The sequence below is a fragment of the Weissella paramesenteroides genome, assembly GCF_051903945.1.
GTDB lineage: Bacteria > Bacillota > Bacilli > Lactobacillales > Lactobacillaceae > Weissella > Weissella paramesenteroides_A.
Map to the genome: position 1 here is coordinate 1,381,542 of NZ_CP192268.1, position 681,293 is coordinate 2,062,834.

A 681,293-nucleotide genomic window follows, 5' to 3' on the forward strand; every position below is an offset into this window, starting at 1 on the left:
CGTAATTGGTTCTGATTTAACAAGTGCATCAACGTCTCTTAACTTCTGTAATGACAATTCGTTTGCATCTTCATAGAAAACACCATCAAAATCTTCACCAGCTTCAGCAGTTAAATACCCGCGATCATCAACGTTCATAATCGGTGTGATACCATAACGCTTACCCGTCATAAAGTCGTCTTCACCAAAACCAGGTGCTGTGTGAACAAGACCAGTTCCAGTATCATCAGTCACATAGTCTGCCAAAACAACTAAAATGTCACGATCCATATATGGATGTTCTGTCACCATATATTCAAGATCTTTACCTTCAAAAGTTGCCAAGATGGTTGGCTCTTCCCAACCAAATTTTTCTGACAAAGATGATAGTAATGATTCAGCAACTAGATACTTTTTAGTTGTGTTTTGAGGTTGAACTTGCACATATTTAAAATCAGGGTGAACTGCTAATGCTTGTGAAGCAGGTACAGTCCATGGTGTGGTCGTCCAAGCAACTAAATAAGTGTCTTGATCTAATACCCCTTTACCATCTTTGACTTTTTCAGAGATAAATGCTGACTCCGAAGTCACATCATGGTATTCAATTTCAGCCATTGCTAAAGCAGATTCTGACGACCATGACCAGAAGACTGGCTTCTTACCACGGAAAATCAAATCGCGCTTTGCCATACTACCAAAGACCCGAAGCTGTGCCGCCTCAAATGATGGTTGTAGGGTTAAGTATGGATGATCCCAGTCAGCTGAAACTCCCAAACGCTTAAAATCAGCCATCTGCTTTTTAACTTGCTTATGCGCAAATTCATCAGCCATCTTACGCCAAATAACCGGTCCAACCTTTTTACGATCTTTACCAGCTTTTGTTAACTGTTGTTCAATTGGTAGTCCATGCGTATCCCATCCTGGTACGTATGGTGCATAATAACCATTCATAGACTTGTAACGAACAATAATATCCTTTGAAATTTTATTCATTGCGTGGCCAATATGAATATTACCATTTGCATATGGAGGTCCATCATGTAGCATAAATGATGGTTTACCAGCATTTAATTTTTGACGTTGTTCGTAGACTTTATTTTCAAACCAAATATTTTCGCGTTGTAACTCTGTTTGTGGTAAGTTACCACGCATTGGAAACTTGGTTTTACCAAGATTTAATGTTTGCTTGATTTTCATAAGCACTTCCTTTCCTCAACCCTTGCTGATTACCAACAATGAGTTGGTAACAAAAAACCCGCATCAGTCATTTCTGACTAACGCGGGACGTTTTAACCGTGGTACCACCCGAATTCACAATTTACACTTATAAATTGCCTCTTCAACATGTATGTGTACTGATTCTCTGCTGATAGATATAATTCGTTACTATCTTAGGCTTACACCATTTCCTAAGTCGCTGGTTAGAATAAATTATATTTTTTGGTCAGAAACTTTACGATATCTATAATAACTAATTACTTATCCTTATTCAAGAAATTTTCTGAATCTTCACTTGATTCCGGGAAAATAACAACTGTTTCAGCACTATCCTCTGAAACAGCTGCTTCTGAGGCCGATGCAGAACCAGCTGTTGCTGATGGCTCTTGATATGCAGCTGGTTGTTGGAAAGCTGCCCACTCATCAGTTTGGATCATATCCAACTGAGAACGAAGCAATCCCTCAATTTTTGATTTGAAGGCACCCATCTCTTTATCCAAACCTTCTTTTTCGGCTACAAGTGCTTCATTTTTAGTTTGTGAATCAGTTAATAGTGCATTTGCTTTTGCATTTGCTTCCATTACAATTTTTTGAGCTTCTGTTTGCGCTTGTTGCAAAGTTGCTTCCGCCTCGGCTTCCGTCTGCTTCTTCAAGCGGTCTGCGGCCTCTTGTGCAATTAGAATAGATGAATTTACAGATTGTTTCATCTCTTCAACTTGCTTAGCATTTGCATCAGCTTCTGCTAATTGTGTCTTCAATGTTTGATTTTCTTGCATCAAAGCATCATAGTCAGTCACGATTTGATCCAAAAAGTCAGAAACTTCCGACTTATCATACCATTTGCTGCGACTTGTTGTGAATTCCTTTGCATGAATTTCTTGTGGGGTCAATGCCATGAGATTTCTCCAATCTATTTTTTAATGACTGCCATTGTTATTCGCCATTTATCTTTTTTAGTTAAGCCATTAAGCTCGTTAATTTTTAGACGACCATACTTTCGTACAGAGACTAAATCATTAATTGCTAGAACATAATCGGGCTTATTAATATCAGTCCAATTAACACGTACTAAGTCATGCTCAATCATCTGCTTCGCATGGTTCCTAGAAATATTATACCCATTTGCGACGATACTATCTAGTCGTAAAGAACTAACAGTCGTATTAATAATTGTCCATTCATCATCAACGACAGCAATCTCATTCGCCATCACTTCTTCAAAACGAACTTTTGCTTTACCAATATGATCTAGATGCCTTAAAATAAATGTCCCTATCGCCTTGGTAGCGACAAAATACCACGTTTCAGCCTCACCCTTAATAATATCACCAATACTTTGCCGTGCAATACCATTGTGCATGAAAGTACCCAAAATTGTACTATGATGTAACGTCGCAAATTTTTCGGGATACTTAATTTGAATAACCATTAAATCAAAATCATCTCGTATTGGCTCATAATAATTTGGCGCAATCAATAATCTTTGATTTTCCGCATTTTGGTAACCACCATATTGAAATACTTTTAAATCATCTTGCTGATTAACCAAAGTTTTTAGAATATAAATCTCTCTTGGGTTTAAAAAATTCGTCAAGACTGGACGATATTCATCCAATACCTGACGAACCAAGCCTTCCGCTAAATTAAGAAACGTGGCTTCATTAGGGCGGAAATGTTGTGCTACATTATCAACCATAATCTTCTCTATATCATTGTTCGAGCAATTGCTTGCAATCCCATTTCAGCTGCTTGCAATAGAATCAATCCAACCAATGGTGTTAAATCAATTATGCCAATAGCTGGTATAAATCGTCGTAGTGGATTCAAAATTAGCCCTGATATTCGACCTAATAATTGACCCAATGATGATTGTTGTGCCCCAGGTAACCAGGACATCAAAACCCAAATAACGATTATAAATTCTAGTGCTCGAAGTAGCAAATTTAATAATCCAAGGATTGTTAACATATTACCACCTATTAATTAAATTGTTGTCCGAGATTTTGAGAAATTGTTCCCGAAATCTCGAAGTTATGCGGGGTCGCCAAAAAAATTCTTTCACCAACTCGCTCAATTGTACCATCGACTGCAAATGCTGTACCACCCAGGTAATCTAAGATACGCTTACCTGTATTTTCATCGATTGATCCCAAGTTGACAATAACGGCTTCACCACCAAGTAATTGCGTCGCAATTGTCTGGGCATCTGCATATGTACGTGGTTCATACAAGGCGATTTTAGCTGGGTCATCTCTTGAACCATCCATTTTAATAACATTTGCACGTCGTTCATTGGTTGGTCGAGTCGCATTATTATTTGACTCCGCAAAATTAGCCGCCTTTTGGTCTTCTTGACTACTTTCGGAATCTTCATCTTCATAATAATAATTATCATCGACACCAAAAATATAATCTTTAAACTTAAATGCCATGACCAGTCTCCTTACTTGTCACCACGCTTCATCCAATTGAAGTAAGCTGGGCGCTCAATTTCTTCATCAGATGAGCTTGGTTGTGACGGTGCTGATTGTTGAGCTGGTGCAGCTGACTGTACAGGTGCACTTTGTTGTTGTGGTGCTTGAGACTGTTCAGAAGGTGTTCCCCAATCAGCAAACGGATCATTGTTAACCACGGGCTGTTGTGCTTGTTGCATTGGTTGTTCTGAAACAGCTTGGAATGGGCTAGCTTGTTGATTAGATCCTAAGTTTATTTCTGGTCGCGGTGTTTGTGGACGATCAATGCCCGTCGCGATAACTGTAACAACCAAATCACCTTCCATTTCCATATCAATGGTTGTACCAAAAATAATATCAACGTCTGTTCCTGATGCTTGTGCAATCGTCTCTGAAGCTTCCTGTGCTTCAAACAATGACATATCAGCACCACCCTTAACAGAAAGCAACACATTCGTTGCCCCTTCAATTTTCGCTTCTAGCAAAGGTGAAGCAATTGCTTTACGAGTTGCTTCGGCAGCACGATTTTCTCCTGATGCAGAACCAATTCCCATCAAGGCAGTACCCTGACCGGCCATTGCAGTCTTAACATCAGCAAAATCAAGATTAATAATACCAGGCTTTGTAATCAAATCTGAAATTCCTGACACACCCTGTAGTAGGACATCATCAACCATCTTGAAAGCTTCCATGATAGGTGCTTTTTTATCAACGATTTGTAATAAATTATTATTGGCAATAACAATCAACGTATCGACGTTATCTTTTAGTTTAGCTAATCCCTCAGCTGCAGACTTTCCACGTCTTGGTCCTTCAAAAGAGAATGGACGTGTCACAACACCAATCGTTAGTGCACCAGAATCTTTGGCAATCTTGGCAATAACAGGAGCAGCACCAGTTCCGGTACCACCACCCATTCCAGCGGTAACAAAGACCATGTCAGCACCTTGTAGCGCTTCAGTTAATTCTTGTTCGCTTTCTTTAGCTGCTGCTTCACCAACTTCAGGTCGTGCACCCGCACCTAATCCACGAGTTGCTTTTGATCCAATTTGGATCTTATTTTCTGCTGAAGAACGATCAAGAGCTTGTGCGTCAGTATTAGCAACAATAAATTCCACACCTTCTACACCATCAGTTACCATTTGGTTTACGGCATTTCCACCACCACCACCAACTCCGATGACCTTAATCGTTGCACCGTATTCTTGGTTCATGTCCATTTGCAAATCCATATTGAGCTCCTTTTTAGTTAATTTATGAATTAGTCAAAGAACTCCGCAAAGAAATTCTTAATCTTATTTTTCTTCTTAGGTTGTTCTTCATCAGTTACTTCAGTCGACTCGGCCTTTTCAGGTTCATTTTGAGGGGCACGTTGTTGTTCGACCTTTTGCTTTTTCTTTTCACTGCGTCTATCACGAGGCAACTGTGCTCCCATATTAGGCTGTCCGAGAACAACAAGTGGTAGCCCATATAAAGCTTGTTTTACAATTAATTGAATTGGTGTTTGCTGTGCAGCATAGTGTACTAATGCCCATGCGCCAGCATAACCAGGATGACGTAGTCCAATATCATCAGGTGTGAATAATTTTGTCTGAACGTTATAAGTTTCGTGAATGGCTTGTGTCATGCCACGTAGGGCAGCACCACCACCCGTTACGATAACACCACCTGGCATTTGAAATGCACCAACCAAGTCTAGCTTTTCACCAAGCTTTCCAAGGATTTGCATAACTCTTGCTTCAATAATTTGTGCCAATAACGTTTCTGAAATTTGTTCTGGCTCTTCAGCACTGACCTTCTTGATAACTAACTGATTTTTCTCTTGCGCCAATTTTGATAAAGCAAACCCCGAGTCTAGCTTTAACATATCTGCATCATGTAGTCCTAGTTCAAGGACTGCACTAATATCTCGAGAAATATTGTCGCTTCCTGCAGGGAATGATGACAAAAACTTTAATTGATGCTCATGAACAACAGTCGCTGAAGTTTGTCCAGCACCCATATCTAATAGAATTGTGCCAAATTCTTGTTGTCCATCATCCAGCAATGTCTTACTATATGCCAATGGTGCCAAAACAAAATCACGAAGTTGTAGTCCAGATTTATTGATGGCAAGACGCAAGTTTCCCATGACATTTCTTGGCGCCGTGTAGGCAATACCATGCATTGCTAAACGCATGCCCACCATATCATTTGGATCTTGAATGCCATCAAAATCATCGACTACAAACTCAGTCGGAATTAACTCAACTACTTCACGGTCTGAAGGCAATTGTATCTTGATTGCTTCCTGTACAGTATTAGCAACATCTTCATACGAAATATGTTGGCTATCTTTTACTGTAACAGTTCCTTTCACGTGTTGAATTTGAATGTTGCTTGCAGGTAAACTCGCAACAACTTCTGTTATCGGTTGCTCAGTCTGCTCGTTTATTTGTGCTACTGCTTGACGAATATCGGTCGCTGTTGCGTCAATATCAACAACAACGCCCTTCTTTACACCGTGTGCAACAGATCGACCAACCGCTACAATATTAGCCTGTTGATCTCTAACATCTGCTGCTAGCACTTTAATGGTGTTAGTCCCAACATCAAGACCAACAATTAATCCATGGTTGGCCATCTTAATTCCTCCTTTGACTACCATACAAAATGTTTAAATAAATAAACAATTCTTTAAGAATAATACCATACTTTGGGTGCATTCTTCCAGACCTGCACCCAGTTTTATTAATCATATGGTTTAAAATATGCACCAACTTGTAAATCTGCTACCCCGGTTTGTTTTAATTGCGCCACCATACCTGGATAGTACTTCATCTTCTTTGATAATTCATCTGCGCTAATTAGCACCTCATTACCATCATTCATATATATCAATAAACGTTGATTATTTTGACTATTTGGTGACCAAACTATTTCCGAAACTGCATGTCTTAATGGATCGGAAAGCTTACCAAATTCCGCTAATGTTTTACGTAATTGCTTATCAGAGGTGAAACCATCATATAATGGTAACCCACCGACTTGTTGATTAGTTAGTCCCTGATTCAACATACTGCCATTCTCTAATATCGGATAATATTTATTACCGGCCTTAACATAACCGACTTTTACAATTTCATCGACCTTGACCTGCAAAGTATTATCTGATTTCATTGATAATTTCAGATTATTGATTTGTGGATTTTTACGTTTAGCTTCTCGACTAAAATAACCACTTTGATTTAATGTTGTTAGCAATGATTGACCTGTCCGCAGCCCTGCTGCATCCAATACCGTTTTATCAGAAAGTTCATGGGTACCAACAACTTCATACCGTTTGACTTGTCCATTTGGTGAAATAAGGTAGATCAAACCTGCGGCCATAATCACTAAGATAACAATTGTTTTAATCGCTGCCCATTCATGAGCAAATAACAATGGTGTTTTTTTCTGGTGCGGACGCTTTACCGATTTAACCTTTTCTTCATCAATTGTTGTGATAGCAGTTGATTTGGCTTGTTTTTCTTCAGATACCTTAACATTGTTTACTTGCGTTGGTTCGGATTGCGCGTGTTTTTCATCTGTTTTTTTTGACCGCTTTGGCTTTGATGACTCACCCTTCCCTGATAATAAAGCATCTAAATGTGCCTGAATATCAGAGGAATTCGCATTGTCGCTGTCGTTATGCGGATTTTCTTTTTTATCAGTCATCGTAACCTCCTACAATCTCCTCACAGAAATACTTTATTTTACTTAATAACGCTCTTAATTAGTGCGATAAATTGATCTGCCGCATCAGGAACACCCATTTTCATAGCCGCCTCTGCCATTAATTGCCGCTGTTTTTCATCTGTCATCAGTTGATCAATTGTTCCAAACAATGTTGTACCAGACAACGATTCTTCTGTAATCATTTCTGCTGCACCAGCATTTGCCAAACTACGCGCATTTTTTGTTTGGTGATCATTTGTTACATATGGACTAGGAATAAGAATCATTGGCTTTCCTAAAGCCGTTTGTTCAGCCAAGCTTGTCGCACCTGCTCTTCCAACCACTAGCGAAACTCTTGGCATTAATTGCGGCATATTACTAATGTATGGTACCACTGCCACGTTATCCGATGGAACAATGTTTTTAGTCTGCATTGCTTGCTGCACATCATCAAATCTTTTAGATCCAGTTACAAAAATAACTTGATATGTTTTGTCAGCAAAGTTCGGCAATGCTTCAACCATTGAAGCATTAATTTTAATCGCTCCCTGTGAGCCACCAAAAACAAGTACTGATGGCTTATCAGGTACCAGCCCTAACTTTTCCCAATCAAAGCTCCCTTGACCATCAACAACCTCTTGGGCTCTTGGATTACCTACAATTGTTGCTAAATTGGCTTTGAAAGCTGGTAAAGCTGCGGGAAAGGCAACGCCAACTTTCGTAACCTTTCGTGCCAAAAACTTATTTGTTACGCCAACCACAGAGTTTTGTTCGTGAATAACAGTAGGAATACCCATTTGTTGAGCAGCGTATAATACCGGACCTGAAACATAACCACCTGTACCAACAACGACGTCTGGTTTAAAAGCAACTAAGTATTTTTTTGCTTCACGTGTTGCCTTTAAAAACAGATAAATCGTTTTAAAATTATCGAGCGAGAGTGATCGATGGAAACCTTGAACTTTCAATGATTTAAACTTGAAACCTGCTTTGGGTACAATACTACCTTCTAACCCACGTTCGCTACCAATGTACAAAACCTCAGTATCAGGCTCTAATGCTTTTAAGCGCTGAACAGTGGCTAATGCTGGATAAATGTGACCGCCTGTGCCACCACCAGATACAATAATACGCATTGCTAATCCTCCCTAATTCTTATGTTTAAAACTTAAACTTCTTCACAGCGTCGACAAACAAATTTCCTCTGGTTTCAAAATTAGGAAATTGATCCCATGATGCAGCAGCAGGAGACAATAGAATAATTTCACCAGCTTTACTTAACTCAAAGGCTGGTTTCACAGCACTAGGAGCATCTTTAGCATTAAGCACCGGAATACCTATTTTTTTACCAACCGCTGCCAACTTCTCAGCTGTTTCACCAAAAACAATCAGCCCCTTAACATGTTGTTTCATTGCCGGTAACAATCTCATTTGATCATCCCCGCGATCTAAACCACCAGCCAATAATATTACTGGTACATTAAATCCAGATAAAGCCATTTCTGTCGCTTCAATATCAGTTGCTTTTGAATCATTATACACTTGCCGATCGTAGAAATTACCGATAAATTGTAGTCGATGTTCAACACCAGAAAAGCTTCTTAACGCACCAGCAATATCAGCAGTCTCAACACCCATTAATTTACCAACCGCAATTGCAGCAAGTGCGTTTTCAATATTATGTGAACCAGGAACGCCTAATTCATTAGCATCAATGATAAATTCCTCTTTATAGTACAAACTCCCTGTTTTCAAATAAGCGCCAGCTTCACTAACTCCTTTTCTTGAAAAAGGAACAACCGTTGCGTTTGTCTGTTCAGCTAAATGACGCCATTCTTCATTATCAAAGTTAACAACAAAAAAATCAGCTGCCGTTTGGTGTTTTGTAATATTCATTTTAGCAGCAACATAATTTTCCCGGGTCCCATGAAAATTTAAATGTGAAGCAAAAATATTTGTCAATACAGCGATATGTGGTTTTGGTGCTGGCATACCTGTTAATTGGAAAGAAGATAGCTCCGTCACTAATACGTCATCCTTCAGCATTTTAGGAGCTACTTCACTAACTGGAGTACCAATATTCCCGGCAACCAGTACATGTCCCTCCCCTGATTGCTTTCTGAGAACCGAAGCAATCATTTCCGTTGTTGTTGTCTTACCATTAGAACCAGTTATTGCAATCCAATTTTTTTGAATATACTTTTGAGCAAGGGCTACTTCAACCACAATTGGAATATGTCGTTCTTCCGCGGCAGTTAGTATAGGAATTGTGTATGGAATTCCCGGATTTTTTACAATTAAATCTATATCATGAAGCAATGACACTGATTGATCAGTCGTAAATTGCACGCCCTTTGCCTTTAATGTCACTACTTTTTTATCTGTGATATCTAACTTAGGATCCGAGACAATCACTTGAGCGCCTTCATTTTGTAATAGATTGGCTGCGGCTGCACCAGAACGAGCAAATCCAATTATTAATACATGTTTATCCATTATTAAGAGCCCCTTTTTCTTGAGATATGTATATGGGGAATCACACCCCATTATTTTTATAAGAACCAGATAAGCAGATAAATAACTGCCATAATTAGACCAGTTCCCCAAAAGAAGAAATTAACCTGCCATTCATTCCATGGCTTCTCTGTGTTACCCGTTAAACCACCTTTTTCAAAACTATGATGAATAGGTGTCATCAAAAAAATCCGTTTCTTAAAGAAATGAAAACTTGTTACTTGAATAATGACACTTAAGGTCTCAATCATAAATACGAACCCAATGATTAATATCGACCATTCGTGGTGTAACACCAATGAGTTCATTGCTAAACCAGCTCCTAATGCCAGTGATCCAGTATCACCCATAAAAATTGTTGCTGGATAATGGTTGAAGAACATAAAACCAAGCAAAGCACCAATCATCAATCCGTCCAATAAGACCATTGTCATATCGCCTTGCACGATAGCAATCACTAAATAGGCAACATAGGCAATAATCGCTGTTCCTGATGCTAATCCATCTAATCCGTCTGTTAAATTAGTTGCATTAGACCAACCGACTAGCCAGAAAATGGTAAATAATGTATAAACAATCACACTATGCCATTCTCCTAAACCAAATGGTAGGCTAAGGAAAAAATCAAATTTACCTAAGGCCAGCACAACAACACCTAGAATTGCTGCAGCAATCTCCGCAAAAAGCTTAGGTAAAAAGCGTAGCCCTTCATCACGATGATTGAAAACCTTGATGCTATCATCAAAAGCACCCACAATTGCAAAGACTATAATCGCAATCAACGTTGCCCAGCCTGTTGAAGAAGTATTTTTAGTGATTAACGCTAAAATAATAAAACCAATCACAACAACTGGAATGAAACCCGCACCACCCATTGTTGGTGTTCCAGCCTTCGCAGCATGATCAGGTTCATGTTCACCAGTACGCATAACCATCTGGGCTACTTTAATTTTTTTAAACCAATCTCGTAGACGAGGTACCACAAGTACCGTAACAATTAGACTAAATAAAAGTCCTACTAAAAAAGTCGACATTCGACTACTCCTCTCACTCACCTATATGCTTAATTTGATGTTTTAGGCTCTTTAAATTCTACCGTAATTTCATGATAACCATCAGACAATTTTGAATTTGCCTTCACCGATTGTGTCGAAACAAAACCATTGCCATTAATGTTTACCTTGATTTTTGCTAGTTCTGCCCATGCTAACACATCGCTTTTTGCCCAACCACGCATGTCAGGGACAGCAATATTTTTACCTGTATTCAAAAAAATTCGTTGACCAACAACCGACTTTTTACCACCGGTTATTGATTGACCTTTGATGGTCTGACCATCGCCCATCACAATTGGTGTTAAACGATTAGACTTTATCTCTTTAGTAGATTCTTTTGTTGAGCCACCAACAACCGTTGGCACACTAACCTCTTGATTTGCACTAACGACAACCTTATTATCGCTTTCGGACATATCCAAAGCTTGCGTCATCACCGTCTTGAAAACATTTGCCATATCAGTAGAAATATTATCCGTGTTTTGTTGTGGTTGTTTTGTCACAATATACATCATATAACGTGGATTATTTGAAGGTGCCATCCCCATCCATGAATGAATTTCATTCGTATTGTCACCAGGTGTAGAGTAACCAGTTGAAGTGGCAATTTGAGCGGTTCCGGACTTTCCGGTTGTGCGAACATTCGGAATGGCATACATCTTTCCCAATCCATATTGTGAGTAGATAACATCTTCCAACTGTTTACGAGTAGCTTTTGCGCTCGCCTTGCTAATTGGCTTTGCTACGACTTTTATTTTAGGCTGCGAAACCACTCTATTGGTATTTGGGTCAACAATTTTTTCAATAATTTGTGGTTGTAATTCTTTACCATTATTTGCAATTGCTGAGTAAGCTTGCATCATCTGTAATGGTGTTACAGAAATTGCCTGACCAAACGCCGTATTTGCTTGTTCAATAGGGTATTGGAATTGCATACTACCTCGTGCTTCATCACTAAATCCTGTATTCGTTGGTTTTAAAAACTTGAATCGATTCAAATACTTACGCCAAGTTTGCGCACCCATTTTCTGCTCTGTTAATGCCATTGCCACATTAGATGACTCAGCAATTCCTCGTCCATATGTAATGCGTCCCCAGCCTTCCCCATTGTTCCAATCAGTAACCTTCTTGTCACCAATCTTTAAAGTACCTGATTCATAGGTGTCATTTTCATTCCAATTGCCAGAATCAATTGCCGAAGCTAGCGTTATTCCCTTCAAAACAGATCCTGGTTCAAAAGCAGTACCATACAATTGATTTGTCCAAAGATCTCCAATGCCTTCACCTGTTGTCGCATTATATGATGGTCGTTGTGTTGTTGCCACAATCTTACCGGTTTTTGTATCCATAACTATAGCAACCGCAGCCTTTGGTTTCATATCATCTGCAAGAGTTTGCATACTTTTTTCTAAAGTTGATTGCAATTTCGTATTAATTGTTGTGTAAACGTCATAACCATTCTTCACAGCAAGATTTTTCTTTGAAACTGATCGATCAGTCGTATCAGACGAAGTTGTTTTTACACCATTATGACCCGTTAACTGTTTATTCCAAGACTGTTCGATACCAGTTATTCCTGAAATTACTTTACCATCACTATTGTTTTCATTTTTCGTTAAACCAATTAAATCTGATGCGAATGTACCATTTGGATAAAAACGTGATTCACTAGAAACAAAAGATAATCCCGGAATATTAAGAGCTTTTAGCTGTTTATATTTTTTAACATTTAAATTTGAACCTAATTGTCCAAATTGTACTTGTTGTAATTTGTCTTTACGACCACTCTTAATTGATTGCGCATAAGCTTGTGCTTTACCACCAAGCACGCTAGCAATTTTCTCGCTTACGACTTTATCCTGACCTTTCTTCACATACATTGGCTTACCTTTTGCTGATTTTTGACTTTTGTCTAATACAGCAACTAACGTATAAGTCGTCGAAGATTCGGCCAGTGGATTCCCAACTGCATCAAATATTTCACCACGTTTAGCCGGAATTTCGTTTTGGCTACGATAAATTAGCTGGGCGGCCTTGTCTAACCTATGCCCTCTCACATCCTTTGTGATGGCGACATAAGAAAAACGGACCCCCAACACAACCAGCACCAACATCATTAATATGAGCAAAATTCTCCCCGTATTACGACTGTTTTTATCCGATTGGTCACGTTTTGGCATCCGTTGTTTTTTTACCATGCTACTTTACGTTCCTTATATTTTGATTATTGAGTTTCAATCCATTCTTTTCAGCAATTTTATTCAAGCGATCTGGACTAGATAAATCACTGACTTCCTGCTTTAAATCATTATTCTTATCGCGCACTGTCTCTAACTGTGCTGATGTTGTTGACAACTGTGTGTTGGCTGTTGCACTTTTATTTGCCATAAAAATGACCAAAAAAGCCATTACGATAACTGTTAAGGCTGCCGCTCCAACCATCATGAAATCCACTGTATCCCACTTAGGTTTTACCATTTTCACATTTTTAACTGTCTTGTGTTTAATCTTTGTCTCTGGGCGACTAATTTGTTTGGTTACAACATTGCTATTGTTGTACTTTGGTAATCCATCCATAGTGGGGCTTCCTCCATCATTTTACTTAATACGCTCTATAATTCGTAACTTGGCAGAATGTGCGCGTCGATTCGTTGCTAACTCTTCATCTGATGGCAAAATAGGCTTTCGGACGACTAATTTAAAATCTGGCTGCATTTCTTCTGGAATAATTGGTAAACCAGCTGGTAAATCTGGAATTGATACTTTTTCTTTAAACATTGTTTTGACTAAACGATCTTCCAATGAGTGGAAAGTAATGACGGCAATTCGACCATGAACATTTAACATATCTAATGCTTGTGCTAAAGATTCTTCAACCGCTCCCAATTCATCATTTACCGCAATTCTAATTGCTTGAAAAGTACGCTTGGCCGGATGACCGCCCTTTCTTCTCGCCGCCGCTGGAATAGCATCCTTAATAATATTAACTAATTCAAATGTTGTCTCAATTGGTTTTATTTCTCGTGTATGCTCAATTTTTCTCGCAATCTGCTTTGCAAATTTTTCTTCACCATAACGCGAAAAAATTCGCAATAATTCATGAAATGACCATTCATTAACAATTGTTCTTGCTGTTAGTGATTGAGACTGGTCCATTCGCATATCTAACGGTGCATCATAATTGTATGAAAAACCCCGTTGTCCATCATCAAATTGTGGTGATGATACTCCTAGGTCATAAACAATGCCATCGATTGTTGAAACATCTTTTGCCATTAATGCATCATGCAAATGTCGAAAATTATCTTGGATAAATGCGACCTTACCAGCAGCTAATTCATCGGCTAAGTGTTCTTGATTATATCTAATTGCCGTTTCATCTTGATCGAATGACCATAATTTACCGGTAGATAAATGACTTGCTAGCAGTTTAGAATGACCACCACCACCTAAGGTTGCATCAACATACACACCATCAGGTTGGACGTTTAGCCCATCAATCGCCTCTCGCAATAATACTGTTACATGTTTAAATTCTGTCATCGGTCTTTCAGTTCCTTTCAATCTAATACGTAGCTATTAAAACCCTAGCTCTTCTAAACCATCTGCAATGTCATCGAAGTTTTCTGCAGTTTCATCTTCATAAGCTTGCCACTTCTCAGTGCTCCATAGTTCGAAGGTTGTATCTCCAAGACCGAAAACCGTTACATTTTTCTCGATTTTTGCATAATCACGTAGCGTCTGCGAGAGATTAACACGTCCTTGTTTATCAAATTCGACCTCAAGGGCACCACCGAATACAAATCGCTTAAACTGACGTGCCTTTGAATTAGTTTCTGGTAACGCATTAATTTTTTTTGAAAAGTCCTGCCATCCTTCAAGGGTATAAGCCCTTAACGAATGATCCATCCATCTAGTGATCACAAAAGACTCACCTAATTGGTTTCGAAATTTAGCAGGAATGATTAGCCGATTTTTTGTATCTAATGAGTGTTGATAGGTTCCCATAAACATCAGCTAATTCCTCCTTTCTAAACTTCGACATGTAAAAAATACAATTCACCAATCTATTCGACAATTCAATACATTTAATTTACCACAATATCCCACTTTCAACCACCTTTCCCCACCACTTCCCACATTGTTTTTTCAAACATTTATTGCTAAAAAGACTGACACAACGGCATATAGTGACTTTTTTAACATAAAGTTTACAATTATGCGTAATTTTAACAACAATCATGAACACTAAAACATCTGACTTTTCAATTAAATAATGTGTGGGAGAGAGTGGGGAGAAGAGCGCGACAAAATGAATTATTTTAATTAAAAATGACAACAACGACAATAAAAAAAGACTAAAACAGCATAATCTGTTTTAGTCTATAAACATTTGCACATATTTATCAAAACACGTTGCGTTATTAAATTTCACCAAATCCACCATCAATTGGAATTTGCTTATCGATATCAAGTTCTTCTTCTTGACCACTAGTAAATGCAAAAATTTCTAAAATCAAATATAACAAGGCCAGGTAATAGCCATAAAATGCAGAATTAATTTGTAGCCAGATCGAAATCAAAAATACAATTGGCCAAACAAGTAATAGCACCCAAAAAGCACCTGTATGACGCAAGAATCTGCCAGCTACAATGCTAAACACCATATTAACAATAAAAAGTGATACGATAATTTTGAAATTAGCGGTTAATTTCGTCAAATTAATGATATATGGGAAAAGTATGCCTAAAATCGGCATAAAAATCCAGAAACGCCAATCAAAAGTTTTATTGAACCTTTTCATAAAAAACTCCTATTTACTACTATATATTTAATTCTAAAACATAACTTAAAACGCTTAAGGTATATAGAGGCGCTGTTTCTGCCCTCAAAATACGTGGCCCTAATCCAGCCGGTACAAAACCTTGTCCTATCAAGATATCAATTTCTTGAGGCGATAGACCACCTTCTGGTCCAAATAAAAAACATACAGAATCATTTGGTTGTAATCGGTTTAATTGGCGCACCAGTTCACTTGTTTCACCTTGCTTTGCACTTTCTTCCCAAGCAACCAATTTCAATGTAGCATCAATCGTTAATCCATCTAATGATGATTGATAAGTAACATCAGGTATCTGCAGACGGTGCGCTTGTTCAGCAGCTGCTGCTGCTATTTTATTCAAGCGTACTAATTTTTTGGCTGCTTTTTGTCCCCAGTGAACAACAGACCAAGCTGTTTCAACCACAACAATATGATGAGCACCAAGTTCTGTCGCTTTTTGCACCACCATTTCAGGTTTATCACCTTTAGATAAGCCAATAATAATAGTTGTATCAACTGGTAATTCAACATTCGTTTCTTGTCGTGAAATAACTGTCATAACTGCTTGTTCTGCTTCAAACCTAACTATCTTAGCAACAATCACTTCATGTTGATTTGGTAATACAAATTCTGCTTCCGCACCTTCACGACTTCGCAAAACTGTTATGAAATGATGAGACACCTCTTCTGGTAATTGAAATTCATTACCTGTTGGCATCTCATTCAAAAAATATCTTTGCATTAATTTTCCTCATCCGCAAGCTTTGCAATGATACCATACCAATCACCTAACTTTGTTGACTGTTCAACAACTAAGCCTTGCTCTGTTAACGCATCAATTATCTTATCACGTTTATCATAATAAATACCAGATAATAATAAATAACCATTTGGTTGCAAAATATCATTAACATTAGGGATCAACATATCTAGGACTTCAGCTAACATGTTGGCAATTACGATATCATATTTCTTTTCAGGAACATCTTTCAACAAGTCACTAACCATTAACTGCATGTCAGCAGCTTTTGGATTTAAATCAACATTTCCTTGTGCTGACTTAACCGCTACCTCATCAATATCCGTTCCTAATATTTCACCAGCACCTAATAAACGAGCTGCAATTCCCAGGACACCTGAACCAGTTCCAAGATCAATCACGGATTCACCACCACGCACGATAACTTCTAATGCTTGAATCATTAACTTTGTCGTAGGATGCGTTCCCGTACCAAATGCCATTCCTGGGTCTAATACAATAACTTGTTCATCAGCTTGAAGCGGTTGGTAATCTTCCCACTTAGGTACAATTGTTACATGACGAGTAACTCGAACAGGATGGTAGTATTTTTGCCACTCAGTTGCCCAATCTGCGTCTGCTACCGACTGTACAGTAACTGTCCCTGGATGAGCATCTAATCCGAAATCAGATAATTGGTTAACTTCGATTTGAATTGACTCGGTCAACGACTGTAAATTAATGCCATTGGCAAAGTAGCCAATCACTGCTGCGCCATTCAAACGATGAATAATATCTTCTTTTTTCACCATTACTGTTGCATCAGACGGCTGATAATATTCTAATTCCGCAGAATCATCAATTTCTACACCCTCTGCACCATGTGTCATTAATATATTACTGATTGCTTCAATTGACTCTGTCTGTGTCTCTACAACAATTTTTTGCCAACTCATGATTTTTCCTCGTTTACTATGTTCTTACTAGGTTAAGAATACCATAAATTAACTCAGACGCCCATTATGTGCAAGCAAACAAAAAACATACCTAGTAACCAATTAAGTTGCTCACTAGGTATGTTAATTTTTATTTTGATTATTAGTCGATTGTGACAATAGTCATCAAGTTAGTTGTTCCTGAAGTCGTTACAGGAATACCTGCAGTAACGATAATCGTATCACCCTTACTTGCAAGGCCAGCCTTAACAGCTTCTTTCTTTGCCAAATCAATCATTGCATCAGTATTCTCAACTGGTTCTGCAATCGTTGGTTGCACACCCCAGTAGATATTCAACATACGTTGGACATTTTCAGTGAAAGTCAATGCCAAAATATCTGCATTTGGACGATACTTTGAAATCATTTTTGCAGTATAACCTGAGTTTGTTGCTGCAACAATAGCCTTGATATTCAAATTACCAGCAGCATTTGCAACTGCTGAAGCAACTGATTCGGTAACATCTGTTGGATCAAAATGATCATCATCATGACGACCATTCATTGCCAATGATGTCTCAGCTTTTTCATCAATGCGTGCCATCGTTGAAACAGCTTCAACTGGGTAAGCACCATTTGCAGATTCACCTGACAACATCGTTGCATCAGTACCGTCAAACACAGCGTTAGCAACGTCTGATGCTTCCGCACGTGTTGGACGAGGGTTCTCTTGCATTGAATCAAGCATATCTGTTGCCGTAATGACTGGCTTTCCAGCAGCATTCAAGCGACGAATCAAGTTCTTTTGTACCAAAGGAACATTTTCAGCTGGAATCTCAACACCCATGTCACCACGAGCAATCATTAATCCATCAGAAACTTCCAAAATTTCATCAAAGTTATCAATTCCTTCTTGTGATTCAATCTTTGGGAAAATCATAACTTCTTCATGGTGTGATTCAGTAAGCAACTCACGAATTTCAAGTACATCGGCTGCCTTACGAACAAATGAGGCTGCGATATATTGAATACCATTCTTCAAACCGAAACGAATGTCATCCGCATCTTTTTCAGTAATACCAGGCAAGTTAATTGAAACACCAGGTGCGTTAACACCCTTACGTGAACCCAAAATACCATGATTTTGTACTTCAGTTACTAATTCCTTGTTTGCATCATCTTTTTCAGTGATAACCATGTCAAGTTTTCCATCATCAAACAAGACATGACCACCAACATGCACATCATCAAACAATCCTGGGTATGTTACAGCAATTTTCTCCTTCGTACCTTCAATAGAAGCATCCATTGAAATACGAACAACATCACCAATATTAAATTCAATCTTACCAGGCTCTTGTACAGTGGTACGAATTTCTGCACCCTTTGTATCCAACAAGAAACCAACCTTCTTGCCAGCTGCTTTTTCAGCCTCACGAACAGCATTCATTCGTCCTAAATGTTCCTCATGATCACCATGTGAAAAATTAAAACGGACAACATTTGCGCCAGATTCGATTATTTTTGTAATCGTCTCTACATCAGAGCTGGCTGGTCCAAGCGTTGAAACAATCTTGGTCTTCTTCATGATTAAAAACTTCTCCTTAGTAAAAGATATTGCTATTTCTATCTATCTGCAATCATTGTACTATTTATCACTTTCTTTGTATACAAATTCAACTTGCCATTTGTTTCATCAGTAGAACACTTTTCATCCCTTATAAATAGGAACCTTTTCATATTAACTAATAAAGCGCTAACATGAATTTGAATATATTTTGTGATTTTTTTATATAAAAAAAGATTAGAACAATTTGTTCTAATCTCCGTGAAATATTCATCTAATCTAATGGTCGTGCATGTGTTTCTAAATCAACTTCTGTTAACTTACGTAACTTCGTATGGTGCTTTATTTTATAACCAAAATACAAAATAAAGAACAATGGTAATGCTAAGTAAGTTGTAATAATTCCTGGCCAGTTCCAATCAACGATCGCTCCCTTAAACGATGCTGTATCTTGCCCAAGAACAACAACAATTGATAATATCAACGCAACAATTGGTCCAAATGGGAACCATTTTGCTTTATAACGTAATTTATCAACATCTTTCCCTTGTGCAACAAAAGCACGACGGAAACGGAAGTGAGAGATAGCAACCCCAATCCAAGCAATGAATCCAGTTAATCCAGATGCAGCCACTAAGTAATAATATAGGTCCTGACCAAAAATCGATGTCACATACGTAAACAAGCCAACAACTACCGTTGCCAGTACTGCAGGTACAGGAATTCCTGTACGAACATTCACGCGCTTAAAAATTTTGGGCGCCATACCATCAATAGCCATTGAATAAAGCATACGAGTAGATGCATATAGACCTGAATTAGCTGATGATACCACTGCTGTTAGAATAACTGCATTCATAATTGATGCTGCCGCTGCCAATCCTGCAGATTTAAATACCAACGTAAATGGTGAGACAGCAATGTTTGATTCACTTGAATGCAATAAATTTGGATCTTTGTAATAAATAACTGCACCAATAACAAAGATAGCCAAAATATAAAATAGTAAAATTCGCCAAAAAATTTGCTTTACAGCAGCTGGTACTGACTTTTCAGGTGTTTCGGATTCACCAGCTGTAATACCAACCATCTCAGTTCCTTGGAATGAGAATCCAGCAACCATAAATACTGACAAAATACCGCCAAAACCGCCAATAAATCCGTGATGTCCGCCAGCAGAAAGATTCCGTGCAACATCTGGCTGCTTAAACATAATACCTAAGATAGTTAATAATCCAACAATCAAAAATGCCACAACGGCGATGATTTTGACCATTGCCATCCAAAATTCTGTCTCAGCATATGCTTTAGCAGACAATAAATTAATCATTGTAATCAAAACCAAGACAATTGTTGACCAAATCCAACTTGGCACATCTGGCAACCAAAATCCCATAACAACCCCCACAGTAGCAGCTTCTACAGCTACTGTGATGGCCCAATTAAACCAGTAATTCCAACCCATCGCAAAACCAAATGCTGGATCAACAAAGCGATCTGCATAAACTGAAAATGAACCTGAAACTGGCATATAAGTTGCCATTTCTCCTAGACTGGTCATTAGGAAATAAACCATTATACCAATTACGGCATAAGCTGTTAATGCTCCAAACGGTCCAGCCTGAGAAACTGTTGCTCCTGATGCAACAAACAACCCTGTTCCAATCGTCCCTCCTAATGCAATCATTGAAAGATGACGAGTTTTCATCGTTCTTTTCAAATGACCCGTATGTTGTTGATTATCTGCCATAATTCCTCCTAAACAAAGGCCTAACGCATTTAAAAACAAAAAAAATCCTAGTTTACACATCTATCGTATAAACTAGGAACTCATTAGTTTTTAGTATTGTCGATAGCTCTCCGCAGCCGACTATTTTGCCGCGACAGTCTGCACACTATTAATGTACACACCAACAATGAATATTACCACACTCATCATTTCGGCAACCGCCCCTTTCGTCCAAAATCCTAACCTGTCAGCTCCCTTAGACTAATTTTGTTGGTTGCAACCTCTATATCCTATTTAATTTGTACCATAAATATACCTGAATTCATTTTACTTTGTCAAGTTATATTTTAGGTAAAGTAAAAGAGTCATTAAGCATTGCCTGTATCCATGGGTTATTTATTACAAACATGATAAAATTACCATAGTTAAACATCTAAAATTTTTAGATGGACAAAGGAGTACGGGCTTATGATTATAGCTAAATCACGCACACGTTTTCTGATGCTAATGCTTAGTTTGATATTATTTATCATAATTTCAATACTGACTTATAGACATCAGGGATTTTTGCACACACTCTCACAAATTGATCATTCAATTGCAAGAGCTGTGGTGCCTACTTGGTTAGAAAACATCATGAAACCAGCCTATATTTTTAGTCATGGGTTACTTGCTGGTTTACTTATATTTGTCATCGCATTCTTTTTATGGGGATTTAAATTTAAAATACCCGCAACTTGGATTTTATTGACCAGTTTAAGTGGTTGGCTATTGATTAACGTTCTTTCATTATTCTTCAATTTAGAAGTTAATGGTACAAAAATAGTTTACCCTGCTCATACAACATTTTTTATGACCTTGTTAATTTCTTATGTCCTATTAATCATCATCCCAGAAGTTCAACATAACTTTTTACAGTTTGTTTGTCAAACTTTGCTACTACTTTGTTGGATAGGCACGTTTATGATGACCCTATTAGCACCCAACTCTAATGTTGCATCTGCAATTGCCGGTTGGTTCTTAGCTATTGCTTGGCTACAATTTTCGGAAAATGTTTACCGTATATATGCTGCAGACTTATATCGTCGAAAAGGGTTTAGTAATTCGTGGTACTAATCTTTATTTCGACGGACTGAAATAGCTGTATTTTATATATTGAAAGGGGACATTGAACTACCACTTTATAAAAGTTGGTAGACCAATGTCCCCTTAACTGTGTGCCAAAATAATAATTAGGATTTAAATCATCTTTGTATCACTCAGCTACTTTTTGTTCTTTATTTAGTTTAATCCCGTTATTTGACCATCACTAGCAATATCTATATCAAGTGCTGCTGGATGTTTAGGCAGTCCTGGCATAGTCAATATTGAACCAGTTAATGCAACTAAGAAACCTGCGCCTAACTTAGGTATAAATTCACGAATATGGATATCAAAGTTTTTGGGTGCCCCGATTCGTTTTGATTCATCAGTCAATGAATTTTGAGTCTTTGCCATAATAATTGGCAACTTATCCCAACCATATTTTTTGAATGTTGCCAATTGTTTTTCAGCTTTACTAGATAAAACAGCTTTATCACCACCATATATTTCCTGCACAATATGATTAATTTTTACAATTGCATCATCCTCTGGTTGATAAAGTGGTTGAAAATCTTGACTTTTCGCCTGTTCAGTTGCTTGCACAACCCCAGTAGCTAGGTCTTGTGCACCTAACCCACCTTGTCCCCACACATCAGCAACATAGGCCTCGACACCCAGACTTTTCGCATAATCATTCACTAATGTAAGTTCTTCCTTCGTATCATGCGTAAATTGATTTATCGCAACAACTACCGGTATGCCATATCGCTTCATGCTTTTTATATGTTGACCCAAATTGACAAGTCCTAGCTTCAAGGCAGATAGATTAGGTGTTTTTAAATTCTGCTTGTCCTCACCTCCATGCATCTTTAATGCACGAACAGTGGCAACAATGACAATCGTATCTGGTACTTTTCCTAGTAATGGTGTCTTAAAATCAAGGAACTTTTCGCCTCCTAAATCAGCACCAAAGCCGGCTTCTGTCACCACATAATCTGATAATTGTAAGGCCGTTTTGGTTGCTAAGATCGAATTCGTTCCTTGTGCAATGTTAGCAAAAGGGCCACCATGAATAAGTGCCGGTGTATGTGCCAAAGTTTGGACTAAATTAGGTTTGATTGCGTCTTTTAACAGGGTTGTGATAGCACCTGCAACGCCTAAATCAGCTACTGTCACAGGAACTTTATCATAAGTATATCCAATCACAATTTTTGAGATTCGCTGTTTCATATCAGTTAAGTCATGCGACAACGTTAAGATAGCCATTAACTCAGAGGCAACTGTAATATCAAAACCATCTTCACGTGGCACACCTGATGTCGGACCACCTAGACCAATCGTCACATGACGTAATGCCCGATCATTCACATCAAGTGCTCGTTTCCACAAAATACGTCGTGGATCAAGATTTAATGGATTACCCTGATACAAGCTATTATCAATTAGGGCAGCCAATGTATTATGTGCACTGGTTAATGCATGAAAATCACCAGTAAAATGCATATTAATATCTGCCATCGGAACCACCTGTGAATAACCGCCACCAGTGGCACCACCCTTTAGTCCCATAACTGGTCCCAAAGATGGTTCACGCAATGCAACCATTGTTTTATGTTTTTGATGCATCAACGCATCGGCCAAACCTACTGTAACAGTAGACTTACCTTCACCAGCAGGTGTGGGATTAATGGACGTTACTAAAATCAGTTTACCTAGTTTATTCTGTTGTGATTGCTCACTAAGTTGCACCTTCGCCTTGTCACGACCATAGGGTTCCCATTCCTCCGGCTTCAAGCCAACATGTGAAGCAATTTTTTCAATTGGCCAAACATCAGCGGATTGTGCAATTTCAATATCTGTTTTCATCCCAACTATTACCCCTTTATTACTTACTATGACACATCTCTAATTTATACCATTTAGTCTACTTGCTCTTTCATATAATCTCAATATCTTTTTTTAAATAATTAAAAATAACTGCATCATAAATAACTTTTGTACGCAAAAAACCACCAATCTATCCATAATTTGGCAGATTAATGGTTTTAAATGTGTGCAACAAGATTACCATCATCCTTCGCACACCCATTTAATTTATTTATTATCGGTTCCAAAATATCTTTGTGATATTTTGTCAATCGTTCCATCCTTCTTGACCTGCGCAAGTGCCTCGTTAACTTTATTACGCAAGGTAACATCCCCTTTACGCATACCAACGCCGTATGAATCCGTACCAAAATTCGTTTGAATTATTTTGAAAGACTCAGGATCTTTCTCATGCGCAATATAATAACCTGCATAATCAGCATCAATTAATACAGCATTTAATCGACCAACTTGTAAATCATTCAGTGCTTTATCAAAGGTATCATACTGTTGTGCATCAGACCCAACAGTTTTCCGCAAGCTATTCCCTTTTTCAGTATAAGTTAATAATCCTGATGAACCTGTTTGTGCACCTAACCGCTTACCCTTTAAATCAGACAACTTATTAATTTGTTGATTTTTCATAGTAACAATAACTTGGCGATCATGATGATACGGATTTGAAAATGCGACTTTTTTCTTTCGGTCGTTATTAATCGTATAACCATTCCAAATCATATCAATATGACCTGTCTTCAATTCCGTCTCTTTCATCGACCAATCAATGGGCTGAAATTTTGCTTTTAGTCCAATTTTTTTCAAACTAGCCCGAGCCAAATCGACATCATACCCAATTAATTTACCACTTTTATCGCGGAAACCCATGGGAACAAAAGTATCATCAACCCCGATAACGACTGTTTTATCAGCTGTTACTTGACGCCAAGTATCTTGACTATGAACTGATCGATACCAAAAGAAACCACCAATTAAAGCTAAGACAATAATAACAAGACCATTACCAATAATTTGTCGTCGCCAATTAATTTTAGACTTAATCATAGGCTTCCTCCTCTTGAGACATCCGTACCAAAATCAAAAGTTTTATCAGCAACCGCCTGTGCAAACGGTAAATCGTGAGTAACAATTAGTTGCGTAACACCCTGTTCTTTCAATTGTTTAATGACCTTAATCACACGATCTGTCGAGCCCGCATCTAGCCCTGATGTTGGTTCATCATAAGCCAAAATTCCTGGTTTCATTGCAAGCGCCCGGGCAATTGCGACACGTTGCTTCTGACCACCAGATAATTGAAATGGATACTGATTAATTTGTTCTTCTAACCCTAAATTAGTTAATAATTCGTCTGCGATGTTATTCGCTTCTTTTTTTGACAATTTTTTAACAAGTTGTGGGGCTAGTGTCACATTTTCCTTGACTGTATATTGTGGAAATAGGTTAAAGTCTTGAAAAATGACACCCACTTGTGCGCCTTGACGATCACCCGCAATATTTAATGATTCATTATTTAATATCAACTCCCCACGATCTGCTGGCAATAGGCCGGCTAAAATACGCAAAAATGTTGTCTTACCAATACCTGAAGGACCCACGATACTTAATACTTCACCATCATTTATCGTTAAATCCATTCCTTTAAAAATTACACGATCGCCAAAAACTTTTGCTAAATTTTTAATTTCTAACATAATGCTTACCCCTTAACGATAATAGTTCAATTTACTTTCCATACGACGTTGAATAATCGTTGCCAAAGCAATCAGTACCAAATACACTAACCCGACCAACAAATATGGAACTAATGTCACATCCCGAGAAGCTGCAATATTTCCGGCACGCATCAAATCACCTAATCCAATGACATAAACCAATGAAGAATCCTTAACTAGGTTGACCACTTCATTCCCCATCGATGGCATCACAATTTTGAATACTTGTGGCAAAACAATTTTACGCATTGTTTGAAATTTACTGAATCCTAGCACTTTTGCACCATCATATTGACCATCCGGGATACTTTGAATACCACCACGGAATATTTCGGCAAAATAAGCTGCATAATTTAAAATAAAGGTCACTACTGCTGCTTCAAATCGTGGCAAAGTCATAATATTCGCTAAACTTAATCCATAATACACAAACACGATTTGTAGTAACAAAGGTGTCCCACGCATTATCCATACATACGCATTCATAACCCACTTCAACAAGTAAATATCTGATCGCAAAGCTAGCGATACTAGAATTCCCAATGGCACTGACCCAATCAATGTTAATACAAACACACCAATTGTCATTTTCAAGCCACTTAGAATGCTTGGTAAAATCTGTATAATATAGTCCATCTGCAATAATCTCCTTAATAAATAAAAAAGCCCTCAAGCAATCACACAGATTGCTTGAGGACGATTACTCGTGGTTCCACCTCAGTTTAATTAACCATTACTAGCTAATACTCTAGTACCATTGATATCAAATGGCACTCATGGATAACATCATGACACGGGAACGATTAGGCTCCGATAATCTTGGGTGTGGTTCATCTAGTACCTTGGTTACTTTTCAGCTTCAGCGTAACTCTCTTTAACAAGATAACAAGACTACTCTTCCAATCAAATCTTTTTTATAAATAACTGTTTACAACAATATAAATTAAAACAAATCATAAGTCAATCTTATTTTGAAATATTTCTCTGAGAACGTGATTTCAAAGCTAAGCGACTATTCAAATCACGAAGTGTGACATCATAAGATGAAATATCTGGTTTTTTAGTTGCATTATACAAATACGTAATAAAATCATATACAACAATGAATAGAATTAAATTAACAATAATTGTTGGAAATAAATGGAACATAATAAAATTCGGTACATTCAAATTTACCAAACTAATAATACCAAACGCCGCATAATCATATACCATGTATGCTGTCAATGTGACGAACCAAACAGCCAATGACGATGAGAAACTATAAGACAAATATCCTTGAATGAATTCTGCTAAACGAAGAATTAGCAAAAAACCGATTATTGCCGGACCGATAATGCCAGTATAAAAAATGTCAACCAGCATACCTGCAAACAGTGCAATAAGATACAACCACTTACGCTTAATTTGTTGTGCGTATCCCGTCATAACAGGCATCATCACAACTGTTAGTGAGAGCATTGGGCTTGCCGACATCGGTTGTTTAAATAGTAATGGTGCCAAATATAATGATATCCCGCCATCAAGCATAATGGCAATGATAACTAAAATAAAATGAATCCATGTGGTACTTATATATTTCAGCATAATTATTCTCCATAGTCGTTACAAAATTGGTAACTACATTATAGTAGCCTGATTTTAACTACCCCGTCAACTAATTTACAATAAAAAATTCCTGTAATAAAACATATTAGACTGCTACACTTAAGAGAGTATGGTTTATAAGGAGAAATAACATGGAAAAATTAGATTACGCAGCACAAGATAAATGGCCACGTGTTTCTGGCAACATGCAATCGCCCATTGCATTATCTGATGATCTTGTCATTAAAAATGATTTTCAAACAGCACTATCCTTCAATTACAATCACACTGCAAATTATGTACGAGATACAGGTGCGGGTATTGAGGTTGGTTTAAAAGGGCAGGCCCAATTAGGAAATCGTCCCTTTTCACTTAAACAATTTCATATTCACACACCTAGCGAACACACAATTAATCAGCAATCATATGATGCTGAAATTCATTTCGTACACGAAGCAATTGACGGTCGCCTAGCAGTTGTTGCAGTGGTTGTTAAGGCCGGCAATGCATCGGCAACCTATGATGCTGTTCTGCAACACATGAATGAAACGACTAACTTTGAAATACCAGTCAATGACATTATCCCTGAAGATAAGGAATATTATCACTATATTGGTTCATTAACCACACCACCTTTAACTGAAAATGTCGAATGGTATGTACTAAAAACACCAGTTACACTCTCACAGGAGCAAATCACTAATTTGATGACATTTTACAGTCACAACAACCGTGATCTACAGTCATTAAACGATCGTAAAATTGTTTCTTCAAACTAAAAGTAAATTGTTTAATATATAAAAAGAGATCAAATTAAAATTTGATCTCTTTTTATATTATCTAAGGAATGGCAACACTCACAACCGGAATGTTATTAAAATCAGTTGCTGGTTTGATATAAATTTTCTTTGACAACCCATAGTTATCACTTCCAACCTTCTCAACCTTACCAACATACAATCCAGATGGTGTTACACCACCAAGTCCACTAGTTGTAACTAAATCACCTTTTTTAACTGACACACTTGATGTAATTTGACCCATCACAATCAGATTTTTAGATTGATTAAAACTAGTTATAATCCCGTCGACTGTTTCTCCCGCACTGTTTTGTACACGAATAGCAAATCGATCTGAAACTTGGCTATTATCTGATAGAAGTTCAACCTTGGCATTGGTTGTATTTACCTGAGTAATACGTCCAATAAGACCACCTGAACCCATCACAGATAATCCCTTCTTCAAACCTGCATTGGTACCTTTATCAATAATCAATTGCGTCTGCCAATTACTTGGAGACCGTGAAGTAACAACCGCATTAACAACCTTGTAATCTGTCAATGTGTCACTTATTTTAAGTTGATCTTTCAATGCACGATTTTCTTGTTGCAAGACCTGCAACTGAACTTTTGTTTGTGCTAAATCATCAACCTTTTTAGTTAAACGATCATTTTCTTGGTAGGTATTCATCAACTCATCAATTGAATCAAAGCCACCTTTAATTGCTCTTATTGGGGCATTCACAATATTAGAAGTCCAACCTGATACGTCCGAAATAACCCGGACTGGCAAAGAAGGTTCTTTTTCTGAATTGTGGGCACGTGCACCTAAAGTGATAGCACCAATCGCAACAATGACAATAATGACACCAATCACTAGCCGACGTGATGTAAAGATATTCTTCATCTTAAACATGCCTTTCGTTTATCTTGTTTTATCATACTGCATGAGCTTTTACCTATCAATTCTAGCACGTATGAATAAACTACCCTGAAAATAACGGCGGGTAGTCACTACTTTACAAGTTTCGGCTTAATTATTTTTTAAAACATCAATTGACTTTAAAGCTTCACCTGTACCAATAACAACCGCATCTAATGGTTCTGGTGCGACAAAAACAGGCACCTTGGTTGCCTCTGCAATCACTTCATCTAAATGAGCTAATTGCGCACCACCACCAGTCAAGACAATACCACGGTCAATAACATCAGCAGCAATTTCAGGAGATGTTTCTTCCAAAGTTTCTTTAATAGCAACAATCACTTCAGCAATAACATCTTTAATAGCATCAGCAACATCACTCGCCTTAATTTCAATCGTCTTTGGCAAGCCAGTTACCAAATCCCTTCCGCGTGCAGTGGTACCTTCCATATCTTCAGATGCCTCAACATCTGCCGACCCAATCGCCATTTTTAGCCGTTCTGCCGTTTGCTCTCCAATTAAGACTGAGTACTTTTGACGTACATAAGTCATAATTGCTTCATCAATTTTGTCACCAGCCATTCTAATCGAGCGTGATGAAACAATACCACCAAGTGAGATGGTTGCAACATCCGTCGTACCACCACCTAAATCAACAACCATTGATCCAGTTGGCTCCATTACTGGCAAGCCAGCACCAACAGCTGCTGCAAAGGGTTCTTCGATAACATAAGCATCACGAGCACCAGCCACACGAGCAGCATCAATGACAGCACGCCTCTCAACAGCTGTTACCCCTGAAGGCACACCAATCGTAACATATGGTTTTGCACCACGAGTACCTAATGCCTTACCCAAATAGTACTTCAGCATTGCAACTGTCGTTTCGTAATCAGCAATGACCCCGTCACGCATTGGCCGAATAGCCGTGATTGAACCAGGTGTCCGTCCAAGCATCTCTTTAGCAGCAGTACCAACGGCAACAACTTCATTAGTTTTTGTATTCCGTGCAACAACAGAAGGCTCACGAAGAACGATTCCTTTACCTTCAATGTATACTAACGTGTTAGCTGTTCCTAAGTCTATTCCAACATTTCGAGTTCCAAATGAAAACACAGCACTTTCCCTTTTCTTTTTTTATTTTTGATAATTCTAACCATGTACTTTAAAAAGTACCATGCAATTTCTTACTAAGTTTATCACATGTTGTCGACCTTAGTCCATAAATCGATTAGTGTTTCTAGCTCAACTTTGGGTAATAAATGTTCTGTCCGATAGCTTCGATATCCTTTTGTCGAAATGATCATAAAATCCAGAAAATGAACCTGCATAATCTGGCTGCACATGGCCATTTGAGACATTGCTGATTTGTCCGCAGATGATGCATTCAAATTGCCACTAGGATGATTGTGGCACAAAATAAAACCATAAGCATTAGTTGCTACTAAATGTCGAAAAACATCACGTGGATGAATACTCACACTATCTACAGTACCCAATGCAACTTGATAGATTTCAATAATTGTCATTTGTGTTGTTACAGCAACTACCCAACAACCTTCCTGTGGTGAATGGGCATAACGCTGCATTAATAAATCACCTAGTTGCCTCACTGATATAATTTTAATTGTCATAAATTGACCTCCTAAAACAAAGACGTTTGCTAAATGACTTTTGTCGTCATTGTTTTAATTCTAGGCGTATAATAAATAGTTGATAAATTAAAAATATTGAGGTGTAACAAATGCGAGTTAGAAAATTCAGCCCTTTACAAATTCCAGCAAAAAATGTACCAAATACGGTACGATTTTATCGTGAGGTATTTGATTTACCAACTGAATTTGGTATAAACGAATCAAGACATTTATACTTTGACCAACATGCTATTGTGTTTACAGAAGATCCAGCTGCTGAGCCAATTACTGTTCAGGTCATTGTACGTGACCATCGTGAATCAGTAGAAAATCATTTTATTAATTACGAAGTCAAAGAATCAAAACCTGCAACAGAAAGTGCTGATGGTCGACACATAATTTTTTATCTTGACGACATTGACGGCAATCATATCGAAGTAATTGCTAATAAGTAATTCTGTCAATTCACCACAAATACAGCAGTACTATACTAAAAATTCGGAAAAATAAAAAGAAACTACCATAATATGTAAAGGGTCAGCAATTTACCACTTCATCGAAGTTAGTAAATTGCTGACCCTTTAAACGTGTTCCAATTAGTTTATTGACTATTTATCATAAACTGTAGAAACATAATTTTGCCAAGCGCGTAATAAATCTTGTCCATTGTCAAACATGTCATGCATTTTCAATTGCTCAACTACCTGTATGTCTGCCTCAGCCTTTTCCCATCGATGTTTCGCCAAATGATCTACCAAATTAGACCACCAAGCAAAACTCATCGCATCACGTGGCTGTTCTACCATCCATGAGGCAACTTCATTGAAAATTTCTCGGTGAAGCTGCTCTTCTCCTAACAACATGACTAAAAATTTAGCGGTCATTGTGTTAAGCATTTCCATTGTATGATGTGACCAATGTTTAGACCAAATAATTGTTAAATAATCAGCAACTCTTTCCACTGGAATATCTGTAATTATTGGTGCTAGCAACGCAACATCCATTTCTCGCCAAATTGTGACTGCTTCAAAAGAATCAATTAGAATTTTTTTGGCAATTTGCGCATGTTCATCAGGAACAATCTGTGCATGCAGAACATCTGCAAGACTGGCCACGCGTAAATAACCACGAGCCATCGTATTACGAAACAAATGATAACCGCGACGACTAATATCTTTTATATCATCAACCGCATGTTTTTGATTTGCCTCTTGCAAAGCAATGATTAATCCTTCAACAGTATCAAATCCATTGACTAGTTCTGTATTTACTTCTGTTCCCGTTAATAATAAATGACTCATCAGTGAAATAAATCCTTCAGCTGGTAAGTCATTTTCATTATTCAAATACCGATAATAGCGATTACGGCTAATGCCAATATTTGCTAATTCACGAACAGGAATATCATTAGCTTGACGAATAGCATTAATTCGATCGCGATTAATTAAACTCATGTGGCTATCCCCTATTTTGCTATCTCTCATATCTCATACTATTGAGTGTACCACCTGTGAAACAACCATTCAACAAAGATTAACCCATCAAGCAAATTATTCTTATTTTTTACATATATCTGTACACTTAAAGCAAATTTTGACCAATTTGCATGCCAAGCCAAAAAATAATCAAGCCCCCAATAAATGTCATAATTGTTTTAAAAACTAGCATTTTATGTGGACCATGCGGTTTTTGAATAGCATCTGCAATGTCAACAATTGGTGCTGAAAACGTTGACAAACCACCTAAAATACCTGGTGCTAAAATTGTATGAAGCCAATCCGGCAAAATTAATACCACAACAATCCCCATACCCAATGCTGCTAATAGATTAATGCAGACAACCATTAATTCTGCTAATTTTCCAAACCACCGAGGAGCCACTGTTAATAATCCAAAACGAATTAGAGAGCCACACATTGCCCCTAACCCAGTTAACATTATTTCTGCCATGACATCACCATTTTACGACCAATTACACGACTTATCAGCACAACTGCCACACCACCGCCGATGCTTATTAATAAATACAACAAAGCCGCAAAAAAAGATAATCGACTAATATCAGCCAGTGCTGTTGAGTAAGTCGTATATGCACCTAATATGCCCACCATAATAAAGTTTGCCGTCACTTGACTAAGTTTAGTCAACCTACCAAGCAATATGACTAACAGGGCGGACATAAAAGTACCCGTTAGGTTCACAATAATTGTTGCCCATGGAAACTGATTATTGTGAAAAATACTCAGCATGATTGCTCGTAATACACCACCGATAAATCCTCCACCTGCAACTGCCAAACTATTAGCTAATATGTTTTTTTTCATCACACTATTGTTATTAGTAACGATTAAAGTAATTCAATAAATCAGTTACTGTTAATTTCTCCTTTTCTTCACCACTAACATCCAATGAAATTTTCCCTTCTGACATAATGATTAAACGATTACCATAATCTAACGCATCTTCTAAATGATGGGTAATCATTAATGCTGTTAATTTTTCTTCATGGATTCGTTCGTTTGTCACTCGCATTAATTGTGCACTTGTCTTAGGATCTAATGCTGCTGTATGTTCATCTAACAATAGCACCTCTGGTCTGAGTTGGGTAGCCATTAAGAATGACAAGGCTTGTCGCTGACCACCTGATAAATCACCTGCATCCATATCTAATCTATCCGACAAACCATTCCCCATGGTTTTAGTAACTGCCACGAAGGATGCCTTTTTTTCATCAGTCAATCCACGATTTTTTAGGCGTCTTCTTAAGCCTCTTCTTTCGGCCAACAATAAATTTTCTGCTACTGTCATTCGTGGTGCAGTACCCAGTTTGGGATCTTGAAAGACTCGCGCCAAAAAATGTGTCCGTTGTGCTTCATCTAACTTAGTAACATCACGATCGCCCAGGAAAATATGTCCACTAGTTAGCGCCAAAGAACCAGCAATAACATTAAACAGTGTTGACTTACCAGCACCGTTAGATCCTAAAACGGTCACAAAATCACCATCTCGCAGGATTAACGATACATCATCTAATATTGTTTTTTCATTCGATTGACCCTGATTGACAACAACCGTTGCATGATCTAATCGTAATTTTTCTTTTAAAGCCATAGTTAGTTATCCTCGTTTTAAAAATGCATTTAAACGCAACTTTGAGCGTATTCCTGGTAACATCAATGCCAGTCCAAGTATAATGGCACTTACTAATTTCAAATCATCTGCATTAAAGCCGATATATAAGACAATAACTAGAACAAATCGATAGAAAATTGATCCAATAACAATTGTAATTAAACGTTCAGTCAAAGTCAGTGTATCAGTAAATACAACTTCACCAATAATAATTGAGGCGAGTGCAACCACAATTGTACCAACACCCATGTTCACATCGGCGAAGCCATTATTCTGTGAAACTAATGCCCCCCCGAGGCCAATTAACCCGTTAGCAATCATTAATCCTAAAATTGTCATATTGTCTGTGTTGATACCTAAAGAACGAGCCATTTTAGGATTATCACCAGTCACGATAAAAGATTGACCTAATTCTGTTTTCAAAAATAATGCCAAACAAATTGTCAATAATACAATCATAATCAATCCAATAACAATGACTGGAAAATTAGGGGGTAAAATTTTTAAAAAGTGAGACGAAAATAAGCTGTTTTTTCCTAGCAATGATCGATTGGCTTGACCCATAATTCTTAAATTAACCGAATAGGCCGCTGTCATTGTTAAAATTCCTGCAAGCAAAATAGGAATCTTACCCTTTGTATATAGTAGACCAGTAACTAATCCTGCTAAACTTCCCACTAATGCTGCACAGATTGTCGCAATAATTGGAGAGATTCCATTTGATATTAAAGTAACTGCAGTTGCCGCACCTAAGGGGAAAGTTCCCTCCACTGTCATATCGGGAAAGTCTAAAATACGGAAAGTTAGGAATAATCCAAATCCTAAGGTTGCCCAAATCAATCCTTGTCCAATAGCTGAAATTAAAATATTCATAATTGCCTCACTTTACGAATTTTGCTTGTTGATTATATTTATTTGGCAATTTAATGCCTAATTTATCTAACTGTGCGCGATTAATGACTAAATCACCCTTTTTAATAAAACCAACTGGCATATCTTTGGGCTTTTTGCCCTTTAATATTTGGGCAACTTGCTTTCCTGTCTTGATTCCTAATTTTTCTTGATTAATTGATTCTGCTGCAAGACCACCATCTTTAACCATGGTATCTACCGTTGGAAATACCGGAACATTCGCTGCATTTGTACTATCAATCAGCGTTGGCATTGCCCCTGCAATCGTATTGTCAGTTGGCACGAATACTGCATCAACCTGGTGATTAGCAACCATTTGCTTAGAAGTTTGATTTAAATCATTTGATGATGAGATTGTATATGGTTTTACCCGAATACCTGCTTTTTTGGCTAATGCCATCATCTGTTTGGCTTGAATCGATGCTGAATCGTCAGAAGAAGTATAGATAACACCCAGATTTTTTAGATGCGGCAAAAAAGTTTGCATCATTTTTAATTGTGATTTCAAAGGTGCTTGATCTGACACACCTGTCACATTACCGCCTGGGTGCTGATAACTTTTCACAAGTTTTGATTGTATTGGTGTTGTTGATGCAGCAAACACAACTGGTCTATCGGTAATTGTGTTTGCTAAAGATACTGCTGCTGGGGTTGCAATTCCTACCGATACATCGGCCTGAGCATTATCAAATTTTGATGCCATTGTTTTTAAATTTGATTGGTCCCCCTGAGCATTTTCAAAAAGTATTTTGATATTTTTTCCTTTATGAAATCCTTCACTTGCTAATCCCTCATAAATACCTTTATTAATTGCATCTAGGGCCGGATGCTTCATAAATTGTAAAACTGCTACTGTTGGTATGGCTTTTTTTTGCTGCTTATCAACCGTCTCATATACACCAGCAAAAAGTGTAAATAACGCTAATACGCCGATTGTACCCAATATTTTTTTATTCATTTGCTCACTCACTTCCACTATTATCTTTTTGACAAAATAAAAAACACGAGCAGATACTATAGTACCCTCTCGTGTTTAACATGAAAAGGACCATACACAAAGTCGTGTAACCCTTTCCAATAATTTTTGGAAAATTAGTCAGCACAGACTCAATACATCTGCTCCAAAAGGAACCACGTACCAAGTCTATGCAATCATAGCTCGTACGCGTTATCTGCGCCACCAACCATTTAATTGGAAATTAACTTTAACCATAACTAATTTTCTCCTCGTTTATTAATGTCATAATAATATCACGTCTTTTTTACTTACGCAATACTATTCAATATAATAATCATCATCTTCCATAGCTTCAACTTGACCAAGGCGATAACCATTACCGACTTGTGAGAAGAAATCATGATTTGAGGTTGTTGTCGAAATACCATTCATAACGATTGGATTAACGTCTTCAGCCCCGTCTGGGAATAATGGATCCTGACCTAAATTCATCAATGCTTTATTCGCATTATAGCGAAGAAATGTTAGCACAGACTCAGTCCATCCAATTTCATCATATAATAATTTAGTGTATTTTTCTTCGTTTCCATATAAATCTAGCAATAAATCGTATAACCAGGTCTTCAATTCATTTTGTTCATCTGTACTAAGCTCATTGAACCCTAATTGGAATTTATAGCCAATGTACGTACCATGAACTGACTCATCACGCAAAATTAACTTAATAATTTCGGCAACATTATTTAATTTATTGTGTCCTAAATACCAAAGCGGTGTATAGAATCCTGAATAAAACAAAAATGTCTCTAAAAATACTGAGGCAACTTTACGTTGTAATTGGCTACCATTTTGATAAACCTGATTAATTCGATTAGCTTTATATTGCAAAAATTCATTGCTATTTGTCCAATCAAATATCTCATCGATTTCAGCCGGCGTGTGTAATGTTTCGAAAATTGACGAATATGATTTGGCATGGACAGATTCCATAAACTCAATATTATTTAGAACTGCTAGTTCATGTTGTGTCCTAGTTGCTTGCTTCAAAGACGCCATACCGTCTTGAGACTGCAATGTATCTAGTAATGTTAGCCCACCAAAAACGTGACCAACCAAATAGTGCTCTTGTTCGGTCATTTTACGCCAATCATCCAAATCATTTGACAGAGGAATTCTTGTATCAAGCCAAAATTGCTCTGTCAATTTTTCCCAAGTGGCTTTATCAACCTTGTCTTCAATTGCATTCCAGTTGATTGCTTCATATCCTGCTGTCATCTGTTCACCTTATTCCTTATCTATACCGCAGTCTAAATTGAACAACTTTCACATTCATTAACACCAAACTCCTCCATATCATCCGTATAAGTACGAATATAGTAGATTGATTTGATTCCCTTTTGATAAGCATACAATCTTAGAATGTTTAAGTCACGTGTGGTCATCTTTTCAGTATGACCATCCTTCCAGTCGTATAGTCCCGCAGGTATTGTGGAACGCATAAACAATGTCAATGCCATTCCTTGATCAATGTGCTGTTGTGCTGCTGCATAAACATCAATAACACGACGCATATCCATATTATACGCAGACTCATAGTAGGGTAACGTATCTGTTCCTAAATAAGGTGCTGGATAATAAATTTTTCCAATCTTCTTTTCCTGTCGCTCTTCAACACGATTAATGATAGGATGCAATGAAGCAGTTGCGTCATTCACATATGAAATTGACCCAGTTGGCGCGATAGCCATGCGATATGCATTGTATAACCCATATTGCTTAACTGACTCCGCTAATGCAATCCAGTCCGCCTTTGTTGGGAAATGATGTACAGAAAAGATTTCTTTCACCTTATCTGTTTTTGGTGACCAATCTTCATTAATATATTTATCAAAATAAGCCCCACTAGCGTAAGTTGACTTCTCAAACTCATAAAAACTAGATTGGCGTTCTTTCGCAATATTGTTTGAAGCAACCAAACTATAATAATTTAGCATTAAGAAGTAGGCATTAGTAAAGTCCAACGCCTCTTCATCACCATAATACATATGATTTTTAGCAAAAAAAGCGTGTAATCCCATAGCACCAAGGCCAATTGCATGTGTCTGACGATTACCTAACCTTACAGATGGCACAATATCGAGATCTGTTTGGTCCGATACAAATGTTAATGCACGAACCATTGCATCGACCGACTTACCAAAGTTCTTTGTTGCCATCATATTAACAATGTTAGTTGAACCAAGATTACATGAAACATCTGTTCCCATTTCATCATAAGTTTGCTCATTATTAATTTGTGATGCTCGTTGAACTTGTAATATTTCTGAACATAAGTTAGATGAAATAATTTTTCCAGCAATTGGGTTAGCAGCATTAACCGTGTCTATATTGATAATATAAGGGTAACCAGATTCTTGCTGTAACTTTGAAATTTCAGTCTCTAGTTCACGAGCACGAATTTTCTTTTTGCGAATTTGCTTATTAGCCACCATGGCATCATATTCTGCCGTGATGTCTACATAATTAAATGGCTTGCCATATACTCGCTCGACGTCATATGGTGAGAATAGAAACATATCTGAATTATTTTTAATTAGTTCATAGAATTTATCAGGAACAGTTAGTCCAAGTGACAATGTTTTGACACGAATCTTTTCATCAGCATTTTCCTTTTTAGTTGCCAAAAAATTCATAATGTCTGGATGAAATACTGATAAGTAAACTACTCCCGCACCATTACGTTGACCCATTTGGTTTGAGTATGAAAATGAGTCCTCCAATAGTTTCATAACAGGAACGACCCCAGACGCAGCATTAGTAATGCCTTTGATTGGGGCACCAGCTTCTCTCAAATTCGACAAAACAATACCTACACCACCACCAATTTTAGATAATTGAAGTGCTGAATTAATCACACGTCCAATGGCATTCATATCATCAGTTGCCTGTAAAATAAAACATGAAACCAACTCTCCTCGACGTGACCGCCCAGCATTTAGAAAAGAAGGTGTCGCCGGCTGATAACGTTGATGAATCATTTCATCAGCTAAATTCATGGCCAGCTCTTCATCCCCATTAGCATAAAATAGAACATTCATCACAATTCGATCATTGTAATTTTCAATGTAATAATCACCATCATTTGTTTTTAAAGCATATTGTGCATAAAACTTGTATGCAGCCATAAAAGACTTAAATTGAAAATTCTGTGATTCCAAATATGCATATAGCTTTTCGATGAAAGTCATCGTGTACTTGTTGACCATTTTTTGATCCACATAATCGTTTGCAATCAAATAATCAAAACGATCCTGTACTGAGTTAAATTGCTTCGTATTTGGCTTAACGTTTTCTTGAATAAAAGCCTGTAGCGCTTCAGTATCTTTCTGTAACTGAATACTATTATTTTTTGGAATATTTAATTGGTTATTCAGATCAAAATAAGTTACCTTATCTAAATCCAGCGTTGCTAATGACATATAATTCCCCCGCGTACCTAGTGTAAAGCGGAATCCCATTGATTGCACCGACACATAAGTATCTTAATTAATTATTTTGATTGAATTAGATTGCTTTACTTAACTTTGCAAGCAAATCTGGTCGGAACCCTCTAACGGGCTCCATATCTTCTGAAAAGACAACTGGTACTGATTGATAACCTTTGTCTTTTAAGAAGGCAAGTGCTTCAGCATCATTTTCAACATTCTTTTCTGAATAGCTAATACCATATTGCGTTAATGTCTTCTTAGTCATGAGACATTGTATGCAGTTATTTTTTGTATATACAGTCACGTTTTGCATATTTTCACCTAAACTTTCTTCTTCTATAAAACCTAACGCTTTGTTAATATGACATTGAGTATAAACCACTCAACTAACTGTTTGCAAGCTATTAATTTGCTTAAAAAAAGGCTTGACATAGGCTTTATAGCACCACATAAGCCTTTTGAGTGATTATTACAAAAAGATTAAATAATAACTTTCCGTTACATATTTAATTGCCAATTATCATAATATTTTTTAGACTTAGTGTTAGTAGAAAATTTTGGAGGATAAAAATGCCTATTCATCTGTTATATACTTCAATCTCTGGCAATACCCACTCATTTATTGAAAAACTAACAGCGTATGCTGAAACGCAAGGACGGATCTCTTTTACCCCAATTGAAGTTTCAGATGCAACCCCTGACATAATTGAAGATGCACCTTTTTTTGTCTTTGTACCGACCTATCTAGATGGTGGCAACGGTATCGATAATGGTGTATTTGAGATATTGACGGATTGCCTACGTGAACAATTAGAGATACCCGCAAACCAACAACATTTACTAGGAATTATTGGATCAGGAAATAAAAATTTTAACGCCCAATACATCCTAACAGCTCGTCGTTATGCGCTGCAGTTTAATGTACCGTTAATTGCTAATTATGAATTGCGTGGTACTCCAACTGATGTCGAACGTATTTATAAAGCAATCCAACAACGTTTAGAAGAAGTAAAATAATTAAAGAGTCGAAGTTTAAAATCATGCCAGTCACTAAACCAAAAACTAAAAAGGTCTCACTCACAAAACAACGACGTGCAGAAACGTGGCACCAATTAACTAGTGAGCAGCAAGCTGTTATACAAAAGCATATCCGTTATCAACAAACATCACTATTTATGAATCATGAATTAGTCGGTCATGGGCGACATTGGTCCTTAATTGCTTATCATGAAAATTTTAATTATGAAGCCCCTCATAAACCCCAGTTATATTGTGACTGTGGTCGTCGCGTAAAATATCAATATGTTCTAACAAATGATTTTGGTGAAGAAATAAAACTAGGTATTACTCATTTTGCTGATCACATCGGCATTCCTGAGCCAGTCGCTCGACAGCTGCAAACTGAAATTCATCAATTAAATTTTGGGCTCGATGAACTGTTGCAACGTATCCGTCGACATGCTGGCTTGAACCAAGAAATGCGCCATTGGTTCATTGATCATCAAACGTCATTTAAAAATTTGCCACCGCAAACGGTTGAATTTATTGTCCAAAACTTACCCCCAGAAAGAGGAGTTCAAGCTGACATTGTCCGTGCATTTAAAAAAGCTAATTATGTGAAAAAGACTCGTATACACCGTAAGAAATCAAAGCTTAATAAAAGCGCTTGGCAGGAGCTCTTCCGAGACATTTGAAAAAAGGAGTTATGATGATTAAAATTTATCTTGCACCAGCTGTAAAGCCAAGATTTGCCCTACTAGTTGATGAGAGTCGTGAACTAGTTTCTCAAGTTTATCCTATTCAAGTTCACACTTTTCCATCAGAGTTAAGGCAAATAAAATTTTCTGATATGATGGCGCTCCATACCAAACAAACACAGCTACTGGCAAATAACAATTATTGGTTATGGCCCATTGACGAAAGTACCAATCACTTTCCATTAAACACGCAGCAACATATAAAAAATTAATCCAAAAATAAAAAGGTTACATCTAAGCTGGAATTATTCCCAGTTTAAGATGTAACCTTTTAAATTTCATGAGTTAGTTGTTTAAACCCACTCGGTTTACCACCAACCGTTAGCTGCACGGAATGCAATGGCATTTTCAACTGAACCGTAACGTGAAGTTGCATAGTTCAACATACCTTGTGTTTGTGATGCAACAGAACCGTAGCCCCATGATTGATTAGTTTGACCTAATCCATGATATTGACCATTTGATGCATTAACATTTCCACCTGATTCAGGCATTACAACTGAAGTCCACAATGCTGAAGTTCCACCAGCAGCAATAAATTGATCATATGTTGATCCTGAAGTTGCACTTGTTGAAGTTTGTGTCGTTGTTGCTGCACTAGATGATGTAGTAGCTTGAGAAGTTGCTTGACTTGCAGCTGGAGCGACTGAAGCGACTGAAGTTGCTGCTGACTGTTGTGTAGCAACCGCACTAGATGCTGGTGTTACAGATTGTGTTGAAGCAGCAGCTTGATCATCCAATTCAAATTGCTCACCAACAAAAATCATGTTAGCGTCTGCAATTTTGTTAACATTTAGAATACGGTCAACTGTGGTGTTATGGTTTGCGGCGATTGATGATAGAGTGTCTCCTGACTTAACAGTATATGTATCAGCTGATACATCAGTGGCCATTGCAGCAGTTGCAATACCAGCGACAGTTAATGCAGTAAGTACTTTCTTATTCATGGTAAATAATTCTCCTTGATGTTTGCCAATAATAGCATTTAATCTATCCAGTCCTCTGCAACACAGGAATTATCACTGCATTGGGAACTGAACTCTTAACGACAAGTAATAGTTTACCAAGCTCAGACTGTTATTCGTTACAATGCTGCGACATTGCGTTACACATGTATCACAAACAAACTTTTTGTTAGAAATTAAATTGTAACATCATACCTTATAACTCTCTAAATGACCGTCATAATAGCTTTCTTAAAATAATGATTAACCGGTTAAATAAGAACATTAATTTTATCAAAATCACTAAATTCTTTTTAACACTTTATATTTTTAGGAATAAAGCTTTATTGATTACGACAATGTAACAGTATTAAAGTTAATTTATATATCTTTTTTTTACTTATGGATTTATAAAAAGCAGTTTGACGTCCATTCGCCAAACTGCTCTTAAAATACCTTATACTTTTTTTATGATTTCCCGCGTAACTAACTCGTCCAAATAAAACCGATACAATGACACTAAATCATCATGATACTCGTGCTTAAAAATATTTATTGTCGCATTACCACTGGGATTAACCGTTTTTATTTTAATACCCGTCAGTTGTTTGTTCACAACGACTTTTAACTTAATCGCATTATCTAACCCTTTTTCTGGTTCTAATGAACGATTCATCACATATGAACCTGCATTATTCTTTACAAAACCAGTATCGCCTAATGCATATTGTTTTAATTGTGGATTAAATTGGTAGACAACATCATCTCCAGCAACTTTAACAGTTGTTTCAAAGGCCATTTTGATATCCCCCTCTACTATGATTAAGCTTGTGCCTCAAAAAAATTAATGAGAACTTGTGCCGATTGTTGACCTGCCTCAACAATAAAGTCGTCAAAGGTCATCCCTGCATCACCATTAGCATTATCTGAAATGGCACGCACAACTGCAAACGGCACATCAAAGTAATTGGCCACCTGAGCAATTGAAGCACCTTCCATTTCTGCTGATTGTGCTTCAGGAAAGTGTGTTAAAATCGTTTGCTTTTGCTCATTGCTTGCAATAAATGAATCACTCGTCACGACTAATCCGCGCACCAAACGAGCATCAGTTACCTTTCCGTATGACTCTGATAAATCATTTGATAAATCAGCATCCGCCTTAAAACGAGCAGGCTGTTGTGGTACTTGCCCATATGCATATCCAAAAGCGCGTGCATCTGCATCCGCATACGCAAGATAATCAGCAATAACAATATCTCCAATTCTTAAATCAGTGCCCAAAGCACCTGCAGATCCTGAATTTATTACGGCATCAACGCCAAAATTAGTGATTAATAACGTCGTGGTCAAAGCAGAAGCAACCTTTCCAATACCGGATTCTACAACGACAACATCCACATGACCAATTTTCCCGTGATGAAATAGTTTTCCCGCAATGGTTGTCTTTTTTTCATCAACCATTGCATCAACCAATGCTGCCTTTTCCTCTGCCATTGCATTTATTACACCATATCGCATTAAAAAAACTCTCCTTTATTTTAATCATCTATTACAAAAAGAATAGTACTAGGTAAGTCATAATAATTAACACTATTAAAACAATAATTGTTACATTTAAACGATGTTTCAATCTTGATGTTTTACCATTCTTTGTCAGCTTACGTGTTTGTGAATCCAATTCATAACGACCATGTCTGGTAATCCGATGTTCTTCACGCGTTAATAATTCGGGCGAGACAGAACTAGTCTCGTGATTACCGTCCTCTACCACCGACTTGGAATCATCAACAACTTTCGAACGTTGCTGCCGAGTTGTTACTTGTGACTTTTTTTTAAATAACATTATATTCACCTATTATTGTAAAGTACGCCAATAAAGATATGCCATATTAGTTTTAGCATCCTCTAATTGCCCATTCTCAAATAATACAGTGGCTTCTTCATAACTAACATAAATTAAGTCGATCTTTTCATCATCATCTTGCGGTAATTCATGTGTCACAGACGATAAATCAGTTGCTAGATATAGCGTCATGTACTCATCTGAAAAACCAATTGAAGTATAAAATCCCGTTATTTTTTCCACATGATGAGCTTGTAATCTTGTTTCTTCATTTAATTCCCGATTTACTGCATCAAGTGGTTTTTGGTCTCGCGTATCAATTTTACCAGCAGGCACTTCCAAAGTTAATTTTTGTACTGGAGCACGCCATTGTTTTTCTAGAATCATTTTATTATCTGCTGTCAGTGCTAGAATCGCAATTGCATCGGCATGATAGACAATATCACGTTTTGTGTGGCGACCATCAGGTAATGCAACTGTCTGTTCTGTTGCCCGAATGATATGGCCTTTATACTTTTCTTCCTCATTTAAGACCGTTTCCTTAAATTTATTCATATCTGCTGATAAATCTATCATGTCATCGATCTCCAATCAATTATTAATTCAAAACTTCAACTGCTGCTGCCTGAGGACCGCGAATTCCTTGAACAACAACTAATTTAACTTCTTGACCAACCGTCAAATCACGGACTCTTGGCGTTTGAATTGCAGAAAAATGTACAAAGACATCATCTTCACCCTTTAACTCAATAAAGCCAAATCCTTTGTCTGATTGCCATGTTTTTACATATCCACTAATTTTTTCCATGTATTTACTCCTTATTTTTATGTACGTGTTATAAAGTAGGCAAAGGCTGAAATACCAATTAAAACAACATAACTGCCAAGTGTACTGATTCGCCACCAAATAAGCCAAAATCGTCTTGTTTCAAAATTTTCACGGATAAATCCTTGATATAAAGCCAACGCAATACCCCAAACAACAAACATTAACAGCATAGGCGCAAGCATTATGATATGCCAAACCTCAAACGTCGTCACAGCAATGCTCCACCACGCAAAAAAAACAGCAATATCTGTAACTTTTATATTCTTTGGCCAATTATTTTGAAAAAACACTTGTTTGATAATCCAAAGTACAATTAGCAAAATTATAGCAATGAAAACTGTAACTGGCCAATTAAATAATGTCAGCATCCTTGCCTCCTTAAATTCATTAATCTATTTATTATACCTTTATTTATTCGCTCTGTGGTACGTTATACCATTTTTTTGATACAATGGACTAAATGAAAAGTTAGAGGTACCATAATGCAAAAAAATACGAAAAAGAAAAAATCAACAATGCAAAAGGTGATTCAAGGATTTGTCATCTTCATGCTTATTCTATCATTTGCCAGTGTATTTATTACATTGTTGCAAATTTCTTTCTAACAAAAACACAAAGGGCTGGAACGTCAAAACGTTCCAGCCCTTTAACGTTGTTCCAAAAGACTGAAGCCTTGCGAAAACAAGTGTTTTTCTTTAATTAATCATTAAATTGCCAAACTCCAGCAACATGTAACTGATTTAATAATTGTTCAGAACTTGGTCCCGCAGCTAATACATGACCAATTTGTGGTAACAAAGTTGGCAAGTGGTAAATTGAAACTTGCCAGTGTGGCTGAATTTGCCAATGTCTATATAGCTTAGCCTCTTCTTTATCACCAATTGGCATATAGATAGCAGCCGCTTCAAAAATAACTTCTGATAGCCGCTGACCAGTCACTGCTCTTAAGTGTTGCATTGTCACACCAATATTAACAGAAACATCATACAGGACAGTTGTCTTAGATAACCCAGGAATCGTATTACGTAAATAAAGCGTACCATTCTCCGAAACTAAAAATGTGACATCATAAGCGCCAATATAATTAAGGGCTTGGCCTAATTTTTCAGTTACCTTTTTAATTTCTGTAACAATTTCATCCGACACATCCCCAACTGTCCATGCTCTTGTTAGACCTGGTTCAGGAGTTTCTACCTGTCGCAATGGATACAATGTTGTCTCATCATGTGAACCTCGAACGGCAGTCATAACAAATGATTGGGTATTTTCAAGCCACGGTTCTACCAACAATGTACCACCATCAATTAGTGGTGCTACCAATCCAAGATCCCAATCCCCACGCAAAATTACTTGATCATCAATATGCTTGTGTTTAAACACAGGCTTTACAATAATTGGGTAACCTAACTTGGCACCTGCTTGCGCAATTTCATCTAATGAACTACCTGTTTCGTACGGCAATATATTTAATGATTCACTTTCATAAAAAGCTTTGGCTAATGCATGATCATCGGTAATATCTAATATTGTTGTTCCTTGTGGCACAACTTGATTAGCCAACTGATTCGTAATTTGTGTTGGCAACCACGCTGAAGTATAGGTTATCATGTCAGATAATGCGACAAAACTTTCAATTTCATCATCATTATCTTTCTCCCCTAAGAAACGGTAATCTGCATCTTTAAACACTACTGATTCAGCAGTACTACTATATGCCGCAACTTGGTACCCCATATTATGAGCAGCTTGTGCCAAGTAACGGCTAGTAATGCCTTCACCAATTATACCAATTGTTGCACCTGGTAAAATTTCATAACTCATGTTCTCACCCTTTTCATCCATTTCTATTTATCATCATACTTATTTAAGTGATAAGTTTCAATCATATGAATTATTTTATCAGCATATGTCGGATCTGTTGCATATCCCCCAGCCACTAATCCATTCGCTGCTGTTTTATAATCAGTTGCTCTAATAACTGTTGCATACCGTTGTGGGTTATCTGACGTGCCACTAACTAGTAATTTCGCGTGACTTGCCATCGACTCTTGCCAACTATTATAAACTCGAAAGGAGTCATTTATCGTGACCCACTGATTATTTTCGAATTCTTTTGTTGCAAGTGTCACACTTGGTTGCCCAGCTGAGGCTTTCACACCAAAAAAATTATTGTACTTAGCTGACAGTTCAGATTGACCCCAATTTGACTCTAAAGCAGCTTGCGCAATACTAATAGATGCTAACACACCGTATTGTTTCTCAAGTTTCTGGGCCTCAGGGGCAATTTTTTTTATGAATGCTTCTCGAGAAACTGGCACTTTAGACACCTCTTCTGTTGTTTTTTCTTTATTCGCTTGTTGTATACGTATATCTGTTTGCCAAAACCCAATACTTAGTAAAATAACCACACATAAAAATACGCGACCTTTATGTAATTGGCCTTTCTCAACAAAGAAAGTTTGTATGAAATTTTTCTTTTTTTTCGTATGCCTTTTCTTTGCCTTAACCAGAAAATCACCCTCTTATATATCAATTAAATTGCCATGATCCATTTGTAGTAATCTTTTAAATCTTGGTTCTGTTGTCATCAATTGTTCAGGTGTACCTTGCATTGATATCTTTTTGTCTTCAATAAAAATCACATTATCAACAAACTCAATACCAGTTAAATGGTGAGTCACCCAAATAATCGTTCGATCAGACAGTGTCTCAAAAATGGTCTTTAGTACCGTCAATTCTGTAATTGGGTCTAACGCAACTGTTGGCTCATCAAGGACGACAATTGGTGTGTCTTGTAATAAAACACGTGCTAAAGCAAATCGTTGTTGTTCACCACCCGAGAAACGACTCCCCATCTCTGTCATTGGTGTATCCAATCCTTCTGGTAAACTACGAACTAAATCTGTCAAAGATACTTGTTTTAAAACAGCCCATAGTTCTTCATTAGTAGCTTTTAAATTACCTAATCGTAGATTATTAGCTACTGAACTAGCAAATATATGTGGTTGTTGATCCAATACTGAAATAATATCTGAGCGCTGCTGTTGCAATGAACTAATATTATGGTTATTAATTGTAATTGCACCACTATCAGGTTGTTCATCACCTAATAATAACTTTAACAATGTTGTTTTCCCAGCACCAGACTGTCCCAAAATAGCTAGCTTTTGACCATTTTTGATGGTTAGATTTAAGTTTTCCAAAACTAACCTACTGCCATTATAACCAAAATTAACTTGATTAAACTTAATTTCTGGTTCAGTTATCAAACCCGTTGATTGTTCATTACTTTTTTGCCACTCTTGTTTTGACTGAGCATCCATCTGATTTAATCTTTGAATCGAATCTTGATAACGTGGCCATTCTCCAATACCTGTACTAATGGTTGTTAAAGCATCTTCAGCTGGAAAAATTGCCAACACAAAAGCTGCAATCCAATTAACACCAAAGCTATCATTACCAAACTGACGTGTGGCAAAAATCATCAAAATAACTGCAGTCGCCCCAATAACCAATGCACCAAACATATCTCGCCACCAATTAAAATGTGACTGCTTTGATTTAATTTTATTTATTGCATCAAAATCACTTTGTTGACGATCAAATAATTCCTGTGTCCGGCCAGCCAAAATCCAATCTTGTAAGCCCATCACAGAATCAGTTAAGTCAGTATACAACTGTCCCTCCAGCTGTTGCTGTTTAAAGTCTCGTGCACCATTAACCGCTAAGGTGACCATCGGTGCAACAATGACCGTCATTCCCAATATCAATAATATGGCAAGTGCAAATCCCCAATTAAAGATACCCACACCAATAGCAATTAATACATAAATTACCAGGCCAATTACCGTTGGAAATAATGTTCGCAAATAAAAATTTTCAATCTTAAATAAATCATTATCAAGAACATTTAAGACCTCTCCAGTTTGTGACTTCGCATAAACAGACTTTGTACCAACTTCAACAAGTTCATATAAACGTCGACGAAACACTGAAACTATCTTTAATACCCAATTATGTGAAACTAGTCGTTCAGCATACCGAAAAGTTGGTCGGCCAATTCCAAACGCACGCGTTAGCACAATAGGCACATAAACCATCAAAATATTTTCAGGAATTTGTGCTGATCTAGAAATCAAGAATCCAGATGTAAACATTAAGGCTGCTCCAGAAAAGGTCGTCATAAAGCCCAAAAAAATAATTAAAACTAGTAACTTTTTATACGACTTTAGATAAGGAAATACCCATGTATCTTTTTTAATTAACTCTAACATTTTATGCATTTTTGCCACCTCGCATTGCTGATTGCAAACTTACAAAGTAACCGTCATTGGCCTTTAAATCAGTTAAGGTTCCTTGCTCAACAATTTCACCGTCACGCATGACAATGATCCAGTCCATCTCGGTCAACCAGTGTAAACGGTGTGTGGCAAAAATCACTAGTCTTTGCTCAAATAATGGCACCATTGTTTCTTTCAAGTGAACCTCTGTTTCGATATCTAAGTGCGCCGTTGGTTCATCTAACAACAACACTCGTCTATTCTGATCCAATAAAATTCTGGCCAAACCAATTCGTTGTGCTTGTCCGCCTGACGTTTTCATTGCACCTTCGCCGATCAACGTGTCTAATCCTTGCTCTAATCCGTCATACCATTCACCCAGCCCGACAGTATGCAATGCTTTGATTAGCTCAGCATCTGTTTTTTCAGGAGAATAAAAAGATAGATTACCACGTAACGTATCGTGAAAAATATACGGTCTTTGTGGTAGAACTTGCAATTGATTTTGCCAATCTTTTTGTTGAAGATGTGGCATCTTTTGCTTGTTCAATTGCACCTCGCCGTCTCCAATTAAAAAACCACCTAATAAATTCAAAAGTGTTGATTTACCTGATCCTGAAGTTCCAACGATAGCAACTCTCTGATGGCCTTTAAACGAAAGATTAATATCTTTTAATGCTGGTTCTGTGGCACCAGGGTATTCGTAATTAACTCCTTGTAGTTGCAATGTATCATCATTTTGCCATTGTTGCTGTTTACTATGGTAAATATTTTTGTCATCAGCAAGCTTTTTGTCGAGCAAGTCCATAATATCAGCAAATGCATTTTTCCCATTGAGAGTTGCATGATAATCATTAGCAAAGTTTCGAATTGGCAAAAAATACTCAGGTGCCAAAACTAATATCGTCAAGGCCGGTAACAATGGCATTGTCCCATTCATTAACCCTAGCCCCAAAAACAAAGCGACGATAGCGATTGATAATGTTGTAAAAAAATCCAAAGCAAACGTCGACAATATTGCAATTTTCAACGTACTCATTGTCGCCTTACGATGTTCTTCAGAAACATCATAAATATTGTTAGCATACTGTTTTGCTAGACCAAGTTGCTTCAAAGTAGTCAAACCACGTAGCGAATCCACGAAATGATTTGATAATCTATTAAACGTATCATATTCCCGATCTGCTTTTGCTTGAGCTGCATAGCCTAAGATAATCATGAATAAGACAATCACTGGATAAATCATAAATAGAAAAATAGCTTGTTTCCAGTTAATAGTAAAAATATATGCCAAAATAACCCATGGAATAATCATCATATCAAAAAGTTTAACCAAAACTAGTGTAAAGTAATCATGCACTTGATCAATTCCTTCAACTGCTAAAGTTACTGATTTTCCAGTTCCTAAACTAGTAATTGCTCTTGGTCCTAATTTAGCATATTGTTGCGTTAATTTACTTTGCAACATGCCAGTTGTTTTATCAGCGAATGGTGCCAAAACATATTCCTTAAAGACTCCCATTAGTTGACGTAAAACATACGCACCAATAAATATTAAAACAATCCAAAAAACTGACTTTAATGGATGATGTTGCCACAATTTAGTTAATGCGATACTAATCGCCCGCCCTTGGCCAACAATGGCAAGAGATTGAATAAATGTCAGGAGACAAAGAAGTCCTAGCGCCTTCTTTGCACCAGCAAAGCTAAATAAACGTTTATCTAACATAAAATAATTCCTTTCATTTCTAGAATAAATCAGATATGTATAAAAAGGTTGGGACAAATATTGTCCCAACCTTTTTGGACCTGTTAATCACTCAAGACAACAAATAATTAATACGAAATCTTCTCAACTCGGATACGATCACGGAAAACGTAAAAGCTCCAGATTTGATATGCCAACACGATTGGCAAAGCAGTCAGTGAAATTATCGTCATCCATTTTAGCGTATATGGTGTCGAAGTTGCATTCTTTAATAGAATTGACATGCTTGACTCATTACCAACAATGACACGTGGGAATAACCCTGTAAATAACAGAGCAACAACTAGGATAATAACTAATCCCAATGCAATAAATGCCCATGTATTTTGTCGTTTTAGTGTCACAGTCCACGCAATTAATGTTAAGACAACAATAGCTGCTAACATGATAATTGTCACTACTGGTTTTTTAGTGAAGAAATCAGTGAAGACAAATAAAGTAATTGCAAAAGCAACCTCACCAATCAAAAGGATAGGATATAATACCTTTAATTGTTTTTGAATACGATCGTGTAGTGAACCATTCGTAATTTTTAATCGTGCATAATTTAGACCATGGACGTATGAAAGCAACCCCATAGCAACACCACCAACAATTGAGAAAATGTTGAAGTAATCCCAGAAATTAGCTGACATATCACCATTAGCATTCAAAGGCATCCCCTGAACAACGTCAGTAAATAAGACACCAAACAAGAAAGGCACTAACATCGAAGTGATTGATGAAATCGTCGTCCACAAATTCCGGAATTTAGCAGTCCGCATTTGTTCGCGGAATTCAAATGACACACCACGATAGATCAACCCAATCAATATTGCGAATAAAATAAGGTAAAAACCAGAGAATAGTGACGCATACCAGAATGGCATGGCGGCAAACATTGCCCCACCAGCGGTTATTAGCCATACCTCATTACCATCCCAATGAGGACCAATTGAACGAATCAATGCATCTTCTTCTTCTTCATTTTGGGCCAATGTCTTTAATGACATACCGATTCCAAAATCAAATCCTTCAAGGAAAAAGAAACCTGCAAATAGTACTGCAATCAAAACAAACCATAAAATTTGATATCCTGTCATCACCTAGGCCTCCTTTCCTGCTTCAAAGGCACTTGGTGAAAATGGATCCACATTTTCTTCAGTTGCTTGTTCATCAACTGATTCTGGACCAGCAATCATCACACGACGTGACAGCATAATCATAATCAAACCTAACACAGCGAAAGTTGCAAAATATAAAATATTTGATGTTAGTAATGATGCAGCAGATACGTTTGGCGATACTGCATCAGCCATTGTTAGCACACCGTAAACAACCCATGGTGCACGACCTAACTCAGTAATCAACCAACCTGAAGTAATGGCAAGAAATGGTAGATAGGTCGCCAATCCAAATATCCAAAGTGCCCACTTGTACTTTGAAATATCAACCTTAGACTTCTTACGAGTGAACCATAGAGCCACAACTGCTAATAAACCAAATGCACCAGCTGAAACAGCCATGATTCGGAAACTGTAGTAAATCGTATTGTTTGGTAGGTAATAATTCATGTCATGTCCAAACTTTACATCATACTTCTCATGAAGCTCTTTGTTAAGTTCATGCCATCCTTGACTACCACCAGTTAATGAATGGTGTGCAAGAATTGAAAGCATATAAGGAATATCTAATGACCACTTCACATCATGCGTCTTTGGATCAGTATAAGAAATAACAGACCATGGTGCTTGTTCATGGGTACCACCAACATTCTTATCAATACCTTCTGTCGCAGCAAACTTCATTGGTTGATCTTCTTGTAGATACAATGAGTGACGATCACCTGTATATGCTAGCCCTGCGACACCAATTAGTGCCACTACTGCTGCCACTTGAACTGATTTCTTAAAGAAGTTCACTTCATGATGTGGTTTACGCAATAGCGACCATGCAGAAACTCCCATTACCACAAATGATCCTGCCATAAATGTGGCAAAAATTACGTGTGGGAATTCCAACCATAGTTGATGATTCTGTAGCAATGCCGGAAAATCTACCAAAACAGCTCGATTAAATTTGTGATCTACTTGGAAACCAACCGGATTTTGCATAAATGAATTTGCAGCTAAAATCCAAAGAGCTGAAAATGCAGAACCCAACGTTGTTAACCAAATAAACAATAGGTGTAACTTTTTATTAAAACGATCCCATCCAAATGACCATAGCCCTAGGAAAGTCGATTCTAAAAAGAAAGCTACAAGGGCTTCAACAGCCAATGCTGGGCCAAAAATATCACCCACATAACGAGAATATCTAGACCAATTCATACCAAATTGGAATTCTTGAATAATTCCAGTAACAACACCAACAGCAAAACTGAGCATAAAAATCTTACCCCAGAATTTTGTCATTCGTTTATACTGGTCATCCTTTTTTATAACGTACAAAGTTTCCATAACCGCTACAATAATACCAAGCCCGATTGACAACGGTACAAAGAAAAAATGAAAAATTGTTGTCATTGCGAACTGGAATCTTGCAAGGTTCAAAATGGAAAGACCTGCTACCAAGTTCATACAACTAACCTCCTACTCAACAGATATGTTTTAAGCGCAATAAGTGCTCATATACAATTTATTGTACAGAGTTTATGACCCTTTTACCACTTTATTAAGCAATTTTTTGTATAATTTTTTATCAAAATATTATTTATTTGTGAATATTTTCATTATTATTTCAATTGATACACATTTTTAATGTTTTCCCATTTTGGCGCTATTTATTAAATGGACGTTTTCCGATATTTCGCTTAAAATGAAATAAAATAGCCTATTTGGAGGAATTTAATATGACGACGAAATTATTGGCACTTTCACCGCTGACTGATGAAAATATAACTACTTTGGAAAAATATCATGTCACTGTTGTCACACCGGAAAATATTACGCCTGATGATTACAGTGATATTGTTATCAGTTATGGTTGGCGTTCTAAAATCATTAACAAAATTTTAGAAACACCTAACCATCAGTTAAAATGGATTCAATCTTTTTCAGCTGGTGTGGATTTTATGCCCCTTAATGATTTAAAGAAGCATCAAATTATATTAACAAACACTAGCGGTCAAAAAGCGGTACCAATCGCCCAAAGTGTTATAAGCTATATTTTCCATTTTGCTCGTGGTCTTCATGTTTATCAAACCCAAAATCATTGGCATCCATTTGAACAACAGTTTACCCTACAGGAGTTGCCGGTTGTCATCTTCGGAACTGGACGTATTGGTCAACAAATTGCTGCATATCTACATACTTTTGGTACTACTGTCTATGGTGTAAATACGACCGGTCATCCCGTTGGCAGTTTTGAAAATGTTTTTGCAATTGATAATCTACAAGAAATTCCTAAAAATATTGCTATTGTAATTAATGCTTTACCCGGTACAACTGATACCGAAAACTTTTTTAACAAAGAACATCTAGATTTGTTTAAAAATCTATTTCTATTTGTAAATATTGGTCGCGGTTCTACTGTTAATGAACAAGATCTATTAAATAAGCTTAATGAAGGCAGTATTCAACATGCTGCGCTAGACGTAACTAAACAAGAACCTATTCCTAAAGATTCAGAATTATGGCACCAAGATAACCTAATATTAACCCAGCATTCTACCTGGGCTGGTGAATCAGAATCTCTGTTTCATGTATTCATGAAAAACCTACCAGATTTTCTGACAGATAAACCATTGACATATAATGTGGTCGATTATGAACGAGGCTACTAACATAAAACACCTATCAAGATAGCTAACGCATCAAATGTGCAAACTATTCTGATAGGTGTTTTATTAATTTGTTTCTAACTCTTCTAAATACTTTTTTACATCATCTTGTAAGTTAATATCTTTAGAAAATTCTGCGGCTGCATAAATAAGCATCTTTGCCTCAGCTTTTTCTTTTAACAATGATAACTGTTCACAACATTTCACGCGTAGCTTTTGTAACTTAACAATTTGATGAAAGTGCTCATTTGTTGGTAAAACTGCCAATGCTTTTGTAATTCGATCTCTTGCTTTTTCTGGATCATTGATTGTTAAATATAATTCACTTTGATGATAGTATGTGTGCGCAATGACCTTTCCTAACTCAGATCGCATTGTCGGTCGATAACCTTTAATGAGTCCGCAAGCACGTTCGAAATATTCTGACGCATAGACATACTCACCTTGCTTTGCCCATGTTGCCCCCATTTCCGTATATATTTCAATCATTAATTCCATTTGATGCTTTTCCGCATCACCTAACGCAATTTGCAACAGTTGCATTGCAACCGTGGTTTGATTTTGAGACAGCGCAATTCTGGCTCGCAATAGGTTGTATTCTGGTAACGCAAAGACTGGTAATCGACGTAGTAATGTTGAACTTTCTAATCGATTTGCAGCCTGCTCAAATTGGCCAATATCAATAAAGTAACGGATTACCGTTAACGGTGTGACAGTTAATTCGTTAATTTTAGCAACATTGGAAACGCGTAATTGTAAGCGTGCACAGAGTTGCTGTAAGACAGTGATATTTGAAATTTCATCAGTACGTTCTATTCGAGACAGTAAAGACTGGTGACAAATACCCTCTGCAACATCAGCTTGTGAAATTCCTAATTGTTCGCGACGACGTTTTAAACTACCTTTTAATAATTTCATGTCTTTGATCTCCGAATCAAAAATATAATATTAGCATAAATGTTAATTCAATAATAAACAAGTCTTTTTATATTATTTTTTAGAGTTAATGATAGTTTAAATACATATTTTATGATATTTTTCATAACTATAATCACTCTAGATCACTCATTTATTACGTTTTTGTTTTCATGAAATTATCGTAACTTCATAAAATAATTAATTTCCACATTTTTTCATATGCTAATTTGCAAAATATAATTTTTTCGAATATCTTTTGATTTCAGGCATCAAATTTTATTTAAAGTTTTAAAGCGCTTTTTAAAACAAACTGTCATAGTATACCAATACTTATTTTATCCACTTATTTTTCTTACTTTTATCAATAAAAAAGTTACTTAATTCATAAAATACCTATATTTCTGAATAGATAAAAAAGATGACCATTGTTAGCCCTTACATGGATCAAAAATTATAATCATCTATTTATAATGAATTATTCAAAAATAAGTGCTGTTCTTTAATTTGAGCAGAATACAAATAATATAGTGTTAACAGCTAACACATACAGCCCTTACCAAAAAATCATCAGGTAACTATTTAGTTTCTAACAATCACAAACTATTAATGTCCTAAATGACTATACTAATAGTCCTTAATTTTGTTTCAGTAAATGAAAGGCTACTCTTCTCTAGGAGTCCTTGGTTATCTCTAAAAACAAAAAAGTTGTTCCCCTAAAGGGAACAACCTTAATTATCAAATCTATTATTATGTAATTTACGGAGACAGAGGGATTCGAACCCTCGCGCCGGTTTCCCGACCTACACCCTTAGCAGGGGCGCCTCTTCAGCCTCTTGAGTATGTCCCCATGTCAAAAGCAAACTTTCAACAAAATGGGACTGAGAGGACTCGAACCTCCGACCTCACCCTTATCAGGGGTGCGCTCTAACCAGCTGAGCTACAGTCCCATACTACAAAAGCGGACGACGGGAATCGAACCCGCATTCCCAGCTTGGAAGGCTGGAGCACTAGCCATTGTACTACATCCGCATAACATTATTATAATGTTATGGCGCGGGGCGGAATCGAACCGTCGACACTACGAGCTTCAATCGTATGCTCTACCAACTGAGCTACCGCGCCAATATAAAACGGTCACAACGGGATTCGAACCCGTGATCTTTCGCGTGACAGGCGAACGTCATAACCAACTAGACCATGCGACCAACAGATAAATATAATCTGAATTAATTGCGGGTGTAGGATTTGAACCTACGACCTTCGGGTTATGGGCCCGACGAGCTACCAGACTGCTCCAACCCGCGATAATAAATAATAGTCATCAACTGATGACAAAGGAGAATGTGGGATTCGAACCCACGCGCCGGTTTCCCGACCTGACGGTTTTCAAGACCGTTCCCTTCAGCCAGACTTGGGTAATTCTCCATAAATACCTAAGGCCTAAATGGACCTTGTTGGACTCGAACCAACGACCGGACGGTTATGAGCCGTCTGCTCTAACCAACTGAGCTAAAGGTCCAATTTATTTGAGCCAATCGCGGCGGGGGGAATCGAACCCTCGACCTCCCGGGTATGAACCGGACGCTCTAGCCAGCTGAGCTACACCGCGAATCATAACACTTAGTGCTATAATCGGGACGACAGGATTCGAACCTGCGACCCCCTGGTCCCAAACCAGGTGCTCTACCAAACTGAGCTACGTCCCGAACATGCTAACTAGCAATAATAAAACAAACTAACGTTTGTAATGCACCTAGAAGGATTCGAACCTTCAACCTTCTGATTCGTAGTCAGACACTCTATCCAGTTGCGCTATAGGTGCAAATAATATGCCGGCTACCGGGATCGAACCGGTACGATGTCTCCATCGCAGGATTTTAAGTCCTGTGCGTCTGCCTATTCCGCCAAGCCGGCAAAGCGAACAACGGGATTCGAACCCGCGACCTCTACCATGGCAAGGTAGCGTTCTACCAGCTGAACTATATTCGCATGATGCCGACTAAAGGGTTCGAACCTTCGACCTCCGCTTTACAAGAGCGATGCTCTACCAACTGAGCTAAGTCGGCAACAAATACATAGTTACCAGTTTGACGAAATAGATACATATTATTAAAGTGGGTCGTCTGGGGCTCGAACCCAGGACCCATGGATTAAAAGTCCACTGCTCTGCCAACTGAGCTAACGACCCAATGGACGTTACAGGGATCGAACCTGTGACCCCCTGCTTGTAAGGCAGGTGCTCTCCCAGCTGAGCTAAACGTCCATTGATGCATCGCGATGTCCTATCCTCGCAGGAGGCGATCCTCCAACTACTTTTGGCGCTACTGAGCTTAACTACTGTGTTCGGTATGGGAACAGGTGTGACCTCAGTGCCATCATCACGACACGATTGTTACTAAAAGCAACCACGAGATTAATTATCTCAAAACTGAATCATAATGTCAAGTCTTTTTTTCATTTGCCTTACACCACTTGCTACTTGGTTAAGTCCTCGAACCATTAGTACTAGTCCGCTCCATGCGTCACCGCACGTCCACTTCTAGCCTATCTACCTCATCATCTCTGAGGGGTCTTACTTCATTTCTGAATGGGAAATCTCATCTCGAGGCGAGTTTCACACTTAGATGCTTTCAGCGTTTATCTCATCCGTACATAGCTACTCAGCGATGCTCCTGGCGGAACAACTGATACACCAGTGGTACGTCCACCCCGGTCCTCTCGTACTAAGGGCAGCTCCTCTCAAATTTCCTACGCCCGCGACGGATAGGGACCGAACTGTCTCACGACGTTCTGAACCCAGCTCGCGTACCGCTTTAATGGGCGAACAGCCCAACCCTTGGGACCGACTACAGCCCCAGGATGCGATGAGCCGACATCGAGGTGCCAAACCTCCCCGTCGATGTGGACTCTTGGGGGAGATAAGCCTGTTATCCCCAGGGTAGCTTTTGTCCGTTGAGCGATGGCCCTTCCATGCGGAACCACCGGATCACTAAGCCCTACTTTCGTACCTGCTCGACTGGTAAGTCTCACAGTCAAGCTCCCTTGTGCCTTTACACTCTGCGAATGATTTCCAACCATTCTGAGGGAACCTTTGGGCGCCTCCGTTACCTTTTAGGAGGCGACCGCCCCAGTCAAACTGCCTGCCAGACACTGTCTTCCACCACGCTTAGTGGTGTGAGTTAGAGTGTTCATACAACGAGGGTAGTATCCCACGTTTGCCTCCATCGAAACTAGCGTCCCGATTTCTACGGCTCCTACCTATGCTGTACAAGCTGCACAAACACTCAATATCAAGCTACAGTAAAGCTCCATGGGGTCTTTCCGTCCTGTCGCGGGTAACCCGCATCTTCACGGGTCTTTAAATTTCACCGAGTCTCTCGTTGAGACAGCGCCCAGATCGTTACGCCTTTCGTGCGGGTCGGAACTTACCCGACAAGGAATTTCGCTACCTTAGGACCGTTATAGTTACGGCCGCCGTTTACTGGGGCTTCAATTCGTACCTTCGCCGAAGCTAAGCACTCCTTTTAACCTTCCAGCACCGGGCAGGCGTCAGCCCCTATACGTCATCTTACGATTTTGCAGAAACCTGTGTTTTTGATAAACAGTCGCCTGGGCCTATTCACTGCGGCTCAGCTTGCGCTGAGCACCCCTTCTCCCGAAGTTACGGGGTCATTTTGCCGAGTTCCTTAACGAGAGTTCACTCGCTCACCTTAGGATGCTCTCCTCGACTACCTGTGTCGGTTTGCGGTACGGGCAGGTAAACACTAACTAGAAGCTTTTCTCGGCAGCGTGACATCACAGACTTCCCTACTTTATTTCGGTCCCCATCACAACTTGTCCGTATAAGTGCAAGCATTTGACTCACACTAAGACTTGTTGCTTGGCCCAGCATTTCCAGCCGCTGGGTTCTGTTAGCCTTCTGCGTCCCTCCATCGTTCAAACATGTTCACCTGGTACAGGAATCTCAACCTGTTAGCCATCGACTACGCCTTTCGGCCTCGCCTTAGGTCCCGACTAACCCTGGGAGGACGAGCCTTCCCCAGGAAACCTTAGTCATACGGTGGACAGGATTCTCACCTGTCTTTCGCTACTCATACCGGCATTCTCACTTCTAAGCGCTCCACCAGTCCTCACGGTCTGACTTCATTGCCCTTAGAACGCTCTCCTATCGCGCCACTAATGTGGCACCCGTAGTTTCGGTGGTGTGTTTAGCCCCGGTACATTTTCGGCGCAGAATCACTCGACTAGTGAGCTATTACGCACTCTTTAAATGGTGGCTGCTTCTGAGCCAACATCCTAGTTGTCTATGCAACTTCACATCCTTTTCCACTTAACACACACTTAGGGACCTTAACTGACGATCTGGGCTGTTCCCCTTTCGACAATGGATCTTATCACTCACTGTCTGACTCCCGGACATACGTGATTGGCATTCGGAGTTTATCTTAATTTAGTAACCCGAGATGGGCCCCGCACCAAAACAGTGCTCTACCTCCAACACGCTATCTTCCGAGGCTAGCCCTAAAGCTATTTCGGAGAGAACCAGCTATCTCCAAGTTCGATTGGAATTTCACCGCTACCCACACCTCATCCCAACATTTTTCAACATGTACGGGTTCGGGCCTCCAGTGCGTTTTACCGCACCTTCACCCTGGACATGGGTAGGTCACCTGGTTTCGGGTCTACAACAACATACTAAAACGCCCATTTCAGACTCGCTTTCGCTACGGCTCCGGTCTTTCCACCTTAACCTTGCATGGTATCGTAACTCGCCGGTTCATTCTACAAAAGGCACGCTATCACCCATTAACGGGCTCTAACTTGTTGTAGGCACATGGTTTCAGGAACTTTTTCACTCCCCTTCCGGGGTGCTTTTCACCTTTCCCTCACGGTACTGGTTCACTATCGGTCACTAGGGAGTATTTAGCCTTACGAGATGGTCCTCGCAGTTTCCGACCGGATTTCACGTGTCCGGCCGTACTCAGGATCCTACACGGGAGTTTGCTTACTTTCGCATACGGGGCTATCACCCTGTTTCGCTCAGCTTCCCAGCTGATTCTGCTAATAAACAAATTTGTAACTCCACAACGGTAGTCCTACAACCCCAGAGTGCAAGCACTCTGGTTTGGGCTCCTCCGTGTTCGCTCGCCGCTACTGACGGAATCGATTTTTCTTTCTTCTCCTGTTGCTAATGAGATGTTTCAGTTCACAACGTCTACCTTCGTCTAACTATGTATTCATTAAACGATAACTTGCATCACAAGTTGGGTTCCCCCATTCGGAAATCCCCGGATCACAGCTTACTTACAGCTCCCCGAGGCATATCGGTGTTAGTCCCGTCCTTCATCGGCTCCTAGTGCCAAGGCATTCACCATGCGCCCTTAATAACTTAACCGATCAACTTTCGTTGATGATTTCGTTTGAGTATTGTGACTCAATGGTCACAAGCGATTTTAAACTTATTTAAAAAACTCAAAAAATTACGCGGTGTATTTTTTCGGCTCAATTTAATTGATTTGATCAATTATAATGAATTTAAAAATTTACAATTATGATTCAGTTTTCAAAGAACTAATCTGAGAGATAAAACTCTCAAAACTAAATATCGTTTCGTTGACTGTGTAGGCTTCCGATTTTCCTTAGAAAGGAGGTGATCCAGCCGCAGGTTCTCCTACGGCTACCTTGTTACGACTTCACCCTAATCATCTGTCCCACCTTAGACGGCTGGCTCCTAAAAGGTTACCCCACCGGCTTTGGGTGTTACAAACTCTCATGGTGTGACGGGCGGTGTGTACAAGACCCGGGAACGTATTCACCGCGGCGTGCTGATCCGCGATTACTAGCGATTCCGACTTCATGTAGGCGAGTTGCAGCCTACAATCCGAACTGAGACATACTTTAAGAGATTAGCGCACCCTCGCGGGTTGGCGACTCGTTGTATATGCCATTGTAGCACGTGTGTAGCCCAGGTCATAAGGGGCATGATGATTTGACGTCATCCCCACCTTCCTCCGGTTTGTCACCGGCAGTCTCACTAGAGTGCCCAACTGAATGCTGGCAACTAATAATAAGGGTTGCGCTCGTTGCGGGACTTAACCCAACATCTCACGACACGAGCTGACGACAACCATGCACCACCTGTCACCTTGTCCCCGAAGGGAACGTCCTATTTCTAGGATTGGCAAGGGATGTCAAGACCTGGTAAGGTTCTTCGCGTTGCTTCGAATTAAACCACATGCTCCACCGCTTGTGCGGGTCCCCGTCAATTCCTTTGAGTTTCAACCTTGCGGTCGTACTCCCCAGGCGGAGTGCTTAATGCGTTAGCTGCGACACTCAAGGGCGGAAACCCTCGAACATCTAGCACTCATCGTTTACGGTGTGGACTACCAGGGTATCTAATCCTGTTTGCTACCCACACTTTCGAGCCTCAACGTCAGTTACAGTCCAGAAAGCCGCCTTCGCCACTGGTGTTCTTCCATATATCTACGCATTTCACCGCTACACATGGAGTTCCACTTTCCTCTACTGCACTCAAGTCATCCAGTTTCCAAAGCCATTCCTCAGTTGAGCTGAGGGCTTTCACTTCAGACTTAAATAACCGTCTGTGCTCGCTTTACGCCCAATAAATCCGGATAACGCTTGGAACATACGTATTACCGCGGCTGCTGGCACGTATTTAGCCATTCCTTTCTGGTAAGATACCGTCACACACTGAACAGTTACTCTCAGTGCCGTTCTTCTCTTATAACAGTGTTTTACGAGCCGAAACCCTTCATCACACACGCGGCGTTGCTCCATCAGGCTTGCGCCCATTGTGGAAGATTCCCTACTGCTGCCTCCCGTAGGAGTATGGGCCGTGTCTCAGTCCCATTGTGGCCGATCAGTCTCTCAACTCGGCTATGCATCATTGCCTTGGTAAGCCGTTACCTTACCAACTAGCTAATGCACCGCGGGTCCATCTCTTAGTGATAGCAGAACCATCTTTCAACCAACAACCATGCGGTTGTTGGTATTATACGGTATTAGCACTTGTTTCCAAATGTTATCCCCTGCTAAGAGGTAGGTTACCCACGTGTTACTCACCCGTTCGCCACTCTTTGTCAGATAAAATCAAATCAGAGCAAGCTCGTCAGATCAATTAAAGACAAAGCGTTCGACTTGCATGTATTAGGCACGCCGCCAGCGTTCATCCTGAGCCAGGATCAAACTCTCATTTTAAAAGTTTGAGTATAACTCAATTGTTGTTATTTGTTTAACAGAAGTTAAACGAATTTATTAGCGAATTGACTTCGCAAATGTTTTTGTATCAAGTAAATTACTTGATGACCCTACACATTTGTTTCATCGAAACGATATTCAGTTTTCAAAGACCTATCTCTTTTAGAAAGCGTTTACTTAACGCCAGCTATATTAGAATAGCAATTTCATTCAACATTGTCAAGAACTTTTATGAATTAACAACATTTGTTTGATGCTTGCTGTTCCAACACAACTTAATAATCATATCTCATCAAATGATGATTGTCAACATTTGATTTCAATTGATTATTATTGAATTTAAATTAGGAATGTAATCTTTCCTCAAAACTCAACTTTTTAATAATACCGAATTTACAAAGTAATTGCAAGTGTTTTTTTAAAGAAAATCAATCTAATTGCATAACACCCGTCATATCAACATTTTTCAAAAAATCAACAACATCTTTTGCATTAACGAATTGTAATCCTAACAAACCTAATCGATCCAAATTCAATGCTTCTGAATCAATAGGTTCAAAAGTATAAAGAGAAATTAAATCTTCAGTTGTTTCTAGTCCTTGCGTATGCCACGCTGCTAATTCTCCAAAACGTAAGTTATCCATATTAATGCCCAATTCATCCTGCATACCATTAACGATTGAGCCCAGAGCTGTATCACCATCATGCTTGTGCATTTTAACTGTATAAAACTTTGGCTCTGGTACTTCGTCCGTCACTAAAAAATAAGACTGTTCGTCTCGAGTGAATATTATTGTACCTGCGATGAGTGACATATCTGTCTCCTTATATTCTATTTTATCTATTGATGCAATCGTTCAAGAGCTTCGTTGATCATTGATTGTCCAGATTTAGAAATAGTATCAAATCCAATATCTATGTGTTGGTTAGTCCAATAATGATGTTGTGTATACTTATGTTCTTGATTTATTTTTTCAGTATGGATCATTTTTTTATCATAGCCGTCAAGAACAGTACGCCTTGAAAGAGATATCTTATGACTATATAAGTCGATATCTAAAATCATAACACGAACTGGCTGTCCAACTTTTATTTCATCCTCAATCTCATGAATAAAAGCTGATCGACATTCAGATATATGGATTAACCCTTGATGCTTTTCATCAAGTTGTACAAAAGCTCCATACGGCTGTATGCCCGTAACAACTCCCTCCAAGACCTGGCCAACATGAAATATCATCGTTATACCTCCTATTAAATATTACTAAACTATATGTATCCGAGAACTTCTCTCGGTCTGACAATTAATCTGTCACAGTGGCTTTCAAAATTTGGATAGCCGTTTTTGGCTTATCAGCAAAATCAACTTTTTGAGTTGCCATGTTATCAATCACATCCATACCTTCGATAACCTGACCAAATACAGTATGATGATTATCTAGCCAAGGTGTACCACCATTATCACTATATGCTTTTACAATTTCATCAGGCACAGCTCCTGAAAGTGATTGCAACATACGTTCTGGTACCTTGTGAGCTTGGACAATGAAAAACTGTGAGCCATTTGTATTAGGACCAGCATTGGCCATTGATAGAGCACCACGTAAATTAAAGATTTCATCAGAGAATTCATCCGCAAATGATTTCCCCCAAATAGATTCACCACCCATACCAGTACCAGTTGGATCACCACCTTGAATCATAAATTCATTAATTACACGGTGAAAAATGATGCCATCATAATACCCTTTTTTAATCAAACCAACAAAGTTTTCAACTGTCTTTGGGGCTTGCTCAGGGAATAGTTGTACTTTAATATCACCTAACGTTGTTGATAAAGTTGCAATTGGTCCTGAAACTTCACTCATATTTAATTGTGGAAAGGCCATTATATTTCTCCTCTTAAGTTATGTTAAATACACTGGGAATATTATAACATATAACTTACAGGGGCTTAAAAAAGTGCTAAACTAGTAGCTAAGTAATTTTTAGTCAATTGACAAAATATAGGAGTTTAAACACAAAATGGTTCAAATCATCGACATCTTCCTCCATCTTGATGTTCATTTAAATAATTTAGTAAATATGTGGGGTGGTTGGTCTTATGCCGCGTTATTTGCTGTAATTTTTATCGAAACAGGCGCTGTTGTTTTACCGTTTTTACCAGGTGATTCACTATTATTTGCGGCTGGATCAATTGCTGCGTTATCAGGTAACTCACTTAACCACTGGGTTTTAATGTTATTATTTTGGATTGCTGCAACCTCTGGTGATTCACTGAATTTCTGGTTAGGTCGGACCGTTGGTCTAAAATTAGTCCATCACCCAATTTTAGGACGCTTTATCAAAGAAAAACATTTACAAGAGGCTAATGAATTCTTTATAAAGCACGGAAAAATGGCCATTATTCTAGGTCGTTTCCTGCCAATCATACGAACTTTAGTTCCTTTTACAGCTGCCGTATCCGGTTTTCGTTACCGTAGCTTTATCGGATTAGAAATGATTGCTGTTACCTTATGGGTGGTCATTGCTGTCGAAGCTGGTTACTACTTTGGTGGCAATCAGTTTGTGAGTGAACATTTTTCATTAGTACTAATTGGTATTCTGCTTGTTTCAGCTTTACCTGCAATTATCAGTGCTGCCCGACAAATGATCGTATCTAAAAAACAAAAACAAATTAATAAGTAAATATTGTATACAAAAAGAGGAGGACCAGTTAGGTTCTCCTCTTTTTATGTATTACTTTAAATTATTTAGCTGTATCATCGATAACAACATTACCAGCTTCAATTTCTTCAAAAGCTTGTCCAATTGGTTTAACTGAATCAAACTTTGACAAAGTAGGTAATTCACCTTGTTCTAGCTCATGAGCCCGCTTTGCGCCCAGAGCGATCAGTTTATAACGAGAATCAACTTTCTCTAACAATTTATCAACAGATGGGTATAAAATCATGCTTCTAACTCCTCAATCATTTTAATATACTCTGGCAATACACGATTAACGCGTAATCGCTCAACCTTAATAATATCCTTGATACGATCAACAGCCAATGAAACTTCATCATTAACAACTGCATAATCATAGTTTGCCATCATACGAATTTCTGCAGTTGCTGCTGATACACGGCGATCGATAACATCCATCGCTTCAGTGCCACGACCAATTAATCGTTCTTTCAGTGCAGCTAAATCAGGCGGTGTTAAGAAAATATATGCTCCTTCTGGCATCTTTTCTTTCACTTGTAGTGCACCTTGTACATCTATTTCCAATAGAACATCTCGTCCTGCCGCTAATGTTTGGTCAATAAACTTCTTAGGCGTACCATAATAATTTCCTACATATTCAGCATATTCCAACATATCGCCATTTGCAATTTCTGTTTCAAATTCATCGCGGGTTACAAAAAAATAATCTTCACCGTTTACTTCACCATTTCTAGGCTGTCTAGTAGTCATTGAAATAGAATATTGAAAATCAATATCTGGTTCCTCAAATAAGGCCTTCCGTACGGTACCCTTACCGACGCCAGACGGTCCAGATAGTACGATTAATACGCCACGTTTCATGGTACACTTACTCCTAACTTTTTATTTAGCTATTTAAGTAGTCATTTTACTCGTTTTTTCTTATAGAGACAACTTTATTCCTTCGAATTTTTATTGTCATGAGCTCTTTTTAGCAGGTCACGTGCATTTTCCTTCGCAGCAGATGTCAATTCATTTCCTGATAGCATGCGTGCTAATTCATCAATCCTTTGATTCTCTGGCAATTGTCGAACTGTTGTTTCTGTACGTTCCCCAACGACCTGTTTCTCAATAAAAAAGTGATGATCAGCAATGGCCGCTACCTGCGGCAAATGCGTAATGGTAAGAACTTGGGAATAACGACCAATAACTGCAATTTTTTCAGCAATGGCTTGGGCAACTCTTCCAGACACACCCGTATCAACTTCATCAAAAATGATTGATGTCACCCCTTGCTCACGGGAAAAAATTGTTTTCATGGCTAACATCATACGGGAAAGTTCACCGCCGGATGCAATTTTAGCTAACGGCTTAGCACCTTCACCTAAGTTTGTTTGAATATAAAACTCAACATTATCGAATCCAGTTGCGCTCAAGCGTTGTTGCGCAAATTTTACCGAAAAAATCGCCTTTTCCATATACAAATCCTTTAACTGTTCATGGATTTGCTTTGCTAATGATGTTGCAGCGTGACTACGGATATCATGTAGTTGGCTAGCAAGTTGACTGGCTTCTTTTTTGGCAAGTTGTACCTCTTCTGCTAAAGCAGCCGCGCTTTGCTCACTACCACCCATCTGTGCTAATTCCATATCCACATTTTTCTGATGTTCTAGTACATCTTCAACTGTTGCGCCATACTTTTTTTCTAATGATCGAATTAAATTTAAACGATCATCGACGAATCGCAAACGTTCTTCATCAAATTCCAGTCCATCACGTACTGTCAGAATTTCAGAACTTGCCTCTTGTAGTTCATAATATGCACCCCGCACAGATTCGGTCAATTTTGCATACCTGGGAGATAGTTCTTCAATATCTTCTAATTCACCCATGGCAGTTGCAACCGTTTCTAAGCCATTATGTTCCCACTCACCATTCAATGCTTCATAAGCTGTTGACAAAGCTGTTAAAACATCTTGGAAATTTGAAAGCTCTTGATACTCTGTTTCAAGACGTTCTTCCTCACCAGCTTCTAGACCTGCCTCATTAAGCTCATTACTTTGAAAACTTAGCATGTCTAGACGCTGTGCCCAAGCTTGTTCATCTGCTTGTCGTTGATGGTACGCATCTTCCAATTGTCGATACTTAGTATACGCCTGACTGTATGCAGTCATAACTAGTTGTATCTTATTCTTTGCAAACTCATCTAACAAACTTAAGTGCTGTTCAGGTTGCATTAATGCCTGATGCTCATTTTGACCATGAATATCAACCAAGTGACTACCCAATAATTTTAATGCTGTGGCATTGACTAATGTATTATTAACGCGAATAACATTTCGTCCATTTCGATGTAACTCTCGATGAATAAGTAATTGATTATCTTCTAACTTAATTCCTAAATCATCAAGAATTGCTGATAGTGCTGTATTTGGTTCAACATCGATCAATCCTTGTAAAATAGCAGTATCAGTTCCTTCCCGGATATAATCTTGTGATCCTCGCCCACCTGTTAACAAACCAACCGCATCAATAATAATAGACTTTCCAGCACCAGTTTCACCCGTTAAAACCGTCATGCCTGGTTCAAAACTAATATTTAATTTTGGAATAATCGCAAAATTTTGAATCGATAGTTCTTGTAACATGCGTCCTCCTCAATTTTATACGAATATCATTGTAACTGTTGCATAACAAATTCAGTTGCTTGTAAATTTTTCTTTAAGATAATTAAAACATCTGAATCATCCCCCAGCATGCCAAACAACTCATCAAAATCAGCTTCTTCTAACGCCAATTTCAACGCTGGACCTGTACCTGGTAACACTGTGATCATTACAAAATTATCTTGTGTACGAATCGTCGTAGTTGGTTCTTGAATGATTTTTTTAATACGTACTAAGGCATCAGTTTGTGCGACTACAGCATATGCAAAGCCACCTGTTTCAAGAGGAACTTTGACTAACTGCATTTCAGTAATGTCCCGTGAAATTGTTGCCTGTGTCACTTCCCATCCAATACGATTTAATTCAGTAACCAGGTCTTCTTGTCGTTGAATATTTTTTTGAGTAATCAACTCACGGATTGCTAATTGTCTTTCTTTTTTAGTTTTTCTCATCTACTTTACCCTCACGATGAGCATTTAATTGGGAGTGAGCGGATTGAACAACGGTTTCTCGTTCGGCCATAGTCATTGTACTTTCCCCACCATCTAATACCAGATGTGCTAGGAATTCAATGTTCCCTGAACCTCCCTTAATTGGTGAATAGTCTAGCCCAATCATGCTAAATCCGGCTTGTTTCGCATAATCAGCCACTTTATCAATGACTTGACTGTGTGTCGTCGCATCCTTCACAATACCATGCTTGCCAACCGCTTCACGACCAGCCTCAAATTGTGGTTTAATCAATGTTGCTACTGATCCGCCAGCCACTAAAATTTTAGATAATGGTGGCAAAATAAGATTTAGTGAAATAAAAGAAACATCTATAGTTGCTACTTCTGGTTGTCCGTCTTGGAAGTCTGCTAATTGTGAATAGCGAAAATTTGTATTCTCCATAACTACAACCCGTTCATCAGAACGTAAAGACCACACCAGTTGATTAGTACCAACATCCAATGCGTAGACCAATTTGGCGCCATTTTGCAATGATACGTCAGTAAATCCTCCAGTTGACGAGCCGATATCTAAGATTATTTTATCTGACACGTCAATATTAAATACACGTAACGCCTTTTCGAGTTTGAAACCACCTCGTGAAACATATGGCATGGGTGCGCCTTTCAAGTGAAGTTCTGTCGTTACTGGTATTTTTTCACCTGCTTTATCCATCCGCTGTTCATTCGCACCCAAAATTTCACCAGCCATAATCGCCCGTTTGGCTTGTTCACGTGAAGTAAATAATCCCTGTTGCACCGCTAAAACGTCAACACGCTCTTTTTCTATTCCCATGTTTGCTCCAATGTTTCTGTAAAATAATCCAAAAATGATGCTAATAATGTCTTATCCAACCCTGTGATCTCTTCAAACTTTAAAAGCAGATTTTGAGCAAGATCAACTTGCTCTTGTAATGCTACCACTGTTTCTGATAACCCAAGGATTGTTGGATAAGCTTGTGATTCAATCTTGCCAGCCTGATAGTCATCAATATCGTCTTTTATTTGAAAAGCCAATCCATAGGCCATGCCAAAGTCATGCAATATATTTTGAATATCCTCATTTGCATCAGCCATAATGGCACCAGCTTGTAGTGCATACGCAATTAATGCACCTGTTTTGTGATAATGAATAGCCTGTGTTTCAGTTAGTGTCACTGAGGACGTTTTCATCGCCTCAATATCTAATACCTGTCCAGCAACCATACCAGCTTCACCAGCTGCTTTTGCCATTGCGACAACTAGCTGTACTCGTTGCGCATCATTCAAAGGTTGATCTAAATCCGTTAACCATTCGAAGGCCAATGGCTGCAAGGCATCCCCAGCTAAAATAGCAATATCTTCACCAAATGCCCGATGCGTTGTCGGCTTGCCACGTCTTAGTTCATCATCATCCATCGCTGGTAAATCGTCATGAATCAAACTATAGGTGTGAATAAGTTCTATTGCACTGGCTACTTTAAGATATTCATTAACTGGTAACCCGTAAGTTTGAATAACAGCCAATGACAGCATTGGACGAAGCCGTTTACCACCAGCCATTACCGCATAGCGCATAGCTTCTTGTAATTCTGCTACCGAGGCACTCTCACTCTTAGTAAGCTCATTTTCTAAAGTATGTTCAATTTGAGGTACAATAATTGTCGAGAATTCTTTAAACTGCATGGCTTATTCTCCGTTACCAAAGTTACTGATGCTACCATCCTCATTGACAATTTTTGCGAGATTTGTCTCAGCATTTTGTAACGTTTTTTGTAAATCTTGGCTAATTTTAATGCCAATTTCGAATTGCTTTAACGCCTCCTCTAGAGGTACATCACCTTTTTCTAACTCACTAACAATTTTCTCTAAGGTTGCTAGGTTTTCTTCAAATGTTTTCTCTGCCATTTTACTTCTCTTTCTTTCCCGTAACCCGTGCAAGAATTTCGCCGTCTGATACTTGAATTGCAATATTATCATCCAACGTAACTTGGTTTAATTGCCGCACTACTTCTGATTCCTTTTTTGTCACACTATAACCACGAGCTAAAATAGCCAATGGACTTACCAGCTGTAAACCAGCTGCAGCTTGTTCAAAGCGTTGCTGCGCCTGCTTCATTTCATGATCCATGCTCATTTTTAATCGGGGTTCCAGTGTGGCTACCTGTTGTTTTTGCTGATTGATTTGTAACGATACCGTCCGAATTAATTTATCTTGCGCAATGTCCAGACGTTGTAGATATCCTTCATATAGTCGTTCAGGGTTGGTTAACACGTAACTTTGTTGTAACCGTGACAGATAATCTTTCCGTTGCGCAATTTCGCGTTGCAGGATCATCACTAATTTTTGTTGGTCTTGTTGGATAGCTAACCATAAATCTGCTAATGGCATCGGTGTTGCTAATTCGGCAGCAGCAGTTGGCGTAGCTGCTCGTTTATCAGCGATAAAATCAGCGATGGTCGTATCAGTTTCATGACCGACAGAGCTAATTACCGGAATTTTTACCGTCAGTAATTGCCGCGCAAGTTTTTCATCATTAAACGCCCACAAATCCTCAATTGATCCCCCACCACGTCCAATAATCAGGACGTCATAATCACTAGATTGATTAACCGCATCAATTTGCTGACATAGTGATGGCACTGCACCATCTCCTTGGACAACCGCTGGATATAGCACAATTTCAGCAATTGGATAGCGTCTTTGTACTGTGGTCATAATATCACGAATAACCGCCCCACTTGGGGATGTAATTACCGCAATTTTTCGTGGAAATAACGGTATCTTAGCTTGTCTTGCTTGAAATAAACCTTCTTTTTCTAATTTCTCTTTTAATTGCTCATATGCTTGATATAATGCCCCAACGCCATCTGGTTCAATTGTTTCAATGATCAAACTATAGGAACCATTGGGTGCGTAAAGATCCATATGTCCAGTAACATTAACTTTCATCCCTGGTTCAAGTTGAAACTTCAAACGATTAAAAGCCGACTTAAACATTGTTGCTGAAACAACGGCTTGATCATCCTTAATTTTAAAATATTGATGACCAGGTCGTTGGCGATAATTTGATATTTCTCCAGTCACATAGACTTTCTTTAAATATGGATCAGCTGTAAACTTACGCTTTAAATAGGCTGTTAATGCTGAGACTGTTAAATATTCTGCCATCCTTGCTCCAATTCTATTTGGTGATGCTCAGCTGCAAGTTCGACGGTTGTTTGCAATAATGTAGCAATAGTCATCGGACCAACGCCACCAGGAACAGGTGTAATTGCACCTGCCACCTTCTCAGCAGTACCAAAATTCACATCTCCAACTAATTTATTATTTGGTAACCGGTTAATCCCCACATCAATAACCACGGCTCCTGGTTTCAAATCAGCTCCCATTACCAAATCTGGGACACCAGTTGCGACCACAACAACATCTGCTGTAGCTAATAATTCACGACGTAATGCGGCTGGTGTGTACCGATGAAGTAACGTGACACTTGCATCTGCCGCTTGTAATAAGGCAAACATTGGTCGACCGACTAAAATTGATCGACCAATAACTACTGCATGTTTATTTAGCAGATCAATTTTTTCATGCTTTAACATTGTCATAATGCCCCGCGGTGTATTAGCAATGGGATAATATCCTGCTTGATTAGCATATAAACGACCCACATTTTCAGGATGGAAGCCATCAACATCTTTACTTGGAATGATTGCTTCTTGAACTTTTTGTTCATTGATTTGTGATGGTACAGGACTTTGTACTAAAATCGCATCGATTGTATCATCCGCATTCAATTCAGCTACCTTATCCAAAATTTCTTTTTCTGTAGCTGTGCTTGGATATTTAAAAGTTACAGCATGAACGCCAACTTTATTAGCCGCACGTTCTTTGTTTCGTACATAAATTTCACTAGCCGGATCATCACCTACCAAAATCACCGCCAAGCCAGGAATAACTGATTGTTCTTTTAAAATAGCAGTTTGTTCTGAAACTGCAGACCGTAACTGCTTAGCAATTGCTTTACCATCAATAATCTTTGCCATATCATCCTCGCTTTTATTCATTCTTGTGCATAAATTTTATCACACAATTACTTTTTTCACCATGTACAATTAAAGACAAAAAGCGAATGAATCGCCTATTCTTAACGGTTCATTCGCTTTTTATCTTTATTATATAACGTGGATTTAACTAATTGATGATGTGCATAAATATCAAGACTAATCAACAGCATAATGCTGGTAAATTTTAAACAAGATAGTGCCAACAATTGCAATCGCTAAGAAATTCACAACAACAATTAATCCACCTTCTTTCATTGATTCAATCAATGAAAGGTTATAAACCCAATGATCTCCTAAAGGTGCAATAATCAGCCAGGCAACTACATTGGCAACTAATTGCCAAACATTAAATAACACTAACTTTCGTGTTGTTAATTTTCCAATAAAAATCGCTAATCGACGGGTAATCAGTCCTATGAATAATCCAAATAAACTATCTGCAATCGTCCAAGTCCACCACACGGTCGACGTTGCACTATTAGTCAGCACATCACTAGTTGCATGTCCGATAAAAGCGGTCACTGCGCCTGATACGGGACCAAATATCGCAGTTACTAACGATAACCATGCTGGTGCCAAAGTCGCATTGTCTTTGGTATCACCAATTTGTACTGCTAAGTATTTAAACAGAATTATGAAAACAATAATACTAATGATCGTACCAATCACTTTATGTGATGCAATAACATTATGTTTCATCATTTAATTCCTCCAATGTGACAAAAGGGAACAACATAATATGCCCCACAAACTCAAAAATTTATCTCACCCTTTTATGACCAAACTAATAATCACATCCGTCAGTTTGATTCGTCATGATCTGCTTGGTCGACTGAATTTTTCTCAGCGTCTGCTGCTGTTTTATTTTGATTAATAATTTCGATTTGTTCATTGAAAAATGATGCTATTTTTTCTTCAACAGAAGCCGCATCGTCTAAAAATGATTGTACCGAAGCTGCTTTTTTAATAATTAAATGCGACTTAGTAACTAGTGGATGTTCCACAATCATATACAATGACACTTCCGTTTCTGGATCATTGATGACAATTTTACGAATTGCATTCGTATAACGAATTGGCAAATTAATTAGACTTGTTTCCAAACGTAAACTAATTGGTTCTTCTTCATTGATTAATACTTCTGCGCTAAATAATTGATTTTCAGCTGTTGCCTTTTCGACAAAAGCAAATAAATCATCCAGGGCAATCGTTGCTTGGTCTGCAGCTTCAAACGTCTTTTTTGTATATGTTTCTTCAGTTAAGACCTCAATGAAATCATTTCCTGTCATTTCCATGGGTTAACCCCTCTTCTCTAACTTTATATACAAGTTTAGCACATGGACCATGTTTTACACTAGCCACCATCTATACGGGCAAGCGAATAATGATCTTTTAAATTCAGACATCAGTAGTTAATATTTTGAAAGCATACAGACATCAGTATAGAAATAAGAAACAATTATATAAGTAGAGCCGTTGATCCAGTAAACAAAAAGTTCTGAAAAGAATTTGTTTCAAATTCTTTCCAGAACTAATCTTAGATTGTTTTTGCTAAAAACGTCTTAATTATAGTCATAAAAGTTTTATGAATTATAAGCCTATAATTTTTACAGTACCGCGATATTTTCACGATTCTTAATTTTTGAAGCAGCTGCGTGATCAACAATTACGGTCACATCCGCATGCGTTTGTAAAGCACTTGCTGGCATATCTTCCGTCACTGGACCTTCAATCATAGCTGCAATAGCATCGGCTTTATTTTCTCCGTAAGCAACTAGTAGAATTTTCTTAGACTTTAAAATACTACCAATTCCCATTGAAATTGCACGACGAGGCACTTCATTTTCATTCGCAAAGAAACGTGCATTAGCCGCAATGGTTGATGGTGTTAAATCAACTGCATGTGTTTGACTATCAAATGGTGTTCCAGGTTCATTAAATCCAATATGACCATTTTGACCTAGACCCAATAATTGTAAGTCGATTGGGTGATTAGCAATAATATTATCATAACGCACTGTCTCTTCAGCAATGTTTTCAGCCAAGCCATTAGGTACATAGCTTTCTTTAAATGGTTTTGCATTGAATAAATTTTGGTTCATAAAATAACGGTAACTTTGATCATGAGTACCCGCTAAACCTTGATATTCATCTAAATTAATTGAAATTTTATCTGAAAAATCAACATCACTAGCAACCAATTCTTGATAAATTGAAATTGGTGTTGAACCTGTTGCTAATCCAAACACTTGCGCATTATCTGCCAATGCTTCTTTAAAGATATTAAATCCAGCCTTTCCACCTGCTTGTTGGTCTTTTACTTCAATAATTTTCATGATTACACTCCATTTATAACGTTTTGGTATAGACCAATAATATACCAATCCCGTTAAAATTGCAATCAAAATACTTAGAAAAAATTAAAAGAGCTTGGAACGAAAAAATGTTCCAAACTCTTCTTACTAAAATTGTATGAATTATAAATCTGTAATTTTATAGCATAAACGCGTTCAAAAAGTCTGAAGCCTCAATGCAACGCAATTATTCGCCTTTAACTGCTTTTTCAAGTGTGTCTAGTGCACGTGAATGATTAGCAATATCAGCAAGCAAGTCTGTCTCAAATTGATCAACCGACTTAACACTAGTATCACGTGAACCGAAACGACGAACCGTCACTGTATCATTTGATACTTCTTCATCCCCAATAACAAGGGTGTATGGAATCTTTAATGATTGTGCGTTACGAATTAAGTAGCCTAATTTTTCATTACGACCATCATAATCAGCACGAATACCTTGCTTAACCAAACGATCCGTCAACGTTTGTGCAAACTCACCGTGTGCTTCACGGTTAACTGGGATAATACGTACTTGATGAGGTGCTAACCATGTTGGGAATGCCCCCTTGTACATTTCAGTTAGGTATGCGGTAAAGCGCTCCATCGTTGAAATAATACCACGGTGAATCATCACTGGACGGTGCAATTCACCATCTGATCCAACATATGTGACATCAAAACGTTCTGGTAATAGGAAATCAAGTTGAATCGTTGATAACGTTTCTTCACCACCTAGGGCTGTCTTGATTTGGACGTCTAACTTTGGACCGTAAAAGGCTGCTTCACCTTCAGCTTCAAAGTATTCTAAGCCCATATCATCCATAGCACCTTTCAACATATGTTGTGCTTTTTCCCACATTTCGTCATCATCGAAATACTTTTCCGTATTTTTAGGATCACGATATGATAGACGGAAACGATAATCAGTAATGTCAAAGTCTTTATAAACATCAACCATTAACTGCAAAATTTTCTTAAACTCATCCTCAATTTGATCAAGCATCACAAAAGTGTGACCATCATTTAGCGTCATTTCACGAACTCGTGATAATCCAGTCAAGGCACCTGACTTTTCGTAACGGTGCATCATACCAAGCTCTGCCACACGGAATGGTAAGTCACGATATGAACGTTGATGGTGCTTGTACACCATGATATGTGATGGGCAATTCATTGGACGCAATTCTAAGAATTCCCCGTCTCCCATATCCATTGGTGGGAACATATCATCACGATAGTGGTCCCAATGACCAGATTGTTTGTATAGATTTAGATTTGACAAAACTGGCGTATAAACATGTTGATAACCGTCTTGAACTTCACGGTCGACAATGTAACGTTCTAATGTGCGACGAATTGCTGCCCCATTAGGCATCCATACTGCTAGTCCTGAACCAACCTCTTGTGATGTAAAGAATAGATCCTGATCAGCACCAATCTTACGGTGATCACGCTCTTTAGCTTCCGCACGACGCTTCATTTCAGCATCTAAGTCATCAGCATTCCAAAATGCGGTTCCATAAATACGTTGTAGCATCGGATTAGATGACTTCCCACGCCAATAGGCACCAGCAACAGATGTCAACTTAAAGTGCTTGATCCAGCCAGTTGATGGCACTAAACCACCACGGTCTAATTCAACATGTTCTCCTTGAACTGCAATTGAAATATGTTCATCAGCTGGCAAGTCATTAATTAATTCAATCTTGTATGGATCATTTTTAAACATCTCTAAAGCTTCATCGCGACTAATCTCACGAGAAACAATTGGCAAATTTTCTTTGACAATACGCTTCATCATTTTTTCAATTTCTGGGAATTGATCAACTGATATTTGATTACCTTCAACCTTGTCCGTATCATAGTAGAAACCGTTCGCGATAAATGGTCCAACACCATAATGAATTTGGTCTGGGTACAGACGATTCAAGGCCTGCGCCAACAAGTGTGAAACAGAATGACGAAGTAGTTGTAATCCTTCTTCATCATCTTTAGTAATTAATTCAAAATTACCACCTGTTGTCATTGCATCATTCATACCTACATATTGGCCATTAAGTTTTCCAGAAACTGCTTTCTTAGCCAATGATGAGGAAATGCTTTTTGCAATTTCCAATGGTGTGACATTTACTGGAAATGACTTTTCCGCACCATCTGGAAATGTAATTTGTACATCTGCCATAATTATTTCTCCCTTAATATCTGTTGTCGATTCAATCACATCATTCATAAACAAAAAGCGCCCCGTCATCAGAACTTTTCTGATAACGGGGCGCTTGTACGCGGTACCACCCGAATTCATAACAGCATAACTGCTACACTCATAGCCCTTAACGCGGGAAACGTTGCCATTTATATCACAGCACACTCGGAAATAGTACCGCCTAACTTATGTTGCCAACTTACACCAACATTGGCTCTCTTTTAACATAACTTGTCAAGCGACATGTTTTCTTCAACGTTTTTATATTCGACTATTATTATACCCGAAAAGTTTAAAAATAAAAGGATTTTATTTTTCTTGTTGTTTTGCGGTCACAATAAGTTGCTTTGTGAAGGTCTGCAATGCTTCGGTGGCAGCTGCATCTGGGCTCAAATTGACTTTCACTCCCTTGGCCCCCTTGGTTGCACCAGTTTTCTCAAATTGTTGTTCAAATTTATCGATGGCGACAGCAAAATCATCCCCATAAAAATCATCACCTGACCCGGAAACACCATAAACAATGCCACTTAAATCTGTATCAACTAAGTCCTCATAGAAGTCAAGTGCTTCATCAGGTAGTGAACCTTTATCAAACGTGTATGGCACCACAACAACAATATCCGTATCTGTGCTTGAAATATCCTGTGGATCAATCAATTGAATATCTTCCTTAGTTACTGCAACAGATTCATTTTTAAATGTATCCACAATAACATCTGCAACATCTTCATTATTACCAGTAATCGTTGCAAAAAAAACTCTGGCTCGCATATACTTTTCCTCTTACTTATCTATTAAATTAAAATGGGTGATTATCATATTCAACCCATGATTCATGAGAATCCTGAATTCGCTTAAACATTTTTTCCATATCTGTATTTGTGAATGAAACTAATACTGGGCGTCCATGTGGACAATTATATGGATTTTGAGCTTGTGCCAATTGCTTTAATAAACCACGCGCTTCATAGTCGTTTAAAGCCCAATTTGCTTTGATTGACCGTTTGCACGACATCATGATTGCTGTTTTTTCACGAAAATCCTTTGTTGTGATATTACCATCACGTAATAACCAGTCAACCATCTCACGAATCGTCGCTTCCTCTTGCCCCTTTTCGATCCAGGCAGGATGTTCACGCACAATTACTGCATCATCCCCAAATGATTCTAGATTTAAACCCACTTGTTCAAGCTGACTAGCATGTGCCTGTATTTTTAAAATGTCTATTTTCGGATATGTCAGTACAATCGGTACCAATAATTTTTGACTTTCTAAACCGACCTTACCGATTTCTTCACGATAATATTCATATTTAATTCGTTCTTGAGCTGCATGCTGATCAACAATATAAAAGCCTTCTGGCGATTGTGCAAATAAAAATGTACCATGCATCTGACCAATATATTGCAAATCAGGGAATGGTTTGTCGTGCCGACTATCATCGACTAAATCAGTATTTGTGAATGATAAACTAACCTCTTCTGCAGCCACAGGATCTGCCGCTTCAGTAAATGGCAGACTAGGTGTTTCAGCTGTATACTTTGCAACAAAATTTTGGACTGATTTTTCGGCTAAATCTTGAGATTTGGTAATCACAATTGGTACAACCTCATCATTTTGTATTTGAGATGTACTTAAATCAGGGTCATTAGTTATCGGTATTTCTGGTATCTCAATCTCATCACTACTTATATTTTGCAGACTATGACCTGTTTCCTGATGAAAAGTGACAGAAGCTTCTTGTAACTGGGTCATAAATCGGTCATTATCATGCTCTGGTACGACATAACTATCGTGGTTTCCTTGCATATAATTTTCATAAGCATTAGGAATGAGATTTTCGTTAACAAATCGCTGAACAACCATTTCTTCTATCAAAGACATCAATTGGGTTTCTTTAGATAAACGAACTTCATGTTTTTGTGGATGGACATTGACATCAACTAATAATGGATCCATTTTAATTTGTAAAATTGCGATTGGAAATCGTCCCACCATTAACTTTGATCCATAGCCTTTAACAATGGCTTTGCTTAAATTATAATTTTTAACAAATCGCCCATTGATTAAGATAGAAATATATGATCGGTTAGCCCGAGTTAACTCTGGTAAAGAAATAAATCCATTTATTTCAAAATCATTGTCATGGGCAGCAACTGATAACATTTTACGTGCTTGTTGCACGCCATATACACTAGCGATGACTTGCTGTAAATTGTCGTTGCCTGCTGTCTGTAATAACTCTTTACCATTATGAACCAAATGAAAGGCAACATTCGGATAACTCATTGCTAAACGATTGATGACATCGACAATCTGGGATAACTCTGTTGCCTGTGACTTTAAATACTTTAACCGCGCTGGGGTATTAAAAAACAAATCCGACACAGTGATATCTGTTCCTTGTCGTGCATTCATGCCGGTTTCCTCAATTATTTTACCACCATGATAATGAATCTTAGCTCCTTGTTCAGCATCGGCCGTTGCTGTTTGTAGAACAACATCTGCAACTGACGCAATGGAAGGTAATGCCTCACCTCGAAATCCCAGTGACTGCACACGGAACAAATCTTGTCTTGAGTTGATTTTTGATGTAGCGTGTCTTAAAAAAGCACGTGCAACTTGATTGCCAGGAATACCATCCCCATTGTCAATTACACGAATTGATTTAACACCAGCCTCTTCAACTAACACGTCAATTTGTGTTGCATGAGCATCCAAGGCATTTTCGACTAATTCTTTAACAACAGATCCCGGCCGTTCAATGACTTCACCAGCAGCAATTTGATTTGCAAGGATTTCCGATAATTCATGAATTTCAGCCATACGTCTTTCTCCCATTTATTGTACTGTTTGCTGCCACTCATTTAATTTCATCAACGCCTCTAATGGCGTCATGGTTGCAACGTTAATGTTTTTCAACTCATCAACAACTTGTTTCGTTTCAAGGTCAATTGGATCAGGCAAATCAAACAAAGCTAGTTGTGCATTATCCGTTGATTTTTTCTCATGTGGTGTTTTTTCAGCATCTGTTACCATCGCTGTGGTGGTATCAGCTAATTGTGTTACCGGCATAGGTGCAGTTCTTAACGACACGTCCTGCGATTCTAAATTGGCTAAAATTTTAGCAGCACGCTTAATCAATGTTTCTGGTAATCCAGCTAACTTTGCGACGTTGATACCATAACTTTGATCAGCCGGTCCGGGCAATACCTTATGTGAAAAGATTAATTCACCATGCTCCTCGGTTGCACCAACATGTACATTACGTAACGCGGTCAATTCATCAGCCAGTGCTGTCAATTCATGATAATGGGTTGAGAATAGGGTCTTTGCTTGAGTATGTTGATGAACATACTCAATAATAGCTTGCGCTAGAGCCATGCCGTCATAGGTTGCAGTTCCTCTTCCTAATTCATCAAATAATATTAAAGAGTGTTTTGTGGCGTTCTGTAAAGCTGTATTTGCCTCAGCCATTTCAACCATAAACGTAGAATTTCCTGAGATCAAATCATCTGCAGCACCAATACGCGTAAAGATTTGATCAAAAATTGGTAACGTTGCTTCACTAGCTGGCACAAATGAACCGATTTGAGCCATCACAACAATTAGCGCTAATTGACGCATATATGTTGACTTTCCAGACATATTTGGACCAGTAATCAATAAAATTGTATCATCGGGTTGCATATCCACATCATTAGCAACATAAGATTGATGACCTAACACCTTTTCAACCACTGGGTGTCGACCATCTTTAATGGCAATGGTTTGTTCATCAGTCAAAGTTGGTCGAACAAAATGATATTTTTCAGCAACTGTTGCTAAAGACTGGATCACATCCAATTGTGCTAAATTGGCTGCTAGTGTTTGAATCCGTTGAATATTGTCTTTAATAATTTGGCGTACCTTTGTAAATAACTGATATTCCAATTCACTTGATTTTGATTCCGCTTCCAGAATCATTTGTTCACGTTCTTTTAATTCTGGCGTAATAAATCGTTCAGCATTAACCAAGGTTTGCTTGCGTGTATATCGCTCTGGATCCAACTTTGAAATATTAGCCTTTGTTACTTCAATATAATAACCAAAAACCTTATTAAAGCCAATTTTTAGTGAATTTATGCCTGTCTCTTCACGTTCATGTGCTTCTAACTCCGCTAGCCAACTCTTACCATTCGTCATGATATCACGATAACTATCTAGTTGTTCGTCATATCCCGCACGAATAACGCCACCATCAGTTACTGAAATTGGTGGTTCATCTGTAATTGATTCACTAATTAACATTTCAATGTCTGCTACCGGATCAATTTGTGAATGAAGTTCACCAAAAATTGCTGGATCAAGATCCGCTAAAATAGCTAAGATATCCGGAACTTGACGCAATGAGTTACGTAATTGTAATAAATCACGACCATTCGCTGTGCCATAAGCAACGCGACCGGCTAATCGCTCTAAATCATATACTGATTGTAAAGCTTCTTGTAATGCTGAACGTCCAAAGAAATCTTCAATTAACTCTCCAATTTTGTCGTAACGCTGCGTTAAGTTGTCAGCATCCAGCAATGGTTGCTCCAACCATTGTTTAAGTGCCCGTCCCCCCATTGCGGTTTTGGTTTCATCTAATAGCCACAACAAGGTCCCCGAACGTTGTTGTGTTCGCAAATTAACAGTTAACTCTAAATTTGCACGTGAATGTCGGTTCATTTTTAAATATTGCGCCACTTCATATGCGGTAGCTTGCTGCAAATGATCTAATGATCGTTTTTGTGTATCAAACAAATATTGCAACAAGGTTTCAGCTGCTGTTTTTTGTGCTGTCTTTGTCAAATGCTGTGTTAAAAAAGCAATCTCCGCATGTTCACTAGCTTGTTGATCAATTTTCGACACCAAAATTCCCAAGTTAGTTAAACTAGCTTGTAAATCACTCGGTAACTCATTGGCTGTCACAACTTCTTTAGTTTCTAAGCGACTAATTTCATTTAAAATGCCATTAACACTTTGTAAATCTGTTGCCTTAATTTCACCAGTTGATAAATCAGTATAAGCTAGCCCATAATCATCCGGTTTCGTTGTTGCTAACCCAACTAAATAATTATTTTCCTTTGCCGCATCAGCTGTGGTCTTCATTCGCGTTCCTGGCGTAACTAATTGCACAACTTCACGCTTAACCATTCCTTCTGCGTCTGCTGGATTCTCCATCTGCTCAACCACAGCAACTTTATATCCCTTATCAACTAAAATATCAATATAGTTTTGGGCAGCATGATGTGGCACACCTGCCATTGGGATCGGTTGTGCAGAATTTTTATTGCGTTGTGTTAATGTTAATTCGAGAATTTGTGATCCAACAATTGCATCCTCATTAAACAACTCATAAAAATCTCCCAGACGATAAAATAAGAAGGCATCCGGGTACTGTGCTTTTATCTCGTTGTATTGTGCCATCATCGGAGTCGTTTTTGATTTAGCCATTCTAAAGCAATCCTTTCTCTAACAAACAAGACCAGAACACGATTTGCTCTGGTCTTGTCCCTATTATATGTTTATCAACAAACAATTACCAAGATTTATTTTTCATCATCTTTAAATAGATCAGCTAAACCTGACAAAGGTGTATTTTGTTGTTTGGTTTCTTGTTTTTGGTTTTCATACGTTTCTTCTGAAATGACTGACCAATCTTTACCAGCAGGCATTGTATTATTTCTTGCCTCTTCATCAGTCAAAACTTGTAGTGGAATTGATAGGACAATATATTCAAGAATAGCTTCATCAAAATTAATTTTACCATCATCAACTAAAATCACTGATTCTTCATCACCGTAGCGATCTTCATGCTGCTTATCTTGAATATAAATCTCATCAATATCCAAATCAATTGGCAATGTAACTGGCTGCAATGATCTTGTTGAAGGTGTTACCAGCTCTCCTGTTACATGCGCATGAATAAAGACGTCATCATCTTCGGATTGTGCAAAACCAGATACAGTTACTGGCGTTATATCCTTGATCACATCACCAAATTTACTTAACAAGTCTTCCTTAAGCGTCACGGTTTCATTAAATGGTAATGGTTCATCTTTATAAGTTTGTAATTCTGAAAATTGCCACTTCATATACTTGTTTCCTTTCTTATTCACTAAATAGCGGAATACGACCTGTATCCATCGCTTGTCGTACAGGCTGTTTTGCCATTAATTCATACAGCTTTCCGGCACGATAATCCAATGTCAGAATGCCCGTCGTGTCCTCACTAGTTACTCGATTAATAACTGGCAAGGATACGTTCCTTCGATGCTGTTTAATAAACAGTCGACCTGCTTTACTAGCACCTAATAAGCGCAAGTAAGGCTGTGATAAAGCAGTTTGCATCTCCTGCTGCTGAACATTCAATAACGTATATAATAACGTTCGCTGCAATCTTGACCAGGTATATCGTTTACTCTTAAAGGTTGTCATAAAAGTTTCATAGCTACTATCTGTTTGACGAGTTATTTGCTCTTTCAAGCGATAGGCTAACCCATCATTCAGCTGATAAATTTGTTCTAATTCTTCGACTGGTGAAGTTAATACCTTGTATTGCAACAACGAATACCAAGCAGTCGACCAATCTTTTGTTTGCTGACCTTGGCTAAGCAAATTTGCCGCCTTTTTAGAAACAAATGCCTCATACTCCCTTATAGAAGCTTGTTGTTGCATGAGACTTCGCAAAGCGGTCGCACTGGCAATTTGACTGTCAGTTATTTTAGTTTGATGATATGATGCCCCAATTCGTTGGATTGGTAATAATTGGATTTTATCTGCTAAATCAAGTTCTAAAACAGCTGTTGCATAAGCAAAACCAAGCAAGTCATTGGGTTCAGAAATACGTGCACCCGTTGCTTGTGCTAACACATCATTGAATACTGTTGCATAGGTTTGTGTATAGTCCGATTGAAAAGCCGCATTATTCATTAATAAAGTGTGTGCTTGCTTCGCCAAGAAAAGAAAATCTAATTGTGCATGTTCTGCACCAAAAACAATTGTATCAACTCCAGCATCGGCTAGTAGTTGGATTGCACCACGCGCAAATAAATGCGCGGGTTGTACGGCAAAGGCAAATGGCAATTCGTAAACAACATCAGCACCGCCCTCAAGCGCAAGTGCTGCGCGCTGCCACTTATCAAAAATGGCTGGCATCCCACGCTGCACAAAATTCCCCGACATAACGACAACAGCAGTCTTTGCACCAGTTAACAATTTTGCTTGCGTCAAATGGTACGCATGCCCGTTGTGAAACGGATTATATTCTGCAATAATACCAACTGCTGTCATCACACATCTTCCTAACTTAAGCTTTTATTGCACTGAAAAACCAGCGATCTGACTCTGGTGTTACTGCGCTTCTACCAAAATCAGCTGAAATTTGGATATCTTTAAATCCTGCCTTTTTCAGTAATCGTTGATACGTTTCAATATCATATGTTCGTTCAGTATGAATTTCTTGAATTTGTTGATAACCATCAATATCTTCATTATAAACAAAGAAAGTCAACTCATGCTCAACTGTATGTTGACTTTCTTCAACACCATATGATGACCACATAAATGCGGTCTCTTCATCGTGCCAATTATACATGTAACCTGGATAATATACATCCGTCTGCCATGGCGAAATAACATCAAAAAGAAATTGACCATTAGGTTCAAGGTGACTAGCAACTTGCTTAAACGTTGCTAACACTTCTTGCGTGTTCGCTAAATAATTCAAAGAATCTGCAAATGAAGTAATTGTTGCATACTTTTGTTTTAAATCTGACCATTCACGCATATCACCTTGAATTAAAGGTAAATCAATTTGAGCCGCTTCAGCATGTTCAGCAGCCAATGTCAGCATTTCAGGAGATAAATCAAATACGGATACATCCTTAAAACCATTTTGCTTTAACAAAATGGCCAAGCGACCTGCACCACCCGCTAATTCAAGTACCTTGCCGTCTTTTGATTGAATATGTGTTTGTGCATACGATTGCCAATCCGCATATGCTTCTTCATCAAATAAATCATCATATAATTTAGCGAATGTTTGGTAATTCATTAGAACTCTTCCTTAATAATCCATTGATCAATTGCAACTTCTGGAGCAGCTTGCCAATTTTTTTCGAGACGATAAAACTCACGGGTTTCCGTCTTGAACACGTGGACAATTAAATCACCAAAATCTAGTAGCACCCATTGCCCTTCACTACGTCCTTCTTGACGTACTAGGTCAAAACCTGTTTCTGCCATCTTGTCGATTATTTCATCAGCAATAGCGATAACCTGTCGCTCAGTTGGGGCACTCAAAATTAAATAATCATCAGTAATGATGCTCATTTCATGAATATCTAATGCCACTAAATCTTCTGCACGTTTGCTATCAGCTGCTTTTACTGCTACTGCCAACATGTCATTAACATTACTTGTCATTTTTTATTTAACACTCCATGTATTATACGTTAGTAAGGTGCCAGGATAGATTCTTACTTGCTTACCCACAAGATAAGCCAGCGTATGTGCTGTTTGCCAGCCAACACTAGCACCCAAATCCTTAAATGCCAGTGCACGTACCTCAGTGACACCTGGGAAATTACGAGCCTCTTCGATATAATCAGCCATGTACAAAATTTGACTTAATTTAGTCATTGCCGATCCACCAGTGGTATGTTGACGAATTGCATTTAAAATATCTTCATGGTAAATGCCTAATTCATCTTTCACCATTTCAGCGCCGACCACACCATGCCAAACATTATTGCCCCAATTATTCAAATCAGAATCCAACTTTTTCTCACTAATTTTGGCCAAAAAATCAGCATCTGAACGCTCTTTTGCATAATCATGCGTCAGCGCTGCAATTGAAGCCAACTCCTCGTCAACTTGCCAACGATCAGCTAACTCTATTGCCATTTTTTCAACACGTAAAACATGTTGAAAACGTTTCGCTGATAAAGCTGCTTTTACTTCGTTTATCAATTTTTCTCGTGAACCACTATAAATATTTTTTGTATAAACTAATTTATCTGTCATTTAAATACAACCCATTTTCTACAATATACGCAGCAACCAAATCAGGCACCAAGTAGCGAACACTTTTATGATTTGTAATTCGTTGCCGAATATCAGTGGAACTTATTGCTAAATTAGGCACATCTACCCACAGAACGGGATAAGCTGACTCCCGTGATTGACCAGGTCGATTGACACCCACAAACTTTACTAAATGCAATAAATCATCAATCCGATACCACGTATTCAGATACGCTACCTCATCCCCACCAATTATAAAATAATAATCATAGTTAGGATGTTCTATCGTTAATTGTAACATTGTATTATACGTATAACTTTTTCCACCACGCTGCACTTCTAATAACTCAATATCAAAATGACTGTTACCCGCAATAGCTGCTTGTACCATGCGCGCACGATCGATCGGATCAATGGCCTCTTTCGTGTCAATGTGGGGTGGCTTCGCATTTGGCATAAAATATACCTTATCCAAGCCAAGCTTATCTGCAACTTGCTCAGCAATGATGAGATGACCAACGTGGGGCGGGTTGAAAGTACCACCGATAATCCCTATTTTTTTCTTTTTATCAGCGGATTCGGGTTCTACCTGAACCTGCGTAACAAATTCTTTCAATGTGGTTACCATACGCCATCTCCCATTGATTATTTCTTAAATTTTTTGAACAGTCACTGAATAGTGACGGTTCTCCTTTTCTTGAGACTCACCAAACAACACCAATGTATGTCCAATTGTTTGTACAACTTGGATATTTGAATTACTTTCAATAAAGTCTTTCAATTCCGTTGTATCAACATCAGAATTCGCTAGAATATTGACCTTAAAAAGTTCGCGCTTATTAATCGCATCTTCTAATTGATTTAGCCAATTTTCAGTTAAACCTTGCTTACCCACACTAAATAGTGGTCGCATATCATGTGCTGCTGCTCGTAAATATCGTTTTTGTTTTCCGCGTAGTGATATCATTTTAAATCATTGCCCTTCGTGTTAATACTGAAACACCCTTTGGTGCCCAACCTGCGACTACGGTATTTGCTGGTACTGTTAACCAACCTAAACCATCAATCACAATATCTGTCTTTTCTGTTGTTTTAAATTCATGCCGTTGTAATGGTGGCAATTTATCTAAGTTTTCTGTTGTTGGTGGTGCTAATAATTCACCCGCATGCTTGTTATAGAAAGCATCCGCATTAGCCAACTTCGTTCGGTGAATCAACAAGTTATTCTCAAAATAAGCAGTAATACCTGTGCGATCACCTTGAATATAATCAAAACGTGCAAGAGCTCCCATAAACAATGTCTGCTCGGCATTTAATTGGAATGTCTTTGGTTTAATTTCTTTTTGTGGTGACACGTATTTCAGGTCCTTAACACCGAGATAATGTGCCATCTGATCTTGGTGAATAATTCCTGGTGTATCGATAATGTTACTATCGTCATCCAATGGAATCTCAATCCGATCAAGTGTCGTACCAGGGAATCGTGATGTGGTGATGACATCTGTACGATCACCAGTCACTTCTTTGATAATTTGATTAATCAAGGTTGATTTACCAACATTTGTCACACCAACTACATAGACCGAACGACCTTTACGATACTTGGCAATTAAATCAAGTAGGTTCGCGATGGCATCCCCATTCTTACCCGAAGTCAACGCAATATCAATCGGACGTAGACCAGCAATATTAGCCTGCTGTCTCATCCAATCTTTAATTTTCGTTCGTTTCAAAGAGCGTGGCAAAACATCCACCTTATTACCAACGAGCAAAACGTCATTATTACCAACAAAACGATGTAATCCTGGAATAAGTGAGCCAGAAAAATCAAAAACATCCATCACATACACAACGAGCGAATCAGTATCTGCAATTTGCTCCAGCAAACGGCGGAAATCATCATCTGTCAAATTAACTGGTTGAATTTCGTTATAGTGCCGTAAGCGGAAGCATCGTTGACAAAACACCTCGTCATTTTCAAAGCTCTTTAAAAGCGCTGACATTGGGGTGTAGCCAATCTCATCTTTATTATCTGTTTGAATCAGAGCACCACAGCCAATGCACCGTAATCCTTCATCAATATACTGACGTACAGTCTCTTCACTAATCAAGCTCTTTCCTCCATTGCAATTGTGGGTTATTCTTCAACATATTGCGCTTCACGCCTTTCTCAAAAAAGCGATTAATTTTTGTATTCCATTGATCAGTTTCAATCAAAGGCTTTACTAAAATGCTTCGTATCCCCGCATTATGGGCAGACCAGACATCCGTCAATAACTGATCTCCTACCATAACTACTTCACTGGGTTGTAATTGTAAAATCGTAGTTGCTTCTTTTAAACCACGTGTCATTGGTTTTAGGGCTCGAGAAACAAAGTTTAACTTTAATGGATCAGCAACTCGAGCGATACGACTTGCTGAATTATTTGAAACAATCATCACTGGTATCTCTGCTTGTTGCATTTTCAATAGCCAATCATGAAGTTCTTGTGTGCCATCTGGATTATTCCAAGCCACTAATGTATTATCTAAATCTGTTAAAACAGCTTTAATATTGTGCTGACGTAATTGTTCTGGCGTGACACAATAAATTGCATCAATCATCCATGTTGGGGTAAATGAATTCGTCATTTTTTGTCCTTTTCCACTATTAATCTTATTATAAAGTATACGCTAAATGAACGATTTTATAAAGAACCCAGCTACTGGAATCCCTTGATAACTTCTGATGCCAACTGTCGTTTCAACAAAAAGTAATCCCTTAATTTTTTACAGTTTGCAATCGTGTTTAAAATAAATAAACCACACCTCAATAGAGATGTGGTTTATTTATTTTCTTATTTAGCTACTTCAGCATTATATTTCTTTTCACCCATTTGTTCTTCGCCAAGAGAAACAAAGTCGTATGACAACTTGTTCTGACGGTCAAACTCAGCGATACCGTATGCAATTAGTTCATCAATCAGATGTGTATAACTAATGCCAGAAACTTCCCACATTTGTGGATACAATGAAATATTAGTGAATCCAGGCAATGTGTTAGGCTCGCCAAGATATGGCACCCCATTCTTATCAATCATGAAGTCCATACGTGTCAAGCCAACTAATCCAAGAGCCTTGTATGCATTCAAGGCCATATCGGTAATTTCATCAGTTAGCGCTTGGTCTAATTCAACAGGTAACTCAAATACCATACCTGAAGCGTCAACAAACTTATTGTTGTAATCATACCAGACATCTTCCTCTGGCAATACAATACCACCTAAACGTGAAGCACGTGGATTCTCGTTACCTAAGATTGAAATAAATACCTCACGAGGCTTATCAAGGGCACCTTCAACTAAGATTTTATAATCATATTGGAACGAATCCTTCAAGGCTGTCTGGTACTCATCTTCATTGGTTACACGAGACACACCAACAGATGAACCTTGACTAGCTGCCTTAACAAACAAAACTTCTGAATCCAGTTCCTTAACTAGCTCGTCGTATGTGTAATCTTGATAATTTTGATCAGTCAATAGTACGTAGTTTGTATTACGCACACCAGCTTGGTTCAAAATTCGTTTCGTCAAGTCTTTATCAAATGACATGGCAGAAGCTGCAATACCAGGTCCTAAGTAAGGCTTTTTCAATAAGCGGAATAGTGCTTGTAGTGTCCCATCTTCACCCAAGTTTCCATGGACAACTGGATAGAAGAAATCAATATTGGCCATTTCCCCCAAAACAGCAATTGGTGCAAGCGGATTAGATAGATCCATCTTCTCCTTAGCTGCCGCTACGATTTTATCCTCATCTTCGCCTTCGAAAACACGCCATGAGTCTTCAGCATTAATCATAATACCGTCTTTTGAAATCAAAAAGACTGTGACATTGTATTTCTCCTTGTCCATAGCATCATAAATATTATGAGCTGAACGCTTTGAAACATCGTGCTCTGATGAGTTACCACCAAACAACATTGCAATATTTAATTTTTCTGACATAATGGTTGATCTCCCTTGTCTGTCAAACTGATTTGTCTAGAAACCTAAGTATAACATAGAATTCCTGTTTTTGGGAACACTATGCCAAAAAATTCCGAGATTCATTTAAATAATTCAAAATTTCTTGTGGTAGATTCTCTCGCATGAGTAGTCCTTGTAGAAAACGTTGCTGATTATACAAACGGTGCCAATCACTTTCAGAGTCTGGTTGCATTTGACGAGTCATCTCTTGTCGCCATTGCTTTAGTTGTTTCAAAAAGTATTGTGAATATAAATCATTCGTATTTACTAATTCAGTGATAAAGCCAATCAAACGACGATTCTCCCCCATAATCAAAGGCGTATCTAGACGCTTTAATTTCTCAACCAAAATGGTTAACAAAAGTATTTTATCAGCGCGTGGTAACTTATCATCATGCGCTAGTTCGTCCAATAGATTACCGATATGCATAAAGGCATGCGCCCATCCCTTATCACCAACAAACCCTCTTGTATCATGTTCCAATGCAATATAAGTTGCAAAATTTAACAAAAGCGTCTCTTCGACCTCTTCGCTGATAAAACGAACGCTGCCCTTACGATTTGCATAATGCAACATTGATAAAATAAAGATACTGAATGATCGAAAAAAGACACCGTCATTTTCCATCTCAGTGATGTGATTAAACAGCACGTTATCTTGTAATAAATAGCGAACCATTAACAATAATTGATTTGGTTTAAATACATTATTTTGTAAGCCATCGCTAATAAAGAAAAAAGCTCCTTTATCGCGTATGGCGGGGTCAGTTTGACGTAAACTATTCATTAGGTCCAAGACGTCCTGATTACTAATAGCAACTGGTTGTCCTGCATAAAGTATTTGCTGCCAATCTAAGACCCGTTGCTTAATTTCTGTCGCTTCTTTAGTTGATAATTGTGCAACATCAGTTGGCGCATCGTAATCGAATTGGTCTAGTAACCGACCAACTTCACTTCCTAACGAATCAAACAATGTTCCTGCATGTACACGTGATCGAATCATTTTTAATTCCTCACGAACATCATCAATCGTATATTCCATGTTTTGATCCTTTCTCTTATTATTTTAGTCTAATTTAGATTAACACAACCATATAAAATAAAAAACATACTAGTTCTTTCACCCAAAGATTTACGGGCTAAAAACTAACATGTTTCATTACTTATATTTTATTACTCTTTCAAATGGAAATAATAAGTTGACACGGTAATATCACGAGACGCTAATGCTGTCCGTAATTTTAAACTATTTTGATTATGCAACGCATTTTGCCAACTATGGTGTGGCACAAATTGTGGAATCAAAATTGTTAAGGAGTGATTTCGCTCCTTTGATCCCTTAGCAATTTCATCAACAAAGCGCATGGCAGGTTTAGTAATTGAACGATAAGAAGAATGAATATCAACATACCGCACCTCAGGAAATTCGCGCTTAAATTCAATACCTAAACGATGTTCCTTTTGTGGGTTTGAATCAAACGACACATGCATCGCCAATACTTTGTCACCAATCGATTTCGCATAATCAACTGCATCAGCTGTTGCTCGTGTCAAATTAGATACCAATACAATAACAGTCGCCCCATCATAATGATTCCGCTTAATTGGTTCTTGTGACAAAACACGTAATTGCTTAGCCACCAACTTATAATGACGATTAATGACCCAAAACATGCGCAATAGAATTGGCATAATAATCAAGTATGGCCAAACTGAATTAAAGTGCAAGGCAAATAATGTAACGACCAACACTGCTGATATTAAGGCACCAACAAAATTGATCAATGATTTCATTAACCAATGTCCATCACGCTCGCGCCACCAGTGAATAATCATCCCCGATTGCGACAATGTAAACGGTACGAATACACCCACAGCATATAATGGAATTAATGCCCCGGTCGATCCATTAAAAATAACTAATAGCACGATTGCGCCTAGAGCTAACGACACGATACCATTTGAATATCCAAGACGATCTCCTTTGTCCATGTAGCTATGTGGCATAAATTTATCTCGTGCCAGATTGTAGGCTAACTGTGGAAAGGCCGAAAATCCTGTATTGGCTGCAACAGCTAAAATTAATGCCGTAGCAATTTGTAATACATAAAAGAGAACACCATGACCAAATACTTGTTGACCAATTTGTGCCAATACGGTCACATGCGCATCGGGCTTAATACCATAAGTAAATGATAAAAATGTAACTCCGACCAAGAAGAATGCCAAAATGATTGCCATAATGACCAATGTGATTGATGCATTTCTAGGCTTTGGCTCCTTAAAATTCGGCACAGCATTCGAAATTGCTTCAACTCCGGTCAAAGACGATGACCCGCTCGAAAATGCCTTTAAGAACAATAAAATTGAAGCACTACCTGTTGCAACATGCCCAGTAATGGTTGGATGATAGTTAACATGTCCAGTCAAAATATTAAATAATCCCCAAACAATCATAACTACCATCACAACAATGAAGAGATAAACCGGTACCATCAAGGCCCCTGCAGATTCGCGTAAACCACGTAGGTTAATCCCAGTTAAGGCAAGAATGATAATAACACCAATCGCGACATTATATGGATGCAATGCTGGAATAGCAGATATGATCGCCTCAGTTCCAGATGCAACCGAGACAGCGACGGTCAACATATAATCAACTAACAAAGACCCACCAGCTACTAGACCTGCATTACGTCCCCAATTTTTAGAGGTAACTAAATAAGCACCTCCTCCAGTTGGATATGCATGGATAATTTGGCGATATGACAATGTAATTGCCCCTAAAAGGACTAACACTAATGCCACAACTGGCACTTGTAACCATAGTGTTGCAACACCACCAACAGCTACGAGTACCGTAATAATTTGTTCCGTTCCATATGCAACAGATGACAAAGCATCTGACGATAACAGAGCCAACGCTTTTGTTCGACTAAGATGACGAGCACCTTCGTCTAAAGTTTTTAACGGTTTACCAATTAAAAACCTTTTAAATAGTGGCCACATGTTTCTGCTCCTCAATAAATGAATTTTTTCAGTAGAATTTAAGAATAATCTTAATCATAATGGTCTATTTCTACAAGGGTCTATTTTAGTTCTCTACCAATCGATTGTCTATCTTTTTATATCCTTTTTATTTTACTTTTTTATGACATAAAAAAATGAGGTTGAAACAAAATAAAATGTTCCAACCTCCCCTTGTTAAATTGTATGATTTATAAGCCTGTAATTTTTATAGCATAAACGCGTTCCAAAAGTCTGAAACCCCAATGTAACGCAATTTACACCAAACTGTGTGTAGCCTTCTTAGTCCTAGACCAGGTTACATCATTCCTGGCATACCACCTTGAGCTGGCATTTGCGCATCTGAATCACTCTTTGGTTGCTCAGCAATAACTGCTTCAGTTGTTAACAATAATGCAGATACAGAGGCAGCATTTTGCAAAGCAGAACGTGTCACCTTAGTTGGATCAACAATACCAGCTTTGATCATGTCAGCCCATTCACCAGTTGCCGCATTGTATCCAATGCCAACCTTTTCGTTCTTCAATTGGTTAACAATTACTGAACCTTCAACACCAGCATTTTCTGCAATTTGACGAACTGGCTCTTCTAAGGCACGTTTAACAATATTAATACCTGTTTGTACGTCACCATCTTCTGAAAGTGCAGCAACAGCAGGGATAGCATTAACCAAGGCAGTTCCACCACCTGAAACGAATCCTTCTTCAACCGCAGCACGAGTTGCATTCAATGCATCCTCAATACGGTACTTCCGCTCTTTAAGCTCAGTTTCTGTTGCAGCACCAACATTAACAACAGCAACACCACCAGCTAACTTAGCAAGACGTTCTTGCAACTTTTCACGATCGAAATCAGAGGTTGTCTCAGCAATTTGACCCTTAATGGTTTCAACACGTTCGCTAATCGTTGCAGAGTTACCATTACCTTCAACAATTGTTGTATTATCTTTTGTCACGGTAACTTTTGCTGCTTGTCCCAATTGGTCAACAGTTGTATCTTTCAAACTCAATCCCAAGTCATCAGTAATTACTGTTCCGCCTGTTAGAATGGCGATGTCTTCAAGTTGTGCCTTACGACGATCACCAAAGCCAGGTGCCTTAACAGCAACAACATTAAATGTACCACGCATCTTGTTCAAAACAAGTGTTGGCAAAGCTTCGCCAGTGATGTCATCAGCAATGATCAACAAAGCACGACCTTGCTCAACAACACTTTGTAGCAATGGTAAGATTTCTTGGATATTACCAATCTTCTTATCTGTAATCAAAATATATGGATTATCCAATGATGCTTCCATCTTATCATTGTCAGTTACCATATATTGTGACATATAACCACGATCAAATTGCATTCCTTCAACAACATCTAGCGTTGTTTCAATACCCTTTGATTCTTCAATCGTGATAACACCGTCATTGCCAACCTTTTCCATTGCTTCAGCAATTAACTTACCAACTTCTGGATTAGCAGCAGAGATAGATGCAATTTGCGTAATCTCTTCCTTCGTTGAAACAGTCTTTGACATCTCATGCAATGACTTGACAGCTGCTTCAGTTGCTAATTCAATACCACGACGAACGCCAACTGGATTAGCTCCTGCAGTAACGTTCTTCATACCTTCATTAATAATGGCCTGTGCCAAAACCGTAGCTGTCGTTGTACCATCACCAGCAATATCGTTTGTCTTTGAAGCAACTTCAGCAACTAACTTAGCTCCCATGTCTTCAAAGTGATCTTCTAATTCAACAGCCTTGGCGATTGTCACACCATCATTCGTAATTGTGGGCGCACCATAGCTTTGCTCGATAACGACATTGCGTCCCTTAGGACCAATTGTTGTTTTTACTGTATCGGCAAGCTTGTCAACACCTGCTTGCATTTTTGCACGTGCATCTTCTGAAAATTCAATATCTTTTGCCATATTTACTACCCTCTATTTATTAATTATTTAAATTACAACACTGCCACGATATCTTTTTCGTGAACAACCAAATAATCAACCCCGTCAACACTAATTTCGGTACCAGCAAACTTATCAAAAATAACAGTATCGCCTTCTTTTACAGCGGCTGGTGCTGTTAAGTCGCCAACTGTTTGCGTAGAAACAGCGACTACTTTTCCTGTAACTGACTTTTCTTGTGCATTAGAAGCTAACAAAATTCCCCCAACCGATTGCTCAGGTGCTTCTGATACTTGCAATACAACACGATCTCCTAATGGTTTCAACATGTTATCTGACCTCCACAGGTTATTTTTTCTTTTATTAGCACTCTGTAAGTTAAAGTGCTAATCAACACTATTAATAATAACACATTACTTATTATTTGCAAACATTTGTTAAAATTGGCTTGAATCTCAGTAAACTGAGTTAAAAGACGCATAAAGACCCAAAATCTTCCAAAATTGAGAAAGATTTTGAGCCTTTAACGTTCAAGATTTATTTTTCTGCTATAAATGTTTCCAAAGCAATGCTTGCTTCAGTCCATTGATCCTCAATTTCTGTTAATTGGGCATCGAGGTCCGCTATTCTCTCTGAGAGTTCAGTTAATTTCGCTAAATCAGCCCCATTTTCAGGATCATTCAAGGCAACATTTAACGTATCACGCTCATCAGTAATAGCTGCCATTTTATCTTCTAATGCTGTGACAGCTCGTTCTAAACGACGCTGCTCTCGTTGCTGATTTTTTAAAGCTGCCCTTGATAGCGTTTTTTGTTGCCCATCTGCTGATTCATCAATTGTTGTTTGCTGTGTGGTATCCACTTTAATTTCATGCTCGCCAGCAGTTTTTTCAAGATAGTAATCATAATCACCATCAAAAAAACGTGTCCCTGATGGTGACAATTCAATAATTTCAGTGGCAACTTCATTAATGAAATATCGATCATGAGACACAAAGAAAATAGTCCCATTATACTCATTCAGGGCTGTTTCTAATACTTCTCGTGAATCTATATCCAAATGATTAGTCGGCTCATCAAGAATCAAAAAGTTAGCATGCTCTAATGCCAGTTTAGTCAGCAAAAGGCGTGCTCGTTCACCACCAGATAGTGCGGCGACTAACTTTTCTACAGCTTCACCAGAAAACATAAACGATCCCAAGATTGATCGTACATCTTTCTCAGCCATTTTGGGGTGTTCATCCCAAATCGTGTCGATAACTGATTTTTTACTATCAAGCGTCTGTTGCTCTTGGTCATAATAACCAACTGTAACATTTGCTCCTAGTTTTATTTGCCCCGCTAATAATGGTAATTTTCCTAAAATAGTCTTGATAAAGGTTGATTTACCAACACCATTTGGTCCAACCAAAGCAACCGCATGTTGTTTATCAACGGCAACGTTCACGTTTTCGGCCAAAACATGTGTCATGTCATAACCTAATTTCACATCATTAACTCTTAATACTTCATTACCAGAATCTTCATCAGCCATAAATTGAATATGTGCAACGCCTGATTCATTTTTAGGCGCTTCGATGCGGTTCATCCGTGCCAACTGCTTGCGTCGTGACTGTGCCCGTTTCGTGGTTGAAGCGCGCACAATATTACGTTTCACAAAATCCTCTAGTTTAGCGATCTCAGCTTGTTGCTTATCATAAGCTTTCTGTTCTTGCAGTACCTTAGCGGCCTTCTGCGCCATAAACTCACTATAATTGCCCTTATAATGATCTAATTGGCCAGAATGCATATCGTAAATCTCAGTTACCACACGATCTAAGAAATAGCGATCGTGGGATACAATCAACAATGCACCTTGATAGTTTTTTAGATATTGCTCGAGCCACGCCAAAGTTTGCATATCTAAATGATTCGTTGGTTCATCTAAAATCAATAAATCAGGTGTTTCCAACAATTGTTTTGCAATAGCCAAGCGTGTCCGTTGCCCACCTGATAAGGCAGCAATTTTTTGATCATAGAATGTTTCATCAAAACCAAAGCCATGTAGCACTGATCGAATAGTCGCATCATAACCATAACCATTCTTTTCATTAAAATCATGTTGTGCTTGATCATAGGCCGCCAACAATTCTTTGTATGCATCACTTGCATAATCTGTTAATGTGGCCATTTGCGTTTCCATTTGTCGCATCCGTTCTTCCAATGCAATAACATCAGCAAATGCCGTTAACATTTCATTGTAAACTGACAGATCAGAATCCAATCCAGAATTTTGTGCTAGATAAGCCAGCCGAATGCCTTTTTTCATTGACACTTCACCTTCATCGGGTGTTGTTTCACCAATCAGCATCTTTAATAAAGTTGATTTTCCAGCCCCATTACGTCCAACCAAACCAACCCGTGCCTTATTTTGAACTTGCATCGAAATATTATCAAAAAATGTGACGCCGTTAAAACGACGTGCAACATTACTTGCTTGCAAAATAATCATATTTATCACTCCATTTTAGGCATAAATCTTCCATTCCTGCCTCATCTCATTTCTCAGTCTACTGTACCAAAACAATCAGTAAGGTGCCAGTTTTCAAAAAAATTTCAGTCTAATATTGAAAATGCTTGTCGTACCTCAGAGACAAAATACAAAGATCCTGTGAACAAAATCAAATCGTCTGTATGCATCTGTGATGCCACAGCTTCAAAACCTGTTTGCCAGTTTTTATGCAAAGTGATATCATTCATTATCTTATCTTTCGCTAGGTTCGTGGGGTCTATCGGTTCACGATTATTTGGTCCTTGAAATCCGACAATATGTAAATCAACATTGGGCAACTCATTCAATAGTTGTAACATTTTGGGATAATTTTTATCAGACAATGCACCAAACAAAACATGGATCGTTCGCGTGCTAAAACGTGTCCGAAGTGTCTCTACTAATGCTTTGACTCCCGGTTCATTATGTGCCCCATCCAAAATAATTTCTGGATCATTTGCAATTTTTTCAAAACGAACTGGCCAAGTGACCGTTTTCAGCGCCGATATAATGGTTGTTTCTGTTAATAAGCGATCAAAGTGCTCACAAACAATCTGGGCCGTCTGAATGGCGACTGCTGCATTGTCAATTTGATAGCGCCCGATTAAATCAACAAACAAGTTTTGATAGTTGATTGTGCCAGTTATCTGAAATCTTTCTCCCCACTCACCACTATTGGGTAATGTTGTCACATCAAATTGTTCTCCGAGCCGGTATATTGGTGCCCCCATAGCTGTGGCAACAGTATCAAGCACTTGGTCTGCTTCATCAGGTAAACGACCGATGACCACCGGACGTTGTCTTTGAATAATACCTGCCTTTTGCGTAGCAATTTGTGCAAGGGTATTCCCCAAAACGTGCATATGATCTAAGCCAACCGTTGTAATGACCGCAGCGATTTTATCTGGAATAACCGTCGTTGAATCCCATGTACCCCCAACACCAACCTCTAAAACCACCACATCCACGGGATGTTCTGAAAAATACATAAACATTAACACTGTTAATGTTTCAAACTCAGTGAGACCAGTAGTGAGTTGTTTATCAAATTCGTCGATAATAGGCGCTAATTTTTGTACTAAGTGCAGCAAATCATCGTCATCTATATTACCTTGATCATCTTGAATTCGCTCATTAAATTTTAAAATATAAGGTGAAGTAAATAAGCCCACTTTTAATCCACTCGCCCGCAAGAGCTGCGCAATCATTTTACTTGTTGATCCCTTACCATTTGTACCTGTTACATGAACATACTGCAATCGTTTTTCAGGATGTCCTAAATAGGTAAGAATGCTATTTAAACGTTCAAACGTTGGTGTTTTGGACCATTTATGCCGACCATGGATATAGTTAATTGCATCCTTAACCGTTTCAATTTTTACCATTATGAGCCCCATTTATTCAAAGATAAACAAAAACGCCGTCTACATGGTAGATGGCGCTTCCGTTTGTGTAATTTACTGCATTGTAACGACGAACCGCTTAAATTCGTTATTCACAATATGTTAAATTATACACTTAAATAATTTTAATCGCAAGTACCTATTAACTATGCTTTTGCATCTTGTAATTGTACTAAACGATCCTGTGTTGCTTGTAGCTTGTTCTCCCAATCCGCTAACTTTTCACGTTCTGCAGCGACAACCTGTTCAGGCGCATTGTTAACAAATTTTTCATTGCTTAGTTTACCAGTAGCACGCTTTACCTCACCTTGGAACTTCTTTACCTCATCTTGCAAACGGGCAATTTCTTCATCCAAATCAATCAGCTCAGCTAACGGTACATAAATTTCAGCGCCAGAAATAATTTGTGTCATCGCTAGATCGGGTGCAATAATATCAGCTGAAATTTGCAAATCCTTTGGCTTTACAAAGCGATTAATATAGTCTTCATTTTCCTTGAAGATACGCTGTAAATTCTCATCAGCTGTTTTAATCAAGACATCAATGGTTGTGGACATTGGTGCGTTTGCTTCTGTACGAATTGTACGAACTGCTTTGATTAAGTCAATCAAACTATTAAAATCTGTTTCAGCTTGTTGGTTTGCTAAGGTTTCATCAACTGTTGGGTATGTCGCCGTCACAATCGTCTCACCTTCATGTGGCATTTCTTGCCAAATTGCTTCAGTTACGAAAGGCATGATTGGGTGTAGCAAACGTAACGTATTATCTAGTACATAAGCAAGAATAGATTGTACAGTTGTTTGTGCATCAGCATCATCCCCGTTTAACGTCTCCTTAGTCATTTCGATATACCAATCAGCAAAATCATTCCAGATAAAGTTGTATAGTGCACGACCTGCTTCACCAAATTCAAACTTATCAAAATTCTTCGTTACAGTAGCAATCGTTGCATTCAAACGTGACAGGATCCATTGATCAGCCAATGATAACTTCGTCCGGTCAGCTGGTAATTCTGCCTTTGTATCATCTGATAAATTCATTAGCACATAACGAGAGGCATTCCATATCTTATTAATGAAATTCCAGGCTGAATCCATCTTTGTATATGAAAAACGCACATCCTGTCCAGGAGTTGAACCAGTTGCTAAGAACCAGCGTAAGGCATCTGCACCATACTTTTCAATCACATCCATTGGGTCAATACCATTTCCCAATGACTTTGACATCTTACGACCTTGCTCATCTCGAATCAACCCGTGAATCAAAACGTTCTTAAATGGCCGACGACCAGTAAATTCCTTTGATTGGAACATCATACGTGCAACCCAGAAGAAAATAATGTCATAGCCAGTCACAAGTGTATCCGTTGGGAAATAACGTTTAAAGTCCTCTGCATCTGTATCTGGCCAACCCATCGTTGAAAACGGCCAAAGAGCTGATGAGAACCATGTATCAAGAACATCCGAGTCTTGTTCCCAATTTTCAGCATCCGCTGGTGCTTCCATACCAACATACATTTCACCAGTTTCTTTATGATACCAAGCTGGAATTTGATGTCCCCACCAAAGTTGACGTGAAATAACCCAATCATGAATATCATCCATCCAACGTGTGAAGGTCCCTTCAAAACGTGGTGGATAAAAATCAACGCGATCATCCGACTTTTGCATAGCCAAAGCTTGTTCAGCCAGTGGCTTCATTTTAACAAACCATTGTGTTGATAAACGTGATTCAACCTGGACACCAGTACGTTCAGAATGACCAACCGCATGCATGATTGGTTCAACTGACAGCATCCAACCGCCAGCTTCTAAATCGGCAACCATTGCCTTGCGTGCTTCAAAGCGATCCATACCAACATACTTACCCGCACGGTCGTTCATTGTTGCATCTTCATTCATCGTGTTGATACGTTCCAAATTATGACGATTACCAACGCCAAAATCATTTGGATCATGTGCAGGTGTAATTTTAACCATTCCTGAACCAAATTCGGGATCAACATACTCATCAGCGACAATAGGCACTTCCCGATTAACCAATGGTACAAGTACTTTTTTACCAACTAATGCTTTATATCGCTCATCTGATGGATGTACAGCAACAGCCACATCCCCAAACATGGTCTCTGGACGTGTTGTTGCGATTTCAATGTAGTGCTTGCCTTGATAAGTTGTCTCTTTATCCACAAATGGATATTGCACATGATAAAAAGCACCTTCATCGTCTTGGTGAATAACTTCGATATCTGACAAGGCTGTCCGTGCCTTTGGATCCCAGTTAATGATGTATTCACCACGGTAAATCAAACCTTTTTCATAAAGTGTCACAAACACTTTTCGGACTGCTTCTGACAATCCTTCATCCAAAGTAAATCGCTCACGGTCATAGTCTAGTGACAAGCCCAATTTGCCCCACTGTGACTTAATCGTAGATGCATACTCGTTTTTCCAGTCCCAAACTTGATCAACAAATTTTTCACGACCTAGATCATAACGTGAAATGTTATCTTCTGCTAAACGTTGTTCAACCTTCGCTTGCGTTGCAATCCCAGCATGATCCATACCAGGTAACCACAATGTATCAAATCCTTGCATACGCTTTTGGCGAATAATCATATCCTGTAACGTGGTATCCCAAGCGTGACCAAGGTGCAATTTACCAGTTACATTTGGTGGTGGGATGACGATTGAATAAGGACGTGCTTTCTTATTTCCTGATGGTTTAAATCGTTTCTCTTGTACCCACTTATCATAACGGCCAGCCTCAACAGCTGTTGGATTATACTTTCCAGGCATATCAATTTCTCGCATAACCTTCACTCCTTATTTTTAATCACTCTTTTTCATTGTTATCCATTAAAAAAGCCCCGAACACACATTACTGTATGTTCAGGGCGAAATTATCGCGGTACCACCTGAATTAGAGTTCATTCTCTATCTCATTATGACTTAACGCGTCCTCACGTTACCGACTACTACAATGTTCACCGATAAAGCCCACTAGTTACTTTCTAAGTTGAAGTCCTCAAAATCTCACACCAAATGATTTTGTCGCTGTTTAGATACTTTACTTATACTCTCTAGTGCATTGCTATAAAAGCAATTTTACAATGATAAATTGACAAAATCAACCCTGGGCATTGTCATAAGACTAATTCTGTTTAGGCAAAGCCGTTTTATTTAGAAAATGTCCAATAATGCTTCAACTAATAGGTAAGCACCATAAATCAAAACAATTAATCCAGATACAATATTTACCCAAACCAGCACTTTTTTAGGTAAACGTTCTTTTAATAAATTCATGAGGATCGTAATCGTATTAAACCAAATAAAAGTCGCTATAATCACACCAATAATAAATGGCCAGACAGCATCTTTTGCCAAGGTACCTCGTAACGCACCAAGTAGCAAGCTACCATCAATTAAGGCCTGTGGGTTAGCCCACGACACAATAAAAGCTGTCACAAAAGCTTGTTTTACTGGTAATTTATTTTGATGTGCATTCAACTGGACCCCGTCAGCACTGCGCAGAATCCCCCAGCCGATCCAAATAACTAGCAAACCACCCACTAGCATAACCAATAATCTCAGCCATGTCACTGAGCTAATGATGGCCCCCATACCGAAAAACGCTGCTAACGAAAATAATGAATCCGCAATCCATACAAAAAGAACATAAACTAATGAGCGTCGAAAGGAATTAGTCAACGCATTGTTAAACACGTACAAATTTTGCATCCCAATTGGTGCCACAAAAGCAAACCCAATCATCATACCCTTTATTATCGTCATCAACATCTCTATAAACCTCACATATTCCTTATAACCATTTTATTTAGTTTACAAAACTAGATGTAACGGTTATGATAATCATAACAATTAATTTAATTTAATCGGTAATGTCCTTATCAGATAAAGGAGAACCCCTATGCCTACTTTAACAAAAGAAAATCGTCGCTACCTCATTACCTACGAAACTTTAAATGCCGTTACCCACGGGATTGGTGTTATCGCCGCAATTATTGGTGCAACCTTATTAATCATCAACAGTGTACAACACCATTTTTCAGCCTTTACAATTGTTGCGTTAACCATTTATGCAATATCGATCATTAGTTTTCTGCTTGCTTCGACTTTGTTTCACGCACTCATTTTTACAAAGGCCGGTAAAATTTTCCAATTTTTGGATCATTCTGGTATCTACCTCGTCATTCTAGGTAGTTATACCCCTTATACTTGGCTATTTTTAGACACTAAAATAGGCTGGCCAATTTGGCTAACCATTCTATTATGCACTATTTTAGGCTTTATTTACGATCTATTTTTTGTTGGTCGTTGGCCCTGGGTATCAGTTATTATCTATGTCATCATGGGTTGGCTGATTATACTGGCCTTCCCTGCCCTTCATGCAGCGTTAACACCCTTCGCATTTTACTTATTACTAGCAGGTGGCATTACCTATACGCTGGGTGCCCTATTATATCTCATGCCAAAGCTACCGCTAGGTCACGTTTACTGGCATTTATTCGTATTATTAGGTGCGACGCTTATGTACATTTCAATTTACTCAATGTTATTCAGCTAGTTGTCAATGCATAACTTTAACCGCAAAGGGCCGAAGTCTTCCATACCTGGAATTGACCTCGACCCTTTATTATTTAAAAAATGCTACATGAAACATAATAATCTTTAAATTACTTGTTTTTCTCAATACCAGCCTGGACCCACTTGTTAAAGTCATCATCTGTCGCTGTAATCTGGCCACCTTGCTGATGATTCTGGTAGTCATTCTTTTGTTGTTGTGAGAATGCATCCCAGACTGAACCGCCAATTGAATAATGGCTGGCACTTAATAATACATCTTTAATGCCTGGTTCAGCGGTTAGCTTATTAACTGTTGCTAATTGATCCTTTTGCCATTTTCCTGCCACAGCATATTCTAGACCGTCTTCTAGCTTAACTTGACGAGCAACCATCACTGAGCTAATTTTTGATTGTTGGCTAGCTGCCTTTAAAACTAAGCTTGTTGCCTTAGCATATGCCTTCATAAAATCATCAAGTGATTGCGTCCCATCATCGGCAAAAATGACCGTTAACTCACCATTATTCTGATTGACTGAAACAATGGCAGGAACATTATTTTGCCCTTTTAGTAGGTTTTTAACATTTAAATTCTTTTCTGTGCCAGTAGAGCTTGACGACTTGTCAACAGTTTTAGAAACTTTTGAAACTGCTTTGCCCTGACTGTTTGACTGTTGCTTCTTGTTAACGGCCTTAGAACTTTGTGACGAAGTTGCTGCAGTTGCCGATTCTTCATGTGGTGTACTATTAAATACAATCGCAAAAATAGCAATCATTGCTGCCACTGCCATAATTCCAATAATCATCGTGATTTGTCGTTTATGCATTATGATTTACCTTTCTTTTTCTCAAACCATAATATTTTATCATAGATAATTTTACATTTTTAATGACTATGTCACAGTTCCATTAACAAATGCTAACTTTTTATTAAATGAATGTCTTACTTTGTCATACAATTAACCTTTTCGACCAAAAAGGCGAGCAAAGAATCCTCTAATACCGCCATGTTTACGTCTTTCAACACGTGATTCTGTTGCTAAGCTATCATTGTTTTCAGAATCCTTAGCCATAGGATCAGCCGATGTCTCAGATAAGTTACCTGTTTCTTCTACGACATTGGCAACATTTCTGTCTATCTCACTCACTGATGGCGTTGAAATTTCCTTAGGTGTTGCGACATTTTTGCTAGTTTCAGCCTCTGACTGATGTTTAATTTCTTCATTATGAACGTATTCTGCAATCATTTCGTCTGTCAAAGCAGGCATGGCAACTGTCTTTGATGTCACTCCAAGGCCCACAATGGTTCGACCAGTCTTGCCAGTTTTTTGATTCGTTGCATGTACTTCTATCTGACTTGGCAAAATATCGTCTGGTAAGACTAATTCAAACTCCAACCCATTATCAATAGGTAATGAAATAACATGTTCATCCCCAATGAAATGTACAGAAATCGAAACATCTCGTTGGTTGACACGACCTTCAAGCAATCGTTGTCCATTTTGAGTAGAAATCACTGCCGTCACAACTGGAGCCGGTTGATCAATGACCAATGACACGACCTCTTTAGCTGATTGGTCAGGTAACATTGCTGTTAACGTTACTTCATTATCTGTAATTTTTGTTGGTACTTTAACAACAAAGCTACCCTTTTCATCCGAAGTAGTTGTATCAACTTCATTATTTGCATACTTTACAGTGATCACAACATTCTCTGCCGCCACGTGACCAATAATTGTTGTCCCCAAACTATTTGTCAATGTTGATGCTACCAAATTTAGTTTTGACTCACTCATATTGCGATCTCCATCCCTTATAAACTGTCAATAATATATTTATTGTACCAGATATTTAAACTAACAAGAAATAATAGCCCCAACAACATAAATTGGTCATAATACAAATACTACATATACTCACAAAAAAAGCTGAGACAGAACTTCTATCTCAGCTTTTACTATAAATTAATCTTAAAACACTACTCATCATCCTTTGTCCGACGAACAATTAACGTATCAACTGTTGCGACACGTGTTACGAACTCAGTAACAGAACCAATCAACAAACGCTCAATGGCATTTAAACCAGTAGCACCAATCATAATCAAATCAACGGCATACTTTGCTGGTGCCTGTGTTGCAATGACGTCCTTAGGCGAACCATATTCAATTGAATAGTCAACGTTCTCAACACCTTCATCCTTAGCCTTCTGCAAGTACGCATCTAACGTCTTCTTAGCAGTACCTGCAACTTGCTCGACCATTGTTGTTCTAAAGTCAGTAACATTTTGGAATGAGCGGGTATCAATAACATGCAAAATGTGTAATTTCGTATCTGATCCATTCTGCTTAGCGACTTTAATAGCACGATCTAATGCAGCCTCAGCCTCCTTAGATCCATCAACTGGTACCAATATATTCTTGTAGTTTACTTTTACATCAGCCATAACAGTTCCCCCTGTCCGATTGACCATATGCGACTTTTTCTACACTTTTATTATAACGCATCTGTCACATTTTTTCACATAAATAATGTTTATTTTTACCATTTGAGATATATATAAATTATTTAAATAAAAGACGAACAACCACAATTGCCAATACAGTTGTTAACAAAGTAGCTACGATGACAAAGAGTCCGCCTGGTAATGCAGCCCCTTTTGTTAAAAAAGTACTTATTAGTAATGAAATAGCATCAATCGTAAATAACCAGCCAAACCACAGTGCAGGTTGTTTCGCATGTTGCGCTGAGATACCTAAAAAACCGTGTTGATGCGTCAACAAATAAATGCCAAGTATTCCAACCACCACTGCAAACAAAACATAAAGTCCAATAATCATATTTATATTCCTTTTCTTTACTGATAAAAAAGCCGCCCACCTTCGATGCATATCGAAAATGGCCGACTATCGTCCTCAAAAACTTAAAGCTTTGAGAAACCATGAACACTTGATTGGTGCCGTTAGTAAATTCGACTGAGTTGGCTCCAGTTAAAGGAAAGTGGGTGAATAAGTCCGCGTTTACAACTACTGAGTGAAACAGCATGTTGTAGCGGCATCCCGACATCCCCGAGCAAAAAGGTTGTAAAGCAACTACAGATGGTAGAATTACGCGTACACCCAAGGAATTCATTTATATTTCTTATTATACTAATAATTATACAAAATAAAAGCCTTGACAGATGATTAAGCCCTCTAATATTCATTAGCGTCTAGTTACTTTTTAACCCATCCCGCTGCGCTTTTTTTAGTTTGTCATATTGTTCTTTATAAGCACGTTCAACTTTAGAATTCCCCGCTGGCTTAAAGTAACTAGCATCCATCAGTTTGTCAGGCAAATATTGCTGTGGTACCCAGTCACCTGGATAACCATGCGGATAAACATAATCTACACCATGACCTAATTTTTTTGCACCAGAATAATGCGCATCCTTTAAATGGTCAGGCACATCACCTGTAGCCCCTTTTTTGACATCACTAATTGCGGCATCAACTGCCGTAATTGCGGCATTCGATTTTGGAGATAGCGCTAATTCAATGACTGCATTTGCCAACGGAATACGTGCTTCCGGGAAACCAAGCTGCAAAGCCGCTTGAATGGCTGTCACAGTTCGTGCCGCAACGGCGGGATTAGCCATGCCAACATCCTCATATGCAATTACTTGTAAGCGTCTTGCAATGATTGGTAAATCGCCCGCCTCAATCAACCGTGATAAATAATGTAGTGCCGCATCAACATCACTACCTCGAATGGACTTTTGTAACGCAGAAATAACATTATAATGACCATCCCCATCTTTATCAGCCGTGATTGCTTTACGCTGCACAGTCTCTTCGATAATCGGCAGGGTAATATGAATCTGCCCATCTTCACTTGGATTAGTAGATCTAACCGCTAATTCAAGACCATTCAATGCTGAACGCAAATCGCCATTAGTTGCATAAATTAATTGTTGCCGTGCTTCTTGGTCCAAATCAACATCAAAGTCGCCCAAGCCGCGCTCTTTATCTGCTAAAGCACGAGCGATTGCCATTTGCATGTCAGCTTCAGATAATGGCTTCACCTCAAATATTTGTGTTCTAGAACGAATTGCTGGCAAAATTGTCAAATAAGGATTTTCTGTCGTTGCACCAATTAAAACAATACGTCCACTTTCCAAATGAGGTAACAAAAAATCCTGCTTGGTTTTATCCAATCGATGTATTTCATCTAGTAATAAAACGACTGTTCCAGACATTTTGGCCTCTTCAGCCACAATCTGTAAATCTTTTTTGGTATCCGTCGCTGCATTTAAAATTCGAAAGGCATATTTTGTCGACCCAGCAATGGCACTAGCAATACTTGTTTTCCCGGTTCCAGGAGGCCCATATAAAATCATCGATGACAACATTTTAGCTGTCACCATCCGATTAATAATTTTCCCTTCACCTACCAGATGTTGTTGACCAACAACTTCACTGATATTTCGTGGGCGCATGCGGTAAGCCAATGGCTGTTGCATCAAAATTACCTCCTTTAACCGTTCCATTTAATTAACTGAATAGTCTTTTATACCACGGTTTTTTCTCATCTTTTTGATCGCTACTAGGCTCACTATTATTAACTGTATCTTCAATAGAAACAGGTTCTTGATGAACCGCTGAATGTGCTGCAAGAACTGCTACAACATCAGACTGATCATAAATCGCATCACTTTTAAGTGTAAATTTTGCCCGTTGTTTCGCAGCTAACTCAATATACTGATCTAACACGTTTTTATTTAAATGGCCATTTAAAGAAAGCACTGCATCAGGGTGGGCATGCAATTGTTGCTCCCATGCTTTCATATAGCGATTATCGCCAGCAGTTTCACGCGTCTGTAGTACATAGATGCGTTCACGGAAATTACCTAAGTAATGGTGTTGTTCATCTGGATTAAGTTCAGGTGTTCCATATAGTCCTGTTTTGACATGTGGATCCATTTCTTGTTTGTCCATGAATGTCTCTCCTTTTAATTATTAGGTTTATTTTAACATAATCAACTCACAGCGACAATTTCACTAAGTATGTCAACGTGTAACTGCTAAAATGAATCATTAAAAAGGATAATGCAATCATCAGTTAAGTCTTCGGAAACAATTTAAGGGCTCCCCTCCACCAACAAGCTGGTAGATTGATAACCCTGTTAAAATGCGCTATTCACTTATACTTAAATCACCATTGGCTGTCAAAAAAAACTGACTAATCCGCACTATTTTCTGGCACCTGGTGATATTTTCTCATCATCTCTGCCATGTGTACTTCATGAACAACAAATTCGTGTGTTCGACAAACATAATCGTGTTCACGACCTATTTTTGCAATATAGCCATTAATGTAGTCAACCTCAGTTGGTCGTCCCTTTGAAAAATCTTGATACATCGATGGATAATGGTATTTATATTCTTGACTGACCGTGATAACTGAATCAACTTGCTCCTGACGTGTAGCAATCAGATATATGCCGGCTCGTTCACAGGCATCATACGCTTCATCAAAGAGTTGCTGGGCCATTTCTCGGACACCCGCATACTTGATAAACTGCCCCATCTGCATTTCAAACATTGTACACAATGTATTTGTCACCGCATTAAAAACAACCTTTGACATACACATTCCCAACCAATCATCAGTAACGACCGGATTTAACTTGGCTCGTTTAAAATCCGCTACAATTGCTTGAAATGTTGAATCTACTGAATTGTTATCATACTTAGCTAGATGCATGACTTCCGTCCCTTCAGCACCCATAAAATCCACATTAGCAGGACCATCCAAGCGAGTTGCAATCATTGCTGTACCACAAATAATATGATCTTCAGCAAAGTAATTTACAATTTTTTCAAAGTGTCCCATACCATTCATTGCAGAAAATACATATTGATCCTCATGAAAAATACCTGCTGCTTCATCACGTTTTAATTCTTCGGCTAATTGCATCTGCTTTTTAAAAATAATCCATACATCAGGGTGGCCATGATATTCTTCTGGATAGAAAATATTAATAGGTTCAATATGCCGATTCTCATGATCACGAGCAACAGAAACGCCACCTTGTTCACGAACAGCTTCAACATTGCGCTCCCAAGTGTCAATGAAGTCCACGTCAACATTAGCATTCTTTTGTAACATTACCCCAAACCTATATCCCATTGCGCCTGCTCCAATAATGCCATACTTCATATTGACCACCTCTTTTTTATTATTTTTAAATCAAACAACATCAATCATGAACTCTAAAAATGCTTTTTAATTTAAATATTTAGTGTAGTCTTTTATGGCAGGTAACGTCAATGATATATTATAAAAAACATTTATTTTTTAATTTAGTAATGAAATAATTTCATTATTTTTTAATATAAAAGTAAAAACACTTGTGATGAACAACGATGCCATTGGCTTTTGTTATTCATCACAAGTGTTTTAATTTTTAGCTAACTAGTAACGTTACCATCCCAGCAACAATTACATATATTAAATATGCCCCAAACAACCAATGTAATGCATTGAATAATTTTGGAAACCGTTTTAATGCCGAATGACCAGCAAAATACACTGCTGTTGGCATTAATAATACCACGGAAAATACCAATGCTCCCATTAGCCAATTAGTTGGCATAACAGGTAACATTAACGTCATAATTTTGCCTCCAACTTAACATCTGGATACTTATTTGAAAACCAACGCTCAGCAAATTGATTTTCAAATAGGAATACTGGCTTTTCATGTCGGTCACGAACAAGTAAGTTTCGTGAGGAAGCCATTCTTGGATCCAACTGATCTGGATCTATCCAGCGAGCAATTTTAGAACCCATAGTTTCTAATGAGACTTCGGTATTATATTCATTCTCCATTCGGAATTGGAACACTTCAAATTGCAATGCACCAACTGCACCGATAATATAGTCCCCTGAATCCCAAGCCGTATACATTTGAATTGTTCCTTCTTGAACCAGTTGCGTAACCCCTTTATGGAATGACTTCTGCTTCAAAACATTTTTTGCATGTACGCGCATGAATAACTCAGGTGTAAACGTTGGCAATTCCTCAAAAGTCACTTCATGTTTACCAGCGTATATCGTATCGCCGATTTGGAAATTCCCAGTATCATAAATACCAATAATATCACCTGGATAGGCTGTTTCAACATTTTCACGAGTATCAGCCATAAACTGAGTCACATTTGCTAATCTAATTTTCTTTTGTGTACGCTGTAAGGTCACATCCATACCACGTTCAAACTGACCAGATACAATACGTAGAAAAGCAATGCGATCACGATGATTTGGATTCATATTTGCTTGAATTTTAAAGACGAAACCAGTAAATTGCTCGTTATCCGGTGCAATTGCTTCACCATTCACTGTATGCTTCGGTGCAGGGGCTGGTGCAAATTGCATATACGTTTGCAAGAAGGTTTCAATCCCAAATCCCTGTAACGCTGAACCAAAGAATACTGGTGTCAATTTTCCACTCATAACAGCTGATTCATCAAATTGATTACCCGCATCTTGGAGCATCTCAATTTCGTCACGAGTCTCGTCCCAAAGTGAGTTATTCTGAATAGCATTTGGTGTTGCTAAATCAACACCTTCATCATTAAGTGGCAAAAAGCGCTCTGTCTCACTAGTTGGTCGGTAAACCTCCACATTATTATGGTAACGGTCAAATAACCCGGCTAAGATCTGTCCAGACCCAATTGGCCAATTCATCGGATAAGCATTTATGCCCAAGGTTGACTCTAATTCGTCTACCAAGTCCAGTGGTTCACGACCATCACGATCCAACTTATTAAAGAAAGTGAAAATAGGAATATGCCGTTCACTAACAATCTCAAACAATTTTTTAGTTTGTGGCTCAATTCCCTTTGCTGAATCAACCACCATAATAACTGAATCAACTGCCATGAGTGTTCGGTAAGTATCTTCAGAAAAATCCTCGTGTCCTGGTGTGTCCAGAATATTGATGCGTTTACCATCAAAGTCAAATTGTAAAACTGATGATGTCACAGAAATACCACGTTTTTGTTCAATTTCCATCCAGTCAGATTTGGCAAAGTTTCCTTTACGTCCCTTAACCGTACCAGCCTCACGGACAACTCCTCCAAGCTTTAATAACTGCTCTGTAATTGTCGTTTTACCGGCATCCGGATGAGAAATAATAGCAAATGTACGCCGCGTTTGCGTTGCTTCTTGTAATGATGCCATAATTAATCGCCTTTTTATTTTTTTATATTATTTTTAAAAAACTTAACAATTTAGTATAACTAATATTATCATTTGTTTCAATAGGTCCGATTGCGGGGCAATGCATGGATACAGCCTGTTAGTGGTTCTTCCGATCATTCTGCCACAAAAAAAGACTGCCTTTAATTGGTAGTCTTAATTAGTTATATTATGACAACTATTGTTGACTATTCCGACGTTTAATTTCTAAATAACGTCGATACCACAAGTCAATATAGGCATCGGAAAATGGCCCTTGCTGATTATTGATCCAATCGACTAAGATTTTGACATGCTCACGCACAATATAATCAATATCTGCTGGATAATGCCAACGTGCTTTATGTAATTCATATTCGTCTGTATCTAACAAACGCTTCTCACCATTTGGAAAGACTTTCACATCCAAATCATAATCGACATACTTCAACGCTTCTTTATCCAACACAAATGGGGATGCAAGGTTGCAATAATACGACACGCCATTCTCACGTATCATCGCAACGATGTTGAACCAATATTTACGATGAAAATAAACAATCGCTGGCTCTCTTGTCACCCATCGGCGACCATCATCTTCGGTCACTAATGTATGATCATTTAAGCCAATAATTGCATTTTCACTGGTTTTCAACACCATCGTGTCACGCCAAGTCCGATGTAAACTCCCGTCATGCTTGTAGCTCTTAATAGTTACGAAGTCGCCTTCACGTGGTAATCGACTATCTTTCATTATTTTGAGCTTTCTGTGAATTTCACCAAATTTTTTTCTATTTCATTGTATCACGCGAGCCATTAAAAAACACTGGCAACTTAGTCTCTTTGCTTTAACCACTGATCAACTAAATTTAAATCATAGCCTTTTCGATACATTGCCGCTTTTAATTTGTTTTTAAATTCCCACCCTTCAAATGAAGCATAACGATTCGCTGCTATCGTCGCATCTCGATCTAAATTTTCCCATTCTTGATCAGCATCAGGTGCTTCAATTGCCCGATATTCACTGATTGCTTGTTGTATAAGGTGCTGGTCAAACCCCTGTTGTAGCAATTTTTGCTGCGTTTTTTGTTCTGCCAAAAATGTTGAATGACGTGCATTTTTTTCTAGTAAATGACCAACCCGTTCTGTCAACGCATCAATTTGATCTGTAATCGTATATGCTGCTAATGCATCCTCAATCACAAACTGGTCAATACCTACTTGTTGTAATTTAAATTTCACACCCCGGGGACCTAACTTGCCTGCTGATTTTGCTTGATCAACGTAAGTTTCAGCATATGTGACATCATCAAGAACATGATCATCCTTTAAACGACTGATCACATTCTTAATAATTTGCTGGTCATATCCTTGTTCTTTCAGTTTAAGATAAACTTGCTGATTGGTACGCATTTGACCAGTTGCATAAGTTAATGCTTTTGTATAAGCTTTCTGGCCAAATTCTGCTGACTTTATTTGTTCAATAGCAGCATCATCTAAAGACGCTCCCTTAAACAAGTTATATGTAATTAATATTTTCTCATCAACTGCAAAGGCATACTCATCATCTAAATAGATATTGTAACGTCCCATACGTCGCTGACGAGTCACTTTTGTCACTGTTTGCATCATGTCCTCCATTCGTTCACATTCATTTTAACTTAAATAGCAAAAAACAGCGAACCAAGATTTAAGCTCACTGTTTTAATATTAAATAGGATCAGATAAATGAAGACGTTCCAGGATTTAACTCGACAATCTTTCCTGTTCGCTTATAAATAATCCATTCAGCAATATCAGTCACATAGTCAGACGTTCGCTTCAAATAGCCAGCAACCACTAAATAGTCAGTCGCCGCCGTTACCTGTTCAGGATCAGCTTTGCTGGCGTCAATCGATAGCTCACGAATATGTCTCGTCGCATCCGAAACACCTGAAGCGACTTCTGATATTCCCTCAGCTGCTACAGCATCATCATTAACATAATAATCTAATACTTGCGAAACCATTTTGGCAACGACTGAACCAGTACTACCAATCGTCTCTTCAATTTCAGCGACCCGCTTATTACCTTTAACGTGAATGGTTGACATGGCAATGTTTCGTGCGTTATCCCCAATACGTTCCAAAACAGACACTGCTTTTAAAACCGTCATGATTTCACGCAAATCAGTTGTCACCGGTTGATACAAGGCAATCATTTCAAAACTTTTCTTTTCAATTGCTATTTCGCGCTGGTTGATGGCTTTATCACGTTCAATAATGTCTTGTGCGACAACGCGATCATGATCTAAAAACGCCTGCACAGCTTCATCTAAAGTTTCAGAAACAAGTAACCCCATTTCTTTAAAGGATGTATCTAAGTCTGCTAATTCATCATCAAAATACTGTCGCATACCAATATTTCCTTTCTACTGTTTCTCTTATCATACCCTAAGAAGCAACTTATCCAAAGCGTCCTGATATATAATCTTGTGTTTCTTGTTTATCAGGATCTAAGAAAATCTTCTTTGTATGATTGAATTCAACTAACTCGCCATCCATAAAGAAGGCAGTCTTATCAGATATACGCGATGCCTGCGCCATTGAATGGGTCACAATAATCATTGTTAATTGATCGCGTAATTGCATCATTGTATTTTCAACTTTACTAGCTGACCCTGGATCCAAGGCAGCAGTTGGTTCATCAAGTAGTAAGATCTCTGGATTAGTTGCCAATGCACGTGCAATCGACACACGTTGTTGTTGACCACCTGATATTGATAGTGCAGATTTGTGCAGATTATCTTTAACTTCATCCCAAATAGCGGCTTGCTTCAAAGATTTTTCAACAATTTCGTCTAATTCAGCTTTGCTTTTTTTCCCAGCCGTTCGAACACCAAAAGCAACATTATCATAAATTGAAAATGGAAAGGGGTTAGGTTGTTGAAAGACCATACCAATTTTTTGTCGCAGAGCAACCGTATCTGTATTCGGTGCATAAATGTCATTGCCATTAAACATGAAAGTACCATTGACAGTCACATAATCTGTTAAATCATGCATACGATTTAACGCACGTAAATAAGTTGATTTTCCTGAACCAGATGGACCAATCAAAGCTGTTATGTCATTTTTATTAAAGTCAAGGTTGATACCGTGTAAGGCTTCTTTTTTCCCATAATAAAGATGAACATTCTCAGTTGTTAAAATTTTCTGTGTCATCTTCTAGCTCCCTTTTTAACCAAAGTTACCATTTACATAATCAATGGTCATTTGTACCTTAGGACGTGTAAATATCTTTCTCGTCAAATCATATTCAAGAACTTTACCAGTATGAAAGAATGCTGTGTAATCCGAAATACGACTAGCTTGTTGCATATTATGTGTCACAATAATAATCGTATACTGTTTCTTTAATTCCATCAATGTATCTTCAATCTTAGCACTTGAAATTGGATCCAATGCTGAAGCAGGCTCATCCAATAATAAAATATCTGGCTTCATTGCAATCGCTCGAGCAATAACTAATCTTTGCTGTTGACCACCTGATAATGATAAGGCTGAATTTTTCAAATCATCCTTCACTTCATCCCACAAAGCAGCTTGTTTTAAAGATGTTTCAACAATTTCTGCTAATTTTTCTTTATCACGCATACCATGTTGCTTTAGAGCAAATGTAATATTATCAGTAATTGACTTTGCAAATGGATTTGGCCGTTGAAAGACCATGCCAATATGTTTCCGCATTTCATACACATCAATATCTTGCGAGTTAATATCTAAACCACGGTACATAATATTTCCCTTTACCGTAGCAACGTCATCATTCATTCGATTTAATGAACGCAAAAAAGTTGATTTTCCTGAACCGGATGCCCCAATCAATGATGTAATCTTAAATCTTTCAAATGATAAATCGGCATCTTGTAATGCTAAATGATCACCATAATAAACTTGTAAATCTTTTGTAGACAGAGCAATTTCATGCTCATTTTCGTTCATATGATAAATATGACGATCCGGCTGTTCACCCGTTAAGTTTAATCCTGCTGCCATAAATACCAATCCTCTTTTCTATCTTGTCGCAGTTAAGCGTTTGTACAAAACGCTACTTAAGAACCGTGCTAAAAAGTTAAATAGCAACACAGCAATAATTAAAACGGCAGAAGCTCCAGCTGAAACTGCTGTTGCATCAGGCATAATTCCTTCTGAATTAACTTTCCAAATATGCACGGCTAAAGTTTCAGCTGGTCGCATGATATTTAGTGGACTAGCCGTATTAAATGGATTCCAGTTGCCAAAGTCCAAAGCTGGTGCTGATTGTCCAGCAGTATATATCAAAGCAGCGGCTTCTCCAAACACGCGTCCCGCCGAAAGAACAACCCCTGTAACAATAGAAGGCACTGCAGCCGGTAAAATAATGTGACCAACTGTTTCCCAACGTGATAATCCTAACGCAGAACCAGCCTCTCTTTGTAAATCAGGAATACTACGCAAAGATTCTTCTACGGAACGCGTTAATAGCGGTAAGTTAAAGAAAGTTAGTGCAATGGCCCCCGATAAAATCGAGAATCCCAGCTTAAACTGAACAACAAATAGCAAGAAACCAAACAACCCAACTACTACAGAAGGTAGTGAAGAAAGAATCTCAATTGCCGTTCTAATTAGCTGAATCAATCGACTCTTTTGGTTTGCATATTCATGTAGGTAAATGCCAGCTCCCAAAGCAATTGGAAAAGAAATAATCATTGTAATGAGCAGCAAATAAAACGAATTAAACAATTGCACACCGATACCACCACCAGCTGTAAATGATGATGATGGTGCCGTTAAAAAGTGCCATGACAAGTGTGGTACACCTTGTACAAGAATATACCCCACTAATGCTGCCAATATCAATATGACTAATCCAGCAATTGCGTACAAGATGGCACTTGCTAATTTATCATTTTGTTTTGGGTTTAACATCTTATATCGCTCCCTTCTTGGCAATTGCTCTAATAATGATATTAAAGATCAACGACATCAATAGTAAAATAAGCGCCAAACTCCACAATGCATTATTTTCTAATGATCCCATCACTGTATTTCCAATACCCTGCGTCAATATTGAAGTCAAGGTTGATGAAGGTGATGTTAATCCTTTGGGCATCAAAGGTGCGTTTCCGATAACCATTTGTACAGCCAATGCTTCACCAAATGCACGCGCCATTCCAAAAACAACAGCCGTTAAAATTCCTGGTGTTGCTGAACGCAAAATAACCTTATAAATCATTTGCCATCTGGTTGCTCCCAATGCCAATGCCGATTCACGATAATGACGGGGCACGGATTTTAGTGTGTCTACAGTCATTGATGTTACTGTAGGTAAAATCATAACAAATAACACCATGGCACCAGCTAAAATACCAAAACCAGAGCCACCAAAAATATGACGCATAACGGGTACAATGACTGATAAACCAATAAATCCATAAACAACTGAAGGAATACCAACTAACAATTCAGTAACGGGACCTAAAATTCTAGCACCACGTTTAGGTGATATTTCTGTCATAAAGACAGCTGTTCCAATTGCAAATGGTGTTGCGACCAGCGCTGAAATTAGGGTTACCAAAAATGATCCAGTAATCATTGGTAAAGCACCTGTTAAAGGTTGTCCTTGAGCATTTTTTTGCCCTGGGGCCCATTTTGTACCAGTCAAGAAATCCCAAAGATTAACTTTATTAGTAAAAAATGTTGCCAAACCTTTTGAGGCGACAAACCAAAAAATAGAAACAACAACAACTACAATCAACAACAATGCTGAAAAAGTAATTACTCGACCGAATTGATCTTTCTTAGTAGCCTTTGACTTCTTTAATAATGATTCACGGATTAAATCCATGGCCTAAACTCCTTAATCTACTTTATTTAACTTACCATTTTCATCACGAGAAACTTTCATATCATGAATTGATATATATCCTAACTTTGGAACAAGTGTTTTTTGAATATGTTCTGAATCAATATAAGCAAGGAATTTCTTGACTTCTCCGGTTGGTTGACCTTTCGTGTAGATATGCTCATAGGACCAAATTGGCCACTTTCCTGAGATAACATTCTCATTTGTAGCGGCAACGCCATCAATTTTTGGTGAAATAACTGACTTATTTAAGTACCCAAATGAGACATACGAGATGGCTCCTGGCGTTGAGCTAACCATTGATTGCACGGTTCCTGAAGAATCTTGTTCTTGAGAATCCGCTGATTTAGCACCATCAAGGCCCCACTTTTCAAAAGTAGCTCGTGTACCAGAACCTGTCACACGATTAATCAGTATGATTGGCAAGTCAGCACCACCAACCTGGCGCCAATTTGTCACTTTTTTTGTAAAAATTGCAATTAATTGTTTTTTAGTTAAATGATCAACGTGTGCTTCTTTGTTAATCATCGGTGATATACCTACGACGCTGACCTTATGATCAACTAGCTTTTTCGGATTGATACCATCCTTTTCACCAGCAAACATATCTGAGTTTCCCAGATCAACTGCACCGGATTGAATTTGTGCTAATCCGGTACCCGTACCACCACCTTGTACATTGATATAGACACCAAGATTTTTGCCAGCAAAATCTTCTCCTGCTGCCTCTACTAGTGGCTGTAATGCTGTCGATCCAACTGCAGTAATATTCACACCACTATTTTTTTGTCGCGTTGCGTAACCAAATGTTAATAGGCAGCCAGCAACAACCACGATTGCAGCACTTATCAACCAATTGCGTTTCATTCGTGAACGCCTCCTAAATTTATTTTGCTATGACCATATATTTATTATCTCTAATCTTTGTAAATGTGATACCTATTTTTTGTAAATTTTTCCTTTACATTTAATAATTTTCCCAAATAATCGTCCAACATTGTCGTGAACATTGTATTTTTCGATGCTGACTTATCACAGTTAATGGTTTGCTTGGCTGCACGACCATCTGCTGGTTTGTTTGCCTAATTTTTATTTTTTGTCCATCACGGTCAAACAATAATTCACGCCTGCCTATCAGAGGTAATCGTGGCCAATGTTCAATAACTAATTGCTCACCAACAAAGCAACCACCAATTAGTTGATGCCAAAAACCAGTAAGAATTGGTAACCAATCACATTGCCAAGTCAAACAGTTGAAATCTCCGGTAACATCTAACGGAGGTGCCCACAATAATCGTTGAATTTCTTCAATTGATTTTACGAGATGTAATTCATACATTAAACGACGATATAATTTTGACCAACAATAGTCTTTTTCCCATACAATATCAAATAATTGCCAGTAATTTCCCCATAATTGACGTTGATGACCAAATGTTTTTTTAAATAACTGCGTTTCTAGTACTAGTTTATCATGTGCCCTATAAAAAACATGTTTTCCAATTTTCCGTAATGGACTATTACTTACCCACTCATCTTTAGTTGATAAGCCAATTGATATAAACACTGGTTTACAAGATGTCACCACCATCCGTTGTCCCACCCATTGATTAGTTTCAACTGATCGAATTTTCAAGATAGTTAGTTGACAATACTGGCTCAACATATAGGTTATGACTTGACAGCCGTATAAATACTCTTCACTCACTGTCCAAATTGTCTCGTTATCAATCGATAGGCATTTTTGATTTAAATAAATTGCCCGCAAATATGTTGGTTGTAATGCGAACGATTGCTCTGTGATACCATAACACTTGCGTTCACACCAAGTTGCACTGTCATTCAATTCAAGCCATCGATCAGACTGGTGTACTGCTATATGACATAAATCCGCCCAAGCGTATGCCCAAACCTGTGTTAAAATTGTCCACTTCATTGGATTATTCTTTGCAAATCCGTCATCAAAAATTTGCATGTGCCCATTTGGGCTAAGTGACTCACACATACCACGAAATTTTTGGTACATCGACTGATTAGTTGCATCAGTCCACTTACCTAAATAGGTTGTCTGCTCATAAACACCCATTGTCGTTAAACGAAAGATAATTTTTTTCATCAAGGTATCCCCGACATGTTTTAACATGAGGCTAGGACAAAAGACAATACGCAATCTCTTTAGCTAAAAATATATAATATTATAAGCCTGTCAGTTTGATAGCATAAATGCGTTCCAAAAAGCTGAAGTCTCAACGTAACGCAATTTACGACTTTTGTCTCGCTCTCACAACAGCACAAAATAAAACGCCAGCACTAGCTATTTTTTTACTAACCAGACTGACGAGTCATCAATGTTATTTTTCAATGGTCCAATCATCTAATGAATTAACCCAATGTGTTGGTTGTTTGGCTTGTTTTAATACATCCGATTTTTTCGAAACACCCGAATAAACTAATAATGTATCAATATCCGCACTCAACCCCGCCTTAATATCTGTATTATAGTTATCACCAACCATAATTGCTTCATGACGTTTAATTTGTAATTTATCTAGCGCACCATCCATAATAATATGTTCTGGCTTACCAATAACAGTTGGTGCGGGTCTAACTGCCGTTGCCAAAAAGGCAACCACTGAACCAGCACCAGGCACCATCCCCCGTTCAGTTGGCAAATTGGTGTCTGGATTAGTGGCAACAAACATGGCTCCTTGTTGAATGGCTAATGTACCTTGCAGAATTTTTTCGTAAGTAACCGCTCGATCTAAACCAATTGCAACTGCATCAGCGGGTGCTTCAGTTACTAGTTCAAAGCCCTTAGCCAATAAGGCTTGCTCTAATCCTTCTTCTCCAATCATCAATACACGATGAATTTGATCAAACTTTTCTAAGTAATCAGCCAAGGCCATGGCAGATGTGTAAACCTGTTCTGGCGTCGTTGGAATTTGGTGATTATTGGTTAAATTTTCAGCGACTGCCTCAGGTGTTTTCGTTGAATTATTGGTCACAAACAAATATTTTGTCTGACTAGCCGCTAAACGATTAATGAAACGACGACCACTAGGAAATTGTTTTGTTCCTTGATAGATCGTACCATCCAGATCAATTAAATATCCATCGTAGTGTAATGCCATATTATGCCTTATCCTTTGTTTTATTTTTTGAACGTTCCCTTACTTGAAAATGGCGCCGTTTTTTTGAACCAGAAGTAGCAACAGAATTTGAACGTTTAGCGACATGCTTTTCAGGATTGTTTCCAGAATTGACCCGTTCTTTTGTCACCGGTGTACTTTTATGTTTTTTATTTTCACGATGCGTACCACCATGACTCTGCTGCTTATTCGTATGTTTTTTATTTGCCGCGCCATTACTACTATGCCGATGTTGGCGACGGCGTCTCTTAGACTTAGTGCCTTCTTTTTCTTCAACGTCAGCAACTTCATGTGGTGCCAAATTCTCTAAAACAAAAAAGGGTGCCCCAAAATTAGCTTCTTCATACAAAAAGTCTTGCAAAGCTGATATTTGTTGACTACGTGCGATGCCTTTTGTACCATCCTTGTAGAACCCCTGTAGCCGTAATTGATCTGCCGCAATATCTCCCACAATAAAATCATATTTTTCCAGGAAGTCACTAAAACGTGCTGCCATTTTTTGTTGATCATAGGCTTCCCGATAATTTTTTACTAATCGATATGGGCGTTCATTAATAAAAATATCCTCTGGTGTATCACCCGTAGTGATTGCTGTGCTAGCTTGACGCTCAATAAACTGTGCATCAGCTAATTCTTTCATGCGTTCTCGATTCATAGTTTTTCTTTCTATAATTATGGTGCAAATTCTTTATGTAAATAATTTGCAAAGTCTTCTCTTAATACAGTATCGTATGATAATGTATTTTGGCCCATAATTTCCAAAGTTGGGAAATATGGAATGAACAAATAGTGATCTAACCCACCAATCGTATAGTACGCTGTCATTTCAATTGGTTGATCATGAATAAAGACATCACCATTTTCGTCAATCGTTAACCCTGACCAAACGACTTGGCCCCACAGGTTACCGCGGAAACCCATCCCCTTTAAACGATGATTTTCCAAAAAACGATTATTTTTCATTATTTCATGAACTAATCGCCATAACTCACGTCCCTGTAAAATTGTTCGCATCGGATGAACAGCATGTGGTAATAGGGCATGCAAATCATTTGCTGTAACCACACCAGCTGGTAAATCATTTAAAAACATACCTGTTGATAACATGGCAATATCGGTTTTAGTGCGTGCCATCAATGCTGCTAAGCCCAAATCAATCAAACGATGATCGAAATCTAATTCCATATGGTAATCTTCTGGTAATATTGCGACCACTTGTTTCGTTAGTTGCTCCTCGCCACTAGCTTGATAACCATTAATTTCAATGTCATCACCGTAAACAGCTGGCAAATCATCAGTTACAATCGTGCGTGCTTGCATACTAACTAATTTACCATCTTCAATCTCAATATCAATTCTTCCAATATGATCGCCATAACGACCAGCAGCAGCTAATAATGAATTAGCATGCTTTTCACCATGTTCGAGTAAATGGTGAGTATGAGCACCAATAATTACTTGAATCTCGCTATATCGCTCGGCAATATAGCGATCCATAGGCAATCCAAGGTGAGAAAGTAATATATTAAAGTCAGTTTTACCCGCTAATTCAGGCAATATCTTTGCTAAGGCAACATCAATACGCTCAGGCGTCCAACCTAGCAGTGGATAGGTCAGCTCAAATGGTGCAGTGAATCCTAAAATGCCAATACGGGTACCTTTACTGGTGGTAATAATACGATATGGCATTGCCCAAGTAGGTAATTTATTGGACTGACGATCACGTAGATTTCCCAAAATAACCGGAAAATTCGCATCATCGTATAAATGATTAAGTTGATCATGGTTTAAGCCAAGTCCTTCATTGTTACCGATGGTTACACCATCATAGCCAATTTCGTTCATTAAACTGATGTTCGCTTGACCAAACGTTGCCTCTGTCAACGGATGCTGACGATCCATAAAATCACCAATATCAAAAGTTAAGACACTATATCCATCGCGCACTAATTGACGTTTACGAGTTAATAAATGACGGCGAATTTTTGGCCAGCGTTCCAAATGAGAATGCAGGTCATTCGTATGCAAAATTGATATTTGATCCGACATTCTTTCACCTCCGTTTTGCGAAATCGTCATGTTTACGTTGCATAATCACTTCAACTTCTTCTAGAGATAGCGGGCTTCCCCAAACTGGTTTTTTATCAGCTGGCAGATAATCCAAATCAGCACTATCAACACCAACATTAATATTCTCGGGTATCGCAACCATCGTATGATGAATATGACCATGCAAGTTAATACTATTTTGCGTTTGTCCAAGAATTAATGGGTAATGCGTTAAGAAAAATTGATGATGATTGGCTTTGACAATACGTCCCACATCTTCAAAATCAAATTTTGGATTGCCATCAACCAAAACCGGGTTGTGTGCTGTCAGATACTTAAATAGGGATCGTGAGTCATGATTTCCCTTAATAAAAACAATATGCCCTTGTAGCTGATTCAAAATATCTGCCACAAGTTCATGTGCATGTTTCTCGGGACGAACGTGATTCATCATCGCAATATCACCAAGATGATAGACCGTATCCTGTTCATCAACACGTTGATTCCAAGCATCAATCAAACCAGCATGTTCATCTGGTAAATTATCATATGGGCGTGGTGAAAAATGTTCACTTAATAATAATTTTTCGTGATAAAAATGTGTATCTGCAATAAAAAAATCCATCGTCAGCCCCTTTTCTTAACGCAATTTACCACCCGCATAACTATTTAGCCACTGTACAAATTGCGAGAAATTTTCTGGATAATCATTATAACCAATGATTTGGTACGGTTTTTCTTCATTATCCCGTTTTACTGTCAATCCCCATTCTTTTACAGGACCAGGGGATTGTTGCTGATATTCTGACTGCCAATCTGCGGTTATTAATTCTAGCTGGCGTTCAATATTCGGCCATTGAAAAGTAATATTTTGCCAAACCGATGAGAATTGTCGTAAATCTTTATCGGTCAAAATATTGCGTTGATTTTCTTGTGAAAAATCGAAACTTTCTGCTGTAATATCCATAATTGCTGCATCAAGGCTGGCCGGTGCATTAATATAAAATGCATGATTTTCAACCTTCTTTGCATAAATATAATCAAAACCAGTTGCTAAATTACCTTGATAAAAAGTTAAATATTCTAATGCCATATTTTATCTATCAATCACAATCAAATCTGTTGTGATGCCCTCAGTTAAGTTTTCAAAGCCATCCGGCGTTACAATAACATCATCTTCAATTCTAACGCCACCTTTATTAGTCACATAAATTCCTGGTTCAATTGTTAGAATCATACCCGCCTTAATCTGCTCTTCTGCTGGTACATGTCCTGAAAGAATTGGTCCTTCGTGAATATCCAGACCAACACCATGTCCTGTTGAATGAGTATATTGCTCACCATAACCAGCATCAGTAATTATCTGACGAGCCACATCATCTAAATGACTGACCGAAACGCCATCTTTAATAGCCGCAATTGTTGCTTTTTGTGCGCGTAGTACGACATCGTAAATTTTTTGCGATTCGATATCTAGTTCACCAAAAGCAATTGTACGCGTAATATCAGAGGTGTAGCCATCAACATAATAACCAAAATCAATTGTTACTAGTTCACCTTGAGTAATTGGTTTATCTGAATAAGTACCATGTGGCAGTGCTCCACGATATCCCGAAGCAACGATTGTATCGAATGAGGGCTTGTCGGCACCATGTTGTTTCATTTTATAATCTAATAGATTAGCTACTTCACGTTCAGTCATCCCAACATGTAATTCTGACAACAAATCATTAAAGCCGGCAACAGCAACATCCGCAGCATGACGTAACTTGTTCAACTCATCAGTATCTTTGATTTCTCGTAATGCTTCTACTAAATCAGGAACTGGTGCAATGTCAGTGCCAACAAAATTTTCATCGATATAATCAAAGTCACGAAAGGCTAGTGTATCTTCAAATCCCAACTTTTCAATCTTAAAACGGCGTGCTGCAGCCATTGCCACGCCCCAATAATTACGGGTAACTAATAATTCAACACCTGCTGGTAATTGATTACGGTATGCGTCCTCATATCGTGAATCCGTGATTAATGCAGCCTTATCCTTACCAATTAAAACGAGTCCATCCCCAGTACCACCAGTAAATCCTGTTAAATACTGCATATTAGTCCCATTAGCAACTAGTAACCCATCAATCTTTAAGGGTGTAAATACTTGCCGTACATTTTCAATTCTCGTAGTCATATTAGCCCTCATTTCTATATTACTTTCATTATATCAAATTGTAACACTAGCTTATTGGTAAACGATGGGTTCATGTATTAAATACTCCGCTACAGTCTGCCAATCAATTGCCACACCAATTCCATCATGCTCAGGTAGTGGTAAATATCCTTGATGTACGTCAGGTAAATCATGGCCAATATCGGCTTCAAAATAATGATCAAATTGTGCACTATCCGCAGGCACGTGGTTTGCTCCTGGCAGACTGGCCAATGCCAAATCCACCGCACGACCCAACCCACTACCTAGCATGCCACCAATCCATGGATTTAATTTGGCTTTCGTTGCTAAATTAATTGCTTGGTGAGCCTGCTCGATGCCACCTAGTTTGCCTTGTTTAATGGTCAATGCACGCGTGGTTCGTTCAGTAATGGCTCGCCTAACATCTGCTAATCCATTTAACGATTCATCCAAACTCAATTGTAAATGACTAAGCTGCTGTTGGACGCTTTTATGTTCAAACCATGCACTAGCCGGAAAGGGTTGCTCAACCAATGCTAACCCGGCACGATCCAATGTTTTTAAACGTGCAATGTCGTCTATTGACCATGAAGCGTTCGCATCCAATGAAAACATTTGTTCTGGAAATTGTGCGAGTAATTTTTTTATACTCGTGATATCCGTCTGTCGGTCAATTTTAATTTTAATCCGCCGGTAACCCTGCCCAATCAAATTATTCGCAACGGCTTGCGTTTGCTGCCAATTATCCTGTATGCCAATTACCGAGCTGACAGCAATTTGTTTTTCTTGACCACCAATCATTGACCATAATGGCTGTTTGATTTGTTTACCATAGGCATCCCAAAAAGCCATTTCAACGGCTGACTTCGCAAATGATAAATGACTGATATTAGTTAACCATTCAGAAACTGTCTGTGGTGTGTCAAAATCAAGCGAAATTAACTGCCTAGCCATGCGCTGGACCATTTCCAGAGACTGCATATGTATTTCAGGTACATATTGATCATCTGTAAAGGACTGTATCTCACCATACCCTGTAATACCATTAGTTAATGTTACAGCTACCAATGTAATGGGCCGCTGTAAGGTTGTCCCATGAGCAGTTTTAAATGGTGACTTCAAGGTCAAGGATAGCGGATAAATTTTTATTTGTTGCACCTGCAAAACGAATACCTCCCAACTATTCTACTAGTGATTAATTGTATTCAAAATATCAATCACTTGATTAGGTCGTTCGAAATGAACATTATGCCCGGCTTGTGGTACTTGACACCATTGTACGTTTGGCAGTTGTTGCTGCATTTTTTGATTGATCTTAGTAAATTTATGATCATTCATACCAGTGATTAGAGTCACTGGTATATTCATATACGCTAATTCTGACCATAAGTTTGACATTGCCCCGGTTCCAAAAAAGCGCAATGAATTAGCAACGTTTTGTGCATTTTGGTTTAACCGTTGTTCATGCATAAATAATTGTTGTGCAGTCGACATACTTTTTTGACTTTTAAATAGGGGGAGTTGCTCCCATTCATGGATAAACGTTGACATCCCAACTTGCTCAACACGATCTGCTTTTTGAATATCCGCAATAATTCGTTGCTGCCGCAAATTCTGGGTCACTAAGCCAGCCGTACCACTTTCTAAAACTAAGTGGTTGATGCGCTTGGGTACGGTGCTACCAAAAACAAGTGCTAATCTGGCTCCCATTGAATAGCCAACTAAGTTTACTTTATTAATTGATAGTTTATCTAATAGTCGACAAATATCCATCACTTGTTGCCGTCCCATAAAACGTTGTGGCTGCTGGACTGTTTTAAACTTAGAACCAAATCCTAATAAATTCATATAAATACGAGTACCGGTAGGTGTAATGCCTTGATAATCCGCTAAACTACCCATAAATCCATGGAAAAAAAGCCAGGTTGGTTTTCCCGTACCCTGAATTTCCAACTCATATTCATAGCCATTTATGCTAACCTGTTTTCTCATGACAGCGCCTCATTGATTGCACTTGTTAAATCATGATGTGCTGTAACGTTCTTTTGACGATTACTTTGTATTTCAATTATTCGTAATCGTGTGGCTGGTTTGCGAATTAATTCCGATAACGTTTCGAGTTTATCAACCAATTTATACTCCGCATCATATAAATGCGCAATCCGTTCAATCACAATAGGCAATGGTGTGCCAAACATTGGTTCAAAGTAAGCAGCCGCCTCCGCTTGTGGTAAAAATGAAAAAATACCACCACCTTGATTATTGATGACAACAATTGTCATTGGTACATGCGCCTGATGACTTAACATTAACCCATTCATATCATGGAATAACGTCAAATCACCCGTTAATAATGTGGTTGGTTTACCAGACATAGCCATGCCAAATGCCGATGAAACTGTTCCATCAATACCATTTGCACCTCGATTAGCGGCAATTTGAACTTGTTGCTCTGGCACAAAAAAATTATCCATATCTCTAATTGGCATTGAATTAGCGATAAATAGTTTTGCATTTTCAGGCAAAGTTGCCAAAGCCGCGGGTACTTGATACTCTAATGAATCCGTCTGTTCTGCTGCGACGACTGCCATGAGTTTACGTGTTAATTTTTGCCACTGAGTTAAGAAAGTCGCATTCTTAACTCCGGGTTCAGCTAATAAATCTGAAACAACTGCATCAGGATCTGCAATAACGGTCGTATGTGTATGCCGACCATGGTCGTGTCCCGCATGTTCTTGACCAATTTGAATAACTGGAATTTCTTTATCGCGTAACCATGCAACCACTTTTGCTGAGACTGGTGTCCCACCGAAACGTAGAACAATATCTGGTATCAAAGAGTCATCAATGACATCAGCGGCTAATAAACTATCAATGCCGTTAACTGCATATTCACTTGGTCGGAAATTGCTCAAAACATCAGCTAAAACAGGTAACTGATAATGCGCAGCTAACTGTTCTAACTTTTCAATATCCCATCCAATTTCATCGGGTCCCAATAACATCATTGCCTTAGGCTTACGTAACAATGCTGCAATTGCTTGGGTATTCTGCCAACCAGCTTGTCGTTGACCAACTAAGATTCGTTGTGGCGTCACGGTTGGCCATGCTTCAGCCAAATTTGGCATTAGTGGTTTACGCAGTGGTAGATTCACTTGTATTGGTCCCATTGGATGAGTTAGTGCCATCCCCACTAACTCCTGAACATGATAATCAATATACGCCGTTACATCCTCATGATCGTCTTGCATTTCAATGGCTGCATAGGCTTTCGTATGGCGCCCATACAAATTTTCTTGTTGGACAGTTTGTGGCGCCCCAACTTGTTGTAATTCAGTTGGTCGATCAGTTGTTAGTGCAATTAAAGGCACATGTGAGATACTGGCCTCCATAAAAGCAGGTAAATAGTTACCAGTAGCCGTCCCTGACGTTGCTAATAAAACAACTGGCTGATGACTAGTTTTTGCAATACCTAATGCGAAAAATGCTGCTGAACGTTCGTCGACATCGACCGTTACTCGAACATCATCACGAAGCTGTCGCATCTCGGCTAACAATAAAGCAATGGGCGTTGTCCTTGATCCTGGTGAGACAACAAAATCATGAACTCCCTGTAAAACAAGTGATGTTAGTAAGTGCTTAATATTGCGTGTTAAACTGTCAATCATTATTTACCTGCTCCTTCAATAAATTCATCATGGGTAGTAATTTTAATCCCGTTTCTTGGTACTCCATCTGTGCATCAGACGCTGCTAAAATACCTGCTCCAGCAAATAAAGTTGCTAAATTTTTACGGTACCACATCGATCTAATACCAACAATAAACTCACCATCACCATCCATAGTCATCATACCAATGGGTCCACTAAATAAACCTCGGGGCACTTTTTCTATCTGGGCTATTTCCGAAAGTGCCCAATCACGTGGCTTTCCTCCCAATGCAGGTGTCGGATGCAACTCAGCCGTAATTTGTAGCAAATTTGAATCTGATGCTAACTGCCCAGTAATCGGCGTATATAGGTGTTGTACTTGTGGGGTTTTTAAAATTTGTGGTTCAGCTGGTACCTGTAATGATTTTACATTGGCTGCTTGCAATCGTTCCTTAATTTCGGCAACGACTGTTTCATGCTCCACACGATTTTTTGAATCATGCCACAATTCATCAGCCAGGGCTTGATCACTAACCGAATCAACACCTCGTTTAATTGTGCCAGCCACAGCCGCCGTTGATAATTGGCCCCCAGTAACCTTAACTAGCCGCTCTGGTGTTGCAGATACAAACAACTCGCCACAATGCTTTAAAACAAAGTGATAGCTCGTTGGTTGTGAATGTTGTAACTTTGAAAGTAATTGTTGTTCATCTAATGGATCTGACAAAGTAATTTGACGTTGTCGTCCCAACACAACTTTTTCATGTTGTTTATTCTGTTTCATGTCATCAATCGCTGTTTGAATTCGTGATGGCCAATCCGTTTCATCAGTTATCTGCACAATGCTTGTATCAAAAGTTGTTGTCTGGCGAACTAAATCAATTGGTTGGCCCAACATTTCATGGTTGATCACGTCATAAACAACTGCTGGTTGAATAAAATAGCCATTCATCAATTCCGAATCAGCAATTTGCTGTTCATCAAAGGCAAACCCACCGAAGACCGGTTTGTTTTCATCGTTTTTAAGCGTTGCAAGCCAAGTTTTTACCTGAGTAAAAGAAGCCCCAATTAATTCAGCCTGCTTGCCAAATCCATAATACTTCGTCTGACCATCAGATGTTGCAAAATATACTGCATCATTGGCTAACGCAAAAGTCTTTTGTAGCTCTTCTTCTGTCAAAAATTTCACCATGATACCTCACTTATTTTTAATAATTGTTCCACTATTGCAACGTTTTTTCCAACGTAATTTTCTAATTTGTTACCTTTTGAGCAAAGTTTAGCGTATACTAAATTCATACAGGATAACGGTAGCGTAATACCCCTAACTGTTTTCCTGTGTCCAAAGCATGGAGATTAAGAACTAATTATTCTTAGTCTCTTTTTTGTGCTTCATTCACAGTTGCCCGAGACGATTTCTTAATTTATCATCCGCTGCTGTTAAATATAAACCTCTTGTGCCACGGGTTAATAGTATGTTTAATACATGAAACATCACTGATTGCTTCATTTCTTCCATTGCTTTTTCATCAGTAATATGGGGCGTTTTCTTATATATTTCACGATGAGTCACTTTATCCGTATCAATAAATATCCGGTCGTTTTCCTCATCATACATAAATGGTGGCCCTAAAATGACGCCCGCGTAGTTTAAATCAAATCCTTGAATCGTATATATTGATCCCACTTCATTGATGGATGCAGGCCGTTCTGCCCACGGTGTCGTTTGAACATCATATTCATCCCAAGGCAAGTTAAAATCATCAAGATAGACATTGTGTTCAGTTGCTGAACGTTTTACAAAACCAGTCGTCGCCAACATTCGAGATAAACCGACTGCTTCATTACGCTGTTTAATTGTTGCATACATATCGGCAGCTCGTTCAAAAATTCTTAAATCATAATGACCCACATCTTTTGGTAAAGATAATATTTTTCCTGTGGCCAAGGCTGATATCCATGTTTGGACACTGGCTGGTGCTTGCATTCGATATTGCATAGTCAGTTCAAAAGTTTGATGTGGGTAGGGTGCCAGACATTTTTCTAGTAATGTGCGATTCCAAAACATTTTTGACTGCATTACCTGGTTAAAATCAAACACAACGATCACAACCCGTGCCAGTTTAATTAACTCACTTAGCTGATTATCCTGTTTAAAACGAATATAAGGTTCTGGTTTAGATAATAATAAATGCCCTTCATCAACAACAATCACGTCATAACGTTGCTTATTTTTATGTGCCTGATTAATTAGCGACGTTGGTCGCATATAATCGCTTTTTTTTAAACTAGTAACCGTCTCAGATAATTCCCGATAAACTTTCAATAATTCTGGATGATTCACAGTAAACTTATTCTTCAATCCATAGTAAGCACTATCAGATTCTTTGGTGCCCTGCTGCAATTTTTCAAATAATTTTGTTAAAATAACACTTTTTCCAGTACCAGCAGCACCTTCAATAACAACAACGCTGTTAGTAGCTTGTTGCAATTGTTTTTGAATATAATTTTCTATTTTTGTTAATTGTTCCACTTGATTTTCCGTCAAGGTGGTGACATTAAATTTTTCTAGTGCAGAATTTGTCATAATTCTAGTATACAATATGCACACCAAGTTTCACGGACCATTTCACTTTTTTTAAGATCACAGAATTCTAGTAAACAAAAATCCGGCAAAAATTTGAAACAAATTCTTGCCGGAATAAATGATATTTAATTCAAGATAAATCTTTAAAACGGGAAGCCACTTGCTAAATACATACCAAATAATCCCAGTAACAAAATTAACACAATCACGATAATCGCAAAATTTTTGTTTAATTGCTGTCGTTTTTTCTTTGCAAAACTCATTTCGACAATTCCAATCAACAAAATCGCCAAAATAACCTTCACAATTGTTAATATAGGATTCGACTGATAAGCATAATGAAATAATCCAATACCTGTTGCAATCGCAACAACATAATCCAGACGTGCAATCATCATACTAACGACACTCACCTTCTGATTCGAGGTAAAAACTGCTAGTGATGCAACGATAATAAGTACTAACCACGTCATGAGATGCACCCACAAATTGATCATATCCTACCCTCCTGTAGAAAGATTACCTCTATCGTACACCATAACATTGATAAACACCTAATTACCCTTTAACTGTAAATTGGCGGTCCTTTAATTCAATTTGAATATCAGCTTCCTCCGCGATATCACGATCATGAGTAATTAATATAACGGTCTTACTGTATTCATGGGCTAATTCTTTAAACAAATCAACAATCAACTCTGAATTTTCATGATCTAAATTTCCGGTCGCTTCATCAGCAGCGACAATTGGGGCATCAACAAGTAATGCACGAACAATTGCAACACGTTGCTGTTCACCACCAGAAAGCTTCTGAACATTTTTAAATGCTTTTTCTTTATCAATACCAACTCGGGCTAATTGGTCGACAATATACTGGCGATCACCTTTATGTGAAGAATCAGTCACCGCTAGCGCCGTTTCAATATTTTGATAAGCAGTCATCGATGTCAGTAAATTATAAGACTGAAAAATTGTGGCAACATAATGCTGCCGATATTTGGTTAATCCAATTTCATTAATTGGTTGGCCATCAATAGCGATTTCACCCTCACGTGGTGCATCTAAACCAGCCAGAAAAGATAAAATCGTTGTTTTCCCTGAGCCCGACTCGCCAACAATCGCATAAAACTTACTTGGTTCGAATTCAAGGTTAACATCGCTATACAATTTATTCGATTCATCTGTGTACCAATGCGTTAATTTTTTTATGGTTAATGTCATGTTATTTCCTCACTCTCAGACTAATCAGCCTGCAAAATTTTCTTTGGTTTCATACGTAGAATCGTAATACCGGCACCACTAACAGATAACAGAGCGATTAATATTGCCATCCCACCTAACTCAGCAATTGCTCCTGGCGTCAGAACTGTATTTATATTCGTCATTTTGTTAGCTGTTCTACCCGTTCTCATGCCACCACCATTCATTGGTGCACGATTGCCTTGTCCTTGACCACCTGATTTATTCATTCCACCACCAGGTGCGCCTTGACTCATGGCAGATTGTTGTGAACTTTGTTGTTGTTGCACAAGACTATTGGAAATTGGACCTGAAACAGCAGTTCCTGCAGCAGTTGCAATACCTAATGCAACTGCTAAGACAATTAATAGTTCAGTAAATAATTGTGCAACAACTTTAATCTTAGTTTCACCCAGTGAAACTAAGATACCAATTTCACGGCGACGTTCACGTGTTATTAAGAGAATAATCAAGCCAAGAATCAAAACACCGGCAATTGCAACAACCCAAACAATCTTTGATGCAAAGCTAGCAACGCCTTTCATTTGCTTGGCAGCCGCCTTATAAGCTGCAGCATCACTCGTCAATGTCATATTTGAATCGTTCAAAACCTTCTTCGCTGCTTTTGTAAAGGCCTGTGTCTTTGATGGATCTGACATAGTATAGGTAACATTTGAAACCTTTCCCTCAGTACCCGCTAATTTATTTGATAATGTATATGATGCATAGATTGTATTTGAAGGATCTTGACTTGAGAAACCATTGGTTGTTGTCTTAGCTTTATAGATACCAACAATCTTAACTGACGTTTTCTTCGATGAATCTGAAGAATCAGCAACTTTGATAGTATCGCCAACTTTTAAGTTATTAGCCGTGGCTAATTCAGATTCGATTACGACATTATTCTTATTCTCATCACTTGTCTTGATTCCACGACCACTGACAATTTTCGCTGTGTTATCCGAAAAGCTTGATGAACCAGCAGTTGTGCTAACACCATTAATTTGAATGTTTCCAGAACTTGAAGAGTTACCAAAAATTTGCCCACCCATACCATTTTGGTTTGATGAAGATGTTGTTGAAACGGCATTAAAGCCACTCGCATTAACGGAAGTACTCGTCGATATATTGTATGATGCAACATTTGATAATGCCGCAATCTTTTTTACCTTTGTAACGGTTGTCGTTGCCTGAGTAAACGTTGGTTTTTGATTACTTGATGAAGTATCTGATGACATTTGCTTTTGCATCTTCTGCATCATTTTTTCTCGATTTTGTGACAAGGTAACTGTTGACCCAACAGAATTGGTTGCTGTTTTAGCCGACGTTAATGCAGCATTTTGAATAATCAAACCTGCCATTACAAACATTAAAATAACGCTGGCAGTAATCATTAACAAAATCGTACGACCTTTACGGGCCCACAGAGTAATCCCTGCTCGTTTTATAAAATTCATCTTTGTTTCTCCCATTCCGAATAATTTCTGTAATTTCAATATCATTATTCTATGTGCCCGAACTTTCATAAATATTAAACCAGGCTCAATTGAAACTTAAGTTATACAAATTAGTCGGTGAAAAAACAATAAAAAAGAACTCTACTAACCAAAATTAGTAGAGTTCTTTTATGATTGCTAATTACTTAGCGATGATTTCTTTGTATTCTTCGCGAGATACAACTGATACTTGGCGCTTGTCACGGCCCAAACGACCGAACTTTACAACACCATCAGTCAATGCAAACAATGTATCATCGTTACCACGACCAACGTTAACACCTGGGTAGATGTGAGTACCACGTTGGCGGTAAATGATTGATCCAGCTTTGATGTCTTGACCGTCAGCACGCTTTGTACCTAGACGACGACCAGCTGAGTCACGACCGTTGGCTGATGAACCACCACCTTTGTGGTGAGCAAGCATCGTCAAGTTATTCAAATTTAATTGCATGATTTAAATCCTCCTATCCGATGGCTTAGGCAATTGAGTCAATGACAACCTTAGTATAAGGTTGGCGGTGACCTTGCTTAGCATGTGAGTGCTTCTTTGGCTTGTACTTGAAAGTAACAACTTTCTTTTCCTTACCTTGCTTCTCAACAGTTCCTGATACAGTAACACCTTCAACGTAAGGTGCACCTACTTTGCCATCAGCGAAGACAACTTTGTCAAAGACAACCTTGTCACCTTCTGCGGCATCCAACTTCTCGACGTAAATAACGTCGCCGGCAGAAACTTTGTATTGCTTTCCACCGTTCTCAATGATTGCATATGCTGCCATGAGTCTGTAGACCTCCATAAAAATTTTTGTAAAAACTTAGACTCACCAATGCCCGCGAATTCAAAGAATTGCTTAATACAGGCCATGAGTGGTTGCAGTTTGTGAGATTCCACAAACACAACGTATACTATTATAACCTAGTCAATGATCAAATTCAATAATAACAAGTTGATTGCCTAAAATAAGTGCCATAAATTTACTACAAAATAAAAAACAAGTCTTAGAAATGCTATTGTATCAACATTTCTAAGACTATATCGATGCAACTGGTGGGACTAGCGAGTGTTATTATATCAATGTTTTTACCCCTAATGCAGTAAACGAGCAGTAACTTTCTTACTATGTAAATACAAAAAATCCCCACTAGATAGAGTGACAGCTCTACCCAGTGGGGCTTTTTTACATGCTTTATCCTAGTTTTAACAAACTAATAAGATGAGATAAAACAAAATGAAAATTGTAGACCTGAAAGCCAACAAACCTAGTATTAGTACTACAATAAAAACAATTAAATTTATTGATGAGTAGAGTGATTGTTAATCATGGCGCTTCGATATATAATGATTAAACATATTAATTCATACTAAATGATGACATTAAAAAAATGATATATTTGGAATTATTAAGATATGAAAAGCTATGTTTTAAATTAAAAGAACAAGTTAAATGCGAATTTTAAAGTCACATTTAATATCTACACACGAATAATAATAGAGGGGTAAATATTTTGTCTAGTATAAAAAAATTATTAATGCAACATTCTAACTTGCGAACCAAACGTTTGATTTTACGTCCTGTGCTGTTAGAAGATTTTAATAGTATGTATAGTTATAGTAGTGATCCAGACAATACGAGGTATTTAGATACATTTTCGTCAGAAGAAGTATTTTTAGAAGTCATGGCGAATTTTTGGATTGGAGACCCTATAGGAAAATATGCCATTGTTCTGAATGACAATAAGGCTATGATTGGTACCATTGAAGTACATTTGAATGAAAAAAATAAATCAGCTGAGATTGGGTATATAATAGATAAACATTATTGGGGAAATGGGTACCTTCCCGAGGCCTATTTAGAAATAATGGCCGTAGCCTTTGAAAAATTAAATTTAGTTCGTATCTATTCCATGACAGATAGTTTGAATGTGAACTCTAGAAGAGTATTAGATAAGTTAGGATTAAAATTAGAGGGGGTTTTACAAGGAGACAGGTATGTTGACGGTAAGTACTATGGCGATACTGCGATTTATGGTATGACCAAACAATTATACAATAAAAATGATGTATTGAAGAATAATGGCTGGTGACCAAATAGTGACCACATAACATATAGTAGAAAACACAACAAAAAAGCCACTAGTCTCAATGACCAGTGGCCCTTTAATAAATGTTCTATCCTAGTTACAAAGAACTAATAAGATGAGATAAAACACAACGAAAATTGTAGTAAGTAAACAAAATCTAGAAGAATCTAATCAAGACAATTAGATAGATGGTTAAATATACCAAATATCTATACAGATATTTTAACACAATCTTTTATAGAACCCGTAAAAAAACCACCAGTCGCATAATCTGGTGGTTTAAACCATGACCAAGAGCAAATACAAAATGGTAAGATATCACGGTTTTAATAGTTATGTGACTCACATTAACACATAACTATTCGTAGAGTGTCTAGAGAATAACTATGATAGATGTCAAACTCTACACTACAATTATAACACATAGAAAAAAGCCCACCAGTCGCAATGACCAGTGGGCTAAACCATGACAAAGGACAAATACAAAATGGTAAGTTGATCATGGTTTTTATAGTCATGTGACTCGATCAACACATAACTAATGTAGAGCAGCTGGAGAATAGCTTCGATAGATATCATATCTCTACACAGAAATTATAGCACATAACAAAAAGCCCACCAAGCTATTCAATCGAATAACCTAGTGGGCTTTGATTTAGATATTCTCTGCAAGTCTAGACATATCAGTCACCACGATGTTAGTATTCGTGGATGTGCTCATGCTTGATAATAATCTATTCAATTCGTTATATTCCCGAGTATGCTCATCACTTAATACGGTTACCACTACTACCTTTTTAAAATTATATTTTTGAATTGAAGTTTGGATGTCAAACATTACAGATTTCAAAACATTTCGTAAAGCAGTTTGCTTTGTATAGTCAAAAGTAATAACTTTTATAGGTGTTCCATTTGCCTTTAAATCAAACACAACATCATCAAAAGCTCCTACTTCATTTGAAGATGTCTTTTTCATACCTGCAGCCTTGACACTTCTTTTTAGCAACGTTGTAGCCTTTTGCTTAGTTATTCTTTCATTCTTTGGTTGATCATAATACAAAAAAGTCTTATAAATATCTTCTTTTATCTCTTCAATATCTTCACCTTCTGCATAAGATAATGAATTAACTCTGTCAAAAACAAACTCATTTGAATAAGAAGATGTTTTTATTTTTAAGAAATCTTCTCTATCAATAATTTCAGAAAGCTGATCGTTTTCCTCATCATTAGGTCCAAAAATGCCATCTATATTAGTCATGCCATATGAAAATTCATATGTTAACGATTCCATTACTATTTTCAAATATTTAGAATCATATTCATCATCAAATGATCTTAATCGTACAATGTTTTTTAAACCAAAAAAGTGAGAATATTTTTCGTTTGGTATATGGATAACCAGACCCACAATCATATTTTCATTACGAATTAGATCGGGAATGTATCTAAGAACACTATAAAATATTTTATTCATAATACACCTCACTTTCCGTTCCATATTAAATGTGTGTTTAATAATCCTTCTATATCAGTAGCGTGTTCAACTTGAAAATGCAGAAAACTTGCTATTGCTTCCACATCTTCATTTGAAATATTCCATTCTGTTGGAATGTCTCCGAGCATAGTTGCAATATTATCATCAGTCATTCTGGACCATTTCCTTGTTATTCCGTAGAATGGAGTTTTCCCATTTATCTGATTAAGAAGGGTCCTATAAAGGGACTCTGAAAAATTTTCAAGAATTTTTAAAGGCAGCTCTTGATCTTGTAGTAAAGAAATTTTATCCCATAGTTGACCAACTCTAAACACGTGTGTATGGTCGAAAATCATCAAACGTTTTGTAGCCTTGTCGAAAAACCAATTTCCTTCATTCTGACCTCTATCTATATTATTTAATAATTGATCAAAAAAAATAATACCACCACAATCGTCAATATTTGTGGCAGATTTCAATATCTTGGGATTTTGTAATGTAATACCCTTTCGATATTGGGATAAAAAAACAGCACCACTTTTAGCGTTGAGTGCCATTAGCCCGTCATTTTCTGAAATTATATCCTTTGGTAAAATTCCTATCTCAAACTTAGGAATAGGGAGCTCTAGAAACTGGGCGATTCTTGCCGAAACAAGTTCGTTAAACAAAAATTTTCCATCCCAATCATTATGAATGTATTTCATAACAAATTTATCATGATTACTATCCTCAATTAGCATAGGAGATGTTGTTCCAGCATTCATTTGTTTAATAACTCTTTCGACAACAACCATTTGTACACCACCTATATATTAACTTAGGATATACTACCACTTTTTTACTACAACGTAAATAAATCAATACGTTTTTAACTTACTAAAATTTTCTTTATTACTAATTTTATTTAGCTAACAATGAATTGGCATTGTACCAAATGTTTCCATAAACACCTTCAACAATACCAGCACCATTTGAGTTGTTATCGTATTGGTCAATCGTACCGTAATTGTAACCAGTCTTGAACTTAACCTGATCACCTACGCGAGTTGCTGCATAGTTACCACGAGTCACATTATCCAACATAGCAAGCGGAATACCATTAGCCGTCCAGCTAGCGTCTTTACCTCCTGCCATATCATAGTTGATAGCCTGCCACATACCATTTACATAAGCAATCTTGTCAACACGGAAGCTCTTATAAGCCGTGAACTTGTTACCAGCATTCTTAAATTGTTGAATTGCTGACGTATCTGGCTTGTTTACTACCTTATCATTTGGTGTCACATTAGGCACAACTGCATCTTTATCAGTACCAGCTGTAAAGAAGTTGTCGTACAAAATTGAGGCGTCAAAACGACCTAGTGAACTTGCAAATCTTTGGTTTGACGTCCATTGCCAAGCATGTTCGGTATTATAAAGCTTCATAGCCAATGTGGGTACGTATGGATATTGTGCTAACCATGCTTTCTCACCAGCAGGACTGACACTTGATGAGTAACCACCAGTGTAAGTGGTTGAGCGGTAACCATATGCCCGCACACGGTTCTCAAAAGCTGTCGCAACTGGTTGCATACGTGAACCCATTGACAATTGATATGAGTTCTCAATATCAACTGCCAAGACAGCACCAACAGGTAAGCCATCGGCCTTTGCCATATGAGCAGCATAATCAGCTTCAGCAATTGCTCCTGATACGGTTGTTGATGACAGGAAATGATACCCGTTGATGTAAACACCAGCAGCCTTAGCCGCCGCAATGTTACCCGGTGCTGTATAATCATGAAAGCTTGTCCCTTCTGAAATTTTCGTTGTGACAGCTTTCATACCATAGGTATTTCGCATATACACGAACTCTGGCGCTGTCATTTGCCTGTTGTGATTAGATACGTCCACCATGTCGACACGTGGTGTATCAGCATGGACAGTATCAGATGATACATAGCCAACACCTGCGAATGCTAAAAAAGTACCTGTCACAACAAGTGCTTGCTTTAATTTATTCATAACATCTCCCTTATTTTAATTGTTCAGTCGTATCAGGTACTTGAGTGACCTTAGCTGGTGATTCTGTTTGCGATTTAGTAGGTGTCTCAACAACACCACCGCCTGATACAACACCAAGAATACCTAGAATGGTCAGCACCGTATTAACAACAGCAACAATGGCGTTCCAGTCACCCGTAAATTTAATCCCAAAAGCCGCAAATAATTGCTGAATTAGGACAATCAATAAAGAAAGCAGACCAGCAATTACTTTTCCTGAGTAACTACCGTCTGCATTCTTAAGTGCATTATTTATTTTTTGTAACATGTGTCATCCTTTCTTATTAATCACCAAACTTGTTATGTTTCCATACTTCAAGTTTAAGTAAACGTTCACCATGGTCTTGAGCAACTTTATTTGCAGCCTTCAATTGCTCTTTAATTTCACGCAAATCTTCACGCAAATTATTAATTGATGTCACAATTGTGTTCTTTAACACCCACCAAAGCCCGCCCAACAGTGTCGCTCCCGCTCCAATTACTCCGAATGATATTTCCAGTACTTTAAAAATGTCCATTAAAGCACCTCGTTAATTTGCAGGTGCTGCTTCTGTAGTAGATGTTGTCTCTGATTCTAATTCAGCTGATTTTTTGTCTGCTGCATCAAACACAGTATTTTGGAAAGTCGTTAGACTATCACGGAATAACTTGGTGTTAGCACGATAAACGTCTTGATTAGAAATATAGTAATTCACGCTAGGTACTGCGCTCTCATCAACGGAACCGTTAAAATTTACGAACGGTGTATTGTCAGTTGCTTGTAGTTGTGCTGAAAATGAAATTGATTGTTTAATATCCATGATTAATTCTCCTGTTCTGTTTCTAGGGCATCAAAAAAAGCATCGAAAGCTTCTGCATATTGTGGATCAATATCTTCATTCCACTCTGCAAAATATTCTTTCAACGCTTTCATAAGTGTTGGCTGATTTAATTCAATCGTTACTTCTTCTTCTAATAGCACTGCATGTTCGGTATGATACTCGACTGGTGCAACGCCATCTGACCAATTAATTTGTCCCTGCTCATTAACCTCACCGTTAAAATCAGCTACCAGTTGCTTTTCTGACTCGGCTAAATTTTGTAACTCAGCGTTTAAACTAGCAACTAACTTTGTTCTTGCTCGACTAACCTGTGCTGGCAAGGTTAATGATTGTAGGAAATTTCCTACTGGTACGAGTGCTTTGTTTTGTAAGTTCATTTTATTTTTCTCCTAAAATTGATGTAGTTCAGTGTTGACAAGAATACTTGATAACTGGTATGCCGTTCCTTGGAATAAGAAATACAGATCTGTACTACCCCAGAAAATTGCGGGGCCATCTGTTTTCTTTTGATTCCCCATGATTGCTGGATAAATAGTGTTTTTATAAGTCACTGTACCGAAATACAAGCCTTGATAGGCATTACCTGGAAACATCATGACATCACTATGAAACTCTGTGTGATCCCAAAAATGCCATCCTGGTAAACGACTATTACCACTAGCCAATAATTCGTTTTCCCAAGTCAACAATGGCATTCCTGTCTCTAGTTGTGTCTACCCGTCGCTAACGGAGAACATGAAACCATCTCCACCATGTGCGGTAGCATCATCACCATGACCACCTTGTGTTCGCCAACCGTCAAGATACATGATTAAATAGTCCTGATTTTGTGTTCCTGGTTTAACTCCATGTTTCAATCCACCAATATGTTCTGAAGTTTTGGTGTAATCGTTATACACTGTCATGTCAATCTTTCCTTCAGATATGGTTGTATTACTTCTATACAAATTTGTATAAAAGGTAATTCTATCGCTTTGAATAGAAACTTCTTCACCGTATGCCCCATCCCAATATGACTTCACGAAATTCGTAATGTTACCACTTAGGCTGCTGACATCTAGATTAATAACGTTAATCTTTTCTGCATTGATTGTTCCAGTAGTGATATTTGAGGCATTCAAATTTTTGAAATTACCACCTTTAGCATAGAAATCTTCCGTGACTGTTGTAGTACCTTGTAACGTTATGTTGTTACTAATCAAATTCATACTGGTGTTATCACCGATAATTCCACTAACCATTTCAAATGTGTTATCTTGAATTCCAATTGCCCAGTGGTCTTTGAACAGTTGCAAAATGGTATCAGTAGCCATATAAGAACCTGGCATGTACGGTTGTGCTTTTGGAGTAAATGTCAACATTGGACGTTTCAGATAAGCGTTAGTTCCTTCTCTACACTGGAATGAAACTCTGATATATTTGGCATTCGTTGGAACAGCAATGTTTTCAGCTGTCTTTGTGTACCATTTTCCATCTGCATTGCCACTCCAATATTTAAGAACATTTAAACTATTATCAATGTTCTTACCATTAGCATCCTTGAAAATAAACCACAGTGAATTGTAGTTGACATTAGTAATAGTTCTAACGTCCCATGTTAATGAAATCACTGTATTACCATTGTTTCCTGGAACAGCAACATCTTGTTCAAAATATGAATACCATTTTGTCGTATCATTTCCTGCGTCTGCTGGTACATTGACACCTACAGTTGTTTCTCCATCAACGATATAGCTACGATAGAAGTTATAATTCTTACCGTTTGCTCCGTTATTAGCAACGTTCCACCCTTGCAAATCTGGTGTAAATTGTGTGTTAAATAAGCGATTTACTTGCGATACACTGGCCATAATACCCTCGGCTGATTGTTCAATAGCTGATTGATAACCAGTCGTTGCCGATTGAATTTGGCTGATAGTGTAATCCTTAGATTGCTGTAAAGTGTTTTTATCACCTGTTGTACGATCCTGAATTTCATCAGTAATTTGACCGGCTAGTTGCGTATGAATTGATTCAACGGTTGCATTGTTATTGTAGTTACTTGGCGTATAAGTACCAATTGTTTTTTCGAATGCCAGCATCGGTTTAGCTAAATAAGCTGTAACTTTTTCTGACGCATAAAACATTACCTGCAACGTTCTGGCACCATCTGGTATCGCCAACCCTTCTATTTTGTGAACTGGCCACTTACCACTTGTGTCTGACCAATCAGCTTGCTTTGCTGTGCCAATAATTTTATTTGATGAATCATAAAATCCCAACGAAACCGTTTGTTTACCAGTCGTGTTTGGATTGGTATATGCTTGCCAACTTAATGAGACGTATCCTCTAGCTCCTGGGGTTGAAGCCAATGTAACGGTCTGTGCAAGCATTGCCATCGCAATATCATCATTCATTGTATTGAAGCCAACCGTAACTTTATTGACGGTTTGGTCAAAATAGGAACGGTAAGGTGCTTTACCAACACTGCTTGTATCCCAACCTTCTAAGTCTGGATCGAATTCCGAGTTATTAAGATGGTTGACCTGACCCATGCTCTCCACAGTAGTTTGTACGCCCTTAGCTGTTTGGATAGCTGTTGTAGCATCAGATTGTGCTTTTGTAGCAACAGATAGTCCATTTGCTGCAAGCGTCGCTGTAGCAGATAGACCATTCTTTGGATCCATTACTAATCCGGTAATGCCAGTTAAACCAACTTCTAATTCAGCAACGCGGGCATTGTTGTTGTAGTTACCTGAGACGTAGTCACCGATGGTATTAGTAAAGCTTACCATTGGCTGGAAGATATAAGCGTTAGTTCCTTCTCTTGTTTCAAAACGAATATCAACTTGTTTGGCATCAATTGGTATTGAAATGTTTTCCCATTTTAAAACGTTGTACTTGTTCAAAGTGCTGTCGTTCCAATTACCCATTGTATTTTTACCAAGAGACACACCGTTTACATCTTGCCACACTAACCAAATATGACAATAATTATCCATTCTTCGAGTGTTGACACGCCATGTTAAAGACATAACATCTGTACTAAGACGTATGCTTGGCAATAAAATGGTTTGTGATAACCTAGCAAATGTACTAGCATCTGCGTTTACAGTGTTAAATCCAATACCTCGTGAACCATAACTAGCAAACGATGCATACGGAGCATTACTTCCTTTGTCGGCATATAAAGTCCACCCTTGCAAATCAGGAGTGAATTCCGTATTCATCAACTGATTAACTTGCCCTTGCGCATTTGCTTTCGCTTGTAACTCGGTAACAGTCTGCGATATACCATTAATCGTTTGTTGCTGTACAGAATATTTGCCGCTTAAATCACCAGTCGTTTTATCGAAGTCAGTCTGACTAACCTTAGAAGTAATCTGATTGTTCAGAACGTTGATACTTGCGGTATTCGCAGAAACTTTCTTATCATTTGCTGTTTCATACTTAGTAACTTCGGCAGTCACAGCATCAGCCGTTGTTTTAACCTGACCATACTTTGTTGTCAAGTCCCCTATTTTTGTGTCAAAGTCAGCTTGTGAGACTTTGCCAGATAATTCTTTATTAGTAGCAACAATATCAGATTGTGCTTTAGATACTTCTGAACCCAACTCTTGTTTTGCCGTTGTCAACGCATCATTTGCACTGCTTAATGCATTAGCGGCTTGTGCTTTACCATACGCAGCAGCACTGTTAGCTAGAAGGCTTGCACGACTTGCCGCACTATTTGTCATCGACGTTGCATTGCTAGAAAAAGCGGCTCGTTCAGCAGCTCCGCTACTTAATGCTGCGTTAGCTTCTGCTTGGAAAACAGCTGCTTCACTGGCACGCACTTCGTCCATAGCAGCTGCTTGTGACTTAGCTTGCTTAATAGCATCATCAACACCCGCAGCGATTTTTGCTTGTGTATCAGAATCTACTGAATCTACCCATTCACCGTCAACAAAAACCTTTGTCCCTGATTTATCCCCATCTATCCAAAACCAAATGTCTCCCTCTTGTGGGTGCGATGGCTCGACACTTCCATAATAGTTTCTACTCTTACCGTTTGCGCTGATCACCGCTGCGTCCGCTTGATTTTGAACAGAAATAATCTTGTCTTGTAAGTCAGACAATTGTGTCCGAGAACTATCAGCAAATGATTGTTTAGCTGTGCCAACCGTCAGTTTAGTAACTCTATCTAAAATGGGATCGTAATGTAGTTCATTGACAACAGCCATGACATTTACCCCATATTCTGGAACGTACACCGTTACGGTATCACTCAATGATACACTCTCTAAGTTCTTGAACTTATCCTGATAGTCTGCGCTATCCTGCAGACTCAAAACATCAATATCAATCGTAACTGTCGGCTTATCTCTACCAGTGTTGGCACTTTGAGTAAACCATCCCCTTGCCGCTGCATTCAAATCAGCTACTGTCTTGATGGTGTCATCAGTAAACTCAAGCGGAAGTGTGTAAATTTGTTCATAATTGTTAATGTATCGCGAATCAACCGGTGTGCCTTCTAATGTCGTAGTTGTTTGGTTATCATTTTGAACTGACTTGGTCGGAACAATACGTGTTACCAGCGAACTGATATCAACGCTATACTTCAAACCCGCTATATTCTTTCCTAACCTAAACGTTGCGACATTATCTCGACCACGTCTGTTAAACATAGCTACTCGTCTGTTTTCACGTTTTAACTCACCACCCCATATCTGTAAAAATGAACCAGTTGAACCCATGATAGCTTCCATAGGATTAACATAATTTAGTGATGTCGTTGACGCAGTCGAAATATCAGAATAGAACTCAAATATTGACGGATTAACAATCACCCTTTTGAGTGCAGACATAAATTCTTGCCCATTTCCAGACACATTTAGATGTTTAACCACATTGTGCGTTAAATCATACGTAATTGAGTCCGCTTCAATGTTTACCGCGTAACCACTAATATCAAGCTCTGTGCTAACTATTCTGAAAGCATGAACATCATCTCGTTGATTAGGCTTAGCTAAAATAATACGTCCAACCGATATATCTGCATATCTCACACCAGAAACGGGATAACTTGCTGTCAGTTGTAACAACCCATTACGTTGCTCTTCCACATCTACGTCATAAATTTCAACTAGCGAACCAAGTCCTTGTGAGGTGAAATCAATCTCATCTTTTTCATATAAAATTGGTGTCATAGTGTCCTCCATCTTGGTTCTACTTCAACAGTCCCACTGTCCACCGATACGGTGTTTTTTCCTGGCTTTAGTAACGGAAAATTACCAATAGCCATTTTTGCGTTTTCATTAACTACTGTCACACCGTCCATTCGCCAAACTGTCTGCAATGCTGAATCAAGTTCAATACTGGTTGTGACATTGGTTAATTTAGTAACAACACCGTTGACTGTGAGATTGATCGTCCCTGTGCCTTTGATAACGAAATGTGGTTTAGCATAATAGGCTTCTGGGTTGGTCAAAGTGAGTGACGTACCAGAAACATTAGCTACATCTAACAAATACTTATATGGCGCCGCACTTACCTTAACTTTGTATATTCTCATCGAAGAAAATATAAGCGGTCTAGTAATGTCAATAACATCTGTTCTAACGATTTGATACTGATACTGGTCATCAAAATAAAATATAGCAGGTACGTATCTACCAGTATCTAAAGCAACCATGAAAGCTGTATATCGTGACTTCCGTTGCGCTTCTGTATCGGCTTGAATTGAAAACTCAAACTCAAATTCTCGATTAGCATAATTTCCATCGTCAAACAAAATAGCACGGTCTAAACCAACTGCACTATCGTTTAACGTTATTTTTCTTTCTGGTATGCCTGTATCAAACCAATTTGTAATCACAGCTCCGTTGGCTGAACCAACAAAACCATTGATATTAAAATCTCCTCGTTTCACTGATTAACCTCCTATCGCTCTAGCTTTAGAATTTTGAGCACGTGTAATGCCATCTGTCACAGCGTCTGTTAGCTTCTTTATCGTTTGCGCTGATGTATCAGCCAACACTTGGACTGTCACGTTGATGGTGTCACCACCTAATCCGCCTGTCGCTTCGGCAATACCCTTACCAATACCACCTAACGTTTTAGCGTTAAGTGGTAATGCTGCTTCGGAACCTGCTTCACCGATACCATTAAACCCACCGTTATTTGCAAATAAAGTAGGTTTAGTAAACACACCACCTTTTGCGTACCAATTAACTCCGACATGTGGAATTTTACCCTTTAACGGGTTGAATGAGCCCGACAAATTAAAGTGTGGTAATGGAATATGCGGAATGTCAATTGATGGAAATTTCAACCTGAAATTAAACAGTCGCTTAATTGAGTCCACAATGCCAGAAACGACGCCTTTAGCTGCTTGAATTGGTCCCGTGATAGCAGACTTGATACCATTCCATACACTCGTTGTCACAGACCTAATACCATTCCAGACGTTGCTTACTGTACTCCTTATACCGTTTACAACAGATGAAATTACTGACTTTATACCATTCCAAACAGAACTAGCAGTTGACTTTACTGCGTTAAACACTGATGATGTGACAGATTTAATGCCATTCCAAGCATTTGATACAAATGATTTTATTGAATTAACCACGCTGTTCACAACAGACTTAATGGCATTCCAGACACTGGTTATAAATGATCTAACTGCATTAAACACACTGCGCGTGATATTACTAATACTGTTCCAAGTTGCTGAAATAATTGGCTTAATAACATTTAGGACAGATGTAATGACAGCTTTAATACCATTCCAGACAGATGAAATAATACCTTTAATCACGTTCATGACAATGGTAATAATATTCTTCCAACCATTTATTTCGCTTGTAATAAACGCACTAATAAATCCAATCACCACCGTGAACATCGCCTTAATACCATTCCAAACGGTCGTTAAGAAATCCTTTATCGCATTAAAAACAGTGGTGAAAATTTGTTGTATTTTTTGTATGATTGGCGTCAAAAAAGCCACGATTGCTTGCATGACAACCGTAATAACCGCCTTAATAATTTCAAAAGCGAGTCTAACGGGCACTGTCAAAATATTAAACGCCGAAATGAATAGCGCTTGTAAAACAGCAAAAGTAACCGTGAAAAACATTTTGATACCATTCCAAATAGTTTCGATAACAGATTTTATGCCAGCCAAAACGGTTGATACGACAGTTTTAATCACATTCCAAACAGTCGTTATAACCGTCTTAATCACATTCATAACGGTTGTTATGATAATAGTCCAGCCTTGAATTTCCATCTGAATAAAACTGCCAATAGCCGTTAGTACCGTTGTGAAAACCTGTTTAATGCCATTCCATAAACCGCTGAAGAATGTGGTTATACCAGACCACACACCCTGCAGCCATTTTACAATTGAACCCCAATTTTTTATTGCTACTACTATACCAGTAATAACTGCTATAACTGCTGTTATAATACCTATAATTGGAAGTAATGCTCCCACACCGAACGCACCAATAACACCAACTATCATAGTTATGATTGGCGCTAATGCAGCTATTGCTACCGAAATAGCACCAAAAACACCAATGACAGTCTTGATCGTTGGATTTAGATTATTAAACCACTTTATCAAATCACTCAATTTATTCATTAATGGTGTCATCTGAATAACAACATCTGAAAAAGCTGTTTTTAACGTATTAAGTGCACTCTGCCATTTTTCGCCTGGCGTTTGTTCATTCATTTTTTTTGTAGCACCGGTTGCGTCTTCAGTCTTTTTTGTTGCTTCTAACAAAGATGATGACGCCTTTTGCCCTAAGTCTTCAAACTGGGTTCCAAGACCCTGTACAGCTTGCTTAGCTTTATCTGCAGGCATTTTAGACAAGTCTTTACCAACTGATGCCATGACGTCTGCACTGGTTGCCTTACCAGCTTTGAATTGTGCAAATGCATCTTGAGTTGATTGACTAAATTGTTTCATCGGTTCATCTAGTTGTCCTGAGGTTAACCGTAATTGAAATTCTTTGACAGCGTCAGCAACTTTATCGGTATTAAAGGCTCCATCTTGCATACCTGCGTTCAAAACTGACAGCATGCCATCTGCGCTTATACCTGCGTCTTTAAATGTGGGCGCGTATTCATTAACCGTATCAAGAAAATCATCATTCTTATTGAGGCCATCTTGAAGACCTTTTGCAATTAAGTCGGTTGCTTGTCTACCAGTCAACCCCATTGACTTCATCGCTTGACTCGAAGCATTAGCAGCATCTTTTATATCAACACCACCGTGCCTAGCAATTCCAGTCAGATCAGTTGAAAGTTTTTGAAGTTCGCCTCCGTTTGCTAGATCACCAAAACTGTTAATAATTGTTTGAACAGATTCATTCGCCTCATCAACACTATCAACAACGCCGGAATTGAATACATTTTTAACGACATCAGTAGCGTTTTTAGCTTGTGACGCTGTCAACCCCATTGTGTTTTGCATTGATGATTGTGCATTTCCAAACTGCATGGCAGTGTCAATTACAGCCCCGCCTGCTTCAGACGCCGCATCAGCAACTTGCGACAAACCTTCAGCCATAGCTGCGCCCTTGAACACCTCCATTTTTCCAGATGCTTGATTTGTCTTGTTACCCAAGTCTGAAATTGCTTTCGATGCGTTAGTGACATTAGTATCATCTACTTTATCAAGTGTCTGTGTCAGCTTTGACATGTCAGAACTTGCAATACCGCTCTCTTTAGCAATCATCTGTAAGGCTCGATCAAGCGATTCAGAACTAGCTGTACCGCTCTTAATTGCATTAACTAACCGTGTACCAAGCACACTTTTAAAATCATCAACAGATGTACTCGTGGCTTTAAAATAATTTTGCAATCTTTGCGTTGATTGACTTAATTCTTGCTGACTATTTTCAGCTGTTGAAAGTTGAGACTTATAGCCCTTTAACGTCGCTTCGGTTGAAGCTATTTCGCGTTGAAATGCACGATATTGTTCTTCACCGATATCACCTTTAGCAAATTGTGCATCAACTTGTGCCTGTGCATCTTTCAACGTCTTTAATTTATCGCCGGTTTGGGTAATTGCTTGTGCTAACAGTTTCTGCTTTTGTGCAATTAATTCTGTATTCCCGGGATCTAATTTCAACAACTTGTTAACATCACGTAACTCACTTTGCGTCTTATTAGCGTTAGAGTTGACACTGGCCAGTGCTTTATCCAAGCCTTTTGTATCCCCGTTTATTTCAATCGTGATACCTTTTATTCTTGAACCTGCCATAGTCACCTCCTAGTTTTGTATAAAAAAAGCGCTGCTAAGCGCTAAATTTTTAAAATGAATCAAACATTGCCTGATCAGCTTTAATTTTCTTATCTGAATTACTATCAGGTGTTTCAGAATTGACATACTCCGTGATATAGTCCATCACTTGTCCTATATCCATCATTTGCATTTCTTCAAAAGACAGACCAGCTTTTTTAGCAACGTACAGATAACTTTCATCATCAAATGTCTCGCCGCTTTCTTGGCTGGTCTTTAAGCTTTTTTCGTTGTCACTAAACGCATAACTAATTCCATGACATCACCAAGAAAATCAAACATTGGGAACTCAGCGAAACCAGCAAGCCATTCATCTAATGGCTTCAAACCCATATCTGCATTCTTGGCATACACCCAAACAAAGTTATACATAATTGCAATGTCACCATTTTCAAATAACGGCAATAATGCATCCATTTCCTGACCTTTTTTAGATTTATTAGCAGTTTCTGCAATCTTCAAAAACCGTCCTAAGTCTGCAAAAAAATCTCGGCTAAAAGCATTTTTATAAATAATTGGTGTTGCGCCACTTGAAATTAACTTCACATCTCTACCATCAATAGTAATTGTCTTTTCCATCGTTTAACCTCTTTCTTTTTTATATGTACGTGGGATAACCCACTTTTTTATTCACCACCAGCTGGCACCGTTGTGCCTGTGAACACTTTGTCATACCATGCGTTATAGACTTCTTCAGGTGTTGCTGAATTAGTCTTAGTTTTAACATCGCCAGAATATGGATCAGGTGCAGCCGTAAATTCAAGTTCTTGCGTATTAACATCGACCTTGTCTTCCTTAGACTTCGAACCGTCACCCGGACGAGACAATGATACGTTGAATAATAAATGACGAGTCGCTTTTTGGTCGCCATCAAACTCAAACATCAATGCAATACGCTTAATCTTTGAATTAGCATTTTCTGTTGACACACCTTTGCTGTCATCAAGACCAAGCACATCTTTTTCAAATGCTTCGGTTAACTTGGAAATAGTTAGCTTACCTGTATAACCTTGGTTGTTGTCAGCACTGAAATACTTTGTGTCATCAGCGTAAAATTCAATACCATCACCATTTGCGTCAAGCGTTAATTCTGTTGCACCAGGTAAAGCAGCTGGTGTCCCATAAGAAATTTTTGTACCATCATCTGTAATGATGGCGTAGTGCGTATTTTTCAAACCATAGGTGACTTTGTTTTCACTTGTAGCCATATTATTTCTCCATTTCTAAATCAAATTCATAAATTACTTCGTACATCTTCTCATCGTCAATGTATTGCTCACTGATATTAGGAACGATACCCAAACCGTTCAAAAATGTTTCAACACGCGCTTCCAAGTCTTCATCTTTGGAATCTGTGTACAGCTCAATATTCATTGAACGCACTTTGAAGTAGCTTTGGTCATCGGCTATCATGTCATCACGTTCAACAACGTAATACACGGTATAAGGCAAGGCAGGTGCCTTACCAACCGTCCAATGATGATACGCAGACGGTAGACCGGTAGTATTTTTTAGTTGCTGATAAAAATCACTTAATTTCATGACAACTCCTTTCTGACGACTGCTTCAAATTCATTGATAACCATTTGTTCAACTGGCTTAATGTGAGTGAACCCTTTAGAACGTCCACCGTTCCGCAAAGCATGTCCAAACTCCAATAAATGTGTCAGTTGGTAATCTGTAGAATTCCAAATTACATAGTTATTTCCAACTTTCTTTAAAGCCCACCCTTTGCGATAACGCCCGGTCCGGTCATTAAAATTACCTGCATTTCGTAACTGTTTAACGGCTTTTTGCCCAACTTCTTTTTTTGCGGCTTGCAAATTGCGTTCAACATCTGAACTATATTGCTTCAAATGTCGCGCTATCTCTTGTGCGAGGTTAATTTCCACCATTAGCCACCCTCCTCATGAGATAAAGCGTTGTTTTATCACCACTTGTTTGCGTCCGGTACACGTCAAACTCATTGTCAAGATATGCGACCTTTTCTTCACCCGCGTAATCAATCGTGTTAATTTGAAATGAGCACTCTGGTTTTAAACCTTTTTGAGCAGCAGCTGAATATTCAGCACGCCCAACTGTAAACGGGTTAGCGTACACTTTGCGTCTAGTCTTAATCGGCTGATAGTTACCAATGTCGTCCTGACCATCAATTTCTGTGATTAAATAAAGGACTGCGTCATACTTCATAATCAGCACCTTGCAAGTATTGTGTTGAGACACTTAACTTGTCCTTTAACTGTTGATACAACGCTCCAAAACGTTCAGCGTCTGGATTGTCATACCCCCAATTAGCTTTCACGTAAAGAAGTATAGCTTGCGTAATCAAAGCATTGTCGTTTGAATTAGCTTTATCAACTAATCCAAATATTTTCAGGTCTGCACGAGCTGCTAAAATCAAATCATTCAATTCTGTATCAAGTTCATCATCAACAACAGTAGAACGAACAGCTACCTTTGCCTTATCAAACAGTGAGTCTTTTTCTTCTGCCATAAAGACCTCCTTAATGGGCTTCACACCCCGTTCGACAGATTTAAGCGTCTGTGTCGTTGACCAATGCTAATAAATCAGCTTTTACAGCGTTAGATGGATAAGACACACTATGTGCATCTAACCACGCCTTAATTTCAGCTACTGTATTAGCGTCGGTTGGTTTAGCTGGCGTTTCATCAGCAGAGTTATTCGCCTGAACTGGGTGTATCAGTGATTGTGACAAACACACCAGCATCTGAATCAGCAGCGGAAACACCGAAGCGCAATACACCTTGCAAAAGTTGACCATAAACATCGTTGTCAACCCAGCGAACTGCCGCATCAGCACGATTTGCATACAATGATGCACGTTTCAAATCACCAATAAACAGTTGCTTAGCACCATCAACTCCACCGAACGCAGTATCTTCAACAACTGTCAATGGCTTACCAAACAAAGTCGTACCAGTAGCATTACCGATTTCTTCCTGCAACAATGGACGACCTGTTGTGTCTTTCAACAAGTCAAGTACATTATATGCAGAAGCTGTCACAACCCATGATAAGTTATAAGCTGGATCAAATGCGGTATTTTTAATGGTCTTCAAATCATCAATCAAAGTAGCTGATGTTGCTGACTTAGGTGTGAATTTTGAAAGCACAGCGGCAATCTTTTCATTTGAAGTATTAACCTTAACTTGGTTAACCCAATTTGATACCAATGCAACCAAGTCAACTTGTGCATCAGCGATAGATTCTTGTGATACGGGAATATAACCACGATAAGTATCAACAGCCCATTCTACGTCAGTAAATTCAGGCTTGCCCAAATCTGGGTTCTTAGCTAATTCAGCAACCGTTGGTAATTTTGTTGAAGCACGTTTCAAAATTGGATAAGTTCCCTTTGCAGTCTTAACCGACGTCTTAGTAACCAAAGTAGACAAATCAGTCACTGTATCAATCGCAGCTTCTGGATTGTAGATGATTTCTTCTGGAATAACGGCACCAACGTCAGTTGATGTGATACCATCACGTTTTTCACCTTTTGAATGTAAGAACTCATTAAGCGAATCACGGTATTCTTTCTTGTGTGTTTTTCCTACTGGTTGTGGCACGTCTCGCACCTCCTTTTTCTTTTCATGTGATCGTTGTTGGTCGTCTACAGGGTCAGCTGGTGGTGTTGGTTGACTGTCATCAGTCTTACCATCTTGCTTGTCTTTATCTTCCTCATCAAGAGTATCAGGCAGAGCATCAACCAATTCCTTCAACTTTTTGATGTCTGATTCATAATCACGGACTTCTGTCATCAATGTGTCTGCATTATCAGCCTTATCAGCAACCGCTTTACGTGCCTCTGTAATTTTTGCTCGCAACTCTGTTTGTTTTTGAGTCAATTCTTCTTGAATCGTCATATTAAATTCTCCTATAATTCACGCTCAATAGCGCTTAGTTCAATAAGTTCCAGTTCTGATGAATGATGTACCTTATCACGTTGTGCAATGGCAACCTTCGTATCTTGATAAGCAGGAATAGGTGTGAGTGTAATCTCAAACAATTCATCAATTTTTAGAATCGTACGAATATCTGCTTCATCTCCCGTTTTCCAAGTTTCGTCAGCAACCGTGAATCCAAACGACATACCTTGAATGTTGCCAACCCGTATATTCTCCAACACGTCATTAGCGAGCGTTGTATTTGGTAATGTTGCATTAAAAAAGACGCCAGTTTGATCAACATTAGTTGTTAACGTTCCTGCGTCTACACGAGCCAACACATTATTAAATTCATGACCATAGAGTAAATACACGTTATCAAAAGAAACGTCCTGAAATGCATTCTTATCAATGTATTCAATAAATCCCCCTAGGTTTTGTGACGGCTTATCAAATACCACTGGATAACCTGTGATAGTTCTGCCATCGGTGCCATCTCGTATCTCAATGTTAGAGATACTATACGTTCTGGTTTCCCGCATCTGTTGTCTCCTTTCCTGCTGCATTTTCTTGACCAACCACGTTAATCAAATCGGGTGTAACTAAGTCACTATGACTGTCTTTAAGGATTTCAAGACCCAAAGCCGAACTAATTGCACCGCCTTTAATCAAATTAGTTGTCCGCTGTTCAAGCATGGCCCCATCTAAGTCAGTAGCTTCACGGATATCTGCAATAATATGCTCGCCATACTTCATAGATAATTCTTCCAACACCGGTGAAAGATAACGCCCGATCGTATTGTTATATGTCGCTCGTATCTGATCAGCATTGGAATGTTCCGATTCGCTTCCTAACATATCTGATGGCAACATAAATGCCTTAGCAATCTGAGCACGAGTCCAATCAGTAGCGGTCAATAATTTTGCAACATCACTTTTGACTTCTAATTGTGAGTAGTCAAACGTACCGTCCATAACCATTACTCGACCAGCATTTGCACCTGTATTAGCATCTTCAAATGCTGTACGAACAGCTTCACGACCTTCCTTGTTCAACCTCTGTCCAGTGGTTAATTTCAACATGGCGCTTGGATTAGCAGACTTATTAAAAACTGAATTAGCCAGCTTATTATTACCTTCTTGTAATGTCAATTCAGCAGCTAAGGCAGTTAACGGACTTTTACCGGTTAAACCACCATCAGTTGAAAGCAATCGCAAATGAATCACGTCATCTGCTGGCACATTCTTCAAATCATCTTCTTGCGTACCATTAAATGTAATGTCGTAAGTAGTTATTTGACCATCATCCGTTAAATACTGTTGAATATGAGATGGCGAGACAAATTCAAGGTATTCGCCAGAGCTATCAGCCCGTCTCACAGCGTAGGCATTACCCGTCAACAACATTTGCGCAACCATTGACTGGAAAAAGTTAAATCGGTTAGTAACACGACTTGGTTTGCCCAATAACTTATCAATTTTTTGTTTATCAGGCGAATGAAATTTAACACGGGCAATATCAGAACTAATGATATTAACGGCAGTCCATACGTCACTGTTTTTTAAAGCTCTATCAGCGCTTATATAGCCACCATCTAAAACCGTTTGATTGCTAGATAACGTACGTGAATTTCCTGAACCTCTAATGGGTTGGTTCCTTTTTTCAAAAAACATCATTCGCCTCCTTTATTGGCACGCGTAAAGTAACTAATTAGCAGTAAAAATGCTCCCAATACCGTAAAACCAATAATTAAGTGCAATAAAAAAGCAGCATACGTAATTGCAGCTGCTCCCAAAAGTGAAGTGATGTCTGATATGTTTTTAAACAGCCAGTTGACTGTATTTTTAATCATTTTCAAAAGCCAAAACCTCCACTTGTAAAATATTCGTTAATCTGGTCATCATTCATTCTGGCAAATTCGCTCTGTTCTGTTGCAGCGAAGTCTTCAAAATGATAAATACCTTGTTTCAAGGCGTCAACTAAGGCATCGACCAAGTCAATTTTTAACGTGGCCTTATTTTTATCAATTTTGATACCGTTATTGTCACTTGTGACAACTGCGTTCATCAATGACTTCTCCATCATTGGATCATCTAGCCTTGTGACACGTCCCTCAATAAAACTATCTTGTAGCCACTTTGTTGGTTCGTTTAAACTTAGTGAACCTTGCCTGACTGGCAACATCGTCCAAGTTGTCGCTTCCTCAATTGTTTGAATAAAGGCATAAGCATGTGCCGCATCATAAGCGAACACTAAGACTTCCAGTTCATACTCTTCCACAAAATCCATTAACCACTGATAGACAAAACCATTATCAATTAAGCCATGTCTGTGCTGTGTAATATCAGCGAATCCCTTAGCTTCCATATCACGGTAGTTAATACCGTCCTGTTTTTCCTTAGCTTCAATGTTGCCAGCTTTATGCCAAGGTATAAACGAATGTTGATACAAATGGAAGCGTTGTTCACCGGTTTTATCAAGATATGGGAATACAAATGCTAGTGCTGCATCATCACTCGTCATAGAATTATCGAAACCAATGTAAACTTGACGATTGTGCATGTCAAAATCAGGAATAACAGCATTTTGCACGTCTTCCAGTGAAAAAGCAGCATTTTCTTCTGCATTTAGCCAAATATTCATGTTTTTTACAAGAAAATCGTTGATTTTTCCCTGTGACATGAGTGTATTTCGCTCTGAAACCAAACCATTTAACAGTTTCATATGCTGACTTTCGAGACCTAATAATGGGTTTGACTTCTCCCAAGTTTCTGGTTTAAACACTTCATCAGGACTATCTTGTGACCAAATCGCCAAAAAGAAGTCGTCTAACTCATGAGCGCCACTTTTAATGTCATTGGCAACGTTTCTAATATCCTCACGCAATGGTGCGTTAGGGTTTTGGTACGCTGTACTAATCATCAAGAATAACGCTTCTTCAATCTTGACCTGACCTGATGTGATTTTCCCAAATGCCTCTCGACTTTTTTGGTCACCAGCCTCATCAAATATGGCAGTTGTCGCGTGATAACTATCAAACTTACCACCATCGGCTGATAATCTAACGATCACGTTGTTTTTTGACTTCATTGTGATTGTTTCGTATGTATCAGCGATATCTTTATCACGCTTTTTGAAAATACCCTGACGCATTTTGTTGATTGTACCGCGGATATATCCATATAGCTTTTTAGATTGTGCAACCGTATTGGAAGCTACAATGATATCTTGATTATTCTTCTTATAAGACTGTACAAAAAAGTCATAAGTTGCTAAAACACTAGCTAAATAAGTCTTACCTTGACCACGTGCGATACTAGCAATAGCTTTTCGATATCGCTTACCACCCGTTTTTTTATTTCGCCAACCGACTAATGACCCTAAAATAAATACCTCCCAATCCATCAGTGGCATTGGAACCCCTGTATCTGGATCAGGTACGTATTTGGCAAACAATAAAAGACCTTCAACGTATTTAGAATCAAACTCATAATCCCAATCTTTACGTTTCAAGTCTTCAAGATGCCGTTTAGCACTCAATATTAATAGCTCACCAGCTACTCTTTTCCCACTCACAACATCGTGAGCATATTGTGTCACTTTGTCCATTAATAACCTCCCATTTTAGCGACAATATCATCCGTTTCATCGTTATCATTTTCAGAAGTAATATCAGCCAAAATAGAACTACGACTAATTGGGTCTAATCCCAGTGACGAGCCTAACGATTTGATATTTTTAACGGCGTTGTTCAAAACATCAACCGCTGGATTCTTTTTCATTTTGCCATCTTCAAAAATAACCACACCATGTTTGTTAATGATTTCTCTAGCTTGACGACTCACGGATACTTGCACAACAAATTCTTCAAGAATAGAACTATCAAGGTCTTTCAAAATACCTTTACTGTTAAATTCTTGAACAATGTGCTTATATAATGTCTTTTCTTCCGAGGTTAAACGAGCCGGTGGTGATTTAATAGCTTGAAAGTCACTATTATTTTCGATAGCTCGCTTTGCACGTTCAGCACGATCTTTATTTTTTGCATTGACATTATTTAATTTTGGTTTTCGTCCTTGACCTGGTGCATTAGCCACTAAATCACCTCCTTTTCAAATAATTAATTTTGGGAATGGTACAGAAAACAAGAGCTATACTACGTTTTCCTTTTACCAAACCCCATAGCCCCCTATCAGACGCTCACAGAAATATTTTAAACCTATTTGAGTATATCAACTTAACACAATTAAACGTCCTAAATCGTCTTTAATTCATTGAATTTAATTGGAATATATTTTATCTCTTTAACAGGCACAGCATGCTTATTGATAGTGTTCTTATTGCCTGTGCCATAATAGGTTTGTTCCCACTCTGTCTTGGCTTTATGCGAAGCCATAGATGTTAGCACAAGGTTGTTGATATCATCTTTCAACTCTGGTGCAAATTCTATTGGAACAATGTGGTCAACTAACTTGCCAGGTACCACCAAGCCATCACGCAAAGCATACTGATCTAACCCATTATCACGTTCAATAACTTGTTTGCGTAACTGTTTCCATTGCCTAGTCTGGTAGAATGCAATACGCTCTTTAGTCTCGGCATCACGTTGCCTCCTAGTATTGTATGCCTTATCAAATCGCTTTGTATCTCGGGGATGCAGCATGATATGTCGCGCACAATACCTATCATCAAACGGTATCAGCTTATGGCAACCTTGATGTGCGCATGTGTGTACCTTACTTCCCATTGACTATCACCCACCTCGCTTTTTTTTTATTGAATTACTAAATTTTTATATTTGATTGCTAGAAATATTTACACCATTCAAATTCAAATTCGGCAGATCATTTAAAACAATCTTTTGTGAGACTAAACTTATACTATCTGGTGTTACTCTACTTGAGTTTTAACACTTCCATTTTCATCTCTGAAAGTCATACGATAGTAGTTTTCGTGTGCAACAATTTCTGGAGTATTGTCTACATTTTTTGGACGCTTGTCCGCTTTCAACGCAGTTAGTTCAGAATGTAATACATCATTAGCTACTCGTAGCTCGGCAATTCTACTATCAATTTCGTTAGTCAATTCGCGTTTTAATTCATTAAACTCTTTGTGTACCCTGGCATTATGTTCATCAAGTGCTGCTGATTTTTCCAGTGATAATTGCATTAATTCTCGTTTTGTTGCTTTACGTTCAAACATTTCGATTCACCCTTTCGTTCCTTGCGTTTCTTCTTATCAATCGTGCCAATGATCTGATTTTCCAATCTGCGATACCATTCTCTACTCATCTACGTACCTTACCCCTTTTTATAATTTATTTATGCTATACTTTTGATAATTAATTCGGAGGCACGCTATGTTTGAAATTATTATTGATGTATTAGAATTTATTGTGTTCATTTCTGCTATTGGTACTTTTATTGTTTTAAAGCCGTTATTCAAAACATTTACAAGATCCCAAAAAATATGGACAATTATTTTCGTTATATCAACGGTTATCCTATTCTTAATAACGAATATTCCTGATTTTATTAAAGGTTTTACAGAGGGTATTAACGATAAATAATTGGTAACTTACACTTACACCATCATTAAAGATGGTGTTTTTATATTTTCATCTCAATACCCCTTTTCAGTGCAAAATAAAAAGGCAACAATCTTTTGATTGCTACCTTAATTTAGGAATTACTTTTTAAATTTTTTCTTGATATCTTCGGCTACATCTTCTACTGATTCCTTAGCATCCGAAAGTTTGTCCTTCGCCTTACCTAAAATTCCTTGGGCTTTTCCCTCAGCTTCGCGCGATTCATCTCCGGTAACTTTACCTTCAACCTCTTTAGCTTTACCAGCAACTTTGTCCTTGGTACTATCAAACTTATCTTCTAAAGCCATACATGTTCCTCCTCATGAAATCTTACTAGTGTCAAATTGTCATTACATGTATATTTTATATACTAATTTTCTAATAATCAAACAAAAAAGGCTACCCGATTGGATAACCTTTAACAATTAATGTATCTGATGAGTATCGAACTCATTTCTTACTAAATCAGAATCTTTCACCTCACAGAATGGAGATAAATAATTTATTGCATTACCTAATATGCTACAAATACACGCCTATTCATTCAATCTAATTAATATATGGATGAACCAACTTATAATGATTGAACATCATTAACGGTCTCTCTAAATGAATAAGTTCAATAGAATTAACTATACCATTATTATCTCCATTATTCAAAGCATTTCTTTCATTTAATTATCTAGCCACGAGTTACCGTGGACTTTCAAGAGACATCTTCATTCTCTCTATGCAAGTGGTTAGGATTTGCACCTAACAATCTGATATTTTTCAGAGTTTCTAATCGAGTATTATTAGTAACACTCGAGCTTTACCTATTCCGCCACACTTGCTATGAATATTAATCGTCAAATAGTAGCAGCAGACAAAATGTTTAGTACTACGGACGTTAATATGTATGTGGAACAGGAATGAGCAATCACAAAATTAAGAAATAAGATGAATTCATACAACTATTTTTAATCTGTTCCACCATACATATTATGCCCCATATATCAGTCTAAAACGGCTCTAAGCTGGAATTAATGTGGAGCGAAAGTGGGTGGTGGTTAAGCTCTCTCCTAACCAAATACCAACGACTTCTTTGAAATCATCTCGCCATGCCCTAACTGTGCGCTCGTCTACATGTTCATTAAGCGCAATCTTTGCCCACGTTTCATTGTGCCCATACTTGGCAACCAACACACGCTTACGACAATCAACAGTCGTACTTAACATCATCTCAATCATATCTTTTTGATACTGCAAATCTTTTAAATACCTGTCGTTTTGTTCACGTATCATAGACGCTTCAACCGCATTTTTGTAATCGTTCTGCTTACGTCCACCGCCGATATTTTCGTCTGGCGTGCGATCAAAATTATATTTTAGTTCCAGCTTGCGCATTTTCATATTCATTTCTAAGCGCCCTGTAAAATAATCACTCAATAACTTATCTAACCTATCCGCCATTGGCACACCTCCCAAGCATTTTACTATTCCATTATTATATCATGTAACTAACACATTCTTAAATGGAATACAAAGAGAAGTTATCTACCAAATACTTCGTGTAATAGCTGGGAAATCACAATGATAAGAATTATTCCAAGTATTTTAAAATACCAGACATCGCTTCCATAGATGAGCCACAAAACAATGATTAATATTTCCAATAAAAAGATTATATATTTCATACGAAAGTTTCTCCTTATTTAAAGCCAACGCTTCATCAATTATTATGTATCTTAACAAACACATTCTTAAATGTAATTAAAAAACCGTTACACATCAGCATGTAACGGCGTTTTATACACAAAAAAGCCGCCACATACACAATGTGACGACTAACAACTTTAATGTTTACTTTGAAACTAATGGTATCAAAATGGAATTGTTAGACATGTTCTGATAATACTACAGCTAATTCTTCAACTTCTTCTTGTTCAATACTGCTAAAACGATCTAATGACGGTGAATCAATATCAATAACACCGTAAATTTTGTCATTTTTAAAAAGGGGAACTACTAACTCTGACTTGCTATTTGCATCACACGCAATATGACCAGCGAACTCATGAACATCCGGAACAATGATACTTGTTTTTTTCTCAAAAGCTGTTCCTACTACTCCTGATCCTGGTTTAATATGTATGCATGCAACATTACCTTGAAATGGTCATAAATCTAACTCGTTAGTTTCAGAATTATAGATATAAAATCCTGCCCAATTAACATTTTCATAACTCTGAAAAATCAAGGCAGATGCATTGGCAAGGTTGGTAACGACATTCTTTTCTTCTTCTAGAAGTGACTCTAGTTGCTTGGCTACTAAACTTTTAACATTAATCATAAAAATCCTCTTTCTCATTTATACGAAAGTTCTAACATACATTGATAATTTGCATATCAACTATTCATCGCTTATTACCTCGCCAAATACTCCAAAAGCGTCCGTATACGGCAGTTGCTAGGTAGAAACTCATAGTTAGTAACATAGGTAAAGAACTTGCTGAATAGCCTGCAAATAATGCTGACACCCATAAGGCAATATTGACAAAGTCAGACAACAACCAAAGCGTGTAACTATCCCCGTATCCTTTGAAAACATACAAACTAGCAGTTGCTCCAATAATCAACACAATACTGTCCCATAGTGGATTGCTGTCTCCTAGCGCTGTATAAGCCATCATCATTGGATACCAAGCGATTAAGATAAAACCTAATGTCAATATCCAACCTGTCTTGCTTAAGAACTTCACACCGTTCTCAATCTTATGTCCCCATGTTTTCCAAGTGAATATAAGTGGCAAATCAATTAATGCAATAAATACCAACTGATCTAACACACTAGCATAATGTCCTGCCGTCCAATTGATATAGATGAATCCAATTGCACTGATTAGTCCTAGCAGTCCATTAATTGGCTTACCAATCATCATGTAAACTGTACATGCTGAACCTACCAGTGTTGCGACCAGTGTAATTGTTGATAGTCCTGTAATAGGTGCTGATAAATAGAACGCCAACTGTACTCCAATAATGAATGCCAGCATGATTCCACCAGCTGTATTAATACTTCTTAACTCTTTCCCTAACCACCTTAAATAACTCATTGATCTATCCTCTTTTTCAATTAATTTAACTATAACTAATTTTTAAACCGCAACTACCACAATACCTTAATTGTTACTAATTTTTCAAGAAATATTTTTAAGAGTTACTATGCTTTATCCACCATTAGCCTTCCTCCTGACCGTTTTCAGCTAAATCAAACGCTACTGGTAGAAATCCGTAATTATCGCCATAAATTATCGTACGTTTGTCTAACAAATCTGTTGCTTCTTCAGCTGTCATGTGTACATCTTGATGAATTGAATGTAACTGACCATGTTCCACGAAAGCTGCACTATAAAATCTAATCATTAGTCCACCTCTACTTGAACCACTTCCTGATGAGCATTAGCCCAACTCTCAGCTTCTTCACGGGTATCAAAATAGGTAGCCCAATCATAGTCAAATTCTACAGTTGCATTAGTTAATTCAGATGAACTGATAACCAATCGAACATAGGAATGCCTATTATTGTCGCCCACCTTTTTACTCCTCACAATCCATTTCTTTTGTTTCTCGACTTCAAACACATCTTCGCCATTCACCCAACGAATGATTGCGATGAGGCGATTATTGCTTCCAGGAGTCCCATTACACGAATTATTCCACCACTCTTTAACTACTAGTGGCAAATCATGAATATCAAATGAACTGATAAAACTACGAACTAGCCCGTTACTAGATTTCCACTCTACCAACGCATCATATGCTTCCTTGCTAATCTTCATTTTGTTTTCCATCACCACATACCTCCCGATTTGCTAATCATTAATACTAGAATTATGCCTAGCACCATGCACAAAATTATTAATAACCCAATTACAGTTGTCGTCATAACCCCACCCGATTAATTACAAATATCAGGAAGATAGCTGTTATGAGTAGCAACACAGCTACAATGCATAGCCCAACCATCGTGAACGTCAAATCTTCACTAATACGGTCCAAATCTTTATCGTGTTTCGTCTTGATATTCATAATTGCTTGACGAACTAGAGCATCTAGCTCATGTTCACCACGAATGGTACTTTTATCTTTTTGAATTACTGTTTCATCAGTATCTACTTTGTTCTGCTTCATTAGCCCACCACCTCAATTATGGTTTCGCAAATTATCCCAACAATTGTTAACAAAGCTATGAGGAGCATTGCTAATTTACCTGGTGCAATATTTTTCATTTCTATACGGACTTGCAGTCTTTTCACCCTTGGCTGTTGCTTTATTTACCATTAACCACTCTTCTGAGTTCAATCATTTGTGGATCATAATCTGGCACATGGGCATCATCAAAATGAATTTTGTAGCCATTCTCCCAGCTATCAATGTTGTACCGTGATTCGAGTATGTGAATTAACTCAAACATTTTCTTAGTATCAATTTTGAATTCATCCTTTGGCCTCGACTGCGCTATGTCGTGTTCTTTACGATAGCGGACCCGATAATCACCACTTTTTAACCGTTCTTGGCTCTTCCCCTTATGCTTGGCGATTTTTTCAATCGACCAGCCTTGCGTGTAATAATCAGCAAACTTTGCGTATTGTCTTTCGTATTTTTCACCCATTTTCGCTGTTCCAATCTATTTCAACTCTTGGGTCGTCCTTATCAACCCCCATAAAATCGTCATACGTGGCCACCACGAAGTTTAAATTGTCATTTGGCATAAATACCTGACCTCGGATTGAACTGGCCTGAAAGGCGTCAAAAATGAATTTGTGCGTAAAGGTCCAGTTGTCTAAGTCCGTTCGTCTGTCAGGGAAGTACCACTCAAAATGAAATTTCGTGTACTTGCCAATTGGGTCAAGTCCGTCAACAATTCTCTGGTCAACCAGTGGTATGATTTTTGCTTGAATCTGATGTTTGCGTTTATTAGCAATTATTCTACCTGCTTTCATACCATGAATCATGATCCAATTGTTCAATGTCATTTTTACTAACCGCATTTTGCCCTGCTTTTTCATTGGCAAAATAAATGCACTCAATGGAATTACTATCTTTGCCATTAAAACCTCTTTAATACTCGGTTACCGTTGGCCGTTAATCCAGTTTTGGGTTTATTTGCCAATCGCTCTGCACGAGTTTTTCTTAAATTTATAAATATGTCATGGGTGCCTTTTGCCATTGCCTTAACATTTTCATAGCCAAGCTCTTTGGCCCAACGTTCATTTTGTTGTGTAATCTCATCACTTGTTGGTGCTAGAACTTTACTTTCCTGTTTAATTGGCTGACCAAAACGTCCTTTTTGTCTCCTTCGTTGTAAATCATCTTCATATTTTCCTACTGCCTCTGCATTAGTAGCTCCAGCATTTAACCATCTACTAACATTGTTTTGGACGGATAAACCAGTACTTGCTCCGTTCATGGCAGCTTTACGAATTGCGAGAATAAACATCTTATTGGCTTCTAATTCATTATCAGCATTACTAGATAAGTCACTATAAATGCCTGAAACATCTCCATAGGTCTTATCGTTAATTGGTAATTCTGCTTTCTCCCACTCGATCATGATTCTTTTTTGATTAATCATTTTATTTATCCTTTTTGTTAGTGAGTGAACGTATAAAATTCCCTATTGAGATGAGACTCACTCTAGCTAACACCACCTTAGTATTATTAATAATTAGTATTGTTAAATAATTAGTATTGTTAGGGTGTCCTTTTACTACATGTAGCAAATGCGACACCTGGGTAATGCCTGTACATCAATGTTTACCAGGTGTCTCTTTTGCGACAGGTGGTAAATCATAAATTACTCGTTCCCATTCAGTAATTTGACCACGGTCATTTCTGATAGGTGTTCGTTTAACATAGCCTGCTTTTTCAAGTTCAGCCAAGTTATTCATTACCCATCGTTCGTTATGACCTAAATCTTTGGCAATTTTGCTATTTCGAAATATCCAACCATCCGCCATCGAAAGCATATACATCAGTAATCTATAAGCACTGTTTGTTAAATTCTTATCCTGAAGGGTTTCATTTGGAATTTGAGCAAAATTACCTTTGCGATTAGCTCTCTTAATTGGCATGATATTTCTCCAATTCTGAGTTATTGCTGATCTTCCTTGATAAACTCACTAAGTGGTATCAGCATCTTAATCACATCATTACCGTCATAAAGTGCTTCACGGTCAATTCCTGACACAATGTCACGAATCACATCCTTTAAATGCTTATCTTTTCGCTGATCACTTGCTTCAGCTGCAGCTTGCTTGCGTTGCTCAAATTCACGAATACGAACATCATCAACAATTTTCTTTTCTAGCTTTTTAGCTGGGTTATTTGTTTGGGTCCAATATTCTTCGTTGGCATATTCTGCAGGAGCAGTATAAGATTCCAAATGGTAGTTACCTGATATTTCATCTATCATTGGTTGGATACGTTCTAATCGTTGCCCTTTAATTGATGCTACATAGGGTTTAATCTCGTCATCAAAATCTGCTAACAGGTCATTGGTTAATTCCTCAATAAGTGCAAATTCAGGGTTATGCTCTCTAAATTCGGCCTCTTTTTCTTCCTGATATTGCTTATGCAATTTCTTAATAAATGGTTTAACCTTTGCTACAACTGCACGTTGTTTTTTAGCTTGCGCTAACTCTGTATTGGTCGACACATCAAATGCCTGAATGCCTTGTAATTGTTCCAAAAATTCTTTGGCACCAAATAATTGATCACCTTTAATTTCAACTAAATCAGTATCAACAGTTTTCATGTTTTTATCCCCCCTAAATATCTAAACCTTTAAGAAAATCGTCAGCAGCATTATCATCAAATCCTTTAGCCGGTGTATCAGCTGTTGTTGAGTTTGCTTGTTGTGAAGTTTCTTTTACTGGTTCATCATCTTGAGGCGTTTCAACAGTTTCTTCAGGAACATTAATCACTGGTGTATCCTCAACCGTTGGTTGTTCTACTGGCGTTACATCACGTCTGTCCGAACGATCATCATTAGAAATGGCTTCAGATGCCTGTTGTGATTTAGGCGCATACTTTAGTAAGTCTTTAATAACCGTCTTAATTGCCATCGCATCAAAGTTTGTTCCCCAAGCACTTTTAGGACGAATTTGTTTATTATAGGTGTCCCAAGATTGTGAAAACTTTTCGACATGCTTCAATACTTTTGCCTTGCTCCAATAGTTTTCAATTCGTTTATCGTCTAGATAGTAATAGGCTAAATATCCAACAACATCACTAGGTTCATCAATATCTGGATCATATTCAGAATTACCAATGGTCAGTTCACCATAGATACGGTTATATTTAGGCTTGTTGGCTTCATAAATTTCAATACCAGCCACTTTACCGACACGACCAGTATTTTGAACGAGCTTGATTAAGCCACGATAGCCAAGTTGTAAATTGACATCAACATCTACCGTTTCCCACTTGCCACCGACCTTACGTTTTTTCTCATAAGGAATGACATAAGCTTCCCCTAGGTCTGGTAGTAAACTCAAATCCAATGCTGCTGCTTTTAAGGCAGCCGTGACAATCTTATTTGTTCCCGCTTTAGCCAACAATTCATTGTTGTTAAGCAATGTTGATAACCCCGCTACAAATGATGGTCCTTGTTTATCTAAAATTTGATTGAATTTTTCCTGTACTTTTGGATTATTTAATTGCTTTTGTACTGCTTGTACTTCATTCATGATTTGATTCCTCCACTAATTGTTGAAACTTGATATACGTTGTATTTGGTGCTTTACACCAATCGTCATGATATGAGTTTTCAAAATAATGAACCTCCTTGCCTGTATCTAGTACAGCCCACGTTTCATATTTTTTGTCATATATCGTTCTCCGTGTTATTCTTAGAGGGTAATTTTGTCTCCAAAGCCTAAATTACCCAACGTCTGATCACTCCAAATGATTAGGCGTTTTTTTGTTCACTCTGCCAACGACCTTCATATAACTTAGAACGCAACGTATTGGGCGTTACTTTTAACTCTTTGGCAATCACAGCAAGAAAGCGACTGCGGTTACTATTTTTGATGTTTGGCCATTTATTGCGTATCTTAGCAAACCTCTGATAACGCTCTTCATATTCATCAGTTAAATTTTGATGTTTATTCGCCATTGTTATTCCTTTCTGGTTGACCGCCCACACCGGCTAAGATGCGTATATGGACCCGTGTAAAATCTTTATTTCACATCTCAACCTGTGTCGACGGTCAACCGTTTGTTTAATTAGTTAGTTTGTTCGTTGCGGTGTCGCCACGTCTTTGTCGTGTGCTTAGCCGCCTCTGGTTCGTTGAACATCATCATCACGAACCACTTAACGAAGCGCCCAATGTAGCGAACAATTGCCCCACCGTAGTTGCGAATAACCAAAGCAATCGTCATGATTACCGTTGTCAATGCAATTGCTGGTGGCAATGCTTCTATTACCAACTTCCAAAAGAATGCTGCTTCTGCCATGTCTTATTCCTTTCTAATTCCAACCATTTAGTTTCATATACCGTTCCATGTCTGATTTCTTGTATTTGTATATACGAGAATTAGGCATTTTATTTGGCACATTGCGTTCAAACAGTGGCGTGTGTTGGATAGTTTTTTTGAACGTATTCACACACATACCCAACATTTCACTAGCTTGTTTTTGATTAATCATTTCGCTCATAGACTACACATCCAATTCTGTTTGTTCAGCCTGCATTACCGTTGCAGTTGTTGGTTGCCAACGCTCTATGAAGTCCATAACCATGCCATAATCTTTTGATTTAATTCGTGAACGATTTCTTGCACCGGTAATTTTCTTAATCTGACCGTTTAAATCTTCAAACAATAGATGTCTGTTCTCTTTTGGAATATGGTGTAACTGCACATAGCCATTTACTCTACGGTTCACTTCAACTCCGATAGTTCCGTAATCGGTAGGGTTAATTACCACGTTTTCCTCTAACTTTGTCACTCGATCATCAAGCTCCACACTTGCTTCTAAAGCAAGTCTTGCTTGTTGAGTCGCTGATACTGGTTTTGATTGATAACTTCCAGTCTTGCGAATGCTAGGCAACACCTCATGATTTACCCAGCGCATGAATTTCTTAGCTTCTTTCTTACGGCTTGATCCGATAAAGCTATATAAACCAGCTTCACTAATGATATTTACCTCACCCTGACGCCCTAAGTTAAACTTAGACCGTTCATCATCATCTAATCTATTAAGCGCCATTGTTGTATTGCTTAGGTTTAATGTATTTGCCACATCAGTAGCTACAAACCAAACTTCATCTTCAATTTCAATAGTGCGGATATTTGATTGTTTAAAATCAAATACTTTTACATTATTTGTCATGCTATTTCCTGCTTTCTTTATTGATATAATTGTTTTACTGGCTCATTTGCTTAGTCCTAATGAAAGGAGAAAGTAAAATGTCTGAGGATATAATGTCAAAGGAAGAAACTTTGATTAGATATGCTGCCTTGACAACGTGTTTATCTTTTTTGAAGGATCATCAATTAACTGAAAGTTCTAAAACCGGTCAACTGCTGACTGGTTTAACTGAAGAAATCGTTGATAGTGTTCTTGAAAAATTAAACATCTAGTTTTTTGATTGCTTCAACTCTCGAATTAAATGAAAGAGTTTTATCTCTTGCTATTCGCATAAGTTCTTTTTGTTCCTTCGAAGGTTCATCTAGAAAATTATTTCGACTCGTATTGTCGTTAACCAATACCGTATAAAGTGCTTTATCCACAAAATGAAGTACTTTACTTTTTTGTTTATAAGAGAAGTTTTTCTCTCTCAAAATTTTGGCAATTTCTCTTCCTGCTAATCGCTCGTCAATCGAGAAGCCACTTTCATATGCTGCCAAATCATCTAAATCTTGATTTTCTTGTTCCATGATTTCCTCCTATCTATGGTCAATCCACATTAATTGGATAACGTGAATGATGTTCACTATCAAAATTAGAATTAATATATTGTCATATTTTTCGTATTTTCATTATTTTGTTATACTTAATATCGAGGACCGTAATGTCTCGTCACTTTGAAAGGAGCTACTACCATGGCAATTACACCCAAAAAAGAATTAGAACTTCATGATCTTCGGCACCAACTAGATACTTCACTACGCAATACTGTTAAACATGTAAATGGTCAGGCAAGCATTCGCCTAGCTGACTATCCATCTTTAACTGCCGGCGAAATAGTTTCTGAAGTTAAAGATAGTGGCCATATTGTTCAAAATATTGACAATACTTATTTGACTTTTAATTAGTCATCTACTGAAAAAGTAACTTCCAGTGAATTGATTTTATTAATAGTCTCACTAACCTGTTCGCACTGTTTTGTCGGTGTTTCGGACAGGTTTTTTAGTTCATCTAGTCCGTATACCGTTACGTGTTTAATAATTTTGATTTCATCTTGTTCCATGCTTTCTCCTTATAGTTCCAACCAATTTTCGCCGTCATAGTTTGTATAAGTGAATAACTTGTTTACATATACATATGCTTGGCGGTTATTGGCTTGTCCACCCAACAATTGATAAACATACGATTGTGTCTTACCGATGTAAGTGGCTAATTCATCAACACTAATTTGTTTGTACTCGATATAGTCTTTAAAGGCTTTTCGTGCATCAAACAAAGTTTTGTTTGCTTCCTTAATGCTCATTAGTCTAACCTCCTGTTTAATTTTCAAGTAATTTTACTTGACTAAAATACAACTAAAGTTTAAAATTTAGGCATAGTTAAAAACCGCAATAAATAACTACATTTATCATGTTTACCTCGCCAAAAGTACGTTTGATAATTGCTTGTTTTTTGTTGCTTATTACTTGAATAACTAAATTCTATAACAATAGTTTAAACATGTCAACTTTTTTAAACTATTGTTGTTGTATTTTGTTGTTCATATAGGAGAAATGCTACATGACAACGTTTGAACGAATTAAAATTACCGCTAAGCAACGTGGTTTATCACTCAATCAACTAAATGACAAAGCGAACTTAAAGCAAAATATCATTTATTCTTGGAAAAAGAAAACCCCTTCTGCTGACAGTCTTTCAAAAGTGGCTAACGTATTAGGCGTTTCAGTTGATTACCTTTTAGGCAACACTGAAAATGTAAGTAAAAATTCAGATAATGTTATTGACTTGGATAAGGCATTATCAGATAAAGGAGTTGTTATGAAATTTCAGGGACGTGAATTATCTGATAAAGCAAAGCGTGGTCTTTTGGATATTTTAAATTTAATTGATGGCGATAAGGAATAATATATGTACGAAATCGAAAAGCAAATTGATAAACTCATCTACTCATCTGGTATTTTATTGGAGTATGCTAATTTCAATGAAGATGATCCTGATGTAGTAGTCATTAGAGATAAGAAACCACCGGTTATTGTCATAAACACAAACTTTAAAACGCCTTACCCTATTGTAGCTAGAAAAGCTCACGAACTTTCTCACGTAATTTATGGTAGTGATGAACCAATGCTTTACCATTTTTCAATGGGGTTTAAAAATGAAGCCGAAATCATAGCTAATAAAGGCATGATAACCTTACTAGCTAAGTTAATGTACAACGAAACGCCACTGGAGTATCGCAATTACGCCTACTTTATGGAATGCTTTAAATTGCCGTCATGGTTTGAGTCTGTTGTTAAAGATATAATTAAAGAAATATAAAATACGTGCAATAATGATCCACGTTAAAAACTTTTGGGGTTAAGGTTATGAACAAATTATTTAAAATGGGCGCAGTAACGTTAGTTGCAGTTACTTTGGGAAGCGGCTCGTTGGGAACAATTGCTGCTGTATCTAACAATAATGTTGTTTCTGCAGCAAAAAAACATAAAAAAGCTAAGAAACTAACTGATGGTAGAACCGTTAAGTTGCGTGACATTGACATTAAAATTACTAGTTGGAAAGTTATTCCAGTCGGGCAAAAAGGTAATGAATACGGCAAAAAGCCAGTAATTGCTTTCTGGTATGACACCACCAATAAAACAAATAAAGAGATTGATCCAATTAGCGCTTGGTTAGCCGTGTTCAGTGTTTATCAAGATACTAGTAAGTCACAAGTAAATGAACTTGAGGTTGGTAGTTTACCTGATGAACAATTCTTAGATACACAAACTGAAACTATCAAGAAAAATGGTACGGCATCAAATGCCATTGCCTATGAACTTGATAGTGAGACTGTAAAGGTTAATTTGAAGGCTCACAAAGGTGATGGTGGTAAGTTAATTGCTAAACAAAAAATTGCTATTGAGCAAGCAATGAAAGATGCCAAAGCACAACCAGCACAAAGTACATCATCTGATGATGGCGTTCAATAACAAATAAAAAACACGCACACCCCTATCGCCAAACAAGTGTGTACGTGCATTCCCATATTAACAAAGCGAAGATTTCTGCGCTTTTATTTAACGTATCTATTATAACAGACCTAGGTACGTCTTTAAACTATCTATATTTTTTCAAGAGAGGTTAGGTTTAAATTAATATGGCGAGTATATATAGGCGTAACAAAGGTTGGGCTGCCAGTATATCTGTAAAAACCGATACAGGGTTCAAGACGAAAACCAAATCGGGTTTTAAGACGAAATCAAACGCCAAAGCGTGGGCAACCAAAATGGAAGCTGAAAAGCAAACTCATGGCGTTAGCATGGCAAAAGACCAGCCGTTAGCTGATTATTTTCATAGTTGGTACACGGTATATAAGAAAGATAAAGCCCCCGCTACCTACAAATGGTATGCACATATTGAGACGTATTTACGTCAATATCTGCCAGCAGTCACATTGCAAGGTCTCACACGCCCTATTGCACAAAAGTTTCTTAACACATTAGGCGAAAAGTATGCCACGGCTACTGTCAGAAAAACACGCTCACTACTCCATGAAGCAATTAAATCGGCTATCTATGATGAGTTGATTTTTAAAGACCCCATGAATGGACTAAATGCAATTGGAAAAGACGATAAATCAGCAGAATTGAAATATCTAGAAGAGCCACAAATGAAAGCGTTGGTTAATTATATTCAAGAAATACCCTTGCCTGAACGTGTTGACTCTGATGAAATGATTTTACTAGCGTTGAACACTGGTGCACGCTATGAAGAGTTAGCAGGGCTTACTTGGTCTGATATTAAAACTGGTGCAATCGACATTAACAAAGCATGGGATCAGTTTGAAAGAAATATCAAAGAGCCTAAGACCAGAGCTTCACGGCGCACCGTGAGCGTACCACAGAATGTACTAAACGATTTATTCAGTTGGAAACCGTCTCATAGCTCCGCTGACTTTGTTTTTGGCGACAAACGACCAATTACAAGCGCCAGTGCAAACAAACGTTTAAAACGACTGTTAGAACTTACCCACTCGCCTAAAATAATTTCATTTCATGGTTTACGACATACACACGCTAGTTGGTTATTATCTCACGGAGTTGACATTCAATACGTTTCTGCTCGTCTAGGACATCAATCTGTTTCAATGACGCTAAAAGTTTACACACACATGCTTGATAGAACACGCTCAATCGAGGATGAACACTCGGTTTCTCTGCTAGAAAACTTGCAGTAAATCGGCAGTAAATTTCGTGATTTTCGTTGATATTTGATGATATTTGATGACACTTAAAATACTGTTTAAAACTAAAGAAAACCCTTGATGTATCAACATTTAAGCCGGTATATCAAGGGTTCTCAATAATTTATTAAAATGTATCAAAATGCAACTGGTGGGACTCGAACCCACAACCGCTCGGGTAGAAACCGAGTGCACTATCCAGTTGTGCTACAGTTGCATATCAAATAGATGGAGCAAATATGCATCCGCCTCATCTATTGTACGTTTATTTGCATAATGAATCAAGCATAGTTGTCATTAAAATTTTCCTGAACTGCGAGATGGAGATCATGTTGCGAAATTTTCAACTCCACTAATCCCAATTTCAAAAAGGAACGCCAAGCATGCGAAAAATCTGATTGTCGCTTTTGATGATAGCTATTTAGCAACATCGTCTTAATGCCCATAAATTGATGTGCCAAATGCCTTTGTGGAAAACGTTCAAATTGTGCAATGTCTTCATCAGTCATGACCATTAAATGCGTCCACTGTTGTTTCAAACTGATTGTTAAAAACTGTACAAAAGCCTGACTATATAAAGCTAAGATTTCTTGTTCATTACATAAAGGCTGTTGCCCAGGTACATTTATTAGCACTGACTGCGTTTTGATTGCTAGTTCACTTAAACTAACATCTAAATTCAAATAGTCATTCAGCAAAACTTGTTTCGGACCAATTGGTGTTTCCCATTGTACACTGACATCGTGCATCATGACTCTAGTTTGTCGCAAATACTTCGCAATATCTAACTCCGTCATATGACTACGACTCCTCTGATGTAGTGAGCGGTTGCGGAGACAATACTTCTGGTTGCACTGTGTCCTTTTGGGTCACTGCTTCTTCGTGTGCGGCTACTTCTTTTAAGTCCTGATCAAATACAAGCGGTGCACTTTCAATCTCAATATACCGTCTTTCAACCAAGTACCAAGCGCCAATAAAGTCATAATCCAATAGGACATCCAACCATGACACACTATCCTTGCCGTCGATAACTTGGAAATGCCACCTTTGTGCATCAGTTGCTGTGGCATCGTTAACATAAAAGACACGAACTTCAACATTATTTTCCAAAACTAATCCTGCACCATTTGGAATTGCTTGTAAGAAATAATCTGAATCGGCCGATAATACAAATAGCCGGTCTAAGATTCCTGCAGGCATTTCTTTTTGGCGTAATGGATATAAGAAATCATCTGTTGTTTCCAAAATATTGTAATCCACTTGATAACCAAATGTTGTTGCCATATACCGACCGAAATCAGTTAATAGCGTGACAAGTGGCCGAATACGAGTAACCGTTGTTTTTTTACGGAAATTTTCCACCAACAAATCCGTAATGGCTTCTGCGTTAAAGAAAATTTGTTTCCGAGTTAATGACCAATAGAATAAACGCTTGTCAGTTCCTAACTCTTTAAAATAAGCGCCCCCATTTTGGTCTTGATTAACTTCAAATTGGAAAGTTGCTGGTACATCCAGTTCTGGAAATACAAGCGTTAATTCTTCACGATCTGCCGGTGTTAAAACATCGTACCCTGAGACTTTTGCAAAACTAAGCAGACGATCAAGTGCTAACATATACCAATCTGCTTGCGAGTATTGACGTGGTACAACGACCCATTCAGTATCAAGCGTTGCTGTTGTTAGCTGTTGTGCCAGCAAATGTACTTTCTTAGGATCATTTGCATTGGCTAATTCATTAACTTGCGCCAACAATTGCTGAATTCGACCAATATCATCGGCCAGAATATTAACATATGAATCAACTCGTTTTTGTAGGTGTTCAGTCATTTTAAACACCTCCTTGCTCAGAAGCAATAGCTAAGCTACCAACATATTCTTCATACAAATTACCAACTGCTTGTTGAAACGCCTCAAACGTACCAAAAGTATCCGTAATTGCTCGTTGCTCATAAATTAAAATCGTATCTTCTTTTGAATAGTTCAAGATTTGGGTATTATTTTCAGCAATCAGCGCTGGTACCGTTTGCGCTTTAGCATCTGCTGAATCCAAATGCTTTAAACGTTCTTTCAAGACTTCACGTTGTTCTGATTGACCACGGTTACCAAATAAGCCCCCACGCTCCTCAGATGCTGATAATTGTGCTAACAGTTGCGTACGTTCTGCATCACGTTGATTTTGTTCATCAACGATTTTTTGCAATGTTTCATTTGCTCGCGTAGTATCCTCAATAACTTGTGCGTTATATCGTTGTCCACGTGCTGATAATTCTACTGCCTTGACAAGCTTTTCATATTCATCATCATTAAAAATAAACTTAACAGATAATGGATCTAGGATACCAAAGTGGCGCCGATCCCACCAGTTCCCAAAGTACAACTGAAAAACACCTAACTGTGTTTCTTCATAGTAAAAGAAAGGGAATTTTTCAGATAAATAATTAATTAACTTTTGTCCCAAATGATGACTCAGTTCATCTTTCATATCATCAACTAAAATTGATAATGGTCGATTAGTCTCTGCTTCAGACTTTTGACGTACTTTTAGATCGTATTTTTGACTATCTAATAGTTCATATACCTGTCGGTCGTCCCCCGCAACAACCGCCGATTGAATACTAGTCAAGTAGTCTAGTTTCATCTGCAATTTTTGTTGTAATACGGATTGATTTGACGGTAAATCTGTCTGAATGTATGGCGTACTTTCCATCTCAACCCCTCCTATTTTTATAATCATTAATAAATTGATTAGATTTGGCGATTAAAATAATGCCTATTACTATCATACAACCTAAACTTAAAAAACAGCGCGACTTGAGGACAAGTTAGCGCTGTTTTTTATAAGTTTTTAACAAATTTTAGTATTGTTCTAGGTATGTGTCAATTTCCCACTGTGAAACTTCACGACGATAAGCTTGATACTCAAGACGCTTAGCATCAACGAACGTCCGACCCATGTGTTCACCAATTGCTGCCATAACGACATCATCACTATCCAAGAAGTTAATTGCTTCGAATAATGTGTCTGGTAAATCAGTAATACCTGCACGACGACGCTCAGCATCATCCATTAAGTAGATATTACGATCAACCGCATGATTTGGTTCCAATTTATTCTCAATACCATCTAATCCAGCAGCCAAAATCGCTGCGAAAGCTAAGTATGGATTAGCAGTAGGATCCACAGAACGTAATTCAAGTCGGGTTGAATTACCACGTGATGCTGGAACACGCACCATTGGTGAACGATTTGATCCTGACCATGCAACATACACTGGTGCTTCATAACCAGGTGTTAAACGCTTATATGAGTTAACAGTTGGGTTTGTAATTGCCGTAAAGTTAGCCGCGTGCTCTAATACCCCACCTAAGAAATGGTAAGCTGTTTCTGATAACTGCAATTCACCATCTTCATCGTAGAAAGCATTGCCTTCATCAGTAAACAATGACATGTTCGTATGCATCCCATTACCATTGATACCAGAAATTGGCTTTGGCAAGAAGGTTGCGTATAGACCATGCTTACGAGCGATAGTTTTAACAATCAACTTGAAGGTTTGAATATTGTCTGCTGCATCTAAGGCATCAGCATACTTGAAATCCACCTCATGTTGTCCTGGGGCAACCTCATGATGGGCCGCTTCAACTTCAAATCCCATTTTTTCCATTTCAAGTACGATTTCGCGACGAGTATTTTCACCCATATCCAAAGGTGCTAAATCAAAATAACCACCTTTATCATTCAAATTCATTGTTGGCTTACCATTCTCGTCCATCTTTAGCAAGAAGAATTCAGGCTCAGTACCAATATTGAATTTCGTAAACCCATCCGCAGTCATTTGCTGTAAGACACGCTTTAAATTATTTCGTGGATCACCAGCAAATGGCTCACGATCAGATGTATAGATATCCGCAATAAGGCGTGCCACTTTTCCACCATGTTCATCAGTTGCCCATGGGAAAATCATAAATGTTGATAAGTCAGGATAAAGATACATGTCTGATTCTTCAATACGCACAAAACCTTCAATAGATGACCCATCAAACATTAAATTATTAGCTAAAACTTTCTCTAATTGAGAAACCGGCACCTCAACATTTTTAATGTTGCCAAAAACGTCTGAAAATTGCAGACGTAAAAATTCAACATTTTCATCAACAATTTTCTGTCGAATATCATCTTTTGTGTATGCTCTACGTACCATTAGTTCAATTCTCCTTTATCCTATATAACAACATCTTAAAATCTTTGTTGACCGTTAAATCGACCAATATTTAATAACTCGTCAGCTAATATATGACGTAAACTTTCCTCGGAAGGATCTGTATTCTTTTGTTTACGCTGTTGTTTTTGATCAACTTCATGAATTTCAGCAACAGTATAACCCGCATCCAAATACTCAGCAATCTGTAGCAGACGATCAACATCTTCCAATGAGAAACGACGTTGTTTACCCGCACCTCTGTGTGGTTCAATTAACCCCTGCTGGTCATAATAACGTACTTGACGATCTGTTAAACCCGTCAATTCTCGCACAACGCTCATTGGTAAGACAGCTAAATCACGTCGTAATTCTCGTCCACTCATATCACTGACCTCCCTATGACTAGCATATTACCACTCTCGTGCACGTTGTTGGTCATTAATGTTAGCTATTCTAACATGAAATTGTCTAATTGGTCCATAATTTGGTCTAGTTCTTCAGGTCGTTGTACTAAGTCAAACCAGTGAATATCCTGAAACTGGTTATTAAACCACGTCATTTGACGTTTCGCATAACGACGTGATGCCTGCTTTAACCTCATCACTGCATCTGTATAAGACTCATCGCCTGTCAGATAACCGAATAACTCTTTGTAGCCAATTGCTCGTTTAGCCGTACTTTCAGCTGGTAAATGATAAACTAATTCCGCCTCTGCTAGAACTCCTGACATCATCATGTCATCAACTCGTTGATTGATACGTTCATATAATAACGGTCGCTCGGTTGTCAGACCAATAATGAACGCATCATATTGGCGTTTGGGTTCTGGCTGTAATGATGAAAATGGCTGCCCAGTCTGAGTACTAACCAATAGTGCACGGACCAATCGACGAATTTGTCCTGGTAAAATTCGCTCTTCACTGACAGCATCAACTTCTTTTAAAGCATCTCTGACAACCTGCTCACCATCCCTGTGTGCAATTTCTGTCCAATGTTGTATGAATTCTGGATCATCAATATCAGGTGTTTTGGCTAATGGCCGATCACCTAATAACGCCTGTACATAAAATCCTGTGCCACCAACTAATATCGGTAATTTTCCCCGTTTGCTAATATCAGCGATTGCCTTTTGTGCAGCAGTCACAAATTTTGCTGCAGAATAATTTTCATCAGGATCTGCAATATTAATTAAGTGATGGGGAACTTCTAATTGTTCAGCAACCGTTGCCTTTGCTGTGCCAATATCTAAGGTACGATAAATTTGCATGGAATCTCCTGATACAATTTCACCGTTAAACTTTTTGGCTAATTTAATTGATAATGCTGTTTTACCAACTGCAGTCGGACCGACAATGACAACAATTTTTTTCATAATTAATTTTTATTTCCTTCTTCGATATTTCAGTGCTTGGTTAATATCATCAGTGATAATTGCCGAAACTGCGATATGCATCAACAGCCAAGTCACACTTGGTCGATTAATTGTCCACCAATAGGTTGGTAACCGCCAAGGTGAAAATATACGCAGTGGTGCATAACGATAATCTAGGTTAACTTGCTGAATAATTTTATCTCTTGCCAATTGCCAACTTAGTCGATTTGGATAATGTCGTAAATAACCAATTGGAATTTCTTTATCTAATGCACGCCATTCACGTAATGGTCGCTCCCAAAATGATTGCAACATCAGCTTATTGTCCAGCGCAGCCTCCTTTAATTGCTGATAAAGTTCTTTCGCCCCTTCACTCCCTTTTAATTCGATTAACAAAAAGCCACGATACTTTGATGCTTTTATTAATTTTAAAAAATCCTGAAAGGTCGCTAAATCCGCAGTTTCTTCTTCATTTATATCGTGCTTTAATACTAATCGATGATTTGCTAATTGAACATCAAGTTCTAATCCTTCTGCATCCATGTCAATTGCGCGCTGGAAGGCAGCTAATGAATTTTCTGATGTTCCATGATCATGCACACCACGATGGGCAATGATTGTTTGTTTTGATAAATGCATTTTAACACCTCTATTTATTAAATGCTGTTAAATATGTTAGAATAATCTTAATAAAAATTTGGAGGATCATCGTATGAAAAAATTTGGGGTTGGCGTTCTTACCGGAGTAGCAAGTACAATCGCGGCTGCAGCAACTGCTGCTGTGACTTTCCATAAGATTGCAGTAAAACCAATTGCCGATGAAGAGGCAAAGTTTGAAGATACCGAGCGTAAGGCTGCTCGTAAAGCCGCTCAATCACACGGTAACCGTTTCTAATAATTACATGATAACAAAAAACCAGCCAGATGGCGTATTAACCTTTTTCATAAAGTTAATACAATATCTAGCTGGTTTTACTTTTACTGATTGGTCTTTACTTTACCTTTGTAGTCAACAAATCCATTTTTTAAAACATACAACTGGTTGTAGCCTTCTTTTTTTAATACATTTGCTAACCGAGCAGCAGTTTGCATATTCTCATCATACAAGAATACTGGTCTGTCCTTACGCAATGCAGCATGATTTTCCTTCAACATCACGTACTGAATATTACGGGCGCCAAAGACATGCTTTGACTTAAACTTGGCAGGTTCACGTATATCAACAATATCGTGTCCATGACTCTGTGATTCGAAGTCCTCGGATGAAAGAACTGTCGCAGATTTTTTCAACAAGTTGTTTGTCCACAACTTGTTACCAACGTACCACAAAAACCAAAGTAAAATAATCGTAAATAGCGTTATCCACATGCTATAATTCCTCATTTCTTAACTCATACTTATAATATCATATCAAAAATTTGAACAGAAATCTTTTAAAAATTCTAGAATACTTTAAAAAAAGATCGCGACAAAAATAGTTTTGAAGCCGTTGTGTCATGTGATTTTCGCTATTTTTGACCGTAATGAAGCGAAGGACACCCATGGTGTAAATTGCGTTACATTAAGGTTTCAGACTTTTGGAACGCGTCTATGCTATCAGAATTACAGGCTTTTAACTTATTCATTTTAGTAAAAAAGAGATTGGAACAATTTTTTGGTCCAATCTCTTTTGAATATCATTTATTATTTAAGGGTAATAATTAATGGATGAATGTCAAACCTGAGGCAGAAATTGTACGTGTATGGTAAGCCATACCAGCGTAGTTACCTTCAGAAATTGTAATTGAGTTGCCGTTAACTGAATCAACAACAGCAACGTGTCCCAAAGCACCTGCACCTTGAACGCCTGCACCAAATACAACTACTGAGCCTACTGATGGTTGACCATTAACAACACGACCTGCTGCGGCGGCAGAAGCACCCCAGCTAGAAGCATTTCCCCAGTTGTTACCAACCCATGATAATGCGTTCTTCACAAACCATGTGCATTGTCCAGCTGGATATGAGTTACCTGCTGTACTGTAAGTTGGTGCAGCTGGTGTTGCTACTTCAGTAGTTGTAGCTTGTGCTGTCGTAGTCGTTGCAGTTTTTTCTACATCTTGAGTTTGTGAGTTTGTATTGTTAGTTGCTGCCTTATCGTTAGTTGTAGTTGCTGAAGCATCCAACTTCAAAACTTCGCCAACGTGGATTGTATTTACGTCTGACACACCATTTGCTGATGCAATTTCATCAACTGATAAATCAGTCGCAGCGGCAATTGTTGAAAGTGTGTCACCTGACTGAACAGTGTATTCCTTACCAGCCGTTAGTAAGACAGATTTAACATCTTCAACAGTTTTTGCACGCCATGAAGCATGTGAGTCATTGCTATCCTTTGTTTCATCAGCAGATGCAGTTGTTGTTTGTGTCATTGGTAAAATTGCGGCGGCAGCAGCAGTTGCAGCGGCAAGTAGCCAACCCTTATTTGAACGTTGTACGTTTGAAGTCATGTGTTTATTCCCCTTGATTTGTGATTGCTCTCTCAGCGATGTTTTTATGATAGCAAGTTGATTTGACATCCGAGTTACATTGATATAACAGTATTTTAATAAAAATTTAGGGTTTACTTGCTACTGGAAAATCAGGTTATGCTACAAAATGTTGTTATATCAACGTTTATCAGGACTTTTAAAGACTTTGTTAAGAAAATATGCAATCTTTACAAAAAAATAATTTGTAACATTTTGTTACAAATTATTCAAAGGAGTATTTATTTTTAAGCTTGGGCTTGTAAGGCCAAAGAAGCTGCACCATAAGCACCCGCATCATTACCTAATTCAGCTAATTTCACTTCTGTCACATCACGTGTCATCTTAAAGGCAAAATCATTGAAGTTTTTTTGTACTCGAGTAAGTAAGAATTCACCTGCTGCTGAAACACCACCACCGATAACAATTGCTGATGGATTCAACATATTCGCAATGTTTGCTGTTGCTAGACCAAGGTAAAAGGCAACCTTATCAACAACCTCATTAGCTAGGTAATCGCCTTCCTTGGCTAAATCAAACACGATCTTTGAGGTAATTTCATCACCATTTGAGACCATTGCTTTCAATTTTGAGTCACCAGCATAAGCATCTGCATAATCATGTGCTAGGTGCACAATTCCTGTTGCTGAAGTGTATTGTTCTAGACAGCCATAGTTACCACAAGTACATAGATAACCACCAGGCTCGACAATCATGTGCCCAATTTCACCTGCTGATCCTTTAACGCCATGAATTAATTTACCTTCATTAACTAACCCACCACCGACACCTGTTCCAAGTGTCACAAAGACCACTTCTGGTTGATTATTTCCAGCGCCACGCCATTGTTCGCCCAGTGCTGCCGCATTTGCATCATTATCAATTGCAACAGGGAAACCTAAGCCAGCTTCCAAATCTGCTTTTACATTTTGTGGTTCTTTCCAATTTAGATTGAATGCGCCCTGTACCGTACCACTCTTTTCATCAACAGTACCTGGTGTTCCCATACCAACACCAATGATACGATCTTTATCTAATTGATATAAGTCAAGATGATAGTTAATTGACTCAATAATGTCAGGAACGATATGGCTCCCTTCGTCAAGAATATTGGTTTGAATAGACCACTTTTGTTGTATTTCACCAGTTGCCGTCATAATTGCAAATTTAATTGTGGTACCACCCAAATCAATACCAATTAATTTATCTTTTGCCATGATTTAAAACCTCTTTTTCAAAAAAATATTATAAAATCTCCAACACTTTCTGTACCATTATAACGGTATCTAAACGATTACACAATAGATTTGTGAAAACGTTTACAAATCATTCTTGCGCTGTTTTCGCTTGACGACGCTCTTCCATCTCGTGTTCATGAGTTAATACTAATTTAATTTGTGCATATTTCTTATTTTCTAATAATCCTGCTTTGTATAAGTTATCAATTTCAATTGCTGCTAATTCAATATCCCACAAGCGATTACCTAGATGAATATAAATATCATATTTTTTCAGTAGCTGTAAAACATCTAAAAAAGTTCTCATTATCTTTACTCCTCAATTTAACGGTAATCAAAACTGACCGTTAATAATACGCCGATATAAAGGATCAATCCAATCATGGCAACAATCTTTTGTTTACTTGTGGCTTGCCCCTTTCGCAACAGAAGCGGTGCAATCAAAAAGCCACTAGCCAAGCCACCAATATGCGCACTTATTGCGATATTTGTACCCCCAAATATTGGTATTAAGGACAATATAACAAATATGCCTAACGTCTTTGCTTGTGTTAACCAAAATCCTTGTTTATCCAGTAATCCTAAAAGAAAAATCATGCCAAACAAACCAAAAATTCCACCTGAGGCACCGGCTGAAATCGCATTTATCGACCCGAAGGCTAATGAATTCAAACTACCAATCATAACAGCAGTCATATATCCAATAAAATATCTCAAACTTCCGAGGTACTGTTCCAATAATCGTCCCACATAATACAGCGTTATCATATTGAGAATCAAATGCATGAATGTGACATGTAAAAATCCTGCCGTAATCAATCGCCACCATTGTTGCATAATTACAACTGCTGGTGTATACATCGCTCCTAAATGATAGAGTGTCGGCGTTGAAACGCCCATTTGTCCACTCACCACGACTTCACCAATAAAAACGACAACCATGAATCCAATTAATGAAATAGTTACTGGCGCTTGTTGCCATATTATTTTAAAGTTTCTCATCATGATTCTCTATCCAATACGATTACCTGATCAACCACCTGATCGGTTTCTTCAATTGACCAGATTGGTTGTTCATACAAATTTTTTGTCACTGTCGTAGCCACTTTGATAGCTTTTACTTTCGGCAGCCAACGATCATAATAGCCACCGCCAAAACCAATCCGGTCACCATTACGTGTAAATGCCAAACCAGGTACTAGAACAAAATCAATTTCACTTGGCGAAACGATCCGGCCGCCAACTGGCTCTAACATACCAAATTTATGTCTAGCATACACAGTTTCACGATTTATCGTTGTAAATTCCATCTGTCGCTTGGGTAGAACACGAGGTAAAACAACAATTTTATTTTGTAATAGTGCAATTTGAATTAATAATTCAGTAGATAGTTCTTCATCTTGCGACATTGTTAATGCAACCGTCTTTGCTTGTTGCCAGGCTGGTAAGGCCGTCACCTTTTTGACCATATTCTGCATTAGGTAAGTTTTCATCATATCAGACATTCCTGATAAGTTAGCTGAAGCTTGTTCTCGAATTGCCAATTTTGTTGTCATATTTCCTCCATATAGTAAAAGCACCGAATGTTGTCCCTTTCTTGATGATTGGTACTCACTCAGTGCTTTCATTATATACTATTTTGTTGCTGAACCTGAATCTTGTACATCTTTCCAATAGGCAGCATAAATAGCTTTTGCAATTTTTTGGTTAACATTTTCATTGGCCTGATTAACACCAGGTACAACAATTGCCATAGCAACATCGGAATTAGGAACAAATGAAATTAATGAACTAGTCAACGTTGAATGTCCATCAGTAAACGTCTCAGCCGTTCCAGTCTTTGCAGAAACTGCTGGTTTAATATTCTTTAGTCCAGTTCCAGTTGCATAGCTCGAACTACTGTGAACAACTTCATTCATACCATCCCAGATCATCTGACGCTGTGCCGCTGTCCAATTCACCGTTCCCATAACTTCTGTCGGTATGGTCGTTGTAATTTTATTGTTATTTCGATCACGTGTCGTAATTGCTTGTACGATATGTGGACGAATACGATAACCACCATTTGCAATAGTTGCCGCATATTGGGCAAGTTGCATTGTTGTATAGGTATCATACTGACCGAACGATTCATCCAACGCTTTACCAATATCTGAGCGCGATGTTGATCCACGAATACCCGTAATTTCACCAGGCAAATCAATACCTGTCTTAACCCCTAGGCCAAAACGAGAGAAGCCATCACGCATCGTTTGGAACACACTAGTTGGTAATGATGCCAATGACATCCCTTCATAGTAGTTCAAACCACCAAGTTTCAGCATAACTTGCATAACATACGTATTAGATGACATCATCAACGCCTTGTCCGCAGTTAGTGCCATGTTACCACTACCATTTTGATTCCACCAAGATGTTTTAGCAGCAGTTCCGGCAACCTTAATTGGTTGGTCGGTCAATGTACTATTTTGTGGTGTAATCACATTGTTCATAAATCCAGTTGTAATAGTTGCTGGCTTAACAACAGAACCAACAACATTAGCCTGATTAACGGTTGATAAAGCGTCTGATGTTAAGGAACCTGTTGACGAATCACGATTAATTCCTGAAGATGCGTAAACACCACCAGTCTTAGGATTTAGTACAACCGCATATGCACCTGTTGTATACCCGCTAGGAATATTATCCTTTAATATTTGTTCCACATCGTTTTGAAATTTATTGTTAATTGTCAAATTTAGATTACCACCGGCTTGACCAGAATAGAGTGTTTCTTCTGTGGTCTTATCATCCTTACCAGTGGTGACCTTAACCCGACCCTTAGAACCTTTTAATGTATCTTCATACTGTTTTTCTAAATATGATGTACCAACAATATCATCACGTGAATAACCTTTGGTCAATAATTCATTAACTGAATCTGATGGTAATCCACTTTTAGAAGTTGATGTTGCCCCAATCAATGACTTGATATCATTACCACCAGGATAATCACGTGTGTAGTAAATACCAACACGCACACCTGGCATCTTAGATTGTCGTTCACCAATGTTAGCAATTTCTGATTGCTTGACATCACTTTCCTTAAGATAAACCGTCGATAGTGAATAAGCATTGGCCATCTTTTGGAAAATTAGTGCCCTATTTAACTGGGCATCAGTCAACGTGAATTGATCTTGATGTTTTTCAACATATTTTGTCAATGCATTAACATAGGCATCAGTACCAGGCGCAGCTGCTGTACCAGAAGCTTTTGCAACTTTTTGAGCACGTTTTGTTGATTGGATATAATACATGGCAAAATTAGCACCAGACAACTGCTCCGAACTGGTATCAATCGTGACATATTTACCAACCTGATTAGCAACTTTATACATTTGCTTATTTGTAATCGTCCGTGGCTTTGTGTAAGTAATGGCCTGTGAACCTTTATTCGTAACCAATACTTTACCAGTACTATCGTAGATTAATCCACGTTGCACGTTGGTTTTCTCAATGCTGGATTCAGCGCTAGTTACCTCTGTTTTATATTTGGCACTATTCGTGATTTGCAAATTAACCAATCGCCATCCTAATGCTACTAACATTAAAATCACAATACCCATTAAAACATTTAGCCGAACTGGTATCCGTGACATTGAACCCTTTTTGGTTTTACGACGGCTACCATGGCGTTTAGGAGATCGCATAATCTAAACCCTTTCCTTCATTCTCTAGTCTACTCATTGTAGCATAAATCAGGACGACCAAGCCTTAATCGAGCAACTGGATTTTCAAAACTCTCTAACAACTGATTATAAATCATAGTCGAGTGCCTGTCATTTTTATGTTTTAATAGTATTAACTGAAATTAACTTGGAGAACTATTTTATGTTTACAAATATTAATCCTCTCAAATGGCGAACATCGACCAAGGCACTTTGGATTAGTTTCCTATTACCGATAGTGATTATGCTTACCTATTTTGCTAGTCGTCATATGGCACCATTTGGGTCAAGTTCCATATTAACCGTCGATCTTGGTCAGCAATACATCGACTTTTATGCGGGCTTCCGTCAGACGATTTTACATGATCCTTTGCGAATCTTCTATGATTTTTCTAAGGGATTGGGTGGTGAGACTTACGGTGATTGGGCCTACTATTTACTAAGTCCAACAAACTTTTTATTACTTCCTTTCTCAAATGTACATTTACCAGCTGCTATCCTCCTGCTAACTGTTTTAAAATACGGATTAGCTGGTTGGAGTTTCGCTTTCGCATTACGCAAAATGCATTGGCAAATTGGCTGGCGCTTACCACTATTTGCCATTTCCTATGCTTTCATGGGTTGGTTTGTTGCAAATGATTTAAACTTATTGTGGTTAGATGCTGCCATTCTTCTGCCATTAATTGTCACTGGCTTGGAATACTATCTCACTCATGAAAAAGGCTGGCCATTCGTGCTGGCACTGACAGCCGTTATTATCATCAACTACTATATGGCATACATGATTGGTATCTTCTTGATCCTGTATTTTATCTGGCGTCTAACTTGGCAACCTTATCGCTTAAAAGAACGTTTGATAATGTTACATCGTTTCATTCTAGGTGGTGTCATTAGCATTGGATTAGCGACATTCGTCTGGTTGCCAACAGCCTATACACTGATGAACAGTAAAGGTCAGCATATGTTGGCTAACTTAAGTTGGAAGTTTGACTATCAGCCAGCAGATATTATAGGAAAACTTTTTCTAGGCACATTCAACTTTGAACAAATGCCTACCGGTTTACCTAATATTTTCATTGGTAGTCTTCCCATTATCATTCTATGGTTTTTCTTCACCTTAAAAAATATTCGCTGGCAAACGCGACTAACCGCACTTATTATTACCGCTATTCTAGTTATCTCAATGATGTATGCACCATTAAATCTTCTTTGGCACGGATTCCAATTTCCCGTTTGGTATCCCTATCGCTTTTCATATTTGTTTAGTTTTTGGATTTTATGGTTGGTTGCATCTGTCTGGTCACCGTATTTACGATTATCTTGGTTCCAGTTTTTAACATTATTGATCCTTACTAGCGGTGGTTTCATTTACTTATTCTCACGAATGTCGAGTCTCAATTTCTTGACAACTGCTCAGCTATATATTGGCGGTGGTTTCTTTATTGTTCTACTACTACTACACGTGATGCCTGCAAAAATTAAATTCTGGTTACCAATCGTTACCTTATTAGTAATCGGCGAAATGACAACCAGCACTGTTTGGACCTTAAATAATTTTAGTTACCTTACCAATACCGAATATCAAACATATATTCGTAGCCTTAATGCTATAACAAAGAATTTACCAAAAAGTCAAACTGACTTTTACCGGGTCGCACAATCTTTCCAACGAACAAAGGGTGATCCACTCCAAGGTAATTTTAATGGTGCATCAACTTTCAGTTCGGCATTAGAACACCAGCAAAGCGATATTATGGCTGCACTGGGACAACCTGAAGGTGATAACTATATCGCCTACTCAAGCGGTACATTACTGACCGATTCCCTATTAGGTATGCGTTATCTACTACAACCCACTGGTAGTCAACCAGCTGTTAACGGCACACCAACAAATATGCAAACATACTCACGATCAGACACGAATGGCACGTATCGTTTAGTTAAGCAAACCAAACAGGCCATTCTGTCCCAGAACCCGAATGCATTACCATTGGGATTTGCCGCAAGTGATAATGTTCGAAACGTCAAATTTAAGGATAATGATCCTTTGCGTAACCAAAACATTTTGTGGGAAAGTTTAAATGGATACAATCAACAACCCATTTTTACGAGTGCTAATTTTTCGAAATCAAGCGCAAGTAACTTGAATGCACCATCAACTATTACCGGTGCCTATTTAACAAAGACAAATGCTGGTGAAGGTGCCTCATTAACATTAACCTATGTACCAACATCAGATAATCCGTACTATCTGACACTAGGTAATGCTGTGACGAATGATAATTTGGAAATTCAATTAAATGGGCAAACCTTGCCTGCTATTCCAAGTCATCGCCATACGATTATTGTGCCACTGCCTGCTGATACAAAAGGACAATCTCAGGAAATTACACTTTCACTGAAAAAGAAAGATATTTGGTTACAAAACGTTTCATTGTACCAAGGTAATAAAGCACAATTAAATCGACAATCAAAATCATTGCAACAGCATCCTTACAAAATTAAGCATCAATCACCGATTAAAATTAGTGGTGATATTACGATTCCTAAAAATGATAGTATGATGATGACAACTATTCCTAAGGCAGCCGGTTGGCAAGTTTATGTTGATGGCAAAGCAACGGACACCGTTACTGTTGGTAAATTCTTTATCGGCGTACCACTTGAGCCTGGTCATCATCAGGTAACCTTCAAATTTAAAACACCTTTGTTTAAACTCGGCACGATTATAACATTAGGTTTTCTCCTGATTATCATGGGCTTCAAATGGTCTGAAAGTAAGAAAAGGCAACACACATTGTTTTAAAACGCTGAAAACCTCTTTACACACGCATGTCTGCGTGGTAATGTAAACCTTGAAACTTTGGGGATACCATTAGTCTAAATAAATTTTTAATGCACAGGAGAACTTAGTCATGGCTGAAGAAAAAACATTTCCAATGACTCTCGAGGGAAAAGCCAAAATCGAAGAGGAATTAAACACACTAATCACAGAAACACGTTCTGAAATTACTGGACGTATTCAACTAGCACGTAGTTTTGGTGACTTATCAGAAAATTCTGAATATGCATCAGCTAAGGATGAACAAGCCTTCGTTGAAGGTCGTATCAAGACCTTACAAAACATGCTTGATAATGCTGAAATTATTGATTCTTCAGAAATTGCTGACGATGAAGTCGCAGTAGGTAAGAAAGTCACTTTTAAAGAATTACCAGATGAAGAGCCAGAATCATATAGCATTGTCGGGGCTGTTGAAGCTAATCCATCAGAAGGTAAAATTTCAAATGAGTCACCAATTGCGGCTGCCATAATTGGCCACAAAGTTGGAGATACTGTTTCCGTAACGTTACCTAATGGTTTTGATATGGAAATTGAAATTCTTTCTGTTGAAATTGCTTAATTCTAAAAATAAAAGACGTACACAAATTTTAAAAGAAATTTGTGTACGTCTTTTTTATTATTAAATCATATTTTTTTAACTGGCCTGTTTGCTATTTTTTACAAAACTACCGGTTTCATCTTCAATAAGAAATAAAGGACGCTGTTTCACTTCATTGAATATTTTACCAATATAAACACCAACAATTGAAATGGCAATTAAGTTAATACCACCAAGTAACCAAATCGAAATCATTAATGAAGACCAGCCAGCCTCAGTATTACCAAAAGCTTTAGCAAACAAAGTATAAATTATCTCTAACCCAGCCACACTAAGAATCAATGTGCCAATGCTAAATAATAATCGAATGGGTTGCACACTGAAACTAGTAATGCCATCAATTGCAAAACTTAACATTTTTTTCAATGGATATTTTGACTGTCCTGCCTGCCGCTCTTGACGTTCATAGAATACTTGTGTTGATTGATAGCCTACCAATGGTACCATCGCTCTTAAAAACACATTTCTTTCTGGCATTTTTAACAACTCTTGCACAGCTACCCAACTCATTAATCGAAAATCAGCATGATTTGGTATCAATTTTACACCCAATAAAGATGCTATTTTATAAAAACTCAAAGCAGAATTTCGTTTAAACCACGTATCTTCCTTGCGGCTAGATCTGACACCATATACGATTTCATTACCCTCATTATATTTCAAAATCATGTTCTGAATAACTTCAGGACTATCTTGTAAATCTGCATCCAATGTAATGAGAATATCTGCCAGTTTAGCACCTTCTGTCATCCCTGCTAATAAAGCTGACTGATGTCCAAAATTACGTGACAATTTAACACCAATCAAATCAGCATGTGTTAATTCCTTCTGTTGAATAATTTGCCAAGTTTCATCGGATGAGCCATCATCAACTACCAAAATGAAACTATTCATACTAATCAAATTATTTTTTATCAAATCCAATTTGATATCATGTAACCTTGTTAAGGTTGTTGGTAATATCTCTTGTTCATTATATGCAGGTAAAATTAGCCCTAATCGTGGTTTTTCTTTTCTTGATGGCATATAATGTCACTCCTTTCTTTAACCATATATCGTTGATAGATCATAAAGTGTCGCATTTTGTGATTGCATCCCCATGCCTTGCATTGGGCTTTGCTTTGTCTTTGAAGTTGTAGTAGTTGATGAGTATTTTACAGTTGTCCCATTCTTTTTAACCCAAGACAAAATCTTTCCAATTTGTCCACTAGTTGCTTTGCTACTATTTCCCATCACAAAATACTTTAGTTGTCCCGACTTAACAAGTTGCTTAAACTCTGACAATGTCATTGTTGGGTCTGTACCATTGTAACCACCAATAGCCATAACAGATTTACCAGTCTTGATGATATAGCCAGAAGCTGAATTGGAATCTGTAGTTGCAAATAAGTACTTCGCACTACCTTGATGTTTTTCAGTATAGTGCATAAGACGCGTATTCACTTCACTACCCATCCCCATTGCAGTACCACTTGTCTGTCCCAATAGAGTTGGACTGGCTGCAGGAATTGCATCTGAACTATGTGACAGGGTTGGAGTTAATGACCACCACCCCGCCATAGTAATAATGCTAATTAATGATACAAAAATTTTAATCTTATGGTTTGCTTGCTTTGGTAACAACCACCAAATTGCCAATAATACTGCGACAATAACCAAGATAATACTAATAATTTGATAATATGACCAAACATAATAAGCTTGTAACAATAGGGTTGAGACAATTCCCAAACTAATGAAAATCCGAGCAATCAATGGTCGATGTCCATCTTCCTTGGCTAGTTTAGCAACTGCGGCAACACCGATAGCAGTTAGGGCAGCAATTGCTGGTGCTAACATAATGGTATAGTATGGATGGAAAAAACTTGCAACCGAGAAGAAACCATAAACTGGTACAAACCAACCAGCCCACAACACAACCTCCTTTTGTTCATCCGAAATTTGATACCATTTGTCTCCTCGACGTTTAAATCCAAACAAACCTGCTAGCAATCCTAGTATCGCTAATGGTAGATACCACCCAATCTGTGAACCTAGGTCTGATTGAAGTAATCTAAACGGTCCAGCTGTTCCAATTGCAAAGGCATTATTGCCGCCACCTTGGGCCATCTTTCCCATTTTGCCAGTCCTTGCCTTGCTATTTGGCATCTTTACTTTGCCATTAGCCGATTGCCTTCCTGGCTTTTGTCCGGTCATTCCCTTCCCGGTGTTTCCACCCGGCTGTTGACCATTCATAGGGTTACCATTAGTTGCCCCAGGCTGTTGACCTGCGGTTGGCTTACCACTTGGTTTATGACCTTTACCGATTTTGCCACTTGGCTTTGTAACTGTTATTCCTTTACCGTTAGCTTTTTTTGTACTACCCATTCCTGGAAAAGCACCACCAGTACCTGTAGATTGACCTAACAATCTTTCTGTACCGTTATAACCAAATGCAAGTTCTAGCAAAGAATTCTTTTGTGAACTACCAATATATGGACGACTTGATTTATTAGCTGAATCTACTGCAACCGGATATGCTAGCGTAAAAATTGCTAAAGAAGCTATCGCAGCAAATAACCAAGCAACTTTTTTCTTCCACGGAACCTTGATCGCAATCCAGTAATAAACCAACATAGCTGGTAAAATCATAAATGCTTGTAGCATTTTAATATTAAAACTAATGCCAACTAACCCAAAACTTAGAATCACTAACCAAATATTTTTCTTACTAACTGCCTTTTGTAGAGTAAATATTGCTAACAATAAAAAGAATACTAAAATAGCATCCATATTATTAGTACGACTATTCGCCACCACTGTTGGCGTTAACGTCATAACTAGCGCCGCAATTCTACCTGGCCAAACACCAAACTTCGATGCAATCAGCTTATACATAAAATAAACAGAACCAATTCCGGCTAAAACACTGGGTAATACAACTGACCAACCATGTATGCCAAAGATTTTAGCTGATATAGCCATGAACCATAGTGCCACTGGCGGTTTATCAACAGTTATAAATCCAGCAGGATCAAATGCACCATACCAGAAATTTGACCAACTTTTAGTCATTGATGTAATAGCAGCAGTGTAATAACTATTAGCACTACCAGCATCCCAGATACCCCAACCATATAGAAAAGCACTTAGTACTAAAATAGCAATTAAATACCAATCAAATTTTGGATTTATTTTTCCTTTCAAAAGGGTCACCTCTTTCTTACGATGTATGAATTAAATATAATGACTTAAGAATAACTTAACAATCATTTATAAAAGAATGTTTAATCAACATAAACATTTTTGAGATAAACCATTCACCTCCTCATTTGATTAGCACTATTCTAGAAAATAATCTATAGAATAATGTTAAATAAAAGTTAATGCAACATTAAAAAGCATGGTTGATTGTTAGATAATAAAAGCCAGGACAATGCTTCTCGTCCTGGCGTATCTAATGTTTATTAGTTTGTTATCTGAGCAATTACTTGTAGAACATCTCGCCCATATTTATCTGCTTTTGCTTGACCAATACCTGAAATATTAAGTAACTCAGATAGTGTCTTTGGCTGCTGGCGTGCTAATTCAACTAATGTCCGATCATTAAAAATGATAAACGACGGTATCGCTGTTTTCTTTGATAATTCTAAGCGCCACTTTCGTAGTTCAGTAAATACAGCTCGTTCAGCTTCATTTAAATCATCTTGCGTCAACGGCGATCCTGTTGTAACCCGTTCATCAACCGTTTGTTTTGACTGTCGTCGCATAACCTGATGTTCTCCACGCAAAACCTGTAAACCAGTTTTTGAGACCATTAAACCACTATATTCGCCAGTTACTTGTAAATAACCCGATGCCAACAAAAAATCAATTAATGATGTAATCCTAACTCGCGGTATTCCATGCATTAGACCAAATGTTGGTAATTGATCAAAATGAGCCCATTTAAATTTTTCCGGTACATGCCCCCGTAAGGTATCGGCTGTCACCGTCTTACCAAAGGCATCTTTATTTTGATGAGCTTTTCGCATCCGGACAACATGACTTAACACCTTTTGTGCAGCAGTTGTCACATCAACTGCCTGTCGTGTATCCAAACAATTGGTACAATGTCCACATGGTAAAGTTTCTTCACCAAAGTAGCGTGTAATATACTGTTGCAAACAAATTGCTGTTGCGCCATAATTCGCCATTTCTTGCAATTTATTTTTTTGCAAACGCTGGTATTCTGGCGTTTGATTATCACTATTTTCAATAAAAAAGCGTTGTGTTTGCAAATCGGCTGCGGCATAAAGTAAAATTGCTTCTGCTGGTAAATGATCCCGACCGGCACGCCCAATTTCTTGATAATAGGCCTCAACCGATCCGGGCATACTGTAATGTATTACAAAACGTACATTGGATTTGTTGATTCCCATCCCAAAAGCATTGGTAGCAACAACCACATTTGCTCGATCAAACAAGAAATCGTCTTGTGCTTGATTACGTTCTTTATCTGTCATACCCGCATGATATCCCACAACTGATAAATGCTGACTAGCCAAAAATGTTGTTAAACTAGTCACCAACTTTCGCGTTGGCACATAAATAATGCCAGCGTCGTCAGCATGCTTTTGCAAATAACGTTTCACATAATCATCTTTGTCCTTCTTTTTTAACCCAGTTTCAATTCGAATCGTTAGATTATCACGGACCACACTTGTACGAACAGTATGGTCTATGGCCAAACGTTCTTCCAAATCACCTTGGACACGCTTCGTTGCCGTAGCGGTTAGTGCCATAATTCGTGGTGCCGAGTTAAGATTGTTGATTAAATGAACAGCTTCTAAATAACTTGGTCGAAAATCATGCCCCCATTGTGACAACACATGAACTTCATCAATAACCACTAATGAAATTTGCAACCGATTTAATAAAGCATAGGTGCCTTCACTTTTTAACCGTTCGGGCGCTAAATAAAGCAACTTTGCTTGCCCGTTTAATAGATGATTCATGGCATGATGATAAGCCTCTTCATCTTGTGTCGAATTCAGAGTAACCGCATCAATACCATTGGCAATTAACTCATCAACTTGGTTTTTCATTAATGAAATCAATGGCGAGATAACGACAGTAATACCTGGTAGCATCAATGCAGGTACTTGGTAGGTAATTGATTTACCACCACCCGTTGGCATGATGCCTAGCGTGCGTTCACCAGCCAGAACTGCATCAATAATTTCAGCCTGTCCTTCACGAAAATCATCATAACCAAATGATTGTTGTAATATCTCTAGTGCTGACTGCATGTCCTCGCTCCTTTGTTGATTAATTAAATGACAAATAGAAAAGCCACATGTTAAAGTTTAACGACATAACATGTGACTTTATCCGTGTTCCGAAACGACTATTATCTCGCTCTTGTCGTCCTTCGTTTTTTAGTTATCTGCACTATTTCCCACGGCAGTATTACCAGCTTCTAGGTCGCTAGATTTACCTAAGTGTTCGTCATAAGTTGCAGAGTAATAAACTTTACCAGTCTTCAAATTAGCAACAAAGTATAGATAATTCTTATCCCGGTCCTTTGGATTCAACACCGCTTCGATAGATTCGGCTGATGGATTATTAAAGGGTCCTGGGCCATAACCAGAATACTTATAAAGATTATATGGATTTGTACTTTGTACATCTTTATTAGACAAATTAGTCTTATTCGTCTTAAGTGCATATTTTGTTGCAATATCCGACTGAAGTGGCATATTTTTGTCAATTCGGTTCAAGAATACACCTGCAATAGTGCGTCGACTATCTTGATCAATTCCTTCACGTTCGACCAGCGAAGCAAGCGTCAATGTTTCATGTACGGTCAAGCCAGCATTCTTGATTGTTTCAAATTTACCTTTTAATTGTGTGTATGATTGGGCAACCATTTGATTGACTAATTCACGAGCATTATTAGAATCTTTCCAATTATAAGTTGCTGGATATAAGTATCCTTCTAATCGATAGCGAATATCCTTTACTTGTTTACTAGATGCCTCAGAATCAAGCAATCCTGGGTATGCAGCCTTCAAACGATTAAAGAACGCTTTATCGTTAACTGCCTTTAAAAACTCCGCCTTAGTAAACTTTGTCTTTTCGCCTACCTCAGTTGCAATATCATCAATTGTTTCACCCTCGCGAACCGTAACCGTATCCTGATTATTTAATGGTGCAGAGGCACCACCTTGACGCAAAGTTTTAACAATAGCACTAACTGAATCTGAAGGTGCAAATAAATAATAACCTGACTTCAAATTAGAAATATTATGTGATGAGAGATAGTGCATAAATGCCTTTTTTGAACGGATCAAACCAGCTTTGTCCAACTTATTAGCAATCTCTTCTGAGTTTTCCCCATCTTTAATTTTGACCTGCTTATTTTTCTTATCTTGGCTATTTAAAGCTGAATAATCACGCTTATCTTGATAACTCATTACGAAGCTAACACCACCAGCAATAAGGGCTATCAATATCAGGAAAAGAATGACTAACCGTCCTTTTCCTTTCCGACTACGCCGCTTTTTATTGCGCGTACGTTTACCGTTGTTCATAATTGTTCTCCTAAAATCATCTTTAGTCCATAACGAAAACAGTCGCTATTACCCAAGTATATCAGTAATAGCGGCTATTTATATTTTTTTTAATTAATCTTTAACGAATTTCAGCACCAAATTGTTCAGCTAAAGCACCAGCAATGTGATCAACTGTTTGATTTGTTTCATCATCAAGCATCGTTTGTTCTGCATTAATGAAGGTTAGGCCAAAGGCAATTGATTTCATATCACTTGGGACGTTTTCACCAGTATAAACATCAAAAGTAACGATATCGTGCAAATGCTTACCACCAGCTTGCTGGATAGCCTCTTCAATGCGTGATGCAGGTACATCACGATTGACCAATATCGCTAAATCACGTGACACAGCTGGATAACGTGAAATGACTTCATAGCGTCCTTGATTCTTTGGCAAGGCAATAACAGCATCCAAGTCTAATTCAAAAGCAAATGTTTCGTTGATACGGTATACCTTCGCCGTTGTTGGGTGAATTTGGCCAACAAAGCCGATCAAAGTATTGCCAATATAGATATCGGCCGTACGACCTGGGTGCATATCTTCACGCACAGTATTTGCCACAAAGTGAATAGGCTCAACAAAATCATAGTTCTTCAGTAATCGTTCAACAATTCCCTTAAGCATATAAAAATCAGCAGCTTGAGCTTTTTGTGCCCAGGTACGCTCAGTAACATTACCAGAAAGAACACCAGCAATATGCTCAATTTCGGCTGGTTGCTTTGTCAAATCACCATCAGAAACAAAGACACGTCCTTGTTCATATAAAGCAACATCCGTTTGCTTACGAGCCACATTATAGGCAACATCATCTAAAAGACCTGTTAGTAAGCTACTTCGAGTTTGTTGACGGTCCTGTGACATTGGGTAATCCAACTGAATTGGTTCACCATCATGTAACTTAAAGCGGTTGGCCTTTTCTGGCGTTGTCAAAACATAAGAGATTGCTTGATTTAAGCCCAATCCTTCTAGTGCATGACGGCTAGCACGAATTAATTGTTGTTTTGGTGTCAACTTACCCGGTGTTGTTTCACCAGTAGGCAAAGTTGCTGGCAAATTATCAAAACCATACAAGCGAGCAATTTCTTCAATCAAATCTGCTTCAATGGAAATATCCCATCGACGAGCTGGAATTGTAACTGAAAAGACACCATTATTTTCTTCATAATCAAAGAATAGACGATCAAAAATAGCAGCAATTTCAGCAGTCGTAATGTTCGTGCCAAGCACATGGTTCACACGATCAACACTCACATCAACAACTGGTGCTTCATAGGCGTAATCTTGTGCGACCACACGGCCGGCAGTGACTTGTCCACCAGCCAATTCAGCAACCAAGGCTGCGGCATGATCTAATGCTGTAAAGGTATCTTCAACATTGACACCACGTTCAAAACGCATTGAAGCCTCTGAATGTAGGTTTTGATCACGCGCAGTATGACGAATTGATTTTGGCTCAAAAATAGCCCCTTCAAGGACAATATCTGTTGTTTCATGGGTTACTTCTGTTGTTTCACCACCCATGACACCAGCAAACATCAAGGCTTCATCACCCGAGGCAATCACAATGTCTTCAGCAGATGCTTCACGGGTTACGCCATCTAATGTCTTAATCGTTTCCTTATCATGTGCCCGACGAACATGGACTTCTGGTTCAGGTAAGGTATTCAAGTCAAAGGCATGCATTGGTTGACCGTACATTAATAACATATAGTTGGTGATATCAACAATATTTGAAATTGGTCGAATGCCCATTGTCCACAAACGGCGTTGTAACCATAGTGGTGAATCCTTAACAGTGACATTCTTAACCACACGAACAGCATACTTAGTTGCCAATTCAGCAGGTGCCGTTGCCGAAATTAAATTACTTGCTTGCTCGGTTGTCTCAGTTAATTCAAAATTAGGTAAAGTTGGTTCTTCTGAAAGGATTGCAGCAACTTCCCATGCTGTACCATTCATTGAAAATAAGTCTGCTCGATTAGGCGTGATACCTGTCTCAAGGACATCATCATCTAATCCAAGCACAGTCAAAGCATCTTCACCTGGTTTCAAATCAGCAGCATCAACATCATTGAATACCCAAATACCCTCTTCAAAATCTTTTGGTGAAACTTTATCTTCAAAGCCAAGCTCCTGTAATGCAGCTAACATACCATTTGATACTTCACCACGTAGTTTACCTTTACGAATTTTTTTATTATCGCCAATAACTGATCCATGCTTGGCCAAGATAACAGTTTGGCCCTCAGCAACATTTGGTGCACCAGTGACAACTTGAATTGGTTCATCTTCACCAGCATCTAATTGTGTAATTACCATATGATCTGAATCTGGGTGTGGAACAACTGATAAGACCTTAGCAATAACAACTTTTTTCATATTTCCCTTAGGTTGATACTGTCCCTCGATTTCAACCGCTGTACGAGAAATTTTTTCTGCTAATTGTGATGCAGGTAATGCAATTGGTAAATAATCACGTAACCAATTTACTGAAACTTTCATTTTGTCTTATCCTTTCTGATCAAATTGCGTTAAGAAACGCACATCATTCAAGTAGAAGTTACGAATATCTTCTACCCCATACTTAAGCATTGCGAAACGATCAGGGCCAAGACCAAAGGCAAAACCGCCATAAACGTCTGGATCAATACCAGATTTACGCAAAACATTTGGGTGCACCATTCCTGCACCAAGTACTTCGATCCACTCAATATCCTCTGGATTCATATCTGGTGTTACTGCATGCCATGAAATATCAACCTCAACGGATGGTTCAGTGAATGGAAAGTATGATGGACGCAAACGAATATCATGGGCTTCACCAAATAAATTATGGGCAACTGCTAATAATGTGCCCTTTAAATCGCCCATGGTAATATGCTTGTCAATCACAAGACCTTCCATTTGATGGAACTGATGTGAATGTGTTGCATCATCAGTATCACGGCGGTACACACGACCAGGAGAGACCATTTTCAAAGGTCCTTTGCTGAAGTCATGTGCTTCCATCGTACGTGCTTGAACTGGAGAAGTTTGCGTGCGCATTAAAATTTCAGGTGTGATGTAGAACGTATCTTGCATATCCCGGGCAGGGTGATCTTTAGGTAAATTCATACGTTCAAAGTTATATTGATCTTCTTCAACCTCTGGTCCTTCAATTACTTGATAACCCATGCCGATAAATTGATCTTCCAGATTTTCAATAATTTGTTGTAACACATGTGGTTGACCTTGTTGGACAGTACGTCCTGGTAAGGTTACGTCAATTGCTTCAGCTGCTAACTGCGCATCCAAAGCAATTGCTTCTAAGCGCGTTTGCCGCTCAGCAATCGCCGCAGTTAATGTATCACGTACCTCATTTGCCAGTGCACCAACTACTGGACGTTCCTCCGGTGTCAAATTTTTCATACCGCGTAGCACTTCAGTTAACGGTCCTTTTTTCCCTAACCAATGTACTCGTACTTGATTCAATGCTTTAACATCGGCTGCATCATTAATTTGTGTTAATGCTTCATCGCGCAATGTCGTGAGCTCATCTTGTAAACTCATTTCTGTTCTCCCTTAATCTTCATAGAATTTTGCAAATAAAAATCCCTTCGATAAATAACTATCGAAGGGACGCTAATTAACGTGGTACCACCCAAAAAATTCAGTAATCTTGCAAAGATTACCCTCAGGTATCTGTTAACGGTGATAGACCGCATCAACTTTTCACTGATGAACTCCTGACTGAAATTCAATGCTTTCAAAGACAGGCTCTCACCACTTCCTGCTCGCTAATCTTTCAAAAGACACCTACTAGGTCATTCATTGTTTCTTGCTCTATTGTACAAATTTTATTTTAACTTTTCAAGTTTCTATTTTGCAGGACACTGCCACTTATCTGACCACTCATGAATTGCCGTCATCATATCACGCATTGATTCGCCACGTGCTGTTAACGCATATTCAATCAAAGCTGAGTCATCATAAGTACGTCTCTCAACAATATCTGCAGCTTCTAACTCCTTCAAACGTTCAACCAACACACGGTCTGAACATTTTGATACTGATTGTGCCAAGTCTTTAAAACGGCGTGGACCATTGACTAGCAATGTCTCAATAATCATGCCATTCCATTTGCGACCAAGAATCTCAAAGGTTGCGACAAATTTATCACATAATTTATTTTCACATAATTCTGCAGCATCGGTCGCCTTATCGGTTACAACTACCATATTTTTTCTCCTTAACTAGCTAAATTTCTCTTCTCGTATATTCATTCTATGCTTTACTTACAAAAAATGCACGGAATAACTTCTAATTCCCACATGACTCATTATATCGTCATTTGTTTCGCACGAAAAGAGGCGATTTGACAGAAGGTGTATAATTATTTAGGAAATTTTTTTGAAAGATAGGTACAGTATTACGTCAAATAGCGACTCCTCTAGCATTTTTAATGCAACTTTTATTCAATTGTTTATTATTCAAATTCTTAGTATGATGACTTTCTACAGTCTGTTTGTTATCATTGGTCCATATTCGGTTCATACCTACCATGTTAGTACGACCGTTGCTGGTTTAATAACTGGTATGACCATTATTGGTACAATGGTGGCCCGCTTTAGTGCCGGTATCATGACTGCAAAATTTAGTGCTAAAAAATTAACGATTCTAAGCATGATTATTCTCGTACCAATCCTACTTGCTTATCAATACGAAGGCGGGATCATCTACTTGTTGATCATTCGCTTTATTCAAGGATTAGCAGTAGGCTTAACTGGTACAGTTACTAACACAGCAGTCATTAATGTGATTCCTCTCGCACGACGAGCCGAAGGCATTGCGTACTTCTCATTAGCCACTATCCTAGGAACAGCATTTGGTCCTTTCTTAGCACTATTGATTGAACAACATTATTCATACACCATCTTATTTTGGTTAGAATTTATTACAGGTGTTGTTGCTTTGATTGCTTCATTTCTAATTGACGCAAAAAAAGTTACTATCAAGGCCACGTCAACGAATAAAAAATTTAATTTAAGAACATTAATCGAGCCAAAAGTTCTTGGTATCTCTTTGACCCTTGGCTTTGTTACATTTGGTTATGCTGCTCTACAATCCGAACTAGATTTTTATGCCAGTGATTTAAACTTAGTAACTTTTGCATCTTATTTCTTCTTGGTATATGCCCTGGCCATTCTAGTTTCTCGGCCACTAGTTGGTCGATTAATGGATAATAAAAATGAAAATTATGTTGTTTACCCAGCATTAATTATTTTGGCGATTGGTTTGTTTATTCTCGGTAAAATGTCAAACGGCTGGATGATGTTACTTGCTGCTATTTTGATTGGTTTTGGGTTTGGTAATTTTCAATCTGCCGTACAATCAACAACGACACAGATGGTACCTGCTGATCGTTTAACACAGACAACTGCCACTTATTTTATTTGTTATGAATTTTCATTGGGTTTTGGTCCTTCTATCATTGGTTTTATCCAGCCAATGCTTGGTTATCAAAACTTATTTATCGTGATGGCAGTAATTGCACTAATTGGTATTATCCTTTACTACTTTATCCACGGTCGTAAAGTCAGCGCTCACTAATTAAAAGAATAAAAAATTAAAAGGCTAGCCTTATTCTGATGATAATTACATCAAAATGAGGCTAGCCTTTTCTATTGTCTGTCTCTTTTATCGTTAATTCGTATGGAATAAACGCTTCATACGAGCTGATGCTGGTGAAAAAAATTCAGCAACTGCCAAATAATCATCGACCAAATCAACTAATAAACTCTCACGATAATGCGGTAATTCACTCGTGGCACCCCACATATGTTTCAAAATAATATCTTTTTCCATTGGAGAAAGATTAGTTATTTTTTCAGCATTACGCAAAGCAACTCGCGGATGGATAAAGGCATGTGAGCCAAGTTCAAACTTTGTTTCACGCCAATCGTAGAAAAACAAATCGTGTAACACGCCTGCACGTGCGACTGCTGTAGCGTTTAAACCAAAGCGTAAAGCTAAGCGATAACTAACGTAAGAGACTGTAATACAGTGTGTTAATCGATCAGAATGATGATGTTGTGTATAATTAGCCATTTCCTGTACTTGTGGATGTGACAACAAATCTTTCACAATATCACTATATACTTTATCTTTTTGCCAATCTAGCATTGCTCTTCCCCCTCGCACAAACCTAGATTACTTTACAAATCTTTAACGAGCCTTTAATGCAAACATTGCGATACCTGCTGCAACTGCAACATTCAATGACTCAGCTTGACCAGAAATTGGAATATATAGATTCTTAGTTGTCATCTTTGCCAATTCTGATTGCATACCTTGCCCTTCATTCCCCATAATTAAAGCAAATTGTGTTTGTGCTGGCACAGTAAAGACATCTGCAGCTTCTGGATCTAATTGCGTGCCATAGACATTCATACCATTCTGTGTAAATGAAGCTGTCCAGTCTGCTAAATTACCAGTTGTCGTTGTTAGATGGAATTGTGAACCTTGCATTGCACGTAATGCTTTTGGCGAATATGGATCAACCGATCCATGCCCAAATACAACGCCCGTAAATCCAGCAGCATCTGCCGTCCTTACCATCGTACCAACATTACCTGGATCTTGAATCGCATCCAAAAACAACCAAGCACCATCGTGAATAAATTGTGGTTCACGTGTAGCACTAGGTAGTGACACTTCTGCAAAAATGCCTTGTGGTGTCACCAAATCCGATAACTTTTTCGCAATGTCATCTGTAATTTCAAAAACGGGTACGCCTAGCGGTAATTCCTCCTGGTGTTCTGCTAATTGTTCTGCCGTTCCCATCACTGCGTGTAATTTACCATCATGTTGAATAGCTTCTTGCACTAAATGCCAACCATCAAGTAGATAAGTTTCACTGGCTTGACGGCCTTTTTTAGTCTGTAATTTTTGCCATGCTTTGACACGGCTATTTTTTGCTGATTTAATAGTTTCCATAAAGTTCATTATACGCTAAAAACAATTTTATTGCCTATGTTATAATTCATAAGGAGATCTAAATTAGCCATATGCTAAAGAAAGAAGGATAACATGCCAGTTTTAGATTTAAGTGACACGGCAGCTGTCAAAAAATATGAAGAATTTGTGCAACACTCACCTTATGGCCAAGTCGGACAAGATCTAGGTTGGGCAAAAATTAAAAATAATTGGGAGCCACGTTATGCTTACGTCACTGACGAAGCCGGTAATATCATTGCTGCGATTTCAATGCTATTGACCCAAACAAAATTAGGTAAAAAATTTGCCTATGCTTCAAAAGGTCCAGTCATGGATATTACTAACCTTGATTTATTAGAACAATTAATGACCGAAGCAAAAAAAGCACTAGCTGATGATGATGCCTATGTCATCCGCATGGATCCAGAAGTTCTTTATTCTGATGAATTGAATACACAACTTCAAGAACATGGTTTCGAAACACGCAACCGTAATGTTGCAGATGAGGGGATGCATGCAACGATTCAACCTCGTCTAAACATGGTGCTGGATCTAAAAGCAAAACCAGATGCAAAAGAGACCTTTGATTTATACCCATCAAAAACAAAGTCAAAATTAAAGCGACCAATGCGTGATGGCGTGACTGTCCGTTACGGTAGCGATACTGCCGCAATGGATGCCTTTTATGAAACATATGTCAATATGGCTAATCGTCATGGTATCACTTATCGTCCAAAGGATTACTTCGAACGTATGCGTGATGCTTTTGGCGACAATGGTATCATGCGTGTTTACATAGCAGAACGTGAGGGCGAGTTACTCTCAACTGGTATCGGCTTTAAATATGGTCGTAAGATTTGGTACATGTATGCAGGTTCAAATGATGGTCCTACTTACTATGCACCATATGCCGTTCAAACTGCAATGATTCAATGGGCTCTCGATGAAGGTGTCGACCTGTATGATATGGGTGGGATTGAATCACAATCAACTGACGATGGACTCTATGTCTTTAAGCACACTTTTATTAAGGCTGATCCGCTAGAATACATCGGTGAAATTGATTTAGTATTAGACGATGCTGCCTATACTGAATTAGTGCGTAATTAGTGCGTAAATAGATGCTAAAAAGAATGCAACAAAAAACTGAATCCAACAACCTACCAAATCAATATGGTTAGGTTGTTGGATTCAGTTTTTTTTAATAACTTTCGGCTCACTTTTTATTCAGGGTTTTGTTCTGATAAACGCCAACGTAGATATGCATTAATGAACGGATCCAAATCACCATCCATCACTGCTTGCGGATTTCCTGATTCAAATCCATCACGATGGTCTTTTACCATACGATAAGGCTGGAAAACATAAGACCTAATCTGCGATCCCCACCCATTTTCTAAATGGTCACCAGCAATCGCTGCACGTTCCTTTTCTTTTTTATCCATCTCCAACTGGTACAGTTTTGCACGTAACATAGCATAGGCTGTATCTTTATTTTGAAATTGTGATCGTTGTTGCTGTGAAGCAACCACAATGCCAGTTGGTATATGCGTTAAGCGAACAGCAGACGATGTTTTATTGATATGCTGACCACCTGCTCCTGACGCACGATAAACATCCATTTTAACGTCAGCTGGATTAATGTCTACCTCTACTGAATCATCTAGTTCAGGCATCACATCGATTGACACAAACGATGTATGCCGACGACCAGCAGAATCAAATGGCGAAATACGTACAAAACGATGTACGCCACGTTCCGAGCGTAGATATCCATAAGCATTATGTCCAGTAATCATTAGTGTCACTGAATCAACACCGGCAACATCTCCTGGATGATAATCCATAATATCTACTTTAAACCCATGTTGTTCTGCCCAACGTGTGTACATACGCTGCAGGTTAGCACCCCAGTCAGCAGATTCAGTCCCACCTGAACCAGGATGAATCTCTAAAATAGCATTATTTTTATCATATGGCTCATTTAATAATTGCGCTAAGCGATAAGCAGATAAATCTTCACTTAGTTTATCCAAATCATCAGCCATCTCGGTTGCCATATCTTCATCATAAAGTTCACTTAACAAATCGATGGCTGCCTCTACATTTTCAACGCCGTTTGCCAACTTTAAATAGTCATCACGGCGCCCCTTTAAGACATTATTTTCGTCAATAATTTTTTGTGCCGCAACATTATCTTGCCAAAAATCAGGTTCAACCATTTTTGCTTCATTTGCTGCGATTTCATCATTCAATGCGTCTAAATCCAACGAATCACCGAATTTTTCGATTTCTGCGGACATGTCAGCCAATTTGCGACGTGCTTCAGATATTTCCATTATTTCCTCCCTGTAAGAATTACAAATAAACAACAGGCAAATGATGTATCTAACAAAAGTTCTCTTTTGTGACACATAAAAGCCCGCAATCTAACAATGACTACCGCCAGATTCCGGGCTTACCCGACTAAGAAATTATTCATTATTCTTAATCGCATCACTTTGTTTCAATAGATGTTTATTTACCGAACATTTTGACGGATTTCTGACTTCATAAATAGTCGCGTGACATCATATTCAACACCCGCAATCATTTCATCAAACATACGGAAACCTTCATTCTGATACTCAATTAATGGATTCAATTGACCATAACCACGTAGTTGAATCGCATCACGAAGTTGGTTCATCGCTTCCATATGGTCAGTCCATTGGGCATCGACCACACGTAGAATAACCACTCGAGTAAATTGTAAGAGACGTTCTTCATCATCACCAAGCGCATGGCGCTTTTCATCATACATGTCCTTAGCGCGACGATAAATTTCATCCTCAATTTCTTGGGCTGACTTACCTTGTAAATCTGCAACCTTAATTGAATTAACTGGCACGATTGTTGCCTGCGCAAATTCAACAATTGCATCAAGATGCCATTCTTTTGGTTTACCAATTGTTTGATTCTTGACCACTCGATGTATCGTACGTTCAACCATTGGTAGCAATACGTCTCTTAAAGACTTTTCCTCATCAATGACTTGATTTCGATTTGCATAAAAGGCGTTACGCTGTTGTGACATGACGTCGTCGTACTGCAACACATGCTTACGAGAATCATAATTATTTCCCTCAACACGCTTTTGAGCAGACTCAACTGAACGCGTAATTAAACCATTACGGATAACAGCATCTTCATCGCCCATATTCATACTTTCCATCAAATTCTTAATACGTTCACCACCGAAGCGAATCATCAAATCATCTTCTAGTGACAAGAAGAACTGTGAGTATCCTTTATCTCCCTGACGTCCAGAACGACCACGTAGTTGGTTATCAATTCGACGAGATTCATGTCGCTCAGTACCAATAACAGCTAAACCACCCATCTCAGCCACACCAGGACCTAATTTAATATCAGTCCCACGACCAGCCATGTTGGTAGCAATCGTAACCGCACCACGTTGACCAGCATTTGCAATGATTTCAGCTTCACGGGCGTGGTTCTTCGCATTCAATACGTTGTGTGAAATACCCGCTTGATCCAATAATTGTGAGAGCAACTCTGAAGTTTCCACGGCAACTGTACCAATAAGAATTGGCTGTCCTTTTTCATGCAAGTCAATAACAAGTTGTAATACTGCATTAAACTTTGACTTTAAATTAGGATACAACAAATCAGGTTCATCCACTCGTTGAATTGGCTTATTCGTTGGAATCGTCGTAATTTCCATATTATAAATTTCACGGAATTCATCCGCTTCAGTCTTAGCCGTACCAGTCATACCTGATAATTTGTTGTATTGACGGAACAAATTCTGATAGGTAATTGACGCCATGGCACGATTATCTTCTTGAATTTGGACTTGCTCCTTTGCTTCCAAAGCTTGATGTAAGCCATCAGAGAAGCGTCGACCTTCTTGAATACGACCTGAAAAGGCATCAACTAATACAACTTCACCATCACGAACAACGTAATCTTTGTTATTAAACATGGTGTAATTTGCACGCAATGCTTGGTCAATGTGGTGAGTCAATGCGACATTTCCGGTACCATAAAGGTTTTCTAGATTAAAGTATTTCTCACCCTTGGCAATTCCCTCATCATTCAACAAAACTGATTTTGATTCATGATCAACCTTGAAATCCTCATCTTCAGTTAATGACTTTGCAAAACGATCAGCACGAATATATAGCTGCGTACTTGTTTGTGCTGGTGCACCAGAAATAATCAAAGGTGTACGAGCCTCATCAATCAAAATAGAATCAGTTTCATCAACTAGCGCAAAATTTAAGCCACGTTGAACACGATCTTCCTTACGTGCGACCATGTTATCACGTAGATAATCGAACCCAATTTCTGAATTTGTTGTATAAGTAATATCGCAAAGATATGCTGCCCGTTTTTCATCTGGTGATAACTCAGTCAAGTTAATGCCAACAGTTAGTCCTAACCACTTGTAAAGTTGACCCATTTCTTCACCATCTCGTTGAGTCAAGTATTCATTAACTGTGACAACATGGACACCTTTTTGAGGTAAGGCATTCAAATAAACCGCCATGGTTGCAGTAAGTGTCTTTCCTTCACCAGTCTTCATTTCAGCAATATTACCACCATGCAAAACTGCTGATCCCATGATTTGTACTCGGAATGGATACAATCCTAACACACGTTTTGCACCTTCACGAACAACCGCAAAGGCTTCTGGTAAAATATCGTCTAACGTTTGACCATTTTTCAATAGGTCTCGAAAATATGGTGTTTTTGCTTGTAGTTCTTCATCAGATAAGGCTGCCATTTCGTCGGCATGGGCTTCCACTTTATCAGCCAAGTGACCCAAGCGGCGTAATTTTCCTTTATCACTTTCAATAATTGTACGTAATGGATTAGCCATCTTTATCTTCCCTCTCATCGGTCATTATTAGCTATTTTCCGCTAATTATACTAAATAACATTCTAACATACTGATGACCATAGTGACATGACTTTTAGTATAAAAGTGCCTGAAACATTATTAGCCATATATAAACTGAAAAAGACCATCAATCTACCGCGCTAAATGTGGTAGACTGATGATCTTAAACAAGGCTTTATGCCATTCTCATCTAAATAAAAAAATTTATAAGAACTCGCGAATATTTGCTAAGGTCTGCTCACGGCCTAGTAGTTCAAGCAACTCTCCTAAGTTAGGACCTTGCTCCTCACGAGTTGTTGCAATACGTAATGGGTTCCAAAGTGCGCGACCCTTAACATCCATCTCATTTTGAATTTCACGAATTGCATGTAATACCGCAGTCGCAGTAAAGATCGGCATTTTTTCAATCTTATCGATGAATAGTGTCAACATATCTTTAACATTATCCCCATTCATCCACTCTTTAGCAGAATCAGAAATATCAGCAGCTGCTGGCATTTCAAAGAATACTGGCTTGATTAGCGGTACAATTTGCGCAGTGTATGAAACACCATCCATATAGACATTCATCACTGAACGCAACCATTGCATCTTTTCAGCCGTTAATTCTGCAGGATCAACAACCTTTGAATAAACCAATTGTTCAATTAATTTATCAAAAACCATATTTTGGTCAGCAGTCTTAATCCATTGGTTATTAACCCATTCCAGTTTCTTATTATCAAATTTCGCAGGTGACTTTGATAAACGATTTTCATCAAAAATCTTAACCAATTGCTTTTTGTTGAAGATTTCCTTTTCACCAACTGGTGACCATCCAAGCAATACAATGAAGTTCAACAATGCCTCAGGTAGGTAGCCCAAAGAACGGTATTGCTCAATGAATTGCAAAACTGTTTCATCACGCTTTGACAACTTTTTACCAGTATCACCATTAATGATCAACGTCATATGACCAAAAATTGGTGCTTCCCAACCAAAAGCTTCATATATCATTAATTGCTTAGGCGTATTCGATACATGATCATCCCCACGCAATACGTGAGAAATCTCCATCATGTGGTCATCAACAACAACCGCAAAATTGTACGTTGGCATACCATCAGCTTTTTGAATAACCCAATCACCACCTACTGTTGATGAATTAATTGAAATTTGTCCCTTAACAATATCATCCCAAGCGTAGTCTTTATCCTCAGGCACACGGAAGCGAACAACATATGGCAAGCCTTTTTCTTCAGCTTCAGCCTGGAATGCAGCTATTTCTTCATCAGACATATCTGCATATTCATAAACATAGTGCGGTGCTTCCTTCGCAGCAACTTGGGCCTCACGTTCAGCAGCTAATTCTTCTGAGGTTTTAAATGAACGATATGCTAGCCCACGATCCAATAAATCTTGAATAAGCGGCTTGTAAATTGACAAACGTTCAGATTGACGATAAGGACCATACTTTCCTGGATTAGCTGGAGATTCATCCCAGTCTAATCCAAGCCAAGCTAAATTATCTAACTGTGACTTTTCACCGTCAGCAATATTACGTGTCTGGTCAGTATCCTCAATACGGATAATAAATTCACCCTTATGGTGACGGGCAAACAACCAGTTAAATAATGCAGTACGGGCATTTCCAATATGTAAATGTCCAGTTGGTGATGGTGCGTAACGCACTCGAATTTTCTTCTCGGTAGTCTCAGCCATGCTAATCGACACTCCTCTTTATCTTATATTTCTAAATATATACCGACTACTAATATACCGCGCTTTCTCGCACGATTCAATGTGTTCTACTGATTAAATGTTTAATTTTTACAAATCGTCACTATTTTTCAATAACCGTACCAAAAATCATACGACCTGCATCTGTTTGCAAAGCGGAAGTCACTTCAACTGTTACCGTTTTTTGAAGATACTTACGTCCTTCTTCAGCAACAACCATTGTCCCATCATCAAGATATCCAACCGCTTGCTGGCGTTCGGTTCCATTTTTTACCAACAAAACGGATAAATGATCACCAACTGCCACCCGTGGACGTAGTGCACCAGCCAATTCATTAATATTCAAAACTTGCACATTTTGAAACTTAGTAACCTTGTTCAAATTATAATCGTTAGTAACTAAAACACCGTTGACATCTTCTGCTAGACGAATTAATTTTTCGTCAACTTCAGAAATGTCTTCATAGTCGCCTTCCCACATTTCAAGTGGCACATTATTGTTCTCACGTAACTCATTTAAAACGTCAAGTCCTCTACGACCACGCACACGCTTTAATGATTCACCTGCATCAGCAATATACTGTAGCTCATAAAGCACAAAGTTTGGTACTAATAGCGTTCCCTCAATAAAGCCACTTTTAACAAGATCAAGAATGCGACCATCTATCAAAATATTGGTATCCAAAATTTTGTAGTGATGATAATTTGTCTCAACCTCCGTCAAAACATCGCCGCGACTGATTTCATCTTGTGGACGCACCTTTTTTGTCCGTCCCGTTAGTGTTGGCAGCAATTTACGCCATTCATCAATTCTTGTCGTACCCAATCGGAACCCTAAATATCCTAGTAATGCCATAACGATAACTGGTACCACACCACTTAAGAAAAAGTTATTCATATGTTGTAAAGGTACGGTGATCACAACCGCAATAACCAATCCAATTAAAGTTGTTAATGAGCCAATTAGTAATAATAGTGGTGATTGCTTATTCAAATAATTTTCAATGCGATGAATCATCTGATCAACGGGTCGCCATAGTGGCAAACTTAATAAATAAAAAATAATAGCACCTAGAATAAAATTAACAATAACGTTATTAATCCATACATGTCCCGCTAAATTAAAAATGCGCCATATTACTGGAAGTAAGGTGATAGCAATTGCCCCACCAGCAAGTAAAAAAATTCCCTGGATAATTCGTTTCCGTAACATATCATTCTCCTTTCTGCATTATCCTAATGCGTTTTGTAATGCCTCTGACAAAGTCTTAGTCGGCACAATTTGAATACCATCGATTCCTGCTAATTGTTCTAACACATGTTGCGGAACAAATACTCGTTTAAATCCAAGTTTTTTGGCCTCATTAACGCGTTCAACAACATTAGGTACGCGCCTAACTTCACCAGTTAACCCAATCTCTCCGATAAAAGCATCCGTTGATCGTGTCTCAACGTCATTGTAACTTGAAGCAATGGCAATTGCGACTGCTAAGTCGATTGCTGGTTCATCAAGTTTAACACCACCAGCAGCTCGTACATAGGCATCTTGATTCTGTAGTAACAAATTCGATCTCTTTTCTAAGACCGCCATTAACAATGATACACGATTTCGATCAATTCCTGAAGCTGTCCGTTGTGCATTACCAAACACAGTTGGGGTCACTAATGCTTGTACCTCAACTAAAATTGGACGCGTTCCTTCCATGGCCACAACTACTGCTGAACCACTTGCGTCTGCCAGACGTTCTTCTAAAAACAGATCAGATGGATTAGAAACTTCTACCAAGCCACCATGCTGCATATCAAAAACGCCTAACTCATTGGTTGATCCAAATCGATTCTTTACGGCACGCAATAATCTAAAACTGCGCTGATTATCACCCTCAAAATATAGAACGGTATCAACCATATGCTCTAAAATTTTTGGTCCAGCAATCGCACCTTCTTTGGTAACATGACCAACTATAAAAATTGTAATATTATTGGTCTTTGCAATTTGCAATAACTCTGCAGTTGTCTCACGGATTTGGGCAACTGAGCCAACTGATGAACTGATATCTGGCTCTTGCATTGTTTGTATCGAATCAATGACAACAAATTCTGGCTTGGCTTCGTCAATTGCCTGTCTGATTTGCTTCATGTCTGTCTCTGGGAACAGTAAAAAGTCTGAATCGCCACGAACACCTAATCGTTCTGCACGTAATTTAATTTGTGACGCACTTTCTTCACCTGCAATATATAGGACTTTATTTCCCATATTAGCTAACTGACCAGAAATCTGTAGCAACAACGTTGATTTTCCAATTCCAGGATCACCACCAATCAATACCATGGAACCGGGGACAATACCACCACCAAGTACTCGGTTAAATTCCTCATTATCCGTTTTAATACGTGGTGTTTCTTCGATATTGATTTCATTTAGGCGTTCAACCTTGGCTACTTGACCAGCTAAATTGATTCGCGACTTACGATCTACCTTTTCTGGCTGCATAACCTCTTCGACGAATGTTCCCCATGCACCACAATTAGCACACCGTCCCATGTATCGTTGCGAGACAAAACCACAATTTGAACAAACGAATTGGGTTTTTGTTTTTGCCATAATTCCCCCCTTATTTAATACCAGAGCTACCAAAACCACCTTGGCGTGTTTTTTTAATTTGTTTCTGGTCATCGTCTGTAACTAGAAAAGGCATAAAAATACCCTGGCCAATCCGTTCACCCTTTTTAATCGTTACATCATGAAGTCCAAAATTAATCATCTGGATAAAAATTTCGCCTTCATTTTTGGGATTATCAACATAATCAGCATCAATGATTCCCACTCCATTTGGTAAAATTAGCCCTCGCTTCAACGGGTTTGATGAACGATTAGCAATCATCAAATACTCATCATCACACATATAGGCTTTAATACCAGTTGGTACTAATAATGGTTTAATAATTTTTGATGCTTGTTCGTCATTTTCAGACGTGATGACATCATTATGTCTTATTTGCCATAAAACTTTCAAAAATGGCATCCGCCAAATAGATGGCAATATAAAGTCTTCTGCTGCTTGGAAATCATATCCTGCAGCATGTTCTGTACTTCGACTTGGCAAACTTAAATTAGCGTTTGCATACTTATTAACGACAGCAAATCCTCGTTTCATCACAATCCCTCTCAAATAAATTCTTAAGACTAAGTATAACTTAATTTCAAGAAAATTAAAAAGCACCCGTTGAAATAACGCGTGCTTTCAAAACAAACTTAATCTTTATAAGCTATTTTTTGATATTCTGGGTTTCTAAAAAAGGCTTGTCGCGCATAGGTACATACTGGCTTTAATTGTACATTAGCCTTTGTCGCACGATCAACGACCTCTGCCAACATTCGACCTGCAATACCCTGTCCCCGAAGTTCTGGATCAACATACGTATGATCAATTGACCAAACCGCACCACCTAAAATCGCGGGGAACAATATTTCGGCATCAACAATACCATCAGTTTCATGAAATAGGCGACCAGGTTCATAAGTAAATTCCATATTGAAACCTCCTACCCCTATTATAACTGAAAAATGACTGCATTACTGTTTTAACTACCTTATCGCACCAACAAAATCCGGTAACCATTTTCGTGAAATAGATTTCATTGTTACCTTCTCCGTAAATACGTCCACTGTCACATACTTACCACCGCCAATATAAATACCAGCCGTTGTGGGCAACAGCGCACTCCCCCAGACTAATAAATCACCTGGTAAGGCCTCAGAAATCTGAAATTGTGTAACGGATTTCATTTGTTCACTTACTTCATGTGGAAAACCTACACCAGCAACTTTGTTAAACATGTACTGAATTAAACCACCCGTATCAAATCCTTTATCGATACTTTGCCCGTCCTTTAAATATGGCACATCAAGTACTTCTTCTAAAACAACTGTCAAACGTTCACAAATACTTTCCATAATCATCTGGAGCATTGTTCTTTGAATCCGAGCTCCCGTTGTTTTACGAGCAAAATTAGAAGCAGTAATTTGTACTGGTTTATCTGCGATTGGTGGCTCAAATAAAATTTCTGCATCAGCTTGATCAAAATCATTAAAATGAACAACCCGTCCAGGTTCAATCTTAAATGGCATCTGTCTTTCACTCCTTTAATTATATAAAAAAAGACCCGCTAACGAGTCTCCTTAAATAATGGCTTTTATTGGTGAATGAATCCTGAAACTGATGAAGTAGAAATTGTACGTGAATTGTACAACTTACCTGCATAGTTTGCTTCTGAGATAGTAATTGTACCATCTGAATTTACAGAATCAACAACAGCAACGTGACCGTAAGCGCTAGCGCCACCAACACCAGGTGCAAAATATGCTACAGCTCCAACTGACGCTGTACTATTTACAGTATGACCAGCTGCAGTTGCTGATGATGGCCATGCTGAAGCATTACCCCAGTGATTACCGACCCAGCTTAAATCACCCTTAACGTACCACGTGCATTGTCCGTATGGATAAGTGTTACCAGTTGTGTCTGCTGAAACAACATTGTTATTTGCTGTTGACGTTGCAACCTTTTGTGGTTGAGCTGCGGCTGAGCTTGCTGCGGCCAATGATGCATTTGCTGCTGATGTTGCAGCTGATTGTGCAGCAGCTGAACTTGCTGCGGCCAACGATGCGTTTGCTGTTGACGTTGCAGCTGATTGTGCAGCAGCTGAGTTAGCTGCGGCCAATGATGCGTTTGCTGCTGATGTTGCAGCTGATTGTGCGGCTGTTGAGCTTGCAGCAGCTAATGATGCATTTGCTGTTGACGTTGCAGCTGATTGTGCGGCTGCTGAGCTTGCTGCAGCTAACGATGCGTTTGCTGTTGACGTTGCAGCTGACTGTGCAGCAGCTGAGTTAGCTGCGGCCAATGATGCGTTTGCTGTTGATGTTGCAGCTGATTGTGCGGCTGCTGAACTTGCTGCGGCCAATGATGCATTCGCTGTTGACGTTGCAGCTGATTGTGCAGCAGCTGAGTTAGCTGCGGCCAATGATGCGTTTGCTGCTGATGTTGCAGCTGCTGAGCTTGCTGCAGCTAATGATGCGTTTGCTGTTGACGTTGCAGCTGCTGAACTTGCTACTGGGGCACTACTTGCCTGAGTTGCTGAAGCTGTAAGGTTAATTGAATCACCAACATAGATAATTGATGAAGCTTGCAAACCTTGGTTAGCTGACAACAATTCTGACAAAGTCAAACCATTAGCATTAGCAATTGCCCACAAAGTGTCACCAGACTTTACAGTGTATGATGTTCCCTTTGCAGCTGGCTTTGTTGCAGCTGAAGATGCTGTTGATTGAGCTGACGTTGCTGATGAACCTGGTAATTCAATCTTTTGACCAGTAAGGATTAGATTTGCATTAGCAATCTTGTTTGCTGAAACTAATTCATCAACAGTCACGTGATGTGCGGCTGCTAAAGCATATAGCGTATCTCCAGATTTAACAGTAATAGAGTCAGCTGAAGCAACAACTGAACTTCCAGCCAATGCAGCTGCAGCTCCGGCGGTTGCTAATAGCGTATTTTTTACAGATGCGTGCATATTAAGTACCCCTTCAAACTAATTATTTGTTGTCTATATATTAAATAAAAATTGCCCACGAGAACATTTCTTAAGATTTTCTTTATTTTTACTACAAGCACTATTGTACGTTAGAGACTTTTCAAAAAGTTGCATTTAATGTTTCATTTATGTTACACAGCACAAAAAACTTAATTTCTGCTTTACTTTATGCACTTTACCCACTTAAAAAATTTCAACGACTTTGTCATTGTACAAAAAAAGACAGCGTTTGTAGTCGCTGTCTATATGATATTTATCTTTTTTTAAACATATTATGAATTTTGTACAGTACTTTTTGCGCCATCTTCAATCTGGATATTGTCATCCACTAGCTTAGTGGTTAATTGTTTAATATCTGGATTATCGAGATAAAAGTCTGCAATTTGATCTTCTAGTTGTTCTTGAATAACACGACGTAGTGGTCTTGCTCCCATTTCTGGGTTATATCCCAAATCAACGATCTTTTGCTTAACATCACTAGTAACATCAATATGCAGTCCTTTTTCTGCAATTGCCGCATTCATATCAGTGATCATTAAATCAACAATCTTCAACAGGTTTTCTTTTGATAACGCATTGAATTCAATAATACCATCAAAACGGTTCAAGAACTCAGGATTAAAGTATGGTGCTAAACGTTCTAATAGTTGTGATGAACCATGCTTATTTTCTGGATCAAAGCCAACCTTAGTATCCTTAACCCCTGTACCTGCATTCGATGTCATAATAATAATTGTATCTTTGAATGAAACAATATGACCTTGCGCGTCTGTTAGACGACCATCGTCAAGAATTTGTAGGAACATATTCATAACATCTGGATGTGCTTTTTCAACCTCATCTAACAAAATCAATGAGTATGGACGACGGCGAACTGCTTCTGTCAATTGACCAGCCTCTTCGTAACCAACGTACCCTGCCGGAGCACCAATCAACTTTGAGACAGAATGCTTCTCCATATACTCTGACATATCGAAACGAATCATACTATCAGTTGTGCCAAATAATTCTTTTGCCAATTGCTTTGCTGTTTCAGTTTTTCCAACACCTGTTGGACCAACAAACAAGAAACTACCAATTGGACGTCCAGTTTTATTAAAACCAACACGATTACGACGAATAGCACGTGCAATCTTTTCTGTTGCCTCATCTTGACCAATCACATGCTCTGCCAAATTATCACCTAAATGACGCAACTGTGTTTGCTCTGACTCAGCCAGTTCACCAACCGGAATACCTGTTTTTTCTTCAACGATTTTTTGAATATCACCCACAGTTACCGTTTGAGCTGCTTCATTTTGTGGTGCTTGTTGCTTAACAGCTTGTAGCTGTAGCTCCAAATTGTTTACCTGATCACGTAATTGACTTGCTTTTTCATAATCTTCACGCTCGATTGCAGATTGCTTTTGCGCTTCTGTTGAGTGAATTTTATTTTCCAACTCCTTCGGATCTGCAATCTTTACGGACAAATTCTTTTTTGAACCTGCCTCATCAATCAAATCAATCGCCTTATCAGGCAAGAAACGATCTGAAATGTATCGATTCGAAAGATTCACAGCGGCTTCCAACGTTTCATCCGCATACTTAACCTTGTGATAATCTTCGTATCGTGAACGAATGCCCTTCAAAATTTGCAGTGCTTCGTCTGTTGAAGGTTCATCAACTTGAACCGTTTGGAATCGACGAGCAATCGCTGCATCCTTCTCAATCTTCCGGTATTCATTTAATGTAGTTGCTCCAATTAATTGGAACTCACCACGAGCTAATGCTGGCTTTAAGATGTTACCTGCATCCATTGAACCTTCACCAGCAGTTCCCGCACCCATAATTTCATGAATTTCATCAATAAAGAGGATAACATCTTCACGCTTCGAAACTTCGTCCATCAATTGTTGCATACGCTCTTCGAATTGCCCACGCACACCTGTGCCTTGAACAAGTGATACCACATCCAATCGAATAACTTCCTTACCTTGTAACTTACCTGGTACTTTGGCATTGACGATTGCCTGTGCTAAGCCTTCAACAACCGCCGTCTTTCCAACACCAGCTTCTCCAATCAAAACTGGATTATTCTTAGTACGACGATTCAATACTTCAATAACACGTGCAATTTCATCATCTCGACCAATCACCGGATCAAACTTGCCCTTGCGTGCCATCTCCGTTAGGTTAATACCATATTGGTCAAGTAAACCATTGCCTTGTCCGCTATCGTTGCCACCGTTCCCACGTCCCATCTGTGTACGTGGTCCTTGCTGTGAACGCTGTGCTTGTTGTGTCCTTGCTGCTTCATTGTTCATCATACGAAAAATATCATCAAAACTTGAAAAACCAAATGGATCTTGTGCCATAATTACGGCCTCCTTACAATCTTTTTTATATTCATTACTCCCAGTAGGTCAACATTGACTCTCTTTTGACCTTTATTGACCTTACTTACACTATCTATATTAGCACTCTAATACCGAGAGTGCAAATTCTTTTTATTCTTTTTTAGACAAAAAAAGAATGAATTTTAACTTACATTAAAACCCATTCTCTATCATTATTTTGTTCATTGATTAATATTTAATAACTAATTTACCCAGCATATTACCAGCAGAAACTTTTTGTTGCGCATCCTCTATGGTGGCAACTGATAACCCATCAAGTGTTTGTGAAATGGTTGATTTAACAACTCCTGACGTGACTAGATTTGACAATAATGCCAGAGCATCCCCTTGACTGGCAATATCTTGTTGGGCATTCGTTTTTGCAAACATAAATTCCCAATCTAACGATGCTGCCTTGTTTTTAATTAGGCCTACTGGCAAAGGTTGCGTCGATTGTACAATGGCACCAATATGACCATAAGTACCAACCAACTCTGCTGATGCCTCAAAATGGTGATCAAGCGAATGCAGCACAGCAATATAGGGCACTTCATCGAATCCTAAGTGTTTCACTTCAGCCACATAATCTTTACGATGATTAACGACAAAATCAGCGCCCAATCGTTGCACCCATTCAGTCGTTTCATCACGTGAAGCACTAGCAATCACAGTCATTCCTAGCCACTTGGCTAATTGAATCATAATTGAACCTACACCACCAGCACCATTAATAATAAGCAGTGTCTTGCCTGCCGCAGACCCAGCTGTCATCTTAATGCCAAATTTGTCAGCAAGCATTTCATATGCCGTTAAAAAAGTTAAAGGTAATGCGGCCGCCTCAACATCTGATAAATTATCTGGCGCTTTAGCAATTAAGTTCTCATTAACTGCTTCATACTCAGCATTAGCCCCTGTGCGACCTAATTCACCTGCAAAAAAGACCCTGTCACCAACTTTGTATTTTTTTACCTCACTACCAATTGAAACCACTGCGCCTACAGCATCAAAGCCAAGAACACATTCTTCTTTTGCTGCCATAGCTAGCTCAAGCTGTTTAACATCAACTGGATTAACACTAGCAGCAGCCACCTTCACAAGCACATCATTGCTGCCAACACTAGGTAACGGTATATTTTTTCCCGACAATGGCTGATTTTTATTAATTGTTGTAACGACTGCCTTCATTAATTCTGTCATATTCAAACTCCCTCAATGATAGATATTGAAATTTCTTTACGTACATCATACTATGGTCACAAAAAAATAGCGAGAATGAGGCAAAAGGCGGTTTGTAACGCGTTTATGATATCAAATTGACAAACTTATAAATAATATGCTTTTAACACAAAAAAGTTGGGGCGAAAGAAACGCTCCAACTTTTTTGCTAAAATTATATTAATCTTGTGATCCCTCTGCTGCGGCAACCCCTTCTTTTAGGCCAGCCATGTCAACATGGTGTTCACGGAATTCTTTATTATCAATTGGTAGATGCAATTCATAATTATCAAAGATCGTTAAATCTCCCGCAAGGTTATCAGCATCAAAACCAAGAACGTGACCACCAAAGGTACGATCATCACTTAAGAAATGCACATGCCATCCAGCTGCAACAGTTCCTTGGTATAGTTCTGGAGAATAATAACCAATCAACGTACCACTAACATTAGTTTCTTCAAATTCACGTTGGGTCTTCGTGATTTCAGATAATGACGGATATGGGCGTTCAGATTTTGGCGCAGAACGAACCTTCATATAAGCAAAGTTACCTTGCAAAATAACCCCAGAGAATGTATTTTCCAGTTCACGATCATCAATCAATGAGACCATTTCTTTCATATTACCAGCACTAAACTTCACTTTTTCCGAAGAATCACTAGCATGGTGTACTGTTGCAAATGGTACAGTTTTTTCCATATCGGTCACATGATGAATAGTTCCTTCACCATCCATATAATAAACCTCACCATTGGCCATAATCATTTCACCATCAAGGCCATCAAACGTACCAATTCCTGTATCCCCATGTTCTTTTAGCTCAGCCAAGGTTGCTGAACCTCCAAGAACCTTGCCCATTAAAGCTGCTAATGTACTATGTTGATATACCGTCGACATTTCTTTGCTTCCTTTCCTTCTCTCAAGAAAAAACGTCCAGAAATCTGGACGCTTTTATTTTTTATTCTGCGTCATCAATTAATTGTGACATCAATTCATAATTATGTGAGTAATCTACTGGAATCTCAACAACAACTGGTCCTTCAGTTGCAAATGCTTCATCCAACACGGCATCCAATTGATCAGGTGTATCCACACGTAATCCCTTAGCCCCAGCTGATTCAGCAAATTTAACAATATCGATATCAGAGAACTTAACACCAGCTGATTCACCACCGTATTTCACTTCTTCTTGGAATTTAACCATATCGTAGTGATAATTATCTTGCCAAACGATATGAACTGTATTCAACTTCAATTGAACAGCTGTGGCCAATTCCATTCCTGAGAAGAAGAAACCACCATCACCAGATACAGAAACTGACTTAGCATTTGGACGAACCATTGCAGCAGCCATAGCCCATGGTAATCCAACACCTAACGTTTGCATACCATTTGAAATCAAGAAATGACGAGGAACGTATGACTTAAAGTGACGTCCTAACCACAAATAGTGTGAACCAATATCTGATGATAAGGTCATTTCATCTGTCATGTGTGCTTGCAATGACTTGATAATACTCAATGGGTGATTCAAATCTGGTTGAGCAGGTGTATAAGTTGGTTCTGCTGCTGCACGTAAATCATCCTTAAATGCTGCCAACGTCTCTTGAGACTTTGCAGGCAATTCATAACCCTTAATTTGCTCTTTCAAAGCACTTAACGTATCTGCCAATGTACCAACCAATTGACGTTCAGGCGTAAAGTGATTATCAATTTGAACCGCCTGTGTGTCAATCGCCGCAATCCGTAGATTAGCATTCTTGTTCCAGTTACGTGGCTCATATTCAATGGCATCATATCCAACTGTAATAACCAAATCAGATTGTGCCAATAAACGGTCACCAACCTGATTGCGGAAGAACCCAATACGACCAAAGAATGTCTGCTCTTCTAATTCACGAGAGATGACACCAGCACCTTGGTATGTTTCCACAACTGGCAAAGTTGTTTGTTCCAGCAATGCATGCAATGCATGAGTTGTTGCATCATCTGATCCACGAGCACCAACTAACAAAACTGGTAACTCAGCAGCCTTAACTTGTTCAGCTAACCAAGCAATGTCATCAGTAGCTGCCGCACCAAATGTCGCTGGCTTAACGGCTGGCAATGCATCAATAGTAACTTCAGCTTCATCAACATCTTGTGGTAATGAAACGAAAGCTGCTCCTGGCTTAGGACCATTTGCAGCAGCAAAGGCATTAGAAATAATTTCTGAAATATTATTTGGATCTTGAATTTCAACTGAGTAATTTGTAATTGGCGCAAATAAAGTTGCTGAAGGCGTACTTTGATGCGTTAATCGATACAAATCCTTACGCTGGACCTGACCACCAATCGCCAATACGGGATCATTTTCAGCAGTTGCTGTCATCAATCCAGAAGCCAAGTTACCCACACCTGGACCTGAAGTAACAGCAACGACACCAGTCTTACCAGTGATACGTGAAAATGCTTGCGCCATGAACACAGCATTTTGCTCATGACGAGTAACAATCAACTTAGGTGCTTTGCTCCCTTCAGCTGGATGATCAAGTTTTTCAAACAAACGATCAATCTTAGCCCCAGGAATTCCAAACACCAAGTCAACGCCATGGTTGTTTAAACTGTCGACAACTAAATCGGCACCGGTTTTCTTCTCTTCAGACATGTACTCTACCTCTTTAAATATATTGCAATAAGCATCAATGCTTACATTGTAGCGCGTTCTTAACGTATTTAGTAGTAAAAAACCAGCACTAATTCAACAGAAATACTAGTTCATGTTTTCACAATCCTTACAGTATACGACAATATAACGCTTACACGTTTAACAATATTTTATTTAAATTTTTTCAACATGCAAAAAAGCGTTAGTCTTTTTTTCAAAAAACTAACGCTTTCCGCATCTGTAAACTGGGCATACTGGATTCGAACCAGTGCATGATGGCACCAGAAACCATTGCCTTACCGCTTGGCTAATGCCCAAAAACAACTATTCCATCATACAACATGCCCTAAACAAATACAAGCCCAATAATATAAAAAAGTATTTTTTAAAAAATACGGTCAATAATGCTGAATGACATTTTTCGTCAGTGTTTTCTCGTCAAATTTGATCATATATTTGAGAATTTCTGTCGCCCGCTCTTCACCTAGTGAAATTAACCAGCTATCAAAACGACATTCAATACGGTCTGTTAGTTCCCGCTCCACTTTCTGACCACGTTTTGTTAAATGTAATAACATTCGTCGACGGTCAGTCACATCCGCTTCCTGCCAAATATATTGTTTTCGCAACAACATTCTAATTTGTCGCGACACTGCTGCCCGTGTAACTTGACGTTTTGCCACAATATCTGTCAACGTTAATCCATCATGCTGTGCAATACCTTGCATAATTAAATATTGCTCAAATGACAAATCGTATTGTGCAGCCGGCACTGCTACCATTTCATTTAAGTACTTTATTGTTGATAAATAAGCGTTAATATATTTTGCTACTAAAGGCATTTTTCTTCTCCAAAAGAGTATTTTTGTACTATAAGTTATATTTTATAAAATAAGCAAGACTCTTTCAGACTAATTTTTTAAAAAAAAGAGATTAGCACGCTAATTGCTAACCTCTAATAAATTCATTTTATTATTAACGAACAATCATAACCGTCACTGGTGCATTATTTGCAACATAACTTGATTGCGAACCAAAGTACTTTTCAGTACCTTGCTGTGAATGAGATCCAATCACAACCATATCTGGTTTAACCGCTGGAATGACATCCTTTACGATGACTTCGCCTGGCTTACCTTCGGCAATACGCGTGTCCACATCGGTCACACCATTTTCAAGTGCCATTTCACGATAACGTTTTAAAGCACGCTGTACATCATCTTCAGCCGCCGTTGTACTCTCTTTTGAGAAAAAGTCAAAAACATTTAACTGACCTTTTTCAAAAATAGAAATAATCGTTAACTTTGCATTATCCTCTCTTGCTTGATGAATACCATTAACTAATGCCATTTGGCCAAGATTTGAATCATCAACAGCCACAAGAATATGTTTGAATTGTTTTCCTAATGCCATCTATACACTCCTATTCATATATGATCGTCAAAACAATCAAGCATATTGACTGTTTTGACGTTTACCGATAAATTCCCCGATCATCAGCCTGTTTAATCCACCCAAATTCTTAGCTAGTAAAACCGCCAAACTTGGACCATCACTCTGCTGTAACGGATCCTCTACTGAAAACAACACCATCAGTAAATATGCCTCCTTGTTTTTTGGTACACCTAATTATCTATCTAGTCTCATAAAAAGTAAAGTTATTATCAGGCTTTTATTTCATAGATAATCCTTACGCAAAAAGGGTATGGCTTGACAAATAGCTAAAAATAATGTAATTTAGAACAGTTGAAAAAATTAGATTATTACACACTGCCTTCTTTCTAACACGGCGGTGTAAGGGAGGATATAACTATGGCAGTTCCTGCACGTAAAGTTTCAAAGCACGCAAAGCGCACTCGTCGCGGCGGTCAAGGCGGATTGAAGACGCCAGCTATTCACATGAACGAAAATGGTGTTTACGTACGTAACCACCACGTTGCTGCTGATGGCACTTACAATGGTAAGCAAGTTGTTTCACCTAAGTAAGCTCATTTATTAATCTATTTTAATATAGATAAAAATAAACGATTATTAAGACAGAGAATGGTTCTAACCATTCTCTGTTTTTTTATTTTACCCACTCTTAAGGCGTTTACTCGACTTACTGTAAATAATACCACCGTCCTCAAATTAACGCTTAGATCGTGCCTTTAACGTCTTTCATTGGGTTTTATATTCACAACTATAAGACCGCTAGTGTTTCTGTTATATAAAAAACACACGCTAATAATTATTAGCATGTGTTTATCTGTTTATCATATTAAATTTCTTGCTTAAAGTCTTCTGGCTTGTATAACTTAAATACCTTAGTGAATAACAAGTCAACGACAATTCCAGCGATGATTGGTACGATTGCCCAAACTAAGATAGCTGGGATAACACCAATTGTATTCGTTTGGAACGCCTTATCGGCAACATCACGGACAACTGACTGAATTGGTGAAACAAATCCAATCCAACCAAATCCGGCTGAAGTTGGTGTTCCTTGAACATTCAAGAAACTGATTGGCAATGCTGAAATTGCAGCAGCCACCATAAATGAGAATAGCATAACCGGCTTCTTAAATACTGAAGGCATCATACCCTTCATGGCACCTAAGAAGATGGCAACGGTTGTTCCAACTTTGTTAACGCGAATTGAGTTAACTAATAGCACAACAGTCGTTGCAACAATACCAACACCAGCGGCAGCAGAACCTAATCCTGACAATGTAATTGCTAAAGCAATACCAACCGTTGAAACAGGTGTGACAATAATAACCGCAAAAGCCATCGCAATAATGATTGTCATTGGTAATGGTTGCAAATCAGTTGCTAATTGCACCATCTTACCAATCCAAGTGGTTACCTCACCAACATAAGGTGCGATTTCCTTACCAATTAAACCAACACCACCACCGACAATAATGGGGCTTAAGATAATAGCTAATGAACCAAATCCTCCTAGATATTTAGCAATTAGCCAAATAACAAGAACCCCGATTGCCGCAACAATCATGGCATTGATAACATCCCCAGCTCCAGCTGCCATATATACTGTACTAGGAGACGTAGTAGTTACACCAGTCACCGGATTTTTAAATCCTGCTGGCACTGAAGCCCACTTAATCGATCCACAGGCAACACCAACAGCGATTGCCATAACACCAACGTCTAGTGACTTCATGTTAAATTGCATGGCAATTGCCAAACCAATCAACATTGGAATAAGTGATGAGAATAGCGTCAAAATCGCACTCAGGTCAACTGCCCAACCCATTCCACTTTGTACAAACGGACGAATAACATACTTCAAAACAGCTGATGGCAAAACACCAATCAAAATACCTTGAGCAGAACCAGACAACACCTTAAAGAAAAAATCTTTAAACTTTAGTTCGTACGAACCGTCAAAAACTGCACTAGCCATAATATTCAATTACCTTTCTAATGTGACTATGTCACATACCCACTCACAGTAACGAAATCCCACAATCATTACTGCAAAATTAATGATTAATACTTAACTTGGTTTGGTGTCTCTTCACCCTTAATAAAGGCAAGTGAGGCATCCATTGATTGTGTAACCATCTCATAGACAGCCTTAGTTGTGTAGAAGGCCGTGTGAGGTGTTACCAAAACATTTTCGCGAGCAATTAAATCAGCAATCTTAGCATCTGGGAATTCCTTACCTGACCAGTCACTGTTAAACAAGCCAACTTCGTTCTCATAAACATCCATTGCAAGACCAAAAATCTTACCTGAGTTCAAACCATCAATAACAGCATCAATATCCATCAAATCACCACGAGAAACATTGATCAATACAACATCGTCCTTCATCTTTGCAATTGATTCTGCATTAATCATGTGGTAGTTTTCTGGCAAACTTGGTACGTGAAGTGAAATCGCATCAGCTTGTGCATACAATTCATCTAACGTATCAACATAGATACCTTCTGCTTCAAGCTCAGGGTTACGATATACATCATAAGCAACGATTTTAGCACCGAAGCCCTTCAAAATATCGATCAACACACGTCCAATGTGTCCAGTACCAATAATTCCGAATGTTTGCATGCGAACTTCACGACCAATTGTTGGTGCCCAACGCAAGTCATGGTTAGCAATCTTGTTATCTAATGCTTTTGTTTGACGTAGCACGCGTGCCCCTTGAATAGCTGCGTGTTCAGCAATCGCATTAGGTGAATAAACAGCAACGTTTGAGATTGAGAAGTCGAAACGACGAGCAGTCTCAAAATCAATGTTATCTGTACCTACGTTACGTAGTGACATTTTATTAATGCCCAATTCATGCAAAGCGGTCAACGTTTCAGGTGTATATGATAGTTGTTGGTATACATCAACTGCATCTGCGCCTTCAGCTAACTTAGCAGTCTTTGGATCCAATAACTTATCAGTAAAGTCTACTTCTACTTCTGGGTGGTTTGACATCCACTCACGTAGTGCGGCTTGCTCATCTTCTCGAATACCATATGCAAAAATTTTCATTGTTCTTTTCCTCCAAAGCATGTCTTAACACTCTTAATTATAAATACATTTGTGAAATATTCAACATAATAAACACAAAATCTTCAAATTTAACGTTTCAATATGGGACAAATCACTTTATTTATGGTTAAACCACAATACATATTTTTAATTTAAAGCGCTTACACAATGTGCATAGGTTCACAATAAGGAAGTATTAACTTTTGATATCAAAGCACTTCCTAAATACAATGATACGTTGCAAATACCTACACTGTCAACAAAGAAAGCGCTTACTTAAACTTTGTGAAAAAAGAGGACTTAACCTCGTAAAAAAACAAGGTAAAAGTCCTCTTTGTCAACATTAAATTTTAAACTAAGAGCAAAATTTTCTATGCTTTATCCTTAGCGCTAGTCATAATTTTATCAATCAAGCCATATTCAAGTGACTCTTCAGCATCCAACCAGTGATCACGTTCAGTATCTTTTTCAACTTCTTCAAATGGCTTACCAGTATTATCTGCCAAAATTTGGTTCAACTTCTTACGAGTCTTCAAAATTTCTTCAGCAGCAATCGCAATCTCGGTTTGTTGACCTTGTGCACCACCCGATGGTTGGTGAATCATAAATTGTGAGTTAGGCAAGATAAAGCGCTTGCCTTTAGCCCCTGATGAAGCCAATACAGAAGCCATTGATGCTGCTAATCCAATCGTAATTGTTTGCACATCGGCACTAATGAAATTCATTGTATCGTAAATTGCCATACCGGCATTAACTTCCCCACCTGGAGAGTTAATATACATATAAATGTCCTTATCTGGATCTTGGGCATCTAAGAATAACAACTGGGCAATAATTGCAGTTGCCATTTGTGATTCAATTTCACCATTAACCATGATAATACGGTCAATTAACAAACGTGAAAAAATATCATAAGAACGCTCACCATGTGATGATTGCTCAATAACATATGGAATTGGTGTCATTTTTTATTTCCTCCTAGTGTTCAAACTCAAGAACATAATATCATTTTATCATTTCGTCAAGAATGGTCAAACTTTATTTAACTAATTACACTATCCTCTTTGAATCTCTTTCGGAATTTGTCCAGTATCCCTAATTTCATCAGCCATTTTTGTTAACTTTCGCAAGCGATGATTAACACCTGATTTTGAAATCTCGCCGGAAGGCACATATTGTCCGAGTGCAGACAATGGTTCTTCACGATGAGCCAAACGGACTTCAGCAATTTCGCGTAACTTTTCAGGAAGGCGTCCAAGACCAATTTCTTCATCCAAAAATAAAATGTCATCAATTTGTTTTTGACTTGCATTGACTGTCTTATCCAAATTTGCATTTTCAGCATTGACTAATCGATTAACGGAATTGCGCATATCACGAATGATCCGCACATCTTCCATACGGAACATCGCATTCGTAGCACCAATCACTTTCATCATATCGCCAATTTTTTCTGCTTCTTTTAAATACACGATAAACCCTGAACGACGTTCGACCACCTTTGCATTCAAATCAAAACGATTCATCAAATTTGCTAATTGTGTCGCTTGTTCTTCATATAAAGAGTATATTTCCAGATGATAGCGACTAGTTTCCGGATTATTAACAGATCCCGCTGCCAAAAAGGCTCCTCGTAAATAGGAACGGGCTTTACCTTCTGGCTCTAACCATTCATCAGGTACAGTTGGCAATAGTTCAAAATCTTCGAAGATGTGTAAGTCATCAAGTAATTCACTAACACCTTGCGTAATACGGACAACATACAAGTTGTTTTTCTTTAATTTCATTTGACGACGTACAGATATTTCTGATGGTAAACGATAGAACTGCTGCAATAATCCTAATATTCGTCGCGCAGTTGCCGCATTTTCAGTTTGCACATTGAGCGTAAAATGTTGATTTGTTAGTCCCAGCGAACCATTCATACGCAATAAAGCCGACAACTCAGCTTTAGCATTATCTGGATTGCTAATTTCTAAGGTGGTTAATTCTTTTTTAACGTCACTTGCAAATGACATTATCGCCACCTCCTCATTCGTTTTTCTATTGTTTTTTCACTAATTGCATAATTAATTGTGCGACCGCATCCCCATCATGGAATGCACCATCATCACGCAAAGCTAGTAAATCACCCAAAACTGGCTCAGCACCTAGTGCTTGAACAGCTTCTGGATCTGAATGCACCTGGTATGAAATCTCATTCCAACGTTGCCAATCAATATAATCCTCAGGCACTTTACCAGTGTTCATAATCACTGCATCAACAATGCGTTCCCCAACATGCTTATTAATTGCCTCAACATGATCCGCATCTGTAAAATTATCTGTCTCACCTTTTTGAGTCATGATATTCGCAATGTACACAACCTTAGCGCGCGTTGCTCGTAAAGCTTCAGCAACATTCGGTACCATTAAATTAGGCAGCACACTGGTAAACAAACTACCTGGTCCAAGTACCACAATATCAGCCTCTAAAATAGCATTAACAACTTGGCTGGGTGATTGTACAGTATGTGTAGCAGCTGTCTCTTGAGACGTAACCCAGATATGATCAATTGCCTTATGTGCCGCTGTTATCTCAGCCTCACCTGCTAGTTTGGTACCATCTGAAAAAGCTGCATGTAATACTAATGGTTCATTAGCAACTGGATATACATGACCTTGAACTTGCATAATTTTTGTTAGTAACTGTATCCCATCAAAAATATCATGTTCTTTTTCAGCCATCGCCGCAATAATCAAATTTCCTAAGGAGTGATGTGCCAACATATCATCTTCTGGCTTAAAGCGATATTGAAAGATATCAATTAAACTTGCTGGTAGATTTGATAATGTGGCAATCACATTTCTAATATCTCCAGGCGGCACCATTTTTAAATAATCGCGTAAGGTCCCAGACGAACCGCCATCATCAGCAACTGTGATAATTGCCGTTAAATCACTATCATATTTTTTTAAACCATTTAAAACAACTGGCTGACCGGACCCACCACCAATCACAACGACTTTAGGGACACGTTTAACTGTATATTTTTCTGTCATGATCGGTTACTACTCTCCTTTCGGCGTTCGATATCACGGTGTCGCTCATTGACAACCCAATTCTTCGCTAGGTCTTCATGCAAACGATGTGCAAAAGCAACCGAGCGATGTTGGCCCCCTGTACAACCAAATGCTACGGTCAGTGTACTCTTTCCTTCAGCTTTATATTTTGGTAATAGCCACTTGATTTGTTCACTAACGCGTTCATAAAATTCGTTTGCATCATCTGTGCGCCAAACATAGTCAGCCACCGCTCTATCTAAACCTGTTAGTTGACGTAAATCTTCTTGATAATAAGGATTAGGCAAGAATCTTACATCAAAAACTAAGTCAGCATCAACCGCAATACCATATTTAAAGCCAAAGCTCATGACCTGAATTGAAAATGTTCCCGCTTGGTCAGTTTCTGAACCAAAGTGCGCTTGAATATAATTCCGTAATTGTCGTGGTGCGTAATCATCAGTATGAATGATTTCACTTGCTAAGTCACGAATTTTCGCCAGTTTCTCTCGCTCTATTTGGATACCATATAAGGTTCCACCTTCACCAGATAAGGGATGCGAGCGTCGTGTTTCTTTATAACGGGCAACTAGTTCGCCATCAGAAGCATCGATATAAACAATTTTCATATCATACTTGTCATAACTATTTTTTCTTAATTTCCGGACTTCGTGATCTAAATCAGCAAAAAAGCTCTGTGATCGTAAATCAATCATAACTGCTGCTCGTTGAATATTTTCTTCATCTGAAATCATTTGCCAAAATTTTGGTAACATTGCAGGTGGTAAATTCTGAACTGTAAAATAACCAAGATCTTCAAATGCCTGAATGGCAACCGTTTTGCCAGCTCCACTCATACCAGTGACAATAACTAATTCTTTTTTGTCCATCTGGTTATCCTCCTCTTAATTTATCTTGTCTATTGTATCATTTTTGAGATACACCCGGGTATTCTCATTAATGAAAAGACTGGTTCCCAAATTTTGAGAACCAGTCAAATACTGCTACTTTTTAGTTGTTTGTCGACTTGCTTCGTGCAATGCTTTCAATGCACGCTTACGAGTTTTGATATTAGGACTCTTCATTTTACGTCTAGCTGACGCAACATCTAACTTCTCTGCCATGATTGTTACCTCTCAATACATTGAATTTAACTTACAAAATATAAGTATAATACTTCACTATAAAATTGCAAGTCAGACCTAATTTATTTTTTTGCTCGTTGCCGATCTCGAACCATGATTGGCCCTAAATATTGTCCAGTGTACGAAGTGGTTGTTGCAGCAATTTTTTCTGGCGTTCCTGTTACCAAGACATTACCACCACCTTCACCACCTTCGGGTCCCATATCAATCAACCAATCAGCTGTTTTGATGACATCTAAATTATGCTCAATAATCAAGACTGAATTACCACCATCAACAAGTCGCTGTAGAACCTCTAACAATCTAGAAATATCAGCCACGTGCAACCCAGTTGTTGGTTCATCTAGTATATAGAATGTTTTTCCAGTTGAGCGACGTTGCAATTCAGATGCTAACTTCATTCGTTGTGCTTCACCACCTGACAAGGTCGTTGCGGATTGACCTAACTTCACATATCCTAGTCCTACATCAACCATTGTTTGCAACTTACGGTGAATCTTCGGAATAGCAGCGAAAAAATCGACTGCTTGCTCGGCAGTTAAATTCAATACATCCGCAATTGTTAGGCCACGATAAATCACTTCAAGGGTTTCAGAATTATAGCGGGTACCACCACAAACTTCACAAGTTACGTATACATCTGGCAAAAAGTTCATTTCAATTTTAATAACGCCATCGCCTTTACATGCTTCACACCGGCCACCCTTCGTGTTAAATGAAAAGCGCCCTTTTTTGTAGCCACGCATTTTGGCTTCATTAGTCTGAGCGAATAATTCTCGAATGTCGTCAAAGACCCCTGTATATGTCGCTGGATTTGATCGCGGTGTACGACCAATTGGACTCTGGTCAATATCAACAATTTTATCAATATTTTCGTAACCCGTTATTTTACGATACTTACCAGGTTTCTCGGAATTATGATTAAGTTCCATTTTCAACGCCCGTTTAAGGATTGTATTAACTAAGGTTGACTTACCTGATCCTGATACACCAGTCACTACTGTAAACTTACCTAATGGGAAATCAACTTTAATGTTTTTTAGATTGTTTTCGGCAGCTCCTGAAATCGTAATTTTCTGTCCATTACCCTGGCGCCGTGTCTCTGGAACAGGAATAAATTTTTTACCAGCAAGATACTGTCCCGTTAACGATTTTGGATTTGCTTCAATTTCAGTCGGCGTACCAGTAGCCATAATTTCACCACCATGTTCACCAGCACCTGGTCCCACGTCAATAATGTAATCAGCTGCACGCATGGTATCTTCATCATGTTCAACCACAATCAATGTGTTGCCTAAGTCACGCATTTGGTGCAACGAATGAATCAGGCGATCATTATCGCGCTGATGTAATCCAATTGATGGTTCATCAAGAACATACATAACACCAGACAAATTTGATCCGATTTGGGTTGCTAAACGAATGCGTTGTGCTTCACCACCAGACAAAGTTCGAGCTGAACGTGACAATGTCAAATATTCTAGCCCAACGTTTTTCAAGAAACGTAACCGATCTTTAATCTCCTTAACAATTGGTGCTGCAACCTCTTGATCCTGTTGACCAAATGATAACTGTTCAAAAAATGATAGCTCATGGTCTACTGATTGTTCAGAAATCTGACCAATATTTTGTCCACCAACTTTCACAGACAATGCACCTTTATTTAAACGATAACCATGACATGCTTGACATGATAATTCATCCATATAGCTACGCATTTGCTCGCGTGTAAAATCAGAATTTGATTCGCGATAGCGCCGGTTAATGTTATTCATTACACCTTCAAAGACAACGTCAACATCACGAACACCACCAAAATCATTTTCATAATGGAAATGGAATGTTTTTTCCCCCGATCCATATAAAATAAGTTCACGCTGTTCATCAGTTAACTCTTCAAAAGGTACATCCATTGGAATGTTCCTTGAATCGGCAAATTGACGAAGCATTTCAGGATAATATGATGAAGAAATCGGATTCCAAGCATCAATTGCCCCTTCAGCTAAAGTTTTGCTCTGATCTGGCACAACACGATCAATATCAACTTCCAATGTGATACCTAAACCACCACATACTGGACAAGCACCCAAAGGCGCATTGAAAGAAAATAGCTGTGGTTCAAGTTTACCGACCGCAAAGTTTTTTAAAGGTCCAGTGTAGTGGTCTGAATAAGTCAACCGTTGTTCTTCTCCTCTAACAACATCTACTGTTACCAAACCTTCTGCTAGCCGCATTGCAGATTCAAAGGATTCGAAAAGTCGTGCCCGCGAACTCTCGCGTAGGATAATTCGATCAACGACAATCGCAATATCATGATACTTATTCTTATTTAAATCAATATCATCAGTCACTTCATGCATTTCACCGTCCACAATGAAACGAACAAACCCCTCCTTTTGAATTCTTTCAAAAGCAGTGGCATGTGAACCTCGTTTATGGCGAATAATCGGTGCCAATATTTGCAATCGACTTCCTTCAGGCAGCCGTTCTGAAAGATCATTTAACATCTGATCGATCGATTTTTTTACAATCGTGCCGTCTGCTGCAGGATCTGGTTTACCAACACGTGCAAATAATAAACGATAGTAATCATTGATTTCCGTAACGGTTCCTACCGTTGATCGCGGATTTTTTGATGTGGTTTTTTGATCAATTGATATAGCTGGACTCAACCCATCAATTGCATCAACATCTGGTTTGTCCATTTGTCCCAAAAATTGACGTGCATACGCTGACAAACTTTCAACGTATCGTCTTTGTCCTTCGGCATACAACGTATCAAATGCTAACGAACTTTTCCCAGAACCTGATAATCCTGTCATGACAACAAACTTATCTCTTGGGATATCCACGTCTACGTTTTTTAAATTATGAGCGCGTGCGCCATGAATTTTAATCCAATCATTGACCATAAAACGTCTCCTTTAATCTCAATTATGCTAATTGTATTATACCCCTTTTGACAACTATATTGTTAATTAAAACTTAATAATATATCAATCGATTAATTTTAACAAAATTTTGTTTTATAATTTATGATATTTTCCACGTTTTTTGGCCACCGACCTTAATTTCACGTATAATGGAGCTTAGTATTAACTATTGGAGGTTGTCAACTCATGAATCACAAGACTGCCAAAGCATGGTCTTTGCGCTGGATTGCACAGCATTTTGCATCATTTATATTATTGATTGGTGCTGTACTTGCTGCTGCAGCTGCACTAACAGTGCTAGTTATTGCGGTTGAAGAGGTTATCGCACTTGTCTTTGCACAACGTTTAATTAACACTTACACCAATGTGTATGGCAATGCCTGGACAACCATCGCCTGGCATTTTGTTATCGTATTTTCGCTAGTCACTTTCTGGTCAGCAGTCGATACATTCATTCCAGAACCAACAGAAGAATAGCATCAACAACTCAAAAACACGTGATTACCTAGAAATCTAAGTAATCACGTGTTTTTCATTTACATATCAAATTGTATCGGCAACTTGTTTGATATCATTTGGCGTAGTACGGCAGCATCCACCAATAATGCGTGCACCAGCTTCTAGCCACTTTGGTGCTAATTCGGCAAAGGTCTGGGCATGTGGATTGGTAACCCATGTCTTTGTTTCTGGATTATAGGTGTCACCATTATTAGGATAAATGATAATTGGCTTTGTGGTATTTAATGAAATTACCTCTAATGTGTCCAAGACAATATCCATTGATGCACAATTAATACCAATTGCACTTATTTGAGGCTCATTTTCAAAATATGAAACAGCCTGTGCTAAAGATGTACCGTCACATAAGTGTTCAGGATCTTTAATACTAAACGTTATCCAAGCAGAATACTCAGGAAACTCAGTCTTTAATAAATCAACAAGTGCTTTGGTTTCTTCAAAATTTGGCTGTGTTTCAAATGCAAATAAATCAACGCCTGCCTTAGCCATTAATGTCATTCTTTGTTGATGAAACTTTTTGTATTCATCATGCTTTAACTCATAATCTCCAGTATACTCACTGCCATCAGCTAGATAAGCCCCATACGGTCCAACACTACCCGCAACAAGTGGATGTTGAGCTCGTTGATCACGTTCGGGTTGAGTGAGCTTACCGTAAAAATCATTTTTTGCCTCCACTGCTAATTTCACTGCTAATATAATTAATTCTTCGCTTTCAGCTATACTAAGACCCAATTCCTGAAATTTTTCCACATTTGCTTGATAGGTATTTGTAATTGCAACATCCGCTCCAGCTTGAAAATAACTTTGATGAACTTTCTTTACAGCGTCTGGGTTATTCATTAAAGCCGTTGCAGACCATAAATTACTACTTGTATCAACACCATATTTTTCTAATTCTGTTGCCATAGCTCCATCTAGTACTAGGCTTGTTTTCTTCTTCAAATTTTCATTAATAAGATTCATTATTTTCCTCCTATGAAATTTAGGTTGAATTTTTTTATCAATAAGTGCATCCTTTTAGTTGTTGAATTCTCATAATTTTATCTCATTATGAGAAAATTGCAATTTTTCGGAGGTGGTATTTTAATGGAAAAACCACATAAAGAACTAGAACGTCGAATGGAATCCCGACACCTTCTCATGATTTCGTTGGGCGGTGTCATTGGAACAGGTCTCTTTCTTAGTTCAGGATACACAATCCACCAAGCAGGACCAATCGGCACAATTCTTGCCTATGTATTAGGTGCAATTATTGTTTACCTTGTTATGTTATGTCTTGGCGAATTATCTGTCGCAATGCCACAGACAGGCTCCTTTCATGTCTATGCAGACAAATATATTGGGCCAGGAACTGGATTTACTGTTGCCATTTTGTACTGGTTAACTTGGACAGTCGCTCTTGGCTCAGAATTTACAGCTGCTGGTTTAATAATGAAAACTTGGTTTCCAGGTGTACCAACCTGGATTTGGAGTCTTCTGTTTATGATTATTATTTTCACATCAAATGCCCTATCCGTAAAAATCTTTGGCGAAACTGAATTTTGGTTTTCAAGTATTAAAGTTATTGCCATCATCTTATTTATTATTCTAGGCGGGCTTGCCATCTTTGGTATTTTACCAATTAAAGGATACTCACATGCACCACTATTCCATAACTTGATAAAAGATGGCGCCTTTCCAACCGGTTTCCAAAGTGTTTTCACAACTATGTTGACGGTTAATTTTGCTTTTTCAGGAACCGAATTAATTGGAGTTACTGCTGGTGAAACAAAGGATCCCGAAAAAAATATTCCAAAGGCCATTCATACAACCCTCTTACGCTTAGCAATATTTTTCATTGGTAGTATCGTTGTCATGGCTTCACTTATTCCCTGGCAAAAAGCTGGTGTTGATCAAAGCCCATTTGTCCTTGTGTTTAAAAGTATTGGCTTACCTTTTGCTGGTGATTTAATGAATTTTGTTGTCTTAACAGCAATATTATCTGCTGCAAATTCTGGACTTTATGCTTCGACTAGGATGCTTTGGTCACTAGCAAACGAAGGAATGATTCCCCAAAAATATGCCAAAACAAATTCACATGGTGTGCCAATGATTGCCTTAGTTCTCAGTATGTTAGGAGGTGTCTTAGCATTGCTATCAAGTGTCATCGCTGCATCAACGGTTTATCTAGTGTTAGTTTCAATTTCTGGATTAGCAGTTGTTATTGTATGGATGGCAATTGCCTACTCACAAATTAATTTCAGAAAACAATGGTTAAAAGATGGACATTCAACGTCTGAACTTAAATTCAAAACACCTTGGTATCCTTTTTTACCTTGGGCGGCGTTCATTCTTAGTTTTCTGTCTTGTGTATTGATTATCTTTGACCCAACACAACGCATGGCATTATTTTATATGTTGCCATTTTTAATCATCTGTTATGTGATTTATTATGGAAAGAAAAAAATTCATCATATCAAGTCTACCGATCAATAAACTATTTGTAATTACAATCAGTTTTAATCCTTTGAGTTATGTTTAAAGCCATCAAACTACTAATTTGACATTAGTAATTTGATGGCTTTTTTCTACAATAACTGCTTTAACTAATTTTTTTAATATTAGAAAAATTGTGGTGTTGTTGTATGATGATTCATTTCTGAAATAAATAAAATATCCAGTTCTTTTGGTGGCACAAAATTATTTCCTGCCAATAGTGCCTGCCCCACATTCTGATGGGCTATTTGTTGGTTATAACTTTGTAATGCAGGTAATTGTTCTAATTCACGATTTGTATTTAATTGATGAACCAAGTAATGGCCAAACTGACCTAATAATTCAACAGGTAAATCAAGTGGACTTTGCGTGGTCAACATTAAGAACAAACCCACTTTACGTCCTTCTCGAGCAATTCGAAAAATACCATTTGTTGCCAAGTGTTCCGTCATTAAGTAACGGTGGGCCTCATCAATTAATAAGGTAACTGGCACACTTTGCCGCAATTGTTGCTTTTCACGTAATAATGCCGTCGTTAACAGTGACACAATCACCTTCCCAATTTCTAAGTCATCAGCAAATGAAGAACAGTCAATGACTAAAATTTTGTGGTCACTACGATGACTAGCAAACAATCGTAATAAATACATCACATCTGTCTGCATATGCGATGGTTCAACCTCATCTTCTAGTAAAGGCATATGAAAGAGCTGTCGGAAACGCTTTTGACTGGTTAACCGTTTAATACGCCGAACTAATGGTAAACATTTTGCAAAACCTGTCTCATCAATTTTTTGACCAATTAAATCAAAATTATCCACTGGCATGGCATATTCTTGTCTTAGTTGCTCAGGAAGCGTTTCTAATTCAACTGGCTGTGGATAGTGATAAAGGCTACGCATGTCCTTCTCAAAAGTGTTCCAAGGACGGTCTAACTTTTTGTATATCCCCTTTGCATGTACAATATTTTTTTGTATTTTCAAGCTGTCCAATGCATCGGCTAATTTTTCTTGTATATCATGGTCTGTTACACCAAATAATAAACTCAAATCCTGGCCGGTTAATTTTTCGTAATCAATATATGCATTATATCCCAATTTAGCCACAACAGCATTCGGAAGGTGCGTATACTCTCCAGTTGGATCAATAATCATGGCGGTTTGATTTTGATCCATGAGACCATGCAAAATCGTCATGGCACTTGTTGATTTACCACTGCCAGTTGCCCCTACGATCAATAGATGTTGTTGTAATAGTTTATCTGCTGATACTGTTAGTTCTGCTGATAATGGTATTGATATCATATTTTCACCCTTCTTTGTCATATTAAATCAAACGAATTAAATCCCAAATAACGTTTATCAACCAGATAGCCGCTGTCGCGAAATATAGCCATTTTTCTTTTGTGCGGACACTAAAGCCAATAATGCCAAACAAAACAACGACTACCAAGTGGTACCAAATAACTTGATCTGTAAACACATCAAATAATGAATAAATCCCCAAAAATATCATCATCAACGCAAATATGACCAGTACCCACTTACCAAAGTTAAATCCTTTTTTCACGCTTTACATTCCTCCAATAAAATCACTATCCTTATGTTACCGTTAGTTACACAATAATGCGATAGCAACTACTTGCAAATTACTATTTTAAATGCGAAAGTAGGTTTAGATTACTAAGGAGGTTTTTTATGTCGATTCCAAATATTACATTAAATGATGGTCACCAGTTACCTAACTTAGGACTTGGAACTTATCAACTAAAAGGAGGCGCAGGATTCCAACAAATTCTGGCAGCAATTAAAAGCGGTTATCGTCTAATTGACTCAGCTACTAACTATGATAATGAAGGAATTGTTGGTAAAGCAATTCGTCATTCTGGCGTACCCCGTTCAGAATTTTTCATTACATCAAAGCTACCTGGTAAATACCATGACTATGAAAGTGCACGAAATGCTATTCAAGAATCACTAGCCCGCATGGGTATTGATTATTTCGATCTGTTTATCATTCACTGGCCATTGCCAAAACGTGGTTTATATGTTGAAGCTTGGCAAGCTCTGGTCGATGCACAAAAGCAAGGTCTCATTCGTTCAATCGGTGTATCGAATTTTGAACCTGAACATCTAGATCGAATTATTGAAGAAACTGGCGTTAAACCCGCAGTCAACCAAATTGAAATCCATCCTTATTGGGTACAAGAGGACAATGTCTTAGAAAATCTACGCCGTGGCATTAAAGTTGAGGCTTGGAGCCCACTTGGCCGTGGTAGCGCGGCTTTGAAAGAGCCAGTTATCCAAGAAATTGCTGAAAAGTACGATAAATCAACAAGTCAAATCATTACTCGTTGGCATATTGACCGTGGTATTATCCCGGTTTTGCGTTCATCTAACCCTGCCCACCAACGTGAGGATCTTGATGTCTTTGATTTTGAACTAGAAAATAATGAAATCGCTGCTATCAACGACCTAAATCGCGAAGACGGTCGAATCGATGGTCAAGACCCAAATGAGTACGAAGAGTTTGAGTAATAAAAAGAGCTGATATGCTACCGTTTTGGAGTCCAATAACTTTTCATTGAAGCTAATAAAGAGACTGAGACGTAACTAGCTATCATAGACTAAGAGGGGCAGAAATCTACCTATTTGAATTTGGTAGATTTCTGCCCCTTTAAACGTGTTCCAAAAGACTGACGCCTTGCTGTAACAACAATTAGGCGATTTTGGCTCTTCGCTTTGCTACGAACCAAAATCACCTAATTACCGTCACAATCGGCTTCAAAGCGTCTTTTATCACACTCACTTTTATTTTTCATTCATCAACTCACGTACTCGAGCTTGTAGTCTTGGTACAATTGCAGCTTCAAACCAAGGATTTTTGCGTAACCATATATTATTTCTTGGTGATGGATGAACGATTGGCATAAATTTAGGTTCAAATTCTTGTGAGCGTTTAATAACAGCTGTTATAGTTTCAGATTTTTTAATTGGTAAGTAGAAACGTTGTGCATAAGCACCAACCAAAATAATCAATGAAACTTTTGGCATATCCGCTAGCATTTTAGGATGCCATTTCTCTGCAAATCCCTTACGTGGTGGCAAATCACCGCTTTTACCTTTACCAGGAAAATAGAAATCCAGTGGTAAATTACCAACTTTACCACTATTGTAAAATTCATCTGAGGTAATACCCATCCATTCCCGTAACCGATCACCACTTTGATCATTGAATGGAATACCCGTTTGTTCCACTTTTGCACCAGGTGCCTGACCAATAATCAATATGCGAACTTCAGATCCCACTTGATAAACTGGTTTAATGCCTCGCTCAGTGTATGCCTGATTTTGTTCATCAGCCATAATGGCTTGTTTGATATCCGAAAAATCACTCATTCATCTAATCCTCTTCTGGCGTATCTTTCAAAACAACTGCACTATATGGACTCATTCTAACACGTTGATCATTGCAATGCACTTTACCTACAAGTTATAAAAATTGTCCGTTTACCTCATGTCAAATTATCCTTAGTTAGCATCCAGTTTAACCAAATCAGATTTGCTATAATAGGAAACAAAATAACGAAAATAGGAGTAACCTATTATGACTGAATCTATGAATTATTGGATTAAAAATCTCCATCTTGAACCGCATCCGGAGGGTGGCTATTTTGTTGAAACTACCCGCAGTAATGAATCTATCGACATGACCCAAGGAAATCGCGCACTATTTACCTCAATTATTTTCTTATTGACCGCTGATAACCCCTCACACTTTCATCGTTTATCATCAGATGAAACTTGGTTTTACCATGCTGGCTCACCACTAACGGTACACTGCATTTTTCCAGATGGTCATTACGAAGCAATTAAGATTGGACCAAAGCTTACAAACGGTGAACGTCTTTCATATACCGTACCCAAAGAGACAATCTTTGGTTCAAGTGTTAGCGACGGTTTCAGTGTTGTCAGCTGTGTAGTAACCCCTGGATTTGATTACAACGATTTTGAACTTTTTACCCAGTCATCACTAATTAATAAATATCCAGAACATACGTCAATTATTAAACAATTAGCGTATGAAGAGATTCCAAAACAATAAAAAAACAATCAGTGGTTTCTTATTACCACTGATTGTTTTTTGTTAAAACCTAGCTGACTTCAAAATGTCTTCCGTCTCACTAGCTTATAGTTTGGCTTCAATTTCATCGAATACTTTTTGCGTACCAACACCAGTAAGTAAAGCAACGCCATTGATAACTTTATCTTTAATTGCGCTTGGCACCATCGTTGTTGAAACCACAATATCATAATCATCATTTTCGATAGCACTAACTTCGTCAGCAATTTTTGACTGCAAGAATTTCACCTGACCAGTCTTGCCGACTGAATCAAGATAATCCTTAATTTTACCTGTTGCAACTGTTGAAGTTGCGATACCTGTTCCACAAACGACCATTAATGATTTTGCCATAATTTTATCTCCTTATTTATGAGTAACTTTTTATTGTTCTACTTTTTCAGTTTTCTTGAACTTGTTTAGCCAAATCATCAAGCCAAGAACAATGATAAAGACGATAGCCATACCGCTCCAAGACATTAGTTTTCCTAATCCAACAATTAGCAATGTCGTCCAGGCACCACCATCTGACAAAACTGAAATTGATGATGCGCCGTTCATTGCAAAATGCGCTGATTTTGCTGCAGTCGTTAGTAATGGGGCAATCCAAGATGCAATATACAATGATACGGCAATGTCGATAATTCCACCGACAACAATTCGGAACACATTACCACCGAACACAGCAGCCATTACGGCTAACATAAATGGAATCGTTGCTAAATCTCCGAATGGTAAGACACGATTTCCTGGTAAGATAACTGCAATTAGCAATGAAACGGGTACTAAAATCAATGAAGCTGACAACACGGCTTCCTGACCAACAGCCAAGGCTGAATCCATTCCAATATACAAATTACGTCCTGGGAAGTGCTTTTGTACCATTGTGTTCGCCGCTTCTGATATTGGTGACAAACCTTCCATCAAGATAGCTACCATACGTGGCATCAAAATCAAAACCGCAGATGTTGTAATTCCTAAGTTTAATATCTTAGTTAAATCATATTGTGCCAAAGCACCAATAACAATTCCAATAATCAGTCCCATGACAGCTGAATCACCAAAGACACCAAGTTTCTTTTGAATCGTTTCTGGCGTCCAATGAATATTCTTTACACCAGGAATACGATCTAGGACCCAGTTAATTGGCAGAGCCAATACGAATCCTGGGGCAGATGCTCCTTGTGGAAATGAAATGCCCTCTAATCCATAATGTTTCTGAATTGTTGGTGCGGCCAAATCTGCTAAGAAGTAAATCCACATAGCGTGCACAATCATCGTGAATAGACCCAAACCAAAATTATTTGTTGCTGCATAGACCAATGATCCTGAAAATGCAATGTGCCAATAATTCCACAAATCGACGTCCAATGTTTTAGTCAAACCAATCACTAACAAGACAACATTCAAGGCGACACCAATTGGGATAGCTAAACTTCCTAATGTTGTCCCATACGAAATAGCTGAAGCTGCTGGCCAACCAACGTCGATCGAATTTAATGACAAACCAAAGTTTTTAACCATCGCTTGGGCTGCTGGACCTAAGTTATCAGTCAATAATCCAATAATTAAGTTCAACCCAGTAAACCCAATACCGACCATCAAAGCAGATTTAAAAGCCTTGCCGGGTTTAATACGTAATGCTAGTCCAAAAATAAATAGTAATAGTGGTAAGAATACTGTTGGACCAGCATCTAATAACCATTTAATCACTCCCATAATTTTCCCTCTCTACTTGATTCCTGCGCTCTTTAATGTTTCAATAATTTCTTCTGCATTTTTTGCTAATAACAATTGCTGTATTTTTGTTTCATTTTGAATCAAAGCAACTAGGGTTTGTAGCATACCTAGTTGTGCATGTGCTTCCTTTAGCGCTAGCATAAACACAAATTTAACTGGAATTTCTTCACCGTCCCCCATTTGTAAAAATGTAACTGGGTCTCGTAATCGTAAAACACCAATCTGGTCATAATTAACATGCTCTGCATCTGTATGAGGTATTGCGATACCAATTTTATCTGTTGCCAAACCAGTCGGAAAGTCAACCTCTCGTTGCAAAATGGCTGGCTTGTAAGAGGGTTTAACCGCCCCACTTTCAATTAATCGATCCGCTAATTTTGCGAGTGCTTCTTGATCGTTCGAAGCACTTTCATCAAGTAAAACGACTTTATCTGATAACATTCAAATTCACCTCCTTAATAAATTTTTCCAATGCTTGTTGCGATGTAATTTGTTTTAATTTGATTAGCATTTGTGACTGCAAAAGCTCACCCAATATACCAATCAATTGATTATCAGGGTTTTGACTATCAATAATTAAAATTAATGCATATTTTGATTGGGCATTAATAAATGCTAATCCTTGAACATCAAGATTTGGTAGTTCAACATGTGGCATAATCATATCTTCTGCAATAGCTGTACTACCTAATGCTTCACGTGCCTGCATCGCAGCTAACACATCTTTATTATTTAGATTGAATTGGTCTGCAATAATTTCTGCCATTGCAGATATCGTTGGTAATGTCGGCATTGATAAAAATTTAATTTTAACCATATAACATCTCCTCAACTTTGCGACGATCGCTCTCGTTAAATAACGCACTGACCTGAATAACTGGCGATGCTGGTTGAAAATGAATGGCAACAGTTGAAATAACTAAATCAATCTGCTCAAATTTTTTGAGATTTAACTCATAATCTCGAGCTGAAATTGTACCAACAATATCAAAATCAGGGAATGCTCGTCGCACCTTGGTCTGCAATAACTGTGCAGTGCCAATTCCTGTGGAACACATCAATAACACCCGTTTTTTCACACTCGCTTCTTCTAATGCTCTCACAACATATAGGGTTAAAAATCCAATTTCATCCTTCGAAACATCATACTGTGTCTGTTGCAAAACCTGTTGAACCTGAGCAAATGTTTCTTCATAACTAAAACGAATATCATTCAAAATTGGATTAACAATAAGCATATCTTCCTTCATACGATGAATCATCGGTCGAACATGTCCAATCAAAGCATTGCGTAAGTTTTCGATATTAACGTGGGCAGGTAAAGGTAATCCATGAATCAAATAATCCACTAACTGACGAGCCTCATCTTCTTGGCTGCTATCCAATGTGCGATCATATCGTAATCCGACTAGATATAGCATCAGGTTCTCAATTTCCTGACTGTTAATTTCAACATGAGCATATTCACTGATGTTATTAATAACCTGTCGAGCAACCCGTAATAGTAGCTCATCATAATGATGATTCATCTCAGTTGGTGTCGCCAATTCAACATTATGCGACCTAACTCTATCTAATAAAATGTAGAGATGTGAAAAAATATTAACCGTATATGGATCCAAAATCTCAACATCAAGCTCTTTTTCAATCAATGTCATTTGCGAACTAATAAACGTTTGATCAGTTTTTGAAATATCTGGAAAAATGCCAGCCAACCCTTCAACAACTTGTTGCGTAACGGTATTCTCTAACAAAAAATAATTTAACGCTTTGCGAACTTGTACCTCAGTCCCCACAACTTTTGCTTCACCAGCAGATCGATCAATACTAATGTGAAACGAATGCAACATTTCATTTAAAATGCTTAAATCACGTTGCAATGTTGATTCTGAAATATACATTTTTTCTAACAAATGCCATCGATTTAACCCGTGCGGAAACGAATGCAACAAATTAATTGCTAAATCAAATTGCCGTTGTTCATCTTGCTCGGTTGTCGGCGTTGAAGGGCGATTCTCTCGTAAACGGTATCCACGCCCACGTTGTGATTCAACCACTGCCTCTTCTTGATTTAACTTGTTAATCATGCGATATACGGTCTTTTTTGACACATCAAAAGTCTGTGAAATCGTTTGGGCATCAACAAAATCCGTTTGTTGACCCAAAAACATCAATATTTTACTTTCTAAATTATTGGTGCTCATTTTTTCACTTCCCTTCTACAATTTATATTCTATCGTGTATCTGAAAGCGTTTTCTTAATTAAATGGCCATTGCAATGGCCATTTAGTATTGGCTACATTTTAACAAGAATTTGAGCAAAAAAAATAGCATGACATTTAATCTGCCATGCTATACGTTTTACTTTCTTCTTAAAGCTAACAAATCATGTGACAACTTAGCTGTTCGTCCATATATCTGCTTGTATAATTCATAATATTCATGATACTTTGCAACGTTTTCTGGGATTGGTTCATAAGTTTGGCCAAAACTCGTAAATGTATTGGCAGCCTCTTGCACGCTATCAAACCAGCCAAGACCAACAGCTGCTAATATAGCTGCTCCCATACCAGGGCCTTGCTCATTCTGGAGCGCCACAACTTTCGTATCAAAAATATCTGCCTGTATTTGTAACCAAAGTGGCGATTTTGCACCACCACCAATGGCGACAACTTTATCAAAATTAGCCCCGGCCGCTTCATAAATTTCAAACAAATCTTTGAATGAGTAGATAATTCCTTCCAGCACTGAACGCACAAAATCCGCCCGATTCTGTGTACCATCAACGCCAATAAAGGCACCACGAATATCTCCGTCACCACGTTCACCAACAATATATGGTGTAAACAATAAGCCATTAGCCCCAATCGTTGATGACTGTGCTGAATCAACCATTTCATTAAATGTTATTTCACTCGCAAAATTTTTCTTAAACCAAGATAGTGAATAACCTGCTGCTAAAGTCACACCCATTGAATAGAATTGATTTGGAATTGCATGATTAAAGAAAGTTACCTTACCGTGATAGTTAACATCCGCAGTATCTTCATACTTTAAAACCACGCCTGATGTACCGATTGATGACATCACCATATTGGGCCTTAAAATGGCAGCTCCAATGGCACCTGCTGCATTATCAGCGGCACCGCCAACTACCTGTGTATCAGTTGATAAACCAGAAAATTCTGCATAAGCTGCTGAAATTGCGCCAACGTTATCTATTGATTGAATAATTTCTGGGAACATTGTTGCCGGCAAATCAAACACTTCTTGAACTCGCTTTGACCAAGTTCCTGCAGCTACATCTAATGCAACTGTTCCCGCAGCATCAGATATCTCCATTTGTAATTTACCAGTCATACGATAACGTAAATAATCTTTTGGCGTCACGATTTTATCAATTTGCGCAAATGACTCTGGTTCATTCTCTTTCAACCACAAAATAGCGGGGAGCGTAAATCCTTCTTGCGCACGATTACGGGTAATATTAATAAATTCATCACCTATTTTTTCATTGATCTCACGTGTTTGTTTAGATGATCGCGTATCATTCCACAGAATTGCTGGTCGAATAATTTTCCCGGATTTATCCAATGTCACTAATCCGTGCATTTGCCCAGAAAATGAAATACCTTTAATTTGATCAGGTCTTAAATGGTCATTTAGTATCAAGCGGACAATAGCGACCGTTGTACCACTCACCCATTCTTCTGGATTTTGCTCACTATATCCTGGCGCAGGTTGTGATAATGGATAATCATATGCCTCTTGTGCAATGATTGTTCCTTGGCGGTCAACAGCGGATACCTTAACTGCCGATGTTCCTAAATCGACACCTAATACAACTTCTTTTGTCATAATTTTTTCCTATCTTTTTTATATAAATAAAACGCTCCAATCAATAATTAGATTGAGGCGTTTTGTCCTGATATTCTGCTCAAATTACTTAAAAGTTGAACCCAAAACAGAATAAATATAGTTATTTAACGTTGCCTTAATTGCCTCAAGGTGTTGTGATTCAACTTTATCAAAGATTTCATCATTCGTCTTATTCAAAATGTAATCTTCAAATGTCTTCAAAGAACCTTTACCATTTTCAAAGTCGGCAAAAATGCCCTCATCGAATGAGGCATAGCGATCACGCTTGATGTTCTCTAGGAATCCATCTTCATACATTTTCATGGCAACACGGAATCCTGCTGCATATGTGTCCATTCCTGCCATATGTGCATAGAATAAATCTTCAGGCTTAAATGATGCACGACGTACCTTTGCATCAAAGTTCAAACCACCCTTTGGTAGACCACCATTCAAAATAAATTCATACATAACCAAAGTTGATTCATAGATATCATTAGGAAATTCATCAATATCCCAACCAGTTTGCTTATCACCCATGTTAGCATCAAGTGAACCTAACAGTCCTGCTTCACGAGCAAAGCGTGCTTCGTGCTCATACTTATGACCGGCCAAGTAAGCATGATTACCTTCAATGTTTAACTTGAAATCTTTTTCTAAACCATATGTTTGTAGGAATGAAATGGTTGTTTGCACATCAGTATCATATTGGTGATCAGTTGGTTCCTTTGGCTTTGGTTCCAACAACAATTGTCCGGTATAACCGATTTCCTTAGCATAATCACGAGCCATCTTAAAGAATGCAGCGATATGATCTAGCTCACGCTTCGTGTCAGTATTTAGTAGTGATTCGTAACCTTCACGACCACCCCAGAAGACATATGATTGTGATCCCAAACGCTTAGCAATTTCTAGTGAGTGCTTGATTTGCGCTGCTGAGTAAGCAAAGACATCCGCAAATGGTGTCGTTGCACCACCAGCTAAGAAACGCTTATCTGTAAACAATGATGAGGTATTCCAAAGCAACTTCTTACCAGTTTCCTTCATCTTTTGCTCAATCTTATCAACCACTTTATCCAAGTTAGCATTTGTTTCAGCTAATGTATTTCCTTGTGGTGCCAAATCACGATCATGAAATGCAAAATATTCTAATCCCAACTTGTCCATAAATTCAAACAAGTAATCAACCTTTGCTAAAGCGTGATCCATGTCTTCCATGTCATCAACACCATCAACATCCCATGGACGAACTGCAGTTCCTTCACCGAATGGATCAACTAAGCGCTGATCCATTGTGTGCCAATAAGCAACTGAGAACTTCAACCAGTCCTTCATTGGCTTTGTTTCACCGTTAATTGTAAATTCTTCATCTGGATTGTAAAAGTTATAGCCCTTTGTTGATAAGAAATCCAATCCCTTGTTTCCCCCAACGTAATTTACTTTTGGAAAATCAAATAATTCAGTCATTTTTTCACCCCTGTAATGAATATCTAACTCTTTTTGAGTTAGTCTGTTTTTTGTACCAACCAACTTACAAAGACTATTTTAAACGCGAAGTTATATTTTGGCAACTATTTTCTATAAAAAATAATCAACTTGTTTCTATAAATAAAAAAGCTAACAATTGCATCTCGTTCTACGAGGTTCTAGCAATCGTTAGTTTGTTTATTTATTATCATGACCTGAAAATACTAAATTATAGTCATCCAACCCCAATACATGATGGGTAATCATTGAACATGCACCAAGCAAAGTTGCATAATTTGAATGTTTTGTCAGATACAATTCTGGTACCATATCCAAGCTCTTTGTCGTTGTTTGAATTGCTGTAAAAATCTCAGGAATATCTTCCATTAACCTTGAATTAATAAATATTTTCTCAGGTGAAAATGACACTGAAGCATTATAAATTACACGTGAAATAGCAGCAATAAACAAATCAATCACCCGCTGTGCATCCTTATCACCATCACGAAGTAATTTTTCGAGACCATCACGATCCAGTCCAGTAATGTTTTTTTGACGCTGAATATTTTCAATAATGGCATCTTCAGAACAATAATTTTCAACTTTATCAAAATTATATTGATTTTGCTCATCAATATCCGTAAACATTAATGAACTACCAATTTCTCCAGCTGCTCCTTTAAATCCATGATATAAATGACGATTCAAAATGATTCCCGCTCCAATACCTTTATGGATACTAACACTTAGGATATTATTTTCGTTTTGAGCAGCATTAAAATCGCGTTCATATACCGCAGATAAATTCGCCTCATTTTCAAGAATAACTGGCACATGATATTTATCTTCAAATATTTGTTTCAAATCAACATCTTTGACATCCCAGAATGGTGACTTGCTAATTTGATTCTCGTAAACTACCCCATGGATGGAAAATGCAATACCTAATAAGCCATTTTCAGTATCCATGTCAGCATTAATTGTTTGAATTTGTTTATTGATAATATCGACGATATCCAGAATATCACGACTGTTAATTTCAATCCGTTCATACCCTATACTCTCACCATTCAACAAGTTGGACATAATATGTAAATGACGATAGCCTAAATCAACGCTGACTGTATAACCATACTTATCATTGATAGTTACTAGTGTCGGCTTACGTCCGCCCATTTTTGATGCTTCACCACTACCAATTTCTTTTAAATAACCCATCTCATCAACTTCATTATATAAAGTTGTAATAGAAGATTTGTTCATCCCCAAATTTCTAGCAATTTCAATTCTAGAAATTGGCGCATTATTAATAACCTGTTGGAGCACTAACCTTAAATTACCTTGATGAAATGATTCTTTTTTTGTACCTTCATTCATTTTATTTTCTCGTTTCTAACTATTCTAATTCGCCTCATTATATAACTTTATCATACTTCCTAAAAAGAAAATGTATTAAAAAAGCCAGAATAAACTGGCTTCAAATTTTTTAAATTTGTGATTGATGTTCCTTTGATATACCAACGACATCGGCACGCTCACGCATTGATTCCTCAATCTCTTCTAGACTACGATTTCGTGTTTCAAAGACATATCTTTGCACAAACCAAATAGCTATGAAGCAAAGAGCACCATAAATTAAGAATAGACTTCCTGTACCAAAGAAATCTAGTAGCGCTGGGAAAGTTAATGAAACCAACGTATTAGCCGACCAGTTAATAACACTGGCAAATGAATTTCCTAATCCACGAATATTCAACGGAAATACTTCACCAATCATAACCCACATAACAGGTCCCCAAGTACCCGAGAAGAACGCAATATAAATTGTTAGTGCAATAACGCAGATGACTGCCGCAGTCTGTGAACCACCCGAGAATTTCATTGCAATACTCATGACAACCAAAGAAATTCCCATTCCTATTGAACCAATATTCAACATCTTCTTACGATCAATTTTGTCCATAATTGCAACCGCAACTGCTGTTACAATCACATTAAAAATTCCAATACCAATGTGAGCGATTAGGGCAGCAGATACGCCAAATCCAACATCAGTAAAAATGGTTGGTGCATAATACAATACTGTATTACATCCCATAACTTGTTGGAAAATAGCTAATCCAATTCCAATAACTAAAGCTGGTCTGGTCATCTTACCAAATAGCTCTGACCATCCACCACTTTTAATATTTGCTGCTTCATGAATGTTTACCAGTTCTTTATCAACAGCTTGTTGATTCCCCTTATTCATATTCAACAAGACTTCTTCAGCCTTGTCAGCTTGATTTATCTTTACTAAGAAGCGAGGACTTTCAGGTAGTAATAACCCACCAAGGAAAAGAATCACAGCTGGAAGGGCTGCGAATCCTAACATCCAACGCCAACCTGTATCCAAACCTGAGAAACCATAATTCGTTACGTATGCCACAAAAATACCAGTCATAACCATTAACTGGAACAGACTTGAAACTGTACCACGCTTTTCAGCAGGTGAAAGTTCTGCAAGATATGTTGGAATTAGTGCTGATGCAGCACCAACAGCCATCCCTAGAATAATTCTAGAAATAACTAACGTCCAAAATTCTGGTGAAAATGCCGAACCTAGTGCACCGATAAAGAAAATAATCGATGATAGAATCAACAACTTTTTTCGACCAAACTTATCTGAAGATGGCCCAATGATTGCGGCACCAAGAATAGCTCCAATTAATACAGCACTAACAACCCACCCCTGTTGCCAGGAGTTCAATGCCATCTGCTTTTGAATAAATAAAATAGCTCCAGAAATAACACCAGTGTCATATCCAAACAATAGGCCACCTAAGGCACCAAAGAAATAGATAAACCCTGTAGAAATACGTCTCATATTTCCATCCCTCTCTTTTTTCGATAGCTAGTAATTTTTAATTTAAGTAAGTTGGTTTTGTACACCAACTATTATAACAGTGTAATTAACGATTGCAAGAATAATAATGTAATCGCTTCCAAATACTCAAAAGATTTACTCTTATTTTTTATCAAAACAAAGTAGTGTAGAATAGGTCTAACAACATTGATTAGAATTTACTGAAAGGTGTGATATCCATCATGGGAAAACTAAAAGTCATTGGTCGATTAGCACGCGTTGCGGCAGCTGCGCTTACTCCTGTCGCCCTAGATGAAGCTACCAAAATTATTAATCGCCATCTCGATAAAAGAAAAGATTATGTCAAAATACCAGATGTGAAATCATTATCTTTAGACGAAGCAGCAAAAGTACTTGAACAGTATGAATTCAATTATGCAGCGGTTAAAGTAAAGGCTGACGTGAAATATGCCTACAATGATAGTGATACTGTGCTACGTATCCTGCCCAAGGGTGGTGCAAGCGTTGATCCAACAACCTTTGTTAAACTTTACTATGCAGATGAAGAAACAATCAAACAAAGTAACGTTCTATTTAAAGATATGATGGATCAAAAAGTTGATAAGCAGGAAAAACGTCAACAAGCCGTTCGTGACTTAACTGATAAAACAAAACAAGTTGCAACAGATGTTAGTGGTAAATTAGGGCTAACAAAAAAAGACAAGAATAGTGATATTTAAATTTACAAAAAAGAAAACTGACAGTTAAGAATTTTAAATTTTACAGTATTTGGTACTGATGGCTAGCTAATCTTACAGGTTAGTCGTCGGTACCTTTTTCTTCGTTGTTATATATAATTTATGGCCAAAAAAAGCAACCAAATTCATAAAAAATTTAGTTGCTTAATGTTTAAGCTATTCATTTAAATAGATCTAATATCAATACAAGCAGTCAAGTTATTGTATTTATCTAAAAAATCGTACGTGATAACACTATATTTTTAAATTGAAAATGCTAAATCGCCATCATAGGCAGCCTGGAATATGTTAACAATATCTTCTTTCGTACCAACACGTGGATTTGAAGCAGCATTCCCATCTTTCAAGGCATTTTCTGCCATTAATTCAAAGTCCTTTGGATCGGCACCGATTTCCTTAATGGTTTGTGGAATACCAACATCATCTGAAAGCTGCTTCATAGCTTTAATAGCAAGCCCTGCTGCATCACGTGTTGACAATCCCTCTGTATTTTCACCCATAAACTCAGCTAACTCTGCAAATCGCTGCGGATCAGCGATGAGATTATACTTCTCAACATAAGGTAACAATAGCGCACAGCAAACACCATGAGGTGCATCATATTGACCACCTAATTGATGCGCCATGGCATGAACGTATCCTAAGTTTGCATTATTAAAGGCCATTCCAGCTAACATCTCTGCTTCAACCATCTTGTTCCTAGCCTCTAAATTATGGCCATTCGCAACTGCTTCCCGTAATGATGATTCAACAAGTTTAATTGCCTCAATACATTGAGAATCAGTAATTGGATTATGATCGACTGACACATATGGTTCAATTGCCTGGACAAATGCATCCATTCCTGTTGCTGCCGTAAGCCCCTTAGGAACATCTAACATCAATGTTGGATCATTAAACGAAACAAGTGGAATGTTACGCCATGAAACAACCACAAACTTCAAATGTGTTTCTTCGTTTGTAATAACCGCATGACGCGTTAATTCAGATCCGGTTCCTGCAGTCGTATTAACTGCAATTAATGGTGGCAATGCATTATCAAGTGTTTCTATACCAGCTAACTTAGTAATGTCGGACCCATTAGTTAAAATGATTCCTGCTCCTTTACCAGTGTCATGAGCAGAACCACCACCAATCGTAATAATTGAATCAGCCTGTTCCTTTTGATACAAATCTTTTACAGCTTTAATGTTACGAATTTTTGGATTGGGTTCAACTTCATTATAAATAACATAGTCCACACCAGCAGCTTTCAGTGATGCAATTGTTTGTTGCACTGCACCACCTTCTAATCCTTCCAAAAATTTATCTGTGACCAATACTGGCTTTTTCATCCCCAACATCTTGGCACGTTCCCCAATTTTTCCAATCACGTTGGGTCCAAAAAAATTAACACTTGGCATTAAAAAATCATAACTGCGCTCAGTCATTATAAAAATCCCCCTTATAATTTTATGAGACTTAAAGAAGTTAATTTAACTAACCGTGAAAATATGGCTAATAATTAAAAAGTAACCGCCAACTAAAAGTGATTACTTTCACAATATCAATTGTATCACGTATATATATTCAATGCCATTTTGCTAAATCCTAAATAACCTATTAATCCCTAACTACATTTATTATCATTTAACGAAAGTGATTATCACGCGTTACGACAATGCTTTTACTTTCTTATCACTAGATAAGTACTATCAAAATTATTAATTACCAATTTGATAAAAAATGACAGCTAAGAATTCCATCTTAACTGTCAGTCTCTTTCACTTATCCAATTTTACGATTAAATTTCTTGAATTCAAATAACTCATCTATTTGCTTCAAGTATTCCGTTGGTATTGTCACATTTAAAGCCTTTAAATTATTCTGCAATTGTTCTGGCTTGCTTGCACCAGTAATAACACTGGTAATACGTTGATCACGTAAGTCCCATGCCAACGCGAGGCTGGCTAAATCGATTCCTAATTCATCAGCGATGTTGATTAATTTTTCAACCTTTTCTAGATTCTGTGTTGTCAGCAAGGCTTGAATTTGATTCTGATAAGTTGCACGTGATCCAGCCGGAACCTCTTGATGCAATCGATACTTTCCAGTCAACAGTCCTTGCGATAATGGTGAAAATGGCACAATACCCAAACCTAGTTTTTCACAAACATCCATCAATTCGTGTTCAATATAACGATCAAACATATTATATTGTGGTTGAACAACTGACATTGGATGTAAACCATGTGCTTGAATCACTAACTGTGCTTCTAAAATTTGTACTGGTGTCCACTCGCTGACACCGTAATATAAAATTTTCCCTTGGTCTACTAAATCACTCAATGCCTGGAGTGTTTCTTTCAAAGGTGTTTCAGGATCAAAACGATGACAGAAATATAGATCTAAGTAATCAGTTTGTAGATTCTTTAGTGATTCATCAACTGATTCAAAAATATGTTTTCTTGATAAGCCACGATCATTAACACCGTATCCAGTTGGAAAATAAACCTTACTTGAAATAATCAATTCTTTTCTAGGCAAAGGTTTTAAAGTATTTCCCAAGAATCTTTCCGCCGCACCACCACTATAAGCATCCGCACAATCAAAAAAATTTACACCATTTTCATACGCTAATTGAATACTTTCAGCAGCTAGTTGCTGATGATTTTCATCACTGACATCTGTCATCCAACTACCTAGAGCAATTTCGCTAACTTTCAAACCACTGCTACCTAGATTCCGATATTTCATGTTTATTTTCTCCCCCAAAAGACTTAACTACTTTTATCGTTCACGTTTGTACAAGCATAGTCTTATATAAACAGTTCTACAAGAATATTCTATTATCACCTGATGGCATAATTTCACAACTTTATGATTAAACTTCTCACATAAATTTATAAAACTATGATCCATAGCCCTCTTACAGCTACCATGCAACAAGAGGGTTATTATATTATAATAGTCTCTACATACATAAATTTAATTTCGATAAAAAACAAATGCCACTCAAAACTATTTCGAGGCTAACTATGACACAAACACAAGCAAAATATCGTAATATCGCAAACAAAATTCTTACTAGCATTCAAGATGGTACCTATCCTTTGAATAGTTTCATCCCCAAAGAGATGGACTTAGTCGAGCAATTTCAAGTGAGCAGGTCAACCATTCGCCAAGCTATCCAAGTACTAGTGAATGAAGGCTATCTAGCACGGCGAAAAAAATTAGGCACTTGGGTCAAAGCAACTAAAATTGAACAAGGTTTCACGCATGTCATTAAAAGTTATTCTGATGAAATGGGTGAAAAGGGCGTTATTCCAAAAACCAAGGTCATTAGCTTAACCAAAATGCCAGTCACACCAGAAATTCAATCCGAGTTACAGCTAGCCGATAAAGATACTGTTTTTGCGCTAACCCGTTTGCGCTATGCAGATGACAAACCAATTTTGTTGACAACTTCATATATTCCAACAAAATATATTCCTGATTTTGATCAACACGATTTTGAAAAAGAGTCCGTGCTACATACGTTTGAAAATCATAATCTTTATATGACCCATGCTTCACGAGAATTGGAGCTACTTCGTGCCGATGAAACAACCGCTGCACTATTAGAAATTCCATTAGATGATCCGCTGTTCTACTTCCATACAATTACTTATACAAATCAAGATATTCCTGTAGAATATGCCCTTTCAAAATATCGTGGTGATATTAGTTCTTTTAAGATTGAAATTAATCAATAAAAAAATCCATTCAGCGAAAAATCACTGAATGGATTTTCTTTATTTAAGCCTTAAAAGCTTCATCAATAGCCTTATATTCATCTTCTGTCAGATGAACATCAATTGACTTTGCTAAATCGGTTGCTTGCTCAGCATTACGGGCACCAGGAATAACTAAACCAATATTTGGATTTGTCATATACCATGCCAAAACGACATGTGTTAGTGTCGCATCATGTGCCTCAGCAACTTGCTTTAGAACATCAAGACCTTTAATCATTTGATCAAACTTTGCATCATCTAAGCGATCAAACTTATCACGATCTGCTGCACCGTAACGTCCTGTCAACAATCCTGACTCTAGTGGGAAGTAAGGCACGAAACCGATACCATTCTCACGAAGATATTCAAAGCGCTCTTGTTCCTCATCACGATGTGCCAAGCTGTAGTAGTCCTCATCAAAGTCAACTTTACCAGTAGCATTTGCTTCCTTTAGTTGATCAAAACTAAAGTTTGAAACACCAATAGCACGAATCTTGCCCGCTTGCTTCAACTTATCAAGTGCTTCTACTGCCGCCAACTTATCAGATGTTTCATCTGGGAAGTGAATATAGAAGATATCAATATAGTCAGTCTTCAAACGCTTCAAAGATTCCTCAACTGTTTTAACTAAGAACGCAGGACTATTATCTGGCTTATAGTCATTATCTGGGTTTTGAGCCCCCTTCGTTGCAATAATAATCTTGCTTCGATCATAATCTTGGATAACATCCCCAATAATTTCCTCAGAACGTCCTAAACCATAGACAAAAGCCGTATCCAGTACATTAATCCCTGCATCCAATGCTGCACGAACTAAATCATAACCATCTTGTTCATCTAGATTTTTAAATAGATTGTGTCCACCAACCTTATTAGTCCCCAAACCTAACTTATGTGCAAATTCTAATGTCATATTTGTACTCCCTCTATTCTTATGATTGTGTCATGAAACAAGTGCTTCATTTCACTTACATGTTAACATACTTTTCTTAAGTTAGTAAAAAGAGAGCTGATAAGCTACCGTTCTGGAGTCCAAAATAAGCAATCAATTTGGCACACTGCCGGAGTGTCAGCGTAGGCGTGTGACATATTGATTGCTTATTTTTGACGGACTGGTAGCTTATCGCGTTTATAGGAGAGCGTGACAACAAGCGCCTACCAGTCCGTCCCTACTCTTGAAAGTCTGCCTCTTCCAAAGTTAATAAAGCTTTTTTTCGCGCCAATCCTCCGGCATAACCAGTGAGTGACCCGTCACTGCCTACCACACGATGACAAGGAATAAAAATCATAAATGGATTGGCACCAATTGCATGACCGACTGCCCGTGATAAATTTTTTGCTCGTTGTTTATCATCCGTTATCAGATGACAAATCTGTTGGTAGGTTACTGTTTGACCATAAGGTAATTGCTGTAACGCTTGTAACACCTGTTGCTGAAATGGTGTCACTTTAAGCTTAATTGGCAGTGTCGCAATATCTGGTTCCTTACCTGCAAAATAATCCGTTAACCACTTTTTGGCTTTTTGTAGCACCACAGTATCTGATTCCTCCGCCTTGGTTAGATCATACTTACCACCAAAGTGCTTTTGGTTTTCAAACCAGCAGCCTAAAAAAGATTGACTATAACTTAATAATGTCATCTTTCCCAAAGGCGTTTGCATGACTTGGAAATATTCCATCACCGATTACCTCACTATCTTTTATTGTTTCTCTTCAATTCGCTTTATTAAGTACGCAATGACCTTTCTCACCATTTTTTTGGTTCCCGCATCCAATGAATGCATTAATAGGTTTTCTAGTTTAAGAATAACCCACCAATTAATCAAACGCACGTGATCAACATGTTGACTGACTTGTTTTGGCCAGTTAATAAATGGTAATAGCATTTTATCAAACCGATCACCGTGTCCAAAAGTATATTGTGTCATCCACAAACTGACAATCTTGGTTGCTACCAACTGTTTAATAAATTTATCTTTATGCTTTGTAATTTGCACCACTGTCCCGTCACGAAGCACGACACATGTTCGCATACCCCGTGTTTGGACATTAACAATTTGGTGAGCATTGATCCATGTCGTTGGACCACTTTTATAACTTGTAACCGGTACAAATGCATGATTCTGCATTACCCAGCTACGCATCTGACCACGTAATTCTGGAGGCAATAAACAATAATAAGCTTCCACCTGATCATGTCGCTTATAGCCTGTTGTTTTTTCCAATTGATCCATTAATCGATTAGTAGAGACTAATGTGTCAACAATCATACCATCTGCATAATAGATTCGTGAAACTGAGCGTTGATAGCGATCACGGGCTGCAACAATTAACATTGTCTCATGTGGACAAATATCACTCGTTTCTGAAAGCTGTAACAAAACGTCCTGAGAGTAACCTTTTTCTGAAATTATGATTGAATTCGGCATAATTATATGTTCCTTTATTGAAAATATATGCAATATGATTTATCGATCATTTGCCGTAATAATTTTAAGTGTCGATAATATGTCATACGATGAATTTCCAGGCGAATACACCGTTTTGTAACTAAATCATCTGGATATTTCATAAAATCTAACAATAATTGTTTAATTTTTTGATGACATGCTGATTGATCCAATATTTTTTCAATAGTTACCTTTAATTCAGTTTTTTCAAATGCTTGTTCAATTTGTACAACTTCAGGTGGTAGAATTATAAAATCGTGACGTTCTGCATACTTTTGATTACTTCGTTGTATATCCCTTAGTCGCCACAATAACCAGCGAAATAAATTTGAATTATTAGTTGGTGCTAATTGATCCCCTGCTAATAAACGCTGTAAAATCAATAATCGCAATTCTTGCCGATAATCATCAAAATTTATATTTCGCCAATCAATGTGCCCCGTTTTTAAAACACCACCAATGATAGGTTCATATTGTTCCCATCGATTAATAACTTCTGTCGTCATTTGAAACTCCCTTGGTTATATTTTTTGATACCATACCACCCAAGTTGTTCGCCTATCACCAGAGAAAATCCTTAAATGACCATAGTGCTTAATCAATTGCTTATAATGACAACGTTTAGCAATCTCTAATCACCAGACTTTTAGTCCCTTTTTCTAGTAAAAAGGGGTAGACAAATAAAAAACGACCTCATTTCGTAAAAAATATGACGGATACACATGAAAGTCTATCCGTCATATCATTTTTTATTATGAGTTAATCTAAATCTAAAACTGCTTCTAAACTGTAATTATCGTTACCACGAAGTAATTGTGATACACAGCAACGATTTTCAACTTCTGACACTAATGCCCTTGTTTGTGATAATGTCTGCCCTGGAACGGCAACCTGTGCATGCACTAAGAATTCATTATGCCCCTTTCCTCTAACATATGAAATCTTTGCATGTGCTCTTGGTTGCACATCAATTTTATGTTCTTTCAGAATAACTTCCATCGTTCCTACTAAACAAGTACACAATGACATCCCCAATAATTGTTCTGGATTTGTCCCCGGATTATCATTTAATGGGCTACTAGTCTGCACCTCAATGCCATCTTTAGCATAAGCATGGCCATCTAAACCTTCTATATTGTACGTATCTGTCGTATATAATGCCTTATCCCAACGCACATCATTTTTCATCTGACTTCTCCCCTTTTGTAAAGCATATTACCATTGTAAGCGTTTTCGAAAGATAAAACACCTATCAATTAACCAAAATGAAAAAGGTGCAACCCTCACCGGAGTTGCACCTCATTAAATACGTTTTATTGTCTACTTCTTTGTGACATCTCCATTGGCATTCTTAGTAACCTTCATCTCGTTTACTGGAATGTATCCCAACTTCTTTACTGTACTCTTCATTGAATTAGACTTAACAAACTTGATAAACTTTGTTGTATTCTTGTCAGGTTTCTTGGTCGTATACATATGCTCATATGCCCAGATCGACCACTTATTATCCTTAACATTCTTCACAGTTGGCTTAACTTTATCAATGGCAAGAGGCTTCAAATTTTTAGCTTGATCACCAGTTGTATATGAAAAGGCTAAGTATGAAATAGCACCTGGTGTCTTAGAAACAATCTTTTGCACCGCACCATTATCATCCTGTTCCTGTGAAGTTTTTGTTACTTGACCGTCCATCACTTCTTTTTCAAAAGTGAAGCGGGTTCCAGAACCTTGGGCACGGTTTACCAGTGAGATGTCTTGATCTTGACCACCAACATCTTTCCAGTTAGTAATTTTACCAGTAAAGATATCACGTAGTTGTGACATCGTTAATGATGACACTTTCACATCAGCATTAACCACTGGTGCAATACCAACAACCGCAACCTTATTATCCTTTAATTTATTTGCCTTGATACCATCTTTTTGTTCAGCAAAAATATCTGAATCACCGATAGTCACATTTCCTTTACCAACCTGGCTAAGGCCGGCACCAGAACCACCACCCTGCACATTCACTGTCACACCTGGGTTTTTATTCCCAAATTCATCAGCTGCCTGTGCTGCTAAAGGTTGTAACGCAGTTGAACCAACAGCAGTTACCTGCTTTGATGAGTCAGCATACACGTTACCGCCCAATAATCCTCCAGCAAAAACAAGTCCCGCTGTACTCATCAAAAATAATCCTTTTTTCATCACAAACTCCTTCTATTGTGGTTTATGTTTATAGTAGTCGCAAAGAGTAGGGTTCACTCACAATTGGCTTTTGGTCATAGCATCGGCGTGTTACTCCTTACGACACTTATTATTTTATAAAAAGAATGTATCGATTTTGCTTGGACTTCATGTGCCTTTCATGTGTATTACGTAAATAATAACGTTACAAACATTTTTTTATGTAAATATGGGCAGATTAAAAATCTCTAAATTTAATTTTTCACCCCCCCATTTCAAGTAATCACATGGCATAATAGAATAGTTAATAAATAAATTTTTGGGAGTATAGATATGTTAAGTATGGACGAATTGATTCAACAATTAGAAGACATCCGTGATGCCGCTTCAGATGTCAAGAAAGTACCTGGTGCACGGACCATCTATTTGGGTGCTGGTTGGTTTTCCGATCGCCAAATTGAAACTTTGTTAGCATCTTACAAAGCTTTGAACAATAATCCAACGATCAGTTATGTTCATGTACCTTTATTGAACCAATTTGGTGGTCAAGCATTTGACGAAAATGGTGATTTTAACCCTGATTTTACGTGGGCAGTGGCAACTTATAATGCTGATATTACTGCTATTCAAAATACAGATGTCACTTTAGGGGTCATTACCGCTGGTAACGAAGATAGTGGTACTGCATTTGAATTGGGCTATGCTGCTGCTTTGGGTCGTCCATCAGTTGCATTCTTTGATGGTGATTGGGAAGCCAAGCCAATCAATTTGATGCCTGCTATTGGTCCATCTTCATACGTTCGTTCAACTGATGAATTGGCAACCTTTAACTTTATGAGCATTGCGACTCGTGTTTACGAAGGTAAAATTATTTAATTAGCTATATCCATTTAAAAACATCCCCACGTTGGTAAAAGACGTGGGGATGTTTTTTGGAGAGTATGTTTTATGTCTGTTTTACACTGATATGCTATCAATCACCTACCTAATGTTTATCAGTTTTATTACCATTGATAATTTGTTTGATCTTGACGACCCTTACCAGTTGCTTTATCTAATAGCACACGTTGTTCAAAGTGAGCGACATTATGCTTCGTCGTCTTAACCATGTCAGGGTTAACGGATACATAATCAATACCTTGTTGAATTAGGAATTCCGTAAACTCTGGGTATTGTGAAGGTGCTTGACCACAAATTGAAACCGTCTTGCCATCCTTATGGGCGGCTGTAATCAAGTGGGCAATTGCACGTTTAACTGTCAAATTACGTTCATCAAATAATGATGCGACAGTATCGTTGTTACGATCTAACCCAAGTAATAGCATAGTTAAATCATTTGAACCAATTGAGTACCCATCAATAAATTGATTAAACTGATCAGCTAAAATAATGTTAGCTGGAATTTCAGCCATCATATAAACTTTAAAGTCAGCTGAACGTACTAGACCGGCGGCGGCCATAATGTCCGTCACCTTTTGGGCTTCAGAAACCGTTCGTACAAATGGTAACATGACATTCAAGTTGGTTAGACCAAATTCTTCACGTACCTTTTTCACAGCAGCTAGTTCAAGCTTGAAAGCTTCGATAAAGTTAGGGTCGTAGTAACGTGATGCACCACGCCAACCTAATAGATCGGCTGGTTCATGTGGTTCGAACTCTTCACCACCCTTTAGATTACGATATTCACTAGACTTGAAATCTGATAAACGTAACACAACTGGCCGTGGGTTCATGGCACGTGCCACTTTACTGATACCTTCAGCTAACATATCAACAACTTGTTCAGACTTGCCTTGCTTGATCAAATATAGTGGATGCTCGTGAATGTAGCTTGTCCAAATAAACTCTTCACGCATCAAGCCAACCCCATCAGCAGGTAAGTCAGCATATTTTTCTGCTAAGTCAGGGTCACCCAAGTTCATCATGACTTGAGTTGCCGTTGGGGCAAAGTATTCAGCAGGTGCTGCGCCTTCGCTAGCAACAGCAGTTTGTTGAGCTGGTGCCAAAATTGATTGCACTTCACCTTCATAAACAATTCCGTTCTTAGCATCGACCGTAATAACATCACCAGTCTTTAATACGTCCATTGCCGCAACACCACGACTGGTGGTACCAACAAGACAAGGAATTTGCATTTCGCGTGAAACAATGGCTGCATGACAAGTCCGACCACCATTATTTGTAATAATCGCTTTGGCTTTCTTCATTACAGGAACCCAATCAGGTGACGTCATCGCTGTTACCAAAATTTCACCAGGTTGGAATTGATCAATATCTTCTGGATTTTCGATCACGTGGACTTTACCAGTTGCTACACCTGGACTAGCTGGTAGCCCTTTAACAAGCACTGTTTGATTTTCATTGGCAGCCATATGTTGTTCCTCTTTCTCTATTGATTGGTTTTTGTTTTTCTGTGACCATACCGTCTCTGGACGTGCTTGTACTAGCCACAATTTATTTGTTTTTTCATCTAACGCAAACTCCATATCCATGTAACAACCATAATGCTTTTCAATGGCTTTCGCATAACCCGCCAACTCCACCACTTGTTCATCGGTTAGTGACGGTTGGTTAGCTTGTTCTGTCGGAATTGTTTGCTCTGCAACACCACCATCAGGCAATCGTTTTAAAGCAATATTTTTCGTTGTCACATCTTTAGAAACAATCTTCAACGTTTCCTTATCAACAATGAAATCATCCGGCGTTACTGTTCCTTGAACAAGATATTCACCTAATCCCCAAACACTGTCGACAATAATTTTAGTATCATCCCCAGTACCAACATTAACTGAGAACATAACGCCCGATGCTTTAGAAAATACCATCATTTGAATCGTTGCAGATAAAGCAACTTGGTCATGTGGAAAATTCTGCTTATGACGATAGTACGTTGCACGTTCTGTATATAGTGAGGCAAAACACTCTTTAATTTTTTGTACAACATCATCTGCACCCTGAATGTTTAGGTATGACTCTTGTTGACCAGCAAAGGATGCATCCGGTAGATCTTCAGCAGTTGCACTTGAACGAATAGCAACGAACGGTTGTGCCTCACCGACTTTTTCTGCTAGTTCAGCGTAAGCTTGTTGAATTTCATCAATCAAGTCTGACGGCATGTCGCTATCAATAATGATTTGGCGAATCTTGGCACAGACCTCGTGTAATTCTTTAGAATTTTCATAATCATGAATACTGTCTAGGAGTGCTTTAATCTTATCAGTTGCCCCTGTTCGATTCATGAAGTCACGATACACATGAGTGGTTGTTGCAAAACCATAAGGTACCGGCACATCTGTCGCAGAAGTCAGTTCACCTAAAGAAGAAGACTTTCCGCCAACTAAATCTACATCAGTACGATGTAATTGATCAAACCATAAAATATTAGCAGTTTCTCTATTTTCCATGAAAATATCTCCTTAATAGCCAAATATGCAACCGCTTACTTAGCAATTTAAATTAAAAGGTCGTTTTAACGACCTACTTCGTACTTGATGAAGTTTATTACTTTTAACATTGTATCTATTCATTTGAGCTAATCACTTATGAATCCGCTTACCACTCATGAACAAATTTATTGTAACGAAGGTTTGAACAAATGTAAACACTTTATTTGAACTTTTGTTCAAGCAATTAAGAAAATGCCCGAAATTGTGATATAATTTACATAAATCCAACGGGGAGCATCGAATCAATATGGCCAATACAGCAACTACCAATAAAACACAAACGGCATTAGAAATTTGCCATTTATACTATGAAGATGGCCTAAGTCAAAATGAAATTGCTAAAAAATTAAAAATTTCTCGGCCAACGATTTCTCGGTTTTTAACTTATGCCAAGGAAAATGGACTGGTCCAAATAAAAATTATGGATCCCAAACAAGATTTAAGTTTGTTACAAATGCAACTTAAGAAAAAATATCAGTTAAAAGACGTCTTGGTCGCCGAAAATTTCATTGACGATACCCAAATTATCAACGAAAAACTCGGGAAACTAACTGCTGAATATCTTAATCATATCGTTCAGGACAATGATATTATCGGAATCAGTTGGGGGCATACTTTAAATGCAGTGGCCGCTAATCTCATTCCAAATGAACACCATAATGTAAAAGTCGTGCAGCTTAAAGGTGGTATGTCAGAATCAGATCTTAGTGATTATGCTAATGAAATTAATCGTAAATTCGCTCAGGCATTTCATACAAACACGATTAATTTGCCCCTACCAACATTTCTCGACAATGCAATCACCAAGGATATTGTCATTAAAGATAAATTTATTCATCAAATTTATGAAACGGGGATGCAAAGCAATATTGCTATTTATACGACTGGGACCGTTCAAGATCACGAAGAATTATTTGGCCTCGGCTATCTAAATCATCCTGAAATTGATTCACTACATCAACGGGCAGTTGGTGATATCGTATCGCGTTTTATTGATGAAGAAGGACACATTGTTAATCCTGAGTTAGATGATCGGACAGTTGGCATTGACTTAGAAAACTTGCGTCAAAAAGATTATTCAATTTTAGTTGCTGGTGCTAAAAAGAAATTGATTTCTATTCATGGTGCCTTAACTGGTCGCTATGCCAACGTCCTCATTACAGATAAACAAACAGCTGTCGACTTATTAGATAAATATTGACCATATAAAAACAGCGTTGCCACAAAAAGCAACGCTGTTTTCTATTTCAATTTTTATTTTAATAACGTAGTCATATAGTTCATAAAACGTTCTAAGTAGAAAGGTACATCAACGTCAATTGCTGCATAGTTGTTAATATGCTCATCCTTCAACTTATCTAGGTCACCAATTGTGCGACCATCGTCAGGGGTCACTGTCATATTAAGTGGTAACAAAGTGACAAATTTTGGATCAACCGCAACACCGACTGCTAACGGATCGTGTAAGGCAGCCCCATTTTTATTGATATCAAGGTCGTAATAGGCATCAATATAATAATCAAAAATGTCAGCTAAGATGTGCCCCTTTTCCGTTCCCAAATCACGCCACTGCTGTGTTTCTTTTTTAGTCAATAGCGTTCTCAGTGTAACGTCTAATCCTACCATCACAAGGTGCTTTGCATGTTTGAATACATAATCTGCGGCTGCCACATCTTGATTAATATTCGCCTCAGTGTATGGTGTCACATTACCAGGGACAGTTAGTGCACCACCCATTAATGTGATATTACCAATCAATTTTTCAATTTCTGGGTCTTTTTTAAAAGCAGCAGCAAGATTGGTTAGCGGACCAGTCGGTACCATGACTAAATCATCTTGATACTGATGAGCAGCTTCAATAATGAAATCTACGGCATGTTGCTTTTCAACGGAACGAGATGCTTTTGGCACATCAACATTACCAACACCATTTTCACCATGGATAGCTTTTGAAATTGCCATTGTTTCAAAAGAATCCGTAGTTGATGAATGTGCTTCACCCAAGAAAACTGGTACTTCTGGTGCATCTAATAAGGTTAGCAGATTCAAACTATTTTGTGCTGCATTTTCAACTAATGTATTACCATATGAAGAAACAATACCGATCAAATCAGCATCTGGTGTTGCCAACGCATAAGCAATTGCTAATGCGTCATCAACGCCAGTATCCAAATCTAGGATCATCTTTTTCTTTGCCATGTTTTTCCCCTTTACTTTGGCATTCTTGCAACTTGCTTAATAAACCACTCATTAAACATCTTTGCATCGATATCAACACCCACATTTGCATTGTGGGTACCCGGCTCATGCCATCTGTTTTGAATATCAGCAACTGTGGCGCCAATAGCTGGTCCGTCGGTTGCCACTTCAATATTCATTGGTTCTGTCGTGATTAATTCTGGATCAAGCGCATAAAGTATTGTGTTCACATCATGCATCGGCTTACCACCTTCATGCACATCCCCATAAGCAGAAATAATCTTGTAAAGCATGTCACCCGACTTACCCATATTCTTGATTTTTCCTACTGTTTCAGCAGTAATTAATGCTTTTAAAGTCACATCCAGACCAATCATCGTTTTTTCAATTGGTGCTGCAAAAACAATTTTAGCGGCATCCGGATCAGTGAACACATTAAATTCAGCGACCGAACTACAATTTCCACCTGAAATACTACCACCCATCAAAATCAAATGTTCAATTTTATCTAAATCATTGGGATATTTTTGAATAAACTGAGCAATATTTGTATACGATCCGGTGGCAATCAAGGTTATTTTTTCAGCTGACTGATTAATCGTTTGATGAATCGCTTCAACAGCCGATAAATCAATTGGCGCCATTTGTGGTTCTGGAAAATCATAACCAGGCATTCCTGAACTACCATGGATTGCTGATGCATCAGCAAATGCTTTTTTTAATGGCGCTTTTGCACCCATGGCAACCGGAATATTCTTATTGAAAAAGGTCAATAATTTCAGTGTGTTGTTCGTTGTCTTATCTACTGAGACATTACCAGCAACCGTTGTGATCAATTTAACATCTAAATTTGGATGATTAATGGCAACTGCAATCGCTGCTGCATCATCAATTCCTGGATCCATATCTAATATGACAGATAGCATGACAAGTTTCCCCCTTGAATAATTTATTATACTAACTGATGATTACCAAACAAACATACCAGCTGTAGCAGCTGAAAGTAATGAAACTAGCACACCAGACAAAAGCATGTATCCAACACGTGAGCTGATGTATTCGTTCTTTTCTTTGTTGACCAATCCCTTAAAGGCACCAAGAATCATACCGATTGTACCGAAGTTAGCAAAACTCGTTAAGAACACTGTCATAACAATTCTTGCGTGTTCGCTAGAGAACAATCCTTTGTTGGCCATAATTGACTTTGAAATCTCACCCATAACAACGAATTCGTTAGTAACCAACTTAGTTCCCATAAATTGTGCGATGTGGAATGCATCTTGAACATTGAAGCCCAACAACCAAGCAAATGGGAACATGATAACGCCAAAAATATTCTCAAGTGTCAACCAGTGGAATCCAGTTAGACTGAATAGTTGGTCAATCAATGCAGCAAGGGCAACGAAAGCAATAACTGTTGCAGTAATGATCAAGATCAACTTACCAGCACCAAGAATTGAATCACCTAAGAATGAGAAAAATGGCTCTTTCTTACCATTTTCTGAATCGACCTTAACAATGACATCATCTTCAGGTGCAACTTTTGTTGGATTTAAAATAGCTGAAATAACAATTGCACCTAAAATATTAAGCGGAACAGCTGTCAAAACATATTGACCTGGCACCATTTGTGTATATGAACCAATAATGGCAGACGTCACACAGCTCATTGACATCATCGCTAACGTAAAATTACGACGTGCTGACATGCTCTCTAACTGATTCTTAGAAACGGCCAATACCTCTGTATTACCAAGAAACATCATTTCAATTGAGAAGAATGCCTCGAACTTTGGTTGACCAGTAATAAAGGTCAAAGCCTTTCCAATCCACTTAATGATCCAAGGTAGAATACCAAAATAAGTTAAAATATCAAACAATGGCACAACTAACAAAATAGGTAGCAATGCCGATGTCACGAAATTAGGGCCACCATTATTTGCGGTTAGCCAGTCTGGCAAAGCAAAGGCAATCCCCTTTGAAGCAACAGAAACTAACCAATTAAACCCATCGGCTGCTCCTTGGACGGCAATTTGTCCTGCTTTGAATTGGGTAAAGAACCAGGCTAAAAATACCTCTAGTACAAGAACAATACTAACGGACTTCCATTGAATGTTCTTTTTATCATTAGAAAATAGATAGGCAACCCCGACAAAAACAAGGATACCTAACACGTTAATAGCAATTAACATTTTGTTTACCTCACAAAATTAATTTTTCTTTATTAAAACATTTAACTATGATAATATGATACCTGCGAATGAGTAAAACGTTTTACCAAGTATTAGTATAACAGCGTCTCACTATTTTTGAAAGCGCTTTCTATCGTTATTTGTTTTTGGGTGGTCAATCATACTACCCAAAAATACTTTCAAAATATACGTAAACGCAAGCTATTCAACAATACTTGGGTTTTGATACCATAATTGCCCAACTATTTTTTAGTAAAAGATAATTTTTAAATTCTTTAAATATAGAGGGATAGAAAAATGCAAAATGTTGTTATTATTGGCAGTTTAAACATTGACGTATTACAAAAACTAGATCGCTTACCCACTGTTGGTGAGACAATCAGCATCAACAGTAAATCAACTAACTTTGGTGGCAAGGGAGCTAATCAGGCAGTTGCTGCCGCTCGCCAGGGTGCAACCGTGTCCTTCATTGGTGGCGTTGGTGAGGACCCAGAAGGTCGCTCATATATTGATTTACTCAATGAAGAAGGTATTCATACCGATGCAATTTATACAAAATCAGTACCCACTGGTACCGCTTATATCATGCTCGAAAAAAATGGTCATAATACGATTTTAGTCTACGGTGGCGCAAACATGGCACTATCCCTGACAGATATTGATCAGGCACAAGATTTAATTAAACGTGCTGATGTCGTGGTCGCACAATTAGAAGTTCCACAAGACGCTATCAAAAGGGGGTTTGAATTAGCGCATCAATATGGAGCCAAAACAATCCTAAATCCTGCACCTGTCACAGATTATGTTGATCCTGACATTTTAAAAAATACTGATTTATTGGTGCCCAACGAGACTGAAGCGGCTGCTCTACTTGGGTTAGAGCCGACGACAGACTATGAAGAGCTAGTTGCCCGGACATCACTATTCAAAGATAAATTGGCAATAGAAAATGTCATTATTACCCTTGGCGAACACGGTGCCTTCTATGCAATCCATGGTAAGCCGGGGCTAATCAAAAGTTTTAAAGCTGATGCAATTGATACGACAGCCGCTGGAGACACTTTCATTGGTACAATTGCTGCAACACTAGCTGCTGACCTATCTAATAATATCGAGGAGACTTTAACAAAAGCTAGTATTGCCAGTAGCATTGTCGTTTCACGACCTGGTGCCATTCCTGCCATTCCTTATCAAGATGAAATTGTTACGAAATTATCATCAAATAACTAAGGAAGTATATCAACATGAATATTAATTTACAGAAAAAGAGCGCTGCACAAGCAGCTGTCGACTATATTGACGATGGCATGATCGTTGGACTAGGTACGGGAAGCACGGCAAACTACTTTATTGAAGCTTTAAGTAAAAAAATAAAAGTCGCCAACTGGCACTTAACTTGTGTGACAACTTCTACAAAGTCACAACAACTTGCTGAATCCTTGGGCATACACGTTGTTAGTATTGATGATATTGATCACATTGATGTAACCGTCGATGGTGTTGATGAATTTGATCCACAATTAAATGGCATCAAAGGCGGCGGTGCAGCACTTTTATTTGAAAAAATTGTTGCATTAAACTCTAAAAAGAACATCTGGATAGTTGATACCTCCAAAAAAAGTGATAAATTAGGTAGCTTTTTACTTCCTATAGAAATTATACCATTTGGTTCTGTGCAACTGTTTACAAAGCTAGGTCAAATGAACTTGCAACCACAATTCAGAATGGATGATCAAAATCAGAAAGTGTTAACTGATTCCAAAAATTATATTATCGATGTCGACATCAGTCATGTCACCGATATTCACAAATTGGCTGATACTCTCAAGTCATTGACAGGTATCGTAGAACACGGCCTATTCCTTAATCTTTGTCATACAGTGATTATTGGCGGCGAGCATATTGAGAAGATTGACAGGTAAATTATGCTGTATATTTTAAGTCTGTTTGCTGGACTTGTTTTAGCTGTCCAGAATCCTTATAACGTCAATCTTGGTAAACAATTAAGCTCCCCTATTCTAGCGGGATTCATGACATACATCATTGGTAACATTGAATTTCTTATTGCCCTGTTTGTACTAAGAATTAATGTTATCTCCGTTTTGTCAGAAACTTTTCAGAAGGGATTTCCATGGTTTATTGGTGGTGTCCTAGGGGCAATTTATATTACAAGTATCATTATCCTTTTCCCAAAATTAGGGCCAATTAAAGCAGTGATTTATCCAACCCTTGGTCAAGTCACTTCTGGTATTTTAATTGATGCGATGGGTTGGTTTAATGTCCAACAAAGCCCACTAAATATGATTAAAATCATTGGTCTTGTGCTACTCATTATTGGTGTGATTTTGAGTGCCTATACGCCAAAGGTAAATAAGTTAAAAAATGTTACTTCTAACGATTGGTTACTCTGCATTTGGGGCTTCGTTGCTGGTATCCTATCGACAATTCAAGGAATATTTAACGGTAATCTGGGGACGCTACTGCATGAAACATCTGAATTCCAAAATACAGCTGAATTAACTGCCTCGATTGCATCATCGTTTATCGCATTTTTACTTGGTACATTATTACTCTTAATCGTTGTTAGCTTAAATCGAGAACTCACACCTGGTAAATTTGTATCCGGGATTGGGTCTGGTACAGCATGGGCCGCATCTTCAATGGGCGCATTTTTTGTCCTATGCATGACCATTTTAAATCCAACAATTGGACCCGGTTTAACAGTCAGTTTGAGTATTATTGGACTAATGATTGGTTCAATCATCATTGAACATAACGGTTTGTTCCAAGTTTCCAAAAATAAAACAACCCGACTGAAAATAATCAGTGTCGCAGTCTTCACTATCGGTATCATCATCATTAAAGTTGTTGGTTGATGGTTATTTAAAATGCTCCATAATTGTTAGACAAAAAAGCCAAACAATTATAGAGCATTTTTTTATTTCTCTAAATGTGAATGTTTTGAAGTTTCGAGCATGCGAATGTAAACCAATAAACTGACTAAAATTGCGAAGGAAACATAGAAAAAGAAAATATTTTCGTGACCGATACTCTTCGTCCATAACGCAACATACTCAACAGTTCCTCCAAAGATGGCAACAGTCAAACCATAAGGTAAGCCAACACCTAACGCTCGAATTTCAGTTGGAAACATCTCTGCCTTTACTATGGCATTGATCGATGTATAACCACTAACAATCAATAATCCACCCAACATCAATAGAAACGCCATCACCGGACTTGAAAAATATTTCAAACCAATAAAGATTGGTACTGTAAGTAAGGTTCCCAAAATACCAAACCAATATAACAACGGCTTACGGCCGATTTTATCCGAAATAGCGCCAAACAATGGTTGGATTGCCATAAAGATTAGCAAGGCCAAAAAATTGATTGCTGTCACTGTTCGATTTGGTAACCCAAGGGTATTAATCATGTACTTTTGCATATAGGTAGTGTACGTATAAAAGGCAATCGTACCACCAAAGGTCAGGCCAACAACCGTTAACACTTGCCTTGGATATTGCATGAGTATTCGTAATGAACCACGTGATGCCTTATCCTTTTGCTTCGCCGTATTTTTAAATTGTTGCGTTTCATCCATTGATAAACGAAGATAAAGCACTAAGATTGCTCCCAAGGCCCCAATCACAAACGGAATTCGCCAGCCCCAAGCTTGTAGTGCTGATTCATTCAAGAAAAATTGCAAAATGCCCTGAATCGCAAGTGCCGCAAGTTGGCCACTAATTAATGTGACATATTGGAAAGATGCGTAATAACCGCGCCGATTAGACGAGGCCATTTCTGATAGATAGGTTGCTGAAATGCCATACTCACCACCTAGTGAAAGGCCTTGAACCATACGTACCAAAATCAAAATTGCGGGCGCAAAAATACCAATCGTTTTATAACTAGGAATCAGTGCAATAACCATGGAACATGTTGCCATAATTGTTACTGACAACGTTAGCGCTGCACGTCGACCACGAACATCAGCATACTTTCCCATGAACAGACTTCCTAATGGACGCATTAAGAAACCAACGGCAAAGACACCTGCCGCACTCAATAGTTCCGCGGTCTGATTAGTACTTGGAAAAAAAGATGGCGCGAAATAAACTGTAAATGATGCGTAAATGTACCAATCGAACCATTCAATCATATTACCTAAGGAACCTTTGATGATATTAGCAGTGATTTGCCGTTGGCTAAAGTTTTGCATGTCTGGCCTCCCTCTTTCTCATATAATTAATTTGCTTCTAATAATAGTCACATATAAACGTGGTGTCAACTAAGTTATAAAACTTATTAATATCATATTTCATTAATAATAAATTCAAAAAACCACCGTATAATCATGAGCACTTTTGCGCTATTGGTTATATGGTGGTTTAAATTATGATTGACAATCAATTTCTACTGCAAAAATTCACGGGCAATTTTTTGATAAATTTCAATCAACGCTAAGTAACTACTAATGGTCGTGTATTCATTGAGTTGATGTGAAGACTTGTCCCCATCAGCACCCAAAATTACCGTGGGCAGACTTGGATTATTCTTTACAAAGACACTGGCATCTGTTGCACCATTCATCGTCAATAAATCAACTTGACGATCTGTAAACGTTTCTTGTGCCGCTTGTTTAACGATTTGAATAAAATCATTATCACTTGCTGTTTCGACTGGCTCAAAATTATGAATAATTTCCAAAGATAGTTGGGCATCATATTGCTGATTTAGTTCTTCCACAGCTGCTTCAATTCGCGCAATCACCTGTTGATTATCAAACGCTTGGGTGGGACGAATATTACCTAATAATTCAGCAGTAGCTGGGATAGTGTTAACCTGCTCACCACCGTGGATGACCGTAATACTGTGCTGTACCCGTCCCAAGTAAGGATCTTCTGGAGTATCTGCAAAAAGGTCTTTTTCTAAATTAATATAATTGACCAAACCTTGAATGGCATTAATCCCCTGAGCTGGTCGTGAGCTATGCGCCGCTTGACCACGACTTGTAATGCGGTAATTAAAACTTCCTGAATGAGCAAAAATAATTTGACCATCTGTAGGTTCACCAATCACAAGTGCATCAGCATCATCGATGGCATGTTGCTCATTTAAGCGATATGCACCAGGCGTACCAAATTCTTCGCCTGCCGTCGCAATAAAACGCAGTGTTCCATTTAATGTGACCTCAGGATTTTCAGCTAATTCAATTAAGGCGATCACTTCGGCAGCTAAGCCACTCTTCATATCCGCTGCCCCACGTCCATAAAGTTTATCACCAATTATCTGTGCACCAAATGGTGGTTGTTCCCAGGCTGATTCATCATCAATTGACACCGTGTCTTGGTGACCCGAAAATACTAGAATCTTCTGATCAGCGTTTTTATTGCCAATTTCAGCTTGTAGATTGGCTCGTTTATCACCAAATTCATCAATTGTTGCCTTAATTCCATGTTCAGCAAATACCTGTTGTAGATATGTCGCAACTGCTAACTCATTACCATTGACGGTATTGATATTAACCAAATCCTGTAAGATCTTAATTTTATCTGCTTGTTCCATAATGACATCCCCCACTAATTACATCTGTTTCTATTACTAGATATTCTCCAAACAAAAAAGCTTTCCCCCTTGTTCAAGGACGAAAGCTTCGCGTTACCACCTTAATTTGTACTCTTCTTACAAACAGTACCTCAATCACTTACTCAGTTAGCAAGTGAGACTATAACGAATCTACCCGTAGCCATTGCTTGCACAATGATTAATGCTCAGAGCTCATCTTCGTTTCTTTTCATTTGCGGTCTTCTCAGCTAACGACCTTCTCTGGACAAATTACTTGGAAAGTACTCTTCTCTTCATCGCAATTTTCTAATAATTATCTAATAAAGAAGTTACTCGCTTTAGCGGTTGTTTGCAAGTGGTTTTTATAATTAATTTGTTGTCATAAAAACAATTGATTGATAAGGTTGCAATGTTAATTGTCTATTAAAATCAATTTCAGATGCTGATGAATCTAACAGTACTTGCCATTGCTGATTTCCAACAAGTTTCTCTGGTACTGAATAAGTGAGCACGCTTTCAGAGAAAGATGCAATAATCAATAACATAGTTCCATCATTGGCAGTCCTGGTAAAAGTAAAAATATCTTCATTATCAGCATCATACAGAGTATACTTTCCCTCAACAATCACAGGCAATTTATGTCTTAATGCAATCAATTTTTGATAGTGATAGAATACTGAAGTTTCACTTTTTAGCGCATCTGCAACATTAATCGCTGGATAATTTGGATTCATTTTAATCCATGGTCGAACATCACTAAAACCTGCATATGGTGATTCACTAGACCAAGGCATTGGTGTACGAGCATTATCACGTGATCTTAGATAGGCTACCTCTTTAATATAATCTTCTGGCAAACCTTCCTGCTGATATAAATCAATAATATTTTTCGTTTCAATATCCTGATAGTCAGCTAATGAATCAAATTTTGCATCAGTCATGCCTAACTCTTCACCTTGAAAAATGTACGGCGTTCCTTTAAGCATATGCAAAACAGTTCCCAGAGTTTTAGCACTTTCAATCCGATATTTTTCAGAACCAAATCTCGTAACGGCTCGGGGTTGATCATGATTTGACCAATATAATGAATTCCATCCTCGATCACTTAATTTATCCTGCCACTCCATAAAGACACGTTTTAAGTCTACCAAGTTAAATCGCTTATTATCAAATTTGCCACGTTTGCCATAATCAATATGCATATGATCAAAGTTAAATACCATATTTAACTCATGTCGATCAACATCCGTGTATAAAATAGCCTGGTCAGAGTCTGTATTTGGCGTTTCACCAACAGTCAGCGTATCAAAATTACGCAATACCTCACGATTCATTTCCTGTAAAAATTCATGTACTCGTGGACCATTTGAAGCACCAGCATAATAACGTTTACTGTAGGCATAGCTGTCATCGGCATTTGGAAAGTTCTGACGTTTAGAAATTAATGAAATCACGTCCATTCTAAATCCATCAACACCAAATTCTAACCAATAACGCATCATCTTATAAATAGCCGCCCGTAACTTGGGTTCTTCCCAATTTAATTCAGGTTGTTCTGGTGCAAAAGAATGTAGGTAATACTGCTTTCTTTCTGGTACATAAGTCCACGCTGGACCCCCAAATGTTGCTCCCCAGTTATTTGGTAGCTCACCGTTTTCTCCTGGATCTCTCCAAATATAGTAGTTCGAAAATTCGTTATCACGACTTTTTTTAGATTGTTTAAACCAATCATGTTGATCACTTGTATGGTTAACGACAAGATCTAAAATAATTTTCATATCATTATGGTGTGCTTCATCCAGTAAATGTTTAAAGTCATCCAAAGTACCGTAATCTGAATTTAACTCATAATAATTGGAAATGTCATAACCATTGTCAACCTGTGGACTTTTATAAATTGGATTAAGCCACAATACATCAACTCCCAATTTTTTTAAGTAGGGTAATTTATTGATAATTCCATTTAAATCACCAATTCCGTCATGATTACTATCTTGAAAGCTCTGTGGATAAACTTGATAAACGACAGCCTGCTGCCACCATTTACTACTATCCTCATTCGTCGTCATCATCATCCTCCAAGTTTGCTAATTCTGCATTCATGAAAACAACTTCCTGTTTAGCCTCATCAATGTAATGTTGCATCTGTTCTTCTTCTAGATATCCATCTGATGGCGCCAACAACACTGATAGAATAATTGGCAAATTCATACCCGTAACTAATAGAACATGGGGTAACGCAAGATATTTAATAAATGCTTGATTGACACTTCCTGCCTTCAAGTCAGTAAAAATAATGTATTCATCATCACTGCTCTTATCAACAAATATCTCTTTTAATGTATCATCCAGCGGTTCATTATCTAGATAAGCATCGATTGCTAGAACCGAAGTTTGTTCTCCTGCAATAAACTCAAGCGTATCTTTTAACCCAGAAGCCATTTTGTGATGTGAAGCAATGATAATTTTTCTCATGATTTTTAATACCTCTTAATGTAGTGATTATGGTTGTAAAATTCCAAAGTATGATAGTACGAGCGCAAATGCAATCACTATCCAAATGATTTTTGAAATTGATAATTTATTGCTTCTAACAATTCGATAAACAATATATGTTAGGATTGCTGGCAATAGTGATGGCATAATGGCATCTAAAATGTCTTTTTGTACAGACATTGTTACTTTTCCAGTAACGAATTTTGTTGCCAAGTTCATCTTAATAACGCTTGGAATCAGTGCGCCAATCACAGTTAGCCCCATGATAGATGCTGCTTCAGTAAATGCATTCAGCTTGCTTCCCAAATCAGTTACTAATCTTGTACCAGTAGCATAACCCCATTCGAAAATCTTGATTCGTAACATGAATACCAAGATATTTACGATTAGCCAAATAATGGCACCAGTTGGATTTCCTTGCAGTCCCATATATGCAGCAATCGAACCAAGAACTGTTGGTAATAGCACCCAGAAAATTGTATCTCCAACACCAGCAAGTGGGCCCATCAAACCAGTTTTCAAACTTTGAACAGCTGGTTGAGACTTCTTTCCTTCACGATCTTCCATGGCCAATGTTGCTCCTAGAATCAATGAAGCAGCTGGACCAGTTGTATTAAAGAATTTGAAGTGGTTTTCTAGTGATGACTTGTAGCCCTCTTCATCATCCTTATATATTTTGCGTAGTGCCTTACTTAGGGCAAAAACAACTCCACCAGCTTGTTGTGATTCATAGTTATATGCATTCGAAGTCATGAATTGCCAGCGTAATGCTGTTCGACGAATGTCTTTTTTTGTTAAATGCTTATCTTGTAATTGATCACTCATCGAAATCACCGTCCTCAATATTTCCTTCACTTGCGCCTGCACTTGCTACTGCGCTGTTATTTTCAGATGTTGCATGAATAAAGAAGTTATATGCTGCTGCTGCTCCAACCAATGCGATTCCCATCATAGGCATACTTAGATATGCTGCTGCGACGAACCCAATAATCAAATACATAAAATGTTTCTTTACTGGCATCATTGAAATCAGAATACCAATACCTACTACCGGTAGGATACCTCCAGCGATTGAAAGTCCATTTGTAAACCATTGTGGTAGACTCTTTAGAATAAAACTAACAACTGGCTTACCAAAAATGACAAACAAAGCCGTTGGCAATGCGGTTGTTAAACCAAAAACAACTGGTGCAAACATAATCGTGCGATTCATCTTCTTGTATTGTCCTTCACGGGCATACGTTTGTGCCTTATGTACCAATGGGTTAGTTAAAATCTTTCCCAATACATCTAGTTGAATTCCCAGCATACCGACGGGAACACCAACTGCCATCGCAGCTGCTTTTGCATCAACAATATTTCCTGTTGTTCGAATTGCAACGTAAACACCGACCAATGCTGCTAATCCATAATTTGGTACAGATGAACCACCAATGTTAGCAACACCTAAGGCCATCAATTGGAAAGTACCTCCGATAACCATCGCAGTTTGAATATCACCTAAAATAAAGCCGGCGATCATCGCAACGATAACTGGAAACCAAGTTGTAATAACTGGACCTTGCTGGTCAATAACCATCCAAAAGGCCAGTGCAATAATTAAAATATCTTGAATAATTGCCATATCTATCTCCTACAAATCAACATTCTTTTCGTCCTCATTAGGAACGTAATGGAATGTTACGGGAACTCCTAATGATTGAATTTTTTTAACATCTGCCTTTTCTTGTTCATCCATTGCAACCATTTTTGTAAATTGTTGCTTACCACTTTGGTTAAAAATAATTCCCAAATTAACCTTAGGAATTTGTACACCACCTTCAATCAACTTAACTAACGTAGCTGGTTCCTTAACTAAAATAAATACTGAATGACTGTCATATTTACCATTCTTAAAATTCTGGATAGCTGTATCAGTACTGATAATTGACATGCTTGTGCCGGCTGGCTTGCTTAACTTCATACCCGCCTTCATCGTTTCGTCTTGGCTTACTTCATCATCAACAACCATCAAGCGCTTAGCCTTTGTGTAAGCTGCCCATTGCGTCACGACAATTCCATGGATTAAGCGTTGATCTACTCGTGCTAAAACTACTGACTTATTCTTTACCTCTTTATTTTTTATTACTTCATCATTCTATGACAGTAACGTAAGCGCTTACAAGTAAATGACGACATTCTGTTACAATGTACAAAAAGAGAACCAATTTACGCAAAATGTAAATTGGTTCTCTTTTGTTATTAATATAAATAGCTAATAAACAGGAATTCTATTAACCACATGTCTGCAAATGATCTAATCATATTGGGCACATTTGGAAAAAATATCGCTCCAGATACATTAAATCCTTCAATGGCAATTTCTTTTTCTGAAAAAACAAACGCATCATTGTTTTTATTACTGATATGGCTCAATGTCTGAATAAGTTGCTCTTCATACTGTCTATTTTTAATTAAAAAGATAAATAATGTATCTTCATAACTATCAACATAATCTGCACTTGAACCACCATTTATTTTGCGCATTAATTTATTCGTATGAAAGAAGGTTCTAATTAACTCATCAGCTAAAATTTCTGTATATTTATCTTGATAGACTAAGCATATTTTATCGTGCTTAAATATCAAAGAGTGGATCAGCGTAAAGTCAGTACTCATAATATCATTAACTGTTTTATTAAAATATTTTAGTAAGACTAAATAATTATCATACTGACTGTTTTGTGGCTTAAAATCAGACATCGCTAATCTAATAGATGCCCGAAATTCCTTGAATCCATTGAAGCCCATTGACTGCGCTAGCCTAAATAAACTTGTTGTTGAAATATTTAATTGTTCGCTAATTTCAGAAATACTCTTAAATAGTAACTCAGGTTTTTGCATTAAATTTGTCATCAATTCACGATTACTTGCTGTTAATGATGCATTATTTTTCGCAATGATATCCCCTAAAATATTACGAATCAATTGTTGCTGATCTTTAAGTGGCTTAACTGGATCATCTAAGTTTAAGTAAAAGTCAATTAAACCAAAAATCACATAAAACATGGCATTTAATTCATAAATATTACCATCAATCTTTTGTGTGTTCACAAAAATCATCAAGTTTGACCAACTACTTAGTGGATTTGAACGCATACTAGTAATTGTGACGATATCGGCTGCGGTTTGATTGAGTGATCTGACTGCATTGAGTAGATCATGTGATGTTCCTGTTCTTGTCAGAATTACAAACATATCCGTGTCACGAACATTAGCCTTAATTTCTTCGATTTCAAAAAAGTCATAAATATGGATGACAAAGTAACCTTGCTTTGCAAGAATAGCTGCTAAAACTTCACCTTGGTTATCTTGGGCTTTCCCTGTAGACAAAATGAATATCCGTTGACTCTTGTTAATGTGTTGAATAAACTTTTTAATCTGTGTTTGATCCAGATGATTAATAATTTGATGAATATTTTTATTGAGTAGTGTTGGGGATGCTTTAGCTGTATCTTCAATATTCTCAAAAACAGTTTGTTGATTTAATGCCAATAAAAATTCACTAGAGTCTTTATAGTCTAATTTTTTAGCTACTCGTAAAAATGACTGACGAGAAATATGCAGGAAATCCACGACTTGACCTAATGTCTTATCCTGTACACTCGACAAATTTTGCCATATTTGCTGAAATATACTTAATTCTTGATTAGACAGCAATTCTTTATTTTGTTCAAAACGGTTCAGTATACTCATTAGTCCATGTTCCTGCTTTTTATTTGTTTGTATATTTATTTTCTACAATATCCAAATTAATATTTTCATCCCTTGGTTAGTGGTAAAATCATTGATTCAATATGCATCTTCATTAACTTTTTCGCTTCTTCAGCACTATGAGTAGCAATGGCTGCCGCAATTAATTGATGATATAAAGCAGCTTTTGTTCGCATTAATGGAAGGGTGTTTGTCATTCTACGAGCTGATATTTGATATTCTTCTAACGAATTCGTCATAATCTTTAAGGAAGGTTCCTTTGCCCCAGCAGCAATCAATTGATGAAATTTTAAATCGGTTTTTAAAAAATCATCACTAACATGCATTTCTTGATCCAAACGGTCAGCAACAACTTGTAACTCTTGACAGAGTATTGAATCTGCATTTTGTGCACAATAATAGGCTTGGTCTGGTTCTATCAGTAACCTAGCTTTTAATATTGACAGTAGAGGTATATTTTGATCAACATTCACTGTTTTACTTGTAACTGAATTAGGATCATTACGTAGATATATTCCCCTGCCATGCTCGATACTTACTATATTCTTGTTTTCCAATGTGTGTAGGACTTCTCTAATAGTTGTAACGCTAACACCAAAATCCATTGCCAGTTGCTTCATTGAAGGTAACCTTTTACCTGGTTCCCAAACTTCACCTATTATTTTTTCATTCAATTTTTGTAACGTTTTTTCGTAAACTGTTAATTTGTTAGTTTCCATTAAAGTAAAAGCTCCTGTAATAAGGTTAACTTAATATTACTTTATTTAGACATCAAAAACCACTAACTGAAATTTGTTCCAGTTAGTGGTTTGTTGATCTAAATAAACAATGACAATGTCATGACTGCTCCTAAACCAACTACTCCAATAACACAAGTAAGTGGTGACCAAGCTGTCAAAGTTTCCTTTAATGAAAGATTAAAGTATTCCTTAACCATCCAGAAGCCGGCATCATTAACGTGTCCCCCAAAGACACTACCCGCACCGACTGCTAGTACCATTAATGCTGGGTTGACACCTGCTGAAGCCATCAATGGTGCAACTAGTCCAGCACCAGTTAAAGCAGCAACTGTTGATGATCCTAAACTAACTCGAAGTAGAGCTGTAATTAACCAAGCTGCTAGCAATGGTGACATATTCAAATCAGAGAACATCTGTGAAATATAGTCTGAGATTCCACCGGAAACTAAAACTTGTTTAAAAGCCCCACCACCACCGATAATGAATAGCATACCGGCAATTTGAATAATAGCATTTTCTAACGTGCTACCAATTTTTTTCATTGGAATTCGTTGCTTAACACCCATCGTATAAATGGCGAAAACTAATGAAACCATCATAGCAAAATCAGGATTTCCAATTATTGAGAAAATATCATGAATCAAGCTATGCTTTGGTAGACCAAATTCTAATAGTGTTGAAACACCAATCAAAATAACTGGCATCATAGCCGTCAAAACACTAATACCAAACTTTGGTGTCTTATCTAAATCAAATTCTTCAATTTTACCCAATCTTGGATTTTCGGTTTGAATCTTATAAACTCGAGGATATAATTTATGCAAGAAATGATTATAAACAGGTCCTGAAATAATAACTGTTGGAATAGCAACAATAATTCCAAGTAGTATAACTTGTCCGACATTAGCACCGAAAACGGCTGAAATGGCTGTTGGTGCTGGATGTGGCGGAATGAATCCGTGCATAACATTCAATGTTGCTGCCATTGGAATGGCCAATGACATTAGTGGCATTTCAAGCTCACGAGCAATTATAAAAATAATTGGTAGCAAAACAACTAAACCAACTTCAAAGAACAATGCCAATCCAATAATAAATGATGCAAGGATAACCGCAATTTGAATTCGCTTACGTCCAAATTTATTTATTAGTGTATGAGCTATTCGATGCCCACCACCGGCGTCTGAAACCAATTTCCCAATCATTGATCCCATTCCAAAGACAATAGCCAAGCTACCTAGTTGATTTCCTAATCCATCAGTTATTGTTGTTGGAATTTTTGTTAAAGGTATTCCTAATGCAAAGGCCACAATAAATGATGTAATAATTAACGAAACAAATGTGTTCAACTTCAGTTTTGTAATTAAAAAGATTAATAGCAAAACCCCTAATACTACTATTAGTAATGGCATGATTTCCCTCTCTTCATGTTGCAATAAAGTCTGATTTTAAATTTACATATTAATTTCTGCTAAAAAATTTTGAATTGATTCATTTAAAGAGTCTTCGTCTAAATTCTTCAAATCTTGCTTGTTAAAGAAGCTAGATCCGATTCCTAAGTAACCCGCACCGGCTGTCATAAATTCTTTCGCATTATCAAGATTTACACCACCTACAGCCATCAACCGAAGTCCAGCCATTGGTCCGGCCAATTGTTTAAAGAACGTTGATCCTACTGTAATCGCTGGGAATACCTTAACAATATCTGCACCTTTACTAAATTCATATTGAATTTCAGTAGGAGTCATTGCTCCTGGAACAGTAACCACACCTGTTTGTTGTGCTAAGTCATAGATATCCTGTGTAAAAGATTGTGGTCCAAGCATAAATTTTGCCCCTGCATTTATCGCATCTTGAGCTTGTTCTTTAGTCTGAACGGTTCCAACCCCAATATATACTTGCTCTCCATATTGGTCATTTCCATCCTTAATTATCTTCAGATAATCTGGATTATTAGTTGTAACTTCCACACCAACCTTCTTATCATAGTTACTAAGTAATTTAATAATCAACATGGCTTGTTCATAGCTATAACCACGCATAATAACTGTTAATTTTGGATAGTTTTCAATTTCCATTTGTTATCCCCTCGTCTTAGATAATGCCTCGTAATTTAGCAATTTCCATAATTCCAACACTTGCTAATTCAGGAACATCAATTGTTTTAATTTCACCATTAAAGTAATCGTTATTTTCAAGTAAGACTTTCAATGAATCACGCAATGCTGGCTTACCAATAACAACAAACGTATCGTTTTTATTTACTTCAAAAGCATGCGTACTCTTAATTGCCTGAATATCATTCTGCAAAACAACTCCCAAAAGATAATTTGCTAGTTGATTTCGTGTATATTCCGTATATAAGTCAAGCAATCGAACAGCAAATGCTGCGCGTCCTAGTCCATTAAACTCACACAATTTTGCACCCAAAATCAAAGCGTCTTCATCTAGATCATCAGAAAATTCACTATTTAACGAATCAGATAAAATCGAATCCTTAGTTAATAGCGAAATTAATTCTCCAGCCATAGACGTAATTGATCCTGCTATACGACCAGATTCATCAATTTTAATGAACTTAGTATGTGATCCTGGGAGGACTAAAACGATAGAACGGTTTGTATCTAAATGACTCAGTGCCCCAATCGCTTCAACCTCTTCACCACGCATTACATCCATATTGGTTATATTTTGAACCAGAATTTCGGATAGCTTATTTTTAATACCTGGGACAAACCAAATTGGTTGTTCACAAACTTCCGGAACTACCACACTTTGCATATTGTCTGACAAGTCTGCCATACTAACAGGTGCTTCTTGATGTGGAATTTCTACTAATCCTAAATTTGAAGTAATCATACCTGATGCAATAAACTTTACCGCTGAATAATCATCAATGTTTTCATTTGATAATAATTCATCAATAGCTGACTTAATTGCCTGTTGCAGCTTCTCTTTACTACCCGTAATAGAGGTGATTTTGACCCCTACAGGCCGTGAAACTTTGGCAATTTTTTCTCCATCTCTCCAGAGCACTACCCTTGTATTAGTAGTTCCAGTATCAATAGTTACTAGGTTCCCCATGCCTATATTCCTCTCTTATTACCATTCAGCAATTGTTCCATCTTCATGACGCCAAACAGGATTGTGCCAGTTAGTATTTTCCTTTGCTTTCTCACGAACTAGTTCTTCATTAACTTCTACACCTAATCCAGGTAAGCTTGGAATGCTAACCATACCATCCTTGTACTCAAATATTTCTGGATTTTTAATGTAGTCTAACAAATCATTTGTTGCATTATAGTGAATACCTAAGCTTTGTTCTTGAATAAATGCATTGTATACCGTTGCATCTACTTGAAGACATGCTGCCAATGCGATAGGACCTAGTGGACAATGAAATGCCACGGCAACATCATAAGCTTCAGCCATTGATGCAATCTTCTTGCATTCAGTGATTCCACCAGCATGTGACAAATCTGGTTGAATAACATCTGCATTACCTGCCTCAAATAACTTTTTAAAGTCCCATCTTGTAAACATTCTTTCACCTGTTGCGATTGGAGTTTGCGTTAAGTGAGTAATATCACTTAATGCTTCATTATTTTCTGGCAAAACCGGTTCTTCAATAAACATTAAGTTATATGGCTCAAGTGCTTTTGCTAACACTTTGGCCATTGGCTTGTGAACTCGTCCATGGAAATCTACGGCGATACCAAAGTTTGGTCCACACGCATCACGAATTGCCTTCACACGATCCACGACTTCTTGAACTTTTTCGTAACTATCAATCATCTGTAATTCTTCAGTTGCATTCATTTTGATAGCTGTAAACCCAATCTTCTTTCGTTCTAGCGCAGCGGCACCAACGTTACTTGGTCGATCACCACCTACCCAAGAATAAACTTTAATAGCATCACGTACGGCTCCACCCATTAACTCATAAACAGGTTGACCAAGTGCTTTACCTTTGATGTCCCAAAGTGCTTGATCAATACCTGCAATGGCACTCATTAAGATTGGACCACCACGGTAAAATCCGCTACGGTACATCTTCTCCCAAGCATCCTCAATTCTAAAAGGATCAAATCCAATCAATGAATCCATCAATTCATGTACAGCAGCTTCTACAGTTGCTGAACGTCCCTCAATAACTGGTTCTCCCCAACCGCTAACACCTTCATCAGTTTCTACTTTCAAAAACAGCCAACGTGGTGGTACTGAAAAAGTTTCATAACTTGTAATTTTCATTTCATAACTCCCGTAAGTTTGAATTTTTTAAATAGATACTCTCTTTTATAAATAGATAGTATCTTTATCAACAACTACATTGTAATCGCTTTCATATTTTACTGTCAAGCATTAAGGCGATATTTTTTTATGAATGATTGGGAGACAATACAGAAAGATAATATCTTTTTATGTTTTTTTAAATACAAAAAAAGTGATGAAGACTTCATCTTCACCACTTTTATAAATAGATTAAATTAAGTAACCGTAAAAATTGTCTTAAACCAATAGAAAAATAAGCACTTATCGATACGCATTCAGTAGATTCTGCAATTCTGCCTGTGCAACTTGATCTTCTGACACTTTAAAAGTGTACGATGGCCCATACGGATTTTTTTGTCCTTCATCGGTATATTCAGCAAAGCCAGCTGATAAACTTGCATCACCCTCAGCCAATTTTAGTTCATATACCTTGCCATTATCACCAAGCATATACTTCGTAATCGGCTTACTCATTTCAGCTTTATCACCATAACCACCAGCAATCGATACTACGGCATCATCTTGCCGACCAGTAGATCCATCTTTCATTGTTAAGAAAACACAACCACCGATTGCGTGGATTGGAAAGGCTGACGGACCTGGATTATTTTGGTCTTGTACTTGAATCTCACCATCCGTTGTATTAGCGTACCAATCTCCGGTTCCGGCTGCACCATGATCAAAATACCAATCGGTCACTGCCATATTACCAACCTTTGCACGTCCAGCTGCCCAATTCAAAAAGGCCGCATTAACAGCCTGCTTCTGTGCTGTCGTTAATTGAACCGGTTCACTAGTCGTTGGTTCTTCAGAACTGGAAGAGGTCGAAGAAGTTGATGATGATTCACTCACACTTGACGATGTCTGGTGTGAACTAGACTTTTTTTCACTAGTCGCTTTCTTTTTATCCGCACTATCCATTTTTTTAGATAGTGAACTGTTTTTAGCTCGTTCTTCCTTTAGGTCTCTATCCTGTGACTGTTGGTTAACGTACAACATGCCACTTGCCCCGAGACCAATAGCTATTATGACAATAATTGTTCCTATCCAAGCGCCCTTACTCATTTGAACCCCCTTTTGATTACAATGATATATGAAAATTATAGCATTATATATATGGTTCTTTTGTTTAGACGAACTAATGCTTGTTTAATACTTCAATTAATCAGCACTATCTTTTTCTTTATTTAAAAGCTTTGCCAAAAAATGCCTGGAAGTTAAACTAAGAATTTAACTTTCAGGAAGCACATCAATTTCTCACCCTATATATTTAACTGTAAATTCTTCTTTAAAATTCACAAGAATAATAATGACTCATTAGAGCATTTGTATTTGGATAGTTCTTCAGTTCACTTGGTAGTCTTAATTTAATGCCGTTATACTTTTTGTAAACAGTGTTAACTAATTGTGGAGAAATCTCAACAATATACTCCTGATTAATTCTAATTAATTTTTTATCAAATAATAAATGCAAATCACTCCTTAATAAAATACCATTATTTATAGTATTAGTATCTTTCCCTTTGTATGGGAATATGTGAGCAGCCTCTAATACTTCTTCAACATTATTTTCACTAATAGCACATTTATGATTATACGCATCTAACACTTTTTTCCTAAAATCAGTTTGACCCTGGCGTATTATTATTGCACGTTCCTGTTTCTTTCTAGCATCAATCACATTATAAACATCAAATTTTTGATCATCACTATTGTCTGTACTAACTTTTTCAAATGATTTTTCTAATTCTTCCAAAGATTTTGTTATATTAACTAATCCTTCTTTGTTTGCTATTTGAATTAAAAAAAATCCTGCTTCCCAACCTAATACCATACCTATATAAAATTTATAAGTCTTTCGATTCTTATACTTTTCTTTTTGTTCAATAATAACTCCAATTGGAATTTTTAATTGAAAATTAGTTGTTAGAGCAATATTGTTTGCCAGATTATTTTTATCTAAAATGATATTACCAGTTTTAGAATCTTGTTGATGATAAAGAAGTAACTGAGTTCCATTTCCGTCTAAATCCATAACAGGTTTCGAATCTTGATATGGCCCCTTTATTGTTTGCTTAATTGAAGTAGCAAATTCTATATTTTTTGACTTCCAGATTCCCATAGCTGGACTAACCAAAAAATTGCCTCTATCTGTTTTCATATCTTTTGGCAACATATCCACAGTATAGGACTTATCATAAAACCAATCTAATACGTCTTTTTGATCGTCATCCAATTCTTTGTAGTATTCACGTATGGATATCATGTTATTGGTTTTCCTTACAACGTGATAGTTACCATCACTTGAAAATACTATTTCTCCATCATCACGCAATTTCTGTAAAATTTGCCGAATTTTGTCCTTTATATGTTTATTTTCCGGGTAAGCTTCTGATAAATCCTGAGTAAAAAAATAAATATCTTGCAATGAAAAAAATTCTGGCATATTATTCACAATCAGCTGTATTGTTTCAAGCCAGCTATGTGTATAATTGTGAAAGTAAATACCTAGTATAGAAACCTCATCCTTTTTTATTTTTATATTCAGTCTATCCATTTCAGCATATATTTTAAATGCACTACCTATACTAAAATTAATATCCCTAATAAACTGATTAATATCAGACTGTCTAATATTACTATGCATTGAAAAACTTTGTTCTAATTTTTTTAGAACTAAACCAACCTTGTCATATTCCATATGATACCTTCTTAAAACACGTAAAGTTCACGATTACATTTTCCAATAGTTTTGTTTTAATTATTACTATAAATATATTATATCACTTATAAAATATTTAATTATTATTTCACTCTGCCTTACTCTGATCATAAAAATTAATTTATCTGGCTAATAGATTGAGCCTATTCCTCAATCTATCATCTACCGCATAGACATACAGTCCATGTACACCGCGTGTCAGCAAAACATTCACAACGTTCTTCAAATATTTTTTATTTTCTTCATTATCATAACTACCATTAATTTTTCGGATTTTTTGATGATCACATGATTTGTCAGCATCAATGTCTAGTGAATTAGTTTCTTCATTCCATATTATTGACGGACCTAAAATAACACCAACATAGTTCAGGTCAATGCCTTGTACAGTAAAGTCACTACCAATTTCACCAATGCTCATATCAATTTCCTGCCAAGGTATTTGTTTATCCTGTGCTACTTGTACTTCTGGAAGTTCTAAGTTCCATGGTAAAGTTTCATTACCAAATTCAACATACCAGTATTTATCATTATTTTTGGGTCTTGAACCTTGTGAATACTGCCAATCATAAGTTGCCACTAACCGACTTAATCCAAACTGGTCATTTTTCGATTCAATCTCATGTCTAAAATCACTAGCATTTTCAAAAAAACGAATATCATATGCGTTGTCTTTCGGTGGTGTGACCATTGAATTTTCACTGAAATGTGCAAAATTCTCAATCCATTTTAAAGTAGCTGGATTGGCTTCAATTCGCCATTGTTCATTCAAGTTTACTGTAAGTGTATTTTTACCATTCACAATTGCAAGTAATTCTGGATTATCATCAATTTTTGCACGTGCTGAAACCAGTTGATTTGGATCATAAATTAAAACTAAGGTGTTCGCTAATTTATGCAATGCCATTAAATCTGGTTCCCACTTAGCTTTATTGATACGGCCATAGTTTCCACTCCACAGTAAGTGTGCCTCGTCTACTAATACTACATCCGTTTTTATTCTCTTTGTAATGAATGTCGATACATCCATTACTGCATTTTTGCCCATGTTTAATTTCTTTGCAATTTGTTCATATGTACGACGTTGTTGTTCATGTCTCACCAACAAAACTACTGATGACCGATGGGTGGTGTTTCCATCTGCTTCCAAAACTTCATATGGATCTTTCCATATATCATAAAATAGTTGCGACATTAATACTGTTTTACCTGATCCTGCTAACCCTTGAATTTTAATAACTTCATGTTGATTATCTTCCGATAATGTCTGCGCAATTTTATCTGAAATTATATTCTTCGCCTCTTGTTGTTTCGTACTCAACGTCTTAAAAGGGCTATTAGCGAACAATGCCGAGTTACGAACTTCCTCTAAACTAGATACAACATCTTTCTTCTCTAGTTGATTCCAAATTTCGGGAAAAATCCCTTCCCTATAGGCATTACGCTCATAGAAATCTATGGATAAACCATTATTTCGACCATTATAAATTTTTATAAATTTCTTATCACCCAATAATGAATCCATAAACATTTGTTCCAATTCCAGAGTGGCAGATTTATTAAACTTTGGATGACCGATAATATATAATTCTTCTTCTTTATCATCAGCATCATTCTTAATTGCGTTCAATTTGTCATTTTTAGCATTCAAGTGTTCATTGGTTCTTCTAATAATTGAGCTAGCTTCACCAACATATGCCAGTTGGTTGACTCTACTAGTGTATTTGTCTTGCTTTTTTCCCACACCTAAATAAAGTGTTGGAAATTTTGTCAATACTGTTTCCCCTTCAGTATATTTAAACTCATCTATTCCTTTCTTAGAATAATCAATTGACTCTATTCTTAAATTATTGTTATCCAAAAAACCAAACACTGTTAAAATTTCTTTTGCATCAAATTTCAATAGTTTAAAATATTGTGTTAATAAACTATTTGGAATACTTCTTTTGTTATTTTCCCAATTCTGCACAGCTTGTCGTGTAACATTTAATCTATGTGCAACATCTTCTTGTGTAAGACCGGTTTTTTCTCTTTTTTCTTTTATTAATTTATGTAGTTCCATAACTTAATTATCCCAAAACAAAAAAATATACAAAGCAACAAATTGTTGCTTTATATATTCACTTGATTGCAAAAAACTCCCAAGTCGGCAAAACCAACTTGGGAGTCATTTTTGTATTCGGATCTTTGACAATCCAACAAAGTGTAATAGTAAATATTAACGCTTTGAGAATTGTGAAGCCTTACGAGCTTTCTTAAGACCTGGCTTCTTACGTTCCTTCTTACGAGGGTCACGAGTAAGTAGACCAGCCTTCTTCAATGAAGCGCGGAAGTCAGGATCAACAGTCAATAGGGCACGGGCGATACCGTGACGGATTGCACCAGCTTGACCTGAGAAACCACCACCATCAACGTTAACCAAAACATCGTAGTTTCCTAGAGTTTCAGTAACGTTAAATGGTTGCACCATAACCTCACGCAAGTTAGCGAAAGGAATGTATTGTTCTGCTGAACGACCATTGATCGTGATAGCACCGTTACCAGGTACCAAACGTACACGGGCAACAGAGTTCTTACGACGGCCAGTTCCAGAGTATTGTACTTGAGCCATGATTAAACTATTCTCCTTTCGTTAATTAAATAAGGTTGGTGATATCCAACACTTCAGGGTTTTGAGCTGCGTGTGTGTGCTCTGAACCAGCAAACACGTGTAGCTTCAAAGCTTGTTGGTGACCAAGAGTACCCTTTGGCAACATACCTTGAACTGAAAGTTCGATCAAACGTTGTGGGTTCTTCTCGCGCAAGTCACCTGCTTGACGCATCTTCAAACCACCTGGGTGATTTGAGTGGTGGTAATAGATCTTGTCAGTGGCCTTCTTACCAGTCAAAGCAACCTTACCAGCGTTGATAACGATAACGTTATCACCAGTGTCGATGTTTGGTGTGTAAGTTGGCTTGTTCTTACCACGTAAGATTGATGCTACGACAGTTGACAAACGTCCCAATGCAATATCAGTTGCATCAACGACGTACCACTTGCGATCGATCTCACCTGGCTTTGCCATATAAGTTGTACGCATGGAAAATTTCCTCCAGTTTTCTGTTTGTTTACTTTACCAATAATTAAAAAGTCGTACCAGGACATTCCCATTTGTGGTTGGTAAACAATACCGAGTTCTATCTTATCCTGTTTTACAGGAATAGTCAATGAAATGTCCTTGACAACTTGATGTTTTTTTAATATTTAACATCCATCAAATATAATCCTTGGGCTGGGGCCGTAAATTGCGCTTGTTGCCGGTCTTTTACTTCGAATAAACGCTTGATATCATCTACCGGACGCACCCCATTGCCAATCTCTAATAAGACGCCGACCATGATACGAATTTGGTTATATAAAAAGCCATTTCCTGAGAATTCAAACCAAATTTCTTCTTCCTCAGGTTTAACCCACATTTTTGCAGAATAAACCGTGCGCACCGTTGTTTTTTGTTGATAACCAGAAGCCACAAAGCTTAACCAATCATGTTCACCAACATAATCACCGATGGCTTGCTGCATCAGTTCCGGATTTAAACGGCGATGCCAATGACCCGTATAATTACGCTTAAATGGATCAATATACTCACTCGTTGAAAAGCGATAAAAATAGGTTTTATCATGAGCATTAAACTGGGCATGGAAGTCATCACTGACCTTCTCAACTTTTTTAATACCAATATCGTAAGGCAGCATTGTTGATAGCCCCTTTCGAACGGCGTCAGCTGGAATATCAAATGGCAAATCAAAATGTGCCACCTGTCCCTTGGCGTGTACGCGAGCATCTGTCCGACCAGAACCTTGCACGCGAATATGCTCGGCTGGATTCTTAGCCATTTTATTGACCACTAACTCCATCTCTGCCTGCACAGTCCGCTTATTAGGTTGTACTTGCCAACCAAAAAAATCAGTCCCATCATAAGCAATGGTTGCTTTATAACGTGGCATGTTTTAAATCCTTTCTACATCATCCAACGCGTTGCAATCAATGCAATCGTGAAGATAACAAATCCAATCATGGCAACAGTATCTTGGGTATGCCAAGTTAAGACACGATACTTTGTTCGATGGTCACCACCACGATAACCACGTGCTTCCATCGCATCCCCCAACTCAATAGCACGCTTAATGGCGTTCACAAATAATGGAATCAACAAGGGCACGAATGATTTGATACGTGCCATAAGACTTCCCTCATTAAATCGCACACCACGTGCCCGTTGTGCATTCATAATACTCTGAGCCTCATCCATTAACGTTGGAACGAAACGTAGCGCAATCGATAGCATCAAAGCTAATTCAGAAACTGGTAAGCCCAATTTCTTAAACGGCTTCAATAAACTCTCCATTCCGTCAGCAACGGCTAATGGCTGGGTCGTTAATGTCAAAATCGTTGAAAACATGATAATCAACATGAAACGCACAAACACGACAATACTATTGATCACACCATCAGTTGTGATGGTGATAAATGCCCAGTGCACCAAGACATCCCCAGTCTGAACAAAGAACAGTTGGAGTAATGTCGTAATGAACATCAATAAGACAAGTGGGCGCAAACCACGTAAGAAGACACCGATACCTAATCCCGTCATCATAATTGCTAGCAAGGTAAAGGCTGCTGCTAATGCATAACCGATGACATTGTTCGCAAAGAAAACAACAAAGATGAACGCAATACTTAGTACCAACTTAGTACGAGCATCTAGCCGATGGATCCATGAGTTACCTGGCATATAGCGACCAATAATCATATTACTAAACATGATCCACCTCCCCATTTAATCGGGCAGCTAATTGATCAGCCAATTGATTGATGTCTAACACATCATGTAATTGAACACCTTTTTCTGCCAAGGCATCCGCAAACTGTTTAGCTGCGGGTACATCCAATTGCTTTTCATGTAACCAATTTTCATCCGCAAAAATAGTAGCAGGTGATCCTGATTTAACAACCGTCCCATGTTCAAAGACCACCACATGATCAGCATACTGCGCAACATATTCCATTTGATGCGTAATCAGCACCACCGTAATTTGTCGTTCTTTTTGTAAATCAGTAAACAAAGTCATTAATTCACGTTGTCCTTGTGGATCCAGTCCTGCCGTTGGTTCATCTAAAATCAATAAATCTGGCTCCATGGCAATAACACCCGCAATTGCCACGCGACGCATCTGACCACCTGATAATTCAAATGGTGAACGTTCATACAAATCGGCTGAAATACCGACTTTTTTTAAAGCAACTTCGGCAGCTGCCTGGGCCACTTTATCTGATGCACCAAAATTTTTAGGTCCAAACATCACGTCTTTAATAACTGTTTGTTCAAACAATTGTGCTTCTGGAAACTGAAAGACTAAACCAATATGTGCACGCAATTCATTGAGTTCTTTTAATTTTGTCTCAGCGGTCACAACTTGATTACCCATCGTGACTTTACCAGTTGTTGGCAAAACCAGTCCATCAAGGTGTTGCACCATCGTTGATTTACCAGAACCCGTGTGACCAATCACAGCTGTAAATTTACCATCTGGAATTTCAAATGAAACATCATGCAGACCTGGTGTCGCGAACGGTGTATTCGGTTGGTAGGTAAAACCTACTTGGTCGAAATTGATTGCCATAACCACGTTACCAGCCCTTCCGTTGTCAAATATTCATTAGGGACGCTAATTCCCCGTACCCGTAATTGTTCCTTTAACTGCTCAGCGAATGGTACTGCCAGTCCAAAACGCCGTAATTGATCCGCATTCGCAAAGATTTCTTCTGGTACACCTGTTTCCATAAGTTCACCATCATTGATAACCATGACACGGTCAGCACTTGCTGCTTCATCAATATCATGGGTAATTGAAATAACCGTTAGGTTATCCCCCATACGTGCTTTCAATTCATGAACTAGCGCAATCATCTCACGACGCCCTGTTGGATCTAACATAGCCGTTGCTTCGTCTAAAATTAAAATTTTAGGTTGTAAGGCCAACACTGATGCAATCGCTACGCGTTGCTTTTGCCCACCTGACAAGCGAGCTGGCTCACGATCGGCAAATGGTGCCATCTGCACTTCGGCTAAGGCGGCATCCACCCGTTTAATCATTTCATCACGTGGCACACCACGATTTTCCATACCGAATGCGACATCATCCGCTACCGTAGCGCCCACAAACTGATTATCAGGATTTTGAAAAACCATCCCAACCATGTCACGAATCGTCCACATATTTTCTTCAGTGGCAACAACATCGTTCACTTTAATTTCACCTTCAGTCGGTGCTAGTAAGTAATTTAATAATTTTGCAAAAGTTGATTTACCGGATCCATTATGGCCGATAATCGCAACCCACTCACCTTTATCGATTGTTAATGATAAATCACGTAAGGCAGGTACGTCACTATTTGGATATGCGTAAGTCACATGCGACAACGATATAATTGGCGTCATGTCCGCGCCTCCTTTTTATTTTCTCATACCTCTAATCATAACAAATTACTAGTCAATATGCTTTGAAATGTTCAATTTCATCTTATTTTATCAGCCATAACAAAGTTTGACACGTTGCACACCCCCCGATAGAATTAAATTATTCATTCTGGTCTATTGGCTAGTTAATAAGGAGCAACTATGTCAGATATTGATTTAACACATTCAGCTGATTATCGTAACGTGACTGATTTTTATAAAGGCAAAACTGATGATGAGATTCGAGCATCATTAGATATGAATCGTGGAGAGATGGTTTCCATTATGCAAAATCTTAGCCATGATTTTAACAAGGCATCTGCCGTTCGTAACAGCAATGCCTTTGGTATGCGGAAGTTAATTTTTTTGAATCCCGAAAACCCAGCAATTCCTGAGGCAACTGAAGGTATCAAAAAATGGGATCGACGTGGCTCATTAGGCACTCAAAACTATGAACATATTGAACATCACCGCATCATTGATTATCCAACCATTTTTGAGCAACTTCACCAAGAAGGTTACACAATATATGCCGTGGATAATACCCCTGGTTATGACCCACAGTCATTGTATGATATGCACTTCCCAGCTAAATCAGCCTTTTTATTTGGTGAAGAAAAGCTTGGTTTGGCTGACGATCTGATCAATGCAGCTGATGCAATGGTGTATATTCCACAATATGGCAGCGTGCGCTCGATCAATGTCGGCGTCGCTCATGGTGTTATTGCTGCATTCTATGCATCACAACACCAACCAAAATTATCATAAACAAAAAAATTGAGAGCGAGACAAAAGTCGTTTTGAAGCCTCAATGTAACCCGTTTATGCTATCAAATTTGTAGGTTGATAACTAATACATTTTTAACACAAAAAGGTTGGAACAATTTCTTTTGTTCCAACCTTATTTTTTTGCTTTTTTAGATATTACTTGTGCATGTCGTTATAGTGTGACTTTGCTTTACCATACCATGATGCACCTAGTGAACGCTCTAGGAGTGGTGTTACCCAGTAATCCAATCCGATTGTACGTCCAGCACCGTTCATCAAAGCAAGTGAGGCAAATGGAATCAACAAGGCAGCCACAGTCACACCGGTACCAGCAAAGACCATTACCAAACCAAAGATAAAGCCAACGAATGCGGCGATTGATGTTAGGAAACCAAAGACAAGCAACCAACCAACGATCGTTGCAATCATACCAGCACCACCACCAAGGGTCGCACCTAATGAGATCCAAGTAATTCCCATGACAATACGCAAAGGCACTGACCACAAAACGTTGCCGACACGTGACGTCCAACCGAAGAATGGGTTACGTCCATTTGGTGTACGGAAGAATTCATCCAATGTGTATTGGAACATGTGGTAACCACTTGAGATTTGCATGAAGAAGTAGAAGTTGATAATGTGCTTGAACATGTTAGCGATAAAGCCAGTTACTGACCAACCATCCTTACCAATCTTCATATTACCAATTTGTTGTACAACACCAACCGTGTAATGTGAACCGATTGAAACGGCATATCCTTGGTAGTGACCCTTAAATTCATGACGCGCACCAGTTTGACCAGTTACATCGTAAACAACGTTTGGTACAACAGTGTTAGCGGCTGATTCACCACCTTCAACGGTTTGTGGTGTCCAACCAGCACGTGGATTATTAGGATCTGCAAGTGCAGGCTCTTGATAAGCTGCCACGTCACCCGCAACATAGATGTCTTCCTCGCCCAAAGCACGTGAGTACTCGTCGGCTAGGAAACGACCACCAGGGCCTTGTTGCAAGCCCCACTTAGCACCTTGTGGCTTAGCCTTAACACCGGCTGTCCAAACCAAAGTCTCAGTTGGTACCTCTGTACCATCCTTTAATAGTGCGGCGTGCTCCTTAACCTCAACAACACCAGCTGACTTACGCAACTTGATGCCGTGGTTGATCATGTATTGCTCACCCTTGTCGGCTAGCTTACGATCTGACAACATATTCAAAATTGTTGGCACAGCTTCGATAACTTCCAACTTGATTTCTGATTCATCCAAGTTGTTTGCACGAGCTAATTCACGACGTTGTTCAATCAGTTCACCAGCTAATTCAACACCAGTAAATCCTGATCCGACAACAGCAATCGTCAACTTTGCCTCACGTAATGCTGGATCGGTTTCCATCGCTCCTTCACGGATAACTTCTTCGATGTGTGCACGTAATTTAACAGCTTCTTCGAATGACCAAAGCGTGTAACCATACTCTTCAACACCAGGCGTACCAAATGTGTTTGTCGTACCACCAGTTGCGATAACCAATTTCTCATAAGTGAATTCACCTTCTGATGTCTTGATTACCTTTGCTGACTTGTCGATGTTCTCAACATTAGCCGTCACGATTTTTACATTTGATTGGTGCTTAAATAATGTTCCCAAATCAAATTGCACGTGTTTTGGCTCGACACGCTTCGTTGCAACTTCATGTAACTCTGTCATGTAAGTCATAAATGAGTGACGATCAATCAATACGATTTGATAGTCGGTGTTCTTTAGTCTTTTAGCCAATTTACGTGCAGTGAATACACCGGAAAAGCCGGCCCCTACTACAACGATGTTTTTGCTAGCCATATTAAATCTCCTCAATAAAAATTCCTACAAAACCAATAAATTAATAAGTCCAATGATACATTGTATCGTTGAATACTCGCTTTGTAAACCTAGTTACCCAGAATGTTAACCGAATAGCTAATTTTCTCACAATTCCATTATAACAATTTTTCTGGAAAAGAATCACAAATATGTCACAAATATCGTACAGTTATTCAAGTAAACAAAAAACACATTAACTAGTTCAAAAGCCTAATTAATGCGTCTATTACTTATTAATTTATTTTGCTAACATACCGTCATGGATTTTGTCGATATTCCACTTAACCATATCGTAGTACGTGTCACCTTGCGTACCCTTCTTTGCCAATGAATCCGTATAAATTTTTGAATAAATTGGCAACTTTGTTTCCTTTGATACTTGCTTCATCGACTTAGGTGAAACTGAACTTTCAACAAACAATGACTTAACGTCTGACCGATCAATCTTAGCTAGTACTTGTTTCATCTGTTCAGGTGTACCTTGTGCTTCAGTGTTGATTTCCCAAATAAATGCTGGTGTAATCCCATATGCTTTTGAGAAGTATTTAAAGGCACCTTCTGATGTCACTAATAAGCGTTGTTTTTCTGGGATATCTGCAAACTTACTTTGTGCTTCTTTATGCAATTTTGCTAACTTTTCAACATATACATCTGTCCGCTTTTGATATGCTTTTGCGTGCTTTGGATCCTTATCTTGTAGCACACCGCTAATCATATTGACATATTTTATTCCATTGTTAAGATCTAACCAGGCATGCGGATCAGTTTCATTTTCTTTACCAGATTCAGTCAAATACATTGGTTTCACATGCTTTGAAGCGGCAAATACTTCTTTATCATCACGCTTATTAGCTGTCTTTGTTAACTTACTGAACCAGCCGCTGCCCCCGGTCTCCAGATTCAAACCGTTGTGGAATAATACGTCTGCTTCGGTTGCTGCCGCAATGTCATCAGTCGTTGGATCATACTCGTGAGGGTCCGTGCCACGTTTGACAATACTGTAAACTTGGACATGTTTACCACCAACTTGTTCAACCATATCTTCTAAAATAGAATTTGTTGTCACGACCCGCAACTTCTCGCTTGCCGTTGACTTTTGTTCACCACGGCCATTGACGAAGAAGAAAATACCACCACCGACAACTAGTAAAGTAATGACAACAATACTAAGCTTTTTTAACATTTTTAACTCCTAACTTGGCAAGAATACCTTGCTTTGGGGCAACAACAAATGAAACCAAAAAGATAATGGCTGCAACTAATACGATTGCTGGACCAGAAGCCCAATTCATCGTGTATGACAGGTATAACCCAACGATTGAAGCTAAAGCACCGACACCAGAAGAGACAAATAACATGTGTACCAAGCGGTTTGTCCATAGGAACGCCGTAGCTGCGGGTGTAATTAACATTGCAACAATTAGAATAATACCAACCGTTTGTAAAGCTGAAACAGTTACTAATGTCAGAATAATCATTAAACCATAATGAATAATGCTCGTATTCAAACCATATGACTTTGCAAACACTTCATCAAATGAGGTGATTTGTAACTCTTTAAATAATACGAAAATAAAAATGATAACAATCGCCAAAACAATAAATGTTGACAATAAATCAGAATCAGAAACCGCTAAAACATTTCCGAATAGGATATGATGCAAGTTTGTTGATGATTCTGCCATTGAAATTAGAATAAATCCTAATGCAAAAAATGCTGAAAAAACAATACCAATAGCCGTGTCATTTTTTAGCTTGCTATTTGAAGCAACAAAACCAATCAATAATGCTGCAATAACACCAAACGTTGTTGCACCAATCATCAGGTTGACACCTAACATGTAAGCAACGGCCACCCCCGGTAAGACAGAATGTGAAATTGCATCACCCATTAATGACATACCGCGTAAAATAATAAAACTACCAATGATTCCTGACATAATACCAACCATAATGGCCGCCATCAGCGCGCTTTGTAGGAAGTTATAATGTCCTAATGCATGCAAAAATTCAATAATACTTTTCATATTAAGCACCTGCAATCTTATTGAAGAGCACGGCACTTAAATCAGCAGAAAACGCACGAGTCATGTTCTCCTGAGTGTATACCGTTGAGACGGGCCCATGCGCAATCACACCATGATTCATAATCAGTAACTCATCAAAGTAGGCAGCCACTTTGTTTAAATCGTGATGCACAACGATAATTGTTTTACCTGCATTACGCCAACCACGTAAGACATTCATAATTTCTTCTTCAGATTTCATATCAATGCCGACAAATGGTTCATCGAGAATCACAACGTCAGCTTGTTGAACGATTGCCCGTGCAACAAAGACGCGCTGTAATTGACCACCTGATAATTCACCAATTTGATGATTTTTAAATTCGACTAGATTGACTTGTTTTAAAGCATCAATCGCCAATTCCCTTTCTTTTCGACCAGGGCTTTTGAATAATCCTAACTTGCCATACGTGCCAGTTAAAACCACCTCAAAAACACTGATAGGAAATGTTAAATCAAGTGCCGCACGTTGCTCAACATAAGCAATTTTTTGACGCACCCGGTTAATGAGTGTCCCACTTAAAGTAGCATTACCAGAGCGGCGGACTAATCCCAGCGCACCCTTGATTAAGGTTGACTTACCAGCGCCATTCGGTCCAATTATCCCTGTAATTTTCCCTGATGCAAAATTAACGGATAAATCTGTGAATACTGGTACATTGCTGTAAGCGACGGTTAAGTCGTTGATCTGCAGCATAAATATATCTCCTGATTCATAAAATATTTTTATTGTTTTAAAAATATATTTTTCTTAAAACAACTTATTTATCATAATAAATTTCATAAAACTAATCAATATATTTTCTTAAATGAAAAATAACTGTAAAGACATCTCAACTTTGTAAATTTTGTTGCACAAAAAAGAGCCGATTTAACCACTTTAACTTGGTAAATCGACATCTTATGAAATCAAATATTGAAGAAACGAAGCCTTATTTTAACAACAATAGTGTTATTATTTTGCTAATTCACGATAGGTTTGTTTTGATAACTTTTCGATTAAATTAATGCCATCTTCTTCTGTATCACTACCATTCGTCAAGACAGCAATAACATAGTTCGTTTGCTTGTTTTTAATGTGGCCGATACTATTAACGATCCACCCATCATCATCCGGTAACCAACCATTTTTTAAGGCCATCTTCGCATCAGATGGTACACCAGCAGTAATTCCCCAACGTTGACTAGGTTCTACCTGACTCATCAACTTCTGCGCGAACTGTTGCGAATCTGATGACAAAATATTACTTCGATAGAAAATATTACGTAACAAAATTACTTGGTCAGGGGCGGTTGTTGTTGAGCTACCCCAGGCCGCAACATCCATTTTAGAATCATTCATTGATAAGGCATTAAATAAATCATCAGGCGCAGCATACCCACCCATTTGATATAACAAATTTGTCGTCGCGTCATTGTCACTATCTTCAATCATAGCTGTGGCTAATGTTTGCTGATCGTCTGTCAATGTCTCATTAGCAGCCTCGTGCTGACTTAATAGGTTCGCCAAAACAGACACCTTCACAACACTTGCTGTCGGAAAGGTATCTTGATTGCTATCACGCAATGTTATCAACTGCTTATGTTTTTGATCATAAACAGCAATATCGACGTTAACTTTTTCTCCCTTTAATGATTTTTGCCATGATTGTGTGAGATTTTTTTTATAATCAATTTTTTTCATCTTAGGTGTAATGGTTCTCATAATTTCTTTATGATGTGGCCACACGATAGCAATAATACCAACAGTAAAAATTGCTGCAATGGCCAGTGATAACCACTTCATCTTTTTTTTCTTAGGGTTTTCTTCACGCGAGCGTAACCCTCTCATATTTTTATTATTCATATCTAATAGTATACGACAACATTCAGTAAACAGTGTTAACCAATTGTCTTATATTCTTGGCAATTATGTCATGTATGTGTCAAAACCGTTTACTATTAGTAACGTCACATCATTTTCAAACCAAATTTGCTTACAATACAAAAAAAGCTACTTGTATACACAAGTAGCTTTTTTAAGTCATTTCTGACTGCTAAACCGAATAAAATTACTTTACAGTAACTGCGGCACCAGCTTCTTCAAGCTTTGCCTTCAATTCGTTAGCGTCGTCTTCTGAAAGACCTTCCTTGATGATTGAAGGTGCATCGTCAACAAGACCCTTAGCGTCCTTCAAGCCCAAACCAGTTGCTTCACGAACTGCCTTGATAACCTTAACCTTAGCAGTACCTGCTGAAGTCAACTCAACGTCGAATTCAGTCTTAGCAGCGGCGTCACCACCAGCTGCACCAGCAGCTGCAACAGGGGCAGCAGCTGAAACACCAAATTCTTCTTCGATAGCTGAAACCAAGTCAGCCAAGTCCATGATCGTAGCTTCCTTCAATGAAGCGATGATTGAATCCTTATCAAATGCCATGATAAATAATCTCCTCTTAATATTTGCTTTTTGCAATTTTAATTTTGGGCAATGCCCGATAGTTTAAGCTGTGAATCTAAGCGATTGCTTAGGCTTCAGCTTCTCCCTTTGCGTCTGATACAGCTTTAACTGCATAGGCAAAGTTGCGAACAGGTGCTTGCAATGTTGACAACAACATTGATAGCAAACCGTCGCGGTCTGGCAATGAAGCGTACTTATTGATTTCGTCAATAGATACGATATTACCATCGATGTATCCACCCTTGATTTCCAAGGCATCGATATCATCAGCATACTTCTTCAAAACACGGGCAGGTGCGATTGCATCGTCGGCTGAAAAGGCAACAGCTGAAGGACCAGCAAATAGGTCGTTCAACTCTGACAAATCAGCAGCTTCAGCGGCGCGAGTCAAGACTTTGTTCTTGATAACACGTAGCTCAACACCTTCTCCACGTAATTCAGCACGCAACTTGTTTGATTCCTCAACAGTCAAGCCACGAACGTCAGCAACAACGGCAGACGTTGCGTTCTTGAACTTGTCAGCAACTTCGGCAACTTGTTGTGCTTTAACAGCAATGGTTGCTTCACTCATGGTATATTGTTCCTCCTGTTTAGATTTTGATTCTTACCAAAAGACCCCCAGTACAGACTGCACCGGGGGTCAAAAGTCGCTTTCGCGTTTTTTCACTTCCTCGGCGGGATATTGAGTCTTACGACACCTGCGTCTTAGGTAGAATCGATTTATTACTTCAACTACTTTAACAGGTAGTCGAGGAAGTGTCAACAGATGCTTCGACTATTTTTTAGAATAATCTAAATTATAGTGAAGAAATGTCGATGTTCACAGCAGGACCAAATGTTGAAGCGATTGATACGTGTTGTACGTATGTTCCCTTAACAGCGGCTGGACGTGAACGCAAGATAACAGCAGCCAATGACTTGATGTTTCCTGCAAGCTTATCAGCATCGAATGATACCTTACCAACTGGTACAGCAACGTTTCCGTCACGATCAGTACGGTAAGTAACCTTTCCTGACTTAGCTTCTGAAACAGCCTTAGCAACGTCAAACGTAACAGTACCAGTCTTAGGGTTAGGCATCAATCCCTTAGGTCCCAAGACACGTCCAACACGTCCAACTTGTGCCATCATATCTGGTGTTGCGATTGCAACATCAAAGTCTAACCATCCACCTTGGATACGTTGTACCAAGTCAGCGGCTCCGACAACATCAGCACCAGCTTCTTCAGCTTCTTTAGCCTTATCACCTTGTGCAAAGACCACAACAGTTTGGTCCTTACCAGTACCGTTAGGCAAAACAACGGCACCACGCAATTGTTGATCAGCTTGACGCGTATCAACGTTTAAGTTAAATGCAATTTCAACAGTTGCATCAAACTTGGCAAAGTCAATATCCTTTACCAATGCAGCAGCTTCCTCAACAGTGTACAACTTGGCACTGTCAACTTTTTCAGCAGCTGCTAAATAATTCTTACCATACTTAGCCATGGTAGCTATTCCTCCTTGCAAACGCGGTCAAACGGTCATTGACCTCCCGCTTGATCTTGCTTAGTTTCCTATGCGATCCGTACGTTACTTGTTTAATTAGCCTTCAACAGTGAAGCCCATTGAACGAGCAGTACCTTCAATCATGCGAACAGCTGCATCTACGTCAGCTGCGTTTAGATCTTGCATCTTAGTTTCTGCAATTTCACGAACTTGTGCTGCAGTAACTGTAGCGACCTTCTTCGTGTTAGGCTCACCAGAACCCTTTTCAACACCAGCGGCCTTCTTCAAAAGAACAGCTGCTGGAGGAGTCTTGGTAACGAACTCGAATGAACGATCTTCATATACAGTAATAACTACAGGGATTAGCAAACCGCCTTGGTCGGCAGTACGAGCATTAAACTCCTTTGCGAATCCCATGATGTTAACACCAGCTTGACCCAAAGCAGGTCCAACTGGAGGTGCAGGTGTTGCCTTACCGGCTGGAATCTGCAACTTAACAATACTTGAAACTTTCTTAGCCACGATTGTTTCCTCCTTCGTGTTTGTGGTGTAAATGGCGCGTTTCGATTTACGCCTCCCACATATGTGCCTAATAACAACACATACTAAATTATAATAACAAAACACTCAGCTTATAGCAAGCTAAGTGTTCAAGTTTTTTATATTTATTTAACTGGCTTGATGTCGTTAAATGAAATTTGGGTTGGTGTATCACGACCAAACATGTTGATCAAGATCGTTACTTCTTGATGTTCATCATCAATGGCTGTAATTTCACCTTCTTGACCCGCAAAACTACCTGAAACGACATCAACTGAATCACCAACGACAACATCCAAATGTTCAACTTTACGTTCAACTAAGTTCATCCGTGCCAACATATCATCAACTTCTTCTGGTAGCAAAGGTACTGGCTTTGACCCACCACCGTGAGAACCTAAGAAACCAGTCACGCCTGGTGTATTACGAACAACGTACCAAGCTTCGTCAGTCATGATCATTTCAACCAAAGCATATCCTGGGAAATCATTTTCTTTAACAATCTTTGTCTCGCCGTCTTTTTCAACTTCAACTTCTTGTTCTGGCACCAACACACGGAAAATATAATCCGTCATACCCATTGTTTCAATACGTGATTCCAAATTTGACTTCACACGATTTTCGTATCCTGCATATGTGTGCAAAACATACCATTGCTTATCGAACGACTCAGTTGCCATGATTGCCTCCTCAGACTAATTGACATAAATTTTTGTAAATTAAAAACCCTCTAAATTTGAGGGTTTTATCTGCTAATTGATAGCTATAGTATAGCGCATTTTGTTTACTTAGACAACCAAGTAATTCCTTGTTCAAATACCCAGTCAGCGCCCCCAAAGATAAGCGCAAAGGCTAATCCGGTAAACACAACAATCGTTGTATTATGGACATTCTCACTAAAGGTTGGCCAAGTAACTGTATGCATTTCTTTAATAACACTTGATATAAACTTCATCTGTAAACCTCTGTTCGATACTCTTACATTGTTTCTCGATGCAATGTGTGATTACCACAATACTTGCAAAATTTTTTAACCTCTAAACGTTCAACACGAGTAGTCTTTTTAACAACCATGTAATTTCGTGAACCACAAACACTACATGCTAAAGCGACTTTTTTCACTGCCATTTGGCGCCACCGCTCTTCCTAATTTCTATTTTCGTACCATAAAGTGTAACACTTTTATTAGTAAACAGCTAGTTGTTTTTCATTTCTAGCTGATAGAGATGGTGCCATTTACGACGAATCCCATAACACCATGACCGTGAGCGCTGAATGCGTTGTGCTGCTTCTGCCATCCCGTAACCTTGCACCAGCCAAAAGACTAGTTCACGTTCTTTACCAGGAAGTGTCGCATACCATTCCAAAATAAATGACATCAAATATTGTTGATGATTCTCAAAGCGTTCACAAGCGGACTCTGCTTCATAAGGCACAATCGTTTCTTGTAAAACAGGGACTTGAAAATCCAGTACCCGGTACTCATTACGCCAAAGTTGCACAATATGGGTTTGTAAAGCTTGCTTATAGTAAAGTGTCAGTGCCGCCCAAGTCCGATTACGCAATAATCGTAGGGTCTTATGCAGGACGACCCGACATTCATGCTGCCAATCAATTGGCTGCGATCGGACACGCTGTTGCTGATAGGTCTTCCAAATTAGTCCCTCAAACTCACTAAAAATGGCTTGAAATGCTGTCTCATCCCCTGACTGGGCAGGCAAAATTAAATTCACTCGTTTGTCACGCACAGGATTCACCCTTTCCTTACTAATGTAAGAAAAGCATACTGTAAATCCTGGCAAAACGTCACACTTATGCTGCACAAATTAACTGGCATCCATGTAACTATGTTGTCAGAACATAATTTCTTATGCTAATGGATGACGACTATTATAGCCTTGATAAATAAGTAGGCTGGCTGCCACTGAAGCATTCAAACTTTGGACATGGCCAATCATTGGAATGGTCAATGTTTCATCAACAGACTTTTTCAATAATGGTGAAATACCCTTACCTTCATTGCCAATAATTAATGTCGTTGCGCCTTTGGCATCCCAACGTCGATAATCGTTACCATTCATATCAGTGCCAAATACCCAAACACCACGTTCTTTTAGTTGTTCAACTGTTTGCACAAGATTTGTCACCCGCGCAACAGGTACATGTTCAATGGCACCCGTTGAAGTTTTGGCAACAACTGACGTTAACTGTACTGCTCGACGCTTTGGAATAATAATACCGTGGACACCTGCAGCATCAGCCGTTCGCATGATTGAACCAAGATTATGTGGATCTTCAATTGAATCTAACACTAAGAAAAATGGTGATTCATTTTTTTCAGCTGCTTTAGCAAACAAATCATCAATGGTTGCATATGCATAGGCCGCAATTGATAACACAACTCCCTGATGATTTTCACCATTCGTTAATTCATCAAGTTTTGCCTTTGGTGCATCTTGCATAACCAAACCACGTTTTTTAGCTAAGCCCGCCAATTCATTGCGTGCTTTATCAGCCAAACCAGTCTGCAACCAGACTTTATTGATTTCTGTTTGACCTTTTAACGCCTCAACAGCCGCATGATGTCCGTAGACAAATTCCGCTTGATTTTCACCTTGTGGTTCATGTTGTTGTCGCTTGCCGCCGGCTTGTTTTTTATTATTTCGTTGTCCCATGATTAACTGTTCGCCCACTTTCCACTTGTTTATAAATCCATGAAATTAGCTCTTCTAAGCGTTCTGTCTGATTACTAGCACCTAAATAACCAATTACCGCTTCGAAACCAGTTGAAATTCGGTAGGTAACAACATCTGTGTTCTTAGCCTTGGTATGTGAATTAGCATTACGTCCGCGTTTAAAATATTTTTGTTCCGTTTCGGTATAAATTCCTTCTGCTTCGATTAACGCATATAATGCCGCATGTGCCTTAGCTGAAACATACTTCTTTGATTCACGTTGTAATTTAGCTGGCTTGGTAATGCCTTTTGCTAATAGGTGTTGTCGAATGTACACCTCATAGACAGCATCCCCATAATAAGCTAAATCCAGCCCATTTAATTGTTCATAATTTATCTTCTCGTTCATGTTTCCTATCATACCATTTTATGCATAAAAATTGGACATAAACTCGTTGATAACTATTCAAGGGTCCTGTGCCAGTCAGCAATCATCGTTAACTCTTCAGCAGTGATTTCACCAGTTTGTTGGGCAACCTGAATTAAGCTAGAAAAATTAGTGAGTGATGAAAAAGGCGTAGCTGCTTGAGCAAAGTTCATCGTTGCGGCGGGTAATTCATAAGAGAAGATAGCCGCAACTCCCAGTACTTCACCACCAGCGGCTTGTGTCGCCTTCACAGCACCCAAAACAGAACCACCTGTCGAGATTAAGTCATCAATTAGGACAACTTTTTGTCCAGCAGCCAGTACCCCCTCAATTTGTTTACCAGTCCCATGGTCCTTGGGCTTTGATCGGACATAAATCATTGGTAAATCTAATTTTTCAGCAACCCATGCTGCGTGGGGAATCCCAGCAGTCGCAACACCGCCAATCACTGCGACATCTGGATATTGTTCCTTAATTAGCGTAACAAGACCATCAATAATAATGCGGCGAGCGTCTGGGAAAGAAATTGTCTTGCGATTATCTGTATAAATTGGACTTTTAATACCTGATGCCCATGTAAATGGATCATTCGGCTGTAATTTGACTGCGGCAATATCTAATAAAGACTTGGCAACCGCTGTTTGATAATCTACCATTTTTCACCTCTTATGAAATTCTGTCACTACTTGTTCGTATGTCACAACTGGATCCAGTGCCTGAGTAATTGATCGTCCAACGACAATCCCGTTTGCACCTCGTTGTTGCGCTTGAGCGGGTGTCATGACACGACTTTGATCGCCTTGTTCATCGCCTAATAGGCGAATACCTGGTGTAATCGATAAAAACGATTCACTGGTTGCGCCATGAATTGCTTGCGACTCATATGCTGATGAAATCACACCAGCCAGTCCCGATTTTTGAGCCAGTTGTGCCAGATGAATAACCGAATCATTCAACGACACCGCCAGTTGTTGGGTTGCTTGTAATTCGTCTTCAGTGAATGAAGTCAATTGCGTAATTGCTAATAATTTTGGTCCATCAGTCTGCGTCAATATTGCTTCTTTAGCTGCGGTCATCATGCGAATACCACCCGCAGCATGCAACGTTAAATAATCCACCCCTAGTCGTGCAATATTCTTAGTTGCCTGGCCAACTGTATGTGGAATATCATATAATTTTAAATCAAGAAATACCGTGTAGCCACGTGCCTTCAAATCAGTGACAAATGCTGGTCCTTCACGATAAAACAATTCCATGCCAACTTTCACTGCTAGTGGTTGATTTTTTGGAAATCGATCCAGAAAACGCCATGCTACTGATGCTTCAGGAAAATCCAAGGCAATAAAAACTGGATTTATAGTACTCATGATTGCTCCTTTTTAATGGTCTGCCAGTCATTTTCATTCTCGGGTAATGCATGTAATGCACCAGTGACATCACTCGCCTTATCAAAATGATATTTATCCAATGCTGTAGGTAAAGCATCAATCAACTTAGGTAGGCATAACTTATCAATGCTATTCATGACCCCGACCTGCACGGCTGATGCACCTGCCATCATTAATTCAAGTGCATCATCAATCGATGACACCCCACCAACACCGATAATCGGAATATGGACAGCTGATGCGGCCTCCCAAATCAATTCTACTGCCAATGGATGTAGCGCTTCACCAGATAATCCACCCTTACCGCGATATAAACGTGCGGAACGACTTTGCAAATCCAAGCTCATACCGACGAGCGTATTGACCATCGTTAAGCCATCAGCGCCCGCATTTTCAGCAGTAACTGCCAATGGTTTAATATCCGTAACATTTGGTGACAATTTGGCATAAATGGCCTTTGCAGTCACTGCACGTACGGCACTCACAACTGAATGAATACCTGACTCCGTAACCCCAAATGCACGCCCACCTTCATCAACATTTGGACATGATAAATTCAATTCAATCGCATTAACTGCTGGTAATTCGTCGATAATTTTAGCCAATTGCACAAACTCATCAACTGTTGCACCTGAAATTGATAACATCTTCGGTAGGTCGGGTAATTTTGCTGCTAATTCTGGTAAAAAATCTGCTTTTACGGCTGCAATACCTGGATTAGCTAATCCAACTGAGTTTAAAATACCTGCTTTTGTGTTCACGATCCAAGGTTGTGGATTCCCTGTGCGTGGTGCTAAAGTGGTGGTTTTTAACACTAAAGCACCTAACTTATTGAGGTCAAAGTCATCCATATGGTCAAGACCATAATAGAAGGCCCCCGACGATGGCATAAATGGATTCTTAAGCTTTAATCCTGGTAAAGAAACTGCGTAGCGTTCATCATTCATGTGCTAATTCTCCTTTATTATCGTGTTATGCAGGGGTGATCGTAAATGCTTGTGATTCGAGCACACTTAAGAGTGCCTTCACTGTATCAAAGGCCGTAAATAGCGGCACAGCATTTTCAATGGCTGCATTACGAATTAAACGACTATCGTTAACAGTTGCCACATCCTGATGCGTTGAATTAATCACTAACTGTAAATCACCTTGGCTTAGTGCCGTCACAGCATTATGATTCGTTTCACTGATTTTATCGAGAACCTGCACATGCAATCCGTGTTGCATCAGATACTCACCTGTTCCGGCTGTTGCAAATAATTGGAATCCCAGTTCATTAAACCGTTGGGCCAAGGTCAACGCTTCAGCCTTATCTTCATCAGCAATGGTAAACAAGACATTTCCTTCATGTGGTATTTTAATGTTTGAAGCCACAAAGGCTTTGTAAAGCGCCTTTTCAAAAGTCTTATCTGATCCCATGACTTCACCAGTTGACTTCATTTCAGGACCTAGTAAGGAATCAACCGCTGGTAACTTCGTGAATGAAAAAATAGGTGACTTCACATGAACCATCGTCGACTCAGGAACAAGGCCAGTTGTGAATCCCATATCAGCTAACTTTTCACCTAACATGACCCGTGTCGCTAGCTGTGCTAACTTCAAATGAGTAACTTTTGAAATAAATGGTACGGTTCTCGAAGCTCGTGGATTAACCTCAATCACATAGGCAGTATCTTCATGAATGACAAACTGAACATTCATCAAACCAATCGTATCCAAACTCTTAGCCAAAGCAATTGAAGCAGTAACAATTTCCTGTTTGACCTTATCCGACAACGTTTGCGTTGGATAAACCGACATTGAGTCACCAGAATGGACACCAGCTCGTTCAATGTGTTCCATAATTCCTGGTATCACAACCGTCTCACCATCAGATAACACATCAACTTCCGCTTCAGAGCCGACCAAGTATGAGTCGATCAAGACGGGATGATCATGCGAAACTTGCACAGCACGACCCATATAATCTTGTAACTCCGCTTCATTATTAACAATTTCCATTGCACGGCCACCGAGCACATATGAAGGGCGTACCAAGACTGGATAGCCAACTGTTTCTGCAGCATGTAGCGCCTCGGCAATCGTCGTCGCTGTTTTACCCATTGGTTGTGCCAAAGCTAACTGTTTAATCACTTGATCAAATTCTTCACGATCTTCCGCGCGATTTAGATTTGCCACACTAGTACCCAAGATATTTACACCTGCATGAACAAGTGGCTCAGCTAAGTTAATGGCTGTTTGACCACCGAATTGTACAACAACACCCAATGGCTGTTCTAGATTCACTACATTCAAGACATCCTCCAGCGTTAATGGTTCAAAATACAATTTGTCAGAGACCGAAAAGTCTGTTGAGACCGTTTCTGGATTTGAATTCATAATAATCGCTTCATAACCTGCTGCCTGAATGGCTTTCACCGCATGCACTGTTGCATAATCGAATTCAACACCTTGGCCAATCCGAATCGGACCTGAACCAAGAACCAGCACACTTTGCTTATCAGTCACAACTGATTCATTCTCTGTCTCATACGTTGCATAATAATAAGGTGTTTGTGAAGCAAATTCTGCCGCTACCGTATCAACCATTTTATAGACAGGCTGAATAGCAGCATCTACCCGAAATGATGCCACTTCTGCAGCTGACCACTGCCAGATATCAGCAATTGTCTGATCAGCAAAACCATTTTGTTTTGCTTGTTGTAGGACTTGCTCATCACCAACATGCGCTACCAAGTTTTCTTCTATCTCGATAAGATGTAGGACCTTATCTAAGAAGAAATAGTCAATCGCTGTGCGCTGATGGATTTCATCTACCGAAACGCCACGACGCAATAATTCACCAATCATAAACAAACGGTCGTCGCGTGCCGGCATTAAATTGGCAAGTAATTTTTCGGTTGAAATTTCTGGAAAATTGATATCCCGTAAACCGATTGCCCCAATCTCTAACGAGCGCACCGCCTTATTCATCGCCTCTTCAATATTGCGTCCAATCGCCATCACTTCACCAGTGGCCTTCATTTGCGTACCTAAGTGACGATCAGCTGTTGCAAATTTATCAAATGGCCAACGTGGAATTTTAACAACAACGTAGTCTAAAGCTGGTTCAAAAGCTGCCTTGGTCGTCCCAGTGACCGGATTAATAATTTCATCTAATGTTAGACCAACCGCAATTTTGGCTGCCATCTTCGCAATTGGATAACCCGTTGCTTTTGATGCCAATGCTGAAGAGCGTGAAACACGTGGATTAACTTCAATAATGTCGTAGTTAAATGAATTTGGATCCAAGGCCATTTGAATATTGACCCCACCTTCGATTTTCAGTGCTCGAATAATCTTTAATGCTGCATCGCGCATCATTTGTAATTCACGGTCGGACAATGTTTGTACCGGCGCCACTACAATTGAATCACCCGTATGGATACCAACCGGATCAAAATTTTCCATTGAAGCAACAATCAAGGCATTATCGGCTGCATCGCGCATCACTTCAAATTCAATTTCTTTATAGCCCGCAATTGATTGCTCAATAAGCACTTGTGTTACGGGGGATAATTCCAAACCATTTGCCGCAATTGTCTGTAATTCAGCTTCATTATTTGCAATCCCGCCACCAGTACCACCTAATGTGTACGCTGGTCGCACAATAACTGGATAACCATTTGTTTCCGCAAAGGATAAGGCTTGTGTAACTGTGACAGCAATCATTGATTCAGGGACAGGTTCATTTAAGCGGGTCATTAAGTTTTTAAATGCTTCGCGATCTTCTGCTTCTTCAATTGCTGATAATTTTGTACCTAGTAAGATAATGCCTAATTCATCCAAAATTCCTGTTTCAGCTAGCTGCTTAGCCATATTCAAACCAGTTTGACCACCAAGCGTTGGCAAAATCGCATCAGGTCGTTCTTTACGTAAAATTCGTGATAAAAATTCTACCGATAATGGTTCAATATAAACTTCATCGGCAATTTCACTGTCAGTCATGATTGTGGCTGGATTTGAATTTACCAAAACAACTTCATAACCCTCTTCTTTAAGCGACATCGCCGCTTGAGTACCTGAATAATCAAATTCGGCAGCTTGACCAATAATAATCGGACCTGAGCCAATCACCAAAATTTTGTGAATATCTGTACGTTTAGGCATGTTGTTTTTGTCCTTTCTTCGTTGCGACAATCATTGCGAGGAAGTCATCAAATAAATATTCCGCATCGTGCGGACCAGGGGCTGCATCTGGATGAAATTGTACGGAAAATGCTGGCCGATTCTTCAAGCGTAGTCCTTCAACTGTGTGGTCATTAATTTCTTCATGGGTAATTTCTAGATTTGTACCAATGATTGATTCCGCATCAACCGCGTAACCATGGTTTTGCGATGTGAAATCAATTTGATCTTTCACCAAATTTCTCACTGCGTGATTGAAGCCACGATGACCAAATTTTAGTTTATAGGTTTCGGCACCATTCGCTAACGCAAACAATTGGTGACCTAAACAAATACCCATTAAGGGTAACTTCGCTTCTAATTCGCGAATAACTGGTAAAATGTGTGCGACTGATTCAGGATTTCCCGGTCCATTTGAAAGCAACACCCCATCAGGATCCATATCCAAAATCGTCTGTGCTGCAACATCAGCAGGAAATACCATCACGTTAACGCCACGTTTTGCTAATGAGCGGAGAATTGAATTTTTCAATCCAAAGTCAATCAAAGCAATTGATAATCCTTCGGTTGGATTCACATAGGTCGTCTTTGTTGTCATTTTGGCAACTTCATTCGTGATTGGTTGAATATCTTGCAAGTTTGCCACGGTCTCATCAGTTATTTCATCAACAATTGCTGCCTTCATGACGCCATGCTCACGAATTTCCTTGGTCAAGGCTCGTGTATCAACACCAGTAATACCTGGTAAATCCATCTTTTCAGCCCATTCCGCGATGGACATTTGTTGTCGCCAATTTGATGGTCGCCGTGCAATTTCATGAGCCACAATTGCTGTTGCAGTGGGCTTTAGTGACTCATAATCATCACGATTAATGCCATAGTTACCAATTAGCGGATAAGTAAATGTCAATATTTGACCAAAATAAGAAATATCAGTCAATGATTCTTGATACCCGGTCATACCGGTATTAAAAACAATTTCGCCTGCAACAACTTTTGCTGAACCAAAACCTTCTCCGATATAAACTGACCCATTTTCTAAAACAAGATAACGCTCCATGTTTTCCTCCTATGCCTCATAAGCAATTTGACCGTCAACGACCGTTAATAAGGTTTGTCCGTAAATCTTTTCACCGATAAATGGTGTGTTAACACCTTTTGATGCAAATTCATCTGCTGTAACTGTATGTTCGTGATCAATATCGAATAATGCCATATCTGCTGGTGCACCAATTGTTAATTCATGATTGCCTGGTAGCTTAAATGCCTGACTTGGTTGAACAACCATCCAATTCAATAACTGTTCCAAAGTAGCAATTCCTGATTTCACAAAATGTGTGTACATCAATTGAAAACTCGTTTCAATACCAGTAATTCCGAAAGCTGCGCCAATAAATGAACCTTGCTTTTCTTTGCGACTATGTGGTGCATGATCAGTGGCTATCATGTCGATCGTGCCATCCAATAGGCCAGCAATGACTGCCGCACGATCAGCTGGTGTCCGCAGTGGTGGATTCATCTTAAAGTAGGCATTATCACCCGTAATATGGGTCTCATCGAGTAGTAAATGATGAGGTGAAACTTCAGCAGTAACGCGCACACCCTGTGATTTTGCAAGGCGAACTAAGTTAACTGATTCTTTCGTGGAAATATGAGCAACATGGTAATGCACACCTGTTGCCTTTGCGATAACTAAATCTCGTGCCAGTTGCGACGATTCTGCCAATGGGTCAATTCCGGGTAACCCTAATTCTCGTGAACGTTTACCCAAATTCATCACACCACCATTCACAAGTGATTCGTCTTCCACATGCGCCACTAATGGTCGATGAACCTTGGTAGCTGCTTGCATTGCTGTCAACATCGTTGCAGCCGTTTGAACCCCTTTACCATCATTTGTAAAGGCAATGGCACCATCTGCTGCTAAAGCAGCCATATCACTCACATCTTCAGCTATTAACCCTTCTGAAATGGCGGCATATTGATAAATATGGACCCGCCCATTTGCTGCATTATTAGCTTTGATTTGCTGAAAAGCCGCCTGTGTTGCTGGTACCGGATTAAGATTTGGCATTGCGAGTACGGTCGTAAAACCGCCACGAGCTGCTGCCAGTGAACCTGTCGCGACCGTTTCTTTATAGGCAAAGCCCGGTTCACGAAAGTGCACGTGAACGTCGACCAATCCTGGTGTTAGCAAGGCGCCATGCGCATCGATTGTACGTGTAGCTGTTGTGGTCACTTTATCCGCAATTTCAACAATTTTTCCGTCTTTGATCAATACATCCTGCATCTTTAACTCATTATCATGAATCAAGTGGCGAGCATTTTTAATTAATAATTGTCCCATCTTATTATTTCTCCATTAATGCGCTCAAGATGGCCATCCTTGCATAAACACCATTTGCCATTTGGGTGAAAATTCTTGATTTATCAGCTTCAACCAAATCATCAGCAATTTCGACATCCCGATTAACTGGTGCTGGATGCATAATAATTGCGTCATCTTTTAACTGGTTATACCGTTCATGTGTTAATCCATACTGTTGGTGATAATCAGCCACTGAAAATGTTTGATTCTCAGTCATTGCTAAGCGCTCATGCTGTACGCGTAGCAACATCAGGACATCAATTTCGGTCAAATCATCATCCAATGATTGATAGGTACCATATTGATCAAAATCAGCTGGATACCAAGCTGTTGGTCCGGCAAAACTAACCGTAGCACCTAAACGATTCAGAATTTCTGCATTTGAACGAGCCACTCGTGAATGGGACAAATCTCCCACGATACGTACTTTCAACCCCTCAAAATAGCCAAACTGTTCATAAATGGTTATCAAATCCAAGAGACTTTGTGATGGATGTTGCCCATTGCCATCCCCAGCATTAACTAGCTTTGGCATTAAGGGGGACTGTTCCGCTATCAACGGAACGTACCAGTCATTGATATTGTGACGCAGCACAACCACATTTACGCCGATGGCGCCAAGTGTCTTCAACGTATCGCTTAAAGTCTCCCCTTTTTGTGTAGAACTTGTCTGTGGATTAACGATAATCCGAGACCAACCTAACTGGCTTTCAGCCATTTGAAAACTACTGGCAGTTCGTGTCGAATTTTCAAAAAACAAATTGGCAACATGTTGCTTTGTCTGCGGAACAGTCTTTTCCTTCGTCTTGTAAGCTAAACTTGTTGCAATTAGCGATGTTATTTCTGACGTTGATAAATCATTCAAATTCACAAAATTCTGCATGTTATCTCCTTATTGATGACACAAAAAAAGCCTTACGAATCCAGTGATTCCTAAGGCTTGCTCATTCAATCGTTGATGCAGTTATCCCATGCTAGGTTACCCACTCATCAATTAACGTCACCTTTATTAGCCTCACTGGACTACATTTAAAAGGTATTTATGATTGGGTTTAATATAGCACGCTTGTATCATTTAGTAAACAGTTTAACAGTTTTTAAAAACTTGTTAAAACGTTTAATGAACTGATATCAACGCATAAAATATTTTTAAAAAAATTTGTTTGATTTATTCATCAAGTACATCATGAATCGTAATGATACCAACAACCTCGCCGTCATCTTCAACAACTAAGTTAGAAATATTGTGTGAGGCCATCTTCTTCCAAGCAACACTATTACGTTTATCAACATCGATACTAATGAATCCCTTGGTCATGTAATCAGCTGCCGTTGATTTCTTAACCATGGATACCTGCAACATCTTCTTACGAATATCACCATCAGTCACGATACCAACGACTTTGCCATCTTCATCCTTTACCAAGGTCATGCCAACACCAAAATCACTGATTCGATAGATGACATCGTTGATTGGTGTATTGATATTGACATATGGAATCTTGGTATGCATCACATTCTTAACCGTTTGCAACAACAATTTTCCAATTGAACCACCTGGATGATATAGTGCAAAATCATCACGCGTAAATTCTTTTTCTTTTTGCACGGCAATCAACAAAGCATCCCCAACAACTAATGTCGCTGTTGTTGAACTTGTTGGCGCTAGTTTGGTCGTGTCTGCTTCAACCGCAACGTCAACAATTAATGGATAGGTTGAATTTTGCGCTAATGTTGAATCAGATGCCCCTGTTAAGGCGACGGTCTTGAGATCATCCCCAAAAATTTGCTTGAGGGCAAAAAAAGTTTGAATGACCTCTTGTGTTTCACCACTATTAGAGACAAAAAAAACCAGATCATCTGCTGATACTCGGCCTAAATCTCCATGAAAAGCATTACCAGCATCAATAAAGAAACTAGAAACCCCAATAGATGAAAATGAAGCTGCAATCTTCTCAGCAATAATTCCTGATTTACCAATTGCAATAAAAATTAAACGTCCAGTTGTATCTAGAACTTCTTCCACGACCTGGTCAAAACTATCATCTAGTTCATCACGTACTTTTTCTAAAGCTGTAATCTCTGTATTGAAAGTTTCTTTCGCATCATTATAGTAAGTCTTCATCTGCATACACCGCCTTGTTTTCAAGATTTTGATGGAACAATCGATTAGCTTCTTCTAAAATAGGGCGTGCCTTTGATAGATATAGCTGACTGTCCTGATCTGAAATAGCCTTCGGTGGATTTGGATGAACTTCGGCAAAGATACCGTCAATTCCAATTGATAACGCCGCACGCATCAATGGGAAAACATAGTCACGATTACCACCAGAGTGATTACCGTAGCCACTTGGAATCTGGACTGAATGTGTTGCATCAAAGATAATTGGATATTCTGTTTGACGCATCTGAATGAGGCTAGTCATATCAACAACTAATTGATGATAACCAAACATCGTACCTCGTTCAGTCACCAGAATATGCTTATTTTGAGAAGCAACCTTATCCACAGCACTTTGAATATCTTCTGGTGCCATGAATTGTGCCTTTTTAATATTAACAACACGACCAGTCTTAGCAGCGGCTAGTAACAAGTCCGTTTGACGACTTAGAAATGCTGGAATCTGCAAAACATCTGCTACCTCAGCAACTGGTGCACACTGATACGATTCATGTACATCAGTCACGATTGGCACATTATAATTTTCCTTAATTTTACGTAAGACTTCGAGGCCCGCCTCCATACCAGCACCTCGATCTGATGAAATGGAACTTCGATTTGCCTTATCAAATGATGACTTAAAGACATAATTAATTCCTAACTCATCAGTTATCTTTTTTAGCTCCTCGACAACCTCGGCACAAGTCTCATAAGATTCTATGGCACATGGTCCTGCTAGTAAAGTTAAACGATCGTCCTTAAAGCCGTACTCATGAAATACATCACTAATCTTTGGCATAAATTTTTCCCCCGTTCTAAACTAGTACATCTAAAAAGTAATATTAAAGATTATTAATTTTTTAACATTATATGCTTTTTACAGTTACTTTTCAGCTTTTAACTCTTATAGTCAGGTTTTTATTGCAGAAAAAAATCGGCTAATTCCTTATTTATCAAGGGATTGACCGATTATAAATTTAATGACAAAAACTACCATTTTTTATTAAGCTTGGACCACATGACGGACATATGGGTCATCTGAGAAACCTTGCTCAAGGATAATTTTTGACCATTCTTTTGCTGAGTGAAGACTGTGATCTTTGTAATTACCACACTCCTTAGCAACCGTTGCTGGCACATCGTCCCAGGTGATATCATCACGAATTTTACGTAAGACACGAGTGAACGTTTCAGCAACTTGAGTTGGTGTGTAATCTACCCAACTGATAATGTGAAAACCTGTACGACAACCAAATGGTGAGATATCAATAATACCATCTAATTCATCACGAACTAAGCTTGCAAATAAGTGCTCTAATGTGTGCACCCCAGCCGTTTCAATTGCGGTCTCATTTGGCTGTGTCAAACGTAAATCATAATTGACAATTTGTCCCCCATTTGGTCCTTGTTGCGTTTCAATTTTGCGCACGTAAGGTGCCTTTACCTTTGTATGATCCAATGTAAAACTTTCGACTTCTGCCATGTTTAAATCCCTCCTAAACGAATCTTTCTTTTCCCCACATTCGTCATTATAACAACAAACAAAAACATCCCGCAATCATCTCTGATTACGGGACGTTACCACGTGTTACCACCCGAGTTTGATAAGACAAGCTTACCCTCTAAACGTTATAACGAGCGACCCCGAATGGCACTAGCGATTATGTTCATGTCATTATGACTCCAAGACCATCTTCTAGTGAAATCGTTACTAGTTTCCACCACCCACTAGCTCTCTACAAACGATCAAACACTATACTCATCTCTTCTATGTCGATACGCCTATGCTAAATCTTCCATCACACGGTGTCAACAGAAAAATTAAAATTTTTTCATTTTATAATTTTTATGTCTGTCAATTACTTACGATGCCAACGTGTACCTTGTGGTGTATCTTCCAGAATAATTCCTTGTTCAGCCAATGAATCTCTGATTTCATCAGAACGCGCGAAATTCTTGTTAGCACGTGCATCGTTACGTTCTTGAATAAGTGCCTCAATATCATCATCTAGCAATTCATCATCTGATAAACCATCAACCCCAAAAATACTCATCAACACAGTAATTTTATCCAATATAAAGTTTACTGTATCCTGGTAGACCACCTCGGTTGCAGCATATTGATTAGCTAAATCAACAAGTTCATAGATTGCTGTTAAGGCATTGGGTGCATTAAAGTCATCATCCATCGCTGTATTAAACTGTGCAACTAACTCAATTGCTTTATCGTCGATTAAGGACTCATCACCAGCAACCGCATCCGTCAAACGGAATGCTAAATTACGATATCCCGTACGAATACGATCTAAATTGTGGGCAGCTTGTGTCATATTACTTTCTGAATAGGCAATTGAGCGGCGATATTGTGTCGTTGCCATAAAGAAACGTAAGACCATTGGATCATCAATTTGCTGTAATAAATCATGAACGGTTACGAAATTACCCAAAGACTTAGACATCTTTTCATTTTCGTCGCCCACAGTAACAAAGCCATTGTGAAGCCACTCATTGACAAACTTTTCACCTGTGTGCACTTCACTTTGCGCAATTTCATTTGTGTGATGCGGAAACGCTAAATCGATGCCACCGCCATGAATATCAAAGTGATTACCTAAATATTTTGTCGACATCACTGAGCATTCAATGTGCCAACCTGGACGGCCTTTGCCCCATGGTGAATCCCAAGCAATCGCGCCATCACCATTCTCACCCTTCCAGACCGCAAAATCCATTGGATCCTCTTTACGCTCTAGTTCTTCATCATTCAAGCGACCGGCCGCATTAGATGTCATTTCTGCCAAATCTTGGTGTGCCAGCGCACCATAATTGTGGAACTTCTTTGCACGATAATAAACATCCCCAGCTGATTCATAAGCATATCCCTTATCAATCAAATCGGCTACGAAATCGATAATCTCGGCAATATGTTCGGTTGCTCGTGGGCGAACTGTTGCCGGTTTAATATTTAAAGCCGCCGTATCTTCATTGAAGGCAGCAATATATTTATCAGCTAACTCCGGCACAGTAATTCCTTGTTCAGCTGCTGCCTTAATCATTTTGTCATCAACATCCGTGAAGTTTGAAACATAGTTTACTGTGTAACCACGATATTCAAAATAACGGCGAATTGTATCAAACGCAATGGCAGAACACGCATTCCCAATATGAATATAGTTATAGACAGTTGGTCCACAGACGTACATATTGATTGTGTCATCATGTATTGGGTGGAATGGTTCCTTTGCCAACGTCATTGTATTGAACATTTTAATCATATTCGCGTCCCTCTCTCTTAAAAAATGTCATTTTTATAGCGCCTAAATCAATCTTTCGTCTATTCTCTAGGCTTACACAAGTATTTTACCATAAATTTCATAACTTCTAGAATGACTATTAAACAGGCATTAACAAGAACATCCTCTAGTTATCTTCATTTCTCTTACTTGGATAGAACTAATATAAAAGTTACAATTGACCTTGAAACAATGTCATGCACTTCTAGTCTAGGGGGATTATTCAACATGTATCAAGCAAACGAAAATCGATACAACAACATGGTTTACAATCGTGTTGGCAAAAGCGGTCTCAAACTTTCAGCATTTGGTTTAGGACTATGGCACAATTTTGGTAGTGTCGATCCACTTGAAAATCAACAAGCAATTATTCATCAAGCATTCGATTTAGGCATTACTTACTTTGACTTGGCAAATAACTATGGCCCAGTTCCTGGAAGTGCTGAAAAGAATTTTGGGGAAATCATGGCCCATGATATGCATGCCTATCGTGATGAATTGGTAATTGCTAGTAAGGCTGGTTACGAAATGTGGGATGGTCCTTACGGCAATTGGGGATCAAAAAAGAGTATCATTGCCAGCGCTGATCAAAGTTTGCAGCGGCTACAATTGGACTATGTTGATATTTTCTACTCGCATCGTCCAGACCCTGAGACGCCAGTTGAAGAGACTGCATTAGCGCTTGATCAACTCGTTCGTTCAGGCAAAGCATTATATATCGGTATCTCTAATTATTCTGGCGAACAAACCCAGGCAATTATTGATGTCTTTAACGAATTAAAGACACCATTTATTATCCATCAGCCTCGCTATAATATGTTCAATCGTCAAATCGAGGCCGATTTATTACCTGTATTACGTGAAGCTGGTAAAGCGGCGGCAGTATTTAGCCCCCTTTCACAAGGATTATTGACAGATAAATACTTACACGGCGTGCCAGAAAATTCTCGAGCTGCAAAGTCAACAAGTCCTTTCTTGCATCCACAACAGGTTGAAGCAACAATCAAGACAGTGCAACAATTAAATGAAGTTGCGCAAGCACGTCAACAAACACTTGCTGAAATGGCGCTTGCTTGGAATCTACGTGAGCCAGAAATTGCTAGTGTTATTATTGGTGCCAGTCGACCAGAACAATTGGTTGATAATGTTAAAGCCCTTGATAACCTCACTTTTAGTGATGAAGAATTAGCAAAAATCGATGATATTTTAAGCCAGCAACCATTAGTTGACTGGAAAGCACATTAAAAAAGAGCGAGACAAAAGTTGTTTTGAAGCGCGTTTACGCTATCAAGATTACAGGATTACGATTAATACATTTTTAGCAAAAAGCGGCTGAGGTAGAACACCTCAGCCGCTTTTTTGTATTTCCTTTAATTGTTTTATCGCCACCACTGATCAAATACGGTCACTGGTTGACGACGCTTATGTTCTGTTGATGTGTATAGTCGTTCAATTTGCAATGCATCTGCTTCAGAAACTTCTTTACCTTCCAAGTAATCATCAATTGCATCATAAGTCACACCTAAAGCAACTTCATCTGGTTGTCCTGGGCGATCTTCTTCCAAATCAGCCGTAGGTACTTTCTCATAGAAAGTAGCTGGTGCACCAAGATATGCCAATAATTGGCGACCCTGTCGTTTATTCAAACGATACAATGGTGTGATATCAGCTGCGCCGTCCCCGAACTTTGTGTAAAAACCAGCTAAGGCCTCAGCTGCATGATCAGTCCCGATGACAACACCCTTATAAGCAGCAGCCACACCATATTGCGCAATCATCCGTTCGCGCGCTTTAATATTTCCCTTATTGAAATCAGTGACAGGAACCCCTGCAGTTTCTAATTCATGCACAACGCCAAGAACAGACTCTTCAATGTTCACAGTCACTGTCTTATCAGCTTCTTGCCATTTGATTGCTGCCAACGCATCTGATTCATCAGCTTGTTCATTGTATGGTAAACGCATGGCAATAAATTGATACTCGCCATCACCGGTCTCTTCACGTAACTGTTCAACCGCAAATTGCGCCAGTTTACCTGCTAATGTCGAATCTTGTCCACCCGAAATACCTAAAACAAGTGTCTTTAACCCTGTCTGCTTAAGATAGTCTTTTAACAGTGTGATTGACCGTTTAATTTCAGTCGCCGGATCAATTGTTGGTTGAACACCTAATGTTTCAATAATTTCTGCTTGTAATGGTCGCATGACAGATTCCTCCTATAACTTGCTAACTTATTTCTATTCTTCCGTTTGATCAATGTGATCAACATACTCTCGTGTTGCTTTGATCAAATTAACCTTATGATCCCAAGCCGCTTGTGATAAGTCAACTGGATATTCCTGTGGATTCAAATCACGACGGTATTCTGAATATAATGAATCGATATGCCGTTTTGCATATTCACGCACATCATCTAGCGCTGGCAAATCATAAACTAATTCACCATTAACAAACACATCCTGTAAAACAGGTCGTGCAGTATAATCAACCACCGTCTTATTCAGGTATGTGTAGCTAGGGTGGAACATATATAATCCGTTTGGCAAATTCTGAGGATCCTCATCCCACAAAGCCACGTAATCACCTTGTGACTTACCATCAGAATTACGTGTAATGCGCCACACTTGCTTTTGACCTGGTGTTGAAATTTTCTCAGCCGTACCGGAAATTTTGATTGTATCAGTCATGTTTCCATTTTCATCTTCAATGGAAACAACCTTGTAAACACCACCTAAAGCAGCTTGATCATATGCCGTAATTAATTTCGTACCAATACCCCAAGTATCAATCTTTGCATCTTGGAATTTCAAACTTTTGATGGTTGATTCGTCTAAATCATTTGATGCGACAATTGAAGCATCCTTGAATCCTGCCTCGTCAAGCATCTTACGCACACCCTTTGAGACATAAGCCAAATCACCTGAATCAATGCGGACACCAATAAAGTTGATTTTATCACCCATCTCCTTAGCAACCCGAATCGCTGCAGGAACACCTGAACGCAATGTATCATACGTATCAACTAAGAACACAACATCATGATGCGTTTCGGCATATGCTTTAAATGCATCATAATCATTGCGATAAACTTGCACTAAACTGTGTGCATGAGTCCCCGAGATTGGAATGCCAAATAACTTACCTGCACGCACATTTGAAGTTGCGTTGAAACCACCAATGTAGGCAGCACGAGTTCCCCAGATAGCTGCATCCATTTCCTGCGCACGACGTGAACCAAACTCCATTAACGTTTGATCACCAACCACTGAACGAATTCGTGATGCTTTCGTTGCAATCAAAGTTTGATAATTAACAATATTTAATAATGGTGTTTCAATTAATTGGGCATCAAATACAGTTGCTTCAACTTGAACAATCGGTTCATTATTAAAAACAATATCCCCTTCATGCGGCATACGTACCGTGCCCTTAAAACGCCAATCTTTCAAATAGTCTAAAAACTCTTCGTTAAATTCACCTGTTGAACGTAAATATGCCAGGTCACTTTCAGAAAAATGTAGATTGCTTAAGAAGTTGACCAATCTTTCTAAACCTGCAAAAACAGCGTAACCATTTTTGAAAGGCATTTTACGGAAATACATCTCGTAAACTGCTTTACGCTCATGAATACCCTTCATAAAATATGTTTGCATCATTGATAATTGGTATGCATCAGTGTGTAGTGCCAAGCTATCATCTGGATATGCTAAAGACATAACAAATAACTCCTTGTTTTATTTATTAACTAGTATTTTACCACAAAAACAAGGGTGTAAAGTCAGTCCTGTTTATCTCGCTAGTGGTATACTAGTGAGATGTTTTCATCAAAAATATGGAAGGAACTCAGATCATGATCAATCAGCAGTACCCCGTAAAAGAATCACGACGCACAGGTATGTTACTAGCAGCAACAGCTGGATTTATTGATTCCTATACCTTTTCAGCCCACGACATGCGTTTTGCTAGTTTTCAGAGTGGTAATTTACTACAGGTTGGTTTAAATATTGCTGGTGGTAAATGGCTACATGCAACAATTTATTTCTGGCCAATCTTTGCATTCCTACTGGGCTCAGCATTTAATCAAGTTTTAAAAGCTTATACCAACAAAACCCTGCGGTCTCATACATTATCTGCATTAATCGTTGAATTTTTTGGCCTCTTATTAGTCGCTAGTTTAGAACTGCAATCCGTTTCAGCAAATATTATTCTGCCAGTATTAGCATTTTTTATGGCCATTCAAGCGGATACATTTAATAAAATTCACGGTATGGCTTATATGACCATTCTGAGTACTGGTAACTTACGTACATTTAGTAGTGGTTTAACGAATTGGCTAATTTATCATGATGAAATGGCCTTTCGTCGTGCGATTCGTGTTGGTCCAGTCATCCTAGCATTTTTCTTTTCAGCAATTTTGGCTTACTTTGCCATTCATTTCTTACACCAAGCAGCACTTTTTGTTGCCCCACTATTTTTACTTGGTGTAATTATTTTGGTCAATCATGAAGAAAAATTTCAAAAAAGTATTGACACATCAAATAACATCCACTAAAATACGGTTTAGTATTTCAGAAAGATAAACAAGTTGATCAGGAAAGTAAATTAACTGTGATTCGCCTAGAGAGACAACATTTGGTGGAAGTTGTTCGAAGACACATTAATTGAAAATGGCCTGTGATTGGCATTAATGAGTAGCAAGTCTATAAATTAATGACGGAATGGTCTACGTTAACAGACACACGAATCGGCAAAGCATCATTTCGCTCACTGCCCGCTCGTTGCTAAGGTCTTAATCAGTAATGATTAAGGTGAAGTAGAATGGTAACACGAGACTCGTTTCTATTAGATTATGTCAATAATCGAGATAGGGACGAGTCTTTTTTTATTCCTATTTTTCTGAAATACAATCAAATTAGGTATTAGTAATTAATAAGGAGAATTAGGATTATGAATAAAGGGTTAAAGATTGGTGCCGTACTAGCAGTTAGTGCATTTGCAGCTGGAACGATTGCCCCAGTTACTGCAAACGCTGCTTCAAAGAAGACTGTGACTGTTGGTATTGTTGGTACAAGTGATAAGAAACTTTGGGATCAAATCAACAAAACAACACAGAAGAAATACAATTTAACAGTGAAGACAAAGGTTTTCACCGACTACAACCAACCAAACAAGGCGGTAGCTGATGGTTCACTTGATTTGAATGCTTTCCAGCACGTTGACTTCTTAAGCAACTGGAACAAGTCAAATGGTCACAAGGTTAAGGCTATTGGTAAGACATTTATCACCCCTATTCGTCTTTACTCAGAGAAGCACAAAGATGTTAAAGACTTCAAGAAGGGTGACACAATTGCTGTTCCTAACGATGCCACTAATGAAGGTCGTGCATTGACTTTGCTACAATCAGCTGGTTTGATTAAATTGAAGAGTGGCGTGTCTGCACCAACGCTTAAAGATATTAAGGTAACAAGCTAAACTTGAACTTTAAAGAAGTTGCTGCTGACCAAGGTCCATCAGCATTGAAGTCTACTGATGGTGCTGTTATTAATACAAACTATGCACAAGAAGCTAAACTTAAGTTAAGTTCAGCAATTTATGTTGAGCCTGTTAACAAGGATTCAAAGCAATGGATCAACGTCATTGCTGCTCGTAAGAGTGATGCCAACAAGAAGGCCTACAAGGAAGTTGTTAAAGCTTACCAAAGCAAGCAAACAAAGCAATACTTGAAGGACACTTGGGGTAAGGCTGAGATTCCAGCATGGGATATCAAATTAAAGTAATTTAAATATAGCCATCCAGGCTGAGATACAAAATGTCTCAGCCTGATACATATCAAGAGTAGGAGAAGAATATGGCTGTCATTTCATTAAAAAATATCAATGTCACTTTTAAACAAAAAAAACGTGAAATCGTTGCGGTTCAAAACGAAACGATTGAAATTGAGAAAGGTGATATTTACGGTATTGTTGGGTATTCAGGTGCTGGTAAATCAACATTAGTACGGACAATCAATTTATTACAACGCCCCACTAGTGGTTCAGTAACCGTTAATGATACCGACATGTTGCAATTATCACCTAAGGAATTACGCGACCAACGTAAAAAAATTGGTATGATTTTTCAACATTTCAATCTAATGAGCGAATTGACCATTTTTGGTAACGTTGCACAACCTTTAAAACATTCCAATTTATCAAAGTCTGAGAAAAAGGCAAAGGTCAACAAGCTACTTAGTTTAGTTGGTCTTGCAGACCGCGCAGAAAATTTTCCCAGTCAATTATCTGGTGGACAAAAGCAACGTGTTGCCATTGCCCGTGCCTTAGCGAATGATCCTGAAATTTTAATTTCTGACGAAGCAACGTCTGCCCTAGATCCAAGAACAACTAATCAAATTTTGGCGTTGTTAAAAAAATTAAATCAAGAATTGGGTCTAACCATTGTCTTAATTACACATGAGATGCAAGCCATCAAAGAGATTGCCCATAAGGTTGCGGTTATGGAAGATGGAAAAATTATTGAACGCGGATCGTTGCTAGAGATTTTTACCAATCCACAACAACAACTAACCAAGGACTTTATCAATACTGCGACTAACCTGGATGAAGCAATTGTTAAAGTTAATGAGTTACTAGAGACACAACCACTGACCGCTGATGAGGAACTTATTCAGATTAGCTATGTTGGTGCTGATACTGCCCAACCACTACTATCAACAATATTTGCTGATTTTGGTGTCACAACAAACATTCTTTATTCAAACATGGAGATACTAACACAAACACCAGTTGGAATTGCCATCGCGATTTTCAAGGGAACTGAGTCACAACGTGCAACTGCCAAAGCAAGCTTCACAGATCATGGTGTTGCAATTACTGAATTACAAGGAGGTGCCCACTAATGATTGAATGGATCAAAGAATACATGCCAAATGCCTATGGACTAGGTTGGTCAGGTGACTATGGCTGGGGCATTGCAATTTGGCAAACCATATACATGACAGCTGGTGCTGCTATAATCGGCGGTATCATTGGTCTCTTATTTGGTATCGGCCTTGTATTAACAGCTGATGATGGCATTGCTCCTAAACGGACGACCTTCCAAATTCTAGACAAAGTCGTTTCGGTTGGTCGTGCCATTCCTTTTATCATCATGGTGGTGGTATTTTCACCATTAACCCAGTTGATTGTCGGAACAACTATCGGGACAACGGCTGCCCTTGTTCCCTTATCACTCGGTGTTTTCCCCTTCTTTGCTCGTCAGGTACAAGTTGCCTTACTTGGTGTCGATAGTGGAAAAGTTGAAGCCGCTCGTTCTTTTGGTGCGACAAACTGGGATATTATTTCAGACGTCTATCTACGCGAAGGTCGTGCTGAATTGATTCGTGTTTCAACAGTGACCCTCATTAGTTTGGTAGGCTTAACTGCCATGGCCGGTGCTATCGGTGCTGGTGGACTTGGTACAACAGCTATTGTTACTGGTTATCAACGTTTCCAAAATGATGTGATGTGGTTAGCAACAATTATTATCTTGCTATTTATTGTTCTTATCCAATTTGTGGGTGATTTGTTAGCCAAACATGCTCGTCATAATTAATATATAAAAAAGTTGGGACAATTTCTTTTGTCCCAACTTTTTTATATATTAATTATCATCATGAAAGTTTGATAGCATAAACGCGTTCCAAAAGTCTGAAGCCTCAATGTAACGCAATTTACGCCATTCCTGTCCTTCGCTTTGCTTCGGCCAAAAATGACGCAAAATACGTTACACACCGGCTTCAAAACGACTTTTGTCTCGCTCTCTTTTTTATATTTTAGAAATCAAATCGCATAATAATTTTTTCCAGGTTTACGCGTTTTCTCGACGATGACAAAGTTACCAACTTGTTGTCGGATACGCACTGTATCACCTAAATTTAAATCAATACCCCGATACTGGAAATGACGACCGTTAATAAGAAGTCGATCCAACGTGAAGTTACTTGGTGTTAGATGTATCGTCATGCCAGTTGTATTCACGTTACGTTTTTGTTGCATTTTTCGTCCCCCCGAACTGATCTTTCTTTTAGTATATACTAGCATCGTCAGCCCGTAAATCATTTATCATTCATCTTGTTCATTTTTGCACAAATCACATCATTCTGCAAACTTATCATTAACCTTAACCTCATTTTGGAATTATAATAGATGTGAAAGCGTATACCATCTATTAATTTTGTTCAGTCATTTTTACTAAGAAGGTGAACGATATGCAGACAGATTTTAATTTAGATGAAATACTGAAAAGTAATGCTGATCAAGTATTAGGCCTCCTACTTGCCAGTACTAATGGCTTAAATAATGATGATGTCAAACAACGTCAAGAGCAGTATGGTCCAAACGTTCTTGAAAAAGCACATCAAACGCCACTAATTATGTCATTTTTACAAAATTTCACAAGTATGATGGCAATCTTACTTTGGATTGCTGGGGGCATTGCCTTTATTGCTGGGTTAACAGAATTAGGAATTGCCATTTGGCTCGTTAATCTGATCAACGGTGTTTTCAGTTTTTGGCAAGAGTTTCAAGCTGGTAAAGCAACTGCAGCATTAAATAAATTAATGACCACAGAAACTTTAGTCCTAAGAAACGGCCAACAAAAAATGATACCCACTGATCAGCTGGTCCCCGGTGATATCGTTATTTTAAATGAAGGTGATCGCGTACCAGCTGATATTCGACTCCTAGCTGCATCAGGTATGCGTGTTGATCAGTCTACCCTAACTGGGGAAGTTAATCCCGTTTCAAAAAATACCGACATTGCAACAGATATTTCGAATCATGCTGCTGTGCACAACATGATTTATATGGGGACCTCACTCATGCAAGGTCATGGTCGCGGTGTTGTCGTGACAACTGGTATGAATACAGAGTTTGGCAAGATTGCTCGATTAACACAAACTGTGCATGAGAAACTTAGCCCATTACAAAAAGAATTAAATATTTTAACAAAGCAACTCTCACTACTAGCAGTTGGTATTGGTATCATATTTTTCTTCTGTGCTGTCTTTTTTGTTCACTATCCAGTTGTTGCTTCATTTATTTTTGCTTTAGGTATGATCGTCGCCTTCATTCCAGAAGGCCTACTTCCTACGGTAACCTTATCCTTAGCAGGCGCTGTTTCAAATATGGCTCGTGAACATGCATTAATTAAAAAGCTGGCCAGCGTCGAAACCCTTGGTTCTGCAACGGTCATTTGTTCCGACAAAACCGGAACACTCACGCAAAACGCGATGACTATCGCTCACCTCTGGACTAGCGTAGACTCATACCATGTTACTGGTGAAGGTTATCAACCGAATGGTAAAATATTCAAAGGCGGAACCGCCATAAAAGGTAGTGACGAACCCGTTTTAAGAGAACTTTTGCTGGGTGGCTTGTTAACTGATAATGCAATGATTAAAGAAAATGCTGATCACACTTTTCAAATCATTGGTGATCCGACCGAGGCTTGTTTAGAGGTCGTTGCCCAAAAAGGTGGTTTAAATATTAAAGACCTCCGTCAAAGCTACCAAAAAGTTGATGAATTACCTTTTAGTTCTAACCGTAAGATGATGACCGTCAAAGTACAGTCTAATCAATCAGAAACATTTAATGTCTACAGTAAAGGTGCCCCAAATAAAGTTTTGGATCACTGTACAACTTATCTCACTACAGATAAGCAGATCAAGCCCTTAACTGACAATATTCGTCAAAAAATAATGGCAGCTAATGATGGCTATGCTTCCCAAGCTCTTCGTGTATTAGCTGTTGCTGGTCGACAATTTGACGATGCCGATGATTTTAAAACTGCCGAACAAAACATGACTTTTATTGGTTTATCTGCTATGTTTGATCCGCCAAGAAATCAAGTCATTGAAGCAATTGCCGACTGTCATCGTGCCCACATTAAGGTTATTATGATTACTGGTGATAATGGTATCACTGCTGAATCAATTGCACGTAAAATTGGGATTGTATCACATAATGGCCAGATGCGCGTTGTAACAGGTAGCGAGTTAACTACCCTGTCCGATAAAGAATTGAAAGATGCCTTAAAAGGAGATGTCCTATTTGCTCGCATGGCTTCGGAGCAAAAATATCGTATCATTGCTTGTTTACAAGATATGGGTCACGTTGTTGCTGTAACCGGTGACGGTGTTAATGATGCACCGGCACTAAAACGTGCTGATATTGGTATTGCGATGGGAAGATCTGGAACAGATGTTGCTAAAGAAGCGGCTGATGTCATTTTAACAGATGATAATTTTGCTTCAATTGTGGCCGCAATTAAAGCTGGTCGTGGTGTATACAGTAATATTCGTAAATTTTTGCTATATATTTTAAGTTCAAATGTACCCGAAGCATTTCCATCGATTCTATTTCTATTAAGTGGTGGTAAAATCCCACTGGCATTAACCGTGATGCAAATTTTGTTAATTGATTTAGGAACTGATATGATTCCCGCACTAGGTTTGGGTCGCGAACCAACAGAACCAACAGTTATGTCACAACCACCAAGAAAAAAGACTGAACATCTAATTACCAAAAATACGATTCTAAAAGCTTTTGCTTGGTATGGTGCTTTAAGTTCAATTTTGTCTGCAAGTGCATTCTTTTTTAGTAATTACTTAAACGGGCATAGTTTAAATGCTTTAGCCGCTACTGGCTTTGACTATCATCAAGCAACGACGTTAACATTAGGCACCATTATCTTCTGTCAGATGGCGGTCGTACTAAATTGTCGTTATGATTTAAACTCGCTATTTTATCCGCACCATAATTTCTGGTCAAATGGACTAGTCTATGCGGGTATAATCTTTGAAGCATTACTATTTATTGCTGTATGCTATGTACCACTGTTACAATCTGTTTTCGGGACCACACCACTAATCCTACGTGATTGGCTCTATTTGATTCTATTACCCGTGCCATTAATCTTATTGAATGAGTTACGAAAGTATTTCCTACGTAAAAAGCAGGTGGCTTAAAACAAACGACGCCTTTACATTTAAAAGCGCGAGGCATAGCAAGCCATTATAGACTAGAAGGGGCATAAATTTACCTATTTAAATTTGGTAAATTTATGCCAATTTTAAACGTGTTCCAAAAAAGAAACCGATGGTAACACTCCCTTTTTCGTGTATCATGGATATTTATTTCCAGTATTATGCTATAACCAGTCTTGATGCAATTTAAAATAACTGCCCCGAATGGTACCGGCAAGCTTTGAACGTTGATGAGCAAATTTAAACTTGTCTTGCAGTTCATCAGGAACTGCCATGCCCTCGCACAATTTAATACCAACAGCTCGTTTTGGATTCTCGATATTCTTCTCGTATAAGACGTTAATAATCATACCATTATCAAAAATAAAATCTGGCCAATAAAGTTTGTCATCTTCATAGATAGCCACTTCAATAATTTTAGCTTGAAAGGCGATTTCTCGTTCATCCATCAAAATTTTATTGAGCCAAGCAATTTCTTTTTGCATTTCAGAAGCCGGATAAGTTGTATAGATAAACTTGTATTTATTCCAAAAATAACGAGCCTCGTTTGCACGTAAACCAGCCAATTCTTTGGCGAAAGGCACCCCCTCTAAACCAACTGTCTCGACATTTTTAAAGTCAACTTCATAACCCATGACACGTCCTCTTTTCACTTTAATCATCCATGTATCATGCATTACATTATATGCCCTATCCAAATAACTGTATATAAAAAAGTGCACAAAAAAACCTCACACGTTACAGGTGCGACATAAATGCCATTCAACCTAGACTTGGCCATTGCCATCATCTTAGCAGTTTATACCTTATAACATGAGAGATCTCATTGTGTTTATTAATTAACCAATGAAATTAGTCAACCAATTCCAAGATAACCATTGGAGCAGCGTCTCCACGACGTTGAGTAGTCTTCAAAATGCGAGTGTAACCACCGGCACGACCCTCAAAGCGAGGTGCAACATCGTTAAATAAGTGTTGCAAAGCTGTTTCAACTTGAACTTTGTTATCATCAGTTGTCTTTACGTCTGCAATGACGTTACGCAAGAAAGCAGCTGCCTTACGGCGTGATGATAAATCACCATGCTTACCCAACGTAATCATCTTGTCAGCAGTACGACGAACTTCCTTAGCACGAGCTTCAGTCGTTGTGATACGACCATTGATCAATAGATCAGTAGTCAAATCACGTAACAAAGCCTTACGTTGTGCACTGGTACGTCCCAACTTACGGTATCCCATGAGTGTGTCCTCCTTTTCTTGGTATTCTATCGTTTAATCTAATCTTCCTTGCGGAACCCTAAACCGAGCAGTTTAAGCTTGTCCTGGATTTCGTCAAGTGATTTCCGACCGAGGTTACGAACAGACATCATTTGCGTCTCCGTACGCTCAGTTAACTCTTGTACAGAGTTAATCCCGGCCCTTTTGAGACAATTATAAGAACGAACAGACAAATCCAATTCTTCAATTGGTGTATCTGCATGTTTCGTTGTTGGTTCTTCTTCCTTGTCTGCCATCACTTGTGCAGTAATTGCACGTTCAGACATATCAATAAAAGCGTTCAAATGATCAGACATAATACGAGCAGCCAATGAAACAGCTTCAGTAGCTGTTAATGAGCCGTCAGTCCAAACATCCAAAGTCAACTTATCAAAGTCATCACGTTGACCAACACGAGTGTTTTCAACTTGATAGTTTACGCGTTCGATTGGGGTAAAGATTGAATCAATTGCTAGAACGCCAATAGGCATTTCATCATGCAATTCCTTATTCTGGTCCCCTGAAACATAACCACGACCACGAACTGCAGTCAAAGTCATGTGCAAGGTAGCCCCAGCCGCAACAGTAGCAATGTGAAGATCTCCATTTAAGATCTCGACATCACTATCACCAGCTATGTCACCGGCCGTCACATCAGCGGGACCGGTTACGTTAACTTCGAGTGTTTTTTCATCATCACTGTCGATGCGCATTGAAACCTTTTTAAGGTTTAAAATGATTTGCGTAACGTCTTCAACGACACCTTCGACCGTTGAAAACTCATGCAAAACGCCATCAATCTGTACTGAATTGATTGCCGCACCAGGCAATGAAGACAACAATACACGGCGTAGTGAGTTACCCAAAGTAGTTCCGTAACCACGTTCAAGCGGCTCAACCACAAACTTACCGTAATTGCTATCCTCTTCAACCAGCATAATCTTAGGATTTTCGAATTCAAGCATACTGTTTGTTACCCCTTTCAAAGCATGTTGTGCACTATTTGCAACTGGCAATTAGACACGACGACGCTTTGGTGGACGTGAACCGTTGTGAGGTACTGGAGTAACATCCTTAATTGATGAAACATCCAAACCTGCAGCGGCTAACGAACGGATAGCAGCCTCACGACCTGAACCAGGTCCCTTAACAGTTACCTCAACAGTCTTCATGCCATTTTCCATTGCACTCTTAGCAGCAGCTTCAGCAGCCATTTGAGCAGCAAATGGTGTTGACTTACGGCTACCCTTGAAACCAAGTGCTCCAGCTGATGACCAAGCAACAGCGTTACCTTGAACGTCGGTGATCATTACGATCGTGTTGTTAAATGTTGCGTGGATGTGTGCTACACCAGACTCAATATTCTTACGAACACGACGCTTACGATTATTACGACCTGCCATAATCAAGTTATCTCCTTTCCAATTAGTTTAAAATTACTTCTTCTTACCAGCAATTGAAACAGCTGGGCCCTTACGCGTACGAGCATTGTTTTTCGTGTGTTGTCCACGAACTGGCAATCCCTTACGGTGACGGATACCACGGTATGAGTTAATTTCTTGCAAAGCCTTAATGCTCATTGAAACTTCACGACGCAAGTCACCTTCTACCTTAATACCATCAACGACGGCACGGATAGCGTCTTCTTGGTCTGGAGTTAAGTCACGAACACGGACATCTTCAGAAACCTTTGCTTCTGCCAAAACTTTTTGTGCAGTAGAATTACCGATTCCATATACATATGTTAATGCGATCACGATACGCTTATCGCGAGGCAAATCAACACCAGCAATACGAGCCATTACGATTACCTCCTTTTTCTATATAATAAATAAATTTTTTAAACGTCAGTAAGGATTACTTACCTTGACGTTGCTTGTGCTTTGGGTTTGCAGAGCAAATCACCATTACACGACCATTACGCTTGACAACCTTGCAGCTGTCGCACATACGCTTAACTGATGGACGAACCTTCATGATATTTACCTCCTTGAATTTTTTGTACGATTTGCTTACTTGAACCGGTATGTAATACGGCCCTTCGTCAAATCATATGGCGACATCTCAACTGTTACACGATCACCAGGTAAAATACGAATGAAATTCTTCCGAATCTTACCAGAAACGTGTGCTAAGATGTCTGCGCCGTTTTCCAGTTCAACGGTAAACATGGCATTAGGTAAAGTTTCCTTTACCACACCAGAAATTTCAATAACATCACTGGCCACGTTGCTGCCTCCTTAGTTGTGACATTGGAGAACGTAACAAGTTATTATAACACAATAGATTCACCTTGAACAGTAAAATCTGCGCTATAATTAGCCGTTCTTCAAACTATCAAGTAACTTCTTTACATCTGCGAACACGACATCCAGCTCACGTGCACCATCAATCTTGTGTAAAATACCTTTTTCAGCATAATACTCAGCAATTGGCTCAGTAAGCTTTCCATTAACGTCTAAGCGATTCTTAATCACTTCAGGCGTGTCATCTGCACGTCCACGGGCCATCATACGATCAACTAGCACTTCAGTATCAGCAGTAAAGTAAATAACAGCGTCCAATGAACGATTTTCCTTACTTAACATATCTTCCAATGCATGTGCTTGCTCCAAATTACGAGGGAATCCATCTAAGATAAATCCTGGCTTCGTATCTTCTTCAGCTAAGCGTTCTGCAACGATACCATTAGTAACTTCATCAGGGACCAAGTCACCAGCATCCATGAAAGACTTTGCCTTCAAACCAAGTTCAGTTTCGTTGGCCATTGCCGCACGGAACATATCACCCGTACTGATGTGTGGCAAGTTGTACTTCTCTACGATTTTTGCAGCCTGGGTACCTTTACCAACACCTGGCAAACCCAACAACATGATGTTCAAACTCATTTTGCTACGACTCCTTCTCGAATAAATCCAACATACTGCCGCTTCATCATCAATCCTTCAAGTTGGCGAATCAGGTCAATTGCCACACCAATGACAATCAAGATTGACGTTCCTGACATAGCAAGGTTACTATCCAACCCAAAGACATGTGTCGCTAGGATTGGTGCTAAAGCGACAAATCCTAGGAACAGAGCGCCGACTACTGACAAACGCATCAGCAGACCTGACATCCACTTTTCAGTTGATGGACCAGGCCAGACGCCCACAATATAACTACCTTGCTTCTGTAAGTTTTCCTGGACCTTTTCAGGGTTAACCTGAACAAAGGCGTAGAAGAACGTAAACAAGACAATCAATAGTGTGTATACAATACCACCTTGCATCGTTTGAATTGAAAGGTATTGCATAACTGTATTATACCAACCTGCGTCCGCAAACTTGCTGGCAAAAGCCTGCAAAATTGTTTGTGGCGTCACCAATAATGATGACGCAAAGATAACGGGAATCACACCTGCAATATTAATACGTAATGGTAGGTAAGAAGAACTTCCTGATCCCACTGAACGACGTGTATATTGCATCGGAACCTTTCGAATTGCTTGGTTAAACCAGGTAACGAAAGCAATGACTACCACAAAGATAATCATGATACCTACGAAGAATGCCCACCCACGCGCTGGGTCGTCACCTTGTAGAATGTGTTCCTTGAATAATTGGTAAATACCTGCTGGCAAACGCGCAATTATACCAGCAAAAATCAACATTGAAACACCTTGTCCAAGACCACGTTCAGTAATCATTTCACCTAACCAGACTGATAACATTGTACCAGCTGTCAAGATAAATCCGATTAATAAGTAAGTCTCGGTGTTTGGTGTTTTCACCAAGTTAACTTGGCTCAGTTGATTAAATCCAGCTGTTATACCAATTGATTGGACAAACGCTAGGACAATGGTCAACCACCGGGTCACTTGGTTCAACTTACGTCGTCCAACTTCCCCTTGTTTCGACCATTCAACAAATCGTGGCACAATATCCATTTGTAGGAGCTGTACCACGATTTGTGCAGTAACGTATGGTGAAACTCCCATTGCAAATAATGAGTAATTTGTAAGTCCACCACCGCTAAACATATTCAAAATGCTGCCGAGCCCAGAATTTGCTACCTCTGTCAGTGCTGCCGTGTTAATACCCGGCACAGTAATGTAGGCACCTAATCGGTAAACAATTAGAATCCATAAAGTGAAAAATAATTTCTTACGAATATCTTTTTCTTTTAATGAATTGAGCACGGTTTTCAGCATTAGATCACCTCAGCTTTACCACCAGCAGCTTCGATCGCTGCGGTTGCTGCTGCTGAGAACTTGTTAGCCTTAACAGTCAATGACTTTTCTAGTTGACCATTAGCCAAGATCTTAACGCCGTTCAACTCGTTCTTAACAATACCAGCTTCAACCAACAAGGCTGGTGAAACTTCAGTACCGTTATCGAAGCGGTTCAACACATCAAGGTTGACGACAGCATACTCCTTACGGTTAATGTTCGTGAAACCACGCTTTGGCATACGACGGAACAATGGCATTTGTCCACCTTCGAATCCTAGACGTGTCTTACCACGAGCCTTTTGACCTTTTTGACCACGACCTGCAGTCTTACCATTACCTGATGACTCACCACGTCCAACACGGTTGCGGACGTTACGTGAACCTTCAGCTACTTGGAGTTCATTTAGCTTCATTAGGGTTTTACCTCCTTCAATGCAATCTAATTATTAAGCTCTTACTTAACTACTTCAACAGTAACCAAGTGAGCAATCTTGAACACTGCACCACGCGTTGCTGCGTTGTCAGGCAATACAACTGATGATTGCACCTTGTTCAATCCAAGGGCCTTCACAATTGCACGTTGCTTTGGCAAACGGTGGGCAGCACTCTTTACAAGAGTAATTTTAACTTGTTCAGCCATGTTCTGCCTCCTTAATCTGCCAAGTGCTCTAATGAGACCTGACGCAATTCAGCAACTTCTTCAGCGTTCTTCAATGAGTTGATTGCATCGAAAGTTGCGCGTACAACGTTAATTGGCGTAGCTGATCCCAATGACTTTGCAGTCACGTCGGCAACTCCTGCCAATTCCAAAACGGCACGAGCAGCACCACCAGCTGCTACTCCAGATCCTTCAACGGCGGGCTTCAATAAGATGCGACCACCTGCGTAGACACCCAATGTAGAGTGAGGAAGGGTTGTACCAACAGTAGGTACACTAATAATGTTACGCTTTGCATCTTCAGCAGCCTTACGGATTGCCTCAGGAACTTCTTGCGCCTTACCAGTACCAAAACCAACATGTCCGTCACGGTCACCAACTACTACCAAAGCAGCGAAACGCAAACGGCGTCCACCTTTAACAACCTTGGTAACACGGTTGATGGCTACAACGTTTTCTTCAAGCTCACCGAGCTTATTTGCATCGATAAATGCCATGTTTTCTTTCCTCCTTCCCTTAGAACTTCAAGCCAGCTTCGCGAGCTGCTTCAGCCAAAGCTTGTACACGACCATGGTACAAGTAACCACCACGGTCAAATACTACAACTTCAACATTAGCTGCTTTCGCGCGCTCTGCGATCAAAGCACCAACTTTAGCTGCCTGTTCTGTCTTTGGAGCAGTCTCAATTGACTTATCCAATGTTGAGGCACTAGCAAGCGTCACACCCGCTACGTCATCAATTAATTGCGCGTAGATGTTCTTGTTAGAACGGTAAACGTTCAAGCGTGGGCGCTCAGCAGTACCAGAAATCTTGCCACGAACGCGAGTGTGTCGGTGTTGACGCACTTTGTTCTTGTCTGACTTCGTAATCATGTTCGTAACCTCTTTTTTATTATTCGAAAGATATACTCATAAGTAAATCGTAACGTTGCTTACGATTTTAAGCACAAAGCTTAAGTTTACTTACCAGTCTTACCTTCCTTACGTGCAACGTATTCACCTTCGTAACGAATACCCTTACCCTTGTATGGTTCAGGTGCGCGTACGGCGCGGATTTCAGCAGCGAAATCACCAACAAATTGCTTGCTGATTCCTTCAACTGTAATCGTTGTTGAGTCAGGAACTTCAACAGTTAATCCTTCACGAGCTTCAAATTCTACTGGGTGTGAGTAACCAACATTCAAAACAAGCTTGTCGCCTTGCTTTGAAGCACGGTATCCAACACCGACTAGCTTCAAGGTCTTCTTGAAACCATTTGAAACACCCTCGACCATGTTGTTAACAATGGCACGAGTAGTTCCGTGAAGTGCCTTCATGCGTCCATCATCTGATGGGCGAGTGAATGAAACCTCAGTTCCATCAACAGTCAAATTGATTTCGTGAGCAACCGAACGTGATAACTCACCTTTAGGTCCCTTAACAGTAACAACATCACCTTCGCGTGCTACTTCAACACCAGCAGGCAATGTTATGGCCTTATTACCAATACGACTCATTGGTTGACACCTCCTTGTTTAAATTTTATTTTTACCAGACGTAAGCCAATACCTCGCCACCAATTTTCTTGGCGCGAGCTTCTTTATCGGTGATAACACCTTCAGAAGTTGAGATGATTGCAATTCCCAAACCGTTCAATACCTTAGGTACATCATCTGACTTAACGTATGTACGCAAACCAGGCTTTGAAATACGCTTCAAACCTGTGATTACGCGAGTCTTGTCAGCAGAGTACTTAAGGAAAACACGGATGACACCTTGCTTGTCATCTTCAATGTATTCAACGTCACGAACAAAGCCTTCACTCTTTAAGATCTCGGCGATGTCCTTCTTGATCTTTGATGCAGGTACTTCAACTGAGTCGTGGCGAACCATGTTCGCATTACGAATGCGAGTCAAGAAATCTGCAATTGGGTCAGTCATTGACATTGATATTTGCCTCCTATTATTAATTACTGTAAATCAGTATTGATTACTTTGAGAAAGGCATACCCATTTGAGTAAGCAATTCACGAGCTTCTTCGTCAGTGTTTGCAGTCGTTACAAGAACGATATCCAAACCACGAACACGATTAACCTTATCATAATCGATTTCTGGGAAAATAAGTTGTTCACGTACTCCCAATGTGTAGTTTCCACGGCCATCAAAAGCCTTTGGTGAAACTCCACGGAAGTCACGAACACGTGGCAATGACACGTTGATCAACTTATCTAAGAAGTCGTACATACGCTCACCACGCAAAGTAACCTTTGTACCGATTGCCATACCCTCACGCAAACGGAAGCCAGCGATTGACTTCTTTGCACGAGTGATAACTGGCTTTTGACCAGCAATCAATTCCAATTCAGCAACAGCTTCATCCAAGTTCTTTGAGTTTGAAACAGCGTCACCAACACCCATGTTAAGCACGATCTTTTCGATCTTAGGTGCTTGCATGATTGATGAGTACTCAAACTTCTCAACCAATGAAGGTGTAACTTCATTGACGTACTTTTCTTTTAAGCGATTTGCCATGATAATGATTTCCTCCTTTCACCTAGAAAATTATGCCAAAGTCTTTCCAGACTTCTTAGCGAAACGTACCTTCTTACCATCTTCAACTTTGTAACCAACTTTTGTTGGTTCGTTAGTAGAAGGGTCAAGCAATTGTACGTTTGAAACGTGGATTGGAGCTTCAAGCTCAACAATTCCACCTTGTGGGTATTGGTTATTAGGCTTTTGGTGCTTCTTAACCATATTGACACCTTCAACAACGACACGGTCTTGTGATGAAATAGTCTTTACAACTACGCCTTCCTTACCCTTGTCCTTGCCGGCGATAACCTTAACCTTGTCACCAGTCTTCACAAACATGCGAGGCTTCCTCCTTGATTTAATGATGGTAATTACAATACTTCAGGTGCCAATGACACAATACGCATGTAATCATTGTCACGCAACTCACGCGCAACAGGTCCGAAGATACGAGTACCTACAGGACTCTTGTCATCTTTAACGATGACAGCAGCGTTTTCATCGAAACTGATGTATGAACCATCAGTACGGTGAGTACTAGCAGCAGTACGAACGATAACGGCTTTAACAACGTCACCCTTCTTAACATTTCCACCAGGAATAGCTTGCTTAACAGTTGCAACGATCATGTCACCGATTCCAGCGAACTTACGACCAGATCCACCCAATACCTTGATAGTCAAGATTTCGCGTGCACCTGAGTTATCAGCAACCTTTAAACGACTTTCTTGTTGAATCACGATTTTGTCCTCCTTCCGTTATTGGTAAGATTCGAGATTAAACGATTAGATAATAACGGCCTTCTCGACGATTTCTACCAAACGGAAGCGCTTTGTAGCTGATGTTGGACGTGTCTCCATGATACGTACCAAATCACCTGTCTTAGCTTCGTTGTTCTCATCGTGAGCCTTAAACTTCTTCGTGTACTTAACACGCTTACCATAAACTGGGTGATTCTTGTAAGTGTTAATGGCAACGGTAATTGTCTTATCCATCTTATCTGAAACCACGCGGCCTTGGTAAACCTTACGTGTGTTACGAGCTTCAGTCATAACGAACGGTCTCCTCTCTTAGTCTACTTGTTCAATTCTTGTTGACGAATGACCGTCTTGATACGGGCAATTTGCTTGCGTACTTCTGACAATCGAGCCGTGTTCTCAAGTTGACCTGTAGCTAATTGGAAACGCAAGTTGAATAACTCTTCCTTGTAGCTCTTTTCCTTGGCAACCAGCTCAGCTTGGCTGAGACCCTTGATTTCGTTTTGTTGATCCTTGATCTTCATTATTCACCCTCCACTTGACGAGCCAAGATCTTAGTCTTGACTGGCAACTTGTTAGATGCAAGACGCAAGGCTTCGCGGGCAACCTCTTCAGGAACACCGGCAACTTCAAATAATACCTTGCCGCGCTTTACAGGTGCTACCCAGCCTTCTGGGGTACCTTTTCCGTTACCCATACGAACACCAACACCCTTTGAAGTGTATGACAAGTGTGGAAAAATCTTAATCCATACTTTACCACCACGCTTCATGTAACGCGTCATAGCAATACGAGCAGCCTCGATTTGACGGTTTGTAATCCAGTGTGACTCAGTAGCTTGTAAACCGAAATCTCCGAAAGCTACTGTTTTACCACCTTTAGCCTCACCACGCATCTTACCGCGGTGTGGTCGACGGTACTTTACACGCTTTGGAACTAGCATGTTACTCGCCTCCTTGCTTCTTTACTGACTTTTTCTCTGGCAAGATATCACCACGGTAAATCCAAGTCTTAACTCCGATTTGACCGTAAGTAGTAGTTGCCTCATCCCATGAGTAGTCAATGTCTGCACGCAATGTGTGCAAAGGCACTGTACCCTCAGTATATTGCTCAACACGAGCCATATCTGCACCGTTCAAACGTCCAGAAACTTGCGTCTTGATACCTTTAGCACCAGCACGCATTGCACGTTGGATAGCACTACGCATTGCACGACGGAAAGCCACACGGCGAACCAAATCTGCTGCAATTTGTGAGCCTACCAAGTGGGCGTCCAAATCAGGCTTCTTGATCTCAATGATGTTGATGTGAACACGTTCACCCTTGGCAACAAGCTTTGCAAGCTCGTTACGCAATGCATCAACTTCAGATCCACCTTTACCAATAACCATACCTGGCTTAGCAGTGTGGATTGAGATATTTACACGGTTAGCAGTACGTTCAATTTCAACACGTGAAACTGATGCTTCAGCCAACTTAGCTTCGATGTACTCACGCAACTTTAAATCTTCGTGCAAAGTTGTTGCGAAGTCCTTCTTGTTTGCGTACCATTTTGCATCCCAGTCGCGGATGATGCCGACACGCATACCAGTTGGGTTAATTTTGTGACCCATGACTCAATCCTCCTTACTTTTCTTTTACCACAATAGTAATGTGGCTTGTACGCTTGTTGATTGGTGAAGCTGATCCTTTAGCACGTGGACGGAAACGCTTTAGCGTTGGTCCTTCGTTTGCAAAGGCTTCAGCAACTACCAAATCTTCGCGATCTAATGAGAAGTTGTTCTCAGCATTTGCTACTGCTGAGTTCAACACTTTATATACATCTTCTGAGCTGTGGTTTGGCAAGAATTGCAAAATTGCAAATGCCTCTGCCACAGACTTACCACGAACTTGGTCAAGCACTAGGCGGACCTTACGTGGAGCGACACGAACGATCTTGGCCGTGGCGCGTGCTGACGTGATTTGTTCAGCCATTGTATTGTCCTCCTAATTACTTACGCTTAGTTGCTTTGTCGTCTGCTGCGTGTCCGCGGAACGTACGCGTAGGAACGAACTCTCCAAGCTTGTGACCAACCATGTCTTCTTGTACCAAAACTGGCATGTGCTTACGACCATCGTAAACTGCAAAAGTCAATCCAATGAAGCTTGGGAAAATCGTTGAGCGACGTGACCATGTCTTGATGACGGTATGCTTGTCTGAAGCATTAGCTTCTTCGACCTTCTTCAACAAAGAAGCATCAGCAAATGGCCCCTTCTTTAGGCTACGACCCATTTTGAGGTCCTCCTCTCGTTTTTTAAAAACTTATAATAGCTGGATGCTATGTTTTACTTGTTCTTACGACCACGAACGATAAACTTCGTTGAACGAGCCTTAGCGTTACGTGTCTTCTTACCAGCTGTCTTCTTACCCCATGGTGACAATGGTGATGGACGTCCGATAGGAGCCTTTCCTTCACCACCTCCGTGAGGGTGATCGTTAGGGTTCATTACAGATCCACGAACGTGTGGACGTTGACCCTTCCAACGACGGCGACCAGCCTTACCCCAGTTGATCAATGAGTGTTGTTCATTTCCAACAACTCCAACTGTGGCACGGTTAACTGCCAAGATCATACGAACTTCACCAGATTGTAGGCGAACTAGAACGTACTTTCCTTCTTTACCTAGCACTTGAGCTGAGGCTCCGGCTGAACGGACAAGTTGTCCACCATGACCAGGCTTTAGCTCAATGTTGTGAATTTGAGTTCCATCAGGAATCTTTGCTAATGGTAGGGCGTTACCTACCTTAATATCAGCATCTACTCCAGATTGAACTGTCATACCAACTTCCAAGCCCTTAGGTGCCAAGATATATGCCTTAGTACCATCAGTGTATTGTAGCAAAGCGATGTTTGCAGTACGGTTAGGATCGTATTCGATCGCAACAACCTTAGCTGGTACATCATCCTTGGTACGCTTGAAGTCGATAATACGGTATTGGCGCTTGTGTCCACCACCACGATGGCGTACAGTCATGTGACCGTATGAATTACGAGCACCAGTGTTTGACTTTGATTCCAACAAGCTCTTTTCAGGCGTCGTCTTAGTGATTTCAGAAAAATCTGAAGACGTCATGTTACGACGACCGTTAGAGGTTGGCTTGTACTTCTTGATAGCCACGCTAATTTCCTCCTAATTAGTTTTCGTTGAACAATTGAATGTCCTTTGAAGCTTCTGACAACGTAACCGTTGCCTTCTTACGCTTCTTAGTGTAACCAGCAAAGCGTCCTTGACGCTTTAACTTACCACGTACGTTAGCTGTGTTGATCTTTTCAACCTTAACGTCAAAAATTTCTTCAACAGCACGCTTAATTTGTGGCTTAGTGGCGCGAACATCAACTTCAAACGTGTAACGCTTTTCATCCAAAACGCTCATCGTTTGTTCAGTGATGACCGGGCGCAAAATGATATCGCGTGCGTCCATTATGCCAAAACCTCCTCAACTTGTGCCAAAGCTGATTGAACTACAATCAACTTATCGTTGTTGATTACGTCAAGCACGTTAACACCCTTAGCAGTCATAACAGTCACGTTTTCTAAGTTACGTGCTGCTAGTGCTGCATTAGCATTATCATCGTCCAAGACAACCAACGTCTTTTCATTTACGTTTAAGTTGTTCAAAACTGCCTTGAATTCCTTAGTCTTTGGTGCGTCGAATGACAATGCATCAACAACAACCAATGAAGAATCCAAAACCTTTTGTGACAACACTGACTTCAATGCCAAACGGTAAGCCTTCTTAGGCATCTTGTAGGCATATGAACGTGGTGTAGGTCCGAAGACAATTCCACCGCCACGCCATTGTGGTGAACGGATTGAACCTTGACGGGCACGACCCGTACCCTTTTGACGCCAAGGCTTCTTTCCACCACCAGAAACCGCTGAACGGTTCTTTACAGCATGAGTTCCTTGACGCATTGAAGCGCGTTGCATCAATACGGCATCCGTAATGACATTGTTGTTTGGCTCAACACCGAATACTGAATCATTCAATTCAATATCACCGGCATTTGAACCGTCTTGCTTAAACAAAGCAACCTTAGTCATGTTAATTTCCTCCCTTCGTCCTTATTACTTAGCTTTTTTTGAGTACTTAACAGTAACAAGTGACTTGTTGGCACCAGGAACATTACCCTTAACCAAGATCACGTTATTTTCTACATCAACGCGAACAACTTGCAAGTTTTGTACAGTACGCTTATGGTTACCCATGCGTCCAGGCAACTTCTTACCCTTGAAGACGCGGTTAATAATGGCACCCAATGAACCAGGACGACGGTGGTAACGAGAACCGTGAGCCATAGGTCCACGAGCTTGGCCATCCTTCTTGATGTTACCTTGGTAACCATGACCCTTCGTAATTCCAGTTACGTCAACAGCTTCACCAGCGGCGAAGATATCAACCTTAACTTCATCCCCAACATTGAATTCTCCCTCAGCATCGCGGATTTCACGAATGTAGCGCTTAGGGGTCGTGTTTGCTTTGGCAACGTGACCTTGCTCAGGTTTGTTGCTCAAAACTTGGCGCTTATCTTGGTAACCCAATTGAAGTGCGCTATAACCATCATTTTCCAAAGTCTTAACTTGAAGAACAACGTTTGGCGTAGCTTCAATAACTGTTACAGGGATAAGTTCACCAGTCTCAGTGAATACCTGAGTCATGCCGACTTTGCGGCCTAAGATACCCTTAGTAGTCATGACTATCTCCTTTTCAAATAGTAAATCTAATTTTTAGTTAGTTAAATGCATAACCAGGCAAGTTAATCATCTATATTTTAAGCTATAAGAATTACAACTTAATTTCGATATCAACACCACTTGGCAATTCCAACTTTGACAATGCATCGACTGTCTTAGCAGTTGGCTTCATGATGTCAATCAAACGCTTGTGAGTACGCAATTCGAATTGCTCACGTGCATCCTTGTGCTTGTGAGGTGAGCTCAAAACTGTGTAAATCGTACGTTCTGTTGGTAATGGAATAGGACCTGAAATTTCAGCACCTGTACGCTTTGCCGTTTCAACGATCTTTTCAGCTGATGAATCCAAGATCTTGTGCTCGTAAGCCTTTAAGCGGATACGAATCTTCTTATTTGCCATGATATAAATTCTCCCTTCGTCCATATTGGAATATGAAACTAACTCCGTGGAAACTACCGACACGCCCCACAAGGCTCCATGGCAATGGGCCTCGTGGCAATGCTGCCGGGTGTGTCGCAACCTCCCACATCATTGCTCGTCAATGGCACACTAATATGAGGACACATTTATGTTGTCCTTCATTTAGCGTACTTAATTATGATACAGCAGCCTTGCTTGATAATCAAGCATTTTATTTGTTTTTATCAAATAAATTTTCAAGCGCATTTTTTCGCATCACAACGTCATTTATCATACACAATTTAAAAACAAAATACCAATATAAACTCTTGAGTTTGTTAATTATTTTTTACAGATTAAAATTCGTCTGTCGCTTCTCTTTTTTTCATATATAATAGAGATTAGTTTAAAAGACGTTATGTCAATTGATGTTATACAATATAGTAGATTTAAGGAATTCCAAATTAATGAAACAATCACTTACGCAAATCCACGCGATGTGGGAAAAATTTCCAACAGTGCAGCAGGAACTTCAAGATGTGCTATTCATTATCCAAAATTCATTACAGGCAAATGATAAAGAAGTTGAGAAAGCATTATTAGATATGTTCCGTGCTGGTGGCAAAATGTTACGTCCAGCATTCGCAATTATTATCGGGCAATTTTATCCGGGCAATACTTCAAATCTAAAACACATTGCTGCTGCAGTTGAAATGTTACATACTGCCACACTTATTCACGATGACATTATCGATGATTCACCAGAGCGACGTCATGCACCAAGTATTCAATCAAAATTTGGTAAAGACATTGCAGCATATGCTGGTGACTATCTTTTTGCTGCCACTTTCAAAACACTGGCCTACCACACTGATGATATGACACTAGTTCGTCAAGCAACAAAACTATTAGAAGATATTTTAACTGGCGAACTTACCCAACGTACCAATCATTATGATCGTCACATGACGCTAGCCGATTATAAGGAGCAAATTGCAGGCAAGACAGCTGCTTTGTTTGTCCTTTCTGCTCAGTTAGGTGCCGCAAATGGTGACGCTCCAGACGAATTCGTCGATTTAGTTACTGAATTTGCTTTCAACGTGGGAATGGCTTTTCAGATACTAGATGATATCTTAGATTACCAATCAACAAAAACAGATTTAGGTAAGCCAACATTGCAAGATGTTCGTGAAGGTGTTTATTCAGCCCCATTGATTATTGCCATGCAGGACAAAGCAGAAATCCAAAACCTTTTGGCAAAGAAAGATCGCATTAGCAATGACGAATCAATACAGCTACGTGACTTAGTTATTGCCTCAGGCGCTGTTGATGAAGCCACCAACTTAGCTAGTGAGTATACTGAAAAAGCATTAGATTACCTGGCACAGTTACCAGATGGTGAAGCAAAAGATACTCTAATAACCATCAGTGAAGCGTTATTAGAACGTGCAAATTAAAGTTACTATTATATATAGTAGAAATTCATTCCTTTTAAAAACCGACGTTCAGTCAATTAGCTGAGCGTCGGTTTTTATATTTATTCATCTTCATATTCAAATTCAAGCGCCGGATCGGCATTCAATGCCCAGTCACCACGCATGCCATGACGATATGCGATATCAACGGCTGCCCCAATCATTGCTGCATTATCACCAGCTAATTTAATAGGTACCGGAATAAAAGCTATATCTGGTCGTGCTGCTATCATCTTTGTCAATGCATCACGTAATCCCTTGTTGGCAGCTACCCCACCAGCAACAATAAACGACTTTACTGGATAATTATCTAATGCCTGTGCTGTTTTACTTACCAAAACCTCAATAACGGCTTGTTGGAAGGAAGCAGCTAAATCATTATGATCAACCGTTTCACCACGTTGATCAGCATTATGCATCAGGTTAATAACAGCACTCTTTAATCCTGAGAAAGAAAAATCATAAGCACCATCATCAATCAGAGCCCGCGGTAACTTATAATTTGGCTGGCCAAGATGAGCCATATCGTCTAAGGTTTTACCAGCAGGATACTTAAGCCCCATTGTCCGGCCAACTTTGTCATAACTTTCGCCAGCCGCATCATCACGCGTATCACCAATCACCACATAATCATACTCTTCGCGCATCAAAACCAATTCTGTATGACCACCGGATACCATTAACGCTAGTGCCGGATACTGAATAGGTGAAACAAAATTAGCAGCACTGATATGACCGGCCAGATGTAATACTGGGACTAGCGGTAATTGGTGTGCCCAAGCAATCGTCTTTGCAGCAGTAACGCCAATTAATAAAGCACCAACCAATCCAGGACCTTGGGTAACACCAATCGCTGTCAAATCACTGTAAGTCAAGTTTGCATCTTCAAGTGCAGCATCAGCTAGGATTGTGACTTGTTCGATATGGTGGCGACTAGCGACTTCTGGCACGATACCACCAAATCTTTGGTGACTCTTGATTTGAGTCGCAGTCTCCAAACTCACAATTTCATCACCATTTTTTACTATTGCCACACTAGTTTCATCAGCACTTGATTCAAATGCCATGATATAACGTGTTTCTGTCATGCCTTACTCCTTTACCTGTATTGGTAACTCTAACATCATTAAATCAGCATCCTCAACAGGACGACTATAATACGCTTTACGCTTACGATAGGTTTTAAATCCTAAGCGTTGATACAGATGCTGAGCTGCCTGGTTACTTGCCCGAACCTCTAACAACACTTTTGTTCCATCACTAAATTCATCAAACCAAGCACGCAATAAAATTTCTCCAAGGTGTTTACCTTGTTTCGCTTTTAAAATAGCCACATTACTAACATCTAAAGTATCATCTAAATAGATTCCCCCAGCAAAACCTATTAACTGATCATGGTCCATGATTCCTACATAATGCGAGTATTCATTTTCCAGGTCTTGCTGAAAAGTTTTTAATTGCCATGGTGAACCATTTACGTAGGCATCATTAGCAATGCGATACAATTGCGCTGCAGTCATATCATGTTTATATAAGAAGTTCATTATCAATTTGATTTCCTAATATTTGTGCCATATCAAATGCATCCTCACCATTTTCACCATAGTAATGGACTTTTCGGCGTATAATTTGAAAGCCCAATCGTGCATATAGTTGCTGCGCGCGTTTATTAGACACACGTACTTCTAATGAGATGCGATGAAAATTAACTTGTTGTGCAATCGTCATCATATACATGACCAAGAAGGTGCCGACACCGCGACTTTGCCAATGAGGTGCGACCATAATATTGGTAATATGAACTTCATGAATGCCTGGTCGAAAAGCTGCCCCAATTAACGCTACCATCGATCCCGTTTCAGGCTGACGAACAATCACATACAATCGATCACGCGTGCGTCGCAACTCCTCAGCAAAAGCTTCCATTGGCCACAAAACTTCTCCATCATATGCCGCCTTTTCAAGCGCAATAATATCTTCTAAATCTGAACGTTTGGCAGGCATCAAATCAAATTCAAAATCCTTGATGACAATCGTTTGGTGAAATTCACGCATTTCATCTGATACTGGTTTTTCCCACCAATGAGTCAATTGATTAAACTTTTTCCACATAGGCGTGACCACCTTGTTCTTCTGGATGCGCCTTGGCCCAATCAGCCTCTGCTTGTGATAAACGATGATAATTGGGAACAAATTGATGAATATCATTCATATCAGTCAATGTCGTACTATCTGCTGCAAGGTTCATCATATTATCTGCATGTGGTAAATTATCTTGCGCAAAGGTTGCTGTAGGAAACAGCTCACGTAGCTGTCCTTCAAAACGTTGCCACTCACCAACAAAAATAATTGGTTGACTAATTGTATCTAAAGCAAGATGTAATTTCTCAATATTCATATGCTGATCAGATTGTCGGACAACCAGGTGTCCTGAATCCCACTGATACTGTGCAGCATAAATGTTTTGATTACGGGCATCCATGATTGGCACAATAATCGCATCAGTATCTGTCACGTTCGTAGCTAACAGTGCCAAACTTGAAATACCTGTCAATGAAATACCTAATGTAAAGGCAAGCGTCTTTGCTGTCGTTACAGCAATTCGCAAACCAGTATATGAACCCGGACCCTGACTAACAATGACGCTATCCAAATCTTGTGGTGTCCAATTTGCTTGCTTGACCAACTCATCAATGAACGGTAATAGTTGCGTCGAGTGATTCCGACGAACATTGGTTTCACGTTGATCAATCAAGTGATTATTTTCAAATAGCGCAACGCTCAAAGGTTGATTGCTTGTATCAAAAGCAATGGTTTTCATATCACTAGCTCCTTTATTTGTGAAATACTAATATTTATTTTACCGCAATTTTAACAGAACAAAAATGTTTTAAATACAATTATTAAACTAATTATGTGCTTTACCTCGGCGCTGCGAAACATATAGCCAAATTCCCAATATAATCATTAGACAAATTAAACCAAAATCAAGCATCTGTCTAACCCAGATTAAACTGATACATTGAATCACGATAATAACTGGTAGCAAATAAATGGCATAGTTAGGAATTTGCCATGCCGATGAATCAAACATGTATGCTAGTAATCTATCATGATATAAAGGGTCAGATGAATGTTCTTGCTTATATACTTTATATCTTCGATATATTGATCGTCCAATAAATAACAAATCAATTATAATCATCAATGGCAAAAAACAAATAAAGATCAAGAAAAATCCGATATTAAGACTTTTCTCTGCCTGACTAAGTGCAAGCAAATAAACAAAACTGACACAAAGTGTATAGACATATATCAGTCTTGTACGTTGCGTTGTTAAATACTCTAACATATCCCTCCCTTTCTTAAACAAAAAAGACCAATGCTGTCTCCGACCTTGATTAATAACGCAAGGTACTTAACACATTGATCTAATTTTCTACTACTTACCGATCACCGTAGCCATTAGGATGCTTTTGGTGCCAGTTCCAAGCTGTACTAATAATTTCCTTCACATCATCATACTTTGGTGCCCAGCCAAGAATTTCACGTGCCTTGTCTGATGAGGCAACCAATGAATCAGGATCGCCTGCACGACGAGGACCTATTTCAGCAGGAATAGGTTGGCCTGTTGCTTCACGAGCAGCTTCAACCATTTGCTTAACTGAAAATCCATTAGCAGATCCCAAATTAAACTGGTTTGATTCATTACCCTTAGCTAGGTAATCCAAAGCTAATACATGAGCATCTGCCAAATCCATTACATGGACATAATCGCGGACATTAAATCCATCCGGTGTGTTATAATCATCCCCAAACATCATGATCTTCTCACGTTGACCTAAAGCGGTTTGTAAGATAATTGGTACCAAGTGAGTTTCAGTTGGATGATCTTCACCGATTGACCCATCCGCCTTTGCACCCGCCACATTAAAGTAACGCAATGCGACCCACTTTAGTCCATATGCTTGGTCAGCCCACTTCATAATGTGTTCCATTTGTAGCTTTGATTCACCATATGGGTTAATTGGGTTTTGTGGTGTCGTTTCCTTAATAGGATTTTCTTTAGCCACACCATACGTTGCCGCCGTTGATGAAAAGACGATTTGCTTCACGTCAAAGTCTAACATCACTTCTAGCAAATTAATCATACCGTAGACGTTGTTATCAAAGTACTTCAATGGCTTTTCAACAGATTCAGGTACGATTGAAGATGCCGCAAAGTGGACAACTTGCTCAATATTTTCCTTTTCAAACACTTCAGACAATGCTGCCTTATCACGAATATCAACTTCGTAAAATGGTACCCCCTCAGGTACTGAAGCACGGTGTCCCGTTAACAAATTATCAACAACCACAACATCACGATGGTCAGCTAATAATGTAGCAACCATATGAGAACCAATGTAGCCAGCTCCCCCTAATACTAATACAGACATATCAACTCTCCTTATTGTCTTAGTTACTTTTAGTTTAGCTTAATTACTTGCTGTCGTCCACTCAATTGTGGCTTCAGCAGACAACACATCCCCAAACCAAATACGGTGTCTTGTGACATTATCAACAAGTTGAACTTCTGATTTAATTTTGTTGCCATACAAAACTTCGTGCTCATATTTAATGTTCATTGCTGTTGGTTCATGACTTGTCAAAAATTCAACAGGTAGCACATCACTCATCCATTCGGCATACTTAGAATTATTCACGTGATGGTTAGAATCAATATCCAAATAACGGACAAAATAATCCTGTACAAAATCAACTTCACGGGTGTCATCAAATGGGGTCACTTCAGGAGCACGTGGTATTTTACGAACATGCTCTGGTTGATAAGCTTCCGCCATATCTTTAGGAATGCGAGCTAACTTGCGCTTATTCATATCAATCATTGAGAATAGCCCATCCATAATAACAAGATCATTACCTGCTGCATCGATTAATCGATACTCACGCTTGGCGAAAAATGGATTAAATTGCTTGGCTTTTGTGGCTAAAGTAATGGTTTCACCGTCTTTTGGTCGGCGATTAATCGTAACAAGTTGTTGTAATACAACCCACCCCAGCCCTTTCGCGTGAGTATATTCTGGGCCAATCTTCAAATCAATTGCTTGTTGTGTTGAACTTAAAATCGCCAGATTATAAATCATTGGTAGACTCAATTTACCGGTGACATCTGCTTCATAGTAAACCACATCATGTGGCATACGAAATTCTACAGCCATTATTTATTTTCTCCTTGATATTTTAAATAAAGTGTTTGGCGATCAATTGCGCGTTGTTTAGCGATTCGCTTAATGGCCGCTGTTGGTTTTAAACCATTCTCTACTAATTCTTTTACTGCATCAACGGCAGATAACTCTGCTAACGGATCTGTATCTGATGTTTCAATTATTTGATCATTTCCTGAAACAATCACCACAAATTCACCTCGCACCTCATTACTAGTTGCCCAGGTAACAAGTTCTGCAATGGTACCTCGTAAAAACTCTTCATAACGTTTTGTCAATTCACGAGCTAATACCACCTGACGCTCAGCACCAAATACCTTTTCAATCGATTGCAAAGTCTTTGCCAATCGATGTGGTGCTTCATAAAAAATCATCGTTTCGCGATGCACTTTTAGCAAGTCAAGTTCATGTATTTGTTCCTTAGGTTTACGAGGTAAAAAGCCATAGAACATAAACGGTTGTGGTGCCAGACCAGACGCAATCAAAGCTGTAATACCGGCACTGGCCCCAGGAATGGGTACAACTGGCACATCAGCTAAAATGGCTGCTTTGACCAGTTCATGACCAGGATCTGAAATTGATGGCATGCCTGCATCAGAAACCTGGGCAATACTATCGCCTGCTTGAAGTCGCGCAACTAATTCGGGAATACGTGTTTCCTTATTATGTTCGTGAAAAGAAATCTGCTTTGTCGTAATCTCAAACTGGTTCAATAATTGTTGTGTATGCCTAGTATCTTCGGCAGCAATCACATCGACATCTTGCATGACTTGAATTGAACGGTTTGTCATATCACCAAGATTTCCAATTGGTGTTGGCACTAAATATAATGTGCCGGCAGTATGTGTGCCAAAACTTTTCTGTTGTTTCATGATAAACCTGCTAACTTAAATTGACTTTCTAGTATTGTTGCTTCCAATGTTGTTTGAAAATTAATATTTTTTTCTAGTCGCTGTGGTGCTGCTAATACAATATTAATCACAGCTAACAATGTTTTTGTGTCAAAACGTTGCACTTCACGCGACCAGTCATTTGCAAAATGGTTGTTTTGCACGCCGGTCTTTAATAATAAAATATCGCGCCACGCCTGCGCTAGCATCATTAACAATGTTTTCCCATGCGCAATATCTAGTGCTAAGGGAACATATAATGTTTGAACTAACGTAAAGGCTTGATCAGAATTCTTTAAGATAGCCGACACTAACGAACTGGTTGCCTGTGTTGCTTGCCTAAACCAATCATCGGTCAGCCATTCTTCAGCAACAACTTTGCTGTCGGTTAATGACTGTACCAATGACACTTCATCAGCATGATACCCCAGCGATAATAATTCTTCCTCAAATTGTTCATTCCCCACTGCCGCAAAAGCAATGACTTGTGTTCGAGAAATAATCGTCGGCAAGATTTGGGCGCGATTTTCAGCAATTAAAATCGCTGTTTGCCCTGGTGCTGGTTCTTCAATAAATTTCAACAATCCATTGGCAGCACTAGTCGTCATCGTATCGGCGCCAGCAACAATGAAGATTTTTTGTCGTCCTTCAACGGCAGTTTTTGTAAATTCTTCTTTTAAAAAACGCACTTGATCGACTTTAATACTTTTACCATCTGGATGCACTTCAATGACATCTGGGTGTTCATGTTGCACGATTCGTTGGCATTGATCACATGTACCATCAGGTTGTCCATCAGCTGTGACATGTTGACACATCAAACGCATAGCTAACCAATCTGCAACTAGTTCTTGACCACGCCCAGCTGGTCCGGTAAACAAAAAAGCGTGAGCAAGTTGTTGACTTGCTAACGCCTTTTGTAGTTGCGCAATCAATTGAGGCTGTAGCGCCATGACGCGCGCAATTAATTCTTTGGCGTTCATGAGCACCTCTTAGAAACGATGGAATTGTTCAACATCTTGAACGAATACAGTCGCACCACCAACTTGCACTTCCATTGGTGTCGCAGCTGTTGATTCCATTGATACATCAAGACTAACCGCTGGTGTCATAAATTGCTTACGCGTATGTGACGTATCATGAATCAAATCCAATACCTCTTGTACACGATCATCTTCAATACCAATCATAAAAGTTGTGTTTCCAGAACGAAGGAAGCCACCAGATGTTGCTAACCGAGTTGCTCGAACATTCGCCTTAACAAACTTACCACCTAATTTATTAGCATCCTTATCTTGTACAATTGCAATAATCATTTTCATAATGTGGAAACCTCCTAGTCGTGTATACCAAGTATTGGCATCAATGCTGTCCATGTATCTGTTATAACATCAGCCAAGTCCTGCTCGGCATTAATAATTAGAAAACGTTCTGGATATTGCGTCGCAAGTTGGTGATAGGCATCAGTAACTCGTTGATGAAATGATAGCGTTTCAACATCCAAACGATTAATTTCATCTTGCCGGCTCTCCTGAATCCGCTGTAACCCAATCTCAGGACGAATATCTAAGTAAATCGTTGCTGTTGGCATAATGCCCTTGGTTGCAAACTGATTAATCTCTGTCACTGCCTCAATACCTAAGCGACGACCACCACCCTGATAAGCAATAGAACTATCTACATATCGATCACTCACAACAACCTTGTCAGCTGCTAATGCTGGCAACACAGTATCGACTAAATGTTGACGTCGTGATGCCGCATATAGCAAAACCTCGGTCCAAGCGTCCATACTGGGTAAATTAGGATTTAAAACCACGTCACGAATTGCTTCAGCAACTTGGCTATCTTTGCCTCCTGGTTCTCTTGTTAATACCAACTTGTCACCTAGTAACGGGGCTAGTCGTTCAACGATTGCTCGTAAGACAGATGTCTTTCCCGCGCCATCAGGACCCTCGAATGTGATAAATGTCCCTGACATGTATTCACCGCTTTCTAATCATTCTATATTTTTTATTATACCAAAAAGAAGCCGATACAAAATAGTTTCGACCTCTTATTTAAGAAATTACCAATAAAATAGTGGTTTTATATAACTTTTGCTGTCATTCATATTACTCTGGATGAACAAATGCAGTTGACCAATGGCCCCGCATCCCCCGTTGCCGTGCAGCTCGTAGTAAAAAAAAGTATTTTTGCTTAGCTCTAGCTGTCTCGGCCTTAATCATCCGTGGTGCAATATCACTTTCAAACATGGCTGTCTCAGATTTACGCGCTTTTTCATAATCATATTTTGCATGTTCGATTGCTTTTGATAATTGTTCATCATATGATTGCTTATCAAATTTTGGATGTTTACTATGTAATTTAAATCTCATAGTTGCGTCCTCCCTTCGACTGCCTTAATTAACGTAATCTGATCAGCATAATCAATATCACTACCAACTGATAATCCAGTTGCTAGTCTTGAAACTTTTAATCCTGCTGGTTTTAATAAGCGTGACAGGTACATTGCTGTCGCCTCTCCCTCAGCATTTGCATTGGTGGCAACAATAATTTCTTGAATCGTTTCATCTTTTTGCAGACGATTGACCAATGACTCAATATTAATATCATCAGGACCCTTACCCTCTAGTGGTGAGAGAACACCATGTAAGACATGATACAAGCCACGATATTCACCTGTATTCTCAATGGCCATCAAGTCCTTCACTTCAGCAACAACCAGCACTTGGCTCTGATCACGATTCTTATCTGAACAAATCACACAAGGGTCCGTTTCCGTTAAATTACCACATATTGAACAAAACTGGAGATCACGCTTTGCCGAAATTAATGATTGTGCAAAACTGGTAACCTCTTCTTCAGGCATATCGATGGTATAGAACGCTAGCCGCGTTGCAGTCTTTATGCCAATACCTGGTAATTTTGTATAACTATCAATTAATTTTGCAATTGGCTCTGGATACTGCATGCATCTGCCTTCTTTCTACAACATTTTTTAGAACATACCCTTTGGCGCAAACTGTCCTAAGCGCTTTTGTTGATCCTGCTCAATTTGCTTTAATGCATCATTGACAGCGACAATAACCATATCTGATAGACCATCCACATCTTCGGGATCAACAATTTCTTCATTAATTTGTAAATCTTTCAATTCACGATCACCATTGAAGGTTGCCAATACAACATCAGATGGTGCGTGACCAATATAATCTGTCTTTGCAATTGCAGCCTGTTCATCTGCCATTTGCTGTTGCATTTTCTTTGCTTGCTTCATCATTTGTTGCATATTTTGTCCACCGAACATTTATCATTTCCTCATTTCATATTTTTAATCATCAATCTCTTCAACAAGTGCCGCATCAAAAATTGTTTTGGCTTCTGTTACTATATTATCTTCCGCCGGTTCGTCAGTTTCTTCAACATCAGGATTTACCGGTGGGGTTTGCTGTTTGTGTTTTGGCAATTGCGCCACAAATTTTGCACGTAATTGTGGCCAACTCTCTGTCGTAATAAAGATTAATTGACGTTCATTTTGTGCTTGTGTTAATTCACGAATTTGTGTCACCATCGTCTGTAACAAATCCGCCTTGTGCATGGCATTAACACGAATCACATCAAAATCGAATGCGACAACTAATCCATTACTTGATGCTGCAATTGGCCGTGAGACATTCAACATCGCCTGCTCAGGTACCGGCAACATATTGATCATGTCACCCCATATCGATGTAATGCGATCTAAATCACCACGGGTTGCTTCCGATAGCACCCCAAATACAGCTGCTTGATCATCACTAATATGTGGCGCAACACGAGATCTTTGACCATTCATCGCAGTTGGTTCTGGTGATGGCTTTGGTTGATCTTCAACAGCAGGTGTTGACTGATCTGGTGCTGGTGTTGACTTAACAGCAACAGGTTGCACAGATGACTGAACCGATTGGGTCACTGGTGTCTCGTGATCAACTGTTGTTGACGACACAGATGGCGCAGCAACCTGACTCGTAGGTTGGCTAAGCTTAACAGTCAACACTTCTAGATAAATAGCTGGACGATTCGTGAAACGTAACTGTTGCTGTGTTTCATTCAATATATCAATCATGGTATACCAGACATTTGCCGATTGTTCCTTAGCCAACTGGGTAAAGGTCTCATCAGGAACTAGCGTCACTAACTCAGGCGCCTCGGTATACAATAATAAGTCACGTGCATAGCTGATTAAATCTTCAACAAAGCGATTAGCATCTTTACCTTCATTCAAAACTTCAGATAATTTTGCCAATCCCTGTTTCGTATCCTGATTGACAACTGCTTCAACATAGTTGCCCAGCAATGTTTGCGTCACAGAACCTGTCACTAACAACGCATTATCCAACGTCACATGTCCATCACCAAATGATAGTGCCTGATCTAGAATGCTTAATGCATCACGCATTCCCCCATCAGCTGCATTAGCAATAACCCTTAGTGCTGCCTCATCATACGTATTACCACGTTGATCTAATATATAAATCATCCGTTCATATGCTGATTGCGCATTGATACGCTTAAAATCAAAACGTTGCGTACGTGAAATAATCGTTGCTGGGATTTTTTGTGGCTCAGTAGTTGCCAAAATGAAGATAACATTTGCCGGCGGTTCTTCTAAGGTTTTTAGCAATGCATTAAAGGCACCTGTCGATAACATATGAACCTCGTCAATAATATACACTTTATATTTTGCACGAGTTGGCGCATAAGTCACATCTTCACGAATTTCACGAATTTCATCGACTCCATTATTTGATGCTGCATCCAGCTCAATAATGTCACCAAGTGTGCCATTATCAGCTGCTTGACAAATTTCGCAAGTACCATCTGGCTCACCATCCACTGGATGAAGACAGTTAATAGCTTTCGCAAAAATTTTGGCAGCGGAAGTCTTTCCCGTTCCCCTGGGTCCATTAAACAAATACGCATGCGTTATTTGCCCAGTTATAATGGCATTCTTTAAAGTCTTGGTCACGATTTCTTGACCAATCATATCGCTAAATTTTTGTGGACGCCACGTCCGATATAAAGCCTGATATGCCATGACTTGTGACCCCTTTCTTATCAGTTACTTTGCGCTGATTTATGTGTAACTATCATTACCAATAATATCAGAAAAAGCGTGTTGATAACAGCTTACTTCAGTGTTTTAAATCTGGTTATTATTTTGTTTGCTTACTTCATCGTATAAAATAAGTAACAGCGACAGTGATATGAAAAAGAGGTTGAAACAAAAAAATTGTTCCAACTTTTTTGCTAAAAATATATTCATTATCAGCTTGAAATTTTTATAGCATAAACGCGTTCCAAAAGTCTGAAGCCTCAATGTAACGCAATTTGCGTTACACGCCGGCTTCAAAACAACTTTTGTCTCGCTCTCATGAAAAAGAGGCTAGAACGAAATGTTCTAACCTCTGCTTAATTACTAAAAGAAGTGAAGCACAATGCACGATCTCCTTAGTGCTGCTGCCTTCCGACCCTGACACGATTCGAAGTGCACACTTGCCCCACGAACTATATTATAGCAAGAATTTTTATTTTTGACCAGTGTTTTCCGCAGCCAATCGTCGCTGACGTTTTTCTGCTTTTTTCCGTTGTCTGACTGCTTTAAAAAATTGTTTTAACAACACACTTGCCTCATCTGCTCGAACCCCTGCATGTACGTTTACTTGATGGTTTAATCGTTCATCTGTCAACAATGCATACATGGACGTCACGCCACCAGCCTTGGGATCCTCTGCACCATAATAAACATCCGTCAATCTGGTTTGCTGAATCAATCCAGCACACATAATGCACGGTTCTAACGTGACAAATAATTGTGCATCTGGCAAACGCCAAGAATGCAATTGCCTGTTCGCTTCTATGATAGCCTGATATTCAGCATGCTGACTACCATCTTGCGTATGTTCTCGTAAATTAAATGCTCGACTAATAACTTGGCCATCCTGTACAACGACCGCACCAATGGGTACTTCACCAATCACAGCTGCTTTACGCGCTTCAGCTAAAGCAAGGCCCATAAAGTAATTAACTTGGTCAGTTGTTAATGGTGCTGCCATAACGACTCTCCAAAATATAATACCCCTTATCTTTAGCAATCGTTTGTACATTGCCAAATAAGTCAGCCATTAATTTTTTAGCAGAAGGCGCACCCTGTTTCTTTTGCAAAACAACGGTCAATGTACCACCATTGACTAAGTGGTCAGCTGCTCCGGTAATCATATCCGTCACAATTTGCTTACCAGCTCGCACAGGTGGATTAGTTAGAATAGCCGCGAATTTTCCTGATACATGCTCATATCGATCAGATTGTATTACTGAGATTTGTTGCGCCACATGATTTTGTTCAGCATTACGTGCAACTAATTCCACGGCACGCGCATTAATTTCGGCGGCTACGAATGCTCGTTCTGGCATAACTTTCGCCAAACTAATGGCTACCGGTCCGTACCCCGCACCCAGATCTAAAATTTTGCCCGCGGGGATGTCTTGATTAAATGCCATCAACATTGTCCGTGTGCCATAATCAACCGTACCTTTTGAAAAAACACCTGCATCAGTTGTAAACGTTAGTTGATTATCAAACAATGTAAACGTCCAAGTATGTTCATCATGAGCTGTGGTCGGATTTGCGGTGTAATAGTGTTCAGCCATAATATTCCTTTCTTCAATCATTTGTCCTATTTAAAATATTTATTCAAAAACTGTCGCACTGTTGCTTCATACTTGGCAGGATTTGTTCGATATGACTCCACATGAGCGGCACCTGGTACCAAATACTTTTCTTTTGGTCCATTACTTGCCTCATAAACCGGCTTCATAAACCTAGTTGGCACAAACTTATCATTATCACCATGAATGAACAACATTGGCCGCTTATTCTTTGCCAATAACTTTTCTGCATCAGCTTCGTGGTAACTATAGCCAGCTAATACTTTTGAATAACCTGAGACAACTGGAATGATTAGGTTTGCTAACCAGTCTGGTAGTCCATACATATTACCTGCTTCATAATGCAATTCATCAGTGACCGATGTATACCCAGAATCTTCAATGTATGCTTTAACCCGTTTTGGCGGATTCATCCCCGATAACATCATTGTCGTCGCGCCACCCATTGATGCACCCATTACCGTGATGCGGCTTTGCTTGCCATTCTTAGCAAGCAATTCTTTTATCCAACCTTGATAATCTTTCGCATCTAGGTAACCAAAGCCGATATACTTACCACCAGACTTACCAGCTGCACGATTATCAGGCATCAAGACGTTATATCCCATACGATGGAACATTTCACCGTATGGCGCCATTGCCTTATGATCAACGCCAAACCCATGAATCACGATAACTGTTTTATTCGTTGGCTGCGTTGCTGGTAAATATGAACCAACTAATTTCGTACCATCTTTTGCTCGTAAATGCCATGTTTCTGTATCGGCCGCTAACCACTTTTGTTGTTGTGGATATAGTGGGTTCTTCTTGCTAACTAAACCACTGCCAACAAAATCTTTTTTGGCCCGTACCTCAGCAACATGAAAAAAATACCCACCAGCGCCAAGAACAGCTGCCCCCATCACTACGACCAAAGTGGCTGCCACTGACCATATTTTTCTTTTGCGAGACCATCTTTTATGTTGTTTTGTCATCTTTAAATCCTTACCTTTTACCTACGAAACTTACTCAAAGTATTATATCATAAGGATTCGACTACTTTATTTTTCCGATTGCGCAGAATTTAGTTTGATTACTTGTGTCGCAACGTGCTTTAGAAAAGTTTCATCATGTTCAACAAGCAACATGGTTGGTTGTGCTAATTTGATCACCTGTTCCAACTGTTCATGATTAAACACGTCAAGATAATTCAGTGGTTCATCCCAAATAAATAACTCTGCTGGCGTCGCTAATGATTTGGCTAATTCAACACGTTTTCGTTGACCCATACTCATATCTTCAATCCGGTTTTCAAATACTCGTCGTTCCAGTCCTAATTTGTGTAAGTTATTAAGTAAGTCTTCATAACTTAAATGATGTTCCTCAGCAAACTCAGACAAAGTGCCATGATTATCCTCATAATTCTGCCGAACATAGCTAATTTGCATATTGTTCGCTAAATCAACCTGGCCTGTCACCTGCCCATCAAATTGTCCAAATAAATATTGAATAATTGAAGATTTACCAGAACCATTCGGGCCTTGCAGTGCAATACGTTGGCCCTGTTCTAACTGAAATGAAAGTGGTTGAAATAATGCTTGATTATCATAACCTAATTGCAAGGATTCAACGGTTAATAATCGTTTACGGTAACTAGGCTCATAGCTCATCGTCAGCGCATCAACCGTTTCGATTTCCTTTAGTAATTGCTGTTTTTCTTCAATACGCTGTGTCATATGATCAACCAACGTCTTGGACCGTTTCATCGTCCGTGCAGCTCGCGCACCAATAAAACCAGTATCAAAAATTGCGCCACTACCCGTAACATTTGGCTTACCATACTTGTCTTTTTCTCGTCCGCGTGACCATTCTGCTTTTTCAGCGGCTGTTTGCTTTAACCGACTAATTTCTGATTGTAATTTTTTGTTTTGTTCTTGTTCATAGTTATCACGTGTCGCTTTTTGTTCTTCATACACTGAAAAGTTTCCTTGATATAACACAAGTTGCTGTTTTTCAATGGCAACGACATGGTCAACAACTTCATCAACAAATGAACGATCATGGCTAACTAATATAAAACCCTGTTTTTTAGCTTTTAAATACTTAGCTACTTGCCGTCTAGCTTGTTGATCTAAATGATTGGTCGGCTCATCAATTAATGGAAAATGTTGATCATCACTGAATAGTAAAGCTAATAAAGCCTTGGTTTGTTCACCACCTGAAAGACTATCAAATGGTCGCCATAAAATACTTGAATCTGCTTGTAACAAATTTAATTCTTTTTCTATTCGCCAACTCTCAATATCATTTCTTTCAGTTAGTACAAAGTAAGTTAGTTGTGTTCGGTCTTTGATTGGCTGTGGAAAATAATTAAAAGCCACTTGATGAATAATCGTCCCTTGATATGGATATTCACCCATAATCAAATGCAGTAAGGTTGTTTTACCACGCCCATTACGACCAATTAATCCTAGTTTCCAACTTGTATCGATGATTAGGTTCGTTTGGTTAAATAATAACTGCGTTTGATTACCAAAACCAAACGTTAGTTTTTTTAATTCAATCGTGCTCATATTGTGACCCCCTGTAAATAAATCAGGCAGTAAAAACAACATAAAGCGCACAAAAAAACCGCCATATGAAGTCATCATACCACCTGAAAATGCTGACACTACGCCATAAAAATATGGCAATAGCTATTGTTGCAATTTCAATATGGTATTAATTCTTCAATGGACGGTCCTCACTTTTTTTATTTATTTACAGGCTATAAATTATCATAAATAACGACAAAAGTCTACATAAAGCTATCGTAATTAGGTATTCTCCTTTAGAGAATCATCTAAATAGTAACAAATGTCGACCAATTAATAAATTAATTAGGCTTAAATGGACACTGATGTACGGGTTTTGCTATTTATGCTAAAATAATTAGAACAATATGAGATTAACGGAGATATAAAATGACATATTCATTAAATTGGGATCTAGATCCTATCTATCCAGGTGGGATCGAATCCCCTGAATTCGCAGATAAACTATTATTACTTGCACAACAAATCACTGATCTAAAGAACAATGTTGCTGAATACAAAAAGCAGACGGATCATGACTTTACAACGTTTGCCAAGTTGGTCAATGATAACCAAGTCATTTTTTCAGGTCTACGAACAGCTGCATTGTTTGTTAATGCCCTATCAGCTGCCGATTATACCAATCCAGCTTATCGTCCTTATCAAACGAAAGTGTCTGAATTAGGCGTGGCCTACCAAGCATCATTGAATGCCTTCGCAAAATTATTAACCACATTCTCAGATGCAGAATTTAAACAAGCTTTGGCAGAAGAAACGGTTGCCCCAGTGGCCTTTTACCTCAATGAACTTCGCACGCAAGCTGATCGTTTATTAGATGATCAAACCGAAGAACTGCTAAACACCTTAGCCCTAGATGGACTGAAGGCTTGGTCAGAACATTATGATACAATCAGTGCCGGGTTGACGATGACTTATACGGATGAAAATGGTAAACAACAATCCTTATCAGCTGGTCAAGCTTTAAACCGAATTGATGACTATCCAAACAATGATACTCGTGCCGAAATTATGCACCAATACGAAAAAATGTGGGGTAGTGCCGAGAATTTAGCAGCTGATACCTTAAATCATTTAGCTGGTGCTCGTTTAACTGAACAAAAAGCCCATGGTTACAATGATTTTCTCGAGGAGCCACTTGAATTAAATCGTATGTCTCGCGCAACACTGGATACGATGTGGCAAGTTGTAGATGATAATAAGGACATGTTCAAGCCATACTTTGAACGTAAAGCACAACTCCTTGGTCTTGAAAAAATTGGTTGGCAGGATCAGTCCGCACCAATCACAAAATTAGGAGACTATGAACCAACGACTAACACTTATGATGAGGCAGCTGCCTTTATCATTAAAAACTTTGGCAAGTACTCGCCTAAGATGGCTGCCTTTGCGCAACATGCCTTTGAGAATCAATGGATTGAAGCTGAAAATCGGCAGGGTAAAACGCCAGGTGCTTGGATGGAAAGTGTGCCAGATATTCACGAGTCGCGTATCATTACAACCTTTACGGGTTCTGTCAATGACTCTGCAACCATTGCACATGAAGTTGGTCATGGTTTCCATACCTCTGTCTTAACAGATCTACCTGTGTGGCGAGATTCTTATGCGATGAATGTTGCCGAGACAGCATCAACTTTTGCTGAAATGTTGATTGCTGATGCCAATGTACAGACGGCTAAATCAGATGCGGAAAAAGTTGTCTTGCTAGATGCAAAAATGACTAATCCAATCGCGATGTTCTTAAACATCCATGCCCGTTTCTTATTTGAGAAGAGTTTCTATGAAGAACGTGAAAATGGTTTTGTTCCTGCTTCACGCTTAAATGAATTAATGGACAATGCGCAAAAAGACGCCTTTGGTGGTATTTTGGATGATCGCCACCCACACTTCTGGGCTTCTAAGTTACACTTCTATATTGATGATGTCCCATTCTATAACTTCCCATACACCTTTGGTTACCTATTTAGTCAGGGCATCTATGCTTGGGCACAAACACAAGATGATTTTGAAGCTGCCTATATTTCATTGCTACGTGATACCGCAAATATGACCACCGAAGAATTAGCTAAAAAGCACCTCGGTGTTGATTTAACTAAACCAGATTTCTGGCAAGCTGGTGCTGATTTAGTTAAGAAGGATATTGATGAATTCTTGCGCTTATCAGAGCAATTTATTTAAAAGCAGATTAAATCTAAGCACTGCTTAGGCTGAGCCGTAATTTCGTGCTCAGCTTTTTTTTAATATATTCATTATCAGCATGAAAAGCAGCACGACATTTTCAAAACATAAACGCGTTCCAAAAGTCTGAAGCCTCAATGTAACGCAATTTGCCATTCCTGTCCTTCGCTTTGTTTCGGCCAAAAACGACGCAAATCACGTGTCACACCGGCTTCAAAACGATTTTTGTCTCGCTCTCCGTTTGTTACCCGCTTTCATGCCGTGCTATAAGTATTTTAATTTTCGCTTAAGTTTCGTGTTATTACACTATATATAGAGACTATTTCAATTGGACAAGTATTGTTAATACTTCATACCAACCATTAATGCAATTTTTTATAAAAAAATCTGGAAGGAAGTGTTTCATTTTTGCATAAAGAAAAGTCTGGCCCGAAAAAGAATAATCCGTTTCTAAGCTATACATCCTATGTCATCGCGTTAGGTGGTTTTCTATTTGGTTACGATACTGGGGTAATTAATGGTGCCCTAACTTTTATAAGTCGTCCAGATCAACTGGGTGCTTTACCCACGGTTCAAGGGTTGATTTCTAGTGCTCTCGTGCTTGGTTGCATGTTTGGTGCATTAGCAAATACAACCCTCGCGGACAAACTCGGACGCAAACGGCTATTACAATGGGTAGCTGCTATCTTTACAATTGCCACAATCGCATGTGCGCTATCACTTAATGCTTGGATGTTGATCATTTCACGCTTTATTCTTGGTTTATCAGTTGGCTGTGCATCCAGTTTGTCACCGTTATATCTCAACGAAGTTTCTCCAGAAATATTGCAAACGCAAAATGTTAACAAAAATGCGATCGCCATTGTCCTTGGACAATTAACCGCATTTACGGTCAATGCCATTCTTGGTTCACTTTGGCCAGATTGGCACCCAATTTGGCGAATCATGATGCTAGCCGCTGCAATTCCAGCAATTTTACTTTGGATAACCTCAACAAAGATTCCCAACAGTCCATTTTGGTATCTCCTGCAACGTCAACGCGACCATGCTGGTCGTATTTTTAAGGAACTTGGTTTCTCAAAAACTGATATCCACGAAAATGTTGTTGACGCCAAAGAGTCAATCAGTCAAGGAGAGAAAACCAACTGGCATATGCTTTTCTCATCTAAACCAGCAATTTATCTATTAGGTGCTGGTATTACAGTTGGCTTTATTCAACAAGCATCTGGAATCAACACGGTGATGTATTATGGCTCTGTGATTCTTGAAAAGGTTGGTTTAGGATCTGGTGGTTCTTTGTACGGTAACGTTTTAATTGGTCTTGTCTCATCCTTAGCTATTTTAGGTGGTAAACGGGTCGTTGAACGGCTTTCATCTTATCGGCTACTCACGATTGGCCTAACAACCAACGTCTTTAGTTTAGGACTATTAAGTTGGGTCATGAAAACCACGCCATTAACACCATCAGCAAATAATGTTCTCGTGCTAATTATTTTGGCATTTTTCTTAGCAACACAACAAGGACTTGTGAGTCCAACAACTTGGATGTTGCTATCCGAAATGTTTCCACAACAATTACGAACAACCTTTAATGCAATTAGTACCGCAATGATTTGGTTAACAAACTTTGTTATTAGCCTAATTTTCCCAATTCTAATTGCTCATCAAGGAACAGCAGGTGTCTTTATTATATTTACATTCGCAAATTTTGGCTGCATCTTTCTGGCTGCCATATTCGCAAATTCACGCTTGGTCAAGCGCGCTGCGGCAAAGTTCTAAAACAATCTATAAAATCATCGCGTGTGCCAAAACACGTTTAAGAGGTTGGAACAAAAAAAGATGTTCCAACCTTTTTTGGCTAAAACACATCTTTTACAGTGACACTATTTTCTTGGTAGTCTGCAATCTTCATGAACATCTCATACTTCGACTGACTGGTTGTTTTTTCAGCCAAATCTTGCAGTTGATGCTTAATAACATGCGCATCTGTGATTGCACCGCAAATATCTTGAATCTTCTTGGCACGTTTTACTCGCTTATGTTCTTTCTCAGGCATATAATCTGCAAAATAAGTCGCTGAATAACGTAGCGTTTTGGCACGTTTACGTACATGATGGACACGTTCATAATTTTGAAAATCCAGATTATTATATTGCTTCATTAGTTTTCGATCTCGGCGCTTAAATTCTTTGGCCATCATTTTATCATGGGAGATTCCTTCAAAATTTAAGTCTTTTAAAGTTATATTGACCTTATCAAGATATTTCTCGATAATTGCCCGTGATTCTTCGGTAAGAATTTGCGCCATTTTTTCAACTCGACGGTGTTGCAACTGTTTAAAAAGTTCTGGATAAATTCTTCCAGTCTCAGGGTATTGATAAGCATACTCACCAACTTTTGCGATTAAAACATCCAAATCTCGTAAATCACTAAAATATTGTGCAAATTCACCTAAATCTGTATTTAATTGGTTATAAATCGAAGTTGACAATGTTGGTTTTAAAAATTTGATCAAACCACGCAACGTTCGAATTGATACACGTAAATCATGTACTCGCTCAACTTCATAGGGATTATTTTGATATCTTAACCACTCAATTTTAATTTGTTGATACTGTTGTTGCAGAATTTCTTTAACTGACATACGAGCCACCTCCTCTGGCTATTAACCACCATTCTCACGATGTCAGGTGAACGATCACTCTTTTGTTTAAAAATAGCACGTTTCGTCAATAAAGTAGACCAATATGTATCAGATTTTTAGTGCATGTTTCTGATACGATGCACATTAAGCGCATAGAATTTATATTCTAGCATATCAATATTATGATATAAGAGTGCACGCAACCTATTTCTTTCACTTACCTGTATAATAAAGACAGACTAACTAGGGGGAACTACAAATGAATCTATATCGTTCAAAAAATCATCGCATCATTGCTGGTGTCCTTGGCGGAATAGCTGAACGCTTTGGCTGGAATGTCACCTTACTTCGCTTCATCTGGATTCTCTTAACCATCACACCATTGCCTGGTTTGATTATTTACCTAATTCTATGGCTGATTTTGCCTGAAAAGGATGATTAGCCAAAAACATCTATACAAAAAAAGCGGCCAGCATGTGGTCGTTTTTTTTGTATAGGTTATTTTAATACCCATTTCGATGATGCACTAGCTAAAGCAACAGTTAATCCAAGTGGTAACAAAGCTGAATAGTCTAAGTGACACACTTCAAATAACATGAATAATGCCATCAATGGTGCTTGTTGAGATGCTGCTAAAAAGCCCACGGCCCCAATAACTCCAGCCTGAGCAAGGGAAGCTCCTGGTGCAATCAATACATATCCAAAACCAATCAAGACACCTAACGCACCCCCAATGGCAATCGATGGTGTCAACGTACCACCTGCCGCACCACCTTTAATCGTCATGATTGTGACGGCTGCCTTTAGCAATGCACCAATAAGTAAGAAGACTGCTAAATGATAGTCCGTATGCACAAAAGCAAATTCGGCTAGTCCACGGCCATTTCCCATGATTTGTGGCATAAACATAGCAACTAGACCAGTTATCAAAGCTGCTACTGGTAATTGCCATAAAATTTGTGAGTGCATTGCACTATATTTACCAGCCCATTGAAAGCCACGTCGGAACCAAGCCCCTAACACACCCATGAGGACACCAATAACTAAAACAAATGGCAACATATCCAGAGTAAAACTCTTTTGTGCAATTAAGTAATACGGTACAAAACCCTTCGAAATTGAACCAACTAACATGGCGATCACTGACATACTAAGACTAACCGAGATGGTTTTCATATCAACCTTTTTTAATAAAATCTCAACTGCAAAAAGCATACCCGTGATTGGTGCAATATAAATTCCAGCAAATCCGGCACCAGCAGCAGCGGCAATTAATAGCCGTTGATCATCTGTTGATAACTTTGCCAAACCAAAACGAGTCAACAACATTTGCCACTGCTGAGCCAACAATGCACCAGCTTCTCGTGGGGCTAACTCACGACCAACTGAGCCACCTGTTCCAACATAAATTATTTGCGTCATGACATGGATAGCAGTCGACCAAAATGGCATTTTTTTGCCCTTTAACGCCCCATTAATACTGATTGTTGGTTGTGAATATCGTTTTAAAAAATACCAAATTAGTGCCACAATAACACCACCAACGGTTACTGAAACCAAACGGTTTATGGCCGTTGCTTGTGTTGGTACAGGTATTTTTGCATTTTCTTCAAAATGTAAAAATACTCGCTCCACAACATCTAATAATTCACCAAGCAACAATGAACTAAATCCAACCACTAATCCAAGTACAATAGTTGAAACGATTAAGGTAATTGTCTGTTGCTTCGTCTCTTTTACCATGATTTACATCCTTTATTTACTCTACCTCAAAAACTTGCTCATTAATCAAATCAAACGATTGATGATGCGTATTCAATAAGGGCTTTAATTTAGCTTCTGACCAAAAGGCTTTAGAATTCGTTGCACCGTTTTCTTCACCAATAACAAGAAACTTTTTATTACGATATTGTGTTCGAATAGCTTGTAGCACTTCCCAGTCATCTTCTGAAGTATCTGGTGCCCAGCTCATCAAAATAACAGCAACACTATCACCGTAATTTGCTAACGCCGATAACGCACTCATCTTTTTTACTTTGGTTACCGGCTGACGCAGAGTAACTCCAGGTTGATGACGCCATGATTTATTATCCGTTGCAATGATTGTTTGCTTTGGTTGACAGGCACGTAAGCCCGCAGAAAGATACCCATGACCAGCCATTAATTCCAATACTGGATACCCAGCAGTGTAGTAAGATAAATCCTGAACAAATGGTGTCGAGACAAAGCCATACATACTAAAATATTCAATGAGTGCATCTCTCAAATGCCGCACTAAAAAATCAATGTTTCCTAATGCTTCGGCCATTTGTCCCCATAATGTATTACCTTTACTTGGCTGATTTGGGAATTTATTTAAAACATTGTTTTGCACGTCTGCAATCATTGCATCTGTTATTGCTAATTGTGGTAATTGGTCTGGCAAATATCCTGAATTAATCGCTTGGATTGCTTGCTGAACTTGATGAATGAGTGCCGAAACTGATTGAATTTCTTTAAATAATGATTGATACGACAACAGCTCACTAAGATAATCAATCTCAGCGAGCTGTCTGCCGGTACCAAAACGAATAAGTTCTTCTTGGTTCATATGGGATCCTTTTAAAATAAACTTTCTTGGTGATTACTACGTTCATCATCCTCAGCAGTATAAGATACTGGATTTAAGTATGAATTGACATATTGGAAGATATCAAAACGTTGTTGATCAGTTAACGGTTTCCCATTAAAATCAATTTCCTTACCTGACAAGAATAATAGTGATAAGTCAGTCTTTTCAGACATTGCGCGCCCAACTAAAAAGTCCATTGATACATTAAAAAAGTCAGCTAATTTGCGCACCTCAATGTAAGATGGTGAACGGTCTCCTCGCTCCCAGTTTCCAATTTGAGCAGCTGTATTGGGCTTCTGACCTGGCTCAAGATGTTTATTCATTTCTTCAGCAAGATTTTCCAATGTGATATTACGACCTTTGCGTAATTCACGTAAGCGATCTGGAAACATACGCGCAAGACTCCATTCATTAAATATCGTTGATGGGCTCTCACCCTAGTATGTCCATTTTACCGAACTTTCATCGTTTTTTCCACAATTATTTGTGGAAAAGCTGTTATTTTATCCACATTATACACAATTAGTTTTGAACTGTCATAATAACAACGTTCACAGTGACTTTAGCTAAGGGAGTTGCTTCTGCCATTGCCTGTGTTTCTGGTCGTGCGCCCCAATGTAATGGCGTCATATGCAATAAATCAACATATAGGTCTGCCGGAATTACCCAATCGTATGAAATTTCATGTTGCGTTGCTGTCGGATAATTCTCCATAAAACGTTGCACAACTTTATCATTTTGATAGGTATGTTTGGGAGAATCCAGTGGATACAACATCTCACGTAACTGGTGCAAATAACCAGATGCAGGCACAACCTTTACCAAAGTCCCACCAGGTTTTAGCACTCTTTTGAATTCTTCATAAGCGCTTGGTGAAAAGAATTCAACAATACTGTCAAAACTTTCATTTGTAAAAGGTAAGTTTGCTAGATCTGCAACCGCAAAAAAAGCCTCAGTATCTAATTGCGTTGCTAAATTTACCCCAGCCTTTGAAATATCAAAACCAATTGCCGTATCACTTTGATTACGCAAGTCTAACAGGCGTTGCAATGGCGTCCCTTCACCCGTCCCAACATCTAAAATATATTGTGCTGTCGTTGGTAACTCTGCATTTACCGCTTGTACAATACCATCAAAAAGTCCTGCTGTTAATACTTTTCGCCGTGATGCTAACATACTATCATCGTATTCTGTATTGACTGCTTTATTTAGAAAATTGATTGATCCCTTTTTATTTAAATCCAGTTGGTGTCCTTGTGGACATACTAAGCTATGCCCACTCACATGATCGTATGGCTCATTATCTACTAAACATCGAAACATCGATAAATTTTGCGTAATAAAGGCAATCCCTTTGTCTATTTTCTTCATTTTAAAATACAATCTTTCCTTTTGTTTTCAATTGATAGCATATCACATATCGAAACTGATAGTATATGGACAAAAAGAAAGAGGTTGCGACAAAAGAAGATGTCCCAACCTTTTTATGCTAAAAATGTATGAATTATAAGCTTGTAATTTTTATTCAAAGCCTTCAACTGTCGATGATGCTTGATACAAAGCGACAATGTCATCTACCGTCAAGTTTACGTAACCACCACCTTGATCCAAATGACCAATTCGAACGGCTTCTTGCGCCATTTCAACAAACTTTTCATCCGTATTAATGTCAACGCCACCAAGAGTCATTGGAATATCAAGTGACTTTATCCAATCATAAGTGGCTTGAATTGCCTTTTCAGCAACCTCATGGTCATTATCACCTGTTAAATGCCAGACTTCACGACCAAATCGCGCAAATTTTGCCTCAGTTTCAGCTGAAAGTGCCCGCTTCATCCACCGAGGCGTTAGAATTCCTAAACCAACCCCATGGGTAATATCATAATAAGCTGACAACTCGTGTTCAATTGGATGAACTGTCCAACCATTAGCATTTCCTGAACGAGCAATGCCGTTCAGTGCCATGGTGGCCCCCCACATCAGGTTAGCCCGTGCATCATAATTATCCGGTTCCTTAAGAGCAATCGGTGCCCACTTGATAACTGACCGCATCATCCCTTCAATAATTCCTGCAGTCACATCATTTGCTGTTGAGCGATCAAAATATTGCTCGGTCAAATGTGAGAAAATATCAAACGAACCAGCTGCAGTTTGCCATTTCGACACTGAATAAGTTAATTGTGGGTCTAAGAATGAAACGGCAGGTGTCTTGGGTCCATAAGTACCCAACTTAACGTTTAATTCTGGATTTGAAATCACTGATCCAGCATTCATTTCTGATCCCGTCGCTGATAAAGTTAAGATATCTACAACGGGAAGTTGATCAATATTCGCACGAGATTGCGATCCACGATCCGCAACTAGGTCCCATGCATCACCATCATAAAACTTAGCTGATGCAATTACCTTTGATGCATCAAGAACTGAACCTCCACCAACTGATAGCACAACATCAATATCATGAGTCTTCGCTAACTTTTGTCCTTCACGAATCGAGTCAATTTTAGGATTAGGTGCAATACCTGATAATTCAACAACATGTAATCCCGCTAAAGCCTTCATCACACGATCATAAAGACCTGACTTTTTAATTGAACCACCACCATAAGTTAGTAAGACATTTTGACCAAATTGCGCAACGGCATCATGTAATTCTTCATCAATATGATGCTTACCAAAACGAATATCTGTACTGTTTTGAAAACGAAAATCTTCCATTTGAACCTCCTGTCAATTACCGACGGTTGTTACTATTTATTTATCTTATTAACGACTACACTCTTATATTAACAAAAAAGTCTCGTAGACAACAACCGAATGTCGTCTACGAGACCCTTAATCAACTAAAGAACTTGCTGAGATAACCTCAGTGCGCTCTTTGTCTTCTTATTTTGCTAAATGCATGGCATTTTCAATATCAGCAATTGATGTTGGTGTATCATCCTCATTAACGATTGGTTCAGCAACAACTTTATCTTCAATTTCTTGATATTGCTTCATTCCAGTACCAGCTGGAATCAACTTACCAATAATAACATTTTCTTTCAAACCAACAAGTGGATCGTTCTTACCGCGAATAGCAGCGTCAGTCAAGACACGTGTCGTCTCTTGGAATGATGCAGCAGACAAGAATGAGTTGGTCTCCAATGATGCTTTGGTAATACCAAGCAAAACAGGACGACCAGTTGCAGGTAATCCACCCTTTAGCAAAGTCTCTTCGTTAGCATCACGGAATTGTGCGATGTCCATCAAAGTACCTGGCAAAAGATCTGTTTCACCTGGATCCATGACACGAACCTTACGTAGCATTTGACGTGCCATAACCTCAATGTGCTTATCAGAAATCTCAACACCTTGCATACGGTAAACCTTTTGAACTTCATGCACAATATAATTTTCCGTTGCAAGTGTATCACGAACTTGAATAATTTCCTTAGGATCAGCTGAACCTTCATTCAACGTCTCACCACGGTGAATACGATCGCCCTCACCGACACGCATACGTGCAGTCATTGGCAATGTGTAAGTACGTGTATCTGTCTCACCTTGAATAGTTACTTCCTTGGTACGATCAGCAGGGTTTTCTTCGATTGAAGTCACTTCACCAGTTACTTCAGTAATCATCGCACGACCCTTAGGATTACGTGCTTCAAAGATTTCTTGCACACGAGGAAGTCCTTGTGTGATATCGTTTCCAGCAACACCACCAGTGTGGAAAGTACGCATCGTCAATTGTGTACCTGGCTCACCGATTGATTGTGCGGCAACAGTACCAACAGCTTCACCAACTTCAACAACATCACCAGTAGCCATGTTACGACCATAGCAACGCACACAAACTCCGTGTTCAGTGTTGCAAGTAAATGCTGAACGAATAGTTACAGTCGTGATACCAGCTTCGATAATGCGCTTAGCAATATCTTCAGTAATCATCTCGTTATGGCTAACCAATGTCTCACCAGTCTCTGGATCAAAGACAGACTTTTGTGCATAACGACCTAGAATACGCTCATATAGTGGTTCGATGACTTCGTTACCATTCATAATTGCTGTAACATCTAAGCCACGATCACTATGACAATCTAATTCACGAATAATAACATCTTGCGCAACATCAACCAAACGACGTGTCATATATCCTGAATCGGCAGTCTTCAAGGCCGTATCAGTCATTCCTTTACGAGCACCGTGAGTAGAGAAGAACATCTCCAAAACAGATAGTCCCTCACGGAAGTTAGCGATAATAGGTAGCTCCATGATGCGACCATTAGGTGCAGCCATCAATCCACGCATACCAGCTAGTTGCGTAAAGTTAGAAATATTTCCACGGGCTCCAGAATCTGACATCATGAAGATGTTGTTATCTGGTTCGAAGTGCTCAATCAGCTTTTCAGTGATATCATCCTTAGCCTTGTTCCAAATAGCAATAACACGCTCATATCGTTCTGAATCAGTAATCAATCCACGACGGAATTGCTTTGTTACCGTTGCAACCTGCTTGTGGGCATCTGCAATAATTTCTGGCTTTTCCTTCAAATCGGTAACGTCAGAAACTCCAACAGTCAAACCAGACTTCGTTGACTCATCGTAACCCAAGTCCTTCATGCGGTCCAACAACAATGATGTTTCGGTAACTTTATAAATCTTGTAGACTTCAGCAATGATATCTGACAAGTAGCCCTTCTTAAATGGTGGCAAGATTGGTGTCTCAGCATAATGTGCTTTGATATCCTCACCTGGCTCCAAGAAGAAACGATTATCAATTTCATGCAAGTTAGCTTCTGTAGGCTCATTCAAGAATGGGAAGTCTTCTGGCAAGATATCATTAAAGAATAACTTTCCAACAGAAGTCAACATAATACGTGAACGTTGTTCAGCAGTAAATGGCTTGGCAGCTGGTAATGAACTTGTCTGAATACCAATACGTGTATGCAAGTGCACATACTTGTTTTGGTAAGCAGTACGAACTTCATTAACATCCTTAAAAATCATGCCTTCACCCTCACGACCAGCTTCTTCAGTCGTTAAGTAGTAGTTACCGATAACCATGTCTTGTGATGGCGCAACGATAGGCTTTCCATCCTTAGGTGCCAAGATGTGTCCGGCAGCTAACATAAGCAAACGCGCTTCGGCTTGTGCTTCATCTGATAGAGGCACGTGGATGGCCATTTGGTCACCGTCGAAATCGGCGTTGTAAGCTTCAGTTACCAATGGGTGCAAACGCATCGCCTTACCAGAAACTAGCACTGGTTCGAATGCTTGGATACCCAAACGGTGCAACGTTGGTGCACGATTCAAAAGCACTGGATGCTCTTTGATAACGTCTTCCAAAACGTCCATAACGTCATCATCACGACGATCGATTTTACGCTTTGCGGCACGAATATTACCAGCCAAGTCACGCTTGACCAATTCCTTCATGATGAATGGGCGGAATAGTTCCATAGCCATTTGGCGAGGTAGTCCCATTTGATTCATTTTCAAGAAAGGACCAACATCGATAACTGAACGACCAGAGTAATCAACACGCTTACCAAGCAAGTTTTGACGGAAACGTCCTTGCTTACCCTTAAGCATGTGTGATAATGACTTCAATGGACGGTTACCTGGACCAGTAACTGGACGACCACGACGACCATTATCGACCAAGGCATCCGCTGCTTCTTGCAACATACGCTTTTCGTTTTGCACGATGATACCAGGGGCATTTAACTCTAACAAACGCTTCAAACGGTTATTACGGTTAATTACACGACGGTACAAATCGTTCAAATCTGAAGTGGCAAAACGACCACCTTCAAGTTGAACCATTGGACGCAAGTCAGGTGGAATAATTGGAATAACATCCATGACCATCCACTCTGGCTTATTACCAGACTTTACAAACGCCTCAATGATGTCCAAACGACGAACAGCACGAACACGCTTTTGTCCAGTTGCCTCACGTAATTCAGCCTTTAATTCAGTAACTTCTTCTTCCAAGTCAACATTAGCTAACAAGGTTTGAACAGCTTCTGCACCCATACCGGCTTCAAAAGCATTACCGTATTCAGCCTTTAATTCACGATACTCACGTTCTGATAGTAATTGCTTTTCGGTTAATGGTGTATCACCACCCTTAGTAACTACGTATGAAGCAAAGTAGATAACTTCTTCAAGTGAACGTGGTGACATATCCAAAACTAATCCCATACGTGATGGGATACCCTTGAAGTACCAAATATGTGATACTGGCGCGGCCAACTCAATATGACCCATGCGCTCACGACGAACCTTAGCTGACGTTACTTCAACACCACAGCGGTCACAGACGATTCCCTTATAACGGATTCGCTTATATTTACCACAGGCACATTCGTAATCTTTTGTAGGTCCAAAGATACGCTCATCAAAAAGACCATCTTTTTCGGGTTTAAGTGTTCGGTAGTTGATTGTCTCAGGCTTTTTTACTTCACCATAAGACCAGCTGCGAATCTTATCTGGACTTGCCAGACCGATTTGCATGCTTTCAAACTTATTGACATCGATCAATGGTTCGACCCCTTTCATAGGTTCTTTATACAATTCCGACCCGAGGCTCTGCTAAATTTGTGCTTAGTATTATCGTCATTAAGGACCTTAACACTAAGCACAAACCTAGCAACAGCTAGGTCGGCTAACACTTTATTTAATTAATGAATTAATTAGCACTATCATTGGTGTTTGCAACACTATCTGAATTTGCTGTGTTGCCAGCACCTTCAGCATTAAATTCTTGTGCTAATTTGTCAGTTTTCTTATCTGCTGAAGCGATATTAAGGACTGAATCATCTTCATCCATATCACGCAATTCAATTTCACGTTCATCAGCATCTAAGACCTTCATGTCCAATCCAAGTGCTTGCAATTCCTTCACTAACACACGGAATGACTCAGGCACACCTGGCTTAGGAATTTGTTCACCCTTAACAATGGCTTCATAAGTCTTAACACGTCCGACAACGTCATCAGACTTGTATGTCAAGATTTCTTGCAACGTATGTGCAGCACCATAAGCTTCAAGGGCCCAAACTTCCATTTCACCGAAACGTTGACCACCAAATTGCGCTTTACCACCAAGTGGTTGTTGCGTAACCAATGAGTAAGGTCCGATTGAACGGGCGTGAATCTTATCGTCAACCATGTGAGCTAGTTTCATATAATGCATGATACCAACAGACACACGCTTATCAAATGCTTCACCAGTACGACCATCATAAAGAATTGACTTTCCATCGGCTGGCAAACCAGCTTCTTGAATGGCATCCCAAATATCCGTGTCACGAGCCCCATCAAAGACAGGTGATGCAACGTGAATACCTAATTCACGGGCAGCCATACCTAAGTGCAACTCAAGTACTTGACCAATATTCATACGTGAAGGCACACCCATTGGTGACAACATGATGTCAATTGGCGTACCATCTGGCATGAATGGCATATCTTCAGAAGGTACGATAACTGAAACCGTTCCCTTGTTACCGTGACGTCCGGCCATCTTATCACCAACTTGAATCTTACGACGTTGGGCGATGTAGACACGAACCATCATGTTAACACCTGGTGACAATTCATCCCCGTTTTCACGAGTGAAGATACGAACATCTTGGACAACTCCACCACCTCCGTGAGGAACCTTCAATGAAGTATCACGTACTTCACGAGCCTTCTCACCAAAGATAGCATGTAGCAAACGTTCCTCAGCTGATAATTCAGTCACACCCTTAGGCGTTACCTTACCAACCAAAATATCACCGTCTTCAACTTCAGCACCGATGCGAATAATTCCACGCTCATCCAAGTTCTTTAACTGATCTTCACCAGTGTTTGGAATTTCACGTGTAAACTCTTCAGGGCCAAGCTTTGTATCACGTGCTTCTGATTCGTATTCCTCAATGTGGATTGATGTATAAACATCATCACGAATCAAACGCTCATTAATAATGATAGCGTCCTCGAAGTTATATCCTTGCCAAGTCATGAAGGCAATCAATGGGTTTTGACCCAATGCCAGTTCACCTTGTTCCATTGATGGACCATCGGCCAATACTTCATCAGCATCAACCTTGTCACCAACCTTAACAATTGGACGTTGGTTATAGTTCTTACCAGCATTTGAACGACGGAACTTCATCAAAGCGTACTTGTCCAATGAACCATCTTCACGACGAACGCGGATTTCGCGACCGTCAACGTACTCAACAACACCAGGATATTGTGAAATAATCGCAACACCAGCGTCGTGAGCAGCCTTATATTCAATACCAGTACCAATCAATGGTGCATGTGGATCAATCAAAGGAACCGCTTGACGTTGCATGTTGGCACCCATCAAGGCACGGTTTGAGTCGTCATTTTCCAAGAAAGGAATGGCAGCCGTAGCGACCGCTACGATTTGCTTAGGAGAAACGTCCATGTAATCGACTTGATCAATTGGCACTTCAACGTTTTCATCACTCTTACGAGCCAAAACAGTATCAGTAGCAAATGAACCATCTTCATTTAGGACAGAATTTCCTTGGGCAACCACGAAGTTATCTTCTTCATCGGCTGTTAAGTAGTCAATTCGGTCAGTAACCTTGTGCGTTGTCCAATCGACACGACGATATGGTGTCTCAATGAAACCATACTTATTAACACGTCCATACGTAGCTAATGAGTTGATCAATCCAATGTTAGGACCTTCGGGAGTTTCAATTGGGTCCATACGACCATAGTGTGTATAGTGAACGTCTCGAACTTCATATCCGGCACGGTCACGAGTCAAACCACCAGGTCCCAAGGCTGACAAACGACGCTTATTCGTTAATTCACCCAATGGATTTGTTTGGTCCATGAATTGTGACAATTGTGATGAACCGAAGAACTCTTTAACAGCAGCAACAACTGGACGAATATTGATCAATTGTTGTGGTGTAACAGTGTCTGGGTCTTGAATTGACATACGCTCACGAACCACACGTTCCATACGGCTCAAACCAATACGGAATGTGTTTTGTAGCAATTCACCAACACGACGAATACGACGATTACCCAAGTGGTCAATATCATCAGTCGTACCAACACCTAATGGCAAATTCAAGAAGTAGTTCATACCAGCGATGATATCGGCTGGCTTAACTGTACGAATAGCTGGATCAAATTGACCGTTACCAATGATTGGTAATGTCTTTTCTGGATCCTCTGGATTCTCAACCAAAATTGTTTGCAAAACCATTGGCTCAGTAACAACTGCATCGTCAGAAGGTGTGAACGTTGTCCGCTTGAAATCTTCACGATCCAAGTAAGGTGACAATGCTGACATAACCTTCTTATCAATCAATGTACCCTTTTCGGCAATAATTTCACCAGTATCTGGATCAGCCAAAGTTTCACCCAAAGTCAAGCCCATCAAGCGTGACTTCAATGACAACTTCTTATTGATCTTGTAACGACCAACTGGTGCTAAATCATAACGCTTTGGGTCAAAGAAACGTGCAGTCAACAAGGCACGTGCTGAATCAGCTGTCTTAGGCTCTCCCGGACGTAAACGTTCGTAGATGTCTTTCAAGGCCTCTTCAACTCGTGAATCTTCGATGTCTTTGTGCACATCTTTGTCCAAAGTTAATGAGATAGAATCATATTGATCACCTAACATTTGTAGGATTTCTGAGTCTGAACCGTAACCCAATGCACGTACCAACTCAGTGATTGGCAACTTACGTGTACGATCAATACGAACATAGCTAAGTCCCTTAGCATCTGTCTCAAATTCCAACCAAGCACCACGACTTGGGATGAATGTTGTACCGTAGTTTGGGCGTCCATTCTTGTCTAATTCTTCATTGTAGTACACACCAGGAGAACGTACTAATTGTGAAACAATAACACGCTCAGCACCATTAATAATAAAGGTTCCTGATGGTGTCATTAGTGGGAAATCACCAAAGAAAACATCTTGTGACTTAATTTCGCCAGTTTCTTGATTTGTTAAGCGCAACGTAACGTGCAATGGTGCTGAATAATTAGCATCATGGTTACGTGCTTCTTCTACTGTGTACTTTGGCTCCATGAGCTTATAGTCCACAAATTCTAGAGACAACTTACCTTGGAAGTCCTCGATTGGCAAAATGTCCATAAACATTTCACGTAATCCTTCATCCAAGAACCAGTTGTATGAGTCCGTTTGAATTTCGATCAAGTTAGGCAAATCAAGGACTTCCTTGATTCGTGCATAACTACGACGAACACGGTGTTTACCATACTTTACAAGCGTTCCTACCAAGTTTTCCACCTCGCTTTGAATTGGCCAACTGTGCACCCAGTTATATTACAGTTTGTTTACATTTTCTGTTTTTTACCGGTTTTTAAGTGCAAAAAAGACAACAGCATCCCCATACCTGAAAACGCTCTTGTCGTTATTATGCAGGCTTTCAGGGACAATATTTCCTGTCAGCCGTTGTCTTATACACAATTAAACTAATGATAAGTATACAAGAAAAAGTAAGCTTTATCAAGAAAAACAATTCTTGTCAACGCTTACTTTTTAATTTTTTTATTCAGTTACTGTTTCGGCATTACTTTTTGGTTGCTTAACCGTGATATTGATTTCACCACCCTTAGCACCAATCGTGACTTGATCATTAACAGTTACTTTTCCAGTTAACAATTCCTCAGATAATGCATCTTCAATCTTCGACTGCAATGCCCGTCTAATTGGACGTGCACCATATTCTGGATCGAAACCAGCTTTAGCAATCACATCAATTGCTGCTGATGTAATTTTTACCTTAAATCCTTGCTCACCGATTCGCTGCAAAACTGACTTTGACATCAACTTAACGATTTGGTGAAGCTCTTCCTTATTTAACGAGTGGAAGACAACGACTTCATCCAGACGATTAATAAATTCTGGACGGAAAGTTTCTTTTACCGTTTGCATAATTGTGTCACGCATCGCATTGTAATCAGACATCTTATCAACAGCACCAAACCCAACTGATTTTTCATCACGAAGGCGGGTTGCGCCAAGATTTGATGTCATGATAATAATCGTATTTCTAAAGTCAACTTTACGTCCCTTAGAATCTGTCAAAAAGCCATCATCAAAAACCTGTAACATTAAATTATAAATATCTGGATGTGCTTTCTCAGCTTCATCAAGCAAAACCACGGAATATGGTTGACGACGAACTTTTTCAGTTAACTGACCGCCTTCTTCATAACCAACGTATCCAGGTGCTGATCCAACCAATCGGCTGGCTGAATAAGCTTCACGATATTCTGACATATCGACACGAATCATGTTATCTTCTGAACCAAACATTGCTTCAGCTAAAGCTTTCGCCAATTCAGTTTTACCAGTTCCGGTTGGTCCTAAGAACAAGAATGTTCCAATTGGGCGTTTTGGATCTTTCAACCCTGAACGTGCCCGACGAATTGAACGTGCAATTGCCGAAACAGCTTCATTCTGACCGACAACTCGATTATGTAACACCTTCTCTAAGTTCATTAGGCGATCTTTTTCTGATTTTTCCATCTGTGTCACAGGAACCCCTGTTTGCTCAGAAACCACCTCGGCAATGTCATGCAATGATAAGACAAGGTCGTACTGACTTTCACTATCGCCATCATTCTTGGCTTGTGCATCTAGTTGCTTGTCAATACGGCGTTTTTGACTCATTTCTTTTTTACGTAATTCAGCAGCTAATTCAAAGTCTAAACGCTCAATCGCAGCATCTTTTTCCTGACGCAATGCGGCCAATTTTTCCTGTTGCTTTGCTAGTGGTGTTTCATGGCCCGTGCGATCAATCCGGACTTTAGCTGCTGCTTCATCCATAATATCGATGGCCTTGTCTGGCAAGAAACGATCTGTGACATATCGGACTGAAAGCTTAACTGCTTCAACAATTGTCTCATCCGGAATCGCCACTTGGTGATGTTGCTCATAGCGATCTTTCAAACCTTTTAGAATAGCAATGGCATCCGCTTGCGTTGGTTCATTAACCGTAACCTGTGCAAAACGACGCTCAAGCGCAGCATCCGCTTCAATGTACTTTTGGTATTCATCTAGGGTCGTTGCTCCGATAGTTTGCAATTCACCACGTGCTAAAGCTGGTTTTAAAATATTTGAGGCATCAATCGCACCTTCTGCACCACCGGCGCCAATTAAAGTGTGTAGCTCATCAATAAACAAGATAACTTGACCATCGTGTTGAATTTCATCAATCACTTTTTTTAGACGATCCTCAAATTCGCCACGATACTTCGTTCCAGCAACTAATGATCCCATGTCTAACATCATCAAACGTTTTTGAGTCATGTCTGACGGTACATCGCCGGCAATAATCTTTTGTGCCAAGCCTTCAGCAATCGCTGTCTTTCCAACTCCTGGTTCACCAATTAAGACCGGATTGTTTTTCGTACGACGTGACAAAATTTGGATAACACGCTTGACTTCAGTTTCACGTCCCACAACGGGATCCATTTTTTTATCACGTGCTAATTGTGTTAAATCACGTGCTAGTGCATCTAAAGTTGGCGTACCTTCAGATGCTTGTCCTTGAGCACCACGTTTACGTCGCAGATCACGGCGCTTTGGTGCCTCACTAACTCCTAATTTACGCAAAATTGCGCGGCGCATTTCTTGGGGATTCACTCCTAAATTAATCAGAATACGTGATGAGAAGATAGTTTCATCTGATAGTAAGGCTAACAAGAAATGTTCAGTACCCGTTCGCTCTTGATGTAATTTCGTTGCACTTTCATTTGCCAAACGCAAAATTTCAGCTGCTTTTGGTGAATAAGGCAAATAAGATTCTTTTTCTGCACGAGAAAGCGTACCATAGCCAGTAAATTGTTCAATTTGACTTTTAATATCGTCATCGACCACATTAAATTGTTGCATCACTTTGCTAGCAATACCTTCTTTTTCAATCGCTAATGCAAGTAGTAGGTGCTCAGTACCCACAGCTTGATGTTTAAAGTATTTTGCTTGCTCCTGTGCAACGACTAGCACGTTCTTTGCACTCGGTGTATATTGATTATCCATATTAATCACGCTCACTTTCAAACCGTAAACGGTTCAATAATTGCTGTAATAATCTAGCCCGAATACGACCTTGAATAGTTGTATCGCCAACTGCTAACGCTTCTTTCGATAACATTGTTAATAGAAGCTCGCCTTCACGCCGTGTCAAAATCTGTTCTCGGTACAGGCTAGATATTACTGCTGTTGCTGTTCTAAAGCTAACAATTTCAGGGAGACTCTGCCTCATTTCTTCAATGAGATCAGGCTCTGTTCGTAGTGCCATTTTTACAATACGAATATAGCCACCACCACCACGCTTTGATTCTACCAAATAACCATTCTCTGCACCAAATCGTGTTTTGATTACATAGTTGATTTGTGATGGGACAACATTGAAGCGGCGGGCAATTTCAGCCCGACGAATTTCAATTTCATTCGCCTGCTGTAAAATTTGTTTCAAGTATGCCTCAATATTATCGGACATATTTGAATCAGCCATGTCCTTCACCCCCTTGACCAATATTGACATAATTATAAGGCGCATTGCAAGACAATGCCACTAAACAATCACATCTTTTTAAAAAAACATCAATTGACACAAAAACCACCAAGATTTCTCTTGATGGTTTTTAATTGATGCACCTAGAAGGATTCGAACCTTCAACCTTCTGATTCGTAGTCAGACACTCTATCCAGTTGCGCTATAGGTGCATGTTCATTTAAAGCTTCCCATTTGGAAGAAAGCGAACAACGGGATTCGAACCCGCGACCTCTACCATGGCAAGGTAGCGTTCTACCAGCTGAACTATATTCGCATGGGATGCCGACTACTGGATTCGAACCAGCGACCTCTTCATTACTAGTGAAGCGCTCTGCCAGCTGAGCTAAGTCGGCTTCTGTATCGATAATCGATATACGGATGACAGGAATCGAACCTGCACGCCCTAGGGGCACTGGAACCTAAATCCAGCGCGTCTGCCAGTTCCGCCACATCCGCAACAGACGTCAAACGAGTTTAACACTCGAGACAACTTTTATAGTATACCTAATCAATCAATAAGTGTCAATACTTATTTAGATTTTTATACCTGATGATAATTGCGTTATGGCTAACAGCAACTTACCACTCGATATATATTACTAGGTTTTACTGCTTTCTGCAACTGTTTTTTTGTTTTCCAATAAAGAAATTTATTTAGATATTGGTTGTCCACTAAATAAAAAACTATCAACTCACCTTTGATTGGCAAATTGATAGTTTTAAATATTTCTCAAAAAATCGCAAATTTATTTTAACAACAATCAGCGATTAGATTATAAAGAATCTTCTGGTACGATCTTATCAGCACCAAAGTATGGACGCAAAACTTCTGGAATCGTCACTGTACCATCTTGGTTTTGGTAATTTTCCAAAATTGCAGCAACAGTACGACCAACTGCCAAACCTGAACCATTCAAAGTGTGCACGAATTGTAACTTACCATTTTCATCACGATATTGAATTCGAGCACGACGAGCTTGGAAGGCTTCAGTATTTGATACCGAAGAAATCTCACGGTAAATATTTTGTTGTGGCATCCAAACTTCCACATCATAAGTTTTGGCTGCTGAGAATCCCATATCACCTGTTGATAGCGTGATGACATGATAAGGTAAGTTTAGCTTTTTAAGCAAACTTTCAGCATTAACCGTCATATCCTCTAATGCTTGGTATGAATCTTCTGGCTTAGTAAACTTAACCATCTCAACTTTGTTAAATTGGTGCATACGAATCAATCCACGCGTATCACGTCCTGCTGAACCAGCTTCTTGACGGAATGCGGGTGATAGTGCCGTAACACTATATGGCAATTTGTCAGCATCAATCACTTCTTCACGGAAATAATTTGTTAATGGCACTTCAGCCGTTGGAATCAATGTCATCTCATCATTTGTGCCAACCCGATAAGCATCATCCATGAATTTTGGATACTGACCAGTTCCGTACATCGCCTCGTCTTTAACAAGATAAGGTGTGATCATTTCCTTGTAGCCTTCTTTTTGATGTTCATCAAGCATGAAATTATAAACGGCTCGTTCTAAACGAGCACCTTGACCAACGTAATAAACAAAGCGAGCACCGGATACTTTGGCACCACGTTCAAAATCTAAAATACCTAATTCTTCACCAATTTCAAAATGGGCTTTAGGCGTAAAGTCAAAGGTAGGAATTTCGCCCCATTGGCGCTCTTCACGATTTGAATCCTCATCTGGTCCAACTGGGATGGTCTTGTTAGGTAAGTTTGGAAAGTGCAATGCACGGTCTTGAATTTGCTTATCTAATGCCGTTACTTGCTCGTCTAGCTCCTTAATTGTCGCTGAAACCTTTTGCATTTCAGCAATAACATCACTAGCATCCTCTTTTTGGCGCTTCTTAAGACCAATTTGGTCTGACACTGTATTGCGACGTGCCTTAAGATCTTCAGTTTGAACCAATAATTCACGACGCTTGGCATCATCTGCTACCAAGGCATCAACTTCTTCAGGTGCAACACCACGTGTCGCTAATCGCTCTTTTACTTGTTCCGTCTCATGACGAATTAATTTCATATCTAACATAATAGTTATTCTCCTAATTACCCTTTAAACCTAGCTCAGCAATCTTATGATCAATCAATGCTAATACTTCTTTTGCTGCTGATTCATCAGTAACGAAGTCATATTGATCACCATCAATACTTAATTTTGGTGAACGGTCATAAGACTCAAACCAAGCAACATAGCGTTCGTTCAAACTTTTGTAGTAGTTGTATAGTGATGGATCATTTGCAATCTGTTCAAAATCACGACCGCGCTTTTTAATGCGTTCCAACATCGTTTCAAAACTAACATGAATGTAAATCAGTAGATCCGGTGTCTTGACAATAGCATTATCAGAAAAATCTACTTGTTCCATGATGTTGTTTAATAAATCACCATAGATCTGCACTTCAGTTTGCGTCGCTCTATCCAAGTCTGCATTTAATTTAAATAATAATAAATCCTCAAAGATAGATCGATCAATTACATTTAATTGACTCCCTTGCGCATCCTTGATGTTATCCAAACGCTTATTTAAAAAATAATTTTGCAACAAAAATCCGTAACGCTTTGGGTCCTCATAAAACAATGGCAGAATAGGATTATCATCCACGGATTCATATAAGGCTTCACTTCCTAAATGTTCTGCGAGCATCGTTGTTAAGCTGGTCTTTCCAGCACCAATAGTTCCCGATAGTACGATCATCCTGTTGTCCTACTTTCCTTAATCAATATTATGTCTATTTTATCAAATTTTACGCCGACTAACACGTCTAGTTTTATAGGCTCTATACTTTCTAGCGTGAAACTAAAAATTTCACGCTTTTTATTTCGCCTTTTTCACAAATATAAAAAGACACCAATAATATACCGGCGTAAAATGTAATCGACGAAAAAAACAGATACGAGGTATTTATTGATGTCCATTAATGATTCTATCCTAAATTCAGTTGGTTTAACAGACAAAAACATTAAATTTTTAATTTCTGATAACGGTGATTTTAATGAATTAATGACCATAGGTCATGATCAACACCAAATCTTACGCTATCGCGCAACGTTAACGACAGTTCCAGAGCATTGTCCGCAATGTGGTTTCTTATTGTCGGGACATTTTTATCTGGCTGGTACCGATACTGCATCATACAAATTACCCACAGCAAACGGTTATCAACAAATTTTATTGTTAACCAAGCAACGTTATCAATGTCTACGTTGTAAAAACACATTTATAGCACAATCAAAAGATTTTATGTCCAATTCAACTATCTCACGGCCATTGTTACATCAAATTATTGATTTAGCAAAACGTGATATTTCCGAAAAAGATATTGCTTACATTTTGCATATATCACACAGCAAAGTTAATCGACTACTGCATCATGCCGCTAAAGCATATCGTACGAATTATACAAAATCATTACCTACGGTCATTTGTGTTGATGAAGTACTCTATGCAAAGCATCATTACGGTTTTGAAATGATAAATGGCACGACGAGTGATTTAATTGAGATTTTTCCAACCCGTACCAGTATAGATATTCGTAGGTATTTATCTAACTACGACCTATCTAATCGTCAACGTGTACAATACGTCGTTACTGATATGAACGCTAATTATAGCGCACCCTTACGGGTGATGTTTCCTAACGCTCAAATTATCATTGATCGTTTTCATATCATTCAATTAGCCATGAAGGCTGTACAATCCACACGTATCACACTACAACGAACAATTAATAATAAGCGTAGTCGTGTATATAAACTACTAAAATCTAACTGGCAATTCTTTATTACAGACCAGTCAAAGATAGACACAACGCAACCACGATGGTTCAAAGGAATTAATGAGTACCTATATCCACAAGATGCTCTACAACTTATCTTTGGTCTATCACCAAAATTCAAACAAGATTATAAAATATACCAAGCCGTCTTACGTGCGCAACGATCTCGTTCGTTTGATGAATTTTCAGTAATTTTATCGCAATACAAGCCCAATCACTCAGCAATGGACCAGGTGATTTTAACCTACAAGAAAAATCTAAAAAGTATCAGAAATGCCTTTTTACAAACACCTTCTAACGGACGTATTGAAGGCATTAATCGTCGCATTAAACAAATTGGCCGTACGGCATATGGCTATGGTAATTCATTGAATTATTTTTTCAGAATACGTCTACAACTATTCAATCGCAAACATATAAACGCTAGTTTTATGAACCTACTAACTAAAAAAAGCTTGCGAGTCTGACAAAATCATCAGATTCACAAGCTATATTTCACAAACTCTTTAGATCGATTTTACGATTTTTCACGCTATTTGACATAGAGCCGTTTTATAAACTCTATATTGACACAAAAAAGTCATCAAACTACCAACTTGAAGCCAGTAGCTTGATGACTTTAATTTTGTTAATAAACGTTTATTCGTTTCATGAATTACTTTTTACCAGTAACCACATGAATACGATTAACCGCACGCATTAAGGCAGCTTGTGCACGTGCAACATCATCCGTATCGCTTGCAGCTATATGCTTCTCAGCACGTTCCTTAGCCTGTTCAGCACGTTCAACATCAATGTCCTTTGCACGCTCTGCACTGTCAGAAACAATTGTTAATTGATTGTCAGAGAACTCTGCAAAACCACCACTAACAGCAATGATTTCTTCAAATCCTTCCTCTTCAGCAACAATCTTCACCTCGCCAATGTGCAACGATGCAATAATCGGTGCATGGTTTGCCATGATTCCCTCATCACCATTAGTTGTATCAAGCACAACCAATGATGCGGTCTCATATCCAAACACCACACCAGCTGGCGTTACCACCTTAACATGTAGGGTGTGTTCACTCATGGCGCCGCCCCCTTTGTTTAGTTAGCCATTTGAGCAGCTTTTTCGGCTACCATTTCAACGGCACCAACGTTACGGAAGGCATCTTCAGGATATTGGTCATACTTACCATCCAAAATTTCCTTGAAACTGCGCACAGTTTCAGTCAATGGTACGTATTGTCCAGGCAATCCCGTAAATGTCTCAGCAACAGAGAATGGTTGAGACAAGAAGAATTGGATACGACGAGCACGGTTAACAATCGTCTTCTCTTCGTCTGACAATTCATCCATTCCTAGGATAGAAATGATATCTTGTAGCTCACGGTAACGTTGAAGTGTGTGTTGTACTTCAGTTGCAACATCATAATGCTCTTGCCCAACAATTTCTGGTGCTAAGGCTGTTGACGTTGAAGCCAACGGATCCACGGCTGGGTAGATTCCTTGTTGTGTCAATGAACGCTCCAAGTTAGTTGTTGCGTCCAAGTGGGCGAACGTCGTTGCAGGAGCAGGGTCAGTATAATCGTCGGCAGGCACGTAAACGGCTTGAATTGATGTAACTGAACCTTTCTTTGTTGAAGTGATTCGCTCTTGCAATTGACCCATTTCAGTAGCCAATGTTGGTTGGTAACCAACGGCTGATGGGATTCGTCCAAGCAAGGCAGAAACTTCTGATCCAGCTTGCGTAAAACGGTAAATGTTATCGATGAATAATAGCACATCTTGACCATTAACATCACGGAAATGCTCAGCAATTGTCAAACCAGTCAAGGCAACACGCATACGTGCACCGGGTGGCTCATTCATTTGACCATAGACCATGGCAGTTTGCTTCAAAACACCAGATCCTTGCATTTCGTAGTACATGTCGTTACCTTCACGGGTACGCTCACCCACACCAGTAAAGACAGAAATACCATTATGACCTTGTGCGATGTTGTGAATCAATTCTTGAATCAACACCGTCTTACCAACACCAGCACCACCGAACAGACCAATTTTTCCACCACGAACATATGGTGCTAATAGATCAATAACTTTGATACCAGTTTCTAGAATTTCTGTTGATGTTGACAACTCATCGTATGCAGGTGCATCACGGTGAATTGGGTCACGTTGTACGTCGTCTCCTAGTGCTTCTCCACCATCAACTGGCTCTCCTAGCACATTAAACACACGTCCCAACGTTGCCTCACCAACAGGGACACTGATTGACTTTTCAGTGTCTGTTGCCGTCATTCCGCGGCGCAATCCATCAGTTGAATCCATGGCAATCGTACGTACGACACCATCACCCAATGACAAAGAAACTTCAACTGTCAATGTTTGATCATCACCTTTATCGATAACCAAAGCGTTGTTAATATCTGGAATCTTTGAGTCTGATGGAAAGGCAATGTCAACAACGGGACCAATGACTTGAACAACTTGTCCGGTATTCATTGTCGTTTCCTTCCTTCATTCGTATAAATCTGATGCAAGATGCTTTAATCCAAAGCGGCCATTCCACCAGTAATTTCTGTAATTTCAGTCGTAATTGCACTCTGACGCGCACGGTTGAACTGAAGACCAAGTGAATCAATAATTTCCTTGGCATTATCAGTTGCTGAAGACATCGCATTTGCAGATGCCGCATGTTCAGCAGTTTTCGCATCAATGATGGCACCATATACTAAACTTTCAGCATATTGTGGTAACACAACACCCAAAATTTGTTCAGCTGATGGTTCCATCTCATAGTCAGCCGTATACTTACTATCATCCTTAGATTCTTCCAAATCCTCTGTTGAAACTGGAAGCATCTTTTCGAGATGTACTTCGTTAGAAATACGACTGACAAAATGCTGATAACCCACAATTAATTCATCAAAGACTTCGTTATCATACATTGTCGTGACTGTCTTAACGATCTCCCGCACCTCTGTAAAGGTTGGCACATCAGATACGCCACGATATTCGTATGCAACATCAAATCCACGCTTCTTAAAGAAGTCAGCACCATTACCACCAACTGCTAAAATAACAACTTGATCAGGTGTCAATTGACGTTCCGTAATTCTAGCCATTAATTCCTTTAATAGCGTTGAATTATAGCCACCAACTAACCCACGATCAGATGATAGGACTAAGAATCCCACCTTTGATACATGCCGTTGTTCAAGCAACGTTCCTGACACATTGTTAATATGAGCAGTTGCAAGGTGTGCCACAACGTCATGAAGGGCATCGGCATAAACCGTATATGAACCACCATGACGTTGAATTTGACTTAATTTAGAAGTTGAGACCATTTGCATGGCACTCGTGATTTGACGCGTCTTTTTTGTTGAGGCAATTCGGCGTTGAATATCTTGTAAAGAAGCTGCCATTTATCGCCCCTCCTTTACTATTCTGCTGAGCTAGCAAATGTTGCTTTGAATTCCTTAATTGCTGCATCCATTGCATCAGTATCAGGCAAATTCTTTGTCTCGACGATTGTCTCGAACAAATCATTGTGTGATGCGTGAACGGCAGAAATTAATTCTGACTCAAAACGTAGAATGTCATCAACCGCAACATCATCCATAAATCCATGTGTCAAAGCATATAGTGATAACACTTGTTCTTCAACAGGAAGTGGTTGGTGTAATGGTTGCTTCAATAGTTCAACGGTACGACGACCACGTGCTAGCTTAACTTGCGTTGCTTCATCCAAATCTGAACCGAATTGGGCGAATGACTCAAGCTCCTTGTATGAAGCCAAATCCAAACGTAACGTACCAGCAACTTTCTTCATGGCTTTGATTTGTGCGTCACCACCAACACGAGAAACAGAAGTTCCGGCATCAATAGCAGGACGAACACCAGCGTAGAACTGATCAGAATCCAAGAAAATTTGACCGTCAGTGATTGAAATAACATTAGTTGGGATGTATGCAGAAACATCACCAGCTTGTGTCTCAATAATTGGCAAAGCCGTCATTGACCCACCACCTAGTTCGTCTGACAACTTGGCAGCACGCTCTAACAAACGTGAATGCAAGTAGAAGACATCACCAGGGTAGGCTTCACGTCCAGGTGGACGACGAAGAATTAATGACAGCTCACGATATGCCGTTGCTTGCTTTGACAAATCATCATAAATGATCAGCACGTGCTTGCCGTTATACATAAATTCCTCACCCATTGCAGCACCAGCATAAGGAGCTAGGTAAAGCATTGGGGCTGGTTCTGAAGGACTAGCGGTAACAACAATTGTGTAGTCCATGGCGCCCATACGACGCAAAGTTTCAACTTGTGTACGAACAGTTGACGCTTTTTGTCCAATAGCAACATAAACAACAATCATATCTTGATCTTTTTGGTTCAAGATTGTGTCAATAGCAACTGATGTCTTACCAGTCTTACGATCACCGATAATTAACTCACGTTGACCACGTCCAATTGGTACCAAAGAATCCACAGCCTTTAGACCAGTTTGTAGTGGTTCAAACACAGATTTACGCTCCATAACACCTGGAGCTTTAACTTCAACAGGACGTGTCTTTTCTGTTTCAATTGGGCCCATACCATCGACAGGTTGTCCCAAAGCGTTAACAACACGACCAATCAGTTGCTCACCAACAGGCACTTCCATGATACGACCAGTACGCTTAACAGTATCGCCTTCACGAATGCTGTCATAACCACCAAGAATAATGATACCAACATCATTTGATTCCAAGTTTTGCGTCATACCATAAACGCCATTCTCAAATTCGACAAGCTCACCAGCAAGGGCATTTTCCAACCCAGTTACGCGAGCGATACCATCACCAATGTAGGTAACAGTTCCAGTTTCTTTTACTGTTAAGTCGTCTTGATAATTGGCTAATTGCTTTTTGATGAGTGAACTGATTTCTTCAGCTTTGATGCTCATTTCAGCAGTTCCTCTTTCTTTATAGTGTGTCTATTCATCACACACAACATCAATTTCAACTAGAATTTCGATTACTAGCGGATGATACTCTGACGAATAGCAGCTAACTTAGTTGCTAATGATCCATCCAAAATTTGGTCATTGGCTTTAACAATAACCCCACCAAGCAAGTCCTCATCAACGATTTGCGTCAAACGCACTTCGTTAGCCTGATAACGTCGAACAAGTTGCTCTTTCAAGCGTGACACTTGCTCATCACTCAATGGCACCGCTGTTTGCACCTCTGCGTTCACAACACCAGCAGCTTCATTAACAAGTTCTTCATACTTAGTAATAATCGCTGGTAAGTTTTGGATACGACGGTAGTCATAAGTCATCTGAATTAGATTAGCGACTACTTGACTCGTTCCCTCAGATAAAGTCGCTAACATATTATGCTTAGCTGCTTCATCAATTCGCAAAGATAGCAATGCTTTCGTAAATTCTGGATTTTGTACTAATATATCACGAATGGCCGTCAATTCAGCCAGCGTGTTAGCATCAGTACCTTGATCATGGGTTAATTCGAACAAAGCAACGGCATATCGCTTAGCAATCGTTGCTTTATCTAATGCCATTACTTGTTACCTAACCCTTCAATATAAGCGTCAATAAGCGCTTTTTGATCATCTAATTTTAGTTCTTTCTGGATAATCTTTTGTGCGATGGTTACTGAAAGCTCAGCAACTTCACTCTTAACGTCAGCCATTGCTTCAGAACGTTCTTGTGCAATTTGTGCACTTGCTTGTTCCTTTGTAGCTTGGGCATCTGCCTGAGCATCAGCAACGATTTGGTCACGTTGCTTTCCAGCTGCTGTTTTAGCATCAGAAACGATGCTGTTGGCTTCAGTACGTGCTGATTGCAACTGTTCAGAACGCTTAGCAGCCATTTCTTCGGCTTGCTGACGCGCTTCTTCAGCAGTATCCAAATCGTGGGCAACCTTCTCCGCACGCTTTTCCATCATTTTTACTACCGGACCCCAAGCATACTTCTTAAGGAGAAGCATCAATACTAGGAATGCCACTAGCACAAACAACATGTTACCCAAAGCCAACCCTTCGCTAGCACCCGCTAGAACAATTTGATTAAACATAATTAGTTGGCCTCCGCGTTTCGATTATCGTGCTAACAACATGAAGGCAATAGCGATGGCGATGATTGGAACGGCCTCGACCAAACCAACTCCGATGAACATGTTCGTACGTAACTTACCTTCTAATTCAGGTTGACGCGCCGTACCAGCGATCATACTTGAAATAACAATACCATTACCAATACCAGCACCAATAGCGGCACCAGCTGCGGCAACTCCAACACCAATGGTTGCAACATCCATTTTTACAATCCTCCGATTAATTTAAACAGTTACTGTAGTTACTCTGTCTTTTCTGAAACATAGACAGTTGTCAAAGTGACGAAGACAAACGCTTGAATTGCCCCAATAAATAATGAAAATCCTTGCCATAGAATTGTGAGCAAGAATGCTGGTACAAATGAAATTGCACCGGCAGACTGAGCTAATTGCCACAATAGAGACAAAACCATTTCACCAGCAAAGATATTACCGAACAGACGTAGTCCCAATGTTAAGAAACTTGTAAACTGCTCAATAAGATTTAAGGGGAACAAGACACTAAACGGTGACAGATATACTGACTTGAAGTAATTCTTGAAACCTTGCTTTTCAACACCTAAGAAGTGGGCAATAGTAATAGCAATTAATGCTAATGTCATTGTCACTAATGGGTTAGCTGTTGGGGAATTCAAGAACGTATTACCACCAACATCAACCGTAAAGGCGACACCTAATTGATTTCCAACGAAGATGAACAAAAACATGGAAAATATGAAAAACTTCAAACTGTTACCAGTCTTATTTGGTAGTGATCCATCAACAATATTGTTGGTAAAATCAATGACCCACTCTAGCATATTCTGCTTGCTCTTTCCAGCCGGCTTCATCACCAACTTTCGAGAGGTCCAAAACGCTAACAGAAAAACTATTGTCATTGAAACCAATGTCGAAATTACCACGTTCCAATCAAACGTCAACCCCGCAATGCTAAAGGTCGCGGTTTTCTCCAATGAAATTCACCTCTTTCCTTTCTTGAAGTCTAATCAAGCGGCATGCATTTGAAACAGAACCGTTTAACTTTTACCACCTAATATTACCCCTTTTTGGACTTAATTCAATCATTAACAATCATAGGTACTTGTCCCATTTTTGCAACGCTTTTTTATAAAGCTTGTTATATCACCTTTTTCACTATTCCAAAAAAGAATAACAAAACTTTTTTATCCAAAATAGAAATGCTTATTATATATAAATATTAACTAAAAAAATAAAGACAGCTTTTTTTACAAAGACTGTCTTTATTTTTTATTTTTCAGAGGCGGCCTTTTCAGGCAATATTAAATTCAACACAATGCTCAGAACTGTTGCAATAGCAACACCTGAGAACTGTACGATGTTATTTCCATGTCCAATTTGTAGGTAGGCATTTCCAATACCAATAACCAAAACTGATGAGGTAATCATCAAGTTACGCTTCAGATTAAAGTCAAGTTTATTTTCAACAATAATACGTAATCCTGAAGCAGCAATGACACCAAACAACAAAAATGAAACACCACCAGTTACTGCACCAGGAATACTTTGAATGACTGCTGACAACTTGCCAACGAAAGAAAATAGAATCGCAAATATAGCTGCACCGATCAAGACATAAACCGAATGAACCTTAGTAATAGCCATTACACCAATGTTCTCACCATACGAAGTAACTGATGGACCTCCTACTAACCCTGCAAACAGTGAGGCAGCACCATCACCAGCTAAAGTTCGGTGCAAGCCAGGATTTTTGATATAATCACGCCCTGTCAGGTTATCTAAAACCATCAAATGACCTAAATGTTCAGTGATAGTTACTAACGCAATCGGCGCCATAACTAATACCGCGCCCCAATGCATGATTGGCGTATAGTCAACAAAAGGTATATCAAACTTTGGCAAGGCAAACCAAGCCGCATCAGCAACCGGCTTTAAATCAACCAACCCAACGACAATTGCTAGCAGATAGCCAGTAATTATACCTAATAGAATTGGGATCAACCCTAGAAAACCGCGTAGATACATATTAAAGAAGATTGTGACACCTAGTGTTACCATAGCAACTAAAAATACGCGAATATCATATTTACCATTCAATAGTGTTGCTGACTGAGCTGCTGAACCAGACAATGATAATCCAATTACCATGATAATCGGACCAACAACAATTGGTGGTAACAGTTTTTCAATCCATTCAGTACCAATAAAGCCAACAATTGCTGCGACAATTAAGTAAACGATACCGACAGAGATAACTCCAGTAGCCACACCTGGATAACCAGTTGTTTTCATTAAGGCAACCATTGGAATAATAAAAGCAAAACTTGACCCCATGTAGGCAGGAATTTGACGTTTTGTAATCAAAATATGCAATAACGTTCCAACACCTGAACTAAACAACGCAATTCCTGGATTTAGCCCAACTAATAGTGGTACTAAGACTGTTGATCCAAACATCGAAAACATATGCTGTAGCGATAACCCTATCCATTGCCAGAAACCTGGCTTCTCATTCACATCTAATACAACATCACGTTTCATTTCCATTGTGTTAATCCTTCCATATATAAACTTATAACCTGAAATAAAAAAGTTGCGGTATAAAAATACCCCAACTTGATAGATTTATCTAATATGATAGTTTCGCTCACCGCCAGATTTACACGACAGCACCAAAATAATCTTATTAGCCTCACAGGACCAAGTTAAAGTTATTTTTTAACGATTATAATTATATATCAGTTAACAAAATTAGTAAACAAAATTTCTAACAGTTAAACGTTTTAAATCACACGAATTTCGAAATTTCAGTTTCAATGATGTTTTCACCATCACTCATTGATAACACTTTACCATAGGTATTCTTAGCATTTAAAATGCCAACTAATACATCAACAACATTTTCAATACTATTTTGTGCTGGTGCATCTGGATTAAATGCAATTTTCCCTGAACCAGGTGCTTCTGTCAAAGCACCTGGTTGCAGAATCGTATAATTTAGTGTTGTATGATCGATCAACCAGTTGTCGGCAAAGAACTTGGCAATATTATAATCTCTTAGCTCCTTACCCCAAGCCTTAGGGTTTGTTGCTTGCCAACTACTTAACATAATAAACCGGTCAATACCAGCTTTTTCAGCCGCATTTTCTAACTTAACGGCACCAAATGCATCAACTTGTAGTAAGTTTTTCCCCTTTGAACCCGCAACAAAGTAAACTGCATCCAACTTTAAATCAAGTAGTTCATTGACTAATTGCTCTTCATCAATCAATACATCTAGTTTAGCCAGAACAACTCGTTTACTAGTATACGTATCATCCAAGTGACGGGTACCTGCAATCACTTCATTGCCTCCGGCTGCTAACTTTTCAACTAATAGGTGACCAACGCGACCACTTGCACCAACTACCAAAATTCTCATAAATACCCCTCTCTAAAAATAAAAAGGCTGGGACATACTCTTCTGTCCCAACCCCTTCACAACATTTCTATCGATAATAATGAAATTTTATTCGATTAATGAGTTCCAAACAAACGATCACCCGCATCACCAAGACCCGGAATAATATAACCATGTTCGTTAAGCTTCTCATCTAGACCAGCTGTATAAATATCTACATCTGGATGTGCCTTCTGAACTGTTTCGACACCAACTGGTGCTGAAACTAACGTGATTAACTTAATTTTTGTTGCGCCACGTTTTTTCAATGCATCAATTGCCATGACAGCAGAACCACCAGTTGCTAACATTGGATCAACCACCAAGACCTCACGTTGATCAATATCTTCCGGCAACTTAACAAAGTACTCAACTGGTTCAAGTGATTCTTCATCACGATACATACCAATATGACCAATTCGAGCAGCAGGGATCAACTTCATAATGCCATCAACCATTCCCAAACCAGCACGCAAAATTGGCACAATCGCAAGTTTCTTACCAGCAAGTGTTTTTTGCGTTGTTGTTGCAACTGGTGTTTCAACAACAACATCTTCAACTGGTAAATCACGTGTTACTTCATAAGCCATTAATGATGCAATTTCATCAACAATCTCACGAAACTCTTTTGTACCAACATTTTTATTACGAATAATCGTTAATTTGTGTTGAATTAATGGGTGATCAAAAACCGTTAGCTTACTCATTGCAAAGCTCCATTTCATTTTTCTCTATTATAACGCTTTTTTAATTAGCGTGTTCAATACCTGATAAAGGGAATCGACCCGTTAAGTCCAATACAGATTGTTCCACTGATGCAAGTGTTGCTTCATCTTCAGGATTAGCAAGTACCTTCAAAATTAATTCGGCCACTTCTACTGCTTCTGCTTCTTTGAAACCACGAGTCGTAATTGCAGGCGTCCCAATGCGAATACCTGATGTTACAAATGGGCTGCGTGGTTCATTTGGAATCGCTTCTTTATTTGTTGTAATATGCACGCTATCCAAGACATTTTGCGCTTTTTTACCAGATATGCCCGTTTTAGTGAGATCTAAATTAAATAGGTGGTTATCCGTACCACCTGAAACGACACGCACAAGATCTGATTTTGCAAAGACATCAGCCATAGCCTTTGCATTAGCAACAACTTGCTGACCATATGTTTTAAAACTAGGTTGCATAGCCTCATAAAAGGCAACTGCTTTACCTGCAATCACATGCTCTAATGGTCCACCTTGCGTTCCTGGGAAAATTGCTGAATTCAGTGCCTTACCCAATTCTTCTTTAGCTAAAATCAAACCGCCACGTGGTCCACGTAATGTTTTATGAGTTGTTGACGTCACAACATCAGCAATCCCGACTGGTGATGGATGAACCCCAGCTGCAACTAGACCAGCAATATGAGCCATATCAACCATTAAGTATGCCCCAACAGAATCCGCAATTTCACGGAACCGATCGAAATCAATAAAGCGTGAATATGCTGATGCACCAGTAACAATCAATTTCGGTTGATATTCGGCGGCTAATGCGGCAACTTGATCATAATCAATCCGTTCATTGTCATCCAATCCATAAGCATGGAATTGGTATGTTTTTCCCGAAAAGTTGACCGCAGACCCATGAGTCAAATGCCCTCCAGCGTTAAGGTCAAGTCCCAATACATGGTCACCAGGCTCTAATAACGCTGCATAAACAGCTGCGTTTGATTGTGACCCAGAATGAGGCTGTACATTTGCATACTCTGCCCCGAAAAGTTCTTTTACACGATCAAGCGCTAATTGCTCAACTTGATCAATATATTCTGTTCCACCATAGTATCGCTTATTAGGATAACCTTCAGCATACTTATTAGTTAGAATACTTCCTTGAGCAGCACGTACACCAGCAGATGCAATATTTTCTGAAGCAATCAATTCAATATTATGTTCTTGACGATCAGCTTCACGATCGATTGCAGCCCACAATTCAGGATCAAAATCACGGTAATTTGTCATTGGGTTTGACCTCCTTTAAGTCAAGCAGCTTAAATATGTAACAACTCAGTAATCCAGTGTCCACCTGATGCTTTACCTAAACGGTTATTATAAGCACCATTCACATCAACTTGCGGCATCGCAGCGACAAGAATAGTTTGTACATCCTTCTTATCGTCAAAATAACGTAACCCTGCAAATAATTTTGCAGCAGCTGTGTCATTATTATCTCCTAATGACCAAATAAAATCCATACCCGCTAGCTGATGTTTTTTAATTAAATCATTTGTTAACATTAGTCCAACTGGTTCAACTTGTGATTGCATCCAAATAATTGCCTGTGTCCAATCCTCTGGTGCAACCATATAAACTGCTTTATCAGGTGCATAATGGCGATATTTCATACCTGGTGCCTTTGGTGTTTCATTATCAGCCACACGATGAATTTCAGAATCGACTGGCATGCCAAGCACTGATTCTATTCGTGCTGGTGTAATTTTTCCTGGACGTAAAACTGCTGGCATGTCTGTTGATAGATCTAACACCGTTGATTCAACACCAATTTTAGTGGGTCCATCATCCAAAATACCGGCAATTTTACCATGTAAATCATGATAAACATGTTTTGCTAATGTTGGTGAAGGCTTACCAGATGTATTAGCTGAAGGACCAACAAGTGGTTTACCACTCTCACGAATTAACTGGCGAGTGGCATCATTGTCAGGCAAACGAACCGCTACCGTGTCCAAACCACCAGTGACTGTCATTGATAGTACACCTGGTTTAACAGGCACAATCATTGTTAGTGGTCCTGGCCAATAAGCAGCCATAAGCTTTTGCGCACGTTCATTTACAATTGCAAAATCTGCCACTTGTTCTGGGTCAGCAACATGCACAATCAAAGGATTATCTGAAGGACGACCCTTTGCTGCATATACTTTACCAACAGCCTTTTCATTATATGCATCTGCACCAAGTCCGTAAACAGTTTCAGTTGGAAAGGCAACTAATGAACCACGTTTAATTGCACGAGCTGCTGCATCCATTTCATCTACTGTCCATATTTTTGTTTCTGTCATTTTTACATCTCCCGCAAAACTTTAATCATTCGATCATGACCACTTAAATCTTGACGCAACGTTACGATGACATGAGGTAATGTGCTAAATAAATCAACAAGCTTTTCTCCTTGTTGATAGCCAATTTCAAAGTATGCGGCCCCACCTGGTTTTAGAAAATCCAGTAGGTCCATAGCCATTTTCTTATATAGTGCCAAGCCATCATCATCTGCATAGAGGGCAATGTCAGGTTCAAACATAACAACTGATTCGTCCATCAGTGATTGTTCATCACGACTAATATAAGGTGGATTGGCAACAATAATATCAAAAGTACCTGTGACACCTGTAAACAAGTCACTTTGTAATAGTTGCACTGATGATGCGTATAGTTGCGCATTTTCTTTTGCAACGGCCAATGCGTCTGCAGAAATATCAGCGCCAAACACGTCCCAACTAGTACGCTCTGCGCTTAACGAAACAGCAATCGCACCTGAACCAGTACCAATATCTAATACGCGTTGCTTAATATTTGCCGGATGATCTGTTAATACCCATTCCACAAGTTCTTCAGTTTCCTGTCGCGGAATCAAGACACGTCGATCCACCTGAAATTCACGGCCATAAAACGCAGCATGTCCAAGGGCATATTGCACTGGTTGTCCACCTTTAATCGCCCGCACAGCGACCATAAATCGAAGACGCTTTTCATCTTCTAAAACAGTGTTTAAGTTATTTGCTAATTGCGCATAGTTCCAATCCATCATGCCAGTCAATAAATAATCGATTTGTGCCATACGCTCGTCTATATCATGAATGTATGGCTCTAATTGCCAATCTCCCCATTCACGAACAGCTTGAATAGTCCATTGTTCATCAAACATACGTTTATATTACCCTTGCTTTAAGGCTTCAAGCTTTGCTGTTTGGTCAGCAATCAACAAAGCATCGATCACATCTGCTAATTCACCGTTCATAATACGGTCTAATTTATTCAGCGATAGACCAATACGATGATCAGTCACACGATTTTGTGGATAATTGTACGTGCGAATTCGTTCAGAACGGTCACCAGTTCCGACTGCTGTCTTACGTTGTTCAGCATATTCAGCTTCATTCTGTGAAGCGTAATAATCGTACACACGGGCCTTTAAGATTTCCATTGCCTTGGCACGGTTCTGTTGTTGTGAACGCTGATCTTGCATCGCAACCACGATACCTGTTGGTAAATGAGTCATACGTACGGCTGAAGATGTCTTATTGATGTGCTGACCACCGGCACCAGATGAACGATACACATCGACACGCAAATCTTTATCTGCAATTTCGATATCAACGTCTTCATATTCTGGCATCACACCAACTGTCGCTGTTGAAGTATGGACACGACCTGCCGATTCGGTTTCTGGCACTCGTTGTACACGATGCGCACCATTTTCAAACTTTAACTTTGAATAGACATTATCACCAGTGATCATTAAGACAATTTCCTTGTAACCACCAATTTCTGTCTTATTTTCATAAATGATTTCAACTTGCCAGCCTTGTTTTTCAGCGTAACGAACATACATATCATAAAGATCAGCTGCAAACAATGCACCTTCATCACCACCTGCTGCTCCGTGAATTTCCATGATAATATTCTTATCATCATTAGGATCCTTAGGTAGTAATAAAATCTTAATTTGATCTTCTAATGCTTCTTTTTCCACACGAAGATCCTTCAATTCTTCTTTAGCTAGTTCTTCTAGCTCTGAATCATTGGCTTCTTCACGTAAAATTTCTTCATTTTCTTCGATACCTGCAACCACTTGTTTGTAGTGCTTAAAGGTCTCGACCGTCTCACGTAAACTACCTTCTTCTTTAGACAATGCTAAAAAGCGTTTTGTGTCTGCAATGACTTCTGGATCAGAAATCATTTCACTGACTTCTTCATAGCGATCCACAACAGACTGCACTTTTTCAAAAATTTCATCCATATCTTTTCAATTCCTTAACTTATTTTATTTATTATGCAATCCTGTCCGACGAGCTAATGCTTGTAAATCAGGATGATTATAATGTTTCCGACAAACTGGCATATAGGCTTCATCCCCACCAATTTGAACTTGTTCACCTTCATATACAGGTTGACCATTAGAGATACGTAAATTCATAATAGCCTTCCGCCCGCAAAATGAGCAGAGTGTTTTCATCTCTTCAATTTTATCAGCATAAATCAATAATGCCTCCGAACCCGGAAATAGTTGATTAAACGCATCATTTTTTAGACCAAAAGTCAGTACTGGAATATTTAATTCATCCACAACCCTCGTTAGTTGCAAAACTTGTGCTTTAGTCATAAATTGTGCTTCATCAATCAGTACAGCTGCAACCGACTTATTTTGTGATATTAATTCAAATAAGTCATCGGTCGTTTGAATTGCTTGCGCCGCACGTTGCATACCGATTCGTGATGCGATTTCGCCAACTCCTGATCGATTATCAAGCGCACTGGTTAAGAGCAGCACACGTCTTTGCTGCACTTCATAGTTATGTGCAACTTTTAAAATCTCAATACTTTTACCACTGGCCATTGCACCATAACGAAAGAATAATTGCGCCATCTTTTCTGCCTTTCTCCTGTATAAATCCAGTTTACACTCCAGTCTAGTATACCAAAAATGTGAATAAAAAAAAGAGAACGGCGTTAACACTCATCCTCTTCATCAGTATAGTTAGAAAAACTCAGGTGTAATCGTTGCAATTTTTTCTTGCCAATCAATATCTGGGTATTTCCGTTCCAAAGCAAGCTGTAAAATATGTAGGGCCAAATTTCCATTACGGGTCAAAATAGGGCCATGGAAGTACGTACCATAAACATTACGGTACACTAACCCCTCGCCACCATCTTCACCGTTATTACCATTACCTTTAATCACTTTACCTAGTGGACGCTCATCATCACCTAAGAAAGTTCGTCCTTGGTGATTTTCAAAACCATGATACTCTAAATCATTAACTTCATCATGGATTGTTACATTACCAATAAAACGATTATCAGGCTGGTTTAATGTGTAATGACTTAACGCACCGATCCCATCAACCCTCGTACCATCAGCTAACAAAAAATACTGGCCCAATAATTGGAAACCACCACAAACGCCCAATAATGGCCCATTTGTTTCAATATATTGTTTCAAAGCTGGTGCTTTATCTGGTAAATCATCAGCGACAATCATTTGTTCATAATCCTGGCCACCACCAAATAACACGAAATCATAAGCAGTTGGATTAAATTCATCCCCTAATGAAACAATTGTCTCATCAACAGCAACCCCAATTTGTTGCGCATAATATCTGAGGGCAACAATATTACCAAAATCACCGTACGTATTCATTAAATCACCGTACAAGTGTGCTGTATGTAACTTATAATCAGCCATTGGCTTATTCCCCCATTCCTGTATGAATATAATTTTGTTGTTTCAATTCTGCACGTAATTGTAGCATTGCGGTGTAGGTTGCTAAGATATAAACCCGCTTAGTTGGCATTGACTTGATTGCCGTTACAATTTGCTTCAAGTCTTGATAAACTGGATGATCACCAAAACCAGCCATCTTTAATCGAACATAAAGGTCTTTGTAACGTTCACCACCTGTTGCCACAGCTTGAATACCAGTATCATGTAATGATTCAAAATTGGCATCCCATATCCAACTGGTATCAATACCATCCGCATAGTTAGCATTTAACAGGGCAATCATTGAGAATGGTTGATCATCAGTTTTCATCATATCAATCACTTGATTAGCACCTACTGGATTTTTGATTAAGACAATGGTTACTTCTTTATCATCGACTTTGACCGCTTCTTGGCGTCCAAATATTTGCGCATTAGATGAAAAGGCTCGTTGAATTTGCGCCACTGACACACCCATATAACGACCAACTGCATAAGCTGCTAGTGCGTTATAAATATTGTACATACCACCAATTTCAATCTGGAAAGTCTTGCCATCAATATCAAAATTCGATGAAATTGGTGTTAATTTATTCAACTTTGTCACTGCATAGTTCAAGGCTGGTCGTTTAAAATCATCAGTTACCGAAAAATAATCTCCCTGATTACCAAATGTCATAAAATGATAATGCAAGATGGCATTATCTGTCGGTGATAACACACCATCAGTATTATGTGGCGCTTTCATATCTCCAGTAGCTGGCACATGATCAAACCCATAATAAACTTTTGGATTGGGCAAATCGCCACGCATAAAAATTGGCGAATCAGCATTAGCAATCACAGTTGCTTCAGGAAAGAGACGAATACCTTTTAAAATTTTCTCATAAGTTGTGTAAATTTCGCCATATCGATCCATTTGATCACGAAAAATATTTGTTAACACAAATGCTTTAGGTTTCAATTGTTTAGCAACGGCAGCCACATTGGCTTCATCAACTTCAAGTAAAGCCACCGGCCGTTGTTTTTTATCAGTAACTTTAGCTGTCAGCATGGTACCAGTAATTCCCTGCATCATATTTGATCCAGACGGATTGGTGATGACATCAGCATATTTTTCTCGTAATACCCGTGTCGTCAACGTTGTGGTCAACGTCTTCCCGTTCGTTCCAGTAATCAGGATAACGTCATATTTTTCAGCATAGCTTTGCATCACATCAGGGTCAATTTTTGTTGCTAATTTCCCGGGCAATGAGGTTCCACCACGGTGTAATATATCATGCAATACAGCATAAGTACCCTTTCCAACCAAAGTTGCTAATCCACTCTTAAGGCTCATGTTATCCTCCTGCTTGTGCTTATTGATCACACATTTTTATCTTCAACTTTATTTGTAGTAATCATCTATCAAATTTTACCATTTTGAAATAAATAAAGACACCACTGTTCATATGACAGTTGGCGCCTTTAACATAAATGTTACGATTCTATATTATAGTGATTTTGGCCCAGGTGTTGATGTGATTAAGGTTGCACGTCCATTAATTGTCCATGATTCAACATCGTTAGGTAAAATAAAACTAGCCCCTTTAGCTAAGGAATAAGTAACCCCAAAGGCAGTTAATTCAATGTCACCATCAACAACCGTTGCTAATGTATAAGGTGCCGTTGCATCGACCGTTGCTCGACCTGCAATTTCCCATTTAACAACATTGAAATATGGTGCAGTGACCAATTCCGTGAGCGTTAAATCCTCAATATGTGAAACCTTTTGTTCTGGCTTAGTAGGGACAAACGGAACTGTTGTCACATTCTTAGCATCAGCTAAATGCAAATCCCGCTTTTCACCTGTCTTTGCATCGACACGATCAAAATCATATACACGATACGTCACATCTGAAGACTGTTGCGTTTCCAATGTTAATACACCTTCACCCAGTGCATGCAATGTACCAGAAGGAACATAAAAGAAATCACCTGCTTTGACCGGAACTTTTTGTAATAATTTATCCCAATCCGCATGATCGACCTCTTGATCGAAGGTTTGCTTATCTTTGGCTGTATGCCCATAATAAATGGTTGCCCCTGGTTCAGCAGATAAAATATACCAAGACTCTGTTTTACCTAATTCACCTGCATGCTCACCTGCATATTTATCATCAGGATGTACTTGAACAGATAAATCACGATGAGCATCTAAGATTTTTACTAATAATGGAAATGGCCGCTCAACATCTTTGTTCGCAAACAATGTTGGTTCATCATGCCATAATTCTGCAACTGTTTTCCCCGCATATTTACCATTAGTAACCGTAACTGGTCCATTGGGATGCCCCGAAATCACCCATGCTTCACCGGTATTTTCTGATGGAATTTCAAAATCGTAAACGTCACGTAAATCTGTACCACCCCAAATTTTTTCATGTAATGCTGGCTTTAATATCAATGGTTCTGTCATCATGTTCCCCCGACTAATTATATATTTAACGATAAATAAATGTTTGACAACCATCCCTGCTGAGCAACGTGATACCACGTAACTCCTGAAGGATCTTTTACTTGTTCTGTAACTTCTACGGCAACACCATGCTGGATCCGACCAATTTCGTGACCGTATGGTTGTGAATAAACAGCAACATCAGCACCCGGAATATAATCAACCTGCCCTTGTGCACTAAATGGCGTTGGTTGCCAAACAGTTGGTCGCTTCCACTCGGCCACCGGTTGTTGATGTTGGCCATCATTATCAGTTAGCTTCATGGTTTGCATATCATACTTGAGCCACCTTGAATCTGCTAATTGATACCAAAAATCGCCAGTCCGTGTTGCCATTCGTTGCGCAACCTTCACAACAGACCCTGCCCACAATTTCTGACCAGTTTCAGTTGCATCTTCTACCCCAACTACTGGCTGTATATTAGCAAAAATATGCAAATATTTGTGCGTTAATTTTTCTGTTTCAGCAACATCTTCACGCTGATAGTAAAATGTTGTCGTATACATTTTTTGCTCATCAAAAGTACCAGTGAGTGTGCCTTCCGAAGACACAAAACGATAGCCTGGTATTGACTCAGGATCAATTGAAAATGTTTCACCAACATAACCGTCAATTAACCGTGCACGTGTCAGCGCACTTTTTGTATCAACATCTTTTGCATAAACCCATACGGGCATCCCACTTAGTTGAAAGTCAGCCATCTGCGCTGCCTCCTAATCGTCATTTATTAGTTCTATCATACCAATTAAATGAAATTTTTTCTTCTTTTATTGACGTCCTTTTACTTTTTATTTAGGATTCATTTCTTTATAAAAAACAATCATTAGATTTTTTTCATTTATCTGGTTGACTTTTAATTTTCAAACATGTATATTAAATATATTCGCTGGTTAATTATTGCTCTGTAGTTCAGTGGTAGAATAACTCACTGTTAATGAGGAGGTCGCTGGTTCGAACCCAGCCAGAGCAGTTATATAAAAGAAATATTCTGATCATTTCAAAACATCTCTTTTATATATAAGATAAATTAAAAGAACTTTCATTTATCTGGTTGACTTTTAATTATAAGCATTGTATATTAATTACATTGCTTGATACGATTATTGCTCTGTAGTTCAGTGGTAGAATAACTCACTGTTAATGAGGAGGTCGCTGGTTCGAACCCAGCCAGAGCAGTTACATAGTAAAAAGATGTTGTACTTCATTTGAAGCGCAACATCTTTTTTTGTACGAAAAAAGGACTGAAATTTCTTTTTAAAATTTCAACCCTTTTTCTACAATTAATCAAAGACCATTTGATTCTTATACAATTCAGCGTAAAAGCCATTTTGTGCAAGCAAAGCTTCATGATTACCTTGTTCGATAATACGGCCATCCTTCAAGACAACAATCTTATCGGCATTCAAAATTGTCTTCAAACGATGGGCAATGACAAAACTTGTTCGACCAGCAATGACATTATCCATAGCACGCTGAATCTTCTCTTCTGTTACTGTATCCACGTTTGATGTTGCTTCATCTAATATCAACAAATCTGGTTGTGTCAAAATCGTACGAGCAATCGATAACAGTTGCTTTTGACCAGTAGAGAAAACTGAATTTTCATCAGAAACCTCAGTGTCGTACCCATGTTCCAGCGTCATAATGAAATCATGGATATTAGCTTGCTTTGCAGCGTAAATAACCTCTTCTTCTGTCGCATCAGTCTTTCCAAAAGTAATATTATCGCGAACCGTCCCGGTAAACAGCACAGACTCTTGTAGCACAATCCCAACATTATCTCGTAATGCCGTTAAATCCATATCACGAACATCGACATCATCAAACAAAACTGCACCAGATGTGACATCATAAAAACGGTTCAGCAGGTTCATAATCGTTGTTTTACCAGATCCAGTTGGTCCAACTAAGGCAACCATTTCTCCCTTTACAACATCAATATCGACACCGTGGATGATTTCACGTTCCTCATTATAACCAAAGTGAACATCTTGCAACTTAATATCATGTTGCACACCAGCAAACTGCACACCATTCTTTGGATTAACTTCTTCATCTTGGTTAAAAATATCATTCAAACGATGCACACCAGTCATCGCTTGTTGCATCATATTGTATAGCGATGTAATTTGTGAAATTGGTTGGAAATATTGTTGTGAGAATGAAACGAAAGTAACGATTAATCCCAATCCAGTTGCACGTGATGCAACATCACCAGATAAGGCAAGCTTCGCACCAAAGAAGATAATAATCGCCAAGTTAAATAATCCTAAACCTTGCATGATAGGATTAAGGACCCCTGACCAAGCTTGTGAACGAACCATTGCCTGTCGAACCTTTTCATTATGTTCGACGAAACCTTCAATAGAGTCTTTTTGCAAACCGTTAGTGATAATTACCTTTTCACCATTTATTTGCTCATTAATGTACCCATTCAAATGTCCAACTTCAGCTTGTTGAATATCAACATACTTTTTTGCTTGAATCATGATCACAATACCGACGATGACAACAAGTGGTGTCGTTGCCATCGTTGCTACAGCCATTTTAGGACTCTCGTTAAACATCATCCAGATAACCCCAATAAACATGACCACTTGTTGCAAAATTTGGAATAATGCATTATTCATGGCATTGAAGATATTATCTAAATCAGATGTAAAACGTGACAAAATTTCACCGTCTTGATGATTATCAAAATAACGTACGGTCATTCGTTGTAATTTGGCAAACAAACCAGTACGCATATCATTCACTGCTTTTGGTGCCACAATTGCTTGCAATAGACCGTTGATAAACAAAGCAGCTAAAATCATTAAGGTAAATAATCCAAATAATAATAACGCTTGATGAAAATCAGCGAGACTAGCTTGGCTTTTCGTCATCGGATTAAGATAAGTCATCAAATATTTTGATAATTCAGTGATTGAACGACCCATATAAACTGGCGCTTTCACTTGCAGCCAAGTTGCTAAAATTGTAAATACCAAAATAAAAAACAAGGCAACCTTGAAACGTTTCAAGTAGTGGGCAAAGAACTTTGCAGATTCATTTAAATTATTCTTCATTATTCATTGCCTCCTTTGCTTTTTGGGTTGCATAAATCTCCTGATAAACTGGTGATGTTTGCATTAATTCTGAATGCGGTCCATACGCCACCATTTCACCATTATCTAAAACCAAAATATTATCTGCATTGATGACTGAAGAAATTTTTTCAGCAATGATAAATGTTGTCGTATCACCCAGTTCTTCATCCAATGCTTGTTTTACTAATTTTTCAGAACGTGCATCCAAAGCTGATGTCGAATCGTCCAAAATCAGTATTTTTGGCTGACCGATCACACCACGAGCAATTGATAAACGCTGCTTCTGGCCACCAGAGAAATTGGCTGATCGTTCCTCAACTACATGTTCGTAATTATCATCATATTGTTCAATAAATTCTGCTGCTTGCGCAATGTTTGCAGCACGTTTCATATCTGATAATTGTGCAGTTGCCATTCCTTGACGTAGGTTATCAGCAATCGTACCCGAGAACAATGTTGCCTTTTGCAAGACAAAGGAAACTGTTTGGCGTAATGAATGCTCATTGATATGTTTCAAATCAACGCCACCAACTTTAACCGTTCCTGCACTAGGATCATAAATACGCGGAATCAATTGTGCCAAAGTTGATTTACCAGACCCTGTAGCTCCAACAATACCAATCATTTCACCAGGCGAAGTTTTAAACGAAACATGCTTTAATGTTGGATGGTCATCATCTTGATAGGTAAATGACACATCATCAAATTCAACACTACCATCCAAATCTTGACGTTCATTATTTTCATAAGTAAATTCTGGCTCGGTGTCCATAACTTCTTGAATACGTCCCATTGAGACGAACGCACGTGTTGCAAAGGACATCATCATCCCACCAATAATAATGGCGTTCATGATAATCATAATATAGTTAGTAAAACCTGTAATTTGAGCTAATAATTCAGGTTGTGCATCGACCATGTTTCCGACTGAATAGATGGCAACGACCATTAGCCCCTGCCCAACGAACATAAATGCTGGCATAATCAACGCAAAAATATAACCAATTTGGATATTAACATCACGCAACTCATTTGAGACATCAGTAAAACGTGCTTCCTCATTCGCTTCTTGGTTAAATGACTTAACCACACGCACACCTTGCAAATTTTCTTTTGCTTTAGCATTAACTTTGTCCATCAACCATTGGATCTTCCCAAAGCGCTTTCCCAAGTTTTTGACAACAATGTAAGAAATAAATCCCACAAGGATAATCATTAAAATGACGATCCACCATAATTTGGGAATTGATCGCATGGCTAAAATAAAGCCACCAACAAATAAAATTGGCATCCGCATTAATGGTTGCAATACAAGCATCAACACGTTTTGAATTTGCGTGATATCATTCGTTAATCGAACAACCAAATTTCCAACTGAAAATTTTTCAATATTTGCAAATGAAAATGTTTGAATTTTACGATAAGTCGCTTCACGTACATCAGCAGAAATCCCTTGTGATGCTCGTGCTGCAAAGATCGTATTCAAAATACCGGCCGTCAGACCAATAAGAGCTAACACCAATAATTGAATCCCAATTTTGTTAACCTTGCCCATATTGTCATCCGTAATTGCCTGCACAATATCACTAAGCAATGTTGGTTGTAGTAACATCGCCACTGACGAGATGGTAACCATCAAAATGGCAATGGTCAAATCAAGTTTATAACGCCCAATAAAAGGCTTGAGCAACTTCATTTGTCTTCCTCCCATAACACATATTTTTTATTCATGTAGTATGCTATTGTATCACTACTTCGCGTATAATTGTCAATCTACTTTACAAAAACTAGAGATAAAAAAACCAACAACACTTTCATGTTCTTGGATTCTCTATCAAATTCATTTATTTAGTCATTTCATACTGCGCAAAACGAGCAGCTTGAATTGGCGTCAGTGTGACATTCAAAATAGTTCCTGATTCATCGTAATCTAATTCATGAACCGTTGCCTGCTCGTTTAATTCATTAACGATTTGGCCATCACTAAATGGCACATGTAGCTTTGTTGTAACATAGTCAGCAAAAATATGTTCCTTAATTACCTCAACCAATGAATCCTGAGACACTTCATCAATAGCAGATAATATCAGAGTATCTCCAGCCCGATCCGGATATACTTGCTCTGGTATTTTATCAGCCTTGTTATATACCATTACCATTGGCACATCCCCAACACCAATTTCTTTCAGTGTATCAGCAGTCGTAGCCATCATTTCTTGATAGTGCGGATCAGAATAATCAACGACTTGGATGAGTAAATCAGCATCTGCTGCCTCTGCTAGAGTTGCACGGAAAGCTGCCACTAGTCCGTGTGGTAGTTTAGAAACAAAACCAACGGTATCAGATAGTAAAAAGTTTTGTTTATCCGGTAATTGGATTTTACGTACGGAAGTTTCTAAGGTAGCAAACAACATATCCGCTTGGAAAACCGTTTTCTCTGGATTATCACCGAAACGTTTGACCAAGCCATTCATAATCGTTGATTTACCTGCATTGGTATAACCAACTAAAGCGACATTACGAATACTCTGCTTTGCTCGGTAAGCCCGTCGCGTCTCATCATCTGCCTCAATATTAGCCAATTCGGCTTGTAATAATGATATTTGATGTTGAATATGCCGACGATTCGTTTCCAGTTTTGTTTCCCCAGCACCACGACTCGTAAAGCTACCACCGCCACCACCAGTTTGTTGATCAAGACGAATATTCATTGATGTACGCAAGCGAGGTAATTGGTACTTTAATTGGGCAATTGCCACTTGTAACTTAGCAACTTTTGTCTTGGCACGAGAGGCAAAAATGTCCAGAATTAATGCTGTGCGATCCATAATATCAGCAGCTGTTCCTGCCTCTAGATTACGAATTTGCGATGGTGATAGTTCATCATTTGTCACCACCATATCCGCATCATAGTAGGTCAACGCTTCCTTTAATTCATCTACTTTACCTTTGCCAAAGTATGTTGCGGCGTTAGGCTTTTCTAATTTTTGAACAACACGACCAACAACTGTCATATTGTTAGCAGCAGCTAAGTTAGCTAATTCAGTCATCTCGTAATCAAAATTTTCATTCTGTTGATCTAGCCCAGCTAAGATTACTTGCCGAGTTGGTTGTTGTTCGTTTTCTATCATATTTTTCTTACCATTTTGTTGCTGTGTCATTATATACCTTTAGTTTCAAATCATCGTCTGTTACTTCCCAAATTGTAACAGACCCATTAAGTGGCTTTTCTACAGCTAATTCATGAGACGCATACTGAGCAACCAAGTTTCGAATCAATGTCCCATGTGACACGACTAAAATATTTTGACCATCTCTCGTGTTTCGGCGTAACATTTCCAATCCTTTATTAACACGAGCCCAAAACATTTGCGCATCTTCAGCATCCCCAGTTGGATCGGCAGCATGCATCGCATCCATCACATCATCTTGGCTAAGATTTGCCATTATATCAGCATATGTCTCAACATTTGCTAAGCCATTCTTTTCGGCAATTAACTGTGAACTTTTATCACTTGGTAAACCTTCAAAGAAGCCAAAAAACTGTTCACGTAATTGTTGTAGTTGCTCTGGTTCTTTCAAATCACCGCTTTGCTTGTTACGTGATAGGACAAACTCCGCCGTCTGAATCGCACGTTGCAAGTCAGAAGAATACGCCGCATCAAAGCGAATATTCTCTAAGCGATCACCAGCAGCATAACCATCTGAAATTCCCTTATCAGTTAGTGGTGCATTGCTCCAACCTTGCATGCGTTCGTAATGATTAAAAATCGTTTGTCCATGACGTACAAGATATAAATTGAATGACATTATTCTGAGCTCCTCTTCGCTTTTCACATTTTTATTTGTAAGTTATTACTTACAATTGTAACATTAAGTACTTTATTCCTCATTAAGTTAACTACCTTTACCACTTTATTTTAAAAAAGCAAATCAGAAGCAACAATTATGCAATAATAATATTGACAGGAACAGCGTTTCACTGTATAGTTAATTATTGTTGTTAAGACAAAGATGATAATATTGGCCCAATGGTCAAGTGGTTAAGACGTCGCGTTCTCAGCGCGGAATCCAGGGTTCGACTCCCTGTTGGGCTATTATAAAATAGCTTTGCTACAATTTATCATCATGGCCCAATGGTCAAGTGGTTAAGACGTCGCGTTCTCAGCGCGGAATCCAGGGTTCGACTCCCTGTTGGGCTATATATTAGAGATCATACATAATGATTACACGTCAACACGGTTACTTCTTTGTAGAGGTACCCGTGTTTTTGTTTAGGTATACATAATAAAAATAGTTATTACATTGAAAAAAAGTTGGAACAAAAGAGACCGTTCCAACTTTTCTATACTAAAAACGTATTAACCATAAGCATGTAATTTTGATAGCATACCCATGTTTCAAAGGGCTAAAGTCAATTATCTCGCTTCCTTTAATAAGTTTTCGTCGCTATCTTATTATTCAATGATCACAACATAAATCCATCAGTCATTTCTAATTTGATTGGCGCATGATCCTGACGAGCACCAGTGTCAATGACCGATAATTCGCCCACTTGATCAGCTAGTCGATTTGAAGTCAAATAGTAATCAATCCGCCAGCCAGAATTATTGATCTTTGAGGTTTTTGAAATTTGCGCCCACCAAGTGTAAACACCTGCCTGATCCGGATGTAGATAGCGGAATGTATCCGTAAATCCTGCATCTAGTAACTGGCTGAAGTGTTCACGTTCTTCATTAGTGAAACCCGCTTTTTTGTGATTAGATTTTGGATTCTTCAAGTCGATTTCTTGATGAGCAACATTAAAATCACCAGAAAAGATAACTGGTTTTGTGGCATCCAACGTTTGCACATAGGTACGATAGGCATCATCCCACGCTTGACGATCCTCTAAGCGCGCTAACCCACTACCCGAATTCGGCGTATAGACAGTTGAAACATAATTATTTTCAAACTCCAATGTAATGATGCGACCTTCGATATCCATTTCACCAGGTGCTCCGATTTCAGGCATCGTCACACTAATTGGCTCATGGCGAGTCAACATCATCGTTCCGGAATAACCTGAACGTCCGGTACTCATTCTTAAATAACGGTAGTAATTAGGAAATAATTCATCTAAGGCTGTTTCCTGTTTCTTAGTTAAGCCAGTTGCCTTTAATTTTGTCTCTTGAATAGCTAACACATCTGGCTTTTCTAAGGCAATCTGTTGTAAGACTTCCCAGGTCATTTCACCACGCACTGACTTATGTTCGACAGCTGCATTGATACTATCAATATTCCATGATATAAACTTCATTTTGCCACCGTTCCTCTTTGAAAAATCATTTTTATTCATTATAACAAAAAACAAGACTGGGACATAACCAGCCATTATAGGCTGAAAGGGGCAATAATCCACCTATTTGACTTCGGTAGATTATTGCCCCTTTAAACGTGTTCCAAAAGACTGAAGTCTTACTGTAACAACAATTAGCCGATGTCGGCTCTTTGTTTTGCTACGAACCAACATCGGCTAATTATCGTTACTATCGGCTCCAAAGCGTCTTTTATCACACTTTGGTTTATCATTAATGACTAAAATTGGTCATGCAACAATTGTTCAATCTCATTCAAACGTGGTTGACGAGGATTTCCTGGCGTTGTTTGATCATTGTAAATAAGATCCATCAATCCTGATAGTTCACGATCAAAATCTTCTTTCTTCACGCCATTACCAGAAAGTGTTAGATCCATATTCAACTTTGCAGCCAAATTCTCAATCTTATTAATCAATGCTTGAACTAACTCGGCATCATTATTACCCGTCAAACCAAGGTAACGAGCAATATCGGCATAGTCTTTTTGTGCAGTGTACGTCTCATAACGTGGGAATGGCGTCCGCTTAACGTTACCAGTCACACCATTAAACTTGATAACATGTGTCATGGCAATTGAAATTGCTAATCCGTGAGGTAGACCGAAAGCCCCACCAGTTTTGTGAGCAATCGCGTGATTTAATCCCAAGAAAGCATTTCCAAATGACATACCAGCTAATGTTGAGGCGTAGTGCATCTTTGAACGAGCAATCTCACCTTCCTTTGTTGGATTCTTTGCATCATAATTATATGATTCTTCTAGATAATCAAAAATCAACTTGATTGCTTGCAAAGCCCATGGACGCGTAAACTCTGAAGACATTACTGAGACATATGACTCTAGAGCGTGTGACAATGCATCCATACCTGAATAAGCAACTGTACGACTAGGTACTGTCATGACAAATTCTGGATCAACAATCGCTACTTGTGGTGTTAACTCGTAATCTGCCAAGGGATACTTAACATGTGTTTCATCATCAGTAATAACCGCAAATGGTGTTACTTCAGAACCAGTACCTGAGGTCGTTGGAATCGCAACCATCTGAGTAAGACGTTGGTGCTCAAACTTTACAATACGCTTACGAATATCCATAAACTTTTGTGCTAATTCTTGGAACAAGTTTTTCAGTGCTTCATCATCATACAAAATGTCTGGATTTGTTGCTGAGTACTCATACAAGAACCGCGCAATCTTACCAGCATCAAGCGCTGAACCACCACCAAGCAAAACCACAGTATCTGGTTTAAAATCAGCCATTTGGCGCGCAATTTCAATTGCTTGTGAAATCGTTGGATCTGGACTTACTGAACCATAGAATGATGTTTTTACTTGATCATCACGAAGTGCAAATTGATCCAAAATCTTATCCACGAAACCAAACTTGACCATACCTGGATCGGCTACGATAAACGCACGATCAACATCTGGTAATTCTTGTAAATACGTAATCGCATTCGTTTCGTAGTAAATATCCTTTGGTAAACGAACCCACTGTGGACGGTTACGACGACGAGCGACTGTCTTAACATTTAATAGATCATAAGTTGATAGATTATGCGACAATGAATTCTTCCCCCAAGTACCAGTTCCAAGCGTTAGTGATGGTCGCAAAGCATCTGTATAAATGTCCCCAACACCACCAATTGAGTCGGGTTGGTTGACCAAAATACGTGATGCTTCGACTCTATCTGCATATTCTTTAACAAACGGATCATCTTGTGCCCCAATTTGAATTGCCGCATTGTGACCAGCCCCCTGGTAGTTCAATAATGCGCGCACAATTTCAACCGCTTCGTTACGATCCTGTGCCTTGTAAATTGACAATAATGGACTTAACTTCTCAGATGAAAGTGGTTCCCCAATATGGCGCTTTTCAAGTTCAAACAGTAGAACATCTTTATCCTGTGGTAATTTTAGTCCAGCTTGCTCAGCAATCCAGCGACCAGAACGACCAGCAACCGGTCCAGTTACCCCATAACCATCACCAGTTGGCTTGAACACAAAGTCAGAAATCTTTTGATAATCTTTCTTTGGTGTCAAATAAGCACCTTGTTCTTGAAGTTTTTGTAGCATTTCATCATAGATTGATGCATCAATAACCACTGAATTCTCTGATGCACAAATCATACCATTATCAAAACGCTTTGATAATAGTAAGTCAGAAACTGCACGATCAACATTAGCTGTTTTATCAACATATACGGCACCATTTCCGGCACCAACACCCATTGATGGGTTTCCAGAATGCAATGCTGCATTAACCATTGATGGACCTCCAGTTGCTAAAATTGATGCAATTTTTGGATTCTTAATCAATGCATTTGTCGCATCAATTGATGGCGTTTCAATCCATTGGATGAAGTTCTTAGGTGCACCAGCTGCAACCGCAGCATCATAAACGATTTTAGCAGCATGAGCAGAAGATCGCTGTGCTTGTGGATGGAACGCAAAGACAATCACATTACGAGTTTTTGCTGTTAACATTGACTTAAAAATTGTCGTTGATGTTGGATTCGTTGTTGGCACAATTCCTGCTAAGATACCAAGTGGTGCAACTAATTCAACTTTTCCACTTACCTTATCTTCTGAAATAACACCAACTGTTTTATCGTTCTTAATTGCATTATAAACAGATTCTGATGCAAAACGGTTTTTAGTATCTTTATCTTCAATAACACCACGTCCCGTTTCATCATAAGCTTCGTGAGCAAGTAGTAAAGCATTTTCAGAACCAGCTAGGGCCATGGCTGCGACAATCTTATCAACTTGCTCTTGCGTGTAAGTTTCAAATTTTTGTAAAGCAACTGCTGCCTGATCAACTAATTTATTAGTCATCTCTTCGGCAGCAGCATAGTGAGCTGCCTTTTCTTCAGGTGTCAGTATTTTCTTTTTTTTAGTCGTAGTAGTCATTGTATCTACCTCTCAAATTGTTTAAATTCATTAACTTTGCTCATCTTTTAACAATGTTAATTATAGCAAATACACAACGCCTGTCAACTATATAAATTGTGTTTTATCAAGCTTTCACGCTAGTTTTCATTATTTTTCACAAACTTAACATACATCAAAACAGGCGACATTGCTCATTTATTAACAAATGAAGCGCTTACATATTTTGCCCGATTTTATTTTTTAAACAAACAAAATATTCTTAAAATTACACATTTTCAACTATAAAAAATAATGAGGTTGGAACAAAAGAAAATGTTCCAACCTCATTCTGCTAAAATTGTATAAATTCTAAGCTTGTAACTTTTTTAGCATAAATGCTTTACACATTGGCTTCAAAACGATTTTTGTCTCGCTCTCTTAATTTAATCTAACTCATTGCAAGTCTTGTTTTTCCAAGTAATACTGAACTAATAACAACTGATAGAGAACTGAGTGCCATTGCAACACCGGCAATTTCCGGACTCAAAATAAATCCAAGACCATAAAACACTCCCGCAGCAACTGGAATTCCCAGCACATTATAAACAAATGCCCAGAAAAGATTCAATTTAATCCTACCAAAGGTTTTCTTGCTCAAAGCCAAAGCGGTATCGACGTCACGTAAATCATTTTTGACTAACACAATACCACCGGCATCGATCGCAATATCAGTTCCTGATCCCATCGCAATGCCAACATCTGCGGTAGTTAGTGCTGGTGCGTCATTGATACCATCCCCAACAAACGCCACTGTACTATTTTTTTGTAGCGCATTTATTTTATCAGCCTTTTCTGCTGGTAATACTTCCGCAATCACCTCATCAATACCAACTTCATCCGCAATCGCCTGCGCAACTTGTTTATTATCACCAGTCAGCATAATTGTCTTTAAGCCTCGCGATTTTAAGGCTGAAATTGCTTTAGCAGAAGTTTCTTTTGGTGTATCCTGGATCGCAATGAGCCCAATCACTTGTTTCTGTTGTCCAACCAACACGACTGTTTTAGCTTCCTTTTGCAACTGTTTCATCCGTAGCTTTAACTCATCAGTGATTGATGCATCATCTAATAAGCGATTATTACCAACAAACGCACGCTGATTATCGATCGTTGCTTGCACACCTTTTCCAGATAATGCTTGAAAATCTTTGACTGGTACCAAATCTATTTGTTGTTTCTTAGCCTCTGCTAAGATTGCCAGTGCCAATGGGTGTTCTGAATCGGCTTCTAATCGTGCTGCTAAAGTCAGAACTTGTTTTTCATTGCCAACAATATCGGTTACTTCGGGCTTACCAACAGTAATTGTACCTGTCTTATCAAAAACAACAGTATCTACAGCATTGACTTTTTCGAGCACCTCGCCATTTTTAATCAAAATGCCCATTTTGGCACCACGACCCGTACCAACCATCAAGGCAGTTGGCGTTGCCAACCCAAGTGCACATGGACAAGCAATCACGACAACTGAAACGGCAAAAATCAATGAATGTGAGACATCATGGCCGATAAAGACATACCAAATCAAGAAAGTTAAGATTGCAACAATCAAAACAACTGGTACGAAGATATCCGATACACGGTCGGTAAGTTTTTGAATTGGTGCATGACTAGACTGTGCCTTTTTAACTAAGGTTACAATTTGGGCAAGCATGGTTTGGTCACCCACCTTTTCGGCACGAAAAACGAACGTTCCTGTCAGATTCATTGTTGAGCCAATGACTTCATCCCCAATTTGTCTAGTAACTGGCATACTCTCGCCAGTAACCATCGATTCATCAATGGTTGATGTACCATCAACAATTTTCCCATCAACGGCTATCTTTTGACCTGGCCGCACTCGAATTAAATCATTAGCAACCACTTCTTCCAGTGGTAATTGAATAAATTTACCATCACGCTTTACTTCAGCATCTTTTGCTTGTAGGTCCATCAATTTTTCAATCGCCGAAGAAGCGTTATCGCGCATTCTTTCTTCAAGTACTTGTCCAAGCAAGACAAAAGTGATCACAAAAGCTGCACTCTCAAAAAAGACAGCTTTCCCCGTAAACATCGCATAAATACTATATATATAAGCAGTTCCCGTTCCAACTGCAATCAATGTATCCATATTTGAGTGATGCTTTTGAAAAGAAGACCAAGCACTAGATAAAAACGGACGCGCTGAAATCAACATAATGACCGATGTTAAAATTAACATTGTCACCTCACCACCTGGCAACATCCAATGCGTGAACGGCATGACAATCATTGCAATTAACATTGGCAGCGACAATATCAATGATATCCAAAACCGTTTGGTAATTTTCATGGGTTCACCTACTTTACCACGACTTTACCATGGAACATATCCATACCACAGCTAAAATCAAATTCACCGGATTCTTCAGTGCTAACGCTGACTGTTCTAGGTTCATCAATTGGTAAATTCTCTTCAAAACCCAGTTCTTTTGAATGGACCACATCCAAACATCCCTGCGCACTAGTACGAGTGAAGGTAATTTCTGCTGGCACGCCTTGTTTTAAATTGACCACTTCTGGACCATAACCACCTGCGACTGTTACATTTACTTTTTGTAGTTCACTCATCTTTTTTCTCCTTTATTGTCATTTAATAATAACTTTGCCATGGAACATGTCCATACCACATGCCCAACCATATTCACCAGGTTTACTTGTATCAATCGTAATCGTTTCTTCTTGATTTTGTGGTAAAGCCTGATTGATTCCAAAATCAGGGAAAACAACATGATCTAAGCAACTCGATGGATCAGTTCTCGTAAAATGTAATTTAGCTGGCACACCTTGTTTTAAAACAACTTGTTCTGGTGAATATCCTCCCTTAACAAGGATATCAACGTCTTGTTGATCTGATGCAATAGCTGCCGTTTCAGTCACTGCTTCATGTTTGCCAAAGAACCACCAGACAATAAAACCAATGATAACAATTCCAATAAGTAACACAATTATTCTTGCCATATGAACTAACACTCCTTTCTAAGCCATCACAGAACCACTTTCGCAATGCTCACAACTCATTGGTGCAATACAATCACAAGTCACCGTCTCTGGTGCTGTTTGCAATTTTTCAGCTAAAATTTTTTGTAATTCCTTAATATCAGTTTGACTTAATGTTGTATTTGCCACCAATTTTGCCATGGTGCGGCCCTTTTTCATGCGACACAAACGACTAAAAACTTCAGTTGTCATTTGATCCATCGCATCATCTTCACCAATCAATGGTTGATAGATAAATTTTCGTCCTTCTTTACGCGTTGTTAGAACTTCTTTTTGCACCAGCCGGCGTAATAAAGTTTTAATGGTTGATTCAGTCCAATCTTTTTTTCCCCGAATTGCCATAATGATGTCACTACTACTAGCCTCATGTAAGGTCCAAACGACACGCATTAACTCCCACTCAGCAGTCGACATCTCTTTTGCCTGCGCCATGGTCTCACCTCTCTTTTTCGTCTACATTTGTAACTGTAATCAGTATAGCCCTTTTTGTTGACGTTTGTAAACAAAAAAGGGTTGGAACATTTTCTTTTGTTCCAACCCTACCCTTTATGCTAAAAATATAGGCTCTATACTTTCTAGCGTGAAACTAAAAATTTCACGCTTTTTATTTCGCCTTTTTCACAAATATAAAAAGACACCAATAATATACCGGCGTAAAATGTAATCGACGAAAAAAACAGATACGAGGTATTTATTGATGTCCATTAATGATTCTATCCTAAATTCAGTTGGTTTAACAGACAAAAACATTAAATTTTTAATTTCTGATAACGGTGATTTTAATGAATTAATGACCATAGGTCATGATCAACACCAAATCTTACGCTATCGCGCAACGTTAACGACAGTTCCAGAGCATTGTCCGCAATGTGGTTTCTTATTGTCGGGACATTTTTATCTGGCTGGTACCGATACTGCATCATACAAATTACCCACAGCAAACGGTTATCAACAAATTTTATTGTTAACCAAGCAACGTTATCAATGTCTACGTTGTAAAAACACATTTATAGCACAATCAAAAGATTTTATGTCCAATTCAACTATCTCACGGCCATTGTTACATCAAATTATTGACTTAGCAAAACGTGATATTTCCGAAAAAGATATTGCTTACATTTTGCATATATCACACAGCAAAGTTAATCGACTACTGCATCATGCCGCTAAAGCATATCGTACGAATTATACAAAATCATTACCTACGGTCATTTGTGTTGATGAAGTACTCTATGCAAAGCATCATTACGGTTTTGAAATGATAAATGGCACGACGAGTGATTTAATTGAGATTTTTCCAACCCGTACCAGTATAGATATTCGTAGGTATTTATCTAACTACGACCTATCTAATCGTCAACGTGTACAATACGTCGTTACTGATATGAACGCTAATTATAGCGCACCCTTACGGGTGATGTTTCCTAACGCTCAAATTATCATTGATCGTTTTCATATCATTCAATTAGCCATGAAGGCTGTACAATCCACACGTATCACACTACAACGAACAATTAATAATAAGCGTAGTCGTGTATATAAACTACTAAAATCTAACTGGCAATTCTTTATTACAGACCAGTCAAAGATAGACACAACGCAACCACGATGGTTCAAAGGAATTAATGAGTACCTATATCCACAAGATGCTCTACAACTTATCTTTGGTCTATCACCAAAATTCAAACAAGATTATAAAATATACCAAGCCGTCTTACGTGCGCAACGATCTCGTTCGTTTGATGAATTTTCAGTAATTTTATCGCAATACAAGCCCAATCACTCAGCAATGGACCAGGTGATTTTAACCTACAAGAAAAATCTAAAAAGTATCAGAAATGCCTTTTTACAAACACCTTCTAACGGACGTATTGAAGGCATTAATCGTCGCATTAAACAAATTGGCCGTACGGCATATGGCTATGGTAATTCATTGAATTATTTTTTCAGAATACGTCTACAACTATTCAATCGCAAACATATAAACGCTAGTTTTATGAACCTACTAACTAAAAAAAGCTTGCGAGTCTGACAAAATCATCAGATTCACAAGCTATATTTCACAAACTCTTTAGATCGATTTTACGATTTTTCACGCTATTTGACATAGAGCCAAAATATATTAATTATCAGCATGAAAGTTTTATAGCATAAACGTGTTCCAAAAGTCTGAAGCCTCAATGTAACGCAATTTACGCCATCCCTGTCCTTCCGCTTTGCTTCGGCTAAAAACGACGCAAAGCACGTGTCACACTGGCTTCAAAACGACTTTTGTCTCGTTCCCCTTTTTAATTACCAAATCATCGTCCGCTCACTTGGTTCACGATACATACCATCATCAGGTTTTACATCAAAGGTCTCATAAAAATCATCAAAATTTGAAACAATCACGTTAGTACGTGCTTTGTTAGGTGCGTGCACATCAACGGCGGCAAAAAACTTCATTAATTCTGGTCGTGCCTTCATGCGCCAAATCGTTGCCCAACTTTCAAAAAATTCTTTCGCTGAAAAATCTGCTTCTCGTTTGGCTGCCGCCAATGCAGCAGCAAAGCCACCTAAGTCAGCAACATTCTCAGAAACCGTTAGCTTACCATTAACTTTTGCACCGTATGAATCTAAACCATCAAATTGGGCAATAATTTTTTGCGTGCGCTCCTTAAAGGCCGCATAATCTTCGTCAGTCCACCAATTGTTTAAGCTACCATGTTCATCAAACGAAGCACCATTAGTGTCAAATGCATGCGAAATCTCGTGAGCGATAACTGCACCAATCCCACCATAATTTGCAGAAGCTGATTGCTCTAAACTGTAAAATGGTGCCTGCAAAATGGCTGCCGGGAACACGATTTGATTTTGCTGTGGATCATAATACGCATTGACCATATGTGCTGGCATATGCCATTCATCACGGTCTACTGGTTGATGCCACTTTGCCCATGTACGAGCAACACTTTGTCGTGTAAATTTTTGCATTGCTTCAAACAATGTTGCACCATCATCGACTACTTTATCCTGATAGTAATCAGGTAATTTCTCTGGATAACCAATGTGTGGCTTAATTGCATTCAACTTAATAATGGCTTGATCTCGCGTTGCTTGTTGCAACCAAGTCGCCTGCTGCAAACGCTCTTTATAAACGTCAATCATCGTCGCTACTTTATCCTCAACATCAGCTTTAGCTACTACCGAAAACTTTTTATGCGCATACCACAAACCTAACGCTTGATTAAAGGGGCCTTCAGCTAGATAATAAGCTGATTTTTGACGATTTTTTGCTTCCGGTGTACCTGATAATGCACGGCTATAGGCACCACCCAGGATACGGACTTCATCAGATAAGTAACCTGTATAACCATTGGCGATGCCAACGATTAGGGTTGCTTGCAAAAGTGGCCAAGCTTCTTCAGAAAAGAATTGATCGGCCGCGTGCCAGAATCGTTCTTCTGGTACAACAACCATGTCAGGTTGCTCACCTATCATCGCCGTTACGATATCGTTTAATGGCAAAGCTGGCGCTAAAGCTGTAAAATCTTCCCATTTATATGGCTTATATAGTTTGACATACTCTGAAGATTCTTCTTGACTTAATACGACCTTGGCAACACGCGCATCAAAAGCAATCGCTTTATCCAGTAAGTCCTTAATTTCATCAGAACTAAAGCCAAATTTAGGCAATAATTGTTCTTGAGATTCACGCCATTGCCTTAGTAAATCGGCACCTTGTGGATGGCCGGGTTCATAATAAGTTGTATCTGGCAAAATCGTCCCTAAAGCGTCAGCCCATAAGACGTATGTTTGGGCGTCTTTGAAATCAGGTGCAATACCTAATGGTAAAGCATTTGACAAACCTTCTTTTTCTAAAGCAACGATATTTTGAGCAAAATCGGCAAATGATTTAAATTGCTGATAGCGTTCAATAATTGGTTGAACTGGATCAGTGCCTAGTTCGTTACGTGTTTGCCAATCCGCAGCCAGACGATGGTACTTGATAAAATTTTGTAGCACCCGATCATCTGGTACATCGTCCCCAGCTAGCCATTTATCAGTTGTTGCTAACATTAGTTCTTCAATCTCATCAGCTAAGTCAATGAAGCCACCTGTTCGTGACTTATCATTTGGAATCACAGCTTGTGCGATCCATTCTTCATTGATTGCTTCATAAAAATCATCTTGTCGACGTGTCCCCATTGTTTCACCTCAAATTTTAATTTTTCTTATAGACTAAGATAACACAATTTACCATCTTAGAACATCTGCCATTTTTATTTTCAATAAAGGTGTAATAAAAAACCGCATATGGTGATATAGATTAAAATCACACGTATCCGGCATTAAAAATATTATTGTGCTTGTTGCCATTTGCTAATTTGGTTTACCATATCAACCTTTAATTGCTTTTTGGCATCGCTTGTCACTTGCTTAACAACATCATTTTTCAACTTATTCTGACTCTCTGTATCATTAACAAAATCTTTATCCGTTTTCACTTTTTCAGCAACACGTTTATCAATTTCATCTCGTACCTTACCAGAAATTTTTGCTTCATTTGTTTCAATTAATTTCTGTAAATCATCAACTTTATCATTAGGTACAACATACCAGCCCTCAGGTAACGTCAATTTATATGTTGTGCCACCTTGTTCAAGGGTTTTTTGCCCCAAAAGTAAGAAACGACGCCACGTTGAGTTAGCTTGATAAGTCATTACTGTTGTTTTTAACGTTGCATCTTTACCAGCAACCACTTTCGTTTTGGCTTGTTGTGTCAATGTTTGATACGTCTTATCATTTGTTTTGTATGTATAACGCAAGCGACCGTTACTACCTTTTTCTGTTGTAACTAAATTAAACCCATCAATCACAACCGCAGGCTGAATTTTTTGTGTCTTTGAAAAGGGTACTTCCGCCATCAAGAAGTGACGTTGTTGGGCACGTTGCACACCCAGCCCCATAAAAATAGTCAATAAAAGACCAAGCGTAATCGGTACCCATCGGACTTGATGATGAACGACCCCTTGGATGGCTGCATACGCTAACAGCACAATTCCTAACACAAATAAGACAATCATTAACTTTCTCCTTAAAAAACATATTCAACCATTAAAAATTATACCAAAAAAAGCTCATAACCGCCAAAGATTAGCGATTATGAGCTTTTATTTTATCGATTCAATACTAAATCTGATTTGTCGATTACTTGTTTAAAGCAGTCCACTTCCAGTCAGTAAACTCTTCGATATCGCGTCCCTCATTACGAGTAACATCGAAGTGCTTTGCCAAGATAGCATCCATCTTCTCATCAAAGGCCTTTGCTTCATCAGCATTGATTACGCCCTTGTCAGCCAAGATGTTTGCAGCTTCCTTAGCTTGGTGGAAACGATCCAACTCTGAGTATACACGCATATCGTAAGTCGTTGTGATGTCACCATCTTCACGGTAACCGTGAACGTGTGCCCCTAAGTGTTGACGCTCGTAGAAGATTGACTCAATCAAGTCTTCGAATCCGTGGAAGCCAAACATAACTGGTGTTCCTGATTCACCGAACAATGCCGTAAACTTGTCATCTGACAAGGCACGTTCGTGGTTCATCTTACCATTCTTGTTTAGCAAACGGTGCAATTCAACAACGTTGACATAACGCATCTTAACTGCTGGGAATGCCTCGTTGATCAAGTGCAATGCAGCAAGAACTTCGATTGTTGGCTCAACACCAGCTGATGCAAAGACGATATCAGCATCTTCACCTTCAGCAACAGTTGAAGCCCAATCAATGACCTTAACACCTTCAGTAGCCAACTCTTCAGCTTCAGCAACTGAGAACCATTGTTGACGTGGTTGCTTTGAAGCAACGATGTGGTTGATCTTGTGACGTTCAGTAAATGCACGACCAAAGACAGCCAACAAAGTGTTACCATCGGCTGGCAAGTACTGACGGATAAAGTCAGCCTTCTTCTCAGCCAAGTGTGTCAAGATACCTGGATCTTGGTGAGTGTAACCGTTGTGGTCTTGTTGGAAAGCAGTTGAAGTTGAAATCAAGTTCAATGATGGATAATCATTACGCCATGGTTGTTCTGAAGCATGACGCAACCACTTGAAGTGTTGTGTAATCATTGAATCAACAACACGTAGGAATGATTCGTATGATGCGAAGACACCAACACGACCAGTCAATGTGTATGCTTCTAGCCAACCTTCAGCTTGGTGCTCTGACAATTGTGCATCCAAGATACGACCTTCATGAGCTTCGTGTTGGTCGTTAGGTTCCTTAACCTCTTCCATCCATTGACGGTCAGTGATCTTGAACATCTCCCACAAACGATTTGACATCGTCTCATCAGGTCCGAAGATACGGAATGATGTTGGGTTCAACTTTGAAACTGCAGCAAAGTAAGTTGACAACACGTTCATGTCCATGTTGCGGTTACCGTCTGACAATTCCGTTCCACGGTTGTCAGCAGTCACTTCGTTAGTAAAGTCTTTCCAGTTTGGCAATGCCAAATCAGTAGGTTCTTCACCACGACGACGACCACCATTAGCAACTGGGTTAGCAGCCATACGCTTGTCACCCTTTGGTGCCATTTCGGCAACTTCTGCCTTCAATGAACCATCAGCGTTAAACAATTCGGCTGGCTTGTATGAATTCAACCATTCTTCAAATTCAGGCAAAGTGTCCAACTTTTGTTGTGCCAAAGGAAGTGGCACTTGGTGGGCACGGAATGAGTTTTCAATTGGCTCACCAGCAGCGTTATGAGTTGGTCCACCCCAACCCTTTGGCAAGCGAGCAATGATAACTGGCCATGCAGCAACTTCACCATCAATATAGCGACCCTCTTCACGGGCAGCCTTTTGAATAGCTTGAATGTCTTCAATAGCTTGGTCGAATACCTTAGCAGCCAATTCGTGGTATGCCATGTAATCGTGGATATCATCATTTTCGATGAAACGTGGTGAATATCCCAAACCTTCGAAGAACTTAGTAATCTCTTCATCACTCATACGTGAGAAGATTGTTGGGTTTGAAATCTTAAATCCATTTAAGTCCAAGATTGGCAATACAGCACCATCGTTCTTAGGGTTCAAGAACTTGATTGAGTGCCATGCAGTCATTGAAGGACCAGTCTCAGCTTCCCCATCACCAACAACTGCGAAAGCAATTTGGTCAGGGTTATCCAAAACAGCACCAGTTGCGTGTGATAGTGAGTAACCTAACTCACCACCTTCGTGCAATGAACCTGGTGTTTGCGCAGTCATGTGTGATCCAATTCCACCAGGGAATGAGAAACGCTTAAACAAACGGGCCATACCTTCAACATCTTGAGTGATCTCAGGATAATTTTCAGTATAAGTACCATCCAAGTATGAGTTCGTAACCATAACTTGGCCACCGTGACCAGGACCACCGATGTAGAACATGTTCAAATCGAACTTGTTGATCAAACGGTTAGCATGAGCGTATAGGAAAGTTTGTCCTGAGATAGTTCCCCAGTGACCGATAGGCTTAACCTTAACGTCATCCGCTTGTAGTGGTGTGTTAGTTACTGAAAACAATGGGTTGCTCTTCAAAAAGATCATACCTGCTGAAAGGTAGTTGGTAGCACGCCACCAAGCGTCAACCTTTTCTAGATATGCTTTTGAATCAAAATCTACTGCCATTTTGATTAGATCTCCTTTTTACTTTTGAGAAAGGTTTAATCGCAGAAGTTATCTCCTGGATTACAATTATTATAATAACAGATTTCCAAACCAGGTACAATAAAAAACTCCTAATTGGACCGTCCCAATTTGTGACATTAAATTTTCAGTTATTCACCATCTAAACTAACGAAACTATTGTAACGCATGTATTCGTAATGAACGCGCATTTGTCCAACTTCAAAAGGGGTCCCATCATCTAAAAAGTACACACCAGACATCACACCCACCGGTTCAGTCGGCTTTAAATTCAAATATTGTTGATCTTCTTCACTAGAAGGTTCTGCTGTGACAGTCATAAATGATTTGGTGACTGCTTTATTGGTTGTTTGCTCAGCGTACTGAAACATTGAATGGGTCATATCTTCAGCTGTTAGCATTGGTAATAGCTTCACTGGAACGACCGCATTTTCAATCATAAATACTTTATCTTGCAATGTACGCAAACGTTTAATACGATAAACTTCTTCATCTTGCTCTAAAAATAAGGCCTCACGGTCTTCATCATTTGCAATTTCTTTTTCAAAAACAAGCAATTTAATCGCTGGTGTTTCCCCTTTAAAACGAAATGAATCTGAGACGCCCAAATTTTGTCCAACCGCATGAAACATGCCTTGATTCTTTAGATAGAGGGGATTAACAAAGGTACCTGACCCACGTTTTTTAAAAATGATCCCTTGTTGCACCAACACCGTTAATGCCCTTTTGATTGAACTTCGTGAGACACCATATGAAGTAGCCAATGACCGCTCATCTGGTAACTTTAGATCCGGGAATTCTTGCGCATTGATACGCCGGTTTAAATCATTGAGCACTTCTATATAGAGTACTTCCTTAGCCATTTTGAACCTCCTGTTCACTACAAGTTCTAATCATAACACAAAAGTGGTCCAACCAAAATAAGGTTGGACCACTTTGATAAATTTATTCGGCTTCACCGTGCACATGGCGGTCGTCAACAAAATTCTGACGATTTTGTAACAAACTAGTCAATAACAAAGCGAGGATAACTAACCCTGTTGCTATCCAAAATGCAACATGTATCCCATTCAAATCTGCTGACGCTTGTGTATGCCCTGCCTTTACACTAGCAGAAGTTAGCCCATAAGCAGTAATCAGAGCGGCCGTACCAAATGATGCGGCAACTTGCCGGATCGTTGTATAGACAGCTGAACCATCTGGTACCATGTTTATTGGCAATGAATTAAAAGCTTCTGTCTGAATAGGCATCGTCACCATCACAAGACCTAACTGACGAATCAATTGACCAAGGGCTGGTAACCACAACGGTGAATTCAATTGTAAGTTAGCTAAGATAACCGTTCCCAAAACAACGATTCCTAAGCCAATTGGTGCTAAACGTCGGGCACCAAATTGGTCGTACCATTTACCAGATGTTGGTGACAAAATAGCTGTGATCAATGCACCAGGCAATAGCACCAATCCAGAAATCAAAGCTGATTCACCACGTACCGTTTGCATATATAAAGGTAGCATCAATGCACCACCATACAAGGCACACATCAAGACCACATTGATAATCGTGGCAATTGTAAAATTATGATATTTAAACACATTAAAGTTTAGCAATGGATTTTTCGCATGCGTTTGTTGATAAACAAATAAAGTGGTTACTAAGATACCAACAACTAAAAATCCCCAAACATTTGGGCTGGTCCATTGACCATCCCCAGCATTTGAGAAGCCATACAATAAACTTCCTAGCCCAACACTTGATAGTAAGACACCCAAAAAGTTAAAACGTAAGAATTTTTGCGTGCCAATGTTCTTTAATAAGAAAAAGGCTAAAATCAAATCTAAAAAGATAAACGGTGCAATTCCCCAGAATAGCCACCGCCAAGAATGATTGGAAACAATAAATCCAGATAATGTTGGCCCGATTGTAGGCGCAAAATTCAATGCTAATCCAATGATTCCCATGGCCTCACCACGGCGGTTAGCTGCAAAAATGTTCATTACCACAACATTCATTAAGGGACCAAAAATACCAGCACCAGCTGCTTGCACCATACGTCCTAGGATTAAAGTAAAATAAGTTGGGGCAAATCCTGAAATCAGTGTCCCAATTGCAAAAACCAACAATGCACTAAGATATAGGGTTCGCGTTTTTAAACGTTGGATTAGAAAAGCAGTCAATGGCACCATAATACCATTCACTAACATGTACCCATTGGTCATCCATTGACCAAGTGCAGTGGAAATTTTAAAATCCGCCATGACTTGTGGTAATGCCGTATTCATTAATGTTTGGTTTAAAAAGCCCAGAAAAACACCGACCATTAATATTAATAGCACGCCACGTTCCTTTTTTGATATCGTATTCACAGCCACACTCCTATGTTATAAATTAGTAATCCTTTTGTTGCCACTCTAATTCAAATTGTGTCACAAATTCGTGCATCAGTTTGTCTCTTTGCTCACCAATTCGCTTCCCCTCATCCGTATTCAAATAATCTTTTAGCAAAAAAAGCTTTTCATAAAAATGATTCATGATTGTCTCACCATCTGCCTGACGATACTCAGCCTTTGTTTTGACTTGTCGTGGCTTAATATCTGGATTATACAATTCATGTCCATGCGCAACGCCATATTGAATCACTCGAGCAATCGCAATTGCCCCAATTGCGTCTAGACGATCTGCATCCTGGACAATTTGTCCAGCTAACGTCAACGGTACCGGGTGACCAAACCGTTGCTTACTCCACGACATATTATCAATGATTGTAAAAATTTCTAATTGTTGTGCTTGAGATACGCCAATTGTTGTTAACATATTAACAACCCGCAACTTTGCTTCATCGACATCATCAAATAATTTATCATCATAAGTATCATGCAAAACAGCAGCAGCTTGTGCAATAAATGCATCAGCCCTTGGTTCCGTTGTTAGAATGTGTTGCGTCATACTAAGTACCCGCAGAATATGTGTCATATCATGGCCAGTTTGATCTGCAGTTAATAGCTGTGCCGTAAAATCAGTAATAGCTGCTAATTGTTTGTCTACCTGTTCATCCATGAGAGTCCTCCGTTAAAATCGTTAATCTAAAATTTTTGCTATGATCAGCATTAAAAGACTAATGCCCATGTCAATTAACCAAACTACTCCTAGCCAATAACCAGCCGTTTCAACAATCAACCACGGGTCTGAAATAAACAATCCTACAACTAACCCTATCAAAAGTAACAATAAGCTGTAATAAAGAACGCCATGCCCAACGTTCAACCAGTCTGCATGGCTAAGATCCATCGCTAAATTTAGATTAATTACAACAATTACCCAAATCACCAAGTGCCACCATGGTACCTGACTAAAAATCTGCCAGCCAACAGTTTGCACGTGAAACACTTGTGGCCAAAGTAGTTGTGTTGTTATCCCGGTTAATAGGGTGATGCCAATAATTGGTGCCAACCCAATAAAAAAATTTCCTAACTCTTGATACTTATTTTTTGGTTGCCATGAATGGGCAACATAACCTAATCGATTTTCTTGCTCTGACTGAAACGGGTTAGTTAATAATACTAATCGATTGATTTTATGACCAAACAGCAGTGCCATACCTGCGTGAGATAATTCGTGAACCATTATCCCTAACCAACCGAATATCATTGGTGCGTGGTACCCAAATCGATTGACGAGATGTTGGTTAGTTCGCATGATAATCGCAGACAGACAATAGCTAGCAACCATCGGCAGTAGTAAAAAAATGAGAAACAAATACAGCACCGTATGCCAAATAATTACGCCTGACATAGATTATTCAACCGTACGAATATCAGCAAATTTTGCATGTACAAATTCGGCTAAAGCCTCCGCATCGATACGAATCGAACGGCCAACTTCACCTGCTGAAATCGTAATCGTTCCAGCTTCCTTAGCACTATTGTCAAAATAAATTGGAAATTTCTTAGTTTGCCAAATCCCAACAGGGTTATTTGCACCATGTATATAGCCTGTTGTCTTTTGCAAATCCTTGGTTGGAATCATGTTGACCTTTTTATTACCAGACACGGCTGCTAACTTTTTTTCATTTAAGTGGTTATCAACTGGCACAATGCCAATTACTGGTCCAGTCACATTGCCATCCAACGCCAATGTCTTATAAATATCATGGTCTGTCAGCCCATAGGCATCTAACTCTGCTTGATTACGATTCATTCCACCTGAAAAAACAATGGTTTCATAAGGGATTTTTGCCTTATCTAAGATTTGTTCAACAAGAATTTTCTTAATACGTACTTTCTTTGCCATCTTGTCTCTCCTTCATTCTCTATCCTTTTTAATATACGCCATTCTTTTCACTTAGAAAAGTAAACCCTACTTTAAAGAAACAGGTAAGCAAAAAAATCCCTATCACGACACTTACAAGAAATGTCGTGGTAGGGATTTTTAATAATTCACATTGTGTTGACTACACTATATCTTTAACTAACCCAATGTTTTATCAGATTTACGTAATTTCTTTTCAAATAAATTCAACAACCGGCTGATACCGAATGTCAAAATAAAGTAAATTGCTGCCGTGATAATTAATGGTATAAATGGTTTGAAAGATGCTCCTTGAACCACTGATGTTTGGAAGGTCAACTCACCAACACCAATTACCGAAACAACTGAACCTTCCTTAATAACCGTCACAAACTCATTACCTAAGGCTGGCAAAATATTTTTGATTGCCTGTGGTAAGATCATGTACCGCATCGTTTGATTTTTCGTAAAACCAAGCGAACGTGCTGCTTCAGTTTGTCCTGTTGGCACGGCTTGAATACCAGAACGAATAATTTCCGCCACATATGCTGCTGAGTTCAAGAACATCGCAATTGCACCAGCTAAGAAACTTGATACATGCACACCAATTGCTTGGGTACCAAAGTAAACAATAAATACTTGAATCAACAAAGGCACACCACGGACAGCTTCAATGTATGCGGAAGCCAACCATTTAAATGGTTTGATTGATGATAGTTTCATTAAGGCAAATAAGATACCCAAGATAATACCAAAGAAGACACCGATCACGGCCAACCCAATTGTATAAAGGGTTCCCTTCACAAAGTATGGGGCATACTTCGAAGCAAAGGATTCTTTTTTATTCATCAATTTAATGGCCTTGTCCTGCATTTTTTGCAATGGCGCACCAATAATATGATCATCTAATATCTTGTTAACTTTTGCCTGTAGTACTGTCGCATTTTTGTTCATAACGACTGATGAACCGTTCGTAATACCTGGTAACTTTGCCGGTGACACAGCAAACTGATTACTTTGTTCCAAGTAACTTTTAGCGGTTGTACTTGCAACAACCACACCATCAACTTTTTTCTGCGTTAATTGTGTGACTTCATCAGTGATTTTCTTTAATGAAACCACTTGTTTATTCGAAATTTCATGTGCCAAATCGTCTTGTTTAGATGAGACTTGCGCTGCCAATTTTGCGTGACGAATTTGCTTCAAAGTTTTCCATTTATTTTTGTTTTGCTTCAATGTTAAGACAACATTCTTATCGACAAAGTAAGGCTTTGAAAAGTTAACTTCTTGTGCACGTTCTGGTGTCTCAGTCATTCCCGCAACAACGATATCAACTTTACCAGTCTTTACAGCACCTAGCAAAGCATCAAAACTCATTTCTTGAATTTCTGTTTTCACACCCAGTTGCTTACCAATTTCACGAGCCACATCCATATCAAAACCGACAATCTTGTCTTGACCATTTTCAGTTGTATGGAATTCATAGGGGGCGTAGTCCGCTGAAGTTCCAACTACTAATTTACCAGATTTTTTAATGCGCGCTAAGGTTGGATCCGTTTGATCAGCATTTACGGCATGAACATCAAAAATTCCCATACCACTACTAATCACAAGACCAAACGCCATTACCATCATGATGAGCTTTTTCATCCATTTATTCATGATTTAATTTCCTCTCTTACAACATCTTTGCTAAGAAATTTTGCGCACGTTCTGAATTTGGATTTTCAAAAAAGCCTGTTGGGTCATCATACGCTGTCATTTCACCATCACTCATAAACCAGATTTTTGAAGCAACTTCACGCGCAAAGCCCATTTCGTGAGTGACCACTAACATAGTCATTCCTTCGTTTGCCAACTCACGCATGGTCTTCAACACTTCGCCAACCATTTCTGGGTCCAAGGCAGAAGTTGGTTCATCAAATAACATAATCTTGGGATTCATTGCCAATGCACGAGCAATCGCCACACGTTGTTGTTGACCACCAGACAAAGATGCTGGGTAGACATCAACTTTATCAGCCACACCAACTTTTTCTAAAAATTTTTGGGCCGTTGCCGTTGCTTCACTGTCAGAAATCCCTTTTACCTTTGTCAAAGCAATTTTTACATTCTCCAAAACCGTCATATTTGGAAACAAGTTAAAACTTTGGAAAACCATCCCCAAATCTTGACGAATCTTATCAAGACCAGCTTCACTCGCTTTAGTAATATCTTGATCGTCAAAAATCACTGCTCCTGAAGTTGGGTGTTCTAACATATTTAGCTCACGTAATAAGGTCGACTTTCCAGTACCAGAAGGACCTAGGATTGCAATCACATCCCCTTCTTCAACTTGAGCATTGATTGACTTTAAAACTGTATTTTCACCATATTCTTTATGTAAATTTTTAATCTCTAGAATTGCCATATTTCTACTCCCATTCATTACTGACCAATAAATATTAACAGTAATTGAAAGTATATGCAATAAATTCCTCAAAAAACCCTTAAAATTCTATTTTTTATTCAAAAAAACTGAATATATACGTAAAATAGCGTATACATTCAGTTTCCTAATTAATATGAAATTTTTAAACAAACGATTGTTTTATCCAAACGACTTATCTGATTTATGTAATTTCTTTTCAAACAAGTTCAGTAAACGACTAATTCCAAATGTCAAAATAAAGTAAATCGCGGCTGTAATAACTAATGGCAAGAACGGCTTAAATGATGCACCTTGCACAACTGATGCTTGGAAAGTCAACTCACCAACACCAATTACTGAAACAACAGATCCTTCCTTAATAACCGTCACAAACTCATTACCTAAGGCTGGCAAAATATTCTTGATGGCCTGTGGCAAAATCATATAACGCATCGTTTGATTTTTCGTAAAACCAAGTGAACGAGCAGCTTCGGTTTGACCATCAGGTACCGCTTGAATTCCTGAACGAATAATTTCTGCCACATACGCTGCTGAATTCAAGAACATCGCAATCGCACCAGCTAAGAAACTTGAAACATGAATACCAATCACTTGCGTTCCGAAGTAAACAATAAAGACTTGGATTAGTAGTGGCACACCACGGACAGCTTCAATATAAGCAACTGCTATCCACTTCAATGGCTTAATTGATGACATCTTCATTAGTGCAAATAATACACCTAACACAATTCCGAAAAAGACACCAATTACAGCCAAACCAACAGAGTACTCAGTACCCTTGATAAAGTAAGGGGCATACTGTGTTATAAATGATTCCTTCTTATTCATCTGCTTAATTGCTTTATTTTGCCAACGATGCAATGGTGCCCCAATAACATGGGCTTTTAAGATACCATCAACTTTTTCTTTCAAAACGGGCGCATTTTTATTCATCACAACTGAAACAGCATTTCCTGTTTTGATTGGCAACACTGCTTTAGTGATAGCGAATTGATCACTTTGATCTAAATAACTTTTGGCTGTTGTTTGGGCAACAACGACTGCATCAACTTTTTTCTGACTTAACTGTGTCACCATATCCGTCACTCTTTTAACGGACACAATTGGCTTACTTGTTAAATCGCCCGCTAAGCTTGCCTGACTAGAAGAAACCTGAGCACCTAGCTTGGCATTCTGTAGTTGTTGTAGGGTAGCAAATTTATTTTTATTTTGCTTCAATGTTAGAATAACGTTTTTATCGTTATAGTATGGTGTTGAAAAGTTAACTTCCTTTTTACGTTCTGGCGTGCTAGTCATCCCGGCAATGGCCATATCGATTTTGCCAGTTTTAACAGCTCCTAACAATGCATCAAAACTCATATCCTGAACAACAAGCTTAACCCCTAGATGTTTTGCAATGGTCCGAGCAACATCCATATCAAAACCAATAATTTTATCCTGACCATTAATGGTTTTGTGAAATTCATACGGTGCATATTCAGCAGAGGTTCCAACCACTAATTGACCTGATTTTTTAATATGCTGTAAGGTCGGATCAGTCTCATCTGCATTAGCACTTGAGACACCAAATATTCCGATACCACTACTAATAAACATACCAATCGCCATTAGTAGCACAATTGCTTTTTTCATCCACTTCTTCATAAATACATTCCCTCTCTTACAACATCTTTGCTAAGAAATTTTGCGCACGTTCTGAATTAGGATTTTCAAAAAAGCCTGCTGGATCATCATACGCTGTCATTTCGCCATCACTCATAAACCAAATTTTTGAAGCAACTTCACGGGCAAAGCCCATCTCGTGAGTAACCACTAACATAGTCATCCCTTCGTTTGCCAACTCACGCATGGTCTTCAACACTTCGCCAACCATTTCTGGATCCAAGGCAGAAGTTGGTTCATCAAATAACATAATTTTAGGATTCATCGCCAATGCACGAGCAATGGCCACACGTTGTTGTTGGCCACCAGACAAAGATGCTGGATAAACATCAACCTTTTCAGCCACACCAACTTTTTCTAAAAATTTTTGCGCTGTTGCCGTTGCTTCACTGTCAGAGATTCCTTTTACCTTAGTCAAAGCAATTTTCACATTCTCCAAAACCGTCATATTTGGAAATAAATTAAAACTCTGGAAAACCATCCCCAAATCTTGACGAATCTTATCTAATCCTGACTCAGTAGCTTTGGTAATATCTTGATCATCAAAAATCACCGCCCCCGAAGTAGGGTGTTCTAACATATTTAATTCACGCAGTAAGGTCGACTTACCAGTACCAGAAGGACCTAGGATTGCAATCACATCCCCTTCTTCAACTTGGGCATCGATTGACTCCAACACTGTGTTTTTACCATATTCTTTGTGTAAATTTTTAATCTCTAGAATTGCCATATTGCTACTCCCGTTCTTGTTGATGAATAAATATTAACAGTAAATGAGAATTTATGCAATAAAAACCCAATAAATTACTTAAAAAACTTTAATTTATACAAAAATAGCGAATATATGCAAAACGTTATGCACATATTCACTATATATTGTATAAAATTTAATTTTCAAATCATTTTTTGAGACTCATCGAAAATAATTTTTTTAGTTGTTGCTACCAACGTTGCCATATAAGGACGACCCAATGTCATTGATTCACCCTTATTATTCAACAAAAATTCAAAATCAGCCAATTTCAACATTGCTTGATAAACTGAATCACGATCTAGCATCGCAGCTGGATGCTTAATTTTGATTACTGATAATTTTTTAGTTGTGTCTGTTGCTTGTTGTCCCGGCGCCAAAAATGATAATTCTAGTACTTGATTCATATTGCGTGCCTCCTTAATTACTAGTGGTAGCTGGACTAAATAAATGCGCCTTTGTATCAACAGTTGTTATTGTCTCAATGGCAACCTCTGCACCAAGTTGTAACATCAACTGTGCTAACTGGGTTAATTCATTAACTGTCGTCCCTGGCTTCACGTAAAATTGACGGCTTGTACCAACACCTTCATTTGTTTTACCAACAATCTTTACCTTCAACATATTTTCAGCTAACCGCTTCTTATCTACCATATATTTCACCCTCGTTTCTTTCGCTTTTCGAACGGCCATTCGATCATCAGCTAAGTGCTGACACCTATACTAACGAAATAAGTCGGACAAAATGTCACATTTTTAGCACAAAAAAGTTGGGACAAAATAAAATGTCCCAACTTCTTCTAACTAAAAATACATAAATTGTGAGTGTGTCAGTTTGATAGCGCAAATCGCATGTCACACTAGCTTCAAAGCAACTGTTGTCTCGCTCTCTCCTTATGTGTACCTTGCTATAAACTAATTAATGGTGTGGATACTGACGACCACGTTCGTAGACTTGTTCAGGCTCTTGGCTAATCCGTGTAAAATTATTTAGCGCATCAATTGCCGCAACCTCCTCCACCGTTAGTGAGAAGTCATAAATATCTGCATTTTCAATAATTCGTTGTGGATGAACAGATTTTGGAATAATGCTAGTGCCGTGTGCCAAATGCCAGCGAAGAACTACTTGCGCTGGTGATTTACCATATTTATCTGCAATCGCACCAATGGTTGGTTCAGCCAATACTGAGCCACGCCCCAAAGGTGCCCAAGCTTGTGTCACAATATTATTTTCTTGCAAGAAATTGCGTAACTCAGGTTGAACAAGATGTGGATGATTTTCAATTTGATTCACCACTGGCATTTCATTAGCCTGGGTTGCTAAATATTGTAAATGAATCATACCAAAATTTGATGTCCCCAATGATTTGACAAGTCCTTCAGCTTGCAAACGCTCAAATGCACGCCAAGTGTCAAAAAATTGCTCATGTAGTGGCCAATGCACCATTAATAAATCTACATAATCCATCTGTAGATCCTTTAAGGACTGTTCAACAGATGCTAATGTTTGATCATATCCTTGATTAGCCTCAGCCACCTTGGTTGTCACAAAATAATCTTCACGAGGTACACCTAATTCACGTAAACTGTGACCAACTTCAGCTTCATTTTTATACATTTGTGCAGTATCAAATAAACGATAACCAGCTTCCCATGATGCTTTAATGACTTCTGTTAGGTTATCTTGATCAGTTACTTTATATAATCCTAATCCTTGCTGTGGCATCTGATAGCCATCTGCTAATTGCAACTTTGTTGTAATATCCATCTTATGATTTTTACCCCTTTTGACTGAAGTTTAGCATACCGTTAATCTCAGTTTCCTCATTAGCATCATAACAGATAACATAAAAAGTCAGCAATAATATGTTTTTAGAGCATATCATTACTGACAATTTACATGAGAGATTTTATTTTATATTGTTAACTTTTATATGAGATTTTAGGTTTTATTTTTTGATTTTATTATATAGGTTAGAAATTTTAAATTAATGAATGATTAATCTTTGATATCAACGTATGTCAAACCAAACATCTTTGACAAATCTGACAATTGTTCTGAATCGATATCAAATGATAATACAGTGTGGTGTCCACCACCAAGTGTCAACCAACCAACTGAACCATCACGCAAACCTTGCTTTGGTGTCCACAATTGCTTAGCAACTGGTAGCAATGGCATTTCTGCTTCAGGCTTGTTACCACGTACATCATATGACATCAACTTGAACTCATCACCATAATCTGCAAGGGTTGCGTCAATCGCGTCACCTTCCATACCAGTGAATACCAAACGTGCAGGATCAGCCTTGTCACCGATATCCAATGGGTGAACCTCAACACGTGGCTTGTCTGAAGCGATTGTTGGGTCAACTTCAAGCATGTGTGATCCAAGGATAGCTTCATGTCCCTTACGCAAATCAAGCGTGTAGTCTTCCATGAAGACAGTGTGCTTGTTGTGTGACATGATCTTCATCAAACGATCCAAAGCGGCTGTCTTCCAGTCACCTTCACCAGCAAATCCATAACCTTCAGCCATCAACAATTGTGATGCCAAACCTGGCAATTGTTCTAGACCGTACAAATCTTCGAAGTTATCAGTGAAGGCTGTGTAACCACGCTCGTCCATGAAGTGCTTCAAACCAAAGTACTCACGAATTTGATACTTCACACTGTGCTCAAACTTTTCTGGTGAGTTGTCACCAACAACAAAGTCATAAACTTTTTGTAGTTCTTCATACTTTGCATCGATGTCTTCCTCGTTAACATTGTTAACGGCTTCAACCAAATCACCCATTGCCCAGTAATCAACACGCCAACCAAACTTGATTTGTGCTTCAATCTTGTCACCATCAGTAACGGCAACATTACGCATCTTGTCCGCAAATGAAGCAACCTTGATCTTGAATGATTCGTTGTATGCAACAGCAACATCCATCCACTTACCAATCTTAGTTTGAACATCTTCATCAGCCCAGTGACCATAAACAATCTTGTTGTTTAATTGCAAACGAGCATTGATAAATGCGTATTCACGATCACCGTGAGCTGATTGGTTTGCATTCATGTAGTCAAAGTCGATGTCATCATATGGCAATTCTTCTAGGTATTGTGTTGCGAAGTGTAGCAAAGGCTTTTGTAGCAATTGCGTACCACGGATCCAGTTCTTTGCTGGAGAGAATGTGTGCATCCAAGTAATGACTCCGGCAACAGAATCATCATAGTTAGCTTCCTTCATAACACCAGCAATATTCTCTGAAGTTGTTGCAACCAACTTAAACTCTACTGGGTAAGGCAAGTTTCCTGACTCGTTCAACTTGTCAACGATATCCTTAGCGTCAGCTTCAACTTTGTCTAATACTTCTGGACCATAAAGGAATTGTGATCCTGTGATAAACCAAAACTTGTAATTCTCTGTGTTAAACATGTTCTATTTCCCCCTGAAATATATAATAACAACGACTAGTCCTTAGACTTTTGACCATAATACGCATTTGCACCATGCTTACGCAAATAATGCTTGTCCAACAACGTCTGTGAAACATGGATGTTGTGTGGGTTTAACATAATTGTGTGGTAAGCCATCTTAGCTGACTCTTCCAACACAACTGCGTTATATACTGCCTTATCAGCAGATGGTCCCCACGTGAATGGTCCATGATCTTGTGCCAAAACTGCCGGCACAGCCATTGGATCAATACCACGCTTCTTAAACGTTTCAACAATAACATTACCTGTTTCAAGCTCGTATTCACCATTGATTTCCTCATCGGTCATCTGGCGAGCTACTGGCACATCACCGTAGAACGTATCTGCATGTGTTGTACCAGCAGCTGGCAAGTCAATCCCAGCTTGGGCAAATGATACTGCCCATGGTGAGTGCGTATGCACGATCCCACCAATTTCTGGGAATGCCTTGTACAAAACGCGGTGCGTTTCTGTATCACTTGATGGGTTAAGGTCACCCTCGACAACCTTACCATCAAGGTCAACAACAACCATATCTTCTGGCTTTAATTCATCATATGGTACCCCTGAAGGTTTAATGACAAACAAGCCACTTTCACGATCAATTTCAGAAACGTTTCCCCAAGTAAATTTAATCAAGCCATGCTCTGGCAAGGCCATGTTAGCATCATAAACACGTTGCTTAACGTCTTCTAACATTATTAATTAATCCTCCTTAGATGTCTCAACTGGCATTTTATCAATTGCCTCTTGTTCAATTGAAAGACCAGCTTTATATTGATCCATAAACTTACCAAATCCAGCTACATCTTCTGGGTCTGGCTCAATCGTCGTGCTTTCTTGAGACTGGAATACTTCATCTTCTAGGTAATCAGCAAGCGATTGACCATCCTTGTGGCTGACAACGAATTGTGACAAAACTGCCATTCCCCAAGGACCACCCTCACCAGCATTCTTCATTAAGGTTACGGGTGTATCCATAACACCAGCTAAAATCTTCTGGGCAACAACTGGTGTTGTAAAGATACCACCTTGAGCAACAACTGAGTCCATGGCGACCTCTTCCTTTGCCAAGACATCCAAACCAATCTTCATAGCACCGAAGGCACTATACAAATGCATACGCATTAAGTTGGCTAGCGTGAACTTAGCATTCGGTGTGCGGACAAACAATGGACGACCTTCGTCCATGCCAGTAATGTTCTCACCTGAGTGATAACCGTAGCTTAACAAGCCACCAGCATCTGGATCTGACTTCAAAACACTGTTGAACAATGCGCTGAAGATTTCGCCACCAGTAACAGTTGCCCCAATAGCAGCCGCAAATTCAGTAAAGACACGCGCCCATGAATTGATTTCTGATGTACTGTTATTAATGTGAACCATGGCAACTGGTGATCCATCAGGTGTCGTCACCATGTCAATATTTTCGTTAACTTGAGATAGTTCTTTTTCCAAGACAACCATGGCAAATGCTGAAGTACCTGCGGATACATTCGCAGTACGCTTCTTGACTGAGTTCGTTGATACCATTCCTGTACCAGCATCCCCTTCAGGAGCTGCAGCAACGGCACCACTCTGCAAATTACCAGAAGGATCAAGCAACTTCGCACCAGCTTCAGTCAATTGACCAGCTTCTTCACCAGCTAACTTGATTGTTGGCAAGATATCTCGTAACTGCCACAAATATTGTTGCACTGATTTGTATGAATTGAACTTATCCATCATTGATTGGTTATAATCATGAGTCTCTTCATCGATTGGGAAGATTCCTGAGGCATCACCAATACCGATGACTTTTTCACCAGTCAACTGCCAGTGAACATAACCAGCCAAAGTTGTTAAGAAACTAATCTCCTTAACGTGTGTCTCTTGATTCAAAATCGCTTGATACAAATGAGCAATACTCCAACGCTGTGGAATATTGAAGTCAAATAATTTCGTCAATTCTGAGGCTGCTTCACCAGTAATTGCATTACGCCATGTACGAAACGGTACCAATGATTTATCATTCTTATCAAATACCAAGTACCCGTGCATCATCGCTGCAATTCCAAATGATGACAACTTCGTTACTTGAACATCATATTCATCCGCAACAACTTCTGTTAAATTCTTATATGCGCTTTGTAATCCTGACCAGACATCTTCCAAAGAATATGTCCAAATACCATTTTCAAGCTTGTTCTCCCAATTATGACTACCAACTGCGATAACTGATGAATCAGATGCAACTAGCACTGCCTTAATACGAGTAGAACCAAACTCAACACCCAAGGCTGTTTGCCCTGTAGTAATTTGTTCTTGAATCTGTTCTTTATTCATTAATCTGTTCCCTTCAAATGAGAATCAAAGTTATTTTTTGTAACCGTTTACAAGTATTATGATAAAACATTTGTGCGGACAAATCAAGCAAAAAGATGAAAATTTGTACGCATAATTCCATACATCTTTTAAAAACATGATAATACCGCTATTTATAGCAAATAATTTTTTATTCTTTTGCTCAACAATTCACCATAATTAGGTGTCTGTTTGATCACAGGTTATGCTTCATTGCTAAATATCACCATAAACGACGCAATATCCATAAGAAATAACTTTTTAACCATGTGATTTTTTTGTATAATAAAATTATTATTACGTTTTAGAAATGGAGCTATCAAAACATGGACACGAAATACGACATTGTCAAGAAAGGGCTCCGCAATGATATTATTTCTGGCAAGTTTGCGATTGGTGATAAATTACCAACCGAGGCAAACTTAACTGAACAATACAATGTGAGCCGTTATACTGTAAGACGCGCCACAGCGGGATTAGAACAAGAACATTACTTATACCGTATCCAAGGGGATGGGATGTATGTCAATGATTGGAAGAAAATTCCAGCTGCAAAAACTGAGAATAAAGTCATTGGTGTCATTACAACGCATTTAGCTGACTACATTTTCCCAGAAATTATTAGTGGTATTGACCAAATAATTTCTGATGCTGGTTATGCTTTATTTATCAGTAATACCCATAATACGTTCGATCGCGAACGACGCAGCCTATTAAGAATTATTGAAACAGGGATCAGTGGCTTAATCATTGAACCAACCATGTCTGCATTACCCAACCCCAATCAAGATTTGTATGACCAAATCAAACAGTTACATATACCAACCGTCTTTATTAATTCTAAATACGAAAGTTCAGACTTTAATTACCTAGAAGTCAATGATGTTGATTCTGAAGCACAACTAGTCCGCCACCTAATCGCGCAGGGTCATAAAAGAATTCTGGGTGTATTTAAAGTTGATGATATTCAAGGGGCTCATCGTATGCAGGGGTTTTACAAAGCCTTTCAAACGCAGCCAGATTATGCACTAGATAGTAATATCATCATGTACCAATCTGATGATGAAGAAAATAATGCCCTCATCTTGAATAAAATTGAGAGCTACTTAGAATCACCACATCGGCCAACAGCTTTAGCTTTATATAATGATTCGTTAGCCATTCAAGCCATTGACTTGGTTAAATCATTGGGATTCAGAATCCCTGAAGATGTTGCTATCGTAGGTTTTGACGACTATAGTTTGTCAACATACATGACGCCTAGTTTGACAACCAACCGGCACCCCAAACGAAAGATGGGCCGAGATGCCGCACAAATTCTTCTTGATCTTATCGATGGACAACCTGGGCACGACGTCATTTATGAACCCGATATGATCGTTCGTAACTCGTCAGCAACGCCATTAAGTTCAGATGATAAAGACTAAAAGAGAGCGAGACAAAAGTTGTTTTTAAGCCGGAGTGTAACGTGATTATGCTATCAAGCTTTCATGCTGATAATTAAGATATTTTTAGCAAAAAGAAGTTGGAACAAATGCTTTTGTTCCAACTTCTTTTTACTTTAATTTAATTTTTCTTCCACCACTGCCGGTTTAATTAATTGACGTAATCGCTTAACCATTCGCAACCATGCTGGTACCAAGAACAATAATGAACCTAACCAAGCCAATGGATTAGCCAAACTAGCTCCAAAGAATCCTAACCAACCAACTAAAGCAAATGCAGTGATTGTTCGCATAACCATTTCACCCATCCCCGCAAATGTTGGTGTTCGCACGTCGCCAAGTCCTTGCAAGGTGTACCGTAAAACAAATAAGGTACTCAAAATAAAATAGAATGGCCCATTTGCCCAGAAAAACTCTTGCGCCAAATCCATCACTTCATGTTGTCCAGAGCCTACGAACAACGTCACTAAAATGCGACCAAAAATAACTTCAATTGCGCCTAAAACAAAACTCATACTAATCGACATTTTCAAGGAGCTCTTGACACCCTCTAAAATACGATCATACTTACCGGCACCAAAATTTTGGGCGGTATACGTTGCCATTGCCACACCAACTGACATCAATAATTGGGTACTAATTTGATCGACCTTCGAAGCTGCGGTATTTGCAGCTACCGCGTCGGTTCCCAAGGTATTAACAGCCGTTGCCAACGTGACTGACCCGATGGCAATAATAGATTGCTGAAAGCCCATTGGTAATCCAGCCATCATGTGTTGACGTAAATCACCTTTTTTTAACTTAAAGTCAGACCAGCTCAAACGTAAGGTATCTGTGTACCGGGTGATGTGCCAATGTGAAATAACCACGGTCACAAATTGTGCAAATACAGTTGCCGTTGCTGCTCCCTCAACACCCCAATGGAATTTAAGAATCAACAATAACTCTAATGACACATTTACGATCATCCCAATAATTAAATAATATAATGGTGCTTTACTATCACCAACGGCTCGTAAAGCATTGGAAATAACATTATATCCCATTGTCATAACCGTTCCGGCTAGAATAATGCCGATGAATAACTTGGCTTCCCCATAAATAGCTGCTGGCATTTGCATTGCATGCATCAAATTATCAATGAACACTAGACTAACTACAGTTAGGACAAGTGACATAATTAATGCAGCCACAATACTGGCTGCATATGATTCACGAACACCACGAACATTCTGGGCACCATACCGCTGTGCTGTAATAATTGCCATTCCTGAACTAAATCCTTGCACAAAACCCATAACTAAAAATTGAATACTACCTGTTGCCCCTACTGCTGCCAATGAATTAACGCCCAAGGTCTGCCCAACAATCAACGTGTCCGAGATATTATATAATTGTTGAACCATGTTCCCAAGCATTAGGGGAATGGCAAACATTAGAATGACCTTTGCCGGCTTACCACTTGTGAGATCTTGCATGCTTACCGCTCCTTAACTTACCAAATATGTATTAAAATTAAGTATAGAATAGCTTTTATTCGTTTGTCTATTGATAAGTTTGTTTATGGTAATTAATTTAATAAACAAGAAGGCGAGCGAGACAAAAGTTGGTTTGAAGCCGGTGCAACACGTTTATGCTATAAAACTGACATGCGTATCATTCAGATATTTTCAGCAAAAAAGAAGTTGGAACAAACAATGTTCCAACTTCTTTTTTTGATTATTATTAGTTAGCTAATCAATTTGATTACTTAGCTTCCTTTTCGGCACCGAACTTTTCGATTTCCTCAAGTGAGTGACCACGTGTTTCTGGTACACGGAACATAACGAACGCAACGGCAACCAAGCAGATAACACCGAAGATAGCAAACACTGCTTCTTGTGACATTGATGCCGTCATAATTGGGAAGATCAAGGCAACCACGAATGAACCAACCCAGTTCATAGATGAAGCCAAACCTGATGCGCGACCACGAATAGCTAGTGGGAATACCTCACCAACTAGAACCCAAGTCAATGGGGCCCAAGTGAAGGCATAGAAAGCAACGAAGATACTTAGGAAGACAACGATCATCATTGGATTTGTATCCATAAATGAGTTGATAACTGCTGGCAAGATGAATGATAGACCCATGACTGTACCACCCATCATCAACAAACCACGACGGTTAAACTTTTCAGCAATTGCCATGTATAGCAAAGCACCTAGAACCAAGATAACACCTTGGATGATTGGCCATAGCAAAGCGTCTGAAGCGGCTTGACCAGAAGCCTTCTCAACAATCAATGGAATGTAGTAGAAGATTGCGTTAGCACCCATGAATTGTTGGAAGAATGCAACCATAACACCAGCGATAACTAGGTAACGATAGCGACCTTCTAGCAATGAACCCCATGATGTTGACTTTTCAGCTTTTTGCTCGATACGAGCAGTTTCATTAATGGCATTAATCTCGCCATCAATTTCTTCTGGACGGCGAATCCAAGTTAACACTTTATGAGCTTCTTCAACACGACCAGTTTTGATCAAGAAACGAGGTGATTCTGGCAAACGCAAGACACCTAAGAACAAAATCAAAGCAGGAACAGCAGCCAAAGCAAGCATCAAACGCCAAGCAATATGCTCAGGAAGCCCCTTTAGCAAAAAGTCAACGACATATGAAATCAACATTCCAGACACGATCATCAATTGGTTAATTCCTGAAAGACTTCCACGCTTCTCAGCTGGTGCCATTTCAGACATGTATGCTGGTACCAAAGCAGAAGCAGCACCAACTGCAATTCCCAAAAGAACACGGGTGAAGATCAAGTATGCAACACCATTATGAGGTGAAACACCGGCTAGCAAAGCACCAACCATGAACAACAATGCTGAATACAAAACCATCTTACGACGACCTAAACGATCAGATAGTTGACCAGCAATCGCACCACCAAATACAGCTCCTAACATCAATGATGATGTAATCCAACCAGTGACACCTCCACCAGATAGATTCCAGTCACTTTGCAAGAATGGTAATGCACCGGTCATAACACCAATGTCGTATCCGAATAAGATACCTCCAAAGGCTCCGAAGAAGTAAATAAATTTACTTGAAATTTTCTTCTCAGACATGAACTAATCCCTCCAAAATCATGTTTTCAACATGATCCTAAACTTAAAAATTTTAAATTGAAAACGATTACGAGTTCCCCAAAACAAAGTTCAAAAATAAATACCTGCAATGATTTAAATCTAATTGAAACCTTGCGAAAATTTGTAACCGTTTTCATCAACAACATTATTATACATGTTGTGCGGACAAATTAAAAGACTTTTGTTTAAAACATACAAATTTGCGTACAAATTTCTAATGCAAACGCTCACAAATGACTATCAAATCACGGTTTTAGTCAATTAACAAATCAAATATTAAATTTTTCTAAATACATGCCATTTGCACAAAAAAATCCTACGTACAAATCTGTCAACAGACTTATACGTAGGATTTAATAATGAAAGGTTGGAAAAAATAAAGCGTTCCAATCTTTTTTACAATGAAATATTTTTTGCAGCTAATTGTTTTTGGACTTCTGGATGATTCATGAACTCATCATAAGTTGTTTCAGCACGATCAATCACACCTTGATCAGAAACAACGATCACATGATCAGCAATAGTTTGGGCAAACGTGTGGTCATGTGAGGTGAAAATCAAACCACCCTTGAAATTAATTAGACCATCATTCAATGATGTAATTGATTCCAAATCCAAATGGTTAGTAGGATCATCAAGAATAAGTACATTAGCTTTTGTCAACATAAGCTTTGACAACATCACGCGAACTTTTTCTCCTCCTGAAAGGACATCCAATGTCTTCTCTGCATCCTCACCCTTAAAGAGCATACGACCTAGCAAACCACGTAAGAAAGTATTATCACTTTCTTCCTTAGATGCAAAATCACGTAGGTAGTCTAAGATTGGGCGTTCAGGGTTTGGGAAATTAGTTCCCATATCCTTAGCTAAATAGTCTTGGCTTGTTGTCACACCCCAAGTTACATGACCAGAATCAGGTTTTACCTTACCAGCAATAATATCTAAAATCATGGTTGCAGCAACATCGTTTTCAGCCATAACTAAGGCTTTTTCATTTGGATTAACTGTGAATGAAATGTTATCCAAAACTTTCACCCCATCCACACTTTTAGAGACACCTTCAACACGCAACATATCATTACCAATTTCACGTAAGGTTTCAAAATTGATATATGGGTATTTACGTGATGATGGTTGAATGTCATCAAGCGTAATCTTATCTAATTGCTTTTTACGTGAAGTTGCTTGTTTTGACTTTGAAGCATTGGCTGAGAAGCGTGCAATAAAGTCTTGTAATTCCTTAATCTGTTCCTCTTTCTTAGCATTTGCTTGTGATTGCAAACGTTGAGCAAGCTCTGATGACTGCTTCCAGAAATCATAGTTACCTACAAATAGTTTGATTTTACCGAAATCAACATCAAGAATCATTGTTGCAACGGCATTTAAGAAGTGACGATCGTGGGAAACAACGAGCACTGTGTTTTGATAATCCGCTAAGAAATCTTCTAACCAAGCAATTGTCTTCGTATCCAAACCATTAGTTGGCTCATCCAAAATCAAAATATCAGGATTACCAAAGAGCGCTTGAGCCAACAATACCTTAACTTTAGTAACTTCGGGCAAATCTGACATCAATGTTTGATGTTGGCTTTCAGGAACACCAATACTTTGCAAAAGTTGTGTCGCTTCTGTTTCGGCTGTCCAACCATCTAGCTCTTCAAAGCGAGCCGACAGTTCACCCACACGAATACCATCTTCGTCGGTGAATGGATCATGCAAATAGATTGCATCCATTTCAGTTTTGACATCATATAATTCTTTATGACCTTGCATAACAGTATCTAGCACTGTAAATGCATCAAACGCAAAATGGTCTTGCACCAATGATGACATGCGCTCATTTGGATCCATTGAGACATTACCAGTTGTTGGTTGTAGTTTTCCCTCCAACACCTTCAAAAAAGTTGACTTTCCAGCACCATTGGCGCCAATAATGCCGTAGGTGTTACCGGGTGTAAACTTTAAGTTAACATCGTCATATAATTTTTTCCCAGTGAATGAAACTGAAACATTCGAAACGGTTAGCATATTTATTTCTTCTCCTACAAATTATCATTTTATTTTTGCATATAAATTATCACTTGTGAAATACAAGCATACCACTAATAACTCTATCAAATGGCTTATTTATAAGCAAGCTTAATGACTTAATAACGTCGGCTAAACTATCTTTTTCTAATGAGACTGCTAAAATATACACCCGCTTCGATAATGGCAATGAAGAATGATACTGGCAAATTTAACCAATATGACAAAACTAACGCAAGCCAAACACCAAGGACCGAAAAAGTGATTGCTAAACCAATAATTTGCCAGACTGTCCGTCCCCAACGCATTGCTGAACTTGCTGGCAAAATCATCAAAATAAAAATTAATAATGAACCAACAATTTGTGCAGAAACTGCAACCGTAACTGCCATTAATCCAAGAAATAACACTTCGATTAGCTGAACATTTTTTAAGCTAAAACTTGCCGTTGTATAGTCAAAAGCAAAGTGTCGCAAAGATCGAAACATCATTAAAGTTATCAAAATAACTAATGTCGCTAAGACAATGACCTCCCAGACATCCGTTTGGTTAATACTGAAAATAGAGCCAAACAAAATACCGGTCGCTGCCGTTGCATTCTTATTAGACAATGATAGAAAGGCAATTCCCAGTCCAATTGCCACCGCACTGACGGCAGAAATCAAGGATTCAGAACGCTGTTCTTTCATACCAAGTTCTCCCACACTCATCGAGGCAACCACAGAAAAGAGTAGCATACCAACCAAGGGTGACCAGCTCATAAACAGAGCAAATGAAGCGCCAGCAAAACCAATTTCACTTAACGTATGCGCAAGGAATGACATTCGTCGCGCAACGATAAACGGCCCAATAAGGCCACTCATAATCGCAATCAATGTCCCGGCAATAAAAGCGTGTTGCATAAAAGGAAAACTAAACAAAACTCTCGCCTCCTTCACGTAACTTTGCAATGTCTAATTGGGAAATATTACCATACTCGCTACCTTGCTTTGTTAATAGTAAATATTCATCTGCATATCGCTGCATAATGTCAATATCATGACTAACCATGATAGTTGTTAATTGATAACGTTTTTGATAGGCAGCGACAACATCCATCAGACCATACTTAGCAACATTATCTAAATTTGCCGTTGCCTCATCTAATATTAAAATATTGGGATTTTGAACTAACGCTTGGGCCAAATAAGCTCGCTGTCGTTCACCACCTGAAGCGCGGTCAATGCGTTGTTCAGCAATATTAGTTAAATTAGTTATTTCAAGAATATGCTGCAAGCGGCTTTTTTCTTCTTTAGACAACCAAGGTCGTAACCCTTGATCAAAAGTTAACGCAACAAAGTCCTTAATACGTAATGGGAAAGCTTGCATATCAGGACGATATTGCGGCACATAGGCAATTTTATGTTGTTCTGCATCGTACCACTTGAATTCACCCGTTGTTAACGGAATTTTACCCAACATCGCACGAATCAGAGTCGTCTTACCGACACCGTTATCTCCAATCAAGACTAAGTTATGCGCTTGATTTAATTGGAAATCCACTTTTTGATAAAGCCATCTGTTATCAAATTTGATACCAATGTTCTTTCCATCTAAAATCATCATTTTTGTAACGCCTCATTCAATGCATTTAATTGTTGCATCTGCCATTCTATATAAGTTGTATTAGCTGGCTTAGTCTCACGTGCTTTCACGACAGGGACATCATGTGCTTTCGCATAGTCAACGCCTTGCTTAGCCAATTTACCGGATGCCTGTGGATTATCAATCACAACAGCAATTTTCCCCTGGTTAATTAAGTCTTGCCACTCTCTGACATCACTTGGCGTTGGATCATCGCCTTCTTCAATGGCACGTGCAAACTTTTGATCTTGCATGTTAGCCCCTAAAGCTAATAACGTATTATCAAATACTGGTTCAGTTGCCAATAACTTTTTACCAGCCAACTGCACCTTCACTTGATTTTGTAAATCGACTAATTTCTTAGCCTTATCTTGATAATCTTGCGCGTTCTTTTTAAAGTATGATGTCTTCTTCGGCAATAATTGACTATATTGCTTTACCAATTGATTGGTCAAGCGTGTTGTGACATCTGTCTTGTACCAAAAATGTTCATTACCACCACTTTCACCATCCTTATAATGATAAAGATCAGCAATATTAATTGTTTTTGCCGTTTTATTTTGTTTTGCAAAATTTACACTCCAATTATCAAAACCACCGCCATTGGAAATAATCACGTCAGCTTTTTGATATTGTTTGGCTACACTGGTAGTAGGTTCATATTCGTGTGGATCCATATTAGGTTTATTGATAATGCTTGTCACACTACCTTGATTACCTAACACCGCTTTGGCCATCTCACCATAACTATCTAAGCTGGTAACGACTGTGACCTTATCCTTATTTGTATTAACCTTGGTTTCTTTGTTTTGCCATGTGTGATAAAAAATTATGCCTAGTAAAACAAAAACTAAAATAATTGGCAACCAGATAAAGCGTAATCTTTTATTTCTCATTTATTATCTCCCTCTAGGCGTTCAGATAGTTCGATTAAAAAACGACTAATAACTGCTTGTTCGCTGTCCGAAAAATTCTCTAATAATTTTTGATACTCATCAACTGTTTCACGATGTCGCTGCGTATGGGCCGTCGCTAACGAAATACCCAAAGTTGTTAATGACCATCGACTAACCCGGCCATCCTCTGGATCTGGAATAACATTTACCATCGGCTCATCACGAATGTACAAACTCTTCATTGCTTTTGTAACCGCTGCACCAGATACGTGTAAGGCCCGTGCTAATTCAGAATTGGTCTGTGGACCACGTTGAGCTAGTAACATTAATAAGTGTCCTTGTGTGGTAGTAATATCGGTTGTATTCTCTCCAATTAAGACTTCTCGTTGATTTTCAGAAAGTAATTTTAAATGATTTAAAAATTGATCAATCTGTTTTGCATATGATTCTACTGTCATTTTCAGCATCTCCTTAACTGGTTAATTAACCAGTTAATAATAACACGCACAAAAAGTTAGTGCAACTCTTTTTAAAAATTAAAGAAAGGGCGAGACAAAAGTTGTTTTGAAGCCGATTGTAACAATAATTAGGTGGTTTTGGTTCGTAGCAAAGCGAAGATCCAGAAATCCCTAATTGTTGTTACAGCAAGGCTTCAGGCTTTTGGAATGCATTTAAAAAGTCATCAACCCACCAGTTTAAAATTGGTGGGTTGATGACCCTAAACGTGTTCCAAAAGCCTGAAACTGATTGTAGCACTCTCATTGAAACAAATTGAAACAAACTTCATTTACTTTTTTTGACTTTGTTCAGCCATTGTTTTCGCAATTAAACTTGCATATTGTACCGAGCCATTTGTATTTGGGTGTACATGGTCATCTCCTAACCATTCCGGATGATCCTTAGCTAGTGATGCCCAGTCAACAATGTGTAAGTTCTTGTGCGTTTTTGCTTGTGTACTCAAGAAATTATTATTTTGTGTTACCCAGTCACGACTAGCATAGCCATTGATCCAATAAACTTGGCGATCTTTGCCGACGATATCCATAACCTTATTAAAGTCATTGTCACCGATTAATCCATTTGTACCAATCGAAATCACAATATTCTGTGACAATAAGTTTTGACTATCATACGATTGTAAGATTTCTGGCACTGAGTATGGTTGCCGACCAACCGTTGCATTAGCAACCGTATTTGGCATAAGTTCTTGCAAGTCAGGTGCAACATCAACCATGACTGAATCACCAACCGCAGTCACGCGATTATCACGGATTGCTGTAAATTGGTCAGCATTAAGACCATATTTACCCATCAAATCACGTTCCTGTTGTGTCAATGAGTTTGGATTGACCTTTTGACTAGATGATTTTGCGCTACTCTGCTTACTACTTGCCTCTTTTTGCGCCTTTTTTGCCTGTGCAACTGCTCTTTTATTAGCTTCATTAATGCGACTTTTATTGCTATCCAGTCGTTTTTCAAGTGTGTTTTTGGGTTTAGCCTGTGCCGATTCATTTGCCGAGACAGCATAACCTGTGCCGACAATCAGCATAATCGCAACCACTAACATTGCTTGTACTGAATGTGAACCGAAAAATGTTTTGTACCATGAAGTACCAGAACCTAAGGCTGGCTTCTTGACCCTTCGGAAAACATTTTCAACATAACGATAGCTAAGTTCTGAAAAAATAAGTACAATAATAATCTTTAAAATTCCCATCCAGAATGTCTCATGCTGCGGGACTAACTTATCAAAGAATACAAAAACTGGTAATTGATACAGATAAATACTGTATGAACGTGTCCCTAGGTAATTTAAAAATTTATTATCTAATGCATGACTAAGAAATGATGCTGGATGCGCAGTAATGGCAATTAAACTGGTAATAATTGCGGTAGCAATAAACATCAGTCCCATATAAGTCGTGCGCCATTCTCCATTTAAGCCAAAGAATGTAATAATTGTTAGAGCTAAAGCAATTGCTCCCAAAGTATTTAAATTGCGTTTCACACGCGGCGATAGAATATATTTCATACGCCTTGATGGCCAACCAAAGGCTAGGGCTGCTCCAAATAACACTGCAAATATTCGGGTATCTGAACCATAATAAGCACGGTTGATATTCATGGGATCATATAGCACACCTAACAGAATGGCAGAAACCCCTGCTAATCCAATCAATGCTGCCCCAATAGAAATTCTACGAATACGCAAACCAAGTAACAACATGACGATAATTGGCCAAATCAAATAAAACTGACCCTCAATTGATAATGACCATAAATGGGTAAATGGTGAAGAACCACCCCAAGAGTCAAAGTAGGAATCACCATGTTTTGTTGCCCAAATATTATAAATATACAACATGTTACTAACTAAAATTGCTCGTAAATTATACAGTAAATCCCGTGCAAATAGCGCAATATATGTTGCCGTTGCAAATAACATCATCAAAAGGGCTGGGTATAGTCTCTTCATACGACGACGATAAAAACTTAACACATCAATATGACCATTCCGGTCATATTCCTGAATTAATAGATCAGTAATCAAGTAACCTGATAGGACAAAGAACAACGGAACTCCCATCCAACCACCAGGCAAAATTTTTGGCCATAAGTGAAAAATAATTACGCCAATAACCGCAATTGCTCTAAGCCCATCAAATCCAGTAATATAACGTGGCTTATTTGTTACATTTTGGTTCATTTTATCTCTTCCTAAATAAATATTCTACTCTAATAAATTAATAACTTAGATGGACTAATTTAAATTATTATTTAAATAACCGTACCTTGCTAATTTTAGCGCTGTTTTGCAGTCACCACAAACAAAATGTGCCGTGTTGATGCGGCGCTGTCGATATATTTTATGCCCATTTTCACACATGTATACCCAATATTTTTGAGGTTTCTGTGGCTTGTTTACTGTGGGCGCATATCTCAATCCATCTACTTGTTTAAGTAACTGTTTAAAATTTTTATCACGATGCATATGTGGTAAATGATGAATATGTAAATGATAATGAACTAATTCGTGTTTAATAATGCCAATCAGATTATTTAAATCAAACTCGGTAAGCATCAAAGGATTAATTTCAATATCATGTGTTGCTAACAAATATCGTCCACCAGTCGTACGTAAACGTTTATTAAATGTTGCTTGATGTTCAAAAGGCTGTTTAAACTGCTCGACAGATATTTTTTCAACTAGTTTTTGTAATTCTTGATTGGTCATCTGATCACTTAATAATTATAGTTCGTCATTTTCATCAGCGCGCATCGTTTCCCGATGTACTGTTTGTCCATTCCGAACAGCTAGATAAAACTCAGCCATGGTTGCCTGATAATATGGCACAACGAATATTGCAGCAACACCATAGGTTAACGCCGAGAAAATCCACCATAGAATGAAGCTCACTTGTAACCAGAATAATTTCATCCGATAACCACGCATCATCTCTTCTGATTTTTTCAAATAAGCCGTGATTGATGAAATTTCACGACCAACACGCACATCATCAGCATATAGTAATGGTGCTTGTGAATAAGAATATGTCTTTATAATGCCAGGAACTATAAGCAAAAACGTCCATAAAACAGTGAAGATAAATCGTAGCCCTAACAAAACAACGATATCTACAATCGTCCGTTTGCTCCAAAATTTGAAACTTGCCTGTAAAGGCTTCTCAGGCACTTTACCATTCCGACGCCATTGAACAAATGTCCAAACAATTCCTAGCGTAAAAACACCTAAAATTACTTCAGATAACAAACTTGTCGTAAAAATCTGTGTCGCTGTTGCCATTGATTCCCGCGCTAAATCCGCAGAGTATTGAATGGTTGCACTATCTGAATTATTTGTCATCTGATTCGTAGCATCTGATAATGCTTGATTATTTTCACGAACTAATGTGACAATTTGATAAATAATTAAAATAGCCGATAATTTTATAGCTGTACCAAAATTACTACCAAGCACATGCGTTTTCGCTTGTTTTTTTAAATCATAATTTGTAAACATGGGTCACCTTTCATTAGTCAATTTCTATTAAGTTTACCATATCTCAGTGTGCATTTTATGGGTTTTAACCAAACATTATATCTTATTAGATAATCAATTTTTGCATAACCCAAATACTTTAAATACTGTATTTCGCCTATGAATAATTTTTGATATGCAATAAAAAAACACCTGTTCAGTTGGACAGATGCTTTAATATACAATAACTGGGATAGCTGGATTCGAACCAGCGAATACACGGTACCAAAAACCGATGCCTTACCACTTGGCCATATCCCAATGCTTACGACCTAATTATTTTAGTGCATTTTATTTTTACTGTCAATATTTAGTATTGTAAATAAAAAGCCAACAAGCGTAATCGCTCATTGACTCTTTGTAGCTGGGATAGCTGGATTCGAACCAGCGAATACACGGTACCAAAAACCGATGCCTTACCACTTGGCCATATCCCAATAATAATGGGGGCTATAGGATTCGAACCTATGAACCCGAAGGAATGGATTTACAGTCCACCGCGTTTGACCGGACTTCGCTAAACCCCCATATTTGTATCAAGCATTTCTGCCCCGACAACTCTTATATCATACCAGTAAAAAAAATAGATTGCAAGCACTTTTTAATAGTTATTTATTAAATCAAAAAAAGAAACGTAACAATCGGCGTCAGTCTTTTAGAACCCGTTTAAAAAAGCCATCAATCTACCAACTCGAAGTCAGTAGATTGATGACCATAAATGTATTCCAGAAGACTAAAGCAATATAATAATTGGCGTCAAAACAGCTCTTGTTGCACGCCGTATAAATAAATTACTTCACACCAGCCATCAAACGTTTGATACGTGGTACCAAGAATATTAATAGAATCCCTAGTACAACTGAAGCTAAACCAAACCATGTAAAGTAGGCAACTTCATTATCTGGTGAATATAACGTTACTAATTGTGCATTCAGTGCTGATCCGGCAGATGAAGCCAAGAACCACATTGACATCATTTGTGACATAAATGCCTTTGGTGCTAGTTTAGTCGTGACTGATAGTCCAACCGGAGAAATCAACATTTCACCGATAATAACTAAGGCCCATGACCCAACTAGCCATAATGGTGACACACGTCCTGAAGTACCAAACAACGTACCTGGCAATGCCATCAATAAGAATGAAGATCCAGCAAACATTAGTCCGACAGCAAATTTCATTGGTGAAGAAGGTTGATTCTTTTGCCATTTCACCCATAGCCAAGCAAAGAATGGTGTATAAAGCATAATGAACAATGGATTTAATGACTGGAACCAGGCAGCCGGGAACCATGAAGTATCAACACGTTCAGCAGCAAAAGTTGCCAAAACGATTGACCCTTGTTCCTCAATTGCCCAGAATAATACAGCAGCTAAGAATAATGGAATATATGAGAATACTCGTGAACGCTCTTCTTTTGTTACTTTGGCTGATGTTGTCATTAACACAAAATATGAAATTGGCAAAATAATTGCAACAATGGTCAATAAGTTAACATAGTTCTGTAGACTATTCCAGCCCATTAAGTTCATCAAAACAACAATCAATACAAAGAATACAATCCCCAAAATAATCTTAATTACTAGAGGCTTAACTTCCTCCTCTTGTAATGGGTCAGGCGCATAGTTTGAATCTTCATGTAAATGCTTACCACCAAAATGGTATTGTAACAAACCAAAGAACATACCAATGGCTGCTAGTGAAAATCCAGCATGGAACCCAACGCTGTTTTGTGTCCAACCAACTAACAATGGCGAAATAAATGAACCCAAATTAATACCGAACACAAAGATTGAGAATCCAGAATCTCGAGAACTGTCACTGTCTTCATATAACGACCCAACCATTGAAGAAACATTTGGCTTAAGCAACCCCGTTCCTAATACAATTAGAATCATTGAAATAAACATTGCTGTTGATCCAAATGGTAGTGCCAATGCAATATGACCAAACATAATCAGGACACCACCCCAGAACACCGTCCGTCGTTGTCCTAGAATTCGATCGGCAATAAAACCACCAACAACGCCTGATAAATAAACCATTGAAGCATAAATAGCCATAATTGATGCAGCCGTCGCTCTAGTAATATTTAAATCACCAGTGCTAATTAAATGCCACATGTAGTATAGCAAGATGGCTTTCATACCATAGTAACTGAAACGCTCCCACATTTCGGTCATAAATAGCGTTTTTAGACCGTAGGGTTGTCCCAGAAATTTCTTTTCCGTTTTCATGATAAAAACTCCTCATTCAAATAAACTGTTCTTCTACTCTGAACATGATGACAAGAACGTCACTTGTTAAATTTTACTTGAATTTATAACTTTCTACAAGCGCTACTATCATTTCCTACTAATTTTTTTATCACTTTTGTTATAATCAATTTATGAGATAGTGTGGCAAAAGGAGTTTCTATGACTAAAATTATTGTATCAAGTGATAACCATCTTGATGTTAATAAGCAAGATATTGAAAAAATACTTGTTCAACAAGCAACAGCTCTTCATAATTTACAACCAGATTATTACTTAATTGCTGGTGATTTATTTAATGATTTCGAAAAATCATTAAAATATGTTCATGATTTACAAAATGCTTTAACAACAGACACAAAAATATTATTTATTGCTGGTAACCATGATATGGGACGTAATATTTCATTTTCAGAATTAGAAACCAACCTCGATCCACTCTATCTTCATAATCAATATATTGACATTCCTAATTCTGATTGGCGGATTATCGGCCACAACGGTTGGTACGACTATAGCTTTACGCCTGATATTGATCCACAAGCCATTGCACGTTTCCGTTCTGGTTTCTACTACGATCGTGTCATTGATCAGCCGATGAGTGATTTAGAACGAATGGCGTTAGGCCATTATCAAATGAAACAACTACTAGATGATGCCGTTAGACACCATAAACAGGTTATTTTCTTTACCCACTTTGCACCAATCAACGACGAGATTTTTTACCCGAATAATAATTCTCGTTGGGCAATGGTCAATGGTGTCCTTGGTTCAACTAAAACCGGCGAATTGTTAGCACAGTACGATAATGTCCAACATGTTTTCTACGGACATATCCACGTTACTGTCCCACCACGTAAAAAACACTTGATTACTTACTACAATCCTAGCGTTGGTTATAATCGTCATAAATTACAGGAATGGACAGCTGATACTTTTTATCAATCATGGTTAAACAAAATAATTCAAATAGTGTTGACAAGTAAATAAGTATTCTGTATAGTATATATTCGTTGAGGTGATAATTTAATTATTGCTTATCATACATATGGGGGTTTAGCGAAGTCCGGTCAAACGCGGTGGACTGTAAATCCATTCCTTCGGGTTCATAGGTTCGAATCCTATAGCCCCCATTATTATTGGGATATGGCCAAGTGGTAAGGCATCGGTTTTTGGTACCGTGTATTCGCTGGTTCGAATCCAGCTATCCCAGCTACAAAGAGTCAATGAGCGATTACGCTCGTTGGCTTTTTATTTTGTTCTAGAAATGAAAATAAAAAGGCTGAAACAAAAGAAAATGTTCCAACCTTTATTAACTAAAAATATATTATATATAAGCACGTAAGTTTGATAATCATCCTGTCAAATATTTTACTGCATTGTTTCGGTTTCAAATTGCGCTGGCATTTTTGCTGATTTGATAATTGCGCCCATGGCAACCAACGTCCCAATCATTAAAATACCTGCCATACCCCAATCATTTGTAAACTGTGATAATGAAACCATCAACCCTGAGATAATATTACCTACAGGACGAGTTGCTGAGAAAGCGCCAGAATAAGCACCAATTTGCACAGGATTCATCATATCTGCACGCATGGTTTGACTTGATGGTACATTAATAATTTCTCCCAACGTGAAAACAACTGAGATCATGACCAGTGGCCAGAAATCACGTAGCAAAAATGAAATAGCGAAACCAAATCCTTGAATAAATGTACCGATAGCAAAACTCCGAATTAACGGCCAACGATTAGTATAACGATTGATCCAATTCATCACCAACACAATCATGACGGTATTTATCACTAACATAAATGACAGCATACGTTGTCCATAAAAATGAATACCCATGAATGTATAATCATGAAATGACTGCGTTAAATGAGCAGCTAAATAAAAATCCGGCTGTGAATAAATAACAACTGCAAAAATCGAGCCAAACATAAATAATACATAGCGCTTATCAGATAAAACTTGCCCATAAGATTTGACAGCGCTCCAAACCGATGAGCTTGCATGCACATTATCCATGTTCAGTGTCTCTGACATACCAAACTTAATAATTGCCGCATTAATTACGCCCACAAAAACAGAACCTAACAACAGTTCAAATAAATAATCACGGAAGAACCAACCACCAATGGCCGCACCTAACATCACACCAATATTAATAATCCAATAAATCAACGCATAGACAAACTTTCTATTTTTTACCGTTGATGCATCAATCATCATTGCTTGTTCAGCCGGATCTGCTAATGATGAACCAATTGATGCCATTAAAAAACCGATAAAAGTGATGTATGGATTCGTAAACCATGGTGCATTCATTAACATAGCCAACGCGTAGCCAGATATAATTAATGCTGACCCGGTCAACATTGTTCGTTTACGTCCCCATACATCCGATAAATGACCGCCGTACAGTCCAGCAATAAAGCCAGCCACAGAAACAATCATTAATAGAAACCCAGATACAAAAGCACCAAAATATTGCACATAATAAATTGTCATATTGGGGCCAATCGAACTACCAAGTAAGACTGTTAAAAATACGGTTAACGTTCTTAGCTTTAAATTCCGATTTAAAGCCATAAATTCCTGCATAACAAAACCCCTCCCATACTTAAAACTCAAATTGTACCCATATTATCACAACCTCAGCTCCCTTGTCCCATTTTCCTCAATACTTTTAATTTAACAAACAGTAAACTTTTTTAGACCAGATATAACTATCATTTAGTTTCATGGTCTAGGTGTGATATAATAAGGAGGTAAAATCTACACTGATATGAGGTTACAACTAATGACTGTAAATACGTTGAAAAAAAATAATTTTGAAGACATCGTTTTCCCACATTGGGATGACCTACCAAATTTTGACCTCTATATGGATCAAGTCGTTGAATATATTAATCAGGTGTTAGCACCGCTTGAAATGCCTACTGTTACTTCAACGATGATTAACAACTACGTCAAAAAAAAGATGATTTTAGCACCTGTAAAGAAGAAGTACCAAACGCTACAAATTGCTGATATCTTGATCATTTCATTGCTAAAACCAATCTTTTCATTGGATCAAATTCGAGCAGCAATCGATCAAATTACCGTTGATGATTATCCCAAAAAAGCTTACGACTCATTTGTTGATACGCTATTAGGATTTTTCAAAAATCCAACCAATCAACCACTGGAAGGCGTATCATTGGAAACGCAACTCATGCAATCTGCTGCTAGTGTGCTTTTCCACAAGCTGGAAGCTGAAAAAATTCTAAGCACTTTGCAACAACAACATCCTATAAAAGAAGTTCCCACAACGAAGTAACAACCGCGTCTGGGACATAAATGAGTATAGATGAAAAAGGAGGCTGGGACAGATGTTGTCTCAGCCTCTAATTTTTGTGCTAAAAGATATTAATTTGGTATTTCATCGTCTTCTGGTGTTATTGGCAAATTAATAATAAAACTAGTGAGTTTGTCATCCGATTCAACCCGTACTTGGCCACCATGGGCATTGATGACCCCATTAACGATAGCAAGTCCCAGCCCCGTACCACCGGTTTTCGTATTCCGAGAACTCTCAACACGGTAAAATCGGTCAAATAGGCGCTTGATTGATTCATCGGGAATTTTAGCACCGTTGTTTGTCACGCGAATTTCCACCTGATTCTCCTCAGCAACTGCTTTTGCAGATAAACGGACAAAGGTTGCTCCTTCACCATACTTCAAGGCATTATTAATCAAATTCATAAATACACGCGCTAATCGATCAGGATCACCAACCATTTCGATAACGGCCGGATTTGACACAGCAGAAATCACAACGCCCTTTTGTTGTGCTTCAAGTTCATAATTTACTGCTAGTTGCTGTAACATAGCTGCCAAATCCAACGGCGCCCAATGAAGTTTAAAGTCAACTTGGTGAACTTGTGTGTAATCAAACAAATCTTCAACTAATGATTTCATTTGACCGGATTTATCAAAAGCTGTTTGCGCATATTTCATAATTTCCTCACGGCGCAACTTTTGTTGTCCATTATCATTAATGATCAGCCCTAAGTATCCTAAAATTGATGTTAATGGTGTTCGTAAATCGTGCGATACATTCGTTACCATTTCATCTTTCGAACGTTCAATCTCATGTTCTTCCATCATGGCTTGTTGCGCCGCTTCAAATACACCATTAATATTTTCTGCTAATGGTTGCAAACGATGTCCCCAACGTTTAACTTCCAACCCTTCACTCTTTGTATCACCTACTTGTGGCACTAATTTATTTACTGCTAATATCAATTCTGCCAATTTCGTTCTTTCATAAAATTGCCACAGCAGTCCCAACCAGATAATTAATAAGATACCACCAACAATCGTAACAGTTGCTAGTGACCGTTGTGATATATCAATTAGTTCTGATGCTAAATTATTTGTGTGCCAATGAGGTTGCATCAGGAGAATGATTCCAATTCCCATGCATACAAAAAGCAGGGCGGAAACCACTGCCTTGACCGTTAACTTAAGCCAACTCAGTACTCTTAGTTTCATCCCCACTGCCTTTCTGTATTAAAGTACTTCAATCTTGTAACCAACACCCCAAACGGTTTGAACAACTTGGTTACCCCCAGTCGCATCTTCCAACTTATCACGCAAATGTGACACGTGGACCATAACCGTTTTTGCTGAAACAACAGATTCTTGCTGCCAGACACGTTCAAAAATGTCATCAGCACTAAACACTCTATTGGGATGTGATGCTAATAGGTACAAAATACCAAACTCTAATGCTGTTAAGTTAATGTCAACACCATCAGCAGTTCGTACTTCATGACTATCTTTATTGATTGTCAATGGACCAACATCTAATACTTCTGGCGTAGCTTGTGCCAATCCATTTTGAGCACGACGTAATAATGCTCGTACACGAGCCATAACTTCTAATGGATTAAATGGCTTTGTCACATAATCATCAGCACCTGTAATCAATCCTTGGATCTTATCCATAGCGCCTGACTTTGCTGACAGTAACAAAATTGGTACTGGATTATCTTTACGAACCTCTTTCAAGACCTCTGTACCACTCATCTCAGGCATCATGATATCTAAAATAATTAGTCCAATATCAGGATTTGTTCGAATTTTGGTAAGTGCTTCTTTACCATCACTAGCAATAACTGGCTCATAGCCTTCATTTTTCACATAGATTTCTAGCAATTCCGCAATTTCATGGTCATCATCAACAATCAAAATCTTCATTAATTTACCCTCACTGCTTCTTTAGCTATTTCTTTTGAGATTGTGGTTGAGCATTTGCGCCAAGGAAACCACCCTTAATTCCTGTCTTTGCACGCCAATAGCGGAATCCTAGGAATGCAATCACTGCAATGACAAGATATACCCAACCTGGTAGCAATGGATTGATTACTGCTGGCAAGAAGGCAAAGCCTAGATATGCTAAGAACCAAATGGCAAAGGCCCCAACTGTAACAATTGCTTTTTTCCAAAATGATACACGCTTGCCATCTCGACGTGGTGCAAGTGTTAATGTAACAGCTGAGAAGAAGACACCACCTAAGATCGATGTCAACACCAATGAAGTAATACCAGCTGCTCCAGCAGAGCCAGCTGATGATGATTTCACGCCACTAAACAATAATGTTAGCCCAAACATGAAACTAAACATCATAAAGAAGGCAATCGCGTTATCAATGGCAAGTGGCCAAAAACCATAACTTGCATAGCCACGAGTATCATCACTCTTTTCTGCCTCAGTCTTTAGTCCCATTGCTTCAGCTGGTGAATTATATAATTGCTTTGCTGTGACCCCTGTTTTTTGGGCAGTCAATAATTTTGCACCAACTTCTGTAATCAATTGTGCCTTTGACTCATCCCCATTAGCAAGAATTACCATTTGACGAATAAATTCCTGATTACGATTAGTCAATCCTGATGTTGCCAGTTCTTGCACTGTTGGTAGCGTTGGCTTAGGCGCTTGTGATTGTGTTTGTTCCTTTGACTCTGTCATAATTTTCCCCAATTAAACGTTAAACAAGAATTCAATGATGTCACCATCTTGTACAACGTATTCCTTTCCTTCTGAACGTCGACGACCAGCTTCTTTAATCGCCTTCATTGACGCATATTTGTCCAAATCTTCAAATGACACTGTTTCAGCACGAATGAATCCACGTTCAAAATCCGAGTGAATAACGCCCGCAACTTGAGGCGCTTTCATACCTGCTCGAAATGTCCAAGCACGTGTTTCCTTACCACCAGCAGTGAAGAATGTACGTAGGTCAAGCATATGATAAGCAGCACGAATCAAACGATTCAAACCGGGCTCTGTAATACCTTGCAGCTCCATAAATTCTGCTTTATCTTCATCATCCATTTCAGCAATTTCTTCTTCAGCACGTGCAGAAATACCAATTACATCTGCACCCTCTGATTCTGCATATTGCTTAATTTGCTGATAATATTCAGATTCTGAAGGATTAGCCATATCATCTTCTGAAACATTAGCAACATACAGAACAGGCTTTGAAGTCAACAAGAACAAGTTATGAATAATTTTTTGTTCATCTTCATCCCAATCAATTGACCGGGCAGGCTTACCAGCTTCTAATGCTGGTTTCAATTGTTCTAAGACTGCTAGTTCAGCAATGGCATCTTTATCTTTAGCTGACTTAGCTGATTTTTCAACCCGGCTGTAACGCTTATCAATAGACTCTAAATCAGCCAATACTAACTCTGTATTGATTGTTTCAATGTCTTCTAATGGGTCGACCTTACCAGAAACATGGGTGATGTCATCATCATCAAACGCACGCACAACATGGACGATAGCATTGACCTGGCGAATATTTTCTAAGAATTTATTACCAAGACCCTCACCTTGTGAAGCACCTTTTACAATACCGGCAATATCGGTAAACTCGAATGTTGTTGGCACAACCTTGTCTGCCGGAATCAATTCTTGAATACGATCCAAACGATCATCAGGTACTTCAACCATGCCGACGTTCGGTTCAATGGTCGCAAATGGATAGTTCGCCATCTCTGCACCCGCTTTAGTAATTGCATTAAATAAAGTTGACTTACCAACGTTTGGCAAGCCAACAATTCCTGCTGTAAGAGCCATTTTATTTACCCATCTCTCTTTTCATTAATCTTGTGCACTCTTTAATACACGTTTAAATCTTTTGTCAAAATCATGTCGTGTCATGACAACCTGTCGTTGACATCCCTGACACACAATCTTCATATCAGCACCGACACGCATAATTTGCCATTCATTCACACCACATGCATGCGGTTTTTTCATTTCAACAATATCATGTAAGTTGTACATCACTGCCTCCACTATTCCGCATCCAAATCTATGCCTAACGTCTCGAAAATCCGGTTAAGGTCTTCATCCGACAAATAAGTGATTTCAATTTTCCCAGCGCCCTTACGGTTACGGGTCATATGCACCTTAGTCCCAAACTTATTTTCTAAAGCTGTCGTTGATGCCTTGATATAAGGGGACAAACTTGGTTGATCTTTGGTTGCCGTTGACTGCTCATTCAATTTGTTGACTAATTGCTCTAATTGACGAACTGTCATGCCCTCGGCAATCGCACGTTTGGCAACTGGTACAATACGTCGCTTATTACGTAAGCCCAATAATGTTCGTGCCTGCCCCATAGATAATTGCCCTGCGTTTAGCAAATCTTTCACTTCATCAGGCAAGTTCAACAAACGCAAAAAATTAGCAACCGCTGATCGTGCTTTACCCAAACGCTTTGCCACTTGTTCTTGTGTCAAATGAAGGCCGTCCATCATATCACGATATGCTTGTGCTTCTTCTAACGGTGTCAAATCTTCACGTTGCAAGTTTTCCAAAATGGCTGCCTGCAACATTTGGTCATCATCCAATTTACGCACAATTGCTGGAATGGTTTCTACATTAGCAATCTGAGAAGCACGCCAACGACGTTCACCAGCAAGAATCTCATACTGGCTACTATCCTTAGGATTATGACGCACAATAACTGGCTGTAAGACACCATTTTGCTTAATTGATTCGGCTAATTCCTGTAATTTATCTTGATTGAATACCCGTCGTGGTTGGAACGGATTGGCAACCATCTTATCAACGGTAATTTCACGCACTTCATCACCGGTAGATACCGAAGTGTCCAGTCCTTGATCAGCAAACAACGCACCTAGACCGCCACCTTTTTTACCGAAGCCGCCTAATCCAGTTTTTTTAGATTTCACCATGAGACTCTAGGACCTCCTTTGCTAATTGTGTGTATACCTCAGCACCCTTTGATTTTGGATCATAATCAATGATGGCCATACCACGAGATGGTGCTTCAGAAAGGCGAACATTACGTGGTATCACAGTCTCATAGACCTCACTACCAAAGTACTCCCGAACATTCTCAATAACATCAGCTGACAAATTTGTACGGGGGTCAACCATTGTCATAAGAACCCCTTCAACCTCTAAGTCTGGATTGAAATGGCGTTTCACTAATTTCATATTATTCATTAGTTGACCCAGACCTTCTAATGCATAATATTCAGCTTGGACAGGAATCAAAATTGAATCAGCCGCTGAAAAGGTATTGATTGTTACTAGTCCTAGTGAAGGCGGATTATCGATTAAAATATAGTCATACTGCTCTCGAATATCTCCCAAAGCATTCTTCAATCTCAACTCACGTGCCATTACAGGTGCTAATTCCAACTCTGCACCAGCAAGCCTAATCGTAGCCGGTACAATATCGACCCCTTCATGTGAAGTTGGTAAAATGACATCTTCTAATGGCACGTCATTAATTAACACGTCATAAATATCTTGTTCAATATTCGACTTATGCACACCAGTTCCTGATGTTGCATTACCTTGAGCATCGGTATCAATAATTAATACTTTTTTGCCAAAAGATGCTAACGAAGCAGCCAAGTTGACTGTTGTGGTTGTTTTACCAACACCACCTTTTTGGTTTGCTAATGCAATAATGTGTCCCATTATTTTCCCCTTCCTACAACGGTTTGCGTGCTGGATCTCCTGGTTTACGAGGATAGCGATTAGGTGTCGCACTAACCTTATCAATGATGATAATCGTTCTAGGATCACCATTAGGCAAGTTCACTGGCACTTCTTGGCCAATCTTACCACCTAGTTTTGTAATCGCTCCCTGCGCTTCATGCAATTCTTCACTGGCAGCACTACCCTTCATTGCTAGTAATGCACCACCGACTTTAATCAGTGGTAATGTCAGTTCGCCCAATACATTTAATCGAGCCAACGCCCTAGCAGTCGCTACGTCAAATTGTTCACGATTTGGCGCCTTTTTATGACCAAATTCTTCTGCTCGCGCATGAATAACTGTCACACCTTCAAGGCCAAGTTCGTTAACTAGCTCTTGTAGAAATTTTATGCGCTTATTTAATGCATCGATGATGGTAATTTTTAATTGTGGAAACGCTATCTTTAATGGCAGTGATGGAAAACCAGCTCCTGCACCAACATCAATCATACGAAGTTGATCAGTTTGTAGCTTAGGATATGCCCATGCTAAAGTTAGTGAATCATAAAAATGCTTCAAATACACATCGTCACGATCAGTAATAGCCGTTAAATTCATATGTTCATTAACCGCTACCAAACGGTCATAATACGTTTGATATTGTGCCAATTGTTTATCGTCTAAAATAACGTTTTTATCGCGTAGTGCCGCCGCAAATTCTTCGGGGTTCATTATCTTTCTCCAAACTGATTCCAATACTAAAAGAATACCGCAAAATGCCTATCTATTCAATAGATTGACCGAGTTGAATCTAAAAATCAGGGACTAGTGTTTCACGTGAAACACTAGTCCCTGATTTGTTAAATAACAGAAATTTTTGTCATAAATTATTCATTAGGATGCCATTACTAAATACATATCAGCTTAATCGTTGCCATATTTTCTCTTGTATTTTAGGCTGTGGGTCACTTTGAATATCTTCGATTGCGCGCCATTGTCCACGAACAAGTCGCTGTGGTGCCACCTCTGCAGTTAGAATTGTTACTGTCCACTTCAAATGGGTGTACACGTGGGTAACTGGTCGACCAGCTACCTTCTTTAGGTCTGCCACAACACCATAATCTGTTGCCAACCTTTTTTGCGTCGCTGCAACCATTTCTTCTTCGGTCCAATTGGCATCACTGTCTGTTATAAAATCAGTTAATGCATACAAGGGCATCGTCCAAAAACTTCCTAACAAGCCATCAGCTGGGCGCTGTTCCCATAAATAACCTACTGATGATCTGACAGCAATGGCAAAATAGGTCACCGGTTTAGGTTTAGGAGCTTTTGTTTTTACTGGGTACAAATCCTCTGTCCCATCTAAATATGACGCATTAAATTTCTTAACTGGTGAGTGTTCACTATCATAATTTTTTGCACTCATATATGATGATCCCAAATCCATTATCGCTTGATTAAAATCACCCGGACGTTCAGGATCAATTAATTGTTGACCCACTTCAAAGAAAATTTTTCTTGTTTTTGCTTGTGCAATATCTGCGTCAATTTTAAAGAGCCGTGCAAAGACACGAAAGGCGTTACCATCAATGGCCGGTACTGGCTCATCAAAAGATATACTAGCAATAGCTGCTGCAGTGTACGGACCGATACCCGTTAACTTTTGTAGAGATTGCATATCACTTGGCCAAACACCAGCGTAATCATTAACTATCTGTTGGGCTGCCTTTTGCATATTCCGAACACGTGAATAGTAACCTAACCCTTCCCAAGTTTTTAATAACAGTTGTTCTGGCGCCATAGCTAAGTCTGTTATCGTTGGAAAATGCGTCATAAATCGTTCAAAATATGGAATAACCGTTTGTACTTGGGTCTGTTGTAACATAATTTCTGATACCCAAACATGGTATGGTTCTTGATCTCGACGCCAAGGTAAATCTGCACGACCTTCTCTATCATACCAATCAAGTAATGTCTGACGGAATGCCTCTATTTTTTCTTCATGCCACATCTCAATCATGAAATTTTGCCACCTTTTTTAAAAGTTATTTATCCAGTGTAACATTTTCTAATTTCATATTTGCCTAAACCCTGTTTAATGAGAGATAATAAAGACAAGAAAAAATTTAAGAAAGAGGCATTATCCTTATGGCAGATCAAACTGCACTTAAAAAATTAGCCGGTTATCGTGCAGCTGAATTCGTTGAAGATGGTATGGTGGTAGGTATTGGATCAGGTTCAACCATTGCCTTTGTTGTCGAAGCGCTAGGTAAGCGTGTTGCAGAAGAAGGATTGAAAATCAAGGGAATTCCTACTTCTGATAAAACACGTCGTACTGCAGCAAAACTTGGTATTCCCATGCATAATGTTGACGATGTTGACCACATTGATTTGACAATTGACGGTGCTGATCAAATTGATGAGAATTTTGCAGCAATTAAAGGTGGTGGGGCCGCCTTACTTTGGGAGAAAATCGTTGCCGTTAATTCCCGTCGTAACATTTGGGTCGTTGATGACACAAAATTAGCGCCACAATTGACCCATTACCTTCCTGTGGAAGTCATCCCCTATGGTGCTGATCAATTATTTAAGCGTTTGAAATATGCTGGCTATCAACCAACCTGGCGTTTGGACCAAAATGGTAACCCCGTTCGAACAGACTCTGCCAACTTCTTGATTGATTTGCATTTTACTAAAATGCCTGATCCTTTCAAATTGGGGCGTGAGTTGACTAGCATGGTCGGTGTTGTAGAACATGGCTTGTTCCTAAATATTGTTGACCAAGTTGTTGTTGGTCGTGCAGATGAGACGATTACCGTTTTTGATGCTCATCCCAAACCTTTAATCTAAATTAATTAAAAAGACGCAAATCACGTTACACGCCGGCTTCAAAACAACTTTTGTCTTGCTCTCCTTTTTTGACCATTAACCAAATTTTAGGATGCACCTTTTTGATTCTTAGGAATTAAAATCTTAAAAATTGTCCCATGTGGTTTGTTATCCAAGATTTCAATCGTCCCACGATGCCCTTGAACGACCCATTTTGCAATCGACAATCCTAATCCATGACCACCCGTGGAACGAGAACGTGCCTTATCAATTCTATAGAAACGATCAAACAAATGCTTCTTATCTTCTTCCGAAACACCCTTACCAGTATCAGCAACTGTAATTTTAATACCACTACTTGTTGATGCTGCGGTAATCGTGACACTTGCCCCTTCACCTGCATATTTTTGCGCATTATCTGTAAGAATAACTAATAGTTGACGTAATCGCTGCGCATCTCCAATAATCGGTAATGATTTTGGTACATCAACCTTTAGCGTTTGATTCTTTTCATTGGCATTGTATTCATAAATATCACCAACCTCACGCACCGTCTCTGCTAAGTCCATTTCCTCAAATTCAAACATTGGAATATCCGCATCGGCCTGTGATAATGTCAATAAATCACCAGTCAAGTGATTTAAATGTCTGACTTCAGTCAACGCATTAGCAACACTCTCAACCTGATCCATAACAGTGTCGTTCGGATGCTCTAACATCCGTTCCAAATTATTTTGAATAACCGTCATCGGCGTTTTAAATTCATGAGCTGCATCAGCGACGAAAGTTCGCTGCTGGTTCCATGATCGAATAATTGGCCGCATATTAGCTCTAGTCAATGCCATTCCCATCAACAGAAGGGCCAACTCAGACAATACATAGATCCAGAATAAACGTGTCTGATATGACTCAACTAATTCATGTTCTGCTGTGACATCAACATATGCTAGTTCGTCGCCATGTCGATTAAAGAAATACCAACTACCTCGATATTCACGTAAATAAACGCGATTTGCTTTTGGCAAGTTCAATGTGTTTTTAAACGAATCAACATAGTCCGTGATTTGTGCCGTTTCAGTTTGGACAACTGGACGATCAAAACGATTTGCTTGAACATTAAAAGCACCGTCTACACGTGTTTCTGCATTGCCATACATCACCGTTCGAAACTGACTAATTGAAAAACTACCAATCAATAAGAACACTAATGTAAAACCAACAACCATTAAAATTGTCATTTTAACCTGTTGTGACAACGAAGCGCGGATTCTTTGTAGCCACTTTGGTAGTTTTAAATTTTTAAAACGATAATGTCGTTTTTCTGCTGATTTAACTTTAGCCATTAGTCCTCAGTCGTCGCGTTTAGTGTGTACCCCACATTACGCAATGTTTTGATATTAACTTGCGCCTCCGCTTGACGTAAGTTTTTTCTCAAGTTTGACATGTACACTTCAACAACCGTTAATGATGTATCAGAATCAAATCCCCAGAGACGATCAAAAATCTGATCCTTCGTCACAATTTGTCCGACGTGTTGTACAAGGTAAACTAATAAACCAAATTCACGTCCCTGCAAGCTAACCTCTGTATCATCAACTAGTACCTTGTGTTGATCCACATAAATTTGTACATTACCAACCTCTAAAGCACCATCCTGTCCCAGCACACCTGTATGACGTAATAGCGTCTTCAACCGTGCCAAAAGTTCTTCTTTATAAAATGGCTTTGTAATGTATTCATCAGCCCCTAAATCAAATCCTTGCATTTTGTCAGCTATTTCACCCTTGGCTGTCAGCATAAGGATTGGCAAATTTGGAAACTGTTCTTTTGCCTTCTTCAAAATAGTAAATCCATCTTGCCCAGGTAACATAACATCCAAAACGACCGCATCATATACACCTGATTCAATTTCAAACCAACCTTCATCCCCGTCATGGACTTGAACGACTTCACCTAATTCAGAAATTGTTTCTTTTACTGTATCATTCAATGCATAGTCATCCTCGACAACTAATAATTTAATCGTATTTTCTGCCATAATATTACCGTCCCTCTTGCACTTGTGTTAGTTTTGTTATTTTTAATATAGACGCTGAACCTTAAAAACTGCCTATCCTTAGCTTACTCATACCTTAAATATTTAAGGTTTCTACTTAATATTATAGGGTACTTTGATCAACAAAAGAAGAAATAGCACATAAATAACTATATATTAAAAGAGTTATCGATCTACCAATTCGATGAAACTGGTAAATCGATAACTCTTAACTGTGTACCAAAAGATTGCATACTTGCTATAATAATACTTTCGTTATTTTTTACCAGCAAAGTAACTGATCAAGCCAATAATAATCCAAATACCCAAAATAACATATTCATATGGCCAAACTAATGACACCCCTGTTCCAGGAATAAGCGTTGCCACCGCAATCAGAATAGCAATCACACCGCCCAATATAGGCAGCCATAAATGTTTATTACGGAAACCACCCTTTAGTTCAGGGTACTTTCGACGAATAGCCCACAAGTTAAAGGCATTGATTCCCCATGCTAGGGCAGTCAAGAAACCACCAATATCTAAGAAGTAAGTTAATGCACCCTTACCCAACCAACCAAGTGATAACACCAATACGAGAGTCATCACAATGGCACGGCTTGGTGTACCATATTTTGGATGTACTTTTGCAAAATATTGTGGCAATATTTTTTGTTCAGCTAGTGAATAAATCAAGCGTGGCGCTGCTGAGAACAACGCTAAGAAACTCGTTCCTAATCCTAAGAAAGAAATAATAAACGCTGCTGTTCCTAACAACGGGAAACCTTCCGCCTTAAAAGCATCAATTGTTCCCATTTCCATTTTTGCTGTACTTTGCCATGGATGAATCCAAGCCGATGCTAACAATACTAGTAAATAATAGGCTGCCGCAATCATAATGGCAATCACAACAATTCGCCCAATTTTTCGAGCTGGTGTTTTGACCTCTTCAGCCATAACACCAATTGACTCCCAACCCGTCAAGAACGTCATGGCCGGCAAGATAAATCTAAATATCTCAGGTGTCTTTGATTGTCCGTCATAGAATGCGGGCCAAAAATTGCTAGGTTTACCATGACTAAAGCCAACAACAACCAACACAACCCCAATTATAACCAGCAAGATGAATAATACAATTTGTACATTACTTGTAAGACTAGCACCACGGTAATTAATCGCAAAAATAAATAATGTAATCAATACACCCAATGCTAATTCCGTATAATGGACCTTCATACCAGCAAATGAATAAGCCGGTCCAGTAGCAATTTGAGGAATAATCTGCGAAAGTAACATGCTGGATGCAGTCACATAAAATGCCAAAGCACTTAAATATGAACCCAGCAATGCCCACCCGGCAAACATACCACCTTTTTCTCCAAATGCTTCATATCCGTAAACAACTTCACCACCGGCTTTCGGATAAACCGTAGATAATTCAGCAAATGATAGTGAAACTAAAATCGCGAGTACTGATGCCGCCAATAAACCAAAAATTTCTCCACCAGCGCCATACTGATGAAAAAACTGACTATTCGTGTAAATCCAACTACTACCAATTACACCACCGGAACCCAAAGAAATAATTCCTAATGTGCTAATACTTGGCTTAAGCCCATTCTGTGCCATAAGTAACCCTACCTTTCCCAAAACCACCTGAAACACCATATCCAAGAAGCGAATGTTTTTACCCTAATTTGCCTACTATTAGAGAATCGCTTAGTGACATATAATAATCCCTATTTACCACAATAAAATACATTTATTAAGACTTATTTTAACAAAAAATCCCAGTGATGGGACTCACTTTAGAAAAAACAAATTATTTATAATAAAATTTGTTTAATTTGATCATAACTATTTGCCGTATACGTTGGCTGATAGTCAAATGTATTATTCGTTTCATTGGGATTGTACCAAATGCTTCGCAGACCCACACGATTTGCTCCCAAAATATCTGACTGTAAACGATCACCAATCATAAATGTATTTTCACGTGTTAATTGGTGATACTTTTTAAAAATTGGTGAAAAGAATTCTACGCTTGGTTTAGAAAAGCCAATATCTTCAGAAATAAAATAATCATCAAAATATTTTAGTAAACCAGAACCTTCTAGACGATCAAATTGTGTTTTTTTAACCCCATTGGTACCAACAAATAATGTGAAATCATTTTGCTTCAAACTATCTAACAAAGATGCTGCACCAGGTAATGTATAAAAATTATGATTTAACATTTCACGATACTCGGCCTCTAATTTCACACCATTAGCATCAATGTCAAAAAGAGCTAATGTTTTTGAAAAACGAGTGTCCAGCAATGGCTGCCGTGGTGCGCCACTTTCAATTTGCTGCCAGACTTTCTGATTAATTGTTTGATAAGTCGAAAAGCCTTGATGAATATCAGCAACACCATTTGTTTTTAAAATTTGTCTCACCCCTTCAACTTCACCTTTTTGAAAATCTAATAAGGTATCATCGAGGTCAAAAATAATATACTTTGACATGCTAGCTCCTTTACATTGAAAAATTTATTTTTTTAAATATCTTTGTTCCTTATCATAAATAAAGTGCCCCAAAAATGAAAGTTATTTCATAATTTATTAGAAAAACACAAAAGAAGTTGGGACATGAGGAAATGTTCCAACTCCTTTTTCTAAAAATATCTTAATTAAAAGCATTTCAGTTTGATAGCATAAACGCGTTCCAAAAGTCTGAAGCCTCAATGTAACGCAATTTACGCCATTCCTGTCCTTCGCTCTGCTTCGGCCAAAAATGACGCAAATCACGTTACACACCGGCTTCAAAACAACTTTTGTCTCGCTCTCTTTCAACTAATTTATTGTGCTCGACGGATAACTGCATCAATTGACAATGTCTGCATGGCCTGCAAGTATTCCGTTGCAGAAACATCTTTAGTCGTTGCCAATAGATGGAAAACGCCACCAGAATTTTCAGAAAGCAATTGCTTATCCTGGAAGCCATTACGCATGTAAAATGCATAGCGCTTAACACGTTGTTCTTCATTTTCTGCTTGTTGGCCAGTTTCTTCAGCCTCCAAGATTAACCCTTCTGGATAACGTTCCTTCAAAATAGCTAAGGCACGACTACCATATCCCTTGCTTTGAATTGCTGAATCCATAGCGAAATATAGTACAAAAGCCTTCGCTACTCCTATTTCACACAAATACAAGACACCAATTACTTGGCCTTCATCAGTAATTACTTGCATTCTTGTGCCACTCTGTTGCTCAGACATCGCAACTAAATCCGCAATCGGACGTTGCTCATATTCCGGAAAAGCCTCAAGATAAATACGTTCCCAGTCTGCTTCAGTCTTTGGCGTAACATCAATGATTTCCATTTTTAACACCTCATTCTATCAACATAAATTATAAACTCCTCACGATTATAACATGAATCCGCATTTATAAAAAAAAGCATCAAGTTCGTCACTTGATGCTTCCGATTATGCTGTTAAATTACAATCCGCATAATCTTTTTAGTAGTCGCCTACTAAACTATACAGAACGTATCGCCCTTGTTTCCTTCTACAAGGGCGATACGTTTTGTTGATTGTGTATATCTGTCAAAACGTATCACCCCCTTTCCTAGATTAACAACCATTATAGTCGCTCATCTAAAAAATTCAAGGTAAATGCTTATTTTACTTCTGATGCTTCCGCAATCAAATGAGGCAATTTATGTCGTTGCACTTTACCGCTCGCTGTCCGTGGTAATTCTGATGCATTATAAAAGTGTGCAGGCACCTTATAATGTGCTAACATTTCTCGACCAAAATTGCGTAACTCTTGTCGAGATAACGACTTGCCAGCCGCAAACGTAACAAAAGCGACTGGTACAGCACCCCATTTTTCATCAGGTACACCGACCACTGCAATTTGCTTTATTGCATCCAGTTTCGCATAAACTGATTCAATTTCATCAGGAAAAACATTTTCACCACCTGATGAAATCATATCTCCTTCACGACCATCAATATATAAGAAACCTTCGTCATCTAACCAGCCCATGTCACCCGTATCAAACCAATCATTTTCGAATGTATTAGCATATTTCTCCGGTTGATTTAAATAGCCAACCGCTAATGTTGGCGATTTAATTTGGATACGGCCATGACTATTTTCATCTTGATGCGCAATACGAACTGAAACAGGAAACAGTGGCTTACCAGCTGACCCAATTTTCCGTTGCGCATTTGCCGCATCCAAGGCAATCACTTGTGATGCTGTTTCTGTCATACCATATGATTGCACGACTTCGATACCTGCTGTTGTTGCTCGTTGTAAAGTTGTTAAGTCAGTTGGCCCACCACCCAACAACATCGTACGAAAGTTTTTGTGATAACGAGTTCCTGCTGGCAAATCCCTCAGTAGTTGTGTCAACATCATCGGCACAACTGAAATCGTTGTCACTTCTCCACTTAATAAGATTTTGTTAATGGCATGAACATCAAATTTTTCAAACAGACGCACACCCATGCCATAAATAAGTGATCTCATCATAATCGACAAACCACTAATATGAAAAATGGGAACAACTGCCAGCCAAACATCCTCAGTCATAATGCCCAAATTTAACGCTGAACCAACAGCTGAATAAAAATGGTTACCAAAGGTTTGCATGACGCCTTTAGGATTACCAGTCGTTCCTGATGTATACATAATTGATGTTACTTTATCTAAATCAAATTCAGCAACTGGTTCAATTAGTTCAGCAGCTGGTATTGCCAATACTTCGGCAAAAGAAATTTGCTTATTAACTGATAACGTTAAGTGAAAATCATTATCTTGCACAATAACTTGAACACCCGCATCTTGTAATTGAAAATCAATTTCTCGTGCAGATAAACGACGATTGATCAAGACAATTGTTTTACCTAATTGTTGTACGGCTAAAATCATCAAATAGCCTTGTAGTTGATTTGAAGTAATCACCGCAATCCGTTCTTCATTTTGAGCAATCTGCGCCAATTGTGTCGCAATCTGCTGCACCTGGTCGTTCATCTGCGCAAAGGTCAACTTTATTTCCTGATACTGAACAGCCAGGCGATCAGGTGATAATTGTGCACGTTTTGTTAGCCAATTTTCCATGAATATTCCTTCTATGATATTTTTAAAGCAAAAATCGAATAAAAAACCCGATAGCTGACATTGACCTGTCGCTTACCGAGTCTTCATTATTTTTATGGGAACTTTGGATACTTGGTAAAATCTGGTTGACGCTTTTCAAGGAAGGCGTTCTTACCTTCTTTTCCTTCATCCGTTGTGTAATACAACATTGTGGCATCCCCAGCAAATTGTTGCAAACCAGCTAAACCATCTGTATCAGCATTCATCGCAGCTTTAATAAAGCGCAAAGCAGTTGGTGACTTTTGTAGAATAATGTTGGCCCACTCTAACGTTGCATCTTCAACCTCAGCCAATGGTACGACACGGTTGATCCAATTCATATCGTAAGCTTCTTGTGCTGTGTAGAACTTATTCAAGAACCAAACTTCCTTCGCACGCTTATGTCCAATAACACGAGCTAAGTAACCTGAACCGTATCCTGCATCAAATGAACCAACCTTTGGTCCAGTTTGACCAAACATGGCATTATCAGCCGCAATCGTCAAATCACAAACTAGTTGCAAAATGTTACCACCACCGACTGACCAACCTTTAACCATCGCAATAATTGGCTTTGGAATGATACGCATCAAGTGTTGCAAATCCAAAACGTTCAAACGTGCAATGTGATCATGGCCAACATAACCACCATTACCACGTACTGATTGATCACCACCAGAAGAAAAGGCCTTATCCCCTTCTCCAGTTAAAATAATCACACCAATTGAAGCATCATCACGTGCAATTGAAAAAGCATCAATCATTTCTTGCACCATATCAGGTGTAAACGCATTATGATGACGTGGATTATTCATCGTAATCTTAGCAATTGCATCAGCACGCTCAAAGAAAATTTCTGAGTATTCTTTAATTGTTGACCATTCTACTGTCATATTTATTTTGCCACTTCCTATTTTTTATATCTGTACAATAAACACTACTAGTGCATTATAATCTTTTCTATTATTTTTTCCAAATTAATATTAAAATGAGGATTAATCCGATACTACTTTGAAAATGAGGGACGACCATGGATGCATTACAATTTTTAAACGTTGAAAACAAGCTCGTAACTGCTGAAAAAACAATCATTCAACTACCAATCACCGACCAAATCAAGCAACCCTATGGTATCGTGCATGGTGGTATTAATGCTTTTCTTGCTGAAACAGCAGCTAGTCTAGGCGCTAATGCTAGCTTAACAAATCCCGACCAAATTCCTGTCGGTGTTGATATTCATACACATCATTTAAATGCTGCAACGACTGGTACATTACTTGCGATTGCGACACCCATTAAGTTAGGTCATCGCATTCAGACGTGGACGGTAGATACCATTATTGCAGAAACTAAGCAACAAACCTCGACATCAACTGTAACTATTATGATAACCACGAAACATTAATTTTCGCTTCAAGATCAATTTGTTTAAAACTTTGAGCAAAAAATAACCCAATGGTTAAATTCACTTTAACCATTGGGTTATATCTCAAATTTAATGTTCGCTTGGGGAGCTTACATCTCGTCTAAACGTCCCCATTTAGGTTGCTCATTCGTTTGTGAATCAGTATCTACAGCATCATCTGTGACATCTGTTACAGGTGCGTGTTCTGCTGCTAATACATTCGTTAATACATCATACAATGCAACCACCTCATCATGAGATAAGGTTAACCCTTTGCCCATCTTACTATTGTCCGGTGACCAAGAGCGTAAGTCGAATTTAGGTTTATTTTCACCCCATTGCACAAAGTTTAATTGCAATTCCCAACCACTTTTACTAGTTGATAATGTGCCAAATTTTTCTAAAATATCATATGATAATTTTGCCATTTGTGCCTCCTCTTTAACTGCACATTAGACGAATCCAATATCATGAGCAGTTTGCGTCTGAATCATATCTGTGATTTTTTGCGGGTCGCGTGTTTGATCTAATACCCACATCAACTTTGCTACGACTGCCTCAGTATTCATATCACCAACTGTAACACCACCAGCATCCGCAACTCGTTTACCGACTTCATACAAATTAATGTCTTGACCTTCTTCTAAAATTTGTGTCGTGATAATAACTGGAATATCTGCAGCAATAAGTTTCTCGATGCCCGGAATCAAATTACGTCGTTGGAACGGTAAACCACCATTACCAAAACTCTCAATAATGACACCATGCGTATGCGCAACTAAATAATCAAATATATCTACTGAAAGTCCTGGGAAGGCCTTCAAAACGAAAATATTTGGATCCAAAGACGTGTGTGACTTTAATAATGGCTCTTCTGGCTCTGGTTCGTATAATGACACCATTTCTCCAGCGTTCACACTTGCCAAATAAGGATAGTTAATACTCTCAAACGCATCATAACTCTTTGTCTTGGTCTTAACAGCGCGCGTACCCATCATGACCAAACCGTTAAATACAAGATATACCCCCGTCAAATGCGTTTTACTAGCAAACGTAACGGCATCATCCAAGTTTCTAATAGCATCTGACTGCATTTCACCTAATGGAATTTGCGATCCAGTCAAGGCAACTGGTTTTTTAATACCATATAGCAAATATGACAGTGCCGCTGCGGTATAACCCATTGTATCTGTACCATGTGTCACAATAAAACCATCAAATTCGTCCTGATTTTCTAATATGCGTCCGGCGATGATCAACCAATCTTCAGGTTGCATATTGGTTGAGTCTTTTCCCATGATGTTTTCAACAGACATCATCACATCATCACGTGGTACAACATAGGTCATCAATTCATCAGCTGTCATTCCTGGCGCTAAACCTTGAGCAGTTTTTGTTGACGCAATGGTTCCTCCTGTAGTTAAAACCAATAATTTTTTCATCGGCTTTTCTCCCATCAATTTAAACGACTAGTATCTAATTATTATCGCACACTTATATTAGCGAAAATACTACCAATCATAAAAATAATACTATCCTAATTTTACTTAACTATGATGACTACCGTAACAAAGATAAACAATAACTCCAATTCCTATCCATCCCACTGTTAAATAAATAGCTGCTGTATTTAGCGAGCATAGTAAAAAGAAAGCAGCCAATGCAGCTAATATTGGTAGTACTGGGTACCATGGCATTTTATAACCACTATGATCAATATCAGTCCGTTTACGCAGTTTCAAAACTGCCAAGCCGGCTACAATGAAGGCGATCAACGTACCTGCAGACACCAAATTTGCCAACATGCTAATTGGAAAAATGCCTCCTAGAATAATCGCAATTGCTGTAATAATCCCAGTCGCTACCTTGGGTAGTCCCGCTTTGTCCAATTGTGCAAATTGACGTGGCATCAGTCCGTCGCGACCAAACGAATACATCAATCGTGAACCGCCAATCAATAAAGCAACTAGCCCAGAAAACATCCCCACTAATGCGACAACTGACAATAAATTAGCTGTCAATAAATGCCCCGATTCACGTAACGCCCATGCTGCTGGCTCAGCGTTACCAGCAAATTTTTCATATGGATACATTCCCGTTAAAATTGCTGCGACGCCCACAAATAAAGCTGTTGCAATGACTAATGTACCAACGATTGCTTGCGGCATTGTTTTCTGTGGATTTTTCACCTCTGCAGAATTGGCTGCAATCGTATCAAAACCGATGTATGAAAAGAAGATTTGCGTTGCCCCAGCAACAATCCCAGTAATACCACCAAAATGAGTACCTGTTTGATGATGAGGAATAAATGGCAGCCAATTATTCACTTGGACTGCTGTAGCACCTACCACAATAAAAATAATAATGACGGCAATTTTCCCAATGACAAGCCAGTTTTCAATTCGAGCAATATTTCTCAACCCTCGGGAAGCTAGAATACCGACCACTAAAATTGCCATGGCACCAAAGCAATCAAATCCCGTCCCTTTTGTTAAATTGAACGATGCTTGAAAAAATTTGGGTAATTCAAAGCCAAAACTTGCTAAAAAGCCTTGGAAATATGAGGACCATGCCGATGAAACCAGCGCCAAAGCAATCAAATATTCTGCTAAAATTGCCCATCCTGCAATCCAACCAATAAATTCACCAAAAATAACATTTGCCCAGGAATAAATTGAACCAGCAAATGGCATAGCCGATGCCAACTCTGAATAAGCTAAAGCGGATAATCCGGCAATTAATGCTGCAATAACAAAAGAAATCACGACTGCTGGGCCTGCGTATTCGGATGCCACGATTCCTGGCATAGTAAAGACACCAGCACCCACTACCGTACCAATCCCCATTGCAATCACTTCTCTTTTTCCTAATACTGGCTGTAGTTTGCCGTCTTTATCGGCATAACTACTCGGATTTTCACGTCGAATCATTTTTTGCCATAATTTCAATTGTGACATAATTAAACCTCTAATTTCTTGCGTACGATATCGCAAATTTTTGAAACACCTTTTAAATATCTCAAATAACGACTATTTCAATATATAATAGCTAGTTATGATTAGCCTCGTTGACTTTTTATTATTATTTAATTAATAAATTAGTCACTCATATCGATGAGATTTTAAATTTTCTCTTGTCATCCTAGCATAATGATGATATTCTTCTAATTATTAATTAATGCACGGAGGAAATCGTTATGTTAGCTTACAAAGTAAAAAACTTAATCTTAGCAGATCATCTAACGACCACCACCTCAACCACCTTTTTGGCTGGTTGGGATATTTAACGTGCTGTTAATAACTATTGATTATTAGCAAACCGTCCAATCAGCTCGACACCCGCTTTGCGGTGCAAGTTGATTGGACGGTTTTTTGTATACTTTTTTAGGAGAAAGAGGAGTGTCGCATATGAAGAGTGAGCAGGTAAAGTCTGAACGTCAGTTAAAACGTTCATTAACAAGTGGTCAAATGCAAATGATTGCCTTAGGTGGTACGATTGGTGTTGGTCTATTTATGGGATCAACATCAACCATCCAGTGGACCGGCCCATCAGTCCTATTAGCCTATGCCTTTGTTGGCATTTTGCTATATCTTGTGATGCGCGCTTTAGGTGAAATGATTTTCATTAATCCAACAACTGGATCGTTTGCTGACTACGCTTCCAATTATATTCACCCTTTAGCCGGTTATCTCACAAAATGGAGTAATGTTTTTCAATATATCGTCGTTGGTATCAGTGAAGTTATTGCTGTCAGCACCTATTTAAATTATTGGTGGCCCCACTTACCTGGTTGGATATCGGGTGTGGTTGTCATCGCGACATTAACACTTGCCAACCTGACTTCTGCTAAGGCTTACGGTACTATGGAATTTTATTTTGCCATGATCAAAGTAGTAACGATTATTGTGATGATTGTCCTGGGTGCGATGGTCATTTTCCTGGGATTAGGTAATAATTGGCACGCCATCGGTCTTTCAAATCTATGGTCACACGGCGGCTTCTTCACAGGTGGCTTTAAAGGATTTATCTTTGCCATGTCAATTGTTGTTGGTTCTTATCAAGGAATCGAGGTACTAGGTATCACAGCCGGTGAAGCTGAGCATCCTAAACACGCCATTGTCTCATCGATTCGCTCAATTGTTTGGCGTATTTTAATTTTCTATATTGGTGCTATTTTTGTCATTGTGACAATCTACCCTTGGAACCAACTTGATGCAGTCGGTTCACCATTCGTAGAAACATTTTCAAAAGTTGGTATTTCAGGTGCTGCTGGTATCATTAATTTTGTTGTTCTAACTGCTGCTATGTCAGGTGCTAATTCTGGTATCTATAGTTCAAGCCGTATGCTGTTCAAACTATCAAAAGATGGTGAAACAGCTAAGCCATTATCAAAATTATCATCACGCCAAGTACCTTATGTTTCAATCCTTGCTATTTCTGGTGGTATTCTACTTGGATTGATTTTAAATACTGTATTCTCTGCATATAATAAATCAACTGCTGACCTATTTGTTTTAGTATATAGTTCAAGTGTATTGCCTGGTATGGTACCTTGGTTTGTCATCCTATTTTCAGAATTGCGGTTCCGTGCATCCAATAAAACGTTGATGGCTGAGCATCCTTTCAAAATGCCGCTTTATCCATTAACAAACTACTTTGCACTGCTTTCATTGTTGGTTATTGTTGTCTTTATGTTTATTAATCCAGATACACGCGTTTCTGTCAGCATCGGTGCTGGCTTCCTAATTCTGCTATCTGTTATCTTTTTCGTTCAAGAAAGAAAGAAAAATTAAAATATAAAGGAGGCTGGGACAAATGTTGTCTCAGCCTCTAATTTTTGTGCTAAAAGATATTAATTAAACGCATGTTAGTTTGACAGCATAAACGCGTTCCAAAAGTCTGAATCCTCAACGTAACGCAATTTACGACATTTCTGTCCTTCGCTTTGCTTCGGCCAAAAATGACGAAAACTACGTTACACACCGGCTTCAAAACGACTTTTGTCTCGCTCTCTTTTTTTCATTGCGTCTATTCAAAATTATTTAACCAACACTACCAACCATCTGAAATTTAATCAATCGATTTAATTCAACGGCGTATTCCATCGGTAGTTGTTTCGTAAATGGATCTAAAAAGCCCATCACTATCAACTGTGTTGCGGTTTCTTCATCTAGTCCACGACTTTCTAAATAGTAAAGTTTTTCTTCTGAAACTTTGGAAACACGTGCTTCATGTTCGATCGTACCATCGCTAGTCGCAATATCATTCACCGGAAATGTATCACTACTGCTTTGATTATCCATAAGAATCGTGTCACATTCTACATGGGAATGTGCGTTTGTCGCTCGTTTTGTATACTTTACCAAACCACGATAATCGGCACGACCGCCGTCATGACAAATGGCTTTTGAAATAATCGTACTATGTGTGTCGGGTGCCATGTGAATCATCTTGGCACCGGTATCTTGATGCATGTCTTTACCGGCAGCAGCAATTGATAGCATCGAACCAGTTGCACCACGGCCAACTAAATAAATACTAGGATATTTCATTGTCACTTTAGAACCTAAATTACCATCAACCCATTCCATCGATGCTGCTGCTTCAGCACGTGCACGTTTAGTCTCCAAGCTATAAACGTTTGTTGACCAATTTTGAATCGTTGTATAGCGACAATAGCCACCTTGCTTCACAAATACCTCGACCACGGCTGCATGGAGACTATCTTCTGAATAATTGGGTGCTGTACAACCCTCAACATAATTAACCGAACCTCCTTCATCAACAATGATCAAAGTTCGCTCAAACTGTCCAGTCCGTCCCGCATTAATTCGAAAATAACTTTGAATGGGCACATCAGCATGCACCCCTTTTGGCACATATAAAAAAGTCCCTCCAGACCAAACCGCCGTATTTAAGGCAGCAAATTTATTATCGCTGGCAGAAATTAGGGTACCAAAATATTGCTGTACCAAATCAGGATGTTCACGTAGTGCAGAATCTGTGTCCATAAAAATGATCCCTTGTGATTCCAAATCATGTTTCAAATTACTGTACACTGCCTCAGATTCGTACTGAGCTGCTGAACCTGCCAGATACTCTCGTTCAGCCTTAGGGACACCAATACGTTCAAAGGTTTCTTTAATCGTGTCTGGTACATCTGACCATTGCCGCGCCACATGATCTGTTGCTCGTTGAAAATATTTAATATGATCCAAATTAATTTGACTTAAATCAGGTCCAAATTTCGGTAAAGGCATTTTTAAATAGATTTGATAGGCTTTCAGACGTAACGCTAACATCCAATCAGGCTCATGCTTAGCACCAGAAATTTTACGAATTGTATCCTCACTAATACCAACACCTGTTGAAAAAACTGGATCAATTTCATCTACAGCACCCCGTTCTTCATTGGCCTGCTGACCTTTAACTGATATGGAATCTTCAGCCATTGGTTGCCCTCCAATCATTAATAATTTCTGACATTGCATGCCAAGCTAAGGCACCACATCGAACACGCGTTGGAAATTCACTTAAAGTACTAAAAGCAATACTATCGCCTAAATCGTTAGCATCAACTGATTGTCCCATGATTAACTTGCTGAAATTTTGCATACGATCAAGCACAACATCGACAGACTGATTAATTAATATATCCATTAGCATGCTTGCAGATGCTTGACTAATGATGCAGCCATTTCCCGTAAAGGACACGTCAACAAATTGACTGTCAACAATTAGTGCAAATATCGTAATGGTATCGCCACAGTCTGGATTACGACATATTTTTTTATAATTTGCCGTCTTGAGTTCACCATAATGATGCGGATAATTGGCATGATCAACGATAATCCGTTGATAAAGTTGTCGAATATCACTCATGTCAATAACTCCTTTACCTGACGAACGCCTGCCAATAACTTATCAATTTCAGACAATTTATTTTCAAAACTAATACTAACTCGTACAACACTTTCAGTACCTAAAAAATGCATTAGGGGCTCCGCACAATGGTGACCTGATCGGACAGCAACACCTGCTGAATCCAAAATAGTTGCAACATCATGTGCGTGTACATTGTCTACGTTGAAGCTCACAACCCCTTGGTGGTCACTTGCGATTGGTGATCCATACACAGTCACCGCAGGTATTTGTGCCAACCCTTTCATTAAATAATCTATCAATTCCTGATCAATCTGAGCAATCGTTTGATAGCCTTTCTGATAAATATACTTAATCGCTGCACCTAACCCGAGTACCCCAGCAATATTTGGTGTTCCTGCTTCAAATTTTAATGGTGCTGGTTGAAAAGTGGCCGTTGTTTTGGTTACTTGATCAATCATTTCACCACCAAACCGAGTTGGATTTGTCTCAGCTAGTAAATCCGCACGTCCATATAGCACACCGACACCTGTCGGACCAAACATTTTATGTCCGGAAAAGGCCAAAAAGTCGGCAGCCATCGCTTGCACATCAATCGGCATATGGGCAACTGCCTGAGCTGCATCAACTAGTAACACAGCACCAGCTTCATGCACTATTTTTGCGATTGGGTGCATATCTGTATACGTTCCTAGAACATTTGAAACTAATGTTAGTGACACAATTTTGGTATGTGTATTTAGCATTTTTTGCAATGCCATCATATCAATCCGACCATCTGTTGTGATGTCAACAACGCGTAGTTTACTCCCCGTTATTTTGGCAACTTGTTGCCAAGGTACCAAATTAGAATGATGTTCCATGACACTAATAATAATCTCATCCCCAGCATGTAGATGTGTCATACCATAACCAAATGCCACCAAATTCAGTGCATCGGTTGCACCACTAGTAAATACAATATCTGCAACATCGGGCGCATGAATAAAATCAGCTACCTGTTGACGAACCTGTTCATATTGTTGGGTCACCTCATTAGCTAACATATACATGCCACGATGCACATTGACTTTTTGTTTTTGATAATAATTATCAATCACTTCAAGAACGGCATCTGGCATCGGCGTGGTTGCAGCATTATCTAAGTAAGCTAAATGATTATAAACTGTCATGGAGATCTTCACCTGCACCTTCTTCAACTGCTGCTATGACCTTTTTTTGCAAATCATCATTGAGCTCATGGAGCACTGGTGTAATAAAATCATAGACTAAAATTTTTCTGGCTTGTTGCTCAGTAATTCCTCGACTTAAGAGATAGTAAAGTTCTTCAGGATCATACTGTCCAACACTAGCCGCATGACCAGCATTGACGTCATTTTCATCGATAATCAATAACGGATTGACGGTCCCTTGGGCACTTTTACCAACCGTCATCAAGCGACCTTCTTGCTGTGAATCTGAACCATAGGCACCATGATAAATTTGACCGACGCTTGTAAAATTAACCTTTGATTGACCAAATAACACACCACGCATATTGATGAGACTAGTTGTGTGCGTTGCCAAATGATTCACACGTCCCTGAAAGCCACTGTAATCTTGACCGATGCCAATTTTGACCGCATTAAGTTTTGCGGTACTACCTTGACCATTCAAGTTCACGACAACATCCCCCAATAATTTACCGTAAGTTCCTGGTACCAGTGACCAATCTGCCACGCAATCTCTGGCCACATCAAGTTCCCCAAATAATGATAATTTGATGGGTGTCTGATTGCTGAGTGCAGTCATCAATTTTAATTGACTATTATCTGCTTGATGACCGATTATCACACAACTAGCATGGGCTACCTGACCAGTAATATTGATAGCCTGTTGCAGCGTCAGCTGACTGCCTTCACCAAGGATCAACATTATCGTCAATGCCATTGATTGGGTATCTCTTAAATCTATCGTCAAATTTAATGAGTGTTTAATAACCACATGATCAGGAATCATAATTTTCAGGCCAGCAATTGGTTGTTGAAAATGTTGTACGATATACTTATTTGTTTGATGTTTCTGTATATATGCTGTAACTTGTTTGGATAACTGTGCACCATCTTCAAGACGTGCAATTGTACCACCACAATGTGTAAGTTCTGCCATCGTCGCATCATCTGCTGACCATTGCCAATGAACACCCTCATTGTGACTAACAAATTCATAATCCTTTGTTGCATACTTAATGCCCATATAATAAGGATAATTAACTTGTTCTAAGACATCTGTTGTCATTGCATGACTCACCTCCTCACACCTGATCAAGTCCTTCATAACCATTTTTTTCGAGTGCTAACGCCAATTCTGGCCCACCCGTTTTAATAATGTGTCCACCCATCATGACATGCACAACATCAGGAACAACATAATTAAGTAACCGCTGATAGTGGGTCACCATTAAACAACTAAATGATTCACTGCGCATCTTATTAATACCACGGGCAACAACTTTTAAGGCATCAATATCTAGACCAGAGTCGATTTCATCTAGAACTGCCATTGTTGGTTGCAACATCATTAGTTGTAAAATTTCATTGCGTTTCTTTTCACCACCAGAAAAGTCTTCATTTAAACCACGATCAGCATAGTCTTCGTCCATATCCAAAAATGCCATATTTTGGTGTAATGCATTAAGAAATTTTAGTACTGGGACAGCATCATGATTATTGCGAGCGTTCATTGCTGAATGAATAAAATCTGCATTCGTAATGCCAGCAACTTCAACTGGATATTGCATTGCTAGAAAAATACCCGCACGGGCTCGTTCATCAGTTGCCATCTCAGTAATATTCTGACCATTTAATAAAATTCGCCCGCCCGTAATTTGATAGCGTGGATTACCCATGATAGTTTCTGATAAGGTTGATTTTCCCGTACCATTCGGTCCCATCAGTGCATGAATCTCACCATTTTTAATTATTAAATTAACATCATTTAAAATGGTTTTATCTTGCACAGCCACCGAAAGATGGTCAATGATTAATTCAGCCACTGTTTTCCCTCCTAAGCTACCTAACTAATTTATCCCAAATAACAACATCGTCAGTTGCTAAGGACTTTGGTACATCAATAATTCTTTGATTTGAACTCCCACGAAATTGTAACGTCAAATCTTTCTTTTCTTCTAAGAAACGACCATCTACCAAAATATCAATAATGCTCAACAATTCTAATTTGTCATAGGATTCTTGCATCAACTCATCCCAGGTATAACCCGTCCATGACCAAATATCCTTCGTATGCCCAAATTCTTGCCGGATTCGTCGGCATAATTTTAAACAAACTTGCGTATTTAAAAATGGTTCACCACCAAGTAATGTCAACCCTTGAACATAGCTATGCGACATGTCAGCAATGATGCGATCCTCCAGTGCTTGCGAATAAGATTTACCATAATGAAAATTTTGAGCAACCCGATTATAGCAACCGGGACAATTAAACAAACAGCCCGATACATAAAGACTGCATCGAATACCTTCACCATCAACCATATTAAACGGCTTATAACTAGCCACATATTGTAAACTACGCTCGGATGCTAACCATTCTTGTGGTTGTGGATTGTTAGGTTGTCTAATATGCCGTGGCCGATTAGATTTCACCATCTTCAAGGCCTCCTAACTGCATATGCTTAACACGTGACACAATTTCCTTATGACGACCATGAACCATTGGTCGAATCATTGGATTTCCGAGATAACCACAAGTTCGCTTAACAACATCACACGTTTTTGGATCACGATTACCACATTGTGGACATTCAAATCCTCTTGCAGTTGGTTTAAATTCACCATCAAAACCACATTCAAAACAGTGATCAATCGAAGCATTTGTCCCTAGGTAACCCACACGATCATAAGCCCAATCCCAAACTGCTTCTAATGCAGCTGGATTTTGCTTTAAATTAGGATACTCACAATAATGAATAAAACCACCTGCTGCATATTTTGGATAATCTTGCTCAAATGCTAGTTTTTCAAATGGTGTTGGGTTTTTACGTACATCGTAATGGAAACTATTTGTGTAATATTCCTTCGCTGTAATATCTGGAATCATACCAAAACGCGCAATATCATCCTCACAAAAAGTATCAGTTAATGACTCAGCAGGTGTTGAGTAAACACTAAAGTGATAGCCATATTGATTTTCCCACTTCAAGCAATAATCATGTAAATACTTAACGATAGCGACTGTAAAATCATGGGCTTCTTGATTATCTTCCCACTCACTACCATAGAAGGCTGTACCAACTTCATATAATCCAATATAACCAAGTGAAATGGTTGCCCGACTATTTTTAAATAATTCATCAACCGAATCCGTTGGTTGCAATCGTTTACCAAATGCACCATTTTCATATAAAATCGGTGCATTTTCTGGTTTCGCTTCCTTACAACGACTTAATCGATTCAATAATGCCTTTTTGGCTAAGTGAACTCGATCATCCATAATTTCCCAAAATACATCTTTGTTACCTTTGGCCTCAATGGCGATTCTTGGCAAATTAATCGTGACCACTCCTAAATTCATGCGACCACTATTAACTTCTTGACCATTTTCATCCTGCCAACCTTGTAAAAAGCTACGGCAACCCATTGGGCATTTAAAACTACCTGTTAATTCAATGATTTTGTCGTACATTAAAATATCAGGATACATCCGCTTGGTTGCACACTCTACTGCTAATTGTTTGACATCATAATTTGGATCAGTCTTATCTAAGTTCAATCCTCGTTTTACAGTAAAAATCAATTTTGGAAAAATTGCTGTTTGATGTTGTTTACCCAATCCCTTAATTCTGACCTGTAAAATGGCCTTTTGAATTTCTCGCTCGATCCAAGACGTTCCCAGTCCAAAACCAACTGTCGTAAATGGGGTTTGTCCGTTCGATGAAAACAGTGTATTCACTTCATATTCAAGTGCTTGCATCGCGTCATAAATATCTTTTTTCGTTTTATCACGCGCAAATGATTCACGCTTTTCTGGTAAAACCCAGTGTTCAGCTTCTGCAAGATGCTTTTTATAATTTAGCTCCGCATAGGGTGCTAATACCTCATCCGTCCGGTCGGATGAACAACCACCATATTGACTTGACGCAACATTCGCAATAATCTGTGACATTTGGGCTGTTGCTGTTTGAATTGACTTAGGTGGTTCCACATTTGCATTCCCTATTTTGAAACCATTGGCTAACATATCTTTAAAATCAATCAAACAGCAGTTCGTCATCGATGTCAGGGGTGAGTAATCCAAATCATGATAATGAATATCACCACGCAAATGTGCCTTAGCAACAGTCTGGGGCATTAAAGTTAATCCTAATGATTTACCAACCATCCCTGCTGTTAAATCTCGCCGTGTGCTAAAAATATTACTATCTTTATTAGCATTTTCATGAACAACAGTATCTTGACCGTCAAATAACTGGTTTAATTTATGACCGGGATCAATAACAGACTGCCATTTTTCAATGTCATGCGTTCGATAATCAACATATTTATCAGCTAATGTGACTTCTCCCATAGAAATCAATGCACTAATAAACATGTCACGAATAGTGGTTGATGATAATTCATCACCCGCTTCACTAACTTGAGAAAAAACACGTTGTCGTAATTCATCTTTTAATTCATCATTATCCGTCAAGGCATCAATAACCAAGTCAATCTTATACGCATAAAATGGGGTCTTTTCACCATCACTTTTTTCAACTGTTATTTGCTTTAATAATCGCCAATCAATTGTTTGTACTGTTTCTACATAATCCATAAAATAACTCCTTTCTAGACTTACCAAATGCCTAGCGTTGGTCCAACCATATACATGCCAAAAATCATTACAATGAGACAAGCACTAGTGACAAAAAATCGATACAAACCATGCATCCGATACTCTTTTGGCAATGCTTTTGCTTCTAACAACAATAAAAATCCCAACACGATTGGTAACAATAACGCATTCATCACTTCAACTGAAACGGCGATATCAACTAAATCAATCTTCATTAATACGATAACTGCACCAATGATATGGGCTAAACAATAAATGGTGTAGAAACCAACATTTGATTTATTTAGTCGTTCATTCAAACTATGTCGCCAATTTAAAACCTCGGTAACTCCCCAAGTTCCTGCTAAAGCAACAACTAGTGCTGCGACTAACGAGCCGCCCATCAAACTTAAACCAGTAAAAATTTTTGCTGGTGTTGAGCCAATATACGGTGAAATTGCAGTTGCTAAATCACTAACAGAACTTAACGATACGTGATGACCAACGACGCCAACTGTTGCCGCAAAAGTGACGACAAACATAATCATGATTCCTTGTGTCAATAACGTGCCAATCAATGTATCGTGCTTTTCTTTTGAAATATCCTTCTTGCTGAGATGTTTATCAATGACTGCGCCTTGTTGATAAAAAATCATCCATGGCATAATAACCGCACCCACATTGGCGGCAACAAGATATAAATAAGAAGAATTTTTCCAAGGAACGGTTGTTAACCCTTGTACGAAATCACTGGGTTGCGGTTTGGCCATAAACATTGCAACCAGAAAAGCAAGTTCAGCTAATCCGATCATAACTCCAATTTTTTCAACACGATGATAACTACCACAAAAGGCAATCCCAATTAACAATATTGTTGCTGCTGGAATGGTCAACCACTTCGAAACACCAAATAGTTCTCCCACGCCAGCAATACCAATAAACTCAGTTAGTAAAGCACCAACCGCTGATATGCCTAAAGTTCCTGCCGACAACCATGCCCAACCTTTACCAAAATGTTGTCGAATTAATTCACCATGGCCTTGTTGTGTCACAATGCCAAGACGAACTGTCATTTCTTGCGCTGCGTATAAGATTGGAATGAGTAGTAATTGTGGTAAAACCATTGCATACCCCCATTGCGCACCAGACTGAGCTGCTGTAATTAGACAACCAGCATCAGTATCAGCTAACATCACAATCAATCCCGGACCGTATACTTTTAAAAAGTGACCAATTTTTAACTTCACATCCTGATGATTAACAATTGGTAACTCATTGATAACTTCCGTATTACTTTCTTTCATATTCTCAATCTCCCCTACTTAACTGTTAGGTACTAAGTGTAGTTTGAGAAAAAGAATATATCGCAACGGTATTTTTTGTTTTTTGTGAATTTTTTAAAAATAAAATTAAAATGCTTTTATATCAGTGTTTCAGACCATTTGCAAGCACATCAAGAACATAACATAACGTTATCTAATAACAGAACGGCATAAAAAAGAGCTGGAACAATAGGAAATGTTCCAACCTTTTTCGCTAAAAATGTATTAATTATAAAATTGAAATTTTGATAACATAAGCGCGTTCCAAACCAGCTGCTAAACGAATTTTGTCTCGCCCTCGTTACTTAGGTTGCTCGGCAAAATATTGCGTCATGCAATATTTAAAGTTATCAATCAAAAATTGATTTGCGTCATTTGCCAATTCGGCATGCTTAATTATATTGAATGCATGGTAAGCCCCTGAGTATACCTTGAAATAAGTTGGCACGCCACTAGCTGCTAAACGATCAATAAAAGTGACTGTCTCACTATAGAATGGATCTAAATCACCAACAAATGAAATCATTGGCGGTAGCCCCGTTAAATCATCAGCCCGAGCCGGTGCTGCATATGGTGGTATCGAACTCGTGCCATATAAATCACCGAGATATAAACGCCATGATACCTCATTGGATTTTGTATTCCAAATTGGTGCATCATTATTTAACGAGGTTGCTGTTGGTTGATCATCTAACATCGGATAAAACGCAATCTGAAAAGCAATCGCAATTTCTCCCTTGTCACGAGCATATAAATTGATTGCTGTTGTCAAACCACCACCAGCGCTACCCCCGGCAACCACCAATTGATCACTACGAATACCATACTCATCGGTATGATCACGTAGCCACTCTAAAGAGGCATAACAATCTTCTAGGGCAGCTGGATATGGACGGTCCATTGAACGCGTATAATCTGGTGCCACGATAACTGCCCCGGTTTCATTGGCTATTTGTGCAAAAGCACTTGCCTCTAACTCGGGTAATTCTAGTGCATAACCCCCACCATGAATCCACAAAACACCTGGCACATTTTCTTGAGGTGTTTTTGGAGAATAAACACAAATACGTAGCTTAGAGCCATCCGCCCGCGTAATGTAATGTTGCTCGTAATTTAAGTTGGTTCGATTCACTCCACGTAATACATCCGTTGCTTTGTTTATTAGCTTAATTCTAGTTGGTGTAACATACGGCACCATCTGACGAATTGCTTTCCCAGCTTTGCGTAGCTCAGGATCCATCATTTCTTCAGTAATATGCATTATCCAACCTCCTGATTATTGTGAGTTGTCTCAACTTTTTCATCAGTAGCAATAATTTGGCGTTCAAAAGCATCATTTCGTTCCTTAGCGACCTTTAACGCTAAAAACAATACAAGATTACCGATTAAGCTTAATAACAAAGTAACTTTTTTCATTTTTCCCCCTCATATTATAATGATCAATTCTTTAAAAAAGTCATTAATGACGCTTGCCAATTTTGGAAGTCACACCTTTCGCAATCATCATATCTTCTATCTGATCGACCATTGCCAATACCTCATCATCCCCAATACGTTGTCGTGCACGACTTAAAGTTGATGAACTAAATGGTCGCTGATAAACATAACCAGACTGACCCACAAAATACTGTAAATAAGGATTTTCTTTGATTTGTTCTAGCGTTTCGTCATCAGTTAATTCAAGTAATTGCTGAATCATCAATGCACCAAACACCAAGCGAAACGGTAATGGTTTAGGTCCGCGATTACTTGTAAAAACCAATGCATATTGTTTCTCTAGATCATGCCATGGAATATTATCTGCGCGCACAACCCAACGATTGTCACGATCGATCGGTAAACCTGATGGCTGATTAAAATCATCAAACGACATCTGTTCATAATTCGTCACATGATACTTTCCCATACTGACATACTCCCTTACTAATAGATTCTTTTACATCTATTATCGCATATTTTGTCAGGAAGCAACTAATTTCTGATTACATGCCTAGAACTATCTGTCTGATTAACAATTAGCGACGCTTTCGTTTGTAATAATAATAAACCGGGATACCAATGGCGACGAAGATAAACGAAATGAGCACCATTGAGAAACTTGCAATTAGGGTATTAATCAACACAAACAACGCACCCCCAATGGCAACTATTGGCATAATTGGATACAAAGGTACCTGAAATAGTAGTTCATTAGGTTTAACAGCTGCTTTTTTGTCCCGTAAACGTAAGATAAATACACCAAAAAATGTTGCTGCATAGAATAACCAAATAACAAAGACAGCCATATCTGATAACCAATCAGCACCTGACATGACAATTAAAATAGTAGCCAAACCTGCTGTCGTCCATAATGCTGTGATCGGTGCCTGCGCACGGTTAGTCTTTTTTAAATAACGTGGCAACACGCCTTCATTTGCCATGGCATAAACCATTCGCGGAAAGGCAAGCATTTTACCATTAAGCGTTCCCGCCATAGAAACTAAAATACCAATCGCCAATAATTTACCGCCTAACTCCCCAAACGCTTGGCGAGCAACTGTGTAAGGTACTTCATTATCAAGCGAAACGATTTGATTTGCAGGTACTGCCCGATAGATACCATAAGTTACACCCACATAGACCAAAATAACGATTAGTAACCCACCAATGATTGCCCGCGGTAAATTACGACGCGGATTTTTTAACTCACCACCTAAGTTAGCTAATGTCGCCCACCCATCATAGGCAAACAAAGTTGCCAAAATAGCTAGTCCAAAATTACCCGATGTCGTTGCTGTCATATGATGAACTGTTTGACCTAAGGCATCTGCCTTGCCAAAAAATATACCAAAGATAACCAAAGCAAAGATTGGAATTAATTTGATTGTTGTTGTTGTCACTTGGAAAGCACCCGCAATCCGATTATCTAATGAATTCATCGCTGTAATTAACAGTAACGTCAGGATACCAATTGTGGGTACCCAATGTGTTGATATATTAAAAAAATCCGCAAATAGTTCTGCAAAATAAGCCGAAACTGATGCAATAATAGCAGGCGCATATATGGCAACTTGTGTCCATCCAGTGAGGAAACCAACAAATTCGCCATAAAGCTTTTTCATATAAATATAAATACCACCAGTTTCTGGTATTCGTGAGCCAACTTCTGATAACGTTAAGCCACCAGCTAGCGTAATTAGTCCACCCACTATCCAAGCAGCTAATCCTGCCGTTGTGCCTCCAGCAGTTTCCAATACTTGTCCTTGCTTAAAGAAAATTCCTGAACCCACAACCGTCCCAATAACTACCGAAATACCTGTCATAACGCCCATTGAACGTTTTAAACCATTTTTCCCCGTTTCCATTGTTCTTCTCCTTAAATCAAAATAAAAAAGCCGTCCAATCCAGGTAATACAAAAATTTCATGTATTACCTCGGTTGAACGGTTTTCATTAGCGACAATTTATTAATCACTGCAAAACACTCAACTGCTTAGTAATACAGTTGAGTCAGAGGACGTCAAAATATTAATTTGTATGTTATCTAAATTAGTCATAATTGATATCCTCTCTTTGTTGCGATTTAACATATATAAATTATCATAGCCCTTATAATTTTGCAACTGTTTTTTAATTCATTTTTCATTATCACGTAGAAAGCGCTAATTACCTAAGGCATCATTTTTTATAGACAGAAGCATTTGGATGATCATTTTGATACCATTCTTCAGCTTTTTTGGTCGCTATCGCAATAATCCGTTGCTCATTATATTTTTCTTCCCTTTGTAACGCATTCATGATTTCAATCGCTTTATTTCGCACTGTCGGTTTAAGATTTTTCAATGAATCTGGGTAATTTTTATTTGTCCATGGCATGATAAATATCTCCTTTGACATCATTACTAATCCGCTTGTAAATAATAATCAGAATGAAACAACCTGACCGTTTATAATGCTATTCTAACGTACCTTTTTGATAAAATAAATTAATTCGGTCTTTTGTCTCACCAATGAAATTAGGTTAAACTATAATCATATAAGAGAAACTAGGGGGAATTTTTATGAAAGCTATTCAATTAGAAAATTATGGTCCAGTAGCTGGCTTAATTGAAATCAATACTGACACACCAAAGTTATTAAAAAAACAGCTTTTGGTTAAAAATCATGCTGTAGCCATCGATCCTTACGATGTTAAGTTCATTGCTGGCAAGATGGGAACTTCAGAAGAACTACCATTAATTCCTGGTTCAAGTATCGTCGGTGAAGTTGTTGCTATCGGATCAGATGTCACTGATTTTAAAATTGGTGACCGCATCGCTGCTACTCGCCATCAAAAGACATATGCTGAATTAGTCCCAGTTGGTCAATCTGTCGCAACAAAGGTACCCGATGATATTGATGATGTTCATGCTGTAGCTGCTGTCATTGGAGCTGCTACCGGTTATCAAATGATTCATCGCGATTTAAATGTCCAACCTGGACAAAGAGTACTGATTCAGGGTGGTGCAGGTTCAGTTGGTTCAGTTGCCGTGCAAGCAGCTTTAAATATTGGTGCGCAAGTATATGCTACAGCCAAACCAGCTGACTTCGATTATCTCAAATCATTTGGGGATGTAACGCCAGTCGACTATCATACAGCATATGAAAATGAATTATCTGGTTTTGATGCAGTATTAGATACTATTGGTGGCTCAGTCTCTGTACAATCAGCAAAAATCTTAAAATCTGACGGTATTCTACGCGGTCTTGCTGGACTAGACGAGGCTGCCCTTTCGGCTTTTGATATAGACGCTGCTAACACCTTCTCAGACGGTAAACGACCAAATCTTGAGGCATTATTTGCAGACATGGTTGCAGGGAAAATTAAACTTCGAATTGGTCAAATATTACCATTCACCTTAACTAACCTGCGCAATGTTCATGAGCAAGCTCGACAACATTCATTGCAAGGAAAAACTGTTTTAACATTCGATACATTTTAAAAGAGTCGGCTTTTTGATACAATAGTGCCATTGTCAAACGAGGGAGCATAATGGGAAATGTTATTTACTGAGCGTGATTACTATGAAGATGTTGTTAAAATGTTAAAGAACCGCGGTGTCGAATTACCTGAAATTGCTGAATTAGTTGTAGATGGTCAAAAAGACCATATTCCTGATTTATCAATGGCTACAGCAATTGACTCTGTACAACATGTGCTACACAAAACTGAAGTTCAAGATGCCGTGATGACCGGTTTAGCACTAGATGATGTTGCCGAGGCTAAACAGTTGCCCAACCCATTACAAGAGCGTATTAGTGGTGACCATGGGACGTATGGCATCGATGAACAACTTGTCATGTCTATTTTGGGAGTCTATGGCACGATTTCATGGACAAACTTCGGCTACCTAGACCGCTTAAAGCCCGGTATCGTTGGTAAATTAAATGACGAACAACATAACGGTGGCCGTGTGAATACCTTCATTGATGATATCGTCGCAGCAATCGCTGCCGCCGCTGAAGCAAGAATCGCACATGATTAAAAGAGCTGATAAATTTTCGCTTTTGGAAGTAAATATAAGGCGTGAACATGACGTATTCGCCGTAGCGACTGCGTAGGCATTACGGCGTGTTTATGACTTATATTTACTGGAAAGAAAATTTATCGCGTTTATAAAAGAGCTGATGAACTACCGTTTTGGAGTCTAAAACAAACAAAATTTTAATACAAAAGGCCAGGGTAGAATGTTTTCTGTTCAACCTTGGCCTCTTATTTTGCTTTTAGAATTTTCACTTATTAACTGGTGCAAAACCTTTCAAGAATACTTCTGTCCATTCTGAAATATATGGTAAAACTTGTTCATAAATTTTAGGATTTGACACTCCTTCTACAAACGATTGGATGTAAAGCAATAAAAACTCATCCGAATATCCCGAATCAATTTTTCCTTCTTTACGTCCACGAGCAAACAAATCTAGCATCATATTTGACGTTGTATGTGTGTACTCATTCATTAATATTGATATATCACTGCCTTGTTTCGTAACCATATAGGCCATCATATCTAAATAAAACTGCCGGTTTATTTTTTGTAATAGCTGTCCTTTATTGAAGCTCAAAGCAATGAACGTTTCTTCAAATGAATCATTACGCGCAATGATCTCTTTTGCTTGTACAGCTAGATTATTTATAAATTGTTTAAACACTTCTTGAATAACATTTTCCTTATTACCAAAATAATTAAAAATTGACGTTTTACTAACGTTTGCCTGTTCAACTAAGTCATCAATCTTAATATTTTTTATGCCGCTATCAGTGTTCATCAAATCAAAAGCCGCTTGTAAAATTTGCTGTTTTTTCTGCTGCTGACGTTTGTCAAATCCGTTCATATTATTTTCGCTCCTGGAAGATATTTTTGATAAATTAATCATCAAAAAGTCCATAATTTTCTTTCTATATTATAGGACCATTTTATGAACTATCAACATAACATTGGTTCATAATTCCCTCGTCTTTTAATTGACCATGATTTTTTGCATTACTATAATATAGAAAAAATCATCATAATGAATGACATTATTTATGTCTTTAAGGAGAACGATTATGACAGATGAAATTGTAAGTATTACTAATTTGCAAAAAAATTTTGGTAAATTTCAAGCTCTTTCAGATGTATCTTTTACTATTAATCGCAGTGAAGTTGTCGGTTTTATCGGGCCAAATGGTGCTGGCAAATCAACAACCATCAGAATTTTACTTGGTGCGATTAAACGTTCCGGAGGTGATGCTAAAATATTCCAAAAAGATGTTTGGCAAAATAGCTTAGCGATTCATGAAAATATCGCCTACGTCCCGGGTGATGTAAATCTATGGGGTAATCTAACCGGTGGTGAAATTATTGATTTGTTCATTAAATTACATGGTAAGGGTGATAAATCCAAACGTGATCGCTTAATTAAACGTTTTGAGTTAGATCCTAAAAAGAAAGCCCGTAGTTATTCCAAAGGAAATCGTCAAAAAGTTGGCCTCATCGCCGCCTTATCAGTTGATGCAGAACTATATATTTTTGACGAACCAACTTCTGGTTTAGATCCATTAATGGAAACTATTTTCCAACAAGAAGTTAATGAGCTAAAGCAAGCTGGTAAAGCCATCTTGCTTTCATCCCATATTTTAAGTGAAGTTGAACACCTGGCCACAAAAATAGTTGTTATTAAACAAGGGAAAGTCGTTGAATCCGGCTCATTAGCCGATCTACGACATCTCACCCGTTCAACCATTACCCTAGAAACAAGTCAGCCTGTTAGCCCATTAACATCGTTAACATCAGTTCATGACTTTAAAGCAACAACAGATAATACTGCCACATTTTCAGCAGATAGTGCTGCAATTAACGAAATTTTAGTCCGTGCGACAAAACTTGGCGTTAAAAAAATTGACATTGTACCGCCAACTCTAGAAGACCTCTTCTTGCGTCACTATCAATGATTAGGAGGCAATAGACATGTCTGAAAAATTTGTAAATACTGTCGTCTTATTACGGCACTATCTGAGACGAGACTGGTTGAAGATTATTCTTTGGACTATTGGATTAAGTGTTTTTTGCAGTAGTTACATTACTGCAATTACTGATGTTTCAAAGGGATCTGCCCTTATTGGTCTCTATGAAACAATGAAAAATCCAGCAATGATTGCCCTTGTTGGGCCATTGCCCGTCCAACATGCTGTTGATTATACAGTTGGTGGTATGTACGTTAGTAAAATGTTGATGTTTTGTGTCATCATCTCAATGGTTATCTCAGCTATCCATGTGAACAGTCGCACCCGAAAAGAAGAAGAATCCGGATTAGCCGAATTAATTCGTTCATATCGAGTTGGCAGATATGCTAGTACATTAGCTGTTATATACGAGACACTACTAATTAATCTCTGCTTGGTTGGTCTGATGGCTTTGTTTATGATGAGCTTTCACAATAGTCACTTTAGCATTGAAGGCGTTTGGTTATTTGCTGCTAGTATTGGATTTGCTGGTATGCTCGGTGCTGCATTGACATTATTTTTTGCCCAATTTTTTCAATCTGCAAGCAGTAGTAGTGCCAGTACAATGGGTTTTATCGGTTTACTTTACGCGCTTCGTGCTTATAGTGATTCATCAAATATTCATTTATCTTACATTAAACCGTTTGGCTGGACATATTTAACCTTTCCATTTACAAAAAATAATTGGTCACTTCTTATCTACGGTGCTATCTTCATCATTGTCCTGTTCATTGTGACCCTCATTCTTCAAGGTCATCGTGATTTGGGCACAGGCTACCTACCCGATCGTAGTGGTCACACCCATGCCGGTTTTAGTTTACAGTCAGTAACGGGACTTTTATGGCACCTAAGTAAAGGAACTATACTAGCCTGGTTTGTTGGAACAACCTTTTTAGGTATTGTCTATGGTTCAATATATGGTGATATGCATAAATTTGTTACTAACAATGGCTTAATTGGTCAACTATTTGTTCATAATAACATATCAATCGAAGCATCATTTACCAGTACAATCATTGTTGTTTTGATGGCATTAGTGAGCGTATTACCCACTTTACTCGTTAATAAGTTATTCACTGAAGAAACTCGGGGTCATCTTGACCAACTATTTGTGACTAAAGTGACCCGAACACGTCTTTTTGGCACAAACATTATGCTTGCTGTCCTAACAAGTCTCATCGGCACCCTACTTGCCTCAGGGGGGCTGGGATTAACAGCCATATGGTCTATCCATAAGACCTTCGATCTATCACTAAAAGATTTTATTGCATCTGGTTTCAATATGTTTCCTTTTAGCATATTGCTAATTGGTATCAGTTCTATATTGATTGGTTGGTTACCAAGAATAAATAAACTAACCTATCTATACTTAATTTACGCCGCTATGTTAGCTTATTTCAAAGATTTATTAAACTTACCTGACTGGTTATCAAACACATCTGCACTTAATTGGTTTGCGACCATGCCGGTTAAGGATTTCAACCTCACACCTTGGTTAACCATCCTAGTAATTGGTTTTGGTTTCATTATTATTGGTTATTTCGGCTATCAACGTCGTGATTTAAAAATTGGATAAAATAAAAACCACTTGTTAGCACAAAATCGTCTAACAAGTGGTTTTCTATTGTCATTTATTATGATTAATTATTCTTCTGAACCAAGACCGTACTTAGCAACCAAGGCTGCCAAAGCACCACCGACCAAAGGTCCAATGAAGTATGCAGCAACGTGTGTTAATGAAGTTGCTGAACCAAACATTGCGAAGAATACGGCTGGACCAAGTGAACGTGCAGGGTTCAATGAAGCACCTGTCACTGAGATACCAACTGTAATCAATGCAGCCAATGTCAACCCAATGATCATTGGTGCAGCAACTGAAGCGCCTTCAGCCTTCTTTGAAGTAACCATCAAAATTACTAGTACAAAGAAGAATGTCAAAATCAACTCAATAACTGTTGCGCCGAAAAATGAAACTGGTGTGGTATAGTCAGTTTGACCAAAACCAACTTGCTTGATCATTGCTGCGCTTGCGCCAACACCCTTCATAATTGCCCAGACAATTGCTGAACCAGCTAGTCCACCAATCAATTGTGCAATAACATAACCAACGAAGTCTTTCCATGAAATACGGCCGTTAATGGCTGCTCCTAATGAAACGGCTGGATTGAAGTGACCACCTGAAATTGGACCAAACGCATAGGCACCAGCAGCTAAGGCGATACCAAAGGCTAAGGCAACAGGAAGTGGACCAGTTTGTACTCCGACCAAAACAACTGCACCAGTACCAACGGCAACTAACAACAAAGTTCCAAAGAACTCTGCTAAGTATTTACGTGTATTACTTTCCATAAAAATAATTGCTCCTTAAATGAGATTGACTTGTTTTTAATAACAAAATAAATAACTAACTCTAACTATATAACACTATTGCACTTAAATTCAGCTTTATTAACTAATTTTTAAACTTAGCGTCCAATAATCGCAAGTGCCTCTTTATCTAAAGTAAACCATGTGTTCGTTGCATTAATTTCGAATTGCTTGATAAAATCAGGTCCATCACCCTTTGGTGTTGCTGAACCAACCAGTTCATTGTCAATACCAAGGACTTGCAAATCATGAAATGATTCATCCCAACGCACAGTATAATAGTTACCATCCATTTTTTCATCTACGATTGATTGAAAACCTAATTTCAACGCTTCTTTGATGACATCTTCTTCAGATACTGTAAACCCACGTCCCGCCATTAAAGCAACACGGTCACGGACATCTTGCATATCTTCCGGAATTTTTTGCGTATCCATCTCTATCTCCTTTACTTATTTTGCCTACTTAATGTAAAAAAACATTGCACTAGAAACATTTTAACAGTCAGTTGCGATATAATAAACACTGAACGTCATAATTAACTATTAAAATAAAAAAAATTAAAGGAGATTGCTTTTCATGATTGAATCAGTAACTGCACAAGAAATGCAACGATTTAGTCACTACACCACTGATGAAATTGGTGTCCATCCCCTAGTCTTAATGGAACGAGCAGCCATCTCTGTGATGGAAGTACTCGGTGCAGGTACTTTTGACTTAACCAATGTTCTTGTCATTGCTGGATTAGGTAACAATGGTGGTGATGGTATTGCGGTCACGCGCATGTTAGCACAAAAAGGTGTAAATGTTGATTTATTACTGCTTGGTGATGAACATCGTGCAACACCTAATACTGCTAAACAACTAGATATTGCGCGTAAGTATGGTATCACGCCACATAATCGTGTTCGTGATTTCCGCCACTATACCGTAATTGTAGATGCCTTATTCGGTGCCGGACTATCAAAGCCTGTTCCTGTTAAATTAGGTGAGATCATTAAACGCGTTAATGCTGCTAACATTCCGGTCGTCTCAATTGACATTCCATCCGGTCTGAACGCAACATCTGGTGCAATTTTAGGATCTGCTATCCGCGCATCAGCTACGGTCACTTTTGCTTATCCTAAAAAAGGACTACTACAAAATGAAGGACTGAAACGCGCTGGCAATATCTATGTTAAAGATATTGGCGTCTATTCCCCAGAAGAATTATCAAATTTTAAGAAAGAGAGCAGCAACCAATGAAGATTGTATTAGTTGGTGCCGGACCACGCAACTTAACCCTACTAGAACGTCTGATGGCTTATGCAAAAGAAACAACAAAGCCTGTAGATATTACTTTATACGACAGTTTTCCCATTGGCGGTCGTGTTTGGAATCCGGATCAAAATCCACTTTTCCTTATGAACACAGTTACTCGTCAATTAACTTTGTTCCCAGATCCCTCAGTGCCCAACCATGCAGCCACGGCTACCTATGGTCCAAATTTTTATGAATGGGCAATTACCTATGGTAAAGAATATGTTCAGCGTCGCCACTTTGTTAATGGTGAACATTTTCTTGATGAAATCGCCCGAATAAATCCTAATCGATTTACTTCTCGTGCCTTATTTGGTGTTTATAGTCAATGGTTTTATGAACGTCTCGGAACACAGGTTCCTAGTAATGTCATGCTATCCTACGAACGTAAAATGATTTTAGATGTTACACCACAAGATGATCAGTACGAGATTACTTTAGACGATGGCACAAGCTTTATGGCTGATAAAGTTGTAATGTCAACCGGTATGGTCGACAATAAATTGTCAAAAGAACAACAAACTTTTGCAGATGCCGCTAATAAACATGCAAACATGCTCTACATTGGTCCCACGCATCCTGCAGAGGCTAATTTAGATGATATTCCGGCCCGTCAAAAAGTGGTTCTTCGCGGACTAGGACTAAGCTTTTTTGACTATTTAGCTAAATTGACAATTGATCGTGGTGGTCGCTTTGCGCGTGATAATAATGGCGTGCTTTATTACTTACCATCTGGTAAAGAGCCACATATTATTGCTGGTTCTCGTCACGGATTACCCCTACATGCTCGTGGTATTAATCAAAAAGTCAACGAAGGTTATCAACCATTATTCTTTACAAATAAAAACCTTGATCAGTTAGCCGCTGCCAATGATGGCCAACTATCCTATGCTGATTTTTTCAAATTATTGAAAAAGGAGCTAGAATATAAGCATTATCGTAATACGATCAATGACTTTGGTATTACTTGGCCATTTAATGCTGATCACTTTATGACTGCACTTGCTGAAAGTGACGATTTGAATAAAACTGCGCGCCAATATGGTGTCGCAGAGGAGTACATCATGGACTGGCAACGTATCTTAAACCCAGTTGCTGACGTTCCTGAAGAAGTCGAATATAGTGATTTCATGATGAACTACTTAACTTGGGATATCAACGATGCCTACAAGGGAAATAACGATGCGCCTTATGCTGGTGCTTTTGATATGCTTCGTGATATTCGTTCGGTCATTCGTCATTACTTAGATGCTGGTTATCTAAACCCTGATGAATACGAAAAGTTTTTGAAGCACTTTAATCCACTAAATACCTTAATTTCTGTCGGACCACCAATTTTACGCATTGAGCAAATGCGTGCCTTGATTGAAACAGGTTTGCTAACCGTTGCTAGTCCTGGCCTTAGTGCAACCATACAGGATAACCACTTTGTCGCCAGTGACAATCGTAACAACAAATGGACCGTTGATAATTTAGTTGAAGCACACCTATCAGCACCTTCACTAGCACATACCATCAATCCATTGATGAGCAATCTACGTGAAAAGGGCATCCTAAGTGAAGCAACATACACGAAATCAGATGGCACAACCTATTCTGTTGGCGGTACACGAATGAATAAACAAACAATGACAGTCATTGATAAAAAGGACCAAGAAGTCCCTGGCTTATTTATTTGGGGAGTTCCAACAGAAGGTTGGTCATGGTTTACAACTTTCTCTCCACGTCCAGGAATTAGTGATAAGAACCTATACGATGCCGAAAACATCGCTCAAACAATTTTCAGATAAATTGATTAATAAAAAAGAAGTTGGAACAAAAAATTTGTTCCAACTTCTTTTTGCTAAAAATGTATTAATTATTGGACAACACCTTGATCCTGGTGTTTTAGATTATATACAAAGGCTAAAATCATGCAAATAACAGCAATAATAAAAATATTACGTAGTCCTGTGTGATAAATATTATGCATAATTGGCACAAGATTATTTGGTAACTCATCAACTGTATGTGGATTAATCATTTTGTTAAACATATCCACCGTTACGTGTTTATCTGGGTGTTGTGCGACACCATTTTTCAAAGATTGATTCATAACAATTCCAAAAATTGAAATGAAAATACTTTGTGACAAACTACGAATCAATGTATTAAATGATGTTGCCATACCGATATGTTTAAGTGATACGACACTTTGTGAAATAATCGTTGATCCAGTAACTGTAATACCAAAACCAGTTCCCAAAAAGACCCCAATGATTAAGAATACAATAAACGGTGTGTTCGCTGGCAAGAATGCTAAGATTGTTCCAGTAACGACTAACAATCCCATACTAATCATTAAAATCTTTTGTGGTGTTAACCGTGATAACATCTTACCAGCAATAAATGACCCCACGATCCAAAAAATCGAACTAGGTGTCGTTGCAAATCCAGCAAAGGTTGCTGGTAATCCTAAAATTCCTTGTGTCCATGATGGCACGTATACTTCATAAGCAATTAAGAAAATTGCCATCATACCAGCTGCAAAATTTTGGATGACAAACGTTTTGTTTTTAAACAAATCTAATAAAATAATTGGATCTGCAGCTCTTTTTTCCTGATTAACAAATAATAAACAACCAGCAACGGCTACCATAAAGACAATTAGCACCATTATCCAATTAATTTGCGCTTTATTAATTAATTCAACACCATACAAGATGCCTGAAATCGTCATCGATAGCCAAACGATGCCCCAAATATCCAAATGTCCTTTGGTAGCATGTTTTTCTTCTTTAAGGAATAATAAGATCAAAATCATTGATAATAAGCCAAATGGCAAATTAATAAAGAACACCCAACGCCAACTAAAATTATCAACAATCAAGCCACCTAACAAGGGCGCAACCACGGAAGCAATTCCCCAGGCTGAATTATTGATTCCCATAACTTGTGCACGTTTTTCAGGTGGATAAATATCGGCAATAATCGTATTTGAAATTGGTAAAATAGCCCCTGCACCGATTCCTTGAATCGCACGCCAAATAATTAATTGTGGCATACTACCCGAAAAGCCACTTAATACCGAACCTGTCAAAAATACAACTAACCCAGCAATAAATATTGGTTTACGACCAATATTATCAGCTAATTTCCCATAAATTGGTGTAGTCAGAGTACTTGTCAATAAAAAAATTGAAAACACCCAATTCATTATTGAAATACCCTCTAGGTCACCGACGATGGTAGGCATCGCTGTTGATACGATTGTCCCTTCTACCGCACTTAAAAACGTTGCGATAAATAAGGCCAATGTTACCATACCTTTATTCGTTTTTTCCTTCTCCAAAACTACTGCTCCTATTCCCTATAAATTCCATAACAACCAATTTTATCACACGGTAGACAACGACTACAAGCGACATCTAATCACCCCAATGCTTGCAGATTTTTGGAATTAGGTTTATCCTAATATTAAGTTAAAATTAACAGTGGGAGGTCGTACCTATGATTGATGTTTACCAACACGAACCCAGACGTGCTATTTTTGTCATTGATTCCAAAAGTTTCTATGCCAGTGTGGAATGCGTTGCTCGTAATAAACACCCCTTACAGACAATGCTCGTTGTCATGAGCCAGCAAGAAAATACAAATGGTGGCCTTGTTCTTGCTGCTTCGCCATTGGCTAAAAAAGTACTTGGCATCAGTAATGTTACCCGACGAAGAGACGTTCCTTACCATCCAGATTTATTAATTGCTGAACCACGAATGAATTATTATATACAAAAAAATCAAGAAATTAATGATATCTATCGTCAATTTGTCGCTGATGAGGATCTTCATATTTATTCGATTGATGAATCTATTCTAGATATCACTGATAGTTATCAATACATTATTTCAAAGTTTGGCGATGGCCATAATTTAACATTACAACAAATAGCTCGTATCATTCAAAAAAAAGTCAAACAAAAAACGGGGATTTACACCTCTGTTGGCATTGGTGATAATCCTACGATGGCTAAACTAGCACTTGATTTAACCGCCAAACACGCTCATAGCCTGATTGGTGAGTGGCACTATGAAACAATTCCACAATTTTTATGGCCCATTGAAAACCTATCTGACGTCTGGCACATTGGTTCACGTACAGCTAAAAAACTTAATCGCTTAGGTATATTTTCAATGCGGGATTTAGCTTTACATAATCCATACCATTTGATTGAAAAATTTGGTGTTATTGGTAGTGAACTCTATGCACTAGCTTGGGGAATCGATCGTAGTTTAGTTAGAAAAAAGTATCACACCAAAAGTCGTTCTTTAAGCAATAGCCAAGTTTTACCACGTGATTATGACAACCCTACTGAAATCGCCGTAATTATTAGGGAAATTGGTGAACAAATTGCCAGTCGTTTACGCTCTAAAAATTTGGTAGCCCATCAAATTTCGCTTGGCTTAGGAGTTGGTTATCATAATCCAATTAATAGTCAGGGATTTCATGCGCAAGTGACAATAACCCCAACAAATCTTAATTATCCAATCACGCAGGCTCTTCATCAACTTTTCATTGCCCATTACCAAGGTGAAGTCATTCGTCACATTGCTGTAAGTGCTGATGGCCTAGAACCTGCTGGTGATGAGCAACTTGATCTCTTTGTTTCACCAAACGACCTGACGCAACAACGTCAATTAGATACGACAATTGATGTGATTCGCAAGAAATTTGGCATTGATGCCATCTTCAAAAGTTCGAGTTTAGCAGGTGGCACGATGCTCGATCGTGTTGGTCTGGTCGGTGGACATAACGGTGGTAATGCTTATGGACAAAGCTGACGATATTGATGAAGCAACACTAAAACAGGCCGCAAATTTTTTTAAATATGATTATCATGATCGTGGCATGGTAAAGTGGCAAGGCTACTACTTATCTGACCATACTGAACATGTTAACAAGGTAGCCCACCAGTTAACTGATGCGAATAACCGCATCCGTCAACCAGAAATGACACCTGAATCCATTGCTCAAATTTTATTTGAAGCATACACCCAAAATGATACTGTTACCGTTCAATTAAGCACACAATCAGATACTGGTATTATTCCACCTATGATAACCGGCCCCGTCATAGGTTATACTGATGAATCTATTATCATTGGCAAGCAATTTATCCCTCAGCATAATTTATGGTGGGTAAGCAAAAATACATAAGCGAGACAAAAGCCGTTTTGAAGCTAGTGTATTTCATAATTTATACCATTTTTAACACAAAAGGGTTGGAACGATTTCTCTTGTTCCAACCCTTTAACAATTTTTATCTCAATTTCTTGACTAGCCTGAAATTTATCACACCATTGTAAGTTTCAGATTTTCTATATGCCGATTATTGATTCATTCTTGAATGACGAACACCATATGTCGTGTATAGGATAATACCAATAACAAACCAAATTCCTGCAGCAATTAGTGTCTCAACATGTAATTGTGTAATCAAAAATGCCGATAATAATGCTGAAATTATTGGCATTACTGGATAACCTGGCATCTTGTAACCATCATGATTAACATCTTTACGATGACGTAATGGTAAGATACCTAATGATACAACAACAAACGCCAACAAAGTCCCAACATTAACCAAATCAACTAATTTATCTAATGGTACTAATCCGCTAAACAATGCAATGACAATCGTTGCAATAGTCAACGCACGATTAGGGTTACCTTGTTTGTTTAATTTACCAACACCGCCTGGTAATAGACCATCACGACCAACTGCATAAATCAAACGAGATGCAGCATAGGTCATTGTATACATCATCGTTGCCATTCCAATTAAGGCACCAATTGTAATAATCAATGATGCCCAATTTTGGCCGACTTGTTGCAATGCAAAGGCTGCTGGATCTGCAACATTTAACTTTGTATAATGTACCATCCCTGTCAAAACAAGCCCCATAATACCATACAATACTGCTGCAATAATCAAGGTACCAATAATACCAATTGGCATATTACGTTTTGGATTCTTCACCTCAGCCGCTGATGATGACAACGCATCAAATCCAAGGAATGCAAAGAAGACCATTGACGTCCCCGTAATAATTCCTTGCCAACCAAATGCACCATTGACGCGTTTTGGAATTAGTGGATGATAGTTACTACTCTTGATAAAGAAAAATCCAATGATGATAAATGCCAAAATAATAATAACTTTGAACAAAACCATTGCATTTTCAACACGCTTTGATTGTCGCAAGCCACCCCGTAGCAATAATCCAATTAACAAAACAATGATAACCGCCACAATATTGATATAGGTACCACCTGCTGGATTATATGCTCCTGATAAGGCCGTCGGAATCTTAACTAATGGTGATATTAGGTTAGCGAAGTAAGCTGACCACCCTGTTGACACAGCTGACACACTTAACATATATTCCAAAATTAAGGCCCAACCTAATACCCAACCAACGACTTCACCAAAAATCACATTACCATATGAATAAGCTGATCCAGCAACTGGCATTGCTGTTGACATTTCAGAATAGGCCATCGCTACCAAACTAGATACTAAAGCTGCCAAAATAAAACTAAAAATAATTGCTGGTCCTGTCGTAGTTGCTGCAACTGTTCCGGGCAACACGAAAATTCCTGAACCAATAACTGCACCAATTCCTAAAGCAATTAAATCTTTTGCATTTAATGACTTTTCAAAATGGCCATCACTACGCATATAGGTGTCCAGCGACTCCTTTTTAAACATTCTCTGCCACATTCCCATTTATCTAACTCCCTTTCGCGGAAAATTATGCTAAAATCCATTCACCATCAATGCTGAAAAAATTCTAAAACAATAAAAAAACACGCACTGGATAACAATATCGTATCCAATACGTGTACATGCAGACAATGCATTACAAGTCACTACTTGCCTTCACACATTTGGATACTTTACCGTCATCCAAATGTACAACGCAAACAACTCTACGCAGACTTCGGATGACTAACCGAAATACGTAAAGTAACTAAACGCTTGTGCTACTGACAAATAATTTTGCATATCTACATTTCCTTTTCTTTTAGCTTACCCTGTAGATATTAAGCTCATTTGCGTGTAAAGTCAATTGTTTTATGAAAAAAATCTCATAAATATATTAATCTACTAATAATTGGTAACCTAAGCGATCACCAAATTCAAATGGTACCATGCCTCGATATGTGAAATCAGTTTTCGTAATAACATTCTGCATAATAATATTTTCTGGGAATGTATCAATACGAATATCGCGGTAACCACGGGCCCGAGCTAAATTAACCAAATCTCGTGTCAGCGTCTTACCAACACCTTTCCCACGAATGTGTGAATTAATCGTTACACGGTGAATAGCAACATATTCTGGCTCATTGCCAACCCATTCACCTTGTAGAATTTCGTACTCTGCTTCTGGTCCTGGTACTAATGAGCCATAACCAGCAACTTGACCATCATAAATCAGGACAATTCCCCAGCCATTAGCGATATCTTTTTCAAATAAAGCCTTATCTGGTGCACCTTCGCCCTGCCATTGCGATGCGCCTTGCTCGCCCAAGTATGCAACGCCATCTTGAAACGCAGCCCAAATTGCTGGAAAGTCCTCTGGCTGGGCTGGTCTTGTGTACATCAACATAATCGTATCCTCCGCGTCTACAATTAAATTATCTAATCATAGAACGTTTCTTATTTAATACCTACTAATTATTAAATAGCAGAACATTATATTAACAAATTCAAAACAAAAACCCAACCCCTTTTTGAATAATATATTTATTTTTTGGAACTGGTTACTACAACATTTGATATACTCGTTAATTTCATTAAATTGACTAGAAATTTCAGATAATGACCCAATACGTAAACAATCATTATTGTGGCAACGATCCATTCAATTTTTGCTAAAATCACTAGACCACTAGCCAGATTTAATTGATTCGATAATACAGTCAAAGCAGTTGATGAAATGACCAGCGGAAATGTAAAGGCCGCAAAGCTTGGATAAAATTTCAACATTGAATGTTTAGCCGAAATATAAATTCTTACGATTAAAAACAACGTTACAAAATATAAACATTGTGCAAAAATAGCTAAGCTAACGGCAAAAATATGATTAATTTGACCAAAGCTGTTTAAATATCCTGTCAAACAAAGTGATGCAGGTGCTGCCATAATCGTTAATAATGGTAGTGCGCCTTCAACCATTTCTCGTATCCGTATTAATCGGAAAATAACAATTGGGAAAATAATGATATATAGTGCTAATGCCAACCAGAAAAAGATTTGACCAATCGTTAGATTAAACATCGGTGCACTCACTGGAATCACACCAATACCGACAAACATCACAAACCAACTGGGATAAACCGCTTGTAACTGTGGCTTAGTCTTAATTAAGTTCAGCCAACAAAAGGCTGCCATAATGCCAAGATGAATGATAATGGCAACAGACCACAAAACCATCGCAAAACGTGTAAATCCCCATCGGTGCCAATACATTGCCATCAGCATTAGTGCCATTGTAAATGTTGGTAACGTTCCTGCTGCCACAGGATTCAGTATTTCACTGTAGGCGCTCTCAAAAACAAGCACAAGTTTTGCAAATACTAGCAACATCAATAACATCCCTACTATACCAACGATATTACCAATTATCGAAAAATTATTCATAATGAATAAATTACCCAATGCTTCCATACCTAAAATCAAACCACATAGTGCCATTGGAATTTTCTTTAATATCTGTATCATGACTCTCTCCTCCAACTTCTTTTCACTTTTAGTATAACTTTCATGTTAAGATAAATAAAATTAATCATTTATATAATAGTTATAAAAATAATTAATACAAAAAGGAGCTAAATATGAATCAATATCTTGAAACATTTATTATCGTTTATGAAACGAGAAGCTTTTCTCTAGCTGCCAAAACACTCTTTGTAACGCAACCAACCATTTCGATTCAAATACAACGACTAGAAAAAATGATTGGCCACCCATTATTCATTCGTAACCAGCATCGAACAATCGAGCCGACAGCTGAAGGCAATGTATTATATGAAAAAGCTCTAAAAATCAGAAGTATTTGGCAAGAGACGCAAGACCAACTGGATCACTTAACAACTCCTAATCGTAAATTAATTCGTATCGGATTCTCCCAAACAGTTTCCCAAATGCTTGCCGCCAACTTTTTAAAACTTGCACAAAAAAAGTTACCCACCATTGACTGGCATGTAACCGTTGGTAATTCAAATTATATTGCGAAACAATTAGAACAAAAAAACTTAGATATCGGCATGGTTGAAAAACCACTCCTGATTGATCCAGAAAAAATGTACCGTAAAAAAATTGCAGATGATCAACTCGTTCGCATTGGTAAACATACAGGTACCTGGTTAGTTCGCGAACCCGGATCAGGAATCGCCCACTATACGCAACAATTCTTCCAAGAATATGACATTATGCCAGAAAAAACAATCCAAATCAATCGAAATGAGTTGATTATATCTCTTGTACAGCAAGATATCGGTGAAACCATCATGTCTCAAAGCGTTATCCCTAATAATTTCCCCAATACAATTATCAACGATCATTTCAAAAGAACCCTATATAGCCTCACAGCTAATGACTTAGAAAAATCATTAGCTGATAAAATCAACACATTATTAAAACAAAGCGTACCACTTGAATAATAATTAACGCCACGCTTTTTTCATCGCTAAAAAGATTGCCAGTGTTTCTTTCGCGTCTGGCAAGGCTCGATGTTTTTGCTCCCCTAAATCAACGCCATACATTTCTGCTAGATCCATTAATGAAATATCCTGGGGATTACCTGCAATAGCCCCGTGGATTTGTTGTGTATCATACAACTTACCACGTGTGTCCCATTTACCAAGGTTATTATGCTGTAGTCCCTCTTTAATCAGTTGGACATCACCATCAACAATGGCATGGCCCACAATTGCATAGTCACCAACAAATCGCATAAACCGACTCAATGCACGTTCTTCGGAAATACCATGGCTAATCATATCCAATGTAATCCAACCATTTTTCCCACCCATTGATTTCGTAATGTACTTAAATGATTTCATGGCACTACCAACTGGTGGATTATTTACTATGACCGAAAACTTTTCAATATTTTGGGATCCAGTCACTTTAATCGTACCAATCTCAATAATCTGATTACTACCATTCATTTCCAAGTCAAATACGACATAATTCTTTAAATTTGTGAACAGCATACTTTAATTCTCACCCCCAAAAAACATTTACTGTTAGATAAGTTCATTTTAACAGTAATCATGCTATCTTTGAAAATCAATTCTTTTTATTGAATAGATTAACTCATTCTATTTAGACAACATAAAAAGAGTTAAAATTTTCTAACCCGCTAGAAAATTTTCAACTCCTTATTAAATCAATCTTATTAAATTAAACGTGCATCAATAGGTAAATTAAAGCAAGCGCAACAATGACTTGGAAAATAATCGTTACAAGTCCATAACCCAAGAATTTAGCACCAGATGATTTGATTGTTGCCCACTTTAAGTTCAATCCAATACCAGCTAAATTAACAATACCAAAAAAACTTGTAATACTTTGCGCTGTATGTGTCACAAGATGTGGTAATGACACGAATGAATTGATTAACATAAAAATAATAAATGCCGTCACAAACCAAGGAATACCCATCTTTGTTTTAATAACTGTGCCAGTTCCTGCTGATAATTTTGCAGCGTGACGTGCCATAAAAATGACAACTACTGACAACATAATCACACGCAACATTTTAAAGATTGGTGCATAAGTGACAACACTTCCCCCAACAAGGGATGCCGTTCCGGATACTTGTCCAACTGACTGGACAGTTCCACCAATTAATGCACTAACCATCATGTTGTTTGGTAACACTGCGGGTCCTAGGATTGGTAAAACAAATAGTAAAACCACACCTGCTAGTGAGACCGTGGCCACAGAAGTTCGTCGCTGATCTTCGGTGGCCCCAACAACGGGTGCAACTGATGCAATCGCACTGGAACCACAAACAGCATTCCCTGCACCCATTAACATTGCTGAAGCGGGTGCAACTTTAAAAACACGACCACCAAGCCACATTACGAAAAAGATGGTCAATGCCATTTGTAGTAAAATAAACAACACGCCTTGCCAACCCAGCGATGCCATATTCTTCAAGGTAACATTTAACCCAAGGCAAGCAATACCAATTTCAATTGGATATTTTTCAGCCCATTTAACACCTGCACCCCAATGCTGATTAATAAAAACAGTGTTTCCTAAAACAATCCCCGCTAACATCGCTAATGCTTCCGCACCTAATGTTGGCAAAAATGGTGATAATAGTTTTGCAACTAAGGCTAACAGAAATGTTAAAATTATTCCTGCTACCATATTCTTTTTAATAACCATGTAAACTCCTAAATAATTTTTACAGCAAATCGAAATTATTATACACCTTATTAACCATCACACTGATAAAATCATATTATTTGCCCTAAATATGTCTATTATTTACTTTTAAGAAGTTAATATCTTGAAAATTATGCGAAATGTCGCTAATATGGATAAGGTTTTAAAAAATAATTAGCACATCAAAAAATACATATTTCATTGAGAAAGGAACTTGAAATGGTCCAAGTAAAATCTCCTTATTGGCAAAAAGTCGTTGATGACGCACAAAAACATCCTGATGTTCCAGGCTTAGAAACAATCCCCTTCTTCACGATGGCTCCGATGGAAGCTGTTACGGATTCTGTTTTCCGTCGTGTCGTTGCGGCAGCTGGTGGCCCTGATGTTTATTTCACTGAATTTACAAATGCACGCAGCATCACACACCCCAAGGCCAAGTTTACCGTACAAGGTCGTTTACACGTTGATAAATCAGAAAAAATGCCGGTTGCCCAATTATGGGGTGACCGTGCCATTGATTTTGAAGCTGCGTGCTTTGACTTAAAAGAACGTGGCTATGAAGCTGTTGATATTAATATGGGATGTCCTGCTGCTACCGTTGTTAAAAATGGTGGTGGTTCTGACCTGATTCGCCATTTTGATAAGGCTGAAGAAATTATCGCTGCCGCTAAAAAGGCCGGTTTAGCAGTTTCTGTCAAAACTCGCTTAGGTTTCAATCAAATTGATACTTTCGAAGAGTGGATTCCATTTATCTTAAAACAAGATGTACCACTGTTAACCGTTCATATGCGCACTCGTAAGGAAATGTCAAAAGTACCAGCGCACTTTGAATACATTGACCGCTTAATCCAACTCCGTGATGAAATCGCCCCTAATACGCTATTGCAAATTAATGGTGATATCAAAGATCGTACCGAAGGACTAGAACTAGTTCGACAACATCCTGGTGTTAACGGTATTATGATTGGCCGTGGTATCTTTGAGAACCCCTTTGCTTTTGAAATCACACCCAAAGAGCATACATTGGATGAAACCCTTACCTTATTGCGTATGCAATTAGACTTGTACGACCAATTTACTGCTGAATTTGGTCCAATGCATTTCCAAAAGTTAAAGCGTTTCTTTAAGATCTACGTACGCCATTTTTCATATGCTTCTGATTTACGAGTTGCATTAATGGATACTACGAACACCACTCAGGTTCGTGAACTGCTTGATCAATTTGATGAACAATGGGCTGCTCAAAAAGCCTCAGACACCATTGCAATTACGACAAAATAACCAAAAAAGCTGATGACCTTCAAAATTTGAAGATCACCAGCTTTTTTATATTACTTTTTACTTTGTTGGTTCAAAAATCAAATGCTCATTAACGAAAGCATTCAGACCTAACTCACTTAACTCTCGACCATACCCTGAGTTCTTAACACCACCGAATGGCAATTCAGGTAATGAAGCCCATCCTGAGTTGATAAATGACATACCAGTCTCAATCTGTTCAGCAACACGTTGTGCGTGGTCAATATCACTTGAAAAAATGGTGTTTCCAAGTCCATAACTTGAGTCATTAGCCAATGCAATGGCCTCTTCTTCAGAATTAACCTTATAAACTGAAGCAACTGGACCAAACATTTCCTGATTATAAATCGGATTATCTTTCGTAATATCTGTCAAAATGGTTGGCTGGAAGAAGAATCCATCCCCGTCGACTGGATCCTGACTATAAACTAAAGTCGCTCCCCCAGCAACAGCAGTATCCACCTGCTTCTGTAACTTCTCTTGCGCACTCTTAGATGATAATGGTGCCACGTCCGTTGTAGGATCCATTGGATCGCCAACCTTAGCTTTTGAGAAGGCATCCTTCAGAATATCAATAAACTCATCATACTTGTCAGCTAACACAATGAACCGCTTTGATGACGTGCAAACCTGACCCGCATTATACAAGCGAGCACCTGGTGCAACGGCTTTAACTTCATCCCAATCAGCATCATCTAAAATAATGAATGCATCATTACCACCAAGCTCCAGTGTCGACTTCTTCAACGCTTCACCAGCTTCTTTGGCAACAGCTGCACCACCACGTTCAGAACCTGTCAAACAAACACCCGCAACACGTGGATCGTGAATTGCCTTAGCGACTAAATCATAATCAATAAATAGATTTGTCAAAGCTCCTTCTGGCGCTCCCGCTTCAATCACTAAGTCTGCGAACAACTGCGCTGACTTTGGACAAATTGAAGCATGCTTCAAAATAATTGGATTACCAACAATAAAGTTGGGCGCAAAGACACGCACAACTTGGTACAATGGGAAATTCCATGGTTCCACTGCAACAATCACCCCAGTTGACTGCTTCACATAGTGAGCATTGCCTGCAGGTGACTCTAGTGGCGTATCGGCCATGAATTCTTCACCCTTTTGTGCATAATAAGAAACAATGTTTGCACACAAATCAACTTCACCTTCAGCTTCAGTTAATAACTTTCCCATGTCGTATGTCATTGCCTTAGCTAATTCCTCTTTATGAGCCACAATTGCATCAGCAATTTTCTGCAAACTTGCAGCACGTTCACTAACAGGTGTCCCACGCCATGTTTTGTATAATGCATGTCCAGTTGTCAGTGCTTTCTCTAAATCTTCTTCAGTTGCGTTAGCATATTCCTGTAAAACTTCCCCAGTATATGGATATGTTGTCTTGTACGTCATAATATCCCCCTTAGTGTAAATGACAATTATTAATATTGGTCGCTACGCCATCATTATAACGCTAATTAACAAAAAATGGGCTTAAATAATTTCACAAAGTTATTTCATTTATGTTTAAATAATCACAATTTTCCCTTTAACGGCGCCTTTTTCTGTGGCGATCTCTACTTGTGATTTTTTTGAAATTAAACGCTGGCCGTCGTCTAGCTGCAGGCCGCTTAGCAGCTATTGGTATAGGTTCTTTAGGGTTAAGACTAGTGGCAAAAAGTCCCTCTAACCAGGCAATCAAAATCTGCCCAATCACCATAATTGTCCCAATTAAATTTAAATAGACAATTAGCACAAGCAACGATCCTAACGATTGATAAAAACCAACATTTTTTACAGTAAATTTGGCATACCACCCAAATGAGTAGTTTAAAATAATCATCAAAATAACTTCAACACCAGATCCAATAATCAAAGGTTTTAAAGCGATGCGTTTCGCTGGTAAAGCTGCATTGAATACGCACATCATAATCCAAAGTCCTGCTAAAGTAATAATCCAACGTTGCTTAGTGATAAATTCTAACCAACCAATACCTGGGATTGCTGCAATAATTGCTGGCAAAATCGCACTAACAAGCATTACCACAACCGCTGATATCAAAATAACCATCAACCACAGAAAACTAAAAACACGAGTCAATAAGCCACTAACCCGTTCAGGCACATCATATACAGCATTAAATGATTTACGAATAATTGCTAATACTGAACTGGCTGCCCAAATTGTTGTCAAAATTGAAAATGACAGAATTCCCACGCCACCTTTTAATACCGATTGAATAATCGGCGCTAAAATTGACATAATATTGCTAGGAAGTTGCTCTGAAAGTAGTGTAATCAATTCACTTGCATTCATGCCCGCTAAACTAGCAACTGCCCCAACACTCATCAAAATAGGAACCATCGATAGCAAGGCATAATAAGTAATTGTTGGTCCAACCATTTTCAGATTTCCCCGTTTAAAAAAGGTTTGTAGTTGGTCAATCTGAAATTTTTTTGTCAGGCGGTGAACATCAACAAGAATTTGTCGCATGCGTACTTCCTCCTTCACGAAATCTATATCCAGTATCGCAATGTTTGATGTAGATAGCAAATACTAGGTCATTATATTTTTATGCTATTTGCCACAAAATAAAAACTGATAACAAATCCATATAAAGATTTATCATCAGTTTAAAAGTTAATTATTTTTAGTTAATTAATGGAATTGCATACCACCATCGACTTCGATAGTCTGCCCAGTAATGTAATTTGAATCTGGTCCAGCTAGAAAGGCTACTGCCGCAGCAACATCTTCTGGTTCTGATAGACGCTTTAATGCAATATCCTTTGCGAAGGTCTGCATACCCCACTCATCATCCTTACCAGCATTCTTACCAACCTCATGAGCAATATCAAACATCATTGGTGTCTTAACAATACCAGGTGCATATGCATTAACTGTGATGTTTTGCTCAGCTAAATCACGGGCAGCAACTTGTGTTAGACCACGTACAGCGAACTTTGTACTACTATACAAAGCAAGGTTTGGATTACCAACGACACCAGCTTGTGAGGTTGCATTGATAATCTTTCCACCGTTACCATTCTTCTTAAATTGTTCAACAGCTGCTTGAATACCCCAAATATCACCAGCAACATTGATATGATAAACCTTATCAAATAATTCAGGAGTAATTGTATCAATTGGTGTCGTAGGACCAAGGCCAGCATTATTAACTAAGACATCAAAGCCACCTAATTTTTCAGCCACTTCTTTAACAGCTGCAAAGAATCCTTCGCGATCAGAAACATCTAGCTTGACTGCAATTGCAGTACCACCATTCTTTTCAATATCAGTTGCGACTTCTTTACTTTTAGCTTCATTCAAATCAGCAACTGCAACTGCAAATCCGTCTGCACTTAGGCGACGAACAATTGCTTCACCAATACCTTGTGCCCCACCAGTAACCATTGCAACTTTCTTTGTCATCACTAATTCCTCCAATAGTATTATTCGAAACAACTATAGTCTAGCACAATGTTCCTGTTTTGTTAATTTTTTCACAAATTATTTTCTATTAATTTACGCAAAACAGTAAAGCAAGACAAAAGTCGTTTTGAAGCCGGTGTATAATGTGCTTTGCGCTATTTTTGGCCGTAACAGGAATGGCGTAAATTCCGTTACATTGAGGTTTCAGACTTTTGAAATGCGTTTATGCTATCAAACTGACATGCTTTTAATTAAGATATTTTTAGCAAAAAAAGTTGGAACATTTTCTGTTGTTCCAACCTCTTGTTTGAAATATTTATATGTTAATGGCAATATTTAGCATATCCAATTAATGCGCCACCTCAATATCCTATTGGTCCACCCATAGAACCTACTAGAGCGTGTCCGAAAGTACCAGGGTAGCACTTTGCCATATTTTTCTTCTTACCACCAACTACAATCATCATCTCGTTTAACGTTAATTCTTGATACGTATTTGCCATTTTTCCTCCAATATTAAGTAAATTAAACTATTAACTTTCTCATTAGCATTCATGGTTAGTCTATACTTACAATATTATTAATCAAATTTAATCATTAAAAATGTTAACTGCCAGGTTTAAAAAATTTTAATCACTAAATTTATCGAAATTTGAAAAATACTGATAAGTATATTTTTTCATTAAATCAGTTAATTTCCCTTTTTATTTGAAAATAAACTTGAACCTCTAAATAAATAACAATGGCTAATGAAATGTACGTTTGTAGAGTTTCTTCTAACACAAAATTATTGCTTTTTATTAACTCACCTACTTGAACACTTGTGATTAATAACAATAAATGTAAGGGTAACAGTCGTCGATATTTTTTTGAAAACAACATGACAATTTTTAATATATCAAAAATTGACCGATATATTAGTACTCACCTCCTTTTCTATAAATAATGGTACCCATTATTTGAATAATTAGATGAACTATAATTGAACGTTGCATTTTTTGTATTGACCGTTAATTTAGACTATTTGTTTGTTGCCAAATCTTCTTGAAATTTTGTTTTTTTCGAACAGATAACGGACACCATATTTGATTTTCGGTATCAAAATAGACACGATTCAAACGAATATCAAAATAATTAACTGACATTAAATTAATAACAAAACCTTTATGTGATCGAAACAAATTTTTATGGCGTTTCTCGATACTTGATAATGAATCGTTAATCTCAACAATGATATTTTTTGCGTATAGTACAACTCGATTAACTTGATTAGGCTTGGATGCAATATAAAGCACTTCTGACATCGGAATATCATAGTAGCGTGCCCGCAACTTATAAACAAATTTTTCTGGATTACTTTTCATATGACTGACAACTAACTCAAGAGCAACATTAATATCCTGTCGAATAGCCTCTTCAATAGCATCAACAGGCTTAATTTTTGAAATACAGTCTAAAGGTACCAACCGTTGTTCTAAAATTAATGTTGATAAATTGTTCTTTTCAGTCATAAAAACAAGATGAGCTAATGGTAAACAATGCCTAATATATTTTCCTAATTCAACGATACTGTGATCATTTTCTAGTGATCCAACATCTAAAAAAAACAAAATATTTTGATCAGTACATGCTTGTACAAAGTTTTTAATTTCTTGAGCATCCGTCGTCACAAGCTTAATGTTGGTATCTAATTCTTCAAATTCTGTATATCGCTTAATAAAATTAGATATCCAAGTTAGTTGATGATGCTGATCTTCTAATATTATTATTTCTAGCACCACAGGACCTCCATCTAATTACTTTGTTTAAAATATAATTTCTAATTAAACTTATTTTTTAGGTATGTATAACGCTTATCTATCCTCTCAACTTCTATCCGTAGAAAGAGCGAATTTCACTAAATGTCTAGCTACATAAAAAGACTTCTTTAAGGGAAAAAAGTCCAATACAAATAATTCCAATTCTGAATGAAAGATTTTTTTAGTTTTATGTAGCTGTGATTTTTTATAAAATAGTCATTATTTCATGACAAACCAACCGACCTCCTTCCTACATATATCCTAAAACGCTTTAACTACCTCGTTAAAAAAAATATTAACCGTTCGTTTTTTATTATTTAACGTTAAAAAAGCAGATCACCCTTAAAAGAGTCATCTGCTTTATTGTGAAATGTTCCACGTGGAACATTATTTATTTTTTTCAGATTTATTATCCTTAACGTAATTCCAAAAACTGCCTATCGCTGAAACTAAATCAAATCCTGGCAAGATAAGAATATATAGCCACAATGAAAATGTATCAGTTGGCTTAAAAATTACGTACCACAAAATATCAATCATTAATTGCATAAACAATTGCTGTGGCGTTGCTCGAAAAAAAGTTTTACCAAAAGCGCCTATCATTTTATAACCTCAATTTATAGCCATTTTTTTAAAAAATCAGCCTTAATTTCTGTGTTCTCAGGCGTCATATACGCATCCGGTCCATGACCTGTGCCATCAACAATATGGATTTCTGCTCGATCATCGCTAACGACCTTACGAGCAGCGGTTATCATATTTACCGTCTGTTGATATGGTACAACAAAATCCGCCGTCCCCGCAAATGCTAGTATCGGTGGCATTGCTGGATTAAAATAAGTGACTGGATTGTATTCTTCAACTTTATCTGGCACATCTTTTGGTGCTTGTTGCTTAAACATTTGGCCTTCAAAAGACTCTGCCGTTCCGGTCTCTGGGTATTTAGGTATCACACCACTTTCCTCAAATTGATCTGAAAATTTATCAAATTCATAAGGGCCATATAAGGCAATAATTGCGTTTACCTTTTCAGATTGATCAGCATCATCCCCAAATTCATGGTTTGACATGGCATTTACCGAGGCTGTAACACCAGACAATAATGCTAGATGGGCTCCTGAAGATTCTCCCATTAAAGCAACATGATTCATATCTAATTGATACTCGCCAGCATGTGCCCGCAAGAAGCGAATAGCAGCTTTGACCTCGTAAATCTGCGTAGGAAAATCCGCATCCTGAATCCAGGTATACGAAACACTAGCAACTGCATAACCCTGGTCCAACAATCGCAATGCTGGTTCCAGTTTATGTGAACTCTTGTCACCAAAAATCAACCCACCACCAAAGACGTCCACAATCACTGGAAATGGTCCCTGACCTTCATTTGGTAAATAAATATCTAAGTCATGACGTTCACCAGCCATGTAAGGCACATCTTGCCATCGTTGTTTAATATAATCTGTTTTTGCGACCGTGCGTTGATAATCACGATCGATGAATCTCTCTGCCATATTAACCCCCTTTAAAACTATAGACAAAAAGGATAATTGCCTACACAACTATCCTTTCATCATACACTACTTTTTACTCTTTATTCGCAAACTTATGATAATCATTATGACAAACCAGACAAGTGCCAAAACCGTTGTTGGCATTGTTTCTGGCGTGAATAACAAAATCAAGAAGATACCAATTAAGAACGCAATCGTTAAATAATTTGTCACCGGTGCACCAGGCATTTTAAACAATTGCTGGCCATTTTTGAAATCTGCTGTTCTACGATATTTCACATGCGCAAACACTAATACAGCGTACATCACAACAAAGGCTGCTGATGCAATTGACGTTACCAAATCAAAGGCATTTTTGGGGAAGAAGAAGTTTAACACCACTGCTAACGCAATTAATACTGTTGAAATGTTAATGGCATTAAATGGAATATAACGTCTGTTTAACTTACCAGCGTAACCCTTACCTTCTGATAATGAGAATAACATGCGACCAGTCGTAAAAATGGCACTATTCAATGACGATGCTGCCGCAGTCAAGACAACGAAATTAATAATTCCGGCTGCTCCAGTCACACCAATCCCAGAAAAGACCTGAACGAATGGTGACTTGCCTGCACTGTAGTTTGTCCATGGTTGAATACACATAATTGCTATCAACGCGCCAACATAGAAAATCAAGATACGTACAATAATGGAATTAATTGCTTTTGGAATATTTTTATAGGGATCCTGGGCTTCTGCAGCCGTCATACCCACAAACTCAATTCCTAAGAAAGCGAAGAATACCATTTGGAATGCTGACAATAGATGACGACCACCGTGAGCTACAAAACCATGTTGCCATAAGTTACTGATCGTCGTAACACCTGATGACGTCTTTGTATGCAAGACCATCATAATCACACCAGTGGCGATCATTGCTAGTATGGCAATGATTTTGATCATTGAGAACCAAAACTCTGTCTCACCAAAAGCAGCAACCGCAATAATATTAATACCATATAAAATAGCTAAGAAACATAATTCCCATATCCAAATAGGTATATTAGGGAACCAGAAACTCATATAATTTCCAACGGCTGTTAATTCTGCCATAGCAATGGTGATCCAGCCAATCCAATATGTCCAACCGATAATGAATCCTGCTTTAGGTCCAACGTATTTTTCAATAAAACCAACAAAAGTTGCCCGGTTTGGATCAGTTAGCAATAATTCACCCAATGCCCGCATCATCCAAAACATAAATAAGCCAACAATAATATACACTAGTAAAATAGCTGGCCCTGCAGCACTGATGGATCGACCTGCTCCTAAGAACAGTCCGGTACCAATTGTTCCTCCTAAGGCAATCATCTCAACATGACGGCCAGTTAAACCTCTTTCAAGTTTCTGTGGGGAACCTTTTTGTTGTGACATTTTCACACTTCCTTTTTTATTAAATAATCCATACTTCTCTGCTGAATCTCACACAGACATATTAACTAGTATATAAGAATTTTCAAATTTTTCAAAACCAGAATTAAATTTATCTTTAATTATTTCGAAAAAAATAAGCGCTCATGACATAAATAATTACTATACAGTAAAAGGATCCTCATCTACCAATTTGGATTGGAAGATGAGGACCTTGAACATTCTTAATTAATAATTAGGACCAGGAAAATCATCTGGTGTTTGTGATTGTAATCTCTGTAATAAACGACGCAAAATCCCTTTTTCTAGCATTGCGGCCCATAGACCTTCTAAGCGAACCTCACCATGGATCACAACTGATGTTACTGCACGTAATTCATAAAAATCATGGCTGGTTCGGGCAATTAAATCAACATTTTCTTCTAATAATTGATCGTGCGCTTTCTTATGTAAGGTACGATCAAAATTCTGATCGTAAAAGTCGGACCACTCAAAAGCTTGTGCTAAAGCTACCATCCGCTTATCGTAATTTGGATACGTTGTCATATGATCACCAGCTACCCAATCGACTGATACATTCTCAGCTTCAGCTAGATACTTATCCCATTTTTCAAAATCAAATGGATGTTGTTTTCTCACTATCAAAATCCTCCAAGTTGTTTAATAACTAACTGTCATTGTACCACTTATTTAAAGTTAGTAAATATTCAACTCTGGAAACAATTCATTCAAATTTGTTGGTTCTGTCACGACTTCTGCATGGTTGTCAAACTGCAACAACACCTGGTTTGAATCCCACTGCCGTACACGTACCCCAGCTACAATCGCATCACGAATCACCTGAGCAAGCGGTCCCTTACCAAAGTAGGTATCGAATAGTTCTTTTTCATGTGTTTTAAAATAATCAGTGCGTTCGTTACCGAGCTTTGTTGCCCATAATTGCATTTCAGTCGCATCAGATGCCGCCACAATCATTTTAGCAGCTGATGTTTTAGACGGCGTTAACACGCGGTCAGTAATTAATGATAAGCCATCATTAAAACGCATCCCAAAATGATCAGCTAATTGCGAAATATCTTGCATGATTGCTAATGCATCTTGTTTATTGATCAAAGTTTCTGTCGGTTGCTGTAATGAGATCCTATTTGATAAATCTTCATTATGTTGTAATGCACTTTCGGTTAATTCATCGTCTTTTACCAAAAAGTAAATCAATAACAAATGAATTAAGTTTAAATCATTCTCGGAAATACCAGCAATATCAAATGGATCAGTGTCCAAAATACGAATTTCTAAATATTCGATCTCATTTTCATCATCAATTTTTCGCTTGAATCGGACTGGTCCGTATATTTCATGCTCAGAAAATAGCTTTCCTTGTGATACCAACTGTTCGATCTGTTGTTGATGATTGGCGTAATCGCTGTCATATGTCAGTTCTTCACCCTTATCATTGACGAATCCATATTCACTTGTGCGTAATGAACGCACCGGTTTGGTAAATTGTGGTGTTCTGGAATCTGAATCATTTAAATTAAATGGTGTTGCACCAAATAAATAATTGAATAGCCAACGGTGCGCAACAATTTGACGAGCAATATGAAAATAAACATCATTTTTAAACGCTTTAAAATTTGTACGGTCACTAGCATCAAATAAATGCTGCAAAAATTCATCCGACAATGAATAATTAAGGTGTAATCCTGTCATAATTTCATGGGTCGAACCATATTTATGCTGTAACCAATCTCGATAATCTTGTACCCAGGTTCTCTCAAAAGTTTCATCTAACCATTGCAGATCATCCTTTTTTAGTTCCGGTGGCATACTTAGTGGCCATACCGCCTCATCATCTCCCATATGACTACGTAAGACCCATTGTAATTGCAATAAACGATCACGAGCTTCTTCAAATGAACCAACGGCTTCTGTAACTAATTCTGCTTGTGTCTCACTGTAATCAGTTTGCAGATAAGGATGAATACGTCTTGATCCCAGCTCTGTTGAATGACTAGCTCGACTCAATCGTCCTTTACGAGTAACCCGGTGTGTCTCAAGTTCAATACCGAATTTACCGTTAAGGAGTTCCGCATACAAATCATTCTCTTCTACTAGTTTTCCTAAATTTAAATTAGCTCCCATAAGTAACGCCTTTCAATTATCTGACTTCAGATAGATAAAAGGCCCGGTCCATGGTAATCTACCACACACCAGGGCCACATCTCGTTGTTTTCTTAGGAATATATTCTTAATTAATTTGTCTCTTCATCTATTTCCACTATAGCTGTTTTTGTCTCTACTTCTGGCATCTGTTGTAACTGCCACAATTGCCAAGCATAAACAATAATGGTACGAATAACTGCATAAAATGGTACTGCCAAAATCATGCCAGCAATCCCAGCTATATTACCAGCAGCTAATAATAGAACAATGATTGTCAACGGATGAATATGCAATGATGCTCCCATAACACGTGGATAAATCAAATTACTATCAATTTGTTGAACAATCAGTACAACAACAATCACCCAAACGACCTGCCAAATTGAGTCTGTTATAGCAACAAATAATGCTGGTACCAAACCAATATAGGGACCAACATAAGGAATCATATTGGTTATTCCGGCAAAGACACCTAATAGTAAAGCATATTTTTGACCAATAACAAAGTACCCAATAGCCGTAAATACACCAACAAAAATCATTTCCACAACTTGACCACTAATATATTGCGCAAGTGTTTTGTTTAAACGTCCTAATACGTCAGAGATTCTTGAACGTTGCCGTTCAGGAAATACCTTTTGAACGAATGGCGATAATTTATGACCATCATTTAACATATAAATCGTCATGACAGGTACCGTTATTGCCGTTACTGTAAACCCTGTTAACTTCGCAATCACTGCACTCAAACTAGTCGCCATACCTGACACAACAGTTTTCCCGATATTTTGTACCTCTTGTTGTAACTTATCCAAGTTAAAATCAATCCCATATTCCTTAGAGAAATTGATTTTACTAAGTTGATTACCCCAATGTTGAATGGTGTCTACTAATACTGGAATATTTTTTATCAAACCAGAAATTTGATCAACCAACGCAGGTAATAATGTTAATACCAAGGCAACCAAAATACCTAATAATAGCAACATAACAATTGTAATTGCCCACCCCCGACTAACATGCTTCACCTTGCCTAATGGAATTTTTTGTAGCGCCACCACTACTGGATTTAGAATATAATACAAAAATCCTGAAATAATCAACGGTACAAAAACAGCGCCAACAAATTGACCAATCGGTTCTAGAATAAAGCGCAGTTGTGTCACAATCAAAATTAATAACGCAATGGCCAATAATTCCAGTGTCCAAAATAATGTTTTTGATTGCTTTATGTGTTCTAACACTTCACACCCTCACTTTCATTTTTTTCTAATTATAACAGATATTAAGTGATCATAAATTATCGTTCCTTAATAATCTATTCGCCATCAAGTTTGTGAGTCATATCACTTACAGATTTACTTTAACCTAATTTTCCTGAAAAGTTTTACACAGTTTATCCACAGGACATCATATTTTAACCGTGCTAAAAAACGCATTTTGATAGATAATTATCATCAAAATACGTTTTCATTTTTTTAATTAAAAATTAAAGCTAAAATCAAACCAATCGCCAAGGTCAACGATATAATAACTGCGTTTTTTATGGCATATGGAAAGTTCGGTTTAATTGGTTTTGCTTGAAATGCTTTGACATTTTTCATCACAATTGGCAATGAAACCAATGCCACCAAAGATAGCCATGGTAAGATACCAAAAATAACTGCAACGATCAACATAAGATAACCCGCAATGTAGACCCAGCCAAATGCTGTTATTGCGCGATCCTTACCTAAGTACCATGCTAATGTATGCCGCCCTTCAGCAACATCTTCATCGTAATCACCGATATTGTTAGCAAACATAATGTCACCAATTGCGAACCATGCAATAGCAGAAGCAATAATCGCCTTAAACACTAGTTCACCATTAAAGGTTGGCGCGATATTAACATAAGTCGCACTCAAAAAAATAAGGTATCCCATAGTCAAGCCTGATGCTAACTCGCCAAATGGTGTCCGTGACAATGGTAAAGGCGTTCCAGCATACCAATAAACGACCCAAAATCCAATCAGACCCATAATTAGTAACGGCCAGCCGGTTTGTATTGCTAACCATAATCCACCAACTGCCGCAATCAATGCCAGCATCAACAATGTTGTCCAGCCTTGGCGTTGTGAAATCCCACCATTACCAATAATATTATTCACACCATTTTTCCATTCTTCACTAGTTGCTGATTTAAAATCTTGTATATTATTCCAAACGTTAGCAACCATTTGCAAAGCGAACACAACAATTGCAAAAACAATTGCAAAACCTGTATGAAATTGTTGATATGTGATTGCCGCATATAAATTACCCAAAATTAACGGTAATACGCTAGCAACTAATGATTGAACCTCCACGAATTTCAACCATGTTTTAATACTCATCTATCATAACCTCCTAAAAACTCTCAACATCTCAGCTTACACGAAAAAAATCAGTCATGCAATGTAACATTGCTGACTGATCTTCATCATATGCAACTACAACGTTTTGAAACGTTGCAAATGTTCATTTATTGGCATGTCTTTACTATTAACCGAATCCACTCGTGCATAGGGTGATGGCGATACGCTAATCTTTGCCATAAAATCAGACATGGCATCACTTTCTGCTTGTGCTTCAATATGCACAGAACCATCCGTTTCATTCCAAACACTGCCTTTAATTCCTAATTTATCAGCAATAATTTTTGTAGAATATCGAAAACCGACACCCTGTACGCGTCCACGTACAATAATCTTTTTCGCAACTAACATTTATATCCCCCCAAATAACACAGAGAGCGAGACAAAAGTCGTTTTGAAGTCGGTGTGTAACGTGATTTGTGCTATTTCTGTCCGTAGCAAAGCGAAGGACAGGAATAGTGCGAATTGCGTTAAATTGAGGCTTCAGACTTTTGGAACGCGTTTATGCTATAAAACTTACAGACTTATAACTAATATATTTTCGGCTAAAAAAGGTTGGAACATATTCTGTTGTCCCAACCTCCATTATAACGTTAAGTTATGGTTTCTTTGTCAAATCTGAACCAAAGTACTTGTCTGAAAGCTTTGCCATCGTACCATCTTTTGCTAGTTGCTTTTGTGCCTTAGAAATTTTCTTTGCCAAGGCCTTGTTCTTCTTGTTTAGCATTGGCGCTGCTGATGTATCACCCAACACATTCGTTACTTTCGCCGTTAATTTTGTCTCTGGATGCGCTTTTTTATAGACACCCCAAGAATCTTGGGAATTCAACGTCACATCTGCCTTACCAGAATTAACTAAATCAATTGCCTCAGCAAATCCTGGTACTGACACAACATTGGTACCAGCCTTCTTAGCTGCTTGACCAAAGTTAGACGATGCTGATTGTGCAGATTTCTTTCCCTTCAAATCAGCAGCTGATTTGATATCCGAACCTTTTTTAGTAATCATCACTGTCTTAGTATACAAGTAAGGCGCCGCAAAAGCGTACTTCGCTGCACGTTCCTTTGTTTTTCCCATATTGTTGTATACAACATCATACTTATTTGATCCTAATCCAGCGACTAACGAATCAAATTTTGTTTGTGAATATTCAACTTTTAAGTCTAATTTCTTGGCAACAGCCTTTGACAAATCAACTTCGAATCCAGTCAATTTACCTGACTTATCACGATATGAATAAGGTGAGTAGGTTCCTTCTAATCCAACCGTCAATGTTCCCTTTTTGTGTAGGTTCTTTTGATAAGCTGGTACAGATTTAGCAGATGCACTTGGTACAACTGCATAGACACTACTACTTGCGGCCATTAACGTAACAGCTGCTACAGCTGCGATTTTTGTATATTTATTCATTTTATGATTTCCTAACTGATGTTCATTTTTTAATATTATTTACTGCCCAAAATATTTATTATTAAATACATCTGTTAATTTAACATCGCATCCCCAAGCTCATTATCGTTACCCCTTTTCGTTTCTGACGCAAATCATAACCCGCTTATTATCCGTTTGTCAACTACTCTTATTTTTTAAAATTTTACTTGCATTTAATTAGTAACACCCCTAAAATGAAATCAGTTAGTAATTCGAAATTTTCAATTTTAGGGAGTATCACTATGATTCACATCACATCACATTATATTGTTGCTTGTGAAAGCCTAACGCGTTTTTTGCGGTAGGTTATCTTGGTGTACACCAATTTAATAATCGTCAAAAACGTGTTAGGCATCTTACGACTAAGATTGTTTAACACTTTTTTTGTGCTCTTTTTTGAAAGGAAGGCTCATGTTTGAATTCATTGCAACTTATGCACCACAATTAATTATTGCTGGGATTAAATACACCATTCCCCTAGCATTAATTTCTTTCGTGATTGCTGTTGTTATAGCAGCTATTGTTGCTGTCTTACGTTCCTACGTTCCACACGCTACCGGCCTAGGCAAATTCGGTTGGCAAGTCCTAAAATTCATTTTATGGTTCTATGTCTGGATTTTCCGCTCAACACCAATGCTAGTGCAATTATTCGTTGTCTTTTATGGCTTACCAAAATTAGGCATCAGTTGGTTATCGCCATCTGGTTGGGTAGCCGCTATTTGGGTACTATCACTCAACACCGGTGCCTATGCTTCAGAAGCAATTCGGGCCGCTATTTCATCAATTCCAGATACGCAACGAGAAGCTGCTGCTGCACTTGGTATGACCGATCGTCAAATTTTTATGCGCATTATCTTACCTCAAGCGACACGTATCTCTATCCCAACGCTAGCAAATTCATTCATTTCATTGGTCAAGGATACTTCATTAGCCTCAGTAGTGACCATTGTGGAGATGTTCTATCTATCACAACAACTTGCTGCCGTTAACTTTGAGCCACTAAAAATGTATTTATTAGTTGCCGCTATTTACGCCTTATTTGTGACTATCTTGTCAATTCCTCAACGTTATATTCAACGCTGGGCCGACCGCTTTGTAAAAGATCAGAGGTAAATCATGCTGAAATTAGAACATATTGATAAAAACTATGCTGAACACCACGCATTAAAAGATATTAACGTGACATTTAACCCCCATGAAACAACAGTTATTGTTGGACCATCTGGATCAGGAAAGTCAACGCTTTTACGCTCACTAAATTTATTGGAACGTCCAGATAGTGGACAATATACGATTGATGACCGTGTTATTGATCTTAACAAGCCAGTAACAACAGACACTTTACTTTGGGTGCGCCGTAAAACTGGCATGGTTTTCCAACAACCGCGCATGTTTGATCATCTAACAATTATGGGAAATATGATTGAAGCCCCTGTGCATGTCCTAAAACAGTCGAAAGCTGTCGCCGAAAAACATGCACATGAACTCTTATCAGCTGTTGGTTTAGATGAAACGGCTAATCGCTATCCTTATCAATTATCTGGTGGTCAGACACAACGTGTTGCGATCGCTCGTGCCATGGCTATGGCACCCGACTATCTATTACTTGATGAACCAACTTCAGCACTAGACCCCGAGCTTGAAGCCCAAGTATTGCGAGTACTAAATAATTTAGCCAACGAAAACCAATCAATGATTATCGTGACCCATAACATGGACTTTGCCCGTCATGCAGCTGATCGGATGTTGTTTTTAGAAGACGGTGAAATTGATTTTGATGGCACTCCTGATGAGTTCTTTAATAAGCCCACTGAACGTATTCATCGTTTCTTAAATGCTTTTAAATTTGATCAAGATGAACACTAAAATAATACGATAATAAAAAACCGATTTGTAACGTGTTTAAAGGAGGCTGGGACAGATGTTGTCTCAGCCTCTAATTTTTGTGCTAAAAGATATTAATTAAACGCATGTTAGTTTGACAGCATAAATGCGTTACACACCGGCTTCAAAACAACTTTTGTCTCGCTCTCCTTTTCTCGTATCATATTGTAACTGATCTCATCGACCAGTAATTAATCCAGCAACAAAATTAATAATTATGGCAATCAACATCGTACTAAAGACAAAAGATATTAACGCATGACCTAAAGCAACTTTTCGGAAATGAGTGGTCGAGAAATTATTATCCGAAACTTGGTATGTCATACCAATCGTGTAGGCTAAATACAAAAAGTCCCATAAATTCGGTAAGTCATCATTATTAAATGTTACCCCACCGCCATTTTTATAATAAATTTCTGCATAATGTACTGTGTACAATAATTGGATACTGTTCCATGACAAGAAAATACTAAAGATACAAAATATAATTTCTAGTTGGTTTCTATTACTAATGTTTAAAAGAAAAAAGACAATGAAGACGCTCATAATACCAGCAAGGATGACCAGTATATCAATTAATGGATATCGAATTCCTTTTAGAACAATTTTCTTAGTCTGTTGTCCACTAGCTATTGGAAAAAATAAATAAATCATGAGGATAAAAAGTATTAATATTGCCATGTCCCATCCCAATAAAATTGGAAACATACCCTGTATAAAGAATGTAGATATCCATGAAAAAATAATTCCGCAAATCATTGAGATGCTGAAAATGTTACCATGGTTCTGTAACAAGAGTTGCAATTTTTTTCTTTTCATAATTCTATCCTTTCCTAGCGACACAGTACGACGAAATGAGGCAATGGAAAACTTTCCTTTTATTACGCCAATTATATATAAAAAAATGACCGAACTCACGAATAAATTCAGCCACTTGTTGCATTATTATATTATTCTAAAAATCAGCTTGTGACGCATCTTGATGCGTGCCGGCAACACCTTCTAATTGATCTAACGCTGCAACTTCTGCATCAGTTAACTCAAAGTCGAAGACATCGGCATTTTGGCTAATACGTTCAGCATGTGTGGACTTAGGCAGAGGCAAGAACCCATGCTGTAGTGACCAACGAATTAGAACTTGTGCAGCTGACTTTCCATACTTTTCAGCAATATCATTGATTTCAGGAACTGCAAGTAGCGATCCTGTTCCAAGAGGTGAATATGCCTCGGTAAGAATATCATGTGCTTCATTGAAAGCCACAATGTCTTTTTCTAAATCAGATGGATTGATAAATAATTGATTGACCATTGGTCTGATTGTTGCCGTCTTGAGTAATGCCTCAAGGTGCTCAATTTGGAAGTTAGAAATGCCAATGGCACGGATCTTCCCTTCAGTATAAGCATCTTCCATGTAACGCCAAGCTTCTGCATTGGCTTTATCCCAATTACGTCGATTAATTAATGGATTTGGCCAATGAATAAGGTATAGATCTAAATAGTCTAAGCCAAGCAATTTTAATGATTTATCCAATGCTATTTTAGCAGCTTCATAACTGTGACTGTCATTCCATAGCTTTGATGTGATAAACAGTTCTTCACGTGGAATACCTGAGTCTTTGATAGCACGTCCTACTGATGCTTCATTACCATAAGCAGCCGCCGTATCTATATGACGATAACCAGCTTTTAAGGCATCCAAAACACTTTGGTATGCAACATCCCCATCGGGGGTTTGCCAAGTTCCAAACCCGACAACTGGAATTTCGACCCCATTTGCCAAGGTAAACGTATCTGTTAATGATGAAATAGTCATATATTTACACCCCGTATTCAATAAAATTCAGTCATTTTTGCTGACTATCTACCGTCAAGTATAACAAAGAATATTAATAAACTAAATTAGATAGTTTGTATCCATTGAAGAGTTGGGTATAATAATAAGGACAATAAATTGAGAGAGGAAGCAAGATGTCAAAAGTTACAAAAAAAGCAATTTTTGAGGCAACGCAAGCGGTCTTAACAGAAAAAGGTTATGAAAAAGCACGGCTTGCTGATGTGGCACGCAAATTATCAATTACGCCAGCTGCTTTATATAAACATTTTGCCAACCGTGATGCGCTATTTGAAGAAATGGATAAAGATTGGCTCAAAGAAGTAGACGCACCTATTATAGAAGCTAGTGAACGTGTACCGGCAGAAAATCGGGTACAAGCACTTCACGATTGGCTATGGTTACTCTCAACCCGACGTCAAACAAGTTTTGCAGCCGCACCTGAAATGTTAGCATTTTATAAATTTGAGTTAGGTCGACATGATAGCTTGATAGAACCACGATTAAAAGAATTTGCGACTGCGGTAGAAAAGATTATGGCCTGGGATACATTCCGTCAACAACGGGGCCAAACAGTGATGCAAACATTTACATATTTCTATCATCCATTTTTTGCAGGTCGTTGGGATGATAACTTATTTAAGACTATTTTTGAAACAACTTGGCAAGAATTATTACCAGTTATCCAACAGGGATTAACTGATACACATGATAATTAAGAAACGCTTTAAGAACTTTCGAAACACATTCAAGGTCATCAAACCACCAACTTCAAATTGGCGGATTGATGACCTTTTCAGTCTGTTAATAACTACCTATATTCCCATTACTTTTTATGTATAAATTTGCATTTTTATTTTGTATAAGAAAAATGTGTTTTAAAGAATAAAAAGCGTTACAATAGATGTGTGAAAGCGCTTTCTATATTATGTTTCTGTTGGTTTTATACTTGGGAGGTATGATTATGTCGAAGAAAGTTGCCGTAGTTACTGGATCAGCTGGGGGATTAGGTAAAGGTATCGCTGAGCGTCTACTTAAAGATGGCTTTAGTGTCATGATTCATGATATTAACCAAGACGCCTTGAATAAGACTGAGACAGAGTTAAAAGACTTAGGTGACGTAGCCAGCTTTGTTGGGGATGTTTCTAAGAAAGCAGACCAAGAAGCATTAGTGGCTGCAGCAGTTGAAAAGTTTGGGCAGTTAACTGTTTTTGTTAACAACGCCGGTGTTGAAGCCGTAACACCATTCTTAAAGATCGATGAAAGTGAACTGGAACGCACATTTAAAATCAATGTTTTTGGAACAGTTTACGGTACGCAAGCTGCTGCTGAACAATTTATTAAGCAAGGTACACCTGGTAAGATCATTAACGCTTGTTCAATTGCTGGTCATGAAGCTTATGAAGTCTTGGGTACTTACTCAGCTTCAAAGCATGCTGTTAAGGCTTTTACACATGTTGCAGCTAAGGAACTTGCTTCAAAGCACATCACAGTGAATGCTTACTGCCCTGGTGTTGCTAAGACCAAGATGTGGGACCGTATTGATGCAGAAATGGTCAAGGCAGATCCTTCATTGAAACCAGGAGAGCCATTTGCTAAGTTCTCTGGCGAAATCGCTTTGGGACGTTACGAGACGCCAACTGATGTGGCTAACTTGGTACACTTCTTAGCTTCTGAAGATTCCGACTATATTACAGGTCAAACAATCTTGGTTGACGGTGGCTTGGTTTACAACTAAATCCTAATAGTTATAACAAATGAGAGCAAGATAAACGTCGCTTTGAAGCTGGTGTGACACGTAAATTGTGTTACATTGAGGCTTCGGATTTTTGGAGCACGTTTATGCTATAAAAATTACAGCTAAAAATAGAGCAGGCCAGAAAAAAATTCTGATCTGCTCTTTGATTTGCTACTATTTAGACATTTTTCTAATACACGGTCTTATAGTTCTTTTGCAGCATAATTGATTTCATACAACATTGAACCATCAATGACTTCCGTTTGACCATTGCGAGTTATCTTTAATTCTGTTGATGCAAGATAACGAGTATACGTTGGTTGCAATCCCATGGCATCAAATTGCTTCTTTTGTTCATCTGAAGCCATACCATAGATATTAATTAAATTAATTTCCTTTGGATCATAAATTTTGTATTCAACTTCAATATTATCTTGTGTAAAAGTGTAACGAATAGTTTTGGGTGTGATCTTGTTCGTTTCTTTTTGAATATATGTCTCTAAAATATCCACCTGAGCGTTAGCTGAACTAGTATTTTCAAACACACGGTTACCCTTGCTATCATCAATAGTAAATAGTGGGATTTGTGGTTCACCGAAGCGATCAGCTCCGACCATATCATAAATTAAGACATTATAATCACCAACATTTTGACGACCCCAAATCCAGTGGTGGAAAGCAACTGATGGATGGATATTAAACCATTGGTGATTGTAATAGGCCGTTCCGTTGACCTGCTTCTTTTCACCATTAATCGTTACTTCACCACTAACAGTCAAACTTGTCACACAGATAAAGTTATAATAAAATTCATCGTTCTCACCAAACGCAATGTATCCTGAGCCAGGGCGGAATGGTTTTACCTGAGCTTCAAAATGTAAATCAACTGCGGTTTTGTGCTCAACAGACCTCTTACCCTCCATCACAATTTCTTGATCATCTTCTGGTTCAATGTGAATATCATAAGTATGCCAGTTGTCACCAACTAATGTACTAGGACCCCACCTTAAATCTAGTTTGTCTTTGCTAGAATGTGCATCCTTAACGTCATAAAGACGATAATCATAGAAAGGTTGTCCATCTGCTGATGTATAGTTGATCGCAACATTAGGATTATCACCCTTATTGACAACTTGATCAGTTGACTTTGGTCGGAATCCCAACACCAATGTTGATTTATCATCAAAACTACAATCTAAATACCAAACCTCAGCGTGTCCTGCTTCGTCAGTATCACGTCGTCCATCTTCCCAATTTTCAATTTTATTAGGATTAATACCTAATTTTTGATAATCTGCTGGACGATCCATAATTCTTCCTTGTGCCATAAGTAAGCCCCCTTATAATCATATACAGTACTAGCAGTTCCTCTTTAGTTAATCGTTTTCGTGTAATTCAACATGCAACTCTGGTATCTCTTGCCAAACCACATGTGCTAAACCAACTTCTTCACCTGAAAAAGGTTTATCAGGTATAACCATATCAATAAATTGTTGTCGAAAATCTCCGGCTGTTACATCACTTTCAGCAGTCTTCATTGTTTCTACGTACTTCTCGTGATTACTTGATTCATCCATCAACATCCAAATTTCTTGTTCAGGATTATCGGGCGCTTCACGGAACCAAGTTCTCGACAAGGAATAATTAATCAAGCTAGGATTAGCTTTCTGGTAATCTAAAGCTTTCACTAATGCCTCAATCATCTTGTCGTGATTTTTCTTTAAAACTCGATAATGCATTGTTTCAACTTCTGACATACAAATACACTCCTTTTGTGCAAATAATAAAGTGAATATCTGATTAACTAACTGTAGTATAATAGCCATATATCAAGGGTTCAACCAACAAAAGCAGCATAAAAGTTTATTATTAATGACAGAGGTACACGATGACAGCCAAAACAGACTTACGCATTAAAAAAAGTAAATATGCGATCGAACACGCATTTTGGAAACTATTACTTGCTGAAGGTTTTTCAAAAATCACCATTCAACAAATCATAGATGAAGCACATATCAACCGTGCGACTTTGTATAAATACTATGCTAATAAATACGAATTGTTAGAAGTCGTAGAAAATGCACTGATTAACGAGTTTAAAGATGTCACTGAAAAAGCGCCAGATTTTATTGATAAAACAAACATTAGTGCCGAGCATTTCCACAGTTACTATAAGGAAATGGTTCGGTATATTTATAATAATCGTGATAAATTTTCAGCATTATTAGCGCCAAATGGTGACCCCACCTTTATCAATAAACTAATTACTGCTGATGAAGAAATTTGGCAAAAAAATGATATTACCCAGTACCTGCCAATTCCTGAACACTACGCATCTGCCACAATAACGGGGATGGTCATTAGTTTAATAGCGGAATGGATTAAATCAGATTTTAAAGAATCTGCTGATGAATTTATGGTTATTTTACAAAATACAATTATGCCCTTATTCTCACAAGAAACATTCTTTAAAACAAAATAATATTCAGCATGATAAACAAAATTAGGCGGTAAATTGTCAAAAATCGACAACTTATCGCCTAGAATTTTTACAGTTTTGACTGCTTACTAATTATTGTTCTTATTTTTTATTTTATTGTTAATTGCAGCCACATTGCGTTTGGATTGTATCATATCGTTAATTAAAAATAATGCGTAGATGATAACGAAAATAATTATTTCCGTCAAAACACCTTCAATATTTAACAAATACCAACCCAAAGCATAAGCGATTATCATAAAAATTGAAACCGTCACAAAAAAGTGAATGATAATCTTTTTTACTAAGCTCCAACGTTCTACAGTGAATATTAAAGCTGTTACAAAAAACAAGGATCCAAGCAATGCCCATAAAATAACAGTAATTACCAATATATCAAGTGGATTAGAAATATAATCATCAAAACGATTAGTTGCCATTTGATAAAACGTCTGATTATTCAAATAAGCATATGCTATGTCAATGACCAATCCGTATGTAACACCAAATGGCATTCCTAAAAAAAATCGGTACATAATCCGTTTGCTCATATTCCTAACCTCCTTTTTATTTTGGAAACATAGCGTCTAGAAACATAGGTCTCACCCCCATTATTTAAAATTAAAATGATATTCCCATTACCACTTAATTTCAGATGGTCAATAAAATCAAAATTCACAATCTCACCACTCGAAATTTGAATAAAATTATCTGGTAACAGTTCTGCTAACTGGTAAATTCGCTGTTTTACTTTATATGTACCAGATATATCTTGTACATGAACTTCAGTAGATTCTGTTTTAATTCTGATTATCCCATCCAATTTAAGGGGTGTGACGACTTTTTCCTGGTATCCCCAAAGCAATACATCCTGTTTCTGCAATTCATCTACCATTGATTGCATGGCAGGTGTTAATTTTTTTACATGAAAATCAATATACTCAGGCTGATTCTCATCAATAAAAAAATTTACTTTCATACAGCTACCCCCTTTTCCAAATAACGTTGTAATACCCATAACATATCTGTCATTATACATATCTAATGGTGCTTATTTTCTAATCACTGATATATGGTTCATTATTTAAATTAATCGGTTTAATTCTTAAAATAAAATGTACAAATCAGTATGATTCGTATCCTTATTATTAAATAAATATCCTCCCGAATTACCATTACCGTAAATCGGGAGGATCTATACTTCTATTTTATTTATCCAATATTTTCCGTTTTTGTCAGTTCAGAAATAACCTCTTCATAACGCTCACGAATGAAGCCAGCTGAAGTGTCTAACTTCGTTTGCTCATCAGATGACAAATCTAATGACACATGATCAATAACCCCTTCACGACCAACAATGACAGGATAAGAAACATAAACACCATATTCAGGTCGGAAGTTGGATACTGGTAGTTCTTCATGACTATCCGTCAAAATGGCTTTTGTTAACCGGCTAGCCGCACTGGCGATACCATAACTAGTAAACTTCTTACCATGATAAACTGTGTATCCACCAATTCTAACCTCATCATTTAGTTCTGATAGTGGTAGGTCATATGATGTAATTGGTTTGTCTTTTACTGTAACCGTTGACCATGCCGTAAATTGTGAATCACCATGTTCACCAACATTATAACCACTAACTGATTTTGGATGAACACCAAGCGCCTTACCTACAGCACGATGCATACGGGCCGTATCCAATAGTGTACCTGTACCGATCACACGTTCCTTTGGGAAACCAGTGTAGTGTTGATACATTGTAGTAATGACGTCAACTGGATTCGTAATCACAACCAAAATTCCTTTAAATTCAGATGCAACTAATTTTTTAGAAATATCTGCAATTTGAAGTTTGTTATACTGTAACTCAACAAAACGATCATCTGTTGTAATCGTCTCCTGCAATGCAATTTTACCAACTGAAGAAATAACGACATCAGCATCTGCTAATGCTGACCAATCATTAACAACATAATTTGCATTAAATTCCAAGTTAGCCATGGCATCTTCAAAATCCAATGCTTCAGCATTCACTTTGTTATCATCAATATCAATAAAAACAAATTCGTCAACTGCACCTTGTGCGGTTAAACTGTGGGCAATTGCTGCGCCAACGTGTCCCAATCCAATAATCCCAACTTTACGAGTCATTGCGTTCCCCCATTATTTCACTTGCTTAATAATTTTCCAAAAAATTGCTAATACGCTTCACAGCCTCCTGAAGACTGTCCAAGGATGCAGCATAACTAATACGAATATAACCTTCACCACCGACATTGAAAACTGATCCTGGAATAACCGCAACCTTGCCACGCTTTGCTAGATCAACACTAAAAGCATAATCATCTTGTTCATATGCTGCCGGTATCTTGGCAAAAACATAGAATGCCCCATTTGGTTGAGGAATTTCAAACCCCAATTTGCGTAAAGCTGGTACTAAGTAATCACGGCGTTCACGATAAGCCTCACGCATTGATTTAGAATCCAGTTTCCCTTGCGCTGATCCTAACGCTTCGGCAGCTCCTGCCATCGCTGGATTCGAAGCAGCAGTAACTGTAAATTGATGTAACACTGCTGCAGGTTGTACGAGTTGCTTAGGTCCAACAATAAATCCAATACGATAACCGGTCATAGCATGTGACTTTGACACACCATTCAAAATAACTGTTTGTTCTGGTAAAAACTTTGCAATTGAAGTATGCGGTGCATTGTAAGTTAGTTCAGAATAAATTTCATCAGCAATCACGGTAATATTAGTTCCTTGCAATACATCAGCTAAGGCAGATAATTGTTCTGCAGTATAAGTAACTCCCGTTGGATTTGCTGGATAATTCAACAAAACGGTTGTCAACTTTTCACCATACTCATCAATGGCTGCTTGGAGTTGTTCAGGTGTTAATAAGAAGCCAGTATCAGATGTATCAACAAAGACGATTTCACCACCAGCTAACTCGATAGTTGGGTCATACATTGAAAAATTAGGTGCTGGCAGTAACACTTTATCACCCTCATTAATAAAGGCTGTGAAGGTATCATAGATGCCCTCAGTTGCTCCCAATGTCACAATAATTTCAGAATCAATATCATATGATAATCCATAACGATCTAACATAAAATGGTGAATAGCTTTTCTCAAAGCAACTGAACCCGCAGCAGGTGCATAATGCGATTCATCCGCCTCGATACTAGCAATCGCTGCTTTTTTCACATGTTCTGGTACTGTAAAATCGGGCTCTCCAAGAGTCAATTTTAGAATACCTGCAACACCACTTGTCTCGTCATCAAATGCTCGAATGGCATTTGGCTTAATTGCGGCAACGCGCTTATTTACTCCCATGTTTGTTCTCCTAATTTTCTAAATCTTACGGCCAGGATTCAAAATCCCTAGTGGATCAAATGCCTGTTTCACTTGCTTTTGTAACACTCTGACATTTGCATCTAATTGCTTTGGTACCCATGCATTCTTTAAGCTACCAATACCATGTTCTGCACTAACCGTACCATTAACCTGAATGACGAAATTCAGTAACTCATCAATAAATTTTTGCGTACCTTCTGGTAATTCGCCATCTTTATCTTCCAAGATAATGTCAGGATGTAAGTTGCCATCCCCAGCATGTCCTAACAATAATAATCGTTGTTGATATTTATCAGCTAGCTCTTCTGCCTTATCAGCCACTTTTGCTAACTGTCCTAACGGTACGGCAATATCCTCGACAATTAATCGACCATATTGTGCCCCAGCCGCAAAAATATCTTGGCGAATTTTAATAATTTCTGCTGTACGAGCTGCATCTTCAGTAACATCAATCTTTGTTGCACCATACTCATGCAATAATTTATCAACCTTTTCCAATACACCAGATACAGCAACGTCAATTTGGAAAATCAATAACGCCTGTTCACCATGGCTACCTAAATGACTATGTTCATATTCATCTAACGCCTCAATGGAAACGCGATTCAAAATTTCTAACATTGAAGGGTTCACACCACTAGCCTGCACAGCTTGAACAGCACGCATCAACTCATGGATCGTTGGGAAGGTCGCCAATCCTGTAATGGCACTACCTAATGGCACAGGTACCAAGCGAACCGTGGCCTCAACGATAATTCCAAGGGTTCCTTCTGAGCCAACTAACAAATCGGTTAAATCATAGCCAGCATTATTCTTAAAGGTTTTACCACCTAGTGTTACCAATTCACCACTAGCTAATACAACTTTCAACCCCAATACAGACTGCTTCGTTGTGCCATATTTTAACGATGACATCCCACCAGCATTGGTTGCAATATTTCCCCCAACTGAACTGATTCGCTTTGACCCTGGATCTGGCGAGAAAAAATACCCAACTTTGCGCGCTTCAGCATCTAAGTCACCATTTAATACCCCAGGTTCAACAATGGCAACTTGATTCTCTGGCTCAATTGATAAAATATGATTCATTCGTGATAAATTCAAGATTAAACCACCAGTTAAACCAGCAGCACTGTTCACAATCGACGTCTTGGCACCTTGTGGTACAACTGCAATTTGATTAGCAGCTGCAAAACGAATCGTCGCTTGTACATCCGCGATGGTTTCTGCAAATACCACGGCATCTGGTAATATTTCAGTTGTTATTTCTTGTGTGTAATGATTTGTTCCATACTTTTTTAGCGTTTGCTTATCTAATGCAATTTCACCATTTGGCAATTGCAAAGACGAAAAAATTGTCGTTGTCATATTGCTCCTTTAATATAAAAAAATCCCGTCGCTCCATAATGGAACGACGGGACGATAAAAATCGTGTTACCACCCGTGTTTCAGACTGCATCACCACAGTCCGCTTATCAAGTATGACAAACATACTCATATGCGATATCGGTCATCACCGGAAATTACTAATAGTCAATACTACTCATAACTTCAACCACTCCTAGGCCAAATTCATTTGCTGAATCGGTTGCCTTACACCAACTACAACTCGCTTTGCGTATCCATCACAAACTACTCACCTAATCATCATGTTCACTCATATAATGGTAATTCGGCAATAATGAAAAGTCAATAATAAAATTAAAAAAATCTCATTTAACTCGTATTTGAAGGAATTATGAAAATGGATACCAGAAGCGACTACCTGTCAGTTTCATCAACAAAATTTCTAGAATGACTAGCACTGCAACACCAATCAAAAAATACCAATCTTGACGTTTAAATTTTTGTTCATAATACCAGCTACGTTGTTTTTCCTTACCAAAACGGCGTAAATCCATGGAACGACTTATTTCGTCAATCTTTGATAGTGAAGAAAAGACAAGTGGCATCATGATACCGAAGGCTCCTTTGATTCGCTGTGTAAATGGCGCATGTTTAGACATATCAAAACCACGTGCCTGTTGCGCATGACTAATCGTCACAAACTCTTGTTGAACCGTTGGGATATAACGTAATGTCAAGGCAACAGCATACGAAATCCGGTATGAGACACCAATTTTATTCAATCCTGCTGCAAATTCACTAGGATTAGTCGTAAGTAAAAAAATTAATGCCAACGGTAAGCTAAAGAAATATTTCGCTAACACAATAAATTCGTAGAATAATTGCTCTAAGGTTAACGCATAGAATCCATGACCCAGTAACAGTGTTTTACTATGAAATAAAGTTGTTCCATACTGTGGGGCAAAAATATAAATTAATAGCAAATTCATAAGCGCAAAAACGGCAACAAATTTAACAATTGTTGACACATTTTTCCAATGAATACCAGCTACTTTTAAACCAATAATAGCGATTAACATTAGCAAAACAAGATAACGCACATCAAAGCTTAACATACCACTAATCGTCAACAACAAAAAAATCAATAATTTGGTACCACCGCTTAATTGATGAACAATGGACCGTCCTAGCTGATAGCCAAATATGTTATTCATCGCCATCTATCCTTTCCCAATCAATGCAGTTAACCCTGCTGGATTAGCTAAATCATATTGTTGTGCTAACTCATGAATCGTCGTAATATGCAGGTCTGCTTGATCCACTAAGTTTTGATCATTTAGTAATTCAGTTGGCGTTGTATCAGCAAGCACCTGACCATCAACTAATACTAGTGCACGATCCGCAATCTCTAACATCAATGACATATCATGTGTAATCACGACCACCGTTGTGTTAAACGTCGCATTTAGGTCTTGCACAAATTGCATAATTGCCTGTGCATTAGCATAATCCTGTCCTGACGTTGGTTCATCTAAAATCAATACCTCAGGCTCGAGTGCTAGCACACTAATAATCGTCAATCTTTTCTTTTGCCCATAGCTCAGTACCGTAACTGGCCACTCACGCATGCCATATAATCCCGCTAGCTTCAACAATTGGTTCACGCGCTCCTGAATATCACTTTCTGATTTTCCGCGAAGACGTAGACCACTTGCAACTTCATCATAAATAATAGACTGCGTAACCATATCATTTGGATTTTGAGAAACATAACCAATATAATCAGCACGCTCTTTGATTGAAAGTTGCGCAAGATCTCCAATACCATTTAGCAGCATTGAACCACTAGATGGTTGCATAAAGCCCGCAATTAACTTACTTAGCGTCGATTTTCCAGAACCATTCTTACCAACTAAAGCGACCAACTCACCCTTAAATAACTGCAGTGAAACTTCTTTAAACAATTGTTGGTCACTATATTGGAACCCCAAATGATTGACGGTTAAAATAGGTTCTCGTTCATTCTCTTGATGTGCTACTTGCGGCTTAGGTACCAATGCTTGCAGCTTACTTTTAACATCCGGTCCCGTCACATTTTCTGGCTGGGTTATTTGTGTTAATGCGGTTAAATCAACACCCGCCAATTCTAACAGTTGCAAATATCCTGGCATGGCCAGGCCATATTGATGCAATGTATTTGAACGTAAAATAGTTTCAGGTATGCCATCAAAGGTCACTTCACCCTTGTCTAACACAACAACTCGATCAAGACGGTGTTGTAAAACATCTTCTAAACGATGTTCAATCATGATAACCGTTAAATGATATTTCTCTTGTAGCTCATCCAACAAGGCTAACATCCGATGACCACTAGCTGGATCCAAACTAGCAAGTGGTTCATCAAATAGTAAAATAGGACTATCATCTATCAAGACGCCTGCCATAGCAACCCGTTGTTTTTGTCCACCAGATAGCTCTTGTGGTGCCGCCTTCAGTAATTCATCTAGTTGTAGCGTCTGCGCCCACTGCTTCACTTTGGTTAGTAATTCATCATGTCCCACATGATCATTTTCTAATGCAAATGCGATATCTTCAGCAACTGTCAGGCCAACGAATTGTGTATCTGTATCTTGTAATACTGTACCAATATCAAAAGAACGCTCAAAAATTGAAGCGTCCTTAATATCATGACCATTAATTTTAATGTTTCCAGTTACCTCACCTTGATAGGCATGTGGGATGAGGCCATTAAGTAATTGACCTAAAGTCGTTTTCCCCGAACCAGATGGCCCAGATAATAACACCCGTTCACCAGGTGCAATCGTTAAATTAATATGATGCAAAGTCGGCTCAGATTGTGAATCATACTTAAATGACACATCCTGCAATTCAATCGCTGCTACCATGTGTAACTCCTTCAATTTTTTATATGTATGAGGAGGTTGCAATAAAAATGCCGTACCCTCTTCTTTTTTCGTGCGCAGTTATAAATTAATCTTTTTCTTTCAATGATCCTTGTTTAACTTGTGTTTTATTATAAGCAACTAATAGTAAACTACCTAGTATTGCCACAGATAAGAAGTTGACACCTGTTGAAACAAATCCCTGCAAAAACACCTTAGTTGCAGGTTCACTATAAATTAAAATATCACCTAGTGGCGCAATAATACTCCAAGCGACAATATTCGCAAGCAATTGCCAAATATTGAATGCAACTAACTTTTTAGTTGTCAAATCACCATTCGTCAATTTCAACTTCTGTACAGCGAGTCCCAAAATAACACCGAATAGTGCATCGGCAATTACCCAGGTCCACCAGACCGAACCATACGAAATAGCATCATTCAAGGCATGGCCAATAAAAGCAACTAGTCCACCAACAATTGGACCAAAAATAGCAGTAATTAATGACAACCATGCTTCAGCAACATTGATTTGTGTATTAGGAATACCGGTAGGAATAGCAACAAATTTAAATAAAATTAAAAATACAGCAGCCCCAATACCCGTTGCAACAACTGAACGAGTTGACAGTCCTTTGTGTTGTTTCATCATTCTCTCCTCCTGATGTGTTATAAAAAAGGCAACACTAATCATTGTTAGCATTGCCTTCAAGCGCACTCTGTTCATTATCAATAAAATAATCAACTTTATTTGCCGACAACCAACATACTAACATAATAGCATTATCGTCAACATTTGCTGAATCATTTTATTTCTTCGTAAATTTTACGATACCTTCCCAACGTGCCGTTTGCGGGAACATATCAATAGATTGAATATAATCAACGCGATAAACCTTCGCCAAATCAACTAAATCACGGGCAAGGGTTGATGCATTACAAGAAACATAAACAAATTTTTCTGGCTTTGTTTCTAGAATAGTTTGTCGTAAGGCAATATCTAACCCTGTACGTGGCGGATCAACAACGACTGCATCTGCAATCCAACCTTCTTGCGCCCACTGTGGTATCAACTCTTCAGCTGCACCAACATAATAAGTAGCATTCGTCACGTGATTATCAATGGCATTTTCATTTGCATCATCAATAGATTCTGCCACCGTATCCATTCCGCGAACCTCACCAGCATGATCAGCTAACGAAATACCAATTGTACCAACACCAGAATAAGCATCAATTAGTTTATCTGCCTTAGTCAAATCTAAAGCTTTAATTGCTTCTCGGTACAGACGCTGTGTTTGGCGCGGATTTAATTGCAAAAATGCCCGAGGTGATAACTTAAATGTTTTACCATTAATTTCTTCAGTAATATAATCTTCACCCCAGATTTGACGTGTATCATCACCCCAAATTAGTGAAGATTGTCCACGATTAATATTTTGATGAATAGATACAACCTCAGGCAATGACTGATGAATTCTGTTAATTAACTCATCAGCATCTGGTAGTGATCGCCCATTGGTTACAATTGTCAGCTGCACGTCCCCAGTAGATTCTGAAACACGTGCAATTAACGTTTTCACAACACCTTTATTTTTCCGCTCATTATAAATTGGCAATGCCATATCTGCCAAAATATCACGCACGCCACGGACAACTTTTAGCGTTGCCGGATGTTGCGTCGTAACAACTGGCAAATCAACCAACTTATGTGAATGACGCTTATACATTCCTACAGCTAACTGACCCTCAACCTCACGAACAGGGAACTGCGCTTTATTACGATATTCCTTTGGATCATCCATTCCTATCGTTGGCAATAATTTATAATGTGCATAACCAGCTGGCTTGTACTTTTCTAATGCCTGCCGGATAACATCTTGTTTGAAAGTCAGTTGACCGTCATACGCCAAATGTTCCAACTCAAAGCCACCAACCTCTTGATTATCAACTGGAATCACACGTTGCTTTGATTTCTGTTTAAACTTATGAATGTTTGCTTCGATAAATTTGTCGGTGACGTTCGTTACTTCAACCTCAACAACTTCACCTGGCAAAGCACCCGGAATGAAAGTTATCTTACGCTTATAATAACCAATTCCTTCACCATTAATACCTAAACGTTTAATCGTAATTAATAACTGATCACCAATCGCAACCTGTACTGGTGCATTATTGCGTGTTTTTGTTCCACGTGAAACATGGTCACCCTTCTTAAACTGTTGGTGATTATTATATTTTTTATGTTGTTTATTTTCCATAATTCGTTCTACAATAGCTCTTTTCTTTATAATTGGTGATGTATATCTTGGAAGTTTTGTTCAATTTCAAATAGCGCATTAGCATTGTCTACTAGATTAGATGCAAATTCTTCCGCACGATCAACATCTGTCTTATAACGCAATTCATGTTCAAGACTTGCCCACATATCCATACCGATTGTTCGAATTTGAATTTCGACCGGTACTGTTTCAACATCATGAGCTTTAAATACTGGCACCTTTACAACTAAGTGTAAACTGCGATAGCCACTCTCTTTAGGATTTTTAATATAATCCTTACGCTTGATTACCTCAACATCATCTTGTTGTGAGAGTAATTTTTCAACAGTATAGATATCATCTATATAATTCGTGATAACTCGCAATCCTGCAATATCAAAAATATTATTCTTAATAGAATTAACTGATCGATCAAGACCTTTTTTTTGAATTTTCCCCATTAAACTTTGTGGATCTTTCATACGACCATCAATATGATGAATCGGATTATGATTATAGTTCACTTCAAATTCTGCGTCCAAGTTTTCTAGTTTTGTGGAAATTTCATGTTGTGCAGATTCATAAAGTTGATACATCTGTGCAACGGATGTTAATTGATCTGCTACCCAATCAAGACCAGCTTCTCCACCAATCATTTGACGTATTTTTTTAACACTCATTGTGTTTCGTTTCGTATTCATATTAACGAGTTCCCTCTTTAGTCTGGCACTTTTATCTTTTTATCTGACTATCGTAGTCCATTATACTTAATCCTGTCATATTTTTCGCAACACTTGCTCATAAAAAATAGCATATATTGAAAATATACAGTGCACAAAAAAGATTCAAAACTACTTCGAACACATTTTTAATACATATTAGATACACTTGTCGTGACTATTTTGTTGGTATTGTTGGAACTTTAATATTTCCATTAATAATTTTGCTTTTAGCAGAATCAACAGACTTTTTCTCATCATCACTTAGATTCTTAGTGACAACACCAACACCACCTTCTTTCAAACCATAATAAACGGTTTTACCACCGGGGAATTTATGATGCTGTGCATCCTTCGTAATTAGTTGTACACCACGTCCGATTCCCGTTAGTGAAGACGTCAATGTCAAATTGTCTTGTTTCCCGTCTTTGGTTTTGTAGTTACCCATGTTTGTTTGATCAAGATCAACACCAATGACCCAAACTTTTTCTTTTGAACCAGAAACCAAAGTTGCACTTTGATCTTTTGCTGCTTGGAACACACCATTACCAACACCACCAGCAGCTTGGAAAATAACATGTTCTCCTTGTGCAATTTTGGCCTTGGCAATCGTTTGGCCTTTCGCAGGATCAGAGAACGTCCCTGCATATGTTGCATCGACCTTAATACTTGGATCAACTGATTTTACACCAGCTTGATAACCTGCCAAAAATGATTCAATTACTGAATTTCGCATACCACCAATAAACCCAACTGTTTTATCACCAACTTCTTGGGCTTTCTTTGCAGCTGCCACACCTACTAAATACGACGATTGTTCCGAGTGAAATTTAACTGAAGCAACATTTTTATACTTTTTATCAGCTTGCTCATCAACCAAAACAAACTTTGTTTTTGGTTGCTTATCAGCAACTGTTTCGACAGAATCCTTGAATGTATTACCAATGGCTGCTACCAAATCATATTTTGCTGTTGCAGCTTGCGTTAATTGCGTATCATAATCCGCAACTGTCTTAGGCTGGAAATAATCATAGCCATCTTTACCCTTGGTTAAGTGATTTTGCTTACCCCATTTTTGCAATCCTTCCCAAGCACTTTGGTTAAAACCCTTGTCATTCACACCATTTGTATCAGAAACCATCGCTGCAGTAAAGTGATTTTTACTTTTTGATTGATCACCGTTCATTGACGCGATACCGATACCAGCGATAACAACCACCACTACACCACCAACAATCATCATTCGACGTGAAACCATTTTTATAATACCTCCAAGTATTAAGCCCTCAACCCAACCACTCATTTAAGAGTTCTTTAAGAATATATAATTTTATCTACTATAGCGGTCTAAAAGATGGAATGCAAGCTAATTTTTACATAAATATAAAATATACATAAACGTTTTACTTAATGAATAAAACATTAATTTAGATTAATTTTAACTATATTAATCATTAGAATTTTTTAATCAAATTGTCACTTTAATAACGAACATTAATTTAAAATCGCATTGAAATTTATCACAAATTACGTATAATAGAATTATCAATTTAAATGGGGGATATCATGGCCAACACAGATATACACGATAGTATTCTTGTTTTGGACTTTGGTTCTCAATATAATCAACTCATTTCACGTCGCATTCGTGAATTGGGCGTATATTCTGAATTAAAGCCACACACTATTACCGCAGCTGAAATTAAAGAACTTCAACCCAAAGGCCTAATTTTCTCGGGTGGTCCTAATTCCGTTTATGCTGACGGTGCATTTTCTATCGATCCAGAAATTTTTAACCTTAACATTCCAATTTTAGGTGTCTGCTATGGTATGCAACTAATGGCACACATGTTGCCTGGTGGTGAAGTATTACCTGCAAACAACACATCTGAATATGGTGAGACTGTTTTGAAGGTTACTGATGAGCATTCAACGCTATTTGCTGACACACCAGAAACACAAACTGTTTTGATGTCACACGGTGATTACGTTGGATCTGTACCAGATGGATTTACTGCTGTCGCAACTTCAGATAGCACACCAATTGCCGCAATGGAAAATCCTGAGCGTCAACTATACGGTGTCCAATTCCATGCTGAAGTTCGCCACACAGTCTACGGTATGAAGATTCTGGAGAACTTTATTGACCATGCTGTTCATGCAAATCGTGATTGGTCAATGGATGATTTCATTGACGAACAAGTTGCTAAGATTCGCGAGACGGTTGGTGACAAGCGTGTCCTATTAGGGCTTTCAGGTGGTGTTGATTCATCCGTTGTTGGGGTTCTTTTGCACAAAGCAATCGGAGACCAATTAACATCAATTTTCGTTGATCATGGTTTACTACGTAAAAATGAAGCTGATGAAGTAATGAATGCACTTGGTGGTAAGTTTGGTTTGAACATCATTAAAGTTGATGCCCAAGAACGTTTCTTAAACAAGCTAGCTGGTGTTACTGATCCTGAACAAAAGCGTAAAATCATTGGTAATGAATTTATTCGTGTCTTTGATGAGGAGGCTGTTAAACTAGACGGTATTGACTTCCTGGCACAAGGTACGTTGTACACTGATGTCATTGAATCTGGTACTGATACAGCACAAACAATCAAGTCTCATCACAATGTTGGTGGACTACCAGAAGATATCCAATTCCAATTGATTGAACCTTTGAACAAACTATTCAAAGACGAAGTTCGTTCACTTGGTGAAAAGTTAGGTATGCCTCACGAGCTTGTGTGGCGTCAACCATTCCCTGGACCTGGTCTTGGTATTCGTGTCCTTGGTGAAGTAACAGAAGATAAGTTAGAAATCGTCCGTGAATCTGATGCTATCTTACGTGATGAAATCGCTAAGCAAGGATTGGATAGCGAAGTTTGGCAATACTTCACTGTTTTGCCTGGCGTACGTTCAGTTGGTGTCATGGGTGATGGTCGTACTTACGACTACACCATTGCTATTCGTGCGATTACCTCAGTTGATGGGATGACCGCTGACTTTGCTAAGTTGCCATGGGACGTTCTAGAAGAAATTTCTCGTCGCATCGTCAATGAAACTGACCACGTCAACCGCGTAGTCTACGATATTACAGCTAAGCCACCTGCAACTGTTGAGTGGGAATAAAAAATGAAAGAGGCTGGGACAACAATCAATGTCCCAGCCTCTTTTGGGCTAAAAATGTATTAATTATCAGCATGAAAGTTTAATACTATAGACGCGTTCCCAAAGTCTGAAGCCTCAATGTAGCGCAAACTACGTTACACACCGGCTTCAAAACAACTTTTGTCCGCTCTCCCTTTTTTCATTCCCTAATTTGGCCTTGACCTAATATGACATATTTCGTTGTTGTTAACTCTTTCAATCCCATTGGACCACGTGCATGTAACTTTTGCGTTGAAATACCAATCTCCGCACCGAAACCAAATTCAAATCCATCTGTAAACCGTGTTGATGCATTCACATAAACGCAAGCTGCATCAATTTGTTGCGTAAATTGTTGACTATGTTCATAGTTAGTCGTGATGATGGCTTCAGAATGTTTCGTATTATGCTGATTAATATGGCTGATAGCTTCATCTAATGTATGCACCACTTTGATGGCAATAATATAATCATTATATTCAGTATCCCAATCCTCTGGCTGAGCTGGGTGTGCCTGATCACCTAAAATTTGACAAGTTTGTTCATCACCACGAATTTCTACATGACTGTTAGCCAGAGCTGCTGCAATTTGTGGTAAGAAATCAGCAGCAATTTCTGCATTAACAAGCAATTTTTCAGTCGCATTGCAGACAGATGGACGCTGTGTTTTCGAATTAATTATAATATCTTCAGCCATTTGAAAATCAGCTGTCTCATCAACATAAATATGACAATTTCCAGCACCTGTTTCAATGACCGGCACGGTCGCATTTTGCACAACTGTCTGTATCAATCGTGCTGAACCACGTGGAATCAATACATCAACATACTGATTCAACTGCATAAATCGTTGGGCTAATTCATGTGATGTCTCCGTAATCACCTGGACTGCATCTTGTGGCAAATTAAATGTTGCCAAAACTTCACGCACAACCGCAGCAATCTTGATATTCGTTTGTAGTGCTTCCTTACCGCCACGCAAAATAACCGCATTTCCAGATTTAAAGCAGAGCGCTGCAGAATCAACCGTCACATTTGGGCGTGCTTCATAAATAATCCCAACGACACCCAGGGGCACCCGCTTCTGACTTATCTCTAATCCTGATTCTGTTGTCCAACCGCGATCAATATTACCTAGTGGATCAGGTAAGTTAGCCACTTGTCTAACACCATCAGCAATACCTGCAAGTCGATCTGCCGTCAACGTTAATCGGTCAATGAACTTATCTTCTAAACCTGTCGTATCTGCCAAATCTTCTTGATTTGCTGCTAAAATGTCAGGTATTTTTTCTTCTAAAGCATCAGCCATTGCACGCAACGCTTGATTTTTAGTTGTCGTCGACAATTGTGCCAATACTTGGGCAGCAGCTGTTGCTTGTTGTCCAATGCTGTTTAACAAATCTGTCATCATTTATTCCTCACTATTTTCTTCTGAAATAAAGAGCGTGCCAACTTCTTCACCATTCAGGATATTAAAAATAATTGATGGATTAGCCCCATTTGCCAAGACCATCATCTGCTTGTGCTTCAAAATATCAGCAGCGGCTGTTAATTTTGTCGCCATGCCACCCGTACCAAATACGGTGCCGGCACCACCAGCTCTTTTAATTGAATCAGCTGTTACTTGATGCAATTCTTTAATTAATTTAGCCTGCGGATCCTGATGGGGATTGCCCGTATAAAATCCGTCAATATCTGACAACATGATTAGCAAATCTGCATGTGACCGCACCGCGACAATTGCTGACAGTTTATCGTTATCACCAAAAGTTGTCCGATGATCTAACTCATCAACCGCCACGGTATCATTCTCATTAACAACTGGAATAACGCCCCAATCCAGTAACTGTTCCATCGTATTATGCACATACTCTCGACTCTGCGGATAGTCCAAGACATCATGGGTCAGTAATACCTGACTAATTCTCTGACCATAAGCTGCAAAACGTTGCTGATAGACCGTCATCAACTCGCTCTGTCCAATTGAAGCTAGGGCTTGTTGTTTTTGAATTTGTTCCGGTCGTTCTGTCAGACCTAATTGACCCATTCCCGCGCCAATTGCACCCGAACTAACTAAAATAACTTGTTTTCCTTCGTTAACCAAACCTGTTAATGTGTAACTCAGTTGATCAATTGCCTGCAAATTTAATTTGCCATTACCATGCATTAAGGAACTTGTCCCCATTTTCACAACAATCCGCGAAACATTTTCCATGTGGCGATTTGACTTCATGGCAATTGCCCTCCATTTCCCAATAAGTTTTATCATAATTTTACAATAGTCGGTAGGAATAACCTAGTTATAAATAAACATTATTAATGTCATGTTCCCTAACACAATCACGTGTGTTATCATTTCGTCGCGTTATAATAATTTTAAATTTAAAGGTGAAAGGATTGATAGCATATGAACTTAGAAACGTTGGTAACAGAGTATCCCCAAATTAAAGATTTAATCACTGAACAACCAACTTTTTGGCGCAATCCAGACTACGCTTTAAAAGCTGATCTTCCCTTTTCAAAAGCTGATATTTTTGATGCTGTCGCTCGTTTAGACCGCTTTGCACCATATATAGCCAAAGTTTTCCCAGAAACAGCAATAACAAATGGTATGATTGAATCGCCATTAATTTCATTGGATAACATGCAGACAGCTTGGGAACAACAGAATCATCATGAGCTTGCTGGTCATTTATATTTAAAGGCTGATAGTGAATTACCTATCTCAGGATCAATCAAATCTCGTGGTGGTATCTACGAGGTGCTAAAATTTGCTGAGAAAATTGCAACAACTCATGGCAACTTAACTTACATGGATGATTATAGTGTTTTAGCTACCGCTGAATTCCGTCAGTTATTCGCTGATTACGGCGTCATCGTCGCTTCAACCGGTAATCTTGCCCTCAGTGTTGGTATTGTTGCTGCCACATTTGGATTTAAAACAACCGTCTACATGTCACATGATGCTCGTCAATGGAAAAAAGATAAGTTACGTGAAAATGGTGTCACAGTTAAAGAATTTAACACCAATTTTTCGGCTGTTATCCCAAAAGCACGTGCTGATGCTGCGTTAGATCCTAACATCCATTTCGTAGATGATGAAGGATCGAATGATTTATTCTTAGGTTATGCAGTTGCTGCTGTTCGCCTCCAGAAACAATTAAAGGAGCAGCAGATTAGAGTTGATCAGGAGCATCCTGTCATTGTTTACTTGCCAGCTGGCGTTGGTGGCAGTCCAAGTGGCGTTACCTTTGGCTTAAAAACAATCTTAGGTCCACACGTTCACGCCATTTTCTGTGAACCGACCCATGTCCCTTCTGTCACACTTGGCATGATAACAAAATTAAACGACCAGATATCAGTCTATGATATTGGCCTAGATGGTTTGACTGCCGCCGATGGTCTGGCGGTTGGTCGTCCATCACGTTTAGCTGGTAAAGTCATGCGTACGTTGCTATTTGGCAGTGTCACTTTCCCAGACAATGATATTTATCGATACGTCGCTCAGTTACAAGATACCCAGGATATCATCGTTGAACCTTCAGCTGCTGCCGGATTTACCGGTATTGCACCAACCATTAAAAATATGCCAGCATTTAACACTCAGAATGCGACCCATATTGTTTGGGCAACGGGTGGTAGCATGATGCCCCAGAGTGAACGTGAGGCAAACTATGCTAAGGGAAAGCAGCTTTTGCATCAGCCTAAAAAAGTACTTATATAAAATTCAAATCAAAAAGGTCGAAACAGGAGAGAATGTTTCGACCTTTTCTTTTATATTAGTTTAGGAATTAGTTCAGAAATTTCTATCACTCCGCGACTTCACCCGCCTGAGCTGGGTTCTCTTTCTTCAACATAAATACCGCAACGATCGTTACCAGAGCGACTAATGCAGCTAAGATGAAATATGTCGTATGGAAGCCAACACTATCATAAAGATCACCTGCAACTGTAGAGAAAATAAATAACGATATCTGTTTAGCAAAGTTGAACGCCAAAGCATAAATGGTTGCGTATAATCTTAAATCAAACGCTCCGGCAATATACTTCATTGTTGAGACTAAGAAGAGTGGCATTTCAAATGATGCAAGTAGACGAACAAATGTTAAGAACCAGAAATTAGGAGCAATTGCGCTTAACGTAATACGTAGAAAAGTAAGCACACCATAAGCAATCAAGCCATTCTTAGCACCAATTTTATTAATGATCCAAGGCATTGGAATCATTAATAGGGCTTCTAACGCAATTTGTGTCGTTAGTAAACGGCTATATGCTACAGTACCAGCTGCAGCACTCGTGAAGAATGTTTGATAAAATACTGGGAACTGTTGATCAAACACATCATATATTGCTGATGTTCCCATAAAGAAAATACTTAAAATCCAGAAATTTTTAATTTTAAAAATAGATAAAATTGTTTTAGCATTTAATGGTGCTGAACTTGCCCCTTCTGCCGCATCTGCGTTAGCAAAATTAATACGATCACCAAAGATTACCAAACAAGTCAAAACAATACCAGCAAGTGAACAAATCCAGAAAACCAAAAATGGATTTTTAACAAACACCAATCCTGCCACGAACGATGCCAGTGCACCACCAATTGATCCTCCCATACGGGCATGACCATATTCAAAGCCATTGGCTAAGCTTGCGCGTTCCACATAAGATTCAATAACTGCCACACCACCATTAAGTACATAAGCTAATGCGAAGCCACCAATAATCGCCCCTAATAATGAACTAAAATGAAGTAATGGTATGAATAACCATTGGAAAAATGGACCAATGAGGATAGCAGCAATTGTTATTGATAATAGCAATGTCTTTTTAAAGACTAATTTATCCGAAATTATACCAAATACTGGTTGATAAAATAATGAGGCAAATGCCAAAAATGAAAAAACAAATCCGGCTTGGCCACCACTTAAATTAGCTTCTTGTTTTAACCAAAGTACCAAGAAACCTTGTACAATTTGCCAAATAAAGAAATAACTGACATCAGTTCCAAAAAAACTCCAAAAGTGCTTTTTTTGCGTATTTTGTGTTTGATCCATGATCTACACCTTTCTTTCATTAAAGGAAATTACTCAATGTTAAACGGTACCGGCTTACCAAATACTGGAAATCCCTCATCATCCCAAGTAAATGGTTGCACCATCGTGTGGCGATTAGGATCATATAATGGATCCCCTTTTATATCTAAGTAGTTACGGACGTGATAAACTAGCAAATCAGTTTCGCCATCCTCCGCAACGGTAAATGAATTATGTCCTGGGCCATACAAGCCGTTCGCCATATCCGATTGGAAAATCGCATGATCAAGCTTGTGCCATTTGTTTGCGTCTAGTACATCGTCATTTTCATCGATCCACAACATTCCCATGGCATAATTTTCATCAGTCGCCGATCCAGAGAAAGTAATAAATATTTTCCCATTACGTTGCAGAACTGCTGGTCCTTCATTTACTGAAAAAATCTTTGTTTCCCAATCAAACTCTGGTTTTGAAAGCATAACTGGTTTGGTTTTAAGGGTCCACGGATTACTCATTTCAGCAATATAAAGATTAGAATTTCCTGCAATGGCTTTGTCCTTTTGTGCCCAAACATAATACAACTTGTCATTATGAGTAAAAGTTGTTGCATCTAGGCTAAAGCTATCTTTGTCAGTGATAATTTGTCCCTTTTCGTGCCAAACTTCTTCACCAACCATCGGGTCAGCACTATCACATGCAATACAGTACATGCGATGTGTAAACATACCTAATTCATCTAATGCTGTTGTATCTGTCGCAGCAAAGTAGATGTACCATTTATCATTGATGTAATGTATTTCTGGTGCCCAAATCAATTGGCTCATCTCACCATGATCATGTTTACGCCAAACCGTCCTTGGCATTGCGTGGGCTAAACCATTAATTGTTTTCGCACGGCGAATTTCAATTAAATTATAAGCAGGAACAGAGGCTGTAAAATAATAATAACCATCCGTATGTTTATAAATATATGGATCAGCTCGCTGAATAATTAACGGGTTGATATAACTGTCAGTCATTTTCATACCACCTTTTTAAATTTGTGATTTATTTCTCAACACGTTTATTTTAAATCATCATGCAAGCGCTTTCAATACATTTTTGTTAATCTTTTCAACGAATTTTATGATATAAATAACTATTATGTTATTTTAAATAGGTTAAATAACGCTGATTGTTTATCTAAAAACAACTATTATGTTACTATTAAATTAATAAGAAACATTTTTGTTATCTAAGGAGATTGTCAATGCAACTAGATATTTCTGATAATTCATTACCTGTTTATAAAGCCCTTGCAAATCCAATGCGCTTAAAAATTATTCAAATTTTATCTCATGAAAAACTCAATGTTAGGGATATTGCTGCTCATCTTGGTATTAGTACAACCATCACACTTAAACATCTACAAATTTTAGCCGATGCTGGTATTATTGCTTTTGAAAAAGATGGTCATAACAAAATTTCCATGTTGAAAGTAGATAATATATCAGTTAGATTCCCTGAACGAATTTATCCATCTTTCGATATTCACGAAACTAATATTCCCGTGGGTCATTATACTGACTTCTCTGTCGAACCATCTTGTGGTTTAGCAGGACCAGATGATTATATCGGCAAAGTAGATAATCCTGCCTATTTTATGGATCCACAACGAATTGATGCTGGTATGATCTGGTTTTCTAACGGTTTTGTTGAATATCAGTCTCCTAATTTTTTATCCAAAAATGAACATCTTGAAATGTTAGATCTAGCTATCGAGTTAGGATCTGAATTCCCGTTTTCTAATAATGTCTGGCCATCAGATATTACGTTTTACATTAATGATGTTGAGATTGGTACTTGGACAAGTCCCGGTGATTTTTCTGATACACGTGGTAAATACACACCTGATTGGGTACCTGACAACGTTAATCAATATGGTATCCAAAAAATTCTCCGAATCACCGACCATGGGACATACCTAGACGGCCAACCCTTCACCCCTATTTCTTTATCTGACATTGATATTTCTAGGCAAACATTCAAAATTCGTTTCGCAATAAAAGCTGATGCTGAAAACCAAGGTGGTTGCACCCTATTTGGCAAAGGTTTTGGTAATTATGACCAAGATATCAATTTAAAACTTTTCTATAGTTAATAAAGTGAAAACAAAGGGAGCAAAACACAAGTTATTTTAAAACCGGTGTGACACGTGATTTGCGTCATTTTTGGCCGTAGCAAAGCGGAGAGCCAAAATCACCTAATTGTTGTTACAGCAAGGTTTCAGGCTTTTGAAACACGTTGATGCTATCAAACTTTCATGCTGATAATTAATACATTTTTAGCAAAAAGAAGTTGGAACAAATTCTTTTGTCCCAACTTCTTTGCTTTATATCTATGAATTTGTTGTTGACCCACCTTTATAACGTAACAGGCAAGTATATACCAAGGATGCATACTTTTCTTTTTTCTCATTCATTACCAATGGATGATTGCTTAGTTGATAGTGGTAAGTCTTGGTTACGTCAACTGCTTGATTTTTTTGCGATATATTCTTCATAACAATTCGATAATTACCAGGTTGAAGGGTTTTATGCAAGCGATAGACATAACCCGCACGATACATTTGATACCGTTGCTGTGTTTGCCGATTTTCTAAAACCACATGAATCCTTGAACCCGCATGAACTTGGGCTGAAAAATAATTTGCACGGCCATTTAAATCAACATCTTCTGTCATTTGCTTACCAGGTGCCAACATGAATGGCTTTGCTTGATATTGCGCAGACAATTGGCTACGTTGTGCTGCAATAACTGTATTTTTTGGATGCTCATGACCCAAGCCAATCGCAAATCCTAAACCAACTAGACACAATGTTATCAATGAAGGTACCGCAACTATCCGTAATTTGGTAAATAATCGCTTCCGTTCTGTTTCAGGTACTGGTATTGCTGCCAATGTGAACAAAATTAACGGTAAGATAACCTGTCCATAACGTGTTTCTGCTTCCCAGAGCAACGTATGAAATGCTAGATATCCTAATGACGTAATAATAGCCAGCACAGCGACGACTTGTTGATTATTCTTAAAGTCCGGGCGCCATGATAACAAGCGCAAAATCAAGGTAAACCAAAGAACTATCGTCGCAGCAGTATAACTTAAGATAATGATCACCCTGATTGGTTGCGCCATTTGTTGATACCACGTAGGCGCACTACGATAGCCACCGTTATACCAGTCCTGAATATCTCGAACATTAAGTAAAATGCCTAACTTGATCACCCACAATCTAAGCGTGCCACCAACACCTAGTTTTTCAAATCGCTTAGGAATCTCCTTTAGATCATATTGTTGGCGTACTTTTTTATTAGGTTGCAGAATTGCTCGGTGTACATCGTTACCACTGTACATCCCCTTATGCTGCTCATTTGCTCCCATCAATATCCAATGACTGACTGGAAATTCATATTTTGTTTCAGTATGAAAATGACTGACTTGGTAAATACCATGGGTTGCTGGCACACTTAATCCAAATCCAAATATAATTAGCAATGTTGGTAGTAACAATTTACTTTGTTTCAGCAACTTTTTATGCCATAAAATAAACATAAGAATCATCAATGCTGGGACTAATACAACAATATTTGACTTAAGGAGCATGCCCAACATACTGACAAATACTAATCCAATACCTGTGAGCAGATGTTTTTTTGGAGATTTACTTGGCCATTGCATTATTATGCGCATAATAAGTAATAATATCAGCATGCTTGGTAAATCTGAATAAAATACTTGTAAGTAATAGGTATAAGCATATGGTGTCAGAACAAAAAATGCCGTTGCACCAATCAATAAACTTTTGCGCTGGCTCAACTGCCAAATCGTCCGCAATGACAAAACAATAAATAGGTCAAGAACCAGGAGACTCAATGTATGAATAGCTACATTTGTGCTCAAATGAAATAACTGTGTTAATTTCAGCCAGAGAGACATGAAGTATGCTAAGGGCACATTATTTGCATAGCGCCAAAAATAAGTAATCCCCCATGTCATATGACCCGCTGCCATTTGGTCAGCTTGTGATAAGACACGATAAGGATCATGGTACACTGTGTTCGGCATAACTGATAATATGACGATTTGCCCAATGAACATAGCAATTAATCCAATACTCACAATCCATTTGACATGTTTAGATGATAGTCGATTAACCTCTCCTGCGAATAAGTATGTCATCAAAAATAAAATTAAGGTAACAACTAACACCGCAATCCCTGAATATCTCATCAAGTTTCCAAGTGTACCAATAACTAAACAAATGATCAGCACAACTGAAAAAAACATTGGGTAAATTTTACGTTTCATTATTTCCCCTTTTTATCAGTACTACTCAATAATCGTTTGAATTGTATAACGTGGTCGACCCTTTACTTCATTGATAATTTTACCAATATATTCACCAATGACACCTAAACTAATCATTTGAATCCCGCTCACAAACCACATTGATACCATCAATGATGACCAGCCATGATCGGTTAATCCTAATACTTTCATCACAATGGCGTATATGACCATGCCAATTGAAAGCAGACAGGCGAGTACGCCAAGACATAGAATCAAACGGACAGGTGCAATCGTTAAACTCGTGATGTCTTCACAGCCCGCTTAGACATTAATCGAAAATCAGCATGATTAGGCACTAATTCAACCCCTAATGCATGCAATGTCCAGTAATATCCCTGCGCGGTCGTTCGCTTGAACCAAGTATCGGAATCTCGGTTATTTCTTACGCCATAGACAATTTCGTCACCGTCCATCGCCATTGAGACCATGTCTAATATTTTTTCAGGATCATCCTGTAAATCAGCATCAATTGTCACCAGAAAGTCAGCTGTTTTAACTGCTTCTTGCAATCCTGCCAACAAAGCTGCTTGATGGCCAAAATTACGGGAAAATTGTAGACCACGAACACGTGGATTTTCCTTATGTAGTTTTTCTACCAATGACCATGTTTGATCCGTTGAGCCATCATCAACAATGACAATATCAGCACGCATTCCCAGCATATCAGCGTGTTGCTCGGCAACCTGATCTTCAATAGCTAGCAATCGATGAACTGAATTTACTAACATTTCTGATTCATTGAAAGCTGGTATAATAATCGTTAATTTTTGTATTTTCATAATGTTTTCACCCTTTCTGGCAGAAAACGCTGAATGAAGCTTTTTATTGGTGCTTCATATGCAGTGCACAACAACCAATAGCCTGTCGCCAAAATAACACTGGCCAGCACATCTGATCCAAAATGATCACGCAAATAAACTCTTGATACAGCCACGAAGCCGATCCAAACAATCCCAATTAATCTAACAACTAATTTATTTTCCTCATCATGAATTTTCGGTAGTAATAAACTTAAAACCGATAAGACCAAAATGGTCGTACAAAATGTATGTCCACTGGGAAAACTAAATCCTGTATCTGGTACTAGTTGATTAATCGGTCGTGGGCGAGCAACCACTTGCTTGACTATTTCAGTAATGGCAGATCCAGATAGTTGAATGCCACCCAGCCAAAGACTTGTCATAACTTGCTTTTTAAAAAACAACCAAGCACATAACAAAGCCGTTAAGATAATGACTGTTAATGGACTACCTAAAAATGCAACGATATTAAAAATTGCTGTATTCAAAGGCATGTAAGCATTTGCCATCAACTGTGTTATTGATGAATCAAATGCATTTACCCAATCTGAATGAAGAGCCACGCTGATAGCCAAAATAATAAAAACAACTAATAGTCCTGTACCAAAAAGTTTTTTACGTCTATTCGCCATCAGTCACACCTCCTCGATTACGTATTGCCATAATAAGAGCTGGTAACAATGAAATAACGATGATTGCTATCATGATTAATTCGAAATGCGCTTTAACAATGGCAATATTGCCAAAGAAATATCCCGCACCAACTGCGACTGCCACCCATGTCACACCGCCTAAAATGTTGTACTTCGCGAAATCACGATATTTCATATGACTAACACCTGCTGTAAAGGGAATGATAGTTCTAATAATTGGCATAAATCGTCCCAAAAATATGGCTGGCTTACCATGGCGAGCAAAGAATATTTCCGACCGTCTTAAATATTTAGGCTTAATAAACCGACGTAATCTCTCATTACGCATAATGTATTCTCCAAAATGTTCACCAATTTCAAAATTCAAGGAATCACCAATTACTGCAGCGATACTAAGCGCTAATAATAAAATCCAAATGTTCAAGGAATGATTGCTCATTGCAGCAAGTGATCCACATAAGAACAATAACGAATCACCTGGTAAAAAAGGCAGTATCACAATACCGGTTTCAATAAAAATCAATGCAAACAAACCAATATAAATCCAACTACCATATTGGCCAATTAAACCTGGCAACAGTTGATTTAAATTTGGCACCAGGCTTGTAATTAATAAGACAGACATATATCTTCTCCTTTAGGTCTAACTATCTCAGTTATCGATATTTAAAGGATAAACAGCTTTTGATATTCTTCCCATCTACAGAAAATAAATTAAAAATTAATTTTTTTCAGATTTTGTCAGTTAAACATGACTAATTCAACATCTATTTCTGAATAAAATTCAGATTTACTGTGAGCACAAAAAAAGTTTCTCAAAAAATTGAGAAACTTTCTTATCAATTATCATGTAGTATGCGCAGGTATCGTCAATATAAAAATACTGCCTTGCGGATGATTATCTTTAACTTGGATGGTCCCGCCCATCAATTTAATCAATTGATCAGCAATTGCCAATCCTAATCCAGTCCCCTTTACCGAACCCCTAACTTCTGCGCTACGATAAAATCGTTCAAAAATATGTGTTTTATCTTCGTCACGAATACCTTGTCCTTGATCTTTAATCGTAATTAAATACTTGCCTTGCGAATCCGTTTCAAGTTGTATTTCAACCATACTATCATCGGGTGAATATTTTGACGCATTCGTTAACAGACTATTTAAAACCTGATCAATTGCATTTTCATTACCAACCATATGCACATCTGGTTGAATGGTCATCACAAATTTCTGTGGGAACGTGTTATTAAGCTTTTGCACAGCATACGTAACCGTGTCACTTAAATCAATATCATGCACGTCCAATACCAACTGGTCTGCTCGTGACAATGCCAATAATTCATCAATCAATTGTTGCATTTGTCGTGATTCATCTGTGATATAATGCACGGATTTCTCAATAATCTCCGGATGATCTTTACCATGTCGCTCAATTAGTTGTGCATGACTTCTGATTGTCGCAATCGGTGTCCGTAATTCATGCGCTGCATTCATCACAAATAATTTTTGTTGTTCTTGTCTTTTATCAAGCATTGCCAATAATTCATTAAAATTCGCTGCTAAATCAGTAACCTCTGTTGGTTGTTCAGGAACTGGCAACCTCATTGATCCCGGCTCTTTAGCAGACGCAATAATCTTAGTATTCTGCGAAAGGTCAGCTATTGGATTCGTCAGACGTTTTGTTAAACGACGAATGTATAATGGCATAATAATTAGTGTCACGCCTAAAAGTATCGCTGTTACTAAAATAACGCGTAATAATACTTCCAATTGCGAATGCATGCTCTGCCAAAGTGTATAGTAAATGCCTTTTGCGTGTACGACGCGATGATACAAAAAGCCAAACGCTGGTCGATAGTAAAGGTTCGGAATAAAAGGTACTTTTACGGGTTTAATCTGTAAAATATACTGTGCATTTGGTGAGAAATAGCGTTCGCGTTTCGCATCCTGTCGTAAATTATGCACATAAACATAGCTAGCACTAGTATCCAATGTGTTATTACGACGCCATTCCTGCCAATCATCATCCCCATCAATATTTGCTTTTTTTAGACTAGTTGTAATGTGATCGGTCGTCTGATGAACTTCTTCCAGCAGTTGGTGGCCAACGGCAATAATAATGCACACACCTAAGGAAACAGTCAATATCGTCACCATTGTAATTAAGTTACGCAGCATAATCGTTGCACTCGATTGCTGTCGTTTTCTACGATTTGTCATCGGCTTTACCTATCTTGCACATTTTGTGACAGCATATAACCAACACCGCGTACAGTATGAATTAGTTTTTGATTACTAGGGTCAGCATCAATTTTTGATCGTAAATTTCTAACGTAAACATCTAAAATATTTGGTTGACCTTCAAAATCAACGCCCCAGACTTCATCTAGTAAGCCATCACGAGAACAAGCCTCATCTTCATTAGTAACAAGGACAACTAATAATTCATACTCTCGTTGCGTTAATGGAATAATTTTGTCATGACGAGACACCCGCTTTGTGGTTGTATCAACCGTTAAATCACCAACTGTATATATTTTAGCTTGATGATTTGTTTTCTGACTATGCCTTAAACTAACTTCAATTCGGGCCAATAATTCTTCTACTTCAAAAGGTTTGGTCATATAATCATCAGCACCACCGGTCAAACCGGCAACCTTATCACCAATATAATCACGGGCGGTTAACATAATAACTGGCATTTGACTATTTTTTCTAATTCTTCGTAGCACACTAAATCCATCTAGTTTTGGTAACATCCAATCTAAAATAATCAAATTTAATTCTTGTTCGTGCTCATGAAATAAATTCAACGCTTCTTGACCATCTTTTGCCCAAATCACAACCATATCTTCCAATTCGAGTTCTGTCTTTAAAGAGTCTGCCAATCCTTCTTCATCTTCAACCAGTAAAATTTTTGTTTTCAAGATTTGCCTCCAATTGAGTTAGTCAAAATAAACGTTATTTTTGTATTATAGTATGCCACGTTTTGAAACACATGCCATAACTGCTGATACCACCGCATTTACTTTTTTAATAAGATAAACTAAACGAGTTAAGTATGCCACTAGAAAAAAATAAATGAAAACTAAATTTTCTTCAGATTTATAGACTATAAGGTAATTCTTAACTTGATATGTTATTATGCAACATGACTTGAGAAGTGCCAATTCTTAAACTGACAGAAAGGAGTCAACATTGAAATTCTTAAAAGGTATTGTTTTAATCGTTGTCGCTGTTCTTGTCTATAATTGGGCTAAAACACCAGCCATTAGTCAACAAATTAACAATCAACTAGTCACTTTAACAACTGATTTAAAAACTTGGTCAGAAAAAATTCCTTTCTTAGTTGATAGTAAAACCGAAACACATTCTGACTCTCAGAGTTCAACATCAACTGACAATTCTGGTTTAGAGTCTATCGTTATCAATAAAAAATTATCAAATACATACACCTACTATTTTGATAATAATGTTCCATCAGAAACTCGCCAAATATTCTTACAGGCGATTGCTGTATACAATCAGACGGGTATCGTTAAACTAACTGCCGAAAAACAGAACGAATCAAAAAACACCTTACGTCTTGGTATTTACAATAAAACGGCCAGTGATGCCAACAATATGCAAGAACTAGGTATCGGTGGACCAAAAATTTATTCACAGTATGGTCTAATCAGATCTGATTACAACCACGGTAAAGCGACACTTAACACAGCCTATCCAGTAAGGCTCTCTGCCGCTATTCATGAAATTGGACATGCACTTGGACTAGATCACACCCAAAGTAAAGACTCCGTGATGTATCCTGTTGATCAAGGTAAAACAACCTTATCTGCACAAGATGTGGCCAATCTGAAAAAAATTTATCAATAATATAATTCACTGTTAGTTATTATATTGTTTCACATGGAACATACATGATAAAAAAGCTGAGGCGTCAATGCCCCAGCTTTTTATCTCAATACCATCCATTTATCCGCCAGCCACATAAATGGTTTCACCTGTCACATAAGTCGCATCCGCCGAAGCTAAATACACATAAGCACCTGCAACTTCTACTGGCTGACCTGGTCGACCCATTGCTGTATTTTTACCAAGCTCAGGAATCTTTTCTTGTGGTTGACCACCTGCAATCTGTAAAGGGGTCCAAATTGGTCCAGGTGCTACACAGTTTACACGAATATGTCTCGGCGCCAGTTGTTTTGCTAAGCTCTCAGTTATATTACGAATGGCCGCTTTCGTACTAGCATAATCAATCAGATATGGTAGGGGTTTCTTCGCTTGTACTGAACTTGTTGTAATAATATTACCATTTTTATTCAGGTGTGGGAGTGCTGCCTTAATTAACCAAATGAGACTAAAAACATTCGTTGTATAGGTATCAATTAATTGATCTGTTGATAAATCTTCAATATTGAATACAGCATGTTGCTTACCTGCTACGAGTACCAAAATATCAAAATCACCAAAAAAGGATACCGCATGGGCAACCAATTCTTTACTAAAAGATTCCTCTCTAAGATCACCGGGTAATAGTAAAATACGACGACCCAATTTGGCCACACGCTCTTTAACATCTTGCGCATCGGACTCTTCATCTGGCAAATAATTTAAAACGACATCAGCACCTTCATGAGCATATGCAATCGCCACTGACCGACCAATTCCTGAATCACCCCCTGTAATCAATGCCTTTTTATCCTGCAAGCGATTATGACCAATATAGCTCTCACTACCATCATCTGGAATGGGAACCATCTTGCTTTGTAAACCTGATCCAGATTGTTCTTGTTTTGGTAAATCATTTCGTCTACTATCAGTTTCATTCATACCTTTTGTCATCGGCAAACCTCCTGACAAACATTCTGAAAAATAAGTAACACTACTTTTTTTTAATCACTAATTATATGCACCTTATCATTTTCAATATCAAACATCAAAATTTCGGCTTTTACAAACTAAAATAGTTAATTTGCATAATGCTGAATAATATTATTTAAAGCTTCTGCACTGCCAATGTCATTTCTATCGTAATAACTTTTAAATCTGTCATCTCCAACATACATTTCACCAATTCCCTTGTGGATTGCTGGTGAATAATTGGGTAGTGTATAACTCAACCATTGTTTGTGCAGATTAAATATTTCTTGTGCTAATTCACTATTAACATCTACCTGTGTAAGATATGTTTTTAGTTTATGAAAAAGTACTTCTTCCGTTGATTTCATATCTTCTAAATCAACTTCTGTTAATTGCAAAAACTTCCTGTTAGCTGCTTTAACTTCATCTTCACCATATTTTTTTCGAATTTCTTCACCATACTGTTGCTCATTTTCTAAAATCCGTTTTTCTTTAAATGCTGTAAATTTCTCAGTATCTGCCATTTTTATTTCTCCCCGATAATATTTCATTGTCTTTTCTATACTCGCTATTAAATTTTCAATCCGCACTTTTTTCATCAAAAGTTTTTGATAATGTTCTGTCAAAGCCCGTTCGACACTGAAATTTGGTTGATCCAAAATCAATTTAATATCTTCTAATTTTATGTCTAACTCCCGATAGAATAAGATTTGTTGTAGTCGATTAATTTCTTTTTCACCGTAAAATCGATAACCAGATTCATTAGTTTGTGCCGGTTTTAATAGCGAAATTTCATCATAATATCGTAAAGTGCGAGTACTAACGCCCGATATTTCAGCTATTTTTTTAATCGTATATAACATATGTTATTCCCTTCCTTTCATCATAAATACATGATAAGGGATAACGTAACGTGAAGGTCAACTAAAAAAGGTTGGAACATCTTCTTTTGTCCCAACCTCTAGTTTCAAAATATTTTCTGTTATTCAATCGAAGTACCACGAGTTTCTTTACCCATAGCCAAAATCACAATAATCGCAATAACTAAAGCAACACTGAAGATACTAAATATATGTGCAAATGTAAAATGTAAACTCAAAAAGAAACCAATTGATAGTGGTCCTAAAATACCACCTAAACGACCAAATCCTTCAGCAGCACCATTAGCTGTTGCTCTAATAGATGTTGGATATAATTCAGGCGAGTAAGCATACATGGCTCCCCAAGCGCCTAGATTGAAAAATGATAGTAGCATCCCCGATATCATAATCATCGCTAAACTAGACGAGAAGCCAAACACTGTTGCAAAAATCGCTGTCCCTGCTAAAAATGAAGCAATCACTGGCTTGCGACCCCATTTTTCAACTAACCAAGCCGAAGTAAAGTATCCTGGCAATTGCGCTAGTGTCATAATCACAACATACCCAAAACTATTGACCATGCTAAATCCTTTACCGACTAACACACTTGGTAGCCATAGGAAAATACCATAATAAGAAAACATAATCATAAACCAGGCAATCCAAAGCATAATCGTTTGTTGACGATGCTCTTTATGGAACAACTGCGCCAATTTTTCACCAATTGATGCCTTAGAACTTTGTGAAAGATTGTTTTTCTGACGATCACTAGGCAAATGACGCCGCAAAACTAACACATAAAATGCTGTCAGCGCTGAAATAACTAATGTTATTCGCCAACCAAATTTTGGCATGACAAAGTAAGCTAACAAACTAGCAATTAACCAGCCAACAGCCCAGAAACTTTCCAATAGTACAATAATCCGACCACGTCGCTCTTTAGGTACACTTTCCGATACAAGCGTGGATGCAACTGGCAGTTCACCACCTAATCCAACACCAACAAAAAAACGTAAAATAATAAAACTAACAAATCCCACTGTTAAAGCAGATAATCCTGTCGCAATTGAAAAAATCAATAATGTTGTCATTAACATCATCTTACGACCCTTTTGATCTGCTAAAGCCCCAAATGTTAAGGCACCCACTGCAAGGCCAATCGAATTGACCGATCCAATCCAGCCAACTTGTACTGAAGATAATTGCCACTCTTGTTGAATCGCAACCAAAATAAATGATAATAAACCAACATCCATGGCATCAAACAACCATGCCAATCCCGTAACTGTTAACAGTTTCCGTATCTTACTCATAATGTTCCACAATACTGATTTGTACAACCAGTCTACTCCCATCTAGGTGTCTTGACACCTTTCAATGGTTAAATCATAGCAACGCGGGGGTGTCTTGTCAACCTAACTAATTTTCATATAAGATGTGTAATTTTCTCAAAGCTGTTTTTGCTTTTTCTAAATCCGCAACTTCTGAATATTCAATTTTGTGCATATGTAGTCCATTTGTTAGTGTAGATAGTGGTTCACCATTCGTTTGTTTCAAATGATGGATAAATTGCTTCACATCGGCAGTAGTTTGAATCGCTAATTCACCCTTTAACAATCCATAAACCGGATGATCCACTTGCACATCTGCCACAACAACCCCTGCATCAACTAAAGCAGTAAGTTCTTGTTCAATTTGACTAGCTGTATGTTGTACAACCAAAATCGTATGATGTGGTTGCTTCATTTGATATCGATATCCCTGTGGCGTTGCAATGATTTGCTCACCTCTTGCTCGCAACAAAGCAATATCACCAACAATTGTCTGGCGTGATACATTAAATTGTTTGGCAAATTTATTTGCACTAATAACTGTATCTGGATTACTTAGTGCTGCTTTAATTGCTTCCTGTCGTTGAATACCGGTCATGTCTTTACCCCTTTAATTCTTAATCTCTTACGTATAAATATAACCCGAACAATATGATATGCAAATCATTCTGTTATATTTTTTAAATCTTTAAATAACAAGCGCTAAAAAAATGATAAAATAATTAAAAAAAGTTAATATAAATTCGGGGGATACAATTATGGCGGTTATCAATGGTTATGAATTAAGTGAACGGGAACAGTCTTTAAATGTTATTAATTTACCATCATTGGAAAATTTAGCTAAAGAAATTTTACCAAAAGGTGGCTTTGAATTTATCAGAGGTGGTTCAGAAGATGAATGGACTTTGCGCGAAAACACGACCGCTTTCGATCGTGTTCAAATCCTTCCACATGTATTGTCAAATATTAGCAATCCGGAAACCAAAACTAATATCTTCGGCTTGCAGTTGGACACCCCACTTGTCATGGCACCAGCAGCAGCACAAGGCATTGCACATATTCGTGGTGAAGCCGCAACGGCAGAAGGTATGGCCGCTACCGGATCACTAATGACACAAAGTACATACTCATCAAAACTAATTGCGGATGCTGCTGCCGCAGGACATGGTGCGCCTCAATTTTTCCAACTATATCTTAGCCAAGATAACGATCTCAATAAATTTTTATTAGATAAAGCCAAAGAAGCCGGCAGCAAATCTATCGTCATTACGACCGATCTAACTGCTGAGGGCTATCGCGAGGCAGACATAGTCAATGACTTTCACTTTCCACTACCCATGGCCAATTTGGAAGATTATCAAATCGGATTAGGACAATCAGATGCTGGTGTCGGTCACGGTAAAGATGTATTTGACAATGAGGCCCATCAAATTGGTATTTCTGATATAAAACGTATTATTGATTACACTGATTTACCAGTGATTATAAAGGGTATCCAAACCCCCGAGGATGCACTACTCGCAATCAGCGCTGGTGCCCAAGGTATTTGGGTTTCTAATCACGGTGGGCGTCAATTAAATGGTGGCCCCGCATCGTTTGATGTTTTAAAAGGAATTGCCACAGCAGTTAATCATCAAGTGCCAATTATCTTTGACGGTGGTGTCCGGCGAGGATCACACGTTTTTAAAGCATTAGCAGCTGGTGCTGATTTAGTTGCCCTGGCTCGTCCAATTATTTATGGTCTAGCCTTAGGCGGTGCTCAAGGCGTAACAGATGTTGTTAATCATTTAAACCATGAACTAAAAATTACCATGCAATTAGCTGGTACAAAAACAATCGCCGATATCCAACATACTCAGTTATTTAAAAGCGAGCGAGACAAAAGCCGTTTTTAAGCCGGCGTGACACGTAGTTTGCGCCATTTTTGGCCGAAGCAGAGCGAACATAAATGACGTTACATTGAGGCTTCAGACTTTTGGAACGCGTTGATGCTATAAAACTTTCATGCTTGTAATTAATATAATTTTAACAAGAAGAGGCCGGAACATTTTCTTTTGTCCCAGCCTCTTCTTTTATTTTTTTCAAATTATATGCTTTAAGAAACTATTTTCACCTTGTCATTCATGAATTCGCTTATTCAGCCAATGCCAAATCAGTGTATTGAATGAGTTCATTCTGATGTTCATCAACAGAATGTTCATCAATAACATAGTTAAATTCTGTTAACATTTGTTCAACATCAGCTGGATCTTTAACAACAATGGTTATCTTTGGCCCAATATCTGATGTTGTAAAATAGCCATTCGCTGTTTTCTCGAAAAATATTTTCCCCTTTAGTGGCAAAACGGTCATCATAGTTGCGATTGAAATACGAGGTGTTAGTGTCATGACAATTATCCTTTCAAAGGAAGCATGGTGTTTCCCTTTTAATTTTGCTATTAATTATAATTACTTATCCTAAGTATAGCAGACTTTTACCAACTATTTAAGCGCTTACATTTTAAATCGAAATCGATAAAATAAGCGACTACTCATCGAAAAATTCGATAAATAGTCACTTTTATTTTATTTAAAGATTATCCAAGCCAATAATTAATTAGTCGTGCCAAATTTTTACAGCCGTTTGAATAACGAATTTTAGCTTATCCCACTGCTCTTGCTGAGTCAATTTATTACCTTCTTCAGTTGACGCGAAGCCACATTGCGTTGATAAAGCAAGGTTCTCTAATGGCACAAACTGTGCGGCTTCATGAACTCTAGCAATGATGTCGTCCTGATTTTCTAATTCTGGTTTTTTTGAAGTAATTAAACCAAGTACAATTCGCTTATTCTCATCACCATGCCAAATCTTAGCCAATGGAGCAAATGATCCTGAACGACTATCATCATATTCCAAAAAGACACCATCATAATTTAGTTGTCCTAAATATTCAGCAACGTCATCATATCCACCTGAGAATAAGTATGTTGATTTAAAGTTTCCACGACAAATATGCGTAGTGACCGTTAAATCTTCTGGCAAATCTGCTAACAAGTCATTGATAACTTTGACTGAATCTTGCGCAATTTTCAAATACTTTTGATGTTCCGTAGGATTATCTGCTGTTTCATGTAACTTACTAATCAAAAATGCCCATGTTGTATCATCTAATTGCACATAACGTGCTCCTAATTCATAAAAACGTAAGATTGTTTGATGATAGGCACTTGCCAAATCTGTTAGATACTCCTCATAAGTATCATAGAATTCTGACCAATTATCACTGCGGTTATCACGGAAAAGCATTGAAGGAGAAGGAATCGTTTGTTTAGGTGTAATCCCATCTGGTGTAATCGATGCGAGATATTTAAAACTATCAAAGAAGGGATGATCAGGATTATAAGCGACCTTGCCAACTAATTTAACATTGTCAGTTCGAGTTTTGCTACCATGGAATTTATAACTTTCTTGATAGTCATAGGTTGCCACACCATTTAATCCCCACAAAAAGTCGAGATGCCACCACGAACGATTAAACTCTCCATCAGTGACGTCTTTTAACCCTAGTTCAACTTGTTTGTCCACAATCTTCTTGGTTTCTTCATACTGGATTGCTGTCAGCCGAGCCTGTGTAATTTCACCGGCTTCAAATTTTTCTCGTGCTGCTTTTAATTCATCTGTTCTTAGAAAACTACCAACAATATCATAGCGATTTGGAAACTTGATTTTACTTGCAGTTGCTTCGGTCATAGTATATACCCCTCAAAAAATTTTTAATTTATTAAAACAACAAAAAAATTCGGCCCAAAGATAATTACTTACCTTTGGGCCGAATTTTCGCGTTACCACCCCAGTTCACATTATTCTAAATAAAATAATACCTCACTGGAATCATAACGGTTCCACCCGTTCAAATTGCGTTAACAAAGTGAAAATTATCAGAGCTCATCTTCATCGCCATTTCCCATGCCTCATCTCATCCCCAAGACTTTCTGTTAAAGCGTCGTAGCAATTACTCTTCTCATCATATTTTTAATGTTGTTTTAATTAACAATGAGTTTACCACTGTAATATATAATTCGCAAGTAAATTAAAATTCACTATTTTTCTCATTTTAAAAGTCAGTAACCTGTTTAGCTTTGTTTCGTCAAATAACCATCTGTCATTTCGTACACATGATCAGCCGCATTAATTAAGCGTGTATCATGGGTGACAACGATAACAGATTTGTGATGTTTAATCGCTAAATCCTTTAATAACTTAGCGACAACTGTAACTCTTGCACTATCTAAGGCCGCTGTTGGCTCATCCGCAAGAATAATTGATGGGTCTGGGTATAAAGCTCGTGCAATTGCGACACGCTGTTGCTGTCCGCCTGAAAGTTCATTGGGAAATTTATGCATCAGTGCCTTAATATCCAAAGTTTCCAATACATCATCAAGAGCTTGTGCTGATAAATTCCCCTCTGGTTTTACTTTATCAACCAGTTTAAATTGATCTGCTACAGTTAGATATGGCAAGAGATGATACGTTTGTAACACGAAGCCAATCGCATCTAGTCGCATCTGATCACGTTCCTTTTTTGAACGATTTGCATAATCCACACCATTAACTTCGACATGACCACTTGTTGGCGTTAAAAGTCCGCCAATAATGGTTAAAAATGTACTCTTACCAGAACCAGAGGGACCCATAATCAAGCTCAACGTACCGGGTTCTGCCTCAAAATTCACATCATGCAGTACATGTACTTTTGCCGTACCTTCACCATAAATTTGATTAACGTTTTTTACAGAGAATGAATTCATTGGTTAACCTCCTATCGCAGAAACTGGATCAACATGCAGCACCGACCTAATTGGAATTAAACTACCAATCAGCGCCATCAACAATAATCCAAGACCAACACCACTAAGAGCCGGCACATCAAATGCCATTGGTACGGTTGCTGGAATTGCTAGTGCTGTTACTGTTGTTAAGGCTGTTGCAATGATTAAGCCACTAATTACTAACAGTACTGACTGCCAAATTGTGGCCCAAACTAACACCTTGCTTGGTACACCCTGTGCTCGTAGGACTGCATAATTTGGAATTTTTTGCATGGTTAGTATATACAAAAAGACGGCAATAATAATCAAAGAAATAACCATCAGAAAACCAATCATCAACACAAAAGTTGCCGTTTGTGCCTGATAACCTGGTAATTTATCAATAACTTGCTGTTTCGTGTAGGTTTTAACACCATGATGATCATTTTCATATTTAGCATCTTGAGAAACGATTGCTGATGCAACTGGACCATCTGTCAGACCGCGTAAATTTTTCCATGTTTGCATTTGACCATATACAATTGGTGCAATGTTTAATTTAGCATCTTCTGTAAAGCCAACGATTCTATATTTCTGTTTGTCATCGTTCAACTTAATTTGGTCACCCAACTTATAACCTGATGTCCTGAAAGATGTATCTACGACAATATCATGTGACTTTTTAACATTATGCCCACTTTCAAGCTTGATATTTTTATAAATGAACTGCGATGACTTAAGACCAATAAACACTGCTGATAATTGCTTATGATTTTTTGCTTTAGCTACGACTGATGTTTGCCCAATTAGAGCTTCTCTCTCACTGAGACTACCAACTTCATCAGCCGTTAGAAATGATTGACGCATATCTACATTAGCATTTGCGTTTAAAGTTATTTGGTTAACGTGCCACGAGTTGATACCGTCTGTATTTTGTCGTGCTAATCCCAAAGCCAAACTTGTCAAAATAAAAATCAGATATCCGATTAAAACAATCATTGCAACAATTAAACTTGATCTTAATTTTTCCTTCTTAATCTCTTTCAGAGCTAAGAACATGCCATACCCCCTCTAATGTTTGCCTGTCAAAATTGTACGTAATTGTGTTATTCGCTCAGCCATTGTATCCGGATCTAAAATAATGTCACGAATCGTTTGATGATAAAGAACCGTAATCGCCCACTGCTCTGGGCCATTATCTTCCGCCATTAATTTGGTTGGTTCGTTACCTAAAAATCCTTCATTGTACCGATAATGTTGTGTCATCAGACCCTTGTATCCCGTCTTATCTGTTTCTAAAACAAATGCCTCAATAGTTGAAATGTAAGTTTCAACATTATCAACTGTAGGCGTTTCAGGAATCATACGATGAATTTCATATAGTGCGACACCCAATACATAGTTATAGGCATCCGTTAAATCTGTAAAATATTTATAAAATGCACCTCGCGCAATACCAGAGTCTGCAACTATTCGAGCCACTTGTGCCTCTGCTAATGGATATGTTGAAAATTCTTTCAATAAAGAATGACGAATACGAAGTTGTTTTTCTTCAGCCAAATTTTCAAATGTTTTTAAAACCATCGTTATTTCTCACTTTCTAAAAATGACACGGTGTCACTTTGTTACATCCTCAGTATAACAAAAAGTGACACCGTGTCAACTCAGAAAAACAAACACTGCATACACGAATTATTGCTTAAAATAAAAATTCTAATAAAATCACTTTTAAGTTTGATTTAACAGTTTTCTAGACTATTTCATGTAACCTTTTTGACACGATAAAGATACTTATTAGTAACATTGAACGTCATTCTTTGTTAGAATTAATAATATACAAAGGAGGAACACAAAATGAGAAACAGATTTATTAGTAAAGCTTCATTAGTGTCAGCCTTAGTAGGAGGTGCCGTCCTAGGTGGATTGGCTATTACACCGACAGCACCTGTTTCTGCAGATACTACTGCAAGCACAACGCAACAAACAAATACACAACAAGATAATCGAACAGGTTACGTTTATTCACCAGAAGTTTCAACTGCAAATGGTGGATATAATTGGTTAGAAAACGGTAAACCATATACTGGTGTCCGTTACTATGCCGGCTCATATTATTGGTTCGACAATGGTGTTCGTCAAAATAATCAGTGGGCACATGCTTACGGATTAACCTATTATCTTGATAGCAATGGACGTGCTGTCCAAGGTTACCAATTTATTAGCGGTCGCGCCTACTTCTTTGGATCAGATGGTACCTACTACCTTCGCGAAGAAGTACCAAGTGGCTACATTAACTTTGAAGGTGTTGGTTGGCGCTGGATCGAAGACGGACAACTTTATACAGGATTCCGCATGTTAAATAGTAAATACAACTACTTCGAGAATGGTGTTCGTCAAACAAGTAGATGGGTGAGCGCTTATGGACATAAGTACTTCATCGAAAGTGATGGACAACCGGTACAGGGTTACCACTATATTGATGGTCATATGTATTACTTCGGTAAGGATAACACTTACTACCTTCGATACATGATGCCTGATCAGTAAAATTAACTCCCTACTTTAAACCGATACCAATGAAAAATCGTTGGTATCGGTTTTTATACTTATATCACTTTAAATGGAAATTTAAACATATAAAAAAGTTGAGACAAAAGAGAATGTCCCAACTTTTATTAGGCTATAATTTTGATAGCATAAACGCGTTCCAAAAGTCTGAAGACTCAATGTAGCGCAAATCACGTGTCACACTGGCTTCAAAACAACTTTTATCTCGCTCTGCTTTTTTAATTGGCCGTAGATACTGAAGCAACTGATTTTTTAGTTGATAATAATAAATTCAAGACAACAGCGGTAATTGCTGCTACCGTAATTGGTGAGCCTAACAAGTATTGCAACATTTGTGGTGCATCGTTGACTACCTTTTCTGGCAAGAATACCAGTGCCAAAGTCATGACAATTGGCACACCAATAATATAACCCTTATTTCCTGTCATGTTCAAATCACCAATAACATTCAAACCACTTAGCATAATGATAACAACGATGACGGCAAACACACCACCGATAACTGCTGCTGGAATTGCAGCCAGTAATGCCGATAACTTTCCGAAAAATCCTAAGATAACAAACCAGGTTCCTGCAGCAACAAATACTCGACGACTAGCAACCCCAGTAATTGAAACAACTCCTGCATTTGTTGAGTAACCTGTCATTGGTGTGCTACCTAGTAGTGCAGAAACTAAACAACTTAATCCTTCACCGATCACACCGCGATTCCACTGCTTGTTTGTGATATTTTCTTTTGTAACAGCGCTCATTGCAAACCAAGTACCAGTTGTTTCAGTCGTTAAGACCATAAAGATAATAATAAATGTAATAATGGCTGATAAGTTAAAGCTGATACCATAATGTAGTGCTGTGAATTGTGGCAAGCTGAACCAGTCAGCTTTTGCAACCGTTGACCAATCCATCAATCCCATAAAGCTTGCAACAGTCGTTCCAACTACCAATGCAATGACGATTGAACCAATCTTAAAAACTCTTTGTAATTGTGGCAAGTGCGTACCAATTGCAATCGAAATTAGTAAAGCAACCATCGTAATAGCAGCTAATTCAATGTTTTGATAAATATTGCCACTCGCTTTGAAAATATTGTCATTCAGTGCAGAAGGTAATAATGATAGTCCTACGCAAGTGATAATCGTTCCACCAACAATTGATGGTATCAATGTATTGACAATCTTTTGATAAACACCAGATAGTCCTAGCAAAATCAACAATATTGATGCGACTGCACTTGAACCAATAACAGCTGACATACCGCCATTAGCGGCACCGTTAGCCATAAACACACCCACAATAGCACCGATTGGTACATATGAAGGTCCTTGTGACATTGGCATTTTCATAAATATAGACGTCTGTAACAAAGTCCCAATACCACACGCTAGAAAGGCAACTTGCAAAAATCCTGTCGTTTGTGCAGTACTCATTGAGAGCAATCCAGCAATAATTAGTGGTGGCACATATACGTCCATTGCCAGTACGTGTTGCAAACCTAATAAGCCCGCCTCCGCTACTGGTACCTTGTCATTTGCACCAATTAATAAACCACTTTTTTCTTCAGCCATGAACTTTCTCTTCTCCTTTTAGTTCACTATGTTCCACATGAAACATCCTAGTTAGCAAAAACACCTTGCGTCATCACATGATCAATTTCTGATACTGTGGTTTGATACATAATTTTTTCAAACGTATCCTCCGGTCCTTGATGACCAAATGTTGGATACTTTTCATGAACAATTTGCAAATCCGCTGCATATCCTTGTTTAATTTGCCCTGTTGTCAAATTCAAACTTTTTGCACCACCAATTGTTGCCATATAAAATGCATTCTTAGCAGTAATCGCTGCCTGATGTGTACCACGTAAATCGGGTGATATTTCACTATCTACGCCTTCATCGAGCATCCGTGATGACATAATTGCTTGGCGAATATTTTGGTAGACACTAGGATCATAACCCCCAGAAATGTCTGTTCCCAAACCTACTTTTACCTCTTCACTAAGTAGTTTCTTGGCTGGAAAGACCGCATTACCAAAATACACATTTGAAATCGGACAGTGCGCAATACCAACGCCCCGGTCCTTGAATCGTTTAATATCCTCATCGTTCAATAAAGTACCATGTGCCATGATTGATTTATCTGTTAACAAACCAAATTCATCCAACACAGCTGCATCTCGTTTACCATATGTTTCTAATGCATACCCATTTTCCCAATCACTTTCACTACAATGTGATTGGATTGGTAAATCATATTTGTTTGCCAATTTTCCTAGTCCAGATAGTACCTCATCAGTACAAGACGGTAAAAATCTAGGCGTAATAACTGGCATTACTGGTACAGACTGGTCTTTATTTAATTTTTCAACTTCATAGATAAAGTTTTCTGTTTCTTCTAAAGCTGCAGCAGCTGATTCATCCCGATAATAATCTGGCGTTTGTTCTGGATTGTCCATGACGACCTTACCAACAAAACCACGCTGATGATGTGACAAGCAAGATTTAACAAGCTCCAAATTACCAGTATTATCAACAGAACCGAAATAAAGTGCTGTGGTTGTACCATTTGCTAATAAAGTTTCGACAAGGTTGTCGTAAACCAAATGTGCATACTTAGCATCTTTAAACTTAGCCTCTAATGGAAAAGTATATTCTTCCAACCATTCATATAATGGTCGATCCAATGCTAATCCAGCATTTGGCCACTGCGGTGCATGAACATGTAAATCAATAAATCCAGGTAATATCACCTGATCATCAGCTAATGCCACCAGTGTGCCAGTCTGTTCAGCGGTATGAATAATTGTCGTATAATCGTCCTCATCTGCCAGAACAATTCGAGCAATTGTCCCACCATCGTCAATACAAACTAGACTATCTGGTTGGTAATCGACTTGATTTTGATCAATTGCCGTATAATAACGACCTTTTAAAACTGTTTTATAAATCATCATCACCTCAAAAATATTGCTACCCTTTAATCAATAAAATTATAGCAAACATTACTTTAATTATCACGGTTAATTTTATAAAAATCACTAACTTAAAAAATAAAAGCCGTTCAATTGTTCGTATTAATTGATTAGTAACCTTGTCATTGATTTATGGGTTACTAATGATTATAATAAAATCATTCTCAAATCTATCAGAACGGATATAAAAATTAACATGAAAAATCAACAGACTCGGAAACTGACCCTGGCAGCTATGATGACCGCCATATTAATTATTCTTGGTGTTTTTCCTGGAATTCCCTTGGGATTCATCCCCATTCCAATCATCATTCAAAACATGGGCGTTTTACTAACAACCGAATTGTTAGGGGCAAAATACGGCACACTATCTATCTCCCTATTCCTAGCCTTAGCACTTTTTGGACTACCTGTATTATCTGGCGGGCGTGGTGGATTTGCTGTTTTTCTTGGACCGACTGGTGGTTACTTAATTGCCTGGTTACTTGTACCAGCAATTTTGGGCGCAATTCTTTACCTACTTAAGCAGAATAACCAACTTTCTTGGTGGCTTGAATTAATTGTTGTCATTGTTGCTGGTGTCTTTTTTATTGACGTTATTGGTTCAATTTGGCTTTCCATTCAATCACACATGTCATTAACTACTGCACTACTTTCTAACATTGCTTTCCTACCTGGTGATATGATTAAAGCAATACTATCAGTTATATTGGCTAGACGATTAAGAAAACTTCCCGCTCTACAAGGGATTTTTTAGAGGGAGATTATTTTGACAACAACCAAACAAAAAGTATTATTCGAGTTACTAGCTCATCAAGGTGAATGGCTTTCGGGCGATGAGTTAGCAACAGATTTGCAAATCAGTCGGGAAAGTATTTGGAAAGCAATCAATGCTTTAAAAAAGAAGAATCATCAAATTGAAAGTCGAAAAAACCTGGGCTATCAATATATTGAAACACCAATGCTCGATGAAGACGTTGTTCATTATTATTTAGATAATCGTCTTGTCGATGATGTATTTGTTGAACAAGAGGTAACTTCAACCCAGCATCTGGCAAAGCAATATTTGACATCCCATCATATCCAAAAACCAGTTATTTTCGCTGCTGAATCTCAATCTAATGGCTATGGTCGTCGTGGCCGCGCCTTCTATTCTCCAGCAACTAGTGGGCTATACTTCACGATCATCCTGCCAAATACGACAGATGATTGGTCACAAGTTGGTTTACTAACAACTAGTATGGCTGTTGTGATTGCCCAAACCTTGGAGCAATTCTTTCCTGATGAACAGATTGATTTAAAGTGGGTCAATGATTTATTCATTAAAGATAAAAAAGTTGGTGGCATTATTACTGAGGCAAATATTGAGCTAGAATCAAAATCAGCTTCAGCATTTATCATGGGTGTTGGTTTAAATTTAACGACTGATAATTTCCCTAAAGAATTATTAGACATTGCTCAAGGTATCAACAGTCAAGTTAAAGTGGATCGTAATCAACTACTGGTTACTTTGGTTAACCGCATTATTAACACCTATGAACATGGTGACATTCCCACACTTCTAGCAGAGTACCGACACCGTTCAAACGTCATTGGGAAACGCGTCACTTTAAAACTAGGCAATAAAATGATAACCGGTACAGCAAAGCAAATTGCCAATGATGGTGGCTTAATTATTGAGGATGAAAATGGTATTACAAAATCATTTACAAGTGGCGAAGTTATCAAAACAACTGTCTTCAGATAAAAATGAAGCAACGATACAGGGTATCCAATTGGATCCAGACGGACGTTGCCTGCATTACCATACCAACAATGATATTGTCGCCCTAAAATGCGTACAATGTCATCAATACTTTGCTTGTTACCAGTGCCATGATGCAATAATGTCACATGAATTCATGCCTGCTAACCCTGAAGATAAATCCGTCATGTGCGGGATTTGTCATCATATTATGAATTATCAGGATTATTCACAAAATTCGTGCCCAATCTGCCACCATGCATTTAATCCAAAGTGTGCGTTGCACCATGAGATTTATTTTGAATCATAATTATCTTGGTATAAAAATAGCTAAGCGGTCATTTTTTGAAATCTGTTCAGAAAATGACTAGCTTAGCTATTTTTAATTTAAATATTTATTAGACCCCGAGAGGGAGACAAAAGTTGTTTTGAAGCCAGTGTGACACGTGATTTGCGCAATTTTTGGCCGTAGCAAAGCGAAGGACAGGGATTGCGTAAATTATTGCGTTACATTGAGGCTTCAGACTTTTGGAACGCGTTTATGCTAGAAAACTTTCATGACTATATGAGGCGTACCCCGAAAGTTAAAGTAACTTTCGGGGTTTTTCTTTATGACTAAGATATCAAAACAAACAAAACTTGAGGCAATCCTGGAATATTTTTCAGGGAACAAAAGTAAACAAGAAGTTGCTAAACGTTATGGCATACACTATACGAGTTTCAAGATGCTGTTAGAGGCGTATAAAACACACGGATCTGACGTGTTATTTAATCCTCCAAAACCAACTGGAAAATTTCGAGTTGAATTAGCTTCGTGGGCAATCAGAAATAACGCTTCGAATACTGAAGTTGCAGCTAAATTTGGCTATGTAGGCACCGCTCAAATAGTAAAGTGGAAAGAGATATATTCCAAACTTGGGCCAAATGGGTTATTGTCTATACAAAAAGGACGAAAACCTAAAATGCCTAACAAGAAGCCTAAGTCAGATAAACCGTTGACGGATCAAGAAAATCAACTCGCTCAACTCGAAGACGAAGTTCTTCGATTGAAGATTGAAAATGAAGCGTTAAAATTATTAGCCTCGATTCAGCAACGAACCGACAAATCTCAGAAGTAGCTTGCCGACTCGAGGCGCAATTTAAACTAGTAGATATTCTAAAGGTTCTTCCGATTGCAGAAAGTACAGTACACTACTGGAAACGAAAGTTTAAAAAGGAAGACCCCGATGAGCCACTTCGCGTGGCTATCAGGACGATTTGGGAAGCGGATAATCACTATGGTGTGCGTCGAGTTTATTTAGAGTTGCGAAAGCAACCTGAGTTCGCAAAGGTAAATCACAAGAAGATCCAACGACACATGCATGAGATGGGGTTAAAAGGCGTTGGGTATAACAAGCAATCGCGTAAGTATGATTCATCTAAGGGTCCTGAAGGGAAACGAGTGAAGAACAAGATTCACCGTCGTTTCAAGACTGATCGACCATTACAAAAACTATCTAGTGACGTCACGGAGTTTAAAGTTCCGGCCACTGGAGAAAAAGTATATTTAGAACCAATCCTAGATATGTACAACAACGAGATTCTTACACATTCAATTAGCACCCGTCCGAATCTCGAATTTACCCTACAACCGCTTAATCAGCTCGTAGAGCGAATGCCAGAACTTTCTTATCGAACAACCATTCACACTGATCAAGGTTGGCAATATCGGCACAGATCATGGCGTAAGACGCTGAAGAAAAACCGCATCATCCAAAGCATGTCGCGTCGCGCGACCGCTCTAGACAATGCGGTTATGGAAAGTTTCTTTAATAAATTGAAGGTCGAAATTGGCCCATTGAACAATTATTCATCGGCAAAAGAGTTGATTGACGCAATTAACAATTGGATACTGTATTACAACAACACACGAATTCAAGTAAAATTAAACGGCCACTCACCGGTAGAATACCGACAAATGGCCGCTTAATCAGCTAAAATATTTTACTTTAACTTTTTGGGTACGCCTCAATAATTAAGACGTTTTTAGTAAAAAAGGTTGGGATATCAGCTTTTATCCCAATTTCAAAAAAGTATGGTTCCAAATGCCTTCAAAAAATTTTCCAGTTTCTTCGGCAGTCATGAATTCATTATCATTAGTGGCTACTAACCCACGATGCATGCTCAACTGATAGTGCCTATCATGAGCTACTTTAATCGTTGTATCAACACAATATTCTGTCTGTGCACCACAGATTTCAATTTCCTGTACATTTAAATTTTCTAAAATTGATTGTAGTTCCGTATTAAAAAAAGCATTAGGATGTGTTTTTTGAACAAAAAAATCCGTTGGTAAAACATCTAGCTCAGGAACTAATTCCCATGGTACCGTATTTCTGACAAGTTCTGCATCATTGTGCTGCACAAATATTATAGGATCTGCTGTCTTTCTGTATGCCTTGATACGCTCATTCACACCTTGAATCAAAGAATCATAATTATAAATACGTCCATCTTCATTACAAACACCATTCTGTAAATCAATAACTAATAATGCTTTCATCAGTGCCTCCTTCTTGCATACGGTCAACTTAACTTTAATTTAGAATACAATATTCTTATCTTAGTCACTAGCATTAGCAACTATTGTTGTCTTATACGGATTTTTATACAAAAAAGCACAAACCAAAATGACTTAAGTTTGCGCTATCTATTGATTGGATTATGATTTTAACTATACCGACGCTCAATCAGCTTTTCTAGTATCTGATTCTTTTTAGCTTCACGAACCGCTTCTAACTGGCTTTCCTCTAACCCATTAAAATCTTGGGCTACTAGCAATGCTTCTAGGTATAATGTTAACTGTCGCTTAATATAAGTTTTATTTTCTTCATTCGCTTCTTTTAAATTTCCACCTAAAACAGCTAATGCAAATGCTTCAGGATTTAATGTAAGTTCATCTTTTTTCATGATCAATATCTCCCGCTTAATCTACTTCAACTGAATTATCGCCCAACTTCTGACGTAGTGCTTTAACCACATCAGCATGTTTTTCTTCAGTAAGAGTAACCTTCCGCAAGAAAATAATTGCTGAAATAATTAAGAGTACCATTGGTATGTAGAACATAAATGCCTTAAATTGGAATAATCCTGATGACGTAATATCACTAGGTTTCACATTGCCAGTCATTCCTGCTCCAACTGCAACAAGTCCTACAATTCCATTTGAGAACGCTCCTGCTAATTTATCAATCAACGGACGAACAGAAAGAGTCACTGCTTCATTTCGTTTACCGCTTTTCAATTGACCGTATTCAACCAAATCACTAATTGTCATTAATGTTGACAAGAAAATCATTGGGTATGGGAAAAATATAATTGATGCTGCTAACAAGGCTAAGAATAAATTCTGACCTGCTAACGTAAAGATAATAAAGCCGATGAACATGACCCCAATTCCACCGATATAAACAAACTTACGTGAAATTTTTTCTGCTAACATTGGGAATGCTGCAACAGAAATAACACCTAATACACATGTAATAATTCCAATATATGAGTATGCTTCAGCATGTCCAAGGACATAACGGAAGTAGTACAACAGTAATGAATTATTAATAACGTAACTAAACGCAAACAAGAAGTAACTTAATGCTAACCACATTAATTGGTCGTTTGATCCAATAACTTTAAACACATCTCTAAAACGAGTATGTTCAACATTTTCACGAATTAAGTTCTTATCTTCTTTTACATTTCGTGCTAAGAAGATGGCACCAAATGATGCTAATAAGCCAATGACAATTGCATATCCTAACCATCCCATCGCGTTCTGATCACCATGCTGTGCGCCAAACCAACCAGAAAACAATGTAACTAACGGAACAATAACAATGATGACACTTTGTGCACCTAAAGTTGAACCAAAACGTGAGAATGTACCAAACTTAGTACGCTCTTTACTATCCATAGACAAAGCTGGCAACATTGACCATAGCGCAATATCACTAAATGAATAAAAAACATCTAAGGTCAAAAATGCGATACCAAACAAAACCAAGTAAAGTAGGGGTTTACTAATCGCAAGTCCACCAAAATCAGTAAAAATTAACGCCAACATTAACGACGCCACAATTGTTCCTGCTAATAACCATGGTTTAAATTTACCCCATTTTGTTTTTGTATTATCAACTGCCCCACCAATCATTGGATCAAACATGATTTCTGCAATACGAATAACAGTCATCAACAATGTAACATATCCAATCATGCGGGTATTAAAAGCGGCATCATTAGTCGTAAACAACTGACTAGTAACAAACATAACAAAATATAGGCTCAATGTATTATAAAATGCATCGTGGCCAAATGCGCCAAGCGCAAATGATACATATTTTTTCATTATTTTTCCTCAGTATGTGAATTTTTAGTGCAGGTTCCTAGGCCGCTAAATAAAAAATCTTGACATTACTGTTTAAGTAATCATCCCGATTAATATTTCTAAAAATCCATAAGCACCTGAAGAAAGCGCTTACTCAGTGTATACTAGCAAATCAATTAATAATGTGCAACCATTTTTTCACAAAGTTTATTTGTAACTATTAATCATTTTTATAAATTACATATATTTTTTAGTACTAAATTTCTTCAACAAAACGTTGAACTAATGGTAATGCTGCCCCGAATGCTACCGGATTTGTGTGAACCTCTCCTAATTCCAAATAATTTTTTTCTTCTGGAAATGCACTAATTTGTGAAATTCTTTTTTCCAAATAACCAATAGTTTTTTCTGTTAAATAATTGGTTATTTCTCCAGCCAATATTATTGGTGAATCAGCAAACATATGTAAATTAACAATGGCTTCAGCAACATTATTTAAATATTGATGCCACCGACGCAATGCATCACTATCGTCTGAATGAATTAAATCAAAAAAACTAGTTAATGTTTCTTTGGATGCATCTATTAGCGTACTAATAGCCACGTAAGTTTCAATACACCCATGTCTCCCACAATAGCATAAGCGGTTATCATCCATCGCAATTGTGATATGTTCCATCGTGCCAGAACGTCCTCGTGCACCATTATATATTTTACCGTCAACCATCATCGCAGTTCCCAAATGCTCCCCAATTGAAAGATATATCGCATCTTCTGTTCGTTTGGAGGCATGTTGTTCAGCTAATGCAACAGCGTCAGCATCGTGTAGAAATGTCACCGGAAATGGTAAGTATTTTTGAAAAGCCGCTGTTGTTAAATCTGCCATTGGTAAGATTTTACTATATACAACCCGTCTTTGATCATCCGACACTAACCCTTGAATACCAATTCCCAAGCCAACGATTCGATCAATATCAAGCTTCTTAGAGTCCACAAACTTCTTAAGTTCATCAGTAATCTTTTTATAATATGTATCCGTGTTCTCAAAAATAATATCTATGCGTTCTTTTGCAGATAATTCTCCCCGTGCATTTAAACTAATTATTGTTATGTAATTACCAAAAAGTTCCATTCCTAAGCTGGTAAAAGCACTCTCATTTAACTTATACGCTTGTGCGGGTCGTCCCGTCTTTTGCGTTAAAAATTCACCATCTTTAACAATCAATTCGCGGTTTAATAATTTTTTTAAATTACTCGTAATCGTAGGCAAACTATGGCCTAGGTTATCTGAAATGACTTGTTTCGAAACTCTGTCATACCGATAAAATAAATGAAATGTCTCAGCAAAATTATTCTTTTGAACACTTTTCATGCCTTGGTCTTTCATAATTTTCCTCCAAAAAAATATCTTTACCAAAGCTTATCACTACTGAATTTTATAAGCAATTCAAGCATTTATGTAAAATGATTTTATATAAATGTGTTGACAAGATGAAAGCGCTGTCATAAACTTATTCGTGTATTAAGCAAAGTGATTTTACATAATTAACATTTAATTAAAGGTCACATTGTGTTTTACAAATTATTTTATTTTATGTGAGGTTTATTATGACTACGATTAATGATCGCTTACGCCTAGACGGTAAAAAAATTTATGTTACCGGTGGTGCGCAAGGATTAGGTAAGGCAATGGCACAAGGTTTAGCCGAAGCTGGTGCTGATATTGCAATTGTTGATATTCAATTAGAAAAAGCCCAAGAGACAGCTCGAGAGATTGCTGAATCAACTGGACAAAAAGTTATTGCTGTCAAAGCAGACGTTACAGATCCAGATAGTGTTAATGCAATGATCGATACAATTGTATCTGAACTTGGTGGATTAGATGTTGCGTTTAATAATGCTGGTATGGTTATTAATACTCCTGCTACAGAAACAACATTTGAGCAGTGGCAAAAGGTTATCAACTTAAACCTAAATGGTGTATTTCTAACTTCTCAGGCTGCTGGTAAATATATGATCGAACATGGCGGTGGTTCAATTATTAACACTGCTTCAATGTCAGCTCACATTGTCAACCGCCCTCAACCACAAGCATCATACAATTCTTCAAAGGCTGGTGTTATTCAACTTTCAAAGTCACTGGCTATTGAATGGGCAAAGAAAGGTGTGCGCGTAAACACAATTTCTCCTGGTTACATGGCAACAGCTTTAACACAAAACTCAGAAGAGCTAAAGCCACTAATTAAAATTTGGAATGATTGGGCCCCAATGGAACGTATGGGCAAGCCTGAAGAGCTCCAGGGGATTGCAGTCTACTTAGCTTCAGATACAAGTAGTTTTGCAACTGGGGCTGATTTCCAAATTGATGGCGCCTTTACTGCTTGGTAAGCATCAAATTAAGTTAGAAAATATTTCCTAGGCCGCTTAATATGCTTTCTAAAATTTATTTACAAGGACATTGATATGAACTATCTAATTGGAACTGATGTCGGAACATCTGGTGCAAAAAGTGTGTTAATGAGTACTGAAGGAAAACTTATTGCACAATCTTTAGTTGAATATGATGTTCTCACACCCAAAAATCTATGGGCTGAACAATGGGCCCATGTTTGGCTTGAAGCAGCAAAACAAACTATTAAACAAGTCATTAAAAAAAGTGATGTAAATGCCGCTGATATTAAAGGAATTGGTATTTCTGCCCTTTATGGTGGAGCTGGTGTACCTGTCGATGACAAAGGTAATGAAGTCCGTCCAACACTAATCTGGATGGATAGACGAGCGGAAAAACAAGTAGCGTGGGTCAAAGATAATATTGATCTCAATCGATTATCAGAAATCACTGGAAATGATGTGGTTGACCCTTACTATGGATATACAAAAATGCTTTGGATCAAGGATAATGAACCTGAAAACTGGCAACGTATAAAGGAATTTCTGCCTCCAGATACATTTATAGTGAAGAATTTAACTGGTGTAACGGCTGTCAACTACTCAGCTGCTGGTAATATTGGTGGTGTCTATGATATTAACCAAAGCACTTGGTCAACTGAAATGCTTGATGCATTACATATTCCACGTACAATGATGCCTAATAAACTAGTTGCAGCTAATGAGATTGCTGGTTATATAACCGAAAAAGTTGCTGAGGAATTAGGCTTATTACCAAATACACCCGTGATTGTTGGTGGTGTGGATGTTGGTGCAGCCAATGTTGGTATGGGTGTTTTAGAGCCTGGACGATATGTTGCAGCAATTGGGACATCAATGAACGCAGCCCTAGTAAGCGAAAAACCAATTAAGAATAAGGGACTAATTGTATGGCCATATCCATACAACTCCCAACACCTAACCTATAACTTTAGTGGTTCAGCAACGGCTGGGGGTATCACAAAGTGGTTCAGAGATAATTTTGCACAAGCTGAATTTGCTGAACAAAAAAACGGTGGTCAAAATGCCTACGTTTCATTAGGGGAACAAGCTAAAAATATTCCAGCAGGAAGTAATGGACTTGTTGTCTTACCATATTTCATGGGAGAACGTGCACCTATTTGGAATTCAGATGCTAAAGGATTGATTTTTGGATTATCGTTATCGCATAGCAAAGCTCATATCTACCATGCTTTCCAAGAAGCTGTTGCTTATGCATTACGTCATTCAATTGAATTAACTGGTCAAAATCTAGGTGATTACATTGTCATTGCTGGAGGTGTCACAAATTCTAGTGATTGGGTGCAAATGTTCGCTGATGTTACCGGGTATGCCGTACGTACACCTGTAGAAGATGCTGAAGCCAATCTAGGAGATGTTATATTAGCTGGTCTTGCTACTAAGACACTGACACTGGATCAAGTTAAAAATTGGCAAGTTCTTGGTGAAAAAGTGTTACCAAATCCAGAACGACACGCAACGTATAATAAATATTTTGAACTCTACAAAAAATTGTATACTGATTTAAAGGATGACATGACTCTCCTGACAACAATTGATAACCAATTATAATTTTTAGATAGAACTTTACCTGATAACTTAAAAAAACAACATAAAAATTTGCATGCTTAACAAAATAGACTATTAAATTTAAATAATTTGATAGTCTATTTTTTACGCTTATAAAAAAGACCAGAACATTTTTATGTCCCAGTCATTGTTTATTTCCGTACCTATTTGTGCAGCTCTCTTACAAAACGTTCCGTAATCTCTTTTGGTCGTGTAATTGCACCACCAACAACAATCCCTGCGACATCCATTGCTTGAATCTTTTTGGCTTCTTCAGGTGTATGAATTTTGCCTTCCGCAATCACATCAATACCGTGGTCGACCAATTGTTGAATCAACTTATAATTTGGACCATCAATTTTTTCACTATCTGCGGTGTAGCCCGCCAGCGTTGTACCAACAAAATCAACACCCGCTTGCCATGCATTCAGTCCATCCGCAAAAGTTGCAATATCAGCCATTAGCAATTGATCCGGATACTTTGCTTTAATTTGTCCAATAAATTCACTGACTGTTAATCCATCATGCCGTAAACGAAGCGTGCCATCAAATGCAATCACATCAGGTTTAACTGCCATCAACTCATCAATTTCTTGCATGGTCGCCGTAATATACGGCTCTTCTGGTGGATAATCACGCTTAATGATGCCAATAACAGGTAAATTAACCATAGCCTTAATTTCTCGTATATCCCGCACCGAGTTTGCACGAATACCAACTGCACCACCTTGTTGTGCTGCTAGTGCCAACAGTGGCATCACACCACCTTTTTCAGTATACAATGGTTCACCTGGCAATGCCTGACATGAAACAATCAGTCCATTGGCAATTTGACGCATTAATACTTGTTTATCCATTTCAAGTTACTCCCCCTAATCGTTCAACAATCGATTACTTTTTATCCCCTAGTTTGGCCAACTCATCAATCTTGTCATAAAAGGCCTCTGCATCAACACTGGTAACAAAGGTAATTTCGCGTCCATCATCAGTTTGATAGGTTCTACCCTCAGAAGCACCAGTTGTGATAACATCAGTCTTTACTTGCACTGATTCAACTAATTCCGGATAACGACTAGCAAGTGTTGTCAGAACATCCCATAAATAATAAATAGAGTTTGCTTCAAATGAATGAACTAACGAATATCCTTGACCAATTAAATCTAGGGCAGGGTGCTGACGTTGTGTTGCCCAACGCATCCGTAATTCGGAAGTTAATGGCACTTGATCAGTACTATCAAGTCCCACCATGATAATCTTCAAATCAGAATCCCAAACTTTTTTTACCGCTTCCGCATCCCAGTAAGCATTCCATTCCATCGTGTCATCAGCCCCTGGTTCAGCAACGTTACCCTTGCTGTTCAAAGCACCGCCCATCCAATGTACACTTTCAATGTTTTCGGTAATACTTGGATCAACCTCTAACGCACGTGCTAAATCTGAAAGTGGTCCAGTCATCACCACTGTTACTTTATCATCAGATGATTTAATTTTATCAATCATATCTAAATGACCTGGTTTTGCAGCAACTGGCGTCTTTGGTTCACCATGCTCATTTAAAATAGGAAAATCATCAAAGGAGAAGGAACTCAATCGCCACTCCTTTGGAAACTGATGAACAGCTCGCGAATTTGACTTGGCAATATCAACAGGTTGATGACCTTCATGGCCGAATAAATCAACAATTTTACGTGATGCTGAAACAGAAGGCTCAACATACCCATCTGCGTCTGTCACACCGACCCCTAATAAGTTAACATCTGGCATTTGCAACAAAAGCAATAATGATACTAAGTCATCAACGTTCCCATCATGATTGAAATACACATTCTTCATTACAATTTCCCCACCAATTTGATTATTTTCTTTAAAGATTACGGAATTTCATTACTATCGTCAAGTTAAAGTTATCTCTATCTGAATAATGATAGTAAATTATCGTATTAAACTTGGATATATTATGACTAAGAATATGCTAACATTAAGCACTAGAGACCTAAATTTTTTCAGGAGGCAAAATTAATGATGTCAGAAGTTACCCTTAATATTAAAGATACTAGTGAATTGACCGCTTCAGAACTAATTACAATTATGCAAGCACGTACAAAAGTTTTTGTAGTCGAACAGAATTGTGCCTATCAAGAAGTCGACAACGCAGATTTTAATGCTCGCCACGTATATTTTAAAAATAACCAAGAGCTAATCGCCTATACACGTATCATTTCTGATGACAATCCAAACTATATTCGCTTTGGGCGTGTACTAGTCGCCGCGACTTATCGTAAACAACATTTTGGTCGCCAAATCGTAACCGAGACAATCAAAGAAATTCAACGTCTTTATCCAGAAAAAGCCATTAAAATTGGGGCACAGAATTATTTACGTGAATTCTATGAATCTTTTGGCTTTCAAGCTGTTTCTGACGTCTATTTAGAAGATAATATTCCCCATATTGACATGCTTTTAAATGGAGGACATTAGTTGTGCAATATCTTGTTTTAATTGGTGCATTATGCTCAATTGTCTTCGGCTCAGTTTACCTCATTTCAACCATTCAGGGTAAAGTACAACCCAATAAAGTAACTTGGTTATTATGGGCAGTGTCACCAATGATTTCAGTCATTGCGACTATCTCTGCAACAGGATTTGACTGGGCTATTTTACCAGTATTTATGGCTGGATTTATGCCCATGTTAGTTTTTATTGCATCACTATTTAATAAATCTGCCTACTGGCAGTTAAATTTGCTTGACTATCTTTGTGGTATTGTTGCCGTCTTTGCAATAATTATTTGGCACTTAACCAACGACCCTATTCTTGCCATTATTTTTTCAATTCTTAGTGATGCGATTGCATCCGTACCGACGTTACATAAGGCTTGGTTTTACCCAAATAGTGAAGCACCCATTTATTACATGGGTGGTGTTTTTTCATCAACTACTGGAATTTTAGCCGCTACAACTCATTGGTCATTTAGTACAGCATCCTTCCCCATTTATTTACTAATATTAAATACATCATTAATGTTAATTGTGATACGTAGAAAATCTGCATTAGCAAACAATAAAATGATGTTCTGATTATATAACGTACTGCCTAACATAATTCTGGTAAAATAGAGATGTAGACGTGAAAGCGTTTTAAAAGAAAGGATACATCATGAAAATAGCAATTGCAGGTAGTGGCGCAATGGGGAGTCGTTTTGGTTATATGCTGCATCAAGCAGGCAACCAAGTTACCTTGATTGATTTATGGCCTGAACATATTTCAACTATCAATACAAAAGGGCTTTCAGTAGAAACTGCTGGTGAACAAAAATTTGTGAAAATTCCAGCCGCTTTTCCGGAAGACGTTCACGATGATTTTGACCTAGTTTTATTATTCACAAAAGCTATGCAGCTAAGTGATATGTTAAAGAAAATTGCACACTTACTAACTGAGAATACTGCTGTCCTATGTTTATCAAATGGTATTGGAAACTTAGAGAACATCCAAAATGTTGCACCTCATATAGACTTATTAGTCGGTACAACGCTTTGGACCAGCGAATTAGTTGGACCAGGTTCGGTTATTCTAAACGGTTCTGGCTATATTGAATTCCAAGCAATTGAAAATGTTTCACATGAAACAGTCAATAAAATTAATGATGTTCTAAATGCAGCTGGCTTAAATGCTCGCCCAAGTAACAACGTCTTATTATCAATTTGGAAAAAAGCCTGCTTAAACGGGGTACTGAATACCCTCTGCACGATTCTAGATTGTAAAATTATGGAGCTTAACAAAAGCCAATATACATCAGTGTTAACAAAACGCATTGTTGCTGAATTTGAAGCTGTTGCAAAGGCCAAAGATATTCCTTTAACTGCTGAGCTTGCTTTAAAAACCATTGATGCATCACTAGCACCAGATCAAGCAGGTGATCACTACCCATCAATGCATCAAGATATTGCATCTGGACGACGTACTGAGATTGATTACTTAAATGGTGCAATTGCAAGAATGGGAAAGGAGCTCAATATTCCCACTCCTACTAACACATTAATTACTGAATTAATCCATGCTCGTGAAGATATTACCGTTAAAAATTAACCAAAAACAAGTGGTTGGAACAGTTATTTTGTTCCAACCACTTGTTTTTAAATTCATTAATTAATTGCTAATGGCACTTTATGATTTGGCTTTGGATACTCTTGATCTAATCGTTTAAGCTCTGTAGGAGTTAGTTCGAGTTTGGTTGCTTGCATATTTGCTGCAGCATGTTCTGGGTTATTGGTCTGTGGAATGGCAATCGTCTGTCCATTTCGTATAATCCAAGCTAGCAACAACACGTATGGTGTCACATCATGTTGATCAGCAATTTCTCTAACTACTTGGTTAGTCAACATTGAAGTACCTAGCTCATTTTGTTTACCACCAACTGGACTATAAGCAATCAAGGGTACATGATGTTCATCCTGCCAAGGTAGCAAATCATACTCAATTCCCCGTTCCTCAATATTATAAAGATCTTCATTGACAGCTGCGTACTTTCCAGCAGGCAACTCCCAGAGTTCTTTCATATCCGCAACATCAAAATTTGAGACACCCCAAGCTTTAATTTTACCAATTTGCTTCATACGGTCTAATTCGGCAATGGTTTCAGCTAAAGGAACACCACCACGCCAATGATAAAGGTAAAGGTCAAGATAGTCTGTTTGTAACCGATGTAATGACTCATCTAAATGATGAGCCAATTTCGCCTGAGATGCATTATTTGGTAACACCTTTGAAACTAAATAAATCTCATCACGTTGATAGGGTTCCAGCGCTTTCCCAACCAACGTTTCTGATTTACCTGAACCATACATCTCGGCTGTATCAATTAACCGAGCATCTGCATCTAATCCGCTACGAATGGCATTGATTTCACGTTGTTCTTGTGATGGATCTTCTCCCATATGCCATGTTCCAATTCCAATTGCTGGTACTTCCACACCTGCTAATGTCACTTTCTTCATCGCATTCTCCAATCTAGCATATTACATAGTGACTACACTCCGTAGTCTAACTAAAAGCACCATTAAATACAATCAATACCATTTAAAAACTATTAATAATCTAACTTATTCATCTTATTAGAAATTCTATACTCAACAATTAATACGATAATTAAAAAAAGTACAAATAAACCAATTACGGTCATTAATGATTGGTTAAAATTCAATAAATGGTTCCATTTCAATTGGATTCCTAACTCTTCAGAAAACTCATTTCGTTGTGCCACTTTAGGGAAAAGGTCTATCATATCATCGTTCAAAAGTGTCTGACGATAAAGTGACGCAACGTACGATCCAGGAGTCAATTTAACTAAAAATTGGGCAAATTCAGGTAATATACCAATTGGTATATATGCACCAACTAAAAATCCAGAAACTGTTCCAACAAGGCTAGCAATAGCATTTAAGGTATTTCTGTTATGAACAAATATCATAATAACAGCACTAACAAGTGCATTTACTACTGATCCCAATACCATCAAACCAATCAACACAACAATTTTTGGCAATGCGATGCTCAAATCATCCACAAAATGAAAATAAACATACATCACTACAAAAACGACAATCTGCATGATGTAGCTAATTATTGCTGCACTCAAAACGTAGCCAAATGTTAATTTAAATCGACTAGTTCCTGTTAAAATAAAATCATTTTCTGTATCTTTTTCATGATCTTCAACTTTTTGACTCAAAGCGGACAATGTCGTTGTAATAGCTGTAATTCCCAACGTGCCACCAATCAGCCATAGATCTAAGAATGCGGTATGACCAGGTATTCTACCCCAATCACCGGCAATCGTATCTTTTAAAAACGCAATATATAAAATAAAAGAGATTATAGCCGCTAGTAATGAAAAGAACACACCCGATTTATTACGGAAGTACAACAGCAAATTTCGGTAGCATAGTATAAACATATCAATGCATCTCCTTTCCTGTTAAGGCAATGAACGCATCATCAATCGTACCCTCTCGATATTCAAAATGCGTTATGCTTGGTTCAATCTCACGTAAAATACGCAAGGTTTCTTTCGTATTCTCTGGCATAAGTCGCAATTTATTTTTTGCGATAACAGTGTACTGTACTGAAGATAGTTTCTCTTTAATAACTTCTATATCGTTGGTTTCCAAAATGAGTTGATTTTTAGCATATTGATATTTCAAATCAGTCGCTGAACCATGCGCAATTAATTTCCCTTGATCAATAATAAAAATCATATCTGACTGATCTGCTTCTTCTAAATAGTGTGTTGTCAAAACAACGGTTAATTTTTCTTTTTGGCGTAATTTCGTCAAAATTTCCCAAATCGCTTTTCTAGTCTGAATATCTAATCCAGCCGTTGGCTCATCTAGGAATAAAATATCTGGATTACCTATTAACGCCCTTGCAATATCAGTCCGTCGTCTTTGCCCACCAGAAAGCTGACCATATCGCTTATTAGCAAATGAGCTAACGCCTAATTTATACATCACTTGATCAATTTCTGATTTATCTGCTTTACCGGTCATTTTCTGACGAATATTTAAATTTTCCGACACTGTCAATTCCGCATCTAATACACTTGTTTGAAATACCACACCAATCTTTGGTGTTTTTGTATGATAAATAATTTTGCCACTTGTTGGTGACAATAAACCAAGTAACATCGATATAGTTGTGGATTTCCCCGCACCATTTGGACCAAGAATTGCTGTAAAACTCCCTTGATCAATCGACATATCTAGCTTATCAACAGCAACTTGATCCCCAAAAACTTTCGTAAGCCTCTTTGTTTCTAGATACATCCTACTCCCCCTTCAAATGATGATACTTCCCACTAACTTACCTAATATTATACTGGCATTTTCACCATATTCTGTCATTTGCAATGATTGGTCTATTTATTTAGAAAATCGGTCATATTTTAGGCATAAAAATAGACGATAGCTTATCGATAAGCTACCGTCTAAAATTTTCATTCATTATCTGACAGAATCACCATGTTCAACTGATGTTTCCTTTATAAACCAAACACTTAGTCCACCAATAATAAATAGAACTGCTGATATCATAATCATATGTGGCATTTGATTTCCTAACAATGGATAAAGGGCAAATGACATTATTGATGCAACGATTTGTGGCAAGCAGATCCATGTGTTAAATAATCCCATGTAAGTACCATCATGCATACCATCTAAGGCATTGGTCAAAATCGTAAATGGAATCGCGTTCATTGTTACCCAAGCAATTCCTAACAAAATAAATGATAGTGCTGAAACTGTCTTTGAACCAGTTGTTGCTAGCATAAAGAACCCAACCGCTCCTAAGAACAAACCAAGTGTATAAGCTGGCTTACGTGTTTTATTGCTCAAACGTGAAATCACTAGTCCCCAAATAATAGCGGCTATTGTCTCAATTGATGATAGCACACCAAACCAATTTCCAGCAGCTTGGAAGGCCCCTGACGAAGCATCAGTTGTGTGCCAAATGTTATCTGCTACAGCACCTGTACCATATGTCCACAAGTATTGGAATCCTGCCCAGCAGAAGAACTGTACAATCCCCAGTGTCCAGAATACTTTTGGCGCATTTTTAATAATTTCCACAACGTTAGTTTTTTCTGTTGTTTCAGTTAATCCATGATATTCTGCATATTTACTTGGCTCATATTCATCAACCTTCCAGATAGTAAATGCAGCAGAAATGGCAAGAATAATAGCTCCTAAATAGAATGACCACTTCACAGATGATGGTAACTCACCCTGTGCTGCAACGTTTGCAACACCAATTGCAGTAAAGAAATATGGGAATAGGTTAGCAATCACACCACCAATATTTCCCCAAATCGTTTGCCATGACCATGCCATATCCTTCTGACTATCATTAACCATGTCTGAGATCATCATCTTAAATGGTTGCATTGACATATTTGATGACAAGTCCATGAATAGAATAGCAACAGCACCAAACCAAAGGGCTGTTGATGCTTTGAATCCAAATGATCCCGCATTCGGCAATAATGCCATCACGACAATCGCAACGATTGATCCTAAAATAAGATATGGTAATCGACGACCAATTTTAGGAATCCATGTCCGATCTGAGAAGTAACCAACTAATGGTTGAACAACCATACCAGCCAATGGTGGCAAAATAAAGAAGAAACCTAACTTCGTTGGATCAGCTCCCAAAGTTTGAAAGATACGTCCCATATTGGCACTTTGTAGTGAAAAAGCCATTGATGTTCCTAAGTTTCCAAAGGTCATTAACATCAGTGTTGCAATTGACAACGTTGGCAAATGTTTTTTACCAAAGGTTTTTTTTGACTCTGACATATTTTAACTCCATAATCATAAAATTTTATATTTGCATTCAATGTATGAAAGCGCTTTACTTACAAATAAAACTATACGTCTTCAAACACCGTTATGAAAGCGCATTCTTTATGTTACCGGTAACATGTTTTCTGACACTGCGTAAAATTACGCGCCAAATAGCAATCATGGTATGATGTAATAAGGAGTTTTAGAAAACGTTTTCAAATAAAGCATCGAGGTCAATCTTATGGTTTCAATATCTGACGTGGCTCACGAAGCACATGTTTCAAAAATGACTGTCTCACGAGTCATCAACCATCCTGAACAAGTATCATCTGAAATTCGAAAAGATGTACAACGCGTTATTTCACAGTTAGGATATGTTCAAAATCGTGCTGGTAGAGCACTGGCAAATAATCGTCATTACAACATTGCATTTATTTTATTAGACAATGTGAATGAAATTGAACCCTATTATGCCCACCTACTTATGCATTTAACGGATGCCCTACGTGAAGAAGGTTATACATTAGAAATGCGCCATGATCGCAATTTTGATCTAACAAACGTCGACGGTTTTTTGATTTGTGGTGCACGCCATAGTGATTTCGCTGTCTTACACAACTTACCTATCCCAGTTGTGATATACGGTACGGAATCCGGCATTACTTCAGTAGATATTGATAACAAGGCTGGTACCCTTCTCGCGACCAAATTATTAATTAGCCAAAAATACCAACGCTTATTATTTTTGGGTATGGATATTGACGAGCCATTTGCAACTAACCGTGAAATGGGTTATCGCCAAGCAATGCATGAAGCCGGTCGTGAAGTTGAAATCTATCGTTTGCCTAATAACGAATATATTGTGCAACGCTTTTTACAAAATGATGATTTGAGCGCTAACACAGGTATCATCGCTGCAACTGATCGCCTAGGTCTGGGCGCCTTAAGAGCAAGTCGACAGCAAGGATTACAAGTTCCAGATGATATTGGTATTGTTGGTTTTGATGGTATTTATATTCATCAACTGGCAGAGCAACCACTGACTACAGTCCAACAACCACTTAAAGAAATTGCAGGACACATGGTGCAATTATTGCTAGCTGAGTTATCTGGTAAAACTGTCGAATCAGTATATGTCGTACCTAAACTCATCCATGGTGAAACGACAAAGTGAAAAATAAGTAAATAGTATAAAATAGGCCGGGACTGAATTATCCCGGCCTATTTTACACCTAACTTTGAATTATTTTAAAAACCACTGCTAAGACTGACCAAATCAATAGTCCAACGAAAGCAAAATAAAGAAAAATCAATAATGCATCCTTTAAATTATTTAACGGAAACCAACCGCTGAGTAACAATACAGGATAAACCGTGATAAACATTAGCAAAAAATGAATTAGACTTTGTTTAGCAAAGCTCCACTGATCAATCTCATAAATAACTGTCGTCACACCCACAAATAATAATATCAATGCCATACAAAAGGTTCCTTTTGCCTCTTGGAATTTATTTTGTGTACTCAACATAAATGCAATACTACCCAAAATAATAAAAGGTATACCCCCACGCATAATTCCTGAAAGTAATAATTTCATCCTGATTTCCCCCTTATGGCTTCTCAAGATTGATGTACTATATGCTATGTATACCTTAATTATAAGTTAAATCTCTCACATAATATAAAAAAGCAACCAAATTCGTGAAGAATTCAGTTGCTTAACATTAATATGTTGGAAATATGTTGGACAAACTCACAAAAATTTAATTGTCTAATAATCAATTATTATTTACTACAATAGTCTACAAACTTAGTTAAGCTGCAAACAACGAGTAGCTGATATGATACCCCATACACCATTTTAAAAATAGTTATCATCTAAACGACTCTGTAGCTCCTGTGTCTAGATTCTCAGCGTATGCCCCCGTCCAAACTCCATTAACATACTGGTAAACATACTCCATTTTATTTTTTAGATTATATTCATGCCAAAACGCTCCTGGTTCTGGTACTGTTGTAAATTTATAATTCTTAGGGCTATGTGTAGAACTATATAAGTTTCCACCGTTATTATACACTGAATCATCAATTAAGCTGTTAGACATTGGCTTGATATATCCCCACTGACCGCCAACGTATACTTTTAAGTCGTTATTTGAAAAAATTGTAGCATACCAATTATAGTTAGCTTCATTTACATAATCAGCATATTCTGTTGGCTCATAATAAATTACGTCACCTGCTTTAACTACTGAAACAAAATGCTTTCGTGCATTATCTGAATAGAAGTTAAATGAATCGATTGCATAAAGTTTTTTTACCGTATTATCGGGTGCTGAACTATCAGAGCCATTGGTTGGCGTATCCGAATTATGAGGTATCTCAACACTTGCATTGAATGATTCAGTAGCTCCTGTGTCTAGATTCTCAGCGTATGCCCCCGTCCAAACTCCATTAACATACTGGTAAACATACTCCATTTTATTTTTTAGATTATATTCATGCCAAAACGCTCCTGGTTCTGGTACTGTTGTAAATTTATAATTCTTAGGGCTATGTGTAGAACTATATAAGTTTCCACCGTTATTATACACTGAATCATCAATTAAGCTGTTAGACATTGGCTTGATATATCCCCACTGACCGCCAACGTATACTTTTAAGTCGTTATTTGAAAAAATTGTAGCATACCAATTATAGTTAGCTTCATTTACATAATCAGCATATTCTGTTGGCTCATAATAAATTACGTCACCTGCTTTAACTACTGAAACAAAATGCTTTCGTGCATTATCTGAATAGAAGTTAAATGAATCGATTGCATAAAGTTTTTTTACCGTATTATTGGGTGCTGAACTATCAGAGCCATTGGTTGGCGTATCCGAATTATGAGGTATCTCAACACTTGCATTGAATGATTCAGTAGCTCCTGTATCCAGGTTCTCAGCGTATGCCTCCGTCCAAACTCCATTAACATACTGGTAAACATACTCCATTTTATTTTTTAGATTATATTCATGCCAAAACGCTCCTGGTTCTGGTACTGTTGTAAATTTATAATTCTTAGGGCTATGTGTAGAATTATATAAGTTTCCACCGTTATTATACACTGAATCATCAATTAAGCTGTTAGACATTGGCTTGATATATCCCCACTGACCGCCAACGTATACTTTTAAGTCGTTATTTGAAAAAATTGTAGCGTACCAATTATAGTTAGCTTCATTTATATAATCAGCATATTCTGTTGGCTCATAATAAATTACGTCACCTGCTTTAACTACTGAAACAAAATGCTTTCGTGCATTATCTGAATAGAAGTTAAATGAGTCGATTGCATAAAGCTTTTTTACCGTATCATTTGGTGCAACACTTGAAGCCGCCTCACTTGATGATGATGCTGCACTGGATGACGTTGCTGCACTGGATGACGTTGCTGCACTGGATGACGTTGCTGCGCTTGATGATGATGCTGCACTGGATGCCGCTGCTGCGCTTGATGCTGCCGCTGCATTGGATGATGCCGCTGCACTTGATGCTGCTGCTGCACTTGATGCCGCTGCTGCACTGGATGCTGCTGCTGCACTGGATGCCGCTGCTGCACTGGATGCTGCTGCGCTTGATGCTGCCGCTGCACTGGATGCTGCCGCTGCACTGGATGCTGCCGCTGCATTGGATGATGCCGCTGCGCTTGATGCTGCTGCTGCACTGGATGCCGCTGCTGCACTGGATGCCGCTGCACTTGATGCTGCTGCTGCACTTGATGCCGCTGCTGCACTGGATGCTGCTGCGCTTGATGCTGCCGCTGCACTGGATGCTGCTACTGCGCTTGATGCCGCTACTGCACTGGATGCCGCTACTGCACTGGATGCCGCTGCTGCGCTTGATGCCGCTGCTGCGCTTGATGCTGCTGCTGCGCTTGATGCTGCTGCTGCACTGGATGCCGCTGCTGCGCTTGATGCTGCTGCTGCGCTTGATGCTGCCGCTTCACTTGATGCCGCTGCTGCACTGGATGCCGCTGCTGCACTGGATGCTGCTGCTGCGCTTGATGCTGCCGCTTCACTTGATGCCGCTGCTGCGCTTGATGCTGCTGCTGCGCTTGATGCTGCCGCTTCACTGGATGCCGCTGCTGCACTGGATGCTGCTGCACTGGATGCTGCTGCACTGGATGCCGCTGCTGCGCTCGATGATGCTGCTGCACTCGATGATGCCGCTGCTGCACTGGATGCCGCTGCGCTTGATGCTGCTGCTGCACTCGATGATGCTGCCTCACTTGATACCGCTGCTGCACTCGATGATGCCGCTTCACTTGATGACGTTGCCGCGCTTGATGACACTACTACGTTAGACACTGCTGATGTATTATATTTTTTGTTGCCTGAACAAAATTAAACGATGTATCTTGAATAGTTTCAGATGGTAGTACTGAATAGTCCAACACTGTGAACAGATGTTGATCTTCAAGTGTGACACCTGCCAATATAAAGTTAGGATTAACAATGTGGTACCTTATGGCAAGTTCTTCAACACTTATATTAAAATATTTTGCTATACCAGATAAGGTATCTCCCCAAACTACTCTATAGTTAGATAAATCATCAGTAGAATATACATGTTGAATATTCATATTTTTTTGAATGACCAACTGACTGTTAGCCTGCCAATATGTATTTTCATTTACGCCCGAATTAGCAAATATTTCGGTTAAAGTTGTCGTAGATATCAAAGAAGCTGCAACAACACCAGTTAATAATATTTTCCCTGAATTAAACCGCTTTTTACTCATAATTATGCCCGTTTCCTTTTTGAATAACTATGAAAAAATTTTATCATATATACTTTAATATATCTATCATTATATTTTCATTATGTATAAAAGCAAATGTTTGATACATATTTCACAATCATTAAAGAAACCAATTTTTTTATTATATTGCATAAATTAGAAAGTGCTATACTGAAAAAAATTGCAAAAGGAAGTAACTATCATGACAAAAATTGTTCTTTTAGACGGGTATGCATTAAACAACGATTTAGATTGGCGTCCACTCAATCAATTAGGTGACTGTACCTTGTATGATCGAACGAATGTTGATGATAAAGCTGAAATTTTGCATCGAATTGATGATACTGAAATCGTAATCACTCACAAAACACCACTAGATGATGACATCATCAGTCATGCACCTAATCTTAAATATATTGGCATTATGGGTACTGGTTATGATGTTGTCGACATTGATAGTGCCCATAAACATCAGATTACTGTAACTAACATCCCCACTTATGCAAGTGAAGCAGTCGCGCAATTTACCTTCTCACTGTTACTGGAAGTTACCGGACAGGTTGGTCTCCACAATCAATTAGTTCATGAAAATAAATGGTCACAGGTACCAGATTTCACATTTTGGGACAAACCTTTATTTGAATTACAAGGCAAAACATTGGGATTGATTGGTTACGGACATATCGCACAAAAGGTTGCCAAAATTGCCCACGCATTTGCAATGAACATCATTTTCTATAATCATCGTCCAAAACCCAATGCTGAAGAATGGGCAACACAAGTCTCTTTAGATGAATTGTTGGCACAATCTGATGTCATTAGTCTGCATGTGATACAAACACCTGATACAATCAATATAATCAATAAGTCAACAATTTCCAAGATGAAACGTCATGCCATTATATTAAATACAGCCAGAGGAAAGTTGATTAACGAAGTGGATATGGCAGATGCCTTAAATCATCACCGTGTTTATGCATTAGCAACCGATGTTGTACAAAAAGAGCCAATCAAAGCGGACAATCCCTTGTTAACCGCTCAAAATTGTATCATCACACCACACATTGCTTGGGCACCCCTGGAAACTCGAGCAAGATTGCTGGATATTACAATTAATAACCTAAAAGCATTTCTAATTGGAAATCCAGTCAATGTCGTTGACTAGTTATCATTTTTTGGAGGTAACAATATGGCACGTCTTTCAGGACTGTTTTCTTTGATTATGGCAATCGCCATCCTTAATAATTTTTTTGTTGATAATCACCCAGATATCGTCAGAATATCCCTCATTATCATCATTATTGTTTCTTTGATTGGTATTTTTTACATTCAAAAGATTTTTCCGAAAGATAACTAACATCTAGCTAAGGAAAATTGTCCATAGGAACAATCAACATATATCAATGAATTATTAAAAGCGTTAGCATGAACCATATCAATATGTCACAATACCATGAAGTTTATCATTGAATAAGAATAAGGACAGGCGATTTATGGAAAACAAAAAATTAGGCGTTCAATCTGGCTTATTAGCATATATATTCTGGGGTGTATTAGGCGTTTTTTGGGAACTTATGCACACTGTTCCTGCAATGGACATTTTATCCTACCGAATTGTCTGGTCAATGTTAACAATCGCCATGATTCTGACAATTCGGCGAGACTGGTCCTTGCTATTTAACACAATTAAGCAATTAATCCATACTCATAAACTAAAATGGCTTATTCTAGCTTCATTTCTAATTTCAGCTAACTGGTTCATCTACATTTACATGGTGACTCATCAAGCAGCTACTGAAGCAAGTCTCGGATATTACATCATGCCGCTCATGAACGTAGTTGTTGCCGTCCTATTACTACATGAACATCTATCAAAAACGAGAATCATTGCATTGACCTTTGTTGTTATCGGCGTTGCGATCCTGACGTTTCAAACGGGTTCATTACCTTTGAATACATTATTAATGGCTGGTACGTTCTGTTTGTATAGTTTAATTAAAAAGAAAGTACCACTACCAGCCCTTATCTCATTAACTTTAGAAACCCTTTTCGTTTTTCCAATTGCTATCATCTATCTGCTACTAACACCCTATAATATGTTACAAGGTAATCCACATGTTACAGTACTCATTATTCTCAGTGGATTAGTGACAATTATTCCCTTATTACTGTTTGCTGTCGCTGCTAAGAACATTGACTTCATTACACTCAGTTTCATTCAATATCTAAATCCGACCATGCAATTACTAATGGCCATATTCGTTCTTAATGAAGCATTTACTTGGCATAAAGCCATTGTTTTCATTTTAATTTGGATTGGTATTGCAGTGTTCGTCTATGGCAGTATACAAAGTGCGCGCCAAACACGCCAAATTCAAAATAAATCGAAAGGAAGCAATGTATGATTACCAAGCAACGACTCTCCTTAGACGAAGTAGTCCCTGGTGAAACTTACGAGGATTGTTTATTTCTATATTCTTCAGAAAGAATCCACGTTGATTCAGTAAAATTTAAAAACTGTGAGTTTCAGCAAACGGACTTTTCAGATAGCGAATGGCTGGACTGTCAGATTGCAAACTGTCATTTTCTTAACAATGATTTCTCATCTAGCGTTTTTTACCGTACCATTTTTAATAAATGCCAACTAATGGGGACTGATTTTTCAAATAATCACTGGAAAAACACAACCATTGCTGATTCAAAGGCAGACTACCTCAATCTATCTGGATCTAAAATAGAAAACAGTCAATTTGAAAAAAGCAGTCTAGTTAGCGCCTACTTTCAAGACATGCAAATAAAAAAGGGATTGAATTTTACCCAATGTGAACTCGATAAAACTGATTTCTTAGATACTGCTTTAGTTGGCGTAGATATTTCTAAAAGTTTTTTTGAAACGTTAAATGTGACAACTGATCAAATTCGTGGTTGCATAATCAGTCCGGTACAAGCCATTGCATTTATCGGTCTGCTTGGTGTTAAAATTAATGATGAAGATTCTTAGTGATTGTAAATTCAATATGCTAGATTAGAATTAATACTCAATACTGGAGGATTTATTATGAAAATTGACGTTGCATTAGATAACAATTTTATTCCTGATAAGTACGCAAAATTTGCACCAGATCAATATCGACTTGATGATACACCAGTTGTAAATTTTCCGATTAAGGTCAGTGATGTTCCTACTGGTACCGAATCATTGTCTGTCGTCTTTATCGATTACGATTCAGTGCCGGTTGCTGGTTTTGTCTGGATTCATTGGTTAGCAGCTAATCTACCAGTTGGTGATATAACTGAAGACCTTTCACATACTAATATTTCGTATGTGCCCGGTACCAACTCGCAGTATTCACAATATCGTCTGGACAATCCAGCACTAACGCAAAGCTATACTGGCCCAATGCCACCAGATAAAACTCATGATTATACACTTAAAGTTTTCGCCTTAGATACGACGTTAGACTTAAAAGCTGGCTACTTCCTCAATGATTTCCGCCGTGCAGTTAAAGGACATGTATTAGGCACTGCCTCATTAGACTTACCAGCTCGTAGCAAATAATGTTTCATGTGAAACAATGAATTTTTATAACCATAAAAAGTAGGTCACTTCATTTGAAATGACCTACTTTTTCCTTAGCTAACTGTATGTTCACTTGCCTTACCAGACAAAATAGCTACCGTATCATCTAGGCTAATATCCACCATGTTTTGAACAGCAATATTAGTATAGAAGCCAACATGTGGTGTGATAATAACATTGTCGTACTGACGTAATTGAATTAAATCTTGGTTAGGCAGCTCTTGATCTCGTAAATCAAAATTGAAGAACGTCTCCTCACCAACCATCGTATCCAATGCTGCACCAGCTAGTCGTTGTTCTGCTAATGCAGCTAACAAAGCACTTGTATCCACCACTGGTCCACGACACTCATTGATTAAATATGCAGTTGGTTTCATTAAAGCTAGTGCAGCTTCATCAATCAAACCTCGTGATGTGTCATTTAAATCAACATGCAAACAAATGACGTCTGCTTGTTGAAGAACTTCTTCAAACAACAAGAAAGTGAGCACATCATCTAATTCATGATTAGGTTTAATGTCATACGCGATAACCTTTGCATCCAAAGCATGAAATAGACGTGCTGCTGTGCCGCCTATTCTTCCGGCACCAATAATGCCAATTGTTAATGAATGAATTTCACTTCCTTGTAAGCCAGCCCAACGAAAATCCTGTTCACGGACACGTTGATCAACTAATTCTTGCTTTCTAATTAAACGTAACGTATGTGTTAGTGCTAATTCGGCTACTGATCGAGGTGAATATGCCGGTACATTGCTGACAATCAAATCATTTTCAGCTGCCGCCTTTAAATCAATCACATCATACCCAGCTGTTCGCGTTGTCAGCTGTTTGATACCCAATTCATGCAATCGTGGGTAGACATCCGATTCAATCTGACTGCGTTGCTGAATAACTAATCCATCAAAACCAGCCACCTGATCCACGGTCTCTGAATGTAATTCCCATTCTGCAATGGTTAACGCCACATCTGGATGATGATTACCCCACTTCTCAATTGCTGCATGCTCATCTGGTCGAACACTTAATAGTAAAATTTTCATTTTTAAATTCTCTCGCTTTCATTTCTTTGATCAGCAACATATTGTCGTAACTGGGTCATCCCTCTTGTAATTTCGGCCATACTAGTTGCATAACTAAGCCGTAAGTAATGTGCACCTCCTGGACCAAAATATGATCCTGGCACAGCGGCTACTAGTCCCGTCTCAGCCAAGTCGTATGCAAATTTCACATCATCTTGTTCTAAGTCAGGAGCAATTTTTGTATAAATATAGAATGCCCCACTTGGTCTAGCCGTTTGAAAACCTAACTCATTTAAAGCTTCTAAGATAACATCTCGCCTTTTCTGATATTCGGCCTTCATTGGTAATGCATCATCTTGGCCATTTCCCAAAGCCTCTGCAGCAGCATCTTGCGTAACTGTTGCGGTACTTGTAATTGTAAATTGATGGATCTTACTTAACTCATCGGCAAGTACTTTTGGTGCACATAATAATCCAATTCGCCAACCTGTCATAGCATGAGACTTTGAAACACCAGTAATCAAAATTGTTTGTTCTCGTAATGTTTTCGTCAATGATGCATGCGACTGGTCATAATTTAATTCACTGTAAATTTCATCACACAATGCAAATATTGGTTTACCCCTTAAAACATCAGCCAATGCATCTAATTCTGCCTGCGAGTAAGTGATACCTGTTGGATTACTTGGATAATTTAACACAACCATTTTGACAGTTGGTCCTTCGTGAGCAATTGTATCTGCTAATAATTCTGGCGTTAATTTAAAATCTGTTGCTGAAGTGTCTACCAAAATAGGCTGGCCACCAGCCACTATGACATCGGCAATGTACAGTGGAAATGTTGGTGTTGGAATAATCACTTTATCACCAGGATTCAACACTGACATAATTGCTGTATAAATTGCCTCAGTTGCACCCTCAGTAACAATAATTTCTTCAGGCGTATAGTGTTGATCATACTTATTAGTTAAAAAATCACTCGCATTTTGACGTAGCTCTTGTGTCCCATTCGATGGCGCATAATGTGAGTGATTTGCTTGAATACTACGAATGGCTGCCTGTTGCACATGCTCCGGTGTTTCAAAATCTGGTTCACCTAGTGTAAAATTCACAATATTTGGAATATCAGCAGCAAAATTTGCAAAAGCTAAAATATTTGATGGTTGCACATTGACTAACTGTTTATTTAAATATTTTGTCATTTCCATAACTAATTCACTCCTTTAATGCTTAAAAACTAACAGTATTATTTCTACGAAAAAAGACCCTCTCGATTGAAAACAATCTAGAGGGTTTGACTACCTTTTATTACCCCTTGCAGATTATTTTCAAACCTGCAGGGTCTTTTAACTCAAGCCAAATAGCTTTCATTTCCCACAGGTACAAACATGTGTGACATGTCTGCACCTGCTAATAACTAGATGCAAACACTATCTAATAGAAACGAAAGTTATAGTTCCAACTATTCAATTGTGATGCACGACGTAATTTCATGAATATCAGCTCCTGGCTTTAATAATATTCTAACCATACTCTAATGTTTGGGATTGTGTCAACCCTTGCAAACAATTTTCTTTTTTATGATATCCTGATATTAATGACTTGAGGGGGAAAATAAATGAACTTAGATGAAAAATTTGCCTATATGGCTACGGGTCAAACTTATAATGATTTAGATCCAATATTAGTGTCTGCCAGAAAACAATCAACAAAGTTAACAACTGCCATCAATAATGAGCAAGATATGGCAAAGAAAGAGACTCTCATTCGCAATCTATTTGGTAGTGCTGGTATTGCACCAGATCTGAATCCAAATTTTCGTTGTGAATTCGGGCGTAATATTCATGTTGGTAATTACTTTTATGCAAATTATGATACAGTCATTCTAGATGGCGCTAAAGTTACCATTGGTGATCGTGTCTTATTCGGTCCTAAAGTTGGGCTCTATACCAGCAATCATTCATTTGATGCCCGTGAACGCGAACTTGGCGGTTGTATTGCCAAACCAATTACAATTGGTAATCGGTGTTGGTTAGCAGCAAACGTGACTGTGTTACCTGGTGTCACAATTGGGGATGACGTCATCATTGGTGCAGGTAGCGTTGTAACTCATGATATTCCAAGCAATGTTATCGCTGTTGGTAACCCTTGCCATGTATTACGAGAAATTACGGCAGCAGATAAAACTGACTTCAATGGTCAAGATTTTATATAAAAAAACTGAGAAGTAGATGCTGGTTTTTACCAAATCATCAATACTTCTCAGCTTTTTTATTTATACGTGGCGAATAATATGTGCCGGATTCCCAGCAACAACGGTATTACTTGGTATATCATGGGTAACCACACTGCCAGCTCCAACAACGACATTATCACCAATCGTAACTCCTGGCAAAACAATCACCGATCCACCAAACCAACAGTCATCACCAATCGTGATTGACAAATCATATTGCCAACCTTCACGACGTAGCTCCTTGTTATTTGGATGATGATTTGGTGTGTATAACTGCGTATTAGGTCTTAAGAAACAGTTCTTACCAATGGTAATTTTACCAGCACTCAAAATGGTAAAATTCAAATTAATAAATGTTCCTTGGTCAATAAATAAATTGTCAGGGTACTCAATATTAGTAATTGGGAAATAAACTTCCACATCATCAGCCATATGGGGTACTAATTCATGTAATTGTTTTAGCGCCTCATCAAAATCAGCTGTCGCAATTTTATTCAATTTTTGAATTGCTTGCGTACTTGATTTAACAATGGCTTGTAATTGGGGTTCCTTTCCATATTGATACCAATCTCCATCGGCAACCTTCTCAAATATAGGTTTCTTTGCTAAAGCTTCAATATCTGGCTCGTCTAATTTTTTAGGCATATTCTTCTCCGACTCACGATAAAAGCTAAAATCTCCACTTCATTATAAGTGTTTTAATGATTATTTAATACCTTTTTTAGCAAAAAAGGTTGGAACATGTTTTGTTCCAACCTCTACAACTAAAAATATATTAATTACAAACCAAATGAAACCAACAAAACGGCTGCCATAACGAAGTTTAACACCATGAACAGTTTCAAAAAAGTTGATGATGAATCTGGTTCAATTTGACGATACACACGGAACCCAATTAAATTGGCCATTGAGGCAATCATGGTTCCTAGTCCACCAATATTAGTACCTAAGAATAATTCATGGGCATGATCCGTAAATGTTGAAATTAAAATTGTTGACGGTACGTTAGAGATAATTTGACTTAAAGCAAAACTACCGAACAACACATGCGCTGGTGTATCAAATAGTGAGCTAACAAGCGTCTGTACCATATGTATATTGGCTAAATTATTTGTTGCAACAAAGAAGAACAAGAATGTTGCTAGTAAACCATAATCAACCATTTTAAATATTTTGCGATTATAGATAAAGAAGATGATCAAAATAAGTGGTACCACAACATTAAATGGTAGCCAGCCAAAAATTGTTGCAATCAAAACAACACCTGTACAAATCAAGAAAACTAATTGGCGATTTTCAACATGTTCAGCTGGTTTTAAATCAATTGCCAGTGGCTCCATTTTAATAAAACGCGTAATGATAATCATTAAAATAAGTGATACTACTGTCAATGAGGCAGACCAAGTGAAAAACTCACCAACACTCACTCCGTAGTGACCAAATAAATATAAATTTTGTGATTTACCAAATGGAAATAAAATAGCGCCAGAATTAGCAGCCATAATAATCAAGGTTGAGCCAATAATTTTTAATTGCGTTGATAGCCCAGATGCTAATCGTAAATAAATCGGCATTAACGTTAAAATAGCAATATCATTGGATAATAACATTGCACCAAAGAATGACAACAATGTCACACTAGTCATTAACGCCCGTGCATGATGGCTTCGACTAACTAACCAGACCGATACAGCATGTAAAACACCTGCATTTTCTAACAAGCTAACCCAAATCATCATTGTCATTAAACTGAAAATAGTGTGCCAGTTAACAGCACCTAAGTCTGGTACCACAAAAAAGGACGTAGCAACCGCTAGCAACATGCTAACAGTAAACATCACGTCACTCTTTAAGTACGTAAAAATACGATTAACCATGTGCTTATTTCTCTTCCTCAATAGCTTTACCACAGGCATTCGCTAATCGAATAATTTCATACGATTTAGCTGCCATTAAAGAAGTAAGTCCTGCCGATATCGTCATTGCTGGAATCAATAAAACAGCAAGCTTAGCAGTTGTCACTTCAGTATTATCATGATGCCTTTTAAAAATCATACCTATCTCCCTTAGTTGATTCGCAAAATAATAAAGATGCAAGTATATTATCGAAAAAACTCGTCCAATACGCAACAAAACTCCTGTAACATAATACATGCTAAAAACACTTATTTTTTTACTTTTTAATTTAAAAGCGGATGTGTTTTTGCAATATCTTTCATATAATTCGTTATGTAACGAACAAAAACACAATAAGAATCTTTTAAGTTAGCGTTTAATCTGTAATAATCTTTACAATAAAATTACTATTTATCTATAATAATCAACAATTCGTTACAACCATCACTTACCTGAAATATAAGCGCTTTCAGTGTTTTTAAAATCAAAAAACATACTTATTATATCCAATAAATTCGTTTTATCGCAGAAAAATCACTCTGATTTGGTATTATTCCATAAGTTTGTTACAATAGTTGCTATTGTCAAAAGGAGGAACTATGAAGTCCGACAAAACAACAAAAATTGGCTTATTCCAGCTCATCATGCTAACACTAGGATCATTAATTGGTTCAGGTTGGTTGTTCGGGTCTTGGGAGGCCACCCGTGTAGCAGGGCCCGCTGCAATTATTTCATGGGTAATCGGTGGTCTTGTTATCGCTGCGATTGCCTATAATTACATTGAGTTGGGGGCCATGTTTCCAGAAGCTGGAGGCATGAGTCGTTACGCACAATATTCGCATGGACCTTTATTAGGTTTTATTGCATCTTGGTCCAATTGGGTATCATTAATTACTTTGATCCCGATTGAAGCTGTTGCCGCAGTGCAATACATGAGCTCATGGCCGTGGGCATGGGCCAATTGGACCCAACAATTTTTTAGCAATGGTGCGATTACAACACCAGGGTTACTACTGGTATTTGGCTTTATGCTAGTATTTACACTCATCAACTTCTGGTCAGTTACCTTGCTAACGCGCTTTACGAATTTTATTTCACTTTTCAAAATTGGTGTGCCAACAATTACCGTTATCATGTTAACTTTATCAAGTTTCCATCCTGGTAACTATGGTCATTCATTACATGAATTTATGCCTTATGGCTCTGCACCAATCTTCTCAGCAACTGCAACGGCAGGTATTATCTTTTCATTTAATGCCTTCCAAACAGTAATCAATATGGGAAGTGAAATTAAGAATACCAAGAAAAATATTAGTCGTGGTATTTTCCTATCACTACTAATTAGTGGTATTATCTATATTCTGATTCAAAGTGCCTACATTATGGCAATTGATCCCTCAACCTTAGCACAACATGGTTGGCACGGCATCAACTTCAGCTCACCATTTGCCGACTTAGCAATATTACTCGGTATTCATTGGTTATCTGTCTTACTTTATCTTGATGCCTTTATCTCACCTGTTGGAACGGGAGTCTCATTTGCTGCCTCTACTGGACGTGTACTTTTCGCCATGGAAAGCAATAAGCACATGCCAAAGTTTTTAGGGAAACTAAGTTCTAAATTCTATATGCCTCGCGCTGCAATGTTAACAAATCTAGTTATCAGTATGATTATGGTTTCGGTATTCCGATCATGGTCAACATTAGCAACTGTTATCTGTGCTTCCACTTTGATTGCCTATTTAACAGGTCCAGTTACTGCAGTCGCTTTCCGGCATACCGCACCTAACTTTAAACGCCCGGTTAAATTAAAAATGCTATCATTCATGGCACCAGTTGCTTTTGTGCTAGCATCATTAGCAATCTACTGGTCAATGTGGCCAACCACGATTGAAGTTATTTTAGTAATTTTGCTAGGTTTGCCGATATATTTCTACTATGAATATAAGGCTAAAAATAATGATACCTGGAAGGCTTTCAAATCCGCCCTATGGTTGATCGTCTACCTTATCTTTATTTCATTAATTTCATATGCTGGTAGCCATGAATTTAATGGTGCCGGTTGGATCAGCTATCCATGGGATTTTGTTGTCATTATTGTTGTCTCATTAATTTTCTATTATTGGGGTGTCAAAAGTGCTCAAATTTTCCCAGATTACTATCAAGCTAAAAAACTAAACGATACTGTTAAAGAATAAAAAATAAGGTCGATACTGAAAAATTTTTCAGTATCGACCTTATTTTTATACAATTCCCCAAATACCTTTAGTGGAAATAATACTAATGACTTCTTCAATATCTTTCCGTGTAAAATCATTTGGTCTACTACTCCATATACCAATTAATCCAATAATGGCAGAACTTGCGCTAGTTGCAAATAGTTTTCGATGTTTCTCCGAAAACATCTGCTTATTGCTAGCATATTTATTAATAGTGTCCAGCCCTTCATCGGCTAAAAAGGTTTTAAACTTTTTAGAAAAATGATTATCACCCAAACGATTCAATAACGTATCTATCATTTCTAAGTTCTCTTCAACCGTTGTTAATATTGGGCCAATAATATTGGGATTGTCTCTAAATTCTTGCACTGAAACAACCTGATGCAAAATGTTTTCACGAGCCAAATATATTTTATTTAAAATTTCCTCTTCACAGTCCTCAATTAAAGCATTTTTACTTTCAAAATAACGATAAAACGTCCCTCGATCAATATTTGCTTGGCGTGTAATATCTGAAACTTTGATTTGAAATGCTGGTTTCTGTTTCAAAATTTCCATAAAAGCCCTAACAATATTTAGTTTTGTTTGAGTTGTTCTATTTATTTGTTTCAAAATTTTTCCCTCTTTGCAACAAAGTGCCATAAGTTGTTGCATATTTTTCTTTATCCAAGTCATATAATACAACATGTTGTTTTATAAATAAATAGGAGAGAGGTTAATTTCTATGTGGAAAGTTATTTCAAGCAAGATGTTCTGGCTTTACGCAGTTGCCATTTTTGCAGTTTTAGCAATTTTTTCATTCGCACAAATCGGTGCTCGTAACTCTGTAGAACTTAAACAATTACCAATTGCTGTTGTTAATGCATCTGGTGATCAACAAAGTAAAAAAATTATCAGTCAACTTGAGGACAAGTTCTCTGATTCAGATGCACAACTTAAGTTAATTAATGTCAAAAAGGAGTCTAGTCTAAAGCAAGGCTTTACTGACAAAAAGTACTATGGTGCGCTTGTTATTGACAAGGATTTTGATAAAAGCTTAACCAGCCAACAACGTTATCTAAAAGGTCTTGTCATCCAATCAAAGACTAAGAATGTATCTGAGCAAGCAATTGCAGCAAATGCACAATTAAAGGCACAGGTTCAAGCCGCAAAAACAATGACACAAACATTGCCAACTCAAGCAAAGATTCGTGTCATTACTAATCAAGGAATGAGCGCACAAGCAGCAAGTGCTGTAACCACAGCATTACCTAAGATTGCTAACGCTTTGAGCCAAGGTATGGCACAAAAAATGCAAGGTGTACTAACAGAGAACAATGTCACCCTATCAGCTGCTCAATGGCAAGTAATCAATACACCAATTAAGGTAACAACACAAACTAAGAATAAACTTCCTAACAAGAGTGTTAGTGGTATGGCACCAATGCTACTTGTTGTTCTTTCTTGGTTAAGTGCCCTAATCAGTTCAATTATGTTATGGCGCGAACACAAGAAGCGAGCTGAAAATGGTCGTTTCAGTTTGGGTATTATTAACAGTCAAATGATTACCGGTATTGTCATGTCAATTGTTGCTAGTCTATCAATTTACTTCTTTGCCCATGTATTATTTGATGTACCTGTACCAGATACTGGTAGTTTCCTACTTATCGTGACATTTAACATCTTTATCTTCTATCTCATTCAAACTTGCATTTTGAATTGGGCTGGATTTGCAGGATGGCCAGTATTAATTTTGGTTATGTTACTATCTATGGGTGTTATTTCATATCCAAAGGAAATGCTATCACCATTATTCTTGAACGGTATCTACAGTTGGACACCACTAACATTTACGATGGATTGGTTCACAAACAACCTATACATCCATGGATCTTCAGTAACTTCAACAACTGACTTTACGGTATTAATTTCAATTGGTGCTGTTGCACTTGTATTAATTTACCTATCAAGTTTGCTAAAACGCAAAGAGAAATAATAACGTCATTCTCTATTGTTACAGAAAAAGCGAAAGTTCCACATGGAACTTTCGCTTTTTTCAATGTCCGAGAATTTTTAATAACCAGTCTGCACCGTATAACATCCCCAAACTATAAATGAAAATAGACAAGGGTTTACCAGCCAATATAATTATCGTAAATTCACGCCACGTCATCTTTGTCAAACTTGTTAATAGTACCAATGCATCATCTGGTGCAACTGGTGAGAAAATCAGCAAGGCAAAGGTCCAATGCCACCCTTTAGAGTCTAACCGATCCATATACTTATTCAGTGTATCTTCACTGACAAAGATATCAATAACACGTCTACCATAACGACGTCCCATCCAGAATAGAATCATGGAACCTAATACAATGCCAATGTAATTATACAAAAACCCTAGCCAAGGGCCAAACATAACGACACCCGCTGCTAATGAGACTCCCCCTGGTAGTATTGGAATAACTACCTGCACAATTTGGACAAAAACAAACAAAATTGGTGCCCAGATACCATATTTCTTCAGTAGTTTAATCAATGAATCAGTGTCATTAAACACACCAATTCGATACAAATGGACGACTAGCCAACCGAGTAGTACGAGCATAATAACTGATAATATTTTTATTAATAACCGTATGTAGCGTGTCTTCATGTCATCCCCCAAGACTGCCGCCAAACTAATTTGGACTCATAAATTATTCTTAGGTTAAAATTATGATGTTAATTCAACCTTTAACAGGTAGTATGATTGAGAATTAAATATCCATTCAACCATTTTTCTCACCCTATCATTTAAGAAAATATTTTACCTAAAAATTTCAAAAAAATCTATATCACTTCCTGTACGTAGTATCCCAACAGTGCAACTAACAATAAAAAACTAAATGTTCTTATTGTAAATGACCTATCAACAGCATGTTATACTAAGTCATATAAAGGCAATCATTCCATATGGAGGTATTATCCTATGCTAGCAGTTTTAAATTTCAAAAATTTAGTTGATTTTGAACAACAAAAACAATTTTTAGCTGATCTCAGTCAGGCAACTGTTGACGTTGACTTAAAGATTGCACCAACTCTACCAGTACCAAACACTTATGACAATTTTGAAGTTGTCAGTCAAAATTTAACCATTAAACAACGCACAGTCGGTGAGATTTCGCCCAGTGTTTTACAATCATTAGGTATAACAACAAGCTTTATTGGTCATTTGGAACGTCGTAAGTCATTGAACGAAGGTTTGCTGATTGTTCGAAAGCGTCTTGAAAATGCTTTAGAAAATAACATCACACCGATTCTATCAGTCGGTCAGTATAGCAATATTGACATGGTTGTTGAAGAATTAGGAATTTTACTAAAAGATGAGCCAATCACAAGGCCAATTATCATTGCTTATGAATCACTGGCTTCAACCGAAATGGGTCGTGCACTTTATTCTATCGATGAAATCCGTGATATTCACGATGCTATTCGAAAATTTATGAAAACTAACTATCCGGAAATTTCATATCAATTAATTCTAGGTGGTCATATGGATGAAGCTGGTTCTCCCATCGCAAATGCTATTGGCTATGATGGCGTCCTAATTGGTGATCGTTACCATACCTTAACCGCTTTTCAGCCTGTACTGGATGTACTAAATAAGCTTAGTCGCTAAGTTATTTTAGGCGAGCGAGACAAAAGTTGGTTTGAAGCTGATTGTAACGATAATTAAGTAGTTTTGGTTCGTAGCAGAGTGGAGATCCAAAATCACCTAATTGTTATTACAGCAAGGATTCAGACTTTTGGAACACGTTTATGATATCAAACTGACACGCTCATAATTAATGTATTTTTAGTTAGAAGAGGTTGGGACATTTTCTTTTGTCACAACCTCTATTTCTTACGACTTAATTGAATTCTAACGTTATTCGCGAGATAATGAAAGCGTTACCAAAAAGAAAAGGAGATACATCATGAGTAAGGTATATCTGTCAGCAGAATTACCTGCATTGGCTACAAAAATATTAATTGATCATGGGTTTGATGTTTCTATTTACGATAGTGAAGGTTTAGTTTCACATGAAACATTGCTTGAAAACGTCCGTGATATTGACTTCTTAATCACACCACTATCAACCAAGGTAGATCGCGAAATTATTGATGCAGCACCCAAATTAAAATTAATCGCTAATTTTGGGGCTGGTTTCAATAACATTGATACTGCTTATGCCAAAGAAAAAGGTATTCCAGTAACAAATACGCCAGCTGTCTCAACGAACGCTGTTGCTGAAGTAACCATTGGACTAATGCTTGCATTGAGTCATCGCATCGTTGAAGGAAACTACAAAATGCACCGTGATGGATTCCTTGGCTGGGCACCATTATTCTTCTTAGGACATGAAATAGCTGGTAAGACACTGGGAATTGTTGGTCTTGGTAACATCGGTAGTGATGTTGCTCGTAAAGCAAACGCTTTGGGAATGCACGTGCAATATTATAAGCGTACGCCTTTGTCTGATCCGGAAGAACGTTCAATGAAAGTCACTTATCGACCATTTGATGAATTAATTGCAACGAGCGATTTTATCTCAATCAACGCACCGCAAACTGATGAAAATTATCATCAATTCAACGAGGCTACCTTTAAAGCAATGAAGTCTACAGCAAACATTATCAATGTTGGACGTGGTCCAATTATTGACGAAGCTGCTCTATTAAAGGCTCTTAAAGATGGTGAAATTGCTGGCGCAGCACTAGACGTCTACGAAAGAGAGCCTGAAGTTGATGATGGCTTTAAAATACTACAAAATGTTATTCTAACACCACACGTTGGTAATGCCACTGTGGAAGCTCGTGATGCGATGGCTAAAATTGTCGCTGAAAACGTCGTGTTAGTAGATGATGGTCAATCAGCAAAATTTGTCGTTAACTCTTAAGATTAAATCCATTTTAAATAAGACATTCAGCCTTTTAGAACACATTTAGGGCCCCAATTTACTAGATTGGGGCCCTTTTCAGTTTATGATGACTAACTGTTCCTCTATTTGTCTCAATAGTGACTAATACTGAGTCTCTTTAATAGTCAACTTGGTAAGTAATCTCCTTTGTCTTGGTTTCACCTGCTTTAAGTGAAACGTCCCCAAAACTGGGATGATTGACCGCATCCGGAAGGGTCTGTGGTTCAAGTGCGATTGCAGCATGTTGTCGTCCAGGACCAGATTCAAACTGCAGTTTCTTATCAATTGCATTACCGGAATAAACAACAAGGGCATTACGCTGCGACAAGAAAGTTACTGAACGACCAGTCTTAGGATCAGATAATTTAGCAATTTGATCATTATCACCCTGGCTGACTTTAAACATCGTATCAAATCCCTGCTCCTTGGTCTTCATTAACGGATCAAGATGCTCTTTAAGTGGCTTAGACTTAGAAAAATCATATGCACCAGTATTTGCCAGTAACTTACCAGTTGGTACTTTTTCTTTATTTAACTGCAAACGTTGCGCTGAATTCATTGTCAATTCCTGGTTTTGAATTGTCTTCTCTTGGCCTACGTTAAAGTAAGCGTGAATTGTCGGATCAAAAACTGTATCCTTCGTACTTTTGGCACTCATTAGAACTTTAACCTGATTATTATCAGTCACAACATACCTAGTTGTTGCTTGAATATCACCAGGGAAACCCGTGTACTTTGAACTAAAAGTATGGCGCAAAGTAATCGCTGGATTGCCTTCATAAGTACCAACTTCACCTTTCCAACGCACAGAATTAAATCCATGATTACCGCTATGCAAGGTATTACCATTCTCATTAGTTGGAACCGAGACTGTCTTGCCGTCCAGCTTAAATTTACCATTACGAATCCGATTACCAACTGGACCAATCTGCTGCCCCACATAAAGCGAAGCGGCATTCTTATCATAATATTGCTTCGTATGCTTAAATGACATTAAAATATTACGTTTGTCATTAGCCCCTTTAGGTACGTAAATACCATGCAGTGTCCCACCTTGACTTAAAACCGATACTTTCAATCCAGATTTATTCTGAATTGTATATTCGTATACTTGATGTCCCTTATACTTATCAAACTTTTCAACTTTACTATTATCTGTATCCGCTGCAAAAGCTGTTTCACTTGAAATAACCTGAGTGACACCTGTCCCTAAGCATACAGTTAAACCTGCTACCGCCGTTCTTACTAGTCCACTACGTTTCACCATAAACACGTCCTTTCATTAAAATATCCTTAACAACGTCAGGGTAACACTTGTGGAAAGCGCTTACAAACAAAACGCATTTGAAAAAAATATGAATGAAATATGAACAATATTCGGTGGGTGAAATATACACCATTTGCCAGTCCAAGCGTTCTCTGATAAAAAGTCTTGCTAATGGTTCAAAGCTCACTCATATCTTACGAGTTGTATCATTATTACATGTATTAAAATACATTTTTCTGTATATTTTTCAATTTAATCTGCACAACTCTACAAAACCATGTATAATACTATTAAAATAAAATGAGAATTCATGGGGGATTTCACATGACACGTAGCCTTTCAAACTTATTTCAAAACCCAACGCCTAATATTATGTCTGACATTGGTAAGAACGCAGCATTAATGACCAATGTCATCAATCTATCTATTGGTGACCCAGATATGACGACCCCTGAGCCAATTCTAAATGCTGCTGAAGAAGCTTTAGCTGCTGGAAAAACACATTACACTGCTAGTGATGGCGATCCAGAATATCTTGAATCGATCATTAATTTTTATCAAAAAAAATTTAACCTAACTTATGCCAAAGAAAATGTTCGTGCAACTGTTGGTGCTGGCCATGCGACTTTCTTAGCTTTTGGTGCCATTTTAAACCCAGATGATGAGGTTATTATCTTTGCGCCTTACTTCTCACCTTATGAAGTACAAATTGAAGCCCACCATGGGAAAGTTGTCGTTGTAAACTGCACGGCCGAAAATAACTTCCACCCAACTAAAGCTGACATTGCGGCCGCTATTACCGACAAAACGAAAGCGATTTTAGTTAATACGCCAAATAATCCAACTGGTGCTGTTTATGATCAAGAGACGCTACAAGCACTAGCCGACTTAGCAAAAGAACATGACATCTACCTACTCGCTGACGAAGTTTATTGGCCTTTTGTTTATGAAGACAATGATTTCATTCCCTTAGAGGCACTTGCACCAGAACATACCTTAGTAACTGGATCTTTGTCAAAAGTATTCGCAATGACCGGCTTTAGAATTGGTTATTTAATTGGCCCTGCAGATGTCGTAGCTGCGGCTGGACTGCTAAATGAAGGAATTGATTTTTCTGCACCAAGCGTTTCTCAGGCCGCTGGTGCTTATGGACTACAACACATTGACGAAATTACACCAGCACTCAAAGCACAATTTGGTGAGCGTTTAGAATACGTGGCAACTGAGTTGAACAAATTACCTTGGTTAAATATCTTGCCAGTTGCTGGTAGCATCTATCTTTTTGCCGATATTTCTGCCACTGGCATGGATGATGTTAAATTCAGTAATTACCTACTTGAACAAGCTGGTGTGTTAGTTATCCCTGGTCAAGCATTCGGTGATGCTGGTAAAGGATACATTCGTATTGCGGTCACACAGGACATGGCTACTCTTGAAAAAGCAGTTCAGGCTTTTTCAAAACTATCATTTTAAATCAGGGTTTAATAAAACTAAGGGGGATGTTTAATGAAGAAGGTTTTACTATACAACATCATGGACGATGAAGCAGCCGTTATCAAGGAATGGGTAAAAACACATCCTGATGTTGAAGTTCATTCTAATAAAGTTACTTTGAATCCTGATACCGTTGATTTGGCTAAGGGATATGATGGCATTTCTACTGAACAAGATAATCTAATCGATGACCCAACTGTCTATCAAAAGCTACATGAATTTGGTATTAAACAAATCACTTTACGTATTACTGGTTACGATACGATTGATTTAGACTTAGCCACTCAGTACCATTTAAAAGTTACCAATGTGCCAGCTTATTCACCTCGTTCTGTATCTGAAATGGTCTTAACACAGGTTATGTGGCTGCTGCGTCATTTAAATGTTGCTCAGCCTCGAATGCATGCCTACAATTTTACATGGGATGGCTTGCAGGCGCGTGAAATTCATGATTTAACGGTCGGTATTATTGGTGCCGGAAAAATAGGTAGTGAGGTGGCCCGTATTTTCAAAGCTCTGGGTGCAACTGTCATTGCCGCTGATCCCGTTCATCGACCAGAACTCAACAGTGTTCTAAAATACGTTGACCATGAGACCGTCTATAAAGAAGCTGATATTATTACCACCCATACGCCATTATTAAAGAGTACTTACCACCTATTTAATGAATCAGTGTTTAGACAGATGAAATCTAGCGCCATTTTTATTAATGCTTCACGTGGCGCTGTGGTAGATACCCCCGCTTTAATTGCTGCTTTAAAAAAGCATGAGATCACTGCCGCCGGTTTGGACACGATTGAAGGTGAAGCGAACATATTTAGTGGTGATTTCTCAGAAACACCATTCGAAAACGACTATTTGAAAACCATTTTAGAATTACCAAATGCCATTATCACGCCACACATTGGTTTCTATACAGATAATGCCATTCGCAATATGGTTGAAATTTCTATGAAGGATATGTTGACCATTATTGATGGTAATACCAGCGAACACGAGCTTAATTAGAAAAAAGAGTGTGACAAAAGACCATTTGAAGACGATTGTCACACTTTCATTTTAAATATCACTATTCTTGACGTGATTGCACAACCGTCCAATCATGAATCGTTCGATCATCTGGGTCCTTAAATACCAACCATGAATTAGTGCCACCAAAATACAAAAACAACCCGATTTCGTTGACACTTTTCAGTATAATATCTTTGGTTGTAATGAGCGTCTCGGGGTCAAACGCATCAGCGTGTTCTGCACGTATTTGTTTCGCAAAACGTGCATCTACTCCTAAGCTACCATCAGCTTTCAACGGTGCATCTGCTAACATTTTAGCACCAGCTACTAAACGCATTTCATTACGTTTTTGCCAGTAGATGGTTGCCTTAGTCCCAACAAAATCAGTATTGAAAGGCACCTCGGTAATAGCAGACTTGAAACGGTGTTGCGGCTTAGCAGGCATTCTCTTCTTTTTAGCCACTGTAATACCTAGTAATGCTAGTAGTGGCGAAACTTCGGTCCAGTATGCCTTGACGGTTTCGTGCTGATTGTCTGTCAAATGGTCAGCCATTGATGATTCTAGCTTTAGCTTAGCTGCAACGGCAAGCTCATCAATATATAATGCTAATTTGTTAGCTGCTAAACTTGTTGGCGGTGTAATGACTACTGCTCACGTAGCCATTACATTATTTGGCACCTGATCAATACTGAGTAATTGCTCATTTTTAAGGTACAATGTCACAACATTGGCACTAGGATTTGGCACTTTATTAGTCAAGACAATTTGACCATCACCAAGTGGCACATTAAGCGTTGTATCGGTATAATCTGTGTTAATGGTAATCATCGATTTTCCTTTCAAAAATTGTCATTGGTATTAAATTGATACTTAGTATATTGCATAATTTTACAATAAAAAAGCGTCAAAACGAAGATAAAGAACTTCGTTTTGACGCTTTTGTTTCACGTGAAACTATTAACCATTTGTTTGTAAGATGTAAACAAATATAATGAAAATCAATCCTAAGGCATACATGATAGGATGAACTTTCTTACCACGTCCTGTCACTAGCATCAACAATGGATAAACAATAAATCCTAAGGCGATACCATCAGAAATTGAATATGACAATGGCATACCCAAAATCGTTAGGAATGATGCTGCAGCAACTGGGAAGTCATTCCAATCAATTGCTGACAAATTGCTAGCCATCAAAATTCCAACAATAATCAATGCTGGTGCAGTCACATTAGATGTCACAACGACTAGCAATGGTGAAAAGAATAGTGACAACAACAAGAAAATTCCTGTAAAGAATGATGTCAATCCTGTACGACCACCAACAGCAATACCTGTTGATGATTCAACATAAGCCGTTGTTGGTGATGTTCCCAAAAGTGAACCACCCAACATACCAATGGCATCAGCCATCAACGCTTTACCGGCACGTGGCAATTCATTATTTACCAAGAATCCACCAGAACGGGCAATTCCAATCAATGAACCAGCCGTATCAAAGAATGCAACTAGCAAGAAGGTTAGAATAACCGGTATCATTTGCCAAGTAAATACATCTTGTAAGCCAAAAATAGCTTGTCCAAAAGTTGGTGCCAAACTTGGTATACCAGAAACAATTGATGAAGGTAATGGAATTAAGCCGGTTACCAATCCAATAATTGATGTTGCAACCATCCCAATAAAGATTGCACCTGGGACCTTACGTGCATACAATGCAAAAGTAATTAACACACCAGCAATCGTTAGCAAGACTTTAGGATCACTCCAATCACCCCAACCAATAATCGTTGATTTATTTGCGGCAATCAAACCACCATCAACCAATCCAATCATGGCAATGAAAAGTCCAATACCACCAGCAATGGCAGCCTTTAAGTCCGCTGGAATCGCATTAATGATCGTTTCACGAATTTTGAAAACGGTCAATAGCCAGAAAATAACACCAGCAACAAAGACACCAGCTAAAGCTGTTTGCCATTTTACGCCCATGCCAATAACAACACTGTAAGCGAAGAAGGCATTGATACCAAGTCCAGGAGCAATTGCAAATGGATACTTTGCAACAACACCCATAAAGATGGTTGCAATAGCAGCAATTAGACCTGTTGCAACAAAGACAGCATTTTTGTCCATGCCCGTTGCACCAAGTACTGAAGGGTTAACGAATAAAATATAAGCCATTGATAGGAAAGTTGTTAAACCTGCTAGTAACTCAGTTTTAACAGAAGTTCCTGACTCAGACAGCTTGAAGTAACGCTCAAACATGTAGATCAGACCCCTTAATAAAAAATTCAATTTTAAAACAACCACCCTATTGTATTATATTTAACCGTAAAAAATCAAAGAATATCTTATTTTTTTCGTAAAATAACGCATGAATAGGCTTACAAAACGAACTTTAAGTGTTATTATCCGAACAATCAGTCAAAGCGTCAACTATCCTGTGCTCAATCAAGCTTATCCAGCGCTTGCTGGAGGTCGGCAATCAAATCATCAACATTTTCAACACCAACGGATACACGAATTAAATCAGGTGTTGTCCCTGTTGCCGCCAACTCTTCTTCACTTAATTGTGCATGGGTCGTTGATGCAGGATGAATGATCAATGATTTCGCATCGGCTACATTAGCTAGCAATGAAAATAGTTTCAAATTCTTGATCAGTTCTTTACCAGCTGCTTCACCACCCTTAAGTCCAAGTGTAAAAATTGATGTCACACCATTTGGAAAGTATTTTTCAGCTAGTGCATGGTACTTATTACCTGGCAATCCTGGATAATTGATCCAAGCAACCTTGTCATGATGACTCAAAAATTCAACAATCTTTTTTGTGTTAGCAACATGTCGTTCAACGCGCAATGATAACGATTCCAATCCTTGAAGCAGCAGGAAAGAATTAAACGGCGAAATCGTTGCTCCTAAGTCACGCAATGATTCGGCACGTACTTTAGTTGTAAAGGCAGCTGGTGCTAAATCAGCAAAGACCAGGCCATCATATTGATCGTTGGGCTCGGTAAAGCCTGGATAACGACCACTCTTACGATAATCAAATTTACCATCTTCAACAATGACACCGCCCATCGTCGTACCATGCCCACCAATAAATTTTGTTGCTGAATGAATCACAATATCAGCGCCATGCTCTAATGGACGAACTAAATAAGGTGTACCGAAAGTATTATCAACTAGTAGTAGTACCCCGTTTTCATGCGCAACTTCTGCTACCGCTTCAAAATCAATTAGATTGATTCCTGGATTACCAATGCTTTCAATATAGACAGCCTTTGTATGTTCATTAATCGCATCCCCAAAGTTTTTTGGATCATCTGGATCAACAAAGTGCGTCTTAATACCCAACTTTGGCAACGTGACATTAAATAAATCGTATGTTCCGCCATACAATGTACTAGCCGCAACGATTTCATCGCCTTCACCGGCAATATTAAGAATAGCTGCTGTAATTGCAGCAGCTCCCGTTGCCAAAGTCACGCCTGCCGTACCATTTTCTAAGGCAGCAACTCGCTTATCAACTACATCAGTTGTCGGATTCGTTAAACGGGTATAAATATTGCCTGGCTCAGTCAGCCCAAATCGACCCGCTGCTTGTTCAGGATCTTTAAATACATATGACGTTGTTTGGTAAATTGGTACTGCCCGTGATCCCGTTTCATCAACCGTCTGTCCCGCATGAACCTGTAATGTTTCAAAGTGTAGGTTTTGATTTTCTTCTGTCATAAATTTTTCACGACTTTCTTTTGCACAACTTGCCCTACCCAATTCCGATAAAATTGACGGCTAGCGGTAAGCCAAGAATAGTTGACCTGTTCTTTGGAGTCATTTAAATAGTAATTGTGTGGTGGATCAACTACTAAACCACGCTGATAATCACGCTGATACTCCCGATCTAAAGTATATTGCGTGTACTCCGGATGCCCTGTCACAAACACTGCATTAGTCAATTGGTCTGCCAAAACCATTGGTCCAACTTCTGGTGCTGAAGCTATCACCTCAAGTTCATTTGGCAACCCTGCTTGTGGCAAAACAAGATCAGTGTGGCGTGACTGCGGCATTCGAAAAAGCCCTCCAGCACCAAAGCCATAAATTAAATGCGACTTACTAAGTATGGTATCCGCTGCAAAAATACCACTAAGTTTGCGTGCCCGCAGTACCTTTTGAAAACCATACTGCTGATATAATGCTGCCTGAGCTGCCCAACATTCATAGATGACAGGAATTTTTTGCTCACTAAAACTCGTGATAACTGCTTGTAGCTCGTGCCAGTAATCCACCATCTCAAATGGCAATTTTTCTACTGGTGCTCCAGTAACTATCCAGCCATCCATTTTCTGTTTCAATCCATTCGTCAATGTTTCATAATGACTTTTAACAGCAACCGCCGAACTATATCTAAATTGATGTGTTTCAGGATAAAAAAAGGATAGCGCAACATTTTGTTCATTCTGACTGAGTAAACTAATAAATTGTTCTTCTGTCTCTTGCCTGTTTGGCATTAAATTAATAATGCCTATTTCCAACGTTTGTCTTGGCACTTCACTATGCATTTTTTTGGATAACCCATTTCTTAAATATACGGTCATAAAAACATCACACCTCCTTTATCCGACAAATAAAAAAACCTTCACCCTGTACTATTTAAAAAGTACAGGGCGAAGGTTTCGTGTTACCACCTGTTTTTTCCTATTCGTTCACACTAATAGGCTCATTAAGTTCACTATTCAAGTAAACTCGGTATTTTTAACGTGTACCACTCCGAAAGTATCAGCCAACCGACCGATATTCTGACTCTAAGTTCATCTTCACTACTCACACGTGTATCGTCCATCTCACCAATTGAACTTCTCTGTCTACTAGTTTATAGCTACTCTTCTTTTCATAGTCTCATTTATTTTTAATTTTTCTCATACTAACATTCCCCATTTTGATTGTCAAATAATTTTTAAAACGTCTATTTATTTTGATTCAAACGCAAATCAGAAAAACTCATCAATCACTTTGTCAAAAGTTTGTTAGAATGAACACGAAGGTTATTTATTCTAGAGGTATTTTTATGTATAACGAACATGGGCAACTGCGACGATTATCTTCACATGAAATCGTCATCTATTTTCTAGCAGGATTACTTTTCAATACATTTGGAAACGGTATTACGGTTGCCGCTAACATGGGATCAGCCCCATGGACAGCATCCGCAGCTAATCTTGCTAATCTCACAGGCACTTCAATTAGTGTATTTTTATTCTTCTATGGTGTTTTTGCAGCAACCTTAGTTTGTATCTTGCAACGAAACATCGACTGGCCTCACGTCATTGGTAACATTATTTTCGTTGTTGCCTTTAGTAGCATTATTGGTATTGTGTCAACACGTCTAACCGCACTTGGTGTGGGAACTCTACCGATTGCTTGGCGAACAATCATTGATTTTATTGGGGTCATTTTTATTGGTTTCGGTGTATCAATCACGCAACGCCTACAATTCATTCTGCACCCAATTGACGATTTAACTAATTTGACACGATTTATGTTTTTTAAAGGAAATGCTGCCATTTCACAAATCATTAACTTCTCATTCCCTATGCTGATTTCAATGATTGTTTGGGCATTTTCAGGTGAATTAGTTGCTATTAATATTGGTACACTATTTTCATTTTTCTTCCAAGGCATGTTCGTTGGTTACGCTGATCACCATGTTTTCGGTCATTTAGCACACAAGCTCAATAATATTAAAGTCAGCCACTAAATAAATAAGGTCGCCAATCGACTAGGATTGGCGACCTTATTCTTATTTAACAATTACTTCATACTACTTAGCTTCATTATGATAGCGTAACAAATACCAAATGAGAACCAGCATGACAATATCAACAATAATATCTGATATCCAATTATCTGGTATCCAAGATACAGCGTACCCCATTACAAAAATCATCGTAATCAATCCTAATACTTTAACTCGTTGTTGCCACTTATCACTGACGAATCCCATCAACCAATTATTAGTAACCACGGCTAAATTAACAAATAAATACAGTGCTATCGTCGCATCAAATGCAATACCAATTTGAGACAACGGAATAGTGGTTAATACATCCACAATAGCGTCATGATAGGAAGAGTTTAAAAACCATTCAAGCCCCAAAAAGGCAATACTGGTAATAAGCACCGCAAATACACCAACCACAAAGCGTGCAATGAGGTTCCAAATAACTAATTGCTCGACCCGTGCTGGTAATAAAATATATTTTGACTTATTCCAAGATTTTGCGGCAGAAACAAACGTTCGCACACCAAGAATTAAATTAATACAAATTACTAGTGCTCCTTCATAAACAACCAACCGATCTTTAAATGAAGTTGGCTCAATCGTTCCAGAAATCTCCGCATGTGACACAAATGGTAATAATTGCCAAATAAAAATGAAAATCCCAACAATCGCGCCAATTCCCATGATAAACATCGCACGGTTCAAGGAATCCTTAGCAAAAATTTTAAAGAGTCGTGTGTTTGTTAACATTATTCACGTCCTCCATTATCTTCGATATACAGTTGTGTATAGTACTGCTCCAATGATAAACCTTCTTCCTTACGAATCTGTTCAACCGACTCATAAGCTAATAGACGACCATCCTTCAAAATAATTGCATCATCCACAAGACTTTCAATCTCCTGGATGTAATGAGTTGAAACAAGGACGGTTGCTTCTTCAGGCAACCAGTGTAATAATGACTGCATAATTTTTTTTCGTGCTAAAACATCAACACCACCAAAGGGTTCGTCTAATAAATAAACGGATGTATCACGTGAAATAGTCAGCGCAATGAGTAACTTTTCAATGGTTCCTGTCGATAACTTTGCAATACGTTTTGTACGATCGATCCGCATGAACTTAATCAATTCTTCCATTCGCTGCTCATTAAAATCAGGATATCCCATCTTAAAATAATCCACGATATCACTGACACGATCATAATTATTTGCCCAGTCTAGTGTTGATACATATGATAACTTGGCTTTAATCTTCGCTCCCATCTTACCATCAATCATAATATCTGAATGGGGATTAGGCTCAATCAGACCAGCAATTAAGCGCATTAAAGTTGTTTTACCTACGCCGTTTTCCCCCAACAAGGCGACTGTGCGGTGTGATGGTATCTTAAAGCTCAAACCACGTAGAATGACGTGTCGGCTTTTTGTATAGTGCAAATTATTAACCTGTAACATTATCCCTCCTCGTCCGTTCATCCTCATACTCTTTAATGGCACTTGCAATTAAGCCTGGTATTTCTTGTACTTGTGCAACGTGCATTATCTCATTAATATACTCTTGTGTGACATGCATTTTCTTGTTTGATTTAATCATGTCAATCTTAGTAGCGTCCTCAGTCACAAAATTACCCTGTCCTCGTTTCGTTACAATCAACCCGCGTGTAACTAACTGATTAACGGCATTCTGCACTGTGCGTGTGCTAACAATTAAATTAACTGCTAAATCACGGACACCTGGAATTTTATGACCAATTTGGTATTTTCCTTCAAGAATCTGTTGTTCCAACCAAGTTGCTACTTGTAAATATATGGGCTGATTTGAACTAAATTCCATATTGGCTCCTTTCAGTGTTGCACTGTTATACTACACTGAAACAACAAGCATTGTCAAATTGGCAAACCATCAGAAAATACGCTATTATTAGGGCAACAACTTCATGATTAAAGGTGATTTAAAATGAAAACATACGCTATTGTCGGTAATAAATACGAAGGTCTCTACACCAAACCTTGGTCAGAGGTCAAAGCTTACACACAAACAAAGCCAGCCCCAAAATTTAAAGGCTTTACAACAAAATCCGAAGCGCAAGCCTGGTTTGATAGCCAAGTTTCCGCGAAAAACGACACATCACGCCAATATAGTACCGCCTACAATGGCACATTTCACGCAAATCCCAACCAATATTATATTTTTACTGATGGCGGTAGCCGTAATACTGGTAATATCGCTGGTGGTCATGTCAAAGATACCGATAAAGCCGGCTGGGCAATTGCCATTTATCATGGTTCTAACCTCAATGAGCCTGTGTTTACTGATAGCGGCGCAGACTGGGGCCGCACCAATAACGAAATGGAAATGTTGGCACTAATCAACGCCTTGTTACAAACTGCTAAAGTATCAACACCCGTTACAATTGTTAGTGATTCTAAATATGTTTTAGATACCGTAACAAATTGGATGTATAACTGGTCAGCAAACGGTTGGCGTAAAAGTTCTGGTGAAATTGCCAATCTAAAAGCTTGGCAACAAATTTACGCACTGATCAAACCACTGGCAACACGTTTATCATTTATTTGGGTTAAAGGTCATGCAACAAGTCATGGTAATATCACTGTTGATCATCTATTAAATGATGCAATGGATCATTTATCATAACAAAAGACAATTTACATCAAATTGTAGCGTTTTTCACAAGTTAAGGCTAGCATTTTTCACAAACATGCAATAACAGGGGAACAAAAGATTAATAAGATTAACAAGCGCATCTGAAACAGAAAATATCGCACACTCATAAATTGTATATTTATGCAAAAAAGTAAAGCGCGAAGAACAGGGATTGCGGAAATTACGCTACATTAAGGTTTTAAACTTTTGGAACGCATTGATGCTATAAAACTTCCATACTTATAATTAATACACTATAAAAAGAGATTGGAACATTTTCATTTGTCCCAATCTCTTTTTTTATGATGTATTCTTTTTACAGTAGGGTATCTACAGTCTTTAATACGCCATCATGATTGTTATCATCAACAGCTGCTGGATAAAGAGCTTTTAGTGATTCATCACCATTAATCATGGCAAAGGGGTAGGCAGCAGCATTCAACATTTCTGCATCATTTAGTCCATCACCAAAAGCAACCAAATTTTCATTCAATTTTAAACCATAATGACTCGCAAGAACCTGCAGACCATTAGCTTTATTGATATGTGGTGCGACAATATCTACTGAACCGTAACCGGATGTCGTGACGTGTGCTCGACTACCTAACCGTACACGTGCCAAATCAATAAACTCTTGTGTCTGTTCAGTCTCATAAGTTACTGTTACTTTCAAAATTGGTTCATGAATTTGATCAACAAAGTCAATGAACTGTAAATTATCATGCACTTTTTTCATTCTTGCTTTATGCAAAAGATTTAAACGTGCTTGCGATTGTAACATAAAAGCAGTTTCTGCACCGGTAAAGACTGCACCATGCAAAGGTTTAAATGGCATTTCATTAACCACCGCCATGATATCTGTCACATCTACCACATCTAAACCAACCATTTGTAGTATTTCACCATCTGCTGTTCTCACAACAGCACCATTATCAGCAACTAAATCATAACGTCCTGCGAAAGACTTAAAGAATGGATCCACTGAATCAACATCACGACCAGTTGCAACAACAAAATAACCACCTTGCAGCGTTATCTTATCCAAAACATCTGCAAAATGTGTTTTATGATAATGTTTCTGATCATTAAAGAATGTACTATCCAAATCGGATGCAATCATCTTGATTTCTGACATGCTCAAAACTCCCATCATTTTCTACCTTATAGTTTACGCAATTGATAGATTTTTAGCCAATAATTACTTCTTCAGTTGGATACTGATAACTACTTGGCTTGTCACGAATATTCATCACTGAAAACATCACTGTATATAGACCAACACGACCGATAAACATCACAATCATAATAACAACTTCACCAAAATTGGTAAGATGTGGGGTCAGTCCTAATGAAAAACCCGTCGTTGAGAAAGCTGAAATGACTTCAAAGACAATATATTCCATGCCTTGACCTTTAGGAATTGTTTCAGTTACTGTCAACAATAGTGAAACTGCAGCCACAAAAACAATTGAAATAACCGCTAACATCATCGCTTTAATAACAATTTTAGGACTAAAACGACGTCCACCAAAATTCACTTGTTCCTGGCCACGGAGTGCTGCAAGTGATTGCATCCATAAAATACCCAACGTTGTTGTCTTAATACCACCAGAAGTAGATCCTGGTGTTCCACCAACAAACATTAGCAATGTGATAATCATTATACCTGCCGCAGAAATATTAGATAGTGGCACAACCTCAAGTCCCGCCGTACGAGGCACAACCGCTAAAAACAAACTATCAAGAATTCGATGACCAAGCGATGATGTACGGGCTAGAGGTGCCAAAACGTTTTCAGTAAGCAAAAACATGGCAAAACTTAACCCAATTAACCATCCTGACACATTTAGCGCTACTTTAGTATGTAGACTAACTCGGCGTTGCTTGTAGAAAAGTAATAAATCACGCCAAACAAGAAATCCTAAGGAACCTGCCGTAATTAGTAACATCCAAATAATCAAAATATATGGATCATTTTGAAGAAATGATACTGGTTTATCAAAGAAGGTGAAGCCTGCATTTCCAAATGCTGAAATCGAAGAAGCTACACTCAGATAAATCCCTTTACCAATACCAAAACGAGGAATAAAGTCAGGCAACATCAATACTGCACCGACAATTTGAATAATCGCTGACAGCGAGAAGACGTATGACAATACACTCTTAACATCTGCTAAATTACGCAAATTCAATGCTTGCTGCGCCATCAATCGCGCTTTCAAATCCAAACGTTGACCAGTTATCGCAAACAACAATACCGCAAACGTCATGAACCCTAACGCACCAATCTCAATCATAACCAGCAGAACAACTTGTCCAAACGTCGACCAAGTTGCTGCTGTATTAACAACTGTTAACCCCGTAATCGCCGTAGCTGATACGGCAGTAAACAGAGCATCAAGAAAATTAACATGCACACCAGTTTGCTGCGAAACAGGCATCCTTAATATAAAAGCCCCAACAAATATAATCGCCAAGAATCCAAACGTTAATACTTGTGGTGGCGTTAATTTGCTAAATATTTTTTTCATAATTAAGTATCTCCCAACTTTCTTATATTATACAGGAGCAGGGCAAAAGTTTTTCACAGATTTTTGTGGATAACTTGAGGAAAAGTCCACGTATTCCACCGCTTTCTGTGGAAAACATGTTAATAACTCGCAATTTATTGTTGAGAAAGCCTATTAAATCAATGCATATGTCAATGTGGATAACCTGTTAAAACTAATTGTAATGAACAAAAGGTTATTAAATTAGGCTTTTAGCTTTAAATTAGGTTAAACCTTGCATAATAATTGAAATTTAACCTAATCATCGTTCAATTTATCAAAATTATACGTCTTTAAAACGTTTTATATAAATTTAGGTGATTAATTATTCCTATAAAAGGCAAAAATATCGAATGTTATCTTGGTTTTAGCTCCATATATTTTGTAAAATGATTTAAAAGCAACTTTTTATATTGTGTATAACTTTTTTAATACTTATTTATTATGAGTATAATTTCACTAATTTAGCGTTTACAAATGCCGTTATCATCACTTTTTACAAGTTATCCACAGCCATTATTCACAACAGTGGATAAATGTCTAAAAATATTCACAAAGATCGCTGTACACTTTGGTATAATAATGCTCGCAGGCATTTTTTAGGTTGTGGTTAACTTGTGGATAACGTATTTTTTACGATTTTTTTTAGTACTTATCCACATCTTATAAAACAGTTTATAAAATTAACGAACTATTTAAGAAAGGCACACAAACAATGAACATAAAAATTATCGGTGTTGGCAAATTAAAGGAAAAATACCTGAAAGATGGTATTGCAGAATACGCAAAACGTTTGCATAAATTCGCAAAAGTAGAAATTATTGAAGTTCCTGATGAAAAAGCACCCGAACAATTATCACAGGCCCAAATGGATCAAGTGATGGCAAAAGAAGGTGACCGTATCCTTAATAAAATTAAAGATAAGGAGTACGTTTTTGCATTAGCAATTAAAGGAACAGAACGCTCTAGTGAAGAACTTGCTGCCGAAATCGATCATTTAACGACCACAGGTAAGTCCGATTTAACTTTTGTGATTGGTGGATCATTAGGATTAGCACCAGATGTTCTAAAGCGTGCCAACACACAAATCAGTTTTGGTCGTTTCACATTACCACATCAATTAATGCGTCTAGTATTAACTGAACAAATTTACCGTAGTTTTATGATTAATGCACATACGCCTTATCATAAATAATTCATACGAATCACAAATTTTTTGACCAATTTTTGTATATATAAACACTATTAAATACATTTTCTAGTTTCCATTAAATGTCCCATATGTGATTAAATAAACAATGATTTTGCATGATAAATGATATTAATTTTAATATTAAATCTTGTATTCCGGAATTAAATAGTGTAAGGTACTCCTTGTAGGTTAATGTAAACGCTTACAATAATTGAGAGTTTATTTAATTTTAAGGAGATTTATACATATGGCAGAGTACATTGCTAGTGAACGTGAAGGACAAATTGATTTTGTTAATACAAATGATTTAGAAGAAGCTGCTGCAAATGTTATCCCAAAAGGTGGGTATGGGTACATTCAAAGTGGTGCTGGTGATCTAATTACATACAAGAACAATGTCAAAGCATTCGATAAGAAGGTAATTGTACCAGGTGTTTTACGTGATGTTGAAGATCCGGATACATCCGTTGATTTTCAAGACATGCACTTAACAGCGCCAATTATTATGGCACCGGTTGCCGCACATGGTTTAGCTCACGTTGAAGGTGAAAAGTATTCAGCTAAAGGTGTTGCAAACTTTGGTTCAATTTTCACTGCTTCATCATTCGCGTCAACAACACTAGAAGATATTCGTGAAGCTGGTGGTCAAGATGCCAACCAATGGTTCCAATTCTACATGAGTAAGGACAATGGTATTAACGACCAGATTATTGCAACTGCTGAGCGCAACGGTTCAAAGGCTATTGTTTTAACCGCTGATGCAACACTCGGTGGTAACCGTGAGGCTGACAAGCGTAATCACTTTACTTTCCCATTAGTAATGCCTATTGTGGCTGCCTACCAATCTGGTGTTGGTCAAACAATGGATGCTGTCTACAAGTCCGCTAAGCAAAAACTAGCACCTCGTGATGTTGAATACATTGCCAGTCATACTGATATTCCTGTCTATGTTAAGGGGGTTCAATCTGCTGAAGATGTTTACCGTTCACTAGATGCTGGGGCTCGTGGCATCTGGGTAACAAACCACGGTGGTCGCCAATTAGATGGTGGCCCTGCAGCCTTTGAATCACTAGAAACTGTTGCTGAAGCAGTCAATGGTCGCGCACCCGTTGTCTTTGATAGTGGTGTTCGTCGTGGTCAACATGTCTTCAAGGCGCTTGCTTCTGGTGCTGATCTTGTTGCTATTGGTCGTCCTGTTATTTACGGTCTATCACTTGGTGGCGCAGCCGGGGTTGAGCAAGTCTTTAACTTCTTTAAGAATGAGTTAGCTCTAGTTATGCAATTAGCCGGTACTCAAACAATCGATGACGTTAAAAAATTCACTTTACAAGACGCTTGGTAATAAATAATAAATTTAAATAAAATTATTGACTGATATATTAGGAGAAGACATGGATATACCACAAGATAGAGATTATGCTGCTGACATTCCCAGCGTAGCAGCAAAAGAAGAACCAGTTGAGAAGTCACCGTTATTTAAAAAAATCGATGATGCTTTAATGAATAAAGTTGCATTATTTAATAATAGTTATGCACGTTATGCAGCTCGTTCAATGTTAGCAACATTATTCTTAACGCTAGGTACTGCGGCAGCCTTTGGTACTGCCATACAAGCCGAAAAGTTTTTACCAGGATCTGGTAAGTTTACCTTTGCCTTTATGTTTAGCTGGTCATTGGTTATGATTATATTTATGGGGGCTGAGCTAGGTACCTCTAATATGCTTTTCATGACGGTTGGTGTTTACCGTAAGAAGCTCAGATTCTCTAAAGCCGCTAAAATCCTTGGCACAACACTATTGTTTAACCTAATTGGTGGTATCATTTTTGCTTATATGATTTCCTTAACTGGTCCATTCCAAGACTTGCCAGCTGGTAATTACTTGTTTACCGGAATTGCTGCCAAATTAAGTAAGTCATCAATTCAAATCTTCGTTGAAGCAATCTTTGCTAACGTTATCGTTAACACAGCATTCTTTATCAACTTGCGCATGAAGGATGATGCAGGTAAAGTTATGGCAATTATTTTCGTCATCTTTATCTTCGCCTTCTTGGGATATGAACACGTTATCGCTAACTTCCCAGCATTCTCATTAGCATTTTTCGCATCACACGGAACGATTCCTGGTATGACACTTGTTAGTGTTATTCATAATTTGTTCTTTGCTTTGATTGGAAACTATGTTGGTGGCGGCTTGTTGATCGGTATGACCTACGCTTGGTTGAACCGCACAAAGACATCATACGTTGATTAATAAAAATTTCATAGAAATGTAAAAAGCATTGCAGCTGGTGGGGCTGCAATGCTTTTTTAGTGTTATTTTTTACATCTTTGAAACCGCACATTTAACAAGCTTTTCGGTGGTATTTTCCTATTTCAAATTTGTGATTTCTCAAAATAAATTCAAACAAAACCCTTTACTTACAAAAAGTAAGTGTTAAACTAGAATTTGTTCGTTAATTGAACACAACTAGGAAAATAAAACTAAGAACGATTTTATACCGCTCTTTCATATTTGAAAGGAAGTATTTGCCATGTCAAAGATGATAGCAGGACAAGCATTAGCAAAAGTTTTAGAGAAATGGGACGTTGATCACGTCTACGGTATAACAGCAGATTCAATCAATAATTTAGTTGATGGTTTGTACTTAGAACGCGAAAATATTAAATATGTTCAGGTACGCCATGAAGAAATTGGTGCTTTAGCAGCAGCAGCTGATGCTAAACTAACTGGAACAATTGGCGTTGCTTTTGGTTCAGCAGGACCAGGTTCAGTACATATGTTAAACGGTTTGTATGATGCAAAAATGGACCATACACCCGTTTTGGCTTTGGTCGGACAATCGGCAACTGGGGTGATGAACACCAATTTCTTCCAAGAGATGAATCAAGATCCAATCTTTGCGGATGTTGCGACATTCCATAAGCAAGTTGTCAGCGCTGACCAAATTCCTAAAGTTATTGACGAAGCCATTCGCTCTGCTTATGCCACTCGTTCAGTATCCGTTGTTATCTTACCAGACGACTTATCTGGACAAGAAATTGATTACACTGAATTCCAAACTGCTAATTTGAAGCAAAACAAATTGGACTTAGCAATCTCAGCAGATGACGTTGCTCGTGTAGCAAATGCGATTAAAGCTGCCAAGCGACCAATCATGTACGTTGGCCAAGGTGTCCGTGGTGCACGTGAGGTAGCAGTCACCGTTTCTGAAAAATTTGGGTTACCTGTCTTATCAACAGCACCCGCAACAGACGTTTTCCCAACAAATCATCCAAATTACATGGGTGTCCGTGGTCGCTTAGGAACGAAATCTGGTTTTGAAGTTAGCCAAGCCAGTGACTTGATCTTATTTATTGGTACTAATTATCCATTTGCACGTTATATGCCACAAGATAAAACAATTATTCAAGTGAATAATAACTTAGCTGATTTAGGTAAACAAATCGACGCCAATATCACTGTATTGGCTGATGCGCACCGTTTCTTATCCGCATTAGCAGATACTGATTATCAAGCTGAATCAACTGCTTTCCTAAAGGCAGCACAAAAAGATCGTGTCTTATGGTTAAACTGGCTAGATAAACTTGCCAACAATGACGAAAATGGACTACGTGCTGAAGGCGTATTACAGGCTATTAAAGAGAATGCCACCGCCAATGCTGTCTTTGGTCTTGATGTTGGTAACAACACTGAGTGGTCACTTCGTCAATTACCTTTTGATAAAGATCAAAAATTTACGATGTCAGCTTGGTACGGCACGATGGGATTTGGGCTACCAGCCGGATTAGCCGGTAAGTTAAGCTTCCCAGATCGCCAAGTTTGGTCTATTTCTGGGGATGGTGGTTACGCCATGGTCATGCCTGATTTATTGACTGAAGTAAAGTACAATCTACCAGTTATCAATGTCATCCTAGAGAATCGTTCATTTGGTTTCATTGCTCACGAAAAAATCCAAGCCAACCAAGCACCTTATGGTATTGACTTATTAGGTGCCGATTGGGGAAAGATGGCTGATAATATGGGAGCTATTGGTTTCACTGTGACAAACCTTGCCGAATTAAATGATGCCATGATTAAAATCAATGATCTACAGGCTAATGGCAATACAAAACCAATTGTACTGGATGCCAAAATTCAAGATATTGACCCAATTGATACGAGTTTTATGCCTCTTGAAACCAGTATCTTTGGTGAAGAAATGGTTCAAAATTACCGTAACACTTATGATCTAAATGCAGACGAGCAACCTGCATTTAGTGATATTCTAAAAGAATTTGAAAATTAATTTAACGCTTTAGCACCACCAATCTACTAACTTTAATTTGTTTAGTAGGTTGGTGGCGCTTTTTGTATAAAATAATTACGCATATCCTAGATGAGAATTTTATTGTCAATTGCTATCGACCAGTCTATAATTCAAAGCAAATATCTTGCTATTTTGACTTAATTTCAAGGATAAAAATTCATTATGAAAAAAATATATTTCATTTGTACAGGCAATTCTTGTCGCAGCCAAATTGCTGAAGGCTATGCAAAATTATATTTTGCTAACCAGGACGTCGTGATTCGTAGTGCAGGGGTTGAGACACATGGCCTCAACCCACGTGCAGTTGCTATTATGCAAGAAGACAATGTTGATATTTCTCAACAAACCTCAGATTTAATTGATCCAGATTACTTTAATCAATGCGACCTCATTGTCACATTATGTGGAGATGCTCGCGATAAGTGCCCAGTCATCCCTAGTACAAGTAAACATCTTCATTGGGATTTACCTGATCCAGCTCGTACAACTGGATCAGAGGCAGAAATTATGGCTGTATTTCGTCAGGCACGAGATGACATTAAAGAACGTATTCATAGTCTAACAATTTAAAAAATAAATGTATGCCAAAGACAGGTTTTAAATTTTATGGACACGTCTAAAGCCACCAATCTCCCAAATTAAAATGGAGACTGGTGGCTTTATTCGTCTATGAAAACAATCTATGTGTCAGCTATCTCTGTTAATTTTGATTGTTAAGCTTCACGAAATATTTTTCTATTTGGTGAAATAACGCCAAACAGTAGCGTGACTAACATCAAAATCAAATGAACAACAACTAGCCAAGGTCGATCTTGGAAAATACCAATATAAAATCCCATGTACATTGACACAATATAACTTAACCCAAACTGCAAAATATATGACCAATCAATCTGCTCAAAGAAAACAACTTGATGCCTCATAAAAATAATATACAGTGCATAAAGGAGTGTACCAATAAATAGGATTAGGAAGGCTGTAATGGCAAATACTGGTACAAACTTATAAATAACTGCATATACAGCTACCACAACAATGAACGCAACCAGACCCTCTAGATAATTAACCAATGAAAACCAAAAACGTCGCACATTATTAGCTTGTACATGGAATCTATTATTATTCGCTGCCATAATTATCGATAATGGCACAATGGCGCCTGAATACCCCAAGTAATTCATCCACGGAATACCATACAAAGCATCGCGAGTAATATTTAGATTAATGTCATAGCCATGCCAGACCCACATACCACCACTTGTACGAATGGCGATAATATCCCAAATCAAGTCCCAACCGATAACAATTACATAAGCAATCATTCCCGCTGTAAAAGGACTTTTCGTGAGTTTTTTACCAGCTGCAATAGCAAGAGGCATTAAGAGACCCCAACCAAGGCCAACCCATAGCGGTACACTTTTAGACGCTGAAGCATCCCCAATATTAACAAAAAAGTGTGAATAATAATTATACGTCTTGAAAATATAAACACTAAACAATTCTAAAGAAACACCTAATAGTGAGCACGTAATTAATTGAAATAGTTGTTCCAATCTTTTATTTTTCACGAGCAAAATTGCCGCAGAAAGATAAACAATATAGAATACAACCTCAATCGTTCGTGCTAATGGTATATTAGACACAATGTAAAACCTCCTAATTAGATTGAAAAATAATAGCATGATAATCGATTACGTCTTAATCAATTATTTGTCATCATTCTAAAGCTAACTTTGACACGTGTCAACTTTTTTAATTTTAATCATTTCAAAAAAACACATTTCAAAATTTTCCATTAACAATAAGGCGGACAATACAATAAGCAACTTTTTAGCCAATTCTGTTGGTTGAGCGCCCAATCAAAATAGTTTTATAATGACCGTATAGTAAAAAGCTAATAATTATCGTATTAAAAGGGGGAATTTATATGGCAAGAGCACGTTTAATGGACCAACCCGCAGATTTTGAAAAATTAGGCATTGATCCTAGTCAAGTTCAAACTTGGGAAGATGGTCGTCGCGACACTGACACTCCTGGTACATCTGAAGTTTGGTATTTTGATGCAATTTTAGATGATGGTAGTAAAGCCGTTTTCTACTTCCATCCAAAATCACCATACAAGTTGCAAGAAGCAGGTGACCATCCAGATATTGGTATCTTCATCACCTCACCAGAAGGAAAAACTTATGGTCAGCAAATCATCGAATATCCCGCCGAAGATTCATTTTTTGGTAAAGATAAGTGTGATGTCAAAGTTGGACCACATCATGTCGTTGGTGATTTCAAAGATTATGACATTCATATTGATCCAGTTGCTGATGTTGCAGCCGACTTACATTTCCATGCAATCGTTAAGCCATTCCGACAAGGAAATACTGGTATCATTGCCTTAGGAGACAATGATGAGTATCACTATACTGATTTAAGTGTTGTCAATAATCAAGTAACCGGAACATTAACTTACAATGGTGAGACACATGAAGTTACCGGTTCTGGTTATCATGATCACCAATGGGTTAATATTTCACCAATTGTTGCTTGGCATCATTGGCTTTGGGGTCATCTGTACACAGAAAACTACACCGTATTGATTTATGACTTTGTGGCTGCAAAGCAATATGATTATAAGCAAATCCCATTCTTTGGCGTCATGGATAATAAAACTGGTGAAGTAATTTTCCAAACGGATGGTCACTTTACACTTGAAACTGAACTGACATTACAACCAGAAATCAAGAAGCACTTCCCAAAGACCTCAAAGTATACTTTCTCAAATACAGATGGGGAAACCGTTACCTTCACAACAGAATGGCAACAAGAACTTGAGGTTCGTAACATGTATTGGGGCGCAACTGATGAAGTTCGCGCTAACTATGATAAAATGGGCATTCAACCCGGCTATATGCGGTACTTCGCAAAGGGAACGGTATCATTTGAAAAGGATGGCGAACAAGTCACTGAATCAGGTGACATGATCTACGAGTACAATTACGGTGGTAAAGAAGATCCTGAAGCACACGTTTAATATCAGCAATTAAAAACTAAAAAAGGACAGCTATTATGTCATCTGAACTGCATTCAGTGACTGCCTAACTGTCCTTTTTTATTAAATATAATGTACATTGACTTGACCAAAACTTACCTGACCACGTAAATGAACTGTAATACCTTCTACATCAGAAATAACGCTATCAGGAACATTTACTGTACCCACTGTGTACTCCAGTTCATTCGATACTTGCCAATCTTTTGGTATGAATAATTCTGCTTGTCCCATTGACACATTTAAATTTATAACTAAATCTGATTGCGCAGGCACAACATCATCAAAGTATGCTTTTAAATCTCCTAAACTTACTTCAAAAGTCACTTGTTCTAACTGCTTATTGTGCAAATATCGTGTACTAGAAGTCACTTTGTCCACAAAATACAAAGCCGTGTCAGTATCTTCATTGGTGTGTGCATTAAAATGTCTGCTATGAATATTTTCCTCGAAGTAGTGTGAGCCATGATGATAACTCATCATTCGTTTACGATGGTGCTTTGCAATCCAGGGATGAAAAATCAGTGACAATCCAATATTCACAAGAATAGCAATTAAGATAATCATCCAAACCGAAATATGAGCAATTCCCAGCGCACTAGCATATACAATACTCAATGCCGCTAACGAAAAAACAACACCACTTATCCAAAGACTGACCAAACTAGTAATAAAAGTTGCTGCTAAAAACAATGTAAAAATTAACGTCCAGGGGCTATACGAGTATATGAACCAACCGAGTTGGCTACCTAACAAAATTGCTGCACCAATCAGTGCAAAACTTCCCCAAAACCATCTACCTTTTTTCAAATCGATTAACTCCTCTCATCTAACTGACGTTTAAATTCTTGATAATATGCTCGTGAAACATAGAGCTGTTTGTGACTATTCCGAAACCTAACTAAGTTTCTACGTAATGAATGATCAACTGAAAAAATTTGTTCCAAATTAACAATCGTTGATTTTGAACTACGTATAAAAGTCAGTGGCAAGCTTTCTTCTAACTCATATAACTTTAGCGATACCGAGTAAGTACTGTCAGCTGTATGCGCACAAACTTTTCGGTCAACTGTCTCAAAGAATAAAATATTTTCTAAATCAATAAAATAACGAATACCTTCCTGATAGAAAGCAATTTTAGGCTGTTCTTTAAATTGCTCAGTTATCTCCTTCATTAAACGATTTATCTGTTCATTCACGTCAGGCGTACGAATTGTTATTTCAGTGTCCGTCAGTCGTTCGTCGACTTCAAGATTGATTTTCACTCGTGCCACCTCCTTCTTTAATCAAAGCTTTGATGTTTATTATTTAACACTGAAAATCGCAAAAAGGAAAGGTGAATTGCCTATGTGGGAAGATTCCGTGCGTAACAGGTGCATATATTACGATAAATTCAACTCAGCAAGATATATAAATTAAAAAAGCCGCCAATCTAATTAAAATTGGCGACTCCCTAAGTATCTTATAACTACTGGTCCGAGCACTATAAAATTCAACTAATATCTTTCACGTAAACTCTAGAATTGCTATCTGGATAGGGATACTGAACAGTTAAGTGTTCCTTGGTAATTTGTGTAAAGCCTTGTTTTTCATAAAAATAATGTGAACGTTCTTCAGCCTCAGGTGTATCTAGTACCAATTGCTTAAAATCTTTATTTTCCGTAAATGTTATGAGTTGGGAAAATAATTTTGCTCCTAATCGTTCTGGATTACCACGATACTTCGGGTACGTAAAAAACTTTTTAAGAACCGCAACTTCATCCGTTATTGGTAGCAATGCAATTGTCCCAACAACCTGATTATCATCCAAAGCTATCCAAAATTGACCACCTTTTTGCTGATAATATTCTTTAATCATAAATAAATCGCTCTGTTCAATCATTTTAATATCTAACTTGGCTTCAATGTTTTGACAATAATTAACAAGATCAACAATACCCGCTAAATGTGTTGCACTCTCATCGTATGGTTGAATAATAACCATTCTTATTCCTCCTCAAATCAGATAGATAGTTGGCCATCAATACAAATTTCTGCAAATCCACCTAATAAAATTTGATTATCATCAGAAAACTTGACGCTGACATAGCCGTCTCGTCCTAAACAAGATCCCTGGCTAGCCACATACTCTGATGAACTTAATAACTGATGGTCTCTAACCATAACCGCGACACAGCCATTGCCACTTCCACAAACCGGATCCTCATCTGCGCCTTCATTGGGAGCAAACGACCGTACTTCAAAATTTGTCTGACTATTTTCTGGATATTGACCAAAGACTGTCACACCAGTCACACCCTCTGCAATCGCTTGTGATAATAGATTCATATCTGGTTGCAGAGCAAGCACTTGTTCGGCACTAGATAATTGCAATGTATACCAAACTGCTCCCACATCAATTGTTGCCGCTAAATGAATCTCGCTAGCAGATACACCCAGAGCCTTGCTAAAAGCCTTAATTTGTTCTGCCTGCAACGGACTTTTTTTAGATTCAGGTAATGTCAAAAATAACCCCGCATCAGTTACGTCAATCCGTACCAATCCCTGTTGACATTCCTGAACTAAATACTGCCCGTGTTTTGGTATCAAACCTGACTTTAAAACTGCGTAAGCTGATCCAATTGTTGGATGTCCTGCAAACGGCAATTCATTTTGTGGTGTAAAAATACGTAACCGATAATCTGCTTGTGAATTAGTTGGCGTACAAACAAACGTTGTTTCAGACAAATGAATCCAGTTTGCAATTTGTTGCATTTCAGTTGTTGAAAGTTTATCACCATCTAATACCACGGCCACTGGATTGCCTTTAAATGGTACTTGAGTAAAAACATCGATTTGCTTGAAGAGCGTTGCTCTCTTTAACATACTTTTGCACACTTTCTAATATAGATTTATTCAAAAACTTTTTCTTGTTAATTCACATCCCAATCAATCTAGCACCGGATAGGCTGCCGTCATTGTTAACTTTTCTGTACTTTTTAATTTTTCAATCATTGTCCGAAACTGTTGCACAGAAATTGATTTGGTCTTATAGCTCAACTCTGTTGCCAAATTATTTTTTTGTTTGCTAAGGGTTTGTTGATGTTTGTGATGATTAGGGGTTAGCGTTACACGTGCTTCATCTTTTGATACCAGGGTTAAAAAATAATGATCTTTTTGTTGTTGTGGTACTACTAAATCAGTTGTTCGACTAAAGTTGTTAAACTTCTCACCAGTTTGATGTAGCTGCAAATCCTTTACGGTTGCAAGAACATCACTCAGGACGCTGTTAGCTGTTGGTAGTTCGCCGGCACCGGCACCATAAAACATGACTTCACCAACAGATGAACCTGTCACTAACACCGCATTGTTTTCATTTTTGATTGTTGCAAGTGGGTGATCTTTGCGGACAAACATTGGTTCGACAGAAACCGATAACTTATCATCCACAGGTCTGGCTTGGCCAATCAGCTTAATAACATATCCCCATTTTTGTGCCCGTAAAATATCTGCCTTCGTAATTTGCGTAATTCCTGTCACAAAAATATTTTCCAAAGGAACAGTCACACCAAAGGCAAATTGCGTTAAGATGGCCATCTTGTATGCCGCATCTTTGCCGCTGACATCATTCGTTGGATCTGTCTCAGCTAGTCCCAGCTCCTTTGCATGTTGAAGGGCCTCATTGTAAGTCAGTCCATTTTCACTCATTTGTGTCAAAATGTAGTTACTTGTTCCATTGATAATTCCTGCGACTGACGTTATTTGGTCAGCAGCAAAAGATGTTGCGATGGTTCTTAAAATAGGAATGCCACCAGCCACGCTTGCTTCATATAGGAGATTGACATGATTTTCCTGTGCATGTTCAATTAATTCATTACCATAAGTCGCCAGTAAGTCTTTATTAGCCGTAATCACGTTTTTACCACTATCAAGTAGCGCTTCAATGTATGCTTTAGCAGGCTCAATTGTCCCCATAACCTCAATCACAATCTGAATTTCATCATCATTAACGATATCAGCGATATGATTCGTTAGTTTAATACCTGCCAAATCAACATGACGTTGTTTTGCCAAATTTGCAACAACAATCGTTTTAATTTGTAGCTGACAACCACTTGTTGCGAGTATCTTTTGCTGGTTATTTTGGATAATTCGTACGACACCTGTACCAACAGTACCTAAACCAACAATGCCAAGTTTAATTGTTTTCATCAAATCTCCCTCTAACTTACTTCAAAATCTTTTATAAACCAAAAAAAGCGTCCTGGAAACTAATTCCAGGACGCAAAATGCGTGATACCACCCTCGTTCTCAACCAATTCACACTAGTTGACTCAGTAAGTCCCATCAGACTCAGATACGGTAATGGGTATCAAGCACACTAATTTTACCAACTCGACTCAATCAGTGAAGATTTCAAGACCATATTCGTAAATCGTTTGTCACTTACTCTCAGCATAGGTAAGCTCTCTGTAGGAAACGGCTATTACTACTCATCTCTTCATTATCTTTTAATATATTGAGCTAAATTATAGATTTCAATTTTTTATTTGTCAATCGCAATATTCCAATTAAAATAATGATTTCACGTCTGGTAGTCATAAATCAGAAACAAAATTATCACACATAATTTTGTTTGACAGGAAAAATAACAAGTGATAATATGAGAAAAATTAAAAATAAATTAGACGTTGAAAAGAAGAGTAATTGTTCAAACTAGTAGACAGAGAAGCCCGATTGGTGAAAAGGGTAATTCGTGCGAACAATGAAGATGAGCTTAGAGTCTAGATATTGGTCATCTGGCTGATATTCTCGGTGTGGTGCCCGTTACAACCACCGGGTTTACTGAAAAGTGAACTTATTGAGCCTATTTAGTGTGAACTAATAGGAAACTCAGGTGGTACCACGAAGCTTTCGCCCTGTGCATTTATTGCATAGAGTGAAAGCTTTTTTATTTTGCTACGCAGCTATATTAGAAAGGACGTATAAATAATGGCCGAACAAGAACAACTAGAAACATATTTAGTACAATCTGGTAACAGAACCGATGATCAAAAGACGGGTGCTGTCTCGACACCTGTGTATTTTTCAACTGCCTTCAGACACCCTGGACTGGGCGACTCAACTGGCTATGACTATGCTCGTGAGACAAATCCAACACGTGATGTTCTACAAAATACGCTCAGCAAACTAGAAAATGGTTATCAGGCTTTTGCGCTAAGTTCTGGTATGGCTGCTATCCAGTTAGTTTTTTCGAAATTTAAAACTGGCGACAAAATCATTATCTCTGATGATTTGTATGGTGGTTCATTTCGATACTTTGATGATTTACATGAGAATTATGCCATTGACTTTATTACTTGGGATGGGCAAGATTTTAGATTCTTGGCTGACGCGGCGGCTGATCCAGCAGTAAAAGCAGTTTGGTTAGAAACCCCATCAAATCCCACAATGAAAGTTATTAATATTCAGAAAACCGCTGCCATTGCTCATCAATACCAAACAGAAGTCTTTGTCGATAATACTTTTTACACGCCAATTATCCAACGACCATTAGACGACGGTGCTGATGTTGTTGTGCACAGTGCGACAAAGTATTTAGGTGGGCACAACGACATATTAGGTGGGGCAGTTGTGTGTAAAAGTAACGAAAATGCTGAAATCTACGAAAAAAATCTCACGACAACTGGTGCGGTCCTAGATCCATTTTCGTGTTGGTTATTAATTCGTAGTCTTAAAACTTTACCATTACGTATTGAAAAACATGAAAAGAATGCCCAAGCAATTGTGACCGCTCTTCAAACCAACCCTTTGATTACACAGATTTTATACCCTGGTCGCGGGGGCATGATCAGTTTTTATATTCGTGATGAAGGCTTAGTTGATCCATTTCTAAGGCATCTAAAAATCATCTCTTTTGCTGAAAGTCTTGGTGGTGTTGAAAGTTTAATCACGGTACCAGCCACACAAACGCATGCTGATCTAAGTGAAGAACAGCGTCAAAAGAAACATATTACGAAAAATTTACTGCGTTTCTCGGTAGGTATCGAGGACAGTGAGGACCTAATTCAAGACATTCAGCAGGCATTGGCACAGGCAGAAATAGCGTTAACCGCTAATGCAACGGAGGTTTAAAATATGAGCGAATACAAATACAATGATGCAACAAAAATTATTCATGACACTGTCCGTCCTGATCCACAAACGGGTGCGGTCAATGCACCCGTTTATTTTTCTTCAACCTTTGCACAAAAAGACCCGTTAGAGCTGGGAAAGTATGACTATGCAAGAAGTGGTAATCCAACTCGTGATCAGGTAGAAGAGAGCATCGCTAATTTAGAAGGGGGGTCTCGTGGTTTTGCCTTTGCAACTGGCATGGCGGCAATTACTGCTGCATTTTTGACCCTACATCAAGGCGACCACATTATTATCACTAAAGATGTATATGGTGGCACTTTCCGCTTAGTTACTGAATTATTACCCAACTATGGTATCAGCCATACGTTCGTTGATCTTAATGATGAAGATGCATTAGAAGCGGCTTACCAAAAAAATACAAAGGTGGTGTATGCTGAAACACCCTCTAACCCAACACTCACCGTTGTTGATCTACAAGCAACTGCCAAATCAGCACATGCTCATGGTGCCTTGTTATTTGCAGATAACACTTTTATGACCCCACTTTATCAAAAGCCATTATCGCTTGGTGCTGACTTAGTCATACACAGTGCAACAAAATTTCTTTCTGGTCATTCGGATATTCTGGCTGGACTTGTCGTTACCAAGGATGCAGCTTTAGGAGATGCTATCTACTTCATTCAAAATGCAATGGGTGCAACGCTCAGTGTTGGTGATTGTTGGTTATTACTACGTGGGCTAAAAACGCTAAAAGTTCGCCTACAAACTGAAACAGAGAATGCAACAAAACTTGCCCAATGGTTACAACAACAACCCGCTATCAAAGCAGTTCATTACCCTGGGTTAGAAGGCGATAAAAACTATGCCATCCAATCTAAGCAAGCATTGTCTGGTGGCGCTGTTTTATCATTTGACATTGCTAGCGAAGACAACGTTCGAACCCTGGTACAACATTTAAAGTTACCTATTTTCTCTGTTTCTTTGGGTGCTGTTGAAACCATTCTGTCATATCCCTGTACAATGTCACACGCAGAACTTAGTCCAGATGAACAACAAGAAAGTGGCGTAACACCTGGATTACTTCGTCTATCTGCTGGACTCGAAGATTTTGAAGATTTAAAACAAGATTTTGCCCAAGCATTGGCTTATATACCAGCCTCAACAACCACGCAGCCCAAGCCTGCTGTTACCGAGGGCTAGTAATGGCAACCATTAAAATTAAAAATAGTTTAGGAGAAAACACATGTGGGAAATAATCACGACTTCTCTCCCGCAATTAATCGTGGCCGGCATTAAATACACCGTGCCTTTGTCATTGATTTCTTTTGCATTGGGCTTGATTCTCGCTCTCATTACCGCTCTAGTTCGAATTTCCCAAAAAGGAAAAGAATTTAAAATTATCAAAGGAATCTTCAATTTTTACGTTTGGCTTTTCCGTTCAACGCCACTGTTAGTCCAATTATTTATTGTCTATTTTGGCTTACCTTATTTAGTTATTCCGGGCATCCTTGATGAAGGAATCAAATTAACGCCATTTGTTGCGGGTGTGATTACCTTTTCTTTAAACACTGGCGCTTACGCATCCGAAACGATTCGAGCAGCTATTACTTCGGTTCCTCAGGGTCAATGGGAAGCGGCTTCTTCAATTGGCATGACTCGTAGCCAAACATTACGACGTATCATTCTACCCCAAGCAATCTATTTGTCTGTACCGCCATTAGCCAATAGCTTTATTAGCTTGGTTAAAGATACATCACTAGCTGCAACCATTACAATTGTTGAAATGTTTGAAGTTAGTCAGCAAATTGCGGCTGAGAATTATCAGCCACTTATTATGTATTCCTTGGTGGCCTTGATTTATGCTGTCTTTTGTTCGTTACTAACCATCGGTCAGCATTATCTTGAAAAACACTCACACAGGCATTTAACCAAAACAGTGGGAGGTGCATAAGTTGCAATTAGAGGAATTAAATAAAAGTTTTGATGGGCAACAAGTTTTAACAGACATTAACCTTGAACTACCAGAGAAGCAGACAACGGTCATTGTTGGTCCCTCTGGTTCAGGTAAATCTACTCTTTTACGTTCATTGAACCTACTTGAACGTCCAGAAAGTGGTCGTTATCATTTATCAAACCTAGTAATTGATTTTTCAGACAATATCTCAACCAAGCAAATATTAAATGTCCGCAAGAAAACTGGGATGGTTTTCCAAGACTATAATTTGTTTCCACACAAAACGGTCATTCAAAATATTATTGAAGGACCGATTCAAGTATTAAAGAAAAACAAAAAAGAAGCGTTGCAAGAAGGGCAGAACTTACTGGATAAAGTTGGTTTAAAGTCTAAAGCCGACGCGTATCCTGAACAATTATCTGGTGGTCAATCACAACGAGTTGCCATCGCAAGATCATTAGCCATGCATCCCGAATACATCCTATTAGATGAACCAACATCTGCTTTGGACCCTGAACTGGAAGCAGAAGTATTGCATATTTTGGCTGAATTAGCACACGAAAAGCAATCTCTTGTTATTGTCACCCATAACCTATTCTTTGCCCGTCAGATTGCCAATAAAATTGTCTTTGTGGAGGATGGTCAAATTATTTTTGACGGTAGTCCACAGGAATTTTTCAATGAAAATCAAGAAAACACTCGGATTAATCGGTTTATTTCAGCAATGACGTTTTCCGATGTTGAAGCAGAAGCATTAAAATAATTTAGATATAGTGAGAGGAACTACACAGATGAAAAGAACACGGGTCATTTCTTATTCAATTGCCATTGTTATATTAATAATCTTGGCAGTTGTTTATTTCAGCAATCGAAAAACCACTACCCAAAAAGATGCATTTCAATCAGAATTAAAAACTAAAGGAAAGTTGACCATTGGTCTCGAAGGTACATATGCACCATATTCCTATCGAAAAAATGGCAAATTAACTGGTTTTGAGGTTGAGATGGGGCGTGCCGTTGCCAAAAAGATGGGGGTCAAAGCAGATTTTGTCCCAACAAAGTGGGATTCATTAGTTGCTGGCTTAGGTTCGCAAAAATATGATGTCGTGATCAATAATATTTCCGAAACGCCCGCTCGAAAAAAAGTTTATAAATTCTCTAATCCATACATCTATTCACGCTATGCTCTGATTACACCAAAAAATAGCCAAATCAGTCATTTAAAGGATATCACTGGCAAGAAATTTGCAGAGGGAACTGGAACAAACAATGAGCAGGTGGCTAAAAAGTATCACGCCAAGCTAGTTTCTTCAGGTGATTTTTCAACTACCTTATCACTATTGCGTACTGGTCGTGCAGATGGGACAATTAATGCTGCTGAAGCTTGGTATGCCTACAAAAAAGACAATGCCACAGACGGTTTAAAGTATAAAGATCTGTCTGGCGAAATTGACCCAGTCAAAGTTTCAGCTATGTTTAATAAGAAGGATCCCAAAACTCGTGCGAAGTTTAATAAAGCTCTCGCCGCAATTAGAAAAGATGGTACATTGAAGAAGCTGTCAATTAAGTACTTTGGCGCAGATATTACTAAAGAAAATAATTAATTCTATACAATATAAATAGCGTGCGGGAACCATCATTGATTTCTGCACGCTATTTATATTAATTTTTAACCGGCAAACTGCCATGAACTAATTTCTTTTCATCGGCAGCAATCATAATGGCTGTCGTCGTATCACCAACAACATTAAGCACAGTCCGGAATATACCCGCAAACCAATCAATACCTGCTAGTAAAGCAATACTTTCTAAAGGTAATCCTAGTGTTGGCACAATAATCGCTAGTGCGACTAAACCACCACCTGGTACAGCAACCGTGCCTAAACAAGCGACAGTGGCTAACATGACGATTTTTAACATCATAACAAATGATAATGATAATCCGTAAAATTGGGTCATTGTGACACAAGCTAACGCCAAATACATGGCCAGCCCATTACTATTCAGTGCCATCCCCAAAGGTAGTACTAATTCACTAATTTCCTTTTTAATACCTAATCGTTTCTCAGCATCATGCATTTCAACAGGTAGGGATGCTGCTGAAGATGTTGTTGTCATTGCGATAATTAAAATATTAGCAAACCCATACATGACAGTTCGTAAAGACATATGCGCACGTATCATGATCGTACCGAACAAGATAGCTAAGAAAAATAGTGTACCCACTCCGAATAATATTAAAAACTTCAACAGTGGGATTAAGATCATCAGCCCATTTTCAGCAATAACCGAAGCAATTAATGCACCAATTCCGACTGGTGCTAAGCACAAAACTAATTGGATCAAATCAATAAATAATTGGTTTAATTGTTCTAATCCATTAATGATATGCTGATACTTTTGCTGACTATTTGCTTTGCTTAGAACGATTCCCATACATAACGCAAATATAATGACTTGAATAGTATTACCTTTTACCAAAGCCTCAAAAATATTCGTTGGGAAAAAGCCTAATATCATGTCTGCAGTTGAAACAGGATGGCTAGTAAATTTTTGGACAAGTTCAGGATTCAGTTTTAAATCAATACCCACACCTGGCATAAACCACCAACCAAGTAACAACCCAACTAAAGCAGCGATAAACGTCGTGCCTATAAACCAAGCAGCTGTTTTGATACCTAATCTTCCTAATTGTTTGACTGGTAATTTACCAATCGCTGCAATCACTGTACAAAAAACTAGTGGCATGACAGCCATTTGAATCAGCCTCAAAAAAATATCACCAATAATTTTGATTCCCGCAATTTTAGTGCCAAAAACTGCACCTAAAATGCTACCAAGCAACATACCAATAATAATCTGCGTCGTTAGGTGAATTTTTATTCGCATTTTTACGCCTCGTTTGCTTGAGCAGATAGACTAGCAGCCAACAATGCGACACCATATAATAAATCAGACATTTTTGTATATTCAGTCGGTGCATGACTAATACCAGCTTCACTTGGTACAAAAATCATGGCTGTAGGGGTGACTGTACTCATTATTTGACTGTCATGACCTGCACCTGAAAATAACTCTTGGAAGGGGAAATTCATTCGAGTCGCTATCTCAGCATTTTGTTTCCTTAATGCCTGCGATAAAGGAGTTGCAGGAACATGCAGTGTCCGTTTTACTGTGACGTTTTCAAAGTGTTGGATGACTACTTGCATATCTGTCAAAAATGTAGCTAATCGTTCATCTGATTCTTCACGACAATCTATGCTAAAGGTGCACCTTTCAGCAATGACATTACTAACATTAGGTGATACGTGAATTTCACCGATCGTAAATGCCAAACTTTTTGAAGATTTATTCACTAAATCATACAATTCAGCCATCAGATGACTTGCAGTTGCCATCGCATCCTGACGTTGTGCCATTGGCGTTGTACCAGCATGATTTGCTTGTCCATATACAGTCACATCATAGCGATTTTGTGCAACAATTCCTGTCACTAATCCAATTGCCTGATGTGCTTGTGCTAAACGTGGACCTTGTTCAATATGCAATTCCGTAAAACTTGCCGGTAAGGGCGCTCGCTGTCGCCTAACACCAGGAATAGTTTGCAGTTGTCTGACCGCATCGCGTCTAGCTTGATCAAATACGATCCCCAGTTTATCAACTAATGGCGTGACTTGATGGTGTCCTGTATAATAGTTCGATCCAGTAAAGGCCGCTGGAAAGCGGCTGCCTTCTTCTTCACTAAAAGAAATCAAGCGTAACGGTTTTTGGGGTAAATGCCCCTGTTGATACAGTTTTTGTATCGCACAAAAACCACCTAAAACACCATATAATCCATCATAACAACCACCTTGACGTACAGTGTCCATATGAGAACCAGTCGCAATCGGTGCTGATGTTTCTTGTCCTGGAAAATCTAAAGACACATTACCATAATCATCAACCGTTACTTGCGCATCATGTTTTTGACCAAGCAAAATCAATGCTCGTTGATTCCGTAACCATTGCTGATTATAAACTAACCGATTCTGGCCAACTTCATCTGATGTATTAAATTGATCCAGCAACTCACCCAATTGTATGGTTTCATTCGTCATAATTATTTGCTAATACCCGCAATTGGTGATGATGCCGCTGCTTTTTTATCTAAAACACGACCAGGGTGGGCAAGATAGCCTTTACGTCCAGCCTCTACAGCTAACTTAAATGCCTCTGACATCAATGGGATATCACCTGCCGTTGCCATCGCTGTATTAGCCATTACCGCTGCTGCTCCCATTTCCATGGCTTCAGCAGCTTGACTTGGACGACCAATACCAGCATCAACAATGATTGGCGCATCAATTTCATTAATTAAAATCTGAATCAATTCTTTGGTTGCCAAACCTTTGTTTGTACCAATCGGTGCGCCTAATGGCATCACAGCCGCAGCACCAGCTTCGACCAACTTACGGGCAGCATTTAAATCAGGTAACATATATGGCATCACGATGAATCCTTCATCAGCCAAAACCTTCGTTGCCTTAATCGTTTCTTCATTATCAGGTAACAAATAAGTCTTATCAGGCACGACCTCAAGCTTGATAAAATCACTACCACTTAATTCACGAGCAATGCGCGCCATGCGAATGGCTTCTTCAGCATTGGTGCAACCAGATGTATTCGGTAAGATTGTCACATCATCTGGAATGTAATTCAAAATATTTTCTTCATCCGTATTCGTGCGACGTAATGCCATGGTAATAATCTGAGCACCTGCGTGATGAATTGCTGAATCAATTAACTCATATGAATACTTACCTGATCCTAGAATAAAACGTGAAGAAAAGTGGTGACCACCAATAATTAAATCATCATTACTTTCGACCATGATTATTAATATCTCCTATTCTGCTAAAACGGGTTGCTTGGTTAGTAAACGTAAAATAGCATTGGCTTCATGTCCAGCACATACCATTACCCGTGGTGCCATCAGTCCTTCGACACCTTTACTATAACCATCCCCACAAATATACACATTTGATAACTGTTGTTTTGTTTGCATCTCATTAGTTATATGTAGACCGGCCATCCCGTTACCCATAACAAGCGGCTTGTCAGGATAAAAATTCGTTACACCATCTAATAACATTGCTTTGGCCATTGGATTATCAAAAGCCTCACAGACAATATCACAGTCTGCAAATAGTGTTTCAATATTGTCAGGTGTAATTTTGACCTGATGAATCTCAATATCAATAAATGGATTAAATTCTAATAAATTCTGCTTTAATGCAACGACTTTCGGCATGCCAACCTGACTAACTTTATATTGTTGTCGATTAAGATTGCTCATTTCAATGACATCAAAGTCAATTAAAGTTAGATGACCAACACCGCTGCGAGCTAGTGCAATTGCAATATTTGAACCTAGACCCCCAGCACCTGCAATAGTCACACGCGCATCTTTTAAAGGTTCAGTCGTACCAGCCACATTACGCTCTTTCATGCCCATAAAAAAATCAGTAACTGCTACACTGAGGCGTACCCCGAAAGTTAAAGTAACTTTCGGGGTTTTTCTTTATGACTAAGATATCAAAACAAACAAAACTTGAGGCAATCCTGGAATATTTTTCAGGGAACAAAAGTAAACAAGAAGTTGCTAAACGTTATGGCATACACTATACGAGTTTCAAGATGCTGTTAGAGGCGTATAAAACACACGGATCTGACGTGTTATTTAATCCTCCAAAACCAACTGGAAAATTTCGAGTTGAATTAGCTTCGTGGGCAATCAGAAATAACGCTTCGAATACTGAAGTTGCAGCTAAATTTGGCTATGTAGGCACCGCTCAAATAGTAAAGTGGAAAGAGATATATTCCAAACTTGGGCCAAATGGGTTATTGTCTATACAAAAAGGACGAAAACCTAAAATGCCTAACAAGAAGCCTAAGTCAGATAAACCGTTGACGGATCAAGAAAATCAACTCGCTCAACTCGAAGACGAAGTTCTTCGATTGAAGATTGAAAATGAAGCGTTAAAATTATTAGCCTCGATTCAGCAACGAACCGACAAATCTCAGAAGTAGCTTGCCGACTCGAGGCGCAATTTAAACTAGTAGATATTCTAAAGGTTCTTCCGATTGCAGAAAGTACAGTACACTACTGGAAACGAAAGTTTAAAAAGGAAGACCCCGATGAGCCACTTCGCGTGGCTATCAGGACGATTTGGGAAGCGGATAATCACTATGGTGTGCGTCGAGTTTATTTAGAGTTGCGAAAGCAACCTGAGTTCGCAAAGGTAAATCACAAGAAGATCCAACGACACATGCATGAGATGGGGTTAAAAGGCGTTGGGTATAACAAGCAATCGCGTAAGTATGATTCATCTAAGGGTCCTGAAGGGAAACGAGTGAAGAACAAGATTCACCGTCGTTTCAAGACTGATCGACCATTACAAAAACTATCTAGTGACGTCACGGAGTTTAAAGTTCCGGCCACTGGAGAAAAAGTATATTTAGAACCAATCCTAGATATGTACAACAACGAGATTCTTACACATTCAATTAGCACCCGTCCGAATCTCGAATTTACCCTACAACCGCTTAATCAGCTCGTAGAGCGAATGCCAGAACTTTCTTATCGAACAACCATTCACACTGATCAAGGTTGGCAATATCGGCACAGATCATGGCGTAAGACGCTGAAGAAAAACCGCATCATCCAAAGCATGTCGCGTCGCGCGACCGCTCTAGACAATGCGGTTATGGAAAGTTTCTTTAATAAATTGAAGGTCGAAATTGGCCCATTGAACAATTATTCATCGGCAAAAGAGTTGATTGACGCAATTAACAATTGGATACTGTATTACAACAACACACGAATTCAAGTAAAATTAAACGGCCACTCACCGGTAGAATACCGACAAATGGCCGCTTAATCAGCTAAAATATTTTACTTTAACTTTTTGGGTACGCCTCAACACCTTGAAATTTTGGTGTCATTTTATTTTTTCCTCTTTTCTAACCACCACCGACAAACGAAATTAGTTCAACGTGATCATTTTCTGACAACGTTCGGTCTGCTAATTCCTCACGATGAATAATCTTACCGTTTAATTCCACAACAACATTTTGCATCATCTCTGTTTTTTCTTGTAATAAATCAGCTAATGTTTTACCAACCATATTTACTGTTTGTTCACCATTTAAAATAATCAAAAAAATGCCCTCCTTTCTGATCTTGAAAGAAGGGCATTTGCACACAGTCAAATATCGCACTTCCTTCGATCGTATTACCGACATCAGGTTCATGGGTATATTCTCAGCCTTTCAGCACCCCAGACGATGATTGTTTAGATTTAGTTTTTGCCAATTGCTCTATGCAATCCTCATAAAATATAAAAAAGCAGTCTTTTTGCATTCACAAAAAGACTGCCCATTAATCTCTATATATGGACTGTATCTTCCTGCGCAGGTATTAACCAAATCAGGTTCAGTGGGTATATTCTCAGCTTTTCAGCACCCCAGATACGTTAATTAACTTAACAAGATAACCATAGCATGTTTAATTATGAAATACAACTCATTATTGAAATCGCTTTCAAAATTATTTAGCTATATGCTTTATTAACGTTCAAAAATTAAACAAGCAATACATATTTTGTTCTGTATAATACGACAAGTAGAAAAGTTAAGATGGTAGCTATTCCTATACTCAAGAGGTGGTGGTGCTTATGGTGTAACAACCATATTGAGACCATATTCTAAAGCAAGGGGTAGTTGGGTGTCGATTTCAGATGCCCTACAACTAATGTTGATGTTTGGTACCTTTATTGTGTCCTTAGTCACATTAGTTGTTGAGCTAATTAAAATTAGCAAAAAAAATAACCGTCTTAGCTTTGCAGAGCTAACAGTTACTTATAACTAATCTTTGCTACCGTCTAACGGTTCTACAAGGAGTCCTGTTTCCGCAGGGCTCCTTTTTTCTATTCACATTATAGCATGACATATTACTAGTGGGAAATGTCATACCTACTTAAAATTTCCCTAATATAAAATTCTAAATTTTTATTTTTATTATACTGTTATCGGCTTAACTGTCTGCTCTAAACGACCCATCCACCAACCTAGCCACGTTCCTAGCGCTAACAGAATAATTGAGAACGCATAATGCCAAACAGTAAAACCAGTGTAATCTAGCGGGATAATCATGACTGTTGATGCCATCACAATTCCGAAAATCATATGGAATAACTTTGCATAAGCAACTTTAAAAATATAGGCCATGATTTTTGCAAACACTAAAACAATCCCAATTAATCCCAAAATAAGGGGGATCAAAACTGATAAATCACCTGTTTTAATACCATCACTCATCCCTTTGTACAGACCTAAGTAAATTAAAAAGTTAGATGGGCTTAATCCTGGTACAAGAAGACCTAAGCCAATTAATCCACCAGCTAAGAGCCAGGCACTCATACTAGGCTCAATCGTTGAGAATAAAGGTCGGCCAAACCATAAGAATAATAACATTAAACCTCCCGCAATAACGGAAAGTATAATGTCCCATGTTGAACGTCCCATTTTTCCGGCTTCATGCCATAGTGTGGGAACAGTTCCTAAGATAGCACCAATAAAGAACCAGCGCGCAACACTTTCAACTTCTCCCAGCATAAAACTAATTAAAAACGAGAGTAAGAAGATGCCAACAACTGCTCCGATGCCAACGGGCATAAAGAAACGGACATTGGCTTTAAAATTTTTCAATGGATTCGCCATGAACAAAATCAATCGTTCATATAATCCAAATACGGCAGCCAATGCGCCACCACTAATTCCTGGTAAAATAAATCCTGATCCAATTAATGCACCTTTAACAGCACGGAAGATAATATCTCCTGGTCGTTTTTGCATTGATTATTTCCTCATTTCATTTAGTTCATCGTTTATTAGTCTTTGTGAGTAAAATCCTCTCAAGATTATTATATCTAACGAACCTTTTAAATTCTTAAAATTAAAACCAACCAGCAATGTTATCAAAGCTGATGGTGGTTGGACCGTCTAACTGTAAAAAGAAACGCCTTACTTTTTATTTTTTTGCTATAATTAAGTACAAAATTTAAACAAGTAGGGGGGATAAATCCTATGTCATTAACTTATACTCGTCAAGCAAAACCCTCAGATGTTGATGCGATCTATCGTATCATTCAACAAGCTGTCGCGTATCTTGGCAGTCAAAATTCACCACAATGGCAAGGATCAGCCGAACCAAACCGCAAAGAATTCGAAGATGATATCAATAAGGGCATCGTTTATGTCCTCATCTATAATCAACAAGTTGCTGGTGTCGGGAAACTAGTTCCTGGTCCAGAACAGGCATATGAAGATATTGATGGGTCTTGGTTAGGTAATGAGTCCCAATACATGAGTTTGCATCGGATTGCGATTGATGCAGATGTTCGTGGTCAAGGTCTTGCTCATCAACTCATTCACGATTTAGTGATGTTATCGTTAGATCATGGTTATCGTGATATTCGTATTGATACGCATGAAATCAATAAAGGCATGCAAAAAACAGTTAAAAAAGCCGATTTTGATTACCGTGGTCATGTCCAAATGCCTGTGCCAAACGGTGACCGATTAGCTTTTCAACTGTTATTAATGAATTAACAAATACAAAAAACAATCTACTAGCAAATTTTGTTAGTAGATTGTTTTTTTATATTATCACTCGAAATCAGAATCAATCACTGCCTGCTTCCACCCGTCAATAAAACTCATTATAAAATCATTGATTGCTGGGATTAAGAACATAACTACTGTAATCGCAATTAATATAATTACACGCCTTGAAACAATTTGATCAAGTTTATGCCAGTCTAATTTAAACATGACAATTATAAGCAAAATGGCTCCAAAATCCGTAAAATACGAGCTAATATCATAAATATTAATACTAGCTATTTTCATTCCAATAAATACCATGAATGCGATTAAAGCACTCACGATGACTGCCTGTAGTATTTTTGACATCTTCATCTTTGCATCAATTTGTTCTGCTAATTGTGTGTCCGATTTAATAAATTCATCTAAAGAAATATTAAATAATTCACTCATTGCTACAATATTTGTAAAGCTAGGTAGTGCTGTATTTTGTTCCCACTTAGAAATTGATTGACGCGAAATATGTAACTTATCAGCCAAGATTTGCTGCGACCATTCTTTTACTTCCCGTTGCCTTTTAATTTGTGACCCTAAATCCATACTCTTTGTTCCTCCTATACTAATAAATCTATCGAATTCCCACAAAATTACCAAGCACCAAATAGTTGCATTCCCTATATAATCAGGTTTTTACCAAATAAAAAATTGACTGGAAAATTTTTTACACTTTCCAATCAATTCAATAATTTATATTTTTTGTGAGCGTTTTGCCCATAAACTATAGCCAACCAACATCAATACAAAGAATATAATCGTTAAGAAAACAGATAGTCTTGTTGATGGGTCAAGTGCCAATATAATGAGGACAACCACAAAGAACCCAATTGTTAAATAACTAGTTGCTGGAAACCAGGGCATCTTATACGGATTATTTACCGCCGCTGTCGTTTGCTTATATTTAATATGGGCAACCATGATAAGTATCCAAACAAAAATAAAACTCATCGTTGCAACACCCGTAATCATGGTAAAAATCTTTGATGGGAAAAAGTAGTTAAGTAATACAACTGCCAAAAAGACAATTGCTGAAGCTAACATTCCTGTCACTGGCACCATATTTTTCGAAACACGCGCCAATGATTTTGGTGCTTGGCTATTTTTTGCCAAGACATATAATGTCCGTGATGTTGAGAAAATTGCCGAGTTAGCAGCAGACAGGGCAGCTGTTAACACAACAAAGTTCACTAACGTTGCAGCAAAATTAATGCCCATACCAGAAAATACTTGTACAAATGGCGATTGTGATGTGTCAATCTGATTCCAAGGATAAACTGACATAATGATTGCAATTGCACCAACATAAAACAAACCAACTCTCACTGGCACAGAGTTGATTGCCTTGGGTAAATCACGCTCTGGATCTTCCGTCTCACCAGCAGTTAACCCAACCATTTCGATACCAGTAAAGGCAAAAATTACCATTGGAAAGGCCATGATAAAGCCCTTAAATCCAGTTGCAAAGAATCCACCATGTGAAACTAGATTTCCAAAACTTGCAGTGTTACCACCTGTGTGAAATCCTGAGATAATCAAGCCGATTCCAACAATAATCAATGCCAATATCGCAAAAACTTTAATTGAGGCAAACCATGACTCTAATTCACCAAACCATCGCACATTGATTAGATTAAACGTGACCAGTACGATAATGACAATTAATGGCGTTACCCATTGTGGCAGCGATGGAAACCAGTACCGCAAATAAATACCGCTCGCAGTTAGATCCGCCATCGCCAGACTTGCCCAACTTAACCAGTACGCCCAGCCGATAGCGAATTCCCATTTGTCACCCAAATAAATACGGACAAAATCAATAAATGACCGTATCTTTATATTCGAGAGCAACAACTCACCAACCGCTCGCATCATTAGATAAGCAAACAAACCAGTTAATGCATACGCTAAAATTAGCGCTGGACCTGCTGCTTTGATTGCCGATCCTGATCCTAAGAAAAGACCGGTTCCAATCGCTCCACCAATAGCTATCATCTGCACGTGACGTGCTTTAAGACCACGTGACAATTCACGTTCCGACTGATTATTCATAAATATACCTCACTGCATGAGGATATAAAAAATCCCCATGCCAAATTAAATTTGACATAGGGACGTTTAATAACGCGGTTCCACCCTAATTCTTAGTCGCTGACTAAGCCACTTAATTACAGGTAATTTTCGTTTCTCCAAAAGCGCCACTACTAGCCGATAATAATTTGCTTTCACCAAATACAAACTCTCTAAATATTATCAATAACTAATAACTTCTTTTTTCATCAAAACACAAATTAGTATGGTTAACTATATGCTGATTAAACTTGATAGTCAATAGCCAGCTAACAATAATTACTTAATTTTGGCCACTAGTGATTCAAAGTGTTTCACATCCTTTGTTTCGCCAGCAACTGTCAGCACATCTCCAACTTGAATGATTTCATTGGGTTCTGGCGTAATCACCACACGATCCTCAGAACGAATGGCAATGATATTTAGACCATAATTTTTCCTAATATCTATTTCTTCAATGGTCTTATTGGCAAAACGCAAATTACCTATTTTAATTTCACCTAATGAATGTTTATCCCCTAAGTCAATAAAATTAAGTAGATTAGGTGTCATTAATTGTTCAGCCAAACGATGCGCCATTTCACTTTCAGGTCTCACAACCTGATCAGCACCAACTTTATCTAGCACACGAGCATGCAAATTATTCTCAGCTTTCGCAATCACATGACGTACACCAATATCTTTCAATAGGATTGTTGTCAAAATTGAAGCCTGTTGATTATGACCAATTGCAACCACAACATGATCAAAACTTGCTAAATCTAAGTCTCGCAAAGCATCTTCATCTTGCGCATCTGCAATCACGGCATGAGTTGCAATATCCATATAGTTTTCTACTAGAGTTGGATTTTTATCAATGACTAAAACTTCTTGATCAGCATCTATAAGTGATTCTAGTAATGAGCTACCAAAACGGCCCAAACCAACAATCGCATATGTCTGTTTCATATCGGTAACCTCTCAAATTTTCTATAACTTATTTTATCACTAATCTGATTAGGTCTTTAAATAACTTGATTAACCTAAAAATAACCTTTAAAATTGTATATGTTCAATTATGAACTTTTCATGAATATTATGTGAAGTCTTGTAAATGGGACAAATCAAGAATAATAGAAGGAGTTTTAGGATAGGTATGAGTACTTTTTCACGAACTGCAACACTGTTTTCAACAGTTGTTCTTGGAAGTATGCTAACAACAACGACTGTCTCAAGTGTTAACACGATTGTTAATGCTGCTGAGACCACACAAGCTGTGGCAACTAAAAAGAATTATGATTTGAAAATTTTGCAGGGAAACAGCGATGCAACATCTACTGCATCACAATTTTATTTAAACACAATTTCATTAGAGAAGCAGGCAAACGGAAATTATTATGCTTACTTAACATCTAATACACCCGTTAACCTTGGTGATGAGCCCATTTCAAGTGAGGATACACAACACCAAGTTGTTAAAATGGGTACCACACAAAAAAATGGTTATAACCAAACCGTTTATCGTCTAGCGTTGACAGCAGATGAATTGGCCAGTGGACAACCAATCAAAACCAAGATTCATGTCAACATTCCAATGATGGATTATGATCACGACTATGATATTCGTTTAGCTATTCAAGGATTTAAGCCCGAAGCTGCTTCTAGCTCAAGCTCTAGTTCTTCTGCAAGTACATCTGATTCGAGCAGCTCAGTAAGTTCTTCTTCAAACAATTCAAGTAGCTCAATTGCTCATTCAAGTACAACAACAAGTGTTGCACCAACAAGTTCAAGCCAAACAAGCAGTAGCTCACAGTCATCTAACAATGATACAGCTACCTCTAGTGTGGTAAATAACGGGCAAAATAATAGTAGTGATACAGCATCATCTACTGTTGTTTCAGATGACACGACTACTTCATCAACGGATTCAACAGTTAACATTTCAGCAGACCAGGGGATGTCACGCTTTTTGAAGCCAACCGCGCGCATTGATGTTAAAGGTGAACAAACCGATATCACACTGAGTTTAAACGATGCATCATTAGCAAAAATGATTCCATCACTAACACTTGATGGCCAGACAAAATCAGTTAGCGGTCAAGATACAACTTTTACTGTTCCAACTAAAGATCTAACACCAGACAAAGATGGTAAGCTAACTCTTAAGTCGCTAACCCATGTGTCTGCGCAAGGTTATACACATGACTATCCATCAAACATTACTTTTGATGTTAGTCAACTTATTGCCCAAAATAACCTAAAAACTGGTAGCTACCAAATTGCGGTCAGTCCTGATAGTCATATGGATAGTTTCTTTGCCAAAGAATTTAACGTTAAGGTTGGCGCACTAACAAGTATCGTTAGTGTTACTTACCAAGTACCAAGTATGATGGGAATGATTCCATCAGTCACTTTTGATGGCCAAACAAAATCAGTTGTTAATAAGTCAACAACTACTGATTTTACTATTCCGACCAAAGATCTGGTACCTGGTAAAGATGGTAAAGTAACCTTGAAATCATTTACCAGTGTACCAATGAGTCCATCTAAGGGTTATAACTCAAATATTACTTTTGATATGAACCCTGCACTTGTTAAATCAACAGGTGATAGTAGTAATTCATCTAGTTCATCATCAGAATCAACAGCATCATCTGACAAAGACATCTTGCAAGACGGCACTTATTCTATTAATTATAATGTCTATAAGTCAGGTACAACTACTGATTCAACGATGAAGACTTATATGAAGTCTCCAGCAAATGTTGCTGTTAAAAACGGGCAAGCAACAATTACATTTGCGACCCAAAATGATGCCATGTCAATGATGAAAGAATTTTCCGTCAATGATGTTGCCGCTAAGGCTGATGGCAACAACTGGGTAGTAACCGTACCGGTTTCTGCCTTGTCAAAGACGATGACATCTAACATGACAATTTTTGTTTCAGCAATTAACTTTACTGAGCATCCAAGTGCGGATATTGTCTTTGATATGAGTAGCATCAAGAAGACCGGTAATAACAGTGGTAGTGCTGCTAATTCTAGTTCAGCTTCTAGTGCTTCATCTTCTAGCAAAGCTAGCTCTGCTAGTTCATCACATGCTTCGAGTGCTTCATCTTCTAGCAAGGCCAGCTCTGCCAGTTCATCGCATGCTTCGAGTGCTTCATCTTCTAGCAAGGCCAGCTCTGCCAGTTCATCACACGCTTCGAGTGCTTCATCTTCTAGTCAAAGCAACTCTAAGACTGACATTACCAAGGATGGCAAGTATTCTGTAAACTACCATGTTTATAAATCAGGTACTACGACAGATTCAACCATGGTAAAGTATATGACTTCTTCAGCAACGGTCGCAGTTAAGAATAGTAAAGCAACAATTACTTTCGCTACCCAAAATGATGCTATGTCTATGATGAAAGAATTTTCCGTCAATGATGTTGCCGCTAAGGCTGATGGCAACAATTGGGTCGTCACTGTACCAGTTTCTGCCTTGTCAAAGACGATGACATCTAACATGACAATTTTTGTTTCAGCAATTAACTTTACTGAGCATCCAAGTGCCGACATTGTCTTTGATATGAGTAGTGTTAAGAAGATTGGTAACAACGGCGGTAGTGCTGCTAGTTCAAGCTCAGCTTCGAGTGCTTCATCTTCTAGCAAAGCTAGCTCTGCTAGTTCATCACATGCTTCGAGTGCTTCATCTTCTAGCAAGGCCAGCTCTGCCAGTTCATCGCATGCTTCGAGTGCTTCATCTTCTAGTAAAAACAACTCTAAGGCTGATATTACCAAGGATGGCAAGTATTCTGTAACCTATGATATTTACAAGACGGGTACTAAAACAAATTCAACGATGAAGACTTATATGAAGTCTCCAGCAAATGTTGCTGTTAAAAACGGTCAAGCAACGATTACTTTCACTACCCAAAATGATGCTATGTCTATGATGAAGGCATTCTCAATCAATGGTGTTGCTGCTAAGGCTAACGGCAATAGTTGGGTCGTAACGGTGCCAGTTGCTGCGTTGTCAAAGACGATGACATCTAACATGACAATTTTTGTTTCAGCAATTAGCTTCACTGAGCATCCAAGTGCGGATATTGTCTTTGATATGAGTAGTGTTAAGAAGACCAGCAACAACGGCGGTAGTGCTGCTAGTTCAAGCTCAGCTTCGAGTGCTTCATCTTCTAGCCAACCTAGTTCTGGTAGTGCTTTATCAACAAGCCATCAGACACTTGTTCCAAACGCTACCTTGCACCAACTAACAATTTTGCAAGGCAACAGTAACAGCACATCAGTTGCTGCGCAATACTTCTTGCCAACCATTCAATTAGTTAAAAATAATAATGGCTCATATACTGGTTATGTGACAACGCATACGCCAGCAATGATGGGATCAGCGCCAATTACATTTATGGATGGTACCCACCATGTAAAGCGTATGAGTAATTTTAAGACTGGTAATTACTACCAGGCTGTTTACCGATTCTCGTTATCTGCAAACGAAGTTAAGGCACCGATTGCGACAACAATTCATGTTCATTTCACAGCGCCATTAGCGTATGACCACACTTACACAATTCGTTTCGTTATTGGTCGTACGTTAAATAATGCTAGTGAGGCAACTCAACCAACGACTGGTTTGCCAAACATGTCTGATAACACGTTGACCACTTCATTAAACACTAGTGATGTTTCACGTGGAACATCTGATCCTGTGGCAACTGGAACATTTGAAAATACTAGTGCTAATACTGACTCTGCATTTAGCCAACAATCTGATGAAAAGACCAATAAGCCTAAACATTCAGACAAAAAAGTTACTGTTAAGTCGGATACAAATGTTTCAAAAGATACGAAAGCTGATCAAAAAGACAACACAACTCGCCGCAACATTCTCATTGTCGCTGGTGGTGTTATTGCTGCTGCGCTAGGTTATGTTGGTGTGTCATTGTTGACCAACTTCTTTAAGAAGGGGTAAGTAGATGCACAACAAAAAATATTTACGTTATTTGTTGAGTATGCTGACACTCTTACTTTTCACGATTGGTGTTCAAATACCAGTGCACGCAGATTCATATAATGTGCCTTTGCAAGTATTAGAAAATGGCTCATCGAATACTTCCTATGCAGCTGCATACTTTGCTAATTCAGCAACCGTAACGCCCAATGGTAATGGTAGTTATACTGTCACATCAACGGTTACGACCCAGAAGGATTTGGGTAATTATCCTGTGCAGGTGCTAAGTATTGATGGCGCAGGTGCTAATGTATCACGCAGCGATTCCGGCAACTCACAGACAATTACTTACAGCTTCGTGACATCGAACTTAAATGCTCGTCATAATGCTGCGATTAAAGTTGATGTTAATAGCATTAACTATCATCACAACTATGTTGTTGGTTTATCATTGAATGCATCTTCAGTGCCTGCTGCAACATCATCGAGTTCATCTGCAACTAGTCAGTTATCAAGTTCAAGCAGCCAAGTAGCTAGTTCACAAACAACTAGTTCGAGTGTTGTTGCAAGTAGCTCAAGCTCATCTGAATCAAGCCAAAGTTCTGCCACAACGACTACTTCTAGTGCAACAAGTAAACACGCCGCATCTAAGAGCAGCCAAAAATCAACAAAACAAGTCGCTAAAGAGACTCATAAAGACAAGCAATTACCTGTCGCTGCTATTGTAGGTGGTGGTCTGGCAATTGGCGTTATTCTTGGATTAGCCATTAATCTCAAAAAGAAGTAATTGCCTATGCGAAAACAACAAAAAATCTTAACCGTTTTATTACTCGTGCTATTAATTATTAGTGCTGGTTGGATCTGGTTAATGATGCGTCCAGTTCATGAAACAACCGTCTCAAAAAGGATTGTTGTGACGACAAATGCGCAAGCTCAAATTTTTAATAAACTAGATGTCCCTTTAGTTGGTGTACCAACGCCTGGTACGCAACAATCGCTACCTAAAAAGTATCGTGATTTACCACAAGTTGGTAATCATGTTACTCCAAACTTAGAGAAAATTGGTCAATTAAAATCCGATCTGGTTTATTTGGATGCTGCCATTGCCTCTGACTATCAGCAAAAATTAGACAGTGAGCATATTAAATATCAACAATTGAAATTTAATACATTATCTGACTTACAAACGACGGTCACTTCTCTTGGTAAGACCTACCATCGAGAAACTGCTGCTAAACAATTAAATCACTCACTGTCCTTGCCACAACAACATCCCAAAAAGCGTCAAAATGTCTTGTTATTGATGGGGATGCCTGGCGGTTCATTTTTAGTTGGTACTGAACATAGTTATATTGGTGATTTAATCACCAAAGCTGGTGGTCATGTAGTCGGGTCTGGTTCAAGTCCATTTGTCACAATGAATGCTGAGCAAATTGCACAATCGCAACCAACAGTTATCATTACAATGGCGCATGCAATGCCTAGCAGTGTCTTCAAAAACTTTGACGCACTTTTCAAGCAATCAACATGGCAAGCAGTGCCTGCTGTTAAGGATGGTCATGTTTACCGTGCCAAAGAACCAACATTCAGTATGACTGCTAATTTAAATGCACCGAAAGCCTATCAACAAATTCAGACTTGGCTTAAAAAATAGGAGGAGATAATGTCTAGGTATTATCGATTTATTTTGGTCATCTTAGTGATTGTCAGCATCATGATCGCACTGGTTGTTGGTAGTACGCCGATTTCTCTGTTAAAAATGATGCAAGGAAATCACGACACTTGGCAGTTAATTATCAATTACCGTTTACCAAGAATCCTTGTAGCGGTGCTTGGTGGTGCACTTATTGGTGTAAGTGGCTTGTTACTACAAAGTGTTTTACGCAATCAACTCGTTGATACATCTATTCTAGGAATTATGAACGGTAGTCAGTTTTTACTAATTGCACTCCTCGTTCTTTTACCTAGTTTCTTAAACGTCAACGTTTTGCTAGGTAGTTTTGCAGGATTAATACTGACCGCGGTTTGGTTCGTTGTACTACCTAAACATCAACCACCATTGCGGTTGATTCTACTAGGAATCGCGACAGCCATGACTTTTCAAGCACTGACAAATATTGCGAGTGAAGGTTTGGGTGTCCCATTACCCTCACTAAGTACAGTGAGCTGGCCACAAGTTATGCAGTTAATGATGGTCATGATTATTGGTTGTATTTTGATTACGTTGGTCTGGCCAAATCTAAAATATTTTGCGCTCCCTTCTCGCCAAGTAAAATTACTTGGTATCTCAGAAGAGAAAACGATCTGGATCGTCCTACTGGCAATTGGCCTATGGACGGGTGCTCTGACTAGTCTCATTGGTATTGTTTTTTTCTTAGGTGCCATCTTGCCAGAAATTGCTCGCTTTATGAGTCCGAAACAAAGAAGCCAACATTTAATCTGGCCAACTGCTTTGTGGGGCAGTCTGTTACTACTTAATGCTGATACGATTGCACGCACAGTGGTCGCACCCAAGGAATTACCAACTAGTGCCATTCTACTAGCTATCAGTGGACCACTATTTGGTCTAATGTTAATCAAAGGAGGTCATCATGCTCGACATTAATCATCTATCTTTTAGTCGTGGTAACCATAAGTTATTAGATAATGTGTCCGCCCGATTACCTACAAATCAGATTACGGCATTAATTGGGCCAAATGGCGTTGGTAAGTCAACCTTAATCCAGTTATTAACTGCTGAACTATTGCCAGACAGTGGCTCAGTGATTAACCAAGCTAAGCATGTTGCAGTATTATCGCAACATAATCAGTTATACGAACCTTTAACTGTTCGTGAATTATTACAGCTTAGTCACGCAACAATGGATGAAGAAGTGATTGACACGCTACAACTGACACCTTTACTAGATCAGGAAATGACTGATTTATCTGGTGGGCAACAACAACTTGCTTGGTTAGGGTTCGTTTTACAACAACAACCAGATTTATTAATTTTAGATGAACCAACCACATTTCTTGATTTACATTTTCAAGAATTATTCCTAAAAACATTACAACAGTTACAGGAAAAGCGACAAATGACGGTCTTAATGGTGCTCCATGATTTAAATCAGGCATTCCGTTACAGTCAGCATATTTGGCTTTTACGACGTACAGCCGATTTAGTCAGTGAAGCTGCTGTATTAATGCAAAATCAAATCGATTTACTTTCTGAGGCTTTTGAGACACCGTTACAATTAATAAAAACACCTAACCAGACAATTATTCAGCCAAAATAGCTTGATCATTTGTGTGGTATAAAGTAAAACACTAATGGATATGATTTCATCCATTAGTGTTTTTTACTTTATGAGAATGGCAATGCTTTTCATTAACCAATCATTGTAATAGTGATACAATACATCAATAAAGGGGGAGCTTGATGGTTGATTGGAAATATGGCGCATATATATCTATTTCGTGGCTTATAATATTAACTACTTTCGCGATTGTAAAAGGACTTACCAATAATTTTGGCTGGTATTTCTTAACGTCTTGCGTAGCAATACTGATAGTACTAATTGCTAACTATTTTTACGAGCATAAACATCCGCAATTTAAGGATAAAAGCAGGCTATCCACTATTCGATATTTTAGAGGATTTTGGGTACTATTCATTTTTATTATTTATCTTGTTGTTGCTCTAACGGCTTCGCATTTCAGTGATCTATTTTTCCTAATTTGTCTCTCGCTTGGACAAACTATACCATCTTTTTTTACCAAATATAAACGCAATTAATGTGCTCAAAAAAATTAGACCAAACCGGTCTATTTTTTTTGTATTTTTTTAGGAAGGTGTTATTCTTATGTCAAGAAGTGAATGCTCACTCACTTTAATACAAAACACATCGTCCAAATTAACAGGAGGGGTCGAGATGGGAGAAATCATTGCAGTAAAAGATCTTGTCCAAGGGTACGGAAAAAACATTGTTATTAGTGACATTAATTTATCTATTGCATCCGGTGAGATTTTAGGGCTAATTGGACCAAGTGGCGCTGGTAAAACGACACTTATTAATGCCATTATGGGCATGTTACGGCCAAAGAAGGGATCTGTCACTGTCCTGGGTACAGCAATGCCTAATCGTAAAATATTAGCCAAAATTGGTTTTATGGCTCAAGCTGACGCCCTATACGAAACACTAACTGCGCGAGAAAATTTAACTTTCTTTGGTCAAATGCAAGGCATGGACAAAAAGGACTTACCTGCTCAAATTGATTATGCAACGAAAGTGGTCAATCTGGATGAAGATTTAGATAAACATGTTAGTGACTATTCTGGTGGCATGAAGCGACGCCTGTCATTAGCCATTGCTTTAGTCGCCAACCCAGATATCCTAATTCTAGACGAGCCAACCGTTGGTATTGATCCTGAGTTAAGAAAACAAATTTGGCAGGAATTACATCGCTTAAGTCATGAAGGTAAAACAATTCTATTAACGACTCATGTCATGGATGATGCCGAAGAATCGGATAGCCTACTAATGATTCGCAATGGTGTTGCCATTGCTCAAGGACAACCAGACCAGTTAATAAAAGAATTTAAAGTTAATAGTGTTGAAGAAGTATTTTTAAAGGCAGGGAGGGAGCAAGATGCGTACACTGGCAATGATTAAACGAGTTTTACAAGAAATGTTGCGGGATAAGCGAACTTTAGCAATGATGTTTATTGCCCCATTGCTAATCCTCACTTTAATGTACTTTCTTTTCCAATCTAATAACAATCAAACCGCAGATTTAGCCGTTCGAAATGTTGATTCAACATTAATTAAAGCGATTGATAATGATAATTTGAAAATACATCATATCTCTTCCGATGATTCAGCAAAACAATTAATTCGTAATCATGATTATGCTGCTGTCATGACACAAAAAGGCAATAAGTTAACCCTAACGCTTCAAAATAGTAATCAAACAAAAAGCTCAATCATCAAAAAGAGTTTACAATCCGGGCAAATTAAACTGAAGACGCAAGCATCAGTAACTGCGCTAAAAACACAAAAGAAAGCTATTCAAAAGCTACAACAACAACTAGCGATGCTTGCAAAGCAAACAGGCACACAAACAAACGTTCAAGCATCCTTACCTAAGCAACAAAATACAATAACAAAAAATTACTCGGTTAGCACACATTATATTTATGGCGATAAGGATACTAATTTCTTTGACACCTTCTTACCAGTTATGATGGGATTTGTTGTTTTCTTCTTTGTCTTTCTAATTTCAGGAATTGCCTTACTACGTGAAAGGACAACTGGTACGTTAAAGCGTCTACTAGCCACGCCGGTTAAACGGGGTGAGATTATCACAGGCTATTTGAGTGGTTACGGTATTTTTGCCCTCATTCAAACACTGCTAATTGTTTTTTATAGTACGTACGTTTTCGATATTCAAATTTTAGGTAGTATTTGGAATGTCTTACTCATAAATGTTCTAATGGCCATGGTTGCCCTAACCATGGGGTTATTTATTTCAACATTTGCAGCGTCAGAATTCCAAATGATGCAATTCATCCCAATTGTCGTCATTCCACAAGTGTTCTTCTCAGGAATCATCCCCGTTGATCAGATGGCTGGTTGGCTACAAGTAATTGGCCATATTATGCCACTCTACTATGGTGCTAATGCCATGAGTGATGTGGTCGCGAAAGGGTTTAGTATCACCCAAATTTGGCCAAATCTATTAGCCTTACTACTATTCGCTACCTTATTCTTGGCTTTGAATCTAAATGCAATGCGCCGATATCGTGAAGTTTAAGGAGGCACAATTTAAATGGCTAATAATATTTCAACGTTATTTAGTAAAAGCCTCGATGAAATGAATATTTCCGATAAACAAAAAGCTGTTTTGCAAGCAAGTTTAACCCTTTTTTCCGAAAAGGGGTTTGAAAATACGAGTACTCGTGACATTGCAAGAATGGCTGACGTAGCAGAAGGCACCGTTTATAAGCAGTTTAAAACCAAACAAGAATTATTGCAGGCCATTGTTGGTTCTGTCATCAATAACGTAGTACCACAAATTGCTAGTGAGTTTGTCAATGAAACAACAGACAATGAGGAACCGGATTTTAAAAATTTTTTACAAAATCTGATTCAGAATCGAATGCAATTTTTTATTACCAATTTGCCACAAATTCGCATTTTAATACGTGAATCGATGACTAATGAAAAATTGCGCCTACAAGTTATTGAAAAATTTACACACTTACATTTAAAAAAGTTAGAAAGCAATTTTAAGTATTATCAACAACAGGGTCAACTTGTTGATTGGAATTTTACACAAATAATTCGATATATTCTTGGAACAACTGGTAGTTATATTGTGCCTTTACTTTTTTCTGGAAATACCGCTTTTGATATAACTCAGTCTAGCCGCGAGGCAACTGAATTCTTGATTAAAGGGCTACAGCCTAAATAAAAAAGAAGAGGTTGAGACATTTTCTTTTGTCTCAACCTCTTTGTGCTAAAAATGTATTAATTATAAGTTTATAAATTTGATAGCATAGACGCGTTAACTATCAACAACTATGCCAAATGTTTTTCTAACGTTGTTTGAGCAATCGTCATTAACCAACAGAAAAACCAATACAGAATCGCAATCATAATATAAATTGTCATATAATCCTGATCTGCACCAGCAATAATCTGCGCTTTCATAAACATTTCACTGACCGTGATCATCGCTGCTAATGACGTTCCTTTAAACAAGTCGAGTAAAATATTACCAAGTGCTGGTATAGAAATACGAAATACTTGCGGAAAAATCACTTTTCTTACAACCTTGCGATAAGGCAATCCTAGTGAATAAGCGGCGTCCCACTGTCCTTGACCAACAGCCAAAAACGATGAACGATAAACTTCTGAAACGAAAGCACTGCTGCTAATCGTAAAAGCAATCACTGCAGCCGGAAAAGCTGCTGTTTGAAATCCAAAATATATCACAAACAAAATGACCAACATTGGCACACCACGCATAAACGAAATAAACCCCCGTGCTGCCCAGTGTAAAAGTTTAAAATGACTAAGTTGAGCCAAGGTTAATAGTAGCCCTAGAATGAGTGACAACACAAAACTCACAGCTGTTAAACCAAATGAAATCGGAAAACCAGACAAAATTGATGGTATCGATGAGATAGCTAGTGGCGCATCAAAGAAATTAGGAATTGAAAGATAGTGTAAGAATGCCATTCACAATCACATTCCTTATTCCTTAATCGTAAAAGTCTTTGAAATATGAACGTTTGGTTTCTTAGTCACATCTGCACCATAGAATTTCTCAGACAATTTTTTCAATGTACCATCTTTTTTGAGCGAGGCTAAAGCTTTATTTACTTGCTTGGCCAACTTTTTATTATCCTTTTTCATCAAAATACCAACGCCAGCACCATCATCTTTAGTCTTAAAATACATATCCTTCTTAATCTTTAGACCATTATTAGGAACGGCTTTTAATGCTAGTTTTTGTAAATAATAATCATTCATAATAAAATCAGTCCGACCATTTTTAACATCGCGTAGATAGACATCATTCGAAACATTATTGTAGTTGATCGTCTCGGCACCAAGTTGCTTAGCTAAACGTTGATAACTCGTACCTGCTTCACCAGCGGCTTTTTTACCTTTGATATCATGCCAAGAATTAATTCCTGAGTTGTCACTCTTACGAACAACAATACTATTGAAGGAATGCTTATATGGTGTAGATAGCGTAAATTCCTTCTTACGCTGTGGTGAAATACCAATATCATTGGCTGCCATATCAACTTTACCTGTTTTAACCGCGGTTAATTGACCATCAACATTTAATTGCTTAAATTCTACTTTGCGTCCCATTTTCTTAGCCACGGCACGCACAATTTCAATATCATACCCAGTCAACTTTTTGGTCTTTGAATCATGATATGACGTTGGATAAAGTGTACCAGAAGTGGCAACCTCTAATGTTGATTTATCCGTCGCGTTACTACTAACTTTCTGACCATAACCTGCTACCAACAGACCAGCAGCAACTACTGTTATTCCACCCACGAGCAAACTAGTTTTTTTGCTAACCATTTTTCCAGCTCCTTTTTTGAAAACGCTTTCATAACTCAGTATAGAGTTAGAAACAATCTTTTTCAAGGAAAATCGGATTATCTTTGTAATTTTATTTGGCGTCAAAAAACACAACATTTTATATTTAAAATAAATCATAACAACATCAAATTATTAGTCTTCATCATTTTATAGAATTTTCTTCTATTATTTTTTATTGTTGTGCCCCAAAAGCTACGTTAGAATGCATACCATATACTTTTATAAAGTAATTAAACATTTTCGATCATACATATACTTAGAGAGTGAGCACACATGAGGTGGAATGAAACAAATAGGTCGCGTTATATTACCGGATTTGATGGACTGAGAGCAATCGCTGTCATTAGTGTCATAATATTTCACTTATGGCCAACATATTTACCAGGTGGCTGGATGGGTGTGCCGCTTTTCTTTGTCTTATCTGGTTATCTGATTACTGACCAATTAGTGCAAGAATACGACCGTGATGGTCATATAAAATTATTCAGTTTTTATTTACGTCGTATAAAACGACTATATCCAGCTTTATTAATGATGCTATTAGCAACGTCAACTTATATCGCCTTGTTTGCTCGGGATTTACTGTATAATTTACGTGCCATTCTAGCCAGTAATATGCTATATGTTTACAATATCTGGGCAACTAAACATGGTGAATCCTACTTTGATTCATGGGGCGGGGCATCCCCGTTTACGCATTTGTGGTCATTATCATTAGAAGGTCAATTCTATTTCATTTGGCCCATCATCGTTATGATTCTGTTAAAACAACCTATTCGACGCAGACAGCTAGGCGTGGCTTTAATTAGTTTGGCAGGTATTTCTGCTATCCTACTTGGTGTTATGTATGATCCAATCAATATCAATCGTGCATATTATGGTTCTGACACGCGGGTATTCGCAATCCTGCTTGGTTCAGCACTGGCGTTTTTTTGGCCATCAAATCGAATGCGATATAACTTACCAAAACCTGCTAAATGGCATTTAAACATCTGGGGTATATTCTCATTTGCACTAACATTGCTCATTTTATTCCGACTAAATGGGCAATGGGCGATAACCTACAAAGGATTAATGTTTGCTGCAACAATTGCAATAACGATGCTAGTTGCCATTACAGCGCATCCCGTTTCATTTCTAAGTCATGCATTAGACAACTCTTTTTTAAATTATCTTGGTGCTCGGTCATATAGTATTTACTTATATCAGTTACCGGTGTTTATCTTTTTTGATCGCATTGTACCTAACCATACAACCTTAGATTCAAACGTTCTAAAGTTAACGATTGTTCTGATATTGGCAGAACTAAGTTATCGTTACGTTGAAAATATTTTCCAAAAAATTAAAAAACCAATAGCAGCAATTCATCCACGACAAAGATTCTTCGAAATTCGTTCGGTTCAGCTCACAATGGTTGTCGTTATGATGTTAATGGTTGGCACGGATTATGCGATATCAGCTAATGCAACCGAACACGCAAAACCAACAAACAATCTTGAAAAACGCTTGAATAATAATAAAAGCCGTATTGATCAAGCTAACAAAAAAGCCGTTGCCACGGTTAAACAGACAAAGCAAAAAACGGCTAGCCAGTCACCAAATGCACAATCTTCAAGTCAATCCAATCAGTTAGCCTTGTCACAACAAGATCATGATTTAATGACAAAATATCAACTTGATACGAATCAGTTTTCTGCAATTCATAATCAACCAGTCACCGCCGTTGGTGACTCTGTCATGCTTGATATTGCACCAAGTTTGCAAAATTTAATGCCTAAAACTGTTTCAAACGCTCAGGTTGGTCGGCAAGCTTATGCTGTTCCAGATATTTGCAGTCTTATAAAGATCAAAATATCTTATCACAAAATATTGTCATCTCTATTGGTACAAATGGGCAAATCAATCCCAATGATTTGAACCAAATTATGAATATTGCTGGTAATGGTCGGCAAGTTTATTGGATCAACGGTTTTGCTGATCGTGATTGGATAACACCAAATAATACGCTTTTGGCCAATCAAGCAAAAAAATATTCTAACCTACATATTGTCGACTGGGCATCACTTGTTCAAAAGCATTCAGATTGGTTAAGTGACGATCAAGTTCACCCAAATCCAACCGGCTCTTCACAATATGTCAGTCTAATCGCTAAAACAATCGCTGCTCAGAATCAATAAGTGAAAAAGAAGAACGAAACAAAAGTTGTTTTGAAGCCGGTGTGTAACGTGTTTTACGTCATTTTTGGCCGTAGCAAAGCGAAGGACAGGAATGGCGTAAATTGCGTTACATTAAGGCTTCAGACTTTTGGAACGCGTTTAAGAGGGAGTGTGAAAAAAGTTGGTTTGAAACCGATTGTAACGATAATTAGGTGGTTTTGGTTCGTAGCAAAGCGCAGAGCCAAAACCACCTAATTGTTGTTACAGTAAGGTTTCAGACTTTTGGAACACGTTTATGCTATCAAACTTTCATGCTGATAATTAATACATTTTTAGCAAAAAAAAGTTGGAACAAATTTTTTGTCTCAACTTCTTTTTTTGTATTAAACTAGGGTTTGATTATTTTTCTCAGCAACAATCTGCTTTAAGTAGTGATGACTTGCCATCATTTCTTGACAATGTAGTTGATCCGCTAAATTAATTTCATAGATACGACTTGCTGTCGGATTTAATTCATTTACCACTCGCTGCCAATCAACCAATCCTTTACCCAATGGCAAACTATCATGGTCTTGTCCCATAGAATCAACCAAATGATAGTGTTTCACTTGTGGCTTAAGGTGGCGCAAACTCGCTATTAGCGCATCATTGTCAGCATGAACTGCAATGAACGCATGGCTGATATCAAAAGCTAAGGGGAGATTGGCTTGAATGATTCGATTCTCAAGTTCAGGATCCCCATATCCGTAAACTGGTGAGATACCATTCTCAAAAACAACATGTTCGGGAGCAATTTCTCTTAATCGATCCATCTCATTAAAAACCGCATCCTGCGCTGCTGCAATCGTTGGCCACTGTGCTGTAATATCGCTAATGGCTGACTTATAGGCGCCATGAACCAACGCATAACTATTCGTTTGCGCCGCCAACTTTATCAAACGCGCCGCACTTTGGATAACAAATTCATACAATTCCGGATTGACCTTTGGATTCGTATACAGCTCGCAACGTTGATCATGCCATTTCATGGGATGATGAAAAACGATGTGAGGTACTTGATCACTGACATATGACACCATTTTTAGGAAGTGCTCCCAACCATCAGTTGTAAAGTCTTGATCCGTTAAATGAAATTCAAAGACATCAGGATGATATTGTAGTCGATCATCAATTTGGTCTTTATTAGTGCTAGCCTTTAATCCTAATTGCATAACAGTACCTCCATTCATTTCCTAGTATACACTGTTTAAAACTGCACGATTATTAATTGACGTCCAGTTGTTTTCGTATACATGTTAAGATTTAAAAAATTAACATGTATAGAGGTACTTTATATGCAAAGCATCCCCAAGATATTTTACAAAAAACAACTTTGGTTACTTCTTTTATTTTTAATCTCTATGGCTGAATACATATGGACATTATCTATTAATTTGTATGGCCCTGGCATCAACATAGCTTGGGAGATAGTTAATTTAGCGTTATTAACATATCTAATAAAAACCAAGGAAACACTCAAAATACCTTTAAATTTTCTATTCATGTTAATATTCAGCATAATAATTTTTATTAATTACAATCGGCAACAAGCAGAATGTAAAATAACAACGATACAACAAAATGAATATCGAATAAACTTGATGCAAACATATCACGTTAACTATACGCAATTAAAGACGGTCTTGAAAGGGCAAGTATCCCATGATTACTACATTTTTATTGGTTGTTCAACAAATCCCTATTGCAGAAAATTATCATCAGTAGTTAAAAGACTATCTTTGCAACAAACTGTCTATTATTTCAACACGGATAAATATTCATTCAATTCAGAGTTAAAAAGAATTAGCCGTAATAAAAGTCGATCAAAAAAGGACTGTTATCTCATTAAAATCCATCATGATATTTCTAAAAATAAGCATGAAATAAATGCTGTTTTCACAAAATAACCCTCACGACATGTATCCATATCGTGAGGGTTATTTATCTAATCTCAATTTTACTTATTCAAAATATGACTTCCAAGCTGTATTAATATTTTGCTTCTTAGTGGCATTGCCCCAGAACGGTACCTTAACAACCCCAAGGACTTTATCATTATCTACGAATCCCCAATAACGAGAATCATTAGAAACCGTTCGATGATCACCTAACACAAAGTACTTACCAGCTGGTACTTTAACTGTCTTTTGACGAGTCCAACCTTGACGATCACCCAATTGCTTAAGTGATGTCCAATTACCAACTTGGTTAACCGTATTGGTTGCTGATTGCTCAGATTCCGAAATATACTTCTGATCAACCACTTTGCCATTAACTTTAAGAACACCATTGACCGCACTAACCGTATCACCAGGTAATCCGATGACACGCTTTACGTAATCCTTACTTTCAGTTGCTGTTGGATCTTCACCGTGGGCATCAAATACGATAACGCTACCACGATGAATCGTCTCTGTTTTTAGTTTATCTGTCCTAAAAACAAAGACTCGTTCGTTATTGGTTAGATTTGGCTCCATTGATGCACCATCGACACGAACCATGGTAAACCAAACAGACCTTACCCCAAAAGCGATAAGTAATCCTACCAAAATTGGAATAACCCAAGACATTATTTCACGAAATGTTTTCATGGGTACGCTCCTTATACATAATATTATCAATGCTTAATTTTACCATAACTGACACTATAAGAGTTCTAAATTAAAAATAGATTAAGTGAAAGGCAGAGCGTGACACAAGTTGGTTTGAAGCCGGTGTGTAACGTGATTTGCGTAATTTTTGGCCGTAGCAAAGCGAAGGACAGGGATTGCGTAAATTACGTTACATTGAGGCTTCAGACTTTTGGAACGCGTTTAAGAGGGAGCGTGACACAAGTTGGTTTGAAACATGTTTATGCTAGAAAGCTTTCACGCTTATAATTAATACATTTTTAGCAAAAAAGATTGGAACATTTTTTCTGTCCCAATCTCCTCTTTAATATCTATTATTAACGCTTATGACGGCGCACTGCTTTACGCATTGCTCGTTGTTTAGCACGTTCAGCTTCTTTCTTTGCTTCACGTTCACGTCGAATTTCAAATGGATTTTGAATCGTCCAAGTTTGTGCAACCTGGAACGCATTTGAAATCACCCAGTAAAGTGATAGGGCAGACGGAACAGAAATGGCAAAGATGAAAATCATGATTGGCATGATATACGTCATTGATGTTGTCATACCATTCTTTTCTGGTTGTCCCATCATAACCAAATATGATGAAGCAAACGTAAACAATGCTGCCAAGATTGGCAAAATAAAGTAAGGATCACGATCTCCAAGTTGTACCCAGAAGAAAGTACCTGTTTCTAGTAGCTTTGTTGTACGAATAGCTGTATACAAAGCAATCAAGATTGGCATTTGAACAATTAGCGGAATAAAGCTAGCAAAGGGGTTAACACCTGCATCCTTATACAATTGCTTCTGTTCTGCTTGCATTGCCTGCATTGTTTCAGGATCACGGCTTGAGTACTTTTCTTGTAACTTCTTTAACGCTGGTCCAATTTCTTGCATTTTACGCATTGATCCTGTTTGATAAACCATCAGAGGTAAAATCAATAGACGAATCAATAGCGTGAAAACAATGATACCAAAACCATAGTTATCACCAAACCAGGCTGATACACCCAAAATTGAACGTGAGAAGTTAGCAATAATAATACCACGCCAGAAACCATTTCCTGCTACGTGCCCATCATACATGACAGCTGCAATGATCATGATCAATAATGCAACAAGCGCTGTAATTGCCGAACGCATTGTAAACATTTTTTTAAGAGTCTGCATTCGTTCTCTCCATTATATAGTAGTTTTTTATTTCGTTTCCTCATCAACAAAAATATTTGCTAACTTGAAAACGTGTTCTAAATTCTTTTTGATGATCGCCATGTCTTGATCATGTGCTGATGGGCGCGCAATAACTAAAATATCAAGATCCGAACGCATTTTTGGCTTAAATTCCAAAACACTTTGTCGAATACGCCGCTTTACCCACACACGCTCATGACCACGCAAACCCACCTTCTTAGAAATAGAAATTCCTAAGCGGAAGTGGGTTGGTTGTTCACGCGCCATTGTGTAAACAATAAACATTTTATTTGCGACCGAGTGATGCTGTTCAAAAACTAATTGAAAATCAGCTTCTTTTTTTACACGGTAACTCTTACGCATTTGTTTTTGCTCCAAACTTTTTCACGACAAAAGAAAACGCATGAGTCAGCCAAAATAGCCGACTCATGCGCGATCATTATCAGTAATCCTAATAGAAGGCCGGACCTAATTAGGCTGACAATACCTTGCGGCCCTTTTGGCGGCGACGTGCTAGCACCTTGCGACCGTTACTAGTGCTCATGCGCTTGCGGAAACCATGTACGCGTTCACGGTGACGCTTCTTAGGTTGGTATGTACGCTTCATATGAATACACCTCCCATTCGTAGTTAGATTTGGCCTGCGGTTGGCGAGGCCAAACCACAATTCGTATTCAATTGTACCATTACCAATGCATCAAATCAAGAATATTAAGAGTTTTAGAAATTCTTAAACTCTTTTAAATATCAAAAAATGTGCAATATCCATCTGCCTTAAAAAAAACTTTATATTTTAATAATTATCTTTTTTCGAAAAGTTTTCCAAAACCTAACGGAGCGTTATGTTAATAAAATTAGTCAATGTAACAGAGCGTTAGGTGAGTTTTCCCCATAATCCACAGTTTTTCCACATGTTCCACATATCGGGAAAACCAATGTTAAAATACCCTGTGGATATGTGTATAACTATTTGCAGAACTATTATATCAGGCTTTGGTTGTTAACAACTGCTTGTATATTTCTCACTTTTCCCCCGAGTTATCCACATTTTCCAGAATTTAGCCTAAAATTTGTTTCACATCCAGTTAATAACTCATATTAAGATTTCCACAGCCTGTGAATCTACCAAATTGTTACCTAAACTAGCCTAAACCATTGATACATCAACTATATTCCTTGTGGAAAACTTATCCACATGCTGATAAAATGTAATTTGTCGAATTGTGCTACTTATAATAGTAAGTTCAGCAAACGTCCTGTGGATAACCCACAAAAAAGATAAAAATTCTTAAGGAGGTTACCAA

At 38.4% G+C, this 681,293-nt stretch carries 677 protein-coding genes, 31 tRNA genes, 3 rRNA genes, 1 other RNA gene, 4 pseudogenes, 3 riboswitches and 9 other annotated features (1 of these 728 only partly in view); of the genes and pseudogenes, 132 read left to right on the top strand and 584 right to left on the bottom strand.

The genetic code is table 11. The features are described from left to right. The 20 genes from ileS to ACQ4QH_RS06740 all read right to left on the bottom strand — a co-directional run. Nucleotides 1-1,176 carry the beginning of an isoleucine--tRNA ligase gene (gene ileS, locus ACQ4QH_RS06645; RefSeq protein WP_439818246.1) on the bottom strand. Its footprint begins 1,617 nt before the window's first position, so only the first 1,176 of its 2,793 coding nucleotides appear in the window; its start codon is at nt 1,174-1,176; its stop codon lies beyond the left edge, outside the window. Nucleotides 1,177-1,454: 278 nt separating this feature from the next. After that, entirely contained in the window at nt 1,455-2,093 is a 639-nt protein-coding gene (locus ACQ4QH_RS06650; RefSeq protein WP_439818247.1) for a DivIVA domain-containing protein, read from the bottom strand. Nucleotides 2,094-2,107: 14 nt separating this feature from the next. Then, the gene (locus tag ACQ4QH_RS06655) at nt 2,108-2,893 is read right to left on the bottom strand and encodes an RNA-binding protein (RefSeq protein ID WP_439818248.1); all 786 of its coding nucleotides are present in this window, start codon (nt 2,891-2,893) and stop codon (nt 2,108-2,110) included. Between the two features lie 8 nt (nt 2,894-2,901). Beyond that, nucleotides 2,902-3,165: a YggT family protein gene (locus ACQ4QH_RS06660; RefSeq protein ID WP_439818249.1), complete on the bottom strand. Its 264-nt coding sequence runs from the start codon at nt 3,163-3,165 to the stop codon at nt 2,902-2,904. A gap of 11 nt (nt 3,166-3,176) precedes the next feature. Further along, nucleotides 3,177-3,629 carry a cell division protein SepF gene (locus tag ACQ4QH_RS06665; protein ID WP_002828540.1) on the bottom strand — a complete coding sequence of 151 codons (453 nt, stop codon included), beginning with the start codon at nt 3,627-3,629 and terminating at the stop codon, nt 3,177-3,179. A gap of 11 nt (nt 3,630-3,640) precedes the next feature. Then, a complete protein-coding gene (gene ftsZ / locus ACQ4QH_RS06670) occupies nt 3,641-4,882 on the bottom strand; it encodes a cell division protein FtsZ (protein ID WP_439818250.1) in 1,242 nt (413 codons plus the stop codon). Between the two features lie 29 nt (nt 4,883-4,911). Beyond that, a complete protein-coding gene (gene ftsA / locus ACQ4QH_RS06675) occupies nt 4,912-6,273 on the bottom strand; it encodes a cell division protein FtsA (protein WP_439818251.1) in 1,362 nt (453 codons plus the stop codon). A gap of 107 nt (nt 6,274-6,380) precedes the next feature. After that, a complete protein-coding gene (locus ACQ4QH_RS06680) occupies nt 6,381-7,346 on the bottom strand; it encodes a cell division protein FtsQ/DivIB (RefSeq protein WP_439818252.1) in 966 nt (321 codons plus the stop codon). A 38-nt stretch (nt 7,347-7,384) separates the two neighbouring features. Continuing rightward, nucleotides 7,385-8,482 (bottom strand): undecaprenyldiphospho-muramoylpentapeptide beta-N-acetylglucosaminyltransferase, encoded by a 1,098-nt coding sequence (gene murG / locus ACQ4QH_RS06685; RefSeq protein WP_439818253.1) that lies wholly within the window; start codon nt 8,480-8,482, stop codon nt 7,385-7,387. Between the two features lie 25 nt (nt 8,483-8,507). Then, nucleotides 8,508-9,842: a UDP-N-acetylmuramoyl-L-alanine--D-glutamate ligase gene (gene murD, locus ACQ4QH_RS06690; RefSeq protein ID WP_439818254.1), complete on the bottom strand. Its 1,335-nt coding sequence runs from the start codon at nt 9,840-9,842 to the stop codon at nt 8,508-8,510. A gap of 56 nt (nt 9,843-9,898) precedes the next feature. Beyond that, entirely contained in the window at nt 9,899-10,894 is a 996-nt protein-coding gene (mraY, locus tag ACQ4QH_RS06695) for a phospho-N-acetylmuramoyl-pentapeptide-transferase (RefSeq protein ID WP_439818255.1), read from the bottom strand. A gap of 29 nt (nt 10,895-10,923) precedes the next feature. Next, nucleotides 10,924-13,113: a penicillin-binding protein gene (locus ACQ4QH_RS06700; protein ID WP_439818256.1), complete on the bottom strand. Its 2,190-nt coding sequence runs from the start codon at nt 13,111-13,113 to the stop codon at nt 10,924-10,926. A gap of 1 nt (nt 13,114) precedes the next feature. Beyond that, nucleotides 13,115-13,492, bottom strand: coding sequence for a cell division protein FtsL (gene ftsL / locus ACQ4QH_RS06705; protein ID WP_439818257.1), 378 nt, complete (start codon nt 13,490-13,492; stop codon nt 13,115-13,117). Between the two features lie 21 nt (nt 13,493-13,513). Next, the gene (rsmH, locus tag ACQ4QH_RS06710) at nt 13,514-14,458 is read right to left on the bottom strand and encodes a 16S rRNA (cytosine(1402)-N(4))-methyltransferase RsmH (protein WP_439818258.1); all 945 of its coding nucleotides are present in this window, start codon (nt 14,456-14,458) and stop codon (nt 13,514-13,516) included. Between the two features lie 36 nt (nt 14,459-14,494). After that, the gene (gene mraZ / locus ACQ4QH_RS06715; protein ID WP_439818259.1) at nt 14,495-14,929 is read right to left on the bottom strand and encodes a division/cell wall cluster transcriptional repressor MraZ; all 435 of its coding nucleotides are present in this window, start codon (nt 14,927-14,929) and stop codon (nt 14,495-14,497) included. Nucleotides 14,930-15,339: 410 nt separating this feature from the next. Further along, nucleotides 15,340-15,720 carry a hypothetical protein gene (locus ACQ4QH_RS06720; RefSeq protein ID WP_439818260.1) on the bottom strand — a complete coding sequence of 127 codons (381 nt, stop codon included), beginning with the start codon at nt 15,718-15,720 and terminating at the stop codon, nt 15,340-15,342. A 19-nt stretch (nt 15,721-15,739) separates the two neighbouring features. Then, the gene (locus ACQ4QH_RS06725) at nt 15,740-16,480 is read right to left on the bottom strand and encodes an RsmE family RNA methyltransferase (protein WP_439818261.1); all 741 of its coding nucleotides are present in this window, start codon (nt 16,478-16,480) and stop codon (nt 15,740-15,742) included. Further along, a complete protein-coding gene (prmA, locus tag ACQ4QH_RS06730) occupies nt 16,480-17,433 on the bottom strand; it encodes a 50S ribosomal protein L11 methyltransferase (RefSeq protein ID WP_439818262.1) in 954 nt (317 codons plus the stop codon). Before prmA ends, ACQ4QH_RS06725 begins: the two co-directional genes overlap by 1 nt. A 142-nt stretch (nt 17,434-17,575) precedes the next feature. Then, nucleotides 17,576-19,000, bottom strand: coding sequence for a pyruvate kinase (gene pyk, locus ACQ4QH_RS06735; protein ID WP_439818263.1), 1,425 nt, complete (start codon nt 18,998-19,000; stop codon nt 17,576-17,578). 253 nt (nt 19,001-19,253) lie between these two features. Continuing rightward, complete coding sequence (locus ACQ4QH_RS06740) at nt 19,254-20,729, bottom strand: amino acid permease (protein WP_439818264.1); 1,476 nt, start codon at nt 20,727-20,729, stop codon at nt 19,254-19,256. Between the two features lie 95 nt (nt 20,730-20,824). Then, nucleotides 20,825-21,002: riboswitch (Lysine riboswitch) on the bottom strand. 174 nt (nt 21,003-21,176) lie between these two features. On the opposite strand from ACQ4QH_RS06740, the gene ACQ4QH_RS06745 reads away from it, so the two are divergent. Further along, a complete protein-coding gene (locus tag ACQ4QH_RS06745; protein ID WP_439818265.1) occupies nt 21,177-21,824 on the top strand; it encodes a hypothetical protein in 648 nt (215 codons plus the stop codon). 165 nt (nt 21,825-21,989) lie between these two features. On the opposite strand, the gene ACQ4QH_RS06750 is transcribed toward ACQ4QH_RS06745, so the two are convergent. From ACQ4QH_RS06750 to mreD, 5 genes are all read right to left on the bottom strand, one after another. Continuing rightward, complete coding sequence (locus ACQ4QH_RS06750; protein ID WP_439818266.1) at nt 21,990-23,657, bottom strand: formate--tetrahydrofolate ligase; 1,668 nt, start codon at nt 23,655-23,657, stop codon at nt 21,990-21,992. A gap of 228 nt (nt 23,658-23,885) precedes the next feature. Next, the gene (locus ACQ4QH_RS06755; protein ID WP_439818267.1) at nt 23,886-24,719 is read right to left on the bottom strand and encodes an amino acid ABC transporter substrate-binding protein; all 834 of its coding nucleotides are present in this window, start codon (nt 24,717-24,719) and stop codon (nt 23,886-23,888) included. After that, nucleotides 24,716-25,366, bottom strand: a complete 651-nt coding sequence (locus tag ACQ4QH_RS06760) for an amino acid ABC transporter ATP-binding protein (RefSeq protein ID WP_439818268.1) — start codon at nt 25,364-25,366, stop codon at nt 24,716-24,718. Before ACQ4QH_RS06760 ends, ACQ4QH_RS06755 begins: the two co-directional genes overlap by 4 nt. Nucleotides 25,367-25,378: 12 nt before the next feature. Continuing rightward, nucleotides 25,379-26,023, bottom strand: a complete 645-nt coding sequence (locus ACQ4QH_RS06765) for an amino acid ABC transporter permease (RefSeq protein ID WP_131473354.1) — start codon at nt 26,021-26,023, stop codon at nt 25,379-25,381. 330 nt (nt 26,024-26,353) lie between these two features. After that, complete coding sequence (gene mreD, locus ACQ4QH_RS06770; protein ID WP_439818269.1) at nt 26,354-26,974, bottom strand: rod shape-determining protein MreD; 621 nt, start codon at nt 26,972-26,974, stop codon at nt 26,354-26,356. A gap of 152 nt (nt 26,975-27,126) precedes the next feature. On the opposite strand from mreD, the gene ACQ4QH_RS06775 reads away from it, so the two are divergent. Continuing rightward, nucleotides 27,127-27,753 carry a carbonic anhydrase family protein gene (locus ACQ4QH_RS06775; RefSeq protein ID WP_439818270.1) on the top strand — a complete coding sequence of 209 codons (627 nt, stop codon included), beginning with the start codon at nt 27,127-27,129 and terminating at the stop codon, nt 27,751-27,753. A 61-nt stretch (nt 27,754-27,814) separates the two neighbouring features. Here the strand turns inward: ACQ4QH_RS06775 and mreC are convergent, their stop codons facing one another. The 3 genes from mreC to ACQ4QH_RS06790 all read right to left on the bottom strand — a co-directional run bounded on the left by mreC (nt 27,815) and on the right by ACQ4QH_RS06790 (nt 30,309). Continuing rightward, on the bottom strand, nt 27,815-28,660 hold the full coding sequence (gene mreC / locus ACQ4QH_RS06780) for a rod shape-determining protein MreC (RefSeq protein ID WP_439818271.1): 846 nt from the start codon (nt 28,658-28,660) through the stop codon (nt 27,815-27,817). Between the two features lie 126 nt (nt 28,661-28,786). Continuing rightward, nucleotides 28,787-29,791: a rod shape-determining protein gene (locus ACQ4QH_RS06785; RefSeq protein WP_002828570.1), complete on the bottom strand. Its 1,005-nt coding sequence runs from the start codon at nt 29,789-29,791 to the stop codon at nt 28,787-28,789. Between the two features lie 83 nt (nt 29,792-29,874). After that, on the bottom strand, nt 29,875-30,309 hold the full coding sequence (locus tag ACQ4QH_RS06790; protein WP_439818272.1) for a JAB domain-containing protein: 435 nt from the start codon (nt 30,307-30,309) through the stop codon (nt 29,875-29,877). Between the two features lie 110 nt (nt 30,310-30,419). On the opposite strand from ACQ4QH_RS06790, the gene ACQ4QH_RS06795 reads away from it, so the two are divergent. Further along, entirely contained in the window at nt 30,420-30,764 is a 345-nt protein-coding gene (locus ACQ4QH_RS06795; protein ID WP_439818273.1) for a VOC family protein, read from the top strand. Nucleotides 30,765-30,917: 153 nt separating this feature from the next. Here the strand turns inward: ACQ4QH_RS06795 and ACQ4QH_RS06800 are convergent, their stop codons facing one another. The 9 genes from ACQ4QH_RS06800 to nrdH all read right to left on the bottom strand — a co-directional run bounded on the left by ACQ4QH_RS06800 (nt 30,918) and on the right by nrdH (nt 39,112). Then, entirely contained in the window at nt 30,918-31,763 is an 846-nt protein-coding gene (locus ACQ4QH_RS06800) for a hypothetical protein (RefSeq protein ID WP_439818274.1), read from the bottom strand. A gap of 127 nt (nt 31,764-31,890) precedes the next feature. Then, a complete protein-coding gene (locus ACQ4QH_RS06805) occupies nt 31,891-32,259 on the bottom strand; it encodes a fluoride efflux transporter FluC (RefSeq protein ID WP_439818275.1) in 369 nt (122 codons plus the stop codon). After that, entirely contained in the window at nt 32,247-32,633 is a 387-nt protein-coding gene (locus ACQ4QH_RS06810; protein WP_439818276.1) for a fluoride efflux transporter FluC, read from the bottom strand. Before ACQ4QH_RS06810 ends, ACQ4QH_RS06805 begins: the two co-directional genes overlap by 13 nt. Nucleotides 32,634-32,646: 13 nt before the next feature. Further along, nucleotides 32,647-33,420 (bottom strand): ABC transporter ATP-binding protein, encoded by a 774-nt coding sequence (locus ACQ4QH_RS06815; protein ID WP_002828576.1) that lies wholly within the window; start codon nt 33,418-33,420, stop codon nt 32,647-32,649. A 6-nt stretch (nt 33,421-33,426) separates the two neighbouring features. Beyond that, nucleotides 33,427-34,314: an ABC transporter permease gene (locus ACQ4QH_RS06820; RefSeq protein ID WP_439818277.1), complete on the bottom strand. Its 888-nt coding sequence runs from the start codon at nt 34,312-34,314 to the stop codon at nt 33,427-33,429. 7 nt (nt 34,315-34,321) lie between these two features. Further along, nucleotides 34,322-35,311 carry a tryptophan ABC transporter substrate-binding protein gene (trpX, locus tag ACQ4QH_RS06825; RefSeq protein ID WP_439818278.1) on the bottom strand — a complete coding sequence of 330 codons (990 nt, stop codon included), beginning with the start codon at nt 35,309-35,311 and terminating at the stop codon, nt 34,322-34,324. Nucleotides 35,312-35,629: 318 nt separating this feature from the next. Then, nucleotides 35,630-36,586, bottom strand: a complete 957-nt coding sequence (gene nrdF, locus ACQ4QH_RS06830; RefSeq protein WP_002828579.1) for a class 1b ribonucleoside-diphosphate reductase subunit beta — start codon at nt 36,584-36,586, stop codon at nt 35,630-35,632. Between the two features lie 32 nt (nt 36,587-36,618). Continuing rightward, the gene (nrdE, locus tag ACQ4QH_RS06835) at nt 36,619-38,790 is read right to left on the bottom strand and encodes a class 1b ribonucleoside-diphosphate reductase subunit alpha (protein WP_439818279.1); all 2,172 of its coding nucleotides are present in this window, start codon (nt 38,788-38,790) and stop codon (nt 36,619-36,621) included. An 85-nt stretch (nt 38,791-38,875) separates the two neighbouring features. Then, complete coding sequence (gene nrdH, locus ACQ4QH_RS06840; RefSeq protein ID WP_040760879.1) at nt 38,876-39,112, bottom strand: glutaredoxin-like protein NrdH; 237 nt, start codon at nt 39,110-39,112, stop codon at nt 38,876-38,878. Between the two features lie 257 nt (nt 39,113-39,369). Between nrdH and ACQ4QH_RS06845 the strand changes: the two genes are divergently transcribed. From ACQ4QH_RS06845 to ACQ4QH_RS06855, 3 genes are read left to right on the top strand one after another with little or no spacing between them, the layout of a single operon-like run. Continuing rightward, a complete protein-coding gene (locus ACQ4QH_RS06845) occupies nt 39,370-39,816 on the top strand; it encodes a class Ib ribonucleoside-diphosphate reductase assembly flavoprotein NrdI (RefSeq protein ID WP_439818280.1) in 447 nt (148 codons plus the stop codon). Between the two features lie 23 nt (nt 39,817-39,839). Then, the gene (locus ACQ4QH_RS06850) at nt 39,840-40,493 is read left to right on the top strand and encodes a hypothetical protein (RefSeq protein ID WP_439818281.1); all 654 of its coding nucleotides are present in this window, start codon (nt 39,840-39,842) and stop codon (nt 40,491-40,493) included. An 11-nt stretch (nt 40,494-40,504) separates the two neighbouring features. Continuing rightward, nucleotides 40,505-40,768, top strand: a complete 264-nt coding sequence (locus ACQ4QH_RS06855; RefSeq protein WP_439818282.1) for a hypothetical protein — start codon at nt 40,505-40,507, stop codon at nt 40,766-40,768. Between the two features lie 96 nt (nt 40,769-40,864). Here the strand turns inward: ACQ4QH_RS06855 and ACQ4QH_RS06860 are convergent, their stop codons facing one another. The 7 genes from ACQ4QH_RS06860 to ACQ4QH_RS06890 all read right to left on the bottom strand — a co-directional run bounded on the left by ACQ4QH_RS06860 (nt 40,865) and on the right by ACQ4QH_RS06890 (nt 44,540). Further along, nucleotides 40,865-41,503 (bottom strand): LysM peptidoglycan-binding domain-containing protein, encoded by a 639-nt coding sequence (locus ACQ4QH_RS06860; protein ID WP_439818283.1) that lies wholly within the window; start codon nt 41,501-41,503, stop codon nt 40,865-40,867. 454 nt (nt 41,504-41,957) lie between these two features. Beyond that, complete coding sequence (locus tag ACQ4QH_RS06865; protein WP_439818284.1) at nt 41,958-42,299, bottom strand: cysteine desulfurase; 342 nt, start codon at nt 42,297-42,299, stop codon at nt 41,958-41,960. Nucleotides 42,300-42,322: 23 nt separating this feature from the next. Then, nucleotides 42,323-43,018, bottom strand: coding sequence for a 5'-methylthioadenosine/adenosylhomocysteine nucleosidase (locus tag ACQ4QH_RS06870; RefSeq protein ID WP_439818285.1), 696 nt, complete (start codon nt 43,016-43,018; stop codon nt 42,323-42,325). Between the two features lie 31 nt (nt 43,019-43,049). Then, a complete protein-coding gene (locus ACQ4QH_RS06875) occupies nt 43,050-43,343 on the bottom strand; it encodes a hypothetical protein (protein ID WP_439818286.1) in 294 nt (97 codons plus the stop codon). A gap of 12 nt (nt 43,344-43,355) precedes the next feature. Further along, nucleotides 43,356-43,919, bottom strand: a complete 564-nt coding sequence (locus tag ACQ4QH_RS06880) for an NUDIX hydrolase (protein WP_439818287.1) — start codon at nt 43,917-43,919, stop codon at nt 43,356-43,358. Nucleotides 43,920-43,941: 22 nt separating this feature from the next. Next, entirely contained in the window at nt 43,942-44,142 is a 201-nt protein-coding gene (locus ACQ4QH_RS06885) for a cold-shock protein (protein ID WP_436586059.1), read from the bottom strand. A 26-nt stretch (nt 44,143-44,168) separates the two neighbouring features. Further along, a complete protein-coding gene (locus tag ACQ4QH_RS06890; protein ID WP_439818288.1) occupies nt 44,169-44,540 on the bottom strand; it encodes a DUF3397 family protein in 372 nt (123 codons plus the stop codon). Nucleotides 44,541-44,654: 114 nt separating this feature from the next. On the opposite strand from ACQ4QH_RS06890, the gene ACQ4QH_RS06895 reads away from it, so the two are divergent. Continuing rightward, nucleotides 44,655-44,777 carry a DUF4044 domain-containing protein gene (locus ACQ4QH_RS06895; RefSeq protein ID WP_002828593.1) on the top strand — a complete coding sequence of 41 codons (123 nt, stop codon included), beginning with the start codon at nt 44,655-44,657 and terminating at the stop codon, nt 44,775-44,777. Between the two features lie 94 nt (nt 44,778-44,871). Here the strand turns inward: ACQ4QH_RS06895 and ACQ4QH_RS06900 are convergent, their stop codons facing one another. The 6 genes from ACQ4QH_RS06900 to ACQ4QH_RS06925 all read right to left on the bottom strand — a co-directional run bounded on the left by ACQ4QH_RS06900 (nt 44,872) and on the right by ACQ4QH_RS06925 (nt 52,778). Continuing rightward, nucleotides 44,872-45,993: an ATP-grasp domain-containing protein gene (locus ACQ4QH_RS06900; protein WP_439818289.1), complete on the bottom strand. Its 1,122-nt coding sequence runs from the start codon at nt 45,991-45,993 to the stop codon at nt 44,872-44,874. A 23-nt stretch (nt 45,994-46,016) separates the two neighbouring features. Continuing rightward, nucleotides 46,017-46,490, bottom strand: coding sequence for a glycoside hydrolase family 73 protein (locus ACQ4QH_RS06905; protein ID WP_439818290.1), 474 nt, complete (start codon nt 46,488-46,490; stop codon nt 46,017-46,019). A gap of 204 nt (nt 46,491-46,694) precedes the next feature. Then, nucleotides 46,695-48,455, bottom strand: coding sequence for a thiol reductant ABC exporter subunit CydC (gene cydC, locus ACQ4QH_RS06910; protein ID WP_439818291.1), 1,761 nt, complete (start codon nt 48,453-48,455; stop codon nt 46,695-46,697). Further along, complete coding sequence (gene cydD / locus ACQ4QH_RS06915) at nt 48,448-50,181, bottom strand: thiol reductant ABC exporter subunit CydD (RefSeq protein ID WP_439818292.1); 1,734 nt, start codon at nt 50,179-50,181, stop codon at nt 48,448-48,450. The genes cydC and cydD overlap by 8 nt, the downstream gene beginning before the upstream one ends. Nucleotides 50,182-50,288: 107 nt before the next feature. Beyond that, nucleotides 50,289-51,302: a cytochrome d ubiquinol oxidase subunit II gene (gene cydB, locus ACQ4QH_RS06920; RefSeq protein ID WP_439818293.1), complete on the bottom strand. Its 1,014-nt coding sequence runs from the start codon at nt 51,300-51,302 to the stop codon at nt 50,289-50,291. Nucleotides 51,303-51,305: 3 nt separating this feature from the next. After that, nucleotides 51,306-52,778: a cytochrome ubiquinol oxidase subunit I gene (locus tag ACQ4QH_RS06925; protein WP_439818294.1), complete on the bottom strand. Its 1,473-nt coding sequence runs from the start codon at nt 52,776-52,778 to the stop codon at nt 51,306-51,308. Nucleotides 52,779-53,050: 272 nt separating this feature from the next. Here ACQ4QH_RS06925 and ACQ4QH_RS06930 point away from each other — a divergent pair, with 272 nt between their 5' ends. Further along, nucleotides 53,051-53,983 carry an NAD(P)-dependent oxidoreductase gene (locus tag ACQ4QH_RS06930; protein WP_439818295.1) on the top strand — a complete coding sequence of 311 codons (933 nt, stop codon included), beginning with the start codon at nt 53,051-53,053 and terminating at the stop codon, nt 53,981-53,983. 63 nt (nt 53,984-54,046) lie between these two features. Here ACQ4QH_RS06930 and ACQ4QH_RS06935 read toward each other — a convergent pair whose 3' ends face one another. The 23 genes from ACQ4QH_RS06935 to ACQ4QH_RS07045 all read right to left on the bottom strand — a co-directional run bounded on the left by ACQ4QH_RS06935 (nt 54,047) and on the right by ACQ4QH_RS07045 (nt 64,005). Next, entirely contained in the window at nt 54,047-54,898 is an 852-nt protein-coding gene (locus ACQ4QH_RS06935; RefSeq protein WP_439818296.1) for a helix-turn-helix domain-containing protein, read from the bottom strand. Nucleotides 54,899-55,657: 759 nt separating this feature from the next. Beyond that, a tRNA-Ser gene (locus ACQ4QH_RS06940) sits at nt 55,658-55,745 on the bottom strand. Nucleotides 55,746-55,771: 26 nt separating this feature from the next. After that, nucleotides 55,772-55,845, bottom strand: a tRNA-Ile gene (locus ACQ4QH_RS06945). A 10-nt stretch (nt 55,846-55,855) separates the two neighbouring features. Continuing rightward, nucleotides 55,856-55,927: transfer RNA gene (locus tag ACQ4QH_RS06950), tRNA-Gly, on the bottom strand. A 20-nt stretch (nt 55,928-55,947) separates the two neighbouring features. Beyond that, nucleotides 55,948-56,020: transfer RNA gene (locus ACQ4QH_RS06955), tRNA-Phe, on the bottom strand. 9 nt (nt 56,021-56,029) lie between these two features. Continuing rightward, nucleotides 56,030-56,103, bottom strand: a tRNA-Asp gene (locus tag ACQ4QH_RS06960). A gap of 25 nt (nt 56,104-56,128) precedes the next feature. Then, nucleotides 56,129-56,202, bottom strand: a tRNA-Met gene (locus ACQ4QH_RS06965). 31 nt (nt 56,203-56,233) lie between these two features. Then, a tRNA-Ser gene (locus tag ACQ4QH_RS06970) sits at nt 56,234-56,323 on the bottom strand. 20 nt (nt 56,324-56,343) lie between these two features. Beyond that, a tRNA-Ile gene (locus ACQ4QH_RS06975) sits at nt 56,344-56,417 on the bottom strand. A gap of 16 nt (nt 56,418-56,433) precedes the next feature. Beyond that, nucleotides 56,434-56,507: transfer RNA gene (locus ACQ4QH_RS06980), tRNA-Met, on the bottom strand. A 23-nt stretch (nt 56,508-56,530) separates the two neighbouring features. Continuing rightward, a tRNA-Pro gene (locus ACQ4QH_RS06985) sits at nt 56,531-56,604 on the bottom strand. A 42-nt stretch (nt 56,605-56,646) separates the two neighbouring features. Next, nucleotides 56,647-56,720 (bottom strand) — tRNA-Arg (locus ACQ4QH_RS06990). A gap of 8 nt (nt 56,721-56,728) precedes the next feature. Beyond that, nucleotides 56,729-56,812: transfer RNA gene (locus ACQ4QH_RS06995), tRNA-Leu, on the bottom strand. A gap of 2 nt (nt 56,813-56,814) precedes the next feature. Next, a tRNA-Gly gene (locus tag ACQ4QH_RS07000) sits at nt 56,815-56,887 on the bottom strand. Between the two features lie 4 nt (nt 56,888-56,891). Continuing rightward, nucleotides 56,892-56,964, bottom strand: a tRNA-Thr gene (locus ACQ4QH_RS07005). Nucleotides 56,965-57,013: 49 nt separating this feature from the next. Continuing rightward, nucleotides 57,014-57,086: transfer RNA gene (locus ACQ4QH_RS07010), tRNA-Lys, on the bottom strand. A gap of 2 nt (nt 57,087-57,088) precedes the next feature. Then, nucleotides 57,089-57,161: transfer RNA gene (locus ACQ4QH_RS07015), tRNA-Val, on the bottom strand. Nucleotides 57,162-57,167: 6 nt separating this feature from the next. Further along, nucleotides 57,168-57,284: ribosomal RNA gene (gene rrf, locus ACQ4QH_RS07020) — 5S ribosomal RNA — on the bottom strand. A gap of 93 nt (nt 57,285-57,377) precedes the next feature. Beyond that, a 23S ribosomal RNA gene (locus ACQ4QH_RS07025) occupies nt 57,378-60,293 on the bottom strand. A 248-nt stretch (nt 60,294-60,541) separates the two neighbouring features. After that, a 16S ribosomal RNA gene (locus ACQ4QH_RS07030) occupies nt 60,542-62,116 on the bottom strand. Together the 16S, 23S and 5S rRNA genes with 16 tRNA genes alongside form the textbook arrangement of a ribosomal RNA operon. A gap of 428 nt (nt 62,117-62,544) precedes the next feature. Further along, a complete protein-coding gene (locus ACQ4QH_RS07035) occupies nt 62,545-62,931 on the bottom strand; it encodes a hypothetical protein (protein WP_439818297.1) in 387 nt (128 codons plus the stop codon). Between the two features lie 26 nt (nt 62,932-62,957). Then, nucleotides 62,958-63,356, bottom strand: coding sequence for a CvfD/Ygs/GSP13 family RNA-binding post-transcriptional regulator (locus ACQ4QH_RS07040; protein ID WP_439818298.1), 399 nt, complete (start codon nt 63,354-63,356; stop codon nt 62,958-62,960). 64 nt (nt 63,357-63,420) lie between these two features. After that, the gene (locus ACQ4QH_RS07045; protein ID WP_439818299.1) at nt 63,421-64,005 is read right to left on the bottom strand and encodes a peptidylprolyl isomerase; all 585 of its coding nucleotides are present in this window, start codon (nt 64,003-64,005) and stop codon (nt 63,421-63,423) included. A gap of 136 nt (nt 64,006-64,141) precedes the next feature. Here ACQ4QH_RS07045 and ACQ4QH_RS07050 point away from each other — a divergent pair, with 136 nt between their 5' ends. Beyond that, nucleotides 64,142-64,804, top strand: coding sequence for a VTT domain-containing protein (locus ACQ4QH_RS07050; protein WP_439818300.1), 663 nt, complete (start codon nt 64,142-64,144; stop codon nt 64,802-64,804). A 61-nt stretch (nt 64,805-64,865) separates the two neighbouring features. On the opposite strand, the gene rpoZ is transcribed toward ACQ4QH_RS07050, so the two are convergent. From rpoZ to ACQ4QH_RS07220, 34 genes are all read right to left on the bottom strand, one after another. Further along, the gene (gene rpoZ / locus ACQ4QH_RS07055; protein ID WP_439818301.1) at nt 64,866-65,069 is read right to left on the bottom strand and encodes a DNA-directed RNA polymerase subunit omega; all 204 of its coding nucleotides are present in this window, start codon (nt 65,067-65,069) and stop codon (nt 64,866-64,868) included. Further along, nucleotides 65,066-65,683, bottom strand: a complete 618-nt coding sequence (gene gmk, locus ACQ4QH_RS07060; protein ID WP_439818302.1) for a guanylate kinase — start codon at nt 65,681-65,683, stop codon at nt 65,066-65,068. The genes rpoZ and gmk overlap by 4 nt, the downstream gene beginning before the upstream one ends. A 74-nt stretch (nt 65,684-65,757) precedes the next feature. Continuing rightward, entirely contained in the window at nt 65,758-67,449 is a 1,692-nt protein-coding gene (gene recN / locus ACQ4QH_RS07065; RefSeq protein ID WP_439818303.1) for a DNA repair protein RecN, read from the bottom strand. Nucleotides 67,450-67,475: 26 nt separating this feature from the next. After that, nucleotides 67,476-67,919: an arginine repressor gene (locus tag ACQ4QH_RS07070; RefSeq protein WP_439818304.1), complete on the bottom strand. Its 444-nt coding sequence runs from the start codon at nt 67,917-67,919 to the stop codon at nt 67,476-67,478. After that, the gene (locus ACQ4QH_RS07075; protein WP_439818305.1) at nt 67,906-68,754 is read right to left on the bottom strand and encodes a TlyA family RNA methyltransferase; all 849 of its coding nucleotides are present in this window, start codon (nt 68,752-68,754) and stop codon (nt 67,906-67,908) included. Before ACQ4QH_RS07075 ends, ACQ4QH_RS07070 begins: the two co-directional genes overlap by 14 nt. Then, entirely contained in the window at nt 68,745-69,623 is an 879-nt protein-coding gene (locus ACQ4QH_RS07080; protein ID WP_439818306.1) for a polyprenyl synthetase family protein, read from the bottom strand. The genes ACQ4QH_RS07075 and ACQ4QH_RS07080 overlap by 10 nt, the downstream gene beginning before the upstream one ends. 3 nt (nt 69,624-69,626) lie before the next feature. Then, nucleotides 69,627-69,845, bottom strand: coding sequence for an exodeoxyribonuclease VII small subunit (locus ACQ4QH_RS07085; RefSeq protein ID WP_439818307.1), 219 nt, complete (start codon nt 69,843-69,845; stop codon nt 69,627-69,629). A gap of 1 nt (nt 69,846) precedes the next feature. Then, nucleotides 69,847-71,109, bottom strand: coding sequence for an exodeoxyribonuclease VII large subunit (xseA, locus tag ACQ4QH_RS07090; protein WP_439818308.1), 1,263 nt, complete (start codon nt 71,107-71,109; stop codon nt 69,847-69,849). Next, nucleotides 71,094-71,984, bottom strand: coding sequence for a bifunctional 5,10-methylenetetrahydrofolate dehydrogenase/5,10-methenyltetrahydrofolate cyclohydrolase (locus tag ACQ4QH_RS07095; RefSeq protein WP_439818309.1), 891 nt, complete (start codon nt 71,982-71,984; stop codon nt 71,094-71,096). The genes xseA and ACQ4QH_RS07095 overlap by 16 nt, the downstream gene beginning before the upstream one ends. 177 nt (nt 71,985-72,161) lie before the next feature. Further along, the gene (locus tag ACQ4QH_RS07100) at nt 72,162-72,707 is read right to left on the bottom strand and encodes an ECF-type riboflavin transporter substrate-binding protein (protein WP_439818310.1); all 546 of its coding nucleotides are present in this window, start codon (nt 72,705-72,707) and stop codon (nt 72,162-72,164) included. Nucleotides 72,708-72,805: 98 nt separating this feature from the next. Then, nucleotides 72,806-73,300, bottom strand: a complete 495-nt coding sequence (locus tag ACQ4QH_RS07105; RefSeq protein ID WP_439818311.1) for a hypothetical protein — start codon at nt 73,298-73,300, stop codon at nt 72,806-72,808. Nucleotides 73,301-73,612: 312 nt separating this feature from the next. Continuing rightward, nucleotides 73,613-74,341 (bottom strand): glucosamine-6-phosphate deaminase, encoded by a 729-nt coding sequence (locus tag ACQ4QH_RS07110; protein ID WP_439818312.1) that lies wholly within the window; start codon nt 74,339-74,341, stop codon nt 73,613-73,615. A 205-nt stretch (nt 74,342-74,546) separates the two neighbouring features. Next, nucleotides 74,547-76,526, bottom strand: a complete 1,980-nt coding sequence (gene thrS / locus ACQ4QH_RS07115) for a threonine--tRNA ligase (protein WP_439818313.1) — start codon at nt 76,524-76,526, stop codon at nt 74,547-74,549. Nucleotides 76,527-76,609: 83 nt separating this feature from the next. Beyond that, nucleotides 76,610-76,812: a binding site (T-box leader), on the bottom strand. Between the two features lie 44 nt (nt 76,813-76,856). After that, complete coding sequence (locus ACQ4QH_RS07120) at nt 76,857-77,318, bottom strand: flavodoxin domain-containing protein (RefSeq protein ID WP_439818314.1); 462 nt, start codon at nt 77,316-77,318, stop codon at nt 76,857-76,859. Between the two features lie 28 nt (nt 77,319-77,346). Further along, on the bottom strand, nt 77,347-79,374 hold the full coding sequence (gene mutL, locus ACQ4QH_RS07125; protein WP_439818315.1) for a DNA mismatch repair endonuclease MutL: 2,028 nt from the start codon (nt 79,372-79,374) through the stop codon (nt 77,347-77,349). Nucleotides 79,375-79,389: 15 nt separating this feature from the next. Next, a complete protein-coding gene (gene mutS, locus ACQ4QH_RS07130) occupies nt 79,390-82,026 on the bottom strand; it encodes a DNA mismatch repair protein MutS (protein ID WP_439818316.1) in 2,637 nt (878 codons plus the stop codon). Between the two features lie 95 nt (nt 82,027-82,121). Then, the gene (locus ACQ4QH_RS07135) at nt 82,122-82,667 is read right to left on the bottom strand and encodes a YceD family protein (protein ID WP_439818317.1); all 546 of its coding nucleotides are present in this window, start codon (nt 82,665-82,667) and stop codon (nt 82,122-82,124) included. Between the two features lie 16 nt (nt 82,668-82,683). Then, a complete protein-coding gene (locus ACQ4QH_RS07140) occupies nt 82,684-83,865 on the bottom strand; it encodes a nucleotidyltransferase (RefSeq protein ID WP_439818318.1) in 1,182 nt (393 codons plus the stop codon). Nucleotides 83,866-83,881: 16 nt separating this feature from the next. After that, entirely contained in the window at nt 83,882-84,628 is a 747-nt protein-coding gene (locus ACQ4QH_RS07145) for a class I SAM-dependent DNA methyltransferase (RefSeq protein WP_439818319.1), read from the bottom strand. Continuing rightward, nucleotides 84,628-84,999, bottom strand: a complete 372-nt coding sequence (gene rsfS, locus ACQ4QH_RS07150; protein ID WP_439818320.1) for a ribosome silencing factor — start codon at nt 84,997-84,999, stop codon at nt 84,628-84,630. Before rsfS ends, ACQ4QH_RS07145 begins: the two co-directional genes overlap by 1 nt. A gap of 3 nt (nt 85,000-85,002) precedes the next feature. Then, complete coding sequence (gene yqeK / locus ACQ4QH_RS07155) at nt 85,003-85,599, bottom strand: bis(5'-nucleosyl)-tetraphosphatase (symmetrical) YqeK (RefSeq protein WP_439818321.1); 597 nt, start codon at nt 85,597-85,599, stop codon at nt 85,003-85,005. Further along, a complete protein-coding gene (locus ACQ4QH_RS07160; protein WP_439818322.1) occupies nt 85,589-86,227 on the bottom strand; it encodes a nicotinate-nucleotide adenylyltransferase in 639 nt (212 codons plus the stop codon). The genes yqeK and ACQ4QH_RS07160 overlap by 11 nt, the downstream gene beginning before the upstream one ends. 24 nt (nt 86,228-86,251) lie before the next feature. Next, nucleotides 86,252-86,566, bottom strand: a complete 315-nt coding sequence (gene yhbY / locus ACQ4QH_RS07165; protein ID WP_131473314.1) for a ribosome assembly RNA-binding protein YhbY — start codon at nt 86,564-86,566, stop codon at nt 86,252-86,254. Between the two features lies 1 nt (nt 86,567). Beyond that, nucleotides 86,568-87,710, bottom strand: a complete 1,143-nt coding sequence (gene yqeH / locus ACQ4QH_RS07170; protein ID WP_002827728.1) for a ribosome biogenesis GTPase YqeH — start codon at nt 87,708-87,710, stop codon at nt 86,568-86,570. Continuing rightward, nucleotides 87,703-88,230 carry a YqeG family HAD IIIA-type phosphatase gene (locus ACQ4QH_RS07175; RefSeq protein ID WP_439818323.1) on the bottom strand — a complete coding sequence of 176 codons (528 nt, stop codon included), beginning with the start codon at nt 88,228-88,230 and terminating at the stop codon, nt 87,703-87,705. Before ACQ4QH_RS07175 ends, yqeH begins: the two co-directional genes overlap by 8 nt. Before the next feature lie 206 nt (nt 88,231-88,436). Continuing rightward, the gene (locus tag ACQ4QH_RS07180; RefSeq protein WP_439818324.1) at nt 88,437-89,585 is read right to left on the bottom strand and encodes a D-alanine--D-alanine ligase family protein; all 1,149 of its coding nucleotides are present in this window, start codon (nt 89,583-89,585) and stop codon (nt 88,437-88,439) included. Between the two features lie 79 nt (nt 89,586-89,664). Further along, nucleotides 89,665-90,648, bottom strand: coding sequence for a DUF2785 domain-containing protein (locus ACQ4QH_RS07185; protein WP_439818325.1), 984 nt, complete (start codon nt 90,646-90,648; stop codon nt 89,665-89,667). A 131-nt stretch (nt 90,649-90,779) separates the two neighbouring features. Further along, nucleotides 90,780-92,615, bottom strand: coding sequence for an APC family permease (locus tag ACQ4QH_RS07190; protein ID WP_439818326.1), 1,836 nt, complete (start codon nt 92,613-92,615; stop codon nt 90,780-90,782). Nucleotides 92,616-92,931: 316 nt separating this feature from the next. Beyond that, the gene (gene groL, locus ACQ4QH_RS07195) at nt 92,932-94,554 is read right to left on the bottom strand and encodes a chaperonin GroEL (protein WP_436586563.1); all 1,623 of its coding nucleotides are present in this window, start codon (nt 94,552-94,554) and stop codon (nt 92,932-92,934) included. 32 nt (nt 94,555-94,586) lie between these two features. Continuing rightward, nucleotides 94,587-94,862, bottom strand: coding sequence for a co-chaperone GroES (locus ACQ4QH_RS07200; RefSeq protein WP_439818327.1), 276 nt, complete (start codon nt 94,860-94,862; stop codon nt 94,587-94,589). A gap of 208 nt (nt 94,863-95,070) precedes the next feature. Further along, nucleotides 95,071-97,023 carry an ABC-F family ATP-binding cassette domain-containing protein gene (locus ACQ4QH_RS07205; protein WP_439818328.1) on the bottom strand — a complete coding sequence of 651 codons (1,953 nt, stop codon included), beginning with the start codon at nt 97,021-97,023 and terminating at the stop codon, nt 95,071-95,073. Between the two features lie 104 nt (nt 97,024-97,127). After that, nucleotides 97,128-98,447 carry a bifunctional folylpolyglutamate synthase/dihydrofolate synthase gene (locus ACQ4QH_RS07210; protein WP_439818329.1) on the bottom strand — a complete coding sequence of 440 codons (1,320 nt, stop codon included), beginning with the start codon at nt 98,445-98,447 and terminating at the stop codon, nt 97,128-97,130. Between the two features lie 164 nt (nt 98,448-98,611). Further along, nucleotides 98,612-101,278, bottom strand: a complete 2,667-nt coding sequence (locus ACQ4QH_RS07215; protein ID WP_439818330.1) for a valine--tRNA ligase — start codon at nt 101,276-101,278, stop codon at nt 98,612-98,614. Nucleotides 101,279-101,354: 76 nt separating this feature from the next. Then, nucleotides 101,355-101,565 (bottom strand) — a binding site (T-box leader). Between the two features lie 82 nt (nt 101,566-101,647). Further along, complete coding sequence (locus tag ACQ4QH_RS07220; RefSeq protein ID WP_439818331.1) at nt 101,648-102,265, bottom strand: LysE/ArgO family amino acid transporter; 618 nt, start codon at nt 102,263-102,265, stop codon at nt 101,648-101,650. A 130-nt stretch (nt 102,266-102,395) separates the two neighbouring features. Between ACQ4QH_RS07220 and trhA the strand changes: the two genes are divergently transcribed. Further along, nucleotides 102,396-103,052 carry a PAQR family membrane homeostasis protein TrhA gene (gene trhA / locus ACQ4QH_RS07225; RefSeq protein ID WP_439818332.1) on the top strand — a complete coding sequence of 219 codons (657 nt, stop codon included), beginning with the start codon at nt 102,396-102,398 and terminating at the stop codon, nt 103,050-103,052. A gap of 109 nt (nt 103,053-103,161) precedes the next feature. Here trhA and ACQ4QH_RS07230 read toward each other — a convergent pair whose 3' ends face one another. From ACQ4QH_RS07230 to rplU, 34 genes are all read right to left on the bottom strand, one after another. After that, nucleotides 103,162-103,875 carry a hypothetical protein gene (locus ACQ4QH_RS07230; protein ID WP_439818333.1) on the bottom strand — a complete coding sequence of 238 codons (714 nt, stop codon included), beginning with the start codon at nt 103,873-103,875 and terminating at the stop codon, nt 103,162-103,164. A 132-nt stretch (nt 103,876-104,007) separates the two neighbouring features. Next, nucleotides 104,008-104,844 (bottom strand): hypothetical protein, encoded by an 837-nt coding sequence (locus tag ACQ4QH_RS07235; protein ID WP_439818334.1) that lies wholly within the window; start codon nt 104,842-104,844, stop codon nt 104,008-104,010. A gap of 182 nt (nt 104,845-105,026) precedes the next feature. Beyond that, nucleotides 105,027-105,494 (bottom strand): universal stress protein, encoded by a 468-nt coding sequence (locus tag ACQ4QH_RS07240; RefSeq protein ID WP_439818335.1) that lies wholly within the window; start codon nt 105,492-105,494, stop codon nt 105,027-105,029. 118 nt (nt 105,495-105,612) lie between these two features. Further along, nucleotides 105,613-105,888, bottom strand: coding sequence for a hypothetical protein (locus tag ACQ4QH_RS07245; protein WP_439818336.1), 276 nt, complete (start codon nt 105,886-105,888; stop codon nt 105,613-105,615). Between the two features lie 371 nt (nt 105,889-106,259). After that, nucleotides 106,260-107,549: a replication-associated recombination protein A gene (locus tag ACQ4QH_RS07250; RefSeq protein ID WP_439818337.1), complete on the bottom strand. Its 1,290-nt coding sequence runs from the start codon at nt 107,547-107,549 to the stop codon at nt 106,260-106,262. Between the two features lie 31 nt (nt 107,550-107,580). Beyond that, the gene (locus ACQ4QH_RS07255) at nt 107,581-108,024 is read right to left on the bottom strand and encodes a DUF1694 domain-containing protein (protein ID WP_439818338.1); all 444 of its coding nucleotides are present in this window, start codon (nt 108,022-108,024) and stop codon (nt 107,581-107,583) included. A gap of 244 nt (nt 108,025-108,268) precedes the next feature. Continuing rightward, nucleotides 108,269-109,249, bottom strand: a complete 981-nt coding sequence (locus tag ACQ4QH_RS07260) for a ketopantoate reductase family protein (protein WP_439818339.1) — start codon at nt 109,247-109,249, stop codon at nt 108,269-108,271. Between the two features lie 247 nt (nt 109,250-109,496). Next, nucleotides 109,497-109,706 carry a hypothetical protein gene (locus ACQ4QH_RS07265; protein ID WP_439818340.1) on the bottom strand — a complete coding sequence of 70 codons (210 nt, stop codon included), beginning with the start codon at nt 109,704-109,706 and terminating at the stop codon, nt 109,497-109,499. After that, complete coding sequence (locus tag ACQ4QH_RS07270; protein WP_439818341.1) at nt 109,703-111,274, bottom strand: peptide chain release factor 3; 1,572 nt, start codon at nt 111,272-111,274, stop codon at nt 109,703-109,705. Before ACQ4QH_RS07270 ends, ACQ4QH_RS07265 begins: the two co-directional genes overlap by 4 nt. 196 nt (nt 111,275-111,470) lie before the next feature. Continuing rightward, nucleotides 111,471-112,025, bottom strand: a complete 555-nt coding sequence (gene ntdP, locus ACQ4QH_RS07275) for a nucleoside tri-diphosphate phosphatase (RefSeq protein WP_002827750.1) — start codon at nt 112,023-112,025, stop codon at nt 111,471-111,473. A gap of 80 nt (nt 112,026-112,105) precedes the next feature. Next, on the bottom strand, nt 112,106-112,900 hold the full coding sequence (locus ACQ4QH_RS07280) for a RecX family transcriptional regulator (RefSeq protein WP_439818342.1): 795 nt from the start codon (nt 112,898-112,900) through the stop codon (nt 112,106-112,108). Nucleotides 112,901-112,991: 91 nt separating this feature from the next. Next, nucleotides 112,992-113,666, bottom strand: a complete 675-nt coding sequence (phoU, locus tag ACQ4QH_RS07285) for a phosphate signaling complex protein PhoU (RefSeq protein WP_330155150.1) — start codon at nt 113,664-113,666, stop codon at nt 112,992-112,994. Nucleotides 113,667-113,715: 49 nt separating this feature from the next. Next, nucleotides 113,716-114,474, bottom strand: a complete 759-nt coding sequence (gene pstB / locus ACQ4QH_RS07290; protein WP_002827753.1) for a phosphate ABC transporter ATP-binding protein PstB — start codon at nt 114,472-114,474, stop codon at nt 113,716-113,718. Nucleotides 114,475-114,489: 15 nt separating this feature from the next. After that, complete coding sequence (gene pstB / locus ACQ4QH_RS07295; protein WP_439819513.1) at nt 114,490-115,254, bottom strand: phosphate ABC transporter ATP-binding protein PstB; 765 nt, start codon at nt 115,252-115,254, stop codon at nt 114,490-114,492. A gap of 72 nt (nt 115,255-115,326) precedes the next feature. Then, a complete protein-coding gene (gene pstA, locus ACQ4QH_RS07300) occupies nt 115,327-116,220 on the bottom strand; it encodes a phosphate ABC transporter permease PstA (protein ID WP_439818343.1) in 894 nt (297 codons plus the stop codon). Between the two features lies 1 nt (nt 116,221). Beyond that, a complete protein-coding gene (gene pstC / locus ACQ4QH_RS07305; RefSeq protein ID WP_439818344.1) occupies nt 116,222-117,139 on the bottom strand; it encodes a phosphate ABC transporter permease subunit PstC in 918 nt (305 codons plus the stop codon). A gap of 12 nt (nt 117,140-117,151) precedes the next feature. Beyond that, nucleotides 117,152-118,024 (bottom strand): phosphate ABC transporter substrate-binding protein PstS family protein, encoded by an 873-nt coding sequence (locus tag ACQ4QH_RS07310; RefSeq protein WP_439818345.1) that lies wholly within the window; start codon nt 118,022-118,024, stop codon nt 117,152-117,154. 100 nt (nt 118,025-118,124) lie between these two features. After that, nucleotides 118,125-119,273, bottom strand: coding sequence for a hypothetical protein (locus ACQ4QH_RS07315; protein WP_439818346.1), 1,149 nt, complete (start codon nt 119,271-119,273; stop codon nt 118,125-118,127). Between the two features lie 235 nt (nt 119,274-119,508). Further along, entirely contained in the window at nt 119,509-120,288 is a 780-nt protein-coding gene (locus ACQ4QH_RS07320) for a TIGR01457 family HAD-type hydrolase (RefSeq protein WP_439818347.1), read from the bottom strand. 1 nt (nt 120,289) lies between these two features. Beyond that, entirely contained in the window at nt 120,290-120,961 is a 672-nt protein-coding gene (locus tag ACQ4QH_RS07325; protein WP_439818348.1) for a YutD family protein, read from the bottom strand. A 17-nt stretch (nt 120,962-120,978) separates the two neighbouring features. Continuing rightward, nucleotides 120,979-122,355, bottom strand: coding sequence for a bifunctional metallophosphatase/5'-nucleotidase (locus ACQ4QH_RS07330; protein WP_439818349.1), 1,377 nt, complete (start codon nt 122,353-122,355; stop codon nt 120,979-120,981). Between the two features lie 4 nt (nt 122,356-122,359). After that, nucleotides 122,360-122,980, bottom strand: coding sequence for a metallophosphatase (locus tag ACQ4QH_RS07335; protein WP_439818350.1), 621 nt, complete (start codon nt 122,978-122,980; stop codon nt 122,360-122,362). A 15-nt stretch (nt 122,981-122,995) separates the two neighbouring features. Next, nucleotides 122,996-123,448, bottom strand: coding sequence for a phosphoesterase (locus ACQ4QH_RS07340; RefSeq protein ID WP_439818351.1), 453 nt, complete (start codon nt 123,446-123,448; stop codon nt 122,996-122,998). A 3-nt stretch (nt 123,449-123,451) separates the two neighbouring features. Then, the gene (locus tag ACQ4QH_RS07345; RefSeq protein WP_439818352.1) at nt 123,452-124,549 is read right to left on the bottom strand and encodes a M24 family metallopeptidase; all 1,098 of its coding nucleotides are present in this window, start codon (nt 124,547-124,549) and stop codon (nt 123,452-123,454) included. A gap of 39 nt (nt 124,550-124,588) precedes the next feature. Further along, a complete protein-coding gene (gene menC, locus ACQ4QH_RS07350; protein ID WP_439819514.1) occupies nt 124,589-125,695 on the bottom strand; it encodes an o-succinylbenzoate synthase in 1,107 nt (368 codons plus the stop codon). Nucleotides 125,696-125,725: 30 nt separating this feature from the next. Next, nucleotides 125,726-126,529: a 2-succinyl-6-hydroxy-2,4-cyclohexadiene-1-carboxylate synthase gene (gene menH / locus ACQ4QH_RS07355; RefSeq protein WP_439818353.1), complete on the bottom strand. Its 804-nt coding sequence runs from the start codon at nt 126,527-126,529 to the stop codon at nt 125,726-125,728. Further along, nucleotides 126,526-128,205 carry a 2-succinyl-5-enolpyruvyl-6-hydroxy-3-cyclohexene-1-carboxylic-acid synthase gene (gene menD / locus ACQ4QH_RS07360; protein ID WP_439818354.1) on the bottom strand — a complete coding sequence of 560 codons (1,680 nt, stop codon included), beginning with the start codon at nt 128,203-128,205 and terminating at the stop codon, nt 126,526-126,528. The genes menH and menD overlap by 4 nt, the downstream gene beginning before the upstream one ends. Continuing rightward, nucleotides 128,198-129,379 carry an isochorismate synthase gene (locus ACQ4QH_RS07365; RefSeq protein ID WP_439818355.1) on the bottom strand — a complete coding sequence of 394 codons (1,182 nt, stop codon included), beginning with the start codon at nt 129,377-129,379 and terminating at the stop codon, nt 128,198-128,200. Before ACQ4QH_RS07365 ends, menD begins: the two co-directional genes overlap by 8 nt. A gap of 204 nt (nt 129,380-129,583) precedes the next feature. Then, nucleotides 129,584-130,774 carry a DUF2075 domain-containing protein gene (locus ACQ4QH_RS07370; protein WP_439818356.1) on the bottom strand — a complete coding sequence of 397 codons (1,191 nt, stop codon included), beginning with the start codon at nt 130,772-130,774 and terminating at the stop codon, nt 129,584-129,586. Nucleotides 130,775-130,917: 143 nt separating this feature from the next. Further along, the gene (locus ACQ4QH_RS07375) at nt 130,918-131,271 is read right to left on the bottom strand and encodes a YisL family protein (protein WP_439818357.1); all 354 of its coding nucleotides are present in this window, start codon (nt 131,269-131,271) and stop codon (nt 130,918-130,920) included. A gap of 61 nt (nt 131,272-131,332) precedes the next feature. Then, nucleotides 131,333-131,995 carry an ABC transporter ATP-binding protein gene (locus tag ACQ4QH_RS07380; protein ID WP_439818358.1) on the bottom strand — a complete coding sequence of 221 codons (663 nt, stop codon included), beginning with the start codon at nt 131,993-131,995 and terminating at the stop codon, nt 131,333-131,335. A 20-nt stretch (nt 131,996-132,015) separates the two neighbouring features. Further along, nucleotides 132,016-133,470 carry an ABC transporter permease gene (locus ACQ4QH_RS07385; RefSeq protein WP_439818359.1) on the bottom strand — a complete coding sequence of 485 codons (1,455 nt, stop codon included), beginning with the start codon at nt 133,468-133,470 and terminating at the stop codon, nt 132,016-132,018. Between the two features lie 181 nt (nt 133,471-133,651). Then, nucleotides 133,652-133,963: a 50S ribosomal protein L27 gene (gene rpmA, locus ACQ4QH_RS07390; RefSeq protein WP_002827793.1), complete on the bottom strand. Its 312-nt coding sequence runs from the start codon at nt 133,961-133,963 to the stop codon at nt 133,652-133,654. Between the two features lie 25 nt (nt 133,964-133,988). Beyond that, the gene (gene rplU / locus ACQ4QH_RS07395; protein ID WP_040760485.1) at nt 133,989-134,291 is read right to left on the bottom strand and encodes a 50S ribosomal protein L21; all 303 of its coding nucleotides are present in this window, start codon (nt 134,289-134,291) and stop codon (nt 133,989-133,991) included. A 28-nt stretch (nt 134,292-134,319) separates the two neighbouring features. Further along, nucleotides 134,320-134,395: a sequence feature (ribosomal protein L21 leader region), on the bottom strand. 623 nt (nt 134,396-135,018) lie between these two features. Here rplU and ACQ4QH_RS07400 point away from each other — a divergent pair. Continuing rightward, a complete protein-coding gene (locus ACQ4QH_RS07400) occupies nt 135,019-135,597 on the top strand; it encodes a GNAT family N-acetyltransferase (protein WP_439818360.1) in 579 nt (192 codons plus the stop codon). Nucleotides 135,598-136,249: 652 nt separating this feature from the next. Here ACQ4QH_RS07400 and ACQ4QH_RS07405 read toward each other — a convergent pair. The 26 genes and pseudogenes from ACQ4QH_RS07405 to ACQ4QH_RS07530 all read right to left on the bottom strand — a co-directional run bounded on the left by ACQ4QH_RS07405 (nt 136,250) and on the right by ACQ4QH_RS07530 (nt 158,321). Beyond that, the gene (locus ACQ4QH_RS07405) at nt 136,250-137,068 is read right to left on the bottom strand and encodes a DUF3037 domain-containing protein (RefSeq protein WP_439818361.1); all 819 of its coding nucleotides are present in this window, start codon (nt 137,066-137,068) and stop codon (nt 136,250-136,252) included. Nucleotides 137,069-137,076: 8 nt separating this feature from the next. Next, nucleotides 137,077-137,862, bottom strand: a complete 786-nt coding sequence (locus tag ACQ4QH_RS07410; protein ID WP_439818362.1) for a HipA family kinase — start codon at nt 137,860-137,862, stop codon at nt 137,077-137,079. Nucleotides 137,863-137,968: 106 nt separating this feature from the next. Further along, complete coding sequence (locus tag ACQ4QH_RS07415; protein ID WP_439818363.1) at nt 137,969-139,072, bottom strand: GH25 family lysozyme; 1,104 nt, start codon at nt 139,070-139,072, stop codon at nt 137,969-137,971. A 43-nt stretch (nt 139,073-139,115) separates the two neighbouring features. Further along, a pseudogene (locus tag ACQ4QH_RS07420) lies at nt 139,116-139,379 on the bottom strand (phage holin); the annotation flags it as partial. A gap of 16 nt (nt 139,380-139,395) precedes the next feature. Next, nucleotides 139,396-139,629, bottom strand: a complete 234-nt coding sequence (locus ACQ4QH_RS07425; RefSeq protein WP_439818364.1) for a hypothetical protein — start codon at nt 139,627-139,629, stop codon at nt 139,396-139,398. Between the two features lie 12 nt (nt 139,630-139,641). Beyond that, a complete protein-coding gene (locus tag ACQ4QH_RS07430) occupies nt 139,642-139,911 on the bottom strand; it encodes a hypothetical protein (RefSeq protein WP_439818365.1) in 270 nt (89 codons plus the stop codon). Nucleotides 139,912-139,913: 2 nt separating this feature from the next. After that, nucleotides 139,914-140,309: a hypothetical protein gene (locus ACQ4QH_RS07435; RefSeq protein WP_439818366.1), complete on the bottom strand. Its 396-nt coding sequence runs from the start codon at nt 140,307-140,309 to the stop codon at nt 139,914-139,916. Nucleotides 140,310-140,321: 12 nt separating this feature from the next. Beyond that, nucleotides 140,322-140,627 carry a hypothetical protein gene (locus tag ACQ4QH_RS07440; protein ID WP_439818367.1) on the bottom strand — a complete coding sequence of 102 codons (306 nt, stop codon included), beginning with the start codon at nt 140,625-140,627 and terminating at the stop codon, nt 140,322-140,324. An 18-nt stretch (nt 140,628-140,645) separates the two neighbouring features. Next, nucleotides 140,646-145,100 carry a phage tail spike protein gene (locus tag ACQ4QH_RS07445; protein WP_439818368.1) on the bottom strand — a complete coding sequence of 1,485 codons (4,455 nt, stop codon included), beginning with the start codon at nt 145,098-145,100 and terminating at the stop codon, nt 140,646-140,648. Then, the gene (locus ACQ4QH_RS07450; RefSeq protein ID WP_439818369.1) at nt 145,097-145,822 is read right to left on the bottom strand and encodes a hypothetical protein; all 726 of its coding nucleotides are present in this window, start codon (nt 145,820-145,822) and stop codon (nt 145,097-145,099) included. Before ACQ4QH_RS07450 ends, ACQ4QH_RS07445 begins: the two co-directional genes overlap by 4 nt. Before the next feature lie 3 nt (nt 145,823-145,825). Then, the gene (locus ACQ4QH_RS07455; protein ID WP_439818370.1) at nt 145,826-149,173 is read right to left on the bottom strand and encodes a phage tail tape measure protein; all 3,348 of its coding nucleotides are present in this window, start codon (nt 149,171-149,173) and stop codon (nt 145,826-145,828) included. A gap of 255 nt (nt 149,174-149,428) precedes the next feature. Beyond that, nucleotides 149,429-149,791, bottom strand: a complete 363-nt coding sequence (locus tag ACQ4QH_RS07460) for a hypothetical protein (RefSeq protein WP_439818371.1) — start codon at nt 149,789-149,791, stop codon at nt 149,429-149,431. A 47-nt stretch (nt 149,792-149,838) separates the two neighbouring features. Beyond that, a complete protein-coding gene (locus tag ACQ4QH_RS07465) occupies nt 149,839-150,420 on the bottom strand; it encodes a major tail protein (RefSeq protein WP_439818372.1) in 582 nt (193 codons plus the stop codon). A 1-nt stretch (nt 150,421) separates the two neighbouring features. Further along, nucleotides 150,422-150,754, bottom strand: coding sequence for a hypothetical protein (locus ACQ4QH_RS07470; RefSeq protein WP_439818373.1), 333 nt, complete (start codon nt 150,752-150,754; stop codon nt 150,422-150,424). Continuing rightward, nucleotides 150,751-151,107 (bottom strand): HK97 gp10 family phage protein, encoded by a 357-nt coding sequence (locus tag ACQ4QH_RS07475; protein ID WP_439818374.1) that lies wholly within the window; start codon nt 151,105-151,107, stop codon nt 150,751-150,753. The genes ACQ4QH_RS07470 and ACQ4QH_RS07475 overlap by 4 nt, the downstream gene beginning before the upstream one ends. Next, nucleotides 151,094-151,402, bottom strand: a complete 309-nt coding sequence (locus ACQ4QH_RS07480; protein WP_439818375.1) for a hypothetical protein — start codon at nt 151,400-151,402, stop codon at nt 151,094-151,096. Before ACQ4QH_RS07480 ends, ACQ4QH_RS07475 begins: the two co-directional genes overlap by 14 nt. Then, on the bottom strand, nt 151,392-151,706 hold the full coding sequence (locus ACQ4QH_RS07485; RefSeq protein WP_439818376.1) for a phage head-tail connector protein: 315 nt from the start codon (nt 151,704-151,706) through the stop codon (nt 151,392-151,394). Before ACQ4QH_RS07485 ends, ACQ4QH_RS07480 begins: the two co-directional genes overlap by 11 nt. A 40-nt stretch (nt 151,707-151,746) precedes the next feature. After that, on the bottom strand, nt 151,747-151,929 hold the full coding sequence (locus ACQ4QH_RS07490; RefSeq protein WP_439818377.1) for a HeH/LEM domain-containing protein: 183 nt from the start codon (nt 151,927-151,929) through the stop codon (nt 151,747-151,749). Continuing rightward, on the bottom strand, nt 151,892-153,097 hold the full coding sequence (locus ACQ4QH_RS07495) for a phage major capsid protein (protein ID WP_439818378.1): 1,206 nt from the start codon (nt 153,095-153,097) through the stop codon (nt 151,892-151,894). Before ACQ4QH_RS07495 ends, ACQ4QH_RS07490 begins: the two co-directional genes overlap by 38 nt. 11 nt (nt 153,098-153,108) lie before the next feature. Next, nucleotides 153,109-153,660, bottom strand: coding sequence for an HK97 family phage prohead protease (locus tag ACQ4QH_RS07500; protein ID WP_439818379.1), 552 nt, complete (start codon nt 153,658-153,660; stop codon nt 153,109-153,111). After that, nucleotides 153,638-154,792 (bottom strand): phage portal protein, encoded by a 1,155-nt coding sequence (locus ACQ4QH_RS07505; RefSeq protein WP_439818380.1) that lies wholly within the window; start codon nt 154,790-154,792, stop codon nt 153,638-153,640. The genes ACQ4QH_RS07500 and ACQ4QH_RS07505 overlap by 23 nt, the downstream gene beginning before the upstream one ends. Beyond that, complete coding sequence (locus ACQ4QH_RS07510; protein ID WP_439818381.1) at nt 154,792-154,977, bottom strand: hypothetical protein; 186 nt, start codon at nt 154,975-154,977, stop codon at nt 154,792-154,794. The genes ACQ4QH_RS07505 and ACQ4QH_RS07510 overlap by 1 nt, the downstream gene beginning before the upstream one ends. Then, nucleotides 154,974-156,728: a terminase large subunit gene (locus ACQ4QH_RS07515; RefSeq protein WP_439818382.1), complete on the bottom strand. Its 1,755-nt coding sequence runs from the start codon at nt 156,726-156,728 to the stop codon at nt 154,974-154,976. Before ACQ4QH_RS07515 ends, ACQ4QH_RS07510 begins: the two co-directional genes overlap by 4 nt. Continuing rightward, nucleotides 156,728-157,216 (bottom strand): phage terminase small subunit P27 family, encoded by a 489-nt coding sequence (locus ACQ4QH_RS07520; RefSeq protein WP_439818383.1) that lies wholly within the window; start codon nt 157,214-157,216, stop codon nt 156,728-156,730. Before ACQ4QH_RS07520 ends, ACQ4QH_RS07515 begins: the two co-directional genes overlap by 1 nt. Before the next feature lie 158 nt (nt 157,217-157,374). Further along, entirely contained in the window at nt 157,375-157,866 is a 492-nt protein-coding gene (locus ACQ4QH_RS07525) for an HNH endonuclease (RefSeq protein WP_439818384.1), read from the bottom strand. Between the two features lie 143 nt (nt 157,867-158,009). Then, nucleotides 158,010-158,321, bottom strand: coding sequence for a hypothetical protein (locus tag ACQ4QH_RS07530; RefSeq protein WP_439818385.1), 312 nt, complete (start codon nt 158,319-158,321; stop codon nt 158,010-158,012). Between the two features lie 157 nt (nt 158,322-158,478). Here ACQ4QH_RS07530 and ACQ4QH_RS07535 point away from each other — a divergent pair, with 157 nt between their 5' ends. After that, nucleotides 158,479-158,688, top strand: a complete 210-nt coding sequence (locus ACQ4QH_RS07535; protein WP_439818386.1) for a hypothetical protein — start codon at nt 158,479-158,481, stop codon at nt 158,686-158,688. A 119-nt stretch (nt 158,689-158,807) separates the two neighbouring features. Here the strand turns inward: ACQ4QH_RS07535 and ACQ4QH_RS07540 are convergent, their stop codons facing one another. The 16 genes and pseudogenes from ACQ4QH_RS07540 to ACQ4QH_RS07615 all read right to left on the bottom strand — a co-directional run bounded on the left by ACQ4QH_RS07540 (nt 158,808) and on the right by ACQ4QH_RS07615 (nt 168,085). After that, nucleotides 158,808-159,014 carry a CsbD family protein gene (locus ACQ4QH_RS07540; RefSeq protein WP_439818387.1) on the bottom strand — a complete coding sequence of 69 codons (207 nt, stop codon included), beginning with the start codon at nt 159,012-159,014 and terminating at the stop codon, nt 158,808-158,810. Nucleotides 159,015-159,717: 703 nt separating this feature from the next. Next, complete coding sequence (locus ACQ4QH_RS07545) at nt 159,718-160,158, bottom strand: DUF722 domain-containing protein (RefSeq protein ID WP_439818388.1); 441 nt, start codon at nt 160,156-160,158, stop codon at nt 159,718-159,720. Between the two features lie 424 nt (nt 160,159-160,582). Beyond that, nucleotides 160,583-161,038, bottom strand: a pseudogene (locus ACQ4QH_RS07550) (GAF domain-containing protein). Nucleotides 161,039-161,102: 64 nt separating this feature from the next. Next, nucleotides 161,103-161,801 (bottom strand): nicotinamide riboside transporter PnuC, encoded by a 699-nt coding sequence (pnuC, locus tag ACQ4QH_RS07555; protein ID WP_439818389.1) that lies wholly within the window; start codon nt 161,799-161,801, stop codon nt 161,103-161,105. A gap of 124 nt (nt 161,802-161,925) precedes the next feature. After that, nucleotides 161,926-162,111 (bottom strand): hypothetical protein, encoded by a 186-nt coding sequence (locus ACQ4QH_RS07560; RefSeq protein ID WP_439818390.1) that lies wholly within the window; start codon nt 162,109-162,111, stop codon nt 161,926-161,928. Further along, a complete protein-coding gene (locus ACQ4QH_RS07565; protein ID WP_439818391.1) occupies nt 162,111-162,539 on the bottom strand; it encodes a hypothetical protein in 429 nt (142 codons plus the stop codon). Before ACQ4QH_RS07565 ends, ACQ4QH_RS07560 begins: the two co-directional genes overlap by 1 nt. A gap of 91 nt (nt 162,540-162,630) precedes the next feature. Beyond that, nucleotides 162,631-162,879 (bottom strand): hypothetical protein, encoded by a 249-nt coding sequence (locus tag ACQ4QH_RS07570; RefSeq protein WP_439818392.1) that lies wholly within the window; start codon nt 162,877-162,879, stop codon nt 162,631-162,633. Nucleotides 162,880-163,018: 139 nt separating this feature from the next. Then, complete coding sequence (locus ACQ4QH_RS07575) at nt 163,019-163,360, bottom strand: hypothetical protein (protein ID WP_439818393.1); 342 nt, start codon at nt 163,358-163,360, stop codon at nt 163,019-163,021. Next, nucleotides 163,353-163,799: a dTDP-glucose pyrophosphorylase gene (locus tag ACQ4QH_RS07580; RefSeq protein WP_439818394.1), complete on the bottom strand. Its 447-nt coding sequence runs from the start codon at nt 163,797-163,799 to the stop codon at nt 163,353-163,355. The genes ACQ4QH_RS07575 and ACQ4QH_RS07580 overlap by 8 nt, the downstream gene beginning before the upstream one ends. Beyond that, nucleotides 163,799-164,323: a hypothetical protein gene (locus tag ACQ4QH_RS07585; RefSeq protein WP_439818395.1), complete on the bottom strand. Its 525-nt coding sequence runs from the start codon at nt 164,321-164,323 to the stop codon at nt 163,799-163,801. The genes ACQ4QH_RS07580 and ACQ4QH_RS07585 overlap by 1 nt, the downstream gene beginning before the upstream one ends. 175 nt (nt 164,324-164,498) lie before the next feature. Beyond that, entirely contained in the window at nt 164,499-164,822 is a 324-nt protein-coding gene (locus ACQ4QH_RS07590) for a helix-turn-helix domain-containing protein (protein WP_439818396.1), read from the bottom strand. Nucleotides 164,823-164,842: 20 nt separating this feature from the next. After that, nucleotides 164,843-165,505 carry a hypothetical protein gene (locus tag ACQ4QH_RS07595; protein WP_439818397.1) on the bottom strand — a complete coding sequence of 221 codons (663 nt, stop codon included), beginning with the start codon at nt 165,503-165,505 and terminating at the stop codon, nt 164,843-164,845. A 13-nt stretch (nt 165,506-165,518) separates the two neighbouring features. Then, entirely contained in the window at nt 165,519-166,439 is a 921-nt protein-coding gene (locus ACQ4QH_RS07600; RefSeq protein WP_439818398.1) for a recombinase RecT, read from the bottom strand. A gap of 221 nt (nt 166,440-166,660) precedes the next feature. Beyond that, a complete protein-coding gene (locus ACQ4QH_RS07605) occupies nt 166,661-166,867 on the bottom strand; it encodes a hypothetical protein (RefSeq protein WP_439818399.1) in 207 nt (68 codons plus the stop codon). Nucleotides 166,868-166,977: 110 nt separating this feature from the next. Beyond that, nucleotides 166,978-167,208, bottom strand: a complete 231-nt coding sequence (locus ACQ4QH_RS07610; RefSeq protein WP_439818400.1) for a hypothetical protein — start codon at nt 167,206-167,208, stop codon at nt 166,978-166,980. Between the two features lie 205 nt (nt 167,209-167,413). Then, on the bottom strand, nt 167,414-168,085 hold the full coding sequence (locus tag ACQ4QH_RS07615) for a BRO family protein (RefSeq protein ID WP_439818401.1): 672 nt from the start codon (nt 168,083-168,085) through the stop codon (nt 167,414-167,416). A gap of 77 nt (nt 168,086-168,162) precedes the next feature. Between ACQ4QH_RS07615 and ACQ4QH_RS07620 the strand changes: the two genes are divergently transcribed. Then, entirely contained in the window at nt 168,163-168,336 is a 174-nt protein-coding gene (locus ACQ4QH_RS07620) for a hypothetical protein (RefSeq protein WP_439818402.1), read from the top strand. On the opposite strand, the gene ACQ4QH_RS07625 is transcribed toward ACQ4QH_RS07620, so the two are convergent. Then, nucleotides 168,325-168,633: a hypothetical protein gene (locus tag ACQ4QH_RS07625; RefSeq protein WP_439818403.1), complete on the bottom strand. Its 309-nt coding sequence runs from the start codon at nt 168,631-168,633 to the stop codon at nt 168,325-168,327. The genes ACQ4QH_RS07620 and ACQ4QH_RS07625 overlap by 12 nt on opposite strands. A gap of 165 nt (nt 168,634-168,798) precedes the next feature. On the opposite strand from ACQ4QH_RS07625, the gene ACQ4QH_RS07630 reads away from it, so the two are divergent. Further along, nucleotides 168,799-169,011 carry a hypothetical protein gene (locus ACQ4QH_RS07630; RefSeq protein ID WP_439818404.1) on the top strand — a complete coding sequence of 71 codons (213 nt, stop codon included), beginning with the start codon at nt 168,799-168,801 and terminating at the stop codon, nt 169,009-169,011. On the opposite strand, the gene ACQ4QH_RS07635 is transcribed toward ACQ4QH_RS07630, so the two are convergent. Both ACQ4QH_RS07635 and ACQ4QH_RS07640 read right to left on the bottom strand, forming a co-directional pair. Next, nucleotides 169,008-169,166: a hypothetical protein gene (locus ACQ4QH_RS07635; protein ID WP_439818405.1), complete on the bottom strand. Its 159-nt coding sequence runs from the start codon at nt 169,164-169,166 to the stop codon at nt 169,008-169,010. The two genes, ACQ4QH_RS07630 and ACQ4QH_RS07635, sit on opposite strands and share 4 nt — an antisense overlap. 9 nt (nt 169,167-169,175) lie before the next feature. Next, a complete protein-coding gene (locus ACQ4QH_RS07640; RefSeq protein ID WP_439818406.1) occupies nt 169,176-169,406 on the bottom strand; it encodes a hypothetical protein in 231 nt (76 codons plus the stop codon). 257 nt (nt 169,407-169,663) lie between these two features. On the opposite strand from ACQ4QH_RS07640, the gene ACQ4QH_RS07645 reads away from it, so the two are divergent. The 4 genes from ACQ4QH_RS07645 (at nt 169,664) to ACQ4QH_RS07660 (ending at nt 172,322) form a co-directional block, all read left to right on the top strand. Then, a complete protein-coding gene (locus ACQ4QH_RS07645; RefSeq protein ID WP_439818407.1) occupies nt 169,664-170,008 on the top strand; it encodes a helix-turn-helix domain-containing protein in 345 nt (114 codons plus the stop codon). Nucleotides 170,009-170,011: 3 nt separating this feature from the next. Then, the gene (locus ACQ4QH_RS07650) at nt 170,012-170,422 is read left to right on the top strand and encodes a hypothetical protein (protein WP_439818408.1); all 411 of its coding nucleotides are present in this window, start codon (nt 170,012-170,014) and stop codon (nt 170,420-170,422) included. Nucleotides 170,423-170,469: 47 nt separating this feature from the next. Then, nucleotides 170,470-171,075, top strand: coding sequence for a DUF5067 domain-containing protein (locus ACQ4QH_RS07655; protein WP_439818409.1), 606 nt, complete (start codon nt 170,470-170,472; stop codon nt 171,073-171,075). Between the two features lie 167 nt (nt 171,076-171,242). Beyond that, a complete protein-coding gene (locus ACQ4QH_RS07660; RefSeq protein ID WP_439818410.1) occupies nt 171,243-172,322 on the top strand; it encodes a tyrosine-type recombinase/integrase in 1,080 nt (359 codons plus the stop codon). A 149-nt stretch (nt 172,323-172,471) separates the two neighbouring features. Here ACQ4QH_RS07660 and ACQ4QH_RS07665 read toward each other — a convergent pair. The 8 genes from ACQ4QH_RS07665 to ACQ4QH_RS07700 form a co-directional block, all read right to left on the bottom strand. After that, a tRNA-Arg gene (locus ACQ4QH_RS07665) sits at nt 172,472-172,545 on the bottom strand. A gap of 64 nt (nt 172,546-172,609) precedes the next feature. Continuing rightward, nucleotides 172,610-173,125 carry a dUTPase gene (locus ACQ4QH_RS07670; RefSeq protein ID WP_439818411.1) on the bottom strand — a complete coding sequence of 172 codons (516 nt, stop codon included), beginning with the start codon at nt 173,123-173,125 and terminating at the stop codon, nt 172,610-172,612. 4 nt (nt 173,126-173,129) lie between these two features. Then, the gene (locus tag ACQ4QH_RS07675) at nt 173,130-174,155 is read right to left on the bottom strand and encodes a hypothetical protein (RefSeq protein WP_439818412.1); all 1,026 of its coding nucleotides are present in this window, start codon (nt 174,153-174,155) and stop codon (nt 173,130-173,132) included. A 1-nt stretch (nt 174,156) separates the two neighbouring features. Further along, the gene (locus ACQ4QH_RS07680; RefSeq protein WP_439818413.1) at nt 174,157-175,035 is read right to left on the bottom strand and encodes a hypothetical protein; all 879 of its coding nucleotides are present in this window, start codon (nt 175,033-175,035) and stop codon (nt 174,157-174,159) included. A gap of 148 nt (nt 175,036-175,183) precedes the next feature. Continuing rightward, entirely contained in the window at nt 175,184-176,530 is a 1,347-nt protein-coding gene (gene glnA, locus ACQ4QH_RS07685) for a type I glutamate--ammonia ligase (protein WP_150191420.1), read from the bottom strand. 35 nt (nt 176,531-176,565) lie between these two features. Further along, nucleotides 176,566-176,913 (bottom strand): MerR family transcriptional regulator, encoded by a 348-nt coding sequence (locus tag ACQ4QH_RS07690; RefSeq protein ID WP_002827800.1) that lies wholly within the window; start codon nt 176,911-176,913, stop codon nt 176,566-176,568. Nucleotides 176,914-176,978: 65 nt separating this feature from the next. After that, nucleotides 176,979-177,902: a tRNA (adenosine(37)-N6)-dimethylallyltransferase MiaA gene (gene miaA / locus ACQ4QH_RS07695; protein WP_439818414.1), complete on the bottom strand. Its 924-nt coding sequence runs from the start codon at nt 177,900-177,902 to the stop codon at nt 176,979-176,981. Between the two features lie 9 nt (nt 177,903-177,911). Further along, nucleotides 177,912-178,541, bottom strand: a complete 630-nt coding sequence (locus ACQ4QH_RS07700) for a glycerophosphodiester phosphodiesterase (protein WP_439818415.1) — start codon at nt 178,539-178,541, stop codon at nt 177,912-177,914. A 73-nt stretch (nt 178,542-178,614) separates the two neighbouring features. Between ACQ4QH_RS07700 and ACQ4QH_RS07705 the strand changes: the two genes are divergently transcribed. After that, nucleotides 178,615-178,797: a DUF3042 family protein gene (locus tag ACQ4QH_RS07705; RefSeq protein ID WP_439818416.1), complete on the top strand. Its 183-nt coding sequence runs from the start codon at nt 178,615-178,617 to the stop codon at nt 178,795-178,797. A gap of 83 nt (nt 178,798-178,880) precedes the next feature. On the opposite strand, the gene ACQ4QH_RS07710 is transcribed toward ACQ4QH_RS07705, so the two are convergent. The 7 genes from ACQ4QH_RS07710 to ACQ4QH_RS07740 all read right to left on the bottom strand — a co-directional run bounded on the left by ACQ4QH_RS07710 (nt 178,881) and on the right by ACQ4QH_RS07740 (nt 185,336). After that, nucleotides 178,881-179,270, bottom strand: a complete 390-nt coding sequence (locus ACQ4QH_RS07710; protein ID WP_439818417.1) for a rhodanese-like domain-containing protein — start codon at nt 179,268-179,270, stop codon at nt 178,881-178,883. A 332-nt stretch (nt 179,271-179,602) separates the two neighbouring features. Next, nucleotides 179,603-180,391, bottom strand: coding sequence for a CHAP domain-containing protein (locus tag ACQ4QH_RS07715; RefSeq protein WP_439818418.1), 789 nt, complete (start codon nt 180,389-180,391; stop codon nt 179,603-179,605). Between the two features lie 266 nt (nt 180,392-180,657). Continuing rightward, nucleotides 180,658-181,626 (bottom strand): ROK family glucokinase, encoded by a 969-nt coding sequence (locus tag ACQ4QH_RS07720; protein ID WP_439818419.1) that lies wholly within the window; start codon nt 181,624-181,626, stop codon nt 180,658-180,660. A gap of 109 nt (nt 181,627-181,735) precedes the next feature. Next, nucleotides 181,736-181,954 (bottom strand): YqgQ family protein, encoded by a 219-nt coding sequence (locus tag ACQ4QH_RS07725; protein ID WP_439818420.1) that lies wholly within the window; start codon nt 181,952-181,954, stop codon nt 181,736-181,738. A gap of 17 nt (nt 181,955-181,971) precedes the next feature. After that, nucleotides 181,972-182,652 (bottom strand): rhomboid family intramembrane serine protease, encoded by a 681-nt coding sequence (locus tag ACQ4QH_RS07730; protein ID WP_439818421.1) that lies wholly within the window; start codon nt 182,650-182,652, stop codon nt 181,972-181,974. Then, on the bottom strand, nt 182,649-183,203 hold the full coding sequence (locus ACQ4QH_RS07735; protein WP_439818422.1) for a 5-formyltetrahydrofolate cyclo-ligase: 555 nt from the start codon (nt 183,201-183,203) through the stop codon (nt 182,649-182,651). Before ACQ4QH_RS07735 ends, ACQ4QH_RS07730 begins: the two co-directional genes overlap by 4 nt. Before the next feature lie 78 nt (nt 183,204-183,281). Further along, on the bottom strand, nt 183,282-185,336 hold the full coding sequence (locus ACQ4QH_RS07740; protein WP_439818423.1) for a peptidoglycan D,D-transpeptidase FtsI family protein: 2,055 nt from the start codon (nt 185,334-185,336) through the stop codon (nt 183,282-183,284). Nucleotides 185,337-185,517: 181 nt separating this feature from the next. Between ACQ4QH_RS07740 and ACQ4QH_RS07745 the strand changes: the two genes are divergently transcribed. Together ACQ4QH_RS07745 and greA are read left to right on the top strand one after the other, a co-directional pair. After that, nucleotides 185,518-188,160, top strand: a complete 2,643-nt coding sequence (locus ACQ4QH_RS07745) for a YfhO family protein (RefSeq protein WP_439818424.1) — start codon at nt 185,518-185,520, stop codon at nt 188,158-188,160. Between the two features lie 109 nt (nt 188,161-188,269). Beyond that, nucleotides 188,270-188,755, top strand: coding sequence for a transcription elongation factor GreA (gene greA, locus ACQ4QH_RS07750; protein ID WP_439818425.1), 486 nt, complete (start codon nt 188,270-188,272; stop codon nt 188,753-188,755). Nucleotides 188,756-188,830: 75 nt separating this feature from the next. On the opposite strand, the gene ACQ4QH_RS07755 is transcribed toward greA, so the two are convergent. From ACQ4QH_RS07755 to ACQ4QH_RS07785, 7 genes are all read right to left on the bottom strand, one after another. Next, nucleotides 188,831-189,820: a glycosyltransferase gene (locus ACQ4QH_RS07755; RefSeq protein ID WP_439818426.1), complete on the bottom strand. Its 990-nt coding sequence runs from the start codon at nt 189,818-189,820 to the stop codon at nt 188,831-188,833. 18 nt (nt 189,821-189,838) lie between these two features. Further along, nucleotides 189,839-191,980, bottom strand: coding sequence for an ArnT family glycosyltransferase (locus ACQ4QH_RS07760; protein ID WP_439818427.1), 2,142 nt, complete (start codon nt 191,978-191,980; stop codon nt 189,839-189,841). 260 nt (nt 191,981-192,240) lie between these two features. After that, on the bottom strand, nt 192,241-194,064 hold the full coding sequence (recQ, locus tag ACQ4QH_RS07765; RefSeq protein WP_439818428.1) for a DNA helicase RecQ: 1,824 nt from the start codon (nt 194,062-194,064) through the stop codon (nt 192,241-192,243). A 129-nt stretch (nt 194,065-194,193) separates the two neighbouring features. Next, entirely contained in the window at nt 194,194-195,348 is a 1,155-nt protein-coding gene (gene mltG / locus ACQ4QH_RS07770) for an endolytic transglycosylase MltG (protein ID WP_439818429.1), read from the bottom strand. Nucleotides 195,349-195,448: 100 nt separating this feature from the next. Continuing rightward, nucleotides 195,449-197,872: a phenylalanine--tRNA ligase subunit beta gene (gene pheT / locus ACQ4QH_RS07775; RefSeq protein ID WP_439818430.1), complete on the bottom strand. Its 2,424-nt coding sequence runs from the start codon at nt 197,870-197,872 to the stop codon at nt 195,449-195,451. A gap of 6 nt (nt 197,873-197,878) precedes the next feature. After that, entirely contained in the window at nt 197,879-198,919 is a 1,041-nt protein-coding gene (gene pheS / locus ACQ4QH_RS07780; RefSeq protein ID WP_439818431.1) for a phenylalanine--tRNA ligase subunit alpha, read from the bottom strand. 62 nt (nt 198,920-198,981) lie between these two features. Beyond that, nucleotides 198,982-199,190 (bottom strand) — a binding site (T-box leader). 37 nt (nt 199,191-199,227) lie between these two features. Continuing rightward, on the bottom strand, nt 199,228-199,587 hold the full coding sequence (locus tag ACQ4QH_RS07785) for a winged helix-turn-helix transcriptional regulator (RefSeq protein WP_002827821.1): 360 nt from the start codon (nt 199,585-199,587) through the stop codon (nt 199,228-199,230). Nucleotides 199,588-199,759: 172 nt separating this feature from the next. On the opposite strand from ACQ4QH_RS07785, the gene ACQ4QH_RS07790 reads away from it, so the two are divergent. Beyond that, nucleotides 199,760-200,959, top strand: a complete 1,200-nt coding sequence (locus ACQ4QH_RS07790; RefSeq protein WP_439818432.1) for an MFS transporter — start codon at nt 199,760-199,762, stop codon at nt 200,957-200,959. A gap of 93 nt (nt 200,960-201,052) precedes the next feature. On the opposite strand, the gene ACQ4QH_RS07795 is transcribed toward ACQ4QH_RS07790, so the two are convergent. Together ACQ4QH_RS07795 and ACQ4QH_RS07800 are read right to left on the bottom strand one after the other, a co-directional pair. Then, nucleotides 201,053-201,532: an HD domain-containing protein gene (locus tag ACQ4QH_RS07795; RefSeq protein WP_131473301.1), complete on the bottom strand. Its 480-nt coding sequence runs from the start codon at nt 201,530-201,532 to the stop codon at nt 201,053-201,055. Between the two features lie 42 nt (nt 201,533-201,574). Then, nucleotides 201,575-202,345, bottom strand: coding sequence for a TrmH family RNA methyltransferase (locus tag ACQ4QH_RS07800; protein WP_439818433.1), 771 nt, complete (start codon nt 202,343-202,345; stop codon nt 201,575-201,577). 93 nt (nt 202,346-202,438) lie between these two features. On the opposite strand from ACQ4QH_RS07800, the gene femX reads away from it, so the two are divergent. Next, nucleotides 202,439-203,455, top strand: a complete 1,017-nt coding sequence (gene femX / locus ACQ4QH_RS07805) for a UDP-N-acetylmuramoylpentapeptide-lysine N(6)-alanyltransferase (RefSeq protein ID WP_439818434.1) — start codon at nt 202,439-202,441, stop codon at nt 203,453-203,455. Nucleotides 203,456-203,568: 113 nt separating this feature from the next. Here the strand turns inward: femX and prfB are convergent, their stop codons facing one another. The 17 genes from prfB to ACQ4QH_RS07890 form a co-directional block, all read right to left on the bottom strand. Then, the gene (gene prfB / locus ACQ4QH_RS07810; protein ID WP_040760497.1) at nt 203,569-204,684 is read right to left on the bottom strand and encodes a peptide chain release factor 2; all 1,116 of its coding nucleotides are present in this window, start codon (nt 204,682-204,684) and stop codon (nt 203,569-203,571) included. Between the two features lie 182 nt (nt 204,685-204,866). Further along, nucleotides 204,867-207,233: a preprotein translocase subunit SecA gene (secA, locus tag ACQ4QH_RS07815; protein ID WP_439818435.1), complete on the bottom strand. Its 2,367-nt coding sequence runs from the start codon at nt 207,231-207,233 to the stop codon at nt 204,867-204,869. 225 nt (nt 207,234-207,458) lie between these two features. Further along, on the bottom strand, nt 207,459-208,955 hold the full coding sequence (gene gltX / locus ACQ4QH_RS07820; protein ID WP_439818436.1) for a glutamate--tRNA ligase: 1,497 nt from the start codon (nt 208,953-208,955) through the stop codon (nt 207,459-207,461). Nucleotides 208,956-209,076: 121 nt separating this feature from the next. After that, nucleotides 209,077-210,186 (bottom strand): PIN/TRAM domain-containing protein, encoded by a 1,110-nt coding sequence (locus ACQ4QH_RS07825; RefSeq protein ID WP_439818437.1) that lies wholly within the window; start codon nt 210,184-210,186, stop codon nt 209,077-209,079. Between the two features lie 18 nt (nt 210,187-210,204). Beyond that, entirely contained in the window at nt 210,205-211,578 is a 1,374-nt protein-coding gene (gene radA / locus ACQ4QH_RS07830) for a DNA repair protein RadA (RefSeq protein ID WP_439818438.1), read from the bottom strand. A gap of 10 nt (nt 211,579-211,588) precedes the next feature. Then, complete coding sequence (locus ACQ4QH_RS07835) at nt 211,589-212,131, bottom strand: dUTP diphosphatase (protein ID WP_439818439.1); 543 nt, start codon at nt 212,129-212,131, stop codon at nt 211,589-211,591. A gap of 98 nt (nt 212,132-212,229) precedes the next feature. Then, the gene (locus tag ACQ4QH_RS07840) at nt 212,230-212,508 is read right to left on the bottom strand and encodes a GNAT family N-acetyltransferase (protein WP_439818440.1); all 279 of its coding nucleotides are present in this window, start codon (nt 212,506-212,508) and stop codon (nt 212,230-212,232) included. A gap of 54 nt (nt 212,509-212,562) precedes the next feature. Next, on the bottom strand, nt 212,563-213,105 hold the full coding sequence (locus tag ACQ4QH_RS07845) for an NlpC/P60 family protein (RefSeq protein WP_439818441.1): 543 nt from the start codon (nt 213,103-213,105) through the stop codon (nt 212,563-212,565). Between the two features lie 65 nt (nt 213,106-213,170). Next, nucleotides 213,171-214,547 carry a LysM peptidoglycan-binding domain-containing protein gene (locus ACQ4QH_RS07850; RefSeq protein WP_439818442.1) on the bottom strand — a complete coding sequence of 459 codons (1,377 nt, stop codon included), beginning with the start codon at nt 214,545-214,547 and terminating at the stop codon, nt 213,171-213,173. Nucleotides 214,548-214,840: 293 nt separating this feature from the next. After that, nucleotides 214,841-216,922 (bottom strand): ATP-dependent Clp protease ATP-binding subunit, encoded by a 2,082-nt coding sequence (locus tag ACQ4QH_RS07855; protein ID WP_439818443.1) that lies wholly within the window; start codon nt 216,920-216,922, stop codon nt 214,841-214,843. 210 nt (nt 216,923-217,132) lie between these two features. After that, nucleotides 217,133-218,140 (bottom strand): zinc-binding alcohol dehydrogenase family protein, encoded by a 1,008-nt coding sequence (locus tag ACQ4QH_RS07860; RefSeq protein WP_439818444.1) that lies wholly within the window; start codon nt 218,138-218,140, stop codon nt 217,133-217,135. 198 nt (nt 218,141-218,338) lie between these two features. Beyond that, nucleotides 218,339-219,055: an acetolactate decarboxylase gene (gene budA, locus ACQ4QH_RS07865; RefSeq protein WP_439818445.1), complete on the bottom strand. Its 717-nt coding sequence runs from the start codon at nt 219,053-219,055 to the stop codon at nt 218,339-218,341. Between the two features lie 61 nt (nt 219,056-219,116). Continuing rightward, complete coding sequence (alsS, locus tag ACQ4QH_RS07870; RefSeq protein ID WP_439818446.1) at nt 219,117-220,805, bottom strand: acetolactate synthase AlsS; 1,689 nt, start codon at nt 220,803-220,805, stop codon at nt 219,117-219,119. A gap of 245 nt (nt 220,806-221,050) precedes the next feature. After that, a tRNA-Gln gene (locus ACQ4QH_RS07875) sits at nt 221,051-221,122 on the bottom strand. An 81-nt stretch (nt 221,123-221,203) separates the two neighbouring features. Then, entirely contained in the window at nt 221,204-221,647 is a 444-nt protein-coding gene (locus tag ACQ4QH_RS07880; protein WP_439818447.1) for a MarR family transcriptional regulator, read from the bottom strand. A 133-nt stretch (nt 221,648-221,780) separates the two neighbouring features. Beyond that, nucleotides 221,781-222,218, bottom strand: a complete 438-nt coding sequence (locus tag ACQ4QH_RS07885) for a universal stress protein (RefSeq protein WP_002827842.1) — start codon at nt 222,216-222,218, stop codon at nt 221,781-221,783. Between the two features lie 36 nt (nt 222,219-222,254). Beyond that, nucleotides 222,255-222,398 (bottom strand): hypothetical protein, encoded by a 144-nt coding sequence (locus ACQ4QH_RS07890; RefSeq protein ID WP_002827843.1) that lies wholly within the window; start codon nt 222,396-222,398, stop codon nt 222,255-222,257. A 219-nt stretch (nt 222,399-222,617) separates the two neighbouring features. On the opposite strand from ACQ4QH_RS07890, the gene rpmF reads away from it, so the two are divergent. Further along, the gene (gene rpmF / locus ACQ4QH_RS07895) at nt 222,618-222,791 is read left to right on the top strand and encodes a 50S ribosomal protein L32 (RefSeq protein ID WP_002827844.1); all 174 of its coding nucleotides are present in this window, start codon (nt 222,618-222,620) and stop codon (nt 222,789-222,791) included. Between the two features lie 274 nt (nt 222,792-223,065). Here rpmF and ACQ4QH_RS07900 read toward each other — a convergent pair whose 3' ends face one another. The 8 genes from ACQ4QH_RS07900 to uvrA form a co-directional block, all read right to left on the bottom strand. Beyond that, nucleotides 223,066-224,214 carry a PTS sugar transporter subunit IIC gene (locus ACQ4QH_RS07900; protein ID WP_439818448.1) on the bottom strand — a complete coding sequence of 383 codons (1,149 nt, stop codon included), beginning with the start codon at nt 224,212-224,214 and terminating at the stop codon, nt 223,066-223,068. A gap of 86 nt (nt 224,215-224,300) precedes the next feature. Next, nucleotides 224,301-225,296, bottom strand: coding sequence for a D-2-hydroxyacid dehydrogenase (locus ACQ4QH_RS07905; protein WP_439818449.1), 996 nt, complete (start codon nt 225,294-225,296; stop codon nt 224,301-224,303). Nucleotides 225,297-225,667: 371 nt separating this feature from the next. Beyond that, nucleotides 225,668-226,261 carry an ATP-dependent Clp protease proteolytic subunit gene (locus ACQ4QH_RS07910; RefSeq protein ID WP_002827847.1) on the bottom strand — a complete coding sequence of 198 codons (594 nt, stop codon included), beginning with the start codon at nt 226,259-226,261 and terminating at the stop codon, nt 225,668-225,670. Nucleotides 226,262-226,351: 90 nt separating this feature from the next. Next, entirely contained in the window at nt 226,352-227,314 is a 963-nt protein-coding gene (gene whiA / locus ACQ4QH_RS07915) for a DNA-binding protein WhiA (protein ID WP_040760509.1), read from the bottom strand. A 25-nt stretch (nt 227,315-227,339) separates the two neighbouring features. Beyond that, nucleotides 227,340-228,338, bottom strand: a complete 999-nt coding sequence (locus tag ACQ4QH_RS07920; protein ID WP_439818450.1) for a gluconeogenesis factor YvcK family protein — start codon at nt 228,336-228,338, stop codon at nt 227,340-227,342. Next, the gene (gene rapZ / locus ACQ4QH_RS07925; protein WP_439818451.1) at nt 228,335-229,228 is read right to left on the bottom strand and encodes an RNase adapter RapZ; all 894 of its coding nucleotides are present in this window, start codon (nt 229,226-229,228) and stop codon (nt 228,335-228,337) included. Before rapZ ends, ACQ4QH_RS07920 begins: the two co-directional genes overlap by 4 nt. Nucleotides 229,229-229,342: 114 nt before the next feature. Beyond that, on the bottom strand, nt 229,343-229,462 hold the full coding sequence (locus ACQ4QH_RS07930) for a putative metal homeostasis protein (RefSeq protein ID WP_002827852.1): 120 nt from the start codon (nt 229,460-229,462) through the stop codon (nt 229,343-229,345). Between the two features lie 83 nt (nt 229,463-229,545). Beyond that, the gene (uvrA, locus tag ACQ4QH_RS07935; RefSeq protein WP_439818452.1) at nt 229,546-232,395 is read right to left on the bottom strand and encodes an excinuclease ABC subunit UvrA; all 2,850 of its coding nucleotides are present in this window, start codon (nt 232,393-232,395) and stop codon (nt 229,546-229,548) included. Between the two features lie 207 nt (nt 232,396-232,602). Between uvrA and ACQ4QH_RS07940 the strand changes: the two genes are divergently transcribed. Continuing rightward, a complete protein-coding gene (locus ACQ4QH_RS07940) occupies nt 232,603-232,893 on the top strand; it encodes a hypothetical protein (RefSeq protein WP_439818453.1) in 291 nt (96 codons plus the stop codon). A gap of 66 nt (nt 232,894-232,959) precedes the next feature. Here the strand turns inward: ACQ4QH_RS07940 and mmuM are convergent, their stop codons facing one another. After that, on the bottom strand, nt 232,960-233,904 hold the full coding sequence (mmuM, locus tag ACQ4QH_RS07945) for a homocysteine S-methyltransferase (protein WP_439819515.1): 945 nt from the start codon (nt 233,902-233,904) through the stop codon (nt 232,960-232,962). 120 nt (nt 233,905-234,024) lie between these two features. Here mmuM and ACQ4QH_RS07950 point away from each other — a divergent pair, with 120 nt between their 5' ends. Continuing rightward, nucleotides 234,025-235,413 carry an amino acid permease gene (locus tag ACQ4QH_RS07950; RefSeq protein ID WP_439818454.1) on the top strand — a complete coding sequence of 463 codons (1,389 nt, stop codon included), beginning with the start codon at nt 234,025-234,027 and terminating at the stop codon, nt 235,411-235,413. Nucleotides 235,414-235,538: 125 nt separating this feature from the next. Here ACQ4QH_RS07950 and ACQ4QH_RS07955 read toward each other — a convergent pair whose 3' ends face one another. Together ACQ4QH_RS07955 and ACQ4QH_RS07960 are read right to left on the bottom strand one after the other, a co-directional pair. Then, nucleotides 235,539-236,717: an ATP-binding protein gene (locus tag ACQ4QH_RS07955; RefSeq protein WP_439818455.1), complete on the bottom strand. Its 1,179-nt coding sequence runs from the start codon at nt 236,715-236,717 to the stop codon at nt 235,539-235,541. 22 nt (nt 236,718-236,739) lie between these two features. After that, nucleotides 236,740-236,982, bottom strand: a complete 243-nt coding sequence (locus ACQ4QH_RS07960; RefSeq protein WP_439818456.1) for a hypothetical protein — start codon at nt 236,980-236,982, stop codon at nt 236,740-236,742. A gap of 128 nt (nt 236,983-237,110) precedes the next feature. On the opposite strand from ACQ4QH_RS07960, the gene ACQ4QH_RS07965 reads away from it, so the two are divergent. Then, entirely contained in the window at nt 237,111-237,950 is an 840-nt protein-coding gene (locus ACQ4QH_RS07965; RefSeq protein WP_439818457.1) for an aldo/keto reductase, read from the top strand. Between the two features lie 273 nt (nt 237,951-238,223). Here the strand turns inward: ACQ4QH_RS07965 and ACQ4QH_RS07970 are convergent, their stop codons facing one another. Beyond that, entirely contained in the window at nt 238,224-238,811 is a 588-nt protein-coding gene (locus ACQ4QH_RS07970) for a uracil-DNA glycosylase family protein (RefSeq protein WP_439818458.1), read from the bottom strand. 208 nt (nt 238,812-239,019) lie between these two features. On the opposite strand from ACQ4QH_RS07970, the gene ACQ4QH_RS07975 reads away from it, so the two are divergent. Then, the gene (locus tag ACQ4QH_RS07975) at nt 239,020-239,517 is read left to right on the top strand and encodes a cupin domain-containing protein (RefSeq protein ID WP_439818459.1); all 498 of its coding nucleotides are present in this window, start codon (nt 239,020-239,022) and stop codon (nt 239,515-239,517) included. An 84-nt stretch (nt 239,518-239,601) separates the two neighbouring features. On the opposite strand, the gene ACQ4QH_RS07980 is transcribed toward ACQ4QH_RS07975, so the two are convergent. From ACQ4QH_RS07980 to ACQ4QH_RS08020, 9 genes are all read right to left on the bottom strand, one after another. Beyond that, nucleotides 239,602-239,889, bottom strand: a complete 288-nt coding sequence (locus tag ACQ4QH_RS07980) for a PTS sugar transporter subunit IIB (RefSeq protein WP_439818460.1) — start codon at nt 239,887-239,889, stop codon at nt 239,602-239,604. A 30-nt stretch (nt 239,890-239,919) separates the two neighbouring features. Then, nucleotides 239,920-241,254, bottom strand: coding sequence for a PTS galactitol transporter subunit IIC (locus tag ACQ4QH_RS07985; RefSeq protein ID WP_439818461.1), 1,335 nt, complete (start codon nt 241,252-241,254; stop codon nt 239,920-239,922). Nucleotides 241,255-241,266: 12 nt separating this feature from the next. Beyond that, nucleotides 241,267-241,716, bottom strand: a complete 450-nt coding sequence (locus ACQ4QH_RS07990) for a PTS sugar transporter subunit IIA (RefSeq protein WP_439818462.1) — start codon at nt 241,714-241,716, stop codon at nt 241,267-241,269. Further along, nucleotides 241,703-242,092 carry a hypothetical protein gene (locus ACQ4QH_RS07995; protein ID WP_439818463.1) on the bottom strand — a complete coding sequence of 130 codons (390 nt, stop codon included), beginning with the start codon at nt 242,090-242,092 and terminating at the stop codon, nt 241,703-241,705. Before ACQ4QH_RS07995 ends, ACQ4QH_RS07990 begins: the two co-directional genes overlap by 14 nt. Beyond that, nucleotides 242,085-243,479: a BglG family transcription antiterminator gene (locus ACQ4QH_RS08000; protein ID WP_439818464.1), complete on the bottom strand. Its 1,395-nt coding sequence runs from the start codon at nt 243,477-243,479 to the stop codon at nt 242,085-242,087. Before ACQ4QH_RS08000 ends, ACQ4QH_RS07995 begins: the two co-directional genes overlap by 8 nt. 157 nt (nt 243,480-243,636) lie before the next feature. After that, on the bottom strand, nt 243,637-245,133 hold the full coding sequence (gene xylB / locus ACQ4QH_RS08005) for a xylulokinase (RefSeq protein ID WP_439818465.1): 1,497 nt from the start codon (nt 245,131-245,133) through the stop codon (nt 243,637-243,639). 84 nt (nt 245,134-245,217) lie between these two features. Further along, entirely contained in the window at nt 245,218-246,600 is a 1,383-nt protein-coding gene (gene xylA / locus ACQ4QH_RS08010) for a xylose isomerase (RefSeq protein WP_439818466.1), read from the bottom strand. 198 nt (nt 246,601-246,798) lie between these two features. Further along, complete coding sequence (locus ACQ4QH_RS08015; protein ID WP_439818467.1) at nt 246,799-247,977, bottom strand: ROK family protein; 1,179 nt, start codon at nt 247,975-247,977, stop codon at nt 246,799-246,801. Between the two features lie 109 nt (nt 247,978-248,086). Continuing rightward, the gene (locus ACQ4QH_RS08020) at nt 248,087-249,466 is read right to left on the bottom strand and encodes a sugar porter family MFS transporter (RefSeq protein WP_439818468.1); all 1,380 of its coding nucleotides are present in this window, start codon (nt 249,464-249,466) and stop codon (nt 248,087-248,089) included. Between the two features lie 221 nt (nt 249,467-249,687). Here ACQ4QH_RS08020 and ACQ4QH_RS08025 point away from each other — a divergent pair, with 221 nt between their 5' ends. After that, nucleotides 249,688-250,185 carry a PASTA domain-containing protein gene (locus ACQ4QH_RS08025; protein ID WP_439818469.1) on the top strand — a complete coding sequence of 166 codons (498 nt, stop codon included), beginning with the start codon at nt 249,688-249,690 and terminating at the stop codon, nt 250,183-250,185. A gap of 260 nt (nt 250,186-250,445) precedes the next feature. Here ACQ4QH_RS08025 and ACQ4QH_RS08030 read toward each other — a convergent pair whose 3' ends face one another. Both ACQ4QH_RS08030 and ACQ4QH_RS08035 read right to left on the bottom strand, forming a co-directional pair. Next, nucleotides 250,446-251,633 carry an iron-containing alcohol dehydrogenase gene (locus tag ACQ4QH_RS08030; protein ID WP_439818470.1) on the bottom strand — a complete coding sequence of 396 codons (1,188 nt, stop codon included), beginning with the start codon at nt 251,631-251,633 and terminating at the stop codon, nt 250,446-250,448. Between the two features lie 337 nt (nt 251,634-251,970). Next, nucleotides 251,971-252,939 carry an aldo/keto reductase family protein gene (locus ACQ4QH_RS08035; protein WP_439818471.1) on the bottom strand — a complete coding sequence of 323 codons (969 nt, stop codon included), beginning with the start codon at nt 252,937-252,939 and terminating at the stop codon, nt 251,971-251,973. A gap of 281 nt (nt 252,940-253,220) precedes the next feature. Between ACQ4QH_RS08035 and ACQ4QH_RS08040 the strand changes: the two genes are divergently transcribed. Then, the gene (locus tag ACQ4QH_RS08040) at nt 253,221-253,937 is read left to right on the top strand and encodes a GntR family transcriptional regulator (RefSeq protein WP_439818472.1); all 717 of its coding nucleotides are present in this window, start codon (nt 253,221-253,223) and stop codon (nt 253,935-253,937) included. A 43-nt stretch (nt 253,938-253,980) separates the two neighbouring features. Here the strand turns inward: ACQ4QH_RS08040 and ACQ4QH_RS08045 are convergent, their stop codons facing one another. The 6 genes from ACQ4QH_RS08045 to ACQ4QH_RS08070 all read right to left on the bottom strand — a co-directional run bounded on the left by ACQ4QH_RS08045 (nt 253,981) and on the right by ACQ4QH_RS08070 (nt 258,601). Next, nucleotides 253,981-254,871, bottom strand: coding sequence for an aldo/keto reductase (locus tag ACQ4QH_RS08045; RefSeq protein ID WP_439818473.1), 891 nt, complete (start codon nt 254,869-254,871; stop codon nt 253,981-253,983). Between the two features lie 256 nt (nt 254,872-255,127). Further along, nucleotides 255,128-255,637, bottom strand: a complete 510-nt coding sequence (locus ACQ4QH_RS08050) for a methylated-DNA--[protein]-cysteine S-methyltransferase (protein ID WP_439818474.1) — start codon at nt 255,635-255,637, stop codon at nt 255,128-255,130. A gap of 21 nt (nt 255,638-255,658) precedes the next feature. After that, nucleotides 255,659-256,387, bottom strand: coding sequence for a hypothetical protein (locus tag ACQ4QH_RS08055; RefSeq protein WP_439818475.1), 729 nt, complete (start codon nt 256,385-256,387; stop codon nt 255,659-255,661). A gap of 14 nt (nt 256,388-256,401) precedes the next feature. Beyond that, nucleotides 256,402-256,914, bottom strand: coding sequence for a hypothetical protein (locus ACQ4QH_RS08060; RefSeq protein ID WP_439818476.1), 513 nt, complete (start codon nt 256,912-256,914; stop codon nt 256,402-256,404). Between the two features lie 253 nt (nt 256,915-257,167). Next, complete coding sequence (locus tag ACQ4QH_RS08065; protein WP_439818477.1) at nt 257,168-257,596, bottom strand: OsmC family protein; 429 nt, start codon at nt 257,594-257,596, stop codon at nt 257,168-257,170. 132 nt (nt 257,597-257,728) lie between these two features. Next, nucleotides 257,729-258,601, bottom strand: a complete 873-nt coding sequence (locus tag ACQ4QH_RS08070) for a phosphate ABC transporter substrate-binding protein (protein WP_439818478.1) — start codon at nt 258,599-258,601, stop codon at nt 257,729-257,731. A gap of 312 nt (nt 258,602-258,913) precedes the next feature. Here ACQ4QH_RS08070 and ACQ4QH_RS08075 point away from each other — a divergent pair, with 312 nt between their 5' ends. Further along, a complete protein-coding gene (locus tag ACQ4QH_RS08075) occupies nt 258,914-259,456 on the top strand; it encodes a nucleoside 2-deoxyribosyltransferase (protein WP_150191445.1) in 543 nt (180 codons plus the stop codon). 128 nt (nt 259,457-259,584) lie between these two features. Here ACQ4QH_RS08075 and ppsA read toward each other — a convergent pair whose 3' ends face one another. Beyond that, nucleotides 259,585-261,984, bottom strand: coding sequence for a phosphoenolpyruvate synthase (ppsA, locus tag ACQ4QH_RS08080; protein WP_439818479.1), 2,400 nt, complete (start codon nt 261,982-261,984; stop codon nt 259,585-259,587). Between the two features lie 289 nt (nt 261,985-262,273). Between ppsA and ACQ4QH_RS08085 the strand changes: the two genes are divergently transcribed. Beyond that, nucleotides 262,274-263,227 carry a sugar-binding transcriptional regulator gene (locus ACQ4QH_RS08085; protein WP_439818480.1) on the top strand — a complete coding sequence of 318 codons (954 nt, stop codon included), beginning with the start codon at nt 262,274-262,276 and terminating at the stop codon, nt 263,225-263,227. Nucleotides 263,228-263,280: 53 nt separating this feature from the next. On the opposite strand, the gene ACQ4QH_RS08090 is transcribed toward ACQ4QH_RS08085, so the two are convergent. Genes ACQ4QH_RS08090 through ACQ4QH_RS08100 form a run of 3 tightly spaced genes read right to left on the bottom strand, consistent with a single transcriptional unit; the run spans nt 263,281 to nt 266,417 of the window. Continuing rightward, the gene (locus ACQ4QH_RS08090) at nt 263,281-264,225 is read right to left on the bottom strand and encodes a nucleoside hydrolase (RefSeq protein WP_439818481.1); all 945 of its coding nucleotides are present in this window, start codon (nt 264,223-264,225) and stop codon (nt 263,281-263,283) included. An 11-nt stretch (nt 264,226-264,236) separates the two neighbouring features. Then, nucleotides 264,237-265,151 carry a ribonucleoside hydrolase RihC gene (rihC, locus tag ACQ4QH_RS08095; protein ID WP_439818482.1) on the bottom strand — a complete coding sequence of 305 codons (915 nt, stop codon included), beginning with the start codon at nt 265,149-265,151 and terminating at the stop codon, nt 264,237-264,239. A 42-nt stretch (nt 265,152-265,193) separates the two neighbouring features. After that, entirely contained in the window at nt 265,194-266,417 is a 1,224-nt protein-coding gene (locus ACQ4QH_RS08100) for a NupC/NupG family nucleoside CNT transporter (protein ID WP_150191452.1), read from the bottom strand. Between the two features lie 297 nt (nt 266,418-266,714). Between ACQ4QH_RS08100 and rbsK the strand changes: the two genes are divergently transcribed. From rbsK to ACQ4QH_RS08115, 3 genes are read left to right on the top strand one after another with little or no spacing between them, the layout of a single operon-like run. Next, nucleotides 266,715-267,647, top strand: coding sequence for a ribokinase (gene rbsK, locus ACQ4QH_RS08105; RefSeq protein ID WP_439818483.1), 933 nt, complete (start codon nt 266,715-266,717; stop codon nt 267,645-267,647). A 14-nt stretch (nt 267,648-267,661) separates the two neighbouring features. Continuing rightward, the gene (gene rpiA / locus ACQ4QH_RS08110) at nt 267,662-268,339 is read left to right on the top strand and encodes a ribose-5-phosphate isomerase RpiA (RefSeq protein ID WP_439818484.1); all 678 of its coding nucleotides are present in this window, start codon (nt 267,662-267,664) and stop codon (nt 268,337-268,339) included. Nucleotides 268,340-268,342: 3 nt separating this feature from the next. Beyond that, nucleotides 268,343-269,293, top strand: a complete 951-nt coding sequence (locus ACQ4QH_RS08115; protein ID WP_439818485.1) for a DMT family transporter — start codon at nt 268,343-268,345, stop codon at nt 269,291-269,293. 62 nt (nt 269,294-269,355) lie between these two features. On the opposite strand, the gene ACQ4QH_RS08120 is transcribed toward ACQ4QH_RS08115, so the two are convergent. From ACQ4QH_RS08120 to ACQ4QH_RS08225, 22 genes are all read right to left on the bottom strand, one after another. After that, nucleotides 269,356-270,639: an MFS transporter gene (locus tag ACQ4QH_RS08120; protein ID WP_439818486.1), complete on the bottom strand. Its 1,284-nt coding sequence runs from the start codon at nt 270,637-270,639 to the stop codon at nt 269,356-269,358. Between the two features lie 194 nt (nt 270,640-270,833). Continuing rightward, nucleotides 270,834-271,985 carry an ArgE/DapE family deacylase gene (locus tag ACQ4QH_RS08125; protein WP_439818487.1) on the bottom strand — a complete coding sequence of 384 codons (1,152 nt, stop codon included), beginning with the start codon at nt 271,983-271,985 and terminating at the stop codon, nt 270,834-270,836. 72 nt (nt 271,986-272,057) lie between these two features. Next, nucleotides 272,058-272,291 (bottom strand) — a binding site (T-box leader). Between the two features lie 62 nt (nt 272,292-272,353). After that, nucleotides 272,354-274,057, bottom strand: a complete 1,704-nt coding sequence (locus tag ACQ4QH_RS08130; RefSeq protein WP_439819516.1) for a glycoside hydrolase family 13 protein — start codon at nt 274,055-274,057, stop codon at nt 272,354-272,356. After that, complete coding sequence (locus ACQ4QH_RS08135) at nt 274,041-274,460, bottom strand: PTS sugar transporter subunit IIA (RefSeq protein ID WP_439818488.1); 420 nt, start codon at nt 274,458-274,460, stop codon at nt 274,041-274,043. The genes ACQ4QH_RS08130 and ACQ4QH_RS08135 overlap by 17 nt, the downstream gene beginning before the upstream one ends. Nucleotides 274,461-274,487: 27 nt before the next feature. Next, complete coding sequence (locus tag ACQ4QH_RS08140) at nt 274,488-275,306, bottom strand: PTS system mannose/fructose/sorbose family transporter subunit IID (RefSeq protein ID WP_140836353.1); 819 nt, start codon at nt 275,304-275,306, stop codon at nt 274,488-274,490. Beyond that, a complete protein-coding gene (locus ACQ4QH_RS08145) occupies nt 275,299-276,105 on the bottom strand; it encodes a PTS mannose/fructose/sorbose/N-acetylgalactosamine transporter subunit IIC (RefSeq protein ID WP_439818489.1) in 807 nt (268 codons plus the stop codon). Before ACQ4QH_RS08145 ends, ACQ4QH_RS08140 begins: the two co-directional genes overlap by 8 nt. A gap of 9 nt (nt 276,106-276,114) precedes the next feature. After that, nucleotides 276,115-276,606, bottom strand: coding sequence for a PTS sugar transporter subunit IIB (locus tag ACQ4QH_RS08150; protein ID WP_439819517.1), 492 nt, complete (start codon nt 276,604-276,606; stop codon nt 276,115-276,117). Between the two features lie 116 nt (nt 276,607-276,722). Beyond that, on the bottom strand, nt 276,723-278,216 hold the full coding sequence (locus ACQ4QH_RS08155; protein WP_439818490.1) for an SIS domain-containing protein: 1,494 nt from the start codon (nt 278,214-278,216) through the stop codon (nt 276,723-276,725). Between the two features lie 65 nt (nt 278,217-278,281). Further along, nucleotides 278,282-278,953, bottom strand: a complete 672-nt coding sequence (locus ACQ4QH_RS08160; RefSeq protein ID WP_439818491.1) for a FadR/GntR family transcriptional regulator — start codon at nt 278,951-278,953, stop codon at nt 278,282-278,284. Nucleotides 278,954-279,051: 98 nt separating this feature from the next. Then, entirely contained in the window at nt 279,052-280,386 is a 1,335-nt protein-coding gene (locus tag ACQ4QH_RS08165; RefSeq protein ID WP_164223505.1) for a gluconate:H+ symporter, read from the bottom strand. 42 nt (nt 280,387-280,428) lie between these two features. Continuing rightward, nucleotides 280,429-281,052, bottom strand: a complete 624-nt coding sequence (locus tag ACQ4QH_RS08170) for a bifunctional 4-hydroxy-2-oxoglutarate aldolase/2-dehydro-3-deoxy-phosphogluconate aldolase (protein ID WP_164223508.1) — start codon at nt 281,050-281,052, stop codon at nt 280,429-280,431. Nucleotides 281,053-281,068: 16 nt separating this feature from the next. Then, nucleotides 281,069-282,058 (bottom strand): 2-dehydro-3-deoxygalactonokinase, encoded by a 990-nt coding sequence (locus ACQ4QH_RS08175; RefSeq protein ID WP_439818492.1) that lies wholly within the window; start codon nt 282,056-282,058, stop codon nt 281,069-281,071. A gap of 18 nt (nt 282,059-282,076) precedes the next feature. Continuing rightward, nucleotides 282,077-283,225: a galactonate dehydratase gene (dgoD, locus tag ACQ4QH_RS08180; protein WP_164223513.1), complete on the bottom strand. Its 1,149-nt coding sequence runs from the start codon at nt 283,223-283,225 to the stop codon at nt 282,077-282,079. Nucleotides 283,226-283,507: 282 nt separating this feature from the next. Continuing rightward, a complete protein-coding gene (locus ACQ4QH_RS08185; RefSeq protein WP_439818493.1) occupies nt 283,508-284,311 on the bottom strand; it encodes a hypothetical protein in 804 nt (267 codons plus the stop codon). 223 nt (nt 284,312-284,534) lie between these two features. Further along, nucleotides 284,535-285,947, bottom strand: a complete 1,413-nt coding sequence (locus tag ACQ4QH_RS08190) for an HNH endonuclease (protein ID WP_439818494.1) — start codon at nt 285,945-285,947, stop codon at nt 284,535-284,537. Between the two features lie 142 nt (nt 285,948-286,089). Continuing rightward, a complete protein-coding gene (locus ACQ4QH_RS08195; RefSeq protein WP_439818495.1) occupies nt 286,090-288,030 on the bottom strand; it encodes a DNA/RNA helicase domain-containing protein in 1,941 nt (646 codons plus the stop codon). A gap of 156 nt (nt 288,031-288,186) precedes the next feature. After that, nucleotides 288,187-288,579, bottom strand: coding sequence for a 30S ribosomal protein S9 (gene rpsI, locus ACQ4QH_RS08200; RefSeq protein WP_002827907.1), 393 nt, complete (start codon nt 288,577-288,579; stop codon nt 288,187-288,189). A 25-nt stretch (nt 288,580-288,604) separates the two neighbouring features. Next, nucleotides 288,605-289,048: a 50S ribosomal protein L13 gene (gene rplM / locus ACQ4QH_RS08205; protein ID WP_002827909.1), complete on the bottom strand. Its 444-nt coding sequence runs from the start codon at nt 289,046-289,048 to the stop codon at nt 288,605-288,607. Between the two features lie 157 nt (nt 289,049-289,205). Then, complete coding sequence (gene truA / locus ACQ4QH_RS08210; RefSeq protein WP_140836375.1) at nt 289,206-289,955, bottom strand: tRNA pseudouridine(38-40) synthase TruA; 750 nt, start codon at nt 289,953-289,955, stop codon at nt 289,206-289,208. Nucleotides 289,956-289,969: 14 nt separating this feature from the next. Next, the gene (locus tag ACQ4QH_RS08215) at nt 289,970-290,773 is read right to left on the bottom strand and encodes an energy-coupling factor transporter transmembrane component T family protein (protein WP_439818496.1); all 804 of its coding nucleotides are present in this window, start codon (nt 290,771-290,773) and stop codon (nt 289,970-289,972) included. After that, nucleotides 290,766-291,632: an energy-coupling factor transporter ATPase gene (locus ACQ4QH_RS08220; protein ID WP_439819518.1), complete on the bottom strand. Its 867-nt coding sequence runs from the start codon at nt 291,630-291,632 to the stop codon at nt 290,766-290,768. The genes ACQ4QH_RS08215 and ACQ4QH_RS08220 overlap by 8 nt, the downstream gene beginning before the upstream one ends. Continuing rightward, a complete protein-coding gene (locus ACQ4QH_RS08225; protein WP_439818497.1) occupies nt 291,608-292,450 on the bottom strand; it encodes an energy-coupling factor ABC transporter ATP-binding protein in 843 nt (280 codons plus the stop codon). Before ACQ4QH_RS08225 ends, ACQ4QH_RS08220 begins: the two co-directional genes overlap by 25 nt. 180 nt (nt 292,451-292,630) lie before the next feature. Here ACQ4QH_RS08225 and ACQ4QH_RS08230 point away from each other — a divergent pair, with 180 nt between their 5' ends. Next, a complete protein-coding gene (locus tag ACQ4QH_RS08230; protein ID WP_439818498.1) occupies nt 292,631-293,236 on the top strand; it encodes a TrmH family RNA methyltransferase in 606 nt (201 codons plus the stop codon). Nucleotides 293,237-293,392: 156 nt separating this feature from the next. On the opposite strand, the gene ACQ4QH_RS08235 is transcribed toward ACQ4QH_RS08230, so the two are convergent. The 26 genes from ACQ4QH_RS08235 to cysS form a co-directional block, all read right to left on the bottom strand. Next, the gene (locus ACQ4QH_RS08235) at nt 293,393-295,072 is read right to left on the bottom strand and encodes an NAD(P)/FAD-dependent oxidoreductase (RefSeq protein WP_439818499.1); all 1,680 of its coding nucleotides are present in this window, start codon (nt 295,070-295,072) and stop codon (nt 293,393-293,395) included. 259 nt (nt 295,073-295,331) lie between these two features. Further along, nucleotides 295,332-296,276 (bottom strand): metal ABC transporter substrate-binding protein, encoded by a 945-nt coding sequence (locus tag ACQ4QH_RS08240; RefSeq protein ID WP_439818500.1) that lies wholly within the window; start codon nt 296,274-296,276, stop codon nt 295,332-295,334. After that, on the bottom strand, nt 296,260-297,120 hold the full coding sequence (locus tag ACQ4QH_RS08245) for a metal ABC transporter permease (RefSeq protein ID WP_131473258.1): 861 nt from the start codon (nt 297,118-297,120) through the stop codon (nt 296,260-296,262). Before ACQ4QH_RS08245 ends, ACQ4QH_RS08240 begins: the two co-directional genes overlap by 17 nt. A gap of 1 nt (nt 297,121) precedes the next feature. Next, nucleotides 297,122-297,856, bottom strand: coding sequence for a metal ABC transporter ATP-binding protein (locus ACQ4QH_RS08250; protein ID WP_439818501.1), 735 nt, complete (start codon nt 297,854-297,856; stop codon nt 297,122-297,124). Nucleotides 297,857-298,114: 258 nt separating this feature from the next. Next, a complete protein-coding gene (locus tag ACQ4QH_RS08255) occupies nt 298,115-298,990 on the bottom strand; it encodes a serine hydrolase (RefSeq protein ID WP_439818502.1) in 876 nt (291 codons plus the stop codon). Between the two features lie 220 nt (nt 298,991-299,210). Next, nucleotides 299,211-299,576: a 50S ribosomal protein L7/L12 gene (gene rplL / locus ACQ4QH_RS08260; RefSeq protein ID WP_002827923.1), complete on the bottom strand. Its 366-nt coding sequence runs from the start codon at nt 299,574-299,576 to the stop codon at nt 299,211-299,213. A gap of 88 nt (nt 299,577-299,664) precedes the next feature. Further along, a complete protein-coding gene (gene rplJ / locus ACQ4QH_RS08265) occupies nt 299,665-300,168 on the bottom strand; it encodes a 50S ribosomal protein L10 (protein ID WP_002827924.1) in 504 nt (167 codons plus the stop codon). A 29-nt stretch (nt 300,169-300,197) separates the two neighbouring features. Continuing rightward, nucleotides 300,198-300,325 (bottom strand) — a sequence feature (ribosomal protein L10 leader region). Nucleotides 300,326-300,394: 69 nt separating this feature from the next. Next, complete coding sequence (gene rplA, locus ACQ4QH_RS08270) at nt 300,395-301,084, bottom strand: 50S ribosomal protein L1 (protein ID WP_131473255.1); 690 nt, start codon at nt 301,082-301,084, stop codon at nt 300,395-300,397. Between the two features lie 96 nt (nt 301,085-301,180). Continuing rightward, entirely contained in the window at nt 301,181-301,606 is a 426-nt protein-coding gene (gene rplK / locus ACQ4QH_RS08275; RefSeq protein ID WP_002827926.1) for a 50S ribosomal protein L11, read from the bottom strand. A gap of 143 nt (nt 301,607-301,749) precedes the next feature. After that, the gene (nusG, locus tag ACQ4QH_RS08280) at nt 301,750-302,304 is read right to left on the bottom strand and encodes a transcription termination/antitermination protein NusG (RefSeq protein ID WP_002827927.1); all 555 of its coding nucleotides are present in this window, start codon (nt 302,302-302,304) and stop codon (nt 301,750-301,752) included. A gap of 104 nt (nt 302,305-302,408) precedes the next feature. Next, nucleotides 302,409-302,579: a preprotein translocase subunit SecE gene (gene secE / locus ACQ4QH_RS08285; RefSeq protein WP_002827928.1), complete on the bottom strand. Its 171-nt coding sequence runs from the start codon at nt 302,577-302,579 to the stop codon at nt 302,409-302,411. Nucleotides 302,580-302,602: 23 nt separating this feature from the next. Continuing rightward, nucleotides 302,603-302,752 carry a 50S ribosomal protein L33 gene (rpmG, locus tag ACQ4QH_RS08290; RefSeq protein WP_439818503.1) on the bottom strand — a complete coding sequence of 50 codons (150 nt, stop codon included), beginning with the start codon at nt 302,750-302,752 and terminating at the stop codon, nt 302,603-302,605. Nucleotides 302,753-302,820: 68 nt separating this feature from the next. After that, on the bottom strand, nt 302,821-303,372 hold the full coding sequence (locus tag ACQ4QH_RS08295) for a hypothetical protein (protein ID WP_439818504.1): 552 nt from the start codon (nt 303,370-303,372) through the stop codon (nt 302,821-302,823). A 120-nt stretch (nt 303,373-303,492) separates the two neighbouring features. Beyond that, nucleotides 303,493-304,299, bottom strand: coding sequence for a 23S rRNA (guanosine(2251)-2'-O)-methyltransferase RlmB (rlmB, locus tag ACQ4QH_RS08300; RefSeq protein WP_439818505.1), 807 nt, complete (start codon nt 304,297-304,299; stop codon nt 303,493-303,495). Continuing rightward, a complete protein-coding gene (locus tag ACQ4QH_RS08305) occupies nt 304,283-304,708 on the bottom strand; it encodes a Mini-ribonuclease 3 (RefSeq protein WP_140836398.1) in 426 nt (141 codons plus the stop codon). Before ACQ4QH_RS08305 ends, rlmB begins: the two co-directional genes overlap by 17 nt. 53 nt (nt 304,709-304,761) lie before the next feature. Continuing rightward, on the bottom strand, nt 304,762-305,382 hold the full coding sequence (pyrE, locus tag ACQ4QH_RS08310) for an orotate phosphoribosyltransferase (protein WP_439818506.1): 621 nt from the start codon (nt 305,380-305,382) through the stop codon (nt 304,762-304,764). A gap of 3 nt (nt 305,383-305,385) precedes the next feature. Next, on the bottom strand, nt 305,386-306,093 hold the full coding sequence (gene pyrF / locus ACQ4QH_RS08315) for an orotidine-5'-phosphate decarboxylase (RefSeq protein WP_439818507.1): 708 nt from the start codon (nt 306,091-306,093) through the stop codon (nt 305,386-305,388). Next, nucleotides 306,090-307,061, bottom strand: coding sequence for a dihydroorotate dehydrogenase (locus tag ACQ4QH_RS08320; protein ID WP_439818508.1), 972 nt, complete (start codon nt 307,059-307,061; stop codon nt 306,090-306,092). Before ACQ4QH_RS08320 ends, pyrF begins: the two co-directional genes overlap by 4 nt. Before the next feature lie 25 nt (nt 307,062-307,086). Continuing rightward, nucleotides 307,087-310,263, bottom strand: coding sequence for a carbamoyl-phosphate synthase large subunit (gene carB, locus ACQ4QH_RS08325; RefSeq protein WP_439818509.1), 3,177 nt, complete (start codon nt 310,261-310,263; stop codon nt 307,087-307,089). Then, nucleotides 310,256-311,341 carry a carbamoyl phosphate synthase small subunit gene (locus ACQ4QH_RS08330; protein ID WP_439818510.1) on the bottom strand — a complete coding sequence of 362 codons (1,086 nt, stop codon included), beginning with the start codon at nt 311,339-311,341 and terminating at the stop codon, nt 310,256-310,258. The genes carB and ACQ4QH_RS08330 overlap by 8 nt, the downstream gene beginning before the upstream one ends. A 9-nt stretch (nt 311,342-311,350) precedes the next feature. Beyond that, entirely contained in the window at nt 311,351-312,628 is a 1,278-nt protein-coding gene (locus ACQ4QH_RS08335; protein ID WP_439818511.1) for a dihydroorotase, read from the bottom strand. Nucleotides 312,629-312,632: 4 nt separating this feature from the next. After that, entirely contained in the window at nt 312,633-313,532 is a 900-nt protein-coding gene (locus tag ACQ4QH_RS08340) for an aspartate carbamoyltransferase catalytic subunit (RefSeq protein ID WP_439818512.1), read from the bottom strand. 285 nt (nt 313,533-313,817) lie between these two features. Beyond that, a complete protein-coding gene (locus ACQ4QH_RS08345) occupies nt 313,818-314,774 on the bottom strand; it encodes a KpsF/GutQ family sugar-phosphate isomerase (RefSeq protein WP_439819519.1) in 957 nt (318 codons plus the stop codon). Next, nucleotides 314,758-315,609 carry a 3-deoxy-8-phosphooctulonate synthase gene (kdsA, locus tag ACQ4QH_RS08350; RefSeq protein ID WP_002827942.1) on the bottom strand — a complete coding sequence of 284 codons (852 nt, stop codon included), beginning with the start codon at nt 315,607-315,609 and terminating at the stop codon, nt 314,758-314,760. The genes ACQ4QH_RS08345 and kdsA overlap by 17 nt, the downstream gene beginning before the upstream one ends. Nucleotides 315,610-315,813: 204 nt before the next feature. Continuing rightward, the gene (locus tag ACQ4QH_RS08355) at nt 315,814-316,293 is read right to left on the bottom strand and encodes an S-ribosylhomocysteine lyase (protein ID WP_002827944.1); all 480 of its coding nucleotides are present in this window, start codon (nt 316,291-316,293) and stop codon (nt 315,814-315,816) included. An 85-nt stretch (nt 316,294-316,378) separates the two neighbouring features. Then, nucleotides 316,379-316,590, bottom strand: a binding site (T-box leader). A 79-nt stretch (nt 316,591-316,669) separates the two neighbouring features. Then, nucleotides 316,670-318,085, bottom strand: a complete 1,416-nt coding sequence (gene cysS, locus ACQ4QH_RS08360; RefSeq protein WP_439818513.1) for a cysteine--tRNA ligase — start codon at nt 318,083-318,085, stop codon at nt 316,670-316,672. 246 nt (nt 318,086-318,331) lie between these two features. Between cysS and ACQ4QH_RS08365 the strand changes: the two genes are divergently transcribed. Beyond that, nucleotides 318,332-319,348 carry an aldo/keto reductase gene (locus ACQ4QH_RS08365; protein WP_439818514.1) on the top strand — a complete coding sequence of 339 codons (1,017 nt, stop codon included), beginning with the start codon at nt 318,332-318,334 and terminating at the stop codon, nt 319,346-319,348. 134 nt (nt 319,349-319,482) lie between these two features. Here the strand turns inward: ACQ4QH_RS08365 and nadE are convergent, their stop codons facing one another. Together nadE and ACQ4QH_RS08375 are read right to left on the bottom strand one after the other, a co-directional pair. Beyond that, nucleotides 319,483-320,307: an ammonia-dependent NAD(+) synthetase gene (gene nadE / locus ACQ4QH_RS08370; protein WP_439818515.1), complete on the bottom strand. Its 825-nt coding sequence runs from the start codon at nt 320,305-320,307 to the stop codon at nt 319,483-319,485. Nucleotides 320,308-320,340: 33 nt separating this feature from the next. Next, nucleotides 320,341-321,819: a nicotinate phosphoribosyltransferase gene (locus tag ACQ4QH_RS08375; protein WP_439818516.1), complete on the bottom strand. Its 1,479-nt coding sequence runs from the start codon at nt 321,817-321,819 to the stop codon at nt 320,341-320,343. A gap of 134 nt (nt 321,820-321,953) precedes the next feature. Between ACQ4QH_RS08375 and ACQ4QH_RS08380 the strand changes: the two genes are divergently transcribed. The 4 genes and pseudogenes from ACQ4QH_RS08380 (at nt 321,954) to ACQ4QH_RS08395 (ending at nt 325,693) form a co-directional block, all read left to right on the top strand. After that, nucleotides 321,954-322,655 carry a YoaK family protein gene (locus ACQ4QH_RS08380; RefSeq protein WP_439818517.1) on the top strand — a complete coding sequence of 234 codons (702 nt, stop codon included), beginning with the start codon at nt 321,954-321,956 and terminating at the stop codon, nt 322,653-322,655. Nucleotides 322,656-322,679: 24 nt separating this feature from the next. Further along, nucleotides 322,680-322,947: a binding site (T-box leader), on the top strand. A 103-nt stretch (nt 322,948-323,050) separates the two neighbouring features. Continuing rightward, nucleotides 323,051-323,880, top strand: a pseudogene (locus ACQ4QH_RS08385) (MetQ/NlpA family ABC transporter substrate-binding protein). Between the two features lie 71 nt (nt 323,881-323,951). Then, complete coding sequence (locus tag ACQ4QH_RS08390; RefSeq protein ID WP_439818518.1) at nt 323,952-324,998, top strand: methionine ABC transporter ATP-binding protein; 1,047 nt, start codon at nt 323,952-323,954, stop codon at nt 324,996-324,998. After that, on the top strand, nt 324,998-325,693 hold the full coding sequence (locus ACQ4QH_RS08395; RefSeq protein WP_439818519.1) for a methionine ABC transporter permease: 696 nt from the start codon (nt 324,998-325,000) through the stop codon (nt 325,691-325,693). Before ACQ4QH_RS08390 ends, ACQ4QH_RS08395 begins: the two co-directional genes overlap by 1 nt. Nucleotides 325,694-325,920: 227 nt before the next feature. On the opposite strand, the gene ACQ4QH_RS08400 is transcribed toward ACQ4QH_RS08395, so the two are convergent. Continuing rightward, the gene (locus tag ACQ4QH_RS08400; protein WP_330155266.1) at nt 325,921-326,136 is read right to left on the bottom strand and encodes a hypothetical protein; all 216 of its coding nucleotides are present in this window, start codon (nt 326,134-326,136) and stop codon (nt 325,921-325,923) included. Nucleotides 326,137-326,348: 212 nt separating this feature from the next. Between ACQ4QH_RS08400 and ACQ4QH_RS08405 the strand changes: the two genes are divergently transcribed. Further along, nucleotides 326,349-329,108: a cation-translocating P-type ATPase gene (locus tag ACQ4QH_RS08405; RefSeq protein ID WP_439818520.1), complete on the top strand. Its 2,760-nt coding sequence runs from the start codon at nt 326,349-326,351 to the stop codon at nt 329,106-329,108. A gap of 182 nt (nt 329,109-329,290) precedes the next feature. Here the strand turns inward: ACQ4QH_RS08405 and ACQ4QH_RS08410 are convergent, their stop codons facing one another. The 29 genes from ACQ4QH_RS08410 to rpsJ all read right to left on the bottom strand — a co-directional run bounded on the left by ACQ4QH_RS08410 (nt 329,291) and on the right by rpsJ (nt 343,661). Then, nucleotides 329,291-329,761, bottom strand: a complete 471-nt coding sequence (locus tag ACQ4QH_RS08410) for a phage tail protein (RefSeq protein ID WP_439818521.1) — start codon at nt 329,759-329,761, stop codon at nt 329,291-329,293. Between the two features lie 217 nt (nt 329,762-329,978). After that, nucleotides 329,979-330,365 (bottom strand): 50S ribosomal protein L17, encoded by a 387-nt coding sequence (gene rplQ / locus ACQ4QH_RS08415; protein ID WP_002827959.1) that lies wholly within the window; start codon nt 330,363-330,365, stop codon nt 329,979-329,981. A 38-nt stretch (nt 330,366-330,403) separates the two neighbouring features. Continuing rightward, a complete protein-coding gene (locus ACQ4QH_RS08420; RefSeq protein ID WP_040760533.1) occupies nt 330,404-331,348 on the bottom strand; it encodes a DNA-directed RNA polymerase subunit alpha in 945 nt (314 codons plus the stop codon). A gap of 51 nt (nt 331,349-331,399) precedes the next feature. Then, complete coding sequence (rpsK, locus tag ACQ4QH_RS08425) at nt 331,400-331,786, bottom strand: 30S ribosomal protein S11 (protein ID WP_002827963.1); 387 nt, start codon at nt 331,784-331,786, stop codon at nt 331,400-331,402. A gap of 33 nt (nt 331,787-331,819) precedes the next feature. Then, on the bottom strand, nt 331,820-332,185 hold the full coding sequence (gene rpsM / locus ACQ4QH_RS08430) for a 30S ribosomal protein S13 (protein ID WP_002827965.1): 366 nt from the start codon (nt 332,183-332,185) through the stop codon (nt 331,820-331,822). Nucleotides 332,186-332,240: 55 nt separating this feature from the next. Beyond that, the gene (gene rpmJ, locus ACQ4QH_RS08435) at nt 332,241-332,360 is read right to left on the bottom strand and encodes a 50S ribosomal protein L36 (protein WP_040760535.1); all 120 of its coding nucleotides are present in this window, start codon (nt 332,358-332,360) and stop codon (nt 332,241-332,243) included. Nucleotides 332,361-332,395: 35 nt separating this feature from the next. After that, nucleotides 332,396-332,611, bottom strand: coding sequence for a translation initiation factor IF-1 (infA, locus tag ACQ4QH_RS08440; RefSeq protein WP_002827967.1), 216 nt, complete (start codon nt 332,609-332,611; stop codon nt 332,396-332,398). Between the two features lie 90 nt (nt 332,612-332,701). Next, nucleotides 332,702-333,271: an adenylate kinase gene (locus ACQ4QH_RS08445; RefSeq protein ID WP_439818522.1), complete on the bottom strand. Its 570-nt coding sequence runs from the start codon at nt 333,269-333,271 to the stop codon at nt 332,702-332,704. Continuing rightward, nucleotides 333,268-334,575: a preprotein translocase subunit SecY gene (secY, locus tag ACQ4QH_RS08450; protein WP_002827969.1), complete on the bottom strand. Its 1,308-nt coding sequence runs from the start codon at nt 334,573-334,575 to the stop codon at nt 333,268-333,270. Before secY ends, ACQ4QH_RS08445 begins: the two co-directional genes overlap by 4 nt. Then, nucleotides 334,575-335,009, bottom strand: coding sequence for a 50S ribosomal protein L15 (rplO, locus tag ACQ4QH_RS08455; RefSeq protein WP_002827971.1), 435 nt, complete (start codon nt 335,007-335,009; stop codon nt 334,575-334,577). Before rplO ends, secY begins: the two co-directional genes overlap by 1 nt. Before the next feature lie 41 nt (nt 335,010-335,050). Beyond that, entirely contained in the window at nt 335,051-335,236 is a 186-nt protein-coding gene (gene rpmD / locus ACQ4QH_RS08460) for a 50S ribosomal protein L30 (RefSeq protein ID WP_002827972.1), read from the bottom strand. A gap of 11 nt (nt 335,237-335,247) precedes the next feature. Next, entirely contained in the window at nt 335,248-335,751 is a 504-nt protein-coding gene (gene rpsE / locus ACQ4QH_RS08465) for a 30S ribosomal protein S5 (RefSeq protein ID WP_002827973.1), read from the bottom strand. Nucleotides 335,752-335,770: 19 nt separating this feature from the next. Continuing rightward, entirely contained in the window at nt 335,771-336,127 is a 357-nt protein-coding gene (gene rplR, locus ACQ4QH_RS08470; protein WP_002827974.1) for a 50S ribosomal protein L18, read from the bottom strand. Between the two features lie 86 nt (nt 336,128-336,213). Then, nucleotides 336,214-336,750 (bottom strand): 50S ribosomal protein L6, encoded by a 537-nt coding sequence (gene rplF / locus ACQ4QH_RS08475; RefSeq protein ID WP_002827975.1) that lies wholly within the window; start codon nt 336,748-336,750, stop codon nt 336,214-336,216. Between the two features lie 31 nt (nt 336,751-336,781). Continuing rightward, a complete protein-coding gene (gene rpsH / locus ACQ4QH_RS08480; RefSeq protein WP_002827976.1) occupies nt 336,782-337,180 on the bottom strand; it encodes a 30S ribosomal protein S8 in 399 nt (132 codons plus the stop codon). A 43-nt stretch (nt 337,181-337,223) separates the two neighbouring features. Then, nucleotides 337,224-337,766: a 50S ribosomal protein L5 gene (gene rplE, locus ACQ4QH_RS08485; RefSeq protein WP_002827977.1), complete on the bottom strand. Its 543-nt coding sequence runs from the start codon at nt 337,764-337,766 to the stop codon at nt 337,224-337,226. A 30-nt stretch (nt 337,767-337,796) separates the two neighbouring features. Continuing rightward, nucleotides 337,797-338,105 (bottom strand): 50S ribosomal protein L24, encoded by a 309-nt coding sequence (gene rplX / locus ACQ4QH_RS08490; protein WP_002827978.1) that lies wholly within the window; start codon nt 338,103-338,105, stop codon nt 337,797-337,799. Between the two features lie 32 nt (nt 338,106-338,137). After that, entirely contained in the window at nt 338,138-338,506 is a 369-nt protein-coding gene (rplN, locus tag ACQ4QH_RS08495) for a 50S ribosomal protein L14 (RefSeq protein WP_074426788.1), read from the bottom strand. Nucleotides 338,507-338,551: 45 nt separating this feature from the next. Continuing rightward, nucleotides 338,552-338,818 (bottom strand): 30S ribosomal protein S17, encoded by a 267-nt coding sequence (gene rpsQ / locus ACQ4QH_RS08500; RefSeq protein ID WP_002827980.1) that lies wholly within the window; start codon nt 338,816-338,818, stop codon nt 338,552-338,554. A gap of 23 nt (nt 338,819-338,841) precedes the next feature. Further along, nucleotides 338,842-339,048 carry a 50S ribosomal protein L29 gene (gene rpmC / locus ACQ4QH_RS08505; RefSeq protein ID WP_002827981.1) on the bottom strand — a complete coding sequence of 69 codons (207 nt, stop codon included), beginning with the start codon at nt 339,046-339,048 and terminating at the stop codon, nt 338,842-338,844. Continuing rightward, nucleotides 339,048-339,467: a 50S ribosomal protein L16 gene (gene rplP, locus ACQ4QH_RS08510; RefSeq protein WP_002827982.1), complete on the bottom strand. Its 420-nt coding sequence runs from the start codon at nt 339,465-339,467 to the stop codon at nt 339,048-339,050. Before rplP ends, rpmC begins: the two co-directional genes overlap by 1 nt. Nucleotide 339,468: 1 nt before the next feature. Continuing rightward, nucleotides 339,469-340,137 (bottom strand): 30S ribosomal protein S3, encoded by a 669-nt coding sequence (gene rpsC, locus ACQ4QH_RS08515; RefSeq protein ID WP_002827983.1) that lies wholly within the window; start codon nt 340,135-340,137, stop codon nt 339,469-339,471. A 13-nt stretch (nt 340,138-340,150) separates the two neighbouring features. After that, nucleotides 340,151-340,498 (bottom strand): 50S ribosomal protein L22, encoded by a 348-nt coding sequence (rplV, locus tag ACQ4QH_RS08520; protein ID WP_002827984.1) that lies wholly within the window; start codon nt 340,496-340,498, stop codon nt 340,151-340,153. A gap of 16 nt (nt 340,499-340,514) precedes the next feature. Then, nucleotides 340,515-340,796 (bottom strand): 30S ribosomal protein S19, encoded by a 282-nt coding sequence (gene rpsS / locus ACQ4QH_RS08525; protein ID WP_002827985.1) that lies wholly within the window; start codon nt 340,794-340,796, stop codon nt 340,515-340,517. Between the two features lie 53 nt (nt 340,797-340,849). Further along, nucleotides 340,850-341,683: a 50S ribosomal protein L2 gene (rplB, locus tag ACQ4QH_RS08530; protein ID WP_002827986.1), complete on the bottom strand. Its 834-nt coding sequence runs from the start codon at nt 341,681-341,683 to the stop codon at nt 340,850-340,852. A 16-nt stretch (nt 341,684-341,699) separates the two neighbouring features. Beyond that, a complete protein-coding gene (gene rplW / locus ACQ4QH_RS08535; RefSeq protein ID WP_002827988.1) occupies nt 341,700-341,987 on the bottom strand; it encodes a 50S ribosomal protein L23 in 288 nt (95 codons plus the stop codon). Continuing rightward, complete coding sequence (gene rplD / locus ACQ4QH_RS08540; protein ID WP_002827989.1) at nt 341,987-342,610, bottom strand: 50S ribosomal protein L4; 624 nt, start codon at nt 342,608-342,610, stop codon at nt 341,987-341,989. The genes rplW and rplD overlap by 1 nt, the downstream gene beginning before the upstream one ends. 24 nt (nt 342,611-342,634) lie before the next feature. After that, nucleotides 342,635-343,261 carry a 50S ribosomal protein L3 gene (gene rplC / locus ACQ4QH_RS08545; protein ID WP_002827990.1) on the bottom strand — a complete coding sequence of 209 codons (627 nt, stop codon included), beginning with the start codon at nt 343,259-343,261 and terminating at the stop codon, nt 342,635-342,637. Nucleotides 343,262-343,352: 91 nt separating this feature from the next. Further along, nucleotides 343,353-343,661 (bottom strand): 30S ribosomal protein S10, encoded by a 309-nt coding sequence (gene rpsJ / locus ACQ4QH_RS08550; protein ID WP_040760539.1) that lies wholly within the window; start codon nt 343,659-343,661, stop codon nt 343,353-343,355. Nucleotides 343,662-344,128: 467 nt separating this feature from the next. On the opposite strand from rpsJ, the gene ACQ4QH_RS08555 reads away from it, so the two are divergent. Beyond that, on the top strand, nt 344,129-345,118 hold the full coding sequence (locus ACQ4QH_RS08555; RefSeq protein ID WP_439818523.1) for a polyprenyl synthetase family protein: 990 nt from the start codon (nt 344,129-344,131) through the stop codon (nt 345,116-345,118). A gap of 80 nt (nt 345,119-345,198) precedes the next feature. Here the strand turns inward: ACQ4QH_RS08555 and tsaD are convergent, their stop codons facing one another. The 20 genes from tsaD to abc-f form a co-directional block, all read right to left on the bottom strand. Continuing rightward, a complete protein-coding gene (tsaD, locus tag ACQ4QH_RS08560; RefSeq protein WP_439818524.1) occupies nt 345,199-346,224 on the bottom strand; it encodes a tRNA (adenosine(37)-N6)-threonylcarbamoyltransferase complex transferase subunit TsaD in 1,026 nt (341 codons plus the stop codon). 3 nt (nt 346,225-346,227) lie between these two features. After that, nucleotides 346,228-346,680, bottom strand: coding sequence for a ribosomal protein S18-alanine N-acetyltransferase (rimI, locus tag ACQ4QH_RS08565; RefSeq protein ID WP_439818525.1), 453 nt, complete (start codon nt 346,678-346,680; stop codon nt 346,228-346,230). Beyond that, entirely contained in the window at nt 346,664-347,248 is a 585-nt protein-coding gene (rimI, locus tag ACQ4QH_RS08570; protein ID WP_439818526.1) for a ribosomal protein S18-alanine N-acetyltransferase, read from the bottom strand. The genes rimI (ACQ4QH_RS08565) and rimI (ACQ4QH_RS08570) overlap by 17 nt, the downstream gene beginning before the upstream one ends. Continuing rightward, entirely contained in the window at nt 347,232-347,957 is a 726-nt protein-coding gene (gene tsaB / locus ACQ4QH_RS08575; RefSeq protein ID WP_439818527.1) for a tRNA (adenosine(37)-N6)-threonylcarbamoyltransferase complex dimerization subunit type 1 TsaB, read from the bottom strand. The genes rimI (ACQ4QH_RS08570) and tsaB overlap by 17 nt, the downstream gene beginning before the upstream one ends. An 87-nt stretch (nt 347,958-348,044) precedes the next feature. Next, entirely contained in the window at nt 348,045-348,488 is a 444-nt protein-coding gene (locus ACQ4QH_RS08580; protein ID WP_439818528.1) for a hypothetical protein, read from the bottom strand. A 94-nt stretch (nt 348,489-348,582) separates the two neighbouring features. After that, on the bottom strand, nt 348,583-349,575 hold the full coding sequence (gene galE / locus ACQ4QH_RS08585) for a UDP-glucose 4-epimerase GalE (RefSeq protein ID WP_439818529.1): 993 nt from the start codon (nt 349,573-349,575) through the stop codon (nt 348,583-348,585). 39 nt (nt 349,576-349,614) lie between these two features. Beyond that, nucleotides 349,615-350,358 (bottom strand): acyl-[acyl-carrier-protein] thioesterase, encoded by a 744-nt coding sequence (locus ACQ4QH_RS08590; protein ID WP_439818530.1) that lies wholly within the window; start codon nt 350,356-350,358, stop codon nt 349,615-349,617. Continuing rightward, a complete protein-coding gene (gene rsmI / locus ACQ4QH_RS08595; protein ID WP_439818531.1) occupies nt 350,358-351,236 on the bottom strand; it encodes a 16S rRNA (cytidine(1402)-2'-O)-methyltransferase in 879 nt (292 codons plus the stop codon). Before rsmI ends, ACQ4QH_RS08590 begins: the two co-directional genes overlap by 1 nt. Beyond that, nucleotides 351,233-352,237 carry a DNA polymerase III subunit delta' gene (gene holB / locus ACQ4QH_RS08600; protein WP_439818532.1) on the bottom strand — a complete coding sequence of 335 codons (1,005 nt, stop codon included), beginning with the start codon at nt 352,235-352,237 and terminating at the stop codon, nt 351,233-351,235. The genes rsmI and holB overlap by 4 nt, the downstream gene beginning before the upstream one ends. 9 nt (nt 352,238-352,246) lie before the next feature. After that, nucleotides 352,247-352,576 (bottom strand): cyclic-di-AMP receptor, encoded by a 330-nt coding sequence (locus ACQ4QH_RS08605; RefSeq protein ID WP_002828002.1) that lies wholly within the window; start codon nt 352,574-352,576, stop codon nt 352,247-352,249. Between the two features lie 14 nt (nt 352,577-352,590). After that, the gene (gene tmk, locus ACQ4QH_RS08610) at nt 352,591-353,235 is read right to left on the bottom strand and encodes a dTMP kinase (RefSeq protein ID WP_439818533.1); all 645 of its coding nucleotides are present in this window, start codon (nt 353,233-353,235) and stop codon (nt 352,591-352,593) included. A 133-nt stretch (nt 353,236-353,368) separates the two neighbouring features. Continuing rightward, complete coding sequence (locus tag ACQ4QH_RS08615) at nt 353,369-353,632, bottom strand: YaaL family protein (RefSeq protein ID WP_439818534.1); 264 nt, start codon at nt 353,630-353,632, stop codon at nt 353,369-353,371. Next, nucleotides 353,629-354,228 (bottom strand): recombination mediator RecR, encoded by a 600-nt coding sequence (recR, locus tag ACQ4QH_RS08620; RefSeq protein WP_439818535.1) that lies wholly within the window; start codon nt 354,226-354,228, stop codon nt 353,629-353,631. The genes ACQ4QH_RS08615 and recR overlap by 4 nt, the downstream gene beginning before the upstream one ends. Nucleotides 354,229-354,255: 27 nt before the next feature. Beyond that, nucleotides 354,256-354,564, bottom strand: coding sequence for a YbaB/EbfC family nucleoid-associated protein (locus tag ACQ4QH_RS08625; protein WP_150191481.1), 309 nt, complete (start codon nt 354,562-354,564; stop codon nt 354,256-354,258). Between the two features lie 24 nt (nt 354,565-354,588). Next, nucleotides 354,589-356,334, bottom strand: coding sequence for a DNA polymerase III subunit gamma/tau (dnaX, locus tag ACQ4QH_RS08630; protein WP_439818536.1), 1,746 nt, complete (start codon nt 356,332-356,334; stop codon nt 354,589-354,591). 384 nt (nt 356,335-356,718) lie between these two features. After that, nucleotides 356,719-356,804: signal recognition particle sRNA small type (gene ffs / locus ACQ4QH_RS08635), an RNA gene on the bottom strand. 20 nt (nt 356,805-356,824) lie between these two features. Beyond that, nucleotides 356,825-357,352, bottom strand: coding sequence for a nucleoside deaminase (locus tag ACQ4QH_RS08640; RefSeq protein ID WP_439818537.1), 528 nt, complete (start codon nt 357,350-357,352; stop codon nt 356,825-356,827). Further along, nucleotides 357,330-357,947 (bottom strand): class I SAM-dependent methyltransferase, encoded by a 618-nt coding sequence (locus ACQ4QH_RS08645; protein ID WP_436583352.1) that lies wholly within the window; start codon nt 357,945-357,947, stop codon nt 357,330-357,332. The genes ACQ4QH_RS08640 and ACQ4QH_RS08645 overlap by 23 nt, the downstream gene beginning before the upstream one ends. Nucleotides 357,948-357,973: 26 nt before the next feature. Beyond that, entirely contained in the window at nt 357,974-358,939 is a 966-nt protein-coding gene (locus tag ACQ4QH_RS08650; protein ID WP_439818538.1) for an alpha/beta hydrolase, read from the bottom strand. Between the two features lie 66 nt (nt 358,940-359,005). Then, on the bottom strand, nt 359,006-360,517 hold the full coding sequence (gene abc-f / locus ACQ4QH_RS08655) for a ribosomal protection-like ABC-F family protein (protein ID WP_439818539.1): 1,512 nt from the start codon (nt 360,515-360,517) through the stop codon (nt 359,006-359,008). Nucleotides 360,518-360,907: 390 nt separating this feature from the next. Here abc-f and ACQ4QH_RS08660 point away from each other — a divergent pair, with 390 nt between their 5' ends. Both ACQ4QH_RS08660 and ACQ4QH_RS08665 read left to right on the top strand, forming a co-directional pair. Beyond that, the gene (locus ACQ4QH_RS08660) at nt 360,908-362,713 is read left to right on the top strand and encodes a M3 family oligoendopeptidase (protein WP_439818540.1); all 1,806 of its coding nucleotides are present in this window, start codon (nt 360,908-360,910) and stop codon (nt 362,711-362,713) included. Nucleotides 362,714-363,121: 408 nt separating this feature from the next. Next, a complete protein-coding gene (locus ACQ4QH_RS08665) occupies nt 363,122-364,492 on the top strand; it encodes a sugar porter family MFS transporter (protein WP_439818541.1) in 1,371 nt (456 codons plus the stop codon). Nucleotides 364,493-364,571: 79 nt separating this feature from the next. Here ACQ4QH_RS08665 and ACQ4QH_RS08670 read toward each other — a convergent pair whose 3' ends face one another. Beyond that, nucleotides 364,572-365,357 (bottom strand): CHAD domain-containing protein, encoded by a 786-nt coding sequence (locus tag ACQ4QH_RS08670; protein WP_439818542.1) that lies wholly within the window; start codon nt 365,355-365,357, stop codon nt 364,572-364,574. Nucleotides 365,358-365,616: 259 nt separating this feature from the next. On the opposite strand from ACQ4QH_RS08670, the gene ACQ4QH_RS08675 reads away from it, so the two are divergent. After that, nucleotides 365,617-365,799 carry a PspC domain-containing protein gene (locus tag ACQ4QH_RS08675; protein ID WP_251940865.1) on the top strand — a complete coding sequence of 61 codons (183 nt, stop codon included), beginning with the start codon at nt 365,617-365,619 and terminating at the stop codon, nt 365,797-365,799. Nucleotides 365,800-365,855: 56 nt separating this feature from the next. Here ACQ4QH_RS08675 and ACQ4QH_RS08680 read toward each other — a convergent pair whose 3' ends face one another. The 15 genes from ACQ4QH_RS08680 to ACQ4QH_RS08750 all read right to left on the bottom strand — a co-directional run bounded on the left by ACQ4QH_RS08680 (nt 365,856) and on the right by ACQ4QH_RS08750 (nt 384,260). Then, a complete protein-coding gene (locus ACQ4QH_RS08680) occupies nt 365,856-367,100 on the bottom strand; it encodes a chloride channel protein (RefSeq protein WP_439818543.1) in 1,245 nt (414 codons plus the stop codon). A 16-nt stretch (nt 367,101-367,116) separates the two neighbouring features. Further along, nucleotides 367,117-367,947, bottom strand: coding sequence for an SAM-dependent methyltransferase (locus ACQ4QH_RS08685; RefSeq protein ID WP_439818544.1), 831 nt, complete (start codon nt 367,945-367,947; stop codon nt 367,117-367,119). An 11-nt stretch (nt 367,948-367,958) separates the two neighbouring features. Beyond that, nucleotides 367,959-368,360 (bottom strand): helix-turn-helix domain-containing protein, encoded by a 402-nt coding sequence (locus ACQ4QH_RS08690; protein ID WP_002828018.1) that lies wholly within the window; start codon nt 368,358-368,360, stop codon nt 367,959-367,961. Between the two features lie 130 nt (nt 368,361-368,490). Then, nucleotides 368,491-369,339, bottom strand: a complete 849-nt coding sequence (locus ACQ4QH_RS08695; protein WP_439818545.1) for a methyltransferase domain-containing protein — start codon at nt 369,337-369,339, stop codon at nt 368,491-368,493. A 150-nt stretch (nt 369,340-369,489) separates the two neighbouring features. Continuing rightward, a complete protein-coding gene (locus ACQ4QH_RS08700) occupies nt 369,490-370,686 on the bottom strand; it encodes an iron-containing alcohol dehydrogenase (protein WP_439818546.1) in 1,197 nt (398 codons plus the stop codon). A 168-nt stretch (nt 370,687-370,854) separates the two neighbouring features. Further along, nucleotides 370,855-374,499 (bottom strand): DNA-directed RNA polymerase subunit beta', encoded by a 3,645-nt coding sequence (gene rpoC, locus ACQ4QH_RS08705; RefSeq protein WP_439819520.1) that lies wholly within the window; start codon nt 374,497-374,499, stop codon nt 370,855-370,857. A gap of 148 nt (nt 374,500-374,647) precedes the next feature. Continuing rightward, on the bottom strand, nt 374,648-378,250 hold the full coding sequence (gene rpoB, locus ACQ4QH_RS08710) for a DNA-directed RNA polymerase subunit beta (RefSeq protein ID WP_040760550.1): 3,603 nt from the start codon (nt 378,248-378,250) through the stop codon (nt 374,648-374,650). A 270-nt stretch (nt 378,251-378,520) separates the two neighbouring features. Further along, nucleotides 378,521-381,016 carry an ATP-dependent Clp protease ATP-binding subunit gene (locus ACQ4QH_RS08715; RefSeq protein WP_439818547.1) on the bottom strand — a complete coding sequence of 832 codons (2,496 nt, stop codon included), beginning with the start codon at nt 381,014-381,016 and terminating at the stop codon, nt 378,521-378,523. Nucleotide 381,017: 1 nt separating this feature from the next. Then, nucleotides 381,018-381,494: a CtsR family transcriptional regulator gene (locus tag ACQ4QH_RS08720; RefSeq protein ID WP_439818548.1), complete on the bottom strand. Its 477-nt coding sequence runs from the start codon at nt 381,492-381,494 to the stop codon at nt 381,018-381,020. A 138-nt stretch (nt 381,495-381,632) separates the two neighbouring features. After that, a tRNA-Arg gene (locus tag ACQ4QH_RS08725) sits at nt 381,633-381,706 on the bottom strand. Between the two features lie 31 nt (nt 381,707-381,737). After that, nucleotides 381,738-381,810 (bottom strand) — tRNA-Gly (locus ACQ4QH_RS08730). A 6-nt stretch (nt 381,811-381,816) separates the two neighbouring features. Continuing rightward, a tRNA-Thr gene (locus ACQ4QH_RS08735) sits at nt 381,817-381,889 on the bottom strand. Between the two features lie 20 nt (nt 381,890-381,909). Next, nucleotides 381,910-381,992: transfer RNA gene (locus ACQ4QH_RS08740), tRNA-Leu, on the bottom strand. Nucleotides 381,993-382,309: 317 nt separating this feature from the next. Continuing rightward, nucleotides 382,310-383,593: a serine--tRNA ligase gene (gene serS / locus ACQ4QH_RS08745; protein WP_439818549.1), complete on the bottom strand. Its 1,284-nt coding sequence runs from the start codon at nt 383,591-383,593 to the stop codon at nt 382,310-382,312. A gap of 13 nt (nt 383,594-383,606) precedes the next feature. After that, nucleotides 383,607-384,260 (bottom strand): deoxynucleoside kinase, encoded by a 654-nt coding sequence (locus tag ACQ4QH_RS08750; protein WP_439818550.1) that lies wholly within the window; start codon nt 384,258-384,260, stop codon nt 383,607-383,609. Nucleotides 384,261-384,473: 213 nt separating this feature from the next. Here ACQ4QH_RS08750 and ACQ4QH_RS08755 point away from each other — a divergent pair, with 213 nt between their 5' ends. Then, nucleotides 384,474-385,808, top strand: a complete 1,335-nt coding sequence (locus ACQ4QH_RS08755) for an ISL3 family transposase (RefSeq protein WP_439818095.1) — start codon at nt 384,474-384,476, stop codon at nt 385,806-385,808. Between the two features lie 188 nt (nt 385,809-385,996). Here ACQ4QH_RS08755 and ACQ4QH_RS08760 read toward each other — a convergent pair whose 3' ends face one another. The 20 genes from ACQ4QH_RS08760 to ACQ4QH_RS08855 form a co-directional block, all read right to left on the bottom strand. Further along, a complete protein-coding gene (locus ACQ4QH_RS08760) occupies nt 385,997-386,413 on the bottom strand; it encodes a F0F1 ATP synthase subunit epsilon (RefSeq protein WP_439818551.1) in 417 nt (138 codons plus the stop codon). Between the two features lie 17 nt (nt 386,414-386,430). Then, nucleotides 386,431-387,831 carry a F0F1 ATP synthase subunit beta gene (atpD, locus tag ACQ4QH_RS08765; protein WP_439818552.1) on the bottom strand — a complete coding sequence of 467 codons (1,401 nt, stop codon included), beginning with the start codon at nt 387,829-387,831 and terminating at the stop codon, nt 386,431-386,433. Between the two features lie 44 nt (nt 387,832-387,875). Beyond that, the gene (locus tag ACQ4QH_RS08770; protein WP_002828029.1) at nt 387,876-388,757 is read right to left on the bottom strand and encodes a F0F1 ATP synthase subunit gamma; all 882 of its coding nucleotides are present in this window, start codon (nt 388,755-388,757) and stop codon (nt 387,876-387,878) included. 17 nt (nt 388,758-388,774) lie between these two features. Further along, a complete protein-coding gene (gene atpA, locus ACQ4QH_RS08775) occupies nt 388,775-390,286 on the bottom strand; it encodes a F0F1 ATP synthase subunit alpha (protein ID WP_439818553.1) in 1,512 nt (503 codons plus the stop codon). Nucleotides 390,287-390,360: 74 nt separating this feature from the next. Continuing rightward, on the bottom strand, nt 390,361-390,903 hold the full coding sequence (atpH, locus tag ACQ4QH_RS08780; RefSeq protein WP_439818554.1) for an ATP synthase F1 subunit delta: 543 nt from the start codon (nt 390,901-390,903) through the stop codon (nt 390,361-390,363). Then, nucleotides 390,903-391,418 carry a F0F1 ATP synthase subunit B gene (gene atpF, locus ACQ4QH_RS08785; protein WP_002828032.1) on the bottom strand — a complete coding sequence of 172 codons (516 nt, stop codon included), beginning with the start codon at nt 391,416-391,418 and terminating at the stop codon, nt 390,903-390,905. Before atpF ends, atpH begins: the two co-directional genes overlap by 1 nt. Nucleotides 391,419-391,442: 24 nt before the next feature. Continuing rightward, nucleotides 391,443-391,661, bottom strand: a complete 219-nt coding sequence (gene atpE / locus ACQ4QH_RS08790) for a F0F1 ATP synthase subunit C (RefSeq protein WP_002828033.1) — start codon at nt 391,659-391,661, stop codon at nt 391,443-391,445. A gap of 38 nt (nt 391,662-391,699) precedes the next feature. Further along, a complete protein-coding gene (gene atpB, locus ACQ4QH_RS08795; protein WP_140836476.1) occupies nt 391,700-392,410 on the bottom strand; it encodes a F0F1 ATP synthase subunit A in 711 nt (236 codons plus the stop codon). A gap of 295 nt (nt 392,411-392,705) precedes the next feature. Then, entirely contained in the window at nt 392,706-393,983 is a 1,278-nt protein-coding gene (locus tag ACQ4QH_RS08800; protein WP_439818555.1) for a solute carrier family 23 protein, read from the bottom strand. A gap of 241 nt (nt 393,984-394,224) precedes the next feature. After that, on the bottom strand, nt 394,225-394,857 hold the full coding sequence (locus ACQ4QH_RS08805) for an NAD(P)H-binding protein (protein ID WP_439818556.1): 633 nt from the start codon (nt 394,855-394,857) through the stop codon (nt 394,225-394,227). 95 nt (nt 394,858-394,952) lie between these two features. Beyond that, a complete protein-coding gene (upp, locus tag ACQ4QH_RS08810) occupies nt 394,953-395,582 on the bottom strand; it encodes a uracil phosphoribosyltransferase (RefSeq protein WP_040760557.1) in 630 nt (209 codons plus the stop codon). A gap of 40 nt (nt 395,583-395,622) precedes the next feature. Continuing rightward, nucleotides 395,623-396,873, bottom strand: a complete 1,251-nt coding sequence (glyA, locus tag ACQ4QH_RS08815) for a serine hydroxymethyltransferase (protein ID WP_439818557.1) — start codon at nt 396,871-396,873, stop codon at nt 395,623-395,625. A gap of 29 nt (nt 396,874-396,902) precedes the next feature. Then, on the bottom strand, nt 396,903-397,931 hold the full coding sequence (locus tag ACQ4QH_RS08820) for an L-threonylcarbamoyladenylate synthase (RefSeq protein ID WP_439818558.1): 1,029 nt from the start codon (nt 397,929-397,931) through the stop codon (nt 396,903-396,905). Nucleotides 397,932-397,933: 2 nt separating this feature from the next. Then, on the bottom strand, nt 397,934-398,794 hold the full coding sequence (gene prmC / locus ACQ4QH_RS08825; protein WP_439818559.1) for a peptide chain release factor N(5)-glutamine methyltransferase: 861 nt from the start codon (nt 398,792-398,794) through the stop codon (nt 397,934-397,936). A 9-nt stretch (nt 398,795-398,803) separates the two neighbouring features. Then, the gene (prfA, locus tag ACQ4QH_RS08830; protein WP_439818560.1) at nt 398,804-399,889 is read right to left on the bottom strand and encodes a peptide chain release factor 1; all 1,086 of its coding nucleotides are present in this window, start codon (nt 399,887-399,889) and stop codon (nt 398,804-398,806) included. A gap of 24 nt (nt 399,890-399,913) precedes the next feature. Then, on the bottom strand, nt 399,914-400,516 hold the full coding sequence (locus tag ACQ4QH_RS08835; protein WP_439818561.1) for a thymidine kinase: 603 nt from the start codon (nt 400,514-400,516) through the stop codon (nt 399,914-399,916). A gap of 111 nt (nt 400,517-400,627) precedes the next feature. Next, nucleotides 400,628-401,335: a type 1 glutamine amidotransferase gene (locus ACQ4QH_RS08840; RefSeq protein ID WP_439818562.1), complete on the bottom strand. Its 708-nt coding sequence runs from the start codon at nt 401,333-401,335 to the stop codon at nt 400,628-400,630. A 4-nt stretch (nt 401,336-401,339) separates the two neighbouring features. After that, nucleotides 401,340-402,692, bottom strand: coding sequence for a MurT ligase domain-containing protein (locus tag ACQ4QH_RS08845; RefSeq protein WP_439818563.1), 1,353 nt, complete (start codon nt 402,690-402,692; stop codon nt 401,340-401,342). A gap of 153 nt (nt 402,693-402,845) precedes the next feature. Then, nucleotides 402,846-403,811: a mannose-6-phosphate isomerase, class I gene (gene manA, locus ACQ4QH_RS08850; protein WP_439819521.1), complete on the bottom strand. Its 966-nt coding sequence runs from the start codon at nt 403,809-403,811 to the stop codon at nt 402,846-402,848. Nucleotides 403,812-403,828: 17 nt separating this feature from the next. Next, nucleotides 403,829-404,551: a MucBP domain-containing protein gene (locus tag ACQ4QH_RS08855; RefSeq protein WP_439818564.1), complete on the bottom strand. Its 723-nt coding sequence runs from the start codon at nt 404,549-404,551 to the stop codon at nt 403,829-403,831. Between the two features lie 197 nt (nt 404,552-404,748). Between ACQ4QH_RS08855 and ACQ4QH_RS08860 the strand changes: the two genes are divergently transcribed. Then, nucleotides 404,749-404,820: transfer RNA gene (locus ACQ4QH_RS08860), tRNA-Asn, on the top strand. Between the two features lie 134 nt (nt 404,821-404,954). Continuing rightward, a tRNA-Asn gene (locus ACQ4QH_RS08865) sits at nt 404,955-405,026 on the top strand. A gap of 104 nt (nt 405,027-405,130) precedes the next feature. Here the strand turns inward: ACQ4QH_RS08865 and ACQ4QH_RS08870 are convergent. From ACQ4QH_RS08870 to ACQ4QH_RS08885, 4 genes are all read right to left on the bottom strand, one after another. Continuing rightward, nucleotides 405,131-406,918, bottom strand: coding sequence for an ABC transporter ATP-binding protein (locus ACQ4QH_RS08870; RefSeq protein ID WP_439818565.1), 1,788 nt, complete (start codon nt 406,916-406,918; stop codon nt 405,131-405,133). Further along, the gene (locus ACQ4QH_RS08875; protein ID WP_439818566.1) at nt 406,908-408,635 is read right to left on the bottom strand and encodes an ABC transporter ATP-binding protein; all 1,728 of its coding nucleotides are present in this window, start codon (nt 408,633-408,635) and stop codon (nt 406,908-406,910) included. Before ACQ4QH_RS08875 ends, ACQ4QH_RS08870 begins: the two co-directional genes overlap by 11 nt. Before the next feature lie 148 nt (nt 408,636-408,783). Continuing rightward, on the bottom strand, nt 408,784-410,100 hold the full coding sequence (gene hflX / locus ACQ4QH_RS08880; protein ID WP_439818567.1) for a GTPase HflX: 1,317 nt from the start codon (nt 410,098-410,100) through the stop codon (nt 408,784-408,786). After that, nucleotides 410,078-410,749 (bottom strand): histidine phosphatase family protein, encoded by a 672-nt coding sequence (locus tag ACQ4QH_RS08885; protein ID WP_436582342.1) that lies wholly within the window; start codon nt 410,747-410,749, stop codon nt 410,078-410,080. Before ACQ4QH_RS08885 ends, hflX begins: the two co-directional genes overlap by 23 nt. Before the next feature lie 215 nt (nt 410,750-410,964). Between ACQ4QH_RS08885 and ACQ4QH_RS08890 the strand changes: the two genes are divergently transcribed. Both ACQ4QH_RS08890 and ACQ4QH_RS08895 read left to right on the top strand, forming a co-directional pair. Continuing rightward, a tRNA-Glu gene (locus ACQ4QH_RS08890) sits at nt 410,965-411,036 on the top strand. A gap of 33 nt (nt 411,037-411,069) precedes the next feature. Continuing rightward, nucleotides 411,070-411,141: transfer RNA gene (locus ACQ4QH_RS08895), tRNA-Glu, on the top strand. Between the two features lie 266 nt (nt 411,142-411,407). Here ACQ4QH_RS08895 and ACQ4QH_RS08900 read toward each other — a convergent pair. From ACQ4QH_RS08900 to ACQ4QH_RS08925, 6 genes are all read right to left on the bottom strand, one after another. Beyond that, entirely contained in the window at nt 411,408-412,238 is an 831-nt protein-coding gene (locus tag ACQ4QH_RS08900; RefSeq protein ID WP_439818568.1) for an exodeoxyribonuclease III, read from the bottom strand. A 278-nt stretch (nt 412,239-412,516) separates the two neighbouring features. Then, nucleotides 412,517-415,210, bottom strand: coding sequence for a bifunctional acetaldehyde-CoA/alcohol dehydrogenase (gene adhE / locus ACQ4QH_RS08905; protein ID WP_439818569.1), 2,694 nt, complete (start codon nt 415,208-415,210; stop codon nt 412,517-412,519). 409 nt (nt 415,211-415,619) lie between these two features. Further along, nucleotides 415,620-417,536 carry a copper-translocating P-type ATPase gene (locus ACQ4QH_RS08910; protein ID WP_439818570.1) on the bottom strand — a complete coding sequence of 639 codons (1,917 nt, stop codon included), beginning with the start codon at nt 417,534-417,536 and terminating at the stop codon, nt 415,620-415,622. 8 nt (nt 417,537-417,544) lie between these two features. Continuing rightward, nucleotides 417,545-417,814 carry a cupredoxin domain-containing protein gene (locus ACQ4QH_RS08915; protein ID WP_439818571.1) on the bottom strand — a complete coding sequence of 90 codons (270 nt, stop codon included), beginning with the start codon at nt 417,812-417,814 and terminating at the stop codon, nt 417,545-417,547. A gap of 18 nt (nt 417,815-417,832) precedes the next feature. After that, nucleotides 417,833-418,204 carry a cupredoxin domain-containing protein gene (locus tag ACQ4QH_RS08920; protein WP_439818572.1) on the bottom strand — a complete coding sequence of 124 codons (372 nt, stop codon included), beginning with the start codon at nt 418,202-418,204 and terminating at the stop codon, nt 417,833-417,835. Between the two features lie 18 nt (nt 418,205-418,222). Then, nucleotides 418,223-418,675, bottom strand: a complete 453-nt coding sequence (locus ACQ4QH_RS08925; protein WP_439818573.1) for a CopY/TcrY family copper transport repressor — start codon at nt 418,673-418,675, stop codon at nt 418,223-418,225. A gap of 265 nt (nt 418,676-418,940) precedes the next feature. On the opposite strand from ACQ4QH_RS08925, the gene ACQ4QH_RS08930 reads away from it, so the two are divergent. Further along, the gene (locus ACQ4QH_RS08930) at nt 418,941-420,275 is read left to right on the top strand and encodes an ISL3 family transposase (protein WP_439818095.1); all 1,335 of its coding nucleotides are present in this window, start codon (nt 418,941-418,943) and stop codon (nt 420,273-420,275) included. A gap of 260 nt (nt 420,276-420,535) precedes the next feature. Here ACQ4QH_RS08930 and ACQ4QH_RS08935 read toward each other — a convergent pair whose 3' ends face one another. From ACQ4QH_RS08935 to ACQ4QH_RS09020, 18 genes are all read right to left on the bottom strand, one after another. Beyond that, nucleotides 420,536-422,431 carry a M13 family metallopeptidase gene (locus ACQ4QH_RS08935; RefSeq protein WP_439818574.1) on the bottom strand — a complete coding sequence of 632 codons (1,896 nt, stop codon included), beginning with the start codon at nt 422,429-422,431 and terminating at the stop codon, nt 420,536-420,538. 152 nt (nt 422,432-422,583) lie between these two features. After that, a complete protein-coding gene (locus ACQ4QH_RS08940; RefSeq protein WP_439818575.1) occupies nt 422,584-423,309 on the bottom strand; it encodes a DUF4811 domain-containing protein in 726 nt (241 codons plus the stop codon). 124 nt (nt 423,310-423,433) lie between these two features. Then, entirely contained in the window at nt 423,434-425,893 is a 2,460-nt protein-coding gene (locus ACQ4QH_RS08945) for a phosphoketolase family protein (protein ID WP_439818576.1), read from the bottom strand. Between the two features lie 149 nt (nt 425,894-426,042). Further along, nucleotides 426,043-426,774 (bottom strand): GntR family transcriptional regulator, encoded by a 732-nt coding sequence (locus tag ACQ4QH_RS08950; RefSeq protein ID WP_439818577.1) that lies wholly within the window; start codon nt 426,772-426,774, stop codon nt 426,043-426,045. Nucleotides 426,775-426,856: 82 nt separating this feature from the next. After that, nucleotides 426,857-428,233, bottom strand: coding sequence for a DHA2 family efflux MFS transporter permease subunit (locus ACQ4QH_RS08955; protein ID WP_439819522.1), 1,377 nt, complete (start codon nt 428,231-428,233; stop codon nt 426,857-426,859). Between the two features lie 67 nt (nt 428,234-428,300). Further along, nucleotides 428,301-428,969, bottom strand: a complete 669-nt coding sequence (locus tag ACQ4QH_RS08960) for an HD domain-containing protein (RefSeq protein ID WP_439818578.1) — start codon at nt 428,967-428,969, stop codon at nt 428,301-428,303. 21 nt (nt 428,970-428,990) lie between these two features. After that, nucleotides 428,991-429,704 carry a hypothetical protein gene (locus tag ACQ4QH_RS08965; protein WP_439818579.1) on the bottom strand — a complete coding sequence of 238 codons (714 nt, stop codon included), beginning with the start codon at nt 429,702-429,704 and terminating at the stop codon, nt 428,991-428,993. Nucleotides 429,705-429,707: 3 nt separating this feature from the next. After that, nucleotides 429,708-430,202, bottom strand: a complete 495-nt coding sequence (locus tag ACQ4QH_RS08970) for an aminoacyl-tRNA deacylase (RefSeq protein WP_439818580.1) — start codon at nt 430,200-430,202, stop codon at nt 429,708-429,710. Nucleotides 430,203-430,379: 177 nt separating this feature from the next. Continuing rightward, nucleotides 430,380-431,861, bottom strand: a complete 1,482-nt coding sequence (locus tag ACQ4QH_RS08975; protein ID WP_439818581.1) for an ABC transporter substrate-binding protein/permease — start codon at nt 431,859-431,861, stop codon at nt 430,380-430,382. A 16-nt stretch (nt 431,862-431,877) separates the two neighbouring features. Then, nucleotides 431,878-432,609, bottom strand: a complete 732-nt coding sequence (locus ACQ4QH_RS08980) for an amino acid ABC transporter ATP-binding protein (RefSeq protein ID WP_439818582.1) — start codon at nt 432,607-432,609, stop codon at nt 431,878-431,880. A 180-nt stretch (nt 432,610-432,789) separates the two neighbouring features. Then, on the bottom strand, nt 432,790-434,274 hold the full coding sequence (locus tag ACQ4QH_RS08985) for an ABC transporter substrate-binding protein/permease (RefSeq protein WP_002828070.1): 1,485 nt from the start codon (nt 434,272-434,274) through the stop codon (nt 432,790-432,792). A gap of 16 nt (nt 434,275-434,290) precedes the next feature. Further along, nucleotides 434,291-435,022, bottom strand: a complete 732-nt coding sequence (locus ACQ4QH_RS08990) for an amino acid ABC transporter ATP-binding protein (RefSeq protein WP_439818583.1) — start codon at nt 435,020-435,022, stop codon at nt 434,291-434,293. Between the two features lie 164 nt (nt 435,023-435,186). Then, entirely contained in the window at nt 435,187-435,450 is a 264-nt protein-coding gene (locus ACQ4QH_RS08995) for a hypothetical protein (protein ID WP_439818584.1), read from the bottom strand. A 13-nt stretch (nt 435,451-435,463) separates the two neighbouring features. Then, on the bottom strand, nt 435,464-435,697 hold the full coding sequence (locus tag ACQ4QH_RS09000) for a hypothetical protein (RefSeq protein ID WP_439818585.1): 234 nt from the start codon (nt 435,695-435,697) through the stop codon (nt 435,464-435,466). 265 nt (nt 435,698-435,962) lie between these two features. Then, nucleotides 435,963-436,811 carry an aldo/keto reductase gene (locus tag ACQ4QH_RS09005; protein ID WP_436582327.1) on the bottom strand — a complete coding sequence of 283 codons (849 nt, stop codon included), beginning with the start codon at nt 436,809-436,811 and terminating at the stop codon, nt 435,963-435,965. Nucleotides 436,812-437,042: 231 nt separating this feature from the next. Continuing rightward, complete coding sequence (araA, locus tag ACQ4QH_RS09010; protein WP_439818586.1) at nt 437,043-438,470, bottom strand: L-arabinose isomerase; 1,428 nt, start codon at nt 438,468-438,470, stop codon at nt 437,043-437,045. 35 nt (nt 438,471-438,505) lie between these two features. Continuing rightward, nucleotides 438,506-439,210, bottom strand: a complete 705-nt coding sequence (locus ACQ4QH_RS09015; protein WP_002828076.1) for an L-ribulose-5-phosphate 4-epimerase — start codon at nt 439,208-439,210, stop codon at nt 438,506-438,508. Nucleotides 439,211-439,216: 6 nt separating this feature from the next. Beyond that, nucleotides 439,217-440,836: a xylulokinase gene (locus ACQ4QH_RS09020; RefSeq protein ID WP_439818587.1), complete on the bottom strand. Its 1,620-nt coding sequence runs from the start codon at nt 440,834-440,836 to the stop codon at nt 439,217-439,219. A gap of 344 nt (nt 440,837-441,180) precedes the next feature. Between ACQ4QH_RS09020 and ACQ4QH_RS09025 the strand changes: the two genes are divergently transcribed. Beyond that, on the top strand, nt 441,181-442,281 hold the full coding sequence (locus ACQ4QH_RS09025; RefSeq protein WP_439818588.1) for a GntR family transcriptional regulator: 1,101 nt from the start codon (nt 441,181-441,183) through the stop codon (nt 442,279-442,281). Nucleotides 442,282-442,415: 134 nt separating this feature from the next. Here the strand turns inward: ACQ4QH_RS09025 and ACQ4QH_RS09030 are convergent, their stop codons facing one another. The 14 genes from ACQ4QH_RS09030 to ACQ4QH_RS09095 form a co-directional block, all read right to left on the bottom strand. Next, a complete protein-coding gene (locus ACQ4QH_RS09030) occupies nt 442,416-443,777 on the bottom strand; it encodes an MATE family efflux transporter (RefSeq protein WP_439818589.1) in 1,362 nt (453 codons plus the stop codon). 268 nt (nt 443,778-444,045) lie between these two features. After that, nucleotides 444,046-445,416 carry a sugar porter family MFS transporter gene (locus tag ACQ4QH_RS09035; protein WP_439818590.1) on the bottom strand — a complete coding sequence of 457 codons (1,371 nt, stop codon included), beginning with the start codon at nt 445,414-445,416 and terminating at the stop codon, nt 444,046-444,048. Between the two features lie 417 nt (nt 445,417-445,833). After that, nucleotides 445,834-447,465, bottom strand: a complete 1,632-nt coding sequence (locus ACQ4QH_RS09040; protein WP_439818591.1) for an ABC-F family ATP-binding cassette domain-containing protein — start codon at nt 447,463-447,465, stop codon at nt 445,834-445,836. Nucleotides 447,466-447,602: 137 nt separating this feature from the next. After that, complete coding sequence (locus ACQ4QH_RS09045; protein ID WP_439818592.1) at nt 447,603-448,385, bottom strand: metal ABC transporter permease; 783 nt, start codon at nt 448,383-448,385, stop codon at nt 447,603-447,605. Further along, nucleotides 448,378-449,070 (bottom strand): metal ABC transporter ATP-binding protein, encoded by a 693-nt coding sequence (locus tag ACQ4QH_RS09050; RefSeq protein WP_439818593.1) that lies wholly within the window; start codon nt 449,068-449,070, stop codon nt 448,378-448,380. Before ACQ4QH_RS09050 ends, ACQ4QH_RS09045 begins: the two co-directional genes overlap by 8 nt. Continuing rightward, complete coding sequence (locus tag ACQ4QH_RS09055; protein WP_439818594.1) at nt 449,067-449,984, bottom strand: metal ABC transporter solute-binding protein, Zn/Mn family; 918 nt, start codon at nt 449,982-449,984, stop codon at nt 449,067-449,069. The genes ACQ4QH_RS09050 and ACQ4QH_RS09055 overlap by 4 nt, the downstream gene beginning before the upstream one ends. After that, entirely contained in the window at nt 449,981-450,442 is a 462-nt protein-coding gene (locus tag ACQ4QH_RS09060) for a MarR family transcriptional regulator (protein ID WP_439818595.1), read from the bottom strand. Before ACQ4QH_RS09060 ends, ACQ4QH_RS09055 begins: the two co-directional genes overlap by 4 nt. A 329-nt stretch (nt 450,443-450,771) precedes the next feature. Next, nucleotides 450,772-452,691: an acyltransferase family protein gene (locus ACQ4QH_RS09065; RefSeq protein ID WP_439818596.1), complete on the bottom strand. Its 1,920-nt coding sequence runs from the start codon at nt 452,689-452,691 to the stop codon at nt 450,772-450,774. A gap of 54 nt (nt 452,692-452,745) precedes the next feature. Next, nucleotides 452,746-453,219 (bottom strand): SprT family protein, encoded by a 474-nt coding sequence (locus ACQ4QH_RS09070; protein ID WP_439818597.1) that lies wholly within the window; start codon nt 453,217-453,219, stop codon nt 452,746-452,748. A 15-nt stretch (nt 453,220-453,234) separates the two neighbouring features. Next, complete coding sequence (locus tag ACQ4QH_RS09075) at nt 453,235-454,005, bottom strand: DUF975 family protein (protein WP_439818598.1); 771 nt, start codon at nt 454,003-454,005, stop codon at nt 453,235-453,237. 206 nt (nt 454,006-454,211) lie between these two features. Next, nucleotides 454,212-454,284: transfer RNA gene (locus ACQ4QH_RS09080), tRNA-Gln, on the bottom strand. Between the two features lie 103 nt (nt 454,285-454,387). Beyond that, a tRNA-Gln gene (locus ACQ4QH_RS09085) sits at nt 454,388-454,460 on the bottom strand. Between the two features lie 7 nt (nt 454,461-454,467). Then, nucleotides 454,468-454,550 (bottom strand) — tRNA-Tyr (locus ACQ4QH_RS09090). Nucleotides 454,551-454,814: 264 nt separating this feature from the next. Then, complete coding sequence (locus tag ACQ4QH_RS09095) at nt 454,815-456,260, bottom strand: peptide MFS transporter (RefSeq protein ID WP_439818599.1); 1,446 nt, start codon at nt 456,258-456,260, stop codon at nt 454,815-454,817. 180 nt (nt 456,261-456,440) lie between these two features. Here ACQ4QH_RS09095 and ACQ4QH_RS09100 point away from each other — a divergent pair, with 180 nt between their 5' ends. The 3 genes from ACQ4QH_RS09100 (at nt 456,441) to ACQ4QH_RS09110 (ending at nt 457,491) form a co-directional block, all read left to right on the top strand. Then, nucleotides 456,441-457,268 (top strand): metallophosphoesterase, encoded by an 828-nt coding sequence (locus ACQ4QH_RS09100; RefSeq protein ID WP_439818600.1) that lies wholly within the window; start codon nt 456,441-456,443, stop codon nt 457,266-457,268. Nucleotides 457,269-457,328: 60 nt separating this feature from the next. Continuing rightward, nucleotides 457,329-457,411: transfer RNA gene (locus ACQ4QH_RS09105), tRNA-Tyr, on the top strand. A gap of 7 nt (nt 457,412-457,418) precedes the next feature. Next, nucleotides 457,419-457,491: transfer RNA gene (locus ACQ4QH_RS09110), tRNA-Gln, on the top strand. A gap of 158 nt (nt 457,492-457,649) precedes the next feature. Here the strand turns inward: ACQ4QH_RS09110 and ACQ4QH_RS09115 are convergent. Beyond that, on the bottom strand, nt 457,650-458,888 hold the full coding sequence (locus ACQ4QH_RS09115) for an MDR family MFS transporter (protein WP_439818601.1): 1,239 nt from the start codon (nt 458,886-458,888) through the stop codon (nt 457,650-457,652). A gap of 199 nt (nt 458,889-459,087) precedes the next feature. Between ACQ4QH_RS09115 and ACQ4QH_RS09120 the strand changes: the two genes are divergently transcribed. Continuing rightward, nucleotides 459,088-459,606, top strand: coding sequence for a DUF1836 domain-containing protein (locus ACQ4QH_RS09120; protein WP_050755312.1), 519 nt, complete (start codon nt 459,088-459,090; stop codon nt 459,604-459,606). Nucleotides 459,607-459,695: 89 nt separating this feature from the next. Here ACQ4QH_RS09120 and ACQ4QH_RS09125 read toward each other — a convergent pair whose 3' ends face one another. The 9 genes from ACQ4QH_RS09125 to mutY all read right to left on the bottom strand — a co-directional run bounded on the left by ACQ4QH_RS09125 (nt 459,696) and on the right by mutY (nt 467,321). Then, nucleotides 459,696-460,823 carry a sensor histidine kinase gene (locus ACQ4QH_RS09125; RefSeq protein WP_439818602.1) on the bottom strand — a complete coding sequence of 376 codons (1,128 nt, stop codon included), beginning with the start codon at nt 460,821-460,823 and terminating at the stop codon, nt 459,696-459,698. Nucleotides 460,824-460,841: 18 nt separating this feature from the next. Next, nucleotides 460,842-461,531: a response regulator transcription factor gene (locus ACQ4QH_RS09130; RefSeq protein WP_002828097.1), complete on the bottom strand. Its 690-nt coding sequence runs from the start codon at nt 461,529-461,531 to the stop codon at nt 460,842-460,844. A 25-nt stretch (nt 461,532-461,556) separates the two neighbouring features. Continuing rightward, complete coding sequence (locus ACQ4QH_RS09135) at nt 461,557-462,300, bottom strand: DUF1129 domain-containing protein (RefSeq protein ID WP_439818603.1); 744 nt, start codon at nt 462,298-462,300, stop codon at nt 461,557-461,559. A gap of 12 nt (nt 462,301-462,312) precedes the next feature. Next, nucleotides 462,313-463,416, bottom strand: coding sequence for a redox-regulated ATPase YchF (gene ychF, locus ACQ4QH_RS09140; protein WP_439818604.1), 1,104 nt, complete (start codon nt 463,414-463,416; stop codon nt 462,313-462,315). A 24-nt stretch (nt 463,417-463,440) separates the two neighbouring features. Continuing rightward, nucleotides 463,441-463,626, bottom strand: coding sequence for a DUF951 domain-containing protein (locus ACQ4QH_RS09145; RefSeq protein WP_040760599.1), 186 nt, complete (start codon nt 463,624-463,626; stop codon nt 463,441-463,443). 11 nt (nt 463,627-463,637) lie between these two features. Beyond that, nucleotides 463,638-464,543: a ParB/RepB/Spo0J family partition protein gene (locus tag ACQ4QH_RS09150; protein ID WP_439818605.1), complete on the bottom strand. Its 906-nt coding sequence runs from the start codon at nt 464,541-464,543 to the stop codon at nt 463,638-463,640. After that, on the bottom strand, nt 464,530-465,300 hold the full coding sequence (locus tag ACQ4QH_RS09155; protein ID WP_002828102.1) for a ParA family protein: 771 nt from the start codon (nt 465,298-465,300) through the stop codon (nt 464,530-464,532). Before ACQ4QH_RS09155 ends, ACQ4QH_RS09150 begins: the two co-directional genes overlap by 14 nt. Before the next feature lie 13 nt (nt 465,301-465,313). Continuing rightward, entirely contained in the window at nt 465,314-466,033 is a 720-nt protein-coding gene (rsmG, locus tag ACQ4QH_RS09160; protein ID WP_439818606.1) for a 16S rRNA (guanine(527)-N(7))-methyltransferase RsmG, read from the bottom strand. 187 nt (nt 466,034-466,220) lie between these two features. Continuing rightward, complete coding sequence (mutY, locus tag ACQ4QH_RS09165; RefSeq protein ID WP_439818607.1) at nt 466,221-467,321, bottom strand: A/G-specific adenine glycosylase; 1,101 nt, start codon at nt 467,319-467,321, stop codon at nt 466,221-466,223. Between the two features lie 128 nt (nt 467,322-467,449). Here mutY and rpiA (ACQ4QH_RS09170) point away from each other — a divergent pair, with 128 nt between their 5' ends. Continuing rightward, nucleotides 467,450-468,151: a ribose-5-phosphate isomerase RpiA gene (gene rpiA / locus ACQ4QH_RS09170; protein ID WP_439818608.1), complete on the top strand. Its 702-nt coding sequence runs from the start codon at nt 467,450-467,452 to the stop codon at nt 468,149-468,151. A gap of 86 nt (nt 468,152-468,237) precedes the next feature. On the opposite strand, the gene ACQ4QH_RS09175 is transcribed toward rpiA (ACQ4QH_RS09170), so the two are convergent. The 7 genes from ACQ4QH_RS09175 to menB form a co-directional block, all read right to left on the bottom strand. After that, on the bottom strand, nt 468,238-469,473 hold the full coding sequence (locus ACQ4QH_RS09175; protein ID WP_439818609.1) for a sensor histidine kinase: 1,236 nt from the start codon (nt 469,471-469,473) through the stop codon (nt 468,238-468,240). Beyond that, nucleotides 469,473-470,168 carry a response regulator transcription factor gene (locus tag ACQ4QH_RS09180; protein WP_002828107.1) on the bottom strand — a complete coding sequence of 232 codons (696 nt, stop codon included), beginning with the start codon at nt 470,166-470,168 and terminating at the stop codon, nt 469,473-469,475. The genes ACQ4QH_RS09175 and ACQ4QH_RS09180 overlap by 1 nt, the downstream gene beginning before the upstream one ends. A 273-nt stretch (nt 470,169-470,441) precedes the next feature. After that, nucleotides 470,442-471,794, bottom strand: coding sequence for an APC family permease (locus tag ACQ4QH_RS09185; protein WP_439818610.1), 1,353 nt, complete (start codon nt 471,792-471,794; stop codon nt 470,442-470,444). A 197-nt stretch (nt 471,795-471,991) separates the two neighbouring features. Beyond that, the gene (locus tag ACQ4QH_RS09190) at nt 471,992-472,672 is read right to left on the bottom strand and encodes a YjjG family noncanonical pyrimidine nucleotidase (protein WP_439818611.1); all 681 of its coding nucleotides are present in this window, start codon (nt 472,670-472,672) and stop codon (nt 471,992-471,994) included. Between the two features lie 332 nt (nt 472,673-473,004). Further along, the gene (locus ACQ4QH_RS09195) at nt 473,005-473,529 is read right to left on the bottom strand and encodes a GNAT family N-acetyltransferase (protein WP_439818612.1); all 525 of its coding nucleotides are present in this window, start codon (nt 473,527-473,529) and stop codon (nt 473,005-473,007) included. 298 nt (nt 473,530-473,827) lie between these two features. Next, nucleotides 473,828-475,279 carry an o-succinylbenzoate--CoA ligase gene (locus ACQ4QH_RS09200; RefSeq protein ID WP_439818613.1) on the bottom strand — a complete coding sequence of 484 codons (1,452 nt, stop codon included), beginning with the start codon at nt 475,277-475,279 and terminating at the stop codon, nt 473,828-473,830. Between the two features lie 92 nt (nt 475,280-475,371). After that, complete coding sequence (gene menB, locus ACQ4QH_RS09205; RefSeq protein WP_439818614.1) at nt 475,372-476,190, bottom strand: 1,4-dihydroxy-2-naphthoyl-CoA synthase; 819 nt, start codon at nt 476,188-476,190, stop codon at nt 475,372-475,374. Between the two features lie 137 nt (nt 476,191-476,327). On the opposite strand from menB, the gene ACQ4QH_RS09210 reads away from it, so the two are divergent. Next, nucleotides 476,328-476,702: a PaaI family thioesterase gene (locus ACQ4QH_RS09210; RefSeq protein ID WP_439818615.1), complete on the top strand. Its 375-nt coding sequence runs from the start codon at nt 476,328-476,330 to the stop codon at nt 476,700-476,702. A 110-nt stretch (nt 476,703-476,812) separates the two neighbouring features. Here the strand turns inward: ACQ4QH_RS09210 and ACQ4QH_RS09215 are convergent, their stop codons facing one another. The 3 genes from ACQ4QH_RS09215 to ACQ4QH_RS09225 all read right to left on the bottom strand — a co-directional run bounded on the left by ACQ4QH_RS09215 (nt 476,813) and on the right by ACQ4QH_RS09225 (nt 479,659). Next, entirely contained in the window at nt 476,813-477,130 is a 318-nt protein-coding gene (locus tag ACQ4QH_RS09215) for a YdbC family protein (RefSeq protein WP_439818616.1), read from the bottom strand. 24 nt (nt 477,131-477,154) lie between these two features. Further along, the gene (locus ACQ4QH_RS09220; protein ID WP_439818617.1) at nt 477,155-478,144 is read right to left on the bottom strand and encodes an asparaginase; all 990 of its coding nucleotides are present in this window, start codon (nt 478,142-478,144) and stop codon (nt 477,155-477,157) included. 105 nt (nt 478,145-478,249) lie between these two features. Then, nucleotides 478,250-479,659, bottom strand: a complete 1,410-nt coding sequence (locus ACQ4QH_RS09225; RefSeq protein WP_439818618.1) for an APC family permease — start codon at nt 479,657-479,659, stop codon at nt 478,250-478,252. 450 nt (nt 479,660-480,109) lie between these two features. Between ACQ4QH_RS09225 and ACQ4QH_RS09230 the strand changes: the two genes are divergently transcribed. Beyond that, complete coding sequence (locus tag ACQ4QH_RS09230; protein ID WP_439818619.1) at nt 480,110-481,495, top strand: amino acid permease; 1,386 nt, start codon at nt 480,110-480,112, stop codon at nt 481,493-481,495. Nucleotides 481,496-481,744: 249 nt separating this feature from the next. On the opposite strand, the gene sufB is transcribed toward ACQ4QH_RS09230, so the two are convergent. From sufB to ACQ4QH_RS09295, 13 genes are all read right to left on the bottom strand, one after another. Beyond that, on the bottom strand, nt 481,745-483,154 hold the full coding sequence (gene sufB, locus ACQ4QH_RS09235) for a Fe-S cluster assembly protein SufB (protein ID WP_439818620.1): 1,410 nt from the start codon (nt 483,152-483,154) through the stop codon (nt 481,745-481,747). Further along, nucleotides 483,147-483,584 carry a Fe-S cluster assembly sulfur transfer protein SufU gene (gene sufU / locus ACQ4QH_RS09240; protein ID WP_439818621.1) on the bottom strand — a complete coding sequence of 146 codons (438 nt, stop codon included), beginning with the start codon at nt 483,582-483,584 and terminating at the stop codon, nt 483,147-483,149. Before sufU ends, sufB begins: the two co-directional genes overlap by 8 nt. Continuing rightward, nucleotides 483,581-484,756: an aminotransferase class V-fold PLP-dependent enzyme gene (locus ACQ4QH_RS09245; protein ID WP_439818622.1), complete on the bottom strand. Its 1,176-nt coding sequence runs from the start codon at nt 484,754-484,756 to the stop codon at nt 483,581-483,583. The genes sufU and ACQ4QH_RS09245 overlap by 4 nt, the downstream gene beginning before the upstream one ends. Further along, nucleotides 484,743-485,861, bottom strand: a complete 1,119-nt coding sequence (locus ACQ4QH_RS09250) for a SufD family Fe-S cluster assembly protein (protein WP_439818623.1) — start codon at nt 485,859-485,861, stop codon at nt 484,743-484,745. The genes ACQ4QH_RS09245 and ACQ4QH_RS09250 overlap by 14 nt, the downstream gene beginning before the upstream one ends. A gap of 16 nt (nt 485,862-485,877) precedes the next feature. Further along, nucleotides 485,878-486,618, bottom strand: a complete 741-nt coding sequence (gene sufC, locus ACQ4QH_RS09255) for a Fe-S cluster assembly ATPase SufC (RefSeq protein ID WP_439818624.1) — start codon at nt 486,616-486,618, stop codon at nt 485,878-485,880. A gap of 16 nt (nt 486,619-486,634) precedes the next feature. After that, the gene (gene nrdG / locus ACQ4QH_RS09260; protein WP_439818625.1) at nt 486,635-487,231 is read right to left on the bottom strand and encodes an anaerobic ribonucleoside-triphosphate reductase activating protein; all 597 of its coding nucleotides are present in this window, start codon (nt 487,229-487,231) and stop codon (nt 486,635-486,637) included. After that, a complete protein-coding gene (gene nrdD / locus ACQ4QH_RS09265) occupies nt 487,218-489,395 on the bottom strand; it encodes an anaerobic ribonucleoside-triphosphate reductase (RefSeq protein WP_439818626.1) in 2,178 nt (725 codons plus the stop codon). The genes nrdG and nrdD overlap by 14 nt, the downstream gene beginning before the upstream one ends. Nucleotides 489,396-489,415: 20 nt before the next feature. Next, entirely contained in the window at nt 489,416-490,699 is a 1,284-nt protein-coding gene (locus ACQ4QH_RS09270; RefSeq protein ID WP_439818627.1) for an NRAMP family divalent metal transporter, read from the bottom strand. Between the two features lie 319 nt (nt 490,700-491,018). Then, nucleotides 491,019-491,978, bottom strand: a complete 960-nt coding sequence (locus ACQ4QH_RS09275; RefSeq protein WP_439818628.1) for an alpha/beta hydrolase — start codon at nt 491,976-491,978, stop codon at nt 491,019-491,021. Continuing rightward, on the bottom strand, nt 491,978-492,133 hold the full coding sequence (locus tag ACQ4QH_RS09280) for a hypothetical protein (protein ID WP_439818629.1): 156 nt from the start codon (nt 492,131-492,133) through the stop codon (nt 491,978-491,980). Before ACQ4QH_RS09280 ends, ACQ4QH_RS09275 begins: the two co-directional genes overlap by 1 nt. A 43-nt stretch (nt 492,134-492,176) precedes the next feature. Next, nucleotides 492,177-492,623, bottom strand: a complete 447-nt coding sequence (locus ACQ4QH_RS09285; protein ID WP_439818630.1) for a transposase — start codon at nt 492,621-492,623, stop codon at nt 492,177-492,179. 109 nt (nt 492,624-492,732) lie between these two features. Continuing rightward, complete coding sequence (locus ACQ4QH_RS09290) at nt 492,733-494,061, bottom strand: APC family permease (RefSeq protein WP_439818631.1); 1,329 nt, start codon at nt 494,059-494,061, stop codon at nt 492,733-492,735. A 312-nt stretch (nt 494,062-494,373) separates the two neighbouring features. Further along, the gene (locus ACQ4QH_RS09295) at nt 494,374-494,571 is read right to left on the bottom strand and encodes a DUF2188 domain-containing protein (protein ID WP_040760608.1); all 198 of its coding nucleotides are present in this window, start codon (nt 494,569-494,571) and stop codon (nt 494,374-494,376) included. A gap of 185 nt (nt 494,572-494,756) precedes the next feature. On the opposite strand from ACQ4QH_RS09295, the gene ACQ4QH_RS09300 reads away from it, so the two are divergent. Next, a complete protein-coding gene (locus tag ACQ4QH_RS09300) occupies nt 494,757-495,677 on the top strand; it encodes an NADP-dependent oxidoreductase (RefSeq protein WP_439818632.1) in 921 nt (306 codons plus the stop codon). 57 nt (nt 495,678-495,734) lie between these two features. Continuing rightward, complete coding sequence (locus tag ACQ4QH_RS09305; RefSeq protein ID WP_439818633.1) at nt 495,735-496,220, top strand: phosphatidylglycerophosphatase A; 486 nt, start codon at nt 495,735-495,737, stop codon at nt 496,218-496,220. Nucleotides 496,221-496,467: 247 nt separating this feature from the next. Here the strand turns inward: ACQ4QH_RS09305 and ACQ4QH_RS09310 are convergent, their stop codons facing one another. After that, nucleotides 496,468-497,067: a TetR/AcrR family transcriptional regulator gene (locus tag ACQ4QH_RS09310; protein ID WP_439818634.1), complete on the bottom strand. Its 600-nt coding sequence runs from the start codon at nt 497,065-497,067 to the stop codon at nt 496,468-496,470. 214 nt (nt 497,068-497,281) lie between these two features. On the opposite strand from ACQ4QH_RS09310, the gene ACQ4QH_RS09315 reads away from it, so the two are divergent. Together ACQ4QH_RS09315 and ACQ4QH_RS09320 are read left to right on the top strand one after the other, a co-directional pair. Beyond that, nucleotides 497,282-498,166, top strand: a complete 885-nt coding sequence (locus tag ACQ4QH_RS09315; protein ID WP_439818635.1) for an ATP-binding cassette domain-containing protein — start codon at nt 497,282-497,284, stop codon at nt 498,164-498,166. 16 nt (nt 498,167-498,182) lie between these two features. Beyond that, nucleotides 498,183-499,793 (top strand): ABC transporter permease, encoded by a 1,611-nt coding sequence (locus ACQ4QH_RS09320; protein ID WP_439818636.1) that lies wholly within the window; start codon nt 498,183-498,185, stop codon nt 499,791-499,793. Nucleotides 499,794-499,861: 68 nt separating this feature from the next. On the opposite strand, the gene ACQ4QH_RS09325 is transcribed toward ACQ4QH_RS09320, so the two are convergent. After that, on the bottom strand, nt 499,862-500,566 hold the full coding sequence (locus ACQ4QH_RS09325) for an MIP/aquaporin family protein (protein ID WP_002828141.1): 705 nt from the start codon (nt 500,564-500,566) through the stop codon (nt 499,862-499,864). Between the two features lie 116 nt (nt 500,567-500,682). Then, nucleotides 500,683-501,021, bottom strand: coding sequence for a hypothetical protein (locus tag ACQ4QH_RS09330; RefSeq protein ID WP_439818637.1), 339 nt, complete (start codon nt 501,019-501,021; stop codon nt 500,683-500,685). Nucleotides 501,022-501,163: 142 nt separating this feature from the next. Here ACQ4QH_RS09330 and ACQ4QH_RS09335 point away from each other — a divergent pair, with 142 nt between their 5' ends. Continuing rightward, nucleotides 501,164-501,829 (top strand): NAD(P)H-hydrate epimerase, encoded by a 666-nt coding sequence (locus ACQ4QH_RS09335; protein WP_002828143.1) that lies wholly within the window; start codon nt 501,164-501,166, stop codon nt 501,827-501,829. Further along, nucleotides 501,826-503,673: an FAD/NAD(P)-binding protein gene (locus ACQ4QH_RS09340; RefSeq protein ID WP_439818638.1), complete on the top strand. Its 1,848-nt coding sequence runs from the start codon at nt 501,826-501,828 to the stop codon at nt 503,671-503,673. The genes ACQ4QH_RS09335 and ACQ4QH_RS09340 overlap by 4 nt, the downstream gene beginning before the upstream one ends. Nucleotides 503,674-503,741: 68 nt before the next feature. Here the strand turns inward: ACQ4QH_RS09340 and ACQ4QH_RS09345 are convergent, their stop codons facing one another. Beyond that, nucleotides 503,742-505,214: an MDR family MFS transporter gene (locus ACQ4QH_RS09345; protein ID WP_439818639.1), complete on the bottom strand. Its 1,473-nt coding sequence runs from the start codon at nt 505,212-505,214 to the stop codon at nt 503,742-503,744. A gap of 158 nt (nt 505,215-505,372) precedes the next feature. Here ACQ4QH_RS09345 and ACQ4QH_RS09350 point away from each other — a divergent pair, with 158 nt between their 5' ends. After that, complete coding sequence (locus tag ACQ4QH_RS09350) at nt 505,373-506,698, top strand: Y-family DNA polymerase (protein WP_439818640.1); 1,326 nt, start codon at nt 505,373-505,375, stop codon at nt 506,696-506,698. Next, complete coding sequence (locus ACQ4QH_RS09355) at nt 506,685-507,074, top strand: hypothetical protein (RefSeq protein WP_439818641.1); 390 nt, start codon at nt 506,685-506,687, stop codon at nt 507,072-507,074. Before ACQ4QH_RS09350 ends, ACQ4QH_RS09355 begins: the two co-directional genes overlap by 14 nt. A gap of 172 nt (nt 507,075-507,246) precedes the next feature. Here ACQ4QH_RS09355 and ACQ4QH_RS09360 read toward each other — a convergent pair whose 3' ends face one another. The 3 genes from ACQ4QH_RS09360 to ACQ4QH_RS09370 all read right to left on the bottom strand — a co-directional run bounded on the left by ACQ4QH_RS09360 (nt 507,247) and on the right by ACQ4QH_RS09370 (nt 510,648). Then, the gene (locus tag ACQ4QH_RS09360; RefSeq protein ID WP_439818642.1) at nt 507,247-508,647 is read right to left on the bottom strand and encodes an APC family permease; all 1,401 of its coding nucleotides are present in this window, start codon (nt 508,645-508,647) and stop codon (nt 507,247-507,249) included. A gap of 373 nt (nt 508,648-509,020) precedes the next feature. After that, entirely contained in the window at nt 509,021-509,533 is a 513-nt protein-coding gene (locus ACQ4QH_RS09365; protein WP_439818643.1) for a GNAT family N-acetyltransferase, read from the bottom strand. Nucleotides 509,534-509,670: 137 nt separating this feature from the next. Continuing rightward, nucleotides 509,671-510,648 (bottom strand): TDT family transporter, encoded by a 978-nt coding sequence (locus ACQ4QH_RS09370; protein WP_439818644.1) that lies wholly within the window; start codon nt 510,646-510,648, stop codon nt 509,671-509,673. Nucleotides 510,649-510,761: 113 nt separating this feature from the next. On the opposite strand from ACQ4QH_RS09370, the gene ACQ4QH_RS09375 reads away from it, so the two are divergent. Beyond that, complete coding sequence (locus ACQ4QH_RS09375; RefSeq protein WP_439818645.1) at nt 510,762-511,589, top strand: LysR family transcriptional regulator; 828 nt, start codon at nt 510,762-510,764, stop codon at nt 511,587-511,589. A 3-nt stretch (nt 511,590-511,592) separates the two neighbouring features. Here the strand turns inward: ACQ4QH_RS09375 and ACQ4QH_RS09380 are convergent, their stop codons facing one another. Both ACQ4QH_RS09380 and ACQ4QH_RS09385 read right to left on the bottom strand, forming a co-directional pair. After that, on the bottom strand, nt 511,593-512,144 hold the full coding sequence (locus tag ACQ4QH_RS09380; RefSeq protein ID WP_439818646.1) for a 3'-5' exonuclease: 552 nt from the start codon (nt 512,142-512,144) through the stop codon (nt 511,593-511,595). 190 nt (nt 512,145-512,334) lie between these two features. Then, entirely contained in the window at nt 512,335-513,330 is a 996-nt protein-coding gene (locus tag ACQ4QH_RS09385; protein WP_439818647.1) for a YeiH family protein, read from the bottom strand. A gap of 219 nt (nt 513,331-513,549) precedes the next feature. Here ACQ4QH_RS09385 and ACQ4QH_RS09390 point away from each other — a divergent pair, with 219 nt between their 5' ends. Next, complete coding sequence (locus ACQ4QH_RS09390; protein WP_439818648.1) at nt 513,550-514,611, top strand: tRNA dihydrouridine synthase; 1,062 nt, start codon at nt 513,550-513,552, stop codon at nt 514,609-514,611. Between the two features lie 57 nt (nt 514,612-514,668). On the opposite strand, the gene ACQ4QH_RS09395 is transcribed toward ACQ4QH_RS09390, so the two are convergent. The 14 genes from ACQ4QH_RS09395 to ACQ4QH_RS09460 form a co-directional block, all read right to left on the bottom strand. After that, nucleotides 514,669-516,039 carry an NAD-dependent succinate-semialdehyde dehydrogenase gene (locus tag ACQ4QH_RS09395; RefSeq protein WP_439818649.1) on the bottom strand — a complete coding sequence of 457 codons (1,371 nt, stop codon included), beginning with the start codon at nt 516,037-516,039 and terminating at the stop codon, nt 514,669-514,671. 136 nt (nt 516,040-516,175) lie between these two features. Beyond that, a complete protein-coding gene (locus tag ACQ4QH_RS09400; protein ID WP_439818650.1) occupies nt 516,176-517,120 on the bottom strand; it encodes a YihY/virulence factor BrkB family protein in 945 nt (314 codons plus the stop codon). Nucleotides 517,121-517,285: 165 nt separating this feature from the next. After that, on the bottom strand, nt 517,286-518,059 hold the full coding sequence (locus ACQ4QH_RS09405) for a (S)-acetoin forming diacetyl reductase (RefSeq protein WP_330155367.1): 774 nt from the start codon (nt 518,057-518,059) through the stop codon (nt 517,286-517,288). A 362-nt stretch (nt 518,060-518,421) separates the two neighbouring features. Then, the gene (locus ACQ4QH_RS09410; protein ID WP_439818651.1) at nt 518,422-518,562 is read right to left on the bottom strand and encodes a hypothetical protein; all 141 of its coding nucleotides are present in this window, start codon (nt 518,560-518,562) and stop codon (nt 518,422-518,424) included. Nucleotides 518,563-519,069: 507 nt separating this feature from the next. Further along, the gene (locus ACQ4QH_RS09415; protein WP_439818652.1) at nt 519,070-519,837 is read right to left on the bottom strand and encodes a LytR/AlgR family response regulator transcription factor; all 768 of its coding nucleotides are present in this window, start codon (nt 519,835-519,837) and stop codon (nt 519,070-519,072) included. A 408-nt stretch (nt 519,838-520,245) separates the two neighbouring features. Next, entirely contained in the window at nt 520,246-520,461 is a 216-nt protein-coding gene (locus ACQ4QH_RS09420) for a hypothetical protein (RefSeq protein WP_002828161.1), read from the bottom strand. Nucleotides 520,462-520,475: 14 nt separating this feature from the next. After that, complete coding sequence (locus ACQ4QH_RS09425; RefSeq protein ID WP_439818653.1) at nt 520,476-521,369, bottom strand: alpha/beta hydrolase fold domain-containing protein; 894 nt, start codon at nt 521,367-521,369, stop codon at nt 520,476-520,478. A 66-nt stretch (nt 521,370-521,435) separates the two neighbouring features. Further along, entirely contained in the window at nt 521,436-522,785 is a 1,350-nt protein-coding gene (locus tag ACQ4QH_RS09430; protein ID WP_439818654.1) for an amino acid permease, read from the bottom strand. A 225-nt stretch (nt 522,786-523,010) separates the two neighbouring features. Beyond that, nucleotides 523,011-523,421 carry a DUF6508 domain-containing protein gene (locus tag ACQ4QH_RS09435; protein ID WP_439818655.1) on the bottom strand — a complete coding sequence of 137 codons (411 nt, stop codon included), beginning with the start codon at nt 523,419-523,421 and terminating at the stop codon, nt 523,011-523,013. Between the two features lie 57 nt (nt 523,422-523,478). Beyond that, a complete protein-coding gene (locus ACQ4QH_RS09440; protein WP_439818656.1) occupies nt 523,479-524,924 on the bottom strand; it encodes a glutamate--cysteine ligase in 1,446 nt (481 codons plus the stop codon). 110 nt (nt 524,925-525,034) lie between these two features. Then, nucleotides 525,035-526,189 carry an AI-2E family transporter gene (locus ACQ4QH_RS09445; protein ID WP_439818657.1) on the bottom strand — a complete coding sequence of 385 codons (1,155 nt, stop codon included), beginning with the start codon at nt 526,187-526,189 and terminating at the stop codon, nt 525,035-525,037. 234 nt (nt 526,190-526,423) lie between these two features. Beyond that, nucleotides 526,424-527,320 carry a prenyltransferase gene (locus tag ACQ4QH_RS09450; protein WP_439818658.1) on the bottom strand — a complete coding sequence of 299 codons (897 nt, stop codon included), beginning with the start codon at nt 527,318-527,320 and terminating at the stop codon, nt 526,424-526,426. Nucleotides 527,321-527,416: 96 nt separating this feature from the next. After that, a complete protein-coding gene (locus ACQ4QH_RS09455; protein ID WP_439818659.1) occupies nt 527,417-527,692 on the bottom strand; it encodes an acylphosphatase in 276 nt (91 codons plus the stop codon). Nucleotides 527,693-527,939: 247 nt separating this feature from the next. Then, nucleotides 527,940-528,752, bottom strand: coding sequence for a transporter substrate-binding domain-containing protein (locus ACQ4QH_RS09460; protein ID WP_439818660.1), 813 nt, complete (start codon nt 528,750-528,752; stop codon nt 527,940-527,942). A gap of 432 nt (nt 528,753-529,184) precedes the next feature. Between ACQ4QH_RS09460 and ACQ4QH_RS09465 the strand changes: the two genes are divergently transcribed. Both ACQ4QH_RS09465 and ACQ4QH_RS09470 read left to right on the top strand, forming a co-directional pair. After that, the gene (locus ACQ4QH_RS09465; protein WP_439818661.1) at nt 529,185-529,886 is read left to right on the top strand and encodes an amino acid ABC transporter permease; all 702 of its coding nucleotides are present in this window, start codon (nt 529,185-529,187) and stop codon (nt 529,884-529,886) included. 3 nt (nt 529,887-529,889) lie between these two features. Then, nucleotides 529,890-530,639 carry an amino acid ABC transporter ATP-binding protein gene (locus tag ACQ4QH_RS09470; RefSeq protein WP_439818662.1) on the top strand — a complete coding sequence of 250 codons (750 nt, stop codon included), beginning with the start codon at nt 529,890-529,892 and terminating at the stop codon, nt 530,637-530,639. Nucleotides 530,640-530,834: 195 nt separating this feature from the next. On the opposite strand, the gene ACQ4QH_RS09475 is transcribed toward ACQ4QH_RS09470, so the two are convergent. Both ACQ4QH_RS09475 and ACQ4QH_RS09480 read right to left on the bottom strand, forming a co-directional pair. Next, nucleotides 530,835-531,476, bottom strand: a complete 642-nt coding sequence (locus tag ACQ4QH_RS09475) for a DUF1345 domain-containing protein (protein ID WP_439818663.1) — start codon at nt 531,474-531,476, stop codon at nt 530,835-530,837. A gap of 136 nt (nt 531,477-531,612) precedes the next feature. Beyond that, nucleotides 531,613-532,470, bottom strand: coding sequence for an aldo/keto reductase (locus tag ACQ4QH_RS09480; RefSeq protein WP_439818664.1), 858 nt, complete (start codon nt 532,468-532,470; stop codon nt 531,613-531,615). 155 nt (nt 532,471-532,625) lie between these two features. On the opposite strand from ACQ4QH_RS09480, the gene ACQ4QH_RS09485 reads away from it, so the two are divergent. Together ACQ4QH_RS09485 and ACQ4QH_RS09490 are read left to right on the top strand one after the other, a co-directional pair. Continuing rightward, nucleotides 532,626-533,207: a TetR/AcrR family transcriptional regulator gene (locus ACQ4QH_RS09485; protein ID WP_002828174.1), complete on the top strand. Its 582-nt coding sequence runs from the start codon at nt 532,626-532,628 to the stop codon at nt 533,205-533,207. Between the two features lie 245 nt (nt 533,208-533,452). Further along, nucleotides 533,453-534,226, top strand: a complete 774-nt coding sequence (locus ACQ4QH_RS09490) for an acetoin reductase (protein ID WP_439818665.1) — start codon at nt 533,453-533,455, stop codon at nt 534,224-534,226. Nucleotides 534,227-534,429: 203 nt separating this feature from the next. On the opposite strand, the gene ACQ4QH_RS09495 is transcribed toward ACQ4QH_RS09490, so the two are convergent. Further along, entirely contained in the window at nt 534,430-535,554 is a 1,125-nt protein-coding gene (locus ACQ4QH_RS09495; protein WP_439818666.1) for a lipocalin-like domain-containing protein, read from the bottom strand. A gap of 48 nt (nt 535,555-535,602) precedes the next feature. After that, nucleotides 535,603-535,983 carry a hypothetical protein gene (locus ACQ4QH_RS09500; RefSeq protein ID WP_439818667.1) on the bottom strand — a complete coding sequence of 127 codons (381 nt, stop codon included), beginning with the start codon at nt 535,981-535,983 and terminating at the stop codon, nt 535,603-535,605. Nucleotides 535,984-536,114: 131 nt separating this feature from the next. On the opposite strand from ACQ4QH_RS09500, the gene ACQ4QH_RS09505 reads away from it, so the two are divergent. Then, nucleotides 536,115-536,708 carry a TetR/AcrR family transcriptional regulator gene (locus ACQ4QH_RS09505; RefSeq protein ID WP_439818668.1) on the top strand — a complete coding sequence of 198 codons (594 nt, stop codon included), beginning with the start codon at nt 536,115-536,117 and terminating at the stop codon, nt 536,706-536,708. 86 nt (nt 536,709-536,794) lie between these two features. Here ACQ4QH_RS09505 and ACQ4QH_RS09510 read toward each other — a convergent pair whose 3' ends face one another. From ACQ4QH_RS09510 to ACQ4QH_RS09560, 11 genes are all read right to left on the bottom strand, one after another. Continuing rightward, a complete protein-coding gene (locus ACQ4QH_RS09510) occupies nt 536,795-537,256 on the bottom strand; it encodes a DUF3021 domain-containing protein (RefSeq protein ID WP_439818669.1) in 462 nt (153 codons plus the stop codon). Then, nucleotides 537,253-537,684, bottom strand: coding sequence for a LytTR family DNA-binding domain-containing protein (locus ACQ4QH_RS09515; protein WP_439818670.1), 432 nt, complete (start codon nt 537,682-537,684; stop codon nt 537,253-537,255). Before ACQ4QH_RS09515 ends, ACQ4QH_RS09510 begins: the two co-directional genes overlap by 4 nt. Nucleotides 537,685-537,917: 233 nt before the next feature. Further along, entirely contained in the window at nt 537,918-538,859 is a 942-nt protein-coding gene (locus ACQ4QH_RS09520; protein ID WP_439818671.1) for an L-lactate dehydrogenase, read from the bottom strand. Between the two features lie 25 nt (nt 538,860-538,884). After that, nucleotides 538,885-540,045: an aminotransferase class I/II-fold pyridoxal phosphate-dependent enzyme gene (locus ACQ4QH_RS09525; protein ID WP_439818672.1), complete on the bottom strand. Its 1,161-nt coding sequence runs from the start codon at nt 540,043-540,045 to the stop codon at nt 538,885-538,887. An 18-nt stretch (nt 540,046-540,063) separates the two neighbouring features. Next, a complete protein-coding gene (locus tag ACQ4QH_RS09530; protein ID WP_439818673.1) occupies nt 540,064-541,434 on the bottom strand; it encodes an FAD-binding oxidoreductase in 1,371 nt (456 codons plus the stop codon). 44 nt (nt 541,435-541,478) lie between these two features. Next, nucleotides 541,479-541,723: a binding site (T-box leader), on the bottom strand. Between the two features lie 79 nt (nt 541,724-541,802). Next, nucleotides 541,803-542,627 carry an energy-coupling factor transporter transmembrane component T family protein gene (locus ACQ4QH_RS09535; protein WP_439818674.1) on the bottom strand — a complete coding sequence of 275 codons (825 nt, stop codon included), beginning with the start codon at nt 542,625-542,627 and terminating at the stop codon, nt 541,803-541,805. Nucleotides 542,628-542,633: 6 nt separating this feature from the next. After that, nucleotides 542,634-544,319, bottom strand: coding sequence for an ABC transporter ATP-binding protein (locus ACQ4QH_RS09540; RefSeq protein WP_439818675.1), 1,686 nt, complete (start codon nt 544,317-544,319; stop codon nt 542,634-542,636). Nucleotides 544,320-544,404: 85 nt separating this feature from the next. Then, nucleotides 544,405-544,965, bottom strand: coding sequence for an ECF-type riboflavin transporter substrate-binding protein (locus ACQ4QH_RS09545; protein WP_170945069.1), 561 nt, complete (start codon nt 544,963-544,965; stop codon nt 544,405-544,407). A 160-nt stretch (nt 544,966-545,125) separates the two neighbouring features. Next, entirely contained in the window at nt 545,126-546,577 is a 1,452-nt protein-coding gene (gene rlmD / locus ACQ4QH_RS09550; RefSeq protein ID WP_439818676.1) for a 23S rRNA (uracil(1939)-C(5))-methyltransferase RlmD, read from the bottom strand. Between the two features lie 26 nt (nt 546,578-546,603). Continuing rightward, a complete protein-coding gene (locus tag ACQ4QH_RS09555) occupies nt 546,604-547,278 on the bottom strand; it encodes a GTP pyrophosphokinase (protein ID WP_439818677.1) in 675 nt (224 codons plus the stop codon). A gap of 196 nt (nt 547,279-547,474) precedes the next feature. Then, entirely contained in the window at nt 547,475-548,554 is a 1,080-nt protein-coding gene (locus ACQ4QH_RS09560; RefSeq protein WP_439818678.1) for a BMP family lipoprotein, read from the bottom strand. Nucleotides 548,555-548,862: 308 nt separating this feature from the next. Between ACQ4QH_RS09560 and guaA the strand changes: the two genes are divergently transcribed. Further along, nucleotides 548,863-550,416, top strand: coding sequence for a glutamine-hydrolyzing GMP synthase (gene guaA, locus ACQ4QH_RS09565; protein WP_439818679.1), 1,554 nt, complete (start codon nt 548,863-548,865; stop codon nt 550,414-550,416). Nucleotides 550,417-550,594: 178 nt separating this feature from the next. On the opposite strand, the gene ACQ4QH_RS09570 is transcribed toward guaA, so the two are convergent. Then, nucleotides 550,595-551,842 (bottom strand): glutamate-5-semialdehyde dehydrogenase, encoded by a 1,248-nt coding sequence (locus tag ACQ4QH_RS09570; RefSeq protein WP_439819523.1) that lies wholly within the window; start codon nt 551,840-551,842, stop codon nt 550,595-550,597. 3 nt (nt 551,843-551,845) lie between these two features. Beyond that, nucleotides 551,846-552,667: a glutamate 5-kinase gene (gene proB, locus ACQ4QH_RS09575; protein WP_439818680.1), complete on the bottom strand. Its 822-nt coding sequence runs from the start codon at nt 552,665-552,667 to the stop codon at nt 551,846-551,848. A gap of 174 nt (nt 552,668-552,841) precedes the next feature. Here proB and ACQ4QH_RS09580 point away from each other — a divergent pair, with 174 nt between their 5' ends. Continuing rightward, nucleotides 552,842-554,158, top strand: coding sequence for a D-serine ammonia-lyase (locus ACQ4QH_RS09580; protein WP_439818681.1), 1,317 nt, complete (start codon nt 552,842-552,844; stop codon nt 554,156-554,158). 85 nt (nt 554,159-554,243) lie between these two features. On the opposite strand, the gene ACQ4QH_RS09585 is transcribed toward ACQ4QH_RS09580, so the two are convergent. Both ACQ4QH_RS09585 and ACQ4QH_RS09590 read right to left on the bottom strand, forming a co-directional pair. Further along, nucleotides 554,244-555,488: an oligosaccharide MFS transporter gene (locus tag ACQ4QH_RS09585; RefSeq protein ID WP_439818682.1), complete on the bottom strand. Its 1,245-nt coding sequence runs from the start codon at nt 555,486-555,488 to the stop codon at nt 554,244-554,246. A 29-nt stretch (nt 555,489-555,517) separates the two neighbouring features. Then, nucleotides 555,518-556,492 carry a glycoside hydrolase family 43 protein gene (locus ACQ4QH_RS09590; protein WP_439818683.1) on the bottom strand — a complete coding sequence of 325 codons (975 nt, stop codon included), beginning with the start codon at nt 556,490-556,492 and terminating at the stop codon, nt 555,518-555,520. 224 nt (nt 556,493-556,716) lie between these two features. Here ACQ4QH_RS09590 and ACQ4QH_RS09595 point away from each other — a divergent pair, with 224 nt between their 5' ends. Further along, nucleotides 556,717-557,607 carry an ArsR/SmtB family transcription factor gene (locus ACQ4QH_RS09595; protein WP_002828201.1) on the top strand — a complete coding sequence of 297 codons (891 nt, stop codon included), beginning with the start codon at nt 556,717-556,719 and terminating at the stop codon, nt 557,605-557,607. A gap of 237 nt (nt 557,608-557,844) precedes the next feature. On the opposite strand, the gene ACQ4QH_RS09600 is transcribed toward ACQ4QH_RS09595, so the two are convergent. The 6 genes and pseudogenes from ACQ4QH_RS09600 to ACQ4QH_RS09625 form a co-directional block, all read right to left on the bottom strand. Further along, nucleotides 557,845-559,815 (bottom strand): hypothetical protein, encoded by a 1,971-nt coding sequence (locus tag ACQ4QH_RS09600; protein WP_439818684.1) that lies wholly within the window; start codon nt 559,813-559,815, stop codon nt 557,845-557,847. Nucleotides 559,816-559,836: 21 nt separating this feature from the next. Next, nucleotides 559,837-560,636: pseudogene (locus ACQ4QH_RS09605) on the bottom strand (glycosyltransferase family 2 protein). Continuing rightward, a complete protein-coding gene (locus ACQ4QH_RS09610) occupies nt 560,633-561,289 on the bottom strand; it encodes a phosphatase PAP2 family protein (RefSeq protein WP_439818685.1) in 657 nt (218 codons plus the stop codon). Before ACQ4QH_RS09610 ends, ACQ4QH_RS09605 begins: the two are co-directional and overlap by 4 nt. Further along, nucleotides 561,279-561,935: a VTT domain-containing protein gene (locus tag ACQ4QH_RS09615; RefSeq protein ID WP_439818686.1), complete on the bottom strand. Its 657-nt coding sequence runs from the start codon at nt 561,933-561,935 to the stop codon at nt 561,279-561,281. The genes ACQ4QH_RS09610 and ACQ4QH_RS09615 overlap by 11 nt, the downstream gene beginning before the upstream one ends. Before the next feature lie 221 nt (nt 561,936-562,156). Further along, nucleotides 562,157-563,530, bottom strand: a complete 1,374-nt coding sequence (locus ACQ4QH_RS09620; RefSeq protein ID WP_439818687.1) for a sensor histidine kinase — start codon at nt 563,528-563,530, stop codon at nt 562,157-562,159. 5 nt (nt 563,531-563,535) lie between these two features. Further along, the gene (locus ACQ4QH_RS09625; protein WP_439818688.1) at nt 563,536-564,237 is read right to left on the bottom strand and encodes a response regulator transcription factor; all 702 of its coding nucleotides are present in this window, start codon (nt 564,235-564,237) and stop codon (nt 563,536-563,538) included. A 271-nt stretch (nt 564,238-564,508) separates the two neighbouring features. Here ACQ4QH_RS09625 and ACQ4QH_RS09630 point away from each other — a divergent pair, with 271 nt between their 5' ends. Continuing rightward, on the top strand, nt 564,509-565,186 hold the full coding sequence (locus ACQ4QH_RS09630) for a matrixin family metalloprotease (protein ID WP_439818689.1): 678 nt from the start codon (nt 564,509-564,511) through the stop codon (nt 565,184-565,186). A gap of 99 nt (nt 565,187-565,285) precedes the next feature. On the opposite strand, the gene ACQ4QH_RS09635 is transcribed toward ACQ4QH_RS09630, so the two are convergent. The 4 genes from ACQ4QH_RS09635 to ACQ4QH_RS09650 all read right to left on the bottom strand — a co-directional run bounded on the left by ACQ4QH_RS09635 (nt 565,286) and on the right by ACQ4QH_RS09650 (nt 568,962). Next, nucleotides 565,286-566,155 carry an SDR family oxidoreductase gene (locus tag ACQ4QH_RS09635; RefSeq protein WP_439818690.1) on the bottom strand — a complete coding sequence of 290 codons (870 nt, stop codon included), beginning with the start codon at nt 566,153-566,155 and terminating at the stop codon, nt 565,286-565,288. Between the two features lie 125 nt (nt 566,156-566,280). Beyond that, on the bottom strand, nt 566,281-567,036 hold the full coding sequence (locus tag ACQ4QH_RS09640; RefSeq protein WP_439818691.1) for a MerR family transcriptional regulator: 756 nt from the start codon (nt 567,034-567,036) through the stop codon (nt 566,281-566,283). A 119-nt stretch (nt 567,037-567,155) separates the two neighbouring features. Beyond that, a complete protein-coding gene (locus ACQ4QH_RS09645) occupies nt 567,156-568,346 on the bottom strand; it encodes an MFS transporter (RefSeq protein WP_439818692.1) in 1,191 nt (396 codons plus the stop codon). Nucleotides 568,347-568,452: 106 nt separating this feature from the next. Continuing rightward, the gene (locus ACQ4QH_RS09650) at nt 568,453-568,962 is read right to left on the bottom strand and encodes a 3H domain-containing protein (RefSeq protein ID WP_439818693.1); all 510 of its coding nucleotides are present in this window, start codon (nt 568,960-568,962) and stop codon (nt 568,453-568,455) included. Between the two features lie 160 nt (nt 568,963-569,122). Between ACQ4QH_RS09650 and ACQ4QH_RS09655 the strand changes: the two genes are divergently transcribed. Beyond that, nucleotides 569,123-570,259: an alpha-hydroxy-acid oxidizing protein gene (locus ACQ4QH_RS09655; protein WP_439818694.1), complete on the top strand. Its 1,137-nt coding sequence runs from the start codon at nt 569,123-569,125 to the stop codon at nt 570,257-570,259. 238 nt (nt 570,260-570,497) lie between these two features. Here ACQ4QH_RS09655 and ACQ4QH_RS09660 read toward each other — a convergent pair whose 3' ends face one another. The 5 genes from ACQ4QH_RS09660 to ACQ4QH_RS09680 all read right to left on the bottom strand — a co-directional run bounded on the left by ACQ4QH_RS09660 (nt 570,498) and on the right by ACQ4QH_RS09680 (nt 574,736). Further along, on the bottom strand, nt 570,498-570,752 hold the full coding sequence (locus ACQ4QH_RS09660; protein ID WP_439818695.1) for a hypothetical protein: 255 nt from the start codon (nt 570,750-570,752) through the stop codon (nt 570,498-570,500). Nucleotides 570,753-570,960: 208 nt separating this feature from the next. Then, a complete protein-coding gene (locus ACQ4QH_RS09665; protein WP_439818696.1) occupies nt 570,961-572,094 on the bottom strand; it encodes a vitamin B12 independent methionine synthase in 1,134 nt (377 codons plus the stop codon). Nucleotides 572,095-572,477: 383 nt separating this feature from the next. Next, nucleotides 572,478-573,152: an ABC transporter ATP-binding protein gene (locus tag ACQ4QH_RS09670; protein ID WP_439818697.1), complete on the bottom strand. Its 675-nt coding sequence runs from the start codon at nt 573,150-573,152 to the stop codon at nt 572,478-572,480. 3 nt (nt 573,153-573,155) lie between these two features. Next, nucleotides 573,156-574,211 (bottom strand): ABC transporter permease, encoded by a 1,056-nt coding sequence (locus ACQ4QH_RS09675; RefSeq protein WP_439818698.1) that lies wholly within the window; start codon nt 574,209-574,211, stop codon nt 573,156-573,158. A 12-nt stretch (nt 574,212-574,223) separates the two neighbouring features. After that, nucleotides 574,224-574,736 (bottom strand): TetR/AcrR family transcriptional regulator, encoded by a 513-nt coding sequence (locus ACQ4QH_RS09680; RefSeq protein ID WP_439818699.1) that lies wholly within the window; start codon nt 574,734-574,736, stop codon nt 574,224-574,226. A gap of 270 nt (nt 574,737-575,006) precedes the next feature. Here ACQ4QH_RS09680 and ACQ4QH_RS09685 point away from each other — a divergent pair, with 270 nt between their 5' ends. Then, nucleotides 575,007-575,699 (top strand): 1,4-beta-N-acetylmuramidase, encoded by a 693-nt coding sequence (locus ACQ4QH_RS09685; protein ID WP_439818700.1) that lies wholly within the window; start codon nt 575,007-575,009, stop codon nt 575,697-575,699. Nucleotides 575,700-575,938: 239 nt separating this feature from the next. On the opposite strand, the gene ACQ4QH_RS09690 is transcribed toward ACQ4QH_RS09685, so the two are convergent. Continuing rightward, nucleotides 575,939-577,285, bottom strand: coding sequence for a uracil-xanthine permease family protein (locus tag ACQ4QH_RS09690; protein ID WP_439818701.1), 1,347 nt, complete (start codon nt 577,283-577,285; stop codon nt 575,939-575,941). Between the two features lie 47 nt (nt 577,286-577,332). Then, the gene (gene guaD, locus ACQ4QH_RS09695) at nt 577,333-578,673 is read right to left on the bottom strand and encodes a guanine deaminase (RefSeq protein ID WP_439818702.1); all 1,341 of its coding nucleotides are present in this window, start codon (nt 578,671-578,673) and stop codon (nt 577,333-577,335) included. A gap of 214 nt (nt 578,674-578,887) precedes the next feature. Here guaD and ACQ4QH_RS09700 point away from each other — a divergent pair, with 214 nt between their 5' ends. The 5 genes from ACQ4QH_RS09700 to ACQ4QH_RS09720 all read left to right on the top strand — a co-directional run bounded on the left by ACQ4QH_RS09700 (nt 578,888) and on the right by ACQ4QH_RS09720 (nt 582,404). After that, on the top strand, nt 578,888-579,448 hold the full coding sequence (locus ACQ4QH_RS09700) for a biotin transporter BioY (RefSeq protein WP_439818703.1): 561 nt from the start codon (nt 578,888-578,890) through the stop codon (nt 579,446-579,448). Between the two features lie 12 nt (nt 579,449-579,460). After that, nucleotides 579,461-580,438 carry a biotin--[acetyl-CoA-carboxylase] ligase gene (locus ACQ4QH_RS09705; RefSeq protein WP_439818704.1) on the top strand — a complete coding sequence of 326 codons (978 nt, stop codon included), beginning with the start codon at nt 579,461-579,463 and terminating at the stop codon, nt 580,436-580,438. Beyond that, nucleotides 580,380-580,745 (top strand): CHY zinc finger protein, encoded by a 366-nt coding sequence (locus ACQ4QH_RS09710; protein WP_439818705.1) that lies wholly within the window; start codon nt 580,380-580,382, stop codon nt 580,743-580,745. The genes ACQ4QH_RS09705 and ACQ4QH_RS09710 overlap by 59 nt, the downstream gene beginning before the upstream one ends. A gap of 301 nt (nt 580,746-581,046) precedes the next feature. Further along, complete coding sequence (locus ACQ4QH_RS09715; RefSeq protein WP_439818706.1) at nt 581,047-581,553, top strand: helix-turn-helix domain-containing protein; 507 nt, start codon at nt 581,047-581,049, stop codon at nt 581,551-581,553. 35 nt (nt 581,554-581,588) lie between these two features. Continuing rightward, nucleotides 581,589-582,404 carry an IS3 family transposase gene (locus ACQ4QH_RS09720; protein WP_439819497.1) on the top strand — a complete coding sequence of 272 codons (816 nt, stop codon included), beginning with the start codon at nt 581,589-581,591 and terminating at the stop codon, nt 582,402-582,404. Between the two features lie 84 nt (nt 582,405-582,488). On the opposite strand, the gene ACQ4QH_RS09725 is transcribed toward ACQ4QH_RS09720, so the two are convergent. From ACQ4QH_RS09725 to ACQ4QH_RS09740, 4 genes are all read right to left on the bottom strand, one after another. Beyond that, nucleotides 582,489-582,977, bottom strand: a complete 489-nt coding sequence (locus ACQ4QH_RS09725; protein ID WP_439818707.1) for a cysteine hydrolase family protein — start codon at nt 582,975-582,977, stop codon at nt 582,489-582,491. 167 nt (nt 582,978-583,144) lie between these two features. Further along, a complete protein-coding gene (locus tag ACQ4QH_RS09730; protein WP_439818708.1) occupies nt 583,145-583,390 on the bottom strand; it encodes a hypothetical protein in 246 nt (81 codons plus the stop codon). A 10-nt stretch (nt 583,391-583,400) separates the two neighbouring features. Further along, nucleotides 583,401-584,816, bottom strand: a complete 1,416-nt coding sequence (locus ACQ4QH_RS09735) for a glycoside-pentoside-hexuronide (GPH):cation symporter (protein WP_439818709.1) — start codon at nt 584,814-584,816, stop codon at nt 583,401-583,403. Between the two features lie 235 nt (nt 584,817-585,051). Further along, nucleotides 585,052-586,182 carry an ROK family protein gene (locus tag ACQ4QH_RS09740; protein WP_439818710.1) on the bottom strand — a complete coding sequence of 377 codons (1,131 nt, stop codon included), beginning with the start codon at nt 586,180-586,182 and terminating at the stop codon, nt 585,052-585,054. Between the two features lie 221 nt (nt 586,183-586,403). Here ACQ4QH_RS09740 and ACQ4QH_RS09745 point away from each other — a divergent pair, with 221 nt between their 5' ends. Further along, nucleotides 586,404-587,183 (top strand): SDR family oxidoreductase, encoded by a 780-nt coding sequence (locus ACQ4QH_RS09745; protein ID WP_140836687.1) that lies wholly within the window; start codon nt 586,404-586,406, stop codon nt 587,181-587,183. A gap of 75 nt (nt 587,184-587,258) precedes the next feature. Next, nucleotides 587,259-588,794: an FGGY-family carbohydrate kinase gene (locus ACQ4QH_RS09750; RefSeq protein ID WP_439818711.1), complete on the top strand. Its 1,536-nt coding sequence runs from the start codon at nt 587,259-587,261 to the stop codon at nt 588,792-588,794. A 161-nt stretch (nt 588,795-588,955) separates the two neighbouring features. Here the strand turns inward: ACQ4QH_RS09750 and ACQ4QH_RS09755 are convergent, their stop codons facing one another. Together ACQ4QH_RS09755 and ACQ4QH_RS09760 are read right to left on the bottom strand one after the other, a co-directional pair. Continuing rightward, entirely contained in the window at nt 588,956-589,648 is a 693-nt protein-coding gene (locus ACQ4QH_RS09755) for an N-acetylmannosamine-6-phosphate 2-epimerase (RefSeq protein WP_439818712.1), read from the bottom strand. Nucleotides 589,649-589,682: 34 nt separating this feature from the next. Then, nucleotides 589,683-590,624: a nucleoside hydrolase gene (locus tag ACQ4QH_RS09760; protein ID WP_439818713.1), complete on the bottom strand. Its 942-nt coding sequence runs from the start codon at nt 590,622-590,624 to the stop codon at nt 589,683-589,685. Between the two features lie 186 nt (nt 590,625-590,810). Between ACQ4QH_RS09760 and ACQ4QH_RS09765 the strand changes: the two genes are divergently transcribed. From ACQ4QH_RS09765 to ACQ4QH_RS09775, 3 genes are all read left to right on the top strand, one after another. Further along, nucleotides 590,811-591,269, top strand: coding sequence for a GNAT family N-acetyltransferase (locus tag ACQ4QH_RS09765; RefSeq protein ID WP_439818714.1), 459 nt, complete (start codon nt 590,811-590,813; stop codon nt 591,267-591,269). Between the two features lie 2 nt (nt 591,270-591,271). Continuing rightward, entirely contained in the window at nt 591,272-591,868 is a 597-nt protein-coding gene (locus ACQ4QH_RS09770) for a hypothetical protein (protein ID WP_439818715.1), read from the top strand. Between the two features lie 79 nt (nt 591,869-591,947). Next, nucleotides 591,948-592,877 carry a 2-dehydropantoate 2-reductase gene (locus tag ACQ4QH_RS09775; RefSeq protein WP_439818716.1) on the top strand — a complete coding sequence of 310 codons (930 nt, stop codon included), beginning with the start codon at nt 591,948-591,950 and terminating at the stop codon, nt 592,875-592,877. Nucleotides 592,878-592,933: 56 nt separating this feature from the next. Here the strand turns inward: ACQ4QH_RS09775 and ACQ4QH_RS09780 are convergent, their stop codons facing one another. From ACQ4QH_RS09780 to ACQ4QH_RS09795, 4 genes are all read right to left on the bottom strand, one after another. Next, entirely contained in the window at nt 592,934-593,785 is an 852-nt protein-coding gene (locus ACQ4QH_RS09780) for an aldo/keto reductase (protein WP_439818717.1), read from the bottom strand. A gap of 92 nt (nt 593,786-593,877) precedes the next feature. Beyond that, nucleotides 593,878-594,744 (bottom strand): ABC transporter permease, encoded by an 867-nt coding sequence (locus ACQ4QH_RS09785; RefSeq protein WP_439818718.1) that lies wholly within the window; start codon nt 594,742-594,744, stop codon nt 593,878-593,880. A gap of 1 nt (nt 594,745) precedes the next feature. After that, entirely contained in the window at nt 594,746-595,612 is an 867-nt protein-coding gene (locus tag ACQ4QH_RS09790) for an ATP-binding cassette domain-containing protein (RefSeq protein WP_439818719.1), read from the bottom strand. Nucleotides 595,613-595,789: 177 nt separating this feature from the next. After that, nucleotides 595,790-597,145 carry an SLC45 family MFS transporter gene (locus ACQ4QH_RS09795; protein WP_439818720.1) on the bottom strand — a complete coding sequence of 452 codons (1,356 nt, stop codon included), beginning with the start codon at nt 597,143-597,145 and terminating at the stop codon, nt 595,790-595,792. A 229-nt stretch (nt 597,146-597,374) separates the two neighbouring features. Between ACQ4QH_RS09795 and ACQ4QH_RS09800 the strand changes: the two genes are divergently transcribed. Next, on the top strand, nt 597,375-598,307 hold the full coding sequence (locus tag ACQ4QH_RS09800) for a LacI family DNA-binding transcriptional regulator (RefSeq protein ID WP_439818721.1): 933 nt from the start codon (nt 597,375-597,377) through the stop codon (nt 598,305-598,307). A 58-nt stretch (nt 598,308-598,365) separates the two neighbouring features. On the opposite strand, the gene ACQ4QH_RS09805 is transcribed toward ACQ4QH_RS09800, so the two are convergent. The 3 genes from ACQ4QH_RS09805 to ACQ4QH_RS09815 form a co-directional block, all read right to left on the bottom strand. Beyond that, complete coding sequence (locus tag ACQ4QH_RS09805) at nt 598,366-598,731, bottom strand: DUF3021 family protein (RefSeq protein ID WP_439818722.1); 366 nt, start codon at nt 598,729-598,731, stop codon at nt 598,366-598,368. Nucleotides 598,732-599,008: 277 nt separating this feature from the next. Next, nucleotides 599,009-600,271, bottom strand: coding sequence for a hypothetical protein (locus tag ACQ4QH_RS09810; RefSeq protein ID WP_439818723.1), 1,263 nt, complete (start codon nt 600,269-600,271; stop codon nt 599,009-599,011). Nucleotides 600,272-600,483: 212 nt separating this feature from the next. Further along, entirely contained in the window at nt 600,484-600,648 is a 165-nt protein-coding gene (locus ACQ4QH_RS09815; protein ID WP_439818724.1) for a hypothetical protein, read from the bottom strand. Between ACQ4QH_RS09815 and ACQ4QH_RS09820 the strand changes: the two genes are divergently transcribed. Further along, a complete protein-coding gene (locus ACQ4QH_RS09820) occupies nt 600,648-601,526 on the top strand; it encodes a hypothetical protein (protein ID WP_439818725.1) in 879 nt (292 codons plus the stop codon). The two genes, ACQ4QH_RS09815 and ACQ4QH_RS09820, sit on opposite strands and share 1 nt — an antisense overlap. Here ACQ4QH_RS09820 and ACQ4QH_RS09825 read toward each other — a convergent pair. Beyond that, nucleotides 601,474-601,920, bottom strand: a complete 447-nt coding sequence (locus ACQ4QH_RS09825; protein ID WP_439818726.1) for a LysM peptidoglycan-binding domain-containing protein — start codon at nt 601,918-601,920, stop codon at nt 601,474-601,476. The two genes, ACQ4QH_RS09820 and ACQ4QH_RS09825, sit on opposite strands and share 53 nt — an antisense overlap. Nucleotides 601,921-602,122: 202 nt before the next feature. On the opposite strand from ACQ4QH_RS09825, the gene ACQ4QH_RS09830 reads away from it, so the two are divergent. From ACQ4QH_RS09830 to ACQ4QH_RS09850, 5 genes are all read left to right on the top strand, one after another. After that, nucleotides 602,123-603,085, top strand: coding sequence for a D-2-hydroxyacid dehydrogenase (locus tag ACQ4QH_RS09830; protein ID WP_439818727.1), 963 nt, complete (start codon nt 602,123-602,125; stop codon nt 603,083-603,085). Between the two features lie 24 nt (nt 603,086-603,109). After that, entirely contained in the window at nt 603,110-603,277 is a 168-nt protein-coding gene (locus tag ACQ4QH_RS09835; protein WP_439818728.1) for a hypothetical protein, read from the top strand. Nucleotides 603,278-603,413: 136 nt separating this feature from the next. Further along, the gene (gene rarD, locus ACQ4QH_RS09840) at nt 603,414-604,325 is read left to right on the top strand and encodes an EamA family transporter RarD (RefSeq protein WP_439818729.1); all 912 of its coding nucleotides are present in this window, start codon (nt 603,414-603,416) and stop codon (nt 604,323-604,325) included. Then, the gene (locus ACQ4QH_RS09845) at nt 604,322-604,921 is read left to right on the top strand and encodes a pentapeptide repeat-containing protein (protein WP_439818730.1); all 600 of its coding nucleotides are present in this window, start codon (nt 604,322-604,324) and stop codon (nt 604,919-604,921) included. The genes rarD and ACQ4QH_RS09845 overlap by 4 nt, the downstream gene beginning before the upstream one ends. A 57-nt stretch (nt 604,922-604,978) precedes the next feature. Then, nucleotides 604,979-605,479 (top strand): YbhB/YbcL family Raf kinase inhibitor-like protein, encoded by a 501-nt coding sequence (locus ACQ4QH_RS09850; RefSeq protein WP_439818731.1) that lies wholly within the window; start codon nt 604,979-604,981, stop codon nt 605,477-605,479. Nucleotides 605,480-605,553: 74 nt separating this feature from the next. On the opposite strand, the gene ACQ4QH_RS09855 is transcribed toward ACQ4QH_RS09850, so the two are convergent. Next, complete coding sequence (locus ACQ4QH_RS09855; protein ID WP_439818732.1) at nt 605,554-606,543, bottom strand: D-2-hydroxyacid dehydrogenase; 990 nt, start codon at nt 606,541-606,543, stop codon at nt 605,554-605,556. A gap of 2 nt (nt 606,544-606,545) precedes the next feature. Further along, on the bottom strand, nt 606,546-607,730 hold the full coding sequence (locus tag ACQ4QH_RS09860; RefSeq protein WP_439818733.1) for an aminotransferase class I/II-fold pyridoxal phosphate-dependent enzyme: 1,185 nt from the start codon (nt 607,728-607,730) through the stop codon (nt 606,546-606,548). A 410-nt stretch (nt 607,731-608,140) separates the two neighbouring features. Here ACQ4QH_RS09860 and ACQ4QH_RS09865 point away from each other — a divergent pair, with 410 nt between their 5' ends. Continuing rightward, nucleotides 608,141-608,737 carry a sugar O-acetyltransferase gene (locus ACQ4QH_RS09865; RefSeq protein ID WP_439818734.1) on the top strand — a complete coding sequence of 199 codons (597 nt, stop codon included), beginning with the start codon at nt 608,141-608,143 and terminating at the stop codon, nt 608,735-608,737. A gap of 60 nt (nt 608,738-608,797) precedes the next feature. On the opposite strand, the gene ACQ4QH_RS09870 is transcribed toward ACQ4QH_RS09865, so the two are convergent. From ACQ4QH_RS09870 to ACQ4QH_RS09880, 3 genes are all read right to left on the bottom strand, one after another. Continuing rightward, nucleotides 608,798-609,403, bottom strand: coding sequence for a sugar O-acetyltransferase (locus tag ACQ4QH_RS09870; protein WP_439818735.1), 606 nt, complete (start codon nt 609,401-609,403; stop codon nt 608,798-608,800). A 134-nt stretch (nt 609,404-609,537) separates the two neighbouring features. Next, nucleotides 609,538-610,635, bottom strand: a complete 1,098-nt coding sequence (locus tag ACQ4QH_RS09875; protein WP_439818736.1) for an SLC13 family permease — start codon at nt 610,633-610,635, stop codon at nt 609,538-609,540. Between the two features lie 4 nt (nt 610,636-610,639). Further along, nucleotides 610,640-610,813: a hypothetical protein gene (locus tag ACQ4QH_RS09880; RefSeq protein ID WP_439818737.1), complete on the bottom strand. Its 174-nt coding sequence runs from the start codon at nt 610,811-610,813 to the stop codon at nt 610,640-610,642. Nucleotides 610,814-611,253: 440 nt separating this feature from the next. Between ACQ4QH_RS09880 and ACQ4QH_RS09885 the strand changes: the two genes are divergently transcribed. Beyond that, nucleotides 611,254-612,852, top strand: a complete 1,599-nt coding sequence (locus ACQ4QH_RS09885) for an APC family permease (RefSeq protein WP_439818738.1) — start codon at nt 611,254-611,256, stop codon at nt 612,850-612,852. 45 nt (nt 612,853-612,897) lie between these two features. On the opposite strand, the gene ACQ4QH_RS09890 is transcribed toward ACQ4QH_RS09885, so the two are convergent. Next, complete coding sequence (locus ACQ4QH_RS09890; RefSeq protein WP_439818739.1) at nt 612,898-613,527, bottom strand: TetR/AcrR family transcriptional regulator; 630 nt, start codon at nt 613,525-613,527, stop codon at nt 612,898-612,900. 70 nt (nt 613,528-613,597) lie between these two features. On the opposite strand from ACQ4QH_RS09890, the gene ACQ4QH_RS09895 reads away from it, so the two are divergent. After that, a complete protein-coding gene (locus tag ACQ4QH_RS09895) occupies nt 613,598-614,848 on the top strand; it encodes an ABC transporter permease (protein ID WP_439818740.1) in 1,251 nt (416 codons plus the stop codon). A gap of 60 nt (nt 614,849-614,908) precedes the next feature. Here the strand turns inward: ACQ4QH_RS09895 and ACQ4QH_RS09900 are convergent, their stop codons facing one another. Further along, nucleotides 614,909-615,505, bottom strand: a complete 597-nt coding sequence (locus ACQ4QH_RS09900; RefSeq protein WP_439818741.1) for a TVP38/TMEM64 family protein — start codon at nt 615,503-615,505, stop codon at nt 614,909-614,911. A gap of 315 nt (nt 615,506-615,820) precedes the next feature. On the opposite strand from ACQ4QH_RS09900, the gene ACQ4QH_RS09905 reads away from it, so the two are divergent. Together ACQ4QH_RS09905 and ACQ4QH_RS09910 are read left to right on the top strand one after the other, a co-directional pair. Beyond that, a complete protein-coding gene (locus tag ACQ4QH_RS09905; RefSeq protein WP_439818742.1) occupies nt 615,821-616,510 on the top strand; it encodes a triose-phosphate isomerase in 690 nt (229 codons plus the stop codon). Nucleotides 616,511-616,808: 298 nt separating this feature from the next. Then, entirely contained in the window at nt 616,809-617,771 is a 963-nt protein-coding gene (locus ACQ4QH_RS09910; RefSeq protein WP_439818743.1) for a 2-hydroxyacid dehydrogenase family protein, read from the top strand. A gap of 139 nt (nt 617,772-617,910) precedes the next feature. Here the strand turns inward: ACQ4QH_RS09910 and ACQ4QH_RS09915 are convergent, their stop codons facing one another. Continuing rightward, nucleotides 617,911-619,059, bottom strand: coding sequence for an aldose epimerase family protein (locus ACQ4QH_RS09915; RefSeq protein WP_439818744.1), 1,149 nt, complete (start codon nt 619,057-619,059; stop codon nt 617,911-617,913). Nucleotides 619,060-619,383: 324 nt separating this feature from the next. Between ACQ4QH_RS09915 and ACQ4QH_RS09920 the strand changes: the two genes are divergently transcribed. Beyond that, complete coding sequence (locus ACQ4QH_RS09920; RefSeq protein ID WP_439818745.1) at nt 619,384-620,532, top strand: aminotransferase class I/II-fold pyridoxal phosphate-dependent enzyme; 1,149 nt, start codon at nt 619,384-619,386, stop codon at nt 620,530-620,532. Nucleotides 620,533-620,565: 33 nt separating this feature from the next. Continuing rightward, complete coding sequence (locus tag ACQ4QH_RS09925; RefSeq protein ID WP_439818746.1) at nt 620,566-621,561, top strand: D-2-hydroxyacid dehydrogenase; 996 nt, start codon at nt 620,566-620,568, stop codon at nt 621,559-621,561. Between the two features lie 61 nt (nt 621,562-621,622). On the opposite strand, the gene ACQ4QH_RS09930 is transcribed toward ACQ4QH_RS09925, so the two are convergent. The 5 genes from ACQ4QH_RS09930 to ACQ4QH_RS09950 all read right to left on the bottom strand — a co-directional run bounded on the left by ACQ4QH_RS09930 (nt 621,623) and on the right by ACQ4QH_RS09950 (nt 626,162). After that, nucleotides 621,623-622,117, bottom strand: coding sequence for a hypothetical protein (locus ACQ4QH_RS09930; protein WP_439818747.1), 495 nt, complete (start codon nt 622,115-622,117; stop codon nt 621,623-621,625). A 99-nt stretch (nt 622,118-622,216) separates the two neighbouring features. Beyond that, nucleotides 622,217-622,393, bottom strand: coding sequence for a hypothetical protein (locus ACQ4QH_RS09935; protein ID WP_439818748.1), 177 nt, complete (start codon nt 622,391-622,393; stop codon nt 622,217-622,219). A 129-nt stretch (nt 622,394-622,522) separates the two neighbouring features. Then, nucleotides 622,523-623,830: an NCS2 family permease gene (locus ACQ4QH_RS09940; RefSeq protein WP_251939283.1), complete on the bottom strand. Its 1,308-nt coding sequence runs from the start codon at nt 623,828-623,830 to the stop codon at nt 622,523-622,525. 182 nt (nt 623,831-624,012) lie between these two features. Further along, nucleotides 624,013-625,299 (bottom strand): O-acetylhomoserine aminocarboxypropyltransferase/cysteine synthase family protein, encoded by a 1,287-nt coding sequence (locus ACQ4QH_RS09945; protein WP_439818749.1) that lies wholly within the window; start codon nt 625,297-625,299, stop codon nt 624,013-624,015. Next, nucleotides 625,296-626,162, bottom strand: a complete 867-nt coding sequence (locus tag ACQ4QH_RS09950) for a homoserine O-acetyltransferase/O-succinyltransferase family protein (RefSeq protein WP_439818750.1) — start codon at nt 626,160-626,162, stop codon at nt 625,296-625,298. The genes ACQ4QH_RS09945 and ACQ4QH_RS09950 overlap by 4 nt, the downstream gene beginning before the upstream one ends. Before the next feature lie 470 nt (nt 626,163-626,632). On the opposite strand from ACQ4QH_RS09950, the gene ACQ4QH_RS09955 reads away from it, so the two are divergent. Continuing rightward, nucleotides 626,633-627,322 (top strand): hypothetical protein, encoded by a 690-nt coding sequence (locus tag ACQ4QH_RS09955; protein WP_439818751.1) that lies wholly within the window; start codon nt 626,633-626,635, stop codon nt 627,320-627,322. 63 nt (nt 627,323-627,385) lie between these two features. Here the strand turns inward: ACQ4QH_RS09955 and ACQ4QH_RS09960 are convergent, their stop codons facing one another. Genes ACQ4QH_RS09960 through ACQ4QH_RS09970 form a run of 3 tightly spaced genes read right to left on the bottom strand, consistent with a single transcriptional unit; the run spans nt 627,386 to nt 629,182 of the window. Next, on the bottom strand, nt 627,386-628,096 hold the full coding sequence (locus ACQ4QH_RS09960) for a hypothetical protein (RefSeq protein WP_439818752.1): 711 nt from the start codon (nt 628,094-628,096) through the stop codon (nt 627,386-627,388). Continuing rightward, nucleotides 628,096-628,803, bottom strand: a complete 708-nt coding sequence (locus ACQ4QH_RS09965; RefSeq protein ID WP_251939297.1) for an ATP-binding cassette domain-containing protein — start codon at nt 628,801-628,803, stop codon at nt 628,096-628,098. The genes ACQ4QH_RS09960 and ACQ4QH_RS09965 overlap by 1 nt, the downstream gene beginning before the upstream one ends. After that, nucleotides 628,790-629,182 (bottom strand): GntR family transcriptional regulator, encoded by a 393-nt coding sequence (locus tag ACQ4QH_RS09970; RefSeq protein WP_251939300.1) that lies wholly within the window; start codon nt 629,180-629,182, stop codon nt 628,790-628,792. Before ACQ4QH_RS09970 ends, ACQ4QH_RS09965 begins: the two co-directional genes overlap by 14 nt. Nucleotides 629,183-629,305: 123 nt before the next feature. Between ACQ4QH_RS09970 and ACQ4QH_RS09975 the strand changes: the two genes are divergently transcribed. Next, nucleotides 629,306-630,004, top strand: coding sequence for a ribonuclease H1 domain-containing protein (locus ACQ4QH_RS09975; protein ID WP_439818753.1), 699 nt, complete (start codon nt 629,306-629,308; stop codon nt 630,002-630,004). 325 nt (nt 630,005-630,329) lie between these two features. Here ACQ4QH_RS09975 and ACQ4QH_RS09980 read toward each other — a convergent pair whose 3' ends face one another. Continuing rightward, nucleotides 630,330-631,148, bottom strand: a complete 819-nt coding sequence (locus ACQ4QH_RS09980; RefSeq protein WP_439818754.1) for a Cof-type HAD-IIB family hydrolase — start codon at nt 631,146-631,148, stop codon at nt 630,330-630,332. Nucleotides 631,149-631,200: 52 nt separating this feature from the next. Beyond that, nucleotides 631,201-632,544: a TrkH family potassium uptake protein gene (locus tag ACQ4QH_RS09985; protein ID WP_439818755.1), complete on the bottom strand. Its 1,344-nt coding sequence runs from the start codon at nt 632,542-632,544 to the stop codon at nt 631,201-631,203. A 733-nt stretch (nt 632,545-633,277) separates the two neighbouring features. Between ACQ4QH_RS09985 and rlmH the strand changes: the two genes are divergently transcribed. The 5 genes from rlmH to arsC all read left to right on the top strand — a co-directional run bounded on the left by rlmH (nt 633,278) and on the right by arsC (nt 638,632). Continuing rightward, nucleotides 633,278-633,757 (top strand): 23S rRNA (pseudouridine(1915)-N(3))-methyltransferase RlmH, encoded by a 480-nt coding sequence (rlmH, locus tag ACQ4QH_RS09990; protein ID WP_002828273.1) that lies wholly within the window; start codon nt 633,278-633,280, stop codon nt 633,755-633,757. A gap of 244 nt (nt 633,758-634,001) precedes the next feature. Next, on the top strand, nt 634,002-635,096 hold the full coding sequence (locus tag ACQ4QH_RS09995; RefSeq protein WP_439818756.1) for an alpha-hydroxy-acid oxidizing protein: 1,095 nt from the start codon (nt 634,002-634,004) through the stop codon (nt 635,094-635,096). A gap of 49 nt (nt 635,097-635,145) precedes the next feature. Continuing rightward, on the top strand, nt 635,146-636,006 hold the full coding sequence (locus tag ACQ4QH_RS10000) for a formate/nitrite transporter family protein (RefSeq protein ID WP_439818757.1): 861 nt from the start codon (nt 635,146-635,148) through the stop codon (nt 636,004-636,006). A 280-nt stretch (nt 636,007-636,286) separates the two neighbouring features. Continuing rightward, entirely contained in the window at nt 636,287-638,041 is a 1,755-nt protein-coding gene (locus tag ACQ4QH_RS10005) for a thiamine pyrophosphate-dependent enzyme (RefSeq protein WP_439818758.1), read from the top strand. Nucleotides 638,042-638,224: 183 nt separating this feature from the next. Then, nucleotides 638,225-638,632 carry an arsenate reductase (thioredoxin) gene (gene arsC, locus ACQ4QH_RS10010; RefSeq protein WP_439818759.1) on the top strand — a complete coding sequence of 136 codons (408 nt, stop codon included), beginning with the start codon at nt 638,225-638,227 and terminating at the stop codon, nt 638,630-638,632. Between the two features lie 143 nt (nt 638,633-638,775). Here the strand turns inward: arsC and ACQ4QH_RS10015 are convergent, their stop codons facing one another. Beyond that, nucleotides 638,776-639,705 (bottom strand): hypothetical protein, encoded by a 930-nt coding sequence (locus tag ACQ4QH_RS10015; protein ID WP_439818760.1) that lies wholly within the window; start codon nt 639,703-639,705, stop codon nt 638,776-638,778. A gap of 284 nt (nt 639,706-639,989) precedes the next feature. Between ACQ4QH_RS10015 and ACQ4QH_RS10020 the strand changes: the two genes are divergently transcribed. Further along, nucleotides 639,990-641,087, top strand: a complete 1,098-nt coding sequence (locus ACQ4QH_RS10020; RefSeq protein WP_439818761.1) for a lipocalin-like domain-containing protein — start codon at nt 639,990-639,992, stop codon at nt 641,085-641,087. An 81-nt stretch (nt 641,088-641,168) separates the two neighbouring features. Here the strand turns inward: ACQ4QH_RS10020 and ACQ4QH_RS10025 are convergent, their stop codons facing one another. The 5 genes from ACQ4QH_RS10025 to ACQ4QH_RS10045 all read right to left on the bottom strand — a co-directional run bounded on the left by ACQ4QH_RS10025 (nt 641,169) and on the right by ACQ4QH_RS10045 (nt 645,296). Further along, nucleotides 641,169-641,915 (bottom strand): LiaF transmembrane domain-containing protein, encoded by a 747-nt coding sequence (locus ACQ4QH_RS10025; RefSeq protein WP_439818762.1) that lies wholly within the window; start codon nt 641,913-641,915, stop codon nt 641,169-641,171. Between the two features lie 5 nt (nt 641,916-641,920). Next, complete coding sequence (locus ACQ4QH_RS10030) at nt 641,921-642,370, bottom strand: LytTR family DNA-binding domain-containing protein (protein WP_439818763.1); 450 nt, start codon at nt 642,368-642,370, stop codon at nt 641,921-641,923. 227 nt (nt 642,371-642,597) lie between these two features. Further along, nucleotides 642,598-643,089 carry a GNAT family N-acetyltransferase gene (locus tag ACQ4QH_RS10035; RefSeq protein ID WP_439818764.1) on the bottom strand — a complete coding sequence of 164 codons (492 nt, stop codon included), beginning with the start codon at nt 643,087-643,089 and terminating at the stop codon, nt 642,598-642,600. 17 nt (nt 643,090-643,106) lie between these two features. Continuing rightward, nucleotides 643,107-643,970 carry a PhzF family phenazine biosynthesis protein gene (locus ACQ4QH_RS10040; protein ID WP_439818765.1) on the bottom strand — a complete coding sequence of 288 codons (864 nt, stop codon included), beginning with the start codon at nt 643,968-643,970 and terminating at the stop codon, nt 643,107-643,109. 63 nt (nt 643,971-644,033) lie between these two features. Continuing rightward, nucleotides 644,034-645,296 (bottom strand): homoserine dehydrogenase, encoded by a 1,263-nt coding sequence (locus ACQ4QH_RS10045; protein WP_439818766.1) that lies wholly within the window; start codon nt 645,294-645,296, stop codon nt 644,034-644,036. Between the two features lie 780 nt (nt 645,297-646,076). Between ACQ4QH_RS10045 and ACQ4QH_RS10050 the strand changes: the two genes are divergently transcribed. From ACQ4QH_RS10050 to ACQ4QH_RS10070, 5 genes are read left to right on the top strand one after another with little or no spacing between them, the layout of a single operon-like run. Then, nucleotides 646,077-647,219, top strand: a complete 1,143-nt coding sequence (locus tag ACQ4QH_RS10050) for an aminotransferase class I/II-fold pyridoxal phosphate-dependent enzyme (protein ID WP_439818767.1) — start codon at nt 646,077-646,079, stop codon at nt 647,217-647,219. Between the two features lie 3 nt (nt 647,220-647,222). Then, a complete protein-coding gene (locus ACQ4QH_RS10055) occupies nt 647,223-648,422 on the top strand; it encodes an aminotransferase class I/II-fold pyridoxal phosphate-dependent enzyme (RefSeq protein ID WP_439818768.1) in 1,200 nt (399 codons plus the stop codon). A gap of 43 nt (nt 648,423-648,465) precedes the next feature. After that, entirely contained in the window at nt 648,466-649,173 is a 708-nt protein-coding gene (locus tag ACQ4QH_RS10060) for an amino acid ABC transporter permease (RefSeq protein ID WP_150191091.1), read from the top strand. 1 nt (nt 649,174) lies between these two features. Next, nucleotides 649,175-649,939 (top strand): amino acid ABC transporter ATP-binding protein, encoded by a 765-nt coding sequence (locus ACQ4QH_RS10065; protein ID WP_439818769.1) that lies wholly within the window; start codon nt 649,175-649,177, stop codon nt 649,937-649,939. A 28-nt stretch (nt 649,940-649,967) separates the two neighbouring features. After that, nucleotides 649,968-650,780 (top strand): transporter substrate-binding domain-containing protein, encoded by an 813-nt coding sequence (locus ACQ4QH_RS10070; protein WP_439818770.1) that lies wholly within the window; start codon nt 649,968-649,970, stop codon nt 650,778-650,780. A 58-nt stretch (nt 650,781-650,838) separates the two neighbouring features. Here ACQ4QH_RS10070 and ACQ4QH_RS10075 read toward each other — a convergent pair whose 3' ends face one another. The 4 genes from ACQ4QH_RS10075 to thiF are packed head-to-tail and all read right to left on the bottom strand — an operon-like array spanning nt 650,839 to nt 654,670. After that, complete coding sequence (locus ACQ4QH_RS10075; RefSeq protein WP_439818771.1) at nt 650,839-652,065, bottom strand: dicarboxylate/amino acid:cation symporter; 1,227 nt, start codon at nt 652,063-652,065, stop codon at nt 650,839-650,841. 2 nt (nt 652,066-652,067) lie between these two features. Then, nucleotides 652,068-653,273 (bottom strand): hydantoinase/carbamoylase family amidase, encoded by a 1,206-nt coding sequence (locus tag ACQ4QH_RS10080; protein ID WP_439818772.1) that lies wholly within the window; start codon nt 653,271-653,273, stop codon nt 652,068-652,070. Between the two features lie 2 nt (nt 653,274-653,275). Beyond that, on the bottom strand, nt 653,276-654,046 hold the full coding sequence (locus ACQ4QH_RS10085; RefSeq protein ID WP_002828301.1) for a thiazole synthase: 771 nt from the start codon (nt 654,044-654,046) through the stop codon (nt 653,276-653,278). A gap of 15 nt (nt 654,047-654,061) precedes the next feature. Next, nucleotides 654,062-654,670, bottom strand: coding sequence for a sulfur carrier protein ThiS adenylyltransferase ThiF (thiF, locus tag ACQ4QH_RS10090; protein WP_439818773.1), 609 nt, complete (start codon nt 654,668-654,670; stop codon nt 654,062-654,064). A 68-nt stretch (nt 654,671-654,738) separates the two neighbouring features. Here thiF and ACQ4QH_RS10095 point away from each other — a divergent pair, with 68 nt between their 5' ends. Then, the gene (locus tag ACQ4QH_RS10095; protein WP_439818706.1) at nt 654,739-655,245 is read left to right on the top strand and encodes a helix-turn-helix domain-containing protein; all 507 of its coding nucleotides are present in this window, start codon (nt 654,739-654,741) and stop codon (nt 655,243-655,245) included. 35 nt (nt 655,246-655,280) lie between these two features. Beyond that, nucleotides 655,281-656,096, top strand: a complete 816-nt coding sequence (locus ACQ4QH_RS10100; RefSeq protein WP_439819497.1) for an IS3 family transposase — start codon at nt 655,281-655,283, stop codon at nt 656,094-656,096. 82 nt (nt 656,097-656,178) lie between these two features. Here the strand turns inward: ACQ4QH_RS10100 and thiS are convergent, their stop codons facing one another. Next, nucleotides 656,179-656,376 carry a sulfur carrier protein ThiS gene (gene thiS, locus ACQ4QH_RS10105; RefSeq protein ID WP_439818774.1) on the bottom strand — a complete coding sequence of 66 codons (198 nt, stop codon included), beginning with the start codon at nt 656,374-656,376 and terminating at the stop codon, nt 656,179-656,181. A 42-nt stretch (nt 656,377-656,418) separates the two neighbouring features. Beyond that, nucleotides 656,419-656,508, bottom strand: a riboswitch (TPP riboswitch). A gap of 96 nt (nt 656,509-656,604) precedes the next feature. Next, nucleotides 656,605-656,694, bottom strand: a riboswitch (TPP riboswitch). Nucleotides 656,695-656,941: 247 nt separating this feature from the next. Between thiS and ACQ4QH_RS10110 the strand changes: the two genes are divergently transcribed. Beyond that, entirely contained in the window at nt 656,942-657,085 is a 144-nt protein-coding gene (locus ACQ4QH_RS10110; RefSeq protein ID WP_439818775.1) for a putative holin-like toxin, read from the top strand. A gap of 149 nt (nt 657,086-657,234) precedes the next feature. Here ACQ4QH_RS10110 and ACQ4QH_RS10115 read toward each other — a convergent pair whose 3' ends face one another. Then, on the bottom strand, nt 657,235-658,071 hold the full coding sequence (locus tag ACQ4QH_RS10115; protein WP_439818776.1) for a DUF368 domain-containing protein: 837 nt from the start codon (nt 658,069-658,071) through the stop codon (nt 657,235-657,237). Between the two features lie 231 nt (nt 658,072-658,302). Here ACQ4QH_RS10115 and ACQ4QH_RS10120 point away from each other — a divergent pair, with 231 nt between their 5' ends. Next, nucleotides 658,303-658,827 (top strand): GNAT family N-acetyltransferase, encoded by a 525-nt coding sequence (locus ACQ4QH_RS10120; RefSeq protein WP_439818777.1) that lies wholly within the window; start codon nt 658,303-658,305, stop codon nt 658,825-658,827. 57 nt (nt 658,828-658,884) lie between these two features. Here the strand turns inward: ACQ4QH_RS10120 and ACQ4QH_RS10125 are convergent, their stop codons facing one another. From ACQ4QH_RS10125 to ACQ4QH_RS10135, 3 genes are all read right to left on the bottom strand, one after another. Then, complete coding sequence (locus ACQ4QH_RS10125) at nt 658,885-659,421, bottom strand: helix-turn-helix domain-containing protein (protein WP_439818778.1); 537 nt, start codon at nt 659,419-659,421, stop codon at nt 658,885-658,887. Nucleotides 659,422-659,568: 147 nt separating this feature from the next. Beyond that, nucleotides 659,569-660,927 (bottom strand): amino acid permease, encoded by a 1,359-nt coding sequence (locus ACQ4QH_RS10130; RefSeq protein WP_439818779.1) that lies wholly within the window; start codon nt 660,925-660,927, stop codon nt 659,569-659,571. Between the two features lie 297 nt (nt 660,928-661,224). Next, on the bottom strand, nt 661,225-661,893 hold the full coding sequence (locus ACQ4QH_RS10135; RefSeq protein WP_439818780.1) for a potassium channel family protein: 669 nt from the start codon (nt 661,891-661,893) through the stop codon (nt 661,225-661,227). A gap of 187 nt (nt 661,894-662,080) precedes the next feature. Between ACQ4QH_RS10135 and ACQ4QH_RS10140 the strand changes: the two genes are divergently transcribed. The 8 genes from ACQ4QH_RS10140 to ACQ4QH_RS10175 all read left to right on the top strand — a co-directional run bounded on the left by ACQ4QH_RS10140 (nt 662,081) and on the right by ACQ4QH_RS10175 (nt 672,334). Then, nucleotides 662,081-665,899 carry an NEAT domain-containing protein gene (locus ACQ4QH_RS10140; RefSeq protein ID WP_439818781.1) on the top strand — a complete coding sequence of 1,273 codons (3,819 nt, stop codon included), beginning with the start codon at nt 662,081-662,083 and terminating at the stop codon, nt 665,897-665,899. Between the two features lie 4 nt (nt 665,900-665,903). Then, entirely contained in the window at nt 665,904-666,665 is a 762-nt protein-coding gene (locus ACQ4QH_RS10145; RefSeq protein WP_439818782.1) for an NEAT domain-containing protein, read from the top strand. 6 nt (nt 666,666-666,671) lie between these two features. After that, the gene (locus tag ACQ4QH_RS10150; protein ID WP_439818783.1) at nt 666,672-667,532 is read left to right on the top strand and encodes an ABC transporter substrate-binding protein; all 861 of its coding nucleotides are present in this window, start codon (nt 666,672-666,674) and stop codon (nt 667,530-667,532) included. A gap of 9 nt (nt 667,533-667,541) precedes the next feature. Then, entirely contained in the window at nt 667,542-668,483 is a 942-nt protein-coding gene (locus ACQ4QH_RS10155; RefSeq protein ID WP_439818784.1) for a FecCD family ABC transporter permease, read from the top strand. Then, entirely contained in the window at nt 668,470-669,156 is a 687-nt protein-coding gene (locus tag ACQ4QH_RS10160; protein ID WP_439818785.1) for an ABC transporter ATP-binding protein, read from the top strand. Before ACQ4QH_RS10155 ends, ACQ4QH_RS10160 begins: the two co-directional genes overlap by 14 nt. 636 nt (nt 669,157-669,792) lie before the next feature. Beyond that, nucleotides 669,793-670,533, top strand: a complete 741-nt coding sequence (locus tag ACQ4QH_RS10165; protein ID WP_439818786.1) for an ABC transporter ATP-binding protein — start codon at nt 669,793-669,795, stop codon at nt 670,531-670,533. Continuing rightward, nucleotides 670,511-671,674 carry an ABC transporter permease gene (locus tag ACQ4QH_RS10170; RefSeq protein ID WP_439818787.1) on the top strand — a complete coding sequence of 388 codons (1,164 nt, stop codon included), beginning with the start codon at nt 670,511-670,513 and terminating at the stop codon, nt 671,672-671,674. Before ACQ4QH_RS10165 ends, ACQ4QH_RS10170 begins: the two co-directional genes overlap by 23 nt. Nucleotides 671,675-671,689: 15 nt before the next feature. Continuing rightward, entirely contained in the window at nt 671,690-672,334 is a 645-nt protein-coding gene (locus tag ACQ4QH_RS10175; RefSeq protein WP_439818788.1) for a TetR/AcrR family transcriptional regulator, read from the top strand. Between the two features lie 107 nt (nt 672,335-672,441). On the opposite strand, the gene ACQ4QH_RS10180 is transcribed toward ACQ4QH_RS10175, so the two are convergent. Beyond that, nucleotides 672,442-673,104 carry an amino acid ABC transporter permease gene (locus tag ACQ4QH_RS10180; protein ID WP_439818789.1) on the bottom strand — a complete coding sequence of 221 codons (663 nt, stop codon included), beginning with the start codon at nt 673,102-673,104 and terminating at the stop codon, nt 672,442-672,444. A 15-nt stretch (nt 673,105-673,119) separates the two neighbouring features. Beyond that, entirely contained in the window at nt 673,120-673,971 is an 852-nt protein-coding gene (locus ACQ4QH_RS10185; RefSeq protein WP_439818790.1) for a transporter substrate-binding domain-containing protein, read from the bottom strand. Between the two features lie 294 nt (nt 673,972-674,265). Between ACQ4QH_RS10185 and ACQ4QH_RS10190 the strand changes: the two genes are divergently transcribed. Together ACQ4QH_RS10190 and ACQ4QH_RS10195 are read left to right on the top strand one after the other, a co-directional pair. After that, nucleotides 674,266-675,909 carry an acyltransferase family protein gene (locus ACQ4QH_RS10190; RefSeq protein WP_439818791.1) on the top strand — a complete coding sequence of 548 codons (1,644 nt, stop codon included), beginning with the start codon at nt 674,266-674,268 and terminating at the stop codon, nt 675,907-675,909. An 8-nt stretch (nt 675,910-675,917) separates the two neighbouring features. Next, nucleotides 675,918-676,169, top strand: a complete 252-nt coding sequence (locus ACQ4QH_RS10195) for a hypothetical protein (protein ID WP_439818792.1) — start codon at nt 675,918-675,920, stop codon at nt 676,167-676,169. A gap of 362 nt (nt 676,170-676,531) precedes the next feature. Here the strand turns inward: ACQ4QH_RS10195 and ACQ4QH_RS10200 are convergent, their stop codons facing one another. The 5 genes from ACQ4QH_RS10200 to rpmH form a co-directional block, all read right to left on the bottom strand. Next, nucleotides 676,532-677,359, bottom strand: coding sequence for a sugar phosphate isomerase/epimerase family protein (locus ACQ4QH_RS10200; protein ID WP_439818793.1), 828 nt, complete (start codon nt 677,357-677,359; stop codon nt 676,532-676,534). Between the two features lie 789 nt (nt 677,360-678,148). Further along, nucleotides 678,149-678,778: a signal peptidase I gene (gene lepB / locus ACQ4QH_RS10205; protein WP_131474042.1), complete on the bottom strand. Its 630-nt coding sequence runs from the start codon at nt 678,776-678,778 to the stop codon at nt 678,149-678,151. Between the two features lie 356 nt (nt 678,779-679,134). Continuing rightward, complete coding sequence (locus ACQ4QH_RS10210) at nt 679,135-679,968, bottom strand: YidC/Oxa1 family membrane protein insertase (RefSeq protein ID WP_330155487.1); 834 nt, start codon at nt 679,966-679,968, stop codon at nt 679,135-679,137. A 27-nt stretch (nt 679,969-679,995) separates the two neighbouring features. Then, nucleotides 679,996-680,352 (bottom strand): ribonuclease P protein component, encoded by a 357-nt coding sequence (gene rnpA, locus ACQ4QH_RS10215; protein WP_439818794.1) that lies wholly within the window; start codon nt 680,350-680,352, stop codon nt 679,996-679,998. Between the two features lie 109 nt (nt 680,353-680,461). Continuing rightward, a complete protein-coding gene (rpmH, locus tag ACQ4QH_RS10220) occupies nt 680,462-680,596 on the bottom strand; it encodes a 50S ribosomal protein L34 (protein ID WP_002828338.1) in 135 nt (44 codons plus the stop codon). Nucleotides 680,597-681,293: the final 697 nt, after the last annotated feature.

What these genes read in the sequence shown, in the direction of transcription:
- ACQ4QH_RS09250 (WP_439818623.1), bottom strand. Translation starts at nt 485,861, where the DNA reads ATGACAACAGATGTCTTAGAACAAGTTAATTATCCTTATTATATGGGC.
- nadE (WP_439818515.1), bottom strand. Translation starts at nt 320,307, where the DNA reads ATGCGACCATTACAAGCAGAAATTATTGAAACATTAGGTGTTCAACCA.
- ACQ4QH_RS07985 (WP_439818461.1), bottom strand. Translation starts at nt 241,254, where the DNA reads ATGGGAGTGATTAAATGGTTATTAGATGCTGGTCCAACAGTATTCTTA.
- ACQ4QH_RS07610 (WP_439818400.1), bottom strand. Translation starts at nt 167,208, where the DNA reads ATGGCAGAAGCAGCATTCTTTTGGAAGTTGGTAATAGAAGCATTGCCA.
- ACQ4QH_RS10050 (WP_439818767.1), top strand. Translation starts at nt 646,077, where the DNA reads ATGGCCGAACAAGAACAACTAGAAACATATTTAGTACAATCTGGTAAC.
- ACQ4QH_RS09570 (WP_439819523.1), bottom strand. Translation starts at nt 551,842, where the DNA reads ATGACAGATTTGTTAAACAGCATTGGACAACAAGCAACAGCTGCTGCC.
- ACQ4QH_RS08055 (WP_439818475.1), bottom strand. Translation starts at nt 256,387, where the DNA reads ATGCCGAATTCAATCATAATTTCAGAAAAAGGTTACTCTCAGGACGTT.
- ACQ4QH_RS07220 (WP_439818331.1), bottom strand. Translation starts at nt 102,265, where the DNA reads ATGTTGATGACGATAATAAAGGGTATGATGATTGGGTTTGCTTTTGTG.
- ACQ4QH_RS09780 (WP_439818717.1), bottom strand. Translation starts at nt 593,785, where the DNA reads ATGAAGAAAGTGACATTAGCAGGTGTGGAAGTACCAGCAATTGGAATT.
- ACQ4QH_RS08885 (WP_436582342.1), bottom strand. Translation starts at nt 410,749, where the DNA reads ATGTCATTCAATTTATATCTTGTACGTCATGGACAAACGATTTTTAAT.
- ACQ4QH_RS09020 (WP_439818587.1), bottom strand. Translation starts at nt 440,836, where the DNA reads ATGAATAAAGAACAGATTCAAGAACAAATTACTACAGGGCAAACAGCC.
- ACQ4QH_RS08615 (WP_439818534.1), bottom strand. Translation starts at nt 353,632, where the DNA reads ATGAGATTTAAATTACATAGTAAACATCCAAAATTTGATAAGCAATCA.
- ACQ4QH_RS09675 (WP_439818698.1), bottom strand. Translation starts at nt 574,211, where the DNA reads ATGTTCTTAGCTCTGAAAGAGATTAAGAAGGAAAAATTAAGATCAAGT.
- rapZ (WP_439818451.1), bottom strand. Translation starts at nt 229,228, where the DNA reads ATGGACAAAAAAGAATTAGTTATTGTCACTGGTATGAGTGGAGCTGGC.
- ACQ4QH_RS07230 (WP_439818333.1), bottom strand. Translation starts at nt 103,875, where the DNA reads ATGCATAAACGACAAATCACGATGATTATTGGAATTATGGCAGTGGCA.
- trhA (WP_439818332.1), top strand. Translation starts at nt 102,396, where the DNA reads ATGCCTACTTTAACAAAAGAAAATCGTCGCTACCTCATTACCTACGAA.
- ACQ4QH_RS08395 (WP_439818519.1), top strand. Translation starts at nt 324,998, where the DNA reads ATGATTGAATGGATCAAAGAATACATGCCAAATGCCTATGGACTAGGT.
- ACQ4QH_RS07070 (WP_439818304.1), bottom strand. Translation starts at nt 67,919, where the DNA reads ATGAGAAAAACTAAAAAAGAAAGACAATTAGCAATCCGTGAGTTGATT.
- ACQ4QH_RS10035 (WP_439818764.1), bottom strand. Translation starts at nt 643,089, where the DNA reads ATGGTTATTATTCAACCATACGATGAGAGTGCAACACATTTAGCGGGT.
- ACQ4QH_RS09590 (WP_439818683.1), bottom strand. Translation starts at nt 556,492, where the DNA reads ATGAAAATGACTGACAGTTATATCAACCCGTTAATTATTCAGCGAGCT.
- ACQ4QH_RS09935 (WP_439818748.1), bottom strand. Translation starts at nt 622,393, where the DNA reads ATGATTACCATTAACACAGATTATACCGATACAACGCTTAATGTGCCA.
- ACQ4QH_RS10115 (WP_439818776.1), bottom strand. Translation starts at nt 658,071, where the DNA reads ATGCAAAAACGACCAGGAGATATTATCTTCCGTGCTGTTAAAGGTGCA.
- manA (WP_439819521.1), bottom strand. Translation starts at nt 403,811, where the DNA reads ATGACAGAACCATTGATATTAAAGCCAGCATTACATGAAAAAATTTGG.
- ACQ4QH_RS07080 (WP_439818306.1), bottom strand. Translation starts at nt 69,623, where the DNA reads ATGCAGTTTAAAGAATTCTCGACAATTATTGTACCTCAAATTGAACAT.
- ACQ4QH_RS08750 (WP_439818550.1), bottom strand. Translation starts at nt 384,260, where the DNA reads ATGATCGTACTATCGGGAACTATTGGTGCTGGAAAGACCAGCTTAACA.
- pyrF (WP_439818507.1), bottom strand. Translation starts at nt 306,093, where the DNA reads ATGAGTACTATAAATCCAGTTTTTATTGCCTTGGATTTTCCTGAAGCA.
- ftsA (WP_439818251.1), bottom strand. Translation starts at nt 6,273, where the DNA reads ATGGCCAACCATGGATTAATTGTTGGTCTTGATGTTGGGACTAACACC.
- ACQ4QH_RS09960 (WP_439818752.1), bottom strand. Translation starts at nt 628,096, where the DNA reads ATGTTAACAAACACACGACTCTTTAAAATTTTTGCTAAGGATTCCTTG.
- ACQ4QH_RS09900 (WP_439818741.1), bottom strand. Translation starts at nt 615,505, where the DNA reads ATGAAGACACGCTACATACGGTTATTAATAAAAATATTATCAGTTATT.
- rsmI (WP_439818531.1), bottom strand. Translation starts at nt 351,236, where the DNA reads ATGAAACAACAGAAAAGTTTTGGCACACATACTGCCGGCACATTATAT.
- sufB (WP_439818620.1), bottom strand. Translation starts at nt 483,154, where the DNA reads ATGGCTGAAGATTCCATATCAGTTAAAGGTCAGCAGGCCAATGAAGAA.
- phoU (WP_330155150.1), bottom strand. Translation starts at nt 113,666, where the DNA reads ATGCGACAGTATTTTGATGATGAATTAGCAGACTTAGATACATCCTTT.
- ACQ4QH_RS07245 (WP_439818336.1), bottom strand. Translation starts at nt 105,888, where the DNA reads ATGATTATTGGACTTTATGTTTTGTTTGCAGTGGTGGTTGGAATACTT.
- lepB (WP_131474042.1), bottom strand. Translation starts at nt 678,778, where the DNA reads ATGAAAACATTTCGTGAAATAATGTCTTGGGTTATTCCAATTTTGGTA.
- rpsK (WP_002827963.1), bottom strand. Translation starts at nt 331,786, where the DNA reads ATGGCAGGTCGTAATAATCGTAAGCGTCGTGTTCGTAAGAATATTGAG.
- ACQ4QH_RS09645 (WP_439818692.1), bottom strand. Translation starts at nt 568,346, where the DNA reads ATGAGTAAGATACGGAAACTGTTAACAGTTACGGGATTGGCATGGTTG.
- ACQ4QH_RS07175 (WP_439818323.1), bottom strand. Translation starts at nt 88,230, where the DNA reads ATGACGAATTCATTTACCCCAACATGGATGATTGATGCAATTTATTGT.
- ACQ4QH_RS07645 (WP_439818407.1), top strand. Translation starts at nt 169,664, where the DNA reads ATGACAACGTTTGAACGAATTAAAATTACCGCTAAGCAACGTGGTTTA.
- ACQ4QH_RS09305 (WP_439818633.1), top strand. Translation starts at nt 495,735, where the DNA reads ATGTTATTTACTGAGCGTGATTACTATGAAGATGTTGTTAAAATGTTA.
- ACQ4QH_RS09860 (WP_439818733.1), bottom strand. Translation starts at nt 607,730, where the DNA reads ATGGAAATGACAAAATATTTAAATAAACAGTTAGTCAATGTGCAACCA.
- ACQ4QH_RS07675 (WP_439818412.1), bottom strand. Translation starts at nt 174,155, where the DNA reads ATGACTGAACACCTACAAAAACGAGTTGATTCATATGTTAATATTCTG.
- ACQ4QH_RS08030 (WP_439818470.1), bottom strand. Translation starts at nt 251,633, where the DNA reads ATGACTGAGCGCAGTTATGATTTTTTAATGCCAAGTGTTAATTTTTTT.
- ACQ4QH_RS07845 (WP_439818441.1), bottom strand. Translation starts at nt 213,105, where the DNA reads ATGCCATTTAAGATTGAACCTGGACGGGTTGTTCATTTTAATGATTTT.
- pyk (WP_439818263.1), bottom strand. Translation starts at nt 19,000, where the DNA reads ATGAAGAAGACCAAGATTGTTTCAACGCTTGGACCAGCCAGCTCTGAT.
- ACQ4QH_RS06890 (WP_439818288.1), bottom strand. Translation starts at nt 44,540, where the DNA reads ATGCTGACATTATTTAATTGGCCAGTTACAGTTTTCATTGCTATAATT.
- ACQ4QH_RS07480 (WP_439818375.1), bottom strand. Translation starts at nt 151,402, where the DNA reads ATGAAGTATGACGCAGTCCTTTATTTAATCACAGAAATTGATGGTCAG.
- gmk (WP_439818302.1), bottom strand. Translation starts at nt 65,683, where the DNA reads ATGAAACGTGGCGTATTAATCGTACTATCTGGACCGTCTGGCGTCGGT.
- nrdE (WP_439818279.1), bottom strand. Translation starts at nt 38,790, where the DNA reads ATGTCATTAGCAACGCTGGATTTAGATAAGGTAACTTATTTTGATCTG.
- ACQ4QH_RS07730 (WP_439818421.1), bottom strand. Translation starts at nt 182,652, where the DNA reads ATGATGAGAAACTTTAAAATAATATGGCAACAAGCGCCAGTAACTATT.
- ACQ4QH_RS06820 (WP_439818277.1), bottom strand. Translation starts at nt 34,314, where the DNA reads ATGAATATTTTAATTTCAGCTATTGGACAAGGATTGATTTGGGCAACC.
- ACQ4QH_RS07950 (WP_439818454.1), top strand. Translation starts at nt 234,025, where the DNA reads ATGGAAAAACCACATAAAGAACTAGAACGTCGAATGGAATCCCGACAC.
- groL (WP_436586563.1), bottom strand. Translation starts at nt 94,554, where the DNA reads ATGGCAAAAGATATTGAATTTTCAGAAGATGCACGTGCAAAAATGCAA.
- mreD (WP_439818269.1), bottom strand. Translation starts at nt 26,974, where the DNA reads ATGCTGAAATATATAAGTACCACATGGATTCATTTTATTTTAGTTATC.
- atpF (WP_002828032.1), bottom strand. Translation starts at nt 391,418, where the DNA reads ATGTTTAATCAAATTGTTCTAGCGGGTGCTAGCGAAGGGTTGGCTTTG.
- ACQ4QH_RS08875 (WP_439818566.1), bottom strand. Translation starts at nt 408,635, where the DNA reads ATGAAGTTGCTCAAGCCTTTTATTGGGCGTTATAAACTTGATTTGACC.
- ACQ4QH_RS08335 (WP_439818511.1), bottom strand. Translation starts at nt 312,628, where the DNA reads ATGGGACAATTATTAATTAAAAATGCTCGCCACTTGATTCATGATAAT.
- ACQ4QH_RS09835 (WP_439818728.1), top strand. Translation starts at nt 603,110, where the DNA reads ATGGCACGTCTTTCAGGACTGTTTTCTTTGATTATGGCAATCGCCATC.
- ACQ4QH_RS10055 (WP_439818768.1), top strand. Translation starts at nt 647,223, where the DNA reads ATGAGCGAATACAAATACAATGATGCAACAAAAATTATTCATGACACT.
- ACQ4QH_RS09175 (WP_439818609.1), bottom strand. Translation starts at nt 469,473, where the DNA reads ATGGCTAAAGTTAAATCAGCAGAAAAACGACATTATCGTTTTAAAAAT.
- ACQ4QH_RS10020 (WP_439818761.1), top strand. Translation starts at nt 639,990, where the DNA reads ATGGCAAGAGCACGTTTAATGGACCAACCCGCAGATTTTGAAAAATTA.
- ACQ4QH_RS07145 (WP_439818319.1), bottom strand. Translation starts at nt 84,628, where the DNA reads ATGAATTACCAAACATTCGCTAAATTATATGATGATTTATTTGATGAA.
- femX (WP_439818434.1), top strand. Translation starts at nt 202,439, where the DNA reads ATGCCAGTTTTAGATTTAAGTGACACGGCAGCTGTCAAAAAATATGAA.
- ACQ4QH_RS08130 (WP_439819516.1), bottom strand. Translation starts at nt 274,057, where the DNA reads ATGATGACGACGAATGAGGATAGTAGTAAATGGTGGCAGCAGGCTGTC.
- ACQ4QH_RS09035 (WP_439818590.1), bottom strand. Translation starts at nt 445,416, where the DNA reads ATGTCTGAGAAGAAAATTTCAAGTAAATTTATTTACTTCTTCGGAGCC.
- ACQ4QH_RS07200 (WP_439818327.1), bottom strand. Translation starts at nt 94,862, where the DNA reads ATGTTGAAACCATTAGGAGATCGTGTTGTATTGCAAGTATCAGAAGCA.
- ACQ4QH_RS09430 (WP_439818654.1), bottom strand. Translation starts at nt 522,785, where the DNA reads ATGTCACAACAAAAAGGTTCCCCACAGAAACTTGAAAGAGGTTTAACT.
- ACQ4QH_RS08230 (WP_439818498.1), top strand. Translation starts at nt 292,631, where the DNA reads ATGTCAGATATTGATTTAACACATTCAGCTGATTATCGTAACGTGACT.
- rpsQ (WP_002827980.1), bottom strand. Translation starts at nt 338,818, where the DNA reads ATGACTGAAGCTCGTAACACACGTAAGGTTTACCAAGGCCGCGTGGTT.
- ACQ4QH_RS09765 (WP_439818714.1), top strand. Translation starts at nt 590,811, where the DNA reads ATGATGTCAGAAGTTACCCTTAATATTAAAGATACTAGTGAATTGACC.
- ACQ4QH_RS08645 (WP_436583352.1), bottom strand. Translation starts at nt 357,947, where the DNA reads ATGGCTGAACACTATTACACCGCAAATCCGACCACAGCTCATGATGAA.
- ACQ4QH_RS08715 (WP_439818547.1), bottom strand. Translation starts at nt 381,016, where the DNA reads ATGGATAATCAATATACACCGAGTGCAAAGAACGTGCTAGTCGTTGCA.
- ACQ4QH_RS09725 (WP_439818707.1), bottom strand. Translation starts at nt 582,977, where the DNA reads ATGAAAGCATTATTAGTTATTGATTTACAGAATGGTGTTTGTAATGAA.
- ACQ4QH_RS09385 (WP_439818647.1), bottom strand. Translation starts at nt 513,330, where the DNA reads ATGGTTATTAAAAAGAATATGGTAGCAGGAATAATTTTAACATTTCTG.
- ACQ4QH_RS08380 (WP_439818517.1), top strand. Translation starts at nt 321,954, where the DNA reads ATGATCAATCAGCAGTACCCCGTAAAAGAATCACGACGCACAGGTATG.
- ACQ4QH_RS07445 (WP_439818368.1), bottom strand. Translation starts at nt 145,100, where the DNA reads ATGACACCAATTTTATATGAAAAAGATGAGATTGATTTCACCTCACAA.
- rpsC (WP_002827983.1), bottom strand. Translation starts at nt 340,137, where the DNA reads ATGGGTCACAAAATTAACCCAACTGGTATGCGTGTCGGCATCATCCGC.
- ACQ4QH_RS09665 (WP_439818696.1), bottom strand. Translation starts at nt 572,094, where the DNA reads ATGACCGAAGCAACTGCAAGTAAAATCAAGTTTCCAAATCGCTATGAT.
- rplX (WP_002827978.1), bottom strand. Translation starts at nt 338,105, where the DNA reads ATGTTTGTGAAGACTGGTGACAAGGTTAAGGTTATCGCCGGCAAGGAC.
- ACQ4QH_RS10210 (WP_330155487.1), bottom strand. Translation starts at nt 679,968, where the DNA reads ATGCAGACTCTTAAAAAAATGTTTACAATGCGTTCGGCAATTACAGCG.
- ACQ4QH_RS09910 (WP_439818743.1), top strand. Translation starts at nt 616,809, where the DNA reads ATGAGTAAGGTATATCTGTCAGCAGAATTACCTGCATTGGCTACAAAA.
- ACQ4QH_RS09915 (WP_439818744.1), bottom strand. Translation starts at nt 619,059, where the DNA reads ATGGTGAAACGTAGTGGACTAGTAAGAACGGCGGTAGCAGGTTTAACT.
- ACQ4QH_RS08755 (WP_439818095.1), top strand. Translation starts at nt 384,474, where the DNA reads ATGTCCATTAATGATTCTATCCTAAATTCAGTTGGTTTAACAGACAAA.
- ACQ4QH_RS07840 (WP_439818440.1), bottom strand. Translation starts at nt 212,508, where the DNA reads ATGGAATTTACTTATGAACCTGGTCGCCTATTTCATGAAACTGATGGT.
- ACQ4QH_RS08965 (WP_439818579.1), bottom strand. Translation starts at nt 429,704, where the DNA reads ATGTCAGGCGTAATTATTTGGCATACGGTGCTGTATTTGTTTCTCATT.
- ACQ4QH_RS07715 (WP_439818418.1), bottom strand. Translation starts at nt 180,391, where the DNA reads ATGACTTCAAACGTACAACGTTCAAATAAGGGTTGGCTACTTGCCGCT.
- rplF (WP_002827975.1), bottom strand. Translation starts at nt 336,750, where the DNA reads ATGAGTCGTATTGGTAATAAGGCCATAACATTGCCTGCTGGTGTTGAA.
- ACQ4QH_RS10045 (WP_439818766.1), bottom strand. Translation starts at nt 645,296, where the DNA reads ATGAAAACAATTAAACTTGGCATTGTTGGTTTAGGTACTGTTGGTACA.
- ACQ4QH_RS08690 (WP_002828018.1), bottom strand. Translation starts at nt 368,360, where the DNA reads ATGTTTCCAGATCGCTTACGTGAATTACGCAAAGGTCGTAATATCACA.
- ACQ4QH_RS07955 (WP_439818455.1), bottom strand. Translation starts at nt 236,717, where the DNA reads ATGATATCAATACCATTATCAGCAGAACTAACAGTATCAGCAGATAAA.
- ACQ4QH_RS07855 (WP_439818443.1), bottom strand. Translation starts at nt 216,922, where the DNA reads ATGGCACAAGATCCATTTGGTTTTTCAAGTTTTGATGATATTTTTCGT.
- ACQ4QH_RS06765 (WP_131473354.1), bottom strand. Translation starts at nt 26,023, where the DNA reads ATGGACTATATTATACAGATTTTACCAAGCATTCTAAGTGGCTTGAAA.
- ACQ4QH_RS07430 (WP_439818365.1), bottom strand. Translation starts at nt 139,911, where the DNA reads ATGGATATTAAACAATCAATTTCATTTTCAGCACAACTACAAGCAACT.
- ACQ4QH_RS07640 (WP_439818406.1), bottom strand. Translation starts at nt 169,406, where the DNA reads ATGAGCATTAAGGAAGCAAACAAAACTTTGTTTGATGCACGAAAAGCC.
- rplU (WP_040760485.1), bottom strand. Translation starts at nt 134,291, where the DNA reads ATGGCAGCATATGCAATCATTGAGAACGGTGGAAAGCAATACAAAGTT.
- ACQ4QH_RS09425 (WP_439818653.1), bottom strand. Translation starts at nt 521,369, where the DNA reads ATGGCAGAGAGATTCATCGATCGTGATTATCAACGCACGGTCGCAAAA.
- mraY (WP_439818255.1), bottom strand. Translation starts at nt 10,894, where the DNA reads ATGTCGACTTTTTTAGTAGGACTTTTATTTAGTCTAATTGTTACGGTA.
- ACQ4QH_RS06930 (WP_439818295.1), top strand. Translation starts at nt 53,051, where the DNA reads ATGACGACGAAATTATTGGCACTTTCACCGCTGACTGATGAAAATATA.
- ACQ4QH_RS08000 (WP_439818464.1), bottom strand. Translation starts at nt 243,479, where the DNA reads ATGAGCACCAATAATTTAGAAAGTAAAATATTGATGTTTTTGGGTCAA.
- ACQ4QH_RS09830 (WP_439818727.1), top strand. Translation starts at nt 602,123, where the DNA reads ATGACAAAAATTGTTCTTTTAGACGGGTATGCATTAAACAACGATTTA.
- hflX (WP_439818567.1), bottom strand. Translation starts at nt 410,100, where the DNA reads ATGACACAGCAACAAAATGGTAAGAAAAATATGATAGAAAACGAACAA.
- ACQ4QH_RS09115 (WP_439818601.1), bottom strand. Translation starts at nt 458,888, where the DNA reads ATGCAGGAATTTATGGCTTTAAATCGGAATTTAAAGCTAAGAACGTTA.
- prfB (WP_040760497.1), bottom strand. Translation starts at nt 204,684, where the DNA reads ATGGAAATATCTGAAGCACGTCGCAAATTGGCTGACATGTCCGCAGAA.
- ACQ4QH_RS09845 (WP_439818730.1), top strand. Translation starts at nt 604,322, where the DNA reads ATGATTACCAAGCAACGACTCTCCTTAGACGAAGTAGTCCCTGGTGAA.
- ACQ4QH_RS07370 (WP_439818356.1), bottom strand. Translation starts at nt 130,774, where the DNA reads ATGACAAATTCTGCACTAGAAAAATTTAATGTCACCACCTTGACGGAA.
- ACQ4QH_RS08925 (WP_439818573.1), bottom strand. Translation starts at nt 418,675, where the DNA reads ATGGCGCAGGCAAAAGAGATGTCGACTGCTGAGTGGGAGTTAATGCGT.
- ACQ4QH_RS08125 (WP_439818487.1), bottom strand. Translation starts at nt 271,985, where the DNA reads ATGGAACAAGCAGATAAAATTAAGATCTTACAGGATTTGGTTAATATC.
- ACQ4QH_RS06655 (WP_439818248.1), bottom strand. Translation starts at nt 2,893, where the DNA reads ATGGTTGATAATGTAGCACAACATTTCCGCCCTAATGAAGCCACGTTT.
- ACQ4QH_RS08995 (WP_439818584.1), bottom strand. Translation starts at nt 435,450, where the DNA reads ATGAATCAAGTACTAGAATTATCATTTTTGGCGCCGGGACAACAAGCA.
- ACQ4QH_RS07120 (WP_439818314.1), bottom strand. Translation starts at nt 77,318, where the DNA reads ATGCGAGCCAGAGTTTTTTTTGCAACGATTACTGGTAATAATGAAGAT.
- tmk (WP_439818533.1), bottom strand. Translation starts at nt 353,235, where the DNA reads ATGTCAGGGACATTTATCACATTCGAGGGTCCTGATGGCGCGGGAAAG.
- ACQ4QH_RS06865 (WP_439818284.1), bottom strand. Translation starts at nt 42,299, where the DNA reads ATGGCCTTTGAAACAACTGTTAAAGTTGCTGGAGATGATGTTGTCTAC.
- gltX (WP_439818436.1), bottom strand. Translation starts at nt 208,955, where the DNA reads ATGGCTGAGACTACCGAGAAGAAAATTCGAGTGCGTTACGCACCATCA.
- glyA (WP_439818557.1), bottom strand. Translation starts at nt 396,873, where the DNA reads ATGACAAATTACCGTGATTTTGATCCTGAATTGTGGGCTGCAATCGAT.
- ACQ4QH_RS07100 (WP_439818310.1), bottom strand. Translation starts at nt 72,707, where the DNA reads ATGATGAAACATAATGTTATTGCATCACATAAAGTGATTGGTACGATC.
- ACQ4QH_RS09795 (WP_439818720.1), bottom strand. Translation starts at nt 597,145, where the DNA reads ATGTCAGAGTCAAAAAAAACCTTTGGTAAAAAACATTTGCCAACGTTG.
- ACQ4QH_RS06855 (WP_439818282.1), top strand. Translation starts at nt 40,505, where the DNA reads ATGATGATTAAAATTTATCTTGCACCAGCTGTAAAGCCAAGATTTGCC.
- ACQ4QH_RS10190 (WP_439818791.1), top strand. Translation starts at nt 674,266, where the DNA reads ATGAGGTGGAATGAAACAAATAGGTCGCGTTATATTACCGGATTTGAT.
- ACQ4QH_RS09150 (WP_439818605.1), bottom strand. Translation starts at nt 464,543, where the DNA reads ATGGTGAAATCTAAAAAAACTGGATTAGGCGGCTTCGGTAAAAAAGGT.
- ACQ4QH_RS09800 (WP_439818721.1), top strand. Translation starts at nt 597,375, where the DNA reads ATGGTTTCAATATCTGACGTGGCTCACGAAGCACATGTTTCAAAAATG.
- ACQ4QH_RS09490 (WP_439818665.1), top strand. Translation starts at nt 533,453, where the DNA reads ATGTCGAAGAAAGTTGCCGTAGTTACTGGATCAGCTGGGGGATTAGGT.
- ACQ4QH_RS07185 (WP_439818325.1), bottom strand. Translation starts at nt 90,648, where the DNA reads ATGGAATATACGATTGATGATGTTCGTGAGGAATTAAAAATGATTCGA.
- ACQ4QH_RS07535 (WP_439818386.1), top strand. Translation starts at nt 158,479, where the DNA reads ATGTTTGAAATTATTATTGATGTATTAGAATTTATTGTGTTCATTTCT.
- ACQ4QH_RS07565 (WP_439818391.1), bottom strand. Translation starts at nt 162,539, where the DNA reads ATGGAAAACAAAATGAAGATTAGCAAGGAAGCATATGATGCGTTGGTA.
- ACQ4QH_RS06755 (WP_439818267.1), bottom strand. Translation starts at nt 24,719, where the DNA reads ATGATTAAGTCTAAAATTAATTGGCGACGACAAATTATTGGTAATGGT.
- ACQ4QH_RS08185 (WP_439818493.1), bottom strand. Translation starts at nt 284,311, where the DNA reads ATGAGTAAGGGCGCTTGGATAGGAACAATTATTGTCATAATAGCTATT.
- whiA (WP_040760509.1), bottom strand. Translation starts at nt 227,314, where the DNA reads ATGTCATTTGCAAGTGACGTTAAAAAAGAATTAACCACCTTAGAAATT.
- ACQ4QH_RS09210 (WP_439818615.1), top strand. Translation starts at nt 476,328, where the DNA reads ATGGATGCATTACAATTTTTAAACGTTGAAAACAAGCTCGTAACTGCT.
- ACQ4QH_RS07500 (WP_439818379.1), bottom strand. Translation starts at nt 153,660, where the DNA reads ATGCGGGAAACCAGAACGTATAGTATCTCTAACATTGAGATACGAGAT.
- ACQ4QH_RS07110 (WP_439818312.1), bottom strand. Translation starts at nt 74,341, where the DNA reads ATGAAAATTATTGAAGTAAAAGACCAACAAGCAGGTGGAAAGGCTGGA.
- nusG (WP_002827927.1), bottom strand. Translation starts at nt 302,304, where the DNA reads ATGGCAACTGAGTCGTTCGATAAGCAATGGTATGTTTTGCACACATAT.
- ACQ4QH_RS08985 (WP_002828070.1), bottom strand. Translation starts at nt 434,274, where the DNA reads ATGAAGAAGTGGATGAAAAAAGCAATTGTGCTACTAATGGCGATTGGT.
- ACQ4QH_RS07660 (WP_439818410.1), top strand. Translation starts at nt 171,243, where the DNA reads ATGGCGAGTATATATAGGCGTAACAAAGGTTGGGCTGCCAGTATATCT.
- ACQ4QH_RS07045 (WP_439818299.1), bottom strand. Translation starts at nt 64,005, where the DNA reads ATGGCCTTTCCACAATTAAATATGAGTGAAGTTTCAGGACCAATTGCA.
- ACQ4QH_RS08445 (WP_439818522.1), bottom strand. Translation starts at nt 333,271, where the DNA reads ATGAGTTTGAACATCATGTTGTTGGGTTTGCCAGGTGTTGGTAAAGGT.
- atpH (WP_439818554.1), bottom strand. Translation starts at nt 390,903, where the DNA reads ATGGCATTAGATAAAGCAACGATTGCTAAGCGATATGCCGTTGCTTTG.
- ACQ4QH_RS09670 (WP_439818697.1), bottom strand. Translation starts at nt 573,152, where the DNA reads ATGAATTCATTCTCTGTAAAAAACGTTAATCAAATTTATGGTGAAGGT.
- ACQ4QH_RS07435 (WP_439818366.1), bottom strand. Translation starts at nt 140,309, where the DNA reads ATGAACTTACAAAACAAAGCACTCGTACCAGTAGGAAATTTCCTACAA.
- ACQ4QH_RS09655 (WP_439818694.1), top strand. Translation starts at nt 569,123, where the DNA reads ATGGCGGTTATCAATGGTTATGAATTAAGTGAACGGGAACAGTCTTTA.
- ACQ4QH_RS07900 (WP_439818448.1), bottom strand. Translation starts at nt 224,214, where the DNA reads ATGGCTAGTGCAGTTTTTGACGGTTCGTACGAACTAAAGTTTAAAGAT.
- ACQ4QH_RS08935 (WP_439818574.1), bottom strand. Translation starts at nt 422,431, where the DNA reads ATGGGGACACGTCGACAAGATGATTTTTATGAAGCAATCAATGAAGAA.
- ACQ4QH_RS06700 (WP_439818256.1), bottom strand. Translation starts at nt 13,113, where the DNA reads ATGGTAAAAAAACAACGGATGCCAAAACGTGACCAATCGGATAAAAAC.
- ACQ4QH_RS09975 (WP_439818753.1), top strand. Translation starts at nt 629,306, where the DNA reads ATGAAAACATACGCTATTGTCGGTAATAAATACGAAGGTCTCTACACC.
- ACQ4QH_RS07440 (WP_439818367.1), bottom strand. Translation starts at nt 140,627, where the DNA reads ATGCCATTGTTGACTTGGGAAAACGAATTATTGGCTAGTGGTAATAGT.
- ACQ4QH_RS06805 (WP_439818275.1), bottom strand. Translation starts at nt 32,259, where the DNA reads ATGGCAGAAATAATGTTAACTGGGTTAGGGGCAATGTGTGGCTCTCTA.
- ACQ4QH_RS09710 (WP_439818705.1), top strand. Translation starts at nt 580,380, where the DNA reads ATGGTATTACAAAATCATTTACAAGTGGCGAAGTTATCAAAACAACTG.
- ACQ4QH_RS09375 (WP_439818645.1), top strand. Translation starts at nt 510,762, where the DNA reads ATGAATCAATATCTTGAAACATTTATTATCGTTTATGAAACGAGAAGC.
- rpiA (WP_439818608.1), top strand. Translation starts at nt 467,450, where the DNA reads ATGGCAGATCAAACTGCACTTAAAAAATTAGCCGGTTATCGTGCAGCT.
- ACQ4QH_RS08770 (WP_002828029.1), bottom strand. Translation starts at nt 388,757, where the DNA reads ATGGCAGCTTCTTTACAAGATATTCAACGCCGAATTGCCTCAACAAAA.
- ACQ4QH_RS09285 (WP_439818630.1), bottom strand. Translation starts at nt 492,623, where the DNA reads ATGGGAAAGTATCATGTGACGAATTATGAACAGATGTCGTTTGATGAT.
- ACQ4QH_RS07075 (WP_439818305.1), bottom strand. Translation starts at nt 68,754, where the DNA reads ATGGGAATAGAAAAAGAGCGTGTTGACGTTTTAGCGGTGCAACAGGGA.
- serS (WP_439818549.1), bottom strand. Translation starts at nt 383,593, where the DNA reads ATGTTAGATATGAAATTAATTCGTCATGAGACGGAACAAGTAAAAGAG.
- abc-f (WP_439818539.1), bottom strand. Translation starts at nt 360,517, where the DNA reads ATGAGCACGATTGAATTAAAAAAACTAACGTTTGGTTTTGGTAATCAA.
- pheT (WP_439818430.1), bottom strand. Translation starts at nt 197,872, where the DNA reads ATGAAAGTTTCAGTAAATTGGTTACGTGATTATTTACCAATTGCATTA.
- rplV (WP_002827984.1), bottom strand. Translation starts at nt 340,498, where the DNA reads ATGGCTGAACAAATCACGTCAGCACGCGCCACGGCCAAGATCGTTCGT.
- yqeK (WP_439818321.1), bottom strand. Translation starts at nt 85,599, where the DNA reads ATGACAGATAAATTAGTTTATACAAAAAATATTTATAGTGGTTCACGA.
- ACQ4QH_RS07530 (WP_439818385.1), bottom strand. Translation starts at nt 158,321, where the DNA reads ATGTTTGAACGTAAAGCAACAAAACGAGAATTAATGCAATTATCACTG.
- ACQ4QH_RS07885 (WP_002827842.1), bottom strand. Translation starts at nt 222,218, where the DNA reads ATGGCATTAGGAAAACAATTCAAACATATTCTTGTGGCTGTTGATGAT.
- ACQ4QH_RS08225 (WP_439818497.1), bottom strand. Translation starts at nt 292,450, where the DNA reads ATGACGCCAATTATATCGTTGTCGCATGTGACTTACGCATATCCAAAT.
- ACQ4QH_RS07545 (WP_439818388.1), bottom strand. Translation starts at nt 160,158, where the DNA reads ATGGCGGATAGGTTAGATAAGTTATTGAGTGATTATTTTACAGGGCGC.
- ACQ4QH_RS08990 (WP_439818583.1), bottom strand. Translation starts at nt 435,022, where the DNA reads ATGGCAATTCTAGAGATTAAAAATTTACACAAAGAATATGGTAAAAAC.
- xylB (WP_439818465.1), bottom strand. Translation starts at nt 245,133, where the DNA reads ATGACAAAAGAAGTTGTATTAGGTGTCGATTTAGGAACATCGGCAGTT.
- ACQ4QH_RS09335 (WP_002828143.1), top strand. Translation starts at nt 501,164, where the DNA reads ATGATTGAATCAGTAACTGCACAAGAAATGCAACGATTTAGTCACTAC.
- ACQ4QH_RS07280 (WP_439818342.1), bottom strand. Translation starts at nt 112,900, where the DNA reads ATGCAAACAGTGACAAAAGTGACTCGTCAGCGACGTATGGGACGTTAC.
- araA (WP_439818586.1), bottom strand. Translation starts at nt 438,470, where the DNA reads ATGTTTAACACAGAGAATTACAAGTTTTGGTTTATCACAGGATCACAA.
- ACQ4QH_RS09390 (WP_439818648.1), top strand. Translation starts at nt 513,550, where the DNA reads ATGGTCCAAGTAAAATCTCCTTATTGGCAAAAAGTCGTTGATGACGCA.
- pheS (WP_439818431.1), bottom strand. Translation starts at nt 198,919, where the DNA reads ATGAGTTTACAAGATGAGCTCACGACATTGCGCGATGAAGCATTAACA.
- ACQ4QH_RS08685 (WP_439818544.1), bottom strand. Translation starts at nt 367,947, where the DNA reads ATGAACCAAGAAGAACTTATTCGTTTTGGTACCGGCAGACAGCTCGCT.
- pstC (WP_439818344.1), bottom strand. Translation starts at nt 117,139, where the DNA reads ATGGATTTAATCCGTGAATCATTATTAAAGAAGTCAAAGGCTACTAAG.
- ACQ4QH_RS07095 (WP_439818309.1), bottom strand. Translation starts at nt 71,984, where the DNA reads ATGGCAAAGATTATTGATGGTAAAGCAATTGCTAAGCAGTTACGGTCT.
- ACQ4QH_RS09195 (WP_439818612.1), bottom strand. Translation starts at nt 473,529, where the DNA reads ATGGAAATCATTGATGTTACGCCAAAGACTGAAGCAGACTGGGAACGT.
- ACQ4QH_RS09180 (WP_002828107.1), bottom strand. Translation starts at nt 470,168, where the DNA reads ATGGCAGAAAATACGATTAAATTATTAGTTGTCGAGGATGACTATGCA.
- ACQ4QH_RS08245 (WP_131473258.1), bottom strand. Translation starts at nt 297,120, where the DNA reads ATGAAAAGTATTATTGAATTTTTGCATGCATTAGGACATTATAACTTC.
- ACQ4QH_RS09295 (WP_040760608.1), bottom strand. Translation starts at nt 494,571, where the DNA reads ATGCCATGGACAAATAAAAATTACCCAGATTCATTGAAAAATCTTAAA.
- ACQ4QH_RS08835 (WP_439818561.1), bottom strand. Translation starts at nt 400,516, where the DNA reads ATGGCGCAATTATTCTTTCGTTATGGTGCAATGGCCAGTGGTAAAAGT.
- ACQ4QH_RS09465 (WP_439818661.1), top strand. Translation starts at nt 529,185, where the DNA reads ATGTTTGAATTCATTGCAACTTATGCACCACAATTAATTATTGCTGGG.
- ACQ4QH_RS08670 (WP_439818542.1), bottom strand. Translation starts at nt 365,357, where the DNA reads ATGTCAGTTAAAGAAATTCTGCAACAACAGTATCAACAAATTAAAATT.
- ACQ4QH_RS06850 (WP_439818281.1), top strand. Translation starts at nt 39,840, where the DNA reads ATGCCAGTCACTAAACCAAAAACTAAAAAGGTCTCACTCACAAAACAA.
- ACQ4QH_RS09785 (WP_439818718.1), bottom strand. Translation starts at nt 594,744, where the DNA reads ATGTTTATACTATGCTACCGAAATTTGCTGTTGTACTTCCGTAATAAA.
- ACQ4QH_RS07250 (WP_439818337.1), bottom strand. Translation starts at nt 107,549, where the DNA reads ATGCAACAGCCATTGGCTTACCGCATGCGCCCACGAAATATCAGTGAA.
- ACQ4QH_RS10000 (WP_439818757.1), top strand. Translation starts at nt 635,146, where the DNA reads ATGGATATACCACAAGATAGAGATTATGCTGCTGACATTCCCAGCGTA.
- ACQ4QH_RS09310 (WP_439818634.1), bottom strand. Translation starts at nt 497,067, where the DNA reads ATGAACGGATTTGACAAACGTCAGCAGCAGAAAAAACAGCAAATTTTA.
- ACQ4QH_RS08120 (WP_439818486.1), bottom strand. Translation starts at nt 270,639, where the DNA reads ATGCAAAACTTTAGCCAACGGCAAATCACTGCTAATATCATCAAAGGT.
- ACQ4QH_RS09455 (WP_439818659.1), bottom strand. Translation starts at nt 527,692, where the DNA reads ATGTTAGTTGCGAAAAAGATTATTGTACGTGGACGCGTACAGGGTGTC.
- mutS (WP_439818316.1), bottom strand. Translation starts at nt 82,026, where the DNA reads ATGGCTAAATCAAAAACGACTCCGATGATGGCACAATACAACGAGATA.
- ACQ4QH_RS10165 (WP_439818786.1), top strand. Translation starts at nt 669,793, where the DNA reads ATGGGAGAAATCATTGCAGTAAAAGATCTTGTCCAAGGGTACGGAAAA.
- ACQ4QH_RS08390 (WP_439818518.1), top strand. Translation starts at nt 323,952, where the DNA reads ATGGCTGTCATTTCATTAAAAAATATCAATGTCACTTTTAAACAAAAA.
- tsaD (WP_439818524.1), bottom strand. Translation starts at nt 346,224, where the DNA reads ATGACAGAAACACGTTATATCATGGCATTTGAATCAAGTGCTGATGAA.
- ACQ4QH_RS08070 (WP_439818478.1), bottom strand. Translation starts at nt 258,601, where the DNA reads ATGAAAAAAGGATTATTTTTGATGAGTACAGCGGGACTTGTTTTTGCT.
- ACQ4QH_RS09890 (WP_439818739.1), bottom strand. Translation starts at nt 613,527, where the DNA reads ATGCAACAACTTATGGCACTTTGTTGCAAAGAGGGAAAAATTTTGAAA.
- ACQ4QH_RS09640 (WP_439818691.1), bottom strand. Translation starts at nt 567,036, where the DNA reads ATGTTATATACGATTAAAAAAATAGCTGAAATATCGGGCGTTAGTACT.
- ACQ4QH_RS08235 (WP_439818499.1), bottom strand. Translation starts at nt 295,072, where the DNA reads ATGGCTAGCAAAAACATCGTTGTAGTAGGGGCCGGCTTTTCCGGTGTA.
- ACQ4QH_RS08090 (WP_439818481.1), bottom strand. Translation starts at nt 264,225, where the DNA reads ATGGCAAAGAAAAAGATGATCCTAGATTTGGATACTGGCGTTGATGAC.
- radA (WP_439818438.1), bottom strand. Translation starts at nt 211,578, where the DNA reads ATGGCAAAAACAAAAACCCAATTCGTTTGTTCAAATTGTGGTTTTGTC.
- prfA (WP_439818560.1), bottom strand. Translation starts at nt 399,889, where the DNA reads ATGGATGAAATTTTTGAAAAAGTGCAGTCTGTTGTGGATCGCTATGAA.
- ACQ4QH_RS08060 (WP_439818476.1), bottom strand. Translation starts at nt 256,914, where the DNA reads ATGACGACAGAAGTTATTAATCGATGGGAACAATATGAACCTATCATT.
- uvrA (WP_439818452.1), bottom strand. Translation starts at nt 232,395, where the DNA reads ATGGTCAATGATTGGATTAAAATTCATGGCGCACGCGCTCATAATTTA.
- ACQ4QH_RS06665 (WP_002828540.1), bottom strand. Translation starts at nt 3,629, where the DNA reads ATGGCATTTAAGTTTAAAGATTATATTTTTGGTGTCGATGATAATTAT.
- ACQ4QH_RS08140 (WP_140836353.1), bottom strand. Translation starts at nt 275,306, where the DNA reads ATGAGTGATCAATTACAAGATAAGCATTTAACAAAAAAAGACATTCGT.
- dgoD (WP_164223513.1), bottom strand. Translation starts at nt 283,225, where the DNA reads ATGAAAATTACAAGTTATGAAACTTTTTCAGTACCACCACGTTGGCTG.
- murG (WP_439818253.1), bottom strand. Translation starts at nt 8,482, where the DNA reads ATGCGTATTATTGTATCTGGTGGTGGCACAGGCGGTCACATTTATCCA.
- ACQ4QH_RS07255 (WP_439818338.1), bottom strand. Translation starts at nt 108,024, where the DNA reads ATGGACAAACAAGAAATGGATCCACATGTCAAAACAGGACTATATGGA.
- ACQ4QH_RS09905 (WP_439818742.1), top strand. Translation starts at nt 615,821, where the DNA reads ATGCTAGCAGTTTTAAATTTCAAAAATTTAGTTGATTTTGAACAACAA.
- ACQ4QH_RS10200 (WP_439818793.1), bottom strand. Translation starts at nt 677,359, where the DNA reads ATGCAATTAGGATTAAAGGCTAGCACTAATAAAGACCAAATTGATGAT.
- ACQ4QH_RS09615 (WP_439818686.1), bottom strand. Translation starts at nt 561,935, where the DNA reads ATGTCTGTCTTATTAATTACAAGCCTGGTGCCAAATTTAAATCAACTG.
- ACQ4QH_RS06760 (WP_439818268.1), bottom strand. Translation starts at nt 25,366, where the DNA reads ATGTTAGAAATTAAAAATTTAGCAAAAGTTTTTGGCGATCGTGTAATT.
- rpmG (WP_439818503.1), bottom strand. Translation starts at nt 302,752, where the DNA reads ATGGCAGTGAAAAAAGTCGCTTTAGCATGTAGTGTTTGTGGTTCACGA.
- ACQ4QH_RS09395 (WP_439818649.1), bottom strand. Translation starts at nt 516,039, where the DNA reads ATGACGTACAAGACAACATATCCATATACTGGGGAAGTTTTACAGGAA.
- ACQ4QH_RS09950 (WP_439818750.1), bottom strand. Translation starts at nt 626,162, where the DNA reads ATGACCGTATATTTAAGAAATGGGTTATCCAAAAAAATGCATAGTGAA.
- ACQ4QH_RS08405 (WP_439818520.1), top strand. Translation starts at nt 326,349, where the DNA reads ATGCAGACAGATTTTAATTTAGATGAAATACTGAAAAGTAATGCTGAT.
- ACQ4QH_RS09525 (WP_439818672.1), bottom strand. Translation starts at nt 540,045, where the DNA reads ATGGGAGTAAATAAGCGCGTTGCCGCAATTAAGCCAAATGCCATTCGA.
- ACQ4QH_RS09075 (WP_439818598.1), bottom strand. Translation starts at nt 454,005, where the DNA reads ATGTTTACAAATTATGATTTAAAAAAACAAGCGAAAACGCATGTGCTT.
- rpmJ (WP_040760535.1), bottom strand. Translation starts at nt 332,360, where the DNA reads ATGAAGGTTCGTCCATCAGTTAAGCGTATGTGCGACAGCTGCAAGGTT.
- ACQ4QH_RS10140 (WP_439818781.1), top strand. Translation starts at nt 662,081, where the DNA reads ATGAGTACTTTTTCACGAACTGCAACACTGTTTTCAACAGTTGTTCTT.
- ACQ4QH_RS07705 (WP_439818416.1), top strand. Translation starts at nt 178,615, where the DNA reads ATGAAAAAATTTGGGGTTGGCGTTCTTACCGGAGTAGCAAGTACAATC.
- ACQ4QH_RS06650 (WP_439818247.1), bottom strand. Translation starts at nt 2,093, where the DNA reads ATGGCATTGACCCCACAAGAAATTCATGCAAAGGAATTCACAACAAGT.
- ACQ4QH_RS07240 (WP_439818335.1), bottom strand. Translation starts at nt 105,494, where the DNA reads ATGGCTGATGTAAAAGTAAACTACAAGAATATATTGGTACCAGTTGAT.
- cydD (WP_439818292.1), bottom strand. Translation starts at nt 50,181, where the DNA reads ATGTTAGATAAACGTTTATTTAGCTTTGCTGGTGCAAAGAAGGCGCTA.
- rpmC (WP_002827981.1), bottom strand. Translation starts at nt 339,048, where the DNA reads ATGAAGATCAAGGATCAACAAAACGAAATCAAGGGTCTCAGCCAAGCT.
- ACQ4QH_RS08975 (WP_439818581.1), bottom strand. Translation starts at nt 431,861, where the DNA reads ATGAATAAATGGATGAAAAAGCTCATCATGATGGTAATGGCGTTTGGT.
- ACQ4QH_RS08255 (WP_439818502.1), bottom strand. Translation starts at nt 298,990, where the DNA reads ATGAGAGGGTTACGCTCGCGTGAAGAAAACCCTAAGAAAAAAAAGATG.
- ACQ4QH_RS09635 (WP_439818690.1), bottom strand. Translation starts at nt 566,155, where the DNA reads ATGACAAAAGGTATGAATGAAACTGATAGTAGACGAAATGATTTACCA.
- rlmH (WP_002828273.1), top strand. Translation starts at nt 633,278, where the DNA reads ATGAACATAAAAATTATCGGTGTTGGCAAATTAAAGGAAAAATACCTG.
- ACQ4QH_RS08175 (WP_439818492.1), bottom strand. Translation starts at nt 282,058, where the DNA reads ATGGGGAACCTAGTAACTATTGATACTGGAACTACTAATACAAGGGTA.
- prmA (WP_439818262.1), bottom strand. Translation starts at nt 17,433, where the DNA reads ATGAGTTGGCAAAAAATTGTTGTAGAGACACAGACAGAGTCAATTGAA.
- ACQ4QH_RS09930 (WP_439818747.1), bottom strand. Translation starts at nt 622,117, where the DNA reads ATGGCTGACCATTTGACAGACAATCAGCACGAAACCGTCAAGGCATAC.
- ACQ4QH_RS06810 (WP_439818276.1), bottom strand. Translation starts at nt 32,633, where the DNA reads ATGAAAAAAAACATATTAGCTAATAGTTTGGCAGTTGCAGGTGGAGGA.
- ACQ4QH_RS09880 (WP_439818737.1), bottom strand. Translation starts at nt 610,813, where the DNA reads ATGATTTTTAAAAGGCATCATGATAATACTGAAGTGACAACTGCTAAG.
- rsmG (WP_439818606.1), bottom strand. Translation starts at nt 466,033, where the DNA reads ATGAACCCCGAAGAATTTGCGGCGGCACTACGCGATAAAAACGTTATT.
- ACQ4QH_RS09620 (WP_439818687.1), bottom strand. Translation starts at nt 563,530, where the DNA reads ATGACAAATCGTAGAAAACGACAGCAATCGAGTGCAACGATTATGCTG.
- ACQ4QH_RS07425 (WP_439818364.1), bottom strand. Translation starts at nt 139,629, where the DNA reads ATGGACATTTTTAAAGTACTGGAAATATCATTCGGAGTAATTGGAGCG.
- ACQ4QH_RS07850 (WP_439818442.1), bottom strand. Translation starts at nt 214,547, where the DNA reads ATGCACGCATCTGTAAAAAATACGCTATTAGCAACCGCCGGAGCTGCA.
- mltG (WP_439818429.1), bottom strand. Translation starts at nt 195,348, where the DNA reads ATGAACAACGGTAAACGTACGCGCAATAAAAAGCGGCGTAGTCGGAAA.
- miaA (WP_439818414.1), bottom strand. Translation starts at nt 177,902, where the DNA reads ATGAAAAAAATTGTTGTCATTGTCGGTCCGACTGCAGTTGGTAAAACA.
- ACQ4QH_RS07270 (WP_439818341.1), bottom strand. Translation starts at nt 111,274, where the DNA reads ATGGCATCATTACAAGAAGCAACGCAAACGCGGCGTACATTTGCTATT.
- ACQ4QH_RS06900 (WP_439818289.1), bottom strand. Translation starts at nt 45,993, where the DNA reads ATGAGTTATGAAATTTTACCAGGTGCAACAATTGGTATAATTGGTGAA.
- ACQ4QH_RS08950 (WP_439818577.1), bottom strand. Translation starts at nt 426,774, where the DNA reads ATGGCTAAGGAAGTACTCTATATAGAAGTGCTCAATGATTTAAACCGG.
- ACQ4QH_RS06925 (WP_439818294.1), bottom strand. Translation starts at nt 52,778, where the DNA reads ATGAACTTGGTAGCAGGTCTTTCCATTTTGAACCTTGCAAGATTCCAG.
- ACQ4QH_RS07625 (WP_439818403.1), bottom strand. Translation starts at nt 168,633, where the DNA reads ATGGAACAAGAAAATCAAGATTTAGATGATTTGGCAGCATATGAAAGT.
- ACQ4QH_RS07205 (WP_439818328.1), bottom strand. Translation starts at nt 97,023, where the DNA reads ATGATTATTTTGCAAGCAAGTAATGTTGCACGTCGTTTTAACGGCGTC.
- rpmA (WP_002827793.1), bottom strand. Translation starts at nt 133,963, where the DNA reads ATGCAATTAAATTTGAATAACTTGACGATGCTTGCTCACCACAAAGGT.
- rplC (WP_002827990.1), bottom strand. Translation starts at nt 343,261, where the DNA reads ATGACTACTAAGGGTATCTTAGGCCGCAAAGTCGGCATGACTCAGGTA.
- ACQ4QH_RS09965 (WP_251939297.1), bottom strand. Translation starts at nt 628,803, where the DNA reads ATGTTACAGGTTAATAATTTGCACTATACAAAAAGCCGACACGTCATT.
- ntdP (WP_002827750.1), bottom strand. Translation starts at nt 112,025, where the DNA reads ATGAAAGATAGTCGATTACCACGTGAAGGCGACTTCGTAACTATTAAG.
- ACQ4QH_RS09715 (WP_439818706.1), top strand. Translation starts at nt 581,047, where the DNA reads ATGACTAAGATATCAAAACAAACAAAACTTGAGGCAATCCTGGAATAT.
- ACQ4QH_RS09505 (WP_439818668.1), top strand. Translation starts at nt 536,115, where the DNA reads ATGACAGCCAAAACAGACTTACGCATTAAAAAAAGTAAATATGCGATC.
- ACQ4QH_RS07235 (WP_439818334.1), bottom strand. Translation starts at nt 104,844, where the DNA reads ATGAGTGAGTCAAAACTAAATTTGGTAGCATCAACATTGACAAATAGT.
- ACQ4QH_RS07570 (WP_439818392.1), bottom strand. Translation starts at nt 162,879, where the DNA reads ATGAAGCAGAACAAAGTAGATACTGATGAAACAGTAATTCAAAAAGAT.
- ACQ4QH_RS06790 (WP_439818272.1), bottom strand. Translation starts at nt 30,309, where the DNA reads ATGACAATTAAAATTATATCAGTGAGGCAACTAGGTGATTTATTAATG.
- ACQ4QH_RS10195 (WP_439818792.1), top strand. Translation starts at nt 675,918, where the DNA reads ATGAATATTGCTGGTAATGGTCGGCAAGTTTATTGGATCAACGGTTTT.
- ACQ4QH_RS08170 (WP_164223508.1), bottom strand. Translation starts at nt 281,052, where the DNA reads ATGGAAATTGAAAACTATCCAAAATTAACAGTTATTATGCGTGGTTAT.
- ACQ4QH_RS08190 (WP_439818494.1), bottom strand. Translation starts at nt 285,947, where the DNA reads ATGGAATATGACAAGGTTGGTTTAGTTCTAAAAAAATTAGAACAAAGT.
- ACQ4QH_RS08650 (WP_439818538.1), bottom strand. Translation starts at nt 358,939, where the DNA reads ATGACAAAACAACATAAAAGATGGTCTCGCAAAAGAAAAATATGGTCA.
- ACQ4QH_RS08915 (WP_439818571.1), bottom strand. Translation starts at nt 417,814, where the DNA reads ATGAGTGAACTACAAAAAGTAAATGTAACAGTCGCAGGTGGTTATGGT.
- ACQ4QH_RS10150 (WP_439818783.1), top strand. Translation starts at nt 666,672, where the DNA reads ATGCGAAAACAACAAAAAATCTTAACCGTTTTATTACTCGTGCTATTA.
- ACQ4QH_RS09130 (WP_002828097.1), bottom strand. Translation starts at nt 461,531, where the DNA reads ATGAAGATTTTGATTGTTGATGATGACCATGAAATTGCGGAATTGCTA.
- ACQ4QH_RS08075 (WP_150191445.1), top strand. Translation starts at nt 258,914, where the DNA reads ATGTTAAGTATGGACGAATTGATTCAACAATTAGAAGACATCCGTGAT.
- xylA (WP_439818466.1), bottom strand. Translation starts at nt 246,600, where the DNA reads ATGACTGAATTATTTGATTTTCCAAAAGTAAATTACGTTGGGGGAAAC.
- ACQ4QH_RS09980 (WP_439818754.1), bottom strand. Translation starts at nt 631,148, where the DNA reads ATGTCAGAAATCAAGATGATTGCATCCGATTTGGATAGTACATTCTTT.
- ACQ4QH_RS09245 (WP_439818622.1), bottom strand. Translation starts at nt 484,756, where the DNA reads ATGACAGTTTATAATCATTTAGCTTACTTAGATAATGCTGCAACCACG.
- ACQ4QH_RS09995 (WP_439818756.1), top strand. Translation starts at nt 634,002, where the DNA reads ATGGCAGAGTACATTGCTAGTGAACGTGAAGGACAAATTGATTTTGTT.
- ACQ4QH_RS09745 (WP_140836687.1), top strand. Translation starts at nt 586,404, where the DNA reads ATGACTACGATTAATGATCGCTTACGCCTAGACGGTAAAAAAATTTAT.
- ACQ4QH_RS07880 (WP_439818447.1), bottom strand. Translation starts at nt 221,647, where the DNA reads ATGCCTTTAGTAGCAAAATATATTAACGCTTATTTATCAACAATAAAG.
- ACQ4QH_RS09885 (WP_439818738.1), top strand. Translation starts at nt 611,254, where the DNA reads ATGAAGTCCGACAAAACAACAAAAATTGGCTTATTCCAGCTCATCATG.
- ACQ4QH_RS08020 (WP_439818468.1), bottom strand. Translation starts at nt 249,466, where the DNA reads ATGAGACGTATTTCTACAGGGTTTATCTATTTCTTTGGTGCCTTAGGT.
- ACQ4QH_RS09815 (WP_439818724.1), bottom strand. Translation starts at nt 600,648, where the DNA reads ATGCAGCGGCAGCATCAAGCGCAGCAGCGGCATCCAGTGCAGCATCAT.
- ACQ4QH_RS08945 (WP_439818576.1), bottom strand. Translation starts at nt 425,893, where the DNA reads ATGGCAGTAGATTTTGATTCAAAAGCATATCTAGAAAAGGTTGACGCT.
- ACQ4QH_RS07320 (WP_439818347.1), bottom strand. Translation starts at nt 120,288, where the DNA reads ATGGCATTACACTACGATGGATATTTAATTGATCTGGATGGTACGATC.
- prmC (WP_439818559.1), bottom strand. Translation starts at nt 398,794, where the DNA reads ATGTTTGATGAACAATGGACTATTCAAGCTGTTCGTGAATGGGGAGAT.
- rimI (WP_439818525.1), bottom strand. Translation starts at nt 346,680, where the DNA reads ATGAACTTCTTATATAAACATGATATGACTGCAGCGCAATTGTATCGC.
- mutY (WP_439818607.1), bottom strand. Translation starts at nt 467,321, where the DNA reads ATGATTGAGATGTGGCATGAAGAAAAAATAGAGGCATTCCGTCAGACA.
- ACQ4QH_RS09540 (WP_439818675.1), bottom strand. Translation starts at nt 544,319, where the DNA reads ATGGTAGCAGCGATTGAATTGCAGGATGTGTCATTTAAGTATGATTCA.
- rsfS (WP_439818320.1), bottom strand. Translation starts at nt 84,999, where the DNA reads ATGACAAGTAATGTTAATGACATGTTGGCAGTAGCAGTAAAAGCAGCT.
- ACQ4QH_RS09145 (WP_040760599.1), bottom strand. Translation starts at nt 463,626, where the DNA reads ATGTACAACTTACATGATATTGTTGAAATGAAAAAACCGCATGCATGT.
- ACQ4QH_RS09955 (WP_439818751.1), top strand. Translation starts at nt 626,633, where the DNA reads ATGTATAACGAACATGGGCAACTGCGACGATTATCTTCACATGAAATC.
- rplJ (WP_002827924.1), bottom strand. Translation starts at nt 300,168, where the DNA reads ATGAGTGAAGCAACCATTGCTGTTAAAGCACAACAAGTTGCCGAAGTT.
- ACQ4QH_RS08035 (WP_439818471.1), bottom strand. Translation starts at nt 252,939, where the DNA reads ATGAAATATCGGAATCTAGGTAGCAGTGGTTTGAAAGTTAGCGAAATT.
- ACQ4QH_RS06750 (WP_439818266.1), bottom strand. Translation starts at nt 23,657, where the DNA reads ATGAAAACAGATATTGAAATTGCACAATCCGCTGATGTTTGGCCAATT.
- ACQ4QH_RS06860 (WP_439818283.1), bottom strand. Translation starts at nt 41,503, where the DNA reads ATGAATAAGAAAGTACTTACTGCATTAACTGTCGCTGGTATTGCAACT.
- ACQ4QH_RS09510 (WP_439818669.1), bottom strand. Translation starts at nt 537,256, where the DNA reads ATGAGCAAACGGATTATGTACCGATTTTTTTTAGGAATGCCATTTGGT.
- ACQ4QH_RS09100 (WP_439818600.1), top strand. Translation starts at nt 456,441, where the DNA reads ATGACTAAAATTATTGTATCAAGTGATAACCATCTTGATGTTAATAAG.
- ACQ4QH_RS07910 (WP_002827847.1), bottom strand. Translation starts at nt 226,261, where the DNA reads ATGACACCAATTCCATATGTTATTGAGCAATCATCACATGGTGAGCGT.
- ACQ4QH_RS07725 (WP_439818420.1), bottom strand. Translation starts at nt 181,954, where the DNA reads ATGAGAACTTTTTTAGATGTTTTACAGCTACTGAAAAAATATGATATT.
- dnaX (WP_439818536.1), bottom strand. Translation starts at nt 356,334, where the DNA reads ATGGCATATCAGGCTTTATATCGGACGTGGCGTCCACAAAAATTTAGC.
- ACQ4QH_RS10185 (WP_439818790.1), bottom strand. Translation starts at nt 673,971, where the DNA reads ATGGTTAGCAAAAAAACTAGTTTGCTCGTGGGTGGAATAACAGTAGTT.
- ACQ4QH_RS07040 (WP_439818298.1), bottom strand. Translation starts at nt 63,356, where the DNA reads ATGATATTTCATGTTGGCCAGGTCTTGGAGGGAGTTGTTACGGGCATA.
- ACQ4QH_RS07325 (WP_439818348.1), bottom strand. Translation starts at nt 120,961, where the DNA reads ATGAATCGAGAACGCATGAAAGAATTAGCTGATGCACAGTTTATTGAG.
- ACQ4QH_RS07105 (WP_439818311.1), bottom strand. Translation starts at nt 73,300, where the DNA reads ATGGAAATGACAGGAAATGATTTCATTGAGGTCTTAACTGAAGAAACA.
- ACQ4QH_RS09585 (WP_439818682.1), bottom strand. Translation starts at nt 555,488, where the DNA reads ATGGATCAAACACAAAATACGCAAAAAAAGCACTTTTGGAGTTTTTTT.
- ACQ4QH_RS08845 (WP_439818563.1), bottom strand. Translation starts at nt 402,692, where the DNA reads ATGAGCCTTAAGAGTGGATTAGCAACTTTGGTTGGAAAGGGTACTTAT.
- ACQ4QH_RS06800 (WP_439818274.1), bottom strand. Translation starts at nt 31,763, where the DNA reads ATGAGTTTAATTAATCGCGATCGAATTAATGCTATTCGTCAAGCTAAT.
- ACQ4QH_RS08155 (WP_439818490.1), bottom strand. Translation starts at nt 278,216, where the DNA reads ATGAGTATACTGAACCGTTTTGAACAAAATAAAGAATTGCTGTCTAAT.
- ACQ4QH_RS09555 (WP_439818677.1), bottom strand. Translation starts at nt 547,278, where the DNA reads ATGAATACGAAACGAAACACAATGAGTGTTAAAAAAATACGTCAAATG.
- ACQ4QH_RS07180 (WP_439818324.1), bottom strand. Translation starts at nt 89,585, where the DNA reads ATGTCAGAAAAATTAAATATTGCAATGTTGTTTGGTGGTAACTCATCA.
- ACQ4QH_RS09200 (WP_439818613.1), bottom strand. Translation starts at nt 475,279, where the DNA reads ATGGAAAATTGGCTAACAAAACGTGCACAATTATCACCTGATCGCCTG.
- rnpA (WP_439818794.1), bottom strand. Translation starts at nt 680,352, where the DNA reads ATGCGTAAGAGTTACCGTGTAAAAAAAGAAGCTGATTTTCAATTAGTT.
- ACQ4QH_RS09300 (WP_439818632.1), top strand. Translation starts at nt 494,757, where the DNA reads ATGAAAGCTATTCAATTAGAAAATTATGGTCCAGTAGCTGGCTTAATT.
- mreC (WP_439818271.1), bottom strand. Translation starts at nt 28,660, where the DNA reads ATGAAGAATATCTTTACATCACGTCGGCTAGTGATTGGTGTCATTATT.
- ACQ4QH_RS09005 (WP_436582327.1), bottom strand. Translation starts at nt 436,811, where the DNA reads ATGGATATTACAACAAAGTTGCAATTAGCAGATGGCTATCAGATGCCA.
- ACQ4QH_RS09700 (WP_439818703.1), top strand. Translation starts at nt 578,888, where the DNA reads ATGAAAAATCAACAGACTCGGAAACTGACCCTGGCAGCTATGATGACC.
- ACQ4QH_RS10040 (WP_439818765.1), bottom strand. Translation starts at nt 643,970, where the DNA reads ATGTTAAAGAGAGCAACGCTCTTCAAGCAAATCGATGTTTTTACTCAA.
- ACQ4QH_RS07890 (WP_002827843.1), bottom strand. Translation starts at nt 222,398, where the DNA reads ATGGTGTTGTTTTCAGTAGAGGATCCGTTACAGCAGAGTGATGGTCCA.
- ACQ4QH_RS09470 (WP_439818662.1), top strand. Translation starts at nt 529,890, where the DNA reads ATGCTGAAATTAGAACATATTGATAAAAACTATGCTGAACACCACGCA.
- ACQ4QH_RS07670 (WP_439818411.1), bottom strand. Translation starts at nt 173,125, where the DNA reads ATGACGGAGTTAGATATTGCGAAGTATTTGCGACAAACTAGAGTCATG.
- ACQ4QH_RS10175 (WP_439818788.1), top strand. Translation starts at nt 671,690, where the DNA reads ATGGCTAATAATATTTCAACGTTATTTAGTAAAAGCCTCGATGAAATG.
- ACQ4QH_RS08145 (WP_439818489.1), bottom strand. Translation starts at nt 276,105, where the DNA reads ATGGCAATTATTCAAGATATTTTAATTATTGCACTGGCCTTTTGGATG.
- ACQ4QH_RS07160 (WP_439818322.1), bottom strand. Translation starts at nt 86,227, where the DNA reads ATGGTAACCACATTGAAAGAATTTGTTACGCAGGTTCAGGTAGAACCC.
- ACQ4QH_RS08930 (WP_439818095.1), top strand. Translation starts at nt 418,941, where the DNA reads ATGTCCATTAATGATTCTATCCTAAATTCAGTTGGTTTAACAGACAAA.
- ACQ4QH_RS08050 (WP_439818474.1), bottom strand. Translation starts at nt 255,637, where the DNA reads ATGGAATATTTCCAAGTCATGCAAACGCCTTTGGGAAAGATGACATTA.
- ACQ4QH_RS08870 (WP_439818565.1), bottom strand. Translation starts at nt 406,918, where the DNA reads ATGAAGAATAATTTAAATGAATCTGCAAAGTTCTTTGCCCACTACTTG.
- ACQ4QH_RS09440 (WP_439818656.1), bottom strand. Translation starts at nt 524,924, where the DNA reads ATGGGAGCTAATTTAAATTTAGGAAAACTAGTAGAAGAGAATGATTTG.
- ACQ4QH_RS09350 (WP_439818640.1), top strand. Translation starts at nt 505,373, where the DNA reads ATGATTGATGTTTACCAACACGAACCCAGACGTGCTATTTTTGTCATT.
- ACQ4QH_RS07315 (WP_439818346.1), bottom strand. Translation starts at nt 119,273, where the DNA reads ATGAAAAAAATTATCTTTCGTTTAACGACAATGGGTGTTTATGAGCAG.
- ACQ4QH_RS09275 (WP_439818628.1), bottom strand. Translation starts at nt 491,978, where the DNA reads ATGCATATTACTGAAGAAATGATGGATCCTGAGCTACGCAAAGCTGGG.
- ACQ4QH_RS07365 (WP_439818355.1), bottom strand. Translation starts at nt 129,379, where the DNA reads ATGGTGAAATTTTTGACAGAAGAAGAGCTACAAAAGACTTTTGCGTTA.
- ACQ4QH_RS08015 (WP_439818467.1), bottom strand. Translation starts at nt 247,977, where the DNA reads ATGAATGAAGGTACAAAAAAAGAATCATTTCATCAAGGTAATTTAAGG.
- rplD (WP_002827989.1), bottom strand. Translation starts at nt 342,610, where the DNA reads ATGACTAAGGTTGCTTTGTTTAAGCAAGACGGTTCAAATGCCGGTGAT.
- ACQ4QH_RS07995 (WP_439818463.1), bottom strand. Translation starts at nt 242,092, where the DNA reads ATGGTTAAAATTAAATTTTTATCAATGCCGACATTACCAACGATATCT.
- ACQ4QH_RS07825 (WP_439818437.1), bottom strand. Translation starts at nt 210,186, where the DNA reads ATGTTACGGAAACGAATTATCCAGGGAATTTTTTTACTTGCTGGTGGG.
- ACQ4QH_RS10160 (WP_439818785.1), top strand. Translation starts at nt 668,470, where the DNA reads ATGCTCGACATTAATCATCTATCTTTTAGTCGTGGTAACCATAAGTTA.
- cydB (WP_439818293.1), bottom strand. Translation starts at nt 51,302, where the DNA reads ATGACAGGATATCAAATTTTATGGTTTGTTTTGATTGCAGTACTATTT.
- ACQ4QH_RS10075 (WP_439818771.1), bottom strand. Translation starts at nt 652,065, where the DNA reads ATGCGAATAAAAATTCACCTAACGACGCAGATTATTATTGGTATGTTG.
- ACQ4QH_RS07800 (WP_439818433.1), bottom strand. Translation starts at nt 202,345, where the DNA reads ATGGAAACTATTAAATCAGCAAAAAATAGCCGTGTCAAAGCATGGCAA.
- ACQ4QH_RS08085 (WP_439818480.1), top strand. Translation starts at nt 262,274, where the DNA reads ATGGCCAATACAGCAACTACCAATAAAACACAAACGGCATTAGAAATT.
- rlmB (WP_439818505.1), bottom strand. Translation starts at nt 304,299, where the DNA reads ATGGGACAACGAAATAATAAAAAACAAGCCGGCGGCAAGCGACAACAA.
- ACQ4QH_RS08800 (WP_439818555.1), bottom strand. Translation starts at nt 393,983, where the DNA reads ATGGAAATGAAACGTGATGTTGTATTAGATGTGAATGAGAAGCCAGGT.
- ACQ4QH_RS09215 (WP_439818616.1), bottom strand. Translation starts at nt 477,130, where the DNA reads ATGGCAAAATTATCATATGATATTTTAGAAAAATTTGGCACATTATCA.
- upp (WP_040760557.1), bottom strand. Translation starts at nt 395,582, where the DNA reads ATGAGTAAGCTAACGGTTTTTGATCACCCATTAATTCAACACAAATTA.
- glnA (WP_150191420.1), bottom strand. Translation starts at nt 176,530, where the DNA reads ATGGTACGTAGAGCATACACAAAAGATGATATTCGACAGAAAATTGTT.
- ACQ4QH_RS07745 (WP_439818424.1), top strand. Translation starts at nt 185,518, where the DNA reads ATGTTTACAAATATTAATCCTCTCAAATGGCGAACATCGACCAAGGCA.
- rpsM (WP_002827965.1), bottom strand. Translation starts at nt 332,185, where the DNA reads ATGGCTCGTATTGCTGGTGTTGATTTGCCTCGCGATAAGCGTATCGTG.
- ACQ4QH_RS09750 (WP_439818711.1), top strand. Translation starts at nt 587,259, where the DNA reads ATGAACTATCTAATTGGAACTGATGTCGGAACATCTGGTGCAAAAAGT.
- ACQ4QH_RS07525 (WP_439818384.1), bottom strand. Translation starts at nt 157,866, where the DNA reads ATGGGAAGTAAGGTACACACATGCGCACATCAAGGTTGCCATAAGCTG.
- ACQ4QH_RS10145 (WP_439818782.1), top strand. Translation starts at nt 665,904, where the DNA reads ATGCACAACAAAAAATATTTACGTTATTTGTTGAGTATGCTGACACTC.
- proB (WP_439818680.1), bottom strand. Translation starts at nt 552,667, where the DNA reads ATGAAGTCAAATCGCCACATGGAAAATGTTTCGCGGATTGTTGTGAAA.
- ACQ4QH_RS07980 (WP_439818460.1), bottom strand. Translation starts at nt 239,889, where the DNA reads ATGGCAAAATCATTAATGGTCGTTTGTGGAACAGGTATCGCAACTTCA.
- rpsS (WP_002827985.1), bottom strand. Translation starts at nt 340,796, where the DNA reads ATGGGTCGTAGCCTAAAGAAGGGGCCATTTGCTGATGCTTCTTTGTTG.
- ACQ4QH_RS09610 (WP_439818685.1), bottom strand. Translation starts at nt 561,289, where the DNA reads ATGGCGAATAGACGTAAAAAACTTTTTGGTACAGGACTATTAGTTGTT.
- ACQ4QH_RS09520 (WP_439818671.1), bottom strand. Translation starts at nt 538,859, where the DNA reads ATGACTCGTAAAGTTGGGATTATTGGATTGGGACACGTTGGCGCAGCA.
- atpE (WP_002828033.1), bottom strand. Translation starts at nt 391,661, where the DNA reads ATGGATGTTGCAACCATTGGTGTTGGAGTTGCCGCAGCTGGTGCCGCT.
- ACQ4QH_RS09475 (WP_439818663.1), bottom strand. Translation starts at nt 531,476, where the DNA reads ATGAAAAGAAAAAAATTGCAACTCTTGTTACAGAACCATGGTAACATT.
- ACQ4QH_RS08920 (WP_439818572.1), bottom strand. Translation starts at nt 418,204, where the DNA reads ATGGCAAGAATAATTGTGTTACTTATTGGAATTGTTATCATTGGTTTT.
- ychF (WP_439818604.1), bottom strand. Translation starts at nt 463,416, where the DNA reads ATGGCTCTTACAGCAGGAATTGTTGGCTTGCCAAACGTTGGTAAGTCA.
- ACQ4QH_RS08660 (WP_439818540.1), top strand. Translation starts at nt 360,908, where the DNA reads ATGACATATTCATTAAATTGGGATCTAGATCCTATCTATCCAGGTGGG.
- rbsK (WP_439818483.1), top strand. Translation starts at nt 266,715, where the DNA reads ATGCAAAATGTTGTTATTATTGGCAGTTTAAACATTGACGTATTACAA.
- rplL (WP_002827923.1), bottom strand. Translation starts at nt 299,576, where the DNA reads ATGGCATTTGATAAGGATTCAATCATCGCTTCATTGAAGGAAGCTACG.
- ACQ4QH_RS07405 (WP_439818361.1), bottom strand. Translation starts at nt 137,068, where the DNA reads ATGAATAAAATATTTTATAGTGTTCTTAGATACATTCCCGATCTAATT.
- ACQ4QH_RS07655 (WP_439818409.1), top strand. Translation starts at nt 170,470, where the DNA reads ATGAACAAATTATTTAAAATGGGCGCAGTAACGTTAGTTGCAGTTACT.
- ACQ4QH_RS10130 (WP_439818779.1), bottom strand. Translation starts at nt 660,927, where the DNA reads ATGAATAATCAGTCGGAACGTGAATTGTCACGTGGTCTTAAAGCACGT.
- ACQ4QH_RS07700 (WP_439818415.1), bottom strand. Translation starts at nt 178,541, where the DNA reads ATGCATTTATCAAAACAAACAATCATTGCCCATCGTGGTGTGCATGAT.
- ACQ4QH_RS07345 (WP_439818352.1), bottom strand. Translation starts at nt 124,549, where the DNA reads ATGAGGGCTAATATGACTACGAGAATTGAAAATGTACGGCAAGTATTT.
- ACQ4QH_RS07505 (WP_439818380.1), bottom strand. Translation starts at nt 154,792, where the DNA reads ATGTTTTTTGAAAAAAGGAACCAACCCATTAGAGGTTCAGGAAATTCA.
- rpsE (WP_002827973.1), bottom strand. Translation starts at nt 335,751, where the DNA reads ATGGCATTTATCGATGCAAATAAGCTCGGTGAGCTTGAAGAAAACGTT.
- ACQ4QH_RS08355 (WP_002827944.1), bottom strand. Translation starts at nt 316,293, where the DNA reads ATGGCAGAAGTCGAAAGTTTTACATTGGATCATACAAAGGTAAAGGCA.
- atpA (WP_439818553.1), bottom strand. Translation starts at nt 390,286, where the DNA reads ATGAGCATCAAAGCTGAAGAAATCAGTTCACTCATCAAAAAGCAATTA.
- ACQ4QH_RS07710 (WP_439818417.1), bottom strand. Translation starts at nt 179,270, where the DNA reads ATGTGGATAACGCTATTTACGATTATTTTACTTTGGTTTTTGTGGTAC.
- ACQ4QH_RS06720 (WP_439818260.1), bottom strand. Translation starts at nt 15,720, where the DNA reads ATGAAAAGGTTCAATAAAACTTTTGATTGGCGTTTCTGGATTTTTATG.
- ACQ4QH_RS06880 (WP_439818287.1), bottom strand. Translation starts at nt 43,919, where the DNA reads ATGATAGATTTATCAGCAGATATGAATAAATTTAAGGAAACGGTCTTA.
- pyrE (WP_439818506.1), bottom strand. Translation starts at nt 305,382, where the DNA reads ATGGTAGATTATCAAACAGCGGTTGCCAAGTCTTTATTAGATATTGCC.
- ACQ4QH_RS08555 (WP_439818523.1), top strand. Translation starts at nt 344,129, where the DNA reads ATGAAACAATCACTTACGCAAATCCACGCGATGTGGGAAAAATTTCCA.
- ACQ4QH_RS08115 (WP_439818485.1), top strand. Translation starts at nt 268,343, where the DNA reads ATGCTGTATATTTTAAGTCTGTTTGCTGGACTTGTTTTAGCTGTCCAG.
- rihC (WP_439818482.1), bottom strand. Translation starts at nt 265,151, where the DNA reads ATGCTATCTGTCATATTAGATATGGATCCAGGAATTGATGATGCAGCA.
- ACQ4QH_RS08820 (WP_439818558.1), bottom strand. Translation starts at nt 397,931, where the DNA reads ATGACAGAAACAAAAATATGGACAGTAGATGAAATGGATGCAGCAGCT.
- ACQ4QH_RS09190 (WP_439818611.1), bottom strand. Translation starts at nt 472,672, where the DNA reads ATGTCAAAGTATATTATTTTTGACCTCGATGATACCTTATTAGATTTT.
- holB (WP_439818532.1), bottom strand. Translation starts at nt 352,237, where the DNA reads ATGAACGCCAAAGAATTAATTGCGCGCGTCATGGCGCTACAGCCTCAA.
- ACQ4QH_RS10180 (WP_439818789.1), bottom strand. Translation starts at nt 673,104, where the DNA reads ATGGCATTCTTACACTATCTTTCAATTCCTAATTTCTTTGATGCGCCA.
- ACQ4QH_RS09280 (WP_439818629.1), bottom strand. Translation starts at nt 492,133, where the DNA reads ATGAAAAAAGTTACTTTGTTATTAAGCTTAATCGGTAATCTTGTATTG.
- ACQ4QH_RS06725 (WP_439818261.1), bottom strand. Translation starts at nt 16,480, where the DNA reads ATGCAAAGATATTTTTTGAATGAGATGCCAACAGGTAATGAATTTCAA.
- ACQ4QH_RS08940 (WP_439818575.1), bottom strand. Translation starts at nt 423,309, where the DNA reads ATGATTGTCTTATTTGTGTTAGGAATTGTGCTGTTAGCGTATGCAGCC.
- ACQ4QH_RS06870 (WP_439818285.1), bottom strand. Translation starts at nt 43,018, where the DNA reads ATGCGATATGGTGTAATAAATGCAATGGCAGAGGAAAAGGCAGCATTG.
- ACQ4QH_RS09060 (WP_439818595.1), bottom strand. Translation starts at nt 450,442, where the DNA reads ATGACAGTAGAATCATATGCAAAACAGATTGATCAATTTTTAAATCAT.
- greA (WP_439818425.1), top strand. Translation starts at nt 188,270, where the DNA reads ATGGCTGAAGAAAAAACATTTCCAATGACTCTCGAGGGAAAAGCCAAA.
- rplW (WP_002827988.1), bottom strand. Translation starts at nt 341,987, where the DNA reads ATGGACGCACGCGATATCATTTTGCGCCCGGTCATCACTGAACAAACG.
- rpsI (WP_002827907.1), bottom strand. Translation starts at nt 288,579, where the DNA reads ATGGCTCAAGTACAATACTCTGGAACTGGCCGTCGTAAGAACTCTGTT.
- rpsH (WP_002827976.1), bottom strand. Translation starts at nt 337,180, where the DNA reads ATGTCAATGACTGACCCAATTGCAGATTTCTTGACTCGCATTCGTAAT.
- ACQ4QH_RS07605 (WP_439818399.1), bottom strand. Translation starts at nt 166,867, where the DNA reads ATGGCGAATAAACATCAAAATTTAACTGATGAATATGAAGAGCGTTAT.
- ACQ4QH_RS08160 (WP_439818491.1), bottom strand. Translation starts at nt 278,953, where the DNA reads ATGGAAACTAACAAATTAACAGTTTACGAAAAAACGTTACAAAAATTG.
- budA (WP_439818445.1), bottom strand. Translation starts at nt 219,055, where the DNA reads ATGTCGACGGTATATCAACATAGTACATTAGCAGCTTTAATGGGCAAG.
- ACQ4QH_RS06895 (WP_002828593.1), top strand. Translation starts at nt 44,655, where the DNA reads ATGCAAAAAAATACGAAAAAGAAAAAATCAACAATGCAAAAGGTGATT.
- murD (WP_439818254.1), bottom strand. Translation starts at nt 9,842, where the DNA reads ATGGATAAACATGTATTAATAATTGGATTTGCTCGTTCTGGTGCAGCC.
- ACQ4QH_RS09650 (WP_439818693.1), bottom strand. Translation starts at nt 568,962, where the DNA reads ATGACCGGTATTCAACGACAGGAAGCAATTAAAGCAGCACTAAGTAAT.
- rplQ (WP_002827959.1), bottom strand. Translation starts at nt 330,365, where the DNA reads ATGGGATACCGTAAGTTGGGACGTACCAGTGCACAACGTAAGGCTTTG.
- rpmH (WP_002828338.1), bottom strand. Translation starts at nt 680,596, where the DNA reads ATGAAGCGTACATACCAACCTAAGAAGCGTCACCGTGAACGCGTACAT.
- ACQ4QH_RS09325 (WP_002828141.1), bottom strand. Translation starts at nt 500,566, where the DNA reads ATGGAAAGTAATACACGTAAATACTTAGCAGAGTTCTTTGGAACTTTG.
- ACQ4QH_RS07340 (WP_439818351.1), bottom strand. Translation starts at nt 123,448, where the DNA reads ATGGCATTAGAATATTTAACTTTTTATCAAGGTAATTTAGCAACTGGT.
- ACQ4QH_RS08195 (WP_439818495.1), bottom strand. Translation starts at nt 288,030, where the DNA reads ATGGAACTACATAAATTAATAAAAGAAAAAAGAGAAAAAACCGGTCTT.
- ACQ4QH_RS07190 (WP_439818326.1), bottom strand. Translation starts at nt 92,615, where the DNA reads ATGTGGCCACTATTTAAAAGGTTTTTAATTGGTAAACCGTTAAAAACT.
- ACQ4QH_RS08680 (WP_439818543.1), bottom strand. Translation starts at nt 367,100, where the DNA reads ATGGTAAAAGAGACGAAGCAACAGACAATTACCTTAATCGTTTCAACT.
- ACQ4QH_RS09850 (WP_439818731.1), top strand. Translation starts at nt 604,979, where the DNA reads ATGAAAATTGACGTTGCATTAGATAACAATTTTATTCCTGATAAGTAC.
- ACQ4QH_RS07965 (WP_439818457.1), top strand. Translation starts at nt 237,111, where the DNA reads ATGTCGATTCCAAATATTACATTAAATGATGGTCACCAGTTACCTAAC.
- rplE (WP_002827977.1), bottom strand. Translation starts at nt 337,766, where the DNA reads ATGGCAAATCGCTTAAAAGAAAAGTACGTCAATGAAGTTACACCTTCA.
- ACQ4QH_RS09970 (WP_251939300.1), bottom strand. Translation starts at nt 629,182, where the DNA reads ATGGAATTTAGTTCAAATCAGCCCATATATTTACAAGTAGCAACTTGG.
- ACQ4QH_RS09895 (WP_439818740.1), top strand. Translation starts at nt 613,598, where the DNA reads ATGTGGAAAGTTATTTCAAGCAAGATGTTCTGGCTTTACGCAGTTGCC.
- ACQ4QH_RS07590 (WP_439818396.1), bottom strand. Translation starts at nt 164,822, where the DNA reads ATGCCAATTAAGAGAGCTAATCGCAAAGGTAATTTTGCTCAAATTCCA.
- ACQ4QH_RS09865 (WP_439818734.1), top strand. Translation starts at nt 608,141, where the DNA reads ATGAACTTAGATGAAAAATTTGCCTATATGGCTACGGGTCAAACTTAT.
- ACQ4QH_RS07215 (WP_439818330.1), bottom strand. Translation starts at nt 101,278, where the DNA reads ATGCGAGAAATTGATATGCCTGGAAAGTATAATCCAACAGCTGTTGAG.
- ACQ4QH_RS08100 (WP_150191452.1), bottom strand. Translation starts at nt 266,417, where the DNA reads ATGTTAATTGCTATTAACGTGTTAGGTATCCTTGTTTTTGTCGGGGTT.
- ACQ4QH_RS09040 (WP_439818591.1), bottom strand. Translation starts at nt 447,465, where the DNA reads ATGCTAACCGTTTCGAATGTTTCAGTTTCATTCACTGGGAAAAAATTA.
- ACQ4QH_RS09805 (WP_439818722.1), bottom strand. Translation starts at nt 598,731, where the DNA reads ATGAAATTATTACTTTCAGGAATTATGCGTGGGGGTATACCTTTTATT.
- ACQ4QH_RS07415 (WP_439818363.1), bottom strand. Translation starts at nt 139,072, where the DNA reads ATGAATAAATTAAAGCAAGCACTTGTTGTGACAGGTACTTTTTTAGCA.
- ACQ4QH_RS09985 (WP_439818755.1), bottom strand. Translation starts at nt 632,544, where the DNA reads ATGAAAAAAATATTTAGCAAATTAACGCCACCACAAGTATTAACGTTT.
- ACQ4QH_RS07615 (WP_439818401.1), bottom strand. Translation starts at nt 168,085, where the DNA reads ATGACAAATAATGTAAAAGTATTTGATTTTAAACAATCAAATATCCGC.
- ACQ4QH_RS08045 (WP_439818473.1), bottom strand. Translation starts at nt 254,871, where the DNA reads ATGACATTAGAATTTGCACATAAGTTAGGTTTGGGGACTAATAAGGTT.
- ACQ4QH_RS08165 (WP_164223505.1), bottom strand. Translation starts at nt 280,386, where the DNA reads ATGCCATTACTAATAGTAGTATTAGGGGTTTTGCTATTAATCTTTTTA.
- ACQ4QH_RS09545 (WP_170945069.1), bottom strand. Translation starts at nt 544,965, where the DNA reads ATGAAACAACACAAAGGACTGTCAACTCGTTCAGTTGTTGCAACGGGT.
- ACQ4QH_RS07085 (WP_439818307.1), bottom strand. Translation starts at nt 69,845, where the DNA reads ATGGCAGAGAAAACATTTGAAGAAAACCTAGCAACCTTAGAGAAAATT.
- ACQ4QH_RS08375 (WP_439818516.1), bottom strand. Translation starts at nt 321,819, where the DNA reads ATGTCTTTAGCATATCCAGATGATAGCTTGGCACTACACACTGATGCA.
- ACQ4QH_RS07785 (WP_002827821.1), bottom strand. Translation starts at nt 199,587, where the DNA reads ATGGTAGTTGTAACCGATAAGGCGACCGATGCTGCAGAATTATGTGAA.
- ACQ4QH_RS09185 (WP_439818610.1), bottom strand. Translation starts at nt 471,794, where the DNA reads ATGGCACAGAATGGGCTTAAGCCAAGTATTAGCACATTAGGAATTATT.
- menH (WP_439818353.1), bottom strand. Translation starts at nt 126,529, where the DNA reads ATGAGAAAACAGGTTAGCATAAATGGCTATGAATATGAGTTGGAAATT.
- ACQ4QH_RS10170 (WP_439818787.1), top strand. Translation starts at nt 670,511, where the DNA reads ATGCGTACACTGGCAATGATTAAACGAGTTTTACAAGAAATGTTGCGG.
- ACQ4QH_RS09120 (WP_050755312.1), top strand. Translation starts at nt 459,088, where the DNA reads ATGACTGTAAATACGTTGAAAAAAAATAATTTTGAAGACATCGTTTTC.
- ACQ4QH_RS09680 (WP_439818699.1), bottom strand. Translation starts at nt 574,736, where the DNA reads ATGGTTTTAAAAACATTTGAAAATTTGGCTGAAGAAAAACAACTTCGT.
- ACQ4QH_RS06795 (WP_439818273.1), top strand. Translation starts at nt 30,420, where the DNA reads ATGCGAGTTAGAAAATTCAGCCCTTTACAAATTCCAGCAAAAAATGTA.
- ACQ4QH_RS07735 (WP_439818422.1), bottom strand. Translation starts at nt 183,203, where the DNA reads ATGACAACAAAATTGGCAATTCGAGAACAAGCTTCAGCTAACTTATCA.
- rplP (WP_002827982.1), bottom strand. Translation starts at nt 339,467, where the DNA reads ATGCTAGTTCCAAAGCGTGTAAAGTACCGTCGACCACACCGCGGTAAG.
- ACQ4QH_RS07310 (WP_439818345.1), bottom strand. Translation starts at nt 118,024, where the DNA reads ATGAAACGCAATTGGTTGATAAGTGCTGCAATCGTGGTTGTTGCTGGC.
- galE (WP_439818529.1), bottom strand. Translation starts at nt 349,575, where the DNA reads ATGTCTGTATTAGTATTAGGGGGAGCTGGCTACATTGGTTCTCATATG.
- ftsZ (WP_439818250.1), bottom strand. Translation starts at nt 4,882, where the DNA reads ATGGATTTGCAAATGGACATGAACCAAGAATACGGTGCAACGATTAAG.
- thiF (WP_439818773.1), bottom strand. Translation starts at nt 654,670, where the DNA reads ATGGGCATGAAAGAGCGTAATGTGGCTGGTACGACTGAACCTTTAAAA.
- ACQ4QH_RS10120 (WP_439818777.1), top strand. Translation starts at nt 658,303, where the DNA reads ATGTCATTAACTTATACTCGTCAAGCAAAACCCTCAGATGTTGATGCG.
- ACQ4QH_RS07210 (WP_439818329.1), bottom strand. Translation starts at nt 98,447, where the DNA reads ATGGTAAAAATTGAAACGGTTAAGGATGCAATTAACTATATCCATGGT.
- ACQ4QH_RS07680 (WP_439818413.1), bottom strand. Translation starts at nt 175,035, where the DNA reads ATGGAAAGTACGCCATACATTCAGACAGATTTACCGTCAAATCAATCC.
- ACQ4QH_RS07580 (WP_439818394.1), bottom strand. Translation starts at nt 163,799, where the DNA reads ATGGCAAAGATAGTAATTCCATTGAGTGCATTTATTTTGCCAATGAAA.
- ACQ4QH_RS07410 (WP_439818362.1), bottom strand. Translation starts at nt 137,862, where the DNA reads ATGGTTGTTGTCGAAAGAGTTATTAAACAAATGAATGCTGGAACAACA.
- ACQ4QH_RS07690 (WP_002827800.1), bottom strand. Translation starts at nt 176,913, where the DNA reads ATGAGTGGACGAGAATTACGACGTGATTTAGCTGTCTTACCAATGAGC.
- ACQ4QH_RS08305 (WP_140836398.1), bottom strand. Translation starts at nt 304,708, where the DNA reads ATGAACGAGAAGATAAATTATGAACAATTAAATGGGCTGGATTTAGCT.
- rpmF (WP_002827844.1), top strand. Translation starts at nt 222,618, where the DNA reads ATGGCAGTTCCTGCACGTAAAGTTTCAAAGCACGCAAAGCGCACTCGT.
- kdsA (WP_002827942.1), bottom strand. Translation starts at nt 315,609, where the DNA reads ATGCCAAAGATTAGTGATGTATTTCATGAGTACGGCTTTAAGGACGAT.
- ACQ4QH_RS08065 (WP_439818477.1), bottom strand. Translation starts at nt 257,596, where the DNA reads ATGAAAAATGATGTGCGTTGGGATAAGGCATTATATACGACAGATACG.
- ACQ4QH_RS09230 (WP_439818619.1), top strand. Translation starts at nt 480,110, where the DNA reads ATGAAGAGTGAGCAGGTAAAGTCTGAACGTCAGTTAAAACGTTCATTA.
- ACQ4QH_RS07905 (WP_439818449.1), bottom strand. Translation starts at nt 225,296, where the DNA reads ATGAAAATTTTTGCATATGGTATTCGAGAAGATGAGCAAGCCGCACTA.
- ACQ4QH_RS10005 (WP_439818758.1), top strand. Translation starts at nt 636,287, where the DNA reads ATGTCAAAGATGATAGCAGGACAAGCATTAGCAAAAGTTTTAGAGAAA.
- ACQ4QH_RS07470 (WP_439818373.1), bottom strand. Translation starts at nt 150,754, where the DNA reads ATGAAATTAAGTGATTTTTATCAGCAACTAAAAAATACTACCGGTCTA.
- ACQ4QH_RS07575 (WP_439818393.1), bottom strand. Translation starts at nt 163,360, where the DNA reads ATGGGTGAAAAATACGAAAGACAATACGCAAAGTTTGCTGATTATTAC.
- ACQ4QH_RS06680 (WP_439818252.1), bottom strand. Translation starts at nt 7,346, where the DNA reads ATGACTGATAAAAAAGAAAATCCGCATAACGACAGCGACAATGCGAAT.
- ACQ4QH_RS09480 (WP_439818664.1), bottom strand. Translation starts at nt 532,470, where the DNA reads ATGACTATTTCATCATTAACAGATACGTTTACCTTGGCAAATGGGGTC.
- ACQ4QH_RS09660 (WP_439818695.1), bottom strand. Translation starts at nt 570,752, where the DNA reads ATGACACTAACACCTCGTATTTCAATCGCAACTATGATGACCGTTTTG.
- ACQ4QH_RS07930 (WP_002827852.1), bottom strand. Translation starts at nt 229,462, where the DNA reads ATGGCAGAGAAGTTAGATGTTGCGTCAGCTAGACGTAAAATGAAGAGT.
- thrS (WP_439818313.1), bottom strand. Translation starts at nt 76,526, where the DNA reads ATGGCAGATGTACAAATTACATTTCCAGATGGTGCGGAAAAGTCATTT.
- ACQ4QH_RS09360 (WP_439818642.1), bottom strand. Translation starts at nt 508,647, where the DNA reads ATGGGAATGTGGCAGAGAATGTTTAAAAAGGAGTCGCTGGACACCTAT.
- rpsJ (WP_040760539.1), bottom strand. Translation starts at nt 343,661, where the DNA reads ATGGCAAATAAGAAGATTCGTATCCGCTTAAAGGCTTACGAGCACAAG.
- ACQ4QH_RS09460 (WP_439818660.1), bottom strand. Translation starts at nt 528,752, where the DNA reads ATGAATAAATATACAAAAATCGCAGCTGTAGCAGCTGTTACGTTAATG.
- ACQ4QH_RS09755 (WP_439818712.1), bottom strand. Translation starts at nt 589,648, where the DNA reads ATGGATAAACAAGTATTAATGCGTCAAATTGCCAATGGACTGATTGTT.
- ACQ4QH_RS08760 (WP_439818551.1), bottom strand. Translation starts at nt 386,413, where the DNA reads ATGAGTGAACACACCCTACATGTTAAGGTGGTAACGCCAGCTGGTGTG.
- ACQ4QH_RS07740 (WP_439818423.1), bottom strand. Translation starts at nt 185,336, where the DNA reads ATGCGATCTCCTAAACGCCATGGTAGCCGTCGTAAAACCAAAAAGGGT.
- ACQ4QH_RS08700 (WP_439818546.1), bottom strand. Translation starts at nt 370,686, where the DNA reads ATGGAAGATTTTCGTTTTCAAAACAGTACAGATATTCGTTTTGGTAAG.
- alsS (WP_439818446.1), bottom strand. Translation starts at nt 220,805, where the DNA reads ATGTCTGAAGAGAAGAAAACCGGTGCCGATTTAGTTGTCGACAGTTTA.
- ACQ4QH_RS08220 (WP_439819518.1), bottom strand. Translation starts at nt 291,632, where the DNA reads ATGGCAATCAATTTCGACCAAGTAGGTTTTACCTACCAACCGAATACA.
- yhbY (WP_131473314.1), bottom strand. Translation starts at nt 86,566, where the DNA reads ATGATATCACTACGCGGAAAACAAAAACGATATTTACGAGCAGCAGCA.
- ACQ4QH_RS08345 (WP_439819519.1), bottom strand. Translation starts at nt 314,774, where the DNA reads ATGAAGACTTACTATAATGATGCGAAAGAAACTTTCAATACAGAGATT.
- rplO (WP_002827971.1), bottom strand. Translation starts at nt 335,009, where the DNA reads ATGAAGCTAAATGAACTCCAAGTAGCTGAAGGTTCACGTAACGTCCGC.
- ACQ4QH_RS09125 (WP_439818602.1), bottom strand. Translation starts at nt 460,823, where the DNA reads ATGAAACTAAGAGTACTGAGTTGGCTTAAGTTAACGGTCAAGGCAGTG.
- guaD (WP_439818702.1), bottom strand. Translation starts at nt 578,673, where the DNA reads ATGATGATTTATAAAACAGTTTTAAAAGGTCGTTATTATACGGCAATT.
- secE (WP_002827928.1), bottom strand. Translation starts at nt 302,579, where the DNA reads ATGAAGTTTATATCAAGTGTTATTAAAGAAATGCATACAGTTACTTGG.
- ACQ4QH_RS07375 (WP_439818357.1), bottom strand. Translation starts at nt 131,271, where the DNA reads ATGATCAATTTGTGGGTGCATCTCATGACGTGGTTAGTACTTATTATC.
- ACQ4QH_RS08250 (WP_439818501.1), bottom strand. Translation starts at nt 297,856, where the DNA reads ATGCTGCAGATCAACGACTTAACCGTCGCTTACAGCAATGTACCAGTA.
- ACQ4QH_RS08320 (WP_439818508.1), bottom strand. Translation starts at nt 307,061, where the DNA reads ATGAATGATGAACGCTACGCAGTTTCTTTACCAGGATTAAAGCTTAAG.
- ACQ4QH_RS06740 (WP_439818264.1), bottom strand. Translation starts at nt 20,729, where the DNA reads ATGGCAGATAATCAACAACATACGGGTCATTTGAAAAGAACGATGAAA.
- ACQ4QH_RS09270 (WP_439818627.1), bottom strand. Translation starts at nt 490,699, where the DNA reads ATGAAAGAAAGTAATACGGAAGTTATCAATGAGTTACCAATTGTTAAT.
- ACQ4QH_RS07455 (WP_439818370.1), bottom strand. Translation starts at nt 149,173, where the DNA reads ATGGCAGGTTCAAGAATAAAAGGTATCACGATTGAAATAAACGGGGAT.
- ACQ4QH_RS09740 (WP_439818710.1), bottom strand. Translation starts at nt 586,182, where the DNA reads ATGAAAGACCAAGGCATGAAAAGTGTTCAAAAGAATAATTTTGCTGAG.
- ACQ4QH_RS09320 (WP_439818636.1), top strand. Translation starts at nt 498,183, where the DNA reads ATGTCTGAAAAATTTGTAAATACTGTCGTCTTATTACGGCACTATCTG.
- ACQ4QH_RS07385 (WP_439818359.1), bottom strand. Translation starts at nt 133,470, where the DNA reads ATGAATTTTATAAAACGAGCAGGGATTACTCTGTGGGCCCGTAAAGGT.
- nrdH (WP_040760879.1), bottom strand. Translation starts at nt 39,112, where the DNA reads ATGCAAAACGTGACTGTATATACAAAAAATAACTGCATACAATGTCTC.
- ACQ4QH_RS09485 (WP_002828174.1), top strand. Translation starts at nt 532,626, where the DNA reads ATGTCAAAAGTTACAAAAAAAGCAATTTTTGAGGCAACGCAAGCGGTC.
- ACQ4QH_RS09015 (WP_002828076.1), bottom strand. Translation starts at nt 439,210, where the DNA reads ATGTTAGAAGACGTTAAGCAACGTGTTTATGATGCTAACATGGCCTTG.
- ACQ4QH_RS07720 (WP_439818419.1), bottom strand. Translation starts at nt 181,626, where the DNA reads ATGGCAAAAGATAAATTAATTGGTATTGATTTGGGTGGTACCACAATT.
- nrdF (WP_002828579.1), bottom strand. Translation starts at nt 36,586, where the DNA reads ATGACAGCAGGATATGAAGCAATCAACTGGAATGCAATTGAAGACAAG.
- ACQ4QH_RS06775 (WP_439818270.1), top strand. Translation starts at nt 27,127, where the DNA reads ATGGAAAAATTAGATTACGCAGCACAAGATAAATGGCCACGTGTTTCT.
- ACQ4QH_RS07620 (WP_439818402.1), top strand. Translation starts at nt 168,163, where the DNA reads ATGTCTGAGGATATAATGTCAAAGGAAGAAACTTTGATTAGATATGCT.
- ACQ4QH_RS07990 (WP_439818462.1), bottom strand. Translation starts at nt 241,716, where the DNA reads ATGTTATCAGATAAAGTCGTTTTACTTGATGAAAGTGCTTCGAACGAT.
- ACQ4QH_RS10135 (WP_439818780.1), bottom strand. Translation starts at nt 661,893, where the DNA reads ATGAAACAGACATATGCGATTGTTGGTTTGGGCCGTTTTGGTAGCTCA.
- ACQ4QH_RS08640 (WP_439818537.1), bottom strand. Translation starts at nt 357,352, where the DNA reads ATGGCAGCACCATTAACAACTGACCAAGTTAATTACTTTATGGGCCTT.
- ACQ4QH_RS09790 (WP_439818719.1), bottom strand. Translation starts at nt 595,612, where the DNA reads ATGTATCTAGAAACAAAGAGGCTTACGAAAGTTTTTGGGGATCAAGTT.
- ACQ4QH_RS09070 (WP_439818597.1), bottom strand. Translation starts at nt 453,219, where the DNA reads ATGACCAATCAAGAATTACAAAAACTAGTTGAAAAAATATCTGTCGAG.
- ACQ4QH_RS09775 (WP_439818716.1), top strand. Translation starts at nt 591,948, where the DNA reads ATGAAAATAGCAATTGCAGGTAGTGGCGCAATGGGGAGTCGTTTTGGT.
- ACQ4QH_RS09495 (WP_439818666.1), bottom strand. Translation starts at nt 535,554, where the DNA reads ATGGCACAAGGAAGAATTATGGATCGTCCAGCAGATTATCAAAAATTA.
- rimI (WP_439818526.1), bottom strand. Translation starts at nt 347,248, where the DNA reads ATGTGGAAAAAGTTTAATCAATTGACTCATTGGTGGGAAAAACCAGTA.
- ACQ4QH_RS09535 (WP_439818674.1), bottom strand. Translation starts at nt 542,627, where the DNA reads ATGAATAACATATTTGGCTATCAGCTAGGACGGTCCATTGTTCATCAA.
- ACQ4QH_RS07475 (WP_439818374.1), bottom strand. Translation starts at nt 151,107, where the DNA reads ATGGTGGAAATTAACCTCGCACAAGAGATAGCGCGACATTTGAAGCAA.
- ACQ4QH_RS07755 (WP_439818426.1), bottom strand. Translation starts at nt 189,820, where the DNA reads ATGCCATCAAGAAAAGAAAAACCACGATTAGGGCTAATTTTACCTGCA.
- ACQ4QH_RS07265 (WP_439818340.1), bottom strand. Translation starts at nt 109,706, where the DNA reads ATGACGTTAATGTTACCTGTTATGCCAACTAATTGGCTAATGGGAGCA.
- secY (WP_002827969.1), bottom strand. Translation starts at nt 334,575, where the DNA reads ATGCTGAAAACCGTGCTCAATTCATTAAAAGAAAAAGATATTCGTAAG.
- ACQ4QH_RS09315 (WP_439818635.1), top strand. Translation starts at nt 497,282, where the DNA reads ATGACAGATGAAATTGTAAGTATTACTAATTTGCAAAAAAATTTTGGT.
- ACQ4QH_RS07050 (WP_439818300.1), top strand. Translation starts at nt 64,142, where the DNA reads ATGGTTCAAATCATCGACATCTTCCTCCATCTTGATGTTCATTTAAAT.
- ACQ4QH_RS07595 (WP_439818397.1), bottom strand. Translation starts at nt 165,505, where the DNA reads ATGAAAACTGTTGATACTGATTTAGTTGAAATTAAAGGTGATCAATTA.
- ACQ4QH_RS08625 (WP_150191481.1), bottom strand. Translation starts at nt 354,564, where the DNA reads ATGTTCGGTGGACAAAATATGCAACAAATGATGAAGCAAGCAAAGAAA.
- ACQ4QH_RS09420 (WP_002828161.1), bottom strand. Translation starts at nt 520,461, where the DNA reads ATGATAGGCGCTTTTGGTAAAACTTTTTTTCGAGCAACGCCACAGCAA.
- ACQ4QH_RS08855 (WP_439818564.1), bottom strand. Translation starts at nt 404,551, where the DNA reads ATGGCTGACTTTCAACTAAGTGGGATGCCCGTATGGGTTTATGCAAAA.
- ACQ4QH_RS08955 (WP_439819522.1), bottom strand. Translation starts at nt 428,233, where the DNA reads ATGGTCGGTGTTTTTCTGGGCTTTTTAAACCAAACATTAATGAATACG.
- recQ (WP_439818428.1), bottom strand. Translation starts at nt 194,064, where the DNA reads ATGCAGTCAGCACTAGAGATATTACAACAATCATTTGGTTATGATGAT.
- ACQ4QH_RS07635 (WP_439818405.1), bottom strand. Translation starts at nt 169,166, where the DNA reads ATGGAACAAGATGAAATCAAAATTATTAAACACGTAACGGTATACGGA.
- ACQ4QH_RS06745 (WP_439818265.1), top strand. Translation starts at nt 21,177, where the DNA reads ATGATTATAGCTAAATCACGCACACGTTTTCTGATGCTAATGCTTAGT.
- ACQ4QH_RS09340 (WP_439818638.1), top strand. Translation starts at nt 501,826, where the DNA reads ATGAAGATTGTATTAGTTGGTGCCGGACCACGCAACTTAACCCTACTA.
- pstA (WP_439818343.1), bottom strand. Translation starts at nt 116,220, where the DNA reads ATGTTAAACCCAAAACAAAATGATAAATTAGCAAGTGCCATCTTGTAC.
- ACQ4QH_RS09065 (WP_439818596.1), bottom strand. Translation starts at nt 452,691, where the DNA reads ATGAACCAAAATGTAACAAATAAGCCACGTTATATTACTGGATTTGAT.
- ACQ4QH_RS09000 (WP_439818585.1), bottom strand. Translation starts at nt 435,697, where the DNA reads ATGGTAGATAAGAAGCGGTTAGCTGAAAATATGTTGAAGGTAAAGATT.
- rpoZ (WP_439818301.1), bottom strand. Translation starts at nt 65,069, where the DNA reads ATGATTTTATACCCATCTGTTGATAAATTGTTAGAGAAAGTTGATTCT.
- ACQ4QH_RS09055 (WP_439818594.1), bottom strand. Translation starts at nt 449,984, where the DNA reads ATGAGAAATAAAAGATTACGCTTTATCTGGTTGCCAATTATTTTAGTT.
- arsC (WP_439818759.1), top strand. Translation starts at nt 638,225, where the DNA reads ATGAAAAAAATATATTTCATTTGTACAGGCAATTCTTGTCGCAGCCAA.
- ACQ4QH_RS08420 (WP_040760533.1), bottom strand. Translation starts at nt 331,348, where the DNA reads ATGCTTGAATTCGAAAATCCTAAGATTATGCTGGTTGAAGAGGATAGC.
- ACQ4QH_RS06935 (WP_439818296.1), bottom strand. Translation starts at nt 54,898, where the DNA reads ATGAAATTATTAAAAGGTAGTTTAAAACGTCGTCGCGAACAATTAGGA.
- ACQ4QH_RS10060 (WP_150191091.1), top strand. Translation starts at nt 648,466, where the DNA reads ATGTGGGAAATAATCACGACTTCTCTCCCGCAATTAATCGTGGCCGGC.
- mraZ (WP_439818259.1), bottom strand. Translation starts at nt 14,929, where the DNA reads ATGTTTATGGGAACCTATCAACACTCATTAGATACAAAAAATCGGCTA.
- ACQ4QH_RS08400 (WP_330155266.1), bottom strand. Translation starts at nt 326,136, where the DNA reads ATGCAACAAAAACGTAACGTGAATACAACTGGCATGACGATACATCTA.
- ACQ4QH_RS07465 (WP_439818372.1), bottom strand. Translation starts at nt 150,420, where the DNA reads ATGGCTACAAGTGAAAACAAAGTCACCTATGGTTTGAAAAATACGCAC.
- ACQ4QH_RS09870 (WP_439818735.1), bottom strand. Translation starts at nt 609,403, where the DNA reads ATGCCTAAAAAATTAGACGAGCCAGATATTGAAGCTTTAGCAAAGAAA.
- atpD (WP_439818552.1), bottom strand. Translation starts at nt 387,831, where the DNA reads ATGAATACCGGACAAGTTGTTCAAGTCATTGGTCCCGTTGTTGACATT.
- ACQ4QH_RS07600 (WP_439818398.1), bottom strand. Translation starts at nt 166,439, where the DNA reads ATGAATGAAGTACAAGCAGTACAAAAGCAATTAAATAATCCAAAAGTA.
- ACQ4QH_RS07035 (WP_439818297.1), bottom strand. Translation starts at nt 62,931, where the DNA reads ATGTCACTCATCGCAGGTACAATAATATTCACTCGAGACGAACAGTCT.
- ACQ4QH_RS07460 (WP_439818371.1), bottom strand. Translation starts at nt 149,791, where the DNA reads ATGGAAAAGACAATTACTATTGATGGTAGAGATGTGAAGTTAATTTCA.
- ACQ4QH_RS07135 (WP_439818317.1), bottom strand. Translation starts at nt 82,667, where the DNA reads ATGAAGTGGCAATTTTCAGAATTACAAACTTATAAAGATGAACCATTA.
- ACQ4QH_RS09450 (WP_439818658.1), bottom strand. Translation starts at nt 527,320, where the DNA reads ATGAGTATTAAAACATGGTTGAAATTCGTGGAGGTTCAATCATTAGTT.
- ACQ4QH_RS08840 (WP_439818562.1), bottom strand. Translation starts at nt 401,335, where the DNA reads ATGGCTGATTATAAGTTACATACAGCACACTTGTACGGTGATTTAATG.
- ACQ4QH_RS08590 (WP_439818530.1), bottom strand. Translation starts at nt 350,358, where the DNA reads ATGGCTGTAGAATTTCGTATGCCACATGATGTGGTTTACTATGAAGCA.
- ACQ4QH_RS09920 (WP_439818745.1), top strand. Translation starts at nt 619,384, where the DNA reads ATGACACGTAGCCTTTCAAACTTATTTCAAAACCCAACGCCTAATATT.
- pstB (WP_002827753.1), bottom strand. Translation starts at nt 114,474, where the DNA reads ATGACACAGAAAATTTTAACAACTGAGAATGTTCATCTTTATTATGGG.
- xseA (WP_439818308.1), bottom strand. Translation starts at nt 71,109, where the DNA reads ATGGCAGAATATTTAACAGTCTCAGCATTAACAGCCTATTTAAAGCGT.
- rpiA (WP_439818484.1), top strand. Translation starts at nt 267,662, where the DNA reads ATGAATATTAATTTACAGAAAAAGAGCGCTGCACAAGCAGCTGTCGAC.
- ACQ4QH_RS10155 (WP_439818784.1), top strand. Translation starts at nt 667,542, where the DNA reads ATGTCTAGGTATTATCGATTTATTTTGGTCATCTTAGTGATTGTCAGC.
- ACQ4QH_RS09410 (WP_439818651.1), bottom strand. Translation starts at nt 518,562, where the DNA reads ATGGCAAATACGTATCAAGAATTAACGTTAAACGAGATGATGATTGTA.
- rsmH (WP_439818258.1), bottom strand. Translation starts at nt 14,458, where the DNA reads ATGACAGAATTTAAACATGTAACAGTATTATTGCGAGAGGCGATTGAT.
- ACQ4QH_RS08580 (WP_439818528.1), bottom strand. Translation starts at nt 348,488, where the DNA reads ATGTTAGAGTATTTAACAACGCAACGTACAAGACTGATATATGTCTAT.
- ACQ4QH_RS07585 (WP_439818395.1), bottom strand. Translation starts at nt 164,323, where the DNA reads ATGATTAATCAAAAAAGAATCATGATCGAGTGGGAGAAAGCAGAATTA.
- ACQ4QH_RS07940 (WP_439818453.1), top strand. Translation starts at nt 232,603, where the DNA reads ATGAATCACAAGACTGCCAAAGCATGGTCTTTGCGCTGGATTGCACAG.
- ACQ4QH_RS08330 (WP_439818510.1), bottom strand. Translation starts at nt 311,341, where the DNA reads ATGGAGCGTTATCTTGTTTTAGAAAATGGGTCAGTTTATATCGGAGAA.
- ACQ4QH_RS09945 (WP_439818749.1), bottom strand. Translation starts at nt 625,299, where the DNA reads ATGACAGAAGAAAATCAAAACCTACACTTTGAAACATTACAGGTTCAT.
- ACQ4QH_RS06815 (WP_002828576.1), bottom strand. Translation starts at nt 33,420, where the DNA reads ATGGCTTTAAAAGAAAAATTACGATTAGATCATGCAACGGTTGTTGTC.
- ACQ4QH_RS09760 (WP_439818713.1), bottom strand. Translation starts at nt 590,624, where the DNA reads ATGAAGAATGTGTATTTCAATCATGATGGGAACGTTGATGACTTAGTA.
- recR (WP_439818535.1), bottom strand. Translation starts at nt 354,228, where the DNA reads ATGCAGTATCCAGAGCCAATTGCAAAATTAATTGATAGTTATACAAAA.
- ACQ4QH_RS07540 (WP_439818387.1), bottom strand. Translation starts at nt 159,014, where the DNA reads ATGGCTTTAGAAGATAAGTTTGATAGTACCAAGGACAAAGTTGCTGGT.
- ftsL (WP_439818257.1), bottom strand. Translation starts at nt 13,492, where the DNA reads ATGGATGGATTACCAAAGTACAACAATAGCAATGTTGTAACCAAACAA.
- ACQ4QH_RS08980 (WP_439818582.1), bottom strand. Translation starts at nt 432,609, where the DNA reads ATGGCAATTCTAGAGATTAAAAATTTACATAAAGAATATGGTGAAAAT.
- ACQ4QH_RS10125 (WP_439818778.1), bottom strand. Translation starts at nt 659,421, where the DNA reads ATGGATTTAGGGTCACAAATTAAAAGGCAACGGGAAGTAAAAGAATGG.
- ACQ4QH_RS07380 (WP_439818358.1), bottom strand. Translation starts at nt 131,995, where the DNA reads ATGACATTAACCATAAAAAAATTAACGCATTGGTACACAGATGAATCG.
- mutL (WP_439818315.1), bottom strand. Translation starts at nt 79,374, where the DNA reads ATGGCTGAAATTCATGAATTATCGGAAATCCTTGCAAATCAAATTGCT.
- ACQ4QH_RS09595 (WP_002828201.1), top strand. Translation starts at nt 556,717, where the DNA reads ATGCAACTAGATATTTCTGATAATTCATTACCTGTTTATAAAGCCCTT.
- ACQ4QH_RS07795 (WP_131473301.1), bottom strand. Translation starts at nt 201,532, where the DNA reads ATGCTAGATTGGCAAAAAGATAAAGTATATAGTGATATTGTGAAAGAT.
- ACQ4QH_RS06845 (WP_439818280.1), top strand. Translation starts at nt 39,370, where the DNA reads ATGCCTATTCATCTGTTATATACTTCAATCTCTGGCAATACCCACTCA.
- ACQ4QH_RS09735 (WP_439818709.1), bottom strand. Translation starts at nt 584,816, where the DNA reads ATGAAAAAATATGTATCATTTGCGCTTGGCGCATTTGGCCACGATGCA.
- pstB (WP_439819513.1), bottom strand. Translation starts at nt 115,254, where the DNA reads ATGAACGAAAATGAGCATGAAATTGCTCTGTCTACAAAAGATTTACAA.
- ACQ4QH_RS09400 (WP_439818650.1), bottom strand. Translation starts at nt 517,120, where the DNA reads ATGCGACAAATTCTTGTTGATGTTCACCGCCTGACAAAAAAATTTCAG.
- truA (WP_140836375.1), bottom strand. Translation starts at nt 289,955, where the DNA reads ATGCCACGTTATAAAGCAACCATTGCTTATGATGGGACTGATTTTTTT.
- ACQ4QH_RS07650 (WP_439818408.1), top strand. Translation starts at nt 170,012, where the DNA reads ATGTACGAAATCGAAAAGCAAATTGATAAACTCATCTACTCATCTGGT.
- ACQ4QH_RS08340 (WP_439818512.1), bottom strand. Translation starts at nt 313,532, where the DNA reads ATGCAGAATTTTGTGAATTTGAATGATTTATCAACGTCAGAAATAACA.
- ACQ4QH_RS07835 (WP_439818439.1), bottom strand. Translation starts at nt 212,131, where the DNA reads ATGAAACGAGGATTTGCTGTCGTTAATAAGTATGCAAACGCTAATTTA.
- ACQ4QH_RS07970 (WP_439818458.1), bottom strand. Translation starts at nt 238,811, where the DNA reads ATGAGTGATTTTTCGGATATCAAACAAGCCATTATGGCTGATGAACAA.
- ACQ4QH_RS08900 (WP_439818568.1), bottom strand. Translation starts at nt 412,238, where the DNA reads ATGAAGTTTATATCATGGAATATTGATAGTATCAATGCAGCTGTCGAA.
- ACQ4QH_RS08040 (WP_439818472.1), top strand. Translation starts at nt 253,221, where the DNA reads ATGACACAAACACAAGCAAAATATCGTAATATCGCAAACAAAATTCTT.
- ACQ4QH_RS06660 (WP_439818249.1), bottom strand. Translation starts at nt 3,165, where the DNA reads ATGTTAACAATCCTTGGATTATTAAATTTGCTACTTCGAGCACTAGAA.
- adhE (WP_439818569.1), bottom strand. Translation starts at nt 415,210, where the DNA reads ATGACTACTACGACTAAAAAAAAGAAAATACTGACACCTGAAGAAAAG.
- ACQ4QH_RS09530 (WP_439818673.1), bottom strand. Translation starts at nt 541,434, where the DNA reads ATGACAACGACAATTTTTTCGTCTTTGCAATTGCCAAATGGTGAAATT.
- ACQ4QH_RS09355 (WP_439818641.1), top strand. Translation starts at nt 506,685, where the DNA reads ATGGACAAAGCTGACGATATTGATGAAGCAACACTAAAACAGGCCGCA.
- ACQ4QH_RS09940 (WP_251939283.1), bottom strand. Translation starts at nt 623,830, where the DNA reads ATGTTTGAGCGTTACTTCAAGCTGTCTGAGTCAGGAACTTCTGTTAAA.
- ACQ4QH_RS09155 (WP_002828102.1), bottom strand. Translation starts at nt 465,300, where the DNA reads ATGGGACACATTATTGCATTAGCAAACCAAAAAGGTGGTGTTGGTAAA.
- ACQ4QH_RS09580 (WP_439818681.1), top strand. Translation starts at nt 552,842, where the DNA reads ATGAACTTAGAAACGTTGGTAACAGAGTATCCCCAAATTAAAGATTTA.
- ACQ4QH_RS08970 (WP_439818580.1), bottom strand. Translation starts at nt 430,202, where the DNA reads ATGGCAAAGAAAGTACGTATTAAGAAAATTCTTGTTGAACAAATCTTA.
- ACQ4QH_RS09025 (WP_439818588.1), top strand. Translation starts at nt 441,181, where the DNA reads ATGGACACGAAATACGACATTGTCAAGAAAGGGCTCCGCAATGATATT.
- ACQ4QH_RS07485 (WP_439818376.1), bottom strand. Translation starts at nt 151,706, where the DNA reads ATGGCAGAAGAAAAAGACTCACTGTTTGATAAGGCAAAGGTAGCTGTT.
- pnuC (WP_439818389.1), bottom strand. Translation starts at nt 161,801, where the DNA reads ATGAGTTATTTAAGGTGGTTAGGGAAAGAGTTAAGAAGTATTAATACA.
- ACQ4QH_RS09370 (WP_439818644.1), bottom strand. Translation starts at nt 510,648, where the DNA reads ATGATACAGATATTAAAGAAAATTCCAATGGCACTATGTGGTTTGATT.
- carB (WP_439818509.1), bottom strand. Translation starts at nt 310,263, where the DNA reads ATGCCTAAACGTACAGATATTCACAAAATTTTGGTGATTGGCTCAGGT.
- ACQ4QH_RS07330 (WP_439818349.1), bottom strand. Translation starts at nt 122,355, where the DNA reads ATGTCGGATCAAATATCAATTTTGCATACGAATGACCTGCATTCTCAT.
- ACQ4QH_RS07140 (WP_439818318.1), bottom strand. Translation starts at nt 83,865, where the DNA reads ATGACAGCAGTTGGTATTATTGCAGAATATAATCCGTTTCACAACGGG.
- ACQ4QH_RS09030 (WP_439818589.1), bottom strand. Translation starts at nt 443,777, where the DNA reads ATGCAAGATCTCACAAGTGGTAAGCCGGCAAAGGTCATTCTAATGTTT.
- secA (WP_439818435.1), bottom strand. Translation starts at nt 207,233, where the DNA reads ATGGCTAATCCATTACGTACAATTATTGAAAGTGATAAAGGAAAATTA.
- ACQ4QH_RS08215 (WP_439818496.1), bottom strand. Translation starts at nt 290,773, where the DNA reads ATGTTTAGTAATATGATTATTGGTCGCTATATGCCAGGTAACTCATGG.
- ACQ4QH_RS09690 (WP_439818701.1), bottom strand. Translation starts at nt 577,285, where the DNA reads ATGGCTGAAGAAAAAAGTGGTTTATTAATTGGTGCAAATGACAAGGTA.
- ACQ4QH_RS09560 (WP_439818678.1), bottom strand. Translation starts at nt 548,554, where the DNA reads ATGGTTTCACGTCGAATGATGATTGTTGGTGGTGTAGTGGTGGTTGTT.
- ACQ4QH_RS07335 (WP_439818350.1), bottom strand. Translation starts at nt 122,980, where the DNA reads ATGGATTTTTTTATTGCAGATACACATTTTTATCACGAAAAATTATTA.
- rpmD (WP_002827972.1), bottom strand. Translation starts at nt 335,236, where the DNA reads ATGGCTGAACAAGTTAAAATTACTCTTGTAAAGAGTGCTGCCCACCGT.
- ACQ4QH_RS09925 (WP_439818746.1), top strand. Translation starts at nt 620,566, where the DNA reads ATGAAGAAGGTTTTACTATACAACATCATGGACGATGAAGCAGCCGTT.
- ACQ4QH_RS07860 (WP_439818444.1), bottom strand. Translation starts at nt 218,140, where the DNA reads ATGACAGAATTAATGAAGGCAGTCGTTACAACAATTAATAAAAATCAG.
- rplA (WP_131473255.1), bottom strand. Translation starts at nt 301,084, where the DNA reads ATGGCTAAGTATGGTAAGAATTATTTAGCAGCTGCTGAAAAAGTTGAC.
- rlmD (WP_439818676.1), bottom strand. Translation starts at nt 546,577, where the DNA reads ATGGAAAATAAACAACATAAAAAATATAATAATCACCAACAGTTTAAG.
- ACQ4QH_RS07630 (WP_439818404.1), top strand. Translation starts at nt 168,799, where the DNA reads ATGGCAATTACACCCAAAAAAGAATTAGAACTTCATGATCTTCGGCAC.
- ACQ4QH_RS09365 (WP_439818643.1), bottom strand. Translation starts at nt 509,533, where the DNA reads ATGTTGATGTACACAAGACCAGCCCAGCCAGAGGACTTTCCAGCAATT.
- nrdD (WP_439818626.1), bottom strand. Translation starts at nt 489,395, where the DNA reads ATGGATTATGTAGAAACAGTACAAACAATTGATTGGCGATTATTAAAG.
- rarD (WP_439818729.1), top strand. Translation starts at nt 603,414, where the DNA reads ATGGAAAACAAAAAATTAGGCGTTCAATCTGGCTTATTAGCATATATA.
- ACQ4QH_RS08695 (WP_439818545.1), bottom strand. Translation starts at nt 369,339, where the DNA reads ATGAAGAAAATAGACAAAGGGATTGCCTTTATTACGCAAAATTTATCG.
- ACQ4QH_RS09290 (WP_439818631.1), bottom strand. Translation starts at nt 494,061, where the DNA reads ATGGAAACGGGGAAAAATGGTTTAAAACGTTCAATGGGCGTTATGACA.
- ACQ4QH_RS07975 (WP_439818459.1), top strand. Translation starts at nt 239,020, where the DNA reads ATGACTGAATCTATGAATTATTGGATTAAAAATCTCCATCTTGAACCG.
- ACQ4QH_RS09220 (WP_439818617.1), bottom strand. Translation starts at nt 478,144, where the DNA reads ATGAAAAAATTATTGGTTTTAACTACAGGAGGAACCATTGCGTCAACA.
- ACQ4QH_RS07260 (WP_439818339.1), bottom strand. Translation starts at nt 109,249, where the DNA reads ATGAAGTATGGCATTATTGGAGCAGGCGCAATGGGATATAGGTTTGGG.
- ACQ4QH_RS09500 (WP_439818667.1), bottom strand. Translation starts at nt 535,983, where the DNA reads ATGTCAGAAGTTGAAACAATGCATTATCGAGTTTTAAAGAAAAATCAC.
- ACQ4QH_RS08605 (WP_002828002.1), bottom strand. Translation starts at nt 352,576, where the DNA reads ATGAAAATGATTATTGCAATTGTACAAGATAAGGATGCTAATAAATTA.
- ACQ4QH_RS08805 (WP_439818556.1), bottom strand. Translation starts at nt 394,857, where the DNA reads ATGAGAATTTTGGTAGTTGGTGCAAGTGGTCGCGTTGGTCACCTATTA.
- trpX (WP_439818278.1), bottom strand. Translation starts at nt 35,311, where the DNA reads ATGAATAAAAAAATATTGGGTACAATCGGCGTATTAGCGTTATTTACA.
- ACQ4QH_RS09050 (WP_439818593.1), bottom strand. Translation starts at nt 449,070, where the DNA reads ATGATGATTTTAGATGGAAAGAACATTGGTATCAAATTTGATAACAGA.
- menB (WP_439818614.1), bottom strand. Translation starts at nt 476,190, where the DNA reads ATGACAGTAGAATGGTCAACAATTAAAGAATACTCAGAAATTTTCTTT.
- ACQ4QH_RS09600 (WP_439818684.1), bottom strand. Translation starts at nt 559,815, where the DNA reads ATGAAACGTAAAATTTACCCAATGTTTTTTTCAGTTGTGCTGATCATT.
- ACQ4QH_RS09095 (WP_439818599.1), bottom strand. Translation starts at nt 456,260, where the DNA reads ATGAAAACGGAAAAGAAATTTCTGGGACAACCCTACGGTCTAAAAACG.
- ACQ4QH_RS10095 (WP_439818706.1), top strand. Translation starts at nt 654,739, where the DNA reads ATGACTAAGATATCAAAACAAACAAAACTTGAGGCAATCCTGGAATAT.
- cysS (WP_439818513.1), bottom strand. Translation starts at nt 318,085, where the DNA reads ATGATTAAAATGTTCAATACAATGACGTTGGCAAAGGAACCATTCCAC.
- ACQ4QH_RS08410 (WP_439818521.1), bottom strand. Translation starts at nt 329,761, where the DNA reads ATGGGTTATGAAGTTGACTTTAAAAATGTCGAGACAGTTGGTTTAGAG.
- ACQ4QH_RS09810 (WP_439818723.1), bottom strand. Translation starts at nt 600,271, where the DNA reads ATGTCTAACAGCTTAATTGATGATTCAGTGTATAATAACGGTGGAAAC.
- ACQ4QH_RS09135 (WP_439818603.1), bottom strand. Translation starts at nt 462,300, where the DNA reads ATGACAGAGTCAAAGGAACAAACACAATCACAAGCGCCTAAGCCAACG.
- ACQ4QH_RS10085 (WP_002828301.1), bottom strand. Translation starts at nt 654,046, where the DNA reads ATGGTCGAAAGTAATGATGATTTAATTATTGGTGGTCACCACTTTTCT.
- ACQ4QH_RS08720 (WP_439818548.1), bottom strand. Translation starts at nt 381,494, where the DNA reads ATGGCTGATTCAAATATGTCCGATAATATTGAGGCATACTTGAAACAA.
- ACQ4QH_RS08025 (WP_439818469.1), top strand. Translation starts at nt 249,688, where the DNA reads ATGGGAAAACTAAAAGTCATTGGTCGATTAGCACGCGTTGCGGCAGCT.
- nrdG (WP_439818625.1), bottom strand. Translation starts at nt 487,231, where the DNA reads ATGGTGAAATCTAATCGGCCACGGCATATTAGACAACCTAACAATCCA.
- menD (WP_439818354.1), bottom strand. Translation starts at nt 128,205, where the DNA reads ATGATTGACAGTTTAACACGCAATATTAAGCACTTACTAACATCACTT.
- ACQ4QH_RS09225 (WP_439818618.1), bottom strand. Translation starts at nt 479,659, where the DNA reads ATGTCACAATTGAAATTATGGCAAAAAATGATTCGACGTGAAAATCCG.
- ACQ4QH_RS10070 (WP_439818770.1), top strand. Translation starts at nt 649,968, where the DNA reads ATGAAAAGAACACGGGTCATTTCTTATTCAATTGCCATTGTTATATTA.
- recN (WP_439818303.1), bottom strand. Translation starts at nt 67,449, where the DNA reads ATGTTACAAGAACTATCGATTCAAAATTTTGCGATTATTCCAAAATTA.
- rplM (WP_002827909.1), bottom strand. Translation starts at nt 289,048, where the DNA reads ATGCGTACAACTTATATGGCAAAGCCAGGTGAGATCGATCGCAAGTGG.
- ACQ4QH_RS08675 (WP_251940865.1), top strand. Translation starts at nt 365,617, where the DNA reads ATGAATCTATATCGTTCAAAAAATCATCGCATCATTGCTGGTGTCCTT.
- ACQ4QH_RS07560 (WP_439818390.1), bottom strand. Translation starts at nt 162,111, where the DNA reads ATGATTAGATTTTATAGTGCAGCTTTCGTGGAACATGGTCAGTTACAT.
- ACQ4QH_RS07920 (WP_439818450.1), bottom strand. Translation starts at nt 228,338, where the DNA reads ATGACAGAAAAATATACAGTTAAACGTGTCCCTAAAGTCGTTGTGATT.
- rplR (WP_002827974.1), bottom strand. Translation starts at nt 336,127, where the DNA reads ATGATTACGAAGTCAGACAAGAACAAAGTGCGTCAACACCGACACACT.
- ACQ4QH_RS08135 (WP_439818488.1), bottom strand. Translation starts at nt 274,460, where the DNA reads ATGAGAAAAATTATCATTGCTTCACATCACAAAATGGCTTCTGGGTTA.
- tsaB (WP_439818527.1), bottom strand. Translation starts at nt 347,957, where the DNA reads ATGAAAACCATTGCTTTTGATACAAGCAATCAACCTTTGAGCGTTGCG.
- ppsA (WP_439818479.1), bottom strand. Translation starts at nt 261,984, where the DNA reads ATGGAAAATAGAGAAACTGCTAATATTTTATGGTTTGATCAATTACAT.
- ACQ4QH_RS08365 (WP_439818514.1), top strand. Translation starts at nt 318,332, where the DNA reads ATGTATCAAGCAAACGAAAATCGATACAACAACATGGTTTACAATCGT.
- ACQ4QH_RS08240 (WP_439818500.1), bottom strand. Translation starts at nt 296,276, where the DNA reads ATGTTAAAAAAGCTTAGTATTGTTGTCATTACTTTACTAGTTGTCGGT.
- guaA (WP_439818679.1), top strand. Translation starts at nt 548,863, where the DNA reads ATGGCCAACACAGATATACACGATAGTATTCTTGTTTTGGACTTTGGT.
- ACQ4QH_RS09330 (WP_439818637.1), bottom strand. Translation starts at nt 501,021, where the DNA reads ATGGATACGCAAAAAATTCCGGAAGATATGCAAGATGTCCGTGACCGT.
- ACQ4QH_RS08960 (WP_439818578.1), bottom strand. Translation starts at nt 428,969, where the DNA reads ATGGATGAACAGGTAGACAAACAATTAGCAGCTATTACTGATTTTACG.
- ACQ4QH_RS07495 (WP_439818378.1), bottom strand. Translation starts at nt 153,097, where the DNA reads ATGACGATTCAAGAAGAATTGACTCAAAAACAAACAGAGTTGCGAGCA.
- ACQ4QH_RS06875 (WP_439818286.1), bottom strand. Translation starts at nt 43,343, where the DNA reads ATGTTATTTAAAAAAAAGTCACAAGTAACAACTCGGCAGCAACGTTCG.
- ACQ4QH_RS09380 (WP_439818646.1), bottom strand. Translation starts at nt 512,144, where the DNA reads ATGCTGTTCACAAATTTAAAGAATTATGTCGTATTTGACTTGGAAATG.
- ACQ4QH_RS07515 (WP_439818382.1), bottom strand. Translation starts at nt 156,728, where the DNA reads ATGGACAAAGTGACACAATATGCTCACGATGTTGTGAGTGGGAAAAGA.
- ACQ4QH_RS09855 (WP_439818732.1), bottom strand. Translation starts at nt 606,543, where the DNA reads ATGAAAATTTTACTATTAAGTGTTCGACCAGATGAGCATGCAGCAATT.
- cydC (WP_439818291.1), bottom strand. Translation starts at nt 48,455, where the DNA reads ATGCATAAAATGTTAGAGTTAATTAAAAAAGATACATGGGTATTTCCT.
- ACQ4QH_RS09875 (WP_439818736.1), bottom strand. Translation starts at nt 610,635, where the DNA reads ATGGTTAATCGTATTTTTACGTACTTAAAGAGTGACGTGATGTTTACT.
- ACQ4QH_RS09685 (WP_439818700.1), top strand. Translation starts at nt 575,007, where the DNA reads ATGAGAAACAGATTTATTAGTAAAGCTTCATTAGTGTCAGCCTTAGTA.
- ACQ4QH_RS09825 (WP_439818726.1), bottom strand. Translation starts at nt 601,920, where the DNA reads ATGAGTAAAAAGCGGTTTAATTCAGGGAAAATATTATTAACTGGTGTT.
- sufU (WP_439818621.1), bottom strand. Translation starts at nt 483,584, where the DNA reads ATGAGTGATATTCGACAACTTTATCAACGGATTATCGTTGATCATGCC.
- ACQ4QH_RS08910 (WP_439818570.1), bottom strand. Translation starts at nt 417,536, where the DNA reads ATGAAAATTACCAAACGGTTTTGGATATCATTGATATTGTCGCTGCCA.
- ACQ4QH_RS09515 (WP_439818670.1), bottom strand. Translation starts at nt 537,684, where the DNA reads ATGAAAGTAAATTTTTTTATTGATGAGAATCAGCCTGAGTATATTGAT.
- ACQ4QH_RS10080 (WP_439818772.1), bottom strand. Translation starts at nt 653,273, where the DNA reads ATGACGAATGAAACCATACAATTGGGTGAGTTGCTGGATCAATTTAAT.
- ACQ4QH_RS09405 (WP_330155367.1), bottom strand. Translation starts at nt 518,059, where the DNA reads ATGACAAAGAAAGTTGCAATGGTTACTGGTGGGGCACAAGGTATTGGT.